Raw genomic sequence first — 914,592 nt, forward strand, 5'->3', positions numbered from 1 at the left:
AGTTCGACGTGGAGTCTGCGACTCCTGGGTCGGCATGGCCGGGTGAACTCCCGTCGGTCACGTCGCCTGACGGCACAGCAAGATTCACTCCGTCGTGGATCGTCCATTCCCCCGGCTCGACCCAACCGCGCTCGTTCATCTCGGTCGTCCGGCCAGAAGCGCCCCTCGATTCGGCCGCCAACGCAGACGGCTGGATTGCCAACGAGATTGAGCGCATGACACTCCTATGCCGCGCACACGGTGTGCGCGTCGGAATCGTCACCAACGGGGAGTCCTGGGTGCTCCTCAACGCACCGACCGACTCACCTTCCGGGCAGACGACATGGCACTCGCGCTACTGGTTCCAAGAGCCAGCCACGCTCAAGGCCTTTCAGTCTCTCCTCGGAGTGCGCCGCTACTTCGGCCCAACCGCCGAGACCCTCGAAGCGCTCCTCGATGAATCGCTGAAACACCAAGAAGAGGTAACCGACACGCTGGGCGAACAGGTCCGCCGTGCCACTGAGGTCCTGATCCAAGCCCTCGACAAGGCGGACGAGGATCGCAACCGAGAACTCTTGGACGATGTGCCGCCCGCCCTCCTCTACGAGGCCTCTCTCACGGTCATGATGCGCCTCGTGTTCATCTTGTGCGCCGAGGAACGTGGCTTGTTCCTACTCGGTGACCCTGTCTACGACCAGAACCTCGCCATCTCAACACTCCGAGGACAACTCGCCGAAGAAGCTGACCAGCACGGCGAGGAGGTCCTGGAGCGAAGATACGACGCTTGGGCACGAGTTCTGTCAGCCTCGCGGGCCGTCTATGCCGGAATCGAGCACGAGGATTTGCGGCTGGCAGCCATGGGCGGATCACTCTTCGACCCCGACAGGTACCCCTTCCTCGAAGGGCGTGCCACGGAGAGCTCGTGGCTGGATACGGCGTCCCAGCCACTTCCGATCGACAATCGCACAGTTATGCTCCTCCTGAACTCCCTACAGGTTCTGGAACACCCCCGTGGCGCTCTCGCCCTGTCCTACCGCGCGCTGGACGTAGAACAGATCGGACACGTTTATGAGGGCCTACTTGACCACACCGTGGTCCGAGTTCCTGGCACCACTCTTGGCCTCAAAGGCTCTGCAAAGAGTCGCTATCCAACGATCGACTTGGCTTCTTTGGAATCCCTGCAGGTCGAAAGCAGCGACGCAGTTGTCCGCCGCGTAGCAGAGGTCAGTGGGCGAACGAGATCGTCTGTACGGAACGAGCTCACGAAGCCGGTTTCTGACGGAGTCCTCGCCAGTGTCCTAAGCGCCGTGAATGGAGACTGGAACCTGGCCGATCGCATCCGGCCGTTTGCCAACCTCGTCAGAAACGATGCCTGGGGAGAGTCGATCATATATCGAGCCCAGTCGTTTATGGTCGCATCGGGCACCGATCGGCGTGAAACCGGCACGCATTACACGCCCCGTTCTCTCACAGAGCAGATTGTCAACATCGCACTGGAGCCCGTCGTCTACTTGGGGCCGTCGGAGGGGAGACCCCGGCAAGAATGGAAGCTCAAACCAGCTGCCGACCTCATCAACGTGAAGGTATGCGACCCGGCGATGGGGTCAGGCGCCTTCCTGGTTCAGGCGTGTCGCTACCTGTCGGAACGGCTGACCGAGGCATGGGCAATCGCTGAAGCCGAGGGCAAGTTCATCGCGATCGACGGTGACGTGCTCGATTCACTTGGAACTGAAGAGCCGCTACCACGACAGGCGGACGAGCGCGTCAACGTGGCACGTCGAATCATTGCTCGGCGTTGTCTCTATGGGATAGACATCAACCCATTGGCGGTCGAGCTCGCCAAACTCTCGATCTGGCTTGTAACACTCGCCGAGGGCAAGCCGTTTGGATTCCTCGACCACAACCTGCGCGCCGGTGACAGTTTGCTCGGAATCCACCGCGCCGAGCAGCTCGTGCAGATGCGTCTCGATCCCGTGGCTGGTGAGCGTCAGACGGGACTCTTAGATGACGGTGTAGCCGAGGCCGTGCAGCGCGCACGTGATGTTCGGGTTCAACTCCGATCAGGACGTGAGCTGGACATCACAGATGTGTTGGCTCGCGCAGCGCTGAACCACGAGGCTCGAAATATCCTGAACTCAGTTGACCTCATTGCTGATGCCTTTGTTGCCGAAGTGGTGCGGTTTGGCCCGCAGTCCAAGAGTCTCGCCGGCGTGAGTGACTCTCTTGCGCTAAGAGCGGCGCATGTCTTGAAGGGCAACATGGCGGAGCAGGAATCGCTGACTCAACGGACGCGGACCGGACTTGATGTCGATCTCCCAAATGGCGGCTCCAATAGGCGGCCGTTCCACTGGCCACTTGAATTCCCAGAGGTGTTCCTCGACGGTGGGTTCGATGCGATAGTCGGCAATCCTCCATTCTCAGGAGGTCGGAAGATCGGCAGGAGCCTCGGGGAGGCGTACACGCGGTACCTGGGCCATGTCCGGAACTATGTGAAGGGATCGCCAGACCTGTGCGCCTATTTTTTCCTTCGCGCAAAGACACTCTTGAAGCCAAATGGCGAGTTGGGATTCTTGGCGACCAAGTCGCTCACGGAGACAGGTTCTCGCGTGGTGTGTCTTGACCAGATCACCCGGGGAGGCAGCACCATTCGTCAGGCGACGTCCCGACTCGTATGGCCCGGCAAAGCCTCAGTCGTCGTCTCTGTCATCTGGATAAGAAATGGTACCTGGAATGGTGAAACCGTCCTCAACGGACGGGCGGTGCCATCCATCACCAGCGCGCTCGAGGAAGACTTCGAGATTCAGCGACCATTGAGATTGCTTGAGCTGAAGGGGCGGTTCTCCGAGGGTCAGAATGTGATGGGCCGCGGTTTCGAGCTGACAGCTGAGGATCGCGAAAAGCTCTTGAGCGACGATCCAACCTGCTCTGAGGTCGTATTCCCATTGTTCACCGGGCAAGACTTGAACCAGCTTCCTGAGCTGGTGCCTTATCGATGGGTCATCTACTTCCGCGACTGGCCGGAGAGCGTTGCCCGGAGGTATGCCGCCGCCTTCGCTCAGGTCGAGGAGCTGGTCAAGCCGTATCGAGCGCAGCTCACCGGTCAGATCCATCAGAAGGACTTCTGGAAGTTCTGGGACCTCCGGAAGCCGCTGATGGCGGAGATGGAGAGCCATGACAGTCTGTTGGCCTCCGGCACCGCGACGAAGTACTTGACCTTTAGGCGTGTTTCGACCGGGAGTATCTTCAATAAGCGCACGAAGCTCTACTTCCTTCATGAATGGGAAGACTTCGCGGTACTACAGTCCAGCCTCCATCAGGAGTGGGCGTTCTGGACTTCTGCGACTCTAGGTGCTGCAACACTGAGCTACTCCACGTCGGCATCGCTCGAAACTTGGCCAATGCCCCATGCTGGCGCACTAGAAGAACTCAACGATCTCGGACACCGCTACCACGAGCTTCGCGAGGAACATCTATCGCGCAGGAGTATTGGTCTCACCGACTTCTACAACAGGGTGCATGATCCGGCTAGTCAAGAAGGCGACTTCGACGCGTTCCGCAACCTCATCCGAGAAATGGATCGGGAGGTACTCGCGGCATATGGATGGACCGATCTTGATCTAAAGCACGGCTTCCACGAAATGGACTACTTGCCGCCGAAGGACCGTGTGCGTTTCACGATGTCTCCACGCGCCCGAATTGAGGTCCTACGCCGTCTGTCGACGCTGAATCATGAGCGACACACGGCGGAGCAGGCAACTAGAGCACAGAAGCCCGGGAGGCGAAGGAAGCTTCCGGATCCTGAACTCACGTTGCTTCGCGACGAACTGATTGCGGAAGAATAGGAAGAGAGCGATGCAAAACGCTTGGGCCGTAGTGGTCGGATCAGGCCAACGTGACAGGTTCACCGTCACGCTTGAGGCGGCAGTTGGTGCAGCCGCCGTCCAGGAAGGCGACGGGCTCCTCCTTGTCTCCGAAGGCTCCGTCTTTGCCGTGGGTCGTGTCTATCGCCTCAGAGAGGCGGTCGGTGAAGTCACTCTCTATCTCGACGCTATCGCAGTTGCCGCCGAGCCCGCGGCGCTTGATGATTTGGGTCTTACTGCGGTCTCTTCGGCTGCCGTAGCTCGCGTCGAGTGGGGTGTCTTCGACAGTACTGTTATCAGGTTGACCGGTGAGAGCTTCGACGCTCTGCCGAGGCTGGCGGGCACGTCAAAGGATGAGCAGGCGTACGTCCGCGACCTCCTCCGCTTTGCTGTTGTAGACGACCTACTTGGCCCCGCCAATGGCCCACACGAAGAGATCGTGGGTATGAGTGTCCGAGATCGGTACCTCGTTGGCAAGCTGGCTCCGCTCGACCCATCGCATGACGCGCCGACCACGACGGAGCTCGCCGAAGAGGACGTACCTGACGGCGACACTCCCGATGACCTGCGGGTGTACGGCAACGAGGCCCACATAAGCCGCGATGCCGTACCGGCAACGAGTCCTGCCGAGGAAGAGGACGAGCCGGAAGTCAATCCTTCCGAGAGCCAATCGCTCGTGCCATCGTCGATGGGCCTCACCTTCTGCGTCGCAGACGACCAAGCGGCCGTCGAGGTCACTGTCTCGTGGGGACGCTACGTTCGAGCCAAGACCGAAGACACGGGCAAGCGCTGCTGGAAGCGTCTGCCTGCGGGCGGAACGATCACCCTGGCGCTCTCCGAAGGGCCGTTGGCGCCGACGACGGTGGATGATGCGGTGCCGGAGGTTCGGCTCCAAGGGAGCGTGAGCCAGCCGCTTGGGCAAGGCGATCGTCTGGTCACTCTGTTCTTGGTCAACGGGCAGACTGAGCCTCGGCAGAACCGCGACCAAGCGTGGGTGTTTCAGCCGGAGATCGTCGTCCGTGATGCCGCAGGGAGCTCGATCTTCCGTCGCCGTCCGCTGCTCCAGGTGGAACAGCACGATGAGGAACGTCTGTCCTTGGAAATGATCTATCGCAGGCGCGTTGAGTTTGCGACCGGGCACGGCATCTCGGTGCACGCGGCCGTCGACCCCGCGAATCCCGGGTTGGCGGCTGAGATACGAACCGCCGTCATCCCTGACGAGGAAATCCAGATCACAGAGGCGCCGGGGGCTGACCCAGCCGATCGCGCTGCGCTCCGCGCCCTGCGTGCACAAGGGTTGCTCGACATGGAGAAGCTGGCCGATCCAGCGGAGCTCACCGACGAGGAGTTGCTCGCGGCCCTGACCGTTCTCACGGGCGACTACGAGGACTGGATTGAGGAGAGCCGCGCTGTGATCGGGGTTACGGTCGAGGGCTACGACGTCCAGGCGGCTGACGCGCTGGCACGTTGCGATCTGGTTCTCGCGCGGCTCAAAGAAGGCATCTCAACGCTCCGCAGCAACGAGGACGCGATGTCTGCGTTCCGGTTTGCCAACCGAGCGATGGCCCAGCAGCGTGTACGGAGCATCTACGCCCGCAAACGCCGACAGGGCGAAGCCGTGACGGTGGACGAACTGAACACCCCTGCGAACCGCACCTGGCATCCATTCCAGCTTGCCTTTCTGCTTCTGTCCGTACCGGCTTTGGCCGACCCGACGCACTCGGACCGGACGGAGCCGTTGGCTGCCTACGCCGACCTCCTCTGGTTCCCGACCGGTGGCGGGAAGACGGAGGCGTACCTCGGCGTGGCCGCTTTCGCGATGTCGATTCGCCGGCTCCAAGGCACGCTCGGCGGAGTAGATGCCGGCCGAGGCCTCGCCGTCATCATGCGGTATACCCTTCGTTTGCTCACCTTGCAGCAGTTCCAACGTGCCTCGACGTTGATCTGCGCTATGGAGCTGCTCCGCAAGCAAGCCCCGGACGTCTGGGGAACTGATCCGTTCACCCTCGGGCTCTGGGTCGGCGGAAGCGTCACTCCGAACCGCACAGAGGACAGCCACGACGCCATCGAGAAGGAGCGAGACAACAGGCGCGACACTGGATCAACGCCCGCCCAGTTGACGAGTTGCCCCTGGTGCGGCTCCGCAATCAATCCTGGCCGTGACATCACCGTCGAGAAGTACCCCGGCGCAGCCCGAACCTTCATCTATTGCAGCGACAAGTATGGACGGTGCGAGTTCTCAAAGGCCCAGTACCCGGAGCTGGGTCTGCCAGTGGTTGTCGTGGACGAGGAAATCTATCGCCGTCCTCCGACGATGCTCATCGCCACCGTTGACAAGTTCGCCATGATGGCATGGCGTGGCGAGACTCGTACACTGTTCGGCGCAGCCACTCTGGAGTGCCCGCGTCATGGCCTGCTGTGGCCCGGCAGTCCGTGCCAGGGCAACCACAGGGCTGAACGAGGCAAGCCTGCCACGCGAGTGAAGGTCATCTCCCCGCTTCGGCCACCCGACCTCATCATCCAAGACGAGTTCCACCTCATCAGCGGGCCACTCGGGACGATGGTCGGCGTCTATGAAACGGCCGTCGACGAGCTCTCCACATGGACGTTGGGTGACAAGAAGGTCAGACCGAAGGTCATCGCTTCTACCGCAACCGTCCGCAAGGCCGAGGAACAGGTGAACAACGTGTTCCTACGTCAGGTGGCGATCTTCCCGCCGCACGGGCTAGACGTCGAAGACAACTTCTTCTCTGTCCAACGTTCTACCGAGGACAGGCCAGGAAGGCTCTATCTCGGTATCTGCTCGCCCGGTAGTTCTCGCCCTGCGGTGCTCATCCGGGTATACGTGGCGCTGCTCACTGCGGCGAAAACCCTCTTCCAGGACTTCGGCGCCGCCGCGGACCCCTACATGACGCTCGTTGGCTACTTCAACTCGCTGCGCGAACTTGGCGGCATGAGGCGACTCGCCGAGGACGACGTGCAGACTCGTGCCTATCGCGTGGAGATGAGTGACGTGAGTCGCCCTGGCTTGACCCAGCGCTCGGTGAACCAGGTCGATGAACTCACTTCGCGTGTCACTAACAAGGAGATTCCTCAGAAGCTTGACCGCCTGGAGCTCCCCTTCAAGGAGAAGTGGGAGACGGGCGAGGCGACAGCGTACGACATTGTTCTGGCGACGAACATGCTCTCGGTCGGTGTCGACGTGAACCGCCTTGGTCTCATGGTGGTAAACGGACAGCCCAAGAACACGGCTGAGTACATCCAAGCAACGAGCCGCGTCGGTCGCGCCTTCCCGGGCCTCGTGGTGACCGTGCTGACGTGGAGCCGACCACGCGACCTTTCACACTACGAGACCTTCGAGCACTACCACTCGACGTTCTACAAGCACGTCGAAGCCCAGTCAGTGACACCGTTCGCGCCGCGAGCGCTCGACCGAGCCCTCACTGGAACGATGGTCAGCCTGATGCGCCTGAGCAACGACGGCCTGAACCCGAATCTAGGCGCCCAGGCGATGGAGAAGACTGCCGGTCCAGAAGCGACCCAGGCGATCAAGGCCGTCTCCGAACGGGCCTGGAAGGCGAAAGACAAGGCTGCGCGAGACCTTGTCGTAGGCATGGCGCGAGATCGCACCGACCGTTGGGCGAAAGAGTCGGCGATGGGAGGGCGGCGGCTCGGATACGAGACCGAGCGAGGACAAGGGGATGTCGTCGCGTTGCTGAAGAAGCCTGGCGCCCAAGCCTGGGATGAGTTCACCGTGCCTATGTCGATGCGCGAGGTCGAGCCCGGCGTGCAACTCGTCATGGACGCTGCCAGACGGACTGCTGAGGCTCCGCCGTGGAAGCCACGTCCGCAGGCGACGGACGGAGATGCCCAATGAGCACGAACAGCTACGTCGTCGGTCAGGTGCGTCCGAGCCAGCTGCTCTGGGCATACGGGCCAGGCTCGATTGTCGATCTACCGAACCTGTCGGTCGTGACGATGGGGCTGAACAAGTGGGACCCGAACCGTTGCCCTCCCGTCGAAGAGGCTCGGCTTCTGGCCGAGGTCAAGCGCGTCCTTGGCCCTCAAGTGCAGCGGCTGCGTATCCCGCCGTTCCTCAAGGAGGACCGTCCCGACCCCTTCTCAGCAGAGGGTCGCGTCGGAGTGCCGGTCAGCCCGTTCCCACGATGGCTGCGCTGCATCAAGTGCGGACTTCTCGCTGAGTACGACTCGGGACTCTTCGATATCAAGAGCTTCCCGTATCGTCCTGAACGAACACACTTCCTACACACGAACTGCGACAAGGGCAAGCACGCCGACGCAGTTCCGGCCCGCTTCCTCCTCGCCTGCCGCACCGGTCACCTGGACGACTTCCCCTGGAACTGGTTCATTCACGGCGGCACCGACTGCAAGGGCACGTTCCGGTTTTTCGAGCGCGGGGCATCTCTCCAGACCGAGAACCTGTGGGTTAAGTGCGACACCTGTGGCAACGCACGCTCGCTCGTTCACGCCTTCGGCAAGGACGCTGCCGACAACCTGCCAGGGTGCCGAGGACGCCATCCGCACCTCGACTCGTACGAAGATTGCACACAAGAGCCGCGCACGATCCTGCTGGGTGCCACCAACAGCTGGTTCCCCGTCACCCTCTCAGTTCTGGCGATCCCGCTGGAGAAGAACCAGCTCAGCCAGTTGGTTCTCGACGGATGGGAGCACTTTGCCGATGTCGAAGACGAGGTCGAGCTCAAAGGCATCGTGAAGACCCTTGTCCGCACCAGCGCTTTGCCAGGTATCGACAAGTGGGACATTCCGAGCATTTGGCAAGCGATCCAGCACCGGAGTTCAGGCAAGGCGATCGAGGTCGTCTCAGAAGGCGACATCAAGGGGCCCGAGTGGGAGGTGCTGACCTCGCAGAACCCGCCGAGCGACTGGCCACACTTCATGAGCACAGGCGTGGCGGCCCCGACCGGATACGAGCGCGAGGTCAAGCGCGTGCTTCTACTCGAACGACTCCGCGAGGTGAACGCCCTTGTCGGATACACCAGAGTCGAAGCACCCGAGGAGACCAGCGATCCTGACGAACGCCCCCCGATGGCTGACCTCACCCGAGGCACGACCGAGTGGGTCCCAGCCAATGAGGTCCACGGCGAAGGCATCTTCATCGAGTTCAACGAGTCGGTCATCCAGTCATGGGAGAACGACGCACACGTCGCCGAGCGCGACAAGACGTTGTTTGCCGGTCATCAGGGCTGGCGCAACGCACGTCACCTGAAGCCGGATGCTGGGTTCCCTCCGAGTCGCTACACGATGCTTCACACGATCGCCCACCTCCTCATTCGTGAGCTGGCGCTTGAGTGTGGATACAACGCCGCCAGCATCAGAGAGCGGGTCTACGCGAGTTCCGATCCCCAGGCACCAATGGCAGGCATCCTCCTCTACACCGCTGCCGCTGACTCGGACGGCACTCTCGGCGGCTTGATTGACCTCGGCAAGCCGGAATTCCTCGGGAGGCTGCTCGACCAAGCGCTCGAACGCGCCTCGATCTGCTCGTCCGACCCTCTGTGCGCCGAGCATGATCCGAGTAAGGATCGTTCACTGCATGCCGCCGCATGCCACTCGTGCACGTTCGTCTCCGAGACCTCTTGTGAGCGCGGCAACCGCTATCTGGACCGAGCACTTGTGATCGCAACTCTCAAGGACAGCGAGGCGTCTCTGTTCCGCGAGCATGGTGCCTGACATGGACGAGTTGCTCGCCGTCATTGCGGAGTTGGGGCTTGAGCTCCATCCTGATCGCGTTCGCGTGGTCGCGTCGAAGATTGAGGGCCTCGGGTCGGTCGAACAGTTCGCGCTTGTTCGCCCGTCCTTCGGCCCCAACGCAGATAGGCATCTAATTGCTAGGTTCGGCCAGGCATGGCACGACACAGACTTGATGACGCCCAGGGATGTCGCCACCGCCCTGCGCGGAGCATCAGCCACCGCCATTGAGCAGGAGCGCCGCGGCTCAGTCGAGCTGACGTGGACGGGACCGGCTTCGGGGCAGGTACCCATCCGGCACACCGAACAGGTGCTGATGGAGGTCATCAATGCTGCGCAACGACGCCTCTTCATCGTCAGCTTCGTCGCCTACCAGGTGAACTCGATCGGAGGAGCGCTCGCTGATGCGGTGGCGCGGGGCGTTCAGATCGACGTCCTACTGGAGTCGTCGTCCGCGCACGGTGGCAAGGTCGACCATGACTCGGCTGCGGCGATGCGAAAGGCCGTTCCTTCGGCGCGGCTCTTCGCGTGGTCAGCGCACGACAAGGGCGCCGGCGGCCAGTATCCAGGTGTGGTTCACGCGAAATGCGCTGTCGCGGACGGCCAGATCGCGTTCATCACCAGCGCGAATCTCACCTCCGCTGCGATGGAGCGCAACATGGAACTCGGCGTTCTAGTCAAAGGGGGCAACCTCCCCGAAGAGCTCCACAGTCACCTTGAAGCGTTGATCGCGACCAAGGTGCTGGAGCCCGTCATCGGGTGATCGTCTCCATCGGCAAGACTTGCTGGCTACGTGTCTTCGCCCAAACCGTGCCACGGTGGATACCGTACCGTTCTGCCAGTGCCTTCACGCTCACCCCTTGCGCTCGCGCTGTTCGCATAGCGTCCACTTCCTCGTCCGTGAGCCGTGTTCGAGGTCGTTTCTTTGGTTCCGCCGACGCGCCGATCAGCGGGTCATCGGTCTTGCCCTCGGGGTCCGCGTTCCCGCGAGTGCCCTGATTCCACGCGGAAACCAGCCTCTCGACCCGTGGTCGCCTGTTCCTGCAGCGCTCCATTGCTCCCACCGTCAGTGACGAGCTGAGCCCCCAACACGCGCTAGCGGGTTGGGGGCGAGTGTGTTCTCGGGGCTCCTCATCGTCGCAGGGCCCACCCACGCGACCTCCGATGGGGACTGCGGCGGATGCCGGGGGGGTACCAGCAGGGTCTGCCACCGAGCGCGGGAACGACCTAGCGTGGCAGCACGAGCGTCGACCGCTGAGGAGAAACCGCATGAGCATCCTGGACGAGACCTACACCCTGGGCAACGGTGTGAAGATCCCCAAGCTGGGGCTGGGCACCTGGTTCATCGACGACGACCGGGCCGCCGAAGCGGTGCGCGCCGCGATCGACATCGGCTATCGCAACATCGACACCGCCCAGGCCTACGGCAACGAGCGCGGCGTGGGCGAGGGCGTCCGGACCGCCGGAGTCCCCCGCGAGGAGCTGTTCGTGTCCACGAAGCTGGCCGCGGAGATCAAGGATCACGACGGTGCGGCCGCCGCCATCGAGGAGTCGCTGCGGACGCTTGGCCTGGATCACATCGACCTCATGCTCATCCACGCCCCCCAGCCCTGGAACGACTTCCGGGGCGGCGACTACGCCGAGGGCAACCGGCAGGCGTGGCGCGCCCTGGAGGAGGCACACCGGGCGGGCACGATCCGTGCGATCGGCGTGTCCAACTTCCTGCAATCCGATCTGGAGTCCTTGCTGGACGGCGCGACGGTCACTCCCCACGTGAACCAACTGCTCGTGCACGCGGGCAACACCCCGAGCGCCTTGCTCGCGCACTGCGAGGACGCGGGCATCCTCGTCGAGGCGTACTCACCGATCGCCCACGGCGAGATCCTGGAGAACGCCGAGGTGAAGGCCCTGGCTGAGCAGTACGGCGTCACCCTGCCGCAGCTGTGCATTCGCTACACACCGCAGCTGGGCACGGTGTCGTTGCCGAAGACCGCAAACCCAGAGCACATGCGCTCCAATGCGGAGGTTGACTTCGAGATCTCCGAGGAGGACATGGCGACGCTGGAGGGGTTGCACGCCCGGGACTACGGCGACTCCAGAGCGTTCCCGGTCTACAGCGGGAAGTGACAGGAACGGGCCGTCGACTGATTCGGTCGACCCTGGGCGTCCGACTGCGCCCACTGGCACGATGGACGCATGCCCGACACCGATGACGCGCGTCCCCCGCAGGCGAAGGCGCCAGCCACCCAGTTCGTCGGCGCCGAGGCCTTCGCGCCCACCGACCACACCGAGCTGCGTTGGCTGGGCATGGCCGGTTGGCTGATGAACAGCCGGGGCACGACCCTGATGCTCGACGCGCTGCTCGGCGGTTTCGACATGCCCGTCATGATCGACTTCCCGATCCGCCCCGAACAGGTGCCCCACCTCGACGCCTTCCTCGCGACCCACTCCGACGCAGACCACTACAGCGTCTGGACCGCCGAACGCGTCGCCGACGTGACGGCGTCCTACCACGGCACCCGCCACGTGGGATCCCTGATGACCGACGCGGGCCTGCCCGCCCAGGGCCACGACGTGGGTGACACCTTCAGCGTCGGCGACCTCCGCGTCACCCTCACCCCGGCCGACCACGCGTGGCAGAACGAATTCCCCGGCAGGTACGACCGCGTCTTCGCTCCCGAGGACTGCTGCGGGTTCTGGATCGAGACTCCCGATGGCAACCTGTGGGCTCCGGGCGACTCACGCCTCATTCGCGAGCACCATCTGACGATGCCCGCACCGGACGCACTGTTGTTCGACTTCTCCGACTCGAGCTTTCACTTCACGCTGGCCGGCGCCGTCGAGATGGCCAACGCCTACCCCGACGTGCCGCTCCTGCTGCACCACTGGGGGTCGGTGGACGCGCCCACATGGTCACCCTTCAACGGCGACCCAGCATCGCTACAGGGCCGCGTCGTCAACGAGGACCGCATGCAGGTGCTGGCACCCGGCGAACCGTTCCGCCTCACGCGCCGCTGAGCAGCCGCCCCCTCCGCGTGGGGCTCAGGCGTCCACGAGCGCGCGGGCGGGCAGGGACGCGACCCCGTTCACCGGACGCCGCAGGTCTTCGAGCGCCTCGAAGCCGCGCCACGCCATGAGACTGACGACGACCATCTCGCCGAAGTCCTCCAACGTGCCGAAGACGGCCGCCGAGCCGGTCAGCCCGAGCCCGTCGGCCATCGCGTGCACCAGATCGAAGCCCACACCGACGACGCCGAGGGCGACGATCAGGATCGCGAACTCGCGCGACACCGCCCGCCAGTGCGCCGGGGCGCCCCGCCACGCCAGCACGAGGCCACCCACCACGACGAGCCCGGCGAGCGCGACGAACAGCAGCTCGCCCAAGTCCTGGCCACGGAGCCCCAGCACGTCGGGCAGGCCCAGCCCGTCGGTGAGGGCCGTGCCCATCTTCTCGTGGACGCCGAACGCGTCGTCGAGCAGGAAGTAGCCGAACAGCACCGCCCAGGGCAGGTACCGCAGCGAACGGGTGAGCCAGGTGCAGCCGAGCATGGCCGCCCCCAGCCAGACGTACTTGATGTAGTTGAAGAACTCGGCGTGACTCCGGTCCTCACTCAGGTTGAACATGATGTCGTCGACGCCGGGGACGGTCTCCTGGGCCACGTGGATGGCGAGGAACACGAGATCCGCCAAAACCAGGGCCCCCAGCAGCAGCACGAAGCGATCGGTGGGGCGGCTCAGGGCCAGGCGCGGCATCGCTGCACGCGTCGGGCCGGGGGCGGCGATGGAGGTTGCGGTGGGGAACGGGGTGCGGTGGCGACGCTGCTCGGGCATGAGGAGTCCTTCGACGGGAGGTCGTGATCGAGGACGATCGCCACCGGCCGGGCCGTTGACGTCGGGGGCGTCCGACCCCCACCCTACGACAGCGTTCACCCGTTGTTCACCTTGTGGAAACCCGGTTGCCACCTCCGGACCCGCCTGCACGCGCCCTCCTTTTTCATCATTGGGCGCCGCGGTGAGCGAGGCCGGAGGCGCGTGCTAGCGTCGGGCCGGACGCGCCGGGAGCGCGCGCCCCCACCACCACCGAAGCGAAGGGGCTCCATGGGCTGGCTCGTCCTCATCGCCTCCGGGGCGCTGGAAGCCGTCTGGGCGGTGGCGCTCTCGGCCTCGCGTGGGCTGACGCGGCGGCGTCCGACCCTGCTCTTCCTCGGGGCGATGACGCTCTCCATGGCGGGCCTCGCGTATGCCATGCGCGAGATCCCCACCGGCACGGCGTACGCCGTCTGGGTCGGGATCGGCGCCACCCTCACCGTGCTCGTCGGTGTGGCGCAGGGCCTCGAACGCCTGACGCTCGCGCGCGTCCTGCTGCTGGGCCTGCTGGTCGGCTGCGTGGTCGGGCTCAAGGTGGTGAGTTGAATTGCCGTGGCTCGTGCTGCTGCTCAGCGCCGTGTGCGAGGCGGTGTGGGCCACCGCGCTGGGGGCGTCCGACGGGTTCAGCCGCCCGGCGCCGACCGCCGTGTTCGCCGTCTTCGTGACGCTGAGCATGCTCGGTCTCGCCTGGTCACTGCGGCACATCGGCGTGGGCACGGCCTATGCGGTCTGGACCGGCGTAGGGGCCGCGCTGACCGTCACCTGGGCGATGGTCACCGGAGCCGAACCCGCCGACCCCCTCCGCATCGCCTTCATCGCCGGCATCGTCGGGGCGGTGATCGGGCTCAAGTTCCTGGCCGGTCACGACTCCCGCGACGAGGCCACCGCGTTGTAGGTCACGATCCGCCAACGGTCACCCGGCTCCACGATCGTCCACGAGCAGTTCCACAGCCCGGCCAGCGCGAACGAACCGGCGAACCTCAGCCCCGTGGCCAGGGCCAGCCCCACGCGCAGGCTGAGCCCGTGGCCGACCACCACGGTGGTCTCGCCCGGGTGTGCGTGCGCCAGCTCGGTGAGGACGCCAGCGACCCGTTCCCCCGCCTCCGTCGCGGTCTCTCCCTCGTCCGATCGCCGGAAGTCCTCCCCAGCGGCCAGCTTGTCGTGGAACCACGGGTGCGCCGCGGCGATCTCGGCGATCGTGCGGCCCGACCAGGTGCCGACATCGATCTCCCGCAGCCGCGGGTCGGTCGTGACCTCCACGCCGGACGCCGCCGCGACGGCCCTGGCCGTCTGCTGGGCTCGCCCGAGGTCGGAGGCCACGATGCGGGCGGGCCGCAGAGCGGCGACGCGCGACGCCATCGCCTCGGCCTGGGACCGACCCACCCGGTTGAGCGGAATGTCCTGATGCCCCTGGAACCGCCCGGCGGCGTTGGAATCGGTCTGCCCGTGCCGGACGAGCACGAGACGGGTGGGCGCGGCGTCCACGAGTCAGGCGGGCGCGGCGTCCAGCTCGAGCGCGATCGCCGGGCAGTCACGCCACAGCCGCTCGAGGGAGTACAGCTCGCGCTCCTCGGCGTGCTGGACGTGGACGATGACGTCGCCGAAGTCGAGCAGCACCCACCGGCCCTCCAGCGCGCCCTCGCGCCGGATCGCCTTGGTGCCGGCCCGGAACAGCGCCTCCTCGACACCGTCCACGACGGCACCGACCTGGCGCTCGTTGCTCGCCGTCGCGATCAGGAAGACGTCGGTGATCGCCAGCCGGTCGGTGACGTCGAAGGCCACGATGTCGGTCGCCAACTTGTCCGCCGCCGCCTGCGCGGCACGTCGGGTGAGCTGGAGGGCCTCGTCGGTCGCCGCCATGGAACTCCTTGTGGATCTACGGGTGGGACACCGCGTCGCGGTACAGCCCGCGCTTGGTGATGTACTGAACGATACCGTCCGGCACGAGGTACCACAGGGGCAGCCCGGACGCCTGCCGCTCCCGGCACGCGGTGGAGCTGATGGCCATGGCGGGAATCTCGAGCAGCGTCACCTTGTCGGCCGGCAGGTGGGAGATGTCCCGCTGGTCCAGGTCGACGCCGGGGCGGGAGACCCCGACGAAGTGGGCCAGGTCGAACAGTTCCTCGCTCCCCCGCCACGTGAGGATCTGGCTGAGGGCGTCCGCACCCGTGATGAAGAACAGCGACGTCTCCGGCCCGCGCAGCCGGCGCAGGTCGCGCAGCGTGTCGACGGTGTAGGTGTCGCCGGGCCGGTCGATGTCGACCCGGCTCACGGAGAACCGGGGGTTCGAGGCGGTCGCGATGACCGTCATCAGGTAGCGGTCCTCCGCCTCGGAGACCTGCTTGTCGGCCTTCTGCCATGGCCGCCCGGTGGGCACGAACACCACTTCGTCGAGGTCGAACCGCGCCCCGACCTCGGAGGCCGCCACCAGGTGGCCGTGATGGATGGGGTCGAACGTGCCGCCCATGACGCCGAGGCGCCACCGGCCCTGGTGCTCGCCCGCAGCGAGGCGGGGGCTCACTGGGTGTGCGGGCGCCCGGAGCCGTACCCGACCGTGATGGCCATCAGCGTCAGCAGGATGCCGAACGCGACGAGCGCGATGATGATCGGCTCGGTGTGGTCGGCCGCGTGGGCCGCAGTCTCCAGCAGCGTCATGCGCGGGAGCATACCGGGTCGGACGCCCTCACCCGCGCACCTGACCCGATCCGATGAGCACGTACTTCGTCGAGGTCATCTCAGGCAGGGCCATCGGGCCGCGGGCGTGGAGCTTCTGGGTGCTGATGCCGATCTCGGCGCCGAACCCGAACTCACCGCCGTCCACGAACCGGCTGGAGGCGTTGACGAGCACTGCGGCGGCGTCGACCTCGGCGGTGAAGCGCTCGGCGACGGCGAGGTTGGTGGTGACGACCGTCTCGGAGTGCCCCGTGGAGTGGGCGCGAATGTGGCGAAGCGCCGCGTCGAGGTCGGGCACGACGTCACAGGCCAGGTCGAGGGTCAGGTACTCGGCGTCGAACTCCCCCTCGGTGGCCGGCACGACCGCCGCGGAGAACTCCTGCACCGCGGGCGTCCCGTGCACGGTGACGCCCGCCTCGGCGAGTGCCTGCAACGCCCGCGGCAGGAAGGTGGGGGCGGCGTCGGCATGGACGAGGAGGGTCTCCAGGGCGTTGCAGACACTCGGGCGCTGCGTCTTGGCGTTGAGGAGGAGGGCGAGGGCGACATCATGGTCAGCCGCCGCGTCGACGTAGAGGTGGCAGTTGCCGGTGCCGGTCTCGATCACGGGCACCTTCGCGCCCTCGACGACGGCGTTGATCAGCCCCGCCCCGCCGCGCGGGATGAGGACGTCGACGAGCCCACGGGCGGCCATCATGGCAGCGGTCACCTCGCGGCCGCCCTCGACGAGCTGCACGGCGTCGGCGGGCAGGCCGGCGCGGGTCACCCCGGCGCGCAGCGCGGTCACGAGGGCCCGGTTGGACTCCAGCGCCGAGCTGGAGCCGCGCAGCAGCGCCGCGTTGCCCGACTTGAGGCAGATGCCGGCCGCGTCGGCGGTCACGTTCGGCCGGGCCTCGTAGATGATGCCCACGACGCCGAACGGCACCCGCACCTGGCGCACCTGCACCCCGTTGGGGTTGGTCCAGCCGCGCACCACGTCGCCCACCGGGTCGGCCAGCCCCGCGAGCTGGCGCAGGCCGTCGGCCATCGCGGCGATGCGCTGGGCGTCGAGGCGCAGGCGGTCGACCAGCGCCGGCGCGGTGCCTGCCTCTTGGGCGCGGGCGACATCGGCGGCGTTCGCGGCGAGCACCTCGGTGCGCGCGTCGAGCAGGGCCTCAGCCATGGCGTGCAGCGAGGCGTCCTTGAGGGCGCGCGAAGCGGTGGCGAGGCTGCGCGCGGCGTCCTGGGCGGCGGTGGCCTGGTCGGCGAAGCTCATGGGGCTCATGCTAGGCCCGCCCCAGCCCGGCCGGGTCACCGCGCCCACGTGACGAAAACTCGACACTCGGTGGCATCTGGTGGTTCCGAATCATCAGTGGGACTGATGTTGGTGACCATCGAGTGTCACTTTTTCATCGGAACCCCACCCAGCAGCAGCGCGCCACGGCCCCGAGCTCCCGCTCAGCGCACCGTGATGTCCTGCCAGGCCGCCCGGCCGCCGAACGCATTCACGCCCACCCGCCCGCTCCCGTAGGCGGCGTCGGTCATGGTCAGCACCTCCCGGCTGTCCACCCACGCGGTCAGCCGGTCGCCGCGCGCCTCGACCTCCACCCGGTGGCTCACCCCCGGTGCGAGCAGGACGCTGGCCTGCGCCAGCACCCCGGTCTCCTCGTCCACCCGCCCCCCCTCGAGCTTCATGACCCGCACGGCGTGTAGGTTGGGGTCGAAGTTCACCAGGTAGCCCGACCGCAACGCCGCGTCGGCGCGCACGACGACCGACCCGGCGCCGCTGACCCCGAGGTCGGCGCGGTCGCGGCGCGTGAGCTGCCCCGGCCACGGTGGGGTGCCGAACCGGACGGTGGCGCCGACGCGCACATCGGCGTAAACGCTGCGGCCGAGAGCCGTCGAGTCGCGGTCGAACGTCGTCGAAAGCCCCGCCCCGCTGGGCCCCCAGACGCCGCCCCCCACCACGTCGAAGGCCCCCAGTTCGGAGCGGTCGAGGCCCGGGAACTCCGGCTCGGCCACGCTGACGCCGCTCCGCGGCACGGTCGCGCTCACCGGGGCCACCTCCATGCGCACCAGGCGCGCCGAGCCTCCCGTGACATCGAAGGTGAGCCCGTCGGAGGCCGCATCGGGGAACACCTGCGCGGTCATGGCGACCGTGCCGTCGGCGCTGAACACCTCCACGGAGGCGGTGTCGACCCACCCCGTGATCCGCACCCGCCGCTCCGCGCCGACGCGCTCCACCGGCCACGCGGCCTGCGCGGTGCCCTCCACCGGGTCGGCGAACCACCGGGTGAAGGACGCCTCCCCCGCCATGGTCCGGTCCAACCGCAGGCTGGCGTCCGAGGCCCGCCACAGCAGCTTGGTTGCCTGCCCGGCGCCCGTACGGACGCCCAGGGTGAACTCGCTCGCACCGTCGGCGTCGGGCACGGCGATCTCCGCCGTGAAGCGATGGGCCGTCCCCGACCAGTTGGCGAGCGGGTTGGGCTGCCCGGGAGCGACCCACGTGTCGGACAGGGTCGTGGCGGGGCCGAGCAGGGCCGACACCTCTGCGACCGGGCGCTGCGTCAACCGCAACCCGACGCCGGGGACGTCGGTGAGGCCCATCTCCCGGGGCAGACCCAACTGACCGCGCCAGCGCCCGGTGGGCTCGCCGAAGGCGTAGTCCCAGTTGCTCATCCAGCCGATCATCACCACCCGGCCGGCCAGGCCGGCGAAACTGACGGCCGCGTAGTAGTCGCGGCCCTCGTCGGCACGCAACACCACCTCCGCCGGCGTGTCGGGGTGGAACGACCCGTCGAACGTCCCGGTCACATAGCGCGCCGCCGAGCCGTGGGTCTCCCGCACCGCGCCGGTGCTCCACCACAGCACCCACCGGCCCCCGCCCGGCTGCCCCGGGGCCGCCACCCACATCAGGTCGGGGCACTCCATGACGCCGCCGTCGAGCCAGGAGCCGTAACCGAAATTCGACAGGTGATCCCAATGGAGCAGATCTGTCGACCCGTAGAACCGCAGATGGTCACCCCCGCTCACCACCATCACCCAGCGGCCGCCCGCCGCGTCCCAGCGCACCTTCGGGTCCCGGAAGTCCCAGTCACCGTCCGGCCCGCCGGGGTTCGGCACGATGACGCCGTCCACCAGCTGCCAGGTGCGCCCCCGGTCGACACTCGTGGCCGCGCGGATCTCCTGGTTGCCCCCGGGTGCGTCGGTGTCGAAGCTGGTGTAGAACGCCACCAGGCCGCGTCCGCCGCCGAACAGGCCCGTCACGTCGTGCTCGTCGACGACGGCCGAGCCCGACCACGCGTCCCCGAAGTCGTTCTGGTCGAGCGCGATCGGGAGCGGCCGCCAGTGCACCAGGTCGGTGCTCACGGCGTGGGCCCACCGGCCGGCGTCCTGGTGGAAGAGGTGGTACTCCCCGTCGAGGAACACCAGGCCGTTCGGGTCGGAGGTGCCCGAGGCGGCCTGGGAGTAGTGGTAACTCGGACGGAACGGCTGCGCCCACGCCTGGTCCGCCCGATCCAGACGGAGCTGGGCCAGCCGCCCCTGACCGCCGACGACCTCGAGACGCACCCGGCCCCCGGACGCCGCCACAGCGGGCTCGTCGCGCACCACCCGGCCGTCCACCTGGAGCTCCAGCCGCCCTGCGGCCCGCCGCAGCTGCACGCGCACCACCCGGCCGGTCGGCACCTCGGGCCGCACCACCTCCTCCCCCACCCCGATCACCAGGCGCGCGCCTGCGTCCAGCGTGGCGTCGAGGGCCAGCTCGACGTCGGCCCCGACGTCCTCGGATGTGAGGGCGCCCTGGCCGGCGATGCCGTCGATCACCGTGCGCCAGTGCCCCTCGGTGGGCGTCCAATCGACGTTGCTGACCAGCCCCCGCAGGGTCACCCCGCTGAAGCCGACCGACCCGCTCCAAGCGCCCACGCCGACGAACCCGTCCGCCACGCTGGCGTCTCGCGCCACGATCACGGGCACGCGACCATCCGGTTCGATGAAATCCGTCTGCCACCGGACGCTGATCTCATCCCCCACGGCCCGCAGTGTCACCCCGTAGGCCCGGCCCACCTCGATGGCCGTGCGACGGACGCCGAGCGTCGCGTTGTCCGACACCCGGTAGAGCCGCAGCCGACCACCGTTCGGATCGATGTCGACCGCGTACCCCCTGGTGGCATCCGGATCGGTGCGCACGAGCAGGGTTGCCACGGCAAACCTGTCGCGCACCTGGACGGTGGCGGAGGCCTCGCTCTCTGAGGCGAGCTCGTCGGTCGCGATCAACCGTGTGTTCGTGCCGGGCGCCGCCGTGCCGCTCAGCCCCGTGCTGGTGGCCCGCCACCCGGCACCGCCGTGCCACCCGGCCAGCGAGGAATGCACGCTGCGGGCGCCGACGTCGCGGAACGTCGCCCGGCCGTTCCAGACGTGGAGCCCGACGTGGCCGGCCCGATGGGCCGTGTCGCTCGCCCGGAGCAGGGTCACCCCGTCCAACACCACCTCCAGGCGGGGTCCGTCGGTGCGCACCGCGAGCCGGTGATCGACCCCCAGGGACACCGCGGCGTCCGTCACCGCCAGGTCGCGCCCCCCGTCGAGGTCGAACAGCCGCACCCGGTGGGAGTGGGGATCCACGGTCGCCGCATACCCGGTCGTTCCGTCCGCCGACGCCCGCACCACCAGGGCGGCCGCGGTCAGGGGCGCGTCCGGCTCGATGCGGATGGTCGCGACGGCCTGGGCGGTCGGCGCCAGACGCTGCTCCGAGATCGCGATGGCGTTGGCGTCCACCCCGGACGCGCCGCGCCAGGCCCCGTCGTCCAGCCGCTCCCACACGCCCGTGCGACGCGCCGGATCCGGCACCGGGCTCACGTCCGCGAGGTCGAACAGGTCACCGGGAGGCCCGGCGACCGCCGGCGCCGTCCAGACAGTCGTGACCAGACATCCGAGCACCAGGGCCAGGGTGAAGCGTCGCACAGGGACCTCCGCAGCAGTGGGGAGTGGGTGGGGAGTGAGTGGGGCGGGAGCAGTGGGAGCGGCAGGATCAGGGCAACAGCACGCGCTCCCCGGGCAGGGCGTCGCCCAGACGCCAGGCCTGCGCCCGGTGCACGTGGGCCCCGCGGGACGCCCACCGCACGCGTCCGGCCGTCCGGGTCGGGTACACGCGCGCCGCGAGGGCACTGCCGGCGACGAACACCTCGATCGCCGAGGCGTCCACCAGCACGCGCAGCGTCACGCGGCCGGACGCCGCCACCTCCCCGCCGAGCACCGTCGCCTCGACGCCGGTGTCGCGCGACGAGCGGGACCGGTCGAGGAGCAGCTGCGTCGGTGTGAGCCGGATGACCGTCTCCTCGTCCCCGGCGCCCAGAACGCCGAGCTCCACCTCGCCGTCGGCGTCGAGCGTCAGGTCGATCTCGAGGTCCAGCCGGTCACCGGCCACCGCGTCGAAGGCGCACTCCTCGGCGCGCAGGTGGGCGATCTCGGGGGCCGGGCCCACCCACAGCCGCTCGTCGCGCCACTCGAGGACGCGGGGCAGCGACATGACGCCGGCCCAGCCGACCCGCTCGCACGCCCCGTCCGAGCGTGCCTCCTGCATCCAGCCGAACTGGACGCGGCGCCCGGCCTCGTCGGTGAACGACTGGGGCGCGTAGAAGAAGCGGCCCCCCAGGTCGAGCCGGACCAACGTCTCGGGCTCGAAGCGCTCCCCGGTGTAGCGGCCCACCCACGCCAGCGGGTGCAGGGTGAGCCCGTTCTCCCAGGCGGAGAACGCCAACACGTCGCGTCCGGTGTCGGACCCGAGCTCGCCCGGGCCGACGTGGAAGAGGTCCACGCACTCCCACATGCTGGCGGTGAACCAGGGGTCCTCGGGGGTGCCGTGGGGTGGCGCGGTGAGCACCGGCCCCACCTCGTGCCACGTCACCAGGTCGTCCGAGACGTACTGCCACGCGGCGCCGTGGCCCTCGGCCGTGCCGGTGCCGATCAGCTGGCGCCACTGCCCCTTCCACCGAAACACCGTGTGGTCGCGGAACTCGGCGCGCGTGCCGGCCGGCTTGGCCGCGATGACGGGGTTCTCGGCCAACGGCAGCCAGGTGCGCAGATCGGCGGATCCGACCGCCACGCACGGCAGCTGCCCGTCGCCGCGATGGCCGGAGTACACGATCGTCGGGACGCCCCCGTCGTCCACGAGGACGCCGGACCAGCAGCCGTCCGCGTCCGCGCCGTCGCCCGGGGTGAGGGCCACGGGCTCGTCGCGCCAGTGCACGAGGTCGCGGCTGACCGCGTGGCCCCAGTGGATGCGGTGGTGGAAGGCCCCCATGGGGTTGTACTGGTAGAAGAGGTGGTAGGTCCCGTCCCACTGGCACAGGCCGTTCGGGTCGTTGAGCCAGGCGGCCGGCGCGGTGAAGTGGGCCCGCGGGCGCAGGGGGTCGGCGGTCGCGCGCTGCAGCAGGGTCACGGCGTCAACGAGGCTCGTCATGCCGCCACCCCGTCCCGATCTGCACCAAGGACGCCCCCGGCGGCGGCTGCGTCCGTCCCCCCGGCCGTGAGGGCGTTGGCCCCGCTGGTGGCCCGGGGCCGGTAGAGGTGGCAGCGGGCCCAGTGTCGATCGGCCGGATCGCCGACCTGGTGGCGGACGGGCTCCGTGGCCGAGCACGCCTCGTCGCCCCCCTCGAAGGGGCAGCTCTCCGCCGCCAACACCCGGCGGCGCAGCGCGGCGCGGGCGTCGGGGTCGAACGTGCCGGCACGCTCGGGGTCGGGGACGGCGGAGACCAACAGCTCGGTGTACGGGTGGGCCGGCTGGGCCAGCAGCGCCAACGACTCCCCCGACTCGACGATCTCGCCGGCGAACATCACCGCGGTGCGGTCGGCAAGGTAGCGGGCGCTGGCCAGGTCGTGGGTGATGTAGAGCATCGAAATGCCCTGCTCGTCGCGCAGCCGGCGCATCAGGTTCAGCACGCCGATCCGCACGCTCACATCGAGCATCGACGTCGGCTCATCGGCGAGGATCACCTGCGGCCTCACCGCCAGGGCGCGGGCGATGGCGACGCGCTGGCGCTGCCCTCCGGACAGCTCGTGGGGGTAGGAGTGCAGCATGTCGGGCTCCAGACCCACCGTGAGCATGAGTTCCTCGAGCATGGCCGCGGTCTCCTGCTCACCCCGGGTCACGTGGTGGATCTCGAGGGGGCGCCGCAGGAAGTGCTCCGTGCGGTGCACCGGGTTGAGCGACCCGAACGGGTCCTGGAACACCATCTGGACGCGGGAGCGGTACCCGCGCGCCCCGCCGGCGACGCGGTCGGTCGGCGTCCCCTCCAGCAGGATGCGCCCGGCATCGGGCCGCTCCAACCGGGCGATGCACCGGGCCAGCGTCGACTTGCCCGACCCCGACTCCCCCACGAGCGCGACGATCTCGCCGGCCCCCAGCTCGAGGTCGACGTCGGTCAGCGCGGCGACGCTGGTGCGGCGGAACAGGCTCCCCCCGCGGAACGTCTTGCTCACCCCCTCGACGGACAGCACGGCGTTCATGCGGACATCTCCTTCTCGAAACGGACGCGGTCGGCGTCCGACAGCGGCGCGGCCCAGCGGCCGGGAGCGACCTCGGCCAGGTCACCGATGTCGCGGAAGCGGACGCCCTCCGCGAGCCCTGCGAGGGGGACGCGGGGGCCGGTCAGGGGCGGGAACGCATTCATCAGCGCCCGGGTGTAGGGGTGGACGGGGTGGTGCATGAGCGCGGCCGAGGGGCCCTGCTCCACGAAGCGTCCGGCATACATGACGGCCATCTGGTCCGACAGCTCGACCATGAGGCTCATGTCGTGGGTGATGAACAGCACCGAGAAGCCCAACTCGGCCTGGAGCTGCGCGATCTGCGCCATGATCTCCTGCTGCACGACGACGTCGAGCGCCGTGGTGGGCTCGTCGAGGATCAGCAGACGGGGGCGCAGCGCCACCGCCATGGCGATCACCACGCGCTGGCGCATGCCGCCGGAGAGCTGGTGGGGGTAGCTCCGCAGCCGGGAGCGGTCGATCTGGACGAGGTCGAGCAGCTCGCCGGCCTGGGCGCGGGCGCTGCGCCGGGTGCATCCGGTGTGCTCGGTGAAGATGTCGCCCATCTGTTCGCCGATGGTCAGCACCGGGTTGAGGGAGTTCATGGCCGACTGGAACACCATGGCCACCTGGCTCCACCGGAACCGCCGGAGCTCGGCCGCGGACAGCCCCAGCACGTCCTGCCCGCCGAAGCTGATCGACCCGGCGTCGATGCGGGCGGGGTAGGTCAGCAGACGCATGACGGCGTTCGCGATGGTCGACTTGCCGCAGCCCGACTCGCCCGCGAGCCCGAAGATCTCGCGCTCGCCGATGCTGAAGCTGACGTGGTCGACGGCCGTCGTCGTGCGGACGTCCCCGGTGTACGTGACGACGAGGTCGCGCACCTCCAACACTGACCCGCTCATGCGCGTCCCTCCTCGCGTCGGCCGGTGCGTCCGGCGTGCTTGACCTTGCGGAGCCGCGGGTTGGTGACCTCGTCCACCGCGTAGTTGATCATGGCGAGCGCGAACGCGACCGCGGCGATCGCGAAGCCGGAGGGCACGAACACCCACCACGCGCCGGTCATCAGGGCGCCCTCATTGCCCGCCCAGTACAGGTTCGTCCCCCACGAGACCCGGGAGATGTCACCCAACCCCAGGAACTCCAGGCCGGCCTGCGCGCCGATGGCCCCGATCACGCAGCCGAGCAGCGTGCCCATGACGATGGACGCCATGTTGGGCAGGATCTCCGCGACCATGATCCGCCAGGGCCGCTCGCCACTCACCTGGGCGGCGGCGACGAAGTCCTTGGCCTTGATCGACAGGGCCTGCGAGCGCAGCACGCGGGCCGAACCCGCCCAACCCGTGAGGACGAGCACGAGGATCACCGTCGTCAGCCCCGGGGGGAGGAAGGCCGCGAGGATCACGAGGAGCGGCAGGGAGGGCACGAGCAGGAACACGTTGGTGACGAGCGAGAGCACCTCGTCGACCACCTTGCCGAAGAAGGCGGACGCGAGCCCCACGCCCACGCCGAGCACGGTCGCGAGGATGCCGACGGTGAAGCCGACGAACAGCGAGCTGCGGGCGCCGTGCAGGGTGAGCGCCAGCACGTCCTGGCCCTTCGCGGTGGTGCCCAGCCAGTGGGCGGCGGACGGTTCCTCACCGATGGCCCCCGTGATCCGCATGGGATCCCCCGGTGCGAGGACGGGGGCGAGCAGCGCCAGCGCGATGAAGAGCAGGACGACGCCGGCCCCGAACGTGGCCTTCCGATTGGTGAGCAGGCCGTGGACGAAGCTCCGGTTCGGACGCCGGACGGCCGGCCGCGTGACGGCGGGCACGGCGTCCTCGCCCGTCTCGGCGCGGAGGCCGTCGATGGTGGGGGCGGTGGTCATGGTGATTCTCCCCTCAGGAGACCCGCACGCGCGGGTCGAGGCGGACGTAGACGATGTCGACGAGGAAGTTCGCCACGAGCACCGCCGAGGTGATGATGAGGAACAGGCCCTGCATGAGCGGGTAGTCGAGGCCCTGGACGGCGGCGAGGAGCTGGTAGCCGACGCCGGGGTAGGCGAACACCGTCTCGGTGAGCAGCGCGCCACCCACCACGAAGCCGAGGCTCATGCCGAAGCTGGTCACCGCGGGGAGCATGGCGTTGCGGGCGGCGTAGCGGAAGATGATGCGGCTCGGACGCAGCCCCTTCGCCTGGGCCATCGTGATGTAGTCCTCGGAGTTCGTCGCGATCATCGTGTTGCGCATGCCGAGCATCCAGCCACCGATCGACACCAGCACGATGGTCAGGGCGGGCAGGAACAGGTGCGTGGCGACGGAGCCCAGGAACTCCGGCGAGAGGCCGGGTTGCAGACCGTCGTCGAAGGCGTGGCGGATCGGGAACCAGCCGAGGGAGAGGCCGAACACCCACAGCGCGCCCATCGCGAGCCAGAAGTAGGGGAAGGAGCCGACGAAGATCAGCACCGGCGGGAGGAACGAGTCGATCCAACCGCCGCGGCGCCACGCGGCGACGATGCCGAGCAGGTTGCCGACGAGGGCGGCGATGACCAGCGAGGTGCCGCCGAGCAGCAGCGTCCACCCGATCTGGGAGCCGATCACCTCGACGACGGGCGTCGGGAAGCGTGAGATGGACACCCCCATGCGGCCGTGGATCATGTCGTCGAGGTAGCTGACGTACTGCTGCCACAGCGGGCGGTCATCCAGGCCGAACAGGCGTTGCAGCTGGACGATCTGGTCGCTGGAGAGCTGGTTGGTGGAGCGGGCCATCATGCGCGACACGGGGTCGCCCGGCATGAAGCGGGGCAGCATGAAGTTCAGGGTGACCGAGACCCAGAAGGCCACCAGGTAGAAGCCGAGTCGCCGGGTGAGGTAGCGCATCCGGTCATCTCCTTGTCGAGCTGAAGAGGGTGTGGGGGTGGGGACGGGCGGGCCGCGGGCGGGGGCGTCCGGGCGGGGCGGGCGTGGCGTCCGGGCAGGGCGCCACGCCCGCGGTGATCAGCTCAGCGGGGCTCCAGCGTGGTGAGCACCAGCACGGTGGTGGGCGCCCGGGTGCCGAGGGTGGCGTACGGGTCGTCCGCGGTGGGCCAGCCCACGAAGCGGGAGTCGTTGTAGGCACCCCACTCCGGCCCGGGGAACAGCGGGATCGTCGGGAGCTCCTGGCCGTACAGGGCCTGGAGGTCGTCCACGATCTCGTGCTGGGTCTCCTCGTCCTGCGTGGCGGCGAACTGGTCGAGCAACGCCTGGGCATCGGCGGATCCGAAGCGGCCGTAGTTGTCGTGGGTCTGCTCGCCGACCGGCTTGACCTTCGTCGGGCTCATCAGGTTGAGGTAGTACTGGTAGGGCGTCGGGTCATTGGATGACCAGACGATGCCGGAGTCGAAGTCGCCGGTCTCATAGCCGGCGACGACGGCCGACCAGTCGGGGGCGTCCACGGTCATGGTGATGCCGACGTCGGCCAGGTTCTGGCTGATGACGTTGGCGACCGACACCCAGTCCGACGACGTCGACCCGACCGAGAAGTCGAAGGTGAACGGGCTGCCATCGGGCAGCGTCCGCTGGCCGTCGGCGCCCTTGGGGTAGCCCGCCTCGTCCAGCAGGGCGTTGGCGGCGTCGACGTCCCGTTCGATCCAGTCGCAGGAGTCCTGCAGCGACGCGTCCTTCCAGGTCTCGTAGCTGCCCGACAGGCCGGTGCAGTCGGCGGGCTCGGTGTAGCCCGACATGCCGACGGAGACGATCTGCTCGCGGTCGATGGCCATGGACAGGGCCTTGCGGACGTTGACGTCGTTGAAGGGCGCCTTGGTGGTGTTGACCATGAAGTTGATCATCGAACCGGTGGGCGGGAACCAGTAGTGGCGGTGCTCCGGGTCGCGCGAGATGAAGGTGCGCTCGATGTTCGGGATGTACTGCGGCGCCCAGTCCACGTCGCCGTTGGCGGCGGCCAGGTTGGCACCGTCGTTGCCGGCGAAGGCCAGCATCTTGATGCCCTCGATGTGCTGGGCGTCGGGCTGCCAGTAGTGCGGGTTCTTGCCGAGGGTGAAGGACTGGGCGGCGAAGTTGGTGATCTCGGTGTAGGGCCCGGTGCCGACCGGCGTCTCGTTGGTGGCCTTCGCCGGATCCTCGATGGCCTCCCACACGTGCTTGGGCACGATGGGCATCTGGCCGATCTCGTAGAGGGCCGGGGAGTAGTCCCGCGAGAACGTGAAGACGACCGTGTGGGCGTCCGACGCCGTCACGGAGTCGAGGTACTCGAACCCACCCATGATCTCCTTCTGGAGCTCGAAGGTGTAGGCCACGTCGTCGGCGACGAGCGGCTCGCCGTCGGACCACTGGACGCCGTCGCGCAGGGTGAAGGTCAGCGTCCGGTTGTCATCGGAGGCAGCCCACTCGGTGGCGAGCCAGGGGACGGTGTTGCCGGCCGCGGGGTTGTAGATGAGCATCGACTCGTGGATCGCCTGGGTCGTCATGGGCGCGGCGTTGGGGCTGAACGGGTTGAAGTTGCGCGTGAAGGTGCCCATGTCCTCGCGCGGGATCGTCAGCAGCGCGGTCGCGTTGTCGGCAGCGGGTGTCGAGGCGCTCGTGGTCGCGGTGCCGGACGCGCAGCCCGAGAAGGCGAGCGTGCCGGCCAGCACGGTCGCGGCGACGCCCAGAAGGGCTCGGCCGGGCCGCCGACCCCGGGACGGGTGGTGTGTCATGATGATGATGCTTCCTTCCTGAATCGCGGACGCGATGGGTGGGTGTTCGTCGGGCCGATGGGAGTCAGACCGACGAACGTTCGAGCAAGGAACAGGACACCGTCTGCAAGGACGGCACCTCCTCCCCTTGGATGAGAGCCGTCAGGGTGGCGACCCCGGCGGCTCCCATTTCTTCGAAGGGCAGCGCGACGGTCGTGAGGGCGGGCCTCAGGTACGCGCTGACCAGTTCCTGGTTGTCGAAGCCGGTGACGGCGAGGTCGCCGGGAATGGACAGACCACGCTCCTTGATCGCGTCGTAGGCACCCATGGCCATGCGATCGTTGCCGCAGAAGAGGGCGGTCGGGCGCTCGGCCAGGTCGAGCAGACGGTTCGCGGCGTCATACCCACCGAGGGCGGTGGCGTCCCCGCCCGTGACGAGGGTGGGCTCGAACGGCAGACCGGCCGCCTCGAGCGCCCGGGTGTAGCCACGCAGGCGTCCCTGCCCGGCGGGGATGTCGTCCTCGAACGTGATGAAGCCGATGCGGGTGTGGCCTGCGGCGACCAGCCGCTGCGTGGCCACCACCCCGCCGCCGACCTCGTCGGGGACGATGGAGGGGAACTCGCCGGCGGCGTCGAAACAGTTCACCAGGACGGTGGGGACTTCCCGGGCCACATCGGGGACCGTGATGGCGCGGTGCCATGTCGCCGCCAGCAGGAGCCCCTCGATGCGCTGCTCCAGCAGCTTCTCGATCTGCACCGTCTGGTCGGCCAGCCCGGCGGCGTCGGTGACGTTGTCGTCGGTGGAGGCGATGAGCAGGTACTTGTGGTCGGCCCAGGCGCGATCCTTGGCACCCTTGATGACGTTCACCGCGAAGGGCGCCGTGACGATTTCGGTGAGCAGGCCGATCCAGTCCGAGCGCTGGGACGCGAGGGCACGGGCGCCGGCGTTGGGGCGGTAGCCGAGAGTGGACACGGCCTCCAGGACCCGGGTTCGGGTCTCCTCCGGAATGCCGGCCTGACGCTTGTTGAGGACGAAGGAGACGGTGGTGCGGGACACTCCGGCGGCGGCGGCGACGTCCGCCATGGTCACGTCGCTGCGGACCTTGCTGGCCATCATCACCACTCTCCTTCGAGGGACTAACGCGCTTCAGTAACTCGCGTTAGGAAGTTAACGCCTGCGGGACCACCTGCGTCAAGATCCAGAAAGTTAGGAAACCCTAAGTTGGGTGGGCGCGGAACGCTGACGGGGATGGTGGTTGTGGTGGCGGCGGTGGTGGTGGGCCGCTGCGACTGCGGCTGCGGCTGCGGCTGCGGCTGCGACGAGAATGCGACACTCGATCGCGGAAACGACCTCCCAAAACCAGTGCGGCTGATGTTGGTCAGAATCGAGTGTGGGGTTTTCGTCGCACGGGGCGGGCAACCCGTGACCCGACCCGCACCGGCTCGGCCCCGATGCTGCGGCGGCCTCACCCCGAGGGGGTACCCACCCTGTCGTTCGCGCCGCCACCCTGTCGTTCGCGCCGCCACCCTGCCCCTGCCGTCACCCCCCTGCCCTCGGCCCACCACCCTGCTGTTGCGACGGCAGGGTGGTGGACGTCCCGCAGGGGGGCGGACCCAACAGCAGGGGGGCGGGCCGAACGGCAGGGTGGCGGGCCGAACAGCAGGGGGGCGGACCGAACAGCAGAGGGGCGGGCCGAACGGCAGGGAGCGATCCAAACGGCCGGGCGGCCGGACAGCGGGCCGCGGCTCACGGCGTCCCGGGCTGCCGAGACGCACGGGCCCCCAAGGGGGGAGCCCCCCAGGGCGGCGCGAACCGCGGGCAGCATCGCCCGGGCTCAGCCCCGGAACCGCTTGCGCAGGATCAGCGCGTCGCGGTGGACCAGCTCCCGGTCGAAGCCCGCGCCGCGCTCGGCCACGAGGTCCCGGGTGGAGCGGCCCAGGACGCCGGGCAGGTCGGCCGCGTCGTAACTGCTCAGCCCGTGCCCGATCAGCTCGCCGGCCGCGTCCACCATGCGGATCGGATCACCGGCGTGGAAATCACCCGAGAACGCCGTGACCCCCGCCGGCAACAGGGACGCCTTGCGCTCCACGACGGCCCGGACGGCTCCCGCATCGAGCACCACCTCACCGGCTGTCCGCGACGCGTACGCCAGCCAGAGCAGCCGCCGCGAGCGACGCCGCCCCGAGGCGTGGAAGTAGGTGCCCACCGGCTCCCCCGCCAGCGCCGGCGCAACCGCGTCCGCCGAGGCCAGCACCACGGGGACCCCCGCGTGGGTGGCGATCTTGGCCGCCTCCAGCTTGGTCGTCATGCCACCGGTGCCGACGTGAGCGCCGCCTCGCGAGGTGTCGACCGCCAGGTCGTCCACCTCCGGCACGTCATCCAAGCGGCGCGCCCCCGGCCGCGCCGGGTGGTCGGTGTAGAGCGCATCGACATCGCTGAGCAGGAACAGCGCGTCCGCCCCCACCACGTGGGCCACCAGGGCCGCCATCTTGTCGTTGTCACCGAACCGGAGCTCGTTGGTCGCCACCGTGTCGTTCTCGTTCACGACCGGCACGACGCCCAGCTCCAGCAGCCGCGTGAACGTGCGCTCCACGTTGCCGTAGGACGCCTTGCGCGCGATGTCCTCCACCGTCAGCAACACTTGCCCCACGCGCAACCCGTGGGCGGCGAACAGCGCCGTGTACCGCGCCAACAGCAACCCCTGCCCCACCGACGCCGCCGCCTGCTGGCTCGCCAGATCACGCGGCCGGGCGAGCAGCCCGAGTGGCTCCAGGCCGGCGGCCACGGCACCCGAGCTGACGACCACCACCTCGGTGCCGGACGCCCTCGCCGCGGCGATCGCGTCCACCAGCGCGTTCATGTGCCGCGCGTCGGGGTGACCCGCCGCGTCGGTGATGGAGCTGCTGCCGATCTTGACGACGATGCGTCGCGCGGCCGCGATGTCGGGGCGGACGCCGCCGGTCACGCCTCGTCCCCGTCGTCGGTGACGCGCCAGCTCTGCCGCGGGTCGCGCGCCACCCCCTCCGCGGCGGCCTTCGCGGCGTGGTACTCCGCGTCGAGGTCGCGCCGACGCCGCACCGACGCGCGTTCCCCGTGCAGCCGCTCGTCGTCACCCCGGCGGGCCAGGATCTCCGCGCCGGAGCTGACCTGGGGGGCGAAGTCGAACACCACCGGGTTGTCCCCCGCGCCGATCGCGACGGCATCACCCTCGCGGGCCCCCCGGTCGAGCAGCGCGTCCTCGATGCCGAGCCGGGTGAAGCGGTCGGCGAGGTAGCCGACGGCCTCGGGATTGCCGAAGTCGGTCTGCTTGACCCACCGCTCGGGCTTGGCCCCTTCGACCCGCCACACGAAGCCGCCCTCCCCGTCACCCATCTGCCGAATGGTGAATTCGGGGCCGCCCGCGACGGGCGTGGGACGAATCACGATGCGCTCCGGCGCGGGCGCCGGTGCGGCCGCGCGGCGTTCGTCCACCAGAGCTGCCATCGCGAACGTCAGCGCCTGCAGTCCCTCGCTCGACTTCGTCGAGATGCGGAACACCCGCAACCCGCGGGCCTCCAGGTCAGGCTGCACGATCTCGGCGAGCTCGGCGGCGTCCGGGATGTCGATCTTGTTGAGGGCGACCAGGCGCGGCCGGTCCTCCAACCCGCCGTGGGCGGCGAGCTCGGCCTCGATCACGTCGAGGTCGGAGACCGGATCGCGCCCCGGCTCGTAGGTGGCGCAGTCGATCACGTGGACGATGGCCTGGCAACGCTCGATGTGGCGCAGGAAGTCGTGGCCCAGCCCGCGGCCCTCCGAGGCACCCTCGATCAGCCCCGGCACGTCGGCCACGGTGAACGTGGTGGAGCCGGCCACCACCACCCCCAGGTTCGGCACCAGCGTCGTGAACGGGTAGTCGGCGATCTTGGGCCGGGCCCGGCTGATCGCGGCGATCAGGCTCGACTTGCCAGCGCTCGGGAAACCGACGAGCCCGACGTCGGCGAGCACCTTCAGCTCGAGGGTGATGGTGCGCTCCTCGCCCTCCTCGCCGAGCAGGGCGAAGCCGGGTGCCTTCCGCGCGGAGGTCGCCAGCGCGGCGTTGCCCAGGCCGCCCCGCCCACCGGCCGCGATCACAGCCTCGGCACCCTCACCGATGAGATCGGCGAGCACCTGGCCGGTCTCGGCGTCGGTGACGATCGTGCCGTCCGGCACGGCGAGCACGATGTCCTCACCGTTCGCACCGGCCTTGTGGCCGCCCTCCCCGGGCTGGCCGTTGGTGGCGCGTCGCTGCGACTGCCGGTGGTAGTCGACGAGCGTGGTCAGCCCCTCGTCCACCCGCAGGATCACCGAGCCGCCCTGTCCGCCGTTGCCGCCGTCCGGACCCCCGAGCGGCTTGAACTTCTCGCGGTGGACGGACGCGCAGCCGTGGCCGCCGTTGCCGCCGGCGACGCGCAGCGTCGCCTGGTCGACGAACGAGGGAATGGCCATGGTCAAACTCCATTTCGATGGCGGTCGGGAACCCGCCGATCCTATCGGTCGGCGGCGCCGGGGCGACGAGGGGGGTGGCTCAGCGACCGCGGAACGCGTCGGTCTCGCGTCGCTGCTTCTTGGTCGGACGCCCCGCGCCCCGCTCGCGCGTGGCGACCCGGCCGCCCATCTGGGCGATCGGCGGGGGCTGCGCCGGCGTCTTGTCGAGATAGGCCCGCTGGGCGACGGACGCCCCGACGCGCTTCACCAGCGTCGGGTCCAGCACCTCGAGCACCCGCTCGGTGTGATCGTCCCCGCGGACGCGGATCGTCTGGCCCTCGACGACGAGCGCGGCGGGCTTGGCGGGAGCGTTGTCGACCCGGACGTGACCGCCCTTGATGGCCGCGGTCGCCAGCGAGCGGGTCTTGTAGACCCGCACCGACCAGAGCCAGGCGTCGAGGCGTCCCATGCCCCCACTCTAGGCGGGGCGGCATGCGAGCCGGACCCCCGGGGACGCGACGAGGGGCGGCCCCGTCCGGGACCGCCCCTCGCTACAGAATCTCAGCGGTGCGTCACTGCGCGTCGGCGAGCGCCACGTTGACGACCTTGCGGCCGCGCCGGGAGCCGAACTCGACCGTGCCGGGCTTGAGCGCGAACAGGGTGTCGTCGCCGCCACGGCCGACGTTGTCGCCGGGGTGGAAGTGGGTGCCGCGCTGCCGGACGATGATCTCGCCCGCGCCGACGACCTCGCCGCCGAAACGCTTCACGCCGAGGCGTTGCGCATTGGAGTCGCGCCCGTTGCGGGAGCTGGATGCGCCCTTCTTGTGTGCCATGTCAGTTTCCTCAGCTCTCGATGCCGGTGACCTTGACGCGGCTGTAGCGCTGGCGGTGACCCATGCGCTTCTTGTAGCCGGTCTTGTTCTTGTACTTGAGGATGCGGATCTTGGGGCCCTTGTGCTCCGCGAGCACCTCGGCCGTCACCGACACCTTGCCCAGCGCGGACACGTCGGTCGTGACGGCATCGCCGTCGACCAGCATCAGCGGGGTGAGGTTGACGGTGCTGCCGATCTCGGCGTCGACGATCTTGTCGACGGTGAGAACGTCTCCCACAGCCACCTTGTGCTGGCGTCCGCCGCTGCGCACAATCGCGTACACGCCTGACCTACTCTCTAGCGATTAGCTTGTCCGATGAGGGTGCGGGAGGCGACGAGTGAACTCGTGCCCGCGCACGCACCGAAGGTTCATCCTACGCGGCGGGGCAGAGGAGGGCAAACCGAGCCGTCGTCGGCGCCGGACGCCCCGCCCCACGCCGACACCCTGCCGCCCCTCTCCTGCCCCCACTCCGCTACTCCCCTACTCCCCGGCAGCCAGGAAGGCCAGGACGGCCCGGACGCGCCGGTTGTCCTCATCCGGCCCGAGCCCGAGCTTGGTGAACACCTGGGCGACGTGCTTGCTCACCGCACCGGGCGACAGCACGAGTGATTCACCGATCTGGGCGTTCGACAGACCACGGGCCATCAGCTCCAGCACCTCGCGCTCCCGCGGCGTCAGCCCGGCCAGCCGGGAGGGCGTCCGCTGCACCAGCCGTGCCGCCACGTCGGGGTCGACCACCACCCCGCCCGCGGCCACGATGTCCAGCGAGCGCAGGAAGTCGGCGACGCGCGCCACGCGGTCCTTCAGCAGGTACCCCAGCCCGCCCACACCGCCCGACGGCACCGACCCGGCGTCCGAGGAGCCAAAAAGCTGGTGGGCGTACTCGGGTGCCACGTACTGGCTCACCACGAGGATGCCGACCTCGGGCCAACCGCGGCGGATCGCCAGGGCGGCGCGCAGGCCGTCGTCGGTGAGGTCGGGCGGCATGCGCACGTCGGTGACCACCACGTCGACCTCCCCGGAGCGGTGGGCCATGACGGCCAGCAGCTCGGTCGCGCTCGCGGCCTGGCCCACGATCGCGTGGCCCTGCCGCTCCAACAGCCCGGCCATCCCCTCGCGCAGCAGCGCCGAGTCGTCGGCGACGACGAGCCTCATGTCTCCTCCTCCCCCGGGGTCTGCCCCGAAGACAGCAGCAGGGGGACGCGTGCGGCAACCGTCGTCGGGCCGCCGGCCGGGCTGGACACCGTCAGGGTGCCGCCGAACGCCTCCAACCGCGCCCGCAGGCCGGCCAGCCCCCGGCCGGGCACGACGACCGCCCCGCCCGGGCCGGCGTCCACCACCGTGACGTGCAGGTGGTGGTCGGCGGCCGCCACGATGCTGATGTCGGCGTCCCCGGCGTGCTTGACCGCGTTGGTCAGCGCCTCGGCCGCGAAGAACCACGCGGTGGACGCCACCCCGCGCGGCAGGTCGGGCAGCGGGTGGGGCACGCGCAGCACGATCGGCCGGTCGCGGCGCGACAGCCGGGTGACGAGCTCGGCGAGCCCCGCCTCGAGCCCCTGCTCGGCGAGCAGGCGGGAGTGGACGCCCGCCACCGTCTCGCGCAACGCGGCGAGGGCGGCGTCGGCGTCGTCCTGCGCCGCCGCGAGCAGCCCGGACGCCTCGGCCGTCCGCCCCTGCTCCACCGCGAACGCGGCCTCGCCCACCTTCATGGAGGCGGCCACCAGGTACTGCTGCGCTCCGTCGTGCAGGTCGCGCTCGATGCGCGCCCGCTCCAGCTCGTAGGCGTCCACGATGGCGCGGCGCGAATCGGTGAGCCGGCGGACGGCGTGGGCGTGATCCTCCCCCGCCAGCGCGGCCACGCCGGACGCCTCCAGCGCGGACGCCGCGACCCGGCGCGTCTTCACGATCTCGAGCCAGACGACGCCGGCGATGGTGCCACCGAGGAGGATGAGCCCGACGATCACGCCCGGGGTGGTCACCCCGAAGGCCGCCACGCCCACCGGCGTGACCACCAGCCCGCCCACCACGGCGACCCCGATCTGGGCGACGCACAGCCCCCAGCGGGGTCGGACGGTGGTGCGCATGGCCGCCAGCCTACGATGGGGCCGGTGAATGGATGGTGGAGCTGGCTCCACCCCGGTTCGGGTGCTGGCCCCCTGGGCGGCGGCCCGGCGCGGGGGTCGAATGGTGCCATGTTCGATGCACCCATGCCCGATGCACCCACGTCCGACGCCCGGACCATCGCCCCTCCGCCCGCTCCCACCGCCCACCCCGCGGCCCCAGCCTCGCCCCGCCGCCGCGACGCCCTCGTCGCCTCCGGCCTCGTCCACCGCTTCGGCCAGGTCGTGGCCCTCGGCGGGGTGTCCCTGACGATCCCGGCCGGCCAGTCCGTCGCCGTGATGGGCCCGTCGGGGTCGGGCAAGTCGACGCTGTTGCACTGCCTGTCCGGCATCCTCACCCCGGACGCCGGCGAGGTCACCCTCGGCGGCGGACGCGTGAGCACCCTGCGGGACGCCGATCGTTCCCGCCTGCGCCGCGAGCGTTTCGGCTTCGTCTTCCAGGACGGCCAGCTCATCGGCGAACTGCCCGCCCGCGAGAACGTCGCCCTGCCGCTGCTGCTGGCCGGCATGGGCCGCGCCGCAGCCCTCGCCCACGCCGACAGCTGGCTGGAGCGCCTCGGCGTCGGGGGCGACATGCGCCTGCGGCGTCCGGGTGAGCTCTCCGGCGGGCAGGCGCAGCGCGTCGCCATCGCCCGCGCCCTCGTGCACGACCCGGCGGTGATCTTCGCCGACGAGCCGACCGGCGCGCTCGACCAGGCGACCGGCCACGAGGTCATGCAGATCTTGACCACCACCGCGTCCATGGCCGGCGCGACGCTCGTCGTCGTCACCCACGACCCGCACGTCGCCCGGTGGTGCTCACGCCTCGTCGAGATCCGCGACGCCCTCGTCCACAGCGACACCCTCGCCACCAGCACCCCCCTCCCCACCACGGGGACGGCCCTGCCGCGGCAGGAGGACGCGCGATGAGCACCCTCACCTGGACGGCACGACTCGGCCTGGCGACCCGGCTGGCTGGAGCCCGGCTCCGCGACACCGGCGGAAGCGGCGCCCTGGATCTCTTCGCCGTCGGCGCCAACGCGGTGACCGCCTGGTTGTCGTTCGTCGTGGCGTCCGGCACCTGGATGTTCGTGCAGCGCCGTGCACAGCCGCCGGCCTGGCTCACCACCCTCGACGATGCGGACGCCGCGATGGTCGTGCCCACGACCCACGTCATCCTCGCCGCGATGGCCTGCGCGCTGCTCGTCTGGCCCATCCTCTCCTTGGGTGGCGCCGCCGCCCGCCTGGGGGCCCGGGGCCGGGCGCGGCGGCTGGCGTCGCTGCGCCTGGTCGGCATGACGAGCGGGGAGATCGTCTCCATGAGCGTCGTCGAGAGCCTCGTGCAGGCCGCGGCCGGCGTGCTGCTCGGTGCGCTGGCGTGGACGGCCAGCCTGCCGCTGCTCGGGTTGCTCACCTTCCAGAACACCCCGGTCGCCCCCGCCGAGCTCGCGATGCCGTGGTGGCTGTGGCTCGGCGTCGTCGCCGTCCTGCTCGCGCTGGCGGCGGCGTCCACGGCCCTGGGCCTGACGCGGGTGCGCATCTCACCGCTGGGCGTCTCGCGCCAGGCCACCCCGCCGGCCCTGCGCGCCTGGCGGCTCGCCGCCCTGGCGGCCGGCGTGTTCGTGATCGCCGCGCTCGGCGGCGTGATGCAGGCGCCGCTCGGCGCCCTGGTCATGGGGCTGGTGTTCGCCGGCATGCTCGGCATCGCGATCGGGCTGGTGAACCTCTTCTCCCCCTGGTTGCTGCAGCTCATCGCCCGGCTCGGCGTCCGCACCGGGTCGCCCGCCCGGCTGCTCGCGATGCGCCGCATCGTCGCCGACCCCCGCTCGGCGTGGCGCAACGTCAGCTCGCTGGCCCTGCTCGGGTTCCTCGTGGGGATGATCGCCACGATCCCACTGGGCACCGATGCCTTCGGGGGCCTGGACAGCCTCAACGAGATGCTGCTGGCGGATCTGCGTACCGGGGCCGTGCTCACCCTGGCCATCGCGCTCGCGCTCGGGTCGGCGTCCACCGCGCTGGCGCAGAGCTCGGACGTGGTCGATCGGGCCGACGAGCTGGTGGCGCTGGACAAGATGGGCGTCCCGCCCGCCTTGGACGCCACCGCCCGGCGCCACCAGGTGGCCCTGCCGCTGCTGGCGACGCTGGTGCTCTCGCTGGGGCTCGGCGTGGCGGCCGCGCTGCCGCTCGTGCAGTCCCTGCCCCGCATGGCGGTGCTCGGGCCCTCGTCGGTGGCGATCCTGGCCCTGACCGTCGTCGGCGCGCTCGCCCTGAGCCTGCTGGCCGCGGAGTCCACCCGGCCGCTGCGGCGACGCGTCCTGGGCGCCCGCGTCCGGCGCAACGACTGACGCGCTACCCGACGAGGCGGTCCACGAACGCCGCGACGGCCGCCACGACCGTCGGCGTGGCTCCGCGCGGGAACGAATGGGTCGCGCCCGGCACCACCACGAGCTCGCGCGCCCCGGCGTGGTCACCGCGCAGGGCGGACGCCAGCTCGTCGGGCGAGCCGAACGGGTCCCGGGCCCCGGACACGAGCAGCACCGGCGCCCCCACGGGGGTCAGCTCGGCGAGCCGGGAGGCGTCCGGACGGCCCGGCGGGTGGAGGGGGAAGGACAGCGCGACGACGCCGGCGACGTCGGGCGTCCAGGTGCGGCAGGCGATGCGGGCACCCGCGCTGCGCCCGCCGGTGAACAACGGCACCCCGGGGTGGGCCGCACGGACGGCGTCCACCCCGGCCTGCCAGAGCGGGTCGGACGCCGGCGGCCGCGGCCCCACGGTCCGCCCGGCCACGCGCCAGGGCAGCTCGAACCGGGCCACGCCGATGCCGCGGCCGGGCAGCGCGTCGGCGAGGGCGTCCAGGTCGGGCGTCGCGATCTGCCCCGAGTGCCCGCCGCCGAGCAGCAGGACCGCCCGGGGGTCGCCCGGCGCGGCGATGTGCAGCCGGCCCTCCCCCGCGGACGTCGCGACGGGCGCGAATGTTTCAACCATGCAAACGATGATGCATGACGGGGTTGGTGCCGACACAATGGTGTCTCCCGTTCTGCCCAGCGTTTCAGAGAAGGACTCGATGACCACGCGCACGCTCACCATCGGCGCCAGCTTCCGGCATGTAGCCCAGCTGCCCACCCCGACGCTCGCCATGATCGAACACAAGCACGACGAGGTCGAGACGCTGTCGAGCGGGTGGACGACGACGCCGGACATCGAGATGACCGACTACACCGACCTGTACGGCAACGTGGGCAAGCGGTTCATCATGCCGGCCGGCGAGTCCGTCTATGAGTACCGGGCCGTCGTGAAGGTGCCCGACGCGGTCGATGAGGCGGACCTCGACGCCCCACAGCTCGACGTGGCCGACCTGCCCGAGGACGTGCTGCCCTACTTGTGGCCCAGCCGTTACTGCCAGTCCGACGTGCTCGGGCGCGACGCCTGGAACCTGTTCGGCGACATGGAGCCCGGTTACCGGCGCTGCATGGAGATCTCGAACTTCGTCCACGAGCGCGTGCAGTACCGCACCGGCTCGACCATGTCGTGGTACACCGCCGTGGACGCCTTCAACAACGGCTACGGCATCTGCCGCGACCTTGCCCACACCTTCATCGCCCTGTGCCGGGCCATGAACATCCCCGCGCGGTACGTGTCGGGGTACCTGCCCGACATGGACGTGCCGCCGCTGCCCGTCGAGATGGACTTCCACGCGTTCACCGAGGTGTACCTCGGCGACCGGTGGTGGACGTTCGACCCCCGCCACAACGCCCGCCGCAAGGGCCACATCGTGATCTCCCGGGGTCGCGACGCCGTCGACTGCGCCCTGGCCACCACGTTCGGCAACCCCTGGCTGAAGCGCATGATCGTCACCACCCACGAGTCCGACGAGCAGGGCAACCTGCTCGAGCTCGACGGCCAGGGGCGACCCGTCCAGGGCTGAGGCCCGCCGCCGCGCCGCGGGATGGGATGCTGAGCGGGATGGGATGCTGAGGCCCATGGACTTCTGGAACCTCTACGACCACGGCTTCGTGCGGGTCGCGTCCGTCACCCACCCGATGCGGTTGGTCGACCCCCACCACAACGTGGCGGCCCTGCTGGCCCAGGCGCGTGAGTTGGCGGACGCCGGCGTGGCGGTCGCGGTGTTCCCCGAGCTCGGCCTGGTCGGCTACTCAATCGAGGACCTCCTGTTGCAGGACGCGGTGCTGGACGCCGCCGAGGCGGCCCTGGCCGAACTGGTCGCCGCCAGCGCCGACCTGGGCACCGTGCTCGTCGTCGGTGCGCCGCTGCGGAGCCGCCATCGGGTGTACAACTGCGCGGTGGTGGTGCACCGCGGGCGGGTGCTGGGCGTCGTCCCGAAGGTGTACCTGCCCACCTACCGGGAGTTCTACGAGAGCCGCCAGATCGGCTCGGGCGCGGAGGTGCCCCCCAAGATCGACGTCGCCGGGCAGCGGGTACCGTTCGGGGCCGACCTGCTGTTCGCGGCGTCCGACGTGCCGCACTTGGTGCTGGCGATCGAGGTGTGCGAGGACCTGTGGGTGCCCGTGCCGCCGGCCGCCGAGGCCGCCTTGGCGGGCGCCACCCTCATCGCCAACCTGTCGGGCTCCCCCATCACCGTCGCCAAGGCCGTCGACCGGCACCTGCTGTGCGCCTCCGCGAGCTCGCGCTACCTCGCCGGTTACGTCTACGCCGCCGCCGGTGAGGGCGAGTCGTCGACCGATCTCTCCTGGGACGGGCAGACGATGGTGTACGAGAACGGCGCGCTGCTGGCCCAGTCCGAGCGGTTCCCGGCCGGGCCACGGGCGTCCGTCGCCGACGTCGACGTCGCCACCCTCCACCAGGAGCGGCTGCGGCAGGGCACGTTCGACGACAACCGCCGCGTCCATGCCGACCGGGTGGGCGCCTACCGCACGGTCGACTTCGAGCTCGGACGCCCCACCGGCGACCTCGGCCTGCGGCGTCCGCTGGCCCGCTTCCCGTTCGTGCCGGCCGACGACGCCCGCCTGGCGCAGGACTGCTACGAGGCCTACAACATCCAGGTCTCCGGGCTGGAGCAGCGGCTGCGCGCCATCGGCCAGCCGAAGATCGTCATCGGGGTCTCCGGGGGCCTCGACTCCACGCACGCCCTGCTGGTCGCCGCGCAGGCGATGGACCGGATGGACCGGCCGCGCACCGACATCCTCGCATTCACCATGCCGGGCTTCGCGACGTCGGACCACACCAGGAACAACGCCACCGACCTGGCCCACGCCCTCGGCGTCACGTTCGAGACCCTCGACATCGTGCCCGCCTGCCGCGCCATGTTGGAGCAGATGGGCCACCCGTTCGCGTCCGGCGAGCCGGCCTACGACGTCACCTTCGAGAACGTGCAGGCCGGCATGCGCACCGACTACCTGTTCCGCATCGCCAACCAGCGCGGCGGCATCGTGCTCGGCACCGGCGACCTGTCGGAGCTGGCGCTCGGCTGGTGCACCTACGGCGTCGGCGACCAGATGAGCCACTACAACGTCAACGGCGGCGTGCCCAAGACGCTGATGCAGCACCTGATCCGCTGGGTCATCGCCTCCGACATCTTCGGCGACGACGCCGGCGCGGTGCTGCAGTCGATCCTCGACACCAAGATCACCCCCGAGCTCGTGCCCGTCTCGGAGGGGGAGACGCCCCAGTCGACCGAGGCCACGATCGGCCCCTACAACCTGCAGGACTTCAACCTCTACCACGTGCTGCGCCATGGCATGACGCCTTCGAAGATCGCGTTCCTCGCCCACCACACGTGGTCGGACGCCGACGCGGGCGCCTGGCCGGGCGGCTTCCCCGACCACAAGCGCGTCGCCTACGACCTGCCGACCATCAAGCAGTGGCTCGAGGTGTTCTGCCGCCGCTTCTTCGGGTTCGCCCAGTTCAAGCGCTCGGCGCTGCCGAACGGGCCCAAGGTGGTGCGCGGCGGCTCGCTCAGCCCGCGGGGCGACTGGCGGATGCCCTCCGACACGAGCGCAGACCTCTGGCTCGACGAGCTGCGCCGCAACGTCCCCGACCGCTGAGGCCGACCAGCCCGGCTGCCCAGGCGAAGGGCAGGCTCAGGCGAAGGGCCAGCCGGTCACCAGGCCCGGGGCCCGGCCGGGCTCGAGGAAGTGCTCGGTGCCCATCATCGCCGCGAACGCCTCGGGCGGCATCGAGAGCAGCTGGGCGGCATCCTCCTGGCTGGCGTGGCAGGCCAGGGCGGCCCGCTTGACGTCGAGCTGACCGGTGACGTCGACGGCCCAGTGCAGCTCGGCCTCCGGGGTGCCGATCGGGTTGCCGTCGTCGGCCGGGGCGTCCACGTCCCACGTCCCCTCCTCCGGCAGCAGGCCCTGCTCGCGCGCCACCGTCATGAGGCGGCGCAGCAGGTCGCGGTTCAGCGAGACCTCCAGGTAGCGCGGCCGCCGCGCGGCGAGCTCCACGGCGTGGCGCGCCACGCGGTGCACCATGAGGTGGTCGGGGTGGCCGTAGCCGCCGTGCCAGTCATAGCCGATCACGGCGTCGGCGTCCTCGTCGTCGAGCACGTCGGCCACCTGCCGGGCGACGGCGTCGGCGTCCGCCACCCACAGTGCCCCCTCGGCGGTGTTGGTAAGCCAGCCGTGCATGCCGGAGTCGCGGTGGCCGAGCCACACGATCCGGTGGGTGCCGACCGCCTCGGCGGACGCCTCCGCCTCGGCCCGCCGCCGGTCGGCCAACGCGTGGTCCCCCAGATCGTCGGGCGCCGAGCCGTGGTCGCCGTTGGTGGCATATACGCAGACGACGCGGTCGCCGGCGGCGACGGCGCGCGCCATCGTGCCCGACGTCTGGGACGCCTCGTCGTCGGGGTGGGCATGGACGAACACCAGGGTGGCCATGGCTCTCCTTCGTCAGGGACGCAGCGGGCGTCCGGTGTGGTCGACGGGGTGGGTCACGAGCAGCCGGATCCCGTCCACCAGCGGCCACACGGCCCCGAGGCCACAGGTGGCCCAGCTCACCACGATCTGGGTGAGGGCCAGCTTCGTGTCACCGAGGTAGAGCCGCCCCGCCGCGAAGGGGGCCAGCAGCACCTGCAGCAACCCCGCCACGGCGCGGCTGCGATCGGAGAACGGGACGCCGGTGCGTCCGTCGAGGCCGTACGGTGCGTTGGCGCGGGGCGCCGCGCGCGGCACCTCGGGCCCGGCCACGCCGGGCACCGCGCCGGGTGCCGGCGCAGGATCGTCACCGGCCGCCTGGCCGTGGTGGGCCGCGGGGCGGGGATCGGGCATGGCGACTCCTCGGTCGTGGCCGCGACGGCTGCGCGGACGCTGGCACTGTACCCGCCCGGGTCGAGCCGGGGTGACCTCGGCTGGGTTCGTCTGCGCCTGCGTGGAATCCTTGGGGCGTGGAACTGATGGCCCTGACCGCCGGCGACGAGCTGCGACGCACCCGGCTGCGGCGCATGAAGGGCGTGGCGCTCGGCCTGCTGGTGTTCGCCGCGGTGATCTACCTGGCCACCCTGCCGCTCGACCACAGCGGCGGGTGGGGTTACGTCAACGCGATGGCCGAGGCGGGCATGGTGGGCGCGCTGGCCGACTGGTTCGCCGTCACCGCCCTGTTCCGACACCCGCTCGGCATCCCCATCCCCCACACCGCCCTCATCCCCCGCAAGAAGGACGAACTGGCCGGCAGCCTGCAGTCCTTCTTCGCCGACAACTTCCTCACCGAGGACGTCGTGCGCGAACGCGTCACCGACGCCGGGCTGGCGGCCCGGGCGGGCGCGTGGGCGCGCGAGGACGCCAACGCCCAGCGCCTGGTCCGCGAGGGCGTGCGCATCGCCGGGGTGCTGCTCGACCGGGTCGACGACGACGCGGTGGCTACGCTGGCCAGCGACGTCATCCTGCCCCGCCTCGCCCGCGAGCAGGTCGCCCCCATCGCCGGCACGCTGCTCGACGGCGTCGTCACCGACGGCTCCCACCGCGGGCTGGTCGACCTCGCCGCCCGCGAGATCCACACCTGGCTGACCAAGCACCCGCAACGGTTCGCCGCCATGATGCGCGATCGCGCGCCGAAGTGGGCGCCGGACTTCGTCAACCAGCGCGTCGTGTCGGTGCTCTACTGGCAGGCCGTCGACTGGGCCGCCTCGGTGCGCGACAACCCCGAGCACCCCACGCGCGCGGCGCTGGACGACCTGCTGCTCCGCGTCGCGGACGATCTGCAGCACGACCCGGCCGTGCAGGCCCGAGCCGAGGCGCTCAAGGATCGGCTGCTCGGCCACCCGCACACCGCCGACACGGTGGTGTCGCTGTGGGGCAGCCTCAAGCGCACCCTGGCCACCGCACTCGACGACCCCGACTCCGGGGTCCACACCCGCGGGATCCGGCTGGTGCAGCGTCTGGCGGACGCCCTGGAGCACGACGCGGCGCTGCAGGAGCGCGTCGACGGGGCACTGGCGGACGCCGCCGGTTTCGCCGTCCGAACCTACGGCCGCGAGCTCAGCTCGGTGATCAGCCACACCATCCAGCGCTGGGACGGACGCCAGGCCTCGCGCCGCATCGAACTGTACGTCGGCCGCGACCTGCAGTTCATCCGCATCAACGGCACCATTGTCGGCGCCCTGGCCGGCCTGGTGATCCACGCGGTGAGCCAGCTGATCGTGTGAGAGCCCCGGCCCCTTCGCCGGAGGTGGCGCGCGTGGCAGGATCGGTGCCGTGACAGGCCCTGAACGCACGCGCACGCTCGTCCAAGCCGGCGCCGTCGGCGTCCTGCTCGTCGGCGTCACCGCGGTGCTGCTCGGCCGCGAGAACGCCACCCAGGGCTGGCTCGTCGCCGGGGTCGGCACGGTCGCCGTCGTCGCGCTGCTGCTGTGGCAAGGCCGTGTCGGGCTGCACACCCCGTGGTCGACCGCGCGCAGCCGCGTCGCCCCCGGGCACGCCGTGGTGCTGTGGAAGCCGGGCTGCACCTTCTGCGAGATCCTGCAGCGCGCGCTGCGGCGCGACCCGCGGGTCACCTGGGTGAACGTCTGGGTGGACGAGGCCGCCAACGCGGTGGTGCGCGAGCACAACGCCGGCAACGAAGTGACCCCGACCGTGTTGGTGGGGTCTCAGGTGATGGTCAACCCGACCGCCGACCAGGTGCGCGCCGCCCTCGCGGGCACACCGGACGCCCCACCCTCGCTCTGAGTGGTTCAGCGGGGTGGCTCAGCGGGCGAGCTCGGCACCCAGGGCGTAACTGACCAGCCAGTGGGTGGCCATGAAGTTCTGACCCACCACGTGCTCGGCCACCGCGGCGGCCTGGGTGTTGGCCGCCGACCGGAGGCGCGCGGCGCGCTCGGGCGGGAGGGCGTCGTCCGGCAGCAGCCGGGTCAGCGTTCGCAGGTGCCAGGCCCGCGACAGCGCGAGGCCCAGCAGGTGCGCGGCCTTGCCGTCACTCGGGTCGGTGGGGTGCGGCACTCCCAGCAGCGGGTCCTCAGCCGAGCCGAGGCCGGGCAGGAACGCGGCCAACCAGTCCGCGAACTCGGCGGCCGGCAGCACCCGGGCCACCAGCGTCGCCTCGCACAAGGCGGCGGAGAGGAAGTCGTGGCCGCCCGGCTCCCAGGCGACCGGGTAGTCGGTGTCGGGCACGAAGTGGCGGCGGACGAACCCGTCGATCGCCGCCACGACGTCGGGACGCCCCAACGCGCCGGCGGCGTCGCGGAGCAGCCCGAGGGAGAAGGCGGTGTTGTCGTGGGCGCCGGTGCGGACCGGGTGGTCGAGCGTCGTCATCCACGGGCCGAGGTGGGCGAACACGGCGTCCGCGACCGGCTCCAGCGCCGCCGACCACCGTTCGGCGTGCGGGTGACCGGACTCAGCGCACACCTGGGCCAACCGCGCCAACCACGCCCAGCCGTAGGGGCGCTCGAAGCCCGGACGCCGCCGCACCAGCTCGGCCTCGACGGCCGTGCGGGCGGGGTCGAGCCGCTCGTCGAGCAGCGCCACCAGCGCCGTGCGCGTGGGGGCGGCGAGGGCGTCCGGGGCCACGTCCAGCAACGTCACGCCGGCGGCGAGCATGTGGACGCAACTGTGCCAGTCGAAGCTGCCGTGGAACGCCGGGTTGAGCCGCTGCGGGCTCGCGTCAACGTCCTCGGCCGAGGTGACGACGTGCTGGGACGCCCACGGGTACGTCGTGCGCACCGCGGTCACCACCGTCTCGGCCCATGCCGGGGCGCGGGCGGCCAGCTCCGGCGAGGCGGTCACGCCCCGCCGTCCGAACCGCCCTCCGCCGCGCCACCCTGGCCGGAACCACCTTGGCCGGAGCCGCCCTGGGAGGAGCCGTTGCCCTGGTCCGCCTGGTCGTTGCTGCCATTGCCGTCGGAACGTCGGTTCCGGCCGCCGCGACGGTTGCCGTTGCCGCCGCCGCGGCGTCCCTCCCGGTCGCCGCCGTCGGCCTGGGCCTGCGTGGCGACGGGGGCGTCGTGCACGTGGTAGCCACGGGCCGAGCAGTGGTCGCAGGGCACCGTGAACGCCTCGTGGAGACCGGTGCCGATCTTCTTGCGGGTCATCTGCACCAGGCCCAGCGAGGTGACCTCGGCCACCTGGTGGCGGGTCCGGTCACGGCCCAGGCACTCCACCAGGCGGCGCAGCAGCAGCTCACGGTTGGCGGGCAGCACCATGTCGATGAAGTCGATCACGATGATGCCGCCGATGTCGCGCAGCCGGAGCTGGCGGACGATCTCCTCGGCCGCCTCCAGGTTGTTGGAGGTGACCGTCGCCTCCAGGTTGCCCTGGGTGCCGGTGAACTTGCCGGTGTTGACGTCGATGACCGTCATCGCCTCGGTGCGGTCGATGACCAAGGAGCCGCCGGAGGGCAGGTGCACCTTGCGCTCGAGCGCCTTGCTCACCTGCTCGTGCACGCGGAAGACGTCGAAGACGTCGCCCTCGGCCTCACGGTCCCACCGCCGCAGGCGGTCCTCGAGGTGCGGGGCCACGTGCGTGACGTAGGCCTCCAGCATCTCCCACGCACCGTCGCCGTCCACGATGAGCTTGCTGAAGTCCTCGGTGAACAGGTCACGGACGATGCGCACCGTGAGGTCGGGCTCGGCGTAGAGCAGCTGCGGCGCGCTGCCGGACTTCTTCTTCTCGATGACCTCCCACTGCGCCTTGAGGCGGCTCACGTCGCGGACGAGCTCCTCCTCGGACGCCCCCTCGGCGGCGGTGCGGACGATCACGCTGGCGTCCGAGTCGACCGCCTCGTCGAGGATGCCCTTGAGGCGCTGCCGCTCGTTGTCGGGCAGCTTGCGGGAGATGCCGGAGAGCTGACCACCGGGGCAGTACACGACGTACCGGCCCGGGATGGAGATGTGCGCCGTCAAACGGGCGCCCTTGGCGCCGACCGGGTCCTTCGTCACCTGGACGAGGATCGACTGCCCGCTCTTGAGCACCTTCTCGACCTTGCGGTCGTCGCCGGTCACGCCGAAGGAGTCCCAGTCGACCTCACCGGCGTAGAGCACGGCGTTGCGGCCGCGGCCGATGTCGATGAACGCCGCCTCCATGGAGGGCAGCACGTTCTGCACCCGCCCGAGGAAGACGTTGCCGATCAACGACGCCGAGCTGTCCCGGTCGACGTAGTGCTCGGCCAGGACGCCGTCCTCGAGAACGCCGATCTGGGTGTACTCGTCGGTCTGGCGGATCAGCATTTGCCGTTCGACGGACTCCCGGCGGGCCAGGAACTCCGCCTCGGACAGCACGGGCGCCCGCCGGCGGCCGGCCGCACGCCCCTCCTTGCGCCGCTGGCGCTTGGCCTCCATGCGGGTCGATCCCTCGATGCCCGTGATCTCGTCGGACGCCGAGCCCGACCCGCGGCTGCGGCGGGGCTCCCGGACCTTGACCACGACGTCGACGCCGTCCTCGTCCTCGGTGCCCGTGTCCTCACCGCGGCGCCGGCGCCGACGCCGACGGCGGCCCGGAGAGCCGGCACCGGTTTCGTCTCCCTCGGGCCCCTGCTCGTCCTCGGACTTCTCCTCGGGCTCGCCGGGTCCGTCGCTGCCGGGGTCGGAGTCAGAGTCGTCGGAGGAGTCGTCGTCGCCCTCGGAATCGTCTCCCTCGTCGGAGCCACTACCCCGACGCCGGCGACGGCCACCCCGGCGGCGACGCCGGCGACGCGGCGATCCCTCGCCGCTGTCGTCGCCCTCATCGCCGTCCGCGTCGTCGTTCTCGTTCCCGTCGTCGTCCGCATCCGCGTCGGCGTCGGTGTCGTCCTCCGTGGGGGCCTCGTCGTCGCGCCCGTCACGGCGCCGCTCGTCGGCGCCGCCGTCGGGCTCGGGGTCGGCGTCGCGGGTCGGCTGACCACCGAGCGCCGCGGCGAGGTCGTCGAGCGCGGCGGCCACGTCGGCGGGGCGGGCGTCCTCCTCGGACGCCTCCGCCTCGCCCCGGCGCGACGGCCGACGGCGCCGGCCACGCGACGGGGTGTTCCGCTCGGTGTTCATCAGCGCGTCGATGGCGCCGTCGATCTCGTTGTCGTCCTCGGCGTCGAGGATGGCCTCGAGCTCGGCGGGCACCTCCTGGGCGTCCGCCGGGGTGCCGACCTCCGCGGCGCCGTCGGCGGCCTGCTCGCCAGCGGCCTGCTCGTCGGCGGGGTCCTCGTCGGCGGCCGGGTCGCCCGCCGATTCGACCTGGGGTTCGGGACCGTCGTCGGAGGCCTCGTCCGGCGTGACGTCGACGACGACCGATTCGGTCGGCGCGGCATCCCCCGTGTCCAACCGCGGGGAGGATTCGCCGACGACCTCGACCTCGGTCGTTCCCTGCACCTCGGTCCACTCCACCTCGACGGCGTCGGGCTCGGCGGCCGGTGCGATCTCGGCCGGTTGCGCTGTGGTCTCGATGGCCTTCGGCGGGGTCTCGATGGCCTTCGGCGGGGTCTCGATGGCCCTCGGCGGGCCGGCGGGGCGGCTGGCCGCACGGCGGCGGCGCGGGGCGCGCTGCGGGGCGTCCTGCTGGGGGTTCTGCTCCTCGCCGTTGGCGGGGTTGATCGGTGTGTCCGAATCGAGCATGTGCTCTCCTCACACGGTGGGCGTGCCACCGTCGGTGTGGTCACCGCACCCGAAGGTGGGCGACAAAGCCTGGTCGGGCGCTGCCGCGGTCGAGCACTCTCGTCGCGGCCTGCGTCCGGGTCGACCGCGCGGTTCGCGGCCCAACCTGTCAGGGCCATGATGCCACACCCCTGGGGGCGAGGGACACCTCAGCGGCCCGGGCGCGTCTCGAACGGGCCGACGATCCGCTCGCCGTCCCACTCTCCCTGGGCGCGGCGGGTGAGCACCGGCACCACTCCGGCAGCGAATTCATCGTCCCGGTTCCGCAGGGCCGTCACCACGTCGTCGGGCCGCACCAGCGGCGTCCCGTGGGCCGAGATGAGCTCCAGGCCCTCCGGATCCGCCGTCAGCCGCACCACCGCGGCGCGCGCGTCGAAGGTGCGCACCCCGTTCTTGGTCATGCGCTCGACCGGGGCGGCGTCGGCCGCCAGGAACTCCGCCACCACCCGGGCGAGGACTCCCGGATCCGCGCCCGGTAGGTCGATGCGCCAATGCGAGGCCGTCAGCCGCTCGGCCAGCCCGCCGGGCACCGCCTCGGCCACGTCCACCACGGCCAACCCGTCCGGCAGCGCCGCAGCGAGGGCGGCGCCGACGGCGTCCGGATCGCGCCGCTCGCGCAGGCCGATCTCCAGGTACTCCGCCTCACTGGCGGCACCCGTGGGCGCGGCGTTGGCGAACGACACCCGCGGGTGGGGGTTGAAACCGGAGCTGTAGGCCATGGGGACGTCGGCTCGGCGCAGGGCGCGCTCGAAGGCGCGGCTGAAGTCGCGGTGGCTGGCGAACCGGGCACGCCCCCGCTTGGCGTAGCGGACGTGCAGCTTCTGCACCGGCGGGGCCTGCTGTTCGGGTTGCTGGCGCGGGGTCACAGGCCCGCAGCGTAGCCGGTGCCGTCGACGTGCGACGACAAGGGGCGGGACGCCCCCCCGCGGCGGCCATCACGCCGCTAGCGTGCTGCCCCACCGGACGCCAGCACTCAGCGACGCCACCCGGCCCGCGCCCACCACCGAAAGGGGCCGTCCATGTTCGAGACCGCCGTCACCTGGCTCGTCGGGGTGCTGTGGAGCACCCCGATGTTGTTCCTCGTCCTGGGGGTGGGCATCTGGTTCACGATCCGGCTCGGCGTGCCGCAGCTGCGGCGCATCCCCGAGATGCTGCGCTATCTGGTGGGCGGCGGCGACTCCACCCGCGGCGTCTCCTCGTTCCAGGCCTTCGCCATGGCGCTCGGCGGACGCGTCGGCGTCGGCAACATCGCCGGCGTCGCCACGGCCATCAACGCCGGCGGCCCGGGGGCGCTGTTCTGGATGTGGATCACGGCCACCATCGGTGCCGCGATCGCGGTCGTCGAGTCATCGCTCGCGCAGGCGTACAAGGAGGAGATCAACGGCGAGTACCGCGGCGGGCCCGCCTACTACATCGAGCGTGGCCTGGGTTGGCGGTGGTTGGCGGTCGCCTACGCGATCGCGGCGTCGCTGGCCTTCGCGGTCACCGGCCCGTCGATCCAGTCGTTCAACATCGCCACGTCGGCGCAGGCCGGCCTCGGCATCGACCCGGTGGTCAGCGGTGTCGTCGTGGCGGCGCTGTTCTGCGCCGTCATCTTCGGCGGCCTGAAGCGCATCGGCACCGTGTGCGGCCTCGTGGTGCCGTTCATGGCGGCCGCCTACATCCTCATCGGCCTGGTGATCGTGGCCCTGAACGCGCCCGCGATCCCCGGCATGATCACCCACATCTTCGCGGCCGCCTTCGGCGCCGATGCGGCCTTCGGCGGCATGCTCGGCGCGGCGATCATGTGGGGCGTGCGCCGGGCCGTCTACTCCTCCGAGGTCGGCATCGGCTCCGGCGCGCAGGCGTCCGCCGCCGCCGAGGTGAGCCACCCGGTCAAGCAGGGCCTGGCGCAGGGCTTCTCGGTCTACGTCGACACCCTGTTCGTCTGCACCATGACCGGCCTGATGATCCTCGTGACCGACAGCTACAACGTCGTCGGTGCCGACGGCGTCACGCTGATCGCCGAGTACGCGCCGGGCCTGGAGGCCGGGCCGGCCTACACCCAGGCCGCCATCGACGCCGTCTTCCCCGGCTTCGGCTCGGTGTTCATCGCGATCGCCATGTTCTTCTTCGCGTTCACCACCCTGTTGTCCTTCGGCTTCTACGCCGACACCAACGTCGCCTACCTCATGCGCGGCCGCCGGGGGGAGCGCGCCGTCGTCACCGTCGTCCAGCTCGTGCTCGCCGGCTCGATCGTGCTGGGCGCCTTCCGCTCCTCCGAGCTCGCCTGGGCGATCGCGGACGTCGGCGTGGGCCTGTTCGCGTGGATCAACCTCATCGCGCTCGTGCTGCTGAGCCCGAAGGCCATCACGATCTACGCCGACTACGAGCGGCAGCGCAGGGCGGGTCTGGACCCGGTGTTCGATCCGGACGCCCTCGGTCTGCGGGGCGCGCTCGTGTGGCGCGAGGTCGCGGCGCGGCGGACGACCGCCCCCACGGACGCCGACCCCGGGAGGTAGGCTCGGGCGGCGTGTCCGACATCACCTATCGCACCTTCGACATCCCCGACGCCCTGACCGACGAGCTGCGCGGCTGGTACGACGCGGTCGGCCTCGGCTTCCATCAGAAGCAGGGCTCCGACGAGGCGGCCGGCCGGTGGCGCGAAGAGGTCAGCCGCGACGGCTGGCGACTCGACGGCGCCTACGCGCCGGCCTCGGAGCACTCCCTGGGGGCGCACATCCCCGTCGCCACGTTCGCGACCACCACGCAGAGCATCAACACCGGCGGCGGGCACGTCGAACCCGCCTGTTTCATCACCGACGTCACGGTGCGCACCACTCACCGGCGCCGCGGCCTGCTGAGCCACCTGATGGGCGCGGCGTTGCGCCGCGCCCGCGACGAGGGGCTGAGCCTGGCCGCCCTGACGGTGACCGAGGGCGGCATCTACGGTCGCTTCGGCTTCGGTGTCGCCACCCAGCACCGCAGCGCCGAGATCGACACGGGGCTCCGGTTCGGCCTGGTCGCCCCGGTCGAACCCCGGGTCGAGATGATGCCGAACGATGCGAGCGTCGCCGTGCGCCGTGCCGTCTTCGACCGCTTCCACGCGACCCATCGCGGCTCGCACCAGCGGCTGGCCTTCTACGACGCCCTGCTGTCCGGGGCGTGGGACTGGGACTCCGACGGCCCCAACAAGGCCATTCGCTCGGCGGTGCACCTCGACGCGTCCGGCCAGCCGGACGGCGTGCTGTCCTACGAGATCGACGAGCAGTCCTCGGCGGTCAAGATCCGGGACCTGCTGGCACTGGACGCGGGTGCCGAGCTGGGCCTGTGGCAGTTTATCGCGGCGCTCGACCTGGTGGAGAAGGCCACCCTCCGACGGCTCTCCCCCACCTCTGCGCTGCCCTGGGCCCTCACCGATCCGCGGGCGCTGAAGGTCACCGGCGTCGAGGACTTCACGTGGCTGCGGGTGCTCGACCCGGCCGCCGCGCTGGCCGTGCGGGCCTTCGACGCCGACGGCGAGATCGCCGTCGAGGTGGTCGACCCGCGCGGGATCGCGTCCGGCACCTGGCGCGTCGCGGCGCGCGCGGGGCGGGCCGAGGTCACGCCCGCGACCGAGGCGGCCGTCCAGGTCGACATCCGCGCCCTGGGCAGCCTCTACCTCGGCCTGGCGGACGCCCGCACGTTGGCCGCGGCCGGCCTCGTCCACGGACCGGCCGCGGACGTGGCGGCCCTGGCGCGGCTCTTCCGCACCGACGGGCCGCCCCACAACACCTCCGGCTTCTAGGCGAGCGCCGGGTCGGCCTCCTGGATCCGGGTCACCTCGTCGCGACCGGGCGCGTACGCCCCGTTGCGGCTCACGGTGATGCCGGACGTGATGACGGCCCGGTGCAGCGCCGGCTGGACGTCGGACCAGCTCGCCGCGGCGAGCCGCTCCCGCGCCTCGACCGAACCGAGCAGGCCGGCGTCCAACAACCCGGAGACGAGCCCGGCCATGAAGGAGTCGCCGGCGCCGACGGTGTCGCCCACCTCGACGGTCATCTGGTCCAGGTGCAGCATGTCCCGGTTGCCCGCCAGCCGCGCGTAGGCGCCCCACGGGCCGCGGGTGACGACCACCAGGGCGGGCCCCGCGGTGATCCACCGGCGCATGACGTCCTCCACCGGCTCGTCGGGGTAGAGCCACGCGATGTCCTCGTCGCTGGCCTTCACCACGTCGGCGAGCCCCACGAGCTCCTCGATGCGGCCCAGCACGTGCTCGGGCGTCTCCATGAGGGCCGGCCGCACGTTGGGGTCGTAGGAGACGGTGGCGTGCTCCCGGGCCCGGCGGGCCACCGCCACCACCGCGGTGCCGCCGGGCTCCAGCGTCGCCCCGATGCTGCCGGTGTGCACGTGGCCGTACGGCGTGAGGTCGCCCAGCTCGGGGACGTCCCACTCGACGTCGAACTCGTAGGTGGCCCGGCCGTGCTCGTCGAGCGTGGCCTGCGCCACGGTGGTCCGGGTGGCGCCGTCGGTGCCGGGCACCACGTCCACGCGGGCGTCCGCCGCGAACGTCGCGAGCCGGTCGCCGCGCTCGTCGCGGCCCCACCACGCGCAGATCGCGGCGGGGCGTTCGAGCGCGGCCACACCCGCGGCCACGTTCAGCAGGCTACCGCCCACGTGCTCCTGGGTGGGCTGGTCGGCGCGGCTCACCACGTCGATCAGCGCCTCACCGAGGCACAACACGGCCTTGTGTTGGTCTGACATCAGTGTCCTTTCGCAGCGAGGGGGTCCCCGGTGTCGCGGGGATCGTGGGTGAGGCCCAGCTTGGCCTCCATCTCCTCCAGCGGCACACCCTTCGTCTCGGGCATCACGCGGAGCACCCAGACGAGCTGGCCCACCATGAACACGAAGAAGATGGCGAAGGCCACCCCGCCGCCGAGGGCGCCGATGACCGGCGGGAAGAACGTCGAGGTCAGCCACGCGAACACCCAGTGCGTCAGCGAGCCGAGCGACTGGCCGCGGCCGCGGATGCGGTTGGGGAAGATCTCGGAGATGAACACCCAGATCACCGAGCCCTGGCCGAAGGCGTGGGCGGCGATGAACACCAGCAGGCCGACGAGCACCAGGATGCTGGAGGTCGAGTCGAACGCGCCGCCCAGCACCTGCTCGTAGTAGAACATCAGGCCGGAGAGAAAGCCCAGGCTGATCAGGTAGCCGATCGAGCCGATCAGCATGAGCTTGCGGCGTCCGATCTTGTCGATGACGGTGAGCGCCGTCATCGTGGCGATGAGGTTCATGAACCCGACCGCGACGCTCATCATGAACGCGGCGTCCGTGCTGGCCCCCGCGCGCTCCATGACGACCGGGGCGTAGTACAGGATCGCGTTGATGCCGGACATCTGGTTGAACATGGCGATCGTGAACGCGAGCAGGATCACTTTGGCGTGCTGGGGGGTGAAGAACGGCACCTTCGGGGCGTTGGTGGCAGCACTCAGGGACGTGTTGATCTCCTCGACCTGCAGGCGGGCCTCGTCCTCGGAGGTCGTGAGCCGGCCGATCACCTCGCGGCCCTCGTCGGCCCGGCCGTTGGCCATGAGCCAGCGCGGGGTCTCGGGGACGGTGAAGAGCAGCAGCAGGAAGATGACCGACGGCACGGCCATGACGCCGAACATCCAGCGCCAGTCGCTCGTGTGGTCCGACACCACGGCGCGGACGATGGCGTTGGAGAGGTACGCGAGCAGGATGCCGAGCACGATGTTGAACTGCACCAGGCCCACGAGACGGCCGCGCACCCGGGCGGGCGCGATTTCGGCGGTGTAGATGGGCGCGCAGACGGACGCCGCACCCACGCCGATGCCGCCCAGGAACCGGAAGACCTCGAGCATGACGATGTTGGTGGCGAACGCCGAACCCAGCGCCCCGACGACGTACAGAATGCCGATGACGAAGAGCACCGGCTTGCGGCCGAAGCGGTCGGCCGGCTTGCCGGCGGTGAGGGCACCGAGGATCGTGCCGAGCAGGGCCATGCCCACGGCCCAACCGAGGTAGGCGTCGGAGAGTTCGAAGTAGCTCTTGAGCTGCTCGGTGGTTCCCGAGATGACGGCGGTGTCGAATCCGAAGATCAGACCGCCCAACGAAGCGACCAGGGCGCTCCGGATGACGAGGGGTCTCATGCGCCGCACAGTACGCCTGCTCGGACAGGCGAACGGGGTGATCCCACGAAGAAACGGACCGATTCCTACTTAAGTACGACTTTGGGTTCGTGGGAAGAACGAGCGAGCCGCCATCGCCCCCGCACCCGGTGCGTCGACAACCCATGCACAAGCACGCCTTCTCGACGCGCCTCGGCCCTTGGACGTCGACAGCCCATGCACAAGCCCGGCTTCTCGACGCGCCGGTCGCAACCCGGGCGGGGGTACCTCAGGCGGGGGTACCTCAGGCAGGGGCGGCGTCGTGGGTGACGGCCAGGTGACGGCGCCACAGCACCCACCCGACCCCGGTGAACGCGAGCGCCGTGGCGGCCAGGCCGGCCAGGCTGACGCCCACGAACGGGGCGAGGACGCCGGCGATGACGGCGTTGGACATCAGCTGCACGAACGACTGCACCGAGCTGGCGGCGCCTCGGCGGCTCGGGAACAGCGCGAGCATCTCCAGGGTGAGGATGGGGAAGGCCAGCGCGATGCCGAAGGAGTACACGGGCAGCACGAGCACCGCCCACGGCAACCCCTGCGTGGCGGGGATCAGCGTGAGCATGAGGTTCACCGACCCGGCGCCGAGCGACACGAGGTAGCCGATCGTGGCGATGCGCGTGCCGGGCAGGCGCCCGGCGAGGCGTCCGGCGACCCAGGATCCGAACACCAGCCCGCCGATGAGCGGGAAGAACAGCCACCAGAAGTCCTGCTCGCCCCCGCCGAGGTGGGTGACGACGATGAGCGGCGCGGAGCTGATGTAGAGGAACATGCCGGCGAAGTTGGTCATGCCGGCGAACGCGAGCCGGCGCCCGGCCGGGTCGCGCCACACGGCCACCAGCCCGGAGAACAGCGGGCCGACGCGTAGGGGGGATCGGGCCTCGGCCGGGTGTGACTCGGGCAGCACGAGGACGGTGAGCCCGACGACCAGCAGTCCGAAGACCGCCAAGAACCAGAAGATGACCGTCCAGTCACCGGCCAGCAGCAGCCAGCCACCGACCACGGGGGCGAGCGCCGGTGCCAGGCCGAAGATCATGGCGATGTGGCTCATGACGCGCTGGGCCACGGGGCGCGGGAACAGGTCGCTCACCATGGCGCGGCTGATGATCTGGCCCGCGCCGGCGCTGGCGCCCTGCAGGGCCCGGAACACCAGCAGCAGGCCCAGGTTGGGCGAGAGCGCACAGCCCACGGACGCCGCCGTGTACAGCAACCCGCCCACGATGATGACCGGCTTGCGGCCCACGGCGTCCGAGATGGGGCCGTGGAACAGGCTCATCGTGCCGAACGCGAGCATGTAGACGCTGATGAGTTGTTGCAGCGCCACCGAGCCGACCCCCAGGGACTCCCCCATCTGGGTGAAAGCGGGGAACATGGTGTCGATCGAGAACGGCCCCACCATTCCCAACGCGGCCAGGGTGACGAGCAGCATGCCGTGCGACGGCTGGCGGGTGGGCGTGGTGGTGGGCACCCGGGCATCCTAGGGCCCCGCGCGGGGGCCGGGGCCGACGGGTCGCCCCGGCGGACGGCGGGGCGGGGGGTCGGTTCAGCGCGGGGTGATCGGCAGCAGGTGCTTGCCCGTCGGGCCGATCTGGATGGCCGTGTCGAGCTGGGGGCACACGCCGCAGTCGTAGCACGGCGTCCACCGACAGTCCTCGACGGGCTGGGAGTCCAGGGCGTCCTGCCAGTCCTCCCACAGCCAGTCGCGGTCGAGGCCGGAATCGATGTGGTCCCACGGCAGCACCTCGGCGTACTCGCGCTCGCGCGTGGTGTACCAGTCCAGGTCGACGCCGGTGGCGGCAAGCCCGGTCGCGCAGGCATCCACCCACCGGTCGTAGTCGAAGTGCTCACTCCACCCGTCGAAGCGGCCGCCCGCCCGCCAGCACGCCTCGATCACGGCGCCGACGCGGCGGTCGCCACGGCTGAGCAGACCCTCGATGACGCCGGGGCGGCCGTCGTGGTAGCGCATGCCGATGGCGCGGCCGTACCGCTTGTCGGCGCGGATCTTGTCGCGCAGCGCCAGGAGGCGGTGGTCGATCGTCTCGGCGGACGCCTGGGCCGCCCACTGGAACGGCGTGTGGGGCTTCGGCACGAAGCCGCCGATGCTCACCGTGCACCGGATGTCGCGCGAGCCGGCCGCCCGGCGTCCGGTCTCGATGACGCGGGCCGCCATGTCGGCGATCGCCAGCACGTCCTCGTCGGTCTCGGTGGGCAAGCCGCACATGAAGTACAGCTTCACCTGACGCCAGCCGTTGCCGAACGCGGCGGCCACGGTGTCGATCAGGTCGCCCTCGGTGACCATCTTGTTGATGACCTTCCGCATGCGCTCCGACCCGCCCTCGGGGGCGAACGTCAGGCCGGAGCGGCGTCCGTTGCGGGAGAGTTCGTTCGCGAGGTCGATGTTGAAGGCGTCCACGCGTGTCGAGGGCAAGGAGAGCGAGACGTTGGTGCCCTCGTAGCGGTCGGCCAGCTCCTTGGTGACGTCGCCGATCTCGGAGTGGTCGGCCGAGCTGAGCGACAGCAGGCCCACCTCCTCCAGCCCGGTCGCGTCCAGGCCGCCGGCGACCATCTGGCCGATGGTCTCGATGGTCCGCTCCCGCACCGGGCGCGTGATCATGCCCGCCTGACAGAACCGGCAACCGCGCGTGCAGCCGCGAAAGATCTCCACGGAGTAGCGCTCGTGGACGGTTTCGGCGATCGGCACGACCGGCGCCTTGGGGTAGGGCCACGCGTCGAGGTCCATGAGCGTGTGCTTGGCGATGCTGAAGGGCACCCCCGCCCGGTTCGGCACCACGCGCTGGATGCGACCGTCGGGCAGGTAGGTCACGTCGTAGAAGCGGGGCACGTACGCCACGCCGTCGGACGCCAGCCGCTCGAGCAGCCCGTCACGCCCGCCCGGCCGACCCTCGTCCTTCCAGGCCCGGATGAGCTCCGACACCCGCAGGGACGCCTGCTCGCCGTCCCCGATCACCGCGGCGTCGATGAAATCGGCGATGGGCTCGGGGTTGAAGGCGGCGTGGCCGCCGGCGATGACGAGCGGCTCGTCGTCGTCCCGGTCGGCCGCGTGCAGGGCGATGCCCGCCAGGTCGATCGCCTCGAGCAGGTTGGTGTACCCCAGCTCGGTGGCGAAACTCACCCCGAGCACGTCGAACGCCCGCACGGGGCGGTGGGAGTCCAGGGTGAACTGCGGCACCCCGTGCTCGCGCATCAGCGCGGCCAGGTCCGGCCACACGGCGTAGCTGCGCTCGGCGAGCACCCCGTCCTGCTCGTTCAGCACCTCGTAGAGGATCGCCACGCCCTGGTTGGGCTGACCCACCTCATAGGCGTCGGGGTACATGAGGCACCAGCGGACGGCGCAGGCGTCCCACTCCTTCGTGACGGAGTTCACCTCGCCGCCGACGTACTGGATGGGCTTGCTGACGCGCGCGAGCAGGGGTTCGAGCGCACCGAAGAGCGAGGGGACCGGGGTCGCCGCCGGGTGCGGGGTGGGTGGCTTCGTGGCAGTCATAGGACCTCCCATGGTAGGGGTCGGCGACACGCGCGCTCGCTAGGGTGGGGGCATGAGTTCCACGCCCCGTTGGCCCCACGTCGTCTTCGACCTCGACGGCACCCTCGTCGACACCATCGCCCTCATCGTCGCCTCCTACCAGCACGCGTTCACCACCGTGCTGGGCCATGAGTGGGACGAGGCGGAGATCCGGTCGTGGATCGGGCAGTCGCTGATCGGGGCCATGCGCCAGGCCAGCCCCGAGAAGGCCGACGAGATCTTCGCGGCCTACACGTCCTGGAACGAGGAGAACACCGAGCGGCTCGTCGCCCAGTACCCCGGCGTCAACGAGCTGGTGCGCGACCTGGTGGCCGCCGGCGTCCGCATCGGCGTCGCCACGTCCAAGCGGGCGGAGCCGGCCCAGCGCGCGCTGCAGCTGGTGGGGCTGGACGACGTCGTTCCCGTGCTCGTGCACCACGACAGCGTCGACGAGCACAAGCCCAGCCCCAAGCCGCTGTTGGCCGCACTGGACGCCCTGGGCGCGCGGCCCGAGGACTCCGTCTACGTCGGGGATGCCGCCGTCGACATGCTGGCCGCGCGCAATGCGGGCATGGCCGGGGTGGCCGTCACCTGGGGCGCCGGTACCCCGGACGCCATCGCCGACGCCAAGCCGCTGATCACCTGCACCACGGCCGACGAGCTGCGCTCCGCCCTGCTCGGTCCGTCCTGAGCTGGGCCGACCTGAGCTGGGCCCCGCCGGCACCGCGCCCCGGGGGCGGCCTCCGTGCCGGGGTCAGCCGGGTTGCCGCGGGTCCGGGTCATCGGGCCGGTGGGTGAAGCCGGCCTGTTCGAGGTCGATGGCGAGCTCATCGATCTCGGCGTGCTCGTCGTCCCACTGCCCCGTGCGGTAGGCCGTGCGGCCGACCATGTGGCCGGCCGTGGGCGCGGTGGACACCTGGAGGGCGATGACCAGCAGGCACAACGCGAAGCTGTGCCACGTCCGCAACGAGATCGCGACGCCGATGAGCGCCACCATCAGGCCGAACACCTGCGGCTTGGTCGCGGCGTGCATGCGGGTCAGGACGTCGGGGAAGCGGACGATGCCGACGGCCGCAGCGAGGCAGAAGAACGCCCCGATCACCAGCAGCAGGGCCCCAATGATGTCGAGCACCTCGGTCATCGTTCCTCCTCCGGCTGCTCGCGCTGCTCCCGACCCTCGCGCTGCGCCCGGGCCGCATACGCGCGCGCCTCGGCCTCGCGGAAGCGGCGCTCCTGCGCCGTGGTGGCGGTGATGAGGCGAGCCAGGCCCACGGCACTGGTGAACCCGAGCAGCGACAGGGCCAGACTCACCACGAGCGCCATGGGCGTGTCGGCCCACAGGGCGTAGCCCGCCGCGGCGACGGCGAGGATGACCAGCAGCACGTCCGACGCGACGCCCCGGTCGAGCGAGGTCGGCCCTTTGGCCAGCCGGACGAGCGCGAAAACGGCCGCGACGGCCAGCATGAGACCGGCCACGCCGATCAGAATCTGGTCGATCACCACTCCTCCCCCTCCGTCGACAGCGCCGAGGTGGATGCACCGTCGTGGGCCCGTTGTTCGGTGTTGCTGAGGGCTGCGACCTGCGCGCGCTCGGCCTCGTTGCCCAGGGCCATCACCACGCGACGCTCGATGCCCAGGGTGTCCGGCACGGCGTGGGCCAGGTGGTCGCCGTCCGGGGTGTCGAACACGTGCAAGTAGAGCGTGCGCGTCCGCTGCCGGGCATCCAGCACCACCGTGCCGGGCACGATCGACACCAGGACGGCCGTGATCACCTGGTAGAAGTCGGAGTCCGAGCGCAGCTGGACGCGGACGATGCCGGTGCGCGGCATGCGGCGCCCGAAGGCGAACCGGGCGAGGGCGAACGACGCGACGGCGAGGTCGGTGAGGGTCGCGACGGCGAGCTTGAGGGCGTCCCAGGGGTGGAGCCGCCCGCCGTAGTTGACCGGCGGCAGCGGGAAGGTGATGGTGACGAGCCAGGCGAGCAACGCCCCTCCGACGACGGAGACAAGGTTGACGTCGCCGACGAGGATCAGCCAGAAGACGGTCAGCACCGAGATCTGGCGCCACTGGATCCGGAACCGTGAGACCGGGCGGGTGCCTGCGGCCCGGGGGGCGCGTCGAGCGCTCATCGGTCGACCTCCTGCAGAACGACCGCGGCGTAGTTGCCGTCGCGCAGCGACGTGGCGGCCTGGGACGTGTACTCGTACAGCGGACCCGCGCCGACGGTCAGCACGAGGCTCAGGCCGATCAGCAGGCAGGTGGCGCCCACTTGGGCGGGCGGCAGCGCGCGATCCGTGGCCGCGTCCTCGTCATCGTCCTCGTCGTCGGCCCCGGGGGTGCGGCCCGAGGGCAGGATGGGGGTGCCCCAGAAGGCGCGGTTCCAGACCTTGGCGACGGCGTACAGCGTGAGCAGGCTCGTGACCACCGACGCCACGACCAGCGCCCACGCCAGCGGCGTCCCGACCCCCACGCCGGCGTTCAGCAACCCGAGCTTGCCGATGAACCCGGAGAACGGCGGGATGCCGGCCAGGTTCATCGCGGGCACGATGAACAGCACGGCCAGCAGCGGTGACATCTGCGCCAGGCCGCTGAGCTTGTCGAGGGAGTTGCTGCCCCCCACGCGCTGCACCAGGCCGGCCACCAGGAAGAGCGTGGCCTGGATGGTGATGTGGTGGGCGGTGTAGAAGATGGCCCCGGCGAGGCCGGTCTGGGTGGCCAGCGCGATGCCCATCACCATGTAGCCGATGTGGCTCACGAGGGTGAAGGACAGCAACCGTTTGAGCTCGGACTGGGCGATGGCGCCCAGGATGCCGACGAGCATGGTGAACAGGGCGACCCACAACAACAACTCGGTGAGGGGGCGGTGCGGGAACAGCAGGGTCTGCGTGCGGAGCATCGCGTAGACGCCGACCTTCGTCAGCAGGCCGGCGAACACGGCCGTGACGGGGGCAGGGGCGGTCGGGTAGGAGTCGGGCAGCCACGCCGACATGGGGAACACGGCCGCCTTCAGCCCGAACACCACCAGCAGCATCACCTGGATGATTGCCTGGGTGTGGGTGTCGAGCTCGGGCAGGCGCACCGCCAGCTCGGCGAGGTTGACGGTGCCGGTCGCGGCATAGACCGTGGCGATCGCGGTGAGGAACAGGCTGGCGCTGAGCAGGTTGACCACCACATAGGTCGCCCCCGCGCGCATGCGCGGCCCGGTGCCGCCCATCGTCAGCAACACGTAGGACGCGAACAGCAGCACCTCGAAGCCGACGAACAGGTTGAACAGGTCGCCGGCGAGGAAGGCGGCCGAGACCCCGGCGCACATCACCAGGAACGTCGGGTGGAAGATCGAGATGGGGGTCTCGTGCTTCAGTTCCTGCTCGTCCTGCCCGGTGGAATAGACCAGGACGGCCAGCGTGATCACCGACGCCACGGTCAGCATGATCGCCGCCAGGCGGTCGCCCACCAGGGCGATGCCGTACCCCGTCGGCCAGGCGCCCACCCACAGGTGCTGGACGCCGTCGGTGTGGGCCTGCACGGCGAGCACCGCCGCGACGACCACGACGAGGAACAGGACGAACACCGACACGAAACGCTGCGCTCGCGGCCGACGCCCGAGCAGCAGGGTCAGTCCCGCCCCCAGGATCGGGAGGAGGACCGGCATGGTGAGCAGGTTGTTCATTCGCTGACCACGTCCTCGCCGGTGTCGGAGAACGTGGCGTCCTCGTAGGAGTCCGACACGTCGTCACGTTCGGCGAGGGCCCGAATGCGCGCGTCCTCGATGTCGTCGGACACCTCGTCGTTGCCGTTGAGCTGGAAGCTGCGGTACGCCATGGTGATGACGAACGCGGAGACGGCCATCGTGATGACGATCGCGGTGAGCACCATCGCCTGCGGCAGGGGGTCGGACATGGTCGCGCCGTCGAAGGCACCGATGATGGCCGGGTTGCCGGCCGGCCCCATGGCCACGAGGAACAGCAGGTTCACGCCGTTGCTCATGACCAGCACGCCCATCAGAATCCGGGTGAGCGATCGCTCCGTGAGCAGGTAGACACCGGCGGCGACGAGCACACCGGCGGTGACGGCGAGGGTGAGGCTGGGCGTCATCGGACGGGCCTCCTCGCCGAGGCGGGGACGGCGGTGGTCGAATCGGGACGCGGCAGCGGCGAGCGTTCCTCGGCGCGCTGCTGGTCGATGCCCGCCCCGAGGCTGCGGACGACGTCCAGCACCATGCCGACGACGATGAGGTAGACGCCGATGTCGAAGGCCGTCGACGTCACCAGGTGGAGGTCACCGAACAGGTTGACCGGCCCCCACGGCGTCGGCACGGCCTCCAGGGCGCCGATGGTCAGGTGCACGTCGTAGCTCTGGAAGATGCGGCCGCCGAACGCCGCCGGCGCCAGGGCCGTCGCGATCGAGACCACCAGGCCGACGCCCATCAGCCGGCCGGCGTCGACGGGCGCGGCCTCCTCGAGCTCGGCCGCCCCGGCGGCGAGGTAGCGGACGATCAGCGCCAGGCCCGCGACCAGGCCCCCCGCGAAACCACCCCCGGGCAGGTTGTGGCCGGCGATGAGAAGATAGAGGGAGAAGAGCATCATCGCGCCGAACAGCAGGCGCGTCGTCACCTCGAAGATCAGCGAGCGCGAGGCCGGGTTGAGGTCGTTGCTCCCGCGCAGCCACGCACCCTCGTTCTGCTCCACACGGCGGCGGACGGCGTGACGCCGCCCGGTCACGCGCGAGCGGAGGAAGATGAGCGACGCGACGCCCGTGGCCGCGACGACCAGGACGGTCAGTTCGCCCATCGTGTCCCACACCCGGGTGTCGACGAGGATCACGTTGACGACGTTGCGGCCGTAGCCGAACTCGTAGGCCAGCGTCTCCAGCCCCGCGGAGGCCGGCTCGTGGGTGCGCGACGACGCCGCGACGAGGATCGACGCCGTCACCGACCCACCGACGCTCGCGGCCAGGAGGAGACGCCACCAGCGCGAGGACTGCAGGGGGCGGTCGGTGAAGAACTTCGGCAGGCTGCGCAGCACCAACAGGAAGATCAGCACGCTCGCGGTCTCGACCAGCACCTGGGTGAGCGCCAGGTCGGGCGCGCCGTGGAACAGGAACAACAGCGACGTGCCCAGGCCGGTGGCGCCGGCGGTGAGGATGGCGCGGATGCGGCCGCGCACCCACATCAGGTTGATGGCGGCGATGCTGGTGACCACGCCGACGGCGAGCTGGGCCAGGGAGTCCCAGGCGCGCACCTGCGGCCAGGCCGGCAGGAACAGCAGCGAGCCGGCCACACCGATCACGAAGACTGTGAGGATCATGGAGAGCGTGGAGGCCAGCGAACCACGCTGGACGCGGGCGGTCGTCTCGACCGCCAGCGAGTCCACCATCCGCATCAGGCGGCGGTACATCTCATCGGCGGCCGTCAGCCGGGGGAAGGTGGCCTGGACCCGCGCCACGCTGGCACGGAAGTGGAACAGGACGTAGCCGCCGAGCAGCGCGGTGGCCGACAGCCCCAGCGGCACGGTGAAGCCGTGCCAGAGCCCGAGCTCGTGCGGCTCGCCGCCGGTCGGCACCGAGTCGACATACCCCCACAGCACCGAGGTCAGCGTCGGCCCGAGGAATCCGAAGGCGAGGCTCGCCACGCCGAGCAGCACCGGCGACGCGAGGAACCCGATCTCCGGAGCGTGACCGATGGCGGTGGGCTCCTTGCGGGGCTTGTCGGCGAACGCGCCCCACCAGAACCGCAGCGAGTACGCCATGGTGAGCGCGGAACCCGCGACGATGGCCGCAATGAGCAGCACCGCCACCGCGGGCGGGATGCCAATGCCGTCACCCCCGACGAGGCGGGTCAGCGCATACAGCGCGCTCTCCTTGGCCACGAAGCCGAACAGGGGCGGCAAACCCGCCATGGACGCCGCCGCGAGACCGGCGACCACGGCGAGGACAGGCAGCTGGCGTCCGAGCCCCGAGAGCTTGGTGAGGTCGCGCGTACCGGTGGCGTGATCGATCACGCCCACCGTGAGGAACAAGGTGGCCTTGAACAGCGCGTGGGCCACCAGCATGGCCACGCCCGCGAGCGCCGCGGCCTTCGTGCCCAGCCCGGCCAGCAGCGTGATGAAGCCGAGCTGGCTCACGGTGCCGTAGGCGAGCAGCAGCTTGAGGTCGTTCTGCCGCAGGGCCCGCCAGCCACCGAGGATCATCGTGATCGCGCCGAGCACCGTCACGGCCTCGCGCCACCCGACGACGCCGGCGAACGCCGGAGCGAGCACGGCGACCAGGTAGACGCCGGCCTTGACCATCGTGGCCGCGTGGAGGTAGGCCGAGACCGGCGTCGGGGCGGCCATCGCCCCCGGGAGCCAGAAGTGGAAGGGCGCCATCGCCGACTTGCTCAGCGCGCCCACGAGCATCAGCAGGGCGCCCGCGGTGACGGCCGCTCCGGACGGGACGGCGGCGATGATCGCCTGCAGCCGGAAGGAGCCCGTCGCCAGGCCCAGGGTCACGATGCCGATGAGCATGGCCAGGCCACCCGCCGTCGTGACGATGAGCGCCGTCATCGCCGCGGCGCGGTTGGCGCGGCGGGAGGAGTCGTGCCCGATCAGCAGGTAGGAGAAGACGGTGGTCAGCTCCCAGAACACGTACAGCACGACGAGGTCGTCCGCCGTCACCAGTCCGAGCATCGCGCCTGCGAACGCCACGAGGAGGCCCAGCGTCCGCGCCGGCACGGAGGAGAAGTACCAGCGGCAGTAGAGCAGGATCAGGGTGCCGATGCCGCTCACCACCAGGGTCATGAGCCACTGGACGATGCCGATGTGGAAGGCCAGGGCCACCTTGAGCGTCGGGATCCAGGGAAGCACCTCGACGTACGTGCCGCCGGCCAGCAGCGACGGGCCCAGCGTCAAGGCCCACACGAAGGTGGCGGCGGGCACGAGCGCCGCTATGGCGAAGGCGTTCCGCCCGGCGACGCGGCTGCCGAGCGTGGCCAGCGACGCGACCACGAAGTGGGCGGCGACGAGGCACAGCAGCACAGGCGGACCCTTCCTGCGGTCATCAGCGGGGGAAGCGGCCCCAGCCTACCAAGCGGCGGGCGGCTGGTGCGGGCCGGGCGGCTGGGCTGGCCGGGGAAGCTGCTGACCGGGCGGGGGCGGCCCTGGTGCCCAGCCGCGGCCCGCCAGGGCGGCCCGGACCGCCGCCAGCTGCTCGCGGCCGGGCGCCGAGGCGCGCACCACACCGCGTCGCCGCGCCCACCAGTCGATCACGGCGGCGGCCACCACCAGGACGCCCATGTTGATCAGCAGGCTCGCGTCCCCGGTGCCGACACCGCGGTCGAACATTTCGGAGAAGTCGCTGAACGGCAGCGTCACCATGCCCGTCATGTTGTTGACGATGTGGATGGCGACGGACGCCTCGAGCCCACCCGTGCGCAGCACCAGCCAGGACGCCACGACGGCGAAGACGACGTAGTAGGCGTTCAGCCACGGATCGGCTGCGGCATGGAGGGCGGTGAAGACCGACGCGGTCACGACGGTCGACACCCCGAAGGCCACCCAGGGGTGCGCGAACCACGAGCCGACGGCGCGGCCGAGGAAGCCGCGCACGAGGTACTCCTCCCCCGCCGACTGCAACGGCGTGGTGAGCAGTACGACCAGGATCATGAAGACCGTGGTGTCGCGCCACGTGAGTTCCACCGGGTCACCCAGCACGAACCCGACCGCGGTCAGCACCGCCCACAGCGGCAGCGCGACCAGGGCGCACCGCGCAAACCAGCTCCACCGGAAGCCGCCGGCCACGGAGGACAACCAGCCGGGCCGCTGCCCGACGATCGCCCACGTCAGCAGCATCACGATGGGGATGCTCGCCGCCAGGCCCAGATTGTTGGCGAGGAAGATGCCGGGGCCGACGCGCACCGCGCCGGTGTCGGCGTTGACCGAGTCGAATCCATCGGAGGCGATGCCGACGAAGCTCACGACTGCGCTCACGAAGAACCACACGAGGGCGACCGCCACGATGGCCAGCGCCGACTTCCACCAGCGGAACCGTGGCGCGCGGAAGAAGCGAAGGTAGTCGGTCGGCTCCACCGGGAGTGTCGGCCGCGCCGCCGGGGGCAGCTGCGCCGGGTCGAGCGCCGTCATCACACCTGCCCGAGCTCGGGGAACCAGAGGTCGATCTCACGGTTCGCCGACTCGGCCGAGTCCGAGGCATGCACGAGGTTGAGCCGGTTCGAGGCGGAGAAGTCGCCGCGGATGGTGCCGGGGGCGGCGGCAATGCCATCGGTGGCCCCGTTGAGCGATCGGACGGCCTCGATGGCCCGCTCCCCCTCCAGCACGAGCGCGACGAGCGGGCCCGAGGTGATGAACTCCCGCAGGGCCGGATAGAACGGCCGGTCGACGTGTTCGGCGTAGTGACGGTCGGAGAAGGCCTCGTCCACCGTGCGCAGCTCGAGCGCGGCGAGCGCGAGCCCCTTCGCCTCGTAGCGGGCGAGGATCGTGCCGGCGAGGCCGCGGGACACAGCGTCGGGCTTGAGCAGGACGAGCGTGCGTTCGGTCATGGCGCCAATCTAGCGGCGCGCGGCGTCGATGCGCCTGCCGAGCACCGCCATCAGCACGTGCAGCCCGGCGAACAGCGCGCCGACGGCGTACATCCAGGGGGTCAGCAGGCCGAGCGCGATGCCGAGGGCCTGCACGAACCAGCCCAGCCACCAGCCCCACGGCCGTCGCAGGGTTCCGGCCGCGACGAGCGCCAACGCGGCGGCGACGCCTCCCAGGGAGAGCGCGAGGCCCACCGGGACGGCGTCCACCTGGATCATCCCGGCGATCGCCAGCGCGTACACGACCGCCTCGAACACGAGGTTGGCGGCCAGGGCACGCCGCATGGGGTTCTGTTCGCTCAGCGGCCCCACGCGACATCCTCCCCATCGCGCTCGTCGTCCTCGTCGTCATCGGCTGGGTCACCGTCGTCACCGTCGTCGCCGGCGTCGACGGACGGGCGCTCGGTGACGAGCATCGCCCGGGCCTCCCCGGCCACGATCACCGACCCGAGGATGAGGACGCCGGCCCCCGCCCCGGCCTCGTCGGCCAGCGAGACCGCGAGCTCCAGGGCGTCCGGCAGCGCGGCGCGGGTGTGGACGCGATCGGCGCCGAACCGCTCTGCCGCCAGCTCCGCGAGGTCGTCGGCGGAGAGCCCGCGGCTCGTCGAGGACGCCTGGGTGCAGACGATCGTCTGGGCGTGCTCCTCGAGCAGGGCCAGCATGCCCTCGGCGTCCTTGTCGGCCATCACCCCCATGACGGCGACCAGCGGCGCGAAGCCGAAGGCCTCCTGCACGGCGTCCAGCGTCGCCGCGACACCGTGGGGGTTGTGCGCCGTGTCGAGCACCACGGTGGGGCTGCGCCGCACGACCTCCAGCCGGGCCGGGGCGCTGACGGACGCCAGCCCCTCCGCCAACACGTCGGGCGCAAGGGCGCGGCCACCGAGGAACGCCTCGACGGCCGCCACCGCCAGCGCCGCGTTGGCGGCCATGTGCGCGCCGAACAGCGGCAGGAAGAGATCGCCCACCGGGCCGTCCGCGGCATCGATGCGGAGCACCTGACCACCGACGGCGGCGGTGCGCTCGAGCAGGGCGAAGTCGCGTCCCTCGGCCAGCAGCCGGACGCCGACCTCCGCGGCCCGGGCGGTGAGCACGGCGGCCACGTCAGGGCGCTGGTCGGCGGAGACCGCGATGCCGCCGGGCTTGATGATGCCGGCCTTCTCCTGCGCGATCTCGGCCGGGGTGTCACCGAGGAGGTGGCTGTGGTCGACGTCGACGGGGCAGATCACGGCCACCTGGGCGTCCGCGACCGAGGTGGCGTCCCACGAGCCGCCGAGGCCCACCTCGACGACGGCGACGTCCACCGGCGCCTGGGCGAACGCCTCGTAGGCGAGCCCGGTCATCACCTCGAAGAAGGTCATGGCAATGCCGTCGATCTCCCGGGCGTCGACCATCTCGACCAGCGGCAGCACGTCGGCGACGAGCGCATCGAACGCGTCGGCGTCGATGGGCTGGCCGTCGATGGCGATGCGCTCGGTGACGTCGACGAGGTGGGGCGAGCTGAGGCGTCCGACCCGCAGGCCGAGCGCGCGCAGCAAGCCCTCGACCATGAGCGCGGTGGAGCCCTTGCCGTTGGTGCCGGTGATCTGGATGACCGGGAAGCTGCGCTGGGGCTCCCCCAACAGCTCGGTCAGGGCCCTGATGCGCTCCAGGCTGCGGCCGATCCGGTGCTCGGGCCAGCGCGCCTGCAGGGCGGCGACGATGTCGGTGTGGGTGCTCATGGTGCGCCCCAGCGTAGTGCCCGCGCGACGGCCGGCCCGGAGCGGGCGGTGGGGCGTCCGGGCGGCGCTGTATCGTGGTGGGGTGACCACGCCGACGACCCTCGCCCCGCGATCCTGGCAGGGGTGGGTGGGCCTGGCGGCCCGCCTGCTGCTGGGCGGCGTCCTGCTCGTGGCCGGCGCGTTGAAGCTGCCCGCGCTGGGCGAGTCCGTCAATGCCGTCATGGCGTATCGCCTGCTCCCCTACGACCTCGTGCCCGTCGTGGGCACGGCACTGCCGTTCGTCGAGGTGGCCCTCGGGCTGCTCCTGCTCACCGGCACCTACACGCGCGTCGCCGGCATCCTTGGCGGGCTCGTGATGGTGGCGTTCATCATCGCCATCGCGAGCGCGTGGGCCCGCGGGCTGTCGCTCGACTGCGGCTGTTTCGGCGGCGGCGGCGAGATCTCCCCCGAGGCGGCGCGGGCCGCCTACCCCTGGGAGATCGCCCGCGACGTCGGGCTGCTGGCCTGCGGCGTCTGGCTCGCACTGTTTCCCCGCACCCGGTTCGCCGTCGACAACCTGCGGCTCCCCCCGGCCGGGAGCGACGCCGCGCTCGACCCCGACACGGCGGACGCCCGCCCCACCGATCCCCTGACCACCGCCTGACCGGCCCCCGACCCACCAGGAGAACCACCGATGGCCACGTCCACGTCCAACCGTCGCGAGCAGCTGCGCCGCCAGCAGGAGGCCGCCGAGCGCCAGAAGAAGACCAACCGCATCATCGGCCTCTCCGCCGCCGCGGTGGCGCTCGTGCTGGTCGGAGTGCTGATCTTCGTCCTCGTGCAGAACATGAGCGGCAACCGGGTGGGGCAGATGGCTCCGGAGGGTTCGGCCGACTCCATCGTGTTGAACAGCACGCCGGCGCCCGCCGACGCCCCTACCGTGACCGTCTACCTCGACTACCAGTGCCCCAACTGCCGGGTGTTCGAGGAGACCTACGGTGACACGCTGCTCACCGAGGCCAACGCCGGCACCTGGACGTTGGAGAACAAGACCATGACGTTCATGGACAACAACCTCCAGAACACGGCGTCCACCCGCGCCGCAGTGGGTGCCGCCTGCTCGGCGGTGGTGGCGCCGGAAACCTACCCGCAGTACAGCATGACGGTGTACGGCAACCAGGAGGCGCAGGAGGTCCGGGGGTCGGAGGGGTACTCCGACACCCTGCTGCGCGACACCATTCCCGCCCAGGTGGGCATCACCGGCGACGCGCTCACGCAGTTCCAGGCCTGTTACGACAACGACGCCACCAGCGAGTTCGTCACCAACGTCGAGCGGTCCGCGTACAGCGACAACGTGACCGGCACGCCGACCATCGCCGTCAACGGCACGATCGTCGACCTCCGCCAGCTCAGCGATCCCTCGCCCGAGGGCCTGCGCGCGTTCCTGCTCGCCAACGCCTGAGCCCCGGCTGCCCGGCTGATTGCCTGCCCGGCTGAATGTGCATTTGGACCCGAGAAAATGGCGCCATGGCGCCATTTCCTCGGGTCCAAATGCCATCCCGGCGGCCGCCCCAGCACGGGAGCGATGTGACGGTGGGGGCGGCGCCCCCGTAAAATCGGACGCATGACTGCACAGCCCACCACGCCCGTGTCCGCGCCGAGCCCGACCGGCCAGCGCGTACGCGAGCGCCCCGCCCTGGAGGGGCTGGAGCAGACGTGGGCGCAGCGGTGGCGCGACCAGGGCACGTACGCCTTCGTGCGCCCCGAGCGCCGCGACCAGGTGTTCAGCATCGACACCCCGCCGCCGACCGTGTCGGGATCGCTGCACGTGGGCCACGTGTTCAGCTACACCCACACCGACCTGGTGGCGCGCTACCAGCGCATGCAGGGCAAGCACGTGTTCTACCCGATGGGGTGGGACGACAACGGGCTGCCCACGGAGCGCCGGGTGCAGAACTTCTACGGCGTCCGGTGTGACCCGTCGGTGCCGTACGACCCCGACTTCACGCCGCCGGCCAAGCCCGACCCCAAGCGTCAGGTGCCGGTGAGCCGCCGCAACTTCATCGAGCTCTGCCACGAGCTGACGGCCGTCGACGAACAGGTCTTCGAGGACCTGTGGCGCCACCTCGGCCTCTCGGTGGATTGGGACACGCTGTACGCGACGATCTCCGAGGAGAGCCAGCGCGTGGCGCAGCGCGCGTTCCTGCGCAACCACGCCCGCGGTGAGGCGTACCTCTCCGAGGCGCCGACGATGTGGGACGTGACGTTCCAGACCGCGGTGGCCCAGGCCGAGCTCGAGGCCCGCGAGTACCCGGGCCACTACCACCGGGTCGCGTTCCACACCGCGGACGGGGCTCCCGTCCACATCGAGACGACCCGGCCCGAGCTCATCGCGTCCGTGTGCGCCCTCATCGCGCACCCCGACGACGAGCGCTACGCCCCCCTGTTCGGCACCACCGTCACCTCCCCGGTGTTCGGCGTCGAGATCCCGGTGCTGCCGCACGCCCTTGCCGAGAAGGAGAAGGGCTCGGGCATCGTCATGTGCTGCACCTTCGGCGACCTCACCGACGTGCAGTGGTGGCGCGAGCTGAACCTGCCCACCCGCGTGGTGCTGCAGCGCGACGGACGCCTCCAGCGCGAGACCCCGGAGTGGCTGGTGAACGCCGAGCCGTACGCACAGCTCGCCGGCAAGACGACGTTCAGCGCCCGCGAGACGATGGTGGAGCTGCTGCGCGAATCGGGCGACCTCGACGGTGAGCCCAAGCCCACCACCCGCATGACGAACTACTACGAGAAGGGCGACAAGCCCCTCGAGATCGTGTCGACCCGCCAGTGGTACCTCACCAATGGCGGCCGGGACGCCGACCTGCGCGCCGCGCTGCTGCGCCGCGGCGAGGAGCTGGCCTGGGTGCCGGAGCACATGCGGCACCGCTACAGCAACTGGGTCAACGGCCTCAACGGCGACTGGCTGATCAGCCGCCAGCGATTCTTCGGCGTGCCGTTCCCGGTCTGGTACCCCCTGGACGCCGACGGTGAGCCGGACACGACGCGTCCGATCGTGGCCGACGAGGCGAGCCTGCCGGTGGATCCGGCGTCCGAGCCCGCGCCCGGTTACGACGAGCGCCAGCGTGGGGTGCCCGGCGGCTTCATCGGCGACCCGGACGTGATGGACACGTGGGCCACCAGCTCGCTCACGCCGCAGATCGCCTGCGGGTGGGAGCGCGACGAGGAGCTGTGGAACCTGACGTTCCCCATGGACGTGGCCCCCCAGGCGCACGACATCATCCGCACCTGGCTGTTCAGCCGGGTCGTGCGCGCGCACCTGGAGAGCGACACGCTGCCGTGGGCCCGGGCGACGATCTCGGGGTTCGTGGTCGACCCGGACCGCAAGAAGATGAGCAAGTCCAAGGGCAACGTGGTGGTGCCCACGGAGATCCTCGAGAAGTTCGGGGCGGACGCCGTCCGCTGGCGTGCGGCGATGGCGCGGCCCGGCATGGACTCGCCGTTCGACGAGACCCAGATGAAGGTCGGGCGTCGCCTGGCCATGAAGATCCTGAACGCCAGCAAGTTCGTCCTCGGCATGGCGGACGCCCCGGAGGGGGCGGACGCCGCCGCCGAGGGGGCGGCGGCCATCACGGCACCGGTCGATCGCGCGATGCTGGCGTCCCTGCGCCGCGTCGTGGCCGAGGCGACCCGCGCGTTCGAGGCGTACGACTACACGAGTGCCCTCGAAGTGGCGGAGAAGTTCTTCTGGACCTTCTGCGACGACTACCTCGAGCTGGTCAAGGAGCGTGCCTACGGTGCGCAGGGGGCGGACGCCGGCGCCTCCGCCCGGGCGGCGCTGGCCCTCGCGCTGAGCGTGCAGTTGCGCCTGTTCGCCCCGTTCATGCCGTTCGTGACCGAGGAGGTGTGGTCGTGGTGGCAGGAGGGCTCGGTGCACCACGCATCGTGGCCGACCACGGGCGAGCTGCCCGAGGGTGGCGACCCCGCCCTGCTGGACGCCGTCTCGGCGACGCTGATCGGCATTCGGGGGGCGAAGTCGAACGCCAAGGTCTCCATGAAGACCCCACTGAAGGCAGTCACGATCAGCGGCCCCGAGGCCGCCGTGGCGCAGCTGCGCACCGCGGAGGGAGACCTGCGGGCGGTGGGACGCATCGAGAGCGGCATCGTGTGGAATTCCGACGGCGATGCGGTGTCGGTGGCTGCGGAGGTGGCGACGCAGGGCTAGGCTCCCTGCGTCGAGACACGGCGGTCGCGCGTGTCGAGCCTGACCGGGAAAGGACCCTTGCCGATGCGTGCGCTCTCCACGGTGGCCTGCGCCACCCTCGTTGCTGCCCTCGCAAGCGGCTGCTCGCTGCTGCAGCAAGCGCAGCAGGCCATGACTCCCAGCATCGCCGTCGGTGAGTGCACCGACCTGCCCGACGTGAGCACCGCGGAGACCGAGGTCTCCGACATTCCCACGGTTGACTGCGCGGGCCCGCATGCCTGGGAGGCCTACGCCGAAAAGGTGTTCGGGGTGGACGAGGAGTTCCCCGGCGCCGCCGAGGTGGACGAGGCCGCCACCACGTTCTGCATGGGCGAGTTCGAGGGCTTCATCGGCCTGCCCTACGAGGCGTCGCGTTATGAGGCCTTCTACCTCTACCCCACGGAGGAGACCTGGACGCTCCTCAACGACCGCACGATCACGTGCCTGGTGGGGCTCTCCGACGGCGGCGTCACGGGCTCGCTCGCCGACGCCGCCGAGTAGGCGGCACCCGGCGCTCGGGTCAGGCGCTCTTGGAGCGCCGGCTCGAGCGGGCTGCACGCGTGACCAGCTCGGGTTCGGCCCCGTTGGTGACCACGTCGGCGTCGATGCGCACTTGGACGACGTCCTCGGCGCTCGGCACGTGGAACATGACGTTGAGCAGGATCTCCTCCAGGATCGATCGCAGCCCGCGCGCGCCGATGCCCCGGGCCAAAGCCAGTTCGGCAATGGCCTCGACGGCATCATCGGTGAATTCAAGATCGACGCCGTCCAGCTCGAAGAGCTTGCGGAACTGCTTGGTGAGCGCGTTCTTGGGCTCGACGAGGATGCGCACCATCGCCGCCAGGTCCAGCGGGTTGACGGTCGCGATCATCGGGAGGCGCCCGATGAACTCGGGGATGAGCCCGAAGTGGTGGAGATCCTCCGGGCGGACCTGCTCGAAGGGGTTGGGTTGCTCCTTGGCGCGCAGCGTGATGTCGTTGTTGAAGCCCAAGGACCTCTTGCCGACGCGCGCGTTGATGATCTCCTCAAGGCCCGCGAAGGCGCCACCCACGATGAACAGCACGTTCGTGGTGTCGATCTGGATGAACTCCTGGTGGGGGTGCTTGCGCCCGCCCTGCGGCGGCACGGACGCCGTGGTGCCCTCGAGGATCTTCAGCAGTGCCTGCTGGACGCCCTCCCCCGACACGTCGCGCGTGATCGACGGGTTCTCGCTCTTGCGGGCCACCTTGTCGATCTCGTCGATGTAGATGATGCCCGTCTCGGCCTTCTTCACGTCGAAGTCTGCGGCCTGGATCAGCTTGAGCAGGATGTTCTCGACGTCCTCACCGACGTAGCCCGCCTCGGTGAGCGCGGTGGCGTCCGCCATGGCGAACGGCACGTTCAGCATGCGCGCGAGCGTCTGGGCCAGGTAGGTCTTGCCGCAGCCGGTCGGGCCGATGAGCAAAATGTTGCTCTTGCCCAGCTCGACCAACTCGTTGTCGGCGGCCCGCCCGGGGGTGGCAGCCTGGGCCTGGACGCGCTTGTAGTGGTTGTACACCGCCACGGCCAGCGCCTTCTTGGCGACCTCCTGACCGATGACGTAGCTGTCGAGGAACGCGACGATGTCCTTCGGCTTGGGCAGTTCCTCCAGCAGGCCCACGTCGGCGGCCTCGGAGAACTCCTCCTCGATGATCTCGTTGCACAGTTCGATGCACTCGTCGCACACGTACACGCCGGGGCCGGCGATCAGCTTGCGCACCTGCTTTTGGCTCTTGCCGCAGAACGAACACTTCAACAGGTCCGAGGTCTCACCAATCCGTGGCATCGTCGCGCCCCCCTCCCAGCCGACGCGCGGGCGTCAGCTGATGTCCTTCAACGACGTGAAGATCTCGTCGATGATGCCGTACTCGAGCGCCTCGTCCGCCGTGAGGTACTTGTCGCGCTCGATGTCCTTGGTGATGCGCTCCAGCGGCTGCCCGGTGTCGGTGGCCAGCATGCCCTCCATCAGCGAACGGATCCGCAGGATCTCCCGAGCCTGGATCTCCAGGTCCGAGCTCTGGCCGTAGCCACCCTCGGTGGCGGGCTGGTGGATCAGGATGCGGCTGTTCGGCAACGCGAACCGCTTGCCCTTCGTGCCCGCGGCCAGCAGCACGGCCGCGGCGGACGCCGCCTGGCCGAGGCAGACGGTCGAGACGTCCGGCTTGATGTAGCGCATGGTGTCGTAGATCGCCGTCAGCGCGGTGAACGAGCCGCCGGGCGAGTTGATGTACATGCTGATCGGCCGGTCGGGATCCATCGACTGGAGGCACAGCAGCTGCGCCATCACCGCGTTGGCGATGTCGTCGCTGATCGGCGTGCCGAGGAAGATGATGCGATCCTCGAACAGCTTCGTGTACGGGTCGACCCGGCGGACGCCGTAGCTGGTCCGCTCCTCCCACTGGGGGATGTAGTAGTCCATCGACGGCCCCTGCGGAGCCGTGCCGCCCGGAAGCGTGTTGGTCATCGGTGCGTTCCTCACTGGTTCGGTGCGTCGTCGCCGTTGATCTGGGCGGCGCGCTCGTAGACGTGGTCGATGAAGCCGTACTCGAGGGCCTCCGCGGCGGTGAACCACCGGTCCCGGTCGGAGTCCGCCTCGATCTGGTCGATCGGCTTGCCCGTGTGCTGGGAGATGAGCTCGGCCATTTCGCGCTTGGTCTGGATGATCTGCTCGGCGAGGATCTTGATGTCCGACGCCGTGCCACCGATGCCGCCGGAGGGCTGGTGCATCATGATCTTCGCGTGCGGCAGGGCGTACCGCTTGCCGGGCGTGCCCGCGCTCAGCAGGAACTGCCCCATGGACGCGGCCAGCCCCATCGCGACGGTCGCGACGTCATTGCTGATCCACTGCATGGTGTCGAAGATCGCCATGCCGGCGCTCACCGACCCACCCGGGGAGTTGATGTAGAGGTAGATGTCCTTGTCGGGATCCTCCGCGTTCAGCAGCAACAGCTGTGCGCAGATCGCGTTTGCGTTGTCGTCACGCACCTCGGACCCGAGGAAGATGATGCGATTGGCGAGCAGCGCCTGGTACACCGAGTCGTTCATGCCGATGCCGGACGGCGCGCCTGCCATGGCGATGCCGGGGAGTTGTTCAGTCACGAGTGTGAAACTACAGGCCGCCTCCGACAAAACCGAGAGACGCGGCCCGGTGTTCGCTGACGGCAGACGGGTACGACGAAGGCCCCGTCTCCCACGACGGGAGACGGGGCCTTCGGTCAGGCGTGGTCCACAGCCTCACTCGGAGGCGGTGTCGTCCCCGTCCGTGGTCGGTGCCTCGACGGCCTGATCGTCAGCCGCCTGCGCGTCAGCAGTCGGCTCGGCGGGTGCGGCGTCGGCCAGCGTCCCGTCGGTGCGGATGGCGGCGACGTCAACGACCTCACCGTTGGTGTCGGTGACGTGGGCGCCCTTGACGATCTCGGTCAGCACCTTGTTCCGGCGCACCTCACCCATCCATTCGGCGGTGTGGTTGTGCTCCATCATGTGCTGCATCTCCTGCTCCGGGGAGGTGCCGCTGGCCTGCGCCCGGCGGAACAGCATCTCGGTGAGATCGCTCTGCTCGATCGGCACCTCGGAGGTCTCGGCGAGCTTGTCGAGGATGATCTGCGCCTTCAACGAGGTGCGGGCGTTCTCCTCCACCTGGGCCCAGAACTCCTCCTGGTTCTCGGCCGTCTCGTCCTCGGACTCCTCCAGGTAGCGCTCCACCGTGTACCCGGCACGCGCCAGCTGGTCGCTGATCTGCTGCTTGCGGTTCTCGATCTCGGAGGCGACGAGGCCCTCGGGCAGCTCGAAGTCGGTCTTCGCGGCGAGGTCGGCCACGACGGCGTCCCGGGCGGCGTTGAGCTGCTCCAGGCGGGCGATCCGCACGGCCGCGTCGGCCAGGTCGGCGCGCATCTCCTCGACGGTGTCGAACTCGCTGACGAGCTGCGCGAACTCGTCGTCCACCTCGGGCAGCTCCTCGGTCTGCACCTTGGTGACGGTGACGTGCACGTCCGCGGTCTGGCCCTGCGCGGGGCCACCGACCAACTCGCTGCTGAAGTCGGCGCTCTCCCCGGCGGACAGGCCGGTGACGGCCTCGTCGAGGCCGTCGAGCATGCCGCCGGTGCCGATCGTGTAGGTGACGCCCTCGGCGGCGCCGCCCTCGACGAGCTCGCCGTCGACGCGGGCCTCGAGGTCGATGGTGACGACGTCACCCTCGGACGCCGCACGCTCCACGTCGCTGCGCGTGGCGAAGCGCTGGCGCATGACCTCGATGCGCTCGTCCACGTCGGCGTCCGACGTCGTGAGCGGCGGGACCTCGGCGGTCAGGTCCGCGGCGGCCGGCACCTCGAAGTCGGGGCGCACGTCCACCTCGGCGGTGAACTCGACCAGGTCGTTGTCCTCGAGCTTGGTCATCTCGATCTCGGGCTGGTCGAGCGGGGTCAGATCGTTGTCGCTGACGGCCTGGCCGTAGGCGTCCGGCAGGGCGTCGTTGATCGCGTCCTGCAGCACGGCGCCGCGGCCGAAGCGGCGGTCGATCACCGCGGGCGGCACCTTGCCCTTGCGGAAGCCCGGAATGGTCACCTGGGACGAAATCTCGCGATAGGCCTTGTCCAGGTGGGGCTTGAGGTCGGCGAAGGGGATCTCGATGGTGAGCTTGACCCGCGACGGGCTGAGCTTCTCGACGGTGCTGGGCACTGGTGTGGACTCCTGATGTCGGTTACAAGCGGGCGAACCCGGAGCGGATGACGGGAATCGAACCCGCGTCACCAGTTTGGAAGACTGGTGCTCTACCATTGAGCTACATCCGCGATGCGCCGATCCAGCCTAGCGGATCCACCCCCTCCACCGCGCATCGGACGCCCCCAGCGGGCGCGGAGCGCGGTCAGCCGAGCTTGGCCTCCACGGCGCGGACGAGTTCGCCGAAATTGACCATCGAACCCATCTCGCGGTCGCTGAACGTGATGCCGAACTCCTGCTCGACGCTGAACATCAGGTTGATGTGGGCCAGCGAGTCCCACCCCTCCACATCGCGGGCGACGGAGCCGTCGCCCAGCTCGAGATCGGGGTTGTCGAGGACCTCGCGGAAGATCTCGACGACCTGGTCGCGGACGGTGCTCACGATGCCTCCTGCAGGGTGGTGACAGAAACGAAACCCGGGTCGACGGGCCGGGCGGACGCCAGGTCCAGCGCCCACCATGTGGTGGTGGCTGCCGCCCCCTCCTCCGGTGCGGGGCTCTCCGCTGCGGCGCTCTGGGCTGCGGCGTCCCGGGGCAGAGCCTGGTCGCCCAGCGGGGAGAATCCGGCCTCGGCGAACACGTGGCGCGCGGGGACGTTGCGCCCCGACGGCACCCAGCTGCCCACCAGCCGCGTGAACCCGCGGTCGCGCGCGGCGCGGGCCAGCTCGGCGAGCAGCGCGAACTCGGCGGTGCGCTGCAGCACCCGGCACGACATGACCCAGGTGTCGATGACGAGGTCCCCCTCCCGGGCACCGCCCGGGACGCCGCCGGCCGTCACGGCCGTCGCCGCCGGGTTGGCGACGATGACGCCAACCAGGCCGTGGTCGTCGAACCGATCGGCCACCCGCAACCCCCACACCAGCCCGGCTGCGGCGACGAAGGCGTCCAGCTCGGCAGCCCCGGGCCGCTGCCCGGTCAGGTTGAACTGGTTGGTCTTGCCGATCAGCTGGACGATCCGGGTGCGGTTCGCCTCCCCGAGCGGCTCGACGCGGGCGGTCATGGCCAGCTGCGCGAGGAAGTCCTCGCGGCTGCCGGCGGCGCCGGCCAGCTCGGCGGCGCGGCCGCGAGAGCGGTACTGGTCGGTGCGCCGTGCGTCCTCCGCGGTCAGACCCACCGTGGCCAGCCCCGGGAAGGTCGCCAGCGCGGAGACGTAACCCGTCGCCTCGGAGGGCAGGTCGACCACACCCACCTGGGGCAGTTGGTGGCGGACGCCGTCGCGCTCGACGGGGTTGTCGTCGACGAACACGAACGCGTCGAGCCCGAGGCCGAGCCGGTCCGCCAGGCGCCGCAGCACCGCGGACTTGTCGTCCCACGTCGCCTCGAACGCCACGAAGTCGTCGAGGGTGAGCACCATGTCGGGGTGCTCGGCGAAGGGCAACCTGGCGTCGGCGTCGTTGTTCTTGGACACGACGGCCAACAGCAGGCCACGGTCCTTCAGAGCGCGCAGGAACCGCTGGATGTCCACGAACGCCTCCCCCGCCGGCCCGTCGCCCAACGCGAGACCACCCACGCCATCCTCGCCAACGACGCCACCCCACAGCGTGTTGTCGAGGTCGACGGCGATGACCTTGCGGGCGAGGCCGACGGCGGCCCCCAAGACGTCCGCGACCGCCTCCGCCAGCAGCGGCACGGCGGCCAGCCCGACGGCGTTCTTGCTGAGGTACCAGTAGCGCGCATCGAACCAGGCGCCCGCCCCCGCGCGCAGCGCGACCTGCTCGGCATCCACCAGGTGGACGCCGTCGCCGACCGCCTCGGCGAGGGCGAGGTTGAGGCGTCGCACCTGCCGCCGACGTGCGCCGGGCAGGCCCAGCCCGAGGTGGCCCAGCGGGTCGTCGACGGGGGGCACGAACGTCGCCTGCACGACGGTGGCCCCGGTGCGCTCCCGCAGCAGGGACCACAGGTGCTGCCAGCGGTCGATCTCCCGGGCCAGGTCGTCCTCGGGGGCGGTCGACAACTCAGGGAAGTGCAGCTCGCGCTGGTCGGCGAGGATGACGACAACCTCGGGCGCGAAGGCGTGGAGCTCGCTGCCCGGGTCGAGGATCTCCTGTTCGAACAACCGGTACCCGCTCGTCCACGTCGTCAGGTGCAGGCCGTGCACCGCCGCCGCGACGCGGAGGGCGGCCGTCAGCTGCTCCCCCGTGTGGCTGGACAGGACGGCCACCCGCAGCGACCGGCGCGCCCAGCCTGCGTCCGCCACCTGGGCCAGGGCCTTGTCGGCCGACAGCCAGGCGGCGAGTTCGTGGGTGCCCCGGGCCACCGCGGTCACCGCCCGGACCGTGGCCGTCACATCACCGGAGCGCCGCGCGTCCCGGAGCGCGGCCACCAGGGCCGCATGGGGTGGCACCGGCACGCTCACGATTGGCCTCCGGAGGACGCCGACGTGCCGGTGGGATCGGCCGCCTCGGACGCCCGGGGTGCCGCGCGACGGATCACCCGCGGGGGTTGTGCCAGCACGGTCGCCCCGGCCGGCACGTTGGTCATCACGACGGCACCCGGCCCGATGACTGCATCGTCACCGATCGTGATCGGGCCCACCAAGGTCGCACCCGCTCCGATCGACACCCGGTTGCCCACGATCGGGGCCTCGCGGCGTCCGGTGAACACTCCGCTGCCGGCGCCGATGGTGACGTTCTGCCGGATCACGACGTCGTCGCCGATCACGGCCTGGGGGTGGATCACGATGCCGCTCTGGTGCGCGATGCGGACGCGGCGGCCTAGCTTGGCAGTGTGCGGAAGCTCGATGCCGTAGACGTTGCGGACGACGGTGCTGGCCACCCGCTGCAGCGGCCGGAGCGCCGCTGCGGCCGGCTTTGGGAACCGGCCCTCGTCCAGCCACTGACCCAGTCGCGCGGTGGCCACGGCCTGGAAGCCCGGCACGAACGGCGACTCGTGCTGGCGCACGTCGTCGCGGAGTTGCTCGACGAAGGGGACCCTGGCGACCGCCGCCACCCACCGCGTGCGCGGCGGCGGCAGGGGCGATGCCGCGCGCTCGGCCCCCGAGTTGCCGACGCCGGTGCTGTGGGCCCGCGTGTCGTCGGCCCCGGTGCCGGCGTCGTCGAAATGCGTGTCGTGCATGGTTCTTCCCCCAAGGTGGTCAGGCGGAACGCCCGTCGGACGGGGGAAGGGCACACAGGTGACCGGCGATCCTCTCCGCCCAGTGTTTCACCGGGTTCCCGGTTGGACAAATGCCCACGCTCTCCGGTTGCCGTGCCACGGAGTGCAGTTCCCGGGTCGCTGCGTACCGGGTGTTGGCCCACACCAGCAGCAACAGGGGCGCCAGTGCCACCCCGAGCCCGAGTGCCGGTGCCGCACCCGCGACACCAACGAATAGGGCAGCCACAAGGACATTCACCGCGCTGAAGTACCAGCCACCTCGCGACGACTAACACGCCGACATGCAGGGCATCCCGCCGACGGAGTTGCCTCCGCTCCTCCCCCACCACGAGGGCCGCCATCGCGACGAGGCAACTCATCACGATGCCCATGGCCAAGACCGGAATCGGCGCTGCACTACGGCCTGCGACGAGCAAGAGAGCGCACGCAGCCAGCCGCCGACGGTCACCGTCGCGCGCCGGCGTCCTGCCTCGGAATGCGAGCCTCAGAAGGGCGAACCGTGTCGCAGAACGAACACGACGGCGGAGGCCAGCGCGAACAGGAGCAACGAGGCGCCCATGAGCGGGCAGGCGACGCGGCTGGTCGTCCGCGTGGAGCGACGCAGCAGCGGCACGAGCGCGACCAGGCCGGCCAACTGCAGGACGGCCAACAGGGCCAAGGAGACGTCGTTGAGGAGCCAGACCATCGGGAGGAAGTGGGCCGCCACGACCACCGCGATCCACCAGGCGACCCACCGCGCCTGCCCCCGCCGCCAGAGCACCAGGGCCCCGGCGCCCGCGAGCACCACTTCCACGGCGACGAGCACGCCGAACCACGGGTAGCGCCCCTCGAGCGCCGTGGGCTGCTGCCACCCCTGGATCACCGCCCAGACGAACGGAACCGCCAGGAGCATGCCGACGGCCGAGCCGACGCCGAGCTTCCACCGCCACGAAGGCTCCGGGTCCTCCTGCGCCCATCCGAACCACGCGAACGCCATGACCCCGAACCACGCGATCGTGAAGGCCTGGTCGCGGACGAAGTCGGTCAGCATGGTGCTCCTGGGGTCGGGGGCCGGGATCCGCACATCGGCACGGTTCGGGTCACCGTAGCGGAAGACGTTTCGTCCTCCGGCGGCGTCCACGACAGCGCCGGACTCCTGCTGGGGTCGGCCCCGGGGTGGACGCTCAGTGGTGGCCGCCCCCGTGTCCGCGGTGCAGGGGGAGCACCCCGGGCGCCATGACGACGAAGGGCCGCATCATCGTGTGGTCCTCGTGGTCGAGGATGTGGCAGTGGTACATGAAGCTGCCAGTGGCCCCCGCGAAGCGGCCGAGCACCGAGACCCACTCACCCGGTTGCAGCACCCAGGTGTCCTTCATGCCCGCCGCAGCACCCACCAGGGGCCGCCCCGGCCCGGGCTGCGGCAGCGGGTCGGTGACCGTACCGGTGGCCGGGTCAAAACCCGGCACCGTTCCCCCCGGACCCAGCGGCCACTGCCGGCGGGCGATCATCTGGAACTCGGTCATGTGGATGTGCATGGGGTGCGGCGGCCCGCCGAGATGCAGCAGGTGCCACACCGCCCAGGCCCCGTGGGGGAAGAAGATCGTGGTCGGGTCGTCGAAGAGGCGCGCCACGGGGTGCAGGGCCATCACCGTCCCGTCAGTGCGCGTGATGCGGATGACGTCGTGGTCGGGGACGGGCGCGCCGTCGGTGAGTTCCTGCAGCTCCCACAGACCCGGATGCAGATTGCCGTGGGTGCCGGGCGGCACCACGCCGACCCACACGTGCTCGTGGGTGTGGACCACCTCGTCGCCGATGCCCAGCGTCCCGTCGTGGTGGTGCCGGTAGCGGTGGTACTCCTGGCTGAGCACCCGGGGCACCTCCCACTCGTCGCGCTCGCGTCCGGGCCGGACGGTGATCTGCAGGATGGTGGCGTCCGCTTCGCCCGGTTGGGCGTTGAGGACCGTCCCGTTCTCGTTGCGGAGCTCCAGGGTGCGTCCCCCGAGGCGGCGCAGGTCCACCACCACGTCGAGTCGCTCGCCCGGGCCGAACTCGATGAGCCCATCCTGGGGCGTCGAGGGGGTGGGCAGGAGACCGCCGTCGGTGCCGATGACGACCCACGCGGGGGCCAGACGGTGGGCGCCGAAGGCCGGTGACGTGGCGGGGACGGACACGTCAGGGGCGAAGACCTCGTCGGTGGTGTCGTGCAGCGCGAGGCGCAGGGTGCGCGTGCCGGACGCGTTGAGCAGCCGGAACCGGTACCAGCGCGGCCGGGCGCGCAGCACCGGCCAGATGGTTGCGTTGGCGGTGTGGAAGGGCCCGCTGAAGGGCACGTCCCCCACGGTGCCGCCCTCCGCGAACTGGAAGCCGGAGTGCTTGTAGAGCACCCGGCCGGTGAAGACGCCGTCGGTGTCGGTCTCGAGGTTGCGGTCGCCGAGGGTCAGCGGGATCTCGAACTCCCCGCGCGGCAACCCCAGCTCGTGCTCGCGCCAGTCGCGGATGAGATAGAAGCCGGCCAGGCCAGCGTGGACGTTGAAGCGCGTGACCGCCATCGCGTGGTCGTGGTACCACAGCGTGGTCGCCTCCTGCTCGTTCGGGTACGTGCAGCGGGTCACCCGCCCCGGCAGGGCGACGTTGTGTGCCCAGCCGTCGTTGTGGCCGTCGGTGAGGGCCCCGTGCAGGTGGACGACGGTGGACGCCCCCACGGTGGCGGTGCCGGGCAGGGGCTCGTAGGAGTCTGGGCCGGTGGCGACGGTGGTGGATCGTCCGCCGGGGCGCATGGCGGTCGCGAAGTCGGCGTTGAACGGCACCGACCCGAACGGCAGCGGCGGCACGCGCACCACGTCGAAGGGCAAGGTGGCGGGAGCACCGTCGTCGGCTGCGAGCGCGTTCTCCCAGTCGATGCGGGCCTCCTGCCCGCGCAGCACCTCGATGGTGGGCCCGGGCACCGAGCCCTCGTACCCCCACGCCTCCACCTCCGGCAGGTCGGCGTGCCAGCGCACGCGCGTCCGCTCGGCGGCGATGCGGATCGGCTGGTTCGCCGGCCGGTGCCAGGCCCGGATGACGGGCGGGATGCGCAGCCGGTCCCGGAACTTCGCCAGCCCCAGCCCGGACGCCACGCCCGGCAGGGGTGCCTGCTCACCGGCGGCTGCACTCGGCGGCCAGGCCGGTTCAGCCACCGGCACCGTCTCGGGGGCGCGAGGCGTCGGGCCGGCGTCCGCATGCCCCGGGGCGGGAGGCGGAGGCGGGGCGTCGCCGGTGGCGACCCAAAACGCGTGGGCGAGGGAACCGGGAGCGAGAGCATTCGTCATACCGATCAGGTGTGTGGCCCGGGGCCTTCTGATACCGCAGCGCGCCTGAGGGGCGGCCGGTCGAGAGCGCACGCCGGCGTTGTGCTTTCCCTGCCCGGACGGGGTGGCCCAAGATGGGCGGATGCCCGACCGTTTCGGACGCCTCGTCGCCCTCGCCACGGACGACGCACTGCGCGCCTTCGCGCTGGCGCGCGCTCCCCGTCCGGTCCGTGCGTTGGCGGGGGCGCTGATCGCACCGCCCACCCGCCGGCTGGCCCGCGATCTGGTGGCCTTCGACGACGCCATCGACCGCCTCGGGCTGCGCGCCGCCGCGTCCGACCTGCTGGCCCGGCTGGTGCCGGAGCTCGACGCGTCCGGCATGGAGTGGGTGCCTGCCGAAGGGCCGGTCCTCATCCTGGCCAACCATCCCGGCCTGTTCGACGCGATCGCGCTGCTGGCGGCGCTCCCCCGCGACGACCTCCGCATCGTGGCGCGCGAGCACGCGTTCACCGCGGCGCTGCCGCACCTGCGCGAACGGCTGATCGTGGTGCCTGCAGCGGGCTCCCGCGGGGAGGTGGTGCGAGCGATGGCGAACCACCTGCTCGCGGGCGGGGCGGTGCTGACGTTCCCGGCGGGCCGCATCGAGCCGGACCCGGCCGTGCGCCCGGTTCCGGCCGGCCCCCCCGCGACCGCGCGCAGCACGGACGCCCTCGCGCGTCTGGTGCCGGGCCTGGTCACCGTCCGCGTCGTCGTGAGCGGCGTCCACACCCGCCGCGGTCTAGAGCACCCGCTGACCCGCCTCCGGCGTGACCCGGACGACCGCGACTGGCTGGGCGCCGTCCTCCAGCTTCTCGTGCCACGGTTGCGGACCCGGTGCGTGCGCGTGGACGCGCACCTCGGCGCCGACGTCGGTGATTGACGAAGGCGACACCTGCCTCGCGCGCTCGACGACATCCGCCTCTGCCCGAGAGGGCAAGCCCACGTGGCAGGCTGGCCGCGTGGGCAGGGAGTACGACGACCTCGACGAGGAGGGCCAAGTCGAGGTTCTGAGGGAGGTGGCGCTGGCTGCCGCCGGGCATTTCGGGCTGACCGTCGACCGGCTGGAGGTCCTGCTGCACGGTTACAACACGACCTTTCGCGTGGACACCACCGATACGAGGACGATCGCGCTCCGCGTCAACACGAACTCCAAGAGCACCCCCGGGCAGATCCGCGGGCAGCAGGCATGGCAGCACGCGCTCGCCACGCAGAGCGACGTCAGGGTTCCGGACCCACTGCGGGCGCTGAACGGTGACTGGTTCGCCACGGCGCACAGCGCAGCACTCGGACGCCTCGCCCACGCCACCGCGAGCAGCTGGCTGGCGGGGGATGACATCGCCACCGAGGTCGATGTCGACCAGGCCCACGCGCTGGGCGTCGCCATGGCAACGCTGCACGAACACGCCGAGGGCTGGGCCCTGCCGCCGAACGCCGATCTGCCCACCTTCGACACCCCACTCTTCGGCGACGCCGACCGGCTCACCTCCTACGAGGGTTTCGACGAGGAGGCCAAGGCGACCGTCACCACCGCGATGGACCGATGCACCGCAGCGATGGAGCGCGTGTGCGCCGGCCAGCGGTTGATCCCGTTGCACGCCGACCTGCACGGCGGCAACCTCAAGTGGAACGGGGGCCGGCTGTCGATCTTCGACTTCGACGACGCGGGCCTGTCCGTCCCCGCCGTGGACCTCGCGATCTCGACCTTCTACCTCGCCGACCGGCACGGACCCACCGAGGCTGCGCTGAGGGAGGGGTACGCCCAGCGGCGTCCGCTGCCCGCGCTGGACCGCGCGGATTTCGAGAGCGTCGTGGCCTCCCGCCAACTCCTCCTGGCCAACGACATCCTGGTGAGCAGCACGCACGCGATGCGGCAGCAGGCCGCTGATTACGCGATGACCACGATCGCCCGGCTGGAAGGATGGTTGCGGACGGGGGTGTTCACCCGGCTTTCGGCCTCGTGAGCTCACGGCAGTCGGGGGACGGTTGCCCGATCTGTCGGGAGAACTCGGCCTGATGTAGCCTCCACCTCGACCCCGCCCGGCACTGCGCCTCCTCCTTCAACTGTGACCGACGACCGGGGTGAACAGGACCCCGCCGCGGCTCGCGGCGGGGGTCCTCGGTGTCCTTCGGGTTAGCGTTTGGGGGCGGGCGTGTAGGTCTGTTCGGGCACGGGTACGGGGTCTGGACCTGCGTTGTCGGGGATGATCGTGGTCTGGCCGTCCATGATTGCCTTGCCGGTCTTCTCGGTGCCGAGAGCGGCCGCGAGGTCTGCTGGCAGGCTGTCGACGACTTCCCGGCTGGTGACCACCCTCTGGTAGTGCCCCTCGGGGTAGTCGATCGCGGAGGCGAGGAGTACACCTGTCTCCCGATCCAGGTACAGGTGCTGGCTCATCCCGGGCCGCTGTGCCTCGTCGGTGAAGGTCACCGTGAGCGCTTCGCGTCCTTCCGGGTCGTCTCCCTGGTGGACGGTGACCTTGGGGTTGAGCCCCAGAACCCCGATCGCTGCGGCGCGGATGCTGGGCGGTGCGGCCTCCTGCTTCAGCATGTCCCCGATGGCGACGAAGACGGCCTCGTCCTGGGATGTCGAGCCGAGCACGCGGGCGCGCAAGAAGACGTCGAGGAGGTGCGCCTCGGTGGGCATACCGGCGGCATAATCGGGGCGAGTCCACCCCCAACCGGGCGGGAAGATGTAGCGCTCGCTGGCGCCATTGACGAGCCTGTCGGACCACGTCCAGCCGTCGGGGGTGTGGAAGTCGTCATAGGTCACGCGCCGCTGACCGTCCGGCCCGAACTCCTCTTCTGCGGCATCAGAACCGGGTTCCAGGCTGCCCCTGTCTTGCGTTTCGATGGTGCGGACGCGGAGGAACTGGCCATCTACCCACTCCAGTGGGGGCAACTCACGGGCAGCACGTGCGACACCAGCCAGTTCCTCGGCCGCGGCCGTGTTGAAGAACCAGCCCGGCAACGCAGCCGGCGGAGCCAGCATCAGCCCCGCCAACAGCGAGGCCGCCACGGCGGCCGGCCAGGCACGACGCCCCGACCGCATCCGCGGAACCTCGCCGGCCAGGACCCGGCCCAGAACCTCCTGCCGCGCTTCGGGCGTCCATTCGGCGGTCAGCCCCGCCTCGGTGGGCTTGGTACGTTCGATCAGATCAACCATTGTCTGCTCCTGCAGGAAGGGCGACCAGCCGCAAGGACCGCTGGTCGCCGGCTTGATTCGACAGTCGTCGCCTGGCCCGGGACAGCCGGGCCGCGAACGTGTTGGCCGAACACCCCATCACGCGGGCTGCTTGCTGGGGCGTGAGGCCGTCCCACCCCACCAACAGCAGTGCTTCCCGGTCATCGGCGGACAGGGCGGCAAAGGCCGCCCCGAGGGCGGACCGCTCCTCCACCGAAGCGTCCGACGTGGCCGCCATCGCCTGGATGCCGGCCAGCTCGGTCATCAGGCGCAGTTGTCTGGACCGGGTGCGCCAATATCGGAGCACCACATGGCGGGCCGTCACCAACAGCCACGCGACGGGCTCGTCAGGCAACTCATGGCGTCGCTTCCACGCAACCAGATACACCTCACTGACCACGTCCGCGGCCACATCGGCCTCCACATGCCGCCTGGCATAGGCGAACACGCTGGCGCTCGTGGCCGCGAACAAGGCCTCGAAGTCCCCTTCGGAATCGACGCTCATGCCTTGTAATGCCCCCACAGCGGCGATCATGACAGGGACAGGCTCAGATCAGGGAAGCGGTCGCGATGAGGCGTCCGGATCCGGACGTCCTGTGTTCGAGATCGGCTGTCTATCTTGAGCAGGGTTTGCGGGTCGCGCCTGCGAGGGCGGGAAAAGGGGTACGCGATGGGCGTCTCCGTCTGGGACGGCGACGAGGGCCGCTCGGCCTTTGGAGGGGACGACAACCTCGTACCGCGGCCGTCACACCTCAGCTAGCGAAGGAACCCTCATGAGCGACACGCATCTGGACGCCGCCCTTCCACCCGAGGAGCGCGCGGCGGCGCTGCTCCCCCTCGTGAGCCTGGACGAGAAGATGGCGCAGGTGTCGTGCCTGTTCCTGCCCGACATCGCCGACCCCGCGATGATCGAGCGGGTCCGCATCCGCGCGGATCGGCGTGGCACCAGGGTGGCAGCATCGGGTTCGCCAACTACGTCGACTGCCCCCACACCCCGCGCCACCCCTTCGGACACGGGCTCACCTACACCACCTTCGCGTACACCGACCTCCGCGTCGAGGCCGCCGATGTCGCCCCCGACGGCGCCGTAGTCGTCACCTTCCGGTTCCCCGTCACCCAGCTGGCGTTCCTGGACGCCGACCTGCGCTGGGTGGTCGAAGCCGGGGAGATCGACCTGCTCGTCGGGGCGTCCTCGGAAGACATCCGCCTGCGCGGCGAGGTACGGATCGCGTCCGACGCCAACGTCGAGGGACGCGACCGCGGCTTCTTCGCCGGAACGAGCGAGTCTCAGGCGTGATCTTTCGGGCTCCACGCGTCCGGCCAGTCGGTCACGGGGACGCGATCGGGCGAGCGGATCGTGGGCCGATGCGTGGTCGGGGCGACAGGACTCGAACCTGCGGTCTCCTGCTCCCAAAGCAGGCGCGCTAGCCACTACGCTACGCCCCGGTCAACAGGGGTCGAGCCTACCGCGTCACGAGCCGATCTCCCCCATCAGCAACCAGGCGAGGCCGTCCAGGGCCGGGTGAAGCCGGTCGGCGTGGTCACACAGCAGTAATGCCTCTGCCTTCTCCGACGCCTGCGTCGCGGCCCGGCGCACGGCCCAGTGTTCGGGCACCATGCGCAGCAGCGCGATGGCCAGGCCGGCGTCCGCCTCGGACAAACCGACCGGCTGGCCAGGCAACCCACCGCCGAGCCGGTTCACGAAGCCGGACGCCACCGCGCCCCACCGTTCCTCGGGCAGATTCCGCAGCACGGCGTTCTCGAGCTGGGCCAGGGGGTCGTCCGTGGCGCGGTCGAAGACGTCGGTCAGCGCGAACGGCGGCAGACCGGCGCGCAGCGTGCCCCACCACAGGCGGGTCCCGATCACAGCCAGGCCCGGTACATAGTCGGCCGCAGCCACGGCGTCGCACGCCGCCCGCAGGAGGTCGGGGTCCCGGGTCTCCTGGGCGATCACGCCGCTGATGGCAGGGCCCCACACGTCGCCGCGCCCCAACCAGTCCTCACGTTCGAGCCAGTCCAGAGCCCGCTCCGGCTCCGGGGTCAGGCCGTGCGCCAGGGCCCCGGCCACCACGGCCGCAGCCGACGACGCCGACCCGCCCGGTCGCGTCTCCAGGCGCTCGGCCGCCAGATCCATCACCAGCGACCCCGCTTCCGGCGTGAACGACAACCGCAGCCGCTGCACCCCGCGGACGCCGTGCACGGCGAGTTCCCGGTGCCCGGGTTCGCCCGTCACCAGGGCGTCCGTCCCCACGGTCGTCAGGTCCACACCCGCCCCCGGGGTGACGCCGAGGTCGGGCGTCCGCAGCACCATCTCGTCGCGGGGTGCAACGAGCAGGTCGGGCAGCCAGGCCGGCAGCTGGGACGCCGCCGCGTCCACCGTGGCGATCGAGGAGAACTCCAGCGTCGTGACGTGCCGCCCCAACGGACGCAACGACCCGGTGGGGTGCGCCAGGTGGAACGCGGCCACGCCTGCGCCCAACCCCTCACCGCGCCGGTCGGCGGCCAGGAACACCGGTGCCGACTGGGCGGCCCGAAAGAAGCCGCGCCGCACGCCCACCAACAGGCACGGCCCGGTGCCGGCCGCCGGGGCGCAGACGATGAAACCCTCGGTGTCCGAGCTCCACGACCACCCAACCCAGGCGGGGGCGAGCGTCACCGCGACACCGAGCGGCGGCAGCGCCCGCTCGGCGTCGGTGTGGTTGTCGAGCGAAACGGTGCTGACCCACCCGGTCGCATCGGGCGTGTGGCGCAGCCGGGCGGTGAACGCCTCGGCGCGAGTGAGGCGCACCTCATCCTCGTCGGGCGTGAAGCCGGGGACGGGCTCCCCCGGCAGCCCGAAGGCCAGTTCCGCGACCCGTTGGCGACCGTGTCGGACGGCGAGCCCGCGCCCGCCGCCAGTCACCTGACAGGAGAAGGGCCAGGTGTCCGGAGAGCTCGGCGGGACCGGCCGGCTCACGCCCACGCCCCACCGGGGAGCGGACGCCCCACCGACCCGGCCGGCTGGCAGACGGGGCACCAGTACAGGTTGCGCCCGGCCAGGTCGCTGGTGGCGACGGGCGTGCCGCACACGTGACAGGGCAGGTTGGCGCGGCGGTAGACATAGACCTCGCCGCCGTGCCGGTCGACGCGGGGGTCGCGACCCATGGCGTCCGGGGTGTGCTGGTCGAACACCGTGTCGATGCGCCCCACGTCCACGGCGGCGCGCATGAGCGTGACCAGATCGCCCCAGACGGAGTCGAACACGGGCCGGGGCAGTTGCGCCGCCGGCAGCATCGGGTCGATGCCGTGGCGGTACAGCACCTCGGCGCGGAAGATGTTGCCCACCCCGGCGAAGGCCTTCTGGTCCATGAGCACCGCGGCGAACGGCTTGCGCGAGCGGTGGACCACCGTCCACGCCCGCTCGGGGTCGGCGTCCTCGCGGATCGGGTCCGGACCCGAGGAGAGCACCACCCCGGCGCGCTCGTCCGGGGTGATGAGCCGGCACCACTGCGGGCCGCGGAGATCGGCGGCGGTGACGCCGTCGGTGATCCGCAGCCGCAGCGTCGCCGGGTTGGGGGCGGGAAATGCGTCGGTGAACAACAGCTTGCCGATCAGCCCGAGGTGGATCCAGACGGTGCCCGGTTCGAAGTCGACCAGCAGGTGCTTGCCCACGCTGTCGGCACCCGTCAGCACCGTGCCGTCCAGCAGCGCGGCCGCGTCCTCGAACCGGCCCTGGGGGCTGCTGACGCTGACCGGACGGCCGGCGAAGGCGTCCGCGAGAGCCCGGGCGAGCCGGTGGGTGACGTGCCCCTCGGGCATCGGGACTCCTTTGCGGCCGGACGGTGCCGGCGGTCGGCGGGCGCGTCGCCGCGCTGATCAGACGGGACGGCTCAGCGGGCCTGGCGCTCCTCGTAGGCGTCGAGCATGTCGATGCGCCGCTGGTGGCGCGGATCCCCGGAGAACGGCGTCTCGAGGAACACCTTGGCCATGTCGAGCGCATCCTCAAGGCTCTGCATGCGCCCACCCAGGCTGAGCACGTTGGCGTTGTTGTGCTCGCGCGTCAGGCGCGCCATGACGGTGTTGTAGGCCAGCCCGGCGCGGATGCCCTTCACCTTGTTCGCGGCGATCTGCTCGCCGTTGCCCGAGCCCCCGAGCACGATGCCGAGCGAGCCGGGGTCGGCGGCCACGGCCTCGGCGCAGGGAATGATGAGTTCGGGATAGTCGTCGGCGGCGTCGTAGGTGTCGGCCCCGTGGTCGACGACCTCGTAGCCGAGCGCGGTCAGTTCCTTGACCAGGTACTGCTTGAGATCGAACGCGGCATGGTCGGTGGCGATGTGAACCCGCATGTCAGTCATCCCTTTCGTGGTCGAGGGGTACGCACAGGACGCGCAACCCAGTGGTCGGTCAGTCAAACAGGGTCAGTCGAAGATCGGCCCGACGTCGCGGGTGCGCTTGAGCTCGAAGAAGCCGGGGTAGGCGGTCACCTTGACGAAGCCGTCGAACAGCTGGCCGGCCTCCTCGCCCTTCGGCGCCGGCGAGATCACCGGGCCGAACAGCGCCATCCCGTTCACGTGGATCACCGGGGTGCCCACCTCGTCGCCCACCGGATCCATGCCCGCGTGGTGGCTGGCGCGCAGGGCGTCGTCGTGGGCGTCGGTCTCACCGAGGTCGGCCAGCTCAGTCGGCAGCCCGGCGTCGGCCAGCGCGGCCTCCAGCGTGGCGCGCGAGCGGTCCTCCTCGCCCGGGTGGAGCCGGGTGCCGAGGGCGGTGTAGAACTCCCGGAGCTTCTCGGGGCCGTGCTCGCGCTCGACGCCGAGGGCGACGCGCACGGGCGCCCAGGCGGCGTCCATGGAGCGGCGGTAGTTCTCGGGCAGGTCGCGCCCCTCGTTGAGCACCGCGAGGCTCATCACGTGGAAGGTGGTGTGCACGTCGCGCACCTTCTCCACCTCGAGCATCCACCGGGAGGTCATCCAGGCCCACGGGCACACGGGATCGAACCAGAAGTCCACCTGCTGCGTCATGGGCACCACCCTACCCACGCGGGGGCCCGGTTCGGGGGTGCGGGAAACGTCGGAGCCGGGCGCTAGGGTGGCCGGTGCACCTGTCGATCGACCCTGGGACGGAGCCCCATGTTCGGAGCCAACATCACCCGCGACGAAGCCGCTGTCCGGAGCCGCCAGCTGGAGGTGACGTCCTACGAGGTGTTGGTCGACCTCACCGGACGCCGCCCGGGCGGCGAGCCGCTGGCATCCCCCGACACCACGTTCGTCTCGACGACGACGGTGCACTTCCGCTCCATCGGCTGCGTCGCCAACGCCAACCTCATCGCCGAGGAGGTCATCGACGCCGACCTCGACGGCGCGCCGCTGCGCCCCGAGGCGTTCGACGGGGAGCACCTCACGCTCGAACTCGCCGAGGGCGACCACACGCTCACCGTGACGGCCGTGATGCGCTTCTCCCGCACCGGCGAGGGCCTCCACCGGTTCATCGACCCGGCCGACGACCGCACGTACCTCTACAGCCAGTTCGAGGTGGCGGACGCCCGCCGCATGTACGCGACCTTCGAGCAGCCCGACCTCAAGGCCCCGTTCCGGCTCACGGTCGTGGCCCCGGCGTCCTGGACCGTTCTGTCGAACGCCCCCGCCGTGGCGCCGACCCCGGCCGACGAGGGCTTCGCCGTGTGGGACTTCGCGCCGACCCAGCCGATCTCGACCTACATCACCGCGCTGTGCGCCGGTGAGTTCCACACCGTCACCGACACCCACACCCGCAACGACGGCTCCACCATCCCGCTGTCGATCCACGTGCGCGCGTCCCTCGCCGAGCACCTCGATGCCGAGCGCATCTTCGAGACCACCCAGCGCGGCTTCGCCGTGTTCGAGGACCACTTCGGGCTCAGCTACCCGTTCGACGACTACGCCCAGATCTTCGTGCCGGAGTTCAACTTCGGGGCCATGGAGAACGCGGGCTGTGTGACGTTCCGCGACGAGTACATCTTCCGCAGCCGGCAGACGCGGGCGTCCTACGAGAGCCGCGACAACACGATCCTCCACGAGATGGCGCACATGTGGTTCGGCGACCTCGTGACGATGAAGTGGTGGGACGACCTGTGGCTCAACGAGAGCTTCGCGGAGTGGGCGTCCCACTTCGCCCAGGCCGAGATCCGCGCCCAGTTCGACGACCGCGCCGACCCGTGGGCGACGTTCAGCAACAGCCGCAAGACGTGGGCCTACCGGCAGGACCAGCTGCCCTCCACCCACCCGATAGACGCGGACATGTACGACCTCGAGGCCGTCGAGCTGAACTTCGACGGCATCACCTACGCCAAGGGCGCCTCGGCGCTGCGCCAGCTGGTGGCGTTCGTCGGCGTCGAGGACTTCCTCGCCGGCGTCCGCGCCTACTTCGCCGAGCACGCCTACGGCAACACCGAGCTGCCCGATCTGCTGGCCCACCTGGAGGCGGCCTCCGGGCGCGATCTGTCGTTCTTCACCAGCCAGTGGCTGCAGACCGCCGGGGTGAACACGCTGGCGGCGGAGTGGGAGCTCGGCGACGACGGGGCCTTCACGCGCTTCGGCATCCGGCAGACCGCGTCGGAGCAGTGGCCCACGCTGCGCCAGCACCGCGTGGCGGTCGGCTGCTACGACCTGGTGGACGGGGCGCTGGTGCGCACCGACCGCGTCGAGTGCGACATCGACGGCCCCTTCACCGAGGTGCCCGAGCTCGTCGGACGCCCGCGCCCGGCCCTGCTGCTGCTCAACGACGACGACCTCACCTACGCCAAGATCCGACTGGACGCGACCTCGCTGGCCACGCTCGTGGAGCACGTCCACGCCCTCGACGACGAGCTCGCCCGAGCCCTGTGCTGGGGCGCGACGTGGGACCTCACGCGCGACGGCGAGATGGCGGTGGCCGACTACGTGGACCTTGTGCTGCGCGGCGTCGGCGTGGAGTCCGACCTCACCGCCGTGAGCGCGCTGCTGGGGCAGGCCCGCCTCGCGATCGACTACTACGCGCCGCGCGAACAGCGCCGCGCCCTCGCCGACCGGTTCCAGGTGGGCGTGGCCCAGCTCATGCTGGCGGCCGAGCCGGGTTCGGACCACCAGCTCGCCCTCGTCCGCGCCCTCGCGCTGGCGATCAACGACGCCGTGGGCGCCGAGGTGCTGCAGGCGTGGCTGAACGGCGAGGAGGTGCCCGAGGGGCTGGCCGTCGACACCGACCTGCGGTGGCGGCTGCTCACCGAGCTGGCCCGCGTCGGTGCGATCGGGGAGGCCGAGATCGCAGCCGAGGCCCAGCGCGACAAGACGGCGACCGGCGCCGAGAAGGCGGCGGGGGCCCGCTCGGCCCTGGCCGACGCCGACGCCAAGGCGGAGGCCTGGGCCGCGGCCACGCAGCGCGACACCCCGAACGAGACGCACTTCCAGATCTGCTCGCAGTTCTGGCAGCTCGACCAGGACGAGCTGCTCGCCCCCTACGCCGAGCGCTACCTCGACGTGGTCGCGGCCATCGCCGAGCAGCGCGACGGCTGGGACAAGCGCTCCACCACCATCCGGCAGCACGTGCTGGGCCTGCTGTTCCCCCGCCCGCTCGCCGACCGCGCGTTCCTCGACCGGCTGGACGCCTTCCTCGCCGCGCGCGAGTTGCCGGATGCCGTCCGCCGCCTCGTCCTCGAGCGCCGCGACGACGCCGAGCGCGCGCTCCGGAACCAAGAGGGGGCGCCGACGCCGCAGGGGGCCCAGAGCGAGCAGCCGGCGGAGTGAGGCACCCGTGAGCGCGACGGTCGCCGAGATGGACGTGTGGCTCGATGGACGGTACCCGCCTGGCCTGGCGGAGGAGTGGGACCAGGTCGGGCTCAGCGTCGGCGAGCCGGACGCCGCGGTGTCGACCGTGCTCCTGAGCGTGGACGTGACCGACGCCGTGGTCGCCGAGGCGATGACCCTGGGGGCCGAGCTGATCGTCTCCCACCACCCGCTGTTGCTGCGCGGCGTGCACGGCGTCCGCGGCGATGAGCCCAAGGGCCGGGTGGTGACCGCGCTGATCCGGGCCGGGATCGCGGTGTACACCGCGCACACCAACGCCGATGCGGCCCCCGGCGGGGTGGCGGACTGCCTGGCCGACGTGCTGGGCCTGGTGGAGCGGCGTCCGCTGGTGGCCGCCCCGGCCGGAGGCGGCCTGGGCCGCATTGGGCGCCTGCCCGAGCCGCGCCCCGCCCGCGCGGTGGCGCGTGCGCTGGCCGCCGGCGTCCCCGCCACCGCCGGCGGGGTCAAGCTGGGCGGTGACCCCGAGCGGCTGGTCAGCAGCGTGGCCGTGCTGGGTGGTGCCGGTGACTCGATGCTGGACGACGCGCGCGCCGCAGGCGTCGACTGCTACGTGACCGGTGACCTGCGCCACCACCCGGCGCAGGATTTCCTCGCCCACGCCGACGCCCCCGTGCTCATCGACGTGCCCCACTGGGCCGCGGAGTGGACGTGGCTGCCCGCCGCCGAAGCGTTCCTGCAGGCGGCGGCGTCCGAACGTGGCGTGCCGCTGACCACCCACGTCTCCACCCTCAACACCGACCCGTGGGCGCTGCGCCTGCCCTGAACCGCCGAGCCGGGGGGCGGGATCGCCGCGACGAAAATTGTCGGAGGCGCCTGCGATGATGGGCACCATGCAGCGCACCGATGCCTTCGTCTCCCCGTCCGACCAGATCGCCCTGGCCCGCTACGCGTGGCCGGTGGACGCCCCGCGCGGCGTCGTCCAGATCGCCCACGGCTTGGCCGAGCACTCGGCGCGGTACGACCGCCTCGCCCGGGCGCTCAACGCCGCCGGCTATGCGGTGGCCGCGATCGACCACCGCGGCCACGGTGCGTCCATCACCGACGTGCCGGGGGACTTCGGTGCGGGAGGCTGGGACGGGCTCGTGGCGGACCTGGTGGGCTTCGGCCGACGGCTCCGCGACGAGAACCCCGACGTGCCGCTGTTTCTCGTGGCGCACTCGATGGGCTCGTTCGCGACGCAGTCGGCACTGTTGGACGCCTCCGACGTGTGGGATGGCGTCGTGCTCTCCGGAACGACGGCGGTCGACGTGACCGTGGCCGCCCTGGCCGAGGGCGGCGGTGGCGGCGGGCTCGAGGCGTTCAACGCGGGCTTCGAGCACCGCACGGGGTACGAGTGGCTCTCGCGGGACGAGGCGGAGGTGGACGCCTATGTCGCCGACCCGCTGTGCGGCTTCGCCACCCCGGAGGCGACGATGCCGGCGATCTTCTCCCACGCCGAGCGGTTGGCGGACGCGGCGGCGCGCGGCGGCGTCCGGCCCGACCTGCCCCTGCTGCTCGTCTCGGGCAGCGACGACCCACTCGCCCGCGGCGGTGACCTCATCGAGCAGCTGGGTCAGCGCTACCGGGACGCGGGGCTCGCGGACGTGACCGTGACCGTGTACCCCCAGGGCCGCCACGAGGTGTTCAACGAGACCAACCGTGACGAGGTGACCGCGGACGTCCTGGCCTGGATCGAGGCGCACACGCCGCGGTGAGCGTTCAGCTGCGCTCGAGCTCGGTCGAGGGATGCGAACGACGGAACCACGTGGGCCCCAGGATGAACAGGGTGAACACGGCACCGATGCCGAACGGGATGATGAGGACCAGCCACAGCATGTCCATGAGCGTCGGCGTGTACGCCTCGGGCCAGCCCGGCAGCGTCTGGAGGATCGGAAGTCCGAGCAGGTGGGTCATGGCCGGAATCGTAGCGGACATCTCCGCCCGGGTGGGTGCGCTAGATTGGGGCTTCGATGAGCGCCACGCATGAGCCCCGACCTGCCCCGGACGACGCCCGCGTGATCTGGGACGCCGACGACATCGCCCGCGCGATGCGTCGCATCGCCCACCAGATCCTCGAGACCAACCGTGGCACCCACCATCTCGTGCTGCTCGGCATCCCCTCGCGCGGAGCGCCCTTGGCGCACCGGCTGGCAGCCCTGATCGCGGACGCCGAGGGGGTGGAGGTGCCCGTCGGTGAGCTCGACATCACGATGTACCGCGACGACCTGCGCCGCCATCCGACCCGGCCCGTGGGGCGCACCCGCGTCCCGGTGTCGCTGGACGGCGCCACCGTCGTCCTGGTGGACGACGTGCTGTACTCCGGTCGGACGATCGCCGCCGCGATGGACGCGCTGAAGGACCTGGGGCGCCCCCGCGCCGTCCGCCTCGCCGTGCTGATCGACCGCGGCCACCACGAGCTCCCCATCCAGGCCGACCATGTCGGCAAGGACCTGCCGACGGCGTCCGACGAGCACGTCCGCGTCCGAATCGCCGAGATCGACGGCAGCGACGCCGTCACGCTGAGCTCCGCGAAGGAGGCGTGATGCGTCACCTGCTGAGCGCCGGCGACCTCTCCCGTGCCGAGGCCCTCTCGCTGCTGGACCTGGCCGAAGAAATGCACGAGGTGCAGCGGCGTCCGATCAAGAAGCTGCCTGCGCTGCGGGGCCGCACCATCATCAACATGTTCTTCGAGGACTCCACGCGGACGCGCACGAGCTTCGAGATCGCGGGCAAGTGGATGAGCGCGGACACGATCAACGTCTCCGCCAAGGGGTCGTCGGTGTCGAAGGGCGAGTCGCTGCGCGACACGATGCTGACGCTGGACGCGATGGGCGTCGACTGCTTCGTCATCCGGCACGCCAGCTCCGGCGCCGTGGCGCAGGCCGCCACGTGGGTGAGGGCCCACGTCGTGAACGCCGGCGACGGCCAGCATGAGCACCCCACCCAGGCCCTGCTCGACGCCTACACGATGCGGCAGCACTTCCGCGCGAAGGGGCTCGGCGACGGGTTCGCGGGCAAGCGGATCGCGATCGTAGGCGACCTGCTGCACAGCCGCGTCGTCCGCTCCAACGTCTTGTTGCAGACGGTGCTGGGCGGCAACGTGACCCTGGTGGCGCCCCCCACCCTGCTGCCGACCGGCGTCGAGAACTGGGACGCCGCCGTCACCTCCGACTTCGACCAGGCCCTGGAGCAGGCCGATGTGGTGATGATGCTGCGCGTGCAGCGCGAGCGGATGGCGTCCGGCTTCTTCCCGAGCGAGCGGGAATACACGGCCGGTTACGGGCTGACCAGCGAGCGGCTGGCCCGGCTGAAGCCGACCGCGGCGATCATGCACCCCGGGCCCATGAACCGCGGCGTGGAGATCAGCTCGCAGGCGGCGGACGCCGCGGCCTCGCGGGTGCTGGACCAGGTGTCGGCCGGTGTCGCCGTCCGGATGAGCGTGTTGTACCACCTGCTGGGTGGGGAGGGAGACCAGTGAGCGCCCACGTCATCAGCGGAGCCCGGCTCGCCGACGGCTCGACGACCGATCTCGCGATCGTCGACGGCCGGTTCGTCGAGGTGGCGGACGCCCCTGCGGACGCCGAGCGCATCGACGCCGACGGGCTGTTGGCCCTGCCCGGCCTGGTCGACCTGCACACCCACCTGCGCGAGCCAGGCCGCGAGGACGCTGAGACGGTCGCCTCCGGCACGCGGGCGGCCGCGCGGGGCGGCTACACCGCGGTGTTCGCGATGCCGAACCTCACCCCTGACACGGACACGGCCGAGGCCGCCCAGTATGTCGCCGAGCTCGGACGCCGCGACGGCACGTGCGAGGTGGTGCCGATCGGCGCCGTCACCAAGGGACGCGCCGGGACGGAGCTGGCCGAGCTGGGGCTCATGGCGCGCCAGGGCGTCCGGGTGTTCTCCGACGACGGCGCCTGCGTGCACGACAGCCTCCTGATGCGCCGCGCCCTCACCTACCTCAAGCCGTTCGACGGGGTCGTGGCCCAACATGCGCAGGACCCGCGGTTGGCGGGGCCGGGCGCGTGCTGCCATGAGTCGGAGATCTCGGGACGCCTCGGTCTGCCGGGCTGGCCGAGCGTCGCCGAGTCGACGGTGATCGCGCGCGACGTGCAGCTCGCCGAGTTCACCGGTGGGCGCTACCACGCCTGCCACATCTCGACCGCGGAGAGCGTCGAGGTGATCCGGTGGGCCAAGGCGCGCGGCATCCACGTCACCGCCGAGGTGACGCCGCACCACCTGCTGCTCGACACGCCGCACGTGGAGACCTACGACACCACGTTCAAGGTCAATCCCCCGCTGCGGACCTCCGAGCACATCGAGGCGCTGCGCGAGGCGCTCGCCGACGGCACGATCGACGTGGTGGGCACCGACCACCCCCCCCACGCGGTGCAGGACAAGGACCACCCCTTCGACGTCGCGCTGCCGGGCATGCTCGGGCTGGAGCAGGCGCTCGCGGTGGTCATGGAGGTCATGGTCGGCTCCGGGCGCATGGACTGGCCGACCCTGGTGGAGCGCATGGCCGTGGCGCCGGCGCGCATCGGACGCCTCGCGCACCAGGGGCGTCCGCTCGCGGTGGGCGAGCCGGCCAACCTGGTGCTGGTGGATCCCGAGCGCCGGGCCATGGTCGACCGGGAGCAGACGGCGTCGCTCTCGCGGAACAACCCGTACCACGGCCGCGAGCTGCCCGACCCCGTGGAGCTCACCGTCTGGGCCGGCCGGGTGACATACCGCCGCTGACCCACCGGGTCGCCCCGATCCCGCTCCCCCCGACCGCCGCCCCCCGCCACGCCGCAACACCGCTGTGCCGCATCTCGCTGCTGAGTCGCGCCTCGCCGCTGTGCCGCGCCTCGCCGCTGTGCCGCGCCACGCTGCTGAGTCGCGCCGCGGCATTTGGACCCGAGGAAATGGCGCCATGGCGCCATTTCCTCGGGTCCAAATGCCCCGGCCCCCCTGTGGCTGCTGGCCAGAGGGGGTCTGCCAGGGTCTGGTTCACCCCGTGGCGCCGTGATGGGGTGGATCCCATGAAGCAACGCACCCTGGGTCAAAACCTCACCGTCTCCGAGATCGGCTACGGCTGCATGAGCCTCACCGGCGCTTATGGCCAGAAGGGCGGGCCGGAGCGGTCGGAATCCATCGCGATGATCCGCCGGGCCGTCGAGCTGGGCGTCACGTTCTTCGACACCGCCGAGGTCTACGGCCCGTTCGCCAACGAGGACATCGTCGGCGAGGCGCTCGAACCCGTCCGCGACAACGTCGTCATCGCCACGAAGTTCGGCTTCGGGTTCGCCGAGAACGGCGTCGAAGCCGGCGGCGTCAACAGCACCCCCGCCAGCATCCGCGCCGCCGTCGACCACTCGCTGCAGCGCCTCCGGACCGACCGCATCGACCTCTACTACCAGCACCGCGTGGACACGACCGTCCCCATCGAGGACGTCGCCGGCACGGTCGCCGAGCTCGTCGAGGCCGGCAAGGTGCTGCACTTCGGCCTGTCCGAGGCCGGCCCGGGCACGATCCGGCGCGCGCATGCCGTGCTCCCGGTCGCCGCCGTGCAGAGCGAGTACTCCATGTGGATGCGTGACCGGGAAGCCGACACGCTGCCCGTCCTCGACGAGCTCGGCATCGGCCTGGTGCCGTTCAGCCCGCTCGGCAAGGAATTCCTCACCGGCACGATCGACGCCACCACGACCTTCGCCGCCGACGACTTCCGCGGCCAGACCCCGCGCTTCCAGGGCGAGGCGTTGCAGGCCAACCTCCAACTCGTCGAGGTGCTGAACCGCATCGCGTCCGAAACCGGAGCCACCCCGGCGCAGCTGGCCCTCACGTGGCTGCTCCACCAGCGCCCCGGGATCGTCCCGATCCCCGGCACGAAGACCCGCAGCCGGATGGAGGAGAACATCGGCGCAGCCGACGTCGAACTCACCCCCCAGCAGGTGGACGCCCTCCGCGCAGCCGCCGACGCGGTGACGATCGTCGGCGAACGCTACCCCGAGGCGCAGAACAAGATGGTCCAGCTGGAAGCCCCGCTGTCCCGGTGACCCGAGCGGGACGCTGCGGCCTCCGCACACCGCATTTGGACCCGAGGAAATGGCGCCATGGCGCCATTTCCTCGGGTCCAAATGCCAATCCAGGTGGGCGACCAACCCAGGTGGGCGAGCAACCCAGGTGGGCTCACACACCGGGGGTCAGGCCGCGGCGGCCTCTAGCTCTTGGGCCAGGGTCAGGATGGACGAGCGGGCCCCTGCGTCCGCGATGGACAGGTAGTCGCACACCCGGACGACGGCCTCCTCCAGGGTGCCCTCGGCGAGCGACGTCACCTCGTCGCCGCGCGCGTCGTTGACCGGTGCGCCGAGGCCGCGCAGGTGCAGCACCCAGGCGGCGACGGCGCGCTCGGCGCCGATGGGCTCTCCCCCGTCGGCGCGCTCGGCGTTGAGCGCCGGCACGATGCGGATCGGGATCTTCTGCGAGCCGTCGGCCGCGATGCGGGCGAGCGCGTCCTTCATCCGGGGGTTGCCGAAGCGCTCCAGCAGCGCCTCGCGGTAGTCGGCGATCTCCTCGGCGGGCAGGGGCAGGTGCTTGGCGGCGACGTCCCACCAGTCGTTGACCCAGCCGGCAACGGTCGGGTCGCTGATGGCCTCGTACACCGTGGGGCGTCCGACGATCGTCGCCGCGTAGGCCATGAGCGAGTGGGAGCCGTTGAGCAGCCACAGCTTGCGCAGCTCGTGGGGCACGATGTCGTCCACGAACGTGGCGCCGGCCTCGTCCCAGGCCGGGCGGCCGTTCTTGAACTCCCCGGCCAGCACCCATTCGGTGAAGGGCTCGGTGGCCACGGCGGCCGGATCCTCCACCCCGGTGTCGGCCTCGACGGCCTCGCGCACCTCGTCGGTGACGCCGGGGGTGATGCGGTCGACCATCGTCGTCACGAACGAGACGTTGGCGTCGACCCACTCCAGCAGCGAGTCGTCCACGAGCCCGGCCAGGTCCCGGACGACCGTCTCGACCATGTGCCCGGAGTCGGGCACGTTGTCGCACGGCACGAAGGTGATGCCGCCGGCGTCCGCCTCGCGGCGGGCCACCAGGCCGGCCACGAACTTGCCGGGCACGGTCGTCACGGACGCCAGGTCCCCACCCTTGAGCGCCTCGACGTCGGCCTTCACGCCGTCGTGGTCGACGTCGAGCCCGCCGCCGCTGGTGCGGACGTAACCGGCCTCGGTGACCGTGGACGTGATGATCGCGACCTGCGGGTCGCGGAAGTAGGTCAGCAGCTGCTCGACGTCCGGGCCGGGGTGGGTGGCCACGACGGAGCTGATCACCTGGTAGTCGTTGCCCTCGGGGTTCTGCACGACGAGGGTGTAGAGGCCGTCCTGGGCCTCCATGGTCTCGGCCATGGCGTAGCTGCGGCCGGTGAACGCAGCGATGCCCCACGCGTCGGCGTCGGGCGCCTGCTCGGTGTACATGGCGGTGTGGGCGCGGAAGAAGTTGCCCAGGCCGAGGTGGACGATGCGCACGGGTGCAGCGGGGCGGCCATCCTGGCTGCGGGAGAGTCGACGGGACACGACAACGGGCCTTTCTCTCGGGTTCCCTCCCGACTCTAGGGCGTTGGCTTGCCGCGCACCCGCGGGTGCACGCGGTTGCCCTGCACCGGCACCCACAGGCTCGTATGCTGTCACCACCATCCGCGGTGCCGACCCAAGGAGCCCCCGTGTCCCCATCAATCGGGCATCAGCCCACCGACATCGCCGTCGAGACGATCGGCGGCCCGCACCAGCACGTGTCGGACGCCGAGCTGGACGCGTTCGTCGCCCGCCGGTTCGCCGACGTCGACTTCGACGGCAAGAACGTGGTGCTCGTGGTGCCGGACGGGACGCGGAGCTGCCCGCTCCCCCTCGTGGTCGCCAGCGTGCACCGCCATCTGGCTGATCGGGTGGCGTCCCTCACCGCCGTCATCGCGCTCGGCACGCACTCCTACATGTCCCCGGCCGCCATCGACCGGTGGTTCGGCGTGCCGGCCGGGCAGACGATCGACGACGTCTACCCGGGCCTGACGGTGGTGAACCACGAGTTCCACGACCCGAGCCAGATCGTCGAGATCGGCACGCTGAGCGCCGACGAGGTGGCCGAGCTGTCGCAGGGCGCGATGCGTGAGGAGGTCGTCGTCGAGATGAACCGCCGTGTCGTCGAGGCCGACATCAACCTGGTCATCGGCCCGGTGTTCCCGCACGAGGTGGTCGGCATCTCGGGGGGCAACAAGTACTTCATCCCCGGCTGCTCCACCCACGACGCCATCGACCTCTCGCACTGGGTCGGCGCGCTCATCGGCGTCGAGGAGATGATCGGCAAGGCCGGCATCACGCCCGTGCGCGCCATCATCAACGCCGGCTCGGCGATGATCCCCGGCTGGCGCCTGGCGCTGTGCCTGGTGGTGGAGTCCGGGTCGGGTGACCTGGAGTCGGTCAGCTTCGGCACCGCCGAGGACGCCTGGGCCGACGCCGCCGAGATCGCCTCGGAGAGCCACGTCGTCCACGTCGACAAGCCGTTCACCCGCGTGCTGGCCATGATGCCGACGCGCTACGACGACATCTGGACCGCCGCGAAGGGCTGCTACAAGATGCAGCCCGCCATGGCCGACGGCGGCGAGGTCATCATCTACGCCCCCCACGTCACCCAGGTCGCCGAGCAGCACCCCGAGATCCTCGAGGTCGGGTACCACTCCATTGAGTACTTCACCAAGCAGTGGGACAGGTTCTCCCACGTGCCCAAGGGCGTCCTGGCCCACTCCACGCACGTCCGCGGGGCAGGCACCTACGACCCGGAGACGGGTGTCGAGACCAACCGGATCAAGGTGACGCTGTGCACCCAGATCCCCGAAGAGGTGTGCCGCCAGGTCAACCTCGGCCACCTGCCGCTGTCGGCGGTGGACATCGAGGCGTGGAAGGCCGACCCGGACGTCTTCGTCCAGGAGAACGCAGGCGAGGTGCTGTACCGCCTGCGCGGCTGACGCCGCGGGACCGCCTGCGCGGCTGGCGCGGGCCGGCTCAGGCCGGGCCGGTGGACTGGCGCACCATGAGGCGCACCGGCACGGTCACCGGCAGGTTCTCCGGCGGCTTGGTGCCGTTCAACGTTGCCACGATCGTGCGCACGGCGGAGTCGCCGAGCATCGTCAGCGGCGCGGCCACGGTGGTGAGGCCGGGCGTGATGATCGCGGAGGCGAAGATGTTGTCGAAACCGATCACGCTGACCTGCTCGGGCACCCGGATGCCACGCTCCCCCAGGCCGCGGATGAGCCCGATGGCCATGAGGTCGTTGAAGCACACCACGGCCTTGAACCGGCGGGCGGCGACGACCTCGGCGGCGCCGCGTCCGCCCTGCAGCGTGGGCGCGAACGGCCCGATGCGGTGCTCGGTGAACCCCATCTCGGTCGCCGAGTCGCGCACCGCCCGCCACCGGATGCCGTCCGCCCACGACGCCTCGGGCCCGGCGAGGTAGGTGATGGAGCGGTGCCCCAGGCCGATGAGGTGCTCGGCGGCGCGGCGGACGCCGTGGCCCATGTCGGGCACGATGCAGTGCAACCCGGCGACGCGCCGGTTCAGCACCACGACGGGCAGCGTCTTGGCGACCGTGCGCAGTTCGGTGTCCGACAACCGCGACGAGGCGATCACGAGGCCGTCCAGCAGCGGCAGTGAGCGGCGCAGCAGCTCCCGCTCCAGCGACTCCGACTCCTGGGCGTCGTTGAGGGTGACGACGAACCCGGCCTCTGCGGCCGCCGCCTGGCAACCGCGGATGACGCGGAAGTTGAACGGGTTGGTGATGTCGGCCACGGCCACGCCGATCACCTTCGTGGTGCTCTTCGCGCTCGTCCGGCTCACCTCGCGGGAGCGGTAACCGAGATCGTCGGCCACCTTGCGGATCCGTTCGGCAGTCTGCGCGCTGACGCGTCCCGGGCGCGAGAACGCCCGGGACACGGTCGACGGACTGACCCCGGCGACCCGGGCCACGTCGTAGATCGTGGCGTCCGAACCCCCCGCTGCGTCGCTGGCCATGGGGCCGAGCCTATAACAAAGGCCTCCCCACGCTCGGGCGAACGGCGGTTCAGCCGTCGATCTTGAAGACTTCCCGCGCCTGGTCGGCGACCAGGGTGTGGACGACCTCCTCGGCCTCGTCGATCTCCAGCCGGTGCTCGACCACCAGCTCCGCGAGGTGGACTGCGTCCAGGCGCCGCGACATGTCGTGGCGCGCCGGAATGGACAGGAACGCACGCGTGTCGTCGATGAACCCGGAGCTCTTGTAGAACGTGCCGTACTCGGTGACCGCCTTGCGCCAGCGGCGGATCGCGTCGGGGGCGTCGATGAACCACCACGGCACGCCCACGTACACGGAGGGGTAGAACCCGGCCAGCGGGCCGATCTCGCGGCTGTAGACCGTCTCGTCCATGCCGAACAGCACGATTCGGAAGTTCGGGTGGGTGCCGAAGGCGTTGAGCACCGGCTCCAGCGCCTCCACCACGTTGTACGCCATCGGGATGTCGCCACCCACGTCGGCGCCGAACCGCTCGAACGTCGGCTGGTGGTGGTTGCGGTGCACGGCGGCGTGGTAGGTCAGCACCAGGCCGTCCTCGGACGCCATGCGGCACTGCTCGAACATGAAGGCCCGACGCAGCGCCAGGTTCTCCTCGGGAGACGCCTCACCGCGGCGCGCCCGGGCATAGACCGCCTCGGCATCGTCGAGCGGGGCCATGTACATGTCGGTGTGGGCGTGATCGGTCGAGACCGCCCCGTTCTCCTTGAAGAAGGCGCGCCGGTTCTCCATCGCGGCGACCCAGCCGGCGAACGTGCCCGTGTCCTCTCCCGTGGCGGCGGCGAGGGCGTCCATCAGGTCTCCCCAGCCCTCGCGGCCGGGCTCGAGGTACTTGTCCGGTCGGAAGGTGGGGCGGACCTCGCGCGTGAACGACGCGTCGTCGCGGATCTTCGCGTGGTGGGAGAGGTCGTCCAGCGGGTCGTCGGTGGTCGCGATGAACGTGATGCTGAAGGTGTCCATCAGCGCCCGGGGGCGGAACGCGTCCGTCGCGAGCTTGGCGGAGATGGCGTCGTAGATCTGGTCGGCCGTCTCGGCGGACGGCCGCACGTCGACGCCGAAGATGTCGACGAGCTCCGACTCCATCCAGAACTTCATCGGCGTGCCGCGGTACAGGTGCCAGTGCTCGCAGAAGATCCGCCACGCGTTGCGCGCCTGCTCGGCGGTGAAGCCGTCGCGGCCCGGCGGGACGCCGAGGTCGGCGAGGTCGACACCCTGGCCGTGCATGATCCGGTTGACGTAGTGGTCGGGGCTCAGCAGCAGGCTGGTCGGGTCCGAGAAGGGGACGTCGTCGGCGATCCACACGGGCGGGACGTGCCCGTGCGGGGAGACGATCGGGAGGTCCTTCACCTGGTCGTACAAGCGCCGGGCGACCGCGCGGGTCTGCGGCTCGGCGGGGAACAGGCGGTCCGGGTTCAGGGTCAACGGCGCTGTCATGGGCCCATTCTTACCCCGCCCCGGCGCGTTGCGCAGGGGTTGGCAGGGGTTGGCAGGGCTTGGCGCGCGTCGCCGTGGCAGGGAAGGAAGCCGTGCAAGGGAAGGAAATCGCGTGCCCGCGGGCCACACGGGTGCGGCAAGATGGGCGGGGTACACCAACGAAGGGATCACCACCACCATGAGCGAGAAGACCTCAAGCGCGCAGATCGGCGTGGTCGGCATGGCCGTCATGGGCTCCAACCTGGCCCGCAACTTCGCCAACCACGGGTATCGCACGGCCATCTTCAACCGCACCTGGGCCAAGACGGAGGCCGTGCTGACGGCCCACCCGGAGGCCCACTTCATCGCGTCGCAGACCGTCGAGGAGTTCGTGGACTCACTGGAGAAGCCGCGCCGCATCATCATCATGGTCAAGGCCGGCGCCGGCACCGACGCCACCATCGACACCCTCATCCCCCTGCTCGAGCCCGGCGACATCGTCGTCGACGGCGGCAACGCGTTCTTCCAGGACACCCGCCGGCGCGAGGAGAAGCTGCGCGCCCACGACCTGCACTTCGTCGGCGCGGGCATCTCCGGCGGCGAGACGGGCGCGCTCGAGGGTCCCTCGATCATGCCGGGCGGCTCGGAGCACAGCTACACCTACGTCGGGTCGATGCTCGAGGACATCTCGGCCAAGGTGCCCGGCCCGAACGGTGACGAGCCCTGCTGCACCTACATCGGCACCGACGGCTCGGGACACTTCGTGAAGATGGTCCACAACGGCATCGAGTACGCCGACATGCAGTTCATCGGTGAGGCCTACGACCTGCTCGCGGGCGCCGGCCTGTCGGCCGCCGAAGCCGCCGACGTCTTTGCCGAGTGGAACACCGGCGACCTCGACAGCTTCCTCATCGAGATCACCTCGGAGGTCCTCCGCCAGACCGACGCCCGCACCGGCAAGCCACTGGTCGACGTCATCGTCGACGCGGCCGGCATGAAGGGCACCGGCACGTGGACCGTCCAGGAGTCGCTGACCCTCGGCGTCCCGGCCGCCTCCATCGCCGAGGCCGTGTTCGCGCGGGCGGCGTCCAGCTCGCCCGAGCTGCGCAAGGCCGCCCGTTCCGCGTTGGAGGGCCCGGACGGCACCGTGACCGTCGAGGACCGGGCCGCGTTCGTCGAGGACGTCCGCCAGGCGCTGTGGTGCGCGAAGGTCATCGCCTACGCCCAGGGCCTGCACCTCATCAAGGTGGCCGCGGTGGAGTACGGCTGGGACATCGACGTGGCCGCGTGCGCCCGCATCTGGCGCGCCGGCTGCATCATCCGCGCCAAGCTGCTCGACCGCATCAGCAACGAGTACGCGGCCAACGACCTCGAGACGCTGCTGGAGGCCCCCTCCATCAAGGCCATGCTCGCCGAGGCCAACCCGTCCTGGCGGCGCGTGGTGGCGCGGGCCACCGAGGCCGGCGTGCCGATCCCGGGCTTCAGCTCGGCGTTGTCGTACTACGACCTCGTCCGGGCCGAGCGGACGAACGCCGCGCTCACCCAGGGGCTGCGCGACTTCTTCGGCTCCCACACCTACCGCCGCATCGACACCGAGGGCACGTTCCACACGGTGTGGAGCGGCGACCGCTCCGAGGTGGAGGCCGTCGACACCCACTGAGCCGGGTGAAATGCGCCGAGCGGCGGCCACCGCCGCTCGGCGTCACTAGGATGACGGGGACAGCGGACGCCCGGTCCGCCCGTGAGGAGGACGCATGGACAGCAACCAGCCGACCGAATCGACCGAGCCGCAGGACCCGACCCCGGTCGAGGAGCTCAACGACGAAGGCGTCGGCGGCACCATGGGTGCCGACAACACCTTCGAGCCAGAAGAGGACGAGGACGCCCCCGTCGAGCCCAGCTGAGCGCGTCTCCAGCTGAGGACGGCGGGGACGCGACTCCCCCACCGACACGAGGGCGCCCCGGACCAGACGGTCCGGGGCGCCCTCGTTGCTGCGGGGACAGGCATCACCACCGGGTCAGCGCGGCGATCCCCCCGGCCCGGGCCAGCTCCTCGTCCTCGACCACGGTGACGGACGCCCCCGTCTCGGCCGCCTGCTCCAGCACGCGCTCGACGAGGAGGTCCTCATCAACGCCCTTCAGGAACGACGCGGCCTCGGCACCCACGTCGCCGGCGCCCAGCGTCAGGTCAGGCGTGATCGCGAGCCGGTCGACGCGGTGCTCAGCCAGAGCGCGGAGCACGGCGTCGGCACCGGACACGCCGTTGCCGTCGGTCATGGCGGCCGCGGCGAGGGCGTCGGCGGCGACCTTGGCGCCCCGAGTGCGGGCGACCTCGGCGAGGTCATCGGCGAGCCGCTCCCCCACGGACGCGGCGTCTTCGCCGGTGATCTGGGCCTCGATCGTCTTCACGACGCGGTCGGCGACATCGGCCGGCAGCGCCTCGACGAAGGGGGTGAGGCTCCCCGGCGCGTGCGCGATGACGATGGACTCGGCCTCCAGGTCGGGCAGCGCCTGCGCGAGCTGGGCGGCGGCGTCCGCCAGGAAACGGCGGGAGTGCTCGTCGGAGCGGGCCTCGACCTGCTGCTCGTGGGTGCGCAGCCGGGGCAGGTGGCCGCCCTCGCTGCCGCCGCGGGCAGAACGCCACGCGTCGAGGTCGGACTCCACGCCGGTCTCGGTGCCGTCGACGATGCGGCCGTCCCACCAGCGCAGCACGCTCATCTCGTCGTTGTCGATCAGCACGACGGCCACGGGGCGGCCGCGGTCGAGCAGTTCGACGAGCGGCGCGATGTAGGGGTGCGCGTCCCAGCGGGCCTGGGAGGCCTCGAGGGAGAGCTGCGAGGTGACGCGGTGGGAGTAGCTGCCATCGACGGTGCGGAACAGCGCCAGCGAGCGGCCGCGCTGCGCGGGCGTCAGCTCGCGGATCTCGGCCTCGATCTCGTCGGACACATCGCGCCAGGCGAGCACCGTGTCGCGGTCACCCTCGGCCTCGATGGCCTCGCCGACCTCGCGCAGACCGTTGCGCAGTTCGACGAGCCAGGCGGGAGTGTCGGAGTTGTTCTCCGGCTTGCGGGGGTCGGTGTCCAGGTAGAGCGACACCACGGGGCTGTCGGGGCGCGCCGTCGTCAGCTCGGTGAGCGTGTCCGGGTGCGGGTACGCGGGCATGGATCTCCTTGGTCGGCGTGAACAAAACGTTCAACCACCCTAGCCAACCGGATCAATGCCCGGGGTCGGCCAGCGCGGCGTACGCCACCTCCAGCAGCGGTTCGGGCGGGCACTCCCGGCCCGTCATGAGCCGGATCTGCTCCACCGCCTGCCCCACCAGCAGATCGATGCCCGAGAGCTGGATCACCCCGGCGGCCCGCGCGGCGCGGTCGAGCTCGGTCGGGTAGTGGTTGTACGTGGCGTCGAAACAGGCGGACGCCCCCGCCGCCAGCCCGGCGGCCACCTCGGGTGTCAGCGGTGCCGAGACGGTCGACACCACCAGGTCGGCCCGCCCGTCGGGCACGGTGCCCCACGTCCCGAAAAAGAGGCGGACGCCGAGGGCGTCCGCCAGCCCCCCGAGGCTCGCCGCGGCCCGCTCCGACGACCGCACCAGGGCCACCACCTCGCGCACCCCCAGCTGCGCCAGGGCGAACAGTGCCGAGCGGGCGGTGGCACCGTTGCCGAGCAACCACGCCGTCCCCACCCGCGTCACCCCGGCCCGAGCGAGGGCGCCGACGAGCCCGGTGACGTCGGTGTTCTCCACCCGGGCGTCGGCGAACAGGAACGTGTTGGCCGCCTCCAGCAGGCGCGCGGTGGGCGACGGCGTCCCGAGGGTGAGCAGGACGCGCTTGAGCGGCATGGTGCACGACAGGCCGACCCACTCCGGGCCACAGCCCTCGATGAAGGTGGCCAGGCCGGTCTCGCCGACCTCGTGGCGCCCGTAGTCCCACTCCCCCGCGATGCCCAGCACCTCGTAGGCGCGGCGGTGGATCAGCGGGCTGAGCGAGTGCGCGACCGGCTGGCCCAGCACGGCGCAACGGCGCACGCCCGCGGGTTGGGGCGAGACGCCGCCGCTCACGGCCTGCCCCCGGCCCGCGTGCCCGGCACCGCGGGCCACCGCGCGGCGGCGGCGTGCAGGGGCTCGGGCAGGGGGGTGGGCTGGCCGTGGGCGTCCCCGTGCACGACGACCGAGACGGCGCGGGCCGCCACGTCCCCGGTGACGGGGTCGACGATCTGGGCGGCGAGGGTGGACGACGTCCGCCCCAGCGCGCCGATCGCCGTCCGCACCACATACGGTTCGCGGCGGAAGACCATCTGGCGGGTGTGCGTCAGGTCTTGGCGCGCCACCAGCCAGGTGCGTTCGGGGGTCTCACCCGTGCCGGTGCGGATCGGGGCGTCCAGCAGTGCGCCGTACAGCGCGACGCGCGCCTCGGCGACGTAGTCGAAGTACAGGGTGTTGTTGACGTGGCCATACCGGTCGATGTCCGACCAGCGCACCGCCACCGGGTGCTCGTGGGCCGCGCCACCGACGTGCCAGCCGCCGACGTCACGCAGCGGCTCCAGCGGCACGGCCTGCTCGGCGAACCAGGCCCGCTCGGGGGGCGCCAGGCGCGTGGGGCGTCCGGACGCGAAGTCGAACAGGCACAGGGTGGTGCGGGCCCTGACGGCGAGCAACCCACCCTCGTGCAGCGTGTACGCGATCGTGAACCGGGACGCCCCCACCTCACCCACCGCCACCTCGGCCGTCAGCGGGCCGACGCCGAACCCCAGCGGGGCGAGGTACTCCACCTGCTGGCCGACCACCACGATGCCGTTGCCGAGCAGGTGCGCGTTCGGGCTGTCGCTCAGGTAGGCGACGCGCGCCTCCTGCAGGTAGTCGAGAACGGCCGCGTTGTTGACGTGACCCTGCGCATCCAGGTCGACCCACCGCTGCGCCACGGTGGTGCGGTACGCGTTCAGTCGTCGTCCTCGGCGTCGTAGAGCGAGTCGACCAGCCCGGCATAGGTGTCGGCGATGTTCTTGCGGCGCAGCTTCATGTTGGCGGTGAGCCCGCCCTCCTCCACGGTGATCTCGTGATCGAGCACCGCGAAGCGCTTGACGGTCTCCCAGCGCTCCAGCTTGGCGTTGGCCTTCTCGAGGTCCCGCTCGAGCGACGCACGCATCTCGGGGTGCTGCGTGATGGCCGCGTAGTCGAGGTCGGTGTGCCCATGGCGCGAGGCCCAGTTCTCGGCGGCCGCCGGGTCCAGCGCGATGAGCGCCGAGACGTATTTGCGGCCGTCCCCCACCGCCACCACCTGTGAGGCGTAGGGGATGTTGGCCAGCAGCGCCCCCTCCACCTTCTGCGGCGCCACGTACTTGCCGCCGGAGGTCTTCATCAACTCCTTCTTGCGGTCGGTGATCCGCAGCTGGCCGCCCTCGTCCAGCTCGCCGATGTCGCCGGTGTGGAACCACCCGTCCACCAGCACCTCGGCGGTCCGCTCCGGATCCTTGTGGTAGCCGCGCATCACGCCGGGGCCCCGGACGAGCACCTCGCCGTCGTCGGCGATGCGGAACTCGCTGCCGGGCAGCGCGCGTCCGACGGTGCCGAAGTGCGGGTCGGTGGGCAGATCGACCGACGCGACCGCCGACGTCTCGGTGGAGCCGTACCCCTCCGCGATCACGATGCCGGCGGCGTAGAACCACTGCTGCACCTGGGAGCTGAGCTTGGCCGAGCCGGAGATGAAGAAGTCGAGATTGCCGCCCATCCGGTCGTGCAGCTTGCTGAACACGAGGCGGTGCGCCACGGCCCGCTGCACCGCCAGCGCCTTCGGCAGCGGACGCCCCTGCAGCCGGTAGGGCACCGTCTTGTGCCCCACACCGAACGCCCAGGCGGCGATGCGCTTCTTGACGCCGTGGGCGGAGTTGGCCTTGACGGCGTTGCGGACCTTCTCGAAGATGCGCGGGGCGCCGCACATGATGTCGGGGTGGGTGGCGCCCAGCCCGGGCACGATCTGGTCGAGGCGTCCGTCGACGGCGGTCGCGAAGCCGATGCGGAGCTGGATCATGAGCACGGCCTTGCCGAACACGTGGGACAGCGGCAGCCAGAAGTACTGCACCATGTCGGCGCGGATGATGTCGAGGGCCTCGATGCCGACGCCCTCGTAGGTCCAGTTGCTGTGGGTCAGCTCGACGCCCTTCGGCAGGCCCGTCGTGCCCGAGGTGTAGATGAGGGTGGCGAGGCCGTCGGCGGAGGTGGCGGCGACGGCATCGTCCATCGCGGAGGGGTGCTCGGTGAGGTGCTCGCGGCCGCGGGCGCGCAGGTCGTCCAGCGACAGGGCGTCACCGTCCTCGGCGGCATCGAACAGCACGACCCCGGCGAACTGGTCGAGCCCGACGGCGGAGCGCAGCTTGGCCAGCTGGTCGGCGTTCTCGCCGACGAAGATCCGCGACTCCGAATGGGTGATGATGTGGGTGAAGTCCTCACCATGGATGTTCGGGTACACGGTGGTGGTCGCCCCGCCGGCGCAGTTGACCGCCAGATCCATCAGCACCCACTCGATGCGGGTGTTGGACGCGATGGCCACCCGGTCCTCCACCTGCAGGCCCAGGGCGAGGAGCCCCGCCCCGATCTCCCACACGGCGTCGCGGGTCTGCTCCCAGGTCAGCGAAACCCAGCCCCCGGCCCCGTCGGGGTGCCGTAACGCCTCGCTGCGGGGCGTGGCCGCCACCCGCTCGAGAAACATCGCGCCCACCGTCGGCGGACGCTCATCGAGCAGTTGCTGGATGTTCGTCATCGAATCCCTCTCCTCCATGCGCCCCCGGGCCACACTTTCGGGCCAGTGTAGGGGCAGACCGACGATTGAACGCTCAAAGGGTGACTAGAATGCTGGGCATGTCGGCCGCCCCGCAACCCCGTTGGCTCAGCGCGGAACAGCAGGCCGTCTGGCGCGTCTACCTCGACGGCGTCGCCCGCATCCAGGACGCCCTCGACGCCGACCTGCGCTCCCACGGGCTCGACCTGGCGGAGTACGAGATCCTCGTGCGGTTGTCGGAGTCCGACGACCGCTCCATGCGGATGTCCGATCTCGCGGAGGCCACCCGCCAGTCCCGGTCGCGGCTCACCCACACGGTGACGCGGCTGGAACGCAACGGCCATGTCACGCGCGCCCCCGCCCCGGACGACCGCCGCGGCGTCATGGCCTCTCTCACCGACGCCGGTTACGCGCTGCTCGAACGGGCGGCGCCGCACCACGTGGCCGCGGTGCGCGCCGTGCTCGTCGATGTGGCGGACCCGGCCGACTTCGCCGCGTTGGGGCGCGTCATGGGGGCCGTGATGGCGACCCCTGCGGCGGGGGCCGGCTCCTGAGCAAGGCACCCACGAGCCGGGCCGACGTGACAGACTCACTGGGTGTGACGACCCCCGATGCGACCTGGGACGACTTCGCTGACCGCCTCGCGCGGCGCGGGGCGGCGCCGGCCGACGCGTCCACGCTCACCCGCGCCCTGTATTCCACCGACGCGTCGCTGTACCGCGTCGTGCCCCGCGGCGTGGCACGGCCTCGCGACCGCGTCGAGCTCGAGAACGTGGTGGACGCCGCGCGCGCGGCCCGGGTGCCGCTGACGACGCGCGGTGCGGGCACCTCGTGCGCCGGCAACGCCGTCGGCCCCGGCGTGGTGGTCGACGTGGCGCGTCATCTGCGCACCATCCACGCCATCGACCCGGTGGCCCGCACCGCCGTCGTCGACCCGGGCGTGGTGCAGGACGTGCTCTCGCGCGCCGCGCGGGTGCACGGCCTGCGGTTCGGCCCCGATCCGTCCACGTTCAGCCGTTGCACGATCGGCGGCATGATCGGCAACAACGCCTGCGGCCCGCGGGCGCTGGGGTACGGCCGGTCGAGCGACAACGTCGTGGCCCTCGACGTGGTGACCGGCACCGGGGAGCGGCTGACGCTGGACTCGCGGGCCGACCTGCGGGACTCCGACTCGCCGACGCTGCAGGCGCTGCACGCGCTGGTGATGGCCAACCTGGGCGTGATCCGGACGCAGTTCGGCACGTTCTACCGGCAGGTCTCGGGCTACGGGTTGGAGTGGCTGCTGCCGGAGAATGGTTTCGACGTCGCCAAGTTCCTGGCCGGCAGCGAGGGGACGCTGGCCGTCATCACGCGCGCCACCGTGCGGCTGGTGGCCGATGCTCCCTTCACCACGATGCTCGCGCTCGGCTACCCCACGATGCCGGACGCGGCCGACGCCATGCCGGCGATCCTGCCGTTCCGACCCACCGCGGTGGAGGGCATGGACCGCCGCATCGTCGACGTCGTCTCGCGAACTCTCGGCGTGGACGCAGTCCCCCGGCTGCCCGACGGGGACGGGTGGATCTTCGTGGAACTCGTGGGCGACGACCCGGCCGAGGTGGCCGAACGCGCCGCCGGGCTGCTCGCGGCGTCCGGTTGCCTCGACGGCGAGGTGGTGGACGACCTCGTGGTGGCGGCGGCGCTGTGGAAGATCCGCGCCGACGGTGCCGGACTCGCCGGGGTGTCCCTCGACCGCCCCGCACACGCCGGGTGGGAGGACGCGGCCGTGCCGCCGGCGCGGCTCGGGGCCTACCTGCGCGACTTCGACGCGTTGCTCGCGCGTCACGGGTTGCAGGGGCTCCCCTACGGCCATTTCGGGGACGGTTGCGTGCACTGCCGCATCGACTTCCCCCTGACCCAGACCGACGACGGCCCGGCCGCCTACCGGGCGTTCGTGGAGGAGGCCGCCGATCTCGCGGCCTCGTACGGCGGGTCGATGTCGGGCGAACACGGCGACGGCCGTGCCCGCTCGGAGCTGTTGCCGCGCATGTACTCCCCCGAGGCGCTGGCACTGTTCGCGGCCGTGAAACGGATCTTCGACCCCGACAACCTGCTCAACCCGGGCGTCCTCGTCGATCCGGCTCCGCTGGACGCCGACCTGCGGGCCCCCGCCGTGCGGCGCACGCCCCTGTTCACCACCCACCGGGGTTTCGTCGACGACGTGCACCGGTGCACCGGCGTCGGCAAGTGCGTCGCGAGCACGCCCACCGGCGTCATGTGCCCGAGCTGGCAGGCGACGCGGGACGAGAAGGACTCCACCCGCGGGCGCGCCCGCATCCTGCAGGAGATGGTGAACGGATCGCTCGTCACGGGCGGGTGGCGCGCCGCCGAGGTGCACGAGGCGCTCGACCTCTGTCTCTCCTGCAAGGGGTGCGCCCGCGACTGCCCGACGGGCACCGACATGGCGGCGTACAAGTCGACCGTGCTGCACGAGGCCTACCGCGGCCGACTGCGGCCCCGGGATCACTACTCCATGGGGTGGCTGCCGCTGTGGGGGCGGCTGGCCACGTCTGTTCCGCTGCTGCCGCGGCTGGCGAATCTGGCGATGCAGACGCCGGGGTTGGCGCCCGTGGTGAAGGCGGTGGCAGGGGTCGACCAGCGCCGGGGCATGCCGCGCTTCGCGGCGCACTCCAATCGCGAGACGGTGCGCCGAGCCGTCGGGGACGCACCGGTGGGGACGCGGGGCGAGGTCGTCTTGTGGGTCGACTCGTTCAACGATGCGTTTGCGAGCGACACCGTCGCCGCCACCGCCGCCGTGCTGGTCTCGGCCGGGTGGGCGCCGCGCCTGCTGGAGCGCACGGCGTGCTGTGGGCTGACCTGGATCACCACCGGACAGCTGGACGCCGCCGCCCGGGAGCTGCGCCGGGCGACCGCCGTGCTCCACCCGTTCGTGGCCCGGGGCGTCCCGATCGTCGGAACCGAACCGAGCTGCCTGGCCGTGTGGCGCTCCGACGCCGTCGAGCTGGTGGACGACCCCCGGGTCGCCGAGGTGGCGGCCGCGACCCACACGCTCGCCGAGCTGTTGGCGAGCGTCGAGGACCACCCGCTGCCCGACCTGAGCGGCCACACGATCGTCGCTCAGCCGCACTGCCACGAGGCCTCGGTCATGGGCTGGGCGGCCGAGGCTGCCCTGCTGGAGCGGACCGGTGCGGAGATCGTCCGCGTCAAGGGCTGCTGCGGGCTGGCCGGCAACCACGGCATGGTGGCGGGCCACTATGACTTCAGCCGCGCGGTGTTCAACACCCAGCTCGGGCCGGCCCTCGCCGCGGCCGGGCCGGACGCCATCATCCTCGCCGACGGGTTCAGCTGCCGCACGCAGTTGGCGGATCTCGAGGGGCGCACCGCGCTCACCCTGGCCGAGCTGTTGGTGGCCCATCCGGCGGTGGAGCGCGTCTGAGCCCGCCCACGGTGACGACCCGGCCGGCGCCCGGCCGGTCACGCCGTATACTGGACGCCGATCCCGCCCGCACCCGACAGGATGGTCCATGCCCGAATTCGTGTTCACCATGCACAACGTCCGCAAGACGGCTGGTGAGAAGCTCATCCTCGACAACGTGACGCTGTCGTTCTACGAGGGCGCCAAGATCGGCGTCGTCGGCCCCAACGGCGCCGGCAAGTCGACCCTGCTCAAGGTCATGGCCGGCCTGGAGAAGGCCAACAACGGCGAGGCCAACCTGAAGAAGGGCGCCACCGTCGGCATGCTCCAGCAGGAGCCGCCGCTGACCGAGGACAAGACGGTGCTCGAGAACATCGAGGAGGCCGTCGCCGAGACGAAGGCCAAGCTCGACCGCTTCAACGCGATCGGCATGGAGATGGCCGAGCCGGATGCCGACTTCGACGCCCTCATGGCGGAGATGGGCGAGCTGCAGACCGAGCTCGACCACCGCAACGCGTGGGACCTCGACTCCCAGCTCTCCCAGGCGATGGACGCCCTCCAGTGCCCGCCCGGCGACTCCCCCGTCACGCATCTCTCGGGGGGTGAGCGCCGCCGCGTCGCGCTGGCGAAGCTCCTGCTCGAGCAGCCCGACCTGCTGCTGCTCGACGAGCCCACCAACCACCTGGACGCCGAGTCCGTCGCCTGGCTGGAGGGCCACCTCAAGACCTACCCCGGCGCCGTGCTCGCCGTGACGCACGACCGCTACTTCCTCGACAACGTGGCCCAGTGGATCTGCGAGATCGACCGCGGCCGGCTGCACCCGTACGAGGGCAACTACTCCACCTACCTCGACACCAAGCGCCAGCGCCTGTCGATCGAGGGCAAGAAGGACGCCAAGCGCGCCAAGATCCTGGAGCGTGAGCTGGAGTGGGTGCGCGCCAACCCCAAGGCGCGCCAGGCCAAGAACCGGGCGCGTCTGGCCCGCTATGAGGAGTTGGCGGCCGAGGCCGAGCGCAACCGCAGCGTCGACCTCGCCGAGATCAACATCCCGCCCGGCCCCCGCCTGGGCGCGGACGTGCTGCACGCCACCGATCTCACGAAGGGCTTCGGCGACCGGGTGTTGATCGACGACCTGAGCTTCACGCTGCCGCGCGCCGGCATCGTCGGAGTCATCGGCCCCAACGGCGTCGGCAAGACGACGCTGTTCAAGATGATCGTCGGCGAGGAGCAGCCGGACTCCGGCGAGCTGAAGGTCGGCCAGACGGTCAGCTTCAGCTACGTCGACCAGGGCCGCGGCGGCATCGACCCCAAGAAGAACGTCTGGGAGGTCGTCTCCGACGGGCTCGACCACATCAAGGTCGCCAACTTCGAGATGCCGTCCCGCGCCTACGTGGCCTCGTTCGGCTTCAAGGGCCCCGACCAGCAGAAGCTGGCCGGCGTGCTCTCCGGTGGTGAACGGAACCGCCTGAACCTCGCGCTCACCCTCAAGCAGGGCGGCAACGTACTGCTGCTCGACGAGCCGACCAACGACCTCGACGTCGAGACCCTCCAGAGCCTCGAGGATGCCCTGCTCGAGTTCCCGGGCTGCGCCGTGGTCATCTCCCACGACCGGTGGTTCCTCGACCGGGTGGCCACCCACATCCTCGCGTGGGAGGGTGCGGACGAGGACGAGGCGTCCTGGTTCTGGTTCGAGGGCAACTTCGCCGACTACGAGGCCAACAAGGTCGAGCGGCTCGGCGCCGAGGCGGCCCGTCCGCACGCCAGCAAGCACCGCCGGCTCACCCGCGGCTGAGCGGGCCGGACACCCCCCACTCACCTGAGCCGTGAGGGCCACCTCCCACCCAGGAGGTGGCCCTCGCCACGTCCCCGGGACGCCCGCTCAGGCAGCCCGCGCCGCGCGGTCGTCGGCTTCCGGAGCGTCGTCCGCGTCAAGGATGACCCCGTCGGCGTCCACGGCCTGGCCGCCGTCGGCGTCCCGCACCGCGGGCGGCTCCCCGGGGGCGTCCAGAGCCGCCTGCCGGACGGCGGACTGCTCGTCGGCGCGCTGCTCGGCCTCGTAGTCGCTCTCGAACTGGGGCTCGTCGGCCACCGGCCGCGGCTGCATCTTGGTGAACTGGGTGGTGCCGAGCCGCAGGTCGTGCGCCACCCACTGCGCCTCGATCTCGAAGTCCTGCCGCGGCGCCCCGTCGCGCGTCTGCCAGCGCTGCGTCGTCAGCCGGCCGCCCACGACGACGGGCTGGCCCGAGCGCACGCTCTCCCGGACGTGCTCGGCCAGGCGCCGCCAGCAGGTCACGCGGTACCAGGTGGTCTCCCCGTCGGACCACTCCCCGTCGCGCCGCACGCGCGGGGTGTGGGCCAGGCTGAACACGGCGCGTCCGCCGCTGGGGCCGACCTCCCGCCACTCGAGCGTGGTTCCGACGTTGCCGGCCACGGTGACCTGAGCCTCCATGATGTTCCTCCCTCTCTGTTGCGGCAGCCCCAATGGCGCCTCCACCCGTCACATTCGGCCGCACACCACCGAATCCGTCGTCCGACACGAAAACTGTGGACAACGTGACCCTGCGCACCGTCGTCATCCCCAGGCGCTACAGTCCCGACCACACGCGACGAAGGGTTTGACCGATGAGCACAGGACCCCTGCCCGGCGGCCACCTCAAGAGCCTCGACCCCCACCTGGGCGATGAGATCGACCAGCAATCACCCGGCGAACGGCAGGAGGCCTTCAGCCCCCAGACCATCCGCATCCGGTGGCTCGGCTTCGCGGCAGGCCTGCTGGGTGCCCTCGCCGTCTATCTCGCGATGCCCGGCGACGTGCCCCACACCGCTCGGCTGACGGCGGCGACGGCCGTCCTCATGGGCGCGTGGTGGATGACCGAGGCCATCCCCATTCCGGCCACGGCGCTCGTGCCCCTCGTGGTCTTCCCGACCCTGGGCGAGACCGCCATCGACACCGTCGGCGCGAGCTACGGCAACAACATCATCTTCCTGTTCATGGGCGGCTTCCTGATCGCCCTGGCCATGCAGCGGTGGAACCTCCACCGTCGCATCGCCCTCGTCACCGTGCGCGCCATGGGCACCAACACCTCGATGGTGGTGCTGGGCTTCATGCTCGCCACCGGCTTCCTGTCCATGTGGGTGTCCAACACGGCCACGGCGGTCATGATGATCCCGATCGGGGTGTCGGTGCTCATGCTGGTGGCCAACCTCGGCACCGGGGACGCCCACGCCGAGTCCGACGAGGTCAAGGCCGCCGTCATCGAATCCGACTTCGGCACCGCCCTGATGCTCGGCATCGCCTATGCGGCGTCCATCGGCTCGCTGGCGACGCTCATCGGCACGCCGCCCAACACCCTGCTGGCCGGCTACCTGCGCGCCAACCACGGCATCGACATCGGTTTCGGCCAATGGATGCTCGTCGGGACGCCGCTGGCGGTGATCTTCCTGCTCTTCTGTTGGTTCCTGCTCACCAAGGTGCTCTTCCGGCCGGAGATCGCGGAGATCCCGGGCGGCCGGGAGCTCATGGCCGCGGAGATCCGCAAGCTCGGCCCGATGTCGCAGGGCGAGCTGCGCGTCGGCGTCATCTTCGTGCTCGCGGCGGTCGCCTGGGTGGCGGTGCCGCTCATCTGGCCGACGGCGGCCGACCGTCCGATCGGGGACGCGGGCATCGCGATGCTCGCCGGCCTGCTGCTGTTCACCCTGCCGGCCGGGGCGCACCGCGGCGTCCGCCTGCTCAACTGGCGCACCGCGGAGAAGCTGCCCTGGGGCGTCCTGCTGCTGTTCGGCGGCGGGCTCGCGCTGTCGAGCGAGTTCGGCTCCTCGGGTCTCACCGACTGGATCGGCGAGGTCACCCGGGGTGTCGGCGGCCTGCCGGTGGTGCTGATCGTCGCGATCCTCACCGCGGGCATCCTGTTCCTGACCGAGCTGACGTCCAACACGGCCACGGCCGCCACATTCCTGCCGGTGGCCGGCGGCGTGGCCCTCGGCATCGGCGTGGACCCCATGCTGCTGTGCATCCCGGTTGCGCTCGCTGCCACCTGCGCGTTCATGCTGCCGGTCGCCACCCCGCCGAACGCCATCGCGTTCGGCTCGGGCTACGTGACCATCGGGCAGATGATCAAGGGCGGCCTGTGGCTCAACATCGCCGGCATCTTTCTCATCACCGCCACGGTGATGACGCTGGCGGTGTGGGTGTTCGGCATCGTCTACTGACGCGCGCGCCGCACCGCCGCGCGGGCGGACGCCAACCGCTCCAACTCGGCGCGGACGGGAGCCACCACCTCCGTCGCCGTCACCTCACCGATCGCGTCGGTGAGCAGGCGGCGGGCGGTCCGCGCCTTCACGCGGGCCCCCACCTCGACGAAGACGCGGCTCAACAGCGCCAGCACGATGCCGCCGACGATGCCGCCGCCGAACAACAGCGTCGGCACCGGCCAGCCCTGCCACGTCACCTCCGGCAGCACGAGCGGCACCTGGAACCACAGGAACAGCCAGGGCAGCAGCAACCACACCCCGCCCACGACGAGCGCGGCGAACAGCACCCACTGGAGGATGGTCACGAGCACCCACCAGCCGTGGCCGGAGTTCATGCGCAGGTCGGTGCGCGCCACGGCGGCGTCCAGCCGGTCGGCCAGCACGCGCTCGTTGCCGCGCGCGGCCTCACGGATCCGATCGGCCCAGCCGCGCGGCACGCCCTCGGTCGTCGTCTCGATCAGGCCGCGCAGCGAGGCGTCCAGCCGCGCCCGCTGCACGGCGTTCGCCTTCGGCAGCGAGGTGCGGCTCACATCGGTCGGGCTGAGTTCGCGGGGGCCCAGCCCCACGCGGAGACGCCGCAGCGGGTCCGGGCGGAAGCGCTGCAGCCAGGTCACCATGGGCCAGCCGGTTGCGATGGTGCCGCGGTGGCGCCACGCGCGGGCCACACCGTCGACCACCTGCGGCACCCCGGCCGCCTCGGCCATGGAGTCGTTGAGGCGGTCGACGTCACGGGTCTCGATGGTGGGCAGGCGGCCCGAGCCCAGCTCGGCCTCCAGCAGCCCGGCGTGCCTGCTGACGTCGGCGGCGAACCGCTTCGCGGTCATGGCCTTCGCGGCCGCCGTCTGCTCGAGCAGGGCGCGCAGATCGGCCATTCCCTCCCCCGTCAGCGCGGAGACGGCCAGCACCTGGGTGGCTTGCAACCCTTCCGAATCGAGGAGGCGCCGCAGGTCGGCCAGCGCGTGCCGCAACTGCTCCGGCGTCAGCCGGTCGGCCTGGTTGAGCACGACGACCATCACGTCGGCGTGGTCGGCCAGCGGCTTCAGATAGCCGTCGTGCAGGGCCCCGTCGGCGTACTTCTGTGGGTCGACGACCCACACGAGCATGTCGACCAGCTCGACGAGCCGGTCCACGGTGAGGCGGTGGGCCATCTCGGTGGAGTCGTGGTCGGGCAGGTCGAGCAACACGACGTTGCGCCAGGGCCCCTCCCCCGTGGCGACGAGGTGACGGCGGGTGACGCCCAGCCAGTCCAACAGCTCGACCGGCTGCTCGGTGCCCCACGACACCGCCATCGCCTCCGATGTCGTCGGGCGGCGGACGCCGGTCATGGCGAGCTGGGTGCCCGAGAGGGCGTTGAACGTGCTGGACTTGCCCGAGCCGGTCGCTCCGGCCAGCGCCACCACGGTGTGGTCCCCCGCGATCGCGAGCCGCTCCCCCGCCCGCTGGGTCACGGCCAGGGCGGCGTCCACCACGTCGGCGGACGCCCGCCCGCGGCTCAGCTCGGCCGCCTCACCCAGCGCGGTCAGCCGACCGGCGAGCGTGGGGCGTTCAGCCACGGTCCACCTCCACGCGGTACCCCTCGGTGTTCTCGACCCCCGGCGCCTCGATGACGGCCCCCTCGTAGGTCGGTGCCTCCAACGCCGGCGCCCCGGCGTGCTCGACCGAGCGACGGGGTGACGCCGTGATGGTCGTCCCCGCCGGCCCGCGGGTGGCGACCAGCCCGTCGACCGCCTCGCGGAGCGCGTCGCCCTGGGTGGCGTCCGCCCCGGTCTCGGCGAGGGCAGCGTGGTAGCGCAGCAACTCGGCCTTGAGGACACCGGCGATGCGGGCGTCCAGCTGCAGCTTGGCCCGCTTGGTCAGCTGGCGGACGGCGTCCTCGCCGAACACCGCCTCCAGCAGGCGCTGGGCCAACAGAGCGGTGCCGCCGGCGATGCCGACCTCGGCCCCGGTGAGGCCCGCGGTCTGGCTGAACACCACCACCATCAGCGCGACGCCGATGCCGTTCACGCCCAGCGCGAGATAGCGGGCGGTGGACCGCTTGGACTGGCCCACGTCGGAGACGAGCTCGAGCACGTCGCCCTGCCAGTCGCGGATGGCGCGCGACACCGCGCCGGGGAACTCCGCCGAGGGCCGCGCGAGGTCGTGCCGAGTCTGGGCGAGCACCTCGCGACCGGCCGGGTGGGCGTTCCAGGCCGCCTCGGCGCGTTCGGCGGCGGCGGCCCCCTCCTCGAGGACGAGCGCCTCCAACCCCGATTCGACCGCGAGCTTCACCTCGCCGGCCTGCTTCGGCTCCCCCTTGACGGCGGCCACCACCTTGTCGCGGAACCAGCCGATCTTCTGCTCGATGGCACGCATGAACTCACCGGTGCCGATGAAGTCCTGCCAGCGCGCCAACACCTCGCCCCGGAGCAGGGTGCCGTCGGCGGTCTGGACGCCGATGGTGCGCTCGGCCTCGGTGAAGGACGTGTCGGCGTCGTTGCGCAGCTGCCGCAGTGCCACCATCTGGTCGTCCACCGCGTCGGCGATCTGCGGCGCGCGCACGGTGAGCGAACTGATCGCGCCGTCGAGCGTCTGGAGCACCACGGCCTGCCGCGACGCCTGGTCGGCCGCCAGCGCCGCCAGCCAGCCGCGGATCGGGGAGACGGCCGCGTCGGGCAACAGGCCGTTCTCGTCCACGGACGTCTCCGGCACCGCGAACAGGGGCGACGACGCCAGCCCTCGTTCGGTCATCAACCGCCCCAGGTGCGGCGGCACGTCGGACATTGCCGCGGGGGGAACCCGGTCGAGCACCACGGCGACGGCGGCCGCCCGGTCGGCGGCCGAGCGCAGGTACTCCCAGGGCACGGCGTCGGCGTACCGGGCCGCGGAGGTGACGAACAGCCACAGGTCCGCCGCGGACAGCAGCTGCGCGGCGAGCGCCCGGTTGTCGTGCACCACCGAGTCGATGTCGGGCGCGTCGAGCAGGGCCAGGCCGCGAGGCAGCGTCGGCTCGGCGACGAGCTGCAGGGTCGAGGTGTCGTTGACCTGCTCGAAGGAGCGTCCGAGCCCGGGCAGGATGCGCTCGGAGCGGAAGGAGTCGAGATCGTCGGGGTGGTGCACCAGGACGGGTGAGCGGGTGGTGGGCCGGATGACGCCCGGGCGCGACACGACGCGGCCCACGAGCGAGTTCACCAGGGTCGACTTGCCCGCGCCGGTCGAGCCGCCGATCACGCACAGCAGCGGGGCGTCCAGGGTCGCGAGCCGGGGCAGGACGTAGTCGTCCAGCTGGGTGACCATCGAACGGGCCGAGCCGGCGGCGTCCGACGCGCCCGGCAGGCCCAGCGGGAGCCGGACGTCGGCCAGGGCTCCGCGCAGGTGGGTGAGCGCCTCGGTGAGGGCGGCGATGCTCATGCGCGGTCAGCCTTTCGGTGGCCCCCACCGCGGGTCGACGGGGGAATACTGCGGTGAGCCTACCGGGGCCAACCCGCTGGTCGCAGGCACCTCGTCGGGTGACGCGCCGCGCCAACGGCGGCCGAGCCGGCGCAGCGCCTCGGGGAGCTGGGGCAACTGCACCTTCTGGACGCGCGGGTCGGTGATCGCGAGCGCCCGCAGCTCGTGGGCCCGGTCGATGAGCTCGCGCTCGCGGGGGCGTCCGCCCTCGTCGACGAGGCCGCGCACCTGGGCGTCGCGCAGGTAGGTCAGCTCGCTCAGCGTGCGCTGCAGCCGGACGGTGGCGAGGAAGACCCGCCAACCGTGGGTGAGCGCGATCAGAACCGAGGCCCACCGCGTCCGCTGCCGGGAGAAGGCGCGGACGTCGGAGGCGGGCAGCCACCCGAGCGCCACGTAGTCGCCCAACCGGTCGCGGTGGCGGCGCCCCTCGGCGAAGAGCCCACGGACGACGTGGACGACGATGCCGAGCGTCACGAGCCACCCGATGACGGCCATGTACGTGGGGTCCATGCCGGTGCTGGCGAGAAAGTTGAAGACCATGTGCCCGAGCGCCGCGAGCAGGAAGCCGACCACCGGCGCGAGGATGCGCACCACCTTGCTGCGCGCCCGGAGCCCGATCACGAGGCCGAGCGCGGTGAAGGAGGTGAACAGGGGGTGCCCGAACGCGGTCATGACGCCGCGCAGGAACACCATCTGGGAGAGGGCCTGCTCGGGGTCGCCGGCCTCGATGGTCTGCGAGGCGTACACGATGACGCGGCTGAAGTAGAGGATGTTCTCGGTGTAGGCGAAGCCGGCCGCCGACAGCCCGGCGAGGGCCACGGCCTGCAGCTTGCTCACCACGCGGTACCGCAGCAGGATCGCGATGCCGAACAGGACGGTCGCCTTCGTCGCCTCCTCGGCGAAGGGGGCGCTGAAGACCGCCGAGCGCGCCGCCGACGCCGGGTCGCCGTTGCCCTGCACCGCCATGTGCTCCGCGGCCCACGTGTTGATCACCATGGACGCCGCAGTGGACACGCAGGCACCCCACCCCAGGGCCAGGTACCACAGTGCCCACCGGGCGGGCCGGAAGCGATCGAGCCACACGAAGAGGACGACCCACACCGCCAGCGTGGGCAGCGCCAGCCGGGCCGACCGCCGGATCGCGGAGAGGTTGATGCCCTGCATCGTGCCGCCCTCGACCTCGGTGGTCGCGGTCGCCGTGGCGTACATCCACCACAGGCACCCGGCGAACAGGAGGGTGGCTGCGAGCAGCACCCAGGTCCACGGGGAACGCAGCACGCGCGTCGGCCACGGGCGATCGACGCCGTCAGGCGCGGGCGGGAGGCCGTTGCGTCGTCGTCCGACCGCCTCGATCACCTCGCTCGCCATGCGGCCAAGGGTAGCGGGCCGCTCCGACGGTCTGCGTGGCGCCCCCGGGAGGATTCGAACCTCCGACCGTCGGATTAGAAGGCCGCTGCTCTGTCCCCTGAGCTACGGGGGCCCGCACGGCGATCCTACCGGGGCGCCTGGCCGGTCGGGCCCGCCGTCACCGGGGGCACAATGGCCCGGTGACCTCCCCCGATCGTCTCTCCACCCGGCAGTGGCGGACGCTGACCGTCTCGGTGTATCTGCCCATGGCGCTGTCGGGCATCGGGCTCGGGGCGGTCACTCCCCTGCTCTCGCTGCGGGCCCTTGAGCTCGGAGCGACGCCGGCCGAGGCGGCGTTCGTGGTGGCGCTGCTCGGCATCGGGGGTCTGCTCGGGGCCCTGCCCGCCGGGGTCGTCGCGGGACGTTTCGGGGAGAAGCGCGCGCTCGTGGGCGGGCTGGTGCTCGACGGCCTGCTCTTCGGCTCGGCGTACGCCGCCCCGGACGTGCGGATGCTGGGCGCGTTGACCCTCGGCGCCGGGCTGGTCTCAGCGCTACTCATCATCGCCCGCCAGGCCTACGTCACCGAGTACGTGCCCTTCGCGCTGCGGGCGCGGGCCCTCTCCACAGTGGGCGGGATGTTCCGGGTGGGTTCATTCGTCGGCCCGCTGGTCGGTGCCGGCATCGTCGCCGGCCTGGGGTTGGCGCCGGCGTTCCTGTTCGCCGGTGCCATGAGCCTGGTCGCGGCGGCCCTGACGGCGGTGGTGCCGGATCTGCACACCGACGGCGCCGCGACGCCCTCGCGCGGCGTGGCCCTCGCGCCGATCCTCCGCGACCACGCCCGCACCTTCGCCACGCTCGGGTTGGGCGCCGCTGCGCTCATGCTCGTCCGCTCGTCGCGCGACGTGCTCATCCCCCTGTGGTGCAACGCCCAGGGGCTGGACGCCGCCGCCACCAGCCTCATCTACGGGCTGGGCGCCGGCATCGATCTCCTGCTGTTCTACGTGGGCGGCTCGCTGATGGACCGGCTGGGACGCCGCGCCGTCGCCGTCCCCGCCATGCTCGTCATGGGCGCCTGCTTCGGCATGCTGCCGCTCACGGCGTCCGCCCTGGCCATCGGCGCCGCCAGCGTCGCGCTCGGGCTGGGCAACGGCATCAGCGCGGGCGTGGTCATGACGCTGGGGTCGGACGCCTCACCCGCGCGCGGGCGTCCGCAGTTCCTCGCCGGCTGGCGCCTGACGACCGGCCTGGGCAGCGCGCTGGGGCCGGTGCTGATCTCGGCCATCACCGCCGCGGCCACCCTGGCATGGGCGTCCGTCGCGGTGGGTGCGGTCGGGCTGGTCGGTGCCGCCTGGCTGTGGCACTGGGCCAGCCCCGAGCGGCTTCGCTCAGTCGCCGACCGCGTCGCGCGCCCGTGACACGATGAGCGGGTCGGGGTCGTAGACCACCGAGTTGTCGCGCCCCTCGTAGTCGAACTGGTTGAGGAACGCCCGCATGGCGTTGAGCCGCGCCCGCTTCTTGTCGTTGGAGCGAATCGTGATCCAAGGCGCGTGGTCGGTGTCGGTGCGCTCGAACATCTCCTGCTTGGCGTTCGTGTAGTCCTCCCACTTGTCGAGGGACTCCAGATCCATCGGCGAGAGCTTCCAGCGGCGCACCGGGTCGATCTGGCGGATGGCGAAGCGCGTCCGCTGCTCACGCTGCGTGACGGAGAACCAGAACTTGGTGAGGTGGATGCCCGACTCGATGATCATGCGCTCGAACTCGGGCGCCTGCTTCATGAAGATCTCGTACTGCTCATCGGAGCAGAACCCCATGACGCGCTCCACGCCCGCTCGGTTGTACCAGGAGCGGTCGAACATCACGATCTCACCCGAGGTCGGAAAGTGGCCGATGTAGCGCTGGAAGTACCACTGCCCCAGCTCGGTGGTGGTCGGCTTGTTGAGCGCGACGACGCGCGCCGCGCGGGGGTTGAGGTGTTCGGTGAACCGCTTGATCGTGCCCCCCTTGCCGGCGGCGTCGCGGCCCTCGAACACGATGATGTGGCGATGCCCGTTGTCCTGGCACCAGTACTGCAGCTTCAACAGCTCCACCTGCAGGAGGTACTTCTCCGATTCGTACGCGTCGCGGCTCAAGAGCGTGTCGTACGGGTAGTCCTGCCGCCACGTCTCGACGGCTCGGCCGCCCGGGTCGATGAGCTCGGGGTCGGGCCCTTCGGGCTCGCCCACGGTGTACCCCTGGTTCACCAGCTTGTCGATGAACTGCCGCAGGTTTTCGCGCTGGGCGGGCGCGTCGTCGAGGAGACCTGACAACGACGTGGAATCCATGGCTGCTCCTACCGGCTGGTCGTGGGGCGTACGTCCTCCAGACTATCCGCCCCGCCCGCCTAGAGTGGGCGCCGTGACTGACGCCCTGGTGTGGATTGACTGCGAGATGACCGGCCTCGACCTGGAGGCCGACGCGCTGGTCGAGGTGGCCGCGCTCGTGACCGACGCGAACCTGAACGTGCTCGGCGACGGGGTCGACGTGATCATCCGCCCCCCGGACGCCGCGCTGGCCGCGATGGGCGACTACGTGCGCGACATGCACACCCGCTCCGGGTTGCTGGACGCCCTCGCCGGCGGCTCAACGCTGGCGGACGCCGAGGCGCAGGTGCTGGCCTACGTGCAGGAGTTCGTGCCGGTCGCCCGCAAGGCCCCGCTGGCGGGCAACACGATCGGTACCGACCGGATGTTCCTTGCCCGGGACATGCCCACCCTCGAGGGGCACGTCCACTACCGGAACGTGGACGTCAGCACGGTCAAGGAACTCTCCCGGCGCTGGTACCCGCGCGCCTTCTACAACTCCCCCGCCAAGTCGGGCAACCACCGGGCGCTCGCCGACATCATGGAGTCGATCGAGGAGCTCCGGTACTACCGCGAGGCGGTCTTCGTCGCCCCGCCGGGGCCGGCGGCGTCCGACCTCCGCGTCGTCGCGGCCAGGCACCAGGGCGCGCTCACCGGCGCCGGGCGTGAGGACGCCGCCCAGGATGGGCCGCACACCGGGGCCTGAGCGTCCGCCGGTCCTCGGCGTCCCCGGACTGATTCGCCCCGGGGCCCGCCGGGGCCACCCGTGATTTGGCGTCCCACCACGGCCTCGCGTTATGCTGTGCGTCGCTGCAGTGCAGCTCTGGTGGGTATAGCTCAGCTGGTAGAGCACCTGGTTGTGGTCCAGGGGGTCGCGGGTTCAAGTCCCGTTACTCACCCCAAACGGGTCAGGTGTGAACTTGCGACCAAGGGTCCGCCCTTGGTCGCGGTTCCCGCCTGGCCCATTTTCTTCGCCTCGGCGGCCCAGCTCAGTGCGTCGGCATGGAGGCCGGACAGGCTCAGCCCGTCGTACGGGTTCCGGTAGCCGACGCGCACGTCGTTGTCCTCGTCGATGTAGATCGCCTTGAACAGGGCCTGGTTGCACAGTCGGCGGTTCGGGTCGTCGGCGTGCTCGTAGAGGTCGGCGGCGTTGGACAGCAGTTTCAGGGAGTCGTCGAGGTTCGCTCTCGCGTCGGCGTAGTGGCCGTGGTGCGCGGTGATCCGGTGCTCGATGGTCTCCAGCGACGTGGTGATCCGGTCCTGCTCCTTCTTGAGCAGGTCGAGCGGGATGGCTCCGGCGTAGTGGGCTTGCAGCAACTTCTGCTGCTCGCCTTCGAGTTGGGTTCTCCGGGACGCGAGGTCGGCAAGTTCGGCGGCTCCTTCGGCCATCATCTCGTCGAACCGGGCATGGATCATCGCCGAGACCGCCTGCGTCGTCTCGGGATCGAGCTGCACCTTGGCATAGAAGCGCTCGATGAGCCGTTCGACCTGCTCGATGAGCATCGCCTGCCGGGTGCAGTCGCCTCTGCCACCATGCCTGCTCGCGCACACGAAGTACGGGTAGATCGTGCCCTGGCTGCTCTTGGCGTTGCACACCAGTAGCCGCGAGCCGCACTGGCCGCAGAACACCGTCCCCTTCAAGTAGTGCTCGTGGACTTGCGTTGCATCTGCTGCCGAGCGGTGCGTGCCGAGCACGGTCTGCACCTGGTCCCACACCTCGTTGGGGACGATGGCCTCGTGCGCTCCGACATAGGTCACGCCCTGGTAGCGGACGCTGCCCTTGTAGTACGGGTTCGTCAGCATCCGATGCACCGACGACTTCCCGATGGGTCGGGACGGTCGCCGCGGCGACGCCGCTGTCGTGAGCCCGCGCGCTACGAGCTCCTGGTGAAGCTGGCTCGTCGTCCAGTCGCCGGATGCGAACACCTGGAACGCCCACCGCACCAACGGGGCTCGCTCCTCGTCGATCTCGACGGTGCGTACCTCCCGCCCGAACTCGTCGCGCACGCCGACGTTGCGGTAGCCGATGGGTGCCTTCGTCACGGTGCCGCCCTGCGCGGCCTTCTGCGACAGACCCTTGACGACCTCGGTGGCGAGGTTGCGGGAGTAGAACTCCGCGATCGAGGACATGATGCCGTGCAGCAGCATCCCGGACGGGGTCTCGTCGATGTTCTCCGTGGCCGACACCAGCGTGACGCCGGCGTCCTTGAGGGCGAGGTGGATGGTCACGTCGTCGGCTCGGTTGCGGGCGAGCCGGTCGACCTTGTGGACGATGCAGTAGTTCGTCTTGTGCTTCGCGACGTACTGGATCATCCGCATCAGTTCGGGCCGGTCGGCCTTGCGCGCGGACTCGCCCGCGTCGACGAACTCCTCGATGATCGTTGCTCCGAGCTGGTCGGCCTTGCGCTGGTTCGCCTCGCGCTGGGCCGGGATCGAGAAGCCCTCCGCCTGGCCGCCCTTCTCCGCCTGCTCCTTCGTGGAGACCCGTAGGTAGGAGACGGCGAATGATCCGGGGAACGGGGTGGGCGCTACGAGGCTGTCTATCGCGGTTCGGTCCGCGTCGATGATCGTCATGGCTCTTCTCCACAGTCACTGGTCCTGCCGACGCGGACTTGTGAGAGCGGATGTTGATCGTGAGAAGAGCCCGAAGGCTGTAGGACTAGGCCGAGTCGGCCACGTTTACTTTGCCTCGCCGTGGCGGCGAAGCGCTAGGACCACAACATCCGCCATCCGCGACGGATGCCTCCATTCTACGACGACGCGCTCGCGGAGGCACGAGGGCGCTTCGGTCGCGTCGATCCCTCCGAACGGCACGCTCCCGACTGTTGGAGCGCCAGGCGGATCAGCAGCTCGCAGAGCTTGTCCAGGTCGGGCGGCTCGTGGAACTCGGCGCGGATCGTCAGCTCGCGCTCGCTCTGTTGACGCTGCCCGGTCTTCCGTTCATAGCGGCGCGCCACGATTCACACCTCGCCCGTCTCCGGGTCGATGCCCGCGAAGAAGGCATCCTCTGCTTCCTGGCGCGCATCCACCATGTCGATCACGAACCGAGCGAAGTCTTCGTCGCGATCCGTGATCGGTGAGTCCTCGATGGGCTGAGTGGGGTCTTCACCGGGCCAGCTCGTCTGGCGAGTCGGGCGGTCTCGGTCGAGCCGCGTACCGCAGGCCGACACCCAATCACGAAGGCGGGCACGGGCATCGGCGAAGTCGCGGTGCCAGCCGAGCGGTGCCGACCCATTCTGCTCGGGGTCGTATGCGCACAGCCAGTGCAGGTGCAGCGCCGACAGTTCCCAGAGGAGCTCGGGGTGACGGTGCCAGTAGGGCGGAACGACGCTGGCCGGAAGTCCGTAGGTGTGGCGAAGCCAGTCCACCCAACGGTTCAGTTCGAGCAACTCGGCTTCGAGATCGTTGGCGGTCAGCAGATTCCAGTTGACCGGATGCGGCGGCTCGGGCACGTCGAAACGCGGGGACGCGAGACCTGCCTCGGGTGGCATGTCGTCGTGCTCAGGGTGGAACTGATCGCTCATGGCGGGATCGCTCACATTCCGATGGCAGCCGCGGTGGACGGCGCGGCCTGCTGAGGTCCGGTGAACGCCGCGGCGTCTCGGCCGGAAGTGCGTTCGCTGCGATCCACCTCGTAGCGGGTGCGGGCGAGGTCGTGTCCGATGCGCGTCGCGATGAACTCCTCGCCCTCGTACCGCTGGCCGTTGCGCTCGTAGGAGTAGTCGCGCACCCGTCCGTCGGCGATGATGTTGTCGCCCTTGGCGAGCCGCTCGGCTCCCTGCTCGGCAGCACCGCGATACGCAATGAGGTCGTGGAACGTCGTCTCCAGTTGCGTGAAGGAGTTGTCGGGCTCCTTGCGGTAATGCTCGATGCCGACCTTCATGTAGAGCCGTGCGTCGCCGCGGTCGGTGTAGCTGAGCTGCGGGTCCGAGGCGACAAAGCCGGAGATGGACTGGTGGGTACGAATGGCCATGATGGCGTCCTCCTGAACTCGGGCGACCAGCCGTGTGTGGCCGCTGTGTCAGGCAGGTGCGCTTCGGCACCCAGACGCAGCGTCAGGTGACGGGGCGGTGGCGCAGCAGTGTTTCGAGTTCGTCGCGGTCGCTGCGGAGTTGCGCGGCATCGGGGCGAGTCGGCCAGGCGCGGAGGTCGGTGACGATGGGCGGCGCGGAGCGCAGCATCGCAATGCCGGTGCCGAATGGCAGGGTGCGGATGCGGTCTGGCGGCAGGATCGGGACGCGGCGGATCGAGCGCTGGTTGGAGCGGGTGCCGTGGTCGCCGAGTGTCACGCTGTCGGTGTACTCGTCGCGCTCTCCGATGAGCGTGGAGAGGTCTTGGAGGTCGCGGCTGTTGGATGCGCCGCCGAGGATGATCTTGACGATGCTAGCGTCCCAGATCGCGCCGGCCTGGTGTTCACTCCACCTGTCGCGAGCCTGTGCGAGGGACTGCAAGACCGGCATGGTCGTGATCCCGGTGCCACCGCCTTCGGCCATGAGCGTCGGCAGTGACGGCAGCGGTGCGAGATTCCCGATCTCGTCGAGCGCGAGCAGTAGCGGCGGGTCGAGCCGTGCTCCGGGCGAGCGGGCGGCAAGTCGGCGGGCGGTTTCGATGAGGTCTTCGACGAACGCCGCGACCAGCGATGCCGAGGCTCCTGCTCCTGCTCCGGTGGCGAGCAGGTACAGGGTGCCTTGTTCGGTGAGGAAGGTCTCGGGGTCGAAGTGCTCGTGCGGGCCTGGCGTGACGGCATCGAGCACGCGCGGGTCGGCCAGTGCGGCCAGTGCGAGGGAGACGCCTTGCCAGATGCTGTCGCGGGTCTTGGGGTCGGCGTCGATCATCGCGGCCAGGGAGTCGTCCCAGCCCATCGCCGCGTTCGGGTGTGAGTTGAGGATGGCGACGGCTTCGGACGCGGCGCTGGGGTCGAGGGTCCATCTGAACAGCTCGGCTGGCTGGCGGCCGTCGAGCGCGGCGGCATGCAGCAGGCTTTGGAGTGCGGTGCGGGTTTTGCCTTCCCAGAACCCGCCGGACTCGACCCCTCCGGCGCTGAGTCCTGTGGCGGCTGCGAGGCCGTTAGCGCGGATCATCGCGGTCAGCGGATCGTCACAGCCGCGAATGGGCGACCAGCGCAGCCCGGCGGGGATGCCTTCGGCGAGGTGTTGCGGGTCGAACACCGCGACCGGTCCGCCCCTGCGGCGTCGGGCGCGGAGGGTCGCGGTGAGGTTGTCGGGCCTGGTGCTGGTGGTGACGACCGCTCCGGGTGCGTCGAGGATCGCGTTGATGACGACATGTAGGCCCTTGCCTGAGCGGGGTGGGCCGATCAGCAGGATCGAGTCTTCGACAGATGCCCAGACCTCCGTCCCGCGACTGGCACCGAGGAGGTAGCCGACATCCTGCGGGGCTGGTGATTCCAAGGAGGGGCGCAGTGTGGCCGCGCGGTGCAGCAGTGCCTTCGCGGATGCTGCGGTCTTGACTTCATGGCTGGTCGCGATCCCGGCAAGGCGGTGCGGGTCGGTCTCGGTCTTCCGCGTGTGGCGGCGCAGCACGATCCACACCCAGACGATCCCGGTGGCGAGTCCGCCGAGCAGTGCCGCGCTGACGAGCCAGTAGGCGACCGGGTTGAGACCGTCGGCACCGAGCGCGGTTGCCGGGTCGCCGGGGTTGAACAGCACGGCGAGTCCCGCCGCTGCGCCGGCGTCTGGCTTGGGTGTGCCGGTGAGGAACGCGGCGACACTGCCACCGGCGCGGAGAACGAGGGCGATCCCGAACATGCCGATCAGCCCAATGAGGGCGGCATTGGTGAGTTCGTCGCCCATGCCCCCGGCCTGCCGCTGGTTCATGTCAGCCGCCGCACCGCGAGCGTGCCCGAGATGCGCCCGAACAGGATCACCTCGTGTGTGCCGTCGGGTAGGTCGTCGAGGTCGATGAGCGTCCGGGCTTCGCCGGTCCCGGTAGCGTCGGTGTGGGAGACGATCGTCGCGACAGCGACATCCTCGCCAGGCACGAACCCGCCCGCGGTGACCTCAGCCAAGCGCGGCACCCGTCGGGCGTGGCGACTTCGACGAGTTTCCGGCGCAGGGGTCTCGGACGGTGCGACTGCGCGTCGGGGTTTGCGGGTGCGGAGGATGTCGGTGAAGACGCTGCCGTCGTTCTCGCGCACCTCGACTCGGACTGCGATGGTGCGGTCGTTGGTGATGGCATCCATGAGCGGCCCGAACGTCGCGCGCGTCCAGTCGCCCGCGTCCGGCGACGCGAACGGTGTTCCATCGACCGTGGCGGTGAGGGTGCCGTCTGCAGCGACGGTGACGAGGACGTGCGGCAGCTCGACGGGAGCCGTGGCATCGTCTTCGTTCGGGGTGGATCGGCGCGGGCCGGTGAGGTTCATCGGTGTCCTCCTGCGGCGCGGCTGCTGGTGTCGAACAGGGCGAGTTCGTCGGGGTGGAGTTGGTGCTGGCAGACGAAGCTCCTGGCCTTGATCCGCCACAGCCCTTGGCCGACGCCAAGGTTCGGCAAGAGCTGCTGCTCCGTGCCGGTCAGACCGAGGGCGGTCGCGGTCGGTCCGAGCTGGTCGGACTCCTGCCGGTACACGATCCGCGTTTCCGCGTTCGCGAGTAGTGAGTTCGCCAGGGAGCGCATGGCTGAGCCTTGGTCGCCCACGTTGTCGAGGTCGGTGAGCTTGTGGAAGATCAGCATGTTCGCGATCCCGTAGTGCCGCGCGAGTCGCCAGTGCGCATCCATCCGCCGCAGCAGCGCTGGATGGGACATGAGCCGCCAGGCCTCGTCGTAGATCACCCACCGCTGTCCACCGTTCGGGTCGAGCAGCGCGGACTCCATCCACGCCGACGAGCACGTCATCAACACCGAAATGAGCGTCGAGTTCTCGGTGACGCGCGAGAGGTCGAGCGAGATCATCGGCAGCGACGGGTCGAACGCGACCGTCGAAGGCCCGTCGAACAGTCCGGCCAGGTCGCCGGCCACGAGACGGCGCAGCGCGTGGCCGACGAGCCTGCCGTCCTCGGCCAACCGGCCGTCGGCATCCGCGCTCGGGGCGAGGATGCGGTCAACGACCATCGGCAGGATCGGCACATCGTTCTCCCGCACGGTCTGGGTCAGGGCGATGTCGATCGCGGTGTGCTCCAACGGCGACAATCCCCGCGCGAGCACGGTCTCCGCGAGTGCGCCGATCAGGTCACGCCGTCGGGCTGCGACAGTGGACGCCCATTGCTCATCCGAGAGACCGCTGGGCCGGTGGCCTTCATCGAGCGGATTCAGGCGAGTGTTGAGTCCGTGACCGAGGACGATGGCACGTCCACCGACGGCGTTGGCGACGGCGGTGTGTTCGCCCTTCGGGTCGCCGGGCACGTATACGCGCCGTCCGAACGGTAGCGAGCGCGTGTAGAGGGACTTGGCCAGCGATGACTTGCCGGAGCCGACGATCCCGGCCAGCACCACGTTGGGTGCGGTGATGATGCCGCGTGCGTAGAGCACCCACGGGTCGTAGACGAAACTCCCGCCCGAGTAGAGGTCTTGGCCGACGAACACGCCATCGGCGCCGAGACCGCCCTCGGCGACGAACGGGTACGCACCCGCCAGCGTCGCCGACGTGTCCTGATGCCGCGTCAGATGGAACCGGCCCGGAGTGCGCAGCCGCGCAGCGCCGGACTCGCCTGCCTTCGGCAGGTAGACCGTCGCGCGGCGCTCGGCACGCTCCTCCTCGGCCTTTGCCTTCGCGGCGGCGAGCGCGGTCCTTCGCTGCTCGGCGTGGAGTCGGGCCTCGGCCTTGCGGCGCTGCTTGCGGAGCTTCCGCCGCTCCTTCGACGGTGCCACCAGGACAGCGGTATGCAGCCGCGCGCGATCCTCGGTCACCGCACCAGCCCCCGCGACTGCTTGACCGCCGTGATCTTGGCCGGCTCGAACCACGACCCATCCCGCTTCGGGGTCGGCGGGTCGGCTCGCTTCGGAGCGCCCGGCGACGAGTACGACACCAGAAGCTCCGGCCCCGGCTGCACCGGAGCCGGTTCGACCAGCTCGGCATCCTGGGGCTCGGCCTCTGGTTCGGTGTAGCGGCGCAGCAGCGAGACGTAGCCGATATGCGGGTTGACGACCAGCGCGTAGTCGCCCGAGAGCGCAACCCGATCGTTGGTGCCCTCGCCGGGCTTGTCGTAGACATACCCGTTCTCCAGCGCGGCCTGCGTGGTCTCGTCGCCGTAGTCCCACTGCGCGAGGAAGTCCACCGCATCCACGTGTCCCAGCTCGCCCAGGATGTGCAACGGCCGGTCGGCCTCCTCGCCCTGGAGGAACACCACGCTGACCCACCGCGACGGCATGACCTCCTCGACGGCGGGCTCGGGGTGCCAGGCGATCCGCCCCGCGGCGATGAAGCCTTCCGCGAGCCGGTCGTGGGCCCGGTCGACGAGGTTCGCGGCCTGACGCAACTCTTCCGCAGCAGCGAGCGCCTCCCGCACGCCTGCCTCGTGGCTTCCGGCGTCGTTGAACGCGTGCGCGGCCTTGCGCTCGTGAACATCGGCGATCTGGTCGAGCGCCTGCCGCAGCGAGCGCATGCCCGAGGACAGATCACCGATCACCCCGTACATCTCGGCGGGCTGATCGAAGCCCCGGCTCGCGTGCGCGAGGCCGCGCAAGGCTTCGGACGCCTCGGCGGCGTCGGCAGTCGAATCGAAGAACGTAGGCATGGTGACCTCCTGGTGCCGTATGACGGGGAGGTGCGCACCAGCGAACGGAAAATGTCGGTGGTGCGGCCTAGCGTTGTAGATGACACGAGGGCAAACGAGGCAGGAGCCCGACAGAGTGAGCGCAAGTCAGTACCGAGGACAGCTTGACCGCAAGCGCAAACAGCGGATCGACGCGGACAAGAAGGCGGGTGAGTACCGGTCGAAGGAGTCCTCGAAGCGAGCCGATGCCGCCAAGGCGCGGCAGGCTGCCGCAAAGACGACGAGCAGTTCCACCCGCAGCAGCAAGTTGCGGGACGCCGAGCGCCGCGAGAAGGAAGCGGAGACTGCGGGCAAGGAGGCCAGCCGCTGGCAGACCCGGGCAGCCGGCTACGCGAAGGACGAGGCCGCGCTACAGACCAAGCTCTCCCGTGCCGAACAGTCGGAGGCCGATGCCGCCGAGAGACGCCGAAAGAGCGAGCAGCAGCGTGCCGACCGGCGGGCGGCGGCTGAACGTGCCCAGCTTGAATCGCGGATCAGCGGTGCCGAGGTAGCCGGTCAGTCACGCGCTGCGTCAGCTCCCAGCGCCCAAGCCGGAGAAGCTCCGAGTGCTCATGCTGGGTGCTTCGGCCGAAGGTGACCTCCGCGTTGGAAGGGAGCAGAAGCGCATCCGGGCAGCGGTCGAGTCGGCTTTGCACCGTGACCAGATCGAACTCGATGTGCGGCCAGCAGCAACTACGGCTGACCTACTGGACGGCATCACGAAGTTCCGTCCTCACGTGGTCCACTTCTCGGGCCACAGCAACGACGACCTGATCGTCTTTGAGGATGAAGCAGACGAACCCCACGAGGGAGTGATCGTGACGGCGCTAGCCTTCGCACGCGCGATCAGCGCAACCGACGATCCTCCGCTCCTCGTCCTGCTGAACTCGTGTCGCTCCGCAGCCCAGATCGACGACCTGGTGGCTCGAGTCGTGCCGTTCGCGATCGGGATGGCCGACAGCATCGAAGACGCCGATGCGATCAACTACGCCGCACAGTTCTACGCGGCAGTCGCAAACGGGCAGTCCATCATCTCTTCGCATCTGTCGGGACAGGCTGCGCTCGAACTCGCGGGACTGGAAAGCGCTGACCTGCCGACCCTTGCTTGGGCACCCGATGTCGATCCATCAGCCACGATCCTCGTCAGCCCTGAAGGCTGAACTCAGACCCGCCGGCAGAGCGGGAGCGCGGCGGCGGTGAAGGCGGCGGCTTGCTGGCCGACGAGCAGCCGCGTCTCACAGGAGGCTTGGATCGCGGCCTGCTCGATCGCGGCGACGGCGGCATCGAGCTCTTCGCCGGTGGGCGCAGAGACGGCGATGAGGCCGGTGTAGCGGAGGATGCCGTGGCCGGCGGTGAGGTCGGCTTCTTGCTGGAGCACGTCGTGATACTCGGCGGTCTGCGAGGCGTCCTCGATCTGGCCGATCTTCGCGCGCTGGGCCTGGTCGGAGATGTGCTCGACCTTCTTCCTGCGGATGTCGCGAGCAGCGGCATCGGAGCGCATCGGGGTGCAGATCAGCGAGAACGACCGCTGGATGCCGGTGGACAGCAGCACGGGCGACAGGAATCCCGGATAGACGAGCGACCTGGGCCACTCGCTGACCCAGAGCACCGCGTGGTGGGCGGAGTCGGTGCGCAGCTTGCCCCAGGTCTCGGTGACCGCAACCGGCCCTGCGGTCGCGAGGGACTGGCCGAGCCTGCCGTGCCGTTCCAGCGTGGCGGCGATCGCTGGGTCGTAGGCGGAACGCAGCATCACCGCGATGTGCCCTGGTGTCAGCCATCCCGACGGCGAGAGGTCGGCGGAGCGAAGCGCCGCGATGAGAGTGTTCATCTCTTGGCGCAGCACGGCGGCAGCACCGCGCATCCCGGCGCCCGCGGTCCTGATCTGCCGAGCGCTGGTCTTCATGTCCAGTGACAGCGAGAGGGTGGTGGCGTGGCGTTCGCCGGCGGGTCCGGCACGGTCGATGAGTTCTGCGTAGGTGTCGGCCGCCCATGATCCGTCCGGGGTGCCGTGGGTGGCCCACCATTCGGCCAGTCCGGTGCCGGAGTCCGGCAGAGTCCGCTCCAAGACCTGAAGAGTCGCGATCCGCCCGGAGCGGCAGACGGTGGCCAGCACCCGGCCCCAGGAGCTGACGCGGCGTTCCTGCTCGCCGGGATCGAGGAGCACGAACGCGGGATGGGTGACCTCGCACACCACGGTCAACGTGGCGGCGTGGGGGTCGTGGATCATCCCCGCTCCGGTGTCGGGGTCGGTGTACTCGCGCAGTCGCGCCATGTCGCCGGGCAGTGCGAGGGTGCCGACGGGGCGCGGGACGACGATCCTGCGCCGGTACAGCAGTTGTCCGCCGGTGGTACGCCACAGCCACCAGCAGGCGATGGGCAGCCACTCCACGATGGGCCGGCCCGCGATCGGTATCCAGGTCAGCGCGGCGGCGAGCACCCAGATCGGGGCGGTATAGGCGAGCAGCATCCCGCCGCCGGCGTAGAACGCGCCGATGAGTGTGGCTCCGCCGATGGCGAGCGTGATGAGCTGGGTAAGCGACAGGCCGAGGAGGACACCGCGGCGGGTAAGGCGAGAGAACTTCACCGGCACGAGTTCGCCCGCGGTGGGCCGGTCGTTGTTCGTGCTGCTCATCGTCTACTCCTTCGGTGGGCGTGGCGCGGGCGGCGGGGGCTGCTTCGGCGGCGGTGACGGGTCGGTGCTCGGCGGTCGTGGTGCCGGGCTCGACGGCGGTGCCGCAGGCGATGCGGCGGGCGGCGGCGGTGTCTGCGCGGCTGCGTCGGCGGCGTGCTCGCCCTGGGTTCCCAGCGCCGTTCCGGCCTTCGGCCCGGCGGTCGCGGCACCCTTGGCGACACTCGCCCCGACCACCACCCCTGCGGCCACGGGGCCGACCGCGGCCGCGCCGCCCCCGCCTGCGGCGGCACCTCCACCACCCGCGGCGGGTGCCGGTGCCGGGGTCTTCGGCGGTGGCGGTGTGCTACTTCCTCCACCGGAGCCTCCGCCCGCGTTCCCGCCGCCACTGCTGCTCCCGTCGAGCACCTTCTTCCGATCGCCGCCTCCTTGCGGCTTGGTCGGGACGGGGATCGGGCGGTTGAGTGCGCTCTTGGCGTCCTGCTCGGAGCCGATCGCGTGGTACATGTCGAACCCGACGAACGCGATGAACTTGTACGTGAGATACGGGGCGAACGCGGCCATCGCCATCAGCACGATCCCCGCGATGGGATCGCTGACCGAGGCGAGGTCGGCGTCGATCGGTGCGGAGACCTGGGTGATCGCGACGAGGAACATCACGACGAGCACGAGCTTGGAGCAGATCAGCGCGACGACGAACATCGCCCACTTCCCGATCCACCCCCGCGAGGCGTCCCACGAGGCACCGCTGAACGCGAGCGGCGCGAACACGACCGCCACCAGCAGGAGCGCTTTCCGGACGAGGAGGGACAGCCACACGATCGCGGCGGCGGTGATCGCGAGGCCAGCCATGAAGATCGTGATGATCGCACCGACGCCGGGAGCGGCGATATTGATCCCGACCAGCCCTGCGGCGAGGAGGGCGATCTTGTCGCCCATCGACTCGGTGGTCTCTCCGGCGGCCTGCACGATCCCGATGCACAGCTGATCGACGACTTCCAGCAACAGTGCCGTGAGCGTGATGACCACGAACGATCCGAGGACGGACTTCGCCAGCCCGAGCGCGGCTCGGGTGAGGGCGGTGGGGTCGCGTCGGATCAGTCCGGTGATGAGTTGTAGGCAGAAGAAGATCAGCATCACGAAGACCGCGATGCCGAACAGCAGGTTGTAGACGGCGATGTAGCCGGGCTTGGTGACATCCACGAGCGTCGTGGTCTCGAAGACCGACCAGACCGCCTCGAACAGCCACCCCGCGGCGGCACCCATCGCCTGGGCGAGCCAGTCGAACGGGGCCGCGACCAACGACGCGGCTCCTTCGCCGACGGCATCGCACACCGAGGAGATCACGGGAACGTCGCACACGCCCATCACGAACACCAGCACTCTCGACGACGACAGTCGGGTCAGACGGACTGGCCGACGTTCCAGAAGAAGTTGATGAGCGTCACGCTCGCGCCGCAGATCACCGCCGCGCCGCGGGAAACGAGAACGCCGATCTTCCCGCGCGAGGCCAGGTGCGGGTTGGAAGAGTTCGCGCCGAAGCCCCACACGATCGCGGACACGATCAGCGCGAGCACGGACAGGATCAGGCCGATGGTCATCACCGCGCCGACGATGGTGCGCAGCTGGTTGATCCCCGGCAGGCCGTTGGTATTGGGGTCGATGTTGATGTCCATTGGCACCAGCAGCGGCGCGGACATGACGTTGGCGAGCAGATCGAACACGGTAGGTCTCCTTGGCGACGGGCGGCCCGCCCACGAACTCGCAGACGGGGTACACGCGACAGGTGCGCGCTCGTCGCCGTCCCTGTCGGTGGCCGCCCGTAGCCTTGGAGTATCTGTGCGTCGCTCGCCCGCACGGGACCGCCGGACGAGAGGTGCAAGGAACATGAGTCAGTACGGGGTGGATTACCTCCAGCGGTTGCGTGCCGCTGTTGAGAAGTTCGAGGAAGCGTTCGACGCCTGGATGAGCACTCAGGTTGAGTCGGATCACATGTCGGCGCGCGGCCTCTTTCCTACTGTGTGGACAAAGGAAGGCCAGGACCAGAGCGAGGTTCAACGGCTCGAACTCGGTGTCGCGGAGGCTGCTGGCCTGGCGGCGAGCGCTGTGTCAGTGACCGGTGCCTACATTGGGATCGCTGGTCTCGGAGCGATCGACCCGATCTCTAACTGGTCATTTATGTCTGCGCCCAAGGCCCCCATCGCGCCTCGGGATATTCGGACTACGACCGCCAACGTCAAGGGCAGGCTCGACGCGATGATCGTCGACGCCGAGTCACGTACCGACTCTGACCTTCCGACCTTCGCTCCCGCACAGTTTCACCCCGTGGTCTGGGCTGGTGCTTCCGCCCATTGGACGACGCATCAGTACCGAGTTGCAGTTCGTGAAGCAGCCGAAGGCCTCACGGTCCACTGGAAGGAACGTCTCGGCCGGAACGATGTCGATGACACGGTCTTCTGGCAGCAGACGTTATCGTCGGGCGCTCCTGAACCGGGCAAGCCGAAGCTCACCTGGCCGGGAGGGTCGGATGACAAGACGGTGAAGAGCATGCGCGGCGGTCTTGAACCGCTCGCTAAGGCCCTCAACGCGCTGGCCACTGGTCTGAACCTCACGGTCCGCAACGTGACGACGCACACGCGCACCGAACTGTCCGAGCAGGAAGCGATGGAGCGCCTCGCGGCATACAGTTACCTCGCGCGCCTGCTCGACCAGTGCGAGACAGCGAGCGCCGACGCGGAGGAATCAGACCGATGACCGCGAAGCCGCAGCTACAAACTTGAACCGACTGTGAGTAGCCAGTTCATCCAGGCCACGCCGCCTCCGGCGAGGACGGCCGCGCCGACGGAGACGAGGACACCGATGCGGCCTTTGCTGGCGGTCGCGTAGTTTCCGTGGGCCGTCGCGATCGCCCAGACGATCGCGGAGACGATGAGCATGAGGACGGCCACGATCAGGACGAACGTCAGGAGCGCGCCGACCACGGCGCGGAGGTCGCCGATGCCGCCGAGTCCGTCGAAGTCGGGGAAGACACCCATTGCAGGTCACCCTGCCTTGACGGTGAGGTGGAGGTGGTCGTAGTGGCCGCCGGTGATGGAGGCGGGGTCGTGCATGCCTCCGCCGTTGTATGGCCGCCAGCCCTCGGCGTCGCGGGCGACGGACCAGATTTGGCCTTGCCAGATCAGGTACTCGACGCCGAGCACGTCGGCGTTGTCCTTCATCCAGTTGGTGACCTTCCAGCCGGCGTCGAGTTGTGCCGGGGTGGGTCGCTGGCCGATGCGGTTGCCGAAGGTGATGTCGCAAGCCCTGCCGAGGGGATGCTCGGACTTGGTGCCGGGGCGTGGTGAGTAGCAGCCCCAGCCGGTGTCGGGGAACGCTGCGAGGGTCTGCTGGTAGAGGTGGAGCATGCGGGCGGTGATCTTGCCCGAGCTGGTGGGATCGTCGACGAGCCGGTCGGGGTCTCCATCGACGCCGGTCGGCGTGCCCGCAGTGGTGTTGTTGCAGGCGGCGGGTGATCCGCTGGTCGCTGTCGGCAGGTTCGCAGCCCCGTGCTCATTGAGCCAGGCGGCGGCGTCGATGGCTTCCCCGTTCGTGCCGCCGGGCCGGACCTCGAAGTGCAGATGTGCGCCGGTGCTCATGCCCGAGGAGCCGACATCGCCGATGTGCTGCCCTGCGTTCACGCGGTCACCGGGACGGACGTGGATGCCGCTCTGCCACATGTGCGCGTAGGCCGTGGCGACGGTCTGGCCGTCGATGGTGTGCTCGATGACGATGAGGCCGCCGTACCCACCGGAGAACTCCGCGACGGTCACGGTGCCATCCGCGGCGGCGAGGATCGGCGTGCCGTCGGGCGCGGCGAAGTCGGTGCCGGTGTGCATCTTCCGTTCGCCCGTGATCGGGTGCACTCGCATCCCGAACGGCGAGGTCAGCACCCAGGTGCCCTCGGGCAGCGGGAACACCACCCGCGACGACAAGACCGCCGGGCCGCCCGCGCCGCTAGCGGCACCGCCGCCTGTGGTGAGGGCGGCGAGGATGCTGTCGGCGACGGGCGCGTAGTTGCGGTAGCCGTCGGGGAAGGCGGAGACCTCGACGGCTTGGGCGGCTTCGCCAGGGTCCATCTGTTGCCAGCCGGGGATGTCGAGCAGCCCGCGCGGCGAGGGGTAGTTCGGGCCGGTCGGCCCGCCGAAGAACGCCTGCGCCTGATAGTTCGGGTCCATCAACTCGGCGACGGTGCCCCACCCGGATTGGGGGCGCATCTGGAACAGGCCGAGGGAGTCGTGGTCGCCGCCGTTGCCGTCGTTCGGGTAGTTCGCCGAGTCGGGGTAGGTGCCGGTGTTGGTGAGCATCCGCAGCGTGGACTCGGTGAGCGCGGCCATCAGCGCGATCTTGATTCCCGGCCTGCCCACGTTGGTGATGCCGTTGCCGACCGTGATGATCGTGGCCGCGTGCGTGAGCTGCTGACGATTCAGCGTGAAGGTCTCGTCGTTCGCGGTGGTCACGGTGAGCGCGTCCGGGATCGGTCCGAGGTTCACGCTCCCGGCAGGTGTGGCGCAGTACGCAGCGGCGGGGTTCATCAGCACCCCGATCCCGAGGAGCGTGGCGGCGGGGGCGAAGAACAGCAGTGCCAGCGCTGCGATGGTGGCTTTGCGGAACACGACGCCAGCCCTTCAGCGCAGCGGGTTGTCGAGCTGCGAGAGCCGCAGCAGATGACAGGTCGGGTAGGTCGGGGCGCAGACGACGAACACGGTGAACGCGACCGGATGCTCGCTGGTGACCGGTTGCCCGTTCCAGACCCCGGCACGGTAGCGGGTGCCCTCGATCGTGACGGCCGTCGTTCCTGCCGCGAGCTGCCCCGGCTGGGCCTGCGCTGCCGCGTCGGCCCAGCCGTCGGGGACGTACGCGGCCTCGATGGTGAGGTGTTGGCGGGTGGCGTATTGCCGCAGCTCGATCCAGGCGTCTCGGGTCGGCAGGTAGACGGCTACGTCGGAGGCCAGCCCCGCCTGTTCGTCCCCGCTGGGGTCACCGACCGCGAGGATCGTCGGGCTGTAGTCCAGCGGCCACAGCCCCGAGGCGGTGTCCCACGCGAACAGCGTGGACGCGACGCCGCGAGCGAAGGTCTCGGGGTCTACCGAACGCGGAACCGCTGGAACCCGTGGTGTCCGGGGCGTGCTCGGTGCCACGGTCGGCGGTGCCGTCGTGGTCGGGCCAGGCTCCGGGCCGGGATCGGTGCTGGTGCTGGTGCGGGGGCCGGTGAGGAGTCCGTAGACGCCGACACTGGCGAGGAGCAGCAGGACGATGCCGGCGGCGATGAGGGCGACGAGTCGGCGGCGGTTCCGGGGATCGGTGGGTGCAGGGCTCATGCCGAGCAGGTGCACATCCGACACCCATGCCAGCGGTCAGAGCGCGCGGAGTCGTGGCCGCTCCACCGCGTCTTCGCGTGCGGCACGGAGGGCGTCGGCGAACCGGACGGTGCCGTCGGTGGTGGTGAGGAAGTTCTCGAACTGCTCGTCGGTTAACTCGGCGGCGAGTGTGTCGGCGTCGTAGTGGGTCCACCAGTTGGTGAGCTCGCCCCAGGTCTGCACGAACGCGCGAAGCGGGTAGCGGACGGGTTGGCCGTCGCCGGTGACGAGCGGCAACGGCTTGGGTGGGGTGCGCTTGCCCTTCTTGATCGACTTCGCCTGGGCCACGGCTGCTTCGGCGCGAGCGTGCATCTCTGCCTCGCGCCGCTCCCGCGCAGCGGTGTCGGCATCGCGGATCGCTTGATAGATCGGATGCACCGCGTCACCGGCCTCGATCCGACCCAACCCGGCGGCGGCCTCGGCGCGCAGAGTCTCTGGCAGAGCAGGGTTGCCAGCGATGTCTTCGAGGTAGCCGATCTTCTCCAGCGTCGTGTGCGACGCGCCACCCGGAATCATCGCCGCCGCCTGCTCCCGGGCCTTCCCAAGCGGCCCGCTCGACGGTGGTGCAAATTTTGCACCACCGTCGTTTCCTGGCTGGTTCTCGCTGCTGAACTGGGTCGCGCTCTTGCGACGGGCGGCGTCTTCGGCCATGACCTGCTTGATCTCGCGGTAGAGGCCGGCGGCTTCGAGCTGGGTGTAGGGCTTGTGGAGCATGTTGTCGTCCTGCTCGGCGAGGAGCTGCCCGAGCCGGTCGGACAGGCCGCTGCGCACCCACACGTTGACGGTGCGCCAGCCGAGCTTCTTGATCGCGGCCAGGCGTCGTGCCCCGCACACCAGTACGCCGTCGATCGTGATGGTGAGTGGTTGCAGCAATCCGTCGCGCCCGATGGATGCCGCGAGGGCGTCGATGTCGCCGAGGTCGGCGCGGTGCCGGGTGCCGACGAGGATCGACTCGACGGTGCGGTCGAGCTGGATGCTGCCGATCTGTGGCTCGGTCACGACGACTCACCGCCTCCACCACTCGGAGCGGCCAGAGCGAGCGCGAGGATCAGATCGTCGTCGCGGAGCAGTAGGTCGAGCGTTTCGCCCAGCAGCAGCCGGAGCAGGATGCCGCGACCGCTGCTGGTGGCGACGTAGGCCGGGTGCGGGTTCCCGAGCAGCGCCTTCAGCAGTGCGGCCCAGGAGCGGCGCGGGAGGTCGAGCAGTGCCCGCGCGTGCCGGTCGCGGCGCAGCGTCTCGTAGGCGGACTGGCGGGTGCCGGCTTTCGTCAACGCCCCGCAGACGTGCTCGACCGCGGCCCGTGCGGTGTCGGCGGGCCAGTCGAGCAGGCACAGCATCGCGATGGCGTCCTCGGCCGCCGATCCAGCGGACATGCACGCTTGCGCTGACCCGAGACTGTCGCGCGGTTCCGGTTCGAGGTCGCTGGGACGCAGGTCGGTGGTGTGGAACGCGGGATGATAGTCGGCCAGCGCGGTGTCGCGTTCGGAGAACCGTTCAGGATCGTGGAACGCCGAAACGTGCGCGCGACGAGCCTGGTGCACCGAGCAGAGCAGGCCTTGGGCGCGTTCCTCGTAGACGCAGGTGATCCGCACGGCGTGGGTGATGATCGCCCACGGATCGTTGGCCTCGCGGGTCGAGCGGTACTGCATCGCGTCGAACGCCGCCGTCACCGCTTCCCAGGTGTCGAGCCTGTGTTTCCTCGCGAGAGCGCGGTACTTGTCGGCGGCGAACTCCATCAGGTCGCGGGCCACCGGGTCGTGAACCCAGGCATCCTCGCCGCCCTCGGCGAGGCGATTGAGCAGGGCACGCAGGCCCTCGCCGGTGGTGAAGTCCTCAGCCCCGTCGGCCGTCTGCTCGGTGCTGGTGCTGGTTGGTCTGGTCATGGTGTCGGCACCTCCTGGCAGGCAGGTGCGCACTCGCTCCCACGAGCGCGTCCTGCATGCCGATGCCGTCGCAGCCATGACCTGTCACCACCGTCAACTCATCGAGACCCCGGAGCGGGACACCTGCGAGGCAGGTGCGGTGCTGCACCCGAACGCCGAGATCGGCGGCAACCGCCGGGCGCGATCCCCGAGACGACGAACACCTGCACCGAGCGGGGTGCGGGTGCGGCGTGCCAGCTCGGCCTGGAAGTCGAGACCCCGCCCGGCCGCGTGCGCCGAGTGCCGGGCGATCAAGTCAGTGGGGCGCACCCACTCCACGCCTCGCCCACGAACGAGCGCGTGCCGCTTGTCGTCGCGGGCGACCGGCGCGGCCCGCACCGCCTCCGGCGTACTCATCACTTCGACCGACTCGGGGCGCTCCCGCGGCTCCTCGGGCACCAGCCGTGCGGGATCGGGCCTCGCGGAATCGTTGCGCTGGGGGTTCTCAGTGGTGTTCATGGGATCGTCTCCTCCCGCTCGTCGGCGGTGTCAGTGGTGTCAGTGAGGTGCGCGACGGCGAACCAGCGGCCCACGGTCGAGGGATGCACCCCGAGTTCGCGGGCGATCCGCTTGTTCGACCAGCCCGCCTCGCGCAGCTCCCACCCCAGCGCCCGCCGATCCGCCACACCCTCATCGCGACGGTTGGCCTCCATCTCGCCAGGCGGCAGCGCAGGCATCGAATCCGCGGTGTTCGTCGAGAACGAGTCGGCAGTGGCGGGTTCCGCATGGGGGTCGGTGGTGCGGGTGAGAATCACGGTCAGGTGCGTGATGGCCAGCAGCACGACGGGCGGCACCGCGGCGACCGAGGCCGCGAGCATCCTTGGCACGTCGGCGTCCGCGGCGACGACAGCATGAATGGCGTTCGCCGTCACCGACACGAGCGCGCCGCCTACCAGCAGCGCCCACGGATACCAGGCCGAGCGCTGCCCGGCGAGCGCGACGACGGCAACCGTGGCGACGACGATGATGCCGTCCACGATCAGCGGCCACGCCCACGCCTGCCCAGCCCCGATCCCGGAGCGAGCAGCCAGATCGGCCAACGACGTGAACGACAGCCAGAACGCCCCGGCGGCGATGAACACCGTCCCCGCGACCGCCGTCATCGCGGCCCAGCGCCGCCCTCCCGATTCACGCCTCACAGCCCAGCCCTCCCCAAGGCTGCGGACGGTGGGCTCGCCGAGCGACCGAACCACCGACCCGCGCTCTGGCTCCGGCCGCCGGGCGTCACTTCGGATGCGGGCTGGGTGGCTCGGTAGGCGGAGCGCACGGTCGTGGTGATCTCGCGATCACCCAGACCCGCCGACTGTGCCGCAGCACCCAGCGCATCGAGCGCCTCGGCGGGCGAGACGCCGTTCTCTGCGAGGCGGCAGGCAGCCCAGAACAGGCCTCGGTTCCGCTCGCCCTCACCCCGCCCAGCGACCCACGTCGCCAACCGCTCAGCATCCTCATCCATCGAGCCGCTGCTGGCGCGTAGTGGAGCGACGGGGCGCGGGTCGAGGAAGTCCCGCAGACGGGCCGCGTCCACATGACCGACCGAGTGCGCGGCGATGTCCGCGACCTCGTAGCGGCACACACTGCCGTCGATGATTCGCCGGGAGGGAGGAGCGATGATGTAGCCGCCGTCGCCCCGGAAGTCGACGCCCGCGGTGGCTGCCTGCCACGACCGCTGCTCGCGGCCCGGGGTCGCCGGGAAGTACACGTGCGCGCCTCCGGTGGGTGTGCGCACGAGCAGACCCGCGCCATCGACGAGCCCCGCGTCGGTGGCGCGCTGGAACGCCGCGCGGCCGTCGTGGGGGCCGTGGACATCGACATCGACGACGACAACGCCGGATGGAGCGCCGGTCGGGATGCCGATGTTCGCGTTCGGTGTGCGCGACCACCACGCGGCAACCTGTTCCGGGTCGCTGCTCGCATCGAGGAACCCACGGCGGGTCAGCGGACGCTTCCCCTCGACGACGCACGGAAACACGGGCACGCCAGCCGCCGCGAGGCTCCGCGCCGCGAGCCCCAGGCTCGGTGAACGATCCACGCGAATGAGCGCCGCCAGGACATCGAATGCTTCGGGCATCACAGCCTCCGCCCTGCCAGCGCTGGCGCCGACGCAGCACGCGGACGATCGGTCTCCACCGAGTTCGCAGCCGTACGGGAGGTGCGCGGACTGGGAGCGTCGCGTTCGAGTCCGGGCGGGGTGCCGTCGCCGACCTGGAGCGTGTCGAGCTGGTCGAGGATCGCCAGCGCGGTCTTCCGCACCCGCTCGCCGGTGGACTGCACCACCTGGACGGGCTCTTGGCCGTCCACGCGGGCGGCCCAGGTCGAGACGTACGGGATCGTGTACCCGGTGGTGTCCATGCCGTGCGCGGCACCGATCATCAGCGCGACGGACTCGGCTTCGACCTCGCGGATGCCGCGATGCTGACGTGCTTCCTCGTCGTCGGGATCGTGCATCAGCACGTGCGCCAGCTCGTGCGCGAGCGTCTTGACCTGCGCAGCAGGGTCCATGTTCTCCCGCACCGCTACCGTGCGCTCCTCATAGTCGGTCATGCCGTTCGCGCCGGAGATCATCCCCTCGTGTGGCACCCGCAGCACCTCGAACCCCGCGCCGCGAATCTGCCCGGCCAGCCCGTCCCACAGCCCCGAGGGTGCTTCGCCTTCCAGCAGCGTCGGAGCGGGCGGAACTGGCAATGGTTCTCCGTCGGTCTGGGAGGCATCCCACACGTAGGCCGGCCGGGCTCCGACCATCCGCGAGCGCACCACCTCGCCGGCCTTCGGCGTCTCCCTCGGCCCGAGCCGCCGCCACGAGCCCGCATCGGCAGGGGTCGCGGTGGCGAACCGGCCCGTCACGGGCGCGAAGATCATGTAGCCCGGCTGGCCCTTCATCACCTGCCGACCGAGCCCCTGCCACTGCCGGTACCCGGCAACCAGGGTGGGGAAGGGTTCGGGCACGCGGCCTGCCTCGAACGCGGCTTCGTGCTGCACCCAGATCAGCATCGTGTTGTTGAACGACCGCGACCGGAACCGCGCCGCGAAGGCGAGCGCCTGGCGCCAGTCGTCACCCGAGACCAGCGACTCGACCGCGCCGGTCAGCTTCTCGTGCAGCTCGTCGAGCTTCGCCTCTCGCGCCGCGCGGGCGTCCTCGTTCGATGCCATGCTCCGGCCTCCTCTTCGGCGGGCCGCGACGCGGCTGCGCGCGGCGGTACACCTGGCAGGTAGGCGCGAACACCCGCGCCCAGACCGTGAGCTGGACATCGTTCACCTCCTTGAGGCAGCCCGAGCCGAGACCGGGACGCAACATTGAGCATGCTCAAAATGCCCCGGAGTCCTGTTCTAACACTGACCGTTGAGCATGCGCAAGCCTTGATTTGTGCATGCTCAACGAGTACGGTTGAGCATGCACAACCACCTTCTGGGTGGACTACATCGATGCCTTGCCCGTTGCGAAGGGAAGGGGGTCACCGTCATGACCGAAGACGAGAGCCAGGCTGCGGCCGAAGACCTCGCCAAACGTCTGCGGCTCCTGATGGATGTCGCCGTCGCCGAGTCCGGCACGGAGCCGACCTACTCGCAGATCGCCGGCTACCTCCAAGAACGAGGCACCAACCTGTCGCGGTCGCGCTGGACGTACATGGTCAACGGCCACCGCTACGTCCAAGACCCCGCCGTCTTCGAAGGGCTCGCGGAGTTCTTCGACGTGGACGCCGCGTTCCTGCTCGGCGAGGACGGTGCTGCCACTCCCGAGAAGGTCTCTGCGCAGCTCGACCTGGTTCGGTCCATGCGTGCCGCGAAGGTGAAGTCCTACGCTGCCCGCACCCTCGGCGATATCTCGCCGAAAGCACTCCACGCCATCACCAAGTTCCTGGACGAGGAAATGACACACATGCCCGAGCACTGACCGGTACCGCACGATGGAGCCGCCACCGGTCCCTGCTCCCTACAGAGAAGGGGCGAACCGTGAAGATCGAACAGACCGTATCGGCGGCCGTCGCGGGCCTTGAGCTCGGCAATACCTTCGCCCTTGACGATCTCCTCCACACCGTCCAAGACCGGCGGCACCGTAGGCTCCGCGTCGTCGAACTCGCAGACCTCGACACCCACGACGGCCTCTGCGCGCTCTGGCTCTCCACCGATGCCGAAGACGTCGTGCTTCACGCCCGCAGCGACTCCGCGCTGCATCGCCAGCAGTTCGTGCTCCACGAGCTCGCCCACATGATCCTTGGCCACGGCGAAGGCGACGGCTGTGCAGTCGGGGAGGTACTGCTGCCCAACATCCCGCCGTACACCAGAGGTCGCCTGCTCAGGCGGCAAGACCTCGACAGCGAAACCGAGATCGCCGCCGAGTCCCTCGCCGACCGGCTCGCCGCCGGCATCCGAGGGTCGGTGTTCGCAGAGTCCAGATACTCGGAGATATTCGGATGATCCAGACGCTCGTCGCAACGCTCATGTGGGCGCTCGTGGCGAGCCTGCTCATCTTCCGACGCAAACGCACCGACCGAAGCATCACCTACGCCGCCCTCACCATCGCCATCGCGATGACGCTCAACGTGGATGCCGCCTACAGCGCCGTCGATCGACTGCTCGGTGGCACCAACCTCGCCACCCTGATCGCGGACGCGCTCCTGATGACCGGGCTGTTCTTCCTCGGCCGCGGCGTCATGAAGACCGGCGAGTACCGGCCCAGGCTCGTCCGAGCCGCCGTCAGCATCCCCGTCCTGCTCGTCGCGCTGCTCGCGATCACCGCATCGTTCCTGCTCATCGACCGCGGCACCACTACCACACGATTTATGATCGACCTCGGCGCACAGCCAGCGGCGGCGGTCTACTCGATCATCAACTTCACCTACTGCCTCGTCATTGTCGTGGCGATGCTCGTCCTCGCCATAAGGCAGTACCGGCACAACACCGGCATCCAGCACCTCCCCGCGGCACTGTTGAGCCTGGGGTCGGCGTTCGGCGTCGCGCTCTGCCTCGCCGTGATCGTCATGGACGTTGCCCACGCCACGGGCCACCTCGACCTCATGCACACTATCCAGTCCGCCTACGATCCGCTCTCCGTCCTGACCTTCGTGTTCCTCTGTGCCGGGTTCGCGATCCAGCCTGCCGTCCGTCGCGCTCAGCACCGCGCCCGGCAGAGGCAGACCGTCGCCCTCACAGCGCAGCTGGAGTCGCTTTGGCACCAGGCGACGCGCGCACGGCCCGGGCTGAGCCAGGCCGACCCCCTCGCCGCCAGTAGCGAAGACCCCGAAGGGCACCTCCACCGAGTGATCGTCGAAATCCGCGACGCGATGATCGACCCTCGCATCACCTTCGACATCAGCACCGACGACCGCGACCTGCTCGAACGCGCCGAGAGCCACCTCGTCGGAAGCGACAGTGCCCTCGCGACGACCTCGCCCGTTCCCTACGTCGAGGAGCGGGAGTCGTGATAGGCCGCATCGCTCTCGGCGCTGGGGCCGCGGCGGCAGCGGTTGCCGGGGTCGGGTGGGCCATCGCGCGGCGGCTCACCGCACCCGTCGGCCCACGAATGTTCGACCTCACCGTTCGAGGCGTCGAGTACACCGACGACGGCGACCTGATCGTGCTCGACCGCACCGACCAGGCCGCCGCGCCAGGCATCTACAATCTCTGGTTCGAGCACGGCGGCTGGGCGCAGCTCGCCACAGATAGCGTCGATCGAGGACCCACCCGCGTCGCTCGCAGGATCACGGGCACCACATCGGGTTTCACTCCGAAGACCGGCGATTGCGCCTCCTGGAGCGGCATCTACTACGCCACCCCAGCCGACGCCGGACTCCACACACGCGACATCACCATCACGACCCCCGCAGGACCATGCCCGGCCTGGCGCATCGACGGCGACCTCGCGACCTGGGCCATCCACATCCACGGCCTCGGCAGCACCCGCGCCGGCACCCTCCGCGGCGTCCTCGCCGCAACCGAACTCGGCTACACCTCCCTCGTCGTCAGCTACCGCAACACAGCAGAAGGGCCGCGAGTTGGCACCGGCCGGACGACCTTCGGCTACGCAGAGACGAGCGACGTTGACGAGGCCATCGGGTACGCCGTCCGACGAGGAGCCGAACAGGTCGTGATCTTCGGCTGGTCGATGGGTGCCGCTGTCGCTCTCCAGCTCGCCGACCACCCGCGACATCCGGGACTGATCGCCGCGCTCGTACTCGACTCCCCAGTCCTCAACTGGACCGAAGTCATCAAGTCCAACTGCGCCCGCAGCGGATGGCCTGCAGCAGCCGGGCACCTCGCGATCCCGTGGCTCACCCTCGACCCACTGGCACGCACAGTCGGCCTGCCAGGACGCATCCCACTTCCCACCTTCGACTGGACATCCCGAGCCGTAGAGCTCAACACGCCGACCCTGATCCTCCACGGCACCCGAGACGACTCCGTGCCGATCCGGCTCTCACAAGCACTCCGAGACGCTCGCCCGGACCTCGTTGAGCTTGAGACCTTCGATGCCGGCCACACCCTCTGCTGGAACAGCGATCTGGACCGCTGGCGGAACACGGTGACCGCCTGGCTCAAGGTGCGCATCCCACGCTGATCGGCAGAACGCAGCGGCCACTCTCGAAACCCGTCTCGTTCGGCCACGCCCGGAGAAACCCAACTCAAGCCGTACCTCAGCCGGTATCATCGTGGGTGTTGGCCTGCCTGGGCCATTGAGCGAGGGAGGACCAACGTGGCTGAGCCGTGGCTGTCCGCAGACGACATCGCCGCCCACCTCGGGGTCACCAAAGACACCGTCTACACCTGGATCGCCGAGAAGGCCATGCCCGCCCACAAGGTCGGACGCCTCTGGAAGTTCCAAGCCAGCGAGATAGACGACTGGGTGCGCGCGGGTGCGGCGGCCAGTGACCAAGAGCTCCACGTAGCCCATCCCGGTGTCGGTGGACGCTCCTACGCTCATGACAACGACGAGCACCGGGAGGGGGGAAGATGAACCTGAAAGACGCCCAGCGCTTGGTGAAGTCCAAGCAACGCGTTGCGGACCACGGCGAGGTGTTCACGCCGGCGTGGATGGTCGAGGACATGCTCGACCTCGTTAAGCACGAGTCTGAGCGGATCGACTCCCGCGTACTCGAACCCGCCTGCGGCTCGGGCAACTTCCTCATCCCCGTCCTGGCTCGCAAGCTCGCCACGGTCGAGCTTCGGCACGGCAAGAGCGAGTTCGAGAAGCGCCACTACGCATTGTTCGCGCTCATGTGCACCTACGGTATCGAACTTCTCGCAGACAACGCCGAAGAGTGCCGTCACAATCTCGCCGAGGTGTTCAACACGTTCTTGGGTATCGGCAACGATGACCAGTGGGCACGAGCGGCCCGCGCGGTTCTCACCGTGAACATCGTCCAGGGCGATGCCTTGACCATGACCGTGCCAAGCGGCCAGCCGATCACCTTTCCTGAGTGGGGCTACCTCGGCAAAGGCAAGTTCCAGAGGCGCGACTTTCGCTACGACGACCTCACTCAGCGCGCCTCGTACGAGGGAACCCTATTCGGCGAGCTCGATGACGAGGACCTGTTCGTTCCCGCGCAGACTTACCCGACGATGACCGTCATTCAGATCGCCGAGGCCGCCGCGTGAGCCTTGCACCTTTCACTCTCCGAGGGCACAACCCGGACGTCTTGACCTGCATCGCGAACCTCTCCAACGATGAGGTCTTCACTCCGCCAGGGTTCGCGAATCAGATGCTCGACACACTTGCCGCCGCGTGGGCAGACGCAAACGACGGCGCCGACATCTGGACCAACCCCGATGTCACCTTCCTCGACCCGTTCACCAAGTCCGGGGTGTTTCTCCGTGAAATCGTCCGTCGGCTCACCGACGGACTGATCCTGGTAATCCCCGACCTCGGCCAACGCGTCGATCACATCCTGACCCGTCAGGTGTTCGGCATCGGGATCACCCAGCTCACTGCCCTGCTGGCTCGCCGGAGCGTCTACTGCTCGAAGTTCGCCAACGGCCCACACTCGATCGCCACGTCATTCACGACCGAGGATGGAAACATCTGGTTCGAGCGCACCGAACACACCTGGAGCGGCGGCAAGCGCGAGTTCCGCGTCGATCCCCTCACGAGCGAAGAGATCGCGGTCTACACCAACCGCAAGTGCCTCTACTGCGGGGCGGGCGAGGACGACTACGCACGTGGCGACGTCCTTGAGACTCACGCCTACGCCTTCATCCACACCGACGACATCAAAGCTCGCATCGCGGAGCTGTTCGGAGACAACATGCAGTTCGACGTCATCATCGGCAACCCGCCCTACCAGCTCAGCGACGGCGGCTACGGCACCTCCGCTGCACCGATCTACCAGATGTTCGTAGAGAAGGCACTCGGGCTCGACCCACGCTTCGCAGTCTTTGTCACCCCGTCTCGCTGGTTTGCAGGCGGCAAGGGTCTCGACGAGTACCGCAAGAAGATGCTCTCCGATCACCGCATGCACGACATCGTCGACTACCCGAAGCTGTACGAGGCTTTCCCGGGAGTCAAGATCAGAGGTGGCGTCTCATACTTCCTTTGGGACCGCGAGCATGACGGACCTTGCACGATCCAGACGATGTGCGACGGGCAGCCGGTGGGCGAGCGGGCAACCCGGTACCTCGATGCCTACGATGTCTTGGTTCGACGCAACGAAGCTGTTCCAATCCTGGAGAAGGTCCGCGCGAAGCAAGAATCAACGCTCGACACCCGCGTGTCCACCGGCAAGCCATTTGGCCTGCGCACCTTCTTCCATGGCAAGCCAGCCGCCAGCGGTCTGAAGGACCCGGTGCAGCTGTTCGGCTCCCGCAAGATCACCTGGGTCGCCCGAAGTGAGGTTCCGCTGAGCGACGGGTGGATCGACCAGTGGAAGGTGCTCATGACTGCGGTCCAGGGAACGAGCGCTGCGGTCGAAACGAAGTTCCTCTCCAAGCCGATCATCGCTGGCCCAGGCACGGCTTGCACGGAAACGTATCTTGTCGCTGGACGGTTTGACACAGAGGAAGAAGCGACGCGGTACTCCGCGTACCTGCGCACCCGATTCGTTCGCTTCCTTGTGTCGCTCCGTAAGTCCACCCAGCACGCCACCCGGGATGTGTATGCATTTGTCCCAGATGTCCCTCTCGATCGGGACTGGACAGACGCTCTCCTCTACGAGCGTTACGGATTGACCGACGCCGAGATCGCCTTCATCGAGTCCCAAGTCGCTCCGCACGACGGTACCCTCTTCGACGAGGACGGGGCCGACGATAGCGATGAGTAGGGACATCGACAAGCTGCTTCCTGAGAAGCCCGAAGCGAGGCTGCGCATCTACGCGTGGTCGCCGAACGATCCACCGGCCGGATACGCGGGACTCCTTAAGGTGGGACAGACGACGAAGGCGGACGTGAACGCGCGCATTCGCGAGTCTCAGGGGCAGATGCAGCAGGTCTACACGCTGCACGTTGATGAACTCGCCGAACGTGACGACGGGTCGGTGTTTCGCGATTCAGATGTGCGCCAACGGTTGATCGACAAGGGCTTCGAGAACCCGATCTTCGGTTCAGCGCGAGAGTGGATGCGCTGCACTCCGGACGATGTGCGCACGGCGATCACAGAGCTACGCACCGGCGTGAAACTTAGCGGCACCCATCACGAGACGTTCCCGATGCGCGCGGAACAGGCCAGCGCCGTGGAGAAGGCTCAGGGCTACTACGACTCGATCTGGGCCGAGGATTCCCAGGCGGTGCCGCGGTTCCTGTGGAACGCCAAGATGCGCTTCGGAAAGACCTTCGCCTCCTATCAGCTCGCGAAGCGGCTCGGCGCGAGACGCATCCTTGTGGTCACCTTCAAGCCCGCCGTTGAGGACGCGTGGCAGACCGACTTGGAGTCTCACGCCGACTTCGACGGCTGGCAGTACCTCTCCTCGGCCACCGGGGGTAGCCCGGACGACGCCGACAAGACTCGGCCGCTTGTCTACTTCGGGTCGTTCCAGGACCTGCTCGGACGCGACCGGAAGACCGGGCTCATCAAGGCGAAGAACGAATGGGTCCACACAACGAACTGGGACCTCGTCATCTTCGATGAGTACCACTTCGGTGCCTGGCGAGAGTCCGCCAAGGAGTTGTTCGAGGGCGAGGACGAGAAGGTCAAGCAGAAGGAGTTGGCCGCCGAGTACAACGACGGCCTCGTGGCCTTCGACGAGGAGCTTGACGAGCTCGGCAACGACGAGGACGACTTCCTGCCGATCACCACCCGCGCCTACCTGTACCTGTCGGGCACGCCGTTCAAGGCGCTGGCGACTGGTGAGTTCATCGAGGAGCAAATCTTCAACTGGACCTATACCGACGAGCAGCGGGCCAAGGCCGAGTACGCAGTCGCGCAACCGGACGCCTGGAACCCGTACGGGGCACTCCCGGAGATGCGCCTGTTCACCTACCAGATGCCCGACGAACTCATCGCCGTCGCGAACCAGGGCGAGTTCGACGAGTTCGACCTCAACGAGTTCTTCGAGGCAAAGGGCATCGGCGCGGACGCCGAGTTCACGCACAAGACCGACGTTCAGAAGTGGCTCGACCTCATCCGTGGCGCTCACCTGCCCACGCAGGTCGACGCCATGCGAATGGGCACCCGCCCGCCCTTCCCATACTCCGATGTGCGGCTCCTGCCATACCTGCAGCACTCATTCTGGTTCCTACCGAATGTGGCCGCCTGCCAGGCGATGGCCAACCTGCTCGCGGAGAAGCAGAACGTGTTCTGGCACGACTACAAGGTCCTCGTCGTCGCAGGCACTGGCGCGGGCATCGGCCTGGATGCCCTCCCACCGGTGCGAACGGCGATCGGCGACGGCCACGACACGAAGACGATCACGCTGTCGTGCGGCAAGCTCACCACGGGGGTCACCGTCAAGCAGTGGTCCTCGATCCTGATGCTGCGCAACCTCAACTCGCCCGAGACCTACTTTCAGGCAGCGTTCCGCGTACAGTCACCGTGGTCGATCAAGAATCCCGACGGAGACAACCCGAGCGCCGAAGCAGTCCTCAAGCCTGTGTGCTTCGTGTTCGACTTCGCGCCCACTCGCGCGCTGCGTCAGATCGCCGACTACGGCGCCGGTCTCTCGCCGGAGACGCCGAACCCTGAGCAAGCCGTCGAGGAGCTCGTGAAGTTCCTGCCCGTGTTGGCGTACGACGGGTCGAATATGACCCAGGTCGATGCCGGCGGCATCCTCGACATCGCCATGTCGGGCACCTCCGCGACCCTCCTGGCCCGCAAGTGGGAGTCCGCAATCCTCGTCAACGTCGACAACGACACCCTGCGCAAGATCATGAACAACCCCGACGCCCTCAACGCCGTCATGAACATCGAAGGCTTCCGCGCGCTCGGCAGCGACATTTTCGAGACCGTCGTGAACAAGAGCGACGCCGTGAAGAAGGCGAAGAAGGAGAAGGGCGACGACATTACTCCGGCGGAGAAGAAGGAGTTGACGGAGGAGGAGAAGGAGTACAAGTCCAAGCGGACGCAGATTCAGGAGAAGCTGGTCAAGTTCGCCACCCGCGTCCCTGCGTTCATGTACCTGACCGACTTCCGTGAGAACACTCTTACCGACGTCATCACCAAGCTCGAACCCGGCTTGTTCCGCACCGTCACCGGACTGACCGTCGAGGACTTCCACCTCCTCGTGAATCTCGGCGTCTTTAGCGCCACCCATATGAACCAGGCCGTCTTCGCCTTCCGCCGCTACGAGGACTCCTCCTTGTCCTACACCGGCATCGAGTCCCACAAGGGCCTGCGCCGCTACGGCCTCTACGACACCGTCGTCGCCGTCAACGACGAGACCGCAGTCTGACCACCCGTCAGCCCGAATCGAGAGAGCCGCATGTACTTCTAGACCCCGTGCAGCATCGAGGAGATGCTCACCGCCATCCGCAAGCGCGAGTATCTGATGCCAGCTATCCATCGTGAATTTGTCTGAGGCACGGATACCCCGTCGGCTCCTTCCTGCTCTGGAACTTCAAGCCCGACCGCGCAGTCGTACACGTTCTACGAGTTCCTGACGAACTACCGCGAGCGCGACAACCTTACGCGGACAAGACAACGGTTCCCTCCGGGCAGCAAGACCCTTCAGCCGATTGGTCAGAGGTACCGGCAGATCGACTCGGGTGTGCAGACCTCCGGCGGCGTCTGTGCTGCGTTCGCGCGTAGGTCGGCGACGCTGGTACGGAGCAGGCGGAGCTGCTCGAGCTGCTCGTCGATCTCGACCAGTCGCCGGTCGAGAAGGTCTCGAACATGACCGCACGGCGACCCGCCCGCGTCACGTACTTCGAGGATCTCGGCGGTTTGCGCGAGAGTGAGCCCTGCTGCGCGGGCCCGGTCGATGAATTCGAGCCGCTGCACCGCCTCGTCGCCGTAGTTGCGGTACCCAGCCGGGGTGCGCTCCGGCGGTTGGAGCAGCCCGCGCTCCTCGTAGTACCGCAGCGTGGACGCCCTCGTCTTCGCCTTCCCCGCGAGTTCCCCGATCCGCATCGTCACCTCGGCCACCGACTTGACCTTCAAGCATACTTTAAGGTCCATTCTTTCAGGAGTGGCCGCACGAGTGGCCGGTTCGAACTGGAGGAGGCATCGTGACATGGCACACGGAGGTTGATCTCGTGGTGATCGGGACGGGCGGGGCGGCGATGTCCGCAGCGATCCACGCGCGCCTCGAGGGGGCCAGCGTGGTCGCCATCGAATCGGGAACCCTCGGCGGTACCTGCGTGAACGTGGGTTGTGTGCCGTCCAAGACGCTTCTCGCGGCCGCGCACACCCGGCACTCCGCCCTCACGAACCGGTTCTCAGGCGTCCCCAGCTCTGCTGGGATGGTCGATCTCAGCGCGCTCATCGAGCAGAAGGATGATCTGGTTGGGATGCTCCGCCAGACCAAGTACGCCGACATCGCCGCTGCCTACGGGTTTGACATCCTCCCGGGCACTGCAACGTTCACAGACGCTGGAACCCTGCTCGTGGATGGACGACCGGTGCGCGCGAAGTCGTATCTCGTCGCCACCGGCGCCGAGCCGCACGTGCCGGCAATCCCTGGGCTTGAGCAGGTTGATTACCTCACGTCGACCACAGCGATGGAACTGACGGAACTGCCCGCGTCGCTCGTGGTGATCGGCGGTGGCTTCGTCGGCCTGGAACAGGCGCAGCTGTTCGCCCGGCTCGGAGTAGAGGTCACCGTCATCGGTCGGCTCGCCCCGCACGCCGAACCGGAACTGTCATCCGAGCTCCGCAAGGCCTTCCTGGCCGAGGGGATCAGCGTCATCGGCGACCGCGCAGCCACGATCACCCAGCACGAGGGCCTGGTCCAGGTGACGACCCGCAACGGGAAGGACGCGACCGGTGAACGTGTCCTCGTTGCCACCGGTCGCACCCCGCGCACCGAAGGGCTCAACCTTCCTGCTGCGGGTATCGCGACCGACGAGCGCGGCTTCGTCATCGTAGACGAGCAGCAGCGGACCACGAACCCGGCTGTGTTCGCCGCCGGTGACGTCACTGACGTGCCCCAGTACGTGTACGTCGCCGCGAGGACTGGGAAGATCGCCGCGCACAACGCCCTGGGTCACGACGAGCGAGTCGACTACACCGGGTTGCCGTCTGTGCTGTTCACCTCACCCCAACTGGCCTCCGCCGGGATCACCGAAGCCAGCGCCATCGCCGCCGGATACCGGTGCGCCTGCCGATTCCTACGACTTTCCGACGTGCCCAGGGCCATCGCCAACCACGACACACGCGGCGGCATCAAGGTCGTCGCCGACGCCGACACCGGCAAAGTCCTCGGTATCCACGCCCTCGCCGACACCGCTGGGGAGATGATGCTCGCCGCAACCTACGCCATCACCGCCGGATTCACCGTCACCCAACTCGCCGACACCTGGGCCCCCTACCTCACCATGGCCGAAGGCATCCGCCTCACCGCGAACCTCTTCCGCAACGAACTCCCCACCTCCTGCTGCGCCTGACACAAGAGCCGGGCCCAGCGATGTGGTGATCCAAGTGATATCCGCGACGCCTTCAACACCGGCACCGACCGCGTGATCGACGCCTACGCGGTCAGCGTGGGCTCAGTTGAGGCAGCGGCGCCGAGCACGTCGTCTGGGCCGCTCACACGCGCAGCGCACCGGGACACTCAGCCGCCAGGTAGCAACCACAGCACGCTGCCATCTACGCAGTCGGCTACGAGTTCAGAGGCCGAAGGCACCACCACTGACGAGGATGAAGATGCCCAGGCCGATGAGCACGATCGGGAACAGGATGTGTTCCCAGCGTTCCAGGAGTTCGGCGATCGGTCGGCGGGTGGCGACGAACTTGCCCAGGCCGACGAGGGCGGCGACCAGGGCGAGGAACACGATGCAGTACGCCACCACGGCCGCTGGGCCCACGCTGAGGAAGACCGGGACGTAGACGCCGATGTTGTCCCCGCCGTTGGCGAAGGTCACCCCGGCCACCGTCCACACCCCAACCTTCTTGCCCTCGACCTTTGCCTCATCGTCATCGTCGGCACCGCGGTTGCGCCAGGCTTGCCACGCAGCCCAAAGTCCCAACCCCAGCGGAATGAGTCCGAAGTAGGGGATGACCTCTGGCGGCAGGAACGCTCCCGCCCCGAGCGTCACCAGCACGGAAGCGCCCAGGATGCCAGCGAACCCGAGGTACTGTCCGACCAGGATTCGGGCGGTGGTCCCGCGCTGGCCCGCGCCTCGGGCGAAGAACAGTGAGAGCACGATGATGTCATCGATGTTCGTGGCGATGAATAGGCCGATCGCCTGCAGGACGGAGGACAGGATCATGCGCCCACCGCCGCGTTACAGCCGCCTGGCGACCCAGCGGTTCCGGCAGCCGCGTGCCGTTGATACTCTGCGACCATCATTGTCCGTTCCTGGTGTGGTGTGGGCCTCGGAGGTAAAGCAGGACGCCCAGGGCGACGCCGAAACCGAGGATGACGTCGGCAAGGTTGCCGATGAACAGGTTGCCGTAGGCGAGGAAGTCGGTGACGTGACCGCGGCCAAACTCGGGAGGGGCGAACAGCCGGTCCAGCAGGTTGCCGACCGCGCCTCCCCACACCAGGCCGATCGCGACCGCCCACCCGACGGTGCGGGCGCGGGTTGCGGCGACGAGTAGAGCGACAGAGGCCGCCGCGGCGATGACGGTGAGCAGCCAGGTTGCGCCGGCTCCGAGGGACATCACGGTGCCGGGGTTGAACGCGAGCTGCAAGCCGAGCCAGTCTCCCAAGAGCGGAATACGGTCATCCTCGCTGAGCTGAGCGAGGGCGAGTGCCTTGCTGCCTTGATCGATCAGCACCGCGCCAGCGGCGACGGCGCACGCGAGCAGGAACCAGCGGAGCCGGACGCGCGCCGCCGCCGGGCCGGCAGAACTCGCTTCCACGGCATCCGCTTTTCCCGGGGAGGGAGCGGAGCCGTCAAGGGGATCGGTCATGCCTTCGTGCGCCGCGCCGCGCGGAGCCCGTTGAGGATGACGACGACTTCAGCGACCTCGTGTACAAGCACGACCGCGGCGAGCCCGAGGACTCCGGTAATCGCCAGCGGCAGCAGCACCACGATGATCGCGATCGACAACACGACGTTCTGGTTGATTATGTTGCGGCCGCGGCGGGCGTGGGCGAGGGCCTGTGGGATGAGGCGCAGGTCGTGGCCGGTGAACGCGACGTCGGCCGACTCGATCGCAGCATCGGCGCCCTTGGCTCCCATCGCGATCCCCACATCCGCGGCCGCCAGCGCGGGAGCGTCGTTGATGCCGTCCCCGATCATGGCAGTGGGCTGAGACTTCGACAACTCCGCGACGGCGGTGGCCTTGTCCTCGGGGCGCAGCTCGGCGCGCACGTCCATGATGCCGGCCTGGCCGGCCAGCGCTGCGGCGGTGCGGGCGTTGTCGCCGGTGAGCATCGTCACCCCGATCCCGCGGCGGTTCAGCGTGGCGATGACCTCGGGAACCTCTGGGCGCAGTTCGTCACGCACCCCGATCGCGCCAGCCGGCCGGTCGCCGCGGTGGACGATGACGACGGTCATCCCCTCGGATTCCATCACCTGCACCTGGTCGGCCAGCGTGCCGGCGTCCAGCCAGCGGGGGCTACCGACGGCGAGACGGGCACTACCGAGCGTGCCGGTGATGCCGCGCCCGGCGGTCTCGGTGACGTCGTGCGCGGTCGGGGCGTCGGGGACGGCCTTCGTGATCGCGGCGGCCAGCGGGTGCGTGCTGTGACCTTCCAGGCTCGCCGCCCACGCCAGCACCTCATTCTCGGTCGCGCCGGTGGTGACGACGCGGGTCACCGTGGGCTCGTTGCGGGTCAGCGTGCCGGTCTTGTCGACGGCGACGTGGCGGATGCCGCCGAACCGCTCGAACGCGGCCCCGGACTTCACGACCACACCGAACTTCGACGCCGCGCCGATCGCGGAAACAACGGTGACCGGGACGGCGATCGCCAGCGCGCACGGCGAGGCTGCGACCAGCACCACCAGAGCGCGGGTGATCCACAGCTCAGGGTCGCCGCTCAACAGCGACCCAAGCACGCCGACCAGCACGGCGAGGATCATCACGCCGGGCACCAGCGGGCGGGCGATCCGGTCGGCCAGGCGGGCACGGTCGCCCTTCTCGGCCTGCGCCTGCTCGACCAGCTCCACGATGGTGGTGAGCGAGTTGTCGGTGCCGGCGGCGGTGGCCTCGACCTCGAGCACGCCGGTGGTGTTGATCGACCCGGCCGAGACGTCGGTGCCCGGTTCGACCTCGACCGGGATCGATTCACCCGTGATCGCGGACGTGTCCAGGCTGCTCCGCCCGGCCCGCACGGTGCCGTCGGTGGCGATCCGTTCGCCCGGCCGGACCACCAGGACATCCCCGACGCGCAGCTCCTTCGCCTCGACCTCGGCGGTGGCGTCGCCGCGCTTGACGAGTGCGGTTTCGGGCACGAGCTTCAACAGCGCCCGCAACCCTGCGCGGGCGCGGTCCATCGCCTTGTCCTCCAGCGCCTCCGCGATGGAGTACAGGAATGCCAGCGCGGCGGCCTCCTCGACGTAGCCGAGGATCACCGCGCCGGTCGCGCTGATCGTCATCAGCAGCCCGATGCCGAGCTTGCCCTTGGTGAACAGCTTGCGCAGCGCGCCCGGCACGAACGTGTACGCGCCCAGCAGCAGGCCGATCCAGAACAGCACCAGGCCCGCGGTCTCCGCGCCGGTCCACTCGCACACCAGGCCGGCGGCGAACGCGACGCCGGAGGCGATCGGGATCAGAACGCTCGGGCTCCGATACCACGGCCGGTCATCGTCATCATCGTGGTCGTCGAGGTCGACATGCTCGACCTGCGAACCCGTGACCGCGCTCACGCCCGCACCTCCCCCGCCTGGCAACCCTCGACCCCGCAGTCCGGGTCCATGCACGGCACGCTCTCGTCGACCGCGAGCGTGACATCCACCAGCGCCGTCAGCGCGCGGGCCAGGTGCGGGTCTGCCACCTCGTAGCGGGTCTGTCGGCCCTCGGGCTCGGCCACCACGATCCCGCACCCGCGCAGGCATGTCAGATGGTTCGACACGTTCGAGCGCGACAACCCCAGCTCGCGGGACAGCACCGCCGGGTAGCTCGGCCCGGCCAGCAGGGTCAGCAGAATGCGGGAGCGGGTCGGGTCGGCCATAGCTCGGCCGAGCCGGTTCATCACGTCGAGTCGATCGGAAATAGTCAGCATACGATGACTATACACTGTACGACGTACAGTCGGCGCCAGGTGTCCTCATGAGCGGCGAGTCAGTTGACAGCTCCCTACCAGCGAGCGTGGCGAAGTGCTCGAAGATCCGTCGTGGAGAATATGTCCCGTTCCTCCGTGCCGGCGTCCCGCTCGATTAAGGTCGACGACTACTTGGCCGCCGCATGCCTGCTGCCGAACCTTCAGTTGCTGAGTGGGGCCGCCAACATCGAGAAGCAGGATGGACTGCCTGCGGAGTGGATGGACACCGCCTTCCCGAGCGAAGGACAAGCGAGCTACGTACCTTGCCGAGGACGACCTCGACGGCCTTCCGCTCGACTTGGCCGACTTCACCTCGTTCTTCGAGCAGCGCAAGCAGCGAGTCCGGGTCCGCCTGCTCGCCGCTCTGGGAACGACACCGGGAGCACCGGAGGACGCCGCTCTCTCGTAGCCCACGTTCACGCGGCGAGCAGTGACAGCGCGGACACAGCCTGGAGGGGTAGCAATCCGTTGCCGAGGGCGGTGATCTGTTGATTCTGCGTCAGGCCGCCGCTATCGGTGACCCATCCAGTCGGCAGGCCCATGAGCCATTCGACGAATGCCGGTGCTGGGCGGGGGCCGTCGGCGTCGTCAGGGGAGGGCTGGCGCTGACGCGTCTCCTCCCGCTCGCCGGCGGCGTCATCATTGGTGTCGGGAAGGTGCGCGGCGGCGAACCATCTCCCCACAGTTGCCGGATGCACCTGCACCTCGCGGGCAATCCGCTTGTTCGACCAGCCCGCGGCCCGCAACGCCGCAGCACGAGCCCGGCGATCAGAACGACCAGCGGTTTCATACGAGGCTAAGGACAACTCCCGCTCATCGGCCAAAGGTTCAGAGGCAACGGACAACAACGACTTCGAGTGGACAACACCCTGCAGTCCGGCATACACCTCGGACAGCATCTCCGGGATCTCGGACAACACCTCAGGCTGCCCCGGCAACTCCTGTGGGAAGGTGCGGGTGAGGATCACGGTGAGATGGGTGATCGCCAGCAGCACCACCGGCGGTACCGCGGCCACCGAGGCAGCCAGCAGGCCGGGCACATCGGCGTCCGCAGCGACCACAGCGTGGATCGCATTCGCCGTCACCGACACCAGCGCCCCGCCGACCAGCAGCGACCAGGGATACCAGGCTGAGCGTTGCCCAGCCAGCGCCACCACCGCGACCGTCGCCACCACGATGATCCCATCAACGATCAACGGCCACGCCCACGCCTGTCCCCGGTCGACCCCGGAACGCGCCGCCAGATCGGCGAGCGCGGTAAAGCTCAGCCAGAACGCACCCAACGCGATGAACACCGTCCCCACCACTGCGGTGCGCCCCGCCCACTGCCTACCGGTCGTCTTCATCACAGCCTCCGCCCACCCATGCCTAGGTTCGGGGCGTTGGCTCGCTCGAACCAGGCGCCGCCACCGAGGCCGGGGCCACCGGCTTCGGGCGCGGGGTGCGCGATCCGGTAGGCGGAGCGCACCGTGGTGGCGATCTCGCGTTCGCCTAGCCCGGCCTGGCTGGCGGCTGCGCTGAGGACATCGAGCGCATCCGAGGCAGAGACATCACTCTCGGCCAAGCGGCACGCGGCCCAGAACAGCCCCCGGTTCCGCTCACCCTCACCACGCCCAGCGACCCAGAACGCCAGCCGGTTCATATCCGCCAACCGCACCAACCCACGACCCTGCCGCACGACCGGTCCCGGACGTGGATCGAGGAAGTCCCGCAGCCGACGCGAGTCCAGCGCAGCGGCAGGCTGGTCGCCGACATTGACGACCTCGTAGCGGATCGGGACACCGCCGACGATGCGAACCGAGGGCGACACGATGATGTACCCGCCATCACCCCGGAAGTCCACCCCCGCACGAGCGGCCTGCCATGACCGCTGCTCGACCCCCGCCGTCGCAGCGAAGTAGGCGTGCAGGCCACCCGTCGGGGTCTCCACCAGCAGACCCCAGCCATCGACGAGCCCGGCTCGCTCGGCGCGGGCGAACGCTTGCCGCCCATCAACCGGGCCATGCACGTCCACATCCACCACGACCATCCCCGACACCGCGCCAGTCGGGACACCCAGGTTCGCCTCCGGAGTCCGCGACCACCACGCCTCGACCCGGCCGATGTCGGTGGTGGCATCGTGGAACCCCCGCGTCGTGAGCGGACGCTTCCCACTCGGCTGGCAGAGGAACACCGGCACCCCCACCTGCGCGAGATGCCGGGCCGACGCCGCCCGCGTCGAAGCACCACTGGCACGCAACAACGCCCTGGTGAAGTCGGCACGCGCGGGCATCACAACCCCCGACCCGCCACCACCGGCACCCTCACCGCCGGCCGATGCTCCGACGGCGGCGGCACATGCAGCGCCTTCGGCTCCGCAGTGGGAACATCACGCGCAAGACCAGGCGGCGTGCCATCGGCGACCTGGAACGTGTCCAGCTGGTCGAGGATGCCCAGCGCCGTCCTCCGCACCCGCTCACCGGTCGCCTTGACGACCTCCACAGGTTCAGCGTCCTTGACCGACGACGCCCACCCCGCCACATACGGAATCGTGTAACCACTGGTATCCAACCCGTGCGCAGCACCGACCATCAACGCCACGCTCTCGGCCTCCACCTCACGAACACCCCGATGCTGGCGAGCGTCCTCATCCTTGGGGTCGTGCATCAGCACATGCGCCAGCTCGTGCGCCAACGTGGCGATCTGATTGACCTCCGTCACATCGGTACGCACCGATACCTGCCGAGCGACGTAGTCGGTCAGGCCGTCCGCGCCGCCGATCCGCCCGTCATCCGGGACACGCAGCACCTCGAACCCCAACGCTTCGCCCTGCATGGCCAGGCCATCCCACAGTCCCTGCGGGGCTTCGCCGTCCAGCAGCTTCGGTGCGAGTGGCTCAGGGATCGGATCGCCCTCGGTCTGCGTCACGTCCCACACATAGGCGGGCCGAGCGCCCACCATCTTCGTGCGCACTACCTCGTTGACCTTGTGCTTCTCGCGCGGACCCAAACGACGCCACGACGACGGATCACCAGGATTCGACGAGGCGAACCGGCCGGTCACCGGAGCGAAGATCATGTAACCCGGCTGGCCCTTCTGCACCTGCTGGCCAAGCTGCTGCCACTGCCGATACCCAGCCACATACGACGGCACCGGCCCGGGCACCCGGCCAGCCTCGAACGCAGCCTCGTGCTGAACCCAGATCAGCAGCGCGTTGTTGAACGAGCGCGATCGGAACCGGGCCGCGAACGCCAACGCGCGGGCCCAGTCCCGCCCGGAGACCAGCGTCTCCACCGCGCCAGTCAGCTTCTCGTGCAGCTCATCGAGCTTCGCGTCCCGCTTGGCTCGTACTTCCTCCGTCGCAGTCATCCTGGACCTTCCCTCCGCCGAGATCACCCGATCGTCGGTGACCGTGAGGTACGCCAGGAACATCAAGAAGCACGGCGGGCCAGGGGTGCGACCAAGACCGCCAGGCGACAACACGAACCTGACGAGTCCCTACCGGACTACATCACCGACCGGCTATGAGAGGCCCAGGGAAGACAGACGTCCCGAAATCGGGCACTGAACACGACGAGATCGGGTACATCAGTTGCGCCCACACGACCCTTGGCGTCGTCGGTAGGCACCCGGCGTCAGTCCGACGTACTGACGGAACAGTTCCGTGCCGTGACTTCGGCTGCGCCATCCGACCCGCCACATTGCCTCGGTGACAGTGAGGTCCGTCTCGCGCAGGTACCTTGCCAAGCGTTCGGCTCGCACCATCGTTAGGAACGCGAGCGGTGTCTTGCCAAAGGCGTCGACGAACACCCTGCCTAGCTGAGCAGGCGACAGGTGTACTTCCATGGCCAAAGCGGCGAGAGTCCATCGCCGCTCGGGTGATGTCCGCAACAGCTCAGCAACTCTGCGGGCCTCCTCCCTGATGGGAGCGAACCGTCGTTCCCTCGGCAAGGTTGGCCGGACATGACTCGGCCGGGCGGCTGATATCCGCACCGGGGACGCCTTGATGAACGGGGCAATGACGTGTGCTATGGAAAACCACAGGGCCTGCATCCGGAAGAAGTAGCGAGCAACGGGCCGCTCGGCGCTCAGCGCGACCATCTCGTCGAGCCAAGTTGTGAGTGTCTCGGCCTGCCTTTCACCGAGGCTGAGAACCTGCGCTGGCTCGGCGTAGATGGTCGCCGCGAAGTCCTGAGCATCAAGCCGATCCCGCACGAGCCCAGCGTGCTGCCAGTAGACCTGATCGATCACATAGTCCGTATCCGCATGGATCGTGGTCAAGGTGATGTGGCCCTCAGGCTCGCTTCCGCACAGGACGTTTGCTGCAAGGAGGACCACATCCCCCGTCTTCACAAGCCTTTGCCCCAACTCGCCAACGAGGAGTGCGCTACCACTACGGATCACGATGACTCTGACACAATCGAGAGCCGCGGGGCCGATGGGGCGAGAGCCGGCGTACGTGCATGCCCAAACCGGCCAGTAGTCGCTGCCGACCCGCAGTGGCTCAGACATGTAGGCAGTACCGCACCCGCAGCGGTCTACTCAGCGAGCGCCTGGTCGAGCATGGTGGTGAGGTCATCAAGGGTCTCAGGACTGATCAACTCTCCATTGAGGAAGAAGGTTGGCGTACCAGTCACGCCCAGGGCCACACCGTCGTTGAAGTCGTTGCGGATGAACTGGAGCGTGGCCTCAGAGTTGTACGCGGCGTCCCATTGCTCAAGGTCGAGGCCGAGTTCTTGGGCGTACTGGCGGAACAGGTCGTCTTTGGGTATCTGCTGTTCACCCCACTCGGTCTGGGTCTGGTACATCTTGGTGTACATCGCTTCAAGTTCTCCTTGCTGAGCGGCGGCTTCGACCGCTCTGGCCGCGCGTTCGCTGTTGAAGTGGCTGGGTAGCGGGAAGTACCGGATGACAAAGGACACTCGATCGCCGTAGGTCTGCCGGAGTTGCTCGATCGCCGGGAAGACCGCGGCGCAGGCCTCGCACTCGAAGTCCAGGAACTCTACGAAGGTCACAGTGGCATCTGGCGCGTCGTTGAGTCGGCGGGAGTCTTCGCGTACCACGAGCGCGCCGGAGGTTTCGGTGGGGACGGGTGTGGACGGCTCGACGACGGCGGCGGGCTGGCGACTGGCTTGGATGATGCCGAAGATGACCACCGAGATCACCAGCACCGCGCAGATCAAGATGATGGTTCTTCGGGCGCCACGTTCCCCTGGTTCGGGGCGTTCGTCGACGATTGGCTTCTTGGGCTTCTGATTGCTGGGCATGTAGGGCTCCTTGCCGGAAGATGTGGGTAGGACGCGTGCTGACTGGCGGCGACGCGGTGTGTGGGCAGGTCGTTTGGTTGGGGTCCTTACCCGAAGAGGGCTGGACCGTATTTGGCGAGCACCAAGGTGGTGATCGCTCCGAGCCAGAGCACGACGAGCAGGTTGTCGACTCCCAGGCGAAGCCCTTTGGTCAAGGTCTTGTGCAGGCTCGTTGGGAGGAACAGGTTGTTGTCGCGCAGGTTGACGTGGGTGAGTGATGCGAACACCAAGGTGGTGGACACAGTCACCAACAGGCACCAGGGGCACAGCGCCCCGATGACAAAGGTGGACTCGAAGAACAGCCAGTAGGCGAACACGAAGCCCAGGCCATAGACGATCTGGGCGGCGAGCATGAAGCCTCGCGGAAACCTGACGCCGGCGAGGCTGGCGACCGCGATGGTGATGACTACGGGCTCGGCCATCAGGCCGAGGAACGCGTTCGGGAATCCGAATAGTCCGGCCTGCCAGGATCTGGCGACTGCGCTGCAGTTGATGACCTCGTTGAGGTTGCACGGAAGTCCGACTTTGGGGTCGGCCGCTAGCCGGACGGCGTCGGTGGACAGGACGAAGGAGGCGTACAGGCTGAGGCAAGCCGAGAAAAGCATGGTGGAGAAGATCCACCTGTCGGTCTGTCTGAACCGGTGGATGCGCTCCAGAAGGTCGTCTGATGTGGTCAAGGTGGTAGGACCTGTCTGTCGTCGTTCGGACACACCGCAGCGACGCGCCGAGCATCAGACCCTCGGCGTTCACCGAAAGGGCGCTCGTCTGTGCACTGGGTGCGAATTGAGTCGGTCAGCAGGACAGGGCGGGTGGGCCTCGGCGTTGAAGCGGGTGATAGGGGCGCCGTCCGGGGGCGGCAACCACGAGTGCCATGATGGCAACGTGGGCAGGTACGTGGAGGGTGGCCGGCCTGGCATCACTTAGGCGTGTCCGGAGCCAGTCGCGGGCCGTCTTTGCTGCCTGGCGGGCGTAGAGTCCCACGCCGAGCCCGAGCAGCAGACTGACCAGGCCGGCGATCAAGGTGGTTGCCGAGAGCACCACAAAGGACTGCGCGAAGCGTCCGAAGTTCAGCCCTGGCAGGTAGCTGTGCTCTGGGCACAGCTCGGACTCGACCAACAGATCGAGGTGGACGCCGAACGGCGCGATCAGGGGCACCTGGGGCATGCAGGCTGTATCGGCGATGTTCACCGACCTGACACCAGCAGCGAGATTGCTCGCACCGATGAGCATCAACGCGGCGGCGCCTGCGGCGCCACGGCGTTGTGATCTCATGCTCGCTCCTCGGGTTGTCGACGAGTCTAGCAAGTGGCCGAAGCGTGCCGCTGCGCTCTGTCCGACGACGGCACTACTCGCAGCGATTGAGGGTTGACGCGAGATCACGTGCCTGATGGAGTTTGACCACCTGACCACGAAGACGCTTGCAGGAGGCCCTTTACCGGCCGTGGCAGTCTTGTGGGCCAGAAACAGTCTCTGGCAGCGGCCGGGACCGCAACTGCGACTCTGAGAGGTTGGGCCGGTGCAACAGTCGCACATCGGGAGCCTTCCGCGTACCGCCAGGCGCCGACTCTGGGCCGCGGCCGCTGCGATCGCGTCGGGTGTTCTGCTCGCCGGTTGCGGGTCGGCACAAGCCAACACTGGAGGGTTTGTGTCGGGTGACGGCAGCCTGACGGTGTTGCCAGTGGACGAGCGTCCGCAAGCACCGGTGATCGAGGGCATCACGCTGGATGACGAGCGCTGGACGAGCGCTGGCGTCTCCGGGAAGGTGATCGTCTACAACGTGTGGGGGTCCTGGTGCGCACCATGCCGCTCCGAGGCGCCCGCACTCGTGGCCGCCAGCCAGAAGCTCGCCGACCAGGCGGTCTTTGTCGGGCTGAACACCCGAGACTTCGACAAGGCCGCACCGCGCGCGTTCGTGCGCGCGTTCGAGGTTCCCTATGTGAACCTGTTCGACCCTGAGGGTGCGCTTCTGCTGAACTTCTCCGGCGAGTTGCCGCCCAACGCCATCCCAAGCACGATCGTGGTCGACCTGGACGGCCGGGTCGCTGCCCGGATCATCGGCGAGACCACAGAGACGACCCTCGTGGGTCTAGTCCAAGATGTGGCAGCGGGCAAGTGATCCCGCTGGAGTTGGGTGACTGGATCCGTCAAGCGGTCGGAGGCTCGGTGGCACTGGGCTTGCCGATCGCGCTCCTCGCCGGGCTGGTCTCGTTCTTCTCACCGTGCGTGCTGCCGCTGCTTCCTGGCTACCTGTCGTACGCCACCGGGATGGGGGCTGCGGACATCACTACTGGCCAGAGCGCGAAAGGAGCGGCCGGGAGGGGTCGCGTACTGCTCGGGACGCTGGGGTTCGTGGCCGGTTTTACGGCGGTGTTCGTCGCCACCGGCGCACTGATGGGTTCGGTGGGTGCCGCGCTCTTCGCGTGGCAGCGGCCATTGATGGTGGCTGCCGGCGTGTTGAGCATCGCCCTGGGATTAGTGTTCACCGACTGGCTACCGTGGGGTCGAGGGACGTGGCGGCTGCAAGTGCTCCCCGAGCCGGCGTGGCGGCGTCCCCGCTGCTGGGAATCGTGTTCGGGCTGGGGTGGACGCCATGCATCGGCCCGGCGCTATCGGTGGTGCTCACGCTGGCCCTGAACGAGGGCACTGCGCTGCGCGGCGCCGTGCTTGCCTTCGCCTACGCGCTCGGCCTCGGGCTGCCGTTCATTGTCGCTGGACTGGCCTTCGACCGGCTGGGCGGCACGCTGGGCTGGGTGCGCCGCCACCATCGTGCCATTCAGGTCACCGGCGGGGTGACCATGATGGTGATCGGGGTGCTGCTGATCACCGGCTGGTGGGACATCGCAATGGCCGGTGTACGGCAGTGGGCGAGCAGTTTTGCACTGCCGGTCTGACCCGACACCGATCCACGTACTCACCGCCGGGATCAGCGTGAGCCACGTTGCGGCGTCAAAAGAAACCGGGCTGCCTGGGTGACCCATCCTCACGCATAAGGTCAGCATCCGATGTATGGTCAGTGTGTGCTGACTCTTGCTTCCCGGTTGGACGTGATGAATCGGTTGGGCCGGGCGATGGCCGATCCGACCCGTTCGCGGATTCTGCTCCAGTTGCTGGAGGCGCCGGGGTACCCGGCTCGGTTGTCGGAGTCACTGGGCCTGACCCGCACCAATGTGTCGAACCATCTGGCCTGCCTGCGCGGCTGCGGATTGGTGGTGGCAACGCCCGAGGGCCGGCAGACGCGGTACGAGATCGCTGACCCGCATCTGACGCGAGCGCTGGAGTTGCTGGTGGAGGCGGTGGTCGCCTACGACGACGGCGTGTCCTGTGTGAATGAGGACTGTGACGTGCCGTTGTGCTGTGGCCCGGGTGCTGGCAGGACGGGAGAGGCCCGGTGAGCAGGGAGTGCTGCGGCGAGGACGCTCCACGTGGGGACGGCTCCTTGCCGATGAGTCTGCTGCGGGAACCTGGAACAAACCAACCCGGACCCGCCGGAGACCTGAGAGTTGCGGCGCACACACCGGGCGGCGCGTGCTGCGAGCCGGCTTCCAATGGTCGCGGCGAGCGCGACGAGGACACTGAGGGGGTGCGGCCACCGTGGTGGCGGGATCCCGCTTTGCTGCCGTCGCTGGTCTCTGGGGTGTTTCTGCTTGCCGGTTATGGTCTGGCATGGGCCGGGCTCGACCTGGCCGCTGGAGGGCTTCAGGCCGTTGCCCTGGCGGCTGGGGCCTACACCTTCGTGCCGGGCGCTCTCCGGCGGCTGGCTCGCGGCCGACTCGGCGTAGGCCTGCTCATGACGATCGCGGCGGTCGGGGCGGTTCTTCTGGGACATGTCGGGGAGGCGGCTGCGCTGGCCTTCTTGTTCTCGTTGGCCGAGGCTCTTGAGGACCGGGCGATGGATCGTGCGAAGGACGGTCTGCGGGGGCTGCTGGCGCTGATTCCGCAGACCGTTCGTATCTCGCGGCTGGGCGGAGACGTGACGGTCCCGGCCGCGGAGGTGCAGGTGCTGGACATCCTGGTGGTCGGCGCTGGTGAGCGGGTTGCGACCGATGGGGTCGTGGTGATGGGCCGATCGAGCATCGACACATCGGCAGTGACTGGAGAGTCGATCCCGGTGGAGGTGGGTCCGGGCGATGAGGTGCCGGCGGGGTCGGTGAACGGCTCGGCGACCCTGCAGGTCGAGGCCACCGCGGATGGCCGGGATAACTCGCTGACTCAGATCGTGGCGCTGGTCGAGCAGGCCCACGCCCGCAAGGGGGAACGGGCGCGTTTGTCGGATCGGATCGCCCGCCCGCTGGTGCCCGTGGTGCTGGTCGTGGCGGTCCTGGTGGTTGTCTTCGGGTTCATCGTCGGTGATCCATGGACCTGGACCGAACGAGCTCTGGTGGTGCTGGTCGCGGCGTCACCGTGCGCTTTAGCCATCGCGGTGCCGGTGACCGTGATCAGCGCGATCGGCGCGGCGTCGAAGTTCGGTGTCGTGATCAAGTCGGGCGAAGCGTTCGAACAATTGGGGACCATTCGCACGATCGCGCTGGACAAGACCGGCACCCTGACCCGGAACGACCCCGCGGTGGTGGACGTACGAACCTCGCCTGGCATCTCGCGGGGGGACTTGTTGTCGCTGGCTGGGGCTTTGGAGGCATCCAGCGCCCACCCGTTGGCGGCGGCGATCGCCGCGACCGTATCGGGCGCGCCCGCGGCATCCGGGGTGGTCGAAGAAGCCGGCTGCGGCATCACCGGTCAGGTCGGAGATGCCCGGGTCAGGGTCGGTAACGTTCGATGGATCGACCCCGCAGGGCTTTCGCCAGATGCTGATGCAATGGCGGGCGAGGGCATGACGGTCGTCGTGGTCGAAGCCGACGGTCAGATAGCCGGGCTGATCGGCATTCGTGACGAACTGCGACCTGAGTCCGCAGAAACGGTACGTCTGCTGCGCGCCCAGGGCATTGACACGATCATGCTGACCGGCGACAACGCCAGCACCGCGAACGCGCTGGCCCGGCAGGCCGGGATCACCAACGTGAGGGCCGAGCAACTTCCGGCCGACAAGGCCCTGGCCATCAGGGAACTTACCGGTGGCAGCCCCACGGCGATGGTGGGCGACGGCATCAATGACGCCCCAGCGCTAGCGACAGCGACGGTGGGCATCGCCATGGGCGCCAAAGGAGCAGCCGCCGCGATCGACTCAGCGGACGTGGCGTTCACCGGTCACGACCTGCGGCTCATACCCGCCGCGCTGGCTCACGCGCGCCGGGGACGGCGGATCATGACGGTGAACATTGGCCTCGCGCTGGCGATCATCGTGCTGTTGTTCCCGCTGGCGCTGTTCGGCATCGTCGGACTGGCTGGGATTGTCCTGGTCCACGAGGTGGCCGAGGTCGTGGTGATCCTCAACGGCATCCGCGCCGCCCAACGACCGGCCGCTTTGAGCAATGCCAGGTCTGCGGAACAACCCAGTGCCGTGCTGGCCAGCACCCACTAGCGGTCAGCATGACCATCACCACGACCAGTCCGCCTGCGGACGACATCAGCCAGCCCGCGCAGCCGGCGCGGCCTGCGCTGCCGCTGGGGTGGGCCATTGTGACCTCGGCTTTGGCTGGCGTGGGGCTGGACGCTGCATTCCCCGAACTCGGCTGGTGGCCGATCGCCTTCGTCAGCGTCACCCTGGCCCTGCTCGCGCTCGCCGGCCGGAAGTCGGGCGGAGCCTTTCTGGTCGCTCTGGTCTACGGCGGTGCCTTCTTCGTGGCGCACCTGAGTTGGGCGGGACGGTTTCTGGGTCCGCTGCCGTGGCTCGGTCTGGCCGGCTTGCAGGCACTGTTGTTCGCCGCGGGAGCAATACCGATCGCGTTGGCCTACCGGTGGTCCACGCGGACGCTGCGCGGCAAGTGGGGTCAGCTAGTGATCGTCCCGCTTCTGGTCGGAGGGTTGTGGACACTGCGCGAGTCCATCATGGGCAGCTGGCCCTACGGCGGGTTCCCCTGGGCTCGTCTGGGGATGAGCCAGGCCGGCAGCCCGTTCGCCGAAGCTGTCTCGTGGGTAGGTGTGACCGGCTTGTCGTTCCTGATAGCAGCCGTCTGTGCAGGGATCGCGCAGTGGTGGCGGATCGGTCGCCGGCGTGACTGGCGGGGCCTGGTCATGCCTGCCGCGGTGACCGCCTTGCTGCTCGTGACACCGCAGTTCCCCACCACCCCGGCTGGTGAGGTGACCGTGGGCTGGGTGCAGGGCAACGGGCCGGCCGGCTACTTCGACGCCGCGGCCCCTGGTGCGATGCTCACCGCACAGACCGCCGCGACCATGCCGCTGATCGGCCAACCGATGGATGTGCTGGTCTGGCCCGAAGGAGGGGTCGACAGTGACCCACTCAACAACCTGGGGACCAGCAGGGCACTCGATGAGCTGTCCCACCAGGTCTCGGCGCCCTTGCTGGTGAACGCTGCAACCCGCCGCGGGGAGAACACCTACAACACCTCCCTGCTCTGGCCGCCTACCGGCGGCGAAGTCCAGCTGTTCGACAAGGCGAATCCGGTGCCGTTCGGCGAGTATGTGCCCGACCGCTGGTTCTACCAGCGCATCGCTCCGGACCTGATCGGCCTGATCGGACGCGAGTACACTCCCGGCACCAACTCCCCGTATGTCAGCCTGAACGGGGTCGGGGTGGGATTGGCCATCTGCTTCGACGTCATCTTTGACGACGTCATCTGGCAGGGCGCCCAGGACGGGGCTCAGCTGTACCTGCTTCAGTCCAACAACGGCGACTTCCGCGGCACCGACGAGAACCTGCAACAGGCCGCCCTCGCCCGGATGCGCGCAATCGAGACCGGTCGCGGCGTCGTGAACGTCTCCACGACCGGCACCAGCCAGGCCTTCGCCCCCGACGGCACAATCCTCGACGAACTCCCCACCGACACCATCGGCGCTCGGGTCACCACCATCCCACTACGCACCGGACTGACCCCGGCTGTCTCCCTCGGCCCGTGGATCGCCGGTCTCCTGGCCGCGACCAGCCTGCTCGGCCTCCTGCTGCTCAGGTTCGCAGCTCGGCGCTAGGCCTGCCGCGCGTCCCCGTCCTCGATCCAGTCAACCCGGCTACCTGAGGCCGCGAAGGCTGTGCCCAACGCCTGGGACGAATCTGCCGACTCTAGCGGCGTAGTCGCGGTAGGCGTCGCCGTGAACGGCGAGTAGGTAGGGTTCCTCGACCGCCCGGACTTGTACCTGAATGGCGGCGAGCAGCACGACGGTCGCCGCCGTCGCCGCGATCGTCGGGGCCAGCAGGAACAACCCGACGCTTGACACAGCCATCCCGGAGAACACCGGGTTGCGCACCATCGCAAAGGTCCCATCGGTCACCATCTCGGTGTGCTCCTCCGGGTCGACGCCAACCCGCCAGGAAGCGCCCATCTCCCGCTGCGCCCGCAGCAACGTCTTCATCCCGAGCAGTGCAAGGACCAGCCCGATCCCTTCCACGATCGTGCCGCCGGGGATGGTCAGGCGTCCGATGCCGACGATCTGCGTCACCGGGCCTGCCAGTCCGAGCAGCAGCGCGACCGCGAACAGCAGCTTCCCCCACCATTGGGCGGAACCCGCCGCACCTGCTTTGAGTCGGAACCCCGTATCTCCGTTGCGGCGCAGGTGAACCACCGCTCGAAAGCCGAAGGCCAGACCGAGGCCGATCAGGTACAAGGCCAGCGCGATCCAGCCGTTCAGGGCCGTCACTCGACTGGCGCGTCCAACTCGGTCTGGGTGCGGCCGGCGAGTTCCTGCCGTGGAGCAGCCGATCCTGCACGTCCGGCCGGACGGTCTTCGTGGGTGATGCCGTGGTGGTCGCGGTTGTGGTCGAACCGCAGCAGTCGCAGGGCGTTGAGGACGACGAGGATGGTCGAGCCTTCGTGGATGAACACGATCGGACCCATCGCTAGCCCGAGCAGGCTGGCCGGCACGAGGAACGCGACGATGGCGAGGGCTGCGATGAGGTTCTGCCGGATGAGCCGGGAGGTTGCTCGACCGAGTCGCACCATGAACGGTACCCGTCCGAGGTCGTCGGCCATCAGAGCGATGTCGGCGGTCTCCAGGGCGACCGCCGACCCGGCAGCGCCCATCGCGATGCCCAGGCTCGCGCTGGCCATCGCGGGGGCATCGTTCACACCGTCGCCCACCATCGCCGTGGTGCGACCACCTTCGGTGAGGTTGCGGATCGCGACCACCTTGTCCTCGGGCAACAACTCACCCATGGCCCGGTCGATCCCGACCGAGCGGCCCACGGCGTCGGCGACCGCCTGGTTGTCCCCCGAGATAAGGACCAGTTCCCCGATGCCGGACTCGCGCAGGACGTCGAGCGTCTGGCGGGCTTCGGCTTTGGGCGCGTCCATCACACCGATCACGCCGAGCACGCGGGCGCCATGGGTGACCACCATGGTGGTGCGGCCCTCGGCCTGGAGTTGATCGACCGAGGCCTTGACCTCGACCGGCAGCTCGTGATCGGCCTCGGCCATCATCCGGACGCTGCCCACCAGGACGATCTCACCATCCACCGTCGCGCGGATGCCACGGCCCGTGACGGCCTCGAGGTCGGTCGCCACGCGGCGCGCGTTCGCTCCGACCAGTTCGGTGAGATCGCGGACGATGGCAGTCGCCAACGGGTGGTCGCTCAACGTCTCGGTAGCCAGGGCGATCGCATTGAGTTCATCGACGAGGACGCCTGGTGCTGGGATGGTGTCGGTTACCGTGGGGTGTCCCCAGGTGAGGGTGCCGGTCTTGTCGAAGGCCATGGCGTCGACCTTGCCGAGAGTCTCCAGCGGGGCACCGCCCTTGACCAGGACGCCGGCGCGGCCAGCACGAGCGATCCCCGCCAGCACAGCTGCTGGGGTTGCGATCGCCAAGGCGCAGGGGCTGGCCGCGACCAGGACCAGCATCGCCCGGTAGAAGCTGTCACCGAACGGCTCGGCAGACCAGATCATCCCGACCGCCAACACCACGACCACGGCCAGGATGACCGCGGGCACATAGAACCGCTGGAACCGGTCGATGAACCGCTGGGTGGGCGATTGGGCTGTGTCAGCCTCGGTGACGAGCTTCACCACCCGCGCCAATGTGGTGTCGGCGGCCGCTGCGGTCACCACCATGTCGAACGCGCCGGGGCCGTTCACCGTCCCGGCGAAGACCCGCGAGCCACTGGAGATCGCGTCGGGATTGGCCAGGGCCTTGGCGACGTCGGGCACTGCAGCCTTCTCCACCGGGATCGACTCCCCGGTCACCGCGGACTGGTCGATCGCCGTGCTGCCGACGCTGACGAAACCATCCGCAGGTACCCGCGAGTTCGGTCGCACGACCGCGACATCGCCCACCTGAAGCTCTTCCACCGGACGCTCAACAAGCTCGTCCGGGCCGACGCGGAGCGTGGCCGTGCGGGGTGCGAGCTCGCCCAGCGCCTTGATCGAGCGAGTCGCGCGGGCCATCGCGTACTCCTCCAGGGCGTGTCCGAGGCTGAACAGGAACAACAGCACGGCACCCTCGGAGAGCCTGCCGACCGCTGCTGCACCGGCGGCGGCCACGATCATCAGGAAGTCCACTTCGAACCGGCCCCGGCGGATCGAGCCCCACGCCCCCCGCACGGTGAAGAAGCCCCCACAGAAGTAGGTCGCAAGATACAGGCCCAGCACCAGCGGTTCCGGGGCACCAAAGCCGAACTCAGCGATCAGCCCCGCGATGTAGGTCACGCCGGAGGCGATAGCGAAGTACAGCTCCCACCTGCCCTGTCCGTGGGAGTCGCCTTCGTGATCTTCATGCGCAGCACTCATGATCTATACATATCATGATGTAATGATGCATTGCCACAGATCGCTCGGAATCTGGTTGGATCAATCCAGGCCGCGTTCCGGAAGAGGGGTGGTGGTTCATGAGGTTGAATGCCAGCGAAGCCGAGCGCATCGCGGAGGTGATGGGCGGCCTGGCGACGCCGGCGCGCGTCCTGATCCTCGCTCGCCTGTTGGACTCCCCGGCCACCGTCAGTGAGCTCGTCACAGAACTGGCGATGTCGCAAGCCTCGGTCTCCAACCACCTGCGCATCCTGCGCCACCTAAACCTCGCCGCCGGCGACCGGCAGGGACGCAACGTCCTCTATCGCCTGCAGGACGACCACGTTCGAGCGATGGTCGAACAGATCCTGAACCATGCCAGTCACGACTAGAACCCTGAATGGAATCTGAGAAACTCTTAGGCTAGTCTTACCGCCGTCGAGGGGGGACGGGGTGGCTGCCAGCGAGGTTCGCGCGAAGCGATTGCCGGGAACGGCAAGGATTATCGCTCTGGCAGCTGCCGTCCTCATCGGCGCCAGCGGGTCGCTGGACCAGGGACACACGGCTCATGCCGCTGATGCGCCGTTGCCCCCCGCCTCGGCGGCAGCCGTCGCCGCTGAGCGGGCGCCCACCTTCGAGGACCTGCTGGAGAACCGCAGCAAACAACTCCAGGCAACCGCCGCTCAGGTCGACCAGGTGCGGTTCCAGTCTCTCCTCGCCAAACACGAGAAACGCGAGCGCAAAGTCGCCTCCGACATCGAGGCAGAACTCACCCGGTTGAAGGACCTCAGCAGGTTCACCTGGCCCACCAAGGGTGGCGTGGCCTCGGGATTCGGGATGCGCAAGCACCCCATCCTCGGCTCCATGCGCCTGCACAACGGCGCGGATATCGGAGGCGCGTGCGGGAACCCCATCTACGCCACTCAGTCCGGAACCGTGACCAGGGCCAACTTCAGCCGCAGCGCCGGCAACAACGTCCGGATCGACCACGGTCGTATCAAGGGCAAGAACGTCGAGACCTCCTACCTCCACATGAGCAAGTACGCCGTCAGCGCAGGCCAGAGTGTCACCAAGGGCGACGTGATCGGCTACGTCGGAACCACCGGGCTGTCCACCGCCTGCCACCTCCACCTAGCCCTCTACGAGAACGGCAAGGGTGCCGACCCTGTGCCCTACCTCGTGAAGGACTGAGCGGTGGCCATCTCCCAAGCTCGGACTTCTCCGACCACCAGTGCCGGCATCCAACCACCCCGCGACACCGGAACCTCACGTCGAGCACTGCTGGGCGGTGGATTCGCACTCGCCGGCAGCTGGCTTCTCACCGGATGCGTACCCGCGGCGAGCGACCCTGCGATTCCCGGTGGCTCGCGGTGGCCACGTGGATCGCTCACCGATCAACCCATCGTCCAGAAGACGCTGCGGGCAGCGCCTTCGATCATCGACCTCGGCGGCACGTTGGCCGAGGCCTGGGCCTACAACGACACCCTTCCCGGGATCGACCTTCGAGCCAACCCGGGCGATCTGCTGCGCCTCAACCTGGACAACCAACTCCCCAGCCCCACCACGATCCACTGGCACGGAATGCCCATTCCGAACGACGTCGATGGCGTCCCGGGACTCACGCAGAACCCGATCCAGCCAGGGCAACAGCATCTCTACGAGTTCACCGCACCCCAGCCCGGCACTTACTTCTTCCACTCGCACGTCGGAGTCCAACTGGACCGCGGCCTCTACGGGCCACTGATCGTTGATGATCCCGTAGAGCCGGGCCGTTACGACGCCGAATGGACCGTAGTCCTGGATGACTGGCTGGTCGTCGACGGTCAAACCCCTGAGGACATGTTCCGGCGCCTGAACGCCCGCCGCCCCTCGACCACCGGCACCCAGGCCGTTCAGCTGTCCTCCCGCAACGAGCCGTTCTTCGGCGACGCTGGCGACATCCCCTATCCGCTCTACCTGATCAATGGAGCAGTACCGACAGCGCCCGTAACCCACCAGGGCCGCCCCGGCGACCGTGTCCGGCTCCGCGTGATCAACGCCGCCTCGGACACGATCTTCGCCCTCGCCCTCGGCGGACATCGCCTGACCGTCACCCACACCGACGGCCACCCGGTCAAGCCGCACACCACCTCCGCGCTCTATCTCGGCATGGGCGAACGATACGACCTCCTGGTCACCCTCGGTGACGGCGTCTTCCCTCTCGTGGCCAAGCCATGGAACAAGCCCGGCCACGGCCTCGCGCTGGTACGCACCGGGTCCGGGAGCCCACCGGAACCACCGGTCCAGCTGGCCGAGTTCACAGGCCAACTCACTCAGGGGCTCGACCTGTACCCGGAGGAGTCGTCGTTGCTCCCGACCCGGCCGATCGATGCGCGCGCGACCATCGAGCTGGGCGGGCAGGCCAACCCCTACCGGTGGGTCATCAACGGTGCGCCCTTCGGCCAGAATCAACCCCTTGAAGTGGTCGACAACGACCGCCTCCTGCTCGAGGTCGTCAACACCACCACACGCGCACACCCGGTGCACCTGCATGGCCACACCTTCGCGCTGGACAACGGACTGAGGAAAGACACCCTCCTGGTTCCCCCATCCAGCACCACCGCCGTGCACCTGGATGCCACCAACCCGGGAACATGGGCACTCCACTGCCAAAACGAGTACCACACCAAAGCCGGCATGATGCTCACCATGCGCTACAAGGGCCGCTGACCCGCTCGCCGATTGCCTCCGCCAGGCCGTGTCGCCCAACTACACTGGGCGTGTCCGGACGAGGAGCGCTGATGAGGAACCGTCACCACAGCCTCTGGAGCGCTGCGCTGATGACGGTGCTGGGCGGGATCGGCCTGGCTAGCGCGGCCGGCAGTCTGGACGTGAGCGACAAGACCTGTTCCCCGCAGCTTCCGCTGCTCGCCTCCGTGGGCGTCCACCTGGACCTGTTCGCACAGGCTCGAAGCTGCCCCGAACACAGCTATCTCCCCGGCAGCAACTTCGACACCACGGTACGGCTGTGGGTGCTGGTCTCGACCTCAACCCTGGCCGCCGGCATCGTCGGCGTGCTGCTGGCGCTGGGCGCAGGACTATGGGTACGCCGCACCCTGCGGTCGGCGCGCGACTGGCTGCACCGAAGGTTCCCGACGCCGTCATTCACCAGGCCAGTCGTGGCCAAGCCTGTACTTGCGGCCGCCACCCCGCGGCCTTTCCACTCTTTCGAGCACTATCAGCCATCGCAACGTCGCGGGCCACCAGTTTCGTTCTGCTGACTAGCCCTCTTCGTTCGCCGCGCCCAGCCGGATCGCGGCACCGCTTCCGCACGCGGTTCATGCCTCCGACGCCGTGGGCGTGACGAACGAGCCATCCCGATGGCGAACTCAGCGGGCAACCCAGGTTCGCACACGACGGACTCGATGGTGTCCTTCGGCCCGCTCCGCAGTTCACCGTCCGCTGCAAATCGCGGGAGCCGTCACCATCGCTACGCAGTCATCAGGAGACTGACATGAGCAAGGATCAATCGACTCACCCAAGCGCTGGTGACGCCCGAGCGGCGCCGCGAGCCCCCATCAGGCTGAGGACCAGGACGATCGTGATGCTCCTCATCGGGGTCGCATTCATCGCTCTGTGGGTCTACCTCGGACTCCAGTTGACCCGTCCGGTACCGACGCCGGCACATTCAACGATCTCGGCAGTTCACTCCAGGTGAGCGAGATCCAGGCAGTGATCCCGAGAGGGATAGCCGACTTCGTGCGAACAGTGGCGAGTGACCATGGCGGTGAAGCGGCCTCGCACACTGTCGTCTCTGAGTTGGCCCACCAGGGCCAGCGCCGACCGCAGCCCGATCGGGCGCGCGCACGGCTCTACGCCTGCGCCGGAGTTGTCGTGAAGATACACCCCTTTGGGGCCGATACAGCACTCCTACGACGCCGGCTGCAGGTCATCACCCAACCCGGAGCAAGCCGCTTCTGGGTTCAGCCACTGCACGGCATTCCGATACTCGCGCCCGACGGACAACTCACCACGATCTGGCCACGAGTAGCCGTGCTGGCTCCCGACCACCGGCCACCGTGGACGCAGTTGGGAACCCTGCTTGCTGAGCTGCATCGCACCCGTCCCGCTGGGTCGTCATTCCCGCAGGCGGGCGTGCTTGCCCGGCTTGGCCGGGCGATTGACTATCTGCGCCGCCGTCCCTACGACGACCTGATCTGGCTGGTCGAACTCGGCGAGAACCTTGCCAGCCGGCTACGCCGGCCACAACGCACCGCGATGATCCACGGCGACCTCCACCTGGGTCAACTGGGCCGCCCCTCGCCGGCGGGCGACTGGTACCTGCTCGACCCCGACGACACGGGCGTCGGCGACCCGGCCTGGGACCTTGCGCGCCCAGCCGCGTTCTGGGCGGCAGGGTTGCTCCCTGACGAGCCCTGGACGATCCTCCTCAATGCCTATCGAGCCGCTGGCGGTCCCGCCGTGCCGCCAGCCGGCGACCCCTGGACCGACCTCGACCCACCGGCTCGCGCCGCGACCCTGATCGCGGCCGCTCGCTCTCTCCGCTCCGGCGAGTCCCCAGCCACGACCCGCGCACTGCTACAGGCGTGCCGCCGGATGCAGGACAGTTGACAGCCCCAGCAGAAACCACAGGTGCCGGCGGTTCACCGTGCCACGCCGACATCCGAGTCAGCGTCAGCGACCCGCCTCACTCCGACGCCCGGGTGCATCCGCACAAGCCACAACGGCGAGCGGGCCGGACGGCCCGCGACCGAGGCTGTCCTCGTGGTTGGCGAGCACCGCCCGCGTCGCCACCAGTCGATGAACGCAGGTCCGCGAGACTAGCTGGAAAAGAACAACCCCGCCAGGCCGCCTTTGCGATACCGACGATCACCGTGCTTGCCCCAAGCGGGGCCATAGCCGGGCGGTGGCGGTGCCTGGCTGACGAACCGGCCCTCCATCTGCGTGAGGTGCTCAAGTTCACCGAAGTCGAGGAAGAGCCCTCGACAACTTCCGCACTGCTCCAGCTGGATTCCGTTGCGCTCATAAGTTCGCATCGCGCCGTGACACTTCGGGCACACAATCGGGCTCTTCACAGATGAGGGTGTAGTCGGCACTGGCGCGTCGGTCCGGAGGGAGGTGTCGAGGTCTTCCGAAGATGGAGGTTCCTACACGCAGCCATCCGAAAGACCTCGACGTGCCCGACGCTACCTTCACGCGCCCCGACCTGACCACCTTCACCCGCCTGGACGACCTCGGCCTGGAGGTGACCGGGCAACTCCTCAAGGCTGACCGTGCGGTGCTCGCCTGCCGGGTCGTCGAGCCCGACGACTGGTGCCGCAGGTGCGGCTGCCAAGGCGTCCCGCGCGACACGGTGACCAGGGAGCTGGCGCACGAGCCGTTCGGGTGGCGACCCACGACCTTGCTGGTCACCGTGCGCCGGTATCGGTGCACCGAATGCGCGCACGTGTGGCGCCAGGACACCACCGCCGCGGCCGAGCCACGGGCCAAGATCTCCCGCGCCGGGCTGCGCTGGGGCCTGGTCGGGATAGTGATTCAGCATCTGTCCATGGCCCGCGTCGCCGAAGGACTCGCGGTGTCGTGGAACACGGCCAACGACTCGGTCCTGGCCGAAGGCAGGCGCCTGCTGATCGACAACCCGGCGCGCCTGGACGGCGTCCGCGTGGTCGGGGTCGACGAGCATGCCTGGCGGCACACGAGGAAGGGCGACAAGTACGTCACGGTCGTCATCGACCTCACCCCGGTGCGTGACGGCACCGGCCCCTCTCGTCTGCTGGCGATGCTCGATGGCCGCTCGAAGAGGGCGTTCAAGGACTGGCTCGCCGAGCAGGACCAGGCCTGGCGCGACGGGATCGAGGTCGTCGCGATGGACGGCTTCGCCGGGTTCAAGACCGCCACCACCGAGGAACTGCCGCAGGCCGTCTCGGTGATGGACCCCTTCCACGTGGTCCGCCTCGCCGGCGACGCCCTCAACGAGTGCCGCCGCCGAGTCCAGCAAGAGCTGCACGGACACCGCGGACGCAAGGGCGACCCGCTCTACACCGCGCGGCGGACCCTGCACACCGGTGCCGACCTGCTCACCGACCGCCAGCACGAGCGCCTTGACAAGCTCTTCGCCGGCGACCGCCACATTCAGGTCGAGTGCACCTGGGGGATCTACCAGCGCATGATCTCCGCCTACCGTCACCCCGACCGGAGGGCCGGCCGCGTCGAGATGAGCTCCGTGATCGACGCCCTCGCCGACGGTGTGCCCAAGGCGTTGGTAGAACTGCGCAAGCTCGGTCGCACCCTGGCCAGACGCGTCTGTGACGTCCTGGCCTACTTCGACCGGCCGCGCACCAGCAACGGGCCCACCGAAGCCGTGAACGGTCGACTCGAGCACCTGCGTGGCCTGGCCCTCGGCTTCCGCAACCTCACCAACTACATCGCCCGAGCGCTCCTCGAGGCCGGCGGATTCAGACCACAACTACACCCTGCATTGTGAAGAGCCCACAATCGCCGCCCGCGGGGGTTCCTGCCCCGGATAGGGATCGTATGGACGCGGGTGGTTCGGATAGGTCATGCCACCAATCATGACGACCCGAGCCAAATCATCGGCCAGCTCATCGAGGCCGGGACGGAATGTGGAACGCGGGGTCTGGATGAAGACGAAACCGGCGTCTGGCTTGCACAAACGCCACGGAACAAGACGGGAGAGTTGTGTGACTCCTCCAACACCAAGTTGTGCATAGACACACCAGGGAGCCGTCGGAGAGGGTGGAACTCGAAGGGGAGTAGTTCCGTCCAGGCCCTCGGTTCGGACGCGGTGCGTCGACATGCTGGCGGTCATCCTGATCCGCCCGGCGTAGCACCTCATTTTGCGAGGCGAACGAGACCTTCGGCCACGGCCTTGACCTGGAGTGCCCAATGCCTGCTGCCCTGATCCGCCGCGTCCTGCTGTGTCTACTCGTTGCAGGCCCAGCCGTCGCCATCCGTGTGTTGGGAGTTGAGTTCTCAGCAGTGGCTGAGGTAGTCGTCTTCGGCGCGGCTGTGGTGGCAGCAGCGTTCCTTCTCGCCTGGGCCGCCGAAGCCGCCCAGAAGGACATCTCGGGCGCCCTCGCCATTGCCTTGCTGGCACTGATCGCAGTTCTCCCGGAGTATGCCGTAGACCTGTACTACGCCTACCGCTCCGGTTCCGATCCGTCCTACCTCCACTTCGCGGCCGCGAACATGACCGGCTCGAACCGGCTGCTACTCGGCTTCGGCTGGCCCCTCGTCGTGGTCGTCGCACTCGTCGTCGCGCGCCGCCAGGCACGCCGGGACGATGCACCCACCCCCAATGCGCTGGAGCTGCCTGTTGCCAGCCGACGAGACGTCGGCTTCCTCGCTATCCTCGGGCTCGTCGCGTTCGTGATCCCGCTCATCGGGAGCATCCCGCTGTGGTTCGGGGTCGGTCTCATCGTCGTGTTCGGCCTCCATCTATGGCGAGCCGCGCAGACCTACGACGCTGACCAGGAGGAGTTCGTAGGCGCGGCAGCGCTGATTGCCGGGCTTGACGCCCGACCGAGGCGCATTCTCGTCGTGGCGATGTTCCTCGTCTCCGGGGCGGTGATCCTGATCTCAGCCGAACCGTTCGCCGATGCACTAGTCGCCTCAGGCTCGGCGCTCGGCATCGACAGCTACTTTCTGGTTCAGTGGCTCGCCCCGCTAGCCTCGGAGGCCCCGGAGTTCATCATCGCGGTGATGTTCGCCGCCCGCGGCAAAGGTGTGGCTGCCATCGGCACGCTGATCGCATCCAAGGTCAACCAGTGGAGCCTGCTGGTCGGCTCACTGCCCGTGGCGCACTTCCTGGGCGGTGGACCCAGTTCGCTGGCTCTAGACAGCCGCCAAGTCGAGGAGTTCACCTTGACGGCCACCCAGACGCTGCTCGGGGTGGCAATCATCCTCGCGCTGCGGTTCCACTGGTGGTCCGCGATCGGGCTCGCCGCGCTCTTCGGCGTCCAGTTCCTCATCACTGACACCACCGGACGGTACGTGCTGAGCGCCATCCACCTCGCCCTCACCATCGGCTTCCTCGTCGCTCATCGACACAGCATCCTCCCCACACTCGTCGCGCCCTTCCACGAGCAGCCCGCAGTCGATCAAGACGAGCCGAAGACCGTTATGGACACCCACGCCTAGGATGACCCCGATGAAGCGCTCTCCTGCCACCCGCATGGTCGAGGACTATGTAACGCTGATCTGGAAAGCCCACGAATGGCCTGGCGGGGAGCCCTCTACAACAGACCTAGCCGCCCAACTCGGCGTGACTCCCTCGACCGTCTCGGCCAACCTAAAACGACTCGCCCGCGACGGACTCATCTCCTACGAGCCTTACGGCCCAATCGAGTTGACCGACGACGGGCGCGCAATCGCGATAGACATCGTTCGACGACACCGAATCGTGGAGACCTATCTCGTCGAGCATCTAGAGCTGTCCTGGGACCAGGTCCACGACGAGGCGAACCACCTGGAGCACGCCGTTTCCGACCTCGTACTGGACCGCATGGACGCCGCACTCGGGCACCCCACCCACGACCCCCACGGAGCCCCGATCCCCGACCCTGACGGACGGATCCCGCCCGATCACAGCCAAGCTCTCAACGAGGCCGAACCCGGCACCTCCGTGCAAGTGCTGCGCGTCTCGGATCGCTCGCCCGACATCCTCCGCTACCTCACCGGACACGGAATCTCGGTCGGTACCAGACTTACCGTCACCGACGTCAGCCCCGCGGCTGCGGCCGTCCGGGTCACCGTCGACGACACTACGATCGACCTCGGCCTCCCGGCCGCCATTGCAGTACGCGTCAGCCCCCGAACAGACCCAGAAGCACACACCCCTGGTCCCGCCTAGGTTCCGCCAATGAAGGGCCTCGGCATGGACAGCGCTCAGCCGGGGCTCACGGGAGCACACAGAGAGCACTGCACATGGCTTATCCCAGCAATCAGCCGGACCCAGACAGCAGGACGGACAAGACCTCGCCCGCGCCGCCGGTCACCTACGCTGAGCAGCTCAGCTGCCAAGCAGGACGACCCGCAGCGCTGCTCGGCATCCTCATCGCGTTCGCGTTCTACTTCACTCTCACGCCATGGATCTCGCTGGCGATCACCGCCGTCTCCCACTACGTGACAGCACCCGACGTGCCTTTCACCGACTTTCAGAGTTATGCCGCCAGCTACCAGATACCCACCGGACTCGCGGCGAACGGCATCGCCATCGCCGGGCTGCTCCTGTGCTGCTGGCTCCTGATGACCCGACTCCACCGTGCCCCGCTTGGACAACTCTCCTCGGTGGAACAACGTCTGCGCCGCGGCTATCTCGGGATATGTCTCGGGATAGCGACCATCCTCATCCTTGGCGGGAGCTTGCTGGTCGGCTACCTCCAAAGCCAGCCCTTCCAGTTCGCGCCGCAGCCGCAGTGGTGGAGCTTCCTTGTCGTCGTGGCAATCGTCACCCCGTGGCAGGCCGCAGCCGAAGAGTACCTCTTCCGCGGCTACCTACTACAGTCGATGACCAGACTCACCGCCAACCCCTGGATCGGGGCCGCCGCATCGTCACTCGTGTTTGCCTCACTCCATGGCGTCCAGAACGCCGCACTGTTCGTAGACAGACTCGCTTTCGGGCTGCTCGCCTCGACCCTCGTGATCCTCACCGGCGGTCTCGAAGCAGGCATCGCGGCTCACATCATCAACAATGTCGGCGCCTACTCCATCGCCGCAATGACCTCCAGCATCGCGCAACTCCGGGCAACGCAGGCGATCTCATGGACCGACGCCCTCACAAACATCACCATCTTCGCCGCCTTCGCCACGGCGGCGACACTCGTCATACGACTACACCGGCTACCCACGAGGATGGATAACGCGGACGCGTCATAGGCCCAACCCCTGTCAACGACTCCCAAACAGGCAACAAAGCGCGCTACCCCACACCTCTCAATCACCACCCACACCGCGGACCCCAGCACGCCGAGCGCCAACGGGCTCCTACTGCTCGCTGCCTGGCCGACCTACGAACGCAGGATCACCGCATCGGGGACACCCCCGCCGCTCACCCAGCGGAGTGATCGCGGCCGGCGGTCGCGTAGCCTCCGCTACCCAAGCGGCGAGAACGCTGACACGGCAGTCAGTGCGATCGCCGCTTGTAGAGGCAGGACCCCATTGCCAAGCGCCATCAGTTGCTGGTTCGGCGGAAGGCCATGTCGTGGATCGGAGAGCCAGGCGGTAGGGAGTCCCATGAGCCACTCCACGAACTCCGGTGCTGGACGCGGGCCATTCTCGTTCCTCAGGAGTGCGGGCGCTGGTGCGACTCGTCCGGTGATGTGCTCCCAACGAGCCACGGCGTGGGCATAGCGTCCCCAGCGGTGAAGATGTCCTCGGTCAGCGACCACAACGTCGCCGAGTCGCTGTGCCTGCTGAGCGAGCCATCCGGTCCGTGGAGCGCGAGGTCGATGATCTGGTGCGAGAGTGCGATCGTGCCCCGTCTCGCCTTCACCTTGTCCAGGGTCTCTCCACCTCGAAGCGAGTCCGACGCGAGCGGGGTTCGGAACAGCGTCTTGACGCTGGGCCAGGAGGAAGATGCGGAACCGGGGGTGAGGAGCGCCGACAAGGGAAGCAGGTAGACCGACCCATCGTGCATCCATCCGCAGGTCGGCCAAATCGCCGAGTACGGCGCCGGCTGCTCGTAGAGGTCGAGTTGCGCTGTCTCCCAGATGCCACGGGTCGGGCTCCAGAGCGCGAAGGGCTGTATCGTCGGGGGTTGCTGCGCAGGGGTTGCGCGGGGCATTGTCGTCTCCTTCGGTGATCGGTCGGATGGCTGGGGACGAGAGCAGACCGCGGACGTTTTCGATGACGACCCATTGGGGTTGCAGCACTTCGATGGCTGTGCCCATGTGCGCCCATAGACCTGAGCGGGTTCCGGGTGCGAGACCGGCGCGCTTGCCGACGGTGGACACGTCTTGGCAGGGGAAGCCGCCGATCAGAATGTCAACGGGCTCGACCTGCGACCAGCTGATCCTTGTGATGTCGCCCAGATTCGGGGCGTCGGGCCAGTGGTGGGCGAAGACCCTGGCCACGGGCTCATTGATCTCAGAGAACCAGACGGTCTCTCCGCCGAAGACATGTTCGACAGCGAGGTCGAGGCCGCCGTATCCCGAGAAGAGCGAACCGATCCTCAGCGGACTCGCGGGATCGGTCGGTGTGTCGTGCATGAATGCTCCGGCTGACGGGATGATCCCCGGCCAGAACTCGCGTGAGTCGTGTCGCCGGGCTGGTCACCTGTCAGGTGCACCACTACGTCGTGCTGACCTGTCCTCGCGGTCGCCGGCCCAGTGCCATCCAGTCCATCGACCAGCAACGTCCATTCACGACAGCCCGCACTCAGGAAGCTCCGCCACACCCTGCCTTTTCTGAGCTGACACGCCTCTTGCAGGTCGAGGTTGAGCCGGCCATGACCGCTTCAGAAGTCACCGGGTGAGGGTGCTCACCTGCCCGGCAGGAGCGGAGGTGGGCATGACGGTTTCGATGCGCGTGATGTCGGCAGGTGACGGCTACAAGTACCTGCTCAAGACCGTCGCGGCAGCCGACGGCAACAGGCCGCTCTCGACGCCGCTTACCCGCTACTACATGGAAGAAGGCACACCGCCCGGCCGCTGGCTCGGCGCAGGCGTAGCGGCCCTCGGCAAGGGCGAGATTCAGGTGGGCGACCGAGTATCGGAACACCAACTCCAGCTCCTCATGGGCACAGGCTGTGATCCGATCACCGGCGACAAGCTCGGCCTGGGCTTCGCGGCATACAAGAACCAGGAGCAGCGAATCGAAGCGCGGATCGCCGACCTCGAACCGACCATGACCCCCGGCGCCAAGGGCGAGGCTGTCGCGCAGATCGTTGCCGAGGAGACTGCCCGCAGCACACGGCGTGCTGTGGCGGGCTTCGACTTCACCTTCTCCATCCCGAAGTCCACGAGCGTGCTGTGGGCAGTCGCGGACGCCGGGGTCCAAGCGCTCATCGGGGAGGCGCATCATCGAGCGGTTGCGGAGGTGGTTGCGTTCATGGAGCGCGAGGTTGCAGCCACCCGCACGGGCGCAACCGTCGGAGATGGCGCGGTTGCACAGGTCGAGGTCACGGGGCTGATCGCGACCGCGTTCGATCACTTCGACTCCCGCGCCGGCGACCCCCACCTCCACACGCACGTGGTCATCAGCAACAAGGTCAAGACCGTCCTCGATGGGAAGTGGCGTTCGCTCGACGGCAGACCGATGCACGCCGCCGTGGTGGCGCTCTCCGAGCTACATGAAGCCGTGTTCGCCGACCATATGACGCGCACCTTCGGCGTCTCGTGGGAGGCCCGAGAGATGGGCCTCGACCACAACCCGGCATGGGCGATCGCGGGAGTGCCCGAGGAACTGGTCGCCGAGTTCTCTACCCGCGCTCGTCACATCGACGCCGAGACCGATCGCCTCATCGCTGAGTACGTCGCAGCGCACGGACGACGACCGGCACCAGCAGCGATCATGAAACTCCGAGCCCGAGCCACACTCGCGACCCGCCCCGAGAAGCAGGTCCGATCCTTGGCTGACCTCACCGCCGAATGGCGGGAGCGCGCCACGAAAGCGTTGGGGCGGGATGCGACGACGTGGGCGCGCGAGGTGACCGACAACGACAAGCCGCTCCTGCTGCATGCCGACGACGTGCCGCTCGATGTCATCGGTGAGCTGGGGCGTTCGGTCGTCGAGGTGGTCGGTGAGAAGCGTTCGACCTGGCGGCGGTGGAATCTCATGGCCGAGGCATCCCGGCAGACGATGGGCTGGCGGTTCGCCACCATGCACGATCGGGAAGCGATCGTCGCGATGGTTGCCGATGCCGCCGAGCTCGTTTCCTTTCGGCTGACGCCCCCCGAACTCGCCTCCTCGCCTGTCGTGTTCCGTCGGCCCGACGGCAGTTCCGTGTTCCGACCGAAGAGCTCGACGGTGTTCACCTCCGAGGCCCAGCTCGCGGCCGAGGACAGACTCCTCGAACGAGCAGCGAACCTGGCCGGGCCGACGGTGCAGCTCGCGACGGTCGAAAAGACCACGCGCAGACCCGCCGCGGATGGTCGAATGCTCGGCGACGACCAAGCCGATGCCTTGACCCGGATCGCGGTGTCGGGGCGGATGCTTGACGTGCTGGTCGGTCCTGCTGGGGCGGGCAAGACCACCGCCATGAGCGCGCTCCGACGAGCGTGGGAAGCCGAGCACGGCTCCGGTTCGGTCGTCGGGTTGGCACCGTCGGCGGTTGCCGCCCAGGTGCTGGCGGACGATCTCGGGATCGCGACGGAGAACACGGCGAAGTGGTGGCAGAACCACCTCATCCACGGCACCACGTTCGAGGCGAGTCAGCTCGTCATCATCGACGAAGCATCCCTGGCCGGCGCCCTGTCGCTGGACCGCATCACCCACCTCGCCCATGAAGCGGGCGCGAAGGTGCTGCTGGTCGGCGACTACGCGCAACTGCAATCCGTGGACGCCGGCGGAGCATTCGCGATGATCGCCAGAGACCGAGCCGACACCCCCGAACTGGTCGACGTTCACCGCTTCACCCACGTCTGGGAGAAGACCGCCTCACTTGAGCTACGCCACGGCCGCACGGCGGCTATCGACACCTACCTCGCCCATCAGCGCATTACCGACGGCGACGGCGAGGCCATGACCGATGCCGCCTACAACGCCTGGCGCGCCGATCGCGACGCGGGACTCGTCTCGGTGCTGATCGCCGAGACCCATGAGGACGTGACCGCGCTGAACGGTCGCGCCCGTGCCGATCTGATCCTCAACAAGACGCTGAACCCCGACCGCGAGGTCGAGCTGCGCGACGGTACCGCCGCCGGCGTTGGCGACACCATCATCACGCGACTCAACAACCGGAACCTGCGCACCCTGGCCGGGCGGGACTGGGTACGCAACGGCGACATCTGGACCGTCACCGCCGTCGGCGACGACAGCACCATCACCATCGCACGCGACTATGGAACCGGCACCACCGTCGGCGACGACGGAACCATCAAGGCTCGCAGGCGTGGGCGCAGGTTCGGCGGCAGCATCGTCCTCCCGGCCTCGTATGTGGCCGAGCATGTCGATCTCGGTTACGCAGTCACCGCCTACCGCGCCCAAGGCATCACGACCGACACTGCGCACGTGCTGGTCGAACCGACCTCGACGAGGGAGACCTTCTACGTCGCGATGACCCGAGGGCGGCACTCGAACCACGCCTACGTGACTCTCGACCGCGCCGACGACCATGCCCAGCCGCACCCTGGCGACGACCCGCATGCCACCGCGCGAAGCGTGCTGTACGGCGTTCTTCAGCACAGCGGGGCCGAACTCTCGGCGCACGAGACCATCGTCGCCGAGCAGGAACAGTGGGGCTCGATCGCCCAGCTCGCCGCCGAGTACGAGACCATCGCCGCCGCAGCCCAACGCGACCGCTGGGCCACTCTCGTTCGGGGCTCCGGGCTCACCGAGGAACAGGCCGAGAGTGCCATCGAGTCCGAGGCGTTCGGCCCGCTCGCGGCTGAACTACGACGCGCTGAATCGAACCATCACAATGTCGATGCCCTCCTGCCGCGCCTCGTGGCCGTGCGCGGGTTCGGTGACGCGGACGACATCGCCGCCGTCCTCCACTACCGAGTCGAGCGGGCGACCGCCCGGCCCGCAGGATCAGGCCGAACCCGCAAGCCAGCACGACTCATCGCCGGCCTGCTCCCACGGGCGCATGGAGTCATCGACGCCGAGATGCGAGCAGCTCTCGACGAGCGAGAGGAACTGATCGAGGCACGCGCCGACGCCACACTCGAAGCCGCGCTCACCGAGAACGCAGCGTGGACGAAGGCACTCGGAACACCGCTCGCCGATCGACGACGAGCCGCGGCCTGGCGCAAGTCCGCACGTGTGGTCGCGGCCTACCGAGACCGGTACCGCATCACCGACGACGCGCCCATCGGTGCCCCGCCCGAGTCGGCCGCGCAGAAGATCGACGCCGCCCGAGCGCGCTCCGCGCTCGACAAGGTACGTCAGCTGGTCGCTGATGAGAGCCGTCAGACAGAGGTCGATCTCCAGGCCGTCAGGCGCGACCAGCCCGGGCCCGGGCGCAGCATCTGACCCTTCCCAATGTCATGACTGGGGCGTAGCCTTGAGGTGAGGCGGATTTCTCCTTATCTTTGGGCCGCTCGCGGCAGACCTTCGGGTCACTCTCCACGCACCGTCTCGACAACGACTCGCGTGTTGAGAGGAGCCCATCATGATCCGCCTACTGTGGACAGCCAGCGCCGAGGTTCGCTACTTCCTGCGTTGCTACATGCCGAGCAACATCCTGCTCGATCTGATCCGCACGAGGAAGGGACTGAAGTGGGGCGTCCCCGCGATGCTCCTGGCCGGTCCCTACCTGGTCATCGCCTTCTGGTGCACCACACTCATTGAGAACGGCGGCCCTGGATGGCTCCACCTCGTCGTGCTGGTCTGCCTCTGGAACGCTCTCAAGATGATGGCCATCGGCCCAGTGAGCGTCGTTCTCCTCGTAAGCCTCGATCGTTCATGGCGGAGTGAGGGACGCGTGCGGTAGATAGGCCGGAGTGCCTTCTGACTACGGGATACTTGGACTTGCGACTGTTCAAGACCCCTGAAGCGGAAGGCACTCCGTAGGTGAAGCGTACTTCGTGGTCCACCGGTATGTCCGTGACCGGCGATGGTGGCGCGGTCATCGCCCACGCCGGCAGCATCGGGCTCAGGATGCTGGCCGAGAACACCGGCCTGACCGGAGCCCTCTCGACGGCGATGGCCCGGCGTTCGTTCATCCCCTCGATCCATGACCGCGGCCAGGTACTGACCGATGTCGCGGTGATGCTCGCCGACGGCGGTGAGGCGATCTCCGACATCAACGTGCTGCGCCACCAGACGCAGATCTTGGGGCCGGTCGCCTCTGCTCCGACGGTGTGGCGGGCGTTGGACGAGGTCACCGACGCCAGACGCAGGAAGATCCAGACAGCCCGGTCCCGTGTCCGGCGCCACGTCTGGTCACAACTGACAGCCGCTGGCGGTGTCCCGGCCTCTCGGGTCGCCGGCACCGATCTGGGTGAGACGGTCGTGTTGGATGTCGATGCCACGATCGTGGTGGCCCACTCGGAGAAGGAGTTGGCGTCGCCGACGTTTAAGAAGACGTTCGGGTATCACCCGATCGGCGTGTGGTGCGACAACACCGGGGAGTTCCTCGCCGCCGCGCTGCGGACCGGCCGGGCGGGATCGAACACCGCCGTGGATCACATTCAGGTCCTGGGCGAGGCGATCGCCCAGATCCCGATGCCGTATCGCCGCAACCTGTTGATCCGCTGCGACGGGGCCGGCGCCTCGCACCAGTTGCTGGACTGGCTCACTGCGCAAGGCCAAGTCAGAGGCCGCAGCCTGCACTACAGCGTCGGGTTCACGATCGGCGAGAAGATGCGTGCCGCGATCACCGAACTTCCCGCGGGCTTGTGGTCCCCGGCGCTGAAGGCTGATGGTGAGGTCCGAGACGGCGGGGAGGTCGCTGAGGTCACCGGACTGCTGGACTTGACCAGTTGGCCGGCCGGGATGCGGGTGATCCTGCGCCGCGAACGCCCGCATCCGGGGGCTCAGTTGTCGCTCTTCGAAGCCCACGACGGGTGGCGGTATCAAGCGTTCGCCACCAACACCACCAGCGGCACCCTGCAGTTCCTCGAGACCCGTCACCGGGCCCATGCCCGGGTCGAGGACCGGATCCGACACGCCAAAGACTCCGGCCTGGGCCGGTTCCCGTCCCGCGAGTTCAGCATCAACCAAACCTGGCTACTCCTGACCATGATCGCCGCTGACCTGGTCGCCTGGCTCAAGATGCTGGCTCTCGACGGCGACCTCGCCAAGGCTGAGCCGAAAGCGCTGCGCTATCGACTGCTGCACGTCCCGGCCCGACTCGTACACGGTGGCCGCCGGCGACGGCTACGTCTACCCAAGACCTGGCCGTGGGTTGAGCACCTCGTGGCCGCGTTCGCCCGGATCGCCGCGATCCCACCACCGGCCTGACCCCAACCGCCCGCACCAAGCCGAAGGAACCTGGAGAACCGCCCACCGGCAGCGTCAGCCGGCCCACAGTCACGCCCTCACCCGGCCCAGTGTTCAGATCGGGCTCCGACAGCCCAGCTGGCAGCCCTCAACCCGCCTCATGAAAGAGGGAGGTAAGGGCTCGCGCCCGTGAATACCGCGAGCAGCGGCAGCAGCGGCAGGAGCTCTCCGAGGATGTGCCACTGGGTGAGCTCACTCGAAGCTCTCGCTGAGTTCAGGCTCCGGCGTCCACTGCTGACCGGCGCGCTACAGCGTGCGCGTCGGAGCAGGAGAAGGTGGGCCGACCTGCTCCATGTCGAGTCGCTCTCGTGACACCTGGCCCCGCTCCACGAGCTTGGCGAGGTCCGAAGTGTCCGCCACCAAGGTCGCGATGCCGTCGCGCAACAAGCGGTGCGGTCCTATGCTGGCGGCGCTCGTGACTGGTCCGGGAACGGCACCGACACGTCGGCCGAGCTCGTCGGCTCGCTGGGCAACCAGCAGTGAGCCAGATCGAGCACCCGCTTCGACGATCACCGACGCGTAGGACAGCGCAGCCATCAGCCGGGCTCGGGCGATGACCCGGTGTCGGGTCGGAACGGCACCCGGCGGAACCTCACTGACGAGAAGGCCGACATCAGCGACGCGATCAAGCAGGTCGCGATGGCCGACAGGGTACGGGCGATCGACTCCGTTGGCGAGAATGGCGATCGTGTCGCCACCTGCAGCGAGGGCGGCCTGGTGCGACGCGCCTTCGATCCCGTAGGCACCTCCCGCGACGACAACTCGTTCCTCTGCGGCAACGGAACTGGCGAGTTCCCGAGCCACGTATTCACCGTAGGAGGTGCATGCCCGAGCCCCGGTGATCGTGACGAGATCGCTCATCGGACGCGAGAGGAAGGACGACGTGCCGCGAGTCCACAGCACGTAGGGCGCAACTTCACCAAGATCGTCGAAGGCGGTAGGCCAGTCGTTATCGCCTGGGATGAGTGCTCGAACCCCCGATTGGTGCACCTGGTCGATTCGCCCGGCGAGCTCCCTTGCATCTGGCACCCTGAGGCGTTCGCGCCAGACCTGCGCGTCCACTGGGCTCAGACCGACTACTTCGCGGTCGTGCTCAGCGAGCCAAAGCGTCTCGACTGCTCTGAGCCTGGACAAGATGCGTCCTGTCACCGAGTCATTGGGCTCGACGAGCATGGACAGCACCATCCTCGCGGTGCGCTCGTCGCTCGCGACATCACTCAAACTGGCCATCTTCGGTTCCTCTCGGCGTTCGTTACCGACGAGGTGCGCGGACCGAGCCTCGCGGACACCCACCCTGCTCAGGGGTCCTCTCCCGAGTGAGGCGAAACGGGCGCAGCTACGGAGATTCACCCGGCGGACTCCGAAGAACGGCCTATTCGCGGGAGCGTCCGCGTGGCGAACCACGATGTGATCTGTAACGAGTACTATCCGTAACATGAAGCGTCTAGGCAGCCTGAGTGACGTGGGGCTCACCGAGCTTGATCGCGCGTTACGCCATGAACGCCTACGCCGCCGAGAGGCATGGCGAGATTGCGAGCACTGCGACCAAGCCTTCCTCGGACGAGGTGACGCTCGCTTCTGCTCAGCCCGCTGCCGTGTTGCCGCACACCGGGCAAGGAAGGACTCCAATGACTGACAGCCTGCGTGTCATCGGGTCACGCCGATACGGCACACTCTCACCATTGCGATACCCCGGCGGAAAAGCTGCGTTCGCTGGCTTCTTCGCTGACATCATCGACATTCTTGGCATCAAGGACGCCCGCTACATCGAACCCTACGCCGGAGGTGTGGGCGCGGGGATCGCGCTTCTGCGCGAGGGCATCGTCCAACACTTGGTAGTCAACGACATCGACCCAGCCGTCCACGCCTTCTGGAAGTCCGTCGTTGGCAACAACGCAGAGTTCGTAGAAATGGTGGCGTCAACACCACTCACGATCGACGAGTGGCAGCGCCAGCGCGACGTATATCGCTCACGGGACGAGCGCGATGCACTGCGCCTGGGCTTCGCGTTCTTTTTCTTGAATCGAACCAATCGCTCCGGGATTCTGAACGCCGGCGTTATCGGCGGCCAGCGCCAGGAGGGAAAATACAAGATTGATGCGCGATTCAACCGGCTCACACTCGTCGAGCGGTTGACTGCGATCGGTGCTCTAGCGGATCGAATCACGGTCTCTGATCTGGATGGCCGGACTGTGATCCAGCAGTACTCTCACGATGACCGGTCATTCATGTACATCGACCCGCCCTACGTGCAAGCAGGCTCGCAACTCTATCTCAATGCCTTCGACGGACGAGACCACAAGGCACTCTCGACGATCGTCAACTCCGTTGAAAGTGCACACTGGTTGATGACCTATGACACAGCCCCGCTGATCGAGAAACTGTATCGAAATCAGTTCCAGTGCCGACTGGAACTCACCTACTCCGCCAGGTATCCGGGCCAGGCGGAAGAGCTGCTCGTGGCATCCCCGTCTGTCGCGCGGGCGATCAAGTCGTTGCAGACGACGTCTGCGATGGCGGGCGCAACAAGCGCCTAAGCAGCGGGTTCACGACCTTCCATGCCTGCCGGACGTCATCCGCACTCACGGAAGCATCGGCACTGTGCGCGATGAGGTTGAACCACTGGATCGATCCGTGCTTGTGCGCGTTACCCGACTGGATAGCACTAATGCCTGACTTGAGCGACTTCTCTTGTCCATAGGCCTGCACCACGCGCTTGAATACATCGCTCAACTGTCCAGTGGCGGGGGTTGGAGAGCCCTCGAAATGGACCTTGATGGTGGCCTCCAATACTGAGCGCATGAGGATCGCGGCCGCGATAGGGAGATTCGAGAGGCTGATCTTGCGCAACTCGAAGTATCGCAGCTTGAGATTCAGCGGCGCGTTCTCGTAGTCCAGCCCCGACAGATCAAGCGTGTCCTTCGTGTCTGGATGGTTGGGTCCACGGCTGCCCGTGCCGCCAGGAGGGCCGGGTGGGTTCGGAGCAGCACCACTCCCGCCAGTGTTGGGGCCACCGGGCGCGCCGGACGCGCCACCTTGGGACGGCCCGGATGGCGTCGGTTGCACGGGAGGAGTGGGCGGCGCTGGTTGGGGCGGAGCCGCAGTCGATACGCCGTTGAGGCGATCCACCAGGGACTGATACTCCTGGTTGCGCTTCTTGAACTCTGGTGAGCGAGTGTTGAGACGCCCTGCACGGAACTCGCTGACAAGGTACTCCAAAGCATTGAGCTTCTTCTTCGTCAACTTCACAGCGATCTTCTCAGGCGTCGAGGCCCGCGGCAGAAGCATGCCATCCTTGTCGAACTCGACACCGATCGCGGAGGCAATCTCCTTGCTTCGGTAGGCATACTCGAAGGCCGACATCGCCAGGTCGTCACTTGCGGCGTACTGCCGGAGGGTGTGATCGGAGAATGGCGCTGCGCTGAGGAAGCGCCGCATCACGGCCATCCGCATGAACCTGGCAACCTCGACATCCGGGTACTGTGCCTTCACATCGTCGACCGTGGTCTGCTCGTCGACGAGCGAATAGTAGAAGGTTGCCTGCTGATCGCGACTCCAGCGCCTCTTCGAGATGCCGGTGTGCAACCTCGCGACGTGAGGTGCAGCCGTCGCCCGGTCGGGAGCGACGATGACACGGATTCGTTCGGGGAGATTCTCCGCCTCCACTGCGTACCGCTTCAGCAGCGCGCGAATCTCTGCCTCATGGCCGGGCACGATCGTCGGGTCCTGAAGCGCCTTGAGCGCGCTAACTCGACGGTTGCCTTCCAGCACGGTGTATGGGGAGCTACCGCCGGACGCTGATGCCGACGTCACGATCGGGACTTCGTTGTCGAAGTAGCCGTCACGGAGGATCAGGCGCGCCGCTCCGAGGACGTCCTCGGATGCAAACAGGTACTTCAGCGCACCTGCTTCGTCGTCGCGGCGTGTCGGTATGCGGTAGTTCTCCAGGTCGAGAAGGAGCTGTTCGAGGTCGACCTCGACTATCGGTAGCTGCTCGTAAGCCATATCCAGCCCTGCTCTCGTGCTCCGTCCGGCGATCCACGCCCTCGGTGCCGAACTGGCGAGAGCAGTCGTTCGTCTCCAACGGTAGCTGCACGCCTCGCTCTCCGGGCTGAGACACGTCGGGAGCGACGATGTCCGCCGAAACCCTCTGCGCCATCAGCGGCCCAGAGCGGCGCTACGAACTGCTGGCGGACTCATCCGCAATGAGTCCAGCCTCGACCAGTGCTGCGCGCACGGCCTTGCGGTCCACGCCCATCCGGCGGCCGATCGCGCGCATCGAGACGCCCGCGCGTGCGAGGCGCACGGCCTCGGCCTTCTCGTCGATCCCGAGCCCTGGTCGGCGGCTCGGCACGTTGCGGCGACGTAGGTGAGCGAACACGGTGGCGCGGTGGATACCGTACCTCTCGGCGAGGGCCTTGACGCTCATCCCGGCCAGGTAGTCGCCGACGAGCGCATCCACCTCGGAGGCGGTGAGAAAAGTTTGAGCCGTCTCGACAGTCCTCACGACGGGGCCACGATCGTCCTTCGGAGCGGTATCCTGGGGACGTCGGGAGACCTCGTAGACCCCACGGTCTAGGCGGCTGACCAGGATTTTTGTCTTGGGGGCGGAGTTGCCGAACGTGCTACTCAGGCACCCCAGTGAAAGCCGCTCTGGCTGTCTCACGTCGTTGACGCGGACGAGCCGGAGGCGGTGGGCGAGCGGCGCTGGCCGGCGTTGGCCGATGATGGACGTGGTCCGGCTCCACGAGGCTGGGACGTCACGGTCAAGGTCCACGCACGTCGCCGGACCCAGGCCCAGTGGCTCGCGCTGGCTGCCCACAAGACACTCGTGCAACGTTCTTCATTGTCGCCACACGGTCGGCCCGCACCCTCTGCTTAGCGCCGCGAGAACTTTGTAGAACGTTTTCCATCTGCGTAGAGTCCGTGGCATGACCACGCAGCGTCAACGCCTGACGCCCACCGCCGAACCCAACGGCCGGCGGGTCACGATCCTCGACGTCGCGACCAGGGCCGGCGTCTCCCCCTCTGCGGTGTCGAAGGTGGTGCGGAACGCCTACGGCGTGTCGCCCGCCATGCGGTCCCGGGTGCGCGCCGCCATCGACGACCTCGGCTACCGTCCCCACGCCGGGGCGCGGGCGATGCGTGGCCGGTCGTACTCCATCGGCGTCGTGGTGACGGACGTGGGCAGCCCGTTCCAGATCGACGTCGCCCACCGCATCGCCGTGGGGCTGGAGTCCACCCCGTACCAGGAGTCGATCACCTCGGGCGGCACATCCGCAACTCAATACCGCAGCCGCATCGACGCGCTCGTGGACCGCCAGGTCGACGGGCTGGTCCTGGTCGCGCCCTGGATCGACCCGGCCGAGGTCGCGGAGATCGCCGCGACGGTCCCCGTCGTGACGGTGGCGCTGCACGGGACGACCACCGACTTCGACATGGTCGTGGACGACGAGGAGCTGGGCGCGCGGCTCGTGGTCAACCACCTCGTCGAGCTGGGGCATCGCCGCATCACGCTCACGAGCATGCCGAGCCTGGACTGGGAGGAGGGCTTCCGCCTCTCCCACACGGCCCGCCGCGATGGCTTCGAGCGGGCGGTCCGCGCGCACGGCCTCGAGCCGGACGTCATGGACTCCTGGTACTCCGAGGACGCAGGCTACGCGGCGACCCTCGCGGCCCTCGATCGGCCCCAGCCGCCCACGGCCATCTTCGCGGGCGCCGACATCGCAGCCCTCGGCGCGCTTCGGGCCGCCGACGAACGCGGGGTCCACGTCCCCGACGATCTCACCATCGTCGGTTATGACAACATCTTCGCCGCCTCGATCCCCCGGGTTTCCCTCACGACCGTCGACGCGTCCGGCGCCGTGACCGGCGACGCCGCACTGCGCTTGCTCCTGGAACGTATCGAGGGCCGCGAGCAGTCCGTGCAGTACGTGGTCGCCCCCCAACTCGTGGTCCGCGGCACCAGTGGGCCCGCCCCGGCGTCCCGCTGACCGACGCCACCGTCACACCTCAGCTAGCGAAGGAATCCTCATGAGCGAGACCTACCTGGACGCCGCCCTCCCACCCGAGGAGCGCGCGGCGGCGCTGCTCCCCCTCTTGAGCCTGGACGAGAAGATGGCGCAGGTCTCGTGCCTGTTCCCGCCCGACATCGCCGACCCCGCGATGGTCGAGCGGGTCCGCCCCGGTGGCATCGGCCACGTGTCGGCGCTGGAGGCGCGGCTGGTCGAGCGCCTGCCCGACGTTGCGGCCGCCCAACGCCGGCTGCAGACCACGATCATGGACGCCGGCGAGCACCGCATCCCCGCCATCTTCCACATGGAGGGCGCCTGCGGGGCGTACCTCCCGGGCGCGACCAGCTTCCCCGTCCCCATCGGCCGGGGCGCCGGCTTCGACCCGGACCTGGAGGAGCAGATCGGCCGCGTGGTCGGCCGCCAGGAGCGGACGCTCGGCATCACGATGACGCTCGCCCCCGTGCTTGACGTGGCGTACGACCCGCGGTTCGGCCGGCACGGCGAGTCGTACGGGGAGGATCCGGCTCTGGCGTCCGCGCTCGGGGCGGCGTACACGCGCGGCGTCCAGGACGACGACGGGTCGGGCCGGGCCACGTACGCGGTGGCAAAGCACTTCGTGGGCTCCCACCAGGTGACCGGCGGCATCCACGGGGCGCATGTGGAGACGCCCACCAGGAACCTCATCGAGACCTACGCCACCCCCTTCCAGGCCGCCATCACCCTCGGCGGACTGCGCGGGGTCATGCCGTCCTACAACCTGGTCGACGGCACGCCCATGTCCGCGTCGGAGCGCCTGCTCAACGGGCTGCTGCGCCACGACATGGGGTTCACCGGGCTCGTCGTCTCCGACTACGGCGCGGTCGGGCAGATCCACGGGCTGCATCGCGTGGGCGAGTCCCCGGCCGCGGGCGGCGTCCTGGCCCTGCGCGCCGGCACGGACGTCGAGTTCCACGTCCCCGAGGCCTACGCCGACGAACTCAAGGGCTGGTTCGCCACCGGACGCGCGGACGCGGCCCTGCTCGACCGCGCCGTGCTCCGCGTCCTGGAGGCCAAGTTCCGGATGGGCCTGTTCGAGGACCCCTTCGCCCCCGAGGCCGACGTGCCCGAGCGCTTCGACGACGCGGACGCCTCGGCGATCGCGCTGCAATCGGCACGACAGTCGCTGGTGCTGCTCCGCAACGACGGCGTCCTCCCGCTCACGCCGTCCGGAGCCCGCAAGGTCGCGGTCATCGGCTGCCACGCGGCCTCGTCGCGATTCTTCTTCGGCGGCTACACCCACCTGTCGATGGCCGAGGGCATGTTCGCCGCCAACGCGAGCATGGCGGGCACCGTCGGGGAGACCAAGCAGCTCCAGCGGACCATCCCCGGCACCCAGATCCAACCCGACGACGACCCCGTCTTCGAGGACCTCGTCCACCGCATGTACCCCGGCATCCGGACGCTGCGCAACGAACTCGAGGCGCGCCTACCGAACGCCGAGGTCGCCTGGGCGTACGGCTACCCGATCGCCGGCCCCGACGACTCCGGGCATGCCGAGGCCCTCGCGCTCGCCGAGTCGGCCGACCTCGTCATCCTCACCCTCGGCGGCAAGCACGGCACGTCGTCCATCGCCGCGATGGGCGAGGGCGTGGACGCCACCGACATCAACCTGCCGCCCTGCCAGGACGCCCTCATCGAGAAGCTCGCCGCCCTCGGCAAGCCCCTCGTCGGCGTCCACATCGACGGCCGGCCCATCTCGAGCGACGCCGCCGACCGGCACCTCAACGCCATCATCGAGGCCTGGAACCCCGCCGAGCACGGCGCCCGCGCCATCGTCGACCTCCTGCTCGGCGAAGTCGACCCCAGCGGCCGCCTGCCGGTCAGCGTCGCACGGAACGCGGGCCAAGTGCCCGTCGTGTACCGGCATCCACGCGGATCGGCGTGGCACCAGGGCGGCAGCATCGGGTTCGCCGACTACGTCGACTGCCCCCACACCCCGCGCTACCCCTTCGGACACGGGCTCACCTACACCACCTTCGCGTACGCCGACCTGCGCGTCGAGGCCGCCGAGGTCGCCCCCGACGGCGCCGTGTCCGTCACCGTTCGGCTCACCAACACCGGCGAGCGGGCGGGAACCGAAGTCGTCCAGCTGTACGCAACCGACCGGTTCGCGTCCCTGGCCCGTCCCGTGCTGGAGCTGGTCGGCTTCCGCCGGGTGACCCTGGAACCCGGCGCGAGCACCGACGTCACCTTCCGGTTCCCCGTCACCCAGCTGGCGTTCCTGGACGCCGACCTGCGCTGGGTGGTCGAAACCGGGGAGATCGACCTGCTCGTCGGGGCGTCCTCGGAAGACATCCGCCTGCGCGGCGAGATACGGATCGCGTCGAACGCCAACGTCGAGGGACGCGACCGCGGCTTCTTCGCCGAAACGAGCGAGGCTCAGGCGGTGCGCGAGCGCGCCGCCTCAAGCAGCTCGGCCTTCTGATCCCGCGTGCGAGCGAGCTCGGCGAGGTAGGAGGCCTTGTCGGCATCCACCTGGGCCTTCACCGCGGCCTGCTCGGCCAGCGCCGTGTCGCTGCCGTCGTTCTTGGCGGTACGCGCGGCGAGCTTGTCGGTGGCCGCGTTCTCGGCGATGGCGGTGCGGACGTTGTCCTCCGTCTCCGCCAGCGAGGTCTCCAAAGCGTCGACGCTCATCTGTTCGGCGAGCCGCGCGCGCAGGTCGAAGACGTCCCACTCCGGCTCCGGCCAGCCCAGGTCCATCTCGATGAGCGTCTGGGTGAGGATCGACACGATGGCCGTCCGCGAATACCACTTCCGGTTGGCGGGGATGACGTACCACGGTGCGTGCTCGGTCGAGGTCCGGGCAAACACGTCGGCGTAGGCGGCCTGGTAGTCGTCCCACTTCGCGCGTGTGGTCAGGTCGTTCTCGCTGAACTTCCAGCGCTTGTCGGGCCGGTCGAGGCGCTCCATGAGCCGGACGCCCTGCTCGTCATGGCTCACCATGAGCGCGAACTTCAACACGATGGTGCCGGACTCGACCAGGTCGGCCTCGAAGGCGTTGATCTCGTCGTAGCGGGGCTCCCACTCCTTCTGCGGCACCAGGTCGTCGACGCGCACGACCAACACGTCCTCGTAGTGGCTGCGGTCGAACACGCCGATCCTGCCCGCCGGCGGCAGTGCCTTCTTGATTCGCCACAGGTAGTGGTGCTTGCGCTCCTCCTCGGTCGGCGGGCCGAACGAGCGCAGCGCCACCCCCTGGGGGTCGACCAGCGACATCACGTGGCGGGCCACGCCGCCCTTGCCCGCGGTGTCGAGGCCCTGCACCACGCACAGCACCGAGCGGGTTCCGCCGGCGCGCCCCTCGGCGTAGAGCCGCTCCTGCAGCTCGGACAGCAGCCCAGCCCGGTCCGCCATGAAGGCCTTGCCCTCGGCCTTGCCACCGTCGAAGCCCGGCTTGCCGCCCCGGTCGAAGCGGGCCAAGTCGAAATCCGGGCCCGCACGCAGCAGGTCACGGGGGTCGGCCTGCCACGGGTTTGGGGTGTTCAGTTCGTCCTTGCCCATGCTTCCTCCTCGAATCGGGATGCGGATGTGACCACCCATGCTAGGCGAGCCCTCCGCCATTCCCCCGAGCGCGTCCCTGCCTACGCGACGCGTCGCCGGCGCGTCAGCACCCGGCCCACCCGGACCAGGACTGGGAAGAGCGCATCGCGGCGCCGGAGCCACGGGCCGAGGATCTCGCGGTAGGGCGTCCGCCCGGCCTGCGGCCCGAACATCTTGCCCTCCACCTGCAGGACGTCCGAGCCCACCAGCTTGCCGAGCGCCCCGGCGATCCGGAAGGCGACCCCGGCGAAGCGGCGGGCTGGGTCAGGGTCGCGGACGTTCTCCATGAGGTGGTGGGCGTACTCCCCCAGCGCGGCCAGATCCGGCATGCGCTGGGTGCTGTAGTCGGTGAACGGCGTGGCCGAGCCGGACGCCATCTGCTCGGCCAGCAGGCAGCAGTCCTCCAGCCCCGAGTTGACGCCCTCACCGGTGGGCGGGATGACGCCGTGGGCGGCGTCCCCGAGGAGCACGAGCCACTCGTCGACGTGCACGACGGGGCAGCGCACGACGGCCCCCGTGAAGGAGCCGCGGCCGAAGAACGCGGCGTGATCGGCGTCGGTGAACAGCGGTGCGGCCTTCGCCGCGTGGGCGGTGACGTAGCGCTCGAGCGCGGCCACGTTCTCCGGCGTCGCCTCCGACGCACCCAGGAAGGCGGCCTCGTCGTCACCCTCGCGCAGCGACAGGGCCAGGCACCACACCCCGTTCTTCAGCGTCGAGGTGTAGATGCCCTTGTCGCTGAAGATGTAGTGGCAGGCCGGGTCCATGCCGGGAGCGGCGGCGTCCGGACGGGAGAACAGCACCCGGAACTGGACGCCCCACGGGTCCACGTCGGGGGTGAAAGCGGGCAACTGTTCGGCGAGGGACGTCCGCGTCGCCGACCACACGCCGTCGGCCGCGACGACCCGGGCCCCGGACGCGTCCACCTCATGCGTCGCACCGTCGGCGTCCTCGAACAGCAGCCGCTTGCCCGCCACGTCGACGCGCGTGAGCCTGCGCCCGGTGGTGAGGGTGATGTGGGGGTTGGTCTCGGCGGCCTCCAACAGCAGGGCGGTGAGGTGCGCACGGGTGGTGGCGAGCAGCGTGCCGCTGGGCAGCTCGGCCACCTGGCGGCGTCCCGCGTGGATCCGAAACGCGGCGACCACCTGGGCGTCGGCACGCAACCGTTCGAGCAGCGCGGGGTCGATGCGCCGCAGGGCCTCCTGGCCTCGCAGGTTCACACCGATCGGGTAGCTGTTGGCGTCCGACAGCGCGAGGGTCGCGTGGGACTCGTACACGGCGACCGGGCGGTTCTCACTCGCCAGCAACAGGGCCGCGGCCAGGCCCACGGGCCCGGCACCGATCACGACGACCGGCTCGGTCACAGCGTCATCCACCGACATGACACCTCCTTCTCTCGGGACCCTCATCGTCGCCACCGGGCGCGGGCCGGTCAAACCCGGGCGTCAGGTGGTCCAGGATGGTCACATGGCTGAGGGGCACGCCGTCCACGGGATGGCCGCGCGGGTGCGGCGCTTGGTGGACCAGCCCGGACGCTCGCAGGGCCCGGTCACCGAGCAGTTCGATCCGCGCGCGCTCGACGGCCGGGCCGTCGCGGGCGCCGAGGCCCACGGCAAGCACCTGCTGATCCACCTCCACGGCACCGATCTCAGCCCGCACCTGCACCTGGGCATGCACGGGGCGGTGTCGGTCCGGCAGCACCGGCGTGCACTCGGCCCGGACGACCTCCCCCGCACCGACCCGCCCGACCCGGCCGGGCTCGCCTGGCGTCACCTCACGGCCACGCACCTGCTCGAGGTGACCCGCCCCACCGTCTGCGAGCTGCTGGACGCCGACGGTCGGGCCGCCCTCCACGCGCGCCTGGGCCCCGACCCGCTGCGCGACGACGCGGACCCGGCCGAGGCCATCGCCCGACTCCACGCGTCGCGGCGTGCCATCGGTGCCCTGCTGGTCGACCAGTCAGTCGTCTCCGGGATCGGCAATGTCTACCGCGCCGAACTGCTGTGGCGGGCGGGCCTCGACCCGCACACCCCCGGCAACGCCCTCGACCCCGACACGCTGCGCGCGCTGTGGGACGACGCCTTCGATCTCATGACGATCGGGCTGGGCGCCGGCTGGATCGTCGCCCACCCCACCCAGCTCGCGGACGCCCGGGCCCTGCTCGCCCGGGGTGAGGCCGTGCCGCGCTGGCCGAAGCGCTACGCGGTCTACCTGCGCCGCGGCGAACCTTGCCCGCGGTGCGGCACGCCGGTGGCGTCCGAACGCCTCGGCCTGCAGACCATGTACTGGTGCCCGGGCTGCCAGCAACAGCCGGCCTGACGCGACGACGCCCCAAGCCAGCGTGGACTCCGGCCCGTCCGCGGTGCAAGATGGGCCCGTGGGGCACCGGGCCCCACCGGGACCGGTCGTCGCTCCCCCCGGCGCGGGCGGACCCCTCCGACGGAAGGCCGCCCATGCCCGACCAGCACTCCCATCCGACCACGCTGACGGTGAACGGCGAACGCCACGACCTGGTGCTCGACCCCCGCGTGTCGGTGCTCGATGCGCTGCGCGACCGGCTGGGTGTCACGTCGGTGAAGAAGGGCTGCGACCACGGGCAGTGCGGGGCCTGCACGGTGATCGCCGACGGACGCCGCATCGTCAGCTGCCTGGCGCTGGCGGTCTCCTACGACGGCGCCGAGGTCACCACGGCCGAGGGGCTGGGGAGTGTCGGCGCGCTCGGCGCGCTGCAGGAGGCCTTCGTCGACCGCGACGCGCTCCAGTGCGGCTACTGCACCCCCGGGCAGGTCTGCTCCGCGGAGGCGATGTTGGCCGAGGCCGAGGCGGGCATGCCCTCGCACGTCACCGCCGACGTCGCCGCGCTCGACCCAGTGCGGCTGAGCCCCGAGGAGGTGCGGGAGCGCATGAGCGGCAACCTGTGCCGGTGCGGCGCCTACCCCAACATCGTGGACGCGATCCTCGACGTCGCCGGGGAACGGGGCCTGGCATGAAGGCCTTCGCGTACGCCCGGCCGGGTTCGATCGCCGAGGCCCTCGAGCTGGCCGGCGACGGCGACGACACCCAGACCGCGTACCTGGCCGGCGGTACCAACCTGGTGGACCACCTCCGTCTCGGCATCGCGCGCCCCGACACCCTGATCGACCTCAGCCGCCTGGACTTCGGCGGCGTCGAGGAGACCGCTGATGGTGGCCTGCGCATCGGCGCGAACGTCCGCAACGCCGACCTGACGGCCGACCCCGCGCTGCGCCGCCGCTTCCCGTTCGTCAGCGAAGCCTTGCTCGCGGGGGCGTCCGGGCAGCTGCGGTCGATGGCCTCCACCGGGGGCAACCTGCTGCAGCGCACCCGCTGCGTCTACTTCCAGGACCGCTCGACGCCGTGCAACAAGCGCGAGCCCGGGTCCGGCTGCTCCGCCCTCGACGGCTACGGCACGTACAACGCCCTGATCGGCGCGTCCGAGCACTGCGTGGCGGTCCACCCCTCCGACCTGTGCGTTCCGCTCGCCGCGCTGGACGCGATCGTCCACGTCACCGGCCCCGGCGGTGAGCGGGCCATCCCGTTCGACCAGTTCCACCGGCTCCCGGGGGACGCCCCCGAGCGCGACACGACGCTGGAGGCGTCCGAGATCATCACGGCCGTGGAGATCTTGGCCCTGCCGTGGGCGTCGCGCTCGCGCTACCGCAAGGTGCGCGACCGCGCCTCGTACGCCTTCGCGCTGGTGTCGGTGGCGGCGGCGGTGGACGTCGCCGACGGCGTCGTCACCGATGTGCGGCTCGCGCTCGGCGGCGTCTCCCACAAACCCCACCGCGCCCGGGCGGCCGAGGACGCGCTGCGCGGCCAACCGGCCACCCCTGCGGCGTTCGAGGCGGCCATCGATGCCGAACTCGAGGCGGCGCGTCCGGGCAAGGACAACGCCTTCAAGGTGGGCCAGTTGCGGCGCACGACCGTCGCCGTCCTCACCGAACTCACCCAGACCGAGGGAGACCGGCCATGACCGCGACGCGCGACGCCCAGGGCCGATCGTCCGAATCGCCCGTGCTGCCCCTCCACGCCGCACCGGATCCGCAGCGGTCGGCCGGTCCGCGCGAACCCAGCGTGGGCACCGACCGGCGCCGGGTGGATGCGCCCCTCAAGGTCACCGGTACGGCCCCCTACGCCTACGAGCACCCGACCACGAATCCGTGTCACGTCTGGCCGGTGCTCTCCACGATCGCGCGCGGCACGCTCATCGGCGTGGACGCCTCCCGCGCCGCCGCGGTGCCGGGGGTCATCCGGGTGCTGACCCACGCCGACGCACCCCGGCTGCGCGTCAAGGCCGACGCCGGCCTGTGGATCCTGCAGGGCCCCGAGGTGCACCACCGCGGCCAGATCGTCGGCGGGGTCATCGCCGACACCCCCGAGGCGGCCCGCGAGGCCGCCGAACTCCTGGTGTTCACCTACGACGAGGCACCCTCGAAGGTCGAGCTCGACCCGGACGACCCGGACGTGACCACCGCCAAGGTCGTGCTCATGCGGCCCGGGAGCGAGACCAAGGGTGACCCGGAGCAGGGCTGGGGCGAGGGCGTCCACCGCGTCGACGCGACGTACGAGCACACGGCGCACTACCACGCCCAGATGGAGCCGCACGCGGTCATCGCGACCTGGCACGAGGTCTCGCCGCTCGACGTGCGGGCCACGCGGCTCACGCTGCAGGACAGCAACCAGGGCCCGTTCCCGCACCGCCTGCTGCTCGCCCCCCTGCTCGGGCTGCTGCCGCACCAGCTCGACGTCAGCTCGCCCTACGTGGGCGGCGCGTTCGGCGGCAAGGCGTTCCCGCACCCCCACCTGGTGCTGGCCAGCCTCGCGGCCAAGATCGTGTCGCCGCGGCCGGTCAAGCTGGCCCTCACCCGGCAGCAGATGTTCAGCGTCGTCGGGCACCGGGCGGCGAGCAGCCAGCACGTGCGCCTGGCGGCGGACGCCGAGGGCCGACTCACGACGGTCGAGCACGTGTCGACGCAGGCGGCGTCCCGGGTCAAGAACAGCGTCGACCACTCCTGCATGTCGACGCGCATGATGTACGCCACGCCGAACCGGCACACCGAGCACCGCGTCCTCGAGCTCGACGTGCCGCCCTCGACCTGGATGCGCGCGCCGGGGGACTTCACCGGCATGTTCGCCCTCGAGACGGCGCTCGACGAACTCGCGCACACCGCGGGGATCGACCCGGTGGACCTGCGCGTGCGCAACGAGCCGGACGTCGACCCCGAGAACGGCAAACCGTGGAGCACGCGGGCCCTCGTCGCCTGCCTGCAGCGGGGTGCGGAGCGCTTCGGCTGGGACGAGCGTCAGGCCCCGGGCCAGCGGCGCGACGGCGAGTGGCAGGTCGGGCTCGGCATGGCGTCGGCGGTCTTCCCGAACATGCACATGGTCACGTTCGCCGCGAAGATCCTGTTCACCGGAGGCCGGTACGTCGTGCAGCTCCAGGCCTCCGACATCGGCACCGGCGCCCACACGGTGTTGGCGCAGATCGCGGCGGACGCGCTGGGCGTGGACCCGGATCTGGTGGTCACCGACATCGGACGCACGGGCACGCCGATGGCGATGGTGGCCGGCGGCAGCTCGGGCACCTACGAATGGGGCAACTCGGTCGTGGCGGCCTGCGAGGCGTTCCGCCGCAAGCACGGCCTGCACCCGGCCGAGGGCGCCTCGGCGACGGGCCGCAGTGGCCCGCCCAAGGGCTCGAACAAGTACTCCCGCAACGCGTTCGGCGCCCACTTCGCGGAGGTCGCGGTGAGCTCGGTCACCGACGAGGTGCGGGTGCGACGGCTGCTCGGGGTGTACGCGGCGGGCACGATCATCAACCCGAGGACGGCCCGCAGCCAGGTGATGGGCGGCATGATCATGGCGCTCTCGGGCGCCCTACTGGAGGAGTCCTACCGCGACCCCCGGTTCGGGCACATCGCGAACGGCGACCTGGCGAGCTACCACATCGCCGCGCACGCCGACGTGCCGCCCATCGACGTCGAGTTCCTGCCCGAGCACGACCCGTGGTTCGGAGCCAAGGGATCCAAGGGCATCGGCGAGATCGGCATGGTCGGGACGCCGGCCGCCCTCGGCAACGCCGTGTTCAACGCCACCGGGAAGCGACTGCGCAGTCTGCCCTTCACGCCCTCGGCGCTGGCCGAGGCGTGAGCACGCACGGTCTGCTGCTGGCGGCGGGGGCGGGCACGCGGTTCGGCGGGCCGAAGGCGCTGGCCCGGGACGCCGACGGCTCGGCCTGGCTGCTGCGCGCCCTGGCGGCGCTGCGCCCCTGCGCGGGGATCACGGTGGTTCTCGGGGCCGGGGCGTCGCAGGCCGCGGGTCTGGTGCCGCCGTCGGTGCGGGCTGTGCTCGCGGCTCGGTGGGCCGACGGCCTGGGGGCGTCGCTGCGCGCCGGGCTCGATGCGGTGGCCGCGTCCGACCACGACGCCGTGCTCGTCTCGCTCGTCGACCTGCCCGACGTGGACGCCCGGGTGACCCAGCGGGTGCTGGCTGCCGCCTCCGGCGCGTCGGCCCTGGCGCGGGCCACCTACGGCGGCGTGCCGGGTCACCCCGTCCTGCTGGGCCGCGCGCACTGGGACGGCGTGCTGGCCACCGCGGTCGGCGACCGGGGCGCCGGCTCCTACCTGGCCGCGCACATCGACCGGGTGCGGGGCGTCGAGTGTGGCGACCTGGCGAGCGGTGCCGACGTGGACGTCAACACCGGGGCGGGGCTGCAACCGGGGGGCGTCCGTGCGTGACGTGATGCCCGAGCTGCTGGCGTGGTGGGACGCCGGCGCGACGGTCGCGCTCGCTACGGTGGTCGCGACGTTCCACTCCTCGCCGCGTCCGGCCGGTGCGGCCATGCTGGTCGGGCCGGACGCGACGGTGGTCGGCTCGGTGTCGGGCGGCTGCGTCGAGGGCGCGGTCTACGAGCTGGCCGGCTCCGTCGTGACCTCGGGGACGCCGGCCCTGCAGCGCTACGGCGTCTCCGACGACGACGCGTTCGCCGTCGGGTTGACGTGCGGGGGCGTCCTCGACGTGTTCGTGGCGCCGGTCTCACGGGAGACATTTCCCGAGCTGGGCGAGGTGGCGCGTTGGGTGGAGGCCGGCGAGCCGGTCGCGGTCGCGACCGTGATCGAGCACCCCGACCCCGGCTGGCTGGGTCGCCGGCGGGTGGTCACTGCGGACGCCGCGGACGCCGTGGGCGGGTCGCTGGCGTCCGAGCGGGCGGACGCGGCGGTGGCGGACGACGCGCGGGGATTGCTGGCGCTCGGCCAAAACGGGACGCTGACCTACGGGCCGGACGGCGAGCGCCGCGGCGAGGGCCTGCGGGTCTTCGTCGAGTCGTTCGCGCCGCGGCCGCGGATGATCGTGTTCGGCGCGATCGACTTCGCGGCCGCGGTGGCGCGCATGGGCACCTTCCTCGGCTACCACGTCACCGTGTGCGACGCGCGGCCGGTCTTCGCGACACGGGCGCGATTCCCCGAGGCGGACGCGGTGGTGGTGGACTGGCCGCACCGCTATCTCGCTCACGAACGGGACGCCGGCCGCCTCGACGAACGCACCGTCATCACCGTGCTCACCCACGACCCGAAGTTCGACGTGCCGCTGCTGGAGGTCGCCCTGCGCCTTCCCTCGCTGGCCTACCTCGGCGCCATGGGCAGCCGCCGCACCCACGAGAACCGGACGGCGCGGCTGCGCCAGGCCGGGGTGCCGGAGGAGGAGCTGGCGCGGCTCGCGAGCCCGATCGGCCTCGACCTGGGCGGTCGGACGCCTGAGGAGACGGCCATTGCGATCGCCGCCGAGATCGTGGCGGTGCGCTGGGGCGGCTCCGGGGAGCGACTGTCCTCGCGGGCGGGCCGGATCCACCATGCCGGACCAGCGTCGGTTGTCAACGAACCCCCCACGCACTAGAGTCACCTGTGACATCTACGTCATGTATGACATCTAAGGCTCCCCATGCGAACCATCGATACGTCGAGCATCCCTACCGCCCAACTCCACCAGCTCACCCGTTTCGCCCAGGACGAGGCAGGGCCAGAGCTGCGCGATGTGCTGCTCTCCTTGAGCCCCTTCATCAACGCCGGCGCTTCGCTTCTCGTCGATGACGGGACCGACATGTCCCCCGCTCAAGTTGCTCAACACCTGGGGATGAGTCGAACCCACCTCTACAAACTGCTGGATCGGGGGGAGATCGTGTCGCATCGCGTAGGGCGTGACCGCCGCATTCGGCTCGGTGATGTGCTCGCCTTCGAGCAGCAGCGACAGCAGGATCGCCGCGAACTCGCCGAGCGCTTCGCGCGGCAACGCCAGACTCGCCAAGACGCCGTCGATGAGGTCGCCGACCTCCTGTGATCGAGGACCTCTCTTGGCAATGTCAGACCCGACCTGCATCATCATGCCGTGCACAGTCGACGCGCCCGACCCACCCTACGACTGCTCCGTGAGGATCTGCAGGACGGTTGGACATCACCTCACCCGCGCCGTCTGCTGGACGAAGAGCGGTTGGATGAGCTTCAGCCCCTGAGTGAGCTGCCCCACCCACTCATCGCCAAGTCTGCGCAATCGGTCGGCCCGGACGCCACCACGGACAACGTCGTGGGCCCGATTGCCGTCAGCACACAGTTCCCGCTGTGGGAGGTGAAGACGGGCCAGTGGCGAGGCGGCATCCACCTGGACCCACAGTCGGGTGTGGCTTGGCTCGTCGTCGCCGGCCTGGCGAAAGGCGATCACGAAGATCGGGACGACTTCTACCAGCGCGTCCAACGCGAGCACGCCACGGGCGATCCGACGCGATGGCTCCCGACCGACCTGGACCAGCGACTGCTCAAGCGCGAGACTGCCGCCCGCCTGATGACGGAGTGGGAACTACTCATACAGAGGCAGCTGTTCGATGCGCTGCGTTCTGTCAGCGGTGGGGGCACGACTCGGGTTGAAATTGGGCACCCCCACAGCGGCCGTGGTGCGTTGGCCGTCCTCGACATCACCGTCACACCGGTCCGTGACGACTCCTACGAGGCGGACGAGATGGAGGTGACGGTGATGCCGGCGTCGGCTCAGGCCGGGAGCGCCTTGGTGTGGCAGTTGACGATCCGCTCCTTGATCACGTTCTCTCCGCCCGAGCAGGGGTGGGATCGGTATCGGGACACGTACTCCGTGATCGAGGAGCCCGGCTACTTCGCGGCGCGGGCAGCCGAACTGGCCGTGATGGTCAACGACCACGAGCTTGCTGTCTCCCAGCCCGGCGGCCATGCCCACTTCACCCATCGCCACCATCTCGCCGGCAAGACGGTTCACGGTGAGGCTGTCCGCGCATTGTGTGGTGTCTTCTTCGTACCAAAGCGGGATCACGAGGCGCTACCAACCTGCCCCAGGTGCGAGCAACGCATGGATGAGCTGCCGACGTGAGCGTGCTGGACCCTGCCGGAGCACCGGTCAGCTCTCAATCGAGCATCGAGCGCAGCGTCCGCCGGTAGGTGGTGAAGGCGACTCGCCCCTCCTCGGTGAGTCGGGCGGTCGTCGCGCGACCCTGCTTGCGGGTCAGGACGTACCCGGCGTCCTCGAGCTTGCGCAGGTGGGTGATCAGATTGCCAGCGGTGAGTTGGTGCAGACTCTGCAGGCGGCTGAAGGAGAGATCGTCACCGGGGCCCAGCGCGGCGAGCGTCACCATGATCCGTAACCGCACCGGGGCGTGGATCACGGGATCGAGCGGGTCAGGCACGCCGGCGCCTCGCGACGGCCAGACCGGCGGCCACGAGCAGTCCGCCGCCCCCGGCCACACCCGCGACCAACGGCGCCCAGACTGGCCCCGTCCAGCTGGCGACGCCCCCCACGGCGATGATGCCGACCCCGAGCCGGACCAGCAACGGGTCGTCCCACACCGCCCCGCTGAGCAGATACATCAACCCGGCAATGAGCACCGCCCCGGCGGTCATCATCACGCTGGCAGCCTCCGGCGTGCCGTACACGGCCACGCCGCCCGCCACCAGCACGAACCCGCCATAACCCACACCCCAGCCGAGGCCCAGCCGTGCGCCGGTGCGCGCCGTCCGGCCGCCGACACCCCGGGTGGCGCGGGTGGTCGCGATCGCGGTCACCACGCCTGCGACCAGCAACAACGCGAAGAACACCAGCGAACTCAGCGTGCCGGGCGGGGTGTAGCTGGAGTGAGCGCGGACGTCGAGCCACAGCGCGAGGAATCCCACGAGCCAGGCGACGCCCCACGCCAGCAACTGCACCGGCAGGTTCACCGCCAGGGCTCGCCGCACACGGGACTCCTCATCCTCGATCATCCCGAGCGCCTCGCCCGGGTCGAAGGCTTCAGTCATGGCACGCCCCCCTCACCTTGACCGCTCTCGCGCGCCCTCATGTCCCGCCAACTTTGCGGTACAAACATGATCCTGCGGGGCCGTCGGTGGCGTCAAGGGTCGGCGTCACGGCCGGTCGGACCACCCCGCCCGTGCCACACTGCTGCCCATGAGCGACCCTTCCCCCGCCACGACGCCGTGGCCCGCCGGTCTGTCCGCGCCGGCCCGCCGGGCGCTGGAAGCCGTCGGGTACGCACGAACGTCCGACCTCACGCGGGCGCGCTTCGTCGACCTGGCCGGGCTCCACGGCGTCGGGCCGAAGGCCCTCGACCTGCTCAGCGCCGCCCTGACCGAGGCAGGGCTCGACTTCGCCGAGCCCGCGCCGCGCAGCCAACAGCAGTGGCGCCGGGCGATGGGCACCGCACGGCCGGCGGGCACGGGCGAGGACGCGGCCCGCGAGGCGCGCCGCCGCAGCGCCGCCGCAGCGGGCGCGGCGTCCACACCGAAGGCGCCCCCGGTGGTGCTGGACGTGGGCGGCCGCGACGTGCGCATCTCCAGCCCGGACCGCGTGTACTTCCCCGAGACGGGCTGGACCAAGCTCGACGTGGTGCAGTACTACCTGGCGGTGGGGCCGGGGATCCTGCGCGCGCTGCGGGACCGGCCCACCATGCTGCACCGCTTTCCGAAGGGGTTGGCCGGGGAGAAGGTCTTCCAGAAGCGGCTGCCCTCGGGGGCCCCGCCGTGGGTCACCACCGTTCGCCTGCACTTCCCCCGCTACGACCTGCACGCCGACGAGCTGTGCCCCACCGAGCTGGCCGAGATCGCCTGGGCGGGGCAGATGTCGACGGTGGAGTTCCACCCGTGGAACGTGCGCCGCTCCGACGTGGACGCCCCCGACGAGTGGCGCATCGACATCGACCCGATGCCCGACGCGGGCTGGGAACGCGTCGTGCGCGTGGCCGGGGCCGTGCGCGCCACCCTCGACGAGCTCGGCGTCACCGGTTACCCCAAGACCTCCGGCGGCAACGGCATCCACGTGTACGTGCGCATCCCGCCCGACCGGGGTTTCGCGGACGTCCGCCGCGCCGCCTGGGCCTTCGCGGTGGCAGTGGAGGAGCGGCTGCCCGACGACGTCACCACCGCGTGGTGGCGACGCGAGCGCCGCCCCGACCAGGTGTTCCTCGACTACAACCAGAACGCCCGCGACCACACCCTCGCCAGCGCGTATTCCCTGCGCGGCAACCCCCGGGGCACCGTGTCGACCCCGTTCCGCTGGGACGAGCTGGACGCGCTCGACCCCCGCGACTTCACCCTGGCCACGGTGCCGGGCCGGTTCGCCGAGCTCGGCGACCTGATGGCCGGCATCGATGACGAAGCCTTCTCCCTCGATGCCCTCGTGGAGCAGGCGGATCGGCTCGAGGCCGACGGCCGCAGCATCGGCAGCCTGCCGGAACCGGGCTGACGGCGCACGATCGCGACAGGGCACAATGGTGCCCGTGCCTCGTGACCTGACCTCGTTCGACCGCGTCCGCCTCGCCGCGGGCACCGTTCTCGGGGACGCCGCCGCGTGGGCGTCCCGCCGGCTCGGCCGGGGCTCGGGCGCCTCGATCCGGGGCCAGATCCTCACGCGCGTCCAGCCGGACGCCTTCCGCCTGCTGCTCCGCGGCCGCCGCATCGCCGCGGTGACGGGCACGAACGGCAAGACGACCTCGACCCACCTCCTCGCCGCCGCGGTGCGCGAGGGGCTGGGGGCGGACGCCGCGCGCCTTGTCACCAACGCCGACGGGGCCAACCTGCACTACGGCATCGCGTCCGCGCTGGCCAAGGCGCCGAAGGCCGACACCGCCGTCCTCGAGACCGACGAGCGCGTGGTGGCCGACATGATCGCCCACGGCCGTCCCGAGGTGTTGGTGCTGCTCAACTTCAGCCGCGACCAGCTCGACCGCAACCACGAGATCAAGTTCCTCGGCCGCGCGTGGCGTGACTCCCTGACGGCAGCCGGGGACGCCGGCCCGGTGGTCATCGCGAACTCCGACGACCCCCTCGTGACGTGGGCGGCCGGTGCGGCGCGTCGCGTCGTCTGGGTCGACACCGCCAGCACGTGGGTCGCCGACGCGGCCCTGTGCCCCAACTGCGGTGACCTGCTCACCCGCGAGAACCCCAGCGCGGACGCCCCCACCGGACGGTGGGACTGCCCGGGCTGCGACCTCACCGAGCCGCAGGCCGACTATGTGGTGCGCGGCGACGCGGTCGAGCTGCCCGACCACACGGTCCGCGAGCTGACGCTGAACGTGCCCGGCAAGTTCAACGTCAGCAACGCGGCCATGGCGCTGGCGGCGGCCGTCGAGCTCGGGGTGCCGGTGTCGAAGGCGCTGACGGGGTTCCGCACCGTCCGCTCCCCCGCCGGCCGGTTCGCGGTGACCACGGTCAACGGCGTGGGCGTCCGCCTCGTGCTGAGCAAGAATCCGGCCGGCTGGGCCGAGTCGCTGCCGATGCTCGAGACACCGACGGTGGTGCTGGCCATCGACTCGGTGGCGGCCGACGGCAAGGACGTGAGCTGGCTGTGGGACGTCGAGTTCGAGCAGCTGCGGGGCAAGAAGGTGATCTGCACCGGCCCGCGCGCCTACGACCTCGCCGTCCGGTTGGCCTACGCCGAGGTGGAGCACGAGGTGTCGGTGGACCTGACCGACGCCCTGCGGATCGCCTCGATCGCCCCCCAGCCGGTCGACCTCATCGCCACCTACACCCCCTTCCAGAAGCTCCTCAAGATGGCAGGCCTCCGATGACCGCTCCGGTGAAGATCGTCCTCGTCTACCAGTCGCTGCTCGGCATCTACGGCGACCAGGGCAACAGCCTCGTCCTGGCCCAGCGGCTGCGCTGGCGCGGCATCGACGCCGAGGTCATGGTGGTCGAGCCCGGCGATCCGCTGCCGGCCGACGGCGCGATCTACTGCATGGGCGGCGGGGAGGACAACGCCCAGACCACGGCCGTCCGCGAGCTGACGAAGGACGGCTCGCTCTTCGCCGCGGTGGACGCCGGCGCCGTGGTGTTCGCGGTGTGCGCGGGTTACCAGATCTGCGGCCAGACGTTCACCATCGGCGAGACCGACGAGGTCCGCGAGGGCCTCGGCCTGCTCGACGTCACCACGACGCGCGGAGCCACCCGGGCCGTCGGGGAGATCCTGACCCGCTGGACGCGCCCCGACGGCTCGGAGTACCTGCTGTCCGGCTTCGAGAATCACGGCGGCTACACCCACCTCGGCCCGGACGCCACGCCGCTGGCCCGCGTCGAGCGCGGCATCGGCAATGCGGGCGACGGCACCGAGGGCGCCGTCCAGGGCCGCGTGATCGGCACCTACCCGCACGGACCGGTGCTGGCGCGCAACCCCGCCCTCGCCGACCACTTGCTCGGCCTGGCCCTCGACCGGGAGCTCGAACCGCTGGGCCGGGTGCAGTCCGTCCACGAAGGTCTCCGCCGCGAGCGCATCGCGTTCGTCCGGCGCTAGCTCCCGCGGTCGCGGCAACCGGGAGCGACCCGATTTCGTGAACACCGCGGCGGTGGGGTAACGTTCTTCCTCGCGCACCGCTAGCTCAACTGGCAGAGCAGCTGACTCTTAATCAGCGGGTTCAGGGTTCGAGTCCCTGGCGGTGTACCACTGGGGATCGGCCAGCGGTCCCAACCCGTTCACTGCGGAAGGTGCGATGTCCACCTCGGTGTGGGATCTCTACGGTGACGCGCTCCAGCGGCAGCCCCTCGTTGCACCCCCGTCACGCCGACGCGCGGCGTGGGCGTCCCTGTGGCGGTTCCGCACCTACCTGCGCCCCTACGCGTCCCGGTTCGTCATCATGTTCGTCGTCGCCCTGCTGGGCACGGGGGTCGGCATCGTGACGCCACTCATCGCGCGGGCCATCATCGACGGGCCGGTGGCGAACTCCGATCGGCCCGGGCTCTACGCCCTTGGCGCGCTGGCACTGGCCGTGGGCATCGTCGACGCGGTGTTGACGTTCGTCCGCCGCTGGATCGTCTCGATCGGCACGTTGGGCGCCGAGACCGGCATCCGGCTCGACCTGTACGCCAAGCTGCAACGCCTGCCGCTGGGTTTCCACGGCCAGTGGGATTCGGGCCAGCTGCTCAGCCGGGTCATGAACGACCTGTCGACGATGCGGCGATTCCTCGGGTTCGGGCTGCTGTTCCTGATCCTCAACGTGTTGCAGATCACCGTCGTCACGATCCTGTTGATCGGCATGTACTGGCCGATGGGCGTCGTGGTCGCCGTGTCGGCCGTGCCGGTCGTCGCCCTGTGCCTGCTCAACGAGCGCGCCTACACCCGGCTGTCGCGCCGCATCCAGGACCAGACGGGCGACGTGGCGTCCTCGGTGGAGGAATCGGTGCAGGGGCTGCGCGTCATCAAGGCCTTCGGACGCGGCCGCCACATGTTCGCCGAGTTCGACGAGCGCGCCACCCGCCTGCGGGCCACCGCGCTCGAGCGGGTGCGCAACGTGAGCCGGTTCTGGACCTTCCTGGAGGTCATCCCCACCGTCACGCTCATCGCAGTGCTGGCCATCGGCGCGCTCGCCGCAGCGCAGGACCGGCTCACCCTCGGCACCCTGGTGGCCTTCATCACGCTCATGTTGTCGCTGATCTGGCCGGTGGCCGCGCTCGGCTTCCTGCTCAGCATGACCCAGGACGCAATGACCGCGGCCGACCGCGTCTGCGAGATCCTGGACGCCCCCGAGACGATCGTCGACGGCCCGCGCGTCCTGGACGCCCCCCGCGGCGCGCTGCGCTTCACCGACGTGGCGTTCCGCTTCCCGGACGCCGACGACGACGTCCTGCACGGCGTCAACCTCACCGTCGCGCCCGGCGAGACGGTCGCTCTGGTCGGCGGTACGGGCTCGGGCAAGTCGACCTTGACCGCCCTGGTGGCCCGGCTGGCGGACGTGACGGCGGGCTCGGTCACGATCGACGGCGTCGACGTCCGCGACCTGAAGCTCGCCCACCTGCGCTCCCTGGTGGCGACGGCGTTCGAGGATCCGACGCTGTTCTCCATGTCGGCCCGGGAGAACCTGACGCTGGGGCGTCCGGACGCCACCGAGGCCGAGATCGACCAGGCCCTCGAGGTCGCCCAGGCGCAGTTCGTCCACGACCTGCCCTGGGGGCTCGACACCCGCATCGGCGAGCAGGGCATGAGCCTGTCGGGCGGCCAGCGGCAGCGGCTCGCCCTGGCCCGCGCGATCCTCACCCGGCCGCGGGTGCTGGTGCTGGACGACACCCTGTCCGCCCTCGACATCCACACCGAGGCGCTGGTCGAGGAGGCGCTGCGCCGCGTCCTGGTGGGCGTCACCGGCATCGTCGTCGCCCACCGGGCCTCCACCGTGCTGCTGGCCGACAAGGTGGCCCTGCTGGAGTCGGGCACGATCACGCACGTCGGCACCCACGCCGAGCTGCTCGCCGGCGTCCCGGAGTACCGCGAGCTGCTGAGCGCCGACTTCGACGCCGAGGCGGAGCTGGCATGAGCACCGCCGCTTCGTCCTCGCCCCCACCCCCCTCGACGCCGCCGGACGACGACACCTCCTGGCGCGGTGTCGCGGCCGAGGAGAACGAGCAGGCCGCCGAGGCCGCCGGCGTCCAGCTCCGCGGCCGCAGCCGCCGGCTCCTCGGTGAGCTGTTGCGCCCCCACCTGCGGCTCCTGCCGGTGCTCATCGTGGCCCTGGTGCTTGAGAACGTCGCCCGGCTGAGCGCACCCCTGCTGGTGCAGCGCGGCATCGACCTGGGCATCCCGCCCCTCATGGCCGACCGGGGCCCGCGCATCCTGCTGGAGGTGTTGGCCGTCATGGGCGTCGCGGTGGTCGTGCAGACCGTGGCCCGCGTGTTCTTCCTGCGGCTGTTCGGCCGCATCGGTCAAGACATCCTGCTCGCGTTGCGCCGCCGCGTGTTCCGCCACTTCCAGCGCCTCGACATCGCGTTCCACGACCGCTACACCTCGGGGCGGGCCGTCTCGCGGTTGACGTCCGACATGGACGCGATCGCCGAGCTGGTGGGGGGCGGCTTCGACGGGCTGGTCTCGGCGGTGCTGACGCTGCTGGGCGTCTCGGTGATGCTGCTCGTCCTCGACTGGCGCCTCGGCCTGGCGTGCCTGACGTCGGTGGTCTTCGTCGCGCTGCTCGTGCGCTGGTTCAGCACGGCCTCGGCCCGCACCTACCGGCGGGTGCGCGAGGCGTCCGCCCAGGTCATCGTGCACTTCGTGGAGTCGATGACCGGCATCCGGGCGGTGCAGGCCAACCGGCGCGAGCCGCTCAACCAGGAGCTGTTCACCGGGCTGGCGGACCGCTACCGGGCGGTCAACGTCACCTCGTTCCGGCTCGTGGCGGTCTTCATGCCGGGCATCCGCGGCATCGGCAACGTCACGACCGGTCTGGTGCTGCTGCTCGGCGGCCTGTTCGTCCTCGAGGGTTCGATGACGGTCGGCGTCCTCACCGCGTTCCTGCTGTACCTGCGGCAGTTCTTCGAGCCCATGCAGGAGATCAGCCAGTTCTACAACACCTTCCAGTCGGCGATCTCGGCGCTGGAAAAGCTGTCGGGCGTCCTGGAGGAGCAGCCGGCGGTGGCCGAGCCGGCCTCGCCCACCCCACTGCCCGACGCGTCGGGTGCGCTCGCGCTCACGGGAGTCGCGTTCTCCTACGTGGACGGCACCCCGGTGCTGCCGGGACTCGACCTCGCGATCCCGGCCGGCCAGACGGTGGCCCTCGTGGGCACCACGGGGGCGGGCAAAACCACCATCGCCAAGCTGCTGTGCCGCTTCTACGACCCGGACGCCGGCCGCGTCACCCTCGACGGGGTCGACCTGCGCGACCTGGCGGACGCCGAGCTGCGCCGCCACGTCGTCATGGTGACGCAGGAGAACGTGATGTTCGCGGGCTCGGTGGCCGACAACATCCGCTTCGGACGGCCGGACGCCTCCGATGAGGAGGTGACCGCCGCCGCCCGCGCCGTCGGCGCCGACGCCTTCATCGCCGCCCTGCCCGAGGGCTATGCCACCGACGTCGGCAAGCGCGGCGGCCGGCTCTCGGCGGGTCAACGGCAGCTCGTGGCCTTCGCGCGGGCGTTCCTGGCCGACCCGGCCGTGCTGATCCTCGATGAGGCGACGAGCTCGCTCGACATCCCGTCCGAACGGGTGGTGCAGCGGGCCCTGCGCACCGTGCTGGCCGACCGGACGGCCGTCATCATCGCGCACCGCCTGTCGACCGTCGAGATCGCCGACCGGGTGCTCGTGCTGGAGCACGGCCGGGTGGTGGAAGACGGATCGCCCGCCGGGCTGTTGGGCTCCGGCGGGCGATACGCGGCGCTCCACCGCTCGTGGATCGCGTCGTTGGGCTGACGGGCTACCCCTTGACGCCGCCCGCCAGCATGCCGCGGACGAAGAACCGCTGCAGCGCCAGGAAGACGATGACGGGCAGCAGCATGGCCACGAAGGCGCCCGCGGAGAGCAGGTGCCAGGCCTGGCCGCGGCTGCCGGCCATCTCGGCGATGGCCACCGTGATGGGGCGGTAGTCCGCGCGGGCGAAGGTCAGGCCGACCAGCAGGTCGTTCCACACCCACAGGAACTGGAAGATGCCGAACGAGGCGATCGCCGGCACCAACAGCGGCATGAGCACCTGGAAGAAGGTGCGCACGTGGCCGGCGCCATCCACCCGGGCCGCCTCGATGAGCGACCGCGGGATCTCCCGCATGAAGTTGTGCAGCAGGAAGATGGCGAGCGGCAGGCCGAAGATGGTGTGGGAGAGCCACACCGTCCAGTAGGTGCCGACGAGGCCGAACCGGACGTACTGGCTGAGCAGCGGGATGAGCGTGACCTGGATGGGCACGATCTGGAGCGCAAACACGGCGGCGAACAGCCAGTCGCGGCCCTTGAAGTCGATCCACGCGAACGCGTACGCGGCCAGCAGGGCCAGGATGATCGGGATGACCACCGAGGGGATCGTGATGATCAGCGAGTTCACGAACGGGCCGACGAGGTCACCCGAGCCCGTGAGCACCGTCTCGTAGTTCTCCAGGGTGAACATCGGGTTGGTGAACGCCGTCCACCAGCCGGTGCGCCGGATGGCGGACGGCTCGCGGAAGGACGTGATCAGCAGCCCGGCGGTGGGGATCGTCCACACGACCGCGATGATGACGGCGATGGCGGACGCCGCGGGCGACGACAGCCGCGTCTTGCTGTCCTCCTTCCGCTGCTCGGCCCGCGTCAGCTTGCGGGTGGGGCCGTGGACGGCGACGGCGGTGTTGTCGGTCATCGCTCCCCCTCCGTGATGCGCATCTGGCGCACGTTGTAGATGATGATGGGCAGGACCAGCACGAACAGCAGGACGGCCAGTGCCGCGCCAATGCCGCCGGCCTGGCGTCCGAAGGTCTGGGTGTAGAACTCCAGGGCGACGATGGAGGTGTCGAACTGGCCGCCCGTCATGGTGCGGACGATGTCGAACGCCTTAAGGGTGGCCATGGCGATCGTGGTGATGACCACGATGATCGCGGGCCGGACGCTCGGCACCGTAATCTGCCAGAACATCCGCATGCCGGTCGCGCCGTCCATCTTGGCGGCCTCGATGGTCTCGTCGGGGATGGCCTTGATGGCGGCGGAGAGCACCGTCATGGCGAAACCGGTCTGGATCCAGATCATGACGACGATGAGGTAGAAGGTGTTGTACGGGGCGTCCAGCAGGAACTGTTGGGTGGGCACCCCACCCAGGCCGAGGAGCGCGTTGAGCAGGCCGACCTGGCCGTCGTAGACGAACTTCCAGATGATGCCCGCGCCCACCATGGAGATGGCCATGGGCAGGAAGACCAGGGTCTTGGCGAACTTCTCGAACCGGGTGCGGTCGACGAGGACGGCGTAGACGAGACCGAGCGCGGTGGAGACCAGCGGCACGAGCAGCACCCAGAAGAAGGTGTTGCGCAGCACGATGAGGAACAGGTCCTGGCTGAAGACCGTGGCGTAGTTGTCAAGGCCGACGAAGGTCGACCCGTCGTTGGAGTACAGCGAGTTGCGCACCGTCATGATGGCGGGGATCAACAGGCCGAGCAGGATGAGCAGCAGCGCCGGCCCGAGGTAACCCAGGGCGGCGAACCAGCGCGGGAGGCTGGGGCGGTCGACCACCAGCAGAACCACGGCCATGACGGCGGCGAAGAGCGCGATCGCGACGAACATCACGATGAACTTCTCCACCGTGGTGTCCGGCTGCATGAGCCAGTCCATGGGGCCCTCCTTTCAGAAGGGGTCGTCGACCGGGGGCCCCGCCACGGCCGGTGCGGTCGTGGCGGAGCCCCCGGTGCGAGAGGGTCAGACGATCAGGCGGGCCAAGAGGCTTCGATGGCGTTGGCGGCGTCCTGGGAGCTCTTGTCCAGGGCGATCCAGTCCGTCATCTCCTTCCAGAAGGAACCGGCGCCGACGGCGCTGGGCATCAGGTCGGAGCCGTCGAAGCGGACCACGGCGTTCGGGTCGGTGATCAGCTCGTAGGAGAGCCGGTCGATCGGCATGGCCAGGTTCGACGGGTCGAGCTCGGTGTTCGCCGAGAGCCAGCCACCGTTCGGGGTGGTCTGCGCCTTGACGTTGCTCCACTCGGGGCTCGTCAGGTACGCCTGCAGCGCGGCGACCTCGGGGGCGTCGCGGAAGGCCATGGCGAACTCGCCACCCACGAGCATCGGGACGCTGTCCGTGGTCTCGGCCGGCAGGGCGAAGGCCCACACGTCGCCGTCCTCACCCACGGTGATGTCGCCACCGGCCTCCTGCCAGTTCGCCTGGTAGAAGGACGCCTGACGGTGCATGAAGCAGGTGCCGTCGACGATCGGGAAGCCCGCGTCGGTGAACGGGGTGGCGGCGATCGAGCGGACGTCGCCGAAGCCGCCGTTGACGTAGTCGGCGTTCTTGAGGATCGAGCCGGCCTGGTCGATGGCCTCGACGACGACCGGGTCGTTGAACGGGATCTCGTGGGTCACCCACTGGTCGTACTGCTCCGGGGTGCCGACGCGCAGCATCATGTCCTCGACCCAGTCGGTGGCCGGCCAGCCGGTGGCGTCGCCGGACTCGATGCCCGCGCACCACGGCTTCACCGAGCCGTCGGGGTTGTCGGTGACGATCTGCTGCGACAGGTCCATCAGCTCCTGCCACGTGGTGGGCACCTCGTAGCCCGCGTCCGCGAAGGCGGACGGGCTGTACCAGACGAACGACTTCGCGTTCGCGCCGATCGGGATGCCGTAGAACGTGTCGTTGACCGTCCCGTACATCTTCCAAGCCTCGTTGTAGTACTGGTCGACGTTCGCCGCGGCCGCCTCGCCGACCGGCACGACGGCGTCCGGGTTGCCGTTGACGATGGTCTGCAGCAGGCCGGGCTGGGGGAAATAGGCCAGGTCGGGGGCGTTGCCCGCGGCGACGCGCACGGGGAGCTGGGCCTCGAACTCGCGGCTGCCCTCGTACTCGACCGTGGCACCGGTGCACTCCTCGAACGGCTTGAAGGCGTCGATGTGCGGCTGCGCCTCGGCGTCACTGGCGATCGAGGTGTAGACGGTGACCGTCGTGCCGTTCAGGTCGCCATAGGTCTCGAACGCCGAGCAGTCGACCTCTTGGGTGGGGGTTGTGGGGGCCGTGGCGGTGCCTCCGCTGGAGCAGGCGGACGCGGTCAGCAGCGCCCCGGCGGACAGGGCCACGGCGAAGGCCCTCGTCATCTTCTTCGACATCAATCCTCACTTCTCTGTGGTGGTGGAGCGGCGCCCGCGGACGAGCACTGACCCCGGACCGGGTCAACCTACCCCACACGAAAGCAGAGGATTACGTGTGTAAACGTTTGTTATAGAACTGGAACCAAACACGGCAGGACGCCCCACCTCCCGAAGGGTGCGGCGTCCGGCGCGTGGGGGTGATCAGCCCGCGGGGGGCTCAGCCCTGCGCGATGGAGCGGACCACGAAGAGGAACGCGACCGAGGCGGCGACCGCCAGACCGAGCGCACCGATCCGCTCATAGCGGGGCTCGCCCGTCGGGTCCACGAACTGCGACTTCACCGCGTCCACCTCGGAGCTGAGCAGCCCCTTGGCGTCCTGCACCGTCCGCGCGGCGACCGCGCGGGGGTGGGCCTGCGTGATGAGGCCTTCGACATTGCTCGCGAGTCGCGCCCGGGCCGCCGCGATCTCGGCCTGGATCTCTTCCTTGGTCCGCATGGGGCCCACCCTATGCCAGAAGCTAGGGTGGAGTCATGGCCAGACTCCAGGTGGGCGACCCCGCCCCGCCCTTCACCCTGCCTGCTGCCGACGGCACCACCGTGTCGCTGTCCGACTACGCGGGGCGTCGGGTCATCGTCTATTTCTACCCCGCCGCGTCCACCCCGGGGTGCACCACCCAGGCCGTTGACTTCACGGCGTCGGCCGACGCGATCGCTGCGGCCGGCTTCGACGTGCTGGGCATCTCGCCGGATGCGGTGGCCAAGCTGGCCGGGTTCCGCGAGAAGGAGGCCCTCACCATCACCCTGCTCGCCGACCCCGAGCGCACCACCCTCGAGGCGTACGGCGCCTGGGGAACGAAGCTGCTCTATGGCAAGGAGATCACCGGCGTCCTCCGCTCCACGTTCGTGGTCGACGTTGACGAGACGGGGGCAGGGACGATCTCGGTCGCCCAGTACAACGTGAAGGCGACGGGCCACGTCGCCAAGCTCCGCCGCGACCTCGGCATCGCATGACGGTTTCGGGGGCCGTGCTGTTCGCCGGGGCCGCGCCGTCGGCGTCCGATCTGGCCGCGGCATTGGCCGAGGAGTTCGGCGACGGTGCCTCGGCCCAGACGCTCGACATCGCGGGCAAGGGCCCGGTGGACGCGGCCGTGGTCTCGACCGGTCTGGTGCGGGCGATGGTGGCTGGCAACGCCGTCTCGCTGGACGCTGCCGCCGCGCTGCGCGCCTGTCACCCCGTGTGGTGGCAGGGTCAGACCGACGCGATCGCCCAGCACCGCAGCCACGTCGTCATCACAGTGCTCCACCCGGGCGAGGTGCCCGAGCCGCGCGCCCAGGCGCTGCAGGAGGCGACGATCTGGTCGGTCATCGCGACGGTCGTGGCCGGGCTGCCCGGCGCCGTGGCCGTGCACAGTGCCCAGGCGTCGGCCGTGTACCCGGCGGACGCCTATGCGCGCGGGTTCAGCGCCGCGGTGGAGTCCAAGCAGGTGCCGGCCGACCTGTGGACCTCCGTGTGGGTCATGGACGAACCCGACGGCACCCACTCGGCCTACACCCTGGGGCTGGACACCTTCGGCGCGCGCGACCTCGTGATCGAGCACAGCAGGCGGCCTCCCTCGGACCTGTTCCGCTTCCTCGCCGACACGGCCCGCTACCTCATCACCACCGGCGCGGTCGTCGAGGCGGGCCAGACGGTGGGGCCGACGCCGAGCCAGCAGCACCCGGTGCGCGAACGCCACTCGGCGATCCACGATGCGATGGTGCTCGAGATCGGAGACGAGCACCGGCCCCGCGCCGGCTCCTGACGCCGGGCTCTGCTCAGGGCACCAGGCGGGCGTCCACCGCGGCGGCGTCCAGCCCGCCGTCGAGACGCGCGTGGAAGGGGTGTCCCGGGGTCAGGTCGCCGCGTCGCACGGTGCCTCCCCCCAACCCGGAGGCGTAGATGGCGCTCACCAGCTCCATGGTCGACCGGGCGCTCTCCAACGTCGTGGCGTGGCGGCGTCCGGCCAGCAGGTCGCCCACCAGGCGGTTGATCTGCGCGGCGTGGTTGCTGGGCACCTCGTCGACGTCGGCCGCGCTCGCGGCCCACGGATCGCCCGCAGCCGGGCGGGCCGCGGCGCCCGGCCGCGCCTGCGTGCCGGGATCCAACCCGAAGCGTGCGGCGACCTCCGGATCGGGCACGGGCGTCCAAGACCAGTCGGCGTCACGGTAGCCGTACAGGTGGTTGACCTCGAGGGTGCCGCCCTCGGTGTCGACCCGGATGCGGCTCACCTCGCGCGGCGAGACGAGGCTGGTGACGATGCTCGCCACAGCGCCGCTGGCGAAGGTGACGACGGCGAGCGAGGCGTCCTCGAACTGCACGGGCCGCGCGAGCCGGACGGCGCGGGCGTCCACGCTCTCCCACTCCCCCATCAGGTGCAGCAGCAGGTCGATCTGGTGGATGGCGTGGCCGAGCGTCGGCCCACCGCCCTCACCGGCCCAGTGGCCTCGCCAGTCGACGTCGGTGAAATAGCCGTCGGTGCGGTACCAGAGGGTCTCGCAGACGGCGACGCGGGGGGTGCCCAGCGAGCCGGCGTCCATGAGCCGCCGGGCGCGCACCGCGCCGCTGCCGTGCCGGTGCTGCAGGACGACGTAGGCCTGGACACCGCCGGCCCGTTCGGCCTCGGCCACCCGGTCGAGCTCGGCGAGGCTGATCGTCGCGGGCTTCTCGATGAGCACGTTCACCCCTGCGGACAGCAGCGCGCAGGCGATGTCGGCGTGGCTCCCGGGCGGGGTGGCGATGGACACGAGGTCGACACCGGACGCGACCACCTCGGCCACGGAGCTGACGGCGCTGCCGCCGTGGGCGTCGGCGAAGGCCTCGGCCCGGCCGGGCACCACGTCGTGGTACGCGACGAGCCGGACGCGCGGGTGCTCGGCGTACGCGCGGGCGTGGGAGCGGGCAATGTTGCCGCAGCCGACGATGCCGACGCGGAGCGGGGTGACGTCCTCGTCCGGGCTCATGGCCCCAGCCTAGGCCAGCCGGTGGATGCCCCGCTGGGCGAACCAGCGCGTCGCAGCCTCGAGGAGGCCTGGCTCCGCGGTGAGTTCGACGGTGAGCACGCTCACCGGGAAGATCTCCATGGTGGTGATGCGCTGGGCGACCAGGCGGAGCTCGACGCCGAGGTCGGCGGCGAGCTGGGCGAAGGTGGCGCCTGCGGCGCTCTGCTGGACGAAGACGAGATCGAGGGTCATGACGGCTCCTGGCTGCGGTGGTGTGGGTGTGGGGGTTGAGAGCCACACTCCCGGCCACCGGCCGGGTCAGGTCGCCGGGGGGATCAGGAGTGGGCGCCGCGCGGGCGGCGACAACACCGACAACAGCCGGGCATGACGAGAGACAGCGTGTCGAAATGCGCCGTCGTGATCACGGGGTCAGGCTAGCGGCGCGAGCGGCGTCCGCACAGCCGTTTCCCACAGGTCGGACGCCGGGGCGACCGGGGCGACCCGGGCGTCAGTAGTCGATGCCGCGGCGCGCGCGGACGCCGGTGGCGTGGGCGTGCTTCACGTTGCGCATCTCGGTGACCGTGTCGGCCAGGTCAACCAGCGAGGCGTGGGCGTTGCGGCCGGTGCAGATGACGTTGGTGGACGCCGCGCGCTCCCGGATCCGGGCCACGACCGTCTCGGCGTCGAGCCAGCCGTAGGTGAGCGGGTAGGTCACCTCGTCGAGCACGACGAGGCGGTACTCCCCGGACGTCAACACGCGGTCGGCCAGACGCCACGCCTCGCGGGCGATGCCGGCGCTCCGGTCGAGGTCGTCGCTCTCCCAGGTGAAGCCGTCGCCGTGGGTGAACCAGTCGACCCCCAGGCGGCGGGCCGACTCCGCCTCCCCCACGCGCCAGCGTCCCGACTTCATGAACTGCACCACGCAGGACGGCCAGCCGCGGGCGGCGGCGCGCATCAGCATGCCGAAGGCGGCGGTCGACTTCCCCTTGCCGTCGCCGGTGTTGACGAACACCAGCGAGTCAACGTCCCGGCGCGGCGGCAGGGGGCGGTCGTGTGTCGGCAGGTCGGTCACAGGGGGCTCCTTGCGGGGATGGGATGGGCGTGCGCGTCAGCGGCTCACCGGGCGGACGGGGATGACGGCGGGGCCGGCGGGGCGGGGCAGCACGTCGACGCGGGCGCCATAGGTCTCGTTCAGTTGTCGGGCGTCCAGCACGGCCGCGGGCGGGCCGTCCTGCACGAGGACGCCCCGGTCGAGCAGCACCATGCGGTCGGCGTACTGGGCGGCCAGCGTGAGGTCGTGCATGGCGGCCAGCACGGTGAGCCCGCGCTCGTGGCGCTGTTCGTCCACCAGGTCGAGCACCGACTGCTGGTGCCCGATGTCGAGGGCGCTGGTCGGCTCGTCGAGCAGAAGCAGGGTCGGCTGCTGGCACAGGGCGCGGGCCAGCATGACGCGCTGCAGTTCGCCGCCGGAGAGCCGGTCGGCGGGGCGGTCGGCGAGCGTGGCCAGGCCGAGCCGGGTGAGCTCGTGCTGCACGGCGGCCCGGTCGGTGGCCGACTCGGTGCCGAAGCGGCGCAGGAAGGGCGTCCGGCCGAGGGCCACCAACTCGCGGACGGTCATGCCTGTGGGCACGACGGGCTGCTGGGCCATGAGGGCCACCCGCCGAGCGAGCGCACGCCGGGAGAGCTGGTGCGGATCGTCGCTTCCGAGGCGGAGGTGGCCGGTGACGGGGGTGAGCGCAGCGATGCCGTGCAGCAGCGAGGTCTTGCCCGCCCCGTTGGGCCCGACGACGGCGACCCAGGCGCCGGCGTCCACCACGAGATCGAGGTCGTGGACGACCTGCGCCTCCCCCCGGCGGACGCCGAGGCCGCGGCACTCCAGCACGCTCACGTCATGCTCCGGTTCCGGCGGAGGACGACCAGGAAGAAGGGCGCGCCGACGAAGGCGGTGACGACGCCGATCGGCAACTCGGCGGGCGCCACGACCGATCGGGCAGCGACGTCGGCGAGCACGAGGAAGGCCGCCCCGAACAGCATGGCCAGCGGAAGGAGGAGGCGGTGGGAGGTGCCGAAGATCAGCCGGACGGCGTGGGGTACGACGATGCCGACAAACCCGATGAGCCCGCTCACCGCCACGACCGCGGTGGTGCCGAGCGTGGCGACCAGCACGAGCACGAGCCGCACCCGCGGGACGTTGATGCCGAGGCTGGCGGCCTCCACGTCGCCGACGGCGAGCACGTCGAGCGTGCGGCGGTGCAGCAGCAACAGCACCCAGCTCGCGAGCACGTACGGCAGCACCATGATGACGTCGCTCCACCCGTTGGTGCTCAGCCGGCCGAGCATCCAGCTGTAGACGGCGAGCAGCGAGTCGTCGAACCACTGCTGCACGAACGTCTGCACGGCGCTGAAGAACGCCGCGACGGCCACGCCGGCGAGCACGATGATGGTCGAGCTGCGGTGGCCCCCCACGCTGGCACCGAGGGCGTAGGTGGCGCTCACCGCCAGCAGGCCGCCGGCGAAGGCGGCCAGCGGCACCCCGAACGGGCCGATCCCGCCCCCCTGGGTGATGGCGAGCGTGGCGCCCAGGCCCGCGCCGGCCGAGACGCCGAGCAGGTACGGGTCAGCGAGCGGGTTGCGGAAGACGCCCTGGTACGCGGCGCCGGCGACGGCCAGCGTGGCGCCCACCAGGGCGCCCAGCACCACCCGCGGCAGACGGATCTGCCACAAGATGGCCTGCTGCTGGCTCGTCAGGCCCGAATCGAGCGTGACGCCGGGGAGCGCGCCGAGCAGCTCCCGGGCGACACCCGACGCCGTCAGGCCGGCCGGCCCGATCATGACGCCGGTGAGCAGCGCGATCCCGAGGACGCAGCCCGCGACCAGCCAGCGGCCCGACCGACCGATGCCACGGCTGAGGCGTGGCATGTCAAGTCGGCGGACACGGGTGAGGGCCGGCGTCCTCGGGGTCGCACTCATGCGTGGGTGGTCTGCAACGCGGTCACGTGCTCGGCCACGGTCTCGACGAAGTCGACCACGCGCGGCCCCCAGCGGCTCGCCACGTCCTCGTCGAGGACGTGGACCCGATCGCCGGTGACGGCGGACAGGCCCGACCAGCCGGCCCGCTCACCGAGCGATGCGGGCGTGACACCACAGCACTGGGTGTCGGACAGGAAGATGAGGTCGGGGTCGGCCGCGACCACGTATTCCTCGGAGAGCTGGGGGTACAGGTCGGTCGTCCCGGCGGCGTCCGCGATGCTGGTCAGCCCGAACATGCCGTAGACCTCACCGATGAACGTGTTGCCGGTGACGGTGTAGAGCGTGGGGTCGAGTTCGTGGAAGTACGTGGCCCCCTCCGTCTTCGGGGTGGCGTCGACGGCGGCCCGGATGCGCTCGTCCATCTGCGCGACCACGGCCTTCGCGTCGGCCAGGTGGCCCGTGGCCGTGCCGAGCCGCTCGATCTGGCCGTAGGCCTCGTCCAGCGTCTGGGCCGACGGGAGGGCGAGCGTCGGGACGCCGGCGTTGGCGAGGCTGCCAATCAGGTCCGCGTCACGGGTGGAGGCGACCACCAGGTCGGGCTCGTGGGCGAGGATCGCCTCCACGTTGGGGGTGTAGCCCGAGAGGTCGGTGATCGGCGCCTCGGCCGGGTAGTCGGACTGCGCGTCGACCGCGACGACCTGGTCACCCGCTCCGATCGCGAACAGCGACTCCGTGGCGGTCGGGCTCAACGAGACGATGGCGTCGGGACGCTCCGCGATGGTGACCGTCTCGGTGCTGTCCGCGGCGCCGGTGACGACGTCGACGGGGAAGGAGGCGCCCGTGGTCTGGGGGGTCGTGGCGGCCGTTGTCGTGACGGTAGGGGCGTCGGCCGTGCCGCTCGCCCCGGGCGTGGCCGGCGATCCGCAGGCCGCCAGGGCCAGCGCGAGCGCGGCGGCGCCGAGCCAGGTGAGGCGCGCAGAGCGCGTGCGAGTTGATGGGGTGTGGGGCTGGATCACCAGCATCCTCCGATTCGTTGCGGAGGACGAAGTCGTCAGCCGCAACGGGCGGGGGTGCCCACTGCGCACGGACGGCCCTTCGTCCGAGGACCTGAACGTGGTCGTGGGGCAGGTGACCTGGCTCATCCGACCGACGGTCGGCATCACAGTTGCGGCACAGCGCCGGATTTCCACCGGACTTCACTGGCATCCACGACGCCCCCGCTGGTTGCGGGGACCCGGCCAGACTAACGCATCGGATCGGCGTCCGGGCCCGGCGCTGGCGCGGCGGACGGATCGGGCTGGACGGCCGGTGCGGGCTGGACGGCCGGGTCGGCGTCCGCCCCCGGTGTGGGCTCCGCAGTCGCCCGGCGCACCTTCTCGAGCTGGCCGTGGTACCAGGTGCCGATCACCAGCAACAGGATGCCGACGACGATGAAGGCGAGCGCGCGGGCGAGGCCGGGCAGGGCACCCAGGTCGAAGAGGAACAGCTTGGCGACGGCGGCGGCGGCCAGCGCGATGGCGATGTGACGGGCCGCTTGGGCGTCCGAGGCCCGACGCAGCCCTCGGGAGAGCAGGGCGACGCTGAGGGCCATCCAGCTGACCGTGGCGACGGCGTGCGCGACCTGGAAGCCGTTCGCGACGTCGCCGAGAGTGTGGCCGAGGAGTGTGCCCGCCAGCACCACCGCCACGGTCCCGAAGAGCACCGTGCCGACCCACACCGCGTAGTTGAGAACATGGCCTCCCTCGGGCCAGTCCAGGCGGAGGGCGCGGACCACCAGCAGCGTGGCGACCAGCCCCAGCACGGACTGCACCACGTGCTCGATGCCGAGCCGGCCGTCGGCCACGGCCTGCAAGGACACGAGGGAAACCAGACTGGGCAGCCACACCAGGGCGCCGACCCCGGCGAGCAGGACGCCCACGACCATCACGGGGCGGAAGCGGACCCGCTCGGCCACCGCGAGGTAGGCGATCGCGAGGCCGAACCACAGGTAGCCCTGGTGCGCAGCATCGAAGGCGCGCAGCGCGGCCACGGCGAGGAAGAGCGCCCCCAGGGGGATGGCCGCGGCCCGGACCCAGGTGTGCACGCGCTGCGGCCAGAATCCGGCAGCGGTGGCCACCGCCCCGACGACGACGTAGGCGGCCACGGAGGGGAGCTTGTCGACGTTCCAGCCGCCGACCAGCAGCGGACCGCAGAACAGCACGAACGCGATCACGGCCGCGACGCGGGTGCCGGCGTCATTGCGCTGGTGCATCACCGCGATGAGGAGACCGCACAGCGCGAGCGCGGTGACCAGGGCGAGCAGGATCAGAGAGTCGGCCCCGCCCCGGGCCAGGATGAGGAGTTCGTCGATGGTCATGGCGAGGAACACCAGCCCGGTGGGCAGCGTGCGCGCCAGCACCAGGACGGGCCAGTCGACGGCGCGTTGGAACGCGCCGGAGGCGACGGTCAGCACGAGCATGAAGGCGAGCACGGCCAGCCGGTCGTTCTGCGACAGCAGGGGCGCCAGTACCAAGCTGCCCAACATGGCCAGGACCGCCAACCACTGGCTTCGCCAGGAGACGGCGACCCACACCCCGGCGAGGCTGACGAGGCCGGCGAGCACCAGCCCGGGCAGCACCGCGAGCAGGGGGCGTCCGGCCGGATCGGTGAAGATGGCCGTGAGCGCGACGAGGCACAGGAAGGTTGAGGCCACGCCGGTGGCGAACAGGGCTTGGGCGCCGATGTTCTTCGGGTCAAAGCGGTGCTGCCAGAAGGCCGCCGCGACGGCGGCCGCGGCGAGGCTGAGGCCGATCGTGGTGCGGGCGAGGGGGCCCAGGAAGCCGTCCTGCGGCATGAGCAGCACCAGGGCCACGCCGATGAGCGTCACCCCGGAGCCGACGATCGCAAAGATCTCCGCGAGGGACACCGGGCGCCGGGGCGGGCGGGGCGGGCTGGGTGGGCGGGGCGAGCGGGGCGGCGCGGGGAGCTGGGCTGCCGGGCGCTGGGAGGGGTGCGCCGGGGTGGGCTGGGTCGCCGGGGTGGGCTGGGGCGCCGGGGATCCGGGGCCTCGGGCCGGCGCGTCCTGCGCCGGGCCGGGCCGGCCCGGGACGACTTGCGGTGGACCCCAGGGCACGGCCGCGGGGAAGGGCGCCTGCCCCGCGGGCCTGCCGGGGAAGGGCGCGGTCCCCAGCGGTGGGCGTCCCGGCGCGTCCTGTCTCGATGTGCCCTGTCCCGATGTTCCCTGTCCCGATGTGCCCTGTCCGGATGCGCCCTGACCTGGCGCGCCCTGACCTGGCGTGTCCTGACCTGGCGCGTCGCGCGCCGCGGCATCCTGTGCCGCGGCGTCCCCGGCCACTGTGCGCTGCTGCAGGGCGAGGGCGCCCGCGAGGGCGTCCAGATCGCCGGCCAGGCGCACCAGACCGCGGGACACCTCGGCGATCTCGCCCCGGATGCGCGCGGTGATGGCGTCCGGGTCGTCGAGGCTCTGGCTGGACGCAGCGGGTGCGCGGCCGGCGTCCGGGCCGGGCGTGTGGGTCATCGCGGATCCTTTGCTGGGGCTGGCACCACCTTCCCGCACCGGGCGCCTCACGCGAGGGCGACACAGCGGCGCCGGGGCGAAACGCCGTCCGGCGAGGGCAACGGGGAGTGGCTGGGGCGACTGACCCGATGGAGTGGTGCGAAAAATGTCAGAGGCGGGTTGGAGGATGGTGTCATGAGCACGGGAGCAGCCGGGGTGGTGAGTCGTGACAGCGTGAACGCGCTGGCCGACGACCTCGCGCGCGGTGCGCTGCCGCGGGACGCGGATGCGCTCGCCGAGCTGCTCACGGGGCTGGAGGAGCTGAAGGCCACTGCTGCGGCGATCCAGGCGCGCGCCTCGGTGGCCCTGTCCGAGGTGCTGGTCGCGGAGCAGCGGGCCGGGGGCGTGCCCGCCGCACGCCTGGGGCGTGGGGTGGGTGCCGCGATCGCGGTGGCCCGGCGCGAGTCCCCGCACGCGGGCGACCGCTGGCTGGGCTTCGCCAAGGCGATCACGGCCGAGATGCCGCACACGCTCGCGCTGCTGAGCGCCGGGGTGCTGAGCGAGTACCGGGCGACGTTGCTGGTGCGCGAGACGGCCTGCCTCAGCCGGGAGGATCGCGCCGCCGTCGACGCCCAGGTGTGCGCCGACCCGGCCCAGCTGGCCACCTGGGGCAACCGCCGGATCGCGGCGGAGGCGCGTCGCATCGCGCAGCGGCTCGATCCGGCGTCCAGCGTGGAACGTCATCGCCGGGCGGTGGAGGAGCGCTGCGTGAGCCTGCGTCCTGCTCCCGACGGCATGACCTACCTCACCGCTCTGCTCCCGCTGACCCAGGGCGTGGCCGCGTACGCCGCCCTCGTGCGGGGTGCGGACACCGTGCTGGCGGCCGGTGACCCTCGGTCACGGGGGCAGATCCGGGCCGACCTCCTCGTCCAGCGCCTCACCGGCCAGGCCGCGGCGGACGCGGTGGGCGTCGGCGTGTACCTGCTCATGTCGGACGCGACGCTGCTGGACGCCGGCACCGAACCGGCCCAGGTGGTGGGGCACGGCTCGCTGCCCGCTCCCCTCGCCCGGGCCCTCGTGACGCGCGCGGTGGACGCCGGCGTGGCGGCGTGGGTGCGCCGGCTGTACCAGCGCCCCGGGGACGCCGAGCTCGTGGGGCTGGACGCGCGCAGCCGGGTGTCCCCCGCGGGTCTGGCTGACTGGATCGGTGTGCGGGACCAGACGTGCCGCACGCCTTGGTGCGATGCCCCGATCCGGCACATCGACCACGTGGTTCCCCACGCCGGCGGCGGAGCCACGTCCCTGGGCAATGGCCAGGGGCTCTGCGAAGCCTGCAACCACCACAAGCAGGCGATCGGCTGGAAGACACTCCCCCGGCCCGGCCCGCATGCCCCGGTGGAGCTCACCACACCGGCAGGCCAGGTGGTGCGGACTCGCGCCCCCGACCCACCCGCGTCACCGGTGGCACCCCCCGAGCGGCGCGGCCCGCCGCGTCCGGTGCGGATCGACCTGATCTGGCCCACGGCGGCCTGAGCGGACGACGAGCCGCCCCGAGCCTCGGCTCGGGGCGGGGGTGCCTAATCGTGCCGGAGAAGGGACTCGAACCCTCACACCCGAAGGCACAGGAACCTAAATCCTGCGTGTCTACCAGTTCCACCACTCCGGCCGGCGGTGGGAAGTCTACGTGCGGCTGTCCCAGCCCTCGCTCACGGCGTGCCACCGCTCGGCCACGTGGGCGATCACGGCGTCCGGCAGAGGCCCGGCATCGACGGCGTCCGCCGCCTTCGACAGGTTGTCCACGCTCGTCGTCCCGACGATGGCCGAGCAGACGCCAGGGGCGAAGGCGCTGAAACGGAGCGCGAACTCGCCCATGTCGAGGTCGACGTCGTAGGCGAGTTCCCGCAGGCGGTCCCAGTAGTAATCGCCGTACTCCCCCGTCGGACGCTCCGCGTGGCGCCACATCCCGTTGGCGAGGGGACGCTTGGCGATGATCCCGAGACCGGCCGCGGCGGCGTCCGGCACGGTGGCGCGCAGGTTGTGCTGGTCAGCGATGTTGACCGACGTCTCGATCGAGGCGAAGCGGCAGGACGCGACGGCGGCGGCCAGGTCCTCGTTGTCGCCCGAGTAGGCGACGACGCGGATCTTGCCCTCGCGGGAGAGGGCGTCGAGCTCGTCGGCGAGCGAGCCGTCCTCGAGGTGGCGGGCGTCGCAGGAGTGGAGGTGCATGATGTCGATGCACTCGGTGCGCAGGCGCCGCAGGGAGTCCTCCACGCCCGGCCGGATGATGCCGGGCGTCCAGTCGTCGTGACCGGCGATGGCGTGGCCGCACTTGCTCGACAGCACGAACTCGTCGCGGCGGTGGCTGATGTGGCGGCCGATGCGCTCCTCGCTGTCGCCGTAGCAGTGGGCGGTGTCGATGAGCGTGATGCCCAGGTCGAGGGCGTGGCTGAGGACGCGGCCGGCCGCGTCGTCGTCCATGCCGCCGTAGCCGATCTGGCCCGCGCCCAACCCGAGGGGGGACACCATGAGGCCGGTGGAACCGAAGGAGTGCGTCTGCATGCCTCCATCTCACCAGATCACACGAGGTGCAGGGCAGGGTCGTCCGCCGAGAGCGTACGAACCGGGCCCGGGCCTGTCTCGCGGGTCTCGAAGCGGACGGTCACCCGCCCCAGGCCGGCGCCCCACACCCAGCCGGCACCGTGCTCGTCGTGGACGACGTCGGCGCCCGGGGTGAACGACGGCACCCAGCGGGGGCGGACGGCCTCGGGCGCCGGAGCGTCCGGAAGCGGCAGATCGGCGTCGGTGTGGGTCACCACCGCGCCCTCGGCGTCCGGCTCGAAGAGTTCCTCCTGGGCGGCAGGGGTGAAGCCGGCGACGCCGACGCCGAGCAGGCGGAACCCGTCCTCGACGGCCACGTCGTCGAGCAGCCGTCGCGCGATGCGAGCGATGGTGGATGCCCGATCCGTGGCCCCGTTGAGGGTCAGCGATCGGGAGAGGATGGTGAAATCGGGACGCTTCACCTTGAGCGTGATCGTGCGGGCGAACAGGCCCTGCTGGGCCACACGCTCGGCCACGATGCGGGCATCGCGTTCGATGACGGCGTCCAGCTCGTCGCGGTCGCGGACGTCGGTCGAGAACGTGTCCTCCACCGAGATGGACTTCGCTTCCCGGTCGGGGCTCACGGGGCGATCGTCCCGGGCGAAGGCCAAGTGGTGCACCCATTCGCCGTTGGCCTTGCCGAGCTCGCGGACAACCTCTCCGTGGCTGAGCGCGCGAATGTCGGCCACGGTACGCACGCCCAGGCGGCTGAGTCGCTCCATGGTGGCGGGGCCCACACCGGGGATGGCCCTCGCCGGCAGGTCAGCGATGGTGTCCAGCTCCGTCCCGGGCTCGATCACACGCAACCCGTCCGGCTTGGCCAGCTCACTGCCGACCTTGGCGATGAATTTACTCGTGCCCACCCCCACGGACGCCGTGAGGCCGTGGGTGTCCGCCTGGACGCGGGCGCGCAGGTCCTCGGCGAGCTTGGTGACCGCCGCGGGGCTCACGTCGGGGTGCGCCCCACCCGTGAGATCGACGAACGCCTCGTCGAGGCTGAGGGGTTCGACGAGAGGGCTGAGCTCGCGCAGCAGACCCATCACGATCTGGGAACTCTCGCGGTAGGCGCGGAAACGTCCGGACAGGAACGCCGCGTGCGGGCACAGCCGGCGCGCTTCGTGCATGGGCATCGCCGAGTGGACGCCGAACACGCGCGCCTCGTAGGAGGCCGTCGACACCACTCCGCGGGAGCCCACTCCCCCGACGATCACCGGCTTCCCGCGCAGCGACGGCTTGTCGCGTTGCTCGACGGCGGCGAAGAAGGCGTCCAGGTCGAGATGCAGGATCGAGGCGGCGAGCCTCACGCGGTGACCACCTGCCATCAGCTCCGACGGTCGGCGGACTTCCGGAACTTCGGCTTGTCGCCGTACTCGCGCCTCGACGAATCGCCCCTGCCGGAATGCCGGCCGTTGTCCCGTTCGAGCTCGATGAGCTTGCCGGAGATCCGGGTCGAGCGCAGCGCGTCCCACACCTCCTGGGGCATCTGGGCCGGCAGGTCGACCAACGTGTGATCCGCCCGGATGTCGATGCGTCCGAAATCACCACGGCCGAGGCCGCCCTCGTTGGCCAGAGCCCCCACGATCATGCGAGGGGCCACGCGCTGGCGGCGTCCGACGGCGATGCGGTAGGTGACGAGCGGGCCGCCCGAGCCCTCCCGGGTGCGCCGGGGGCGATCCTCCCGGTCACCGGCCGCGCCGCGCCCGCGGCGTCCGCCGTCGTCGTCGGAGAAGGAGCGGACGGCGGCCGGGGGCTCGGGATCCATGAGCATGGGCTCGTCACCCTGCCGCACTGCGGCGAGGGCGGCGGCCACGTCCACCTCGGGAACATCGTGCTCGCGCACGTAGTGAGCCACGACATCGCGGAAGAAGTCGATATTGGCGCGCTCGCCCAGCGCCGCGGTGATGGCCTCGTCGAAGCGGGACAACCGGGTGGCGTTGATGTCATCGGCGGTGGGTAGCGCCATGGCCGTGAGCTCCTGGCCGGTGGCGCGCTCGATCGCCTTGAGCAGCCGGCGTTCGCGAGGGGTGACGAACGAGATGGCGTCCCCGGAGCGCCCGGCGCGGCCGGTGCGGCCGATGCGGTGGACGTAGCTCTCGGTGTCGGTCGGGATGTCGAAATTCACCACATGGCTCACCCGCTCGACGTCCAGGCCGCGGGCGGCAACGTCGGTGGCGACCAGGATGTCGAGCTTGCCGCTCTTCAGCTGGTTGACCGTCCGCTCCCGCTGCGCCTGGGCCAGATCGCCGTTGATGGCCGCGGCGGCGAAGCCACGGGCGCGCAGCTTCTCGGCGACCGTCTCGGTGTCGTTCTTGGTGCGGACGAACACGATCATGCCGTCGAAGTTCTCCACCTCGAGGATGCGCGTGAGAGCGTCCACCTTCTGCGGGTAGGAGACGATCAGATAGCGGTGCTTGATGTTCGGCGCGGTGCGCGTCTGGCCCTCGACCCGCACCTCGAGCGGGTCGGTGAGGTAGGTCGCGGCGAGCGTCCGGATGGCCTTCGGCATCGTCGCGGAGAAGAGCGCGACCTGCTTGTCGGTCGGGGTGTCGGCGAGAATTTGCTCGACGTCCTCGGCGAAGCCCATGTTGAGCATCTCGTCGGCCTCGTCGAGCACGAGGAAGCGCAGCTGGGTGAGGTCGAGCGTGCCGCGCTCCAGGTGGTCGATGATGCGACCCGGCGTGCCCACCACCACGTGGACGCCGCGCGCGAGCGCGCTCAGCTGGATGCCGTAACCCTGGCCGCCGTACACGGGCAGCACGTGGACGCCCTTGTGGTGCGAGGCGTAGCTCTCGAACGCCTCGCAGACCTGGAGGGCCAGCTCGCGGGTGGGCGCCAGCACGAGGGCCTGCGGTGCCTTCTGCTTGAGGTCGAGGCCGTTCAGGATGGGCAGCGCGAAGGCGGCCGTCTTTCCCGTGCCCGTTTGGGCCAGGCCCATGACGTTGCGTCCGGCCAGCAACGCCGGGATCGTCTCGGCCTGGATGGGGCTGGGCCGCTCATAACCCAACTCGCGGATCGCCTTGAGCAGGCGATCGTCAATGCCGAGATCGGCAAACGTGGTGGTGGGGGCTTCAGCCTCGGTTTCGCTCACCCCACGACCGTAGTGGGTACGGACGCCTCCGCGCGCGTTCTGGTTGTCTGCTTCGCCCAGTTGTCTGCTGGGGCTCAGAATCCGTGCCGATACGCCACCATGGACGCCTCCCGCCGCATTCCCAGGGCTTCATAGAGGGCACACGCCGGTGTGCGGCTCTCCTGGACCGTGAGGTTGAGATCATGCTGGGGTGCCGCGACCGCGATGCGCCGTCCCGCCGCAGCGACGAGGGCGCGTCCCAGGCCGAGCCCGCATGCTGCGTCCGTGACGGCCACGTAGTCGAGATAGCCGGAGCCGTCGGCCTGCACGCGGCCGGCGGCGTAGCCCGCGAAGGCCCCCCGGTTCTCGGCGACGACCACGATGAAGCCACGCTCGGGGTCGAGCAACTGGCTGACGGAGTTATAGGTGTCGGGGAATTCGGCCTGGTGCAGGGATTCGATGGCTGCTGCGTCGGAGGTGCGGGCGGTGCGGACGCGGGCGCCCTCGTCCGGCCACGCGGAGGCGTCCGAGGTGACGTAGAGGTGGTTCGCCTCCGTGGCCGCCCAGCCGCGCCCCGCTGCGAGCGCGGCCATGGCGGTGTGGGCGACATCGGCGGAGATCTCGTGACGGGTGACGCCGGGCGGCAGCGCATGGAGCGCTGCGTCCAGCAGGGGGCGGGCGTCGCGAAGCCACTCACCCGCAACCCACGGACCGTGGATCCAGCTGCGGCCCAGCGACTCGTCTGAGTCGGCGATGACGACGCCGGTGAGGTGACCGTCATGATCGGACACCCAGGTGAATGCCGTCCAGTCGCCGAGATCATCCAACTCGGACGCCACCCCGTCGCGCTCGGTGCCGACGTAGGTGCACGCTCGGGCGGGGTCGCTCTGCTGCCCGACGACCAGATCCAGGACGGCGTCCCGCTCAGAGTCCCGCATGGGGCGGACCGTGACCATGGGCACTCCGTTCTACGAGACCGACGTCGGTGCAGGCTGATGGCGTTCGCTCACCCGACGATCACGGCCTGGAGCTCACCCACCGGCAACTCCCGCGACGCCGACACCACCACCGGCACCGTACCGCTGTACCCCAACGCCGACCACGCCACCGACCAATGACTCGACGCCGTCACCGTGTAGGAGCCCTCCGGCAACGACGCCCCCTCATAGACATACCCACAATCAGGCGACGGCGTCCCCGGCTTCGTACCGGAGGGCAGCGGCGACATCGACGAACACGTGACCGACTTGCCATCACCCATCGCAAACACCACCCGCTCCCGAACCGCCGACATCGAAATCGTGATCCCGTACTGCGTGGTCGACGACTGCAACGCAGCCGGGGTCTCCGTCCACAACCACAACGGATACCCCACCACCGCCATGTCCCACTCATTCACACTCGGATCCGGACCCACCATCACCTCCGGATGCGGCAAAGTCATCGACAACACCACCTCACGCGCCAACGACCGAACCACCGCCTCCGACGGCACCACCGGACCCGGCTGACCAGCCGCCTCAGCCACAACAGGATCAGCCACCGCCAACTGACACTCCGCGCTATAACGCAACAACCCCTCGCACTCAGGAATCCGAGAAATAAACATCTTCCACTGCTCCTGCTCCAGAGCTTGGGCACTAGCACGTTCAGCGGCAGACGTAGCTCGCGCACTTCCTGAACCACCACCACCGCGAGAACCGCCGTACCCCATGGATTGACCTAGCCCCCCCGCCGAGTCTTGGGCCAAGCGGGCTTGAAGTGAAGCGCGCAGGGTGACCGCGCTGCCATTTTGAAGTAGCTCGGGTGGCGGATCGGTGACCTGTTCCTCGCCAGCGCCGCCAGTATCCTGCCCCGCCCCACCCTCGTCGACCTCGCTCTGTGCTTGCTCTTCCGGAGCTGGTGCCGGGTCAGGCCCCACAGCCACCGCTGGGTACGCACAAATACCCATGAGTGCTAGAGCAACCGCTGCTGATCTTATTGCCAACACGATGCTACCTCACCCGCCTGCCCGCTCGCCATCTTCATTTGCCCGTCCTCCAAACGGAAGAACACCCGTTCGAACGCTGTCGATGAGGGAATAGGAACTCCATCCACAACAACGACCTGGTCGCCTGGCGAGGTGCACACCTCTAATGCCACTACGGATCCTTGATCCACGGCATCAGGAGCACGACGTATCCATTCAATCTCCGGAGTGCCTGAATACTCAGCGCCATCTTGACTGATGTCCAATAGAGCTTTCTCAAAGTCGGCTTGGGCGCTTCCAGTGGTAATGGCGATAAGCTCCGAGTTGATCGGCTGCTTTGAGTTGGTCAAGGCGTTGACGATCTCCATCGCTCGTCGGTACACCCGCTCTGCCTCCGCGTACTGCTCATCCCGCACCACCATGGCCTCATATTCAGCCTGATCGCACGCGTACGCCTCACCACCCGCCTCCGGCGTGCACTGAAACGTCGGCACCGGCGACGGCTCAGGCGAGGGCGTCGGCTCGACCGCGGGCGCACACCCCACAAACAGAACACCCCAGCACACCATTGCACCGGCAACAGCCATCGGCTTCACCACGCGAATCCCCCTACGTCAACGACGACCAGCCCAGCATGACACAGCACCCCAGACCCACCCCAAGCCATCCCAGAGTTGTCCACAGCCATTGCCAGCAGGGCGGGCCGCACCAGGCAGCCTGATCGCTCCGCCCGCTCCCAAGGACTCCACGGACGCGGACGCGCACCGGTGACCTTGAGTCCGCGATCCTGACGCGCGCTATTTGTGTACGGCTCCTTGCGACACGTACCGCCGCCAGCCGCCGCAGCTGGAGATGTCGGTGGCCGAGCCCAAGGCATACGGTTCGCAGACGAACCCATTCACCCATCGACCGTCGGTCAACTCGATGTGCCCCATGGCCAGAGGCGAGGCCAAGAGGTTGACGAACCGCCCGAAAGCAGCTTCGCTGAGCGCCCAGACCTCCACCTCAATGACAGTGCCATTCGCCACATCGCGCACCAGACCCGGCCGCGCAGGTTCCAGGCCCAAATCGAACAGGCGGTAGCGCGGCGCAGTGTGGCTTCGCACTACGAGGGACGCCTCAGCCTCGACGAGCTGATGGTTCAGTGGCATGCCGCTCAGATGAGCGCCCACCACCGCCACCTCGACATCGGGGGAGGTTTCACCCATCGACGGCCTCCAGCAATCGACGGTCGGCGTGCGCTGGGCCGATGAGCTGCACACCGAACGGCAGCCCGTCGACCTCGCCGGCTGGGTAGGCCAGGGCGCACATGTCGAGCAGATTCACGAAGTTCGTGTAGCGACCCATGCGCGTGTTCGCTCCGATCGGGTCAGCCTGCACCTGGTCCAACGTCGGATGCCACGTCGTGGTCGGTAAAAGCAGCGCGTCAACCTGACGCCAGAGGTCATCGGCGCGGAGTTGGTGGGCGGCCAGCGTCGCCTCGTCCTGGAACAATCGCCACGCGGGAATGTCACGTGCTCCTTGGACGATGCTGCCGACCATCGGGTCCACCTCATCGAGATGGGAGTCGACGAACGCTCCGACAGCCGTGTACCTCTCGGCGACGAACGCGCCGTCGTAGAGCAACGACGCGGCTCGCAGCAGGTCGGATATGTCCACCGTCGAGATGTCCGCCCCAGCGTCGCGCCAGTGGTCGATCTCCTCGTGGTAGGCCTCAGCCCACCCTGGGGCCAGCGCACCGAGGGAATCGTCGGTGGCCACGCCCAATCGAGTGATGGGGGACGTGGGTTCGCTCGAGCGGCGGCAAGAGACTGGATCGCGACGGTCCGGCCCCCTCATGAGTTCAGCCACGAGGGCGGCCCTGGCCAGATCACTGTCCATGACCGTCACGACGTCCAGGGAGGCGCAGGCCGGCACCACACCGACAGTGGGGACCATTCCGCGCGTCGGCTTGATGCCGAACAACCCCTGCAGGGCTGCCGGCACGCGCCCCGAGCCTGCCGTGTCCGTTCCCAGAGCAAAGTCCACCATGCCGAGGGCGACGGCGACGGCTGACCCGCTTGAGCTGCCACCGGAGATGCGCTCGGGAGCCGTGGCGTGCCGGACTGCCCCATAGGGGGACCGGGTGCCCACCAAGCCTGTGGCGAACTGATCAAGGTTGGTGCTGCCCACCACCACGGCCCCGGCGTCGCGCAGCCGAGCGACGGCGACGGCGTCCGCTCCAGGTTGGTACGCATAGGCCGGGCACGCCGCCGTGGTGGCGAGGCCTGCCACATCGATGTTGTTCTTGACGGCGAACAACAGCCCGGCCAACGGCAGGTCGGCACCTGCAGCGGCGCGCTCGAGGACGGAGGTCACCTCCGCCGACACGGTCTGCTGGTCCCGCAGGCTGATCCAGATCTCGGGACGATTCGCCTCTTCGATGACTGCGTACGTCGCAGCCACTCTGTTCACCCCTTCTCTGATGGACATCATGCTGCTGATTCCTGATCCAGCTCTCGCGGCCGCAGAATGACGAGCAAACTCCCCGGGCCGACCTGGGCCCCGGGTGCCACCACCACGTCCACCACCTCGCCGTCCTGCGGTGCGAGAATCTCCGCCTCCATCTTCATGGCCTCGACACTGGCAATCCGCTGCCCCCGTCGCACCAGGTCTCCGCGGCAGACGTCCACCCTGAACACGCTGGCGGCGAACTGTGCCTCCACCGCGTGACAGCCGTCCGGGATCTCGACTTGGACTGACTCCACGACCGCACCGGCCGCCTCCTCAGCGCGCTCGAACTCACCGGACGCCTCCCATGCCGCTCGCTCCTCCGCGAACGCAGCACGCTGCCGACTCCGGGCGGCCTCGATCTCGGTCGCATGGTCGGCGAGAAACTGACGATACTCGCGCACCGAGAAGTGCCCCTCGCTCACCCTCAGCTGGAGACGTCCGGCCGCCATGTCAGCTCGCATCTCCATCAAATCCTCGGTGCTGACGGGGTACCACTTGATCCGGTCGAAGAACCGCAACAGCCAAGGTGTCCCCTCCTCGAAGGACGCCCGCTGGCGCAGAGTGGACCACACCTGGGTGGTGCGCCCCACAAACTGGTACCCACCTGGCCCCTCCATGCCGTAGATGCACAGGTAGGCCCCACCAATGCCGACGGAGTTCTGCGCAGTCCAGGTCCGCGCAGGGTTGTACTTCGTGGTCACCAGTCGGTGCCGTGGATCCAAAGGGGTGGCGACGGGGGCGCCCAGGTAGACGTCTCCGAGGCCCATGACGAGGTACTCCGCGTCGAACACGGTGCGGTAGACAGCCTCCACCGAGTCGAGTCCGTTGATCCGGCGGATGAATTCGATGTTCCAAGGGCACCAAGGAGCATCATCACGAACGCCGTGCATGTACCGGTCGATCGCTTCCCGAGTGGCGGGATCGTCCCAGGACAAAGGCAGATGAACCACTCTGCTCGGCACCCGCAGCTCGTCGGTGGCCGGCAGCCGTTCTTCGATTGCACGCACGTGCTGGGCCATCTCCTCCACCGTCGTCACCGCAGGATCCACCTGGATCTGCAGCGAGCGGATGCCCGGCGTCATCTCGAGGGTCCCCGCCAGGCGTCCGGCGTCCCGAAGGTCCGCGATCGCCCCGGAGAGGGCATGGATGCGCATCCGGGTCTCGAGATCGAGTTGCATGGGCCCGTACTCGACCAGGACGGCCGCGTCCCCTTGGCGCCGCACGGTGAGAGATGGCCGATCGGAGCGTGGAGCCATCTCGAGCAGCACCCCACCGTCCGTCACGGGCACCTTGTCGGCGGCGGCGCTCATCCACGGACGCTCCCGCAGGGCCGCTGCCTGTGGCGCCCCGATCGGGACGAAGGTCACCGTGTTGCCCGGACGCAGCTGGCCGAGCTTCCACCGGTGCCCCGTCGGGACGGTGGCCGGACATGTGAAGCCCCCCAGGCTCGGCCCATCCGGCCCGAGCAGAATGGGCATGTCACCGGTGTAGTCGACCGCGCCCACGCTGTAGGGGGTGTCGTGGATGTTGGACGGGTGGAGACCTGCTTCACCACCGTCGGGGCGGGCCCACCGAGGTCTCGGCCCGCTGAGCCGCACACCCGTCCGAGCAGAGTTGAAGTGGACCTCCCACCCGGTGGCGTAGAACGTCTCCATGTCATCGACCGTGAAGAAGTCCGGCGCGGCGTGCGGCCCCTCCATGGCTGCGATGCGCCAGTAATCGGTGAAGTCCGGACGCTGCCCGGCCGGGACCGCCTTCACCGCCTGGGGGCTGGCCGGAGTTGCCAAGCCCACGATGTCACCCGGCCGCAGGGCAGCTCCGGTCGTGCCCCCCATCTCTCCGTCGGTGAAGGTGGACACCGACCCCAGGACGGGTGCCACGTCCAGGCCACCTTCGACCAACAGGTAGCTCCTCATGCCTGCCGTTGCCTGACCGACCTCCAAAATCTGGCCGGCGCCGACCGCAACGGGCTCCCACTGGGTCACCTGCACGCCGTCGAGGGTCAGGGGCGTGGGCGCGCCGGTCACCATGATCCTGGTGGGGGTGTGGAACCGCAGAGCCGAACCGCCCATCGTGATCTCGAGCCCGGGGGCGCCCTCATCATTGCCGAGCGCCACATTGCCCAGCCGGAAGGACCAGTCGTCCATGGGGCCCGACGGCGGAATTCCCACCGACCACAACCCCAAGCGTCCGGGCCAGTCCTGGATGGTGCACAGGACACCGGATCGGATGACCTCCAACCGCGGCTCCGTGTTGACCACCGTAGAGAGGGTGCCGGTGTCGTGGACACCGGCGAGCACCTCGGCGTCCTCCGACGCGGCCCGCAGGAGCCCCAGATTGGTGGCCATGCCCTGCACTCGGGTGTCACGCAGTGCGGCGTGCAGCTTGGACCACGCCTCGGCGCGGTCGTCCCCCTGCACGATGACTTTTGCGAGCAAGGGATCATAGGACGTGGAAACCGTCACACCCGGCTCGATCCACGTGTCGACCCGGACGCCGTCCGGCCACGAGACAGCCGTCACGGTTCCGGAGCTGGGCAGGTTGCCGAGGTCGGTGTTCTCCGCATACACCCGCGCCTCGACAGCAGCACCCCGAGGGGGTGGCGGAGCTGACACCACGTCGCGATCACCCCGAGCGAGGCGGATCATCCACTCCACGAGATCGATGCCGAAGCGTGCCTCGGTGACGGGGTGCTCGACCTGGAGTCTTGTGTTGACCTCCAGGAAGGCAGCCTCGTGCCTTTCGGCGTCATAGATGTACTCAACCGTGCCCGCGGAGCGGTAGTTGACCTGTTCGCAGAGGCGGACGGCTGCCTCGGTGATCTGAGTCCGGACGGCCTCCGGCAAGTCGGGGGCTGGTGACTCCTCGAGCACCTTCTGGTTGCGTCGCTGCAGCGAACAATCCCTGTCCCCCATCGCCACGACCCGTCCGTGGCCATCACCGAAGACCTGGACCTCGATGTGGCGCGCACGCCTCACCCGCCGCTCTAGGAAAACGCCCGCGGAGGAGAAGTTGGCTCCTGCCAGCCGACGCACGTTGTCCCAGCCGGTCCGCAGCTGCTCCGGTGTGTCGCACCCCTGCATGCCGATGCCGCCACCTCCTGCCGTCGCCTTCAGCATGACGGGGTATCCGATGCGGTCAGCCTCCAGGAGGGCGTCCTCCAGCGACGCGAGGAGGCCTGAGCCCGGCAGCAAGGGGACGCCAGCCCGCTCAGCTTGGTCCCGTGCCGTGTGCTTTGCGCCGAAAACCTCAAGCTGCTCCGGTGTCGGCCCCACGAAGCCGCGGCCGGCACGATCGCAGGCACGCGCGAAGTCGGCGTTCTCGGACAAGAATCCGTAACCCGGGTGGATCAGCCCGGCACCTTCCTGGATGGCTGCGGCAATGATCGCGTCTCCCCGTAGGTAGGACTCGGCTGCGGCCTCGCCCCCGATGTGGACGGCGACGTCTGCCTCGTGGACGTGCAGCGCGCCGCGGTCAGCATCGGAAAAGACCGCGACGGTCCGCATCCCCAACCGCTTGGCGGACCGCATGATCCTCACCGCGATCTCGCCGCGGTTGGCGACCAGCAGGGTACCCATGCTCATGCCGGGGCTCCCTCTTCGATGATCAGCTCGCACCGGCTCGGGTCGAAACCGTTGCACGGGTTGTTGACCTGCGGGCAGTTGGAGATGACAACAAGCACCTCCCGTTCGGCGCGCAGGGCAACGCTGAGGCCCGGTGCCGAGATTCCATCCACGATGCCCAAGGCCCCGTCGGGGTCGACGGGTACGTTCAGGAACCAGTTGACGTTCGACACCTGGTCGCGCTTGCCCATGCCGTGCCGATCCAACTCAGCGATGAAGTTCTCCGCGCACGCGTGCTGACCCCAGGTGTGGTGGCCGTAGCGCAGTGTGTTGGACTCCTTGGAGCACGCACCCCCCAACGTGTCGTGGCGCTCCACGTCCGTGGCGATCACGGTCAGGAGTGCGTCGTACTCACTGCTGCGCAGGACCGAACCGGTGGTGAGGTAGACAGAGTCCTGCGCCTGCAGTGTCGCCTGCGCCGAGTAGGCGTTGCGCGTGTCCGAGGCGTCATAGCAGAGAAAGTCGACGGCTTGGTTGCCATCGAGATCGATGATCGTGAGCACCTGCCCGGGCTGCAGGACGGCCGACCAGGGGGCGCGAGGGGCGAGGACTTCCCGGCTGACCGTCAGACCGTGGACGTCATGGTGAGGGGACATGGAAGGCTCCTTCGATTCAGGCCAGACCGCGGGCCGACAGGTACAGGTGGGTGTTTTCGAAGGCACGGCGTCCTTCCGGGCTCCGGTGCCACTGGGCGTCGTGCTCGCGGGTGGGTTCATCGCGCCAAGCCAGAACCGCCAGATCGGTACCCGTGTAGGTCGGGCGGGGGTCACGGGGATGGGGCTCGTTCGCGATCATGACCAGGACGGGCATCTCGGCCACCAACGTGATGCTCGCGCCGGCAGGCGCGGCCCCCTCCCACACGGGAGCACCGGCCGCATCGATACGGATGCCCTTGAAGAAGCTCATCGTGGGCGGAATGTCGCGACCCGACAGGTCGTGCTTGAGTGCAGCCAGCTTCAGCAACTCACGCCCCGCGGGGCTCGGGCCGTGAGGTGTGCCGTCTCCGTAGCGCTCACGGTTTCTGCCCAGGGAGCTGGTGCCGTAGATCGAGTCGTGGTGACTCGAGGTGTCCTCGCTGACGCTGGCCAACACGCGTCCTTGGTCGGACAAGAGGAGTTGGCCCGCGCCCGAGTAGACCTGCCACTGCACCTTCTGGGTGTCAGCCACGTTGAGGCGCTCACAGGTCTCGAGCGCGTTGTGGAGGATGACGTGCGCGCAGGCGTCCCCGTCCACATCGGTGAGGCGCAGCCGCGTGCCGCGTTCCAGGAGACGGTGGGCGTAGCTGCCGCTCCCGATCCTCTCGGCCCACACCAGCCGATCGGCCGCGAGGCCATCCGGGCCGGATGCGTCCGATGCAGGAACGGTGGGCATGGCTGGGACCACCGTTCCTTCCTGCGCTCGCGCGTGCTGCTTCGCTCCAGCCGTTGTGGCGGTGGGGTTCATCGTTCCCTCCACGTTTTCTGTCGATTGATTGAATAGCGCCTGCAGCCAGTGAACGAGACCGTTGTGTCACCCTCGTCACCGCGGCGTTACGAGCAGGTGGAGCTATCCTCGACAGCACCATGACAAGACGCGGACGGCCGAGGCTCCAGGCCTCGCCGAGCGGTAGGGGCACCCGCGCCGATCTGCTCGAATCCGCCGCACGACTCTTCGCGCGAGACGGGTTCCGCGCCAGCACCCATGCCATTGCGGAGGCAGCGGGCGTGAGGCAGGCGACGCTGTACCACTACTTTCCGAACCGGGAGGCGATCCTCCTCACGCTGCTGCTCCAGACGGTTGAACCCACGATCGCTGCGGCCGAGAAGCTGGCCACGTCCAACGCCCCGGCCCCGGCACGACTGTGGGCACTTGCCCACCTGGACGCCGCTCAGCTGGCTGCCGGCGAGGTCAACCTGGGGGCCCTCTACCTGCTGCCCGAAATTCAGACGCCCCACCTTGAACCCTTTCGCATCGCTTGGCTCGATCTCCGCGAGCACTACCGCACACTGGTGGCGTCCTGCGGTGGCGACGACACCGCCTGCGACCTGGCTCTCGGCCTGGTCGAGAGCGTCATCCTGGCCCGACGCCGCAATGACGGCAGCCCTAGCACCGATCCGCACCGCGTCGCGGACGCCGTTGTCCTGGTGGCCACCGGGCGCCCCCCCACCCAGATCCAACGGTCACTCGCAGCCGACCTCATCGCCACCTTGGACGGCTGATCCTCGCAAGGCCGCCCCGGGGCCTGAGAGCTGTTCGTTACACGGCTGACGCACCGGCGCGATCCGCTGAAACACGCGCCCGCAGGAATCTGTCACTCAACAGATATCCGGCTCAGCCGGTCTCCCTCAGGAGTGACCATGATCATTTTCGGTGTCTCCCTCAGTGTGCTCGCGGTGCTGGTCGTCGGCATCTACGTGGGGCGCAAGGTCGACGGCGATTCTGCCAACTATCTCGTCGCCGGGCGGCGGTTGGGCGTCCCCCTGGTCGCCGTGTCACTGTGCGCCGCCGCCGTGGACTCGAACGCCACTGTAGGGAACACTGACCTGACGAGCGACTTTGGGTTCTGGTCCGGCGCCTCACTGGCCATTGGCCTGGCGGTCTGCCTGCTGCTCGCCGGGCTCTTCTTGGCCAAGCCCCTCAACGGTATGGGGCTGCTGACGCTGGCCGACTTCTTCCGCATTCGTTACGGCCGGACCGTCGAGGTCGTCGCGTCCGTGATCATGATCTTCTCCTTCACACTGCTCCTCGCAGGAAACTTGGTGGCGTGCGGTTACTTGCTCCAACACTTCACCCGCCTGCCCTACACGGCCGGCATCGTCATCACCGTCTGTCTCGTCCTGGCGTACACGATTGCCGGCGGGCTCTTCTCGGACGCGTACACCGCGGTCATCCAGATGGCCATCACCGTCGTGGCTGCAGTCAGCCTGCTGGTCTGGGTGGCGCTCAGCTTCGGCATCGTCATTCCGGAAGGCATGGGTCCGCTCGACTTCGAGCAGTTGACGTCGGCGCAGATGGGTGCCCCCATCAACTGGGCCACGCTGCTCGCGCTCGGGGTCGGCGACCTGGTGGCCATCGACTTCATGCAGCGCATCTTCGGCGCGAAGAGCCCGGAGGTGGCGCGACGGTCCTGTTACATCGGCGCGGCCGCCACGGCCACCATCGGGATCATTTTTGCACTCGTGGCCCTGACCGCCCATGCGGTGCTGGGTCTCACCACGGTCGATGGGCCCATCCTGTTCCAGCTTCTGGGCAACTACGCCCCGCCCCTCCTGGCGGTTCTCGTGCTGTCAGGCATCGTGGCCGCATCCTTTTCGACCGCCTCAGGAGCGATTCTCGCCACCTCGGCTGTCGCCGTGCGCAACGTGTTCAACGTCCGCCGGTCGGTGATGCCCGGCGAGCGCGACCCCTTGCTCCTGTGGACCCGCGTAGCGATGATCCCCTTCGTGGCAGCTGCCACCTTCATCGCGGTCCGCGTCTCCCAGACCGGCATCCTGCTGACCCTGGCGTTCGACGTCATGCTGGCTTGCCTGGCGGCGCCGTTCGTCTTGGGTGTCTACTGGCGCCGGCCAGGCCAGAGCGCCGTCCTGGCCGGTGTTGGCGTGGGTCTCGTGTCCCGCGTGATCGGCCTCGTCCTCACTCCCACGGTCTACGGGGTGGACAACACCATCCTGTACATCCCCAACCCCTACCTTCAAGCCAGTGCTGATGGCTGGACGACACTGGTCGCGGCCACGCTGGGGGTGGGAACCTTCGTCGCGGTTTCACTCTTCCAAAGCCGTGGCGCCCACGAACTGCTTCGCGAGCACGAGGCTCGCGTCGAACTGAAGGCGGAAACGGACCGCGAACTGGTTGCCGCATGACCTCCACGCATCTGCCCACGCCCGGAGCCAGCCTCGATTCAGAGACCGAACCAACACCGCACGGCACCCCGCTATTCACCGCACGCGAGCCCCGTGCACATATTCTCCTCTCGGGAACCTCCGCTATCCGACGATGACGGCCTGAAGCTCACCCACCGGCAACTCCCGCGACGCCGACACCACCACCGGCACCGTACCGCTGTACCCCAACGCCGACCACGCCACCGACCAATGACTCGACGCCGTCACCGTGTAGGAGCCCTCCGGCAACGACGCCCCCTCATAGACATACCCACAATCAGGCGACGGCGTCCCTGGCTTCGTACCGGAGGGCAGCGGCGACATCGACGTGCACGTGATCGACTTGCCATCACCCATCGCAAACACCACCCGCTCCCGGACCGCATGCAACGCGAGTGGAATGCCCGCCGTCGAGGACGTGGCGTCCAACCGATCTTGCCCATCCACCCAGAGCCAGAGGGGGTAACCCACTACCACCATGTCCCATTCATTACGCTCCGGAGCGGGTCCAATTTGGACGTGGGGTAAGGGCAGCTCCATGGACAACACCGCCTCAGCCGCGAATTGCTCGATGAGTTCCCGAGGAGGAGTGACTGCCGGCGCGGACTCTCCATCCGCCAAGATCGGGATCTCTGCCGAACACCACTCGGCTATGGTCCCGGTCGAGCCGTCACACTCCCCACTGAGCGCACGGAACTGAGCCCACTGTGGTTCCGTGTAGAACTGCCACCATGGCCTCTCCCCGCCGCCTGACGATTGGGCTGGTGGCTGATCGTCTTCCTCGGTGTCGCAGGTCTTGGACGTGCTCGTGGAAGTCGCTTGCTTTGCACTCAACTTGACTGTCGTGCCTTTTTTCGAGGCCTGAGGATTTGGCTGTGATACTGGCTTGGGGACTACGACATCATCACACTGACCGGCGGCGGAGGCGTTAGGCGGCGCGATCAACAGCAAGCCCATGAGCAGAAATGCCAGACATAAACTTCTTAACATTCGGCGACTTCCCACACTCGATTGCTCGCGACCTTGAGCCCGCCATCCTCTTGTTTAAAGAAAACTTGCTCCTGAAAGGATGTCGGGCGCGAATCCTCACCCTCGTAGGTCAATACCAGCGAGCCTGGAGCCAAGCAGGTCGAGAGCGCTAGGACGGAACCTTGGTCCGATATGTCGGTCGCGCGACGCACCCAAGCCACTTCTAGGTTCCCTCGATAAGACACCCCGCTCTCGAGGGCATCTCGTAGCTCGGACGTCGCCAATTCCAAGTATTCTCCCGTCATCAGGGATCGGAGTTCCTCATTCATGGGCTCGCGCGCTTCCATGAGGTCAAACTGAAGCTCCTGCACACGCCGATACACCCGCTCAGCTTCCGCGTACTGCTCATCCCGCGCCACCATGGCCTCAAACTCAGCCTGGTCACAGCCATACGCATCCCCACCCGCCTCGGGTGTGCACTGGAACGTCGGCTCCGGAGTCGGCTCGGGGGTGGGCTCCACCCCGGGCGTGCACCCCGCAAACAGCACGCCCCAACACACCACGGCACCGGCAGCAGTCATCGGCTTCACCACGCGAATCCCCCTACGTCAACGACGACTGGCCCAGCATGACACAGCGCCCCAGACGCACCCCACCCGTTCCGAGAGTTGTCCACAGCCACGTCCAACAACGCGCCCGCGGGCACCCGGCACACTGGAGCCCATGACCGCACAACCCGACAACACCTACGCCCGCCGTCCCGCAACCCCGCCCTGGGGGCCTGGTTGGGCGCGACTGCTCGCGGGGATGGCCACGCTGTTTCCCCTGGGTCTGGCCGGCACCGGCATCATCACCATGACTGCCGCCGTCGGGTCGGCGTCCCTGCAGTGGATCGGCATCGGCCTCGCCACGGTGCTCCTCGGCGCCGCCATCGCCGCCCCACTGGGAGTATTTCTCGCGAAGGGCGGCAAGCCGTGGTTCGTCACGGGCACCGCCTTGGTCGTCCTGCTCGCCGCTACGCTGCTCGTGTTCGCCTTCCTCTGAGCGCGGCGTCCCAGGCCTCCCAACCCTCACACCAACGGCGCAGCAGTTCCGCGTCGCTCGTACCCGACGAAGTCGAATCCTTCACGGGCCTCGCGCCGCACCTCCATCCACTCTTCAGGGTCGATTTCCGGAAACGTCACGGACCCCTCGGCCGCCACGGGCACCTCGGTCATATCCAGTTCGGTGAGCCACGGCCACGCCTGCCGGTAGACCTCTCCACCCCCGGCCACGTACACCACGTCATCCAGACCGGCAGCGACGGCCAACGCCTCCTCCACTGAGGTGGCCACCAACCCCACCGCGGTTGAGCCCGCAGGCGGCAGCGACACGACCGACGGCGTCCGCGTCACGACGATGGTCGTCCGCCCCGGCAGCCAGCGACCGATAGCATCGTGCGTCGCGCGGCCCATCACCATCGGGTGGCCCAGGGTCACCCGCTTGTAGCGCGCCCAGTCCTCGGCGAACGAGAACGGCTGCTTCTCCCCGTCCCCGAGCACCCCGTTGGACGCAACAATCGCGATCGCGACCACCTTCGTCGCCATCTCAGCTCCCCTCCGCCAGCCGCGCCACCTCGGCGGCCAGCACGCGATGAACACCGGGATCGACCACCGGCCGGAAATGCCCGTTGACGCCGAGGGTGATCGTACGGCTCCCCGGCGGCCCGGCTCCCCCGGCCACCGCCGGGATGAACTCGTCCCAGGCCGGCTGGATCGACGTGATCCGCGCGTCAGCCTGGGTCAGCGCGGCCAACCAGCCCAGCTCCGCCCCACCCGGCGCGAAGACCCCCAGGGCCGTCCGCCGCAGCGCCCGCCCTCGAAGGCCGCCCATCCGCATTGATCCCGCCCACGGCGTGCCCACCGCCACCAACCCCGCCACCCGGTCGGCGAGACCCGCCTCCAGCAGCAGCGCCTTGCCGATCAGCCCACCCTTCGAATGTCCCAACAGGACGGCGCCCCGCACGCCGGCCGCCACCACGGCGGACGCCGCCACCGCCACAGCTCGCTCGAACGCCAGCCGCTGGTATCCCAGCTCCGGCACCACCACCACCGGATGCCCCCGCTCGTGCAACGCCCGCGCCCACGGCAGCAGGTAGCGCCACGGCTCGTAGACGCCGGGCAGCAGCACCACCGGCGCCCGCCACCCGGAGGCGAACGCGTCCGGCGGCGTCCGGTCCACCGTGATCCGAGCCCGGTGCGGCACCACGTGCGCCGCCTCCCAGGCCAGCGTGCGCACCGTGGATCCCCACCCGCTCACGCCCACCGATGCACCTCGGCGTGCACCTTCCACCACACCCGTTCGTCCATCAACGGCAGGAAGTGCCCGGACGCCGCCAGCGGCACATTGCGCGCCCCCTCCAGCGTCGACCCCTCCGGAATCATCTCGTCCCAGGCCGGCACCAGCGACGACACGCGGCGCTGCGCCACGTCCAGGGCCGCGATCATCGCGATTCCGGACGCCGTGGGCGCGAACTCGCGCAGGTGGCTGAGCGCCGCCAGACGCAGCCCCCGCGAGGAACCCCGGAAGGGCGACGCCACCGCCACCACCCCGGCGATGCGCGCGTCGAGACCCGGCCGGGTCATCGTCAGCAGCCCGATCAGCCCACCCTTCGAGTGCGCTACCACCACGCACCGTTCGAGCCCCCGATCCGCCACGAACGCCTCCACCACGTCCGCCGCGGCCTCCAGAGAACTGACGTTCCAGCCGAGCTGGTCGACGACGTGGACGGGGTGGCCGGCGTCCCGCAGGAACTCACCCAGGGGTTTGAGGTAGCGCCACGGCTCGTAGACGCCCGGCAACAACAGCACGGGGATGCGCCCCTCGGGGCAGGGGCGCGGCACCGCCAGCAGCCGCCGCGCCGGCGTCCGATCGAACAGCGCAGCCACCTGACGGCCCGCCACGTGCAGCCAGTCCCGCACCACGAAGCCGACCTTCTCGCGCACGTTCATGAGGCGGCGCGCTCGGCCAGCTCGAGCAGCTCCCTCGCCACCACACCCGCATGCCCCACCACGAGCTGGTGCGAGGCGCCCGCCACCACGACCAGCCGCACGGACGCCGCCGCACCCGCGGCCGCGCCCAGCTCCTCGATCCACGACTGCGGGGTCACCGCGTCCCGCGACCCCCGCAGCAGCACGAGGTGCTGGGTCAGGGCCGGCATCCGCTCCTCGACGCGGTACTCCAGCATGGCGGGCAGCACCTCCAGCGGCCACACCAGGCCGGCCCGCAGGTACCCCTGCACCGACAGCAGCGCCTCGGAGAACCGCTCCCGCGCCGACGACTTCAGGAACGCCCATGTCTGTTTCCGCACCGAGCGTGCCCCGTGCGTCACCACGGGGGACGCCAGCGCCACGGCGCGCGCCACCCCCGGGTGGTGAGCGACGGCGTCCACGACGATCTGTGCGCCCATCGAGTGCCCGAGCCACACCGCATCCGCCACCTTCAGCCGCTCGGCCGCCTCCGCGACCACGGACGCGAACGCCTCGATTCCGAACGGGCGTTCCGGGTCGGGCGTCCCCCCGAAACCGGGCAGGTCGAACAGCACCACGCGTCCCCGTTCGGCCAGCTCCGCCGCCAGCGGGCCCAAGTAGGTCGAGGAGACCCCCAGCCCGTGCACGAGTACGAAGGCCGGCCCCTCCTGCTGCGGGGTGGTCCACACGTGCACCGTCACACCCCCGATGTCGAGGTCGCACTGCTCGAGGTGGTCGAGGGGGTCCAGACGATCGAGACGATCCAGGTGCTCGAGGTGGTCGAGGTCGTCCAGCATCAGACGGCGATCGGGGCCTTGATCACGGGGTGCGGGTCATACCCGCGCACCTCGATGTCGCGCAACTCGAACGCGTCGATGGCCGACACGGCCGGGTTCAGGTGCAGCGTCGGCAGCGTGCGTGGCGTGCGCCCGAGCTGCTCGCGCGCCTGCTCGAGGTGGTTGAGGTAGAGGTGCGCGTCGCCGAAGGTGTGGACGAAGTCACCCACCTCCAGCCCCGTGACCTGCGCCACCATGTGCGTCAGCAGGGCGTAGCTCGCGATGTTGAAGGGCACCCCCAGGAACACGTCGGCCGAGCGCTGGTACATCTGGCAGCTCAACCGCCCGTCAGCCACGTAGAACTGGAACATCATGTGGCAGGGCGGCAGCGCCATGGCGTCCACCATCGCGGGGTTCCACGCCACGACGACGTGACGCCGCGAGTCCGGTTGGGTGCGGATCTGCGCGATGACGTCGGCGAGCTGGTCGACGTGGGCGCCCTCCGGCGTCGGCCAGCTGCGCCATTGGTAGCCGTAGATCGGGCCCAGATCGCCCTGCTCGTCGGCCCACTCGTCCCAGATCGTGATGCCGTTCTCGTGCAGCCACGCGATGTTGGTGTCGCCGCGCAGGAACCACAGCAGTTCGCCGAAAATGCTGCGGGTGTGCAACTTCTTGGTCGTGAGCAGCGGAAAGCCCTGCGCCAGGTCGAACCGCAGCTGGTGGCCGAACACGCTAAGCGTGCCGGTGCCCGTCCGGTCGGTCTTCTCGACCCCCTCGGCCAGAATCCGCCGCACCAGGCCCAGGTAGGCCGCGTCCGCGTCGTTGGTCACTGCTCCTCCTCGGCGCCCCGCAGCCGCAGGCGCTCCACCATCGCACGCACCGCTCGGCCCCGGTGGCTGAGCGTGTCTTTCTCCTCCGCCGACAGCTCCGCGTTCGTGACTGCCTGACCCTCGGCGACGAAGATCGGGTCGTACCCGAAACCCTGGTCACCCGACTCCTCGTGGGCGATCCGGCCCGGCCAGTCGGCGCGCACCACCTCCTCGGTGCCGTCGGGCAACACCAGCGCCACACAGCACACGAACCGGGCTCCGCGCGCGTCGTCGTGCACGTCGTCGATCTGCGCGAGTAGGAGCCGGCGGTTCTCCTCATCGGACGCCTTCGCCCCCGCCCAGCGCGCCGTGCGCACCCCCGGCATGCCGTTGAGGACGTCCACCTCCAGGCCGGAGTCATCGGCCAACGCCGGCAGCCCCGTGACCGCCACCGCCGCCCGCGCCTTGATCAGCGCGTTGCCCTCGAAGGTGGGTTCCGTCTCGGCCGGTTCGGGGTAGGACGCCACGTCGTCCAGCCCCAGCACCGCGAGCTCCACGCCGGACGCCGCCACGATCCGTCGCAGCTCCGCCAACTTCTTGGGGTTGTGGGTGGCCAACACCACCGAGGACACGGGTGCGGTCGGCGACATGAGGGTCACCCTACCCGGGGCCTCGGGCGGGGTTCCTCTGGTGCCACGCGGTACCGATGGGGGGTCGACCCCTCGATGAGACCGGACTGGTGCTCGGCGTGCGAGAGAGCCTCCCCGAGCAGCCGCCGCACGTGGGCGTCCGAAGCCGAGTAGAAGACGAACGCGCCCTCCCGGCGGCTGGTCACCAACCCGGCCAGCCGCAGCTTGGACAGGTGCTGGCTCACCGCCGGCGCCGTCGACTGCACCATCTCCACCAGGGCGCCCACGCTGGATTCGCCCTGCAGCAGCGCCCACAACAGCTTCACCCGGGTGGGATCGGCCAGCATCCGGAACATCGCGCTCGCCAGCCGAGCATGCTCGTCGTCGGGGACGTCCAGCAGCGGCGACTCGTGCACCCGCCCAGCCTAGCCATGGTTGCTTGTTTGAGCAGTTGCGCAAATACTTGAGCCCATGAATCCCCGTCGGGACGCCCACCCGCAGCGCCAGGCACACCAGCACCAGGAACACGAGCACGAGCAGGACAAACACCAGCACGAGCACGACGGACACCAGCACGACCACCACGGCGCGCACGACCACGATCACGACCACGGCGACGACTGGTGGGCGCGCGTGCGGCACGCGATCACCCCCCACTCCCACGACCACGCCGAGGCCATGCCGACCGCGGAGGAGGCCAGCAAGGAGGGCATTCGGACGGCGTGGATCAGCTTGGCCGGCATGGCCGCCACCGCCGCGCTCCAACTGGTGATCGTCGCCGTGAGCGGCTCGATCGGGCTGCTGGCCGACACCCTGCACAACCTCGGCCACCTGGTCACGACCATCCCGCTCATCATCGCGTTCCGGCTCGGACGCCGCGCCCCGACCCGGCGCTACCCCTTCGGCCTGCGGCGCGCGGAGGATCTCGTCGGCCTCCTGATCGGCCTGGTCATCGCGATCTCGGCCGCGCTGATCATCGCCGAATCCGTTCGCGCCCTGGTGGACCCGAGGCCCATGACCAACCCCGCCTGGGTGCTGGCCGCTGCCCTGATCGGAGCCGCCGGCAACGAGATCGTGGCCATCTACCGCATCCGCACCGGCCGGCGCATCGGCTCGGCCGCGCTGATCGCCGAGGGCCAGCACGCGCGCACCGACGCCCTCACCTCGCTGGCCGTGATCGGCGGAGTCGTGGGGACGTGGGCCGGGTTCCCCCAGGTGGACGCCCTCGTGGGGCTCCTCATGGGGGCCGTCATCGTGGGCGTCCTCATCAGCACCGTGAGGGTCACCGTGCGGCGCCTCATGGACGGTGTCGAGGACGGCACGCTCGACCAGATCGAGCGCACCGCCGCCGACGTGCCCGGGGTCCGCCGCGTCGAGCGTTCCCGCGCCCGATGGAGCGGCCACCGCATGGAGGCCGATCTCGACATCGCCGTCGATCCGGGGCTCACGGTCGCGGCCGCACACACCATCGCGGTCGAGGTGCACAGCACCCTCCTGCGCGCCGTCCGCCACCTCGATCGCGTCAGCGTCCACGTCGAGCCCGACGGGGTCGCCTGCGGGCCGAGCCTCAGCCTGCCAGCGCCTCCGCCTGCAGCCGCGTGAGCTCGGCGCACCCGGCCTGGGCCAGATCCAGCAGCTGGTCGAGCAGGGCCCGGTCGAACGGCTCCCCCTCGGCGGTGCCCTGCACCTCGACGAGCCGGCCGTCGCCGGTGCAGACCACGTTCATGTCGACCTCCGCCGCGGAATCCTCCACGTACGGCAGGTCGAGCACCGGCGTCCCGTTGACCACGCCCACGCTGATGGCCGCCACCGATCCGCGCAGCGGCTCGCCCGCCAACGCGCCCCGGGCGCGGAGCCAGGCGACGGCGTCCGCGAGCGCCACGTAGGCGCCCGTGATGGCGGCCGTGCGGGTGCCGCCGTCGGCCTGCAGCACGTCGCAGTCGATGACGATGGTGTTCTCACCGAGCGCCTGGTAGTCGATCACGCCGCGCAGTGCCCGGCCGATCAGGCGGGAGATCTCGTGCGTCCGGCCACCCACCCGCCCCTTGCGCGATTCGCGGTCCGACCGCGTGTGCGTGGCGCGCGGCAACATCTCGTACTCCGCCGTCACCCAGCCGAGCCCGCTGCCCCTGCGCCAGCGGGGGACGCCCTCGGTGACGGACGCCGCCACGAGCACGCGGGTGCTGCCGAACTCGACGAGCACCGACCCCTCGGCGTGGTCGAGCCAGTTGCGGGTGAGGGAGACGGGGCGGAGCTGGTCGGCCGCGCGGCCGTCGGCACGGGTGGTGGTCATCCGCCCACCCTAACCGGCTGCTCAGACACCCAGGGACACGAGCTGCTCGACGGCGTCCAGGTCGGAGCCGATGAGGCGGCGTCCGATGCCGGAGAACCGCTCGGGATTGCCCGTCGTCTCGAACAGACGCCGGCCCACGTGGCCCGCGCGGGCCAGCCCGAGATCGGTCAGGGACGCGTAGACCTGCTTGGCGCACTCCTCGGAGCTGCTCACGAGCGTCACCGCATCGCCCAGCACGTAGCTGAGCACGCCGGCCAACAGGGGGTAGTGCGTGCACCCGAGAATCAAGGTGTCCACGCCGGCCTCCTGCAGGGGCGCCAGGTACCCCCGGGCCAACGCCAGCAACTCCTCGCCGCCGGTGACGCCGCGCTCGACGTAGTCCACGAACTGCGGGCACGGAGCGGTGTGCAACCGCACCCCCGGCACCGCGGCCAGCGCGTCGTCATAGCTCTGCGACGTGGCGGTCGCCACCGTGCAGATGACGCCGATGTGGCCGTTCTTCGTGACCTTCACCGCCCGCCGCGCCGCCGGCAGGATCACCTCGATCACCGGCACGTCGTAGCGCTCCCGGGCATCGCGCAGCACGGCCGACGAGGCCGAGTTGCAGGCGATGACCAGGGCCTTCACGCCGCGCCCCACCAGGTGGTCGAGGCACTCCAGGGCGTACTCGCGCACCTGCGAGATCGGCAGTGGCCCGTAGGGCGCCCGGGCCGTGTCGCCGAGATAGATCGTGTCCTCCGCGGGCAGCTGGTCCCACACCGCGCGGGCCACGGTGAGCCCGCCGAACCCCGAGTCGAAGATGCCGACCGGCGCGTCGACGACGCTCACACCACCCCGCCTCATTCGGGCCTGGGCGAGCCCGGGCCCGGCACCGTCGCCCGCTCCGCGGCGATGGTGGTGTCCGCACCGTGACCGGTCTTGACCACCGTCTCGTCGGGCAGGGCAAACAACACGTGGTCGATCGAGCGCAGGATCACGTCCCAGCTCGAGTAGCTGCGCCCCGTCGCGCCCGGCCCGCCCTCGAAGAGGGTGTCGCCGGTGAAGACGACCCCAAGCTCGGGGGCGTACAGGCACACCGACCCCGGGGAGTGCCCCGGCGCGTGGAGCACCGTCAGCGTCGTGCCGGCCACCTCGATGACCTGGCCGTCGGCCAACTCACCGTCCGGCTCGACGTCGTGGGTGAGCCGCCACACGACGAGGTCGTCGGGGTGCAGCCACACCGGCGCGCCCATCGCGTCCCCCAGCGCGCGGGCGTGGCGGACGTGGTCGTCGTGCGCGTGGGTGCAGACGATCGCCTTCACCGCCCGCTCGCCGACCAGCTCGGTGATGACACCGACGTCGTGCGGGGCGTCGATGACGACGCACTCGGTGTCGTCGCCCACCACCCAGACGTTGTTGTCGACGTCGAAGGTCTCCCCGTCGAGGCTGAACGTGCCGGAGGTGACGGCGTGGTCGATGCGGGCGCTCATGCCCGCGATCCTGCCATGACGACGACGCTGCGCAGCACCTCACCGCGGTGCATCTTCGCGAACGCGTCGTCGATCTCGCCGATGCCGATCTCCTCGCTGACGAACGCATCCAACGGCAGCCGACCCCGGGTGTAGAGATCGATCAGCATCGGGAAGTCCCGACTCGGCAGGCAGTCGCCGTACCAGCTGGACTTCAGCGAGCCGCCGCGTCCGAACACGTCCAGCAGCGGCACGGTCAGCTCCATCTCGGGCGTGGGGACGCCGACGAGCACCACGGTGCCCGCCAGGTCGCGCGCGTAGAACGCCTGTCGCCAAATTTCCGGACGCCCCACCGCGTCGATCACCACGTCGGCCCCGAAGCCGCCGGTGAGCGCACGAATCGCCTCGACCGGGTCCGCCTCCCGGGCGTTGACGGCATCGGTCGCGCCCAGCTCACGCGCCCGGTCGAGCTTGCGGGGGTCGACGTCGACGGCGATGATCCGCGCGGCACCGGCCAGGTCCGCCCCGACCACCGCGGCCATGCCCACGCCCCCGCAGCCGATCACCGCCACGGAGTCACCGCGGCCGACGTTGCCCGTGTTGAGCGCGGCACCGATGCCCGCCATGACGCCGCATCCGAGCAGGCCCGCGGCGGCCGGCCGGGCGGCCGGATCCACCTTCGTGCACTGGCCGGCGGCCACGAGGGTCTTCTCGGCGAACGCGCCGATGCCGAGCGCCGGGGTCAACTCCGTGCCGTCCTCGAGCGTCATGCGCTGCGTCGCGTTGTGGGTGTTGAAGCAGTACCAGGGCCGGCCACGCCGACACGCACGGCACTCGCCACACACCGCCCGCCAGTTCAGGATCACGAAGTCACCGGGCGCGACCTCGCTGACGCCCTCACCCACCGCCTCGACGATGCCGGACGCCTCGTGGCCCAGCAGGTAGGGATAGTCGTCCCCGATGCCACCCTGCACGTAGTGGAGGTCGGTGTGGCAGACCCCGCACGCCTGCACGCGCACCACCGCCTCGCCGGGGCCGGGATCGGGAACGGTGATGGTGACGAGTTCAACCGGGGCGTCCTTGCTCCGCGCGACGACGGCCTGTACCTGCTGCATGACCCCAGCATGGTCAATCGCGCCGTCGATGCCAACCCGCCCGCTCCGCAGCCCGCGAACGGGCCCGGTCACCTGCGGGGGGACGGCCCGGTGACGCCGCCATGGCAACCTTGGCAACCGGCTCGATGAAGAATTGACACCCTTCGGCCTGACGGTTGAAGCTTCATGGAGCAAGGAAAGTTGAACCTTCATTTAACTTACGAGGAGCACCCATGACCGCCATCACCACCGGCCTCCGCCTCACGCCCGCCCGCACGCCGGTGCGCACCGTGATCCCGGCCGCCCCCCAGGTGGCCGTCCGCTCCGCCGGCCCGGCCGTCCGGCGCGCCGCGGCACCCGAGGCCTCCGTCACGTGGACCTCGACCCCCGATGTGGATCTGACTACGCCCATCACCCCGTACAACGGGTGGGATTTCCCGGAGGCCCGTCACAACCCGCTCGGCGTCGTAGCGCTCCTCCTCGCGGTCGTCGGCGGCATCCTGGCCCTCATTCAGACCGACGCGACGCCCGGATGGCTGCTCATCCCCGGCAGCTTCGGTCTGGCCCTGCTGGCCCTGCAGCTGCGCGGCCGGGACAAGAATGTCGCCTCCATGGCCGTCATGGCGGCCATCGCCGGTTCCATCGTTGCTGTGGTGAATCTCGCGTTCGGCGCCTGAGGAAATCATTGGCCGCACCACCCGCGCGGGGACGTCGGCGACCCCGGTGGCGCTCGGTGCGATCAGCGGCGGAGCGTCAGCGCGACGAGGACGGGCCCGGTCCGGGCCGAGGAGGGCGACGCCGCCCCGCAGCCCGGGGAGCCGCCCGGCCCCCCGGACGCACACCCGCCGCAGCCCCCGGCGGGGCACCCCGCCGCCAACGCCTTCGCCTCGATCCGGCCCAGCCGGACCAGGTGCTCCACACTGGCCCGCACCACGTCCGCTGCCAGCCCGGTGCGCTCCCCCACCTCGGTCAGCGACGACGCACCGGCGCCGAAGGCGTCCAGCACCCGGCTCAACGGCCCGCTCATCGAAACGACCCGCTCACCAGAACAACCGGCCGATCTGGAAGACGGCCACGGCGGCCGTCCAGGCGACGGCGAGTTGCACCGCGATGCCGAACAGCGTCCACCGCAACCCGATCTCGCGGTGCTGCGCCGCCACCGTCGCGACGCAGGGGGTGTAGGCCATCAGGAAGATGAGGAACGCCCACACGGCCGGCAGGGGGTGCCCACCCGAGGACTCCTCGAAGGCACCCATGATCGCGGCGCCGAGATCCCCCGGATCCTCCCCTTCGGCTGGCTCGGTCACGGCGTAGGTCTGCGCCCAGGAGCTGATCACCGCCTCCTTGGCGACGAAGCCCACCACCAGGGCCGAGGTGGTCTGCCAGGCGTCGAACCCGGCCGGCGCGAACACCGGCGCGACGGCTCGCGCCCCGGCGGCGTACACCGAGTCCTCCACCGGCACCGAGCCGAAGGATTCGCCCTGCTGGGTGGGAATCGACTGCAGCAGCCAGACCGCGCACACCGTCACCACGATGATCCCGGACGCCGTGCGCAGGAAGCCCTGCAGCCGCGTCCACGTGACGCTGGCCGTGAGCCGTAGCGTGGGCGCCTGGTAGGGCGGCAGGTCGAGCACGAGCGGCTCGGCGCCCATCGTCCGCCACAAGGTGGCGCGCAGCGCGAGGCCCACCCCCACCACGAACAGGATCGACAACAGGTACATCACGAACACCACCGTGCCGGCCGCGCGCCCGAAGAAAATGGTGCCCACCATGACGTAGACGGTCAGGCGGGCCGTGCAGGAGGTGAACGGGACGAGCAGGGCGGTCAGGATGCGCTGCCGCGCGTCGCCGAGGATTCTGGTGGCGCTGATCGCGGGCACGTTGCAGCCGAACCCCACGATGAGCGGCAGGAACGCCTTGCCCGGCAGCCCGATGCTGCGCATCAGCTTGTCGCTCACCACCGCCGCGCGCGCCAAGTAGCCCGAGTCCTCCAGCAGGGCCAGCAGCACGAACATCAGCGCCATGAGCGGCACGAACGTCAGCAACATCCCCACCCCGGCGACGAGCCCGTCGACCAGCAGACCCTCCACCCAGGTGCCCCCGAGCCCGACGAGGCCCAGGCCGGCGCGCACCGCGTCCGACACCGGCCCGGTGAAGAGCCCGTCGAGCGCATCCTGCAGGGGGGCCGCGACGGTCGTGGTGATCTGGAACACCAGCCACATGACGGCCAGGAAGAGCAGCGGCCCGGCCACCGGGTGGAGGGCCACGCGGTCGACCCGGTCGGAGAAGCTCATGCGCTGCGCCCCCGATGTCGTGGTGCCGGCGTCGACCGCGGCCTCGATCCATCCGAACCGCTCGTCCTCGCGCGCGAGGTCGTCGGACGCCGGCGCCACGACCCGGGCGGTGGGTCGCGGCCGCGCCAGGGACTCCCGCACGAAGCGGGTGAGGTTGTCCAGGCCGGTGCGGCGCCGCGGATCGACCACCACCACGGGGCAGCCGACCGCCTCCGCCAGGGCATGGCTGTCGACCTCGACCCCGGCCTGCCGAGCCACGTCGGTCATCGTGAGCGCGACGACGACGCGATGCGTCGACTCACGGAGCTGGCACACGAGGTGGAGGGAGCGGGCGAGGTGTGCCGCGTCCACCACCACCACGACCGCATCGAGTCGCTCGGCCGCCGGTGCGTCCACCAGGAGCGCCCGGGTCAGCTCCTCGTCCGGGCTGATCGGGTCGAGGCTGTAGGCACCGGGCAGGTCGACCAGCGTGAACTCGCTCGGTTGGTGGGCCGCGCAGGTTCCTTCGCAGTGCTCGCAGGCGCAGACGCGGTCACCCGCCCGGAAGCGCCACACCCCCCGGCCCACGTCGACGGTCGTCCCGGGCCAGTTGCCGGTCGTCGCGCGGAGACCCGTGAGCGCGTTGAAGAGCGTCGACTTGCCGACGTTGGGCGCCCCCGCCAGCGCCACCACGGGTGCCCCCTCGCCCGCCCCCCGGCCCGCGGGGCCGTGGCAGGCCGCCTGGATCGTGGGTAGCGCGGGGGCGACTTTGAGGCGCCGCGTGCCGGTGGCGGTCACGCGGCGCTCGCCTCCGGGGCCACCGCCACGCCGGCCAGCACGCCCGCGTCCAGCGCCAACCGCCCCCCGCCGACGGACACGACCCGGCCCCCGGCGACCAGCTTCTGCACCACCGTCAGGCGGGCCCCCCGGCGCACCCCGAAGCGGGAGAGTCGCCGGGCGACGACGGCGTCCGGATGGGTGGACCAGATGACCAGGGGCGTCCCGAGCGGGGCGCGATCGAGGGTGATCGACGCGTTCACAATGGTGAGGCTAACCTAACCAACCCTACGACCGCCAGTAGTAGTCCGTTATTTCGCAAGGTGGATGTTGGCGAACTTCTCCACCGCGGCGCTGAGCCGGTCCAGCGGCTCGGACGCGAGGCGCCACCGGTGCCAGAACAGGGGCACCTCGACCGTGCCACCCACCCGCAGCTGGCACAGGTCGGCGTCCGTCCGGGCGAGCATGCCGGCCGGCACCATCCCCCACCCCAGGCCTGCCGCCACCGCGGCCAGGAAGCCCTCCGCACTGGGCACCTGGGTCACCCGGGGCGGACGCCCCACGCCCAGCTGGGCCAGTCGCGCATCCTGCAGGTCGTCGTCCGGCCCGAAGTTGACCATGGGCAGATCGGCGGGCCCCAGTCCGGACGCCACCAGGTCGGCCCGGGCCATCGCGTGGTAGCGCATCACCCCGAGCGGAACCGAGCGGCAGCCCGGCGCCGCCCGCGGACGCGACGTGACGGCCGCCATCGCCGCGCCGCGGGAGAGATGCTCGGCGGCCACCGCTTGGTCGGCCACCGTGAGGTGCAGCGCGATGTCCGCCCAGCCCGCGGCCTCGTCGAACACGGCCGGGAACCAGGTGGCGAGGGAGTCCGCGTTCACCACGACGCGCACCACGGTCACGCGGCCCCCGGCCCCACCGTCCACACCGAGCCCGCCGTCGAGTTCGCTGCGCGCCTCGGCCTGCAGGAGCAGCACCTGGCGCGCCAGCCGCAGCACGACCTCGCCGGCGGCCGTCGGTCGCACCGGTGTGGTCCGCTCCAGCAGCACCGCGCCGGCGGACGCCTCGAGGGCGCGGAGGCGCTGGCTCATCGCCGAGGGGGTGAGCGAGAGCTCACGGGCGGCGGCGTCCAGGGTGCCGAGATCGATCGCGGTGGCGAACGCTCGCAACTGCTCCAGCTGCATGAAGCAATACTGCACCAGCTGCAGATTCTTTCGCTGTACTTCACCCCGTGCGGGCCCTAACGTCGACGACGTGATGTTCTCCAGCGCCGTCTCGGGCGCCCTCGCCAGTTGGTCCCTCATCGTTGCCGTCGGCCCGCAGAACGCCTTCGTCCTGCGCCAGGGGTTGGCCCGTCAGCATGTCGGGCTGGTCATCGCGGTGTGTGCCGTGGCGGACTGCCTGCTGATCCTCGCCGGCAACCTGGGCATCGGCGCGCTGGTGACCGCGCTGCCGTGGTTGACCGACGTCCTGCGCTGGGGCGGGGCCGCCTACCTGGTCTGGTTCGCCTGCCAGTCGTTCCGCTCGGCCTGGGCCGCCGAGGGGCTGCACGCCGGTGACGGCGCGCGCGGGGCGTCCGCCGTGCTGGCCACCACGCTGACGATCACTTTGCTGAACCCCGGGGTCTACCTGGACACGGTCGCCCTGCTGGGCACGTTGGCCCACCAGGCCGAGCACGCCTGGTCCTTCTCCCTCGGGGCCATGGCGGCGTCGGTCATCTGGTTCGTCGGCCTCGGCACCGGCGCCCGCGCGCTGGCCCCCCTGGCCGCGTCCCCACGCGCCTGGCGCGTGGTCGACACCGTGATCGGGGTCGTGGTGCTGGTGCTCGCCCTCCGGCTCGCCCTGGCTCACTGAGGGGTGCCCTCACGTGCGGGGCCCCGCGGTCGTCTCAGAGCGACTCGAGCAGGGATTCCAGGACGACCGCCAGCCAGTCGTAGATCGCGACCACCTGGTAGCGCGGGTCGCGCGGCGACATGCGCTCCAGACCCCGGTGGTCGGCGTCGGACTCGATGCCCAGGCGCACCGCCAGGCTCAACCGCACCCCGTTCAACGTCTTGATCCACGCCTCGGCATGCGCGACGTCCACCACCAGCGGGTGCTCGCCCCCCTGGGTGGCGTCGAGGTCGGCCAGCACGTGCTGGGCGTCGTCGACGCGCCCCCGGCGCAGCGCGTCGCGCGTGTACCGCTTGTGCTCCGCGGAGGCGACCGGATCGTCGGGGTACGGGTCGGGGAAGAGCCGGGCGATGACCGGGTCGGCGTCGTCCAGCGCGACCCCGTCACCGAACTCGCCCGCCCACGCGTCGAAGGGATCCTCGCTGGGGCCGGGCGCCACCCCCACCTGGCCGCCGCCCAGCAACTCGTCCACCTGCGCGACCAGCGAGGAGACGAGGGCGACCTCGACCTCCTCGAACTCGGCGACCAGCGCGTCGCCCTCGCGCCGGAAGCCGATCACTCCGACCGCTCCACGGTCGCCCACAGCCCGTAGGCGTGGAGGGCGTTGACGTGGGTCTCCATCTCCTCCCGCGTGCCCGTCGCCACCACCGACCGGCCCACGGTGTGCACCTGCATCATCAGCCGCGTGGCCTTGGCATGGCTGAACTTGAAGTAGGTGACGAACACGTGGGTGACGTAGCTCATCAGGTTGACCGGGTCGTCCCACACGAGGGTGTTCCAGCCGGTGAGGTCCGCGGTGACCTCCGCCGGACGCTCGGCCACGGCGGTGCCGCCCGCCGGCGTCACAGGAACCTCGGGACTCGACATGCCCCCATTCTGTCATGCCCTCTCGCTAGGCTGACCGCCATGAATGCGTCCACGGCGCTGCTGACCGACCACTACGAGCTCACGATGGTGCGGGCCGCCATGGGTTCCGGCACGGCGTTCAGGCGGTCGGTGTTCGAACTGTTCCCGCGCCGCCTGCCCGAGGGGCGCCGCTACGGCGTCGTGGCGGGCACCGGGCGGGTGTTGGACGCCCTCGAGAACTTCCGTTTCGGTGACGAGGACGTCTCGTTCCTGCTCGAGACCGGCGTGGTCGACGACGACCTCGCCGCGTGGCTCGCGTCCTACCGGTTCTCCGGCGACATCTGGGGGTATCCCGACGGCGAGCTGTACTTCCCGGGCTCGCCGATCCTCAGCGTCGAGGGCACCTTCGCGGAGGCCTGCATCCTCGAGACGCTGCTGCTCAGCATCTACAACTACGACTCCGCCGTCGCCTCGGCCGCCTCGCGCATGACCGCCATGGCGGGCGAGCGGCCCTGCATCGAGATGGGCTCACGCCGCACCAACGAGTGGTCGGCCGTCGTCGCCGCCCGGGCCGCCTATGTGGCGGGGTTCGCGTCCACCTCGAACCTGGCGGCCGGCCGACGCTTCGGCGTCCCCACCGCGGGGACGGCCGCGCACAGCTTCACCCTGCTGCACGACACCGAGGAGGACGCCTTCCGCGCCCAGATCGCCGCGCTCGGGGCCGACACCACCCTGCTGGTCGACACCTACGACGTGACCGAGGCCGTCACCCGGGGCGTCGAACTCACCAACGGCCGGCTCGGCGCCGTGCGGCTCGACTCCGGTGACCTGCTGACCCAGGCGGTCGACGTCCGCAAGCTGCTGGACTCCCTGGGCGCGGTGAACACCCGCATCATCGTGACCTCCGACCTCGACGAGTTCCAGATCGCCGCCCTGCGGGCCGCGCCCGTGAACGGCTACGGCGTGGGGACGCAGCTCGTCACCGGCTCGGGCCACCCCGCCTGCGGGTTCGTCTACAAGCTCGTGTCGCGCGCGGCGTCGCAGGATCCGGACGCCCCGCTCGAACCGGTGGCCAAGAAGTCGACCAACAAGGGCTCGGTGGGGGGCCGGAAGTTCGCCCTGCGCCGGCTGAACGAGCACGGGATCGCCGAGGCGGAGGTCGTCGGCATCGGCGCCCCGCCCGAGGGTGACCACAACGACCGGCCGCTGCTCGTCGAACTCGTGCGCCAAGGTGAGATCGTCGGGCGCGAGCCCCTGGACGCCGCCCGCGAGCGGCACCACCGCTCCCGGGGGGAGCTGCCCAGCTCGGCGTTCAAGATGAGCCGCGGTTACCCCGCCATCGTCACGGTGATGCTCGACGCCGAGGGCGAGGCCACCTTCAACCCCTACGCACCGGAGGCCTGACGTGCGCGCGCTCATCGTCGTCGACGTCCAGAACGACTTCTGCGAGGGCGGCTCCCTCGCCGTGGCGGGCGGGGCGTCGACCGCGACCGCGATCGCCGACCTGCTCGCCGGTGACCACGGCTACGACGTCGTGGTGGCGACGCGGGACCACCACATCGATCCCGGTGCCCACTTCTCCGACGAGCCCGACTACGTGGACTCCTGGCCGCCGCACTGCGTGGCCGGAACGCCGGGGGCCGACTTCCACCCCAACCTGGGCACACCGGGCTTCGCCGGCATCTTCGACAAGGGCGAGTACGCCGCCGCCTATTCGGGCTTCGAGGGCCGCGACCACGCGCTCGGCGTTGGGCTGGCCGACTTCCTGCGCTCCCACGCCGTGGCGAGCGTCGACGTCTGCGGTATCGCCACCGACCACTGCGTCCGGGCCACGGCCACCGACGCCCTGGCCGCCGGCTTCGACACCACCGTGCTGCTGGGGCTCACCGCCGCGGTCACCCCGGCCGCGGTTCCCGCGCTGGTCGAGGCCTGGGCCGACGCCGGCATCTGGGTCACCCCCGGCGCCCCCACGAACGCTGCCGACACGCTCGCTTGAGTCTCAAACTCCGGTTCCGGTCGCGGCGTTTGAGCCCCGAACCGGAGTGTGAGCGCACCAGCCCGCACCGGCCGGTCAGCGCCGCCCGATGGCCTGGATCCGGAAGTCGTTCATCACGGCGGCCAACCGGGCCGCCCGCTCGGAGGTGAAGACGTCCTCCAGCGTCAGCGGCAACCCGTCCGGCCCGGACAGCGGCACGCGCCAGTTGGGGTACTCGTCCACCGTGCCGGGCTGGTTCTGGGTGAGCCGGTCACCCACGGCGTCGGTGAGCGCCGCGCACAGGACGCGGGCCGGCGTGTCCACGATGAACCGGTGCATCGCGAGCACCTGCTCGGCCACGTCGGTCTCCCCCGCCGCCAGCAGGCCGCGCTCGGTGAGCACCTCGCGCCACGTGGCGAACTGCTGGTCGGCCGCGGCGAGCTCCTCGTCCAGCCCCTCCGTGAGCATGCCGAGCGAGTGCTGCAGCCGGATGTGGTCGCACGCCAAGTACCCGGCGGTGGGCGGCATGTCGTGCGTCGTCACCGACGCCATGCAGTACTCGCGGTAGTCCTCCGGCGGCAGGGGGCGGCCGTCCGCCCCGGCCTCGAACCACGCCACCGAGGTGCCGAGGATGCCGCGTCCGCGCAGGTACTCGCGCACCCACGGCTCGACCGTGCCCAGATCCTCCCCCACCACCAGCGCGCCGGCGCGGTGCGCCTCCAGGCACAGGATGCCGACCATGGCCTCGTGGTCGTAGCGCACGTAGGCACCCCGGGTCGGCGGCAGGCCGTCGGGAATCCACCACAGCCGGAACAACCCCATGATGTGGTCGACCCGCACCCCCCCGGAGTGCCGCAGGATGCCCGCCACCATGGCGCGGAACGGCTGGTAGCTCAGCTCCTCCAACCGGTCCGGACGCCAGGGCGCCTGACCCCAGTCCTGCCCCAGCTGGTTGTAGTGGTCGGGCGGCGCGCCGACGCTGACGCCCTGCGCGAAGGCTTCGCCCAGGATCCACGCCTCCGCGGACTCCTTCGACACCCCCACCGCCAGGTCGTTCATGACGCCGACCCGCATGCCCGCCCCGCGCGCCGCCGACTGGGCGCTGCGCAGCTGGTTGTCGGCCTGCCACTGCAGCCACACGTAGAAGTCGATCTCGCGGGCGTGCTCGGCAGCGAAGGCCGCCACCTGCGGCGAGCTGGGCCGCCGATACTCGACGGGCCAGTCGCGCCAGTTCATGCCGAACGTGTTCACCAGCGCGCACCACGTCGCGAACTGGGCCAGCGGACGCCCCTCCGCACGCACGAAGTGCTCCTTGGCCATGTGCCGCACCTCGGAGAGCCCCTCGTCGTAGACCACGCGCAGCGCCTCGATCTTGGCCTCCCAGATCGGGTCCCGCTGGATGTGGTCGGAGCCCGCCAGCGTCCGCTCCAGCCCGAGCCGCAGCTGCCGGATCCGCTCCCGCTTGTGTTCGGCCAACCCCGCATACTCGGCGATCGCCTCGGGGCGCAGGTACAACGGGTTCACGTAGCGCCGGCTGCTCGGCAGGTACGGCGACGGCTCCAGCGGCGGCATCGGCTCGGCCGCGTGCAGCGGATTGACCAGCACGTAGCCGGCGAAGTGCTGGGTGCCCGACCAGGTCGCGAGGTCGGCCAGATCCGACAGGTCACCCATGCCCCAGGAGTTCGCCGACCGCACGCTGTACAGCTGCGTGGCGTACCCCCACACGCGACGCTCGCCCATCGACGCGGGGAACCCCAGAAACGCGGGGGTGACCACCAGCGACGCCTCGGCCGTCCAGTCGGTGGTGGTGAGGTGCAGCCGGTGGTACCCCAGCGGCAGGTTCTCGGGGACGACGAAGGTCGCCTCACCCGTCAGCCGCCCGTCCACCTCGGCGTCCGGCACCTCGTTGTCCGCCTGCGACAGCGTGACGGAGCCGCCCTCCTCCAGGCGGACGACCACGTCGGCCGGGTGGCCGGCCGGCACGTGCACCGCGATGCGTTCCTGACGCCCCTGCTGCACCACCGTGCAGGGCGGCAGCGCCCGCCGCCAGTGCCGCAGGCCGTGCTCGCGCAGCGCCGCGGCAGCCGCCTCGTCGCTGCCCGCATCGACGCCCATGCCGGCCAAGATGCCGATCACGGTGGCGTCGTCGACCTCGGTGTGCCGCCCCTTCCAGTCCCAGAACTCACAGGCGATGCCGAACGCCTCGGCGAGCGGACCGAGCGTCGGGTTGGAGAGCGGCATGCGCGGCAGCCTACCGGGGTTGCCAGTGCCGGCCTATTCGGTCTCGAAGGGTTGCACGAGACGTCTCAACAGCGCGGCCACCGCGTCCCGCTCCGCCGGGGCGAGGGCGTCCAGGATGGCCCGTTCGCGCGCCAGCAGATCGGCCAGGGCCGCGTCCACCACCGCCTGGCCGGCGGGCAACAGCCGGACGCGGACGCCGCGCCGGTCGCTCGGGTCCGGGCGGCGCTCCACCAGCTCCCGGCCGGCCAGCCGATCGATCCGGTTCGTCATCGTGCCCGAGGTCGACAGGGTCTGGGCGATGAGCTGCCCGGGCGACAACTCATAGGGCGGGCCCTCGCGCCGCAGCGCGGCGAGGACGTCGAACTCCCACACGTCGAGGGCGTGGACGGCGAACGCGTCCCGCCGCGCCAGATCGAGGTGACGCGCCAGGCGCGTGACCCGGGAGAGGACCTGCATGGGCGTGACGTCGAGCTCGGGGGCCTCACGGGCCCAGGCGGCGACGATGCGATCGACCTCGTCCACCCACGTCCTCCTCTTCACCCAGCCGTCGGCCCGGAGTCTAGTGCGAGGACGCCGCGCGCACCGACGCGGCCGCCCCCGCCCTACACCCGCGCGGAATGGTTCTGCACATGGCCGATGCGGCTGGCGATGAGCACGGCCAGCAGCGCTGTGGCCGTGAGCAGGCCGGCAATGCTGCCGAACGTCAACTCCGTGCTCCCGCGCGGGCCCAGCGCGGCGAACAGGGTGCCCGCCGCGCCGGCGAGCAGTGCGTTGCCCAGCATCTCGCCCACCTGCAGGGAGCTCGTGTTGCGCCCGAGCTCAACCACCGGGGAGAGCTGCATGACCACCAACGAGGTGGACGCCGTCGCAAGCCCCATGCCGAGGCCCGCCACGGTGAAGCCGGCCACCGGCAGCCACGCGCCGCCGGCCACCCCACCGGCACCGAGGGTCACCACGGCCAACCCGGCAGCCACGCAGACAGCACCCAGCACGATGATCCGGTCGCGCGACAGGAGCAGCCACGGCCGCGACTGCAGCCAGGAGCCGGCCATCCAGCCGACCGAGGCGACGGTGATGGCCGCTCCGGCCACCAGCAGCGACGCGCCGCGCTGCACGAGCATCAGGGGCAGGAACGCCTGCATGCCCATGAACGAGCCGGCGGTCACGAGGCGGGCCAGCACGGTGCTGCTCAGGCCGGCACCGGTCAGGCTGAAACCCCGGGGCATCAGTCGCCGCGCCCACACACCGAGCGCCACGAAGCCGAGCAGCGCCCAGAGCACCGACAGCGGTTCCAGACGCTGGCCGGCCACCTGGATCAGCGCGATGCCCACCGCGACGCCCAGCGCGGCGTGGACGGGCACGTGGTCGCCGTCCCCCGTCTCACCGTGGTGCGGCAGCCGGACCAGCCCCGGCAGCAGGAACGCCGCGCCGAGCGCGAGGAACGGCAGCACAGACCAGAACACCCAGTGCCACGACAGATTTTCGCTGAGCCAGGCCGCGACGACCGGGCCGAGGAACGACGGCAGCATCCAGCACGCCGAGAACCACGTCATGACCCGCGCGCGGTCGGCCGGCGCGTAGGCCCGGCCGGTCACCACCATGAGGGAGAGGTTGATGCCGCCCGCCCCCAGCCCTTGGACGACCCGGCCCACCAGCAGGACGGCCATCGTCGGTGCCAGCGCGGCGATGACGATGCCCACGGCGAACAGCACGAGCCCGGTCGAGAACGCCGGCAGCGGGCCCCGGGTGTCGCACCAACGTCCCGCGACCGCGATCGCGACGATCTGGGGAATCATGACGGCCGTGAACGCCCACGCGTAGAGGTGGAGGTCACCCAGGTCGTCCGCCGCCGCGGGCATGGCCGTGAGCACCGCCTGGGTCTCGAAGGCGACGGCCAGCACGCACAGGAGCAGGCCGGCCGTCATCAATCGGTTCGCAGGCACGAGGGGCATTCCACCACGACGAAGTGTCTAGGATGAAACGCATGACTCAGCTCACGCCGGCTCCCGGGTCGCAGACGATCGTGGAGGAGCGCACCGATGTCCGACTCGACGAGGGGGACCACGAACGCTTCAGTCACTTCGTGCCGAAGAACCGGCTCACGGAGGCCATGGTGATGGGGACTCCCGTCGTCGCACTCTGCGGCAAGGTGTGGGTGCCCAGCCGCAATCCCGACAAGTTCCCCGTCTGCCCCGAGTGCAAGGAGATCTGGGACACACTCAACCCCGGTGAGGGTGGCGGGGAGGACCAGTGACCCGCAGCCTCGTCGTGATGCGGCACGCCAAGTCGTCGTGGAAGACCAACGACACCGACCTGGACCGTCCGCTCTCGGGCCGCGGGACCCGCGACGCGGTCGTCGCGGGTCAGCGACTCGCGGGCACGCGGTTCGACGTGGTGCTGCTCTCCCCGGCCGCCCGGACGTCCCAGACCTGGGACTGCTTGGCCATGGCCGGCGTCCACGCCGACGACGTCCGGGTCGTCGAGGACATCTACCACGCCTGGACGCCGCAGGTGACGGCCGTCCTGAACGGCCTGCCGGACGCCGCGCACAAGGTGCTGCTCATTGGCCACGAGCCGACGGCCAGCGACCTGATTCTCACCCTCGCCACCCAGTACGCCTCACCGCTGCGCGACCGCATCGAGACGAAGTTCCCCACGTGCGGCATCGCCGTCCTCACCCACGATGAGGCCTGGGACGCCCTCGCTCCCGGCACCGCAGACCTGGTCGCCTTCGAGGTGCCCCGCGGATGACGGGGGTCGACATCGTCGGGTACCTCGCCTCGGCCCTGATCGTCGCGTCGCTGGCGATGCGTTCGGTGGTGCGGCTGCGGACGGTGTCGCTGATAGGGTCGCTCGTGTTCGTTGCCTACGGCATCGCAATCAGTGCCATCCCCGTGATCATCACGAACGCAGCCATCGCCGTCATCAACGTCTGGTACCTGCGCAAGGAGCTGCAGCCCGCCACGTCGGTGGCCGCCGTGCCGATGCAGCGCGACGAGCCGTTCCTCCGTGACTTCCTCGACGCCAATGCCATCGAGATCACCAACAGCCAGCCCGACTACCACCCCTCGCCGCGGGACTCGTTCGTCCGCCTGCTGACCCGTGACGGCCTGCCGGCCGGCGTCTTCATGGCCGAGCCCGTGGGCACCGAGCTGCACGTGAAGCTCGACTACGTGACCCCCGCCTTCCGGGACTCCCGCACAGCGACGTGGCTGTTCGGCCCGGGCCGCTCCACGTTCACCGACGAGGGCTACGAGCGCCTCGTCGCCCACGCGCACACCACGGTTCACCGCAACTATCTCGAGATGGTCGGCTTCGGGCACGAGGGCAGCGCCTACGTCCTCCAGCTCTGAGGGCGGACGCCCCCGCTCACGCCGGACGCTGCGGCGTCAGTAGCGGTACTGCTCCGCCTTGTAGGGCCCCGCAACGGGCACTCCCAGGTAGGCGGCCTGGGCGTCGGTCAGCGTCGTGAGCCGCGCACCGAGGGCCGGCAGGTGCAGGCGGGCGACCTCCTCGTCCAGGTGCTTGGGCAGCACGTGGACGCCGGTGGGATACGCCTCGGGGCGGGTGAACAACTCGATCTGGCCGAGCACCTGGTTGGTGAAGCTGTTGCTCATGACGAAGCTCGGGTGGCCGGTGGCGTTGCCGAGGTTGAGCAGGCGTCCCTCACTGAGGACGAGGATCGCGTGCCCGTCGGCGAACACCCACTGGTCCACCTGCGGCTTCACCGGACGCCGCTCAATGCCCGGGGTGGCCTCGAGGCCGGCCATGTCGATCTCGTTGTCGAAGTGGCCGATGTTGCCCACGATCGCGTTGTGCTTCATCGCGGCCATGTGGGCCGCGGTCACCACGTCCTTGCAGCCGGTGGCGGTGATGACGATGTCGGCAGTGGCGACCACGTCGTCCAGCGTGGCGACCTGGTAGCCGTCCATGGCCGCCTGCAGCGCGCAGATGGGGTCGATCTCGGTGACGACCACCCGCGCACCCTGGCCGGCCAACGACTCCGCGCAGCCCTTGCCGACGTCGCCGTAGCCGCAGACGACCGCGACCTTGCCGCCGATCAGCACGTCGGTGGCCCGGTTGATGCCGTCGATCAGGCTGTGCCGGCAGCCGTAGCGGTTGTCGAACTTGCTCTTGGTGACGGCGTCGTTGACGTTGATCGCCGGGAACAGCAGCGTCTGGGCCCTCGCCATCTCATAGAGGCGGTGGACGCCCGTCGTGGTCTCCTCGGTCACGCCCTGGATGCTGTCGGCCAGCCCCACGAAGTCCAGCCCGGACGCCCGCAGCGTCGCCAGGATCACGCGGTACTCGGCCGAATCGGACGCCGTCGCCTCCGGCACGGCGCCGGCCTTGGTGAACTCCACGCCGGAGTGCACGAACAACGTGGCGTCGCCCCCGTCGTCCAGGATCATGTTCGGGTGGCCGTCGGGCCAGCTGAGGATCTGCTCGGTGCACCACCAGTACTCCTCGAGCGTCTCCCCCTTCCAGGCGAACACCGGGACGCCCGCCGGCGCCTCGGGCGTCCCCGTGGGGCCCACGACGATCGCGGCGGCCGCGTGATCCTGCGTCGAGAAGATGTTGCACGACGCCCACCGCACCTGAGCGCCCAGGGCCACGAGGGTCTCGATGAGCACGGCGGTCTGCACCGTCATGTGGAGGCTGCCGGCGATGCGCGCGCCGGCCAGCGGTTGCGACGCCGCGTAGCGCTCCCGCATCGCCATCAGGCCGGGCATCTCGTGCTCGGCGAGGGAGATCTCGGTCCGCCCGAACGGGGCCAGGGTCAGGTCAGCCACCTTGTAGTCCACGACGCGCCAGCCTACCGGCCCTCGAAGGTCGGTTGGCAGCGGAGGCGTCCCGGCCCGCGCCAGAGCGGATATATGCCACCTTAACGACGACGTTACGCCGCCGACACGGGGGGTGGGGCCGGCGTCCCTAACGTCAGTCACGGCCCGGGCCCCCGGTGCCCATCTGATCACTGAGAGGCACTGAGATGACCGTGACCGACGCGGCTGTCACACCGGAGTTCGACACGACCCTCACCGTGTCAGGACACCCGGCCCTGACCAACGACGACCTCCTGCCGCTCCCGCGCGAGCAGCGGCGCTGGGGATCGTTCGAGATATTCAACGTGTGGACCAACGACGTGCAGAGTCTGGCCGGCTACACGCTGGCGGCGAGCCTGTTCATCACCGCCGGCATCAACGGGTGGTGGGTGTTCACCGCGATCATCCTCGCCGGGCTGTTCGTGAACTGGCTGGTCAACCTCACGGGCCAGCCCAGCGTGAAGTACGGCATTCCCTACGCCGTCATGGCCCGCGCCAGCATGGGAGTGCGCGGGGCCCAGTTCCCCGCCCTGATCCGCGGCGTCGTGGCCATCTTCTGGTACGGCGCGCAGACCTACTTTGCCTCCACCGCGGTTTCACTCGCCCTGAACGCCATCCTGGGTAGCCCGGCGACCGCGACGTTCTTGGGCATGACCTGGGTCGACTGGGTGTCCTACGTCGCGGTGGCAGCGCTGCAGATCGTCTTGTTCGTCCGGGGCATCACCTGGATCGAGCGGTTCCTCAACGTCGCCGGGCCGGCCGTCTACGTCGTGATGGTGGCGCTGCTGGTGATGATCTGGATCCAGGCCGGCGACCGGCTGCTGCCCGCGGTCGGCCAGATCTTCAACAACAACCAGGTGCAGGGCTGGGCCGCGGTCTCGGCCTTCGTCGGGGTCATCGGCACGATGATCGCGTACTTCTCGGCGGTGGTCATCAACTTCGGCGACTTCGCCCGGTTCTCCCGCAGCCAGGCCACCATGCGTCGGGGCAACTTCCTCGGCCTCCCGGTCAGCCTCACGTTCTTCACGTTCCTCAGCCTGTTCATCACCGCAGGGTCGTTCATCGTGCTCCAGGGCGGCCAGGGTGAGCCGCTCACCAACCCCGCCGACATCGTCGGGCTCGTCGGCAACGTCGCGCTCACCGTCGTCGCCGCCGTCACTTTCGTCATCGCCACGGTGGGCATCAACCTCGTCGCCAACTTCATCCCGCCCGCCTACGACCTGTCGAACCTCGCGCCGCAGCGCATCAGCTTCCAGGCCGGCGGCTACCTGACGGCCGCGATCGGTTTCGTCGTGGGCGCCCTGTGGGTCGCCACCATCAGCCAGATCGGGCTGCCGATGTTCGTCGACACCCTCGGCGCGATCCTCGCCCCGCTCTACGGGGTGCTCGTGGCCGACTACTACATCGTGCGCAGGCGTCACCTCGACGTCTCCGACCTGTACTCGATGGATCCGGCGGGGCGCTATCACTACGAGAAAGGCTGGAACGCCCGCGCCATAGCGACCATCGCGATCGCCGCGGTGTTCTCGGTGGCCACGGTGTGGCTGCCGGCGCTCGCCTTCCTCAGCGGCTTCGCCTGGGTCATCGGGGCCGCCATCGGCGCGGCCGTCTACGTCGTGCTCATGCGGACCGTCACCTCGGTGGCTCCGGCGGTTCCGGCGTCCTGACCTCCGCGGGGCGGGGTGGCGTCACCGTCGCTCGTCGCGCGCGAGGCCGATCTGCAGGTAGGCGGCAGCGAACAGGCCCGTGGCGAGGACGGTGGCGTAGCGCTCCAACGGCTCGCCGCTGACCTGTTCCACCCGGGAGACGCGGACGTCGACCGCCTCGGCGTTCTGCTCCAGCGCGGCGCGCTGCTCGGCGGTTTCGGCATCGCCCAGGTCGTCGTCGACCACGACGAGGGTCGGGCGCAGCGGTGCTCCGGCGTCGGCGGGATCGGCGAACGGGTCGGCGAACGGATCCCGCGGCGGCGTCGCCGCCAGCAGCGGAAGCAGCTCCCCCGCGTCCGCCGCCAGGGCCACCCGGCCGGACGCCGTGCGCACCGCCTCGGCGATGCGGCGCGAGGCCCGGGCCGCCAGCACCGAGCCGCCCCAGATGAAGGGCTCGGCGTCCGCCAGCTCCAAAGCGAGCCGCTTGGCCGGGTTTTCGGCAAGGTCGCGGCCGTGGCCGCAGTCGAGCGCTACCGCGTCGAAGGCGTCGGCGACGCCCTCGGCCGAGACGGCCGGCCCGAGCCCGAAGGCGTGCAGCGCGGCCAGCGCGGTGAGCGCGACGGGGAACGGGTCCGACGAGGCAGACACGGGGAGCAGCGTCGCCGCCCGGGACGCGGACTGGCGCGCCAGGGTGGAGCCCTCCGGCGCCACCACGAGCAGCCGGCTGCCGCGTCGCAGGGCCTCGGCGACAGCCGAGCCGGCGTGCTGACCGGTGCCACCGAGCACCACCACGAGGTCGAGGGGACCGACCCAGCCGGGCAGGCCCAGGCTCGGCCAGGCCAGGAACGGCACGGGGCACACCGGCTCCAGCAAGGCGCGGAGCAACCGAGCCTCGGGGCCGATGGCGATCACCGCGCGGGGACGCGACTCGTCGGTCAGCCCGGCCAGGGCGTCCGCGGCCAGGGACGCCTCGCGGCGGACGCGGGCGCCCGCCTCGGCGAGGGGCCGCAGCAGCCCGTCCGCCGCTGCGAGGACGTCGGCGTCGTCGAGCCGGCCGTCGTCGAACTCGGGCACGGGGTTCAGTTCCCGTGCGGGGCCCGCGCCTCGTCGATGACGAGGATCGGGATGCCGCCACGCACCGGGTAGGCCAGGCCGCAGTCCGCGCCGGTGCACACCAGCTCGGACGCCTCGTAGGCCCACGTGAGCTGCGCGCGGCAGGCGGGGCAGACCAGCAGTTCGAGGACGCCGGGGACGAGATCGCTCATTGGGGGTTCCCTTCTCGGATGATGGCCAGTGCTTCGTCGCGCAGCGCCGCCATGTGCGCCGCGTCGCGCGCCTCCACGTTCAGGCGCAACAGCGGTTCGGTGTTGGACGGCCGCACGTTCACCCACCAGTCGTCGCCGGCCACCGTGACGCCGTCGCCGGTGTCGATGCTGCCGCGTCCCTCGAACGCCGCAACCACGCGCGCCAGCACCGGCGGCACCGACGCGACGACGGAGTTGATCTCGCCCGAGCCGACGTAACCGGCGAACTGCCCCGCGAGCTCGGACATGGTGGCGTCCGACCGGCCGAGCATGGCCAGGATGTGCAGCGCGGCGAGCATGCCCGTGTCCGCGCCCCAGAAGTCCCGGAAGTAGTAGTGGGCGGAGTGCTCGCCACCGAACACGGCGTCGTGGGCGGCCATGTGCGCCTTCACCGACGTGTGGCCGACGTGGCTGATGACCAACTCACCGCCCAGACGACCCACGACCTCCCCCACCGCCCGCGAGGTGATCGTGTTGATGACGATGGTGCCGCCCGGTTCGCGACGCAACTCCTGCGCGGCGATCAGCGCGGTGATGACGGAGGGGCTGACGACCTCACCGTGCTCGTCGATGACGAAGCAGCGGTCGGCGTCACCGTCGAACACCAGCGCCAGGTCCGCGCCATGCGCACGGACGGCGGCCTGGGCGTCCACGAGGTTCTCCTCGATCAGCGGGTTGGGCATGTGGTTCGGGAACGTGCCGTCGAGATCGAGGAAGAGCGGCACGAGCTCCAGGCCCAGCGGGCCCAGGACCGCCGGCGTGGTCAGGCCCGCCATGCCGTTGCCGGCGTCCACGACGACCTTGAGCGGCCGCAGGCCCGTCAGGTCCACCAACGAGTGCAGGTGTTCGCTGTAGCCGGTGAGGATGTCCTGCCGCGTCAGCGTGCCGCGGCTGTCGGCGTCGGGGATCGGAGCGCCCATCGCCCGCTCGCGCAGCCGGAGCAGGTCGTCGGTGGTCACCGGGGCCGCCCCCGGGAGGCAGAACTTCACACCGTTGTAGCTGGCCGGATTGTGGGAGGCGGTGAACTGCACCCCGTGCAGCCCGAGGGTGCCGGAGGCGTACCAGAGGGCATCGGTGCTGGCCAGCCCCACGTCGATGACGTTCGCGCCCTGCGCCAACGCCCCGTCGGCGAAGGCCGCAGACACCTCCGGGCCGGTGACGCGCATGTCGCGGCCCATCACGAAGGTCTGCCCCGCGAGGTCGAAGACGTGCACGTAGGCGGCACCGATCTGACGGGCACCCTCGAGATCCCACTCCGCTCCGTCGACCCCGATGACGCCCCGAATGTCGTTGGCCTTGAAGATGACGCTGTCGATCACCGCCCCAGCCTACCGGGCCGCGTCACCCGGATCCGCCACGACGCCGAGGTGCCCCTTGCGTCGCGTCAGGGCCGGCTGGGGACCCGCCGGTGCCGCGGGGGCCGTGGCGGGGGCGTCCCAGGTGAAGCCCACCTCGCGCACGGCGTCGGCCAGCGCGAGCAGGTCATCGTGGTGCGGGCCCGGGTCCGCGTCATCCAGGGGCAGGCGGATGAGCTCCCAGCCGCGCGGCGTCGAGACCGTGGCGCCGTGCTGCTCGCACAGGTCGTAGGTGCCCGGCTCGGCGCGCAGCGCCAACGGGCCGACGACGGCCACCGAATCGGCGTAGACGTAGGTCAACGTGGCCACCGAGCGTCGCTGACAGCCCGTCCGGGAGCACTGGCGCGGCTTCACCCGCTGCACGCTACCCGTCTACGTGCCGCCCCCGGGGTATTGGGGCGGGGTGTCGCTGCGCGAGCGTCTACAGTTCGCCCATGGGTTCTGCACGTGACCGGCACCAGCGCGGCCTGCGCGGACGCCTCGCGCTCCCCAACCCCTACACCGGCTCGCCCGCCCCGCTGCGTGGGCGGCAGAACAAGGCCGAGTACTTCACGATGTGCGTCCACGACGCGCTGACCCAGATCTCCGACCACTGCCCGCGGGCGTTGGCCGGCATCGACGTCGGCGTCGAGGACGTGCCGGGCGTGATCCCCGCCTGGGCGCCGAACCGCGTCCCGCTGGCCGCCGCCGTGTCGGCCACACCGAACACCAACGGCACCGTGGTGGTCTATCGCCGCCCGCTCGAACGGCGGGCCCGGACGCGCCGCGGGCTGCGCATCTTGGTGTTCCGCACGATCGTCGAGCAGCTCAGCGAGGCCACCGGCATCGCGGTGGACGAGATCGATCCGCTGGGGCACCGGGGCTCCGAGGACGACTGGGACGACTGACTCCACCCGGTGACCGCCCGGCACCCCTCGATCACCGGCACTTCTCGTACACCGGCGCCTCTCAAACCGCTGCCCCCGTCGCCTCCCTGCCCCGAGGACTCAATTCACCAATGGGGGCGTGGATCCGCTGGTGCGGTCCCGCCCCAGCGGATCAGACCGCCCGCCGCTTGAGCTTGCGCCGCTCGCGCTCGGAGAGGCCGCCCCAGATGCCGAACCGCTCGTCGTGCTCGAGAGCGTATTCGAGGCAGTCGGCGCGCACCTCACACGTCTGGCACACCTTCTTCGCCTCGCGCGTGGAGCCACCCTTCTCGGGGAAGAACGCCTCCGGGTCGGTCTGGGCGCACAGCGCCCGCTCCTGCCAGCCGAGGACTCCTTCGTCCTCCGGCACCACGATCATCAGTTCGCGCATGGTCCGGTGTACCTCCTCGACGCGCCGCCTTCATGCTTGACACCTGAATTACACCCGTGTCATTAGCCGTTCGTCAAGCCCGGGTGGATTTCAGTATCCACAACGCCGGCGTGTCGCCGGCCCCGAGTGGACGGAGCGTGCCGTCAGAGCCGGTTCGGTGGAGAATCCGTGTCGTCCGGGTCGGCGGGCCGCGCCACCGGGTGCCAGCCGGCCTGGTCACCCTGCCGGCCGAAGCCACTGGCGGGGGCGCCGGCGGCAGCGTCCGAGGCCGAGGTCCACACGCTGCCGGCCGCCGCGTCCGGCGTCCACGTGGTCGGCGCTCGGGGCGGCTCCGGGGCCGCCTCGACGGCGGCCACGGCGGGCGCGGGCTCCACGGCGGCAACCCCGATACGCCCCCCGCGCAGGCCGCGGTGCACCAGCCACAGGGTCACGGCGCCGACGCCCTTGAGGATGATGTCCAGCAGTCCCCCGACCAGCTCGAGCACCACCCCCAGCGCCCCGCCGACGGCGCTGACGACCGCCGCCACGGCCCCCGCCAGGGTCAGCAGGGTGCCGAGCGTGACGATCACCGCGCTGACCAGCACGACCCGCCGGGCACGGGGGGTGGGGGGCGCCACGAACACGCAGGCCCAGGCGAGCCCCACGACCACCACCACGAGGGTCAGGTTCATCGCGTCGAGCGCCACGGTCTGCGCGGCCGGGGTGAACGGCTCCCCCAGGCTCACCGCCACGCCGAATCGCACCAGTGCCAGCACGATGCTGGCCGCGGTCACCGCGAGGACGACCCACGCTGCCGGCTCCCGCAGACGCCTCAGGTTGTCAACCACCACACACTCCATCCCCGGTGACCGGCCGCGCCGGCACCGCTCGGGTCAGTTCGCTCACACGATCGATCAGACGAATTCGGGCCCAGCGGTCTCGGCGACGCGCGTCACCAGACCCTTGACCTGCTCGGCGTGCTCCAGCGTGGTCACCAACGTGGCGTCGGGCGTGTGCACCACGACCAGACCGGTGACGCCGAGGACGGCCACGACGTGTCCCTCGTCGGTGTTCATCACGAGGCTGTCCGTGGTGTCGACGGCCAGCCCCCGTCCATCGACCGTGTTGCCGTCGTCGTCGTGCTCGAGCACCTCGGCGAGGCTCGCATAGCCGCCGACGTCCTTCCACGAGATCGGCAACGGGACGGCCAGCACCCGCGCCGAGCCCTGCCCGCGACTCACCGGCTCGAACACGGCGTAGTCGACCGAGATCTTCTTCAAGGTCGTGAAGACCTCACCCAGCCTCTCCGGCGCCTCGGCCAGGCCGAGGACGCCGGCGTGCACCGCGGGCTCCAGCAGCCGCACCTGCTCCAGGAAGGTGGCGGCCCGGAAGACGAACATGCCGGCGTTCCACCAGAAGTCACCGGACGCGACATAGGCGGCCGCGGTCTGCGCGTCCGGCTTCTCGCGGAACTCGCGCACGACGCAGGCCCCCGCGAACCCCGCCACCGCGTCGCCCCGCTGCAGGTAGCCGTACCCCGTGTGGGCCGAGGTGGGCACCACACCCAGCGTGACGAGGGCGTCCGGCTCGGCCTCGGCCAGCCGGAACGCCGCATCGACTGCCGTGACGAATGCGTCGAGCGGCTCGATCAGCTGATCAGCGGTCAGCTGTGCGATCACCGCGTCGGGGTCGCGCCGGGCGAGCACGGCCGCGGGCCACGCCATCGCGTTGAGGGAGTCGCGTCCGACGGGCTCGCCGAGCAGGTTGGCCTCCGCCACCTCCGGCAGGTCGGCCCGCACGGCGTCGAGGTGGGCTGCGCCGGTGACCACGAGCACCCGCTCGGCGGGGACCAGCTCAACGGCCCGCTCATAGGCCAGCCGGAGCAGACTCCGCCCCCCGATGAGCGGCAGCAGCTGCTTCGGGGTCCCCTGCCGCGAGAGGGGCCACAGGCGTGTGCCGGACCCGCCCGCCATGATCACGACGTAACGCATGGCGGTCATGCTACCGGCGCCTAAGCTGGCGCCGTGCCCCACGCAACGCCCGTCAGCAGCCAGTTGCACCACCGTGCGGCCCGCGACGGCGGCGCCGTCCTGCTCACCCACTACGGCCCCGGGGGCGCGCGGACCGAACTCTCCGTCGCCAGCTTCGCGAACTGGGTCGACAAGACAGCGAACCTGCTGGGTGAGCTGGATCTCGAGCCGGACGCCGATGTCGCCCTGCCCGTCCTGGGTGAGGCCCCCGCCCACTGGATGGCCTGGGTGTGGCCGTTCGCCTGCTGGCGGGCGGGCCTGGGCGTCCGCGTCGCGTCCCGGGCGGACGCCGCCGGTGCCGATCTGGCCGTCATCGGGCCGCGCGAGCCCGCGCCCGTCGGCGACGTGACCTACGCCTGCTCGCTCGACCCGTGGGGACGCCCCCTGGGCGATCTGCCCGCCGGGGTGGCCGACTTCGCCGGGGAGGCCCTCGCCCAGCCCGACTTCTTCCCCGGCGTGCCCACCGACCCCGACGCCCCGGCCTGGTTCGACCACGCCGGCGTCCGCACCCACGCCGACGTCGCTGCGCTCGCGTCCGTCACCGAACGCGTCTGCGCCGCCGCACCGGACGCCGCGACCGCGCTGACCCTCCTCGCCGGCGCGGTGCTCGGCGGCGGTTCGGTGGTGCTGGTGGACGACCCTGAGGTGGATGCCGGGCGCGTGGCGGCCTCGGAGCACGCACGGCTGCTGCCATGATGGAGGCCATGACCCCACCCCTCACCCGCCGCACCCTCCTGCTCGGCCTGGCGGGCGCGGGGTTGGCCGGGCTCGGCCTGGGCGGGTGCGCCAACCCCGCCACACAGCTCGTGCTGCCGACACCCGTGCCGGACGCCGGCGGCACCGTCCGCGAACAGCTCGAGGCGATGATGACGACTGCCTCGGCCAACACCGACCTGCTCGGTCTGTCAGTGCGCGACCTGCGCTCCGGAGCGACCTACGCCTACCGCGGCGACTACGCCACCCAGAGCGCCTCGATCGCCAAGGTCATGATCGTGCTCCTGGCGCTGCGCCGGGCGCGGGCCGCCGGTGAGCAGCTGACCTTCGAGCAGTACGGCCTGGCCTCCCAGGCGATCATCAACTCCGACAACGACGCCGCGGACGCGCTGTGGGCATGGGTCGGCGGCAAGCAGCCCTACACCGAGCTGGCCGCCGAGCTCGGCCTGCCCGACACCCACGGCGACGACCGCAGCGAGTTCTGGTCCTGGACCAACACGACCCCCGACGACCAGCGCGCCCTCGTCGACGCTCTCGTCGACGGGACGCCCGCGGTGGCCACCGAGGACCGGATGTACCTGCTCGACCTGATGAGCAAGACCAATGCCGAGCAGACCTGGGGCGTGGGCCACGACCGCGGCAGCCACGTCCACGTGCAGATGAAGAACGGCTGGGTGCAGTTCCAGTCCCTCGACCAGCTCTGGGCGGTCAACTCAATCGGCCACGTCGTCGGCGAAGGGCGCGACTACACCGCCGCCATCATGTGCCGCATGCCCACCTTCGACGAGGGTCGCACGCTCGTGGACGCCGTCGGCGCCCATCTGTTCGCGATCATGGGTGAGGGCACCCTCACCTGAGGCCGCCCCGGTTCAGTCGACGCTGCAGATCGCGGTGAGGTCGTCGGTCTGCCGCTCCTCGCTGAACCCGCCCGTGCCCGAGGGACCCGCGTCCGCGACCACCACCTCCGTCGGTTCCGTGGCCGCAGCCGGCTCGCCCTGGGGTGCCGCCTCCGTCGGAGCGGCCTGGGCCGGAGCACCTTCCGCCGGTGCGGCCTGGGCCGGCGCCGCGCCGGCCTGGGCGGTGTCGGCCTGCTCGTCGCCCGCCTGCTCGGCCGCCGCCGCCTGGGCCGCGGCGCGCGCGGCGTCCTCGTCGGCCGCGACGGAGGCCCGGATCTGCTCGTCGACCGTGTCCGTGATGACGGCGAAGTCGGGCTTCACGGGCTCGATCAGGGGAGGGGCGAAGCTCACCGAGGCGATGGGGAGGCGCCGCCCGGCGTCCGCGAGCTCGACGAGGCGGCCGATCTCCGATGTGGGCACGTCGGTGGTCAGCACGGACGCCCCCGCCGCGGCCAGCTCGTTGAAGCGCGTGATGAGCGTCGTCGGTGTCGCCTGCTTGGCCACCGCATTGACGATGCACTTCTGCCGGGCCATGCGTTCGTAGTCGGACGCCCCGTGCCGGCTGCGGGCGAACCACAGCGCCTCGAACCCGCCGAGCCGCACGTTCTCACCGGGTTGGATGTAGCCCTCCACCGGCGCGCTGCCCCCTCCGATGGGCACCGCCTTGGCGATGTCGAGCGTCACCCCGCCCATGGCGTCGATGAGCTGCTCGAAACCCGTCATGTCGATCATGGCGTGGTAGTTGATGCGCAGCCCCAGAATCTCGGAGACGACCTCGCGGAGCGCCACCAGGCCCGGGCGCTCCGCCCCCGGGTAGAGGTCGGGGTGTTGCTCGGCGAGGTTGTAGACGGCATTCAGCAGGCACGACTGGTCCTCACACCAGTAGCCCTTCGGGTACAGCTCGCGCAACGGCGAGCCCGCCGGGAAGGGCGCCCACTGCAGGTTGCGGGGCAGGCTGAACAGCACGGTGCGCCCGGTGGTGGCGCTGACCGAGGCCACCATCATGGTGTCGGTGCGGATGCCGGGGCGGTCGGGCTCAGCGTCGGCCCCGATGAGCAGCACGTTGATGCGCCCGTCGGTCGGCGCGGTGAACCCGCCGCCGGCGAACACGCTGCCGAACAGGGTGGCCTGCGAGCGCCCGAGCGCCGAGACCTGCGTGGCCCCGGCCGCCAGGCCGAGCGCCAGCACCCCGGCGAGGGCGGCCATCCAGTACGTGCGGGGCCGGCCCATGAGGCCCGGCCGGGAGAGCCGCCAGGCGTCCAGGAGCAGCAGCGCCCAGCCGATGCCGAGCACCAGCACGACGCTGGAGCCGAGCCACTGCGTGAAGGGGTGGGCGTAGACGGCGATCGCGGCGTTGCGGTGGAGTGCGAACAGCAGGGCGAACAATCCGAGGACGCCGAGCACTCCCAGCCACAGCCGCATCGCGAACCGCCCCAGCCCCTTGCCGCCCGCGATCACCTGGGCCGAGCCCGGCACCAGCAGGGTCAACACCAGCAGCGACACGCCGCGGCGGAACGCCAGCCGTTCGCTGCGCTCCTGGGGGGTCTGCTCCCGTTCCGCGTCGTCGGGTGAGGAGACTCCGTCGGCCCGAGCCGGGTCGCCGGGCGCGAGGTCCGGCTCGGCGAGGGCGCTGGGGTGGACGGTCGACACGTGCATCTCCTCGGGGAAGGGGGGGAGCTTGGCCCCAGTATTTCCTCCCTCGCCACCGTCACCCCGGAGGGAAGGCGGCGTGTCCCCGGGCCGGGTCAGCGGTTGCGGATGCGCTCACCTTTCGCGGCGGCCGCGGCCCGCAGGTCGTCCTGGAACGCCACCATCTGCTCCACCAGGTCGGATTCGGCGAGCCCCAGCATGCGCACGGCGAGCAGTCCGGCGTTGCGCGCATTGCCGACGGCGACGGTGGCGACGGGCACCCCCGCCGGCATCTGGACGATCGAGAGCAGCGAGTCGAGGCCGTCCAGGTGCTTCAGCGGCACGGGGACGCCGATCACCGGCAGCGGCGTCAGGGCCGCCAGCATGCCGGGCAGATGGGCCGCTCCCCCCGCCCCGGCGATGAGGACGCCCAGCCCGCGGCCGTGGGCCTCGCGGCCGTAACGCACCATCTCCTCCGGCATCCGGTGGGCCGAGACCACGTCGGCCTCGTACGCCACCCCGAATTCATCAAGGGCGAGCGCCGCCGCCTCCATGGTGGGCCAGTCCGAGTCCGAGCCCATGACGATGCCCACGCGGGGTTGTTCAGCCATCCGATGCTCCTTCCAGCAGGGCGGACGCCGCGCGTGCGGCGTCCCGGGTGGTGGCGACGTCGTCGCCGCAGACCGTGACGTGGCCCACCTTGCGGCCCGGTTTGACCGCCTTGCCGTAGAGGTGGACGCGGGTGCCCGGGTCGGCGAGCACGGCCGGCAACGTGCCGAGGAGGTCGTCGTTCGTGCCGCCGAGCACGTTGCTCATGACGACCACCGGCGCCACGGGGGCCGGGGAACCCAGCGGCAGGTCGGCAACGGCGCGCAGGTGGTTCTCGAACTGGGAGGTCACCGCGCCCTCGATGCTCCAGTGGCCGGTGTTGTGCGGGCGCATGGCCAATTCGTTGACCACCACGGTGCCGTCGCGACGCTCCATGAGCTCGACGGCGAGGATGCCCACGACGCCGAGCGCCTCGGCGATGCGCAGCGCCAGCCGCTGGAGCTCGGCGGCCCGCTGCGGGGGCAGGCCGGGCGCGGGGGTGGTCGTCTCGTGGCAGATTCCGTCGCGCTGCACCGTCTCGCTCACCGGGTAGACCACGGCCTCGCCACCGGGCCGGCGCGCCACCAGCACGCTGAGCTCGCGGGCGAAGTCGATGAACTCCTCGGCGAGGATGACGACGCCGGCGTCGGCCTCGCGCTGGGCCTCGGTGGGGCCCTGCGGGCCGGCGAGCGCGGCGAACGGCGTCGCGGCGGCGTCCGGCCCGTCGATGCGCCACACGCCCTTGCCGTCATACCCGCCGCGCGAGGTCTTGGCGATGACCGGCCAGCCCGTCTCCTCGCCGAACGCGACCAGCGCGTCGGCGTCCGCCACCACGCGCCACCGCGGGTTGGGGGCGTCCAGCTCGGCCATGGCCCGGCGCATCACCGCCTTGTCCTGGGCGTGCACGAGGGCGTCCGGGCCGGGCCGGACGGCCACGCCGGCGTCCTGCAACGCGTGCAGCAGGCCCGTGGGCACGTGCTCGTGGTCGAAGGTGAGGACGTCCACGTCGCGCGCGAAGGCGGTCACCGCGTCGGCGTCGGCAAAGTCGCCCACCGCGGCGTGGGGCACGGCCAGCGCCGCGGAGGTCTGGGGGCCCTCGGCCAAGAGGCGCAGCTGCAGGCCGAGCGGCAGGGCCGCCTCCTGCATCATGCGCGCGAGCTGGCCGCCGCCGATGACACCGATTCTCAGGTCCGCCACGAGGCGGCAGTCTAGTGGGAGCATGGCTGGTGTGACCCAGACCGACCGCCGCGCCCCGGTGCCCCTGGCGACGCAGCTCACCCGCTTCGTGCTCGTCGGGGTGGTGGCGGCGGTCGTCGACTACGGGTTGCTCGTGGCCGGGATGAACCTGGCCGGCTGGGCGCACACCCCGGCCAAGGCCGTCAGCTGGGTGTTCGGCACGATGACGGCCTACGCGCTCAACAGCCGCTGGACCTTCGGAGCCGCCGGCTCGCGCCTGAAGTTCGCCGCGGTCGCCGTGCTGTACGGCACCACCTTCGCCGTCCAGGTCGGCACGTTCGCCCTCATCTACCCGCCCCTGGAGATGGCGCTCGGCACGGCCGCGGCCCAGGTGGTGGGGTTCGTCATCGCGCAGGGGTTGGCGACGACCATCAACTTCGTCATCCAGCGCACGCTCATCTTCCGCAGCTGAACCCGCCCCGCCCCGGCGGGCCCGACTAGGGTCGACCCCATGAGCCTCATCGTGTTCCTCCACGGCGTGGGCGAGACCCCGCAGGTCTGGCAGGACCAGGTCGTCGCCCTGCCTCCCGGCGCCAAGGCCGTCGCGCCGTGGCTGCGCGGCCTGCGGCCCGGGCGCGACGACGCCTTCGGCGTGAGCGCCGCCGGCGATGACGTGCTCTCCCTGCTGAACACGCACGGGGTCGAGCAGCTGACGCTGATCGGCTCGGGCGTCGGCGGCATGGTGGCGCTCGACATCGCCGTGCGCGCCCCCGAGACGGTCGCCCAACTCGTGCTCAGCGCGGCCCAGCTGGCGCCCCCGAAGAGCGATCTGCGCGCGCAGCGGCTGGCGCTGCGGCTCACCCCCGCCAAGCGTCTGGCGCGGCTCGGCATCGACAAGGAGCGGCTCCGCGCGGCGCTGGACGCCCTCGAGGGCGTCGACCCCACCGACCGGCTCGGCGACGTCACTGCGCGCACCCTGGTCGTCGTCGGCGCCCAGGACGACGCCGGCCACCCCGCGGCGGCCAAGCTCGCCGCCGCGATTCCCGACGCCACCCTCGAGATCGTCCCCGGCGCCCGGCAGAGCCCGCACACCGAGGCGCCCGCGGCGTTCAACGCCACCGTGTTCGGCTTCCTCGACGCCTGAGGCGTCCTGGGGCCACCCAGACCTGCGGCGATCACCCCGCCGCCCCCACCCAAGGAGAAACCCATGCGGTTCGGCATCATCGGCACCAACGTCATCTCCGACGCCTTCGTCCGCGCCTGCCGGGCCACCGGGGGCCGGGCCGAGCCGGTCGCCGTCCACTCCCGGGGGCGCGCCCGGGCCGAGGAGTTCGCCGCACGCCACGGGCTGGGGGTGGCCGTCGACACCCTCGACGCCCTGTTCGACGCCGTGGACGCGGTCTATGTCGCCAGCCCGATCGGGGCCCACCGCGAGCAGGCCCTCGCCGCCATCGCCGCCGGCCGCCACGTCCTGGTCGAGAAGACGATGGGCACGAATGCCGGTGAGGTCGTCGAGATCCTCGAGGCCGCCGAGGCCGCCGGCGTGGTGGCGCTCGAGGCCGTCCGCAACGTGCACGCCCCGACCCACGGATTGATCCGCGATGTCCTGGGCGAGCTGGGCGAGCTGCGGTACGCGCGGCTGGAGAAGCTCCAGTACTCCTCCCGCTACGATGCCTTCCGCGCCGGGGAGGTGCTCAACGCCTTCGACCCCGGCCTGGGCAACTCGGCGCTGGCCGACATCGGCATCTACTGTCTGCAGCCCGCCCTCGACCTGTTCGGCGCCCCGCGCAACCTGGGCGGGGCCAGCGTCTTCCTCGACAACGGCTTCGAGGCGGGCGGCAGCCTGTACCTCGACCACGGCTCGCTGGTGGTCGACCTCGCCTGGTCGAAGATCGCGCGCGGTCTCGGCCCGAGCGTCATCACCGGCGAGGACGCCTCGCTGACCTTCGACGACCCCGCCGACCTGACGCGCATCGTCCTCCACCCCCGCACCGGCTCCGAGCGGGTGCTGTGGGAGGGGGCCACGACCTCCCCGGCCGACACCATGCACCATGAGATCGCCGACTTCTGCGACCTCGTGGCCGCCGGCGCCATGGACCCGCGGTGGTCGGCGCTCAGCGTCAACGCCCGCGCGATCATGGACGCCCACCTGGCCGCGGCGGCGGCGTCCTGGCGCGAGGGCCGCTGACGCCGGCGCCGCCCGGCCGCAGGGGGGCCCGACGTGGGGCGCGTCAGGCGAGGCCGTTGGCCCGGGCGATCCCCCCGAGGTGGGCGGCGCTCGGCTTCGGCGTCCGGGCGAAGGTGGTGCGATCCACCGCCGCGAGCCCGAACTTCGGGCCGTAGCCGAAGATCCACTCGAAGTTGTCGAGCAGCGTCCAGGCAACATAGCCCCGCACGTCGATCCCGTCGGCCAGGCAGCGCGCCACGCAGCCGATCGCCTCGTCGAAGAACGCGACGCGCTGGGTGTCGTCGTCGGTGCTCAGGCCGTTCTCGGTGACGTACACGGGCACGCCGGCGATGTCGGCTGCCTCGCGGATGACCGACTCCAGCGCCCACGGGTAGATCTCCTCGCCGGTCGAGTTGAGCAGCGCTCCCTCCGGCACGGGGGCGGGCCGGCCGTCGGGGCCGAGCAGCGTCCGGTTGTAGGTCTGGACGCCCACGAAGTCGTCGTCGCGGGACTCCACGAGGTAGCGGCCGTTGATGCGGGCCCGGATGTCGGCGACGACGTCCTCGGCCCCCTCGGTGGCGTGGTAGTCGGTGTTCGCCAGCGTCCAGCCCACCGGCAGGTCGCCGCGCACCGCCGTGATGGCGTCCCGTCCGGCCCGGTGCGCGGCGAGCTTCACGGCGAACGCCTCGTCGGAGGACGTGAGCTGGAAGGGCGCGATGGTGCTCGGGTCCACCCCCAGGGCCGCCGCGGCGTGGGCGAACATCGGGAAGTGCGCCCGTGCCTCCCGCGGCCCGCCCGCCACGCCGAGCACGGCCAGCAGGTCGGGGAGGTTGGGCTCGTTCATGGTGCAGGCGAGCCCGATGAGATCCCCCAGGTGCTCGGTGGCGCGGCCGCAGAACGCGGCGAACCGCTCGGCCGTCTCCGGCGCCTCCCAGCCACCGGCGCCGAGCAGCCAGCGCGGCGAGACGAAGTGGTGGAACGTGACGATCGGCGTCAGACCCCGGGCGTGGCAGCCCTCGAGCACGCGTCGGTAGTGGTCGAGCGCCGCGAGGGAGAACTCCGCCGGCTCGGGCTCGATGCGGGCCCACTCGAGGAGAAGCGGTAACTGTTCAGCCCCAACCCGGCGACGAGATCGAGATCGTCTGGCCAGCGGTGGTAGCTGTCGCAGGCGTCGCCGGACTTCTCGGCGAAGATCGAGCCCTCGACGTGCTCGAGCAGCCAGACGTCGCTGCTCGTGTTCTGGCCCTCCACCTGGTGGCCGGCGGACGCCGCACCCCAGAGAAAGTCGGCGGGGAAAGGTGTGGTGGTCATGGTTTCCTCCTCGGCTGCAAGGGCTGCGTCAGGACGCCGACGGCGCGAGCGAGGCGTCCACGACGGCCTGAACCTCGGCGGCGGGGCCGAACATGCCGCCCATCGTGAGCGCCATGCCAAGCTGGTCCACGGGGACGTCCAGGAAGGCACCAAGGCCCTGGGCGATCTGGCGGGCGTCGTCCAGGGGAAGCACCTCCAGCAGGGCCGCCGACGCGCGCGGCCAGGCGTCCGAGCTGACGTAGTCGCGAACGGTCGCGGGGGCGTCCGGGGCGGGCGGCGCGGCCACCTCGAACCGGTGCGTGCCGGGGCCGACCTCGTGGCGTTCCCCGCCGGGGGTGACCACGGTGCCGCGCAGGCCGACGGGAATCGTCGCCTCGACGATGAGCTCGCCACCCTCGCGCCGCCAGCTACCGCTGGCCTCGCCCCAGGGCGTCAGCCGGCGCGAGGAGGCGTGCTCGAGCAGGTGGGTGGGTGCCGGGGCAAGCTCGACGTGGCGGGCCACGGCGTCCACGGTGAGACCCGCGACCACCTGGTGGAGGAACTCCGCCACCGCGCCCAGCGCGTAGTGGTTGAACGACGTCATCTCGCCGGGGTTGATCGTGCCGTCGGGCAGCATCGAGTCCCAGCGCTCCCAGATGGTGGTGGCCCCCATCGTCACGGGGTAGAGCCAGCTGGGGCAGCCCTCCTCCAGCAACAACCGGTAGGCGACGTCGGTGTGCCCGGTGTCGTGCAGGGCCTGGCAGATCAGCGGCGTGCCGACGAAGCCGGTGCTGACGCGGAAGCTGTTGAGCCGCGCGAGGTCGGCCAGCCGAGCGCCGGCGAACACGCGCTGCGCGTCGTCCAGCAGATCCCAGCAGATCGCCATGGCGTAGCCGGTCGGCGAATCGCTGTGCACGAGCCCGTCGGCGGTGATCCAGCGGTTGCGCAGGGCGGTGCGGACGGCGTCCGCCAGCCCGGCGTAGTGGGCGCGGCCCTCCTCGTCGCCCACGGCGGCGCACGCATCGGCGGTGAGCCGCGCGCTGCGGACGAGGCAGGCGGTGGCCACGAGATCCTTGTCGACCTTCGAGTCACCCGGCTTCTCGGGCGGGGCGTCCGGGTCGAGCCAGTCGCCGAACTGGAAGTCGCCGGTCCAGAGATGGTCCTCTCCCGCGGCCGCCGCGACGCAGTCGACCCACGCCTTCATGCTGGGCAGCTGGCGGCGGAGCACCTCAGCGTCACCGGTGGCCGCGTAGACGTTCCACGGCACCACGGACGCCGCGTCACCCCAGGCGGCCGCCGGGCGCCCGCCCAGACCGCCGCGCAGCACGTGGGGCACGACGATGGGCACGGCGCCGCTGTCGTCCTGCTCGGCCGCCAGATCCTCCAGCCAGCTGCCGAGGAAGCCCGCCGCGTCGTGCAGGATCAGGGCGGTCGGGCTGAACACCTGGATGTCACCGGTCCAGCCCAGTCGCTCGTCGCGCTGGGGGCAGTCGGTCGGCACATCGAGGAAGTTGCCGCGCATGCCCCACACGACGTTCTCGTGCAGCTGGTTGAGCAGGTCGTGGGAGCTGGTGAACCAGCCCGTCCGCGTCATCGCGGAGTGCAGCACCAGCGCGCTGATGTCCTCGGCGGCCAGCTCGTCGACACCGGTGACCTCGGCGTAGCGGAACCCGAAGAACGTGAAGTGGGGCGCCAGCACCGTCTCCTGGGGCCCGGCGACGGTGTAGCTCGCCGTGGCCCGCGCGTTGCGCAGCGGCCGGGTGCCCAGCTCGTCGTGCTCGAGCACCTCCGCGTGGCGAATCGTCACCGCGTCGCCGGACGCCAGCCCGCGCACCGTGAGGCGCGTGACGCCGACCAGGTTCTGACCGAAGTCGACCAGCAGCTTGCCCGCGGGGCTGCGCCACACGCGCTGGGCGTCCACCACCTCGGTGACCCGCACCGCCGGGCCGCGCGCCGCCACCAGGGTGTCGAGGTCGAGGTCCACGACCTCCACCGGGTGGTCGGCGTCGTCGATGAGCGGACGCCGCAGGTCCTGGGTCTCGCCGCCGTACAGGTCGTTGGCGGTGACGTGCGTCGTGCGGGCCACCCACGAGTCGTCGGTGCCGAGCGCCTGCGTGGCGCCGTCGTCGGTGACCACCTCGAGCCGGGCCAGCGCCGCGAGGCGATCGCCGTACATGCGCTCCATGTTCCAGGTGAGCGGGCTGCGCCACCAGCCGTTGCCGAGCAGGATCTGCACGGTGTTCGTGCCGGCCGTCAGCAGGTCGGTGACGTCGTGGGTGTAGTACCGCAGCCGATCCTCATAGGCCGTCCAGCCGGGGCCGAACCAGTCCTCCCCGACGCGCCGTCCGTTGATCAGCACCTCGTACCACCCGTGCGCGGTGAGGTGCAGCCGCGCGGCGCGCACGCCGGCCGGCAGCTCCCAGGTGGCGACCAGCGCGGGGGCCGGCTCGTCCAGGCCGCCCACGCCGACCGGGCTGATGAGCCGGGCGTCCCCCCAGTCGGAGGTGGCCAACAGGCCGGCCTCCACGACCGCCGGCTCGGACCAATCACTGTCCGCACCATCCGTCGCGTGGACGCGGACGCGCACCTCGGCCCGCTCGCGGGAGGCCAGCGGCACGAAGGGCCAGTCGACGAGCACCTGGGCATCGGAGTCGAGGGTGGCGGTTTCGGTGGACGCCTCCCCGCCCCACGGCGACCGCGTCACCTTGACCGTCGCCGAGGCCTGCCGTACGTCGTCGGGCGCGTCGGCCACCGCCCACGTCAGCCGCGGCGTGGGCGTCCCGACGCCGAGGGCGGGCTCGCCCGGGCTGCGCTGTTCGAACGTGGGGGCCGTGCAGATCATCGGTGCTCCTGGCGGGATCGGGTGTCGGGAGTCGGGTGGCGCGGCCGCGGGTCAGGCGTCGGTGAGCCGGTTGGCCAGCCGGTCGAGGGAGGCGTGGGTGAGCGGGGAGCCGATCGCGTTGAGGTGCCCGTGCGGCACCCCCGCGGCCGTGACGACCGTGACGTCCACACCGGCCTCGGCGAGCTGGCGGCCGAACCGTTCACCGGAGGCCCGGAGGTCGTCGAACTCGCAGTTCTCGATGTAGGTGCGCGGGTAGCCCGCCAGGTCGTCGGCGTGCCCGGGGAAGGCGAGCGGCACCGCATGCGTCGCGGACGGCCCGCCCAGGTAGTTCTCGTTGATGGCGTCGGTCTCGTTGGTGAACGTCAACACCGGCGGCATCTGGGCGATACAGGCGGCGAGCTCGGCGCTGGGCTGCGGCAGCGGCGCGTGCGCGACCGGGTAGACGAGCAGCGCCTGCGCGGGCCGGGGATCCTCGGTGATCGACCGCAGCGCCACGCCGGCGGCCAGGTTGCCGCCCGCCGAGGTGCCGCCGACGGCCAGGCGGGCCGGGTCGATGCCCAGCTCGGCGGCGTGGGCGTGCGTCCAGCTCCACGCGGCCCAGCAGTCGTCGTGCGGCACGGGGTGGTGGACTCCGCCCTGGCACAGGCGGTAGTCGACCGAGACGACGACGCCGCCCGTCCGGGTGACGAGGCCGCGCGAGGCCAGGTCGGCCTCCGGCATGTCGAGGTCCCCACCCAGGAACGCCCCTTCGTGGAACCACACCAGGCCCACGCCGGACGCATCACCCGAGGAGGGCCGGTAGATGCGGAGGGGCACCGGCCCGTGCGGCCCCTCGACCGTCCGATCCTCGGCCACGGCGTCCGTGGGCTCGGGCTCACCGAACGGCGCGTTCCACGCGACGAGCCCTGCCGGCGGGTTGGCCCAGTCGATCGGCTGCGCGAGGCCCTCGATGTGGTGCAGTCGCTCGGCATAGATCGGCGCCCAAGCGCCGGTCGGGGTCGTCGTGGCCGTCGGGCTGGTGGGTGCGTCCATCGCTGTCTCCTTGGTCAGACCGCTGCGTCTGTGGCCCGCTCCACGAGGCTTCGGGCGGGCGGTGAACGAGTCAGGAGCGATTGTACCGATTCACCGACGTCCCCGGGAGGGCTCATTCCGCAAAGGCGTCAGCACGTGGCGCACCCCCTCGCCACGTGGCGCACCCCCTCGTCACGTGGCGCAGCGCAGCTCACGTGGCGGCCCGTCGAGAGCCCGCCACGTGGGCTCCACTGCGCCAGGTGGGGTTTGCGTGCGCCAGGTGGGGTTTGCGTGCGCCACGTCGGACAAGGCGGCGCCACGACAGGAGCGTCCGGCTCGGCTAAGGGCGTGCCGGCATGGTCCACCCGGCGTCAGGCCGGACGCAGGTGCGTGACGTCGCCGGCGACGAAGGTGCGTTCCCCGGCGGCGGTCGCGACCACCAGCGCGCCGTCGGGAGCGACGCCGGTCGCCGTGCCGACCACGCGCTCCTCGCCCATCTGCACCGACACCTCTTCCCCGATCGTCGTGCAGCGCTGCCGGTAGGACGCCCCGAGATCCGCCCCGGCGTCCCACCGCGTGTACCAGGTCTCCAGGCTCTGCAGTACGGCGGCGACCACGCCGTTCACGGCGGCGTCCGACCCCTCCAGCCGCAGCGAGGTGGCGGTCGGCACGGGCAGCTCGTCGGCGCGCAGCTCGGTGTTGAGGCCGAAGCCCAGCACGGCGCGCGGGCCGGCGTCCGTCAGCACCGACTCACACAGGATGCCGCACAGCTTGCGGCCGTGAATGCCCACGTCGTTGGGCCACTTCAACCCCACCTGGACGCCGGTGGCCGCCCGGACGCCGTCCACCACCGCCATGCCCACGAGCAGCGACAGCCAGCCCCACTCCTCGACGCCACGCGCCGGCGCGACGAGCGCCGAACACGCCACGGACGCCCCCGGCGGCGCCTCCCACGTGCGGGCCAACCGGCCCCGCCCGGCGCTCTGGTGCTCGGCCAACCGCACCAGGCCCGGCTCGGCGCCGGCGCGGGCGGCGTCCGCCAGGTCGGCGTTGGTGGAACCGGTGGACGCGACGACCTCGATGTCACGCCACAGCCCCCCGCGGCAGGCGAGGGCGAGGGCGTCGGCGTCCAGGTGTGCGTTCACGGCCCCGATCCTACGAGGCGCCCGGCCCACGATCCGCCGATCCCACGCGGCGCTGCCGCCGGGGCTATCGTCGGTCCATGACGCCCGACCTCCCCGCGGAGCCCGACCGTCACACCACGGCCGGCAAGCTGGCCGACCTGGATGCGCGCATCGAGGCCGCGCTCAACGCCGCCGGGCCCGACGCCGCCGAGAAGCAGCACGCGCGCGGCAAGATGACGGCCCGCGAACGGATCGCCGCGCTCCTCGACGAGGGCACGTTCGCCGAGTTCGACGAGTTCGCCCGGCACCGCTCCCAGTCCTTCGGCATGGGCGAGAAGCGGCCCTACACCGACGGTGTGATCACCGGCGTCGGCGCGATCCACGGCCGCCCGGTCTGCGTCTATTCCCAGGACGTCGCCGTCTTCGGCGGGGCGCTCGGGCAGGTGTACGGGGAGAAGATCGTCAAGATCATCGACTTCGCGACCAAGACCGGCTGCCCCCTCATCGGGCTCATCGAGGGCGGCGGTGCGCGCATCCAGGAGGGCGTCGTGAGCCTCGGTCTCTACGGCGACATCTTCCGACGCAACACGCTCGCCTCCGGCGTGATCCCGCAGATCTCCGTGATCATGGGCGCCGCCGCCGGCGGTCACGTCTACTCCCCCGCCCTCACCGACTTCGTCGTCATGGTCGACCAGACCTCGCAGATGTTCATCACCGGCCCCGCGGTCATCAAGACCGTCACGGGCGAGGACGTCACCCTCGAAGAGCTCGGCGGCGGGCGTACCCACAACACCCGCTCGGGCAACGCCCACCACCTCGCGGCCGATGAGGCGGACGCCCTCGCCTGGGTCCGTGACCTGCTCACCTACCTCCCCCAGAACAACCTCGACGAGCCCCCAGTCCATGAGACCGCCGAGGCCGACCTGGCGGTCACCGCCCGCGATCGCGAGCTCGACACGCTCATTCCGGACGCCGCCAACCAGCCCTACGACATCCACCGCGTGATCGCGGGGGTGCTCGACGACGTCGACTTCCTCGAGGTGGCCGCCCTGTTCGCCCCCAACATCGTCTGCGGGTTCGGGCGCATCAAGGGCCGCGTCGTCGGCGTCGTCGCCAACCAGCCTCTCGTCCTGGGCGGCTGCCTCGACATCGACGCCTCGGAGAAGGCCGCCCGCTTCGTCCGCACGTGTGACTGCTTCAACATCCCCGTGCTGACGTTCGTGGACGTCCCGGGCTTCCTGCCCGGCGTCACCCAGGAGCACCGCGGCATCATCCGCCGCGGCGCCAAGCTGATCTACGCCTACGCCGAGGCCACGGTGCCGCTCGTCACCGTCATCACCCGCAAGGCCTACGGCGGCGCCTACGACGTTATGGCGTCCAAGCACCTCGGCGCCGATGTGAACCTCGCCTGGCCCACCGCCCAGATCGCGGTGATGGGCGCCGAGGGCGCCGTCGAGATCCTCCACCGCCGCGAGCTCGCCGAGGCCGACGACCCCGCCCGCCGCCGCGCCGAACTCATCGACGCCTACAACGCCGAGCTCGCCAACCCCTACGTCGCGGCCGAGCGCGGCTACATCGACCAGGTCATCCACCCCCACGCCACCCGCGAGACCATCACCCGCGTCATGCGCCTCCTGCGCACGAAGCGCGAGTCCCTGCCGCCCAAGAAGCACGGGAACATCCCGCTGTGACCGGCACCGAGCCCGAGCCGGACGCCGCCGCGTTCGAGGTCGTCTCCGGTCACCCCACCCCCGACGAGATCGCGGCGCTCGCGGTGGTGCTCCACCTGCTCGGACGCGAGCAGGGGCGTCCGCCCGCGCCGACGAACAGCCACCCCGCCGCCGGGTGGGCCTCGCGCTGGCACCAGCTCAACCACGGGCTGCTCCCCGGCGTCACCGCGTGGCGCACCACGTTTCGGCGCTGAGCCTGACACCGACGGGCGCGGCGCCCCGGTAGAGTCGCGCCATCGACCCGCCCCCGGCGGGAACTTCGCGAAGGAGCGCACCATGGCAGCCGTCGACGACATCAAGGCCAACCTCGACCTCGACCAGGTCGCCCAGTACCTCGGCACGGACCGCGCCGAGGCCGACCGCGTGGTCGACCAGGCGCTCGCCTCGCTGGTCGGTCAGCTCGACCACAACGTGGCGGACGCCGACGGTGCCGTCGGCCTCACCCGGGCGTTGGACCGGCACGCCGACTCCCCGGCGTTCTCCGACCGGATCGACCTGGCCGGCATCGACACCGGCGACGGCGCCAAGATCGTCGACCACGTCTACGCGCCCGACCAGATCCAGGCACTCGGGGGCGGCCAGGGCGGGTCGTTGGTGCAGCGCCTCCTGCCCATCCTCGCGCCCATCGTGTTGAGCTACCTCGCCAAGCGGCTCGGCGGCGCCCTCGGTGGCGGCGGCGGGCTGGGCGGCGCGCTCGGCGGCGGAACCGGCACCTCGCGCGGCGGCCTGGGCGGCATCCTGGAGGACCTCCTCGGCGGTGCAGCGGCGCAGCAGTCGGGCCGCGCGGAGGCCCCCGCGAGCGGCGGCGGCATCGGTGACATCCTCGGCGACCTCCTCGGTGGCGGCCGGCAGCAGGGCACCCCGGGCGCGACGCCGCAGACAAGCGGCGGGGCGGGCGGTGGCGGGGTGGGCACCGGGCCCTTCACCAGCCAGACGCCCCCGCCCACCGACCTCACGCTGGAGCCGGGCACGGCATCGTCCCCGGCCGGATCGGTTGCCCCGCAGGGCACCGCGGTCAACCGGACCGACAACCCGCTCGGCGGCATCCTGTCCGACCTCCTCTTCGGACGCCGGTAGCCGGTGCGCCTCGTCCTGGCGTCGGCGTCCCCCGCCCGCCTCGCCACCCTGCGGGCCGCCGGCGTCGAGCCGCTGGTGCGGGTCTCGGGGGTCGACGAGTCGACCGTCCCGCACGCCGACCCCACGGAACTCGCGCTCGCGCTGGCCGATCTCAAGGCGGAGGCGGTGCTGGCCGCGCTGGCCTCGGGAAGCGCCGAGGGCGTCGGGGAGGATGCGTTCGTCCTCGTCGGCTGCGACTCGGTGCTGGAGCTGGACGGCCGCGCCCACGGCAAGCCGGGCACCGATGACGCCGTCCGCGCGCGCTGGCGCGCCCTGCGGGGCCGCTCCGGACGCCTCGTGACCGGCCACCACGTGGCCGTCGTCCGGGGCGACGCGGTGGCGCACCGCAGCCGTGCGGCGTCCACCACCGTTCACTTCGCCGACGTCACGGACGCCGAGATCGAGGCCTACGTGGCCACCGGCGAGCCCCAGCACGTCGCAGGCGCCTTCACCATCGACGGGTACGGCGCCGCGTTCGTGAGCGGTGTGGCAGGCGACCACCACAACGTCGTCGGCATCAGCGTGCCCCTGCTGCGCGTCCTGCTGGCCGAGCTCGGTGTCGCGTGGACCGATCTGTGGCGCGCCCAGCGATAAACTGCCACCGCCATGACCGACATCGCCCCGCTCCCCCGGCGCTCGCGCGTCCCCGCCCCCCTCCGCGCGATGCGGCCCCGCCAATGGGTCAAGAACGTCCTCGTGCTGGCCGCCCCCGTCGCGGCCGGGCAACTGTTCGTGCCCGCCGTCGCGCTCGCCACCGCCGGGGCCTTCGTCGCGTTCTGCCTCATCAGCGCGTCCATCTACCTCATCAACGACGTCCGCGACGTCGAGGTCGACCGCCAGCACCCCAAGAAGCGGTTCCGGCCGATCGCCGCCGGTGAGCTCCGCCCGGGCACCGCCCTGGTGCTCGCCGGCGTCACCGCGGTGGCGAGCCTGGCACTGGGCTGGTTCATCGCGCCCCTGCTGGCGGTCACCCTGGCCGTCTATTGGCTGCTGCAGGTCGGCTACTCGGTGTTCTGGAAGAACCAGCCGATCATCGACCTCGCGATGGTGGCGGCCGGCTTCCTGCTGCGCGCGGTGGCCGGTGGCGTGGCGTCCGGCATCCCGCTGTCGCAGTGGTTCCTGCTCGTCGCCTCGTTCGGCTCGCTGTTCATGGTGGCCGGCAAACGCTACTCCGAGATGATCGAGCTCGGCCCCCACGCCGGCACGCGCGCCTCGCTGGCCCGCTACACCGCGAGCTACCTGCGGTTCGTCTGGGCCCTGTCCTGCGCGGCCGTCATCATGTCCTACAGCCTGTGGGCCTTCGAGCAGGCCCCCGACGCGGGCGGCATCACCTGGCACGCCCTCTCGATCGCACCGTTCACGCTCGCTCTGCTGCGCTACGCCTACACCATCGACGCCGGCGGTGCCGGCGAGCCCGAGGACGTCGTGCTGGGTGATCGCGTCCTGCAGCTGCTCGCGGTGGTCTGGCTCATTCCGGTGGCCATCGGCGTGTTCGCCTGAGGCCTAGACTCCGGGCAGGAGTCGCGCACCCCACGGCGGACGCGGCGGACGCGCGGCGAAGGAGTCAGGCGTGGGCATCAGCAAGGTCCTCGTGGCCAACCGCGGCGAGATTGCGGTGCGAATCATCCGGGCGGCGCGCGACGCCGGACTGGCGAGCGTCGCCGTCCACGCCGATCCGGACGCCGACGCCCTGTTCGTGCGGCTCGCCGACGACGCCTTCGCGTTGGGCGGGGACACGCCCGCCGCGTCCTACCTGCGCATCGATGCGATCCTGGACGCCGCGCGCCGCAGCGGCTCCGACGCCGTCCACCCCGGCTACGGCTTCCTCGCCGAGAACGCCGACTTCGCGCGCGCCGTCACCGCCGCCGGCCTGACGTGGATCGGCCCACCCGCCGAGGCCATCGGGGCGCTCGGCGACAAGGTGCGCGCCCGCCACATCGCCCAGCGGGTGGGTGCGCCGCTCGTCGCGGGCACCGCCGAGCCGGTGCCGGACGCCGACGCGGCGGTCACCTTCGCCCGGGAGCACGGCCTGCCCATCGCGATCAAGGCGGCCCACGGCGGCGGTGGCCGGGGCCTGAAGGTGGCGCGGCGCCTCGACGAGGTTGCCGCGATGTTCGACGCGGCGACGCGCGAGTCCACGGTCGCGTTCGGCCGCGGGGAGTGTTTCGTCGAGCAGTACCTGGATCGCCCCCGTCACGTGGAGACGCAGTGCCTCGCCGACGCCCACGGCCACGTCGTCGTGGTCTCGACCCGGGACTGCTCGCTGCAGCGCCGCCACCAGAAGCTGGTCGAGGAGGCCCCCGCGCCGTTCCTCAGCGACGCCCAGGTGGCCACCCTCCACGACGCCTCGAAGGCGATCCTGCGGGAGGCCGGTTACGTCGGGGCGGGCACCTGCGAGTTCCTCGTCGCCACCGACGGCCGCATCTCCTTCCTCGAGGTCAACACCCGGCTCCAGGTGGAGCACCCCGTCTCGGAGGAGGTCACCGGTCTCGACCTGGTCCGCGAGATGTTCCGCATCGCCGACGGCGAGGAGCTGGGCTACGACGACCCGGAGGTGCGCGGGCACGCGATCGAGTTCCGGATCAACGCCGAGGACCCGGCGCGGTCCTTCGTGCCCATGCCGGGCACGCTGACGCTGTGGAACCCACCGACCGGCCCCGGGGTCCGCGTGGACGAGGGCTACCACGCCGGGATGACGGTGCCCGGCGCCTTCGACTCGCTGGTGGCCAAGATCATCGTGACCGGCGCCGACCGCCCGCACGCGCTGGCCCGGGCGCGACGGGCCTTGGCGGAGACGTCGCTGGCGGGCATGCCGACGGTGCTGCCGTTCCACCGGGCCGTGGTCGACGACCCGGCCTTCACCGGTGTCGACGGCACCCTGGGCGTCCACACCCGCTGGATCGAGACCGAGTTCGCCACCCCGCTCGAGCCCCAGGACGCCCCCGCGGAGGTTCCCCCGCCCCCCGAGAAGGTGACCATCGCCGTCGAGGTGGACGGCCGCCGCGTCGAGGTGCGCGTGCCGGCGAGCCTGACGCGTGCCGCCACCGCGGGGTCGCTCGCCCGTCCGCCCCGGCCGGAGCGGGCCGGCGCGCGGGCGGCCGCCCCCGCCGCCACGGTGTCGACCGGCCCGGTGCTGGTTGCCCCCATGCAGGGCACGATCGTGACGGTGGCCGTCACCGAGGGCGACACGGTGGCCGAGGGCGACACGGTCGTGGTGCTGGAGGCCATGAAGATGGAACAGCCCGTGGGCGCCCACCGCGCCGGCGTGGTGCGGTCGCTCACCGCCGAGCCGGGCCGGATCGTCGCCGGCGGCGCATCGCTGTGCGAGATCGTCGACCCCGCCTGAGCGTGCTCCGGGGGCGGGTTCAGGCGGACCGCGGCCGCGCCAGCACCCCCAGCCCGGAGCAGGTCACCCCCGCCAGCGCCGCTGAGCCACCGACGTGGGCCACCAGCCGCTGGAGCCGGGTGGCGTCGTCCAGCCCGACGCCCCACATGAGCGCGACGGCCACCACCGCCACGCCGAGCGCGAGCCCTCCCGCGGCCACCAACCCCCACCCCGCCGAAGGCCCCGCCCCCGCGGGCCGTCGTGCCGGACGCCGCCGGGAGGTGGGCTGGGGGGGACGCGGCCCGGCCCGGAGCGCTGCCTCACCCACGTAGCCCCACGCGCACGCCACGAGCACGGCGGCAACGACGTCGGAGGGGCGGTGCCACTGGTTGACCAGCGTGGCGTAGCCGAACGCGGTGACCACGGCCGCCCCCACGCCCGTCACCAGCGGCACCGCCCGGCGTCCGGCCACGAGCGCAAGCCCGACCACGATGGACGCCGCCACCGTCGTGTGGCCCGACGGCAGCGAGTTGGCTGTGTGGTCACCGGCGATCAGGTCGGGCCGGGTCACCAGGACGTTCTTCACGACCTGCGTGGTGACGTTGGCCGCGCCGATCACGGCGGCTCCCACGAGCGCCGCGCGGGGCCGGCCCGCAGCGAGCCCCACCACCACGACGACGGCGAGGGCCACCGCGACCGCGCCGACCGACACGGTCTGCAGCAGCGCTTCCGCCTGGGTGCTCCATCGCCACGTGCCGATCGTGGCGCCGCGGAGGGCGAGTTCGTCCCCCACCTGGCCGCGGCGCGTGCCCACGAAGAACCACGCGCAGGCCGCCAGCAGCGCCACGGCCGCGAGGGCTGCGACGAGCGGGGCCGCGGGGGTGGGACGAGCCGGCGCGTTCACGGGTCCATCATGCGTGGGCGCTCCGCCGGACCGGCCGGGCACCGAAAGATCACAGGAGATTCACAGCGGCGGCCGGGCCCTGCTCCCGGGGAGCCCCTGCACACTGGACGACATGGAATACCTGCTCCTGCTGGCCGTCGTGGCGGTTGTCGTGGTGTTCGCCGTCCGCCTCGGACGGGGCACGAAGGAGGTCGAGCGCCAACGCGTCGCCGAGGTCGCATCGCGGCTGGACGCCTCCCGCCGCGCCGCCGACGAGGACGTCACCCGTTTCGGCGAGGAGCTGCAGCGATTGGACGCCGACGTGGCCGGGCACCCGCTGGACGAGGCCATGCGGCAGGACTACGAACGCGCCCTCGACGCCTACGAGCACGCCAAGGGCTCGCTGGCGGCCGTCACGGCGCCCCAGGAGATCCGCTACGTCACCGAGATCCTCGAGGAGGGCCGCTACGCCGTCGCCTGCGTGAAGGCCCGCGTCGCGGGCGCCCCGCTGCCCGCCAAGCGCCCGCCGTGTTTCTTCAACCCGGCCCACGGGCCGAGCAGCCAGAACGTCGACTGGGCGCCCGCCGGCGGCTCGGTCCGCTCCGTGCCGGCCTGCCCGGCGGACGCCGAACGCGTCCTCGCCGGCGCAGATCCCTACATCCGCACCGTGCAGGTCGGCCCGCGCCGCGTGCCGTACTGGCAGGGGGGCGAGGAGTACGCGCCGTGGGCGGAGGGGTACTACACGCACTGGCGTGGCAGCAGCCTCATCCGCGACATCGCCGTGGGCGCCCTGGTGTTCCAGGGCATCGCCGCCCTCCCCCATCTGGCCCACGGGCTGGGCGACGGCCTGGCCGGGCTGGGCGAAGGGATGGGCGAGGGCTTCGGCGACATCGGTGAGGGGCTGGGTGACCTGTTCGGAGACCTCTTCGACTGACACCCCGCCGGGAAGCCGGCGGGGGTCAGGCGGACGTCAGGCCCGGTCGGGCCGCGGCGGGACGATCGCCGACGCCGGGTCGGGCTCCTCCTGCTGGAGCCGGTCCTCGATGGTCTCGTCGGTCTCGGGGTCGAGGTCGCGGTGTTGATCGACCGGGACGACCCCCTCGAGCTCACCGTGGTCGGGGCCGACGTCGGCGGCGTCCGCGCCATCGGCCACCAGGTCGAGGGTCGAGAGGTCCTCGGCGGTCACCTCGCCGTAGGGGCGGTTGGCGTCCGCCTGGTCCTGGGGGTCGACGTCATCCAGACCGTCGATGCTGCCGTCCTCGGCGTCCATGGAATCAATGCTCATGGCCCCAGCTTGGCCGGTTCGCGGCGTCCGGACAACACCCCGTCGGATGCCCGGGCCCCCGGGCGTGCCTCCGGCTAGTCTCGGAGCAAGCAAGCCCCGCAGTCGAACGGAAGAGTCAACGTGCCCGAGCCCACCGCGTCCGCCGCCGCCACGCCCGAGAAGGCCGCGACGAAGGACATCACCTTCTGCGTCCCCTGCTACAACAGCAGCGACTACATGGACCACTGCATCGACTCGATCCTGCGGGGCAAGGGCAACATCGAGATCATCATCGTCAACGACGGATCCACCAAGGACGACACGGCGGCGAAGGCAGACGCCTGGGCCGAGCGGCACCCCGACATCATCAAGGTCATCCACCAGGAGAACAAGGGCCACGGTGGCGCCGTCATGGCCGGCCTGCGGGCGGCGTCCGGGGTGTACTTCAAGGTGGTCGACTCCGACGACTGGCTCGACCCGGTCGCGCTGAACCTGCTGCTCAGCAAGGTGCGTCGCTTCATCACCTCCGGCAGCCCGGTGGATCTCATCGTGGCCAACTACGTCTACGAGCACACCAACTCCGGCACGCAGAAGGTCATCCGCTACCGCGGCTTCCTGCCGCAGAACCGCGTGTTCACGTGGAACGAGATCGGCCCGTTCGGGCCGGGCCAGAACCTGCTGATGCACGCGACCGTCTACCGCACCCAGGTGCTCCGCGACTCCGGCGTCGAGTTGCCCGAGCACACCTTCTACGTGGACAACATCTTCGTCTACGTGCCCCTGCCGCACGTGCAGACCCTCTACTACCTGCCCGTGAACCTGTACCGGTACTTCATCGGACGCGAGGACCAGTCGGTCAACGAGAACGTCCAGATCAGCCGGCTCGACCAGCAGATGCGCATCACCCGCGTCATGGTGGAGGCCCACAAGCTGCCCGACGGCGTCGGCAACTGGAAGCTCGCGCACTACATGGCGTCGTTCCTGGGGTTGATCGTCACCGCATCGTCCATCTTCTGCCTGCTCGAAGGCACGGAGAAGGGCCTGCGGATGCGCCGGGAGATGTGGGAGCACATCGACTCGGTCGACCGCGACCTCAAGACGACGCTGGGCCTGCGCCAGTGGCTCGTGCTCGGCTCCAACCTGCCAGGGCCCCTCGGACGCCGCACCTCCGTTGGCCTCTACCGGCTGGCGCAGCGCCTCTACCGGTTCAGCTGAGCCGGCCCGTGGCGCCGGCGCCACTGCCGCTGCCGCGGGCGTCCACGGCGTCGCCGCGGGCGCCCCGCCCGCCGTCGGGGTGATAGCGCGCCAGCACGCCGACGCCGGTGACGGCCAACAGGCCGAGCAGCACCATCCACACCGCCGCCGAGGGGGTGATGTTGGCACCCTCACCGAGCACGGCGATGCCGAAGACCACCGCGACGATCGGGCTCGTCACCGTCATCGAACCCACGACCACCTCCGCGGGGCCGGTGGCGTACCCCTGCTGGATGAACCATCCCGCCGCGACCGCGCCGGCGACCAGAGCGGCGACGATGCCCCAGAACTCCGGTGAGCGCACCCAGTCGTTCGCCCGGGCGAACTCGATGAGCGCCTTCATCAGCGCCGCCTCGAGCCCGTAGAACAGGGCGCCGCCGGAACCCCAGAACATACAGCGCCAGCGGTAGGGGCCGCCGGAGCCCAGCAGCGCGAACGTGACGGCCACGGCGTAGACCACGCCGGCGCCCATCGCGACCCGGCTGACGACGAGGTCGGAGTGATCCACCGCGTGCAGGGCCGTCACGACGGTGAAGGCGAGGGTGACGCCCACGGTCCCCACGACCGCGGTGATCACACGCTTGGGCAGCCGGTGGTGCGTGGCCCGGGCGGCCAGGATGATGGACCACGGGAAGGCGAGCAGCCCGACCGGTTGCACGAGGGAGACGGGCGCCATCGTGAGCGCGACGGTCTGCAGCGCGAACGAGACGCCCATGAACGTGAGCCCCAGCATCCACCGCGGCGAGCGGATGGTCGACAGCAGGTCCTGCCACCGCATGCGCGTCTTGTGGAGATTGCCCTCCAGGTGCGAGTCGACCGCCCGGTGCTGCAGGTGGGCCGACATCGCGAAACAGAAGGAGCCGACCACCACGAGGGCGATCGCGAGGGGTAGGTTCTGCGTCACGGCCACCACGGTAGCCAAGTCGGCCCCCTTCGCGGCGCAACGCGCCCCGGTCGGCAGCGGCCGGCCCGGCCAGATTCAGCCCGGGGGTGGAGCCTCCGTCGACCCAGGTCGCAAGAACCTGAGCCGTTCGGCGACGCGTCCGGGCTAGTGGACGACCTGTTCGTTGCCCCCCTGGCCGTGGAGTCGGCGCGCCGCCTCACCGATCGACCCCGACAGGGAGGGATAGATGGTGAACGCCTGGGCGAGCTGGTCGACCGTCAGCTTCGCCTGCACGGCCACCGCCAGCACGTGGATCAGCTCGCTGGCGTGGGGAGCGACCACCACGCCGCCGATGACGATGCCGGTGGTCGGCAGGCAGAACACCTTGATGAAGCCCGCGCTGAGATCCTGCATCTTCGCCCGGGCGTTGGACCGCAGGGGCAGCATCACCGCCCGCGCCGGCGTCAGGCCGGCATCGATCTCGGCCTGACCCGCGCCGACGGTCGCGATCTGCGGCGCGGTGAACACGTTGGCCGAGACGCTCTTGAGGTCGAGCGGCCCGACGGCGTCACCCAGGGAGTGCCACATCGCGATGCGGCCCTGCATGGCCGCCACGGAGGCCAGCGCGAAGACGCCCGTGCAGTCGCCGGCGGCGTACACGCCGCGCGCCGTGGTGCGCGACACCTTGTCGACGCTGATGTGCCCGGACGCCGTCAGCTCCACCCCCGCCTCCACGAGCCCGATGCCGTCGGTGTTGGGCAGCGCACCCACGGCCATGAGGACGTGGCTGCCCTCGACGGTGCGGCCGTCGGCCAGCGTGACGACGACGCCATCCCCCTCGCGCCGCGCCGAGACGGCGCGGCTGCGGGAGAGGATCGTCATGCCGGAGTTCTCGAACACGGCCTGCAGCACGCGGGCGGCGTCGTCGTCCTCGCCCGGCAGCACTTGGTGCCGCGACGACACGAGCACCACGTCCACACCGAGCGCGTGGTAGGCGGACGCGAACTCCGCCCCGGTGACGCCGGAGCCGACGACGATGAGGCGCCGCGGCAGTTCGCGCAACGTGTACATCTGCGTCCAGTTGAGGATGCGCTCACCGTCCGGCAGCGCGTCCGGCAGCTCGCGCGGGCGGGCACCGGCGGCCACGAGGATGATGTCGGCGTGCAGCCGCTCCTCGCCCGCCTCCGTGGTGGCGATCACGCACTCCGTGCCGTCGAGGCGTCCGCTGCCGCGGATGATGCGAATGCCCTCGGAGCGCAGCCGGGTCGCGATGTCGACCGACTGCCGCCGCGCCAGCTCGACCACGCGGTCGTTGACGCGGCCCAGGTCCACCGTCACGGTCTGGGCCAGGGGGCGGCCGTCGCCGACGTCCGCGTGCAGGCCGAGGGCGTCCGCGCCACGGATCTCGGTCATCACCTCGGCCGTCGCGATCAACGTCTTGGACGGCACCACGTCCGTCAGCACCGCCGAGCCACCCAACCCGCGCCGCTCCACCAGCGTCACCGTGCCGCCGAGCTGTCGGGCGACGAGCGCCCCCTCGTACCCGCCCGGCCCGCCGCCGATGATCACCACGTCCGCCATGGGTCCGATTGTTCCATTCACGGGCCGCGGGGCGCACACCGGGCGGCTGCCCCGACAGGCGGCGGCGTCCGCGTCCCCTCGACGCGGCAACCGGGTCGCAGCCAGGAGGGGCCCGCCCACTATGCTCGTCCGGTGACTGTCACGACCGCACCGCACGACCTGGCCGCCGAGGCGGCATCCGCCCTGCTCACCCGCGCCGGCATCCCGGCCCTGGACACGGCCTTCGTCCTCGGCTCCGGGTGGGCGAGCGCCGCCGCCGGGCTGGGTGAGCTCATCGACGAGATCACGCTGGCCGAGCTGCCGGGCTTCAGCAAGCCGGTCGTCGAGGGCCACGGCGGGGCGATCCGCCTGCTGCGCACGCCGTCCGGCCGTGTCGCGGGTCTGTTCACCGGCCGCACCCACTACTACGAGGGCCGCGGCGTCGCACCCGTCGTGCACGGCGTCCGCACGGCTGCCGCAGCCGGGGCGCGCACGCTGGTGCTGACCAACGGCTGCGGCGGGCTGAACCCGGAGTGGGGGCCGGGCACGCCGGTGCTGATCAGCGACCACATCAACCTCACCGGCACGACGCCGCTGGTGGGGGCCCGTTTCGTGGACATGACGGACGCCTACTCCCCCGACCTCCGCGCGCTGGCGCGCACGATCGACCCCGGCCTGCCGGAGGGCATCTACGTGCAGTTCCACGGGCCGGCCTACGAGACGCCGGCGGAGGTGCGCATGGCGGGGGTTCTGGGGGGCGACCTCGTGGGCATGTCGACCGCGCTGGAGACCATCGCTGCCCGCGAGGCAGGGCTGGGCGTGCTCGGCATCTCGCTGGTGACCAACGCCGCCGCAGGCATGACCGGCGAGGCGCTCAACCACGAGGAGGTCATCGAGGCCGGCCGCGACGCGCAGGACCGGCTGCGCACCCTGTTGTCCGGATTGTTGGAGGTGTTGTGATGCCGCTCGACCTGGCCGCCATGCAGGCGTGGCGCGACGCCGACCCCGACCCGGCCACCGCGACCGCCCTCGGCAACCTGCTCGAGAAGGCGGCCGCGGGGGACGCGGAGGCGTCCGCCGAGCTGGCCGACGCGTTCTCCGGACGCCTCGCGTTCGGCACCGCGGGGTTGCGCGCGCCGCTCGGGCCCGGCCCGAACCGCATGAATCGCGTGGTCGTGTCGCAGGCGGCCGCCGGCCTCGGTCGCTGGTTGCTGGACGCGGGGCACGCCGGCGAGCAGGTGCTCATCGGCTACGACGCCCGCTACAACTCCGACGTGTTCGCCCGCGACACCGCGGAGATCCTCGCCGGGCTCGGGCTGCGGCCCCTGCTCACCGAGACGGCCGTGCCGACGCCGGTGGTCGCGTTCGGCATCGGGCACCTCGGGTGCGTGGCCGGGGTGGTGGTCACCGCCTCCCACAACCCGCCGGCCGACAACGGCTACAAGGTGTACGTGGGCGGCTCGCAGATCGTGCCGCCGACCGACGTGGAGATCGCCGAGCGGATCGCGGCGGCGGCGTCCGTGCCGCTGGAGGCACACCCGCGCAGCGCGGCCTACGCCTTCGTGGGCGAAGAGTTGCTCGCCGCCTACGCCGAGCGCCTCGCCTCGCTGGTGCCCGCCGATGCGCCGCGCGACCTGGGGTGGGCCTACACCCCGCTGCACGGCGTGGGCGCCGAGGTGGTGGCCCGCGTGCTCGACCGCGCGGGTTTCCCCGCGCCCGCACTCGTGAGCGAGCAGGCGCTGCCCGACCCGGCGTTCCCGACCGTGGCCTTCCCCAACCCCGAGGAGCCCGGTGCGATGGATCTCGCCCTGGAGCTCGCTCGCGCGACGGACGCCGACGTGGCGATCGCGAACGACCCGGACGCCGACCGCTGCGCCGTGGCGGCGGTCGTCGACGGGCAGTGGCGCATGCTGACCGGGGATGAGCTCGGCTGGCTGCTCGCCGACGACGCCCTGCGCCGCGGGACGCCCGGCACCTACGCCTGCTCGGTGGTGAGCTCGACCCTGCTGGGCGACCTGGCCGCCGCGGCCGGCCAGCCGTTCGCGATGACGCTGACCGGTTTCAAGTGGATTGGCCGCGTGCCCGGCCTCGCCTTCGGGTACGAGGAGGCGATCGGCTACTGCACCGACCCGGCCGCGGTGGCCGACAAGGACGGCATCTCGACGTTGCTGCGCGTGCTCGCGCTGGTGGCGCGTCTGCGCGCCGAGGGGCTGACCTTGGCCGACCGGCTGGACGAGATCGCCCGCGCCCACGGCGTCCACCTCACCGCGCAGCTGTCGTTCCGGGTCGAGGACCTGGCGCTCATCACCGACGCGATGGCCCGGCTCCGGGCCCGGACGCCGGACGCCCTGGTGGGCGAGCCCGTCACGGCCACCGACCTGCTGACCGGTTGGAACGGGCTGCCCGCCACCGACGGCGTCCTGCTCGAAACCGCCCGGTTCCGCGTGGTCGTGCGCCCGTCGGGCACCGAGCCGAAGCTGAAGTGCTACCTGCAGGTGCGTCTGCCCAGGACGGCCGGGGAGGGTGAGGCGGAGGGTGTGGACCAGGCGACTGCGGTGGGCGAGGCGGCTGCGGTGGCGGTGGCCCGCGCGGAGGCCGCCGGGCTGATGGAGCAGCTGCGCGCCGAGATGGCCGGCGCGCTCGGGCTGTGACGCGGATCGTCCTGCTGGCCGGCCCGTCGGGCAGCGGGAAGTCGCGCCTGGCGCGGCTGCTCGGCGCCCACCCCTTCCGGTTGGACGACTTCTACCGCGACGCCGGGCCTGGCCTGCCGCGCGCCCACGGCATCGTGGACTGGGACGACCCACGCACCTGGGACGGGGCCGGCGCGGTCGCTGCCTTGCCTGCCCTGGTGCGGGACGGCGTGGCCGAGGTGCCGGTGTACTCCATCGCCGAGAGCCGCCGCACCGGGATGCGTCGCGAGACGCTGGGTGAGTGCCGGATGGTCGTCGCCGAGGGCATCTTCGCGATCGAACTGCTCGGCCTGGCGCGCGCGGCCGGGCTGGTGGTGGATCCGGTGTACCTGGACCGGAACCGCACCCTGGTCGGCGTCCTGCGCCTGCGGCGCGACCTCGCCCGCAAGCGCAAGCCCCCGCTGGTGCTCCTGCGCCGCGGGTACGCGTTGTGGCGCGGCCAGCCGGCGTTGCGGCGACGCGCGCTGGCCGCCGGCTTTCGGCCGCTGCCGACGATGCGGGCGGCGATCCGGGAGCTGTCCGGAGACTGAGGTGCCGGGCGGGGCCGACCCGGTGCAAGACTGGGGCCATGCGCGTCCTCATCACCGGTGGCACCGGAACCATCAGCCGGGCGGTCGTCGCCCGCGTCCTCGCCGACGGCCACGACGTGGCGGTGCTCAACCGCGGCAACCGGGAGCCGTTGCCGGAGGGGGTCGACCACCTGGTGGGTGACGTGTCCGACGAGGCGGCGTACCGCGCGGCGCTCGGCTCGCGGGAGTTCGACGCGGTCGTGCAGTTCGTGGCGTTCGCCCCCGATCAGGTGGAGCGCGACCTGCGCGTGCTGGACGGCCGCGCGGGCCAGTACGTGCTCATCAGCTCAGCATCGACGTACACCAAGCCGTTGCCCCACCACGTCATCACCGAGGACACCCCGCAGGCCAACCCGTACAGCCAGTACGCCCGCGACAAGATCGCGTGCGAGGACGTGCTGCGGGGCCAGGATGGTGGGGTGCGCTGGACGATCGTGCGGCCCAGCCACACCTACGGCGAGCGGTCCCTCCCGGTCAACCTGCACTTCGGCAGCCCCTGGGCGGTCGTGCAGCGCATGCTCGACCACAAGCCCGTGATCGTGCACGGCGACGGCGAATCGCTGTGGACGCTGACGTGGAACGCCGACTTCGCCGTGGGCCTCGCGGGGCTCCTCGGCCATCCGGACGCCCTCGGCCGCGCCGTGCACATCACCTCGGACGAATCACTGACCTGGAACGCCGTGCTGCGCACCATCGGCGAGGTCGCCGGCGCCGAACCGGAGTTCACGCACGTCTCGACGCCCATGCTCACCGCGCTGCGGCCCGAGCTGGAGGCGGGGTTGACCGGCGACAAGGCGAGCACCGTGGTGTTCGACAACACGCTCGTGAAGTCGCTGGTGCCTGCGTTCCGCGCGGACACGTCCTGGCGGCAGGGCGTCGAGCGTGCCTGGGCCTGGCTGGCCGAGCACCCAGACGCGCGACGTCCCGATCCGGAGTTCGACGCGTTCTGCGACGACGTGGTGCGCCGCGTCCGCGCCTGGGCCTGACGGGGCCCAGGCGCCGGACCGTGCGCTCAGGCGTCCTCGGCCTGCTGCTGGGACGCGTCCTGGGACGCGGCCTCGGGCTGGGTGGCCACACTGGCGCCGCCGGCGTCCGGGAGGAGATCGGCGACGGGGTCGACCACCTCATCGGTGCCGGTGGTGAGCGCCGGGCTCGCCAGCCGAGCGGCCTTGCCCTGCTCGATCTTCTGCGCCTCGGCGATCGCCTGGTTGACGCTCTTGGCCGACTCGGCCTCCTCGGCCCGCTTGGACGCCTCGATCTCGGCGAACACGTCGACCTTCTCGGGGGCGGAGTACTTGGCCGGGTCCGCCTTCTGGCCGGCGAACCGGCTGACGGCCTCGCCGGCGGTCGAGCCGAGGCCCTTGAGGGCGTCGTTCAGCTCGGACGGGATGACCCAGACCTTGTTCGAGTCGCCCTTCGCGAGCTGCGGCAGCATCTGCAGGTACTGGTAGGCGAGCAGACCCTCGTCCGGCTCGGACGCGTGGATCGCACCGAACACGGTCGTGATGGCCTGCGCCTCGCCCTCGGCGCGCAGCATGGACGCCTGCCGATCGGCCTGCGCGCGGAGGACGGCGGACTCCCGCTCGCCCTGGGCGCGGAGAATGCTCGACTCGCGGTCACCGGACGCGCTGAGGATCTGGGACTGACGCTGGCCCTCGGCGAGCAAGATCTGGGCGCGCTTCTCGCGCTCGGCGCGGGCGCCCTTCTCCATGGCGTCGCGGATCGTGGCCGGCGGCTCGATCGAGCGCAGCTCGACACGGTTCACCTTGATGCCCCACTTGCCGGTCGCCTCGTCGAGCACCGAGCGGAGCTTCTGGTTGATCTCCTCGCGGCTGGTGAGGGTCTGCTCGAGGTCCATGCCGCCGATGATGTTGCGCAGCGTGGTCATGGTCAGCTGCTCGATGGCCTGGATGTAGTTCTGGGCCTCGTACGCGGCGCGGACCGGATCGACGATCTGGTAGTAGATGACCGAGTCGATGCCCACCATCAGGTTGTCCTCGGTGATGACGCCCTGCGGCGGGAACGGCACGACCGCCTCGCGCATGTCCATGGTGTAGCGGACCCGGTCGATGAACGGCACGATCAGGTGCAACCCGGGCTCGATCGTCCGATGGAACTTGCCGAGCCGCTGCACGATGCCCACCTGCATCTGCTGCACGACCCGAATCGAGAGGGCCATCGCGACCACCGCCACCACGGCGAGAATCGCGAGGAGCGCGAACGTCACTTCTGGCATGGGGTGCCTCATCTCCTTTGGTGCTTTTCCCCCACCCTATCCACCGACGCCAGCACCCAGGGCGACGGCGCTCGGGCGGTCCGGGTTCGCGTCCCATCCACGTCGGCGGCGCTGCCCAGTCACCTGCCTCGGGGCGATCCCGCCGTGGCCAAGGTGTCGCCTGCCTGGCCTTGCGCGCCGCGTCCCTGGCTCAAGCGCCACCGCCCTGCCCGTGACATCACCACCCTGCCCGTCGCGGCACCGCCACCCTGCCCTTGGCGTCACCACCCTGCCCGTCGCGGCACCGCCACCCTGCCCTTGGCATCACCACCCTGCCCGTCGCGCCGCCACCCTGCCCGTCGCGGCACCGCCACCCTGCCCTTGGCATCACCACCCTGCCCGTCGCGCCGCCACCCTGCCCTTGGCATCACCACCCCATCGACAACCCACCACCCTGCCGTTGCAACGGCAGGGTGGTGGACGTCGGGCGGGGGGGCGATCGGATCGGCAGGGTGGCGGGCGTCGGGCAGGGAAGCGATCGGATCGGCAGGGTGGCGGGTCGTGCGGCAGGGAAGGCGATCACATCGATCGGGGCACGGCTCCTGAGTGCCGCCGCGGCGTCCGTGCCAGCTCAACCCACCCACACCCCACTCGGACGCCGACACGCTGCCATGTGCCCCAAACTCCGCCTCCGAACCTGGAGTTTGAGACACAAGCGAGCGTGTCGCGCCCCCTGACGGCAGTCAGCTGCCCAGGGGCTTGTGGCGGGGGTAGACGACGACCGTGACGCCGTCGATCTCGAACACCTCGACCTCGACCCCCGCCGCGATGGGGTCTCCGTCGTAGCTGCGCGCCGACCACGATTCACCCGCGATCTTCACCTCACCGCCGGCAGCCGTGATCTCGCGGGTGGCGAAGCCGGTGCTCCCCAACAGGTTGTCCACGGAGCTGCGGTACCCCGGCCCCCGGTGCAGGCGCTTGACCAGCTCGGGCCGCAGCACCCCCAACAGCGCCACGGCCACCACCAGCGCCACGATCACCTGCACCCAGATCAACCCCGGCAGCACCAGGGCCGTCGCGGCCCCGGCGAGGGCGCCGCCGGCCAGCATCAGCAGGGTCAGGTCAAGGGTCAGCATCTCCGAGACGGCCAAGCCGCCCGCCGCGATCAGCCAGATGGCCCACAGGTTCTGCTGGATCCACTCCGCCACGGCGTCCCCCTTCGTGCCCTAGCCCGCAGCCCGCGCGCTCCACCGGCCGTCGGTGCGCGTCACGTGCAGCGGCACCCCGAACGTAGCACTCAGGTGGTCGTCGGTCAGGGTCTCCTCGATGGGCCCAGCCGTCACGACGCGGCCGCCGCGCAGGAGCAGCGCATGCGTCATTCCCGGCGGAATCTCCTCGAGGTGGTGTGTCACCAGCACGGTTGCCGGAGCGGTCTCGTCCGCCACGATGTCGGTCAGCGTCGCGACCAACGACTCCCGGCCGGCCAGGTCGAGGCCGGCAGCCGGCTCGTCCAGCAGCAGCAACTCGGGGTCGGTCATCAGCGCGCGCGCGATCTGGACGCGCTTGCGCTCGCCCTCGCTCAGCGTGCCGAACGTGCGCCGCGACAGGTGGCTCACGCGCAGCTGGGCCATCAGCGCCGCCGCGCGACGCAGGTCGCTCACGTCGTAGTTCTCGCGCCAGCGGCCCATCACGGCGTACGACGCCGAGACCACCACGTTGCCCACCGACTCCCCGCGCGGAATCCGCTCCGCGAGCGCCGCCGACGTCACGCCGATGCGCGGCCTCAACTCGAACACATCGACGGCGCCCAGCACCTCGTCGAGGATCGACACCATGCCCGAGCTCGGGTGCAGCTGCGCCCCCACTACCTGCAGCAGGGTCGTCTTGCCCGCCCCGTTCGGCCCGATGACCACCCAGCGGTCGGACTCCGCCACGACCCACGACACCCCGTCCAGCAGCTTCGCACCGCCGCGCACGACCGAGACGTCGTCGAGCTCCACCACACCAGGCATGCGGCCCAACCTACCCCGACGCCTCAGGCGCCCGTGGAGTGCAACCCGCCGTCGACGTGGATCATCTCCCCCGACGTCATGGCGAACCAGTCCGACAGCAGCGCAACGACCACCTTCGCGGTGGCGGTGGCGTCCGAGGAGTCCCAGCCGAGCGGGGCACGTCCGCCCCAGATGTCGTCGAACGACGTGGACCCGGGGATCGCCTTCTTCGCGATGGTGTCGATCGGCCCCGCGGCCACGATGTTGCAGCGGACGCCTTCCGGCCCGAGATAGCGCGCCACGTAGCGGGACGCCGACTCCAGCGCCGCCTTGGCCACGCCCATCCAGTCGTAGGTGGGCCACGAAATCCGCGCGTCGAACGTGAGGCCGACCACCGCGGCCGTCTCGGCAAACAGCGGCTTGCACGCCATCGTGAGGCTGACCAGGGAGTACGCCGACACGTGCATGGCCTGCGACACGTCCTCGAACGGCGTGGTGAGGAACTTGCCGCCCAGCGCCGTCTCGGGGTTCGCGTACGCCACCGAGTGGACGACCCCGTCGAGACGTTCGACACCGGCCTCGGCCAGCGCCTGGGGCAGCCGCGCGAGGTGATCGGCGTCCGTCACGTCCAGTTCGAGGACGGCCGGGGCGGGGTCGAGGCGCTTCACGATCCGCTGCGTGAGCGACAGCGCCCGCCCGAAGTTCGACACGACCACGGTGGCGCCCTCCGCCGCGGCGATCTCGGCGACCTTGTACGCGATCGAGGTGTTCATCGTGACCCCGGTGACGAGGATCGTCTTGCCCTCGAGGATGCCCATGCGTTCTCCTAGATGTCTCGTTGCGGTGTCTCGCTGCGGTGTCTCGTTGCGGTGGGACGCCGCCGCGCGGCGCTGTGCCCAGCAGAAGTGGTGGGGCTCTCAGTGGCCCATGCCGAGCCCGCCGTCCACGGGCAGCACCGCGCCCGAGATGTACCCGGCCTCCGGCGAGGCGAGGAACGCGACGGCGGACGCGACCTCGGCCGGCAGGCCGAGGCGTCCGGACGGAATGGCCGCCCGGTAGCCCGCCACCTGCTCCTCGCCCAGCACGGCGGTCATGTCGGTCTCGATGAATCCGGGCGCCACGACGTTGGCGGTGATGCCGCGGCCACCGAGCTCGCGGGTGAGGGAGCGTGCCATGCCCACGAGGCCCGACTTGGTGGCGGCGTAGTTGACCTGCCCGGGCGAACCGTAGAGGCCGACCACCGAGCCGATGAAGATGAGGCGCCCGCGCCGCAGCCGCAGCATGCCCCGGCTGGCCCGCTTGGCGACGTGGAAGGCGCCCTTCAGGTTGACGTCCACCACCGCGTCGAAGTCGGCCTCGCTCATGCGCAGCACGAGGGTGTCCTTCGTGATGCCGGCGTTGGCGACGACGACCTCCACCGGGCCGTGCGCTTCCTCGGCGGCGGCGAACGCGGCGTCGACGCTGGCGGCGTCCGTCACGTCGCAGGCGATGCCCAGCGCACCGCCCGGCGCCCGGCCGGACGTGCTGGCGCTGGCGACCTTGTCGCCCCGGGCCAGGAACTCCTCGACGATCGCGGCGCCGATGCCGCGCGCGCCTCCCGTGACCAGGACGCTGCGGGGGGTCTGTTCGCTCACCCGCTCACCGTAGCGTGAGCCGTCGGGAGTGGGAGCTAGGCTGGCCGACATGGTTTCGCGGATGCGGCCCACCATCATCACCGACGCGCGGTACGGCACAACGCTGTCCGCGGACGCCCGCGAGCGTCGGTACCTGTGGACCATGGCGTTCCGCGTCGTGGCGTTCCTGGCCGGGCTCTTCGCGCCCCTGCCGTACAACCTCTTGTGCTTCCTGGCCGCCGCCCTGCTCCCCGCCATCGCCGTGCTGCTCGGCAACGCCCGCGACAACCACCTCGAGCCCACCGCCCCCGACGCCCAGCAACCGCCCCCCCAACTCGCCCTGGGCGCGGGCGACGTCGTGCCCGGCGACGTGGTGCCGGGTGAGGTCGTGCCGGGTGAGGTCGTGCAGGGTGAGGTCGTGCCAGGTGAGGTCGCACAGAACGGCGTGGTGCCGGGTGAGGCCGGCCCGCACCCGGAGGCGGCGTGATGAAAGGACCCTGGCTGCGGTGGCTGCTGCTCACCGTCTTCGTCGTGGCGCTCGCCGTGACGTTCGTGAACCTCGGCCGCTGGCAGCTCGACCGGCTCGACCAGCGCCGGGACCGCAACGAGACCGTGCTCGAGCACGAGAGCGCGCCCGTCGTCGCCTTCGAGCAGGTGTTCACCGGGGAGATCGACGAGCACGACCAGTGGCAGCGCGTCAGTGTCACGGGTATCTATGACGCGGAGCGCCAGGTGCAGGTGCGCTACCGCTCCGAGAGCGGGATGACCGGGTGGGAGCTGGTGACCCCGCTCACCACCGCCGACGGCACCACCGTGCTCATCGACCGCGGTTTCGTCGAACGCCCCCGCAACCAGGACTTCCCGAGCGCCCTGCCCGCCCCGCCGGCCGGTGAGGTCACCGTGGTGGGTTACGTGCGGCGCGACGAGCAGGGCCCCGAAAACGCCCTGACCCCGTCGCCCGACACCAACGACACGGTTCGGCTCATCAACGCGGCCGCCATCGGGAGCTGGCTCGGCCGCGACGTCGTGAGCGGCTACATCGGCCTCATCAGCTCCGATCCGCCGCAGGACGGCCCGTTCCTGGTCGTCGAGCCACCCCCGCAGGACGAGGGTCCGCACCTGTCGTACGCCCTGCAATGGTTCGCGTTCACCGCCATCGCGGGCATCGGCCTGGTGGTGCTGATCCGCAACGACCTGCGCGACCGCGCCCGCGTGAAGGCCCGCGCCGAGCGCGACACCGCAGGCGACGCCGCCGGGCACGCTTGACGTGGTGGACGCCGCCCGCGGGCTGCTCGCCTGCCCGGTGTGCGCCGCACCGCTCGACGTGGCGGCGCGGCCGGTGCGCTGCCCGGCCGGTCACAGCTTCGACGTCGCCAGGCAGGGCTACGTCAATCTCGCCGGCGCCGCTCCCCCGGCCAACGCCGACACCGCCCCGATGGTGGACGCCCGTGCCCGCGTGCTCGCCTCCGGTGCGTTCGACGCGGTGGACGCCGCCCTGGCCCGGCGCCTGCGCGGCAGCCGGGTCGTGCTGGACGCCGGGGGCGGCACCGGCCACCACCTGGCCCGGCTGCTGGACGCGGCCCCCGACGCCCGTGGCGTCAACCTCGACGTGTCGGTGCCGGCGGCCCGGCGTGCCGCGAGGGCCCATGCGCGGCTGGCGTCCGTCGTGGCCGACACGTGGGGCACCCTGCCGCTGCTGTCGCGCCGCTTCGACGCCGTGCTGTGCGTGTTCGCGCCCCGCAACATGGCCGAGTTCGCCCGCGTCCTCGGCGACGGCGGGCTGCTCGTCGTGGTGACGCCCGATCCGGAGCACCTGGCGTCGGTGCGCGAACGCCACGGGCTGCTCGGCATCGAGCCCGACAAGGACGACCGACTGCTGCGCGCCGCGTCGGCCCGGTTCACCCCCGTCGCCCGCGAGCGCGTCCGCGTGCCATTGGCCGCCTCGCCCGCGCTGGTGGCCGACCTGATCGGCATGGGCCCCAACGCCTTCCACGGGGCGCCGACGGCGGTGGACGCCCTCGACACCGAGGTCGCCGTCAGCGTCTGGCTGTTCCGGCGCGCGGGGTGAAGCCCGCTCAGGGCACCCGCTGCTCGCTCGCCACGCGCGCCACGTGGAGCGTCAGATAGGAGATCTCGTCGTCGGTGAGGGCCGCCCCCAGCCGCAGCTCCATGACCGCCGCCAGCCGCTCGGCGCACCGCAACGCCTCGGGATGGACGTCGCGGATCGCCTGCCCGATCGTGGAGTGGCCCTCGTCGAGCTGCTGGTGCTGGTGGATGCGCACGAAGAGGTAGCGCACGTGGGTGATGAAGCGGCCGAGCCCCACCGATCCCGGGTTGAGGGTGAAGCCGTAGGTCTGTTCGATGACGGCGACCATCTGCTGGATCACGCCGGTCATCGTGTAGGTGTGGCTGAGGTCGCCCGTGGTGAAGCCCGCGTTGACGAGGTGGAGCGTCAGGGCCACCGCCTCGCCGTCGGGCAACGGCTCGACCAACCGGGCGTTCACCGCGGCGAGCAGGGCGGACGCCTCGCGGTACTCCTGGGCGTACAGGTGGGTCACCTCGCCGACCAGGGGGTAGTCGATCGCCAGTCCCAGCCGCTGGCGCCGGACGGCGAAGCTGACGTGGTCGGCCAGCGCGATGACGAGGGTGGGGCTCTGCGCCGCCCGCCCCTCCAGCCCGGCGTCGGTCAGCGCCGCCACCACGAGCTGGACGTATTCCGGCGCGATGCCGGCGAGCAGTTCGCCGAGGTGGTCCGGGTCGCGTCCGTCGTCAGGACGGAAGACCCGGACCACCTTGGCGGTGTCCACCGGTTGGCCCGGCCGGGCCTGGAAGCCCAGGCCGCGGCCGGTGAGGATGACCTCGTCCCCCCCGTCGCCCCGGGCCAGGACGACGTTGTTGTTGAAGACGCGCAGGATCTCCATGGCGGGTTCGGGAGGCGAGGCCGGCTCGGTCAGTGGGTGATGTCGATCACGGGGTCGCCCGCACCGACCTCCTTGCCCACCAGCGGCGTCACCGCGCCGAGCTTCTTGGTGTTGGTGACGGCGACGATCGTGGTCGTCGGGTAGCCGGCCGCACGGACGGCGTCCAGGTCGACGTCGACCAGCGTGTCGCCGACGTGCACCCGGTCACCCTTCGCCACGTGGACGTCGAAGCCCTCGCCGTTCATCTGCACCGTGTCGATGCCGACGTGCACCAGCACCTCGACGCCGTCATCGCTCTTGATGCCGAACGCGTGGCCCGACTTCGGCACGGTGATGACCTTGCCGCTGATCGGGGCCACCACGTGGCCGGAGGTGGGCTCGATGCCCACCCCCTCGCCCAGGGCGCGGGACGAGAACACCTTGTCCTCCACGTCGTCCAGCGACACGACCCGCCCGGCCATCGGCGCGGCGATGCGATCGGTCGGCTCGGCCGGGGCCGAGGTGTCGTCGGCCGCGAACGTGGCCGGGGCGGACGATGCCGCCGTGGCGCCGGCCGAGCCGTCGGCCGCGGGGGCGTCCATGACCGCGGTCGCCGTGGCGGCGGACGCGACGGGGATGGCCCCACCGGCGACCGCGGAGCCACCGGTGCCGTCGGTGACGGCGCCCGGGGTGGCCGGACGGTCGGCGGCCAGCGGCGCACCCTGCTCGAGCTGCTCACGGGCGAGACGGGACTCCTCGCGCTGCTCGGGCGTGCGGTAGTCGGAGATGATCACCAGGATCATCGCGGTGAAGAACGCGACGGCGATGGCGATGATGTAGACGACCATCGGGGTGAACACCGGAATGGTGAGCAGCGACGTGAACGCAAAGGCGCTGGCGCGCAGGCCACCACCGATGCCCACGACGAGGCCACCCAGCAGACAGCCGACCAGCATGCGCGGGTAGATGCGCTTGTACCGCAGGTGGATGCCGTAGAGCGACGGCTCCGAGATGCCGCCCAGCAGGCCGGCCGCCAGGGCGCCGGTGGCGGTCTGGCGCATCTGGATCTCCTTGTCGCGCATGGCGATGAACAGGACGCCGGCCGTCGCGCCGAAGCACGCGAAGTTCCAGGCACCCATCGGGCCCTGGATGAAGTCGTAGCCCAGGTTCTGGATGTTGAGCAGCATGATCGCGTTGATCGGCCAGTGCAGGCCGAGCGGCACCATGAAGGGGTAGGCGAGCGGGATCACGATGGCGAAGATGAACGGGTTGAAGGCGTTGATGGCCTGCAGGGCCCCGGCGAGCGCCGCGCCGGCGTAGATGCCGATCGGGCCGATCAGGAACGCGGTGAGGGGGATCATGATGACCATCGAGATGAACGGCACGAACACCAGCTGGACCTGCTCGGGGATGATCCGCTTCAGGAACTTCGTGAGCGGGCCGAGGACGCCGGCCATCAGCAGCGGCGGGAACACCTGGGAGCCGTAGTCACGCAGCGCCAGCGGGATGCCGAAGATGTCGACGACCTGGACGTCCTGCCCCGCGATCGTCATGTCCCGCGCGCTCTCGGCGAGGTTGTTGAAGCCGGGCAGCATCAGCACGGCCATGATGGCGAAGCCGACCCACGGGTCGGCCCCCACCTTCTTGCTCGCGTTGTAGGCCACCATCAGCGGCAGGAACACGAACACGCCCTGCCACATGAGGTTGACGAAGTTCCACGACGGCCCCAGGTCGACCGTCGGGTCGGACCAGTTGCCGATGACGCCGGTCGTCGCCATCAGCGACATGAACGTGATGATGAGCGACGCGCCGAGCAGGGCGCCCAGGATGGGGCGGAAGGAATCGGAGAGGAACTCGAAGAAGTTGTCCACCCACGCGTACTTGCCGCGCGCCGCGCGCGCCTGCGCCTTCACCTCGGCGTCGGTCAGGTCCCCGGTCGGGGCCGCCTTCTTGCCCGCGCCCGACATGACGGGCAGCGCCTGGATGTTCTCGTAGTAGGTCTGCACCGCACCACCGATGATGATCTGGTAGCGGTTGCCGGCCTGGGGCACCGAGCCCATGACGCCGGGGATCGCGTCGACGACGTTCGCGTCCACGACGGAGGCGTCGTTGAGTTCGAAGCGGAGCCGCGTCGCGCAATGGGTGAGGCTGGCGATGTTGCCGGGGCCGCCGACGGCCTCGACGATCTGCTCAGCCGCGCTGGTCTGAGTTGGGGACACCTGTGCACTTCCTTGTCTTGAACAGCACCCATCAGGCAACAAAAAAGACCTGAGAAAGCGCCCCACCAACAGGGCGTCTCAGGTCTTGCCCCAGACGGGTAACAATCCGAGTGAGCTGGTTGCTCGTGCAGAAAGCTAGCACACCACGATCCCCGGCGGGTGCCGCCGCCGGGGATCGGGAATCACGTGTCGCGCCGACTCAACCTGCCGTCGCGGCCGCCACCGCCTCGTCGATGGGCGTGCCACCATCGGTGAACGCGATCGTCGTGCGCGCCGGGCCACCCGCCGCGACGACCGCCGCGATCACCCGCGCGACGTTGCCGCGCGACGCCGGACCGGGCTCCGACGAGTCGCCCTGCGGTCCCGGGCCGGCGACGGCGTCGATGCGGCCGGTCGGCTCGTCGCTGGACAGCGTGCTCGGGCCGAGGATCGTCCAGCCCAGCTCCGTGCCGCGCAGGTGCTCGTCCGCGGTGGCCTTGGCCTCGGCGTAGGCGAAGAAGCCCTCGCCCTCGGGCACTCCGTGGTCGGGGCGCGCGCCGTAGTACGACACCATCACGTACTGCGGGACGCCCACCGCCACCGCGGCGTCGATCGAGCGGATCGCCGCGTCGGCGTCCACCGCCTTCGTGCGCTCGGGACTGCCACCGCCGGCGCCGGCCGACCACACGACGACGTCCGCGCCGCGCAACACGCGGGCGAAGCCGTCGGCGTCCAGCGTCTCGATGTCTTCCACCAGCGGGGTCGCCCCCGTGGCGGCGACCTCCTGCGCCTGCTCCTGCTTGCGGATGACCGAGGTCACCTCATGCCCGGCCTCAGCCAGCAGCGGGGCCGCCAGCAGCGCGACCTTGCCGTGTCCTCCGATGATCACGATGTTCGCCATGCGTCCTCAACGCCGCGCCCGGCGGCGTTCATTCCGGCGGGACGGCCGGCGGCAGCTCGTCCGAGGTGCACACGGTGATCTGGGGTGGGTAGAGCCCCAGGACCTGCAGCGCCGCGGCGTGGTTCTCCGGGGTCGAGCCCGCGCAGGCGTCGGCGAGCACCGTCAGCGTGGCGCCGGCGTCGGCGGCGGGCAGGGCGGTCGAGATCACGCAGCAGTCGGTCGCCACGCCGGTGAGCACGAGCTCGGGGGTCTCCCCCACCACCGGGCGCAGGGCGTCCCACTTGCCGAACGTCGGGGCGTCGACGACGACGGCGTCGACGCCAACCAGGGCGTCCACGAGCGCGAAGGCCGGGTCGGTCGGCGGCCGGTCGGCGAACGGCCAGGCTGCCATGTAGGCCTCCCACGAGCCCGGACGCCGCCGCGGCGGCACCCAGCGCGTCACGACGGTCCGCCCCGCGTAGCGCGGCAGCAGGTCGACGATCACGGCTGCGGCGTCCGGCCACATCGGGGAGCCCCAGTCGCTGGCGGGGTCGGCGAAGATCCGCTGCGGGTCGATGACGACCAACCACGGACGCGTCACGCCCGGCCCTCCTGCCATCGAACCGTGCCGCGCCGGGCCAGCAGGGTCACGACGAAGCCGAACAGCAGGGCGAACAGGACGCCGAGGTTGGCCCAGGGCCAGGTGCCGTCCCAGCTCTCGACGCCGTCCACCACGCTGCGGGCGCCCAGGCCCAGCGGCTCAAGCAGGTAGCCCTGCCAGTTGTTCCAGGCGGCGTCCGCGGCGAACTGGTTGATGACCAGCCCCCAGCCGATGACCGTGGCGACGACCATGGTGCCGATGGACACCCAGTCGAACGCGCCGTAGCGGCCCGCCGGGTCGAACAGGGCGGTCTCGTCGTAGTCGCGGCCGCGGAGCAGGATGTCGGCGATGAGAATGCCCGCCCACGCGGCCATGGGCACGCCCAGGGTGATGAGGAAGCTCTGGAACGGGCCGAGGAAGTCACCGGCCACGAACACCACGAAGATGGTGCCCGCGGTGAGGATGACGCCGTCGATCGCGGCCGCGGCCGGGCGCGGGATGGCGATGCCCAGGCTCAGCAGCGTCAGCCCCGAGGAGTAGATGCCGAGCACCGCCCCGGAGACGAGCGCCAGCAGCGCGGTCAACCAGAACGGGATGAGCAGCCACGGCGGCAGCAGGGCGGCCAGCGCCCCGACGGGGTCGCTCGCGATGGCGTCGGACAGGGCGGCGTCCGACCCGGCGAGCAGCAGGCCGTAGACCACCAGCACCACGGGGGCGACCGAGCCGCCGATCGTGTTCCACGCGATGATGGCGCCATTGGACGCCGTGCGCTTCTGGTAGCGCGACCAGTCGGCGGCGATGTTGATCCAGCCCAGCCCGAAGCCGGTCATGACCATGGTGAGCGCGCCGACGACGTTGCCCACCGAGCCGGCGGGGACGGCCCCCACGGCCGCGGCGTCGATGTGGCCCAGCGTGACGAGGATGTAGACGATCGTGACCGCGCCGGTCAGCCAGGTGAGGACGGACTGGAGCCGCATGATGGTGTGGTACCCCAGCACGGACGCCGCGACGATGAGCGCGGCCACGGCGATGGTGGCGCCGATCTGGACGCCGACCCCACCGCCCCACCCGAGGATCTCGAACACCGTCGAGGTGGCCAGCACCGCCATGATCGCGAGGAACGTCTCCCACCCGATCGACAGCAGCCAGCTCACGATGCCCGGCACCTTCTGCCCGTGCACGCCGAACGCCGCCCGCGACAGCACCATGGTGGGCACCGAGCCCCGCTTGCCGGCCGTGGCGATGACGCCACACAGCGCGAAGCTGATCACGATGCCGACGACCGCGACGACCGCCGCCTGGGCGAAGCTGACGCCGAAGCCGTACACGAAGGCGGCGTAGCTCATGCCGAACACGCTGACGTTCGCCGCGAACCACGGCCAGAAGAGATCCCGGGGCCGGGCGGTGCGCTCGGACTCGGCGATGATGTCGATGCCGTTGGTCTCGATCAGGCGGGCGGGTGCCGGATCGGCCGCCGCGGTGCGGACGGGATCAGTCGTCATGGCGGCATTCAACCACCTGCCCCCGACCATGCCGTCAGGGACGCGGCCAGGCCGCCCAGAACGCGTCGATCTCGGCCCCGGTGGGCGCGGTCGCCGGCCCGGATCGGGTCACCTTGATCGCACCACCCACGTTGGCGCGGCGGCAGGCCACCACCCAGCCCGTGCCGCGCGCGAGCTCGGCAAGCAGGACGCCGGTGTGCGCGTCGCCGGCACCGTTGGTGTCCACGGCCTCCTGGGGAAACCCCGGCACGAGGGTCGTCTGGCCGCCGGCGTGGACTGCGCAGCCGGCCGGGCCATCCCGGACGATCGCGACGCCGCCCGGTGCCAGCAGCCGGCTGACGGCCGCCGCCGTGGCCGCCATGCCCCGCGCCCCGGTTCCGGTTCCGGTTTCGGTTCCGGCCAGGATCGCCTCGGCCTCGGCGAGGTTGGAGGTCCACACGGTGGTGCGGCCCAGCATGGCCGCGCGGGTGGCGTCCGACAGGCCGGCGAAGACGGCGCCCGGGTCGAGCACGACCGCCACCCCGGCGGGGAGATCCGCCAGCCACGCCTCGAGCGGGGCGCGCGTGGCCTCGACGGCCAGGCTGTAGCCGGTCACGCAGATGAGGTCCCCGGGACGCGGTGCGCTGCGGTCCAGTGCGGCGACGCTGAGGCGCCGCTCGGCGCCCAGCGTGGTGACGAACGTCCGCTCGCCGTCGGGCTCGACGAGGACGAGACAGAGCCCGGTGTCGGCGTCCGGGATCGCCTCGGCCGACCAGGTGATGCCCTCGGCGGCCAGCGCCGCACGGACGAGGTCGCCGTTGCGTCCGGTGCCGACGACGCCGGCCTGCACGCAGGTGGCGCCCGACCGGGCCGCGGCCACGAGGATGTTCACCGACCCGGCAGCCGCCAGCTCCCAGCTGGACGCCATGACGTTCTGCCCGCGCGCGGGCAGGGCCGGGACGCGGGCGACGGCGTCCACCAGCGCCTGGCCGGTGTGGATGATGCGGGGCACGCCGAGGAGCCTAGCGACCCCGTCCGCGTTGGTGCTTCGCCGCCCTTGACGGGGCAGGCATAGCGAGTATCGTTATTAACGAAATTCGTTATGGAAAGCGAGGAACGATGACTCTCACAGACGCGCACCCCACCGCTCGACACAACCTGCCCCCCCTGGCGTGGCTGACGCTGCTGGGCGCCACCGCCACCGGCCTCTACGGGCTGGTGAACGCGTGGGCCACGGTCACCTCCGGGGTGGTCGTGGTGGCGCTCGCCGGCATCGGCCCCAGGCGTCCGGACACCACCGGCTGGCCGGTCGCTCCGGGTGCTGAACTCACCTGGCCCTACCGCGCCATGGTGCCCGTCAACGACGTGCCCGTCGGTGCCCGATGGTTCATCCACGCCGGGCAGGCGCTCACCCCGCTGCTGTGGGCGGCGAGCCTGGCCGCGCTGGGCCTCCTGTTGCTGCGGGCCGCGTCCGCGCAGAGCATCTTCGAGCCGCGCGTGCGGCGGGCGCTCAACCTCCTCAGCCTGGCCGTGCTGCTCCTGGCCTTGGTGCCGGGGGGCCTGCTCCTGCTGGGCACCAACTGGGCCGTCGGGAGCCTCGGCTGGGAGTCCCACACGGCCACCGATTCCACCGCCTTCCTGTTCCCGCTGTTCGTCTACTACCTGTGCGTAGTCTTCTCGGTCACGCTGCGCCACGGCGCCCGGCTGGCGGACGAACTGGACCACGTGATCTGATGCCGCCCCAGGATTCCCGGATCACCTGCAGGATCGACGTACTGCTGAGCGAACGAGGCATGACCCTGACCGAGCTGGCGGATCGGATCGGCCTCAGCGTGATTAACCTGTCGATCCTCAAGAACAACCGCGCCAAGGCGATCCGGTTCACGACGCTGACCGCGCTGTGCGACGCCCTCGCCTGCAGCCCGGGTGATCTCTTCGCCCTCCGGGAGGAGTGAGCGGCGGGGACGACGACCGTCTGATGGCTCTGGTGGTGTGGCATTTGGACCCGAGGAAATGGCGCCATGGCGCCATTTCCTCGGGTCCAAATGCCACGCACGCGACGCGCTGACCCCACGTCAGCACCCGGTGATCGGGTCGGTCAGCGACGCACCGCACCCACCAGGTGCGGTTTCTCCTCGCGGCCCAGCACCGCGAAGCGGACGCCCGCGTCGGACTCCGCCGCCGCGAACGAGACCCGGCCGGGCAGCAGGATCGGGCGGGTGAACGCCACGTCGACGGTGTAGGTCTCCGGGAGGCGCCCCGACAGGGCAGCCAGGCACCGCGCGTGCGTCCACATGCCGTGGACGATGGCCCGCCTGAACCCGAACAGCTTCGCGGTCGCGGCGCTGAGGTGGATCGGGTTCACGTCGCCGGAAACCTTCGCGTACTGGCGGCCGAGATCGGCCGGCAGTCGCCACCGCTGCGCCATCCTGGGCTGTTCGCCCGCCGCGTCGTTGCGCAGTGGATCGGCGGGGTCGTCGGTCACACCGGTGGCGCGGGCGGCGTCCGCACCGGCCGGCGCGCTCGCGCCGCGGGCGAGGTAGCTGCTGCGCCCGGTCCAGGCCAGCTCGCTGCCCACCCGCACCTCCCCGACGAGGTCGAACAGCGCTCCCTTGGCGTGGGGCCGCAGCGCCTCGGCGCGGACAAGGACGTCCAGGTGCTCGCCCACCGCCACCGGCCGGTGGAGCGTCATCGTGTTGGCCGTGTGGACGAGGCCGGCGGGCGCGAACGGGAGATCCTGCCCCGCCAGCAGCGCCGCCTGGAGGGGGAAGGTCAGCACGTGCAGCCACGTGGGTGGCACGGCGTCCCGCAGCCCGAAGCCGCACGCGCGGTTGTACGCGGCCAGCCGGCCCAGGTCCTGCCGCAGGCGGGCCACGCGCACGACGGTGGTGGGCAGGACGGCCTCCGCGCGCGGGCGGCGTCCGACGTGATTGGCCGTCGCGCGCACGAGCAGCGGTGCGACGGCGGGGAGGTCCGCGTAGGCGAGGGTCGTGTGCATCAGGCGCCGATCAGGTTGTGGCCGCAGACCCGGACGACCTGGCCGTCCACCCCACCGGAGGCGGGGTCGGCGAGGTAGGCGATGGTCTCGGCCACGTCCACCGGCCGCCCGCCCTGACCCAGGGCGTTGGTGCGGCGGAAGATCTCGCGCTGCACGAACGGGATCGCCGCGGTCATCTCCGTCTCGATGAACCCGGGCGCCACGGCGTTCGCCGTCACTGGGCGGTCGGCCAGCTCGGCCGACTCGGCCCACGTGAGCCCCATGACGCCGGCCTTGGACGCCGCGTAGTTCGTCTGCCCCTTGTTGCCGGCCCAGCCGGAGGTGGAGGCGATGCCGACGATGCGGGCCTGCTCGCCCAGCCCGCCGGGCAGGTCGGGGTCGAGCAGCGTGGGGTTCATCCGCATCTCCGCGGCCAGGTTGACCTCCAAAACGGACGCCCACCGGCCCTCGTCCAGGTTGGCCAGGAGCTTGTCGCGGGTGATGCCGGCATTGTGGATCACGGCCCAGATCTTCGCCTGCGGGCCGTGCACGGTGGCCACGTGCGCCGCGATCCGCTCGGCGGCGTCCGGCACGGTGATGTCGAGCTGCAGGGCGGAGCCGCGCACCGCGTTGGCGACGCCGGCCAGCGCGTCGCCGGCGGCCGGCACGTCGACGGCCACCACGGCCGCCCCGTCCCGCGCGAAGGTGCGCGCGATCTCGGCCCCGATGCCGCGAGCCGCACCGGTGACCACCACGATGCGCCCGGCGAAGGGCCGGGCCGGGTCGTACTCCGCACCCGCGGCGTCCCCGGCCTTGGCCGGGCCGACGCGCCACGTCTGGCCCGCGACGAATGCCGAGCGGCCCTCGAGCAGGAACGACAGCGTGGAGCGCAGGTCGGACGCCGGCGTGCCGGCCCGCACGAACACCAGGTTGGCGGTCGACCCGCCGCGCAACTCCTTGCTCACGGTGCGGTTGATGCCGTCGAACGCCTGCGCGACGGCCTTGGCCTCCACGTCGGAGACGTCGGCCGCGTCGGTGGCGAGCAGGATCACGCGCCCGGAGGCCTCCAGCCCCTTCATGGCCGGGCGCAGCACCTGGCGCAGCCCCTCGAGCTGAGCGATCTCGCGGACGCCGGTGGCATCGATCACGACCGCACCGGGGCGGCGCTCGTAGCGCGGCGGCTGCGGCCGGCCGCGGTCATCGGTCGTCCGGTGCTCGGGCAGGTCGAGCAACGGGCCGATCGGGCTGAGGCCGAGCAGGGCCAGCGCCTCGGCTGCCACCCCACCCCCGGGAAGCGTGGCGAGCACGATCTCCCCGCGCGGCAGTTCGCGGCCGCGCCGCAACACCGGGGGTTCGGCCAGACCCAGGCGGGCCGCCGCCTTCTTGCCGAGCGGCGTGCCGTACAACGATTCGAGGACGTTCATCACACCGCCTCCAGGATCGCGGTGACGGCCTGGCCGCCCGCCGCACAGATCGAGATGAGACCCCGCGAACCCGGCCCCCGCTCGGCGAGCAGCTTGGCCAGCGTGGCGACGATGCGTCCGCCGGTCGCGGCGAAGGGGTGCCCGGCGGCCAGCGAGCTGCCGTTCACGTTGAGGCGGGCCCGGTCCACGGTGCCGTGGCCGTCGGCCTCGAGCTGGGCCAGCGTGGCCAGCACGGTCGAGGCGAACGCCTCGTGGATCTCGACCAGGTCGAAGTCGGCCAGCGTGAGGCCGTTGCGCTCGAGCAGCACCGGGATGGCCCGGGCACCCGCGATGAGCAGACCCTCGTTGCCGGTCACGTAGTCGGTGGCGGCCACCTGGGCGTCCACCACGCGGGCCAGCACCGGCCAGTGCCGTTCCCGCGCCCACTCCTCCTCGGCGAGCAGCACCACGGCCGCCCCGTCGGTGAGGGCGGTCGAGTTGCCGGCCGTCATCGTGCCGTTCTCGCCGCCGAAGACGGGCTTGAGCTTGGCCAGCGCCTCGGCGGAGGTGTCCGGCCGCAGCAAGGTGTCGCGCGTCACGCCCAGGTACGGGGTGACGAGGTCGTCGAAGAAGCCCGCGTCCCAGGCACGCGCCAGGTTCCGGTGGGATGCCAGCGCCAGCTCGTCGGCCGCCTCCCGGGTGAGCCCGTACTCGGCGGTGGTCAGCGCCTGGCTCTCCCCCATCGAGAGGCCGGTCCGGGGCTCGACGACCCCCGGCGGCACCGGCGCGAGATCGGTCGGGTGCAGCGAGGCGAAGGACTTCAGCCGCTCGAGCAGCGTCTTGGAGCGCGAGGCCCGCAGCAGCGCCCGGCGCAACCCCTCGCTGACGACGATCGGGGCGTCCGACGCGGAGTCGACGCCGCCCGCGATGCCGGTGTCGGCCTGCCCCAGGCGGATCTTGTTGGCGACGTAGATGACCGTCTCCAGGCCGGTGCCGCACGCCTGCTGCAGGTCACACGCCGGGGTGTGCGGGTCGAGTGCCGAACCCAGCACCGCCTCGCGGGTGAGGTTGAAGTCGCGCGTGTGCTTCAGCACGGCGCCGGCCGCGACCTCGCCCACCTGCTGCCCGGCCAGCCCGAAGCGGGCGACCAGGCCGTCCAGCGCCGCGGTGAGCATGTCCCCGCTCGACGCCGCCGCGTACTTCGTGCCCGCCTTGGCGAACGGGATCCGGTTGCCGCCGACGACGACGGCGCTGCGCTCTGGCATGTGCTCTCCTGTGAACTCGGACGCCGGACCCGGGCCACGGCGCGATGTATCCGGCACCGATGGTAGCAGGTACCGAGAGTTTCGGGTACTGTGGCGTCATGACCACCACGGACGGCCGCGCGACCCGCTGGGCACAGCACAATGCCGACCGTCGCCAGGAACTGGTGGAGGCGACGCTGCGGGCGATCCGCAAGCACGGCAGCGCGGTGGGGATGGACGACATCGCGGCGTCAGCCAGCACGTCGAAGACCGTGTTCTACCGCCACTTCGGCGACCGCAACGGCCTTTACGAAGCCGTGGTCGAGAGCGTCCACGCGTTCATCCGCGGCAACCTGGACTCCCCGCTGAGCTCCGGGCTGGCCCCCGGGGAGTTGGTCGCCGCGCTCGCGGACGCCTACCTGAGCGTCGTCGAGGCCGACGTCGAGATCTACCGGTTCGTGACAACCCGGCCCGGCGACTCCCCCGACCCCGTGCTGGGCATCACCAACCGGATCGGCGACGAGGTCGCCGCCGCGTTCGCCGGCTGGCTCACCGACGCCGGGCTCGACCCGTCGCCGGCCAACACCTGGGGCCACGGGGTCACCGGTTTCGTCTGGGCCGTGGCCGACCGCTGGATCCTCACCGACCTGCGCCGCCCCCGCGCCGACATCGTCGCGTTCGTCGCGCAGCTCTTCGAGCCCGCCTTCGCCGCGCAGACGCCCACGGCCTCCCCTGCCCCCGCAGCCCCCGCAGCCCCCGCACCACCCTCCGCCCCCACGACCACCACACACCCAGCACCCACCGCATGAGGAGTCACCGATGACCATCAGCCCGACCGGAGCCGCCCTGCGCACCGCGCTCGACGGACCGTTCCACACCACGAAGCAGCGCTGGCGCGACGAGGTGAGCGCCGACGACGTCGTGCGCGACCCGTCGATGAGCATGGCCGAGGCCCGGGACTGGACGCTGGACCGCCTGGTCAAGATCGCCCACCGCGGCTTCGCCATCGCCGGCTTCCCCGAGTCGGTCGGCGGCACCGGGCCCCAGTCGGAGTCGGTCGCCCAGTTCGAGATGCTGGCCATGGGCGATCTGAGCCTGACCATCAAGTCCGGCGTCCAGCACGGCCTGTTCGGCGGCGCGATCGTGAACCTGGGCAGCCAGTGGCACCACGAGACCTTCCTGCCCGACACGATCACGTGCGAGCGCACCGGTGCCTTCGCGATGACCGAGCTCGGCCACGGCTCCGACGTGTCGTCGCTGGAGACGACCATCACCTACGTGCCGGAGACCGACGAGCTCGAGATCAACTCCCCCACCCCGAGTTCGACCAAGGCCTACCTCGGCAACGCCGGCGAACACGGCAAGTGGGCCGCCGTGTTCGGCCGGCTCACCGTCGGCGGGGAGAACCAGGGCGTCCACGTGGCGCTCGTCCCGATTCGCGACGAGGAACTCAACGACCTGCCGGGCGTGACGACCGGCGACCACGGCCACAAGGGGGGCCTGCTCGGCGTCGACAACGGCACGATCCGGTTCGACCACGTGCGCGTGCCCCGCACGCACCTGCTCGACCGGTACGGCAGCATCGACGCCGACGGCGTCTACCACTCCCCCATCAAGTCCAAGAACGCGCGCTTCTTCACGATGCTGGGCACGCTGGTGCGCGGCCGCATCTGCGTGGGCGGCGGCGCGGCGTCCGCCACACGGCGCGCATTGACCATCGCGACGCGCTACGCCCTGCAGCGCTCGCAGTTCCGGCTGCCCGGGCTGGGCGAGGAGATCCTGCTGCTGGACTACCAGACGCACCAGCGCAAGCTGCTGCCGAACATCGCCCGGGCCTACGCGTACGGCTTCGCGCAGACCGAGCTGGCCCTGGCGCTGCAGCGGGTGCTGGACGCGGGCGGTGAGGATCCGCGGGCCGCGCGCGAGCTGGAGACCCGTGCGGCCGGTATGAAGGCGTTGCTGACGCGGTGGGCGAACGACACCATCCAGCTGTGCCGCGAGGCGTGCGGCGGGGCGGGCTACCTCAGCCAGAACGGCCTCACCCTCGCCCGGCAGGACGCCGACGTGTTTGCCACCTTCGAGGGCGACAACACCGTCTTGATGCAGCTGGTGGCCAAGGCGCTGCTGCTGGACTACAAGCAGTCCTGGGGTGACATGGACCTGCGCGGCACCGCGCAGGCCACCGCGCGCATGGTGGGCGGCTCGTTCCTCGAACGCACCACGGCCCGCGCGGTCATCGACCGGCTGGTGCTGGCGGCGCGCCGCGTCGGCGGCGATCCCGTCCGCCACCGCGGCTGGCACGTCCAGCTGTTCACCGACCGGGAGGCCCACATCGTCGAGGGGCTGGCCAAGCGGATGCGGGCGGCCAGCAAGGCGCCGGCCGAGGAGGCGTTCGCAGCGACCAACGCGTGCCAGGAGCACATGATCAACGCGGCCCGCGCGCACACCGACCGGGTGGTGCTGGAGGCGTTCATCGGGGCCATCGAGGAGGTGGCGGACCCCTACATCCGCTCGCTGCTGAACCAGGTGTGCGACCTGTACGCGCTGGTGACGATCGAGGAGCACCGCGCCTGGTACATGGAGCACGAACGCTTCGACGGCCAGCGCAGCCGCGCCATCTCCCAGGCGGTGGATGATGTGTGCGCCCAGCTCCGTCCGGTGGCGCTCGAGCTGGTCGAGGGTCTCGGCGTTCCGGAGGGCTGGCTCAACTCGGCCATGCTCGCCGACGCGGGCGGGCAGCGCCCGTCCGCCGAGCTGCCGCCGCGCACCGTGGCCGAGCCCGCGCTGGCGAGCTGACCGAACGGGGCACATACACCGCACTAGGCTGCGGTGCATGTTGCCCGTCGTGAGCGCGCAGGACATCCGGGACGCCGAGCAGGCGTGGTTCGACGCCCACCCCGGCGGTGATCTCATGGCCGTCGCGGCGGACGCCGTGGCCCGCGCCGCCGCTGAGCTGGTGTCGATGCTCGCGTGGTACTCCGAGCCCCCCACCCCGCGCGGCGGCGCCGACTCCGCGGAGGGGCCGACGGTGGTGCTCGTCGTCGCCGGCCCGGGCAACAACGCCGGCGACGCGTTGTTCGCGCTCGCTGGCCTGCCCGACCTGCTGCCCGACACCGAACTCGACCTGGTCGTGTGGCCCTGCGCCGGCTCCACCCACGCCGACGGTCTGGCGGCGGCCAAGGGGGTGGGTGCGCGCACGGTGGACGCCGACGCTGCGCTCTCGCTGGCGGCCCGGGCGGCGCTGGTCCTGGACGGGGTCTCGGGGTTGGGTGGGCGTCCGGGGCTGGAGCCTGCGGTGCTCGCGGTGGCGGACGCCTGCCGCGCCCACCGCACGCCCGTGCTGGCGGTCGACCTGCCGAGCGGGCTCGTCGCCGACAGCCACGAGGCCCACGCCTGCTTCACCGCCGACCTCACGGTGACATTCATCGCCCACAAGCCCGCCCACGTCCTGGCGCCGGCGTCCGGTCACTGCGGCGAGGTCCGCCTGGTCGACCTCGGGGTGGCCGCGCCTACGAGTGACCTGCAGCTGGTCGAGGAGTCCGACTGCGCCGCCTGGTACCCGACGCCGGACGCGTCGTCGGACAAGTACTCCCGCGGCGTCGTCGGCATCGACACCGGCACCGACGACTACCCCGGCGCCGCCGTCCTCGGCGTGGCCGGTGCGCTGTGGTCGGGGGCCGGCATGGTGCGCTACGCGGGCCCGTGGCGTCCGGCCGACCTCGTGCTCGCCGCCCATCCGAGCGTGGTGGTCCCCGTAGACCCGGCCGACCCTGGCCGCGTCCAGGCGTGGGTGTGCGGCTCGGGGTGGCCCGGGCCGGACGCCGAGCGCCTGGCCCGCCGCGTCGCAGACGACGTGCCGGTGGTGGTGGACGCCGGCGCCCTGGGGGCACTGCCCGACGCGTTGCCGGCGCAGAGCATCCTGACCCCCCACGCCGGGGAGCTGGCCCGCCTGCTCGATGTGGAGCGTGCCGCGGTCGAGGCCGATCCGCTGACCCACGCGCGCCGGGCGGCCCGGCAGACCGGCGCGACCGTGCTGCTGAAGGGGGCCAGCCAGTTCGCCGTGGATCCGGACGGCACGGCGCTGCTGGCACTGCCGGGGACCGCCTGGACGGCCACCGCAGGCTCGGGCGACGTGCTGGCCGGCATCGTCGGCACCTTCCTCGCCGCGGGTCTGCCCGCCGCGCGCGCCGCCGTGCTCGGTGCCTCGCTGCAGGCCGCGACCGCGCGCGCGGTGCGGGCCGCGCCGATTCCGCCGGAGCGGTTGGCCGAACAACTGGGCGTGATCATCGCGCACTGGGGCGATAGCCTCCGCCCATGAACTCCGATCTCCTCGACGCGCTGGTCGCCGGCATCGACACCGTCCTGCCCGACGCCACGTCCCTGCGGCGGGCGATTCACGCCGACCCCCATCTGGGGGGCGACGAGGGCGACACTCGGGACGCCTTCACCGAGGCGACCGGCTGGCTCGACTGGACGCCCGTCGCCGAGACCGGCGCCTACACCCGCACCGGCCCGGACGGCCCCGCCGTCGGCCTGCGGGCGGAGCTCGACGCGCTGCCCCTCACCGAGGCGACCGGGGTCGAATGGGCGTCCCAGCGGCGCGGCATCATGCACGCCTGCGGTCACGACGTGCACCTGGCCGCGTTGTGGGCGGTGCTCGCCGCCGCGCGCGACCTCGACCTGCCCGCCGCGCTCGCGCCGATCCTGCAGCCGCGCGAGGAGCTGAACCCCCCGGGAGCGACCGACGTCGTCAGCTCCGGCATCCTCGAGGACGCCGACGTGCGCGCCATGGTGGGCGTGCACGTCCAGCCCGCCATCGCGCGCGGCGTCGTCTCGACCGGCGCGGGCGCCGTGAACGCGGCCTTCGACGGCTACGAGATCACGGTGACCGGACGCGGCGGCCACGGCGCCTACCCGCACGCCGCCGTCGACCCCATCACCGTCATGGCCGCGGTTGTCATGGGCCTGGCCGGCATCACGCAGCGGACGGTCAACCCGATCAGCCCTGCGGTGGTCTCGGTCGGCTCCATCCGCGGCGGCACGGCGCCGAACATCATCGCCGACCAGGCGACCTGCTCCGGCACCATCCGGACGTTCCGGGAGTCCGATCGGGTGGCCGTCCACGAGGCCATCACCCGGTTGGCGGAGGGCACCGCCCTCGCGCGGGGGGCGTCCGCGAGCGTGACGATCACGCGGGGCGGGCCCGCCCTGGTCAACGATCCCCGCCTGGTGGCGGCCACGGACGCGCTGCTCGGCGGGGTCGGCGTGCCGGTGGCGGCGGAACCGTTCCGCTCCTGCGGGTCGGACGACTTCTCCGAGTACGGTCAGGTGGTGCCCTCGCTGATGAGCTTCATAGGCACCGGCTCGGCCAACGGCATCGGGCTGCACCACGCCCAGTTCCTGCCCGGACGCGACGCGCTGCGCCTGGCTGCGGTCGCGCTGGCCACGAGCTACGTCGCGGCCGCAGGCTTCGTCCAGCCCTGAGTCCCCGGCGCCCCCCCCCCCCGGCCCCACCCCCCCAGCTCCCAGGCGGCGTGCGGCGCGCTCTTCGATTTGGACCCGAGGAAGTGGCGCCATGGCACCACTACTTCGGGTCCAAACGCACGGATCAGGGCAGCGCAGCGCCGCAACCTGGCGCAGCCGCATCCCACGTGGCGCGCCTCAACATCACGTGGCGCAGTTGCGCTCACGTGGAGGCCCGTGCAAGGCCCGCCACGTGAGCCGCGCTGCGCCACGTGCAAAGGAGCCGCGCCACGTGATGGCTGAGTGCGCCGGGTGACGACCGTGAGCATCCGCCGGCCCCGGGCTCCGCACGTCGGGCCGCCCATCCCCCTCTGCCGCGCCGCAGTCGGGCTTTTGGACCCGAGAAAATGGCGCCATGGCGCCATTTCCTCGGGTCCAATTGCAGGGGGACAGCCACCAGCCGATGGCCAGGAGCCAAGAGCCAGGAGCACCAGCCAACCGACCTGCCGGCTCAGGTCAAGCTGTGCCCATCAGCGCCAGCAGGACGCCGCCGGCCACGACGGACGCCACCTGGCCGGCCGCGTTGGCGCCCATGGCGTGCATGAGGAGGAAGTTGTCGAAGTTCTCCCGCTGGGCCTCGCGCTGCACCACGCGGGCGGCCATCGGGAACGCCGAGATGCCGGCCGCGCCGATCAGCGGGTTGAACCGACCGCCCGAGAAGACGTTCATCAGCTTGCCGAAGAGCACGCCCATCACCGTGTCGAGGCAGAAGGCGATCAGCCCCAGCACCAGGATCAGGCCGGTGGAGAGGTTGAGGAAGCTCGGCCCCACCATCGTCGAGCCGATGGCCAACCCCAGGAACAGCGTGACCACGTTGGCGAGCTCGTTGGACGACGCGCCCGTCAACCGCTCGACGACCTTCGACTCGCGCATCAGGTTGCCCAGCATCAGCATGCCTATGAGCGGTGTCGCGAACGGCACCAGGGTGCCGACCACGAGGGTGACGACGATCGGGAACAGGATGCGCGTGCGCTGGGAGATCTCCCGGCTCGTGTACGGCATGACGATCGCGCGTTCCTTGGCGGTCGTCAGGGCGCGCATGATCGGCGGCATGATGATCGGCACGAGGCTCATGTAGCTGTACGCGGCCACCGTGATCGGGGCCAGCAGCTCGGGCGCGAGCTGGTTGCTCACGTAGATCGACGTCGGCCCGTCGATGGCGCCGATGATGCCGATGGACGCCGCCTGCGGCTGCGTGAACCCGAGCAGCAGGGCCAGCATCAGCGTCAGGAAAATGCCGAACTGGCCGGCCGCGCCGAGCAGCACCATCTTTGGGTTCTCCAGCAGGGGCCCGAAGTCGGTCATGGCCCCGATGCCGATGAAGATCAACAACGGGAACAGCTCGTTGCCGACGCCCATGTCGTACAGCGTCTGCAGCATGCCGTGCTCGCCCACCAGCGGCGAGAGCGGCAGGTTCGCCAAGATGGCCCCGGCGCCGATGGGGAGCAGCAGCAGCGGCTCGTACTCCTTGGTGACGGCGAGCCAGATGAGCAGCAGGCCGACGGCGACCATCACCACGGACTGCCAGGTGATGTTCTGCACCCCCTGCAGCAGGTAGTGGAGGGTGTCGGGGCTCATCAGGACTCGAACCTCACGAGCGTCTCGCCGAACTTCACCTGGTGCCCTGCGGTGACGTAGATCTCGGCCACGACCCCGTCCTTGGGTGCCTTCAGCTCGTTCTTCATCTTCATGGCCTCCAACACCATCAGGGTGTCTCCGCGGCGCACACTCGCGCCCACCGCGACATCGACGGTGAGGATCACCCCCGGCATCGGGGCCGTCATCTTGTCCCGACCCCCGCCCCCGCCCGGGGCGGGCGATCCGGACGCCGCGGGCGCCCCCGTCGCCCTCGGCGGCTCTCCGGGGGCCGGGGTGACGGCCGCGCGCGCGGGCTCGCGCCCGACGGCCGTGGCCCCACGGTCGGCCGCGGGACCCGCCGTGGCGGGCCCGCCGGCGCCGAGCGGACGCGGCGTCACGGCCGGCGTCACCGCGGAGTGGGCCAGGTCGCGGTGGTCGTCCAGCGTGACGTCGATGAGGCGCCCATCGAGTTGCACGCGGAACACGTCGGCGCCCACGGCCTCGACGTCGATGACCCTGGTGGTGTCGTTGACGGTGATGGTGTAGCGGCGCATGGCCTACCTCCGGGTGAAGGACGAGTGGGACTGGGCGCGCCCGACGGCGAGCCAGCGGCTGGCGAACAGCTGGCTGCCCGGGGCGTGGCGGCGGGTTTCGGGGCCGGCGAGGCGGCGGCGGTTCTCCGCGTGGGTCATCACCGCCACGGCGATGGCGGCCACGTCGTCCTCGCTCAGCCCGTCCGCGACGATCCGCACGGTGGGCGCAACCGGGGCGGGGGCGGCCTGGGCGGAGGGAACCGGGGCGGGAGCCGGCGTCGCGTCCTCACCCGGCTCGCGCGGCGGACGGTCGAGGCGTCCGATGAGCATGAGGACGCCCATGAGCACCGCCAGCAGGGCGAACACGACGCCCATGCCGACGACCATCATCATGACGCCCCAGCCGAGATTCTCCATGATGCTGCTCCTAGACGGGGAAAAGCCCGTGCTTCTTGGGGATGGTGTGCGTCACCTTGGTGCGCAGCACCTCCAGGGCGCGAATCAGACGCGGGCGCGTCTCGCGGGGCTCGATGACCTCGTCGATCTGGCCGACGTCGGCCGCCTGGTAGGGGTTGAAGAACTTCTCCTTGTACTCCGCGATGAACCGGGCCTCCTCGGCCTTCGGGTCGTCCGCCGCCTCGATCGCCCGGCGGTTCAACAACCGGGCCGCGCCCTCGGCACCCATCACGGCGATCTGCGCGCTGGGCCACGCGAAGGCGACGTCGTTGTTCATCTGCTTGGAGCTCAGCGCCACGTACGACCCGCCCATGGCCTTGCGGGTCACCAGCGAGATCTTCGGCACGGTCGCCTGACAGTAGGCGTAGATGATCTTGGCGCCGTGGCGGATCACGCCGTTGTACTCCTGCTCGACGCCGGGCAGGTAGCCCGGGCAGTCGACGAACGTCACCAGCGGGATGTTGAACTGGTCGCACAGCGTGATGTGCCGCGCGATCTTGTCGGACGCGTTGATGTCGAGGCAGCCGGACATCACGAGGGGCTGGTTGGCGATGAAGCCGACGCTCATGCCGTCCAGCCGCGCGAACCCGACCAGCGCGTTGGCCGCCCACTCCTTGTGCAGCTCGAAACCCGAGTCGTGGTCGAAGACGCGGGCCAGCACGTCACGCATGTCGTAGGCGAGGTTGTCCTCGGCCGGCACGAGGGCGTTGAGGGCCTCGTCCATCCGGTCGGCCGGGTCGTAGGGCTCGAGCGCCGGCGGATCCTCGGTGTTGTTCTGCGGCAGGTAGCTCAGCAACGACTTGGTGAGGCTGAGCGCGTGCTGCTCGTCGTCGGCGATCACCTGCGCGACGCCGGAGGTGGCGTTGTGCACCCACGCGCCTCCCAGCTCCTCCGCGCTGACGTCCTCGCCCGTCACCGTCCGGATGATGTCCGGCCCCGTCAGGAACATGTTGGAGGTCTCGTTGACCATGATGGTGACATCGGTGAGCGCCGGGCTGTAGACGGCGCCGCCGGCGCACGGCCCCATGATCAGCGAGATCTGCGGGATCACCCCGGACGCCTTGACGTTGCGCACGAACACCTCACCGTAGGCCGCCAGCGAGCGGACGCCCTCCTGCACTCGCGCGCCGCCGGAGTCGTTGAGCCCGATGAGCGGGATGCCCGCCTCGATCGCCAGGTCCTGGATGCGGGAGATCTTGTTGGACTGCACCTCGGAGAACGACCCGCCGAGCACGGTGAAGTCCTGGGCGTAGACGGCCACGCGGCGTCCCTGCACCTTGCCGAACCCAGTGATGATGCCGTCGCCCGGGTAGCGGTGGGCGTCCATCCCGAAGTCGGTGTTGTGGTGGGTCGCGAGCGCGCCCAGCTCCTGGAAGGACGCCTCGTCCAGCAGGATCGACAGGCGCTCGCGCGCCGTCAGCTTGCCGCGCGCGTGCTGCGCCTCGATGCGCGCCCGACCACCCCCCTGCAGCGCCTGTTCCCGCTTCTCACGGAGGGTCGACAGTCGTTCCGGCATGGGCATCCTCGTCTCCTGCGCACCGGTCTGCGATGGCCGCCCGGGGCCATTCCCGGGGGCTACTACGGACCGTAGCACACGCGCCGACGGCGCGGGCCGGCGTCGGAAACGCCGAGATCACCGCCTCACCAATGAGCGCCTTGAGCTTGCCTCCGGAAATCACGTTCATCAGCCCCGGACCAGGATCGGATTGGCGGGATCTGGGATCCACGTCTCACCACCGTCGTGACTGGCAGACAGCGACTGAGCCTCGATTGCAGTGGCGTAGGCGGTCGTGTAGACCGCCGCGAGAGTCCCGCCCTCTCGACGACAACCCACCCCGAGAAGATCTGTTCGTCATCGCTGTGACCCCACGCAAACGGGTGCTCTCGCCGCTGCTCCAGGTCAGTGCTGCCATCGTGCCCCCAACTCACGTTTCCCTAGCCGATGCCCTCCGGGTCGTATTGGAAGAACGCATGCCACACCCCATCGACATGCAGCAGTCCGTTGGGATCGTTCATCCAGTTGCGCCGTGGGGTGAGGCGAAAGCAGGCTCGCGGGATCAGAGCGACGCTCTCGCAATCGGGGGACACTCCACGAGCAGTCGGCTCGATCCTCTTTCCATCCCAATTCCGAGCAACGTCCGCACACCGGCGGCACCCAGCTCGTAGTGGGGCAGGGCGACCGTGGACAGCGGCGGACGCAGATGTGCTGCGATCACCTCCTGGTTGTCGAAACCCATCACGGCAATGTCGGTCGGGATCCGCAACCCGTGCTCGCGGACCCCGTCGTAGAGTCCCATCGCGACCCGATCGTTGTGACAGAACACCGCCGAGACGCCGGACTCGATCACCGAAGCAGCCACTGCATATCCACCCTCTTGGGCAGGCTCCGCCTCAAACACCAAGGATGCGTCGTATTCGAGCCCAGCGGCCTCAAGCGCCGAGAGGTAACCGGCGAGCCGCCCCGTCTTGGCCGGTGAGGGAGACGTGGTGTTGACAAAAGCGATGCGCCGATGGCCGGCGGCGATCAACTCCTCCGTCGCGGCCCGGCCACCCTGCTCCTCGTCGGGCACGACCGTCGGGTATTCGGCATCGACGGCGTAGCAGTTCACGAGCACCGTATCGGTGTGCTGCAGCGGTGGCGGGACCTCGATCTCACGGTGGTACCAGGTCGAGTAAAGGATGCCATGAACCTGGTACTGGAGCATCATCGCAATCGCCTCCTTCTCCGCTGCAGCGTTGCCCTCCGTATTGGCGATGAGGAGGACGTAACCCTGGCGCCACGCCTCATCCTGAGCACCGTGGATGATTTGCCCTGCGAACGGTGTCGAAGCAATGGCATCGGCCACCAGCCCGATGAAGCGAGAGCGGCCTTGCGAGAGCGTCTTCGCGAGGGCGTTTGGCTGGTAACCCAGCTCGGCGACGGCCTTGAGCACGCGGCGTCGAGCGTCCTCTCCGATGCGCGCGCCTTGCTTGTCATTGACCACGTGTGACACGGTGGCGATGGACACGTTGGCGGCGCGCGCCACATCCCGCATTGTGACACTCATGAATCATGCACCCGGCTCATCCCTTGGTCGCTCCGCTCTCGAGACCTGCGATCATGGCCTTGTTCAGCACGAGGAATACCAGCAGCAAAGGCGCGACCGTGACGCAAACGGCCGCGAACGTGGCAGTCCAGTCGGTATTCCCCATCGCACCGATGTAGTTTTGGAGACCCAGTGGGATGGTTTTTCAATCCGTCGGAAAGCACGAACGTGTTTGCGAAGATGAAGTCGTTCCAGATGAAGATGCTGTTCACCAGCACGACGGTGATGATGGTGTTGACAGACAGAGGTGCGGTGATCTGCAGGAAGATCCGATAGGGGCCCGCTCCGTCGAGAGAAGCGGCCTCATAAAGTTCTCGGGGAATATACTCGTAGAACGAAGAGAATAGATAGACACCCATGGGCAGCGAGAACGCCGCCAGCGGCAGGATCATCGAGAGATGCGTGTCCAGGAGGCCGACCTGCGAGTAGTCGATGAACAGTGGAACGAGTGCAATCTGAACCGGCACGATGATGCCTAACAGGAACAGCGAGCGCACCAAGTTGCTGAATCGGAATCCGAGCACTTGGAGAGCGTACGCAGCCATCATGCCGGCCACGACGATCAGGGTGCTCGCGCCGAGGGTCACGATCAGGCTGTTGAGGATGTTCAGCCAGAGGTTGCCGCTTTCAAAGGCTCGCGAATAGTTCTCGAGTGTGAACTCCGACGGGATGGCGAACGGATCACCGCCCGCGAAGTCCGCTGCCGTGCGGAAGCTCGTGAGCAACAGCCAGGCCAGCGGGAATACCTGCACGAGGACGATGAGCACGACCGTCACGGTGAGGATCGTACGCTGGACGCGGAGGCGCGGGGACGGATGCGGCCGGAGCCGACCATGTTCGTGCTGCGGCAAAGCGACTCGCTCTGGACTCAGGGTGGATGACATCACGCGTCCCTCCGGCGCAGCAACAGGAAGATGAGGCCGACGGCGACGAGGCACTCGGCGACGATGAACACAGAGATCGCACTTGCGTACCCATAGTCCGTGTGGACGAACGCGGTCTTGTACATGTAGGTCGTCAGAAGCTCGGACGACTGACCCGGCCCGCCATTGGTCAACAGGTAGGGGATGTCGAAACCGCGCAAAGCGAAGGTGGTCGCCATGACCGTGGTGGTGATCCACACCGGCCGGATGTAGGGAAACCGAATGCGCCAGAACGCCTGCCACCATGACGCGCCGTCGAGGCGTGCCGATTCCTCAAGTTCCTTCGGCACGGCGATCAGGGCGGCATAGATGATCAGCATGTAGAGGCCGGTGAACCTCCATCCCTCGGGGATGGAGACTGCTGCGAGCACGGTTTGCAGGTTCGAGAGCCACGCCGTCTGCATGTTCTCCAGCCCAACGAGTGCGAGCAGCTGGTTGAGCAGACCGACTGGTTCCAGCGAGTAGATGCGGATGAACAGGAAAGCGATCGCGACTGTCGAGATGACCGCCGGCAGCAGGTAGAGGGTCTTCACCAGCTCGCGGCCCCGAGGAAGGGCCGTGAGCAGGGAGGCCACGATGAGCGTGCCGCCCAGCTGACACACGAGACAGATCCCCAAGTAGCCGAGAGCGTTACCGAATGCCGTCCAGAATACGTCGTCGCGGGTGAACATCTTGACGTAGTTGTCGATCCCGACGAATTCCTGATCGGTGATGCCGTCCCACGAGAACAGACTCAACACCAGCGATTGCACGATCGGCAGCAACACCGCGGCACAGTAAAGGAGCAGCGGGGGGATCAGGAAGACCGCCACGGACAGGCCGGAGCGGCGAGGCAGCATCGACGAGCGCATTCGCCCCGTGCGGCGCGGCGCGTCGAGTCTCCGGGAGCCTGACCGGCCGGCCAGGAGTGCCCCTGGCCGATCGGTCCTGGTGGTGGAGGTCATGTCAGCCGACGTTCTCAGCCAGGGTGGCGTCCATCGTCTCGATGAACTCGTCGGGCGTGATGTCTCCTTGCACCAGCAAGGTCAACTCCTGCTGCAGCCGCGTGTTCGTGGCAGGGTCCAGTTGCGTGTCCCAAGGCATGGCGATGGCGGGGCCCACATCGCCGGCCTGCTCTATCGCCCGTGAGTACAGCGGGGTGGCATCGGCGGGGATGGTCGTATCGACGTCGTTGGTGGGGGACAGGGCGCCGGTGCCCGCGACAGCGGCGGGATAGCGCTCAAGTGCGAACGCGAGGAAATCGCGAACCAGGGGATCGTAGGTGGCCGAGTTGACTGCCATGCCAATTCCCGAGGGGGTCATGTATTCCTTGTCGTCTGTCACGGCCGCGTCGATGGACGGAAGCGTGAAGTAGTCGACGGCGTCCCGAACCCCGGGGTCGAGCTTCTCGGTGGCGAGGTTCGCCAGTTCCCAGGTGCCGATGTTGTACACGGCGGCGCGTCCGGACGTGAACTGCGCCTGGGCATCTGCGTAGCCTGTGGCAGAGAAGCCCTCCTGGAAGCAACCGGCCTGACCCAGGCCGTACAGCCACTCGACCGCCGCGCGCCCAGGCGCGTCGGAGAACTGGGCCTCGCCCTGCTTGAGCTGCCGAACGTACTCGGGGCCAGCCTGCCGGAAAGGGTAGTAGGCGATGTAGCGCTCCAGCGGCCACCCGTCGGCCCCGTCGAGGGCGATGGGGGTGATGCCCTCCGCCCGTAGCGCCTCGCACATCGGCGCGAAGTCGTCGAGCGTGGCGGGGACCTCGACGCCGGCCTGGTCGAAGAGGTCGCGGTTGTACCAGAAGAACTCGAGCTGGAACTCGAACGGAACCATGTAGAGCGAGCCGTCGTCGAAGCGCTGGTAGTTCAGCGCCGCTTCACGGTAGGTGCCGGCGACGCCGAGGTCGTCGAGCAGAGCCTCTACATCAACCATGCGTCCCTGCTCGGCCAGCTTTTGCGCGAAGGGCGTCGCGTCGGTGTCGAACAATTCCGGCAACTTGTTCGCCGCCGCGAGCGTCTCGTACTTCTGGATGTACGAGGGCCTGTCCGGCGTCGTAATGAGGTTGAGCTTGAAGCCGGGGTGATCGGCGGCGTACTCCTCCGCGATCTGCTGCATAGCTGTGATGACGCCGCCGTCGGCGGGTCTCGACAGCAACCACGAGATCTCGCGGGGCTCAATCTCGCCGGTTGGACTCACATCTGTGGGGTCACTGCCTCCGGTAGCGCCGGCGCAACTGGTGAGCGCGAGCGCGGCGGCTGCCGTCAGGGCGACCCACGTCGGTGTTCGCTTGGACTTGGACATGTGCATAATCTCCTTCGATCGATTGATGCGGGTACTTCTGTGATCGGATGAATCGGTGTTCGGGTCGTGGGTGGCTGGAGTTCAGCGGTCTCAGACGGTCGCCGCAAGCGCACCGGGGAGTCGGGGTTGGGCCTCTCCTGACGCGCGGCGAGTGGTCACCGTGAGACTGCGTACGCTGACCTTCCCTTCGCCCACGAACGCCCCGACGTGACCCGTGGTGCGGTCGTAGAGCCTGGTGCTGAGGCTGACCGCCCCGTCGACGGTCGCCACGCAGAGTTCGCCGTCGACGATCACTTCGAGCCGGTGTTCCCCCGGCGGGAGAGCGACCGGCCGTTCCAGCTCCACTGCGAACGGGACGTCTCCCGATATCTGCCACTGTTCGTCGCCCGTGTGGCGGCGTGGCCAGCGGTCGAACACCAGGCGTCCGCGACGTGGTTCGAGCCGCAGCACGTACGCCTCGTCACCGTCCATGCTCGCCCGGAGCAGGACACCGCACTCCGTCGTTCCAGCGGTGATGTCGAGCAGCGCATCGACCTTGAACGAGCTGGGGACGCGTTCCGGCAGGACTAGATCGGCATATCCACCGGGGGCCTCGAGCGTGGTGGCGGGGCTCAGGGCTGCGATCGGCGCGTCGAAAGTTGTGGAGACTTCCTGCGGGGGGTGGAAGCGCAGCGTCCCATCCGGAGCCTGCTCAGCCTCCAGGACCGCGAGTGTTCCTGCCCACTGCCACGGTCCATCATCCGTCCGCCCGTCGCGCGTCGAGATCCAGCCGAAGAAAAAGCGACGGCCATCGCGGGCCGCAGATTTTGCGGCGTAGTAGGCACGTCCGTCCAACGTGTCATTATCCGGGGCGACCCACGGACCATGGAGGCTCCGCGACATGCGGTAGCGGGTGCTGAACGACTCGCTGAACTCCGACCAGACGAGGTACCACCAGCCGTTCCACTCGAAGACCTCGGGGCATTCGTGGGCAAGGTAGCGACGCGGGTCCCAGAAGGGTTCTGCCGCCGCCCAGTGACGGAGGTCGCGGGACACGCACTGCGCGATCACGCCTCGTCGCCGCGCGGGCCCAGAGCTGTGGCGGGCGGTCACCAGCATGCGCCACAGGCCCGCTTCCTCGTCCCGGAACACGAACGGGTCGCGCCAGTCTGCCGTTTCGTAACCGGGCGTTGCACCGAAGGTGTGTTCGGAGTGACGCTTCCAAGTAGCCATGCCGTCACGGCTGGTGGCGTGCAGCACGAGTTGCAGCGGCCGACCGTCGGCCCCGAGACGTCGTGGGTTCTGCCCGGTGTAAAAGGCGTGGTGGATGCCTTCGGCGTCGACGACGATGCTGCCGGTGTAGACGTTGAAGTCTGCAGCGTCGGGACCTCCGGACGCCAGAGCGACGCCGGTTTCGCGGAAGTCAACGAGGTTGTCGGTCACCACCCGATGCCACGGCATTCCGGCACTCGGATTGCGGCGCGATTCGTACAGGTAGAACAGGTGGAACGTGCCGTCCTCCTGCCAGGGGATCACGTCGCCGACCCAAGCGTGGGGCGGCTGGAAGAACCCTTGCTGATCCATGTACTTCCTCATCATCGAGTCCACAGGAGTCGTCTCCATTGCGAGACGCTGCTCGTTGGTTAAGCGGTTATCCGGAAGGCTAACCTGCTAGCCAAGGCTGGTCAAGCGCTTAAGCAAAGATGTCGGTCATCTTGTACCACGGTCGCCGTGGTGGCCGACGCCGCCGAAGACTCATGACGCGGCGGCGTTGGCTGAGCTTCGCCGTCTGTCCCCTGCTCGGCCTGCCGCGGACGCTGGTGCCCTGAGACTGGCCCGACGGGCACCGCATTGCGCCTGACGGAGACAGGGTTGTCCGCATGGTCACCATCGACGCCGCCCTCCTCCGAGCCCGGGCCGGACGGTCGGTGCGCTTCTCGGGCGAGTGAGCAAGGCCGCCGCAGACACCGATCTGTTCTTCGTCGTCCCGACGTCCGACTGCGCGCGCACGGGGAGCCGCGTCAGGTCTTCGCGCACTTCACAGCGCGCGACATCTCCTCGTACGCGGCGCTCTCGATCGAGGGGTTCCCGGCGATCGGCAGCACCCTGGTCGGCGTCAACTACACCGTGCCTCTTGTTTTCGAAGTCCCCGGAGCACACGCTCGACGGCGCCCCGTCGCGGTCCAGGCGACCAAACGCGGCGGGCTGCAGCCGATCTCGCCGGTGGCTAGGTCCCCCCTCTTGGACCTCACGGTGGGTGGGTGGAGAGCTCGCCGTGTTCGAGATGGTCGAGATACCAGGCCGGGCGCGCGTCGGTCGGGGCAAGGCGCAAGCTGGTGCGGATCCGCTTCACGATCGAGGCGATCGAAGGGGGCTTCCCGGCTGCCGGCTGACCGCCGTCAACTTGGCCGGTGAGGCGCAGGCGGAGGAGGTGAGGGGGCTGGAGGCCCCGTCTCTGCCCCGTGCGCCATCGTGGTGGACGGCGAGCGGGTGGACGTGCAGCCGGGCCAGCCGATGGAGGGTCAGTGGCGCTGATGGTCCCGGCCGAAGACGTCAACGATCCCGCCCCCACGTCGCCCCCGAGCTCAGTGGCCGCGTCAGCGTCTGGGAGTTCACGGGCCGACCGCTCGAGTCAGCCACCCCCCGCTCGAGGGCGGCCGTACAGGCACAGCGCTAGCGACGTGCCCAGCAGCCAGTGTAGGAAATCGACTGCTGGGAAGGCGCGTTGCATGTCCTGCTGGGTGCCGGCGCCAAACCAACGCGCGAGCCGAGCGACCTGAGCCGCCGGCGCCTTCACCCCCGCCGCGGAGACGAGAACGCCCCGAGCACGTGCTGCCCAGACCGCCAGACGCGGCGGAGGCGTTGAGCGGGGATGATGCCGTCCTTGGGGTAGCGGTGGGCGTCCATTCCGAAGTCGGTGGCGTGGTGGGTCGCGAGCGCGCCCAGCTCCTGGAAGGACGCCTCGTCCAGCAGAATCGACAGGCGCTCGCGCGCCGTCAGCTTGCTGCGCGCGTGCTCCGCCTCAGACAAAGAAGTGCACCAGGATCCCGACCAGCAGGGTGGTCGCGGCGGCGAGCGCGCAGGCGAGCTCCACCACCATGCCGAGACCCACCGACGTCAGCGCCGCCCAGCTCGTCGACAGCGCCGTGCGCAGCTCGCGGACGCGGGCCCACTCCATGGCGAGCAATCCGACGACGAAACCCACCGGCAACCCGACGAAGGGGATCACGAAGAGCCCGACCACCCCACACACCAACCCCACCGCCACCGAGCGGTTCGGGATCGCCCGCTGCCGCAGCCGGCGTCCGGTGATGAGCAGCTGCGCGGACGCCCCCGCCGCGAGGAGCAGCGTGCCCACTGCGAACACCACCCAGCCGGTGGTACCCGCGCCGCCGAACAGGGCCCAGACGAGCAGGCCGGCCAGGGCGGTGATGCTGCCGGGGAGGACGGGCACGACGATGCCACACACGCCGACGACGGTGAGGACGACGGCGATCGCCGCGACGAGTTGCTCGGTCACCCGCGCCAGCGTAGCCGGGGCGTCCGCCTCACTTCACCGAGCCCTCGGTGAGCCCGCCGCGCCAGAAGCGCTGCAGCACGATCATGGCGATGGCCAGCGGAATGACGCTGAGCAGGACGCCCGCGGTGGTCAGCTGGTAGAACTCGGGCAGCCGATCGGTCTGGGAGCGCCAGTTCACCAGGCCCAACGTGATCGGGTAGAGCCGCTGGTCCGACAGCATCACGAGGGGCAGGAAGTAGTTGTTCCAGATGCCGACGAGCTGGAACAGGAACACCGTCACCAGGGCCGGGGTGAGCACCCGCAACCCCACGGAGTGGAAGATGCGCAGCTCGGACGCCCCGTCCAGCCGGGCGGCCTCCAGCAGCGACGGGCTCACCGAGGCGTCCGCGTAGATCCGGCACAGGAACAGCCCGTAGGGCGAGACCAGCGACGGGATGAGCACCGCCCAGTAGGTGTTGGCGAGGCCCAGTTGGCTGAACAGCAGGAACAGCGGCAGGGCCGTGGCGGTGCCCGGCACCAGCACGCCACCGAGGATGGTGCCGAAGACGAGGTTGCTGCCCCGGAACCGGTAGGCCGAGAGCGCGTAGCCGCCCGCCGCGGCGAAGTAGGTGGCGAGCACGGCGCCGACGCCGGCATACAGCAACGAGTTGGCGAACCACCGCACGAAGATCCCGTTGTCGTACGTGAGCACCTGCTGGAGGTTGCTGAACAGCGCGAACGTGTCGGCGAACCAGAACCCGTTGGTGGCGAACAGGTCGTCGGTGGTCTTCGTGGCGGCGACGATGACCCAATACACCGGCACGAGGAAGTAGATCGCGACGAGCACCAAGATACCCGTGACGAGGATCGTGCTGGCCGGGCTGCGTCCGGCGGAGTGGTCGGCGCCGCCCGCGGACGCGGTGCGCCGCAGCTTCTGCACCTCCCCGGTGGACGTGGCTCCGGCGGCGGCGCCCGTGGCGGTGCTGGCGGCGGTGGTCATGAGGAGCTCCTGTTCGTCAGGCGCAGGAACGTGAAGGACAGCGCGAACGCCACGAGCGCGATCAGGACGGCCTGGGCCGCCGCCACGTTGTAGTCGTTGTACGCGAACGCGGTGGTGTAGGCGCTCAGGTTGGGCGTGTACTCCGAGTCGATGCTGGGCGCGACGGTGGCGAGCACCTGTGGCTCGGCGAACAGCTGCAGCGTGCCGATGATCGAGAAGACGACGGTGAGCACCAGAGCGGGCCGGATGAGCGGGAGCTGGATCGCGAAGGCCATGCGGAGCGGCCCCGCCCCGTCGACCCGCGCCGCCTCGTAGACCTCACCGGGGATCGCCTTCAACTGGGCCACGATGATGAGCATGTTGTAGCCGGCGTAGGTCCACGTCACGATGTTGGCGATGGACCACAGCACGGAGCCCGCGCCGAGGAAGTCGACGTCCCACCCGACCCAGGCGGCGACGTCGATGATGGGGCTGAGCCCGGGCACGTACAGGAATGACCACAGGATCGTCGCCACCACCCCGGGGATGCCGTAGGGCAGGAAGTAGATTGCCCGGAAGACCCCCGGCCAACGCGCGGACGCGGACTCCAGCAGCAGCGCCAACACGGTCGACAAGGTGATCATCACCGTCACCTGCACCACGCCGAACAGCAGCATGCGGCCGATGGAGGCGATGAAGTTGCCGTTCTCCAACGCCTGGGCGTAGTTCGCAAACCAGGCGAACTCGGTGATGACACCCTCCTCCCCGAACACACCCAGCCGCGTCACGCGGGTGAAGCTGTTGCCCACCGCGACGATGATCGGCAGCACGAACGTGAACGCGAACACGGCCAGGAACGGCGCGAGCAGCAGCCACGGCGCCGCGCCGGGTGAGCTGACGCTGCGCTTGCGGCGCCGAACGGTGGTGGGGTCGCTCATGCCGTCTCCTCCCGGATGGTCAGGCCCTTGTTGCGGAACGTGCGCACGATGGTGCCCTGGGCCGCGACGACGGCGTCCACCAGGGTGCCGCCGGCCGCCTTGGCGCGGAAGCCGTCGGCGAGGATGTTGAACGACTGCTGGGTGATCGGCCACCACGACCACTCGAGGTTCTGCGCCGCAGGTGCGGCCGCCGGCTCGAACACCTCGGTGTTGTACGGCTGGCCCCCGAAGAACTCGCTGCCGCCCTCCCGCGCGGAGCCGATGTAGTCGGACGCCGGCGACCAGCCGATGCCGCAGTGCTCGATCATGGCGTTGATGCCCTCGGGGCTCGTCGTCATCCAGACGGCGAACTCCATGGCCTCCTTCGGGTGGCGGCTGTTGGCCATGACGGCCGCGCTCGAGCCGCCGAGGAACGACGAGGCGTACCCCGTCTCCCAGCGCGGCATCGGCGCCACCCGCCACAACCCGGACGCCCCCGACACGCCCTGCAGCAGCGCGTCGCCCCAGCTCGCGGAGATCAGGCCGGCGATGTCGTTGTTCGCCGCGGCGGCGAACCAGGGGGTGCTGAACTGCCCGTAGGCCGTGGTGAGGAGCCCCTCGTCGATCGCCGCGTCGAAGAACCGGGCGACCTCCAGCGTCGTCTCGTCGGCCAGCGCGATCACCCAGCTGTCGTCCTCCACCCGCAGCCACCGTGCGCCGGCCTGCTGGGCCATCGCGGCGAACCACGAGGCGTCGGCGTAGTTGAAGCAGTCGAGATGGGCGCCGGTGTCCCGCACCGCCCGCGCCACGTCGGCCCACTGCGCCCACGTCTGCGGCGGGGCGGCGCCGACGGCGTCCAGCAGATCGGGGCGGTAGTAGAGCGCCATCGGGCCCGAGTCCTGGGGGATGCCGTAGACGCCGTCCACGTAGGAGACCTGCTGCCACAGCGCCTCGTTGTAGCGGTCCGCGTAGTCGTCGACGCCGTAGCGCCGCAGGTCGACCAGGCCGTTGACCAGCATGAACTCGGGAAGCGAGCGCAGCTCGACCTGCCCGAGATCGGGGCCCCCGCCGGCCGCGAGCGCCGAATAGAGCTTCTGGTACCCGCCGGCGTTGCCGCCCTGGATCCAGCTCGCCTGCACCTGGATGTGGGGGTTCTGGGCGTTCCAGACGTCGCACACCTTCTGGAGGTCCTTCAGCCACGCCCAGTACGTGAGGGTGATGGTCTCCCCCGCGGGCGCCGCCGGCACGGTCGGCTCGGCGTTGACCGAGGTCGTCCCGGGGGTGGCACAGCCTGCGGTCACCGCGCCGGCGCCGGCCAGGGCGCCCAGCCGCAGCAGGTTGCGTCGCGTCATCGTCGTCATGCGCACCTCGCTTCGTCGGGGGGTAACGAATGTGCTCGTCAACCTAACACCGCGGGGGGCGACGGGTGCGGATTTGCGAGGTAACGATTTCCCTACGGCGGGCCCGGGACGGCCCCGTCGAATCCTCAGGCGAGGGAGATCAGCTCCACGTACTCGGGGTTCCAGAGGTCCTCGTCGCCGTCGGGCAACAGCAACACCCGGTCAGGCTGCAGGGCCTCGACAGCGCCCTCGTCGTGCGTGACGAGGATCACCGCGCCCGCGTACGTCCGGATCGCCTCCAGCACCTCGCGCCGCGACGCCGGGTCGAGGTTGTTGGTCGGCTCGTCGAGCAGCAGCACGTTGGCGGCACTGACCACGAGCATGGCGAGCGCCAGGCGCGTCTTCTCCCCGCCCGACAGCACGCGCGCCGGCTTGTCGACGTCGTCGCCCGTGAACAGGAACGACCCGAGGATCTTGCGCACCTGCGTGTCGTCCAGCCCCGGCGACGCCGACACCATGTTCTCCAGCACGGAGCGGTGCACGTCGATGGTCTCGTGCTCCTGGGCGTAGTAGCCCAGGCGCAGCCCGTGCCCGGGAGTGACCTCCCCGGTGTCGGACTCCTCGACACCGGCCAGCAGGCGCAGCAGCGTGGTCTTGCCCGCCCCGTTCAAGCCGAGGACCACCACGTTGGCCCCGCGGTCGATCGCGAGGTCGACCCCGGTGAAGACCTCCAGCGAGCCATAGCTCTTCGAGAGGTCGGACGCCGTGAGCGGCACCTTGCCGCACGGCGCCGGATCGGGGAAACGGATCTTCGCCACCCTGTCGGCCACCCGCTCACCCTCGGTGGCGGCCAGCAGCTTCTCCGCGCGGCGCGCCATGTTCTGCGCGGCGACCGCCTTGGTGGCCTTCGCGCCCATCTTCTCGGCCTGCTCGAGCAGCCGACCCGCCTTGCGTTCGGCGTTGGCCCGCTCGCGCCGCCGTCGCTTCTCGTCCACCTCGCGCTGCAGGAGGTACTTCTTCCACGTCAACGCGTACTGGTCGAGCTCGGCGCGGTTCGCGTCCAGGTGGAACACCTTGGTGACGACGGCGTCCAACAGGCCCGTGTCGTGGCTGATCACCAAGACGCCACCCGGGTAGTTGGCGAGGAAGCTGCGCAACCAGACGACCGAGTCGGCGTCGAGGTGGTTGGTGGGCTCGTCCAGCAGGAGCACGTCGGCACCGGAGAACAGGATGCGCGCCAGCTCGACGCGCCGCCGCTGACCGCCCGACAGGGTGCGGATCGGCTGGGTCAGCACGCGCTCGGGCAGGCCGAGGTTGGCCGCGATGCGTGCGGCCTCCGACTCGGCGCCGTAACCGCCGGCGGACGCCAGCTCGGCCTCGGCGCGGGCGTACTTCGCCATCGCCGCGTCGCGCGCGTCATCGTCGGTGGCCGACGCCATGGCACCGGAGTGCGTCTCGAGGCGCGTCAGGATGGTGTCGAGCCCACGGGCGGAGAGGATGCGGTCACGCGCCCACACGTCGAGGTCGCCGGTGCGGGGATCCTGCGGCAGGTAGCCGACGAGCCCGGTGCTCTGCACGGCTCCGCCGGAGGCCTGCCCCTCGCCGGCCAGGATGCGCGTCAGCGTGGTCTTGCCCGCCCCGTTGCGGCCGACGAGGCCGACACGGTCGCCCGCGGCGATCTGGAAGGACGTGGGTTCCAACAGGGTGCGCGCGCCCACGGACACGGCGAGCTCCCGGGCGACAATCACGAGGATCCACTCTACCGGCTCAGGGCACCGGCGGCTCACCCCGGGGGCGGACGGAAACGTCGGCCGCCGGCACTAGGCTGCCGCCATGGCGGAACGCACCCACAAGGTCACCCCGGGAATCCAGGGCCCCTCGGCGATGTCGACGGTGGTCACGATGGCCGGTCTGGTCGTCCTGCTGGTCGGGATGCGGGAGTTCAACGACATCGTCGGCCCGTTCTTCCTGACGGTGAGCCTGTTCATCGCCGCCTACCCCATCCAACCGAAGCTCATCGAGGCGGGGATGCCGCGCGTGGTGGCCTCCGTCGTGCTGGGGCTGCTGGTCTTCACCATCCTCGGCGCGTTCTTCTACATGCTGACGTGGGCGATCACCTCCCTGATCGCCGAGCTGCCGAGCTACCAGGGTCAGTTCTGGACGATGTACCGCCAGACCGTCGACTGGCTGGGCAGCTGGGGCGTCTCGGAGGCCGAGGTCAGCCGCCAGCTGCAGCAGATCAACCCCGTCAACTTCGCGGGCCTCCTCCAGGGCCTGCTGCGCGAGGTGACCTCGGTCGTCACGTTGCTCGTGGTGCTCGTCACGATGATCTTCATGATGACGATCGACTCGAGCACGTTCGGGGCCCGCAACCGGGCGCTCAACGCCCACCAGCCCCGCGTGTGGCTGTCGGTGATGGACTACACGCTCGGCGTCCGCCGCTACTGGGTGGTCACGTCGGTGTTCGGCCTCATCGTCGCGGTCATCGACGTCATCGCGCTGATGTGGCTGGGCGTGCCGCTCGCGCTCGTGTGGGGCATCCTGAGCTTCCTCACCAACTACATCCCCAACATCGGCTTCGTCATCGGCCTGGTGCCGCCGGCCATCATGGCCCTGCTGGCCAACGACCCCCTCACCGCCCTGCTCGTGGTGATCATCTACAGCGTGGCGAACTTCGTCATCCAGTCGATCGTCCAGCCCAAGTTCAACGGGGACGCCGTGGGCGTCACCGCCACAGTCGCCCTGCTGTCGCTGCTGCTGTGGAGCTCGGTGCTCGGGGCCCTGGGCGCCCTGCTCGCCCTGCCGATGACCCTGTTGGCCAAGGCCCTGTTCGTCGACCACGACCCCCGCCTGCGCTGGCTCAACGCGTTTATCTCCAACGACCCCTCCACCGCGAATCCCGACGTGTTGGCCGCGGTGAGCGAGCCCGGCAACGTCCGCGAGGCCGACACGGGCAGGGCCGTGTCCGCTGTGGCCGCCCAGGACGCCCACGCGGACGACGGCCGCGCCGGGGGCGCCCACCCACAGGGACCGCGGGGTGGGGCGCCCCGGGGCGGGGGCGGTTCCTCGGCGGCGGACCCGGCAAGGGAAAAACCCGCCCCGGAGGCGTCCGAGGCGGGTTCAGGGCCGGCTGGCGAGCCTGATCAGAGGTTGTAGCCGATCGCGCGCAGCTGCTCGCGGCCGTCGTCGGTGATGTTGTCCAGCGTCCACGGCGGCAGCCAGACCCAGTTGATCGTCGCGGAGTTCACCAGCGGGGCCAGGGCCACCTGGGTGTCGTACTCGAGCCGGTCGGTCAACGGGCACGTCGGCGAGGTGAGCGTCATGTCGATCGTGCAGTTCAGGTCGTCGTCGAGGTGAATGCCGTAGACGAGGCCGAGATCGACGACGTTGACCATCAGCTCGGGGTCGACCACGTCACGCATGGCCTCCTCGAGATCGTCCTGGCTGGGCCGGTCGGACGCCACGGGTGCGGCGGCCGCATCGGTGCCGTCGACGCCGGGAGCGTCGGGGAACTGGTCCTTGACCAGGTCGGACGGGCGGAGAGCGTCGGTCATGAATCCTCCTTGTCGGTCGTGTCGGTCGGGTCGGTCGTGTCCGTGGACTGGGGCGTGGGGGTGGACGCGAGGGCCTGGGTGGTCGCGTCCTTCCAGGCCGACCAGCCCAGCAGCGCGCACTTGACGCGGGCGGGGAACTGGGCGACTCCGGCGAAGGCGATGCCGTCCTCGAGGACGTCCTCATCGCCGGCCACCCTGCCCTGGCCGTGCATCATCTCGGCGAACGCGGCGGCGATCGCCATCGCCTCGGTGATCCGGCGACCGATGACCAGGTCGGTCATCACCGAGGTCGCGGCCTGCGAGATCGAGCAGCCCACCGCGTCGTAGCTCACGTCGGCGACCGTGTCGCCGTCGAGGTGGACGCGGAGCAGCACCTCGTCCCCACAGCTCGGGTTGACGTGGTTCACCTCGGCCTCGAACGGGTTCCGCAGGCCGGCGTGGTGCTTCTCCTTGTAGTGGTCCAGGATGATCTCCTGGTACATCTGCTCGACGCTCACGCGCGCCTCCCTCGTGTGTCCCGGCCGCTGCCGGGGGTGTGCTCAACGGACACGGGCCACCCCCGAGAAGAAGTCCCGCGTGTAGACGAGCGCCTCGGCGAGCCGATCGATCTCGTCCGGGGTGGTGTAGAGATAGCCCGACGCCCGGGTGGACGCCACGCGCCCCAGCCGCTTGTGCAGCGGACGGGCGCAGTGGTGACCGCCGCGCACGGCGATGCCGCGGGCGTCCAGGAACTGCATGAGGTCGTGCGGGTGGACGTCGGTGCCGTCGGCCGCGGCGAGCGTGAACGAGATCGCTCCCCCGCGGTCGACCAGCTCGGTCGGCCCCAGGATGGTCAGGCCCTCGACGGACGCCAGCCGCTCCAACGCGTACGCGGTAATCGCGGCCTCGTGGTCCCGGACCCGTTCCATCCCGACCCCGGTGAGGTAGTCCACCGCCGCGCCCAGACCGACGGCCTGGATGATGGGCGGCGTCCCCGCCTCGAAGCGGGCGGGCGGCGGCGCGTAGGTGGAACGCTCGAGCGTGACGATCTCGATCATCTCGCCCCCGCCGAGGAACGGCGGCAACTGCTCCAGCAGGTCGTACCGGCCCCAGAGCACGCCGATGCCCGTCGGGCCGAGCAGCTTGTGCCCGGTGAAGGCCACCAGGTCGGCGCCGGACGCCGCGACGTCCACCCCGAGCTGCGGCACGGCCTGCGCCGCGTCCAGCACCACGGTGGCGCCGACCGCGTGGGCGCGGGCGGCCAGCTCGACGACGGGGTTCACCGTGCCGAGTACGTTGCTGACCCACGCCAGCGAGACGATCCTGGTGCGCTCATTGAACAGGCCCTCGGCCTCGGCACGCGCCAGATCGAGCCGGCCGTCGTCGGTGATGTCGAACCAGCGCAGCGTGGCGCCGGTGCGCTCGCAGAGCAGCTGCCAGGGCACGATGTTCGAGTGGTGCTCCATCACGGAGATCACCACCTCGTCCCCCGGCCCCAACCGCAGGTGCTGCCCGAGGGTGTGCGCGGCGAGGTTGAGGGCCTCGGAGGCGTTCTTGGTGAAGACGATCTCCTCGGGCCGCCCGCCGACGAAGGCCGCGACCTTGGCGCGTCCACCCTCGAAGCCGGCGGTGGCCTCGCCACCCAGGGTGTGCATCGCCCGCGCCACGTTGGCGTTGTGCAGCGCGGTGAACTCGCTCATCGCGTCGATCACCGCGCGCGGCTTCTGCGACGTGTTCGCCGAGTCCAGGTAGGCCAACGGGTGCCCCCCGACCTCCCGGCTCAGCACCGGGAAGTCGGGACGCACCGCGTCCGCCAGGGAGAAATCAGGCATTCGCCCGCGCCTGCGCGATGTACGCGTCGTAGCCGGTCTCCTCAAGCTTGGCCGCCAGCTCGGGCCCGCCCTCTGTGACGACCCGGCCGTCCACGTACACGTGGACGAAGTCGGGCTTGATGTAGTTCAGGATGCGCGTGTAGTGCGTGATGAGCAGCACACCGCGGTCCCCCTGGGCGGTGTAGCGGTTCACGCCGTCGGCGACGACGCGGAGGGCGTCGATGTCGAGGCCCGAGTCGGTCTCGTCGAGGATGGCGTATTTCGGGTTGAGCAGCTGCAGCTGCACGATCTCGGCGCGCTTCTTCTCACCGCCGGAGAAGCCCTCGTTGAGGGAGCGGCCGGAGAAGGTGGAGTCGAGGCCGAGGGCGTCCATCGCCTCGTTGACCTCCTTGACCCACGTGCGCACCTTCGGCGCCTCGCCGTCGATCGCGGTCTTGGCCGTGCGGAGGAAGTTGGCCACGGACACGCCGGGCACCTCCACCGGGTACTGCATCGCGAGGAACAAGCCGGCGCGGGCGCGCTCGTCGACGGAGAGCTCGGTGAGCTCCGTGTCGTCGAGGGTCACCGAGCCCGAGGTGATCTCGCACTTGGGGTGGCCGGCGAGGCTGTAGGCCAGCGTCGACTTGCCCGAGCCGTTGGGGCCCATGATGGCGTGCACCTCACCGGGGTTGATGGTGAGGTTGACGCCCTTGAGAATCTGCTTCGGGCCGTCCTCGGTGAGGACGTCGACATGCAGGTCGTTGATGACGAGAGACACGTGCGGAACTCCTGGTTCGGGTTGCGATCAGTTGAGGGGGTTGTCGAGGTCGACGAGCACGTCGCCGCCCTCGAGGGTGACGGGGTAGATGGGGACGGGTTGCGTGGCCGGCAGGTCGAGCGGCTCACCGGTGCGCAGGTCGAACCGGCTGCCGTGGGCGAAGCACTCCAGGGTGCAGCCGTCCACGTCACCGTGGCTGAGCATGACGCGGGCGTGGCTGCACTCGTCGCGGATGGCGAAGACCTCCCCCTCGGTCTGCACCAGCGCGACGAGCGTGTCACCGACCTCCACGCTCAGCGGCTGGCCGTCGGCGAGCTCGGCCACGGCGGCCGCGCGCGTCCAGCTCATGCGTGGCCCAGCTCGCGCTCGACCTCGGCCACGAGCCGCTCCTCCACGTCGGTGACGCCGATGCGGCGGATGATGTCGACGAAGAAGCCCATGACGACCAGGCGGCGGGCCTCGACGGGGTCGATGCCGCGGCTCGTCAGGTAGAAGAGGTGCTCGTCGTCGAAGCGGCCGGTCGTGGAGCTGTGACCCGCCCCCGCGATCTCGCCGGTCTCGATCTCGAGGTTCGGCACGGAGTCCGCGCGCGCGCCCTCGGTGAGCACGAGGTTGCGGTTGGTCTCGTAGGTCTCGATGCCCTCGGCGACCTTGCGGATCAGCACGTCGCCGACCCACACCGAGTGGGCGTCGTCCCCCTGCAACGCGCCGCGGTAGTCGACGTTGCTCTTCGTCTGCGGAGCGTTGTGGTCGACGAACAGCCGGTGCTCGATGTGCTGGCCGGCGTCGGCGAAGTACACGCCGTACAGCTCCGCCTGCCCGCCGGGGCCCTCGTAACTCACGTTCGTGTGCAGGCGGACGAGGTCGCCGCCGAAGCTCACGTTGACGTGCCGGAAGAAGGCGTCCTGGGCGACCCGCGCCTCGTGCTGGCCGGCGTGCACCGTGTCGTCGGCCCAGTCCTGGATCGACACGAACGTCAGCCGCGCGCCCTCGCGGACGTCGATCTCGACGTTCTCGAGCTGCTGGGCCGAGCCGGTGTGGTCGAACACCACGGTGGCGGAGCTGTTGGGCTCGGCCACGATGACGTGCACGGCGTTGCTCCGCCGGGTCGCGTCGCGGCCCTCGACGGCGAGCCGGATGGGCTCGGCCATCTCGGTGCCGGCGGGGATGCGGAGGTACCGGGCGTCGTCGCAGCCGCTGTCGGCCAGCGCGGCAGGGCGGTCGCCCGGCACCAGCACGGTGCCGCGCGGGGCCTGGCCCGCCGCCAGGGTGCCGGACTCGACGCCCTCGGGGGCCCGCAGGGTGAACGCGACGGCGGGGTCGCCGTCACGGTCCTCGGTCCCCCGCTCCTCGAGCAGCGGCCGGACGCGCTGCAGCGGGGTGAACCGCCACACCTCCTCGCGGCCGGTCGGAACCGGATGGTCCGCGAGGTCGAAGCTGGGCTTCGGGTGGAGGTGGGACTCGACGGTCTCGACGGCAGCCGAGACGTTGGGAGCTTCGGTGATGGTCACGTGTTCGTCCTTCTCCGCGGGCGTCAGCCCACGGCTCCTTCCATCTGCAGTTCGATCAGGCGGTTCAGCTCGAGGGCGTACTCCATCGGCAGCTCGCGCGCGATGGGCTCGACGAAGCCGCGCACGATCATCGCCATCGCCTCGTCCTCGCCCATCCCGCGCTGCATCAGGTAGAACAGCTGGTCGTCGGAGACCTTCGACACGGTCGCCTCGTGGGCCATCGACACGTCGTCGACCTGGACGTCGACGTACGGGTAGGTGTCGGACCGGCTGATCGTGTCGACCAGCAGGGCGTCACACTTCACGCTGGACGCCGCGTGGTGCGCCTGCGGCTGCACCTCGACGAGGCCGCGGTAGGACGCCCGTCCGCCGCCGCGCGCGACCGACTTGGAGATGATCGAGCTCGACGTGTGGGGCGCGGCGTGCACCATCTTCGACCCGGTGTCCTGGTGCTGGCCCTCGCCGGCGAACGCGATCGACAGGGTCTCACCCTTCGCGTGCTCGCCGAGCAGCCAGACGGCCGGGTACTTCATGGTGACCTTGGAGCCGATGTTGCCGTCGATCCACTCCATCGTCGCGCCCGCCTCGCACGTGGCCCGCTTGGTGACGAGGTTGTAGACGTTGTTCGACCAGTTCTGGATCGTGGTGTAGCGGACGCGGGCGCCCTTCTTCACGACGATCTCGACGACCGCGGAGTGCAGCGAGTCCGACTTGTAGATCGGCGCCGTGCAGCCCTCGACGTAGTGGACGTAGGAGTCCTCGTCGGCGATGATCAGCGTCCGCTCGAACTGCCCCATGTTCTCGGTGTTGATGCGGAAGTAGGCCTGCAGCGGGATCGTCACGTGGACGCCCTTGGGCACATAGATGAACGAGCCACCCGACCACACCGCGGTGTTGAGGGCGCTGAACTTGTTGTCCCCGGTCGGGATCACGGTGCCGAAGTACTCCTCGAAGAGCTCGGGGTGCTCCTTGAGGCCCGTGTCGGTGTCGAGGAAGATGACGCCCTGGCGCTCCAGCTCCTCGTTGATCTTGTGGTAGACGACCTCCGACTCGTACTGCGCGGCCACGCCGGCCACGAGCCGCTGCTTCTCGGCCTCGGGGATGCCGAGGCGGTCGTAGGTGTTCTTGATGTCCTCGGGCAGGTCCTCCCACGTGGCGGCCTGCTTCTCGGTGGACTTCACGAAGTACTTGATGTTGTCGAAGTCGATGTCCGACAGCTCCGCACCCCACTGGGGCATGGGCTTGCGGTCGAACAGCGTGAGCCCGCGGAGGCGACGCTGCAGCATCCACTCCGGCTCCCCCTTGCGGGCGCTGATGTCGCGCACCACGTCCTGGTTGAGGCCGCGGCGGGCGGAGGCACCCGCGGAGTCCGCGTCGTGCCAGCCGAACCGGTACTTGCCGAGCGCCTCGAGGTGCTCGTCCTGCGTCGCACCGAGGCCTGGCGCCTGGGTCTGGGTCATCTACTCGGACCTTTCTGGGTGAACCGGGCGCGGGACGTGCGTGGTGCACACCCCGTCGCCATGGGCGATCGTGGCGAGCCGCTGGACGTGACTGCCCAGCAACTCCGAAAACATCCGCGTCTCCGCCACGCAGAGTTCGGGGAACTCGCGGGCGACGTGCGCGACCGGGCAGTGGTACTGGCACAGCTGCGTCCCGGACGCGACCGGCTGCAGCGAGGCGACGAACCCCTGCTCGTTCAGCACCTCGGTCAACGCCTCGACGGGCGAGGCGTATTCCCGGTCGTCATCGGCGAACCGGTGCGCGACCTCCTGCATCGTCTGCTCGGCGAACGCGACGACGGCCTGCTCGCCGCCGCGGTCGCGCAGGAACTCCAGCGCACGGATCGCGAGCTGGTCGTAGGACTGGTAGAACTCGGCACGGCCGGTGTCGGTGAGGTAGAACACCTTGGCCGGACGCCCACGCCCCCGCTGGCCGTAGACGCGTTGGTCGCGGGAGCCCAGGTGGCCCACCTCGATCAGCACCGCCAGGTGTCGGCGGATCGCGGCCGGGGTGAGCTGGAGGCGTTCGGCGAGCTCCGCCGCGGTGGACGGCCCGTGCTCGAGGATCGAGCGGGCCACCCGGTCGCGCGTCGAGGCGTCCTCGAGCACGGGGTCCGGCGCGGTCGTGCGCTGCTGGTCCGCCATCACCCCTCCTCCGGCCGTTTTTTGCAACACCATTCTTGCAAATATCCACGCGTGTGCAAACCCGGCGGTCACGGGGCGGGACGGGCGCGCGGCGTCCCACCGCGCGGGCTGCGAATCGGACGATCTGGTGGAAGTGACCACCACGTCAACTACGCGGCGTAGTGTGCGCAGTGACGACCAACGACGCCGTCCGCTGCGATTCAAAGGATCACCCGTGTCAACCCGCCGGCCCTCTGCCCTGCTCCTCGTCACCACCTCCTGCCTCGCCGCCGCCCTCACCGGGTGCGCCGCGACCGCACCGCACGCGTCCGGCCACGCCGGGGGTGGGGAGGCGAACCTGCGGCTGCCGGATCTGGGGGCCGCCACGTTCCTCGGCGGCGCGGTGAACGGCACCGTCCTGCTGCTCCTCGGCCTGCTCGTGTGCCTGGGCGGCCTGCTCTTCGGGTTGTCGAGCTACGTGACGCTGCGCCGGCTGCCGGTGCACGCCGCGATGGCGGAGATCTCCGAGCTCATCTACGCGACCTGCAAGGCCTACCTGCGGCAGCAGGGCAAGTTCCTGCTGATCCTGTGGGCCTTCATCGCGGCGGTCATCTTCGTGTACTTCCGGTTCCTGGTCGGCTCCGGCTGGGGGCAGGTCGGCATCATCCTCGCGTTCAGCCTCGTCGGCATGGCGGGCAGCTACGCCATCGCCTGGTACGGCATCCGCGTCAACACGTTCGCGAACGGGCGGACGGCCTACGCCTCGCTCGGTGGCCGCCCCTACCCCCTGCACACCATCCCGCTGCGCGCCGGCATGAGCGTCGGCATGGTGCTCATCTCGGTCGAGCTCTCCATGATGCTGGTGATCCTGCTGTTCCTGCCCGCCGAGATCGCCGGCTCGTGCTTCATCGGGTTCGCGATCGGCGAGTCGCTCGGCGCGTCGGCGCTGCGCATCGCCGGCGGCATCTTCACCAAGATCGCCGACGTGGGGTCGGACCTGATGAAGATCGTGTTCAAGATCAAGGAGGACGACGCCCGCAACCCCGGCGTCATCGCCGACTGCACGGGCGACAACGCCGGCGACTCCGTGGGCCCGTCCGCCGACGGTTTCGAGACCTACGGGGTGACCGGCGTGGCCCTGGTCACGTTCATCATGCTCGCCGTCCCGCCCACCGAGGCCGTGCTGCAGGCCACGCTGCTCGTGTGGCTGTTCTTCATCCGGGCCGTCATGGTGATCGCGTCCGGAGTGTCGTACGCCGTCAACGCCGCACGGACGCGGGCCCGCTACGCCGGCGCGACCACGATGGACTTCGAAGAGCCCCTCACCTGGCTGGTCTGGATCACGTCGGGGTGCTCCATCGCGCTGACCTTCCTCACCTCCTGGCTGCTGATCCCCGGTCTCGGTGACGGCACCACGTGGTGGAAGCTGTCGCTGATCATCTCGTGCGGCACCCTCGCGGGCGCGCTGATCCCCGAACTCGTCAAGGTGTTCACCTCCGTGAAGAGCCGCCACACCCAGGAGGTCGTGAAGTCGGCCCGCACCGGCGGTGCGTCGCTCGACATCCTCTCCGGCCTCGTGGCGGGCAACTTCTCCGGCTACTGGCTGGGCATCGCCATCCTCGGGTTGATGGGCGTCGGCTACGGCGTCTCGTTGACGCTCGGCTTCGGTGCGTCCATGGCCGCCCCGGCGGTGTTCGCCTTCGGCCTGGTCGCCTTCGGCTTCCTCGGCATGGGGCCGGTGACCATCGCGGTCGACTCCTACGGGCCCGTCACCGACAACGCCCAGTCCGTCTACGAGCTCTCCACCATCGAGGACGTGCCCGGGGTCGCGGACGCCTATGCGCGCGAGCACGGCGTCCGGCCCGACTGGGAGCGCGCCAAGCACCTCTTGGAGGACAACGACGGGGCCGGCAACACCTTCAAGGCCACCGCCAAGCCCGTGCTCATCGGCACCGCCGTCGTCGGCGCCACCACGATGATCTTCTCGATCATCATGGGCCTCACCGACGGCATGACCACCAACGTCGAGAACCTGTCGCTGCTCCACGCCCCGTTCCTGCTCGGCCTCATCGCCGGCGGAGCGGTGATCTACTGGTTCACCGGCGCCTCGATCCAGGCCGTCACCACCGGGGCGTTCCGGGCGGTGGAGTTCATCAAGGACACCATCCGCCTCGACGAGAACGCCACGCGCGCGTCGGTCGAGGACTCGCGCAAGGTCGTCGAGATCTGCACGCTCTACGCCCAGCGGGGCATGCTCAACATCTTCCTGGGCGTGTTCTTCGCCACGCTGGCGTTCGCCTTCGTCGAGCCGTACTTCTTCATCGGCTACCTCGTCTCGATCGCGCTGTTCGGCCTCTACCAGGCCGTGTTCATGGCCAACGCCGGCGGGGCGTGGGACAACGCGAAGAAGATCGTCGAGGTCGACCTGGCGGCCAAGGGCACCGACCTGCACGACGCGTCCATCGTCGGCGACACCGTGGGCGACCCGTACAAGGACACGAGCTCGGTGGCGCTCAACCCCGTGATCAAGTTCACCACCCTGTTCGGCCTGCTCGCCGTCGAACTGGCGGTGTCGCTCGCCCAGGCGGGGCTGGGGGTCCTGGTTCACGTGCTCGCGGCCGTGTTCTTCGTGGCGTCGGCGTACTTCGTGTGGCGCTCGTTCTACCGGATGCGCATCGACGCGCCCATGCTCACCGCGGACGACTTCGCCGAGCAGGCCCCCGACGGGCTGGTGCCCGACCCCGCGGCGTCGCAGCGGCTGGCCGAGGCGCGCTGAGGCGCGCTCGCGGCGGCAGGCCTCCCGCCGCGACGCGCCGCCGGTGTGGAGTTGCCCGCGGACCGGCCGCGAGCCCTATTGTGCAGCCAGACGCGGCCCCACCCGGTACGCGTCGTTCGCGCCCACCACACTCCACGGGGGTCCACCGATGCACCGTCGCACACGTCACCACCGCCTCTGGCTGCTGGTCGGCCTCCTCGTCCTGGCGGGCTGTTCGGGCGGCGCCCCGGCCGAGGGCGGCCCGAGCGGCGGCGGGGAGGCGAACCTGCGGCTGCCCGACCTCGCGTCGGCCACGTTCTTCGGCGTGGTGGACGGCCGGACGCTGCTGACCGTGGGGCTGTTCATCGCCCTGGGCGGCATGGTCTTCGGGCTCGTTCAGTTCCTCGGCCTGCGCACCCTGCCCGTGCACGCGGCCATGCGGGAGGTCTCCGAGCTGATCTACGCCACCTGCAAGGCCTACCTGCGCCAGCAGGGGACGTTCCTGCTGATTCTGTGGGCGTTCACCGCGAGCGTGATCTTTGTGTACTTCAAGTTCTTGGTCGGCTCCGGCTGGGGGCAGGTGCTGATCATCCTCGCGTTCAGCCTGCTCGGCATGGCGGGCAGCTACGGCATCGCCTGGTTCGGCATCCGCGTCAACACCTTCGCCAACTCGCGGACGGCCTTCGCCGCGCTCAGCGGGCGGCCGTACCCCGTCCACCAGATCCCCCTGCGCGCCGGCATGAGCATCGGCACCGTGCTGATCAGCCTGGAGCTGTTCGTGCTCCTCGCCATCCTGCTCCTGCTGCCCGGTGAGATCGCCGGTTCGTGTTTCATCGGGTTCGCGATCGGTGAGTCGCTCGGGGCGTCGGCGCTGCGCATCGCCGGCGGCATCTTCACCAAGATCGCCGACATCGGCTCCGACCTGATGAAGATCGCCTTCAAGATCAAGGAGGACGACGCCCGCAACCCCGGCGTCATCGCCGACTGCACCGGGGACAACGCCGGCGACTCCGTCGGCCCGTCCGCCGACGGGTTCGAGACGTACGGCGTCACGTCCGTCGCGCTCGTCACCTTCATCATGCTGGCCGTCAACCCCACCGTGATGGCAGCGGACGCCGTCGCGGCCACCCAGGCGACGTTGCTGAGCTGGCTGTTCTTCGTGAGCGCCACGATGATCCTGGCGTCGCTCGGGTCGTACTGGCTCAGCACCACGCTCACGCGCCGGCGGGACGCGCGGGCGTCCCACCTCGACTTCGAGCGCCCCCTGACCCAGCTGGTGTGGATCACCTCGGGGATCTCGATCGTCGTGACGTTCCTGGTCTCGCTGCTGCTCATCGGCGGCCTCGGCGACGGCACGGTGTGGTGGAAGATGGCGGCCATCATGTCGTGCGGCACGCTCGCCGGCGCGCTCATCCCCGAGCTCGTCAAGGTGTTCACCTCGGTGAAGAGCCGGCACGTGCAGGAGGTGGTGAAGTCGTCCCACCGGGGTGGGGCGTCGCTCAACATCCTCTCCGGCCTGGTGGCCGGCAACTTCTCCGGCCTGTGGCTCGGCCTGGCCATCGTGGCGCTCATGGCGGTCGCGTACCTCATCTCCCTGACCGGGCTGGGCGACCTCATGGTGGCCCCCGGTGTGTTCGCGTTCGGGCTCGTGGCGTTCGGCTTCCTGGCCATGGGGCCGGTCACGATCGCGGTGGACTCCTACGGGCCGGTCACCGACAACGCCCAGTCGATCTATGAGCTCTCCACCATCGAGGACCTGCCGGGCATCGACGCCGAGATCCGCGACACCTACGGGTTCGACCCGGTCTGGGAGCGGGCCAAGCACCTGCTGGAGGAGAACGACGGCGCCGGCAACACCTTCAAGGCCACCGCCAAGCCCGTGCTGATCGGCACCGCCGTGGTCGGCGCCACCACGATGATCTTCTCGATCATGATGGGTCTCACCGACGGCATGACCGCCAACATCGACCGGCTGAGCCTGCTCTACGCCCCCTTCCTGCTCGGGCTCGTCACGGGCGGCGCGGTGGTCCACTGGTTCGCCGGGGCGTCCATCCAGGCCGTCACCACCGGCTCCTTCCGAGCCGTGGAGTTCATCGCCGACCACATCAAGCTCGACGGCGTGACCAAGGCGTCGGTGGAGGACTCCCGCAAGGTCGTCGAGATCTGCACCCAGTACGCCCAGCGCGGCATGTTCAACATCTTCCTCGGCGTCTTCTTCGCCACGCTGGCGTTCGCCTTCACCGACCCGTTCTTCTTCATCGGCTACCTCGTGAGCATCGCCATCGTGGGGCTCTACCAGGCGATCTTCATGGCCAACGCCGGCGGGGCGTGGGACAACGCGAAGAAGATCGTGGAGGTCGATCTCGACGCCAAGGGTTCGGAGCTGCACGACGCCTCCGTCGTGGGGGACACGGTGGGCGACCCGTACAAGGACACGAGCTCGGTGGCGCTGAACCCGGTCATCAAGTTCACCACCCTGTTCGGCCTGCTCGCCGTCGAGCTGGCGGTGTCGCTGCAGGCGTCCGACCTGCACGTGGTGGTCGGGCTGCTGGCCGCGGCCTCGTTCGCCGCCGCGCTGTTCTTCATGTGGCGCTCGTTCTACCACATGCGCATCGACGCCCCCATGCCCAGCCCGGAGCGCGTGCGGGACGACCACAACGGCGTCCCGGAGATCCGCGGCTGACCCGCCCGGCTCGCCGTTGCGCGGGGGCCGGCGTCCTAGACTGGGCAGGTGCCCACCGAACCCGCCCTACGCATGACCGACGTCCGCGTCGCGTTGGGCGGCCGGCCGGTGCTGCAGGGGCTCAGCTGGCACGCGGACGCCGGGCGCGTCACCGCGCTGCTCGGCCCCAACGGGGCCGGCAAGACCACGGCGATCCGCTGTCTGACCGGGCTCATCGCGCCCTCGCAGGGCACCGTCGCGGTGCTCGGCCACCCCGCCGGCCACCCGGACGCCCTCGCCCGCCTCGGCCTCATGCCGCAGGCCACCGGCGCGTGGTCGGGCGTGAAGCCGCGCGAGCTGCTGCGCCACCTCGCCTCGTTGTACACCCACCCGCACCCCGTGGACGCCCTGGTGGACGCCCTGGCGCTCTCCTCGTTCCTCGACACGCCGTACCGGCGCCTCTCGGGTGGCCAGCAGCAGGCGGTCAACCTGGCCGGCGCGCTGGTCGGGCGCCCCGAGGCCGTCGTGCTCGACGAACCCACCGCGGGCATGGACCCCCATGCCCGCCGCCGCGCCTGGGGCCTGGTCCGGCAGCTCGCGGACGCCGGCGTCGCCGTCCTGCTCACCACCCACGCCATGGACGAGGCCGCCCAGCTCGCCGACACCGTCTTCATCATGGACGCCGGCGCCGTCACCGTCGCGGGCACCGTGGCCGAGCTGGCCGCCGACGGCTCGCTGGAGGAGACATTCCTGCGCCACACCCGGGAGGCCTCGTGAGCCTCGACCTCTCCCCCGCCGCCGCCCCCGCGCCGCGCGCCACGCGCATCCGCCACCACGCGACGCTGGAGGCGTCCCTGCTGCTCCGCAACGGTGAGCAACTGCTGTTGGCCCTCGTGATTCCCATCGGCATCCTCGTCGCCGGGCAGCTGTTCGGCGGACGCGTCGGGCTCGACCCGCGCACGTTCCCGGCGTCGGTGCTGGCGCTGGCCCTGTGGTCGACGTCGTTCACCTCGCTCGCCATCACCACCGCCTTCGAGCGCCGCCACGGCGTGCTCGAGCGGCTCGTCGCCACCCCGCTCACCCGCGGCGACCTCGTCACCGCCAAGGCTCTCGCCGTCGCGGCCATCGCCGCCGGGCAGGTGGCGGTGCTCGGCGTGGTCGCGGGGGCGCTGGGGTGGCGTCCGACGCCGACCGTCGCGCAGACGCTCGTGCTTGTCGCGGCCGTGCTGCTCGCCCTCACCACATTCGCCGCGCTGGCCCTGGCGATGGCCGGTCGGCTCCGCGCCGAGGCGACCCTGGCCGCCGCGAATCTCGTCTACCTGCTCGTGGCCGCCGGCGGGGGCGTCCTGCTGCCCGTGGCCGCCTACCCCGCCGCCGCCCAGCCGCTGCTGCACGCCCTGCCGTTCGCGGCGCTGGGGCAGACGTTGCGCACGTGGGCGGCCGGCGGCACCGATCCGTTGCCCCTGGCGACCCTGGCCGTGTGGACGGCCGCCAGCCTGTTCCTCGCTCGAAAGGCCTTCCGATGGATGTGACACGATCCCGCGCCCTGAAGGGGTGGTCGATCGCCTCCCTCATCGCCAACATGGTGATCATCTGGACCGGGGCGCTTGTCCGCCTCACCGGCTCCGGCCTGGGGTGCCCGACCTGGCCGCAGTGCGAGCCCGGCAGCTACGTGCCCACGCCCGAGATGGGCATCCACGGCGCCATCGAGTTCGGCAACCGGCTGCTGACGTTTGTGCTGGCCGCGATCGCCCTCGTCACCTTCGTGCTGGCGCTGCGCGCCTTCCGCCGTGGCGCCGTCGGGCGGAGCATGCCCGTGACGGCCTTCGCGGTGGGCCTTGGCATCATCGCGCAGGCCATCATCGGCGGCATCTCGGTGCGGATGCAGCTCAACCCGTGGATCGTCGGCCTGCACATGTTCGTGTCGGTCTTCCTGATCCTGGCCTGCGTGTGGCTGGTGCACCACGCGTACGCGTCCGCCCCCGCCTTCGCCCCGCTGCGGCTGGCGAGGTTGACCGAGGTGGTGTTCGCGCTCGGCATCGTCGTGATCGCGCTGGGTGTCGTCACCACCGGGGCCGGCCCGCACGCCGGGGACGGTGGTGCCGCCCGCAACGCCCTGTCGACGGAGTGGACGGCGAAGATCCACGCCTGGTCGGTGTGGGCGCTGGTGGCCCTCACCGTGCTCGGCGTCGTCTGGGCGTGGTCGGACGCGCGCCTGCGCCGCCTCTGGCTGATCCTGCTGGGCGCGGAGTTGCTCCAGGGTCTCATCGGCTACGTGCAGTACTTCACGCACCTGCCGCTGGGCGTCGTCCTGGCCCACATGGTCGGCACCACGGTGTTCACCGCCGCGTTGGGCCACGTGTGGCTGCTGACGCGGCGGACGCCGTCGCCCGCCCCCGCGGGGGCGGAGCCGGACGTCGCGGCCCGGCCGCGGGTCGGCGTCTGAGGCACACCGACCCGCGGCGGCCGCGCGGGGCCTACTCGCCGCGGTGCTTCGGCGCGCCGGACCTCCCGTTCTGCCACATCGTGACCACCGCGGGCCGCGGCAGTGAGCCTCCCCCGTCGGGCCAGTGCGACGCAGGGTTCTCGAACGTCGAGTCGTTCGTCTCCCCCGGGTGCTGGACGCAGATGTTCACGCGTCGCTCGGTCACCCACGGGCCACAGGTCTCCGCGCCCGTGGGCACCGAGCAGAACTGCCGCACCTGGCCGCGGTACCGGCCCGTCAGCGGCACCGCGTAGAGGCCGTCGTGGGCCCCCAGCTGGTTGCCGTCGGTCGAGATCCACAGGTTGCCGTGCTCGTCGAAGGTGACGTTGTCGGGGCACGAGATCGGCGACACCTGGGCCTTGTCAAAACCCCCGAAGTAGGTGGCCGGGTCGGCGGGGTCGCCGCAGACCAACAGGATGTTCCAGGCGAAGGTGGTCGCGGCCGGGTCGTTGCCGGTCTCGGTCATCTCGATGACGTGGCCGTGCTTGTTGGCGTTGCGGGGGTTGGCCTCGTCCACGCCCGCCTTGCCGGCGGTGCCACGCTGGGTGTTGTTGGTGAGCGCCATGTAGATCTTGTGGTTGACCGGGTTGGTCTCCACGTCCTCCGGGCGGTCCATCTTGGTGGGGCCGACCGTGTCCGCCGCGAGGCGGGTGTAGACCAGCACCTCCTCGACGCTCATGCCGGGCACGAACGACTCGGACTCGGTGCACAGCGGGATCCACTGGCCCACGCCGTCGAACTGGCGGTCGGAGGGCAGCGAGCCCGTGCCGTCGATCTCGGCGGCTGGGGAGTCCCCGGTGAACCGGGCCACGTACAGCGTCCCCGAGTCCAGCAGGTCGGCGTTGCCGCGGAAGCCGCCCGAGCGGTTGACCTTCTTGCGGGACACGAACTTGTACAGGTAGTCGAAGCGCTCGTCGTCGCCGGAGTAGACGACCGCGCGGCCGCGGCGGTCGATCACCGCGGTGCCCGCCTCGTGCTTGAACCGGCCGAGCAGCGTGCGCTTCACCGGGGTCGAGGTGGGGTCGTACGGGTCGATCTCCACGATCCAGCCGAACCGGTTCACCTCGTTCGGCTCCTCTGCGAGGTCGAACCGGTCGTCGAAACGCTCCCACTTGCGCTCGGTCTCCCCCGTCGGGATGCCGTAGCGGCGGATCGCCCGGCTGCCGAGCGGATCGGTGACCGCGGCGCCATTCGCGAAGTACTGGTTGAAGTTCTCCTCGGCGGTCAGCCACGTGCCCCACGGCGTCAGGCCGCCGGAGCAGTTGTTGAGCGTGCCGCGGACGACCGAGCCGCTGGGGTCGGCCGACGTCTGCAGCAGTTGGCTGCCGCGGGCCGGCCCGGAGACGGCGAACTCCGACGTCGCGGTGAACCGGCGGTTGTGGCCGTGGCCCACGATGGGCTTGAGCTTGCCGTTGCCCTGGTTGCCCTTCACGGCCACCACCGACAGACCGTGGGCGGCCCACGCCACCTCGACCTGCTCGCGGGTGGGGTTGGCCGCGTCGTAGCCGGCGAACATGAGCACCTCGTCGGTGTACTCGTGGTTGACGCACATCAGCTCGACGTTCTTGCTGAGCGGCAGGAAGCCCAGGTAGTCGTTGTTGTACCCGAACTGCGTCTCCTGCTTGGGGCCGGTCTGCGCGTGGGGGTCGAACGCGGGGGCCCCGGCGAACAGCGGGTCGCCCCAGCGGATGACGATGTCCTGGTCGAACCCGTCCGGGGTCTCCACGGCGTCCGTGGTGGCCGGAGCGATCGGCGTCCACCCGAGGCCACGGAGCCGGCCGCGCGTGGTGAGCGCGGCGGCCTCCGGTGCCGTCACGAACGACGCGAGCGACGAGCCGGCGAAAGCCGCTCCCCCGGCGGCGACGAGACCCGCCTTCATGACGCCGCGCCGCGAGAGCGCGGCCTCGGCGATGTCGCCGAAGTAGGCGTTGTCGGAGGTGTTGGGCACCGCGTGGAAGCAGGCGTCACCGCACTTGAAGCGGCAGGTCAGGCTGGAGCGGTTGCCGTGGATCGGAGCGGGCGTGAGCAGGTTGAGCAGGCGTCGACGTTCGGGCATGGACAGGTTCCCCCTCGTGCGGTCATGGGTGCGCGGCAGACAGCCAACTGCCTGCGGACCAACGCAGGGGGGCGGCCGGGCGACGCGCGGGTGAACGCTCGGCGTCGGGGCGGGGCCGCCGACGGGCATGTGGACCCGAGGAAATGGCGCCATGGCGCCACTTCCTCGGGTCCACATGCCCCTCTGGGTGGGAGGAGGACCAACAGGTCGCCCGCTGCAGGGGCGGCGTCAGAAGATCAGGGGATCGATCGCGGCGGCGATGAAGACGATCGCGAGGTAGCTGTTGGACCAGTGGAACAGGCGCATCGGGTTCAGGGCGGCGTCCCTCAGCCCGGCCCGGGCGCGGCGCTGGAGGGCGACGGCCTCCACGAGCAGCCAGCCACCGCACAGGCCGGCGACCAGCGGGTACAGCCAGCCCGTCCCCGCCACCGGCCACAGCACCATGCTGGTCAGCACGGTGAGCACGGAGTAGAGGAGCATCTGTCGCGTCACGGTCACGGCGTCGGCCACCACGGGCAGCATCGGCACGTCCACCCGGGCGTAGTCCTCCCGGTAACGCAGGCCGAGCGCCCAGGTGTGCGGCGGCGTCCAGAAGAACACGATCGCGAACAGGATCAGCGGCGGCCAGGCCACCGAGCCCGTCACCGCCGTCCAGCCGATCAGGGGCGGGAAGCAGCCGGCCACGCCGCCCCACACGATGTTCTGCGGCGTGCGGCGCTTCAGCCACAGCGTGTACACGAACACGTAGTAGAGGATCGCCAGGAGCGACAGCCCGGCGGAGAGCCAGTTCGCGCCGAAGCCGAGGAGGAGCAGCGAGACGAGCCCCAGCGCGACGGCGAACGCGTAGGCGGCGCGTGGCTCCACCAGGTGACGCGGCATCGGACGCCGCCGCGTCCGCCGCATGTGCTGGTCGATGTCGGCGTCCAGCACCGAGTTGAAGACGTTGGCGGACGCCGCCGAGGCCGTCCCGCCGATGAACGTCACCAGCACCAGGCCGAGCGACGGCAGACCGCCCGAGGCGAGGAACATGGCGGGGATGGTGGTGACGAGCAACAGCTCGATGATGCGCGGCTTGGTGAGCCCCACGTAGGCCTTCACGACCTCCCAGGCGTCGGCGCGCGTCGCGGCGTACGCCTCCGTGTGGGCTTGGTGCATGTGTCTCCCCGATCGGGTGGCCTTGGGGCGGGGCCCGGCACGCGCGCCCGCTCGCTGCAGTCTAACCGATGGTCGCCCGACCGCCTGAACCCCCGCCCCGGTAGAGTCCTGACCGTGCCCTCCACCTACACCAACCCGTTGCGCGATCCGCAGGACCGCCGGCTCCCCCGGGTCGCGGGGCCCGCCGCCCTGGTCATGTTCGGCGTGACCGGTGACCTGGCGCGCAAGAAGTTGCTGCCCGGCATCTATGACCTGGCCAACCGCGGTCTGCTGCCGCCGAGCTTCGCGCTGGTCGGCTACGGGCGGCGGGACTGGGATCGCGACGCCTTCTCCGAGTACGTCCGCGAGGCCATGCAGCAGCACGCGCGGACGCCGTACCGCAGCGAGGTGTTCCGCCAGATCGACGAGGGCGTTCGCTTCGTGTCGGGCGCGTTCGACGACGACGAGGGGTTCCTCACCCTGGCCGAGACGCTGCGCGACCTCGACGAGAACCACGGCACGGAGGGCAACCACGCGTTCTACCTCTCCATCCCGCCGTCCGGCTTCGACCAGGTGATCGAGCAGCTCCGCAAGCACCAGTTGGTCGACAAGTCGAAGCGGACGCCGTGGAGCCGGGTCGTCATCGAGAAGCCCTTCGGCCACGACCTGGCCTCGGCCCGCGAGCTCGAGGAGCGCGTCTCCAGCGTCTTCAACTCCGACTCGGTGTTCCGCATCGACCACTACCTGGGCAAGGAGACGGTGCAGAACATGCTGGCGATGCGCTTCGCCAACCAGCTGTTCGAGCCGATGTGGAGCCGCAACTACGTCTCCCACGTGCAGATCACCATGGCGGAGGACATCGGCATCGAGGGGCGCGCCGGCTACTACGACGGCATCGGCGCCGCCCGCGACGTCATCCAGAACCACCTCCTGCAGCTCATGGCGCTCGTGGCCATGGAGGAGCCGACGTCCTTCGCGGCCGACAACCTGCGCCGGGAGAAGGAGAAGGTGCTCGCCGCCGCCCGGGCCCCCCGCAACCTGAAGTCGCACACCGCGCGCGGGCAGTACACGGCCGGCTGGCAGGGCGGACGCCACGTCCGCGGGTACCTGGAGGAGGACGGCATCGACCCCGCCTCCCAGACCGAGACGTACGCGGCGTTCCGCGTCGACATCGACAACCGCCGCTGGGCCGGCGTCCCGTTCTACCTGCGGGCCGCCAAGCGGATGCCGCGGCGCGTCACCGAGATCGCCCTGATGATGGACGCCGCCCCCCACCTGCCGTTCGCCCACACCGACACCGCGGAGTTGGGCTCCAATGCGTTGGTGCTGCGCATCCAGCCGAACGAGGGCGTCACTCTGCGCTTCGGCGCCAAGGTGCCGGCCACGCAGATGGAGATCCGCGACGTCACGATGGACTTCTCCTACGGCGCCTCGTTCGCCGAGTCGAGCCCTGAGGCGTACGAGCGGCTGATCCTGGACGTGCTGCTCGGCGACCCCCCGCTCTTCCCGCAGCACACCGAGGTCGAACTGTCGTGGATGATCCTCGACCCGATCCTCGACTACTGGGCGGCCAAGGACCACCAGCCGGAGGGGTACGCGGCCGGCACCTGGGGCCCGCCGTCCGGCAGGACGATGCTCGAACGTGACGGTTTCACCTGGCGCAGGCCCTGAGGAGGCACCGTGATCAAGACACTGAAGGACACCACGTCCGCCCAGATCCAGAACGCCCTCATCGAGGTGCGCCAGTCGTTGGGCATGACGTCGAGCACCGTGTTCACCCTGATCGCCGTCGCCGGGGCGGACGACTACGACGAGACCTTCGACGCCTGCGTCGAGGCCGGGCGCGAGCACCCCTCCCGCATCATCCTGGTGGGCGACGGTTCGTCGCGCTCCACGCGGCTGGACGCCGAGCTGCACCTGGGCGAGTCGATGCCCGGCGAGCTGATCGCGCTGCGGTTCCACGGTGAGCTGTCCCAGCACAAGGGGTCCACCCTCTTGCCGCTGCTGCTCCCGGACTCCCCCGTGATCGCCTGGTGGGCGGGGGCGGCCCCCGAGGCACCCGCCGAGGACGAAATCGGCAAGCTGGCCAAGCGGCGCATCACGGACGCCATGGGCTCGGCCGACCCGCTGGCCACCCTGCGGGCCCGCGCCGCGAGCCTGCGACCGGGCGACATCGACATGACGTGGACGCGGCTGACCGCCTGGCGGGCCCTGCTCGCCGCGGCGCTCGACCAGCACACCGACACCGTGACCCACGCCTGCGTGGAGGCCGCGGCGAACAACGCCGGTGGTCTGCTGCTCGCCGGCTGGCTCCGCTCGCGGCTGGACGCCCCGGTCGACTTCGTGGTGTCCGAGGGCCCCGGCGTCACGGCGGTGACCATGGCGACGGCGTCCGGCGACGTGAGCGTGGCGCGCACGGACGGCAAGATGGCGTCCTTCTCCCTGCCCGACCGGCCGACGCGCAAGGTGGCGCTGCGTCGCCGCGAGGTCAGCGCGCTGCTGGCCGAGGAGCTGCGCCGCCTCGACAACGACCCGGTGTTCTCTGCGGCGATGGAGAGTCTCGTGACCGATTTCGCCCATGCCGGCAACGGCACCAAGGAGCAGGCATGACCGCCGACGCCGCCGATCACTCGGCACCTCCCGTTCCACCTGCCCTGCCCGGGGCCGGCACGGGCCCGGGTGAGGCGTCGGTGGCCGCGGCGTCCGGGGAACCGGCCGCGCCGGCGGCGGAGGAGGCGTCGGCGTCCGAGCCGGTGGCACCCGCCGGGGTCGAGACCGTGGCGCGCTACGCGAGCAGCACCGAGCTCGTGGAAGCCGTGGCCGAACGGCTGTTGGAGCGGCTGGAGACGCTGCAGGCCGATCCGGAGAAGGTCGTGCAGCTGTGCCTGACCGGGGGCCGGACGGCCACACGGGTGTACACCGCGCTGACCGAGCGGCTGGACGCGAGCACGCTCGACACCCAACGCCTGGAGCTGTGGTGGAGCGACGAGCGGTTCGTCGCGACGGAGGACCCGGACCGCCACGCGGGTCACGTCCTGGCGATCCTCGCCGGCAAGCTCTCGATGCGCTCGGACCTGACCCACCCCATGCCGGCCGCGGACGGCCTGGCCGACAGCGCGGCCGCCGCGGCGTCCTACGGCAAGGAGTTGGGCGAGACGGGCTTCGACATCTGTTTGCTGGGCATGGGCCCGGACGGCCACGTGGCGTCCGTCTTTCCCGACCACCCGTCCTTCGAGGCGGCCGGTCACCCGGTGATCGGCGTCACCGACTCACCCTTCCCGCCGTCCGAACGAATCAGCCTGACGGTGCCCACCCTCAACCGCAGCGCCGAGGTGTGGTTCCTGGTGACCGGTGACGAGAAGGCGGACGCCGTCCGTCGCTCCGTCGCCGGCGACCCCACCGTTCCGGCCGGGGTGGTACGGGGCTCCGTCCACACCTGGTGGTTCCTCGACCGCCCCGCCGCCAGCGCCCTCCCCTACCACTCCTGCAGCTTCTGACCGAGGGCCGCGACACGCACACTTCGGTTTCAAACTCCAGGTTAGGAGGCGGAGTTTGAGCCATGAACCGGAGTGTGAGTGGGCCACGGCCCTGGCCTGGGCGCCGGCTCCCTGCCGACCTTGTCGCCGCCCTGCCCGAAACCAACCACCCTGCCGTAGCACGGAATGAATCAAGCTGTCTGGGACAGTTGGGTTGGGGGTTGGTTGATCCAGACGTGGTCTGGGGGTGTGGGGGTTTTGGGGGGTTTGGGGTGGCGGGTGGGGTGTTTGGCGGCGTAAGCGGTTTTGGTGGTGGTCCACAGGTCGTGGGTGGTGGGCCAGGTGCCGTCATGGACGCGGGCGGGGGTGTGACCGGCCAGGCCTGCGTGGTGATGGTGGTTGTTGTAGTGGTCGAAGAAGGCGGTGAACCAGGCTTGGGCCTGGTCGATGGTGTCGAACCGGCCGGGGTAGGCGAGGTCGTACTTCACGGTTTTGAAGACGGCTTCAGCGAACGGGTTGTCGTTGGACACTCGGGGCCGGGAGTGGGACGTGGTGATGTGCAACAACCTGAACATGTCGGTGAGGGTGCCGGCACGCATCGGGGAGCCGTTGTCGGCGTGGATGACCGCAGGAACGCAGTGTTGGTCGGTGAACGCCTTTTGGAACATGTCTTTGGCCAGGTCGGGCCGTTCGTGGTGTTCGACCCGGTGCGCGACCACGTAGCGGGAGTACAGATCGATCGCGACATACAGCTTGAACCAGATCCGTCCCGGGCCCTGCACGTTGGTGATGTCCCAACACCACACCTGCCGGGGCGCGGTCGCGTGCAGGCGTGGCGCATGACGCCGGCCCCTGACACCGGTCCGGGTCCGTTGTCGACGACGATCGGTGGACTGCCCGGCTCGCCGCATGATCCGGTGCATCGTGGCCAGCGAGCACAGGTACTCCCCGCGATCGAGCAGATGGTAGAACCCTTCCCTGATCGACATGTCGGCCACGTCCTCAGCGTTCAACCTAGCCACGACAGCTTCAGTCTCGGCAGGGGCGAGCCGCTGGGGATAGTTCCGCTCCGCGTGCGGCACCACCACCCCACCAGCCGGGTTCGGGTTGCGATACCGATACAGCGTGGACCGCGACACCCCGAGCCAGCGACATGCCTGGACCACGCTCACCCCAACCCCTTCGAGGGACGTGGCGGTATCGAGGGCAAACTCGAGGTATCGGAATCGGCCAGCCACGCCGGCCGGCCCGGCACCGGTGGAGGCTCCGGTTGGGTCTGGTTCTGATCCGCGTTCTTGGCCAACCCCTCCAAGAACGCGGCAGCTTTTCCCAAGATGTCAGCAGCCGCTCTGGACTGCTCCAACTCCACCTTGAGGCGTTCATTCTGCCGGCGGAGCCGTTCCAGCTCCTGCCGCTCCTCATACGTCAACACGCCCCTCCGATCCCCACGCGAACGAGCCGGGTCAGGCTCCGTGATCAACCCAGCCGCCCGCTGCTGCACCCACGAGTTCATCGTGTACGACGACACCCCGATTCGCCGACAAAACGCCACCCGACTCCCTCGTTCCAGACACTGGTCATACTCCAACAACAACGCCCAACGCTGCTGCGGGGTGAACTTGCTCGAACGAGACGGCCGGAACGGAACATCATCGTTATCCATCATCAATCCTCTCCACCACCCCGCTGTCCCACAACAGGCTGACACGCAGGGAGCAACAGCAGGGTGGACCGCCGGAGTCAGGGCCGCGGCGTCAGCGGCAGGGTAGCGGTGACAGCGGCAGGGCCGCGGCGTCACCGACAGGGAGGCGCCAGCAACAGCGCCAACACGCCACGGTGCCTGTCGAGGGTGCGGGCGCACTCGAGACCGAAGTGTGCTGTCGGCGCCTACCCGGTCGAGCGCGACAGCCGCGCGGCTCACCCAGGCTCGGACGCCGTCCGCAACCGGCTCGCACGCAAGCGGCACCGGGCCACGGACGAGGCGGGCTCAGTAGATGACTTCGCCGGCGGCGCGGCGGGCCCGGAGGCTCGCCAATGCCTCGGCGAGGATCGCCTCGGCCTCGGTGTCGGAGCGACGCTCCTTCACATAGGCCAGGTGCGTCTTGTAGGGCGTGATCTTCGGCGGGGGCGGCGGGTTCTCCGAGTCGAGGTTGGCGGGCAGACCGCATCGGGGGCAGTCCCAGGTCTCGGGCACCTGCGCGTCCGCGGCGAAGGCCGGCTTCGTCTCGTGGCCGTTGCTGCAGAAGTAGGAGACGTACAGCCGGGGGGCGGAATCCCCACGCTCGGCCTCTCCCATGGGGCCCGCTCCGACGCGGCTGCCTCGGATCGCACTACCACCGACCACGTTGTTCTCTCCTCGGTTGACTGACTCGTTCGGATGTTGGGTCGCTCAGAGCGGTGCCACGTCGGGGAACCAGCGGTAGAGCGTGAGCAGGATCAGGATGCTCGCCAGCCACAGCAGACCGACGACGATCGTCAGACGGTCCAGGTTGCGTTCCGCCACCGACGTCCCGCCCATGGACGCCGACATGCCGCCACCGAAGAGGTCGGACATGCCGCCACCGCGGTTCTTGTGGAGGAGGACGAACAGCGACAGTGCCACGCTGGTGATGGTCAGCAGGACGGACACGATCAGGATCGGCCAGGTCGACAGGGGCACAACGGTCACCGGGTGATTCTAACCCAGCGCGGCCCCCGTTCCGAACCAGACGGAACGAGGGCCGCAACAGGGCTACGCGTCGCGACGCATCAGCGTCCGCTCGCGAGGGAGAGCAGCGTCAGCCGGCCGTGTAGAAGAGCACGATCTTCGCGAACTCCTCCGGGTCGAGGCTCGCGCCGCCGACCAGCGCGCCGTCGACGTCCGGCTGCGCCATGATGTCGGGCGCGCTGGACGACTTCACCGAGCCGCCGTACTGAATGCGGACGGCGTCCGCCGCCTCCTGGCCCACGAGCTCGGCCACCCGGGAGCGGATCGCCCCGCAGACCTCCTGGGCGTCCTCGGGGGTCGCGACCTCACCGGTGCCAATGGCCCAGACCGGCTCGTAGGCGATGACCAGCGAGCCGACCTGGTCGGCCGACAGCCCGTCGAGCACCTTGTCGATCTGCGCGAGCACGAACGGCACGTGCTCGCCGGCCTTGCGCACCTCGAGCTTCTCGCCGACGCAGATGATCGGCGTCATGCCCGCGGCGAGCACGACCTTGGCCTTGTCGTTGATGAGTTCGTCACTCTCCGCGTGGTAGTCGCGACGCTCGGAGTGGCCCACCACGACGTACGACACGTTGAGCTTGGCCAGCATGTCGGCCGAGATCTCACCGGTGTAGGCGCCCTTGTCGTGCACCGACACGTCCTGCGCGCCGTAGGCGAGCGGGAGCTTGTCACCCTCGACGAGGGTCTGCACGGTGCGCAGATCGGTGAAGGGCACCATCACGGCGGCCTCGGACTTCGAGGCGTCGTACTTGGCGTCCTTGAGCGTCCACGCCAGCTTCTCGACGACGCCGGTCGCCTCGACGTGGTTGAGGTTCATCTTCCAGTTGCCCGCCATCAGCGGGGTGCGGTTCGCCATGGATCAGTTCCCTTCGAGAATGTCGATGCCGGGCAGGACCTTGCCCTCGAGGAATTCGAGCGACGCCCCACCACCGGTGGAGATGTGGCCGAACTCGCTGTCGTCGTGCCCGAGCGTCCGGACGGCCGCGGCCGAGTCGCCGCCGCCGACGACCGACAGGCCGTCGACCTCGGTGAGAGCCGTCGCGACCGCGGCGGTGCCACCGGCGAGGGCCTCGATCTCGAAGACGCCCATCGGGCCGTTCCAGACGACCGTCTTGGCCTGGCGAATCGTGTCCGCGAAGAGCTTCTCGCTCTCCGGGCCGATGTCGAGGCCCATCTTGTCGGCCGGGATGGCGTCCGCCGCCACCACCTCCACGTCACCGTTCACGGTGCGGGCGCCGAAGTCCATGCCATCGGCCACGCGGACGTCGACGGGCAGCACGATCTTCTTGCCGGACGCCTTCGCCTCCTCCAGGTAGCCCTTGCAGGTCTCGACGTTGTCCTGGTCGAGCAGCGACTCCCCCACCTCGTGGCCTTGGGCCTTGAGGAAGGTGTAGGCCATGCCGCCACCGATGACCAGGGTGTCCGCCGTCTTCAGCAGGTTCTCGATGACCGCCAGCTTGTCGGCGACCTTGGCGCCGCCCAGCACCACGACGAAGGGGCGCTCGGGATTCTCGAGCACCTTGGTGAAGATCTCGGCCTCCTTCTTCACCAGCGTGCCGCCGGCACTCGGCAGCAGCTTGGCGATCTCGTAGACCGACGCCTGCTTGCGGTGCACGACGCCGAAGCCGTCGGAGACGTAGACGTCGCCGAACTCGGCGTACTTCGCCGCGAGCTCCTCACGCTCGGAGTCGACCTTGGAGGCCTCCCCCGGCTCGAAGCGCACGTTCTCGAGCAGGCAGATGTCGCCGTCGCCGAGCGCCGCCACGGTCTGCTTCGCCGAGTCGCCGACCACGTCGGACGCCAGCGCGACCTGTGTGCCGAGCAGCTCTCCGAGGCGCTTCGCGACGGGGGCGAGGCTGTACTTGGGGTCCGGCGCACCCTTGGGGCGGCCGAGGTGGGCGAGGACGACCGTCCGGGCGCCGGCGTCCCGCAGCTCCGTGAGCGTGGGGAGGGCAGCCTTGATGCGGCCGTCGTCGGTGATGGTGTCGCCGTCGAGCGGCACGTTGAAATCGCAGCGGATGACGACCCGCTTGCCCTGCAGATCGCCCAGATCCTTGACGGACTTCACGTTCAAACCTTTCGTTGTGGGCCGGGGGAGGCGGATGAACACACCGGGGTGGAGCGCCGGATGGCGCCCCACCCCGGGTGGTTCACATGGTGTGAGTTGCTCAGAGCTTGTCGGCCACGAGCTTGGTCAGGTCGACCAGGCGGTTGGAGTAGCCCCACTCGTTGTCGTACCAGGAGAGCACCTTCACCAGGTTGCCGATGACCTTGGTCTCGTTGGCGTCGAAGATGCTGGACGCCGGGTCACCGACGATGTCGGCGGACACGATCGGATCCTCGGTGTAGACCAGGACGCCCTTGAGCGGGCCGTCGGCGGCCTTCTTGACGGCGGCCTTCACCGACTCGACGGAGACCTCCTTCTCGGCCTGGAACGTCAGGTCGGTCAGGGAGCCCGTCGGGGTCGGCACGCGGACGGCGAGCCCGTCGAACTTGCCCTTGAGCTCGGGCAGCACGAGGGACACGGCCTGGGCGGCACCGGTCTTGGTCGGGATCATGGACAGCGCGGCGGCGCGGGCACGGCGCAGATCGCTGTGCGGCGCGTCGAGGAGGCGCTGGTCACCCGTGTAGGAGTGGATCGTCGTCATGATGCCCTGGACGATGCCGAACTCGTCGTTCAGCACCTTGGCGAGCGGCGCAAGGCAGTTCGTCGTGCAGGACGCGTTGGAGATGATGTGCATCGACGCGGGGTCGTAGGACTCCTCGTTGACGCCGATGACGAAGGTGCCGTCCTCGTTCTTCGCCGGGGCGGAGATGATGACCTTCTTGGCGCCGCCGTCGATGTGGGCCTTGGCCTTGGTGGCATCGGTGAAGAAGCCGGTGGACTCGATGACGATCTCCACACCCAGGTCGCCCCAGGGCAGGTCGGCCGGGTTGCGCTCGGCGAGCACCTTGATGTGCTTGCCGTCCACGACGATGCCGTCGTCGTCGTAGCTGACCTCGCCACCGAAGCGGCCGAGGATCGAGTCGTACTTGAGGAGGTGGGCGAGCGTCTTGTTGTCGGTGAGGTCGTTCACGGCGACCACATCGAGATCGGCGCCCTGCTCCAGCATGGCGCGGAAGAAGTTGCGGCCGATGCGGCCGAAGCCGTTGATTCCAACCTTGACAGTCATGTGTCGGTGTCTCCTTCGAAGGGAACCTTCCGCCGTCCGGCGGGGTTTGGACGACTCCAGCCTATCGCGTGCGACCGACGCTCGCGGGCGCTCGGCCCTGCTTGGGCGAGAACACCCGGTGACGCCCCGTCAAACGATGGACACCCGCGCGCCTCAGACGTCGTCGTCGAGCATGTCGGGGCTGAGGTTGGCCTCGGTGCCGGGGATGTCGAGGTCGTGGGCACGCTTGTCGGCCATGGCGAGCAATCGGCGGATGCGGCCGGCCACGGCGTCCTTGGTCAGGGGCGGGGTGTGGAGCTGGCCCAGCTCCTCCAGGCTCGCCTGCTTGTGTTCCAGGCGCAGCGCACCGGCGATCCGGAGGTGCTCGGGCACCTCGTCGCCCAGGATCTCCATCGCCCGCTCGACGCGCGCCCCGGCCGCCACCGCGGCCCGGGCCGAGCGGCGCAGGTTCGCGTCGTCGAAGTTCGCCAGCCGGTTGGCCGAGGCTCGCACCTCGCGGCGGACGCGGCGCTCCTCCCAGGCCAGCAGCGTCTCGTGCGCCCCCAGCCGCGTGAGCATGGTGGCGATGCTGTCCCCGTCGCGGATGACCACCCGGTCGATGCCGCGCACCTCGCGCGGCTTGGCCTGGACGCCCAACCGCCGGGCCGCGCCCACCAGGGCCAGCGCCGACTCCTGCCCGGGGCAGCTGACCTCCAGCGACATCGAGCGGCCCGGCTCGGTCAGGGAACCGTGCGCCAGGAACGCCCCGCGCCACACGGCCGTGGCCACGTCGAGGCCACCGCTCACGACGGACGCCGGCAGGCCGCGGACGGGGCGGCCACGGGAGTCGACCAGCCCGGTCTGCCGGGCCAGCGAGTCGCCACCACCGATGAGACGCACCACGTACCGGGTGTTCTTGCGCAGCCCGCTGGGCGTGATGACCACGAATTCACAGGTGAACCCGAACAGGTCGGCGATGGCGGTGCGCAACCGTCGCGCGGCCGCCCCCGTGTCGAGATCGGCCTCCACCATGATCTTGCCCCCAGCCAGGTGCAGGCTCCCGGCGAAGCGCAGCATCGCCGCCACCTCCGCCTTGCGGCATGCGGGCTTGGTGACCGGGACGGTCGCAAGCTCCGCCTTGACTTGTGGGGTGAGGGCCATGGGGGCCAGCCTAACGCGCCATCAGATCGGCGTAGACCGAGGCGAGGCGAAGCACGTCGTGACGGGGCGAACCGTCCCGCGCGCGGACGGGCTGCACCACCAGGCTCGCGCCGAGGGCGGTGGCGTACCGCTCCAGGTGACGGTCCCCCGCCGCGAATGCCGGGTCGCACACGATCGCGTCGAAACGCAACCCGGGCGCGTGGTCGGCCAGCACCTCCAGGTGGGTGGACGCGTCGAAACCGGCGGTCTCGTGGGCGGGCACCACGTTGAGGGTCAGGATGCGTCGCGCCTGGGTGCCGACAAGGGCTTCTGCCAACTCCGGCACCAGCAGGTGCGGGATCACGGAGGTGTACCACGAGCCCGGGCCGACCACGACGACGTCGGCCGCACGCACGGCCTCGAGCGTCTCCCGGCAGGCCGGCGGCGCCTCGGGCACCAGTCGCACTTCGCGAATCGTCCCGCGGGTCACCGCGACGGTGGCCTGGCCGCGCACGAGGGTCGTCTCGTCGGGGCGGGTGGGGTCGACGCCGAACACGTCGGCCTCAATGGCCAGCGGCACGGCAGCCATCGGCAGGACGCGTCCCTGCACCTCGAGCAGCCGCCCCACCATGTCGAGCCCCGCCACCGGATCCCCCAGGCTCTGCCAGACGCCGGCGATGAGCAGATTGCCGATCGCATGGCCACCCAGCGGCCCGTCACCCTGGAACCGCGACTGCAGCACGTCGGCCCAGGCCTGGCCGTCGGAGTGGTCGCCGCACAGGGCCGCCAACGCCATGCGCAGGTCCCCCGGCGGGAGGATGTCGAATTCGGCACGCAGGCGTCCGGACGATCCGCCGTCGTCCGCGACCGTCACCACCGCCGTCAGCCGGGGCGTGACCCGGCGCAGCGCCTGCAGGGACGCCGCCAACCCGTGGCCGCCCCCCAGGGCGACCACCGACGGCGCCTCCCGGCCCCTCGGCCCGGGCGTCACTCGAGCCCCAGGTCGCGGTGCACGACGTGGACGACGACGCCGTCGGACCGCAGCCGGCGGGCCAGCTCCTCGGCCATGGAGGTGGAACGGTGCTTGCCACCCGTGCAGCCGACGGCGAGGGTCGCCAGGCGCTTGCCCTCGGTCAGGTACCCCGGGATCACCGACGACACCAGCCCCCGCACCGACGCCAGCCACGTCTGCGCGGCGTCGTGGCCGAGGACGTACCCCGACACCGCCTGGGACAGACCCGTCTGCGGACGCAGCTCCGGCACCCAGTGCGGGTTGGGCAGGAACCGGACGTCGAGCACCATGTCGGCGTCCACGGGCAGGCCGTTCTTGAAGCCGAACGACATGAGCGTGAGACGGAACTCACGGTCGTCGGCGCTGTTGAACGCGAACGCCACGCGGCTCGTGAGCTGGTGCACGTTCAGGTCGGAGGTGTCGAGCACCATGTCGGCTGCGGCGCGCAGCATGGCCAGCATCGCGCGCTCGCGGCGGACGCCGTCGAGCAACGGCCCGGCGCCCTGGAGGGGGTGCGGGCGGCGCACCGACTCCTGCCGGCGCACGATGACCTCGTCAGCGGCCTCGACGTACACGATCTGGGGCCAGACGCCCTGGGCGTTCAGGGCGTCGAACGCGGCAGGGATCTCGTCGAACTGGGCGCGGGTGCGGACGTCGAGCACCACCGCGACCCGGGGGAACCCACCGGCGGCTGCGGCGTCCACCAACCCGGGCAGCATGCTCGGCGGCAGGTTGTCGACGACGTACCAGCCGAGATCCTCCAGCGCGTGGGCGGCCGTGCGGCGTCCGGCGCCGGACATGCCCGTGATGACGACGAACCGCAACCTGGAGCCGCTCATGGCTTCATTATGGCGTCGCTCACGAGGAGATCTCACCCGTGGCGGTGTTGACGGCCTCACCGGGCTCGCTCGCGGCGAGGGCGTCCTTGACCGCCTGGGCGGTCCGCGGGCCGATGCCGGGCACCAGGGCGATGTCCTCGACGGACGCCGCGCGCAGCTTCTTGAGCGACCCGAAGTGTTTGAGCAGCGCCTTGCGGCGGAGCTCGCCCAGGCCGGGCACGCCGTCGAGCAGCGACTCGACCATGGACGCGCTGCGCCGCCCGCGGTGGTGGGTGATCGCGAAGCGGTGCGCCTCGTCGCGGGCCCGCTGCAGGAGGAACAGCCCCTCGCTGGCGCGCGGCAGGATCAGGGGGAACTCCTCCCCCGGCAGCCACACCTCCTCCAGGCGCTTGGCCAGCCCGACGAGCGGGACGTCGGTGATGCCCAGCTCGGCCAGAGCCGCCTGCGCGGCGGCGACCTGGGGGGCGCCGCCGTCCACCACGACCAGGGACGGCTTGTAGGCGAACTTGCGGGCGGCGCCGGTGGTGGCGTCCACGAGCATGGCCGTCTCGCCGCTGAGGGATGCCTGGTCGTCGAGATAGCGGCGGAAACGCCGGCTGATCACCTCGTGGATGGCACCCACATCATTGGAGCCCTCGACCGTGCGGATCACGAAGCGGCGGTACTCCGAGCGGCGTGAGAGGCCGTCCTCGAACACGACCATCGACCCGACCACCTCGGTGCCCTGCAGGTGGCTGATGTCGTAGCACTCGATGCGCAACGGGGGCGCCTCCAGGCCCAACGCCTCCTGCAACTCCTCGAGCGCCTGGTTGCGCGTCGAGAGGTCGGCGGCGCGCTTCGTCTTGTGCAGGACGAGCGCCTCCTTGGCGTTGCGGGCCACGGTTTCGAGCAGGGCCAACTTGGCGCCCCGCTGCGGCACGTGGACGCGGACGCGGCCGCCGCGGACGTCGGTGAGCAGCTCCTCCAGGGCACTCCCGGACGCCGGCTCGACCGGCAGCAGGACCTCCTTGGGCACCCCACCCGACAGCTCGATCTCCGGGTTGGAGTAGAGCTGTAGGCAGAAGGACTCGACGAGCTCGTCCAGGGAGGAGTCGTCGGAGCGGTCGGCCACCCAGCCGCGCTCGCCGCGGACGCGTCCGGCGCGGACGTGGAAGATCTGGATCGCGACCTCCAGCTCGTCGGACGCGAGGGCGATCACGTCGGCGTCCGTGCCGTCGCCGAGCACGATCGCGTTGCGCTCGGTGGCGGACTCGAGCGCGCCGAGCTGGTCGCGCAGCACCGCGGCCCGCTCGAACTCGAGGTTCTCCGAGGCCGCCAGCATGTCGGTACGCAACCGGCGGATGAGCTGGGTGGTGTTGCCGGCGAGGAAGTCGCAGACGTCGTCGGCGATGGCCCGGTGGTCCTCGGCGTCGATCCGCCCCACGCATGGTGCGGAACACTTGCCGATGTAGCCGAGCAGGCAGGGGCGTCCGGACGCCTTGGCCGCACGGAAGACGCCGTTCGTGCACGAGCGCATGGGGAAGACGCGGAGCAGGGAGTCGATGGTGTCGCGGATCGCCCAGGCCTGCGCGTAGGGCCCGTAGTAGCGGTTGCCCTTGCGCTTGGCACCGCGGCCGACGAAGACGCGCGGGAACTCCTCGGCCCACGTGACCGCCACCCAGGGGTAGCTCTTGTCGTCGCGGTACTTGACGTTGAAGCGGGGGTCGAACTGCTTGATCCACGTGTACTCGAGCTGCAGCGACTCGAGCTCGTTGCGGACGACCGTCCACTCGACCTTGGCCGCCGTGCGGACCATCGTCTGGGTGCGGAAGTGCAGGCCGGCCGGGTCGGCGAAGTAGGAGTTGAGGCGCTGCCGGAGGTTCTTCGCCTTGCCGACGTAGATGACCGTGCCGGCGGGGTCGCTGAACCGGTAGACGCCGGGATCGGTGGGGATCGTTCCGGGCGCCGGACGATACGACGCGGGGTTCGGCATGCCGGCCAGCTTAGGTGAGCCGGCCGACAGTTCCCGGCGTGGCCGGGTGGGGCGGCTGGCTTCGCTGGCCGCCGATGACGACTTCTCGTTCCACGTGCCCCCCAGGGGCCACCGTGCCATCACGCGCAAGCGATGGAGGCGATTGCGCGTTCCGACAGGCCGACGCCTCCGGGACGTGAGCGGGCTGGCTAGGGTGACAGCATGACTCCCGACCGTCGCTCCTTCCTGACCAACGCCGGCCTCGCGGCCCTGGCCGTGGGCACCGGCACCCTGACCGGTTGCGGCGGCCGTACGTCGCCCGGATCTCCGCCGGCGGTGGGCGCGGCGCTGTCGATCCCGGTCGACTCGATCCCGGTCGGGGGCGGCCGCATCCTCGACAACGCCAACTACGTGATCACGCAGCCGACCGAGGGCGAGTTCCGGGCGTTCAACAAGATGTGCACCCACCAAGGCTGCCCCGTGTCATCGGTTGAGGACGGCGAGATCCACTGTCGGTGCCACGGCGCGCGGTTCTCCATCGAGGACGGCGCGGTCACCAACCCGCCGGCCACCGAGCCGCTGCGCGCGGCGTCCGCGACGCTCAACGGCGACCACGTGGACATCGCCGACTGAGTCAGCACCCGGTTGGCGTGCGCCGACACGCTCGCTTCGGTCTCAAACGCCGGTTTGAACAGCGGTGTTTGAGACCGAAGTGAGCGTGTCGGCCCCAGCTGCCCGTCAGAACCGGAACGGAATGGGGATCGGGCCGCAGCAGCAAACCCCCTGGACGCCGGCGTTCTGGGCCAGCGCGGCGGCCTGGTAGCAGGCAAGGAATTGGAGCACCGTGGGGCGCAGGGCCCGCAGCACCCCGAGGCGGGCGACGTGCCCCCGGACGGCGGCCGAACAGGTCGCGCCGCCGTGCACCGCGCCGTGCGCGCACCGCCACCCCTTCCGGGGCGAGAGCACGCGCTGGTAGTAGGCGATGGCCCGGTCGGCGGCGACGCGCGGCGCGTGGGTCAGGGTTCGGAGCTGCATGGTGGCCTTTCGTCAGGATGGCCCCACCACTGTGGCAATCCGGTGGTGATTCCACCACGCCCATCGGGGTGGTCGGGCCGGCCCTTGGCTGGACTGAACCGCGCCGACACGCACACTTCGGGCTCAAACTCCGCCGCCGAAGGCGGAGTTTGAGCCCGAAGCGAGCGTGTCGCGGCCAGCTCGGTCAAGCGAGCAGCGGCTTGAGGTACTCGCCGGTGAAGCTGTCGGGGTGGACCGCGATGTCCTCCGGCGTGCCCTGGGCGACCACCATGCCGCCGCCCGAGCCGCCCTCGGGGCCCATGTCGATCACCCAGTCGGAGCACTTGATCACGTCGAGGTTGTGCTCGATGACGATCACGGTGTTGCCCTGGTCGGCCAGGCGGCTCAGGACGCCCAGCAGCTTGCTGATGTCCTCGAAGTGCAGGCCCGTCGTGGGCTCGTCGAGCACGTACACCGTCTTGCCGGTCGAGCGCCGCTGCAACTCGGTGGCGAGCTTCACGCGCTGCGCCTCGCCGCCCGACAGAGTCGTCGCCGGCTGCCCCAGGCGCACATAGCCCAGCCCGACGTCGACCAGCGTGTCCATGTACCGCTTGATCGCCGAGATCGGCGCGAAGAACTCCGCCGCCTCCTCGATCGGCATGTCCAACACCTCGGCGATGTTCTTGCCCTTGTAGTGCACCTCGAGGGTCTCCCGGTTGTAGCGCGCCCCGTGGCACACCTCGCAGGGCACGTACACGTCCGGCAGGAAGTTCATCTCGATCTTGATCGTGCCGTCGCCCGAGCAGTTCTCGCAGCGTCCGCCCTTGACATTGAAGCTGAACCGGCCCTGCTGGTAGCCCCGAACCTTCGCCTCCGGCGTCTCGGCGAACAGCTTCCGGATCCGGTCGAACACGCCCGTGTAGGTCGCCGGGTTCGACCGAGGCGTCCGGCCGATCGGCGACTGATCCACGTGGATGGCCTTGTCGACCTGGTCGAGCCCCTCGATGCGCCGGTGGTGACCGGGGACGTCCTTCGCCGAGTATAGGTGGCGCGCCAGCGCCCGGTAGAGGATCTGGTTCACCAGCGAGCTCTTGCCCGAGCCCGACACCCCGGTCACCGACGTCATCACCCCGAGCGGGAAGCTGACCGACACGTCCCGCAGGTTGTTCTCGGTGGCCCCGACGACCGTCACCTTCTTGCCGTTGCCCGTACGCCGCACGGCCGGCACGTCGATGGCGCGGCGCCCGGCGAGGTACGCGCCGGTCAACGACTCCTTGCTCGCCAGCAGCTGCTTCACCGTGCCGGAGACGACCACGTGGCCGCCGTGCTCGCCGGCCCCCGGGCCGATGTCGACACACCAGTCGGCGGTGCGGATCGTGTCCTCGTCGTGCTCCACCACGATCAGGGTGTTGCCCAGGTCCCGCAGCCGCACGAGGGTGTCGATGAGGCGCCGATTGTCCCGCTGGTGCAGGCCGATCGACGGCTCGTCCAGCACGTACAGGACGCCGACCAGACCCGACCCGATCTGCGTCGCCAACCGGATGCGCTGCGCCTCGCCACCGGACAGGCTGCCGGCCGAGCGCGACAGCGTCAGGTAGTCCAGCCCCACGTCGAGCAGGAAGCGCAGGCGCTCGTTGATCTCCTTCACCACGCGCTCGGCGATCGCTGCCTCGCGCGGCGTCAGGCTCAGCCCCGCCATGAAGGCGTGCGCGTCGGCGATGGAGAGCCCGGCCACCTCCGCGATGTTGCGGCCGGCGACCGTCACGGCCAGCGACGTGGGCTTGAGCCGCGCTCCCCGGCACACATCACACGGCGTCTCGCGCATGTAACCCTGGAATCGGTCACGGCTGTTGTCGCTCTCCGCCTCGGCGAAGCGACGGCGCACGTAGGGCAGCGCACCTTCGAACGTCGCGTTGTAGCTCGTCTCCCGCCCGTGCCGGTTCGTGGTGTGGACGCGCATGGGGCCCTTCACGCCGTGCAGCACGAGGCCCTTCACCTTCTCCGGCAGGTCCTCCCACGGCGTGTTGACGGAGAATCCGTGTTCGCGGGCCAGCGTCTTGAAGATCGTCTGGAAATAGCCCGACACGTAGATCGTCGACCACGGGGAGATGGCGTTCTCGGCGAGGCTCTTCGACCGGTCGGGGATGACGAGGTCGACGTCCACCTCCATCTTCGTGCCGAGGCCCGAACACGTCGGGCACGCGCCCCAGGGGGCGTTGAAGGAGAACTGCCGCGGCTCCAGTTCCTCGATGCTGATGTCGTGCTCGTTGGGGCAGGCGAGCTTCTCGGAGTAGCGGCGCCGGCGTCCGGGATCATTCTCGGGCAGGTCGACGAAGTCGATCTCGATGACGCCGTCGGCCAGGTTGAGGGCGGTCTCGACCGAATCCGTGAGCCGCTGCTTGATGGACTGCTTCAGCGCCAGGCGGTCGACCACCACCTCGATGTTGTGCTTCTTCTGCTTGTCCAGGGTGGGCGGGCTCGCGAGCTGGTGCACCTCGCCGTCCACCCGCACGCGCGTGAAGCCTTGGGTGGTGAGCTGGCGGAACAGGTCGACGTACTCGCCCTTGCGGCCGCGGATCACCGGCGCGAGCACCATGAAGCGCGTCCCCTCCTCGAGCCCGAGGAGGCGGTCCACGATCTGCTGGGGGGACTGCTTGGCGATGGGCTCACCGCAGACCGGGCAGTGGGGGTGACCGATACGGGCGAACAGCAGGCGCAGGTAGTCGTAGACCTCGGTGATCGTGCCGACCGTCGACCGCGGGTTGCGGCTGGTCGACTTCTGGTCGATGGCGACCGCCGGGCTCAGCCCCTCGATGAAGTCGACGTCCGGCTTGTCCATCTGCCCGAGGAACTGGCGGGCATAGGCCGACAGCGACTCCACATAGCGGCGCTGCCCCTCGGCGAAGATCGTGTCGAAGGCCAGTGAGGACTTCCCCGAGCCCGACAGGCCGGTGAACACGATGAGGGCGTCGCGCGGCAGCTCAAGGCTCACGTTCTTGAGGTTGTGCTCGCGCGCACCCGCCACGATCAGTTGTTCGGTCACCCGAGCAATCGTAGGTGCCGGCTCCGACAGTGTGCGCGCGGGGGGTCTGGTGCGGGATTCACCGGCCGTACCATCGCCCTCCGCCCCAGCCGTTAGGGTGGATGCATGTTGGCGATCCTGAACCAGGGCCAGGTCGAACCGGCCCTCAAACGGATTGCGGAGGCCACCCAGGCGTTGCTCCGCGACACGATCGCCATCGACGACGACGCCTGGCACGCGCCCTCCCTCCTCCCCGGCTGGACGCGCGCCCACGTCGCCACCCACATCGCCCGCAACGCGGACGCCCTCCGCGTCGTCATCTCCGCAACCATGGCCGGCGACCCGACCCCGCTCTACCCCTCGGAGAACGCGAAGTTCAGCGAGATCGAGCGCGGTGCCGAGCGCGACGGGCTCGAGCTGCACGTCGACCTCGACACCTCCGCCGGCGAACTCGCCCGGCTCTGCGACCGCGTCCCCGACTGGCGCCTGCCCGTGCACCTGCCCGGTGGCGAGTTTCCCCTGTCCGTCGCCACGCTGATCCGACTCCAGGAGATCACCCTCCACCACCTCGACCTCGACTGCGGTTACCGCTGGGAGGACATCGAGGCCGTCCCCGCCCACTGGTTGCTGCAGTGGATCGCGCTCCTCATGCGCGACGACCCCACCCTGCCGGCCGTCGACGTCACCTCCGACGCCGGTGAGACCTTCGGCATCGGTGCCGGCGAACCGCGCGTCACGGTGTCCGGCCCGGACGCCGCGCTCTGGGCCTGGCTCGCGGGGCGGACGTCCGGCGAGGGCGTCACGGGCGCCGAGGGCTTGGTGTTCCCACTGGCGGGCTGATCAGAGCGGGCGCCGAGCCCTGCTTTCCTGCCGTTGCGGACGCCTCCCAGCCGTTGCCACCGCCCCCCTGCCGTTGCGGGTGCCCCCCTGCTCGGAACCCACCCCCCTGATGGTGCAACAGCAGGGTCGTGGGTCGCGGACAGGGCGGCGACAACGTCGCCAGGGAGGCAGCTGCAGCGTTAGGGAGGCGTTCGCAGCGGCAGGGAGGCCGGACCACTGCGGCACCCGCAGCCCGGACGCCCACGGCCAGAACACACGCGGGCCACCTGAGCCGCTGGCAGGATGGGTCCATGGAGATCCAGTCGCTGTCCGTCGGGTCGATGGACAACAACGCCTACCTGCTCACCGATTCCGGCGAGGGCCTGCTGATCGACGCCGCCGCCGACATCCTCGCGCTGCTGTCGCTCATCGGCGACACCCCGATCAACACGATCGTCACCACCCACCGCCACCACGACCACATCGGTGCCCTGGCCGACCTGGCGCAGCACACCGGTGCCGTCTTGGTGGCGGGCGAGCCGGACGCCGACGCGATCGAGTCGGCGACGGGCGTCCGCATCGACCGCCGCGTCTGGGATGGTGACACCGTTCAGGTGGGGAATTCCGAACTGGAGGTCATCGGGCTGGTCGGGCACACCCCGGGATCGATCGCCCTGGCTCACGCACCCGCCGGCGAGGCCACCCAGCTGTTCACCGGCGACAGCCTGTTCCCCGGCGGCGTGGGCAAGACCAAGTCGGACGCCGACTTCGCGTCCCTGCTCGGCGACGTGACCGCCAAGGTCTTCGACCACTTCGCCGACAACACCGTGGTGCACCCCGGCCACGGCGACCCGACGACGCTGGGTGAGGAGCGGGACCAACTTCCCGCGTGGCGCGCCCGCGGCTGGTAGACCGTCCTCCGTACCGTGACCGGCTGTCGGCACCAACCCTCCGAGGGGGTGGGACCTAGCGGTTCCGAGAGCTGAGCACGCAGAACTCGTTGCCCTCCGGATCGGCCAGGACGGTCCAGGTCACGTCGGCCTCGTCCTGCCCCACGTTGACGCGCGTCGCGCCGAGGGACTCCAGGCGCGCGATCTCGGCGTCCCGATCCTGGGAGGTGTGCGGCGCCAGGTCGATGTGCAGCCGGTTCTTCACCGTCTTGCCCTCCGGCACCGGCACGAACAAGAGCCCCTGCCCGCGGGCGAACCAGGCCTCCAGCTCCGCCACGGGCTCCGCACCCATACCCTTCGGAATCGCCACGGCCTCCTCCGGGGTGTCGTGGACGATCTGCCAGTCCAGCGCTTCGGCCCACCAGCGGGCCTGCGCCTGCGGATCGTGACAGTCAACGACGACGGTGTACCACTTCAGAGCCATGGCACCACCCTGTCCCAGCGGCTCTCATCCCACAAGGGGGCGGACGCCAGCACGAACCTCAGCGCAAGCATCAGCAGGACCTCTCGGCACAAGCGTCAGCGCAAGCATCAGCAGGACCCCTCAGCACAAGCGTCAGCGCGAACGTCAGCGCGCACCCAGCGCCGACACCGCCGGTTTGATCGCCAGGGCCACCACCGCGGCCCCCACCAGCCGCTCGTCGAGCTGCCGCACGCCGCTGAAGCGCTGCGCGAGCAGGACGCCGAACGCGATGCAGCTCCACTTGACCAGCGCCAGATCCGTCGGCGACAACCGCCCGGTCGCCGCCGTCATCCACGTCGGATAACCCATCTCCGCCTCCTTGCCGATCACCCCAGCCTACGCCGCTACTTCGTGGCCGCCACGATCTGCCGGATCGTCTTCTTCAGCTCGGCGATCTCGTCGCGCAGGCGGGCGGCGGTCTCGAACTGCAGGTCCTTCGCCGCGGCGTGCATCTGGTCGCTCAGCTCGTGCACCAGCGTCGCCAGCTCCGATGTCGGCAGCGAGCCCAGGTCGCGGTCGGGGCGTCCGGGCACGGGCGAACTCTTCTTCGGCTCGCCGAACTGCCCGACGACGTCGCGGGTGTCGGCGTCCTCGCGGGCGAGCATGTCGGTGATGTCGGCGATCTTCTTCCGCAGCGGCTGTGGATCGATGCCGTGCTCGGTGTTGTAGGCCACCTGCTTCTCCCGGCGCCGGTTCGTCTCGTCGATCGCCGCCTCCATGGACGGCGTCATCGTGTCGGCGTACATGTGCACCTGGCCGGCCACGTTGCGGGCGGCGCGGCCGATGGTCTGGATCAGCGAGCGCTCCGAGCGCAGGAAGCCCTCCTTGTCGGCGTCCAGGATCGCGACGAGCGACACCTCGGGCAGGTCGAGGCCCTCCCGCAGCAGGTTGATGCCGACCAGCACGTCGTACTGCCCCAACCGCAGCTCGCGCAGCAGCTCGATGCGCCGCAGGGTGTCCACCTCGGAGTGGAGGTAGCGCGTCCGGACGCCGTTCTCCATGAGGTAGTCCGTGAGGTCCTCGGCCATCTTCTTCGTCAGCGTGGTCACCAGGATGCGCTCGTTGCGGTCCGTCCGGGCCCGGATCTCACCCATGAGGTCGTCGATCTGCCCCTTGGTCGGCTTCACGATCACCTCGGGATCGACCAACCCGGTCGGCCGGATCACCTGCTCGACGAACCCGTCGGACCGTGCCATCTCGTAGTTGCCCGGCGTGGCCGAGAGGTACACCGTCTGCCCGATGCGCTCGGTGAACTCCTCGAACCGCAGGGGGCGGTTGTCCATCGCGCTCGGCAGCCGGAACCCGAAGTCGACCAACGTCCGCTTGCGCGACATGTCGCCCTCGTACATGCCGCCGATCTGCGGCACCGTGACGTGCGACTCGTCGATGACGAGCACGAAGTCCTCCGGGAAGTAGTCGAGCAGGCAGTTCGGCGGCGTCCCGGGGCCGCGGCCGTCGATGTGGCGGGAGTAGTTCTCGATGCCCGAGCACGTGCCGATCTGGCGCATCATCTCGATGTCGTACCCCGTGCGCATCCGCAACCGCTGGGCCTCCAGCAGCTTGTTCTGCCCCTCCAGCTCGGTCAGCCGGCCCTCCAGCTCGGCCTCGATGCCCCCGATGGCGCGCTCCATGCGCTGGGGCCCGGCCACATAGTGCGACGCCGGGAAGACATACACCTCGGAATCCTCGCTCAGCACCTCACCCGTCAGCGGGTGCAGCGTCGACAGCCCCTCGATCTCGTCGCCGAAGAACTCCACGCGCACCGCGTTCTCCTCATACATCGGGAAGATCTCCAGCGTGTCCCCCCGCACCCGGAAGGTGCCCCGCGTGGCGGCGAGATCGTTGCGCGCGTACTGGATGCCGACCAGCTGCCGCAACAGACTGTCCCGGTCGTGCTCCTCCCCCACCCGCAACCGCACCATCCGGTCCACGTACTCCTGCGGCGTCCCCAGGCCGTAGATGGCCGAGACGGTCGCCACCACGATCACGTCACGGCGGGTCAACAACGAGTTGGTCGCCGAGTGCCGCAGGCGTTCGACCTCCTCGTTGAGCGAGGAGTCCTTCTCGATGTAGGTGTCCGTCTGCGGGACGTACGCCTCCGGCTGGTAGTAGTCGTAGTAGCTGACGAAGTACTCCACCGCGTTGTCGGGGAAGAACTGCCGCAGCTCGTTCGCGAACTGCGCCGCGAGGGTCTTGTTGGGCTGCATCACCAGCATCGGACGCTGCAGCCGCTCGGCCAGCCACGCCACGGTGGCCGTCTTGCCCGTACCCGTCGCACCGAGCAGCACGACGTCGTCCTCCCCCGCCCGGACGCGCCGCTCGAGCGCGTCGATCGCGGCCGGCTGGTCACCGGCGGGAGAGAAGTCCGCGTGCACCTCGAACGGTGCGACGCGACGCTTGAGGTCCGTGGTGGGGCGCATGGGAGCAAGCGTAGGCGACCCCACCGACACTTCGCCCGGAGACGGCGGCCGGGCGCGATCGCGCCCGGACCAACCCGTACCCTCGCCGCCGAGCGGCTAGGACACGCGCACCGGGAACTGGTGCGGCGTGTCCTCGCTCGAGGTGCCGACGTACACCGTGTAGGCGCCGGGGCGTACCTGGAAGGAGTGCGCCGCGGTGTCCCACACCCCGAACGGGTGGTGCGTGGCGGCCGGGTCCACCACCACCTCGACCTGCTCGGACGCCCCCGGCGCGAGGGACACCTTCGCGAACCCCACCAGGCGTTTGGGCGGCTGACCCTCCACCGGAATGCCCAAGTACACCTGCACCACCTCCGCACCCTCCCGATCACCGGTGTTCGTCACCGTCGCCGTGACGGTCAGCGCCTCGCCGTCGGCGACCGAGCCCGACACCGCCACGTCGGACAGCTCGAAGGTCGTGTACGACAGCCCGAATCCGAACGGGAACAGCGGCACGATGTCGTTCGCCTGGAACCACCGGTAGCCCACCTGGAGACGCTCGGTGTAGCGCATCGTGGGCCACCCCTCCCCCTCGTCGGTGCCCGGGTAGCGCACCGGGTCGTCGTGGTGGAGCAGGTCCTCGACGCGCCGCGCATAGGTGGTGGGCACCTTGCCCGACGGGTTGGCGACGCCCCACAGCAACTCGGCGACGACATGGCCGTCCTCCGCCCCCTGGTTCCACACCTCGAGGACGGTGTCGGCGTCGTCGATCCACGGCAGCATCACCGGCGTCGAGTCCTTGAGCACGACCACGGTCCGCTCGTTGCACCCCAGCAGCTCGGCGACCATGCGCGCCTGGTCGTGGGGCATCTCCGGAGCGGGCATGTCGGCACCCTCGGTGGCGATGACACCCGCCATGACGAGCACCACGTCGGCGTCCGCGGCCTCGGCCTTGGCCTGCGCCAGGTTGGACAGGTCGCGCTTCACCTCGAACAACGCCACCGTGGCGTCCGAGCCGAGCTCGCGCAGGACGTCCTGCGTGCCGGGCAGCGGGTCGACGGTGTACAGGGGGTCCACCTTGGAGGAGCCGCCCCCACCCTGGCAGGCCTTCGTGGCGAAGCTGTCCATGCCGACGATGAGTACGCGTCCGGCGTCCACGCCCAGCGGCAACAGCCCGGCGTCGTTCTTGAGCAGGACCGCCATGGCGTGCCCCATCTCCCGCGCGATGCGGCCGTGCTCGGCCGCCGGGATCTCGGTGGGCGCGTACGGCGTCGTGAAGTGTCCGAACCGGAACATCTGGGTGAAGCGACGCACCAGGGCGCGGTCGACGGTCTGGATCTCGAGCGAGGTGTCGTTGAGCGCATTGGTCACGTTGGTCTCGTTGAGCCACTTCGCGTCCGGCATCTCCAGGTCCATGCCCGCGTTGAGCGAGCCCGCCGCCGACCGGCACGACCAGAAGTCGGACTGGACGTAGCCGTCCCAGCCCCACTCCTGCCGCAGGATCGTGTCGAGGGTGTAGCGGTTCTCCGTGGCGTAGACGCCCCGCACGCGGTTGTAGGCGCTCATGACGGAGGCGATGTCCGCGTCCTTGCAGGCCATCTCGAACGGCAACAGGTACAACTCGCGCAGGACGTCCTCGTCGACCTCGACGCTGTTGCGGAAGCGCTCGTGTTCCTGGTCGTTCACGACGTAGTGCTTGGCCATCGCGATGATGTCATGGCTCTGGATCGCCCGCGCGACCTCCACCCCCATCACCCCGGTGAGGTAGGGATCCTCGGAGAAGTACTCGAAGTTGCGGCCCCCGATGGGCGTGCGGTGCAGACACAGGCCCGGCCCCTCGAGGACGTGCTGCCCCAGGTGGACGCACTCGGCGCCGATGAGGTCGCCGTACCGGTGGGCGAGCTCGGGGTCGAAGGAGGCCGCGACGCCGATCGTCATGGGTAGCGCCGTCGCGGGCGGCGACGGCGTACCGTCGCCCATGCCGACGCCCACGGGCCCGTTCGTGATGCGCATGCGGGGGATGCCCAGCCGGTCGTTCGCCTTCACGTGGCGCTCCACCCGGATCTGCGACGCCAGTTGCTCCATCTCATCGGCGTCCTGGGCCTGGTTCGCCAGGCCGTAGATGTCGATCGTGTCCATGTTGCCGTGGAGTTGCTCGATCTTCTCCGGCAACGTCATCGCGGCCACGAGGCGCGTCGCGCGCTCCCGCGGGCTGAGTCCCTCGTCCAACCACGGTCGGTCGGTCACGTCGGTCATGGGTCCTCCTGAGTGCGGTGTTCCGTGCTCCGCGTTCCGTCCAGCTTGGCCGACGCAGCGGGCCCGCGGGCCCGTTCCGCGGATCTCGGGCCGTTGTTCGGGCGACCGTGCCTCAGGCGTTCCGGAGCTGCTCCCAGAGTTCCCCCACCCGGACGGGCAGGTCCTCCTTGCGCCCCGAGGTGTCGATCACGAGGTCCGCCACCGCCAACCGTTCTGCTCGTGACGCCTGGGCGACGAGCCGGGCGCGCGCGTCCGCGTCCGACAACCCGTCCCGGTGGCGCAGGCGGGCGATCTGCGCCTCCTCGCCGGCGTCGGTGACGACGACGACGTCGAACATCTCGGCCTGCCCGGTCTCCACCAGCAGGGGGATCACGTCGACGACCACCGCGCCGGGGTTCGACGCCAGGGCGGCGGCCCGGCGCTCGCGCGCGAGGGCCCTCACCCGGGGGTGGACGATCGCGTTCAGGTCGGCGCGCGCCGCGGCATCGGCGAAGATGATCCTGGCCAGCGCGGCCCGGTCCAGGCCGCCGTTGGCGAGCAGGATCCCCTCCCCGAACCGGGCGACCACCTCGGCCAACCCGGCCGTGCCCGGCTCGACCACCTCCCGGGCCAGCACGTCCGCGTCGACGACCACCGCCCCGTGCCCGGCCAACAGGTCGGCCACGGTCGACTTGCCCGACGCGATGCCGCCGGTCAGCACGATGCGCTTCATCCGGCCATCCTCGCACGGTGGTGGCCGCACCGTGTTCCCCCGGTAGGGTCGGGCGCAGCCGAGCCCAGGAGTCAGCCCGTGGATCTGTCCCGCACCCTTGAGACCCTGCGCGCGGCGCGACGCCAGCCGTCGCTGTCGGCAGCGCTCAGCAGCGATGGTGACGTGACCTGGGCCGACGCCGTCGGCGACGCCGATCCGCTCGGTGTGCCGCGGCGTCCCGACGCCCACACGCAGTACCGCATCGCCTCGATCACCAAGCCGCAGGTCGCCGTCGCCCTGTGCGTCCTCGCCGACGCCGGTGCGGTCGACCTGCACCGCCCCCTGGCCACCTGGGTGCCGGACGCCCCCGGCGGGGATGCGACGGTCGCCCAGTTCCTCGCCCACACCAGCGGGCTGCCCGCCGAGCCGCCCGGCCCGTGGTGGGAGCGGGCGGGCGGCACGTCCTGGGACGCCCTCGCCGCGGCCGACCTCCAGCCCCTGTTCCCGGCCGGCACCCGGTTCCACTACTCCAACCTGGGCTACGGCGTCCTGGGCCGGCTCCTCGAGACCCTCACGGGCCAGGCGTGGGACGCCGCCCTGGCCGACCTCGTCTGGCGGCCCCTCGGCATGACCCACACCGCCCGGACGCCAGCCCCCGGCCACGCGGTGGGCGTCGGCGTCCACCCGCGCGAGGATCTCGTCCACCCCGAACCCGTGCCCGACTACCTGGCCCTCGGCGCCGCCGGCGAGCTCTGGTCGACGCCCACCGATCTGGTGCGCCTCGGCGCGTTCCTCGCCGGCGCGATCCCCGGCGTCCTGCGACCCGCCACCCGCGCCACGATGCTCACGCCGATCGCTTGGCCCGACGTGGCCGGCGAACCCTTCACGACGGCCCACGGCCTCGGCGTCATGGTGGTCAACGACGCCGGACGACGCACGTACGGCCACGCCGGCTCGGTTCCCGGCTTCACCGCCGACCTGCGCATCGACGCCGAGCGGCGCCTCGCCGTCGCCGTGTGCGGGAACGCCACCACCCCGTTCGGCGGGGCGTTCGGCCTACTGGCGGAGGCCTGCGCCGCCGCCGTGAACGTGGACGGGCCGGTGGGCCCGGGGGACGCCACCGCGGCCGATCTCTGCGGCGTCTGGTACTGGGGCACGCGCGAGCACGTCCTGGCCGCGCCCGCACCCGGCCGGCTGCTCCTCGTGGGCGCCGACGGGAAGGGGGCCAGCCACTTCGCCGGCAGCGGCGACCGCTGGACCGGCGACGGCGGGGACTACTTTCACGGCGAGCCGCTGGTCGTCCATCGTGACGCCCATGGCCGGCCGCGGACGCTGGAGGTGGCCACCTTCTGCTTCACCCGGACGCCCTACGACCCCGAGGTGGACCTGCCGGGCGGGCCGGATCCGGACGGGTGGCGTCCGCTCACCCTCTAGAGTATCTTGATGTCGAGATACTTGGGAGGTGGGGCATGTATCGGCTGATCTTCTGGCCCGTGCTGGCCCCGTCGTTCCTGCTCGGCGTGGCGATGGGCGCGATGATGCCGGTGCTCGTGCTCGCGGCGCTGGAGCTCGGGGCGTCCGCGCCGCTGGCCAGCGCCATCGTCGCGCTGATGGGCGCCACCGCGCTGGTGATGACCGTGCCGGTCGGGATGTTCATCGACACGGTGGGCGACCGCTTCGCCATGGCGCTGGCCACCGGGGCCGCGGTGGTCACCATCTCGCTCGCCGTGGTCGCGCTCGCGTGGCCGACCCCCTGGTCGCTGGGCCTGTTCATCGCGTCGGCGATCCTGCGTGCCCCCGTCATGACCGCCTGGAACCTGGCCCGGCAGGCCGTGGTCGCCGAGACGGTGCCCACCCCGCAGCGCGGCCAGGCCATGACCGCACTCGGCGGGACCATGCGCGCCGGCAGCCTGGTCGGCCCGCTGTGCGGCGCGGCGCTGCTGGTGTTCTGGCCCCTGTGGTCGGTGTTCGTCTTCGCCGCCGCGTGTGCGCTCGCGGGCACGCTGCTGCTGTTCGTCCGCAAGCTGACGAGCGGTTTCGACGCCCAGACCATGCGCAACAAGGCCGCCCGCACGGCGGACGAGCTCGCCCAGGGGGTGCGGTGGCGGGCCGTCGGGTTCGCCGGGGTCTCCGTCCTCACCCTCGCCGTCGCCCGCGTCGCCCAGCCGATCCTGGTGGCGCTGTGGGGCGTCCACCTGGGGTGGACGGCTGCGCAGGTCTCGCTGATCGTCGCCGTCGGCGCCGCGATCGAGCTGGTGTTCATGGTGCCGGGCGGCGTGCTCAAGGACCGGGTCGGCCGCACGCTCACCCTGGTGCTGTGCCTGGGGGTCTACGGGGCCGGCTTTCTCGTCGCGCCGCTGTGGCCGGCATCGCCCGGGCTCATCGCCGCCGTCGTGGTGATGAGCGTCGGCAACGGCCTGGGGGCCGGCATCAACATGACCATCGGCGCCGATCTCTCCCCCGCCCGCGGCCGCGCCCGCTTCCTGTCGATCTGGGCCATGTTCAGCCAGGCCGGCCAGCTGGGCGGCCCCCTGGCCGTCTCGGGCCTGCTGCTCGCCGCGTCGCTGCCCGTCGCCATCACCGTCGTCGGGGGCGTCGCGCTCGTGGGGGCGCTCTGGGCCACCCTCACGGCGCCCATCACCCAACTGCCCGGCCGGCAGCGGTCGTGAGGTAGCCACCCCACCGCTCCACCCCACACCACCCCACACCACCCCACCCCACCCCACCCCATCCCATCCCGGCAACGCAGAACCGCCCCCGCTCCGTGAGGGAGCGGGGGCGGTTCGGGCTCGAACCGGACCGAGAGGTCCGGGCGGGGTCAGCGACCGCCGGTGAGCTTGTCGCGCAGGGCCTGCAGGGCCTCGTCGGACGCCAGCGAGCCCTCGGGGGCGCTGCTGCTGGAGGACGACGTCGACGCCGACGGGCGACCGCCCGAGGAGTAGGACGACTGCGCGGTGGCCTCGACGGCCGCCTGGTTCTCGGCGGCCTCGGCCTCCTCGACCTGCTTCTTGTGCGCCAGCCACCGGGTCTGCGCCTCGGCGTACTGCTGCTCCCAGGCGCGCTGCTGCTCCTCGTACCCGGGCTTCCACTCCTGGGTCTCCGGATCGAAGCCCTCGGGGTAGATGTAGTTGCCCTGGTCGTCGTAGCTGGCGGTCATGCCGTACAGCGACGGGTCGAAGTCGTCCGCAGCCACGTCGACACCCTCGTTGGCCTGCTTGAGGCTGAGGCTGATGCGGCGACGCTCGAGGTCGATGTCGATGATCTTGACCATGACGTCGTCGTTGACCGCGACGACCTGCTCGGGGATCTCGACGTGACGCTCGGCCAGCTCGGAGACGTGCACCAGGCCCTCGATGCCCTCCTCGACACGCACGAACGCGCCGAACGGAACGAGCTTGGTGACCTTGCCGGGCACGATGTGGCCGATCTGGTGGGTCCGGGCGAAGGTCTGCCACGGATCCTCCTGCGTCGCCTTCAGCGACAGGGAGACGCGCTCGCGGTCCATGTCGACATCGAGCACCTCCACGGTGACCTCATTGCCGACCTCGACGACCTCGCTCGGGTGGTCGATGTGCTTCCAGCTCAGCTCGGAGACGTGCACCAGGCCGTCGACACCGCCGAGATCCACGAACGCACCGAAGTTGACGATGCTGGACACGACGCCGCGGCGGATCTGGCCCTTGGCGAGCTGGTTGAGGAAGGACGTGCGCACCTCGGACTGGGTCTGCTCCAGCCACGCGCGGCGGCTGAGCACGACGTTGTTGCGGTTCTTGTCCAGCTCGATGATCTTGGCCTCGAGCTCCTGGCCCACGTAGGGCTGCAGGTCGCGGACGCGGCGCATCTCGACCAGGGAGGCCGGGAGGAAGCCGCGGAGACCGATGTCGACGATCAGACCACCCTTGACGACCTCGATGACGCGGCCGGTGACCACGCCGTCGGACTCCTTGACCTGCTCGATCTGGCCCCAGGCGCGCTCGTACTGGGCGCGCTTCTTGGACAGGATCAGCCGCCCCTCCTTGTCCTCCTTCTGCTGGACGAGGGCTTCGATCTCGTCGCCGACGGCAACGACCTCGAAGGGGTCGACGTCGTGCTTGATGGAGAGTTCCTTGGAGGGGATGACGCCCTCGGTCTTGTAGCCGATGTCGAGGAGAACCTCGTCCCGGTCGACCTTGACGACGGTACCGGTGACGATGTCACCGTCATTGAAGTACTTGATTGTGGCGTCGACGGCGGCAGCGAACTCTTCGCTGCTCATGAAGTCGTCGACCGCGACCTGAGCGGCCTCAGGAGTGGAGGTCATGTAGTAGGGCTCCGATAACTGAACGTGGTGAGTGTGGTGGCGGCATGGCCCGCGTACGCCTGCCCCGCTACGTCCGAGGGCAAGCAGACCACACCGATCAACCAGCTTACCGACCGCCCGTTCACTTGGTCAAAGGGGCCCAGCCCGTCAACGGGACGCCTCGGACGCCGCCCCGGCAGCCCGTCGGTGGACTAGCGTGGTGACCGACCGTCCCGATCGCACCCGAAGGAGCCACCCGATGAGCGGCACCGCAGAAGTCCACCCGAACGCCACCCTCACCCCGAGCAAGCTCGAACTGCTCGCCGGGTGGCTGCCCAAGCAGCTGTGGTTCGCCGGCGACGCGTCCGATGTGGAGCGCATCGGTTTCTTCCGGTTCGTCGATCCCGACGGCGAGGTGGGCATCGACTGCATGGTCATCACCTCCGCCGGCTTCACGTATCACGTTCCCGTCACGTGGCGTTCCGAACCCCTCGACGAGGGCCTGCTCATCGGCACGCTCGAGCACAGCGTGCTCGGTACGCGCTACTGCTATGACGCGCCGACCGACCCGGTGTACGTCGCCGAGCTCGTCCGCATCATCCGCGAGGGCGACGCGGCGGCCGACATCGCCGACGCCGACAGCGGGGCCGCGATCCCGAGCCCCATCGAGGTCGAGGGGTCCGGCGTCGTCGCGGGGGTGGACGCGATCGGTCAGGTCCGGCTCGTGCGCATCCTCGACGAGGAGCCCACCACCACCGGTGCGCGCGGCCTGCTGCTCGCCCACTGGTCACGCGACGGCGCCGACCGGGAGGACGTCCTCGCCGTCCTGCGCTGAGCCCCGGCTCGCCGAGCTCTCCGACGGGGGCGGCAGGGCGCGCAGCCGCCAGCACGTCCAGGCAAAGAAGGCCAGCGCAGCCGACCACACGAACGCCAGCCCGAGGGACGCCTCCACGCCCATCCCCCGTTGATACTCGTGCCAGGTGCCGTACAGCGCCCACAAGGGCGTTCCCACCCACACGGCAGCGCGCAGGGCGCGGCCGGGGCGCGCCAGGCCGAGGAACGCCAGCGGGAAGATGAGGTACCACTCCCGCCAGACGCCGAACCCCAGCACCCACGCCAGGGACGCGAGCCCGAGGAACCGCAGCGGTTCGCTGCGCGCGTACCGGACGAACAGCCACGCGATGGCGCCGACGGCGACATACTGCCCCCAGGACGTCACCCCATCGACGTCGGCACCGGTGAGCAGCCCGACAAGGTAGGCAGGCGTCGGCGTCTGGGCGGCGTTCGCCGGGTTTCCCGAGGCGCCGATCCAGCCCCAGCCCAGGCCGGTGGCCGCGCTGATCGCAGCGAACGTACCCAACGCGGACGCCCCCACCCCGGCCGACGCGGCCAGGAGCCGCACCCAGGTTCGCGACGCGACGGGTAGCGCCAGCGCCGCGACCGCGGGCACCGCCAGCAGCGCCGGTTGCTTGACCGACGCCGCCAGCCCCACCAGCACACCGCCCACCAACACACCGCCCACCAGGACGCCCCTCATGACGGTGCCGGCCGGTACCGGACGGCCGGGCGTCGGCCCGCGGAAGCGGGCGGCACGCTCCGCGACGGCCAGAGCGACCGCGAGGAGACCGGCCATGAGCAGGTCGACGTGCTCGCCGGCCACGCCGTGCACCAGCGTCACGGGGTTCAGCAACGCCAACCACGTGGCGAACGCCGGATCGACGCCCACGGCGCCGGCCAGCCGCGGCACGGCCCACAGCAGGCCCACCACCCCGGCCACCGCCAGCAGCCGCAACGCCACGACCGACCAGTACCAGTGCGCCCCGGTCGCTCCGACGACCCAGCCGAACAGCTGCAGCGCGCCCGGCGGGTAGACCGACGTCGTGCCGCGCCAGGCGCGTCCGTAGGGGAAGGGGCTGCCGGTCGTCCCCAGCCCGGTCGTGTACGGGTTCTCGCCGCCGGCCACCATCCACCCCAGGTCGGCGTAGGAACCCGCGTCCGTGCTCAGCACCGGGGGCAGGAGCAGGAGGGGCAGGACCCACACAGCGGCGAGGACCGCTGCCCGACGAACCGCGTCGACCGAATCGGCCTCCCCAGCGGCCGGCGTCGGCGTCGGGGGCCGCGCAAGCAGCCAGGCCGTCGAGAGCAGCGCGATGCCCAGGGCGACGACCAGCGGGTAGGGCCAGGTGACCGTGGCGGTGACCGCCGAGGCCCACGCCTGCCCCTCCACCTGGCTCCAGCTCGCGCGGCGGAACTCCCCCGCAGCGATCAGCAGGGAGCCGAGCAGCCCCAGCCAGAGGGCGGGCAGGCGCAGGAGTGTTCTCACGGCAGCCAGCGTGGCCGGCCCCGGTGTGGGCCCGCTGTGGCCCGGGTGTGGACTCCCCGTGCGCCCGTGCGCCCGTCCGCCGGCTCAGTGCGCGGCGTCGTGCCAGGAGCGGCCCACGCCGACGGACACGTCCAGGGGCACGGTGAGATCCATGGCGGCGCCCATCGTGGCGCGCACGAGCGCTTCCAGCGTCTCGCGCTCACCGGGCGCCACCTCGAACACGAGCTCGTCGTGCACCTGGAGCAGCATCCGCGACGCCAGCCCCTCGCGGGCGAGCGCCGCCTCCACGTCGAGCATCGCGACCTTGATGATGTCGGCGGCACTGCCCTGGATGGGCGCGTTGAGGGCCATCCGCTCGGCCATCTCGCGGCGCTGCCGGTTCGAGCTCGTGAGGTCGGGCAGGTAGCGGCGGCGTCCGAGCAACGTCTCGGTGTAGCCCGTGCGGCGGGCGACGTCGACCACCTCGGTCAGGTAGTCGCGCACGTGGCCGAACGTCTCGAAGTACTCATCCATCAGGCCCTTGGCCTCGGCCGTCGTGATCCGCAGCTGCCCCGACAACCCGAAGGCGCTCAGGCCGTAGGCGAGCCCGTAGTTCATCGCCTTGATCTTGGCGCGCATCTCACCCGTCACCGCGTCCGGCTCCACCGCGAAGACCCGCGACGCGGTCACCGTGTGGAAGTCGCGGCCCGAGCCGAAGGCGTCGATGAGGGCCGCGTCGGCACTCACGTGCGCCATGATGCGCATCTCGATCTGGCTGTAGTCGGCGCTCATCAGCGACTCATGCCCCTGCCCCACCACGAACGCCTCGCGGATCCGTCGGCCGGCCTCGGTGCGGATCGGGATGTTCTGCAGGTTCGGGTCGGTCGAGCTCAGCCGCCCCGTGGCCGCCACCGTCTGGCTGTAGGTGGTGTGGATGCGGCCGTCGTCGGCGATCGACTTCTGCAGCCCCTCCACCGTCTGCCGCAGCCGGATCTGGTCGCGGTGCCGCAGCAGGTGTGCCAGGAACGGGTGTTCGGTCTTCACGAACAACTGCTCGAGGGCGTCGGCGTCCGTGGTGTAGCCGGTGCGCGTGCGACGCGTCTTGGGCATGCCCAGCTCGTCGAAGAGCACGGCCTGCAGCTGCTTGGGCGAGCCCAGGTTCACCGGCTTGCCCAGGACGCCGAACGCGTCGGACTCCGCGTCCCGCACACCGGAGTCGAAGTCCGACCACAGCGCATCGAGCGCGTCGGCGTCCACCGCGATGCCGGTGCGTTCCATCACCGCCAGCGTCCGCTGCAGGGGCAGCTCGACCTCGGCCAGCAGCGACCGTCCACCCGCGGCGTCCAGCTCCTCGCCCAGCACACCCGCGAGCTCGGCCACCGCCCGGGCCCGCACCATGGCGTCGGTGCCCTCGTCGGGGTTCTCGAACTCCAGCGCCAGCTGCTCGGTGGGGTCGGCTGCGCCGCCCTCCACGGCCAACTCACGCTTGAGGTGGCGCACCGTCAGATCCGCCAAGTCGTAGGTGCGCTGGTCAGGCCGCAACAGGTACGCCGCGATCTGGGTGTCGGACGCCAGCCCCGCCAGATCCCAGCCGCGCGCCCAGAGCGCCTCCAGCGGCCCCTTCGCGTCGTGCAGCGCCTTGGGCCGCTCCGGGTCCGCGAGCCACCCCGCCAGGGCCGCGTCGTCCTCGGGCGTCAGGGTCTCGGTGCGCACCCACGCCGCGGCCCCGTCGAGCGAGGCCAGCGCGAGGCCCGTCAGGTCCCCCGAGCCGGCCCGCCAGAACCCCTCGGCCTGGACGCCGACCAGCTCGGTCGCGTGCTCGCCCAACCAGTCGGCCAACGCGCCGGGCGCGAGCACCTCGCCGGCCACGTCGAAACCGCTTTCCGGCTCCGCCTCCCGCTGGGGCAGCGTCTCCAGCAGCCGGTCCCGCAGCACCCGGAACTCGAGCGCATCGAACAGCTCGTGAACGGCCTCCCGGTTCCAGTCCTGCCGCTCCAGCTCCCCCAGGCCGACCGGCAACGCCAGGTCGCGCACCAACGCGTTCAGCTGCCGGTTGCGGCGCACGCCCTCGAGGTTGTCGCGCAGCCCGTCCCCCGCCTTGCCCCGGATGGCGTCGGCGTGGCCCAGCAGGTTGTCCAGCCCGTCGTACTCGCGCAGCCACTTCGCCGCCGTCTTCGGGCCGACGCCCGGGATGCCGGGCAGGTTGTCGGAGGTCTCCCCCACCAACGCCGCCAGCTCGGGGTAGCGGGCCGGCGTCACGAGGTACTTCTCCTCGACCGCCTCCGGCGTCATGCGCGCCAGGTCCGAGACCCCCTTGCGCGGGTAGAGCACCGTGGTCGCGGCGTCCACCAGCTGCAACGCGTCGCGGTCGCCGGTGCAGATCAGCGTCTCCCACCCGGCCTGCTGGGCCTGCAGGCTCAGGGTGCCGATGATGTCGTCGGCCTCGTAGCCGTCCACCTCGACGTGCACGATCCGCAGCGCGTCCAACACCTCCTTCACCAGCGCCACCTGACCCTTGAAGGGCTCCGGGGACGCCGAACGGTTCGCCTTGTACTCGGCGTAGGCCTCGCTCCGGAACGTCTGGCGCGACACGTCGAAGGCCACGGCGAGGTGGCTGGGCTGCTCGTCGCGGAGCACGTTGATGAGCATCGAGGTGAACCCGAACACCGCGTTGGTGTGTTGGCCGGTCTTCGTGGCGAAGTTTTCGAACGGCAGCGCGAAGAACGCCCGGTAGGCCACCGAGTGGCCATCGATCAGCAGCAGCTTCGGCCGGTCGGACGCCGGGGGCGCAGGGGTACTGGAGGTCACGCAGGCAGCCTAGCGGGCGCCACCGACAGCGCTCTCGGGCACCGCGACCAGCCTCGTCTCGCGTCCGAACGAGCGAGGGGGCGCCGCGTCGGAACGGGAAGGGCCCCGCCCCGCCAGATCGGCGGAACGGGGCCCTTCGCGGGCAGGACGCGACCGGTCAGACCTGGTCGCGCTTCTCTTGCGCCTCAGCCTTGGTCTCGTCGACGGCGCCCTGGGCGTCGGACTTGACCGCGTCCGCGGAGGACTGGGCCTGGGCCTGCACGTCGTCGCGAGCCGCCTCGGCGTCCGCCTTGACCTGCTCGCCGGCGTCCTGCGCGACGAACTTGACGCTGTCCGCAGCCTCCTGGGCCATCGGCTGCAGGTGGTCGCGCGCCTCGTTCGCCATCTGCTTGGCCTGGTCGACGACCGGCTCGGCCGCGTCCTTGACCTGCAGCGCGGCGTCCTTCTCGATGCGGGAGGCGGGGATGAGGCCGCCGATGAGTGCACCGAGACCGAACGCGATCAGGCCCGCGGCGAGCGGGTTGCCCTGGGTGCGCTGCTTCAGCTGACGCGGGGCGTCCTGCACGGCGTCGACCGCCTGGTCACGGGCGTCCGCGAGCTGGTGGCCCACGCCACCGGCCGCGCCCTCGTCCCACGGATCGTTCGGGTCGCCGAACACGCGGGTCTTGAGGTCGTTCGCCTTGTCCTTGACCCGGTCGACCTGCTCACGGGCCAGGTTGGTCGGCTTGGCGGAATCGCCCAGCGCATTGACGTTGTCGCTCAGCTGGGCGCGGGTGCGCTCGATCTCGCGACGGATCTCCTCGGGTGACTGGCTCATCGGTTCTTCTCCTCGTTGCCTGCGGCGGCGTTCGGAATCTTCTGCAGCGTTTCGGTGGTCTTGGGCAGACCCTTGATCTTGTTGAGCTCAGCGCGGCCCATGGCGGCGAGGATGCCGGCGCACACGAGCCAGATGACCATGACGATCACGCCGCTCCACCCGAGCGCCGGCTCGGCCACCGAGCCGATCGCGATCGCGATGCCCCACCAGAGGGCGAGGGTCAGCGCGATGAGCGCGAGCAGCGCCGCCACGCCGGCGCCGGCGAGCATGCCGACGCCCTTGCCCGCTCGGGAGGCGGACTGCGTGACCTCGGCCTTGGCGAGCTCCACCTCCTGGCGGATCAGGGTTGAGGCGTTGCCCAACACGTCGGACGCGATCTCACCCAGGGAGCGGTCCTCGGCGCGGAAGCGGGCATAGCTCGCGTCGGCCTCGGCGTCCGCCGGATCCTGGGCCTGGTGCGCACCGGACGCCCCGGCGTACGCCGACGCGTCGCGCCGGTCGTCGCCGAGCAGCCGGCCGTCGGGACCCCGGAGGGTCGGGTCGTAGGGATCCGACGTCATCGGCCCTCGCCCCACTCGGCGTTGCGGCGGGCGGTGGTGTCGAGGTCGCCCTCCAGCTCGACACGCCGGGTCTCGGAGGCGAAGTCCTCCTCGTACTCGGCGGCGCGCCCCTGCTGGTACTCCAGGCCGGGAGCCTCACGGTAGCCACCGACGGTGCCGGCGTAGTAACCGGTCTCGACGCCGCGGGTCTGGACGCCACGGGTCTGGACGCCACGGGTCTGGACGCCGCTGGTCACCTGACGGCGACCCTCCTCGTCGGCCTTCGCGCCCTGGAGACCGCGGAACAGGCGGGCGGCCACGAGGCCGGCGCCGGCGGAGATCGCCAGGAACGTCCACGGGTTGCGGGACGCGTACCGGCGGGCGGAGGCGAGCACGTCGTCGGGGCTGTTCTGCTCGAGCCAGTCGGCGGCCTGATGGCCGTACTGCTCGGCGCGGTTCACCAGGTCGACCATCGGGCCCGACTCATCGGTGCCCCGGCCCATCGACTGGAGTTCGTCGCTCAGCGAGCGCACGAAGGCGGCGACCTGACCCTGCGCCGAACCGGCCTGCGTGCGCAGCTCGGACACGCCCTCGTCGAGCAGACGCCGGCTCTGCAGCTTGGCCTCGTCGATCACGTTCGCGGCCTGCTCCTTCGCGGAGTCCACCACGTCGGAGCCGGCGGCCACGACCGTGTCGCGCACGGCGCCGGCCTCGGCCTTGGCGTTGTCGGCGACGTCCTTGGCGCGATCCTGCGTGTGGCCGGCCAGATCCTTGGCCTCCTGCTTCGCGTGCTCCGCGCGGCCGCCGGTGCTGGGTTCATCGACGGTGCGGAAGGTCGTGTCCTCCACGATGAGTCCGGGGGCCGGGGTGCCCAGCGGCTCCGCCATGCCCGGGTCGTCGACGGGATCATTGATGAACTCGGGCGTCTGCTCGACCCGGCCCTGGTCGGTGGGGTCGTCCGGATACGCCATGGTTTCCTCCTGCTTCGTTGACGGCGCGGACGCGCGTGCGCGCAGTCCGCTCCCTGTCAGGCTAGGCAAGCGGGAACACCGCCAAACCACCCCAAAGGGTGCTGGTTGTCGTCAACATTCACCAGTGACCGGCCCCGTGGCCACCTCAGGCAGCTTCCCCCCACCGGAGCGGGCAAGATGGGGGTCGTGGATGTCAGCGACGAGGTCAGGCGCGCGATCGAACGGGCCCACGGGCTGGACGCGCGCATGGGGCTGGAGCTCCTCGAGGTCACGGCCGAGCGGGCCGTGGGACGCGTCCCGGTGGCCGGCAACACCCAGCCCTTCGGGTTGTGGCACGGCGGGGCGTCCTGCGTCCTTGCGGAATCGCTGGCGTCCCTCGCAGCGGTCGCAGCCGCAGGCCCTGGCGGGGCGGCCTTCGGGGTGGACCTGAATGCCACCCATCACGCCCCCGCCCCCTCGGGTTGGGTGACGGGCGTGGCAACCGCCCTGCGCATCGGTGGCACCCTCGGCACCTGGGAGGTCGTGATCACCGGTGACGACGGCACCCGGCTCTGCACCGCCCGGGTCACCTGCGCGCTGCGCCGCGCCCGGGCGGCGTCCGGCACGGCGGAGGGTCCCTGAGGGCCGCCACATCTGGCCGTGCCGGCGGTGCCGCCACGACGACTCAGTCGTCGGCGGCGCGCGACTTCTTCGCGGCCGGCTTGCCGCCGGACTTGCGGTGGTCGATGACGCCCTCGGCGACCTCACGCATGGGCTTGCGCAGGTCCATGGCGGTCTTCTGGATCCAGCGGAAGGCCTCCGCCTCGCTCAACCCCAGCCCCTCCTGCAGGATGCCCTTGGCCTGGTCGACCGCCTTGCGCGTCGCCAGCCGCTCCTCCAGGTCGGCGACCTCGTCGTCCAACGACCGGATCTCCGCGAACCGCGCCATGGCGAGCTCGATGGCCGGCACGACGTCGGAGGCGTCGAACGGCTTCACGACGTAGGCCATGGCACCCGCGTCCCGGGCCCGGTCGATGAGCTCGCGCTGGCTGAACGCGGTGAGCATGACCACGGGGGCGATCCGGTCCTCCGCGATCTGCGTCGCCGCGGTGATGCCGTCCATCTTCGGCATCTTCACGTCCATGACCACCAGGTCCGGCTCCAGCTCGCGGGCCAGCTTCAGGGCCTCTTCCCCGTCCCCTGCCTCGGCCACGACCTCGTAGCCCTCGGCCGTGAGCAGTTCGACGAGGTCGAGGCGGATGAGGGCCTCGTCCTCGGCCACGAGCACGCGCGGCAGTTGGGGGGGTGTCGAGTTCTCACTCACCGTCTGTCTCTCCTAGTTCCATGAGGCGGGGCAACGGGTGCCCGACCTCAGCGTACGTGTCGACCGAAGTGGGGGTGTTGCCCCAGATGTGGCAGGATGGGTCGGGCACCTGCCGGGGTGGCGGAATGGTATACGCGGACGGCTCAAACCCGTCTGGGCGCAAGCCTGTAGGGGTTCGAGTCCCCTTCCCGGTACCAGCGGCTCACGGAATCTCCGCGACCCGCAACGAGTTGGTCTTGCCGGCCGTGTGCTTGGGGTTGCCCGCCACGATGACGACCTTGTCCCCCGAACTGACCATGTCCTGGCCCACCAGCGCGTTGACCACCGCGTCCACCATGGCGTCCACCGTGAAGAACTCGGGCGTGGTGAAGGACTTGATGCCCCACGCCAGCGTCATGCGCTGCGCCACCTCCACGTAGGGGCTGAACGCGCACACCTGGATCGGCGAGCGCAGCCGGGTCAACCGCATCGCGGTGTCGCCCGTCTTCGTGAACGCGACCAGGTACCTCGCACCGACGCGCTCGGCCACCTCGAGCGCGGCCTTGGCGATGACACCACTGGTGGTGTGCGGGCTCCAGTCGATGGCTGCGATGCGGTCCAGGCCCATCGACTCCGTCTTGCGGACGATGCGGGCCATGGTGTCCACCGCCTCGATCGGCCAGGCGCCCATCGCCGTCTCGCCGGAGAGCATGACCGCGTCGGCTCCGTCCAGGATCGCGTTCGCGACGTCGGACGCCTCGGCGCGGGTCGGGCGCGGCGCGCTGATCATGGACTCGAGCATCTGCGTCGCCACGATCACCGGCTTCGCCGCCTTGCGCGCGGCGTGGATGATCCGCTTCTGCGCGCCGGGCACGTCCTCGAGCGGAAGCTCCACGCCCAGGTCGCCGCGGGCCACCATGATGGCGTCGAAGGCGACGACGATGTCCTCGATCGCCGCCATCGCCTGCGGCTTCTCGATCTTCGCGATGACCGGCACGCGCGTCCCGAACTCGTCCATGATCGCGTGGACATCCTCGATGTCCTTCGCAGACCGCACGAACGACAGCGCGACCATGTCGACGCCGTGCTCCATGGCCCAGCGGAGGTCGTCGGCGTCCTTCTCGCTCAAGGCCGGCACCGACACCGCGACGCCGGGAAGGTTGATGCCCTTGTTGTTGCTGACCTGACCGCCGACGACGACCTCGGTCACCACGTCGGTGTCGGTCACTTCCAGCGCCCGCAGCTCGATGGCGCCGTCGTTGATCAGGATCTGGTCGCCCGGACGCACGTCGGCGGTCAGGGTCTTCAGCGTGGTGCTGGCGCGCTCCGCGTCACCCGGCACGTCGTCGATCGTGATCGTGAACCGGTCGCCGACCGAGATCGTCTCGCTGCCGTTGGTGAACCGACCGAGCCGGATCTTCGGGCCCTGCAGGTCGGCGAACACGCCGATGGGGCGGCCCGCCTGCTCGGCCGCCTGCCGGACGGCGTTCAGCCGACGCTGGTGGTCGTCGTGGTCGCCATGGCTCATGTTGAGACGCGCCACGTTCATGCCCGCGTCCACAAGCTCCTCGACACGATCGAGCGTGTCGGTCGAGGGGCCGAGGGTGCACACGATCTTGGCGCGTCGGTTGGGAAGTCCGTCGTTCTTCAGCTTGGCCACGCCTGCAGGCTAGCGCACCGACGTTGTCATTCCGTTACCTCGTTGACCCGTTGCACGCGGAAAGCGGAGTCCCGTTGCACCCGGTCACCCGTAGGGGTGGGCATACCTCTCAGGACGCCTCGGCGACGTGGGCGAGGGCGTCCGCCAGGTCGGCCGGATACGGGGAGGTGAACGTGACCCACTCACCCGACCCGGGGTGCACGAACGACAGCTCCACGGCGTGGAGCCACTGCCGCTCCAGGCCCAGCCGCGCCGCCAACACCGGATCCCCGCCATAGAGCGGATCGCCGACGCAGGGGTGCCTGAGCGCGGCCATGTGGACGCGGATTTGGTGCGTCCGCCCGGTCTCGAGGTGCACCTCGAGCAACGTGGCGGAGCGGAAGGCCTCCAGGGTGTCGTAGTGCGTCACGCTGTGCCGCCCACCCTCGATGACGGCCATCTTCCAGTCGTGGCCCGGGTGGCGGGCGATGGGCGCATCGATCGTGCCGGTGAACGGGTCGGGGTGGCCCTGCACCAGCGTGTGGTAGACCTTCTCGACCTCCCGGTCACGGAACGCGCGCTTCAACGCCGTGTACGCCGGCTCACTCTTGGCCACCACCATGAGGCCGGACGTCCCCACGTCCAGCCGCTGCACGATGCCCTGGCGCTCGGGCGCACCCGAGGTCGAGATGCGAAACCCGGCACCGGCGAGGTGGGAGACCACGTCCGGCCCGTCCCAGCCCAGCGAGGGGTGGGCGGCGACGCCGGCCGGCTTGTCCACCACCACGAGGTCGGCGTCGTCGTGCACGATGCGGACGCCGGCGACCTCGCGGGGCACGACGACGGCCTCGCGCGGTGCGGGGATCTCGAGCTCCAGCAGATCCCCCGCCACAACCCGGGCCGACTTGCCCACGGCCTCACCGTTCAGCCGCACCAGGCCGTCGGCGATGAGCTCGGCCAGCCGACTGCGGCTCACCCCCGTCATGCGCGCGGCGGCGGCGTCCACACGCTCCCCGGCCAGGCCGTCGGGCACCAGGTGGACGCTCACGGCGCCTTCTCGGCCGAGGCGTCCGTCGTCGTGTCAGGTTCCGTCGCGGTCGACGCACCACCCATGTCGACACCGGTCACCACGGCCAGCCACCCGATCGTCACGGCGGCGAAGGTGATGCCCATGTCGGCCACGTTGAAGATCGCGAAGTGCGGCAACTGCAGGAAGTCGACCACGTGGCCGTGCGCGAACCTCGGCGGGCGCACCAGCCGGTCGGTCAGGTTGCCGAGGATCCCCGCCAACAGCAGACCGAACGCGGCGGCCCAGCCGCGGTGCCGCGTCCGAGGCACCAACCACGCCAGCACGAAGACGAGCGCGGCAGCGGAGATGGCGGTGAGGACGACCGTGAAGTCCTCCCCCAGGCTGAACGCCGCACCCGGGTTGAAGATGAGCTGCAGCCGCAGCAGCCCGCCCAACAGGACGGGTGGGTCGCTCGGGTCGAGGTACGTGATCGCGAGGTGCTTGGTGAGCTGGTCGATGCCGTAGCCGACGAGGCCGATCGTCAGCACGATCGCCCAGACCGCCCGGCGCCCGACGGTTCCCCCACGGGGGCGGGATGCGCTCAGCGCCGTTCCTCCCGCTGCTTGCAGCTCACGCACATCGTGGCGCGGGGGAAGGCCATCAGCCGATCCTTGCCGATCGGGTTGCCGCACGACTCGCAGACGCCGTAGTGACCGGTGTCGAACAGGCGCAGGGCCGTTTGGGCCTGCTCCAGCAGGTCGCGCGCGTTCTGCGCCAGGGACATCTCCTGGTCGCGCTCGAAATTCGAGGAGCCCACGTCGGCGGGATCCCGCCCGGCCCCTTCGGTTCCCTCGTCGAAGAGCCGCTCGAGCCCGCGCGCGCTCTGCGCGAGCGCTCGCTCCATCCGCTGGACGTCGAACTCGAGATCCTCGCGCACCTCCGCGAGCTCCTCCTCGGTCCAGGGCTCCTCGCCCTCTGCCACGGGCACGACGGGCCCCTGCCCCCCGGCAGTCTTGGCCATGGGTCACCTCCACCTTTCACGTGGGCTGCGGCCGAACAGTACCACTGGTCGGCGCGCGCGGCAGCCTGCCCTTCCTCCGGGGAGATGCTGGGCGCTGCGACGACCGCGCCACAGCACGGCGAACAAGGACGATGCCCCGGGGGGCCGGGTTCACTCCCCCTTGGCGAGGAGGGCGTCCAACCGGGGCGTGGCGGAGTGGCCGCGAACGTCCTCGGCCAGCAGCGAGGGCTCGTCGTCCGGCCGGATGCGGCCTCCGACGACGGCCTCGATCTGCCGCTGGAGCGACTCCACGAAGGACGCCCGGTAGCGCGCCTCGTGGTCACGGAGGTGGTCCACCGCCCCGGCCAGGGCGTCGCGCTCGGATTCGAGCGTCGCGAACAGCTCCTCCCGGCGGGCGGCCACGTCGGCGTCCAGCCGCGCCGCGCGGGCCTCGGCCTCACCGGCCACGGCGTCCGCGGTCGACCGGGCCTCGGACTCGATGCGCTCGGCGCGGTCGGTGGCCTCGGCCACCACAACGCGGGAGCGCTCCTCGGCCTCCGACGTCACACGCTCCGCCTCGGCGCGGGCCTGCCCGCTGACACGCTCGGCCTCGGCACGGGCCTCGCCCGACAACCGGTCGGCCTCCGCCCGCGCCTCTCCGGTCAACCGGTCGGCCTCGGCGCGCGCCTCGGCGACGAGGCTCTCGGCCTGCTCCGTCGACAGCTGCACCAGGCGGACCACCGCCGGGGACGCCTCCGCGGCCGTCCGCACGACGATCTGCTCGGCACCGGGCGTGCCCGACGTCTCCGGAACCGCGGCACCTGCCTCGGCCGCCGCACGCAGCTCGGCCACTTCCTGGCGCAGGGACGCCAGCTCCGCGTCCCGGGCGCCGAGCTCGCCGCGCAGCAGCTCGGCCTCGTCCCCGCCGCTCGCCAACGTGGCCCGCACCGACTCCAGCTCGGACGCTCGCCCGGCGGCCTCCTCGTCCTTGGCCCGCAGCGCCTCGTCGCGCTCGACCAGCTCGCGTCGGGCGTCCGCCAACTCGGCACGCAACGCCTCCAGCTCGGCCGCGGCGCCGGCGTCCGCCTCGCCCCGGGAGGCGTCGTCCGCCCCGGGGTCAGCCGGTGCGGCCCCGCCCGCGGTCAGCGCACTGACCTGCTGGGTGAGGGTGGCGTTCTCCTCCACCAGTTCGGCCAGCGTCGTCTCCACCTTATCGACGAACGCGTCGACCTCCGTGTGGTGGTACCCACCGCGCTTGGACATGTGGAAGCGGGTCTCGCGCACCTCGTGGAGGGTCAGGGTCATGGTCACACCTCGCTGCTGGGGGAGGAGCGGATGGGCTCCGCTCCGGCGGAATCAGGGTAGTGCAGAAGAACCGGGCCGCACCAACAGATCACCGTGGTGGGGAAATGTGCGCGGGACGGCCCGGGCTGACCGGGCGGGGGCCGGCCGGTCAGGGGGAGAGTGAGCGCTCAGCTCTGGTTGAAGAAACCCCCGGCGATGCGCTCCTTGTCCTCCGCGGCCACCTCGACATCGGCCGGGGAGAGCAGGAAGACCTTGCTCGTGATCCGCTCGATGCTGCCCCGCAGGCCGAAGATCAGGCCGGCGGCGAAGTCGACGAGACGCTTGGCGTCAGCGTCCTCCATGTCGGAGAGGTTCATGATCACGGGCGTGCCGTCGCGGAAGTGCTCGCCGATCGTGCGGGCCTCGTTGTAGGTGCGCGGATGCACCGTGACGATGCGGCTGAGATCGGCGCGCGCCTTGACGGGGGCGGGGCGCCGCGTCTCGAGCGCGGTCACGCTGCCCTCGCGCACGGGCTCCACCGCACGGTGGTCACGCTCGACGCGCTGGTCGTACTCGCCACTTCCGTCGCGGGACGGATCGCGATCGCGATCGGCATCGGGGTCGTAGGCGACCGCAGCGGTGCGTTCGGCGTCGTCGCGCTCGTCATCGGGATACGGGGAATCGGACATCAGGCCGAGCCAGACGGCAGCCTTCTTGAATCCATCCGCCATGGGACACCTCCGGGATCGTGGTCACGAAAACCTTAGCGGGTGGGCGGCGCGCCGCCTCGTGGCACGCCGGGCGCGCCGCCAGGCACCCGTGACTCACCCGCCCCCAGGCTCAGCCGCACCCGGGCCTCAGCCACGCCAGATGAGCCCCACCTGGCGCCCCCCCCCCGGGTCGCGCCGGTGGCTGTGCAGCGTCGGGGTGGTCAGCGTGCAGCCGGGCACGACGGTCACGGCGGCGCCGGCCTCGGCGAGCTGGCGCGCCGCGGCAGCCCCGAGGTCGATCCCAGTCGTGCCCCACCGGGTGCGGGGCACCGGCACGCCGAGGCGGGCGGCGGCGTCCGCGGCCAGCTCGGGCGGCACCTCGTAGCAGGCGCCGCAGATGTGCGGGCCGATCCAGGCCCGCAGCGGCGCCGCGCTCCGCTCACGCAGGCGGGCCACCGCGGCGCCGATCACCCCGGCGAGCAGCCCGGCGCGCCCGGCGTGCACGGCGGCGACCGCCCCGCCGTCGGCGGCGGCCAGCAGGATGGGCACGCAGTCGGCGACGCGGACGGCGACGGCCAGGCCCCGCCGGCTCGTGAGCACGGCGTCCGCCTCGACCCCGAGGTCCACCAACCCGGACGCCACCAGGGGCGCCTGGTCGGCGTCGGCGACCGCCGCGCCGTGCACCTGACCGACGATGGCCACCGGCACCCCGAGCGACTGCGAGAGACGCGCGAAAGCATCCGCGCGCGCCGCGCCGGTCTGCCGGTCGCCCAGGTCGAGCTCCGCCGAGGTGAACGCGACCCCGACACCGTCGGCGCCGGGGTCGCTGTGGTGGTGGAACATCACCGCAGAGCAGAGAAGGTGCGGGTCACCAAGAGCTGAGTCACTTCAGGAAGTCCGGGACGTCCAGCTCATCGTCGGCCGGCTCGGGACGCCGCGGAGCGGGCCGCTGCTGCGGCGTCGGCTGCGCGGCCTGCGGGACGCCCCCGGGCTGGCCCGCCTGCCCGCCGGCACCCGACTGGCCCACTCCTGACTGGCCGCCCTGGGCGGAGCCGAAGCCCTGGCCCTGGCCGCCGCCCTGGCTCGGGGCACCCTGGTTCGGCGCGCCCTGGCCACCCTGCGGGCGCTGGCCCGAACGCTGCTGCTGGCGCAGGTCGGGCTGCCGGGTCACCCCGGGCTGGCGGCGCGGCGGCTGGCCGCCGTCGAAGCCGGCCGCGATGACCGTCACGCGCACCTCGTCGCCGAGGGAGTCGTCGATGACAGTGCCGAAGATGATGTTGGCGTCCTCGTGCGCCGACTCCTCGATGAGGTTGGCGGCCGCAGACACCTCGAACAGACCGAGGTCGGAGCCACCGGCGATCGCGAGCAGCACACCGTGGGCACCGTCGATCGACGCCTCGAGCAGCGGGCTCGAGACGGCCATCTCGGCGGCAGCGCGGGCGCGGTCCTCACCGCGGGCCGAGCCGATGCCCATGAGGGCCGAGCCTGCGTTGCTCATGACCGCCTTGACGTCGGCGAAGTCGAGGTTGATCAGGCCCGGGGTGGTGATGAGGTCCGTGATGCCGGAGACACCCTGCATCAGCACCTGGTCGGCCTGCTTGAAGGCGTCGAGGATGGCGACCTGGTGATCGGTCATCTCGAGCAGCTTGTCGTTGGGGATGACGATGAGGGTGTCGACCTCGTCGCGCAGGTTCGTGATGCCGCTCTCGGCCTGGTTCGCGCGGCGCTTGCCCTCGAAACCGAAGGGGCGCGTCACCACACCGATCGTCAGCGCGCCCAGCGAGCGGGAGATCCGGGCGACGACCGGGGCGGCGCCGGTGCCGGTGCCGCCGCCCTCACCGGCGGTGACGAACACCATGTCGGCGCCCTTGAGCACCTCTTCGATCTCGTCCGCGTGGTCGTCGGCAGCTTGGCGGCCCTTGTCGGGGTCGGCGCCCGCGCCGAGGCCGCGGGTGAGTTCGCGGCCGATGTCGAGCTTGACGTCCGCGTCGCTCATCAGGAGGGCCTGGGCGTCGGTGTTCACCGCGATGAACTCCACACCCCGCAGGCCGGACTCGATCATGCGGTTGACGGCGTTGACGCCACCCCCGCCCACGCCCACGACCTTGATCACTGCCAGGTAGTTCTGAGATGCACTCACCACGGGGTCTGCTCGTTCCTCGCTCGTTGTTCCGGGTCTGCCCACCCGGGCTCGGCTGGGCGCAGGGAAGGCGTCGAGGCGAGTGGACTGCTCACAGGTTAGTGAGGACGAACAAGGCGAGTCCATCACGCCCGACGCCCTCGGCGCGCCCCTCAACCCGGGGTTGAGAGTTCCCGGTGGCGGCCGTCGGCGCCTCCGTCAGCGGCTGGTCGGGTGGCTGGGCGCGGACACGTCCAGGACGCGTCCGGACACCCCCAGCAGCGGCTGCACGACGCGGCCCTTGAGCTCCGAATCCTCCGGCCCGCCCCACACGATGCGCCGGCCGTCGGTGAGGGTCAGCGTGATCGAGTCCAGCGTGTCCGCGCCGATCACGTCCACCAGATCGCGCACCGGGGGCGGCAGGCTGGCCGCGACCGTGGCGAGGCCCGCGAGCAGCTCGGTGTCGTTGATGGCAGACCCCCGGGCGAGCAGGACGCCGTCAGGCCGCTCCGTGCCGCTGTGGAACGGGACGCCCTCGGCGTCGACCGACACGTAGTTGCGGCCGATCTCCAGCGCGATGACAGGCTCGCGCTCGGTCACGGCGACGGTCACCGTATGGGGGAACCGGACGCCGACGCGCACGTCCGCGACCGGGGGCAGCTCCCGGACGCGCTCGGCGATCTCGTCGGTCTCGATCCGGGCGAGCGGCTGGCCGAGCGGCACCTGCGCCGCGGCGACCACCTCGTCGTGGGTGAGGACGACCAGACCCTCGGTGGCGACCTCGTCGGTGGAGAACACCGACGACCACCCCATGAGCCAGGCGGCCCCGCCGACCAGCGCCACGAGGGCCACCAGCACCCCGGCGATCCGGACCCGCCGCAGCAGCCGGGCGCGAGCCCGGCGCCGGCGCGCACCGGTGACGTCCACGAGTGGTTCGGTGACGCGCGTCATGGCCGCTCCCCCAGCCGGGCCAACAGCAGCGGGCCGAGGGTGGTGACGTCGCCGGCGCCGAGGGTCACGACGAGGTCACCGGGCCGCAGGGCCGGGGCGAGGGCGTCCGCCGCCTCGACGAGCCCGGCGGCCGCCACCGGCGCCCGGCCGGCCCGCGCCAACGGCTCGGTGAGCAACGCCGCGGTGACGCCCGGGAAGTCGGCGGCGTCCTCGCGCGCGGGGTAGATGGCGCACACCACCACCACGTCGGCGGCCGCGAGCGCGTCGACGAACGCGTCGGCGAAGTCCCGCGTGCGGCTGAACAGGTGCGGCTGGAACGCCGCCACCAGCCTGCCGCCCGGCACCACCCGGGCCCTGGCCGCCGCCAGGGCCGCGGCGACCTCGGTGGGGTGGTGGGCGTAGTCGTCGTAGACCACCACGCCGTGGCTCGTGCCCTTGTACTCGAACCGGCGCTGCGTGCCCGCGAACGAGCCCAGCGCCGCGCGCAGCGCCGCGCCGTCGTGGCCGAGCGCGCGGCCCACGGCGTAGGCGGCCGCCGCGTTGTGGAGGTTGTGGCGCCCGGGCACGGCGAGCGCGAGCGCACCGTCGTCGCCAGCTGCCACCAGACGCGCGCCGGTGGCGTCCGGGGTGAGCGTGACGTCGACGAGGCGGACGTCGGCGTCCGCCGCCTCACCCACCCGCACCACCGCCGTGCCCGCCGCGGCCAGCTCGGCAGCGAGCGCGGGGGTGTGGGGGTCGTCGGCCGACAGGACGACCGTGCGGACGCCCTCGGCGCCGGCCATCTCGGCGAAGCCGGCGACGTAGCGCTCCGGGGTGCCCCAGTTGTCCAGGTGGTCGGCCTCGATGTTGGTGACGACCACGATCTCGGCGGGGTACTGCAGGAAGGAACCGTCGGACTCGTCGGCCTCGACCACGAAGGCCTCCCCCGTGCCGAGCGCCGCGCTCTCCCCCGTGGCCGCGAGTGGGGAGCCGATGACGTAGCCGGGGTCGGCGCCCACCCCGACGAGCATCGTCGCGACCATGCCCGTGGTGGTCGTCTTGCCGTGCGTGCCGGTGACGGCGACGCCACGGCGGCCCAGCATCAGGGCCCCGAGGGCCGCCGAACGGTGCCACACCCGCAGCCCACGCCGGTGGGCCTCGGCCAGCTCGGGGTTCCCGGGCCGGATGGCGGAGCTCGCCACGACGGTCGACGCATCCCCCAGCTGGGCGGCGTCGTGGCCGACGAAGGTGCGGACGCCCAGGTCGGCCAGGTGGCGCAGCGTGGGGCTGTCGTCGCGGTCGGAGCCCGAGACCGGCACGCCGAGCGCGTGGTAGGCCGCGGCGATGCCGCTCATGCCGGCGCCGCCGATCGCGATGAAGTGGACGGGCCCCACCTGCGCGGCGGGGGTGAGCGGTACGGGGCGCAGCAGCGGCATGTCAGCGCCCCCGCGCCACGTCGAGCACCAGGCGGGCCAGGTCGGACGCCGCGTCGGCGGGCACGAGCCCGCGGCAGGCGTCCGCCATCGCGGCCAACCGGGCCGGGTCGGTGAGGATGGGCAAGACCTCGGCCAGCAGCCGGTCGGCGTCGAACTCGGCGTTGGGCACGAGCACCCCAGCCCCGCCCTCCACCAGGAACGTGGCGTTGCGGGCCTGCTCGCCGTTGCCGTGCGGGAGCGGGACGAACACCACGGGCAGGCCGACCGTCGCGGTCTCGACGACGGTGCCGGCCCCGGAGCGGCCCACCATCAGGTCGGCCGCGGCGTAGGCCGTCTCCATGGCGTCCACGTAGCCGACGGGCCGGTAGGTGGCACCGGTGCCGGGGTCGGTGACCGCGGTGTGGGCGTCGGTGATGTTCTTGGGGCCCAGCACGTGGAGGACGTCCACGCCCGCGGCGAGCAGCCGCTCGCGCGCACCCGTCACCGCGGTGTTGATCGCCACCGCGCCCTGGGAGCCGCCGCTGACCAGCAGCAGCGGCCGGTCACCGGTGAACCCCAGCGACGTCCGGGCCTCAGCCCGCGCCGACGCCCGGTCGAGCTCGGTGATGGCGGCGCGCACCGGCAGGCCGACGTGGCGCGCCCCCGGCAGCGGCGTACCCGGGAACGACACGGCCGTGATCGCTGCGAAGCGGGCGGCCACCTTGTTGGCGAGGCCCGGCACCGCGTTCTGCTCGTGGATCACCACGGGCGTCCGGCGCAGCGCCGCCGCCAGGTAGACCGGCAGCGACACATAGCCGCCGAAGCCGACCACGGCGTCCGCGGCCACGTCATCGAGAATCGCGCGGGCCTGCCGCACGGCGCCCCACAACCGGCCGGGCACCGCCAGCAGCTCGGGGGTGGGCTTGCGCGGCAGCGGCACGGGCGGAATCATCCGCAGCTCCAGCCCGGCGGCGGGAATCACCCGCGACTCGAGCCCCTTCGGGGTGCCCACCACCGTGAGCCGGACGCCGGCGTCCGCCTCGCGCAGGCGCTCGGCGGTGGCGATGAGGGGGGACGTGTGCCCGGCGGTGCCGCCGCCGGCCAGCACGAGGGAGACGGTGCCCGTCACGGTGTTTCCTCTCAGGACCGGCCCGGCAACACCGCGGAGAAACGGCGCTTCGGGGCCTTGGATCGAAGCGTGGCGCGGCGCTTCAGCCACGCCTTGGCGTCCGGCTCGTCACGCGCGCAGGCGACGAGGACGCCGAGCGCCATGACGTTGGCCAGCAACGCCGAACCGCCGTAGGAGACGAGCGGGAGCGGCACGCCCAGCACCGGCAGCAGGCCGAGCACCACCATGACGTTGACCAGGGCCTGCATCATGATCCAACTCGTCACGCCGGCGGCGACGAGCCGTCCGAAGAAGGTCGAGCTGCGCAGCGCGATCCGGACGCCGGCGTAGCCGAGGATCACGAACAGCAGGAGCACCACCAGGGTGCCCACCAGCCCGAGCTCCTCGCCGATGATGGCGAGCACGTAGTCGGTGTGGGCCTCGGCGAGGCTGCCCCACTTCTGCCGGCTCGAGCCCAGCCCGACCCCCCACCACCCGCCGGTGGCCAGGCCGTACAGGGCCTGCATCGGCTGGTGGTTGATGCCCGTCAGGTCGGATCCGGGGTTCAGGAATCCGAGGATGCGGTCGACGCGCGACCGGTTGGCCAAGACCAGCGTGCCGAGAGCGCCGGCGATGAGCACCGCCAGGGTCCCCAGCACCCGCAGGGGCGCCCCCACGCACCAGAGCACCGCCACGACGAGGCCACCGAGCAGGATCGCCGTGCCCAGGTCGTGCTGCAGCACCACCAGCCCGATCAACAGCAGCGAGAACGGCAGGAAGGGCACCAGCAGGTGCTTGGGCTGGTCGAGCAGGCGGCGCTTGTTGGCCAGCACCGCCGAGCCCCACACGACGATCGCCAGCTTGGCGAACTCGGCGGGTTGCACGCGCAGCATCGAGTTGGCGCCGCCCAGGTTGAGCCAGTTGTTGTTCCCGCCGACGCCGTAGCCGAGCGGGGTGAAGGTGAGGGCCAGCAGCAGCCCGGCCACGCTGAACACGAGCCAGCCGAGCCCCCGCAGCCGGTCGACCGGGATGCGTGAGGTGACCCACCCCGCCACCAACGCGACGCCGAGGAACACGAGGTGCCGCCGCATGAAGTAGAACGCATCGCTGAACTGGGTGTAGCTGAACACGGTGGACGCCGACCACACCATGATCGAGCCGAGCGCGAGCAGCAGCCCCGAGGCGGTGAGGACGAGCACGATGTCGGCCATCGGGTGGTTCAGCCAGGCCGACGCCCGGTCGGAGAACCGCGTGCGGGCGTCCGACCGCGATCGGGAGGTGGCCCGCGGTGGCTTGCCCGGTGTCAGGATCGCCACGCCCCGTCCCCCTTCGTTCTCGTCCTTGCCCGTTTCGTGACGGCCCGTCTCGTCACGCGTGCCGAAGACGACCCACCGCGGCGGTGAAGTCCCGCCCGCGAGCGTCGTACCCGGGCCACATGTCCTTGCTCGCGCACCCCGGCGCCAGCAGGACGACATCGCCCGGTCGGGCCAGCCCGGCGGCTGCCCGCACGGCCTCGTCCATCGCCCCAGTCTCCCCCGAGTCGATGACGATGACCGGGACTTCCGGCGCGTGTCGAGCCAGCGCGTCGGCGATCACCCCGCGGTCCACCCCGAGCAGCACCGCGCCGCGGAGCTTGGCCCCGTAGGTGGCCACTAGTTCGTCGAAGGTCGTGCCCTTCGCCTGCCCGCCGGCGACCCACACGATCGCGTCGAACGCGCGCATCGAGGACGCCGCCGCGTGCGGGTTGGTCGCCTTCGAGTCGTCCACCCACGTCACCCCGTCGACCTCGCCGACGGTCTGGATGCGGTGGTCGCCGAGGTGCAGGTCGGTCAACCCCTGGGCCACCGCCTGCGGCGGCACGCCGAAGCTGCGGGCCAGGGCGGCCGCGGCCAGGGCGTTCTCGACGTTGTGGGGGGCGTAGGGCCGCACGTCGGACAGGTGGGCCAGCGGCATCGCCGAGTCGCGGCGCTGCGCGACGAACGCCCGGTCGACGAGCAGGTCGTCGACCACGCCCAGCATCGAGACGGCCGGCACCTCGAGCCGGAAACCGATGGCCCGGGCACCCTCGGTCACGTCGGCGTCCGCCACCATCTGCTCGGTCATGGGGTCGGCCACGTTGTAGACGCAGGCGTGGGTGACCCGGGAGTAGATCTTGGCCTTGTCGGCCGCGTAGGCCGCCAGCGGGTCGGCCTCGTGGGCGTACCACTCCAGGTGGTCGGGCTGGAGGTTGAGCACCGCGGCCGAGTGCAACGCCAGCGACTCCGACCAGTGGAGCTGGAAGCTGGAGAGCTCCACGGCGAGCACGTCGTAGTCGATCTCGTCCAGCAGCGCCTCGATGATGGGGCGCCCGTAGTTGCCCACCGCCGACGTCCGCAGGCCGGCGGCCGAGAGCATCGACTCCAGCATGGCGGTGGTGGTGGTCTTGCCGTTGGTGCCGGTCACGCCGAGCCACGGCACGACGCGGTCGGGCTGCATCATGCGCCACGCCAGCTCCACCTCGCCCCACACCGGGACGCCGCGGGCGGCGGCCTGCGCGAGCAGCGGCGCCGTGGGGCGCCAGCCGGGCGAGGTGACGACGAGGTGGACGCCCTCGGGCAGGGTCGCGGTGGCGCCCGGGCCGAGCGTCACCTCGACGTCGAGGCGGCGGAGCAGGTCGGCCTTCTCGGCGTTGGCGTCCGAGGGCGACTCGTCGAGCACGATGATGCGGCCCGCGCCGAGCGCCATGAGGCCGTCCGCCGCCGCGAACCCGGACGTGCCGAGCCCGGCCACCACGACGGTGGCCTCGCGCCAGGGGGAGAGACGGTCGGCGTCCGCCATCCAGTCCAGCGCGCTCACGGCAGCCCCGCCACCCACTCGGTGTAGAACACGCCGAGACCGGCGGCGATGAAGATGCCGCAGATGATCCAGAACCGGACGACGACGGTCTGCTCGGCCCACCCCTTCATCTCGAAGTGGTGGTGCAGCGGGGCCATCTTGAACAGCCGCTTGCCGCCGGTGAGCTTGAAGTAGCCCACCTGCAGCACCACCGAGAGCGTGATGATGACGAACATGCCGCCGAGGATGACCACGAGCAGCTCGGTGCGCGTCATGATCGCCAGGCCGGCCACCGCCGCGCCCAGCGCCAGCGAGCCGGAGTCGCCCATGAAGATCTTGGCCGGCGAGGTGTTCCACCACAGGAAGCCGAAGCACGCGCCGGCGAGCGCGAACGAGATCGCCGCCAGGTCGATGGGGTCGCGCACCTGGTAGCACTGCGGCCCAGCGGTCATGATCTGGGAGCACCACTGGTTGTACTGCCAGATGTTCACCAGCGCGTAGGCGGCGAACACCATCATGCACAGCCCGGTGGCCAGGCCGTCGAGGCCGTCGGAGAGGTTCACCCCGTTGCTGAGGGCGGCGATGATGAAGATGATCCAGATCATCGCCAGCCACACCGGCAGCTGCAGCCAGCCGATGTCGCGCAGGAACGACACGGCGGGGCTGGCCGGGGTGACGCCGCGCTCGTCGGGGAACTGGAACACCAGGTAGGCGAACGCGACGCCGATGAGCCCCTGCAGCACCAGCTTGCCCTTGCTGTCGAGGCCCAGGCTGCGCGCCCGGGAGATCTTGATCCAGTCGTCGAGGAAGCCGACGAAGCCCATGCCGGCGAACAGCCCCAGCAACAGCAGGCCGGACGCCGTGGGCGGGCGCCAGAAGAGGAGGTGGGCGAGCGCGTAGGCCAGCAGCACCGCGATGATGATCGCGATGCCGCCCATGGTGGGCGTGCCCTTCTTCTTGAGGTGCTCCACCGGCCCGTCGTCGCGGACGTACTGGCCGTACCCCTTGCGCACGAGCAGCCCGATCGCCACCCGCGTCCCGATCAGCGTGCCGAGCAGACCCAGCACGCCCGCGGTCAACACCATCACCACTGCCGTGCTCCTTCCGCTCGCTCGACCAGGGCTCCCCGCGCCGGCGCGTCAGCGACCAGTGCGTCGGCCACCCGCTCGAGGGCCAGCCCGCGCGAGGCCTTGACGAGCACCACGTCGGACGCCCCGAGCGCACCCCGCAGGTGCGCGACCAGCTCCTCGACGGACCCAAAATAGCGAGCCGGACGCCCCGAGGGCGCGAATCCGGCCACCAGGTCGGGCCCGAACTCCCCGACGGCGACCAGCTCGTCGACCTCCAGCGTGGCCGCCAGGGCGCCGGCCTCGCGGTGGGCGGCGGCGGCGTCCGGGCCGAGCTCCAGCATGTCGCCGAGCGCGGCCACGACGCGGCCCCCGGGACGCCGCAGGCGCGCCACGGCGACGAGGGCGGCCGACATCGAGTCGGGGTTCGCGTTGTAGGCGTCGTTGAGGATGGCGAGGCCGTCGGGGCGCTCGGCCAGCTCCATGCGCCAGCGCGAGCGCGCCGTGGCGTGGCTGAGGGCGTCGGCGACGGCGTCCAGCCCCAAACCGGCCGCCAGGCCGACAGCGGCCGCGGCGACGGCGTTGGAGACCTGGTGCTCGCCGAGGACGCGCAGCGCGACGGGCGCGCTGGCCGGCTCGCGACCGGCGCCGGCGGCGTGGAGCGTGAAGCGGTGGCGCTGCAGGTCGTCGGCGGCGACGTCCGAGGCCCACACCCGCAGGTCGGCCCCGGTCTCGGCCGGGTCGTGCCGCGTGGAGAAGGCCGCGACGCGCGCCGAGGTGCGCAGCGCCATCGCGATGACGCGGGGGTCGTCGGCGTTGAGGACGGCCCACCCGGTGGGGGGCAGCGCCTCCACCAGCTCGCCCTTGGCGAGCGCGATCTGTTCGATCGACCCGAACTCGCCCAGGTGGGCGTGCCCGACGTTGAGCACGGCCCCGACGGCCGGCGGCGTGACGCGGCACAGCCAGGCGATGTGCCCGAGCCCCCGGGCCCCCATCTCGGCGACCAGGTAGCGGGTGGCGGCATCCACGCGGCAGGCCGTCAACGGCGCACCGATCTCGTTGTTGAACGAGCCGGGCGGCGCCACCGTGGGCCCGGCCGCCTCCAGGACGGCCGCCACCAGGTCCTTGGTGGAGGTCTTGCCCGAGCTGCCCGTGATGCCCACCACGACCAGCCCGGACGCGGTGGCGCGCCCGACCACGTCGGTCGCCAGCGCGGCCAGGGCGGCCACCGTGTCGGGCACGACGACCTGCGGCACGTCGACCGCCACGGGCCGGGTGACGAGCGCGGCCGCGGCGCCGGCTTCCGCCGCCGTGGCGACGAAGTCGTGGCCGTCGACGCGCTCCCCCGGCAGCGCCACGAACAGGGCGCCGGGGTGCACCGCGCGTGAGTCGATGACCACCCCCGGGCCGACGCGGCGCGTCGGATCGACGCCCGGCGCCACCTGCCCGCCGACCGCCTCCGCCAGCGCCCCCACCGTCATCGGTTCCATGCCCTCAGTCCCCTCCGACCTCGCGGACCACCGCGACGTCGTCGAACGGGCTCGTGCGCCCGTCAATCTCCTGCCCCTGCTCGTGCCCCTTGCCGAGCACGGCCACCCAGTCTCCCGCGCGGGCCCGGCCGAGCGCCATCGCGATGGCGGCGCGGCGGTCACCGCCGTCGACGACCTCCACGCCAGCCCCCGCGGCGCTCCGCGCGCCCGCCAGCACCGCGGCGCGGATGGCGCCGGGCCGCTCGCTGCGGGGGTTGTCGTCGGTCACCACGACGAGGTCGGCGTGACGGGCCGCGGCCTCCCCCATGGGGCCGCGCTTGCTCGGATCCCGATCACCCCCGGCGCCCAGCACGGCGATCCGGCGGCCCGTCCGGGGCAGCGCGGCCAGTGCCGCACCCACCGCCTGCGGCGTGTGCGCGAAGTCGACCACCACGTGCGGACGCCCCGCGCCCAGCTCGACGCGCTGCATGCGACCCGGCACCTGCGCCTCGGCGAGCCCCGGGGCGGCGGCGTCCACATCGCCGCCCGCGGCACCCACCAGGGCCAGCGCGGTCACGGCGTTGGCGACGTTGAAGTCGCCGAGCATCGACAAGGAGAAGTCGGTCTCGCCCTGTGGGTGACGCATCCGGACGCGCCAGCCGCCGGCCTCGTCGGGCGTGGCCGCCAGGACGCGGTGGTCGGCGTCCGTGCCGAGAGTCGTGACCAGGCGGGCGCGGCCGTCCGCGCGCACCAGGTCGGCGAGCCGGGCGCCCCAGGCGTCGGCGGTGTTGACCACGGCGTGGGCTGCCCGGCCCGTGGTGAAGAGCTGCGCCTTGGCGGCGAAGTACTCCTCCATCGTGTGGTGGAACTCCAGGTGATCCTGCCCCAGCATCGTGAAGCCCACGGCGTCGAAGTCGATCGCGTCCACCCGGGCCAGCGCCAGGGCATGGCTGCTGACCTCCATGGCCAAGGTGTCGGCCCCGGCCGCGACGAGCCGGGCCAGCAGGGCCTGCAGGTCGGGCGACTCCGGGGTCGTGATGGTGGAGCGGGCGGCCTCGACGGGCACCCCGCCGACGCGGAAGCCGATGGTGCCCACCGTGGCCACCGTCCGGCCCAACGCCGCCCAGGCCGCCTCCAGCAGGAAGACCGTGGAGGTCTTGCCGTTGGTGCCGGTCACCCCGAAACAGTCGAGGCGTTCGGCTGGGCGGCCGTGGACGTCGGCGGCCAGGCCCGCCATGGCGGCGCGCGGGTCGTCCACGACGACGAGCGGGAGCCCGGCGTCCGCGGCGAGGGCCGCGCCGGCGGCGTCCGTGAGCAGGGCGACCGCGCCTGCGCGCGCGGCGTCCGCGACGAAGGCGGCCCCGTGCGCGCGTTGGCCGGGCAGCCCGACGTAGAGGTCGCCGGGCGCCACGCGGCGGGAGTCGAGCGTGACGCCGGTCACGGAGCCGGGGGCCCCGGGCACCAGGGAGGCCAGCGGGACGCCGGCCGGTGCGGTCGGACGGTCGGTCACCGCGTCACTCCCCCACGATGAGCGGCAACTGCTCGGTGGGGACGTCCTCGCTCGGACGGACGCCAAAGCGCGGCAGCGCCAGGGACATGATGTCGCGGTAGACGGGCCCCGCCATGCCGAGGCCGGCGCCCTGGGTGTCGGGCCGGGCGATGAGCACGTACACGACGATCTGGGGATCCTCGACCGGCGCCACGCCGATGATGGACGCCACCTGGCCGGAGTACCCGGCGCCGGTGGAGATGCGGGCCGAACCGGTCTTCGCGCCCGTCCGGTACCCGGGGATGCCGATCTGGTCGTCGTTGGCGATGGTGCGCTGCTCCATCATGGCGACCACGTCGCGGGCGGCCTGTTCGGAGACGACGCGGTGCGTCTCGGGCTCCGCGGCGGCGGTGAAGGTGCCGTGGGTGTCGGTGGTGCCGGCAATGATGCTGGGGGCCGTGTACACGCCGTCGTTGGCTAGCGAGGCCACCGCCGCCGCCATCTGCACCGAGCTGACCGACAGGCCGTAGCCGAAGGCCATCGAGTCGGCCTGGTAGCTCGGCATGCCGACCGGCGGCACGCTGCCCGACGCCTCACCGGGCAGGCCGAGGGTGGTCGCCTGCCCGAGCCCGAACTTCACCATGTAGTCGCGCAGCACGTCGGGATCCATGGACCGGGCGGCGGTGATGGCACCGACGTTGGATGACTTCACCAGGATGCCGCGGGTGGTGATGTCGATCTCGTCATGGGTGAACGCATCGGTGACGTGGTGGTCGCCCACCTGAACGTCCTTGCCGATGTGGTAGGCGGTGTCGGGCGTCGTCAGGCCCGCGTCGAGCAGGGACGCCAGCGTCAGCACCTTCTGCACCGACCCGGGTTCGTAGGACGCCTCGACGGCGCGGTTGCCCGTGTCGGCGCTGTCGGCGGCACCCGGGTTGTTGCTGTCGAAGCTCGGGTAGTTGGCCATCGCCAGGAGCTCGCCGGACTCGGCGTCCATCACGAGCGCCGCCCCCCAGTTGCCCCCCACCTCGTCCACGCGCGCGGCGAGCCGCTGCTCGACCATCCACTGGAGGTCGGAGTCGAGGGTGAGCTGGATGTCGTCGCCGTCCACCGCCGGCGTCAACTCCTGGTTGCCGAGCGGGATGCGGCCGTTCGGCGACGTCTCGTAGCTCTCACGGCCCGGCGTGCCGGCCAGGGCGTCCTGTTGGGCGTACTCCAGCCCCATCAGGCCCTTGCCCTCGCTCATCGAGCCGATGATGTTGGCGGCGAGCGTGCCCATCGGGTACGTCCGGCGGGGGTTGGCCTCGCGGAACACGCCAACGTAGTCACCCGCGTTCAGCTCCGCGAGCAGGTCGACCCAGGTGGACGAGGGGATCTGCCGGGCCAGCAGGGTGTAGCGCAGCGGCACCTCCTCGCCGGTGGCGTTGGTGGTGGTGCTCTGGCGCAGCTTGGCCTCGATCTCGGCCGCGTCCCCCCCGGTGTGGCCGGCGATGATCGCCGCCATCTCGGTGGGGGCCACCGCCGCCCGCGCCCGGTCGCTCTCCCGCATCGCCTCGGGCTCCTTGCCGTTGGTGGCGATCATCGTGGGGTCGGCGATCACGTTGACGGTGTCCTCGGTGAAGGCCAGCACATTGCCGTTGCGGTCGGTGATCTCGCCCCGCTGCGCCGGCACATCGCGGGTCCGCGTCATCTTGGACGCGGCCTCCTGCGCCATCGCGCTCGCGCTGAGCACCTGGATCTGGACGGCCCGCGCCCCCACCACCGAGAACATGATGGCCACGAGCAGCGCCATCGTCCGTAGCCGGAAGGCCGAGGACGCCAGCGGCACCCGGCCCGGTCGGGGCGCCGTCCGCCGCGGCGTCGGACGGCTCTGGGTCACGGCTGGGCCTCTCCGGTGGTGGTCTGGTCACCACCAGTGTCACCGACACCCCCGGCGGCGGCGTCCGGCGACGCGCCGTCCCCGGCGACATCCGCTGCGGCGTCCTGGGTGGCGGCGTCCTGGGTGGCGGCGTCCGCGTCCGGGCTGACGGCCGGCGCGGGCAGACCCTCGGCTGCCTGGCCCTCGACGGGGGCCGCCTCGAGCGGCACCTCCGGCTCGGGCGGGGGCGGGGGCAGGACGCGGAGGCTGGGGATCTCCCCGCCGGACACGGGGGTGGCCTCACCGACGACGGTGCCCGTCTCGAGGTCGATGAAGACGCCGTAGGGGTTGGGCACCATGCCGAGCTCGGTGGCGCGCCGCGCAAGCTCGCGGGGGGCCTGGGCCGCGTAGAGCTGCGCCTCGAGGTCGCTCACGCGGTAGCCCAGCTCGGTGGCCTCGCGCTGCGCCTGCCGCACCTCGAACGACTGGTTCTGCAACGTCGTGATGAAGAACAACAGCCCCACCGCGCCGCCGGCGAACAGGGCCACCATGAACAGCCCGAACGGCAGCGACGCCATGCGCGGCGTGCGCGTGGGCAGACCGCGCAGCCGGGGCTCCTGCGCCGCGGGGCTCTGGCGGGTGGTCGCGCGCGGGGTCGGGTTGACGGTCATGCCGCCACCTCCTTCAGACGTTCGGTGGCCCGCAGCCGGGCGGAGGCTGCGCGCGGGTTGGTGGCGCACTCGGCGGCATCGGGCCGCTCCGCACCCCGGGTGAGCTGCCGGAACTTGGCCCGGTGCTCGGGCGGCACCACGGGCAGGCCGCGCGGGGCGGTGTCCGTGGTGGCGTGCGCAAAGGACTGCTTCACCAGCCGGTCCTCCAGCGAGTGGTAGGCGAGGGCGGCGAGGCGTCCGCCGGGCGCGAGGGCGGCCAGGGCCGCGGGCAGCAGGCCGGCGAGGGCGTCCAGTTCACCGTTCACCTCGATGCGCAGGGCCTGGAACGTCCGCTTGGCGGGGTGGCCCCCGGACGCCCGCGCCGCAGCGGGGATGGCGTCCGACAGCACCTGTACCAGGCGGGCGCTCGTGGTGAAGGGCTCCTCGGCCCGGGCGGTGACGATGCGGCGGGCGATGCGGTCGGCGAAGCGCTCCTCGCCGTAGGTGCGCAGGATGCGGGTGAGCGCGGCGGCGTCGTAGGTGTTGACGACGTCGGCGGCACTCAGCCCCTCGCCCTGCCCCATGCGCATGTCGAGGGGGGCGTCCACCGCGTAGGCGAAACCGCGGTCGGCGCGGTCGATCTGCAGGGAGCTGAGCCCGAGGTCGGCCAGGATCGCCTCGACGCGAGGGGTGCCGAGGTCGTCCAGCACGTCGGGAAGCTCGTCGTAGACGGCGCGAACCAGCGTGACGCGGTCGCCGAACCGGGCGAGCCGCTCACCGGCGACCTCGAGGGCGTCCGGGTCGCGGTCGATGCCCACGAGCCGGGCCTGCGGGCAGGCGTCCAGCACCGCCACGGCGTGACCGGCCAGGCCGAGGGTGCCGTCGACGTAGATGCCGCCGGAGGCCAGCGCCGGGGCGAGCAGCGCGACGATGCGGTCGAGCATCACGGGCACGTGGCCCTGGTGCGCTGCCTGCATCGTCTCGCTCCTTTCTCCTCCGTCCGGGGAACGGGGTTTCGATCCGGAGCGACCGCCTGCCACCGGGGAAGTGGTGTCAGGGAGTCGTCCCGGGTCGAAGCCTCACCCTCCGGCCGGCGCCTGCGTGATCTCGGCGTCCAGCGAGCTGAACTTCTCGTCCTGCGCGGTCTCATAGGCCTGCCAGGCCCCGAGATCCCAGAGCTCGATGCGGTTGAACGCGCCGATGACCGCGATGTCCTTGTCGAGCCCCGCATAGGCCCGCAGCAGCGGCGGCACCGTGACGCGACCCTGCTTGTCCGGCGTCTCCTCGGACGCCCCCGCCGCGAACGTGCGCTGGAAGTCCCGGATGTCGCGGACCGTCGGGGAGCCCGTCAGGGCGACCTCCGCCTGCCGCGCGAACTCCGCCGGCGTGAAGATCGACAGGCAGCGCTCCTGACCCTTGGCGATGATCAGCCCTCCTGCCAGTTCGTCGCGGAATCGTGCGGGGAGGACGAAGCGGCCCTTCTCGTCCAGCTTCGGGGTGTGGGTGCCCAAGAACATCGGCGCCCCTTCCCCTCGGCCTTCCCAAGTCCTCCACTTACCTCCACATTTACCCACATTCCTCCACTTCTTTCAATCCCCCGCGGGTCTCGACGTCCGCGCACCTCCCCGATCGCCGCCACGGGCGGGCGATGAATCGGTTCAGGACCCACCCGGGGCGGAGAGGTGGATGGATGTGGAGGGAGTCGGGGAAGGGCCGTGATCGTCGACCCCGCCGGGTCGAGGATCGCCCGCTAGGGTGGGCGCCGTGACGAACCCGCTCTCCGTCGACGTCTCGGGGGCCGCCGCCCTGGCCGATCGGCTCACCGCCAACGTGGGCGCCGTGATCGAGGGCAAGCCGGAGACCGTCGAGATGGCCCTGGTGGTGCTGCTGGCCGGCGGGCACCTGCTCATCGAGGACGTCCCCGGGGTCGGCAAGACCATGCTCGCGCGGGCGTTGGCCTGCTCCATCGACGGCTCGGTGCGGCGCATCCAGTTCACCCCCGACCTGCTGCCCGGCGACATCACCGGCGTGGCGGTGTTCAACCCCCAGAGCCGCGCGTTCGATTTCAAGCCGGGCGGGGTGTTCGCCAACGTCGTCATCGGCGACGAGATCAACCGCGCCTCGCCGAAGACGCAGTCGGCGCTGCTGGAGGCGATGGAGGAGCACCACGTCTCGGTGGACGGCACCACCCACGCCCTGCCCGAGCCGTTCATGGTGTTCGCCACCCAGAACCCGATCGAGATGCAGGGCACCTATCCCCTGCCGGAGGCGCAACGCGACCGCTTCATGGCCTGCGTGTCGATGGGCTACCCCTCTCGCGAGGCCGAGCTGGCCATGCTCGACCACCACGGCGCGGCCAACCCGCTCGACGACCTCATCGCCGTCACCGACGGGGCGGAGGTGCTCGCGGCGCGCGAGGTCGTCCGCCGCGTCTACGTCCATCCGGCCCTCAAGGCGTACGTGGTGGACATGGTCGCGGCCACCCGCACCCACGCCGCCCTGCGCCTCGGCGCCTCCCCCCGCTCGTCGCTGCAGCTGCTCCGGGCCGGACGCGCCCGCGCAGCGATGCGGGGCCGTGGCTTCCTGATCCCCGAGGACGTCTCCTCCCTCGCCGGCGCCGTGCTCGGCCACCGCGTCCTGGTGCACTACCGGGCACAGGCGACGGAGGGGTCCGCCGCCCAGGTGGTCGCCGAGATCGTCCGTTCGATCCCCGCCCCCCGGCGCACCTGAGGCCCCGTGCGTGCGCTCCCGCGGCCGACCTCCCGCGCCCTCGGCTCCCTCGTGCTGGGCGCCACGGTGGCCGGCGCTGCGTGGGGGACGGGGCAGGATGACCTGCTCTGGCCCGCGGTCTTCTTCATCGCCCTGCCGCTCGTCGCGCTGCTGAGCTCGCTGGTCACGCGGCCGAGCTTCCGGGTCGAGCGCTCCGTGTCACCGGTGGTGACCCCGGTCGGTGACACCGCGCGCGTCCGCCTCCGCTTCACCGCCACCCGCCCGGGCTTCGGCGTGGACGCGACCGCCTGGGACGACCCGGGGCCCCTCCTGGGCGCCCCCCACCTGATCCGGCTGGACGCCCGGCACCAGGGCGCCACGACCCACGCCGCCTACCCGATCCGGCCCCGGCGACGCGGGCGCCACCCGCTCGCGCGGCTCACGGTGCGCACCGGGGACGTCCTGGGGTTCTGGACGTTCTCCCGCACCGCCGGCCTCGCCACCGAGGTCGTCGTGACGCCGCGCGTCCACCCCCTGCCGCACGCCGGGCTCGGCGTGATCGGTGAGACGGGCGAGACGCCCCTGCCCCGGAGCGCACAGATCGGGCCCGACGACGCCACCGTGCGGGACTACCACCCCGGCGACGACGTGCGCCGCATCGACTGGCGCACCACCGCGCGCACGGGTGAGCTCATGGTCCGCCGCGAGGAGGCGGCCTGGGACCCCGCCGCCTGGCTGTTGCTGGACTCGCGCGCCGGCGTCCACGCCCCGGCGGGCGACACCCGGCCCACCTTCGAGTGGCTGGTGGACGCCGCCGCCTCCGTCGGCGAGCGGCTGCTCGAGGAGTCCTACGCGCTCGGCCTGGTGGACGCGGCCGGGGACGTCCACGAGGCCGGGAGCGACCCCGCCGTCGCGGCGGCGCGGTGGTTGGAGCCGCTGGTGGACGTGGACGTGACCGGCGTGGAGGACCTGCGCGCCGCCACCGAGGCCCTCCACCGCCGCGGTGACGGCGTCCTCGTCGCGCTGCTCGGCCGGCTGGACGCGTCGAGTGTCGACCTGCTCGCCGGGCTGCCCGCCTCGCGACACGCCCGCATCGCGCTCGTGATCGCGCCCGCGGAGGCCCACCGGAACGAGTTCGACCACCACCGTGCGGCCCTGGAGCGGCACGACTGGGACGTCCGCACGACCACGCCCGACGGGGACCTCGCCGCGGCCTGGCTGCCGGACCGCGCCGGGGCGGGGACGAGGCGCTGATGCCGACGGTACGCCTCCCCCTGGCCGTCGGGCTCGCGCTGGCCCTCCAGCTCTGGTCGTGGCAGCAGATCACCCGGGACACCGAGACCCTGCTGTGGGGCGTCGTCGTCATCGCCGTCACCGGGGTGAGCGGCTGGGTGACCCGCGCCCTGCGCCTCTCCCCGGCCCTCGCCCTGCCCCTCCAGACCGCCGTGGTCGCGGCCACGGTGGTGCTCGGCGTGGCGCTGCGGTTCGGAGCCGCGCGCGCCCTGGGGGTGGCCGGCCTCGCCACCGGGGGCGTCACCGCGATCACCACGGGCTCGGCGCCGCTGCCCCCCCATGCGGGCGTGATGTTCCTGCTCTGCGCCCTCGTGGCGTTGATCGCGCTCGCCGCCGACTGGATCGCGTGCGTGGTGAACCGACCCGCCGGGGTCGCCGTGCCGCTGCTCGCGCTGTACGCCGTCGTCGCGGTCGGCCTCGGAACCGCCATGCTGTTCTCCGAGTTCGCCCTCTTCGCCGTCGGACTCGTCCTCGTGCTGCTCGCTGCCCTGCCGTCCGGCGACGGCCTGCCCGCGGGGCAGTGGGGAGCGGCGACGGCGTCCGCCGCCGTGGTGACGGCCGGCGCCCTGGTCGCCACCTGGGCCGTGGCGGACGCCCTGCCCGACCTGGAGGCCCCGCGCGCCCGCGCGCCGCTGCAGATGTCCGACCCGTCGCTCGACCTGAAACGCAACCTCGCCCAGGGCTCCGACGACGTGGTGGTCACCTACACCACCGACCAGCCGACCGGTGCCTACCTGAAGCTCGCGACGCTGCCCCGCTTCACCGCGCAGGGCTTCGGGCTGCAGGACGTGCGCGTCGCCACCGGACGCCTGCCCGCGCCCCCCGGCGTGCAACCCGGGACGGGGACGCGTCGGGTCACCGAGGTGCAGATCGGCGACTTCGCCAGCGAGTGGCTGCCGGCCCCGTACGCCCCCCTGTCGTTCGACGCGGAGGGGGACTGGGGGTTCGCGCTCGACACCCTCGACGTGATGGCGCTGGAAGGGCCCGGCCGGTCGTCGGCGACCCGGGGGCTGCGCTACACCGTCACCAGCCTCGACGTCCGGCCCGACGACGCGCTCCTCGCGACGGCCGGGACGTCGCTGGACGACGGGCGTCAGGAGCAGATCGAGCTTCCCCTCGTCGTGTCGGACGACGTGCGCGAGCTCGCCCTCACGGTCACCGAAGGCACCCGGACGGCGGGCGCCCAGGCCCTGGCGATCCAGCGGTGGCTGACCTCCGACGCGTTCACCTACTCCCTCGCCGCGGACACCGGCTCGGGCGACGGCATCGCCACCATCGAGGACTTCCTGTTCCACTCGCGCAGCGGGTACTGCGAGCAGTTCGCGGGCGCCATGGCGATCCTCGCGCGGGAGCTCGGCATCCCCAGCCGGCTGGCGGTCGGGTTCGTGCCCGGCACGCACGACCCGAACACCGGCGCCTGGGAGTTGACGGCGCGCGACCTGCACACCTGGCCCGAACTGTGGCTGGACGGTTACGGGTGGGTGGCGTTCGAACCCACCCCGGCGCGCGGCGGCTCGAACGTGCCCGATCCGAGCGTCAGCCCGTCCGCGACGCCCACCGCCGTGCCCACGCCCGCTGGTGCTCCGACGCCGACGCCCACCCCGACGGCCGCGGCGACGCCGCAGCCCACCGCGGCGCCCGTGCCGGGCCAGGGAGCCGGGGCGGACGTCGGAGTCTGGTGGCTGCTGGGGCTGGTGCTCGCGATCGCTGCCCTGGCGCTGGCCGCGCCCCGGGCGCTGCGCGTCCGGCGGCGCCGCCGACGGCTCGCGGGCACCGGCGACGCCCGCACCAACACCCTCGACGCGTGGGATGAGGTGCGCGAGTCCGTCACCGACGCGGCGCTCCCCTGGCCGGCCGGGTCACCCCGGTTCGCGGCGGCGGCCCTGGCGGATCGGCTGGGTGATGCGGACGCCAGCGCCGCCCTGGAGCGGCTGGCGGTCGCCGCGGAACGCGCGCTGTTCGACGTGCCGGGCGCCTATGACGGCTCCGGATCGTGGGCCGAGGAGGTGCAGCTCGTGCTCACCGCCCTGGCCCGGCAACGAGGCGGTCGCAGCGGGGGCGCCTGATGAGGACGCGCGCCGCGCGAACACAGGGAACGGGACCAGGGGGAGCGGGAACGTGGGCGGCGCGGCGGTGCGGTGGCGCGGAGACGAACGAAGGGCGGCCCGCTCCGGGCCGCCCTTGTGGTTGTGTGTGGGGGGAGTGATTCAGGTGGGGATCAGAAGCGGTCGTCGGGGCGCTGCGGCCGGTCGGTGAACGCCTTGTCGGGCCGGATGCCCTCGTGACGGCCGCCGGTGTCGACGTGACGCCACGCGCTCAGCGCGACGATGGTGAAGGCGAACATGACGATGAACCCCAGGACGCTGAGCCACCAGGCGACCTGCATGCCCGCGACGAGGGCGGCCACGCCGGCGAGGAAGCCCAGACCGGCGAGCGCGGCCCGGCGGCGGTGCAGGGTGCGGTGGGACGAACCCCGTAGCGTGCTGGCGAACTTGGGGTCCTCCGCGGCGAGGGCTGCTTCGAGTTGCTCGAGGAGCCGCTGCTCCTTCTCGGACAGTGCCATGTCGCCTCCCTCCTTGGTGGGCTCTGCGATGAACCTCCGTGGCGGGCTCCGCAGTGACGCCCAGTGTAGGCCTCGGCGGCGTCAAACGGAACCGCGTTTCGGGCCGGTGAGCGCCGCCCGGACCAGCGCGTGCGGGCCGAAGCGCGCCACGACGGCGTCCGCGGCCCGTTCCGCATCGCGCCAGCCGTGTTCGGGCTCGTCAAGAGCGGGTTGGGTGGCGACCTGACCCGCCTCGACCAAACCCTCGACCCGGACGCCGACCCGCCGGATCCGCGGCCGCTCCAGCCGAAAGGCGGCCCAGAGCCGGAGCGCCGCCGCGTGGAGGGCGTCGGTTCCGTCGGTGGGCGCCGCCAGGGTCAGCGATTTCTGCACCGTGCGGAAATCCGCGAAACGGAGCGTGAGGGTCACCGTCCTGCCCACCAGACCCGCCCGACGCATCCGGGAGGCCACCCGCGCGCTGATCCGCAACAGCTCGGTGGCGATGACGGCGGGGTCGTCGGTGTCACGGTCGAAGGTCTCCTGGTTGCCGACGCTGCGGTCGGCCGGGGTGGCGACCACACGGCGACCGTCGATGCCCCAGGCCAGCTCCCACAGCTCGGCGCCGGCCCGCGCCCCGAGGGCGCGCTGCAGCGTCGACTTCGGCGTGTGCGCCACCTGGCCTATCGTGGTGAGGCCGAGCTTGTGCAGGGACGCGGTCATGGCCGGGCCCACCCCCCAGATCTTCTCGACCGGCTGGGGGTGCAGGAAGCTCACCACCTCCCCCGGCTGCACCTGCACGAGCCCGTTCGGCTTGGCCGCGTTCGAGCCCATCTTCGCGATGAGCTTGGTGGGCGCGATCCCCACCGAACACGGCACGCCCTGCTCGTCGGCGACCATCGCCCGGATCAGCTCGCCCACCTCGACCGGCCCCCCCAGCAGCCGGCCGGTGCCCGTCAGGTCGAGGAACGCCTCGTCGAGGCTGACCCTCTCGACGGTCGGCGTGATCGAGGCGAAGATCGCGAAGACCCCGTCGGAGACCTCCTCGTAGGCGTCGTAGTCGGGCCGGATCGCGACCGCATCCGGGCACAACCGGCGCGCGCGCGTGGACGACATGCCCCCCTCCACCCCGTACGCCCGCGCCTCGTAGGACGCCGACAGCACCACCCCGCGGCTGGCCCCGCCCACCCACACCGGACGCCCGCGCAGCTCGGGACGCTCGCGCAGGGCCACCTCGACGTAGAAGGCGTCCATGTCGACGTGGGCGATGACCGGCACGGACGGACCTCCTCGACGATTCGAACACACTTACCCATCCGATGGTAGGGGGTGGGTCCGACAAAAGCACCCCGCTCCCCCGGTCACCGGCCGGACGACCCCTGGCTGGAGTGCCACAGCTTGCGCCCCGGGTCGGCGTAGCGCTTCGGGATCTGCTTGGGCGACTCCCCCGCCGGCGCCACGTCGGTGTAGGGCGACTGCACGAACCCGCTGGGGTGCACCAACACCCGGCGCTGCCCCATGCCGCCGGCGGCGCCCGCGTGCTCGGTGTCGGCCCGGGGCCGGTTGACGGGGGGCCGGTCGGTGGCAGGCCCGTCGGCGCGGGGTTCGTCGGCGCGGGGTTCGTCGGCCCAGGGGCGACCCTCCGCCTTGGCGTTCCAGTCCCACTCGGCGCGGGCCCGGTCGCGGGCGGCGTTGGCCTCCTCCTGCGCCGCGAGGTCGGTGTCGATGACCGCCCGCACGGCCGCGGCGGCGGCGTCCGGATCGCCGGTGGCCTCCAGGACGGACGCCCACCGCTCCCGCAGCTGCAGCAGGTCCCACGCCCCGATCGCCCGCAGCGACACCCCGCGCGGACCGGTGCGCCGCAGCTCCCCCACCCCGAGCAGCAGCCAGCTGTTGAACACCGTGGTGGCGAAGGGGCCCTGGGCGTCCTCGAAGAACGTCAGGTCCACCAGGCCCCGGGTGTCGTCGAGCGTCGCGAAGACCACCCGGCGCCCCGACTTCACGGGCGGCGTCTGCGTCGCCACCTTCACCCCGGCCACCAGGAGCCGGCTCTGGCTGCGCCGCTGGAGCAACTGGTCGGACCAGGTGACCCCGATCGCGTCCAGGAAGTCCCGGTGCTCGGCCAGCACGTGGCGCGTGGCGTCCAGGCCGAGCACCGCCAGCTCCGCCTCCAGCCGCTCGGTCGCGGTCATCTCGGGCAACCCGGACGGGCGGACGTCGGCCGGCAACGCCACGTCGGCCGCCAGCGCGACGTCGGCGGGGAACGCACCCCGGGTCGGGAACGCGAGGTCGGCGGGAGTGGCCTCGGCCGGCGGGGCGAAGTCGAACGCCAGTTGGACGGCCTGCTCCGTGGTCGCCCCCTGGCTGCCCAGGCCGCGGGCCCGGCCGTGGGCGCGGGCGTCCACCCGATCGGCCCGGGCGAGGTCGGCGAGGGTGAGCAACAGGTCGCGGCGGGTGACGACGCCCCGGGCGTCGATGCGCCGCGGGCCGCCGATGCGGTACAGCGTGTCGAACGCCCCGGCCAGCACCAGGCGCTCGGCGACGTCGCTCGACGGGCGGGCCCGCTGCCAGAAGTCGACGACCCCCGCGTAGGGCCGACCGCTCGCGATGCGGTCGATCTCGGCGTCCGTGATGCCCTTCACCTCGCTCAGCGCCAGCCGGATGCCGAGGGTGTGGACGGCCACCGCCGAACGCGGCTGCCCCGTAGCACCCAAGGCAGTGGGGGGCCCGGCGTCGGCCACCGGTTCGATCCGGTGGACCGCGTCGGAGGCGTTGACGTCCAGCGGCAGGATGGGGACGCCGACGCGCCGCGCCTCCTCCAGGATGAGCCGTTTGGGGTACATGCCGGGGTCGTGGGTGAGGAGCCCCGCGATGAAGGCGGCCGGGTGGTGCCACTTCAACCACGCCGACTGGTAGGTGGGCAGCGCGAACGCCGCCGCGTGGGCCTTGCAGAACCCGAACGACGCGAACGCGACCAGCACCTCCCACACGTGCCCGATCAGCGCCTCGTCGTAGCCCCGCGCCCGCGCGGCGGGCACGAACCAGCGCCGCACGTCTTCCTGCCCCTGCGTCGAGCCGAGCGCGCGCCGCGCCTCGTCGCCGTGGGCGAGCGAGCAGCCGGTCATGACGGCGACCAGCTTGATCACCTGCTCGTGGAACACGACGACCCCCTGGGTCTCCGCGAGGGCGGGCACCAGGTCGGGGTGGGGGTAGCTGGCCTCGTTCCACCCGTTGCGGGCGCGCAGGAACGGCACGACCATGTCGGACTTCACCGGCCCGGGCCGGAACAGGCTGATGTCGATGACCAGGTCGTTGAACTCCCGCGGCCCGAACTTGCCCACCAGCTCGCGTTGGCCCGGCGACTCGATCTGGAAGCAGCCGATCGTCTCCGCGCGGCCGATCATGCCGTACACGTCGGCGTCCTCGTACGGCGCCAGGGCGTCCACGTCCACCCGCTCGCCCGTGACGCGCGCCACCTCGTCGACGGCGTGCGCCATCGAGCTCTGCATCCGGATGCCGAGGATGTCGAGCTTCAACAACCCGATGTCCTCCACGTCGTCCTTGTCGAACTGGCTCATCGCGTACCCGCCGAACGATGCCTCGACCGGCGTCCGCTCCCCTAGCGTGGCGTCGGACAGGATCACCCCGCACGGGTGCAGCGCCACGTGCCGGGGCAGCCCGTCGAGGGACTCCACCAGGGTGAACAGCGTCTCCAGCTGGGTGTCGGCCACCTTCAGCCGCCGCAGCTCGGGCAGCTCGCGCAGCGCGTGGCGCACATCGCGGGCGCGGATGTGCGGGAAGGCCTTGGCCAACGCGTCCACGTCCCCCGGCGGCAGGCTCATCGCCGCGCCCGTGTCGCGGATGGCGTGGCGGACGCGGTACGTCTCCAGCATCGCCACCGCGGCGACCCGGTCGGCGCCGAAATCGGCGAACACCCGGTCGTACACCTCCAGCCGCCGGGCCGACTCCACGTCGATGTCGATGTCGGGCAGCGCCCGGCGCAGCGGGGAGAGGAACCGCTCCATGATGAGGTCGTAGCGGATCGGGTCGACCCCCGAGATGCCCAGGCAGTAGTTCACGAGGCTGCCCGCCCCCGAGCCGCGCGCCGCCACGCGGATGCCCATCTCCTTCACCGTGTCGACCACCTGGGCGACGGTGAGGAAGTACGCCGCGAACCCCAGTTGTTCGATGACGCCCAGCTCGTCGGCCAGCCGGTCGTGCGTGGCCGCCGGCGCCGCGCCGTAGCGGGCCGCCAGCCCGGCCTCGCACCGGGCGCGCAGTTCGCCGATGCCCCCGGCGAACTCGGGCAGGTGGATCTCCCCCAGCCCCAGATCGGCCCGCGGGTCGAGGCGACAGCGCAGCGCCAGGTGCCGGGTGTCGCCGAACAGGCGGGTCGCGTCCGGCCGGCCGGCGAGGCGGGCGACCTCCTCGGCGGTCGCGACCATGTCCTTGCCCGACTTGAGGTACCCCTCGGCGTTGCGCCGGTCGACGTTGCGGACGTCGAGGGGCACCAGGCGGCGGGCGGCGTCCAGCACGTCGGCGACCGGGGCGTCCGCGCGACGGGCCATGCGGACGGCGTTGGTGAGGACGCCGGCCAGCCCGTGGGCGTCGGCGAAGGCGAGCATGCGCCCCGCCAGGCGCGCCGACCCGACCGCGCAGCCCCCCGGGCCGGGCGCGACGTGGTGGTTGGTGACGCCGAGGACGATCTGGTGGTCCTCCAGCACCGCCCGCCACGCCGCCAGGACGGCCTCGGCCCGGGCGTCGTCGCGCTCGGCGAGGGCCTCCCCCAGGTCGGAGTCGGGGCCGAGGACGACGACGACATCGGTGGCGTGGGCGCCGACGAGGAGCCGGTTGGCGACCGGCTTGCCGCGCTCACCGCGCGCGTGGGTGGCCGAGACCAGCTGGCACAGCGAACCCCAGCCGCGTCGCGACTCGGCGAGCACGACCACGCGGGGCAGCGCGTCGCCGCCCCGCGTCCAGCCGGCGCCGGCCGCCCGACGGCCGTCCCGCTCCACCGCGAGATCGGCCCCGACCACCGGGGCGACGCCCGCCCCCAGGCACGCCTTGGCGAACCGGATGGCGCCGTAGAGCCCGTCGCGGTCGGTGAGGGCGAGGGTGTCCATGTCATGGTTCGCCGCCTGCGCGACGAGCGCCGACGGGTGCGCGGTGCCGTACTGCAGCGAGTAGCCCGACGCGACCCGCAGGTGGACGAACGGGTCACCCATGCCGCACACCCCCGCCGCAGTACCAGGCCGCGGCCTGCGCGAACGCGCCGGCATCGCGCACGAGGTCATCCGCCTCGCGGGTGCCGACCAGCCCGGACGCCCCCGCCGCGACGGCCTGCCGCTTGAGCTCGAGGGTGCCGAAGTAGGCCGCCCACTCGCCCAGCTCGGGCGCGACGGCGGCCACCACCTCCCAGACCCCGCGCCGCCCGCGCAGCCGGGGCCGCCGCACCGCCAGCACCGCCGCGGCCACCCGCAGCGCGGCGGCGTGGGCGGCGAGGTAGCGGGTCGCCGGGCGCACGGCGTCCTCCGCGACGGCCAGCGCGGCGGTGACGTCGTCGACCGCCCCGCCCCCGTTCTCGGCCCCACCCTCGGCCACCAGGGGGCCCGCGCGGTGAGACGTGCGGTGGGGTCCGGGGACGTCGAGGGCGGGCATCAGTCCACCACCGCCCGCAGCGACCAGGCGTCGTGGCTGACGGGATGCGCCAGCTCGTAGACACCCGGGGAGGCCGACGCCCCCGGTGAGGCCACCACCCGCCAGACCTCCGACTCGGCGAGCAGGTCGGCGTCCGCGTCCGCCCCGATGGACGCCTCCGCGCGCCCCCCGGCCCCGCGCGACCACCAGTCCGCGGTCTCCTTCCACCGTGTCTCGACGCTCAGCACCCGCCACAGCCGGCGCCGCCACAGGAACTGGACGGGGGCGAGCTCGCCGTCCACCTCACCCGAGCGCACCTCGATCGGTTCGTCGTACCGCCGCATGACCACCCTCCCCTTTCGAACAGAAGTTCGATGGAGCGATCACTCTACGCGGCGCCTCCGACAATCCGTCAAGAGCCCGCGTCCGCCCCCTGCCGCCGGCGGTGCACCACGCCGGGACGGGCGTCGCCCAGCAGCTGCGAGACGGTCACCAGGGTGTAGCCCCGCTCCCGCAGCCCGTCGATGATGCGGGGCACGGCAGCCACGGTCGGGGCGTGGATGTCGTGCATCAACACGATCGAGCCGCGCCGGGTGTCGCGCAGCGCGGCCGCCACGGTGGCGTCGGTGTCCCGGGTCTTCCAGTCGAGGGTGTCGACGTCCCACAGGATCACCGGGGCCCCCGCCACGGCGTCGGTGGTGGCGTTGCGCGAGCCGTAGGGCGGCCGGAAGACCGTCGGCGTCGCGCCGGCCGCAGCGATCGCCGCCGCCGCCCGCTCCACCTCCTCGCGCTGGCCGGCCCGGCCCAGCTTGGTGAGCTGCTGGTGATCCCACGTGTGGTTGCCGATCTCGTGCCCCTCGGCCGCCATCCGGCGCACCAACCCCGGCTGTCGGGCCACGTTCTGGCCGGGCAGGAAGAACGTGGCCGGCGCCTTCCGGGCGGCCAGCAGGTCGAGCAACCGGGTCGTGTGCGGCCCGGGGCCGTCGTCGAACGTCAGCGCCACGCACGGCGTGGCCGCGCAGTCCACCGGCTCCGCAGCGGTGCCGGACGCCGCCGGCGCGGCCGGAGTGCCCCGCCCTGCCGCGCCACTCGAAGCGGGCGACGCGCTCGGGGTGGCCGACGAACTCGGGGCGGCCGAAGAACTCGAGGTGGGCGGGGCCGTCGGCGTGGCCACGGGAGCGGGCGTCGGGGTGGCCGCGGGAGCGGGGGGCGTCGACGCGGCGATCGGGCCGACCGCGGCGTAGGCGTCCCGGACCCGCCGCCCGTTCGGCGACAACAACCCCTCGGCGACCTCGGCCGGCACCACGGCGTCCACCTCCCCCTCACTGAAGGGTGCCACGACCCCCTCGCCGACGCGCACGACGAGCTCGCCGGCGCGCGTGAACGTCAGGTCGGCGAACAGCGCCTCGCGCGCGGCCGGCGTGGCGGCCAGGTCGTCGAGCACCGGGTGCCCGGCCGCCCGCAGCGCCGCCAGGGTCGCGTCCGCGAACGCATCGGCGCTCTCGTCGGCCACCAGGTCGCGCCCGGACAGCGCGGCCGTGGCCCCGCGCTCGGCGTGGAACGTGGCCGAGGTCAGCGCCCCGTTGGCACCGCTGAACTCGTACAGCTCCACGCGCACACCCACCATGCCGCCCGGCTCGTCGAGGGTCGCCGCCCACTGCCCGTTGAGCTCGGGCGGCGCCTCCTCGCTGGGGATCTCGTCGGCACGGAAGACCTCCAGACGCTCGTCCAGCCAGGCGCGCACCGCCGTGCCGAGCGGCGCGGCGTCCGGCACCACCGGCCAGGCGAGGAACACGGGCCGGTCGGGCCGATTCTCGACGAGCTGGTCGCTGGCCCACGTCGCCGGGGCCGCCACGGCTGCCGGGGGCGTCACCCCGGGGCGGACGGCGACGGCGTCACGGACGCAGCGGGTGCGCACGCGACGAGAAGGACACTGCACGCCAGGGCCGCCCCCCGGCGGCCGAACCCACGACTCACTCTGGTGAACCTACGCCGCCCCGGACGCCGGCGCGTCGCTCCACGGTCGGGATGCCCCTGCGCCCCGAGCGGCCCCGACGTCCGACCGTGCGCGCAGCCGCCCTCATCCCTGGCGGGGAGCCCTGCGTCAGTCGCCGAGGCGCTCCATCAGGTCGACCCGCGGTGGGCGCAGGATCGAGCGCGCCACGTTGCGGAAGTCGTACGTCTCGAGGATGCGGGCGGCCTCCTCGTCGGAGAGGTCGTAGGCGTGCGCGAGCATGCGGACGTTCTCGGTGTAGAAGGCATGCAGCTTGTCGACACCCTTGATGAATTCCAGTGCGTTGCCCACCGCAACCCTCCCCACCCGCGCGCGCGACGGCGTCCGCCGCCCTGAACCATTCCACTCTAGGCGCGCCGGGGGCGTGGCCGGCACGGGGGTGGGCCGTACCACCAGCGACGAATGGATGACATTGTGGTGAACGGAGCCCGAACGGCGCGTGCGCGCTGTCACCCCCGCCCAGTACCCTCGGCGTCCATGGAGATGCTCCCCGCCGCCTTCGCCTCCGGGTGGGCCAGCGGCGTCAACGCCTGGGCCACCGTGCTGGTGCTGGGGCTGCTGGGCCGCTTCGCCGGCATCGACGGCGTCCCGGCCGGGTTCCAGCGCACCGACGTGCTGGTCGTCGTCGGCGTCCTGTGCCTCATCGAGGTGGTGGCCGACAAGATCCCGTACGTCGACTCCGCCTGGGACGCCGTCTCCACCGTGATCCGCCCCATCGCCGGCGCGGCGATCGGTGCCCTGTGGGCCGGCGCCACGGGCGACCTCACCACGGTCACCCTGGCCGCCGTCGGGGGCGTCACCGCCTTGGTCAGCCACCTCACCAAGGCCGGGATCCGCCTGGCGGTGAACACCTCCCCCGAGCCGGTGACCAACGTGGCCGCCTCGTCGGCGGGCGACGTGGCCGTCACCGGCGTCGCCACCCTCGTCGCGGTGGCGCCGGTGGCCGCGGCGGTCGTCTTCGGCATCCTGCTGCTGGCGGGGCTGGGCGCCCTGTGGTACTTGGCGTCCCGCATCCGCCGCGGGTGGGCGTCCTTCCAGCGCTGGCGCGACCGCCACGCCCCCACCCCCGCCTGACGTGGGCACCGTCGCCGTCCTCGGCGGCACCGTCGCCGGTGTCGCCGCCGCCGCCCGGCTCGCCCACGTCGGCCACGACGTCACCCTGGTCGAGCCCGACCCCGGCTGGCCGGACGCGCTTGCCGCCCAGCTCGGCGCGACGGCGGGCTCGGTGGTGGTCGACTTCCCCGCCCCGTGGCGCGACCTGTTCACCAAGTCGGGCCGCCCCGCCAAGGGCGCGCTGGGCCTCCACGGCCTCGAACTCGTGCCCCACCCCGACAGCCCCGGCGACCGCGGGGAGCAGTGGTACCGCGACGTCGACGCCCTCGGCGAGGACGCCGCCGCCGCCTGGCGCGACCTCGTCGACGCCGCCGACCGCACCTGGCAGGCGCTGCGTCCCCTCGGCCTGGAGGCCGAACTCACCGACGCCGCGGTGGCCCGCGCCGGGCTCGACCCCCGGCGCAGCCTGGCGCACGTGGCCCGCGACCTCCGGCACCCCGTGCTGGCCGACCGCGTCCGCGCCGTCGCCACCGACCGGGGGTTGGACCCGGCCGACGCGCCCGCCTGGCTCACCTCCCGCCTCAGCATCGACCGCACGTTCGGCCGGTGGCAGCTCGTGGACGCCGCGGGTGCCCCGGCGCCGGCGTCCGCCCTGGTCGACGTGCTGCGCGGCCGGATCGCCGCCCGGGGCGTCCCCACCACCGCAACAACGCCGGCCGCCGCCGTCACGATCGACACGCGCGACCCCGGCCTCACCTGGCACCGCCCCCGCCGCTGGCGGCCGCGGGACACCTTCGTCGACCAGTTGCTGGCCCGCCCCCGCCTCGCCGACCCCAGCGCCCCGGGCCGATTCGTCGCCCACGCCTCCAGCCCGGGCGGGGCAGAACCGTGGGCCCAGGTGCTCAGCGGGGCGCTGGCGTCCTACGCCGCCCACGCGCACCTCACGGGGGAGGACATTCGGCCGACGAACACCCACCAGGGCCATGGACGGGCGCGGTAGGATGTCAGGTCTTGGTCATGTCACGGTCACCAGGCAGGACGACTCTTGAACGATGCAGAGCTGCTCGCACGCGAGCTGGCCACTGAGCAGGCACACGTGGATGCCGTCCACGCCCGACTGGAGGAGGCGACCCTCTCCGCTCGCTCCGCCGCGAGGACGGGACGCGCGATCTACACCTCGGACCGCCAGAGCTGGATGCGCGAGGAGGACGGCACGGCGATGTTCGAGCGCGACGCCTTCGCCTTCCAGGCCGCGCGCCGCCTCGCGACGCTGGACGCCGAGCACGAGGGCCTGGTCTTCGGCCGGCTCGACCTCGACGAGACGGGCGACTCCACCGGTTCCGACGGTCGCGAGGTGCGCTACATCGGCCGCATCGGCGTCCGCGACGAGGAGTACGAGCCCCTGGTGATCGACTGGCGGGCGCGGGCCGCCGAGCCGTTCTACCGGGCGACCGCGACCAACCCGATGGACGTCGTGCGGCGCCGCGTCCTGCGCTGCCGCAACGAACAGGTCATCGGCATCGAGGACGACCTGCTCGACACGGACGCCAACCGCGACGGCCTGCCCATCATCGGCGAGGGCGCCCTCATGGCGTCGCTCTCCCGGGCGCGGGGCACGCGGATGCGCGACATCGTCGCCACCATCCAGGCCGAGCAGGACGAGGCGATCCGCGCCGACCACGCGGGCGTGACGATCATCAGCGGCGGGCCCGGCACGGGCAAGACCGTCGTGGCGCTGCACCGGGCCGCCTACCTGCTGTACTCCCACCGGCGCCGCTTCGAGCGTGGCGGCATCCTCGTCGTCGGGCCGGGCCCGGTGTTCATGAACTACATCGAGCGCGTGCTGCCCAGCCTCGGGGAGGACTCGGTGACCCTGCGCGCGATCGGGGACGTAGCGTCCGACGCGCTCGGCGGGCTCACCGCCGAGGTGGTGGACGATGCCCCCACCGCGTTCGTCAAGGGCAGTCTGCGCATGGTGTCGGTGCTGCGGAACCTCGTGAACCTGCCCTTGGTCGACCCCGGCGCCGACGGGCTGTCGCTGCGCGTCACGGTGAAGGGCAACGTGCTGAAGCTGGACGAGGGCCAGCTCGCCCGCCTGCGCGCGAACATCCTCGCCCACCAGAAGGTCAACCTCGCGCGGGACGCCGCCGAGCGGGCACTCACCGCCGCGCTCGCCGGGCAGGTGCCGGCCGACCTCGACCTCGAGCCGGAGGCGGTGGACGACCTGATCGCCTCGTCGGCGCCGTTCCAGATGTTCCTCAACGCGTGGTGGCCGGCGCTGTCGCCGACCGATGTGCTGCGGCGGCTGGGCGACCCCGGGGTGGTGGAGCGGGTGGCCGGCGGGTTGTTGGACGCCGACGAGCAGGCCCTGCTGGTCGCGTCCCGCGCCGCGGACCGGCCCTGGACCGTCGCCGACACCGCCCTGCTCGACGAGCTGGCCGCGCTGCTGGGGCCGGTCCCGGTGGAGGAGGAGGTCGACCCGACGCTGTTCCTGCTCGAGGGCGCCGAGGTCTCCGAGTTGGTGACCACCGAGCCGGGCCGGGCCGAGGCGGCGGAGTCGCTCACCGACGACGCCCACGAGACCTACGCCCACGTGCTGGTCGACGAGAGCCAGGACATCACCCCGATGCAGTGGCGCATGCTGCGGCGGCGCGGTTCGCAGGCGTCGTGGACGGTGGTGGGCGATCTGGCCCAGAGCTCCTGGCCGGATCTCGACGAGGTCGGCCGGGCCGTGCGCGACCTCATCGGCCGCGCCCCCCACCGCGAGTTCCGCCTCTCGGTGAACTACCGCTCGCCGGCGGAGGTCTTCGCGCTGGCGGCCCGCGTGGTGAAGGCGCACCACCCGACGGCGGACCTGCCGCACGCCGTGCGGTCCACCGGCGTCGAGCCAGCCCTGCTGAGCGCGGGCGAGCCGGAGCTGGTGGGTGCGGTGGCGGACGCCGTCGCCCGGCTCACCGGCGAGGTCGGCGGCACCGTCGGCGTGATCGTGCCGCCGTCGCGGCTGGCCGCTCTGGGCCAAGGGGTGGGTGCGAAGCTGGACGACGCGGTGACCCCGGAGGCCCGCTCTCGCGTGCTGTTCGTCTCGCCGCTGGAGGCCAAGGGCCTGGAGTACGACGGCGTCGTCGTGGTCGCCCCGGACGAGATCGTCGCGGAGAGCCCCGGCGGCATCCGGGTGCTCTACGTCGCGCTCACCCGCCCGACGCAGCGGCTTGTCACCCTCGACGTGGGCGGGCCCGGAGCCTGGCGGGCCGACCTGCCCGACTGATTGCGCCTGCCGGGGGTGCGGGGCGGACGCCGTTCAGCGGCTCGCGCGGCGCAGCCGGAGGCCGACCACCCCGAGCGGCACGACGGCCAGCGCGGCGACCGACGAGGTCACGAGCGCAGTGGTCGCGTGCGGGCCGGAGCCGACCCACCACGAGCCACCCACCAGGGCGACCAGCGTGCACCAGCCGAGCGCGACGAAGACGGCCCGCCGATCGGTGCGCCGGTGGGGGCCCTCGGCGCGCCGCGTGACCAGCGCGGTGATGACGAGGCCCAGTGCCAACCAGCCAAGGGCCAGGCCCAGGACGACGGGGCCCCACAACAGGTTGAATGCCTGGAACGCCACGGCCAGGGACGAGCCCAGGATCACGGCGAGCGCCAGCAGGAGCCACCCGTCCGGCCGGCGGGCCGGCGCGGGGGCGGGGGGCGGGGACGCGGCGGTGTCGGTCTCGGCGGGCCGGGGCAACAGCGTCGTCATGACGGTGAGCCTAGGGTGCCCGCGGGGGGCCCGGCGACGTCCGACGCGCGAACCCGACCGAAGACTGGCCGAACGTCCCACCAGGGTCGTACCGCGCGCGATGATGCGCCGTCGGTCCCGGCCGGGACGGTCACGGGTAGTGTCAGCCCCGCCGGATCCACCACCGCGCCGATACCGATCGGAGGACACCATGCCCCAGCTCACCCCCCGTGCCGCGCGAGCCGCACGCGTCTGGCTCGCTGCGGTCGCGCTCAGCGGGGTTGTCGGGTGCACTGCCCCCGGTGATTCCGCGTCGAGTCCGGCCGCAACGGCGCCGGTGGTGACGGCCAGCCCGGTCACGACCGCACCCTCGGTGACCCCCACCCCCACCCCGACCCCGACCGCGGCGGTGGGGGCCTCCTTCGCCGTCGAGGTCGCCAGCGGCACCCTGCCCGCCCGTTACACCGACCGGACCGAGGCGATGGCCGACGACTTCGGCGAGATGGTCGGGATCGTCCAGCTCTGGGCCGAGGGGCCGACGGACGACAACATCATCACCATCATGGGGCAGGAGATGCCCACGCAGGCCCCGGTGCCGGTCGAACAGCTCGACTGGTTGGTGGAGTCCCAGACCGACGGTGAGCTGCAGGTGCTGGAGCCCCGCACGGTCGGCGGCGTGGCGATGCGCAGGTACGCGGTGAACCAGGACGGGGGGCCGCAGACCGTGCTCGCCAAGGCCGAGGGCGGCTCCGTGGCCCTCATCATGTTGATGTCGGTCACGGACGCCGAGGCCGACATCCTGCTCGACTCGATCGTCTGGAACTGAGGCTCCGGCCGGCCCGGGCGCTCAGGCCGTCCGCACGGGCATGGCGCGGAGGCGCGCCAGGATCTCGGCGGTCGCCCGGGCGCGATTGAGCGTGAAGAACTGCAGCCCCGGGGCGCCGGCGGCGAGCACGTCGTCGGCGAGGCGGGTCATCAGGTCGATGCCGACGGCGCGGAACCGGTCGCGGTCCTCCGCCGCGGCGCGCAACGTGGCCTCGACCTCGGCTGGCATCCGCGCGCCCGAGAGGTGCGCGAAGCGTTCAATCTGGCTCGGCACGGTCACCGGCATGATGCCCGCGACGATCGGCATCGTGCCACCGAGGGCCCGGAACCGGTCGACGAGCGCGACGTAGGCGTCCACCGAGAAGAACAGCTGGGTGATCGCGAACTCCGCACCGGCCTCCTGCTTCTCGAGCAGGATGCGCGCGTCGAGCTCGGCCGAACCGTCGGGGTGGACGTCGGGGAACGCGGCGACACCGACCGTGAAGTCGCCGGACTGCTTGGCGAGCCGCACCAGGTCGGTGCCGGTGCGCAGCCCGTCCGCGTGGGGGGCGAACCGCTCCCCGTAGGTGGGGTCGCCGCGCAACGCCAGGATGTGCGTCACCCCCAGGCGCTCGTAGGACTCCAGGGCCCGGCGCACCTCGGCCGTGCTCTGCCCGGCCACCGTGAGGTGCCCCATGGTGGGCGTCGCGGTCTGGCCGCGGATCGCCCCGACGGCGGAGAACGTCTTGTACCGCGCCGCCCCAGTCGCGCCGTAGGTGACCGACACCCAGTCGGGCGCGAGCGGGCCGAGGGCGTCCACGGTGCCGATGAGCTGCTGGACGCCGGCGTCGTCGCTGGGCGGGAAGAACTCGAAGCTGAAGGTGGGGCGTCCGGGCTCGCTGAGACGTTCGACGAGGGGGGACGCAGGCATGCGCGCAACCCTAGGACAGCCGCGCGGACGGCGTCCGGATAGGCTCAACCCGTGGTCACGCTCGCTCCCGATGCCCCGCTCGCCGACGCCTTCACCCACGCCGTGTCGGACGCCCTCGCGACGCACCTCGACGCGCAGGCCGGGGTGCTCGCCGCCATCGATCCCCGGCTCACCCCCCTCATCGACCGTGCCCGCCTGTTCACCGCCGGCGGCAAGCGTCTGCGGCCCGCGTTCTGCGCCTGGGGCTGGGTGGCCGGCGGGGGCGACCCGTGCCTGCCGGGCGGCGTGGTCGCCGCCGCGGCGTCGCTGGACGTGCTGCACGTCGCCGCCCTCGTCCACGACGACGTCATGGACGCCTCCGACTCCCGCCGCGGCGTCCCGGCCGCCCACGTGCAGTTCACCGGCGACCACGCCGGGGCCGGCTGGCGCGGTGACGCGGACGCCTTCGGCCGCGCCGGCGCCGTCCTGCTCGGCGACCTGCTGTTGATGTGGAGCGAGGAGATGGTGCGGCGCGCGGCCCTCCCCGCCGATGCCCTCGAGCGCGCCCGCCCCCACCTGGAGGCGATGCGCACCGAGGTCACGGCCGGCCAGTACCTCGATGTGCTCGCCCAGGCGCAACACCCCCACCCCACGGCCCGGACGCCGGAGGGCCGGGCCGAGTTGACCGATCTGGTGCGCACGGTCGTCACCTGGAAATCGGCCTCCTACACCGTGCGGCGGCCGCTGTTGGTGGGGGCGGCGCTGGCCGGCGCCTCACCTGCGCAGCTGGACGCCCTCAGCGCGTTCGGCCAACCGCTGGGCCGGGCGTTCCAGTACCGCGACGACGTGCTGGGCGTGTTCGGCGACGCGGCGCTGACCGGCAAGACCTCCGCCGAGGACCTCCGCGAGGGCAAGCTGACCCTGCTGGCGGTCGAGGCGTTCGCGCGGGCGTCCGAGGCGGACGCCGCCACGCTCGCCGGGTTGTTCGGCGACCCCGCCCTCAGCGCGAAGGACGCCGAGGCGGCCCGGAAGATCATCGTGGCCTCGGGCGCCCGGGAGGCCGTCGAGGCCGAGATCGACCGGGAATTCACCGCGGCACTGGCCGCGCTCGAGGCGTCCGACCTCACCGCGACCGGCCGGGCGGGCCTGATCGCCCTCGCGCACAAGGCGGTGCGTCGCTCCTACTGAACGGCCGCCGGCAGAACTGCCGACGAACTACAGCTCGATCTCCCCGTCGGCGGCACCGGGGCTGGGCGGGAACGTCAGCTTGGGCCCCCCGCCGAACGCCGAGCGGGTGACCTCTTCCATGCGCGCGTCCGCGTTCCACGCCTCGCGCAGCCCGTTCTTCAGGGCGGACGCCACGGCGCCAGGGTCGGCGGCGTCGGTGATCGCGGCGCCGACCGCCACGCGCATCGCGCCGGCCCGCACGACGGCGTCCAGGCTCCGCGGGCTGATGCCGCGCACCGCAAACCAGGGCTTGGCATCCGGGTCCTGGGCCGGCGCGACGGAGGCGGCGTACCGCACCAGTTCGAGGCCGGGTCCGACGAGCAGGAAGTCGACACAGGGGTCGGCCAGGGCGGCGTCCACGGCAGCCCTGTCGTGGCACTCCCGGCCGATGACCGACCACTCCCCCAACAGCTGGCGGGCGCGGGCGGTGTTCGCCTCCGGGTCCACCAACACGACGACGTCCGGGGAGAGCTTGGCGGCCGACACGGTGCGTCCGAAGTAGCCGGACAGACCCTGGGTCACACGGGCCGCCTCCAGGATGCCGGCCAGCGCGTCGTCGGCCGTGGCGTCGGCGATCGGGTCGGACGGATCATCGGCCAGGGCAATGATGTCGGCTCCCCCGGCGAACACCGGCCGGGCCAGCGAACTCACCACCCCGGTGTCAGGCGCGATCCACAGCAGGCGCGCGAGCTTCAGTCTGGTCGCGATTCCCATCAGAGCGGTCACACGGCCAGCATGGCACATTCCCTCCCGAGCCGAACGGCATCACCGGCGGGTCGCAGGTGGACCGCTCCCCCGCGCCGCCTACACTCACCGACAAGGCGGGCACGCCTCTTCCTTCCCCGATCCGTGCCTGGAGAGTCCTTGTGTTGACGAGTGAGCGCAGCCGCGACGGCCTCATCGGCCACGTGCTGGACGACCGCTACGAGGTCGTCAGCAAGCTTGCGCGCGGCGGCATGGCCACCGTCTACCTGGCCCAGGACCTGCGGCTCTCCCGCACCGTCGCCATCAAGATCATGAACGACGGTCTCGGCGACGCCGACGACTTCGCCCGCCGCTTCGACGCCGAGGCGCGGGCCGCCGCGCACCTCTCCCACCCCAACGTGGTGAGCGTCTTCGACCAGGGCTCCGACGACGGCCGGCCCTACATCGTCATGGAATACGTGCAGGGCTGCACCCTGCGTAATCTCATCACCCGCGAGGCGCCGATGGAGCCGGGCCGTGTGCTCGACCTGCTCGAACCGGTCTGCTCGGCGCTCGCTGCCGCCCACGCGGCCGGGATCATCCACCGCGACGTCAAGCCCGAGAACGTCCTGATCTCCGACCGGGGCGAGGTCAAGGTGGCGGACTTCGGCCTGGCCCGCGCCATCACCGCGCAGTCGCACGCCGCGACGACGGGCCTGGTGATCGGCACGGTGAGCTACATCGCGCCCGAGCTGGTGACGCGCGGCCGTGCCGACGCGCGCTCGGACGTCTACAGCCTGGGCATCGTCATGTACGAGATGCTGACCGGCCGCAAGCCGCACACCGGCGACGAGCCGATCCAGGTCGCCTACAGCCACGTCCACCACCAGATCACCGCGCCCTCGATGGAGTTGTCGACGACGTGGCGCGACTCCCGCGATCCGCTCCCCGCCTACGTGGACGCCCTGGTGACGACCGCCGCCAACCGCGACCGATGCAACCGGCCGCTGGACGCCGGCGTCCTGCTCGCCCACCTGCGCCAGGCGCGCGCCGCGCTGGGGCGCGGCGTGACCGAGGACGCGCACCTCGTCGCCCGCATGCGCGAGACCACGCTGTCGGAGGAGACCACGGCCGCCGTGCCGCCCGTTCCGCACGCGGCGATGCCCGCAGAGCGGCGGTTCACCCCGGTGACGCCCGTCTCGCCGAGCTTCGACGTGTCGGCCGACGGCGCGCCGTTCTACAGCACCGGCCCGGTGCCCTACTCCCCCCAGTCCCCCATCACCCGTTCGCTACCCACCCTGGGCCCGGACGACCCGCCCCCCAGCCGCCACCGGGTGCGCTGGGGGCGCCTGGTCGCCCTGCTCGTGGCCCTCGTCGTGCTCGCCGGAGGCGGGTGGGGCAGCTGGTACCTCCTTGCGGGGCGCTGGACGACCGCACCGGCGTTGGCGACGTTGACGCAGGTGGACGCCCAGGCGGCGGCGCAGGCGTCCGACCTCGGCGTGGTGTTCGAGCAGGAGTACTCCGAGGACGTGCCGGCCGGGCAGGTGATCCGAACCGAGCCGGCCGAGGGCGAGCGCGTGCTGCGCGAGGGCGTCCTCACCGCCTACGTCTCGCGGGGGCCGGAGCGCTACGCGGTGCCCGAGCTGGTGGGCCGGACGCGCGCGGAGGCCGAGGCGGCCCTCGCAGCGCTGACCCTGGCCCCGAGCGTCACCGAGGCCCACGACGACGACGCCCCCGCCGGGCAGGTGCTGGCCCAGGGCACCGACGCCGGCACGTCGGTGCGACGCGCGACGACGGTGGACCTGACCGTCTCGCTCGGTCCGGCACCCGTCGAGGTCACCGACTTCACCGGCGAGGCCGCCAGCGACGCCCAGGCGTGGGCCGAGGAGAACGCGATCACGCTGAACGCCACCGAGGAGCACAGCGACACCGTCGCCCGCGGCGTCGTCATGAGCCAGGAGCCCGCCGCGGGCACGCTCCACCGCGGGGACGCGGTCGCGATGGTCGTCTCGAAGGGCCCCGAACTCGTCACGATCCCGTCCGGCCTGCGCGGCCGGGGGGCCGAGGCCGTCGCCGAGCAGTTGCAGGCGCTCGGCTTCCGCACCCAGTACAACCGGCTGGTCAGCGGGCAGCTCGGCCTCGTCCTGCGCATCGAGCCCGCCGAGGGCACCGCGGTGCCGAAGGGGTCGATGATCACGATCCACGTCGTCTGAGGCCGCGGCCCGCCGGCCACGGCCTCACGCCGGCCGCCGCCTCAGGCGCGGAGGTGGGCGATGAGGCGTCCGACGAACTCCTCGCACGCCGCGAGCTGCGAGATCTCGATGAACTCGTCGGCCTTGTGCGCCTGCGCGATGTCGCCGGGGCCGCAGACCACCGCCGAGATGCCCGCGTCGCTGTAGATGCCGGCCTCGGTGCCGTAGGTCACCTTGTCGGGGAGGGGTTCGAGACCCAGCGCCTCGCCCAGCCGGACGGCCGGGGCGTCCAGCGGCGTCTCCAGCCCGACGGTGGAGGTCCCGACGGCCACCGTGACCGACGCCGCCGGATCCTCGTCCCGCATCGTCGCCTCGACCTGCGCGCAGGCGGCCTCCAGCTCGGCGATGACGGCGGCGTCATCCACCTCGGCGATGGCGCGGAACTCGAGGGCGACGTCCGCCTCGGCCGGGATGATGTTGACGCCGTTGCCGCCCGAGATCAGGGTGACCGCGCCGGTGGTGTGGGCGATCGGGTAGCCCTCGTCGTAGGGGCCCTCGTCGCGCCACCGGTCGCAGCGCTCGCGCCACCAGCGGATGATCGAGGCGGCGTGCTCGATGGCGTTGACGCCCTGGTCGGTCAGCGAGCTGTGGGCGGCGACGCCGCGGACGGCGATCCGGATGACGTTGATCGACTTGTGGGCACAGATCATGCGCATGCTGGTGGGCTCGCCGACGAACGTGACCTCGGGGGCGAGACCCAGCTCGGCGAGGGCGTCCACCATGGGCGGGGCACCCTGGCAACCCACCTCCTCGTCGTAGGAGAACGCGAGGTGGACGGGCTGGCGCAGCGGCTGGGCGAGCAGCTCCGGGAGGGCGGCGATCACGACGGCGTTGAAGCCCTTCATGTCCGCCGTACCGCGGCCGTAGAGGCGTCCGTCACGCTCGGTGAGCTCGAAGGGGTCGGACGTCCATGCCTGCCCGTCGACGGGCACGACGTCGGTGTGGCCGCTGAGCATGACCCCGCCGGAGGTGTTGTCGTCGGCGTCCGGCACGGTGACGACGAGGTTGGCCTTCGCACCGTCCGGGGTCGGGAAGACGTGGGGGGTCAGGCCGAGCCCCCGGACGTGGTCGGCCACCAGCTCGATCAGAGGCAGGTTGGAGTCACGGCTGGTGGTGTCGAGGGCGACGAGCCGGCGCAGCCAGTCGCGGGTCTCGGGGGAAACAGACGTCATGGTTCCTTCCTACCACTGCCCACCCAACCCGCGCCGGGCGCTGGGGGCGCTGTCGGATGCTGGTGGGCGCTGGTGGGCGCTGTCGAGTGCATTTGGACCCGAGGAAGTGGCGCCATGGCACCATTTCCTCGGGTCCAAATGCCCGGCCGTGGGGCCCGGCCGTGGGCCCCGGCCGTGGGCCGAGCGTGGAGGTGGACGCCCGGGGTGTCAGCTCTGCCAGGCCTCGCCGCCGCGGAGATCCGCCACGTCGGTGGGCGTCATGTCGGCGAAACGGCCCTGGATGAGGTTCCAGCCCCGGTCGTTGACGAGCCCGTTGTGGATGCCGAACCCGCGGGGGGCCTTGAGCTCGCGCAGGAAGTCGATGTGCTCCTTCAGCGCGGCCCACGGCCCCATGACCGGGACGGCGACGATGTCGATGCCGCCGGGCACGGCGTCCAGACTGTCGCCGGGGTGGAAGAACGTCGGCTCCCCCTCGGCATGCACCACGAGGCCGACGTTGCCGATGCGCGGGATGTCGCGGTGGATCACCGCGTGCAGGCCGCCCACGGCGTCGATCCGGACGCCGCCCAGCTCGACCGAGGCGTCCGCGGCCAGCCGGTGGGCGCGCTCGGGCAGCTCCACCGCGTCGAACACCCCCGGCTCGACGTGGATCGCGGCGTCGGGGTTGGCCGCGAAGAGCGCACCCACGTGCTCGGGGTCGATGTGGTCGGGGTGGGCGTGGGTGACGCAGATGGCGTCCAGATCGGTCAGCGCGTGCCAGCCGTCGGAGAAGTTGCCGGGGTCGAAGAGGATCCGGCGGTCGGCGACCTCGACGAGCACGGCGGAATGGCCCAGGTGCATGATCTTCATACCCCTACCCTGCCCCATCGCTCCGGTCGGCGCAGCCGGTGGGACGCGGGGCGGCGCGCTCAGGCCAGCGCAGCCCGCAGATCGGACGCGGTCAGCACCCGCCCGAAGACGGGGCCGCCGGGTTCCAGCAGCTCCGCGGAGTCCATGCCGACCGCGACCGGGTCGAAACCGAGGACGTCCACCACCGCAGCGACCTGCGCGACGGCGTCCGCGTCGTCACCGGCCACGGCGACGGCGCGGCGTCCGGGGGCGCCGGACGGGCGGGCGTCGGCCAGTAGATCGGCGTAGGCGAAGTGGTTGAGCGTCTTCACCAGCCGCAGCTCGGGGTGGCGCGCGGCGAGCGCGGCCGTCGTGGGCCCGTCGGCCCGGACGCCGTCGGTCGCCTCCCAGGCGTTGGTGGCGTCGACCACGACCGCGTCACCAGCCTGCGCCAACGGGAGGCCGGCGACCACGGGCTGCGGAACGGCCAGGATGACGACGGCGCTGGACGCGAGCAGCGCGGCCGCGTCCACCAGGTGGGCCCCGGGCAGGACGCTGCCCACCACGAGCTCCAGCAGGGGGCGGGACGGGTCGTCGGCGACGGCCACGTCGAGGCCCGCGTCGAGCGCGAGGCGTCCGAGAGCGCTGCCGAGCTTGCCGACGCCGATGATGCCGAGGTCGTAGGTCACGCATGCTGCAACGCCTCTGCGGCCCATCCCATTCCGGGAATAGTTGAAGGTTGCACTACGTTGGGTGGGCATGAACCTGGAACTCGGCATCGACCACTTCGGCGACATCACCCACGACGAGCACGGCCAACCCCTGCCCCACGCCCAGGTGGTGCGCAACGTCGTGGCCGAGGGCGTGCTGGCGGACGCCGTCGGCGTCGACTTCATCGGGCTGGGCGAACACCACCGCGATGACTTCGCGATCTCCGCACCGGAGATGGTGCTGGCCGCGATCGCTGCGCGCACCGAGCGCATCCGGCTCGGCAGCGCCGTCACGGTGCTCAGCTCCGACGACCCGGTGCGCGTCTGGGAGCGTTTCTCGACCCTGGACGCGCTGAGCGACGGCCGGGCCGAGGTGATCCTCGGCCGCGGCTCATTCACCGAGTCGTTCCCGCTGTTCGGCTACGCGCTCGGCGACTACGAGGCGTTGTTCGAGGAGAAGCTGGCGCTCTTCGCCGCGCTCCGCACCGAGCAGCCGGTCACCTGGCAGGGCACCCACACGCAGCAGTTGGACGCCGCCACCCTGTACCCCACGCTCGAGCACGGCCCACTGCCGGCGTGGGTGGCGGTGGGCGGCAGCCCGCAGTCGGTGATCCGCGCCGCGCACCACGGCCTGCCGCTCATGCTCGCCATCATCGGCGGGCCGGTGGCCCGGTTCGCTCCGTTCGCCGACCTGTACCGGCGCGCGTTGGCCGAGTTCGAGCAGCCCGAGCAGCCGATCGGCTACCACTCGTTCGGGCACATCGCCGAGACCGATGAGCAGGCCGTCGAGGAGTTCTACGACGCCTGGCTCGCCTCCGTGAGCCGGATCGGTTCGGAGCGCGGCTGGAGCCGGCCCACGCGGGAGTCGTTCCTGCACGAGGTGGAGCACGGCTCCATGGTGGTCGGCTCCCCGGAGACGGCGGCCCGCAAGATCGCCGCGGGGGCGAAGGCGCTCGGCGCCTCCCGGTTCGACGTGAAGGTCAGCACCGGCCCGCTGAGCCACGAGGCCATCAGCCGCAGCATCGAGCTCTACGGCACGACGGTCGCACCGCTCGTGCGTGACATGCTCGCCTGACGCGGGGCCCCGGACGCGCGGGAGAGGAAGCGCCGGCGGGGCCTGACCGGCTCCGGATCCGGCACCGGCGGCGCCACCCCGCACTCGACGCCAAACCCGACGAGCCCCGCGCCGATGTCACCGGCGAACCGGGCCAACACCCGGGCCACGGGATCCACCACCGAGCCGTCGGCGAGGCGCAGGGTCAGCGCAGGGCGGGCCTGCTCCTCGTCGGTGGAGGCGTCGGTGGTCGCGTCGAAGGAGGCGTCGGAGAGCGCCACACCGTCGACCAACCATGCGCCGCCGGCGGCGCGCCGGATGACCTCGCCGACGTAGATGTCGAAGGCCTGCAACCGCTCCTCGCGCTCGGTGGCCAACAGCCCGCGGCGCCGCGGCGCGCGCGCCCGCACCTCGTCGTCGAAGAACGCATCCAGCGCCGCAAGGCTCTTGGGAGTGAAATCCGCCTCGTAGCCGCTCGCGGACAGGGCCGCCGACGCCCACCCCGCAGCAACGCGGATGGCGTCGCGCTGATGTGCCATCCCACGAGCCCTTTCTCGTCAGGGGGAGCTGATTCTCTCCGGGAGGCTACCTGCCCCGGCGGCCGCCGCGCCAGCCTGCGCAACGACCCCAAGGCTGACAATTTTCTCAGGATCGATGACATGCGTACGTAGGCCGCGCCGCAGCCCCGGCCCAGTTCCGCCCTCGCGGCCGGCTGGCTCGCGGCCCCGTGCAACGCCCCATAGACGGCGACGCCGGTGGGCGTCCCCGTGGTGCACAACTCCTCGAACATCCGGCGGACGTCCCGCAGCGGGTGCAGCCGGGCGCCGTCGTCGAGCAGCAACAGCAGACGTCCGTTCTCGGGGTCGTGCAGATCGACCTGCCAGACGCCACCTGCCGCCCTGCGGATGGTCTCCCCCACATAGGCCCCGACGGCATCGAGGCGCCCGTCCAGGTCACGGCCCAGCACGCTCCGCCGCCGGACGCGGCCCGTCCTCGTCTGATCGGCGAAGAACCGGTCCACCTCACCCAAGGTGTCAATGGTGAAATCGACGCCATAGCCGGAGGACGTTAGCGCAGCGCAGGCCCACCCCGCACTCACCCGCACATCTCGCCCCGGGTCATCCTGCCTTTCGGCGCGCCACCGTCGAACCTCGCGCCCGGGGTCACCCCGCATCGGTCGCCCCTCTCTCGCCCGCTTCCCGGCCTCGGCTGTGCGCTCATCGGGCTGGATGTGGGCGACGATACAGGGGTGGATGCAGAAGCTCCCCAGCACGTGAAAAGTTGACGATGATGATTTTCTGGCGTCCCGGGGAGCCCCGGTGGTGACCGGTGCGGTGGCGTCCTGCCGGGGCGCCGGGCCCGGTCAGCCGAGGAGCGGCGCGAGAATCTCCCCGGCGCGCCGTGCCTGGTCGGCCGTGACGCCCAGGTGCGTCACCGCCCGGACGACCCGGGCCCCGACCACCGACAGCGCGATGCCCTCGGCGAGAGCGCGGGCGGCGACCTCCACGGCCAGCACGCCACCGGTGTGCACCACGACGATGTTGGTCCCCGGCTCGGCCACCCGCGCTGGGCTCCCCACCGGCAGCGCTTCTCGGGCCGCATCCGCGAAGGCGCTTGCCGCGGCGTGGTCGTCGGCGAGACGGGCCACGTGGTGGTCGAGGGCGTACAGGCAGGCCGCCGCGAGCAGCCCCGCCTGACGCCACCCCCCACCGAGCCTCTTGCGCAGCACCCGCGCGGTCGCCATCTGGGCTGCCGAACCCACCAGCACCGAGCCGACCGGCGCACCCAGGCCCTTGCTGAAGCACACGCTCACCGTGTCGAACAGCGCGCCGTAGGTGGCCAGGTCTACCCCCGTCACCACGTGGGCGTTCCACAGCCGCGCGCCGTCGAGGTGGCGCGCCACGCCGGCGTCCGCGCACAGCGTCGACACGGCCTGCAGTGCGGCCAGGGGCTGGATCGTTCCGCCACCGAAGTTGTGGGTGTTCTCGAGGGCGACGCACGCCGTCGACACGAGGTAGGGGCCGGCGTCCGGCGCCAGCAGTGCCGCCACCCCGTCGGGGTCGACCCGGCCGTCGGGCGTAACCCACGTGCGCATCGTGACGCCGGTCAGCGCGCCGTGGGCACCCATCTCGGCACGGGCGATGTGCGCGCCGGCATCGCACAGCACCTCCTGACCGGGCCCGACGTGCTGCGCCACCCCGAGAACGTTCGCCAACGACCCGGTGGCGCAGAACAGCCCGGCCTCGTGGCCCAGCAGTGCCGCCGTGCGCGCCTCCAGCTCGGCGATCGTCGGGTCCTCCCCGTAGACGTCGTCGCCGACCGGTGCCGCCGTCATCGCCGCGAGCATGCCGGCGGTGGGCACGGTGACGGTGTCGGAGCGCAGGTCGATCACAGGTCGATCGCCTCGAAGTCCTGGGCGGGGTTGTACCCGCGACGCGTCCGGTCCTCGTTCAGCCGTTCGGCCAGATAGAAGGCCAGCTCGAGACCCTGGTTGCGGTTCAACCGGGGGTCGCAGGCCGTCTCGTAACGGTGGGCCAGATCGGCCTCGGCCAGCTCGCCGACGCCGCCGACGCACTCGGTGACGTCGTTGCCGGTGAGTTCCAGGTGGACGCCGCCGGGCCAGGTGCCCAGCTCACGGTGGACGTCGAAGAAGCCGTCCACCTCGTCCCAGATCACCGGGAACGCGCGCGTCTTGTACCCGTTGTCCGTCGCGAAAGTGTTGCCGTGCATCGGGTCGCAGACCCACGCCGGCGTCCGACCCGTGGCCTGCACCGTCTCGATGATGGCGGGCAGCGCGTCGCGCACCTTCTTGGCGCCGAGGCGCGTGATGAGCGTGAGGCGTCCGGGCTCGTTGTCGGGGTCGAGCTTCTCGACCAGGGCCCGCAGGTCGGACGCCGCGACGCTCGGCCCCACCTTGATGCCGATCGGGTTGCGCAGCCGGCTGAGCAGCTCCACGTGGGCCCCGTCGATCTGACGGGTGCGCTCACCGATCCACAGCATGTGCCCGCTCGTGCCGTAGGGCTGGCCGGTGCGGGAGTCGATGCGCGCCAGGGCGTGCTCGTACTCCAGCAGGAGGGCCTCGTGCGAGGCGTAGTAGTGGACGACCTTGAGCGCGTCGTCGCTCACACCGCAGGTCACCATGAAGGCGAGCGCGCGCTCGATCTCGGCCGACAAGGCCTCGTAGCGGGCTTCGACGCGGGAGTTGCGCACGAAGTCGGAGTTCCACGAATGGACGGTCCGCAGGTCGGCGAACCCGCCCTGGACGAACGCGCGCACCAGGTTGAGCGTGGCCGCGCTGAGGTTGTACACCTCGACGAGCCGGTGGGGGTCATGGGCCCGCCCCTCGGGGGTGAACGCGAGCCGGTTCACCGCGTCGCCGCGGTAGCTGGGCAGCGTGACGCCCTCACGCGTCTCGTCGTCGTTGCTGCGCGGCTTGGCGTACTGCCCGGCGATGCGGCCGACCTTCACCACCGGCACCTGCGCGGCGTACTGCAGCACGACCGCCATCGAGAGCTGCACGCGCAGGGAGTTGCGGATGTTGACGGCCGTCACCGAGTCGAAGGTCTCCGCGCAGTCCCCCGCCTGCAGCAGGAACGCCCGCCCCTGGGCGACGTCGGCGATCCGGGCCTTGAGGTCGTCACACTCGCCGGCGAAGACCAGCGGCGGCCGGGCACCCAGCTCGGCGACGGCGGCGTCCACCGCCGCCCGGTCGAGGTAGGTGGGCTGCTGGCTCGCCCCGATCGCGTGGAGGTCGGGGAGGCTCGGGATGGTCATCGGCACCCCGAAAGGATACGTGAGCGGCCGGGGTTGCGCCGCCCGCGTCCCAGCGCCTCCGGACGCGGCGCGCGCGGCTCAGCGCGCGCGGGGTTCGGGCGCCGGGCCACCACCGGGACGCGGCAGCGTCCGCCGCGCGACCTCGTCGGGGGCCATGCCGCCGTACTTGACCGACGTGGAGTAGGCGTTGACGTAGGTCTGGCCGGTGAGCTCCTGGATGGCGGCCATGATCTCGTCGGTGATCCATCGGACGAGGGCGCGATCGTCCGCGCGATCGGCGTACTCGCTGAAGTCGAGGGGGGTGCCGAAGCGGATGACGGGACGCGACGCCCACGGCACCACGCCGAGCTTCTTGCCGGTGATCTGGGTGTCGATGACCCCGACCGGGACGACGGGCGCCCCGGTGAGCATCGCGAGCCGCGCCACCCCGGTCTTGCCCTTGTAGAGACGGCCGTCGGGCGAGCGGCTCCCCTCGGGGAAGATGCCGGCCACCTGACCATCGGTGACGGCCTGCACCACCGGCCCGAGGCCGTCCATGGAGGCCCGCCCTCCCGAACGGTCCAGCGGAACCTGTCCGACGGCCTTGAGGAACCAGGCGACGAGTTTGGACTGCCACCCACGGTCGCCGTCGAACAGCTCCGCCTTGGCCGGGAAGGTGACGCGCCGCCGCATCAGCGCGGGCATCACGTAGGTGTCGATCGCCGAGACGTGGTTGCTGGCCAGGATCACACCGCCAGTGCTGGGTACGTTCGACTCACCGACCGTCCGGCCGCCGTAGCCCCACTTCGACAAGGCCCGGAACGGCACCTTGAACACCTCGTACCACATGCACGCACTCCCTTCCCGGCCACACCCTAGTGCCCCGCACCCCTACGATGGGGCGCATGCCCGTCCTGCCCCACGCCGAGCCGTACCACCACGACGGTGACGAGATCGGCGTCCTGTTCTGCCACGGCTTCACCGGCACCACGGCGGCCCTGCGCCCCTGGGCCGAGGCCGTGGCGGCCGCCGGCCACACGGTCGCACTGCCCCGCCTGCCGGGCCACGGCACGAGCTGGCAGGAGCTGAACGTCGTCCGGTGGCAGGACTGGTACGACTGCGTGGACGCGGAGTACCTGCGCCTCACGGAACGGTGTTCCCAGGTGTTCGTCGCAGGCCTCTCCATGGGTGGCGCGCTCGCCCTGAGGCTGGCGCAGAACCACACCGACATCGCCGGCGTCGTCCTGGTGAACCCCGCCCTCGGCGCGGTCGACCCCAAAGCACGCCTGGCCGGCATCCTGCGCCACGTGGTGCCCGCCGTGCCCAGCATCGGCAACGACGTCATGCACGAGGGGGTCGACGAGGGCGCCTACGCCATGACACCCGTGGGCGGCGTCGCCCAGCTCAACAAGCTCTGGGCGGAGGTGAAGGCGCTGCTGGACCTGGTGACCTGCCCGCTGCTGGTCTATCGCTCCCGGGTGGACAACGTGGTGCCCGCCTCGTCGGTGGACACGATCCGGCGGCTCGTCTCCTCGCTCGACTACACCGAGATCTCCCTGTTGGAGAGCTATCACGTGGCAACCATCGACAACGACGCCCCGCGCATCTTCGCCGGCTCGCTGGACTTCATCGAGCGGGTCTCCCAGACACAGGCGGAACTCTCGTGACGGATCTGACCACGGTCGCCGACGTCGCCACCGAGCGGCCCGCCCGCTACGGCAAGCAGCTCGCGGCCCACCTCGGGCGCCGCATGGGCAGCGACTGGTCCGACGACGACCGGGCGGGTTGGATCCAGTTCGGCGCCGGCCGGGCGGTGCTGACGTGCACCGAGAGCACCCTGCGCATCGAGCTCACCACCGAACCCGGGTCGGTCGGCACCCTCGAAGATGTGATCGGACGCCACCTCGTCCGTTTCGGTGCCCGGGACGAGCTGGTCGTCGCCTGGCGGCGCCACGACGGCAGCACGGGCACCCGTCAGGAGAACACCGGCGAGGACGAGGGCCGTCCCGGCCGCGAGGGTGCCGGCCCCGCCCCCACCGGGCTCCCTGAGACGGTGTGACCGCAGTCAGCGGCGCCGGGCCAACTCGGCGCGCAGCAGCTCGGTGAGCGCGGCGGCTGACGGAGCGGGCGCGCCGGCCCAGTCGTGGGCCCACGCGAGGAGCGCGTCGCGGCCGTGCTCCGCCACGATCCCCGCGACGGCGGCCTCGGCGAGGGCATAGGCCCGGGCGACGGTGTCCGGGTCGGCGAAATCGGCGTCGGTGGGCAGTTCCGCGTCGGCGGGGGCCCCGGCCGATGCGGCCCGGTTCTCCGCCCGCAGCTTCGGCCACCACGGCGCCGCGACCCAGTCGGCCACGCCTTCGCGCACCCACATCGGTGCCCGGTCGCCCGAGACCCCCAGGGCGACATGGACGACCTCGTGGGTCAGCAGGCCGGCGACATCGGCGTCCGACCACGCCCGGGTCACCATCGGATCGACCACCACCACGTCCTGGTGGTCGACCTCACGGACGGTGTAGGCGGCCGCGCCGGAGCCCGCGTCGCCGGCGTCACGCAGGTCGAAGTCGCGGCTGTCGACGGGAATCTCCACCACCACGTCCCCCGTCCAGCCGTGCCAGCCGTCCAGGCCCGCATCGCGGACGCGGTCGGCCGCCGTGCGAGCATGTTCCAGCCACGCGTCGGCGTCGACCTCGGCGGCAGCGAGCACGCTCACCGGCCCGGAGCGGGCGAGCACCACCGGGTGCCGCAGCCAGATGGGCAGCGGGCTCGGGTCGTCGACACCGTCGACCAACCCCCCGAGGAGCCGGACCGGCAGCGCGGTGGCCGACGTGCCCGCCTCCTCACCGACGCGCCAGGTCACCTCGAGATGGCCGTCCGGCGCGCCGGCCAGCTCCACGCCGGCGAACGAGCGCCAGGCCGAGAACCACACCTCGCCCAGCGTCCGGGCACCGGGCGTGAAGCAACGCAGGAAGCCTTCTCGGTCGCCGGCCCCCACGGCCGCCCCCAGCCGGCGCGCCAGTGCCGCGCTGGCGGCCTCCGCACTGGCGGCCTCCGGGCCGGCGGCGTCCGCGCTGGCCGTCCGGGTCGCCGGTGAGCCCGACGTACCGCTGGCCGGCTGGGCGGAGGCGTCCGACAGCGCCGCGCACCCGGCCAACCCTCCGAGGGCGGGGGCTGCTCCGAACACCGCGAGGCCCACCAGCGCGCGCCGGGTGATCCCCGCCTCGGGGTCGGGGGTCGCAGGCATGCTGGGCACGCTAGCGTCTCGCGGGCCCGCGACGCACCTGGCAGGCGCCCCGGTCGCACCGGCCCCGTGCGGTCCGGGCGGGACCGCGCCGGACGTAGCCCCGCGCCGGACGTGGCCCCGCGCTGACGTGACCCGGTCAGGCGCGGTGCCGGCGGCCCTCGTGAGCTGCGGCCGGCCGGGGCCAGCGCTCCGGCGGGTCGGACGCCACCGGGTGCACCAGGCGCAGGGGCGGCAACAGGCCACCCCCGGCCAGCGCGTCCAGGGCGTCGACCTCGTCCGCCGCCAGCGGGTCCGAAGCCTGCCCCGGCGCCCCCAGCAGCACCGACACCACACACCCCTGGCACGCCGGGCCCCGGGCGGAGCAGGCGTTGCAGTCAACCAACATCGTGTCCATGCCCGCACCCTCGCAGGCCTCTCCGACAATTTTACGAACCGGTGTCCGTTTGCCGTCCTCGACGAGCCCTCCTCGATCAACCGGGCCGTGGTGCGGGGTGGGGTTCACCGGCGTTTCGGAAAAGTGTCAGAGGCTGCTGGGAGTCTCGGGTCCATGCGTTCCCCGGCCCCGCTCCAGCCCAGCTTCGACGATCTCGGTCACCCCCTGGCCACCACCGTGTTCGTGGTGGTCGACCTCGAGACCACCGGCAGCGGGCCGCAGGCGTCCATCACCGAGATCGGCGCGGTGCGGGTGTGTGGCGGTGAGGTCACCGGTGAGTTCCAGACCCTGGTCAACCCCGCCGAGGCGATTCCGCCGCTCATCAGCGTGCTCACGGGCATCACCAACGCGATGGTGGTGGGCGCCCCGCGGGTCGCGGAGGTGTTGCCCTCGTTCTGGGAGTTCGCGCGGGGGGCCGTCCTGGTCGCCCACAACGCCGCCTTCGACATGGGCTTCCTCAAACGCGCGGGGGCGGCGCTCGACACGCCGTGGAGCAACCCGCCGGTCGTCGACACCGTGGCGCTGGCCCGCGGGGTTCTGATGCGCGACGAGGTGCCCAACGTCAAGCTGGCGACGCTGGCCCACCACTTTCGCACCCCGGTCGAGCCCAACCACCGGGCGCTCACGGACGCCCGGGCGACCGTCCACGTCCTGCACGCGCTGCTGGAGCGCGTGGGCAACCTGGGCGTCGCCACGATGGAGGATCTGCTGGAGTTCACCCGCGGCGTCTCCCCCGAGCGCCGCGCCAAGCGCACGTGGGCGTCCGACCTGCCGGCAGCTCCGGGGGTGTACACCTTCGTCGCCGACCTGCCCGACCGCGACGGGGTCGTGCGGCGCCAGGTGCTCTACGTGGGCAAGAGCGTCAACATCCGCTCCCGCGTCCGCTCCTACTTCACCGCGGCCGAGAAGCGCCCGCGCATGGAGGAGATGGTGCGGGTGTCCACCGGGGTGGAGGCCACGGTGTGCCGCACGCCGTTGGAGGCGGAGGTGCTGGAGCTGCGTCTCATCGCCGCGCACGCGCCGCGCTACAACCGGCGCTCCAAGTTCCCCGAACGCCAGCACTGGTTGAAGCTGACCCGCGAGCCGTACCCGCGCTTCTCGATCGTGCGAAAGGTGGCCGACGACGGCGGCACCTACCTGGGCCCGTTCGGACGCCGCCAGGGCGCCGAGGAGGCGATGTTCGCCCTCCACGACGCCTTCGCGCTGCGGCAGTGCACCGAGCGGCTCTCCGAACGGCGGCCGGGGACGCCGTGTGCCCTCGGTGAGATGGGACGCTGCGTCTCTCCGTGCGACGGCACGGTGAGCCGCGCCGAGTACACCGAACTGAGCGATCGGGTGCGGGTGGTGTTGGACGCCGACGTCCGGCCGGTGTTGACTTCGCAACGGGAGCGGCTGGCGCACCTCATCGCCGCCGAGCGGTTCGAGGACGCGGGGCGGGTCACGGCGCGGCTCGGCAGCTTCGTGCGGGCGGCCACCCGCACAAGGCGGCTCGCGGCACTCGCCGGGTGCCCCCAGATCGTCGCCGCCTGCCGGACGGACGTGGGCTGGGAGATCCACGTCATCCGCTTCGGACGCCTCGCCGCGGCGGCCGTCGCACGCCCGGGAGAGGTGCCCCAAGCCGTGGCACGGGACGCGGTGACGGCGGCCGAACGCGTCGAGCGGCCGGTGCCGGGGCTCCCGGCGGCGACGATCGAGGAGGCCGAGCGGGTGGCAGCGTGGCTGGAGCGGCCCGGCGTCCGCCTCCTTGAGATCGAGGGCGAGTGGAGTTGGCCGCTGCACGGCTCCATCGCGCTGGACGACCTGCCCCGGCACGCGCTGGCCGCGGCGTCACCGGCACCGGCCGGGAGTGGTTAGGGTTCAGCCATGAACACCGCGATCGTCTTCATCAACGCCGAGGTCGACCAGGTGCCGGAGGTCGCCGAGGCCCTGGCCGCGATACCCGGCGTGACGGAGGTCTACTCCGTCACGGGCGCCATCGACCTCGTGGCGATCATCAGAACACGGACGGTCGACGAGATCGCCGACATCGTGACCGGTCGGATGAACAAGGTGCCCGGCGTCGCCGACACCCAGACCCACCTCGCTTTCCGCGCCTACAGCGCGCACGACCTGGAAGCGGCCTTCTCCCTCGGGGACTGACCCCGGGGGCGAAGGCCGCTGGCGGTGCGGAGCCTCAGCCCTCGCTGATCTCGACGGACTCGATGACGACCGCGTCGACCGGGCGATCCCCGCGGGCGGTGCGAACGTGCGCGATCTCGTCGACCACGGCACGGCTCGCGTCATCGGCGACCACGCCGAAGATCGTGTGACGGAAGTTCAGGTGCGGCGTCGGGGCGACGGTGATGAAGAACTGCGAACCGTTGGTGCCCGGGCCCGCGTTCGCCATGGCGAGCAGGTAGGGCCGGTTGAACATCAGCTCGGGGTGGAACTCGTCGCCGAAGCGGTAACCCGGGCCCCCGGTCCCCGTGCCGAGCGGGCAGCCGCCCTGGATCATGAATCCGTCGATGACGCGGTGGAACACGAGGCCGTCGTAGAAGTTCCCGGTGGTGGACTGGCCACTCTCCGGGTCCTTGTACTCCTTCGTCCCGTTCGCCAGGCCGACGAAGTTGGCGACGGTCTTGGGCGCCTGCTCGTCGAACAGGTCGAGCACGATGTCGCCGTGGTTGGTGTGGAGGGTCGCCTGGGAGGCCACGGTGGAAGTCCTTTCCTCGGATCACGCGGTGTGCGAGTACCCCACGTTACCCTGAGCGCCGCGTCCCCTGGCCGGCGGGCACCCGGTGGCGTTCCATCGCTTCGGGGCGGAACGTGAGACCGTGCCCCGGCGCGGCGGGATCGGGGGTGATGGTGCCACCCTGCGGATCGAGCGTCCCGTCGAACGCCTGCTCCTCGATGCGCACATGGTCGTGGAACCATTCGAGATGACGCAGGTTGGGGGTCGACGCAGCGACGTGGGCGTGCAGGTTGGGCGCGCAGTGGCCTGACACGGTGAGCTCGTGGGCGGCCGCCACGGCGGCCGAACGCAGCCACTCGGTGTAGCCGCCGCAACGCCTGGCGTCCACCTGGAGACAGTCCACGGCGGACGCCGCGCACATGCGCTGGAAGTACCCCACGTCGGTGCCGTACTCGCCGGCGGTGACATCGGCGTCCACCTGCTCGCGCACGAACCGGAGACCGGCGAGGTCGTTGGAGCTCACCGGCTCCTCGAACCAGCTCACCTGATCGTCCGTGCACGCGCGCAGGACGCGGATCGCCTGCTTCGCGCTGTAGGCGCCGTTGGCGTCCACGAACAGGGCGGCATCCGGCCCGATGACCGACCTGGCCTGCGCAATGCGGGCCAGGTCCCGCGCCACGCTGCCGCCCCGGTCCTGGCCGATCTTGATCTTCACGCGGGGGATCTGCTGGTCGTGGACCCACCCACCGAGTTGGGCGCTCAGCTGCTGCTCGTCATAGGTGGTGAACCCGCCGCTGCCGTAGACGGGCACGTCGGCGTGGACGGTCCCGAGCAGGTCGACCAGGGACCGGTGGAGCAGACGAGCCTTCAAATCCCAGCAGGCGACGTCGGCCGCCGACACGGCGTAACCCGCCGCTCCGGCGCGGGTGTCGTTGCGCACCGCCTCCACCATCGCGAGCCAGGTTCCCGGAACGGCCATCGGGTCGCGCCCCTCCACCACCTGCGCGAGCTGACCCGACACGATCTGGGCGCACGCCGCCGGCCCGTAGGTCCAGCCCGTGCCGGTCACGCCGTCACAGGTGACGGTCACGACCACCAGGGTGGTCGAGTTCCACGCCGCGGTGCCGTCCGCCTCCGGGGCATCGGTCGGGATCGTGTAGGCGGCGGCCCGCACCGCGCTGATCGTGGCTCCGGTCATCGGCCCGGGTCGTCTCCGGTGACGGCGTGCTTGACCTTCGCGAACAGCTCCGCGCCCAGTGCCCGCGCCGATTCGCGCGCGACGGCGACTTCGGCAGGATCCCCCTTCAGCATCGTGGTGAGGAAGCCCTTGGCCTCGTCCAGGGAGATGTGCGCGGGCAGCGGCGGGACGTTGGGGTCGGTGTGGACGTCCAACACGACCGGCCGGTCCGCGGCGAAGGCCTCGTCCCACGCAGCCTCGACGTCCTCGGGTCGGCGCACCGTGATACCACGCAGGCCGAGCAGTTCGGCGTAACCGGCATAGTCCATGTCCTCCACCAGCTGGCTGGTGTCGTAGCGGGGGTCACCCACTTCTCGCATCTCCCAGGAGACCTGGGACAGGTCGTTGTTGTGCAGGACCAACACGATGAAGCGCGGATCCTCCCACTCCCGCCAGTGCCGCTTGACGGTGATCAACTCGTTCATGCCGAGCATCTGGAAGGCGCCGTCACCGATGGTGCACACCACCGGACGCCCCGGGTGGGCGAACTTGGCCGCCAGCGCGTAGGGCATGGCCGCCAACATGGTGGCCAGCATTCCGGAGAGATTGCCGGACATGCCCCGGCCCAGCCGGATGTGGTGGCCGTACCAGTCGGCCGTCGAACCGGCATCGGCCGTGACGATGGCGTTCTCGGGCAGGCGATCGTTGAGCGCACGGTAGACGAGACGCGGATTGACCGGATCGGCCTTGACCTCCGCCTCCCTCTCGGTGATCTCGATCCACTCACGCATGCCCTCTTCGATCCCTTGTTGCCACCTGAGGTCCTCCCGCGGCGTCAGGTACGGCAGCAGGGCCGCCAGGGTGGCCTTGGCGTCGCCCTGGAGGCAGACCTCCATGGGGTAACGCAGGCTGAGGTGGCGCGGGGACAGGTCGATCTGGACACCGCGAGCCTGACCTGTCGGGGGCAAGAACTCCGCGTAGGGGTAGTTCGAGGCCACCATCAGGAGCGTGTCGCAGTCCTGCATCATGTCGTAGCTCGGCCGCGACCCCAGCAGCCCGAGTTGCTGGGTGTGGTAGGGCAGGTCTCCAGGGACGACGTCCTTGCCCAGCAGGGCCGTGATGACCCCGGCCCCCAGCCGTTCGGCGACCGCGATCACCTCATCGGTGGCCCCGCGGGCGCCCTGACCGACGATCATGGCCACCTTGCTCCCCGCATTCAGGACCTCGGCGGCCCGCCGCAGCTCGGCCTCGTCGGGCCGCACGGTGGTGATGGCGTTCCCGGCTCCGGTCCGGGACACCCAGTGCTCGGCGTCGGGCTCTGCGGCAGGCATGTTCTGGATGTCGGCGGGCAGGATCACGACCGTGGGGCAGCGCTCGGCGGCGGCGATCCGGACGGCGCGGTCGACGACCAGCTGCGCCTGCATGGGGGTTGTGACGGTCTGGACGTACCCTGCCACGTCCTGGAAGATCCGCTCCAGGTTCACCTGCTGCTGGGCCTCGCTGCCGAGCGAGACCCTCCCCTGCTGGCCCACGATGGCGACCACCGGCTGGTTGTCCATCTTCGCGTCGTAGAGGCCGTTGAGGAGGTGGATCGCCCCCGGGCCGGAGGTGGCGACGCACACCCCGACCTCACCGGTGAACTTGGCGTGGGCGCAGGCCAACAGGCTGGCGATCTCCTCGTGGGTGGGACGGATGTAGCGGAAGTCCTTGCCTGCGGACTCGCCGCGCTCCAGCGCGCCGTCGAACCCACCGACCCCGTCGCCCGGGAAGCCGTAGAACCGGTGCAAGTCCCACTCGATGAGAGGGTCGATCACGAAGTCGCTGACGGTGTTCTTCATGGGGTGCTCCTCTTCGAACGATGGGCGATGACGGAGGTCGATACGGGAGATGGGTGGCCGGGGGCGCGTCCGGCGCTGAGTCGGATCTCGGTGAGGGCGAACAGGCTGGCCACGATCCCGTCGGAGGCGGCAAGGCGTCGGTCGTCACCGTGGGCCGACGCCCCGATGGGCACGAGGCTCGCCGCATGCAGGGCGTCGACCACCCCGCCGACCCGGTGCGCACCGGGCCGGTCGAGGGCCAGCAGCACCACGCCCTGCGTCACCTGCCGGGCACCCAACACCCGAGTGAGCGTGACGGCGGTGGGTGACGGGCGGCACCCGACCAGGCCGGCCACGTGCCGCGGGGCGAGCAGCTGTACGACACCGAAGGCGACGCGGACGCCTTCCGCGACGCGCGAGGCCCTCATCGCAACCGCTTGGTGAGGACGGCCGCGCCCACGGCGAGGGCACCGGCGGCCAGCGCGCCGAGCAGGCCGTGGTGCTGGGACGCCCAGACCTGCGCCGAAGTCGAACGCGCGCGGTCGTCGAACGCACCGTGGGTGCCGAAGTCGCGCTCGGCGTCGGCAGGTTCCCACAGGTTGGCGGGCTGGTCGGGATCCCGATCCTGCGACGTCTGTTGGGACGAGAACCCGGTGATCCCCAGGTAGCGGTCGAGCACCCCGGGCGCGATGGCGTTGGCGGCCAGCGTCCCCATCGTGCTCGAACCCACCCAGTACTCGCGGCGGCGTGGGTGGTCGGCGGCGTAGACGACCGCACGAGCAGCAACCTCGGGTTGGTAGATGGGCGGCACCGGCTGGGCATGCTTCGGCAGGCGCGACAACACCCACGAGAACTGCGGGGTGTTGACGGCCGGCATCTGCACCATCGTCACGTGCACGGGAGACTTCTCGTGCAGCAGCTCGCACCGCAGCGACTCGTGGAAGCCCTGGATGGCGTGCTTCGACCCGCAGTAGGCCGTCTGCAGCGGGATCCCCCGATAGGCCAGCGCCGAGCCGACGTGCACGATCGTGCCGTACCCGCGCTCCTTCATCCTGGGCAGCACCGCCATGGTGGCGTACACGTACCCGAGGTAGTCGACCTCGGTGGCCCGCTTGTACTCCTCGGGCTTGATGTGCTCGAACCGGGCAAACACGCTGGTGAACGCGTCGTTGACCCACACGTCGATCGGGCCGAGCTCGGACTCGATGCGCTCCACGGCGGCGTGCACGGCCTCGTGGTCGGCCATGTCGGTGGGAACGATGAAGGCTCGACCGCCCGCCTCCTCGACCTCTTTGGCCGCGCCTTCCAGGCCCGCGCGGCCCCGCGCGAGCAGGGCGACGGTGGCTCCGGTTCGGCCGAACTCGATCGCGGTGGCCCGTCCGATCCCGCCCGTCGAGCCGGTGACGGCGACGGCCCGGGGGCGTTCGCTGGTGCTCATGTCTCCTCCTGGTGGTGGGTGTGGTGGTCGTCGGTCGGGTCCGGGCGGGCCGCGCCGGCCAATCCCCCGGCGCGGTCGCCCCGCCGCACGAGATCGTCCAGCCGAACCGTGGCCTCGATGAACATGGCGTGCACGAAGGCCTGCGGGAAGTTGCCCCTCAGCTGCCGTTGCGCCACGTCGTACTCCTCGGTGAACAAACCCGAGGTGGCACAGGCCGACCGGGCGCGTTCGTAGTAGTGCACCGCCTCGACGGCACGGCCCGCGTGCGCGTGCGCGAGGGCCAGCGTGAAACCGCACAACGTGAAGGCACCCTCGGCATCGCCCAAGGGCCGGCCGTCCTGGCGGAACCGGTAGACGAATCCGTCCCGGTCCAGGTCCTGACCCACGGCCCGGCGGGTCGCCACGCTGCGCGGATCGTCGGCGGGCAGCGCCCCTCGCACGGGGGGCAGAACGAGCGCCGCGTCGAGCCCGGCGTCCGACGGGCTCCGCTGCCACCGGCCGTCGGGGTGCACACAGTCGGCCGCGATGGACGCCAGCAAGGTGTCGGCCAAGGCCGACCACGATGCGGCCTCCCGGAGCGACGTGCACTTCGCGATCGACCGCAACCCGGCCACACAGGTCAGTCGCGAGTGCGTCCACCGGTCGTCGTCCAGCTCCCAGATACCGGCCTCGGGTTCTGGCCACTTCTCCTCGATGACGCGCACGCACGTGCGGACGGCCTGCCAGCGTCGCGCATCGAGCAGGCCGTGGGCATCGGCCGCCGCGTACAGCGACAACGCCTCGCCGATCGCGTCGAGCTGGAACTGCTGGTTGACCCAGTTGCCCACCACGTCACCACCGCCGGGGTACCCCGGCAGACCGGCGTGGTGCTCGTCGGGCACCGGTGTGCCGTCGACGCGGTACGCGGGCTTGAGGTCGGTACCGTCGGCGAGCAGGCGATCGGTGACTAAGGTCAGCGCCGACTCCAGCAGGGGATGGGGGCCCAGGGCAGCGATCGCCTGCCCCGCGTAGCACTGGTCACGGATCCAGGCATACCGGTAGTCGTAGTTCCGCCCCGCCCGGGCGCGTTCGGGCAACGCCATCGTCGCTGCGGCGACCATTCCGTGATCCCGGGACGTCAGGCCCGCCAGTACGGCGTAGGACTGTCTCACCTCGTCGGCCGCCCGCAGCCCGTCCACAGCGGGCACCGTCCGGGCCCACGAGGCCTTCGTGCTCTCCCACGCCTCCTGCGCCGCCACGGCCTGGCGCGGCAGCTCGCTGCGGGAGAGTTCGAGCACCAGGTCGTGCTCTCGTCCTTGGCGCACGTCGAGATCGAGCACCAGGCACCCCTGCTCGTCGGGCCGGGCGTCGCCCGCGCCCTGCCACCGGAACTGCACCCCGTGCCCGCGGCCCGTCCACACGCCGTCCTCCAGCGTCAGGTCGTCCACGACCTCGCCGCCGAAGCCCGCGCACACCTGCAACTCCACCCGCACTCCGAGGTCCGCCTGCTCGGCGCGGATGCGGTGCAGGAGCACCACGCGGTCGATGTCAGCGGGATGGCCCAGCGCCTCGTCGGCCTCGAGGACGCCCTCGGTCGTCGTCCACCGGCCCCGCCACACCAGGGTGCCCGGCAGGTAGGAACCCCCGCGCACGTGCCACGGGTCGGCCGGTGCGACGACGTACCGGCCGGGGCCGCCCAACAGGCCGGAGAACACCGGCTCGTTGTGCCAGCGGGGAACGCAGAGCCAGACGACGCCGCGGTGGGGGTCCAGCACCGCACCCCGTTCCCCGTCCGCGATGAGCGCGTGGTCCCGCAACGCACTGGGGGTGACGTCGAGTCGCGCAGTCATGGTGCCTCCCGGTGGGTCGGGTCAGGTGGGGACTGGTTCAGAGGGACGGGGTGCGGTGGGCCAGCAGGTGGGCGGTCCGGGCCGCGTTCGCCATGATGGTCAGTGCCGGGTTGGCGCTGCCCTGGGTGGGCAGCACGCTGCCGTCGGTGATGTAGAGGTTCGGTATCGCGAAGGTGCGGCAGGTGGCGTCGACGACGCCGTCGTGTTCGTTCGACGCCATCCGGGCACCGCCGACGAGGTGGGCGAAGCGCTCGATGGTCAACACCTCCTGGGCACCGGCGGCGCGCAGGATGTCCTCCATCGTGCCGCGAGCCGCCTTCATGAGCGCCTTGTCGTTGTCACCCATCGAGTACGAGAAGTGCGCCACCGGCATGCCGTGGCGATCGGTCTGGTCGTCCAGGGTCACCCGGTTCCCCGGCAGGGGCAGGAATTCGCACAGCGCACCCAGGCAGGCCCAGTGGGGGTAGTCGGACATGTAACGGCGCAGATCCGCTCCGAAATGCCCCTGGGCGCTGATGTGCTCGGCCCACGTCACCGGTTGCGGCGACACCGTCTGGATCGAGTAGCCGCGCTGGTACGGCTTGGTCGGATCCGTCTCGTAGAACTGCTCGCTGCTGACCTCCGGCGGCGGTGCCTTCCACATCCGCACCTCGGCTTCGAACCGCCCGGCGGTCTGCGGGGCCCCCTGCACCATCAGGTAGCGCCCCACCTGGTCGTGATCGTTGCACAACCCGTCGGGGAACCGCTTGGTCGCCGAGTTCAGCAGCAGCCTCGGCGTCTCGATCGAGTACCCGGCGACCGCGACCATCCGGGCCCGCTGGAAGCGCTCCACCCCACGGTGGACGTAGTGCACCCCGGTCGCGCGCCCGGTGCGCTCGTCGACACCGATGCGGGTCACCATGGCATCGGCGCGGATCTCCGCCCCGTGGGCCAGCGCGTCCGGCACGTGGGTGATGAGGGGGGACGCCTTGGCGTTGACCTTGCACCCCTGCAGGCAGAACCCGCGGTAGATGCAGTGGGGCCGGTGGCCGAAGCGGCCGTTGGAGATCGCCACCGGCCCGACCCGGGTCTCGATTCCCAGGACCCGGGCACCGCGCTGGAACATCTCGCCGTTGCCCGAGACCTGGTGGGCGGTCTGGGGATACCGGTGAGGGTCCCCCCACGGCCAGTCCTCCCCCGCCACGGGCAGCTCGGCCTCGATCTCCTCGTAGAACGGCCGCATGTCCTCATAGCTGATGGGCCAGTCCGCCCCCACCCCGTCCCGGGTGCGGATCGCGAAGTCGCTCGGGTGGAACCGCGGCACGTAGCCGGCATAGTGAACCATGGAGCCGCCGACGCCGCGCCCGGAGTTGTTGGAGCCCAGCGGCACCGGGTCGTCTCCGGAGATGACGCGCGGTTCTGTCCAGTACAAATGGTGCGAGCCCGCCTCGTCGCTGACCCAGTCGGTCTCCGGATCCCAGAACGGCCCGGCGTCCAGCGTCACGATCCGCCACCCGGCGCGAGCCAGCCGCTGCGTGAGCACCCCGCCACCGGCGCCGCAGCCGATCACGACCAGGTCGACCTCGTCGGAGTCCTCGAAACGCCGCATGTCGTGGCGCAGGCGGTAGTCCAGCCCCCCGCGCGGGGTGAGCAGCCACGCCGATTCGTTGCGGGCCCGCGTGCGGGCGTGAAAGCCCTTCATGTCGTCCAGTTCTGGGCCGGCGCACGGCCGGACTCCGACGCGGAGTCCGCGGCAGTGGGCACGCGGGTCGGGTCGAGGTCCGGCCGAGCGTCGGCCACCTCGAACGGCTCCCGCCGGTCCACTCCGAGGTTCTTGTAGCCGCGCGGATAGGCCGGGCCGGTGAACCCCATCTCCTGCCACGCCCAGGGATGCGCGTAGAAGGCGGTGCAGGCGTAGCGGGTCCACAGGCTCCACACCCGCCCGGCCGGCAGGCCACGCCACGGGTCGGGGGCGAGCTGCTGGATGCCGTGGAGCACCGCGATCTGCGTCTCGCGCGCCAACTCGTGGAACCGGCAGCCGTGCTCATCGCGCGCCTGCTCGTCGAGCTTCGCCAACGATTCCCGCCAGGCGTCACCGTCGTGCGGCATGTCGGCGTAGCGCCACCCGTCAGTCTGGCTCTCCGCCAGCCTCGCATCGATTCGACTCCACGACCGGCACGCGCACCTCCTCGTCCTGGTCGAGCAACCTGTCGCACAGGGCGGACGCCGTCGCCACCTCCGCGACGGTGAAGAACCGGATGGCCGGCGGTGGCCCCATCCGGGCGGCCACCACGGCCGTCGTCGCGGCGTCCCAGTGCGGGGACAGGGCCATGACGTCCAGCCCCGGGTAGCGGCCCCCACCGGCCCCCGGGGACAACTCCAGGCCAGTCACTGTTCCCGCCGCAGGATCGCTGCGAGCAGACCCATGCCACCCACCATGGTCATCATCAGGGGCGCCACCACGGGCGGGCCCATCTCCATGTTGTACCGGGCGTTGCGCCAGCCACCGGGCTTTTGGGCCACGCCGCGTACGTGGAGGTACGTGCCCTGGAGGCCGTTCAGGACGATGGCCGCCGAGGCGATGGGCAGCAGGGTCTTGGCCATCCGCTTGTTCGCGAACCCCGCCACCCCGGCCACCGCGCCGACCGGGCCCAGCACCACGGGCGCCCACATCCACGGATTGCCGAAGCTGGCACGGTCGTGCTCCAGGTAGATCTCGGCGGCGGTCACGAGGGCCCCGGCGGCGGTCAGCGCCGACAACGCCCGTTCGAAGTGCCCGGTCTCGATGTTTCGGACCAGGCGGTCAACACCAACATGGCTGGATCCGTTCTTCACGCGCATCGGGGGATCCTCTCGAGGGGGGCGAGAAAGTCGTGCCGAAGTGTGCGCTCGTCAATCTGCCACCGTCCGCCACCCCACCGCAACCCCCCAGAACCCTCGAATCACAAGGCCGGGTACGCCGGAGCCCGGTGCCGGGGGACGGTCCCCCCGCACGTTCGCGCCGCGCCACCCGTTGTTGCGCGCAGCGCCCACCGACTACGGTGGATCGCACGCGACTACGCGAACCCAACCACATACGGAGGAACCGTGAGGAAGAGCAAGCTCGAACGCGCTGTCGGTGACACCACCCACGCCGCGAATGATCTCGGCAAGGACGCCCTCGCCCAGGCCCAGGCGTACCTGAAGCAGGCCCAGGACTACCTGGCCCCCCGCGCGGAGGACGCCTACAAGACGGCCCGTGACTACGCCGAGGACACCCGCAAGAAGGCCGCCGGCTTTGCTGCGGACGCCGTGGACGCTGCGCGCCCGCACATCGACGAGGCCCTCGACCGCGTCGGCCCGGCCGTCGACGACGCCTACCAGAAGGTGGCGCCGGTCATCGACAACGCCCGCGGCAAGGTGCAGTACGGCCTCATCCCCTGGCTGAGCACGGTGCTGCACGACGCCGCCGACACGACGTCGAAGTTCGAGCTGCCCGAGGTTCCCCGCCACGTCGTCCCGCAGAAGAAGAAGTCGGTGTGGGGCACGATCGGCAAGGTTCTGCTCGCCAGCGGCCTGTTGGCCGCCGCCGCCTACGGCATCAAGCGCTTCCTGGCCCCGGCCGAGTCGGGCTGGCAGGCCCACGAGCCGAGCACGCCCTACGTGCCGACGACCGCGCAGAACCTCGCCGACGACCTCACCGAGGTTGATGACGCAGACGCTGCGGCGCCGTTCCTGGCCGACACGGCCGTGGTGACCGAGGAGGTCGTCGAGGAGCCGGTGGTGACCGAGGTCGTCGAGGAGCCGGTGACCGTCGAGGAGACCACCGAGACGGTCGTCGACGACACCGACGCCCCGGAGGGCGATGCCGACCCTTTCGTCGATAGCCCTCACGGTGAGGGGTCCTACGTCGGGACCAACCCGCCGGAGGGCTACGTGATCAAGGGCAACGAGCGCTCGATGAAGTTCCACGTGCAGGGCAACGGGGGCTACGAGCGCACGATCGCCGACGTGTGGTTCAACAGCGAGGATGCCGCCGAGGCGGCGGGCTTCACCAAGGCCCAGCGCTGACCTGACGACGCGACCCCGAGGGGGGCGTGGCCGCGTGCCACGCCCCCCTCGTCGCGTCCCGGGGGGCCTCCAGAAAAAACTGGCCCCGAGTGCTCACAATCCGCCCACGGGGCGGGCCTTGTTCGGGTGAGAGCACTCAGGAGGTCTGCCATGAGCACCACCCGTCACCCCGGCGACGCCCACCCCTACGCGTGGGTGGATGCCGCCCCGTTCCGCGCCCACCTCCTCCACGTCAGCACCATCGCCGGGCTGCCGTGGCAGGTCGTCGCCCTGAGCGCCGGGGTGTCCATCAGCACCGCGACATCCCTGGTCCAGGGTCGCAACGGACGCCGGCTGCGCCGCCTCCCGCGGCACGCGGCCCACCTGCTGTTGGCGGTGACGCCCCAGAACGTCACCGCCCTGTCGCACACGTGGGTCGGGGGTGGCCGTACGCGGCAGCGGCTCGCGGAGCTGGCGCGGCGCGGGCACGACCCCCACGAACTCGCCGTGCACATGGGCGTGCCGAAGGAGGTCACCACCGCGTTGCTGGCCGGGGCCAACGGACCCGTGACCAACGCGTGGGCCTACGGCGTGCTGGCCGCCCACGAGCTGATCGACAAGTCGGCGCTGGGCGCGGCCGGACGCGACCGAGGGGTGAGCGCTCGGCCGGCCGCGGTCGCGTCGGCAGCCTAGGCTCGGGCCGTGCCGTGGCCATCGCTCCTGACCGCCGTGGTGACCGCTGCGGTCACCACCGCAGCGACGCCGTGGGTGCTGCGCCGCCTCCCCCGCCCGCCGGAGGCACCCGACTACCCGGCTCTCGCCACGCCGCGACTCCTGGTGGCGGTGGGCGCGCTCACCCTCGTCGTCACGGGGCTGGTCACCTGCCTCACCCCCGTGGCCCACTGGCTGGCGTGGGCATCGCTGGCGGTGGTGAACGTCTGGGCGGTCGTGATCGATGCGCGCACCACCTGGCTCCCCGCGGCACTCTCCCGCATCGGCTGGGGGGTGGCCGCCGTCGGTGTGGCGACGGCAGCGCTCGTGCGCGGCGAGCTCGGCCCCGTGGGGGCGGCGGCGCTGGGTGCCGTGACCGTGGGCGGCTTCTTCCACGCCGTGTGGGCGTGGACGCGTCAGGTGGGGTACGGCGACGTCCGCCTCGCCGCCACGATCGGTGCCGTGGCCGCACTCGAGGGGGGCGTCACCCTCACCGCCGCGGCGGTGCTGGCCGGCACGTGCGCCGGCGCCGTCTGGGGCCTTGCGCACCGGGCCGGGCGCCACACCGGCCCGTTCCCGTACGGCCCGGGCCTGTGGTCTGGCCCCTTCCTCGCCCTCGTCTGGTGGGCGGTGTCGGGCGCGCTCTGAAGGGCGACGCCGCGCGCTCAGGCTTGGGTTGCAGCCACCCAGCGTTCGAGCAGGGCGACCGCCGCCCCGGAGTCGACCGCTTCCGCGGCGCGCGCCAACCGGGGAGCAAGCAGGTCGGCCAGGGGAGCGCTCGCGTCCGGCCCGTCGAAGGCCAGCAGGCCGGCCGCAGCGTTGAGCAGCACGATGTCACGCACGGGGCCGGTCGCGCCGGCCAGGGTGTCGCGCACCACGGCGGCGTTGTGGTCCGGGTCGCCGCCGACGAGGTCGTCGGGCTGTGCGCGGGGCAGCCCCAGATCGGCCGGGTCGAGCCGGGTGCGGGTGACGTCACCGTCGGCCACCACCCACACGTCGCTGGCAGTCGTGGTGGTCAGCTCGTCGAGCCCATCGCCACCGTGGAACACCAGGCCGCGCGCGCCGCGTCCGGCCAGCACGTCGGCCATGAGCGCGGCCATCCGGCCGTCGGCCACCCCCAGGGCGGCGGCACGCGGGCGGGCGGGGTTGGCCAGCGGCCCCAGGTAGTTGAAGGGAGTACGAATGCCGAGCTCGCGCCGGGGAACGGCGGCGTGACGCAGCGAGGGGTGATAGACGGGAGCGAACAAGAAGACGATGCCGGCGGCGTCGAACACGGCCCGCTGCCGCTCAGGCTCGAGGTCCAGCGTCACGCCGAGCGCCTCGAGGCAGTCCGCCGTGCCGCAGGCCGAGGAGGCCGCCCGGTTGCCGTGCTTCACGACCCGCGCGCCCGCCGCCGCGGCCACGATGGCCGCCATGGTCGACACGTTGACGGTGTTCGCGCGATCCCCACCCGTGCCGACGATGTCGACCGCTTCGGACGGCAGCGCGACGGGTCGGGCGTTGTCGAGCATGCCGGACACGAGGCCCGACAGTTCGTCGGCGGTGACGCCCTTGGACTGCAGCGCCACCATGAACCCGGCGATCTGGGCCGGCGTCGCCTCTCCGGAGAGCACCTGGTTCATCGCCCAGGCTGCTTGCCCGGCGTCCAGGTCGCCGTGTCCGACGAGATGGGAGAGCAGGTCGGGCCAGCCGGGGGTCACGACGCGGACGCCTCCCGGGCCAGCCGCGCGCGCAGCAGATCGGCGGCCGCCGCGGGCAGGCGGATCGGATCGACGGGGTACGACACCACCGCGTCGGCGCGCGACCAGGTGGCCAACCAGGCGTCCGCCACGCGGGCCACCAGCAGCAGCACGGGCGGGCAGTCGGGGGTCTCGTCCTTGACCTGCCGGCAGAGCCCCATGCCGCCGGCCGGGGTGGCTTCGCCGTCCATCACCACGAGATCGAAGCCGCCGGCGTCCAAGGCCTTGCTGACGGCCTGGTGGGTGGCGCACTCGGTGATCACCACCGCGGGCACGTCGGCCGCCACGCGGCGCCCGAGCGCCAGCCGAATGCTCTCGCGCACGGTGCGATCGTCGGAATACACCAGAATGCTGGCCTGGTCGGTCATGGCGTCCTCACTGTCGGGCAGGGTCGAGGCTCATGCTATCCCGACCCGGGCTTCCGGGTCGTCCGCACCCGCGCGGGGCCCCCGCACATAACGAACACCCAACTATTTCGCCCGGAACCGCCCCTACGACGTGACCGCGACAGGGTCGAACGGTAATAATGGCGCCCGTGGCGAACATTTCCAGTGCGAGCGCGACCGTGGCCCTGCCCCCCGGCGCCGTCCATCCGGTGCCTGCTGCACGCCTCCACGGCGTCAAGGGACGCCCCGACATGGTGGCGATCGGCACCCTGATCTGGCTGGCCAGCGAGCTGATGTTCTTCGCGGCGCTGTTCGCGGCGTACTTCTCGCTGCGCGACCACACCAACGCCACCGCCGCCGCCACGGGCCAGCAGAGCATGTGGGAGTGGGGAACCTCCCACTTCCTGACCGATCCCGTGGTGTTCGGCCAACAGTGGCCGTGGTTCTCGATGATCAACACCACGATCCTGGTGCTGAGCTCCGTGACCTGTCAGATCGGCGTGTTCCGTGCCGAGAAGGGACGCGTGGGCCGCACGGGCAGCATCGCCAACGTCGCTGCCTGGGGCATGCGGGAGTGGTACCTGCTCACGTTCGTCATGGGCGCCATCTTCATCGGGGGTCAGGCCTACGAGTACACCCTCCTGGTCTCCGAGGGATTCGTGCTGTCCACCAACGCGTACACGGGGGCGTTCTTCCTCGCGACGGGCTTCCACGGTCTGCACGTCCTGGGTGGCCTCATCGCCTTCCTCGTGCTCATCGGCCGCACCTACGTCGCCCGCACCTTCACCCACGAGCAGCGCGTCCACGCGATCGTCACCTCCTACTACTGGCACTTCGTCGACGTCGTGTGGATCATCTTGTTCGCGGTGATCTACCTCATCCGCTGACCGCCCCGACCGAAAGGCGCACCACGCTCATGCGACCTCCACGCACCCGACGGCGACACCGGGCGGCCCGCCCCGCGGCCCTCGTCCTCGCACTCATCCTCTTCGGCTCGCTCTACGCCGCGTTCGTCCCGTCCACCCAGGTGGCGGCGGACACGGGCATGTCGGGTCAGGTGGCCGAGGGCAAGGCTCTCTACCAGGTCACCTGCTCCTCCTGCCACGGCCTGAACGGTGAGGGTTCCTCGCAGGGCCCGACGCTGGTCGGCGTCGGCGCCGCCGCCGTCGACTTCCAGATGAGCACGGGCCGCATGCCGATGGCCCGCCCCGCCCAGCAGGCCCCCCGCCGGCCCAACACCTACTCGGCCGAGGAGATCGCTGCTATCTCGGCGTATGTGGCCTCCCTCGGCCCCGGCCCGGCGGTCCCGAACTCGTCGCAGTACGACTACAGCACGCTCACCGATGACGAGATCGCCCGCGGCGGCGAGATGTTCCGCACCAACTGCTCCGCCTGCCACCAGGCCGCCGGCGTCGGGGGTGCCCTGCCCAACGGCAAGTACGCCCCGCCGTTGACCGGTGTCGAGCCCCTGCACATCTACGAGGCCATGCGGACCGGCCCGCAGCAGATGCCGGTGTTCTCCGAGGGCGCCATCCCGGACGAGGACGTGGCGGCCATCATCGGCTACCTCAAGACCATGGAGGAACAGCCCACACTCGGCTTCACCCTGGGTGGCTTCGGTCCCGTCACCGAGGGCCTCGCCGTCTGGATCATCGGTATCGGCGGGCTGAGCCTCGTCGCCGTGTGGATCGCATCCCGAGGAGCGCTGAAGCGATGAGCAGCACCGAACACACCAGCCTCGCCCCCGTCGAGGACGACGCCCGCCTGCCTGTCGCCGACCCCGGTCTCGGTGAGCACGTCGAGCGCTACACCGACACCGATCCAGCGGCGGCCCGCCGGGCGTACCGCCAGGTCGTCACCATGTTCGGCCTCGTACCGCTGCTGGCCATCGCGTTCGTCGTGGTCTACTTCGCGGTGCCCCAAGACCTGTGGGTGCCTCTCCTCGGCACCCACTGGCCGCTGAACAACCTGCTGTTGGGGCTCACGGGCGGCCTCGCCGTGTTGCTGGTCGGCCTGGGTGCCGTCCACTGGGCGCGCCAGCTGATGAGCGACCACGAGATGGTCGAGGAGCGCCACCCGGCCACCTCGGACGCCGCCACGCGGGCCGCCTTCGCCGAGAAGGTCAATGCGGGCGTCGTGGACGCCGGTGTCTCCCGCCGCGGCATGCTCCTGGGCAGCTTCGGTGGTGCCCTCGGCATCCTCGCCGTCCCGGCGCTCGTGACGCTCGCCGACATGGGGCCGTGGCCGACCGCCGCCGTCCGCCGGGAGACCATCGAGAAGACGCTCTGGACCGAGGGTGAGGTGGTCGTCAACGACGTCAACGCCAAGCCGCTGCGCCCAGAGGACCTGGAGATCGGCCAACTCGTCAACGCCGAGCCGGCCAGCCTGTTCGACCTCAACGGCCACGACTACCTGACCGAGAAGGCCAAGTCGGCCCTCATCGTGGTGCGGATGGATCCCAACCGGATCCAGATTCCCGAATCCCGCCGCGACTGGCAGGTGGGCGGCATCCTGGCCTACAGCAAGATCTGCACCCACGTCGGCTGCCCCATCACCTTGTGGGAGCAGCAGACGCACCACGTCCTGTGCCCCTGCCACCAGAGCACGTTCGACCTCGGCAACTCCGGTGTCGTCGTGTTCGGTCCGGCGGCCCGGTCCCTGCCCCAGCTCCCGCTGCGGGTCAACGCCGAGGGCTACCTGGTGGCCCAGAGCGACTTCACCGTGCCGGTGGGTCCGAGCTTCTTCGAGCGCGACTCCCGCAACGACTACCAAGAGGGTGATCAGTGATGGCCAGGCCCGCTGAAGTTGTACCCACCCCCGCGGCCCCCGAGCCGCGGGACACCACCGGAGCCACCGTCGCGCCGCCGCAGCGGGCGATGCCGCGCGGGACGACGTGGCTCGACGAGCGCGTCGGCCTCGCGAAGCTCGGCAAGGCGGGGCTGCGCAAGGTGTTCCCCGACCACTGGTCGTTCCTGCTGGGCGAGGTCGCGCTGTACGCGTTCGTCGTCCTGCTCATCACCGGCATCTTCCTCACCATCTGGTTCCGACCGTCGATGGCCGAGATCGAGTACGCCGGCACCTACGAGCTGATGCGCGGGCGTCACGTGTCGGAGGCGTTCGCCTCGACGCTGGACATCAGCTTCGACGTGCGCGGTGGCCTCCTCGTGCGCCAGATCCACCACTGGGCGGCCCTGTTGTTCGTGGCGGCCGTGACCGCCCACATGCTGCGCGTCTTCTTCACCGGTGCCTTCCGCAAGCCGCGCGAGGTCAACTGGCTGATCGGCGTGGGCCTCATGGCCACGTCGCTGATCGCGGGCTTCTCGGGCTACTCGCTGCCGGACGACCTGCTCTCCGGCACAGGCCTGCGCTTCGTGGACGGTCTGATCCGTTCGATCCCCGTCATCGGCACGTGGGCCGAGTTCTTCGTGTTCGGGGGCCAGTTCCCGGGCGAACTGCTGATCTCGCGGCTCTACATGGTCCACATCCTGCTGGTGCCGGCCATCATCCTCGGGTTGATCTCGGCCCACCTGGCGCTCGTGGTGTACCACAAGCACACGCAGTTCCCCGGCCCGGGCCGCACCGAGGGCAACGTCGTGGGCTACCCGCTGTTCCCGGTGTACATGGCCAAGGCCGGCGGTTTCTTCTTCATCGTCTTCGGTGCCCTGATCCTGATGGGTGCCACCCTGTCGATCAACCAGGTCTGGCTGTACGGGCCCTACAACCCCGCGCAGGTCACCGCCGGCTCCCAGCCGGACTGGTACATGGGCTGGCTGGAGGGTGCCCTGCGCCTCATCCCGCCGGGATGGGAATCCCACTGGGGCGGTACGACGTGGACGTGGGCGGTGTTCCTGCCCGGCGTGGGACTCATGGGCCTGCTGTTCACGGTGCTCGCCCTGTGGCCGTTCGTCGAGGCGAAGCTGACGGGCGACACGAGTGAGCACCACCTGCTCGACCGCCCCCGCAACGCCCCGACCCGCACCGCCCTCGGCGTGGCAGGCATGGCCTGCTACGGCATGTTCTGGATCAACGGCGCCAACGACATCATCGCGACGCAGTTCAACGTGTCCCTGAACGCGGTCACCGTGGCCATCCGGGTGTTGGTCTTCGTCGCTCCTGTGATCGCCTTCATCGTCACCCGGCGCATCTGCCTGTCGCTGCAGCGCGCCGACCGCGAGCGCGTCCTGCACGGCAGCGAGTCCGGCATCTTGGTTCGCGATCCCGAGGGAGGCTACGCCGAGGCCCACGCACCCATCTCGCAGGAGGAGGCCTTCGCCCTCACCCAGCACAAGCAGTACGAGCCGCTGGAGGCGAGCGAGACCGAGGACGAGCAGGGCGTCCGCCGTCGCGACCCCAACGCGGTCTCCGGGTTCACCGCGCGCATGTCGCGCTGGTTCGTGGGCGACGACGTGCGCAAGCCGACCGCGGCCGAGATCGAGGAGGCGCACCACCACGACGCCTCCGATGACGACAAACCGCGTCAGCTCGTCTGAGCCGCGCGGCGAAGGCCCCCACCCGGAACACCGGGTGGGGGCCTTCGGCGTTCACCGGTAGCATGGGCGGGTGCGCTTCACGACCGGCAGGCCCGACTTCGACCTCACCTACGACGACGTCTTCATGTCGCCGACGCGATCGGCCATCCGCAGCCGCATGGACGTCGACCTCTCCTCCACCGACGGCCTCCGGTTGCCGATTCCCCTCGTGGTCGCGAACATGACGGCCATCTCCGGGCGGCGCATGGCCGAGACGGTGGCCCGCCGCGGCGGGCTCGCCGTGATCCCTCAAGACCTCTCGGCTGCGGTCGCCACGCGGCTCATCACGAAGGTCAAGAGCGCACACGTGGTCTTCGACACGCCGATTCACGTGACCCGCGACACCACGATCAGTGAGGCGCTCGCCCTCATTCCGAAGCGCGCCCACGGTGTCGCCGTCGTGCTCGACGACGAGCGCCGACCCGTCGGGCTCGTCTCCCCCTCCGACGGCGACGGCATGGACCGGTTCGTGCCCGTCCACGAGCTGATGACCACCGACCTGACGGTCGTGGGGGCCGACACCTCGCCGAAGGATGTGTTCGCCAAGCTCACCGAACGTCGTCATCGCCTCGCGTTGGCCACCGACGGCGACGGGCGGCTGGTCGGCGTCCTGACGCTGAAGGGGGCCATGCGGTCGGCGATCTACTCCCCCGCTGTGGACGCGGCCGGGCGCCTCCGCATCGGCGCGGCGGTCGGGATCTCGGGGGACGTGGAGGAACGCGCTCGGGCGATGCTGGACGCCGGCGCGGACGTGCTCGTGCTCGACACGGCGCACGGACACCAGGACCGCATGCTCGAGGCCATCCGCCTCGTGCGCACACTGCGGGACGCCCACGCCGCAGCCGGTGGCCCCCGGGTGCCCCTCGTCGGCGGCAACGTGGTGACCGCGGAGGGCACGGTGGACCTGATCGAGGCCGGGGCGGACATCGTCAAGGTGGGCGTCGGGCCGGGTGCGATGTGCACCACCCGCATGCAGACCGGCGTCGGACGCCCCCAGTTCTCGGCCGTGCTCGACTGTGCGGCGGCTGCGGCCGAGATGGGCAAGGCGATCTGGGCCGACGGCGGCGTCCGTCACCCCCGCGACGTCTCCTTGGCGCTCGCGGCCGGCGCCGGCGCGGTCATGATCGGCTCGTGGTTCGCCGGCACCTACGAGTCCACCGGCGTCATGAACGTCGCCCCGGACGGCCGCGCCTACAAGGAGAGCTTCGGCATGGCGTCCGCCCGCGCCGTCCGCGCGCGCACCCAGGAGCAGAGCTTCTTCGAGCGTGCCCGGGCCGGTCTCTTCGAGGAGGGCATCTCCTCCTCGCGGATGTACTTGGACCCCGGGCGCCCCGGCGTGGAGGACCTCATCGACTTCATCACCTCCGGCGTGCGCTCCTCCTGCACCTACGCGGGAGCCAGGACGCTCAAGACGTTCCACACCCGGGCCAACGTGGGCGTCCAGAGCCGCTCAGGTTACGAAGAGGGCCGGCCCCTGCACCAGTCCTGGTAGCGGACCTGTGCGCCCCCCACGGGCCCACACCGGCCCGCGCAGGCCCCTACAGGATCCCCCGGGGCTTCAGAGCACCCCAGAGGTGTTCGCAGAGCACATCGCCCCGGGCGGGCCGAAGCCGCCCGGGGCGATGGCGCGTGATGGCGCGGCCCTCGCAGCGAGGGGTGGTGATCAGTGGCGGTAGTCGCCGACGTAGAACTCGTACGCCCAGCCGAACACGGTCCAGATGCCGACCGCGACGCCAATCAGCGAGATCCACCAGCCGAAGACCGGGCCCAGCAACAGCAGCATGATGGCGATGGCCGACCAGAACGGCACCAAGCTCTTCGGCGGGAAGAACCCGAGGGCACCGACGCCGTCGATGATCTCGGCGTCCTTCCGGTCCTCGGGGCGGCCGGGCTGGTTGCCCCGGGTCAGCGTCCGCCCAGTGATGGCGAACGTGCCCCAGATCATGGCCGAGAACAGCAGCGTCAGGGCGAGGACGGTGGTGCCGATGGGCTCGAGAGCGCCGTCCAGCCACCAGGTGACACCGGCGTAGGCTGGCGTGACGACGCCGAAGAAGATGACCAGGAACAAAAAGACGCGGGCTTCGGTCCTCATCAGTTGGTCTCCTCAGCGTCGCCGTGCACCAGATCCTCCTGCAACGGGTTCACCCGGTGCGGGCCCTGCTGGGCCGCCTCCGGATGGTACAGGTCGAACGCCGGCGACTCCGAGCGGATGCGCGGCAGCTTGGTGAAGTTGAACCGCGGCGGCGGGCAGGACGTCGCCCACTCCAGCGACCGGCCCCAACCCCAGGGGTCGTCAACGGTCACGCGCGGGGCATTCTTGTGGCTCGTGTAGACGTTCCACAGGAACGGCAGCATCGAGACGCCGAGCAGGAAGGCGCCGACGGTGGAGACCTGGTTGAGGAAGGTGAACCCCTCGCCCGGCAAATAGTCGGCGATGCGCCGCTGCATGCCCTCGATGCCCAGCCAGTGCTGGACGAGGAACGTGGTGTGGAAGCCGACGAACACCAGCCAGAAGTGCAGCTTGGCCAACGGCTCGTTGAGCATGTAGCCGTACATCTTCGGCCACCAGAAGTAGAACCCGGCGAACATCGCGAACACCACGGTGCCGAACAGCACGTAGTGGAAGTGCGCGACCACGAAGTAGGTGTCCGACACGTGGAAGTCCAGCGGCGGGGACGCCAGGATGACGCCGGTCAGGCCACCGAACAGGAACGTGGTGAGGAAGCCGATCGACCACAGCATCGGGCTGTCGAGCCGGACGGAGCCGCCCCACATCGTGCCAATCCAGTTGAAGAACTTCACGCCGGTCGGCACCGCGATGAGGAATGTCATGAACGAGAAGAACGGCAGGTTCACCGCGCCGGTCACGAACATGTGGTGGGCCCAGACCGAGATCGAGAGGCCGCCGATGGACAGCGTCGCGGCGACGAGGCCGACGTAGCCGAACACCGGCTTGCGGCTGAACACCGGCAGGATCTCGGTGATGAGGCCGAAGAACGGCAAGGCGAGGACGTACACCTCGGGGTGGCCGAAGAACCAGAACAGGTGCTGCCACAGCATGGCGCCGCCCGTGGCCGAACCGAGGATGTGCGTCCCCAGCACGCGATCGCTCAGCAGCACCAGCAGGCCCGCGGCCAGCACCGGGAACACGACCAGCACGAGGATGGAGGTGACCAGGATGTTCCAGGTGAAGATCGACATGCGCCACATGGTCATGCCGGGGGCGCGCATGCAGACGATGGTCGTGATGAAGTTGACCGCGCCGACGATCGAGCTCAGGCCCAGCATGTAGAGGCCGACGAGCCAGAGGTCGCCGCCGACTCCGGGCGAGTTCACCGCGTCCGAGAGCGGCACGTAGGCGAACCAGCCGAACGACGCGGCGCCGTCCGGGCTGAGGAAGCCCGCGCACGCGACGAGGGAGCCCACCAGGTAGAGCCAGTAGGCGAACATGTTGAGGCGCGGGAAGGCGACGTCCGGGGCGCCGATCTGCAACGGCAGCAGCGCGTTGGCGAACGCGGCGAACATCGGCGTCGCGAACATCAGCAACATGATCGTGCCGTGCATCGTGAAGAGCTGGTTGAACGCCTCGTAGTTGAAGTACTGGACGCCGGGGAACGCCAGCTCGGCGCGGATGCCGAGGGCCAACAGGCCACCGAGCCCGAAGAACGCCAGGGCCGTCCAGATGTACAGCTTGGCGATGACCTTGTGGTCGGTCGTCGTCATGTAGCTCATGACGAGGGCGCCAAGGTTCTGGCGCCGAGCGGGGCGTGCGACGGTGGCACCGTCGACGCGTGCAGCCGTGGTCATGTCAGCCCTCCGTCCTGGGGCCGGAGCCCGGGAATTCCGGAACCCCTTCGAGCCCCGCATTGCCTGTCTCCGCGAGCTCGGTGATGCGCGCGTTGTACTCCTCGACGCTCACGACCTCCACGTTGAAGACCATGGCGGCGTGGTACGTGCCGCACAGTTCGGCGCACTTGCCGAGGTAGGTGCCCTCGGTCGTCGGCGTCACGTCGAAGCTGTTGTGCCGCCCGGGGACCACGTCGAGCTTGAAGTAGAAGCCCGGGATCCAGAACGAGTGGATGACGTCAGCCGACTCCAGGTTGAACCGCACCGGCTCGTTCACGGGCAGCACCAGGGTGGGGATCTGCTCGATGGTGCCGATCGTGTGGGCGTCCGACCCGATCTCGGGGTTGTCGGCCTCGCGGTAGTTGAAGGTCCAGGACCACTTCTGGCCCACGACGTCGATCTCGTGCACCACGTCGGGGGAATCCTTGGCCAGCACCGCGTTCTGGCTCTGCACCGTGAAGAAGAACAGCACCCCGATGATGAGGAACGGCACCAGGGTGTAGAGGATCTCCAGCGGGAGGTTGTACCGCGTCTGGCGCGGCAGCTCGTCGTCGCTGCGGCGCCGGTAGCGGAAGATCACCCAGCCGATGAGGCCCCACACGAAGACGCCGATCACCATCGAGGCGATCCAGGCGCCGTTCCACAGGTTGCCGATGAACGGGGCACGATCCGAAATGGGTTCGGGCAGGCCCCACCGGCCCCACTGCTCCATCGTCGCCTCTGAACAGCCCGTCAGCGCCACGGTCGACGCGAGCGCCACCGCGGTGAGAGCGACCCGCCGTGCGGCTCGCCCGGATCTCGTCCGACCCACGTCACACCCTTCCGTCTGGTTGGCCCGCCGGGGCTGTGCAAGCAGCGCTCGGCCGAGCTGTCGATGCTCAGCCGCAACACTAACCCAAAACGCCCGCCCCACGCCTCATGCGAAGCGGTGGGACGGGCGCTTTTCGCCAGCCGTGGCCGAAATGTGATCAGTGGAAGCTGTCTCCACAGGCGCAGGAGCCCTGCGCGTTCGGGTTGTCGATGGTGAAACCCTGCTGGGAGATCGTGTCCACGAAGTCGATCGTGGCCCCCGACAGGTAGGGCGCGCTCATGCGGTCGGTGACGACCTTGACGCCGTACCACTCCTTCTCGACGTCGCCGTCGAGCTCACGGTCGTCCAGCGCCAACTGGTAGCGCAGGCCCGAGCAGCCGCCGGGCGCGACGCTGATGCGCAGCACCAGGTTCTCCTCGCCCTCGCTCTCGCGCAGGTCGGAGACCTTCTTCGCGGCGACCTCGGTCAGGACGATGCCGTCGGCCTCGGTCTCGGGCGTCAACTCAACACTCATGGGTGGTTCCTCCGATGGATCGGGTGTTCTCGCATCCCCGACAACGCGTCGCGGACGCCAATTGTTCCCCAGGCCGTTGCCGCGCGTCCCCGCGGGCCGCTGTCGCCGCCGCCGGTGGCCGCCCGGGCCTGTGGTGCACGTTCCGTGAACCATGCTAGCCGCACGCCCCACGCCGCCGCGGAAACGGCTAGGTTGGGCGCCTGAGGAGGTCACCACACCATGAACGACGCCGTTCCCATCCGGTTCGCCGCCATCGGGCTCGACCACGCGCACATCTTCGGCCAGACCCGGGGGCTGCTCGCCGCCGGGGCCGAGCTCGTGGGCGTCGCGACGCGTGACGAACGTTCCGGCATCGCCCAGACGTTCCACGAGAACGCCCCCGACGTGCCCACCCGCTCCGAGGCCGAGCTGCTCGCCGACCCCGACATCGACGTCATCGTCACCGCCGCGATCCCCAAGGACCGCGCCGAGATCGCCCTCGCCGCCCTGCGCGTCGGCAAGGATGTGATGACCGACAAGCCGGGCTGCACCACGATGGCCCAGCTCGAGGAGTTGCGCGCCACCGTGGCCGAGACGGGTCGCATCTGGTCGGTCACCTACTCCGAGCGCTTCGAGGTTCCCGCCGTGGCGCGGGCCGGTGAGATCGCCCGGTCGGGCCGGATCGGTCAGGTCGTCCAGACCCTCGGCCTCGGCCCCCACCGCGAGGGCGATCGGGCCCACCTGGGGGCCAGCGGCGGGCGTCCGGACTGGTTCTACGACGAGGCCAACTTCGGCGGCATCCTGGTCGACATCGCCAGCCACCAGTTCGACCAGTTCCTGTGGTTCACGAATTCGACCACGGCAGAGGTGGCGTCCAGCACCGTCGCCAACTACGCCCACCCCGACGACCCGGCCTTCCAGGACTTCGGCGACGTCGTGCTGCGCAACGATCACGCGACCGGGTACGTCCGCGTCGACTGGTTCACCCCCGAGGGCCTGCCCACCTGGGGTGACGGCCGCCTGTTCATCCTCGGGACGCAGGGGTACATCGAGCTGCGCAAGTACGTCGACATCGCCGGACGCGAGGGCACGAACCACCTGTTCGTCGCGGACGCCGACGGCGTCCACCACGAGAGCTGCGACGACCTCCCGGTCACCTACTACCGGCAGTTCTTGGATGACGTCCGCGACCGCACGGAGACGGCCTGCCCGCAGGAGCACACGTTCGAGGTCATGCGGCTGGCGCTGCAGGCCCAGGCCGACGCGGTGCGCCAGGGTCACCTGGCCTGAGGGCGGACGCCGGCGGCGCTACCAGGTCCAGCTGGACGCCACGCCGCCGGCGCGGGCGGTGAGGCCGTCGGCATCGAGGTCGGGCTCGCCGCCGAGCTCGTAGGCGACCTCCAGGCCGAACGTGCGCAGCTCGCGCGCCGACACGTCGACGCGGCGGGCCACCGCCACGCAGGGCCGCAGGACGCGACCGGCCGTGGCGGCCACCTCGGCGACGACGTCGCCGCCCCGCGTGGCGAAGTCAAGGGTGTCGGCCCCGGTGACGAGCACGTCGGCGAGACCCGCGGTGCGTTCGAGACCGGCCACTTGGGCGCACAGCGCGGGCCCGGAGGTGACCTCCGCCCCGAGCGCGGCGAGGGCAAGCACGCACCCGCCCGCGGCGCCGAGACCCGGGGCGTCCGCCTGGCCGAGCGCCGACGCGAGCGCGCCGAGGGCCGCGTCGGTGGCCAGCATCACGGCGGGGTCGATACCGGCCGCATGGCCGCGCCGAGCGGCGAGGCCGCGCAGGCCGAGCAGCAGATCCCCCAGCTCGGCGGCCGGCACCACGGCGATGAGGTCGGCCGCCCCGAGGGCGGCGCGGGCGGGGGTGAGGTCGACATCGGTGAGCCCGGCCAGGCCGGCGGCGCCGGCGTCCAGGGCCACATCGGCCCGTGCGCCCAGGGCGTGCAGCAGCCCCGCTCCCCCGTCGTGGGTGACGAGGGCCGTGAGGTCGACCACCACGCGCGCCGGGGCGTCGGCCAGCGCGCGCAGCAGCGCCTCGCCCAGCCCGGCCGAGCTGGCGTGGACGAGGTGCTCCCACGCCGGGGCGTCCCGGTCAGCGTCCCGGTGGATGTCGCCGTGGATGTCCCGGTGCGCGTCACCGGGGGCCCGCACCACGACGGCGTCGTCACCGAGCACTCCCAGGGCGGCACCGAGGGCGTCCCCGCCCGAGGCCATGGGCACGACGGCCACCTGGGTGGCCGGGGCGGCCGCGCGGAAGGCCCGACCGAGCGCGGCCCCCGCGTCCGCCGACGCGAGGGCCCCGATGGAGTCCGTGCAGATGAGGACCCGCACTCAGCGGTCCCCGGTCGCCCCGGCGCCTCCCGCGGTCTCGCCCGGGAAGAGCCCCTCGAAGTCGGGGTTCTCGTCCATCCAGGCCACGATCTGCTCGGGCGTGGCCTCCGCGTCGGGCAGGATCACGTCGGAGTCGACGAGCACGTCGTCGTCCAGGGGCGTCCCCTGCTCGCGCACCGAGCCCAGCAGGCCGGCCAGGGCGGACGCCAGCCCGGCGGCGTCGCCGGCGCGGGCGGCGTCCTCAACGGTGTCGTCGAGGGCGTTGATGCGGTCGAGGTCGGCGTCCGCGAGGCGGAACTGACCCTCACCGAGGATGCGCACGATCATGGCGTCACCCCTGGTTCCCGCGTGCGGAGTCGCCCTCGGTGACCTCGGTCACCTCGGCGTCGACGGGCTCGCCGGCTGGCAGCTGGGGCGCCGACTGCGGCGCCCCGCCGGTGCCGATGGCGCCCATGGACGCCTTCATCGCGGCGAGCTCGTTCTCGACGGTCGCGTCGGACGCCAGCGCGTCGAGCTCGCGCGTGATGTCGTCCTTGTACGTGCTCGTCGGATCCTCGAGGGCGCCGGAGGCGAGCAGCTCGTCGATGGCGCCGGCACGGGCCTGCATCTGCTGCGTCTTGTCCTCAGCCCGCTGGATTGCCAGGCCGACGTCGCCCATCTCCTCGCCGATGCCGGTGAAGGCCTCGTTGATGCGCGTCTGCGCCTCGGCGGCGGAGTAGGTTGCCTTGATCGTCTCCTTGCGGGTGCGGAAGGCGTCCACCTTGGCCTGGAGGCGCGTGCTGGCGCGCACCAGCTTCTCCTCCTCGCCCTGCAGCTGGGCGTGCTGCGTCATGAGGTCGTCGAGCTGGCTCTGCAGGCCCGACTTGCGGGTGAGCGCCTCGCGGGCCAGGTCCTCACGGTTGGCCTCGAGCGCGCGCTGGGCGCTGAGGGAGAACTTCTTCATCTCGGCGTCGAGCTGGTTCGCCTGGAGTTCGACCCGCTTGCGGCTGGTGGCCACGTCGGCGACGCCGCGGCGCACCTTCTGGAGCAGGTCGAGCTGGCGCTGGTAGGAGTAGTCGAGCGTCTCGCGCGGGTCCTCGAGCTTGTCGAGGGCCTTGTCGGCCTTCGCGCCGAAGACGGTCTTGAGACGGGTGAAGAGACCGGCCATGTCGTGCGTGCGTCCTTCCGTGGGCAGATGACGCGCCCAGCCTAGCTGCCGGGCCGCGGCCCGGGCAGCCCTCGGCGACGACGCAGCCCCCGACCCGTCCCTGAACCGGCCCGCCCCTGAACTAGACTGGCCGGCACATTGCCGGACGTCGAGACCGCACCGAGGAAGAAGATCGTGGCCCTGAGAAAAGCGCCCCAGCCCACCGAGCCGGAGCCGGTGGCCCCCGTCGTGGAGGGCACCGGCCCGCGCAAGAAGTCGGCACCGACGCCGTCACGCCGGGACGCCGAGGCCGCCCGACGCCAGCGCCTCAACCCCAGCCTGTCGCCCAAGGAGGCCCGCAAGCGGCAGCGGCAGCAGGACTTCCAGCGCCGACAGAAGACCATGACGCTGACGGAGAGCCAGCCCGAGCGCCAGCTGATGCGCGACCACGTGGACGCGCGCTGGAACCTCGGCGAGTTCGCCCTGCCGATCTTCATGCTGCTGCTGGTGTTGACCCTGGTGCCGGGGTTCGTGCAGTGGATGAACGTGTTCCTGGTCTTCTCGTGGAGCTACATCCTCGGCATGGTGCTGGACACGATGCTGATGTGGCGCAAGTACAAGAAGCTGGCGTCCGAGCGGCTCGGGCTGACCTCCTTCCGCGGGTTGCTCATGTACGGATTCAACCGGCAGCTGTCGTTCCGCCGGTGGCGCCAGCCCCCGCCGCGGGTCAAGCGGGGCGAGGCGATCTGATGTCGTTCCGCTGGGTGACCGAGCAGACGGTGGACGACCGCGACACCGGCCTGGGGCAGTGCTTCCCCACCCGGGCGGACGCCGAGGCCTGGCTCACCGGTTCGTACGAGGACCTGGTGGACGCCGGCGTCACCGACGTCACGCTGATGGAGGACGACCACGTCCTCTACGGCCCCATGAGCCTCTTGGCATGACCAACGCGCCCCGCGACTCGCTGGCGACTCGCCGGTGACTCGCCAGTGACTCGCCGGTGATTTGCATTTGGACCCGAGGAAATGGCGCCATGGCGCCATTTCCTCGGGTCCACATGCTCCTCGACGGCCCCTCCGCGCGTCGGCAGCCGCTCGTGCGGGGCCGCAGCGGGGCGGGGCTCAGGCGCGCACCTGGGGGGTGACCAGGGGCGCCTTCTCGACGCTGAACGGCTCGATGCGGTTGCGCACGGCGACGCCCACCTCGCTGCCCGGCTTGAAGGGCGGGTCGAGCAGGGCCAAGCCGATGCCCACCGTCAGCGTCGGCGAGAAGGTGCCCGAGGTGACGGTGCCGATCACCGCGCCGTCGGCGTCCACCACGTCCATCCCCGGCCGCGGGATGGCCCGGCCCGGTGCCTGCAGCGCGCGCAGGCGGCGCGACGGCCCGGCGGCGCGCTCGGCGCGGAGGGCGTCCGCCCCCCAGAAGGTCGGCTTGTCCCAGCCCACGGCCCACACCAGACCGGCCATGACCGGAGTGATCTCGGGCGACAGCTCGTGCCCGTGCAGGGCGTACCCCATCTCGGTGCGCAGGGTGTCACGGGCGCCCAGGCCACAAGGGGTGATGCCGAGGTCGGCCCCGGCCGCCATCACCGCGTCCCACACCGCGCCGGCGTCCTCGCTGCGGCACACGAGCTCGTACCCACGCTCGCCGGTGTAGCCCGTGCGGCAGACGGTGAGCTCCGCGTCGGCGATGCGGCCGGTGCGGAACTGCATGTAGTCGAACTCCGCATCGACGCCCAGCGCGGTCAGCACGTCGTCCGACAACGGCCCCTGGACGGCGATGACGGCGAACTCGGCGTGCTGGTTCTCCACCGTGAGGCCCTCCGGCGCGGCCTCGGCCAGCAACCGGACGACCTCGGCCGTGTTCGCCGCGTTGGGGATGCAGAACACGTCGTCGTCGGCGCGCAGGTAGACGATCAGGTCGTCGACGACGCCCCCGTCGGGCGCGCAGCACAGCGTGTACTGCGCCTGGCCCGGGCCGATGCGGTCGAGGTCGTTGGTGAGGCAGGCGTTGACGAACGCCCGGGCGCCCGGGCCGCTGATGCGGGCCTTGCCGAGGTGGCTGACGTCGAACACGCCGACGGCCTGGCGCACCGCGTGGTGCTCGGCGACGACGCCGGCGTACTGCAGCGGCATGCTCCACCCGCCGAACTCGGCGAACTTCGCCCCGAGGGCGACGTGACGGTCGTGCAGGGGCGAGGTGAGCAGGTCGGCCATGGCCCCAACGTAGCGTGGGGATAGGGTGGGGACGAGTCTTTGCGCCCAGACTCCAGCACCCAGAGAGGAACCCTCGTGCCCGTCTCCGAACTGCCCACCATCACCTCCGCCACCTCCGTGCCGTCCTCGACGGACGTCCTCGTCGTCGGGATGGCCGAGGCCCTGGGTTCCTCTGTGCTCGTCGGCGTCCCGGACGACGTCGACAAGGCGTGGTCGAAGCGTTCGGGCAGCCCGTTGATGGAGGCGGCCCAGACGCTGGGCGCCCTGCCCAAGCCCGGGACGGTCGTGGCGCTGCCCGGCTCGCCCGTCGTCGTCGTGGTGGGTGTCGGCGGTGTTGACGTGACGCCCGAGCAGGTGCGTCGGGCCACCGGCAACGCCGTGCGCGCGGCCGCGCGCTTGGCCGGCGACCGCAGCCTTTCTGTCGCGGTGAGCCTCGAGGCCGTCGAGCCCGAGGTCATCCGCGGCGTCACGGAGGGCGCCCTGCTGGGCGCCTACAGCTACGCGAAGGCGTCCGCCACGAAGGCCGCGCGCCCGATCGGCGCGGTCACGATCGTGTCGGACGCCCCCGCCGCGGCTGCGGCGGTGGCCGAGGGTGAGACCGTCGCGAAGGCCGTCTGCCGCGCCCGCGACTGGGTGAACACCCCCGCCAACGCCCTCTACCCCGAGACGTTCGCCGACGACGTGCGGGACATGGCCAAGGGCACGCGGCTCGACGTCGAGGTGCTGGACGAGAAGGCCCTGGCCCGGGGTGGCTACGGCGGCATCCTCGCCGTCGGCGGCGGTTCGGCCCGTCCGCCGCGGCTGGTGCGCGTGACGCACAACCCGCGCGGCGCGAAGGCCCACCTGGCGCTGGTGGGCAAGGGCATCACGTTCGACACCGGTGGCCTCAACCTCAAGCCCGCCGACGGCATGTACACCATGAAGTGCGACATGGGCGGGGCGGCCGCGGTGCTCGCGGCCGTGGCCGCCATCGCCGAGTTGAAGCTGAAGGTGAAGGTGACCGCATGGGCGCCCCTGGCGGAGAACATGCCGTCGGGCACGGCCTACCGTCCCTCCGACGTGCTCACCATGTACGGCGGCACGACCGTGGAGAACGCCAACTCCGACGCCGAGGGGCGCATCGTCATGGCGGACGCCCTCGTGCGCGCCGGCGAGGATGACCCCGACCTGCTCGTCGATGTCGCGACCCTGACCGGTGCGTGCCTCGTCGCCCTCGGCGAGCGGACCGCCGGGCTGATGGCGTCCGACGACGCGACCGCCGATCTGCTGCTCGATGCCGCGGAGTCGTCCGGGGAGCCCTTCTGGCACCTGCCGATCCCCGAGGAGATCAAGGACAACCTCTCTAGCGATGTGGCCGATCTGGTGAGCTCCGGCAAGAGCCGCTACGGCGGCGCACTCACGGCGGCCGCGTTCCTGCGCGAGTTCGCCGGCGAGGGACGCCCGTGGGCGCACCTCGACATCGCCGGGCCGGCCTGGAACGGCAACGCCCCGCGTGACTACACGCCGAAGTACGGCACGGGCTTCGCCGTCCGCACCCTGGTCAGCCTCGCGCGGGACCTGGCCCGCGGTTGATCCCGCTCCGCTGAGGAGCACCGTCCGGTTCGCCACGCGATGGGTGTGCGTGTCGGATCGGACGGCTAGGCTGGCCCCCGATCGGCCAACCCCGACGACAGCACCGACGAAGGAGCCTGACAGCCATGTCGACAGAAGTCCCTCTCCCCGCACTCGGCGAGTCCGTGACCGAGGGCACCATCAGCCGCTGGCTCAAGGAGGTCGGCGACACCGTCGAGGCCGACGAAGCCCTCGTCGAGGTGTCCACCGACAAGGTCGACACCGAGATCCCCTCCCCCGTCGCCGGCACCCTGCTCGAAATCAAGGTCAACGAGGACGAGACCGCCGAGGTCGGCGCCGTCCTCGCCATCATCGGCGACCCCGACCAGGCCGGCACCTCGTCCGACGCCCCCGCCGACGACAGCGGCCAGGCGGACGCCCCCGCCGACGACGAGCCGCCCCTGGCGCAAGAGGGCAAGCCCTCCACCGAAGCCGACGACGAGGCCGAGGCACCCAAGCCCGCCCCGAAGCCGTCCGGCGGCGGCGCGGCCACCTCCGGCACCGACGTCACCCTCCCCGCACTCGGCGAGTCCGTGACCGAGGGCACCATCAGCCGCTGGCTCAAGGAGGTCGGCGACACCGTCGAGGCCGACGAAGCCCTCGTCGAGGTGTCCACCGACAAGGTCGACACCGAGATCCCCTCCCCCGTCGCCGGCACCCTGCTCGAAATCAAGGTCAACGAGGACGAGACCGCCGAGGTCGGCGCCGTCCTCGCCATCATCGGCGACCCCGACCAGGCCGGCACCTCGTCCGACGCCCCCGCCGACGACAGCGGCCAGGCGGACGCCCCCGCCGACGACGAGCCGCCCCTGGCGCAGGAGGGCAAGCCCTCCACCGAAGCCGACGACGAGGCCGAGGCACCCAAGCCCGCCCCGAAGCCGTCCGGCGGCGGCGCGGCCACCTCCGGCACCGACGTCACCCTCCCCGCACTCGGCGAGTCCGTGACCGAGGGCACCATCAGCCGCTGGCTCAAGGAGGTCGGCGACACCGTCGAGGCCGACGAAGCCCTCGTCGAGGTGTCCACCGACAAGGTCGACACCGAGATCCCCTCCCCCGTCGCCGGCACCCTGCTCGAAATCAAGGTCAACGAGGACGAGACCGCCGAGGTCGGCGCCGTCCTCGCCATCATCGGCGACCCCGACCAAGCCGGCGCGCAGCAGGAGTCCGTGGCTCCTGCCCCGGACGCCGGCGAGGTGGCCGAGGAGGAGGGCGCCGCCGCCGATGCGGCGAACGCGTCCTCCGGGGAGTCCGCTCCGGCAGACACCCCCGGAACCCCCGCCGAGCCGAAGGACGAGGCGCCCGCGAAGGGTTCGGGCTCCGAGGCCCCCACCCCCGGGACGGCCGCACCGCGGCGTGCCGCCGGCTCGAGCGACGTGGGTTACGTGACGCCGCTGGTGCGCAAGCTGGCCTCCCAGCACGACGTGGACCTCAGCTCGCTGACGGGCACCGGCGTGGGCGGTCGCATCCGCAAGCAGGACGTCCTGGCCGCCGCCGAGGAGGCCAAGAAGGCCGCCGAGGCGCCGAAGCAGGAGGCCCCGAAGCAGGAGGCAGCCGCCGAGCAGCCCCAGGCCGCGCCGCAGCCGTCCACGCCGAAGGCCGACGCGAAGCCGGACAGCAAGCGCGGCACGACGGAGAAGATCAGCCGCATGCGCAAGGTGATCGCCTCGCGCATGATGGAGTCGCTCCAGGGCTCGGCCCAGCTGACGGCGACCGTTGAGGTCGACCTGACGGCGATCAGCCAGCTCCGGGCGCGCGCCAAGGACGACTTCAAGGCGCGCGAGGGTGCTTCGCTGTCGTACCTTCCGTTCATCGTGAAGGCGGCGACCGAGGGCCTGCGGCAGTTCGCGATGTTGAACGCGGAGCTGGACATCGAGGCCGGCCAGGTAACCTACCACGACGCCGAGCACATGGGCATCGCGGTGGACACCGAGCGCGGCCTCATGGTGCCGGTGATCAAGGATGCCGGCGACCTCACCGTGACGGCGCTCGCCAAGAAGATCGGCGACATCGCGAAGCGGACCCGTGACGGCAAGATCGGCCCCGACGAGCTGAGCGGCGGCACGTTCACCATCACCAACTACGGCTCGGCCGGCACGCTGTTCGACACGCCCATCATCAACCAGCCGCAGTCGGGCATCCTCGGCACGGGTGCGCTGGTGAAGCGCCCGATGGTGATCAAGGATGCGAAGCTCGGCGAGGTCATCGCGATCCGCGACATGATGTACCTCTCGCTGAGCTACGACCACCGCCTGGTCGACGGCGCGGACGCCGCCCGCTTCCTGAGCTTCGTGAAGGCGCGGCTCGAGGAGGGCGCGTTCGGCGCCGAGTTCGGCCTGTGACGCCCCTGGCCGGGCCGGCCAGCTCCGGCGTCGTGAACGCCGGTGCGGCCGGGCCCGGCCCGCTCGGCTTCCACTACCTGGGGCTGGCCGACACCCCGCCCACCCGGGGGGAGTACATGGCGACCTGGGACGTGCAGCGCGCCGTGCACGCCCAGGTGGTGGCCGGTGAGCTGCCGCCGCAGGTGTTGTTCGTCGAGCACGACCCGGTGTACACGGCCGGTCGGCGGACGCTGCCGGCCGAGCGTCCCTTCGACGGTACCCCCGTCGTTGACGTCGACCGTGGCGGCAAGATCACCTACCACGGCCCGGGCCAGCTCGTGGGCTACCCCATCGTCGGGCTGACCCGCCAGATCGGCCCGTTGGAGTACGTTCGCCGCCTCGAGCAGGCGGTCATCGATCTGCTGGACGCCCACGGCGTCCCCGCCGGCCGCGTCGAGGGCCGCACCGGCGTCTGGCTCGCTCCCTCCGGGGGACGCCCGGAGCGCAAGATCTGCGCCATCGGCATCCGGGTCTCCCGCATGACGACGCTGCACGGCTTCGCGCTCAACGTGCGCGCCGAGGCGACCGGTGCGTTCGGCAACATCATCCCCTGCGGCATCGCCGACGCCGGCGTGACGTCGCTGGAGCACGAGCTCGGACGCCCCGCGCCCGCGTTGGTCGAGGTCGCCCGCCAGCTCGAACCGCTGCTGCGCGAACAGTTGTCCTTCGCCTGGACGGAGGACACCCCCGCGTAACCCGGCTTCGTTAGGCTGGCAGCGGTTCGACGAACGGGAGGAAAGCGCGTGACGGTCCGGATCGGAGTGCTGACGTCGGGGGGCGACGCCCAGGGCATGAACGCGGCCGTGCGGGCCGTCGTCCGGGCCGGCATCCAGGCGGGTGCCGAGGTGTTCGGCATCCACGAGGGCTGGCAGGGCGCCGTCGACGGCGGCGACCAGATCCGCCGCCTGGAGTGGGACGACGTCGGCAACGTCCTGGCCCGCGGCGGCACGGTCATCGGCACCGCCCGGTGCGCGGCGTTCCGCGAGCGCGACGGGCGCAAGCGGGCGGCGCTGAATCTCATCACGCACGGCATCGATCGCATCATCGTCATCGGCGGCGACGGGTCCCTCACCGGCACCGACCGGCTGCGCGAGGAGTGGCCCGCCTTCGTTGCCGAGCTGGCCGACGCGGGCGAGATCACCGCCGAGCAGGCCGAGCGGCACGCGCAACTCGTCATCGCCGGCCTGGTCGGCTCGATCGACAACGACATGGTCGGCACCGACATGACGATCGGCACGGACTCCGCGCTGCACCGAATCACCGAGGCCATCGACGCCATCAGCAGCACCGCCGCCAGCCACCAGCGCTCCTTCGTGGTCGAGGTGATGGGCCGGCACTGCGGCTACCTGGCGGTCATGAGCGCCATCGCGGGGGCGGCCGACTACGTGTTGATCCCCGAGTCGCCGCCGGCCGACGACTGGAAGCAGCACATGTCCCACGTGCTGCGCCAGAGCCGGCGCGCCGGGCGGCGGACGTCCATCGTGGTGATCGCCGAGGGGACGCAGGACCGGCAGGGCAACCCGATCACGCCTGAGGACGTCCGCGTGGTGCTGGCCGACGAGATGGGTGAGGACGCCCGCGTGACGATCCTCGGCCACGTCCAACGGGGCGGGACGCCGAGCGCGTACGACCGCTGGATGGCGACCATGCTCGGCCACGCCGCCGTCGGGGAGGTGCTGCGCGGCGATCGCGAACCGCAGCTCGTCGCCGTGCGCGGCAACCGGCCCACGTTCATGCCGCTCATGGAGGCGGTCGCTGCGACGCGGCGGGTGGCGTCCCTCATCGAGGAGGGCCGCTACGACGAGGCGATGGCCGCCCGCGGGCGATCGTTCGTCCAGATGACGCAGGCTTTTCACCAGCTCTCGGAGGCGCGGCCGGACGCCGAGCCGCTCGAGGACTGCCGTCAGATCGGCGTCCTGCACTGCGGTGGCCTGGCGCCGGGCATGAACGCCACGGCGGCGGCCGTCATCCGGCTGGGGATCGACCGCGGGCATGAGATGTTCGGCGTCCACGGCGGCTTCCCCGGGCTGATCGACGGCGACATCCGCCGGCTCGGCTGGGGCGACGTGGAGGGGTGGACGGCATCCGGCGGGGCGAACCTGGGGACGCGCCGGACGATTCCGACCGAGGAGGACCTCTACGCCCTCTCACGCTCGATCGAGACCTCCGGGTTGGACGCCCTCATCATCATCGGCGGCTTCAACGCCTACCGAGCCCTCACGCTGATCCACGCCGAACGCAAGCGGTTCCCGGCGCTGCGGCTCCCGATCGTCGTGGTGCCGTGCTCGATCGACAACAACCTGCCCGGCCTGCAGATGGCGGTGGGGGCGGACACGGCGCTGAACGTGGCCGTGTCGTCGGTGGACCTCATCAAGATGTCCGCCTCGGCGGCGAAGCGTGCGTTCGTGGTGGAGACGATGGGGCGCCACTGCGGCTTTTTGACGCTGACCACGGGCGTGGCCGTCGGCGCCGAGCGGGTCTATCTGCACGAGGACGGCATCACGATCGCCGACCTGAAGACCGACATCGACGCGATGGTCGAGGGGTTCCGCAGCGGCCGGTCGTTCTACCTCGCGATCCGCAACGAAGAGGCGTCCCCTTTCTACACCACCGACCTCATCACCCGGATGTTCGAGGCCGAGGGCCGGGGCGAGTTCAGCGTCCGCGGCAGCGTGCTCGGGCACGTCCAGCAGGGCGGGGCGCCCTCGCCGTTCGACCGCATCAACGGCGTCCGGCTCGCCTCCCAGGCGATGCAGTGGGTGACCGAGCAGCTCGCGTCCGGCGCCGACCAGCACGTGTTCGTCACCCCGGACGGGATGCGGGACGTCCGCGACCTCGACGAGCTGGTGGACTGGCAGGCGCGGCGTCCGCTGGAGCAGTGGTGGCTGGACCTCAAGCCCGTGCTGCACGACCTCACCCGGACGCCCGGCGTCGCGTCCGCACCCGGGTCGCTGACGGGGCGCGGGGCACGGCCGACTACCATGGAACGGTGACCGACACCCAGCCGCGCCGTCTGCTCCGCATCGAGGCCCGCAACGCCGAGACGCCGATCGAACGCAAGCCGTCGTGGATCAAGACGCGCGCGGTGATGGGCCCGGAGTACCGGGACATGCAGTCGCGGGTGAAGAACTCCGACCTCCACACCGTGTGCCAGGAGGCGGGCTGCCCCAACATCTTCGAGTGCTGGGAGGATCGGGAGGCCACGTTCCTGATCGGCGGGGACGCCTGCACGCGCCGCTGCGACTTCTGCCAGATCGCCACCGCCAAGCCGACCGACTACGACCGTGACGAGCCGCGTCGGGTCGCCGAATCGGTGCGCGAGATGGGGCTGAAGTACGCCACCGTCACCGGCGTCGCGCGCGACGACCTGCCGGATGGCGCCTCGTGGCTCTACGCCGAGACGTGCCGCCAGATCCGCGAGCTCAACCCCGGCACCGGGGTAGAGCTGCTGGTGGACGACTTCAAGGGCGAGGACGGGCCCCTGCAGACCGTGTTCGAGTCCCGGCCCGAGGTGTTCGCCCACAACCTCGAGACGGTGCCGCGCATCTTCAAGCGCATTCGGCCGGCCTTCGACTACGACCGGAGCCTCACGGTGCTGCAGAAGGCCCGGGCGTTCGGTCTGGTCACCAAGAGCAACCTCATCCTGGGCATGGGCGAGACCCGCGAGGAGATCAGCCAGGCGCTGCGCGACATCCACAACGCGGGCACCGAGCTCATCACCATCACCCAGTACCTGCGACCCTCCGCGCTCCACCACCCCATCGACCGGTGGGTGACGCCGGAGGAGTTCGCCGAGCTGGAGGCCGAGGCGAAGGAGATCGGGTTCTCGGGCGTCCTCTCCGGGCCGCTCGTCCGCTCGTCCTACCGCGCCGGACGCCTCTACCGCACGGCGCTGCAGGCGCGACGCTGACGCCCCGACGGCGCGTCACCCCCCTGGCCCAACCCCGGTAGGATGGGCGACCGAGTCGAGCAGGAGTGGTGAGCCCCATGGCGAGCGAGAAGGCGAAGGAACTCGCCCGGAAGCAGAAGGAACAGATCCGGGCCGAGAAGCTGCGCAAGAAGAACAGCGACGACCCCAAGGACTGGGGCCGGTGGCGCCAGTTCACCGAGGCCTACAAGCGCACGAACGAGATCGATCCGTCGACGCGGTGGTGGATGCTGGGTGTCGCGGTGGGCGTCATCGTCGTCATCGCGGCCATCGGGCTGCTGACCAACCTGGCCTGGTGGGCGTGGGTGCCGCTGGCCCTCATGTCGGCGCTGCTGGGCGCCATGCTGGTGCTCACGCGTAAGGCTCGCACCGCCATGATCACCCGGTACGCCGGCCAGCCCGGCTCGGCCGAGGTGGCGTTGCAGATGCTCAACAAGCGCCGCTACTCCTACGACCTCGGCATCGCCGCGACCCGCGAGCTCGACCTGGTGCATCGCGTCCTCGGCCCCGGCGGCATCGTCCTGATCGGCGAGGGAGCCCCCGGCCGCACCCGCAAGTTGCTGAGCGAGCAGGAGCGGCGTCACGGGCAGGTCAGCTACGGCACGGCCGTCACCACCCTCATGATCGGCGACGCCCCCAACCAGGTGAAGCTCGGCGACCTGCAGAAGCGCATCGAGAAGATGCCGAAGGTGCTGGCCCCGTTCCAGGTCACCGAGGTGCAGTCGCGCCTCAAGGCGCTGCACCTGCGCAACCAGATGCCGATCCCGAAGGGCCCCATGCCGACCCCGAAGGGCATGAACCGCGCCATGCGAGGCCGTTGATTGAACATCGTCAACGCCGAGCACGTCAGCCTGGCGTACGGCACCCGCACCCTGCTCGACGACGTCTCCCTCGGCCTGTCCGCCGGCGAGGTGGTGGGCGTCGTCGGCCGCAACGGCGACGGCAAGTCGACCCTGCTGAACCTGCTCGTCGGCGCCCTCGAGCCGGACGCCGGCGCCGTGGTCCGCGCCTCGTCGGCGTCCATCGGGCACCTGGCCCAGGCGGAGGAGTTCGCGCCGGGGGCGTCCGTGCGCGACGTGATCGTGGGCGGGGAGCCCGACCACGTGTGGGCGGCGGACGCCTACCGCCGCGGCGTGGTCGAGCACCTGCTGGCCGGCATCGACCTGGCCACCGACACCGGACGCCTCTCCGGCGGTGAGCGGCGGCGCGTGGCCCTGGTGGCGCTGATGCTGGGCCACCACGACCTCGTCGTCCTCGACGAGCCCACCAACCACCTCGACGTCGAAGCCGTCGGCTGGCTCGCCACCCATTTGGCCGAACTTCGCGACCGTGGCACCGCGATGGCGATCGTCAGCCACGACCGCTGGTTCCTGGACGCCGTCTGCACCCGCGTCTGGGAGGTGCACGACGCCACGGTGGACGCCTACGACGGCGGGTACGCCGCCTACGTGCTGGCCCGGGTCGAACGGCAGCGGCAGGCGGCGGCCAACGAGTCCCGCCGGCAGAACCTGGCCCGCAAGGAGCTGGCGTGGTTGCGCCGCGGCGCGCCGGCGCGGACGAGCAAGCCCAAGTTCCGCATCGACGCGGCGACGACGCTGATCGCCGACGTCCCCGAGCCCCGCGACTCCCTCGCGTTGCAGCGCTTCGCGGTGACCCGGCTGGGCAAGGACGTCTTTGACCTCACCGATGTGGTCGCCGAGGTGCCCGTCCGCACGGCGGACGCCGCGGGGCCGGACGCCGCCGCGCCGGACACCGCCACCCGGCGGCTCTTCGGTCCGCTGACCTGGTCGATCGGGCCCGGGGACCGGATCGGGCTCGTCGGGGTGAACGGCTCGGGCAAGTCCACGCTGCTGCGGCTGCTCGCACACGAGCAGGCACCGACGTCCGGGCGCGTGAAGCAGGGCAAGACGCTGCGGATCGGTCACCTCAGCCAGGCCGTCGTGGAGCTCGACCCGCGCGACCGGGTGCTCGACTCCGTCACCAGGCTCGCGAACGCCACCCGGTTGGAGACCGGACGCGACGTCACCGCCACCCAGCTGTTGGAGGACTTCGGCTTCACCGGCGACCGCCTCGTCACCCGCATCGGGGAGCTCTCCGGCGGGGAGCGGCGGCGGCTGGCCTTCCTGCGCCTGCTCATCGCCGAGCCCAACGTCCTGCTGCTCGACGAGCCCACCAATGATCTCGACATCGACACCCTCACCGTCGTCGAGGACCACCTGGACACCTGGCCCGGCACGCTGGTCGCCGTCAGCCACGACCGGTACTTCCTCGAGCGGGTGTGCGACGTCACCCACGCGATCCTGGACGACGGCCGCGTCGTGATGCTGCCCGGTGGCGTCGAGGAGTACCTCGCGGGTCGCCGGGCGGCGGCGCCGGCCAAGACGTCCGCCTCGGCCCGCTCCACGGGCGGCGCGGCGTCCAGCTCGGCGGCCACGCCGGCAGCGGCGGCGTCCGGGCTCAGCGCGGCGCAGGAGCGCGCGGCGAAGAAGGAGCTGGCCCGGCTGGAGTCGCGACTGACCAAGCTTGGGCGGTCGATCGAGCAGGTCCACCACCGCATGGCCGAACACGCGGCCGACCACGCGCGCCTCACCACGCTGCAGGCCGAGCTCGAGCAGCTCACCGACGAGCAGTCCGAGGCCGAGCTGGCCTGGCTCGAGGCCGCTGAGACGCTCGAGTAGGCGACCACCGGTCACGACGCCCCCCGCGCGCCCCACCGGGGGCGTCGCACTTGGCGCACCGTATGCCACCTGGCCCACCGGGATCTCACTTGGCGCAGTGCAGCTCACGTGGCGCCGTGTGGCTCACGTGGCGGCCCGTGGACAGCCCGCCGGGTGAGCCCCGCTGCGCCACGTGAACCTGAGCTGCGCCACGTGAACCTGGGCTGCGCCACGTGAACCTGGGCTGCGCCACGTGGACCTGGGCTGCGCCACGTGAACCTGGGCTGCGCCGCGTGAACGGCCCGTTGGGCCCCGTGGCCACCGCTCCCCCTCACCACCCGTCCCCGAACGCACGGGCGCCCGGACGGTCGGAACCGTCCGGGCGCACGCGTCGTACCGGCGAGCCTCAGCTCACCAGGTGCTCGCGCTCGATGATCGCGTCGCGCAGCTCGCGGCGCTTGCGCTGCTCGGCCGGGTCGGGCACGGGCACCGCGGAGAGCAACCGCTGGGTGTAGGGGTGCTGCGGGCGGGTGACGATGTCGAGGGTGTCCCCGACCTCGACGAGGTGGCCACGGTGCATGACGGCGATCCGCGTGGAGACCTGCTCGACGACCGCCAGGTCGTGGCTGATGAACAGGCACGCGAAGCCGTACTGCTCCTGCAGCTCCTTGAAGAGCTTCAGGACGCGTGCCTGCACCGACACGTCGAGCGCCGAGGTGGGCTCGTCGGCGATCAGCAGCTTCGGGTTCAGCGCCAGCGATCGGGCGATGCCGATGCGCTGCCGCTGCCCACCGGAGAGCTCGTGCGGGTACCGGTTGCGCATGGAGCGCGGCAGGTGCACGGAGTCGAGGAGATCCTCGACGCGGCGGCTCAGGTCGGCGCCCTTGAGGCCCTCGTGCAGCAGCAGGGGCTCGCCGATGGACTCGCCCACGGGCAGGCGCGGGTTGAGCGAGCTGCCCGGATCCTGGAACACGATGCCCACCGTCTTGCGGAAGGGCTTGAGTTCCTTCATCGAGGCGTTGGTGATGTCGTGTCCCGCGACGGTCAGGCGTCCCTCCCGCACGGGCAGGAGGGCGACGGCGGCGCGTCCGATCGTGGTCTTGCCCGAGCCGGACTCCCCCACCAGGCCGACCACCTCGCCCTGCTCGACGCGCAGGTTGATGTGCTCGGCGGCACGGAACTCCGCCCGCCGGCCCTGCTTGGGGTAGACGATGGCGACGTCCTCCATGAGGAGCGCGGGCGCCGCGTCCGAGAGGGGCTCGTTGAGGGGCACCGGGGTGCCCTCGGCCTCGATGACGGTGCGCGGCGGGGTGTCGAACTCGGTGGATTCGACGTGCTCGGCGAGGTGCGGCACGGACGCCAGCAGCTGCTGGGTGTAGGGGTGCTGCGGGTGGTTGAAGATCTCGTCGGAGGAACCGTGCTCGACGACGCGCCCGTCCTTCATCACGATGATGCGGTCGGCCATGTCGGCCACCACGCCCATGTCGTGGGTGATGAGGATGATGCCGGCGCTGACCCGCTCGCGGAGCTGGCGCATGAGCTTCAGGATCTCGGCCTGCACGGTCACGTCGAGCGCCGTGGTGGGCTCGTCGGCGATCAGCAGCTTCGGCTCACAGGCCAGCGCCTGGGCGATCATGATGCGCTGCCGCTGACCACCGGAGAGCTGGTGGGGGAACTTGTTGAAGCTGTCCTCCGGGTCGGGGATCTCGACCATACGCATGAGGTCGATCGCCCGCTCCTTGGCGGCACCGGGGTTGATGAGGTAGTGCGTCCGGAGGGTTTCCACGATCTGGAACCCGACGGTGTACACCGGGTTCAGCGCGGTCATGGGCTCTTGGAAGATCACCGAGATCTCGTTGCCGCGCACCTCCCGCAGCTCCTGAATGCTCATGCCCACGAGCTCAGTGCCCTTGAGATCGGCCGAGCCGGTGGCCCGCCCGGTCGGAGGCAGGAGGCCGAGCAGGCTCATGGAGGACTGCGTCTTGCCCGAGCCGGACTCACCCACGATCGCGAGCACCTCGCCCGCGCGGAGCTGGTAGCTCATGTTCTCGACGGCGGTAAACCACTCCTGCCCCACCCAGAACCGAACGGTGAGGTCCTTGACGTCGAGGATGACGTCACCCTTGGCGACGGGGCCTCCCGTGTCCTTGCTCAACTTGATGGCGTCGGTGAAGACCGAGCGCGAAGGGGTGCTGCTCACGAGGCGTCCTCCTTGCTCTGGACGGCGGTGGCGCCGTTGCTCTGGACGGCGGTCGCGCCGTTGCTCTGGGCGCTGGCGGCCCCCCGGGACGCGACCAACTGCTTCTCGGCCTTGGCCATGGCGCGGGCGGACGGGATCTTCTTCGTGCGCGGGTCGAACGCGTCGCGCAACCCGTCGCCGATGAAGTTGATGCTCAGGGCGATCAGGATGATGAACAGACCGGGCCACCAGAACAGCCACGGACGCGTCGAGAACGCCCCCTGGTTGTCGGAGATGAGGTACCCCAGCGAGATGTTGGGCGGCCCGATGCCAAAGTTGACGAAGCTCAGGGCCGCCTCCAGGGTCACGGCGGCCGACATCAGCAGCGTGCCGTTCACCACGATGACGCCGATGGCATTCGGCAGCATGTGCTTGGTGATGATGCGCCAGTCGCTCGCACCGGCCACGCGGGCCGAATCAACGAACTCGCGCTCGCGCAACGTCAGGAACTCCGAGCGGACGAGTCGTGCCAGGCCGGTCCACAGGATGCACCCGAGGGCGACGGCCAGCATCACCGGCATGTTCTCGCGGATGGATGCCGTCAGTTCCGGCCCCGCCCCGATGCGCAGCGGCACCCGGGAGACCAGGGCGCCGAGCACCGCACCCAGCACGATGACCGGCAGGGTGATGATGAGGTCGGTGAATCGCATGAGCGCCATGTCGACCTTGCCGCGGTAGAAGCCGGCCGCCGACCCGACCGTCACGCCGATGAGCAGCGCGACGATGCCCAGGATGAACGCCACCAGCAGCGACGTCTGCACCCCCAGCATCACCTGGGCGAAGTAGTCACGGCCGAGCGAATCCTGCCCGAACGGGTTGGCGCCAATGGCGAAACCGGTGGCACCACCGATGCCGGGGACGCTCAGCGTGGGGCGCCCGCCGTCGATGACGTCGCCGGAGGTGATCTCCTGCACGCGCCACAGCCCGGGGATGGGGCGGATGCCCATGCTCAGCACCGACAACAGGATCACCAGGCCGAGGGTGACGAGGCCGAAGATCGCGCCGCGGTGCCGGATGAACCGGCTCCAGACGATCTGGCCCTGGGAGAGGCCCTGCACCTCCTGGCCCTCACCGACGCCCTCGCCGCGCCCGTAGGCGTCCGCCGTGGCCTCGCCCGTGCGGGCGCTGGCGGCCTCGCCGGCGTCGTTGGCGTCGACGCCGATCTCGCGATCGGCCTGCGGACCATCCGGCAACGCCTGCTCGAGACGATCCGCGTCGTCCGGTTCGTTGTTCTGGAAACGATCGTTGCTCATGCGTTCACCCGAATCCTCGGATCGATGACGGCGTAGAGGAAGTCGGCGACGAGGTTGGCGATCATCGCCAGGCCGCCGGTCAAGATGATGTAGAACATGACCGGGTCGACCTCCTGGCCGTCCATGGAGGTGATGAACAACCGACCCATGCCGGCCCAGCCGAAGATGGTCTCGGTGATGACGGCGCCACCGATCAGCGTGATGAAGTCCACCGGCACGATGGAGGCCAGCGGCATCAGCGCGTTGCGCAGCGCGTGGCGGACGATGACGACCCGCTCCGACAGGCCCTTCGCCCGGGCGGTGCGGATGTAGTCCTGGTTCAGCACCTCGAGCATCGCGCCGCGCTGGTAACGCACGTAGGTCGCGAAGGAGATGAGCACCAGCGCCAGCGTCGGCAGCATGATGTGGGTCGCCCGGTCGAGCTGCGCCATCCAGAAGTCGGCGTTCAGGCCGGGCGTCGAGGCGCCAATCGTCGCGAGCGGACGGCCCCGGATCTGGGGTGCGTTGTTGTACGGGACCCACGTCTGCAGGACGCGGTCGACGAAGATCAGCACGCTCGTGAACAGGGCGGTGATCATGGCGCCCCGGATCGAGATCTGCCGATCGGGCCCGCCGAACAGCCACCCGATGAGCGCGGCGAGTGCGAGGGACAGCGCGAGCAACCCGATGATCCACAGCCAGTTCATCTCGACGTAGAAGAACAGCCACTGCAGCGGCCACCACAGCACCGTGCCGAGCACGGCGGTCGTCAGCGCCGCGTACAGGGCGCGCTTGTTGTTCATGCCCGCGAACAGGGCGCTGACGCCCAGGGCGAGCGCGACCGAGAGGACGCCGATGCCCACGATGCCGATGGTCGGGTTGTTCACCCAGCCGGTGAGCAGGGCGCCGGCGAACACGGCCAGGGTCACGACGAACGCGCCGACAAACACCTGGATGCGCTTGGCCCGCTTGCCGCCGAGCGCACCGGCCCAGAACAGGCCGGACACGATGCTCAGGATCACGACCAGCGGCCAGTTCACCGTGGGACTTTGCAGGTAGTCGTTGGCACCGATGGCGAGGAACTGCTTGAGCAGCACCGCGACCCAGAAGATCGGCAGGGAGTAGAGCAGGAACGACACGAACGTGATCGCGTAGTCGAAGCTCGTGTACTGACGCAGCGCCGAGACGAGGCCGATGGTCACGCCGAGGAGGATCGAGATGATGGTGGCGGCGAAGACCAACTGCACCGACGTGGCGATGGCGCCACGGACCAGCGTCGCGACCGGCTGCATGGTGCGCCAGGCGATGCCGAAGTCACCGGTGAGGAAGTTGCCCAGCCACAGGAAGTACCGCTGGTACCACGGCACGTCCAGGTTCAGCAGGCGGATGCGGTTGTCGATGAGCTCCTGCCGGTTCGGGGCGGGATTCTCGCGGAGGTCCACCAATGGGTCGAGCGCGAACTCGAGCAGGCCGTACATCAGGAACGACAGGACGAACAGCGTGCCTACTGCGAGCGCGAGACGTCGCGCGATGAAGCGTGCCATGGGCTACTCCGGATCAACAGGTTGGGTCGGTCGGTTGGGTTGGTGCACCCGAGGATGCTAGTGCCCCACACCCGCCGGTGGGGCGCCAGGCAACCTGGCGCCCCACCGTGTCCTGCTCTGGAGATGTCGCTGATCCGAGGATCAGGCGACCTCCCACTCCCAGAAGTTCCAGAAGTAGGTCGGCGCGAGCGGGATGGACGAGACGCCCGTCACCTGGTTGCTGATGCCGGTGATCTCCGGGAACTGGAAGATCGTGATGCCGAAGGCCTCGTCGACCAGGATCTTCTCCACCTCGCGGACGATCTCGTTCTGGCGGTCGGGGTCCGTCGTGACGTTCAGCTCGTTGAGCAGCTCGTCGGCACGGGTGCTGTTGAAACCGCCGTAGTTGTTCTGGCCGTCGCTCAGGAAGTTCGGCGGCACCTGCGAGACGCCCACGGCCGTCGACTGCCACCCGAAGAGCGACGCGTCGTACTGGTCGTTCTGGCTCAGGAGCTGGCCCCAGTCGACGCTGGACACGTCGACCACGGTGAAGCCCGCCTGGCCGGCGGCCTCGCTGATGAGCTGGAACTGCTGCTGACGACGCGTGTTGTTCTGCGCGAACATCATGCGGACCGTCGGGTTGGTGACGCCGGCCTGGGCGAGCAGCTCGCGCGCCGCGTCCACGTTGCCGCCGCCGCCGTAGGTGGCCTCCATGCCGTTGGCCTCTGCCGTCGCGTCGTACTCGGGCGAACCGGGGACGACGCTGAAGCTGTTGCGGACCTCGGCCTCGGGGTTGAGCGGCTTGATGATGTTGTCGATGATCTGCTGGCGCGGGATGGCCTGCAGGAACGCCTGGCGCACCAGACGCGCGGTGTCGGCGTTGCCGCCGTAGGTCGCCGGGTCGAACGGCCCGCCGTTGTTGAACACCAGGTCGACGTGTTCGTAGGTGGCGCCCGACTGGGTCAGCACCTCGACGTTGTCCATCGCCTGGAGCTGCTGGAGGATGTCGGCGGTCGACTGCGGCTGGGTGATGAGCACCTCGCCGTTCTGCAGGGCCTGCACCGACGCCTGGGCGTCAGGGATGATGCGGACCGTGACCTGGTCGATCGACGGGGTGCGCTCGCCCTGGTAGTTCTCGTTGCGCTCCAGCGTGATGTACTGCTCCTCGACGAGGTCGGTGATCACGTACGGGCCGCTGCTGACGAGGAGGTCCTCCTCGGTCGGCATCGACTTGAAGTTGAAGTCGTTGTTGAACACCTTGGCGATCTCCGCCAGCGCGGCGCGGTCGTTGTTCTGGAACGCGTCCAGCACGGCCTGCTTGCCGGCCTCGGCGTCCGCCGCCCCCAGCGCGCGCATGCCCACCACGTGCGCGGGCACGGTGGTCGGGCTCATGGCCAGGATCTCCCAGTCCACGAAGGGCTGGGAGAAGGTGTAGGTGAGCGACTTGCCGTCGTCGGAGATCTCGGGGAAATCCGTGATGAGTTGGTACCCGGGCGAGGCGGCGTTGAAGTAGACCGCGTCGCCCGCGACGCCGGAGACCTCACCGGTGTCGTCGTCGACCTCGATCGACTCCTGCTCCGCCTCGGACACCGTGTTGAAGTTCGTGGACGTGGCGCCCCACAGCAGCACGGCGTCAGCGGCAGTCACCGGCGTGCCGTCGGACCAGGTCGCCGTCTCGGCGAAGTTGATCTCCACCTGCAGCGGATCCTCGGAAACGAGCTCGTAGCTGCCGAACGAGGGGTTCTGGGTGATCTCGAGATCCTGGTTGTAGTAGCCGATCGCGTCGTTGGCCATGTACAGGATGTTGTTGTTCGCGGTCGCGTTGCCGTAGTCGGTGTCGCTGTTGCGGCTGAAGAACGCCTGGTTCCATGCCACGTTGATCGCCGTCGGGGTCGCGGCGTCGCCGCCGGTGCCCGATCCCGTCGTGCCGGGCGTGGTCGGCGTGCAGGCCGACAACGCCAGCGCGCCGGCCACCGCGGTGGCCGCAGCTGCGAAGAGCTTGCGCTTGCTCAATGTTCCTCCAAGTGGTGATGTGCCCTCGGCAGGGCTACTGCGCCACCCTGCCCGGACTCGGGACAGCGTGAACTTCGTGACCAGCACCGTACACAGCTGTATGGGGACGCCCCAACCATGCGTGACGCAGTGAAGTCGTTTCGTTACCGAAGTGGAACCCGAGCGGCACAGCGTCCGCCTCATTGTGAAAGTGAAGGCTGGTGGTGCGGTGACGGTCAGCGGCGTCGGACGACGACGGTGCCGAGGGCGAGGTCGGCGAGGCTGCGTCGCTCGGCGCCGATGACGAGGGCGGGCAGCACCAAGCAGATCAGCGCCGCCCGCACCACGGGGCGCCACCATCCCACGGCGCTGCGGTCGGTGCGGGTGACGCCCACCCCGGCGAGGAGTTGGCCGAAGCTGCTGCCGGTCAGCGCGGTCAGCAGCGCCTTCTCGACGAAGAACACGGCGAGGATCATCCAGGCCCGCCACCCCTGGTCGGTCAGGACGCCGGTGCCGAAGACTCCGACGGCGACGATCATCGATGCTGCCCAGTCCAGGGCCAGGGCCAGAACCCGCTGCGGCCAGGACGCCAGCGACCCGCGTCCTTGCGCGGGCAGACCGAGGGACGCCCCCGGCAGCGGCTCGTCTCCACTCACCCGGCGAGCCTACCGAGGCCACGGCGGGGCGCCGGCGTCCGCCGCTGTCGTTTGGACCCGAGGTTGTGGCGCCATGGCGCCATTTGCTCGGGTCCAAATGCTCAGCCATGCTCCGGCCACCATCCCGCCCGGGTCCGGCAGGGGGCGGAGCCCCCAGGGTGGGGGGCTGGGAGCGAAGCCTCCGGAGCGGGGGGCTGGGAGCGAAGCCTCCGGAGCGGGGGGCTGGGGGCGGAGCCCCCAGGGTGGCGGCAGGGGGGGGGGGGCTGGGGGGGGAGCCCCCAGGGTGGCGTAACACTGCTGAAACATGGACGTAAAGAACGGCCGCGCCGGGACGGTTACTGTCTCAGGGTCCAATCCCTACCGTTTCGGAGGAAAGATGTTCCAAGGCGCCGACGAACTGCTGGCGTACGTGGCCGAGAACGAGATCGAGACGATCGACGTCCGCTTCTGCGATCTCCCCGGTGTGATGCAGCACTTCACGATCCCCGCGTCGTTCCTGACTCCCGACGTCTTCGAGGACGGTCTGAGCTTCGACGGCAGCTCGATCCGCGGCTTCCAGAAGATCCACGAGTCGGACATGGCCCTGCTGCCCGACCCGACGACGGCGTACCTGGATCCCTTCCGCAAGAGCAAGACGCTGGTGCTCAACTGGTTCGTGCACGACCCGATCACCAAGGAGCCGTACAGCCGCGACCCGCGCAACATCGCGCGCAAGGCGCAGGAGTACCTGAAGAGCACGGGCATCGGCGATACCGCCTTCATGGGCCCCGAGGCCGAGTTCTACGTGTTCGACTCGGTGCGCTTCGAGACCAAGCAGAACGCCGGTTACTACTTCATCGAGTCCGAGGCGGGCGCGTGGGCGACCGGCTCGGAGAACGACGTGGACGGCCGCGTCAACCGCGGTTACAAGGTGAAGTACAAGGGTGGCTACTTCCCGGCCGCGCCCGTGGACCACTTCGGTGACCTGCGTGACGACATGGTGCGCCACCTCATCAACGCCGGTCTGGAGATCGAGCGGGCCCACCACGAGGTCGGCACGGCCGGCCAGGGTGAGATCGCCGTCAAGTTCGCCGAGCTGCTGACGGCCGCGGACAACCTGATGAAGTACAAGTACATCATCAAGAACACGGCGTGGGAGGCGGGCAAGACCGCCACGTTCATGCCGAAGCCCATCTTCGGCGACAACGGTTCGGGCATGCACGTGCACCAGTCCATCTGGGCGGACGGCAAGCCGCTGTTCGCGGACGAGGCCGGCTATGCGGGCCTGTCCGACCTGGCGCGCTGGTACATCGGTGGCATCCTGGCCCACGCTCCGGCGCTGCTCGCGTTCACCAACCCCACGGCGAACTCCTACCACCGCCTGATCCCGGGCTTCGAGGCGCCGGTCAACCTGGTCTACAGCCAGCGCAACCGTTCGGCGTGCATCCGCATCCCGATCACCGGCCCCTCGCCCAAGGCGAAGCGGATGGAGTTCCGCTGCCCCGACCCGTCGGCCAACCCGTACCTCGCGTTCTCCGCGATGCTGCTGGCCGGGCTCGACGGCATCGCCAGCAAGACCGAGCCGCCGGCGCCGGTCGACAAGGACCTGTACGAGCTGCCCCCCGAGGAGCACGCCGAGATCGCGACCGTTCCCGGCTCGCTGGAGGAGGCTCTCAAGGCGCTCGAGGCCGACCACGACTTCCTCCTCGCCGGTGACGTGTTCACCTCCGACCTGATCGAGACGTGGATCGACCTGAAGAAGGAGGACATCAACGCCCTCCGTCAGCGTCCGCACCCGCACGAGTTCGAGATGTACTTCGACCTCTGACAGGTGCCGTTGACCTGAAAGGGCCCCTGACCTGCATTTTCGCAGCGTCAGGGGCCCTTTTCGCTTGGGCTCGTGGGGGCCAAATACCGCAGAAGTACCGTAGGCGATTCCGCTGAGCGGTTCTCGACGGGTCGTCAGGACGGTTTGAGCTTGCCACCCCATCTCTCGGTGGCCGCCCGGTCGAAACGGTAGACTTGCGTGGACCTCATGTTCTTCCGGACCTGGAGTTTGCCGATGCCCACCCTCCTCGAAGCGCCGTTCACGGCCCAGGGCTTCCCCGCTGCCGGCAACAGCTTGGCGTCGCGTTCCTCATGCATGTGGACCGATACGCGACTCGGCACCGGGTGTTCTTTGGCCTCGGACGGAAGCGCCCCGATCTGTTCGGCATGACGTTGCCGGGAGACTGGATCGTTGCCGAGGCGAAGGGTCGCTCGAACGGCATGGAGAGTGGCTTGCCCTCACAGCTGGCAGCCCAGAAGTCGATGATCAAGAGCATCAATGGTCAGAAGCCTGCTGTCGCCCTCGGTTGCGTCTCATCCTTCCCAGTCCCCTACTCCGGCGTCTGGGATCGGCTCCACGTCGACGTCGTTGATCCCCCACAGGAGGAGGTGGCCGTGGACATCGCCGTTGACCTCGACCTTTTCTGGCGCGCCTACTACGAGCCGTTCGTCCTGGCGGCAAGCACCGGAGAGGCGGTCGTCGATCCTCCTGGTTACGTCGTATCGCGCTTTCCAGGCCTTGGCCTTCGGGTCGGGCTTCGGATCTCGATTTACGAGCTGGTGGTAGGGAGTGAGCCGATCACCGCCGACTTACTCGGCTCCGCACTTGCAGAATCGACCGCGGACGACGGGCAGGACCCCATCGGCCGTCCTGATGGCACGTTGGTTGAGACCTCGTGGGCTGAAGCCCTCGCCATCCAGGACTACGACGCTTAGTCATCGAGTGGATCGCACGAGCGCGGAGGACCGGCAGCTGCTCTACACGATGCTCACCCGGGTCGCGTCGAGAACCACGCCCACCTCGTCCGCGGCTTCGATGACACACACGCCTTGCCCAGCTCGACTGACAAATGTGCGCTGACCGCAACCGAGGTGCTCGAAGGGATCCTCGCCCGCGACGGTGCGGCCGTCTCCGCCGCCACGACGCAAACTACGGGCGCTTCGCCGGAGGCCCAGCTGCACGACGCGGTCACGCGGTACGCCGACGCGGTCACCCTCGCCGCATCCATGCTGCGTGCTGCCCCTGAGTACGCGGGACCCAGACCCTCCCCTGACGGCCGGGCATCCCCGAGGTTGTGGCCGACCATCCGAGCTGGGGGCCGTACCTGTCCGAGCGCTCGCGCCGCGCCAGCGCGCTGGCTAGCGAAGTCGCCCGACGCGAGAGGTTGCCGGCCTAGACGACGCGATACGACGACGTCCTCACGGCCGAGCTACGGCGAGAGCTCGCCGTCTGGCGCGCTGGCACCGGCGTGCCCGCCGACGAGCGCAGCCTCGCCGGACCTTTACCGCACGACAATGACGAGGCGGCGTACCACCGGAACCTCACCAACCGGATCAACGCCCGGTAGGGCGAAGCCCTCGACGTCTGGCAGGAGCGGATCGTCGCGCACGTCGGGCATCGCGACGAGCAGGCCGGTCAGTTGGCGAAGTACCTCGACGGCCTCCACCGTAAGGGGGTCGACGCCGAGCGGATGCTCGAGCTCGCCTTCGCCCGTGAACCGCTGCCGGTGGACCACCCAACTGCCGCGCTCGCCTATCGGGTGAAGGACCTCGTCGCACGGCGAACCCTGCGCGCGGCTCCGTTCGATGACTTGCGTCGCACGACGCCTTCGGCAGCGGCCCTGCCCTGGGGCCTTGATGGCCAACTGTGCGCTTGGAATGTATCCACTAAGGCGATACACTCCAAGCATGAAGTCAAAGGATGCCCTCCACGTGCTCGCTGAGGTCACCGCCTACCAGTGGGGCATGGTGACGTCGGCTCAAGCCAGCCTGCACGGCATCACACGCCTCGACCTCTCCCGACTCGCCGCGGACGGCCAGCTAGAACGTCTCGCTCACGGGGTCTACAAGGACGCCGGCGCTCCCGCCGGCCCGCACGACGACCTGAAGGCAGCCTGGCTCAGCACCGATCCGAAGGCGATGGGCGAGGCGCGCATCAAGGACCCCGCCAACGGTGTCGTTGTGGCAGGAGAGTCCGCCGCCGACCTGCACGGCATCGGCGACTTCCGCGCCCTGCGGCACGAGTTCGTCTCCCCCGGCCGCCGCCAGAGTCAGCGCAGCGCCGTTCGCTACCGCCAGCGCACCCTCGACCCCTGCGACGTCACGCTCGTCGATGGTCTGCCGGTCATGACGATGGAGCGCACCATCGCCGATCTCGTCGAAGAGGTGGGCGACCTCAGCCTCGTCGCCGACGCACTCCGCGACGCCACTCGCAAGCGGGAGCTCGACCTCGAGCGGCTCCGATCACTCCTCGCTCACCTCGCCCAGCGCACCGGACTCAAGAAGGGTGATGGAGCCGCCCTGCTGGATCGGCTGATGGAGATCGCAGGCATCGACCCGGAGGCTGTCGCGCGTCGAGTCGCCGCCGACGCGTCGCTCGGCTCTCGGGTCGCTGCGAACTACCTCGTCGGCCTCAGCAAGCAGGACCTCGATCGGCTCGTCATGACACCCGAGATGCAACAGATCAGGCGCTCGATCCAAGAGTCGGTTGCCGCAACAATCCGGAGTTCGATGGCTCCCCAGCTCGCCGGCTTCAACGCAACTATGGAGCGCGTGAGCGCCGACCTGCTCACGAACGCAGGTCTCGACGAGGTCGCGCGCCGAATCTCAGCACAGCTCGTTGACAGCGACGTCATGGAGAAGATCAGCCGGGGATGGGTTACTGCGCTGAGCGACAGCATCGCGCTGAAGCCGGAGACGCTTGCCGCCATTCGTGAGACCCAGAAGGCGGTCACGCGTGGCTGAGCCCGAGCCGTACTCCACTCCGCGCGGCGTCGAAAACGCGATCAAGGACGCAGCGAGGAGGGCAGCTGCTGCCGATCCGTCACTCGACGTCAACAACCGGATCCAGCTGGAGTACTTCAACCGCTTCCTGAGCCGCGTGTTCTCCGAGGCCGGCGACTCCAAGTGGGTGCTGAAGGGCGGCACGGGCATGCTCGCCCGAGTGCCTTCGACCCGCGCCACTCGGGACATCGACCTGTACCGCCGCGGCTTAACTCTCACCGAAGCTCTCGACGACCTGATCCGCCTGACGGAGATCGACCTCGGTGACCACTTCCGGTTCCAGTACGTCAGCCACACCCAGCCGATCGGCAACGACACCCAGCCCTACACCGAAGGCTACCAGGCCAGGTTCGAGATCCTCATCGGCCTCAGCACCAAGGGCTCGCTGCAGGTTGACCTCGCCGTCGGCAGCGGGATCACCGGAGAGGTCACCACGACCGACCCGGCGAACGCACTGGAGCTGCCGCGCCTCGTCAGCCACGAGTACCGCCTCTACCCCGTCGTCGACCAGATCGCCGACAAGGTCTGCGCAACCATGACCGAGTACAACGAACGTACGTCGAGCCGCGAGAAGGACCTCGTCGACCTTGTCGTCATCGCGACTACGCAGGACATCGACGGCAGCGCGCTGCGAGTCGCCATCGTCATCGAGGCACGCCGACGCCAGATGAAGCGGTTCGACAGCTTCGCGGTGCCCTCCGCGTGGGGAGCCGGCTACGCCAAACTCAGCAGGCCCGTCCCCCACTGCACCGACTACCGCAGCGTGGACCTCGCCGCCGATCTCGCGAAACGCCTCATCGACCCCGCACTCTCCGGCGATGCCGATGGCAAGACGTGGTCGCATGAGACGCTGTCCTGGACTTAAGGCCAGTCGTCAGAGCGCCCGCCTTGACGGGCGACCTCCCCCAGCCTGTAGAGCGCATTCGCGGCGTGGCGGCGGATCGTCCGGGCCGCGAGCACGTGATCCTCACTGACCAACTGGGCGACCGACGGCGTGGTCAGCCCAGCCCTGCCACGCCGAAGGGGTGCATCCGCAAGGTTGGCCGCGAGAGCCAGATCCAGGAGCAAACCGCGGTCCTGGTCGGACAGCGCTCCTGAGTCGAGAGCCCGTCGCAGGAGCTCTGTGAGTTGCACCCGTAACTCCTCGGCGTCCGCGTCCCCCGCCGGGATCGTCTGGTCGTACCGCTCGATGAGGACCGAGCTCGCCCACGTGGGATCGCGACGCTTGGCCAGCTCGCCGAAACCGAGCTCAGCCATGGACTCGCGCTCAACACGCCTCAGGATCGTCGTCGCGACGTACGCGTCGTCGGCCATGATCGTGGTCGCAGATCTGGATCCACAGCTGGCCGGCGACCACTTAGCCGAGCCTGCGCAGTCGACCGGCAACCAGCGATGCGCCAGGTACAACCAGCCAGGCGAGTGCGACATAGGCGCGCGGATCTCGCTCGGCCAGACGACGAAGCCCTGCGAGTACAGCGTCCCGCTCGATGGGCGCCGAGTGCTTCATCCAGCGCGGCAGAACCACGAGGTCGTCGACGACGGTCAGCGCCTGCTCAACGTCCTGCCAACAAGGCCATTCGGCGCGTACTTCCTGCATGTTCGGGGCGAGATCATCGACGCCGAGGCACTTCGCGACGCTCATCACGCTGCTCCTTCCTGTCGCCCGAGTCAGCTTCACCGAGCACCCAGCGCCACCGGGATTCCGGTTTCCGTTCACACCGTCCCCGATCGGCTGTGGCGGCTCGAAGCGCCGGCATGCTTCCGCAGGATCAAGTTCTTCGACTTGATCGACGAGGACAACGACGAGTTCTGGCGGGACCGCTCGCTCGGCGCCGACCGAAAGCTCGTCTACGAGCGGCTACTGGCCTACGGCGACGGGGGGGAGCTTGCGCCTCTACCTCGACGCAGCTCCTCATCGACCTGTGGCCCGAGATGGACGTGGCCGAGTCGATGCGCACGCATTGGGCGGCGGTCGTCGACGCACCCTCCAGGCACCGGCCCCAGCCGAATACGACCTGGGCCGTCGCGACGAGGACACCCGGCGCACGACCGTCGACGTAGTCAGCCACACAACGTCGTAGGCCGAGGATGTCCGGGCTCGATTGCCCGGTGCGTGTCGGAGGATGCCGTTAGCGTGTCTCACGACCAAGCGAGGAGCAGCAGTGGCGAAGTACTCGGTGACGCAGTCCGATATCACACAGTCGTTGGCAGACGTGAAGAGTGACCCGATAGCGATCCCGGAGCTCCAGCGTCCTTTCGTCTGGGACAGCGTCAAGGTCCGCGGCCTGAGGACTCGCTCTACAAGGGCTACCCCGTCGGTTACCTGATCACCTGGCAGTCGGTCGGCGCCAAACTCAAGCGCGGCCAGGTCGCCCGCTCACCAGCAGATCCTGATCAACGGCCAGCAGCGCATCACCGCGCCCCGGGCGGCCGTTGCCAGCCTCAACGTGATCAACAAGCGGTATAAGTCCGCTCGGATCACGATCCCCTTCAATCCTATTACCGAGGATTTCGCGACGCTGACCCCGGTGATCCGAAAGAACCCACAGTGGATCGCCGACATCAGCGAGTACTTCAACTCCGAGTCGCCCCTGTCCTTCGCGCGCAAGTACCTCGAATGCAACCCCGATGTCGACGCTAAGATTCGCGATGAGCAAGATCGCGACCTACGGCGACCGGTGTCGCAACCTCCGCAAGCTGATCGACTACTTCTGCCACCTCGCCGTCGGTCCGCACGCGTACGCCGACATCAAGGAGGATGCGCTCCCGACCCCGGAGTTGGATGCCGCGCCCCTTTCAAACGGAGACACATGACGCCCTCCAAATACCGCAGTGATACCGCAAGAGAACCGTTCGACGCCGAAATCAGCCGTCACGGGCCAACAAGCCAGATCGACGTTTGCGCAGGTCAAACGGTGTTTGCCCGAGATCTCCAACCCCACCCAACGCCGGCTGGGGAGTTCGAGATGCACTTCGACCTCTGACAGGTGCCGTTGACCTGAAAGGGCCCCTGACCTGCATCTTCGAAGCGTCAGGGCCCTTTCACATGGGCCGATTGGATTCGTGCGTTGACGCGAAGGGTCTCGCCACGGGCGAAGAAGCGTCCTGCCCAGCAGAGCATCGATCCGTTGCCTCGGTCGCCCTCCCCGCGACGGCGGACCGTCGTGGGGGCGATGCGTCAGTACCCGCGCCGTCCCACGCGCTCGGCGAAGGCGTCGAGGGCGTCGATGGCGTCCGGGGCGATCCAGACGCGGTTGCGCTGGTTGCCGCCGGTGCGTGTGAGGACCCCTGCGTCGCCACCTGCTCGACGGCTCGCTGTGCGGCTGACAGCCCGACCCCCGTCGCGGAGCGTTCGCCGTCCCGGGCGGACAACGATCAGACGACGTGGACGGCGGGGCGCGTGCCGGGGTCGTCCCCGATGGCGGCGGGCCGCTCGGTGGCGGCGTACTGCGACCACGACCCCGGGTAGAGGCGCAGGCGGCCGAACCCGGCGCGCTCGAGGGCGATCAGGTTGTGGCACGCGGTGACGCCCGAGCCGCAGTAGACGATCACCTCGGCGTCCTGCGACAACCCGGCGGCGCGGAAACGCTCGGCGAGGGCGTCCGGGGGCAGGAAGCGGCCGTCGGCGTCCAGGTTGCCGGCGAAGGGCAGGCTGATGGCGCCGGGGATGTGTCCCGCGCGGGGGTCGATGGGCTCCGTCTCGCCGCGGTAGCGCTCGGACGCCCGCGCGTCCACCACGTGCCGGGCCGTGGCGGCGTCGTCGATGGTGGCCAGGCCGGCCGGATCCCAGGGGCGGGCCGTGAACTCACCCGGCGCCGGTGGCGTCCACACCCCGGTGGCCAGCTCACCGGGCCAGGCGTCGATGCCCCCGTCGAGCAGGGCCGCGTCCACCCCGCGCGAGCGCAGCAGCCACACGAGCCGAGCCGCGGACGCCCCACCCGCGTCGTCATAGGCCACCACCACGGAGTCGTCGGAGATGCCCGCGGCGCGCATTCCCGCGGCGAACACCTCCGGCGTCGGCAGCGGGTGACGCCCGCCGTCCGGGGTCGGTTCTGCGGCCAACACGGTCGGCAGGTCCACGAACACCGAGTTGGGGATGTGGCCGCGGGCGTGGGCGTCCAGGCCCGAGCGGCCGTCCAGATGCCACCGCAAGTCAGCCAGCACCGCCTCGGGGTGCTCGGCCAGCCATGCCACGTCCACCACCGGTGCGATCATGCGCCGAGCCTAGCCGCGCGCGTCCTATCCTGAGCCCATGGAGACCTCGATCCCCCGCGTGGTGGCCGTGCTGGGCCGGGGCGTCCTGACCCCGGGCTCACCTCTGGTACCGGCCGACGACCTGGGCTTCACCCGCGGCGACGGCTGTTTCGACGCCCTGCGCGTGGTCCGCGACGCCGAGGGAGTCCGCGTCGACCACGCCACCCGCCACCTCGAACGGTTCGCGCGTTCTGCGGCAGCCATGGGCCTGCCCCCCATCGACGTGGCCGCCTGGACTGGGCTGGTCCACGAGGCGGCCGAGGCGTGGGAGGGCGAGGGCGAGGCGGTCTGCAAGGTCATCTGGACGCGCGGCGGCGAGTTCGTGGCGTCCGACCCGGTGGGGGTGGCGCTGGTGGCCCCCGTGCCGGGCTCGTGCGTGCCACTGCGGGTCGCCGCCCTGACGACGGGTCGACGCGCCGACGCCTTCCGGGACGCCCCGTGGCTGCTCGGCGGCGTCAAGACTATCTCCTACGCCACGAACGCGGCCGCCAAGCGCGAGGCGGCCCGCCGTGGGGCCGACGACGCCGTCTTCGTCAGCAGCGACGGGTACCTGCTGGAGGGGCCGACCAGCGCGCTGGTCGTGGCCCGCCACGGGCTGCTCGACACGACGCCCACCGCGCACACCGGGATCCTGCCGTCCGTCACCCTCGCCGTCATCGCCGAGCACGCCGCCGCGGCGGGCCGCGAGGTGCGGGAACGCCTGATGAAGCCCGAGGAACTGGGGCTGGCCACCGGGGTGTGGCTCGTCTCGGCGATCCGGGGCGTGTGCCCCGTCGTCGAGCTGGACGGGCGCCCGCTGCCGTTCAACCCGCGCATCACCCGCACCCTCGCCCGGTGGGCGGGGTTCGCCCCGGCCGAGGGCTGAGATCCGGCGGCGGCGGGCGGTGGGTGGCGAGGTCGCCGCTCAGATCGGCAGGCGGCGGAAGATGGGCGCCGGCACGTGTTTCAGCACCAGCATCACCACCTGAAACGCCGGCGGCGCCCAGATGAGCTCCTTGCCGGCGCGCGCGGCCGCCACGGCCTGCCGGGCGACGTCGGCGGCGTCCAACGTCAGCGGCGCCTCCTTCAGGCCAGCCGACATGCGCGTGCGCACCTGACCCGGCCGCACGACCAGCACCTTCACCCCACGCGGGGCCAGGGCCTGACCCAGGTTGCGGTAGAAGCCGTCGAACCCGGCCTTGCTCGAACCGTAGACGAAGTTGGAGCGGCGCACCTTCTCCCCCGCCACCGAGCTGAGCGCGATGATCTGGCCGAACCCCTGGGCCGACATCCGCTGCCCCACCAGGACGCCGACGCTCACCGCTCCGGTGTAGTTCACCTGGGCGAGCTCGACGGCCCGCGCCTGGTCCTGCCACAGCTGCTCGGCGTCGCCGAGCACGCCGGACGCCACGATGGCGACGTCCACGTCGCCGTGCTCCCACGCGGCGTCGATCACGCCGGGGTGGGCGTCGGTGTCGCCCGCGTCGAACGCCAGCACGGTCACCTCCCGCGCCCCCCGCCGCCGCAGGTCGGCCACCGCGGCGTCGACGCGCGGGCTGTCGGGCCGTGCCGCCAGCAGGACGCGGGCCGGGGCGTGCGCCAGGTATTCCGCGACGACGGCGAGCCCGATCTCGGACGTGCCGCCGAGCAGCAGGATCGTCTGGGGGTGGCCGGTGGCGTCCAGCATCAGGGGGTTCTCCTTGCGTCGAGGGGTCGGGCGGCGGTGGTCACAGCAGTTCCAGACGCCGCGCCATGTCGGAGGCGAAGACGCCGTCGGGGTCGATCTGACGCCGGGTCGCGATCCACGCGTCGAGCTGTGGATACATCGCGTGGAACGTCGCGGCGCTCGTCCGGGAGTCCTTGGACGTGTAGAGCCGCCCGCCGAACTCGGCGACGCGGGCGTCCAGCCGGGTCAGGAACTCCGACAGCCCGGTTCGGATCGGGAAGTCCACGCACACGTTCCACCCTGCCATGGGGTAGCTCAGCGGCGCCCGGTTGCCCTCGCCGAACAGCTTGAACACGTTGAGGAAGGAGTAGTGGCCCGAGCGCTGGATCTCCTTGATGATGGCCGTGAACTCCGCGACGGCCGCCGGCGGCACGACGAACTGGTACTGCAGGAAGCCGTCGCTGCCGTAGGCGCGGTTCCACTCCCCGAACATGTCGAGCGGGTGGTAGAAGCCGGTGAGGCTCTGGATGTGGTCGGTGTACGTGCCCGACTTGCCGTACCACGCGGCCCCGAGCAGCCCGAACGTCACCTTGTTGGCCAGGCCGTTGGGGAAGACGTCGGGCAGCGTGAGGAACGTCTTGCCGCTGAACCCCAGGGGATCGGCGGCGAGCTTCGGCGCCAGCTCCCGCAACTCGTCGAGCGTCGCGAGGTTGCCCCGGCTGATCGCGGCGCGGCCCAGCTTCGGCGGAGCGCTGATCGCGTCGAACCACGCCGAGCTGTAGTCGTAGCGCTGCTCGGAGCCGTCGGCATGCACGGCGATCGTCTCCGCCAGGGTGTGCGTCACGACGCCGTCGGCCTTGAAGTACGCGGTCTCGGTGCGCGTCATCGCCAGCGTGGCCCGCAGGATGATGCCGGTCAGCCCGATGCCGCCCACCGTGGCCCAGAACAGGCTGGCGTCCGGGTCGTCCGGGCTGCCGTCGGGCGTGAGGGTGAGGACGCGGCCGTCCGCCACGAGCAGGTCCATGCTGCGCACGTGGTCGCCGAAGCTGCCGGCGCTGTGGTGGTTCTTGCCGTGCACGTCGTTGGCGATCGCGCCGCCGACGGTCACCTGCCGCGTCCCCGGCAGCACCGAGACCCACAGCCCGTGGGGCAGCGCGGCGCGCATCAGGGCGTCCAGGCTGACGCCGGCGTCCAGCGTGACGGTCGCGGCGTCCGGGTCGATCGCGTGGATGCGATCTAGCGGTGTCATGTCGACCACCAACCCGCCGCCATTCTGGGCGACGTCGCCGTAGCTGCGGCCCAGCCCGCGGGCCAACACCCCACGGCCCTGGCCGGACGCCCGGCGCTCGGCCTCGCGCCGCACGGCCGCGGCGAGGGCGTCCACATCGGGGGTGCTGATCACCTCGGCCACGCTCGGGGCCGTACGGCCCCAGCCGGTCAGGCGGGTCGGGGACGGCATGCTGCTCACCCCACCGAGCCTACTGCGGGCCGGACGCCGCCGCGCCGGCCTCAGCGCAGGCCCCAGAACACCCGGTCCATCACCGCCCGGGCGTGGCGGGCGGCACGGGCCCAGTCGTCGGTGAACGTCGACACCTCACCGGGCGGGTAGCCCAGCAGGTCGGCGAGTGCGGCCAGCTCGCGCGCGTCGGTGGGGATGGTGTCGGACGCCCGGCCCCGCAGCAGCATGGCGGCGTTGCGGATGCGCGAGGCCAGGGTCCAGGCCGTCCGCAGGTCGGCCGCGTCGGCCTGACTGAGGTGGCCGGTGGCCTCCAGCACCTCCAGCGCCGCCATCGACCGCGTCGTGCGCAGGCCCGGCTCGGCGTGCGCGTACTCGAGCTGGAGCAGCTGGATCGTCCACTCGACGTCGGACAGCCCGCCCGGGCCGAGCTTCACGTGCCGCCGGGGATCGGCGCCGCGGGGCAGCCGTTCGTTCTCCATCCGCGCCTTGAGCTTGCGGATCTCGGTGACCTGCCGCCGCGCCAGACCCGCCTCGGGGTACCGGACGACGTCGATGGCGCCGAGCAGCGCGCGCGAGAGTTCCCGGTCACCGGCTCCGTGCGCCGCGCGGACGAGGGCCTGGGCCTCCCAGGTGGACGACCACCGCTCGTAGTAGGCGCGGTAGGACGCCAGCGTGCGCACCATCGGCCCGCCCTTGCCCTCGGGGCGCAGGTCCAGGTCGAGCTCGAGGGCGGGGTCGGCCCCGGGCTTGCGCAACCAGTCGCGCAGCCGCGTGATGATGCGGTTGGCCTTGGCGAGGGCCTCGTCGTCCTCGGAGTCGGCGACCACCACCATGGCGTCCGCGTCCGAGGCATAGGAGACCTCCCGGCCGCCCCAGCGGCCCATGGCGATCAGCGCGAGCCGCGGTGGGTTCTCGATGTCGCGGGCAGCGACGCCCAGCGCGGCGTCCAGCGTGGCCGACATGATCGCCGAGAGGGCGTCCCCGACGGCCGCGAGATCGGCGGTCTGGAGGATGCGTGCCATCGCGACGCGCAGCAGCTCCTCCCGGCGCACGGCGCGGATGGCGGCGATGGCGTCCACCGGATTCTCGTGCCGCCGGGCGACCGCCTCCATCGAGGCGAGGATGTCGGCGAACTGCCGCGGCGGCTCGCTGCCACCGGACAGCATCTGCACGGTCTGCGGGGCGCGCAGGAGCAGGTCGACGGCGAACCGGCTCGTGGCCAGCACGCGGGCCAGGTTCTCGGCCATGGCACCCTCGTCGCGCAGCGCCCGCAGGTACCACGCGGTGTCGCCCAACTCCTCGGACACCTGGCGGAACGCGAGGAGGCCGTGATCCGGGTTCGGGCCGGACGCGAACCAGCCCAGCATCGCCGGCAGCAGCTGCCGCTGGATCTCCGCCCGGCGGCTGAAGCCGGTGGACAGCGCCTCGATGTGGCGCAGGGCCGCGGCGGTGTCGTTGAAGCCCAGCGCGCGCAGCCGCGTCTGGGCCGACTCCGACGTGAGCCGCACCGCCGCGCTCGGGATGCGGGCGACGGCTTCCAGCAGCGGGGAGTAGAACATGCGCTGGTGGAGCCGCAACACCTGGCGGGTCGACTGGCGCCACGCGGCGAGCAGGGCGGCGGCGTCCGGGTGCCGCGTGGAGCGCGCCAGACGCCGCAGGGCGGCCGGGTCGTCGGCCGGCATCAGGTGGGTGCGGCGCAGCCAGAAGAGCTGGATCCGGTGCTCCAGCACCCGCTGCAGCCGGTAGGCCCGGGAGAGCTGCTCGCCGTCCTCGCGTCCGACGTACCCGCACGCGACGAGGGCCTCCAGCCCCTCGAACGTGCCCCGGACGCGCAGCCGGTCGTCCGCGCGGCCGTGCACGAGCTGCAACAACTGCACGGTGAACTCGGTGTCGCGCAACCCGCCGGCGCCGAGCTTGATCTCGACGTCGGCCTCCCGCGCCGGGATGAGCGCGATCACGCGGCGGCGCATGGCCTGGGACTCGCCGACGAACGCCGGATCGTCCGCCACCGCCCACACGTGCGGGGCCACCAGGCCCACGAACTCCTGGCCGAGGGCCCGGTCGCCGGCCATCGGACGCGCCTTGAGCAGCGCCTGGAACTCCCAGTTCTTCGCCCACTTCTCGTAGTACGTCGCCATGGACGCCAGCGAGCGCACCAGCGGGCCGTTCTTGCCCTCGGGGCGCAGGTTGGCGTCCACCTGCCAGATCGTGCCGGCGCCGGTGTGCGCCGAGCAGATGCGGGCGACGCCGGCGGCCAGCTTGGTCGCCAGGGCCAGCGCCTCGCCGGAGGACACGACGGGCTCCCCCGCCGCGTCCAACGCCGGTTCGGCGACGTGGATCACGTCGACGTCGGAGACGTAGTTGAGCTCACGGGCACCGGTCTTGCCCATCGCGAGCACGGCGAGGCGCACCTGTTCGTGGCCGGGGGTCTCGGCGCGGGCCAGCGCGAGGGCCGCCTCGACCGTCGCATCGGCGAGGTCCGCCAGCTCGCGGGCCACGCTCGGCATCGTCTCGAGGGGGTCCTCCGCGTCCAGGTCGCGCGCCGCGATGCGCACCAGGGCGCGGCGGTACGCCAGGCGCAGGTCGTCGGCGCGCCCCGCCTCCGCGAGGGGCACCGGGGCGTCCGGGTCGGCCCCCACGGCTGTCAGCAGGGTGCCGCGCAGGGCGTCCGCGTCAGCTGGCTCGAGCGGCCCGGCCAGCGCCTCGGTGGCGTCGGGGTGGACGCAGACGTGCCGCCCCAGGGCCGCCGAGGCCCCGCAGACGAGCGCGAGACGACGCCAGCGATCCGGATCGGCCCGCACGGCGCCGAAGACGTCCGGGTGCTCGTCGGCCAGGTGGGCCAGGGCCGCCAGTGCCAGATCCGGGTCGGCGCTCGCGATGACGGGGGCGAGCAGCGCCCGGGCCGCCTCCTCGCCGTGCTCGGCGAACCAGGGCTCGATCACCGCGAGGGCCTGGTGGGGTTCCGCGAATCCCTTGCGCGCGAGCTGGCCGGCCTTCGTCGCCCTGCGGTCCATGGGGGCGATGATATCGGCCCTCGGGCACGCAGGTACGCTTGCCAGCGACCCCTTCGACGAGAGGCGACCACCATGAGCTCAGCGGCCCCCGAGTCTTCGCGCGGGCGCACAGGCCCGCGCGGACGGTGGCGCAGTGTGCTCGTGGTCGCCGCGATTCTGGCCCTGGTGGCGGCCATCGCCGTGATGGCCCTGCTCGACGGCGGACGCCGCTCCGCGGCCGCGTCGACCGAGGTCGTCGCCGTCGAGCGGTCCGACCAGGTCACGACGGTGCTGCTCTCGGGCACGCTGAGCCCCCGCGAGCAGGCGAACGCCTCCTTCGCGGTGCCGGGAACCGTCAACTCCGTCGCCGTGCAGGTGGGCCAGGAGGTCGCCGTCGGCGAGGCACTGGCCACCGTGGACGACCGCGACCTGCGCAACGCGGTGAGTCTCGCCGAGGCCAACCTGAGTGCCGCCCGAGCCCAGGTGCAGACCATCCGGGACGCCGACAGCGCCACCTCCGCCCAGCTCGCCGCCGCGAACGCGCAGGTGGAGGCCATGGCCGCCTCCGTCGAGAACGCCCGGCAACGGCTCGCCGACGCCGTGCTCACCTCGCCGCTGGCCGGCGTGGTGGCCCAGGTCGACCTCGAGGTCGGCGACCAGGTGAGCGGCAGCGGCGGTTCGCTGGGCTCGCTGGGTTCGGCGTCGGGCTCCGGCGCCCTCGGGGGCATCGACCTGCCCAGCGGCGTCACGGGGGCGGCGTCCGCCGGCTCCGGTGCCCAGATCGTGGTCGTCGTGCCCGACGCCTGGCAGCTGGAGGCCGAGGTGGGCACCGCCGATCTGCCGTCGCTCGCGCCCGGGCAGCCGGCCGTGGTGACCCCCTCGGGCACCGACACCCACGTCACGGCCGTGGTCGACACGGTCGGCATCGTCGCCACCAACGCCACGGGCAGTGCCGCCGCCTTCCCCGTCACCGTCGCCATCACCCAGCCGGGCGTCACCCTGTTCAGCGGTTCGGACGCCGACGCCGTCGTCACCACGGCGACGGTGCCCGACGTGCTGACCGTGCCGGCCGAGGCCGTCACGCACGCCGCAGACGGATCGGCCACGGTGCGCCGCGCCGACGACACGACCCAGACCGTGACGCCGGGACGCCGCTTCGGCGACCGCCTCGAGATCACCGAGGGGCTCGCCGCCGGCGACGAGGTGCTCGTGCCCGTGGGCGTCGTGGTGAGCGCACCGGAGCGCCCGCAGTTCGGGCCCAACGGCACCCTCGCCTCGCCCTCCCCCAGCCCGGAGGCGAGCCGGTGAGCGCCTTGCTGGAGATGGCGGGCGTCCGCAAGACATACGCCACCGGGGCGGTCGCCGTGGAGGCGCTGCGCGGGGTGGACCTGACCGTCGACGAGGGTGACTTCGTCGCCATCGTCGGCCCGTCGGGCTCGGGCAAGTCGACGCTCATGCACATCATCGGCTGCCTCGACGTGCCCACCCAGGGTCGCTACGCGCTCGGCGGAGAGGACGTCAGCTCGATGACCGAGGCCCAGTTGGCCGACGTCCGCAACCGCCGCATCGGCTTCGTCTTCCAGCAGTTCAACCTGTTGCCCTCCATGACGGCCGAACGCAACGTGGCCCTCCCCCTCATGTACGCCGGCGTGCCGCGCGCCGAGCGCGCCCAGCGCGCCCGCGAGGCGCTCGAACGCGTCGGGCTCGGCGACCGCACCCATCACCGCCCCGGCGAACTCTCCGGGGGCCAGCAGCAGCGCGTCTCGGTGGCCCGGGCGCTGGTCACCAACCCCACCCTGATCCTGGCCGACGAGCCGACGGGCAACCTCGACTCCCGGTCGACGACCGACGTGCTCGGCCTGTTCCACGCCCTGCACGACGCCGGCCGCACCATCGTCCTGATCACGCACGAGGCGGAGGTGGCCGCCGAAGCGCGCCGCGTCGTCCGCATCACCGACGGGCTCCTCACGGAGGAGACCCCCGCCCACGCGGCCGGGGCGCCGGTGGCGAAGGGTGGGACGCCGTGAGCTGGGCCGAGACGTTCCGCATCGCCGCCGAAGCCCTCCTGGGGCGGCGGATGCGGTCGCTGCTGACCATGCTGGGCATCCTCATCGGCATCGCCGCCGTGATGTTGACCGTCGGCCTGGGCGAGGGGGCGCGGCTCGAGATCACCCGGGAGATCAACCGGCTGGGCTCGAACCTGCTCATCGTGATGCCCGGTTCGACGTCGGGGAGCAGCCCGCTCGCCGGGGCCACCTCCCTCACCATGGACGACGCCCGCACCCTCGCGGATCCGTCCGTCGCGCCCGACATCGCCGGCGTGGCCCCCATGATGTCGACGCGGGCGAACGTGCAGCACGACGCGGAGCGCACCACGACCACGGTGACGGGGACGACCACGGACTGGGAGTCCGTCCGCTCTCGCAACCTCGTCGACGGCCGCTTCTTCACCGCATCCGAGTACGCCTCGTCCGAGCAGGTGGTGGTGCTCGGCCCCAGCACGGCGGCGGCACTGTTCGGTGACACCCCGCCGGTCGGCGGAGCCGTCGTGGTCAACGGGCAGGCCTTCACGGTGGTGGGCGTCCTGGAGGCCGTGGGTGCGAACGCGCTCAGCAACGATGACGATCTCGTCGTGCTCCCCATGACCACGATGGCGCAGCGGCTGGCACCGCCGGCGACGGCCCGCACCCTCTCGGCCATCTATGTCGCCGCCACCGACGACGCCTCGATCAGCGCCGCGCACCAGCAGATCAGCCGCGCGCTCGTGGTGAACCACGGCACCACCAGCGCCGACCAGGACTTCTCGATCATGACCTTCCAGGCCCTGATGACCGCGATGAACACGATGACGGGCGTGCTCACCACCCTGCTCGGGGGGCTCGCCGGCATCTCGCTGGTCGTGGGCGGCATCGGGGTGATGAACATCATGCTCGTGTCGGTGAGCGAACGCGTCCGGGAGATCGGCCTGCGCAAGGCGCTCGGGGCAACGCCGGCGCTGATCCGGCGGCAGTTCCTGGTGGAGGCCGGCATCCTGGGCCTGCTGGGCGGTGCCCTGGGGGTGGCGCTCGGGCTGGTCGGCGCGGCGATCCTGACGCCGGCGCTCGGCATCGAGGTGGCCGTGTCCTTGCCGGCCACGCTCCTGGCGCTGGCCGTCTCACTCACGATCGGCCTCGTCGCTGGCGTCTACCCCGCCTCGCGAGCCGCCAAGCTCGCCCCGATCGACGCATTGAGGAGTGAGTGATGGCGAGCCCGGGTGTGAGGGAGCGACGCCGGATCGTCGGGGCCGTGCTGGTCGGCGTGGTGCTGGTGGGGCTGCTCGGCTGGGCCCTGCGGCCGCCCGCGGCCGCGGCCGCCTACGTGACCGCGCCGGCCGTGCGCGGCTCGCTGGACCAGACGGTGACGCTGGTCGGCCCCGTCGCCCGCGAATCCCAGGCCACCGTGGCCTTCGACGCCCCGGGTGAGGTGACCGCCGTCCACGTCCGCCTCGGCGACACGGTGGGTGCCGGGCAGCCGATCGCCCAGGTGGACGCGGCCCCCCTGCGCCTCGCGGCGCTCCAGGCCCAGGCCGCCGTCGCCCGGGCCGAGGCGCAGCTGGACGCCGACCTGACCGCGCGCGAGGGCGGGGGCACCGCCGCCACGCCGAGCGGGGCAGGCGCCGGCGCCCTGCCGTCGCTGCCGACGATGGGCGCGGGCGGGCTGCTGCAGGGCGGTTCGGGCCCAGGGACGCCCGCGGCGGGCGCCCCCGCCGCCGCGCCGTCGGCCCCCACCGGTCTCGGCGGCGGCGCTCCGTCGTCCGGGGCCATGCCGGAGTACCTCACCGAACTGACCGCCTCCCTCACCGACGTGCAGGCGGCCGTGAACGCCCAGCAGGCCGTGTGCCAGCCGCTGTTCGCCACGCTCCAACAGCTGCGCGACGCCGGGGTCGACCCCGGCACCCTGCCGGTGCCCACCGCCCCGCCGCTGCCCACCGTCCCCGTCCCGACCGCCCTGCCCACGGTCTCGGTGCCCGGCGTCCCCGACCCCCTCCCCACGCCGACGGTCACGACGACTGTCACGGTCATCCCCGTCCCACCGGCCCCCACCCCACCGGCCGCCGGCCCCCCGACGCCGACCCCGACGGGTGAGCCCACGACCGACCCCGTCCCGACGCCGACCGACGAACCGACCCCGCCCCGGACGCCCGAGCCGCTCCCCTCCGACCTGCCGACGATCGCCCCGACGCCGACGTCGACCGCGTCGCAGCCGACCATGCCCGTCCCGACACCACCGGTTCCGTTGCCGACGAACCTGCCCGCGGGCGAGGTCGGCGGGTTGCTGGAGAGCTTCCAGGCCTGCTCGGACGCCATGGTCGTCACCGGGCAGGCGGAGGCGCGGGCCGGCGCCGCGATCATCGCGGCGTCCCAGGGCCTGGCCGAGGCGAACCGCCAGGCGGGTGCCGCGCTGGCGCAGGCCCAGGCCGAGCTCCAGACGGTGGCGGCGGCCGCGGCGCGCGAGGCCGCCGAACAGGCCGTCTCGCAGGCCATGGCGCAGGCCCAGGCCGAGATCGAACAGCAGATCAACGACCAGATCGCTGCCCTGGCCGGCGGGGCCGTGACCGACGCCACCGTGGCGCGGGATCGGGCGACGCTCCTGCAGGCCCGCCAACAGCTCGAATCCGCCGAGACGGCCCTGGCCGGCGCGACGCTCACCGCCCCCATCTCCGGCACGATCGGCGCCCTGGACCTCGCCCTGGGCGAGTCCTCGGCCGGACGGTCGGCGACCGTGGTGGGCGAGGGCGCGGCCCGGGTGAGCGTGGAGGTGCCGCTGTCGGTCCGGGCGCTGGTCGCGCCGGGGACGTCGGCCGAGGTGGGGGCGCTGGCGTCCGACCCCACCCTGACCGGCCAGGTGCAGACGGTGAGCGTGCTGCCCAGCGGCGGCTCCGGCTCCCCGCAGTACACCGCCGAGGTGCTCGCCGACGATCCGGAGAGCTCGCTGCCCGCCGGGAGCTACGCCCAGGTCACGCTCGCCCTGCGGGCGGCGACCGACGTGGTGACCGTGCCGATCTCGGCCGTCACCACACTGACCGACACCACCGGCACCGTCGAGGTCGTCGACAGCGCGCGGGCCGAGACGGCCAGCTCGGTGACCGTGGTCACCGGCAGCCGCGGCGGCGGCCGCATCGAAATCGTCTCGGGGTTGACGGAGGGCCAGCTCGTCGTGCTGGCCGACCGGCGCCTGCCGGTGCCCGGCGGCATCGACCAGTACCGTCCCGTGCGGGCGTCGGCCAGCCCGACGCCGCAGCGCTGAGGGGCCGGCGCGTGAGCGACGACGCACGGCAGGAGCGCGCGGCGACGGCCGCGGCCGTCCGGACCAGCCTCAAGGAGTTCGCCGCCGCCCACCCCGGGCGGCTGGTCGAGGTGCGGGTGCCGCCCTGGGGTGCGGTGCAGGTGGGCGTGCCGGGGGCCGCATCGGTGCATCGGCGGGGCACCCCGCCCAACGTCGTCGAGACCGACGCAGCCACGTGGCTCGCGTTGGTCGGTGGGTCACTGACGTGGGCGGACGCGGTGGCGGCCCACCGCGTCCGGGCCAGCGGCATCCACGCTGACCTGGGCCCGCTGCTGGGCTGATCAGCCCGTCGGATCGTCGGCGCTGCGGCGCGCCCGGTGTTCGGCGAGGTCGACGACCTCGGCGTCGCGCGCGAACGCGTCCCGGGTGAGGCGGCACAGGATGCCGTCGTCGGCTCCGAACACGACCCCCGGCAGGACGAAGTCGTCGCTCACCTCGGTGAAGCCGAGCTCGGCGTGCAGGTCGCGCGATGCCCGGTTGGACGCGCTGACCACGTAGTACACCGCGTCGTCGTGCTCGAGGACGCTGGCGACCCGCGCCCGGGTCAGCAACCGGCCCACGCCGCGGCGGCGCGCGCCGGGCGCGACGACCATGCCGCTGAGGTACCACCCGTCGGGCGCGCCGCGGCCGCCACCTTCGGTCGGCCGCAGGTAGGACACCCAGCCGTGGCCGACGATCTCCCCCGCGGCCTCGGCCACGAGGAGGCGGTGGTCGCCGTCGGCCAGCTTGTGCGCGTGCCGATCCGCCCACCGCGCCGGCGTGTCGCCCTCACGCTCGGCCGCCAACCGGCCGGTCGGCTCGGCGTCCGCAGGGGTGCCCTCCCGCACCACGACCCCGTCGAGCGGGACGCCGTGCTGCTGGGGCTCATAGGACGCGAAGAGGGACTGCATGGTGGGCCCACCCTGACACACCGCGGGGGGCGGCTCCGGCGCGTCTCAGAGCGACGGCAGCAGCCGGCTGAGCTCCAGCGGTGTGACCTGGCGGAGGTATTCGGCGTACTCGGCGCGCTTGTTGCGCAGCACGAAGTCGAAGACGTGCTCGCCGAGGGTCTCCGCGGCCAGCGTGCTGTTCTCCATGGCGCGCACGGCGGCGTCCAGGCTGTAGGGCAGGGGCTCGATGCCGAGGGCCGCCCGCTGCCGGTCGGTGAGCGACCAGACGTCGTCCTCCGCCGGGTCGGGCAGCGGCAGTTCCTTCTCGATGCCGGAGAGACCGGCGTTCAGGATGAGCGCGAAGGCCAGGTACGGGTTCACCGAGGAATCGAGGGAGCGCAGCTCGACGCGGGCCGAGCTGGCCTTCGTCGGCTTGAACATCGGGATGCGCACCATGGCGGAGCGGTTGTTCTGACCCCAGCAGATGTAGTTCGGCGCCTCTCCCCCGCCGGCGAGCCGCTTGTAGCTGTTGACCCACGGGTTGAGCACGGCGCTGATCTCGGCGGCGTGGTGGAGCAGACCGGCGACGAAGTGGCGTCCGGTCTTCGAGAGGTTGAACTCCCCGGCGGCGTCGTAGAAGGCGTTCGTGTCGCCCTCGAACAACGACACGTGGCTGTGCATGCCCGAGCCCGGGTGCTGGGCCAGCGGCTTGGGCATGAAGGACGCGAAGAGGTCCTGCATCACCGCCACCTCCTTCACGACCACCCGGAACGTCATGATGTTGTCGGCCATGGTGAGCGCATCGGCGTAGCGCAGGTCGATCTCCTGCTGGCCGGGGCCGCCCTCGTGGTGGCTGAACTCCACCGAGATGCCCATCTGCTCGAGCATCGTGATGGCCGAGCGCCGGAAGTCCGTGCCCGCCGTCATGGTGGTGTGGTCGAAGTAGCCCGAGGTGTCGACGGGCGTGGGCTCCACCCCCGGCACCAGGGGCTGGCGGAACAGGTAGAACTCGATCTCGGGGTGCACGTAGAAGGTGAAACCCATGTCGGCGGCGCGCTTCATCGCGCGGCGCAGCACGTGGCGGGGGTCGGAGAAGGACGGCGACCCGTCCGGCAACGCGATGTCGCAGAACATGCGCGCCGTGCCGCCGGTGGTGCCGCGCCACGGGAGCATCTGGAACGTCTCCGGGTCGGGCTTCGCCACCATGTCGGACTCATACACCCGAGCGAAGCCCTGGATCGCCGAGCCGTCGAAGCCGATGCCCTCGCTGAGGGCCCCCTCCAGCTCGGCGGGCGCGATCGCGACCGACTTGAGGAACCCGAGCACATCGGTGAACCAGAGCCGGACGAACCGGACGTCTCGTTCTTCCATCGTGCGCAGGACGAAATCGGTCTGCTTGTCCATGCGCCCAGTCTGCCCGCCAGCGTGTTACGGAGGTGTTACGCCTCGTGCGGACCGGGGCGCGGCCCCCGCTGGGAACCGCGCTATAGGCTCGCCCCATGAGCAACGGCGCACCTCCCCCCGGCTGGTACCCCGACCCCGCGGCGTCCGATCCTGCGGCGCCCCCGGCCGCCGGGCCCGGTCTGCGCTGGTGGAACGGGACGGCCTGGACGCAGGACGTGCGCGCCGCCGCCTGGCCCCAGGGCGGTGCGGCCGGTGGGCCGGCGGGCCCGCACGGCGCGGCTGCGCCGCAGCGGGCACCGCGCCGCGGGCCCGGCGCGTGGGTGTGGGTGCTGGTGGGCGTCCTCGCGCTGGCGCTGCTGGCCGGCGCCGCCCTGCTCGGCGGGCTCGGCCTGCGGACCACCACGCCAACCCCCCAGCCTGTTGCGACACCCACCGACGAGCCGGCCCCCGCGGAGACGGGCGGGGCGGCGTCCCCCGAGGCCACGTCCCCCGACGCGGCGCCGACCACGACCCTCGCGCCCGGTGACTGCCCCGCGCAACCGCCATCGACCCTGCCGCTGGCGAGCCCCGATCCGCTGCGCGTGGGCGACCTCGCCATGCCGGTCCCCGAGGGCTGGGGCGGCCCCGTCGCGGACACCCGCGTGCCGCGCGCCCGGGACGCGTGGCAGTACTACGTGCAGTCCGACCTCGGCCAGGGGTGGGCGTCCAGCATGACCGTCGGGTTCCTCCACGTGGCGCCGGGGGCGGTGCCGCTCGCCGACGACGCCTCCGGCCTGCTCACGTGCATCGTCGAGGGCAACATGTACTCCGGCACGAACGCGCTGCTCGCCGAGACGGAGGCGTCGTCGGTGACGGTGGGCGGCCTCCCCGCTGCCCGCATCGACGGCACCGTCGCCATCGAGGATCCGACCATCGCCAGCGCCGGATCGGCGGTGGTGGTCGTCGTGGTCGACACGCCCCAGGGGCGGGAGTTCTTCTTCGGCGCCGCCCCGCTGGAGGACGCCGCCCAGGTGCAGGACGTCATGACGACCGCGGACGCGCTGACCATCGAGTGAGGCGCCCCCGGCGCGTCCTCAGCCGCGCAGGGCGTCGAAGACGGAGCCGCCCTCGTCGTCCTCCTCGTCCGGGTCGTTGAAACGGGGGTCGTTGTCCCACGCCTCGTTGCGTTCCTGCGCGTGGTGCAGCGCCTCGGCCGCCTCCTCGCGCGTGGCGTAGGGCCCGAGCCGGACGTCGGCGGGGCACCCGTCGTAGGGCTCCACGCCGGAGTGCCGCAGGCAGTAGTACCAGGTGCGGTCGTCGGTCATCGCTCCTCCTCGTGGCGGTGTGCAGCCACACTATGATCGGCGGGTGAGTCCCATCAAGCCCCACCGCATCAGCCCACGCCGCCCCGTCCCCGCCACCATCGCCCGCCCCCACTACGTGGATCGCCCGGCGCCGGATCGATACACCGGCTCCCACGTGCAGAGCGCCGAGACGGTCGAACGGATGCGCGTGGCGGGCCGGATCGCCGCGGGGGCCATGTACGAGGCGTCCCGCGCCATCGCCCCGGGCGTGACGACCGACGAGCTGGACGCCGTGGCGCACACCTACATGCTCGACCACGGGGCCTACCCCAGCGCGCTCGGCTACCGCGGCTTCCCCAAGTCGATCTGCACGAGCGTGAACGAGGTGATCTGCCACGGCATCCCCGACGCGCGGCCCCTCGAGGACGGCGACCTGGTGAAGATCGACGTGACTGCGTTCATCGACGGCGTCCACGGCGACAACTGCGGGACGTTCGCCTGCGGCGAGATCGATGAGGACTCACGCCTGCTCATGGAGCGCACGAAGACGGCGCTCGACCGGGCGATCAAGGCCGTCCGCCCGGGGCGGCAGACCAACGTGATCGGTCGGGTCATCGAGTCCTACGCCAAGCGGTTCGGCTACGGCGTGGTGCGCGAGTACACCGGCCACGGCGTCCACTCGGCCTTCCACTCCGGCCTGGTGATCCTCCACTACGACAACAACGCCTACAACGACATCATGGAGCCGGGCATGACGTTCACCATCGAGCCGATGCTCACCCTCGGTGACGCCAGCAGCCACCAGTGGGACGACGACTGGACGGTCGTCACCAACGACGGCTCGCGCTGCGCCCAGTGGGAGCACTCCCTCGTGGTCACCGACACCGGCGCCGAGGTGCTGACGGTGCCGCCGGCCGCCTGAGCCGCCCGCCCGCCGCGAACAGTTGCTTAGGCTAACTCACAGTTCTAGGATCTCGGGGTGGATCCAAACGAGGTGGACGCGCTGCGCGCCGCAGTCAGCCGCCTGGCGCGGCGTCTGCGCAACGAGGGGTCCGGCAGCGACACGCTGTCGGCGACCGGGGTGGCGGTTCTCGCCCGGTTGCGCCGCGACGGGGCGCAGACCCTGCAGGCCCTCGCCGCGGCCGAGCACGTCCGTCCGCCGTCGATGACGCGCATCGTGGACCGCCTGGTCAAGATGGGTCTCGTCACCCGTGCACCACACCCCGACGACGGCCGCGCCGTGCTCGTCCGGCTCGGCGAGCCGGGGGCGTCCTTCCTCGCCGACACCGTCCGGCAGCGCTCCGCCTGGCTCACCGAGCGTCTGGGGGCGTTGGACGCCGCCGATGCGGACGCGTTGCGCGCCGCCCTGCCCGCCCTGCAGCGCCTGGCGGACGCCTCGTGAGGCGGCTCCACGCGCCCGCCCGCGGGGCTCGCGCCCCCCGGGCCGACCACACCCCGACGTTCGCCTCGCTGGGGGTGCGCAACTACCGCCTCTACTTCATCGGCGCCGCCATCTCGAACAACGGCACCTGGATGCAGCGGATCGCGCAGGACTGGTTGGTGTTCCAACTCACCGGCTCCGGGCTGGCGGTCGGCATCACCATGGCGCTGCAGTTCGGGCCCATGCTGGTGCTGGGCCTCTACGGAGGCGTGCTGGCCGATCGGTACGCGCAGCGCCGCATCCTGCTGGCCACGCAGGTCGGGCAGATGCTGTGCGCCGTCGCACTGGCCGCCTTCAGCTTCACCGGGAACATCAGCGTGGCTGCGGTGTACACCCTCGCCCTGGTGCAGGGCGTCATCACCACGCTCGACAACCCGGCCCGCCAGAGCTTCGTCGGCGTCATGGTGCCGCCGCGCCTGCTGCCCAATGCCGTGGCCCTCAACTCGGGCAACTTCAACCTGGCCCGCCTGAGCGGCCCGGCGCTGGCCGGCCTCCTCATCGCGGCCCTGGGCGCGGGGTGGGCCTTCGCGCTGAACGCCCTGAGCTTCGTGGCGATGCTCGCCGCCCTGGCCGCCATGCGGCCTGCCGAGTTCGAGCAGGCCCCCCGCTCCCCGCGCGGCCCGGGCGCCCTGCGCGAGGGGCTCGGCTACGTGCGGGGCCACCCCCGCATCATCGTGACGTTGGTGCTGGTGTTCTTCGTCGGGACGTTCGGCTTCAACTTCCCGATCATCCTCACCGCCTACACGGGCCGCATCTTCACCGGCGACTCCGCGCTCTACGGCATCCTCAACTCGATGATGGCGGTGGGCTCGGTGCTCGGCGCCCTGCTCGCCGCCCGACGCGAGCGCGTGACGCCGGCGCGCCTGCAGGCCACGGCCGCGGCGTTCGGGGCCATGCTGATCGTGCTCGGCCTGCTGCCCTGGCTGGGGGCGTTCATGGCCGGGCTCGTGCTGGCCGGGCTGGCCGCGGTGTCGTTCAACGCCATGGCCAATTCCTCGGTGCAGCTCGAGGCGGACGCGGCGGTGCGCGGCCGGGTCATGAGCCTGTACTTCGTCGTCATGATGGGCACCACCCCGCTGGGTTCGCTCATCGCTGGCTGGATCACCGACACCTGGGGCGCGCCCGCCGCGCTGCAGGTGAGCGGCGTGGTGGTGGCCCTGGCGGCGGCCGGGTGCGCGCGGGCGTCCGTTCTGGTGGAGCGTCGCGCCGCCCGCTGAGCCGCGGTTGCGCGACTGCCCCACCCCCTCGTAGGCTCGGCAACTCTTTCGATCATCGAAACATCAGGAGTGCCATGCCCGCGTCGACCGCGCCCCAGGATCGAGCCGCCACAGCCACCCCGCGGCTCATTCGCCTGGCCGCCGTCGTCCTGCTCGTCCTGTGGCTGGGGCTGGGCGGCCTCGGCGGGCCGCGCATCGGCCAGCTGGCCGGCCTGCAGGAGAACGACTCGACCGCGTTCCTGCCGCCCGAGGCCGAGTCGAGCCTCGCCCGCGCGGAGGCGGCGGCGTTCTCGGACGCGGACACGCTCCCGCTGTTCCTGGTGCTCACCCGGGACGACGCGATCGAGCCCGCCGCGTTCGGCACCGTGCTCGCCCCGTTCGTGGCCGACCTGGGCAGCGTGCCCTTGGCCGAGGGCCTCACCCTGTCCGACGTCGTCACCAGCGAGCCGGAGGCCCTCGTCCCGTCGGAGGACCTCGACGCGGTGCTCGTCCCGATCGCGTTGGCGTCCGACCGGGTTCGCGACCGCGTGGGCGAGGACACCGTCATCCGGTTGGTGCTGGACGCCGTGCGCACCCACGCGACCGACGAGCTGGGCGGGGAGGGCTTCGAGGTGGCCCTGACCGGTCCGGCCGCCTACGTCGCCGACTTCTCGTCCGCCTTCGCCGGCATCGACGGGGTGCTGCTGCTCGTGGCGCTGGTGGTCGTGTTCGTCATCCTCGTGCTCGTCTACCGCAGCCCGTTCCTGCCGCTGGCGGTGCTCCTGTCGTCCGTGTTCGGCCTCGCGGCCGCCGGTGTGGTGGTCTACGAGCTGGCCAGCCGCGGCTGGCTGTCGATCTCCGGGCAGTCCCAGGGCATCCTCAGCATCCTGGTCGTCGGTGCGGCGACCGACTACGCCCTGCTCATCGTCGCCCGCTTCCGCGAGGAGCTGACGCGCACCGCGTCCACGTGGCAGGCGATGCGGCGCACCTGGCGGGGCACGGTGGAGCCCGTGAGCGCCAGCGCCGCGACGGTCATCGCCGGCCTGCTCTGCCTGCTGCTCTCCGATCTGGGCAGCACCCGCTCGCTGGGCCCCATCTCGGTGGTGGGCATCGTCGCCGCCCTGCTGGCGGCCCTCACCTTCCTCCCTGCCGTGCTGCTGCTGGCCGGACGCCGCATCTTCTGGCCCCGCATCCCCGCGGTGGCCGGGCCGGAGCCGGACGCCGACGCCCGGCCCGGCCTGTGGGCGCGCGTCGCCGCCGTGGTGGGACGCCGCGCGCGTCCCGTCTGGATCCTCACCACCCTCGCCCTCGTCGCGATGGCCGCCTTCGCCCCGCAGTTCCGGGCCGACGGGCTGGGCAACAACGAGGTGTTCCGCGTGGAGGTCGACAGCGTGGCGGGCGAGCGCGTGCTCACCGAGCACTTCCCCGCGGGCGCCTCCACCCCGGTCACGGTGGTGGTCGACGAGGCGGATGCCGAGGACGTCCTCGCTGCGTTGGCCGATGTGCCGAGCGTGGCGGAGGCCGCGGTCGCCACCGAGGCGCCGGCGGGGCCGCCCGGGGCGGAGGCCCCGCCGCAGGTGGTCGACGGCCGCGTCCTGGTCAACGTGACGCTCGATGCCGAGGGCCAGACCCTCGCCGCCCAGGAGGCGGTCGCCGAGGTTCGCGACGCCGTGCACGGCGTGGACGCCGCCCTGCACGTCGGCGGCCTGCCCGCCCAGGCCCTCGACACCCGGCTCGCCAACGCCCACGACGTGCGCGTGGTGCTGCCGGCCATCGTCCTCGTGGTGTTCGTCGTGCTGGTGGTGCTGCTGCGCGCGCTCGTGGCGCCGCTGGTGCTGATGGCCGCCAACATCGCCTCGTTCCTGGCCACGATCGGGGTGTCCGCGCTGGTGTTCAACCACGGCTTCGCCTTCCCCAACTCCGATCCGTCCACCCCGATCTACGCCTTCGTCTTCCTCATCGCGCTCGGCGTCGACTACACGATCTTCTTGATGACCCGCGTCCGGGAGGAGGTGCCGTTGCGGGGCGCCCGCCCGGCCGTGCTGCACGGGCTGTCGGTCACCGGCGGCGTCATCACGAGCGCCGGCATCGTGCTGGCGGCGACGTTCGCGGCGCTGTTCGTGATTCCCCTGGTGTTCATGGCGCAGATCGCGTTCATGGTGGCGTTCGGCGTGCTGCTCGACACCTTCCTCGTCCGCGCCCTGCTGGTGAGCGGCGCGGCGTACGACCTCGGCCGCTTCGCCTGGTGGCCCAGCCGGTACGCGAAGCCGGGCCCGCGGCGGGCCGTCCCAGGGTCGTGAGCGCCACCCAGGCCGCCCACGCCGCCGCCACCGCCCGCGTCACCCGCCTCCTGCGGGCGCTGACGACGGCGTCCGCCATCTACGCCGACGGGGCCCGGCTCGACGTCGGGCTGCCCCGCAGTGACCTGAACGCGCTCGGGCTGCTGAGCCAGGCGACCGCCGACGGCGAGGCCCTGTCCGCCGGCGAGCTGGGGCATCGGCTGGGGCTGTCGGCGTCCGCGACCACGGCGCTGGTGGACCGGCTGCAGGGCCTGGGCCACGTCCGCCGCGTCCGGCACCCCCACGACGGGCGGAAGGTGGTGATCGACGTCACCGCCAGCGCCCAGGAGACCGGACGCCGCGCCTTCGCCCCCCTCGCCGAGGCTCTGGCAGAGTCGCTGGCCCCCTTCGACCCCGAGCAGCTCGCCGACGCCGCGGCGGTCATGGAGGCCGTCCTGGCCGCCGTGGAGGACGCCGCGCGGGACCGCCCCCGTTCGGAACACTGACCCGCTAGTCTTCCCGCAACCGTTCACTCGGCGTTCACCTCAGCGGAGAGGATCCGACCATGAGCACCCCCCTTCCCCCCGCCGCCCACGAAGATTTCAACGTCGGCCGCGTCGTCCAACTGGCGGCGGTCGCCGCGCTCGGCGGCTTCCTGTTCGGCTTCGACACCGCGGTCATCAACGGCGCGGTCACCCCGATGCGCGACGCCTTCGGCATGGGGCCCGGCCTGACCGGCTTCGTCGTGTCGTCGGCCCTGTTGGCGTGCATGGTCGGCGCCTACGTGGCCGGCATCCTCGCCGACCGGATCGGCCGCATCAAGGTGATGGTGCTCGCCGCCGTGCTGTTCACCATCAGCGCCATTGGCTCCGGCCTGGCGTTCGGGCCGTGGGACATGATCGTCTGGCGCGCCATCGGCGGCATCGGCGTCGGCGCGGCGTCCGTCATCGCCCCCGCCTACATCGCCGAGATCAGCCCCGCCCAGGTGCGCGGACGCCTCGGCTCGCTGCAGCAGCTCGCCATCGTGGTCGGCATCTTCGTGGCCCTGTTGTCGGACTACGCGATCGCCGAGGCCGCCGGCGGGGCGGCCAACGCGTCGTGGTTCGGCCTCGACGCGTGGCGGTGGATGTTCATCGCCGAGGTGGTGCCGGCCCTCGCCTACGGCGTCCTGGCCCTCACGATTCCCGAATCGCCGCGCTACCTCGTGGCCCGGGGCGAGACCGACCAGGCGCGCACCGTGCTCGGGCGCGTCCTGCGGTCGGGGGTCGAGGCGCGCATCACCGAGATCGCGCGCACCGTCCGGCGGGAGTCGAAGGCGTCCCTGGCCGACCTGCGGGGCTCCACCGGCAAGGTGCTGCCCATCGTGTGGATCGGCGTGGCGCTGAGCGTCTTCCAGCAGTTCGTCGGCATCAACGTGATCTTCTACTACTCCGCCACGCTGTGGCAGTCGGTCGGCTTCACCGAGGCGGACGCCCTGGTGCAGACCGTCATCACGTCGGTGACCAACATCGTCGTGACGCTGGTCGCGATCGCCCTGATCGACAAGATCGGACGCCGCCGCCTCCTCCTCATCGGCTCGGCCGGCATGTTCGTGACGCTCGGCGCGATGGCCTGGGTGTTCGCGCAGGCCCCCATCGTCGACGGCGCCCCGGTGCTCGAGGGCAACGCCGGTATCCTCGCGCTCATCGCGGCGAACGGCTTCGTGGTGTTCTTCGGCATGTCGTGGGGCCCGGGCGTCTGGGTGCTGCTGGGCGAGATGTTCAACAACCGCATCCGCTCCACCGCGCTCGGCATCGCTGCGGCGGCCCAGTGGTTGGCCAACTTCGCCATCTCGACGACGTTCCCCGCCATGGCCGAGTTCGGGCTGTGGTTCGCCTACGGCTTCTACACCCTCGCCGCCCTGGCGTCGTTCTTCTTCGTGCTCCGCCTCGTCCCGGAGACCTCCGGCAAGCAGTTGGAGGACATGGACTGAGCGACCGCCACGACGGTCGGTCAGCCCTTGAGCAGAGCGCCCCGCACGTTGGCGAGGAACACCGAGTACCGCATGCCACTGGTGACGACGACGATGCGCTGCGCCACCAGGAGACCTCCCAGCATGACGAGGGCCGCCCACAGCCAGTCCCACCCGGTGACCAGTCCGGCGCCGTTGACGTACAGGATGGTGGCGATCGACACCGGGAACATCGCGAACGCCGCGGTGACCAGACCCGGGGAGTACGGGCGCCTGAGGTCGAACATGCGGATCGCGACGAGGTGCGCGACGACCTCGAGAATGCCGAGCAGCACCCAGGCCAGCTGCAGGAACACGACCCCCGGGAAGAACCACGGCACGATGACCAGGACCGTCACCAGCGCTGCCGTGACGATCTCACCGAAGGAACGACTCTTCGCGGCGAAGTTCAGCTTTCGGGCAATCATCTCGGAGAATCCACCGGGGAACCGGCCCTCCTCCCACAGGTGTGCAACGACGGCCGCCAGGAACAGCGTGCAGAGCCGCTGCACCATGGGCATGGTCGACCAGGTGAGCGCGGCGTACACGCCCATTCCGGCGGCCACTGCGGTGACCACGTACATGTTGTTCCGGGCGAGGAAGCTTCCCATGGCTGGTGTTTCCCTTCTTGGTCTGGTGGTGGTTCCGGGTCACTGGGCGGCACGGCCGTGGAGGAAACGGGAGACATGCTGCTCGACGTCCACACCGGTCGCCCCCCTGCCCCGGGTGTCGGCGGAGAATCCGGTGAGGAAGGGGATGACGATCGGGCCCAGGAAGGCGGGCACGAGCGTTTCGACGGCCTCCGGGCGCAGCACCCCCACCTGCTGGTAGCGCACCAACAACTCCCCGATCGCAGCGAACAGCTGCCCCGGGCCGCGCAGGTCGCGCGACAGTTCCGGGTCGTGGGGAACCTCCGCCAGAATCACCCGGGCAGCAGGGCCGAACCGCTGCAGCGCGGCCTGGTAACCCGACGCCAATCGCGCGAGATCAGCCTCGACGTCCCCCGTGTACAGCGCGAACTCCTGGCTGGCCGCCTCGAAACGGCTCTCGATGGCGGCACGGATCAGCAGGTTCTTCGTCCCGAACTTGCGAAACACGGTGACCTCGTTGACCCCGGCACGCTGCGCGATCAACCGGGTCGTGGCGCCCTTCAGCCCGCGCTCCCCGATCACCTGCAGGGCCGCGTCGAGGATCACCGCCTCGGTGGTCGAGGGCGGGGGCAACTCCGACGGGTCGTCGCGCAGGCTCATGCCACCACCGTAGAGCGGGACAGCCACAACATGCAAGTAAGCACTTGCGCGCTGTGAGGACAGCGCAGGAGAACGCTCTGCGTGGGGGGACGAGCCGGCCTGTAAGCCGGATTCTGTCGAGGATGATCATCCATCTGTGACCGCCGTTGCCGGCGGCCTCCGATCCTCGCGGATCGTGCAGCCTACCCGGACGCCTCGCGCGGGTCACGCTCGAGCGGCGTCCGCGGGCCGAAGCCCTTCTTGGCCTTGCTCCGGGTGGGGTTTGCCGTGCCGCCGATGTCACCACCGACGCGGTGGGCTCTTACCCCACCGTTTCACCCTTACCCCTCTTGCGAGGGGCGGTCTGTTCTCTGTGGCACTGTCCCGCGGGTCACCCCGGGTGGGCGTTACCCACCACCTTGCCCTGTGGAGTCCGGACTTTCCTCAGCCCCGTGGGGCCGCGATCATCCGGCCGACTCGTCCGAGGCGCCACTCTACCCCTCCCGAGCCCTGGGCGCCGCCCGCCGCCGGTGCCTCAGCGCGCGCGGAACTCCACCCTGCCGGCCGCCAGGTCGACCTCGACCAGCTCGGCGGTGATCTCCGAGCCCAGCTCCGCCTCCCCCGTCAGGCGTGCCTGCACGGCCGGCTCTTCGATCTGGATCTCCGCGCCGCCCCGGCGCTCGTCGATGCTGATGACGGTCGCGGCGAACTCCTCGCCCTCGCGTCCGGAGAGCACCAGGGCCTCCACCAGCCCGACGATCCCCCGCTCATAGGCGTTGGCGCGGCGCAGGGCGTCCGCCATCACGTCGGGCAGGGAGAACAGTTCTTCACGCACCCAGCCCGGGATCTCCTCACCGGCGCACACCGACAGGCAGATCTGGCTCACGTACCGATCCACCAGGCGGCGCAGCGGCGCGGTGCAGTGGGCGTAGGGCGCCCGCATCGCGCCGTGCAGCGGTTGCTCGGGGCGCTCGCCGTCGAACGCCGCGTAGCCCGCGCCGCGGAACAGCAGGGTGGAGGCGTTCAGCATCGCCGCGTGCCGAGGGTCGGTCGGGTCCAGCGACCGGACGAACTCCGGGTAGTCGACCGACCCGGGCCAGCGGATCCGCAGGCCCTTGGCGACGCGTCGCAGCCGGTCGACGGACGCCTTCTCGGCGGGCGGCAGCGTGCGCAGGATGCCGACGCCGGCGTCCAGCATGATCTGGGCCGCGGCCATCCCGGTCATCAACGAGATCTGGGCGTTCCAGTCCTCCACCGGCAGCCCGGCGCGGTAGGACAGCTCCCACCGGCGCGGCCCGGTGGCGTGCACCTCCTGGCTCGGCACGTTGAGGCTGACCGCGCCCCGCTCCACCTCCAGCGCCAAGCGCAGCAGGCCGACCTCGCGCAGCCCCACGAGCACCTCGTCGGCGGTCCCGGCGTCGAGATCGGCCTGGACGCCGGCGTAGTCGAGCTGGGCCCGGCTGCGCACCCGGGCCCGCGCCACCGTGGAGTGGGTGACGACGCCGGCGGCGTCCAGCGTGTGCTCCCAGACCAGCGCGGTGCGCACCTGCCCGGCCAGCAGGCTGGCCGCGCCCTCGGCCAGCACCGGCGGGTGCAGGGGCGTCCGCTCGTGGGGCGCATAGAGCGTGACGCCCCGGGCGTGCGCCTCGGCATCGATGGCGCCACCCGGGGTGACGAAACTCATCAGATCGGCGATCGCGTAGAGCACGCGGTAGCCGTCGCCGGCCCGCTCGACGAACAGCGCCTGGTCGAGATCGGTCGAGCCCGGCGGGTCGATCGTCACGAAGGCCACGTCGGTCAGGTCACGCTCGGGCAGCTCCACGGCGGACGCCGCCTGCTCGGCCTCGGCGAGCACCGCGTCGGGGAAGGCGTCCGGGACGTCCAGGGACTCCTTGAGCTCGACGAACCCCGCCCGAATCGGGCCGGGGACGCCGGCTGGGGCCCGGTACTGGCGCCGAGGCACGGGTCAGAGCCCCGACTCGGCGGTGCGCACCAGGATGCGGTTGCACTCCTCGCAACGGAGCACCTCGTCGGCCGGCGCACCGCGGTAGCGCACCATGTCGGCCGACGTGGCCTCCAACTGGCAGCCCCGGCAGCGGCCGCGCTGGAGCAGCGCCGCGCCGACCCCACCGGACTTCTCGGCGATCCGGCCGTACAGCGCCAGCAGGTCGGCGGGCAGGGTCGCGGCGAGGGCGTCCCGCTCGGCGGTGTGGCCGGACGCCTCGGCGTCCAGCTCCGCGAGCGCGGCCTTGCGGGCCTCCAGGACGCCGCGCAACTCCTGCTCGACGGCCGTCTTGTCGCCGGCGATCCGGTCACGCGCCGCCACCGCCTCGTCGAGTGCCTCCATCGCCTCGAGCTGCCGGTCCTCCAGGTCGCCGATGCGGCGACCGAGGTGGGCGATCTCGTCCACCATGGCCGACAGGGCCTTGGGGTCGCCGACCTGACCGGCGTCCACCCGCTGCTGATTGCGCTCGCGCCGCTCGCGCACGGGCACGATGTCGTTCTCCGCCTTGGTGGCCTCGGCGCTCAGGTCGGCCACCCGCGTGTCGGCCTCCACCACCTTCTCGGCGAGCGCCGAACGGCGCGCGTGGAGCTGCTGCGCCGTCGCGGTCTCGGGCAGGGTGCGGCGGCGGTGCTCGACCTGGGCCAGCGCCGTGTCGACCGCCTGGAGGTCGAGCAGTCGCCGCTGGAGTTCCGGGGCAGCCTTCATGGTTCCTCCTCGTGGTTCGCTCGCACGATACCGCAGCCCCACGGCCGGCTCCGGGCCGGGGCGTCCGCCGGGGTGCGCACTAGACTCGGCCCCCAGACCGCACCTGTTCGATCGGGGGATCGATGAACGACCAGCAACCTCGCCTGCCCAACCGGCAGACGCCGTTCTCGGACGCCTTCGTGGCGTTCATCCCGACCGACTGGGCGCCCTACCCCGCCGAGCTGCCCGACCGGCTGCCCGCAGCGGAGTTCACCGAGCACCGGCGGGACACGATCAGCGCCGCCTTCCCCGGCGAACGCCTGGTGATCCCCGCCGGGCCGCTCAGCGTCCGCTCCAACGACACCGACTACCGCTTCCGCCCCCACTCGGCCTTCGCCCATCTGACCGGGTTGGGTTCGGATCGTGAGCCGGACGCCGTCCTGGTGCTCGAGCCGTCCTTCACCGACGCCGACGATCCCGCGGAGGCGTCCGGTGTCGACGCGGAGGGCCACACCGCCACGCTCTACTTCAAGCCACGCGCGCCGCGCACCGACCCCGAGTTCTACGCCGACGCCCGCTACGGCGAGATGTGGGTGGGCACGCGCGATTCCCTCGAGGAGCTGGAGGCCCTCACCGGCCTCCCCTGCCGCCCGCTCGCGGAACTCCCGGCGGCCCTGACCCTGCACATCGACCGGGTGGACACCCGCGTCGTCCGCGAGGTCGACGACCGCCTCACCAAACTGCTCGACGAGCTGCGCCGCTCCAACGCCGTCGAGTTCGACCCGTGCGTGGACGCCGAGCTCGCCACCGCCCTGTCGGAACTGCGGCTGATCAAGGACGACTTCGAGATCGGGCAGCTCCAGCTCGCGTGCGACGACACGGCGGTGGGCTTCGAGGCCGTCGTCCGCGATTTCCCGACCGCGGTGGCCCAGGGCCGCGGCGAGCGCTGGTGCGAGGGCGTCTTCGGCCTGCACGCCCGACACCGCGGCAACGACGTGGGGTACGGCAGCATCTGTGCGGCCGGGGACCACGCGAACACGCTGCACTGGATCCGCAACGACGGCGAGCTCGCCGACGGCGATCTGATCCTGATGGACATGGGGGTCGAGGTCGAGACCCTCTACACGGCCGACATCACCCGGACCTTGCCGGTGAACGGTCGCTTCACCCCCGCGCAGCGGAAGGTGTACGAGGCAGTGCTGGAGGCCCAGCAGGCGGGCATCGACGCGGCGCGCCCCGGAGCGCGGTTCACCGACGTGCACGAGGCGGCGATCCGGGTGGTGGCCCGGCACCTGCACGCGTGGGGGATCCTGCCGGTCTCGGTCGAGGAGTCGCTCGACCAGCTCAACGGCGGCCACCACCGGCGCTGGATGGTGCACGGCACCTCCCACCACCTCGGCATCGACGTCCACGACTGCGCCGAGGCACGCCAGGAGTACTACCGCGGCGGCGTCCTGCGGCCCGGCATGGTGATCACCGTCGAGCCCGGCATCTATCTCAAGGCGACCGACCTGCTGGTGCCCGAGGAACTCCGCGGCATCGGGGTGCGCATTGAGGACGACATCCTCATCACCGAGGACGGCAACCGCAACCTGTCCGACAAGCTCCCCCGCGATCCGGACGCCGTCGAGGCCTGGCTGGCGGGCCTGCTGCCGAAGTCCTGATCGCCCGGAGCCAATCACCCCGCCCACCGACGACCGCCGCCGCCGGCCGCCGCCGCCGGCCACCCGGTGGCCACCCGATGGCATTTGGACCCGAGGTCATGGCGCCATGGCGCCATTACCTCGGGTCCAAAACACCGCACATTCGCCCCGCCCCGGCCGGGCGATCGCCGCGCTCGACGGCTGGTTCCTTCGAGGGCAGGCGTGGGACGCCGGCGCCCCGGCGGCGTCCGACGTCGTCCCGTTGGGGGGAGGAGACGATTCGGGCACGTGCGGGGGTGGAGCCCGCGCGGCGCGCGTTTGGCGCGCCGCCCGAGCTGGTCCCCGGGCAGCGGCGCGTCGCCCGGGCAGCTGAGCGGGAGTTCACGTCCACAACCCATGCACAAGCCCGCCTTCTCGACGCCGCGGCACCCGATCCTGTCGACAACCCAGGCACAAGCCCGCCTCGTCGACGCCACCGGCCCGAATCCTGTCGACAACCCAGGCACAAGCCCGCCTCGTCGACGCCGGAACCCTGAGCCCGTCCACGCGGCCGGTCCACATCCGGGCCGACGCGGCCACGAGCCATGCGCACTCGTTACAGTGCGGCCATGACCGAACCGACGAAGGTGTTCCTCGACGAAGAGGAGATCCCGACCCACTGGTACAACCTCGTGGCGGACCTCCCGACTCCCCCGCCCCCGCCGCTCCACCCAGGCACGAAGGAGCCGCTCCAGCCCGACTGGGCCGCCCCCGTCATTCGGTCCGGACGGTGTGTGAGTCGTCGGTTTCGATTTGATGGGTGCATTGCCGAGCGTACTCGGCTGGGGTTAGGTAGCCGAGCGAGGAGTGCCGGCGGTGGTGGTTGTACTCGTCCTTCCAGTCGCCGATCACGACCTGTGCGTGCAGTAGCGAGTAGAAGCTGTTGATGTTGAGACACTCGTCGCGGATCCGGCTGTTGAATGACTCGACGTACCCGTTGCGCCACGGCGAGCCCGGCGGGATGTAGGACAGGCCGGTGCGGGTGCCGGCCCAGTCGGCCATCGCCTCGCTGATGAACTCCGGCCCGTTGTCCGACCTGAGCACCGCCGGGGCGCCCCGGGCGGCGACGAGGTCCTCGAGGTGGGCGGTGAGTCGGTCGGCGGTAATCGAGCGCTCCACGAGGCCGCCGATGCACTCCCGGGTGTGTTCGTCGACGATCGAGCAGATCTTGATCGGTCGTCCGTGCTCGTCGGCGTCGAACTGGAAGTCCACCGCCCACACCACGTTCGGCGCGTCCGCCGTCGGCGCGTCGACGGTCGAAGATCCGACGCGCTTGCGTCGACGCCGCTGCGGGACCCGGAGCCCTTCGTCACGCCACAGGCGTTGGATCTTCTTGTGGTTCACCACCCACCCCTCGGCGCGGGCGTCGTGATACGCCCGCCGATACCCGTAGCGGGGATGGTCCTTCGCCCAGGCGCGCAGCCACTCCCGCAGCGCCCGATCCGGGTCCGCGACCGTGTCGCCCTTGAGCGGTCGCCGGTACGCGGAGCGGCTCAGCCCGACCAGACGGCACGCCATCCGCTCGCTCACCTGCAGTGTCCTGATCAGGTGCGCGACGGCGGCACGGCGCCTGCCCGGGCCTAGAAGTTTCCCTCAGCCAGCTCCTTGAGCGCGGCCTTCTCCAGCTCCGCTTCCGCGAGCAGACGCTTCAGGGTCGCGTTCTGCTTCTCCAGCTCCTTCAGGCGCTTTGCGTCGTCGGCCTTGAGGCCGCCGTACTGGTTCCGCCACCGGTAGTACGTCTGCTCGGACACCCCCAGCTCCCGGCACACCGCCGCGACATCCTGACCATCGGCGAGCATCCTGTCGGCCTGCCCGAGCTTACGGACGACCTGCTCCGGAGTGTGACGCTTCCTACTGTTCGTCATGATCTGACCAGTCTCCCTGCCCGCCACCGCGGGCAACAGGACGACTCTCATAACGACCGGACCTACGAAACGGGGTCAGCCCACGACGACCTGACCGCGCTGTTCCCGATGGGTCTCATCGCCCAAGAGGCGAGCACGGAGCGCTGGATCGAGATCCCCGAGCGCGTGCGCGAGATCTACCGGCTGTGGCGTCCCACCCCGCTGCACCGGGCGCGACGCCTCGAGGAGGCGCTCGGCACGACGGCCCGCATCTACTACAAGTACGAGGGTGAGTCGCCGGTCGGCTCCCACAAGACGAACTCCTCGGTGCCGCAGGCCTATTACAACGCCATCGAGGGTCGGACGCGGCTCACCACCGAGACCGGTGCCGGCCAGTGGGGCTCGGCGCTCGCGTTCGCCACGCAGATCTTCGGGCTGACCTGCGACGTCTGGCAGGTGCGCAACACCTACGAGAGCAAGCCCTACCGCCGCATGCTGATGGAGACCTTCGGCGCCTCCGTGACGCCCAGCCCCTCGGAGCTCACGGAGGCGGGCCGGGCCCTGCGCGAGCGGTTCCCCGACACCCCGGGCTCGCTCGGCATGGCGATCTCGGAGGCGGTGGAGGCGGCCGCGCAGGATCCGGACGCGTCCTACGCCCTGGGCTCGGTGCTCAACCACGTCACCCTGCACCAGAGCATCATCGGGCTGGAGGCGCTCAAGCAGCTCGAGAAGTTCGGCGAGGGCCTGCCCGACCAACTGTTCGCCTGCGCCGGCGGCGGGTCGAACCTGGCCGGCATCGCGTTCCCGTTCCTCCGCGAAAACCTGGCCGGACGCGGCGCCGTCGCCGTCACCGCCTGCGAGCCGGCCGCGGCCCCCTCGCTCACCCGCGGGGAGTACCGCTACGACTTCGGCGACACCTCCGGCATGACCCCGCTGCTGAAGATGTACACGCTGGGCAACGACTTCGTCCCCGACAGCGTTCACGCCGGCGGGCTGCGCTACCACGGCATGGCCCCGCTGGTGTCCCACGCCTACCACGAGGGGCTCCTGACGGCCATCGCCGTCAAGCAGCGCGAGGCGTTCGACGCGGGCGTCATCTTCGCCCGCGCCGAGGGCATCGTGCCGGCCTCGGAATCCTGTCACGCGATCGCGGGGGCGCTCGCGGCAGCACGACGGGCCGGCGCGGCGGGCACGAGCCCGGTCATCCTCATCGGCGTCTCCGGGTCGGGCCAGCTCGATCTGCCGGCCTACGCCGAGTACCTGTCCGGCGGCATGCTGGACGCCTGAGGGCGGCCCCGAGCCAAGGCAACACGGGGCTGGGAGTAGCCCCCGGTGATGGTCAGGGCGCACCATCATCTCAGGTCGGCCATCCGAGCCGACCTGAGAGGGCGGCCACGGCCGCCCAGGGGGGAAACTGAACATGGGGGGAATCAAGCGCGCCCAGCGGCCGGACCGGCTGCTGGGTCGGCTCGTCGCCGCGCTGACCGTCACAGCGATCGTGGGCGCCGGGCCGGGTACCGGCGCGGCGATCGCGGCCGAGGACACGACGCCGCCGGCGCCGGTGGCCAAGCTGACCGCGACCGGGGACAAGAGCAGGGTCAAGCTCGACTGGTCGTCGAACAAGGAGAAGGACCTGCGCGGCTACCAGGTGTACCGCGCGGAGAGTGCCGACGGCTCCTTCACGAGGCTGACCAGCTCACCGCGCACGAGCTCGGACTTCTCCGACACCAGTGCGCCGACGGGGGTCGTCTCGTACTATCGCGTCACCGCGATCGACAAGTCCGGCAACGAGTCCGCTCCGTCGGCCGTCTCGGCCGTGCGCAAGGACGCCACGGCACCCGCGGCCCCCACCGGCGCCACCGTCGTCCTCACCGGCACGACGGCCGTCCTGGACTGGGCCGACAGCAGGGAGGCCGACCTGGCCGGCTACCTCGTGCAGCGCGCCACGACGGCGGGCGGCACCTACCGGTCGGTGACCCCGTCGCCGATCCAGGAGTCGACCTTCACCGATGCCACCGGCGCAGCGACTTCCTTCTACCGCGTCGCGGCGGTCGACACGAGCGGAAACGTCTCCTCGTGGACCAAGGTGTCCGCGCCCGACACGATCGCCCCCGCCCCCGTCACCGGCATGGTGGTCACCACCTCTTCGTCGCGGATCAAGCTCGACTGGACCTCCAGCTCAGAGAAGGATCGCGCCGGCTACCACGTGTACCGCGCCTCCACCCCGGACGGCCCCTTCACCCGGCTGACCGCCACGCCCCGCACCAGCTCCGACTTCTCCGACTACGAGGCCGCTGTCGGCCTCGTCTGGCACTACCGGGTGACCGTCATCGACAAGGCGGGCAACGAGTCCGAACCCGTCAGCGCGTCCGCCATCCGCAAGGACGCCGTCGCCCCGGCCGCCCCGACCGGCCTGACCGCGACCCAGGCGGCCACCGGCGTCGTGCTCGACTGGGCCGACAACACCGAGCCGGACGTGGCCGGGTACCGCGTCTGGCGCACAGGCCCCGACGGGGTCGAGACCCTCCTCGCCGACCAGGTGCCCGCGTCCACCCTCACCGACGGTTCCGCGCCCACCGGCGCCCTCACCTACCGCGTGGTGGCGCTGGACGCGTCCGGCAACGTCTCCGCAGCGGCGAGCGCCACGATCACCGTGACGGCACCCATCGAGGGGGCGACCGTCGTGGTCGCCCAGGACGGCAGCGGTGACTTCACCACGGTGACGGACGCCCTCGCCGCCGCCCCCGCGGACGGCAGCGCCTACGTCATCGGCATCCGCCCCGGCACCTACACCGAGAGCTTCACCGTGGCCCGCGCCAACGTGACACTGCTGGGCGCCACCGCCAACGCGGCCGATGTCGTCATCTCCGGCGACGTGGCGGCCGGGACGCCCAAGCCCGACGGGACGGGCACCTACGGCACCTCGGGCAGCGCCACCGTGCTGATCAGGGGCAACGACGTGACCGTCAAGAACCTGACGATCGAGAACGCGTACGTCGAGACGGGCACCGGCAGCGAGCAGGCCGTGGCGCTCAAGACCCAAGGCGACCGGCTGGTGTTCGCCAACGTCCGGCTCCTGGGCGACCAGGACACCCTCTACGCCGACTCCCCGGCCCCCGGTGCGCTGGCCCGCTCCTACTACACGAACTCCTACATCGAGGGTGACGTCGACTTCATCTTCGGCCGCGGCACGGCCGTCTTCGACCGGTCGACGCTGATGGCCTCCTCGCGGGGGAGCACCACCAACAACGGTTACGTGACCGCCGCGTCCACCAGCAATGCGCTGCCGTACGGCTTCCTGATCACCGACTCGACCATCCTCTCCGACGCCCCGGACCAGACGTTCAGCCTCGGACGCCCGTGGCAGCCGAGCGGCGACGTCACGGCGATCGCCCAGGTCGTCGTCCGCAACACCGAACTGCCGGCGGCCATCAAGAGCTCGCCCTGGACGGACATGACCACGTCCTTCTCGTGGCGCAACGCCCGGTTCTTCGAGTACGCGAACACCGGCCCCGGGGCCGGGGTGAACGCCGACCGGCCCCAGCTCAGCACGGTGGAGGCGGCGTCCTACACGAAGTTCACCTATCTCGCCGGCACCGACGGCTGGAACCCGACCGGCGAGCTGCCGCCCGCCGACACGACACCCCCGGCCGCGCCCGCGGGGCTCACGGCAACGGCCGGCGACTCGGTCGTCGACCTCGCCTGGACGGCCAACACGGACGCCGACCTGGCCGGCTACACCGTCTACCGCTCCACGACCAGCCCTGTCGCCACCACCGCCGAGAACCTCGTCGCGGCGGACCTCACCGCGCCGACGCTCAAGGACCGGGGCGTCACCAACGGCGTCACCTACCACTACGTCGTGACCGCCGTCGACCGGCAGGGCAACCAGTCCCCGGCCTCGGCCGAGGTGGCAGCCGCGCCGGTCGGCGTCCCGCTGCCGCCCCACGACGCCCTCGTGTCGGCCGACGGGTCGGGCGACTTCACGACGGTGCAGGCGGCCATCGACCAGACGCCGGCGGGCACCGCCGACCACCCCGTCGTGATCGTCATCCGCCCCGGCGTCTACCGGGAACTCGTCTCGGTCAAGCGGCCGTACGTGCAGCTCGTCGGGGCCACCGGGGTGGCCGCCGACGTCGTGCTGACCTACGACAACGCCGCTGGGACGACCAACCCGGCCACCGGCCAGCCCTATGGCACCGGCAACAGCCAGAGCGTGCTCGTCACCGGCGCCAACGTGACGGTGAAGGACCTCACCATCGAGAACGCCTTCGACGAGGCGGCCTCCAGCCTGACCAGCAAGCAGGCGGTGGCGCTGAAGACGACGGGCGACCGCGCGGTCTACTCCAACGTCCGGCTGCTCGGCAACCAGGACACCCTGCTGGCCGACACGCCCGACCCGTCCGTGATCTCCCGGGCCTACTTCGTGAACTCCTGGATCGAGGGTGACGTGGACTTCATCTTCGGACGCGGCACGGCCGTGTTCGACCGAACCACGATCCGCGCCCTCAGCCGCGGCTCGTCGAGCAACAACGGCTACATCACGGCCGCCAGCACGTCGGACAAGAACCCCTACGGGTTCCTGATCGTCAACAGCACCGTGACCAGCGACGCCCCGGCGGGCACCTTCTCGCTGGGACGGCCGTGGCGGGGATGGTCCGACGGCTACACCCGCAACGGGGTCGTCTACAACTCCCGGGGCCAGGTGACCATCCGCAACACGACGCTGCCTGCGGCGATCCGCGCCACGCAGCCGTGGGCCGACATGGCTCCGAACCTGTGGACCGACGGGCGGTTCTTCGAGTACGACAACACCGGTGCGGGAGCCACGGTCGTCGATCCGGCGACGCGTCCGCAGCTCACCGACGCGGCGGCGAACGACGCCACCCCGCAGGCCTACCTCGCGGGTTCGGACGGCTGGGACCCCATCGGCTGAGGGGGCGAGGGTCGGCCCCGCTGATGGGGGTCGGCGACGTCCCCATGACGCGGGCCCCTGCTCCGACGGAGCAGGGGCCCGCGACAGGAGTGAGGCGCTCCTGCGATGGGTTCAGCTTCGAGCAGCCTTACTGCGAGCGGTTCTGCTCGGACCCATTCTCGGTGCCGTTCTGGTCGCGGCCCTCCCCCGCGGTCGGGTCGGCCGCCGTCGCACCGGAGGTCCGCCACGGCTCAGCCTGACCGGCCGGCGCCTGCCCCCGCTGGTCCTGCCCCAGCTGGTTCTGGCCCTGCTGCGGCTGGCCGTAGCCCTGGGGGTAGCCGCCCTGACCCGGGTAGCCGTACCCCTGGGGGTAGCCCTGCCCGCCGGGCGCGGGCTGCTGCTGGGGGTAGCCCTGCTGGCCGTACCCCTGGGGAGGCTGACCGTAACCCTGTTGCGGCTGGCCACCCCAGGGCTGCCCCTGGCCGCCCTGCGGGGTGAACGCCTGCTGCGCGCCGGGGCCCCGCGTCAACAGCTCACGGGCCTGGGCGGCGACCTTGTGCTCGCACAGCACCTCGTACTTGGTCGCCACGGTCTGGGTGATCGAGGTGAAGTCGCGCTGCCCCCGGCTCAGCAGGTAGCCGAGGACGGCGAACAGGAGCCCGATGACCACACCGATGACCAGCGCGGTGAACAACGTGGTGAGGAAGTTCCCGGGGAACAGCAGGATCATGAAGATCGCGACGATGAAACCCGTCGAGAGGCCGCTCATGACGCCCTGGCCCAGCACGGTGCCCCACGTCCGCCGCCCGGTGACCCGCTCCATCAGCTTGAGGTCGGTGCCGACGATGGCGAGGTTCTTCACGGGGAAGTCCTGGTCGGCCAGCCGATCGACCGCCTGTTGGGCGTCCGCATAGGTGTCGAACACCCCCACGGACTGGGGGTACTCGAGCTTGAACACCGAGGCGTTGGCGAGCGGGTTCTGCTGGGTCATGCGTGGTCCTCCTCCGCCGCGTGAGCGGCCGTGCCCCGCGCCAGGATGGCTGCGGCGAGCTTGACGCCGGCCTCGTCGACCATCTCGTCGTCCACCACGATAGCTCCCCGGGCGCCGCCCCCCACCGAGGTGGACTCCGCGTAGGCGGCCATGATGCGCTCGGCCCGTTCGACATCGGCAGCCGCAGGGCTGAAGATCGCGTTGCCTGCCTCCACCTGCGCGGGGTGCAGCACCCACTTGCCGTCATAGCCCAGCGCCGCCGCCCGCTCCGCCGCGGTGCGGAACCCGTCGACGTCGCGGATCGCCACGAACGGCCCGTCGATCGCCTGCAGCCCGTGCGCCCGCGCGGCGACCAGAATGCTCATGAGCACGTGGTGGAAGGCGTCCGCGGGGTAGCCCGCCGGCTGGGCCCCCACGTTGAGCCCGCCCATGCCGAGGGACGCCATGAAGTCGCCCGGGCCGAACACGAGCGTCTCCAGGCGCGGCGAGGCGGCGGCGATCTCGGCGACGTGCAGCAGGCCGAGGGCGTCCTCGATCTGCACCTCCACGCCGATGCGACCGACCGGCAACCCGGCTGCCTGTTCGACCTGGGTCAGCAGCAGGTCGAGGGCCTTCACCTGGGCTGCGTCGGTGCACTTCGGCAGCACCAGGCAGTCGAGGCGCGCGCCCGCGCCGGAGACGACCTCGATGACATCGGCGTAGGTCCACGGGGTCGACCAGTCGTTGACGCGCACCGTCACGGTGGGTGCGGCGAAGCCGGCCGGATCATTCAGGGCGTCAACGATCCGCTGGCGCGACGCGGCCTTGACGGCCGGTGCGACGGCGTCCTCCAGATCGAGGAAGAGCGCGTCGACGCCGAGGCCACGCGCCTTGGCGATGAAGCGGTCGGAGCTGCCGGGCACGGCGAGGACGGTGCGTCGGACGCGGGCGGGAGAGGTCGCGGTGGGCATGGCTCCACCCTACGGCGCCCCGCGTGGAGCGGCGCGTGCCGCTACGACCCGGTGACCGTCGAGGGCTGCATCGGGTTGCCGAGCCGGCGCGAGAGGTGGCCCAGCTCGGTCACCATCGCGTCGCGCCGCTCGGCGGACGCCTCGGCGTCCAGCAACGTGACGCTGAGCGCCAGCACCGGGGCGTGCAGCCCCCGCGTCGGCACGGCGACCGCCAGGCCGACGACGTGGGGGGCGGATTCCTCCTCGTCCACCGCGAAGCCGCGGGCGCGGGCGTCCGCGAGATCGGCCAGCAGCTCGGGCAGGGTCGCCCGGCTGCGGGCGGTCAGCTGCGGCAGGTCAGGGATGCCGTGGTAGAGCCGGCGCACCTCGGCGTCGTCCAGCTTCGCCAGCAGCGCCTTGCCCTGGGCGGTGGCCGACGCGGGCGTGCGGTCACCGATCCCCGACGTGTAGCGGACGGGCGGGTGCCCCTCGTACCGGGCCAGACACAACGTGTCGATGCCGGCGAGCACCGACAGCCGGAGCGTCTCGCCGGCCATCAACGACGAGCGCGCGCAGGCGTCGTAGAACTCGGTCACCTGGTCGAGCCGCGAGAGGTACGCCCCGCCCAGCTCGACGGTGCGGCGTCCGAGCCAGTAGCCGGCCTCATCACGCCGGATGAGACCCCCCGCCTCCAGGGCGGTGCAGATCTGCAGGGTCGAGCTCTTCGCGACGCCGACCTCCCGGGCCAGCTCGCTGAGGGCGAGAAACCCCCGCGGGCTGGCCGCGAGCGCGTCGAGCACCGCCGTCGCGCGCACCACGGCGGGCGCGGCGCCGGCGGGGACGTCGTCGCGTCCACTCCGCGCGGGGGCCATGGGTCTCAGTAGAAGTGGACGCGGTCGATGGCGTTCACCAGCGGCTCGCCGTCGAGCAGCCGGCCGGCGTTCTCGGCGAACATGCGCGCGATCAGCTCGTCCTCACCGTCGTTGAGGGCGCCGGTGTGCGGGGACACGATCACGTTGTCCATGCCCCACAGCGGGCTGTCGGACGGCAACGGCTCGACCGCGAAGACGTCGAGGGCGGCGAACCCCACCCGGCCGTCGACGAGCGCGGCGACGAGGGCATCCTCGTCCACGCACGCGCCGCGACCGGTGCTGGCGAAGATCACCCCGGGCTTGACGTTGGCGAACACCTCGGCCGAGATCAACCCGTCGGTGTCGGACGCCTGCGGCAGGGTGTTGATGATGGCATCGGCGCTGCTGACGACGCGGGCGAGCTCGGCGGTCGGGTACACCTGCTCGACACCGTCGACCTCGCGCAGGGACCGGTTGACCCCGATGACGCGGGCGCCCAGGGCGGCGAAGCGCGCGGCCGTCGTCCGCCCGATGTTGCCCATGCCGACGACGAGCACCGTCATCTCCGAGACCTGCTTCATGGCCCAGCGCGTCGACCACTCCCGGTTGCGCTGCTGCCGCTGGAGCCGCGGCAGGTCCTTGGCGCCGGCGAACACCCCGAACAGCGCGAACTCGGCCAGGGTGTCACCGTGCGCACCCGCCGAGGTGGTGAACTCCACGGCCGCCATCTCCTGGGGGCTGAGGCCGGCCGCCTTCACCTGCGCCCCACCACCGGCGGCCATGGTGTGCACCCAGCGCAACCCGGGGTTGGCCCGCACCGTGCGGGCCAGCGCTGCCGGCTTGGTGTCGGGGATGCCGTAGAGCGCGTCCGCGGCGTCGCACAGCTCCTCGAACCGGGCCTGCTGCTCAGGCGTCCGCTCGAAGGACGGGTCGCCCTCGTGGTCGCCCGGCCAGCGCATGGGGGCCAGCAGGTCCTGCTCCACGACGAGGTCGATGCGGGGTTCGAGATCGGTGAGTAGACCGCAGAGCTCGGGCTCCAGCGGCGTGGCGACGAACACCTTGAGACGGTCGGATGTCATGCGGGCACCTCCAGTGCACGAACGGGGTTGGTCAGGACGCCGATGCCGGCCACCGCGCAGGAGGCGACGACACCGGGAGCGATCGGGAACGCCGTGCCCGGCGCCCCCGTGAGAAGGATGTCACCCGGGCCCAACGTCAGGTGGTGACTCAGGTGGCTGAGCGCCTCGAACGGGTTCCAGGCGAGCGCGGCCGACGAGGACGCCGCCACGTCGACGCCGTCGACGAGCGCGGTCAGGGCCACGTCGAGGGCATTCAGGTCGGTCTCGATCCAGGGCCCGAGCGGCGTGAAGCCGTCGCCGTTCTTGGCCTGGGTACGGGTGTCATCGGCCGCCGCCTGGTCCACCGCGGTGACGTCGTTGCCGATGGTCCAGCCCAGGACGTGGGCGGGGGCGTCCGCCACCGAGACGTTGCGGCAGACGCGCCCCACCACGAGCGCCAGCTCGCACTCCCCCACCACCGCGCCGCGACGCGGGTCGAGCATGACGGGATCCTGGGCGCCGACGACGGTGCGGGCCGACTTGAGGAAGGCCTGCGGGGGCAGGGCGCGGTCGTCCGGGCCCGAGTTGTGCAGCATGCCGAGCACCACCCGCGGCTCGACGGGAGCGAGCAGGGGCGTCTGGTCAACCGGCCAGCTCGGGGCACCGGGGGCCGGGGCGGCGTCCGGGGCGAAGGGATCCGCGAGCGCGACCCACTCCCCACCGCGCGCCGCGACGGACCGCGGCCCCGCCACGGTGGCGATGCGGGCGATCCTCATGAGCCCGCCTCCGCACCGTGCGTCGACCCACCCGCGGCGGTCATCGCTGCAGCTCCAGGCCGGCGAAGCGGTCCTCGCCGTGGTGGGCGTCCTCGATCTTGGTGACGTCGCGGTGCACGGTCTCGGGGGTGAGGAAGGTGCAGGCGAACGTGATCGCGCTCAGCACGGCGACGTAGAGCCCGACGGGCCACCAGGCGTTGTTGGTGATGCTCAGCAGCCAGGCGCCGACGAACGGGCCGAGCCCGCCGGCGAGGATCGCGGAGAACTCGCGGGAGACGGCCACGCCGATGTAGCGGTGGCGGGCGCCGAACAGCTCGGGCAGGTGGGCGCACTGCGGGCCGAGCATGCCGTTGACGCCGAAGCCGATCGCCAGCGCCACGCAGACGATGCCGAGGATCGGGTTGCCGAGACTCATCAGGTACCAGCTCGGCAACGACCACACCAGCAGGAACAGCGCGCCGGCCCGGTAGACCGGGCGCCTCCCGAAGCGATCGGAGAGGGCTCCCGTGAACGGAATCGTGAACAACCCCAGGATGGACGCCGCGGCCACGGCGATCGGGCCATAGGAGCGCTCGACGCCCATGAGCACCATGAACGAGATCGCGAGGTTGCTGTAGATGTAGGAGCCACCGTTCTCGGCCATGCGCAGGCCGATGCCGAGGGCCACGTTGCGGCCCGACGAGCGGAACAGCTCGCGCATCGGGTGGTCGGCCACCTGCTCGCTCTTCTCGAGCTCGATGTAGGCCGGCGTCTCGCGCAGGCGGGAGCGGATGTAGACCGCGACGATGATGAGCAGGAACGAGACGAGGAACGGCACGCGCCACAGCCAGCCGAGGAGCAACTCCTCCGGCGCGAGGGTGATGAGCCAGAACACCACGGACGCCAGCAGGGTGCCCAGCATGATGCCCACGAACGGCAGCGCGGAGAAGAAGCCCCGGCGCTTGCGCGGCGAGTACTCGGCCATCAACACGGTCGCGCCCGCCTGCTCGGCGCCGGCGCCGAGGCCCTGGGCGAGGCGCAGCACGATCAGCAGCACGGGTGCCACCCAGCCGGCGTCGCCGAGCTGCGCCGCGGTCGGCAGCGCGCCGATCAGGGTGGACGCCCCGCCCATCAGCGCGATCGTCACCATGAGCACCCACTTGCGCCCGATCTTGTCGCCGAGCACGCCGAAGAACAGTCCACCCAGCGGCCGGGCGAGGAAGCCGACGGCCAAGGTGGCGTAGGACGCGATCAGGCCGGCGTTGGTGCCCAACGCCGGAAAGAAGAGCTGGCCGAAGATGAGGGCGGCCGCCAGGCCGTAGAGGGCGAAGTCGTAGTACTCCAGCGCCGATCCGATCGAGGACGCGAGCGTCGCGCGGCGCAGGTTGTCGGCGTATTCCCGGTCGGACATGCCTCCCGGCCGGGCGGTGGTCTCGCTCATGTGAACTCCTGTGTCCGGCGGACGCGTCCGTGCGCCCGTCCTCTGCGATGGTAGACACGTTTGTGAACGCTGGTCAATAGGTTGAACGGTGTGGTCGCGGCAACCCGTCGGCCGGTGCCGTTCGCGCTAGGGTCGAGCCACCCCCGCGCCCGCCCGACGAAGGAGAGCACCATGGCCGCCACAGGATTCATCGGACTCGGCGTGATGGGGCGCCCCATGGCCCGCCACGTGATGGCGTCCGGACGCCCCGTCGTGCTGCACACCCGAACGCGCTCGAGGGTCGCCGACCTGGAGACGGCCGGAGCCGGCTGGGCGGATACCCCGGCCGAGCTCGCCCGGCGCTGCTCGGTGATCGTGTTCGTGCCGCCCACGATCGCCGACATCCGGGCGGTGACGTTCGGCGCCGACGGCGTGCTGGCCGGTGCCCTCTCCCCGGCCCCGGGGGGTGACGCCCCCGCGGACGCCGCGGGCCCACCGCTGCTGCTCGTCGTGAGCTCCACGTGCGGTGCAGCGGAGGTGAGAACGTTCGGCGAAGAGGTCCGGGCCGCGTCGCGAGGGCGCGTCACCGTGGTCGATGCCCCGGTGAGCGGCGGAGCCGAGGGCGCGGAGGTGGGGACGCTGTCGGTGATGGTGGGTGGCGCGGACGCCGACGCCGCCCGGGCCGTCGAGGTGCTGGGCGCGACCGGTCGCGCCGTCCACCTGGGACCGCTCGGCGCCGGCCAGGTCGCCAAGGCCTGCAACCAGCTCATCGTGGCCGCGACCGTCGTCGCCAACGCCGAGGCGGCGGTGGTCGCCGAGCGGGCGGGGCTCGACGTGGCCGCCCTGTTCGACCTGCTGGGCGGGGGGTACGCCGGCAGCCGGGTCATGGAGGTCAAGGCCCGCCGGTTCGCCGAGCACGACCACTCCCCCTCCGGGGCGGCGAAGTTCATGGTGAAGGATCTCCGTGCCTTCGCCGAGGTCGCCGCCGACACCGGCACGACCACCACGCTCACCGAACCGTTGCGGGACGCCTTCGGCGGGCTCACCGACGCGGGTCTGGGCGATGCCGACACCGCCGTGGTGCAGCACTGGATCGAGCTCGCCTCCGACCGCGCCTGACCCTGGCTCGCCTGACCCCGACCGCCCGACCGCCCCACCCGCGACGCGGGCCCCGCGGGCCGCTCAGGCCAGGGGCACCAGCAGGTTCGACCCGTACCGCTCCAGCCCGAGCGACACCGCGAGCGCCGTGGCCGCGGCGCTGCTACGCGCGACGCGCATCACCGCGAACCCCGATTGGTCCACCCCGTCGGCCAACGCGGCGGACGCCACCCGCGCGCCCAGACCGTGGCCGCGGTGCCCGGGCAGCACGAGGACGCCCACATCGGCCCGCCAGCCCCACAGGGGTGCGAGCGTGGCGGCGGCGAGGAGCTGCCCGTCGGCCTCGACGCCGAAGCCGAGAGCGGCGGGGCGGTCGAACCCGGCCTCAGCCCACTCCTCCGGGCGGACGCCCTCGCGCAGGCCGGCCAGTCGGTCGGGGCTGACCGGCGCCGCGTCCGCCGTGAGCGTGGTGGTGTGGTCGGCCCAGAAGTGATCAGCGGGCCCCCGCATGGGGGCGGACGCCAGCGGCGTCCAGAAGGCGGCGTCACCGAGCTCGGCGGGGCGGTGGCCGCGCACGTGGGCGGCGACGGCGTCCACGTGGGCGAGCGGGATGTCGACCCATGCCTGCCCGCCTAGCACCACCACCAGCGCCGCGTCGTCGTGACGCCCGCTCACGGTGAGCGTGATCGGGGTCAACCCCGGCACCGGCGCCCCGAGCCGCATCGCCCAGTGGCCGGCGATCCTGCTGCGGGTCGCGTCCAACACAGGGAGCACCCTAGAGGGTTCGCGCGCGTCGCGTCCCAACGCTCAACCCCGGCTCCACCTGGCGCACCCCGACGTCACCTGGCGCACCCCGGCGTCACTTGGCGCACCCTGGTGTCACGTGGCGCAGTGGAGCTCACGTGGAGGGCCTTGCAGGGGCCGCCAGGTGAGCTCCACTGCGCCACGTGGGCTGAGGGTGCGCCACGTGGGCTGAGAGTGCGCCACGTGGCGGGGCCGGGGAGACCGGGGGCGTCACGGCATCATGGGGTCATGGAGCCGAAGCCACCGACCACCGTCCACCTGAGCCGCCGCGGCCCGTCGTCCTACGAGGCGACCAACGCCCGCGGCGTCCGCCTGCCGATCGGCGGGGAGGACGGGTTCTCCCCGGTCGAGCTGCTGCTGGCCGCCGTCGCGGGGTGCTCGGCGGTGGATGTCGATGTGATGACCTCGCGGCGCGCCGAGCCGGAGTCCTTCGCGGTGACCGCGTCGGGCCGCAAGGTGCGCGAGGGCGGCAACCACCTCGAGGACGTCGAGGTGGTCTTCCGCCTCCGCTTCCCCGAGGGCGACGCCGGCGACCAGGCCCGGGCGCGGATCGCGCCGGCGGTCCGGGCGTCCGCGGAGCGCGACTGCACCGTCTCCCGGACGGTCGAGCTGCCCACGCCCGTCACGTTCACGATCGACTGACGCCCCCGGCGGGGCCGTCGAGGACGCCGCGTCAGCTCACGTGCAGGCTCAGCTTGCGGCCGGCCAAGCCGCGGCGCCGGGACGCCAGGTGCTCGGCGAGGTCGTCGAGGGCACGGGCGGCGGGGCGGTCGGCGTCCGTGGCCACCAGCGGCACCCCGGCGTCGCCGGACGCGCTCACCGCGGCGTCGATCGGCACCTGGGCGAGCAGCTTGATCGGGTAACCCAGGCGCAGGCTGAGCGCCTCGGCGACGCGCTCGCCGCCGCCGGAGCCGAACAGGTCAACGCGGTGGGACTCCCCACAGTGGGGGCACTCGGCGGCCAGGTAGGCCATGTTCTCCACGACGCCGATCACCTTCTGGTCGACCATCGACGCCATCGTGCCGGCCCGCTCGGCCACCTCGGCGGCGGCCTGCTGCGGCGTGGTGACCACCAGCACCTCCGCGTTCGGCAGCTTGGCCCCGAGCGACATCGCCACGTCGCCGGTGCCTGGCGGGAGGTCCACCAGCAGGTAGTCGAGGTCGCCCCAGTACACGTCGGCGAGGAACTGCTGCAGCGCCCGGTCGAGAATCGGCCCGCGCCAGGCGATCACCTGGTCACGGCTCTGCTTCAGCATGCCGATGCTGATGACCTTCAGGCCCTCCACCGGCACGGGCAGGATCATGTCGTCGATGCCGGTCACCTCGGCGTCCGCGATGCCCAGCATGGGCGGGATCGAGTGGCCGTAGATGTCGGCGTCCAGCACGCCGACCGACTTCCCGCGCGCCTCCAGCGCCTTGGCGAGGTTGACCGTCACGGACGACTTGCCCACGCCCCCCTTGCCGGACGCGACGAGGATCACCTGGGTCAGGTTGTCGTCCGCCGCGAACGGGATGATGCGTTCCCGGACGCCGCCGCGCAGCTTGGTCTTCAGCTCGGCGCGCTGCTCGTCCGACATCACGCCGAACTCGAGGTCCAGCCCGGTGAGACCCTCGACGCCCTGCAGCGCCGCGTGCACATCGTGCTCGATGGTGCCCTTCATGGGGCAGCCCGAGATCGTCAGCAACACCTTCACCGACGCGAGACCGGCCTCGTCCACCTCGACCTTCTCGACCATGTCGAGCTCGGTGATCGGCTTGTGGATCTCGGGGTCGTTGACGTGGGAGAGAACCTCCCAGACGGCATCGGTCAGGCTGGCGGCAGACATGCGCTCCACTCTACCGAGCCCACACCGGACGCCCGACCGCGCGGCCCGTGGTCAGCGGCGCCGCTCGGCCCGCTCCTCGGTGTCGCCGTCGCCCCGCTCGAGCTCCTCGAGCAGGTCGCGCAGCTCGGAGCGCAGGAAGTCCCGCGTCGGCATCTCGTTGATCCGCATGCGGAGCGCGGCGATTTCGCGGGCGAGGAAGTCCATGTCGGCCCGGCCCTGGGCGGCAACCTGCCGGTCGTGCTCGATGGTGACCCGGTCGCGTCCCTCCTGCCGGTTCTGGGCCAGCAGGATCAGCGGTGCCGCGTAGGACGCCTGCAGCGACAGCATGAGCGTCAGGAAGATGTAGGGAAAGGGATCCCCGAAGACGCCGGGCGCGATGTTGTTGATGACGATCCACGCGATGATGAACACCGTCATCCAGAAGAGGAAGTTTGCGGTGCCCATGAACCGGGCGAAGCTCTCGGCGAAGGCGCCGAAGGCGTCCTCGGGCAGCCGCACCCGGGGCAGCCACGTGGTGCGGCGTCCGGGGGTGTTGAGCCGTTCGGGCGTCGTCGGTCGATCGGGGAGGCTGGGTCGCTCAGACGAGGGGGCCACCGGTCACTCCTTCCGCGAGCTGGATCCCCCGCCAGTCGTCCGGGAGGATGTGGTCGAGCACGTCGTCGACCGTGACCGCGCCGAGGAGCCGATTGTCCTCGTCCACAACCGGCGCGCACACGAGGTCGTAGGTCGCGAAGTAGCGGCTGACCAGGGCGACGTCGGCGTCCGGGCGCAGGGGCGCGATGCCCGAGTCGACCAGGGACGCGGCCAGCAGCGACGGCGGTTCCCGCAACAGCTTCTGGATGTGGACGGCGCCCACGTAGCGCCCCGTCGGCGTGTCGAGCGGCGGGCGGCAGATGAACGCGAGGGCCGCCAGGGCCGGCGTGATCTCCTCGTTGCGGAGCAGCGCCAGGCAGTCCGCCACGGTGGCGTCGGGGCCGACCACCACCGGCTCGGGCGTCATCAGACCACCGGCGGTCGCGGGTGAGTAGTTCAGCAGGGCACGGACGTCCTCGGCCTCCTCGGGCTCCATGCGCTCCAAGATGGTCTCGGCCAGGTCGGGTGCCAGCTCGGCGATGAGATCGGCGGCGTCGTCCGGATCCATCTCCTCCAGGATGTCGGCGGCCCGCTCGGTGTCGAGCGTCCGGATCACCTCCACCTGCTCGGCCTCCGGCAACTCCTCCAGCGCGCCCGCGAGCATCTCGTCGTCCAGGGCCTCCACGACCTCGGCCCGCCGCGCGGGGCTCATCTCGTGCAGCTCGCGCGCCACGTCGGCCGGCTTCATCTCGGCCAGCTCGGCCAGCACCTGGTCTGTCCCCCGGGCGGTCTCGACGAAGAAGTCGGGCACCTCGTTCCAGTCCACGACCACGACGTGGCCGCGCGAGAACGGCGACCGGCTCGTGTTCTCCCGCAGCGCCACCTCCGTGACCTCCCACGCGCGCGTCCGCGTCCGCTCGATCGCGACATCGAAGATGGACGCCGCCGGCGCGCCGGGGCGGGTGACCGACTTGTCGAACAGGTCGGTGAACACCAGCGCCTCGGCGTCGCGCCGCTGGAACGCGACGGTGTTCACCACGCCCGAGATGATGATCTGCTGCGCGTCCACGGTGTGCACCCGCTCGATGGGCAGGAACACCCGGCGCAGGCGCAGCAGCTCGACGACCATGCCCTTCACCCGCGGCGGGCGGGCGTTCGTCCGGTTCTGGACGACGATGTCTCGGACCTTGCCCACCTGGTCGCCACTGGCGTCCAGCACGGGCAGGCCCTTGATGCGCGACACGAAGATCGACGTCGGGGATCCACTCACGCCCCGAAGGGTATCGCTCAGGTCGCCTCGGGATCGAAGGCGACCGCGCGGGGGGACGCGATGGCCGGGTCGCCGCCGCCGTGGTCGTCCGGGTCGTCGAGCACGGCCGCCGTCGCGCCCCCACCGGTGGACGCCCCCGCCGAGGCCGTGCCCGCCTTGGCCGCACTGGCCGAGCGGCCCGATTTCCGGGACGACCCGGTGGCCTCGTTCGCGGTGTCCTTGAGGAGCGTGCCGGCCTCCAGGGCGTCCTCGCGGATGGCCCGCAGATCCTCGATCTCATCCCCCGACAACAGGTGCCGCTGCACGAAGGTGCGCGGGTTCAGGTCGGTGATGTCGATGTGGTCCCACTCCGGCCCGAGTTCCTTGCGGATCTGCCCCCGGGCGTCGTTGCCGACCGCCCGCAGGTAGGCGATGATCCGGGCCGCCTTGCGCGCGAGGTCCGGCAGTTTCTCGGGGCCAAACACGATGATCGCCAGCATGACGAGCAGCGCGATCTCGCCGATGTTGAAATCAAACATGCGCCGTGGCCCCCGCGCTCAGAGCCCGGCGGACTCGAGCAGCTGGATGAACGTCCTCGCCTGCTGGGGGGTCGCCGGCTTCAGCGGACGCCGCAGCACCGCCTGCTGGAACCCCCGCGCCCCGAGCGCGGCCTTGACGAGCATGCAGCCCTGGGTCGCAAACACCCCGGTGTAGACGGGCAGCAGGCGCCGGTACAGCTCGAGGGCCTCCTCGCCGGCCCCGTCGGCCAGCAGATCCATCCACTCCTTGGTGAGTGCGCCGGTGAAATGGGTCGAGGTGCCCACCACGCCCGTGGCCCCGATGCTGAGCAGGGGCAGCGTCAGCGCGTCGTCGCCCGCGTAGTAGGCGAGGTCGGTCGCCGCCATGACGCGCGCGGAGCTGACGAGGTCACCCTTCGCGTCCTTCACCGCGACGATGCGCGGGTGGCGCGCCAGGTCGACCAGCGTGTTCTCGGTGATCGGGATTCCGGTCCGGCCCGGAATGTCGTAGAGCATCACCGGCAGCTCGGTGGCGTCGGCGACGATCATGAAGTGCTCCAGCACGGCGTCCACCGGCGGCTTGCTGTAGTAGGGGGTGACGACGAGGACGCCGTCCGCCTCGGCCTCGGCGGCGTCCCGGCAGCGCGCGACGGTGGCCGCGGTCTCGTTCGTGCCGACGCCGGCGATGATCGTGGCGCGGTCCCCCACCTCTGCCTTGACGGCCTTCAGCAGCGCCAGCTTCTCGGCGTCGCCGGTCGTCGGGGACTCCCCCGTCGTCCCGTTGATCACCAGGCCGTCGTTGTGCTGCTCGTCCACCAGGTACGCCGCCAGCCGCCGCGCCTCGTCCAGATCGAGCGATCCGTCGGGCGCGAAGGGCGTGACCATTGCGGTCACGAGCCGTCCGAAGGGTTGGGCCATGCCGCCAGTCTAGGGGCAACGTGTCCTAGGCTGTGACCGTGAACGCTGCCGCCAACACCACCTCCGCGACCGGCCAGGTCGCCTCCCTCGTCTACGCGGACGCCTTCGGCGCCGAGCCCGAGCACACCGCTGCGGCGCGGGACGCCGCCCGCTCGCTCGGCATCGCCGCCGCCACCCCCGGCACCGCCGCCCTCCTGGCACTGCTGGCCCGCATGGTCGGTGCCCGCGCCGCCGTCGAGATCGGCACCGGCGCCGGGGTGTCGGGGCTGGCGCTGCTGGCCGGCATGGAGCCGGACGGCATCCTCACCAGCATCGACCTCGAGCCCGAGCACCAGGCCGCCGCCCGCAAGGCGATCGCGAGCGCGGGCGTCCCCAACCGCCGGGCGCGCCTCATCGCCGGGGCAGGCCTGGCCGTGCTGCCCAAGTTGAGCGACGGCGCCTACGACTTCGTCTTCGTCGACGGCGACCCGCTGGAATACGTCGAGTACGTCGAGCAAGCGGCCCGCCTGTTGCGCAGCGGTGGCCTGCTGGTCGTCAACCACGCACTCGCCGGCGGCACCGTCGCCGACTCCGGCAACGAGGACGATGAGACCGTGATCATCCGCGAGGCCTTGGCCGCCACGCAGACCATGGAGGAGTTCACTCCCGTGCTGCTGCCCGTGGGTGACGGGCTTCTGGTGGCCCTGCGCACCTGAGCCGCAGTCGAAGCGGGAGAGCTGAGCCTGAACCAGTCGAAAGCAGCTTGGCCCGCGGCGTTCGAAGCAGCTGATCGATCGACTCTATCTTGGACGAGCCACGCCTCGCCCAACAGAAACCATCATAGATACGCTTGACCTGTAGCGGATTTCGCTGGACGAAAGGTTGGTGATGGACCCATGGCGCTGCCTGATCTGCTCAGCTACGACGACCTGGCGGGCCTGGGCCTCACTCGGTACCGCCTTGATCGACTTGTCGAGGCCGACGAATTCGAGCGCATTTCCCCTGGCCTGTTCCTTCGGTCGGGACTCGCAGACGACACGACCTCGGCGTGGATTGCGATCGCTGCGAGGAAGCCCGATGCGACGTTGTGCCTTCTCACGGCACTTTCACTGCACCAGCTGACCGATGAAATTCCCACCCGTAGCGACCTTGCCATCCCGCGCGGCACACAGCCTGTCACCGTGCGTCACGCACCCGTCGCCTGGCACCGCTTCGATGCCAGCACGTTCAGCATTGGTCGCGGAGAGCACGAGCTTCCAGGCGGTCAATCCATCGGTCTGTACCGCGCCGAGCGCACGCTGATCGACTTGTTCCGGCTACGACACACCTGGGGTAGCGACCTCGCCCTCGGTGCGCTCAAGCAGTGGCTGCGCGGGCGCGGCAACAGCCCCCATGTCCTGCTGACGATGGCCGAGGACTTTCCGCAGGCACGCCCAGCGATCCAGCATGCCTTGGAGGTTCTGCTGTGAGCCCGCAGCCGCGTCACGGCACGCCAGACGGCGACGCCACCATCGCCATTCGTACTCTCGCTCGGCAAACGCGTGCGGACGTGCAAGAGTTGCTGACGCTGTACGCACTTGAAGGCCTGCTGGCGCGGATCGCGCGCTCCCCGCACCGCGAGGACTTCGTCTTGAAGGGCGGCATGCTGCTCGCCGCGTTCGCCGCGCGCCGCCCCACGAAAGACATTGATCTACAAGCAACCAGACTGACCGGTGACCCAGAGGAGGTCGCCCAGAGGGTCCGCGCCATCGCTGCGCTGGACACCGCCGACGGGCTTGTCTTCGATCCCAAGAGCCTCGACGCGACGACGATCCGTGACGAGGACGAGTATGCCGGGGTTCGAGTGAGGCTGGCGGCGACTCTCGGAACCGCGCGGCTGACGATCGGGATCGACGTGAACTTCGGAGACCCGATCTGGCCGGCGCCGCGCCTCATCGATCTTCAGCGCGTTGTGCCTCTTGACCTACCACCCGTGACGTTGTTGGGGTACCCGCTGACGATGGTGCTGGCCGAGAAGATCGTCACTGCTCTCGATCGCGGCGTGGCCAACACCCGCTGGCGAGACTTTGCTGATGTCTACACCCTTGCGCGACTGCATCCAGTCGACGCACCCGAACTCCGCGCATCGATCGAAATGGTGTCCGAGTATCGCATGGTCGCACTTGCACCACTGTTGCCGGCGCTCGCGCCGATGAGCGAACGAGCGCAGCAGAAGTACCGGGCGTGGCGCACACGGTCCCACCGGGACGGAGACCTACCCGCAATGTTTGCCGATGTTCTCTCCGCGGTCGCGCACTTCGCAGATCCGGTGTTAGGCGCCCCCGCAATGGGGCGATGGAATCCGCTCCTCCAGATCTGGCAGTGAGCGGCCAAACCTTGGATCAACCACCAGGCGGACCATCCACCCGCCTGCCTTGCCGACATCAGGGCCACTGTCCCAAGTGCGGAGGGTCCTCGCATCGATGCCGACCCCCGTATGCCCGTGCCGGGCGCTACGAGCGTGGAGGTGTTGGCGTGTCACTGACTGGGCGTGCGCAGCCCCAGTATGAAACCGGCCACGGCTAGGCACAGACCCTTTGCTGAAGTCCTCGGACTCTCCTCAAGATCACGCACCTTCACGCTCCTAAAGCAAGCCGTCTCCAAGGTGGGACGGCCTGCTTCGGGCGAATCCTCAGCCGCCTCAGATCGTGGCGCGTCCGTTCTTCGGCACGGTCACGATGCCGTTGTCGGAGATGTGGAAGCCCCGGGCGAGATCGTGCTCGCGGTTGACGCCGACCTCGGCGCCGTCCTCCACGATGACGTTCTTGTCGAGGATCGCGCGGCGGACGACGGCGTTGCGGCCGATGCGCGCCCCCGAGAAGATGATCGACTCCTCCACCTTGGCCCACTTGTCCACGTGCACGTTCGGCGAGAGCACCGACCGGTCCACGTCGCCGCCGGAGATGATCGAGCCCGCGGAGACGATCGAATCCTCCGCCGTGCCGCGCAGCGTGAACTTCGCTCCGGGAGCCTGGGGCTGCTGGGTGAAGATGGGCCAGTCGCGGTTGTAGAGGTTGAAGTCGGGGTCGACGCTCACCAGGTCCATGTGGGCCGCGTGGTAGGCGTCGATGGTGCCGACGTCGCGCCAGTAGTTGCGGTCGCGCTCCGTGGAGCCCGGCACGTTGTTGTGGGTGAAGTCGTAGACCTGCGCCTGGCCCTTGTTCACGAAGAACGGCACGATGTTGCCGCCCATGTCGTGCTTGCTCGAGGCGTCGTCCGCGTCGGCCTGCAGGCACTCCACGAACGCCTTGCGCGTGAAGATGTAGTTGCCCATCGACGCGTACGACTCTTCGGGGCTGTCGGGCAGCCCCGGCGGGTCGGCCGGCTTCTCGAGGAACTGCGCTATCTTGTTGGACGCCTCGGCGTCGATGATGCCGAAGGCGGACGCCTCGTGCCGTGGCACCCGGATGCCGGCCACGGTGCACTCCAGCCCGGAATCGATGTGGGCGTCGAGCATCTTCGCGACGTCCATCCGGTAGATGTTGTCGGCACCGAAGACGACCACGTAGTCGGGGTCCTCGTCGTTGATGAGATTCATCGACTGGAAGATCGCGTCGGCAGACCCCATGAACCACTGCTTGCCGGTGCGCTGCTGCGCGGGCACGGAGGTGACGAAGCTGCCGAGCAGAGTCGACATCCGCCACGTCTGCGCGATGTGTCGGTCCAGCGAGTGCGACTTGTACTGGGTGAGGACGGCGATCTTCGTCAGTGAGGAGTTCGCCAGGTTGGAGAGGACGAAGTCGATGAGGCGGTAGGTGCCCCCGAAGGGCACCCCCGGCTTGGCCCGGTCAGCAGTGAGGGGCATCAGACGCTTGCCCTCGCCACCGGCCAGGACAATCGACAGGACGTTCGGTCGATTGGGCATGGCACCAAACTAGTTGCTGGACGCCCGCGGCGCACCCCTATTCGACGAACGTCTCCACCTGTGGAGGGTCGCGAGTTTCGGACGCGGCGCCACGCCGGGTGTGCGACGATCAGGCATGCGCGTATCCATCCTGACCCGCGAGTACCCCCCGCACATCTACGGGGGCGCCGGCGTCCACGTCGGTCAGCTCGTCCCCCAGCTGGCGAAGTTCACCGATTCCGTCGACGTCCAGTGCATGGGCGAGCCGCGCGAGGGCGCGACGGCTCACTCCGAGGCCTACCCCGAAGGGGCCAACGCGGCCCTGCGCACCGTGGCCGCCGACGTGTCGATGGCCGCTGCGATTCCCGAGGTCGATGTCGTCCACGCCCACACCTGGTACGCCCAGTTCGCCGGAATCCTGGCCAGCGAGTTCCAGGACATCCCGCTCGTCGTCACCGCCCACTCCCTCGAGCCCGACCGGCCATGGAAGGTCGAGCAGCTCGGCGGCGGGTACCGCGTCAGCTCGTGGGTCGAGAAGACCGCCTATGAGAACGCGGACGCCGTCATCGCCGTCTCGGCGGCCATGATCAAGAACATCCAGGACGCCTACCCCTTCGTGGAGACCGAGCGGATCCACGTCGTCAAGAACGGGATCGACCCCGAGGAGTTCAAGCCCGACCCCGACGACGCCGTGCTGGCCGAGCTCGGCGTCCCCCGCGACGGGCCGCTCGTCGTGTTCGTCGGACGCATCACGCGCCAGAAGGGGTTGGTGCACCTCGTGCGTGCAGCCCAGGAGTTCGACGAGAACGTCACCCTGCTGCTGCTGGCGGGCGCCCCGGACACCCCGGAGATCGCCGCCGAGTTCCAGGAGGCGTTCGGGGAGCTGAACCAGCGGCGTCCGGGCCGGGTCTTCTGGGTGCAGGAGATGCTGCCGCGCGAGAAGGTCCGCCAGGTGCTGACCGCTGCCGACCTGTTCGCCTGCCCGTCGGTCTACGAGCCGCTCGGCATCGTCAACCTCGAGGCCATGGCGTGCGAGACCGCCGTGGTGGCCTCGGCGGTCGGCGGCATCCCCGAGGTCGTGGTCGACGGCGAGACCGGCCTGCTGGTGCCCTACGACCCGGCCAGGGCGGGCGATGCGGAGTTCGTCGCGGGCTTCGAGTCCGACTTCGCCGCGCGCATCAACGAGCTCGCTCGCGACCTCGACCGGGCCCACGCGATGGGCAAGGCCGGTCGCCAGCGCTGCATCGACGAATTCTCATGGGAGAAGATCGCCCAGGAGACCGTCGAGGTCTACCGCGCTGCCGCCGAGCACCGCAAAGCCCGCCGGGGCTGAGCGCACCGCCCGCGAGAACGGCCCCCGGAGCGCGCTCCGGGGGCCGTTCGTCGTGATGCGGGTTGGGGTGTCGGTGTGGGATGTCGGTGTGGGGGTGCCGAGGGAGGGAGGGCGTCAGCCCACGACCGCCTTGAGCGCCTCGAGCAGCTCGGCCGCCTCGGTCGCATTCATCTCGATCACCAGCCTGCCGCCACCGTCGGCCGGGATGCGCATCGCGATCACGCGGGACTCCTTCGCGACCTCGATCGGACCCTCACCCGTGCGGGGCTTCATTGCTGCCATGGTTCTCCCTCTCCTGATTGCTGCGAGAACTCGTCTGCCGCCATTATCGCAGACCCGTCCGCCTGGGGGGTGACCTCGTCGGGTGCGCCCCCGGCGTCGACGGGGCGGAAATACGACTCCGTCGTGGCCGAGAGCTGCCGCTCCAGCCGCGCCAGCAGCTCATCCACCTGGGCCATCGAGTAGCCCCGGACGTCGACCCGAAACTGCACGGCCCGCAGCTCCTCGGCCCCCAGCGGGCCGTCCGGCAGGTCAAGCACGGGGGCGTCGTGCTCGGGGCCGGGCAACGCGCCGAGGCCACCGGACGCCACCACGGCCCCCGCCCCCAGCACGACGACGGCCAAGACCCAGAGAATCCACTCCATCAGGCGTCGCCGTCCGGCTCCTCGGTGAGCCGGTGCGCCAGGGCGGCCTGCTCGCGCCGGTGCGCGGCGATGATGGCGACGGCCTCGTCGACGTCGTCGGTGAGGTGGAGCATGTCGCGATCGGGGGCGCTGATGTACCCGTCGTCGCGCAGCGAGTTCTCCACCCAGCTGAGCAGGCCCGACCAGTGGTCACGGCCGAACAGCACGAGCGGGAAGGAGGTCACCTTCTGCGTCTGCACCAAGGTGAGGGCCTCGAACAGCTCGTCGAGCGTGCCGTAACCGCCCGGCATGACCACGAAACCCTGCGCGTACTTCAGGAACATCACCTTGCGCACGAAGAAATAGCGGAAGTTGATGCCGAGGGTCACGTACTTGTTCAGCTTGTCCTCGAACGGCAGCTCGATGCCGAGCCCCACCGAGACGCCGCCGGCCTCGGCGGCCCCCTTGTTCGCGGCCTCCATCAGGCCGGGGCCGCCGCCGGTGATGGTCGCGAAACCCGCCTCGGCGAGCGCCTGACCCAGCCGGACGCCCTCGGCGTACAGCGGGTGGCTGCGCGGCGTCCGCGCCGAGCCGAACACGCTGACGGCCGGCCCCAGCTCGGCGAGCGTGCCGAACCCCTCGACGAACTCGGCCTGGATGCGCATGACCCGCCACGGGTCGGCGTGCACCCAGTCGGTGTCCCCACGCCCCTGGAGGAGCCGCTGGTCGGTCGTGGTCTGCTGAACTTGGTCGGCACGCCGGAGGACCGGCCCCTGCCGCGTCCCCTTCCGCTTCTTCGTCACGGACGCCAGCCTAACGGCCCGCTCAGCGAAGCCAGCGGAGCAGGGCGTCCTGGCAGGTGTGGAGGTCGGCGACGGGGCAGAACTCGTCGTCGGCGTGCGCCTTGCCCGGGTCGGCCGGGCCGTAGTTGACGGCGGGGATGCCGAGGGCGGCGAAGCGCGCCACGTCCGTCCAGCCGTACTTGGCGCGCGGCTCGCCGCCGACCGCGGCCACGAAGTCCCGGGCCGCGGGTAGGTCGAGCCCCGGTCGGGCCGCGGCGGCGGCGTCCGTGACCACCAGGTCGTACCCGGCGAAGACCTCGCGGCAGTGGGCCTCGGCCTCGGCGATGCTCCGGTCGGGCGCGAACCGGAAGTTCACGGTGACGGTGCAGCGGTCGGGGATCACGTTGCCGGCGATGCCGCCGGCGATCGAGACGGCGTTGAGGCCTTCGCGGTACTCCAAGCCGTCGACGACGACGCGGCGGGGCTCGTAGGCGGCCAGGGTGGCGAGGACGCCGGCGGCGTCGTGGATGGCGTTGTGCCCCAACCAGCTGCGGGCGGAGTGGGCGGCGGTGCCGGTGCAGGTGAGGTCGCAGCGCAGCGTGCCTTGGCAACCACCCTCGACGCGGGCTCCGGTCGGCTCCATGAGCAGGGCGAAATCACCCTCGATCAGGTGGGGGGCGTTGCGGGCCAGGCGGCCCAGGCCGTTGCGGGCGGCCTCGACCTCCTCGTTGTCGTAGAAGATCCAGGTGACGTCGTGCCGCGGGGCGCTGAGCTGCACCGCCGCCGCCAGCGCGACGGCGACGCCGCCCTTCATGTCGCACGTGCCGCGGCCGTACACCCGGTCGCCCTCCTGCCGCGAGGGCAGGTTGCCCGCGACGGGCACGGTGTCGAGGTGACCGGCGATCACGACGCGGGTGGCCCGGCCAAGCTGCGTGCGGGCGACCACGGCGTCGCCGTCGCGCTCCACCTCCAGGTGCGCACAGGCGCGCAGGGCCTGCTCGACGGCGTCCGCGAGCGCCGCCTCGTTGCCGCTGACGGACTCGATGTCGACCAGCGATCGCAGGAGGTCGACCAGGTCACCGGTGGGGTCCAGGAGCATGTCGGCAGCGTAGCCCGGCGGAGCGGTTGCCACCGGGTTCTGGGCGGCCCCACGGGTGGGCGTGGCATCATGACTGGTGGTGCCCACACCCGAGGAGGACACATTCATGGCAGGCGACCAGCGGCCCGAGGACATCCAGCCGGACGGCCCCGTGGACGGCACGGACCCGTCCACCGAGTCGATCCCGGGTGATTTCACCGACTCCGGATGGGCCGATGCGGCACCCACCGAGGCGTTGCCGGTCGATGAGGCGTACGTCGCGGATGCGCGCGACGGGCAGCCGGACGAGGTCCACCCCGTGGCCGCCGACCCTGCGCTCACCCCCGCCGCGGCGACGGGCGGCGCCAGTGCCGCGACCGCGGTGGCGGCGCCGGCGTCCGGACGGGGCCGCCGCACGGCCTGGATCATCGGCATCCTGGTGTTGCTCGCCGCGCTGATCGCCGCCGGGTGGTGGTGGTGGGACAGCACGCAGCGCGCGCAGCGCGAGGAGGCGATCCGCACCACGGCCCAGACCTATCTGGATTCTCTCGCCGCCGCCGACGCCGAGGGCGCCCTGGCCACGCTGGCCGAGCAGCCCGCGAACACCACGCTGCTGACCGACGAGGTGCTGCAGGCATCGGTGGAGGCCTCGCCCCTCAGCGCCATCGCCGTGGGCGAGGTGACCTCCGAGGGGCAGAACGCGACGGCCGACGTGACCTACCGGATCGGTGAGGAGGACGTGGCCCTCACCCTGCCCATGACCGGTGACGGGGCGCGCACCTGGCACCTCACCGACGGCCTGGGCGAGCTGACGCTGGCGTCCACCGACCACCTCACGGTGAACGGGGCGGAGCTGACGGAGGCGACCAACCCGGTCTTCCCGGGCACCTACACCGCTGCGGCGACCAACCAGTACCTGGTGCTGAACGGCGCGACGAGCGCCTTCATCCCCAGCCCGCAGGCGGACGCGGCGACGATCACGCCGGAGTTCGCCCTCAGCGATCCCGGCCGCGAGTCGATCCTCGCCGCCGTCCGGACGCGCCTGGACGAGTGCGTCGCGTCGACCGAGACGCTGCCGGGCAACTGCCCCTTCGGGCTGGCTGCCGACGGCGCCGAGGTGTCGAACGTGCGCTTCCAGCTCAACAACGACCCGTGGGCCGAGTTCGCGCCGGCCCTCGACATGGCGGCGATGACGGCGTCCGGAACGGTCCACCTGGACATCACCGGATTCGCCACGGTGACCGCCGCCGGCCTCACCGGCGACGTCGACCAGAACTTCGCCGTCGACCGCGCCTGGAGCGTGAACCTCACCGAGGATCCGCTGGTCGTCACCTGGTCCTGACCTGCGTCAGAGCGGATCCTTCGACTGGGAAGAGACTCAGGGCGACGTCGCGTCCCAAGCGGCGCGCAACCGTGACGCCTGGGCGTCGGACGTCCCGCTGTGCTCCTCGCCGGAGGCACGGCCGTCGGCGGACGACCAGAACGAGGCGGCGCCGCCCCCCACCACCTCGAGCCGAATCGCCGCGTCCCCCTGCCACCCGATGCGTCGCACGGCACGCAGCGCGTCCGGCCACGCGTCGACCTGCGCGGGCACGCGCGCGTCGATCGCCTGCGGTGCGACGTCGAGCCGCGTCACGCCGTGCTCGGCCACCGCTTCCCGCGCGCGGGGGAACCAGGTGAGGACCTGCTCTTGGCTGCCCGCGAGCCACAGGCCCCCTGCGTTTCGCTGCCCGGAGGCGGACGCGGTGCAGCCCAGACCCAGCGGAACCGGACCGGGCAGGGGCTCCCCCAGGAAAGCCGCCGCCGCCGCGCAGTCGGCGAAGCCGACCCGGAGCTCCCCGGCGGTGAGGGTGGCCGTCACGACCTCACTGCCCCGCGCCAAGAGCTCCGCCACCACGGGGTAGTACGGCCGCGCACCCCGCTCGGTGGACACGCCGACCAGAGTGTCGCTGGTCACCCACCAGTTCGGGGCCTCGGGCAGGCGCTCGGCCAGCGCCACGACGTCGTCCGCGGACCCCACCCGCACCTCCTCATCGAACACCGTGAAGGTCGGCCCTGAGCCCGCCACCTCCGCCAGGGACGCGGCGCGTCGGTTCACCTCGTCCGGCTCGGCGGGGCCGAGCCGCTCATGGTCGCCGCGGACGGTGAGCGTGTGCCCGGGCAGCCCTTCGGCGACCGCCCCGACCGCGACCACGTCGACGGCGTCGTACTCCACCACGTCCTCGTAGTCGAATGCGGTCGAGAACTGCTGGATACCGATGCGTCGCGCCGTGGCCTGCGCGGGCAGCGGACGGTCGGCCAGATTCCACGCCTCCTCGGTCGTGGGTCGCTGGCCGTGACGAAGAGAGGTCGTCCCGCCACCGACCCGCCAGCTGACGACGGTCGCATCTCCCAAGCGTTGCCCGGCCTCATCGAACGCATCGGCGAAGCTCCGGGCGGAGGCCACGTCCTCCACGGTCACGTCCACCCGCCAGAACGAGCCGCCGAGCGAGCCGTGCTCCTCGACGACCTCGACCAGCAGGGGTTCGGGTCGCTCGCGCGCCCAGCGCTGCAGCTGCTCCCCGCTGACCCGAGGAGCCGTGCACCCCAAGGTGCCGGCCAGCAGGAGCGTCAGGATCCCGATGCCCACCAGGAGCGGGCGGGGTGGCAGGCGCATGGGTCCAGCGTCGCACACGTCCCGCCAATGGGCGCATCACCTGGGGCTCGGCACCGGCGGCGTCCGCCCCGGGGGGAGGGGGGAGCCGCCCGGCTTGGGTACGCTGACCCACATGACTGACAACGCCGCCCCCGCGCGTCCGGCCTGGGGTTGGGGCCTCGCGACGACCACCGCCGCCGGTGCCGTCCTCGACGTGTGGTACCCCTCCCCCGCGCTGGGCACCCCCGACGGGGCCGAGGCGCCGCGCGCGCTGACGGCCGCGAGCACCAGCGATGAGGATCGCGGGGTGACCACTGAGGTGGTGCTCACCGAGATCGACCTCGACGCCGCGCCGGCGTCCGTGGCGGACGCCTACCTGCGGCTCCACCTGCTGTCGGCCCGGGTGTGCGCACCCCGCACGCTCAACCTCGATGGCCTGTTCGGCGTGCTGCCGAACGTGGTGTGGACGTCCGTCGGCCCCTGCGCGGTGGAGGGCTTCGAACAGACGCGCCTCGCGCTGCGCGCGAAGGGCCCGGTCACGGTGTACGGCGTCGACAAGTTCCCGAGGATGGTCGACTACGTTGTGCCGTCCGGGGTGCGGGTGGCGGACGCCGACCGCGTCCGCCTGGGCGCCCATCTGGCGTCCGGCACCACGGTCATGCACGAGGGGTTCGTGAACTTCAACGCCGGCACGCTGGGCGCGTCCATGGTGGAGGGCCGCATCTCGGCCGGGGTGGTCGTGGGCAACGGCTCCGACATCGGCGGCGGGGCGTCCATCATGGGCACCCTGTCGGGCGGTGGCACCCAGCAGATCTCGATCGGCGAGCGCTGCCTGCTCGGCGCGAACGCGGGCCTGGGCATCTCGTTGGGCGACGACTGCGTTGTCGAGGCGGGGCTGTACGTGACGGCCGGCACCAAGGTGACCCTGCCGGACGGCGCGGTCGTCAAGGCCGTCGAGCTCTCGGGCGGCTCCGGGCTGCTGTTCTTCCGCGACTCGGTCTTTGGCGCCGTCCGCGTCAAGGACCGTCAGGGCACCGGCATCGAGCTCAACGCCGCCCTGCACGCCAACTGAGGCGCATGCGCGCGCTCCGCACCCTGCTCATCACGGTCATCCTCCTCGGGCTGGCCGCGGTGGCCGCCGGCATCGCCGTGGTGCTGTGGTACAGCTATCAGCGCCAACCGCTGCCGCTCGGCGACCAGTGCGTGGCCCGGGTGGCGGACGCCGACGTGGCCCTCACCACCGAGCAGGCGCACAACGCGTCCATCATCGTCGGGGTGTCCACCCAGCACGGGTTGGAGCCGCGGGCGGCGACCATCGCACTGGCGACCGTGTACCAGGAATCCGGGCTGCGCAACCTCGACCACGGCGACCGGGACTCCCTCGGCCTGTTCCAGCAGCGGCCCTCCCAGGGGTGGGGTACGGCGGAGCAGGTGCAGGACCCCTACTGGGCCTCCGACCGCTTCTACGACGCCCTCGTGACGATCCCGGGGTGGGAGACGGGCGACGTCAACGACGTCGCCCAAGCCGTGCAACGCTCGGGCTTCCCCGAGGCCTACCGCCAGCACGTGGAGAACGCGCGCCGCATCGCCAGCTCGTTGACCGGCCAGACCCCGGCGTCGTTCTCCTGCCGGGTGGCCAACCCGCCCGCCGGCGATCCGGCCGGCCTGGCGGCGTTCCTAGAACGGACGCTGCCGGACGACGTGTCGGTGCGTGACGCAGGTGATCGCGTCGTCGTCGAGGCACCCACCAACCGGTCCGCGTGGTCCGCGGCGCAGATCGCGGTGGCCCAGCGCGCCCACCACGGCCTGACCCGCGTGGAGCTCGGAGGCCGCACGTGGACGGCCGACCCGCGCGGCCTCGCGTGGTGGGCCGGCGAAGGATCCGGAGGCACCACGGTGACGGTCCGTTTCGACGACGTCGCCACCCCCACCCCGACGCCGGGCGGCTGAGAAATCGCCCGCCCCTGCCGGGGCGTGCCCGGGGGTATGCTGTTCGACGCTGGCGAGGGAGCCGTGCGAACTGCCGACATGGCGCCGAGCCGACCCTCCGGTCCGAAGGAGTAGAGCATGACGCACGACGACGGCAAGCCCACCCAGGCGCCCACCGAAGGCGCCACCGGCGACCGCGGTCGCGCCCGCACCACCCTGCACGAGCTGGCCGAGGCCGGCGTCTCGGTGTGGCTGGACGACCTGAACCGGCCGATGCTGGCCGACGGTGACCTGCAGGGCTACATCGACCGCGGCGTGCTCGGGGTCACCACCAACCCGACCATCTTCGCCACGGCGCTGGCTGAGGGTGAGGCCTACGCCGAGCAGGTCGCCGAGCTGGCCGGACGCGGCGCCAATCTCGACGAGGCGGTCTTCGCGATCACCACCCGCGACGTGGCGGACGCCTGCGACGCCTTCCTGCCCACCTACGAGCGCACCGGCGGGCAGGACGGCCGCGTCTCCATCGAGGTCGACCCGCGGCTGGCCAGGGACACCGCCGGCACGGTCGCGATGGCGAAGCGGCTGTGGGCCCAGATCGACCGGCCCAACCTGCTCATCAAGATCCCGGCAACGGTCGAGGGCCTGCCCGCGATCACCCAGGTGCTGGCTGCGGGGATCAGCGTGAACGTCACCTTGATCTTCAGCCTCGACCGTTACCGCGGGGTGATGGACGCCTACCTCACCGGCCTGGAACAGGCCCGCGAGCGGGGCGCCGACCTCACCACGATCCGTTCCGTGGCCAGCTTCTTCGTCTCGCGCGTGGACGCCGAGATCGACGGGCGGTTGGAGGCGATCGGCTCCGACGAGGCGCTCGCGCTGCGCGGCAAGGCCGGTCTGGCGAATGCCCGGCTCGCCTACCGGGCCTTCGAGGAGGTCTGCGCCACGGAGCGCTGGGACGCGCTGGCCGATGACGGGGCGTACGTGCAGCGCCCGCTGTGGGCCTCGACCGGGGTCAAGAACCCCGACTACCCGGACACCTTGTACGTCACCGGGTTGGTCGCGCCCCACACGGTCAACACCATGCCGGGCAAGACGCTGGAGGCGACGGTGGACCACGGCGAGCTGACGGGCGACACGATCACCGGCTCCTACGCCGAGGCCCAGCAGGTTCTCGACGACCTGGAGCGGGTCGGCGTCTCGTACGACGAGGTCGTCGACCAGCTCGAGGCCGAGGGTGTCGACAAGTTCGAGAAGTCCTGGCAGGAGCTGCTCGACAGCGTCGAGGGCGAGCTGGGCAAGGCCTCGGACCAGGGCGCCGAGGGCCGCTCCTGAGGTCGGCGACGGGTCGCCGTCCGGCCCGGCGGCTGGGTTGCCTCAGACGAGCGCGGGGCGGTCGCTCTCGATGGCGCTGGACCGCAACGACTGCAGGACCAGCGCGGCCAGGCCGGGGACGAACCACACCATCCAGGCTCCCCTGCTGCTGGCGAGTACGGCCGGCCAATCCGTGGCCGTCAGCGCGATGCCGACACTGACGCCGAGGCCCAGGAGCGCCGCCGCCCGCGCGGCGCGCGAGCGGCTCGCGAAGGCGGCCAACACCGTGAGGGCGGCGGCGATGACGAACACCCGGGACTGCCAGGCGGCAGCAGCCCCGATGTCAGCGGTCCACCCCCACCAAAGGAGTCCGACGAGGAGGACAGCCACGACGCCCCTCCCCCAGGAACGTTCAGGACTGTTCATGGTCACCCACTTCTCGCACGATGATGGCGGTCCCGCCGCGGGCGGAATCCGTGCCTGCCCCCTGGGCTTGACTCACCTGATGGTGTCTGACTCGTGAGGTGACGCTAGCGCCGGGAGAGATTTCAGGGCAAGCTCACCTGCGGAATTCGCCCTTTGGTACGAACCCACAGGGGTGGCCATTTCGTACTTTGGTAGGACGAGTTCGCAGCCGGGAGCGAGCGGGTGTGGCATGGGTGACACACCCGTCGCGCCGCTCAGCCCTGCCGCAGCCGCTCCACCGCAGCGTCGATCCGCTCGTCGGACGCGGTGAGCGCGATCCGGACGTGGCGGCGTCCGGCTTCGCCGTAGAAGTCACCGGGCGCGGCGAGGATGCCGTGCTCGGCCAGCCAGTCGACGGTGGCACGGCAGTTCTCGTCGCGGGTCGCCCACAGGTAGAGCGAGCCCTCGGAGTGGTCGATGCGGAAGCCGGCAGCCTCCAGCGCGGGGCGCAGCAGCGCGCGCCGGCGCCGATACCGCTCGCGCTGCTCGGCCACGTGCGCGTCGTCGCCCAGCAGCGCCACCATGGCGGCCTGCACGGGCCCGGGCACCATGAGCCCGGAGTGCTTGCGGACGCCGAGCAGCTCGGTGAGGATGTCTGCGCAGCCGGCCAGGAACCCGGCCCGATAGCCGGCGACGTTGGAGCGCTTGGACAGCGAGAAGGCCGCGATGAGGCCGTCCAGCGATCCGCCATTCACGGCCGGGTCGAGCACGCTGACGGGCTCGGCGTCCCACGCGAACTCGCCGTAGCACTCGTCGGACGCGAGCACTGCCCCGGCCGCACGGGCGGCGTCCACCCAGGCCGCGACTTGTTGAGCGGTCAGGATGGCGCCGTGCGGGTTGGCCGGGGAGTTGATCCAGATGAGCCTGGGCTGCGCGGCCGCCGCCTCCGCCGGGTCGTCGGTGGCGAGCACCTCCGCCCCGGCGATGCGGGCGCCGACCTCGTACGTCGGGTAGGCGGTGGTGGGGATGACGACGACGTCACCGGCGCCCAGGCCGAGCTGGAGCGGCAGGTGCGCCACCAGCTCCTTGGTGCCCACGACGGGCAGCACATTCGCGTCCTCGAGGGGCACGCTGTTCCAGCGCTGCTCGGCGTACGCGCGGATCGCCTGCCGCAGCGCCGGCGTCCCCCACACCGTCGGGTAGCCCGCCCAGGCGGACGCCGCGTCCCCCAGGGCGTCGACGGCGAGGGCGGGGACGGGGTCGACGGGCGTCCCGACGCTGAGGTCGACGAGACCGTCGGCATGGGAACGGGCGCGCTCGCGCGCGCCCGCAATCGTGTCCCACGGGAAGTCGGGCAGGCGGCCCGAGAGGGGCTCGCTCACGCCCCGGGTCACTCGCCCTGGGGCGGCAGTGCCTCGACGAGCGCGTGGTCGGCGTCGATCTTGCCCATCTTGGCGGCACCACCCGGGCTGCCGATGGTGTCGAAGAACTTGACGTTGGCGTCGTAGAACTGTGCCTGGTCCGCCGGCACGTCGTCTTCGTAGTAGATGGCCTCGACGGGGCAGACGGGCTCGCACGCACCGCAGTCGACGCACTCGTCGGGCTGGATGTACAGCATGCGGTTACCCTCGTAGATGCAGTCGACAGGACACTCCTCGACGCAGGCGAGGTCCTTGACGTCGACGCACGGCTGGGTGATCACGTAGGTCATGTATCCGCTCCTGTAGTTCGGGCTCGCTGGGGCGTGCCCGCTCATCGTACCCCGCACGAAAGGCCCCTTGTGAACGACACCGCTCCCGATCTCATCGCCACCCTCACGCTACCCCTGCGGGTGGGGGAACGGGTGAGCCTTCTGGTGGCTGACGAGGCGGGCAAGCGGGAGGTGATGGGGTTCGTGACCAGGTTGACCGAGGCGGCCGTCGCCGTCGTCGACCGACGTGGCACCGAGCATGCCGTGGCCCGTTCGGACGTTGGCGCCGCCCGCCGCGTCGCCGTGGCGCTGGGGCGCAACCCGGTGGCCACGCCCCGTTCGCTGCTGGACGACCTGGCCGCGCGGGCCGGCGTGGCGGGGGTGCCGTGGGTGGCGCGAATCAGCGCGTTGCTGGCGGATCGGACGCCGCCGGCTGCGGTGCCGGCGTGGGGGGCTGCCGCGGACTTCGACGGGGTGGCGGCGCGGTTCGAGGGCGAGTGGGTGACGCTCGGCGGCGGCTCACCGGCGATCTGGGTGGACGCCGCCTGGTGGGCCACCCGCATGGGGGCCCGCTCGATCCAGGTGCGGACGTCCGACCCCGCCGTCGCAGCGGCGTTGGCGTCGTCCGGTTTCACCGAGCTCGGGCAGGCTGACTCCCAGGGGCCCTCGGGCGGCTGAGGTCTCCCGGACGGTGGGTCGCAGGTGCTGCGGTCCTGGTGGCGCAGGGCCCGTCCTGGTAGACCGTGCGCACTCGTGGCGCCACAGCTCGCCCCGTGGCCCGGGGCGGCCCGGGCTCCGGGGACGGCGCGACACGCACACTCCGGCCTCAAACTCCGCCTCTACCCCTGCCCCCGTGGTCTCCCCTGCCGTCCCGAGCGCCTCCCTGCCCCTCCGGACGCCTCCCTGCCGTTCGCGCACTCCCCTAGCGTTGCAACGCTAGGGAGGAGGGCTTCGGGCGGGGCGGCGCGCCCACCGGCAGGGAGGCGCCGTCAACGACAGGGCGGCGCGCCCACCGGCAGGGAGGCGCCGTCAACGACAGGGCGGCGCGTCCACCGGCAGGGAGGCGCCGTCAACGACAGGGTGGCGCGTCCACCGGCAGGGAGGCGCCGTCAACGACAGGGAGCAGCCGCGTCCCCGCCCGTCCGACCGCGTTCACGTGGCGCACTCCGACCGCGTTCATGCGGCGCATTCCGACCCCACGTGGCGCACTCCGCCCCCACGTGGCGCACCAAGAGCACACGTGACAGTGACGCGCGCCACGTCACCTCATGTGCGCCACGTGACGCACCCGTGGACGCCGCCGACCCCGACCCGGGGCCACCGCGGCCCGCCACGTCCCACAATCGGCGCGCCCCAGCTCAGCGCCCCACAGTCGGCGCGCCCCAGCTCAGCGCTCGATGCGATCCGCCCGGGCGTCCGGGTTGGTGCACACCACGGGGGTCAGGGTGTTGTACGTCCACTCGAAGGGTTCGGTGCGCACCACCGCACCGTTCTGCCGGAACACCCGGTCGAAGTTCACCGTGAATCCCCTCATGCCGCTCTGCGGGCTGCACACGGCGGCGTCGCTGCGAATCGTCTCGCCCGGGCTGCGGAAGTTGCTCTGCACCGGGTCGGTGGCCGTCACGTCGTACACCATGGTCGACCAGATGCGCACCGTGACGGTGCCCTGACCCCCCACCTCGGGATTGTTCGTGAACGCCTGGATCAGCACGCCGTAGTCCGTGTCGTTGCGGAACTTCATCTCCACGCTGTTCCAGTCCAGCGTTGCCTCGCGGCCCATGGGGTAGCGGCTGAAGTACAGCGAGTGCGGCTTGTGCACCACGTCCTCCAGGCCCGCGAAGAAGATCGCGTTGAACAGCGTGGTCGTCGTCTGGGAGATGCCGCCGCCCATGCGCTCCACGATGCGACCACCGTCGATGGCGCCGCCGGCCTTCCACCCGTTGGCCAGGGTCCGCTCCCCCAGCGCCGCGTTCATGCTGAACGTCTCCCCCGGCAGCAGCAGCGTGTTGTTGATCAGCCCGGCCGACTTGCCGATGTTGTTCACCCGGTAAGCCGTGGCGGGGAAGCGTGTGGTGAATTCGCCGGTGATCTCGCGGACGCCGAGCGCCTCGGCCTCGGCAGTGGTCAGGTCGGGCTCCACCTCGGCGATCGTCACGCTGCCGGTCCGCTCGTCGGTGCGCGTCATCGCCTCGCCGACGGCGCGGGCGAGGTCCTCCTTCGCCACGCCCAGCCCGTTCTCGCCAGGCACGACGACGGGGGTCCCGTCGCGCAGCTCGATCGTGGCGTCCTTGGCCTGCTGCAACCCCAACCCCTCCATGGCGGGCTCGGCCTGGTCCAACAGCGTCTCGGCGTTCAGCTCGGGGGCCAGCGCACCGTCCGCCGGCACGAAGCTCAGCGACGCGCCGATCATCTCGGGCGTCACCTGGAACCCCCGATCCCCGGTCTGGATCGTCACGGGCCCGCTCAGCGCCGGCACCGCCACGGTGTCGCGCGCCTGTTCGGCCTCGGCGGTGGTGATCTCCGGCTCCGTCTCGGCCACGACGGCGTCCACCCGGGTCGCGTCCAGGTAGGCGTCCGCCACCGCGTCCGCCGTGGCCGCCACATCCAGCGCCCGGCCGTTCGAGCCCTCCTGCACCACGGGCGCGTTCGCCTCGATCACGAGCCCGGCGTTCACCGGATCGGCGTTCGTCAACTGCGCCAGCTCGGACGCGACCGCCTCCAGCGTCGGCTCGTCCCGCGCCACCACGGCGTCGACGCTCCGCCCACCAGTGAGGCTGTTCCAGATATCGACGGGATTGAAACTCTTCTCCACGTCGGCCTCGGCCACCGACGCGGCGTAGTCGACGGACAGGCCGAACTCGGCCGGCGTCCGCGTCAGCTCCTCCTCCCCGGACGCCAGCGTCATCGGCTCCTCCGCCCGCGCGGTGAGCTCTTCGCTGAGGCGCGTCTCGGCCTCCGGCGCGGCGAGGCGGCCGACCTCCACCCCCTCGATGGTCGTGTTCGGCGGCAGCGTCTCCCCGGACAGGGCGTAGCCCACACCGTAGGCACCCCCGAGCAGCAGCAGCGTCCCACCGGCAAGGGCGGCGTACAGGGGGCCGCGGCGTCGCCTGCGGGCCGGCTCGGTCACGTCGGTGGAATCGGCGGTCATGGTGCTCCCAGTGGTCCGGTGTCGTCGACCCATCGTAAGCGGGGTGCGGCCGGCCCATCGAATTCACGGCGAGGCAACAGCCGGACTGGGGGCGGCGCGGGTCGACAGCCCCGGGCCCCGGCCCCCTACGCTGGGCCGGGCGCCGCCACCGGGCGGGGACAGAAGGGGAGATCACTCGTGCGCGCACTGGTGCTGGGGGGCACAGGATTCCTCGGGGCCGCGCTGTGCCGGCGGCTCGTCGCGGACGGCCACACGGTCACCTCGGTGTCCCGGACGCCCCCCCGCCCCGACGTCCCCCCCCCCCAGGTCACCATCCGGTTGGCCGACGCCGCCCACCTCGACGAGGCCGGGATGCGCGCCCTCGTCGACGGTCAGGACTGGGTGGTGTACGGCATCGGCCCCGACGACCGCGGCTCCATGGGCCCCGACGCCGCGGCCTTCCTCACCCACGAACTCGTCGAGCCCACCGAACGGATGGCCCGCGCCTGCCGCGACGCCGACGTCCGCTGCCTGCTGCTGCTGGGCTCCTACTTCGCCTCGGGCGGACGCGCCGACCCCGCCTTCCGCGCCCGCCACCCCTACGTGCACGCCCGCCTCACCCAGCACGAACGCGCCGTCGCCGCCGGCGGGGACGACCTGACGGTGTGCACCCTGGAGATTCCGTACGTGTTCGGCGTCCAGCCCGGCACGCGGGCGGTGTGGCGCGGCGCCTATGACGCCATCGCGCGCGTCCCCGTCCTCCCCCGCGTCGACGGCGGGACGTCCGCGGCCACGCTCGCCTCGGTGGTGGACGCCGCCGTGGCCCTCCTCGAGCAGGGCCGCCACGGGGGCTCCTACCCCGTCACCGACGGCGAGCTCCCCTGGAACCGCTGGATGCAACTCGCCCGCGAGGAACTCGGCCTGCCCGTTCGGTTCGTGCCGTGGCCCCGCGTGCTGACGGACGCCGTCGGCGCTGGCCTCCTGCTCGGCCAGCGCCTGCGGCGCCACCAGGCCGGGTTGCAGGCCTCCCGCCTGGGCGGCGACGTGGTGCACACCCATCGGATCGTCGACGGCGCGGCGACCCGCGCGGAGCTGGGCCTGCCGGACCGCTCGGGCGACCTGGAGAACCAGATCCGCGCCACCGTCCGCGCGGTCCGCGACTCCAGCGGCACCCCCTGACCCCCGCCACCGACACCACACGAGCCCCCGGCGCGCACGCCGGGGGCTCGGTGGGTCTTGCGTGACGGCCACCGCGCACGGCGGCCGTCACGAAGCTCAGGGTGTCGCTCTCAGTCGGTCACCAACTCCATGGCCTTCGCGGCCACGGCGTCGGCCGTCACGCCGTACTTCTCGAACACGACCTTGCCGGACGCGGACGCGCCGAACTGGTTGATGCCCACGGCCTCGGTGTTCGCGCCGAGGAGGTCCTTCCACCCGACCGTGACGCCGGCCTCGACGACGACCTTCGGCACGTCGGCCGGCAGCACCTCGGCCTGGTAGGCGTCGTCCTGGTCGTGGAACCACTCCACGCACGGCAGGGACACGACGCGCGCCGGGACGCCGTCGGCCTCCAGCTTCTCGGCGGCAGCGATAGCCACCTCGAGCTCCGAACCGGTGCCGACGAGCACGACCTTCGGCGCGGCCGAGGCCTCCTTGAGCACGTAGCCACCCTTCGCGGTGTTGCTGGCGGCGGCGAAGCCGGTGTCCTCGCTCCGATCGAGGGTCGCCATGTCCTGGCGCGACAGGATCAGCGCGACCGGGCGGTCCGTGATCCGCAGGATCTGCGCCCACGCCTGGGCCGTCTCGTTGGCGTCACCGGGGCGCACCACGTCGAGGCCCGGCATCAGCCGCAGGCTCATGATCTGCTCCACCGGCTGGTGGGTCGGGCCGTCCTCGCCGACGCCGACGGAGTCATGCGTCCACACGAAGATGCTCGGCGCGTTCGACAGGGCCGCGAGGCGCGGCGTCGTGCGCATGTAGTCGGAGAACACGAGGAACGTGCCGCCGTAGGCCCGGGTCAGGCCGTCCATGGCGATCGCGTTGATGATGTTGCCCATCGCGTGCTCGCGAATGCCGAAGTGCAGCGTCCGCCCACCGACGGCGCCGGGGAAGTCGTGGCTGCTGCGCTCCTGCGGCAGGAACGACTTCACCCCCGACATCGTCGTGTTGTTCGAGCCCGCGAGGTCGGCGGAGCCGCCCCACAGCTCGGGCACGGCCTCGGCCAGCGCCGACAGCGTCTTGCCGGACGCCGACCGCGTCGCCATCTTCCCCGGCTCGAACACGGGCAGCGCCTCGTCGAGCCCGGCGGGCGCCTCGTGGCGCAGCAGCCGGTCGAGCAGCTCCGCCTTGTCGGCGTGCGCGGAGCGCCACTCCTCGTAGCGGGGCTCCCACTCCTTCTTGGCCTCGGCTGCGCGCTGGCGCGCGTTCTCGCGGGTCTGGGCCACGAGGTCGGCGTCGATCGCGAACGGCTCGGGCTGGAAGCCCAGTTCCTTCTTCAGCGCCGCCACCTCGTCGGCACCCAGCTTGCTGCCGTGGACGCTGTGGTCGCCGGCCTTGTTGGGCAGCGGCCAGCCGATGATCGTGGTGACCTTGATGAACGACGGCCGGTCGGTGACCTGCTTGGCGGCCTCGATCGCGGCGTACAGCTCCTCGACCTTCTCCTCGTACGTGGTGAAGTCGTTGGTGAAGTCCACGTGCTGGGTGTGCCAGCCGTAGGCGTCGTAGCGGGCCTGCACGTCCTCGGAGAACGCGATCTTGGTGTCGCCCTCGATGGAGATGCGGTTGTCGTCGTAGAACAGGATCAGGTTGCCCAGGTTCTGCGTGGCCGCCAGCGAGGACGCCTCGCTGCTGACGCCCTCCTGCATGCAGCCGTCACCCGCGATGCAGTACACGAAGTGGTCGAACACCGAGGTGCCGGGCTCGGCGTCGGCGTCGAACAGCTCGCGGTTGCGCCGCGCGCTCATCGCGAAGCCGACGGCGTTCGCGACGCCGGCGCCCAGGGGGCCGGTGGTGCACTCGACGCCGTCGGTGTGGCCGAACTCGGGGTGGCCCGGGGTCTTGCTGCCCCACTGGCGCAGGCCCTTCAGGTCGTCGAGCTCGAGGCCGTAGCCGGCGAGGTAGAGCTGGGTGTACTGCAGGATCGAGGCGTGACCCGCCGAGAGCACGAACCGGTCGCGGCCCAGCCAGCGCGGGTCGGCCGGGTCACCCGCCATCACCTTCTGGTAGAGGAGGTACGCGATCGGCGCGAGGGAGATCGCGGTGCCCGGGTGACCGTTCCCGACGTTCTCGACGGCGTCCGCCGCCAGCACGCGTGCCGTGTCGACGGCCGTCGCGTCCGAATCGGTCCAGGTGAGAGAAGCCATGGTGCCCTTCCTTGGGAGAGTGAGCTCTGCACGCCCAAGGCTAGGTCATCGGCCGTACGCCCCGCCCGTGGTGTCGCGCTGTTGCCTCCCGCCGCGGCCCGAGGTCAGGCGTCCGCCAGCGAGCGGCCGCGTTGCTCGGGCAGGCCGAGGGCGGCCACCGCCCCCACCGCGAAGGCTGTTCCGAACACACCGAACAGCAGCACCATGCCCCCGGCAGCCATGAGTGGCGGCACGATGAGGGGCGCCAGGATGGACGCGATGCGCCCGAACGCCGCCGCCGCGCCGGTGCCGGCGCCACGGATCGACGTCGGGTACAGCTCGGGCCCGACGGCGTACAGCGCGCCCCAGGCGCCGAGGTTGAAGAACGACAGCAGGCAGCCGGAGAGGAGGATCATCGTCTCGGTGGCGGCAAACCCGAACAGCGCGGCGGCCACGGCGGATCCGGCGAGGAACACCGCGAGGGTGACGCGGCGTCCCCACACCTCGATCAGCCACGCGGCGGCCGCGTACCCGGGCAGCTGCGCGAGCGTGATGATGAGGGTGAACTGGAAGCTGCGCACCAGCGTGAAGCCCTGCTCGTGCAGCAGGCTCGGGATCCAGATGAACGCGCCGTAGTAGGACAGGTTGATGCAGAACCACACGGTCCACAGCGCCAGGGTGCGGCGGCGCAGGCCGGGCGCCCAGATCGAGACCGTGCCCTCCATCGTGGCGGGGGCGAGGTCGGGGCTCGGCACGCTCTTCACGCCCGCGGACGCCTCGAAGGTGCGCACGGACGCCTCCGCCTCGGCGAAGCGCCCCTTGCTCTCCAGGAACCGCACCGATTCGGGCAGGCCCCAGCGCACCACGAGGGCGTAGGCGGCCGGGACGAGGCCGATGGCCAGCGCCCAGCGCCACCCGTCGGGGCTGGTGGGGATGAGGAAGTAGCCGATGAGCGCGGCGAGGATCCAGCCGACCGCCCAGAACGCCTCCAGCGCCACGACCACACGGCCGCGAATCTTCGCCGGGGCGTACTCGCTGACGAGGGTGGACGCCACGGGCAGTTCGCCGCCCAGCCCCAGCCCGACCAGGAACCGCAGCGCCAACAGCATCGCGACGGAGGTGGACAGCGCGGCCGCGCCCGTGGCCAGCCCGTAGACCAGCAGCGTCAGCGCGAACACCTGCCGCCGGCCGATGCGATCGGCGAGCAAGCCGCCCAGCGAGGCGCCGAGCGCCATGCCGACGAAGCCGATCGATCCGATCCAGCTGAGCGTGGTGGAGCTCAGCTGCCAGTGGGCGGCCAGGGCCGCCATGACGAACGAGATCATGCCCACGTCCATGGCGTCCAGGGCCCAGCCGATGCCCGAGCCGAACAGCAGCTTGCCGTGCGCGCGGCTGAAGGGCAGCCGGTCGAGGCGTTCGGAGCGCGTCAGCGTCGTGGTGGGTTCAGCGGCCATGTCGGGCCTCCTGGTGTGCGGACCCCGCCATCGGGATCGGTCGGCGCCACATTAATGGTCACCCAGGCAAGAAAACCAGACCCCGCGCGCCGGGCGGGACCCTGACCCGCCCCTCACCGCGGGTGCACGAACACCGCGCAGGTCCAGGCCGGCAGGGCCAGGACGCCGTCGTCGCAGCGGGCCCGGCGCACCACGGCGTCCGCGCCCGCCTCGTGGGCGGGGTGCACGGCCCAACCGCCGGCCCGCATCGCCGGGACCTCTTGGCGCACCGACCAGGCGTTGGCGTTCACGGCGACGGCGATCGCGTCCCACCGCGCATCGACACCCTCGCCGCGCCGGTCGTCCAACAGCATGACGACGACCCCGGAGGTCTGCGCCCACGTCCCCGAGACCGGGAAGGACACCTTGGCCTCGATCTGCGCGGCACTGCGCAGCCGAAACAGCTTCGAGGAGGCGCGGATGCGCAGCAGGTCGCAGGCCGCCTCGTGAGCGGCGAGCATGGCGCCCGCGTCCGGCTTGAGCGACGGATCGGCCAGCAGCGGGCGCATGAATCGCCAGTGGGCGGCGTTGTCGGACGCGGGCGGCAGCCCGGCGCCGAAGCCGTTGTCGGCCAGCGTGAAGTCGAGGTGGTTGAACCAGTCGCCGGAGTCGAAGCTGTTGCGGTCCAGCGACTTGCTGCGCAGGAAGTCCGACCCCGCGTGCCACATCACCGGGCTCTGCCCGAGCGTGGCCAACGCCAGGCACACCGTGTTGACGCGGACGCGCTGGGCCATCGGCACGTCGGGGGGCAGCTTCATGGTGATCGCGTCGAACAGCGTCTCGTTGTCGTGGGCGTCCACGTAGCTGATCACCTCGTCCGGCTCGTCGGCGTAGCCGGCGGGCTGGCCGCGATAGGCGAGCTGGTCGCCGCGGACGACCTCCCCCGTCTCCTGCGAACGGAACCGGAACGCCCGCAGGGTGCCCGCCAGCCCGAGCTGGACGAGATCGGCGTCGCGCAGCAGTTGCTGGCCGCGGACGCCGGCGTCGCCGTTGACGGCCGCCCCGTTGGGCGTCGTGACCAGCCCGGTGCCGAAGCCCTGCACGCGGGGGTCGTCGTCGAAGGGCGCGCCGCCCCGCACCGCGTCGCGCAGCCGGTCGGAGAACGTGCCGATGCCGGTGCCGCCGAGCTGGCCCTGGGTGGCCTGGACGAACCGGGTGTTGTCAGCCACCTCGCCGAAGTTCCAGCCCTCGCCGTAGAGGGTGACGGCGCGGCCGTCCACGCCGTCGGCGTCGGGGGTGAGGGCGTCCAACGCAGCCCGGACGCGCTCCATCGTGGCTCGGCTGTGGTGGCCCATCAGGTCGAAGCGAAACCCGTCGACCCGGTACGCCCGCACCCAGTGCACGACCGACTCCACCATGAGCTTCTCCGCTATCGCGTGCTCGGTGGCGACGCCGGGGCAGCACGTGGAGTGTGACACCTCGCCATCACGATCGTGGCGGTGGTAGTAGCCGGGCACGAGGCGTCCGAGCACCGAGGTGGCGCCCTGCCCGGACCCGTCGGTGTGGTTGTACACCTGGTCGAGCACCACGCGCAGCCCCAGGCCGTGCAGGGCCCCGATCATGGCGCGCACCTCCCGCGTGCGCCCCGCCCCGTCGACGGCGCCCGCCGTGGCCAGCGAGCCCTCCGGCACCTGGTAGTGCCACGGGTCGTAGCCCCAGTTGAATGAGCGCCGCGGCGTCCGCACCACGCCCTGGGGTCCCTCGGAGTCCGGGGCCGCGCTGCGAAGCGCGGACGGGTCGGGGTGGACCTGCCGGGCGGCGTCCTCCTCCACCGAGGCGTAGTCGAAGATCGGCAGGAGCTGCACGGTGTTGAGCCCGGCCGCGGCGAGGCGCGCGAGATGGCGGCGGCCGTGACCGTCTTCGGTGAACGCGGCGTAGGTGCCGCGCAGCTCCGGCGCGATGAGTTCGTCGCTGCGGCTGAAGTCGCGCACGTGCAGCTCGTAGGCCACCTGGTCGACGGCGTGGCCCAGCAGGGGCGACGGCGTGTCCTCCCATACGGGCGGGCGCAGGGCCGGGTCGTCCAGATCGGCGATCACGGAGCGCGTCGAGTTCACCGTGAGCGCCACCGAGTAGGGGTCGGTCACGCGGTTCTCCACGACGCGGCCGAACGTGGGCGCGAACACGGTGACGGCGTACTGGTAGCGGGCCTCCGCCCAGTCGGGTGCACCCGTGATGCTCCACGTGCCGTCGGACGCCGGCGCCATGGCCAGGCGTCGGGGCGCGTCGGTCGAGGCCGCGCCGGAGGGCCAGAGCAGGACGTCGACCTGCCGGGCCGTCGGCGCCCACACGCGGAGGGAGGGGACGCCGGCGTCCCAGCGCAGGCCAAGGCGCGCGTGGACGGCCTCGGGGTACAGCCGGTCGAGCACCGGCCCGTTCTGGACGCCGGACGCCTCGACCAGCGTCCCGGACGCGTCGTGCGCGGCCACCACGACCTGCCCGCGAAGTGTCTCGGCGGCGTCCACGCCCGGGGGCAGCCACAACGCGACGGCCCGGGCCAGGTGCGGGTGCTGGGCGACGATGTCGTCGGGCAACGCCGGCTCCACCGCGAGGGGAAACGTCTGCCACGCGACCGGCTCGGCCGCGCGCGGGTCGATGCCGCCCTCGGGCGCGGCGTGGAGCGCCCAGTCAAGGGCGGACGCCGCGTGCTCGCCGAGCGCGCAGGGTGGCCAGGCGAGCAGGTCGGGGGTGAGCCAGATGCCGCGCGCCAGGGTCAACTCGAGCATGGCCCGCATGGTACGACGCCCGACCCGGCCGGGGTCGGTGCACCGCCGCGGCTCGGCGTGACCCGATCGCTTCCTCAGGACGCCAAGGCGGCGTAGCGACCACCGGCGGCGAGGAGTTGCTCGTGGGTGCCCCGCTCCACGATGCGGCCGGCCTCGACGACGATGATCGCGTCGGCGCTGCGCACCGTGCTGAGCCGGTGGGCGATGGTCACCGTCGTCCGCCCGCGGGCCAGCTGGTCGAGCGCCGCCTGGAACTCGCGCTCGGTCTCGGTGTCGAGCGCGCTGGTCGCCTCGTCCAGCACGAGAACCCGCGGGTCGACGAGCACCGTCCGCGCCACCGCCAGCCGCTGGCGCTCGCCCCCGGAGAAGCGGTGCCCGCGGGCGCCGACCACGGTGTCCAACCCGTCCGGCAGGCGGCGGACGACCTCGTCCACCTGGGCCACGCGGAGGGCATCCCACAGGTCGGCGTCCGTGGCGTCGGGCCGGGCCTGGGTGAGATTGTCGCGGATGGACGCGTGCGCCAGGTATGTCTCCTGGCTGACGACGCCGACGTGCCGGGCGAGATCGGCCGGGGCGAGGTCACGCAGGTCGACGCCGTCGACGCGGATCGTGCCCGCGGTCGGGTCCGCGAGCCGCACCAGCAGGGAGGCCAGCGTCGACTTGCCCGACCCGGTCTCCCCCACCACGGCCAGCGACGTGCCGGGCGTGAGCTCGAGGTCGACGTCCACGAGGGCGTCGACGTCGGCGTCCGGGTAGCGGTAGGACACGGCCTCGAACGAGACCGCACCCGCGGCGTCCGGCGGGAGGGGCACCGGGTGCAGGGGCGCCGGCACGTCGACGGTGAGGTCGAGGTAGCCGAAGATGCGGGAGAGCAGGGCCATGGAGGCGATCCACTGGGCGCCCATGCTCAGCAGCCCCAGCAGCGGCCGGAAGATCTGCGACTGCAGGGCGGCGAATGCCACGACGGTGCCGATGGTGAGTTCGCCCATCACGGCGGGGAAGCCGGCGGCGAGGTAGATCAGCGCCGGGATGACGGCGAAGACGATCTGCATGGTCGCCATCCGCCACTTGCCGGCCAGCTGGCTGCGGACCTCGAGATCGGCCAGGCTGGTCGAGGTGGCCTCGAAGGACGCCTGCCGCGCCGGCTCGGCGCCGAGGGTCTTGGTGAGCAGGGCGCCGCTGACGCTGAGCGCCTCCTCCACCTGCCCGTGCAGGTCGGCCATGACGCGTTGCCGCTCGGCGGTGATGTCGCGGCGCAGCAGGGCCACCCGGCGCGTCAACCACACCGCCGGCGGCACGACCACGAGCGAGATCAGGCTGAGCCGCCAGTCGAGGATCACCATGGCCACGGCGGTGCCGATCGCGGTGGTGACGTTGGACGCCACCGACGTGGCGGTGTTCGTCACCACGGACTGCAGCCCGGCCACATCGTTGATGAGGCGGGACTGGATGTCGCCGCCGCGCGTCCGCTTGAAGAACGCCATTGACTGGCGCTGGATGTGGGCGAACACCGACGTCCGCAGCTCGTTCATCACGCGCTGCCCCATGGTGGTCGCGAGCCACGTCTGGACGACGCCGAGCACCCCGGTGAGCACCGCCACGGCCACCATGCCCGCCACCGCCCACCCGAGCAGCTCGAGGTTGGCGTGGGGCAGGGCGTCGTCGATGATCGCGCGCAGCAGGAACGGCTGGGCGAGACCGACCAGCGAGGACGCGACCACCGCGACGCCCACCACGCCCAACGCGCCCGCGTGCGGGGCGAACAGCGCCCGGACGCGGCGCATCTCCACCGGCGACTCGGCCAGTTGCGCCCGATCGCGCGGGTCGATGCGGGACGGGCCCATCATCATGCCCTCGGACACGATCCCCCCTTCCCGCGACTGCCCTCGATTCCGTGGCGAGGCTACTCTGCCGGGCCGCATGGCCGATGCCGTGGGCCCGCGCGCAGCCGGTGGCAACCGGTGCCCACAGTTTGAAAACGATTCTCAGTAACTCCTACAGTGGACGCCATGACCGCCACCGCTCTCCGCTCCGCTGCGCTCGTCGGCGCGCTCGGCCTGGCCCTCGCGGGCTGCACGTCCCCCGCTGGCTCGACCAGCGCAGCGGGGGTGTCCGACGCGACCGCCGCGGCGTCCGACCCCGTGGCCATCGCGACGACGACCCAGCTCGGCTCCGTGCTGTCCGACATCACGCAGTGCGCCGGCACGACGTCGGCCACCCTCATGGGGCCCGGGGACGACCCGCACGCGTTCGCGGTGAGCTCGGCGCAGGTGGCGCAGATGGTGCGCGCACAGCTCGTCGTGGCCAACGGGCTCGGCCTGGAACAGGGCCTGGAGTCGGCACTGGCGAACGCGGCGTCCGACGGCGGCACCGTCTACGAGGTCGCCCCCGACCTCGACCCGCTGACGTATGAGGAGATCGAGGCGTCCCAGGCCGACGCACACGCCGGCCACGCGCACGCGGAGGAGGCGGCGTCCGAGGATCACGACGGTCACGACCACGGCGCCGAGGACCCGCACGTCCACATGGACGTGGCCCGCATGGCGCTGGCGGCCGAGAAGATCGGCGAGCGGCTGGCGTCCGCGACCGGGGACGACCAGTACACCTCCTGCGGGGCCGAGGTGGCGGCGTCCCTGCGTGAGACCGACGCGGAGGTCCGGGAGATCCTGGCCGCGGTGCCGGCGGAGAACCGCATCCTCATCACCGACCACGAGGCCTACAACTACTTCGCCGCGGCCTACGACTTCGACGTCGCGGGCGTCGTGATTCCCGGCGGCAGCACGGACGCCGAGCCCAGCTCGGCGGATCTGGCCGAACTCGTCGCGGTGATCGAGGAGGACGACGTGCAGGCCATCTTCTCCAACAACACCGTCAACCCGGCGCTCGTCGAGGCGCTGGCCCGCGAGGCGGGGACGCAGGTGCAGGTCGTCCAGCTGTACGAGGGCTCGGTCGGCGCACCCGGCACGGACGCCGCGACCTACGCCGGCATGATGCTCGCGAACGCCCGCCTCATCGCCGACGCGCTCGCGTAGTCTGCACCGCTGTGGACTGGTGGACCGCTGTGGACTGGTGGATCGAGCCGTTCCTGCTGGGGTTCCAGCAGCGGGCGCTGATCGGGGGGCTCGTGGCCGCCGTGATGTGTGCGGTGGTGGGTGTGTGGCTGGTGCTGCGCGGCATGAGCTTCTTCGGCGACGCTTTCGTGCACGGCGTGCTGCCCGGCATCGCGGCGGCGGTGATCTTCGGGTTCAACCCGTATCTCGGCGCGGCGGTGGCGGCGCTGTTCATGGTGGGGGGCATCGAGCTCATCCACCGGCAGACGGCGCTGAAGGAGGACACGGCGATCGGCCTGCTGTTCGTGGGCATGATGGCGCTGGGGGTGACGATCATCTCCCGCTCGAACGCCTACACCGGCAGCCTCACGTCGATCCTGTTCGGGGACATCTTCGGGGTCACCGACGAACTCATCACCACCATGGTGGTGATGGGGGCGGTGGTGATCGCCGCGGCCGTGGTGCTGTTTCGCCCGTTGTTGGCGCTGAGTTTCTCCGCGACCAAGGCGCAGAGCCTGGGCATGCGGCCGCGATTCGCGCACGCCGCGCTGCTCGTCCTCATCGCCACCGCCGTGATCGCCAGCTTCCAAGCGGTCGGCACCCTGTTGGTGTTCGGGCTGCTCGTCGGGCCGCCGGCCGCGGCGTCCCTGCTCAGCCGCACCGTGCCGCGCATGTTCGTGTGGTCGGTGGCGCTGGGTGCGCTCTCGGTGTGGCTGGGGCTGACCCTCAGCTACCACCTGCAGACCGCCGGCGCCGCCACCATCGCGTTGGTCGCGGTGGCGCTGTTCTTCCTGTTGTTGGCGCTCACCCGGGGCGTCGCCGCGGCGCGTCGCCGGCGGGTGGTGGCAGCATGACCGAGCTGCTCGCCGAGGCCGTCGACCTCCGCCTGGGGTACGGCAACCAGGTGGCCGTCGCGGCGTCCCGTTTCACCATTCCGCACCGGGCGGTCACCGCGATCATCGGGCCCAACGGCTCGGGCAAGTCGACCGTGCTGAATGCGCTGGGCGGCGTGTTGGAGCCGCTGGCCGGGCGCCTGACGGTGCTGGGCGGCTCGCCGCGCGTGCGACCGCCGAAGGTGAGCTACGTGATGCAGTCGCTCGCGTTCCCGGCTGGCACGCCGATCACGGTGCGCGAAGCCGTGGGCATGGGGCTGTACCCGAAGCTGGGCTGGTTCGGTCGCCCGTCCGCCGACGACCGCGCCCGCGTCGAGCGCGCGATGGAACGCCTGGGTGTCACCGATCTGGCCGACCGGCACCTCGACGAACTCTCGGGCGGGCAGCGGCAGCGGGTCTACGTCGCCCAGGGCATGACGCAGGACCATGAAGCCCTCCTGCTGGACGAGCCGCTGACCGGCCTCGACATCACCTCGGCCCGGGTGATCGACCAGATCATCCACACCGAGCGCGAGCGCGGCCACGCCGTCGTCCTCACCACCCACGACCTGGACGAGGCCCGCGCGGCCGACTGGGTGGTGCTGATGGCGGGGCGCTGCGTCGCCGCCGGGCCGCCGGCCGAGGTGCTAACACGAGAACACTTGGCGGACGCCTACGGCCTCGGCTCCCTGCACGCCCACGCCCCCGAGCCCGACGTACTGGACGACCCGCACAAGCCGGACGCCCCCGGGCACGACCACTCCCGCCACCAACACCCCCACTGACCGACCGGCGCTGGACGCTACTGGCGCTGCTGGCGGCGCTGCCTCCTTGGCATTTGGACCCGAGGAAATGGCGCCATGGCGCCGTTGCCTCGGGTCCAAATGCCGGTGGGAGTGCCTCCGCCGGGTGCCACTGCGGGGTGCCGCTGTCGGGTGCCACTGCGGGGTGCCGGGCGGGGGCCCGGAGGTGGAGACGGTTCCCGGCCGGGGGTGGACGTCTCGGACGGGGGGCCGCCGTAGGCTGGCCGGGTGATGAACGCCGCGCCCACGTCCTGGTGGAACAGCCGCCCGTTCACCGCCGACCTCATCGCCGCCGCCGTCCTCGCCGTGCCCGTGCTGGGCTTCAGCACCGCGATGTACGGCCCGTTCCTGGGGTTGCTGCACACCGTCGTGTGCATCGGCCCGCTCGCGTGGCGCCGCACCCACACCGACCTCGCCGCCCTCGCCCTGACGGTGCCCCACCTCCTCCAGCTCTGGCTGGTGCAGGTGCCGGCGCCGGGCAACGTGGCCGTCCCGTTCATGATCTTCGCCGTTGCCGCCCACGGGAGGCCCCGCGCCCGGCCCTGGTGGTTGGCGACGTCCGTCCTCGCCGCGCTGGCCGCGGCCGGGGACTGGGCGGCCGGCTCGGTCGAGACGACCATTCTGATCGCCGGGTTGCTGCTGTCGCTCGTCGCCGCCTGCTGGGCCCTCGGGGCGCTGACCCGCAGCCTCGGTGAGTCCCGGGTGTCGGCGGCCGAGCGGGCCCGGGCCGTCGAGCAGCAGCAGGTGCAGCAGGTGCAGCTCACCGCGTCCGAGGAGCGCCAGCGCATCGCCCGCGAGATGCACGACGTGGTGGCGCACAGCCTGGCCGTCATCGTCGTGCAGGCCGACGGCGGCGCCTACGCCGCGGGCATGGACGGCGACCCCGCCATCCGGTTGGCCACCGCCGAGAAGGCCCTGCAGACGATCCGCGCCACGGCCCACGACGCGCTTGGGGAGACGCGGCGCCTGGTGGGCGTCCTGCGCAGCGATTCCGGCACCGAACGGGAGCCGGCCGCCGGGCTCGGCGAGGTGTTCGACCTCGTCACCCACCTGGCGGACGCCGGCCGCAGCGTCCGCATGGAGGTCACCGGCGACCCGCTGCTGCGCTCCCGCCTCGGCCCAGGGCTGGAGCTCGCGGCGTACCGCATCATCCAAGAGGCCCTCACCAACGCCGTCAAGCACGCCGGGCCGGACGCCCGCGTGCTGGTGAGCATCGACCACGCGCCCGCCGTGCTCACCGTGCAGGTGCGCGACGACGGCAACGGTTCCACCACCCACGACGGCCTCGGCCACGGCCTCATCGGCATGCGCGAGCGCGTCGCCGCGTTCGGCGGCACCCTCGAGGCCGGCAACCACCCGCACGGCGGCTTCGTCGTGATCGCCCGATTCCCGACCCCATCAGGAAGGACACCATGACCGCTCCCCTGCGCCTCGTGCTCGCCGACGACCAGGAACTCGTCCGGCTGGGCTTTCGCATGGTTCTCGACGCCCAAGAAGACATGACCGTCGTCGCCGAGGTCGGCAACGGCCGCGACGCCGTGGCTCGCGCCACCACCGGGGGCGGCTGCGATGTCGTCCTCATGGACATCCGCATGCCCGTGATGGACGGCGTCGAGGCCACGCGCCGCATTGTCGACTCGGGCTCCTCGGCGAAGGTGCTGGTGCTCACCACCTTCGACCTCGACGAGTACGTGTACGCTGCGCTGCACGCGGGGGCGTCCGGGTTCCTGTTGAAGGACGCCGGCCCGGCCGAATTGCTCGCCGGCATCCGCGCCGTGCATGGCGGCGAGGCCGTCGTGGCGCCCACGGCGACGCGCCGCCTGTTGGAGCGGTTCGTGCCGATGCTGCCGATCACGGGTGAGGCCGCCTCGCGGGCCCGGGAGCGACTCGACGTGCTCACCGAGCGTGAGCTCGAGGTGCTCACCGCGATCGCCCAGGGCCACACCAACACCGAGATCGCGCAGCAGCTCTGGCTGGCGGAGCCGACGGTGAAGACCCACGTCGGCCACCTGCTCTCCAAGCTCAACGCGCGCGACCGCGTCCAGTTGGTGGTGCTCGCCTACGACGCGGGGCTGGTCCGGCCGAACCCGTGACGTCAGGCGTCCCGATGCGTGGGGGACGCTTGCAGGCCGGGCAGAATGGACGCCGTGATCATCGCTGCCGCCGACGGTTCGTCGCTGTCCAATCCAGGCCCCGCGGGGTGGGCATGGTTCGTCGACGGTGACCGGTGGCGTGCCGGGGGCTGGAAGCACGGTACCAACAACATGGGCGAGCTGATGGCCGTCCTCGACCTGCTCGAGCAGACCGCCGGTGCCGGCGACGACCTGCTCGTCTACTGCGACTCCCAGTACGTCATCAACGCCGTGACGAAATGGATGCCGGGCTGGAAGCGCAAGGGCTGGAAGAAGGCCGACGGCAAGCCGGTGTTGAACGTCGAGCTGCTGCAGGGCATCGACCGGGCCATCGCAGGCCGCCGCGTGACGTTCGAGTGGGTCAAAGGTCACGCCGGTCACGAGCTCAACGAAGCGGCGGACGCCCGCGCCCGCGCCGCCGCGACCGCCTACCAGCGGGGCGTCCCGGTGGACGAGGGTCCGGGGTTCGCGGCGGACGTCATCACCTCCGGCTCCCTCGACGTGACGCCGGGCGCCCGGGCCGAACCCGACCTGCTGGACGCCCTCGCCGAGGGTGGCGACGACGCCGACGAGCACCCCGTCGTCGGTGTGACCAGGGCTTTGCTGTCGGACGCCCTGCGCTCCGACCGCGACGGGTTCGCGTCCCACCTGCACCCCCACTTCGTGCTGCACGACGAGCGCGGACGCGCCGCGGGCAAGGGCCGGCTGCTGGCCACGCTGGCGCCGCTGCCCGAGCCCGTGCGCGTCGAGGTGGAGGGTGTCGACGTCCTGGCGCCGTGGATCGTCCAGGTGCGCTGGCGGGCGCGCTCGGCGTCCGCCGTGACCCTGCGCAGCTCGCTGTGGGTGAAGCACGACGGGTCCTGGCGGCTGCGGTTCGAACAAGCAACGCCGGCGGTGCGCTGAGCGCGGCACCCGGCCGCGGGCTGCTGGCGTGGATTCCGCCGCGGATTCCGGTCGTAGGGTCGCCCACCGCGTGCGGGCGCGGAGCAGGGGCCCGATTCGGGGCACAGCATTCGCAGCCCCGGGTCACCCGGACGCGGTGTGGACAGGCGCCCACGGCGTCCGATTGGCGCCTAGGGTGCTGGCATGTCGGACTCCCTCACCATCACCGCCGGCTCGAACAGCGCGGAGCTGCCGATCACCGAAGGCAGCATTCGCGCCACCGACCTGCGCGCCATCCCCACCCACGACGGACCGCTCACCTCCTTCGACCCCGGATTCGTGAACACGGCCGCCTGCCATTCCTCGATCACCTACATCGACGGCGACGCGGGCATTCTCGAATACCGCGGCTACCCGATCGAACAGCTCGCGCAGCACTCGACCCACCTCGAGGTGGCATACCTGCTGCTCAAGGGCGAACTCCCCACCGCCGACCAACTGGCGGAATGGGACAAGCTGGTCAACACCCACCGCTTCGTGCACGAGAACGTGGCGAGCTTCATTCGCGCCTATCGCCACGACGCCCACCCGATGGCCAAACTGATGGCCGCGGTGGCGTCCATGCAGACCTTCTACCCGAGTTCGCGACGCCTCGACGACCCGGGGGCGCGCGACATGAACATCGTGCGACTGATCGCGAAGATCCCGACGATGGCCGCCTGGTCGTACCGCCACTCGATCGGACGCCACTTCGTGTACCCCAACGACGAACTGGGCTACGTCGACAACTTCCTGGCGATGTTGTTCCAGAGCCAACAGCGGGTGTACCGGCCCGATCCGCGGGTGTCGCGGGCCATGGAGACGCTGTTCATTCTGCACGCCGACCACGAACAGAACTGCTCGACGAACGCGGTGCGTTCCGTGGCGTCCGCCGGCAACGACGTCTACACCTCCTCGGGTGCCGGCATCGGGGCGCTCTTCGGCCCGTTGCACGGCGGGGCCAACGAGGCGGTGCTGAAGATGCTGCGCGAGATCGGCTCGAAGGACAAGGTGGGCGATTTCATCGATGGTGTGAAGAACGGACGCACCCGGCTCATGGGATTCGGGCACCGGGTGTACAAGAACTACGACCCGCGCGCCAAGGTGATCAAGAAGTCGACCGAGGAGGTGTTCGAGGTCACCGGCGTGAATCCGCTGCTGGAGATCGCGCTCGAACTGGAGAAGATCGCGCTGGAGGACGAGTACTTCGTCAAGCGGCGCCTCTACCCCAACGTCGACTTCTACTCGGGGCTGATCTACGAGGCGCTGCGCTTCCCGCCCGAGATGTTCACGGTGCTCTTCGCCGTGCCGCGGACGGCGGGTTGGTGCGCCCAGTGGCTGGAGGGCGTCACCGACCCGGAGCAGAAGATCATGCGGCCCAAGCAGATCTACACGGGGCACCGCGAGCGGTCGTTCGTTCCGATGGACGAGCGCTGAGGGCGGTTGTCCACAGGCCCCCGCGGGGACGTGTGGACAGCGTGGAACTCCCCTGTGGAATTCACCGACTCCCCTGTGGACGACACGCCCACACCTTGCGCGTGCTTGACCGGAGGACTAGAAAGGGATCCACGCGCTCCTCCGGGAGAGCAAGGATGGGTGTTCCTGTCGTCCGTCGGCGGTCTGCAGACGGCCACCTCGTTGGGTGACGTGGGCGAGGGGACTTCCTGGACGCCTGTCCGGCTGGAATCGTCACGCTTCTCCGGCCGCTGCCCATGGGCCTCCGTCGACGACCGCGTCCGCGGGGGCCCCGCTGCGTTCTGGTAGGGGTGGGCGGGTGGCGCCCGGAACCTGGTCCGGTTTCGATCGGTCGCCCCAGCACCGTTCTCGGTGTTGCCGGTGCTGGTATTGCCCAGCACGGCGTCACGTGGCGCAGTTCAACGGCACGGGGCGCACTTCAACCCCACGTGGCGCAGCGCCGCTCACGTGGCGGGCCGCGCACGGGCCGCGACGTGAGGTCGACTGCGCCAGGTCGTTTCGGGGTGCGCCAGGTGAGGGCAGAGTGCACCAAGTGCACGGCATGGCGCCTCGTCCGACAACGAGCGGCCCAGCGCATCGACGAGCCGTGCTTGCGCATGGGTTCTCGACACGGACGCCCCGGTCGCGTCGACACGGCGTGCTTGCGCATGGGTTGTCGACGCGGACGCCCCGGCCGGCGTCCACCACCGCGGCAACCACCCGGACGGACGCCGCCCCAGCCCTCGGGACCGGCCGCATCCGGCACGCGGCGGCGTCCGATTCGCATAGGCTGGCACCGACCCTGCCCGGCAGCGAGAGGACCCTGATCCGCATGGCCACGATCATCTACACCTGGACCGACGAGGCACCGTTCCTCGCGACGCATTCATTCCTGCCGGTGGTCCAGGCGTTCGCGAGCCAGGCGGGCGTCGAGGTCGAGACGCGTGACATCTCGCTGGCCGGGCGCATCCTCGCCGCGTTCGCGGATCGGCTCCCGGCCGAGCAGCAGGTCGCCGACGACCTCGCCGAGCTGGGTGAGCTGGCCAAGACGCCGGAAGCCAACATCATCAAGCTGCCGAACATCTCGGCGTCGGTGCCCCAGTTGAAGGCCGCCATCGCGGAGCTGCAGGCGCTCGGGTACGACCTGCCCGACTACGACGCCGCCTCCGACGACGAGCGCGCCCGCTATGACGCCGTCAAAGGCTCGGCGGTGAACCCCGTGCTCCGCGAAGGCAACTCCGACCGTCGCGCCCCGCTGGCCGTGAAGAACTACGCCCGCTCCCACCCACACTCGATGGGGGCCTGGTCGTCCGACTCGAAGACCGAGGTGGCCACCATGGGCGCCGACGACTTCCGCGCCGGCGAGCTCTCGGTGATCATGCCCGAGGCCGACACGCTGCGCATCCAGCACGTGGGCTCTGACGGAGCGGTCACCGTCCTCAAGGAGAAGCTGCCCGTGCTGGAGGGCGAGGTCGTGGACGCCACCGTCCTGCGCGCGGCGGCCCTCGACCGCTTCCTCGCCGAGCAGATCGAGCGGGCCCGCGAGCTGGGCGTCCTGTTCAGCGTCCACCTGAAGGCCACGATGATGAAGGTCTCCGACCCGATCATCTTCGGCCACGTCGTGCGCGCCTTCCTGCCGAAGACGTTTGCGCAGTACGGCGACGCGCTGGCGTCCGCCGGGTTGAGCCCCAACAACGGCCTCGGCGCGATTCTCGCCGGGCTGGACGCCCTTGAGGACGGCGCCGCGATCCGCAGCCTGATCGAGGCCGAGCTCGACGAGGGCCCCAAGCTCGCCATGGTGAATTCCGACAAGGGCATCACGAACCTCCACGTCCCCTCCGACGTGATCGTGGACGCCTCGATGCCGGCCATGATCCGCACCTCGGGCCACATGTGGGGCCCCGACGGCGAGGAGGCGGACACCCTCGCCGTCATCCCCGATTCGAGCTACGCCGGGGTGTACCAGGCCGTCATCGACGACTGCAAGGCGAACGGTGCTTACGACCCGACCACGATGGGCTCGGTGCCGAACGTCGGCCTCATGGCGCAGAAGGCCGAGGAGTACGGCAGCCACGACAAGACGTTCGAGATCGAGACGTCGGGCAAGGTGCAGGTGGTGGACGCCGCCGGCAACGTCCTCATGGAGCACGACGTGGCCCCCGGTGACATCTGGCGCGCGTGCCAAACCAAGGACGCCCCCATCCGCGACTGGGTGAAGCTCGCCGTGACCCGGGCCCGCGTGTCGGGGACGCCCGCGATCTTCTGGCTCGACCCGGAGCGCGCGCACGACCGCAACCTGATCACGCTGGTCGAGCGCTTCCTGGGCGAGCACGACACCGAGGGCCTGGACATCTCGATCATGAGCCCCGTGGAGGCGACGCAGGCGTCCATCGAGCGCATCCGTCGGGGTGAGGACACGATCTCGGTGACCGGCAACGTGCTGCGCGACTACAACACCGACCTGTTCCCCATCCTCGAGCTGGGGACGTCGGCGAAGATGCTCTCGGTCGTGCCGCTCATGAACGGCGGCGGGCTGTTCGAGACCGGTGCCGGTGGCTCGGCGCCCAAGCACGTGCAGCAGCTGGAGGCGGAGAACTACCTGCGTTGGGACTCCCTGGGTGAATTCCTTGCGCTGGCGGAGAGCCTCGAACACCTGGCCCGGACGTCCGACAACCCGCGCGCGTCCGTGCTGGCCAAGGCGCTGGACGCCGCCACCGGCACCCTGCTCAACGAGGGCCGGTCGCCGGCGCGCAAGGTCGGCCAGATCGACAACCGCGGTTCCCACGCGTGGCTCGCCACGTACTGGGCGCGCGAGCTCGCCGAGCAGGACGCCGATCCGGAGCTGGCCGAGATCTTCGGCGTCGTCGCCGCGGAGTTGGAGGGCAAGGCGGAGCTGATCAGCGAGGAGCTGATCGGCGTCCAGGGTTCCCCGGCCGACCTGGGCGGCTACTACCGCCCGGATGCCGACAAGACGACCGCCGTGATGCGCCCGTCCCAGGCGTTCAACGACGTGATCGCGCGGCTGTCCTCCCCCGGCGTCTGACCACCCACCCCCCGGCGGGTGGGGTTGGGAGTGCGCCCTCGTTCATTTGGCATTTGGACCCGAGGAAATGGCGCCATGGCGCCATTTCCTCGGGTCCAAATGCTCTTGCGTCGGCGATGGGCGACGCTGGAGGGGGTGGGGGCGTCAGCTGGCGCGCTTGCGGGACGCGGCGAGTGCGGCCGCGACCTGGTCCATGAAGGCGTCCGGATCCGTCCGCAGCCCCAACACGGGAATCTGCAGGCGCACCACCCCTGGCTCGCGGATGGCGAGGCCGTTGAACCGCAACGCGTCGGCGACACCTGCAGTCCCCTCGAAGTGGCCGGCACCCTGAATCTCGACGTGGACGCCCTCGGGCTCGAAGAGCGCGTCCAGGTAGACCCGGCCGTTGTCGCTGACCCGCACTGCCTGGCGCGTGGGTTCGGGGAGCCTGCGGCGCCGGCACCTCGCCGCGAAGTCGAGTTCGTTCAGGGAGTGGGCACCGTCACACACATCACGGATCACCCCATCGAGCACCGGGCGCCGCGCCGAGTAGATCACCGAGTGCCAGTGGGCGAGCAGGGTCGCGGGCATGACCAGGCGCTGCTGCACCGTCATCGCGATGAGGGTGGCCGCCGCCTTGTCGGTAGCAGCCCACTGGGCCGCCCGGATCACCGCCACGTGGGGCTTGGTGTGACGCAGGCCGGCCCCGGCGACGGCACCGAGGTCGCGCAGCTGGCGGTGCTGCACCCCGGGAATGCTGCGCGGCGCGGTGTTGTGCGGCACGCTCACGTGAATCACCGGCTCGATCCAGCCACGAAGGCCGGCGGCGAGCAGAGCCGTCGGCCCGTCCAGCACCGCCCGCGGCCCCGACTCCCACAGAGCCCTCCACCAGGTGGCTGCCTCGGTGAGTTCCCGGCCGGTGAGGCCGAGCGTGTGGCGTCCGAGGCGCTGGAACGCGCCCCGCTCGACCTCAGAACGGATCTGTCCCGTGGTCATGCCGTCGTCCAGCAGCATGGCCCGGGTGAGGACACCGCCGTGGGTGGCCGCCAACTCGAGGGCCGCGGCCAGGCGGCGGGCGTGTTCCACCCGCGAGACGACAGCGCGTTGCGCGCGGGTGGTTCCGGAAACCATGCGCAGGTCGATGCGCTCCGAGGCTTGTGTCATGGAGAAGAGCGTGCGCCACGCCCAAGCTCGGATCAGCAGTTATCCACAGCTCAGGTGTTGTCCGTTTGGGTCGAGGTGTTGGCAGGGTGGACGCGCAGCGGCAACGAGGCGGCATTTGGACCCGAAGAAATGGCGCCATGGCGCCATTTTCTCGGGTCCAAATGCCCATCCAGGAGCGACCCCACCACCCCCAGACGCGAGCAGGGGCTCAGCGCTCGAGGCGGCGCCAGGCCAACTCGGCCAGGAGGGCCGCCTGGTCGGCCAGGACGCCGTCGTCGAACACCACCAACGGCGAGTGGTTCCACGGCGCGGTCGTCCAGTCCGTCTCCGGCGGCGTGCAGCCCAGGAACACAAAGGCCCCCGGCACCTGCTCCAGCACGTAGCTGAAGTCCTCCGACCCCATCAGCGGGTCGGCCATCAGCTCGAACCGCTCGGCGCCGAAGCGCTCCGTCACGACGTCACCCACGAAGGCTGCCTCGTCGGTGTCGTTCATCGTCACCGGGTAGTCGACGCGGAAGTCCACCGAGGCCGTGCACCCGTGTGCGGCGGCGATGCCCTCGGCGAGCCGGCGCGTCTCCTCGGTGAGCGTGTCGATGGACGCCTGCGACAGCGTCCGCACCGTCGCGCCCAGCGACGCCGACGGGGGGATCACGTTGCGCGCCTCCCCGGCCGACAGCTGCGTCACCGTCAGCACGACGGGGTCGAACACCGAGAACCGCCGCGTCACCATCGCCTGCAGCGCCGTCCCGATCTCCAGCAGGGCCGGCACCGGGTCGAGCGACGTCTGCGGCTGGGAGCCGTGCCCGCCGCGTCCGTGCACCGTGATGTCGAGCTCGTTCGCGCCCGCCATCAGCGGCCCCGGCCGCGTCGAGAACCGCCCGTACTCCCCCGTGGCCACGTGGACGCCGTACGCCGCGACCACGCGCTCGCCCGCGGCGTCCAGCACCCCTTCCTCGATCATGACGCGGGCACCGCCGGAGCCCTCCTCGCCCGGCTGGAACATGAACACGACCGTGCCCGGCAGCTCCTCGCGCCGCGCGGCCAGCAGCCGCGCCGCCCCGACCAAGCCGGCCACGTGCAGGTCGTGCCCGCACGCGTGCATGCGGCCGTTGGTTGACGCGTAGTCGACGTCGGCCTGCTCGGCCACCGGCAGGCCGTCCAGGTCGCCGCGCAGCAACACCGCCGGGCCCGGACGCCCCCCGCGCAGCACCGCCGTCACCGACGTGCAGCCCGTCCCGGTCGTGATCTCCAGGTCGAGCCCCTCCAGCGCGGCGAGGATCGCGGCCTGGGTGTCGGGGCACTCGAGCCCGAGCTCGGGGATTCGGTGCAGGTCGCGACGCAGCGCGACGAGGTCGTCGGAGAGGTCAGCGGCGGCGGCGGTGAAGTCCATGACCCCCACCCTAGACAGCCGCCACATGGTGAAACGTCGCCGGCGGCGGAATGAACCGTGGCACCGTGGCGTTGGCACACACGTGAAGCGACCTGAACGCGGGGTTCCGCACCGGGAGGGACGTCGAAGGGCGCGGGTCTGTCCGTGCGCGCCGAGCGCGTGACACGTCCCAGCCCCGCCGTCGAAAGCGAACCCCCTTGCCCCCCACCGAACCGCCCCGCCCCGACCGGGCACAGCCAGAGCTGACCGGCCACGCCGGCGAGCCGTCCGGGGCCCCCAGCACGCACCCCACCACCCCCGAGACCGGCGAGCTGCCCGTTCGCAGCGCCTCGAGTGACGGCGCCCCCGGCGACAGCAGGTCCGCGCGGCGTCCGCTGCCAGGAACCCGGGTCTGGACGCGCCTGCGCACCGACCGCGCCGCCCTCGTCGGCCTCGCCCTCATCGCCCTGACGCTGCTCGCCGTCGTCTTCGCCGACCTCATCACCGGCGCCCTCGGCGTCGACACCGAGACCTACCACACCGACCTGCTCGACCCCTACGGCGTCCCCGCCGGGCCGCTCGGCGGCGTCAGCCTGCAGCACCCGTTCGGCGTCGAACCGCAGACCGGACGCGACCTGTTCGCCACCGTCGTCCACGGCGCCCGGATCTCGATCGTCATCGGCCTGGGCGCGACGCTGCTGAGCGTCGCCATCGGCGTCGCGATCGGCATCCTCGCCGGCTACGTGGGCGGGGTGGCGGACGTGCTGGCGTCCCGCTTCATCGACGTCATGCTCGGCTTCCCCAGCCTAATCTTCATGATCGCGATCAGCGCGATCGTGCCGTTCGATTTCAACCGCGTGCTCCTGATGGTGCTCATCCTGGGCGTGTTCGGGTGGCCGTCGATCGCCCGGGTGGTGCGCGCCGAGACGATGTCGCTGCGCGCGCGTCCCTTCGTCCGGGCCTCGCGGAGCCTGGGGGCGTCCAACGCGCACATCATCGGGCGGCACATCCTGCCCAACCTGTGGGCGACGATCATCGTGTTCAGCACCATCTCGATCCCGGGCAAGATCGGCGCCGAGGCGGCCCTGAGCTTCCTGGGCGTCGGCGTCCGCCCGCCCACGGCGTCCTGGGGCCGGACGATTTCGAACGCGGTCAACTGGATCGCCACCGACCCCTGGTACCTGCTGTTCCCCGGCGCCGCGCTGTTCCTCGTCACGTACGCCTTCAACGTGTTCGGCGACGGCCTGCGTGACGCCCTCGACCCGACGACGCAGGTGGGCTCATGAACCGCCGCACGCTGGCCCGCATCGGCGTCCTCGCGACCCAGACCTTGCTCGTCCTCGTCATCATCGTGGCGCTCACGTTCATGGTGTTCTCCGCGTGGCCGGCCGACCCGGCGCTGCTCGCCTGCGGACGCCCCTGCACGCCCGACCGCCTCGAGTCGGCCCGCGTCTTCCTCGGCTACGACCAGCCCTGGTACACCCAGGTGTGGAACTACCTCACCGGCATCGTCGCGGGCCGCACGTTCGGCGAGGGGGCCGGCGCGATCCACTGCGACGCGCCGTGCCTCGGCTACTCCTTCCGCCTCGGGGCGCCCGTGACGTCGCTCATCGCCTCCCGCGCCCCCGTCACCGCCTCCCTGGCCATCGGCGCCGCCGTGCTGTGGCTGCTGGGGGGCGTGCTCGCCGGCATGGTCTCGGCGCTGCGGCGCGGCACGTTCGCCGACCGCGGCATCATGGCGCTCACCGTCGTCGGCGTCTCGGCGCCGAGCTACCTGTTGGGCCTGCTCGGCATCCTCGTGTTCGGGTTCACCCTCGACATGGTGCCCGTGGCCAACTACGTGCCGTTCTCCACCTCGCCGATCGACTGGGCCTGGCATCTCGTGCTGCCCTGGACGGTGCTGGCGTTCATCAACGCGGCCGTCTACGCCCGCCTCGTGCGCGGCCACATGCTGGAGAATCTGGGTCTCGACTACGTTCGCATGGCCCGCTCGCTCGGCCTGACCGAGCGGACGGTCATCAGCCGTCAGGTGCTGCCCAACGTGCTGACCCCGGTGATCCCGCTCGTCGCACTCGACCTCGGCGCGCTGCTCGGCGGCGCGGTGATCACCGAGCGCGTGTTCTCGATGCCCGGCGTCGGCTCGCTGCTCATGGACGCCGTGGGCCAGACCGACCTGCCCGTCATCGTCGGCGTCACCGTGTTCGCCGCGGCCATCGTCATCCTCGCCAACCTCGTCGCCGACATCCTCGCCACCGTGCTGGATCCACGGATCTAGCCCCAGAACCAGGCCGGACGCCCCGGTCGCCAACCACAGAAAGGGACACCATGCTCCCCCGTTCCCCCCATCCGCGACGCCGCCGGTTGCGCGCCGCCGCGGCCGCCCTCGCCGCCGGCGCCATGCTGGCCCTGAGCGCGTGCGGTGCCAACGACCCGTCCCGCAACACCGGCGCGGTCGGCACCGACACCGGCACGCAGGCGCCCGCAGCCGCCGGTGAGCTGCAGGTGCTCTCCAGCAGCAACGAGCTGAACCTCGACCCGGCCAAGTCGCAGTCCATGGCCGTCACGTCGCTGGCCCTGGTGCACCGGCGCCTCACCACGTGGCGCGTCGAGCCGGGCCAGGAGGTCGAGGTTGTCCCCGATCTCGCGACCGACACCGGCACCGTCTCCGACGACGGCCTCACCTGGACCTACACGCTGCGCGACGGGCTGTTCTTCGAGGACGGCACGCCCATCACGGCCGCCGACATCAAGTACGGCCTCGAGCGCACCTACGCCCCGGCGCTCTCCGGTGGCCTGACCTACCACCGCGCCCTCCTGGCCGGCGGCGAGGGCTACACCGGCCCGTACGAGGGTCAGCACCTCGACTCCATCGAGGTCGTCGACGACTCCACGATCGCCTTCCACCTCAACCAGCCGGCCGGCGACTGGCCCTGGATCGCGTCCACGCCGGCCTTCTCGCCGGTGCCGGAGGCGCAGGACGACCCCGAGAGCTACGCGCGCGAGCCCGTGGCGTCCGGGCCGTACCGCGTGGCCAGCGCGAACGTGGGCGTCGAGGTGCGCCTGGAGCGCAACGAGTACTGGTCGAGCGACATCGACCAGATGCGGACGGCCGAGCCCGACACCATCGTGTGGCAGCTGGGCCAGGACACGCAGACCACCACGCAGCGTCTGCTCAACGATCAGCCGGCCAACGCGATCTCGGCTTCGTTGGTGCCGGCGTCCACGCTGGCGCAGCTCGCCAGCGACCCCGCGAGCCAGGATCGGATCGTCACGTCCGACCCCGGCCCGCTGCAGTACCTGTCGATCAACACCGAGCGGGTCGCCGACGTCCGCGTGCGCCAGGCCATCAACTACGCCGTCAACAAGGCGGCCGTGCTGATCGCCATGGGCGGCGAGCGCGGTGGAGCGATCGCGACAACGTACATCTCCCCCGGCATCCCCGGACGCGAGGAGTACGCCCTCTACGGCACCGAGCCCGAGGGGGATGTGGCGGCCGCGCAGGCCCTGCTCGACGAGGCGGGCGTCAGCAGCCTCGACCTCGTGCTGCTGACCCGCAACGACTCCGACTCCGTCGCCCGCTCCGAGGCCATCGCCCAGGGGCTGTCCCGCGTCGGCATCAACGTCACCATCGACGCCGTGGAGTCGGCCACGTTCAGCGAGCGCGCCACCCAGGGCGACGGGTCGAGCTACGACCTGGCGCTCGGCTCGTGGAACCCTGACTACCCGTCGCCCAACGCGAACCTGCGCCCGCTGTACCACTCCGCCGAGATCGGCCAGGGCGGGTACAACACCTCCCGCTACGCCAACCCTGAGGTGGACGCCGCCATCGACGCGGCGGCCGCGGAGGAGGATCCGGAGGTCGCCGGCCCGATGTGGGCGGCGGTGGACCGCATGATCGCCGAGGACGCCCCCAGCGTGCCGCTGGCGTTCGCCCGCAACTCCTTCATCGGGGGCAGCGCGGTGGGCAACTACTACGTCGAGCCGTTCCCCGCCTACCCGAACTACCTCGTCCTGTCGGTCGAGGGCTGAGGGAGCCGACCGTGACCACCGCACCCGGGGCGTACGCCCCCACCCCCACCCGTCCCGTGCTCACCGCCACCGGTGTCACCGTCACGTTCCCCGGCGTCCGCGCCGCGGACGCGGTGTCGCTGACGGCGGTGCCCGGCCGCGTCGTCGCCCTGCTCGGCGAGTCCGGTTCGGGCAAGTCGGTGACGGCGATGGGGCTCGTGGGGCTGGCCCCGGGTGCGGCCACGGTCAGCGGATCGGCCGAACTGGCCGACGGCACCGAACTCATCGGGGCGCCCCGGCCGGTGTTGGACGCGGTGCGCGGCGCCCGCGTCGCCGCGGTGTTCCAGGAGCCCATGCGGGCGCTGAACCCGCTGCTCACCATCGGCGCCCAGTTCCGGCTGGCGCTGGCGGCACACCGGCGGATGTCCGCGGCCGCCGCCCGTGACCGGGCCGTCACGTTGCTCGGTCAGGTCGGCCTCGGGGCGGACGCCGGGGCTGTTGCGGACGCTGCGGGCGCTGCGGACGCCGCGGACGCCGCGGGTGCCGGGGGCGGCGCCACGTCCGGCACCGCCGAGCGCGTGCTGGCGTCCTATCCGCACGAACTGTCCGGCGGGCAGGTGCAGCGGGTCTGCATCGCGCTGGCGCTGGCCAACGAGCCCGAGGTGTTGCTCGCGGACGAGCCCACCACGGCCCTGGACGTCACCGTGCAGGCCCAGATCCTCGACCTGCTGCGCGATCTGGCCCGCGCCGGCATGGCCGTCATCCTCATCACCCACGACATGGGCGTCGTCGCCGACATCGCCGACGACGTCGTCATCATGCGCGAGGGCGTCATCGTCGAGCGGGGCGCCGTCGGGGACATCTTCGCGCACCCCGAGCACCCCTACACCCGCATGCTCCTGGACGCCGTCCCCCGGCTCGGTGCCGGGTTGGTGGACCACGCCGTCGACGCCGCCGCCGTTGCCGATGCCGAGCCAGTCGCGACCCGGCCCCCCACCGGGCCCGCCGAGCCCGCCGCGTCCGCCCCGGTCGTCGCCCTCACCGACCTGACGGTCACCTACACCCGCCGCGGCCGCCGGCCGTTCCATGCGCTCGACCACGTGGACCTGCGCATCGACGCGGGCGAGGTCGTCGGGCTCGTGGGCGAATCCGGGTCGGGCAAGTCGACGCTGGCGAACGTCGTGACGTCGCTGCAGCCGCCCACGAGCGGGGAGGTGCGCATCCTCGGCCAACGCCTGGACGGCCTGGCGCCGGCCGAACGGCGCCGCATCCAGGCACGCACGGGCATCGTGTTCCAGGATCCGGCGGGCTCGCTCAACCCGCGCGCCACCATCGGCGCGTCGATCGCCGAGCCGCTGGTGCTGCACGCCGACCTCGGCGCCGCGGCCCGGGCCGAACGCGTGGCCGAGCTGCTGCGCCTGGTGGAGCTCGATCCCGCACTCGCAGGCCGGTTCCCGCACGAGATGTCGGGCGGGCAGCGCCAGCGCGTGGCGATCGCCCGCGCCATCGCGCTCGATCCGGCGCTGGTGGTCGCCGACGAGCCCACGTCTGCCCTCGACGTGTCGGTGCAGGCGGCCGTGTTGGAGATGTTCCTCGCCCTGCAGCGGCGGCTCGGGTTCGCCTGCCTGTTCATCAGCCACGACCTGGCGGTGGTCGAGGAGGTGTCGACGCGCGTATACGTGCTGCACGCCGGACGCGTGGTGGAGGCCGGGCCGACGTCGCGCGTCCTGCTGGACCCCCAGGATCCCTACACGCGCGACCTCATCGCCGCCGTCCCCGTGCCCGACCCCGCGCGCCAGGCCGAGCGCCGCGCCGCACGCCACGCCGGCTGAGGGGCGCGGCGGGTGGGGTGGGATCCGGGGGACGTCTTCCGGTTCGTGGACGTGCTCGGTGTGGTGGCGAACGGCCTGCTCGGCGGGGCGGTCGCACGCTCGCGCCGTTTCGACCTGTTCGGGTTCGCGACGCTCGCCATCATCTCGGCGCTGGGCGGGGGCATGCTGCGCGACGTGTTGTTGGACGCCGGCCAGCCCGTCGCGCTCACCGACCCCGCCTACCTCTCGGGCGCGCTGGTGGCCGCGGCGCTGGCGTACGTCCTGCACTTGGACGGCCCGGTGAGCCGCCGTCTGCTCGTCGTCGCCGACCTGCTGGCGTTGGGCTGCTGGTCGGCCACCGGGACGCTCAAGGCGACGGGCACCGGGCTGGGCGTAGTTCCCTCGGTGCTGCTCGGCGTCATCACCGCCGTCGGCGGCGGCATGGTGCGCGATGTGGTGGTCGGCCAGACGCCGCGCGTGTTCGGCGGCAACACGCTGTATGCGACGCTCGCGATCGGGGGCAGCGCCGTGGCGTTCGGCGCGGCGGGCCTGGGCCAGCCGGATCTCGGCATGGGGGCGTCCATCGGGCTGTGCCTGCTGCTCGGGTTGGCCGCACGCCGGCTGGGGTGGATGCTGCCCGAGCCGCTCGACGTCACCCTGCGCTTCCCCCGCGTGACGGTGCGCCGCTTCGGCCGGCGGCGTCGGAGCCGGTCATGAAGGTCCTGGTGGTGGACGCCGCAAACGTCGTCGGTTCGGTGCCGGACGGCTGGTGGCGCGATCGGGCCGGGGCCGCGCGCCGGCTCGTCGAGGCGCTGGCGTCCCGGGCGACCGGTGGGGATCCCGTCCTTGCGGGTCACGATCGGGTCGAGGTCGTGCTGGAGGGCCGGGCCCGGGCCGGGGTGCCCGAGGGCGACCTGCTGCGGCATCCGCCTGCGGCCCCCGCCCTGGACGCGCCCGCCACGGACGCCCCCGCCCTGGACGCGCCTCCACCGGAGGCCCCCGTCATCACGGTCGTCCACGCGCCAAGCTCGGGCGACGACGCGATCGTCGACCGGTGCGCGGCGTGGGCGTCCGGGCCCGGCAACGCGATCACCCTGGCCACGGCCGACCGGGGGCTCATCGAGCGGGTGCGGCCGTACGGCGTCACCATCGTCGGCCCCCGCGCCGTCCGCTGACGCTTGCGCTGCGGCGGCGTCCCTGCGCTTGCGGCGGCTCCCCCTTCCTTGCGCATTTGGACCCGAGGAAATGGCGCCATGGCGCCATTTCCTCGGGTCCAAATGCCGGTCGCGGGGGGCTGCATCCCGGCGCCCAGCGGCGACGGCTAGGGTGGATCGGGTGAGTTCCCCCGCACCGCACGACCCCCACACGGCCACCCCCGGGCGTCCCACACCCCAGCGCATCACCCCGACGCAGGCGAACGTGGAGAAGGTGGCCCTCATCTTCGAGGGTGGGGCGATGCGGGCCAGCTACACCGCGGCGGTCGTGGTGAAACTCATCGAACAGGGCATCGTGTTCCCGTTCGTGGCCGGCATCTCTGCGGGCGCGACGAACACGCTGAACTACCTGAGCTCCGACCCGTGGCGAGCGCGGGCGTCCTTCATCGACCTGGCGGCCGACCCCAACTTCGGCAACTGGCGCACGTTCGTGCAGGGCAAGGGGCTGTTCCACGCCGAGTACATCTACCGGCAGACCTCCGGCCCGGACGGGCTCCTGCCGTTCAACATGGACGCCTTCGCCTCCCACCCCGCCGACCTCGCCATCCAGGCACTGCGCTGCTCCGATGGCGCGACAATCACCTGGGGGCGTCCGGATCTGCGGACGCTCGACGAGATCCTGCCCCGCGTGCAGGCGTCCTCCACCATGCCCGTCGTGATGCCTCCTGTGGAGATCGAGGGTGACTTCTACGTCGACGGCGCGCTCGGCACGAGCGGGGGCATCGCGCTGGACGCCGCCCGGGCCGCCGGGTACACGAAATTCTTCATCGTGCTCACCCAGGAGCGTGGCTACACCAAGGGTCCCCTGCCCGCCCCGTGGTTCTACCGCCGCCACTTCCGCCGCTGGCCGGCGGTCGCGGACGCGTTGGTCACGCGCCACCTGCGCTACAACGCCACGCGCGAGGAGGTCTTCGCGCTGGAGGACTCCGGGGACGCGTTCGTCTTCGTGCCCGACCACATGCCCGTCAGCAACGGCGAGCGCGACCTCGCGAAACTCACCCAGGCGCACGCCCTCGGGCTGGAGCAGGCCGAGCGCGAGGTGCCGGCCTGGCGGGAGTTCCTCGGCCTTGGCCCAGAGACGGCCTGACCGGACGCGGCGGCCACCGGGGGACATCACCCGGATGCCCCCCACGCGCCCCGCGGCCGGGCCGTGCTCGGTACGGTGGGATCCATGAGCACCCGCACCGAGAACGACAGCATGGGCACCATTGAGGTGCCCTCCGACGCCTACTGGGGCGCGCAGACGCAGCGCTCGATCGAGAACTTCGACATCGGCCGTGACACGTTTGTCTGGGGCCGCGCGATGGTGCGCGCGCTGGGCGTGCTGAAGAAGGCCGCCGCGCAGGCGAACGGCGAGCTGGGTGAGCTGCCGGGTGACGTGGCCGATCTCATCGTCCGCGCCGCCGACGAGGTCATCGCCGGTGGGCTCGACGACCAGTTCCCGCTCGTGGTGTTCCAGACCGGCTCGGGCACGCAGTCGAACATGAACTCCAACGAGGTCATCTCCAACAAGGCCATCGAGCTGGCCGGCGGCGAGCGCGGGTCCAAGAAGCCGGTGCACCCGAACGACCACGTGAACCGCGGCCAGTCCAGCAACGACACGTTCCCCACCGCCATGCACATCGCGGTCGTCAGCGAGCTCAACGGACGCCTCTACGCGCCGGTCGAGCGGCTCCGCGATGTGCTCGCCGCCAAGGGTGAGGAATTCTCTGACGTCGTGATGGTGGGCCGCACCCACCTACAGGACGCCACACCGGTCACGCTCGGCCAGGTGTTCGGCGGCTGGGTCGCCCAGCTCGACTTCGCCCTCGCGGGCATCCGCCACGCTGACAGCCGCGCCCGCGAGCTGGCCATCGGCGGCACCGCCGTCGGCACCGGCCTCAACGCCCACCCCGACTTCGGACGCCTCACCGCGACCAAGATCTCCGAGGAGACCGGCCTGGAGTTCGCGCAGGCGCCCAACCTGTTCGCGGCGCTCAGCGCCCACGACTCACTCGTCGAGGTCAGCTCCTCGCTGCGCGTGCTCGCGGCGGCGCTGATGAAGATCGCCAACGACGTCCGCTGGTACGCATCGGGCCCGCGCAACGGCATCGGCGAACTGCGCATCCCCGAGAACGAGCCGGGCAGCTCGATCATGCCGGGCAAGGTGAACCCCACCCAGTCCGAGGCCGTCACGATGGTCGTCGCGCGCGTGTTCGGCAACGACGCCACGGTCGGCTTCGCGGGCACGCAGGGCAACTTCCAGCTCAACGTGTTCAAGCCGGTCATGGCCCACGCGGTGCTGGAGTCGATCCGGCTGCTGGCGGACGCGTCGGCGTCCTTCACCGACCACTGCGCCGCCGGCATCGAGCCCAACCACGAGCGCATCGAGGCCAACCTGGGCTCGAACCTGATGCTCGTCACTGCCCTGAACCGCCACATCGGCTACGACGCGGCGGCCGCCATCGCGAAGGACGCCAACAAGACCGGTTCCACGCTGCGGGAGGCGGCGCTGCGTTCCGGCAAGCTCACCGCGGAGGAGTTCGACGCCTGGGTCGTGCCGATGGACATGACGCACCCGTCCGCCGGCTGAGGCCTACCCTGCCGGGGTGGACGCCTTCTTCGCCGAACTGGACCGGATCAACGGGCAGGTCTACCTGTACGGGCTCGTCGGGCTGCTCGTCGCGGTCGGCCTCTGGCTCACGATCGCGACCCGGGGCGTCCAGGTGCGCCACTTCGGCGCGATGGTGCGCTCGCTCACGCGCTCCCGAGCCGGGGCGCAGGGCGGCATCTCGTCGTTCCAGGCGTTCGCGATCGGCATGGCCACCCGCATCGGCATCGGCAACATCACCGGGGTCGCGCTCGCGCTGATCCTCGGCGGCCCGGGCGCGATCTTCTGGATGTGGGTGGTGGCGGCCGTGGGCATGGCCACCGGGTTCGCCGAGGCCACCCTGGCGCAGGTCTTCAAGGTGCGTGCCCCGGACGGCACGTTCCGGGGCGGGCCCGCGTTCTACGTCAGCGTCGGATTGCGTTCGCGCGGGTGGGGCGTCCTGTTCGCGGTGCTGCTCATCTTCGCGATGGTGGTGGCGATGCCCATGGTGCAGTCGAACACCATCGCGGTGGCGCTCGAGGCGGCTCAGGGCGTCCCCACCGGGGTCACGGGCGTCGTGGTCGCCGCGCTCACGGCGCTGGTGGTGTTCGGTGGGGTGCGCGGGGTGGCGCGTGCCGCCGAGCTGATCACGCCCCTCATGGCGCTCGCCTACGTGGCGATCGCGCTGGCCGTGATCGTGGCGAACCTCACCCACGTCCCGGCGTTCCTCGGGGACATCCTCGCCGGCGCGTTCGGCCTCCGCGAGGGGCTGGCCGGGCTCGGCGGGGGCGTCATGGTGGCCTTGCTGAACGGTGCCCAGCGCGGCTTGTTCAGCAACGAGGCCGGCATGGGCACCGCGCCCAACGGCGCCGCCACGGCCACCGTGGCGCACCCGGTGCAGCAGGGTTTCGTGCAGAGCCTCGGCGTCTTCATCGACTCGATGGTGATCTGCACCGCGACGGCGTTCATCATCTTGTCGACCGACGCCAGCGGCTACGTGCCGGGCGTGACGCCGCGCGAGGAGGCGGCCTCGCTCACCACGAACGCCGTGGTGGGCCAACTCGGCGCGTGGGCGAGCTGGCCGATGCTGGTCATGATCTTCTTCTTCGGGTTCAGCTCCATCCTGGGCGCGTACGCCTACGCGCAGGTCAACCTCGACTTCCTCGGCGGGCCCCGGTGGTCGCGCTTCGTCCTGGCGGCGGTGACGGTGGCGACGACCGGCATCGGCGCGGTGCAGGCGCTCCCCCACGTCTGGATCCTCATGGACTCCGCGATGGCGCTCATCACGGTCGTCAACCTCGCCGGACTGGTCGCGCTCACGGGGTGGGTGCGGGCGGCGCTGGCCGATCACGAAGAGAGGGTGCGTCGGGGCGACGGCGCACCCCCGGACGCCTTCTCCTCCGCCGTGCTGCCCGATCCGGACGCCGCCCCGGCCTGGCGTGGGGCAGCGGCCTGAGTGGATTGTCACAGGCACGGGCTAGGGTCGTCGCCATGAACGTCGCGATCACCTCAGCCCATGTCGTCCCCGTGGTCGGGGAGCCCTTCGACGGCACGGTCGTCCTCACCGACGGCCGCATCGCCGCCCTTGGCGAAAAGGTGAAGGTGCCGCGCGGCCACGAGGTGGTGGACGCCGCGGGCGCGTGGCTGCTGCCCGGGTTCGTGGACGCCCACGTGCATCTCGGCGTCCACGAGGAGGGCGAGGGCTGGGCGGGGCAGGACACGAACGAGATGACCAACCCGGTGATGGCCGCGGCCCGCGCCCTCGACGCGATCAACCCGTTCGACAAGGGCTTCGACGACGCGGTGTCGGGCGGCGTCACGTCGGTCAACGTCAACCCCGGGTCGGGCAACCCGATCGGTGGCCTGACGGTCGCGATCAAGACGTGGGGCCGCGTGGTGGACGAGATGGTGATGCGTTCGCCGTCCGGGCTCAAGGCCGCGCTGGGCGAGAACCCGAAGCGGGTCTACGGCGAACAGAAGAAGACGCCCTCCACACGGCTGGGCACCGCCCTGACGATTCGTACCGCGTTCACCGAGGCGCGCAACCACGGCGCCAAGAGCGACGCCGAGCCGCACCTCGTGCACGACGCGCTGCTGCGCGTGCTGAACCGCGAGATCCCGTGGCGGCAGCACTGCCACCGGGCCGACGACATCGCCACGGCGCTGCGCATGGCCGAGGAGTTCGGCTACGACCTGGTGCTCGACCACGGCACCGAGAGCTGGAAGATCGCCGATCTCGTCGCGGCCCGCGGCGTCCCCGTGCTCTATGGCCCGCTGATCGTCTCGCGCTCGAAGGTCGAGGTGCGTGACCGGACGACGGCCGCCCCGGGCATCCTGACCCGCGCCGGCGTCGACGTGTCGATCATCACCGACCACCCGGTGGTGCCGATCGACCACCTCGTCACCCAGGCGATCCTGGCCGTTCGTGACGGCCTCGACCCGGTCGACGCGCTGCGCACGATCACGGTGAACCCCGCGACGGTGATGGGCGTGGCCGACCGGGTCGGTTCGGTGGAGAAGGGCAAGGACGCCGACGTGGTGCTGTGGTCCGGTGACCCGCTCGATCTGCGGAACCGGGTGCTGCGCACCTGGGTCGAGGGCCGGGAGGTCTACCGCTACGACGCCGCCACGGGCACTCCGTGGTGGGCCACCCGTTCCTGACCCCGCCCGGCGCCCGGGGTGCACCGCCCGCGGCGGTGGGTCACACTGGGGCCACGCGAAACAACCAGGAGGTTTCCATGCACCCGTTGCGCCGGCTCGGCGCCGCACTGGCATCCGCTGCGCTGCTGGCCGTGGTGGCCGCCCCCGCTCCGGCGCGCGCGGTCACCGGCCCCTACCTCGACATCCTGGCCGGTGAGGCGGGCGACACGTCGTTCGTGGACGTGGGCAATGCCGGTGACGCCCCGCTGACCGACTGCACCGTCACGATCGTCGACGACTGGAATCGGACCTACGCGACGTTGGCGACCGGCGTCACCCTGGGCGTCAACGAGTACCGACGGTTCGAGCGGCAGGCCGTGCCCCGGGGGTACTACATCGGCATGGCGCGGTGCGCCGAGGACCTCTACGGCGTGCCGTTCTGGACGCGGACGCCGGAATTCTTCGACGTGCCGGCGAGGCTGGCGTTCCACTCCGAGATCATGTGGCTGGCGTCCGAGGGCATCTCGACGGGGTGGCCCGACGGCACGTTCCGGCCCGGGGAGCCGATCAACCGTGACGCCATGGCCGCCTTCCTCTACCGTCTGGCCGGCGAGCCGACCGTGTCGTTGCCCGCCGCATCCCCGTTCTCGGACGTGGCGCCGGACGCCCCCTTCTACAAGGAGGTGTGCTGGCTGGCGTCCACCGCCATCAGCACCGGATTCCCCGATGGCACGTTCGGGCCGAAGGTGTCGGTCTCGCGGGAGGCCGTGGCCGCGTTCCTGTTCCGGTTCTTCTACGACCAGCAGTTCCCGGGACGGTTCGCGCCCCACCGGACGCCGACCGTCGCCCCCTTCGTGGACGTGCCCCTCGCCAGCCCCTTCGCCCGCGAGATCGCCTGGCTCAAACAGTACGAGATCACCACGGGCTACGGGGACGGCACGTTCCGTCCCCACGACGTCGTGGCGCGCGACGCCATGGCCGCCTTCCTGTTCCGCGAGCACCTGGTCATCGTGTCCAACGCCGACACCGCCGAGCCCGACGCTCCAGCCGGGCCGGCCGGGCCGGCCCGTGTCGCGCTCGACCTGGCCGAGCGGCCGGCCCGCGCGGGTCGGGACTGACCACCGCCGCCGTTGCCCCACCCAGAGGAGACCCCGTGACCGTGACATCCCGCGCGAGCGCCGCCCTGCTCGGGGTTCTCGTTCTGCTCGGCACCTGGCTGGGTGGGCCACCCACCGCGCGCGCCGCCGATTCCGCCCTCGCCGTGTACGCCGATGAACCGGCCCTCGGCACCGTCGAGCTGGGAGTGGTGAACGAGGGCACGGCGCCGCTGACCGGCTGCGAGATCTGGCTGTTCGACGACTGGAACACGCCGTGGCTGCGGTTGGCCACCGGCCTCACCCTGGCCCCCGCGGACTCCTTCGAGACGACGCTCCTCTTCCAGGAGAAGGCCTTCGTGCTGGTGCAGGCCACCTGCGACCAAGCCAGCCACCAAGCGGCGTTCACCGCGCTCACGCCGGCGTTCCCCGACGTCCCCGCCCAGGACATGTTTCACACCGAGGTGATGTGGCTCGCCGCCAACGACATCACCACCGGCTACCCCGACGGCACCTTCCGCCCCGGTGCGTCGGTGAACCGCGATGCCATGGCCGCCTTCCTCCACCGGATGGCCGGGCGACCCGTCCCGCCAGCGCCCGGCACCGCGCCGTTCGCCGACGTGGCTCCCTCCGACCAGTTCGCCGCGGAGATCGGCTGGCTCGCCGCCACCGGCATCACCACCGGCTACCCCGACGGTACCTTCCGCCCGGTCACGCCGGTGAACCGGGACGCGATGGCCGCCTTCGTGTACCGGTTCTTCCACGACCACTGGTTCGCCGGCACCGTGGCGGCCCCCACGCCGCCCACCACACCGGTGTTCGTCGACGTGGCCACCGACAACCCGTTCCACGCCGAGATCGCCTGGCTCGCGAGCTCGGGCATCGCGACGGGCTGGGAGGACGGCACGTTCCGGCCCCTCACCCCGATCGCCCGCGATGCGATGGCCGCCTTCCTCTTCCGGCTGCACTGGCTGATCGTGGCGAACACCCCGGACGACACGGTCTCGCCGCTCGGCGCGCCCGCTGACCTGGCGACCACGCGCCTGGCGACCACCGGCACCGCGGACGGCCCGGGTGCGGTGCCCGCCGACGTGGTGGCCGCCGACGTGGTGGTCGCGGCCGGGATGGAGCTGCCGGTCATGGAAGACGCCGCCGCGGTCCGGCTGGCACCCTCGCGCGCGGAGGCCTCCGCACCAGCCCCGTCCCACGGAACGGCCGCGGGGCAGACTGCGCCTTGACCACTGTGGTAACTTCCGGTTACCACCTTCAGGAGAGGCTGTCTCGTGATCGAGTTCACCAGCGTCACCAAGCAGTACCCGGACGGGACGGTCGCCGTCGACGACTTCTCTGGCCAGTTCCCACCCCACCAGACCACCGTGCTCCTCGGCTCCTCGGGCTGCGGCAAGACCACCATCCTGCGCATGGTCAACCGCATGGTCGAGGCATCCTCGGGCACCATCACCATCGACGGCGAGAACATCGCCCAGCGTGACGTGGTGCCCCTGCGCCGCAGCATCGGCTACGTGATGCAGAACGCCGGCCTGCTGCCGCACCGCCGCGTCATCGACAACATCGCCACCGTGCCGCTGCTCAACGGGACGCCCAAGGCGGAGGCCCACGCCCGCGCCGAAGAGCTCATGGACCTGGTCGGGCTCGATCGGAGCATGGCTCGGCGCTACCCCAACCAGCTCTCCGGCGGCCAGCAGCAACGCGTCGGCGTGGCGCGCGGGCTGGCGGCCGACCCCAACATCTTGTTGATGGACGAGCCCTTCGGCGCCGTCGACCCCCTCGTCCGCCGCGACCTCCAGGCCGAGCTCCGCCGCATCCAGTCCGAGCTCGGCAAGACCATCGTGTTCGTGACGCACGACGTCGAGGAGGCCTTCACGCTGGGCGACCAGATCATCATCCTCGCCAATGGCGGCCAGGTGGCCCAGCGCGGCACGTCGGAGGAGATTCTGGCGCACCCGGCGAACGACTTCGTGGCCGGATTCATCGGCCTGGCCCAGGGTGAGCGGACCCTGCACCGCTCCCCCGACGGCGGTGGCGTCCTCGTCGACGGCCACGGCCGCGCGGTGGGCGTCCTGGCCGAGGAGCCCGCACCATGAGGTGGATCGGCGACAACCTCGACGTGATCGGTGGCCATCTCGTCAGCCACCTGCTGCTCGCGGTGCCTCCCATCGTCGCGAGCTTCCTGCTGGCCCTGCCCGTCGGCTGGCTGGCCGGGCGCGTCCGCTGGCTGCGCGCGCCCCTGCTCTCGGCGGCCGGCCTGCTCTACGCCATCCCCTCGCTGCCGCTGTTCGTCGTGCTGCCGCTGGTGATCGGCACCGGCGTCCGGGATGCGACCAACATCATCGTCGCCCTCACCCTGTACGGTCTGGCGCTGATGGTGCCCGCCACGGCGGACGCCCTCCGCTCGGTCGACCCGCGGGTCGTCGATGCGGCCGACGCCCTGGGGTACGGCGGCGTCCGCCGCTTCCTCACCGTGGAGCTGCCCGTCGCCGGCCCGACCCTGCTGGCCGGGTTGCGGGTGGTGGCGGTGAGCACGATCTCCCTGGTCACGGTGGGCGCCGTACTCGGCGTCCCGAGCCTCGGCATGCTGTTCACCGACGGCTTCCAGCGCAACATCATGCCCTCCATCCTGGCCGGCATCGTGCTCACGATCGCGTTGGCGTTGGTCGTCGACGCCCTCCTCGTGGCCCTCGGCCGGTTGGTGCTGCCGTGGACGCGGCCGGCAGCGGCGGCCGTCGTCGCGCCGACGCAGGCGGAGGTGGCGCCGTGAACTACCTTCTCGACGCGTTCGCCTGGATCGCCGACCCCGCCCACCAGGCTGGCCCGAACGGCATCTGGGCCCGCCTGGGTGAGCACCTGGGCTACTCGGTGGTCGGCGTCCTGCTGGCCTGCCTCGTCGCGGTGCCGGCCGGCCTGTGGGTCGGCCACACCGGACGCGGCCGCGGCCTTGCCGTGGGGCTCGCGAGCGCGGCCCGCGCCCTCCCGACCCTCGGCCTGGTGACGCTGCTCGGCCTGCTGCTCGGCATCGGACTCGTCGGCCCCATGATCGCGTTCGTCGCGTTGGCCCTGCCCTCGATCCTGGCCGGCACCTACGCCGGCGTCGAGGCGGCCGACCGGGTGGCCGTCGACGGCGCCCGCGCCGCCGGCATGACGGAGTGGCAGGTGCTGACCCGTGTCGAGCTGCCGCTCGGCATGCCGCTGCTGATCGGCGGCATTCGCTCCGCGTTCCTCCAGGTCGTCGCCACCGCGACGCTCGCCGCCTACGTGGGCGCCGGTGGGCTCGGCCGCTTCCTCTTCCTGGGGCTCCGCACCCAGGACTACCCGCAGATGCTCGCCGCCTCGTTGCTGGTCGTGGGGCTCGCCCTCGTGGCCGACATCGCGTTCGGCCTCCTCCAAAGGTTCGCCACCCCGGCGGGCCTGCGCACCACCCGCTGACCCCACCCGAAAGGAAATCCCCATGTCCGTGTTCTCCCGCCGCACCCTCACCGCGGTCGCCGCCGTGGCTGGCCTCGGTGTCCTGGCCGCCTGCGGCACCAGCGACCCGATGGGCACCTCCCCCGCCACGACCGACCCGGGCGCCGCGACCGGCGACACGACCCTGGTGGTCGGCTCGCAGGCGTACTACAGCAACGAGATCATCGCCGAGATCTACGCCCAGGCGCTCGAGGGCGCCGGCTACACCGTGGAGCGCGAGTACCAGATCGGCCAGCGTGAGGTGTACCTGCCCGAGCTCGAGGCCGGCGATCTCGATGTGATGCCCGAGTACGGCGGCAACCTGCTGCAGTACTACAACTCCGATGCCGAGGTGACCGACACCGCGTCCATCGTCGAGGCCCTGGGCCAGGAGCTGCCGGACGGGCTGCGGGTGCTGACGCCGGCCGAGGCGTCCGACCAGGACTCCTACACGGTGACGCGCGCCTTCGCCGACGAGCACAACCTCACCGCGATCGGCGACCTCGCCGGCATCGATGGGCTGACCATCGCCGCCAACAGCGAGTTCGCGACGCGCCCCTACGGCCCCGACGGCGTGCAGCAGGCCTACGGTGTCACGATCGCCCTCACGCCGGTGGAGGACTCGGGCGGCCCGCTCACGCTGCGCGCGCTGCTCGACGGAACCACCCAGGTGGCGGACCTCTACACCGCCGACCCGGCCATCGCCGACAACGACCTCGTGGTGCTCGACGACCCGGAGAGCCTGATCCTGCCCCAGAACGTGCTGCCCCTGGTCTCGGAGCGGGTGGACGCGGAGGCCGAGGCCGTGCTCGACGACGTCAACGCCCAGCTGAGCGCCAGCGACCTGCAGGAGCTCAATGCGCAGAGCGTGAACGAGCAGCGTCGCTCCGCCGACATCGCCTCGGAGTGGTTGGCGGCCAAGGGCCTGGCGTGACCCCGGCGTACGACCCGTTCAACCGGCTGTGCCCGTCGCGGTCCGTCCTCGACACGGTGGCCGACCGCTGGGCCGTGCTCGTGCTCGTCGCCCTCGGCGACGGCCGGGCGCGGTTCAGCGCGTTGCGTGAACGCGTCGACGGCATCAGCCCGAAGATGCTGACCGCGACCCTGCGCCATCTCGAGACCGATGGTCTGGTGTCCCGGAGGCCCGGTACCGGCGGGATCCGGCAGGTGTACTACGAACTCACCGACGTGGGGGCGTCCGCCGTCCCGGCCGCCGCCGCTCTCGTCGCGTGGGCCCGCGCCCACGCAGCAGACGTGCAAGCCGCTCGACAGGAGATCTCATGACCGTTCCCATTGCCGTCACCGGCGCCACCGGCCAGCTCGGCGGCGCCGTCGCCCGCCGGTTGTCCGCCGCCGGCGTCCCCCTGCGGCTGGTCGTGCGGACGCCCGCGCGAGCGCCGCACCTGCCGGGCGCGGACGTCGCGCAGGCCACCTTTGGGGACGCCGACGCGGTGCGTGACTCCCTCACCGGCGTCGACGTGGTGCTCATGGTGTCGGCCGGGGAGTCGGCCACCCGGTTGGAGGAGCACCGCACGTTCGTGCGGGCCGCGGCCGAGGCCGGGGTGAAGCACGTGGTGTACACCTCGTTCGCGGCCGCCGCGCCCGACGCGGTGTTCACCCTGGGACGCGACCACTTCCACACCGAGGCGGCCATCCGCGACGCCGGATTGGGTTTCACGTTCCTGCGCGACAACTTCTATGCCGACGCGCTGCCCGCCTTCGCCGACGCCGACGGCGTCGTCCGCGGCCCCGCCAGTGAGGGCCGGTGCGCCTTCGTCGTCCGAGCCGACGTGGCCGAGGTGGCGGCGACGGTGCTGCGCTCCGCCGCCGATCACGCCGGCGCCACGTACACCTTGACCGGGCCGGAGTCGCTGACGTTCGCGGACGCGCTGGCCGAGCTGGGCGCGGCGACCGGGCGACCCTACCGGTTCGAGAACGAGACGGTCGAGGACGCCCACGCCTCCCGCCGCGCGCAGTGGCCGGGTGAACCCGACTGGCAGTACGACGCCTGGGTGTCGACCTACACCGCCGTCGCCTCCGGGGCGCTCGCCGAGGTCACCGGCGACGTCCCCGCGCTGCTCGGGCGTCCCGCGAAGTCCGTGGCGGAGTTCGCCCGAACCCTGGCGTCCTGACCCACCCGCCCCCCGAGAAACCGACCCCGAGGAGAACGTCGTGCGCGCAGCCTGGTACACCCGCGGCGGACCCGCCGCCGACGTGCTCGTCGTCGGCGAGCAGCCGGAGCCGATCCCCGGCCCGGGTGAGGTCCGCGTCCGCCTCGCCCATTCCGGCATCAACCCGGGTGACACCAAGAAGCGGGGCAACTGGCAGGGCAGCGGGCTTCCGTTCCCCCTCGTCATCCCGCACTCCGACGGCTCGGGCGTGGTGGACGCCGTCGGCGAGGGCGTCCCTGCTGACCGGGTGGGGCGCCGCGTGTGGGTGTGGGGCGCCCAGTCCTACCGCGCGTTCGGGACGGCGGCAGAATTCGTGTGCGTGCCGACCGACCACGCGGTGGACCTCCCCGACGCCGCGCCGCTCGAGGTGGGAGCCTGCCTGGGCATCCCCGGCATCACGGCCCACCGGTGCGTGTTCGCCGACGGTTCCGTGCGCGGGGCGACGGTGCTCGTGCACGGCGTCCTCGGCGGCGTCGGACGGCTGGCGGCGCTGCTGGCGCGCCGCGACGGGGCCCGGGTGATCGGCAGTGTGCGCTCGGACGCCGACGTGGACGCCGCCGCGGGCGTCGCCGATGAGGTCGTGGTGCTGGGCGACGGGGTGGTTGACGCGGTGCGAGAGCTGGCTCCCGACGGCGTCGACCGGATCGTGGAGGTGGCGTTCAGCGACAACGTCGGCCTGGCGGTGGACGTGATCGCCCCCGGCGGCACCATCGCCGCCTACGCGACGCGCGATGCCGAGCCGCGGTTGCCGTTCTGGCCGCTGCTGTTCGCGAACGTGACCATCCGGCTGCTGGGCAGCGACGACTTCAGCGCCGAGGCCCGCGCGGAGGCGGCACGCGACCTGTCGGCCCTGGCCGTGGGGCTGGACGTGCCCCGCGTCACGTTCCCGCTGGAGCGGATCGCCGAGGACCACGATCGCGTGGACGCCGGCTCACGGGCCCGGGTGCTCCTGTCCCTCTGAGCCCCCTGGAGGCTGGGGCTGGGCCTGGGGCTGGGGGCCGACCCCTGGATGGGCATTTGGACCCGAGGAAATGGCGCCATGGCGCCATTTCCCCGGGTCCAAATGCCGAGGGGGGTGCCGGAGTCAGGCGCGGACGGGGAGCGTCGCGCGACCGTTGATCACGACGCCGTCGCCGAGCGTCTCCGCCGCAGCGCGGCGCAGGTTCGGGGCCCGGCGGGCGAGGGCGGCGAGCGCGAGGCGTCCCTCCATCTCCGCCAGCGGACGCCCCACACAGTGGTGGATGCCGGTCGAGAAGGCCAGGTGGTCGCGCAGGTTGGGGCGGTCCAGGTCGAACTCCCCTGGCCGCTCGAACACCTCGGGGTCGCGGTTGGCTGCGGCGAGGAGGATGACGAGCCCCTGCCCCTGGGCGAAGTCGACGCCGTCGACGGTGAGGTCGCGCGTCGGCGTCCGCCCCGTCAACTGCACCGGCGGGTCGAACCGGAGCGTCTCGTCGACCGCCCGCTCGGCGAGATCGGGGTCGTCGGCGAGCCGCTTCCACAGGTCGGGGCGGTCCATGAGCGCGGAGACGCCGTTGCCGAGCAGGTTCACCGTGGTCTCGAACCCCGCCAGGAGCAGCAGCTGCGCGAGGGCGATCAGCTCGGCGTGGGTGAGCTGGTCGCCGTCCTCGGCCTGCACCAACTGGCTGATCACGTCCGTGCCCGGCTCGCGGCGGCGCAGCGCGATGAGGCGCTCGAACAGCGCCGCCAGTTCGACCTTGGCCTCCGTGATCTCGCGCTGGTGACGCAGGGACGCCACCCCGTCGAGCGCCCGGCCGATCGCGTCGCCGTACCGGTTGAGGGAGTCGACCTCGGCGTCGGGAATGCCGAGCAGCGCGGTGATCATGATGACGGGCAGCGGCTTGGCGAACGCGGCCATCAGGTCGACCGGGCCCTGGGCCAGCTGGCCGGCCAGGTCGTCGGCGAGGGCGTCCACGGCGGCACTGATCCGATCCTCCTGCTCGCGCATCCGCCGCGCGGTGAACGCGGGGCGACGAGGGCACGCAGCCGCGTGTGGTCGGGCGGGTCGAGCTCGAGCAGGGAGAGGTCGAGGATCTGCTCCGCCGGGTTCTGCTGGCCCACGCGGACGCTGACGTCGCGGCTGCGGAGCAGGCCGTCCGCGAGCGGGTGACTGACCACCGACGCCATGCCGGCCGAACTACGGACGACGGGGCCCTCGGCGCGCAACCTTTCGTAGAGCCGGTAGCGCTGGCGGCGCCCGGCGGGGGTGAACAGGGCCATGAGCGGGTCGCGGCGCCCCCAGGCGTGCCAGGCGGTGTACCCGCGCGCGAGGGCGAGCCGGCCGACGAGCGCGGCTCGGTTGCGCAGGGGGACCTCGGTGGAATTGCTCATGGGCTCTCCTTCACGGCTCACGCCCACCGTAGTCGGAGGACGCCGCAGTGACCTGGCTGCGCTCGGTGGGCGGCCCCGTCAGGGGTGCCGGGCCAGGACGGCGTTGAACGCGTCGGCCAGGCCGAAGGCGTCCACCATGTCCACCGGTTGGGCCATCCGGGTGAACGTGGCCTGCACCTCGTCGGGCGTCACCGGCCGCTCGAGGTCGAGCAGGGCGTCCACCTCGGGGCTGTACTCGTCGCGGGGAGCGCCGCCCTCGATGAGTCCCCACGGGTCGAGGTCGGCGAACAGCTCGGCGGCGTCCCTGCGGCGGCGCAGCCTGCGCACGGAGTCGGCGTCGCCAGCATCGGAGGTCTTGCGGGCGACGAAGACGAATTCTGCGCCCGGGCGGTCCGGGGCGTCACGGACTTCGTCGACCACGAACCCGACCTCCTCCAGCGAGCGGGTCAGCTCGGCGCGGGTGCGGAAGACGAGGGTGGAGGTCGATTCCACGCGGACGCCGTCGCGGTGGAAGACCGTCGGTGAGCTGAACGTCACCGTGCGGTCGCCGACCCCGGTCACCTCGATCCACTCCTCGACGCGGCCCTCACCGGGCACGTCGACGACCTGGCGGGTGCGCTCGGGCGTCCACCGTTCCCAGGCGCGGACGTCCGGGTCGCGGGACTCGAACACGAGGCGTCCACCGGGCACCAGGGCCGCGCGGACGGCGGTGAGAGCGTCGCGCCAGGCGCCGTCACCCACGAACACCTGGGCGACGTTGGCGGTCATGAACGCCAGGTCGACCTGCACGGGCAGGGCGTCCAGCGCCGTGCCGTGCACCCAGGTCACGGCGTCGGCGTGCGGCTTGGTGCGGGCGACGTCGAGGCTGGCGCCGGCCGGGTCGACGGCCCTCACCCGGACGCCGCGCGCCGCCAGCAGCGTCGCGAGCGTTCCCGTCCCGCAACCGATGTCGAGGACGCTGGCCGCGCCGAACTCCTCGACCATCGCCGCGTAGACGTCGAGGTCGCTGCGGTCGGGGTCGAGGGCGTCGTACACCGCGGCCACGCGCGGGTGGTCGAAGATCGCATCCGGCATGATCGGACCCTAACTCACCTGCGCCGATCGCCGACATGACGGCCGGGAGCGACCTACGATGCGACCACCGCAGTGACGCGACCCCAGGAGGCAATCGTGACCGACCATCCCCACCAGGCGGGATCCCCCGACGACCTGAACCGCGACGCCGAGTTCGCGCAGCGCACCCCCGACGCGGCACGGGTGGACGCCGACCCCGACCCCACGGAGACGGTGGTCGATTCCTACGCCGACACGATCAACGAGTCGGGTGACTGGCTGGAGAGTCAAACGGACCCGACCGGTGGCGTCGACGCCGCCGGCCGGGCCGGCTGACCCCGGTCACCTCGCTCCCCCCAGTCCGCGACGCTCCCGTCGCGTGGCACGGCTCTTCTCCCCCGGGCACCTCGGACGGCGCGGTTGCGCGGCCGGAGGCGGGGGCTGGGCTAGCGTCGCACCGTGAACACCCCCACGCTGACCACCCACGAGATCCCAGGCCGTGACGAACTGGTGAAGCTCTACCGCAGCGTCGGGTGGGAGGCGTACACCCGTGATCCCGACCGGCTCCACGCGGCCGTGGGACGTCGCTGCGGGTGGTGTGCGCCCGCGTCGGCGACGACCTCGTCGGCCTGGCCCGGGTGGTGGGGGACGGCGTGACGATCGTGTACCTCCAGGACATTCTGGTCGCACCCGACCACCAGCGCGGTGGCGTCGGCACCGCCCTGCTCGCCGCCGTCCTCGAGCCGTTCGCCGATGTCCGCCAGCAGGTGCTGATCACCGACGACGACCCCGGCCAACGGGCGTTCTACGAGGCCCGCGGCTTCACCGAGATTCGCGACGTGCCGGACGCCTCCCTGCGCGCCTTCCTGCGCTTCACCTGAGCGCGCCGTGCCCGCGCGAGTCAAGGCGATGTGGTGCGGCGCCCGGCGAGAACCATGCGCCGCCGAAGCATCACTCCCCCACCAACCGCGCCACCACGCGGGGTTCGGGCAGCCGTTGCGCGGGCAGGGTCGGCAGCACCGTCGTGAGCGCGGTCCCGACGATGCCGCCGCCCACCAGCAGGGCCACCAACCAGGGCTGCACCACCAGGACGAAGGTCGCACCCGCGGCCGTGATCGCGAACCACGTGTAGATCAGGCTCGGCACGGTCACGATCAGCGAGAGCAACGCCGCGTTGACGGTGATGATGACGGCCTCCCAGACGGGGATCCATGAGCGTTGCGCGGGGGTGCCGCCGACGATGCCGAGCAGCGCGAGCTCGGCGTCCCGCTGCCGGCCCATCATGACGAGCGAGCCGATCCCCGAGGAGAAGGCGATGGCCAGCGGAAGGCCGAACAGAGCAGCCAGGTCAGCGATCGCCGGCGTGCTCAGCTCGGCAAACCCGCCACCGCTCGCGACCATGGACGCGAGTGAGGAATCCAGCACGGCCGTGACGCCGATGCCGATGGCGAGCGCGAACATGACCGGGATCACGGACTTGTACAGCCGATCGGCCCGGGCGGAGACGGTGGAACGGGCCAGCACCCAGGCAGGGGCCCGTGAGGGCACCAGCGCCGTCCAGGCACGGGTCAGCGGGGCCACCACCACCGGCGCGGCCACCGCCAGCCCGGCGGTGAGCACGAACACCAGGGTGGTGGCGGCCATGATCAGGTGCCCCACGACCGACACGCTGCCCTGGGCCGAGATGACGACGACGGCGCCGATCGCGCCGGTCACGCCCAGACCGATCACGACGAGGGCAACCCAGCCGCCCGCGGTGAGCCGGGCGTCACGCATCGGGGCCATCGCCTGCCGGAGCGCTTCGATCGGCGGGATGCTGCTGGCGCACGACGCCTGCCGGGCACCGGCGAGCACGGCGACGCCCGCGCACAGCACGTTAACGGCCAGCACCGGCCCCCAGTGCGGGCCGGGCTCCGTCGGCAGGGCCAGGCCCTCGTTGCGGGCCGCCCAGGCATCCAACGCCATCCACGGGCGGGCGAGGGCGAAGGCGAGGAGGTCACCGACCAGCGCGGAGGCGAGAGAGACGGCCACGAGCTGGCTCACGAGCGTGGAGCGCACCTGGCTCGGCGTGGCGCCGACGAGCGCGAGACGGGCCAGCGCCCCGCGCCGGGCGTTGACGACCAGCGAGGTGGCCGAGGCCAGCACGGGCAGTGACACGAGCAGGATGAGGAACCCGGTGGTGACGAGTTGGGTGCCGGCATAGATCGCGACGCCCGCATCCCCGGAAACGAATCCGGTCGAGGCCATGAGGACGATGAGCGCGAGGGCGGCATTGACGGTCACGAACGTGACCGAGACGCCCGCCCAGGCGGACCACGAGTTCCGCAGTTCGCCAAGATGCACGCGATGCATGATGAATTCCTTTCGTGGCGTCACGCGGCCACAAGTCGCATGATGACCCTGGGCTCGGGCGACCGCTGGGAGCGCAGGGTGGGCAGTACGGTCGCCGCGATCGTGACGACGAGGCAGATCGCAACCGCCACCGCACCGACCACGACCGGGACGTTGAGGCGGTAGGTGAGGCCGGCGGCCGTGAGGGACCAGGCCTGGAAGGCGTAGGCGGGCACGACCATGCCAAGCGAGAGAAGCGCAGCGCTGCCGGTGATGATGACCGCCTCCAGCAGCGGGATGAGGGTGCGTTGCGCGGGGGTGGCCCCCACAACGCCGGCCAGCGCGAGATCGGCCGACCGTTGGCTCCCCATCATTGTCAGGGCTCCGACCCCGCCTGCCAGCGCGATGGACAGCGGAGCGCCGAACATCATGACGAGCGACTCCCAGCTCGAGCCCTCGAGCCGGACATCGGCCATCGACGCGGCCAACGTGTCCACCATGGACGCGCCCAACCCCACCGACGCGACCGCGATGCCGATCGTGAACATCACCGGAACGACCGACTTGTACAGCCGTTCGACCCGCGCGGCGACGGTGGCCCGGGCAAGCAGCCAGACCGGCGCGCGGGACGGCACCCACCGCGTCCAGGCCGACGTCAGGGGCTGGATGACCCATGGAGCCACCACCGCCAGGAGCGCACCCCAGATGACGATCTGGAAGAAGCCCAGGATCAGCAGGTTGCTGACGGTCTCCTTGTACCGGTGGGCGACCTGCAGCGGCACGGAGGCGAACAGACCGGCAACCAGCAGTGCGAGCAGCACCAACCGAATCCAGCCCCCAGTCGTCAGCCGCCCCGAACGGGTCGGCGCCAGGGACTGGCGGAGTGCCTCCACGGGAGGGATCTCACTGGCCAGGCGGGCCTGCTTGCCGCCGCCGATCACCGCGACCAGGACGCAGAGCAGACTCCCCGCGATGAGCGGGAGCAGCGAATAGAGGGGGTCGATCGAGACGTGGAGGGGTTCGGCGCGCGCCGAGTAGTCCACCAGGCGCAGCATGGGCGCGACCAGGGCGAGGCCCACGGCGTCCCCCACGACGGCGCTCACCAGGGACACGGCCACCAGCTGGGAGGTGACGGTTCCGCGCACCTGGGCGGGCGTGGCACCCGACAAGGCCAGCCTGGCCAGCGCGCCCCGACGGGAGTCGACCACCAAGCTGGTGGCACCGGCGACGATCGGCACGGCGACGAAACGGATGACCAGGGCGTTGAGCCCCTGCACGATCGTGTAGGCCGTCGCGGCCATCAGCGGCAGTTCTCCGGCCGCAAGCCGAACCGAGCCCGAGTACAAAATCGTGAGGGTCATGGCGAGGGCCGCATTGACGGCGACGAACGCGATGGACACCCCGGCCCACGCGGCCGACGCGTCCCGCAACTCGGCGAGATGGATTCGGTGCACGGCTCAACCCTCCCTGCGGGCGCCCAAGCCGTGGACTGCGGCCAGGGCGGGGTGGCGGGTCATCACCGTCACGCTGGGCGCCGAGACGTGACCGATGGCCGCCAGCTCGAGGGGCGCATCCGAGCCAGATCGGCGCGTGAGAGAAGCTTCTGGAGCTGACTCACCATGACGTGTCCTTCCCGGGGGTGTTCGTTGCCGTTCGACAGTCCAGCAACGCGGACCCCCGAAGTCACGGGTCCGACGCCAACGCTGACCGGAAGTGAACAGGGGCTCCTCGCGCACATCGCCCCGCCCGAGAAGTCGGGCGGGGCGAACGGCTCAACGGCGAGGCAGGTCTGGGCCATTCAGACGCGCCAAAGGCACAGCACCCAGCTGCGGTTCGATGTGCAGTAGAAGAAGGAGCCCATCGAGCGCTTCTCCTCCTCGGGGGTGGGGACGCCGTCCTCCTGCAGGTCCAAGATGTCGGCCATGTCGATTCACCTCCTCTCAGTTGTCTGATTGCACCATCACGAATTTCCCGTTGGCCATGAGCGACTGTTTGGGGACGACGGCCACGGTGACCGCCGCGATGATGGGGCGCCCACGGAAGAGGGAGCTCTGCATCACCTGAGAACCATCGAATCCCTTGCCCAGGGGTGGGGCAACGAATTCTGCGGTTGCCTGGCCGAAGGGGGCGCAGGCCTTGGCCGGTCGGCCACGGTGCAGGGTCACCCCTGTCATGGGCACCACCAACGCGATGCCAGGTGTGGCTCCGACGTGCTGGCCCGTGCGCACCTGCGGAACCGGATCGGTGCGTGGCCGCTCGGAACTAGGCGTGGCCGCTCCGAACAGCGCGGCGTGCCCTGGGCCTATAACCTGACCGACGTGAGTCCGGGCTACCCTCTGCGCACCGAACGTCTCATCCTGCGGCCCCTGCGCGAGGACGACATCGACGTGATCCTGGCCTACCGCAACGATCCAGAGGTGTCGGCGCTGCAGGACTGGGAGCTGCCGGTGACACGGGAACGGGTGGAACGCCTTGTCGTGGCCCAGTCCACCTGGACCGACATCGTCCCCGGCGAGCCGCGTCAGATCGGGATCGAGCACGAGGGCGAACTCGTCGGAGACCTCTACGTGGGGCTCGACGAGCGCGGCGGCGTCGCGGAGATCGGCTTCACGCTCCGAACCGAGCACCAAGGCCGTGGCTACGCCTTCGAGGCGGCGTCCGCCGTGGTCACCGACCTCATCGAACGCCTCGGATGCCACCGGCTCGTGGGCCAACTGTCACCGCAGAACGTGCGGTCGGCCAAGCTGTTGGAGCGGCTGGGCATGCACGTCGAATCCCTGGCACCAAGGTCGTACTGGTGCCGCGGGGCATGGGATGACAACCTCGTCTATGCGATGAGCGATGCCCAGTGGCGCGCCCGCTGACGACTCAAGATTGCTCGCGCGTCACGGCTTCGAGGGCGTGGAGCCACGCTGCCTCCGTATCCGTCATGTCGACCAGGACCCGCCGGCCGTCCCGGACCTCGTCCCAGGGCACGTACTCGCGCGCCAGCACATCCGCCCAGGTGGGGAGATCCTGGCCGGGCAGGTCGGGCTGGCGGGTCTCGACGCGACGCCGATGCTCCTCAGCGTCCGGGACCTGGCACTCGAAGACCATCAGCCCCACCTGGAGCTCGGCGGACAAGCCCGTCCAGATCCTGCGGGTGGTCGGCAACGGGTTGACCAGGTCGACGACCACCGGCAGCCCCAGCGCCAGATTCGATGCCGCCAGCTCGCGAACGATCTCGTACCCAAGCGGTCCGACGTCGATCCCGGCCCGAGCCAGCGGGGTCTCCACGACATCCACCCTCAGGTAGACGGCGCGCAGCTCCCGGACGAGCCTCCTGGCCAGCGTCGTCTTGCCGGTCCCAGGAAGCCCGGAGACCACAACGAGGCGGCTCATGCTGTCCGCAGCGGCTGAAGGCCGCCGATCTGATCGCGGAGAGCGTGCCGCTCCAGCCGCAGCTCGTCATGGCTCTGGAGATTCATCCATAACTCCGCGGTCGTGCTGACGGCACGCAGACGAACTGCGGTGTCAGCCGTGATGCCGCGCTTGCCGTGGACAATCTTCATGATCCGCCGCGGCGGAACGCCCATGGCAACCGCAAGCTTGTTCTCGGTCATCCCGAATCCCTCGATGAAGTCCTCCAAAAGGATCTCGCCCGGATGAATCGGGTCCATCAGGTCAGTGGTGGTCGACGAGCTCGACATCGTGGGGACCTCACTCTCTCCAGACGAAACAGATCCGCCACTAATCGTTGACGCCGAAGCTGTGCTGATAGTGGCGGTCACCATTGCGCTGCTCAAGTTCACCAGGAGCACTCCGGGTGTCATGATGAGGGTGGCCGCCAGCGTGCGAACCCACCCTCGGTGTTGAGAACCTGGCCCGTCATCCACTGCCCCTCGTCACTGACCAGCCACTCGATCAAGCGGGCCGGATCGTCCGGCGCTCCCATCCGCCCGAAGGGAAACATCGGAGCCACGTGGGCCATCATCTCCGGGGTCATGTAGCCGGTGTCGACCGGGCCAGGGTTGATGGTGTTGACCGTGATGCCAACGTCAGCCAGCTGGTCGGCAAGCGTCATCGTCACCCCCGCCAACGCCGCTTTGGACGCCGCGTAGGCCACCTCTCCGGGCATGGGCCCGAGCCCCTGGCCGGACGTCATCAATACCACTCGACCTCCGGGACGACCGTCATGCTGGGCAGCGAACGACTGGACCAGCAAGATCGACGACCGGGCGTTGACCGCCCAGTGCGCGTCCAGCATCTCAGCTGTGAGGTCGCCGATGACCCCATCGCCACCAGACCGGGCGTGGTTGCAGACGAGCACATCGACGTGACCGAACTCGCCCACGGCCTGCCCCACCACCGCTTCGGGCGCCCCGTCCTCCGCCAGGTCCACACCCATATCGACGACGCGCTGACCAGGGTCGACGCACTGCGCACGGAGCTCCTCCATGAGGACCTCCAGATCATCCCCACCCCATGGCTGGTCCTCGTCATGGGGCCGATGATGCGTCACGAAGAGCTCAAACCCTCGTGCGGCAAGCCTGGACGCAATGGCGAACCCGATCCCCTGCCTGCGACTCACCCCCGTGACGAGCGCCACCCGCCCCATGAGCGGCGGGGCACTCATGCCAACTGGAGCGGCTCGATGCTGTCGAGCGAGTCGCCGAGCATGTCCATTTCGACCTCCAGGTCGTAGCGCGCCTGCAGATTGATCCAGAACTGAGCACTCATGCCGAAGTAGCGACCCAGGCGAAGCGCAGTGTCTGCCGTGATCCGGCGCTTGCCGTGCACGATCTCGTTGATCCGGCGCGGCGGCACTCCGACAGCAACAGCCAGCTTGTGCTGGGTGATGCCGAACCCGTCCAGGAAGTCCTCCTTGAGGATCTCGCCAGGGTGAATCGGAGGGTAGAGCTTCTCAGTCATGGTGCGCCTCAGTGGTAGTCCTCGATGATGACGTGCTCAGGTCCGGCATCGGTCCAGACGAAACAGATCCGCCACTGGTCGTTGATGCGGATGCTGTGCTGTCCCGATCGATCGCCTGTCAGAGCCTCCAACCGGTTCCCCGGTGGTACGCGGAGAGCATTGAGATCGGTCGCCGCGTCCAGGTGATGGAGTTTTCGGTTGGCAACCCTGTGGATCCGGGGATCGAGCTTGGGGGCCCGTTCACGTAACCAGACTCGCTCGGTGTCGCGGTCACCGAAGGATCTGATCACGCGCCCAAGTTAGCAACCTTAACGCGTTGCGTCAATAACGTCACACGTTAAACCTAAACTCCACCACATTCGGCAAGTCGTCGTATGACGGCCCGCCTGGTCTGTTGATTCGTGGCGATCCTCGCTAGACTGGGAGGTGCCGCTCATGGAGCACACGGGCGGAGGCGCAGACCCTCGGTTGGTGACCGAGCAGCCGCGAGCTGATCTGCGTGGCAGGCGGTGAGCCTCCCTGACGGTGGAGGCAGATTCCGGATTGGCCTGAGCCGGGACGTGCGGTGTGCATTCGCTTGCGCATCAGCGAGGCCACCGTGGCGTCACAGCCCATTCACGACCGTCAACCTGTCCGTCGACCCCTCCTCGAGCGGGAGTGGCTCACTCTCACCGAAGTAGTCGAACTCGGCTACGGCTCCCATTGGACGCTGCGCCAGCGCATCAAGCGCGGGGAGCTGGCTGCCGCCAAGATCGGCAATCTCATCAAGGTCCGCCGCGAGGACCTCTCCGCTCTGGTCGTCCCCATCGAACCGGCGGAGCCCACGTTTGCCGACGTCGAGGCTGCGGTCGAGCGGATCGTGGCGAGCGCTCCCCCGTTGACCGATGAGCAGTGCCGTCGCCTCGCCTCCCTGTTCGGGGGTGCTGCATGAGCACCGTCGACAACGACTTCCAGAGCATCTCCGAGCAGCTCCGCAACACGTCCTGGACCGTCTCCTGCGAGGAGGTCTCGGGGGTCTCGACGGCCGTGCTCGTGAGGCGCGTCGAGAGGGCTCCAGGAGGCCCTTCTGAGGCTCGAATCGGGGCCTCTCGTGTCACCGAAATCGAAAACGGTGACACGAAAAATCTCTCGAATGACCCTCTGACCAGGGAAAAGGCTTTCAGGCCATATTCCCCTATGGGAGTGCAGACTGGCCTGGCCGGAACGGCCAGTGCCAGCGTGCCCCCGCTGACCGTCTCAGGAGCCGGTTCTCCGGCCTTCGGGGACCTCGCCACGGTGCGTGCGATGAGCACCGGCGAGTTCGCTCCGACGATCGCCTTCGACACCGAGTTCACCTACCTCCCCGACGGGTCGCGGCGGATCAACAGCTACCAGTTCTCGGTGTTCGATCCCGAGGATCCTGCGTGGCGGTTCGAGATCGTGCTCTTGCCGTTGGTCGATGAGTGTCTGGCGGTCGAAGACTCGCTGGCCGTCGTGGTCCGTGAGAGCGGTCTGTGGGGAGCCGCTGGTCTCCCCGACCCCAAGGGCGTGCCCCGTCGGGACTTCTGGGTGGACGGGGACTACCGGGCGAGCATGGCCGCCCTGTTCAAGCACCACAGCGTCAAGATCGTCTTGGCGGGTCACTACCTGCCTGCGGACTTGACCGCCTTCGCGCGGCCGGCGCGCCAGCGCGGGGATGGGCGCTACGACGACATCATGCGCCGGGTGACCTCAGCGTCTGGTGGCCTCGTCTCGCTCAAGCCGATCCGCATGATCGCCCGCCCGGGCTCCCACGGGACGGGTGAGCGCTGGCTGCCCCTCTCGATCACCGTGCGCGACACGATGGGTCAGTCCGCTCCGGGGCAGAAGTCGCTGGCTGTGCTCGGTGCGGTCTGCGGCGTGCCCAAGCTCGGCATCGGTGACTCGATCGAGGACATGACCCGCATGAGGCGCGAGCGGCTCGTCGAGTTCCTCGACTACGGCGTCAACGACGCGGTGATCGTGCTGGAGTACTTGACGGCGCTGTGGGGCGTCGACGCCGTGCCCGCGGTAACCCTGTCGGGTGGCGGTGCCCACGCCCTGCGGGCGGGCATCAAGGAGTACTGGGGCATCGCTGGGGCGAGCAACGCCGAGTTCATGGCGCGGTTCCAGGGGCTCGTCCGGGTCAACGACGGCGAGGCCGCCGACGACGACGGCCTGAGCTTCTATTCGGTGCGGTCACTGACTCCGGTGGATGGCGATGCCAACCAGGCGCACTCCGCGTACAAGAAGGCCTTCCACGGGGGCTGGAACTCCTGTCTGCGGGTCGGGCACTTCCCTACCCGGACCTACGACCACGACATCCAGTCGGCCTACCCCTCGGCGATGGCCGCGATCGTCGATGTCGACTTCGAGAACGGGTGCATCGAGGAGGTGATCAAGGACCGCGACCTCACCCCCGAAGACTTCCCGCTGGGGATCGTGACGCCGTTGGTGGCCTATGCGAGCTGGGAGTTCCCCGAGGGGGTCGAGCCGTGCCTGCCGGTCAAGGTGGGCCAGTCCGTGGTCTACTCTCGCACGTCCGAGGGAGCCGGGGCAGCCCAGGGCGAGGGTATGGACGCCGTCGGCTTCGACGGCTTCAACGGCGCATGGGTCTGCGGTCCCGAGCTTGCGTTGGCCCTCAAGCTCGGGGCCCGGGTCCGGGTGCAGATCGGGTACCGGCTGCGAGTGCTCCAGCATGACGGCGGCCCGTCGCGCTCCATGCGTGCGGCCGTGCGTCAGATGGTCGCCGACCGCGTCGAGGCGAAGCGTGTCTGGGGTAAGGGTTCGCTCGTCGAACAGGTGGTCAAGGTGGCCTGCAACTCCTGCTACGGCAAGCTCGCCCAGGATGTCGCCGAACGGTCGGGCTGGAACGCCTGGGCCGAGGAGATGGAGTCCATCGGCGGATCGTCGGTGACCAGTCCCTACCACGCCGCGATGATCACCAGCCTCGTCCGCGCCCTCCTGCTCGGGATGGCCAACGAGGTCGACCTGATCTCGGTGACCACCGACGGCTTCATCACCACCGAGGATGACGTCGAGGCCTTCGACTGCTTCGGTGCCTCCGACGTCTTCCGTGATGCGCGCGAAGCGCTCGTCGGCGACCCCGGGGTCTGGGAGGTCAAGCACGAACAGGACGACCTGGTGAACCTGACCACCCGTGGGAACGTGAGCGCCCGACTCGGTGGCGTGCTCGCACGCGCCGGGCTCAAGACTCCGTCCGACCTGCGTCCTCGCTTCGATGCCGACGACACCGAACGGGATCGCCTGTCGCTCGAGGAGCGCCGCTGGTTCCGCAACCTTGCCGTCTCCCGGACGGGGAAGGTCGTCAATGAGTACACCTCGTTCCCGTCGTTCCGAGAACTGTCCCGGTCAAAGGACCGTGTCGACTTTCATCCCGTCGAGCGTGCGCCGGAGGTGAGTCTCGACTTCGACATGAAGCGTCGTCCTGTGATGGAGACGCTGCGTGTCGATCGCGTCGACGGCTACGAACTGGCGGGGTTCGACACGGCACCGTGGGACAACGTCCATGACTACCAGCGCGCCCGGGAGATCGCCCGCCACATCGCGGCGATGCGCCCAGGCACGACCGGCCCTGACCGGTCGACAGGGTGCCTGCGCACCGAGGAGGAATGGCGGACGTGGCAGCGTCGCTACGACTCGGTGGCGGGGCGGCGCATCCGCACGGCTGAGTCGGCGCTCCTGACCGAGTTGGTGGCCGCGCACAAGGAGGGGCTGGTGTCCCTGCCCGTGCTCGCCTCGCGGGTGCCCGTGGAGCAGAAGTTGGCCTGGCTCGGGTCGCTTGGTTACGGCGAGTTCTCTCGTGCGCAGTGGGAGCACATGTCCAAGCGCGACCGTCGTGCTCGTGTGCTCGCAGATGTCGATCTGGCCGCCCTGGTCGAGGTCGTAGAAGGGCTGCCCGAGTGGTAGCTCCACCTATCGCCCACCCCGGGGATGGGCTCCCGAACAACGACGCCCGAGGAGGCATCACGATGACCGAGAACACGACCATGACCAGGCGCGAGCAACGGGTCCAGCGGCTCGCCGACCTCGTGGCCGAGCGGAAGGCCTTTGAGGCCGAGCTGGCCGCGAAGCAGGCGGCCATCGAGGCTGAGGAGAGGGCCGCCGCGAAGGCCGTCAAGGACGCGCTCAAGCACGCCGGTGAGGCGCGCTGCGCCGCGATGGAGGAGCTGTACGAGCTGTTCGGCATCGACGAGGAGGTGACCGAGAAGACGGCCAAGGACGGCACAGTACGCCGGGTCCGCAAGGACCGCGACGAGGTCAAGAGGGCCGCGCGCCTCGTCGAAGCAGTCGTCGCGCTGAAGGCGCGCGGGGCCGCGAACGAGGCGAGTCTCGAGCGGGCCGAGGAGCCCATCCTCGAGGACGGGGAGACGGTCGCCGACGGTGACGTCCACGAGGAGGACGACGAGCCCGAGGACGCGCACGAGCGGGGCTTCTCGGTCTACGGCGCGTAGCCGTCGTGGACGGTCCCCAGGACCCCGGTTCCGCGGATGCGGGCCGGGGTCCTTCGACGCACGGGGAGGGGCCCCGTCGGAGCGGAGCAGAGAGGGGGAGGGCGGTAGCCCTGTCCCCCGAGGAGGCGGAGCCGACGAGGGGCGGGCAGCAACTGGGAGGGGATTTGGCGGAGCCAAACACCCGTACAGTTGAACTGCTCGCCGTAATGCTGCAACCGGGTATACTGATGGGGGTGCGCAGCCCACCGGACAGCCCGGTTGCAGCATTACCGAGGGGAGGTCGACCGACGTGGTGACGATGCCGGACGAGGCGCAGCCGAGGCGGCGAGGAGGTAGGCGGGCGATCTACCCGAAGCGGGTCGAACTCAGGATGACGCAGTCATCGTTCGACCTCGCCGGGGAGTCCGCGAAGCGGGCGAGCGAGGCGACGGGCCGGGCCGTCACCGTCTCGGACATCATCCGCGAAGCGGTGGAGGACGGATGCCGACGACTGGCCCGCGAGCAGGCCCAGGCATCGGCACGAAGGGGCGGTGCCGATCCCGACGTGGTGGACGGCCTGATCGACGGCGTCCAGGAGCTGAGGACCGAGATGAGGAAGGTCGGTCACAACATCAACCAGATGGCCAAGGTCGCCCACCAGACGGGTCAGGTGACCGGCGACCTCGACGACGTGAAGCGCCAGCTCGAAGCGATCGACGGCAGGCTGTTGGAGCTGGCCGGGCGCATCGCGGGAGTGGATGACTGAGGTCATGGTGAAGCCCATCGCAGCGGTCGCGATGTCCAGCCCGACGAGGAACTCGGCGCGGCTGATTGCGTATGCGCTCACTGAGAAGGACGGTCAGGCCAAGGGCGACCGGTTCGTGGCTGCGAGCGGCATCAACGGCTGCATCCCGGAGTTCGCCGAGGGGCAGTTCCGGGACAACCGGAAGCGCTGGCGCAAGGACGCGACCAGGACGGTCAAGGTGCAGTGGGGCACCGACAAGGCGACCGGCCAGCCTACCTACCGCGACGTCACCGAGGGCGCCTATGTGCAGGCGTACCACGTCATCCAGAGCTTCGCGCGGGACGGTGCGGGGGCGCTCGATCCCGACGATCTCGACGACTGGGAGGAGGGTCATCGGTTGGGCCAGGAGCTGGCCCGCTCGCTCGCCGGTGACCATCGCCGCGCGCTGGTCGTCACCCAGGTCGATGGGAAGACCGGCTGCGTCCACAACCACATCGTGATCGACTCGATCGACAAGGCCACGGGCAAGAGCTTCGCGTCGTCCAACGTGAAGCACTCGGTCCTGTCCAGGACCCACGACGCCGTGCTCGCCGCGCAGGGGTACGAGCAGCGCAACGAGCTGACATCCACGGGCTGGGAGCTGAAGGAGAAGTCCGAGCAGCGGGGGCTGGACAAGCACCAGAAGTGGAACGCCGGGGCCTCGCCGAGCGAGCCGGAGCCGTTCAGCTTCGCGGTGCTGAAGGAGCGCATCCGGACTGCGCTCGAGGCCACGGGCTACACCGACTTCGACGGGTACGCCGAGGCGCTGGCCGAGGTCGGCGTCGTGGTGGAGAAGCGCGGCGAGAAGGGTCGCGGGCTCACCTACCAGATGAAGCGCCGCGGGGCGGACGGTGCGTACATCGAGCCGAGTCCCAGCGACCGGCGACGGGCCAGCAGGCTCGGCCGCTTCGCCATGCTCGACCACGTCGAGGAGGCGATCCAGCGCAACGCCGAGCTGGCTGCGCAGGCCGCGCCGAAACCGGCCATGTCGGCGGCGCAGATGCGCCCGGCGATGGCGAGCAGCCTCGACGACGCCCTGGCTGAGCGGCGCAGCGAGAGCGCCGCGGCGCTGGCCGCCCAGTGGGAGCAGGAGCGCCGTGCGGAGGAGATGATGGCTGAAGCCCGACGGGCTGGATTCGAGGCGGTCATGGCGCCCGCTGGGCCGTCGCCCGAGAGCGCAGACGACGGCGTCGCCGTGGCGGATGGATCCGATGCGGATGGACTGGACGCGGAGCTGGCCGACAAGGTCGTCCTCGACGCCTGGGACCTCCAGAAGTGGCGGCTGCGCACGCCCGACCGCGGCGCGATGCGCAGCGCCGGGATGGGCTACGCGGAGGTCGACGCCGCCATCGCCGCGTGGCGCGCGCTCGACGAGCCGGAGACCGCCTGGGAGCGCGAGCAGGAGGCCGAGCAGCAGCGTGCCGTCGAGACGGTCGAGGACGTGGCCGATGTGAGCGCGTCGGCTGCCGCCGACACGACTCCGGCCCCAGCCCCGGCTACCGCCGGGTCCGGGGCCGAGGCGTCCTCGACCTCCGGGGTGCGGGCCGCTGCGCCCTACGAGTCGCCGCTGCGGGAGAGGAGGCCGACGCGCGAGCGCGAGGTGGCTGCATGGGAGCAGATGGTCCAGATCGACGAGCGCTGGCGCGCGCAACTGGCCACTGGGGAGCCGCTGGACGGCGCGCTGGCCAAGGGGCTCAGGAGCGCCACGCTGGAGCGCTACGAGGACGCGCTGGACGCCTCGGTGGCCTTCGAGCTGTGGCGCCGCGCGGCGAAGCTCGCCGTGGCCCGCAGGGCCGTCGAGGTGCGCCAGGACAAGGCACTGGCCGACGCGATGCGCGCCGAGGTCGCTGCGGGCGACCACGCCTGGGACGGCGAGCCCTCGACGCTGGCCGAGCTGAGGCGCGAGGCCACGAGGCGAGAGCTGACCAGCAGGGAGAAGGCACTCAAGTCGGTCCATGAGCCTGTCCTCGAGGTCAACCACGAGGACGAGCTGGAGCGCTGAGGAAAAGGCAAGGAGCCCGCTGGCGCGGGCTCCTTGTCAGGTGCAGGGTGCCGGAACGCGTGGACGCCGTGGCCTAGTCGGCAACCCAGTCGCCGTTTGAGTCACGGTCGAAGTCCTCGACATCGCTGTCGACGATCGTGATGGACCCGTCTTTCATGACGGTGAAGTCGATCTCGGCTCCGTCGGTCATGTCCCCGTCCCGCAGGAACTTGAAGTCCAGGGCGGAGGAGTTGTCGTCGTCCATGGGGCTTGCGGCGCAGTCGTTCACCCGGACCGCATGGGAGTAGTCGTCCGCGATGAAGAAGTTGCCGGGCCCTTCGCCGTCCGGGCTCAACTCGGACAGCGGGTGGTGGTAGACGTAGCCGAGGGCGAAGCCGTAGTTCGGTCCGTCATCGGAGCTGCTGGACGATGCGATCAACTCATCGGCTCCGGGAGCCCACTCCAGGTCGATGCGCACTGCACAGTTCTGGGCCCCATCCAGCTCGTAGGCGGTGAGTGTGGCCCGCTGGAGAAACAGGTTCTCGCCGTCTGGACCCATCGCCTCCTTGAGCCCTTCGGGTATCTCGACGACGATCTCCTCGGCCGGTCCCATCGTCGGGGAGGAGAAGTCGAAGATGCCGCCCTGGCCTGCCGCTTCGTCCTGGGCTGATGCTCCATCCTGGCCGGCTGGACCGTCCTGTCCTCCGCAGCCTGCGAGCAGGCCTGTCGCCACGATCGCCGCGATGATCGCCCTTGTGTGTATTACCCGTGTCATGGGGTTCCTTCCTTCGGGTGGGTCGAGAGTTTGGAACTCCCGATCAGCGTACTGAAAACAGGCGCGTTTGGGTTACTGTGCAACGTACGCGCCTGCGGGAAGTTGGGTGGATGCCTGCTCCCGCCCCAGACCTGCGCGCCCTCGGCGTGGAGGTGGCGCGCCTGCGCAAGGAGTCCGGGTTCTCGATCGACCGGCTCGCGGAGGCCGCCGGGGTCCACCGCAAGACGATCATCGAGGTCGAGGCCGGGCGCGTGGCCGCGAAGATCTCCACGCTCCACGGCATCGCCCACGCCCTCGGGGTGCCCTTGACCGAGCTGGTGGCCCCGGTGTGCGCTCGTCACCCCAAGCAGGTGGGCGTGCCCACCAAGCTCGTCTGAGCAGCTCACAGGTTTCGGAACACGTAGACGCCGTAGCCCTCGACCGCCGGGGCGTCGACGACGGTGTGGTCGAAGGCGAGGTCGCGGGTCCAGCTCGCCCAGTCGAAGTACCGCACAGCTTCCTCCGGCCAATCGGTCATCATCCCGGTCTCGTCGGCGAGCTGCTCTGCGTACTCCCGGAAGCTCTCCCAGTGGCCGCAGTACCGCTCCTCGAAGTCGGGCAGCGAGGGCAGGTCGCCACTCCCCTCGGTGATGTGCATCCCTGACCGGACCCACGCACACACGGCGGGCCACTGCTCAGGACCGGCCTCCTCGAAGCACTCGCCCCACTGGGCGGCCTCCAGAGGGCCGAACTCGCCCTCGACGGGCACGAACTCGTGGTCGAGCACCCAGACCTCCTCGCAGGCCGCGTACGGCCTCCCAGAGCCCTCGTGGAGGTCGGCGAGCGTGACGCCCTCCACGTCGGTGCAGTCGACCCACCGGCCCACCAGGGCCCCGTCGTTGTAGCAGCAGGTCAGGCATGCCAGCCATACCCGGGGAGCACCAGTGTCCGTGGGGTTCGCCGTGCTCATGCTGCGCCTCCCGCGGTCAGCACGCGCACGCGGTGCGCCGTGGCGGCGAACGGCCCGACGGCGATGGCGTCGAGCAGCTCGACGACGCCTACCTCGGCCAGGGCGCGGGGGAGCCCGCTGTGCTCGGACCAGTCCTTGACGACGGCCTCGTCGGGCAGCAGCGGGAAGTCGGGCGAGCGGGTGGTCAGGACCTCGGACTCGCCGGTGGCGGGGTCCAGGGCCAGCAGGGCGTGCTGCGCGGGGTCGTGGTGGATCTCGACCGGCTCGGCGAAGGCGGGCAGGTCGAGCGTGACGGCGGTGCGGATCGTTGTCCAGGCCATGGTGGTCCTCCTCGGTGTCAGGGAGGACCCAGCGCACCCTCGCAGCCGTGCTCGGGTGAATCGGCGCTTGCGGGCGCAGCCGGGTCCTCGCCAGGAGGCCCGGCGCCGCGTCAGCGGCGCATGCAGGGTAGGTGTGGCTTCGTTCGCTTGGTGGCGGGGTTTTTGCAGCGCTCCGTGGCGGTCTTGTTGCCGCGATCACGCAGGACTGGCTGCAGGTAGGTGTCGCGGTCTGAACCGAGAGGGGTGCGCCCGGTCGGGGCCGTTTGGATCGCTGTCGCTACGTCAGAGTCCGAAGGCTCCGCCGCTGACGAGGATCACGATGCCGAGGCCGATGAGAACGATGGGGAAGAGGATGTGCTCCCAGCGTTCGAGCACTTCGGCGATCGGGGGGCGGGTGGCGACGACCTTTGCCAGGGCCACCAGGACCGCGACGAGCGCGAGGAAGACGATGCAGTAGGCGACTACTGCGAGAGGTTCCACGCTGAGGAAGACAGGGGTGTAGACGCCGATGTTGTCGCCGCCGTTGGCAAGGGTGACGCCTGCGACTGTCCACACGCCGACCTTCTTGCCGGCAACCTTGGCCTCGTCGTCATCGTCGTCATCGTCTCCGCGCCAGGCCTGCCATGCGGCCCAGAGGCCGAGGCCCAGAGGGATGAGACCGAAGTACGGGATGGCTGCCGAGGGCAGGAATGCTCCGGCACCGATGGTCACTAGGACCGCGGCACCGAGGATGCCGGCGAATCCGAGGTACTGGCCGGCCAGAATGCGGGCGGTAGTGCCGCGCTGGCCTGCCCCTCGCGCGAAGAAGAGGGAGAGCACGATGATGTCGTCGATGTTGGTCGCTGCGAACAGGCCCATCGCCTGCAAGACCGAGGTGAGGATCATGCGCCCACCCCAGCTGCGTCGCATCCGGGAAGCGAGCAGGCGGGATCGATGCACGGGGCGTCTTCGTCCACTGCCAGGGTGGCATCGACCAGTGCCGTCAGCGCCTGCGCCAGGTGCGAATCGGCGATCTCATATCGTGTCCGACGACCCTCGGGCTCGGAGACGACGATCCCGCAATCGCGCAGGCATGCCAGGTGGTTGGACACGTTCGGGCGTGTCAGGTCCAGATCTCGGGCCAGTTCCGCCGGGTAAGCGGGATGGTCGAGCAGGGTCAAGATGATCCGGGATCGAGTGGGGTCGGCCAGTGCACGACCCAGGCGGTTCATCACGTCGAGACGCGAAGCAATGGTCAGCATGGACTAAACTATACAGCGCGCACTGAACACTCGGTCACAGGCGTGTGACTTTGTCCGCTAATTGGCGGGGTTTTTCAGACGCTCAGTGGCGGCCTCCACTCCCTCGCACGCGAGGGGGTGGTAGCGATGCCCTGCGTGTCCGTAAGGCCATCCCCATACGACTACCGGGGTTGGCGACCCTCACCCCTGTCGACCCGCCCGGATCGATACGTGCTGTGAGTCCCTCGGGCGCAGTTCCGATGCCCACTGCGCCGCTGACACTTTCGTGTCAGTAGGTCGAGGCGGAACGTTCCAGCTGTGCGGCTGGGGCTCGGTCGACCACCACCCCTCGATGGCGTGTCCGTGCGGCGTCGGGCTTGGCTACAGGTACCGGCAGACCTGGTCGGAGCTGCACGTGTCGGGCTCAACGTGCTCGGCCTGGTCGCGTAGCCCGGCGAGGGTGTCGCGCAGGTCGTGGAGCTGTCTGAGTTTCAGGTCAATGTCGGTCAGGCGTGCGTCGAGCAGGTCGCGTACGTGATCGCAGGGAGCTTGGCCGTGGTCGCGGATGTCGAGGACCTGCCGGATCTGGGCGAGGGAGAGTCCGGCGGCTTGGCCGCGGTGGATGAAGTCGATCCGGGTGAGGCTCTCGGTCGTGTAGTCGCGGTAGCCGCCGGGCGTGCGCTCGGCCGGGGGCAAGAGCCCCTGGTCTTCATAGAACCGCAGAGTCTTCGTGGTCGTGCCGGCCGCTTCAGCGAGCTCCCCGATCCGCATCCTCACCCCTCGTGTGTCACAGGTCTCACCCTTGACCTTCCCCTGTACTGGAAGCTTTAGTATCGCCGCATCAGGAGGATTTCTCAACAGTCCGGGGAGGGTTCGGGATGCAGTCGAAGATTGATCTGGCCGTGATCGGGTCGGGTGGCGCGGCGTTCGCCGCAGCGATCCGCGCCACCACGCTGGGCAAGTCGGTGGTGATGGTCGAGCGCGGTACGTTCGGCGGCACCTGCGTGAACACCGGGTGCGTGCCGTCCAAGGCGCTGATAGCGGCCGCCGAGGCCCGCCACGTGGCCGCGGACGCGGGCTCCCGGTTCCCGGGGATCGCCGCCACCGCGGGCGCGGTCGACATGCCCGGGCTGGTGGGTGGCAAGCAGGACCTGGTCGAGGCGATGCGGGGTGAGAAGTACTTCGACGTGGCCGAAGCCTACGGCTGGCCGGTCCGCCAGGGCCAGGCGGCCTTCGCCGGCACCCCGGATGCGCCTGTGCTGGAGGTCACCGCCGCTGAAGGCACCGTGGAAACCATCGAGTCCGCCCATTACCTGATCGCTACCGGCACCCGTCCCTGGGTCCCGCTCATCCAGGGGCTGGACGGCGTCGAGTACCTGACCTCGACGTCGGCGATGGAACTGTCCGAGCGCCCCGACTCGCTGCTGGTGCTCGGCGGTGGCTACGTGGCGCTGGAGCTGGCCCAGATGTTCGCCCGGCTCGGCTCGAAGGTGACCCTGCTGGTGCGTTCTCGGCTGGCGTCGAAGGAGGAGCCGGAGGTTTCCAGATCATTGCAGGAAGTCTTCGCCGACGAGGGCATCCGAGGTGGTCCGCCGCGCTGTTCCCTCCCGCGTTGCCCGCGATACCGTCACCGGGCAGGTCGTCGTCATGGCCGAGGTCTCGGGCGGCGAGCAGGAGTTCCGTGCCGACGAGATCCTCGTCGCGCTCGGACGCCGCCCGGTCACCGAGGGGCTCAACCTCGAGGCCGTGGGGGTGAAGACCGGCGAGGCCGGACAGATCGTGGTCACCGACCAGTTGCAGACCGCCAACCCCCGCGTCTGGGCGGGCGGGGATGTCACCGGGCACCCCGAGTTCGTCTATGTCGCGGCCCGGCACGGCACGATCGTCGCCGAGAACGCCTTCACCGACGCCAACACTTCGGTCGACTACACACGGATGCCTCGGGTGACGTTCACCGGTCCCGCCATCGGCGCGGTCGGGATGACCGAGAAGGAGGTCATCGCGGCCGGGATCCGCTGCGACTGCCGCGTCCTGCCACTGGAGTACGTGCCCCGTGCGCTGGTGAACCGGGACATGCGTGGGTTCATCAAGATGGTCGCCAACGCCGACACCGGCGAGATCCTCGGTCTCACCGCTGTCGCCAAGGACGCCGGCGAGCTCGCCGCCGCCGGCGTCCACATCCTCGGCAAGACCATCGCAGAAGTCGCCGACGCGTGGGCCCCATACCTGACCATGGCCGAAGGCATCCGCATCGTCGCCAAGGCCTTCACCACCGACGTCTCGAAGCTGTCCTGCTGCGCCTGACCGCGCACTCACCCCAATAGAATTGGACGCACTCAATGAGACGATCCTCACCACCGACCTGACAGACCACCGACTTGGCAGACCGGCTCGTCCGGTCCGAGGAGACCGCCCTGCTGGTCCCGTTGCTGCGGCTGCGCGCCGCCGGTGACCCGATCACCATCGATCACCTCGCGACGGTCCCTCGACGGCACACTTCCGAGGGTCCCGCATGGGGAACCTTCACCGTACGTCGAGAGAGCTTCCTCCTCGACGACTCCTTACGAGGGATCGCCATGTACGCAAGACCCGTACGGTGACATGGGCGGTGAAGGGAGGCTAACTGCAACAATGGGGACATGCATGTCGGCTACGCGCGCGTCTCGACTCTCGAGCAAGATCTCTCCGCCCAACGGGAAGCGCTTGAGCGCCTCGGAGTCGAGAGCAAGAACATCTACTTCGACCACGGCCTGACGGGAACGACCCGCGCCCGGCCCGGGCTGCGCGAAGCGCTGGCCGCGACCCGGGACGGCGACACCCTGGTGGTGACCAAGCTCGACCGGCTGGCCCGCTCGCTCCCGGACGCGAGGGACATCGCGGACGAGCTCACCATCAAGGGAGTGGCGCTCAGTCTCGGAGGCAGCGTCTACGACCCCAACGACGCCGTCGGCCGGTTGCTGTTCAACGTGCTCGGCATGGTGGCCGAGTTCGAGGCGGACCTCATCCGCCTGCGCACCCGCGAGGGCATGGCCATCGCCAGATCCAAGGGCAAGCTCAAGGGCAAGAAGCCCACGCTCTCGCCCTCTCAGCGCAAGCATCTGTTGACGTTGCACGCGGCTGGCGAGCACACCCAGGCCGAGCTCGCCGAGCTGTTCAACGTCTCCCGCACCACCATCTACCGCGAGCTGCACCGCACCACGGCGGACACCTGACCGCGCCTGCACCGCCACTGAGCGATCACAGAAGCCCGCCACCAAGCCATCACATCCACAGGGTAGGTGTCCGAAATGGCCACGAGGCACGGCTTGGTACACCTACTGATCTGGACAGGGATTATGAGACACTGGTGGAGGCTCCGGCAGGCCGAACGGCTCCGAGCTGGACAGGTGTCCGAGATCGACCGATCCTGGACGGCGTCGAGAGGACACGCACATGGGCAGCACCGCAGCGAGGGGCTTTCACTACTCCAACGAGGTCGATGGGCAGTTCGACTTCTTCAGGGAGTTCGGCATAGACCCTGACATGGCGCTGGTGCTCAACACCGACGGCGCTTGGAACGGCAACCTCCTGGAGTTCAAGGTCTCCATCGGCGACGTAAACAAGGTGCTGTTTCAAGCGGTGAAGTACCTGGCCAAGCTCCGTGTGAATGGTCGCAACGTGCCGGCGAACATCCTGCTGGTCGACTTGAACGCCAAGACGATCTACAAGTTCGACGCTGACGACTACTTCGACGAGATCCACCGTGCCTACACGACTTCCGCGAGCCGCTCGAACGAGGGCTTCAGCGCCAAGCGCCCGCCGGTGTTGATCAAGGACTTCTTCAACACCGGGGCTGCCCAGGTGGTGGCTCTGCTCAAGGAGAAGCGCTTCGTCCCGATCAAAATTACCGAGGACTGCGTCGTGGCATGGGCCGAGCGGTACTACCGCGAGGTCAAGGGAGCCACGAAGGAGACGTTCCTGGCCAACGATCCTAAGAAGGGTGACCTGGGTGAGCTGAAGGACCCCCGTCACTTCAAGGGGCTGATCCTGCCCTACCAGGGCGACGACTACGAGGCCTTCGCACACATTCTGGACCGACTCAACGACAAGCTGAAGAAGATCGAGCTCGGTGCCTTCTACACCCCTAAGCCGTACGTGCTGAAGTCCCACGAGTTGCTGCGCGAGGCCATCGCGCGTGTTCCAGCCGGTAATGACTACGTCATTATCGACCGCTGCGCGGGCTCGGGGAACCTTCAGGAGGGTTTGACCGACGAGGAACTGAGCCACGTCATCGTTAACACCTTCGAGCAGTTCGAGTACTTGGAGCTGGCCCGCGAGTACGGCGACCGGGTGCGTGCGGTCATCCCACCGACCTACAAGGCGGGCGACCCGCGCCTCGGCGTCCTCCTCAACGGCGACGCGCTCTCCGATCGCTTCGTGCTGGGCGTGGAGGGTCCCGATGGCGTGCGGGTGCCCAACGTCATCCAGCAGTACCTCGACGATCCGAAGTGCACGATCATTCTGTTCGAGAACCCGCCCTACGCAGAGGTGGCGGGGATGGAGGCCCAGAAGAAGGCCCGCGAGTCGTTCGGTTGGAAGGCGTCATTCGTCAAGCATCAGATGGTCAAGGCACTGATCAAGCGGCGCGACGTGTCGGTCGTCAACGAGCTGTCGAACCTGTTCATCTGGTCGGCCTTCGCCTACTACCTCCGCCAACCCACCGACTCCTACGTCGTGTTCTCACCAGCCAAGTACTTCAAGCAGCACCACCTGGTCCAGAAGCGGTTCGTCAGGGGCTTCCTGTTTAACCGGCGTCACTTCCATGCAACCAAGGATGCGGGCGTGAGCGTGATCCTCTGGGCAAATGAGGACGAGGTTGGCCGCAAGGAGTTCCCCCTGACACCGTTCGACATCGACAGGAAGACCGGCGCCGTCGTCGCTGGCGCAGCGCACCGGGAGAACCCTGGCCCGGATGACATCGTCGTCCGGCCGGTCCACAAGCTCCTGTCGACGCTGTACGACCTGAGGGTGATGGATACCGACGAGCCTGGGATCGTCTGCGAGATGAACGGCGCTGAGGCCCACCGAAAGGTCCGCGGAAACCCCGTCTGGGGACCCGACATCTTGGGCTATCTGGTGGCACAGAAGTTCTCCTTCGAGAACACGGATCTCAGCACGCTGCTGACCATTGCTGCCCAGTACAACGGCAATGGCTTCTATCTGCGGCGCGACAACTACCTGACGAAGCTGCCGCTGTTCGCGGCTGGACGCCTGCCGTCCGAGGGTCGCTTCTGGATCCGCGGCGTCGTGAACCGGTGCGCCGACAACGGTGACAACTTCAGCCAGGACCCCGACTTCATCAAGGCGTGCCTGATCTTCACGGCGCTGGCCTACCACAACAAGTGCCGTTCGTTCTCGGGCAGCGACGGTCGCTTCTACCGCAACGAGCTGTGCTTCGACGTCGACACCCAGGCGAGCACGGACCTCGAGACCTTGGACCTAGATCCGCGCGACGAGGCCCTTCTCGCCCAGTGGCACAAGGTCTTGGACCTGGCGAAGCAGACGGTGAACTACGACGTCAGGAAGACCTACGGCACCTTCCAAATCGAGGCGGAACTCAACACGTCCGAGAGCGTCATTGTGGGGCGCAAGACGACCAAGGTCTACGACTACCCGGTGCTCAACGGCGAGCTGACAACGCTTCGGGCGATGACCACGCAGTACCACGCGGAAGCCGTCGCACCGGCCCTGTGGAAGTTCGGGTTGCTGAAGTGAAGATCGGCTACGCGAGGGTGAGCACCAAGGGCCAGAGCGAGTCGCTGGAGACCCAGCGTGTGGCACTAGAGGCCGGGGGGTGCTCGAAAGTGTTCACCGACACCATCAGTGGCGCCAAGGCCGCCCGGCCCGGCCTGAAGGCCGCCCTGAACTACATGCGCGACGACGACGTGCTGGTGGTCACCCGGCTCGACCGGCTGGGGCGCACGGCCCTGGACACGCTGCGCACGATCGAGAGCTTGGCCAAGCAGGACGTCGCGGTCATCGTGATGAAGCCCGAGCTGGACACCCGCACCAAGGAGGGCCGGCTCATGGTCACGATCATGTCCGGCCTCGCCGAGTTCGAGCGTGACCTGTTGATCGAGCGCACCAAGGAGGGCGTGGCGCACGCCCGGGCCGAGGGCAGGGTGCCCGGTCCCAAGCCGAAGTTGTCCGCTGAGCAGGTCCGGCTGGCCGGCAAGGCCGTCGCCGGTGGAGAGTCGGTCTCATCTGTGGCCCGATCGCTGGGGGTGTCGCGTCAGACCCTTTACCGCGCGCTGGATAGGCCCGAGGGTGACTGAGGACGAGCAGGATGCTTTGGCCTCGATCCGCCTGGCCTACGAGGATCTCGAGCGGTGGCGGGCACGGTCCCGCGGGGTGGAGCGCCCTGAGCCCGGCAGCGAGCTGGCCGGCGACGAGGCGGTGTGGCCGTACCTCGACCCTGCCGAAGTCGCCCGCCAGTCTCTGGTGTCGGCGACCCAGCATCTGAACCTGGCCCGGGCCGCGATTGAGGCTGGGGAGGTGTTCCCGACAGCGCACTTCTCGGTGCTCCGAGGCGCCCTGGTGGGCGGCAGCATGGCTGTTTGGGTGCTCGGGCCCGACGCCGCGGTGGACCGGCAGCAGCGGGCGCTGAGGGTGGTCGAGGAGTTCTACAAGCGGGCGCTGCAGTACCACGACGACATTCGGCCTCACGTTGACGTGTCGCACCCGGATGCCGCCCAGTGGCTGGACTCCGGGGAGCACATGCGTCGTCGACGGGCTGAGGCCCGTGCGCGTTGGAGTGCTGCTGACGGACTGAAGGAGGGCCAGGCGCTGGAGATGACCAGCATCGTGCGGGTTGTCTCGGAGTTCGTGTTCACCCCGCGGGAGGCTCTCAATGTCCGTCTGCTGTGGCGGCAGCTCAGCGGGGATGCCCATGCGCTCACGTGGCAGCTGGTGGGCCGGAGCAGCCATGCGCAGCACGTCGGCGGTGGCATGGCCGAGTTCGCTGCGGGAGGTGACCTCGTCGAGTTGGCAGACGTCTTCGGCAAGGTCTTCAGCCTCACTAAGCGTGGCTGGTCCCTGTTTGACCGCCGCTGCGAGGGGGAACGGCCGGTCCTGGGGGGTCACTGCGTGTTTGCGGTGACTTTAGCGGTCACTTTGAGTTTGGAAACGACGATGGCCTGGTCAGAACATCGTTCTGACCAGGCCTTTCGTCGGGCTGACAGGATTTGAACCTGCGACCACGTAGGCACCTACTCCTTGATGGCGGGCTCGTCGCCAAAGGCGATGCCGACGCTTTCGATGAACTTCGGGTTGACGACCTTCTCACCCCTGACCATGAGGTTGACCTTCGAGCCCTGGGGCCAGGGGAACAGCCGCACGGTGGCCAGCGTCTCGACGGTGGCGCGCTGGGTGTTTAGGTCCCCGTCGAGGAACGCCTGGGCGGGGTCCTCTGCGGCCAGGACAGGCACGTTCACCGTCCCGCGGGGCAGGTCCCTCACCTCGGCCTCCAGCCGGGCGATGGCATCGTTCGAGCGGTCCCGGTTGCGCTTGAGGTCAGCGGCTTCGAGGAAGCCCTCGTCGTAATCGCGCTCGGCGCGCTTGATGCGGTCCCGGTGCTCGTCGATCTCGGCGAGCAGCCCTGTCAGCCGCGGCGAGTCAGTGGCGGGCACGGTGCGCAGAGCGTCGGGCTCGGCCAGCCGTCGGGCGATGGCCTTGCGGACGAAGTCGTCGATGTCGCGGCCCGAGCGGTTGATGTGGCCGTGCTTGCAGCGGTAGCCGCGCGACGCGCCGCGCACCGGCTCGTCGCACAGCCCGCACAGATAGAGCCCGCTCCCGAGGTGGCGGCGGTGGGTGCCGACCCGGTTGGTGACGCGCTCCTCGGAGTCGAGGATGGTCTGGACGCTCTCCCACAGCTCGACCGAGACCAGAGGCTCCCACTTGCCCATCACCCGCTTGCCCTCGCCGTCCTTGACGATGAACTCGCGCCAGTCGCGGCGCTTGCCGCGAACCGCCTTCACCTCCTTGCCCGTCTGGGCTTCCAGCTCGGCCTTCTTCTTCGCGTTGGCCTGCCGCACTTGGATGCGGTATTTGACGTCGGTGTAGACCGAGTAACCCGCGTAGCGGGGGTTTCTCAGGATTCCCAGCACGCTGCTCTCTGCCCAGGGACCGTCCTCGGGGACGTCCTTGATAGCCAGCCCCTCGGCGGCGCGACGCTTGTTGCGCTCGATGGCCAGGGTGCGGGTGTGGCGCTGAATCTTGGCAACGCCCGCGACCTGGTGGGCCTTCTGATCGTCGGTCTCCTGGATGCCCGACAGTGCGCGAGCGATGCCTCGCAAGGACGCCCCGCCGTGGAAGGCCGCGTAAATCGCCTGCACCGCCTTGGCCTCACGCTTGAGGACTCGGCCGTCGAGGGAATAGCCCAGCGGGCGGATGCCCTTGGGCGGTCGACCCTGCTGGGAGCGCTGGACCTGAGCACGGCTCTGACGGGCGCTCTTGCGCTCCATCTCGGCGCGAGCGACGGCGGCCTTGATGCGCGCGTACATGCGTCCGCCGTCGGTGGACAGGTCGGCGTCGCCGTTGGCGGTGACGAGTTGCAGGCCGCGCTCCTCGGCCCAGTCGATCCAGTCTTCGAGTTGGCGCGGCTGTCGGGTGAGCCTGTCGAGGTCGTAGCAGACGATCGCGGTGAAGTGTCCGGCGTGGTAGTCGGCGACCATCTGGTCGTAGGCGGGGCGCTTCTTCGTCTTGTCGGTCGCCCCCTTGGACTGGTCGACGTAGGTCTCAACGACCTCCCAGCGTCGGAACCGGGCAAGGTTCTCGCAGTCCTCGCGCTGGCGCTCGATGGCCAACCCGTCCAGTTCGCGGTCCTGCGAGATGCGCAGGTAGATCGCTGCCCGCACGGGCCGCTGGGCGGTGGCCTTGGAGGCGCTGCTGCTCATGCCTCCAAGCGTATCAACGTGTTGCCGAACCGCTGCGGAACTCGACCACGTCGCCGTCCGCCATCACGTAGTCCTTGCCCTCCAACCGGACGCGTCCCGCCGCCTTGGCCGCCGACTCCGAACCGAACTCCACGAGATCGTCGAAGCTCACGACCTGGGCCTTGATGAAACCCTTCTGGAAGTCGGTGTGGATCACGCCGGCCGCCTCGGGCGCCGTCGCGCCCTTGCGGATCGTCCACGCCCGCGACTCCTTCGGCCCCGCCGTGAGATAGCTCTGCAGGCCCAACGTGTCGTAGCCCACACGCGCCAGCTTGTCGAGGCCCGGTTCGTCCACGCCGGCCTCGGCGAGAAACTCCGCAGCCTCCTCGGGCTCCATCTCCACCAGCTCGGACTCGAACTTCGCGTCCAGGAAGATCGCCTCGGCGGGGGCCACGACGGACGCCATGCGCTTCAGCAGCGCGGCGTCGGCCAGCTGGTCGGCGTCACAGTTGAAGACGTAGATGAACGGCTTGGCCGTCAGCAGGAACAGCTCGCGCAGCGGCTCGGGGTCGAGGTCGGCCGCGTAGATGCCGGTCCCGTCCGACAGCGTCGCGTACGCCTCCTTCCACGCCGCGAGCTTCGGCTGCGCCTCCTTCTTGATGCGCGCCTCCTTCTCCAGGCGCGGGATGGCGCGCTCGAGCGTCTGCAGGTCGGCCAGCACCAGCTCGGTCGTGATCGTCTCGATGTCGGATGCCGGGTTCACGGCGCCGTCCACGTGCGTCACGTCGTCGTCGCTGAACGCGCGCGTGACCTGGCAGATGGCGTCCGCCTCACGGATGTTCGCCAGGAACGCGTTGCCCATGCCCTCGCCCTGCGAGGCGCCCTTCACGATGCCCGCGATGTCGACGAAGCTCACCGTCGCCGGCACGATCCGCTCCGATGAGTACAGCTCGGCGAGCGTCGCCAGCCGCGGCTCGGGCACCCCCACCACCCCGACGTTCGGTTCGATGGTCGCGAACGGGTAGTTCGCCGCCAGAACGGTGTTGCGGGTCAGGGCGTTGAAGAGGGTCGACTTGCCCGCGTTCGGGAGGCCGACGATACCGATGGTGAGTGCCACGGGAGTCCACTCTACGGGCCCGGACGCCGCCGCTCACCTCGGCCCTCCCCCACCACCACCCGCCACGGTGATCGAAAACGTCACCGCGGCGTCCTAGAGTGACTGCTGACACGCAGGATCGGCCACCGAGGAGATGGGGCCCATGAACTTCGAGAAGGTCGTCTTCGGCTTCTTCATCACGCTCGCGGCCACGCTGAACTTCGGCTTCTTCATTGGCGAGATGGACCGGCCCGACCTGCACAGCGTCTGGGGCCTGGCCGCGGCGCTGGCCGTCAGCGTCATCGCGACGATCCTCAAGTTCGGCGACCGCACCCAGCTCGGCGCCGTCCACCTCGCGACGAGCCTGGTGGCCGACCTGCAGCTCCTCGTCGCGGCCCTCATCTGGACGTGGGCCGTCTACATCGGCCCCGGCATGGGCGGTCAGGCGATGAGCCAGGTGGTGTCGTTCTCCGGCGGTGCGCTGCTGGCCAACCTGATCTCGGTCGTGCTCCTGCTCGGTGAGATCTTCACGATGCGCCGCTGACCCATGCGCGCCACCACGGGGCAGTCTCGGCTGCCCATGACCAACGTCTTCTACCTGGTCCTGCGCCGGATGCGGGTTCCGTTGATCATCGTCACGATCGTCTACACCGTGTGCACGTCGGTGCTGGCCCTCGTCCCGGGGGTGGACGCCAACGGCCAGCCAACCCCGGGGATGGGGCTGTTCCACGCCTTCTACGTCATCAGTTACACCGGCACCACGATCGGGTTCGGCGAGATCCCCGTGCCGTACTCCGGTGCCCAACGGCTGTGGCTCACGGTCAGCATCTATGCCACGGTGATCGGCTGGTCGTTCTCCATCGTCAACCTGCTGGCCCTGCTGCAGGACCCGGGCTTCCAGAACGCCGTGCGCTCGGCGCGCTTTAACAACCACATTCGCGGGATGCGGGAGCCGTTCTACATCGTCGCCGGTTGCGGCGAGACCGGCGCGATGGTCTGCCACGGCCTCGACCGGGTGGGCCTGCGGTTCGTCATCATCGAGCCCGACCCGGTGCGGTTCGAGGAACTCCGGTTGGAACAGTTTTCCTTCGACCCCCCGATGGCCCGTTCGGACGCCTCCCAGGCCGACAGCCTCATCGCCGCCGGGTTGCTGAAACCGAACTGCCGGGGCGTCATGGCGCTGGCCCCCGCGGACGAGACGAACCTGGACATCGCGGTGAACGTCGGCATGCTCCGACGCGGTCTGCCGACGCTGGCCCGCATCCAGGAGACCGACATGGACACCGCCCACGGCGTCTTCCTCAACGACATCGTGGTGAACCCCTTCGAGCGGTTCGCCGAACACCTGGTCTCGGCGATCATCGCCCCGGAGCGCTACCTGGCCCGGGAGATTCTCACCGGCCTGCCCGGGATGCCGCTCCCCGAGGCGCACCACCCCCCGGCCGGCCACTGGGTGATGTGCGGGTATGGACGCTTCGGCCACGCCATCACCGAGGCGCTGCGCGCGTTCGGTCTCACGGTCAGCGTCATCGACCACTCCCACTACGACGGCGGGCAGCAGGTGGACATCAAGGGGCGCGGCACCGAGCCCGGCGTTCTCGCCGCGGCCGGCATCGAGCACGCCAACGGCATCGTGGCCGGTCACCGCGACGACCGCCGCAACCTCGCCATCGCCGCCCACGCCCGCGAGCTCAACCCCGACATCTTCATCGTGACCCGGCAGAACCAACGCTCCTCGGCGCCGTTGTTCGAGGCCTTCGAGGGCGACCTGGCCATGGAGCCGTCCAAGCTGGTGGCCCGCGAGTTCCTGGCCGTCATCACCACGCCCCTGCTCGCCCGCTACCTGGCCTACCTGCGCAACCAGGACGAGCCGGTGTGTTCGCAGCTGGTGACGAAGCTATCGACGCTGCGGCCGGGGTACGTCCCCGAGACGTGGAGCCTGGTGATGAACGAGCCGACCGCGCCCGCCGTCGTCCGCCAGATTCGCGAGGGGGTGGAGGTGACCGTCGGGCACCTGATGGCCGACCCGCGTCACGAGTCCGAGCCGCTGTGGCTCAAGCCGCTCGTGCACGCGCGCGACGACAAGACGATGATCAACCCCGGCAAGGGGCTTCGGCTGGCCGAGGGGGACGAGGTGCTGTTCGTGGGCTCGGCGGAGGCGCGGCGGCGTCAGGAGTTCACCTTGGTGAACGACACCATGTTGACCTTCGTGATCACCGGGGAGGACCGCTCCAGCGGCGGCCTCCTCTGGCGCTGGATGACGCAGCGCCGCGCCCACTCCGCGGCGCGCTCCTGACCCACCCTGCCGGGTGTCAGAGGGTGAACAGCACGATGCTGGCCACCACCACGGCCATGCCGGCGAGCATGCCGTAGACGGTCTGGTGCTTGTCGGTCTGGTAGCGCCACGCGCCGGGCAGCAGCTCGTCGAGCGCGAGGAACACCATCATGCCGGCGACCAGCCCGTAGACGACGCCGAAGAACACCGGGGGCACGACCCAGGCCAACAAGGACGCCGCCAGCAGCGCCCCCAGCGGCTCGGTCAGCCCGGACGCCGTCGCCCACCAGAACGCCTGCGTGCGGGACCCGGTGGCGGCGTACACCGGCGCGGCCACCGCGATGCCCTCGGGCACGTTGTGGATCGCGATGGCCACGGCCAGCGGCAGGCCCACGCCCGGGTCGGCGTACGTGGCGACGAACGTCGCCATCCCCTCGGGCAGGTTGTGCAGCGCCAGCACACCGGCCACCAGCAGCCCCGAGCGCAACAGCCGCCCGGTGCGCAGCTGGTCGCCCGTGCTCGACACGTCGCCGCCGGCCGTCTCGTTGGGGTTGAGCTGCACGGGCAGCAGCCGGTCCACGGCCAGGACGAGCCCGATGCCGGTGAAGAAGGACGCCCACAGCAACAGGTGGGCGGCGCTCTCACCGAACGACGCCTGCAACGCTGTGAGCCCGAGCGGGATCGCCTGCACGAAGCTCACGATGAGCATGGCGCCGGCGGCAAACGCCAGCATCACCGCCAGCCAGGAGCGGCGCAGGGTGCGGCGTCCGAGCGCGAGGGCGCCGCCGATTGACGTGGCCAGCCCCGCCAGCAGCGCGACGGCGAGCGCGAGAACCACGCTCAGCACCCCGCCGGGCCGACGGCGGGCACCTCAGGCGCCCGCGTAGTACGCGGTGAGGGCCGCGGCGAGCCAGCCCGGGTCGCGGACGCCGGCGAGCTCGCGCGTGGAGTGCATGCTCAGCAGCGGGATGCCGACATCGCACATGAGGACGCCCAACCGCTCGGCCGTCATGGGGCCGATGGTCGAGCCGCACGGCACGGCGTTGTTGGAGACGAAGTCCTGGGTCGGGACGCCGGCCGCGTCACACGCGCGGCGCCACAGGGCCGAGCTGGCGGCGTCCGATGTGTAGCGGAGGTTGGCGTTGTGCTTCAGCAGCGGGCCGGCGTTGAGCAGTGGCCGGTGGTCGGGGTCGTGCAGGTGCGGGTAGTTGGGGTGGACGGCGTGGCCGGCGTCCGCCGAGATGCACGAGCTGCGGGCCAACAGGCGGAACCAGCCGTCGTCGTCGAGCCCGAGCGCGCCGGCGAGCCGGCGGAGCACCTGCTCCAGCAGCGGCCCGGCGGCACCTGAACGGGAGGACGAGCCGACCTCCTCATGGTCGAAGCAGGCGAGCACGGTGATGTCGTCGCCCTCGTCGGCCGCCAGCAGCGCGGTGAGACCGGCGTGCACCGAGGACAAGTTGTCGAGCCGAGCGGAGGCGAAGAACTCCTCGGTGGGGCCGAACACGGCGGGGGCCTCGGTGGGGTGGCAGATGAGGTCGTGGCCAGCGACGTCGTCGGCCTCCAGCCCGGCCTCGGCGGCGATGAGCTCGAGCAGGTCGAGGTCGGGGCGTCCGACCGAGAAGACGGGCCGCAGGTGGGCCTGCCGGTCGAGGCTCAGCTTCTCGTGGACCGAGCGATCGAGGTGGGGCGCGACCTGCGGCACCCGCAGCCACGCGGGGGTGGCGACGAGGCGCTGCTCGCCGGTGGTGGTGATCAGGCGGCCGGCGACGCCGAGCTCCCGATCGAGCCACTGGTTGGGCAGCGGGCCGCCGTAGACCTCGACGGCCGCCTGCTGCCAGCCCAGGCCGAAGGACGTGGGTGCGGGCTTGAGCTTGAGCGCCGGGGAGTCGGTGTGGGCGCCGACGATGCGGACGCCGGCGCGGGCGGCGTCCACCCCGCTCGGCACGTGCCAGGCGACGATCGCACCGTCGCGGACGACGTAGCCACCGCGGGGTTCGTCGGTGAAGGCGTCCTCCTCGGCCTGGGCGGTGAAGCCGGCGGCGTCCAGGCGGCGGGCCACCTCGGCGGCGACGTGGTAGGAGGACGGGGAGGCCACCACGAAGGCGGCGAGGTCGTCGATGTGCGCGCGGGCGTCCATGCGCCCATCCTGCCGCAGTCCTAAGCTCGCGCCATGGATGTCGTGACCCTCACCCCCGCGGACGCCGACGCCACGGTCGCGCTCTGGGGGGCCTGCAACCTGACCCGCCCCTGGAACGACGCGCACGCGGACTATGCCCGTGCCCTCGCCGGCCCCTCGTCGACGGTGTTGGGCGTACGCGACGGGGAGGCGCTCGTGGGGACCGTCATGGTCGGCGGGGACGGCCACCGCGGCTGGGTCTACTACCTCGCCGCCGACCCCGGGCGCCGGGGTGAGGGCATCGGTCGGGCGCTGATGGCGGCGGCCGAGGGCTGGCTGGTGGCCCACGACCTGCCGAAGGTGCAGTTCATGGTGCGCACCGCGAACACCGAGGTGCTGACCTTCTACGCCCGGCTCGGGTACGAGGAGCAGGATGTCGTCGTGCTCGGCCGGCGTCTGGACGCACCTGCGCACTGATCTGCCGGCGATCTGCCGCCCCGTTCGGGCGACGTCGGCGGGGGCGTCGGAAAATTGTCAGAGGGGCCTGCGAGGATCGAAACATGGAGAACGTAGGCATCCTTCTCGTGGCCCTGCTGGTCGGCGTGGCGCTCGGTGCGCTGGGCGCCTGGCTGGTGCTGCGCCGCTCCGCCGCGGTCGAGGTGGTCGAGGACGCGGCGGCCGCCGACCGGCTGCGCGCGGCCGAGGCGTCCGCGCGGGCCGAGGCAGAGCGCGCTCGCGCCGAGCACGCCGGCGCCGAGCTGCGCGTCCGCGAGGCGCAGGCGGACGCCGAGCGCGCGCGCCGGGGCATCGCGGAGGAGCGGACGGCGGCGGCCGAGGCGCGCTCGGAGGCCGCGGCGGCGTTGGCCCAGGTGGCGTCCCTCGAGGCATGCCGGACGGCCGCGGTGGCCGAGCGCGACACCGCGCTGGCCCGCGCCGCCGAGATCGCGGCCGACCGTGACGCGCTGGTCAAGGAGTTCAAGGTGCTCTCGGGCCAGGCGCTCGACGAGCAGGGCCGCAAGGTGGACGCCAGCGCCGAGGCGCGGCTGCGCCAGACCGAGATGCTCATGGCCCCGATCAAGGAGAGTCTGGCGAAGTTCGACGCCCGGTTGGGCGAGGTGGAGCAGGCCCGCGTGACGATGGCGACCGAGCTGGCCCAGCAGGTGCGCGCCGTGCAGTTCACCGGCGAGCAGCTGCGCAAGGAGACCCACGCGTTGTCGACCGCGCTGCGCAAGCCGCACGTCCGCGGCGCCTGGGGCGAGCTGCAGCTCAAGCGGGTGGCCGAGGTGGCTGGCATGGTCGAGTACTGCGACTTCGTGCAGCAGTCGACGACGACGACGTCGGAGGACCGGGTGATCCGCCCCGACCTCAAGGTGACCCTCGCCGAGGGCAAGTTCGTGTACGTGGACGCCAAGGTGCCGCTCTCGGCATTCCTGGACGCGCAGGAGACCGAGGACGAGCGCGACCGCGAGCACCACTTGGCGCAGTTTGCGCGCAACGTGCGCAGCCACGTGGACGCCCTGGGTGGCAAGAACTACTGGAAGGCCGATCCGGGCACGCCGGAGTTCGTCGTCATGTTCGTGCCCAACGAGGCGTTGGGGTTCGAGGCGATGCGGCTGATCCCCGATCTGCACGAGTACGCCAGCGCGCGCAACATCGTGGTGGCGACGCCGTCCACCCTGATCGCCCTGCTGCGGGCCGTCGCCTACGGCTGGAAGCAGGCGAAGCTGGCGGAGTCTGCGGCGGAGGTGTCGCAGCTGGGCCGCGAGCTGTACGACCGGCTGGGCACGATGGGCGGCAACGTCGATCGGCTGGGCCGTGCGTTGGGCTCGGCGGTGAAGGCGTACAACGCCACCGTCGGTTCCCTGGAGACCCGGGTGCTCGTCACGGCCCGGCGCTTCCGCGACCTCAACGTGACCGATGCGGAGCTCGCGCCGCTGGGCACCGTGGAGGAGCCGCTGCGCCAGGTGGCCGCCCCCGAGCTGGTGGCGGACGCCGCGGGCGTCCCGACCTTGGTGGGCCGCGTGGTCGCTGACGACGCGCCGGCGGACGCGTCCGCCCCGAGGCTGCCGGAGCAGGACGAACTGCTGCGCCCGGAGCCCGGCCTCGAGGAGGTCGTCGACGCCACGCACCCGCTCCCCGCCCGCCCGGCGCGCAAGCGGGCCTGAGCGGAGTCGCGCTGGCACCCGGGTGATCCCGCACCCGGCCCCGTCCCTGGCGCGGGCACAACGGGCGAGCGCTGGTGCGGGGTGGGCCGGGGCGCGGCACAATGGCGAGGTGACGTCCCCGCGAACTCTGCCGCCCACCGACCAGCGCCCGCTGGTGTCGGCGGTCGACATTGACGACGCGGCCCGCCGGTTGGCGGGTGTCATCTCCGAGACCCCGCTGCAGTACGACGAGCGGCTCTCGACGCTGACCGGCGCCCAGGTCTGGCTCAAGCGGGAGGACCTGCAGCCCGTCCGCAGCTACAAGATCCGTGGCGCCTACAACTTCATCGCCCAGCTCGACGCCGCCGAGCGCGAGGCCGGCGTCATCGCGGCGTCCGCGGGCAACCACGGCCAGGGCGTCGCCATGGCGTGCGCAGCCCTTGGCATCCGGGGCCGCATCTTCGTGCCCTCCACCACACCGCGGCAGAAGCGGGCCCGGATGCGCCATTTCGGTGGCGCGTTCGTCGAGTTGGTGGTGGCCGGTGACACCTACGACGAGGCGTTCTCGCTCGCCACCGCGGAGGCCGAGTCCTCGGGGGCCACGAAGGTGCCGGCCTTCGACCATCCGCGCACGATCGCAGGCCAGGGCACCGTGGCACGCGAGTTCGTCGACCAGCTCGAGCGGGAACCCGACGCGGTGTACCTGCCGGTGGGCGGGGGCGGGCTGCTCGCCGGTTCGGCGACCTGGCTGGCCCAGCACAGCCCGCACACCCGCGTCGTGGGCGTCGAGCCGGTCGGGGCGGCCTGCCTGGCGGCGGCGCTGGACGCCGGGCGTCCGACCACCCTGCCGTCCATCGACACGTTCGTCGACGGAGCAGCCGTGCGCCGCGCGGGAGACGTCACGTTCCAGATCGCGCGCGAGCTCGGCCCGCAGATGATGACCGTGCCGGAGGGCGCGATCTGCACCGAGATGCTGGAGCTCTACCAGACCGAGGGCATCATCGCCGAGCCCGCCGGCGCGATGGCCACCACGGCCCTGCAGCGCGTGCGGCCCCGCCCCGACGAGGTGGTGGTCGCGGTCGTGTCCGGCGGCAACAACGACGTCTCGCGCTACGCCGAGATCGTGGAGCGCTCGCTCATCCACGAGGGCCGCAAGCACTACTTCCTGGTGAACTTCCCCCAGGAGCCCGGTGCCCTGCGGCGCTTCCTCGACGAGGTGCTCGGCCCCGAGGACGACATCACGCACTTCGAGTACGTGAAGAAGTCGAACCGGGAGGTCGGGCCGGCGTTGGTCGGCGTCGAGCTCGGCGATCCGGCGACCTACGACGCGCTGCGCGCCCGCATGGACGCCAGCCCCATGCGCGTGGAGGTTGTCTCCCCCGACAGCCCGTTCTACCGCCTCCTCATCTGATCGGCCGCGCTGCGCCGTGGGCTTGGACACGTCCGGGGCCATGATGAAACCCATGCGGTTCTATGCACGCCCCTCAATGAAGCTCGTTCGCCAGATCGTGTTCGACGCCTTCGTGCTGGTCTGGACGATCGGGTGGTGGTTCGCCGGCCGCGTCACCGATGGCGTGGTCCGTTCGGTCGCCGAGCCGGCCCGGCAGACGGTCGCGGTGGGCGGGGGCGTCCGCTCCCAGTTGGATGAGATCGCCAGGCAGGCCGACGGGCTGCCGGTGGTGGGCGACGGACTGAGCCAGCCGTTCACCGGCCTGTCGGGCACCGTGGCCGGGCTGGTGGCGTCCGCCCAGGAGCAGGTCAACGCGATCGAGACCACCGCCACCGTCGCCGGCTGGCTGACGTTCCTCGTGCCGGTCGTGCTCCTGATGCTGTTCTGGCTCCCCCGCCGTCTCGCGTTCTCGCGGCGGGCGAGCGAGGTGCTGGGTCTCGTCGAGACCGTCGACGGCACCGACCTGCTGGCCCTGCGCGCGCTGGCGACGCTCCCGATCGCCGAGCTGCGCACCGTGGCGGCCGACCCCATGGCCGCCTGGCGGTCGGGGAATTCCGAGGTGGCGGAGCAGCTGGCCGAGCTGCAGCTCGTCCACGCCGGCGTCCGCCGGCCACGGCGCCGGCGCAGGTCGGCCGGGCGTCCGCTGGCTCGCTAGCCTTGTCGGGTGAGTCCGCGCCGCTACCACCGCCCCGCCTTCCGCGACCCCGCCGTCCTGGAGGAGATGGGCGAGGGCTCGGACCCCATCGGTGAGCTGCACGCCGCGCACGAGACGGCGGCCGTGCTGGTGCGCGCCGGACGCGCCGCGGACGACCCGGCTGTCACCGCTCGGCTCGTCGCGATCGTCGACGACGTGGGTCTCCCGACGGTGGCCGACCTGTGGGCGCAGCGTCCCGCCCGTAGCCTGCCCGGTGCGCTCTACCGGTTGTACGTGCTGCGCGAGTGGGTCCGCGCCGACCCGGGCGGCGCCGCGCGGGAGTACGCGGCCGGCGTCCGGTTCACCGAACCCAATCACGCCGTCGCGGGGGTGGACCCGACGGGCCCCGACGAGGTGCGGCGTGTGGCCGACGAGATCCTGCGTGGCGCGTTCACCGGTGATTTCGCGATCGCGCTGGAGCGTGCCGCGGCGCTCTGCCACGTCGTCGCGGCCGGACGCGCCGATCTCGCCTCAGGGCACGACACGGTGGAGCGCGCCGCCCGGTTGCAGGACATGGCGCGCGACCTGCGCGCCTGCGCGCACCTGTGGCGCGCCGACGACCTCGCCTGATCGGCACCGCCCCATCGGAGCACCCGGAGAGACTGCCTATGCTGGCCACGAACCCCCAGGAAGGACCCCCGTCGTGAAGCGTCTCGCCTCCTCGCTCGTGGCCCTGGCAGCCCTGGCCGCCTGCACCACGGGCCCCACTCCCACCGACCCAGCCACGTCCACGCCCGCACCGAGTGCCACCGCACCCGCCACACCCACGGCCGTGGACGCGTCCTCGGCCACCGAACTGGTGCGTCAGGGGGCCGAACCGCTGACCACCGTGCTCGCCAGCATCCCGCTGCAGGGCGAGGGCAGCCTGACCGGGGCCACCCTGGACATCCTGGAGGTGCGCGTCACGGACGCCTCGACGGTGGTGACCTTCGCCCTCACCCATCCCGACTTCCAGGCGGACTTCGACGACCGACTCCGCAGCACCAACGAGTGGGCACCCGCCCTGCGAGCCGGTGACGGCGTCTACTGGCCCTCGAAGACGGTGATGTACAACAACGTCGCGAATCTCCACGACCGGATGGCCCTGGTCGGCCAGCCCTACACCCTGCTGGCCGCGCCACGGGGCATGTTCGCCCTGTTCGCCCCGCTGCCGGCCAGCGTCACCGAGGTTGAAGTCCTCAGCCCGCTGTCGGACGACACCGTCTCCGTGCCCGTGGTGCGCGGCCCGGCTACCGCCCCGGAGGGCACGGCCGACATCCCCGCCCTCGGCCAGGTGACGTACGCCGACCCCAACGACGCCGACAACCCCGTCCCCGTCACGGTGACCGTGCACGGGGTCCGCCGGGTCGAGGACGCCACCGTCCTCTACTACTCCGCCGTCCTGCCCGAGGGCTCCGAACCCCAGAACCTCGCCACCTTCGGCGGGGGCAGCACCGTCCTCGCGTACGCGGTGGGCGGCCGGCAGAGTTGGCCGCTCACCATGGGGGTGGTCGACCATGCCAACCACCAGGCCCACACGGTGGCCTTCGACGCGTACCGGGCTCAGGTGTGTTCTCCCGGCGACGTGACCGTCGACGGCGAGGTGGCTCGCACGTGCTGGGCAGCCATGCCCGGCCTGCCCGAGAACGTCACCCGGGTGGACGTCATCATTGGTGGCCAGCAGGCCATCCAGGACGTCCCTGTCGAGGACGGCCCCTTGACCCCGACCATCCCGAACGCCGACGACCCGTTCCCCGTCCTCGGCGGCCCTTGGCCCGAGATCCCGGCGGAAGCGCTGGCCGTGGCCGCCCGCCCGGACCAGGCCGAGAAGGCCGTCTTGCCCCTCGTCGACGTCGTCACCGAGGATGCGGTCACCACCAGCGGGCAACAGCTCGACCTCGACACCACCGTCCTGTTCGCCTACAACGAGGCGACGCTCACACCCGAGGCCAACGCGGTGCTCACCCAGGTGGCCGAGCAGATCCAGGGCTTCGACAACCCGGGCCAACTCACCCTCACCGGCCACACCGACGCGGACGGCTCCAGCTCCGACAACCTGGACCTGTCGCGCCGCCGCGCCCAGGCCGTCGCGGACGCCCTCGCCCCGCTCTTGGGCGACGGCTACACCTTCGCCGTGGACGGCAAGGGCGAAGCCGATCCCATCGCCCCGAACACGACCGAAACCGGCAAGGCCCTCAACCGCCGTGTCACGATCCTTCCGCCGAGCTGACACGAGGGCGGACGCGGAATCCGCGTGACCGCCGAGCTCTCGGCAGCGGCAGGACGCGGGGGCTCCTGCACTGCTGACTTTCGTTGTGAAGCGTTTCAGACACCGCTAGGCTCATCCCCGACGCCACCGTGTCTGCGACGAGGGAGATGCACATGCCGAAGGTCACCGTTCCCGAAGGCCGCCCGGGTCTCGCCCCGGGAGCCCACCTGGTGGAACCCGCCCCGTTCCCCACCGCGGCGGACCTCCCCGATCCGCGCGGGCCGCTCGGTACGCCGACGCGACTGCGCTTCGAGCACCTGCCCCCCGGCGACGCCCTCGGCATCGCCACCGCCACGCCGCGGCTGTCCTTCGATGTGCCGAGCGCCCCGGCCGGGTGGCAGCTGGCGTCGGTGACCGTCGAGGTGACCTGCGGCCCGATCGGCGGGGAGGCGTCCACCACCACCCACACCCTGCCGAACGCCGCCACCCTCCACCTGCCGTGGCCCGACGAGCCCCTGGCCCTGCGCGAGGCCGCCACGGTCCGCGTCCGGGTCAGCGGGACCAGCGACGAGGGCGAGGTGACGAGCCCGTGGTCGGATCCGATCAGCGTCGAGACCGGCATCTTGGCCGCCGAGGACTGGCAGGCCCTGCCCGTCGGCCCGAGCTGGCCCGAGAACCCGGACGCCGACCGCCGGCCCAGTCGCGTCCGCCACGCCTTCGATCTGCCCGGCGACATCACCGCCGCCCGGCTCCGCGTCTCCGTGCACGGACTCATCCGCCCCTGGCTGAACGGCGAGCGGGTGGATGACGACGAGCTGGTGCCGGGCTGGACGGTCTACGGCGAGCGCCTCCTGCACCGCAGTTACGACGTCACCGACCTGCTCGCTGCCGGCGCGAACGTCCTCGCTGCCGAGCTGGCCGACGGCTGGTATCGCGGCCACATCGGCTTCGACGGCGGCTACCGCAACCTCTACGGTGCCGACCAGGCGGCGATCCTGCAGCTCGAGGTCGTCCACGGCGACGGCTCGCTCACGGTGGTCGCGACCGACGACGCCTGGCAGGTCGGCGGCGGGCCCATTCTGTTCACCGGCCTCTACGAGGGCGAGACCTACGACGCCCGCCTCGCCGACGACGACCCCACCGCCTGGGCCCGCCCGGGCGAACCCTGTGGCACCTGGCTGCCCGTCGCCGTCCACCCCTCGGATGCCGCGCGGCTCGAGGCACCCCTCGACGCCCCCGTGCAGACGCAGGGCGAGCTGACCCCGGTCGCAATCTGGCTGTCCCCGGCACCCGAACGGTTCCTGCCACCCGGCATCGAGGCCGACGACCCCGACGTCTGGCTCGTCGACTTCGGCCAGAACATCGCCGGACGCCTGCGCTTCGTCCTCCCCGACGGCACTCCGGCGGGCACGACGATCCGCATCCGGCACGCCGAGGTGCTCGAGAACGGCCGGCTCGGCGTCCGCCCCCTGCGCGGCGCGGCGGCGACCGACACCTACACCACCCGCGGCGACGCCGGGGAGGAGTGGGAGCCAGCGTTCACGATCCACGGCTTCCGCTACGCCGAGATCACCGGGTGGCCGGGCGAGCCCGAGCCGGATGCGCTGCGCGCCGTCGTGCTGCACACCACGATGGAGCGGCTCGGCGGGTTCGCGTCCTCCGAACCGCTGGTCGACCGGTTGCACGAGAACTCCCGCTGGTCGATGACCGGCAACTTCGTGGCGCTGCCCACGGACTGCCCCCAGCGCGACGAGCGTCTCGGTTGGACGGGTGACGTCGCCGCCTTCGCGCCGACCGCCGCGTTCCACTACGACGCCACCGGCCTGCTGGCCAGTTGGCTCGTCGACCTGTGGCTCGAACAGCAGGCCCACGGCACGGTGACCTGGTACGTCCCGGTCATTCCCGGCGGGTTCTGGACGCCGCCGCGTCCGGCCGCCGTGTGGGGCGACGCCGCGACGATCACGCCCTGGACGCTGTACGAGACCACCGGCGACCGGCGGCTGCTGGAGGACCAGTGGGAGTCGGCGCGGCAGTGGGTCGACCTGGTCGACTCCTTGGCCGGGGAGGGCCACGTCTGGGATTCGGGAATGCAGCTCGGCGACTGGCTCGACCCCTCCGCGCCGCCGGAGAACCCCATGCAGGCCATGACCGATCCGTACCTCGTCGCCACGGCCTACTTCGCGCAGTCGGCCCGCATCGTGGCGCGGTGGGCCGCCGCGCTGGGCAAGGAGGCCGAGGCGTCGCGCTACGGCGAGCTGGCGGACGCCATCGCCGCGGCCTTCCGCGACGCGTACCTGCAGCCCGACGGCCGGCTGAGCTCGGACAGCCAGACGGCCTACGCGTTGGCCATCGTGTGCGACGTGCTGGGCGAGGACGATCGCGTCCGCGCCGGGGAGCACTTGGCGCGGAAGGTCGCGGAGTCCGAGGGCCGGGTGGCGACCGGGTTCGCCGGGACGCCGGTCGTGTGCGCGGCGTTGACGGCCACCGGGCAGGACGCCGTCGCCTCGGCCCTGCTGCTGGAGACGGGCTGCCCGTCGTGGCTGTACGCCGTGACGATGGGCGCCACGACGACGTGGGAGCGGTGGGACTCGATGCTGCCCGACGGGTCGATCAACCCCGGTGAGATGACGTCGTTCAACCACTACGCGCTGGGCGCCGTGGCGGCCTGGCTGCAGCGCGACGTCGCCGGCCTGGCGCCGGCGGCACCCGGCTACGCGGAGATCCTCGTCGCGCCGCACCCTGTGGGGCTGACCCACGCGGAGGCCGTCCACGTGACGCCGTACGGCCCGGCGGCGTCGTCGTGGTCGGTGAGCGACGGCGTCCTGACCCTGGACGTGGTCGTGCCCGTGGGTGCGACGGCCCGGGTGGTGCTGGGCGGCGAGGAGACCGTGGTCGCGCACGGCCGGCACACCTTCACCGCCCCCTCCCCCGCCTGACCCGTCCTGCCCTGCCCTCGGGGGGGTGGGGGGCGCGCTGGTGATCGGCATTTGGACCCGAGGGAATGGCGCCATGGCGCCATTCCCTCGGGTCCAAATGCCCCAACGTGGGCTTGGGATCGCGGGGATCAGCCCGTATCCTCGTCACGGCGTCGGGCTGCGGTAGCCCCGGGCTCCAACATTCGCCGCTACGAGCGGCCACGCGCCGTGAGGCGCTCCCGGCCCGACGCCCTCACCTCGTCCTCGTCCACCCCGGATTCCCGGGGTGGACGACAGACATCAGCGACGCGGCTGGCGTCCGATCCACTCGGCCAGCTCGACGCGCGGGCCCGTGAAGAACGGTGTCTCCTCGCGCACGTGCAGCCGCGCCTCGACGGCGCGCTGGGCGCGCATCGCGTCGGTGAGGCGGTGCAGCTCGTCGGCCTCGAAGGCCAGCAGCCACTCGTAGTCGCCCAAGGCGAAGGCGGAGGTGGTTGAGCCCAGCACGTCGGGAAAGTCTTTGGCCGCCATGCCGTGCGTGCGCAGCATGTGCGAGCGCTTGGACGATTCCAGGTAGTACCACTCGTAGGAGCGCACGAACGGGTAGACCGTCAGCCACGGCCGCGGGGCGATCCCCGAGAAGCAGGCCGGGGTGTGGGAGTTGTTGAACTCAGCCGGGCGGTGGACGCCGACGTTGCTCCACACCGGCTCCAGCAGCACACCGAGCTCGGAGCGCCGCAGCGCGTGATACCCCGCCTGCAGCGCGGCCGGGTCCTCCGACAGCGTCCACACCAGCAGGTCGGCGTCCGCCCGGAACCCGCCGATGTCGTACCAGCCGCGCACGGTCACGCCGGCGTCGGCCAGGGCCGCGGCGGCCCCGTCGGCCAGCGCGGCGTTGTCGGCGTCCGCCGAGAGCGGAGCCGGCAGCGCGAACACCGAGTACATCAGGTAGTGGGTGGCGGCGTTGACGTCTTCGGGCGCCACGTACACGTCGCGCGGGTCGCCGGTGAACGGTGCCCCGGGCGTCTTGCCGTGCGGGCCGGCGCCGTGGCCGGAAGTGGGCTGGGTCATGAGACTCCTTCGTTGTCGAGAACGGTCGGCGCTCCGGCGCCCGGACGCCCCGAGCCGCAGCAGGACGCCCCACACGTCGGCATCCCGGCGATCGTGCCGCGCTCACCGGCGACGACGGCGTCTGCCAGGAGCGCGACGAACCCCGGGTCCACGCCCACGGTGGCGGCGCGGACGTACCCCAGGCCGAGGCCCTCGGCGGTCTCGCGGGCCTCGGTGTCGAGGTCGAACACGACCTCCATGTGGTCGTTGATGAAACCGATGGGCGCGGTGACGACGCGCTCGACGCCGTCGGCGGCCAGCTCCTCGAGCCGGTCGTTCACGTCGGGCTCCAGCCACGGGATGTGCGGGGCGCCAGAACGGGAGCAGAACACCAGCTCCCACGGCACCTCCACCCCGAGCTCGGCGGACGCCTCCCGCGCGACCGCCTCGGCCACCCGCAGGTGCTGGGCGTGGTAGGTGCCCTCCTCACCACCGGGGCCGGACGCGGCATCCATGGCGGTCGGGATCGAGTGGGTCACGAAGAGCACGGCAGGCAGGTCCTCGGCGCCCCCGAGTTCGCGCACCGCCGCCACCAATGCCCGGGCGTTGGCGCCCACGAAGCCGTCGGTCTCGGCGTAGGGGCCGATCTTGGTGAAGGTGAACCCCTCGGCCTCCTCGCCGAGCTCGGCCAGCGCCCCCGCCAGGTCCTCGCGGTACTGGCGGCAGCCGGAGTAGCTGGAGTAGGCGGCGGTGATGACCACCCGCACGTCGCGCAGACCGGACGCGGCCAGCTCGCGCAGCGTGTCGGCGAGGTAGGGCGTCCAGTTGCGGTTGCCGATGACGACCGGCACGTCGAGCCCGCGCTCGCGCAGGGCCTCGCCCAGGGCGTCCATCAGCTCCGCGTTGCGCTCGTTGATCGGCGACACCCCCCCGAAGCGCTGGTAGTGGCCCGACACCTCGACCAGCCGCTCGTCGGGGATGCCTCGCCCCCGCGTCGCGTTCCGCATGAAGGGCAGCACGTCCTCGGGACCTCTCGGCCCGCCGTAGGACACCACCAGCACTGCATCGACCATCACATCGCCTCTCGTCGGGGCGCCTCCTCGACGCCGCCCAGATCATCCACCCGCAGCCCGGTGACCGGGCAGCTGTCCTCGTCCAACGTGTCGGGCGCCACCATCCGCGCCGACTCCTGCGCCGGGCCGTCCAACTCCAGGTTGCCCAGCACGGGACGCGTCGGGGCCTCCAGGCCCCACAGCTCGCTCAGCGCCCAGAGGTACTCCTCCGAGCGGCCCTCGACGGCCGCCTTGCGCGCTCGGACGCTCGGCACGTGGACGAGACGCGCCGCGAGCCGCCGCAGGGCGTGGGCCGCCTCCTCGCGGGTCAGGCCGCGCTCGAGCGGCAACCGGTCGATCTCGTCGGCCACCATGTCGTGGACCGTGTCGCGCAGCGCGATGACCGCAGGATCCATCTCCCGCCCGCGCAACCGGGCCAGCGCTTCGGCGACGCCGGTGCGCACCAGCTCCCGGGCGCGGATCACGTCGCGATGGGCGGCGTCCGGCACGTGGCGCGAGATCGTCTCCAGATCGAGCAGCAGCGCCCCGGGCAGGTCGGCGCAGGCAAGTTCCACGTCGCGGCCCACGGCGAGATCCACCAGCACCAGCTCGCGGTGGTCGCGCGCGGCGACCGCCTCGCGCACCTCCTCGGCCAGCACGGCGGGGACGCCCGAGCCCCGGCAGGCGACCACGACGTCGGCGTCCACCATGGCCCCGCTCAACGGATCGGCCACGGCGCGCACCCCGGGGTGCGAGCGCGCGAAGGCCTCGGCCCGGCCGCTGTGGCTGAACACCGCCACGTCACGGCAGCCGCGCTCGGCCAGGTCGGCCACGACGGCCCCGGCGTAGGCGCCGGTGCCCACGATGAGCACACGGGACGCCTGCCAGGCGCGCGGCACCAGATCGAGCGCCACGCTCACCACGGAGCGGCCGCGGGTCGCGAGCCGGGTGCGCTGCGTCACGAGCCGCGCCGTGCGCAGCGCCTGCTCCACCACCGAGACGAGCAGACCGGACGCCGTGCGCGCGGTCCGCGCCTCCAGAAGGGCGCGGCGCACCTGGGCGGCGACCTCCCGGTCCCCCACCACCATCGAGTCGAGCCCGGCGGTGACGTGGAAGAGGTGGTCGATGGCGTCGGCGTCCGCCAGCTCCAGCAGCGCGACGTCGGCGGGCGCGTCGGGGCCCGAGGTCAGGTCGCGACGCACCGCCTCGGCCACGGCAGCCAGCGGCAGGTCGGACTGCAGGTAGACCTCCACGCGGTTGCACGTGGAGAGCACGAGCGCGCCGGCGATGCCGGGGGTCGCCTCGACGAGGCGCCGCCCGAGACCGGGGACGCCCTGGGCGATGGCCTCCACCGCGCCGAGCCCGTGGTCGGCGTGGTGGACGGCAACGAGTTGGATTCCCACGACACTGCCATTGAACCATCCCCGGCCGACAGGTTCGAATGCGACCGCACCCCCGACGCCCTCCCGCCGGGCGGCATAGGGTGGCAGCGTGCCCCATGCCGACCCGACGACACCGCCCCTCCTCCGTGCCTTGTCAGGCCACCGTGACGGCCCGCTGCCCGTGTGGTTCATGCGGCAGGCCGGCCGCTCCCTGCCCGAGTACCGGGAGGTCCGCAAGGGCACCGGCATGTTGCAGTCCTGCCTCATGCCCGAGCTCGCCGCCGAGATCACCCTCCAGCCCGTGCGCCGCCACCGCGTCGATGCCGCCATCTTCTTCTCCGACATCATGGTGCCGCTCAAGCTGGCCGGGGTCGACGTCGAGATCGTGCCCGACGTGGGGCCCGTGATCGCCGAACCGGTGCGCACGGCGTCCGACGTGGCGGCCCTCGCCGCGCACGAGCCGGGCGACACCGCCGCGATCGCCGACGCCATCGGCATCATCACCGCCGAGCTGGCCACGACCCCCTCGGGCGACGCCGGGTGGACGCCGCTGATCGGCTTCGCCGGAGCGCCGTTCACCCTCGCGGCCTATCTCGTCGAGGGACGCCCCAGCCGCGACCACCTCGCGGCGCGCGCCATGATGCACGCCGATCCGCAGTCCTGGGGACGCCTCATGGCCTGGTGCGCGGAGATCTCCGGGCACTTCCTCCGCGCCCAGACCGACGCGGGCGCCTCGGCCGTGCAGCTCTTCGACTCCTGGGCCGGCTCCCTGACGCGCGCCGACTACGTCGCCCACGTCGCCCCCCACAGCCGCGCCGCGCTCGCCGCGGTCGAGGGCGCCGTGCCCCGCATCCACTTCGGCACCGGCACCGGCCACCTGCTGGAGGAGCTCGCGGTGGGGGCGGACGCCGTCGGTGTCGACTACCGCACCCCGCTGGACGAGGCCGCCGCCCGCTTGCCCGCCACGCCCCTGCAGGGCAACCTCGACCCGGCCTTGCTGGCCGCCGGCGAGGATGCCCTGGCCGCCCACCTGGCCGACGTCGTCGAGCGCGGCCGCGCCGCCCCCGGGCACGTGCTCAACCTCGGGCACGGCGTCCCCCCGAGCACCGACCCCGGGGTGCTCACCCGACTCGTCGAGAGGATCCACGCGCTGTGAGCAGCCACGCAGAAGCCATCGTCATCGGCGGCGGCATGAGCGGCCTGGCCGCCGCCCACCGCTTCACCCAGCTCGGCATCCGCCCGCTGCTCCTGGAGGCTCGCGGCCAGTGCGGCGGGCTGGTGTTCGGCGCGCCCATCGGGGGCGTCCGTGTCGACCTGGGTGCGGAGTCCTTCGCCCGCCGCAGCGCGGCGACCGCCGAACTCGCCGAGGAGTTGGGGCTGGAGGTCGTCACGCCGGCGGGCGAGTCCTGGATCTGGGCGCACGACGGTTCGACCGACGGCACTGGCGACGGCGAGCAGCCCGGGCACGCGTTCCGCATCCCGCACGGCGTGTTGGGCATCCCGACCGACCTGGACGACCCGCAGGTCGCCGACGCCCTGTCCGAGGAAGGTCTGGCGCGGGCGAGGGAGGATCTCACCCTCGGCCCGGACGCCGGCGCGGACGCCGCCGACCTCGCCACGCTCGTCACCACCCGCCTCGGTCCCGAGGTGCTCGACCGGCTGGTCGACCCCGTCGCAGGCGGCGTCCACTCGGTGCACCCCAGCCAGCTCGCGGTCGACATCGTCGCGCCCGGGTTGCGCGAGGCGCTGGCCGCGGAGGGCTCGCTCGTCGGTGCCGCGGCCGCGCTGCGCGCCAAGGCCCCGGAGGGCTCGGTGGTCGCGTCGGTCTCGGGCGGGCTGTTCCGCCTGGTCGAGGCCCTGGTCTCGGCCATCGATGCCGGGGGCGGCACGGTGCGTCCTCGCCGCCTGGTGACGGGGATCGCCCGGGACGGCTCCGGGTGGCTGGTCACGCACCACGAGGCTGGCCGTGCGCCCAACCCTGCCGACCCGCCCGTGCCCGTCGGCGAACCCGAGCAGCACTGGGCACCCAAGCTCGTCATCGCCCTCGACGGGCGCGCCGCGCTCGATCTGCTGCGCTCGCTGCCCGAGCTGAACATCGGCGACTGGGAGCTCCCCCGCGGTGCCGACCTCACCCAGGTGTGCGTCACCGTGACCCGGCCCGAGCTGGACGCCGCACCGCGCGGCTCCGGTCTGCTGGTCACGCCCGTGCACGACGGCGACACCCCGCGCGTGCGCTGCAAGGCCCTGACGCACTACTCGGTCAAGTGGCCGACCACCGTCACCGGTTCGGGCCGCCACGTGCTGCGCATCTCCTACGGGCGCGCGGGCACCCCGACGCCGGAGCCCACGCTCGCCGACGCCCTCGCCGACGCCTCGGTGCTGCTCGGCATCGATCTCGCCGAGACCGACGTGGCCGGCCACGCCGTCATCCACTACCCCAACTCCCTGCCGCCCCACACGCCCGAGCACCGCGAGCGCGTGGCCGAACTGACCCAGGCCGCCGCCGAGCTGGAGGGCTTCGAGATCACCGGCGCCTGGTACGCCGGCACCGGCTTGGCAGCCGTGGTGCCACACGGCCGCGCCGTGGCGGAGAAACTGTCAGTGGGGGCGTCCACCCTTGGGTCGCATGACGACGATGACGACGACGGCACCGAGTCCGGCGCGAAGGGCGGGTCCGGGCAGTGATGCTGCGCCTCGGCACGCGAGGCTCGGAGCTGGCGCGCACCCAGTCGGGCCACGTGGCGGACGCCCTGCGCGCGCTGGGCCACGAGGTGGAGCTGGTGACCATCCGCTCCGAGGGGGACGTGACCACCGCGTCCCTGGTCGACGCCGGCGGGCTGGGCGTGTTCGCCGCCGCGCTGCGCCGAGCGTTGCTCGCGGGCGAGGTAGATCTGGCGGTGCACTCCCTCAAGGACCTGCCGACCGCCGCCGTACCCGGCCTCACGCTGGCCGCGATCGCGCGCCGCGCCGACCCGGCGGACGTGCTGTGCGCCCGCGACGGCCACACGCTGGCGTCGCTGCCGGCCGGCGCGAAGGTGGGCACCGGCTCACCGCGCCGCGCCGCCCAGCTGCGGGCGCGGCGACCCGACCTCGTGGTCGTGGAGATCCGCGGCAACGTGGGCACCCGGCTGGCGCGCGCGTTCGGCTCCGACACCACCGAGCCCGACCTGGCCGCGGTCGTGCTGGCCCGCGCCGGGCTGGAACGCCTGGGGCTGATGGACGCCGCCTTCGAAACCCTCGACCTGCTGCCCGCGCCCGGCCAGGGCGCGCTCGGCGTGGAGTGTCGCGCCGACGACACCGCCACCGTCGCGGCGCTGGCTGCGCTGGACGACGAGGCCACCCGCGCGGCCGTCACCGCCGAGCGGGCCGTGCTCGCCGCGTTGGAGGCCGGTTGCGCGGCCCCGGTGGGGGCGTTCGCCACGCTGGCCGACGGCGTGCTCAGCCTGGCGGCCACGGTGCTGGCCACCGATGGCGCCACCGCCGCGCGCACGTCCGTGGCGGAGCCGTGGCCCACCGACGCCGACGCGCTGGGCCGCCGTGCCGCGCGGCGACTGCTCGGCGACGGGGCGGCCGCGGTCACCCCGCTCGGAGCCGCGCGCCCCAGCCGGCTGGAGGAGTTCCACCGCAGCCAGCTGTGGGCCCCCGGCGCCCACCCAGTGCTCGTGGGCCGCCGCATCCTGCTGCCGCGCCCCGACGGGCCGCTCGCCGAGGCCCTGCGCGCCACCGGCGCCGAGGTGGACGCCGTGCCGCTCACCGAGCAGGCGCCGCTGCCCTTCGACCTGCCCGGCGCCCCTGACCCCGTGGATTGGCTGGTGCTCACCTCGGCCGCCGGCGTCACGGCCCTCGTCGCGGCCGGGCACGCCCTGAACGATTTGGCGCGGCGCACCGCCGCCGTCGGCCAGGCGACCGCCGCGGCCATCGAGGCGGCCGGTGGGAGGGTCGATCTGGTGGCCGACGGGGATGCCGCCGCGCTCGTCGGCGCCCTGCCCGAGGGCCCGGGAACGGTGCTGGCCCCCGGCTCGCAGCTCGCCGCGCCCACGCTGGCCGACGGACTGTCCGCCCGCGGTTGGCGCGTCCACCGGGTCGCGACCTACACCACCCACCCGCTCCCGGCCGCCCCCGCCGAGCTCGTCGAGGCCTGGCCCGCCTACGACGCCGTGGTGCTCACCGCCGGCTCGGTGGCCCGCGCCGTGGCCGACCTGCTTGGCGAGCCGAGCGGTCACACCCGCGTCGTGACGCTCGGCGCCCCCAGCGCCGCCGCCGCCCGCGCCGCCGGCCTGCCCGTGCACGCCACCGCCGCCAGCCCGGACGCCGACGGCGTCCTCGCCGCCCTCGTCGACGCCCTCCAGGAGCCCGCATGACACTGCATCACGAATCACGGACGCCAGAACCCAGCACGCCGACACCCAGCATCCGCCCGCGCCGGCTGCGCACCACGCCCGCGATGCGCAACCTGGTCCGCGAGACCCGGCTCGCCCGCAGCCAGCTGGTGCTCCCCGTCTTCGTCCGCGACGGCCAGGACGCCCCGCGGCCCATCAGCTCGCTGCCCGGCGTCGTCCAGCACACGCTGGACTCGCTGTGCGCCGAGGCCGAGCGTGCAGCGTCCGCCGGTCTGGGCGGCATGATGCTGTTCGGCGTGCCGCGCGAGGAGGACAAGGACGCCGCCGGCTCGGCCGGCGCCCGGCCGGACGGGATCCTCAACCGCGGCCTGGCCGCCGTGCGGGACGCGGTGGGCGACGACCTGGTGGTGATGGCCGACACCTGCCTGGACGAGTTCACCGACCACGGCCACTGCGGGCTGCTCACCGAGGACGGCCGGGTCGACAACGACGCCACGCTCGAGGCCTACGTCGCGCTGGCCGTGAGCCAGGCGGACGCCGGCGCCCACGTCGTCGGCCCGTCCGGGATGATGGACGGCCAGGTGCGGGCGATCCGCGAAGGACTGGACGCGGCGGGCCACGCGGAGGTCGCGATCCTCGCCTATGCCGCGAAGTACGCGTCGGCGTTCTACGGCCCGTTCCGCGAAGCCGTCGGCTCGTCCCTGCAGGGTGACCGGCGCACCTACCAGCAGGATCCGGCGAACCGGCGCGAGGGTCTGCGCGAAGCGCTGCTCGACCTCGCCGAGGGTGCCGACCTCGTCATGGTGAAACCCGCCGGCTCCTACCTCGACGTGCTCGCCGACGTGGCGGCGGCGTCCGACGTGCCGGTGGCCGCGTACCAGGTCTCGGGCGAGTACGCGATGATCTGCGCGGCCGCCGAGCGTGGCTGGATCGACCGGGACGCCGCGCTCGCCGAGTCGCTCACGTGCATCGTCCGCGCCGGTGCCGATCTCGTCCTGTCATACGCCGCCCTGGAGGTGCCCGCGGTGCGTTAGCCTCCCGGGCATCGCTTCTCGCCCCGGGAGGACCCCATGGGAACGGACCTCATCTGGCAAGTCGTCTCCATGCTGATCTACCTGATCGCGATGGTGACCATCGGGTTCGTGGCCCAGGCCCGCACGACGGACCTCGGTGACTTCATGCTCGGCGGCCGCGGGTTGGGCCCGTTCGTCGCCGCACTGTCGGCCGGGGCGTCCGACATGTCGGGCTGGCTGCTCATGGGGCTGCCGGGAGCGCTCTACCTCTCCGGGCTCGTCGAGTTGTGGATCGCGGTTGGCCTGACCGTCGGCGCCTGGCTCAACTGGAAATTCGTCGCGCCCCGGTTGCGCGCCTACACGCAGCTCGCGGCCGACTCGATCACGCTGCCGTCCTACCTCGGTGCCCGGTTGCGCGACCCGTACGCCATCCGCCTGGTGGCCGGGGCGATCATCCTCGTGTTCTTCACGCTGTACGTGTCGTCCGGCATGGTCGCCGGCGGGACGTTCTTCGAGTCGTCGTTCGGGCTGCCCTACCTTGCCGGCATGCTGCTCGTCGCCGGGGTCACAGTGCTGTACACGCTGGTGGGCGGCTTCTTGGCCGTGTCGTGGACCGACGTCGTCCAGGGCTGCATGATGGTCACCGCCCTCGTGCTGCTGCCGATCGTGGGCGTGATCCACGTGGGCGGCCCGGGCGCGATGCTCGACGCCATCAACGCCGTCGACCCGAGCCTGCTCAGCTTCACCAGCGGGGCCACCGTGGTGGGCGTGGTGTCGTCGCTGTCGTGGGGGCTGGGCTATTTCGGGCAGCCGCACATTCTCGTGCGGTTCATGGCCCTGACGGACGCCGCCGAGGCCACGGCCGGACGGCGCATCGGCATCACGTGGATGGTGCTGAGCTGCCTCGGTGCCGCCGCGACCGCGCTGGTCGGCATCGCCGTCTACACCCACGACACCGGCCAGCTCGCCAACCCCGAGGCGGTCTTCATCACTTTGGGCCAGCTTCTGTTCCACCCGCTGCTGGCCGGGTTCCTGCTGGCGGCGATCCTGGCCGCGATCATGTCCACCATCTCCTCGCAGCTGTTGGTCACCAGCTCCGCCCTCGTGGAGGACATCTTCCGTGCCTTCGCCGGCCGCGAGATCAGCGCCCGGGGTGGGCTGTGGCTCGGCCGCGCGGGCGTCCTGCTGGTGTCGGTGGTGGCCGCGCTCCTGGCGCTCAACCCCTCGGGCACGATTCTTGATCTGGTGGCGTTCGCCTGGGCCGGCTTCGGTGCCGGGTTCGGCCCGACGATCCTGCTCTCCCTGTTCTGGCGCCGACTCACGAGCGTGGGCGCGCTCGCCGGGATGATCGTCGGCGCCCTCGTCGTGTTCTGGTGGGGATCGGTCGACGGCGGCCTGTTCGATCTCTACGAGATTGTGCCCGGGTTCCTCGCCAACCTGCTGGTCGCCGTCGGGGTGTCGCGGCTCACCGGCACCCCGGCTGGCGTGGACGCCGAGTTCGACGAGGTCGCCGCCCTCGCGCGCCACTGAGGTGGGTCGCCGACGCCGGCGAAGACTGTCCGAGGGGCGCGGTACGGTGGGGAAACCGCCACCGGAAGGAGCCCACTCGTGACCGACATGGCCGAGGTCTATGCCCGCGCCTGCGCCGTGATTCCGGGCGGGGTGAGTTCGCCGGTGCGCGCCTTCGGGTCGGTGGGCGGCACGCCGGTGTTCCTCGCGTCGGCGTCCGGGCCGCACGTGGTGGACGTCTTCGGCCGCAGGTACGTCGACCTGGTGTGCTCGTGGGGGCCCGCGCTGCTCGGGCACGCCCACCCCGAGGTGGTGGCCGCGGTGACGGACGCCGCCGCGCGCGGCCTGTCCTTCGGCGCGCCGACGACGGCGGAGGTCGAGCTGGCCGAGCTCATCCGCGGCCGCGTGCCCTCCGCCGAGAAGGTCCGGTTCACCTCGACCGGCACCGAGGCCACGATGACGGCGATCCGCGTGGCGCGCGGGGCGACCGGGCGCGACGTGATCGTGAAGTTCGCCGGCTGCTACCACGGCCACTCCGACGCCCTGCTCGCCGCCGCCGGTTCCGGCGTCGCGACGGCGGGACTGCCAGGCTCGGCGGGCGTGACGCGGGCCGCGGCGTCCGACACGCTGGTGCTGCCCTACAACGACGTCGCCGCGCTGGAGGCGGCGTTCGCCGAGCGGGGCGACGACATCGCGTGTGTGATCACCGAGGCGGCGCCGGCCAACATGGGCGTGGTGCCGCCGGCGCCGGGCTTCAACGCCGCGATCCGGGCCCTGACCAGCGCCCACGGCGCGCTGATGATCTCTGATGAGGTGCTGACCGGATTCCGCGTGGGCCCGGCGGGCTGGTGGGGTCTGGAATCCGACGAGGCCGCCGGTTGGACGCCCGATCTCGTGACCTTCGGCAAGGTCGTCGGCGGCGGCATGCCGCTGGCGGCGCTCGGCGGGCCCGCGGCGCTGATGGACCTCTTGGCCCCGCTGGGCCCCGTGTACCAGGCGGGCACCTTGAGCGGCAATCCGCTGGCGACCGCGGCCGGCATCGCCACGCTGCGGCTGGCCGACGACGCCGTGTACGCCCACGTGGACCGGGTGTCGGCCGAGCTGCAGGACGAGGTCGCCGCGGCCCTGGACGCCGCGGGCGTCGCCCACCGCGTGCAGCGCGCCGGCAACCTGTTCAGCGTGTTCTTCGGCGAGCACGCCGCCGGCGAGGGCGTCGCCAACTACGCGGCCGCGCAGCGCCAGGAGGCCTTCCGGTACACCGCGTTCTTCCACGCGATGCTGGACGCCGGCGTCGCCCTGCCGCCGAGCGTCTACGAAGCCTGGTTCCTGAGCTCCGCGCACGACGACGCGGCCATGGGCCGGATCGCCGCCGCGCTGCCCGCGGCGGCCCGCGCGGCGGCGTCCGCGGTGGCGCCGACGCCTGCCTGAGCGGGGGCTCAGCGCCGGCCGGAGCGAGCCAGCGCGACGGCTCCCGCCAGCACGGCGGCGGCCACCAGCGCGACCCACCACCAGCCGCGCGGCACGGCACCGCCGAGCAGCCCGGCGGCCACGACCAGCCCGGACGCGAGGGCCACGACCGCCAGGTATCCGGCCGCACGCGCCGCGACCACCCCGGCGGCGCGGCGTCCGATGCCGACGTGGACGGGCGCGGACGCCATCGCCGCGGCGCTGAGGTGTGCCAGGCCGAGCAGCGCCGCTGCGCCCACCCACAGCGGCCACGGCGTGGCTGCGCCGGCCGCCACCCACCACAGGGCCAGGGCCGCCAGCTCCCAGGCGGCCAGTTCCTCCAGCCCCAGCGCGACGACGCCGATCGCCAGGGCCGCGACCACGAGCGCCGCCAGCCAGGCCGGCCCGCCCGGCGCCTGCGGCCACGCCCACCACGCCACCCCGGCGACGGCGAGCAGGTGCAGCGCGCGCACGGTGAACCCCCACGGGCTCACCCGCTGCCCGGCCCACGCCGCCCAGCCCCCCACGAACCCCAGCGCGTCCCCGACACCCGGCACCCGCGCGACCCGCCGCGTCCGCTCGCCCCGGGTCATCCCCGGGCCCCCGCCCGCGGTGCCGATCGCGCCTGGGCCATGGCCAGCAGCACCCCGCCCAGCGAGGCCGGCCCGCGCCATGGCACGACCGGGACGCCGATGCGGTTGAGCCCGGTGATCGTGGCCGTCCGGCCGAGGCGGCGCAGCTGCCAGGCCTCCGCGGCCCAGGATTCATCGGCCGAGCGTCGCGGCAGCCCGGCCTTGGTGCCCAGCCGCTCGGGGAAGGTGTCGATGCACACCACCTCGGCGCCGCCGCGGGTGAGCCGGACCAGCTCGGTGATCGCGCGCTCGTGCAGCAGCGGTGAGCAGAAGAACACCAGGGTGCCCGGCACCAGCGATTCGACGCGGCGGTCGGGCGTCCGGGCGCGGCCGCCGCGCTCCATCCGGCCGAGCGCCTCGAGGATCGAGCGGGCCTGCCGCGGGCCCGACCCCGCGGGCAACGCCGGGATGCGGCGGGCCAGGTCGTGGACCCGCACCCGGTCCCCCAGCCCGAGGTAGTGCTGGCTGATGGCGGCAACCGCCCGGGCCATGAGGTCGAGGCTCGTGGCCTCCTCGCGCTCCACACCGGGCAGGTCGGTGCCAGTGTCGGTGACGATCAGCACATGGGTGTCCCGATCGGTGAGCGTGGCGTTGACGTGCAGGCCGCCCTTGCGCGACGTGACCCGCCAGTTGATGCGCCGCAACCGATCACCGGGCCGGAACTCGCGCACGTGGCTCAGCGCGCTGCCGTCACCGGGCGCCGCGGACGTGTGCTGCCCCGTGACCCCGATCGGCCGGGCGACCCCGCTGCCGCCGACCAGGTCGAGCGCCGCCGGGCGCACGAGCAGCCCCGTCTCCTCGGTGACGAGGGTCGCCCGCCAGGCCCACGCGGCGTCCGACAGCACGACCGTCGCGCCGGGCAGCCGGTGGCGGCCCCAGCGGTCGGGGGTCAGGCGCAACGTGACGTCGTCCGTTTTGGCGTCCAGCACCGCCGAGCGGGCGGCCCAGTCGCCCGGAACGTCCCCCCAGGCGGCGACGACCTGGGGAGCGGGTTCACCCAGGCGGACGCCGATCCGCGCGGCCCGGCCCTCGGCCAGCGCCTGCTGGCGGGCCCGGACGCGCGCCGTCGGGGTGGTGCCCGGCCGCGTCAGCAGCGCCCAGGCACCGTGCACGACGAACGGCGTGGCGAGCACAGCGAGGTCGAGGCGGCCGAGGACGGCGGCGGCCACCACCAGCGCCACGCCCAGCGCGGCCGACCGGACGAGCGCGGCCGTGGGGGCCCAGCGGCCCGCCGCGCCCGCCCGCTCGCCCACGCCCGCCGCGCTGCTCACGGTCACGCCGGCTCGAGGTCGTCGGCGTCGGGCACGGGCACCTGGGCGACCACCTGGTCAACGATCGTCGCGGGCCCGACGTCCTCCAGCCACAGCTCGGGCTTGACGACGATGCGGTGGACGAGGGCCGGCCGCGCCAGGGCCTTGACGTCCTCGGGCACGACGAAGTCGCGGCCCCGGATCAGCGCGAGCGCGCGCCCGGCGGTCAGCAGGGCGAGCGAGCCGCGGGGCGAGGCGCCCACCAGCACGCTGGGGTGGTGCCGCGTCGCGCCGGCCAGGGCGACGACGTAGCGTCCGACCGATTCGGCGACGTGGACGCGCTCCACCGCGGCCTGCACCGCCAGCAGCCCGTCGGCGTCGAGCACGCGGGCGACCTCTTGCTCCTCCCGACCCCGCCCGATGCGGCGGCTGAGCACCTCCCACTCCTCGTCGGCGCTCGGGTAGCCGAACGACACGCGCAGCAGGAAGCGGTCGAGCTGCGCCTCGGGCAGCGGATAGGTGCCCTCGTGCTCGATCGGGTTGGCGGTGGCGAGCACGTGGAACGGACGCGGCAGCGGGAAGGTCGTGCCCTCGACCGTGACCTGCCGCTCCTGCATCGCCTCGAGCAGGGCCGCCTGCGTCTTCGGCGGCGTCCGGTTGATCTCATCGGCCAGAAGCAGCCCTGCGAACAGCGGCCCCGCGCGGAAGGAGAACTCCGCGCGGGCTTGGTCGTAGACGAAGCTGCCCGTCACGTCGGAGGGCAGCAGGTCGGGCGTGAACTGGGCGCGGCGGAACTCCAGCCCGAGCGCCTGGGCCAGCGAGCGGGCGGCGAGGGTCTTGCCGAGCCCGGGGAGATCCTCCAGCAGCACGTGCCCGCCGGCGAGCACGCCCGCGAGCACCACCGTGAGGTGCTCGCGCTTGCCGACCACGGCGCGGTCGACCTCGTCCAGCACCCGGGACGCCGCCGCCGCGGCCGCGGCCAGCCGGTCGGGATGGAGGCGTTCGTGCGGGCGGCCGGGCGTGGGCCCTGGCGTGGGTCCGGGTGCGGTGGCGGCCCGGGCGGGGTCGGTGGACGGGCGTTCGGGTTGGGTCACAGGTCCTCCAGTTCGGCGAGCAGGGAGCGCAGGACGCGCCGGTTGAGTGGGGGCGGCACGGCGTCCGGATCATCGCGCGTGGCCAGGTGGGCGCGCAGCTGCGGCGAGAGGTGGTCGGGAGCGGACGCCCACACGTCGGTGGGGTCGACGCCCGGCATCGCGGCGAGCTTGGCCGCGGTGATCTCGGCCAGGGCGTCCGCCAGGTACCGCGTCGAGAAAGCGCGGCCGGGGCGTGCCCCGGCGAGTCGGAAGGCCCAGGCGTCCGCGGCGGCGTCCGCCTTGGCGTTCAGGGTGCCGGGCGGACGGGGCGGCGCGGGCCAGGCGACCGGGGCCGCGGCCGGCCGGCCGATGAGCCACCCCACCACGGCCACCCCGACGCCGAGGGCCACCCACCCCGCCGGCTGGAACGCCAACCCCAGGACGGACGCGAGCAGCAACACCCCCGCCACGACGGCCCCGACCTTGGCCAGGACGCCGAGCAGGCCGCGCAGCGCCGGCGTCACGGGCGGGCTCCGTCGTGGGGGGCGCCGGCGGCGAACGCGGCGAGCAGGCTCTCCAGGCAGTCGACGGCCCGGTCGCGGGCCGCGTCGCCGAGGGGGCGTCCGGAGAACATCGCCGCCCGGTAGAGGTCGGCGAGGCGGTGCAGATCGGCCGGATCGGCCGGGGTGTGGCGGAGCACGTCCACGGTGAATTCCTCCGCCGTGTCGGCCGGGCCGCGCGGCACGCCGGACGCCGCCGCCACCTCCTCCAGCCGGCGCCAGCAGGCGACGATGGCGTCACCCACGGCCAGGCCGCTGCGGAGGCGGGCGAGGGACGCGGCGAGCGTCTCGGCGGCGTCGGCGGTGATCTCGTCGGCGGACACCTCGACGCCCTCCTCGGTGCGCGTCTCGTCCCCACCGCGGCCGACCCCCGGCGCGCGCCACCGCACGCGGAGCAGCCAGCGGACGAGCACGGCGAGCACGAGGAGCCCCAGCAGCGCCCCCACGGTCATCAGGACCCAGCCGAACACCTGGGTGGCGGTCTCGTTGGGTTCGATCTCGGGAAACATCGTCTGCGTCGGGGCGGGCTCGGGCGAGGCGGTGGGCACGACCATGGGCGAGGGAGGTGTCGTCGGCCGTGGAGTGTCCTGCAGCAGCGGGCCGAGCGGGCTCGTCGCCGCCCAGGCCATCACGAGCAGCAGGGCGACCGTGCCGAGCGCCACGCCCACGACCCTCCCCCGCTGCGCCCGCTCCATGCCCGGAGTCTAAACGGTGCCCCTACCACCGTCCGGGTTGGCACCGACTTGGCATTTGGACCCGAGGAAATGGCGCCATGGCGCGATTTCCTCGGGTCCAAATGCCCGCCAGGGGGGAGGCGTCGCCCCGGCGCGCCCGGGGGTCAGCGCCCGGTCAGGCGGGCGAACAACCCCTTCCTCGCGGCGGGGTCGTCGGCGTGGCCGCCGCACCATTCACCCGCGGGCACCGAGGCCCGCACGGCGTCGACGTGCTGCCCGCATCCGGCCCAGGTGGTCTTGCCGCAGCGCTTGCAGGGGACGGGTCGGCACATGGAAGTTCCTCTCGTATCGATCGTCGCGTTCGGACGTCGGGTTCCGGTCGGGCCCATCCGCGCAATGGGGTGAGCCGCCACCGACCAGTATACCCCCAGGGGTATAGTGGCGTCATGCGTGTCATCATCATCGGAGGCGTCGCCGGCGGCATGAGCGCGGCGACCCGGCTCCGGCGCCTCAACGAATCCGCCGAGATCATCGTGCTCGAGCGCAGCGGCTACGTGTCCTTCGCCAACTGTGGCCTCCCCTACCACGTGGGCGGCGTCATCGAAGAGCGTTCGGCCCTGCTCCTCCAAACGCCTGCGTCCCTGGCCGACCGATTCCGGCTGGACGTGCGGCTCAACACCGAGGCCATCGAGATCGATCGCGGGCGGCGCGTCGTGGTGGCCCGCGACGCCCGCGGCACCGAGGAACTCCCCTACGACAAGGTCATCCTCTCACCGGGGGCGCGCCCGCTGCGTCCCCCGATCCCCGGGATCGAGCGTGCCCTCAGCCTGCGCGGCGTGGAGGATCTGGACGCCATCGTCGCGGCCGCGGCGGGCTCCCGGACGGCCGTCGTGATCGGCGGGGGCTTCATCGGCGTCGAGATGGCCGAGAACCTGGTGCACCGCGGCCTGCGTGTCGCCCTCGTCGAGGCCTTACCCCAGGTGATGGCGCCGCTGGACCCCGAGATGGCAGCCCCCGTGCACGACGCCCTGCGCGAGCACGGGGTGACGCTGCACCTGAGCGACCAGGTCACCGCCATCGGCGCCGACACCGTCACCACGGCGTCCGGCGCCACCCTCCCGGCCGACCTGGTGATCGCCGCCCTCGGCGTCCGCCCCGAGACACGTCTGGCCACGGACGCCGGCCTCACCCTGGGGCCGCGGGGCGGCATCGCGGTCGACGCGAGGCACCGCACCGACGACCCCGACATCTACGCGGTCGGGGACGCCGCGGAGAAGGTCGGCGCCCTCGACGGGGAGCCCATCCTGGTGCCGCTGGCCAACACCGCCAACCTCGCCGGGCGGCGCGTGGCCGACGACATCGCAGGGCTGCCCGGCACCGCCCGTCGCGTGCTGGGCACGGCGATCGTGGGCGTGTTCGGGCTCCAGGTCGCCAGCACAGGCGTCAACGAGAAACGTCTCCGCGACGCTGGGCGACGCCACCGCGTCATCCACACCCATCCGTCCTCGCACGCGGGCTACTACCCCGGTGCGGAGTCGCTGGCGCTGAAGCTGCTCGTCGATCCCGAGTCCGACGCCATCCTCGGCGCCCAGGGGGTGGGACGTGCGGGCGTCGACAAGCGCATCGACGTGATCGCCACGGCGATGGCCGGCGGCATCACAGCGTCCGGGCTCGCCGAGCTCGAGCTCGCCTACGCACCCCAGTTCGGCTCGGCAAAGGACCCGGTCAACCTGCTCGGCCACGTCGCGGACAACCTGCGCTCGGGTGTGGCGCGCTCGCTCCAGTGGCACGAGTTGGACGCCGCCGTGGCCGCCGGCGCAACCGTCGTTGACGTGCGCACGCCGACGGAGTTCGCGGCGGGCGCCATCCCCGGCGCGCTGCCGATCCCCATGGATGAGCTCCGCGACCGCCTCGGCGAACTCCCCGATGGGCCGCTCGTGGTGCACTGCGCCGTGGGTGTGCGTGGGCACACCGCGGCCCGCATCCTCACCCAGCACGGCCGCGACGCGGTGAACCTCGACGGCGGGTACGTCACGTGGCGTGCGGGGACCCAGGAGGTGGGCGCTGCCTGACCCCGTCAGGCGAGCCGTTGCCCAAGGTGGTTCAGGCGAGGGAGAGGAACATCTTCTCCAGCTTGTCTGCATCCACCTGGGAGTGCTCGGGATCGGCGAGGCACTGCCGCAACCCGCGGGAGATGGTCGTGAATCCTGCGCGGTCAACCGCCTTGGCGGCGGCGGCGAGCTGCGTCACGATGTCCTCACATTCGCGACCGGCCTCGATCATCGCGATGATGCCGCCGAGTTGGCCCTGGGCACGGCGCAGCCGGGCCACGACGTCTTTCATCTGGTCCGGATCAAGTTGCACAATGACCTCCCTCGTCGCCCCCACGATACCCCCGTAGGTATCGGTGGGGGGCGCGCCTCCCCACCCTCAGCTGGCATTTGGACCCGAGGAAATGGCGCCATGGCGCCATTTCCTCGGGTCCAAATGCCCCGTCCCCACGGCCCGCGCGAGGAGGCAGCGGTCGCTCGGTAGAATCGTGGCTCCCGTTCGAAGGACTGCCCCATGGCCCAGGCCGCTCCCGACCAGTACGCCCGCCGCGTGAAGGAGCTCAGCTCCCAGATCCGCAAGATGCGCGGCTGGATCGCGTCCGACCCCAGCCAGGCCGAGCCGCTCGTGGATGCTCTCAACGAGGTGACCGCGCTCCGCCTGCTCATCCACGCCTGGTTGCCGTCGTTCGCCGACGCCCAGGACGCCCTCAGCCGAGCCGGCCAGCTCGTCGCCTTCCACGGTTCCGTCGGGCCCTTCACCCCCGTGGACGACGCCGCACGCTTCTTCACTGCCACCACCCACGTGGCGGTGGCCCAGGCCGGGGGCGGCCAGCCCGCCGGCGCGGCCCAGACCGTCGCGGCGTTGCGTGCGTGGCTCACCCTGCTCCCCCACCTCGATCTGCCCCCGGCGCTCGCGCCCCGCACCGCCGTCTGGTTCCTCATGGCGTCCGCCCAGGGGGCCCTGGCGGCCGGCGACGTCGGCGCCGCGAACGCAGCCGCGGACGCCGCCCGCGCCCGGGCCGTCGAGGGCGGCCTGGCCGGGTCGGACGAGGCGTTGCTCCTCGTGGACGTCCATCTACTCGTCTCGGATCTCCGCTGGGTCGCGGGGCTGGAACTGGACGCCGTCGCCGCCGCCCGCGATGCGGTGACCGCCGCCCGGGATGCCGCCGCGCCGGTGATCACCGCAACCCACCGGGTGGGTGAGGCGCGGGCCACGCGCGTCCTCGAACCGCTCGCGGACGCGACGAACGCCCTCGCCGACCGGCTCGCCGCTGCCGGTGACCGCGACGCCGCCCTCGCCGAGCGCGGCCGGGTGGTGGGCGAGCTGCGCTCCGCGTCCGCGCGTCTCGGCGACCCCGCGCGGGCCACCCTGGCTCTGACCCTGGCCGATCTCGGCCGCGACCTGCGCCTCGCCGGACGCTCCGAGGAGGCCCTGGACGCCGTCGGCGAGGCCGCGTCGCTGGCCGGGGACCTCGCCGCCGCCGAGGCGACACCCGGCGCGCGGTTCGACGTGCAGGCCCTCACCGTCACCGAGCTGGCGCTCGTGCTGCTCGACTCCGGCGACCCGGACGCCGCCGCCGACGCACTGGCGTCCCTGTTCGACCGCTTCGCCTCCCTCAAACGACCCGCCGGCCACGAGGCTGCGCTGGCCGGGGCACTCCTGGCGCGGGCCGCCGTCGAGGCACCCGGCGAGCCCCAGGCGTCCGAGCGCTCGCTCCAGGAAGCCCACGCGCTGGTCGCCGGCCTGCTGGACGCCACGCCCGCCGGCCGCACCCTCTGGGCGGACGCCCCGGCCGAGGAGGTCGCCCACGACCGCGCCCGGGGCCGCCTCAGCCGCTCGCCCCTGCCGACGCCGCACTGGGAGCCCCTGTCGGACGCCGACGCCCTCGCCGGAACGACGCGCGGCCGTGCCGTGCCGGAGCCCATCGCGGAGCCGGAGCCCGTAGCCGAGCAGGTCGCGGCACCCGAGCCGGCCGCCGAGCGCGAACCCGTCGCGGCACCCGAGCCTGTCGCGGCACCCGAGCCTGTCGCCGAACCCGTCGCGGAACCGGAGCCGGTTGCCGAGCCCGTCGCCGTTCCGGACACCATCGTTGAGCCGGAGCCGGAGCCGGAGCCAGAGCCGGCGCCGCAGGCCGAACCGGAACCGATCCTCGACCCGCAACCAGCGACAGCGCCGGAACCTCAGCCCGAGCCCGAACTCCAGCCCGAACCCCAGCCCGAGCCGACCCCCCGGGCGGACGCGGTGGCCGCCCGGGTGGGGCAGGCGGCCGAGCGGTACGCGTCCGCCCGGGCCGCAGGCGACCGGCGGGAGGCGCTCGCGGCGGCGGTCGCGTGGGTCGAGAGCATTCGCCCACTCGAGGGCGCGGACCGCACCACCTGGGGGCCGCGGCTCGTCGAGGCCCTGCACGCCCTGGGCGATGCGCGCTTCCGCGCCGGCGACTGGTGGGGGTCGCGGCAGCCGAACAAGGAGGCCAAGCAACTCGCCAAGGAGTTGGGCCTCTGACGCCCACGGCACCCGGCGCGCGTTAGGGTCGGGTCATGCCGGATGACTTCTTGGTGGCGCGCAACCCCGAGGAGAATTCATCCCTGCCGTTCCTCATCCGCATCCCGCTGGGCGAGCGCGGCATCGTGCTGAAGGCGCGCGAGGCGTGGCCCCGGACGGCCAAGGTCTACTGCCACCGCGCCGATGCCTGGCCCGACGAGCCCGACGTCGTCGAGCGCGTCGGCACCCGCTCGTGCCAGAAGCGCGGCGCCGCGATCGACCTTGTTCTCGACCGCGGCCGGGAGAACCGCTCGCAGTTCGTCCTCACCTACGTGCGCGGGCGCGAGGCCATCTTCTGGCAGACCTCCCGGACGACCAAGCAGGCCCGGCCCCACGCCTCCGCGCCGACGGGACGCGCGCAGGGGCGTCCGGACCTGGAGATCCTCGTCGACGCCCACGAGCGCTACGCCTGGAAATTCTCCGATCTTCCGGTCACGACGCGCACGAAGGCGCTGGCCGCCGGTGACTACGGCGTCGAGGTGGACGGGCGGCTCGTGGCCAGCGTGGAGCGCAAGTCGCTCGCCGACCTCATCAGCACCCTCAGCAGCGGCAGGATGCGCTACGTTCTCGGCGACCTCAGCTCACTTCCCCGGGCCGCGCTGGTGGTGGAGGACCGGTATTCCAAGATCTTCGCCGACGCCCACGTCCGTCCTTCGGTGATCGCGGACGCCGTTGCCGAGTGCCAGGCGCGCTTCCCGAGCGTCCCGGTGATCTTCGCCGAGAACCGCGCATTCGCCCAACAGTGGGCCTACCGCTTCCTCGCCGCCGCGCTCACCGAGATCGAGGCGGACGCCCCCGCCGCCTCACGGCTGGCCGAGCTGCCGACCGCGCCGCTGCCGCCCCGCGCCCCCACGACCGCCGAGATTCGCGCGTGGGCCCTCGCCGCGGGGCTGCGGGTCAGCGATCGGGGCCGGCTGCGCCCGGACGTGCTCGCGGCCTACGCCGCAGCGCACCCCACCGAGCCGTGACTCCGGCGTCCCCCGGCAGGGCCAGGGCCAGCACCCGGCCCGCTCAGGCCTTCTTCTTCATGTCGCGCCGCAACTCGGGCGGCAGGGCGAAGACGAGATTCTCCTCGGTGAGCCGCTCCTCGACGGCGGCCGGGTAGCCGCGCTCGACCAAGTAGTCGAGCACCCCCTGCACGAGGGCGTCCGGCACGGACGCACCCGAGGTGACGCCCACCTTCTCGACACCCTCGAGCCACGCCGGGTCGATCTCACCGGCGTTGTCGACGCGGTGGGCATCCTTGGCGCCGGCCTCCAGCGCGACCTCGACGAGCCGCACCGAGTTGGACGAGTTCTGCGAGCCGACGACGATGACGAGGTCGGCGTCCGTCGCGATCTGCTTGACCGCCGACTGGCGGTTCTGGGTGGCGTAGCAGATGTCATCGCTCGGCGGGTCGATGAGCTTCGGGAACTTCTCGCGCAGGCGGGTCACCGTCTCCCAGGTCTCGTCCACGCTGAGGGTGGTCTGCGAGAGCCAGGCCACCTGGCTGGCGTCCTCCACCTCGACGCCGTCGACGTCGTCGGGGTGCTCGACGAGGATCGTCCGCTCGGGCGCCTCGCCCATCGTGCCCTCGACCTCCTCATGGCCCGAGTGGCCGATGAGCAGGATCTGGTTGCCCTGGCCGGCGAAGCGCTTGGCCTCGTGGTGCACCTTGGTGACGAGCGGGCACGTGGCGTCGATCGTCTTGAGCTGGCGGGCGGCCGCCTGGTCGTGGACGGCCGGGCTCACCCCGTGCGCGGAGAACACCACCGTCGCCCCCTCCGGCACCTCGGCGACCTCCTCGACGAAGATCGCCCCGCGCGCCTCGAGGTCTTCCACCACGTGCCGGTTGTGCACGATCTGCTTGCGCACGTACACCGGGGGGCCGTACAGGTCGAGGGCCCGCTCGACGGTGATCACCGCACGGTCCACCCCCGCGCAGTAACCCCGGGGGGCTGCGACGACAACGCTCTTGGTCATGCGGGCGAGTCTACCGAGCCGTCCTGGACGCCTCGGCGCGCGATCCCCACGTATTCCCACAGACCCCCACCGTTGCCAACCTTTGCCTTCATGTTGAGCGTACGTTTGAGTCGCGTAGACTAATAGTCGTGTTGGGGAGCTACCCCAGCCACCTTCCCCGAAGGAGAAACACCATGAGCTTCCTGAACGATGTCACCCGCTCCCTCGCCCTGCTCGGCCTGGCGACCGCCCCGGCCACCGCGGGCAACTACCAGATGATGCGCGACCTGCTCGAGGGCAACGAGGACGCCGAGATCTGAGCCCCCACCACCCCGATCGACCGACTTCCCGAGAGGAGGAAACACACATGAAGTTCTTCGGTTACGTCGTCGAGTCCTGGAAGGAACTCGCCGAGCTCGAGCTCAAGGCCAAGGGCCTGCTCTGAGCCCACCCAGCACCACCGGTTCGCACTCGCTGACGACCAGCCCGAACCACCCGGAGCCCTCCCCACGACGCAGTGGCGGTGGGCATCTTCGGTCTCTGGGGCCATGTGGCCCCGGTCAGGGGTAGCGTCACCCCATGGAGTACCGGCGCCTCGGCCGTCTCGGCCACGAATCCTCTGTCCTCATCTATGGCGCGGCGTCGCTCGGGGCCGTCAGCCAGGACGTCGCCGACGCCTCGGTCGCCGAAGCCCTCGCGGCCGGCATCAACCACATCGACGTCGCGGCCAGCTATGGGGACGCCGAGCTGCGCCTGGGCGCGATGATGGACGACCTGCGGCCGCGTGTCTTCCTCGCCACCAAGACCGGCGACCGGGACGCCGAGGGTGCATGGGCGTCCATCAACCGCTCCCTCGAACGGCTGCGTACCGATCGGATCGACCTCATCCAGCTCCACGAGGTGGGCCAGCAGGAGACCCTCGACGAGGTCACCCGCACCGGCGGGGCGCTGGAGGCGCTCGTCCGGGCGCGCGACGAGGGGCTCGTGCGCGGCATCGGCATCACGGGCCACCACCACACGGCACCGGCCACCCACGCCGAGGCGCTGCGGCGCTTCGACTTCGACACCGTGCTGACGCCGCTGAACCGGCGGCTGTGGCGCGTCCCGGGGTACGCCGACGACTTCGCGGCCCTCGCCGAGATGACGCAGGCCCGCGACGTCGGGCTGATGACGATCAAGATGATCGCGCGGCGTCCCTGGCCCGACGACGAACGAGAGCTCGCCACGTGGTATGAGCCGTTCACCGAGCAGCAACTCATCACGGCGTCGCTCGCCTGGCTGCTGAACGGCCACCCCGAGGTCACCGGGTTGGCGACGGCCGGCGAGACGCGCCTGCTGGGCCGGGTGATTGCGGGCGAGCGTGCGCGGGTCGGCCTGTCCGCCGAGGACGCCGCCGCCACCCTGGACGCCCTGCCGGCCTCCGAGTACGTCTCCGTCTACGACGGGTAGCCCGCACGGGCGACCGTTTGGTGGAAACATCGCCGTGGTTGCCCTGACGGGGCATCAATATTTCGCTCCGAGGCCCCGTAGGCCGTAGAATCAGGGGTGTCAGTAGCCAACTGGCGCCCACCGGCCGGACCGCGCCGGAGCAACACGTAAAGGAAACACAGTGCAGCCGTTCGTCATCATGGTCGCCCAGGGCCACGCCGCGCAGATGGCCCACCTCACGCGCCGCTGAACCACAGCGTCGCCTCGACAGCCCGAGCCCGCACCGCACCGTCGGTGGCGGGCTCGTTGCCTGTCCGGACGCCTCGCGTCCCTCGGCACGCAGAACTGTCCGGGGCACGCCGTAGGCTGGCGGCCATGGCCCTGGAGAGTTCCCCCGAGCAGCCGCAACCGCTGCGCGCGGTGGTCACCGCGCTGAAGGGCTGGGTGGAGCGCACGGGCGCGGTCTGGGTCGAGGGTCAGGTCATCCAGGTCAAGCGTCGCGCCGGGTACGCCGTCCACTTCCTCACCCTGCGCGACAAGCTGGCCGACGTCTCGGTGCAGGTGAGCATCTCCACCGCGGTGTTGGACGCCGCCGGTCCCGTCCCCGAGGGCACGCTGGTGGCCGCGTGGGTGCGCGCCACGGTGTTCCCCGGCAGCGGCTCGCTGACCTTCGAGTGCCGCGACCTACGGCCCTCCGGCGAGGGGCGCCTGCTCGCCCACCTCGAGCAACGCAAGCGCGCCCTCCAGGCGGAGGGCCTCTTCGATCCGGCGCTGAAGAAGCGGCTCCCCTTCCTGCCGCGTGCCATCGGGCTGGTGACGGGCAAGGATTCCGCCGCCGAGCGCGACGTGGTGGAGAACGTGCTGCGCCGCTGGCCGGCCGCCCACATCGTCACCCGCCACGCCCTGGTGCAGGGCCAGCAGGCGGTCGAGCAGGTGACGGACGCCGTGCGCGCGCTCGACCGCTCCGGTGAGGTGGACGTCATCGTGATCGCCCGCGGCGGCGGGTCGCTGGAGGACCTGTTGCCGTTCTCCGACGAGACCCTGGCCCGCGCCGTCCACGCCTGCCGGACGCCGGTCGTGAGCGCGATCGGCCACGAGCCGGACGTCCCGATCCTCGACCTGGTGGCCGACGTCCGAGCCTCCACACCCACCGACGCCGCCAAGCTGGTCGTGCCGGACGCCGCCGAGGAGGCGCGCGTCGTCGCCACCGGACGCGATCGGCTGCGGGAGGCGGTCGTGCGCCGGGTGCGCTCCGAGCAGGACCGTCTGGGCGCCCTCCGCTCGCGTCCCGTGCTCGCGGACCCGAGCGGGGCCATCACCCTGCAGTCCGAGCGGCTGACCGAGATCCGTGCGCGGCTGGGGCGCGGCGTCCGGCGGGCACTGGAGCGGGAGGACGACTTCCTGTCCGGCTCGCTCGCGCGCGTGCGGGCCCTGTCGCCCCGGGCCACCCTGCAGCGTGGCTACGCGATCGTGACCACCGACGACGGCCGGACGGTGGCGTCCATCGCCGACGTCGAACCCGACGAGACGATCATCGCCCGGCTGCTCGACGGCGACATCGCCGCGGCCGTGATCGATGTCGAACCCCACGCCCACGAGGAACACGCCCACGAGGAACACGCCCACGAGGAGGAACGGTGAGCGAGAACGCACCGGAGGAAAAGCTCAGCTACGAGCAGGCCCGCGAGCAACTGGTGGAGGTGGTGCGCCAGCTCGAGTCGGGCCACGTGCCGCTGAGTGAGTCGATGGCACTGTGGGAGCGCGGGGAGAAGCTGGCCGCGCAGTGCCAGGCGTGGCTCGACGGGGCGAAGGCGAAGATCGACGCCGCGCGGAGTTCGGCCGACGCCTGAGTTGGGGTGCCCCGCGGGCGTGTCGTAGACTCACCGGGCCAGGTCCCCATCGTCTAGCGGCCTAGGACTCCGCCCTTTCAAGGCGGCAGCGCGGGTTCGAATCCCGTTGGGGATGCCAACAGGAGTGGACCGGGGATGACCTGTCCGCTCGAGTTCCCACCGCACGTCCACGCCAGGACGGCGTCAGCTCGGTGGGGCAGAAGGCGGCCGCGAAGATGGGGGCGAACATGTGTGGCATGGTCGCCACGGAGCCGTCCCTCAGCCACGACTGCGCTCACGCGGGCATCTCCACATGAGTCAATGACCCTCCCACGCGGGCATCTCCACATGAGTCAACGACCCTCCCACGCGGGCATCCAGCATGAGTCAACCCGTCGATTTCGCGGTCACGGGGCGGCTGGGCTATGCTTCTCAAGCTGCCTTTTGAGGCGGCAGGCCTTCTCCAAGGCCCCGTAGCGCAGTTGGTTAGCGCGCCGCCCTGTCACGGCGGAGGTCGCGGGTTCGAGTCCCGTCGGGGTCGCTGCCGGTTCCGGATCACGGTCCGAATCGCCCGGCATGGCCAGGTAGCTCAGTTGGTACGAGCGTCCGCCTGAAAAGTGGAAGGTCACCGGTTCGACCCCGGTCCTGGCCACCACCGCGGATCCCTTTGAATGAGGGGTCCGCGTCTTGTATGAAGGGGACGTGGACGTCTTCCGCAAGCACCGCCCCGCCGCCCCACGAGGGTTCTTCGCGGTCGAGGCCGCCGGTCTGCGCTGGCTGGGGGCCGTGGGCGCGGTCCGCGTCGCCCAGGTGATCGACGTCGGGGAAGAGCACATCGCGATCGAGCGGCTCACCGAGGCGGCGCCCACTCCCGCGCACGCGGAGGACTTCGGCCGCGACCTGGCCGCGCTGCACGACGCCGGCGCACCCGCGTTCGGCGCCCCGCCGCAGGGTTGGGACGCCGACGGCTTCATCGGTGAAGCGCCCCTGCCGCTGCGCACCGAGGCCACGTGGGGCACGTTCTACGCCCGCTGGCGCATCGAGCCGTACCTGGCCGAATCCGGCATCGACGCGCGCGGGCGGGCCGTCCTGGAGCGGCTGGCCGAGGCGCTGGCGTCCGGCACGTTCGACGATGCTGCTCCGCCGGCCCGGATCCACGGCGATCTCTGGTCGGGCAACGTGCTGTGGACGCCGAGCGGCGTCGGCCTGATCGACCCGGCCGCCCACGGCGGCCACCGGATCACCGACCTCGCCATGCTCGCGCTGTTCTCGACGCCGCAGCTGGGCCGCATCCACGCTGCCTACGCCGAGGCGTCGGCGCACCTGCCCGCGCACTGGCGGGAGCTCGTGCCGCTCCACCAGGTCCACCCCCTGCTCGTCCACGCCGTGCTGTTCGGCGGCGGGTACCGGGCCCAGGCCGTGGACGCCGCCCAGCGGGCGCTGGCGCTGGCGGGCTGACTCGACGTCGAACGACCACCGCGGTTCCGTCGGGAGGTGCGTGGCGCGGCCCGAGGGTCGGTGGGGCATGATGACCGACGTGGCTGAGGCGGTCTCCATCGTGATGCTGGTGCTCGTCCTGGGATTCGCCGTGGTCCGACCCCAGGGCTTGCCGGAGGCTGTCGGTGCGGTGCCCGCTGCACTGGTGGTGCTCGCCGTGGGAGCGCTGAGCAGCGACCGGGCACTCGCTGAGATCGAGCGCCTGTTGCCCGTCGTGGCGTTCTTGGCCGCCATGTTGGTGATCAGCGAACTGTGTGATGCCGACGGTCTGTTCCGGTACGCCGGTGCGCGGATGGCCGCCAAGAGCCGCGGTGAGCCGCATCGCCTGCTGCGGTACGTGTTCGTGCTGGCGGCCGCGGTCACGGCCGTGCTGTCGTTGGACGCGACCGTGGTGCTCCTGACTCCGGTGGTGTTCGCCACGGCGTAGCGCCTGGGCGTCCGGCCGAAACCCCATGCCTACGCGTGCACCCATCTGGCCAATGCAGGGTCGTTGCTCTTGCCGGTGTCGAACCTGACCAACCTGCTGGCGATGGGCACCGCTGGTCTCACGTTCGTGAGCTTTGCCGGTCTGATGACCCTGCCGTGGCTCGTGGTGCTGGTGGTGGAGTACGGGGCGTTCCGGATGTTCTTCGCCTCCGACCTGTCCATCCCTGCCACCCAGCCGAGCAGCCCGGACGCCCCTGCCCTGCCCCGGTTCTCGGCCGCCGCGCTGGCGTTGACCCTGGTCGGGTTCGTCGTGGCGTCCCTCGTCGGTGTGGAGCCGGCCTGGGTGGCGCTGGCCGGGGCACTGGTCATGGTGGTCCGGGCGCTCGTCGTGGGCCAGGTCTCCCCGCGTGACCTACCGAGGTTCGTCAACCTGCCGTTCCTGCTGTTCGTGCTGGCGTTGGGGATCGTCGTGGCGGCCGTCGTGGAGGGAGGCCTCGGAACAGCGATCGGCACCATCGTGCCGCTGGGCGACTCGTTGACCTCACTCCTCGCGTGGGCTGGGCTGGCAGCTGTGCTTGCCAACGTGGTGAACAACCTGCCGGCGGTTCTGGTGCTGTTGCCCTTCGCTGCCGATGCCGGAACCGGAGCCGTCCTTGCCACCCTGATCGGAGTCAACGTGGGCCCCAACCTGACCTACGTCGGTTCGTTGGCCACCCTGCTCTGGCGGCGGGTCGTGGCCGACCACGACCAGGACGCGCGCCTGGGGGAATTCACCCTGCTCGGGCTGCTCGCCACGCCGGTCGCCATCGTCGCAGCCGTCGTGGCGTTGTGGATTTCACTGCAACTGATGGGAGCCGTCTGATGAACATCCTCGTCTGGGTCGTGGCAGGCACCTGGCCGGCCTGCGTGGGAGCGGCCAAGGACATCGCAGAGGTCAGACACCGGGCCGGGCAGGACGTCTCCATCACCCTGCTGCACGTGATCGACGACGCACCCCACGAGGTTGCGGCAGGTGCCTTCGACGCGCTGATGGGCCGCGGGAGACACCGCGACCCCGCCGAACAGATCAGGCAGCTCACCCAGGAGGCGGCCGAAGACATGCTGGCCGCCGCGCACCATGAGCTGGGCCTTCCCGCAACCCGGCGGTTGGTAACCGGCCGGGTGGAACGCGTCGTCACTGCCGCCGCCCAGGATGCCGACTACGTGATCGTGGGCCGTGACGGCGACAGGAGCCGCCTCGGCCCCGACAGCCTGGGCCGTCACACCCGCTTCGTGGTCGACCACGCACCCTGCGCGGTCATGCTGATCTGGCCCGAAACCGCGCCAAGCCTCGGCTCCATCCCACCACCCCCACCCCGACACCAACGTCCCGGTGAGGCATGAGGCCACCCTCGGGCGGCACGGCTCACGTCAGCTCAGGACCACGACGGCGGCCCCCGTCTCGGGTTCCAGGTCCACGAGCAGCTCCTGTGCCACCCAGCGCGCCGACCCGCCCGTGACGCTCATCCGCTGATGCGGTTGGTGCCGGCCGCTCCACGGGCGCAGCACCACCGTCTGTGCCGTCTCGGGTCTGCCGAACACGAACAGCACGACCCGCGGGTCGTCCTCGGCCCCCACGTACTCCACCACGTAGCCGTGCCGGGCAGGGTCGCCGTGGCGTTGCACCGTGCCCCCCAGCACGACTGGGCGGATGTCGCGGTACAGCGCGATCAGGTCCCTGGCCAGGTGCTCCTCCTCGGGCGACCAGCCGCGCAGGTCGGCCCCCACCCCGAGCACGCCGCACATGGCGACGCAGAACCGGTAGGTCAGCGAGGCGGGCGTGGTGTCGAGGTGCCCGGGGAGGTCGGTGACCCACGAGCTCATCGTCGCTGCGGGGTACACCGACAAGGACCCGTGCTGGATGGCCAGCCGGTCCCGCGGCCCGGTCTCGTCGCTGGGCCACACCACGTCGCTGCGTTCGAGCACGGACGCCGCGATCCGGGCCCCGCCACCGCTACAGGCCTCCACGGTCACGTCCGGGAACTCCGTGCGCAGCGCGTCCAGCAGCCGGTGCCACGCACGCGTGTGCTGCAGGTTGGCCTCGCGCCCGTGCGGATCCCCCGCCCGCACCGCGTCGGTGAGGGCCCGGTTCATGTCCCACTTGAGGTGGTCGACGCCGGTACCCGTGAGGAGGCGCCGCAGGGTGCCCAGCACCCAAGCCTCCACCTCCGGCCGGCCCAGATCGAGCACGTACTGGTTGCGGATCGTCACGGGCTCGCGGTCGGGCGAGCGATGGATCCAGCCGGGATGGGCCCGGAACAACGCGGAGTCGGGGTTCACGCCCTCGGGCTCCACCCACAGCCCGAACCGCATCCCGAGCCCGTGCACCTCCTCGACCAGCGGCGCGAGACCCTCGGGGAAGGCGACCGGATCCGGCGTCCAGTCACCCAGCCCGGCGGTGTCGTCGCGGCGACCGGCGAACCACCCATCGTCCACAACGAACATCTCGCACCCCAAGGCGGCGGCCCTGCGGGCCAGATCGCGCTGCTGGTCGCACCCCACGTCGAACTCGGTCGCGTACCACGAGTTGTACGTGACCGGACGCCGGGCCGCGTCGGTGTCCCGCAGCCGCTCGGCGCGATGGTACGTGTGCCAGGCGCGGGCCGCGGCGTCGGCGTCCGGCGCCCAGAGACCGAGCAGCTCCGGGCAGACGAAGCTCTCCCCCGGCTCGAGCAGGATCGGTGTTTCGTCGTGGACGCCCGCCGCCACCCGCACCCACCCCAGCCGGGGGTTGGCGTGCACGTCGAGCCGCCACGACCCCGACCAGGCCAGCGCCACCGACCAGCATCCGCGGCTCGCGTCCGCCGGGTCGCCCAGCGTGGCGACGGGGGCCCACAAATGCGACGTGAGGCCCTGCCGGCTGCCCATGCTCCAGGTGCCCCGGGGCAGGACGACGCGGGTCGGCGTGAACTCCTCGCACCAGCCCCCCGCCAGCGCGTCGATGACGGCACCGCTTGGCAGAGGCAGGTTGAAGGCGCCGGTGAGGGCGCGCGCCAGGGTGAGGGGGGCGTCCCCCGCGTTGCGGACCGTCGCCCCACGCACGAGCACGTCGTGCTCCGCCGAGACCCGCCAGCTCAGCTCCACCTCCAGGCCCACCGCGTCATCGCGCAACAGGCACGTCACGGTCTCCCCGCCGTCGGTGGACGCGCGGTGTGGTTCCCCCACGAGCCGGACGCGAGCGCCGTCGCGCCGGTCGTCGCGCCGTATGAGCAGCTCAGACTCCAGCACGTGGCGGGTTCCGGCGACGCCGAACTCGTGGGGAAGCAGGTCGTCGGGGGTGTCGAAGCCCGGCAGCACCGGCGGCGCGGGTGGCTCGACCTCGGCCTCCCGTGCCCCCCACCCGAGCAGGCGCAGACCGCTGCCGGATGCCGTCGGAGCGAAGGAGTAGCGGGTGTGCGGGGTGTGCAGCTCGATCGGCTCGCCCATCAGGCCAGCGTAGGAGAGCCCGCCGCCCCCGACCATGCGCGAACCGGCGGCCCGGCTGGAGGATTCTCTGCCCGAGCCACACCGGCCGCGCCCGCGCGGCCTAGTCTCGCGGCAGGAGGCAGGCATGACCCCATGGCATCCGGTGCAGCTCGCACTCGCGACCGACCCCGACCTCGGCGGTCGGTGGACGTCCCTGCGCGCCGGCAACCGGGAGTGGCTCTGGACGAACCCCGAACCAGCGATCGCCTCCGCGCGCCCCCAGGTCACGCCCGGGGACGCCTTCGTGGACGCCGGCGGCGGCGAGGAGTGCTTCCCCTGCCTGCGGGCCCCCCACGACCACGGTCTGGTCTGGAACCGGCAGTGGCACATCGACGGTGGCACGGCTCACGTCAGCGCCGAGGGTCACCACCTCAAGCGCACCGGGCGGGAGGCCGACGACGGGCTGACCGTCACCTACACCGCCACCGCGGACACGCCGCGCGACGTGCTCCACGCCACCCACCTGTTGCTCGACCTGTCCGACGCCGCCCAACTCCACCCCGGCGCGCACAGGCCGGTGGTGTTCCTCGACCCACGCCCCACCGCCGAGATCGAGGCCCTGGGCGGTGAGGACGCCTGGGTCCGGTCCCTGGGGCGCGGTCATCGGGGAGCCGTCTGCTACCTGCTGCCGGACTGCCGCACCGTCACCGTCACCGACGGCGACGACGCGCTCCGGCTCACCCTCGACGCTGCTCCCGACGTGCCCCTGGGCTTCGTGGTGTGGCGCAACCTGCGGGGCTGGCCGACCGACGGGCCGTACCGCAGCATCGGCGTCGAGCCCGTCCTTGGACGCGACGTCTCGCTGCCGCCCTCACGCCCCGGGGACGCCGTGCGCGTGGGCCCGGACGCGCCGGTGACCTGGCAGCTGACCCTCCAGGGGCTGCGCCGCGACGACGGCCCGGCGGACGCCTGAGTGGCGTTACTTGTTGGCGCCCACCAGCAGGCCGGACACGAACTGCTTCTGGAAGGCGAAGAACACCAGCGCCGGGGGCACCGCCGCCATGAGCGACGCGGCGGCGAGAAGGTTCCAGGAACTCGCGTAGGCGCCCTGCAGGTTGAGCAGCGCGGCGGTGATCGGGAACTTCGCCTCACTCTGCAGGGTGGTGAGCGCCCAGAGCAGGTCGTTGAACACCCAGGTCGTCGCCAGCGCGGCGAGGGCGGCCAGCGACGGGCGGCACAGGGGCAGCACGATGCGCCAATACGTCTGGACGGGCCCGCACCGGTCGAGCAGCGCCGCCTCGAAGACCTCCTTGGGCAGCCCGCGCATGAAGCCGTACAGCACGAAGGTGTAGAAGCCGAGGCCGAAGCCGATCTGCACGACGATCACGGCGGTCAGGGTGTCGTAGATGCCCATCCCCTGCGCGATCCGCGCCACCGGGATGAGCAGGATCTGGGGCGGCAGCAGGTTGCCCGCGAGCATGAGCATCAGGATGGTCCGCCGGAACGGGATGCGGTAGCGGCTGAGCGCGAACGCCGCCATGGACGCCAGCGCGAGGGTGAGGGTGACGACGAAGAACGTCACGATCAACGAGTTCCAGAGTCCTCGGCCCACGCCACCGGAGCGGAAAGCCTCCGGGAAGGCGGCGAAGGTGAACGAGGTGGGGAAGGCGCCCAGGCCGTTGAGGGCGATGTCGTCGAACGTGCGCAGCGAGAGCAGCACCACGAAGGCGATCGGGCTGATCCAGAGCAGGCACACCACCGTCAGGATCGTGTGGAAGGCGAGGGTGCCACCGAGGCCGCGGCGCCGGCGTCCGGCGTGGGAGAGGGCGGTCACAGGTCATCCTCCTCGGCGCGGGCCTGACGGGCGACGTAGGTGATGATGAAGATGATCGCGAGGGCGAAGATGACCACCGCGATGGCCGAGGCGTAGCCGAGGTTCACGTAGCTGAAGGCCTGTTCGAACATGTAGGTCGACAGCAGCTGGCTCTGGTTGAAGGGGCCACCCCGGGTCATGACCCAGACGATGTCGAAGGTCCGCAGTGAGTCGATGACGGTGATCGCGAAGATGACGGTGTTCACACCGGCCAGCTGCGGCATGACGACACGCCAGAACCGCTGCCACGCGTTCGCCCCGTCCACGGCCGCGGCCTCCTCCAGGCTCGGGTCGCAGCCCTTGAGGCCTGCCAGATACAGCACCATGATGTAGCCCACTTGGCGCCAGACCGCGGCCACCAGGACGGCCCCCAGGGCAGTGTCGGGGTTGGCCAGCCACTGTTGTTGCAGGTGGCCCAACCCGACGAGCTCGAGGGTGTTGTTCACGGGCCCGCCGGGGGCATAGACGATGCGCCAGAACAATCCCGTCACGGCCATGGAGATGACCATCGGCAGGAAGATCACGGTGCGATAGACACCGACGAAACGGCGCGGCTGATTGAGCGCGACGGCCAGCGCCAGACCACCCACGACGCTCAACCCGCCGAAGCCGAACACCCACAGCACGTTGTTCCACAACGCGGTGCGGAAGATGGGGTCGGCCAGCAGCCGTTCATAGTTCGCCGTGCCCACGGGCTCGGCCACCCCGACCCCGCCCCACGTCGTGGTGGACAGCCAGAAGCTGTTGAGCGCGGGCCAGAACACCCAGAACAGCTCGACCGCGAGCGGGACGAGCAGGAAGAACCACACCACCGGCGGCACGCGCCGGCCGAGGCGTGACCGCCGCGGCCGGCGTCCCTCGCCCAGGGCAGCGGCGGTCGCCGGGGGTGCGGAGGTGCTCACTGCGAGAAGACCTGCTCTGCGGCGGTCTGCCAGTCGGCCAGGATGACGTCGACGTCACCGGGGGCGTTGATGAACCGCATCAGCGCGGTGTCGGCCGTGCCCTGCAGCTCGTCGTTGGAGTCGCGATTGAAGAACTGCGTGATCTGATCGGTACCGTTCAGCAGCTCCAGGCCCTTCTGGATGAGCGGCGAGAACCCGGCGGTGTCCACGTCGGGATGCGTGGGCAGGTTCGGCGAGACGGCCTTCTCGATGAACTCCTGCTGAGCCGCGGCGCTCGCCAGGTAATCGGCCACCGCCTTGCCGCCCTCGGGGTTGCGTGCGTTGGCGGCGACCATGAAGCCGTCGGTGGGGGCCTCCTCCGCGGACGGGATGCTCGGATCGATGGTGGGCACGGAGAAGAAGTCCAGATCCGATTGCTGGTCCTCCGGCCAGTACGCGGTCGCGAACGTTCCGACCAAGTACATGGCGGCCTCGTTGCGAGCGATGGGAGCCGCGGCCTGTTGGGGATCCCACGACAACGAATCGGGGTGGAAGTAGGGCAGGATCTCGGCGTAGCGCGCCATGACGGCCCGCACCTCGTCGCTGTTGAAGGAGTGCTGGCCCGCGAGCAGCTCCCGATGGAAGTCGGCGCCGTTGACACGCAGGTCAAGGTAGTCGAACCAAGCCGCCGCCATCCACGCGTTGTTGGCGAGCCCGGTGGTGAGGGGGGCGACCCCGCGGGTCTGCAGATTGTCGAGCAGCCCCATGAACTCGTCCCACGTCTCCACGGCCGAGACGCCCCACTCCTCGAACGAGGAGGTCCGGTGGAACAGCGCCCACCAGTAGTAGTTGGTCGGCACGAAGTACTGCCGCCCGTCGTAGGTCGACAGGTCCTTCAGGGCGTCGGAGAAGCCGGACGCGTTGCCGGACTCCCACAGCTCACTGACGTCATACAGCAGGCCCTCCTCTGCGAACGAGTTCGTGACGGAGCCGGCGTACCAGGTGAGCACATCAGGGGCCTGGTTCGACGTCAGGTAGGTGGGCAGCTGGGCGCGGAACTGACTGGTGGCGACGGTGTTGATGGTGACATCGAAGTCGCTCACCCCGCCGATCACATCGGCCAGTGCCTGCCGTGGGCCCGCGTCCTGCATGTTCGACTGGAGAACGACCTCACGCGCCACCTCGGCGGGGGTGCCGCCTCCGGTGCCGGTGGAGGGCTGCGCGGCCGGCCCGGCGCCGGCGCCGACGCAGCCCGTGAGCACGGCGCTCCCGGCCAACCCGGCGGACCCCAGCAGCAGATTGCGTCGCGTGATTCCGAACGGTGACGAGTGGTTCATGATGTCCTCCGGTGGTGGAGCCGCGGCCTCGTGAGGCTCCCTTGGTTGACTACGGCGTCGATCCTGATGGTTGGTGCTCACCTGCGAGCACAAGGTCAGCGTAGAAGACCCTCCGCAGCGTCACCCATGGGCGATCCGATGCGCGACATGGACGAACAGACGAAAACCACATCATCCCAACGAGGGCAACAGATCGTCCCAGACTGCGCGGAGAATCTCGTGGGTGTCTCCCTCGTGGTGGGCGGTCACGGTGACGGCGGCAGCGTGTTCCGGCAGCACGACGCAGTGCTGCCCGTAGCGTCCGTCCGCTCGGTAGGCCCCAGGTGGTGTGCACAGCCAGACGTGGAGCCCGTACCGTCGTCCTTCAACGTCGGGCGTCCACCCGGAGGAATCGACGGTGGCCGACGCCATGAGGTCGACCCACTCCTCCGAGACCAGACGTCGTCCGTCCACGTGGCCCCGGCGGAGCAGCAGGGCGCCCAACCGAGCGAACTCTCTGGTCGTGAGATGCAGACCGGTGCCACCCCACGTGTGGCCCCGCGGGCAGGACGCCCAGAGGGGGTTCCAAATTCCCAGCGGCCCGAACAGACGCTGATCGAGATAGTCGCGCAGCGGCTCGCCACTCCGGTGCTCCACGATGCGCCCCAGGACGTAGCTGCATGCGGAGGAATAGTGGAACCGCGTGCCCGGTTCGGCCACGAAAGGTCCCGCCCAGAAGTCACCCAGGATGTCGTCGGATCTGAGTTCCTCGTCGGTGAACAGCGTGTGCTCATGACCGGGTGTCATGGTGAGGAGGTGCGCGACGGTCACGTCCGACGCCTCGGCCGCGGGACGTCGCGCCGGTGCGGGGAGCAGGTCGAGCGCACGGTCATCCAGATCCAGGAGACCCTCGTCGCGCGCGATGCCGACGGCAAGGGAGGTGAACGTCTTGGCTGCGCTGTAGAGGTTCACGCGCTCGTCGGCCCGGTACTGCCGAGCGACCAGCGGCGCGTCGAGGCGATCGACCGTGATGCCGTACACGGGCAACCCTCCCCGCACCCGCACCGAGAAGTGCTCCAGGAGGTCCGTCGTCACCCTGCGACCGCCGATCGCCCCGCGGCCAGATCGCGGTGCAGACGCAGCGCCTGCGGGTGGTTCGGGTCTTCACCCAACGCCTCGCGCAGGCGCTCGTTCGCCACGTCCGTATCACCCTCCAGTGTGGCCACCTGGGCTCTCAGGACGGCCACCTCCACCCGATTGCGCCGTTCGAGGTCGTCGGTGAACAGCAGCAGGCTCGGCAGCGAGGTCGCGAAGTAGTCCACCGTCGGCGTCGTCCCCGCCAGATCGTCCGACCACCGGGCCAGCCCTTCGACGAGGGTGTCGGCTCGGTCGTCCAGACCGAGACGCCGGGCGGCCAGCACCGAGAAGTAGGTCAGGTCGGAGAACGGTACGGCGGCCATCGTGCGGAAGTCCCCGACGGACTCGGCCGCCCGCAGCCATGCGGCGCGCGCCTCGTCATCGCGGCCCTGGGCCGCCAGCGCATCACCGAGCGCGACGTGCAGCGCGGAGCGGTTGGCGAGCGGATGGGGCCCCTCCCCCAGCGTCACCGGGGGGTCGAGGGCGCGATTGACGAACGCGACCGCGTCCGCCGGTCTGCCCCCCGCCCGGGCCGCTCCGGCAAGTGCGAGCAACGTCTGTTCCCAGGCGGCCAGGACGCGTCCCTCACCGCCCTCCCACGGCTGGAAGTCCCGCGCCTCGAGGATGCCCAGTGCCTCCTCGGCGCGTCCGAGGTGGGTCAGGAGTTCGACGTACTCCACCGTGAGGTCGTCGCGCTGGGCCACCAGCTCTTCGTGGGGGGCAAGGTGCGCCAGCCGCTGCTGCGGGGCGCGTCCGGTGCGCTTGCGGAGCTGGTCCAGCTCGTAGACCAGGCGGGCATCCCTCGGCGCGAGGGCCAGTGCCCGGTCGTAGTGCGCTTCGGCCGCGGCGGGGTCCCCGTCGATGTTGTGGGCGGCCACGGCGAGATTGCGCCGGGTGATGGGGTCGCTGTCGTCGAGTTCGATGGCCGTCACCCATGCCTGTTGTGCCTCCACTCTGCGGCCGACGTGGTAAAGCTGGTGCCCGAGCAGCCGATGGACCAGGGCGCAGCCGGGGTGCAGGTCCGTCAACCGCCCGAGCATGTCGAGATCTGCCGGACGCGAGGGGTGACACCACCGCGCGTCGGCGTGGGTCGCCGCACGCAGGGCCGTGCCGGCCTCCTCGGTTCGGCCCGCCCGCTCCAGGAGGTCGACGGCGTGCAGGTGCGCCAGCGGCGCGACGTTGACCTGACCCAGCGGAAGGGCAGCGGTCGCCGCCTCGGCGAGCAGCCCCAACGCACAGTCGGTCTCACCGACCGAGGCGTACTCCAGGGCGACGTCCAGCAGGGTGGGCCCGTCGGCGCCGGCGCCCTCACCGGCCAAGTGACGGGCCCAGGCATCCAGCGGGTCCACCGCCAAGAGCTGCTGGATCACGCGCGCCGCGTCCTCGATTCGCCCCGTCCGTCGCAACAGGATCGCCTCGATGCACCGCTCCTGGTTGCGCGGATCCCGTGCGCTGCCCGTGCCGGCCACCAGCGCGAGCGCCTCGGCATCCTCACCCCGGGCGGCCAGCAGGCGTGCCATCGCGAGGCGGGAGGGGGCCACCCACGCCTGGTTCCAGGCCGCCTTGCCGAAGGCGGCGAGGGCGGCGTCCACGCGACCCGAGCGCGCGAGCACCTGCCCGAGGCGGTGGTGCGGTTCCCCGTCGAGCGGGTTGGGGTTGCGGAGCATCAGCCGGTCAAGCGCGTGGCGCAGGTGCTCCTCGGCCGCGCCCAGGTCACCCCGCCGCAGGCACCCCACAGCCAAGGCGGTGCGGCAGCGCGCATCACAAGGATCGCGGCGCAACGCCTCCTCCCAGTACGGCTCGGGCCGGCGCGTGGCGTGCCGATACTGGGCCAGGTGCAGCCCGGTCGTGTAGAGCTCGTCGGCGGACGCGATGGCCTCCGGCGGGGGCGGTTCGGTGGCCGCGGCGGGCTCCGTGGCCACCGCCTCCGCGGCCCGGGGCGTCCACGACAGCAGCACCGCGCCCTCGTGTGCGACCGTGAGCGTCACCTCGTGGGCGGCGACCGCCCGGGGCAGCGCCGCGTCGACCTTCACCGGTGAGCCGGGGGCCGCGTCGAACTGGTCCTCCCACAGGGTGGCCCCGGTGGCCACGTCGGTGAGGGCGAGGCGCAGACCGGAGCGCGGTCGGGTGACGGACACCCCGATCCGCGCCTGCTCCCCCTCGACCAGCAGGGCACACGCGGCGTGCAAGGTGGCCTGGTGCACCGGCCCGATGTCCTGGAAGGGGTACCAGTACTGGCTGAAGGACTTGGTCTCCCCAGGTGCCAGGAAGGCGAAGTCGGGCTGGTTGTCGGTGTAGACGCCGGCCATCAGTTCGACGTACGGGCCGTCGGACTCGGTGAGGTTGCGATCCCAGGCCCAGCCGAACTCTGCGTTCCCCCACGTCCACTGCTTCTTGCCCGGCGAGATGTGGCGGTCGGCAAGGTGGATGAACCCGGCCCCCACCGCGTGGTCGTAGCCGCCGAAGAACTCATCGTCGGTTTCGACGCACATGTAGGAGGTGGGCACCTTGATGTTGCGGTACCAGTCGATCCGATCGGCCCCCGGGTGCTGTTCAGCGGCCGCCGGATAGTCCCAGCCGTAGTAGGGGCGATCGGCGCCGGGAAACGCGGTGATGGCGCGTCGGGCGTGGTCGGCCACGTGGTGCACGTCGGTCGGGAAGAACGACTGGTAGTGATCCCCGGCCCGCGCCGCAACGTTTGCCCACCACAGGAAGGTCTGGACGTCGTCGGAGCGGTTGTGCAGCCGCACGCGCAGCTCGATGACGGTCGAATCGGGACGCAGGCGGACGCCGTGCATGCCCTTCATACGGTGGAAGGGGTCGTGGTCGGCACACCAGACAGTGACGGCGCCGTCGTCCTCGTGCTCGATGTGCACTGCTGTGGGGAGGAAGGTGGCCGGCCGGTGGTGTTGTGGCCAGTTGAACTCGACGCCACCGGAGATCCACGGCCCGGCGAGGCCGACGAGCGCCGGCTTCACCACGTGATTGCGGTAGAAGAAGTCGTAGTCGCGGGTTCGGTCGATCGCCCATGCGAGCCGCCCGCCCAGCTCGGGCAGGACGGCGAGTTCCACCCACTCGTTGCGCAGCGTGACCAGATCCCAGGGCCGGTCCTGCCAGTCGTCCTCGATGCGTTCGTGGAAGGGCAACGGGTAGACCGCACCGGAGCTGCCCTGGTAGACGCGATTGTCGAGGTAGGCCGGGTACTGGTCCGGGTCGGCGGGCATGCGCGTGGGAATGACGGTGGGCTCGCGCCGCACCTGGACGGCCGCACGATCCTGCTGGGCTTCCTTGACCATGCATCCCAACCTAGGCAAACGACTTGGCCCGATGAAGGCGCATTAGGCTGATGGGCATGGACGGATCGATGATGGCCGAGGGGAAGCCCCCCGTGAACACCGGCTCCACCGCCCGCATCCCTGACGGATTTCCAGGGGAACGCATGCGCGTCCTCCCACGGCCCCTCGTGGCCAAGGCGCGTGCCACTCCTCCCACCGCCTCGGTGCTTGTCACCGATGCCGGGTTCTTCCCGCACGCGGCCCACCACGGCCGCTCGCGGGCTGCCGCAGACGAGACCATCGTCATTCACTGTGTCGCCGGGCGGGGGCTGTGCCGCGTCGGCACCCGCACGTTCCGCGTCGGCCCCCACCAGGTGCTGGTCATTCCCGCCGGTGTCGGCCACCGCTACGAGGCGGACGACGACGACCCGTGGACGATCTGGTGGGCCCACGTCACGGGGACCGCGATCGGCCCCCTGGTGTCGGCCCTGCACGCCGACGAGGCCCCGGTCTTCGACGTCGCGGAACCCACCCGGGTGTCGGGCCTGCTGGACACCATCCTGCGCCGCATGGAGACCGACGAGGGGTTGCGCTCCCTCGTGGCGGCCGGCGGCGCGGCCTGGCACCTGCTGTCGGTGCTCGTCGCGGATCGACGGGCCCCGAGCCGGGGCCGGGCCGACCCGATCGCCGAGGTCCAGGACTACCTGCGCCAGAACCTCGCCGAGCACATCGGCGTCGACCAGTTGGCCGCCATGGCGGGGTTCAGCGTCTCGCACTTCTCCGCCCTGTTCCGCAAGGCGTCCGGGTTCGGGGCGCTGGAGTACCAGACCCGCCTGCGGATGTCGCTCGCCCGCCAGCTGCTCGACACGACGGATCGGACCGTCACGTCCATCGCGCGCCAGGTCGGCTACTCCGATCCGATGTACTTCTCCCGCCAGTTCCGGCGCATCCACCACCTCTCACCCACCCAGTACCGGACGCGGTCGGGGTCCGACGCGGCGGATTCCGCGTCGGACCCCGACCGCGCCGGGCGACTCAGCAGGTGATGGACAGGTCCACCCAATCCGCCCGGTCGTTGTAGGTGGAGTCGCCGCCGTCGCCGACGACGAGACGCAGGTCGCGGACGCCGGTCGTGTCGACGTCGAACGTCACCAGCTCATTGCGACCGATGACCCCCGTCTCGAACAGCGTTCGGCCGTCCCCGATCACATGGAACGTGACCGTGGCCCCCTGGTCGGTGAACAGCGCCGCATCGTCGATGCCGGCGCCGCCGGTCAGGGTGGTGCACTGGCCACCCAGGAACCAACGGATCTCCGAGCGGGACGCCACCCCGAGGCCGGTGCTGTGCGTCGTGCCGTCGATGATCAGCGGCGTCCAGCCACCCACCGACCGGTCGATCGTCGGCTGCATCCAGCCGCTGGTGCCGCTGACCCACGGGTGGTGGGCCAGGTCGGCGGCGCCCTCCGGGGCTGCGGGCGCGACGCGGACGGTCACGACTCCGGCTGCCGCCGGCGCACCGCCGACCGTCGGGGTGATGCCGATCTGGTGGGTACCGAGTGCGGCATCCTGCGGAACGGTGAGGGTGAGGACGGCGGTGACGGTCCGCGTCGGCGGCAGCACCCCGATCGACGTCTGCCCGCCGACCTCCCAGCCCTCGGGAACATCGACCGTCAAAGCCACGCCGCGGGCCGGCTGGGTGCCGTCGTTGTTCACCGGAACCGCCACCTCGATGGTCGAACCCGCCGCGCTGAGAACCTCCGATGAGACGGTGGGGAGCGGCTGGCCGTCCACCCCGCGCACCTCCGGCTGGCCGATGACGACGCGGGACGTGCCCGGCCGGCCCGTCGCGCGCTCGACGCGCAGGAGCACGGCACCGTGGCCCTCGACCGTCTGGCGGATCTTGGTGTTGGCCTCCGCCACGTGGTCGGTCCACAGATCGGTGACCGTCACGCGGGCGCCGCGCAGACCGATCGCGGAAACGGTGGTCGCCACGGTCGCGGGGCTTACGGTGCGGTTGAGCAGCACGACCGCCTTCGAACCGTCGGCGAGGTCCTTCACCCACACCTCCTGGTCGCCGGCGCCGGACACGCGCACGGCCTGGTCACCCAGCGGGTCCTGGTTCACGGCGATCACGTCGGGGTCGGTGAGGATCGCCAGCGAGGTGTCCGACAGCGTTCGCACGTCCGACGCGATCATCAGCGGCGCCGCCGCCACGCTCCACAGGCTCATCTGGGTGCGGAACTCGGTGTCGGTCATGCCGAGCTGCGGGCCCAGGTAGTCGGGGTCGTTCCAGTGGCCCGGGCCGGCGGCCTCCGGATGCCGGGCGTTGGCGTCGTAGTTGCGCAGCACGTCCGCGAACTGAATCTGGCCGATCCAGCCGACGTCGGTGTAGGTGCGCCACGACTCCGCGATCTGGGGAGCGTAGGCCCAGGAGCCGGTCGACTGCAGATGCTCGGGGTACTCACCCCAGTAGGGCGAGGTCACCGGGTTGCAGAGGTTGACGATCATGGGACGGCCCTCGGCGTTGTTCCGGATGGCCTCGGCCATCGCCCCGAACTCGGTTCGGGGGTCGAGCTCGTTCTCCCACCCGCACAGGAAGTCCACCTTGACCGCATCGAAGCCCCACCGAGCGAACTGGTCGGCGTCCTGCTGCTGGTGCCCGCCGCCCGATCCGATGGTGCAGACCTCATTGGTGGGCAGCATCGGGCCGGCGTCGGTGTAGATCCCGGCGCGGAAGCCCATGGCGTGCAGGGTGTCGGTGAGATGGTTCAGCCCGTTCGGGAACTGGGTCGGGTCGGGGATGAGATTGCCGTCGGCGTCCCGGCCATCGGCGGCCCACCCGCCGTCGAGCCACACGATGTCGTAGCCGGCCTCGAGGAGGCCACGATCGAGCATCGACTGTGCCATCTCGATGAGTTCGTCCTCGGTGAAGTCGACCCCCAAGCCGTAGTAGGTGTTCCAGCCCTGGTAGGGCGTGGGCGCGAGCCAGGGCTCGGGGACGGAGGCACGGGCGGGCAGTGCGCCCAGGGTCGCGAGCGCCAGCACGGTGGCTGTGAGGGCGGCGAACCAGCGTCGCAGTCGGGGGCGCCTTGCCCAAGGGGTCACTGACATGGGTGCTCCTTCGATCGGCGATGACCAGGTGCGTTCACGCTAGCCACCAGGCTCCCGCCAGCTCCATGCAGCAACCGACGCCTGGTATGGACAGACCGATGGCGTGGGCGTCCTGGTGCCTCAGTCGTGCTTCTCGTGCCGCGTCGCACCGGTGACGGCGGAGAGAATGTCCTCATAAGACGCGGTCGCGGTGTCGAACGTGCCGTTGTTGCGGCCGTGCCGCAGGACGGCGATGCGGTCGGCCACGGCGCGCACGTCGTTCAGGTTGTGGCTGATCAGGATGACCCCCAGCCCGAGGTCGCGCAGCCCCTCGATGTAGCTCAGCACCTCGGCGGTCTGGCTCACCGACAGCGATGCGGTCGGCTCGTCGAGCACCACGAGCTGGGGCTGCCGGACGAGCGTGCGCGCGATCGCGACGCACTGGCGTTGGCCGGCCGACAACTGGTGGAGCGGCACGCCGAGGTCGGGGATCCGCGCGTTGAGCTGCCGCAGGTAGCTGCGCGCGAGCTCCTCCATCCGGGGCCGGTCCAGCAGCCCCCGGGTGCGCAGCTCGCGCCCCAGGAAGATGTTGTCGACCACGTCGAGGTTCTCCGCGAGGGCGAACTCCTGGAACACCGTGGCAATGCCGTGGGGGAACGCCGCGGCCGGTGAAGTCAGCGCGAGACGCTCCCCGTTGAGGTGCAGCGTGCCCGCGTCCGGGGCGTAGACACCGGCCACGATTCGGGCCACCGTCGACTTGCCTGCAGCGTTGTCTCCGACGAGGGCGACCACCTCGCCGCGGTGCACGTCGAGGTCGACGTCCACGAGCGCCCGGACGCCACCGAAGTGCTTGCTGAGCGAGCGCAGGCTCAGCAACGGGGCTGAACGGTCCATGCGGTCATCCTTCCGAACTGGCGCCCGCTGCCGGGCCGATGGCGTCGTGGATCAGGGCGAGCGCGCCTCGGGCAACCATCTGTGGGTCCTCTGTCGGCACCACGAGTCCGTCGTCGCGCGGCAGGACCGGCCTGGAGCGCAGCGCCTCCCGAATGGGGGCGAGGAACACCTCTCCCGTCGCGGCCAGGTCGCCGCCGATGACGACACGTTGGGGAGCCAGGAGGGTTGCGGCGTCCGCCACGGCCCCGCCGACCGCGGCGGCGGCGTCCGCCACGACCTGTCGGCAGCCTGGATCGCCGTCGGCAGCCGCCCGAACGATGGCCCGCAGGCTCATCGGCCCGTGGCTGACCCGCAGGGGCTCCGCCAACGCCTCGGCCGACGCCACCGTGTTCAGGCACCCCCGGCCGCCACACCGGCAGATCGCCCCGCCGGGTTCGACGCGGACGTGCCCCAGAGCCCCCGCCGAGCCCGCGCCGCGGAACGGGACGCCACCCACCATGAGGCAGGCATCGACGGTGTCGGCGACGTGAACGAACAGACCCACCCCGACCCCCCGCAACGCCCCGAAGCGGGTCTCCCCCACGGCGCCGGCCTCCGCCTCCCGCACCACGAGCACCTGCCGCTGGAGCCGCGCGGCGAGCAGTTGGTCGATGTCGACGTCGATCCAGCCCGTCAGCGCGCCGAGCCCGGGGCGGACGCCGGCACCCAGCGCCGTGGGAATCGCGAGCCCCACGCCGGCGATGTCGTCCATCGACGCCCCCACCTGGTCGGCCAGCTCGGCGATCAACAGGGCCGTCCGGTCCAGGGTCGTGTCGGAGCGGTGCTCAACCGGCAGGGGGAGCCGCTGGGCGCCGCTGAGCGCCATCGAGGAATCAGCCAGGACGACCGACAGCGAGCGGGACGCGATGTGCACCCCCACCCCCAGCGATGAGGACGCCGCGAGCGACACCTCCTGCGCGCGGCGTCCGGAGCGGGTTGTCGCCCGCGTCTGCACCACGCCCTGATCGAGCAGTTGCTTGACGATGTTGGACACCGTGGCCGCGGACAAGCCGGTGACGCTCGACAATTCGACCTGCGTGATCCGGCCGTATGCCTTCACGGCTTCAACGATGCGCGCACTGTTGGCTTCCCGCAGGGACCCCTGCGATCCGGGAGCAACGGCGCCGACGAACACGCCTCGCAGGCTACCACTCGGCCCGTCGGCCCCCCGCACTCCTCAGTGAATCGGTTCACGTCCTGAATCAATCAAACTTTCTTGGATTCAAGTCTTGACGCCAAGGGCGGAGCCGGCCTACCTTCGTCCTGCGGTCACCGACGACGGTGCCGGTGTTGAAGGAGCAGACCCCCATGGTCGACGAAGACGTCCTGCTGGACATGCGCGGCATCACCAAGGTGTTCCCCGGCGTGCGCGCGCTGGACGGTGTGAGCATCCGGGTGCGTCGGGGCGACATCCACGCCATCTGCGGGGAGAACGGGGCGGGCAAGTCGACCCTGATGAAGGTGCTGTCCGGCGTGTACCCCCACGGCACTTTCGACGGCACGATCGTTCTCGACGGCGAGCCCGTCGCCTTCACCGGCATCAAGTCCTCCGAGGCCCGCGGCATCGTGATCATCCACCAGGAGCTCGCGCTGATCCCCGAGCTGTCCGTCGCCGAGAACATCTTCCTCGGCTCGGAGGTGACCGCCGGACTGCTGATCGACGTCAAGCTGGCCCGCCGACGGGCCGCCGCCCTGCTGGAGCGCGTGGGCCTCCGCGTCGATCCCGACGTCCCCGTCAAGCAGCTCGGCGTCGGCCAGCAGCAGCTCGTGGAGATCGCCAAGGCGCTCAGCAAGGACGTCCGTCTCCTCATCCTGGACGAACCCACCTCGGCCCTGAACGAGACCGACTCGGCCAACCTGCTCGGGCTCCTGCGCGGGCTGAAGGGCCACGGGGTCACCTCGATCATGATCTCCCACAAGCTCAACGAGATCGCCGCGATCGCCGACGCGGTCACGGTGATCCGCGACGGCCGCACCGTCGAGACCTACGACGTCGTGGCGGGTCAGGTGGACGAGGACCGCATCATCCGCGCCATGGTGGGACGCTCGATCGAGAACCGCTACCCCACGCGGACGCCCCACGTCGCGGGACCCCTGTTGGAGGTCGGCGACTGGACGGTCGAACATCCGACCATCCCCGGGCGGCTGGTCGTGGATCACGCGTCCTTCCACATCAACCGGGGCGAGGTCGTCGGCTTCGCCGGGCTCATGGGCGCGGGCCGCACTGAGCTCGCGCGGTCGATCTTCGGCCGCTCCTACGGCACCTACCTCGGCGGGGAGATGCGCCTGGAGGGGGAGCCGATCGAGGCGCCCACCGTGGCCTGCGCCATCCGCCACGGGCTCGCCTACCTGACCGAGGACCGCAAGACCCTCGGGCTCAACCTGCTGGACGACATCCAGACGACCATCGTGTCGGCCAATCTGCGCGACATCGTCCGCGGCGGCCTGCTCGACCGCCGCAGGGAGGCCGAGGTGGCCGACGGCTACCGGCGGGACCTGCGCATCAAGTCGGCCTCGGCCAAGGTCGGTGTGTCCACCCTCTCGGGCGGCAACCAGCAGAAGGCCGTGCTGGCCAAGTGGATGTACCCCGGGCCGCAGGTGCTCATCCTCGACGAGCCCACCCGCGGCATCGACATCGGCGCCAAGTACGAGATCTACAAGCTCATCCATGCCCTGGCCGACCAGGGCAAGGGCATCGTGCTCATCAGCTCGGAGCTTCCGGAGCTGTTGGGCATCTGCGACCGGCTCTACACCATCTGCGAAGGCCGCATCACCGGGGAGGTTGCGGCCGCCGACGCCGACCAGGAATCCCTGATGCGGCTGATGACCACCACGTCCACCACCCGGGCCACGCAGGCCTCGGCCTGACCGCACAGAAAGCACGCCATGACGACTCTCAAGAACATCTTCGGGGGCAACCTCCAGCAGTACACCATGGTGCTCGCCCTGGTGCTGTTGGCCGTCACCTTCAACGTGATCTCCGGCGGACGCATGCTGACGCCGTCCAACCTCCAGAACCTGATCTCCGGCAACGCCTACGTCCTGATCCTCGCCATCGGCATGGTGATGGTCATCGTGGTGGGTCACATCGACCTGTCGGTCGGCTCCGTGGCCGGCTTCGTCGGCATGGTCACGGCGATCACCACCACGCAGTACGGCTGGCCCTGGTGGGTGGGCCTGCTCGCCGGCCTGCTCACGGGTGTCGTGATCGGCGCCTGGCACGGTTTCTGGTTGGCCAAGATCGGCATCCCGGGCTTCATCACCACCCTCGCGGGCATGATGATCTTCCGTGGCCTCGTGATCTGGGTGTCGCGCTCGATCTCGGTACCCGTGCCCTCCGAATTCTCCGTGCTCGGCGCGGGGTATCTCCCGGAGTGGGGGCCGGCCTTCACCGGTATGAACAACTCGACGCTGCTGCTCGGCCTGCTGGCCGCCGCTTGGTTCGTCTGGACCGAGATCGGTCGCCGCCGCGACGCCACCGACCTGCCGGTGTGGATCACCGCCGTCCGCATCGTGCTCGTCCTCGCGGTCATCGGCTACCTGACCTTCCTCTTCGGCACCGGCCGGCCGGGCACATCCTTCCCCGTCCCGGGCCTGATCCTGGTCGGTCTCGTCATCGCGTACCACGTGCTGACCCAGCGCACGCCGTTCGGACGCCACATCTACGCCGTCGGCGGCAACAAGGCCGCGGCCGCCCTGTCGGGCGTCAACACCGGACGCGTCTACTTCCTCGTCATGCTCAACATGTCGTTCCTCGCCGCCGTCGCCGGCATCCTGTTCGTCGGCCGCGCGACCGCCGCCGGCCCCTCCGACGGCACGATGTGGGAGCTGGACGCGATCGCCGCGGTGTTCATCGGCGGCGCGGCCGTCTCCGGCGGCATCGGCACCGTCACCGGCTCGATGATCGGCGGGCTCGTCATGGCCGTCCTCAACAACGGCCTCATGCTGATGGGTGTGGGTCAGGACCAGACGCAGGTCATCAAGGGCCTGGTTCTGCTGGCCGCCGTGGCGTTCGACGTGCTCAACAAGCAGCAGGGACGTCCCTCCCTCCTCGGCCACCTGATGCGCTCGGCGGGCCGCGACGCCGGCCCGGCCCCCGCGGCCACGGCCCCCGCGGCCACGGCGTCCGCGGCCGCCACGGACGCTGCCGTCACGAGTGTGCCGGTGTCCGCCGGCCCGGTCGACGCCGCAGACACTCTCCCGCCCCGTTCGAGCTAGGCAGGCCCCGAACCGTTCCCTCCGCCGCCTCCCGGCGCGCACCACCCACGGCGTCCGACGCCACCACCTGGGCACTGCCTTGCCCACAACCCACCGATTGACCGACACGTCAACGAAAGGAACCATCATGAAGACCAGGGTCACCGCTCTGCTCTCCACCCTCCTCGCCGCATCGCTCGCCCTCTCCGGGTGCGGCGGCGGACGCGAGGCCACCACCACCACCGAGACCACCGCCGGAACGACCGCCAGCGCTGAGGGCTTCGCCTCCGACGCCACCATCGGCGTCGCGCTGCCGTGGCTCGGGACGCAGAACTGGAAGGAGGCCGAGGTCATGTTCACCGAACAGCTCACCGAGGCCGGCTACCAGCCGCTCGTGCAGGCCGCCGACAACAAGGTGCCGCAGCAGCAACAGCAGATCGAGGCCATGATCGAGCAGGGCGCGAAGGCCATCGTCGTCGGCGCCGTCGACGGCACGCAGCTGGGCTCCGTGCTCGAGACGGCCAAGGGCGCCGGCGTCACGATCATCGCCTACGACCGTCTCATCGAGAACACGGACGCCGTCGACGGCGTGGTGCAGTTCGGGTCGCTGCGCACCGGTCAGCTCCAGGGCCAGTCGCTGCTCGACGGTCTCGCCGAGCGCAAGGGCGACGGCCCCTACACCATCGAGCTGTTCGGCGGCGGCCCTGCGGACGCCAATGCTCCCAACTTCTTCACCGGCGCCATGGAGGTGCTCCAGCCGAAGATCGATGACGGCACGCTCGTCGTGGTCTCCGGCCAGACGGAGTTCACCCAGGTCGCGACGCCCGATTGGGACAACGCGAAGGCACAGGCCCGCATGGACTCGCTGCTCTCCGGGTTCTACTCCGGCACCCCGATCGACGGCGTGCTCTCCCCCAACGACGGCATCGGACGCGCCATCCTCACGTCCGCCAAGCAGGCGGGCCAGGAGCTCCCGGTGGTGACCGGCCTGGACGCGGAGAACGAGTCCATCGTGTCGATCGCGGCCGGTGAGCAGTACTCCACCGTCGCGAAGCCGACCCAGGACCTCGTCGCCAAGACGATCGAGCTCATCGACGCGGCCCAGCAGGGTGAGGAGCTCCCCGCCCCCGATGAGACGGTCGACAACGGCGCCACCGAGGTCGGCATCTACCAGCTCGACCCGATCGTCGTGACCCTCGACAACGCCCGCGAAGTGTTCGCCGACGACCCCGACCGGCTCCAGTACCTCTCCTGACCCCGGCCGCCCACCCCCGACGCCGCCCCGGTGCCACCGGGGCGGCGTCGCCGCATTCCGGAGCTGGCACCGCTGCGCGGTATCTGAGAGGGTGCCTGCCATGGAGCTGCGGCGGTGGGTGGGCCTCGGGGCGGCGTCGGTGCTGCTGGCGGCCACGCCGGCGTGCTCGGCGTTCAGCCCTCCCGAGTATGTGCTGGTCGGCCCCGTGCAGGAGGCCCTCGGCTGTGACGGCGAGGACGCCGGCTGCCGCGCGTCCGCGTTCACCGAGACCGCCGACGGCGTCCGCCAGCTCGAGGTGACGCTGCCCGAGGGCGTCCACGCGTTCCGCCTCGCCGGGCCCGACGAGCAGGTGTGGGGCGCGGGCGGCGTGGTGGACGGCCCGGCCCAGACCGTGGCGCTGGGCGGCGAGGCGCGCGTGCGTTTCACGCTCGACCCGGCCACGCATGCCGTGACCGCCGCCCCGGCCGCGCCGGCGGCGTCCGGCACCGAGACTTCGGACGAGGCGCTGGCCCTCGACGCGCTGCGGGCCCCGCTCACCCGGGAGCGGTTCTACTTCGTGATGACCGACCGGTTCGCCAACGGCGACCCGTCGAACGACGCTGGCGGCCTGGCGGGCGACCGGCTCGCGACCGGTTTCGACCCCACCGACAAGGGCTTTTACCACGGCGGCGACCTGCGCGGCCTGATCGATCGGCTCGACTACATCGACGGGCTCGGCGTCACCACCCTGTGGCTGACGCCGGTGTTCGTCAACAAGCCGGTGCAGGGTGAGGGGGCGGACGCGTCCGCCGGCTACCACGGCTACTGGATCACCGACTTCACGCGCATCGACCCCCACCTGGGCACCAACGAGGAGATGCGCGAGCTGATCGACGCCGCCCACGCCCGCGGCATCAAGGTGTTCCTCGACATCATCACCAACCACACCGCCGACGTCATCGCCCGGGCCGAGGGCCGCAACGCCTACGTCGGCAAGGCGATCGAGCCCTACACGGACGCCGCGGGCGAGCCCTTCGACGACCGCGATTTCATCAACGCCGAGTTCCCTGAGCTCGATGCCGAGACCTCGTTCCCGTACACGCCGGTGTTCCCGAACCCCGAGGACGCCACGGTGAAGGTGCCCGGCTGGCTCAACGACCCCACGCTGTACCACAATCGCGGCAACTCGACGTACTCCGGGGAGTCCGACACCTACGGCGACTTCGCGGGGCTGGACGACCTGTTCACCGAGCGCCGCGAGGTGGTCGACGGCATGAGCGACATCTACGCGAGCTGGATCGGCTTCGGCGTGGACGGATTCCGCATCGACACCGTCAAACACGTCAATCTCGAGTTCTGGCAGCAGTTCGGCCCCCGCATGGCGGACGCCGCCCGCACGGCCGGCAACGACGACTTCTTCATGTTCGCCGAGGTGTACGACACCGACCCGGCGGCCAAGGCGCGCTTCACCACCACCGGCAGCCTGCCGGCGGCGCTCGACTTCGGGTTCCAGGCGGCGGCGCTCTCGTTCGCGCAGGGCCGGGCGCCGGCCGACATGGCCGAGCTGTGGGAGGCCGACGATTTCTACACCGACGCCGACTCCAACGCTTATGCGAACCCCACGTTCCTGGGCAACCACGACATGGGACGCCTCGCGAGCCTGCTGCGCGGGCGGGCGTCCGGGCCCGACGACCTGCTCGCCCGGGTCGAGCTGGCGCACGACCTGATGTTCTGGTCGCGGGGCCAACCGGTCGTCTACTACGGCGATGAGCAGGGCCTCGCTGGCTCGGGCGGCGACAAGGATGCCCGGCAGGATCTCTTCGCCACCGCCGTCGCGCAGTACGCCGACGAGGAGGTCGTCGGCGGCACCCCCGGCGCGCAGGACCGTTACGACCCCGCGCACCCGTTGTACGCGCACATCGCTGCGCTCGCCGAGCTGCGCGAGCGGTATCCGCCCCTGGCCGACGGCGCGCAGATCCCGCGTCACGCCGGCACCTCGGCCGGCATCCTGGCCTTCTCCCGCATCGACGCGGCCGCGGGCGTGGAGTACGTCGTCGCGCTCAACAACTCCGAGCGCGCCCAGGACGTGACGGTCGACACCTGGTCAACGGGGGTCGCGTTTTCCCCGCTGTACGGGTCGGACGCCGTCGCCTCCGCCGGGCCGGACGGACAACTCACCGTCACCGTGCCGCCGCTGGGTTCGGTCGTCTACCGCGCGGACGCCCCGATGCCCACCCCGGACGCCGCCCCCGCGGTGGCCCTCGACCTGGCGCCCGGCACCACCGTCGAGCGCCGCGCCGAGATCGCCGCCACGGTGGAGAGCCCCGGGTTCGCGCAGGTGAGCTTCTGGGCGCGTCCGCTCGGGGCGTCCGACTGGACGCCGATCGGCACCGACGACCACGCGCCGTTCCGGGTGTTCCACGACACCGGGGCCCTCCCGGCCGGTTCGCTGGTCGAGTACCGCGCCGTCGCCCACGACCTCGCCGGCCAGTACGCGGCGGCGTCCACCTGGGCGACCGTGGGGTGACCGCTCCCCGGGGCGGCGTCGACAACGCAGGCTTGTGCATGGGTTGTCGACGCCCACAGCCCGTTTCGCGTCGACAAGCCGTGCTTGTGCCTGGGTTCTCGACGGCGACGGCCCACCCCGGCCCACGAACAGAGCGCCCCTAGCGCCCCGACACCCAGGCGCGTTCCCAGCGGGTCAGGTCGTCGAAGAACTGCGCCCGCGCCGCGGGCTGGGAGATGGTCAGGTCGTGCATGCCACCCGGGATGCGCACGAGGGTCAAGCTCCGGCCCAGCCGAGTGGCGGCCGCGCCGATGCGTTCGACGTCGAGCACGGTGTCGGCCGTGCGGGCGGAATCGGCGAAGCGACGGAGCCAGACGGTCCGGTCGCTGGTCGCGACGAACACCGGGCACTCCAGGCCCAGGCCGGCCGCCACGCGGGCGTGCCCGGCCAGGATCGCCCGCAGCCAGCCCAGCCGCAGCGGACGCGGGCCGTCCGACTTCAGCGTCAGGTCCCACGCCCACTCCCCGCCGTGGTCGGCGTGGGCGGCGCGGGCGTAGATGCGCTCCTCGTTGTCCCGGATCGGGATCGCCGTGGTGCCCCGCCGGCCGCTGAACTGCTGCAGCAACGGCCGCGCGAGGGCCGCCAACGCCGGTGGGCCGTGCATCTCCAGCCACGGCGAGTTGAGCACCAGACCGTCCACCACCCCGGGCCGCCCGGCCGCCCACAGGCTGATCGTCAGCCCCCCGGTGGAGTGCCCCATGCCGACGATGCGGTCGTGGTCGTGGCGGATCACCGCGACGGCGGCGTCCAGCTCCGCCTCGTAGTGGCTGAGGTCGGCGACGTAGCCCCACAACTGGCCCTCGCGGTGACTGCGACCGTAGCGGCGCAGGTCCACGGCGTGGAACGCATACCCCAGGCCCTCGACCACCTCGGCGAGGTGGGTCTGGAAGAAGTAGTCGTTCCACCCGTGCACGTACAGCCACGCGGGGCGTCCGTCGCGCAGCGCCGGGTCGGCGCGCCGCACCAAGGTGCCGACGAGGGCGTCCTCGGGCTCACCGATCTCCGGCTCGGCGTCCAGCGGCAGGTCGAGGCACTCGAAGCCGGCCAGCGCCGCGTCCGGACGCCAGCCCGCGCCCTGCCGCCCGGCCTCAGCCGTCGACGGTGGGGGCGGGGTGGGTTCAGGAGGCTCCACGCGCGACGGGACGATACGGCTCGTCGTCGGGATCCCCGTCGTCGGCGTCGGGGTCGTCGTCGAAGTCGTCCGACTCCTCAAGCGCCACCCACGGGGCGTGCGTCCCATCGCGGAGCTCACGCTCCAGGGAACTGAAGTCTGTGTCGACGGTACGGTATTTCAGATCGCGAGCGACCTTGGTCTGCTTCGCCTTTGCACGGCCGCGCCCCATCTGGGTCGACCCCCTTAGCGTTCTGGCGGTCTAGCCGCGTGAGTCATCTGTCGTGACGCAGATGTTACCCGACTCGACCACCGCGACAAAGCACGATCGTGCCCGCTGGACATCCGCGTCGCGTCCACCCCTGCGGACGTGCCCGCTCACCCCGTGGGACGGAGCCGGACGAGACCCGCCGGACGCGCGCCCGCGTCAGGCCGACGCGTGCCCGCCCACGAGCCGGACGCCGGCCGGCCCGTCCGCTGCGGCCACCTCGCCGAGCACCCAGGCGTCCAGGCCCCGCTCCCCCGCGACGCGCACCAGGGTGTCGGCCGCGTCCGCCGGCGCCACGAGCGCCATGCCGACGCCCATGTTCAACGTCGCCTCGATGTCGGGCTGCGACACCGCGCCCACCTGCTGCACCAGGCCGAAGATGGGCGGGGGCGTCCAGCTCGAACGATCCAGGGTGGCCGCCACCTTGTCGGGCAGCACGCGCGCCAGGTTGTTGGCCAGCCCGCCGCCGGTAATGTGGCTGATTGCGTGCACCTCCGCGGCGTCAATGAGGGCGAGGATGTCGCGGGCGTACACGCGGGTGGGGGTCAGCAGTTCCTCGCCGAGCGTCGTGCCGAGCTCGTCGACGTGGCGCTCCAGCGACCAGCCGGCCTCGGTCAGCAGCACGTGGCGCACCAGGCTGTAGCCGTTGCTGTGCAACCCCGAGGACGCCAGTGCGACGACGACGTCGCCCGGCCGGACGCGCTCGGGGCCGAGGATGCGGTCGCGCTCGACGACGCCGGTGGTGGCGCCGGCCATGTCGTACTCGTCGGCGTCCAGCAGCCCCGGGTGCTCGGCGGTCTCGCCGCCGAGCAGGGCCGCACCGGCGACCTCGCAGGCTGCGGCGATGCCGGACACGATCGCCGCGATCCGCTCGGGCACCACCTTGCCGCACGCGATGTAGTCGGTGACGAACAGGGGCTCGGCGCCGACGACGACGAGGTCGTCCACCAGCATGCCGATGAGGTCGAACCCGACCGTGTCGTGCTTGTCGAGGGCTTGAGCGATGGCGACCTTGGTGCCCACCCCGTCGGTGGAGGTGGCCAGCACCGGGTGGTCATAGCCCCGGAGCGCCGAGGCGTCGAAGAACCCGGCGAAGCCACCGAGCCCGCCGAGCACCTCGGGCCGGTGCGTGCGGCGCACGTAGGCCTTCATCAGCTCGACGGCGCGGTCGCCGGCCTCGATGTCGACGCCCGCCCGGGCGTAGGCGGACTCACTCATCGATGACCTCCAGGTTGAGCCGCATCTCCTCGGCGACGCCGGTGGGAACGGGAATCGGGTAGATGCCGTCGAAGCACGCCCGGCACAGCCGCTTCTTCGACAGCCCGGTCGAGGCGACGAGGCCCTCCAGGCTGATGTAGGCCAGCGAGTCCGCGCCGATGGAGCGGCAGATCTCATCGACGCTCATGCCGGGCGCGATGAGTTCGGCGCGGGTGGCGAAGTCGATGCCGTAGAAACACGGCCACTCCACGGGCGGCGAGCTGATGCGCACGTGCACCTCCGCGGCCCCGGCCTCGCGCAGCATCTTCACCAGCGCCCGCTGGGTGTTGCCACGGACGATGGAGTCGTCGACCACGACGAGGCGCCGGCCCTCGATCACGTCGCGAATCGGGTTGAGCTTGAGCCGGATGCCGAGCTGGCGGATCGTCTGGGAGGGCTGGATGAACGTCCGCCCCACGTACGCGTTCTTCACCAGCCCGACGCCGTACGGAATCCCGGACGCCTCCGCGTACCCCACCGCGCTCGGGATGCCGGACTCGGGGGTGGGGATCACCACGTCGGCGTCCACCGGGGCCTCCATGGCCAGCGTCCGGCCGATCTCAACGCGCACGGCGTGGACGCGGCGGTCGGCGATCAGCGTGTCGGGCCGCGCCAAGTAAACGTACTCGAAGATGCAGCCCTTGGGCCGCGCCTCGGCGAAGCGGGCGCTGCGCAGGCCGCCGGAGTCGACGCAGATCAGCTCGCCGGGCTCGACCTCGCGGATGTAGGTGGCGCCCACGATGTCGAGCGCCGCGGTCTCGGACGCGACGACCCAGCCGCGCTCGAGGCGTCCGAGCACCAGGGGCCGGACGCCCTGGGGGTCGCGCGCGGCGTAGAGGGCGTGGGAATCCATGAACGTGAAGCAGAACGCACCCTGCAGCCGGGGCAGCACCTGCAGCGCGGCCTCCCACGTGGAGGTCTCGAAACTCGCCAGCAGCGCCGTGACGAGCCACGTGTCGTTGGTGGAGTCCATCGAGTCCTTGATGGTCACCTTCGCGTTCGGTTCGCGTTCGTGCAGCCAGGCCAGCAGGGCGTCGGTGTTCGTGAGGTTGCCGTTGTGGCCGAGCGCCAGGCCGCCGTTGACGGTGGCGCGGTAGGTGGGCTGGGCGTTCTTCCAGACCGACGCCCCGGTCGTGGAGTAGCGATCGTGCCCGATGGCCAGGTGCCCCACCAGGGAATTCAGCGTCGGCTCGTCGAACACCTGGGAGACGAGCCCCATGTCCTTGAACACCATGATGCGTTCGCCGTTGCTGACGGCCATGCCGGAGGATTCCTGCCCGCGGTGCTGCAGGGCGTACATGCCGTAGTAGGTGAGCTTCGCGACCTCTTCGCCGGGGGCCCAGACGCCGAAGACGCCACACTCCTCGTTCGGCTTGGGATCGTCCAGCGGGTCTCGCCCGGTCGGTGCGCCGCAGGTCACGCGGTGAGTCTACCCACGCCGGACGCCGCCGCCCACCTTCACCCGGGGCGGTTGCCGGGGCTCAGGCCATCGCCTCGCGGATCGGGGCCTCCCAGCGGGCGCGGACGTCGTCCAGAGCCAGCGTGAACTGGTCGAGCACCTCGATCTCGCCGGTGTCGACCACCTCACCGATGCGCTCCAGCGGCACGCCGTGCTCGGCGCACAGGGCCTCGAACGCCGCGTACTGGGCCCCCGCGAGCGACACGACCGCGCGGGCCGGCGTCTCGGAGAACAGCGCGACGGTGGGGTCACCGTCCGGCAGCGTCAGCGACACGCCCAGCCCGTGGCGCAGGGACGCCTCCACCAAGGCCTGGGCGAGCCCGCCGTCGGCGAGGTCGTGCGCGGAGGTCAGCAGCCCGTCGCGGGCCGCCGCCACCAGGACGCGGGCGAGCGACTGCTCGGCCGCGAGGTCCGGCGTCGGGGGCATCCCGCCGAGGTGGTCGTGGATCGCCTCGGCCCACGAGCTGCCCGAGAGCTCCTCGCGCGTCGTGCCGAGCAGCACGACGGCGTCCCCGGGGTATGCGAAGCCCTGCGGCGTCCGCCGGGCCACGTCGTCGATGATGCCGAGCATGCCCACCACCGGGGTGGGCAGGATGTTCACGCCGTCGGTCTGGTTGTAGAAGCTGACGTTGCCGCCGGTGACCGGGGTGCCCAGCTCACGGCAGCCGTCCACCAGCCCCAGGATCGCCTCGCGGAACTGCCACATCACGTCGGGGTCCTCCGGCGAGCCGAAGTTCAGGCAGTCGGTGATCGCCACCGGTTCGGCGCCGGACGCCGCCACGTTGCGGTAGCTCTCGGCCAGGGCGAGCTGCGCGCCGAGGTACGGGTTGAGCAGGCAGAAGCGGGCGTTGCAGTCGGTGGCCAGCGCGATGCCGAGCCCGGTGGACTCGTCGATGCGCAGCACGCCGGCGTTCTCCGGCTGCGCGAGCACCGTGTTGCCGCGCACGTAGCGGTCGTACTGGTCGGTGATCCAGCTCTTGTCGGCCAGGTTGGGCGAGCCGGCGAGGGTGAGCACCTGCTCGCCCAGCTCGCGGCCGGACGCCGCGCGCGGCAGGTCCTCGGCGCGGTCGGCGTTGAGGGCGTCGATCCAGTCCGGGCGGTTCCAGGGCCGCTCGTACACCGGGCCCTCGTGGGCGACGGTGCGCGGGTCGACGTCCACGACGCGCTCGCCGTGGTAGTTGATGATCAGGCGGTCGCCTTCGATGACCTCGCCGACGACGGTGGCGAGCACGTCCCACTTGGCGCAGATGGCGAGGAACTGCTCGACGTCGTCCGGCGTCACCACCGCCATCATCCGCTCCTGGCTCTCGCTCATGAGGATCTCCTCGGGCGAGAGCGTCGGGTCGCGCAGCACGACCTCGTCCAGGTTGACGTACATGCCGCCGTCGCCGGCGGACGCGAGCTCGGACGTGGCGCAACTGATGCCGGCCGCGCCGAAATCCTGGATGCCCTGGATGACGCCGGCCGCGAACAGCTCCAGCGTGCACTCGATGAGCAGCTTCTCCATGAAGGGGTCGCCCACCTGGACGCTGGGCCGCTTGGCCGGGCCGTCCGCGTCGAACGTCTCCGAGGCCAAGATGGACGCCCCGCCGATGCCGTCGCCGCCCGTCGCGGCGCCGTACATGATCACCTGGTTGCCGACGCCGCGGGCCTGGGCGCGCTTGAGGTCGTCGTGCTTGAGGACGCCGACGCACAGGGCGTTCACGAGCGGGTTGCCGAGGTAGGTGCGGTCGAACACCACCTCGCCGCCGATGTTGGGCAGGCCGAGGCAGTTGCCGTAGCCGCCGACGCCGGCGACCACGCCGGGCAGGACGCGAGCGGTGTCGGGGGCGTCCAGCGGGCCGAAGCGCAGCGGATCCATGACGCCGATCGGTCGGGCGCCCATGGCGAGGATGTCGCGGACGATACCGCCGACGCCGGTCGCCGCCCCCTGGTGGGGCTCGACGTAGCTGGGGTGGTTGTGGGACTCGATCTTGAACGTCACGGCCCAGTCGCCGCCGATGTCGACGACCCCCGCCTGCTCACCGATGCCGGCCAGGAGGGGGCCTCGGGGCGTCTCGGAGCCGACCTCGGCGAAGCGTGCGAGGTGCACCTTGGAGGACTTGTACGAGCAGTGCTCCGACCACATCACCGAGTACATGGCCAGCTCGCAGCCCGTCGGCCGGCGGCCGAGGATTTCGCGGATGCGGTCGTACTCCTCGGCGCGGAGCCCGAGCGCGGCCCAGGGCTGCTCGGCATCGGGGGTGGCAAAGGCGCTTCCAACGGTGTCGACCACGCCCCCAAGATAGCGTGCGCGCACTGCGGCCGACGCCCCCCGCCGATAGGCTGGGACGCACCATCCACACGACCCATCGGAGGGACGCATGGTCGCTCACCTCGTGGCCGACGCAGGCCAGAGTTCCACCCGCTACCGGTACGTGTCGGACGCCGGCGCGGCCGAGGCCAAGGGGCCCGGTGTGGTCACGGACATGCCCCTGCTGCGTCAACTGGGGGCGGGGATCGAAGCGGTGTTGGACGCCCACCCCGACTGGCACCCCCACACGGTGGCGCTGGGCTCGAGCGGCAACGAGGACGGGGACGCGGGCGTCCTGCTGCGGCGGCTGGCCGGCCGCGGCGTGGCGAAGGTGATCCTGTGCCACGACTCGGTGACGAGCTACCTCGGTGCCCTGGGGTCGGACACGGGCTGCGTCATCGCGGCCGGCACGGGCACGATCTGCTTCGCGGTGGGGCCGGAGTCCGTCGCGCGGGTGGACGGCTGGGGCTACCTGATGGGCGACGCCGGCTCGGCGTACTGGATCGGGCGCACCGGGCTGGAGGCCGCGCTGCGCGGCTTCGACGGCCGCCGGCAGATGACGGCGCTGACCGAGGCGATGGCCGAGGAGTACCCCAACCTCGAGCGGGCGTACCTGGATCTGCAGACCGACGTGAACCGCGTGCAGCGCGTGGCCTCCTTCGCGGCCAAGGTGGACGCCCTCGCCGCCAGCGACCGCGTGGCGGGCAACATCCTCGACAAGGCGGCCGCGCACCTCTCGGAGGCCGTGCAGGCGGCGATCAGGCGGGTCGAGCTGCAGGGCACGCCGGCCCCCCGGGTCGCGGCGATCGGCGGGGTGTTCGACAGCCACCGCGTCGTGAACCGCTTCACCGACTACCTCAGCCTGCAATGGCCCAACTTCGCGCTCACCGAGCCGCAGGGTCAGGGGATCGACGGTGCCCAGCGCCTGGTGGACCTTCCCGACGACCACCCCCTGCACGCGAAGCTCTCCGTCGCCCACGCCTGACCCGCTGCCCTGAGCCGGCGGCTGCCGTGTGATGGCGGCTGCCGTGTGATGGCGGCTGCCGTGTGATGGCGGCTGCCGTGTGATGGCATTTGGACCCGAGGAAATGGCGCCATGGCGCCATTCCCCCGGGTCCAAATGCCCGCCGATGACCAACCCCCCGCCCGGGGGGCGCCTAGGGTTGAGGCATGCCCATCACCGTGAAGGCCCTCCAGAAGACCAGCGCCGACGCCCCGTTCGAGGTGCGCACCATCGAGCGCCGCGACCCCCGCCCCGACGACGTCGTCATCGCCATCAAGGCGGCCGGCATCTGCCACTCCGACATCCACACGATCCGCGAGGAGTGGGGCCCGGTGACCTACCCGCTGGCCGTCGGCCACGAGATCGCCGGGGTGGTCGAGGCGGTCGGTGATGCCGTGACCCGCGTCAGCGTCGGCGACCGCGTCGGTGTCGGCTGTCTCGTGAACTCCTGCGGCGAGTGCGAGGAGTGCCGCAACGACCAGGAGCAGTCGTGCCTCAACGGCAACGTCGGCACGTACGCGTCCACCGACGTCGACGGCACCACCACCCAGGGCGGTTACAGCGAGAAGGTCGTCGTCAACGAGCGGTTCGTGCTGCGCCTGCCGGACGCCCTCGACTTCGACGTCGCCGCGCCGCTGCTCTGCGCCGGCATCACGACCTACTCCCCGCTGGCCACGTGGAACGTGCAGGAGGGGCAGAAGGTCGCGGTGCTCGGCCTCGGCGGGCTCGGCCACATGGGCGTCCAGATCGCCGCCGCTCGCAGCGCGGACGTCACCGTGCTGTCCCGCTCGTTGAAGAAGGAGGACCTGGCCAAGGAGCTGGGGGCGTCCCGCACCCTGTCGACCACGGAGGACGGCTTCTTCGACGACCACGCCGGGGAGTTCGACCTGATCCTCAACACCGTCAGCGCCGACATCGACCTCAACGCCTACCTGCGCCTGCTCAAGCCGCGCGGCGTCATGGCGTGCGTGGGCGCGCCGCCCACCCCGATGCCGCTCGGCATCTTCTCCCTCATCGGCGGGCGCAAGGTGCTCACCGGCTCCGACATCGGGGGCATCGCCCAGACCCAGGAGATGCTGGACTTCTGCGCCGAGCACGGCTTCGGTGCCCGCATCGAAAAGATCGGGGTGGACGAGGTGGACGCCGCCTACGAGCGCGTGGTGGACGGCGACGTCCTGTTCCGCTTCGTGATCGACACCGCGACCTTCGCCGACGCCGAGCCCGTCAACTGACGCGTCCCGACTGGCCACCAGGGGGCAACCCGCCCCCAGCGGGCATTTGGACCCGAGGGAATGGCGCCATGGCGCCATTCCCGGCTCTTCACACTTCCGGTGGGGGTGGCGGGGTGAGTCCGCCGCCGATGAGGAGCATGCGTAGCCGGTAGTTGTCTCGGTTGCGGAAGCCGCGGGCGATGCGGCGGTGGAGTTCGATGAGCCCGTTGATGCTCTCGGTGCCGCCGTTGCTGGCGCGGCCGGTGTCGAAGTAGGCCAGGAAGGCGTCCCTCCACTGCTTGAGGGTGCGGCCCAGCTTGGCGATCTCGGGGATGGGACACGTGGGGAAGCTGGCGACGACCTGTTCAGCGAGTTGGCGGCCTCGAGCGGGGTCGGGGTGGGCGTACGCGGCGCGAACACGTTGGGCGCACTGCCAGGCGATGTGGACGGCGTCGTGGCGCTCGTCGGCGGCGATGGCAGCGGCCAGGCGGGCCTGTTGCTTCTCGGTGAGCCGCTCGGCCGCGCAGCGCAGGATGTTCCGGATCCCGTACAAGGGGTCGCCGGAACGGCCACGGTGACCGTGGATCTCCTGCTGCACGCGGCGGCGAACCTCATCGACCGCCCGGCCGGCCAGGGCGACCACATGGAAAGCATCCAGGACAGCGGTGGCGTCGGCGAGTTTGTCGTCGATGGCGTTCTTGTAGCCGTGGAACGGGTCCAGGGTGGCGACCTCGACCCCAGCCTTGAACGCCGTGCCGCGTTGGTCGAGCCATGTCTTGTACACGGTCCCGGAGCGGCCGGGTACGAGGTCGAGCAGCCGGGCTCGGACGCGTCCGTCCTTGTCACGGGTCAGGTCGACCATGCCGGTGAGCTCCTTCGGGCCGCGCTTGCGGGGACTCACGTGGTGCCACAGGTGTTCGTCCACCCCGAGGGTGGTCACGCCGGCGAACCGGGCCTCGTCGTCGGCCAGCGTCGCCAGGATGGGTTGGATCGAGCCCCATACCGTCTTCCACGCCACCCCCAGCTGCCGCGCGAGTCCGTGGATGGAGGCGTGCTCGCGGCGGACCTGCTCGATCACCCACCGGCACGCCCGGGTGGTCAACAGCCCGCGCGGGCGGGCTATCTGCTCGTCCTGCTCGGTGAACACCCTGGTCGGGCACGCCGGCTCCAGGCACCGCCACGTGCGTTTGCGCCACCGCAGCCGGGTCGGCCGGGCGAAACACGGGATGTCCACCAGCGTGGTCGTGCGTCGGCCGCGACTCTCAGCGACTACCCCACACGACGGGCAACCCACCACCGTGGACGCCGACTCCATCGTCACCACCAGCACGTCGTGGACCTTGTCGACGTCGACAACGTGCAAGCCGTCCAGGCCGACCAGCAGGTCGCAATGGTCACAGTACGAAGGGGTCGTGGCAGCGCAGCAGCACCCCGTAGGCTCGGACACGTCGAGGCCTTCCGGTCAGGTTGAAGAGACGCTTCCGATCCTGAAGGCCTCGACCCCCAACCACCATCACCCCGCGCTCGGGCGTGTCGCGCTCACCCCCACCTCAAGGTTGAAGAGCCCCATTCCCTCGGGTCCAAATGCCAACAGTGCCAAGCAGGGCCAATCAGCGCCAAGCAGTGCCAATCAGAGCCCACGGAAGCCAACCGCCACCCAACCACCCACCAACGCGGTAGCGGCGCAGAGGTCAGACGCGGGCGAGGAACGCCTCGACGGAGCGGAAGAACCCCTGGCCGTCCAGGGACGGGCCCGTGAGCTCTTCGACGTTGTGCTCCGGGTGCGGCATGAGGCCCACCACGTTGCCCCGCGGGTTCGTGATGCCCGCGATGTCGTTGCGCGACCCGTTCGGGTTGCCCCCGACGTAGCGGAACGCCACCAGACCCTCGCCCTCCAGGCGGGCCAGCGTCTCGTCGTCGGCCATGTAGGAGCCCTCACCGTTCTTCAGCACGATGGTGATCTCCTGACCGGCCGCGAAGTCGTTCGTCCACGCCGTCGTGTTGTTCTCCACGCGCAGCTTCTGATCGCGGCACACGAACGTCAGCCGGTCGTTTCGCACCAGGGCGCCCGGCAGCAGGTGCGACTCACACAGCACCTGGAACCCGTTGCAGATGCCCAGCACCGGCATCCCCCGGCCCGCCGCGGCAACCACCTCGGTCATGATCGGGCTGAACCGGGCGATCGCGCCGCAGCGCAGGTAGTCCCCGTAGGAGAACCCGCCGGGCAGGATCACGGCGTCCACACCCCCCAGGTCAACAGCGTCGTGCCACAGCGCCACCGGCTCGGCCCCGCACAGCTCGACGGCGCGGCGGGCGTCCTGGTCGTCCAGCGACCCCGGGAACGTGACGACCCCGATCCGGGTCACCGCTCCTCCACCCGCACGTCGTAGCTCTCGATGACGGTGTTCGCGAACAGTTTCTCGGCGGCGTCACGGACCTGCGCGAGCACGTCCTCGGTGACCTCGCCGTCCACCTCGACCTCGAACCGCTTGCCCTGCCGCACCGTCCAGCCGGTGAACCCCAGCCGCCCGAGTGCGCCGGTCACCGCCTTGCCCTGCGGGTCCAGAATCTCGGGCTTGGGCATCACGTCCACGACCACTCGCGCCATGCCGGTCATGCTATCGGACGCCGCCGGCGCGGCCCGCTGCGGCCCAGCGTCCGGCTCGGCCAGGTCGGACGCCGACCGGGCACCCCCGACCAGCAGGTCCGCACCCGAGGCGGACGCCACCAGCTCGACCCACTCGTTCGCCGGCAACGCGCGCCGGGGCGGCGCGGGCTCGTCGTCCTTCTCGGCGGCAGCGGCGTCCACCCCCGCACCGGCAGCCCCGGGCGCGAACGGCGCCCCCGTCAGCCGCTCGTAGGCCTCGACGTAGCGCGCCCGGGTGGCGGCGATGACGTCGTCGGGCAGCGCGGGCGGCGCGGCGTCGCCGGAGCGGTCCCAGCCGGAGTCGCGGGTCAGCCAGTCGCGGACGAACTGCTTGTCGAAGCTCGGCAGGGCCTCGCCCGGACGCCAGCCGTCGGCGTCCCAGAAGCGGGAGGAGTCGGGCGTGAGCACCTCGTCGGCGAGCACCAACGTGCCGTCGGGGCGGCGTCCGAACTCGAACTTGGTGTCGGCGAGGATGATGCCGCGCTCCCGGGCGATCTCCTCCGCGCGCCGATAGAGATCGAGGGTGGCCGAACGCAGCGCTGCGGCCAGCTCCTCGCCGTGCTGGGCGACCACCTGCTCGTAGGTGATGTTCTCGTCGTGTTCGCCGAGGTCGGCCTTCGCCGCCGGCGTGAAGATCGGCTCGGGCAGCCGCGAGCCGTCCACGAGCCCGGCCGGCAGCGGCACCCCGCACACCGTGCCGGAGGCCTGGTACTCCGCCCAGCCGGAGCCGGTCAGGTAGCCGCGGGCCACGCACTCCACCGGCACCATGGCCAGCTTCTCGACGACCAGCGCCCGGCCGGCGACGGCGTCCGGCACCTCGGTCGACACCACGTGGTTCTCGACGCCGAGCTGCTCGAACCACCACAGCGAGAGCTGCGTGAGCACGGCGCCCTTGTCGGGGATCGGGGTGTCGAGCACGAAGTCGTAGGCGCTGATGGTGTCGGTGGCGACCATCAGCAGCCGGTCGTCCGGCCACGCGTACAGGCGGCGGACCTTTCCGGCATGGACGAGGGGCAGGTCGAGGCCGAAATCGCTCACCGGCCGATCCTAACCGCCGCACCCCGCCGCAATCTGCCGCCGAGGCGAAACCTTTCCGTCCAAGCCCGCGTCTGACACGGTGTACGCCAACCGAGGAGGTGGCCATGACCGGGCCGGGACTGGACGAGGAGTTCACCGCGTTCGTCCGCGACGCGTCCCCCGCGCTCGGACGCACCGCCTGGCTGCTGTGCGGCGACCGCGACCTGGCCGCCGACCTCGTCCAGGCCACCCTCGTCAAGACCTTCCGGGCCTGGCGGCGCATCGCCCCCGAGGCGCGCCTGGCCTACGCCCGCCGCGTCCTCGCCCACGAGAACATCGACCGGTGGCGGCGCCGCCACGGCGAGGTGGCCGTGGCCGAGGTGTTTGACCGGCCGGACGCCGCGCCCACCCCGGACGCCCTCGTGGCCGAGCGCGACCGCGTCACCCGGATGCTCGCCGCGCTGCCCGACACGCAGCGCCGCGTGGTGGTGCTGCGCTACTACGACGACCTCTCCGAGCGGCAGGTCGCCGAGACGCTCGGCCTCAGCGTGGCCGCCGTCAAGTCCGCGACCCACCGGGCCCTCACCGCCCTGCGTACGCACGAAAGCCCCGAAGGAGTCTCGGCATGACGAATTTCGAGAACCAGCTGCGCGACGACCTGCACGCCGCTGCCGACGGCGTCGAGATCCACGTCGACCCGGACGCCGTCGCCGCCGCCCACGCCCGGGCGGCCCGCAGGTCGGCGATCGGGTGGGGCGCGCTGGCGGCCCTGGTCGCGGCGGTCGTCGTCGGGTGGGTGGCGACGGCCTGGAACCCGCCGACGGACCGCGCCGTTCCCGACCCGCTGCAGACCCCCGTCGACACGGCCTCCCCCGCCCCGTCGCCCACGCCGAGCACCCCGACGCCAGCGACGACCTCCGCTCCCACGGCGACACCGGGGGCGGACGCCACCACCCCGGCTCTCGTCTACGCGGTGGTGGACACCGAGATCGGGCCCCGCCTCGTCCGGGAGACCCGCTGGGTCCCCGCCGCAACCCCGGCCCGGGGGGCCCTGGAGGCCATGCTCGCCGGCCCGCTCGACCCCGATCACCACTCCGCCTGGCCGCGCAACACCCGCGTGCTCGGCATCGCCGACCACGGCGACGAGATCACCGTGGACCTCTCGGCCGAGGCGTTGCGCGCCGCCGTCGGTGCCGAGGCCGAGTCGTTGATGGTGCAGCAGCTCGTCTGGACGGTCACCGAGGCGCTCAACCCGGACGCCCGCGTCCTGCTCCGCGTTGACGGGGCGGTGCCGAGCTGGGGCCACCAGGAGTGGTCTGAGCCCGTGGCCCGGGCGGACGCCGACGCCGTCCGCCTGTTCGTGGGCATCGACACCCCCAGCGAGGGGGACGCGGTGGACTCCCCGGTGACCGTGCGGGGCGAGGCCTGGGTATTCGAGGCCAACCTCCTCTACACGGTCACGGACGCCGCCGGCGCCGTGGTGGCCGACGGGTACGCGACCACGCAGGATGGCACGACCTTCGCGCCCTATGCCTTCGACCTCGACCTGACACCGGGCACCTACACGGTGACGGTGCGCGAGGACGACGCGAGCGACGGCGAAGGGCGCGCCCCGTTCAGCGAGAGCCGCACGTTCCGCGTCCGCTGATCTGGCGCGACCGGCCGGAGACAGGGGCGGAGAGAGGGGGGCTGACGGCCTCCGACTAGGCTGGATGCATGAGACCCCGCACCCTCGCCTCCCTGACCGGCGTGTTCGCGTGGGGCCTCGCCGCGTGCGCAGGCCCCACCACCACGCCCGATCCCACCACCGCCCCCGAGGCCACGACGCCCGCAACCACCCCCGCGACGAGTCCGGCCACACCCGCCCCCACCACCGCCGACGGCGCCGAGATGCCCCTCGGCCCCGACGGCCGGCCGTTCACCGTCGCCGAGGTGGCCACCTTCGACACCCCGTGGGCCATGGCGTTCCTGCCCGGGACGCAGACGGCCCTGGTCACCGAGCGGGAGGGCGTCCTGCACCTGGTCGACACAGCGTCCGGGGAAGCGACCGAGGTCGAGGGCATCCCGGACGTCGTGGCGTCCGGCCAGGGTGGGTTGGGCGACGTCCTGCCCGGCCCGACCTTCGAGCAGGACGGCACCGTCTACCTCTCCTGGGTGGAGAGCGGCAGCGGCGGCACCGGCGCGGTCGTCGGCCGCGCGGAGCTCATCACCGGTGACGCCCCGCGGCTCGAAGGCCTGGCCGTGATCTGGGAGCAGACGCCCAAGGTGTCGGGCAACGGCCACTTTTCCCACCGGCTCGCGTTCTCCCCCGACGGGCAGCACCTGTTCGTCAGCTCGGGCGACCGCCAGGAGATGACGCCGGCGCAGGATCCCGCGAGCATGCTCGGCACGATCATGCGGATGAACACGGACGGCTCGGACGCCCAGATCTGGACCAACGGCCACCGCAACCCGCTCGGCCTCGCGTTCGACGCCGACGGCAACCTGTGGAGCTCCGAGATGGGCCCGCAGGGCGGCGACGAGCTGAACCTGATCGTCGAGGGGGCCAACTACGGCTGGCCCGAGGCGTCCATGGGCGTCCACTACAACGGCACCGACATTCCCGACCACACCGACGGCGACGGCTTCGAGGCGCCTGTGGCGTACTGGGTGCCCGCGATGTCGCCCGGCTCGCTGATGATCTACACCGATGACGCTTTCAGCGGCTGGACCGGCGACGCCTTCCTCGGCGGCCTCTCGGGGCAGAACCTCGTCCGCGTCGACCTCGACGGCACCAACGGTGACATCGCCGACACGTGGGACATGGGTCAGCGCATCCGCGAGGTCGAGCAGGGCCCGGACGGTTCGGTCTGGCTGCTCGAGGACGCCCCCGGCGGCCGCCTGCTGCACCTCACGCCCGTCAGCTGAGTGACCCCGTGGCCGGGGGTGGGGCCGCTCAGCCCTCGGTGACGGCCACGGTGCCGTGGGCGCCGCGTTCGGCGTCCACCATCACGTGGCTGACGACGGAGTAGTGACCGGCTTCCGGGAACGTCAGTTCCACGAACCCGCCCTGGGCGGGCTGCAACGCCAGCACCTGGGCGCCGCCGTCGGTGGCACCGAACGCGCCGACGCCCTCGCGCAGGGTGTAGGTGCCCTCGGTCCACACCGTGTCGAACTGGCCGCCGACGATGTGGAACGCGCTGGCGCGGTTGGGGCCGGCGTCCAACACCCAGAAGCGGACGCGCTCCCCCACCCGCGCCTCGAACGGGGCCAGGTCGTACTGGTTGGCGACCCCGTTGAACACCACCCGGTCGGGCCGCTCGGCGACGACCTTGTCGGCGTCCAGCTCGCGGGCGTCCTGCGGCGAGGTCGCGGCGTTGGCGAGGAACACCTCGGACTGCACCAGCGCGTAGGTCCGGTCGACCGCGGGCAGCCCCTCCGGCTCGATCACGACGGCCCCGTGCATGCCGGCCGCGATGTGGCTGCTCATGGGCGCCGTGGAGCAGTGATACATCCACATGCCCGCCCGCTCGGCGGTGAAGCGGTAGACGAGCGTCTCGCCCACGCCGATGGTGCGCATGGGCTCGTCCGGCGCCAGCGCGCCGGCGTGGAAATCGATCGAGTGCCCGATGGTGCCGTCGTTGACGAGCGTCACCTCGAACACGTCGCCGACGCGGCCATGGAGCGTGGGCCCCACCGACCCGCCGTTGAACGTCCAGCGCGTCTGCCACAGCCCGGGCGCGACCTCCAACGGCACCTCGGTGACCGTCAACGTCACGCGGCGCACGGTGACATCATCCAGCGGCGGCAACACCGGGTCGACGACCGTGCCCAGCTCGTCGGACGGGTTCGGCCCGATCACGGCACCGCTCGCGGCCGCCGCGGCACCCGGGGCCGCGTGCGCCCCGTGGGCCGGCCCGCCCTCGGCGACGACGTCGAGCACCATGCCCATCTGCCGGTGCCCGGCCACGGTGCAGTAGCCCTGCACGGATTCAGTGATGACGCCGGCGTCGAGCTCGACGGTCTCGCCGGGCGCGAGGCGCGGCGTCCGGAAGGTGCCGATGAGAAGGTCGTGCGCCATGGCCTGATCGCCGTTGGTGAGCACGACGACGAGGCGGTTGCCGGCGGGCACGGTGATGGTGCTCGGCTCGAAGCGCATGTCGACGGCGGTGACCTCGACGCGGGTGGTCTCGCCCGTCTCGGCGGTGGCGGACGCGGCCGCTCCCCCCAGGCGCAGACCGGCGGCGGCCGGATCGGCCGCGACGCCCGCCCCGTACGCGAGCGCCAGGACAGCGAGCCCGGCGACCAACTGCCGCACGCTCCAGGGGCGCCGCGGCGTCGGCTCCGGGAGCGGGTCGCCGGTCATGACGGCGCGGCGGGCGCGTCCGGACGCCTTCGCCCCGCCCAGCAGCAGCGGGATGAACGCGGCCAGCGCGACGAGCACCGCCGAGGAGATCGCGACCTTCACCCACGAGGGCGCGGGCAGCAGAAACAGCACCAGCCCGCCGTTGATGACGACGAGACGGACGCCGGCCCACCGGTTGAACCACGCCTGGCCGGCGCGCACCACCGACGGGCCCCCGCCCATCACCGATGGGATCAGGTAGCTCAGCGCCCCCGACAGCAGCTGGGCCGCGAAGCCGACGGCGACCACCCCGGCGACGGTGGGGACGGCGTCCGCGAGGGCGGCCCAGGACGGCGCGGTCGCGAGCAGCCCGGCGACCCAGATAAGCGCGACGCCGCCCCACACCAGCGCGGCCAACACGGACGCCGGCGCGAACTCGCGCAAGCCGTGGGCGCGCAGCGGCCGGGCCAGGGCGCGGCCCCACCACAACAGCCCGACGCCGTACAGCGCGACGCCCACGAGCGCCACCGGACGCCAGCCCACCAGGGCACCCGAGGTGACGATCGCGATGCCGACGAGCTGGGTGGGCAGCGCCTCGCGCGCCAGCAGCTCGGCGCGGTCGTCCATGCGGGCGCGCAGCATCGTGGGCCAGAACGTGACGAGGGTGCCGGTGACGGTCAGGCCGATCCAGCCGAGCAGGTTGACCGCCAGATGGGCGACGAGCAGGCGCCCGTGCCACACCTCGGGCAGCCCGAACGCGAGCGCCGCGCCGAAGCCGACCCCGATCGGCAGGCACGCCACGGCGGCCACGTAGGAGTGCGTCACGACGCGGAAGCGGCTGGGCAACGCGCGGCGCAGTACCGCGACGAGGTGGACGCCGTGCCACACCACCGCGGCGCTCACCAGCGTCGCGCCGACGACGACCAGCCACCACACCTGCGCCGGAACCCCGAGGAACACGGCCAGCGCGCCGGCGGCGAGCAGGGCGACCCGGACGTCCTGCCGGCGGCGACCGGCGGCGTCCGGGAGGGTGCGCAGCAGCGTGTGAGCGAAGTGCTCGCTCCACACCAGCGCGGAGTGGCTCAGCGCCCCGAGGAGAACGAGGTGCACCATGAGCCACGTCGAGGCCGGCACGAAGCGGTGCACGAGCGCCACCGCCACAGCGGCGAGCAGCCAGACGACCGCGACCTGGTCGCGCAGCCGCCGCGAGCGCGAGCGTCCGGGTGCGGTGGGGCGCGTGCTCTCGGCGGTGGGCAGACCGGTCACGAACCCTCCCTGGTGACGATGGTGGGTCGGTTCCCGCGTCCGGACGGGAACCGACCCGCGTCAATTATTACATATCTCTGTGTAACTTTTCGTGGGCCCGGCCTAGACTGCGGTCATGGACGAGGAGCTGGGGCCCGCCCCGACGCCGACCGGCGCGCTCTCCCCCGCGCGCGCCCGCGTCGCCCGGGCCCTCGGGCACCGGGGCCCCGGCGTGGCGCTGGCCGATCTCGCCGACGAGCTGGGCGGCCACCCCAATGCGACGCGCGCCCACCTGGACGCGATGGTCGCCGAGGGCCACGCCGAGACCGCGGAGCGGCAGGGGGCCGGGCGCGGGCGTCCGGCCCGGGTGTACACCCTGACGGCCGCCGGACGCCGCGCGCTCGCCGGCCCGGTCGCACCCGTCAGCGAGGTGCTGGACGCCGTCGTGGCCCACCTCGCGCACGAGCCGGACGCCGCCGCCCGCGCCCACGCGATCGGCCGGGCCTGGGGGGCGTCGCGCCGCGGCGACGCCGCCGACCTGCTGGCCACGCTCGACGCACTGGGCTTCAGCCCCGACCCGGCCGGCGGCGGCCCGTCCGCCCTCATCCGGCTGCGCACCTGCCCGATGCTGGCGTCGGCGCGGGCCCATCCCGACGTGGTGTGCGGCATGCACGCCGGCCTGGTGCAGGGCGCGCTGCCGGAGGCGGCGGACGGCCTCCGCGTGGTTCCGTTCGCCGAGCCCGGCTGCTGCTGGGTGGAGTTCGACGGCACCCCGGGGCGACCTCGCGACTAGGCGCGTCACCCCCGCCGGGGTGGTGCACCCGTCGATACTTTACGGTACCGTAGCTTTTGTTCGTTCCCGGCTACCGTGAGGCTCCTACCCATGGATCGATCCCGCCCGCCCATCATCCAGGGAGGCATGGGCGTCGCCGTTTCCTCGTGGCGCCTCGCGAACGCCGTCGCCCGCGCCGGGCAGATGGGCGTCGTCTCCGGCACGGCGCTCGACGGCGTCGTGGCCCGCACGTTGCAGGACGGCGATCCCGGTGGCCACGTCCGCCGCGCGCTCGCCCACTTCCCCAGCCGGGCCATCGCGCAGCGCGTCCTCGACACCTACTTCCTCGAGGGCGGACGCCGCCCCGGCCAGCCCTACCGCCCGCACCCCACGCTCACCATCTCCCCCAGCCGCCCCGCGGTCGAGCTGGCGCTGGCCGGCAACTTTGCCGAGGTGTGGCTGGCGAAGGAGGGCCACGACGGGGTGGTCGGCATCAACTTCCTGGAGAAGATCCAGACCGCGACGCTCTCGGCGACGCTGGGCGCCATGCTCGCCGGGGTCGACTACGTGCTGATGGGCGCGGGCATCCCCAAGGAGATGCCGCGGGTCATCACCGAGTTCGCGGCCGGCCGGACGGGCCGGCTCACCATCGAGGTCGCCGACCAGACGAAGGCCCACGTCGCCGAACTCGACCCGGTCGCCCACCTCGGCGACGAGCTGCCCGAGTTCACGCGCCCCGATTTCATCGCGATCATCTCGCTGCACGTGCTCGGCGGCTACCTCGCCCGCGACCCCGAGATCCGGCCCGACGGGTTCGTCGTCGAGGGGCCCGTGGCGGGTGGTCACAGCGCGCCACCGCGCGGCAAGTTCGGGCTCGACGAGGACGGCCAGCCGATCTACTCGCCCAAGGACGAGGCCGACATCGCCAAGATGGTCGACCTGGGCCTGCCGTTCTGGCTGGCCGGGGCGTGGTCGACGCCGGAGCGCGTGGCCGCGGCGCAGGCGTCCGGAGCCCAAGGCGTGCAGTGCGGCACCGTGTTCGCGCTGGCGTCCGAGTCGGGCCTGAGCGACGAGCTGCGCGCCAAGCTGCTGGCCGACCTGGAGGCCGGGACGCTGGTCGTCCGCAACGACCCGCGGGCCTCGCCGACGGGGTTCCCGTTCAAGGTGGCGCAGGTGGAGGGCACGTTGTCGCAGCCCGAGGTGTACGCCGAGCGGCCCCGCATCTGCGACCTCGGCTACCTGCGTGCGCCCGCGGAGCGTCCCGACGGGTCGATCGTCTACCGCTGCGCGTCCGAGCCGGTGCACATGTACGAGCGCAAGGGCGGCGACGTGGCCGACACGGTGGGCCGCAAGTGCCTGTGCAACGCCCTGTTCGCCAACATCGGCATGCCCCAGGTGCGCAAGAGCGGCTACGTCGAGGAGCCGGCCCTGACCCTCGGGCAGGACCTCACGGCCGCCCACGCCCTGCTCGAGCTGTACCCCGACGGCTGGTCCGCTCCCCAGATCATCGACTGGCTGCTGTCCGACGTGGCGGCCTGAGGGTTCGCTCCCGTTTGGGGGGGGCTCGGCGGCTCAGTCGTCGCGCGCGGCGGGCTGACGCGGGGAGGCGTCCTCGCGCTCGAGGCGGCGCCCGGGCCGCCCGGGCCACAGGGCACCGGCCAGGATCAACCCCAACCCGAGCGCGATGAAGTTGAGGTTCTCGGCGGCCGAGAGCAGGTTCAGCACGAGCACGATGAGCCCGGACAGGATCGCCATCTCCCTCATTGGCTGGCTCCGCATCGGCTGGTTCCGCATCGTTTCCCCCTCGGATCGTGGCCGGCTCCACGATATTGGCCTGACCGGCCGGGGAGCGAGGTCAGGCAGACAGTCGCAGACCCCGCCCCCACCCCCTGGACGCCGCCGGACACGCCCACCGGCGCCGGACCGTGCCACGCTGGTGGCCATGGGACGCCGCCGCGCACGCTCGCCGCTGCCCCCGCGCGACGGGTTGGACGCCGTGTGGGTGCGGACGCCGGCGCGCGTCGGCTCGGCACCGAACCCGTGGCCCACGCTGCCCGCCTTCCTCCGCGACCGGCTCCCCGCGGTCGTCCCCGTCGACGCCTGGGTGGCGGCCGGCCGGTTCGCCACCGCGGCCGGGACACCCGTGGCGTCCGACACCCCGTACACCCCCGCGACGCTGGTGTGGTTCCACAAGGATCCGACCGAGGAGCAACCGCCCGCGCCGCTCGCCGTGCTGCACGCCGGGGAGCGCCTCGTGGTCGTCGACAAACCGCATTTCCTCGCCACGATTCCCCGGGGCGCCTTCGTCCGGCGCAGCGCGCTGGTGCAGGCCCGCGTCCAGCTCGGGCTCCCGGAGCTGGCACCGGCCCACCGGCTCGACCGGCTGACCGCCGGCGTCCTGGTGTTCACCACCGAGCCGCGCTGGCGGGCGGCGTACCAAACCCTGTTCGCCGATCGAGCCGTGCGCAAGACCTACGAGGCCCTCGCCCCGAGCCTCGACCTCGCGGGCCCCCTCGAGATCCGCAACCACCTCGTCAAACGACGCGCCTCGCGGCAGGTCGAGGTCGTCCCCGGCGCCGCACCGAACGCCGAGACCCGAATCACCCTCCTCGAACGGCGCGACGCCCTCGCCCGCTACCGCCTCGAACCGGCCACCGGTCGGACGCACCAGCTGCGCGTCCACCTCGCCGGCCTGGGCGCACCGATCGTGGACGATCCGCTCTACCCCGACGACCGCCTCACCGACGACGCCCCCGAGGATCCGGCGCGCCCGCTTCGCCTCCTGGCCCAGCGGATCGATTTCACCGATCCGGTGGACGGAACCCACCGCACGTTCACCTCACGGCACGAGCTGGCCTGGCCGGATCAGAGCACCGCCCCCGGCTTGTAGGCCGCGGCCTGCGGGTGGAGCGCCGCCATCTCCTGGACGCGTTGGGCCAGCTGGTTGACCTGGGACGCCGCCGATCCGGTGAGCTCGAGGGGGTGCGCGATGGCCTCATCCAACGCCTCGCGGGCGATGCCGAGGCGCGCGTCGGCGGCCAGCCGGTCGAGCAGGTCGTTCTCCTTCTGCCCCTGCCGCATCGCCAACGCCACAGCGACGGCATGCTCCTTGATCGCCTCGTGCGCCTGCTCGCGCCCCACGCCGTGCCGGACGGCCGCCATGAGCACCTTCGTCGTCGTGAGGAACGGCAGGTAGCGCTGCAGCTCGGCCTCGATCACCGCCCCGAACGCGCCGAACTCGCCCAGCACGGTCAGGAACGTCTCGAACAGCCCGTCGAGGGCGTAGAAGGCGTCCGGCAGCGCGATGCGCCGCACCACCGAGCACGAGACGTCACCCTCGTTCCACTGGTCGCCCGCCAGCTCGCCCACCATGGAGGCGTAACCGCGCAGCACCACCGCGAGGCCGTTGACGCGCTCGCACGAGCGGGTGTTCATCTTGTGCGGCATGGCGGACGACCCCACCTGCCCCTCCGCGAACCCCTCGGTCACCAATTCAGCACCGGCCATGAGCCGGATCGACGTCGCCACGTTGGACGGCGCCGCGGCCACCTGCACCAGGCAGGTCAGGGCATCCACGTCGAGCGAGCGCGGGTACACCTGACCCGTCGCCGTCAGCACCCGCTCGAAGCCCAGGTGGCGGGTGACGCGCTCCTCGAGCTCGACGAGCTTGGCGTCGTCGCCGCCCAGCAGATCCAGCATGTCCTGCGCCGTGCCGACCGGCCCCTTGATGCCGCGGGCCGGGTAGCGCCCGATGAGATCATCGAGCCGCTCGTACGCCACGAGCAATTCATCGGCTGCGGTCGCGAACCGCTTGCCCAGCGTCGTGACCTGCGCCGCGACGTTGTGCGAGCGCCCCGCCATGGGCACGTCCCGGTGCTGCACCGCGAGGCTGGTGAGCGCCGTCAGCACCGTCACCACGCGCTCGCGCACCAGCTTGAGCGCGCTGAGCACCTGGAACTGCTCGACGTTCTCGGTGAGATCGCGACTCGTCATGCCCTTGTGCACGTGCTCATGCCGGGCCAGGGCATTGAATTCCTCGATGCGAGCCTTCACGTCATGGCGCGTCACCCGCTCGCGCGCGGCGATGCCGGCCAGGTCGACGTTCTCGACCACCGCGCGGTAGTCGGCGATCACGGCGTCCGCGTCGTCACCGCCGAAGTCGACGCCCAGGTCGCGCTGCGCCTCCAACACCGCGAGCCACAGCTCGCGTTCGGCCACGATCTTGCGCTCGGGGCTCCAGATGTCGCGCATCGCGGGCGACGCGTACCGGGTGGCCAGCACGTTCGGGACGGTCATGGGGCAGCTCCTGCCAGGGGGACGATCGCTAGGACGCGCACCATCTTCCCACGGGCGGGGCAGACGCAGGAGCCGGCCCAGTGCGGCGTCCGGACGCGAGCGGCCGGCGTCCGACGTCAGTGGTCCTGCCGCGTGTACACGCCGATCGACACGACCAGGGACGCCGCCTGGGCGAGCACCCCCGCGCCGAGCACCCACCACGACGCCTCCGGACCCACGCCCGCGAGGCCCCGCAGGGCGCCCGCCAGCACGGGGTTGTCGCCGAACGCCAACAGCCCGCCGATGACCGTCGCGACCACCACCAGGGTCACCAGGCCGCCGGTCCGCGTCCCCCAGGCGACATACGCGGGCGTCACGAGCGCGAGCACGAGGAGCAGGGCTCCCAGGGTGCCGACCCCCTCGGCCACCCCGACCGCGGGTTCCGCCCGCACCCACGCGGCCACCCCGGCCGCGAGCGCGCCGAGCAGCACGAACACGCAGGTCAGCACGGCCGTGACCGCGTAGTGCGACACCATCACGGTGCGACGCCGCAGCGGCAGCGAGCCGTACAGCTGGGTGAGCCGGTGGTTCTCGATGGTCCCGAAGAGGTTGAGGCACACCATCATGGACGCCACCCCGATCATCGGCAGGGCGACCAGCGCGCCGTTCACCGCGACCAGAAAGCACACGACGAGCACGTAGATCGCGAGCATCTTGCGGGACGCCACGAGCGTGAGCAGGTCGAGGCGCAGCATGGGCGCCAGATCACGCATGGCGGGGCTCCTTCGCGAGGTGGACGACGATCTCCTCCAGGGTGGGCACCTCGGCGACGGCGCGGCGTCCGAGCGACACCGTGTCCTCGGTGGCCATCAGGCCCTGCCAGCCCACCCCGTGCTCCCGCAGGCCGTGAACCAGGGGTCGCAGGTCGGCGTCCAGCTCGGACGCCGCACCGCGCACGAGGCGGTAGCTGTCGACCAACTCGTCCCGCGTCGTGGAGGCGACCACCCGGCCGCGCTCGATGACGGTGACGTAGTCAGCGATCTTCTCCAGGTCGCTGGTGATGTGGGTGGAGAACAGCACCGAGTGACGCTCGTCCGTCATGAAATCCGCGAGCATCTCCAGCAGCTCGGATCGGGCGAGCGGATCAAGACCCGAGGTGGGCTCGTCCAGGATCAGCAGCTCGGCGGCATGGCTCAGGGCCACGGCGAGCTGCAGCTTCATGCCCATGCCCCGCGAGAGCTCCTTGACCTGCCGGGTGGGCTCGATGCCGGCCCAGTCGAGCAGCGCGCGGAACCGCTCCAGATCCCACGCCGGGTGGAACGGCGCGACGGCGCGACCGACCTGCGCGGCCGTCCACTTCCCCACGTAGGCCGGCTGGTCGTGCACGACGCCGACCCGATCGTGACCCACCAGGCGCACCGAACCCTCGTCGGCATGGACCAGGCCCAGCGCGATCTTGATCGTCGTGGTCTTGCCGGCACCGTTGGCCCCGACGAACCCCATGACGTACCCGCGGGGGACGACGAGGTCGAGGGGGCCGAGGGTGAAGCCGTCCCGGCGCTTGATGACGCCGGTCAGCTCAAGGGGATTCATGACTGCTCCTGTTCGGTGGAGGGGGTGAGGGCGGCGTCCAGAACCGCGTGGAGTTCGGCCGCGCTGAGGTCGACCAGCCGGGCCTGCGTGACCGCCTCGGCGAAGTGCTCCTCGATCTCGCGCAGGACGCGCTCGCGGACGAGCTCGGCGTTGCGCGGCAGCACGTAACTGCCCTTGCCGGGGACGTTCGTGACCAATCCCTCGGCCGCCAGATCGGAGTAGGCGCGGGTCGTGGTGATGATGCTCACCTGCAGATCGCGCGCCAGCCCCCGGATGGACGGCAGCGCCTCACCCTCGGCGATGTGTCCGAGCAGGATCGCGGCCTTGAGCTGGGCCTTGATCTGCTCGTAGATGGGCAGCCCGGAGGTCTTCGACACCACGATGTCGATTTGCATGCACCCTCCCTTGCTGTCTATATGCACTATAGACAGAAGATACAGGGAGTGGCAAGGAAAGACGAAAAAACGAGGGTGCCGCCCACCGGTGACCGTGGGCCGATGCTTCCGTCCGCGAAATGGGACACGCTGGTGCCGTGCACCACCTCACCCGAACGACTCTCAGCGGCTGCGCGGTCATCCTTGCGCTGGGCGCGGCGATCGGCCTGTCCGGGCTCAACCGGCCCACGCCCGAGCCCTTGCTCCCCCCTGCCTCAGCCCCCGAGGCGGCCCGGGGTAGCGGGGTCGACATCGCGATGACGCAGCGCCGCGACGAGTGGTCGCCAGTGTGTGCGACGACGGGTGAGCCCCTCATCGACTTCTCCCCCGTCGACCACGGCCAAGGCGTGCACCGCATGACGCTGACCGCGCACAACTGCTCTGACCAGCCGGTCACCCTCACCGAGCCGGCCATGTGGTTCGGCGGCCGTGAGGGGCTCACCGATCCGCTGCGCCTGGACGCCGGCCGCACCGAACTCACCCCGCTCACCCTGGAGCCGCAGGCGTCGGCCACCGCGGTGCTCACCTGGGAGTCCGCTCCCGGCGAGGTCGGAACGGTGCTCAGTATCCGTTTACCCGATGTCGGCGAGGGCGAGCTTCAGGACGACCTGGCGCTCGGCCCCACCTCGCGGGTGTGGCTGTCGGGCTGGCTGCGGTGACCCCGACCGGCCCGGGGTGCCGCCGCCCCGCCTAGAGCTGCCGCGTCGGGATCTCCCCCGCCGCGGCGCGGGCGGCGATGTCCGAGCGGTGGAATAGCGTCGGCGCGTCCAGACGACCGATGGCGTCGTAGGCACCGTCGCGGGCAACGGCGAGGTCGGCCCCCGTCGCCACCACCCCCAGCACTCGGCCGCCCGCGGCGACCAGGTGGCCCTCGGAGTCCTGCGCGGTGCCGGCATGGACGATGTGGACGTGGCCGTCCGAGCCGAACAGGCGCGGGCCGGCGATGACCCCGCCCCGCGCGGGCACGCCCGGGTAGCCGTCGGCGGCGAGCACCACGACCACGGCGGCGCCGTCGGCCCAGCGCAGCTCACCGATGGTGTCGAGCCGGCCGCGGGCGGCGGCGTCCAGCACCTCCCCGAGGGGTGAGTGCAGCAGCGACAACACCGCCTGGGTCTCGGGGTCGCCGAAGCGGCAGTTGAACTCCACCACCCGCAGCCCGCGGGAGGTGAGCGCGAGCCCGGCGTACAGCAACCCCTGGAAGGGCGTCCCGCGCGCGGCCATCGTGGCCACCGTGGGCTCGACGACGTCGCGCATGATCGCGTCGACCAAGCCCTCGGGCGCCCACGGCAGCGGCGTGTAGGCGCCCATGCCGCCGGTGTTCGGGCCGCTGTCGCCGTCGCCGACGCGCTTGAAATCCTGGGCGGGCTGCAGCGGCAGGCAGGTCGTGCCGTCGGTGATCGCAAAGAGACTCACCTCCGGGCCGTCGAGATACTCCTCCACCACCACCGGGAGCGAGCCCTCGGCGTGCTCGAGCGCGGCGTCGCGGTCGTCGGTGACGATGACACCCTTGCCGGCGGCGAGCCCGTCGGCCTTGACGACGTGCGGGGCGCCGAATCGGTCGAGGGCGTCGGCCACCTCGCCCAGGGTGGTGCAGTAGGCCGAGGCGGCGGTCGGTACCCCGGCCTGCGCCATCACGTCCTTGGCGAACTGCTTCGACCCCTCGATGCGCGCCGCCTCGGCCGACGGGCCGAAGCAGGCGATACCCGCAGCACGCACGGCATCGGCGACGCCGGCCACCAGCGGCGCCTCCGGCCCGACGACGACCAGCGTGGCGCCGAGGCTGCGGGCCAGCTCCACCACGGCATCGCCCGAGGTGGCGTCCACCGGGTGGTTGGTGGCCACGGCGGCGGTGCCGGGGTTGCCGGGCGCGCAGTGCAGAGCAACCACCGAGGGATCGCGGGAGAGCGCGAGGGCCAGCGCGTGTTCGCGGCCACCGTTGCCGAGGACGAGGACGGTTCGTTCGGTCACCCGGCCAGCCTAAGGGGTCCGGCGAGACCGGTGATCACCGGCCCAGCGACGAAAAGGCGACACTCGATGTCGCACCGGTCACGGATTCACGCTCAGCGGCCGGCACGCGTGCGCATCGAGTGTCGCCTTTTCGTCGCCGACGCCCTCGCACAGCCTCGCCTGCTACATCTTGAGCCGTGCTCACCGACCTCTGGCAGCGCGCCAGCGCCACCCAGCCGCCCCTGCCCTGGGCGTGGACCGTGGCCTGGGCGGTGGTCGCGCTCGCGCTCGTCGCCGCGCCGCAGGGGTGGCGCGTGGTGCGTCACCTGGTGACCCTCATCCACGAGGCGGGGCACGCTCTGGTGGCGGCGCTCGCGGGTCGGCAACTCGGCGGGATCCGGCTGCACTCGGACAGCTCGGGGGTCACGCTCAGTCGCGGCCGGCCGCGCGGGCTCGGGATGGTGGCCACGGTGTTCGCCGGCTACCCCGCCCCTGCCGTCGTCGGGTTGGCGGGTGCCTGGCTGCTGGGCGTCGGGCACGCCGCAGGCGTGCTGTGGGCCCTGGTACTCACGTGTGCCCTGATGTTGGTGCTGATTCGCAACTGGTACGGCCTGTGGGTGGTGTTGGTCACGGGTCTCGGGGTGGCCGCGTTGTCGTGGTTCGCGCCCGCGGACGTGCTGTCGAGCGCCGCCCACCTGCTCGTGTGGGTGCTGCTGTTCGCCGCGCCGCGGTCGTTGGTGAACCTGCAGCGGGCGCGTCACAGCCGCGCTGATCGCACCAGCGACCCCGACCAGCTCGCCCGCCTCACCTGGCTGCCCGCCTGGTGTTGGGTGGGCTGCTTCTGGGCAGTCTGCCTCGCCGCCCTCGGCGTGGCCATCTGGCAGCTGGTGCCCGGGGCTCAGGGCAGCTGACAGGCGGCCGTGCCACCCGGCAGCTGATGGCGTCGCGCCGCGACCCCGCGGTAGACCCGCTCGGCGATCTGGCTCACCCCGGGAGCCGCCAGCAGCCACCCGAGCCCGCGCAGCCACCACGGTCCGGAGACCAGCGCCGCGGCGAACGCCGCCGCGCCGTAGCGCACCTCACCCGAGGCCAGCACCGCCGGAATCTCGCGGCGCACCCGGTCGGCGTCGATGCCCAGCACGGCCAGTTCCTGGGCCGCCACCGCTGCAGCTTCGTCGGCGTCTCTCCCCGCTCCCCGCCCGGTGGGCAGCGGCCGGACGCTGAGCCAGCGGCCCAGCCACGTGCCGACGCGGGTGCAGAAACCGCAGTCGGGGTCGTAGTAGAGCGTGGTCACGCCCCGGCCGGCGCCGGGCACCGACGCGTTCACCGGAGTCACGGCGTCACACCAGGTCGTTGATCATCACGACCTGCTCGCGGCCCGGGCCGACGCCAATGCCGGAGATGCGGCAGCGCACCAGCTCCTCCAGGCGCTTCACGTAGGCCTGGGTGGTGGCCGGCAGCTCGTCGAAGGAGCGGCAGGTGGAGATGTCCTCCGTCCAGCCGTCGAGGAACTCATACACGGGCGTGGCCTTCACCAGGTCGGCCATGAGGGCCGGGTAGGTGTCGACGCGGCGTCCGTCGATCTCGTAGCCGACGCACACCGGGATCTTCTCCCAGCCGGTGAGGATGTCGAGCTTGGTGAGGAACACGTCGGTCACGCCGTTGTACGTGCACGCGGCCTCGACCACCAGCGGGTCGAACCAGCCGCAGCGCCGCGGGCGTCCCGTCGTGGTGCCGAACTCCCCACCCTCGGTGCGCAGGCGGTCGCCGTCGGCGTCCAGCAGCTCGGTCGGGAACGGCCCCTCCCCCACGCGGGTGGTGTAGGCCTTCGCGATGCCGACGATGCGATCGAGCCGCGTCGGGCCGATGCCCGAGCCCGTGCATGCGCCGGCGGCGATCGGGTTGGAGGACGTCACGTACGGGTACGTGCCGTGGTCTATGTCGAGGTGGTGCGCCTGCGCGCCCTCGAAGATGACGAGCTTGCCGGCGTCCAGCGCGTCGTTCAGCTCGCGCGCGACGTCGCGCACCATGGGCCGGACGCGATCGGCGAAGCTCAGCAGGTGGTCGGCGACCTCGGTGGCGTCCACGGCGAGCTGGTTGTAGACCTTCACCAACAGCTGGTTCTTCTGCGCCAGCGCCGCCTCGACCTTGTCGCGCAGCAACTGCTCGTCCAGCAGGTCCTGCACCCGGATGCCGACGCGGTTGATCTTGTCGGCGTAGGCGGGGCCGACGCCGCGTCCGGTGGTGCCGATCTTGCGCTTGCCGAGAAAGCGCTCGGTGACCTTGTCGAGCGTCTTGTGATAGGGCGCGATCAGGTGGGCGTTGGCCGAGATGACGAGCCGGGAGGTGTCGACGCCGCGCGCCTCAAGGGCGTCGATCTCACCGAAGAGCACCTCAAGGTCGATCACCACGCCGTTGCCCAGCACCGGGATGCCCGGGTTCAGGATCCCGGAGGGCAGCAGGTGCAGGGCGTACGTCTCGTCCCCCACCACGATGGTGTGGCCGGCGTTGTTGCCGCCCGAGTAGCGCACCGTGTAGTCGACGGAGTCGCCGAGCTGGTCGGTGGCCTTTCCCTTGCCCTCGTCCCCCCACTGGGTTCCGATCACGACGATGCCAGGCATGCGTTGCCCTCCCTGCGCAAACAACAAGCCCGGGGCCGCAAGGTCCGCCGGGCTCTTACAGCGAAATGCTACCAAACACCCCCGGGGACGCCATCGCGCCTGATCAGAGCGTGAGGGGGCGCTCGGTCGTGAGGGCCGCGTAGCCCTCCTCGGACGCCTCGGTGAGGAACGCCACGCACCGCTCGTACTCCGGCAGCTCGCCGATGCGCCGGGCCGCGCACGCCAGCGCCCACAGGGCCCGCAGGAAGCCCTGGTTCGGCTCGTGCTCCCACGGGACGGGACCCTTGCCGCGCCAGCCGGCGCGGCGCAGCGCGTCCAGCCCGCGGTGGTAGCCGGTGCGGGCGAAGGCGTAGGCGGTGAGGTCCCCCTGCGGCGTCCGGGCCGACAGCGATCCCTCGGCGAGCAGCGCCCACACGAGCGGCGAGGACGGGTGCTCGGCGACGACGGCGAGGAAACGGGACTCCCCCGCGGCCACGATGGCGTCCAGGGCCGGGTCGGGGGGCAGGCGCGTCTCGCCGACACCATGGGCGAGCAGGAGGGTGCGGGCGTCGTTCACGCGAGCCAGCTTAGGTGGCGCCGACCTCAGACGAGGGCGTTGACCAGCGCGCGCGCCGCCTGCAGCGACAACCCGGGCTGGGCCTGCCGCAGGATCTTCATGGCGTAGACGGGGTCGCTGTCGGCATCCACCCCGGCCTCCCACAGGACGCCGAGCGCCCAGCGCCGCGCGTTGGGGCCGGGGTTGGGCCCGTCAGGGTCGTCGAACAGCTCGGCGAGTTCGGCGTGGGCCGGGCGCCGGTTCCGTCCGGAAGAAATCATCAGGAAGAGCAGGACGGCGAGCGCGAGCAGCGCGGCGACCTCGAGCGGACCGATCCTCATGCGTTGCACCTTACCTACACCCGAACCGGACGCCCGCGGTGAGCAACGCAGGTTGACACACGCCATGCGTCAACCTAGATTGACAGGCGTGATTCCCACCGAGGTCGCCGCGCTGGCGTCCGACACCACCGATCCGCGCCGCGGACTCGCCGCGGTGGTGTCCCTGCGCCGCCTGACCGACGCCCTCGAACTCGCTCAGGTCGAAAGCGCGCTGCGCGCGGGCCTGACGTGGGCCGACATCGCGGCCGAGCTGGGCGTCACGCGCCAGGCCGCGCACAAGAAGTTCTCCCGCCGGGTCGCCCCCGGCCTCGCCCGATCGAGGAAGTGAGCCATGAAGATCGCCCTGTCCATGCACTGGATCACCGCCGCCTGGCGCGAGTCGGCCCGCACCGGCGCCCGCGCGATCGACGTCGACCACCTCTACCTCGGGCTGCTCGCCCTGGGCGGGGCGGCCGCGCGCCTGCTCGGACGCCACGGCATCAGCCTGGCCTCCGCGCGGGAGCGGGCGAAGGAGGCCCAGGCGGACGGCGTCCGCGCACTCGGCCTCGATCCGACCCCCCTGGAGCTGCCACCCCGGCCGCTCACCGATCTCGGCGAAGCCGACGTGCAGTTCACCGCCCCGGCCCGCGCGCTGTACGACGACCTCGTCAAGGCGCCCGACTCCTTCGCCCTGCTCGTCGGGTTGCTGAAGGGCTCTGAGCAGGTCCGCCGCCTCGTGGACGCCGACGGCGTGGCGCCGAACGAGCTGGTTCCCGAGCTGCGTGCCGGGTCGGACGACCCGGTGCGCGCCGAACCCGTCCCACCCACCCCGGGCCTGTTGCCCGCGCCGGCCCGGGCCGTGCGCATCAGCGGGTTCGTATCGCTGCCTCCCGAGCGGTTGGCGGCGGTGCTGGCCGATCCGGTGTCGTTGACATGGTGGGCGTACGACCCCGACCGAGCCGAGGTCACCCCCGGCGGAGAGGCCGCCCGATTGCGCGTCGGGAGGAGCACGATGGGCGTCCGCTTCCACCTCACCCAGCGGGAATCCGAGGGGCGGCACAGCCTCGCCTGGCTGGAGGAGATCACCGATGGGGAGTTCGCCGGCCAACCGCTGCGGCACGACCGCTTCGAGATCGTGGCCGCGCCCGGCGGGAGCGAACTGACGCTGACCCGCAGCTATCGGCTGTTCCGGCTCTCCGGACGCCTGCTGGCGCCATTCACCGGCTGGATGATCGCGATCGGAACACGGCACACGCTGCAGATGATCGCCTACGGCGCCGCCGAGTCGCCGCAGGCGGGCTGAGGCGGTTGCCGCCTCCGGGCTGCACCGGGGCGGCGGCGCGCCGTACGATCGAGGGTGCAGCAACCCACGAGGAGATTCACCATGCCCCGCGTCACGCCCGTTCGCAGCCTGCCCGTCCTGGCCCTCGCCGCCGTCGCCGCCGTCGGGCTCCAGGCGTGCACGACCGGCCCGGCTCCCGCTCCGGAATCCGCCACCACCACGGTGCTGCGCGTCGGGCTCCCGGGAGGGGAGACCGACCCGGCGCACGCCGCGCTGACCGATCTCGGCCAGCGCCTGTCGGACGCGACGGAGGGCCGGTACAGCCTGGCTGTCGAGGCGGGCGGCGGCGACGTGGCGTCGCTGACGGCCGAGGACGGCGTCGCGCTCACCCTGGTGGACGGAGAGGAACTGGCTGAGATCAACGGCGACTTCGGCGTCTTCAACCTGCCGTACGTCTTCGACTCCCCCGCCCAGCAGGCCGACGTCCTGGGCGACGCCGAGCTGGTGGGCGACCTCTACGCATCGCTGGAGGGCGAGGGCGTCACCGTGCTGGGCGGGGCGTACGGCGGGGCCCGCAACCTGCTCGCCAACCACGCGGTGGCCGCCCCGGCCGACGTCGCCGGTCAGCGCGTCAGCGTCGGCCAGTCCGACCTTCAGGTGGCGGTCGTGGAGTCCCTCGGCGCCGTGGCCGTGCCGCTGGCGTCCGACCAGGTGGCCCCCGCCTTCGGCGCCGGCGCGATCACGGGCGCGGAGGGCACCCTCGCCGACTTCGCGTCGCTGGGGCTGGCGGGCGGCACGTTCGTCGCGCTCACCCAGCACCAGATGGTGCCCGACTATCTGGTGATGGACGCCGACACCCTCGCCGGCATGACCCAGGCCGACCGGGAGGCGCTCGTCGCGGCCGTGCCGGAGACGGTCGCCGCAGTGAACGAGGCCGTGACGGCGGCCGAGGTCGAGGCGCGCGCCACGGCGGAGGCCAACGGGGCGACGTTCAACGAGGTCGAGCCGCTGGCATTCGAGGCGGCGCTGTCTCCGGTCGCCGAGCCGGTGGTCACGACGCCCGAGCGTCGGGCTCTGTACGACGCGGCGTCCGCGCGCTGACACACCTGCGGGCTCGGCGGGTCGGGCTCTTGCAGGGTCCGGTCACGGGCCAGGACGCCCGGCGTGCGGGTGCCCCGTGTCGCAGCGGTCGCCACCCTGTCCGAGCGGGCGCCTCCCTGTCCGAGCGGGCGCCACCCTGCCGCGAACCCACCTCCCCAGCGTTGCGCCCTGCGTGTCAGCCTGTTGTGGGACAGCGGGGTGGTGGAGAGGATTGATGATGGATAACGATGATGTTCCGTTCCGGCCGTCTCGTTCGAGCAAGTTCACCCCGCAGCAGCGTTGGGCGTTGTTGTTGGAGTATGACCAGTGTCTGGAACGAGGGAGTCGGGTGGCGTTTTGTCGGCGAATCGGGGTGTCGTCGTACACGATGAACTCGTGGGTGCAGCAGCGGGCGGCTGGGTTGATCACGGAGCCTGACCCGGCTCGTTCGCGTGGGGATCGGAGGGGCGTGTTGACGTATGAGGAGCGGCAGGAGCTGGAACGGCTCCGCCGGCAGAATGAACGCCTCAAGGTGGAGTTGGAGCAGTCCAGAGCGGCTGCTGACATCTTGGGAAAAGCTGCCGCGTTCTTGGAGGGGTTGGCCAAGAACGCGGATCAGAACCAGACCCAACCGGAGCCTCCACCGGTGCCGGGCCGGCCGGCGTGGCTGGCCGATTCCGACACCTCGAGTTTGCCCTCGATACCGCCACGTCCCTCGAAGGGGTTGGGGTGAGCGTGGTCCAGGCATGTCGCTGGCTCGGGGTGTCGCGGTCCACGCTGTATCGGTATCGCAACCCGAACCCGGCTGGTGGGGTGGTGGTGCCGCACGCGGAGCGGAACTATCCCCAGCGGCTCGCCCCTGCCGAGACTGAAGCTGTCGTGGCTAGGTTGAACGCTGAGGACGTGGCCGACATGTCGATCAGGGAAGGGTTCTACCATCTGCTCGATCGCGGGGAGTACCTGTGCTCGCTGGCCACGATGCACCGGATCATGCGGCGAGCCGGGCAGTCCACCGATCGTCGTCGACAACGGACCCGGACCGGTGTCAGGGGCCGGCGTCATGCGCCACGCCTGCACGCGACCGCGCCCCGGCAGGTGTGGTGTTGGGACATCACCAACGTGCAGGGCCCGGGACGGATCTGGTTCAAGCTGTATGTCGCGATCGATCTGTACTCCCGCTACGTGGTCGCGCACCGGGTCGAACACCACGAACGGCCCGACCTGGCCAAAGACATGTTCCAAAAGGCGTTCACCGACCAACACTGCGTTCCTGCGGTCATCCACGCCGACAACGGCTCCCCGATGCGTGCCGGCACCCTCACCGACATGTTCAGGTTGTTGCACATCACCACGTCCCACTCCCGGCCCCGAGTGTCCAACGACAACCCGTTCGCTGAAGCCGTCTTCAAAACCGTGAAGTACGACCTCGCCTACCCCGGCCGGTTCGACACCATCGACCAGGCCCAAGCCTGGTTCACCGCCTTCTTCGACCACTACAACAACCACCATCACCACGCAGGCCTGGCCGGTCACACCCCCGCCCGCGTCCATGACGGCACCTGGCCCACCACCCACGACCTGTGGACCACCACCAAAACCGCTTACGCCGCCAAACACCCCACCCGCCACCCCAAACCCCGAAAACCCCCACACCCCCAGACCACGTCTGGATCAACCAACCCCCAACCCAACTGTCCCAAACAGCTTGATTCATTCCGTGCAACGCTGGGGAGGTGGGCTTCGAGCAGGGGGGCGGTGCCACCGACAGGGGGGCGGCCGCAACGACAGGGAGTCGCAGTCTCAGCCAGGGTCGCGGCCGTCCGGGGCAGAGGAGCTCACGGCCCGAGCCGCCGTCGGCGCGCGATGCCGGCCCTCTGCCGACAGGCCATGCACAAGCCCGGCTTCTCGACGCCCCCGCACCCATCTCCGTCGACCACCCAGGCACAAGCACGCCTTCTCGACGCCCCCGCGCCGATCCGCGTCGACAACCCATGCACAAGCCCCCCTTCTCGACGCCCCAGGCCCATCCGCGTCGACAACCCATGCACAAGCCCGCCTTCTCGACGCGGTGGACCCCCGCAACGCCAACGACGCCCCGCTCCTGTGCGGAGCGAGGCGCCGTGGTGCGCGATCAGATCAGACGAACCACCCGATTCGGGCGGCGTCCGTCAGAGGGCACCGATCAGGCGTGCGTGCCGACCGAACCGAGGTTCTGGCAGGCCTCGACGATGCGCTGGGCCATGCCGGCCTCAGCCTGCTTGCCCCAGGCGCGCGGGTCGTACTGCTTCTTGTTGCCGACCTCGCCGTCGATCTTCAGCAGACCGTCGTAGTTGCGGAACATCCAGTCGACCACCGGGCGGCTGAATGCGTACTGGGTGTCGGTGTCGATGTTCATCTTGATGACGCCGTACTTCACCGCGTCCGCGATCTCCTCCGGCGTGGAGCCGGAGCCGCCGTGGAACACCAGGTCGAACGGGCGCTCCTTGCCGTACTCGGCGCCGACGGCGTCCTGGATCTCCTTCAGCACGGCCGGGCGCAGCTTCACGGCGCCGGGCTTGTACACGCCGTGCACGTTGCCGAAGGTCAGGGCCGTGATGTAGCGGCCGTTCTCACCGAGGCCGAGGGCCTTGGCGGTGGCCATGCCGTCCTCGATCGTGGAGTACAGCTTGTCGTTGATCTCGTTGGCGACGCCGTCCTCCTCGCCACCGACGACGCCGACCTCGATCTCGAGGATCTGCTTGTTCGCGGAGGTCTTCGCCAGGAGCTCCTCGGCGATCTGCAGGTTCTCCTCCAGCGGCACGGCCGAGCCGTCCCACATGTGGGACTGGAACAGCGGGTCCTTGCCGGCCTTCACGCGCTCGGCGGACACCTCTAGCAGCGGACGCACGTAGCCGTCCAGCTTGTCCTTTGGGCAGTGGTCGGTGTGCACCGCAATGTTGACGGAGTACTTCGCGGCCACGATGTGGGCGAACTCGGCGAGGGCCACCGCGCCGGTCACCATGTCCTTGACCTTCTGGCCGGACGCGTACTCGGCGCCACCGGTCGACACCTGAATGATGCCGTCGGACTCGGCCTCCGCGAAGCCCTGGATGGCCGCGTTGAGGGTCTGGGACGAGGTGATGTTGATCGCCGGGTAGGCGAAGCCCTTCGACTTCGCGCGGTCGATCATCTCCGCGTAGACGTCGGGAGTTGCAATGGGCATGGTTGTGGTCTCCTGCCTGGAACGTTGATTCTGGCTCCTCCATTCAACCGCATTTCCCCCGGCTCGGCAGCCCGCCCGTCCAAACCGCCCAGGAGCGGTCGCTCAGTCGTCCAGACGGGTCAGGTCGAGCCAGGCCCGTCCTCCCGAGAGGGCGCGGATGGCCCCGTCGATGGACGCCGGCGTGGCGGCCAGGTGGTCCAACGGCAGCGTGTGATTCGCCCCGGACGCCGTGCGCACCACGAGGCGCGCGCTGCCGCCAAGACGGCCGGGGTGGACGTCCAGCCCCGCGAGATCGGGCCAACGGACGAGGGTGTCGTCGAGGTACAGGCCGCCCCGGCCGATGCCGAGCGCGAGCCCCTCGTGCAGGGCGGCGACGGCGCGTTTCGCGCGGCGGAACTGCACCGCGGCCCACACGATCATCAGCACCGACACCCCGACGCTGATGCCCGCGATCCACCACGACAGCGGCCCCCACTGCCAGCCGAGCGCATTGTCCGGCTCGCGGGTGAACCACCACAGGGCCGCCCAGATGACGAGGCTGAGCACCAGCGACACGATGCGGCCACGCAGTGCACCGCGCTGCTTGTGCCACCAGGCGACGGCGGGGGCGGGGTCGAAGAACACCGGGTGGTCCAACGCCTCGCTGGGGATCGGCTCGGGTCGCTCCAAGGTCGCGACGGCTGTGACGGACGCCGCCGGCTCCGGCGCCGCGGCGGCCGGCTCCGGGCCGGGCACCGGCTGGGTGGTCGGCGGCGGCCAGTCACCGACCGGGCCCGACCGCGTGGGCGGGCCAAACTCCAAGGGGGGCCAGGCCTGCTGAACCTGCCCGGGCGGCAGCCAGGCGTGCATGCCCTGCTGCGGCGCCTGGCCGGGCGGCCAGGCCTGCATGCCCTGCTGCGGCGCCGGCCACCCCTGTTGGCCCTGGTGGGGCGGCGGCCATGCGTGCGTCTGCTGGGGCGGGGGCCACCCTTGCTGGGGCGGGGGCCACGCCTGCTGAGCCTGCTGCGGCGGCGGCCAGCCCTGCTGACTTTGCTGAGGCGGCGGCCACCCCTGCTGACTCTGCTGAGGCGCCGGCCACCCCTGCTGCCCCGGGGCGGGCGGCGGCCATCCACCCGGCGGCGGGGCGGGGGGCGGCTGACTCATGGCCGTCATGCTACCCAGCCGCTCCGACGATCCGGACCCGCGAGCCGCTCACCAGCCCGGGCCAGCCGCCACCAGCGCACGACGCCCCCTCCACGCGTCGGACGCCTCAGCGCCGCCAGTCGCCCAGCGCACCCTCCAGGGCACCCAGGGCGGCGTCGACCAGCGGCCAGCGGTGATTCTCCGGACAGCCCTCGTCGCGCCACTGGGCGCAGGCGGCGTCCAGGAACCCTAGGAATCCGACCAAGGCGTAGCCGTCGCGCGCGTCGTCGTTCGGCAGCAGGACGCCGCCCAGCCACACCAACCATTCGGCGCGCGCATCGCGGCGGGCGGCCGCGACGAGGGGCGGGTCGTCGGGGTGGGGGCTGAAGCCGGCGTGTCCCCCGTCCGCGGCCAGCGCGTCGAGCAGCACGACCAGCGCGCCGCGGACGCGATCGCGCGCGCCGGCGTGGTGGGCGGCGGCGTCCGCGGCGTCACGACGCGCGGCCAACCCCGCCGCCACGCGGCCCAGGGCGGCGGCGTACAGAGCGGGTTTGGTCGCGAAGTGCTTGAACACCAGGGCCTCCGACACCCCGGCAGCCTCGGCGACCGCAGCGACCGACATCTCCGGGTACGGACGCCGCGCGCGCACCTCTGCGGCGGCCGCGAGGATCGCTTCGCGCCGCTCCGCGCCGGCCAGGCGGGCTCGCGGCACCTCGGGCACAGTCACACCATCACCCTAGCCCACCAGGTGAGCTGGACTCACCACACCCGGTGCGCTAGCCTCGACCCGTAGGTGAGTCCGACTCACCTCACCCCTCAGCAGCCCCGCGCACGTTCACCCGAGGAGGATCCCCCATGACCTGGACCGACCACGTGATCTGGTGGCACGTCTACCCGCTGGGATTCACCGGCGCGCCCATCCGGCCGGCCTCCGACGACGAGCGCGCCCTGACCCATCGCCTCGGCCACCTCACCGGCTGGCTCGACCACCTCGTCGGCCTCGGCTGCAACGGGCTGCTCCTCGGGCCGATCTTCACCTCGACGAGCCACGGCTACGACACCCTCGACCACCTGGAGATCGACCCCCGGCTCGGCGACGACGCCGACCTCGACGGACTCATCGCGGCGGCCCACGCCCGCGGCGTCCGGATCGTGCTCGACGGGGTGTTCAACCACGTGGGCGAGCACCACCCCCTCTTCCGCGCGGCGTTGGCCAGCCCGGACGCCCCCGAGAACGCCCTGTTCCGCATCGACTGGAGCTCCGGGGAGCCCCGCCCGGCCGACTTCGAGGGCCACGGCCAGCTCGTCGCGTTCAACCACGACTCCGACGCCGTGGTCGATCTCGTGGCCGACGTGATGCTCCACTGGCTGCGCCGCGGCATCGACGGCTGGCGCCTCGACGCGGCCTACGCGGTGCCCGCGGAGTTCTGGGCCAAGGTGCTGCCCCGCGTCCGGGCGGAATTCCCCGAGGCCTGGATCCTCGGCGAGATGATCCACGGCGACTACGCGGGGTACGCGCGGGCGTCCGGGCTCGATTCGGTGACGCAGTACGAGCTCTGGAAGGCGCTGTGGAGCTCGCTGCTGGACGCCAACTTCTTCGAGCTCGACCATGCACTGGGCCGCCACAACGCCCTGCTCGCCACGTTCGCGCCCAACACGTTCGTGGGCAACCACGACGTGACGCGCATCGCCACGCGCGTGGGCCAGGCGAAGGCCGTCCTCGCGGCCACCGTGCTGTTCACCGTCGGCGGCGTGCCGAGCGTCTACTACGGCGACGAGGAGGGCTTCACGGGCACCAAGCGCGAGGACTGGGGCGGTGACGACGACGTGCGCCCCTACCTGCCGGTGCACCCCGAGGAGCTGTCCGCGCTCGGAGCGCCCGTGCGTCACGCGTACGAGGGCCTCATCGCGCTGCGGCGCCAGCACCCATGGCTCATCCGCGCCCGCGTCGAGCCGGTGGAGCTGAGCAACACCCTATACGTGTACGACGCCGTCGGCGAGGGCGGCGAGCGGCTGCGCGTCGAGCTGGACGCCGACGCGGCGTCCGCGCGGATCACCCGCGACGGCACCGAGCTGTGGCGCACGGCGTCCGACCTGCCCGCCTGACGCGAGACCCGCGGCCCCCGGTGCTAGCCGGAGGCGTGCCGCAGGTTCCAGTGGTACATCGCGATGGCCGCGGCGGCACCCGCGTTCAACGAGCGCGTCGAGCCACGCTGGGTGATCGCCACCACCTGCGCGCACACCGCGACGACCTCGGCGGTCAGCCCGGGGCCCTCCGAGCCGAACACCAGGCAGCAGTCGCGGGGCAGGGCGGCGGTCTCGAGGGGCACCGAGCCCGGCAGGTTGTCGACCCCCACCGGCGTGACGCCCCGCGCCGCCAGCCAGCGGGCGAACTCCCCCACGTCGGCGTGGTGGTGCACGTGGAGATAGCGGTCGGTCACCATGGCGCCGCGGCGGTTCCAGCGCCGGCGTCCGAGCAGGTGGACGCCGGCCACGTTGAACGCGTTCGCGGTGCGCACCACCGAGCCGATGTTGAAGTCGTGCTCGAAGTTCTGGATGGCGACGTGCAGCGGGCTGCGGCGGGTGTCGAGGTCGGCGACGATCGCGTCCAGGCGCCAGTAGCGGTAGGCGTCCACCACGTTGCGGGCGTCGCCGGACGCCAACAGTTCCGGGTCGAGCCGCGGGTCGGCGGGCCAGGGCTCGGGGTGGGGGCCGACGCCGACCGCGGGAGCCGTGGGGTCGTCGGTTGCCATGGGCCCAAGGTAGCGGTTGCCACGCGGCGGCCGCGCGAGGCGGGATTCGTCGGACCCCGGCCCTACCATGGTGGGGCTCCACCCCCGTGACGCGAGAGAGAAACCATGAGTACGACGCAGCCGGCGCAGACCCCGTCCGCCCGCCCGGACGCCACCGACCGCCATCTCGACGCCCCCGAGTCCGTCGGCGCCTGGCTCGTCCGGCTGCTCAAGGGCATCGCCGTCGGCATCGGGTTCATCCTGCCCGGGCTCTCCGGGGGGGTGCTGGCCGTGATCTTCAAGATCTACGACCCGATGATCCGCTTCCTCGGCAACATCCGGCACCGGTTCGTCGCGAACGTGCGCTACTTCATCCCCGTCGGCATCGGCGCGGTGATCGGCATCATCTTGTTCTCGATCCTCGTCGCGGCCGCGTTCGGCCGCTACGAGGCGGCGTTCGTGTGCCTGTTCATCGGGTTCGTGATCGGCACGTTCCCGTCGCTGTGGCGTCAGGCCGGCAAGAACGGACGCGCCCCGAAGCACCTCGTGATCCTCGGCGTCTCCGCGGTGCTGATCTTCGCCCTGATGCTGTTCGGCGGCCAGATGGACCTGAACGTGCCCCCGTCGATCCCCGTGTGGTTCGGCTCCGGCGCGCTGATCGGCCTCGGCGTCATCGTGCCCGGCATGAGCCCGTCAAACTTCCTCATCTACTTCGGGCTCTACGACAAGATGGCCGAGGGCATCCGGGATCTCGACCCGACCGTCTTCATTCCGCTGTTCGTGGGCCTCGTCGCCTGCGTCCTGCTGTTCGCGAAAGCCGCAAGCTGGGCCTTCGACACCCACTACGCCGGCATGTACCACTTCATCCTCGGCATGGTCATCGGCTCATCGGTGGCCATCTTCCCGACGGTCGTGTTCACCGCCGAAGCAGTCGAGAAGGCTGGCCTGGGCCTGCCGCTGTTCCTCGTCTTCTGCGCCGCCATGCTGCTGGCGGGCATCGTGGCCTCGTGGTTGTTCAGCAAGGTCGAGGACCGCTACGCCGGCGAGCGGGACGCCATCGACGCGGGCTGACCTGCGCCCGCCGACACGGCGTGACGCCCGCTTCACAGGCGGCACTCAGCTGCGCGGCGTAGCGTCCACCCCATGACGTTGCCCGGCCTGGCGCCCCTGCTCCTGCCCGCGTGGTTGGACCCCGCCACCCTCATCCACGCGCTGGGCAACGGCGCCCTGTGGGGCGTGGCCGCGATCCTCATCATCGAGTGCGCGATCTTCCCCTTCCTGCCGGGGGACTCGCTGCTGTTCACCGTGGGCATGCTGATCGCCATGACGCCGCCCTCCATCACGTTCGGCACCCTGCCCCCGTGGGCCGTCCTGGTGATCTGCCTGCCGGTGCTCAGCGTCGCCGCCGTGCTCGGCAACGTCATCGGCTACAGCGTCGGCGCCCGCGTGGGGCCCCTGCTGTTTCGTCCGCGCCCCGGGTTCTGGGGCCGGGTGTTCGACCCGAAGCACGTGCTCACCACCCGCGCCTTCTTCGACAGCCACGGCCCGCGGGCCCTGCTGCTCGCGCGGTTCGTGCCCGTGCTGCGCACCTTCGTGACCCTCGTCGCCGGGGCGTCCGGCATGGCCCGCGGCACCTTCCTGCGCTGGACGGCGGTCGGTGGCGTCGCGTGGGCGGTGCTGCTGACCCTGGCCGGCTACTTCCTGGGCCAGGTGCCGTTCGTCGGCGACAACATCGAGGTGGTGTTGGTCGCCATCGTGGCCGTCTCGCTGCTGCCCATGGTCATCGAGTGGGCGCTCGGACGCCGCCGCTCGCCCGACCCGCGCGGCTGAGACGGCCCCACACGTCCCGGACGCCCGTGCGGGCCCCGTCCGAATCGGACGAGGCCCGCACGGGCGTCGGTGGCTCAGGCGATCAGCGCTGGGCCGGCGGCTCTGTGGCGTCCGGGTACTGCGTCGGACGGTCCGCCGGCTGCGGCTGCTGATCGAACTGGTTCTGCTGGTCGAACTGGATCGACCCACGCTCCTGGCCCTGCGGGTTGGGCAGCTCGTTCGGCGCGCTGGTGCCCAGCTGGCCGGACGCCGGCGTCGCACCACCGCCGGCGGGGGCGTCCCCGCGGTAGCTGATCTCACCGAAGCTGACGTTGGGGGTGCTGCGGACCTCGGGGTCGTTGACCTCGAAGTACGTCGCCTTCTGGAAGTTGAACTGGTTGGCGATCATGTTGCTGGGCACCGACTCGATGCGCGTGTTGTAGTTGCGCACGTTGGCGTTGTAGTAGCGGCGGCCGGCGGCGATGCGATCCTCCGTCTCGGCCAGCTGGCGCTGGAGCTCGAGGAAGTTCTGGTTGCTCTTGAGCTCCGGGTACGCCTCGACGCTCACCATCAGGCCGCGCACGGCACCGGTCAGCTGCTCCTCCACCTGGGCGCGCTCGGCCGAGGGCACCTCGCCGTGCTCGGACGAGCTCAACTGCTGCGCCTGCGAGCGCAGCCGGACGATGCCCTCGAGGGTGTTGCGCTCGTGCCCGGCAAAGGCGCGGACCGTCTCGACCAGGTTGGGGATGAGTTCGTAGCGGCGGTTCAGCTCCACGTCGACCTGTCGCCAGGACTCCTGGATCAGGTTGCGCTGCCGGATGAAGCCGTTGTAGGCGCTGAGGCCCCAGCCGACGACGCCGACGACGACGAGCAGCAGGACGATCAGGATGATCTCGATCGGACCCATGGTTCTCCTTCGGGTGTGCTGCGACCACCCTAGCCGGTGACCCCCGCGTGGTCGGGGATCAGCCCAGACCGAGGTCGGCGAGCCCCACCGCGAAGCGGTACGGCAGCCCGGCGGCCTCGATGAGCTCCCGGACGCCGGTGTTGCGGTCGACGATCGTCGCGACGCCGACGACGGTGCCGCCCGCCTCCTGCACCGCCTCCACGGCCTGCATCACGGACCCCCCAGTGGTCGAGGTGTCCTCCACCACCAGGACGGGACGGCCCGCCACCTCGGTGCCCTCGATGCGCCGCTGGAGCCCGTGCGCCTTGGACTCCTTGCGCACGACGAACGCGTCCAGCCGTTGGCCGGACGCCGCCGCGGCGTGCAGCATGGCGGTGGCCACCGGGTCGGCGCCGAGGGTCAGCCCACCGGCGGCGTCGAAACTCCAGTCGGCGACCAGCTCGCGCATGACGCGTCCGACCAGCGGGGACGCCACCCCGTCGAGGGTGACACGGCGCAGGTCGACGTAGTAGTCGGCCTCCTTGCCGGACGCCAGCGTCACCTTCCCCCACACCACCGCGGTGTTCTTGATGTGGCCGATGAGTTCGTCGCGATCGCTCATGGCCGTGAGCCTACCGAGGGCGCGGACCGTCGGGTCAGCGACGGAGGTGTCCATGTCGCCACCAGGTGCTGCGCGCGCTGGACGTCTGCTTGGGCGCGGGGGTGGCCGACCACCTCACCGGCTTCACCACCCCCGTCGACTTCACCGCCGGCGTGGGCATCCTGGCCGTGCTCGCTGCTGCGCTCGCCGCGATGCCACCGGCCACGTACGCGGCCCGGTTGGATCTGGTGGCCGCGATGCGCACCCCGTGAGCCATGGGCGGTGGATCCCCGCGACGAAAACGTGACACTCGATGAGAGACCGGGTCGCCCGTTGAGCGTAAACGTCGAATGAGTGCGCACTCACTGTCGCCTTTTCGTCGCATCCGGCCGAGCACGGCGCGGGTCAGGCACTCAACAAGTCGGGCGAGGCGCACAGCGGACAAGCGCAAACCGGGCAGGCGCAGATCGGGGACCGGCCCCTGGCCGGACGCACGGCGGTTGAGGCCGAACCTGCTGCCTACTTCTGCTGCGTCGACACCAGGGTGGCGAACGCGATCGCCCGGTTGTCGGAGCGGAACAGATCGTGGCAGGTGGTGAGCGTCAGGAGCGCTTCGGTGGGGCGCACCTCCGGATGGCCGGGCACCGGCTGCAGCACCCAGGTGTCGGTGTCCTTGACGGTCATCTCGGCCGGGTTGTTGGTGAGCGCATAGGTGAAGATGGCGTCGGCCGTCTCGACGACGACCTCGTCACCGGCCCGGAGATCCAGCAGCGGGGCGAGCGGTCCCCGAGTCCCGCGGTGGCCGGCGACGGCGAAGTTGCCCAGCTGGCCGGGCTCGGCGGTGCCCTCGTACCAGCCCAGCCCGCGCTTGAGGGTGGGCAGGTCGGCACCGACGAGGACGGGCTGTTCGAAGTCGTCGCCGAACGCGGGGATCCGCAGCAGCGCGACGGCGTCCCCCGGCAGCGGACGCCCGGGCTCGGCGTTCGCCTCCCATTGCTCGCGCAGCTCGGCGCGCTCTTGGGCGGCGACCTGTGGGTCGACGAGCGGGTTCCAGAACAGGTCGTAGCTCGACCATCCCAGAACGCCCAGGCCCAGCACGAGGCAGATGACTCCGACCGCGGTGACGACGCGGCCACCACGGCGCGGCTTGGCCGCTCGCTGGGGACGGGTCGTCGTGCTCACCGCCTCAGTATGCCTCGTTCGGATGCCGTGTCCGGCCGGTGTCGAGCTGGTGGGGTGTCCTTCCGGGCGGGCCCCTAGGAGAACCAGGTGCCCCGCTTGGGCACCGGTGATGCCTGGGCATCGGCGTCGGTGAACGGCGAGGCGTCGGAGATCCAGTCGACCACCTCGCGCCCGGCCAGCACCCGGTACGGGAACGCGGCCCGCGCGGCGAGCCGCGAGAGCTCGGTGGCGGGCAGCACGGCGTCGGACGCCACCACCACCAGGTTGCCGAAGCGCCGCCCCTTCCACACCGGCGACTCCGCACTCACCATCACCTGCCGGAAGCTCCCCCGCACCCCGGCGACGAAGCGGCGGGCCCAGCCGAAGGGGGCGCGGTCGGTGATGTTGGCGCACAACACCGCGCCGCGACGCCGGCGCAGCGCCAGGTCGTCGAAGAACTCCGCGGTGGTCAGCGAGGCCGGCACCCGAGGGCCGTCGAAGGCGTCCAGCACGAGGGCGTCCAAGTAGTCAAGCGGCATGGCGGCCAACCCCGAGCGGCCGTCCACCACCCGCACCTTGATGCCGGACTGCTTGGGGAGCGGCAACAGCCGCCGGACGTCGTCGACGAGGTCGGCGTCCGGCTCACACACGATCTGGGCCGTGCCCGGACGCCGCGCCGCCACCCACCGCGGGATCGACAGCCCGCCGCCGCCGAGGTGCACCACACGGACGCGCTCGTCAGCGGGGCGGGCCAGCACCGTCGCGCCGAGCGCCTCGGTGATGCGCTGGACGTACTCGAACTCCAGGTGCAGCGGGTCGTCGGGGTTGACGTAGGACTGGGACGTCTCCCCCGCCACCACGCGGAACGCGCCGGGGTGGAAGGGATCGGCCTCCAGGTGTGCACGCATGGCGTCCGCGTGAGGCTCAGAGGGAGGCGATGAAATCGAGCAACACCCGGTTGAACTCGTCGGCATGGCTGACGTTGATGCCGTGCGGGCCGCCGGCGACCACGTGCAGCCGCGAGCCCTGGATGAGCGCGTGGGCCCGCTGGCCGGACGCCTCGAACGGCACATTGTTGTCGGAGTCGCCGTGGATGACCAGCGTGGGCACGGTGAGCTTCGCCAGGTCGGCGCGGAAGTCGGTGGCCCAGGCGATGATGCTGTCCTGCAGCGCCTGGTCGGAGCCCTGGCCGGCGATCCGCAGGGCCTCGTCGAGCTGGGACTGACTGACGGCGAGGGCGTCCGGATTGCTGAAAAAGTTGGTCATGAACTGGGCCAGGAAGCCCTGACGGTCGCCCCGGCACTGGTTGCGGAGCTCGGCGAACCCCTCGAACGGCATGCCGCCGTCGGGGTTGTCTCCGGTGATGCAGAGGGCGGGCGTGACGGACGCGGCGAGCACGGCCCCGGCGACGCGCCGCTGCCCGTAGGTCCCGAGGTAACGGGCCACCTCCCCGCCGCCCATCGAGAAGCCGACGAGGACGGCGCCGTCAAGGTCGAGCTGGGTGATGATCTCGTCCAGGTCGCGCGCGAAGGTGTCGTAGTCGTAGCCGTTGGGGGCCTTGTCGGAGCGGCCGAACCCGCGGCGGTCGTAGGCGATGACGCGGTGCCCGGCGGCGACGAGGGCATCGGTCTGCGCGCTCCACGCCTCGGCGGACAGCGGCCAGCCGTGAATCAGCACCACGGGGCGTCCCCGGCCCCCGGAATCCTCGACGTAGAGCTGGATCGGGGTCATCTCGGTGACCGGTGATTCCTTGGGCACGGTGAGGTACGGCATGAGGGGCTCCTGTGTGTGGCGTTACCCCGACCCTAGCCAGCCCACCCCCTGTTCGGGACCCCCGCCGGGCCGGTGCGGGCGCCCAGAGGCGCGCCGACACGCTCACTTGGGGCTCAAACTCCGGGATTGGTGGCGGAGTTTGAGACAGAAGATGGAGTTTGAGGGCGTCGAGGGAGCTGCGGGGCGTCCGTGCGGCCGCCAGAGGGCATTCAGCATCCGGCATCTCGACGAGGCCGACTTGTGCATGGGTTTCTCGACGCACTCCGGGTGGCTGGCGTCGACGAGGCCGACTTGTGCATGGACTCTCGACGCAATCCGGGCGGCTGGCGTCGACAACGCCGACTTGTGCATGGACTCTCGACGCAATACGGGCGGCTGGCGTCGACAAGGCTGGCTTGTGCATGGGTTCTCGACGCGAGCGGCGCCTGCAGCAGCAGCCCTTACGCGGTGACGCCTCGGCATGGAAGCAGCCGGGCCCGCAAGCCCTGCCCGCACCGCCCGGGGGGCAGCGTGCGAGAGAGTCCCCCTGCCGATGCCCTCGCCGCCCTGCCCAAGGGCTCGCCTCCCTGCCCATCCCTCCGCCGCCCTGTTCGAAGCCAACCTCCCCAGCGTTGCGACGGCAGGGTCGTGCGCGTCGGACAGGGAGGCGGCGGTTGGGGCAGGGACGCGGCAGTACCGGCAGGGAAGACGCGGCAGTACCGGCAGGGGGGAGGCAGTACCGACAGGGGGGCGGCAGTCAGGACAGGAGGCGGCAGTACCGGCAGGGACGCGGCGGTTACCGCAGAGCGCCGGCCACCCCAAAAGAACCCGGCAGGGACCCCCTGGCTGCTGTAGGGATCCGACTGCCCCACGGGGTTCCAGACGGACGCGACCCCTTGGGCAGGGACGCGATCAGGCGTCTGCGGGGGCGGCGTCCGGGGCGATCAGATTCGGGTAGGCGGCATCGAAGGCGTATCGGAACTCCGCGAACGTCAGGACGCGCCCGGCCGGACGTGCGGCGTCCGACACCGTGGCCGCCCACTGCGCGGCACGCGCTCGCTGGTTCGGCGTGCCGTGGTGGCCGCCGCTGTCGAAGGCGCAGTCGCCGACGGTGCGGGCCACGGCCACGAACTGCTCCACCCGCTGCTCGCGCAGGTCCAGCCCGGCGGGGTGTGCGGAGTAGTAGGCGGCGGTCGCATCGGCCATGAGCTCCAGATAGCGGGTCTCCTCCGGCTCGCCGGTGTAGGCGTCGTAGAGCCCCGCCGCCAGCTGGACGGTGTGCCCCACCTCGTGCGCCGTGATGAACGGGCCCGCCACGTCGGCGTACCCGAGGTCGTCATACCCCACCAGCAGGCCGTGCCCAATGATGATGCGGTTGGCCGAGTCGTCACCGGGGTCACCCGACGCGAACGCCCCGAAGCTCAGGATGGGGTGGCGCCCCTGCTGCAGGCCCGGGCTGAGCCGCACGTACGCGGTGACCAGGCGCCCGTAGAGCTGGGCCGTGGCGGCGTCGAACCCGAACACCAGGCCACCGATGCGGGCCACCTTCGCCGCGTCGCGCACCATCTCCGAGCGCATGCCGAGCAACTGCGTCGCGGGAAGGGCGGGCGTCCAGAACGCCCGCGCACCGGTGAAAGCGCCGGCGACGGCAGCGTCCGGGGCGGCGTAGAAGGGGTCGGCCGCATCGCCGAACATCATGGCGTCATACGTCGGGTAGGCGTCCAACGCCGTGAATTGGATCACGAGTCGATCCACGGTCGAGAACGACGCGACCTGCTCCTGAACCCAGGCGTCCAGCTCGGTGGGGCCGCACTCGTAGAGCGTCGGATCGATGACATCGGTCTCCTGCCGCAATGCCGCCACCCGGCGCGCGGCGTCAGCCGGCAGCAACGCCTTGATACGCGCGAGGGCCGCTTTCTGCAGAGCGGCGCGCTGCACGGACGCCGACGGAGCGGCTTGGGCGGTGGGCGCGAAACCCACCGTTCCCAGCGCAAGAACCAAGGCGAGCAGGAGGGCACTCAGGGTGTGACGGAGCGGGCGAGGAATCATGGGGGGCGTCCTTCTTCGAGTCCCCTGGCGCGGGCCTCTGGGGGCTGGGGGTTGGGTGCTGCACAGCGTGCACCCACGTCGGGCAGTCCCGCAGCGAATTCACTCGATCGTCTCGCCCCCCAAGACGCCACCCGGCACTCCCCACCGGACGCCGCTCCGGTTGCTCCCCGAGGCCCGCTCGCCTAGCGTCATCCGGGGCGGCTCCGACCGAGCGCCGGCCCGCAGCCGGCGTCTCAGCGCCTCCCTGCCCGCCCGAACCTCAGGAGATGAGCAGCATGACGCCCCGCCAGACCGCCTGGGCCCGCTTCGCCGGACGCCTGCTCATGGTGGCCCTCGTCGCCGTGCTGGCCACGGTGCTGCTCGCCCTCACCCCCGGCCAGGGCGTGCTGCTGTTCTGTTCCGTCGTGCCGCTGCTCGTGGTGAGTGCCGTCCTGGACGCCCGCGAGGTGCAGACGTGGTGGGTCCGCTTCATCGCCGTCGCCGTGGCGGGCGCTGCGTTCTTCGTTCCGGTCGCGGTGGCCACCGGTCTGAACGTCGTCGCCGGCATCGGCATCACGCTCACGGTGGCCGCGGCGTTCGCCTTCAACCAGCTGTTCGACCGCCTCGGACGCCGCCCGCGCCCCGGTGACCTGCCGCCGTCGGGCACGCCGGAGCCGACCACGCGGCGCACCAGCACCCCCGGGACAACCGCCGCGACAGCCCGGCCCCGCACGCAGAAGCGCAAGCGCCCCCGCCGCTGAGCCGGGCCCCGGCCGGCGCCCCGCCGGCACCGCGATCAGCCCACCACCGCGTCAGTTGACGACGGTCAGCCCCGCGTCGTCGGCACCCACGTCGAAGGTGATCGCGTCCCCCTCGTGCAGCTCGCCGGCCAGCAGTCGGCGGGCGAGGGCGTCCTCGACCGAGGTCTGGATCAGCCGCTTGAGCGGACGCGCGCCGTACACCGGGTCGAACCCCGTCGCGGCCAGCCAGGCCTTGGCGGCGTCGGTCAGCTCCAGCGTGATGCGCCGATCGGCCAGCCGCGCGGCCACCCGGGCGAGCTGAATCTCGACGATGTGCGTCAGGTCGTCCTGGGACAGCGGGTCGAACATCACGATGTCGTCCAGCCGGTTGAGGAATTCCGGCTTGAACGCCTGCCGCACCACGCCCATCACGGCGTCGCGCTTCGTGGACGCCTGCAGGGCCGGATCGGCGAGGTACTGCGAGCCCAGGTTGCTCGTCATGATGAGGATGACGTTGCGGAAGTCCACCGTGCGGCCTTGGCCGTCGGTGAGGCGTCCGTCGTCGAACACCTGCAGCAGGATGTTGAACACGTCGGGGTGCGCCTTCTCCACCTCGTCGAGCAGGACGACCGAGTACGGACGCCGCCGCACCGCCTCGGTGAGCTGGCCGCCCTCCTCGTACCCGACGTAACCCGGGGGGGCACCAACGAGCCGCGACACGGAGTGCTTCTCGCCGTACTCGCTCATGTCGATGCGCACCATGGCGCGCTCGTCGTCGAACAGGAACGCCGCCAGCGACTTCGCCAGTTCGGTCTTGCCAACGCCGGTGGGCCCCAGGAACAGGAACGAACCGGTCGGCCGGTTCGGGTCGCTGATGCCCGCCCGGCTGCGGCGCACGGCGTCCGACACCGCGGCCACCGCCTCGCGCTGGCCGATGAGGCGGCGTCCGAGCTGGTCCTCCATCGTGAGGAGCTTCTCGCTCTCGCCCTGCAGCATCTTGCCGACCGGGATGCCCGTCCAGCTGCTGACCACCTCGGCGATGTCGGCAGCCGACACCTCCTCGGCCACCATCGGGACGCGGCTGGCCTCCTCCTCGGCGGCCGAATCGAGCTCGGACTCCAGCTGGGGGATGCGGCCGTAGAGAATTTCGGACGCGTGCGTCAGGTCGCCCTCGCGCTGCGACCGCTCGGCCTCGGCGCGCAGGGCGTCGACCTCCGCCTTGATCTCGCCGACCCGGTTGAGGCCCTGCTTCTCGGCCTCCCACCGCGCCTCGAGTCCGCGGAGCTCCTCCTGGGCGTCGGCCAGCTCGGCGCCGAGCCGGTCGCGGCGCTCGGTGCTGGCGGCATCCTCCTCCTTCTCGAGGGCGAACTGCTCCATGGTCATGCGGTCGATCTGGCGGCGGAGCTGGTCGATCTCCTCCGGGCTGGAGTCGATCTCCATGCGCAGCCGCGACGCCGACTCGTCGATCAGGTCGATGGCCTTGTCAGGCAGCTGGCGGCTGGTGATGTAGCGGCTCGAGAGCTGCGCGGCGGCCACGAGCGCGCTGTCGGTGATGCGCACCTTGTGGTGCGCTTCGTAGCGCTCACGCAGCCCGCGCAGGATGGCGATCGTGTCCTCCACGCTCGGCTCGCCGACGAACACCTGCTGGAAGCGGCGCTCCAGCGCCGGATCCTTCTCGATGCGCTCGCGGTACTCGTCCAGCGTGGTGGCGCCGATCATGCGCAGCTCGCCGCGGGCGAGCATCGGCTTGAGCATGTTGCCGGCGTCCATGGCGCCCTCGCCGGACGCCCCCGCGCCGACAACCGTGTGCAGCTCGTCGATGAACGTGACGACCTGGCCCTGCGATTCGGTGATTTCGCTGAGGACGGCCTTGAGCCGCTCCTCGAATTCACCGCGGTACTTGGCGCCGGCCACCATGGACGCCAGGTCGAGGCTGACGACGCGGCGTCCCTTCAACGAATCGGGCACGTCACCCTCGATGACGCGCTGGGCGAGGCCCTCGACGACGGCGGTTTTGCCGACCCCGGGCTCGCCGATGAGAACCGGGTTGTTCTTCGTGCGGCGGCTCAGCACCTGCACGACGCGCCGGATTTCCGTGTCGCGACCGATCACCGGGTCGAGCTTGCCCTCGCGGGCGCGCTCGGTGAGATCGACGGAGTACTTCTCCAGCGCCGACTCGCCCCCCTCGGCCTCGGCGCTGGTGACGCGCTTGCCACCACGCGCGGCGTTGAATGCCTCGGTGAGCTTGTCGGGGGTCGTCACCTTGGTGAGGATCGGCTGCGCGTCGGACGCCACGGCCGTCAGCGCGATGAGCAGGTGCTCGGTGGCGACGAAGTCGTCACCCAGCTGCTCGGCACGGGTCTCGGCGTCGGCGAGAACACGGGCGAAGCTGCCGGACAGCTGCGGCTGGCTCACCGAGGAGCCCGTCGAGCTGGGCAGCTTCTTGATCGCGGTCTGGGCCGCCGTGTCGATGGCGGCGGGGTCGGCGCCGACCGCGCTCAGCAGGGTGCCGACCGTGTTGTCGGGCACCATCAGCAGCGCGTGCAGCAGGTGGCTCGGCTCGGCCTGCGGGTTGCCCGCAGTGAGCGCGTTGCGGAGTGCGGCCGAGACGGCGTCCCGACTCTTGGTGGTGAGCTTGGCAGTGTCCATGGGTGCGTTCCTCCCCGGAGGTCTTGAAGAAGTTGAGTCCATCAGACTCAACCATCCTAAGGGGTCCCCTATTCCGTTGGCTCCTGCCGGGGAGGCGTCAGTCGCCGTCCGCCCAGAATCCCGGGCCGACGATCAGGGTGAGGTCGCCCGTGAGGGTCACTTCCCAATCGGTAGCAGTCGCGCCCCACGCGACCTGGGCGTCCATCTCTGCGGCAGCCTGCCCTGGGGGATGGTCGTCGACGGCTTCCGACCCGACCGCTACGACGTGATCGGCGCGCTCGTGTGCCTCGTCGGCGTGACGGTCATCATGTACGCCCCGCGCCCGGCCTGACCGCGTCCCACGCCGCCAGCGACCGCCGGACGACGTCGGCCGGATCGGCCGCCCCGGTGATCGCGCGCACCATGGCGACCCCGGCGACGCCCGTGCCCGCCAGATCGGCCACGTCCTCGACGCCCACGCTGCCGATAGCGACGATCGGCAGACGGGACGCCTCGACCAGCGGCCGGTAGCCCTCGACGCCGAGCGGCTCGCGTCCGGAGTCCTTCGTGGGCGTGGGCCGGAACGGTCCCGCGCCGAGGTAGTCGACCACGCCGACGAGCGATTGGGCCTGGAGGACCAGATCGAGGGTGCCCGTGGTGAACCCGATCACGGCATCGTCGCCGAGCAGCGCGCGGGCCGCCGGCGGCGGCAGGTCGTCGGCGCCGAGGTGGACGCCGTGCACGCGGCGTCCGGCCCGTCGCGCCGCGTAGGCGACGTCGGCCCGGTCGTCGACCAGCACGCGGGTGGTGGGGTTGGCCGCACCGACGGCGTCCGCCACCGCGCCGAGCAGCGCGAGCAGCTCGCGGGTGGAGGCCTCCTTGGCACGCACCTGGACGATGCCGGCGCCCGCGGCGGCGGCTGCGGCGGCCACCTCGACGGTGTGACGGTCGGACCCGGCGGTGACCAGGTACACGCGCAGATCGATGCCCATCACTGCTCCTCGCATCGCACGGCAGCGACGTCGGCCGCGGTCAGGGTATCGAGCGTATCGATCAGCGCGGCCCTGAAGCTGCCCGGCCCGGACGCCTGCGCCGCGGCCCGCTCCCCCGCCGCACCCAGCCACGCAGACGCCGCCAGCGCCGCCTCGAACGGGGGCGCGACGGCACAGCACGCGGCGACGAGGCCGCCCAGCAGACAGCCGGTGCCGGTGACGCGGGTGAGCAGCGGGTGCCCCGCCCGGACGCCCACCACCCGGTCGCCGTCGGTGACGAGGTCGACGTCGCCGGAGACGGCCACCACGCACCCGTGCGTCTGGGCCAGGGAGCGCGCCGCGCCCAGGGCGTCCTGCACCCCGTGGACGGCATCGGCACCCCGCCCGCCGGCTCCGCTCCCCGCCAGGGCCACGACCTCCGACGCGTTGCCCCGCACGACCGCCGGCGCACGCGTGACGAGCTCGCGGGCCAGCCGCGCCCGGACGGGGGCGACCCCGACGGCGGTGGGATCCAGCACCCACGGCCGTCCGGCGGCGCGGGCGACGTCGACGGTGGGCGGGATGCCGGCCATGGCGTCCGTGCTGAGCGTGCCGAGGTTGATCAGCAGGGCGTCGGCGAGGGCGTCCATGGTGGGCGCCTCGGCCCGCGTCTCGGTCATCATCGGACGCGCGCCGGCGGCGAGGAGGCCGTCGGCCACGATCCCCATCGAGACGGTGGCCATCAGGCAGTGCACGAGCGGGGGGTGGGCGCGGACGGCGTCCACGACGGGCGCGAGGTCAGTGGGCATCCAGGGTGTTCCTCTCGATGTCGGTGGGCGTCATGGCCGGACCGGCGGCGGCGCAGCCCGCGACCATCAGCCCGCCCAGCGCCAGCAGGGCCATCACCGGCAGGTCCGGGCCGAAGCGGTCGACGAGCGGCGGCAGGTAGAAGGGGTACAGCGCGGGCCCCACGATCGACAGCGAGTAGGCGGTGCCGTACGCCGTCGCCCGCACCCGGGTCGGGAAGATCTCGTTGAGGTAGGCGCCGATCGGCCCGTACAGCGTGACGGTCGAGACCTGCAGGGCGGCGACGCCGACGAGGGCGACGCCCAGGGCGCCGGGGCCCGCGGCGTCCGGCCGGCCGAGGACGCCCCACCAGAGCGCTGGCGCCGCCGCGGCCGCGAGGGTGCCGACGACGACGAAGAACCGGCGGCGTCCGGTAAGGGTGGAGAGGTGGCCGGTGCGGGCCATGACGAGCGCCTGGGCCACCGACGCCACCCCGAGCACGAGCGACACCTCCAGCGGGGTGATCCCGAGCCCGGGCAGGCGTTGCGCGACGACGATCACGACCATGTTGGTACAGAACCACAGGCCCGTCATCAGCCCGAAGACGCGCCAGAACGGTCCGGCCCAGCGCCCCGCCAGCACGTCGGCGAGCCCGACCGCCTCGCCGGGCGTCCGACGGCGCCGGACGAACACGGGCGCGTCCGCGACGCGCCGGGCATAGAAGACGAGCATGACGAGCGAGGCCAGCCCCCCGGCCACGAACGACACCCGCCAGCCCCAGGCGGCGTAGGCGTCCGGGCCGAGCAGGGCCAACAGGGCGACGGTGACGAAGGCGATCGTGGCCTGCGCCCACGGGGCCATCGCCATGATGCGACCCGAGACGAGCCCGCGGCGCCGCGGGGTGGACCACTCCATGGCGAGCGGGATCGCGGACGTGTACTCCCCGGCCAGGAACGCTCCCCCGACGAAGCGCAGGGCGATGAGGAGGCCGATGGTGGCCGCGCCGAGCATGTGCCAGTCCGGAACAGCGGCGATGCCGAGCGTGCAGGCGGCCGTCCCGGCGAGGGCGATCTTGGTGGTGCGGGTCCGGCCGATGCGGTCGGCGACCTGACCGAAGACCATGGCGCCCACGGGGCGTCCGATGAGGGTGGCCATGATCACGAGGGCCGCGGTGGTCGCCGTCGCGTGCGGCCCGGCCAGCGCCGGCAGCGCGGGGGCCAGCGCGGTCACGGGCAGGAAGATGTTCACCTGATCGACGTAGTTGCCCCACACACCGCCGCGGACGGCCGAGCGCCCGTCCGGGGACAGCTCGGGAACGAGCCCGCCCCGACGCCGCACCGACGGCAGGGTCACCGGCGCACCTCGGCGACGTCGAGGTAGACCGAGCCGCCCCGCTCACGGAACTCGCGGGACTTGGCCGCCATACCCTCCTGCGCCCCGTCGGCGTAGCGGGCGCGGATGTCGGCGCTGATCCGCATTGAGCAGAACTTCGGCCCGCACATGGAGCAGAAGTGCGCCGTCTTGGCGGGCTCCGCCGGCAGGGTCTCGTCGTGGAAGGCGATGGCGGTCTCGGGATCCAGCGAGAGGGCGAACTGGTCGTGCCAGCGGAACTCGAAGCGGGCCTTGCTCAGGGCGTCGTCGCGCACCTGCGCGCCGGGGTGGCGCTTGGCGACGTCGGCTGCGTGGGCGGCGATCTTGTACGTGATCACGCCGGTCTTGACGTCGTCGCGGTTGGGCAGGCCCAGGTGCTCCTTGGGCGTGACGTAGCAGAGCATCGCGGTGCCGTGCATCGCGATCACCGCGGCGCCGATGGCCGAGGTGATGTGGTCGTAGCCGGGCGCGATGTCGGTGACGAGCGGGCCCAGCGTGTAGAAGGGGGCGCCGTGACACCACTCCTGCTCGAGCTCGACGTTCTCGGGCACCAGGTCCAGCGGGATGTGCCCGGGACCCTCGACCATCACCTGCACGTCGTGGGTCCAGGCACGCTCGGTGAGCTCGGCCAGCGTCCTCAGCTCGGCGAACTGGGCCTCGTCGTTGGCGTCCGCGATGGAGCCGGGCCGCAGCCCGTCGCCGAGGCTGAACGCGATGTCGTAGGCGGCGAAGATCGCGCACAGCTCGTCGAAGTGCTCGTACAGGAAGGACTCGCGGTGGTGGGCCAGCATCCAGCCGGCCATGATCGAGCCGCCGCGGCTGACGATGCCGGTGACCCGCTCGGCGGTCAGCGGCACGTAGCGCAGCAGGACGCCGGCGTGCACGGTCATGTAGTCCACGCCCTGCTCGGCCTGCTCGATGACGGTGTCGCGGTACACCTCCCAGGTGAGGTCCTCGGCCTTGCCGTCCACCTTCTCCAGCGCCTGATAGAGCGGCACGGTGCCGATGGGGACCGGCGCGTTGCGGATGATCCACTCCCGCGTGGTGTGGATGTCGTCGCCGGTGGACAGGTCCATCACCGTGTCGGCTCCCCAGCGGGTGGCCCACGTGAGCTTCTCGACCTCCTCGGCGATCGAGCTGGTGACCGCCGAGTTGCCGATGTTGGCGTTCACCTTGGTGAGGAAGGCCCGCCCGATGATCATGGGCTCTGACTCAGGGTGGTTGATGTTGGCCGGGATGATCGCCCTGCCGGCAGCGACCTCCTCGACAACCTTCTCGACCGCGACGCCCTCGCGCAGGGCGACGTAGCGCATCTCCGGGGTCACGACGCCGGTGCGCGCGTAGTGCATCTGGGTGACGCGGCGGCCCTCCTTCGCGCGCACGGGCGCGTGGGCGCGTCCCCGCCATTGCTCGGACGCCGCACCGCGGCGGACGGCGGTGCGCCCGTCGTCCGCCAGGTCGCGCGGACGCACCTCGTGGCGTTCGGTGTCGCCGCGGTCGTCGATCCACGCCTGGCGGGACGGGGGCAGGCCCTGCGTCGGGTCCACCTCGGGGCCGCACGTGCGGTAGACGAGCACGTCGGGATTGGGCCGCCCGTCGGGTGAGTCGGCGAGGCTGATCGCGGTCACCGGGACCGTGACGTCGCCGTCGGTGAGCGTGCTGGGGCGGTGCTGCGGATGCGTCTCCATGGACATCTCTCTTCCTACGCCGGCATGATCCGGACAGGTTCGACGGTCCAGGCAGCGTCAGCCTGATCTCAGCCCGTGCTCGGGCGCCCGTGGGATGTCCTCATCTAAGCACATCTGCATAGGGTGGGCGAATGAGCAGTCCGACCGCGCGCCCTGTCTGCCTCTCCATCGCCGGCTCCGACCCCAGCGGGGGTGCCGGCATCCAGGCCGACCTCAAGACGTTCTCGGCCCTCGGCGTGTACGGGGCCGCCGCGCTCGCCGGCCTGACCGTGCAGAACACCCAGGGGGTCCGGGACGCGCGCGGGGTCGACCCGGCGTTCGTGGTCGCGCAGGTGGCGGCGGTCGTGGACGACCTGCCCGTCGCCGCCACGAAGATCGGCATGCTGAGCGACGCGACGACGGCGTCGGCCGTGGCGGGGTTGATCCGCGAGCGGCGGGACGCGTTCGGTGTGATCGTCCTCGACCCGGTCATGGTCGCGACGTCGGGCGACCGGCTGCTCGCCGAGGACGCGGTGGAGGCCATCCGGGCTGACTTGCTGCCCCTGGCCGATCTGGTGACGCCCAACCTGCCCGAGGCGGGGGTGCTGCTGGGGGTCGCGGAGGCCGAGGATGTGGACGGGCTGCGGGAGCAGGCGCTTGCCCTCATCCGCGCCGGGACGCGAGCCGTGCTCGCCAAGGGCGGCCACCTGCGCGGCGACGCCCTGCTCGACGTGTTCGCGGACGCCGCGGGCGTGGCCGACCTGACCGGTGAGCGGATCGCCACCCGCAACACCCACGGCACCGGCTGCACGCTGTCGTCGGCGATCGCGGCGTGCGCGGCCCGGCGCGGCGACACCCGGGAGACGGGAGTCAGCCGGGCGGCGATCGAGGACGCGCGGCGCTATCTGGCGGACGCCATCGCCGCGGGCGCCGGGTGGCGGCTGAGTCGGACGCCCGAGTCGGGGCACGGCCCGGTGGACCACTTGGTCACGTTGGGCTGAGGGCTCCGGGGGTGCCCGCCTCAGCGGGAGCGGCGGCGTCCGCTGGAACGGCCAGCCGACGCCGAGAACGCCGCCGCGCCCCCGGTGGACCCCGCACGGGCGGCAGCCGGTGCCCGACCGGCTCCGGTGCCCGCGCCGGCGCCGCGTGGCCGGCGTCCGGGCTCCTGGGGCGACTGACCGCGCGAGGCGGACTGCTGGCGTCCACCCGGACGACCCGAGCCGCGGCCCCGGCCGCCCCGCCCGGACGCACCGCGCGCCGAGGCGTCGGTCGGTGCCGTGGGGGTGCGCTCGGCGACCTCGGCCGCGGAGTACACCAGCCGCGTCCCGGGGGCCAGGCCCTGCAGCTCCTCGGTCGTGGCGGGCATGACGCGCGGGGTGATCTTCGCGGCACGCATGAGGCCCTGGACGTCGCGGCGCTGGTCCGGGGTGGCGATCGTCACCACGGTGCCGGCGGAGCCGGCGCGCGCCGTGCGGCCCGAGCGGTGCAGGTAGGCCTTGTACTCGGTCGGCGGATCGGCGTGCACCACCAGCGCCACGTCGTCCACGTGGATGCCGCGAGCGGCGATGTCGGTGGCGACGAGCGTCTCGACCCGGCCGGAGCCGAAGGCGTCCAGGTTGCGCGTGCGGGCGTTCTGGCTGAGGTTGCCGTGCAGGTCGACGGCCGGAATGCCGCGCCCGTTCAGCTGCTTGGCGAGCTTCTTCGCGCCGTGCTTGGTGCGGGTGAACACGATCGTGCGGCCGGGCGCGGCCGCCAGGTCGGCGATCACGTCGCTGCGCTCGGCCGGCGTCACGGTGAGCACGTGGTGCTCCATGGTGGCGACCGGGGACTGCGGGGAATCCGCCTCGTGGACGACCGGGTCATGCAGGAACTGCTTTACCAGCACGTTCACGGCGTTGTCGAGCGTCGCCGAGAACAACAGCCGCTGGCCGCGCGCCGGGGTGGCGGCGAGGATGCGCTTGACCGCGGGCAGGAAGCCCATGTCGCTCATGTGGTCCGCCTCGTCGATGACGGTGACCTCGACGTCGCGCAGCGAGAGGTGGCCCTGCTCGCTGAGGTCGAGGAGGCGGCCCGGCGTGGCGACGAGCACGTCGACGCCGGCGGTCAGCCCGCGCACCTGCGGGTTCTGGTTGACACCGCCGAACACGGTGAGCACCGAGAGCCGGGCGGCCTTGGCCAGCGGGGCCAGGGCTGCGGCGATCTGGGAGGCGAGCTCGCGGGGGGGGGCGAGGATGAGCGCGCGAGGGCGCTTCGGGGCCGGGCGCTGCCGGTCGCCGGCCAAGCGGGCGACCAGCGGCAGGCAGAACCCGTAGGTCTTGCCGGAGCCCGTGCGGCCGCGGCCGAGGACGTCGCGCCCGGCGAGGGAATCCGGCAGCGTCGCGGCCTGGATCGGGGTGGGGGTGGTGATGTCGCGCTCGGCGAGGACCTCGGCGAGCGCGGCGGGCACGCCGAGGCGTGCGAAATCTGAAGTCATGGGTTGTTTCCTGATTCGTGGGCGTCTCGCCCGGCGCGCCCGCCTTCGTCTGATCCGGTTGATCAGGGTGGCGCGACCAGCGACCCGTACGGGATCGCATCATCATGCGGCCCGAGGCAAGACTGGTGCGGACCGCTGCGCCCATACTAGTCCATCCGACAGAAATCAGTGGCATCGCACGACCGGCCACGGGTGCCCGGGCCATCCTGACGGTGTGGCTGCACTCGATTCCGGCACGCTCCCGGGAACCCCAGTCGCACAGGTGAGTTGCGGGTTCAACTCACATCGAGTGCAGCCACATCGTCACGCGCGCCCCGAGACGACCCCTTGGAGTGGGGGCCGCGCGGCCGCCGGGAGCGTCCCGGACGCCAACGCGAGACTCGATCCGCCGAAACAGTGGGGGTGGGTCCGTCGAGTGACCAATCTGCGTCGCGAAGCCCACAGCCCCGGTCAGCACGGAAGGACGGATGCCACGTCGGTGTGAGCGAAGTCGTCACCGACGAACAGCAGCGGTTCCCCAGAGGTCACCGACAGCGCGTAGCTGAAGCAGTCCCCGAAGTTGAGTCGCGCCGCCGAGCCCGAGCCACGCCCGAACCGGCGGTAGGCGAGACGCGCCACCTCGGCCTGCCGAACCGACACCGGCACGATCTCGATCCGGAGCTGGTCGAGGATGGCGTCGATGCGCTCCCCGTGCCGGGCCGAGGACCGCGCGTCCGCGACGATACCGACCTCCACCCAGGTCGCGGCCGACATGCGGCGAGGTCCGCCCACCGCGCAAGCCAGGACTCTCTCGGCGTCCGGTTCGTCGTTCACGATGGCCATGAGGGCCGAAGAGTCCACGATCACGCCGGGAGCCCCGCATCGTCATACAAGTCCTCGACCGTCCGGATCTCGGAGTTGGTGTACCCGACGTCGTACCGGTACGCCGCCGCAATCCCCCGAACGGCCGACGCCCGCGCCTCGCGGTCCTCGCCCTCGGGATCCACCTCATAGGCGCGCAGCAGCCGCTCGAGGGCCTCCTCCACCGCGCCGGTCTGTGACTTCCCGGTCACCCGGGCCGCCCGCTGCGCCAGCTGGTGCACCCGATGTTCTCCGCATCCACCACGCCGTCGGTCCGCGACCTCGTTCCGAGGCGCGAACCAGTCGGGCAGGCGAGCAGGGTGGCCTTGCCACCCCGCGCAGACCCGACACATCCCCCCGACCAGCCGTCGGACGCACTACCGTGAGGCGTCCACCCGCTCGCACACCCTCGAGGCCCACCATGAAACATCGCCTTGGGCTGCTGCCCAGGATTCTCATCGCCATCGTGCTCGGCATCGTCTGCGGCCTGTTCTTTCCGGATTGGCTGGCCCGCGCCTTCGTGACGTTCAACGGCCTGTTCGGCAACTTCTTGTCGTTCATCATCCCGCTGATCATCGTCGCGCTCATCACCCCGGCGATCGCCGAGCTCGGCCGCGGGGCCGGCAAATGGCTCGGCATCACCGCAGCCATCGCGTACGGCTCGACCATTTTCGCGGGTCTGCTGGCCCTGGCGGTCGGCCTCACGGTGTTCCCGATGATCCTGACGCCGGGCTCCCTGCCGATGTCGGTCGACAACCCCGAGGACGCCCTCCTCGGCCCCTACTTCACCGTCGAGATGCCGCCGGTCTTCGGCGTCATGACCGCACTGCTGCTCTCGTTCGTCATCGGCGTAGGGCTGACGCTGCTGCCGACCAACGCCCTGCAGCGCGGCTTCGTCGAGCTCCGCCAAATCGTGGAATGGGTGATCTCCACGATCCTCATCCCGCTGCTGCCGCTCTACATCTTCGGCATCTTCCTCAACATGACCGTCGCCGGGCAGGTGTTCAGCATCATCGTGACGTTCATCGGCGTCATCGCGCTGGTGTTCGCGCTGACGGTCGTCCTGCTGCTCATCCAGTACGGCGTGGCCGGGCTGATCGCGCGCGTCAACCCCCTGCGCGCCCTGGCCACCATGCTGCCGGCGTACGCGACGGCGCTCGGCACCTCGTCCTCGGCCGCCACCATCCCCGTCACGCTGCGCCAGGCGATCAAGGCGGGTGTCTCCGAGCCGGTGGCCGCGTTCACCGTGCCCCTGTGCGCGACGATCCACCTCGCCGGGTCGACGGTGAAGATCACGTCGTTCGCCCTCGCCATCATGGTGCTCGCCGGCGTCCCGATCGATCTGGGGCTGATGGTCGGCTTCGTCATGATGCTCGGCATCACGATGGTCGCGGCCCCCGGCGTCCCCGGTGGCGCGATCATGACGGCGGCCGCCCTGCTGTCGTCCATGCTCGGCTTCACCGAGCCGCAGGTGGGCCTGATGATCGCCACCTACATCGCCATCGACAGCTTCGGCACCGCCACCAACGTCACCGGCGACGGCGCGATCGCGCTCGTCGTCGACCGCCTCAGCCGCGGCCGCGTCGGCATGCCCGCCACCGACGCGGCAATTTCGCAATCTGGACGTGTTGCAAATGAAGGTTAGGGCAACCTAACCTGAACCCATGACCGCGTTGCCCACGACCGCCCTGACCGCCTCCGGGCTCACGTTGGGCTACGGTCCGCTGACCGTGGTGCACGACGCCGACCTGAGCGTCGGCGCCGGCCGCGTCCGGGCGTTGGTGGGGCCGAACGGCTCCGGCAAGTCGACGCTGCTGCGCGCCATGGCCCGCCTCCACGCCACGACGGCCGGCTCCCTGCGCCTCGTCGGTGCGGACGCCGACGGTGGCAGTGACATCGACTGCGCGGCCCTCTCCGCCCGCGAGTTCGCCACCCGGCTGGCCATGCTCACCCAGCAGCGCCCCACCCCGGCCGGCATGAGCGTGCGCGAGGTGGTGGCGCTGGGACGCCACCCCCACCGCTCCCGTTTCCTCGGCACGGACGCCCACGGCCCGGCCGCCATTGAACGCGCCCTGCACCTCACCGGCATCGCCGACCTGGCGGACCGCAAGGTCGACGAGCTGTCCGGCGGCCAGACCCAGCGGGTGTGGCTGGCGTCCTGCCTCGCGCAGGAGACCGGCGTCCTGCTGCTCGACGAGCCGACCAACCACCTCGACCTGCGCTACCAGTCCGAGCTGCTCGACCTGATCCGCGACCTCGCCGACGACCACGGCGTCGCGGTGGGCGTCGTGCTGCACGACCTCAACCAGGCCGCCGCCGTGGCCGACGACGTCACGCTGTTGGTCGACGGCCGCGTCGTCGCCTCCGGCACCCCCGCGGCCGTCCTCACCGAGGCCCGCCTCAGCGCGGCGTACGGCGTCGGCATCGAGGTCCGGCCGCAGGACGGCGTCCTCCAGATCCGCCCCCTGCCCAAGTGCCTCACGCGCCACCGTCTTGAAGCGAGCGCGCTCTCCGCCTGACCCGATCCCGCCTGACCCGATCCCGCCCCACCCGATCCCCCCCGACCCGAACCGATCCGAACCCGAAACCGAACCGAGGAATCACCATGCCCTTCTCCCGTCGCGCCCTCGTGGGCCTCGCCCTGACCGCGCCCGTGCTCGCCGCCTGCGGGGCCAGCGAGGCCCCCACCGTCTCCGGCGGATCGCCGAGCGCCGCGGCCGGCTCACCCACCGCCACCAGTGACGCCGCCGGCATGATCCGGGTGATCGACAGCCGCGGTGTCACCGTCACGCTCGAGCGGCCCGCCACCCGCGTCGTCACGCTCGAGTGGGGGCCCACGGAGGACGTCCTGGCCCTCGGGGTCGAGCCGGTTGCCGTCGCCGACCCGGCCGGCTTCGCGAGCTACGTCAGCTCGGTCACGCTCCCCGAGGGGACGCCGGACGTCGGCCTGCGCACCGAGCCGAGCCTGGAATCCATCGCGGCCGCGGAGCCCGACCTCATTCTCGGCGTCAACGGCTCCATCCCGGAGAACGCCATCGCCCAGGCTGAGCAGATCGCCCCCGTCGTGCTGCTCACGGGCGCCGACGCCACCCGCCAGCTCGAGAACCTGCGCGACAACTTCAACACCGTCGCGCTGCTGCTCGGCCGCGAGGCGGCCGCCCAGGAGGTGCTGAGCCAACTGGACGCCAAGCTGGAGGAGTCCGCGGCGGCCCTCTCCGGCGTCACGGCGCCCTACATCTTCGCGTGGATCAACGTGACCGGCTCGACAGCCGACCTCCGGATGCACAGCTCCCGCTCCGTGCCGGGCGCGATCGCCGAGGAGCTGGGCCTGACCAACGCCTACACCGAGCCGGGCGACGACGCGTGGGGCATCGGCTCGTGGGATCTCGAGGCGCTCACGACACTGCCTGCGGACACGCAGATCCTCTCCTGGGCCAACGACGACGCCGACCCGCTCGCCGCGCTGGCGGGCAACCCGCTGTGGGACGGGTTGGCGCCGGTGCAGGCGGGCAACGTCCACCCGGCCGCGCTGCACATCTGGGTCTACGGCGGCCCGATGTCCATGATGCAGTGGGCCGACGATCTCGTCGCCCAGCTCGCCTGACGCCCGGCTCTCCGACGCCCGACACACCGAAGCCCAGCGCACCCCGATGACCCTGCCCACCCCCACCCGGCCCGCCCCCTCCCGGCACCGCACTCGGCCCGGCACAGCCGCCCGCGCGCACGTGCCGGCGGGGGCGGGGCGGCTGCTGGCCTGGCTCTTCGGCGCCGGGCTGGTGCTGATGGTCGGGCTGTCGGTGGTGCACCTCACCCAGGGGACGGCCAGCGTGGGCCTGGATGACCTGCTCGCCTGGCTGCGCGGGGACGCCTCCGCGACCACCGGCGGCATCGTCGTGGCCTCGCGGCTGCCCCGGCTGGGGGCCGCGCTGGCGGTCGGGGCCGCGCTGGGGGCGTCCGGCGCGGCGTTGCAGGCCGTGGCGAGCAACCCCCTCGCCTCGCCGGACACCCTCGCGGTGAACGCCGGCGCGTACCTCGCGCTGGCGCTCGTGTCGGCGTTCGGGTTGTCGACCGGGGTGATCGGCGGCTCGGTGGTCGCGCTCGTCGGTGGACTGGCGGCGGCCGGTCTCGCGTTCGTGCTCACCGGCGGCGGTGGCTCGACGGTACGGCTCATCCTCGGCGGCTCGGTGCTCACCCTCGCACTCTCGAGCCTCACCTCGGCGCTGCTGATCGTCTTCAGCCAGCAGACCCAGGGTCTGTTCGCCTGGGGTGCGGGCTCGCTCAGCCAGTCCGACCCCGGCTCGGTCGTCCGCGCCGCCGCCCTCATCGCGGTGGGCGTCGTGGCCATGGTGGCACTCGGCGGACGCCTCGACCTCCTCCAGCTCGGCGACGACCAGGCCCGCACCCTCGGCGTCAACGTGGTCGCGAACCGGCTGGTGGTGGTGCTCGTGGCCGTGTTCCTCGCGGCCGTCTCGGTCGCCCTGGCCGGGCCGATCGGGTTCGTCGGCCTGTGTGCCCCCGCGCTCGTGCGGCTGGCGGCCACCCGCGTCCCCGGGTTGCACCGCCACCGGCCGCTCGTCCTTGCCGCCGCGCTCACCGGGGCGCTGCTGGTGCTCGGCTCCGACGTCGTGCTGCGCGCCGCGATCGGCGCCGCCGAGGCCGCCGCGATCCCCACCGGCGTCCTCACCACCCTGCTCGGAGCGGTGTTCCTCGTCATCCTCTCCCAGGGCATGCGGACCGGCCGGGCGGACGCCAACGCCACCCTCGCCGGCGGGGCGCGCCTCGCCCGCTGGGCGGGGTGGCTGACCGGCGGCCTCGCGGCCCTGCTGGTCGTGGGCGCCACCCTCGCCCTGCTCGCCGGCGACGGCTGGCTGCTGCTCGGCGACATCGGTTACTGGCTGCAGGGGCGCGCCTCGCCCCGCATCACCTTCATGCTGGACGCCCGCTGGCCGCGCGTCGCCGCCGCCGTGCTGGCCGGCGCCGCCCTGGCCCTCGCCGGCACCCTCACCCAGGCGGTCACGCGCAACGCGCTGGCCGAACCGGGCCTGCTCGGCGTGTCCGCCGGGGCCGGCGTCGGCGCGCTGGCGGTCATCATTGGGGGCTCCCGGGTCGGCGTCGGCATCCCGACCTGGGCGGTCACGGCGGTGGCGCTCGCCGGGGCCCTGGCCGCCGGGGCACTGCTGTTCGCCCTCGCGGCGCGCGGCGGCTTCAACCCCACCCGGCTGGTGCTCGTCGGTCTGGGCGTCGCGGCCGGCGGCCAGGCGCTGGGCACCCTGCTCGTGGTGAGCACCGACCCCTGGAACCAGTCGCGCGCCATCACGTGGCTGGGCGGCTCGACCTACGGCACCATGGCCGCCAGCCTGCCGCCCGTCGCGGCGCTGGTCGTGCTGCTGGGCGTCGCCGCGCTCGCGCTGCGCCGCGACCTCGACCTCGTGCAGCTCGACGACGACACCCCGCGGCTGCTCGGCGTCCGCCAGGCCCGGGTGCGGGCGTCCGCGCTGCTCGCCGCCGTGCTGCTCACCGGCGCCGCCACCGCCGCCGTCGGCGTCATCGGGTTCGTCGGCCTGATCGCGCCCCACCTGGCCCGGCTGCTCGTCGGGCCGCAACACCGCCGCATGACCGGCCTGGCCGTCGTCCTCGGCGCCCTGCTCGTGCTGGCCGCCGACACCCTCGGCCGCTCTGTGCTCGCCCCCGCCCAACTGCCCGTCGGGCTCGTGTGCGCCCTCGTCGGCGCACCCGTGTTCTGGTGGCTGATGTATGCCCAACGAGGAGATCGATGAACCCCTACCGCACCTTCGCCACCACGCTGGCCGGACGCGAGCGCGTCTCCCCCAGCTTCGTCCGGATCACCCTCGCCGGGGCCGACCTCGGCGACTGCAGCCCCGTGCTGCTCGACCAGCGGGTCAAGCTGCTGTTCGGCGCCCCGGATGTGCTGGCCGGGCTGGCCGGCACCGACGACTGGTACCCGACCTGGCTCGCCGCCCCGGACGCCGACCGCCCCGCCCTGCGCACCTACACGCTGAGCGCGGTGCGCCCCACCGACGACGGCGCGGGCGAGGTGGACATCGACGTCGCGATCCACCCCCTGCACGGCGACGAGCCGGCGCCGGGGCTGCGGTTCGCCCTCGAGGCCGAGCCCGGCACCCCCTGCCTGCTGGTCGCCGGCGACGTCACCCGGCCCGGGCACGACACCGTCGGGGTCGCGTGGCAGCCGGGCGCGGCCCGGGAGGTGCTGCTCGTCGGGGACGAGACGGCCCTGCCCGCCGTGGTCAACATCGCCGCGGCGCTGGCGTCCGACACCACGGGCCGCATCGTCCTGGAGGTGCCCGAGGCCGACGACGTCCGGGCGTTCCCCGCGCCGGGCGGCGTCCGCGTCGAGTGGCGCGTCCGGGCCCGCGGCGAGCAGGCGGTGGGGCTGTTCGGCGCCCCGCGAACCCCGTCCGGGGCGGCGGTCGCGGCCCTCGCCGATGCCGCCGCCACCGACCCCGCCGCCGACGACCCCGCCGCCGACGAGCTGCTGTGGGACGAGGCCGCCGCGGACGGCGTCCGCTACGGCTGGGTCGCCGGTGAGGCCAGCTGGGTGCGTGCCCTGCGCGCCGAGGCGCGCGCCGCCGACGTGCCCAAGGGGCAGGTGGCGTTCATGGGCTACTGGAAGCGCGGGGTCGCCGGCTCCTGACCGGCGACGCGCGGCCGGGTGGCCCGCGGCTAGGGTGGAGCGGTGACTGCACCGACTCCGCTCGACCTGCCCGCGCCCGACGCCGAGGCCTACCTCGCTTGGCTGAAGGACTCCTCCGACGAGGCCCTCGCCGCCGCACGCGCCGGTGTCGCCGCCCTCAAGGAACAGCCGCCCGCCACGGCGCTGGCCACGCTGCAGGCCTGGAACGACGTCGACATCGCGCTCGGCTCCACGATGGCCCGCAGCTCCCTGTTCAGCGAGGTGCACCCCGACGCGGGCGTGCGGGACGCCGCCGACGAGGCCTCGCGCGAAGCCCGGCAGCTCTCCACGGAGTTCGGCCTCGACCCCGACCTCTACGCCGTCTTCGCCCGCTTCGACGACGCTGTTCTGGGCGGTGCGGAGCAGGACGAGGCGGGCCTGGACGAGCAGGGCCGCCGGCTGCTGGAGCGCACGCTGCGCTCGTTCCGCCGCTCCGGGGTGGCCGCCGACCCGGAGACCCGGGCGCGCATCAAGGAGATCCGCGAGCGCCTGACGGTGCTCGGCCAGACGTTCGCCAAGACGATCCGCGAGGGCACGAAGTCGATCCGGGTCACGCCCGAGCAGCTCGCCGGCCTGCCGCAGGACTGGATCGACGCGCACCCCGCGGACGCCGACGGCCTCGTCACGGTGACCACCGACTACCCGGACGCCGTGCCGTTCCGCACGTTCGCCCACGACGCCGACGCCCGCCGGGCGCTCTCGATCGCGTCGCTCACCATCGGCTTCCCGGCCAACGTGCCGGTGCTGCACGAGCTGTTCGGGCTGCGCGCCGAGCTCGCCGGCCTGCTCGGCTACGACTCGTGGCCCGACTTCGACGCCGAAGTCAAGATGATCGGCACCGGCGCGGCCATCGAGGAGTTCATCGACAAGATCGCCGACGCCGCCCTCGCCCCCGCCGAGCGCGACCTCGGCATTCTGCTGGAGCGCCTGCGCCAGGATCGGCCGGACGCCGAGCGCGTCGAGTCCTCCGACGCCGCCTACTACGCCGAGGCGGTGCGCCGCGAGCAGCACGACGTCGACGCCCAACTCGTCCGCACCTATTTCGACTTCGCGCGCGTGCGCGCCGGGCTGCTCGACGTGACCGGACGCCTGTTCGGCCTCACCTACACCCCGCGGCCCGACCTGCCGGTGTGGCACGAGGCCGTGACGGCCCACGACGTCACCCGCACCGCCGACGGCGCGCCGCTGGGTCGCATCTACCTCGACCTGCACCCGCGCGAGGGCAAGTTCAAGCACGCCGCCCAGTTCAACCTGGTCAACGGCGTCGAGGGGCGGTACCTGCCCGAGGGCACGCTGGTCTGCAACTTCCCGATCGGCCTCATGGAGCACTCCGACGTCGTCACCCTGTTCCACGAGTTCGGGCACCTCGTGCACCACCTCGTGGGCGGACACCAGCCCTGGGTCGAGTTCTCCGGCGTCGCCACCGAGTGGGACTTCGTGGAGGCGCCCAGCCAGATGCTCGAGGAGTGGGCGTGGGACGCCGAGGTGCTCGCCACCTTCGCCACGAACACCGACGGCGCGGCCATCCCGGCCGACCTGGTGGCCCGCATGCGCCGCGCCGATGACTTCGGCAAGGGCTACTTCGCGCGCACCCAGATGTTCTACGCGGCCCTGTCGTACCACCTCCACCGCGAGAACCCGGCCGACCTCGTGGGCCGCACCCGGGAGCTGCAGGAGCGCTACTCGATGTTCCCCTACGTGGAGGGCACCTGCATGCCGGCCAGCTTCGGCCACCTCGACGGCTACGGCTCGGGCTACTACACCTACATGTGGAGCCTCGTGATCGCCAAGGACATGTTCAGCGCCTTCGACCCCGACCACCTCTTCGACGCCGAGGTCGCGACCCGCTACCGCGACCGCGTCCTCGCCCCCGGAGGCACGAAGGACGCCGCCGACCTGGTCGCCGAATTCCTGGGCCGCCCCTACAGCTTCGACGCGTACGCCGCCTGGCTGGACGAGTGACGACGGCCTGAGCCCCCCGCGCCACCGGTCACGGACCCGACCGTGGGGCACCAGCCGGGGGGTGGACACCCGGCCGTCCGCCGGGGTGCTCGCCCTAGCCTCGTGCCGTGAGGACGAGGCGGAGCGTGCACCGGGCGTGGTGGGTGGCGGTGGTGACGCTGCTCGCGCTGGTGTCGGCGGCGGCGTTCCGGTCGTCCACCGGAGTGCTGTTCATCCCCATCGAGACCGAGTTCGGCTGGGACCGCACGACCACGTCCGGGGCTGTCTCCCTCAACCTGGTGCTCTACGGCCTCACCGCCCCGTTCGCGGCCGCGATCATGGAGCGCTGGGGCGTCCGGGCCACGGTCGCCGCAGCGCTGACGATCGTGGGGGTCTCCTCTGCGCTCACCACTGTCATGTCCCAGCCCTGGCACCTGTGGGTGCTGTGGGGCGCCTTCATCGGCGTCGGCACCGGTGCGATGGCGCTCGTGCTCGGCGCGATCGTCGCCAACCGGTGGTTCAGCGCGCACCGCGGCCTGGTGACGGGGGTGTTCTCCGCCGCGAACGCGACCGGCCAGCTCAGCTTTCTGCCCGTCATCGCCGCGCTCGCGGACGGCCCCGGGTGGCGGTGGGCGGCCGGATCCGTCGCGCTCGTGTCGCTGGCCCTCGTGCCGCTGGTGCTGGGGCTCATGGCCGACCGGCCGGCCGACCTGGGGTTGCGCCCCTACGGCGAGCCGACCGTCGCGCTCGACACGCCCCTGCCCTCGGCCGCTGCCCAGCACCCGACCCAGCACCCGCGCTCGACCCAGCAGGCGTCCTCGGCGGCGGGCCGCGGGGCCGTCGGCTCCGCCTTCGCCGCGCTGGCCCTCGGCGCGCGTCACTGGTCGTTCTGGGCGCTGGCTGGGTCGTTCTTCGTGTGCGGGTGGTCGACCAACGGCCTCATCCAGACCCACTTCATCTCTGCCGCGGCCGATCACGGCATGTCGTCCATGCTCGCCGCCATGCTGCTCGCGATGATCGGCGCCTTCGACATCATCGGCACGATCGGCTCGGGCTGGCTCACCGACCGCGTCGACTCCCGCATCCTGCTGGCCCTCTACTACGGCGGACGCGGCATCGCGCTGCTGGCCCTGCCGCAGTTCATCGGCCCCGACCTCACCGCCGGCATGTGGTTCTTCATCATCTTCTACGGCCTCGACTGGGTGGCGACCGTGCCGCCCACCGTCGCCCTGTGCCGCCAGCACTTCGGGCTGCAGGCCTCCGGCATCGTCTTCGGTTGGGTGTTCGCGAGCCACATGATCGGCGCCGGCGCGGGCGCCACGCTGGCCGGGGTGCTGCGCCAGGACGCCGGCACCTACGACGCCGCCTGGTTCATCGCGGCCGTGCTGTGCGGCCTGGCCGCGGTCGTCGTACTCACCATTCGCCGGCCCCGCGCGTCCGCCCCCCTGCCGGACGCCGTCGGCGTCAGCTGAGCGTGACGCCGCGACCGTCGGGCCCAGCCGCCCCGGCGGTCAGGGCGGCGGCGTAGTCGGCCGCCAGCTGATGGGGGTCGGCGCGGTACGCGCGCAGCCGGCAGCCACGCCCCGACGCGTCCACCGTGATGCCCTCGGCGTCCCAGAACGGACGCGCCGCGTCCAGCACCGGTGACGTGCCCGACGCCGACAACACCCGCCACCACGGCACCGACGCGCCCTGCTCGCGCTCGTCGTGGTCGCGCAGCACCGCCCCCACCTGACGCGGCCCGACCCCGGCCACACGCCCGATGTCGCCGTAGGTCGCCACCCGTCCCGCCGGGATCACGCTGACGGCCAGCAGCACCCGGGCGATGGCGTCGGCGTGCTCAGGAGGCACCGCTCTACCCCGGATGGGCCGGCTCGTCGGCGTCCGAGGCGGCGGACGCCGGCGTCCGCAGCGCCTGCACCTCGGCCGCTGCGGCCGCAGCCTCCTGCGAGGCGCGGGCGCGGCGCTCAGCCTGCAGCCGGTGCGCCATGCGGGCCTCCTGGGCCTTCTTCGCCGCCTTGGCGACCGCCTTGCGGGCGGCCTCCTTGGCCTTCTCGGCCTCGCGGGCCACCTTGATGGCGTGCGCCTCGGCCTCCTCCGCCTTCTTCTTGGCGCGCTTCTCGGCGGCGATGCGCTTCTTCTCGATCTCGCGGCGTCGTTCCTCGGCCTGCTGGGCCATCTTCGCCCGCTTCTTGCGCAGCTTGGCCTCCTTGCGGACGGCCACGTCCGCGGGGGTCTCCGGCCGCTCACCCTCGGCAACAACTCCCGCCGGACCCTCGGGTACCCCATGCTCCTCGTCCGGCACCGCCTCCTCGGCGGCCCCGGGCATCTCCTCATCGGCCAGGGCGGCGGCGTCCGCCTCGGGCTCGACGACGCTGCCCTCACCGGTGATCGCGTCGGCGTCCAACTCGTCGAACCACCAGTCCCGGTCGCTGCGGTAGCGGAACACCACGGGCTCGGCCGCCGCCACCGTGACGGACGCCTCCAGCCAGCCGTCGGCGGCGTGCTCCATCACCAGCACCCCGGGCGTCCAGTCGTTGAACGTGCCGCACACCGAGATCCGGCCGTGGTCGCCCGGCAGGCGGAAGGTGAGCGTGCGGCGTCCGGCCGTCACCGGTGAGCGCTGAAGCATGGCGTCCTCTCTCGCGGGGGCACCCATTCTCCCACGGCGCACGACGCCGGCCGAAGAAGTGTCGGGGCCGCGGGCTAGGATCGTCGTTCGTGGCGTTCCTCGACCCCGTGACCCTGAGCGGCCGGCTCGTTCGGCTGGAACCGCTCACCCCCGACCATGCGGACGCCGTGCGCGACGGCAACGTCGGGGAGCTCTGGTACACCAACGCCCCCACGCCGGACGGCGTCGCGTCCGACATCGCCGCCAAGCTCGAGCAGGCCGGACGCGGCGCGCTGCTGCCCTTCGCCACGCGCCGGCTGGCCGATGACCGGATCATCGGTGTGACCACGTACCTCAACCCGCTCCCCGCGGTCCCCGCCGTGGAGATCGGATCCACCTGGAACGCGGCATCGGCCCGCCGCACCGGTACCAACACGGAGAGCAAGCTGCTCCTGCTGCGGCACGCGTTCGAGGCGTGGGGCTGCCGCCGCGTCGCGTTCCGGGCCACGTGGTTCAACCATGAGTCGCGCCGGGCCATCGAGCGCCTCGGCGCCGTCTTCGAGGGCCGCATCCGCAACGACCGCGTCACCCGCGACGGCACGGTGACCGACACGGCACAGTATGCGATCACCGACGACGCCTGGCCCGCCGTCGAGCGGCATCTCACCCACCTGCTCCGCACCCACGCCTGACGGGAACACCATGGATAGCATCCTGCGCGCGCTCCGCGAGGCCCACCAGCTGACGCCGCGCTACGTCGGCATCGTCATCACGTCCGTCCTCATCGCCGCGACCGCTCTGTTGACGCCCTACCTCACCAAGCTGGCCACCGACGAGGTGGTCGCCCAGGTGGGTGGGGGCGGACGCGGCGTGTCCGCGCTGGTCTGGATCGCCGCCGGATTGTTGGCCGTCGAGCTGGCCAACACGTTGCTCAGCAACATCGGCGGGTATCTCGGCGACACGATGTCGATGCGGCTGCGCGCCATCTTGAGCTCGCGCTACTACAACAAGCTGCTCGGGCTGCCGCAGCGCTACTTCGACACCCAACTCACGGGCACGATCATCAACCGGCTCAACCGGTCCATCATCGAGCTCACCCAGTTTCTCGCGTCGTTCTCGAACAACTTCTTCCCCACGCTCATCACCGTGGTGGCCGTCCTCGTCATCGCCGGCTTCTACTATTGGCCGCTGGCGCTGCTGCTGTTCATCGTCTATCCCCTCTTCACGTGGCTCACGATGCTGACCTCGAAGCGCTGGCAGACCCTCGAGGGCCGCAAGAACCTGCAGCTCGACCTGGCAGGCGGCCGGTTCGCCGAGGCCGTCGGCCAGATCCGCGTCGTGAAGAGCTTCGTCCGCGAGCGCGACGAACTCGACCGGTTCGACGACCACTACCGCAGCACCGTCGCGACGACGCACGAGCAGTCCCGCTGGTGGCACCTGATGGACGTCGCCCGCCGCGGTTCGATCAACGTCATCTTCTTCGGTATCTACGTGATCATCTTCGTCCGCACGGCCGGCGGGGAGTTCACCCTGGGCGACATGGTGATGCTGCTGCAGCTCATGGGCATGGCGCGCACGCCGGTGATGATGATGAGCTATCTCGTGGACGCCTCTCAGCACGCCATCGCCGGCACCCGCAGCTACTTCGAGGTGATGGACGAGCTGCCCGAGCCGCGCGCCGCCATCGGCGACGTGCGCTCCCCCGACCTGGACGCCGCGCCGGGCTCCCCCGCGGCTGTGCTGGCGCCGCCGGCCCCGCAGGTGATGGCCGATCCGGACGCCGCAGCGTTCGCCTTCGAGCACGTGCGGTTCGGCTACGACGACACGGAGGTGCTGCGCGACATCACCTTCGCGGCGGCACCCGGGGAGCGCATCGCGCTGGTGAGCGAGTCCGGCGGCGGCAAGACCACGCTGGTGAACCTGCTGCTCGGGCTGTACGCGCCGGACGCCGGCACGGTGCGTCTGGGCGGGGTGGACGCCAGCACGATGCCCTTGGCCGAGGTGCGCGCCCGGACCGGCGTGGTGTTCCAGGACGCCTCGCTGTTCTCCGGCACGATCGCGGAGAACATCACCTACGGACGCCCCGGTGCGAGCCGCGACGCGATCGTCGAGGCGGCCCGTCGCGCCCACGCGCACGACTTCATCGCTCGACTGGCGAACGGCTACGACGCCGAGATCGGCGAACGCGGCATCAAGCTCTCCGGTGGCCAGAAGCAACGGATCGCCGTGGCCCGCGCCATGCTCAAGGACGCCCCCCTGCTGGTGCTGGACGAGGCGACGAGCTCGCTGGATTCCCGCGCCGAGCGGCTCGTCCAGGCCGGCCTGGAGGAGCTCATGGCCGAGCGCACGAGCCTCATCATCGCGCATCGGCTCTCGACGATCTCGACGGTCGACCGCATCATCACGCTCCGCGACGGTCGCATCGACGAGGTCGGCTCGCCCGAGGAGCTGGCCGACAGCGGCGGCATCTACGCCGAGTTGCTGGCGCTGCAGGCGTCCAACACCAAGCGCGACCGCAAGCGACTCCAGCGCTACGACATCACGGGCTGAACCCGGCCGCCGTCCGGCGCCGCGGTCAGTCGGCGCCGGAGCCCTCGGGCGCGACGGCCAGGAGGGCGTCCACGCTGATGCCGGAGACCAGGCAGCGGTCCTTGCGGTTGCGCGTGAGCGCCTGCGTCCACGGGACGAGGCCACCGTCGCCGAGCTCGAGGCCGTCCGGCCCGAGGATGCGGAACGCGGCGGCGGTGTAGGGGTTCCGGTAGGCGCCCGGGGCGTCCACGGTCACCACAATCAGGCCGTCCGCGCTGCCGCGGTCCGCGACGCGCTCGGCGATGGCCGCCTCGGGCGTGTGCAGCTCGATGCGCCCGCCGGGCACCAGCGTGCCGACGATCTCGCGCCAGTAGTCGAGGTGCAGGTCGAGCAGGTCGGCCTCGGTGAGGAAGGCTCCGCTGTCAGGTGCGCTCGAGACGAGGCCGAAGCGGGTCTCGTGCTGCGCCTGGGGGCCGTTGTCCCACGCATGGGCGGCGCGGATGGCGGCGGCCAGGTGGACGCGGCTGTGACCGCTGCGACGAAGACGGGACGCCTCGAGGGCCAGCGGGTGCACCGGGTCGAGCACACTCTCGTTGCCCCGCACGGTGGTGATGACCCGGTTCTGGCTGACGCCGCTCAGGTGCGACACCGAGCCCAAGGTGGTCAGCGGCGAGAGCTCCAGCCCACTGAATTCCTCGGGCAGGGCGCGCCACAGGGCGCCCTGCAGCGCCAGCAGCGCGCGCGGATCGACGGGCGCGGGGGTGAGGTAGCGATCCTCACGCCACCGCTTCATCAGGTCGACGTCGGTCAGCGCGCCGGCGCGGACGCGCGCCACATCGGCCAGGATCGAACGCAGCTCCGCCGGGGGCAGGCCGCGCAGCAGGGCGTCGCGCGCCAGAACGCCAAGGCGTCGCCACACGCGGGAGGACGCGGCAGTGGGGCCGCTCATCATTGGTCTCCGTCACACTCGGAAGCTGTCACCAAACGATTCAATCACACCCACCCAAGGGGCCCCGCACGAGCCGGCCACACCCCCGACATGCGAGACGACCCCCGACCCGCCAGACGACGCCGACGGCCGTGCCCGCTGGCGTCCTCCACGTATTCCCCCGTGCCCAGCGACGCGCAGGTCGGGCCGGAAAACGTCGGACGCCGCTCCTACGCTGGCGTCATGGCGAAGCGGACCAGTCCCGGCATTCCCGGCATCGGCCTTCCGGTGCGGCGCGTCGAGGCCCGCAGCGGCATCGAGGGGGAGCGGCGGGGCTGGCCCTACGACATCGCGGCGGTCCGGACGCTGCTCACCGACGGCATCGACCTTGGGCGGGCGACGATCGTGGTCGGGGAGAACGGCACCGGCAAGTCCACCCTCGTGGAGGCGATCGCCGAGCAGTTCGGCCTCAGCCCGGAGGGCGGCTCGACGGGCGCGATGCACCACACCCGGCGCACGGAATCCTCCCTCGCGGCCGATCTGCAGCTCGTCCGCGGTGTCGGCGGGGGGCGGGGCGGCTACTTCCTCCGCGCCGAGACGATGCATGGGTTCTTCACCTACCTGGAGGAGTCCGGCATGGGGTCCTTCCATGAACGCAGCCACGGCGAGTCGTTCCTGGATCTGATCGGGGACCGCTTCTTCGACCACCGCGGCATCGCCCACCCGGGGCTCTACGTGCTCGACGAACCCGAGTCGGCCCTGTCGTTCAGCTCCAGCCTGAAGGTGCTCGCCCTGCTGCTGGAGGTGCTGGACGCCCCCGGCACGCAGATCCTCATGGCCACCCACTCCCCCGTGCTGGCGGCGCTGCCGGGTGCGACGATCTGGGAGGTGTCGGACGCCGGCCTGACCCCCACGGCGTGGGAGGACCTTGCCCTCGTCGTCGACCTGAAGCGGTTTGTCGCGGGGCCCGAACGCGTCCTCCACCACCTGCTGTCGGGCTGACCCAGTGTCACAGGGTCAGCGGCCCGAGGTCAGCGCGCGCGGCGTCCGGGAGCGATACGTCCGCCCCAGGTGCACCTGGCCGGTGGAGGCGGCGGTGAACAACCGGGCACCCGGCGTCGTGGCACGCTCGGCCACGAGCCCCAGCAGGTGCGTGACCTGCTGCTGGGCGTCGTCCAACTGGGCCTCCAGGTCGAGGATTCGCCGGATGCCCTCCAGGTTGATCCCCTCGTCCTGCGAGAGGTGCTGGATGTGGCGCAGCTTGGCGATGTCCCGCAGCGAGTAGCGGCGGCCCCGCCCACGCGAGCGCTGGGGCACGACCAGCCCGAGCCGGTCGTAGCCGCGCAGCGTCTGCGGGTGCATGTCGGCGAGCCGGGCGGCGACGGTCACGGTGAACACCGGAGCGTCCACGTCCATCGTCGCGGGCAGGTGCTCGGTCATCGTCGCCCCCGAACCCTCAGCCGGCGAACAGGGACGCCCGCGGGTCGCCGGCACCCGCGGCGTCCGCGTACGCCTTGAGCGCGTCGCTGGCCTCGGAACTCAGCTGCGTGGGCACCTGGACGGCGACGGACACCAGCAGGTCGCCGTGCTGCCCGTTGCTCTTGCGGATGCCCTTGCCCCGGACGCGGAACGTGCGGCCATTCGGCGTCCCCGCGGGGATGCGCAGGCGCACCCGCGGGCCTCCGAGGGTGGGCACCTCGATCTGCGCGCCAAGCGCGGCCTCGGCGAACGTGACCGGCGCATCGAGGGTCAGGTTGTCGCCCTTGCGGCCGAACACCGGGTGGGCCCGGACGTTGACGAGCACGTAGAGATCGCCCGCCGCGCCGCCGTTCTCGCCGGCGCCGCCCTTGCCCTTGATGCGGATCCGCTGCCCGTCGTTGACGCCGGCGGGGACGCGGACCTGCATGGTGTTCGTCGAGCGCCCACGGCCGGAGCCACCGCATTCGGGGCAGGGATCCTCGACCACCAGGCCACGGCCGCGGCAGTCGGGGCAGGGCTCCGCGATGCTGAACCCGCCGGCCGACTGGGCCGACTTCATGCCGGAGCCCTGGCAGGTCGGGCACACCTTCGGCATCGTGCCCGAGCGGGCGCCGGTGCCCCGGCAGGCCGCGCAGGGGGCGTCCGAGACGGTCTGCATCTGCACCGTGGTGCCCTCGACCGCCTGGTTGAAGTCGATCGTGACCTCACCCTCGATGTCGGTGCCGCGGCGCGGGTTGCGGACGCCGCCGGTGCGCCGGGTCGTGGTGCCGCCGAACAGGTTGCCGAACAGGTCGGAGATGTTGGCGTCCCCGCCCGAGGCGTTGCGGAACAGGTCCTCCATGTTGACGCCGCCGGCGCCGCCGAAGTTGCCGGGACGTCCGGCCGCTCCTCCCCCGCCGGGGAAGCGGAAGCCGCCTGCGCCACCGAACAGGCTGCGCTGCTCGTCGTACTCCTTGCGCTTCGTGGCGTCCGACAACACGGAGTTCGCCTCGGAGATCTCCTTGAACCGCTTCTCGGCGGAGGCGTTGCCGGGGTTGGCGTCCGGGTGGTTCTCCCGCGCCAACTTCCGGAACGCCTTCTTGATCTCCTCGGGCTTGGCGTCCTTGGAGACGCCCAGGATCTTGTAGTAGTCCTTCTCGAGCCAGTCCTTGGTACTCATGGCGCCTCCTCTCGTTGGGTCAGGACGGGTCGGCCACGCCGACGCGGGCCGGGCGGATCACACGGTCGTTCAGCCTGGCGCCCTTCTGCATGACCGCCGACACCACGGTGACGTCGGTCTCCTCGGGGTAGGGCACGTGCATGAGCGCCTCGTGCAGGTTCGGGTCGAACGGCTCGCCGACCTCGCCGAACGTGGTCAGGCCGTACTTGTTGGTGACCTTCTCCAGCTCGTCGACGATCATCTTGAACCCGCCCCCGACCTCGTCGTGCTGCTTGGCCGCGGCGATGCCGTCCAACACGGGCAGCAGATCGGTGACGACCGCCTCAATGCCGCGCTGCTTGGCCACGTCACGGTCGCGGTCGACGCGTCGCTTGTAGTTGACATACTCGGCGTGCAGGCGCTGGAGGTCCGCGGTGCGCTCGGACGCCACCCGCTCCCAGTCGCTGGCACCCTCGGCCGGTGCGTCGGACGCCGCGGCGCGCTCCTGAGCACTGCCCTCGGTGGGGGCATCGGCGGACGCCTCGGCGTCCAGCGCCGACGCGTCGTCGGGCACCTCGTAGGACGGGGTCTCCGCTCCGTCGCCGACGGCCTCGCCGTCGGGCACCAGGTCGGGGTTCTCGTCGTGGTTGTCGCTCACGTCTCTCCTCATCGTCGCAGCCGTCGTCGCGCAGGGCTGCTGCCAGCGTAGGCCAGCGAGTGTGCCGGGGCCGGAGCCCCGACACACTCACCGGCGGGTGTCACACGGCCGGTGGCCGCGTCACTTGTTGTCGGTGTCCTCGTCGACGATCTCGGCGTCCACCACGTCGTCGTCGCCGGACGCCGGGGCGTCCTGGCCGTCCTCGGTGGTGTAGGCCTGGTCGTCGCCGGACGCCTGCTGGGACGCCTGGGCGGCCGCGTACATGGCCTGGCCCATCGCCGACGCCTTCTCGTTCAGGTCGGTCATCGCGGCCTTCACGTCGTCGTCGTTGTCGGTGCCCTTCAGCGCCTCCTGCAGCTTCTCGAGCGACTCCTGCACCGGGGCCTTGATGTCGTCGGTCAGCGTCTCCTCGTTGTCCTTCAGGAGCTTCTCGGTGCGGAACGCCAGGGCGTCCGCCTCGTTGCGCATCTCGACGGCCTCGCGGCGCTGACGGTCCTCGTCCGCGTGCGCCTCAGCGTCCTTCATCATGCGGTCGATGTCGTCCTTGCCGAGGGCCGAGCCGCCGGTGACGGTCATGGACTGCGCCTTGCCGGTCGCCATGTCCTTCGCGTTCACGTGGACGATGCCGTTGGCGTCGATGTCGAAGCCGACCTCGATCTGCGGCACGCCGCGCGGGGCGGGCATCAGGCCGGTCAGCTCGAAGTTGCCGAGCGACTTGTTGTCGCGGGCGAAGTCACGCTCGCCCTGGTAGACCTGGATCATCACGGAGGGCTGGTTGTCCTCCGCCGTGGTGAAGATCTCGGACCGCTTGGTCGGGATCGTCGTGTTGCGCTCGATGATCTTGGTCATGACGCCGCCCTTGGTCTCGATGCCGAGGCTCAGGGGGGTGACATCGAGCAGGAGCACGTCCTTGACCTCACCCTTCAGGACGCCTGCCTGCAGGCTCGCGCCCAGGGCCACGACCTCGTCGGGGTTCACGCCCTTGTTGGGCTCCTTGCCGCCGGTCAGCTCCTTCACCAGGTCGGCGACGGCCGGCATGCGGGTCGAGCCGCCGACGAGCAGCACGTGGTCGATCTTGTCGACGCTTGTGTTGGCGTCCTTGATGACGTTGTTGAACGGCGCGCGGCAGCGGTCGAGCAGATCCTGCGTCAGGCGCTGGAACTCGGCGCGCGTCAGCTTGAGGTCGAGGTGCAGCGGGCCCTCGGCGCCGGCCGTGATGTACGGCAGGTTGATGGAGGTCTCCTGCGCGGAGCTCAGCTCAATCTTGGCGCGCTCGGCGGCCTCCTGGAGGCGCTGGCGGGCCATCTTGTCCTTGGACAGGTCGACGCCGTTGGCGTTCTTGAACTGCGTGACCATCCAGTCGACGACCCGCTGGTCCCAGTCGTCGCCACCGAGGCGGTTGTCGCCCTTGGTGGCCTTGACCTCGAAGACGCCGTCGGCGATGTCGAGCAGCGACACGTCGAACGTGCCACCACCGAGGTCGAACACGAGCACGGTCTGTTCGATGTCACCCTTGTCGAGGCCGTAGGCCAGGGCGGCGGCGGTGGGCTCGTTGATGATGCGATCGACCTTCAGGCCCGCGATCTCGCCGGCCTCCTTGGTGGCCTGACGCTCGGCGTCGCCGAAGTACGCCGGCACGGTGATGACCGCGTTGGTGACAGACTCACCGAGGTAGGCCTCGGCGTCCCGCTTGAGCTTCATGAGCACGCGCGCGCTGATCTCCTGCGGCGTGTACTTCTTGCCGTCGATGTCGACGGACCAGTTGGTGCCCATGTGGCGCTTGACCGAACGGATCGTGCGGTCGACGTTGGTGACGGCCTGCCGCTTGGCGACCTCACCGACGAGGACCTCGCCGTTCTTGCTGAACGCGACGACGGACGGCGTCGTGCGGGCGCCCTCGGCGTTCGGGATGACGGTGGGCTCGCCGCCCTCGAGAACGGCGACGACAGAGTTGGTGGTGCCGAGGTCGATACCGACTGCACGGGCCATGGTGTGTTACCTCCGGTGTTCGTGGGAACTTCGTGGTTGAGCCTAGCAGACTCACCTGCGAAGTTGAGTTCACCAGACTCAACCTCGGGGCGGGTCAGGGTATTCCCGCCCCGGGCACTCCCGCAGCGTGGGTCACCCGGCGGTGCCGGCGACGTCCGGGTAGAACAGGGCTCGGCGCACCTCCGGGCGTACCCGGGCACCGACGACCGGACGCCCGTCGCTCTCGGCGCGCAGCCGAAGGCCGTGCCAGTCCACGATCACGTCGGAGGCGGTGCGTCCGTACAGGGAGCTGACGACCTCGGCCCTGCCCTCCTCCCCGCCGGGGGCGCCTTCGTGCAGCACGACGTCCCCGGGCAGCACGGCCAGGGTGCCGCTCCCCCGGCCTGGCCCCACCACGACGTCCCGCGCGAGGCGCAGCGGGTGCTCGTCGGCGACGAACCCGCTGTCGGTCAGCTCACCGGGCAGCAGCGTCGCGTCGGAGAGGAAGCCCGCGACGAACGGAGTGGCGGGTTCGTGCAGGAGCCGCTCGGGCGTGTCGACCTGGACGATCGCGCCGGCGTCCAGCACCGCGATGCGGTCGGCCAGGGCGAGCGCCTCGTCCCGGTCGTGGGTGACGTGGATCACCGTGAGGCCCAATTGCCGCGTGAGCGAGCGCAGCTCCACCCGCAGCTGGTCGCGCAGCGGTTCGTCGAGGGCGGAGAGCGCCTCGTCGAGCAGGAGCACCCGGGGCGTCGGCGCGAGGGCGCGGGCGAGCGCGACCCGTTGCCGTTGCCCGCCCGACAGCGTCGCCGGGTTGCGGTCGGCGTAGCCGTCGAGCCCCACCAGGGCCAGCACCTCGGTCACCCGCTCGCCGATCTCGGCGCGCGGACGGCGGGCCCGCCGGAGCGGGTAGGCGACGTTGGCGCCGACGCTCATGTGGGGCCAGATGGCGTGCTGCTGGAAGACCATGCCGAGCCGGCGCCCCTCGGGCGGGACTCCCGCGCCCGGCGAGGCGACGGGCTCGCCCCCGATGGCCACGGTGCCCCGGCTGGGCGCCAGGAACCCCGCGACGGTGCGCAGCAGCGTCGTCTTGCCCGACCCCGACGGGCCGACGAGGGCGACGAACTCGCCGTCGGCCACCTCGAGATCCACCCCCGTCAGGGCCGTGTGGCCGTCCGGGTAGGTGAGCCCCACTTCCGCGAGCGTGACGCCTGCCATGTCAGTTCCTCTCCCTCCCGGCCAGCAGGGCGATGCCCAGCAGCCCGACGATGGTGACCAGCAGCGAGAGCGCCGAGCTGGCGTTGTAGTTGCCCGCCTGCTGCAGGTCGAAGATGGCGACGCCCAGCGTCTGGGTGCCCGGGCTGCGCAGCAGGGCCGAGATCGTGAGCTCGCGCACGGCCGTGAGGAACACCATCGCACCGCCCGTGACGGCCGCGGGGATGGCCAGCCGCAACGCGATGTCGAACAGGGCCCGGGTCTGCGTCGCGCCCGAGGCCCGGGCCGCCTCCTCGAGCGTGACGGGGATGCCGCGCAGCGGCGCGGACACGGCCTGGACGACCAGGGCGAGGAACGCCATGACGTAGGCGACCAGGATCAGCCAGGGGGTGTTGAACAGCCCCAGCGTCGGGGCGACGATCAGCCAGCCGACCGCGATCACGGTGCCCGGGATCGCCTGGGGCAGGATGGCCAGGCCGTTGAGCAGGGCGTTGCCCCGTGCCCGCGTGCGCGTCGTGACGAGCCCCACCAGCAGGCCCAGGACGGCACAGATGGCCGCGGCGAGCCCGGCCAGCATCAGCGAGTTGCGCACCCCCACCTGCGTCGAGCGCAGCCCCAGGGCGCGGCCGAAGTTGTCCAACGTGAGGTGCTCCCAGGCCAGCGGCACCCCAGGGGCGGGCAGAACGGCCTGGGTGGCGAGCGCCACGATGGGCAGCACGGTGATCGCCAGGGCTGCGAGCCACGTGAGGGCCGACAGCGGAAGCCTAGCGCCCGCCAGATCCAGCCGGTGGCGCACCACGGCGGTGGAGTCCAGCTCCGTGTGCTGGCGGTTGACGCGGGCGTCCAGCAGCGCGGCCACGACGGCCATGGCCAGCAGGGCGACGCCGATGGTGGAGACCACGCTGAGCGGCGCGGCCACGGTGCCGGACTGGATGGAGCGGTAGATGAGGGTGGCGAGCGTGTAGTAGCGCTCGGGCAGGCCGATGATGGCCGGGATGCCGAAGTCGGCGAGGTTCGAGACGAACGTCAGGGTGAAGGACGCCACGAGGGCCGGGCGCAGCAGCGGGATCGTCACGTCACGCAGCGCCCCGACGCCGCTGGCGCCGGCGATCCTGGCCGCCTGCTCAAGATCGGACGGGATCCGCCGCAGAGCCGCACCGATGATCAGGTACGCCAGCGGGTAGGAGTGGACGGTGAGGAGGAAGATGATGCCGTCGGCGCCGTAGATGTTCCACAGCGGCGCCCCGAACCCATCGCTCCAGACGCGGTTGACCCCCATGGTCGGGCCGAAGACCCCCAGCCAGGCGATGGCGCCCACGAACGGGGGGATGAACATCGGGGAGAGGGCGAACAGGCGCAGCGCCGCGCGGCCGCGTAGGTCGGTGTGGTCCAGCACGATCGCGAGGTACGTGCCGACCGCGACGGCGCCGATCGCGGAGGCCAGCGACGTGACCACCGAGTTGCGGGCCGCAACGACGACGTCCTCGCTGCCGAGCAGGGCGAACTGGTCACCCTGGACCGCCAGGGCAACCATGGCCGCCAGCGGCGTCAGGACCACCCCTGCCGTCACCAACCACACGATCACGCGCACCCCGGTGAAGGAGTCGGCCCGCCACCCCCGTCGCGGGGCGGGCCGCACCGTCACGGCCGAACTCATGGGCGCGTCCTACTGGAACAGGCGGTTGAAGAGCTCGACGGCCTCCGTCCGCCGCTGCTGCACCTCGGCCAGGTCGAACTCCATCAGTTCCAGGTCGGCCATCGCCGGCGCGCCCTCGGGCGAGTCGACGTCGGTGCGGACCGGCAGGTAGTTCTGCTCGACGGCCAGCTGCTGCCCCTCCGAGGAGACCAGCCAGTCGGCGAAGGCCATGGCCGCGGCCTCGGCGTCCGTGTTCGCGAACACGCCCACCGGCTGGTAGACGTACGGGACGCCCTCGCTCGGGTAGGAGACGGCGATGGGGGAACCCGCGTCTGCGAGGTCGCGCACGAGATAGTCGACGACGATGCCCACCGGCTGCGCCCCCGACGCCACGGCCTGCGACACCGGCCCGTTGGAGTCGGCGATGACGGGCTGGTTCGCCGCCAGAGCCGTGAGCCAGGGCTCGCCCAGGTCGTCGTTGAGCAGCCACACGGCGGCGTTGAACGCGGCGGCACCGGAGACGTCCGGGTTCGGCATGACGATCTGGTCGCGGTACTGCGGGTCGGTGAGATCCTGCCACGACGCGGGTGCGGTGGTGATGGCCGTGGTGTTGTGGGCGATGACCGTCGGGATCACCCGGGTGCCGACGTAGAAACCCTCGGGGTCGACGACCTCCTCCAACAGCCCAGCGGTGTCGACATCCAGTTCCATGAGGAGGTCCTGGTCCTTGTAGTTCTCGAACGTGGGGGCGTCGGCGGCCAGCAGCACGTCGGCCTGCACCTCGCCCGTGGCCAGCTCCGACTCGATGCGCGCCGTGAGGTCGCCGGTTCCGGCCCGGAAGACGTCCACCGTCACGTCGGGATGGGTCTCGTTGAACGCGGCGATGAGTTCCTCGACCTTCGCCTGGGGCTCCGAGGTGTACAGGGTGATCGTGCCGGAGACGGCGTCCCCCGCCCCGTCGGTTGCCGCCGGGGACGCGGCGGGGGCGTCCCCACCCGCACAGGCGGACAGGCCGACCAGGGCCAGCCCGGCGAGGGAAACTGCGAACCTGCGCGACATGGAAGTCCTTTCGACACGGTGGGCGAGCCGCCCGGAGCGGATGCGTCTTGTTGACCGTAGGCACCCTGTGTGAACAGAAGATAACGCATCCCCGACGCCGACTAGGCTCCAGGGACCACCCCGGGCCGGGCGCCCCTGCCCCCAGACGGTCGGCCCCGGTGACCACCCGTGAGGAGAAGAGCATGGCTGAGCACGACCAGTTCCGGATCAGCACCGTCGAGGGCACCAACATCATCGATGTCGCCTACGCCGGCGGTCTGACCCGCGAGGACGAGGAGCAGCTCCACACCGTCCTCGACGCCCTCATCGCCGAGCACGGCTCGGTGCGCGTCCTGGCGCGCATCGGTCACATCGCGTGGTCGCGCATCGAGCCGGCCGCGGCCTGGCTGGACGCCAAGGGAGCCAAGTTCCTGCCCGACGTCGAGAAGGCCGCGCTGGTCAGCGAACCCGGGGCGCTCCAGGCACTGACGGGCCTCTCGGCCCAGGCGGCACCGGGCATCGCGTGGCGCTCCTTCGGCCCCGACGACGAAGAAGCCGCGCTCGCGTGGCTCCGTTCGTGAACCCGGCCATGACCGACACCTATGACGTCATCGTCATCGGCGGCGGGTCCGCCGGTGAGAACGCCGCCCAGTACGCCGTCGAGAAGACCGGCCTCACGTGCGCGCTCATCGAGGCCGAGCGGGTGGGCGGCGAGTGCTCCTTCTGGGCCTGCATGCCGAGCAAGGCGCTGCTGCGCCCGCTCGACGTGGCCGGCGCGGCCAACCACCTGGACGGCATCTCGTCGGTCACGGTGCAGCGTGACGCCCTCCTCGCGCGACGCGACACCTGGCGCAGCGATCTCGACGACTCCGGCCAGGTCGAGTGGGCCGAATCCCTCGGCATCGAGGTCGTCCGCGGCCGCGGTCGCTTGGCGGGCCAGCTTCGCGTCGACGTGGAGTCCGACGCCGGCGTCCGCCACCTGCGCGCGCGGCACGCGGTGGTGCTCGCCACCGGCAGCGAGCCGGTGATCCCGGACGACTGGGCAGCCGTCGACCCCTGGACGTCTCGGGACGCCACCGGCGTCACCGAGGTGCCGGGCAGCATCGCGATCATCGGCGGCGGCGTCGTGGCGTGCGAGGCTGCGACGTGGCTGAACGCCCTGGGCGCCGACGTCACGCTGCTCGTCCGCGGCGACCGGCTGCTCCAGCGCTTCGAGGAGTGTGCGTCGGACGCCGTCGCAGCCAGCCTCACCGAGGCCGGCGTCCGCCTCCGCTTCGGGGTGACCGCGTCGGAGCCCGAGCGCGACGCGCCGGACGCCGACCGCGCGGTGGGGCGTCCGCACGGTGGCCCGGTGAGCGTCACGATCGAGGGCGAGCGGGTGTCGTTCGACGAGGTGCTGGTGGCCACCGGACGCCGCCCCGCCGCCGGCGACCTGGGCCTGGCCGGCGTGGGCCTGGATCCCGACGACCTGGACGGCCGCACCCGGCTCGCCGACGGGCTGTACGCCGTGGGGGACGTGACCGGCGGCCCGCCGCTCACGCACTGGGGCAAGTACCAGGCGCGCCGCGTGGGCGAGGCGATCGCGGCGCGGGCGTCCGGCAAAGATCCGGGGCCGGTCGAGCCCGACGACGCCGTTCCGGTGCCGCAGGTCGTGTTCACCGACCCGCAGGTGGCCCAGGTGGGTGCGACCGCGGCGGAGGCTGCGGACGCGGGCCGGGAGGTGCGCGTCGTCGATGAGGAGATGAGCGCCGCGGCCGGCTTCGGCCTGCTGCGCGACGACGCGTCCGGCCACGCCCGGTTGGTGATCGAGGGCGACCGGATCATCGGGGCCACGTTCGTCGGCGCCGAGGTCGGGGAGCTGCTGCACGCCGCGACGATCGCGATCGTGGGCCGGGTGCCGCTGGCGACGCTGCGCGATGCCGTGCCCGCCTACCCCACCGCGAGCGAGATCTGGCTGCGCCTGGTCGAATCCGCCGTGCGGAGCTGATGCTGCGCCCCTCCCCCCGGGAGACTCACGCCGAATGGGCGTACAGGTCACGGAGCAGGGCGATCTCGGCGCCGTGGTGGATCAGCTCGCGGTTGATGTGGAGCACCAGCGTGATCCGGGGGGACTCGGCGTACTGGGGCGGCTCGGCGTCGCCGACCGGAACGGCCAGGTCGGCGTCGGACCAGGAGGCGATGCCGTCGCGCCAGCGGGCGTAGAGGTCGTCGAGCCGGGCGAGGGCGTCCGCGGCGGTCGAGGGGTAGTCGTAGCTGTCGTAGTCGCAGGGCTCACCGCCGAAGTGCCCGGCCAGCCGGGCGCCGAGCACGCCGACGAGGAGGTGGTTGAGCCGCCAGGCGATGGTCGTGACCGGGGCCGGATCCGGCTCGGGCCACGCCCAGTCGATGGTCCAGTCACCCGCGCCGGGCTGCATCTCCATCGTTGACTCCGCCTTGGGGCGCACGTTCCAGGCGCCGGCGACCGGCTCCCAGAGATACTCGTCGTCCGTCAGCCCGTCCAGCCGCGAACGCAGCTGACCGCGCCAGTGCCAGTCGATTTGCTCGACGAGTTCGTGGGTGAGATCGATCGAGGCCATGGCCCACCCTCGCACAGCAGCGCAGCGATGGGTATCCTGATGCGGTGATGATGTGATGCTATGCTGCGACGCCATGAGAACGACCTTGGAACTGTCCGATGACGTGATGGCCGTCGCGCGGGCCCTCGCCGCGGCGAAGGGGGTCTCCTTGGGCACGGCAGTCAGCGACCTCGCGCGCCAAGGCATCCAGCAGCGAACGGCCCCGACCGCAGACGTCTCGTACAGTCCGTTCCCCATCCTCATCGGCCCTCCTGGCCACGTGGTCACCGACGACCTCGTTGCCGAGCACCGGGATGACTAGAGCCACCCCCAGCTACCTGCTCGATGCCAATGTCCTCGTGGCCCTCTGCCTGAGCAACCACGTGCATCACCGCGATGCCCACGCCTTCCTGACCGGGGTGGAGGGCTGGGCCACGACGCCGCTCACCGAGGTCGCTCTCTACCGCCTCCTGCTCAATCCAGCGGTCGCAGGGAGACCCACGGCCGTGAGGGAGGTGGATGACGCCGTCCGGGGGTTCCGGAAGGACCCTCGATGGTCGTTCGTCCCGGACGCCTCCAGCCTCGCGTTCGCCGGCGTGGACGCCAGTGTGCTCGTAGGACACCGGCAGGCACCCGACCTCCATCTGCTCAACCTGGCGCGCAGCAACGACCTGATCCTTGCCACCTTCGACCGCGCGATGTCGGGCTGGCTGGTACCTGCCGACCGCCACCTCGTCCACCCCATCCCCGTGACGGTTTGAGTCAGAGGCGAAGGATCAGATCGCGTCGAGGTCGGCCAGGAACGTCTCGGCCCAGTGGTCGATGTCGTGCGTCGCGACCTGCTTGCGCAGGGCCCGCATGCGGCGCCGGGTCTCCTGCTTGCCCGCACGGCCGGCGGCCAGGATCGCCTCCTTCATGCCGTCGATGTCGTACGGGTTCACCTGCCAGGCCTGCTTGAGCTCGCGCGCCGCGCCGGCGAACTCGCTCAGCACCAGAGCGCCGTCGTTGTCGCTGCGGCAGGCCACGTACTCCTTGGCCACCAGGTTCATCCCGTCGCGCAGCGGCGTCACCACCATCACGTCCGCCGCCCGGTAGAGCGCCGCCATCTCATCGCGCGGGAAGCTCTGGTGCAGGTAGTGGATCGGGGGGCGTCCGAGCTGGCCGGAGTCGCCGTTGATGCGGCCCACGAGCAACTCGATGTCGTCGCGCAACCGCTTGTACTCCTCGACGCGCTCGCGCGAGGGCGTCGCCACCTGGACGAACACGACCTTCTCCGGGTCCAGCTCCCCGGAGGTGAACAGCTCGCCGAAGGCCCGCACCCGCTGGCGCAACCCCTTGGTGTAGTCGAGCCGATCGACACCGAGGAAGACGGTCTCGGCGGCCAGGTCCTCACGGATCTGCGCAGCCCGCTCCACCACCTCCGGGGAGTTCGCCAGGTCCTCGAACGCCTGCGTCGCGATCGAGATCGGGTAGGCGGCGGCCCGGCCCCGGCTGCCGTCCGGCCGGACGAACTCCTGCCGGTGGGTGTCCCAGCCGAGCCGGCGGCGGAGCAGGTTCAGGAAGTTGGTCGCGGCACCGGGCACCTGGAAGCCGACGAGATCGGCACCCGCCAGCCCCTCGAGCACGGCGCGGCGCCACGGAAGCTGCTGGAACAACTCCGAGGGGGGGAACGGAATGTGGAGGAAGAAGCCGATCCGCAGGTCGGGACGCATCTCGCGCAGCATCGAGGGCACCAACTGCAACTGGTAGTCCTGCACCCAGACCGTGCCGTTGTCGTCCGCTGCGGACGCGGCCGCCTCCGCGAAGCGGCGGTTGACGGCCACGTAGGCGTCCCACCACTCGCGATGGAACTCGGGGAACGCGACCGAGTCGTGGTACAGCGGCCAGAAGGTCGCGTTCGACATGCCCTCGTAGTACTCCTCCACCTCGCCGGCGGACAGGGCCACGGGGATCATGTCGATGCCGTCGTGGTGGAAGGGCTCCAGCTCCTCATCGGGTGCGCCATGCCAGCCGACCCACGCGCCGTCCTTGGCCTGCATGATCGGTACCAACGCCGTGACGAGCCCGCCCGGTGAAGTCTGCCAACCTGCCGAGCCGTCCGCGGCGGTGGTGCGTTCGACGGCCAGACGGTTGGCCACGACCACGAGGGCCGCCCGGGGGGTGTCGGTTCCGGCTTCGTTGCTCGTTGTCATCAGTGAACCTCCTGACGTCCAACCTAGCCCGTCCGGCCTCCGGCGTGACAGGGTGGAGAACATGCACATCACCTCCGACGCCGGCCGCGCCGCCTGGTCCGCCATCGTCGCCGACCCCGCCTCGACCCTCGTGTGCAGCGACTTCGACGGCGTCCTGTCCCCCATCGTCCCCAACCCCGACGAGGCCTGGGCATCCGAGGCCACCCTCGGTGCCCTCGAACGGCTCGGGGGGCGCGTGGCCAAGGTCGCCGTCGTCACCGGACGCCCCGCGCGGCAGGCCGTCCGCCTCGGCCGCCTGGACGCCCGCGACGGCCTCGGGTCGGCGTCCGTGCTGGGGTTGTACGGATTCGAGCGTTGGGACGCCGGGACGGGCGCCTTCGACGAGCCCGAGGCGCCGGCTGGGGTTGCGGAGGCGGCCGCCGAACTGCCGGCGCTCTTGGCCGGGCTGGATCTGTCGGGCGCTCGCATCGAGTACAAGCGGCTCAGCGTCGGCGTCCACACCCGCGAGTTGCCCGACCCGGCGGGCGCGTTCGAGCGCCTCACCGCGCCGTTGGCGGAGCTGGCCGGACGCCACGGCCTGCAGACCGAGCCCGGCCGCCTCGTGATGGAGTTGCGCGCCCGGGGCCTCGACAAGGGCGACGCGATCCACCGCCTCGTCGACGAGGTGGAGCCCACCACGATCATGTACGCCGGCGACGATCTCGGCGACCTGCCCGCGTTCCGCGCCGTCCGCGATCTGCGCGACTCCGGCCGCGTCAAGGCCCTGCTGATCTGCTCCGGTTCCGATGAGCAGGACGCCCTCGTGGCGGTGTCCGACGTGGTCGTCGACGGCCCGGACGGCGTCGCCGCGTTGTGGAACGCCCTGGCAGACGAACTGGCCGGCTGATCGGAACACGCGACCGACGCCTCGGCCCGCTCGGACGGTCGCCGTCACGGGTGCCCAGCAGAACGCTGGCCCTCGAGCGGCCAACGCGCCCTAGGCTGCACCCATGAGGGTGCTGGTGGTGTCGGACACGCACGCGCCGCGTCGGTGGAAGGGCCTCCCGGAGGCGTTGTTGCCGGCGCTGGCGTCCACCGACGTGATCCTGCACGCCGGCGACGTGTGTGAGCCGTCGGTGTTGGACGCCCTGGCCGCCCACGCGCCCGTCCACGTCGTGGCGGGCAACAACGACGGCCCGGACGTGGTCGCCTGGGGCGCACCGGAGCGGTTCGAGGTGGTCTGGGAGGGCGTCCGGCTCGCCATGGTGCACGACGCGGGCGCCAAGACGGGCCGCGGCCGCAGGATGCGCCGGTGGTTCCCCGACGCCGACGTGGTGGTCTTCGGCCACTCCCACATCCCGATGGACCTCGTCGAGGACGGCGTCCACCTGTTCAACCCCGGCTCGGTCACCGACCCCCGCCGCGAACGCATCGGCAGCTACGGCTGGCTGGAACTCGCGAACGGTGCCGTCACGCGGCACGAGATCGTGCGCGTGCGCTGACGTCTAGGAGGAGGGCGCCTGCAGCCGCTCGCCGCCGGGGCGGTCGGGCGTGCCGGCCCCTCCGGGTGAGGCATGGTCCTGGGCAGCCTGTTCGGCAGCATCGGCCTCGGCCTCCGCCTCCTCGGCGAGCCAGGTGGGCGACGCGTCGCCCAACCGCGGGGGGTTCTTGATCTCGGCCTGATCCCCCATCAGCTTCTTGGGTGAGTCCGTCAGCGCGCTGCCACCCTCGGCCAGCATCGGGAAGGGGTCGAGGTCGTTGAGGTAGAGCACGATGCTCTTGATGGTGGCGATCACCGGCACCATGAACAGCGCGCCGACGAGCCCGAAGATGTAGGTGGCCCCGGCCACCGAGAGCAGGATGAGCAGCGGGTGCACGTTGACCGCCTTGCCCATGAGCAGGGGGGCCAGGACGTTGCTCTCGATCTGCTGCACCGCCACGCAGATGGCCAAGATGACGAGGGCGGCGGTGATCCCCTTGAAGGCGAGGGCGATGAGCACGGCGATCGCACCCGACACGATGGCACCGACGAAGGGGATGAAGCACAGCACGAACGTGATCACCATGATGGGCACGACGAACGGCAACCCCATGAAGAAGGCACCGGCGCCGATGCCGATGGCGTCCACGGCGGCCACGATCACCTGCGTGCGGCAATAGGTGCTCAGCGTGACCCAGCCCCGGCGACCGGCCTCCCACAGCCGGCGGCGATGGTCCTTGGGGAGCAGGGTGAGCAGGCCGGACGCGATGCGGTCACCCTGGGCCAGGAAGAAGAAGGTGGCGACCAGGGCCAGGATGCCCGCGATGACGACCTGCGCAGCGGTCACGCCGTAGCCGAGCGCGCCCTGGGCCAGGCTGGCCTGGTTGTCGGTGAGCCACTGTTGCGCCTGGTTGATGGCCTCGTTGAGCTGCTCCCGGCCGATGGGCAGCGTGGACACCACCCACCCGCGCAGGTCCTCCAGCTGACCCTGGAACACGCCCACGATGTCATCCATCCCGGCGGCCAACTGTGCCCCCGACACCCAGAGCAGGGCCGCCACGGCCCCGATGGCCACGAGCACCGTCAGCGCGGCGGCGAGCGACCGCGGGAGGCGCAGGCGGTGGTTGAACAGCACCTGCAGGGGCATGAGCAGGCCGGCGAACAGGATCGACAGCGCCGTCGGCACGAGGATCGAACTCAGCAGCGAGCCCGCCTCCGCGACCATCCGGACAGCCCAGCCGATGAGGACGATGAGCAGGCACACCACGAGGACGGCCCGGAGCCCGGGATGCTCGTCGAAGAAGGTTCGGTTGGGCTGGGGCCGCGCGGTGGATGACACGGCGCCATGCTGCCCGCCCTGTCGTCCCGGCGCAACACCCACACGGGTAGACCCGAATGCCGGGCGCCCCGGCCCCTCGAGCTCTCGGGCGCGCGCGGCGATCCCCCGGCACGGCGCGCGCCGTCGCTGCGCTCACCCGCTCTGGACGACCTTGCGCAATACCGGGGGCGTCGAGGTCGGCCTGGCGGTGACCACGGGCGGTGTGACCACGGGGGGCGTGACGGCCGGCGACGGCGTGGGCGTCGGGCTCGGGCTGGGCGTCGGGCTCGGGGTCGGCGTGATCTCCGAACCGGCCGCAAACCCACCGACGTCGTAGCCCTCCACCGCGGTGCGGGCCGTCCAGGTCTCCGGCCCGCCGGCGTAGCTGACGGTGGCCTGGTCGCTCCAGGGACCCTCTCCGGTGAACGTCATCCCCAGGCGGAGCCGGATGAACTGGTCGTCCTGCGTCGTCGTCACGGTGTAGGTGCCTGCGGTGCCCACGGCGGTCAGGTCGGCGTGGCGGGTGGTGTCGCAGCTGCCGTCCGCCGCCGACAGGCCGGGTGCCCCCCAGGTGTCGACGCAATCGAAGCCGCGGGCCCACAGGACACCGGTGATGGACTGCCCGGCCGAGGTCAACGTGTCGGTGAAGGCGACCTCGGTGCCCGCGGTGGGGATCACCGGGGACTGAATCACGACGACGCCGGTGCCGTCCCCGTTGTCGATCCCGTACTTGGCCGCGTCGACGGGCACGACGGGGCAGTCGGGCGGGCACGGCTCGGTGCCGATGTCGACGACCGGCCGCGTCTCGCCGTTGACGTCCACGACGACCGGCACCGTCTGGTCACGCTCGAGGCTGCTCGTCAGGCGCGCGGCCGTCCAACCGTGGGCCGAGACGCCGCTGTGGGTGGCCGCGTAGTCGGTGAGCGTGAACGTCATGGTCCGCGCCGGGCCGTCCACGGCCATCACCGCGACGGTGTCGGCCTGCGGCGTCGCCGACGAGGTGCCGTCCGCGTTCAGGTACAACGTGGTGGTCAGGATGTCGACGAACAGGTCGGGCAGGGTGATGACCGCCTCGCAGCCCTCGGCGAGCCCGTCGAGGTTCGATAGGGTGGCGGCGATCTCGAACTTGTCCCACGGGCGCGACGTGTCGATGTCGCGGGCCTCGTTGGTGACGGTGACGGCCACCCGGTCAGCGGGGATCGTGCAGTCTGCGGCCACCGCGCGCAGCGGCGCCGCGACCAGCAGGGCCGCCAGCAGCGCCAGCGCGAGGCACAGCGCCGCCCAGCGTTGGCGGAGGTGCGGCAGGGAAATGGCTGTGCTCATCTGATCCTCGTTCCGGGGTGCGCGGACCACCGTCGGCGGGGTCGCGAAAGTCACAGTAGCGGCTCCGGAGTCCGTCCGACAGGGAAATTTCACTCTTGACTGTGAGGAATTTGTCCGTGAGCGGCGAGAGGCGGCTCTCCGCCAGCAGGATACGGTGGTGCCTGAACTGCGCACGTCGAGAAGGAAGAAGGCCATGGCCCCCGACACCGCTCCCCACCCGGACGACCCCCGCAAGCCGGACAGTCCGACTGACATCAAGGCACCCAACTGGAAGTTCGTGCTCAAGAACGCCGTGCGCGAGTTCTCCGACGACCAGTTGCCGGACGCCGCCGCCGCGCTCACCTACTTCACCGTCTTGTCGATCTTCCCCGCGCTGATCGCGCTCGTGTCGATCCTGGGTCTCTTCGGCCAGAGCGGAGACACGCTCCGCACCCTGATCCAGGACCTGCGCGACCAGGGCGCACTGCCCAGCGGCGCGATGGACACGATCATGCCGGTCATCGACAACCTGCTCGACGCCCCGGCCCCCGGTCTCGGCCTCTTCCTCGGTCTGGCGATCGCCCTGTGGACGGCGTCGAACTACGTGAAGGCGTTCAGCCGCGCGATGAACCGCATCTACGAGGTGGGCGAGGGCCGCGGACCGATCAAGTTCAACCTCAGCATGTATGCCCTCACCGCCGGCATGCTGACGCTGCTGGCGTTGGCGATCGTGGGCGTGGCCGTCTCCGGCCCCCTCGCGCAGTCCCTCGGCAACATGATCGGCCTGGGCGACATCGCCCTGACCGTGTTCAACATCGCCCGCTGGCCCGTGATCGCCGCGATCGTGGTCGTCCTCGTCGCACTGCTCTACTGGGCGACGCCCAACGTCCGGCAACCGAAGCCCCACTGGTTCAGCCCCGGTGCGATCTTCGCCATCGTCGTGGCCGGCATCGCCTCGCTCGCGTTCGGGTTCTACGTGTCGAACTTCGGCTCCTACGACGAGACCTACGGCGCGCTGGCCGGCGTCATCATCTTCTTGTTCTGGATCAACATCATCAACATGGTGCTGCTCTTCGGCGCCGAGGTGGACGCCGAGCTCGAGCGCGGGCGCCAGCTCCAGGGCGGCATCGCGGCCGAGGAGGAGATCCAGCTGCCGCTGCGCGACGAGAAGGGCGTGATCAAGAAGAAGGAGAAGCAGGCCGAGGCCATCGAGGAGGCCCGCGAGGTGCGGTTGACCGCCGGCGAGTCCTCCGATCCGGATTCGGACGCCGACGATGCGGGCTCCGATTCCGGCACCGATTCCGATTCCGACTCCAGTTCCGACCCCGAGACCGGTTCCGAGAACGCCGGCCGTGGCGGACGCGGAGCGAGCGCCGCGTCCCCGGAGGAGGTCGCGGACTCCAAGAAGGTCCAGCAGGAGCAGGAGGCCGAGGAGGCCAAGCCGGTGAACCACTACCCCGACCTCTGATCGCCCGGGCGGGGGCGAGCCCCAGACGGGGTCGGCGTCCGGTGAATCGACGAATCGGCACCTGCGGCGTGCGGACCTGGCATACCTGACAGGATGGAATCGTGACCACGGAACCCAACCTGCGCCGGGCGACCAAACCCGGAGAGGCGGGGGGGCCTCGCCGGGAGCGGATCGGCCAGGTGTGGCGCATCCGGTCGCTGGAGGGCGCCCGTCAGGTGCTGCGCGCCCGCCATGCCACCACCCAGGCGGGCTTCACCGCGGAGGCGATCCCGAAGGGCGTCCTGCGACACCACCCGATCCTGATGTCCGACGGACCGCTCCACGACGAACAGCGGTCGAAGGTGGGCCGGTTCTTCGCCCCGAAGGTGGTGCAGGAGCGCCACCGGCCGACGATGGAGTCCTGCGCGGACGCCCGCGTGGCCGAGGCGGCGGCGTCCGACAGCGTCGATCTGGCCGAGCTCGCCCTGCACTACTCGGTGGAGGTCACCGCCGAGGTGGTGGGCCTCACGAACTCCCCGGTCCGGGCCATGGCCCGTCGGCTCGTCACGTTCTTCCGTCAGCCCCCGTTCGACATCACGCGACCCGACCTCGGCCGCACGAAGCGGCAGTGGATGCAGGCGGCGTTCAACGGCCTCGTGCCCATCGTCCGGTTCCACCTCGCCGACGTCCGCCCCGCCATCGCCGAACGTCGCCGGCAACCGCGGGCTGACGTCATCAGCCACTTGATCGAGGAGGGCTACACCGACACCGACATCTTGGTCGAGTGCGTCACGTACGGCACGGCCGGCATGGTCACCACCCGCGAGTTCATCTGCATGGCGGCCTGGCACCTGCTCACCCACGAGCCGTTGCGGCGCCGCTACCTGGTGGCCGACGAGGCGGAACGCCACGCAATTCTCAACGAGATCATCCGCCTGGAGCCGGTGGTGGGCCACCTCTATCGGCGCGCCACCGAGCCCATCGAGGTCAGCGATCGTGGCGAGACCACGCGCATTGAGCCCGGCGACCTCATCGACGTGTGCGTCCGCGACACCAACACCGATCCGGACGCCGTCGGGGCGTGCCCCTACGACCTGCGGCCGGGTCGCACCATGCCGCGCGGCGTGGACGCGTCAGGCCTCACCTTCGGCGACGGCGCCCACCGCTGCCCGGGCCAGCCGCTCGCGATCATGGAGTCCGATGTGCTGCTGACCCGCCTGCTGGCCCGCTCCCCCGAGATCGTCCGCGAGCCCGACCTCGGCTGGGACGACCTCATCGAGGGTTACACGCTGCGCGGCTTCCAGATCCGCCTCACCCGCTGAGGCCGGCCGGCACCGCGTTCACCCGCACACGTACAGGCCGGAGACGGGGGCGTCCGTCGCGGCCTCGCAGTGCTCGGTCACCCATGTGGTCAGCTCCGCGTCGCCGGACCGGTCACGCCCCTGACCACCACCGCCCCCGAGCAGCACATGGTGGAGTTCGCCGGCCGACACCATCGCGGCCAGCTGCTCGGCGGTGACATTGGGGATGGATCCGGTGAACCCACCGATGGGCAGAACCGCACCCCCGGCCAGGACGTACTCCCCGCCGCCCTGCGACCCGACCACGGCCAGCTCGAAGCGCGTGCCCGGGTTGTGGGCGCGGATCCAGGCCAAGGTCTCCGCGGCCTGCCCCTCACCGACCCCGGGTTGCCCACCAGCTCCCCTGGTTGCGCCACCGGGACCCGAGAAGCCCTGACCGGCGGGGACACCCGGTTGTCCGCTGGCAGGCAGGTCGTCCGGCCTGCCGTTGCCAGGAGCGGTCGGGGCGGCGCCCGGGTCGCCGGATGAGGCGGCACCTGGCGCGGTGGCACCCGGCGCACCGGGGGGAACTGCGCCCGTCGTCCCACCCTGAGCACCACCGGGCGGGCGGCCACCCCCAGCGCCGCCACCGCGGGGCATTCCGCCCCCGCCGCCCATGGACTGCACCGGGCCGGCGGCTGGCCCGATGTTCGAGCCGCTGTACCCCAGCTGGGTGGTCGAGGCAGCCCAGGCGGCGGGGGTGATCAGCAGCGATGCGGCGAGCGCACCGGCGGCCGCAGGGGCCACGGCCCGTGGCGGCGTCCGGAGGAAGCGCTGCGCCAACAGCGCCGCCAACCCCACCACCCCGAGCACCACCACGGTGGGCACCAGCCACGACAGGAAATCCGGGTAGCGGGTCTGGAGCCAGACCGTCCAGGCGAGCGAGGCGGCCACCCCCGCCGGGAGCAGCCAACCACTGGCGTGGCCCGCCCGCCACGCCCGCCACGACAACACGACGCCCGCGACGGCGAGCGCGGCCACGGCGGGGGCGAGTGCCTCGACGTAGAAGGAGTGGGCGACGCGTCCGAGCGAGAACGCGAGGGCGTGCGTCACGAGCCACACCCCCCACATCACCACGCCGGCCCGGACGGGGTCGGTGCGCGGTCGGCTACGCAACCACCAGAGCCCGCCCGCGAATCCGAGGAGGGCCAGCGGATACAGCCACCCGACCTGGGTGGCCACGTCGGAGGTGAACAGGTAGCTCCAACCCCCCGTGCCGCCGGGCGTGCCGCCCCCCTCCGTGTGGCGGGAGAACAGGTTGTAGCCGAAGACCATCGCCCACGCCGAGTTGGACGCTGAACCGTCGATCCAGGGGCGTCGATCGGCCGGAACCACCGAGGCGACCACCAGCCACCACAGCGACACGACGGCCGTCACGACCCCCGCCACGAGGACGTGACCGGTCCGGCGACGCTTCGTGCCGGGCGCGAACAGCCAGTAGGCCACAGCCAGCGCCGGCAGCACCCCCCAGGCCTGGACCATCTTCACGTTGAACGCCGCGCCCACGAGCGCACCACACAGCACCAGCCAGCCGAGGCGTCCGGACTGCACGGCGCGCGTCCACGCCCACGCCGCGCAGATCAGCAGGAACATGAGCCAGGTGTCGACGATCTGGCTGTGTGCGAGGGCCGCCACCACCGGAGTCGTCGCCAGGACGGTGGCCGCCGCCAGGGCGGCGCGCGGGCCGAGCCACCGCCGTACGGTGGCGAACAGGACGCCGACGGCGGCCACGGCGGCCACCACCTGTGGCAGCAGCACCGACCAGGTGGAGTAGCCGAAGACGCGTGCCGACAGGGCCTGGAGCTGGAAGGCGCCCGGCAGCTTGTCGAGGGTCAGCATGGCCTGCGTGTCCTGGGCGCCCCAGAACCAAGCCTCCCAGCTGTGGGCCATGGCGTAGACGGCCGGGCCGTAGTAGTTGTGCACCAGACCGAGCGGGATGCCTGCGGCGTACCCGACGCCGGCGAGAACCATCAGGGAGGCCAGAGCGACCCAGATCCACCGGGGTGTTCGCACAACGGACGTGTCACGGAGCGAAGGAGCCGCGGACGCGGCGGGTGAGGCGGTCACGCCGACAGGTTCCGGCCCTCCCCTGTGTCAACGCTGTGCCCGGGCTTTCGTGGTGCTGCGGACGCAGGCGGCCAGCGCGGACCCGTGTTTTCTACCGGTCGGGGCCAGACGACCCCGAGGCGATGATGGCGCGCAGCGCGGCCACGTGCCGGCGGTAGGCGCCGCGTCCGGACGCCGTGAGCGACACCCAGGTGCGCGGGCGCCCCACCGCCTGTCGCCGCTTGGCGAGCGTGACGTACCCGGCGTCCGCGAGCACCCGCAACTGTTTGGAGAGCAGCGAGGTGGAGATGCCGAGCCCCTCCTCGAGCACGCCGAACTCCAGCGCGGTCACCGGCTCCAACGCGGCGCACAGGCGCAGCCTGGTGGGGGCGTGGATGAGTTCGTCGAACTCGGCGCTGTCGCTCACGTGCGGTCGTAGGGCCCGTAGTCGCCCCGAGTGAGACGACGCACCTCATACGCCTCCTGCAGCCGCAGGTAGGCGAAGACAGCGGGTGTCACGAGGGCGAACACCGCGACGTACCACCATGCCGATCGGCCCGGGTCGCGGAGCACTTGGCCGACCAGGACCATCGTGACGTAGGCGATGGTGAAGAAACCACCGTGCGCCAGGACGCCGCGGTCGTCCGTGAGCCGACCCGTCCGGCGTCGGCTGCGCAGCGCCAACACCCCGCAGAGGACGGACGCGACCACGGCCACCACCGCGCCGGGGACGGTCCAGCTGAAGAACCCCGTCCACGCGATGCCAATGAGGGCGGCGGCCAGCGCGTCCTGCCACGCCGGACGCCGCGAGGCCAGCACCGCGGCGCGACGGGCATCCTCGGTCAGGTCGAGCTGCTCGGACGCCTGTGAGCGGCTGGGTGGGGGTTCAGGCATGGAGCTCCTCCCGGTGCTCCCCGAAGGGAAGTTGGTTGCCAACCATTCAAGTGTGGCTCTCGCTTGAACGTACGTCAACCAACTCGCCGGCCCGCCCTCACCGCCGGCGGCCCATCACCAGTCCCACAGCGTGCCGTCGGCCAACCGGGCGACGGGCAGGTACTTGCGCTCGTAGGGGAATTTCTTGGCCGCCTCCTCGTCCACCTCCACGCCGAGCCCCGGGGCGTCCGAGAGCCAGACGCGGCCGCCCTCAAGCCGGTAACCAGGCCGGAACACCTCGTGCGTCACCGGCAGGTGAGCCATGTACTCCTGGATGCCGAAGTTCGGGATCGTGATGTCCAGCGCCAGCGCCGCGGCGAGGCTCACCGGGGAGAGGTCGGTCGCGCCGTGGGAGCCGGAGCGAACGTGGTAGAGCGCCGCGAGGTCGAAGATCCGCCGCAGGTGGGTGATGCCGCCGGCGTGCGACACCGACGTGCGCACGTAGTCGATGAGCTGCTCAGTGATGAGGGTCTGCACGTCCCAGATCGAGTTGAGCACCTCACCCACGGCGATCGGCGTCGACGTGCGCTGCCGAATCAGCCGGAAGCCCTCCTGGTTCTCCGCCGGGGTCGGGTCCTCCATCCAGAACAGCTTGAGCTCTTCCACGCTGCGCCCGAAGCGACCCGCCTCATTGGGCGTCATGCGGTGGTGGCAGTCGTGCAACAGGTCGAAGTCGAACCCGAAGCGCTCGCGCACGGCCGCCAGGTAGGCCGGCGCCTGGTCGAGGTAGGCCCGGGTGTCCCAGCCCGTCTCGGTGGGCAGGGAGCCGTCCGCCGGGTCGTACGTGCTACCGGCCGCGTGCGCCCCGTACGCCTGCGGGACGCCGACGAGCCCGGTCTGCGCCCGCACGGCGGTGAAACCGAGATCCAGGAACCGGCCGACGTCATCCACCATCTCGGCAAGGTCGCCGCCGGCGGCGTGGCCGTACACCAGGACGTTCTCGCGCGCCTTGCCGCCGAGCAGCTCGTACACCGGCAGGTTGGCCCGCTTGCCCTTGATGTCCCACAACGCCACGTCCACCGCAGCGATCGCCGTCATCGTGACCGGCCCCCGCCGCCAGTAGGCACCGCGGTAGAGGTACTGCCACGTGTCGCCGATGCGGGAGGCGTCGCGTCCGATGAGGCACGGCACGACGTGCTCGGTGAGGTAGGACGCCACCGCCAGCTCGCGGCCGTTGAGGGTCGCATCCCCCCAGCCGACGATCCCGTCGCTGGTGGTGATCTTCACCGTGACGAAGTTGCGCCCCGGCGAGCAGACGATGACGTCGCAGCGCGCGATCGTGTCCACGCCTACTCCTCCCCCCACAGCGACACGAGCACCTTGCCGGACGCCTGCGCGTCGCGCGCCACGGCGAACGCCCGCTTGGCGTCGTCCGCGTCGATGACGTGGGTGACGATCTGGCCCAGCTCCGGGCGCGAGGCGAGCAGCGCCACGGCCTCGTCCATCTCGTCGTTGAACCGGAACGTCGCGCGGTACTCGAGTTCCTTGCTCACCATCGGGCCCAGGTTCACCGCGATGGGCTCGTTGGGCAGATTGCCCACCTGCACCACCACGCCCGCGCGACGGGCGGCCCCGATCGCGGAGCTGATCGCCGGCGCCACGCCGGAGCACTCGAACACCACGTCGTAGTGCGTCTGGGGCACGCCGCCCGCCGCTGCGGGGTACGTGGCCGCCGCGCCGAGCCCCGCAGCACGCTCCAGCGGACCGCCGAGCATGTCGGAGGCATCCACGGACGCCGCCCCGCGGGCCAGCGCGGCCGCCACGACGCACAGGCCGATGGGGCCACAGCCGATGACCAGCACGGACGCCCCGCTGAGGTCACCGGCCACGCCAGCCGCGTGCAGGGCCACCGACAGCGGCTCGGCCAGCGCGGCCGTCCGCAGGTCGAGGCCGTCGGGCAGCAGCCGCAGCATCGACGCGGGCACCGTCTTGTACTCCGCCATGCCACCCTGGGTGTGCGGCGTGGTGGAGGCGCTGCCGTAGTACGCCCCGCCCGGCCACAGGTGGGGCCGGTCCTCCAGCCCGGGCTGGGGCTCGCCGTGGGTGGCGGGTGCGATCGTGACCGGAGTGCCGGGCGCGAAGTCGCCCGACGGGTCGAGGTCGACGGTGGCCGACATCTCGTGCCCGGGGGTGAGGGGTTCGCGCAGCACGAACACCCCGGAGGCGCCGTGGAAGTAGTAGTGCAGGTCGGAGCCGCAGATGCCGCCGTAGGCCATGCGGACGCGCACCTCCCCCTCGGCCGGTTCGGGCATCGGCGCTTCCTCGACGCGGATGTCCTCCTTGCCGTGGATCTTCAGCACCTTCACGGGGTCCTCCTCACCACCGACGGTCGGACGCCCTCGCCCGCACCGGGGCGTCCTCCCATCGGGGGCCGGGACGCCGCGCGCCCCCAAGGGGGCACGGCCCCAGCGTGCCACACGGTGCGCCGCCCTCGGATCGGTTCAGGCACCTCCTGTCACAGTCGCACGACCCGGCACCGGGCGCGCACCGCGCTGGCAGGACGTCGCACGCCGCGCGTGCGGCGTCCACTAGGGTGAGCGCACTCCCGCAGCGTCGCGCGAGCCCACGCACGACGACCGAGAGGAGCCCCCGTGGCCGCTCACCTGCCCGGCATGGGCGCCATCAAGGCGTCCCGGGGCTTCGCCTTCCGCGTCTGGGCCCCCCACGCCGACGCCGTCAGCGTCTTCGGCGAATTCAATGACTGGGACGCCGAGGCCAATCCACTGAAGAGCGAGGGCAACGGGTACTGGTACGTGCGCGTGCCGAAGGCGAAGGCCGGCCACGAGTACAAGTTCTGGATCACGAACGGGGAGAACTCCTTCGCGCGCCGCGACCCGTACGCCCCGCAGGTGACGGATTCCGTGGGCAATGCCGTGATCTACGACCAGGCGGCCTTCGACTGGGAGGGCACGCAGGCCCACTGCCCGCCGCACCACGAGCTGGTGATCTACGAGCTCCACGTCGGCACGTTCAACCAGGGCCCGGACGCCGATGGCACGCTGCACGATGTGGTCGACCGGCTCGACCAGCTTCGCGACCTCGGCGTCAACGCCATCCAGCTCATGCCCGTCGCCGAGTTCGCCGGCGACATGTCGTGGGGTTACAACCCGGCCGACCCGTTCGCGGTGGAGAGCTCCTACGGCGGCCCGGACGCCCTGAAGACCCTCGTCCGGGCGGCCCACCAGCGCGGCCTCGCCGTCATCCTCGACGTCGTCTACAACCACTTCGGCCCCTCCGACCTCGATCTGTGGCAGTTCGACGGCTGGCAGGAGAACGGCCTGGGCGGGATCTACTTCTACAACGACTGGCGCTCCGCGACGCCCTGGGGAGACACCCGCCCTGACTACGGCCGCGAGGAGGTCCGCCGCTACATCCGCGACAACGCGCTCATGTGGTTGCGCGAGTACCACATGGACGGCCTGCGCCTGGACATGACGCCCTACATGCGCAGCGTGGACGGGACCGAGTTCAACCTGCCCGAGGGCTGGAGCCTGATGCGCTGGCTCTCCGAGACGATGCGCGAGGAGTTCCCCGGCCGCATCATCATCGCCGAGGACCTGCACGGCGACGCGTCCGTCACCTCGCTGGCCGAGGGGGGCGCCGGCTTCCACGCCCAGTGGGACAGCCAGTTCGTCCACCCGGTCCGCGAGGCCCTGGAGAAGACGAACGACGCGTGGCGCTCGCTGGCGGAGGTCTCGAGCGCGCTCACGCACAGCTACGGCGATCCCTTCGCCCGCGTCATCTACACCGAGAGTCACGACGAGGTCGCCAACGGCCGCTCGCGCGTGCCCGCGTCCGTCGACGAGGGTGACCAGTCCGGCTGGGCCGCCCAGAAGCGCTCGACGCTGGGGGCCGCGCTCATGCTGACCGCACCAGGCATCCCGATGCTGTTCCAGGGCCAGGAATTCCTCGAGGGCGGCTGGTTCCGCGACGACGTGCCGCTCGACTGGCGGCGGCGGGAGGACTTCGCGGGCATCGCCAACCTCTACGCCGACCTGATCACGCTACGGCTCAACCGATGGGGGTCCACCCGAGGCCTGACGGCGGGCAACATCGACGTGTTCCACGCCGACGAGGAAGCCAACCTGCTGGCCTACCACCGGTGGGCTGACGGCGGCCCGGGCGACTCCGTGGTCGTCGTCGCCAACCTCAGCGCCCAGGCGCTGGAACACCGGCGCATCGGGTTGCCGGCGGCGGGGAGGTGGACGCTGCGCTTCAACTCCGACGCCCCGTCCTACAGCGCGCTGTTCGGCACCCTGGCGAGCTTTGATCTGGACGCCGGAACCGACGGGGCCGACGGGCTGCCGTGCAGCGCCGAGGTGACGGTCGCGCCCTACAGCGTCCTGATCTACAGCCAGGACGCCTGAGCGGCCGCGGCCGTCGGCCCCGCGCAAGGCGACGTCAGGAGATCTGGACGGCGGCGTCGGCGCGGGGCAGCTCGACAAAGGTGCGCCCCGGCGCGACGCGCAGCGGCTCGCCGCTGTCGAGCGTGAACTGGAAGGGGGCGTCCACCCCCGCCTTGCTCCACTGCCCCGAGACCGCACGCCCACCGTGGGCGTAGTGGAACCGACCCGAGGCGTCCGTCACCTCGTGGATGGGCTCCGGCCCGCCCTCGCCCTCGGCGAGCTTGGCGCTGCCCTGCCCGGCCAGGATGACGAGAACGTTGTCGGTCGTGACGCGGGAGCCGTCGGCCAGCACGTGCGGCCCCCACGGCATGCTTCGCTCGTACCTCCCGGACGCCGCATCGAACACGTAGCCCATCGCGTAGTCGCTGCCCGACTTCCACGGCACGATCACCGTGGTCGCCGGGAAGCCGGCCTCGGTGCTCGGGGTCTGCTCCCCCGTGGCGTAGGGCAGGTAGGGGGCGGGCGGGCCGTCGGCGAACCGGCCCGTGACCTCGGCGAGCAGCGCCGGGTGGCACCGCACCGCCCGGTCGTAGTACTTCTTGCCGCTGAGGGTGCGGATGCGCGACGGGTCAATGGAATAGGCCCCCGTGCCGCGCGTGGCGAGGTAGGTGTGTCCGGTGTCGAGAATGTCGCTGCGCTGCGCCAGGTAGGACGCGACCCAGCCGGCGGCGCCCGTGCTGCCGACGACGGCGCGCAGTGGCCCGAGCAGCGCAAGGTCGGAGGGCCGCAGCGAGCGGACGGGGCCGGCGGCGTCCGGGAAGCGGGAGTGGAACACCGGCACGAGGCGGGTGGCGCTCTCGCCGTGGGCGTCGGGGTAGCCGTCGAGTTGGACGAACACCAGGTCGGCGTCGTTCAGGCCCAGCTGGGGGTGTTCGACGCGGGTGTCGGGCACCTTCACCGCCACCGCCGCGTGTTGAACCAGCGCCGGGTCGTCCACCAACTGGCCGGTCAGCGGCCAGCGCGGCCGTGCGTCGGGTTCGGGGGTGGGTGTGACGGACGGGGCGGGTGCGGTGGGCGTGGCGGTCGGCGTCGGACTCGGCGCGGCGGCCGGGGCGGAGCACCCGACCGCCGCCGTGCCGACGAACGCCGCCAGGATCGCGCGACGCGAGAGGGGGGTCATGGCCGGCACAGTAGCGTCGCCGCGCCTGGGTGGGGTGGCACGCCGTGCCACCCATGGGGAAATCTGCCCGGACTCTCGACCGGGGGTCGATGCCGGCCCCCCGTCGGATTGTCGGAGCCGCCCCCTAGGGTGCGGCCATGCCCTCGTTCCGGCTCGAACTGGAGATCCTCGACGTGCGGCCGGGGCACGCCCCGCCCGAGGTGCTCGCCACCCTGCTCGGGCAGCTGCGCGCCTCCGGTCACCACCTCGACGGGCACGACCTCGACGTCGTGGCCGGGACGCCGCGCCTCTACGTCCGGTTCGTCGTGCCCGACAGCAACGACGCCGAGGAGGACGCGGAAGCGTTCATCGCCGCCGACACCGCGCGCAAGGCCGTGGACGCCGCCGCCGTGCCCGGCCGGTTGTGGGTGCTGCGTCGCCGCAAGGGTGCCTGGTTGCCCGCCCGCTGGCACCACCCCTCCCCGCTGGGCGACCACGTGCGCTACGACGACGGCTGACCCGACGGCCGGCAGGCACCCCGGTCGGCCCCCCGAAGCCCGGCAGGGCCGCGGGGGCCCGGCCTGTCGGCCGGACCCGCGCGGTGGTGCTGTTTAGGTACTGGTCAGTCGCGGTGCTCGGTGTTCGACTCCCCCGGCCAGGTCTGGTCGGGTGCGGCGTCCTCCGGCGCGGTGGGCGGCACGTCGGTGTCGAGGAAGGTGGTGTCGGTGGTCGTCTCCTCGACGAACTCGGGCGCCACGACGGTGTCGGCGTCGTCGGCGTCCACACCCTCGTTGACATCGAAGGCCCCGTCGGGGCGGGCGGCGCGGGACTCCTTCACCTGCTGGGAGAAGTCGGAGACGGCGCTGCGACCCCGCTCAGCCATGTCGTGGTACTGCCGGGTCACCTCGTCGAGGAAGACCTTGAACTGGTCCGGCATGCCGTCCACGAACTGCTTGAAGTTGGGGTCGATGCCCTCCGGGGTCTTCTCGGCGAGCTGGCGACGCTGCGTGTCGAAGAACTCGCGCGCCTTCGCGGCGATGAGGTCGGCCACGCCCGCGGCCGCGAAGGCCGTCTCGGACGCGAACTTCACCGCGGCCTCGCCCACCTTCTCGGGCGTCAGCTTCTCGCCGTCACCGAAACCGGCGGTCGGCTGCGTGCGGTCGGCGGTCACGTCCTCGACGAACTCGCCACGGGTCTGGTCGTTGTGCTGGTCGGACATGTTCACTCCTCGTGCTGGGCCGGGCTTGCCGGCTCGTGGGGTTGATTCGGCTCGGGTGACTGGTCGGCCAGGCCGGTGAAGGCCCGGTAGACCCCGATGAGCGCCTGCTGTTGCGCCGGGGACAGCTTCGGATCGGTGGAGATGACGCGTTCTGTCGCGGTGGGTCGGTCGTCGACCCCCTCGAGCAGACCGGCCCGGATGTACAGCGACTCGGCCGACACCGACAAGGCGGTGGCGATCTGGTTCAGTACCTCCGCGGACGGCTTGCGCAGCCCCCGTTCGATCTGGCTGACATAGGGATTGGAGATCCCGGCGCGATCGGCGAGTTGACGAAGCGACATCTCGGCGGCGCGCCGCTGGCTTGCGATGAAGTCCCCGAGCGCGGTGCGCTCGTGGTGGTGGACCTCCTCGCCTGCCATGGCCCCATCCTGCTAGCTGGAGTTAGCGCTGGCAACCCCCTGTCACCCCGTTCGTGACCCTGAGACAGCCCCGATGAGCCGCTCGGGGGCGGGTGATGGCGCTTGCCGGCCCGCATCCCGGCAAGCGCCTTGCTTGCCCGCCGCACGTAGGCTCGGGCCATGTTCGGAAAGCCTCGCCTCGTGGATCCTCGCCTCGCCCTCCCCGGTCGCGACACCCCCGTCCTGCCGCCCGGCGTCGTCCACGACGTCTTCGGCACCGACGTGCTCGCCACCCCCGGCGGCTCGCAGGTCGCGTACTTCGCTCTGGGCTGTTTCTGGGGCGAGGAGAAGCTGTTCTGGCAGATCCCCGGGGTGACCAACACCGCGGTGGGTTACCTGGGCGGGTTCACGCCGAACCCCACCTACCAAGAGGTGTGTTCGGGCCGCACCGGCCACGCCGAGACTGTCCGCGTCTGCTTCGACCCGGCGCAGGTCGGCTACGACGACCTGCTCACGCACTTCTTCGAGGCCCACGACCCCACCCAGGGCATGCGGCAGGGCAACGACGTGGGCACGCAGTACCGCTCGGCCCTCTTCACGGTCGGCTCCGAGCAGGCGGACGCCGCCGCCGCGGCCCGCGACCGGGCGCAGGAGGCCTACGCGTCTGCCGGCTACGGCGCGATCACCACCGAGATCACCCCGGCGGCCGGGGGCACCGGCAGTGGCGGTGCCGACGCGGACGGTGTGACCTTCTACCCCGCTGAGGCGTACCACCAGCAGTACTTGGTCAAGAACCCGGGCGGCTACTGCCCGATCCACGCGACCGGGGTTGCCTGCCGGGCCTGAGCGCCCACGAGCCCCGCGTTTCCCCCGCGGTGGTGCGAACGGTTCAGCGGCTCTTCGTGTCGGCCAGGACGAAGGCGAAGCCGGGCTTGCGGCGCGTCCGGGCGGCCAGCACCTCGCTGATGGTCTCCCACGCGGCCGGATGGGCGTCCGCGAAGGCCCCACCGCGGGCCCAGACGAGCACGGTGGGCTCGGTCAGGTCGCGCAGGCTGTCCTCCAACGCATCCAGGTTGGCGCCGAAGGAGTCGCCGAACCGGAGCGAACGGCCCACCTCGACCAGCGCGGCACGGCGCGCCCGCTTGCCCTCCTCGTCGGTGTCGACGTGGACGACCCGGGCCGTCCAGCCCGCCAGCCGCCAGTCGCCGGCGACCGATTCGGCCGATGCGGTCGTGACGTACATGCCGGGCGCGAAGGTCGCGTTCATCGGCGGATCCTCTCGAAGCTGTCGTAGTGGTCTGCGGTCCAGTAGTACTCCCCGCCCGCGCCGACGACGATGCGGCGGGCGCCGCGGTCGTCCGCACCGGGGGTCTCGACCGTGAACTCGCGATAGTAGCCCTCCGGCTGGGCGGGCAGCAGGCCCTCGCGGTTGGAGAACGTCTCGCCGTCGGCGCGGTAGGGGTACGGCGGGCCGGCCGCGATGATGTCCACCGTGTCGGACGCCTCGGGCGGCAGCGCGGCGAGCTCCACCCAGGCCAGGCCCGAGACGGGGTCGGCGCGCACTGATGCGTCCGCGGTTGCGGCCGCCGGCGTGGCGGCCTGCTGCGGCCCGGCGCTCAGCGCGCCGCCGAGGCCGGCGAGGCCGAACGCCAGGCCCGCCACGAGCAGCACGATGACGACCCACGTGGCCGCCACGCGCGGCTTCACCGGACGTCGCGCGCGAGCAGATTGAGCAGATAGTCCCCGTAGCCGGACTTCACGAGCCGCTCCGCGCGCTCCCGAAGTTCGTCATCGCTGAGGAAGCCCTGACGCCACGCCACCTCTTCGGGGCAGCCCACCTGGAGCCCCTGACGCGCCTGCACCGTCCGCACGAAGTTGTTGGCATCGTTGAGGGACTCGAACGTGCCCGTGTCGAGCCAGGCGGTGCCGCGGGTCAACACCTCGACCTGCAGGTCGCCCCGCTCGAGGTAGACCCGGTTGACGTCGGTGATCTCGTACTCACCGCGCGCGGAGGGCTGCAGGTTGGCGGCGATGTCGACGACGTCGGCGTCGTAGAAGTACAGGCCCGGCACGGCGTAGTTCGACTTCGGAGCGACGGGCTTCTCCTCCAGCGAGACGGCCCGGAAGTCCTCGTCGAACTCCACGACGCCGTAGTCGCTGGGGTTCGCCACCCAGTAGGCGAACACCGCGGCACCGTCGATGTCGCCGTACTTGCGCAGCTGCCGGCCGAGACCGGGGCCGTAGAAGATGTTGTCGCCGAGCACCAGCGCGCACTTCTCGCCGCGGGCGAAGTCGGCACCGATCGTGAAGGCCTGGGCCAGGCCCTTGGGCTCCGGCTGGGTGGCGTACGTGATGGAGATGCCGAACTGCGAGCCGTCCCCGAGGAGGCGTGCGAAGGCGTCCGCGTCGTGCGGGGTGGTGATCACCAGCACGTCGGCGATGCCGGCGAACATCAGTGTGGAGAGCGGGTAATACACCATCGGCTTGTCGTACACCGGGACGAGCTGCTTGCTGGTCGCCTGGGTGATCGGGTGGAGCCGAGTGCCGGACCCCCCGGCGAGAATGATGCCGCGCATGGCTCCATCATGGTGCTTTTCACCGCCGGGCGCGAGGCGACGCGACGCCGATTCCGGCCTGCGGCGCGCGCACAGTCGGCGAACGGCGGCGCCCCCGCGAGTGAGCCGATAGACTCGGCTGCCGTGTCCCACTACCTCGTGACCGGCGGCGCCGGCTTCATCGGCAGCAACTTCGTCCGCTCGGTCGTCGACGGCACCGACCACAAGGTGACGGTGCTCGACAAGCTCACGTACGCCGGACGCCGCGCCTCCCTGGACGATCTACCCGAGAACCGGGTCCGCCTGGTCGTCGGCGACATCACCGACGCCGAGTTGGTCGGCTCCCTCGTGGCCGACGCCGACGTGGTCGTCCACTTCGCCGCCGAGTCGCACAACGACAATTCCCTGAACGACCCGTCGCCGTTCATCGACACGAACCTCGTCGGCACGTTCACCCTGCTGGAGGCGTGCCGGCGCCACGGCGTCCGCTACCACCACATCTCCACCGACGAGGTGTACGGCGACCTGGAGCTCGACGACCCCGAGCGTTTCCACGAGACGACCCCGTACAACCCGTCCAGTCCCTACTCCTCCACGAAGGCCGGCTCCGACCTGCTGGTGCGGGCGTGGGTGCGGAGCTTCGGCGTCGAGGCCACGATCAGCAACTGCTCCAACAACTACGGGCCGCGCCAGCACGTGGAGAAGTTCATCCCCCGCCAGATCACGAACCTGATCGACGGCGTCCACCCCAAGCTGTACGGCGCGGGGCTCAATGTGCGCGACTGGATCCACGTCGACGACCACAACGCCGCCGTGCTGCGCATCATCGAGGCGGGCCGCATCGGCGAGACGTACCTGATCGGCGCCGACGGCGAGATGAACAACAAGGACGTCGTCGAGATGATCCTGCGCCTCATGGGCCACCCCGCCGACGCCTACGACCACGTGAACGACCGGCCGGGCCACGACCTGCGCTACGCGATCGACTCCACCAAGCTGCGCACCGAGCTGGGCTGGACGCCGACGTACACCGCGTTCGAGGCCGGGTTGGCCGCCACCATCGACTGGTACCGCGCGAACGAGGGGTGGTGGCGTCCGATGAAGGAGGCCACCGAGGCCAAGTACGCCCGCACCGGCCAGTAGTGCCCCCCTTCCCCGCCGCTCGACCCACGGAGACTTCCATGACCGACCTCGCCGTCCACACCACCGCCATCCCGGGGCTGCTGGTCGTCGACCTGCCCGTGCACGGGGACGCCCGCGGCTGGTTCAAGGAGAACTGGCAGCGGGCGAAGATGGTGGCCCTCGGGTTGCCCGACTTCGCGCCGGTGCAGAACAACATGTCCTACAACGCCGACGCCGGATCGACCCGCGGCCTGCACGCCGAGCCGTGGGACAAGCTGGTGGGCTTGGCCCACGGCCGGATCTTCGGCGCGTGGGTCGACCTGCGGGAGGGGCCGACGTTCGGCACCAGCTTCACCCTCGAGATGGGGCCCGAGCGGGCGGTGTTCGTGCCGCGCGGCGTCGCCAACGGCTACCAGGCCCTCGAGGCGGACACGGCGTACAGCTACCTCGTCAACGACCACTGGTCACCGGAGGCGCGGGCGTCCTACACCTACCTCAACCTGGCCGACGAGACCGCCGCCATCGCGTGGCCGATCCCGCTGGCCGAGGCCACGATCTCGGACGCCGACGCCCAGCACCCGCGGTTGGCCGACGTGGTGCCGATGCCACCGCGCACGACCGTGATCGTCGGCGCGCAGGGCCAGCTCGGGCGCGCGCTGCAGCAGGCCTTCCCGGACGCCGCGGCCCTGGACCGTGATGAGCTCGACCTCACCGACGCCGACGCGGTCGCCGCGTACCCGTGGGGGGGCGTCGGCACCGTCATCAATGCGGCCGCCTACACCGCGGTCGACCAGGCCGAGAACGCCGAGGGACGCGCCGCGGCCTGGGCCCTCAACGTGGGCGCCCTGACGAACCTGGTCGCCGTGGCCCGCGAACACCGGATGACGCTGGTGCACGTGTCCAGCGACTACGTGTTCGACGGCGAGGCGGAGGAGCACGACGAGGACGAGCCGTTCAGCCCGCTCGGGGTGTACGGCGTCACGAAGGCCGCCGGCGACGCGCTGGTCGCGACCCTGCCGGCCCACTACGTCGTCCGCACCTCCTGGGTGATCGGCGAGGGCAAGAACTTCGTGCGCACCATGGCGTCGCTGGCCGAGCGGGGCGTCGCGCCGGCGGTGGTCGACGACCAGTTCGGGCGGCTCACGTTCACCACCGACCTGGCCGACGGCATCGCGCACCTGCTGGCGTCCGGGGCGCCGTACGGCACCTACAACCTCACCAACGACGGCGCCGTCCGCAGTTGGTTCGAGATCGCCCAGCAGGTGTTCGAGCTGACCGGCCACGCGGCGTCCGACGTGTCGCCGCAGACCACCGAGGCGTTCGCCGAGGGCAAGGTCGTCTCGCCCCGCCCGCGTCACAGCGCCCTGGCGCTGGGCAAGATCAAGGCCACCGGGTTCGTCCCCCGCGACGCCGACGATGCGCTCCGGGAGTACCTGCGCGCCTGAGCCGGCGCCTGCCCCCTTCCGGGGCGCCGATACGATCGGCGTCATGCCTGCGTTCGAGCCGTTCCTCGCCCACCGCTACGCCCCCGGCACCGACCTGACCCGGGTGATCGCCCCGCCGTACGACGTGCTGAGCGACGACGACACCGACGCGCTCGCCGCCCGCAGCGAGCACAACGTCGTCCACATCGACGTGCCCCGCGGTGGCGAGGACCGCTACGAGCGGGCCGCGGCGACCCTGCAGGGGTGGCTGGACGCCGGCGTCCTGGTCACCGACGACGAGCCGAGCTTCACGATCTACCGGATGGGGTTCACCGACGCGACCGGAGCATCGCGAGAGATCGTCGGCGTCCTCGGCGCGCTGGAGGTCGTGGACGCCGGCGCCGGCGGCGTCCTGCCCCACGAGCGCACCACCCCGAAGGCCAAGACCGACCGCCTCGACCTCACCCGCGCCACGGGCGCCAACCTCTCCCCCGTGTGGGGCCTGTCGCTGGCCCGGGGGCTCACGGCCGCGCTGGCCGAACCCGGCGAGCCGGTCGGCACGCTCGTGGTGGACGGCGTCACGCACCGTGTCGAGCGGGTCACCGACCCCGAGCGCATTGCCGCGATCGCCTCCATCGTCGGCGCCGACGACGTGCTGATCGCCGACGGCCACCACCGCTATGCCATCGCCCGCACGCACCGCGACGAGGTCCGGGCGGCGTCCGGCCGCACCGACACCACGGCCGAACGGACCCTCACCTTCATCAACGAGCTCGTGGAGGAGCAGCTCAGCATCGAGGCGATCCACCGCGTCTACACGGGCCTCAGCGCCGACGCGCTGCGCGACGCCCTCGCGGGCCGCTTTGACCTGACCCCCGCCCCCGAGCCCACACCGGCCACGCTCGCCGAGATGGTCCGCACCGGACGCCTCGTCCTGCTCACGGCCGAGGGCGCCAGCTGGCTCACGCCCCGGCCTGGGGCGTTCGACGGCGTCCGCGCCCTCGACGGCGCCTGGCTGGAGCACGCGGTGGAGGGCACCGGCGCCGAGGTCGGCTATCAACACGGCTTGGCGGAGGTCACCGGGTTGGTCTCCTCGGGCGCCGTCGCGGGGGCGGTCCTCATCCGGCCCACCTCCCTGGTCGAGATCGAGCGCACCGCCCGCGAGGGGCTGCTGATGCCTCCCAAGTCGACGTTCTTCACCCCCAAATTGCGCACCGGTTTCGTGTTGCGCCCGCTGGGCGTCACGGACTGATCGGCTTCACCGGGCGAGAGGGCCGCCGATTTCGCGCCGTGGCTGCACGGCCGGGGGCCGCGAACTAGGCTCAGGGCACCTGACGACTCTCCCGAGGAGGATCCTTCACCATGGCGTTCGAGACCACCACGAACCCGATGCGCGGCGTCGAGGCCAAGCACGGTTCGGGGCACTACGGCGTGTTCGAGCACGGGGCGCACATCTGGTCGTACCAACCCGACGGGCAGGCGCCCGTGCTGTGGCTCAGCGCGCACTCCGCCTTCTCCGACGACCAGCCGATCCGCGGCGGCGTTCCCGTGATCTTCCCGTGGTTCGGGCCCGGTGAGGAGGGCGACCCGGCGCACGGGTTCGTCCGCACCGCCACATGGCACCTGCAGGACACGAAGGACACCCTCGAGCGTGACGGACGCCTCCTCGTCGAGTACGAGCTCGACCAGGCGATGACCGGACGCCAGGACGGCCTGCCGCACCGCTACCGCGCCTACCTGCGCGCCAAGTTCACCCCCGAATACCTCGGCATCACGCTCGAGATCAACAACACCGGCGAGAACGTCATCACCTTCGAGAACGCTCTCCACACCTACCTGGCCGTCGGCGACGTGCGCGAGGTCACCGTCTCCGGCCTCGACGGTGCGACGTACTTCGACAAGGTCACCGGTGAGACGCAGACCCAGTCCGGTGACATCACCATCACCGGTGAGACCGACCGGGTGTACACGAGCGAGGGTGAGGTCGTCGTGCACGACCCGGTGCTCGGCCGCACGCTCGTCATCGCGAAGAGCGGCTCGGCGAACACCGTGGTGTGGAACCCCTGGGTCGACAAGGCCAAGGCGATGCCCGACTTCGGCGATGACGAATGGACCGGCATGCTCTGCATCGAGGCCGCCAACTGCCGCGACGGTGCGATCACCCTGCGGCCCGGTGAGATGCATCAACTTCGGCAGCGGATCGCGCTCGCCTGACGTCCGCGTGACGCGGCTGGCCCCGGCGTCTCGCCGTGGGTCAGCCCACCGGGCCGGGCGGCCAGAGTTTCGCCACCACGCGTCCGGCCACGCGCTCGGCGGGGACGAAGCGGGCACAGTCGGACGCCGGCGCGGTGCCCCGGCACAGCACCATCGAGTCGGGAGCCACGCCGCGGTGGTCCCCCAGCACGAGCAGCCGCCCCGCGGGCACGGTCACGGGCGGGAAGCAGCGCTCCGATCGCGGCCAGGTGGCGCAGTCGAGGACGCCGGGGGTGAACGGCGCGTCGTCCACCGTGGCCGGTTCGACCCGCGGCTCCCCGTCGACGGTGATCCGCCCCTCGGCGTCACAACACACCACGGCGTCCCCGGGCAGCCCGACGACCCGCGTGATCGTCCAGAGCTGCCCACCCCCCGCCGCCGGGGACAGCTCCGCGTCCTCCCAGGTGGTGCCGTGGCCCAGTACGACGACGTCGCCGCGCGACGGGCCGTCCGGCCCCAACGCCCAGGACGAGGACAGCACGCGCTCGTCGCGCGTCAAGGTGGACGCCATCGCGTCGGAGGCCACGACGTGCACGCGCACGAACGCCTGCAGCAGCAACGCCACCAGCACCACGCCGGCCAGGACGCCTCCGACGGCCAACCAAGACGTCCGGCCCCCGCCCGCGCGCCGGCGTCCGGCCCGCCGCTCGGTTGCCGCACCGCTCACCTCACCCACCCCGTTTCCGTCACGCGCCCCTGCCTCCGCGGACGCCACTCTCCATGGTAAACAGCCCCTCCGACACCAGCCTGCCGGCCCTGCACCGGGCGGCTTCCACTGACTTGGGCCACGTTGCTCCGGGCGGCCGTGGGGCCGGGTCGTTCGGGCTAGGGTGGTCGTGATCGACAAGAGGAAGTGGTTGCATGTCCCGGATCCAGCACGAAAAGTTCCGTTCCAAGGTGATGTCGGCCGACGAGGCGGCAACCTTCATCGAACACGGGGACAACGTCGGGTTCTCCGGCTTCACCGGAGCTGGCTACCCCAAGCTGATCCCGGGTGCGCTCGCCACGCGGATCCGCGCCGCCCACGAGGAGGGCAAGGACTTCCAGATCGGGTGCTGGACGGGCGCGTCGACCGCTCCCGAGCTGGACGCCACCCTGGCCGAGGTCGACGGCATCAGCTATCGGATGCCCTACCAGTCCGACCCGGTGATGCGCAGTAAGATCAACGCCGGTCTCTCCGACTACAACGACATCCACCTGTCCCACTCCGGGCCGCTCGTCCGCGCCGAGGTGCTCGCGCCGCTGGATGTCGCGGTGATCGAGGTGGCGGGCATCAACGCCGACGGTGAGGGCATTCCCAGCTCGTCGGTGGGCAACAACGTCATCTACCTGGAGAAGGCCAGCAAGATCATCCTCGAGGTGAACAGCTGGCAGAGCCTCGACCTGCTCGGCATGCACGACCTCTACTACGGCTTCGCGCTGCCCCCGGATCGCCGCGAGGTCGACATCCTCGCCCCCGGCGACCGGGTGGGTCAGACCACGTACCGCATCGACGCCTCGAAGGTCGTCGCCGTCGTCGAGACCGATCTGCCGGACCGCAACTCCCCCTTCAAGCCGGCCGACGCCATCTCCGAGGCGATCGCCCAGCACTACCTCGACTTCCTGGCCAACGAGGTGAAGCACGACCGGCTGCCGAAGAACCTGCTGCCACTGCAGTCCGGTGTCGGCAACGTCGCCAACGCGGTGCTCGCGGGCCTGCAGGCCGGGCCGTTCAGCGACCTCACCTCGTACACCGAGGTCATCCAGGACGGCATGGTCGATCTCATCGATTCGGGCAAGCTCACCGTGGCGTCCGCCACCGCGTTCTCCCTGTCGCCGGAGTACGCCGAGCGGATGAACGACGAGGCGAAGAAATATCGCAAGAACATCATCCTGCGGCCCCAGGAGCTCTCGAACCACCCCGAGATGATCCGGCGCCTCGGCGTGCTCGCCTGCAACGGCATGATCGAGGCCGACATCTACGGCAACGTGAACTCCACCCACATCATGGGCAGCCGGCTGCAGAACGGTATCGGCGGTTCGGCCGACTTCACCCGCAACGCCTACATCTCCGCGTTCGTGACGCCGTCGGTGGCCAAGGGCGGGGCCATCTCCGCGATCGTGCCCATGGTCAGCCACCACGACCACACCGAGCACGACGTGCAGGTGCTGATCACCGAGCAGGGGCTGGCGGACCTGCGCACGCTGGCGCCGCGCAAGCGCGCGAAGCTCATCATCGAGAACTGCGCCCACCCCGACTACCGTCCGGCGCTGCTGGACTACTTCGAGCGGGCCCAGAAGACGGCGAACGGGCAGCACACACCCCACAACCTGGGGGAGGCGCTGAGCTGGCACGTCCGGTTCCTGGCCGACGGAACGATGAAGTCCTGATCGCGGGCGAAAGCCCCCCAGCGCGTTGGTAACTCTTCACAACGCCTTCCGGTCGCCGATTCGACGCGCAACTGCGGCGGGTCTAGGCGTGACGCCCGCGATGACTTCACCAGACCGCCCCGAGAAGGTGTGCAGAAGGCGTGTTCCTGGTCACCTACCGGGGGACGTCAGGCCTTGTCGGGGCGCGAAACAGGCGCTTTGGAGTTGACGCCGACGCTTATCATCACAAGACTGAATCGGAATCGTCACTCAACGATTCCTTGTAAATGATTGCAGTTCGAGCGGACCCGGGGGGTCCACCCCCCCTCGCACGGTCGAACTGGGGGGAGGATCTACATGAACACGGCTGCGCGCCCTCGGGGCCGTCGTCCGGGCAACGACGACACACGGGGCACCATCCGGGACGCCGCCAAGGCACTCTTCAGTGCCGAGGGCTATGACCGCGTGAGCCTTCGGGCGATCGCCCGCGCTGCGGACGTCGACCCGGCTCTTGTCCATCACTACTACGACTCCAAGGCCGCCTTGTTCGTCGAGGCGCTCCTGCCGACGGAGGTGGACCTCGCCGAGGTGCACCGCCACATCCTCGGCGGGGAGGTGGCCGAGGTCGGCCAGCGGGCCGCCAGGTCGTTCATCTCGGCGTGTGACGCCCCGGAGGTCAACGACGGCTATCTCTGGCTCATCTCCCAGGGAGAGCAACAGGTCACCCGCTTCCGGGCGGTCCAGGAGTTCACGGCACGGGAGCTGTACGCCCCCATCGCCGAGCACTTCGGACACGAGGACGCCGTGCTGCGGGGTCAGCTCGCGGCGGCTGCCACGCTGGGGCTCTTCGCGAGCCGCAACCTGCTGCAGATGCGGCCGCTGTCGACCACGGCGGTGCGCACTTTGGTGCGCACCACCGGCCATGCGCTCCAGCAGTACTTGGTGGACACCTGGTGATCCCGTTGGTTCGGGGACGGGCCTAGACTGGGCGTCCCCGAACCAGGACGGAGCCATGACGCATCCTGTGCCGACCGAACGCACGGACGCCGCACCTGCGGCGTCCGTGGCCGAGCCGGCCATCGGCACCGTCGCCGCCTCGAAGGACGCCACCACCGACCCGCGGACGGGCGAGCCGCGTCGGCCGTGGTCGATCTACGGGGCGGCGGCGTTGCTGTACCTGGGCGTCGCCGTGGTGTTCGCCGGCTTGCTGTGGGCGTTCTGGCAGAGCATCGACACGTTCGCCGAGGCGGCGTGGCTGCACCGGGTGACGCCCACCGAGCCGGGCTCACTGATCCGCGTGGCCATGGTCAGCGGTGAATTCGTGGTGGCCCTGGTGATCGGGGCCGCCGGAATCATCGCCGCGCACCATGCGTGGTGGGGGTACCGGTGGGCTCGGATCGCCGGCCTCATCGCCGTGGCGCTCAGCTGCGCCGCGCTCATCATCAATCCGCTGGCCAGCGCGGGCATCGCGTTCGCCGTGCTGGGCGCGATTCTGCTGTGGCTGCCGCCGTCGCGGGCGTTCTTCGCCCGCTGGCACCTGCGCCGCCACCCCGGCCCGCCGGTGGCCACGATCACCGACGACGTGTACTACGGCCCGCTGCCGAGGTACCGGTGAGCGGCCGCCTCGCCCGGGCCGTCGGCGTTTTGCGGCGCGTCGTGGGCCGCGCGCGGGCGTCCGCTGCGCTGGTGTCGACCACCCGGTCGGCCCGCCGTCCGCGAACCACCAAGCCCCGTGGCGGCTACCCCGGGGACTTCGAGGGTATGCCGACCGTGGCCTACACCCCCGTGGCCGGCAATCGGCCCGACCCGGGTGAGGTCGTGTGGGCGTGGGTGCCCTTCGAGGAGGACGCCACCCGCGGCAAGGACCGCCCGGTGCTGCTCATCGGACGCGACCGCTCCTGGCTGCTCGGGCTGCCGCTGACGAGCCTCGACCACGACCGCGACGCCGCCCAGGAGGCCCGCGCCGGCCGGTACTGGATGGACATCGGGACCGGCCCCTGGGATTCCCGCGGCCGGGCCAGCGAGGCGCGCGTCAACCGGATCGTCCGGCTCGATCCGGACGCCGTGCGCCGCACGTCGGCGGCCCTGCCCCGCGACGTGTTTGACCGGGTGATCGCCGAAGTCCGCGTGCACCGGGGGCACTGACGCCAGCTCGGCCTACCGCAGGACTTGACCAGATTGGTGCGCCGAAACCCTCCGACTGCTCGCCCCCGCCGCATTTCCGGTCGGCAAGGATGCGCCCGTCTTCCAAGAGCGAATGCGACAACCCCCTGTGGTCCAGGGACTCAAATCAACAGGGTCCGGCCTCGCGTAGCCCCAAGGATCGCGCTGGGCACCGCCCTCGCCACCAGCGCTGAACCGGCTGACGCAGGTCCGCCGTCAAAGGCCACGCGTCACGATGGTGAATCCCCCAGGTTCGATGCGCACGCGGCGGCCACGCATCAGGGCGGAGCCCTGCGACCGACCATCCGCGTCATATGAGGTGGCCACCAGCTTTCCCGAGCCGGCCAAGTCTGGACGCCTCTCCTCGACCCGGCGGCTCTTGGAGGTGAGCAGCACCATGCCCACGCCGTCGCTCTGCGAGGCCAGCATCGCGATCTCAGGCATGACAAGGAGCGCGTCCAGCCGAGCTGTTCCCCCGCGCACGAGCGCTTCGACCGACCTCTCGCCTCCCGCAACGCGTCCGTCGAGCTCGACAGGGGTGAGCCTCGTCGGGGCCGCGGCGTCACCGGGTGCCCCCACGGCGCCGTGATGGATCCACCCAAGCGGACGGCGTCTGCTCACAAACTTCGTCACCGCATGCGAGCCGGGCACCAACTCGACCACCGGCTGCAGCAACCGTGGCTCACGCGAGGCGGGCAGCGTCCACCTCAGCACGGCACCGGCCTGTGCCACGACCTGCTGACCGCTCCACGACGATTCGCCCGTCCACGCGGACGCCGGCGTCTCCACGGTCGCCGGGCCTTGCAGCGCAGCTGTTTCAGCCTCGACGACCACCAGACCGTTGCGCACCTGGATCTGGGCGGACGCCTTCGCGAGCGCCACCAATTCAGGGTTGTCGTCCAGCACGAGCATGGTCAGCAGCCCGTGGATCGTCGACTCGGCACCCGAGTTGCGGTTGATGCGTCCGTCCGCCTCGACGCCGTCGAACGTGACCCCGGTGGCCGGGTCGTAAACAGGCACGCCAGCCAGGTTCGCACCGAAGAACCAGCCCGCGGCGATTCCCGCCAGACGGCGGATGCCGTCACGCCGGGCAGCCACTCCCACGTCATAGCAAGCCCGCACGCGGGCGTCCGCTCCGTACGCGATCTGCACCTTCTCCAGTGGAACCGGCAGCCAACCGTTGTCGGGCCCCGTGGAGGTGAGGAGTTGAGCGGTGAACCCGGCGGTGTCGCCGATCGCCGGCCCCATGAGGTCGGAGTCGCCAAGGGCGATGGACGCCGCCGCCAGCCCTTGGGCCATCTCCGAACCCCAGGCGTGCCACAGGTCCAGCGACTCTGCCCACGGCATGAGGGCGCGGAACGGCCATTGGGTCGTGGTGCCACGATGGAACTCCGCCAGGCCTTGGGCAAACTGCCGGGTTGCCTTCACGGCCGCGGGCGACCCGGTCGCCTGCACATAGGCGGCCAGTCCGAGCAGGGCCTCGCTCGTGGCGTCGGCGCCCTGCGTGATCAGCCACGCGGGCACCTGGACACCGTGCAGGTCGTGGTAGGTGCCGTAACGTACGAGCACGTCGCGCTCGAGGGCTGCGATGGTGAGTTCCATCCGATCCCGCAGGAACGCAGCGAACGCCTGGTCGTGCTGGGCGAAGGCGGCGTACCCTTCGCCGTAGGCCCACACGGCGCGCGCGGTCCAGTACGACTCCCCCTGATCGGCCGGATTGGGGTTGTCCGGCGGGGTCGGTGTCGGGTTCAGCGTGCCGTCCGGCTGCATCCACAGCACGAACTCACCGGCGTACGGGCCGGTGAGGGTCTGGTAGTACGCCATGCCACGTAGCTGTCGGTAGGCCTGCTCGCGGGCGTGCGCCGAGCCGGTCTGCTGCCAGGCCCGCAGGTACACCACCGCCGCCCGGGCGATGTCATCGACGTCGTACGCCCCCTGTCCCCACGTGTCCGTGGCTGCGTCGTAGGCGCCACCGCCCACTGGCTGGTAGCTGCCGTCGGGGCGAACGTCCGCATAGACCCACAACTGGCCCACCTCCGGTTCCTCGGACAGCCGGTAGGTCGTGTGGGCCGCCGAAGGCGTCAGGCGGACGGCGGTGGTCAACTCGTCCAGGTGCCCCAGGTTGGTGAGGGGGGGCGCCGGCGCGGCGCCCGGGGTGGAGGCCGGGGCCGGAGCAGGTGCGGCGACGGCGGTGGCAGCGGAGAGCGCCAGCGGTGCGGTGACGACGCCGGCGAGCAGGGTGCGACGCCGGACGGGGTGATCGATGAGCATGACGTGCCTTTCGGGGTCGGGGATCGGCGCGCGAAGACCGCAGGGGAGGGTGACCGCGTCAGGGGGTGGCTCGGTCGAGCGAGGCGACGCCGATCGCCTCGTCAGCCATGCCGTAGAAGGTGAACAGGCGTCCGTCGACCTCGACGATCGCGGTGGGAAACACGACGTTGCCAACGATGCCGACACGTTCACGCTCTGTCTCGGGGGTGAGCAGCGGATGGGCGGTGCGGGCCACGACCCGGCTGGGGTCGGCCGCGTCCAGGATCATCGCCCCGGCGGCGTAGTGGACGTCCTTCTGCGGCGCGAAATCGTCCTCGATGATGGTGCCGGAGACACCGTGGTAAATCAGGAGCCAGCCTTCGGGAACGCGCACCGGAGGCGGCCCACCGCCTATCTTGAGCGCCTCCCAGGCCGTCTCAGAGCGAGCGATCTCCCGATGACCGAAGGGACGCAGCAGCGCGGCCGGGTCAGCCAGCGCGTCCGAAACCCGGACGTAGGAGAGCCAAATGGCTGCCCGATCATCGGTGACGCCGGCCGGCAGCGACACCTCTTGGCCACGGATGCGCCACATCGGGCGGTGTATGAACCCGAAACAGAGCTCACCTTCGGGGCCAGGGATGGGCTCGGGGAACCAGACCAGATCCTTGTTCGGGAACAGGTTGAGGTCGGTGTCGAGGTGGTCCTCATACCGGAACTGGACCGGCCCCAGGCGCGTCCACGTTGCCAGGTCACTTGAGGTGGCGAGGGCCGCGCGGGGGCCCAACGGACCGTATGCGACGTAGGTCATCACGTACAGCCCCAACGCCTCGATCCACGTGATGCGCGGATCCTCGACGCCCCCGTGGTCGGAGCCGCGCTCCCACCCGCGGTCGGGGCTCAGCACGATGCCGCGCCGCTCCACCCCGGTGGGGACACCGTCGGTCACCACCACATCGGCGACGGCGATGCGCGACCGGTTGCCAGCCGCGACCACGCGCGGGAAGAGCACGAGGCGCCCATCTGGCGCCCGCGCCGCCGCCGGGTTGAGGACGCCCTCCAGCTCGTGCGGGTCGCTGCGGTCGGGCGTCATCACGACCCCCCGCCGCGTCATCGTGTAGGGGAAGTCTGTATGGCTCATGCGGTCCTCTTTCGTGGTCTGGCTGGGGGTTTGAAGGGGCGTAAGAAGTGGGTCGATCGATCAGCCCTTGACGGCGCCGCCAACGACACTGGCCACGAGGTAGCGCTGCAGGAACAGGTAGACGATGAGCAAGGGCGCCGCGACGATGAGCGTCGCCGCCGAGAGCAGGCTCCATTGGCTCGTGTAGGTGCCCTTGAAAGCGAATAGACCGAGCGTCACGGGCCACTTCTCCTGGTCGGTGAAGAGGATGGTGGCCAAGATGATGTCGTTCCACACGCCGATCGCCTGCAGGATGAAGATGGTTGACAGCACGGGCGCCATCAGCTTGGGCAGGAACGTGAAGAGGTAGCGCAGATACCCCGCGCCGTCCATCGCGGCGGCCTCGTCGATCTCCCGGGGGATTGAGCTGAGGTAGCCCGTGACAAGGAGGGGTCCGACGCCGACACCCGAGGCCATGATCAAGATGTAGCCGAGCGCCGTGTCGTACAAGTTCAGGCGCAGCGCCATCTGGAAGACCGTGACCAGGGTGTTGGGCAGGAAGAGCATGGCGGCGAAGACGCCCTGCCACAGCCGGGGATGCTTGACGTATCCGCGAGCGACAGGGAACCCGATCATGAGGGACATGACGGTGCCCAAGGATGCGGCAACGAAGGTGTACAACACCGAGTTCAGCACGTAGTTGGCGAAGTTGCCCTGCTCCCATGCGGCGACGAAGTTGCCGAACTCTGGGGCTCGTACCAGGCCGGTGGGGTTCACCAAGAACTCGGCGTTGCTCTTGAGGGCCGTGTTGATCAGGAACAACAGCGGGTAGGCGTACACGATGATCACGATGAGCATCAGCGCGTAGCCGACGAGGGTGAGCGGCGTCAGTCGATGGCGCCCGACGGGGGTGTCTTCGCGAGCGGCGATGGGTCGTGGCGGGGCCGCGACGGGGAGGGGTGTGGTCACAGCGCCGTCTCCTTGGAGCGCAGGTACGCCAGCGTGGCCAGCGAGATGATCGCCACGATGACGAACTGGACGATCGAGATGGCGGCCGCGTAGCCCTGCGACTGAACGGTACCGCCTTGGGCTCCCCCGAAGCCTTGGGTGAAGATGGCGAGGCTGAGCACCTGGGTTGCCGGGTTGATCGGCCCGGTCAGCACGTAGATGAGCTGGTAGCTCTGGAGCGCACCAATGATGCACAGCAGAGTGTTGGCCGTCACGGACGGGGCCAGCAAGGGGATGGTCACATTGCGAAGCTTCTGCCAGTTGGTCGCTCCGTCAATGTCGGCCACCTCGTACAACTCCGGCGGGATGGCCTGCAGGCCGGCGAGATAGATGACGACGGCGACGCCGATTCCACTCCACACCTGCACGAAGATCACGAGCGCCATCGCGAGGTTCGGGTCCCCAAAAAATGCGCTGGACTGCCCAAACGCTGCCCACAGCTCGGCGGCCGGCCCGGCCGACGGGTTGAAGATCAGCGAGAAGATCAGGCCGATGACGGTGACACCCAGGATGGTGGGCAGGAACACGACGGCGCGGGCGAAGTTGCGCCCCACGAGGCGCTGGTTGAGCAGGACCGCGATGAACAGAGCGATCACGTTCTGGAAGAAAGTGACTGCAAAGGCGAAAACGAAGGTGTTCTTCAGCGCCGACAGGTTGTAGCCAATCTGGGCCGAAGAGAAGAACGTCAGGTAGTTCTCCACGCCGACGAAGCGTGTCGGCAGATAGGGCAGCGACCGGATGTCCGTGAACGAGATGACTAGGATCAGAACCGCCGGGACGAGCGAGAACAGGACAATCAGGCTCATTCCGATGGCGAAACTGATCTGGGCGGTCAAGCGCCGGCCGAAGACGATGTAGTTGCTACTGTTCCCGCCTTCCCCTCTCGGGTGGGTGGGGGGGGGGGCCCGGCCCGAGGGCCCCCACCGAGGGACGTGGTTGACGCGCGGCTCGGCAGGGCCCAGCCTTGCGTCTCAGCGGACGGCTCTATCTACTTGGCGGCGTCCCAGTCCCGCTGCGCGGCGTCGGCAGCCGCCTGCGCGTCACCGGCTCCCATCGGCTGGATGCCCTGCCAGTTGAACGGAAGGGCGGCTGCCTGGCCGGCACTGGTGTTGGCGATCCAGATGGTGTCCCACGCCGGTTCGAAGGTCTCGGTGTATTGCTCGATGCCGGTGTAGAACTCGTCACTCGCGACGCCCGGCTGCGAGGGCGCGAACCCTGCCTCGTCGTTGAACAACTCGTAGTTGTCGGCGAAGAACGCCATCCACGCCATGGCGGCCGGCTTGTTCTTGGCGTTGCTCGGCACTGCGAGGCTCAGCTCCGCCTTTCCGCCCAGGGACGCGTTGTCGGCCGCGGTGTCGCTGGCGGGCAGCGGGAAGTAGCCGAAATCAACTCCCCCTGCCTCGCGCAGCGAGCCGACGTTCCACGTCCCGTCGGAGATCATCGCTGCCTGGCCATTGAGGAACTCGGAGGTCATCTGGGAGTAGTTGGAGCCCGCGAAGTTGGGCTGGCCGTACGAGTAGACCTTTTCCACCTTCTGCAGCACCTCGAGCTGCTCGTCGTCGTTGAGCGCGATCGTGTGCTCGTACAAACCCTGGGCCAGATCCTGCTTGGCCTGGGCCGTGGGGTAGGTACTCTGCACGACGCTGAGCATGATGATGCCGGCGGTGTCCTTGCCGCCGATCGAGATGGGCGTGATGCCATTTGTCTTGAGGGTCTCACACAGGGTGATGAACTCGTCCCACGTCGTGGGCGGAGTCAGGCCGTTCTCCGCGAAGATCTCCTTGTTGTAGGTGAGGCCCGTGTAGTAGGAGAGGCCCGTCGGCACCGTGTAGTTCTTGCCCTTGTACCGAGTTTGCTCCAGCACGGACGGGGTGAACTTCTCCATGAAGGCTTGGTCGGTGAGGTCCACGAACCCCCCGGCATCGGCGAGTCGGGCATCGTCGCCCATGTTGGACTCAGGCACGTAGCTCGGTAGTTCCCTGGGGTTGGCCAGTCCCACGTCGATGCTGCCTGCGGTCAGCCGCGAGGTGCGAGCCTGGTTGTAGTTCTCGTTGGGCACTGCCGTGAAGTTGACCGTGACGTTGGGGAACTCCTCGGCGAAGGCGTCGTTGACGGCCTTGAATCCGGCGTCTGAGCCAGCGGCACTCGACACCAGGATGTTGAGCTCACCGTTGACAGCCGCAGTGTCCGTCGGCACTGATGCGGGAGCCGGTGCCTCCGCGCCCGAGCATGCGCTGAGCGCCAGAGCGGTCGCGCCCGCAAGGGCGATCAGCCGGAAATATCGTGCGCGTCCGGCGCGCAACTTCATCGTTGCCATGGGGGTCCTCCCGTATCCGAAACGTTTCGGTGGGCAGACAGTAGCAGTCGTGGCCACCCATGCAACAGAGGTCGAGGCGGCCCCTCAGATCGCTTTGTGCGAGTACGCACTTAGTGGCCGGGGGGCGGTGGGGCGGTCGAGCCCGCCAGGACGAGGCCGGCCGGCTCGATGTGGGCGTGTTCCACGGCACCACCGGCGATGCGGTCGAGCAGCAGTTCAGCGGCGCGGCTTCCGAGGTGGTGGGGCGAGGTGCGTACCGTCGTGAGCGGTGGCGAGATGTAGGACGCCAGTCGGATACCGTCGAAGCCGGTGACCGACAGCTCTTGCGGGACGCGGACGCGGCGGGCGCCCGCACGCGACACCAGGCCGATAGCCATCAGATCGTTGGCGCATACGACGGCTGTCGGGGGTTCGGGCAGGTCCAGCAGTGCGTCGGCGGCCTTCGCCCCGCTCTCGGTGCTGAAGTCACCGCGGACCAGCGGCCCGGGGGGCAGACCGGCCTCGGCGAGGGCATCGCGCCACACCTGCTCGCGCTCCCCTGAATGCACAAACGCTGCCGGTCCGGCCAGGTGCGCGACGCGCTCATGCCCAAGGCTGAGCACGTGGGCCATCAGATCGCGAAGGCCCGAGTGGTGATCCTGAGTGACTGACGACGCAGCGCCTCCCGGTGGGGTGACGTTGATCGCCACCGCGGGCAACGCCAGCTCCTCGACCATGGCGAAGCGCGGGTCGTCGGCCTGCACGTCAGTGAGGAAGACGCCGTCGACCACGCCGCCGAGCGCCCAACGCGGCATGCGCTCCAGCACCTTCTCGGGGGTCGCGGCCAGCATGAGCACCAGCGCGTGCCCGGCCGGGTCGAGCACGGTTTCGACGCCCCCGAGGAAGCCGGCGAAGAACGGGTCGGCCTCTAGGACGGACGCCGGCCGCTGCAGGAGCAGGCCCACCGCCCATGCGCGGCGGGAGACGAGGCTCCGTCCCTGCATGGACGGAACCCACCCCATCCGCTGCGCCGCCTCCAGCACTCGTTCACGTGTAGTCGGCGCCACACCGTCGCGACCGTTCAGTGCTGCCGAGACCGTGCTGATGGCGACGCCCGCCTCACGGGCGACATCGACGATGGTGACGCGTCGGGCCACACCCTCTCCTGTCGCTCGGGTTCTGCTCAGCGTAGCGCCGCGACGGACGTGCCCAAGCGTCGAGCGCGGCTGGTGAGCTGGACGTTGAGCGGCCAGGGCCGCGCGTTCGCCCAGCGGGGTGAGCACGCGGGATTGATGTTCCTGATCTGGCATGCGAGCGTCAACGTGGCGCTGGATAGCAGCACCGGACGGGGACACAGTGACCGCGCGATGGCTGAGGGGCGTGGACGCCTTGTGGAGGGCAGCGTGGCCATCTATTAAGCACTGTACTTCGGGGATGGGGCTCAAGCCGAGGGAGAAACACCTGTGACGTGCCGCCTGGCAAGCCCCGTTCGATGGGAGCGGGCGACGGGAATCGAACCCGCGTGTCCAGCTTGGGAAGCTGGCGCTCTACCATTGAGCTACGCCCGCAGTGTTGCTCGCGCAACCCGGCCATTCTAACCACGTCCCCCCGCCGCCCGCATGTCGCACCGGTCCCGGCCAGGCCGGCGGCCCGCCCGGCGGATGCGCGGCGGATGCGCGGCGGCGGCGTCAACTCACCCTTCAGGGTGGCCCCCGAGCGACCCCGGGTCGCCGACGCGAGGTCTCGCCACGGCGTCCGCCCCCGCTTACGGTGGAGCCATGACCGTCTCCCCCGACCCTCGCCAGCCCGGACACATGCGCGTCGGGGACGCCGACCGCGGCATCGTCGCCGACCTGCTGTCCGCCGCCTACGCCGAGGGGCGCCTCACCCGTGACGAACACGGCACGCGCCTCGAACAGGCCATGGCGGCCCGAACGTTCGACGACCTGCGCGGCCTCACGGCCGATCTCGTGCCGGCCACCAACACCGGCCGCACGATCGGAGCTTTCAGCTCGTCGGGATCGGCGCAGATCGACCGCACGGCGGGTTCCTCCGAGGCCGACACCTCCTTCGCCATCTTCGGCGGCGTCGAGCGGAAAGGTCCCTGGCACGTCCGCCGCCACGTCTCAAACATCACCCTGTTCGGCGGCACGGAGTTCGACCTCAGGGACGCGACCTTCGAATCCGACGTGGTCGAGATGAACCTGTTCTGCGCCTTCGGAGGAGTCGACATCACGGTGCCCGAGGGGGTCAACGTCCGCAACGAGACGGTCGCCATCTTCGGCGGGACGAGCGTCTCCCGCGTCCACCCCGTGCCGGGCGCTCCGACGGTCGTCCTCAAGGGACTCGTTCTCTTCGGCGGCGTGGACGCCAAGGGGCCCCGCACGAAGAAGCGCGACCGGTGATGCGGGGCCCCGCATCCGACTCGACCTCTGACTCGACCGAGGGCGCTGCCCCACTGTCAGACCCCGCACCTAGGGTGGGCGACATGCAGGCTCTCCGACCCGATCAGCACCCCGCCGACCCTGAACCGGTGCCGACCGCCGTGTCCCCGGGTGGTGCCCTGCCGCCGCTCCCGCCGGCATCGGAGGATCGTCTCGGCCCGCCCGACGTGCCCGCCGTCTTCGCGCCGCCCGCTGACACGTGGCGCCGCGTCTCACCCAAGCTCATCACGGTCCGCCGGATCAGTTCGTCGATCACCTTTGCGGTGCTCGCCCTCATCACGGCCGTGCCCGTCTGGTTCATCTGGGAGCAGGCCTGGGCCGCCGCCATCCCGCTGGTGGTGTTCTTCCTGTGGTGGTTGTGGGCGTGGATCCGGGCCGGCCGGGTCGTGCGCGCCATCGGCTACGCCGAGCGTGAGGCGGACCTGTGCGTGACCGAGGGACTCTGGTTCAAGCACCTCCTCGTGGTTCCGTTCGGTCGCATGCAGGTGGTGAAGGTGTCGTCCGGCCCGCTCCTGCGCGCCCACGGTTTGGCGACCGTCGAGCTGGTCACGGCGTCCGCCACGACGGACGCCACCATTCCGGGCCTGCCGCTGGAGGAGGCTCGCATCCTGCGGGACCGGCTCATCGAGCTCAGCGACGCGAAGGGGTCGGGGCTGTGACCGACCGGCCCGACACCGCCCAGGGCGCGCCCGGAGACGACGAAGCAGCCCCGCTTGGCTCGCTCGGCCCGCCGCCCGCCGACGCCCCCGGTCGCGTCGTCGTCGAGGAGCGGATGCACCCCCTCAGCCCGTTGGTGAGCCTGTGGATCGGCGTGGTCGCGTTCGGCTGGTTCGCCCTCACGTCGATCCTGCAGGGCGACCGCACGTTCGCCGACATGTCGGACCTCGTGGGCCGCATCCCGTGGTGGCTGCTCTTCCTGATGGGCGCCCTGCTGCTGGGGCTGGCGTGGGGCTACTGGTCGTGGTGGACGACCAAGTTCATCATCGACGATGCCGAGCTGCGCATCGAGAACACCGGTGCGTTCCAGGAGTCCAAGCGCATCGCCTTCTCGCGCATCCAGTCCATCGACATCACCCAGCCGTTCGCCGCGCGCCTGCTCGGCCTGGCCGAACTCACGATCGACGTGGGGGCGGACACGTCCACCAAGCTCGCCTACCTCAAGCGCGGACGCGCCGCCGAGATCCGCGACTACCTGATGGTGCGCGCCCACGGCCGCTCGGCCTCCACGAAGGACGCCGCCACCCCGGACGCCGCCGCCTCCGCCTGGGACGACCTGTCGGCCCGCGACGAGATCCTCATCCGGCTCAGCCCCGGCGAGGTCATCCTCGGTGCCGTGGCCTCGCTCGAGGTCATCGGTCTGCTGATCGCCTTCGGCATCCCGATGGCCATCGCCGCTGCGTTGGACGTGCCGGCACTGGCCGTGGGCACCGGGATCATTCCGCTGGCCATCGCGCTCGCGGGTTTCCTGAGCAACAGACTGTTCGGCCAGTTCAACTACACGCTGGCGCAGACGTCCGCCGGCGTCCGCATCACCCGGGGCCTGTTCACCCTGAAGAGCCAGACGGTGCCGGCGCACCGCGTGCAGGCCATCCGGATCAGCCAGCCGCTGCCCTGGCGCTGGCTCAACCGTGCGCGGCTGGATGTGACCGTGCTCGGCCTGGGGCTCGGCGGCGACGGCGAGGGCCCCGCGACGACGATGCTGCTGCCCATCGGGCGACCCCACCAGGTGCAGGCGGCGCTGGCTGCGCTCTGGCCCGGGCTGGAGCTGGATCGCCTGACCTTCAACGGCCCGCCGCGGCGTGCCCGGTGGCTGGACCCGTTCGCGTTCCCCTGGCTGGGTTACGCGCTGGACGACCAGGTGGTCGTCAGCCGCCTCGGCTGGCTCAACCGCACCCAGCAGATCGTGCCGCACGCCCGCATGCAGTCGGTGCGGCTGACCCAGGGCCCGCTGGAGCGGCGCGTGGGCGTCGCCACCGTGCAGCTGCACACCACCAACCCGCTCGGGGAGCGGATCGTCCACATCGACGCCGACGAGGCACGGGGCCTGGTGTTCAGACAGATGGACCGCGCGCGCTCCTCCCGCACCGACGAGTTGCTGGATCCCCCCGGGCTCCGCGAGACGCTGGTGCATCGTGCGGACGCCCCCGCCGATGCCAACGTCTGGTTGCTGCGCACCCACACCGACGCCGCCGCGGAGCAGCAGCCGGCCCCGGTCGCCGGTTACGACCGGTCGTTCGATACCGGGGGTGCCGGTCTGGCGGACGCGAGCCCCGAGGCTCGCTAGGCTCTGCGGCATGAAGATCCGTCACGCCCTGGGCATCGACATCGGGGGCTCCGGCATCAAGGGAGCCATTGTCGACCTCAAGAAGGGCGAGTTCTCGACCGACCGCCTTCGCATCCCGACGCCGCAGCCGGCCACGCCCGAGGCCGTCGCCGACGTCGTCGGCCAGATCGCCAAGCACTTCTCCGAGGAGCTGGGCGACGGCCCCATCGGCATCACGATCCCGGCCATCGTGCAGCACGGCATCACCCGGTCGGCCGCCAACATCGACCCGACCTGGATCGACGCGGAGGCCGAGAAGATCTTCGAGGAGCGCCTGGGCCGCGACATCACGCTGGTCAACGACGCGGACGCCGCCGGCGTCGCGGAGGTCCGGTGGGGCGCGGCCAAGGGGCACCCGGGCCTCGTCATCGTGACGACGCTCGGCACCGGCATCGGGTCGGCGCTGATCCACAAGGGCGAGCTGATCCCCAACTCCGAGCTCGGCCACCTGGAGATCGACGGCCACGACGCGGAGTCGCGCGCGGCGGCGTCCGCCCGGGAGCGGGAGGGCCTGGACTTCGACGTGTGGGCGACCGAGCGCCTGCAGCGGTACTACGAGACCGTCGAGTTCCTGTTCTCGCCCGACCTGCTCGTGGTGGGCGGGGGCGTCAGCAAGAAGGCGGACAAGTTCCTCCCGCTGCTCAAGCTCCGCACCGAGATCGTGCCCGCCGAGCTGCGCAACGCGGCCGGCATCGTGGGTGCGGCGTGGCTCGCCGCCGATCGACTGAAGAACCCGGACGTCCTGATCAAGAAGTGACCCGCCGCGCGGGGCACCTCACGCCATCGTCGCGAGCATGGCGGAGGTGACCTCGCCGCGGGGGCGGCGTCCGGCGAGGACGTCGGCGACGGCGTCCACCGCCATGCGGCCCATGCGGTGCAGCTCGAGCCCCTGCGACCCGGCCCAGTGTGGGGTCAGCGTGACGTTCGGCAGCTCCCAGAGCGGGTGGTCGGCCGGCAGCGGTTCCGGGGTGGTCACGTCCAGGATCGCGCGGTGGCGTCCCTCCTTCAGCACGGCGACGAGACCGTCCTGATCGACGATCGCCGGCCGGGCGGTGTTGATGAACGTCGCGCCGTCGGGCAGGGACGCGAGCAGCTCACGGGTGACCATGCCGCGCGTGGCCGGCAGGTCGGGGGCGTGCAGGCTGACGACGTCGGAGCGGGCGAACAGCTCGGCCAGCTCCACCTTCGTGGCGCCCAGGGCGGCGGCGTCGGCGTCCGACACGTAGGGGTCGAACAGCAGCACCTCGAGGTCGAACGGGGCGAGCAGCGCCATCACCCGCCGGCCGATGGAGGAGGCCGAGATGATGCCGACGACCCGCCGGTAGTTGCCCACCCGGGCGAACGCCGGGCCCGCGTAGGCGTCCGGATCGGCCCACACGGTGCCCCGGCTCGACCGATAGACGGCGGCCGCATCGGGCACGGCCTTGCCGGCCAGCAGGATCCACCCGAGCGTGAACTCGGCGACCGGCACCGCGTTGGCCTCGGCCGCGGAGGTCACCACGATGCCCCGACGCCACACCTCCGGTGCGAGCAGCGCCCTCACGCTGCCGGCCGTGTGGAACACGTGGGTGAGGCCGGGCAGCCGGTCGAGGGCGGCGGCGTCCAGACGGGGCGAACCCCACCCGGTGATCAGGAACGCGATGTCGTCACCCTGCGGCGGTTCCACCCCCGGGTGCGCCGTCAGGTCGAGCGCACGGTGCATCGCAGCGAGGTCGCCCGGCGCGAACATCCTCTCCGGCAGGCCGGCAGGCATGGCGAGGACGGCTCGGGGACGTTCGGTCATGGCCTCACGCTACCGAGTCGGGGCGCGGGTCAGAGATGGGGTGCGACGAGTGCGTCGTAGCGTCGCTTGACGGTCGCGACGGCCTCGGCGGGCGGCTCGGCCCAGATGTCCTCGTTGAAGATCTCGGACTCGATGTCGTCGTCGTACCCGGTGGCCGCGACGAGCCGCGTGATCGTCGGGAAGTCGATGAACCCGTCGCCCATGTACCCCCGCGAGTGCAGCGGCTCGGCGGCCAACGGCAGGTTCCAGTCGCACACCTGGTAGCTGAACAGCTTGCCGAGGCGTCCGGCACGGGCGATCGCGGCGGAAAGGTTCGGATCCCACCACACGTGGTAGGTGTCGACCACCGCGCCGACGTGATCGGAGCCGACCTCCTCGGCGATGTCGAGGGCCTGGTCGAGCGTCGAAACCACCGCCCGGTCGGCCGCGAACATGGGGTGCAGGGGTTCGATGGCGAGCTTGACGCCCTCGGCCTCGGCGAACGGCGCGATGGCCGCGATGTTCTCCGTGACGCGCCGCCGCGTGGCGACGAGATCCTTCTCACCGTCCAACAACCCCCCCACCACGAGGACGACCGTCTGCGTGCCGAGCGCCACCGCCTCGCGGATGGCGTCCTCGTTGTCGCGGATCGCCGCGGCGCGGGCGTCCGGATCGGCCGCGGTGAGGAAGCCACCGCGGCACAGCGTCGAGACCCGCAGGCCCTCGCGCCGCACGAGCGCGGCGGTCTCGGCCAGGCCGTGAGCGGCGACGTTCTGCCGCCACAGGCCGATGGCCTCCAGCCCGTTGGCCTTGACCGCCGCGACGGCGTCCGGCATCGACGCCGGCTTGATGGTCCACTGGTTGATGGACAGGCTCATCAGAGGTCGGCCTCGGTCAGCGGCTCGAGGTCGATGCGGCGTCCGTCCGCGGCGGCCTGCAACCCCACCTCGGCCAGCCGGACGCCGCGAGCGCCGCTCAGCAGGTCGTAGGGGTACGGCTCGTCGAGGACGACGGCGCGGAGGAACTCCTCCCACTGCACCTTGAAGCCGTTGTCGTACACCTCGCGCTCGGGCACCTCGAGCCAGAAGTCGCGGTGGTTGATCGGGTCGGGGATGTCGGGGTTCCAGACCGGCTTCGGCGTCAGCTCGCGCGGCTGGATGCGCGCCTTGTGCAGGCCGACGACCGCCGAGCCCTTCGTCCCATCGATCTGGAACTCGACGAGCTCGTCGCGGTGCACGCGGACGTCCCAGCTCGAGTTGAGGCTCACGATGACGCCGTTCTCCAGCACGAACAGCCCGTAGGCGGCGTCCTCGGCGGTGGCGGTGTACTCCTCACCCTGCTCGTCCCAGCGCTTCGGGATGTGGGTGGCGATCGTGGTCTGCACCGACGCGATGCGGCCGAACAGCTCCTCGATCACGTAGTTCCAGTGCGGGTACATGTCGGTGACGATGCCGCCGCCGTCCTCGGTGCGGTAGTTCCACGACGGACGCTGGCTGGGCACCCAATCACCCTCGAACACCCAGTAGCCGAACTCGCCGCGCACGCTCAGGATGTCGCCGAAGAAGCCGGAGTCGATGAGGTCCTTCAGCTTGCGCAGGCCGGGCAGGTAGAGCTTGTCGTGCACCACGCCGGCCTTGACGCCCGCCTCCTTGGCCTCGCGGGCCAGGGCGAGGGCGTCCTCGAAGGACTCGGCGGTGGGCTTCTCGGTGTAGATCGCCTTGCCGGCCTTCATGGCCTTGCGGAGGTTCTCGGCGCGGAGCTGGGTGATGAGCCCGTCGAAGTAGATCTGGAAGTCGTCGTCGGCCAGTGCCTCGTCGAGGTCGGTGGTCCAGTCGTCGATGCCGTGGCGCTCTGCCACCTCGGAGATCTTGGCGGCGTTGCGGCCCACGAGCTTGAGGCGGATCGGCACGCGCGTGCCGTCCGGCAGCAGAATGCCACCCTCGTCACGGATCGGGAGCAGCGACCGGACGAGGTGCTGCCGATAACCCATACGCCCCGAGGCGCCGTTGACGATGATGCCAAGGGATTCGGTCATGGGTGTTCAAGCCTCCTGAACTGCTCCGCCGCGCTGCGGACGATTGGTAAGCGCTTACCACAGTTTAGGGAGCGCCTCGCCGTGGAGTCAAGGGCCACTGAGGTGCCGGGCTTGTCCTCGAGGCGACGAAAAGGCGCCACTCGATCGCACCGTGGTGCGCGTTCTGAGCGTGCGCACGCGAATGAGTGCGCACTCACCGTCGCCTTTTCGTCGCGGACCGGCAACGACCAGCCCGCGGGGCGTCACATCTGGTCGGGAGCCTGGATGCCGAGCAGGTCGAGCCCGGTGGCCAGCACCTTCTTCACCGTGGCGCACAGCGCGAGCCGCGAGGAGCGCACCGCACCGTCGGCCTTGAGCACCGGGCACTGCTCGTAGAACGTGCTCATCGCCGTGGCCAGCTCGAAGAGGTAGGTGCACAGCTTGTGGGGCTGCAGGTCGGCGGCCACCGTCTCCACCACCTCGCCGAACCGGCTCAGTTGCAGGGCGAGCGCCTGCTCGGCCGGCTCGTCGAGCACGGTGATCCGCTCCCACGCATACCCCTCGGCCTCGGCCCGGCGCAGGATCTGGGTGGCGCGGGCATGGGCGTACTGCAGGTAGGGGCCGGTGTCCCCCGTCGTGGCCGTCATGCGCTCGGCGTCGAAGACGTAGTCCTTCTGCAGTTGGTTCGACAGGTCGGCGTACTTCACGGCCGCCATCGCGATGGGGCGGGCGGCCACCTCCTCCGCCTCGTCCAGCAGGGACTGCAGCGTGACCGTCTTCCCGGCGCGCGTCCGCAGCATCTTGCCGTCGGTGCCGAGCACCGAGCCGAACGCGACGTGCTCGGCGCTCACGGTCTCGGGAAGGTACCCGGCGAGGCGCGACACGGCGAAGACCTGGGCGAAGTGGTGGGTCTGGGGCATGCCGACCACGTAGATGATCCGCTGGGCGCCGAGCTGCGTGGTGCGGTAGCGAATCGCGGCCAGATCGGTGGCCGCGTAGCCGAAGCCGCCGTCGCTCTTGCGGACGATGAGCGGCGCGTCCTGCCCCTCGAGGAAGACGCAGAGCGCCCCGTCGTCGACGACGGCGATGCCCCGGCGGGCCAGATCGTCGGCCACGTCGGCCAGCATGGCGTTGTAGAGCGACTCCCCCGCCAGGTCGTCATCGGTCAGCAGGACGCCGAGGCGCGCGTATGCCTCGTTGAAACCCGCCTTGGACACCTCGATCAGCGTCTGCCAGATCTCCATCGTCCGCGGATCGCCGCCCTGCAGGGCCACCACGCGGCGGCGGGCGGCGTCGGCGAACGCCTCGTCGGCCTTGAACCGTTCCTGGGCCTGCTTGTAGAGCGCGACGGACCCGTCAAGATCGAGGCCGGCCGCATCCACCCCCTCGTCGAGGATGTACTCGACCAACATGCCGAACTGGGTGCCCCAGTCGCCGATGTGGTTCTGCGCGATGACGGTGTCGCCCCGGGCGGCCAGCACCCGGTGGAAGCAGTCACCGATGATCGTGGAACGCAGGTTGCCCACGTGCATGGGCTTCGCGACGTTGGGGGCGGAGTAGTCGATGACGACGGTCTGCGGGTGCTCGGTCTGGGTGATGCCGGTGTGCGGATCGGCCAGCAACTCGGACGCCGCCGCCGCGAGCACGCCCGACTTCAGCCGGAAGTTGAGGAACCCCGGGCCGGCCACCTCGAGCGGCTCGCACAGGTCGGCGACGTCGATCCGCTCCGCCAGCTCGGCCGCCAGCTCGCGCGGTGGGCGTCCCTCGCCCTTGGCGAGGCGCAGCGCGACGTTGGACTGGAAGTGCCCGAACTGGGGCTTCGTGGCGGGCCGCATCTCGGGGTCGATCCCGGTAGCGGCCTGCACCCGCTCGGTGAGCTGGGAGAGCAGAGACGACATGATCCCCATGATCCCACAGGCCGTCGCGTCCCCCGGCGGACGCCCGCCCCGCGCGACGCCGCCGGGCACAGGCCGCCACCCTGCCCTACACGCCGCCACCCCGCCCGACGCGCACCTCCCTGCCGTTGCAACGCCAGGGGGGTGGGTTCCGGACAGGGAGGCGCAGCCAACGGCAGGGAGGCGATCCCGTGACCAGGAGGCGGCGTCCGGCGCTCAGGATGCCAGGGCCGCGGCGACGGCGTCCGGGTCGCCGTCGAGGGAGGGCGTCCGCCGGGACACGAGATCCCACACCATCTTGAGGTTCGCGCCCAGCTCGCGGGCGGCGAACTCGTTCCACCGGCGCGAGGTGGCGCGGACGGAGACGTCGCCGACGCCGACGGCGTCCACCCCCACCGCCCGGCACGTCGCGACCGCGCGGGGCAGGTGGTAGCGCTGGCTCACGAGCAGCGCGTTCGTCACGCCGAACACCTCGCGCGCCCGCACGCAGGTGTCGTAGGTGTCGAGGCCGTGTTCGTCCTCCACGACGCGCTCGGCGGGGACGCCGGCGGCCACGAGATACGCCTTCATGTTCGTGGTCTCGTTGTGGTGGGCATCGTCGTTGTCGCCGCTCACGACGAGCACGCGGGCCCTGCCGCCCTCGTACAGCTCCACCCCCAGGTCGAGGCGGGCCCGCAGGTAGGGCGACGGCTCCCCCGAGGCGTACATCTCGGCGCCGAACACGATCGCCACGTCCTGCGCCGGCGCCTCGTCGGCGGCGAAGACCCGATCGGACGCCATGGCCCGGGCCCACACGGCGGGCGCCGCGACGCCGAGCGCGGCCACCCCGCCGAGACACGCCAGCCAGACCACCGCGCGCAGCACGGGGCGTCGGCCTCGCGTCATGCCCGCCCCTCCCCGCGTCCCGGTCGGCGCGCGGCCAGGGTGAACGTGCACGGCAGACGCTCGGGTCGATCGGTGAGGCGGTACTCCCCGGCGTCGTCGGGCGTCATCAGCCCCGGCAGGGCGTCCCATGGGGCCGAATCGTGTTCGACCAGCAGCTCCAGCACCAGACCCGCGTCCATCACCGCCGTGACGATCTCGGCCAGCCCGTGGTTCCACTCGTGGGACTCCGGCGCCGCCACCTCCCCCTCTCCCGCGTAGCTCCGCTCGTCGCGCCACGTGATGCCCTCGGCGGTCTCGAAGTACGGCAGCTCCAACGCCGGGGTCGCCTGCCCCGGGCCGGAGAGCCACGGCTGTTGGGCGCGATCGGGGTGGTCGTCGCGCACGACGACGCCCAGGGCACTCAGCAACACGGGGTGCCCGTCGCGGACGAACAGCCGGCCACCCGGGCGCAGCAGCGCGGCCACGACCTGCGCCCACCGTTTGATGTCCGGCAGCCAGCACAGGGCTCCGATGCCCGTGTACACCAGGTCGAAGCGCCGGCCGCCCAGGGCCTCGACCGCGTCGTACACGTCGGCCCTCACGTAGTCGATGTCGGCCCCGGCCCGCTCGGCGAGCGCCCGGGCGTGCTCGAGCGATCGGCCCGACAGGTCCAGGCCCGTCATGCGGGCCCCCAGGCGTGCCAGGCTGATCGTTTCGAGGCCGAGGTGGCACTGCAGGTGCACCCCGTCCCTCCCGGCCACGTCCCCCAGCCGGGGCAGATCGAACCGGACGACCGACGACAGCCAGGAGGGGTCGTCCACCGCGTCGAGCGGGTAGCCGCCCGGGCCAGCGTGCACGTCGGCCCGGGCGTCCCAGTTGGCGCGGTTGACCTCCCGGTGGTCGGCCGGGCTCACGCCCGGTGGGCCCGGTAGTACTCGATGAGCCCTCGGGTGGACGGATCCTGGTCGGCCAGGGCGGAGGCGTCCCCGGTGATCGCCGGCACGATCTGCTTCGCCAGCACCTTGCCCAGCTCGACGCCCCACTGGTCGAAGCTGTTGATGCCCCACACGACGCCCTGGGTGAAGGTGATGTGCTCGTACAGCGCGATGAGCTGGCCCACCACGGACGGGGTCAGCGCGGGCGCCATGATGGAGGTCGTCGGCCGGTTGCCCGGAAACACCTTGGCGCTCACCAGATCCTCCGCGACGCCGTCCTCGCGCACCTCGGCCGCCGTCTTGCCGAACGCCAGCGCCTTGGTCTGGGCGAAGAAGTTCGCCAGGAACAACTCGTGCACGTCGACGTCGCCGTCCTTGATCGGGTGTGCCGGGGTGGCGACCGCGATGAAGTCGGCGGGGATCAGCTGCGTGCCCTGGTGGATGAGCTGGTAGAAGGCGTGCTGCCCGTTCGTGCCCGGCTCACCCCAGAACACCTCGCCGGTCTCGGTGTCGACCGGCGACCCGTCGGCCTTGACCCCCTTGCCGTTGGACTCCATCGTGAGCTGCTGCAGGTAGGCCGCGAAGCGGTGGAGGTACTGGGCGTACGGCAGCACGGCGTGGGTGGACGCCTTGAAGAAGTTCACGTACCAGACGTTGAGCAGCCCCATCAGCGCGGGCACGTTCTCCCGCCACGGCGCGGACGCGAAGTGCTCGTCGATCTGGTGGAAGCCGTCCAGGAAATCGGCGAAGTTCTCGGGCCCGATCGCCACGACGACGGCGGTGCCGACCGCCGAATCCACCGAGTACCGGCCGCCCACCCAGTTCCAGAACCCGAAGGCGTTCGCCGGGTCGATGCCGAACTCCTCCACCAGGTCCAGCGCCGTCGAGACGGCCGCGAAGTGCTTCGCGATCGCCCCGTCGGCGGCCACGCCCGCGTCGGCCAGCCCGGCGAGGAACCAGTCGCGCGCCATGCGCGCGTTCGTCATGGTCTCCAGGGTCGTGAACGTCTTGGACGCCACGATGAAGAGTGTGCGGGTCGGGTCGAGATCCCGCGTCTTCTCGTGGACGTCGGTCGGGTCGATGTTGGAGACGAACCGCACCTCGGGGCCGTCCGCATAGGGCTTCAGCGCCTCGTACACCATCACCGGGCCGAGGTCGGAACCGCCGATGCCGATGTTGACGACCGTGGTGATCGTCTCGCCGGTCACGCCGGTCCACTCCCCCGAGCGCACCTTGCGCGCGAAGGCGTACACCTGCTCGAGCGTGGCATGGACGTCGGCCACCACGTCGACGCCGTCCACCACCAACGAGTCGCCCTTCGGACGCCGCAGCGCCGTGTGGAGCACCGCGCGGTCCTCCGTCGTGTTGATGTGCTCCCCGGCCAGCATGGCGTCGCGCTTGGCGGCCAGACCGACCTCATCGGCCAGTTCCACCAGCGCACCCAGCACCGCCTCGTTCAGCAGGTTCTTGGACAGGTCGACGTGCAGGTCACCCGCGGTCAGGGTCAGATCCTTTGCCCGGTCGGGGTCCGCGGCGAACCAGCCGCGCAGGTCGGGACGGAAGCCGTCCTTGAGGTCAGCGAGCTTGTGCCACGCGTCCGTGGCGGTCACGTTCGTCATGGATCTCAGCCTACGGCGTCCCTCCGACACCCCGGGCCCCGCAAACAAAACGACGCCCGCTCCCAGTTGGGGGAGGAGCGGGCGTCGCGGATGGGGGTGCAATCAGAGCTTCACCGACACGTGCACGTGGTCGTAGTGGTTCGCGGTGATGCTGCCCCGGTCGGCCATCGGGCGCCAGTAGGGGCGGTAGGGCGTCCAGATCTTCTGCTCGAAGATGATGTGGTCGATGCCGAACGCGTCGGCGTTGGCGGCCACGTAGTTGGCCACGGCCCAGCCCTTCGCCGAGTCCTTGAACGTCATGAAGTCGATCGCACCGCCGTACTGGTGGTTCGACAGGCTGCTCGCGCGGTAGCCGCCGATCGACTGGAACGACCACTTCGCGGTGACCGCGTTGTAGACGACCATCGCCTTCGGCTTGAGGCCGAGCACCGAGCCGCCGGAGTAGGAGGTCGACCCCGTGTAGGTCTCGGCGCTGCCGGACGAGGACGCGGCCGCCGCGGATGCCGTGCCCGAGGACGCCTTGCTCGCGGACGCGGTGCCGGAGGACGCCTTGCTGCTCGACGCGGCGGCGGTCGCCACGGGCTTGGGGGTCTCGACGACGGGCGGGGTGTCGGCCAGCAGCTCGTCGTAGACCCAGGCGACCTTGCCGTCGTGGTTGACCTGGCGGTAGCCGTTCTCCACCTTGTCGGTGACGGCGATCTTGTCGCCCACCTTCAGGCTGCCGAGCTTGTCGGAGTCCTGCGTCGCGCGGGCCCGCAGGCTCGCGGTCTTCTGCGCGTACTTGTCGCCGGCGGCGGCACCGATGGACGTGGTCCAGGAGCCGACGGCGAACGTGACGGGCTCCGCCACCGGCTCGGCGGGGGCCTCGGCAGCAGCATCGGCCGGTACCTCGGCAGCAGCATCGGCCGGCACCTCGGCGGCACCCTCAGCAGGCACCTCGGCGGTGGCGTCGTCAGCGGCGAGGGTCTCGGCGCTCTCCAGCGCGGCGCGCGCATCGGTGCGCGAGGTGGCGTCGTCCGCGCGGACGGGGGCCGGGACGGCCACGGCGGTCTCGGTGCCCTTCAGCCCGAACGACAGGCCGGTCACACCACCCAGCAGGGCCAGCGAGACGGCCGTGGGGGCGATGCGCGCACGGAGGAGCTGACCCTGGGTGCGGGCCTGCCGACGCGGGGAGGCGTTGAACGCCTCGGCCTGCGCCTGCTCCGGGCACTCGACAGCGGTCTCCGAGAGGCGACGAGGATTCGACATGAGGCGGTCTCCGAACGTGTTACAGGTAAGTGACTCCACAAAGTTAGCTGAGAAAGTCTCAGCCGCAAACTGGGGCGTCCCTCAGGACTCGGGAGTTGCCAGCAGTTGCACGAATCCCTGGCACCGCCGCCGCACCTCGGACGGCTCGTTTGGCGTCTTCCCCCCCGTCTCGGGCTGCAGGATCACGCCCTCGACGCTCACCGCCGCAGCGCCCGCCTGGAGCCACATCTCAGCCTGGTAGCGCTCGAGCCGCCCTGCGGCGACGAGCGGCACCCCGGGGAACAGCGGCGGCAGCGAGCGGGCATACCCGGAGCCCATCACGTCGGCCGGCGTCACCTGCACCGCCTCGGCGCCCGCGCTGAGCGCGGCGGCAATCTCCTGCGGGGTCAGCCCGCCGGTCAGCAGCGGCACATCCCCGGCCGCCTCGACCATCTCGGGCAGGTGCACGGGCGCGCTGACGAAGTGCGCCCCGGCCTCGACCGCCGCGCGGACGCCGGCGGCGTCCACCACGTGCCCCACGCCCACGCGCGCGCGCCGCGCGTAGAGGGAGAGCACGTCGGGCAGCAGCGCGAGCTGGCTGTGGGGCAGCTGCCACGTGCGGAACCCCTCCATGAGCAACACCTCGGCCGCCGGCACCCAGTCGGCGAAGCCGTCCGGGGGAAAGCAGACGACCACACGCTGGCCGCGGAAGGCCGCCTCGAGCACGCTCATGGCCCCATCATGCCGCAGGCCAGCCACCGCCCCTGCGGGCCACGGCAGCGGCGGCCGAGCGGGGCAACCGGGCAATAGGCGGCAACCACGCCACCCGACCAGCCGATTTGGCGGCATCGGCTGTGGAATGGATGTGTGCCCACCGCTCCAGCCGCCGATGTCGTGATCGACGACGCCCTCGTGGCCGATCTGCTCGCCGAGCAGGCACCCGACCTCGCCGATCTGCCGCGCAGCGCGTTCGACTCGGGGTGGGACAACGAGCTCTACCAGATCGGCGACGGTCTGATCGCCCGCTTCCCACGCCGCGAGGCGTCCTCCTCCCTCGTTGAGAACGAGGTGCGCTGGCTGCCGAGGCTGGCCGTCGGGCTCGACGTCGACGTGCCGCAGCCCGTGTTCGTCGGCCGGCCCAGCGAGCGCTACCCCTGGGTGTGGTCGGTGGTCAACCTCATTCCCGGGGTCGGCGCCTCGCGCGTCACCCCGGCCGAGCGCACCGGTTTCGCCGAGCAGCTCGCCGACGCCCTCTGGTGCCTCCACCTGCCGGCCTCCCCCGACGCGCCGCTCAACCCCGTCCGCGGGGTCTCCTTGGCGCAGGAACGCTTCGACGCCCGCGTCCGCGAGCGCGCCGCCGGGTTCGCCGAGGCGGACGCCCTGCTCGCCCGCTGGGACGCCTGGTCGCACGCGCCGGAGTTCGACGGCGTCGACGTCTGGGTGCACGGCGACCTCCACCCCCACAACCTGATCACCGACGGCCACGGCACCCTCACCGGCATCATCGACTGGGGTGACCTCACCGCCGGCGACCCGGCCACCGACCTGGCCACCGCGTGGCTGACCTTCGACGCCGACGGACGCCGCATCTTCACCGAGCGCCTCGACGACGGCGGCCTCGTGGACGCGGCGACCTGGCAGCGCGCCAAGGCGTGGGCCCTGCATCTCGGCCTCATCTTCGCGACGATGAGCGACGACTCCCCCGAGCTCTTCGCCGTCGGTCAGCACACGCTGGCCCAGGTATTGGCCGAGCCCGTCTGACCCACCCGCCCGCGAGGCTCAGCTCACCCCACCGCGGATGAAGTTGCTCCAGCTCCGCGACGCCGTCGGGCCCCGCTGCCCCTGGTAGTGGCTGCCCCGCTCCCGCGTGCCGTAAGGGTGCTCGGCGGCCGAGCTGAGTTGGAAGAAACACAACTGCCCGATCTTCATGCCCGGCCAGAGCTTGATGGGCAGCGTGGCGACGTTGCTTAGCTCCAGGGTCACGTGGCCGGTGAACCCCGGGTCGACGAACCCCGCGGTCGCGTGCGTCAACAACCCGAGCCGACCCAGCGAGCTCTTGCCCTCGACGCGGGCGGCGAGGTCGTCCGGCAGCGTCACCTCTTCCAGGGTCGAGGCGAGCACGAACTCGCCGGGGTGCAGCACGAAGGCCTCGTCCGGGTCGACCTGCACGAGCCGGGTCAGCTCGGGCTGCTCCTCGCCCGGGTCGATGAACGGGTACTTGTGGTTGTCGAACAGCCGGAAGTGGCGGTCGAGGCGCACGTCGACACTCGAGGGCTGGATCAGCGCGGCGTCGAACGGGTCGAGCCGGACGCGTCCGGCATCGATCTGGGCGGAGATGTCGCGGTCTGACAACAGCACGCTCCGCAGCCTAACGGAGGCCACGGGTGGACCCGGACGACCGTCCGGCGGCCGCGGGCGTAGGGTGAGCCGGTGACCCACCCAGCAGCCGCCCCCGGCGGTACCGTGCCCGCGCCCGACGACGGCTCGCGCGAGCGCTCGATCGGCCTGGCGTCGGGTGTCGCGGCCTACGTGATCTGGGGCTTCTTCCCGCTGCTGTTCCCCCTGCTCAAGCCGTCCGGCCCGATGGAGATCCTCGCCCACCGCGTGGTGTGGTCGCTGGCCGCGGTCGGTCTCGTCCTGCTGGCGCTCCGGCGCCCGTGGGGGTGGCTGCGCGACGCCGCCCGCCGCGACAAGCTGCCCTGGCTGGCCGCGGCATCCCTGCTGATCGGGTTGAACTGGCTGACGTTCATCTGGGCCGTGAACTCCGCCCACGTCGTGGAGGCCAGCCTCGGTTATTTCATCAACCCTCTGGTCAACATCGTCCTCGGCGTCTGGCTGTTCGGCGAGCGCATGACCCGCGGCGGCCTGACCGGCACCCTGCTCGCGCTGGTCGGCGTCAGCGTCATCGCCTGGGAGAACTGGCGCGGCCTGTGGGTCTCACTGCTGCTCGCGGCGTCGTTCGGGCTGTACGGCGTGGTCAAGAAGCGCGCGAAGCTCGGCGCGCTGGAGGGGCTGTTCGTCGAGTCGGGCCTGCTGGTGCCGCTCGCGCTGGCCTACTGGGCGTGGCTGGCCGCCACCGGTGCCAGCCATTTCGGGTCGGACGCCCGCGCGTCCGCCCTGCTCATGTTCGCCGGCGTCCTCACCGCGCTGCCGCTGTGGTTGTTCGCGCTCGCGGCGCCGCGGCTGCCGTTCGGCGTCGTCGGCGTGCTGCAGTACCTCGGCCCCACGATTCAGTTCGGCCTCGGCATCACCGTGTTCGGCCAGGTGGTCGGGCTGTCGTACTGGGCGGGGCTGGTGCTCGTGTGGGCGGGCTCGGCGGTGTACCTGAGCTCGGTGTTTGCCCGCGCGCGCAAGCAGCGGGTCACCCCGCCAGTCTGATCCGGACGCGGCGCCGCGCTCAGGCGTCCGGCCAGGTCCACCCGTCCATGCGGCCGAGGAAGTCGTCGCTCGGGTCGCCGTCGTAGCCCTCCTCGAAGTGGGTGCAACGCGCGGCGTGCAGCACCTCGAGGGCGTTGAACACCCCCGAGGCGAACTCCTCGGCGAACAGGACGGCCAGCGCCTCACGCTGCGTTTCGGTCAACGACGCGAGCACCGTGTTCATGGCCTGCGGCGACGGATCGACGTCGGCGATCTCGTCCGCGTTGTCGTTCCAGACGCCCACGCGGACGCGCTGGGCGCTGATCTGGCCCTGACCCTGCGCGCACGACACCACCATGGCGTCGATCATCTGCCGGTACAGCCAGCGGGGATCTTCGGACATGGCTCCATCATGCCCTGCGTCAGGGCACCGTGCTCCCCCCGAGCTCAGTGCTCCTCGTTCGGGTCGGTCTCGGCATCGGCCTGGGTGCGGTGCACGGTGCCGGCGACGTGGTCCGGCGGGCCGTAGAGGGTGTACAGCTTGAGATCGTCTCGGCCGGTGTTGGTGATGTTGTGCCAGGTGCCGGCGGGCACGAGCACGACGAAGTCACCGGTGACGCGGCGGGTGTAGGTCAGCTCGTCCTCGGCCGGCCCCATCTGGACGCGCCCGGTGCCCTGCTCGACGCGCAGGAACTGGTCGGTGTCGGGGTGCACCTCCAGGCCGATGTCGCCGCCCGGCGGGATGGTCATGTAGGTCAACTGGAGGTGCTCGCCGGTCCAGATGGTCTTGCGGAAGTGCTTGTTGGCCAGCGTCGCCTTCTCGACGTTCACGACGTAGGGCTGGCGTCCGTAGTCTTTCTGGAAGAGCACCGGCTTGCGGGCGGGCGGGCTCACCGGCGCCTCGGCCTCGACCAGCTCGGCAGCCTCGGCCTGCTCGGCCTCGATCGCGGCGGCCGCATCGGCCTCGACCTCGGCCGCCTGCGCCGCAGCCGCCTCCGCCTTCACCGCCTCGGCCTTCTTCTCGGCCTTGCGGGCCTTCTTCTCCTCCGCCTTGCGCAGCGCCTTGGCCTCGGCCTTGCGCGCCGCCTTCTTCTCAGCCTTCTTCTCGGCCTTCTTGCCCATGGGCACCTCCTCGGTTGGCCTCCGATCCTAGTGCGCTGCGGCTGATCCGGGGGCTGGCGGCACCGGCGGCGTCCCACTAGGGTCGGGAGCATCGCGTCGCCGCGGCGCGGATCCACTCACGAAGGAGCATCCCGTGACCGAGAACACCGAACCCCTCAGCGACGACGAGCTCATCACGTCCGGTTCCGGCGTGGAGACGCCCGGCCCGCGGGCCTCCGGCGGCGACGCGGACGGCGTCGACGGCGGGGATGCCGACGGCACCGACGGCGACAGCACCGACGGCGTGGACGGCGACTCCTCCGACGCCGACGGCGTCGACGGCGGGGATGCCGACGGCACCGACGGCGACAGCACCGACACCGTGGACGGGGACTCCTCCGACGCCGACGGCGTCGACGCCTGAACGATGGACCCACTCGATCTGCTCTCCGGCGACGCCCACACCTTCATCGAGGAGGTGTGGGGTCGCCGGATCCACGTCCACACCATCCCCGAGGCCGACCTGGCCGGGCTGTTCGACATCGAGCAGGCCGACCACCTGATCACCCAGACCGCGATGCGGACGCCGCAGCTGCGCCTCGCCCAATCCGGCTCGGTGCTCGCCGAGAGCCGCTTCACGCGGCAGGCGTCCATCGCCGGCAAGCCGATGACGGGGCTGATCGACCCCCGCAACGTGCTCGACCTGTTCTCCGACGGCGCCACCATCGTCTTCCAGGGGTTGCAGCGCTACTGGGAGCCGCTGCGTCAGCTCGTCCGCGGCCTCGAGACCGCGCTCGGCCACCCCTGCCAGGCCAACGCCTACCTGACCCCGCCCGGTTCGCAGGGCTTCGCGCTGCACTCCGACAGCCACGACGTGTTCGTGTTCCAGACGTTCGGCGCCAAGGAGTGGGAGGTCCACGACGACGCGGGCGCCCACCAGGTGCGCATGGTGCCGGGCACGAGCATGTACCTGCCCACCGGCACGCCGCACATGGCGCGCACGCAGGCGACCGCGTCCCTGCACGTCACGATCGGCATCAACCGCTACGTGTGGCGCGACCTGGTGCGTCGGGTCGTCGACCCGATCCTCGCCTCCGACGCCTTGGCGGGCCCGCTGCCGGCGGATCTGTTCGCCGATCCGGACGCCCTCGCCGCCGCCCTGCGGGCCAAGCTGGCCGAGGTGGCCGACGCGGTGCGCACCAGCGAGGTCGAGCCCATGCTGGCGTCCTTCGAGCGCACGTTCGGATCCGGACGCCAACCCGTGCTGGGCGGCGGCCTGCTCGACCGATTGGATGTCACCGATCTCACCGCCGACACCCCGGTGCGGCGGCGTCCGGGCAGCACCTGCGTGATCCGGCCCGACGGCGAGCGCCTGCGCCTGCTGCTGGGCGACCGCGTCCTGACCGTGCCGGCCCGGATCGCGGGGGCGGTGGACGACATCGCCGGCCAGTCCGGCGCGTTCACCGCGGCCGACGTGGCCGACCACCTCGACACCGACAGCGCGGTCGTGCTGGTCCGCCGGCTCGTGCGTGAGGGGTTGCTGGAAGTGGTGCGGTGACGCCGGACGCCGTCGCGGCACCCCCGGAGCCCTTTCGTTGCGCGGCGGCGAGCGAGGCGCGCTCCGAGCCGCTGACGGCGACGGCGTCCACGGTCGGGCGGTTCGTGCTGCTGGAGGACCCGGGTCCGTGGGGGCCCGCGGTGCTCCGCAACCGACGGTTGGCGCCCGACGTGCGCGGCCGGCTGAGGGCGTGGGAGCGGGAGCTTGGCGTCCGGCCGCTGCTGATCCGCCGGCCCGGGCGCGGTGAGCCGGGCCCCCGGCGAGTGTTCGTGGTGAACGCGGCGCACGGGTGGGTGGAGACGACGCGCGTGGCCGACCCGGCCGAGCTGCTGGACTGGGACCTCGCCGGGGTGCGGACGCCCGACGGCGTCGGCCTGCCGCGCTGGGACGAACCGCTCCTGCTCGTGTGCACCCACGGGCGCCACGACGCCTGCTGCGCCGAGCGCGGGCGTCCGCTGGCCGCGGCGCTGGCGCACCGGTGGCCGGCGCAGGTGTGGGAGTCGTCCCACCTCGGCGGCGACCGTTTCGCCGCCAACCTCCTCTGCCTCCCGGACGCCCACGCCTACGGCCGCCTGACCCCGGAGTCTGGTCCGGTCGTCGTGGCCGAGCACCTCGCCGGGCGGCTGTCGCTGGAGCACCATCGCGGCCGCACGACCGTGCCGTGGGTGGCGCAGGCAGCCGAGGCGGCAGTGCGGCGCCAGCTCGCCGAGAGGCGGTTGGACGCCGTGACCTCACGCGTGCTGCGGCGCGACCCCGGCGGCGCGGAGGTCGCGGTGGTCGCCGCAGGCCACACCCACCGGGTGCGGGTCGACGTGGCGTCCGCTCCGCCCGCCCAGCTCACCTGCTCGGCGTCGCTCCCCCAGCCGGCGCCGGTCCACACGGCTCGGCTGCGGGATGGAGGCGCCGTCACCCCAGCGTGACCTGCCCGCCGCGATCCTTGTCCGGTTGACAGGCCGGGCAGAACGAGAACCCACGCTCCTGGGCGCGCGGGCCGGCGTCCAGCTGGGCGATCGGCGTGCCGCACCGGTGGCAGGGACGCCCGACGCGGGCGAAGGCGTGGAACGTCTCTCCGGCCCCCTGCCGGTCGGGGCTGGGCCGGTAGCGCTCCCCGCCGACGGGGGCGCGCGGACCGTTCTGCTCCGAGCCCCGGCCGGTGACGAGGCTGCGCTCCATCAGCACGCGGGCGCGCTCGACGAGCGCGAGCAGGTCGGCGTCGGTGAGCTCGGCCACCGGGGTGAGCGGGTGGCGGCGCTCGGCGAAGAGCGACTCCGCGGCCCACAGGGTGCCGATGCCGGCCAGGTGGCGCTGGTCGAGCAGCGCGGGGCCGAGCGGCCCACCGTCGGCGCGGAGGTTGGCGACGGCGCGCGCGGCGTCCCAGTCGGGGCCGAGCAGGTCGGGCCCGAGATGGCCGACGAGGCGGCGTTCCTCTCCCGTGGGCACGAGGTCGAGCATGCCGAGGCTGGAGCCGGCGGCGGTGACCCTGGTGGTGCCGAGCAGCACCCGGACGCGGTGGCCGGTGGGGCGCTTGGCGCGGGCGGGGGCGACGCGCCACGTTCCGTCCATGCGGAGGTGGGAGTGCAGCGTCCACGTCGCCCCCTGCGGGGAGCGGAGGCGATGCAGGATGTGCTTGCCGCGCGGGATGACCTCGACGGTCGTCCAGCCGCGCAGGTCGGCGGTCGCCAGGCTGGGCCAGCGCACGTCGCTGAGCACCAGGGCATCCCCGGCCAGCGCGTCGTGCAGCCGCCGGGCCGTGCGCCACACCGCATCACCCTCGGGCATCGGGCCTCCTCGGCGCACAGGCTAGCCGCCCGTGGCAGGCTGGGCCCATGGAGCACGTGGAGAAGCTGCCCTGGAGCGCCGGTACCTGGACCACTGCGCCCGTCCGGGCGGACGCCGACGGCGACGCCCTGGTCGTCGAGCCGGCCGAGGGCAGCGACCTGTGGCGCGTCACGTCCTACGGCTTCATCCATGACGACGCGCCGGGGCTGCTCGCCGACCTCCCCGACGGGGCGGCGATGGAGGTGTCGTTCGCGTGGGGTGCCAGCGAGCAGTTCGACCAGGCCGGCGTCCTGCTGCGGGCCGACGCGGAGCACTGGGTGAAGGCCGGCGTCGAGTTCGCCGACGGCCACCTGGGTGTGGGCGCCGTGGTGACGGCCGGCGTCTCGGACTGGTCGGTCGGCCGGGTCGACGGCTGGCAGGGTCGGGAGATCACTGTGCGGGTGAGCCGGTCGGGGGACGCCGTGACCGTGCGCGCACGCTGCACCGACGAGGACTGGCGCCTGGTGCGCGTCGCCCCCATCGACCCGGCGCTGGCCTGGCGGGCCGGGCCGTTCTGCGCCGCCCCGACCCGGGCGGGCCTCACCGTGCGGTTCACCGGCTGGTCACGCGGTGCCGCGGACGCGTCCCTGCACTAGACCCCGCTCAACCGGCTCCAACGTACCCACGTGGCGCAGTTCGGCTTCACCTGGCGCAGGTGAACTCCACGTGGCGCAGCGCAGCTCACCTGGCGGCCCGTGCAAGGGCCTCGAGGTGAGCTCCACTGCGCCACGTGACTCCGGGGTGCGCCACGTGATGCCCGAGCGCGCCACGTGACAATTCATCAGAGATTCTGACGAACACGGACTCCGTGCGCCCAGCCCTCGGGACGCCGGACGCGCCGGAGGTTGCCCACCCCCGTCCGTTCACTCACCCTTCACTGTTTCGTAGGCCACCGCGTCGCTGGAGTTCGTGGACGACTTCTAGCGTCACGGGTGATCCGATCACGCACCGAGCGAAACGAGGAGTCATGGGCCACGATCACGACCACGGTCACACGCACGAGCACGGGCACCACCACGACCACGACCACAGCGGTCACGGCCACCACCATCACCACGAGGAGATCAGCGAGTCGGAGGCGGTCGTCGTCGACCTCGGGATTCCCGACAAGGAGCTGAGCCCCCACCAGCTCGGTCGCCGCGGATTCCTGCGCGCGGCCGGCGTCCTGGGCGCGGGTGCTGCGACGGCGTCCCTGGTCACCGCGAGCGGGGTCGCCACGGCCGCCGCCGAGGAGGCGGACAGCAGCGGGCGCGGCACCAACAACAAGGCCCCCAAGGTCTGGCTCGCCGGCGACCACCACATCCACACCCGCTACTCCTCCGACGGCATGTACCTGGTGGAGGACCAGGTGCAGCACGGCGTCGCCTACGGCCTGGACTGGATGGTCATCACCGACCACGGCAGCGAGCAGCACGTCCGCATCGGCGTCGAGAACGTCAACCCCGAGATCCAGGCCTCCCGCAAGCGCCACCCGAATGCCTTCATCTTCCAGGGCCTCGAGTGGAACATTCCCGCCGCCGAGCACGGCACCGTGATCGTCCACCCGGGCCAGCACGAGGTCTCGGTGATGCGGCGGTTCGAGGAGGGTTTCGACGGCCGCGTCCGCTCCGCCACGGGCAACACGCCCGCGAACGAGGCGCTGGCGCGCGACGGCATCATGTTCCTGTCCGACTCGGTCAAGCGCAAGCAGATCGACGACGCCCTCTTCCTGGCCAACCACCCCGCCCGCAACGGCATCGACTCCCCCCACGAGGTGCGCGGCTGGCGGGACACCGACCCGAGCATCGCGGTCGGCTGGGAGGGTGCGCCGGGTCACCAGGCGGCCGGCATCTCCACCACGCAGCTGGGCCCGGGCTCGGCCCGCGGTTACTACGGCAACGCGCCGGGCGCGAACTCGTTCGCCGGCTACCCGCTGGAGTCCTACCGCACGTGGGGTGGCTTCGACTTCTACACCGCCACCGTCGGTGGGTTGTGGGATTCGATGCTCGCCGAGGGCAAGCACTGGGGCATCTCGGCGAATTCCGACAGCCACAGCAACTACCTCGACACCGCCCAGCGCGGCGCCGGGAGCGATTTCAACGCCAAGGGCTTCTACAACGCGCCGGAGTACTCCGGCTCGCCGAACACCAGCGCGGGCGACTACTGGCCGGGCTTCTACAGCCGCACCGTGGTGGGCGCGAACAAGGCCAGCTACGCCAACGTCATGACCGGGCTGCGCAACCACTGCGTGTGGGTCGACCACGGCCGGCTGCTGGAGTCGCTCGACGTGCGGGTGCGCCTCAACAACCAGGAGGCCCACCTCGGCGGTGTGCTCACGGCCAGGCGTGGCCAGCGCGCGCAGCTCGTCGTCCGCATCGTGCCGGCGCAGTTCCCCAACTGGGCCACGTTCGTGCCGAAGCTGGCCAAGGTCGACGTCATCCAGGGCCGGGTCACCGGGCCGGTGTCGGACGCCGACACGCTCCACACCCCCGAGACCAAGGTCGTCCAGACCTGGGACGTGACGGGCCGCACCGACGTCATCGAGCTCACCTACGACCTCGGCGAGGTCGGCGACACGGGCTTCTACGTGCGCCTGCGCGGTTCGGACGGCAAGCGCACCCAGGCCGGCTTCTACGGCAGCTCGGTGGACGCCACCGGCCCGGCCATCGACGTCGTCGGTGACGCCAACCCGTGGCAGGACCTGTGGTTCTACACCAACGCGATCTTCGTGCTGCCTCGCCGGTGACACGTCGCGTCGGAGTCGACCAGGGCGTCAGCGACGCCCTCGACGCCGAGCCCGCGCTCCGGGCCGCCTGCGGGCGGCTCGCCGAGCGCGGGCTCGCGCCCGTCTGGGTGGTCACCCACGTCGTCACCGACGGTGACGGCGCCCACATCGCCTACACCCTCGATCTTCCGGACGTCGCCTCCTCGGACGCGGCCCCCTCGGACGCCGACCTGGCCGCCCTCGTCGCGGCGGCGTTCGCTCCGGACGCCTCGGGCCCGGCCCACGCGCACGACCACGCACTCCCCGGCCCCGCCGCGGTCGTCGTGGGCGGGGCGAGCGCGGGGGCGTCCGCCGGCTTCCACGGGGCCGCGCTGGCGCTCGAGGCGCGGGCGTCCGGCACCGCGGGGCGCGCGGTGGTCTACCCCGGGGTGGACGCCCTGAGGGGTGTCGTTCCGGTCGCGCAGGTCACCGACGCCTCCGCCATCGACGCGGTCAGTTCGCTCGGCGGGGCGTTCACCCCCGAGACGCCGTTGCAGACGCGCAACCATGTCCGGCCGTATCTGCAGGGTGGCCGCTGGGTGCTGGCCGTCCAGCCCGCGATCGGGGGCACGCTGGTGCCGTTCGAGGATCCGGCTCCGAAGCGCTGCTGCCAGGACAAGTGAACCCCAGGACGCCGCGGGCGTCACTCCCCGGCCCGGGCCACTACTCCGTCGGGAACCCGGCCAGACCCAAGAGGTGCTCGTCGAAGTAGTGCTCGCGGGTGAAGCGGGCAAGCACGGCCTCGCGGGCCCGCTGGCCGAGGGCCCGGTAGTGCTCGGCGCGGGCCGGATCCATCGCGTCGGCCACGGCGGCCCGCAGCGCGTCGGGGTCGGCGTCGACGACCACGCCGGTCACTCCGTCCTCGATGTAGTCGCGCACCCCGATGCTGTCGGTGACCACCACGGGCTTCTCGAGCAGCATCGCGTTGAGGTAGGTCTGCTGGCCGGCGGAGCGTCCGTCCGCATCGTCGAGGGGCACCACGACGACGCGCGCCTCCGCCAGGAGGCGGACGAACTCCTCGTGGGGGACGGGCCCGCAGCGCAGGCTCGGGCTGGGCCGACGCGGCTCCCACCGGGAGGCGACCACGGTGGTGAAGGGGGCATCGCCCAACGCCTCCTCCAGCAGGTCGTGGCGGCGCTGGGAGTTGCCGCCGGCGAACGCGTGATCGCCGTACCGCCGTGGGGTGTCCGGATCCACGGTGCTGGGGAAGGGGGTGAACACCACCCGCTCCGGGTCGACGCGCCAGCGGCGGGGAAACTCCTGCGCCTCGGCACGGCTCAGCACCGCGTAGGTCACGTGCGGGCCGTCCAGCGCGCGCACGAGCGACCGGTGCAGCGCGGGCAGCAGCGGCGCGAGCAACGGCCACCGGCGCGCGAGCGTCGCGCTGCCCTCGGCCCAGGTGCAGTCGGTGAGGATTACGCGCGGCCGGGGACGCCGCCAGCGCAGCAACGCGGCCAGCACGAGATCGCGGTAGCGCTTGGCCAGGGGCACGGACCCCAACAGGATGACGGTGTCGTACCCGCGGGTTCCGCGCCACAGGGACGCCAGATCCGCCAGCCCACCCTTGCCCTCGACGAGGCCGTCGGAGTGCACCACCTGGTTCCACCGGGGTGCCTCGCTGACCATGGTGCTCGCGATCGGTTTGCGGTCACGGGGACGATCAGCCATGGCCTCCAGACTAGGGGGTCGGCCGCCACGGGCACCGCCCCGGCTCGGTAGGGTCGAACCCAGGAGGTGCCATGAAGCACATCGAAGAGATCTCCCCCGGCTCGGGGATGCGCGTCGCCCCCCGCTCGGAGCTGAGCAGCACGGCTGAGCGCATCGACCTGGGCGGGGCCTGGCGGTTCCGCCACTCGGCCACGCCCGCCCAGGCGGCGGCGCTGGCGTCCAACCCCGGGGTGTACGACGCAGGCTGGGACACCATCGACGTCCCCTCCCACTGGGTGCTGCGCGGAGAGGGGAGCTACGGGCGTCCGGCGTACAACAACGTGCTCTACCCCTTCCCGCTCGACCCGCCACACGTGCCGGACGCCAACCCCACCGGCGACCACTGGCGCACCTTCGACCTGCCCGCGGCCTGGTTGGACGACGGCCGCGTGGTGCTGCGGTTCGACGGCATCGAGTCGATCGGGGTCGTAACGCTGAACGACGTCGAGGTCGGCGTCGTGCGCGGCAGCCGGCTGCGGCAGGAGCTCGACGTGACCGACGCGGTCCGCCCCGGTGAGAACACCCTCCACGTGCGCGTGCACCAGTGGTCGGCGATGACCTACGTGGAGGACCAGGACCAGTGGTGGCTGCCCGGCATCTTCCGCGAGGTGACGCTGCTGCACCGGCCCGCCGGCGGCATCGACGACGTGTGGCTCCGCGCCGATGTCGACCCCGCCACCGGACGCGGCACGCTGACCCCCGAACTGCGCGCCACCGGCCCGGTGCGGATCACCTGCCCCGAGCTCGGCCTGGACGCCACGGTGGACGCCGACGCGCCAGGCACGATCGCCGTGGGCGAGGTCGAGCCTTGGAGCGCCGACGTGCCGCGGCTGTACACGGTCACCGTCGCCAACGAGGTGGAGTCGATCGAGCTGCGCGTCGGGTTCCGTCGCGTCCAGATCGACGGCGATGCCTGGCTGGTCAACGGCCGCCGCGTCCGGCTGCGCGGGGTGAACCGGCACGACTTCGACCCCGTGAACGGCCGCGTCGTCGACCCCGCCGAGCTGCGCCGCCAACTCGAGCTGATGAAGCGGTACAACGTCAACGCGATCCGCACCAGCCACTACCCGCCGCACCCCACGCTGCTCGCCCTGGCCGACGAGCTGGGGTTCTGGGTGATCGACGAGTGCGACATCGAGACCCACGGCTTCGTCGCCGCCGGCTGGCAGGGCAACCCGTCGGACGACCCCGCCTGGCGCGACGTGTACCTCGACCGCGCCGAGCGCATGCTCGAGCGCGACAAGAACCACGCCTGCATCATCGCGTGGTCGCTCGGCAACGAGGCCGGCGTGGGCGGCAACTTGGCGGCGATGGCGGCCTGGCTGCGGCGCCGCGACCCGTCGCGTCCGATCCACTACGAGGGCGACCACGACGACCTCGTGCCCGACGTGGTCTCCCGCATGTACGCGCCCCTGGAGGAGCTGCGCCGCCTGACGGTGGCGCGCGCGGGGCGTCCGATCATGCTGTGCGAGTACGTGCACGCCATGGGCAACGGTGCCGGCGGCGTGGCCGAGTACGAGGAGGTGTTCGACGCCCACCCGGCGATCCACGGCGGTTTCGTGTGGGAGTGGCGCGATCACGGCCTGCTCACCCACACCGCGGACGGGACGCCGTTCCACGGTTACGGTGGCGACTTTGGCGAGGAGTTCCACGACGGCAGCTTCGTGTGCGACGGCCTGCTGCTCGCCGACGGGACGCCCTCCCCCGCGCTCGCGGAGTTCGCCGCCGTTGTCACGCCCATCAAGGTGAACGTCGGCACCGGCGCCGTGACCGTCGAGAACCGTCGCCACGACGGCGACACCGCGGACCTCACGTTCGCTTGGGACCACGAGGTGGACGGTCACGTCGTCGCGTCCGGCACCCTCAACGTGCCGCCGGTGCTTGCGGGGGCGGAGGCGTCCGCCGCGCTGCCCGACCTCTCCCTGGACGCCCCCGGCGAGCACTGGCTCACCGTGCGCGCCGAGCTGGCCGCCGCCGCCCCGTGGGCCGACGCCGGCCACGTGGTGACCTCCGCGCAGCGCCAGCTCCGCGAGGCCACAGCGCCCGCGCCCGGCGCCACCTCCGCCGAGCCGGGGGTGGCGACGGCGTCGGGCTACACCCTGGGCGAGGCGACGTTCGATGAATCCGGACGCCTGACCTCCCTCGGCGGGCTCGCCCTGACCGGCGGCCAGCTGACGCTGTGGCGGGCACCCACCGAGAACGATCTGCTCAGCGGCTTCGGCTCCTACGAGCTGGGCGCACCGGAGGAGACCGGCGGGCTCGGCGCCCCCGGCCCCTCTTCGGCCGCGCGCTGGCGCGAGGCGGGGCTCGACCGGCTGCAGCACCGCGTCCTGGCCGCCGACGCCGACGCTGACGGCCTCCTCGTGCGCACGCTCGTGGCTCCGGCCGGCATCGCCCAGCACGTCGTGGTGGAGCAGCGCTGGGCCTGGACCGACGGCGCACTGACCTGCGCGGTGGACGTCACGCCCTCCACGGGGTGGGATCGCACGTGGCCCCGCATCGGCCTGGCCTTCGAGCTGCCGCTGGGCCACGGCCGTGCCGCCTGGTTCGGCACCGGACCGCACGAGAACTACCCCGACAGCGACGCCGCGGCGCGCGTGGGTCGGTTCGAGGCGGACGTCGCCGAGCTGACGGTGCCCTACGCGGTGCCGCAGGAATCCGGGCACCGGGCCGGCCTGCGCGAGCTGACGCTGACGGGCGAGGGCGTGCCCCCGCTCACGGTCACGACCACGCCGGTTGCGGGTCACCGCGTCGGGTTCACCGTCGGCCTCCACAGCGCGGCCGAGCTGGCCGCCGCGGCGCACCCGCACGAGCTGCCGCCGCCGCAGGCCACGCACCTGGTGCTGGATCTCGCCCAGCACGGCCTGGGGTCCCGCTCGTGCGGGCCCGACGTCCGGCCCCGGTTCGCGCTCTGGCCGCGGCCGGCGTCCGCGTCGTTCGCGTTGCGCGTCGGCTGAGCGGCGCCCGGCCCCCGCTCAGCGGTTGCGGCGCGCCAGCGACGCCGACAGCGCCGTGGCGAACCCGCACCAGGCGGTGTAGGCACCCAGCGCGGCCGCCTTGCCCCAACCCGCGGGGGCGGCCCGGCGCGTGAGGTCGGCCGACGACGCGGCGAGCGCCGCCGCGCCCGCAGTGGCCAGCGGCAGGTTGTGGGCGCGGAAGAACAGCCCGCTCCAGGCGGCGTTCAGCACCAGGTTCCCCGCGAGCGCCCACCCGAACGCCTCGGATGCCTCGTGCTCGTCGTCCTCGGCCAGGTCGGCCACGGTGGCCGTGCCCGCCACGGCGATCAGCCCGTACAGCGCGCTCCACACCAGCGGGAACGCCACGTTCGGCGGCTGCCAGTCCGGCTTGTCGAGCCGGCGGAACCACCGGCTGTCCGGATTGCTCAGCACCGAGCCGACCACCGCGGTGGCGGCCACGCCCAGCACGACCCGGCCCGCCGTCCGGCCCCAGCGGTGGGGGTCGAGATCGCGGGTTGCGCGGCGGATCGCGGCGTCGTAGCCGGTCAGCCCACCCTCCGGCTCGCCGAGCAGGCGGCGGGCGTCCGCGATGTCGCCCACCGCGTCGTGGGTGAGGCTGCCCACCAGCGGACGCGCGATGGCGGCGTCCACGGGTGAGATGAAACCGACCCAGTACGACGCGAGTTCCGGCGTCAGCACCGGCACGGTGCCGATCCGGCGCCGGTGCAGCCGCACGACCCGGGCGTAGCGACGCATCATGTCGGAGTACGTCAACACCTCGTCCATGCCGATGTCGATGGGGCGGGACTCCTCGGCCGGCAGGTCCGCGGCGCGCAGCAGGTAGAACAGCGCGTCGTCGACGGCGATCGGGCGGATGTGGTTGTTCAGCCAGCGCGGCCCGAACGCCGCGGGCAGCCGCTCGGTGAGGTGGCGCAGCATGTCGAAGGACGCCGAACCGTCACCGAGCACGACGCCGGCCTGCAACACCGCGGTCGGCACCCCCGAGGCGAGCAGGATCTCGCCGACCTCCACCCGGGAGGCGAGGTGATCGGACAGCTCCACCCCGTCCGGGTGCAGCCCGCTGAGGTACACGAGGCGTCCCACCTCGGCCGCCGCCGCGGCGTCGGCGAAGGTGTGGGCCAGCAAGCGATCGCGCTCGGCGAAGTTGCCGTCGGAGTCCATCGAGTGCAGCAGGTAGTAGGCGACGTCGACCCCCTCGACGGCGCGGCGGACGTCCTCGGCCTCGGAGGCGTCGCCCTGGACGACCTCGACGCGGTCACGCCAGTCGTCGTTCAGCTTGCCGGGCGTACGGGCCAGCACGCGGACGCGGAAGCCGGCGTCCAACAGCTTCGGCACGAGGAGGGCGCCGATCGAGCCGGAGGCGCCCGTGACGAGCGCGAGGCGGGATTCGGTCGTGGTGGGTTCGGTCATGGGTTCAGACTCCTGTCGAGAACACCAGGGGCAGGGCGAACAGCATGCCCAGCGACCAGGTGAGGTGGCTGACGATCGGCCCCAACACCCCGCCTGTCACGCGGCGCTGCGCGCCGGTGAGCAGGCCGAGGCAGGCGGCCGCGAACGTGAGCAGCGGCACCCCGGAGAACAGGGTGGACGCCGCGTAGAGCACCGTCGATCCGGCGAGGTTCCACCGCCGGTCCAGGGCGGCATAGGTCGCGCCGCGGAAGAAGAGTTCCTCGGCGATGCCGTTGATCGCCGTCACGAGCGCGACGATCCACAGCGAGCCGAAGCGCGCGTGGTCGAGCAGCCCCTCCACCGGCCCGCGGAGCACCGGGATGCGGCTGACGACGAACGCCCCCAGCACGAAGATGCCGAGCAGGGCCGCGCCGAGGAGAAAGCCCTGCAGCACCGCACGGCTCTGCCCCCCGGAGCGGGTGTGCGCCCGGCCGAGGTGGAGGCGTCCGGACGCGAACGCCCCGACCGCCCAGATCGCCGCGACGCCCAGCGTCGCCGGGTAGAACAGCGGATCACCGGGGCGGATCGCCAGCGCCGCGCCGAGCGCGAGCGCCCCGGCGATGGCCGTGACGGTGACGACGATGCGGCGGCGTCGGAGCTGCGCGGTGGTTTCGGTGTGGTCGCGCTCGACCGGGTGCAGCAGTGCGGCGTCCACGAACGCGCGCACCTCACCGACGAGTCCGCCCGGGCCCAGCAGGCCGTCGCGTTGGGGGTCAGCCATCGATGCGGTCCTTCCGGAGGGGCCCGGCGTCCTGCCAGACCACGTTGCGCGCCAGCGGCCACTGGTGGGAGCCGGATTCGAGGATGTGCATGAAGTACCCGGCGGTGTTCGGCAGCGCGACGATGTCGCCCGGCGCGATGCCCGGCGCGGTGAGCCGCCGCTGCAGGATCAGCTCGTTCTCGATGCAATAGGCCCCGACGAGGAAGCCGGTGAAGGGCGCGTCGGCGCCCGACCAGGTGACCAGCTCGGGATCCACGAGGAAGTCGTCGGAGGTGGTGCGGCACTGCGTCCGGTTCATCTCGACGCCGATGAGGCCGACGCCGTCGCTGCGCTGTTTGGTGAACGCCACCCGCGCCAGGGTCAGACCGCAGCCGTCCAGCAGCGCGCGGCCCGGCTCGAGGTGCAGGCTCAGCCGCCGGCCCGCGAGCGCCTGGGCCACCGATCCCTCACCACGCCGGGCGGGCGCGTCGAGCACCGCGGTCAACCAGGCCCGCCGCGTGGGCTGCTGGTGGTAGGGGTAGACGGTGGTGAGCGGGTGACCGTTCCAGGTCAGCGGCTCCGCCTCGCCGGCGACGGCCGCGCGCTGGGCCTCCCAGAACGTCTCCCACTCCTGCGCGTCATCCAGGTAACTCATGGGGACGCCGCCGCCCGCGTCCACGAACCACGGGCGGTGGCCGCGGTCGCGCACGGCGTCCACGAGGTCGCACGCCGCGACGATGCCGGTGACGCGCTCGGCCGCGCTGTAGCCGTTGAGGTGGAAGTGGACGCCGGTCACGTCCACGCCGTCGAGATCGGCGCCCAGCCACCGGTCGGCCAGTTCTCCGAATCGGGTGGGGGCGACGCCGGAGCTGGGCGGCAGCGCGAGCCGCAACGCGACGGGCGGGCGGACGCCGCGCCCCCCGGCCGAGGTGGCTGCGGCCAGCGCGGTGAGCTCGGCGAGTTCGCCGAGGTGGTCGAGCGACACCGTCACGCCGTGGGTCAGGGCAAGGGAGAGCAGGGCACGGTTCTTGATGGCCGCCGACACGATGATCCGCTCGGGCCGGACGCCGGCGTCCAGCACCTGGGCCAGTTCGGCCTCGCTGGCCACGTCGACGCCCAACCCGGCGCGGGCTGCGGCGTCGACGAAGCAGAGCGCCTTGTTGGCCTTGCGGGCGAAGAACAGCTGGATCTCCAGGTCGCGCACCGGGCCCAGCGACGTCAGCTCCGCAGCGTTGCGGGTCAGCGGCTCGGGGTTCAGCACGTTGACCGGCGAGCCGTGCTCGGCGACGATCGCGGCCACGCGCTCGGGGTCGGCGAGCAGGGCACGCATCCACGGTTCCCAACGGGGGGTCAGCGGGGGCTGCCCCTGCAACGTCACGGTCTCAGGCATCGCGGCTCACCTTCTCGGCCCAACGGGGCACCACGTCATGAAGGGTACGGGACAGGGTGTCGTTGCCGATCACCACGTCTTCGGTGCTGCGGCCCACCGCGGCCAACCCCGGCCAACCGGGGACGCCGCCGTCTGGCCCGACGCGCAACCCCCGGCGGCCGGAGGCGAGGCGTCCGATGCCGCGGCCGACGAGGGCGGCGGTCAGGCTGCCGGGCACCACGCCGGGGGGCGCGATCACGGCGTCCACCCGGGCCTCGGCGGCGGGCTCGGTGCGCGACGGCGGGGCGAGGACGCCGGCGTCCACCAGCGCCAGCACCTTGGCGGCGTTCACCGGCGGTGGCCCGAACGCGACGCGCTCGAGGGTGGCGGCGAGCGCGGCGAAGGTGGCCCACTCCCCCGCCGGGCAGCGCTCGAAGGACAGCGAGGCGATGATCGCCGGGTACAGGTCCCGGAACGCCTGCCCCACCGCCCACGGCGCGTGCGGACGCTCCTCGCCGCGCACCACGGCCAGCGAGCGGCGCAGGTCGGCGACCGGATCGGCGCTGCCGTCGGTGCCGGCCAGCACGGCGGCCACGTCACCGCTGCCGCCGGCCTGCCGCAGGTACGCCTGGGCCGTGACGCGCACCGCCTCGGCGACACACCGGGCGCTGCCGGGGGTGCTGGCGATCGCGCCGGCGCCCGCCGCGCGGGGCTCCGCGAGGTCCAGGGCAGCCAGGGGTCCGTCCGGTTCCGGCTTGGGCTCCATGAAGCGGCCGTGCCGGCTGAACGGCACGATGGTGGGCTCGGCACCGCCGGTCTCGTAGCCGGCGTCGGTGAACCACCCGCCGCGACCCTCGGTGAGGCTGAGCGCGGCGTCGATGAAGGTCAGCGCGGTGCCGCGCACGGCCACGGGGCGTCCGGCCGGGACGCGCTCGGGCGTGAGCCCGTTGACGGGGAACGCGGGCACCGCGTCGGGGCGGGCGTGGTGCCAGGCGCCGGGCCAGGCGGACTCGTGGCCGGTCGCGAGCAACACCTCGTCGTACAGCTCACCGGCGGCGTCCGGCCCGCCGACGCGCCAACGGCCCTCCTCGGGACGCGGCGCGGTGGCCGCGACCGCGTGGTGGCGGACGTCGAGGCGCTCGGCGACCGCGGCCCAGGCGTGGGCCAGGAAGGCACCCACCAGGGCGCGCGGCGGAAAGGGGTCGAGCTCGGCACCCTCGCCGCGGGCTCGCCGCCAGTCGTCGAACGCACCCAGGCCCGTCCGGACGATCGCGGAGGTGACGTTGAGCCGCAGGTGCCGCGGCTGGTCCACCGCATAGGCCGAGCCGACCCCCGGCGGGCGGGGGTCGAAGACGTCGAGGGTGATGTCGGCGGCGGCGTCCGCCAGGCACTCGGCCGCCCACAACGCGCGCGGGCCGGCACCGAGCACGGCGACCCGCCGGACGCCGCTGCCACGCCCTCCGCCGCCGGCACCGCTCACGGCAACGCGCCCACGTGCTCGGCCACCCAGGCGTCGTCGTAGACCGTGTCGAGGTAGGCGAGACCGGCGTCGTGGAAGATGCCGACCACGTCGGCGTCCCCCACCGCCAGCGTCGTCATCGCGTGGACGACCGCGCCGGCCGAGGCGCCCACGAGCATGCCCTCGGTGCGCGCCAGCAGGCGGCAGCCGGCGACCGCCGCGGCGTCCGAGACGCGGACGACGTCGTCGGGCACCACGCCCTCGGCCAGGCCGGGCACGATCCCCGCGCCGAACCCCGAGAGCAGCCGCTGCCCGCGGCGTCCGCCGAACAGCACGCTGCCCTCGGCGTCGACCGCCACCACCGCGGTGTCGAGCCCCTGCTCGCGGACATGGGTCAGGCAGCCGCCGATCGTGCCGGTGGTGGACGTGGCGACGACCACCACGTCGGGGGCGCGGCCGAGGTCGCGCACGATTTCGGCCATCGTGCCGTCGGCGTGGGCGCGGAGGGCGGCCCGGTTGGAGTACTGGTCGAGGGAGTACGCGTCGGGCCACCGCTCGCGCAGCTCGGCGACCTTCGCGATGCGCGCAGTGAGCCAGTCGCCGGTGTCGGGGTCGGGCTCGGTCAGCTCGTGGACGGTCGCCCCCAGGGCGCGCATCGTGGCGACCGTCGTGCGGTTGGAGCGCGGGTCGACCACGACGTGCAGGGTCATGCCGTGCCGCACGCAGAGCCGGGCCAGGGCGACACCGAAGTTGCCGGAGCTGGATTCCACGAGCACCGAGCCCGGGCCGATCCGGCCGGAGGCCAGCGCGGCGTCCACCATGGCCTGGGCGGAGCGGTCCTTCGCGCTGCCGCCGGGGTTGAACCACTCGAGCTTTCCCCAGGCGCGCACGCCGCGCGGAGTGGGCAGGCGGTCGAGACGGGCCAACGGGGTGTTGCCGATTCTCGCGCGCGTGCCGGTGGGCACGGTCGTCATCGTCCGCCTCGGCCGCTCATGGGGCACACTCTAGCCCGCCGGCCCACCGCAACCCACCCCCGGAAGGGTGGCCGGTGGCCCCGGTTGCTCGTTGTTGGCCCCGGGCCGCGCCACCCCTAGTCAGCGGCCCACGAGCCCGCGCCCGCCCGGCCCGGACGCCGGGCGGGGACGCCGCCGCCCCACCCCGCGGCGTTATCGTCGAGGGGTGACCATTCCGCACACCCTTCCCCGCCGCCCGGACGCCGTCGCGCACCGCCGCCGGGCCGCCGCCGCGCTGGCCTGCCTGCTCACCCTGGCGCCGCTGGCGGCCTGCACCGCGCCGGCCCCGACGCCCTCCGCCACGGCCACCGCGACCGTTGCCCCGACCCCCGCAGCGGCGCCGGTCGCCCAGTTCTCCCTGACGGTCGCCGACGGCACGTTCACCCTGGCCGGCGCCGCCACCGACGACGCCGCCCGCGCGGCCGCCGTCGCCGCCGTCTCGGCGGGCCTGGGCGCCGGGGTGCCGGTGGACGACCAGCTCACCGTGGTCGACGGCGCGTGGCTGCCGGACGCCGACGCGCTCACGGCGCTGGCGTCCGAGCTCGTCGGCGTGGAGGCCGTGAGCCTCAACGTGAACGCGGGGGACGCCGTCGTGGCCGGCACCGTCACCGACGAGGCCGAGCGACAGGCCGCGGTGGACGCCGTGACCACCGCCTTCCCCGACGCCGAGGTCACCGACACCATCGCCATCGTCGAGCTGTGCACCGTGGTCGGCGCCAAGGTGCGGGAGGCGTCCCAGCCACCCGCCCTGGTGTTCGAGACAGGCTCGACCGACCTCACCGACGCGTCGCAGACCGCCGTCGCCGAGATCGCCGAGCTCGTGGCGCAGTGCCCCGACACGACCCTCACCGTCGTCGGCCAGACGGACGCCCGCGGCTCGGAATCCGGCAACGAGGCGCTCGCCCTGGAGCGGGCCAACGTGGTCGCCGCCGCCCTCGAGGCGGCCGGGGTGCCGAGCCAGTCCCTGCTCGTGCAGGGCAACGCAGCCAACGCCCCGGTCAGCGACGACGATGCCCTCAACCGGCGCGTCGACGTGGCCGTGCAGTGACGGGGCCTGACGTGGCCGTGCCGCACCACCACCTGCCTCGGGACGCCGATCTGCGGCTCGTCGTCAGCGACATGGACGGGACGTTGCTGGACGACGCCGGCCACCTGCCCGACGAGTTCTGGCCGCTGCTGGACGTGATGCGTGAGCGCGGCATCGTGTTCGCGCCGGCGTCCGGACGCCAGCGCGCGACCCTGGAGACACTGTTCGAGCGCGCGCTCGACGGCATGTCGCTGATCGCCGAGAACGGCACGTACGTGGTGCGCGACGGCGCCGAGGTGTCGTCGGCCGTCCTGCCGCCCAGCCTGTGGCAGTCCGTCGTGGCGGCCACTCGCGCGGCCCGGGCCGACGGGCTCGACCTCGGGGTCGTGGTCTGCGGCAAGCGCGCGGCCTACCTCGAACGCACCGACGACGCCTTCCTCACCGCGTGCTCCCCCTACTACGTGACCATGCAGCTCGTGGCCGACCAGCTGGCCGTCGACGACGAGATCATCAAGATGGCCGTCTACGACTTCGACGACGCCGAGGTCTCCGTGGCGCGCTTCGCCGAGTTCGCCGCCGACCACCAGGTGGTCGTGTCGGGCCGCAACTGGATCGACATCATGGCCGCAGGCATCAACAAGGGTGCGGCCGTGCGCGCCCTGCAGGCCGACCTCGGCGTGACCCGCGCGCAGACCGTCGCGTTCGGCGACTTCTTCAACGACGCCGAGATGCTGGACGAGGCCGACTGGTCGTTCGCGACCGCCAACGCCCACCCGGCCATCCGCGAGCGCGCGCGGTACGGGGCGTCCTCGAACGCCGACCACGGCGTCCTCCGCGTGCTGGAGCACCTGCTCGGCCTCTGACGGGCGGCCAGCGCTTGTCGTGATACCCCCCTGGGGTACCATGGATGCATGTCCGAACACCAGCACACCCACTCCGGCGCCGACCAGCGCGACCCCGAGGCCGTCCTCGACCCGGTGTGCGGCATGACGGTGGACCCCCGCGCCACCGACCACCACGCCGTCCACGACGGCGTCACCCACCACTTCTGCTCGGCCGGGTGCAAGGAGACGTTCCTGGCCGATCCGGACGCCCACGCCGGCGGTCCCGCCGGCCATGCCAGCCACGCCGACCCTGCCGTGCAGGCCGAGGCGTCCGCCGTCGACGCCGATGAGTGGACGTGCCCCATGCACCCGGAGGTCCGCCAGGACCACCCGGGCTCCTGCCCGCTGTGCGGCATGGCGCTGGAGCCGGTCACGGTGACGGCGGATTCCGGCCCGAGCCCCGAGCTGGCCGACATGACCCGCCGGTTCTGGATCGCCCTGGCGCTCTCCTTGCCCGTCTTCGCCCTGGAGATGGGCTCGCACCTGGTGCCGGCCATCGCGGCGGCGGTGGATGCGCGCGTCTCGGTGTGGGTGCAGTTCGCGCTCGCCACCCCGGTGGTGCTGTGGGCCGGCTGGCCCTTCTTCGTGCGCGGCGTCGCGTCGGTGCGCGCCCGCAGCCTCAACATGTTCACGCTGGTCGCCATGGGCACCGGCGTGGCCTGGCTGTACAGCACGGTGGCGACGCTGGCGCCCGGCATCTTCCCGGACGCCTTCCGCGACCAGCACGGCACGGTGGCGGTCTACTTCGAGGCCGCCGCGGTCATCACCACCCTCGTGCTGCTCGGCCAGGTGCTGGAGCTGCGCGCCCGTGAGGCGACCTCCGGTGCGATCCGGGCGCTGCTCGACCTGACCCCGCAGACGGCCCGCCGCGTCACCGACGACGGCGAGGCCGAGGTGCCGCTGGACGAGGTGCGTCTCGGCGACCGGCTCCGCGTCCGCCCGGGCGAGCAGGTGCCGGTGGACGGCTCGGTGGTCGAGGGCCGCTCGACGCTGGACGAGTCGATGGTGACGGGCGAGTCGATGCCGGTCACAAAGGAGGTGGGCGACACCGTCATCGGCGGCACGCTCAACCAGACCGGCTCGCTGCTCGTGACCGCCGAGAAGATCGGCCGCGACACCATGCTCGCCCGCATCGTCGCCATGGTCGCCGACGCGCAGCGCTCCCGCGCCCCGATCCAGCGGATGGCCGACAAGGTCTCCGGCGTGTTCGTCCCCGTCGTCCTCGGGGTCGCGGTGCTGGCGTTCGTCGTCTGGGCGCTCGTCGGGCCCGACCCCCGGCTGGCCCACGCCCTCGTGGTCGCGGTCAGCGTCCTCATCATCGCGTGCCCCTGCGCGCTCGGGCTGGCGACCCCCATGTCGATCATGGTCGGCGTCGGACGCGGCGCGCGCGAGGGCGTCCTCATCAAGAACGCCGAGGCGCTCGAGCGCATGGAGAAGGTCGACACCCTCGTGGTCGACAAGACCGGCACCCTCACCGAGGGACGCCCCGCGCTGACGCAGGTCGTCGTGGCGCCCGGTGCGGGCCTCACCGAGGATGAGCTGCTGCGGCTGGCCGCCGCCGTCGAGAACGCCTCGGAGCACCCGCTGGCCCGCGCGGTCGTCGAGGCGGCCTCCGAGCGAGGCCTGGAGCTGCCCGGTGTGGCGGACTTCGACGCCCCCGCCGGCCGCGGCGTCACCGGCACGGTCGACGGCCGCGGCGTCCGGCTGGGCACCAGCACCCACCTGCGCTCCGACGGCGTCGACACCGCGGCCCTGGACGCGGACGCCGACCGGCTCCGCGGCGAGGGCGCCACGGTGGTGTACGCCGCCGTGGACGGCTCCCTCGCGGGCCTGCTCGTGATCGCCGACCGGGTCAAGGAATCCACCCCCGCCGCGCTCGCCGCGCTGCGGGAGGACGGCATCCGTGTCGTCATGCTGACCGGCGACAACGCGACGACCGCGCGGGCCGTGGCATCCGGCCTGGGGATCGACGAGGTCGAGGCCGAGGTGATGCCCGACCAGAAGGCCGCGGTCGTCGAGCGGCTGCGCGGGGAGGGTCGCGTGGTGGCGATGGCGGGCGACGGCGTCAACGACGCCCCGGCCCTGGCCGCGGCCGACGTCGGCCTGGCGATGTCGTCCGGCACCGACGTGGCGATCGAGTCGGCCGGCGTGACGCTGCTGCGCGGCGACCTGACCGGCATCGTGACGGCCCGCGCCCTCTCCGCCATGACGATGCGCAACATCCGGCAGAACCTGGTGTTCGCGTTCGTCTACAACGCGGCCGGCATCCCCATCGCCGCGGGCGTGCTCTACCCGTTCACCGGGCTGCTGCTCTCACCGATCCTGGCGGCCGCGGCGATGGCGCTGTCGTCGGTCTCCGTGATCGGCAACGCCCTGCGGCTGCGGGCGCAGTCGCTGACCTGACGTCTGCGCCGACCGGGCTCAGTGGCGAGGCTCAGGCGTCCGGCTCCGCCGGGTCGGCCTCCGCGCGACGGTCGCGGCGGCGGAACCAGCGCAGGGACGGCCACCCCAGGCCGTGGGCGTGCTCCGGCTCGGGCGTGGGCTCCGGCTCGGCGGGCGGTGCGGCCGCGATCAGCGCGGCCCGCTCGGCGCGCAGGGCTTCGCGGGTCTCCTCGACCAGTTGGTCGCGGACGGGCTTGGGCGGTGCCGAGGTGGGCTCGGGCTCCAGGCGGGTGCGCGGCAGGGCGTAGGAGGCATCGGTCTGCAGCCAGAGTACGAGATCCTCGCGCAGCTGGCAGCGCAGGTTCCACAGGTCGTCGGAGTTGCGGGCCGACACGAGCAACCGCAGCTCGACGTGCCCGTTCTGGCTGTCGGTCACCTGCACGCCGGCGGTCTGACCGTCCCACAGCGGGTTGCCCTCCACGAGTCGCAGCGCCTCGGAGCGGAATGCCTCCACGGGCACGAGCCAGTCGAGATCGAACATCACGGCGCCGAGCTGCGCCGGGTCGGTCTTCGTCCAGTTCTCGAACGACTGCGCGGTGAACAGGGTGGACGGCACGACGAGGCGGCGCCCGTCCCACACGCGGAGCACCACGTAGGTGAGCGTGATCTCCTCCACCCGCGAGGTCTCCCCCTCCATCACCACGGTGTCGCCCACGCGGAGGGCGTCCGAGAAGGCGATCTGCAGGCCCGCGAAGATGTTGCTCAGCGACGACTGGGCGGCCAGGCCGGCCACGATCGAGAGGATGCCGGCGGACGCGAACACCGACGCCCCGATGGCGCGGAAGGCGTCGAACGTCAGCAGCACCGATGCGATCGCAACCAGCCACACCAGGGCGACACCGACCCGGCGCACCATCTGCAGCTGGGTGCGGACGCGCAGGGCGTCGCCGTGGGCGCCCGTGCGGGCCCGACGGGCGTTCACCGAGTCCTCCACGGCGCGGAGCAGGCCGGCCGCGAGCTGCGCCCCCGCCAGGATCACCGCGATCAACACCCCGTGCTGCAGGGTCGCGTAGTCGTCCCACTGCTCGCCCAGCACCTGCGCGCTGGTGCCGACCAGCAGCCCCACGCCCACGCCGAGCACCGCGAAGAACACCCGCTGCGGCACGCGCAGCCGCAGCGAGACGTGGGTCAGGCCCGGACGCCGCCGGCGCAGCAGCGCCACCGCGAGGGTGAGGAGGAAGGACAGCAGCAGCCCGAGCGCCAACCCGGCCGTCGCGTACAGCAGCACGCTGAGCACATCGATGACCACCTCGCCGGTTTCGTTCTCCACCCGATCGAGACTAACCCGGGTGGGGGGCCCCTTTCGCGGTGCGTCCCACCCGTGACACGCTGACGATCATGGTTGACCCGAAGAAGCGGCTCACTCCCGCCGAGGTAACCTCGGCCGGCCTCGAGGACTGGCGTCAGTTGGTCGGCAGGCTCCACGCCCGGTTCCGCACGGGCGACTTCTCGGCCAGCCTGGCACTCGTGTCCCGAATCGGCGAGGCCGCCGAGGCGGCCGACCACCATCCCGACCTCACGCTCACCTACACCGAGGTGGGCGTGGTGCTGAGCAGCCACGACGTGAGCGGCATCACGTCGCGCGACCTCGACCTCGCCCGTGCGATCAGCACCCTGGCACGCGAGGCGGGCGCCACCGCCGACGTGGCGGGGCTCACCCTGGTCGAGCTGGGCCTTGACACGACCGAGGGATCCCGGCACGCCGCCGTCTACGCCGCGCTGCTGGGCGCCGAGGTGGAGCACGGCGAGGTGCAGGACCCCAGCGGCCAGACCCCGACCCTCTGGTGGCAGGAGCCCGGCGAGGAATCGTCGGCCTGAGCTTTGGATCCGGGTGAATCCGCGTCCAGGGCTGCGCTCCAGCGTAAGCCGACGGCTGCCAAGCGTCCCAGCCTTCGACGAGCAGCGGCGTATCGACTGGCCAACACGACGACGGTACTGACGGTCATGGAAGGGGGCACGGGAAGCTTGCGAGCTGCGTCCAAATGTTAGTTACGTAAGCGTCCAGTTGTTAGGTAGCAGTACGTCCAACTGTTAGAGTCCATCGGGTGGACTATCGGCGCAGGATCGTGGACGAGACCCTTGACGATCTCTTCCCGCACCTCGCCGCCATCGCCCTCGAAGGAGCCAAGGGGGTGGGCAAGACCGCCACCGCCACGCAACGGGTCGCCACCGTGATGTTGCTGAACAACCCCAACGAGCGAACAGCGCTGTCCAGCCACCTGGACCTGGTCACGGACGTCCCCGGCCCGGTCCTCATCGATGAGTGGCAACTCGAACCCGACGTGTGGGACCGGGTACGACGCGCGGTCGACGACGACCCCACCGGAGGCCGCTTTCTGCTGGCCGGTTCGGCCGACGTGGCACCAGGGGTGCGGATCCACTCGGGGGCAGGGCGCATCGTGAGCCTGACCATGAGGCCGCTGGCGTTCAGCGAACGAGCCCTGGCCGAACCGTCCGTGTCCCTGCGAGGCATGCTCGACGGGACCCAGCCTGCCATCACCGGCATCTCCCCCATCGACCTGCCCACCTACACCGACGAGATCCTCCGGTCCGGGTTCCCCGGGATCCGCGACCTGCCCGAACGGGCCCGCCAGGTCCAACTCGACAGCTACCTCACCCGCATCGTGGACCGCGAGTTGCCCGACAGCGGGGTGAGCGTGCGGCGTCCGGCAGCCCTGCGGGCGTGGTTGACCGCCTATGCCGCCGCGACCGCAACTGACGCCACCTTCGCCACGATCTTGGCGGCCGCAACACCAGGCGAGGGCGACAAGCCGGCTCGGCAGACTGCCGACATCTACCGCCAACACCTCCAACGGATCTACCTGCTCGACCCCATCGAGGCCTGGACGCCGGCGTTCTCCCCTCTCAAGCGGCTCACCCATTCTCCCAAGCACCACTTGGTCGACCCGGCCCTGGCCGCCCGCCTTGTCGGCGTCGGCAAGGCCGGACTTCTGCGCGGACAGGGTAACCGCGTCCACGCTGCCACCGGCACCTGGCTGGGAGCACTGTTCGAGTCGCTGGCCGCCCAATCGGTACGGGTCTACGCCGAAGCGGCTGACGCCCGCGTCGGGCACCTGCGCACCAAGAACACCGACCACGAAGTCGACCTCATCGTCGAGACGGCCGACCGCTCCACCCTCGCGATTGAGGTCAAACTCACCGACACCATCAGACCCGCCGACGTCGAACACCTGAACTGGCTCAGCGAACAACTCGGCGACCGCCTCGTCGACCGCATGATCATCTACACCGGCACCCACGCCTACCGCCGCCCGGACGGCATCGCCGTCGTCCCCCTCGCACTCCTTGGCCCCTGAACCACCCGACGGCGCTGCTATGGCGCGCCACTGAACTCCCCGGTCGGAGCGTTCCGAGCGGCCAGCCGGAGCCGAGATACCTCGCGCGCCGGAATGCCACTACACCACTGAGAGATCTCGGCTCGGGTGAGGCCCACCGATCCCAAGCCCTCCAGGAGGGCGCCCGCCGCACGCTCGATCAGGTGCTTCCACGCGTGCTTGGTGACCAGGAAGACGATGCCCAGTTCGTTGCGAAGAGTGAACGACCAATCCGGCTCTTCACAATCGAGGGTGTAGTTGGGGTCTGAAGCCGCCGGTCTCCAGGAGTGATCTGGCGATGAAGTTGGTGAGGTTGCGGAAGCCGAGGGCGCTGCCGCGGAGGTGTTCGAGGCGGCCATTCAGGGCCTCGGTGGGGCCGTTTGAGGTGCCGGGACGGTCGAAGTAGGGGAGGATGTCGCGGCCCGCTTGGTCATCGTTCGGCCGAGGGTGATGACCTCGTGGAGGGCGGCGGGGACGCCGCTGCCGATGGCGGTGATGACGGCCTTCATGAGCGCCTTGCCCTTGGGCTTGTCGGGTTCTCGGTAGGCGGTGATCATCTGTTGGTAGACGGCCCAGGTGGCTTCGACCTCGACGTGGTCGTCGCCGGTGAACAACGCCTCCAGCCGCGTCTTCTGCCTGGCGGTGAGTAGCCCGGCGCCGTTGTGCAACATCCGCCGGGCGCGGTAGAGCGAATCACCAGCGCGGCCACGGTGGCCGTGCAGGGTCTGCTGGACCCGTCTTCGGCATTGGTCGAGGGTCTCACCGGCCAACCGGACGACGTGGAACGGGTCCAGTACGGGGGTGGCGTCGGGGAGTTCTTCGGTGGTGGCGGTTTTGAAGCCGGTGAAGCCGCCCATCGCGACGACCTCCACCTTGTCACGCCAGTTCTTGGGGCGGGCGGCGAGCCACGTCGACACCCCAGCCTCCAGTTGGCGGCCAGCGAGCCGTTGTGCTTCCTCGGCGGCAAGCGCAGACCAGTTTGAGAAGCGGGCATTCAGGATGCCGAACACGACCGAAACGACAACAGAAAGGATGGCGGCTCCTGCCGCAATGATGGCGGCCAAGGCGTTCGGATCCATGCCCATCACGGTATCGCGGCCCACAGAAACCGCCAGTAGGGCAGCCGATCCCGACGCGCACCGACTCCCACGGGGGGCTCCTGAATCGATCATGCCATGGTCTAGCCGGGCCGGACATATTACTCCCGGTGCGCGAGAGAGGAGTTGAACCTCCACGTCCTTTCGGACACACGGACCTGAACCGTGCGCGTCTGCCATTCCGCCACTCGCGCGCAGCCCCATCGGGGCAGCCCCGACAGCCTAGCACGGGCCCTACGCGGCCACCTATTCGGGTCTGCCGGTGAAGGCGTCCATGGAGCCGTACACCCGGAACAACCGCCCCGCCACAAGGTCGTACGCACGCGCAGGCAGCAGACCGCGCAGCACCTTGGCCGTCCGCACGGAGCTCGGCACCATCACGGTCGGCCGCCCGGCGAGCATGGCGCGCCAGACGGCGCCCACCACCACCTCGGGCTCAACCACAGGCGTCAGCAACGGCCCCCGGGCACCGGCGAACATGCCCGTCGAGACGTAGCTCGGGTACACGGTCGTCACCTTCACGTGAGCGTGCCCCGCCCGCTCCAGCTCCACGCGCACGGACTCACTCCACGACGCCACCCCGGCCTTCGACGCCGCGTAGGCGGCCATCCGCGGGTTCGGCGTCAGCGCGGCGGCGGACGCGATGGTCACCACCCGGGCCGGACGCCGCCGCTCCACCATCCCCGGCAGCACCGCTCGGGTCACCAGCATCGCCCCCAGCACGTTCACGGCGATGGTCGCGGCCAGGTCGGCCACCTCGGCCTCCCAGAACAGGTCGTTCCCGCGCACGATGCCCGCGTTGTTCACCAGCACATCGACGCCCTCGGCGGGCAGCCCGGCGAACGCGTCAGCCACCGCGTCGGCGTCCGCGATGTCGACCACCGTGGCCGAGGTCAGCACCCCCGGATACCGAGCAAACAGCCCCGCCAGTTCGCCCAAGCGCGCGGAGTCCGCGTCCCACGCGTGCACCGCCGCGGCACCCTCGGCCAGCGCCCGCTCCACGTACATCCGGCCCATGCCCTGCGCCGCACCGGTCACCAGCACCCGCGCGCCCCGCACCCCGTCGTCCATGAACCACAACCTAGCCACCAGCGCTCAGCCCAGCAGCACCAGCAACCCGGTCACCGTCACGAACGACCCCAGCGTGGTGAGCAGCATCACCGCGGGCGGCACGTCCTTCTCCCCGAACGTCGCCGCGAAGATCACCGAGCTCGTGAACGTCGGCAACCCCGCGCCGACCACGGCGGCCAGCGCCAGATCGTCGCCCAGCGGGGGCAGGGGCGTCCACCCCAGCACCCACACGAACAGGAACGCCACGCCCGGCATCACCAGCAACTTGCCCGCCGTCACCACCACGATGCGGCGCACCTGGCCGCGCACGCGGATGCCCACGAGCATGCCGCCGACGCCGAACAGCGCCAACGCCGTGCTGGCGCGGCCGAACAGGTCCAGCGACGTGGCCAGCACCTCCGGCAGGTGCCACCCCAGCAGCGACACCACCATGCCCGCCACCAGCGCGATCATCACGGGCATCTTCGCCATCCGGACGACCGCGGCGCGCACCTGCGTCCCCAACGACGACCCCGCCGAATCCGAAAGGCCCGCCCAGAAGAACACCAAGGGAAGTGTCAGCAGCGACTCCACCAACACGTTCATCCCAAAGATGGGCCCGGCCAGCCCGGGCAGCAACAAGCTGAACAGCGGAAACCCGATGAACCCGCTGTTCGCCGCGCCCATGCCCATGGCGTCGAAGGCCGCGGCGGCGTGCCCGGTGCGCTCGACGCGGCGCGAGTACACGTACCCGAACACCAGCGTCACCAGGCTCGCCAGCGCGTACACCAGCAGATACGTCGGGTGCAGCGCCTCGGCCAGCGGCCGGGCGCTCAGCGAGCTGAACATCAGCGCCGGCAGGGCGATGTTCATCACGAACGCGCTGATCGTGTCCACGTCGCGCCGCCCGAACGGCCCCCAGCGCACCGCGGCGTAGCCGACGAACACGCACGCGTACAGCGGCACGGTGATGGTCAGGATGTCGAGCACGGCTCTCCGCTCATGCGGCCTCGATGGGCGCGACGCGAGCCTAGTGGACAGACGCCCGGCGCCCGGTGGGCGTCCGACACGGTAGGTTGGTCCCCGACGTGAACGCACCCCGGCAGCGCGTCCCGGCTCCCGCGGGGGCACCCCGCGACCGGAAGGCGACCCCCAGCATGACCCAGCTCCACGACCACGCCGACGCCCCCACGTCCTCCTCCCCCACCCTTTCGCCCACCTCGTCGCACGTCCCCTCAGCCGGACGCCGCACGCCGGTGTCCACCTACCGCCTCCAGCTCGGCCCCGACCTGACGTTCGACCAGGCCATCGGGCACCTCGACTACCTCGAGGATCTCGGCGTCACCGACCTGTACCTCAGCCCTATCCTGCAGTCCGCGCCGGGCTCGACGCACGGCTACGACGTGGTCGACCACACGCGCATCAACGAGGCCATGGGGGGCCGCGAGGGCTTCGAGCGCCTCGCCACGGCGGCGCACGAGCGCGACATGGGCATCGTGGTGGACGTGGTGCCCAACCACATGGGCGTCCCCACCCCGCTGTACCACAACAAGGCGCTGTGGTCGGTGCTCCAGCAGGGCCCCGAATCGCCCTACGCCGCCTGGTTCGACGGCACGGACGCCGGCGACGAGGGCATCCTCATGCCCGTGCTGGGCGCCCGCATCGGCACGGTGCTCGACAGCAACGAGATCACCCTCGAACGCCGCGTCGTCCCCGGCTTCGAGGACGCCGGCGAGCAGCCCGTGCTCGTCTACTACGACCACGTCTTCCCCGTCCGCGCCGGCACGGAGAACCTGCCCATGCCGCTGTGCGTCGCCGAGCAGTTCTACCGGCTCGCCTACTGGAAGGTCTCCGACGAGGAGCTCAACTTCCGCCGCTTCTTCGACGTCGACACCCTCGTCGCGGTGCGGGTGGAGGATCCGGACGTCTTCGACGGCACGCACGCCCTGCTGCTCGACCTGTTCCGCGCCGGCCACATCGACGGCTTCCGCATCGACCACCCCGACGGCCTGGCCGACCCTCGCGGCTACATGCGCCGCCTCTCGATGGCCACCGGCGGGGCGTTCATCGCCGCCGAGAAGATCCTCGAGGGTGGCGAGTCGATGCCCGACGACTGGCCGGTGGCCGGGTCGACGGGCTACGACACCGCCTGGCGCATCCAGGCCCTCCAGGTCGAAGCGGCGGGCTACGGCGACCTCGGCACGATCGCCCACGTCATCACCGGTGACATCCCGGGCTCGCTGGCCGACGTGATCGAGCAGGCCAAGCGCGAGATCGCCACCACCAGCCTGTTCGCCGAGGTGCACCGCATCGCGACGCTGGCCCACGCCATCTGCCGCGCCGACATCATGCTGCGCGACCACACGTTCACCTGGATCCGCGAGTGCGTCACCGAGCTCGTCATCGCGGTCGACCGCTACCGCGCCTACGTGGTGCCCGGCGAGCCCGCCTCGCAGGAGTCGATCGAGCTGATCGAGGAGGCCGCCGCCACGGCTCGCGGCCGCCTGGAGGCCGACTACCACGACACCCTCGAGGTGGTCGTCGATCTCGTGCTGGGCCGCGAGGTCGGCTCGCAGGGACGCGTCCAGCAAGCCGTCCGCGACGAGCTGGTCGTCCGCTTCCAGCAGGTCTGCGGCGCGGTGACGGCCAAGGGTGTGGAGGACACGGCGTTCTACCGCTGGACGCACCTCGTCGCGCTCAACGAGGTCGGCGGCGCCCCGGACACCTGGGGCCTCTCCCCCGACACGTTCCACGCCTGGCTCTCCCAGATGACCGCCGAGTGGCCCGACACCATGACGTGCGGCACCACCCACGACACCAAGCGCTCCGAGGACGTCCGCAGCCGCATCGGCATCCTCGCCCAGTACGCCGCCGAGTGGCGCGCCCTGCTCACCAAGCTGCACCCGCTGGCCGAGGCCGTCGAGGGCCACACCGAGAACCTGATGTGGCAGATCCTCGCCGGCACGTGGACGCCCGAGGGCCCCATCGCCCAGGAGCGCCTCACCGACTACCTCCTCAAGGCCGCCCGCGAGCAGAAGCTCTGGACGTCCTGGACCAAGCAGGACGCCGCCCGCGAGCAGGCCCTCACCGATTTCATCAGTGAGCTGTACGGCAACGACGACGTGATGGGGGCGTTCGCCGACTGGTACGCGTTCACCGACGCCAGCGCGCGCGTCGCGATCCTCACCCGCAAGACCATCCAGCTCACCTGCCTGGGCGTGGCCGACACCTACTCCTCCACCGAGACCACGCAGAACTATCTGGTCGACCCCGACAACCGCGGCCCGTTCGACTGGGACGCCCTCGCCGGCCTGGCCCGCACCCTGGACGGACGCGAGCCCCAGACCCTCGCGGAGGAGAAGTTCCACCTCACCCGGGAGATCCTGCGGCTGCGCCGGCGGCGTCCGCACGCGTTCGTCGGCCCCACCGCGACCTACCGCCCCCTGCCCAGCTCGACCGGGCACGCCGTCTGTTACGCCCGCGGCACGGACGTGGTGACCGTCGCGATCCGCCTGCACCGCAGCTTCGCCGAGCAGAGCCCCACCCAGCACGCCGTCGTCCTGCCGGCCGGCCGCTGGCGCAACGTGTTCACCGGCGCGGAGTTCGACGGCGGCAGCGCCTCGCTCACCGAGCTCGTGGGCCGCTACCCGGCCGCGGTGCTCGAGCGCACCGGCGGCGGGGACGACGCGGCGGACGCCGACGCGGACGCCCTCGCAAGCGAGTTCACCGCCGGCGGCCCGATCTTCCGCGCCCAGCCGGCCGACCCCGCCCGCCGCGGTCGGCCCGCTGCAGAGACCGAGGCCGAGAGCAGCACCGAGTCGACCGGCCTGCTCGGCTGGTTGTCGCGGCGGTTCTTCGAGCGCGGCGACACCGGCAGCGTGCCCGTCCACCAGCCGACTCCCACCGACCCCGACACCCTCGCTGACCCCGAAAGAGATCACCGTGCCTGAGATCCGACTCTGGGCCCCCCTGGCCCACCGTGCGGACGCCCACGTGGGCGACACCGTCCACCCGATGACCCCGGCCGGCGACGGCTGCTTCACCGTCGACCTCCCGGTGGGCACGCGCTACCTCCTCTCGGTGGACGGCGGCGAGCCCCGCCCCGACCCGCGCAGCCCGCGCCAGCCCGAGGGCATCCACGGCCCCTCCGAGGTGTTCGACGCCCCCGCCCACGCGTGGACCGACGCCGGCTGGGCCTACCCCGAGGTGCTGGGCGGGGTGTTCTACGAACTCCACGTCGGCACGTTCACCGACGCCGGCACGCTCGATTCCGCGATCGAGCGGCTGCCCCACCTGGTGGAGCTCGGCGTCGACACGGTGGAGGTCATGCCCGTCCAGCCGTTCCCGGGTGAGCGCGGCTGGGGCTACGACGGCGTCAGCCTGTACGCCATCCACGAGGCCTACGGTGGCCCGGCGGCGCTGCAGCGCTTCGTGGACGCCGCCCACGGCCTCGGCCTGGCGGTCTGCCTCGACGTGGTCTACAACCACTTCGGGCCGGCCGGCAACTACGTCAGCACCTTCGGCCCGTATTTCACCGAGAAGCACCACACCCCGTGGGGCGCGGCCATCAACCTCGACGACGCCCACGCCGACGGCGTCCGCGCCTTCATCGTGGACGCCGCCTGCCGCTGGCTGCGCGACTTCCACGTGGACGCCCTCCGCCTCGACGCCGTGCACGCCCTCGTGGACGACTCGCAGCCGCACCTGCTCGCCGAGCTCTCCGACGCGGTCACCGCGCTGCGCGACGAGCTCGGCCAGCGCCGCACCCTGATCGCGGAGTCCGACCTCAACCAGGTCTCGATGATCACCCCGACCGCCGAGGGCGGCCTCGGGATGGACGGCCAGTGGGCCGACGACGTGCACCACGCCCTGCACTCCTGGCTCACCGGGGAGACGTTCGGCTACTACGTCGACTTCGGCCCGATCTCTGTTCTCGAAAAGGCCTTGACGGGCGTCTTCGTCCACGACGGCACCTTCTCGACGTTCCGCGACGAGACGTGGGGCGCCCCGGTGCCCGACGACGTCGAGCGCCGCCGCTTCGTCACGTTCACGCAGAACCACGACCAGGTCGGCAACCGCGGCCTGGGCGACCGGCCCGACGAGCGCCTCGCCCCCGGCGCCGTGGCAGGCGGCGCCGCCCTGCTGCTGCTCAGCCCGTTCACGCCCATGCTCTTCCAGGGGCAGGAGTGGGGCACGCGCCGCCCGTTCCGCTACTTCACCGACCACGACCCCGAGCTGGGCCGGCTGGTCACGCAGGGCCGGATGCGCGAGTTCGCCCAGCACGGGTGGGACGAGATCTACGGCCCCGGTGCCGACATTCCCGACCCGCAGGATCCGGCCACCTTCGCGGCCAGCACGCTCGACTGGGACGAGGCGTCCGACCCCGAGCACGCGGCCACCCTCGCCTGGCACCGCACCCTGATCGCGCTGCGGCGCACCCACCTGCACCCCGATGACCGGGGCGGCAACCTGCCCCTCACCGTCGCCCACGGTGCGGACTGGATCGCGATGACCCACGGCCCCCTCACCGTGGTCGCCTCCCCCCGCAGCGCGGTGGAGATCGACTGCGCGGCGCAGCTCGGCTGCGACGGTGAGCTGACGGCCTCCGCGGGCGACGCGACCCTGGCCGGAGGCGTCCTGACCCTGGGGCCCGCGTCCGTCGCCGTGCTCCTCGGGTAGGCTCGTCCGCTGGCACACCGCGTGTCGCGTCGCTCTGGAGGCGGCGCTGCGCGCCTCCCGGCCACAGACCCGGGGGCTACGCTGGTGCTGCCCGACGAACGGAACCGGCCAGGAGGGAGGCACGCGGTGGGCGTCTTCGACAACCTCGAGCGCAAGCTCGAAGGGGTGGTCAACGGTGCCTTCGCACGCGCCTTCAAGGGCGACGTCCAGCCCGTCGAGATCACGGCCCGGCTGCAGCGCGAGCTGGACGCCGAGGCCCGGCTGCTGGCCCGCGACCGCCACCTGGTGCCGAACGACTTCACCATCGGCCTCTCCTCGCACGACTACGACCGCCTGACGCCGTACAGCCGCACCCTGAACGCGGAAATCATCCCCCAGCTGCGCGACTACGCGGCCAACGCCGGCTACGTCTTCAACGGGCCGGTCACGATCGCCTACGAGCTGGACGCCGCCCTGCCGGTCGGCCGCTTCACCATCACCAGCCAGGCCCTAGCCGCGGCCGACACCCCGGCCACGCAGACCGCGATTCGCCGCGCCTCCCTCGTGCTGGAGGTCAACGGCATCCGGCACCCGCTCTCGGCGCCGGGCTTCACCATCGGGCGCGGCACGGACGCCGACGTGCGCATCAACGACCCGGGCGTCTCGCGCCTCCACGCGCGGGTGAGCGTCCAGGACGGTGCGGACACCCAGGCCGACCCGCGGGTCACGATCGAGGACATGGGCTCCACCAACGGCATCGTCGTCGACGGCCGTCGGGTGCAGAACGCGCTGCTCCGCGAGGGGTCGCGCGTCGAGCTGGGCAACACGCGCATGCTCGTCAGGTCGCCGGTGACTGATGTCTGAGCTGCTCGTCCTCGCCCTGAAGTTCGCCTTCCTCGGCCTGCTGTGGGTGTTCATCCTCTTCTGCGGCAACATCATCCGCACCGACCTGTTCGGACGCCGCGTCCCGGTCGCCGACGCCGAGGAGCGCCCGCCCGCGGCCGCGCCGCGCGCCGCCCCGTCGTGGCGGGAACGCCGGGCGGCGAAGTCCCTGCCCTCGACGCTGCGCATCACCCAGGGCCAGCAGCAGGGCCTCACGATGGAGCTCGGCCAGGCGCTGCAGATCGGCCGCTCGACTGACTGCCAGCTCATCCTCGACGACGACTACGTCTCCACCCGCCACGCCCGCATCGTCCGCGGGGAGCGCGGCTACCTGGTGGAGGATCTGGGCTCCACCAACGGCACCTACCTCAACAACGAGCGCATCAGCACACCTGTGCCCTTCACCCCGAACGACACGTTGCGCATCGGGCGGACGCTGCTCGTCGTGGAGGCCTGATGGCGCTGACCCTCGCCTACGACGCGCACACCGAGGTGGGTCTCGTCCGCAGCAACAACCAGGACTCGGCGCTGGCGACCCCCCGCATGCTCATCGTGGCCGACGGGATGGGCGGCGCCGCGGCCGGCGACCTGGCGTCCGCCGTGGCCGTCCAGGAGATCGCCCGGACGGACGCGCAGCTGGACGCGCGCATCGCCGCCGCGCGGGCCGAGCGGGAGGCCGACCCGGTCGATCACGAGGAGGACGCCGGCTCGCTCACCGACGTGCTCACCGTGATGGCCAACACGCTCAACCGCGCCAACGAGCGCCTCGTCGAGCTGGTGGAGGACGACCCGAGCCTCGCGGGCATGGGCACCACGGTGTGCGGCTTCGTGCTGCACGACGACCGCCTCGCGGTGGTCAACATCGGCGACTCGCGCGCCTACCTCGTCCGCGACGGTCAGCTGCACCGCGTGACGCGCGACCACAGCTGGGTGCAGACCCTGGTCGACGAGGGCAAGATCACCGAGGCCGAGGCCCTCGAACACCCCCACCGCTCGCTGGTGCTCCGCGTCCTCAACGGCTCGCCGCAGCACGAGCCCGATCTCGGCTGGCTCGAGATCGTGCCGGGCGACCGCCTGCTCGTGTGCAGCGACGGGCTGTGCGGGCTGGCGACGGACGCCGAGCTCGCCGCGATCGCGACGGCGGACGCCGACCGGCCGGCGATCATCGCCGAGCTCGTCGCGCTCGCCCATGCCCGAGGCGGGCACGACAACATCACCCTGGTGCTCGCCGACGTCGCCATCGACGGGCCCGCCGGGCCGGTGCTCGTGCTGGGCTCGGCCAGCACGCTGGCGGTGCCCACGTCGGCCGAGCGCACCGCGTCCCTGCCCGTCGTCACCGACCCGACGCCCGACGAGGCGGGCGAGCGCGCGATGACCGAGGAGGAGCGCTACGCGTTGACCGGACGCCGCCGCCTCGGCTCCCGCGTCCGCATGGCGCTGGCCTTCCTGCTGCCGATCGTGGCGCTGGCCGGCGCCGGGGGCATCTGGTACTCCTACACGCAGACGCAGTACTTCGTCGGCCCGAACGACGCCAACGTCGCGCTCTACCGGGGCGTGCCCGACCAGCTGGCCGGCCTGCCGCTCTCGACCCTGCTCGAGACCGACGACACCGAGATCGCCAATCTGCCGCCCTACTACGCCGAACGCGTCCGCCAGAACATTCGGACGCCCGACCTGGCGGCCGCGCGCTCCACGCTCGTCGAGCTGCGCCAGAAGGCCGCGCAGTGCGTCGCCCAGCGCGAGGCCCGGGCGCAGGCCACCGCCACGCCGGCCCCCGCCCCACCCTCCGAGAGCCCCGAGCCCCAGACCCCCGCACCCCAGAGCCCCGAGCCGGCGAGCCCGGCCCCGACCGCGGAGGTGACGCCGGCCACGTCCCCCGCGCCTGTGGGTGAGGACTGCTGATGTCCGAGGTCGTCGTCCGCCGGCAGCGCAGCGTCGCGTCGCTGCTCATGATGCTGCTCGCCCTGGCCCTCGGCGCGTCGGGGTATCTGCTGGTGCACCTCAACCAGGACGGCGCGTTGCCGCCGGACTGGCTGATGTCGGTCGGGCCGCTGCAGTTCTCCGGGCCGTGGTACGTCGGCGTCGGGGCGTGGTTCGCGCTCGGGCTGGTGGCGTGGGGCGTCACGAAGTGGCGGCTGCCGTACGCCGACCCCATCATCCTGCCGCTGGTCTTCCTGCTCACCGGGCTGGGGATCTCGATGATCCACCGCCTCGACCAGGCCGACAGCCTGCGCAGCGCCGAGCTGCAGCTGTTGTGGCTCTTCGCGGCCGTCACGGCCTACTGCGTCGTCGTCGTGGCGCTGCGCGACCACCGCCGCCTGCAGCGCTACACCTACGTGTGGTTCCTCGCCGGGCTGGCGCTGCTGCTGATGCCGCTCCTGCCCGTGCTCGGCCGCGAGAACCACGGCGCCCGCATCTGGATCGCGGTGGGGCCGTTCAGCTTCCAGCCCTCCGAACTGGCCAAGATCATCCTGGCGATCGCGTTCGCCGCCTACCTCGTCGAGAAGCGCGACGTGCTGGCGATGGCCGGCCACCGCTTCCTCGGCATCGACCTGCCCCGCCCGCGCGATCTTGGCCCCATCGGCATCGCGTGGGGGGTGGCGCTGCTCATCCTCGTCTTCCAGCGCGACCTCGGCACCACGCTGTTGTTCTTCGGCCTGTTCG

827 protein-coding genes, 12 tRNA genes, 1 other RNA gene, 12 pseudogenes and 2 riboswitches (2 of these 854 cut by a window edge) are annotated in these 914,592 nt (G+C 71.2%); of the genes and pseudogenes, 363 read left to right on the top strand and 489 right to left on the bottom strand.

Translation table 11 applies throughout. The features are described 5' to 3' along the window. The 6 genes from PCC79_RS10265 to PCC79_RS10290 form a co-directional block, all read left to right on the top strand. Positions 1-3,821, top strand: partial view of an Eco57I restriction-modification methylase domain-containing protein gene (locus PCC79_RS10265; RefSeq protein WP_342371767.1) — the 3' portion only. 238 nt of this gene lie to the left of the window's left edge; the window shows 3,821 of its 4,059 coding nt (coding positions 239-4,059); its start codon lies beyond the left edge, outside the window; it ends in the stop codon at positions 3,819-3,821. Positions 3,822-3,831: 10 nt separating this feature from the next. Then, entirely contained in the window at positions 3,832-7,716 is a 3,885-nt protein-coding gene (drmA, locus tag PCC79_RS10270; RefSeq protein ID WP_342371768.1) for a DISARM system helicase DrmA, read from the top strand. Next, positions 7,713-9,551 carry a DUF1998 domain-containing protein gene (locus PCC79_RS10275; RefSeq protein ID WP_342371769.1) on the top strand — a complete coding sequence of 613 codons (1,839 nt, stop codon included), beginning with the start codon at positions 7,713-7,715 and terminating at the stop codon, positions 9,549-9,551. The genes drmA and PCC79_RS10275 overlap by 4 nt, the downstream gene beginning before the upstream one ends. Position 9,552: 1 nt before the next feature. Then, positions 9,553-10,332, top strand: a complete 780-nt coding sequence (drmC, locus tag PCC79_RS10280) for a DISARM system phospholipase D-like protein DrmC (protein ID WP_342371770.1) — start codon at positions 9,553-9,555, stop codon at positions 10,330-10,332. 506 nt (positions 10,333-10,838) lie between these two features. Beyond that, positions 10,839-11,696 carry an aldo/keto reductase gene (locus PCC79_RS10285; protein WP_342371771.1) on the top strand — a complete coding sequence of 286 codons (858 nt, stop codon included), beginning with the start codon at positions 10,839-10,841 and terminating at the stop codon, positions 11,694-11,696. Positions 11,697-11,765: 69 nt separating this feature from the next. After that, complete coding sequence (locus tag PCC79_RS10290) at positions 11,766-12,587, top strand: MBL fold metallo-hydrolase (RefSeq protein ID WP_342371772.1); 822 nt, start codon at positions 11,766-11,768, stop codon at positions 12,585-12,587. Between the two features lie 24 nt (positions 12,588-12,611). On the opposite strand, the gene PCC79_RS10295 is transcribed toward PCC79_RS10290, so the two are convergent. Beyond that, complete coding sequence (locus PCC79_RS10295; protein ID WP_342371773.1) at positions 12,612-13,400, bottom strand: hypothetical protein; 789 nt, start codon at positions 13,398-13,400, stop codon at positions 12,612-12,614. A gap of 267 nt (positions 13,401-13,667) precedes the next feature. Between PCC79_RS10295 and PCC79_RS10300 the strand changes: the two genes are divergently transcribed. Together PCC79_RS10300 and PCC79_RS10305 are read left to right on the top strand one after the other, a co-directional pair. Then, a complete protein-coding gene (locus PCC79_RS10300) occupies positions 13,668-13,982 on the top strand; it encodes a DMT family transporter (protein ID WP_342371774.1) in 315 nt (104 codons plus the stop codon). 1 nt (position 13,983) lies between these two features. Further along, complete coding sequence (locus tag PCC79_RS10305; protein ID WP_342371775.1) at positions 13,984-14,331, top strand: multidrug efflux SMR transporter; 348 nt, start codon at positions 13,984-13,986, stop codon at positions 14,329-14,331. Here PCC79_RS10305 and PCC79_RS10310 read toward each other — a convergent pair. From PCC79_RS10310 to PCC79_RS10405, 20 genes are all read right to left on the bottom strand, one after another. Continuing rightward, positions 14,298-14,921 carry a histidine phosphatase family protein gene (locus PCC79_RS10310; protein ID WP_342371776.1) on the bottom strand — a complete coding sequence of 208 codons (624 nt, stop codon included), beginning with the start codon at positions 14,919-14,921 and terminating at the stop codon, positions 14,298-14,300. The genes PCC79_RS10305 and PCC79_RS10310 overlap by 34 nt on opposite strands. A gap of 3 nt (positions 14,922-14,924) precedes the next feature. Beyond that, positions 14,925-15,296, bottom strand: a complete 372-nt coding sequence (rsfS, locus tag PCC79_RS10315; protein ID WP_232547611.1) for a ribosome silencing factor — start codon at positions 15,294-15,296, stop codon at positions 14,925-14,927. A gap of 16 nt (positions 15,297-15,312) precedes the next feature. Beyond that, a complete protein-coding gene (gene nadD / locus PCC79_RS10320; protein ID WP_332836141.1) occupies positions 15,313-15,957 on the bottom strand; it encodes a nicotinate-nucleotide adenylyltransferase in 645 nt (214 codons plus the stop codon). Further along, positions 15,954-16,091 (bottom strand): hypothetical protein, encoded by a 138-nt coding sequence (locus tag PCC79_RS10325; RefSeq protein ID WP_232547610.1) that lies wholly within the window; start codon positions 16,089-16,091, stop codon positions 15,954-15,956. The genes nadD and PCC79_RS10325 overlap by 4 nt, the downstream gene beginning before the upstream one ends. Before the next feature lie 28 nt (positions 16,092-16,119). Beyond that, positions 16,120-17,361 (bottom strand): glutamate-5-semialdehyde dehydrogenase, encoded by a 1,242-nt coding sequence (locus PCC79_RS10330; RefSeq protein ID WP_342371777.1) that lies wholly within the window; start codon positions 17,359-17,361, stop codon positions 16,120-16,122. Positions 17,362-17,543: 182 nt separating this feature from the next. After that, entirely contained in the window at positions 17,544-21,044 is a 3,501-nt protein-coding gene (locus tag PCC79_RS10335) for a glycoside hydrolase family 32 protein (protein WP_342371778.1), read from the bottom strand. A gap of 67 nt (positions 21,045-21,111) precedes the next feature. After that, entirely contained in the window at positions 21,112-22,542 is a 1,431-nt protein-coding gene (locus PCC79_RS10340; RefSeq protein ID WP_342371779.1) for a glycoside hydrolase family 32 protein, read from the bottom strand. Next, positions 22,539-23,588 carry an ABC transporter ATP-binding protein gene (locus PCC79_RS10345; protein WP_342371780.1) on the bottom strand — a complete coding sequence of 350 codons (1,050 nt, stop codon included), beginning with the start codon at positions 23,586-23,588 and terminating at the stop codon, positions 22,539-22,541. Before PCC79_RS10345 ends, PCC79_RS10340 begins: the two co-directional genes overlap by 4 nt. Then, positions 23,585-24,511 carry an ABC transporter ATP-binding protein gene (locus PCC79_RS10350; protein WP_342371781.1) on the bottom strand — a complete coding sequence of 309 codons (927 nt, stop codon included), beginning with the start codon at positions 24,509-24,511 and terminating at the stop codon, positions 23,585-23,587. Before PCC79_RS10350 ends, PCC79_RS10345 begins: the two co-directional genes overlap by 4 nt. After that, positions 24,508-25,476 (bottom strand): ABC transporter permease, encoded by a 969-nt coding sequence (locus PCC79_RS10355; protein WP_342371782.1) that lies wholly within the window; start codon positions 25,474-25,476, stop codon positions 24,508-24,510. Before PCC79_RS10355 ends, PCC79_RS10350 begins: the two co-directional genes overlap by 4 nt. 13 nt (positions 25,477-25,489) lie before the next feature. Continuing rightward, complete coding sequence (locus tag PCC79_RS10360) at positions 25,490-26,467, bottom strand: ABC transporter permease (RefSeq protein WP_232547603.1); 978 nt, start codon at positions 26,465-26,467, stop codon at positions 25,490-25,492. A 122-nt stretch (positions 26,468-26,589) separates the two neighbouring features. Further along, positions 26,590-28,281 carry an ABC transporter substrate-binding protein gene (locus PCC79_RS10365; RefSeq protein ID WP_232547602.1) on the bottom strand — a complete coding sequence of 564 codons (1,692 nt, stop codon included), beginning with the start codon at positions 28,279-28,281 and terminating at the stop codon, positions 26,590-26,592. 64 nt (positions 28,282-28,345) lie between these two features. Further along, entirely contained in the window at positions 28,346-29,377 is a 1,032-nt protein-coding gene (locus PCC79_RS10370; RefSeq protein WP_342371783.1) for a LacI family DNA-binding transcriptional regulator, read from the bottom strand. A 718-nt stretch (positions 29,378-30,095) separates the two neighbouring features. Then, positions 30,096-31,226 (bottom strand): glutamate 5-kinase, encoded by a 1,131-nt coding sequence (gene proB, locus PCC79_RS10375; RefSeq protein ID WP_342371784.1) that lies wholly within the window; start codon positions 31,224-31,226, stop codon positions 30,096-30,098. After that, positions 31,223-32,725 (bottom strand): GTPase ObgE, encoded by a 1,503-nt coding sequence (obgE, locus tag PCC79_RS10380; protein WP_342371785.1) that lies wholly within the window; start codon positions 32,723-32,725, stop codon positions 31,223-31,225. Before obgE ends, proB begins: the two co-directional genes overlap by 4 nt. A gap of 79 nt (positions 32,726-32,804) precedes the next feature. Beyond that, positions 32,805-33,173: an RNA-binding S4 domain-containing protein gene (locus PCC79_RS10385; RefSeq protein WP_232547598.1), complete on the bottom strand. Its 369-nt coding sequence runs from the start codon at positions 33,171-33,173 to the stop codon at positions 32,805-32,807. A 103-nt stretch (positions 33,174-33,276) separates the two neighbouring features. Next, positions 33,277-33,537 carry a 50S ribosomal protein L27 gene (gene rpmA / locus PCC79_RS10390; protein WP_232547597.1) on the bottom strand — a complete coding sequence of 87 codons (261 nt, stop codon included), beginning with the start codon at positions 33,535-33,537 and terminating at the stop codon, positions 33,277-33,279. 10 nt (positions 33,538-33,547) lie between these two features. Next, positions 33,548-33,859 carry a 50S ribosomal protein L21 gene (gene rplU / locus PCC79_RS10395; RefSeq protein WP_232547596.1) on the bottom strand — a complete coding sequence of 104 codons (312 nt, stop codon included), beginning with the start codon at positions 33,857-33,859 and terminating at the stop codon, positions 33,548-33,550. Positions 33,860-34,057: 198 nt separating this feature from the next. After that, entirely contained in the window at positions 34,058-34,732 is a 675-nt protein-coding gene (locus PCC79_RS10400) for a response regulator transcription factor (protein ID WP_342371786.1), read from the bottom strand. After that, entirely contained in the window at positions 34,729-35,661 is a 933-nt protein-coding gene (locus PCC79_RS10405) for a sensor histidine kinase (protein ID WP_232547594.1), read from the bottom strand. The genes PCC79_RS10400 and PCC79_RS10405 overlap by 4 nt, the downstream gene beginning before the upstream one ends. A 156-nt stretch (positions 35,662-35,817) precedes the next feature. Here PCC79_RS10405 and PCC79_RS10410 point away from each other — a divergent pair, with 156 nt between their 5' ends. Beyond that, complete coding sequence (locus PCC79_RS10410) at positions 35,818-36,606, top strand: ABC transporter ATP-binding protein (RefSeq protein ID WP_416046551.1); 789 nt, start codon at positions 35,818-35,820, stop codon at positions 36,604-36,606. Beyond that, the gene (locus PCC79_RS10415; RefSeq protein ID WP_232547592.1) at positions 36,603-38,021 is read left to right on the top strand and encodes an FtsX-like permease family protein; all 1,419 of its coding nucleotides are present in this window, start codon (positions 36,603-36,605) and stop codon (positions 38,019-38,021) included. Before PCC79_RS10410 ends, PCC79_RS10415 begins: the two co-directional genes overlap by 4 nt. 4 nt (positions 38,022-38,025) lie before the next feature. Here PCC79_RS10415 and PCC79_RS10420 read toward each other — a convergent pair whose 3' ends face one another. Next, on the bottom strand, positions 38,026-38,661 hold the full coding sequence (locus tag PCC79_RS10420) for an alpha/beta family hydrolase (protein ID WP_232547591.1): 636 nt from the start codon (positions 38,659-38,661) through the stop codon (positions 38,026-38,028). A gap of 79 nt (positions 38,662-38,740) precedes the next feature. Between PCC79_RS10420 and PCC79_RS10425 the strand changes: the two genes are divergently transcribed. Further along, entirely contained in the window at positions 38,741-39,601 is an 861-nt protein-coding gene (locus tag PCC79_RS10425) for a transglutaminase-like domain-containing protein (RefSeq protein ID WP_232547590.1), read from the top strand. A gap of 55 nt (positions 39,602-39,656) precedes the next feature. Beyond that, positions 39,657-41,699 (top strand): NAD(+) synthase, encoded by a 2,043-nt coding sequence (locus PCC79_RS10430; protein WP_342371787.1) that lies wholly within the window; start codon positions 39,657-39,659, stop codon positions 41,697-41,699. Between the two features lie 36 nt (positions 41,700-41,735). On the opposite strand, the gene PCC79_RS10435 is transcribed toward PCC79_RS10430, so the two are convergent. Beyond that, positions 41,736-42,530 (bottom strand): PIG-L deacetylase family protein, encoded by a 795-nt coding sequence (locus tag PCC79_RS10435; RefSeq protein ID WP_342371788.1) that lies wholly within the window; start codon positions 42,528-42,530, stop codon positions 41,736-41,738. Between the two features lie 12 nt (positions 42,531-42,542). Continuing rightward, positions 42,543-42,920 (bottom strand): NINE protein, encoded by a 378-nt coding sequence (locus tag PCC79_RS10440; protein WP_342371789.1) that lies wholly within the window; start codon positions 42,918-42,920, stop codon positions 42,543-42,545. Positions 42,921-43,045: 125 nt separating this feature from the next. On the opposite strand from PCC79_RS10440, the gene PCC79_RS10445 reads away from it, so the two are divergent. Continuing rightward, entirely contained in the window at positions 43,046-44,293 is a 1,248-nt protein-coding gene (locus PCC79_RS10445) for a DUF445 domain-containing protein (protein WP_342373618.1), read from the top strand. 49 nt (positions 44,294-44,342) lie between these two features. Next, positions 44,343-44,813: a hypothetical protein gene (locus PCC79_RS10450; protein ID WP_342371790.1), complete on the top strand. Its 471-nt coding sequence runs from the start codon at positions 44,343-44,345 to the stop codon at positions 44,811-44,813. Between the two features lie 18 nt (positions 44,814-44,831). Here the strand turns inward: PCC79_RS10450 and PCC79_RS10455 are convergent, their stop codons facing one another. The 3 genes from PCC79_RS10455 to PCC79_RS10465 form a co-directional block, all read right to left on the bottom strand. Further along, positions 44,832-45,866, bottom strand: coding sequence for a DUF2891 family protein (locus PCC79_RS10455; protein WP_342371791.1), 1,035 nt, complete (start codon positions 45,864-45,866; stop codon positions 44,832-44,834). Continuing rightward, positions 45,863-48,658, bottom strand: coding sequence for an Rne/Rng family ribonuclease (locus PCC79_RS10460; protein ID WP_342371792.1), 2,796 nt, complete (start codon positions 48,656-48,658; stop codon positions 45,863-45,865). The genes PCC79_RS10455 and PCC79_RS10460 overlap by 4 nt, the downstream gene beginning before the upstream one ends. Positions 48,659-48,846: 188 nt before the next feature. Continuing rightward, positions 48,847-49,563 carry a TIGR03936 family radical SAM-associated protein gene (locus tag PCC79_RS10465; RefSeq protein ID WP_342371793.1) on the bottom strand — a complete coding sequence of 239 codons (717 nt, stop codon included), beginning with the start codon at positions 49,561-49,563 and terminating at the stop codon, positions 48,847-48,849. A 153-nt stretch (positions 49,564-49,716) separates the two neighbouring features. Here PCC79_RS10465 and PCC79_RS10470 point away from each other — a divergent pair, with 153 nt between their 5' ends. Beyond that, positions 49,717-51,198 carry an alanine/glycine:cation symporter family protein gene (locus PCC79_RS10470; RefSeq protein WP_342371794.1) on the top strand — a complete coding sequence of 494 codons (1,482 nt, stop codon included), beginning with the start codon at positions 49,717-49,719 and terminating at the stop codon, positions 51,196-51,198. Between the two features lie 11 nt (positions 51,199-51,209). Then, positions 51,210-52,463, top strand: a complete 1,254-nt coding sequence (locus PCC79_RS10475; RefSeq protein ID WP_342371795.1) for a GNAT family N-acetyltransferase — start codon at positions 51,210-51,212, stop codon at positions 52,461-52,463. Here PCC79_RS10475 and PCC79_RS10480 read toward each other — a convergent pair. The 4 genes from PCC79_RS10480 to PCC79_RS10495 all read right to left on the bottom strand — a co-directional run bounded on the left by PCC79_RS10480 (position 52,460) and on the right by PCC79_RS10495 (position 58,348). Beyond that, positions 52,460-53,419 carry a PfkB family carbohydrate kinase gene (locus PCC79_RS10480; RefSeq protein WP_232547580.1) on the bottom strand — a complete coding sequence of 320 codons (960 nt, stop codon included), beginning with the start codon at positions 53,417-53,419 and terminating at the stop codon, positions 52,460-52,462. The two genes, PCC79_RS10475 and PCC79_RS10480, sit on opposite strands and share 4 nt — an antisense overlap. After that, the gene (locus PCC79_RS10485; RefSeq protein WP_232547579.1) at positions 53,419-54,828 is read right to left on the bottom strand and encodes a sugar porter family MFS transporter; all 1,410 of its coding nucleotides are present in this window, start codon (positions 54,826-54,828) and stop codon (positions 53,419-53,421) included. The genes PCC79_RS10480 and PCC79_RS10485 overlap by 1 nt, the downstream gene beginning before the upstream one ends. A 262-nt stretch (positions 54,829-55,090) precedes the next feature. Then, the gene (locus PCC79_RS10490; RefSeq protein WP_342371796.1) at positions 55,091-56,311 is read right to left on the bottom strand and encodes a multidrug effflux MFS transporter; all 1,221 of its coding nucleotides are present in this window, start codon (positions 56,309-56,311) and stop codon (positions 55,091-55,093) included. Between the two features lie 75 nt (positions 56,312-56,386). Further along, a complete protein-coding gene (locus PCC79_RS10495; RefSeq protein WP_342371797.1) occupies positions 56,387-58,348 on the bottom strand; it encodes a TIGR03960 family B12-binding radical SAM protein in 1,962 nt (653 codons plus the stop codon). Between the two features lie 52 nt (positions 58,349-58,400). Here PCC79_RS10495 and PCC79_RS10500 point away from each other — a divergent pair, with 52 nt between their 5' ends. Next, positions 58,401-59,057 carry an HAD-IA family hydrolase gene (locus tag PCC79_RS10500; RefSeq protein WP_342371798.1) on the top strand — a complete coding sequence of 219 codons (657 nt, stop codon included), beginning with the start codon at positions 58,401-58,403 and terminating at the stop codon, positions 59,055-59,057. A 63-nt stretch (positions 59,058-59,120) separates the two neighbouring features. On the opposite strand, the gene mnhG is transcribed toward PCC79_RS10500, so the two are convergent. The 10 genes from mnhG to PCC79_RS10550 are packed head-to-tail and all read right to left on the bottom strand — an operon-like array spanning position 59,121 to position 68,656. Then, positions 59,121-59,507, bottom strand: a complete 387-nt coding sequence (gene mnhG / locus PCC79_RS10505) for a monovalent cation/H(+) antiporter subunit G (RefSeq protein ID WP_232547575.1) — start codon at positions 59,505-59,507, stop codon at positions 59,121-59,123. Next, positions 59,504-59,866: a monovalent cation/H+ antiporter complex subunit F gene (locus tag PCC79_RS10510; RefSeq protein ID WP_232547574.1), complete on the bottom strand. Its 363-nt coding sequence runs from the start codon at positions 59,864-59,866 to the stop codon at positions 59,504-59,506. Before PCC79_RS10510 ends, mnhG begins: the two co-directional genes overlap by 4 nt. Continuing rightward, positions 59,863-60,495, bottom strand: a complete 633-nt coding sequence (locus PCC79_RS10515) for a Na+/H+ antiporter subunit E (protein WP_342371799.1) — start codon at positions 60,493-60,495, stop codon at positions 59,863-59,865. Before PCC79_RS10515 ends, PCC79_RS10510 begins: the two co-directional genes overlap by 4 nt. Further along, positions 60,492-62,018: a Na+/H+ antiporter subunit D gene (locus PCC79_RS10520; protein WP_342371800.1), complete on the bottom strand. Its 1,527-nt coding sequence runs from the start codon at positions 62,016-62,018 to the stop codon at positions 60,492-60,494. The genes PCC79_RS10515 and PCC79_RS10520 overlap by 4 nt, the downstream gene beginning before the upstream one ends. Positions 62,019-62,032: 14 nt before the next feature. Then, a complete protein-coding gene (locus PCC79_RS10525; protein WP_232547571.1) occupies positions 62,033-62,461 on the bottom strand; it encodes a Na(+)/H(+) antiporter subunit C in 429 nt (142 codons plus the stop codon). Further along, the gene (locus tag PCC79_RS10530; protein ID WP_342371801.1) at positions 62,458-65,379 is read right to left on the bottom strand and encodes a Na+/H+ antiporter subunit A; all 2,922 of its coding nucleotides are present in this window, start codon (positions 65,377-65,379) and stop codon (positions 62,458-62,460) included. The genes PCC79_RS10525 and PCC79_RS10530 overlap by 4 nt, the downstream gene beginning before the upstream one ends. Before the next feature lie 45 nt (positions 65,380-65,424). Next, complete coding sequence (locus tag PCC79_RS10535) at positions 65,425-66,483, bottom strand: CPBP family intramembrane glutamic endopeptidase (protein WP_232547569.1); 1,059 nt, start codon at positions 66,481-66,483, stop codon at positions 65,425-65,427. Then, the gene (gene ndk, locus PCC79_RS10540; protein ID WP_232547568.1) at positions 66,483-66,899 is read right to left on the bottom strand and encodes a nucleoside-diphosphate kinase; all 417 of its coding nucleotides are present in this window, start codon (positions 66,897-66,899) and stop codon (positions 66,483-66,485) included. Before ndk ends, PCC79_RS10535 begins: the two co-directional genes overlap by 1 nt. A gap of 9 nt (positions 66,900-66,908) precedes the next feature. Continuing rightward, positions 66,909-67,250: a DUF4233 domain-containing protein gene (locus PCC79_RS10545; RefSeq protein WP_232547567.1), complete on the bottom strand. Its 342-nt coding sequence runs from the start codon at positions 67,248-67,250 to the stop codon at positions 66,909-66,911. After that, positions 67,238-68,656: a bifunctional folylpolyglutamate synthase/dihydrofolate synthase gene (locus PCC79_RS10550; protein ID WP_232547566.1), complete on the bottom strand. Its 1,419-nt coding sequence runs from the start codon at positions 68,654-68,656 to the stop codon at positions 67,238-67,240. Before PCC79_RS10550 ends, PCC79_RS10545 begins: the two co-directional genes overlap by 13 nt. 82 nt (positions 68,657-68,738) lie before the next feature. Here PCC79_RS10550 and PCC79_RS10555 point away from each other — a divergent pair, with 82 nt between their 5' ends. The 4 genes from PCC79_RS10555 (at position 68,739) to PCC79_RS10570 (ending at position 73,382) form a co-directional block, all read left to right on the top strand. Further along, the gene (locus PCC79_RS10555; RefSeq protein ID WP_232547565.1) at positions 68,739-69,299 is read left to right on the top strand and encodes a MauE/DoxX family redox-associated membrane protein; all 561 of its coding nucleotides are present in this window, start codon (positions 68,739-68,741) and stop codon (positions 69,297-69,299) included. 30 nt (positions 69,300-69,329) lie between these two features. Further along, the gene (locus PCC79_RS10560; protein ID WP_232547564.1) at positions 69,330-70,097 is read left to right on the top strand and encodes a DsbA family protein; all 768 of its coding nucleotides are present in this window, start codon (positions 69,330-69,332) and stop codon (positions 70,095-70,097) included. A gap of 162 nt (positions 70,098-70,259) precedes the next feature. Beyond that, complete coding sequence (valS, locus tag PCC79_RS10565; protein WP_342371802.1) at positions 70,260-72,863, top strand: valine--tRNA ligase; 2,604 nt, start codon at positions 70,260-70,262, stop codon at positions 72,861-72,863. 63 nt (positions 72,864-72,926) lie between these two features. Beyond that, entirely contained in the window at positions 72,927-73,382 is a 456-nt protein-coding gene (locus PCC79_RS10570) for a septum formation family protein (RefSeq protein WP_232547562.1), read from the top strand. Positions 73,383-73,401: 19 nt separating this feature from the next. Here PCC79_RS10570 and clpX read toward each other — a convergent pair whose 3' ends face one another. From clpX to PCC79_RS10620, 10 genes are all read right to left on the bottom strand, one after another. Beyond that, entirely contained in the window at positions 73,402-74,685 is a 1,284-nt protein-coding gene (gene clpX, locus PCC79_RS10575) for an ATP-dependent Clp protease ATP-binding subunit ClpX (protein WP_232547561.1), read from the bottom strand. A gap of 33 nt (positions 74,686-74,718) precedes the next feature. Then, on the bottom strand, positions 74,719-75,363 hold the full coding sequence (locus PCC79_RS10580) for an ATP-dependent Clp protease proteolytic subunit (protein ID WP_269779060.1): 645 nt from the start codon (positions 75,361-75,363) through the stop codon (positions 74,719-74,721). Between the two features lie 11 nt (positions 75,364-75,374). Continuing rightward, a complete protein-coding gene (locus PCC79_RS10585) occupies positions 75,375-75,971 on the bottom strand; it encodes an ATP-dependent Clp protease proteolytic subunit (RefSeq protein WP_232547906.1) in 597 nt (198 codons plus the stop codon). 162 nt (positions 75,972-76,133) lie between these two features. Next, on the bottom strand, positions 76,134-77,573 hold the full coding sequence (gene tig, locus PCC79_RS10590; RefSeq protein WP_232547560.1) for a trigger factor: 1,440 nt from the start codon (positions 77,571-77,573) through the stop codon (positions 76,134-76,136). A 42-nt stretch (positions 77,574-77,615) separates the two neighbouring features. Next, positions 77,616-77,686: transfer RNA gene (locus PCC79_RS10595), tRNA-Gly, on the bottom strand. Between the two features lie 74 nt (positions 77,687-77,760). Beyond that, the gene (locus PCC79_RS10600; RefSeq protein ID WP_232547559.1) at positions 77,761-77,997 is read right to left on the bottom strand and encodes an acyl carrier protein; all 237 of its coding nucleotides are present in this window, start codon (positions 77,995-77,997) and stop codon (positions 77,761-77,763) included. Further along, a complete protein-coding gene (locus PCC79_RS10605) occupies positions 77,994-79,970 on the bottom strand; it encodes an HAD-IIIC family phosphatase (protein ID WP_232547558.1) in 1,977 nt (658 codons plus the stop codon). Before PCC79_RS10605 ends, PCC79_RS10600 begins: the two co-directional genes overlap by 4 nt. After that, the gene (locus PCC79_RS10610; protein ID WP_232547557.1) at positions 79,967-80,689 is read right to left on the bottom strand and encodes a serine O-acetyltransferase; all 723 of its coding nucleotides are present in this window, start codon (positions 80,687-80,689) and stop codon (positions 79,967-79,969) included. The genes PCC79_RS10605 and PCC79_RS10610 overlap by 4 nt, the downstream gene beginning before the upstream one ends. 523 nt (positions 80,690-81,212) lie before the next feature. After that, positions 81,213-81,758: a hypothetical protein gene (locus PCC79_RS10615; protein ID WP_232547556.1), complete on the bottom strand. Its 546-nt coding sequence runs from the start codon at positions 81,756-81,758 to the stop codon at positions 81,213-81,215. Between the two features lie 133 nt (positions 81,759-81,891). Further along, positions 81,892-83,883 (bottom strand): multicopper oxidase family protein, encoded by a 1,992-nt coding sequence (locus PCC79_RS10620; RefSeq protein ID WP_232547555.1) that lies wholly within the window; start codon positions 83,881-83,883, stop codon positions 81,892-81,894. Positions 83,884-84,136: 253 nt separating this feature from the next. On the opposite strand from PCC79_RS10620, the gene PCC79_RS10625 reads away from it, so the two are divergent. Beyond that, positions 84,137-84,913, top strand: a complete 777-nt coding sequence (locus tag PCC79_RS10625; RefSeq protein WP_342371803.1) for a 1-acyl-sn-glycerol-3-phosphate acyltransferase — start codon at positions 84,137-84,139, stop codon at positions 84,911-84,913. Between the two features lie 79 nt (positions 84,914-84,992). After that, positions 84,993-85,994 (top strand): phosphotransferase enzyme family protein, encoded by a 1,002-nt coding sequence (locus tag PCC79_RS10630; protein WP_342371804.1) that lies wholly within the window; start codon positions 84,993-84,995, stop codon positions 85,992-85,994. A 170-nt stretch (positions 85,995-86,164) separates the two neighbouring features. Here PCC79_RS10630 and PCC79_RS10635 read toward each other — a convergent pair whose 3' ends face one another. Beyond that, positions 86,165-87,193, bottom strand: a complete 1,029-nt coding sequence (locus tag PCC79_RS10635; RefSeq protein WP_342371805.1) for a hypothetical protein — start codon at positions 87,191-87,193, stop codon at positions 86,165-86,167. Further along, a complete protein-coding gene (locus PCC79_RS10640) occupies positions 87,186-87,746 on the bottom strand; it encodes a sigma-70 family RNA polymerase sigma factor (RefSeq protein ID WP_342371806.1) in 561 nt (186 codons plus the stop codon). The genes PCC79_RS10635 and PCC79_RS10640 overlap by 8 nt, the downstream gene beginning before the upstream one ends. A gap of 336 nt (positions 87,747-88,082) precedes the next feature. Here PCC79_RS10640 and PCC79_RS10645 point away from each other — a divergent pair, with 336 nt between their 5' ends. Then, positions 88,083-88,508: a fibronectin type III-like domain-contianing protein gene (locus tag PCC79_RS10645; RefSeq protein ID WP_342371807.1), complete on the top strand. Its 426-nt coding sequence runs from the start codon at positions 88,083-88,085 to the stop codon at positions 88,506-88,508. Between the two features lie 73 nt (positions 88,509-88,581). Here the strand turns inward: PCC79_RS10645 and PCC79_RS10650 are convergent. The 5 genes from PCC79_RS10650 to PCC79_RS10670 all read right to left on the bottom strand — a co-directional run bounded on the left by PCC79_RS10650 (position 88,582) and on the right by PCC79_RS10670 (position 92,211). After that, a tRNA-Pro gene (locus PCC79_RS10650) sits at positions 88,582-88,657 on the bottom strand. Between the two features lie 25 nt (positions 88,658-88,682). Next, on the bottom strand, positions 88,683-90,167 hold the full coding sequence (locus PCC79_RS10655) for a hypothetical protein (RefSeq protein WP_342371808.1): 1,485 nt from the start codon (positions 90,165-90,167) through the stop codon (positions 88,683-88,685). Next, positions 90,164-91,009: an Fpg/Nei family DNA glycosylase gene (locus PCC79_RS10660; protein WP_232547550.1), complete on the bottom strand. Its 846-nt coding sequence runs from the start codon at positions 91,007-91,009 to the stop codon at positions 90,164-90,166. Before PCC79_RS10660 ends, PCC79_RS10655 begins: the two co-directional genes overlap by 4 nt. A gap of 71 nt (positions 91,010-91,080) precedes the next feature. Continuing rightward, complete coding sequence (locus PCC79_RS10665) at positions 91,081-91,536, bottom strand: ribose-5-phosphate isomerase (protein ID WP_232547549.1); 456 nt, start codon at positions 91,534-91,536, stop codon at positions 91,081-91,083. A 72-nt stretch (positions 91,537-91,608) separates the two neighbouring features. Then, the gene (locus PCC79_RS10670) at positions 91,609-92,211 is read right to left on the bottom strand and encodes a DsbA family protein (protein ID WP_232547548.1); all 603 of its coding nucleotides are present in this window, start codon (positions 92,209-92,211) and stop codon (positions 91,609-91,611) included. A gap of 108 nt (positions 92,212-92,319) precedes the next feature. On the opposite strand from PCC79_RS10670, the gene pepN reads away from it, so the two are divergent. The 3 genes from pepN (at position 92,320) to PCC79_RS10685 (ending at position 96,701) form a co-directional block, all read left to right on the top strand. Further along, positions 92,320-94,947 (top strand): aminopeptidase N, encoded by a 2,628-nt coding sequence (pepN, locus tag PCC79_RS10675; protein WP_342371809.1) that lies wholly within the window; start codon positions 92,320-92,322, stop codon positions 94,945-94,947. Positions 94,948-94,954: 7 nt separating this feature from the next. After that, positions 94,955-95,770: a Nif3-like dinuclear metal center hexameric protein gene (locus PCC79_RS10680; protein WP_342371810.1), complete on the top strand. Its 816-nt coding sequence runs from the start codon at positions 94,955-94,957 to the stop codon at positions 95,768-95,770. Positions 95,771-95,837: 67 nt separating this feature from the next. Then, entirely contained in the window at positions 95,838-96,701 is an 864-nt protein-coding gene (locus PCC79_RS10685) for an alpha/beta fold hydrolase (RefSeq protein WP_232547545.1), read from the top strand. Positions 96,702-96,705: 4 nt separating this feature from the next. Here PCC79_RS10685 and PCC79_RS10690 read toward each other — a convergent pair whose 3' ends face one another. Next, positions 96,706-96,900 carry a LapA family protein gene (locus PCC79_RS10690; RefSeq protein ID WP_232547544.1) on the bottom strand — a complete coding sequence of 65 codons (195 nt, stop codon included), beginning with the start codon at positions 96,898-96,900 and terminating at the stop codon, positions 96,706-96,708. Positions 96,901-96,956: 56 nt separating this feature from the next. Between PCC79_RS10690 and pyrR the strand changes: the two genes are divergently transcribed. The 4 genes from pyrR (at position 96,957) to PCC79_RS10710 (ending at position 101,024) form a co-directional block, all read left to right on the top strand. Continuing rightward, the gene (gene pyrR / locus PCC79_RS10695) at positions 96,957-97,529 is read left to right on the top strand and encodes a bifunctional pyr operon transcriptional regulator/uracil phosphoribosyltransferase PyrR (protein ID WP_342371811.1); all 573 of its coding nucleotides are present in this window, start codon (positions 96,957-96,959) and stop codon (positions 97,527-97,529) included. Beyond that, complete coding sequence (locus PCC79_RS10700) at positions 97,529-98,464, top strand: aspartate carbamoyltransferase catalytic subunit (protein WP_232547543.1); 936 nt, start codon at positions 97,529-97,531, stop codon at positions 98,462-98,464. The genes pyrR and PCC79_RS10700 overlap by 1 nt, the downstream gene beginning before the upstream one ends. After that, the gene (locus PCC79_RS10705; protein ID WP_342371812.1) at positions 98,461-99,726 is read left to right on the top strand and encodes a dihydroorotase; all 1,266 of its coding nucleotides are present in this window, start codon (positions 98,461-98,463) and stop codon (positions 99,724-99,726) included. Before PCC79_RS10700 ends, PCC79_RS10705 begins: the two co-directional genes overlap by 4 nt. A gap of 284 nt (positions 99,727-100,010) precedes the next feature. Further along, a complete protein-coding gene (locus PCC79_RS10710; RefSeq protein WP_342371813.1) occupies positions 100,011-101,024 on the top strand; it encodes an aldo/keto reductase in 1,014 nt (337 codons plus the stop codon). A 147-nt stretch (positions 101,025-101,171) separates the two neighbouring features. On the opposite strand, the gene PCC79_RS10715 is transcribed toward PCC79_RS10710, so the two are convergent. Then, entirely contained in the window at positions 101,172-102,542 is a 1,371-nt protein-coding gene (locus PCC79_RS10715; RefSeq protein WP_342371814.1) for a mannitol dehydrogenase family protein, read from the bottom strand. 146 nt (positions 102,543-102,688) lie between these two features. Between PCC79_RS10715 and PCC79_RS10720 the strand changes: the two genes are divergently transcribed. Beyond that, positions 102,689-103,984 carry a lactate racemase domain-containing protein gene (locus tag PCC79_RS10720; protein WP_232547539.1) on the top strand — a complete coding sequence of 432 codons (1,296 nt, stop codon included), beginning with the start codon at positions 102,689-102,691 and terminating at the stop codon, positions 103,982-103,984. Positions 103,985-104,021: 37 nt separating this feature from the next. Here PCC79_RS10720 and PCC79_RS10725 read toward each other — a convergent pair whose 3' ends face one another. Both PCC79_RS10725 and uxaC read right to left on the bottom strand, forming a co-directional pair. Next, positions 104,022-105,026 (bottom strand): LacI family DNA-binding transcriptional regulator, encoded by a 1,005-nt coding sequence (locus tag PCC79_RS10725; RefSeq protein ID WP_232547538.1) that lies wholly within the window; start codon positions 105,024-105,026, stop codon positions 104,022-104,024. Positions 105,027-105,075: 49 nt separating this feature from the next. Continuing rightward, entirely contained in the window at positions 105,076-106,494 is a 1,419-nt protein-coding gene (gene uxaC, locus PCC79_RS10730) for a glucuronate isomerase (protein ID WP_342371815.1), read from the bottom strand. Between the two features lie 178 nt (positions 106,495-106,672). On the opposite strand from uxaC, the gene gndA reads away from it, so the two are divergent. Next, on the top strand, positions 106,673-108,133 hold the full coding sequence (gene gndA / locus PCC79_RS10735; RefSeq protein ID WP_342371816.1) for an NADP-dependent phosphogluconate dehydrogenase: 1,461 nt from the start codon (positions 106,673-106,675) through the stop codon (positions 108,131-108,133). A gap of 94 nt (positions 108,134-108,227) precedes the next feature. After that, entirely contained in the window at positions 108,228-108,377 is a 150-nt protein-coding gene (locus PCC79_RS10740; RefSeq protein ID WP_232547535.1) for a hypothetical protein, read from the top strand. 103 nt (positions 108,378-108,480) lie between these two features. On the opposite strand, the gene PCC79_RS10745 is transcribed toward PCC79_RS10740, so the two are convergent. Genes PCC79_RS10745 through PCC79_RS10760 form a run of 4 tightly spaced genes read right to left on the bottom strand, consistent with a single transcriptional unit; the run spans position 108,481 to position 113,228 of the window. After that, positions 108,481-109,635: a host attachment protein gene (locus PCC79_RS10745; RefSeq protein ID WP_232547534.1), complete on the bottom strand. Its 1,155-nt coding sequence runs from the start codon at positions 109,633-109,635 to the stop codon at positions 108,481-108,483. 52 nt (positions 109,636-109,687) lie between these two features. Then, positions 109,688-110,485, bottom strand: a complete 798-nt coding sequence (locus PCC79_RS10750) for a shikimate dehydrogenase (RefSeq protein ID WP_342371817.1) — start codon at positions 110,483-110,485, stop codon at positions 109,688-109,690. Between the two features lie 44 nt (positions 110,486-110,529). Continuing rightward, a complete protein-coding gene (locus tag PCC79_RS10755) occupies positions 110,530-111,393 on the bottom strand; it encodes an acyl-CoA thioesterase (protein ID WP_342371818.1) in 864 nt (287 codons plus the stop codon). Positions 111,394-111,410: 17 nt separating this feature from the next. Beyond that, positions 111,411-113,228 (bottom strand): long-chain fatty acid--CoA ligase, encoded by a 1,818-nt coding sequence (locus PCC79_RS10760; protein WP_342371819.1) that lies wholly within the window; start codon positions 113,226-113,228, stop codon positions 111,411-111,413. Between the two features lie 98 nt (positions 113,229-113,326). Between PCC79_RS10760 and PCC79_RS10765 the strand changes: the two genes are divergently transcribed. The 3 genes from PCC79_RS10765 to ettA all read left to right on the top strand — a co-directional run bounded on the left by PCC79_RS10765 (position 113,327) and on the right by ettA (position 118,453). Then, on the top strand, positions 113,327-113,800 hold the full coding sequence (locus tag PCC79_RS10765; protein ID WP_342371820.1) for a MarR family transcriptional regulator: 474 nt from the start codon (positions 113,327-113,329) through the stop codon (positions 113,798-113,800). A 44-nt stretch (positions 113,801-113,844) separates the two neighbouring features. After that, complete coding sequence (locus PCC79_RS10770; RefSeq protein ID WP_425325632.1) at positions 113,845-116,682, top strand: FAD-binding and (Fe-S)-binding domain-containing protein; 2,838 nt, start codon at positions 113,845-113,847, stop codon at positions 116,680-116,682. Positions 116,683-116,770: 88 nt separating this feature from the next. Continuing rightward, a complete protein-coding gene (gene ettA, locus PCC79_RS10775; protein ID WP_342371821.1) occupies positions 116,771-118,453 on the top strand; it encodes an energy-dependent translational throttle protein EttA in 1,683 nt (560 codons plus the stop codon). Positions 118,454-118,540: 87 nt separating this feature from the next. On the opposite strand, the gene PCC79_RS10780 is transcribed toward ettA, so the two are convergent. Further along, positions 118,541-119,110, bottom strand: coding sequence for a single-stranded DNA-binding protein (locus PCC79_RS10780; RefSeq protein ID WP_342371822.1), 570 nt, complete (start codon positions 119,108-119,110; stop codon positions 118,541-118,543). 173 nt (positions 119,111-119,283) lie between these two features. Between PCC79_RS10780 and PCC79_RS10785 the strand changes: the two genes are divergently transcribed. Further along, positions 119,284-120,870, top strand: coding sequence for a DASS family sodium-coupled anion symporter (locus PCC79_RS10785; RefSeq protein WP_342371823.1), 1,587 nt, complete (start codon positions 119,284-119,286; stop codon positions 120,868-120,870). Here the strand turns inward: PCC79_RS10785 and PCC79_RS10790 are convergent. From PCC79_RS10790 to PCC79_RS10805, 4 genes are all read right to left on the bottom strand, one after another. Next, entirely contained in the window at positions 120,864-122,465 is a 1,602-nt protein-coding gene (locus PCC79_RS10790; RefSeq protein ID WP_342371824.1) for a GTPase, read from the bottom strand. The genes PCC79_RS10785 and PCC79_RS10790 overlap by 7 nt on opposite strands. Then, positions 122,458-124,299 (bottom strand): GTPase domain-containing protein, encoded by a 1,842-nt coding sequence (locus PCC79_RS10795; RefSeq protein WP_342371825.1) that lies wholly within the window; start codon positions 124,297-124,299, stop codon positions 122,458-122,460. The genes PCC79_RS10790 and PCC79_RS10795 overlap by 8 nt, the downstream gene beginning before the upstream one ends. Positions 124,300-124,305: 6 nt before the next feature. Continuing rightward, complete coding sequence (locus tag PCC79_RS10800; protein WP_342371826.1) at positions 124,306-125,706, bottom strand: PrsW family intramembrane metalloprotease; 1,401 nt, start codon at positions 125,704-125,706, stop codon at positions 124,306-124,308. Positions 125,707-125,742: 36 nt separating this feature from the next. Further along, positions 125,743-125,818 (bottom strand) — tRNA-Arg (locus PCC79_RS10805). A gap of 67 nt (positions 125,819-125,885) precedes the next feature. Here PCC79_RS10805 and PCC79_RS10810 point away from each other — a divergent pair. Continuing rightward, positions 125,886-127,100 (top strand): MFS transporter, encoded by a 1,215-nt coding sequence (locus PCC79_RS10810; protein ID WP_342371827.1) that lies wholly within the window; start codon positions 125,886-125,888, stop codon positions 127,098-127,100. Here PCC79_RS10810 and ppk2 read toward each other — a convergent pair. Continuing rightward, the gene (ppk2, locus tag PCC79_RS10815; RefSeq protein ID WP_232547523.1) at positions 127,071-128,006 is read right to left on the bottom strand and encodes a polyphosphate kinase 2; all 936 of its coding nucleotides are present in this window, start codon (positions 128,004-128,006) and stop codon (positions 127,071-127,073) included. The genes PCC79_RS10810 and ppk2 overlap by 30 nt on opposite strands. A 73-nt stretch (positions 128,007-128,079) precedes the next feature. Between ppk2 and orn the strand changes: the two genes are divergently transcribed. Both orn and PCC79_RS10825 read left to right on the top strand, forming a co-directional pair. Then, on the top strand, positions 128,080-128,730 hold the full coding sequence (gene orn, locus PCC79_RS10820; RefSeq protein WP_332836139.1) for an oligoribonuclease: 651 nt from the start codon (positions 128,080-128,082) through the stop codon (positions 128,728-128,730). Positions 128,731-128,850: 120 nt separating this feature from the next. Beyond that, positions 128,851-128,926 (top strand) — tRNA-His (locus tag PCC79_RS10825). On the opposite strand, the gene PCC79_RS10830 is transcribed toward PCC79_RS10825, so the two are convergent. The 8 genes from PCC79_RS10830 to PCC79_RS10865 all read right to left on the bottom strand — a co-directional run bounded on the left by PCC79_RS10830 (position 128,919) and on the right by PCC79_RS10865 (position 136,711). Continuing rightward, a complete protein-coding gene (locus tag PCC79_RS10830; protein ID WP_342371828.1) occupies positions 128,919-130,598 on the bottom strand; it encodes a recombinase family protein in 1,680 nt (559 codons plus the stop codon). The genes PCC79_RS10825 and PCC79_RS10830 overlap by 8 nt on opposite strands. 176 nt (positions 130,599-130,774) lie before the next feature. Next, the gene (locus PCC79_RS10835) at positions 130,775-130,981 is read right to left on the bottom strand and encodes a hypothetical protein (protein WP_026926258.1); all 207 of its coding nucleotides are present in this window, start codon (positions 130,979-130,981) and stop codon (positions 130,775-130,777) included. Between the two features lie 3 nt (positions 130,982-130,984). Continuing rightward, positions 130,985-131,563, bottom strand: coding sequence for a hypothetical protein (locus PCC79_RS10840; protein WP_166231459.1), 579 nt, complete (start codon positions 131,561-131,563; stop codon positions 130,985-130,987). After that, on the bottom strand, positions 131,560-131,997 hold the full coding sequence (locus PCC79_RS10845) for a single-stranded DNA-binding protein (protein ID WP_026926260.1): 438 nt from the start codon (positions 131,995-131,997) through the stop codon (positions 131,560-131,562). Before PCC79_RS10845 ends, PCC79_RS10840 begins: the two co-directional genes overlap by 4 nt. An 82-nt stretch (positions 131,998-132,079) precedes the next feature. Continuing rightward, positions 132,080-133,690, bottom strand: coding sequence for a type IV secretory system conjugative DNA transfer family protein (locus PCC79_RS10850; RefSeq protein WP_342371829.1), 1,611 nt, complete (start codon positions 133,688-133,690; stop codon positions 132,080-132,082). A 164-nt stretch (positions 133,691-133,854) separates the two neighbouring features. Continuing rightward, positions 133,855-134,403 carry a hypothetical protein gene (locus tag PCC79_RS10855; RefSeq protein ID WP_026926262.1) on the bottom strand — a complete coding sequence of 183 codons (549 nt, stop codon included), beginning with the start codon at positions 134,401-134,403 and terminating at the stop codon, positions 133,855-133,857. After that, a complete protein-coding gene (locus PCC79_RS10860; protein ID WP_342371830.1) occupies positions 134,400-135,845 on the bottom strand; it encodes an ATP-binding protein in 1,446 nt (481 codons plus the stop codon). The genes PCC79_RS10855 and PCC79_RS10860 overlap by 4 nt, the downstream gene beginning before the upstream one ends. A gap of 35 nt (positions 135,846-135,880) precedes the next feature. Then, positions 135,881-136,711 (bottom strand): hypothetical protein, encoded by an 831-nt coding sequence (locus PCC79_RS10865; protein WP_026926264.1) that lies wholly within the window; start codon positions 136,709-136,711, stop codon positions 135,881-135,883. Positions 136,712-136,826: 115 nt separating this feature from the next. Between PCC79_RS10865 and PCC79_RS10870 the strand changes: the two genes are divergently transcribed. Both PCC79_RS10870 and PCC79_RS10875 read left to right on the top strand, forming a co-directional pair. Further along, positions 136,827-137,327, top strand: a complete 501-nt coding sequence (locus PCC79_RS10870; protein WP_342371831.1) for a hypothetical protein — start codon at positions 136,827-136,829, stop codon at positions 137,325-137,327. Further along, positions 137,302-137,889, top strand: a complete 588-nt coding sequence (locus tag PCC79_RS10875) for a CHAT domain-containing protein (RefSeq protein ID WP_342373620.1) — start codon at positions 137,302-137,304, stop codon at positions 137,887-137,889. Before PCC79_RS10870 ends, PCC79_RS10875 begins: the two co-directional genes overlap by 26 nt. Before the next feature lie 2 nt (positions 137,890-137,891). Here PCC79_RS10875 and PCC79_RS10880 read toward each other — a convergent pair whose 3' ends face one another. From PCC79_RS10880 to PCC79_RS10890, 3 genes are read right to left on the bottom strand one after another with little or no spacing between them, the layout of a single operon-like run. Further along, on the bottom strand, positions 137,892-139,361 hold the full coding sequence (locus PCC79_RS10880; protein WP_342371832.1) for a PrgI family protein: 1,470 nt from the start codon (positions 139,359-139,361) through the stop codon (positions 137,892-137,894). Between the two features lie 3 nt (positions 139,362-139,364). After that, positions 139,365-140,741: a conjugal transfer protein TrbL gene (locus PCC79_RS10885; RefSeq protein ID WP_425325633.1), complete on the bottom strand. Its 1,377-nt coding sequence runs from the start codon at positions 140,739-140,741 to the stop codon at positions 139,365-139,367. A 20-nt stretch (positions 140,742-140,761) separates the two neighbouring features. Next, entirely contained in the window at positions 140,762-141,082 is a 321-nt protein-coding gene (locus PCC79_RS10890; RefSeq protein ID WP_342371833.1) for a DUF6112 family protein, read from the bottom strand. Positions 141,083-141,245: 163 nt separating this feature from the next. Between PCC79_RS10890 and PCC79_RS10895 the strand changes: the two genes are divergently transcribed. Further along, positions 141,246-142,112 (top strand): TIGR02391 family protein, encoded by an 867-nt coding sequence (locus PCC79_RS10895; RefSeq protein WP_026926269.1) that lies wholly within the window; start codon positions 141,246-141,248, stop codon positions 142,110-142,112. A 14-nt stretch (positions 142,113-142,126) separates the two neighbouring features. On the opposite strand, the gene PCC79_RS10900 is transcribed toward PCC79_RS10895, so the two are convergent. The 9 genes from PCC79_RS10900 to PCC79_RS10940 all read right to left on the bottom strand — a co-directional run bounded on the left by PCC79_RS10900 (position 142,127) and on the right by PCC79_RS10940 (position 149,823). After that, a complete protein-coding gene (locus tag PCC79_RS10900) occupies positions 142,127-142,393 on the bottom strand; it encodes a DUF6112 family protein (protein ID WP_026926270.1) in 267 nt (88 codons plus the stop codon). 6 nt (positions 142,394-142,399) lie between these two features. Continuing rightward, positions 142,400-144,010, bottom strand: a complete 1,611-nt coding sequence (locus tag PCC79_RS17415; protein ID WP_026926271.1) for a M23 family metallopeptidase — start codon at positions 144,008-144,010, stop codon at positions 142,400-142,402. Positions 144,011-144,022: 12 nt separating this feature from the next. Continuing rightward, positions 144,023-144,715 (bottom strand): hypothetical protein, encoded by a 693-nt coding sequence (locus PCC79_RS10910; RefSeq protein ID WP_026926272.1) that lies wholly within the window; start codon positions 144,713-144,715, stop codon positions 144,023-144,025. 36 nt (positions 144,716-144,751) lie between these two features. Then, positions 144,752-145,753 carry a ParB N-terminal domain-containing protein gene (locus PCC79_RS10915; RefSeq protein WP_077684803.1) on the bottom strand — a complete coding sequence of 334 codons (1,002 nt, stop codon included), beginning with the start codon at positions 145,751-145,753 and terminating at the stop codon, positions 144,752-144,754. Then, entirely contained in the window at positions 145,750-146,637 is an 888-nt protein-coding gene (locus PCC79_RS10920) for a hypothetical protein (protein ID WP_026926274.1), read from the bottom strand. Before PCC79_RS10920 ends, PCC79_RS10915 begins: the two co-directional genes overlap by 4 nt. A 93-nt stretch (positions 146,638-146,730) precedes the next feature. Beyond that, a complete protein-coding gene (locus PCC79_RS10925) occupies positions 146,731-147,135 on the bottom strand; it encodes a hypothetical protein (protein WP_077684802.1) in 405 nt (134 codons plus the stop codon). Then, positions 147,132-147,815, bottom strand: coding sequence for a DUF2637 domain-containing protein (locus tag PCC79_RS10930; RefSeq protein ID WP_226996986.1), 684 nt, complete (start codon positions 147,813-147,815; stop codon positions 147,132-147,134). Before PCC79_RS10930 ends, PCC79_RS10925 begins: the two co-directional genes overlap by 4 nt. Further along, a complete protein-coding gene (locus PCC79_RS10935; protein ID WP_013601298.1) occupies positions 147,812-148,744 on the bottom strand; it encodes a bifunctional DNA primase/polymerase in 933 nt (310 codons plus the stop codon). The genes PCC79_RS10930 and PCC79_RS10935 overlap by 4 nt, the downstream gene beginning before the upstream one ends. Beyond that, complete coding sequence (locus tag PCC79_RS10940; RefSeq protein WP_026926276.1) at positions 148,744-149,823, bottom strand: ImmA/IrrE family metallo-endopeptidase; 1,080 nt, start codon at positions 149,821-149,823, stop codon at positions 148,744-148,746. The genes PCC79_RS10935 and PCC79_RS10940 overlap by 1 nt, the downstream gene beginning before the upstream one ends. Before the next feature lie 310 nt (positions 149,824-150,133). Between PCC79_RS10940 and PCC79_RS10945 the strand changes: the two genes are divergently transcribed. The 8 genes from PCC79_RS10945 (at position 150,134) to PCC79_RS10980 (ending at position 158,487) form a co-directional block, all read left to right on the top strand. Beyond that, a complete protein-coding gene (locus tag PCC79_RS10945; protein ID WP_013601296.1) occupies positions 150,134-150,565 on the top strand; it encodes a hypothetical protein in 432 nt (143 codons plus the stop codon). A gap of 59 nt (positions 150,566-150,624) precedes the next feature. Continuing rightward, positions 150,625-151,089: a hypothetical protein gene (locus PCC79_RS10950; protein ID WP_013601295.1), complete on the top strand. Its 465-nt coding sequence runs from the start codon at positions 150,625-150,627 to the stop codon at positions 151,087-151,089. Further along, positions 151,086-152,096 (top strand): MAB_1171c family putative transporter, encoded by a 1,011-nt coding sequence (locus PCC79_RS10955; protein WP_026926277.1) that lies wholly within the window; start codon positions 151,086-151,088, stop codon positions 152,094-152,096. The genes PCC79_RS10950 and PCC79_RS10955 overlap by 4 nt, the downstream gene beginning before the upstream one ends. Further along, positions 152,093-153,229 (top strand): alpha/beta hydrolase, encoded by a 1,137-nt coding sequence (locus tag PCC79_RS10960; protein WP_026926278.1) that lies wholly within the window; start codon positions 152,093-152,095, stop codon positions 153,227-153,229. Before PCC79_RS10955 ends, PCC79_RS10960 begins: the two co-directional genes overlap by 4 nt. A gap of 135 nt (positions 153,230-153,364) precedes the next feature. Continuing rightward, positions 153,365-153,625, top strand: a complete 261-nt coding sequence (locus PCC79_RS10965) for a helix-turn-helix domain-containing protein (RefSeq protein WP_035757278.1) — start codon at positions 153,365-153,367, stop codon at positions 153,623-153,625. After that, entirely contained in the window at positions 153,622-154,266 is a 645-nt protein-coding gene (locus PCC79_RS10970) for an N-6 DNA methylase (RefSeq protein ID WP_026926279.1), read from the top strand. The genes PCC79_RS10965 and PCC79_RS10970 overlap by 4 nt, the downstream gene beginning before the upstream one ends. A 41-nt stretch (positions 154,267-154,307) precedes the next feature. Next, complete coding sequence (locus PCC79_RS10975; protein ID WP_342371834.1) at positions 154,308-155,924, top strand: Eco57I restriction-modification methylase domain-containing protein; 1,617 nt, start codon at positions 154,308-154,310, stop codon at positions 155,922-155,924. Next, entirely contained in the window at positions 155,917-158,487 is a 2,571-nt protein-coding gene (locus PCC79_RS10980) for a GIY-YIG nuclease family protein (RefSeq protein ID WP_342371835.1), read from the top strand. Before PCC79_RS10975 ends, PCC79_RS10980 begins: the two co-directional genes overlap by 8 nt. 287 nt (positions 158,488-158,774) lie before the next feature. On the opposite strand, the gene PCC79_RS10985 is transcribed toward PCC79_RS10980, so the two are convergent. Continuing rightward, a complete protein-coding gene (locus PCC79_RS10985; protein ID WP_425325634.1) occupies positions 158,775-159,194 on the bottom strand; it encodes a heavy metal-responsive transcriptional regulator in 420 nt (139 codons plus the stop codon). A 68-nt stretch (positions 159,195-159,262) separates the two neighbouring features. Here PCC79_RS10985 and merA point away from each other — a divergent pair, with 68 nt between their 5' ends. Further along, positions 159,263-160,639, top strand: coding sequence for a mercury(II) reductase (gene merA / locus PCC79_RS10990; protein WP_035757281.1), 1,377 nt, complete (start codon positions 159,263-159,265; stop codon positions 160,637-160,639). Between the two features lie 222 nt (positions 160,640-160,861). Here merA and PCC79_RS10995 read toward each other — a convergent pair whose 3' ends face one another. The 11 genes from PCC79_RS10995 to PCC79_RS11045 form a co-directional block, all read right to left on the bottom strand. Beyond that, positions 160,862-161,464, bottom strand: coding sequence for a cadmium resistance transporter (locus PCC79_RS10995; protein WP_026926284.1), 603 nt, complete (start codon positions 161,462-161,464; stop codon positions 160,862-160,864). Between the two features lie 76 nt (positions 161,465-161,540). Then, positions 161,541-162,059 (bottom strand): signal peptidase II, encoded by a 519-nt coding sequence (locus tag PCC79_RS11000; protein WP_028707544.1) that lies wholly within the window; start codon positions 162,057-162,059, stop codon positions 161,541-161,543. A gap of 47 nt (positions 162,060-162,106) precedes the next feature. Next, positions 162,107-164,011, bottom strand: coding sequence for a heavy metal translocating P-type ATPase (locus tag PCC79_RS11005; RefSeq protein ID WP_145952683.1), 1,905 nt, complete (start codon positions 164,009-164,011; stop codon positions 162,107-162,109). Continuing rightward, the gene (gene cmtR, locus PCC79_RS11010; RefSeq protein WP_026926287.1) at positions 164,008-164,367 is read right to left on the bottom strand and encodes a Cd(II)/Pb(II)-sensing metalloregulatory transcriptional regulator CmtR; all 360 of its coding nucleotides are present in this window, start codon (positions 164,365-164,367) and stop codon (positions 164,008-164,010) included. Before cmtR (PCC79_RS11010) ends, PCC79_RS11005 begins: the two co-directional genes overlap by 4 nt. A gap of 455 nt (positions 164,368-164,822) precedes the next feature. Beyond that, positions 164,823-165,752 carry a DUF2637 domain-containing protein gene (locus PCC79_RS11015; RefSeq protein ID WP_342371836.1) on the bottom strand — a complete coding sequence of 310 codons (930 nt, stop codon included), beginning with the start codon at positions 165,750-165,752 and terminating at the stop codon, positions 164,823-164,825. Continuing rightward, positions 165,752-166,678, bottom strand: a complete 927-nt coding sequence (locus PCC79_RS11020) for a bifunctional DNA primase/polymerase (protein WP_342371837.1) — start codon at positions 166,676-166,678, stop codon at positions 165,752-165,754. Before PCC79_RS11020 ends, PCC79_RS11015 begins: the two co-directional genes overlap by 1 nt. Continuing rightward, positions 166,678-167,817 (bottom strand): ArdC-like ssDNA-binding domain-containing protein, encoded by a 1,140-nt coding sequence (locus PCC79_RS11025; RefSeq protein WP_342371838.1) that lies wholly within the window; start codon positions 167,815-167,817, stop codon positions 166,678-166,680. The genes PCC79_RS11020 and PCC79_RS11025 overlap by 1 nt, the downstream gene beginning before the upstream one ends. A 156-nt stretch (positions 167,818-167,973) precedes the next feature. After that, complete coding sequence (locus tag PCC79_RS11030; protein WP_077684798.1) at positions 167,974-168,897, bottom strand: helix-turn-helix domain-containing protein; 924 nt, start codon at positions 168,895-168,897, stop codon at positions 167,974-167,976. A 26-nt stretch (positions 168,898-168,923) separates the two neighbouring features. Further along, entirely contained in the window at positions 168,924-169,652 is a 729-nt protein-coding gene (locus PCC79_RS11035) for a DsbA family protein (RefSeq protein WP_081683804.1), read from the bottom strand. An 86-nt stretch (positions 169,653-169,738) separates the two neighbouring features. Further along, positions 169,739-170,368: a vitamin K epoxide reductase family protein gene (locus PCC79_RS11040; RefSeq protein ID WP_342371839.1), complete on the bottom strand. Its 630-nt coding sequence runs from the start codon at positions 170,366-170,368 to the stop codon at positions 169,739-169,741. A gap of 115 nt (positions 170,369-170,483) precedes the next feature. Next, entirely contained in the window at positions 170,484-170,963 is a 480-nt protein-coding gene (locus PCC79_RS11045) for a hypothetical protein (RefSeq protein ID WP_342371840.1), read from the bottom strand. A gap of 244 nt (positions 170,964-171,207) precedes the next feature. Here PCC79_RS11045 and PCC79_RS11050 point away from each other — a divergent pair, with 244 nt between their 5' ends. From PCC79_RS11050 to lnt, 5 genes and pseudogenes are all read left to right on the top strand, one after another. Then, entirely contained in the window at positions 171,208-171,807 is a 600-nt protein-coding gene (locus tag PCC79_RS11050; RefSeq protein WP_342371841.1) for a TlpA disulfide reductase family protein, read from the top strand. Between the two features lie 47 nt (positions 171,808-171,854). After that, a pseudogene (locus PCC79_RS11055) lies at positions 171,855-172,582 on the top strand (cytochrome c biogenesis CcdA family protein). A 126-nt stretch (positions 172,583-172,708) separates the two neighbouring features. After that, a complete protein-coding gene (gene cmtR, locus PCC79_RS11060; protein WP_077687481.1) occupies positions 172,709-173,083 on the top strand; it encodes a Cd(II)/Pb(II)-sensing metalloregulatory transcriptional regulator CmtR in 375 nt (124 codons plus the stop codon). Between the two features lie 218 nt (positions 173,084-173,301). After that, complete coding sequence (locus PCC79_RS11065) at positions 173,302-175,167, top strand: heavy metal translocating P-type ATPase (RefSeq protein WP_232548357.1); 1,866 nt, start codon at positions 173,302-173,304, stop codon at positions 175,165-175,167. An 8-nt stretch (positions 175,168-175,175) separates the two neighbouring features. Further along, a complete protein-coding gene (gene lnt, locus PCC79_RS11070; RefSeq protein WP_300150418.1) occupies positions 175,176-176,732 on the top strand; it encodes an apolipoprotein N-acyltransferase in 1,557 nt (518 codons plus the stop codon). A gap of 39 nt (positions 176,733-176,771) precedes the next feature. Here lnt and PCC79_RS11075 read toward each other — a convergent pair whose 3' ends face one another. Both PCC79_RS11075 and PCC79_RS11080 read right to left on the bottom strand, forming a co-directional pair. Continuing rightward, positions 176,772-177,398, bottom strand: a complete 627-nt coding sequence (locus tag PCC79_RS11075) for a methyltransferase family protein (RefSeq protein ID WP_300150421.1) — start codon at positions 177,396-177,398, stop codon at positions 176,772-176,774. Then, positions 177,395-179,398 (bottom strand): heavy metal translocating P-type ATPase, encoded by a 2,004-nt coding sequence (locus PCC79_RS11080; RefSeq protein ID WP_342371842.1) that lies wholly within the window; start codon positions 179,396-179,398, stop codon positions 177,395-177,397. The genes PCC79_RS11075 and PCC79_RS11080 overlap by 4 nt, the downstream gene beginning before the upstream one ends. Before the next feature lie 179 nt (positions 179,399-179,577). Here PCC79_RS11080 and PCC79_RS11085 point away from each other — a divergent pair, with 179 nt between their 5' ends. The 5 genes from PCC79_RS11085 (at position 179,578) to PCC79_RS11105 (ending at position 184,087) form a co-directional block, all read left to right on the top strand. Next, complete coding sequence (locus tag PCC79_RS11085; protein WP_026926296.1) at positions 179,578-179,868, top strand: ArsR/SmtB family transcription factor; 291 nt, start codon at positions 179,578-179,580, stop codon at positions 179,866-179,868. A 61-nt stretch (positions 179,869-179,929) separates the two neighbouring features. Beyond that, positions 179,930-180,667 (top strand): M23 family metallopeptidase, encoded by a 738-nt coding sequence (locus PCC79_RS11090; RefSeq protein WP_073186135.1) that lies wholly within the window; start codon positions 179,930-179,932, stop codon positions 180,665-180,667. A gap of 3 nt (positions 180,668-180,670) precedes the next feature. Next, complete coding sequence (locus PCC79_RS11095) at positions 180,671-182,185, top strand: multicopper oxidase family protein (RefSeq protein ID WP_232548353.1); 1,515 nt, start codon at positions 180,671-180,673, stop codon at positions 182,183-182,185. A 71-nt stretch (positions 182,186-182,256) separates the two neighbouring features. Further along, positions 182,257-182,736 carry a hypothetical protein gene (locus tag PCC79_RS11100; protein ID WP_026926298.1) on the top strand — a complete coding sequence of 160 codons (480 nt, stop codon included), beginning with the start codon at positions 182,257-182,259 and terminating at the stop codon, positions 182,734-182,736. Positions 182,737-183,169: 433 nt separating this feature from the next. Continuing rightward, a complete protein-coding gene (locus tag PCC79_RS11105) occupies positions 183,170-184,087 on the top strand; it encodes a phosphotransferase family protein (RefSeq protein WP_073186133.1) in 918 nt (305 codons plus the stop codon). A gap of 209 nt (positions 184,088-184,296) precedes the next feature. Here the strand turns inward: PCC79_RS11105 and PCC79_RS11110 are convergent, their stop codons facing one another. Beyond that, positions 184,297-184,572: a zf-TFIIB domain-containing protein gene (locus PCC79_RS11110; RefSeq protein WP_342371843.1), complete on the bottom strand. Its 276-nt coding sequence runs from the start codon at positions 184,570-184,572 to the stop codon at positions 184,297-184,299. An 80-nt stretch (positions 184,573-184,652) separates the two neighbouring features. On the opposite strand from PCC79_RS11110, the gene PCC79_RS11115 reads away from it, so the two are divergent. The 4 genes from PCC79_RS11115 (at position 184,653) to PCC79_RS11130 (ending at position 189,373) form a co-directional block, all read left to right on the top strand. Beyond that, positions 184,653-185,960, top strand: a complete 1,308-nt coding sequence (locus PCC79_RS11115; protein ID WP_342371844.1) for an ISL3 family transposase — start codon at positions 184,653-184,655, stop codon at positions 185,958-185,960. A 422-nt stretch (positions 185,961-186,382) separates the two neighbouring features. After that, complete coding sequence (locus PCC79_RS11120) at positions 186,383-187,636, top strand: sodium:proton exchanger (RefSeq protein WP_073186132.1); 1,254 nt, start codon at positions 186,383-186,385, stop codon at positions 187,634-187,636. Between the two features lie 10 nt (positions 187,637-187,646). Then, positions 187,647-188,348: a metal-dependent transcriptional regulator gene (locus PCC79_RS11125; RefSeq protein ID WP_139280077.1), complete on the top strand. Its 702-nt coding sequence runs from the start codon at positions 187,647-187,649 to the stop codon at positions 188,346-188,348. A gap of 74 nt (positions 188,349-188,422) precedes the next feature. Further along, on the top strand, positions 188,423-189,373 hold the full coding sequence (locus PCC79_RS11130; protein WP_073186130.1) for a CPBP family intramembrane glutamic endopeptidase: 951 nt from the start codon (positions 188,423-188,425) through the stop codon (positions 189,371-189,373). A gap of 406 nt (positions 189,374-189,779) precedes the next feature. Here the strand turns inward: PCC79_RS11130 and PCC79_RS11135 are convergent, their stop codons facing one another. Further along, positions 189,780-190,280: a hypothetical protein gene (locus tag PCC79_RS11135; protein WP_226997256.1), complete on the bottom strand. Its 501-nt coding sequence runs from the start codon at positions 190,278-190,280 to the stop codon at positions 189,780-189,782. A 46-nt stretch (positions 190,281-190,326) separates the two neighbouring features. Further along, positions 190,327-190,704, bottom strand: a pseudogene (locus tag PCC79_RS11140) (DNA cytosine methyltransferase); the annotation flags it as partial. A gap of 262 nt (positions 190,705-190,966) precedes the next feature. Between PCC79_RS11140 and mobF the strand changes: the two are divergent. The 3 genes from mobF (at position 190,967) to PCC79_RS11155 (ending at position 196,561) form a co-directional block, all read left to right on the top strand. After that, positions 190,967-194,629, top strand: coding sequence for a MobF family relaxase (mobF, locus tag PCC79_RS11145; RefSeq protein WP_245787873.1), 3,663 nt, complete (start codon positions 190,967-190,969; stop codon positions 194,627-194,629). A 139-nt stretch (positions 194,630-194,768) separates the two neighbouring features. Beyond that, complete coding sequence (locus tag PCC79_RS11150; protein WP_342371845.1) at positions 194,769-195,089, top strand: sulfate permease; 321 nt, start codon at positions 194,769-194,771, stop codon at positions 195,087-195,089. 107 nt (positions 195,090-195,196) lie between these two features. Continuing rightward, on the top strand, positions 195,197-196,561 hold the full coding sequence (locus PCC79_RS11155) for an IS1380 family transposase (RefSeq protein WP_175558238.1): 1,365 nt from the start codon (positions 195,197-195,199) through the stop codon (positions 196,559-196,561). 285 nt (positions 196,562-196,846) lie between these two features. Here the strand turns inward: PCC79_RS11155 and PCC79_RS11160 are convergent, their stop codons facing one another. After that, positions 196,847-197,830 (bottom strand): DNA-processing protein DprA, encoded by a 984-nt coding sequence (locus PCC79_RS11160; RefSeq protein ID WP_073186127.1) that lies wholly within the window; start codon positions 197,828-197,830, stop codon positions 196,847-196,849. 266 nt (positions 197,831-198,096) lie between these two features. Here PCC79_RS11160 and PCC79_RS11165 point away from each other — a divergent pair, with 266 nt between their 5' ends. Further along, positions 198,097-199,137: a DNA adenine methylase gene (locus tag PCC79_RS11165; protein ID WP_342371846.1), complete on the top strand. Its 1,041-nt coding sequence runs from the start codon at positions 198,097-198,099 to the stop codon at positions 199,135-199,137. Here the strand turns inward: PCC79_RS11165 and PCC79_RS11170 are convergent. Next, complete coding sequence (locus PCC79_RS11170) at positions 199,088-200,605, bottom strand: hypothetical protein (protein ID WP_073186125.1); 1,518 nt, start codon at positions 200,603-200,605, stop codon at positions 199,088-199,090. The two genes, PCC79_RS11165 and PCC79_RS11170, sit on opposite strands and share 50 nt — an antisense overlap. 172 nt (positions 200,606-200,777) lie before the next feature. Next, positions 200,778-201,107 (bottom strand): hypothetical protein, encoded by a 330-nt coding sequence (locus PCC79_RS11175; protein ID WP_245787872.1) that lies wholly within the window; start codon positions 201,105-201,107, stop codon positions 200,778-200,780. Between the two features lie 424 nt (positions 201,108-201,531). Here PCC79_RS11175 and PCC79_RS11180 point away from each other — a divergent pair, with 424 nt between their 5' ends. Together PCC79_RS11180 and PCC79_RS11185 are read left to right on the top strand one after the other, a co-directional pair. Next, on the top strand, positions 201,532-202,593 hold the full coding sequence (locus PCC79_RS11180; RefSeq protein ID WP_342371847.1) for a LacI family DNA-binding transcriptional regulator: 1,062 nt from the start codon (positions 201,532-201,534) through the stop codon (positions 202,591-202,593). Positions 202,594-202,633: 40 nt separating this feature from the next. Then, positions 202,634-205,078, top strand: a complete 2,445-nt coding sequence (locus PCC79_RS11185; protein ID WP_342371848.1) for a glycoside hydrolase family 3 N-terminal domain-containing protein — start codon at positions 202,634-202,636, stop codon at positions 205,076-205,078. Here PCC79_RS11185 and PCC79_RS11190 read toward each other — a convergent pair. Then, positions 205,033-206,154, bottom strand: coding sequence for a PPK2 family polyphosphate kinase (locus PCC79_RS11190; RefSeq protein WP_232549514.1), 1,122 nt, complete (start codon positions 206,152-206,154; stop codon positions 205,033-205,035). The genes PCC79_RS11185 and PCC79_RS11190 overlap by 46 nt on opposite strands. 80 nt (positions 206,155-206,234) lie before the next feature. Continuing rightward, complete coding sequence (locus tag PCC79_RS11195) at positions 206,235-207,572, bottom strand: NAD(P)/FAD-dependent oxidoreductase (protein ID WP_342371849.1); 1,338 nt, start codon at positions 207,570-207,572, stop codon at positions 206,235-206,237. 85 nt (positions 207,573-207,657) lie between these two features. Between PCC79_RS11195 and PCC79_RS11200 the strand changes: the two genes are divergently transcribed. From PCC79_RS11200 to PCC79_RS11235, 8 genes are all read left to right on the top strand, one after another. Next, a complete protein-coding gene (locus PCC79_RS11200; protein WP_342371850.1) occupies positions 207,658-208,509 on the top strand; it encodes an Fpg/Nei family DNA glycosylase in 852 nt (283 codons plus the stop codon). Between the two features lie 134 nt (positions 208,510-208,643). Beyond that, positions 208,644-209,180, top strand: a complete 537-nt coding sequence (locus tag PCC79_RS11205) for a 2Fe-2S iron-sulfur cluster-binding protein (protein ID WP_342371851.1) — start codon at positions 208,644-208,646, stop codon at positions 209,178-209,180. Then, positions 209,177-210,181: a xanthine dehydrogenase family protein subunit M gene (locus PCC79_RS11210; RefSeq protein ID WP_342371852.1), complete on the top strand. Its 1,005-nt coding sequence runs from the start codon at positions 209,177-209,179 to the stop codon at positions 210,179-210,181. Before PCC79_RS11205 ends, PCC79_RS11210 begins: the two co-directional genes overlap by 4 nt. Continuing rightward, positions 210,178-212,358: a xanthine dehydrogenase family protein molybdopterin-binding subunit gene (locus PCC79_RS11215; protein WP_342371853.1), complete on the top strand. Its 2,181-nt coding sequence runs from the start codon at positions 210,178-210,180 to the stop codon at positions 212,356-212,358. Before PCC79_RS11210 ends, PCC79_RS11215 begins: the two co-directional genes overlap by 4 nt. Continuing rightward, complete coding sequence (locus PCC79_RS11220) at positions 212,355-212,945, top strand: nucleotidyltransferase family protein (protein ID WP_342371854.1); 591 nt, start codon at positions 212,355-212,357, stop codon at positions 212,943-212,945. The genes PCC79_RS11215 and PCC79_RS11220 overlap by 4 nt, the downstream gene beginning before the upstream one ends. Then, positions 212,938-214,101 carry an XdhC family protein gene (locus PCC79_RS11225; RefSeq protein ID WP_342371855.1) on the top strand — a complete coding sequence of 388 codons (1,164 nt, stop codon included), beginning with the start codon at positions 212,938-212,940 and terminating at the stop codon, positions 214,099-214,101. Before PCC79_RS11220 ends, PCC79_RS11225 begins: the two co-directional genes overlap by 8 nt. Before the next feature lie 45 nt (positions 214,102-214,146). Beyond that, a complete protein-coding gene (locus PCC79_RS11230; RefSeq protein WP_342371856.1) occupies positions 214,147-214,542 on the top strand; it encodes a helix-turn-helix domain-containing protein in 396 nt (131 codons plus the stop codon). Positions 214,543-214,692: 150 nt separating this feature from the next. Further along, a complete protein-coding gene (locus PCC79_RS11235) occupies positions 214,693-215,595 on the top strand; it encodes a DUF3039 domain-containing protein (RefSeq protein WP_342371857.1) in 903 nt (300 codons plus the stop codon). Positions 215,596-215,629: 34 nt separating this feature from the next. On the opposite strand, the gene PCC79_RS11240 is transcribed toward PCC79_RS11235, so the two are convergent. Further along, entirely contained in the window at positions 215,630-215,908 is a 279-nt protein-coding gene (locus PCC79_RS11240; RefSeq protein WP_342371858.1) for a transcriptional regulator, read from the bottom strand. Beyond that, a complete protein-coding gene (locus PCC79_RS11245) occupies positions 215,901-216,515 on the bottom strand; it encodes a hypothetical protein (protein WP_342371859.1) in 615 nt (204 codons plus the stop codon). The genes PCC79_RS11240 and PCC79_RS11245 overlap by 8 nt, the downstream gene beginning before the upstream one ends. Before the next feature lie 148 nt (positions 216,516-216,663). Between PCC79_RS11245 and ligD the strand changes: the two genes are divergently transcribed. The 6 genes from ligD to PCC79_RS11275 all read left to right on the top strand — a co-directional run bounded on the left by ligD (position 216,664) and on the right by PCC79_RS11275 (position 223,872). After that, on the top strand, positions 216,664-217,956 hold the full coding sequence (gene ligD / locus PCC79_RS11250) for a non-homologous end-joining DNA ligase (RefSeq protein ID WP_342371860.1): 1,293 nt from the start codon (positions 216,664-216,666) through the stop codon (positions 217,954-217,956). Positions 217,957-217,981: 25 nt separating this feature from the next. Beyond that, the gene (locus PCC79_RS11255; protein WP_425325635.1) at positions 217,982-219,280 is read left to right on the top strand and encodes a MurT ligase domain-containing protein; all 1,299 of its coding nucleotides are present in this window, start codon (positions 217,982-217,984) and stop codon (positions 219,278-219,280) included. After that, positions 219,277-219,999 (top strand): glutamine amidotransferase, encoded by a 723-nt coding sequence (locus PCC79_RS11260; protein WP_342371861.1) that lies wholly within the window; start codon positions 219,277-219,279, stop codon positions 219,997-219,999. The genes PCC79_RS11255 and PCC79_RS11260 overlap by 4 nt, the downstream gene beginning before the upstream one ends. A gap of 74 nt (positions 220,000-220,073) precedes the next feature. Further along, positions 220,074-220,149 (top strand) — tRNA-Lys (locus PCC79_RS11265). 46 nt (positions 220,150-220,195) lie between these two features. Beyond that, positions 220,196-222,010 (top strand): ABC transporter ATP-binding protein, encoded by a 1,815-nt coding sequence (locus tag PCC79_RS11270; protein WP_342371862.1) that lies wholly within the window; start codon positions 220,196-220,198, stop codon positions 222,008-222,010. After that, on the top strand, positions 222,007-223,872 hold the full coding sequence (locus PCC79_RS11275) for an ABC transporter ATP-binding protein (RefSeq protein WP_342371863.1): 1,866 nt from the start codon (positions 222,007-222,009) through the stop codon (positions 223,870-223,872). The genes PCC79_RS11270 and PCC79_RS11275 overlap by 4 nt, the downstream gene beginning before the upstream one ends. Before the next feature lie 4 nt (positions 223,873-223,876). Here PCC79_RS11275 and PCC79_RS11280 read toward each other — a convergent pair whose 3' ends face one another. The 4 genes from PCC79_RS11280 to PCC79_RS11295 all read right to left on the bottom strand — a co-directional run bounded on the left by PCC79_RS11280 (position 223,877) and on the right by PCC79_RS11295 (position 227,700). After that, positions 223,877-224,785 (bottom strand): carbohydrate ABC transporter permease, encoded by a 909-nt coding sequence (locus tag PCC79_RS11280; RefSeq protein WP_232549501.1) that lies wholly within the window; start codon positions 224,783-224,785, stop codon positions 223,877-223,879. Next, positions 224,782-225,744 carry a carbohydrate ABC transporter permease gene (locus PCC79_RS11285; RefSeq protein ID WP_232549500.1) on the bottom strand — a complete coding sequence of 321 codons (963 nt, stop codon included), beginning with the start codon at positions 225,742-225,744 and terminating at the stop codon, positions 224,782-224,784. The genes PCC79_RS11280 and PCC79_RS11285 overlap by 4 nt, the downstream gene beginning before the upstream one ends. 92 nt (positions 225,745-225,836) lie before the next feature. Then, positions 225,837-227,222 (bottom strand): ABC transporter substrate-binding protein, encoded by a 1,386-nt coding sequence (locus PCC79_RS11290; protein WP_232549499.1) that lies wholly within the window; start codon positions 227,220-227,222, stop codon positions 225,837-225,839. 199 nt (positions 227,223-227,421) lie between these two features. Next, the gene (locus PCC79_RS11295; RefSeq protein WP_232549498.1) at positions 227,422-227,700 is read right to left on the bottom strand and encodes a DUF3618 domain-containing protein; all 279 of its coding nucleotides are present in this window, start codon (positions 227,698-227,700) and stop codon (positions 227,422-227,424) included. A 35-nt stretch (positions 227,701-227,735) separates the two neighbouring features. Between PCC79_RS11295 and PCC79_RS11300 the strand changes: the two genes are divergently transcribed. Together PCC79_RS11300 and PCC79_RS11305 are read left to right on the top strand one after the other, a co-directional pair. Continuing rightward, positions 227,736-228,215, top strand: coding sequence for a peroxiredoxin (locus tag PCC79_RS11300; RefSeq protein ID WP_342371864.1), 480 nt, complete (start codon positions 227,736-227,738; stop codon positions 228,213-228,215). Beyond that, on the top strand, positions 228,212-229,006 hold the full coding sequence (locus tag PCC79_RS11305) for a DUF4261 domain-containing protein (protein WP_342371865.1): 795 nt from the start codon (positions 228,212-228,214) through the stop codon (positions 229,004-229,006). The genes PCC79_RS11300 and PCC79_RS11305 overlap by 4 nt, the downstream gene beginning before the upstream one ends. 13 nt (positions 229,007-229,019) lie before the next feature. On the opposite strand, the gene PCC79_RS11310 is transcribed toward PCC79_RS11305, so the two are convergent. From PCC79_RS11310 to PCC79_RS11340, 7 genes are all read right to left on the bottom strand, one after another. Further along, a complete protein-coding gene (locus PCC79_RS11310) occupies positions 229,020-230,204 on the bottom strand; it encodes a Gfo/Idh/MocA family oxidoreductase (protein WP_342371866.1) in 1,185 nt (394 codons plus the stop codon). A gap of 9 nt (positions 230,205-230,213) precedes the next feature. After that, positions 230,214-230,435, bottom strand: coding sequence for an NIL domain-containing protein (locus PCC79_RS11315; RefSeq protein ID WP_232549494.1), 222 nt, complete (start codon positions 230,433-230,435; stop codon positions 230,214-230,216). A gap of 256 nt (positions 230,436-230,691) precedes the next feature. After that, positions 230,692-231,255 carry a cob(I)yrinic acid a,c-diamide adenosyltransferase gene (gene cobO, locus PCC79_RS11320; RefSeq protein WP_232549493.1) on the bottom strand — a complete coding sequence of 188 codons (564 nt, stop codon included), beginning with the start codon at positions 231,253-231,255 and terminating at the stop codon, positions 230,692-230,694. A 36-nt stretch (positions 231,256-231,291) separates the two neighbouring features. Next, positions 231,292-232,071, bottom strand: coding sequence for an ABC transporter ATP-binding protein (locus PCC79_RS11325; RefSeq protein WP_342371867.1), 780 nt, complete (start codon positions 232,069-232,071; stop codon positions 231,292-231,294). Further along, on the bottom strand, positions 232,068-233,153 hold the full coding sequence (locus PCC79_RS11330; protein ID WP_342371868.1) for an iron ABC transporter permease: 1,086 nt from the start codon (positions 233,151-233,153) through the stop codon (positions 232,068-232,070). Before PCC79_RS11330 ends, PCC79_RS11325 begins: the two co-directional genes overlap by 4 nt. Further along, positions 233,150-234,169, bottom strand: a complete 1,020-nt coding sequence (locus PCC79_RS11335) for an ABC transporter substrate-binding protein (RefSeq protein WP_342371869.1) — start codon at positions 234,167-234,169, stop codon at positions 233,150-233,152. The genes PCC79_RS11330 and PCC79_RS11335 overlap by 4 nt, the downstream gene beginning before the upstream one ends. 90 nt (positions 234,170-234,259) lie before the next feature. Further along, positions 234,260-234,403, bottom strand: a riboswitch (cobalamin riboswitch). Beyond that, positions 234,397-236,670: a DUF2339 domain-containing protein gene (locus tag PCC79_RS11340; RefSeq protein WP_342371870.1), complete on the bottom strand. Its 2,274-nt coding sequence runs from the start codon at positions 236,668-236,670 to the stop codon at positions 234,397-234,399. Its footprint overlaps the riboswitch before it by 7 nt. Before the next feature lie 174 nt (positions 236,671-236,844). On the opposite strand from PCC79_RS11340, the gene PCC79_RS11345 reads away from it, so the two are divergent. Further along, positions 236,845-238,182 (top strand): HNH endonuclease, encoded by a 1,338-nt coding sequence (locus tag PCC79_RS11345; protein WP_342371871.1) that lies wholly within the window; start codon positions 236,845-236,847, stop codon positions 238,180-238,182. Positions 238,183-238,233: 51 nt separating this feature from the next. Here PCC79_RS11345 and PCC79_RS11350 read toward each other — a convergent pair. The 12 genes from PCC79_RS11350 to PCC79_RS11405 all read right to left on the bottom strand — a co-directional run bounded on the left by PCC79_RS11350 (position 238,234) and on the right by PCC79_RS11405 (position 251,770). Beyond that, a tRNA-Leu gene (locus PCC79_RS11350) sits at positions 238,234-238,315 on the bottom strand. 14 nt (positions 238,316-238,329) lie between these two features. Beyond that, positions 238,330-239,208: an aldo/keto reductase gene (locus PCC79_RS11355; RefSeq protein ID WP_232549487.1), complete on the bottom strand. Its 879-nt coding sequence runs from the start codon at positions 239,206-239,208 to the stop codon at positions 238,330-238,332. 17 nt (positions 239,209-239,225) lie between these two features. After that, entirely contained in the window at positions 239,226-240,551 is a 1,326-nt protein-coding gene (locus tag PCC79_RS11360; protein WP_232549486.1) for a DNA polymerase IV, read from the bottom strand. 17 nt (positions 240,552-240,568) lie between these two features. After that, positions 240,569-242,335: a DEAD/DEAH box helicase gene (locus PCC79_RS11365; RefSeq protein WP_342371872.1), complete on the bottom strand. Its 1,767-nt coding sequence runs from the start codon at positions 242,333-242,335 to the stop codon at positions 240,569-240,571. Between the two features lie 74 nt (positions 242,336-242,409). Continuing rightward, positions 242,410-243,252, bottom strand: coding sequence for a GNAT family N-acetyltransferase (locus tag PCC79_RS11370; protein ID WP_342371873.1), 843 nt, complete (start codon positions 243,250-243,252; stop codon positions 242,410-242,412). 68 nt (positions 243,253-243,320) lie between these two features. Beyond that, positions 243,321-243,713: a hypothetical protein gene (locus PCC79_RS11375; RefSeq protein ID WP_342371874.1), complete on the bottom strand. Its 393-nt coding sequence runs from the start codon at positions 243,711-243,713 to the stop codon at positions 243,321-243,323. A gap of 578 nt (positions 243,714-244,291) precedes the next feature. Then, complete coding sequence (locus PCC79_RS11380; protein ID WP_342371875.1) at positions 244,292-244,882, bottom strand: hypothetical protein; 591 nt, start codon at positions 244,880-244,882, stop codon at positions 244,292-244,294. Between the two features lie 198 nt (positions 244,883-245,080). Further along, a complete protein-coding gene (locus tag PCC79_RS11385; RefSeq protein ID WP_342371876.1) occupies positions 245,081-245,491 on the bottom strand; it encodes an allophanate hydrolase-related protein in 411 nt (136 codons plus the stop codon). Further along, entirely contained in the window at positions 245,484-246,728 is a 1,245-nt protein-coding gene (gene atzF / locus PCC79_RS11390; protein WP_342371877.1) for an allophanate hydrolase, read from the bottom strand. Before atzF ends, PCC79_RS11385 begins: the two co-directional genes overlap by 8 nt. A gap of 26 nt (positions 246,729-246,754) precedes the next feature. Further along, positions 246,755-250,360: an urea carboxylase gene (gene uca, locus PCC79_RS11395; RefSeq protein WP_342371878.1), complete on the bottom strand. Its 3,606-nt coding sequence runs from the start codon at positions 250,358-250,360 to the stop codon at positions 246,755-246,757. Continuing rightward, complete coding sequence (locus PCC79_RS11400; protein WP_342371879.1) at positions 250,357-250,995, bottom strand: urea amidolyase associated protein UAAP2; 639 nt, start codon at positions 250,993-250,995, stop codon at positions 250,357-250,359. The genes uca and PCC79_RS11400 overlap by 4 nt, the downstream gene beginning before the upstream one ends. Before the next feature lie 16 nt (positions 250,996-251,011). After that, positions 251,012-251,770 carry an urea amidolyase associated protein UAAP1 gene (locus tag PCC79_RS11405; protein WP_342371880.1) on the bottom strand — a complete coding sequence of 253 codons (759 nt, stop codon included), beginning with the start codon at positions 251,768-251,770 and terminating at the stop codon, positions 251,012-251,014. Positions 251,771-251,961: 191 nt separating this feature from the next. Here PCC79_RS11405 and PCC79_RS11410 point away from each other — a divergent pair, with 191 nt between their 5' ends. Together PCC79_RS11410 and PCC79_RS11415 are read left to right on the top strand one after the other, a co-directional pair. Further along, on the top strand, positions 251,962-252,597 hold the full coding sequence (locus PCC79_RS11410; RefSeq protein WP_342371881.1) for a TetR/AcrR family transcriptional regulator: 636 nt from the start codon (positions 251,962-251,964) through the stop codon (positions 252,595-252,597). A gap of 138 nt (positions 252,598-252,735) precedes the next feature. Beyond that, positions 252,736-254,238: a sodium:solute symporter family protein gene (locus PCC79_RS11415; RefSeq protein WP_342371882.1), complete on the top strand. Its 1,503-nt coding sequence runs from the start codon at positions 252,736-252,738 to the stop codon at positions 254,236-254,238. A gap of 123 nt (positions 254,239-254,361) precedes the next feature. Here the strand turns inward: PCC79_RS11415 and PCC79_RS11420 are convergent, their stop codons facing one another. Then, positions 254,362-254,739: a hypothetical protein gene (locus PCC79_RS11420; RefSeq protein ID WP_342371883.1), complete on the bottom strand. Its 378-nt coding sequence runs from the start codon at positions 254,737-254,739 to the stop codon at positions 254,362-254,364. 503 nt (positions 254,740-255,242) lie between these two features. Beyond that, positions 255,243-255,821: a hypothetical protein gene (locus PCC79_RS11425; protein ID WP_342371884.1), complete on the bottom strand. Its 579-nt coding sequence runs from the start codon at positions 255,819-255,821 to the stop codon at positions 255,243-255,245. Between the two features lie 130 nt (positions 255,822-255,951). On the opposite strand from PCC79_RS11425, the gene PCC79_RS11430 reads away from it, so the two are divergent. Further along, positions 255,952-256,272, top strand: a complete 321-nt coding sequence (locus PCC79_RS11430) for a hypothetical protein (RefSeq protein WP_342371885.1) — start codon at positions 255,952-255,954, stop codon at positions 256,270-256,272. A gap of 26 nt (positions 256,273-256,298) precedes the next feature. Here the strand turns inward: PCC79_RS11430 and PCC79_RS11435 are convergent, their stop codons facing one another. From PCC79_RS11435 to PCC79_RS11465, 7 genes are read right to left on the bottom strand one after another with little or no spacing between them, the layout of a single operon-like run. After that, positions 256,299-256,814, bottom strand: coding sequence for a dihydrofolate reductase (locus tag PCC79_RS11435; RefSeq protein ID WP_342371886.1), 516 nt, complete (start codon positions 256,812-256,814; stop codon positions 256,299-256,301). Position 256,815: 1 nt separating this feature from the next. After that, positions 256,816-257,526: a hypothetical protein gene (locus PCC79_RS11440; RefSeq protein ID WP_342371887.1), complete on the bottom strand. Its 711-nt coding sequence runs from the start codon at positions 257,524-257,526 to the stop codon at positions 256,816-256,818. Beyond that, entirely contained in the window at positions 257,523-258,218 is a 696-nt protein-coding gene (locus PCC79_RS11445; protein WP_342371888.1) for an alpha/beta hydrolase, read from the bottom strand. Before PCC79_RS11445 ends, PCC79_RS11440 begins: the two co-directional genes overlap by 4 nt. Further along, a complete protein-coding gene (locus PCC79_RS11450; RefSeq protein WP_342371889.1) occupies positions 258,215-259,033 on the bottom strand; it encodes an alpha/beta hydrolase in 819 nt (272 codons plus the stop codon). The genes PCC79_RS11445 and PCC79_RS11450 overlap by 4 nt, the downstream gene beginning before the upstream one ends. Next, a complete protein-coding gene (locus PCC79_RS11455; RefSeq protein WP_342371890.1) occupies positions 259,033-259,842 on the bottom strand; it encodes a thymidylate synthase in 810 nt (269 codons plus the stop codon). Before PCC79_RS11455 ends, PCC79_RS11450 begins: the two co-directional genes overlap by 1 nt. Next, a complete protein-coding gene (gene rdgB / locus PCC79_RS11460) occupies positions 259,839-260,453 on the bottom strand; it encodes an RdgB/HAM1 family non-canonical purine NTP pyrophosphatase (protein ID WP_425325674.1) in 615 nt (204 codons plus the stop codon). Before rdgB ends, PCC79_RS11455 begins: the two co-directional genes overlap by 4 nt. Before the next feature lie 23 nt (positions 260,454-260,476). Next, positions 260,477-260,866: a metalloregulator ArsR/SmtB family transcription factor gene (locus PCC79_RS11465; RefSeq protein ID WP_342371892.1), complete on the bottom strand. Its 390-nt coding sequence runs from the start codon at positions 260,864-260,866 to the stop codon at positions 260,477-260,479. A 55-nt stretch (positions 260,867-260,921) separates the two neighbouring features. On the opposite strand from PCC79_RS11465, the gene PCC79_RS11470 reads away from it, so the two are divergent. Next, entirely contained in the window at positions 260,922-262,052 is a 1,131-nt protein-coding gene (locus PCC79_RS11470) for a cation diffusion facilitator family transporter (protein ID WP_342371893.1), read from the top strand. Here PCC79_RS11470 and rph read toward each other — a convergent pair. From rph to PCC79_RS11490, 4 genes are read right to left on the bottom strand one after another with little or no spacing between them, the layout of a single operon-like run. Further along, complete coding sequence (gene rph, locus PCC79_RS11475; protein WP_342371894.1) at positions 262,018-262,743, bottom strand: ribonuclease PH; 726 nt, start codon at positions 262,741-262,743, stop codon at positions 262,018-262,020. The two genes, PCC79_RS11470 and rph, sit on opposite strands and share 35 nt — an antisense overlap. 21 nt (positions 262,744-262,764) lie before the next feature. Next, on the bottom strand, positions 262,765-263,571 hold the full coding sequence (murI, locus tag PCC79_RS11480; RefSeq protein ID WP_416046578.1) for a glutamate racemase: 807 nt from the start codon (positions 263,569-263,571) through the stop codon (positions 262,765-262,767). A gap of 11 nt (positions 263,572-263,582) precedes the next feature. After that, entirely contained in the window at positions 263,583-264,212 is a 630-nt protein-coding gene (locus PCC79_RS11485; protein ID WP_342371895.1) for an MBL fold metallo-hydrolase, read from the bottom strand. Continuing rightward, on the bottom strand, positions 264,209-265,306 hold the full coding sequence (locus tag PCC79_RS11490) for an S-(hydroxymethyl)mycothiol dehydrogenase (protein ID WP_342371896.1): 1,098 nt from the start codon (positions 265,304-265,306) through the stop codon (positions 264,209-264,211). Before PCC79_RS11490 ends, PCC79_RS11485 begins: the two co-directional genes overlap by 4 nt. A gap of 212 nt (positions 265,307-265,518) precedes the next feature. Between PCC79_RS11490 and PCC79_RS11495 the strand changes: the two genes are divergently transcribed. Next, positions 265,519-265,962, top strand: a complete 444-nt coding sequence (locus PCC79_RS11495) for a hypothetical protein (protein WP_342371897.1) — start codon at positions 265,519-265,521, stop codon at positions 265,960-265,962. A 62-nt stretch (positions 265,963-266,024) separates the two neighbouring features. Here PCC79_RS11495 and PCC79_RS11500 read toward each other — a convergent pair whose 3' ends face one another. Genes PCC79_RS11500 through PCC79_RS11515 form a run of 4 tightly spaced genes read right to left on the bottom strand, consistent with a single transcriptional unit; the run spans position 266,025 to position 269,519 of the window. Further along, positions 266,025-266,312 (bottom strand): FeoC-like transcriptional regulator, encoded by a 288-nt coding sequence (locus PCC79_RS11500; protein ID WP_232549468.1) that lies wholly within the window; start codon positions 266,310-266,312, stop codon positions 266,025-266,027. 13 nt (positions 266,313-266,325) lie between these two features. Next, positions 266,326-268,356 carry a ferrous iron transport protein B gene (gene feoB, locus PCC79_RS11505; protein WP_342371898.1) on the bottom strand — a complete coding sequence of 677 codons (2,031 nt, stop codon included), beginning with the start codon at positions 268,354-268,356 and terminating at the stop codon, positions 266,326-266,328. Further along, positions 268,353-268,598 carry a FeoA domain-containing protein gene (locus PCC79_RS11510; protein ID WP_232549466.1) on the bottom strand — a complete coding sequence of 82 codons (246 nt, stop codon included), beginning with the start codon at positions 268,596-268,598 and terminating at the stop codon, positions 268,353-268,355. The genes feoB and PCC79_RS11510 overlap by 4 nt, the downstream gene beginning before the upstream one ends. A gap of 48 nt (positions 268,599-268,646) precedes the next feature. Next, positions 268,647-269,519, bottom strand: coding sequence for an ArgP/LysG family DNA-binding transcriptional regulator (locus PCC79_RS11515; protein ID WP_342371899.1), 873 nt, complete (start codon positions 269,517-269,519; stop codon positions 268,647-268,649). 73 nt (positions 269,520-269,592) lie between these two features. On the opposite strand from PCC79_RS11515, the gene PCC79_RS11520 reads away from it, so the two are divergent. Next, positions 269,593-270,189 (top strand): LysE/ArgO family amino acid transporter, encoded by a 597-nt coding sequence (locus PCC79_RS11520; protein ID WP_232549533.1) that lies wholly within the window; start codon positions 269,593-269,595, stop codon positions 270,187-270,189. Between the two features lie 34 nt (positions 270,190-270,223). Here PCC79_RS11520 and PCC79_RS11525 read toward each other — a convergent pair whose 3' ends face one another. Together PCC79_RS11525 and clpS are read right to left on the bottom strand one after the other, a co-directional pair. Next, positions 270,224-270,787: a DUF2017 domain-containing protein gene (locus PCC79_RS11525; protein WP_342371900.1), complete on the bottom strand. Its 564-nt coding sequence runs from the start codon at positions 270,785-270,787 to the stop codon at positions 270,224-270,226. Continuing rightward, a complete protein-coding gene (clpS, locus tag PCC79_RS11530; protein WP_342371901.1) occupies positions 270,784-271,095 on the bottom strand; it encodes an ATP-dependent Clp protease adapter ClpS in 312 nt (103 codons plus the stop codon). The genes PCC79_RS11525 and clpS overlap by 4 nt, the downstream gene beginning before the upstream one ends. 39 nt (positions 271,096-271,134) lie before the next feature. Here clpS and PCC79_RS11535 point away from each other — a divergent pair, with 39 nt between their 5' ends. Continuing rightward, positions 271,135-272,478, top strand: coding sequence for a nicotinate phosphoribosyltransferase (locus PCC79_RS11535; protein ID WP_232549462.1), 1,344 nt, complete (start codon positions 271,135-271,137; stop codon positions 272,476-272,478). Between the two features lies 1 nt (position 272,479). Continuing rightward, the gene (locus tag PCC79_RS11540; protein WP_342371902.1) at positions 272,480-273,070 is read left to right on the top strand and encodes an isochorismatase family protein; all 591 of its coding nucleotides are present in this window, start codon (positions 272,480-272,482) and stop codon (positions 273,068-273,070) included. 75 nt (positions 273,071-273,145) lie between these two features. Here PCC79_RS11540 and malQ read toward each other — a convergent pair whose 3' ends face one another. The 3 genes from malQ to PCC79_RS11555 all read right to left on the bottom strand — a co-directional run bounded on the left by malQ (position 273,146) and on the right by PCC79_RS11555 (position 277,233). Further along, positions 273,146-275,290, bottom strand: coding sequence for a 4-alpha-glucanotransferase (malQ, locus tag PCC79_RS11545; RefSeq protein ID WP_342371903.1), 2,145 nt, complete (start codon positions 275,288-275,290; stop codon positions 273,146-273,148). Between the two features lie 33 nt (positions 275,291-275,323). Further along, complete coding sequence (locus tag PCC79_RS11550; RefSeq protein ID WP_232549459.1) at positions 275,324-275,812, bottom strand: MarR family winged helix-turn-helix transcriptional regulator; 489 nt, start codon at positions 275,810-275,812, stop codon at positions 275,324-275,326. An 80-nt stretch (positions 275,813-275,892) separates the two neighbouring features. Further along, positions 275,893-277,233 carry an MFS transporter gene (locus tag PCC79_RS11555; protein ID WP_342371904.1) on the bottom strand — a complete coding sequence of 447 codons (1,341 nt, stop codon included), beginning with the start codon at positions 277,231-277,233 and terminating at the stop codon, positions 275,893-275,895. A 41-nt stretch (positions 277,234-277,274) separates the two neighbouring features. On the opposite strand from PCC79_RS11555, the gene PCC79_RS11560 reads away from it, so the two are divergent. From PCC79_RS11560 to PCC79_RS11570, 3 genes are read left to right on the top strand one after another with little or no spacing between them, the layout of a single operon-like run. Beyond that, the gene (locus PCC79_RS11560) at positions 277,275-277,544 is read left to right on the top strand and encodes a DUF3039 domain-containing protein (protein ID WP_342371905.1); all 270 of its coding nucleotides are present in this window, start codon (positions 277,275-277,277) and stop codon (positions 277,542-277,544) included. Beyond that, entirely contained in the window at positions 277,541-278,041 is a 501-nt protein-coding gene (locus PCC79_RS11565) for a SixA phosphatase family protein (protein ID WP_342371906.1), read from the top strand. The genes PCC79_RS11560 and PCC79_RS11565 overlap by 4 nt, the downstream gene beginning before the upstream one ends. Next, on the top strand, positions 278,038-278,643 hold the full coding sequence (locus PCC79_RS11570) for a hypothetical protein (protein ID WP_342371907.1): 606 nt from the start codon (positions 278,038-278,040) through the stop codon (positions 278,641-278,643). Before PCC79_RS11565 ends, PCC79_RS11570 begins: the two co-directional genes overlap by 4 nt. Positions 278,644-278,679: 36 nt before the next feature. Here PCC79_RS11570 and ahcY read toward each other — a convergent pair whose 3' ends face one another. Beyond that, positions 278,680-280,095: an adenosylhomocysteinase gene (gene ahcY, locus PCC79_RS11575; protein WP_342371908.1), complete on the bottom strand. Its 1,416-nt coding sequence runs from the start codon at positions 280,093-280,095 to the stop codon at positions 278,680-278,682. A 185-nt stretch (positions 280,096-280,280) separates the two neighbouring features. Between ahcY and PCC79_RS11580 the strand changes: the two genes are divergently transcribed. Then, the gene (locus PCC79_RS11580) at positions 280,281-281,780 is read left to right on the top strand and encodes an NCS1 family nucleobase:cation symporter-1 (RefSeq protein WP_232549453.1); all 1,500 of its coding nucleotides are present in this window, start codon (positions 280,281-280,283) and stop codon (positions 281,778-281,780) included. 21 nt (positions 281,781-281,801) lie between these two features. Here the strand turns inward: PCC79_RS11580 and PCC79_RS11585 are convergent, their stop codons facing one another. The 4 genes from PCC79_RS11585 to PCC79_RS11600 are packed head-to-tail and all read right to left on the bottom strand — an operon-like array spanning position 281,802 to position 284,781. Further along, positions 281,802-282,833 carry an SIS domain-containing protein gene (locus PCC79_RS11585; RefSeq protein ID WP_342371909.1) on the bottom strand — a complete coding sequence of 344 codons (1,032 nt, stop codon included), beginning with the start codon at positions 282,831-282,833 and terminating at the stop codon, positions 281,802-281,804. 5 nt (positions 282,834-282,838) lie between these two features. Next, entirely contained in the window at positions 282,839-283,024 is a 186-nt protein-coding gene (locus tag PCC79_RS11590; protein WP_232549451.1) for a Trm112 family protein, read from the bottom strand. Then, a complete protein-coding gene (gene manB / locus PCC79_RS11595; RefSeq protein ID WP_232549450.1) occupies positions 283,021-284,382 on the bottom strand; it encodes a phosphomannomutase/phosphoglucomutase in 1,362 nt (453 codons plus the stop codon). The genes PCC79_RS11590 and manB overlap by 4 nt, the downstream gene beginning before the upstream one ends. 9 nt (positions 284,383-284,391) lie before the next feature. After that, positions 284,392-284,781, bottom strand: a complete 390-nt coding sequence (locus PCC79_RS11600; protein ID WP_342371910.1) for a DUF3499 domain-containing protein — start codon at positions 284,779-284,781, stop codon at positions 284,392-284,394. A 71-nt stretch (positions 284,782-284,852) separates the two neighbouring features. On the opposite strand from PCC79_RS11600, the gene PCC79_RS11605 reads away from it, so the two are divergent. Further along, a complete protein-coding gene (locus tag PCC79_RS11605; RefSeq protein ID WP_342371911.1) occupies positions 284,853-285,305 on the top strand; it encodes a metallopeptidase family protein in 453 nt (150 codons plus the stop codon). Between the two features lie 151 nt (positions 285,306-285,456). Here PCC79_RS11605 and PCC79_RS11610 read toward each other — a convergent pair whose 3' ends face one another. The 3 genes from PCC79_RS11610 to PCC79_RS11620 form a co-directional block, all read right to left on the bottom strand. Continuing rightward, positions 285,457-285,714, bottom strand: coding sequence for a WhiB family transcriptional regulator (locus tag PCC79_RS11610; RefSeq protein WP_342371912.1), 258 nt, complete (start codon positions 285,712-285,714; stop codon positions 285,457-285,459). Between the two features lie 143 nt (positions 285,715-285,857). After that, positions 285,858-286,541: a hypothetical protein gene (locus PCC79_RS11615; protein WP_342371913.1), complete on the bottom strand. Its 684-nt coding sequence runs from the start codon at positions 286,539-286,541 to the stop codon at positions 285,858-285,860. Between the two features lie 66 nt (positions 286,542-286,607). After that, positions 286,608-287,684: a mannose-1-phosphate guanylyltransferase gene (locus PCC79_RS11620; RefSeq protein ID WP_342371914.1), complete on the bottom strand. Its 1,077-nt coding sequence runs from the start codon at positions 287,682-287,684 to the stop codon at positions 286,608-286,610. Between the two features lie 33 nt (positions 287,685-287,717). Between PCC79_RS11620 and PCC79_RS11625 the strand changes: the two genes are divergently transcribed. After that, the gene (locus PCC79_RS11625; protein WP_342371915.1) at positions 287,718-288,419 is read left to right on the top strand and encodes a TIGR03089 family protein; all 702 of its coding nucleotides are present in this window, start codon (positions 287,718-287,720) and stop codon (positions 288,417-288,419) included. Positions 288,420-288,427: 8 nt separating this feature from the next. Further along, positions 288,428-289,294 (top strand): serine hydrolase, encoded by an 867-nt coding sequence (locus tag PCC79_RS11630; protein ID WP_232549443.1) that lies wholly within the window; start codon positions 288,428-288,430, stop codon positions 289,292-289,294. Between the two features lie 12 nt (positions 289,295-289,306). Here the strand turns inward: PCC79_RS11630 and PCC79_RS11635 are convergent, their stop codons facing one another. From PCC79_RS11635 to PCC79_RS11645, 3 genes are all read right to left on the bottom strand, one after another. Next, positions 289,307-290,983, bottom strand: a complete 1,677-nt coding sequence (locus tag PCC79_RS11635) for an LCP family protein (protein WP_342371916.1) — start codon at positions 290,981-290,983, stop codon at positions 289,307-289,309. Positions 290,984-291,078: 95 nt separating this feature from the next. Then, positions 291,079-291,573 (bottom strand): 5-(carboxyamino)imidazole ribonucleotide mutase, encoded by a 495-nt coding sequence (gene purE, locus PCC79_RS11640; RefSeq protein WP_232549441.1) that lies wholly within the window; start codon positions 291,571-291,573, stop codon positions 291,079-291,081. Continuing rightward, entirely contained in the window at positions 291,566-292,771 is a 1,206-nt protein-coding gene (locus PCC79_RS11645) for a 5-(carboxyamino)imidazole ribonucleotide synthase (protein ID WP_232549440.1), read from the bottom strand. Before PCC79_RS11645 ends, purE begins: the two co-directional genes overlap by 8 nt. A gap of 7 nt (positions 292,772-292,778) precedes the next feature. Here PCC79_RS11645 and PCC79_RS11650 point away from each other — a divergent pair, with 7 nt between their 5' ends. From PCC79_RS11650 to PCC79_RS11660, 3 genes are all read left to right on the top strand, one after another. Further along, positions 292,779-293,198: a GtrA family protein gene (locus PCC79_RS11650; protein WP_232549439.1), complete on the top strand. Its 420-nt coding sequence runs from the start codon at positions 292,779-292,781 to the stop codon at positions 293,196-293,198. 39 nt (positions 293,199-293,237) lie between these two features. Then, a complete protein-coding gene (locus PCC79_RS11655) occupies positions 293,238-293,870 on the top strand; it encodes an alpha/beta fold hydrolase (RefSeq protein ID WP_269779500.1) in 633 nt (210 codons plus the stop codon). A 63-nt stretch (positions 293,871-293,933) separates the two neighbouring features. After that, on the top strand, positions 293,934-294,914 hold the full coding sequence (locus PCC79_RS11660) for a Gfo/Idh/MocA family protein (RefSeq protein WP_232549438.1): 981 nt from the start codon (positions 293,934-293,936) through the stop codon (positions 294,912-294,914). A 43-nt stretch (positions 294,915-294,957) separates the two neighbouring features. Here the strand turns inward: PCC79_RS11660 and PCC79_RS11665 are convergent, their stop codons facing one another. The 5 genes and pseudogenes from PCC79_RS11665 to PCC79_RS11685 all read right to left on the bottom strand — a co-directional run bounded on the left by PCC79_RS11665 (position 294,958) and on the right by PCC79_RS11685 (position 301,181). Next, positions 294,958-295,737: a family 1 glycosylhydrolase gene (locus tag PCC79_RS11665; RefSeq protein ID WP_425325675.1), complete on the bottom strand. Its 780-nt coding sequence runs from the start codon at positions 295,735-295,737 to the stop codon at positions 294,958-294,960. A 24-nt stretch (positions 295,738-295,761) separates the two neighbouring features. Continuing rightward, positions 295,762-296,204 (bottom strand): annotated as a pseudogene (locus PCC79_RS11670) (family 1 glycosylhydrolase); the annotation flags it as partial. Positions 296,205-296,232: 28 nt separating this feature from the next. Beyond that, positions 296,233-299,025, bottom strand: coding sequence for an alpha-L-rhamnosidase (locus tag PCC79_RS11675; RefSeq protein ID WP_342371918.1), 2,793 nt, complete (start codon positions 299,023-299,025; stop codon positions 296,233-296,235). A 51-nt stretch (positions 299,026-299,076) separates the two neighbouring features. Beyond that, positions 299,077-300,057 carry an alpha/beta hydrolase gene (locus tag PCC79_RS11680; protein WP_342371919.1) on the bottom strand — a complete coding sequence of 327 codons (981 nt, stop codon included), beginning with the start codon at positions 300,055-300,057 and terminating at the stop codon, positions 299,077-299,079. A 350-nt stretch (positions 300,058-300,407) separates the two neighbouring features. Next, entirely contained in the window at positions 300,408-301,181 is a 774-nt protein-coding gene (locus PCC79_RS11685) for a biotin--[acetyl-CoA-carboxylase] ligase (protein WP_342371920.1), read from the bottom strand. Between the two features lie 77 nt (positions 301,182-301,258). Here PCC79_RS11685 and PCC79_RS11690 point away from each other — a divergent pair, with 77 nt between their 5' ends. The 6 genes from PCC79_RS11690 to PCC79_RS11715 all read left to right on the top strand — a co-directional run bounded on the left by PCC79_RS11690 (position 301,259) and on the right by PCC79_RS11715 (position 307,352). Then, positions 301,259-302,851, top strand: coding sequence for an acyl-CoA carboxylase subunit beta (locus PCC79_RS11690; protein ID WP_342371921.1), 1,593 nt, complete (start codon positions 301,259-301,261; stop codon positions 302,849-302,851). Beyond that, positions 302,848-303,084, top strand: coding sequence for an acyl-CoA carboxylase subunit epsilon (locus PCC79_RS11695; protein WP_232549432.1), 237 nt, complete (start codon positions 302,848-302,850; stop codon positions 303,082-303,084). Before PCC79_RS11690 ends, PCC79_RS11695 begins: the two co-directional genes overlap by 4 nt. 82 nt (positions 303,085-303,166) lie before the next feature. Then, on the top strand, positions 303,167-303,967 hold the full coding sequence (locus PCC79_RS11700; RefSeq protein ID WP_342371922.1) for a DUF937 domain-containing protein: 801 nt from the start codon (positions 303,167-303,169) through the stop codon (positions 303,965-303,967). Between the two features lie 3 nt (positions 303,968-303,970). Further along, positions 303,971-304,600 (top strand): Maf family protein, encoded by a 630-nt coding sequence (locus tag PCC79_RS11705; RefSeq protein WP_342371923.1) that lies wholly within the window; start codon positions 303,971-303,973, stop codon positions 304,598-304,600. Positions 304,601-304,612: 12 nt separating this feature from the next. Further along, positions 304,613-305,506, top strand: coding sequence for a decaprenyl-phosphate phosphoribosyltransferase (locus PCC79_RS11710; RefSeq protein ID WP_342371924.1), 894 nt, complete (start codon positions 304,613-304,615; stop codon positions 305,504-305,506). Positions 305,507-305,576: 70 nt separating this feature from the next. Further along, entirely contained in the window at positions 305,577-307,352 is a 1,776-nt protein-coding gene (locus PCC79_RS11715) for an acetyl/propionyl/methylcrotonyl-CoA carboxylase subunit alpha (protein WP_342371925.1), read from the top strand. A gap of 19 nt (positions 307,353-307,371) precedes the next feature. Here the strand turns inward: PCC79_RS11715 and PCC79_RS11720 are convergent, their stop codons facing one another. Next, positions 307,372-308,235 (bottom strand): phosphatase PAP2 family protein, encoded by an 864-nt coding sequence (locus tag PCC79_RS11720; RefSeq protein WP_342371926.1) that lies wholly within the window; start codon positions 308,233-308,235, stop codon positions 307,372-307,374. A gap of 112 nt (positions 308,236-308,347) precedes the next feature. Here PCC79_RS11720 and PCC79_RS11725 point away from each other — a divergent pair, with 112 nt between their 5' ends. After that, positions 308,348-309,148, top strand: a complete 801-nt coding sequence (locus PCC79_RS11725) for a hypothetical protein (protein WP_342371927.1) — start codon at positions 308,348-308,350, stop codon at positions 309,146-309,148. 36 nt (positions 309,149-309,184) lie between these two features. Here PCC79_RS11725 and PCC79_RS11730 read toward each other — a convergent pair whose 3' ends face one another. Then, positions 309,185-309,499, bottom strand: coding sequence for a hypothetical protein (locus PCC79_RS11730; protein WP_342371928.1), 315 nt, complete (start codon positions 309,497-309,499; stop codon positions 309,185-309,187). Between the two features lie 120 nt (positions 309,500-309,619). On the opposite strand from PCC79_RS11730, the gene PCC79_RS11735 reads away from it, so the two are divergent. Then, positions 309,620-310,693, top strand: a complete 1,074-nt coding sequence (locus tag PCC79_RS11735) for a glycosyltransferase family 2 protein (protein WP_342371929.1) — start codon at positions 309,620-309,622, stop codon at positions 310,691-310,693. Here PCC79_RS11735 and PCC79_RS11740 read toward each other — a convergent pair. Beyond that, entirely contained in the window at positions 310,686-311,636 is a 951-nt protein-coding gene (locus PCC79_RS11740; protein WP_232549423.1) for a hypothetical protein, read from the bottom strand. The genes PCC79_RS11735 and PCC79_RS11740 overlap by 8 nt on opposite strands. Before the next feature lie 144 nt (positions 311,637-311,780). Continuing rightward, positions 311,781-313,196: an NAD(P)H-quinone dehydrogenase gene (locus tag PCC79_RS11745; protein ID WP_232549422.1), complete on the bottom strand. Its 1,416-nt coding sequence runs from the start codon at positions 313,194-313,196 to the stop codon at positions 311,781-311,783. A gap of 132 nt (positions 313,197-313,328) precedes the next feature. Between PCC79_RS11745 and PCC79_RS11750 the strand changes: the two genes are divergently transcribed. The 4 genes from PCC79_RS11750 to PCC79_RS11765 are packed head-to-tail and all read left to right on the top strand — an operon-like array spanning position 313,329 to position 317,420. After that, positions 313,329-314,135: a purine-nucleoside phosphorylase gene (locus PCC79_RS11750; protein ID WP_232549421.1), complete on the top strand. Its 807-nt coding sequence runs from the start codon at positions 313,329-313,331 to the stop codon at positions 314,133-314,135. Then, positions 314,135-315,826: a phospho-sugar mutase gene (locus PCC79_RS11755; protein WP_342371930.1), complete on the top strand. Its 1,692-nt coding sequence runs from the start codon at positions 314,135-314,137 to the stop codon at positions 315,824-315,826. The genes PCC79_RS11750 and PCC79_RS11755 overlap by 1 nt, the downstream gene beginning before the upstream one ends. Next, positions 315,823-316,395, top strand: a complete 573-nt coding sequence (locus tag PCC79_RS11760) for a hypothetical protein (RefSeq protein WP_342371931.1) — start codon at positions 315,823-315,825, stop codon at positions 316,393-316,395. Before PCC79_RS11755 ends, PCC79_RS11760 begins: the two co-directional genes overlap by 4 nt. A 38-nt stretch (positions 316,396-316,433) precedes the next feature. Next, positions 316,434-317,420 carry an SDR family oxidoreductase gene (locus PCC79_RS11765; RefSeq protein ID WP_232549419.1) on the top strand — a complete coding sequence of 329 codons (987 nt, stop codon included), beginning with the start codon at positions 316,434-316,436 and terminating at the stop codon, positions 317,418-317,420. 26 nt (positions 317,421-317,446) lie between these two features. On the opposite strand, the gene PCC79_RS11770 is transcribed toward PCC79_RS11765, so the two are convergent. The 5 genes from PCC79_RS11770 to fabG form a co-directional block, all read right to left on the bottom strand. After that, positions 317,447-318,670 carry an SPFH domain-containing protein gene (locus PCC79_RS11770; RefSeq protein WP_416046577.1) on the bottom strand — a complete coding sequence of 408 codons (1,224 nt, stop codon included), beginning with the start codon at positions 318,668-318,670 and terminating at the stop codon, positions 317,447-317,449. Positions 318,671-319,392: 722 nt separating this feature from the next. Continuing rightward, positions 319,393-319,857 (bottom strand): NfeD family protein, encoded by a 465-nt coding sequence (locus PCC79_RS11775; RefSeq protein WP_232549418.1) that lies wholly within the window; start codon positions 319,855-319,857, stop codon positions 319,393-319,395. Positions 319,858-319,875: 18 nt separating this feature from the next. Then, on the bottom strand, positions 319,876-320,661 hold the full coding sequence (locus tag PCC79_RS11780) for an ABC transporter ATP-binding protein (RefSeq protein WP_342371932.1): 786 nt from the start codon (positions 320,659-320,661) through the stop codon (positions 319,876-319,878). A gap of 23 nt (positions 320,662-320,684) precedes the next feature. Next, positions 320,685-321,458, bottom strand: a complete 774-nt coding sequence (gene fabI, locus PCC79_RS11785) for an enoyl-ACP reductase FabI (RefSeq protein ID WP_342371933.1) — start codon at positions 321,456-321,458, stop codon at positions 320,685-320,687. A 99-nt stretch (positions 321,459-321,557) separates the two neighbouring features. Then, entirely contained in the window at positions 321,558-322,274 is a 717-nt protein-coding gene (fabG, locus tag PCC79_RS11790) for a 3-oxoacyl-ACP reductase FabG (RefSeq protein ID WP_342371934.1), read from the bottom strand. 49 nt (positions 322,275-322,323) lie between these two features. Between fabG and PCC79_RS11795 the strand changes: the two genes are divergently transcribed. The 3 genes from PCC79_RS11795 to PCC79_RS11805 are packed head-to-tail and all read left to right on the top strand — an operon-like array spanning position 322,324 to position 324,321. Beyond that, positions 322,324-322,740: a DUF3099 domain-containing protein gene (locus PCC79_RS11795; protein WP_232549414.1), complete on the top strand. Its 417-nt coding sequence runs from the start codon at positions 322,324-322,326 to the stop codon at positions 322,738-322,740. Next, a complete protein-coding gene (locus tag PCC79_RS11800; RefSeq protein ID WP_342371935.1) occupies positions 322,740-323,519 on the top strand; it encodes an SURF1 family protein in 780 nt (259 codons plus the stop codon). The genes PCC79_RS11795 and PCC79_RS11800 overlap by 1 nt, the downstream gene beginning before the upstream one ends. 4 nt (positions 323,520-323,523) lie before the next feature. Beyond that, positions 323,524-324,321 carry a putative RNA methyltransferase gene (locus tag PCC79_RS11805; RefSeq protein ID WP_342371936.1) on the top strand — a complete coding sequence of 266 codons (798 nt, stop codon included), beginning with the start codon at positions 323,524-323,526 and terminating at the stop codon, positions 324,319-324,321. 7 nt (positions 324,322-324,328) lie between these two features. Here PCC79_RS11805 and PCC79_RS11810 read toward each other — a convergent pair whose 3' ends face one another. From PCC79_RS11810 to PCC79_RS11835, 6 genes are all read right to left on the bottom strand, one after another. Continuing rightward, on the bottom strand, positions 324,329-325,174 hold the full coding sequence (locus PCC79_RS11810) for a PRD domain-containing protein (RefSeq protein WP_342371937.1): 846 nt from the start codon (positions 325,172-325,174) through the stop codon (positions 324,329-324,331). A 29-nt stretch (positions 325,175-325,203) separates the two neighbouring features. After that, positions 325,204-327,372 (bottom strand): glucose PTS transporter subunit IIA, encoded by a 2,169-nt coding sequence (locus PCC79_RS11815; RefSeq protein ID WP_232549410.1) that lies wholly within the window; start codon positions 327,370-327,372, stop codon positions 325,204-325,206. Between the two features lie 199 nt (positions 327,373-327,571). Further along, a complete protein-coding gene (locus PCC79_RS11820) occupies positions 327,572-328,252 on the bottom strand; it encodes an NAD(P)H-binding protein (RefSeq protein ID WP_342371938.1) in 681 nt (226 codons plus the stop codon). A 28-nt stretch (positions 328,253-328,280) separates the two neighbouring features. Continuing rightward, positions 328,281-328,832 carry a cysteine hydrolase family protein gene (locus tag PCC79_RS11825; protein WP_342371939.1) on the bottom strand — a complete coding sequence of 184 codons (552 nt, stop codon included), beginning with the start codon at positions 328,830-328,832 and terminating at the stop codon, positions 328,281-328,283. Then, the gene (locus tag PCC79_RS11830) at positions 328,829-330,334 is read right to left on the bottom strand and encodes a purine-cytosine permease family protein (RefSeq protein ID WP_342371940.1); all 1,506 of its coding nucleotides are present in this window, start codon (positions 330,332-330,334) and stop codon (positions 328,829-328,831) included. The genes PCC79_RS11825 and PCC79_RS11830 overlap by 4 nt, the downstream gene beginning before the upstream one ends. A gap of 34 nt (positions 330,335-330,368) precedes the next feature. Beyond that, entirely contained in the window at positions 330,369-331,325 is a 957-nt protein-coding gene (locus tag PCC79_RS11835; protein WP_342371941.1) for a PfkB family carbohydrate kinase, read from the bottom strand. 107 nt (positions 331,326-331,432) lie between these two features. Here PCC79_RS11835 and PCC79_RS11840 point away from each other — a divergent pair, with 107 nt between their 5' ends. Beyond that, positions 331,433-332,047 (top strand): hypothetical protein, encoded by a 615-nt coding sequence (locus tag PCC79_RS11840; protein ID WP_342371942.1) that lies wholly within the window; start codon positions 331,433-331,435, stop codon positions 332,045-332,047. Continuing rightward, positions 332,047-332,268, top strand: a complete 222-nt coding sequence (locus PCC79_RS11845; protein ID WP_232549404.1) for a helix-turn-helix domain-containing protein — start codon at positions 332,047-332,049, stop codon at positions 332,266-332,268. The genes PCC79_RS11840 and PCC79_RS11845 overlap by 1 nt, the downstream gene beginning before the upstream one ends. Positions 332,269-332,411: 143 nt before the next feature. On the opposite strand, the gene PCC79_RS11850 is transcribed toward PCC79_RS11845, so the two are convergent. The 3 genes from PCC79_RS11850 to PCC79_RS11860 are packed head-to-tail and all read right to left on the bottom strand — an operon-like array spanning position 332,412 to position 335,958. Further along, positions 332,412-333,311, bottom strand: coding sequence for a MaoC/PaaZ C-terminal domain-containing protein (locus PCC79_RS11850; protein ID WP_342371943.1), 900 nt, complete (start codon positions 333,309-333,311; stop codon positions 332,412-332,414). Continuing rightward, positions 333,311-334,714: a 3-oxoacyl-ACP reductase gene (locus PCC79_RS11855; protein ID WP_342371944.1), complete on the bottom strand. Its 1,404-nt coding sequence runs from the start codon at positions 334,712-334,714 to the stop codon at positions 333,311-333,313. Before PCC79_RS11855 ends, PCC79_RS11850 begins: the two co-directional genes overlap by 1 nt. Next, the gene (locus PCC79_RS11860; protein ID WP_232549401.1) at positions 334,714-335,958 is read right to left on the bottom strand and encodes an acetyl-CoA C-acetyltransferase; all 1,245 of its coding nucleotides are present in this window, start codon (positions 335,956-335,958) and stop codon (positions 334,714-334,716) included. Before PCC79_RS11860 ends, PCC79_RS11855 begins: the two co-directional genes overlap by 1 nt. A gap of 98 nt (positions 335,959-336,056) precedes the next feature. Between PCC79_RS11860 and PCC79_RS11865 the strand changes: the two genes are divergently transcribed. From PCC79_RS11865 to PCC79_RS11880, 4 genes are read left to right on the top strand one after another with little or no spacing between them, the layout of a single operon-like run. Continuing rightward, a complete protein-coding gene (locus PCC79_RS11865; RefSeq protein WP_342371945.1) occupies positions 336,057-336,746 on the top strand; it encodes a TetR/AcrR family transcriptional regulator in 690 nt (229 codons plus the stop codon). A 10-nt stretch (positions 336,747-336,756) separates the two neighbouring features. Beyond that, on the top strand, positions 336,757-338,733 hold the full coding sequence (locus PCC79_RS11870; RefSeq protein ID WP_342371946.1) for an acyl-CoA dehydrogenase: 1,977 nt from the start codon (positions 336,757-336,759) through the stop codon (positions 338,731-338,733). A 37-nt stretch (positions 338,734-338,770) separates the two neighbouring features. Further along, on the top strand, positions 338,771-340,255 hold the full coding sequence (locus PCC79_RS11875; RefSeq protein WP_342371947.1) for a bifunctional ADP-dependent NAD(P)H-hydrate dehydratase/NAD(P)H-hydrate epimerase: 1,485 nt from the start codon (positions 338,771-338,773) through the stop codon (positions 340,253-340,255). After that, complete coding sequence (locus PCC79_RS11880; RefSeq protein ID WP_342371948.1) at positions 340,252-341,421, top strand: M20 family metallopeptidase; 1,170 nt, start codon at positions 340,252-340,254, stop codon at positions 341,419-341,421. Before PCC79_RS11875 ends, PCC79_RS11880 begins: the two co-directional genes overlap by 4 nt. 495 nt (positions 341,422-341,916) lie before the next feature. Here the strand turns inward: PCC79_RS11880 and PCC79_RS11885 are convergent, their stop codons facing one another. The 16 genes from PCC79_RS11885 to PCC79_RS11955 form a co-directional block, all read right to left on the bottom strand. After that, a complete protein-coding gene (locus PCC79_RS11885) occupies positions 341,917-343,038 on the bottom strand; it encodes a sodium ion-translocating decarboxylase subunit beta (RefSeq protein ID WP_342371949.1) in 1,122 nt (373 codons plus the stop codon). Then, the gene (locus PCC79_RS11890; RefSeq protein WP_342371950.1) at positions 343,038-343,592 is read right to left on the bottom strand and encodes a biotin/lipoyl-containing protein; all 555 of its coding nucleotides are present in this window, start codon (positions 343,590-343,592) and stop codon (positions 343,038-343,040) included. The genes PCC79_RS11885 and PCC79_RS11890 overlap by 1 nt, the downstream gene beginning before the upstream one ends. A 3-nt stretch (positions 343,593-343,595) precedes the next feature. Then, positions 343,596-343,988: an OadG family transporter subunit gene (locus tag PCC79_RS11895; protein WP_342371951.1), complete on the bottom strand. Its 393-nt coding sequence runs from the start codon at positions 343,986-343,988 to the stop codon at positions 343,596-343,598. Positions 343,989-343,998: 10 nt separating this feature from the next. After that, positions 343,999-345,543 (bottom strand): acyl-CoA carboxylase subunit beta, encoded by a 1,545-nt coding sequence (locus PCC79_RS11900; RefSeq protein ID WP_342371952.1) that lies wholly within the window; start codon positions 345,541-345,543, stop codon positions 343,999-344,001. A 419-nt stretch (positions 345,544-345,962) separates the two neighbouring features. Beyond that, positions 345,963-346,115 (bottom strand): hypothetical protein, encoded by a 153-nt coding sequence (locus PCC79_RS17420; protein ID WP_425325636.1) that lies wholly within the window; start codon positions 346,113-346,115, stop codon positions 345,963-345,965. Further along, positions 346,085-347,074 carry a LacI family DNA-binding transcriptional regulator gene (locus tag PCC79_RS11905; protein ID WP_342371953.1) on the bottom strand — a complete coding sequence of 330 codons (990 nt, stop codon included), beginning with the start codon at positions 347,072-347,074 and terminating at the stop codon, positions 346,085-346,087. The genes PCC79_RS17420 and PCC79_RS11905 overlap by 31 nt, the downstream gene beginning before the upstream one ends. Then, positions 347,071-347,889 (bottom strand): carbohydrate ABC transporter permease, encoded by an 819-nt coding sequence (locus PCC79_RS11910; protein ID WP_342371954.1) that lies wholly within the window; start codon positions 347,887-347,889, stop codon positions 347,071-347,073. The genes PCC79_RS11905 and PCC79_RS11910 overlap by 4 nt, the downstream gene beginning before the upstream one ends. Positions 347,890-347,996: 107 nt before the next feature. Continuing rightward, positions 347,997-348,980, bottom strand: coding sequence for a sugar ABC transporter permease (locus PCC79_RS11915; protein WP_342371955.1), 984 nt, complete (start codon positions 348,978-348,980; stop codon positions 347,997-347,999). 1 nt (position 348,981) lies between these two features. Then, positions 348,982-350,316: an ABC transporter substrate-binding protein gene (locus PCC79_RS11920; RefSeq protein ID WP_342371956.1), complete on the bottom strand. Its 1,335-nt coding sequence runs from the start codon at positions 350,314-350,316 to the stop codon at positions 348,982-348,984. A 90-nt stretch (positions 350,317-350,406) separates the two neighbouring features. Continuing rightward, positions 350,407-351,918 (bottom strand): GH32 C-terminal domain-containing protein, encoded by a 1,512-nt coding sequence (locus PCC79_RS11925; RefSeq protein WP_342371957.1) that lies wholly within the window; start codon positions 351,916-351,918, stop codon positions 350,407-350,409. A 1,170-nt stretch (positions 351,919-353,088) separates the two neighbouring features. Beyond that, positions 353,089-353,325, bottom strand: coding sequence for a carboxyl transferase domain-containing protein (locus PCC79_RS11930; RefSeq protein WP_342371958.1), 237 nt, complete (start codon positions 353,323-353,325; stop codon positions 353,089-353,091). Next, positions 353,318-353,815 carry a DUF456 domain-containing protein gene (locus tag PCC79_RS11935; RefSeq protein ID WP_232549391.1) on the bottom strand — a complete coding sequence of 166 codons (498 nt, stop codon included), beginning with the start codon at positions 353,813-353,815 and terminating at the stop codon, positions 353,318-353,320. The genes PCC79_RS11930 and PCC79_RS11935 overlap by 8 nt, the downstream gene beginning before the upstream one ends. 28 nt (positions 353,816-353,843) lie before the next feature. Beyond that, the gene (locus PCC79_RS11940) at positions 353,844-354,794 is read right to left on the bottom strand and encodes a carbohydrate ABC transporter permease (protein ID WP_232549390.1); all 951 of its coding nucleotides are present in this window, start codon (positions 354,792-354,794) and stop codon (positions 353,844-353,846) included. Further along, complete coding sequence (locus tag PCC79_RS11945; RefSeq protein WP_232549389.1) at positions 354,791-355,711, bottom strand: carbohydrate ABC transporter permease; 921 nt, start codon at positions 355,709-355,711, stop codon at positions 354,791-354,793. The genes PCC79_RS11940 and PCC79_RS11945 overlap by 4 nt, the downstream gene beginning before the upstream one ends. Next, complete coding sequence (locus PCC79_RS11950; RefSeq protein ID WP_342371959.1) at positions 355,708-357,051, bottom strand: extracellular solute-binding protein; 1,344 nt, start codon at positions 357,049-357,051, stop codon at positions 355,708-355,710. Before PCC79_RS11950 ends, PCC79_RS11945 begins: the two co-directional genes overlap by 4 nt. Before the next feature lie 125 nt (positions 357,052-357,176). Continuing rightward, positions 357,177-358,778, bottom strand: coding sequence for an ABC-F family ATP-binding cassette domain-containing protein (locus tag PCC79_RS11955; protein WP_342371960.1), 1,602 nt, complete (start codon positions 358,776-358,778; stop codon positions 357,177-357,179). Positions 358,779-358,863: 85 nt separating this feature from the next. Here PCC79_RS11955 and PCC79_RS11960 point away from each other — a divergent pair, with 85 nt between their 5' ends. After that, positions 358,864-360,186 carry an AI-2E family transporter gene (locus PCC79_RS11960; protein ID WP_342371961.1) on the top strand — a complete coding sequence of 441 codons (1,323 nt, stop codon included), beginning with the start codon at positions 358,864-358,866 and terminating at the stop codon, positions 360,184-360,186. Here PCC79_RS11960 and PCC79_RS11965 read toward each other — a convergent pair. From PCC79_RS11965 to PCC79_RS12000, 8 genes are read right to left on the bottom strand one after another with little or no spacing between them, the layout of a single operon-like run. Continuing rightward, the gene (locus PCC79_RS11965) at positions 360,174-360,584 is read right to left on the bottom strand and encodes a metal-sulfur cluster assembly factor (RefSeq protein WP_232549385.1); all 411 of its coding nucleotides are present in this window, start codon (positions 360,582-360,584) and stop codon (positions 360,174-360,176) included. The two genes, PCC79_RS11960 and PCC79_RS11965, sit on opposite strands and share 13 nt — an antisense overlap. Continuing rightward, a complete protein-coding gene (gene sufU, locus PCC79_RS11970; RefSeq protein WP_232549384.1) occupies positions 360,581-361,081 on the bottom strand; it encodes a Fe-S cluster assembly sulfur transfer protein SufU in 501 nt (166 codons plus the stop codon). The genes PCC79_RS11965 and sufU overlap by 4 nt, the downstream gene beginning before the upstream one ends. A gap of 42 nt (positions 361,082-361,123) precedes the next feature. After that, a complete protein-coding gene (locus tag PCC79_RS11975; RefSeq protein WP_232549383.1) occupies positions 361,124-362,395 on the bottom strand; it encodes a cysteine desulfurase in 1,272 nt (423 codons plus the stop codon). After that, positions 362,388-363,152 (bottom strand): Fe-S cluster assembly ATPase SufC, encoded by a 765-nt coding sequence (sufC, locus tag PCC79_RS11980; RefSeq protein WP_342371962.1) that lies wholly within the window; start codon positions 363,150-363,152, stop codon positions 362,388-362,390. Before sufC ends, PCC79_RS11975 begins: the two co-directional genes overlap by 8 nt. A 27-nt stretch (positions 363,153-363,179) precedes the next feature. Then, the gene (locus PCC79_RS11985; RefSeq protein WP_232549381.1) at positions 363,180-363,500 is read right to left on the bottom strand and encodes a non-heme iron oxygenase ferredoxin subunit; all 321 of its coding nucleotides are present in this window, start codon (positions 363,498-363,500) and stop codon (positions 363,180-363,182) included. Further along, complete coding sequence (gene sufD / locus PCC79_RS11990) at positions 363,497-364,663, bottom strand: Fe-S cluster assembly protein SufD (protein WP_342371963.1); 1,167 nt, start codon at positions 364,661-364,663, stop codon at positions 363,497-363,499. The genes PCC79_RS11985 and sufD overlap by 4 nt, the downstream gene beginning before the upstream one ends. Before the next feature lie 23 nt (positions 364,664-364,686). After that, positions 364,687-366,123 (bottom strand): Fe-S cluster assembly protein SufB, encoded by a 1,437-nt coding sequence (gene sufB, locus PCC79_RS11995; protein ID WP_232549379.1) that lies wholly within the window; start codon positions 366,121-366,123, stop codon positions 364,687-364,689. Beyond that, positions 366,124-366,807: a helix-turn-helix transcriptional regulator gene (locus PCC79_RS12000; RefSeq protein WP_232549378.1), complete on the bottom strand. Its 684-nt coding sequence runs from the start codon at positions 366,805-366,807 to the stop codon at positions 366,124-366,126. 214 nt (positions 366,808-367,021) lie between these two features. Between PCC79_RS12000 and PCC79_RS12005 the strand changes: the two genes are divergently transcribed. From PCC79_RS12005 to PCC79_RS12025, 5 genes are all read left to right on the top strand, one after another. Continuing rightward, positions 367,022-369,562 carry a sodium-translocating pyrophosphatase gene (locus tag PCC79_RS12005; RefSeq protein WP_342371964.1) on the top strand — a complete coding sequence of 847 codons (2,541 nt, stop codon included), beginning with the start codon at positions 367,022-367,024 and terminating at the stop codon, positions 369,560-369,562. A 148-nt stretch (positions 369,563-369,710) separates the two neighbouring features. Then, complete coding sequence (locus PCC79_RS12010) at positions 369,711-372,224, top strand: sodium-translocating pyrophosphatase (protein WP_342371965.1); 2,514 nt, start codon at positions 369,711-369,713, stop codon at positions 372,222-372,224. A gap of 72 nt (positions 372,225-372,296) precedes the next feature. Further along, entirely contained in the window at positions 372,297-372,980 is a 684-nt protein-coding gene (locus tag PCC79_RS12015) for an ABC transporter ATP-binding protein (RefSeq protein ID WP_342373624.1), read from the top strand. Beyond that, positions 372,977-373,735, top strand: coding sequence for an ABC transporter permease (locus PCC79_RS12020; RefSeq protein ID WP_342371966.1), 759 nt, complete (start codon positions 372,977-372,979; stop codon positions 373,733-373,735). Before PCC79_RS12015 ends, PCC79_RS12020 begins: the two co-directional genes overlap by 4 nt. After that, complete coding sequence (locus tag PCC79_RS12025; RefSeq protein WP_342371967.1) at positions 373,726-374,649, top strand: COX15/CtaA family protein; 924 nt, start codon at positions 373,726-373,728, stop codon at positions 374,647-374,649. Before PCC79_RS12020 ends, PCC79_RS12025 begins: the two co-directional genes overlap by 10 nt. A gap of 31 nt (positions 374,650-374,680) precedes the next feature. Here the strand turns inward: PCC79_RS12025 and PCC79_RS12030 are convergent, their stop codons facing one another. After that, positions 374,681-376,744 (bottom strand): PhoX family protein, encoded by a 2,064-nt coding sequence (locus tag PCC79_RS12030; RefSeq protein ID WP_232549371.1) that lies wholly within the window; start codon positions 376,742-376,744, stop codon positions 374,681-374,683. A 228-nt stretch (positions 376,745-376,972) separates the two neighbouring features. After that, positions 376,973-377,899, bottom strand: a complete 927-nt coding sequence (locus PCC79_RS12035) for a heme o synthase (RefSeq protein WP_232549370.1) — start codon at positions 377,897-377,899, stop codon at positions 376,973-376,975. Positions 377,900-378,007: 108 nt separating this feature from the next. Here PCC79_RS12035 and zwf point away from each other — a divergent pair, with 108 nt between their 5' ends. From zwf to pgl, 3 genes are read left to right on the top strand one after another with little or no spacing between them, the layout of a single operon-like run. Beyond that, a complete protein-coding gene (gene zwf, locus PCC79_RS12040) occupies positions 378,008-379,549 on the top strand; it encodes a glucose-6-phosphate dehydrogenase (protein WP_232549377.1) in 1,542 nt (513 codons plus the stop codon). A gap of 9 nt (positions 379,550-379,558) precedes the next feature. Next, a complete protein-coding gene (locus tag PCC79_RS12045; protein WP_232549369.1) occupies positions 379,559-380,488 on the top strand; it encodes a glucose-6-phosphate dehydrogenase assembly protein OpcA in 930 nt (309 codons plus the stop codon). Then, complete coding sequence (gene pgl, locus PCC79_RS12050) at positions 380,485-381,375, top strand: 6-phosphogluconolactonase (RefSeq protein ID WP_342371968.1); 891 nt, start codon at positions 380,485-380,487, stop codon at positions 381,373-381,375. Before PCC79_RS12045 ends, pgl begins: the two co-directional genes overlap by 4 nt. Positions 381,376-381,545: 170 nt before the next feature. On the opposite strand, the gene PCC79_RS12055 is transcribed toward pgl, so the two are convergent. The 10 genes from PCC79_RS12055 to uvrC all read right to left on the bottom strand — a co-directional run bounded on the left by PCC79_RS12055 (position 381,546) and on the right by uvrC (position 392,176). Then, positions 381,546-382,526: an IS3 family transposase gene (locus PCC79_RS12055; RefSeq protein ID WP_342371676.1), complete on the bottom strand. Its 981-nt coding sequence runs from the start codon at positions 382,524-382,526 to the stop codon at positions 381,546-381,548. A gap of 815 nt (positions 382,527-383,341) precedes the next feature. Continuing rightward, entirely contained in the window at positions 383,342-383,698 is a 357-nt protein-coding gene (locus PCC79_RS12060) for an RNA polymerase-binding protein RbpA (protein WP_232548632.1), read from the bottom strand. A gap of 45 nt (positions 383,699-383,743) precedes the next feature. Continuing rightward, positions 383,744-384,022 carry a preprotein translocase subunit SecG gene (secG, locus tag PCC79_RS12065; RefSeq protein ID WP_342371969.1) on the bottom strand — a complete coding sequence of 93 codons (279 nt, stop codon included), beginning with the start codon at positions 384,020-384,022 and terminating at the stop codon, positions 383,744-383,746. A gap of 109 nt (positions 384,023-384,131) precedes the next feature. Further along, a complete protein-coding gene (tpiA, locus tag PCC79_RS12070) occupies positions 384,132-384,917 on the bottom strand; it encodes a triose-phosphate isomerase (protein ID WP_232548630.1) in 786 nt (261 codons plus the stop codon). A gap of 3 nt (positions 384,918-384,920) precedes the next feature. Then, positions 384,921-386,129 carry a phosphoglycerate kinase gene (locus tag PCC79_RS12075; RefSeq protein WP_232548629.1) on the bottom strand — a complete coding sequence of 403 codons (1,209 nt, stop codon included), beginning with the start codon at positions 386,127-386,129 and terminating at the stop codon, positions 384,921-384,923. A 100-nt stretch (positions 386,130-386,229) separates the two neighbouring features. After that, positions 386,230-387,234 (bottom strand): type I glyceraldehyde-3-phosphate dehydrogenase, encoded by a 1,005-nt coding sequence (gene gap / locus PCC79_RS12080; RefSeq protein ID WP_232548628.1) that lies wholly within the window; start codon positions 387,232-387,234, stop codon positions 386,230-386,232. Positions 387,235-387,387: 153 nt separating this feature from the next. Continuing rightward, positions 387,388-388,374 (bottom strand): DNA-binding protein WhiA, encoded by a 987-nt coding sequence (gene whiA, locus PCC79_RS12085; protein ID WP_342371970.1) that lies wholly within the window; start codon positions 388,372-388,374, stop codon positions 387,388-387,390. Positions 388,375-388,384: 10 nt separating this feature from the next. Next, entirely contained in the window at positions 388,385-389,344 is a 960-nt protein-coding gene (locus PCC79_RS12090; RefSeq protein ID WP_232548626.1) for a gluconeogenesis factor YvcK family protein, read from the bottom strand. Further along, positions 389,341-390,204, bottom strand: coding sequence for an RNase adapter RapZ (gene rapZ, locus PCC79_RS12095; protein WP_342371971.1), 864 nt, complete (start codon positions 390,202-390,204; stop codon positions 389,341-389,343). Before rapZ ends, PCC79_RS12090 begins: the two co-directional genes overlap by 4 nt. A gap of 19 nt (positions 390,205-390,223) precedes the next feature. Beyond that, positions 390,224-392,176: an excinuclease ABC subunit UvrC gene (gene uvrC / locus PCC79_RS12100; protein WP_342371972.1), complete on the bottom strand. Its 1,953-nt coding sequence runs from the start codon at positions 392,174-392,176 to the stop codon at positions 390,224-390,226. 201 nt (positions 392,177-392,377) lie between these two features. Between uvrC and PCC79_RS12105 the strand changes: the two genes are divergently transcribed. Continuing rightward, entirely contained in the window at positions 392,378-392,788 is a 411-nt protein-coding gene (locus tag PCC79_RS12105; RefSeq protein ID WP_232548623.1) for a Rieske (2Fe-2S) protein, read from the top strand. Positions 392,789-392,893: 105 nt separating this feature from the next. Here the strand turns inward: PCC79_RS12105 and yidD are convergent, their stop codons facing one another. Continuing rightward, entirely contained in the window at positions 392,894-393,190 is a 297-nt protein-coding gene (gene yidD, locus PCC79_RS12110; RefSeq protein ID WP_342371973.1) for a membrane protein insertion efficiency factor YidD, read from the bottom strand. A 187-nt stretch (positions 393,191-393,377) separates the two neighbouring features. After that, positions 393,378-396,212 (bottom strand): annotated as a pseudogene (uvrA, locus tag PCC79_RS12115) (excinuclease ABC subunit UvrA); the annotation flags it as partial. Between the two features lie 105 nt (positions 396,213-396,317). On the opposite strand from uvrA, the gene PCC79_RS12120 reads away from it, so the two are divergent. Next, complete coding sequence (locus PCC79_RS12120; protein WP_232548621.1) at positions 396,318-397,031, top strand: maleylpyruvate isomerase family mycothiol-dependent enzyme; 714 nt, start codon at positions 396,318-396,320, stop codon at positions 397,029-397,031. 290 nt (positions 397,032-397,321) lie between these two features. Further along, positions 397,322-397,921: an MBL fold metallo-hydrolase gene (locus PCC79_RS12125; RefSeq protein ID WP_342371974.1), complete on the top strand. Its 600-nt coding sequence runs from the start codon at positions 397,322-397,324 to the stop codon at positions 397,919-397,921. A 55-nt stretch (positions 397,922-397,976) separates the two neighbouring features. On the opposite strand, the gene PCC79_RS12130 is transcribed toward PCC79_RS12125, so the two are convergent. The 5 genes from PCC79_RS12130 to coaE form a co-directional block, all read right to left on the bottom strand. Beyond that, complete coding sequence (locus PCC79_RS12130; RefSeq protein WP_232548619.1) at positions 397,977-398,384, bottom strand: VOC family protein; 408 nt, start codon at positions 398,382-398,384, stop codon at positions 397,977-397,979. Positions 398,385-398,528: 144 nt separating this feature from the next. Continuing rightward, positions 398,529-398,753, bottom strand: coding sequence for a hypothetical protein (locus tag PCC79_RS12135; RefSeq protein WP_342371975.1), 225 nt, complete (start codon positions 398,751-398,753; stop codon positions 398,529-398,531). Between the two features lie 14 nt (positions 398,754-398,767). Beyond that, the gene (uvrB, locus tag PCC79_RS12140) at positions 398,768-400,843 is read right to left on the bottom strand and encodes an excinuclease ABC subunit UvrB (protein ID WP_232548617.1); all 2,076 of its coding nucleotides are present in this window, start codon (positions 400,841-400,843) and stop codon (positions 398,768-398,770) included. A 96-nt stretch (positions 400,844-400,939) separates the two neighbouring features. Continuing rightward, positions 400,940-403,078 carry a beta-glucosidase family protein gene (locus tag PCC79_RS12145; RefSeq protein WP_342371976.1) on the bottom strand — a complete coding sequence of 713 codons (2,139 nt, stop codon included), beginning with the start codon at positions 403,076-403,078 and terminating at the stop codon, positions 400,940-400,942. Positions 403,079-403,190: 112 nt separating this feature from the next. Continuing rightward, positions 403,191-403,790: a dephospho-CoA kinase gene (gene coaE, locus PCC79_RS12150; RefSeq protein ID WP_232548615.1), complete on the bottom strand. Its 600-nt coding sequence runs from the start codon at positions 403,788-403,790 to the stop codon at positions 403,191-403,193. 78 nt (positions 403,791-403,868) lie between these two features. Here coaE and PCC79_RS12155 point away from each other — a divergent pair, with 78 nt between their 5' ends. Both PCC79_RS12155 and PCC79_RS12160 read left to right on the top strand, forming a co-directional pair. Then, the gene (locus PCC79_RS12155) at positions 403,869-405,203 is read left to right on the top strand and encodes a serine hydrolase domain-containing protein (RefSeq protein ID WP_342371977.1); all 1,335 of its coding nucleotides are present in this window, start codon (positions 403,869-403,871) and stop codon (positions 405,201-405,203) included. Between the two features lie 35 nt (positions 405,204-405,238). Beyond that, the gene (locus PCC79_RS12160; RefSeq protein ID WP_232548613.1) at positions 405,239-406,438 is read left to right on the top strand and encodes an MFS transporter; all 1,200 of its coding nucleotides are present in this window, start codon (positions 405,239-405,241) and stop codon (positions 406,436-406,438) included. A 149-nt stretch (positions 406,439-406,587) separates the two neighbouring features. On the opposite strand, the gene rpsA is transcribed toward PCC79_RS12160, so the two are convergent. Beyond that, positions 406,588-408,069 carry a 30S ribosomal protein S1 gene (gene rpsA / locus PCC79_RS12165; RefSeq protein WP_232548612.1) on the bottom strand — a complete coding sequence of 494 codons (1,482 nt, stop codon included), beginning with the start codon at positions 408,067-408,069 and terminating at the stop codon, positions 406,588-406,590. Positions 408,070-408,307: 238 nt separating this feature from the next. On the opposite strand from rpsA, the gene PCC79_RS12170 reads away from it, so the two are divergent. Beyond that, positions 408,308-408,883, top strand: a complete 576-nt coding sequence (locus PCC79_RS12170) for a maltokinase N-terminal cap-like domain-containing protein (RefSeq protein ID WP_232548611.1) — start codon at positions 408,308-408,310, stop codon at positions 408,881-408,883. Here the strand turns inward: PCC79_RS12170 and mptB are convergent. From mptB to PCC79_RS12195, 5 genes are all read right to left on the bottom strand, one after another. Then, positions 408,836-410,371: a polyprenol phosphomannose-dependent alpha 1,6 mannosyltransferase MptB gene (mptB, locus tag PCC79_RS12175; RefSeq protein WP_232548610.1), complete on the bottom strand. Its 1,536-nt coding sequence runs from the start codon at positions 410,369-410,371 to the stop codon at positions 408,836-408,838. The two genes, PCC79_RS12170 and mptB, sit on opposite strands and share 48 nt — an antisense overlap. A gap of 84 nt (positions 410,372-410,455) precedes the next feature. Continuing rightward, entirely contained in the window at positions 410,456-413,158 is a 2,703-nt protein-coding gene (polA, locus tag PCC79_RS12180) for a DNA polymerase I (RefSeq protein ID WP_232548609.1), read from the bottom strand. A 157-nt stretch (positions 413,159-413,315) separates the two neighbouring features. Then, positions 413,316-413,975: a DUF3618 domain-containing protein gene (locus PCC79_RS12185; RefSeq protein ID WP_232548608.1), complete on the bottom strand. Its 660-nt coding sequence runs from the start codon at positions 413,973-413,975 to the stop codon at positions 413,316-413,318. Next, positions 413,972-414,535, bottom strand: coding sequence for a phage holin family protein (locus PCC79_RS12190; RefSeq protein WP_232548607.1), 564 nt, complete (start codon positions 414,533-414,535; stop codon positions 413,972-413,974). The genes PCC79_RS12185 and PCC79_RS12190 overlap by 4 nt, the downstream gene beginning before the upstream one ends. Then, a complete protein-coding gene (locus PCC79_RS12195; protein ID WP_342371978.1) occupies positions 414,532-415,485 on the bottom strand; it encodes a hypothetical protein in 954 nt (317 codons plus the stop codon). Before PCC79_RS12195 ends, PCC79_RS12190 begins: the two co-directional genes overlap by 4 nt. Before the next feature lie 186 nt (positions 415,486-415,671). Here PCC79_RS12195 and PCC79_RS12200 point away from each other — a divergent pair, with 186 nt between their 5' ends. Then, positions 415,672-416,106: a PaaI family thioesterase gene (locus tag PCC79_RS12200; RefSeq protein WP_342371979.1), complete on the top strand. Its 435-nt coding sequence runs from the start codon at positions 415,672-415,674 to the stop codon at positions 416,104-416,106. A gap of 43 nt (positions 416,107-416,149) precedes the next feature. Here PCC79_RS12200 and PCC79_RS12205 read toward each other — a convergent pair whose 3' ends face one another. Then, positions 416,150-416,788, bottom strand: a complete 639-nt coding sequence (locus tag PCC79_RS12205) for an ANTAR domain-containing response regulator (RefSeq protein WP_232548604.1) — start codon at positions 416,786-416,788, stop codon at positions 416,150-416,152. A gap of 111 nt (positions 416,789-416,899) precedes the next feature. On the opposite strand from PCC79_RS12205, the gene PCC79_RS12210 reads away from it, so the two are divergent. Then, positions 416,900-416,985 (top strand) — tRNA-Leu (locus PCC79_RS12210). Between the two features lie 5 nt (positions 416,986-416,990). On the opposite strand, the gene pyk is transcribed toward PCC79_RS12210, so the two are convergent. The 20 genes from pyk to mraZ all read right to left on the bottom strand — a co-directional run bounded on the left by pyk (position 416,991) and on the right by mraZ (position 438,845). Then, on the bottom strand, positions 416,991-418,427 hold the full coding sequence (gene pyk / locus PCC79_RS12215) for a pyruvate kinase (protein ID WP_232548603.1): 1,437 nt from the start codon (positions 418,425-418,427) through the stop codon (positions 416,991-416,993). Between the two features lie 109 nt (positions 418,428-418,536). Then, entirely contained in the window at positions 418,537-419,454 is a 918-nt protein-coding gene (locus PCC79_RS12220; protein WP_342371980.1) for an RluA family pseudouridine synthase, read from the bottom strand. Beyond that, positions 419,451-420,020: a signal peptidase II gene (locus PCC79_RS12225; protein ID WP_332836175.1), complete on the bottom strand. Its 570-nt coding sequence runs from the start codon at positions 420,018-420,020 to the stop codon at positions 419,451-419,453. Before PCC79_RS12225 ends, PCC79_RS12220 begins: the two co-directional genes overlap by 4 nt. After that, the gene (locus tag PCC79_RS12230; RefSeq protein WP_232548600.1) at positions 420,017-420,436 is read right to left on the bottom strand and encodes a TraR/DksA family transcriptional regulator; all 420 of its coding nucleotides are present in this window, start codon (positions 420,434-420,436) and stop codon (positions 420,017-420,019) included. The genes PCC79_RS12225 and PCC79_RS12230 overlap by 4 nt, the downstream gene beginning before the upstream one ends. 150 nt (positions 420,437-420,586) lie before the next feature. Continuing rightward, positions 420,587-421,720 (bottom strand): DivIVA domain-containing protein, encoded by a 1,134-nt coding sequence (locus PCC79_RS12235; RefSeq protein WP_342371981.1) that lies wholly within the window; start codon positions 421,718-421,720, stop codon positions 420,587-420,589. A 167-nt stretch (positions 421,721-421,887) separates the two neighbouring features. Continuing rightward, positions 421,888-422,430, bottom strand: coding sequence for a cell division protein SepF (locus PCC79_RS12240; protein WP_232548598.1), 543 nt, complete (start codon positions 422,428-422,430; stop codon positions 421,888-421,890). A 126-nt stretch (positions 422,431-422,556) separates the two neighbouring features. After that, a complete protein-coding gene (locus PCC79_RS12245) occupies positions 422,557-423,252 on the bottom strand; it encodes a polyphenol oxidase family protein (RefSeq protein ID WP_342371982.1) in 696 nt (231 codons plus the stop codon). A gap of 40 nt (positions 423,253-423,292) precedes the next feature. Beyond that, a complete protein-coding gene (gene ftsZ / locus PCC79_RS12250; RefSeq protein ID WP_342371983.1) occupies positions 423,293-424,552 on the bottom strand; it encodes a cell division protein FtsZ in 1,260 nt (419 codons plus the stop codon). 195 nt (positions 424,553-424,747) lie between these two features. Continuing rightward, a complete protein-coding gene (locus PCC79_RS12255; RefSeq protein ID WP_342371984.1) occupies positions 424,748-425,479 on the bottom strand; it encodes a cell division protein FtsQ/DivIB in 732 nt (243 codons plus the stop codon). Continuing rightward, positions 425,476-426,894: a UDP-N-acetylmuramate--L-alanine ligase gene (murC, locus tag PCC79_RS12260; protein ID WP_342371985.1), complete on the bottom strand. Its 1,419-nt coding sequence runs from the start codon at positions 426,892-426,894 to the stop codon at positions 425,476-425,478. Before murC ends, PCC79_RS12255 begins: the two co-directional genes overlap by 4 nt. 1 nt (position 426,895) lies before the next feature. Then, positions 426,896-428,002, bottom strand: coding sequence for an undecaprenyldiphospho-muramoylpentapeptide beta-N-acetylglucosaminyltransferase (murG, locus tag PCC79_RS12265; protein WP_232548593.1), 1,107 nt, complete (start codon positions 428,000-428,002; stop codon positions 426,896-426,898). Positions 428,003-428,013: 11 nt separating this feature from the next. Then, on the bottom strand, positions 428,014-429,297 hold the full coding sequence (gene ftsW, locus PCC79_RS12270; protein WP_232548592.1) for a putative lipid II flippase FtsW: 1,284 nt from the start codon (positions 429,295-429,297) through the stop codon (positions 428,014-428,016). A 52-nt stretch (positions 429,298-429,349) separates the two neighbouring features. Next, on the bottom strand, positions 429,350-430,798 hold the full coding sequence (gene murD / locus PCC79_RS12275; RefSeq protein ID WP_269779312.1) for a UDP-N-acetylmuramoyl-L-alanine--D-glutamate ligase: 1,449 nt from the start codon (positions 430,796-430,798) through the stop codon (positions 429,350-429,352). Positions 430,799-430,812: 14 nt separating this feature from the next. Next, the gene (gene mraY, locus PCC79_RS12280) at positions 430,813-431,880 is read right to left on the bottom strand and encodes a phospho-N-acetylmuramoyl-pentapeptide-transferase (RefSeq protein WP_269779311.1); all 1,068 of its coding nucleotides are present in this window, start codon (positions 431,878-431,880) and stop codon (positions 430,813-430,815) included. Next, complete coding sequence (locus PCC79_RS12285; RefSeq protein WP_342371986.1) at positions 431,880-433,352, bottom strand: UDP-N-acetylmuramoyl-tripeptide--D-alanyl-D-alanine ligase; 1,473 nt, start codon at positions 433,350-433,352, stop codon at positions 431,880-431,882. Before PCC79_RS12285 ends, mraY begins: the two co-directional genes overlap by 1 nt. Before the next feature lie 4 nt (positions 433,353-433,356). Further along, positions 433,357-434,805: a UDP-N-acetylmuramoyl-L-alanyl-D-glutamate--2,6-diaminopimelate ligase gene (locus PCC79_RS12290; protein ID WP_425325676.1), complete on the bottom strand. Its 1,449-nt coding sequence runs from the start codon at positions 434,803-434,805 to the stop codon at positions 433,357-433,359. Positions 434,806-434,845: 40 nt separating this feature from the next. Then, complete coding sequence (locus tag PCC79_RS12295; RefSeq protein WP_342371988.1) at positions 434,846-436,699, bottom strand: penicillin-binding protein 2; 1,854 nt, start codon at positions 436,697-436,699, stop codon at positions 434,846-434,848. Next, the gene (locus PCC79_RS12300; protein ID WP_232548586.1) at positions 436,696-437,349 is read right to left on the bottom strand and encodes a hypothetical protein; all 654 of its coding nucleotides are present in this window, start codon (positions 437,347-437,349) and stop codon (positions 436,696-436,698) included. The genes PCC79_RS12295 and PCC79_RS12300 overlap by 4 nt, the downstream gene beginning before the upstream one ends. After that, complete coding sequence (gene rsmH / locus PCC79_RS12305; RefSeq protein WP_342371989.1) at positions 437,346-438,305, bottom strand: 16S rRNA (cytosine(1402)-N(4))-methyltransferase RsmH; 960 nt, start codon at positions 438,303-438,305, stop codon at positions 437,346-437,348. Before rsmH ends, PCC79_RS12300 begins: the two co-directional genes overlap by 4 nt. Before the next feature lie 102 nt (positions 438,306-438,407). Next, entirely contained in the window at positions 438,408-438,845 is a 438-nt protein-coding gene (gene mraZ / locus PCC79_RS12310; RefSeq protein WP_232548584.1) for a division/cell wall cluster transcriptional repressor MraZ, read from the bottom strand. 238 nt (positions 438,846-439,083) lie between these two features. On the opposite strand from mraZ, the gene PCC79_RS12315 reads away from it, so the two are divergent. The 3 genes from PCC79_RS12315 to PCC79_RS12325 are packed head-to-tail and all read left to right on the top strand — an operon-like array spanning position 439,084 to position 443,396. Beyond that, positions 439,084-440,058, top strand: coding sequence for an AAA family ATPase (locus tag PCC79_RS12315; RefSeq protein ID WP_416046564.1), 975 nt, complete (start codon positions 439,084-439,086; stop codon positions 440,056-440,058). A gap of 6 nt (positions 440,059-440,064) precedes the next feature. Beyond that, positions 440,065-441,291 carry a DUF58 domain-containing protein gene (locus tag PCC79_RS12320; RefSeq protein ID WP_342371990.1) on the top strand — a complete coding sequence of 409 codons (1,227 nt, stop codon included), beginning with the start codon at positions 440,065-440,067 and terminating at the stop codon, positions 441,289-441,291. Then, positions 441,291-443,396 (top strand): DUF3488 and transglutaminase-like domain-containing protein, encoded by a 2,106-nt coding sequence (locus tag PCC79_RS12325; protein ID WP_342371991.1) that lies wholly within the window; start codon positions 441,291-441,293, stop codon positions 443,394-443,396. The genes PCC79_RS12320 and PCC79_RS12325 overlap by 1 nt, the downstream gene beginning before the upstream one ends. A gap of 152 nt (positions 443,397-443,548) precedes the next feature. On the opposite strand, the gene PCC79_RS12330 is transcribed toward PCC79_RS12325, so the two are convergent. From PCC79_RS12330 to PCC79_RS12360, 7 genes are all read right to left on the bottom strand, one after another. Then, positions 443,549-443,893: a DUF3040 domain-containing protein gene (locus tag PCC79_RS12330; RefSeq protein WP_342371992.1), complete on the bottom strand. Its 345-nt coding sequence runs from the start codon at positions 443,891-443,893 to the stop codon at positions 443,549-443,551. Between the two features lie 81 nt (positions 443,894-443,974). Continuing rightward, on the bottom strand, positions 443,975-445,147 hold the full coding sequence (dinB, locus tag PCC79_RS12335) for a DNA polymerase IV (protein ID WP_342371993.1): 1,173 nt from the start codon (positions 445,145-445,147) through the stop codon (positions 443,975-443,977). 83 nt (positions 445,148-445,230) lie between these two features. Further along, complete coding sequence (locus PCC79_RS12340; protein ID WP_342371994.1) at positions 445,231-449,094, bottom strand: DNA polymerase III subunit alpha; 3,864 nt, start codon at positions 449,092-449,094, stop codon at positions 445,231-445,233. Then, positions 449,087-449,527 carry an SAV_6107 family HEPN domain-containing protein gene (locus PCC79_RS12345; protein ID WP_342371995.1) on the bottom strand — a complete coding sequence of 147 codons (441 nt, stop codon included), beginning with the start codon at positions 449,525-449,527 and terminating at the stop codon, positions 449,087-449,089. The genes PCC79_RS12340 and PCC79_RS12345 overlap by 8 nt, the downstream gene beginning before the upstream one ends. Beyond that, positions 449,527-449,850, bottom strand: a complete 324-nt coding sequence (locus PCC79_RS12350) for a DUF6504 family protein (protein ID WP_342371996.1) — start codon at positions 449,848-449,850, stop codon at positions 449,527-449,529. Before PCC79_RS12350 ends, PCC79_RS12345 begins: the two co-directional genes overlap by 1 nt. A gap of 68 nt (positions 449,851-449,918) precedes the next feature. Then, positions 449,919-451,424: a polysaccharide deacetylase family protein gene (locus tag PCC79_RS12355; protein ID WP_342371997.1), complete on the bottom strand. Its 1,506-nt coding sequence runs from the start codon at positions 451,422-451,424 to the stop codon at positions 449,919-449,921. A gap of 186 nt (positions 451,425-451,610) precedes the next feature. After that, complete coding sequence (locus PCC79_RS12360) at positions 451,611-451,811, bottom strand: hypothetical protein (RefSeq protein WP_232548573.1); 201 nt, start codon at positions 451,809-451,811, stop codon at positions 451,611-451,613. Positions 451,812-451,997: 186 nt separating this feature from the next. On the opposite strand from PCC79_RS12360, the gene PCC79_RS12365 reads away from it, so the two are divergent. From PCC79_RS12365 to PCC79_RS12375, 3 genes are read left to right on the top strand one after another with little or no spacing between them, the layout of a single operon-like run. After that, positions 451,998-452,594: a DUF4126 domain-containing protein gene (locus PCC79_RS12365; protein WP_232548572.1), complete on the top strand. Its 597-nt coding sequence runs from the start codon at positions 451,998-452,000 to the stop codon at positions 452,592-452,594. Position 452,595: 1 nt separating this feature from the next. Continuing rightward, the gene (locus PCC79_RS12370) at positions 452,596-453,573 is read left to right on the top strand and encodes a hypothetical protein (protein WP_342371998.1); all 978 of its coding nucleotides are present in this window, start codon (positions 452,596-452,598) and stop codon (positions 453,571-453,573) included. 45 nt (positions 453,574-453,618) lie between these two features. Next, entirely contained in the window at positions 453,619-455,838 is a 2,220-nt protein-coding gene (locus PCC79_RS12375) for a HelD family protein (protein ID WP_342371999.1), read from the top strand. Between the two features lie 33 nt (positions 455,839-455,871). On the opposite strand, the gene PCC79_RS12380 is transcribed toward PCC79_RS12375, so the two are convergent. Next, the gene (locus tag PCC79_RS12380; RefSeq protein WP_342372000.1) at positions 455,872-456,312 is read right to left on the bottom strand and encodes a hypothetical protein; all 441 of its coding nucleotides are present in this window, start codon (positions 456,310-456,312) and stop codon (positions 455,872-455,874) included. 319 nt (positions 456,313-456,631) lie between these two features. Between PCC79_RS12380 and PCC79_RS12385 the strand changes: the two genes are divergently transcribed. Further along, a complete protein-coding gene (locus tag PCC79_RS12385) occupies positions 456,632-457,117 on the top strand; it encodes a hypothetical protein (protein WP_342372001.1) in 486 nt (161 codons plus the stop codon). 21 nt (positions 457,118-457,138) lie between these two features. On the opposite strand, the gene PCC79_RS12390 is transcribed toward PCC79_RS12385, so the two are convergent. Further along, positions 457,139-458,026: a methylenetetrahydrofolate reductase gene (locus PCC79_RS12390; protein WP_342372002.1), complete on the bottom strand. Its 888-nt coding sequence runs from the start codon at positions 458,024-458,026 to the stop codon at positions 457,139-457,141. Positions 458,027-458,077: 51 nt separating this feature from the next. Here PCC79_RS12390 and PCC79_RS12395 point away from each other — a divergent pair, with 51 nt between their 5' ends. Beyond that, on the top strand, positions 458,078-459,193 hold the full coding sequence (locus tag PCC79_RS12395) for a polyprenyl synthetase family protein (protein WP_342372003.1): 1,116 nt from the start codon (positions 458,078-458,080) through the stop codon (positions 459,191-459,193). 27 nt (positions 459,194-459,220) lie between these two features. Here the strand turns inward: PCC79_RS12395 and PCC79_RS12400 are convergent, their stop codons facing one another. Continuing rightward, the gene (locus PCC79_RS12400; RefSeq protein WP_342372004.1) at positions 459,221-459,958 is read right to left on the bottom strand and encodes a hypothetical protein; all 738 of its coding nucleotides are present in this window, start codon (positions 459,956-459,958) and stop codon (positions 459,221-459,223) included. Positions 459,959-460,101: 143 nt separating this feature from the next. Here PCC79_RS12400 and pknB point away from each other — a divergent pair, with 143 nt between their 5' ends. Next, positions 460,102-462,129 (top strand): Stk1 family PASTA domain-containing Ser/Thr kinase, encoded by a 2,028-nt coding sequence (gene pknB / locus PCC79_RS12405; RefSeq protein WP_342372005.1) that lies wholly within the window; start codon positions 460,102-460,104, stop codon positions 462,127-462,129. A gap of 41 nt (positions 462,130-462,170) precedes the next feature. Here pknB and argE read toward each other — a convergent pair whose 3' ends face one another. The 3 genes from argE to PCC79_RS12420 all read right to left on the bottom strand — a co-directional run bounded on the left by argE (position 462,171) and on the right by PCC79_RS12420 (position 464,857). Beyond that, the gene (gene argE, locus PCC79_RS12410) at positions 462,171-463,340 is read right to left on the bottom strand and encodes an acetylornithine deacetylase (protein WP_342372006.1); all 1,170 of its coding nucleotides are present in this window, start codon (positions 463,338-463,340) and stop codon (positions 462,171-462,173) included. 207 nt (positions 463,341-463,547) lie between these two features. Continuing rightward, the gene (locus PCC79_RS12415; RefSeq protein ID WP_342372007.1) at positions 463,548-464,189 is read right to left on the bottom strand and encodes an MBL fold metallo-hydrolase; all 642 of its coding nucleotides are present in this window, start codon (positions 464,187-464,189) and stop codon (positions 463,548-463,550) included. Between the two features lie 59 nt (positions 464,190-464,248). Next, entirely contained in the window at positions 464,249-464,857 is a 609-nt protein-coding gene (locus tag PCC79_RS12420; protein ID WP_342372008.1) for an NADPH-dependent F420 reductase, read from the bottom strand. A gap of 70 nt (positions 464,858-464,927) precedes the next feature. Between PCC79_RS12420 and PCC79_RS12425 the strand changes: the two genes are divergently transcribed. Beyond that, positions 464,928-465,953, top strand: a complete 1,026-nt coding sequence (locus PCC79_RS12425; protein WP_232548560.1) for an LLM class flavin-dependent oxidoreductase — start codon at positions 464,928-464,930, stop codon at positions 465,951-465,953. Here the strand turns inward: PCC79_RS12425 and PCC79_RS12430 are convergent. The 4 genes from PCC79_RS12430 to PCC79_RS12445 form a co-directional block, all read right to left on the bottom strand. After that, on the bottom strand, positions 465,908-466,471 hold the full coding sequence (locus PCC79_RS12430) for a hypothetical protein (protein ID WP_342372009.1): 564 nt from the start codon (positions 466,469-466,471) through the stop codon (positions 465,908-465,910). The genes PCC79_RS12425 and PCC79_RS12430 overlap by 46 nt on opposite strands. Before the next feature lie 824 nt (positions 466,472-467,295). Beyond that, on the bottom strand, positions 467,296-468,324 hold the full coding sequence (locus PCC79_RS12435; protein WP_342372010.1) for a threonine aldolase family protein: 1,029 nt from the start codon (positions 468,322-468,324) through the stop codon (positions 467,296-467,298). Continuing rightward, entirely contained in the window at positions 468,321-469,706 is a 1,386-nt protein-coding gene (locus tag PCC79_RS12440) for a class II 3-deoxy-7-phosphoheptulonate synthase (protein ID WP_232548651.1), read from the bottom strand. Before PCC79_RS12440 ends, PCC79_RS12435 begins: the two co-directional genes overlap by 4 nt. Before the next feature lie 78 nt (positions 469,707-469,784). Continuing rightward, on the bottom strand, positions 469,785-470,534 hold the full coding sequence (locus PCC79_RS12445) for a lysophospholipid acyltransferase family protein (protein WP_232548557.1): 750 nt from the start codon (positions 470,532-470,534) through the stop codon (positions 469,785-469,787). Positions 470,535-470,590: 56 nt separating this feature from the next. Between PCC79_RS12445 and PCC79_RS12450 the strand changes: the two genes are divergently transcribed. Both PCC79_RS12450 and PCC79_RS12455 read left to right on the top strand, forming a co-directional pair. Continuing rightward, on the top strand, positions 470,591-471,352 hold the full coding sequence (locus PCC79_RS12450; protein WP_342372011.1) for an alpha/beta hydrolase: 762 nt from the start codon (positions 470,591-470,593) through the stop codon (positions 471,350-471,352). Continuing rightward, positions 471,349-471,744, top strand: coding sequence for a DUF2218 domain-containing protein (locus PCC79_RS12455; RefSeq protein ID WP_342372012.1), 396 nt, complete (start codon positions 471,349-471,351; stop codon positions 471,742-471,744). Before PCC79_RS12450 ends, PCC79_RS12455 begins: the two co-directional genes overlap by 4 nt. Positions 471,745-471,750: 6 nt before the next feature. Here PCC79_RS12455 and PCC79_RS12460 read toward each other — a convergent pair whose 3' ends face one another. Continuing rightward, positions 471,751-472,926 (bottom strand): basic secretory protein-like protein, encoded by a 1,176-nt coding sequence (locus tag PCC79_RS12460; RefSeq protein ID WP_342372013.1) that lies wholly within the window; start codon positions 472,924-472,926, stop codon positions 471,751-471,753. A gap of 136 nt (positions 472,927-473,062) precedes the next feature. Next, entirely contained in the window at positions 473,063-473,320 is a 258-nt protein-coding gene (locus tag PCC79_RS12465) for a hypothetical protein (protein WP_342372014.1), read from the bottom strand. A 153-nt stretch (positions 473,321-473,473) separates the two neighbouring features. On the opposite strand from PCC79_RS12465, the gene PCC79_RS12470 reads away from it, so the two are divergent. Together PCC79_RS12470 and PCC79_RS12475 are read left to right on the top strand one after the other, a co-directional pair. Next, the gene (locus tag PCC79_RS12470; protein ID WP_342372015.1) at positions 473,474-475,213 is read left to right on the top strand and encodes a DEDD exonuclease domain-containing protein; all 1,740 of its coding nucleotides are present in this window, start codon (positions 473,474-473,476) and stop codon (positions 475,211-475,213) included. Between the two features lie 9 nt (positions 475,214-475,222). After that, positions 475,223-475,498 (top strand): Lrp/AsnC ligand binding domain-containing protein, encoded by a 276-nt coding sequence (locus tag PCC79_RS12475; RefSeq protein ID WP_342372016.1) that lies wholly within the window; start codon positions 475,223-475,225, stop codon positions 475,496-475,498. Positions 475,499-475,532: 34 nt separating this feature from the next. On the opposite strand, the gene PCC79_RS12480 is transcribed toward PCC79_RS12475, so the two are convergent. The 10 genes from PCC79_RS12480 to PCC79_RS12525 are packed head-to-tail and all read right to left on the bottom strand — an operon-like array spanning position 475,533 to position 485,111. Continuing rightward, the gene (locus PCC79_RS12480; protein WP_342372017.1) at positions 475,533-476,051 is read right to left on the bottom strand and encodes a peptidylprolyl isomerase; all 519 of its coding nucleotides are present in this window, start codon (positions 476,049-476,051) and stop codon (positions 475,533-475,535) included. A gap of 46 nt (positions 476,052-476,097) precedes the next feature. Further along, positions 476,098-477,228, bottom strand: a complete 1,131-nt coding sequence (locus tag PCC79_RS12485; protein ID WP_342372018.1) for an enolase C-terminal domain-like protein — start codon at positions 477,226-477,228, stop codon at positions 476,098-476,100. Beyond that, on the bottom strand, positions 477,225-479,045 hold the full coding sequence (locus PCC79_RS12490; protein WP_342372019.1) for a thiamine pyrophosphate-requiring protein: 1,821 nt from the start codon (positions 479,043-479,045) through the stop codon (positions 477,225-477,227). The genes PCC79_RS12485 and PCC79_RS12490 overlap by 4 nt, the downstream gene beginning before the upstream one ends. Beyond that, entirely contained in the window at positions 479,042-479,452 is a 411-nt protein-coding gene (locus tag PCC79_RS12495; RefSeq protein WP_342372020.1) for a hypothetical protein, read from the bottom strand. Before PCC79_RS12495 ends, PCC79_RS12490 begins: the two co-directional genes overlap by 4 nt. Continuing rightward, the gene (locus PCC79_RS12500) at positions 479,449-480,462 is read right to left on the bottom strand and encodes an SDR family oxidoreductase (RefSeq protein WP_342372021.1); all 1,014 of its coding nucleotides are present in this window, start codon (positions 480,460-480,462) and stop codon (positions 479,449-479,451) included. The genes PCC79_RS12495 and PCC79_RS12500 overlap by 4 nt, the downstream gene beginning before the upstream one ends. Beyond that, positions 480,459-482,291, bottom strand: a complete 1,833-nt coding sequence (locus tag PCC79_RS12505; protein ID WP_342372022.1) for a glycoside hydrolase family 15 protein — start codon at positions 482,289-482,291, stop codon at positions 480,459-480,461. The genes PCC79_RS12500 and PCC79_RS12505 overlap by 4 nt, the downstream gene beginning before the upstream one ends. A gap of 37 nt (positions 482,292-482,328) precedes the next feature. Beyond that, complete coding sequence (locus PCC79_RS12510) at positions 482,329-483,972, bottom strand: GMC family oxidoreductase (protein WP_342372023.1); 1,644 nt, start codon at positions 483,970-483,972, stop codon at positions 482,329-482,331. Next, positions 483,969-484,379: a gluconate 2-dehydrogenase subunit 3 family protein gene (locus PCC79_RS12515; RefSeq protein ID WP_342372024.1), complete on the bottom strand. Its 411-nt coding sequence runs from the start codon at positions 484,377-484,379 to the stop codon at positions 483,969-483,971. The genes PCC79_RS12510 and PCC79_RS12515 overlap by 4 nt, the downstream gene beginning before the upstream one ends. A 19-nt stretch (positions 484,380-484,398) precedes the next feature. After that, complete coding sequence (locus PCC79_RS12520; RefSeq protein ID WP_342372025.1) at positions 484,399-484,662, bottom strand: hypothetical protein; 264 nt, start codon at positions 484,660-484,662, stop codon at positions 484,399-484,401. Then, a complete protein-coding gene (locus PCC79_RS12525) occupies positions 484,659-485,111 on the bottom strand; it encodes a hypothetical protein (protein ID WP_342372026.1) in 453 nt (150 codons plus the stop codon). The genes PCC79_RS12520 and PCC79_RS12525 overlap by 4 nt, the downstream gene beginning before the upstream one ends. A 1,041-nt stretch (positions 485,112-486,152) precedes the next feature. On the opposite strand from PCC79_RS12525, the pseudogene PCC79_RS17425 reads away from it, so the two are divergent. The 3 genes and pseudogenes from PCC79_RS17425 to PCC79_RS12540 form a co-directional block, all read left to right on the top strand. Continuing rightward, positions 486,153-486,320 (top strand): annotated as a pseudogene (locus tag PCC79_RS17425) (DUF5324 family protein); the annotation flags it as partial. Positions 486,321-486,470: 150 nt separating this feature from the next. Beyond that, the gene (locus tag PCC79_RS12535) at positions 486,471-486,992 is read left to right on the top strand and encodes a hypothetical protein (RefSeq protein WP_342372028.1); all 522 of its coding nucleotides are present in this window, start codon (positions 486,471-486,473) and stop codon (positions 486,990-486,992) included. Positions 486,993-487,001: 9 nt separating this feature from the next. Further along, positions 487,002-487,658 carry a hypothetical protein gene (locus PCC79_RS12540; protein ID WP_342372029.1) on the top strand — a complete coding sequence of 219 codons (657 nt, stop codon included), beginning with the start codon at positions 487,002-487,004 and terminating at the stop codon, positions 487,656-487,658. 17 nt (positions 487,659-487,675) lie between these two features. Here the strand turns inward: PCC79_RS12540 and trpD are convergent, their stop codons facing one another. Then, positions 487,676-488,710 (bottom strand): anthranilate phosphoribosyltransferase, encoded by a 1,035-nt coding sequence (trpD, locus tag PCC79_RS12545; RefSeq protein WP_342372030.1) that lies wholly within the window; start codon positions 488,708-488,710, stop codon positions 487,676-487,678. After that, a complete protein-coding gene (locus tag PCC79_RS12550) occupies positions 488,707-489,117 on the bottom strand; it encodes a response regulator (protein ID WP_232548545.1) in 411 nt (136 codons plus the stop codon). Before PCC79_RS12550 ends, trpD begins: the two co-directional genes overlap by 4 nt. A 278-nt stretch (positions 489,118-489,395) precedes the next feature. Here PCC79_RS12550 and PCC79_RS12555 point away from each other — a divergent pair, with 278 nt between their 5' ends. The 5 genes from PCC79_RS12555 (at position 489,396) to PCC79_RS12575 (ending at position 495,156) form a co-directional block, all read left to right on the top strand. Continuing rightward, positions 489,396-490,022 carry a heme-copper oxidase subunit III gene (locus PCC79_RS12555; RefSeq protein WP_342373625.1) on the top strand — a complete coding sequence of 209 codons (627 nt, stop codon included), beginning with the start codon at positions 489,396-489,398 and terminating at the stop codon, positions 490,020-490,022. Positions 490,023-490,051: 29 nt separating this feature from the next. Then, the gene (locus PCC79_RS12560) at positions 490,052-490,852 is read left to right on the top strand and encodes a cytochrome c (RefSeq protein WP_342372031.1); all 801 of its coding nucleotides are present in this window, start codon (positions 490,052-490,054) and stop codon (positions 490,850-490,852) included. After that, positions 490,849-491,922, top strand: a complete 1,074-nt coding sequence (locus PCC79_RS12565; RefSeq protein ID WP_342372032.1) for a ubiquinol-cytochrome c reductase iron-sulfur subunit — start codon at positions 490,849-490,851, stop codon at positions 491,920-491,922. Before PCC79_RS12560 ends, PCC79_RS12565 begins: the two co-directional genes overlap by 4 nt. After that, a complete protein-coding gene (locus PCC79_RS12570; protein ID WP_425325637.1) occupies positions 491,922-493,625 on the top strand; it encodes a cytochrome b in 1,704 nt (567 codons plus the stop codon). The genes PCC79_RS12565 and PCC79_RS12570 overlap by 1 nt, the downstream gene beginning before the upstream one ends. A 70-nt stretch (positions 493,626-493,695) precedes the next feature. After that, positions 493,696-495,156: a GuaB1 family IMP dehydrogenase-related protein gene (locus tag PCC79_RS12575; protein ID WP_342372033.1), complete on the top strand. Its 1,461-nt coding sequence runs from the start codon at positions 493,696-493,698 to the stop codon at positions 495,154-495,156. Between the two features lie 171 nt (positions 495,157-495,327). Here the strand turns inward: PCC79_RS12575 and PCC79_RS12580 are convergent, their stop codons facing one another. The 4 genes from PCC79_RS12580 to PCC79_RS12595 all read right to left on the bottom strand — a co-directional run bounded on the left by PCC79_RS12580 (position 495,328) and on the right by PCC79_RS12595 (position 498,835). Further along, positions 495,328-495,756, bottom strand: coding sequence for a cytochrome c oxidase subunit 4 (locus PCC79_RS12580; protein WP_232548542.1), 429 nt, complete (start codon positions 495,754-495,756; stop codon positions 495,328-495,330). Then, the gene (ctaD, locus tag PCC79_RS12585; protein ID WP_342372034.1) at positions 495,756-497,471 is read right to left on the bottom strand and encodes a cytochrome c oxidase subunit I; all 1,716 of its coding nucleotides are present in this window, start codon (positions 497,469-497,471) and stop codon (positions 495,756-495,758) included. The genes PCC79_RS12580 and ctaD overlap by 1 nt, the downstream gene beginning before the upstream one ends. Before the next feature lies 1 nt (position 497,472). Then, positions 497,473-498,165, bottom strand: coding sequence for a cytochrome c oxidase subunit II (coxB, locus tag PCC79_RS12590; RefSeq protein WP_332836174.1), 693 nt, complete (start codon positions 498,163-498,165; stop codon positions 497,473-497,475). A gap of 313 nt (positions 498,166-498,478) precedes the next feature. Then, the gene (locus tag PCC79_RS12595) at positions 498,479-498,835 is read right to left on the bottom strand and encodes a HesB/IscA family protein (RefSeq protein WP_232548540.1); all 357 of its coding nucleotides are present in this window, start codon (positions 498,833-498,835) and stop codon (positions 498,479-498,481) included. Positions 498,836-499,054: 219 nt separating this feature from the next. Here PCC79_RS12595 and PCC79_RS12600 point away from each other — a divergent pair, with 219 nt between their 5' ends. Beyond that, positions 499,055-500,104, top strand: coding sequence for a Gfo/Idh/MocA family oxidoreductase (locus PCC79_RS12600; RefSeq protein ID WP_342372035.1), 1,050 nt, complete (start codon positions 499,055-499,057; stop codon positions 500,102-500,104). Positions 500,105-500,122: 18 nt separating this feature from the next. Here PCC79_RS12600 and PCC79_RS12605 read toward each other — a convergent pair whose 3' ends face one another. Genes PCC79_RS12605 through PCC79_RS12615 form a run of 3 tightly spaced genes read right to left on the bottom strand, consistent with a single transcriptional unit; the run spans position 500,123 to position 502,301 of the window. Then, entirely contained in the window at positions 500,123-501,154 is a 1,032-nt protein-coding gene (locus PCC79_RS12605; protein ID WP_342372036.1) for a glycerate kinase, read from the bottom strand. Continuing rightward, a complete protein-coding gene (gene pspAA, locus PCC79_RS12610) occupies positions 501,155-501,481 on the bottom strand; it encodes a PspA-associated protein PspAA (protein WP_232548537.1) in 327 nt (108 codons plus the stop codon). It abuts the gene before it with no gap. Positions 501,482-501,485: 4 nt separating this feature from the next. After that, entirely contained in the window at positions 501,486-502,301 is an 816-nt protein-coding gene (locus PCC79_RS12615; protein ID WP_232548536.1) for a PspA/IM30 family protein, read from the bottom strand. 138 nt (positions 502,302-502,439) lie between these two features. Between PCC79_RS12615 and PCC79_RS12620 the strand changes: the two genes are divergently transcribed. After that, positions 502,440-503,030 carry a DUF3043 domain-containing protein gene (locus PCC79_RS12620; protein WP_232548535.1) on the top strand — a complete coding sequence of 197 codons (591 nt, stop codon included), beginning with the start codon at positions 502,440-502,442 and terminating at the stop codon, positions 503,028-503,030. Beyond that, positions 503,030-503,224: a hypothetical protein gene (locus PCC79_RS12625; RefSeq protein ID WP_232548534.1), complete on the top strand. Its 195-nt coding sequence runs from the start codon at positions 503,030-503,032 to the stop codon at positions 503,222-503,224. The genes PCC79_RS12620 and PCC79_RS12625 overlap by 1 nt, the downstream gene beginning before the upstream one ends. A 177-nt stretch (positions 503,225-503,401) precedes the next feature. Here PCC79_RS12625 and gcvT read toward each other — a convergent pair whose 3' ends face one another. Then, positions 503,402-504,496 carry a glycine cleavage system aminomethyltransferase GcvT gene (gene gcvT / locus PCC79_RS12630; RefSeq protein ID WP_232548533.1) on the bottom strand — a complete coding sequence of 365 codons (1,095 nt, stop codon included), beginning with the start codon at positions 504,494-504,496 and terminating at the stop codon, positions 503,402-503,404. Positions 504,497-504,571: 75 nt separating this feature from the next. Here gcvT and PCC79_RS12635 point away from each other — a divergent pair, with 75 nt between their 5' ends. From PCC79_RS12635 to PCC79_RS12665, 7 genes are all read left to right on the top strand, one after another. Further along, positions 504,572-506,068, top strand: coding sequence for a leucyl aminopeptidase (locus PCC79_RS12635; RefSeq protein ID WP_342372037.1), 1,497 nt, complete (start codon positions 504,572-504,574; stop codon positions 506,066-506,068). Positions 506,069-506,193: 125 nt separating this feature from the next. Next, on the top strand, positions 506,194-508,446 hold the full coding sequence (gene sucB, locus PCC79_RS12640; RefSeq protein WP_342372038.1) for a 2-oxoglutarate dehydrogenase, E2 component, dihydrolipoamide succinyltransferase: 2,253 nt from the start codon (positions 506,194-506,196) through the stop codon (positions 508,444-508,446). Further along, the gene (gene lipB / locus PCC79_RS12645; protein ID WP_416046562.1) at positions 508,443-509,180 is read left to right on the top strand and encodes a lipoyl(octanoyl) transferase LipB; all 738 of its coding nucleotides are present in this window, start codon (positions 508,443-508,445) and stop codon (positions 509,178-509,180) included. Before sucB ends, lipB begins: the two co-directional genes overlap by 4 nt. Positions 509,181-509,228: 48 nt before the next feature. Further along, on the top strand, positions 509,229-511,478 hold the full coding sequence (locus PCC79_RS12650) for a 6-phosphofructokinase (protein WP_342372039.1): 2,250 nt from the start codon (positions 509,229-509,231) through the stop codon (positions 511,476-511,478). Then, positions 511,475-512,395, top strand: a complete 921-nt coding sequence (gene lipA / locus PCC79_RS12655) for a lipoyl synthase (protein ID WP_342372040.1) — start codon at positions 511,475-511,477, stop codon at positions 512,393-512,395. Before PCC79_RS12650 ends, lipA begins: the two co-directional genes overlap by 4 nt. Positions 512,396-512,472: 77 nt before the next feature. After that, positions 512,473-513,234, top strand: coding sequence for a DUF4191 domain-containing protein (locus PCC79_RS12660; protein ID WP_232548529.1), 762 nt, complete (start codon positions 512,473-512,475; stop codon positions 513,232-513,234). Then, positions 513,235-515,091, top strand: coding sequence for an ABC-F family ATP-binding cassette domain-containing protein (locus tag PCC79_RS12665; protein WP_342372041.1), 1,857 nt, complete (start codon positions 513,235-513,237; stop codon positions 515,089-515,091). It abuts the gene before it with no gap. A 385-nt stretch (positions 515,092-515,476) separates the two neighbouring features. Here PCC79_RS12665 and PCC79_RS12670 read toward each other — a convergent pair whose 3' ends face one another. The 5 genes from PCC79_RS12670 to PCC79_RS12690 all read right to left on the bottom strand — a co-directional run bounded on the left by PCC79_RS12670 (position 515,477) and on the right by PCC79_RS12690 (position 522,712). Beyond that, positions 515,477-517,270, bottom strand: coding sequence for an ABC transporter ATP-binding protein (locus tag PCC79_RS12670; protein ID WP_232548527.1), 1,794 nt, complete (start codon positions 517,268-517,270; stop codon positions 515,477-515,479). Further along, the gene (locus PCC79_RS12675; RefSeq protein WP_342372042.1) at positions 517,267-518,562 is read right to left on the bottom strand and encodes an ABC transporter permease; all 1,296 of its coding nucleotides are present in this window, start codon (positions 518,560-518,562) and stop codon (positions 517,267-517,269) included. Before PCC79_RS12675 ends, PCC79_RS12670 begins: the two co-directional genes overlap by 4 nt. Beyond that, positions 518,559-520,085 (bottom strand): ABC transporter permease, encoded by a 1,527-nt coding sequence (locus PCC79_RS12680; protein ID WP_232548525.1) that lies wholly within the window; start codon positions 520,083-520,085, stop codon positions 518,559-518,561. The genes PCC79_RS12675 and PCC79_RS12680 overlap by 4 nt, the downstream gene beginning before the upstream one ends. A gap of 141 nt (positions 520,086-520,226) precedes the next feature. Further along, complete coding sequence (locus tag PCC79_RS12685) at positions 520,227-522,077, bottom strand: ABC transporter family substrate-binding protein (protein WP_342372043.1); 1,851 nt, start codon at positions 522,075-522,077, stop codon at positions 520,227-520,229. A 215-nt stretch (positions 522,078-522,292) separates the two neighbouring features. After that, positions 522,293-522,712: an RDD family protein gene (locus tag PCC79_RS12690; RefSeq protein ID WP_232548523.1), complete on the bottom strand. Its 420-nt coding sequence runs from the start codon at positions 522,710-522,712 to the stop codon at positions 522,293-522,295. A 376-nt stretch (positions 522,713-523,088) separates the two neighbouring features. Between PCC79_RS12690 and glnA the strand changes: the two genes are divergently transcribed. Both glnA and PCC79_RS12700 read left to right on the top strand, forming a co-directional pair. Beyond that, on the top strand, positions 523,089-524,519 hold the full coding sequence (gene glnA / locus PCC79_RS12695) for a type I glutamate--ammonia ligase (RefSeq protein WP_342372044.1): 1,431 nt from the start codon (positions 523,089-523,091) through the stop codon (positions 524,517-524,519). Between the two features lie 386 nt (positions 524,520-524,905). Continuing rightward, the gene (locus PCC79_RS12700; protein WP_232548521.1) at positions 524,906-525,454 is read left to right on the top strand and encodes a hypothetical protein; all 549 of its coding nucleotides are present in this window, start codon (positions 524,906-524,908) and stop codon (positions 525,452-525,454) included. A gap of 566 nt (positions 525,455-526,020) precedes the next feature. Here PCC79_RS12700 and PCC79_RS12705 read toward each other — a convergent pair. Then, a complete protein-coding gene (locus PCC79_RS12705) occupies positions 526,021-526,383 on the bottom strand; it encodes a hypothetical protein (protein WP_342372045.1) in 363 nt (120 codons plus the stop codon). 43 nt (positions 526,384-526,426) lie between these two features. On the opposite strand from PCC79_RS12705, the gene PCC79_RS12710 reads away from it, so the two are divergent. Together PCC79_RS12710 and PCC79_RS12715 are read left to right on the top strand one after the other, a co-directional pair. Continuing rightward, positions 526,427-527,482, top strand: a complete 1,056-nt coding sequence (locus PCC79_RS12710; protein ID WP_342372046.1) for a type IV toxin-antitoxin system AbiEi family antitoxin domain-containing protein — start codon at positions 526,427-526,429, stop codon at positions 527,480-527,482. Further along, the gene (locus tag PCC79_RS12715; RefSeq protein WP_342372047.1) at positions 527,475-528,386 is read left to right on the top strand and encodes a nucleotidyl transferase AbiEii/AbiGii toxin family protein; all 912 of its coding nucleotides are present in this window, start codon (positions 527,475-527,477) and stop codon (positions 528,384-528,386) included. Before PCC79_RS12710 ends, PCC79_RS12715 begins: the two co-directional genes overlap by 8 nt. Here the strand turns inward: PCC79_RS12715 and PCC79_RS12720 are convergent. Then, positions 528,383-528,835 carry a hypothetical protein gene (locus tag PCC79_RS12720; protein WP_342372048.1) on the bottom strand — a complete coding sequence of 151 codons (453 nt, stop codon included), beginning with the start codon at positions 528,833-528,835 and terminating at the stop codon, positions 528,383-528,385. The genes PCC79_RS12715 and PCC79_RS12720 overlap by 4 nt on opposite strands. Before the next feature lie 43 nt (positions 528,836-528,878). Beyond that, a complete protein-coding gene (locus PCC79_RS12725; protein WP_232548516.1) occupies positions 528,879-529,163 on the bottom strand; it encodes a hypothetical protein in 285 nt (94 codons plus the stop codon). A 1,007-nt stretch (positions 529,164-530,170) separates the two neighbouring features. Here PCC79_RS12725 and PCC79_RS12730 point away from each other — a divergent pair. Beyond that, positions 530,171-530,335 carry a hypothetical protein gene (locus PCC79_RS12730; RefSeq protein ID WP_232548514.1) on the top strand — a complete coding sequence of 55 codons (165 nt, stop codon included), beginning with the start codon at positions 530,171-530,173 and terminating at the stop codon, positions 530,333-530,335. Between the two features lie 561 nt (positions 530,336-530,896). Here the strand turns inward: PCC79_RS12730 and PCC79_RS12735 are convergent. Continuing rightward, positions 530,897-531,736 carry a sulfurtransferase gene (locus tag PCC79_RS12735; protein ID WP_232548513.1) on the bottom strand — a complete coding sequence of 280 codons (840 nt, stop codon included), beginning with the start codon at positions 531,734-531,736 and terminating at the stop codon, positions 530,897-530,899. A gap of 37 nt (positions 531,737-531,773) precedes the next feature. On the opposite strand from PCC79_RS12735, the gene PCC79_RS12740 reads away from it, so the two are divergent. Then, positions 531,774-532,640: an aminodeoxychorismate lyase gene (locus PCC79_RS12740; protein ID WP_232548512.1), complete on the top strand. Its 867-nt coding sequence runs from the start codon at positions 531,774-531,776 to the stop codon at positions 532,638-532,640. 39 nt (positions 532,641-532,679) lie between these two features. On the opposite strand, the gene PCC79_RS12745 is transcribed toward PCC79_RS12740, so the two are convergent. The 3 genes from PCC79_RS12745 to PCC79_RS12755 are packed head-to-tail and all read right to left on the bottom strand — an operon-like array spanning position 532,680 to position 537,893. Further along, entirely contained in the window at positions 532,680-533,441 is a 762-nt protein-coding gene (locus PCC79_RS12745) for a decaprenylphospho-beta-D-erythro-pentofuranosid-2-ulose 2-reductase (protein WP_232548511.1), read from the bottom strand. A 40-nt stretch (positions 533,442-533,481) separates the two neighbouring features. Next, positions 533,482-534,879, bottom strand: coding sequence for an FAD-binding oxidoreductase (locus PCC79_RS12750; RefSeq protein ID WP_342373627.1), 1,398 nt, complete (start codon positions 534,877-534,879; stop codon positions 533,482-533,484). A gap of 50 nt (positions 534,880-534,929) precedes the next feature. Continuing rightward, entirely contained in the window at positions 534,930-537,893 is a 2,964-nt protein-coding gene (locus PCC79_RS12755; RefSeq protein WP_342372049.1) for a bifunctional [glutamine synthetase] adenylyltransferase/[glutamine synthetase]-adenylyl-L-tyrosine phosphorylase, read from the bottom strand. Between the two features lie 141 nt (positions 537,894-538,034). Between PCC79_RS12755 and PCC79_RS12760 the strand changes: the two genes are divergently transcribed. The 5 genes from PCC79_RS12760 to PCC79_RS12780 are packed head-to-tail and all read left to right on the top strand — an operon-like array spanning position 538,035 to position 543,478. Continuing rightward, a complete protein-coding gene (locus PCC79_RS12760) occupies positions 538,035-539,180 on the top strand; it encodes an efflux RND transporter periplasmic adaptor subunit (RefSeq protein ID WP_342372050.1) in 1,146 nt (381 codons plus the stop codon). Positions 539,181-539,194: 14 nt separating this feature from the next. Then, a complete protein-coding gene (locus PCC79_RS12765) occupies positions 539,195-539,899 on the top strand; it encodes an ABC transporter ATP-binding protein (protein WP_269779293.1) in 705 nt (234 codons plus the stop codon). Beyond that, entirely contained in the window at positions 539,896-541,113 is a 1,218-nt protein-coding gene (locus tag PCC79_RS12770) for an ABC transporter permease (protein ID WP_232548508.1), read from the top strand. The genes PCC79_RS12765 and PCC79_RS12770 overlap by 4 nt, the downstream gene beginning before the upstream one ends. Further along, positions 541,113-543,158, top strand: coding sequence for an efflux RND transporter periplasmic adaptor subunit (locus PCC79_RS12775; protein ID WP_342372051.1), 2,046 nt, complete (start codon positions 541,113-541,115; stop codon positions 543,156-543,158). Before PCC79_RS12770 ends, PCC79_RS12775 begins: the two co-directional genes overlap by 1 nt. Before the next feature lie 11 nt (positions 543,159-543,169). Beyond that, a complete protein-coding gene (locus tag PCC79_RS12780) occupies positions 543,170-543,478 on the top strand; it encodes a sterol carrier family protein (protein ID WP_342372052.1) in 309 nt (102 codons plus the stop codon). Here PCC79_RS12780 and PCC79_RS12785 read toward each other — a convergent pair whose 3' ends face one another. Both PCC79_RS12785 and PCC79_RS12790 read right to left on the bottom strand, forming a co-directional pair. After that, positions 543,479-544,087, bottom strand: coding sequence for a GNAT family N-acetyltransferase (locus PCC79_RS12785; RefSeq protein WP_232548505.1), 609 nt, complete (start codon positions 544,085-544,087; stop codon positions 543,479-543,481). It abuts the gene before it with no gap. Between the two features lie 45 nt (positions 544,088-544,132). Continuing rightward, the gene (locus PCC79_RS12790; protein ID WP_232548642.1) at positions 544,133-545,437 is read right to left on the bottom strand and encodes a glutamine synthetase family protein; all 1,305 of its coding nucleotides are present in this window, start codon (positions 545,435-545,437) and stop codon (positions 544,133-544,135) included. Positions 545,438-545,565: 128 nt separating this feature from the next. On the opposite strand from PCC79_RS12790, the gene PCC79_RS12795 reads away from it, so the two are divergent. Continuing rightward, positions 545,566-546,525, top strand: a complete 960-nt coding sequence (locus PCC79_RS12795) for a DUF2510 domain-containing protein (protein WP_232548504.1) — start codon at positions 545,566-545,568, stop codon at positions 546,523-546,525. An 18-nt stretch (positions 546,526-546,543) separates the two neighbouring features. Here the strand turns inward: PCC79_RS12795 and PCC79_RS12800 are convergent, their stop codons facing one another. Next, positions 546,544-546,774, bottom strand: a complete 231-nt coding sequence (locus PCC79_RS12800) for a hypothetical protein (protein ID WP_342372053.1) — start codon at positions 546,772-546,774, stop codon at positions 546,544-546,546. Between the two features lie 43 nt (positions 546,775-546,817). On the opposite strand from PCC79_RS12800, the gene map reads away from it, so the two are divergent. The 6 genes from map to PCC79_RS12830 all read left to right on the top strand — a co-directional run bounded on the left by map (position 546,818) and on the right by PCC79_RS12830 (position 553,641). After that, a complete protein-coding gene (gene map, locus PCC79_RS12805; RefSeq protein WP_232548502.1) occupies positions 546,818-547,675 on the top strand; it encodes a type I methionyl aminopeptidase in 858 nt (285 codons plus the stop codon). Between the two features lie 57 nt (positions 547,676-547,732). Then, entirely contained in the window at positions 547,733-548,155 is a 423-nt protein-coding gene (locus tag PCC79_RS12810; protein ID WP_342372054.1) for a MarR family transcriptional regulator, read from the top strand. After that, entirely contained in the window at positions 548,152-549,411 is a 1,260-nt protein-coding gene (locus PCC79_RS12815) for an MFS transporter (protein WP_342372055.1), read from the top strand. The genes PCC79_RS12810 and PCC79_RS12815 overlap by 4 nt, the downstream gene beginning before the upstream one ends. A 74-nt stretch (positions 549,412-549,485) precedes the next feature. Further along, positions 549,486-551,690, top strand: coding sequence for an MMPL family transporter (locus PCC79_RS12820; protein WP_342372056.1), 2,205 nt, complete (start codon positions 549,486-549,488; stop codon positions 551,688-551,690). Further along, positions 551,687-552,175: a MarR family winged helix-turn-helix transcriptional regulator gene (locus PCC79_RS12825; RefSeq protein ID WP_342372057.1), complete on the top strand. Its 489-nt coding sequence runs from the start codon at positions 551,687-551,689 to the stop codon at positions 552,173-552,175. Before PCC79_RS12820 ends, PCC79_RS12825 begins: the two co-directional genes overlap by 4 nt. Positions 552,176-552,234: 59 nt before the next feature. After that, positions 552,235-553,641 carry a sugar porter family MFS transporter gene (locus tag PCC79_RS12830; protein ID WP_232548497.1) on the top strand — a complete coding sequence of 469 codons (1,407 nt, stop codon included), beginning with the start codon at positions 552,235-552,237 and terminating at the stop codon, positions 553,639-553,641. A gap of 20 nt (positions 553,642-553,661) precedes the next feature. On the opposite strand, the gene PCC79_RS12835 is transcribed toward PCC79_RS12830, so the two are convergent. From PCC79_RS12835 to PCC79_RS12855, 5 genes are all read right to left on the bottom strand, one after another. Beyond that, positions 553,662-554,270, bottom strand: coding sequence for an HXXEE domain-containing protein (locus tag PCC79_RS12835; RefSeq protein ID WP_232548496.1), 609 nt, complete (start codon positions 554,268-554,270; stop codon positions 553,662-553,664). 39 nt (positions 554,271-554,309) lie between these two features. Further along, positions 554,310-554,909, bottom strand: coding sequence for a TetR/AcrR family transcriptional regulator (locus PCC79_RS12840; RefSeq protein WP_232548495.1), 600 nt, complete (start codon positions 554,907-554,909; stop codon positions 554,310-554,312). A gap of 86 nt (positions 554,910-554,995) precedes the next feature. After that, positions 554,996-555,368, bottom strand: an RNA gene (rnpB, locus tag PCC79_RS12845) — RNase P RNA component class A. A gap of 55 nt (positions 555,369-555,423) precedes the next feature. Then, positions 555,424-556,851, bottom strand: coding sequence for an RNB domain-containing ribonuclease (locus PCC79_RS12850; RefSeq protein WP_342372058.1), 1,428 nt, complete (start codon positions 556,849-556,851; stop codon positions 555,424-555,426). A 3-nt stretch (positions 556,852-556,854) separates the two neighbouring features. Next, positions 556,855-557,598 carry a zinc ribbon domain-containing protein gene (locus tag PCC79_RS12855; protein WP_232548493.1) on the bottom strand — a complete coding sequence of 248 codons (744 nt, stop codon included), beginning with the start codon at positions 557,596-557,598 and terminating at the stop codon, positions 556,855-556,857. 122 nt (positions 557,599-557,720) lie between these two features. Between PCC79_RS12855 and PCC79_RS12860 the strand changes: the two genes are divergently transcribed. Continuing rightward, positions 557,721-559,241, top strand: a complete 1,521-nt coding sequence (locus tag PCC79_RS12860; protein ID WP_232548492.1) for an aminopeptidase P family protein — start codon at positions 557,721-557,723, stop codon at positions 559,239-559,241. 732 nt (positions 559,242-559,973) lie between these two features. Here the strand turns inward: PCC79_RS12860 and PCC79_RS12865 are convergent. Next, positions 559,974-561,124, bottom strand: a protein-coding gene (locus PCC79_RS12865) for an IS3 family transposase (RefSeq protein WP_342372059.1) whose coding sequence is annotated in 2 segments (ribosomal slippage) — positions 559,974-560,854 and positions 560,854-561,124 — 1,152 coding nt in all. Because the reading frame shifts where the segments join, the coding sequence is not laid out codon by codon here. On the opposite strand from PCC79_RS12865, the gene PCC79_RS12870 reads away from it, so the two are divergent. Together PCC79_RS12870 and PCC79_RS12875 are read left to right on the top strand one after the other, a co-directional pair. Beyond that, the gene (locus tag PCC79_RS12870; RefSeq protein WP_342372060.1) at positions 561,101-562,390 is read left to right on the top strand and encodes a TrpB-like pyridoxal phosphate-dependent enzyme; all 1,290 of its coding nucleotides are present in this window, start codon (positions 561,101-561,103) and stop codon (positions 562,388-562,390) included. The genes PCC79_RS12865 and PCC79_RS12870 overlap by 24 nt on opposite strands. A 133-nt stretch (positions 562,391-562,523) precedes the next feature. Next, positions 562,524-566,039: a pectinesterase family protein gene (locus PCC79_RS12875; RefSeq protein ID WP_342372061.1), complete on the top strand. Its 3,516-nt coding sequence runs from the start codon at positions 562,524-562,526 to the stop codon at positions 566,037-566,039. A 493-nt stretch (positions 566,040-566,532) separates the two neighbouring features. Here the strand turns inward: PCC79_RS12875 and PCC79_RS12880 are convergent. The 6 genes and pseudogenes from PCC79_RS12880 to PCC79_RS12905 form a co-directional block, all read right to left on the bottom strand. Beyond that, positions 566,533-567,009 (bottom strand): annotated as a pseudogene (locus tag PCC79_RS12880) (general stress protein); the annotation flags it as partial. Beyond that, complete coding sequence (locus PCC79_RS12885) at positions 567,006-567,959, bottom strand: CoA ester lyase (RefSeq protein WP_342372062.1); 954 nt, start codon at positions 567,957-567,959, stop codon at positions 567,006-567,008. The gene PCC79_RS12885 and the pseudogene PCC79_RS12880, both read right to left, overlap by 4 nt. 41 nt (positions 567,960-568,000) lie before the next feature. Further along, complete coding sequence (locus PCC79_RS12890) at positions 568,001-568,810, bottom strand: IclR family transcriptional regulator (RefSeq protein WP_342372063.1); 810 nt, start codon at positions 568,808-568,810, stop codon at positions 568,001-568,003. A gap of 5 nt (positions 568,811-568,815) precedes the next feature. Beyond that, positions 568,816-569,868, bottom strand: coding sequence for a D-2-hydroxyacid dehydrogenase (locus PCC79_RS12895; RefSeq protein WP_342372064.1), 1,053 nt, complete (start codon positions 569,866-569,868; stop codon positions 568,816-568,818). After that, positions 569,865-570,623 carry a fumarylacetoacetate hydrolase family protein gene (locus PCC79_RS12900; RefSeq protein ID WP_342372065.1) on the bottom strand — a complete coding sequence of 253 codons (759 nt, stop codon included), beginning with the start codon at positions 570,621-570,623 and terminating at the stop codon, positions 569,865-569,867. Before PCC79_RS12900 ends, PCC79_RS12895 begins: the two co-directional genes overlap by 4 nt. A 40-nt stretch (positions 570,624-570,663) precedes the next feature. Next, complete coding sequence (locus tag PCC79_RS12905) at positions 570,664-572,043, bottom strand: MFS transporter (protein ID WP_342372066.1); 1,380 nt, start codon at positions 572,041-572,043, stop codon at positions 570,664-570,666. Between the two features lie 171 nt (positions 572,044-572,214). Between PCC79_RS12905 and PCC79_RS12910 the strand changes: the two genes are divergently transcribed. Continuing rightward, a complete protein-coding gene (locus PCC79_RS12910) occupies positions 572,215-573,141 on the top strand; it encodes an NAD(P)-dependent oxidoreductase (RefSeq protein WP_342372067.1) in 927 nt (308 codons plus the stop codon). 63 nt (positions 573,142-573,204) lie between these two features. Here the strand turns inward: PCC79_RS12910 and PCC79_RS12915 are convergent, their stop codons facing one another. Next, positions 573,205-573,885, bottom strand: coding sequence for a GNAT family N-acetyltransferase (locus PCC79_RS12915; protein ID WP_342372068.1), 681 nt, complete (start codon positions 573,883-573,885; stop codon positions 573,205-573,207). A 267-nt stretch (positions 573,886-574,152) separates the two neighbouring features. Between PCC79_RS12915 and PCC79_RS12920 the strand changes: the two genes are divergently transcribed. After that, on the top strand, positions 574,153-574,566 hold the full coding sequence (locus PCC79_RS12920) for an OsmC family protein (protein WP_232548482.1): 414 nt from the start codon (positions 574,153-574,155) through the stop codon (positions 574,564-574,566). A gap of 31 nt (positions 574,567-574,597) precedes the next feature. On the opposite strand, the gene PCC79_RS12925 is transcribed toward PCC79_RS12920, so the two are convergent. From PCC79_RS12925 to dapA, 5 genes are read right to left on the bottom strand one after another with little or no spacing between them, the layout of a single operon-like run. Continuing rightward, positions 574,598-575,749, bottom strand: coding sequence for an Mrp/NBP35 family ATP-binding protein (locus tag PCC79_RS12925; RefSeq protein WP_232548481.1), 1,152 nt, complete (start codon positions 575,747-575,749; stop codon positions 574,598-574,600). A gap of 51 nt (positions 575,750-575,800) precedes the next feature. After that, positions 575,801-576,343 carry a DUF1003 domain-containing protein gene (locus tag PCC79_RS12930; protein WP_232548480.1) on the bottom strand — a complete coding sequence of 181 codons (543 nt, stop codon included), beginning with the start codon at positions 576,341-576,343 and terminating at the stop codon, positions 575,801-575,803. Then, positions 576,327-577,592, bottom strand: coding sequence for a magnesium transporter MgtE N-terminal domain-containing protein (locus PCC79_RS12935; protein ID WP_332836166.1), 1,266 nt, complete (start codon positions 577,590-577,592; stop codon positions 576,327-576,329). Before PCC79_RS12935 ends, PCC79_RS12930 begins: the two co-directional genes overlap by 17 nt. 17 nt (positions 577,593-577,609) lie before the next feature. Continuing rightward, complete coding sequence (locus PCC79_RS12940; protein ID WP_232548479.1) at positions 577,610-578,110, bottom strand: sec-independent translocase; 501 nt, start codon at positions 578,108-578,110, stop codon at positions 577,610-577,612. 18 nt (positions 578,111-578,128) lie between these two features. Continuing rightward, positions 578,129-579,007 (bottom strand): 4-hydroxy-tetrahydrodipicolinate synthase, encoded by an 879-nt coding sequence (dapA, locus tag PCC79_RS12945; RefSeq protein WP_232548478.1) that lies wholly within the window; start codon positions 579,005-579,007, stop codon positions 578,129-578,131. Positions 579,008-579,045: 38 nt separating this feature from the next. Here dapA and PCC79_RS12950 point away from each other — a divergent pair, with 38 nt between their 5' ends. The 3 genes from PCC79_RS12950 (at position 579,046) to PCC79_RS12960 (ending at position 581,351) form a co-directional block, all read left to right on the top strand. Further along, positions 579,046-579,702 carry an O-methyltransferase gene (locus PCC79_RS12950; protein ID WP_232548477.1) on the top strand — a complete coding sequence of 219 codons (657 nt, stop codon included), beginning with the start codon at positions 579,046-579,048 and terminating at the stop codon, positions 579,700-579,702. A 180-nt stretch (positions 579,703-579,882) separates the two neighbouring features. Further along, the gene (locus tag PCC79_RS12955) at positions 579,883-580,455 is read left to right on the top strand and encodes a type IV toxin-antitoxin system AbiEi family antitoxin domain-containing protein (protein WP_232548476.1); all 573 of its coding nucleotides are present in this window, start codon (positions 579,883-579,885) and stop codon (positions 580,453-580,455) included. After that, positions 580,452-581,351, top strand: coding sequence for a nucleotidyl transferase AbiEii/AbiGii toxin family protein (locus tag PCC79_RS12960; RefSeq protein ID WP_342372069.1), 900 nt, complete (start codon positions 580,452-580,454; stop codon positions 581,349-581,351). The genes PCC79_RS12955 and PCC79_RS12960 overlap by 4 nt, the downstream gene beginning before the upstream one ends. Positions 581,352-581,666: 315 nt before the next feature. Here the strand turns inward: PCC79_RS12960 and glgC are convergent, their stop codons facing one another. Continuing rightward, positions 581,667-582,890 (bottom strand): glucose-1-phosphate adenylyltransferase, encoded by a 1,224-nt coding sequence (gene glgC, locus PCC79_RS12965; RefSeq protein WP_232548474.1) that lies wholly within the window; start codon positions 582,888-582,890, stop codon positions 581,667-581,669. Positions 582,891-583,005: 115 nt separating this feature from the next. Between glgC and glgA the strand changes: the two genes are divergently transcribed. Continuing rightward, on the top strand, positions 583,006-584,202 hold the full coding sequence (glgA, locus tag PCC79_RS12970) for a glycogen synthase (RefSeq protein ID WP_342372070.1): 1,197 nt from the start codon (positions 583,006-583,008) through the stop codon (positions 584,200-584,202). Positions 584,203-584,316: 114 nt separating this feature from the next. On the opposite strand, the gene PCC79_RS12975 is transcribed toward glgA, so the two are convergent. From PCC79_RS12975 to dapE, 4 genes are read right to left on the bottom strand one after another with little or no spacing between them, the layout of a single operon-like run. Further along, entirely contained in the window at positions 584,317-584,484 is a 168-nt protein-coding gene (locus PCC79_RS12975; RefSeq protein ID WP_232548472.1) for a DUF3117 domain-containing protein, read from the bottom strand. Beyond that, positions 584,472-584,846, bottom strand: coding sequence for a DivIVA domain-containing protein (locus tag PCC79_RS12980; protein ID WP_342372071.1), 375 nt, complete (start codon positions 584,844-584,846; stop codon positions 584,472-584,474). Before PCC79_RS12980 ends, PCC79_RS12975 begins: the two co-directional genes overlap by 13 nt. Next, positions 584,846-585,628, bottom strand: a complete 783-nt coding sequence (locus PCC79_RS12985; RefSeq protein ID WP_232548470.1) for a TIGR00730 family Rossman fold protein — start codon at positions 585,626-585,628, stop codon at positions 584,846-584,848. The genes PCC79_RS12980 and PCC79_RS12985 overlap by 1 nt, the downstream gene beginning before the upstream one ends. Before the next feature lie 22 nt (positions 585,629-585,650). After that, entirely contained in the window at positions 585,651-586,706 is a 1,056-nt protein-coding gene (dapE, locus tag PCC79_RS12990; protein WP_232548469.1) for a succinyl-diaminopimelate desuccinylase, read from the bottom strand. A 106-nt stretch (positions 586,707-586,812) separates the two neighbouring features. Here dapE and PCC79_RS12995 point away from each other — a divergent pair, with 106 nt between their 5' ends. After that, the gene (locus tag PCC79_RS12995; protein ID WP_342372072.1) at positions 586,813-588,027 is read left to right on the top strand and encodes a hypothetical protein; all 1,215 of its coding nucleotides are present in this window, start codon (positions 586,813-586,815) and stop codon (positions 588,025-588,027) included. Positions 588,028-588,063: 36 nt separating this feature from the next. On the opposite strand, the gene PCC79_RS13000 is transcribed toward PCC79_RS12995, so the two are convergent. After that, positions 588,064-589,341, bottom strand: a complete 1,278-nt coding sequence (locus tag PCC79_RS13000; RefSeq protein WP_342372073.1) for a hypothetical protein — start codon at positions 589,339-589,341, stop codon at positions 588,064-588,066. A 112-nt stretch (positions 589,342-589,453) separates the two neighbouring features. On the opposite strand from PCC79_RS13000, the gene dapD reads away from it, so the two are divergent. The 3 genes from dapD to tal all read left to right on the top strand — a co-directional run bounded on the left by dapD (position 589,454) and on the right by tal (position 592,581). Beyond that, positions 589,454-590,392, top strand: a complete 939-nt coding sequence (dapD, locus tag PCC79_RS13005) for a 2,3,4,5-tetrahydropyridine-2,6-dicarboxylate N-succinyltransferase (protein ID WP_342372074.1) — start codon at positions 589,454-589,456, stop codon at positions 590,390-590,392. A gap of 5 nt (positions 590,393-590,397) precedes the next feature. Then, positions 590,398-591,270: a hypothetical protein gene (locus tag PCC79_RS13010; protein WP_342372075.1), complete on the top strand. Its 873-nt coding sequence runs from the start codon at positions 590,398-590,400 to the stop codon at positions 591,268-591,270. Positions 591,271-591,387: 117 nt separating this feature from the next. Further along, positions 591,388-592,581 carry a transaldolase gene (gene tal, locus PCC79_RS13015; protein ID WP_342372076.1) on the top strand — a complete coding sequence of 398 codons (1,194 nt, stop codon included), beginning with the start codon at positions 591,388-591,390 and terminating at the stop codon, positions 592,579-592,581. A 42-nt stretch (positions 592,582-592,623) separates the two neighbouring features. On the opposite strand, the gene PCC79_RS13020 is transcribed toward tal, so the two are convergent. The 3 genes from PCC79_RS13020 to fdxA all read right to left on the bottom strand — a co-directional run bounded on the left by PCC79_RS13020 (position 592,624) and on the right by fdxA (position 594,676). Further along, positions 592,624-592,950, bottom strand: coding sequence for a hypothetical protein (locus PCC79_RS13020; RefSeq protein ID WP_342372077.1), 327 nt, complete (start codon positions 592,948-592,950; stop codon positions 592,624-592,626). A gap of 290 nt (positions 592,951-593,240) precedes the next feature. Further along, complete coding sequence (gene dapC, locus PCC79_RS13025) at positions 593,241-594,347, bottom strand: succinyldiaminopimelate transaminase (RefSeq protein ID WP_342372078.1); 1,107 nt, start codon at positions 594,345-594,347, stop codon at positions 593,241-593,243. Positions 594,348-594,355: 8 nt separating this feature from the next. Continuing rightward, positions 594,356-594,676 carry a ferredoxin gene (fdxA, locus tag PCC79_RS13030; RefSeq protein ID WP_232548462.1) on the bottom strand — a complete coding sequence of 107 codons (321 nt, stop codon included), beginning with the start codon at positions 594,674-594,676 and terminating at the stop codon, positions 594,356-594,358. Between the two features lie 69 nt (positions 594,677-594,745). Between fdxA and PCC79_RS13035 the strand changes: the two genes are divergently transcribed. Continuing rightward, positions 594,746-595,333, top strand: a complete 588-nt coding sequence (locus PCC79_RS13035) for a hypothetical protein (RefSeq protein WP_342372079.1) — start codon at positions 594,746-594,748, stop codon at positions 595,331-595,333. A 709-nt stretch (positions 595,334-596,042) separates the two neighbouring features. Here PCC79_RS13035 and PCC79_RS13040 read toward each other — a convergent pair. Further along, positions 596,043-597,803 (bottom strand): VanW family protein, encoded by a 1,761-nt coding sequence (locus tag PCC79_RS13040; protein ID WP_342372080.1) that lies wholly within the window; start codon positions 597,801-597,803, stop codon positions 596,043-596,045. A gap of 177 nt (positions 597,804-597,980) precedes the next feature. On the opposite strand from PCC79_RS13040, the gene PCC79_RS13045 reads away from it, so the two are divergent. Next, complete coding sequence (locus tag PCC79_RS13045) at positions 597,981-598,961, top strand: NAD(P)-dependent oxidoreductase (protein WP_342372081.1); 981 nt, start codon at positions 597,981-597,983, stop codon at positions 598,959-598,961. Positions 598,962-599,071: 110 nt separating this feature from the next. Here the strand turns inward: PCC79_RS13045 and tkt are convergent, their stop codons facing one another. The 4 genes from tkt to PCC79_RS13065 form a co-directional block, all read right to left on the bottom strand. Next, a complete protein-coding gene (gene tkt, locus PCC79_RS13050) occupies positions 599,072-601,144 on the bottom strand; it encodes a transketolase (RefSeq protein ID WP_342372082.1) in 2,073 nt (690 codons plus the stop codon). A gap of 104 nt (positions 601,145-601,248) precedes the next feature. Further along, on the bottom strand, positions 601,249-602,577 hold the full coding sequence (locus PCC79_RS13055; RefSeq protein WP_342372083.1) for an MFS transporter: 1,329 nt from the start codon (positions 602,575-602,577) through the stop codon (positions 601,249-601,251). A 113-nt stretch (positions 602,578-602,690) separates the two neighbouring features. Further along, the gene (pulA, locus tag PCC79_RS13060; RefSeq protein WP_342372084.1) at positions 602,691-605,339 is read right to left on the bottom strand and encodes a pullulanase-type alpha-1,6-glucosidase; all 2,649 of its coding nucleotides are present in this window, start codon (positions 605,337-605,339) and stop codon (positions 602,691-602,693) included. Positions 605,340-605,413: 74 nt separating this feature from the next. Then, complete coding sequence (locus PCC79_RS13065; RefSeq protein WP_232548455.1) at positions 605,414-607,201, bottom strand: ABC transporter ATP-binding protein; 1,788 nt, start codon at positions 607,199-607,201, stop codon at positions 605,414-605,416. A 147-nt stretch (positions 607,202-607,348) separates the two neighbouring features. On the opposite strand from PCC79_RS13065, the gene PCC79_RS13070 reads away from it, so the two are divergent. The 8 genes from PCC79_RS13070 to PCC79_RS13105 all read left to right on the top strand — a co-directional run bounded on the left by PCC79_RS13070 (position 607,349) and on the right by PCC79_RS13105 (position 617,615). Then, complete coding sequence (locus PCC79_RS13070; protein WP_342372085.1) at positions 607,349-608,371, top strand: metal ABC transporter substrate-binding protein; 1,023 nt, start codon at positions 607,349-607,351, stop codon at positions 608,369-608,371. Between the two features lie 11 nt (positions 608,372-608,382). Next, entirely contained in the window at positions 608,383-609,243 is an 861-nt protein-coding gene (locus PCC79_RS13075; protein ID WP_342372086.1) for a metal ABC transporter permease, read from the top strand. Then, complete coding sequence (locus PCC79_RS13080) at positions 609,240-610,046, top strand: metal ABC transporter ATP-binding protein (RefSeq protein WP_342372087.1); 807 nt, start codon at positions 609,240-609,242, stop codon at positions 610,044-610,046. The genes PCC79_RS13075 and PCC79_RS13080 overlap by 4 nt, the downstream gene beginning before the upstream one ends. Positions 610,047-610,295: 249 nt before the next feature. Then, positions 610,296-611,480 carry a sensor histidine kinase gene (locus tag PCC79_RS13085; RefSeq protein WP_342372088.1) on the top strand — a complete coding sequence of 395 codons (1,185 nt, stop codon included), beginning with the start codon at positions 610,296-610,298 and terminating at the stop codon, positions 611,478-611,480. Then, positions 611,477-612,157, top strand: a complete 681-nt coding sequence (locus PCC79_RS13090) for a response regulator transcription factor (protein WP_342372089.1) — start codon at positions 611,477-611,479, stop codon at positions 612,155-612,157. Before PCC79_RS13085 ends, PCC79_RS13090 begins: the two co-directional genes overlap by 4 nt. Before the next feature lie 54 nt (positions 612,158-612,211). Then, entirely contained in the window at positions 612,212-613,099 is an 888-nt protein-coding gene (locus PCC79_RS13095) for an RNase H family protein (protein WP_342372090.1), read from the top strand. Positions 613,100-613,282: 183 nt separating this feature from the next. Next, positions 613,283-614,554, top strand: coding sequence for a citrate synthase (locus PCC79_RS13100; RefSeq protein WP_342372091.1), 1,272 nt, complete (start codon positions 613,283-613,285; stop codon positions 614,552-614,554). An 850-nt stretch (positions 614,555-615,404) separates the two neighbouring features. Next, positions 615,405-617,615: an NADP-dependent isocitrate dehydrogenase gene (locus tag PCC79_RS13105; protein ID WP_342372092.1), complete on the top strand. Its 2,211-nt coding sequence runs from the start codon at positions 615,405-615,407 to the stop codon at positions 617,613-617,615. A 144-nt stretch (positions 617,616-617,759) separates the two neighbouring features. Here the strand turns inward: PCC79_RS13105 and PCC79_RS13110 are convergent, their stop codons facing one another. Both PCC79_RS13110 and PCC79_RS13115 read right to left on the bottom strand, forming a co-directional pair. Then, positions 617,760-618,758: a hypothetical protein gene (locus tag PCC79_RS13110; protein ID WP_232548446.1), complete on the bottom strand. Its 999-nt coding sequence runs from the start codon at positions 618,756-618,758 to the stop codon at positions 617,760-617,762. Positions 618,759-618,966: 208 nt separating this feature from the next. Then, positions 618,967-620,148 carry a M20 family metallopeptidase gene (locus PCC79_RS13115; RefSeq protein ID WP_342372093.1) on the bottom strand — a complete coding sequence of 394 codons (1,182 nt, stop codon included), beginning with the start codon at positions 620,146-620,148 and terminating at the stop codon, positions 618,967-618,969. Positions 620,149-620,345: 197 nt separating this feature from the next. On the opposite strand from PCC79_RS13115, the gene PCC79_RS13120 reads away from it, so the two are divergent. The 19 genes from PCC79_RS13120 to PCC79_RS13210 all read left to right on the top strand — a co-directional run bounded on the left by PCC79_RS13120 (position 620,346) and on the right by PCC79_RS13210 (position 640,057). Continuing rightward, complete coding sequence (locus PCC79_RS13120; protein WP_342372094.1) at positions 620,346-621,413, top strand: ABC transporter permease; 1,068 nt, start codon at positions 620,346-620,348, stop codon at positions 621,411-621,413. Next, on the top strand, positions 621,410-622,402 hold the full coding sequence (locus PCC79_RS13125; RefSeq protein ID WP_232548443.1) for an ABC transporter permease: 993 nt from the start codon (positions 621,410-621,412) through the stop codon (positions 622,400-622,402). The genes PCC79_RS13120 and PCC79_RS13125 overlap by 4 nt, the downstream gene beginning before the upstream one ends. A 50-nt stretch (positions 622,403-622,452) precedes the next feature. Continuing rightward, positions 622,453-624,156 carry an ABC transporter substrate-binding protein gene (locus PCC79_RS13130; protein WP_232548442.1) on the top strand — a complete coding sequence of 568 codons (1,704 nt, stop codon included), beginning with the start codon at positions 622,453-622,455 and terminating at the stop codon, positions 624,154-624,156. Positions 624,157-624,167: 11 nt separating this feature from the next. Further along, a complete protein-coding gene (locus PCC79_RS13135) occupies positions 624,168-625,967 on the top strand; it encodes a dipeptide ABC transporter ATP-binding protein (protein ID WP_232548441.1) in 1,800 nt (599 codons plus the stop codon). Between the two features lie 12 nt (positions 625,968-625,979). Beyond that, positions 625,980-626,663 (top strand): trimeric intracellular cation channel family protein, encoded by a 684-nt coding sequence (locus PCC79_RS13140; RefSeq protein ID WP_232548440.1) that lies wholly within the window; start codon positions 625,980-625,982, stop codon positions 626,661-626,663. After that, positions 626,660-627,121, top strand: a complete 462-nt coding sequence (locus tag PCC79_RS13145; protein WP_342372095.1) for a hypothetical protein — start codon at positions 626,660-626,662, stop codon at positions 627,119-627,121. Before PCC79_RS13140 ends, PCC79_RS13145 begins: the two co-directional genes overlap by 4 nt. Positions 627,122-627,344: 223 nt before the next feature. Next, on the top strand, positions 627,345-628,247 hold the full coding sequence (locus PCC79_RS13150) for a patatin family protein (protein ID WP_332836173.1): 903 nt from the start codon (positions 627,345-627,347) through the stop codon (positions 628,245-628,247). Between the two features lie 84 nt (positions 628,248-628,331). Further along, positions 628,332-629,732 carry a class II fumarate hydratase gene (fumC, locus tag PCC79_RS13155; RefSeq protein ID WP_232548438.1) on the top strand — a complete coding sequence of 467 codons (1,401 nt, stop codon included), beginning with the start codon at positions 628,332-628,334 and terminating at the stop codon, positions 629,730-629,732. Positions 629,733-629,748: 16 nt separating this feature from the next. Further along, positions 629,749-631,185 (top strand): alanine/glycine:cation symporter family protein, encoded by a 1,437-nt coding sequence (locus tag PCC79_RS13160; RefSeq protein WP_342372096.1) that lies wholly within the window; start codon positions 629,749-629,751, stop codon positions 631,183-631,185. Positions 631,186-631,220: 35 nt separating this feature from the next. After that, positions 631,221-632,390 (top strand): amidohydrolase, encoded by a 1,170-nt coding sequence (locus PCC79_RS13165; protein WP_232548436.1) that lies wholly within the window; start codon positions 631,221-631,223, stop codon positions 632,388-632,390. Positions 632,391-632,467: 77 nt separating this feature from the next. Next, positions 632,468-633,487, top strand: a complete 1,020-nt coding sequence (locus tag PCC79_RS13170; protein WP_342372097.1) for an S-layer homology domain-containing protein — start codon at positions 632,468-632,470, stop codon at positions 633,485-633,487. 35 nt (positions 633,488-633,522) lie between these two features. After that, on the top strand, positions 633,523-634,701 hold the full coding sequence (locus PCC79_RS13175) for an S-layer homology domain-containing protein (RefSeq protein ID WP_342372098.1): 1,179 nt from the start codon (positions 633,523-633,525) through the stop codon (positions 634,699-634,701). Between the two features lie 45 nt (positions 634,702-634,746). After that, positions 634,747-635,568 (top strand): ABC transporter ATP-binding protein, encoded by an 822-nt coding sequence (locus tag PCC79_RS13180; protein WP_342372099.1) that lies wholly within the window; start codon positions 634,747-634,749, stop codon positions 635,566-635,568. Further along, positions 635,565-636,242: an ABC transporter permease gene (locus PCC79_RS13185; protein WP_232548432.1), complete on the top strand. Its 678-nt coding sequence runs from the start codon at positions 635,565-635,567 to the stop codon at positions 636,240-636,242. The genes PCC79_RS13180 and PCC79_RS13185 overlap by 4 nt, the downstream gene beginning before the upstream one ends. Further along, positions 636,239-636,907 (top strand): ABC transporter permease, encoded by a 669-nt coding sequence (locus PCC79_RS13190; protein WP_232548431.1) that lies wholly within the window; start codon positions 636,239-636,241, stop codon positions 636,905-636,907. Before PCC79_RS13185 ends, PCC79_RS13190 begins: the two co-directional genes overlap by 4 nt. A 22-nt stretch (positions 636,908-636,929) precedes the next feature. After that, positions 636,930-637,859 (top strand): ABC transporter substrate-binding protein, encoded by a 930-nt coding sequence (locus PCC79_RS13195; RefSeq protein ID WP_342372100.1) that lies wholly within the window; start codon positions 636,930-636,932, stop codon positions 637,857-637,859. Next, entirely contained in the window at positions 637,856-638,209 is a 354-nt protein-coding gene (locus PCC79_RS13200) for a winged helix-turn-helix transcriptional regulator (RefSeq protein WP_232548429.1), read from the top strand. Before PCC79_RS13195 ends, PCC79_RS13200 begins: the two co-directional genes overlap by 4 nt. After that, complete coding sequence (locus PCC79_RS13205) at positions 638,206-639,057, top strand: SDR family oxidoreductase (protein WP_232548428.1); 852 nt, start codon at positions 638,206-638,208, stop codon at positions 639,055-639,057. Before PCC79_RS13200 ends, PCC79_RS13205 begins: the two co-directional genes overlap by 4 nt. Positions 639,058-639,097: 40 nt before the next feature. Then, positions 639,098-640,057: an NADPH:quinone reductase gene (locus PCC79_RS13210; protein ID WP_342372101.1), complete on the top strand. Its 960-nt coding sequence runs from the start codon at positions 639,098-639,100 to the stop codon at positions 640,055-640,057. Positions 640,058-640,180: 123 nt separating this feature from the next. Here PCC79_RS13210 and PCC79_RS13215 read toward each other — a convergent pair whose 3' ends face one another. From PCC79_RS13215 to PCC79_RS13225, 3 genes are all read right to left on the bottom strand, one after another. Next, positions 640,181-641,062 carry a cytochrome P450 gene (locus tag PCC79_RS13215; RefSeq protein WP_342372102.1) on the bottom strand — a complete coding sequence of 294 codons (882 nt, stop codon included), beginning with the start codon at positions 641,060-641,062 and terminating at the stop codon, positions 640,181-640,183. Beyond that, positions 640,972-641,445 (bottom strand): hypothetical protein, encoded by a 474-nt coding sequence (locus PCC79_RS13220; RefSeq protein WP_342372103.1) that lies wholly within the window; start codon positions 641,443-641,445, stop codon positions 640,972-640,974. Before PCC79_RS13220 ends, PCC79_RS13215 begins: the two co-directional genes overlap by 91 nt. A gap of 78 nt (positions 641,446-641,523) precedes the next feature. Next, positions 641,524-642,519, bottom strand: a complete 996-nt coding sequence (locus tag PCC79_RS13225; protein WP_232548425.1) for a class I SAM-dependent methyltransferase — start codon at positions 642,517-642,519, stop codon at positions 641,524-641,526. A gap of 96 nt (positions 642,520-642,615) precedes the next feature. Between PCC79_RS13225 and PCC79_RS13230 the strand changes: the two genes are divergently transcribed. The 3 genes from PCC79_RS13230 (at position 642,616) to PCC79_RS13240 (ending at position 643,379) form a co-directional block, all read left to right on the top strand. After that, on the top strand, positions 642,616-642,834 hold the full coding sequence (locus PCC79_RS13230) for a hypothetical protein (protein WP_232548424.1): 219 nt from the start codon (positions 642,616-642,618) through the stop codon (positions 642,832-642,834). Positions 642,835-642,957: 123 nt separating this feature from the next. Further along, on the top strand, positions 642,958-643,155 hold the full coding sequence (locus PCC79_RS13235; RefSeq protein WP_342373647.1) for a hypothetical protein: 198 nt from the start codon (positions 642,958-642,960) through the stop codon (positions 643,153-643,155). Next, positions 643,140-643,379: a GNAT family N-acetyltransferase gene (locus PCC79_RS13240; RefSeq protein WP_342373628.1), complete on the top strand. Its 240-nt coding sequence runs from the start codon at positions 643,140-643,142 to the stop codon at positions 643,377-643,379. The genes PCC79_RS13235 and PCC79_RS13240 overlap by 16 nt, the downstream gene beginning before the upstream one ends. 70 nt (positions 643,380-643,449) lie before the next feature. On the opposite strand, the gene PCC79_RS13245 is transcribed toward PCC79_RS13240, so the two are convergent. The 4 genes from PCC79_RS13245 to PCC79_RS13260 all read right to left on the bottom strand — a co-directional run bounded on the left by PCC79_RS13245 (position 643,450) and on the right by PCC79_RS13260 (position 647,003). Further along, the gene (locus PCC79_RS13245) at positions 643,450-644,850 is read right to left on the bottom strand and encodes an FtsX-like permease family protein (RefSeq protein ID WP_342372104.1); all 1,401 of its coding nucleotides are present in this window, start codon (positions 644,848-644,850) and stop codon (positions 643,450-643,452) included. A 20-nt stretch (positions 644,851-644,870) separates the two neighbouring features. Next, positions 644,871-646,283: an FtsX-like permease family protein gene (locus PCC79_RS13250; protein WP_342372105.1), complete on the bottom strand. Its 1,413-nt coding sequence runs from the start codon at positions 646,281-646,283 to the stop codon at positions 644,871-644,873. Positions 646,284-646,627: 344 nt separating this feature from the next. Beyond that, positions 646,628-646,753, bottom strand: coding sequence for a hypothetical protein (locus tag PCC79_RS13255; RefSeq protein WP_342372106.1), 126 nt, complete (start codon positions 646,751-646,753; stop codon positions 646,628-646,630). A 16-nt stretch (positions 646,754-646,769) separates the two neighbouring features. Further along, positions 646,770-647,003 carry a hypothetical protein gene (locus PCC79_RS13260; protein ID WP_342372107.1) on the bottom strand — a complete coding sequence of 78 codons (234 nt, stop codon included), beginning with the start codon at positions 647,001-647,003 and terminating at the stop codon, positions 646,770-646,772. A gap of 144 nt (positions 647,004-647,147) precedes the next feature. Between PCC79_RS13260 and PCC79_RS13265 the strand changes: the two genes are divergently transcribed. After that, positions 647,148-647,693 carry a GNAT family N-acetyltransferase gene (locus PCC79_RS13265; RefSeq protein ID WP_342372108.1) on the top strand — a complete coding sequence of 182 codons (546 nt, stop codon included), beginning with the start codon at positions 647,148-647,150 and terminating at the stop codon, positions 647,691-647,693. Between the two features lie 4 nt (positions 647,694-647,697). Here the strand turns inward: PCC79_RS13265 and PCC79_RS13270 are convergent, their stop codons facing one another. From PCC79_RS13270 to PCC79_RS13290, 5 genes are all read right to left on the bottom strand, one after another. Further along, positions 647,698-648,210, bottom strand: a complete 513-nt coding sequence (locus PCC79_RS13270; protein ID WP_232548418.1) for an AAA family ATPase — start codon at positions 648,208-648,210, stop codon at positions 647,698-647,700. Beyond that, positions 648,207-648,518 carry a HigA family addiction module antitoxin gene (locus tag PCC79_RS13275; RefSeq protein WP_232548417.1) on the bottom strand — a complete coding sequence of 104 codons (312 nt, stop codon included), beginning with the start codon at positions 648,516-648,518 and terminating at the stop codon, positions 648,207-648,209. The genes PCC79_RS13270 and PCC79_RS13275 overlap by 4 nt, the downstream gene beginning before the upstream one ends. A gap of 119 nt (positions 648,519-648,637) precedes the next feature. Continuing rightward, complete coding sequence (locus PCC79_RS13280; RefSeq protein WP_342372109.1) at positions 648,638-649,444, bottom strand: SDR family oxidoreductase; 807 nt, start codon at positions 649,442-649,444, stop codon at positions 648,638-648,640. Further along, positions 649,441-649,740: a HigA family addiction module antitoxin gene (locus PCC79_RS13285; protein ID WP_425325638.1), complete on the bottom strand. Its 300-nt coding sequence runs from the start codon at positions 649,738-649,740 to the stop codon at positions 649,441-649,443. The genes PCC79_RS13280 and PCC79_RS13285 overlap by 4 nt, the downstream gene beginning before the upstream one ends. An 8-nt stretch (positions 649,741-649,748) precedes the next feature. Then, positions 649,749-650,030 carry a type II toxin-antitoxin system RelE/ParE family toxin gene (locus PCC79_RS13290; RefSeq protein ID WP_232548415.1) on the bottom strand — a complete coding sequence of 94 codons (282 nt, stop codon included), beginning with the start codon at positions 650,028-650,030 and terminating at the stop codon, positions 649,749-649,751. 308 nt (positions 650,031-650,338) lie between these two features. On the opposite strand from PCC79_RS13290, the gene PCC79_RS13295 reads away from it, so the two are divergent. The 5 genes from PCC79_RS13295 (at position 650,339) to PCC79_RS13315 (ending at position 656,977) form a co-directional block, all read left to right on the top strand. After that, complete coding sequence (locus tag PCC79_RS13295; RefSeq protein ID WP_342372110.1) at positions 650,339-650,671, top strand: helix-turn-helix domain-containing protein; 333 nt, start codon at positions 650,339-650,341, stop codon at positions 650,669-650,671. Beyond that, positions 650,668-653,667, top strand: coding sequence for a hypothetical protein (locus PCC79_RS13300; RefSeq protein WP_342372111.1), 3,000 nt, complete (start codon positions 650,668-650,670; stop codon positions 653,665-653,667). Before PCC79_RS13295 ends, PCC79_RS13300 begins: the two co-directional genes overlap by 4 nt. A 62-nt stretch (positions 653,668-653,729) precedes the next feature. Further along, positions 653,730-654,212 (top strand): hypothetical protein, encoded by a 483-nt coding sequence (locus PCC79_RS13305; protein ID WP_342372112.1) that lies wholly within the window; start codon positions 653,730-653,732, stop codon positions 654,210-654,212. 370 nt (positions 654,213-654,582) lie between these two features. After that, the gene (locus PCC79_RS13310) at positions 654,583-654,957 is read left to right on the top strand and encodes a MobC family plasmid mobilization relaxosome protein (protein ID WP_342372113.1); all 375 of its coding nucleotides are present in this window, start codon (positions 654,583-654,585) and stop codon (positions 654,955-654,957) included. A gap of 4 nt (positions 654,958-654,961) precedes the next feature. Next, positions 654,962-656,977 (top strand): relaxase/mobilization nuclease domain-containing protein, encoded by a 2,016-nt coding sequence (locus PCC79_RS13315; RefSeq protein WP_342372114.1) that lies wholly within the window; start codon positions 654,962-654,964, stop codon positions 656,975-656,977. 73 nt (positions 656,978-657,050) lie between these two features. On the opposite strand, the gene PCC79_RS13320 is transcribed toward PCC79_RS13315, so the two are convergent. After that, positions 657,051-657,731, bottom strand: a complete 681-nt coding sequence (locus PCC79_RS13320) for a hypothetical protein (RefSeq protein ID WP_342372115.1) — start codon at positions 657,729-657,731, stop codon at positions 657,051-657,053. A gap of 110 nt (positions 657,732-657,841) precedes the next feature. Here PCC79_RS13320 and PCC79_RS13325 point away from each other — a divergent pair, with 110 nt between their 5' ends. Continuing rightward, positions 657,842-658,108 carry a helix-turn-helix transcriptional regulator gene (locus PCC79_RS13325; RefSeq protein ID WP_342372116.1) on the top strand — a complete coding sequence of 89 codons (267 nt, stop codon included), beginning with the start codon at positions 657,842-657,844 and terminating at the stop codon, positions 658,106-658,108. A gap of 5 nt (positions 658,109-658,113) precedes the next feature. Here the strand turns inward: PCC79_RS13325 and PCC79_RS13330 are convergent, their stop codons facing one another. From PCC79_RS13330 to PCC79_RS13350, 5 genes are all read right to left on the bottom strand, one after another. Continuing rightward, on the bottom strand, positions 658,114-658,680 hold the full coding sequence (locus PCC79_RS13330) for an antirestriction protein ArdA (protein ID WP_342372117.1): 567 nt from the start codon (positions 658,678-658,680) through the stop codon (positions 658,114-658,116). Next, positions 658,677-659,000 (bottom strand): hypothetical protein, encoded by a 324-nt coding sequence (locus tag PCC79_RS13335; protein ID WP_342372118.1) that lies wholly within the window; start codon positions 658,998-659,000, stop codon positions 658,677-658,679. Before PCC79_RS13335 ends, PCC79_RS13330 begins: the two co-directional genes overlap by 4 nt. 282 nt (positions 659,001-659,282) lie before the next feature. After that, a complete protein-coding gene (locus tag PCC79_RS13340; protein WP_232550197.1) occupies positions 659,283-659,885 on the bottom strand; it encodes a cadmium resistance transporter in 603 nt (200 codons plus the stop codon). After that, complete coding sequence (gene cmtR, locus PCC79_RS13345; RefSeq protein WP_038992393.1) at positions 659,882-660,241, bottom strand: Cd(II)/Pb(II)-sensing metalloregulatory transcriptional regulator CmtR; 360 nt, start codon at positions 660,239-660,241, stop codon at positions 659,882-659,884. The genes PCC79_RS13340 and cmtR (PCC79_RS13345) overlap by 4 nt, the downstream gene beginning before the upstream one ends. Positions 660,242-660,601: 360 nt before the next feature. Then, positions 660,602-660,991 (bottom strand): heavy metal-responsive transcriptional regulator, encoded by a 390-nt coding sequence (locus tag PCC79_RS13350; protein ID WP_019157843.1) that lies wholly within the window; start codon positions 660,989-660,991, stop codon positions 660,602-660,604. Between the two features lie 107 nt (positions 660,992-661,098). On the opposite strand from PCC79_RS13350, the pseudogene PCC79_RS17430 reads away from it, so the two are divergent. The 6 genes and pseudogenes from PCC79_RS17430 to PCC79_RS13375 form a co-directional block, all read left to right on the top strand. Beyond that, a pseudogene (locus tag PCC79_RS17430) lies at positions 661,099-661,743 on the top strand (FAD-dependent oxidoreductase); the annotation flags it as partial. Between the two features lie 124 nt (positions 661,744-661,867). Further along, positions 661,868-662,524 carry an FAD-dependent oxidoreductase gene (locus PCC79_RS17435; RefSeq protein ID WP_425325639.1) on the top strand — a complete coding sequence of 219 codons (657 nt, stop codon included), beginning with the start codon at positions 661,868-661,870 and terminating at the stop codon, positions 662,522-662,524. A 335-nt stretch (positions 662,525-662,859) separates the two neighbouring features. Then, positions 662,860-663,432, top strand: coding sequence for a recombinase family protein (locus PCC79_RS13360; RefSeq protein ID WP_232550196.1), 573 nt, complete (start codon positions 662,860-662,862; stop codon positions 663,430-663,432). 220 nt (positions 663,433-663,652) lie between these two features. After that, complete coding sequence (locus tag PCC79_RS13365) at positions 663,653-665,974, top strand: hypothetical protein (protein WP_342372119.1); 2,322 nt, start codon at positions 663,653-663,655, stop codon at positions 665,972-665,974. Continuing rightward, positions 665,971-666,534 carry a recombinase family protein gene (locus PCC79_RS13370; RefSeq protein WP_342372120.1) on the top strand — a complete coding sequence of 188 codons (564 nt, stop codon included), beginning with the start codon at positions 665,971-665,973 and terminating at the stop codon, positions 666,532-666,534. Before PCC79_RS13365 ends, PCC79_RS13370 begins: the two co-directional genes overlap by 4 nt. Next, complete coding sequence (locus PCC79_RS13375; protein WP_342372121.1) at positions 666,527-667,447, top strand: hypothetical protein; 921 nt, start codon at positions 666,527-666,529, stop codon at positions 667,445-667,447. Before PCC79_RS13370 ends, PCC79_RS13375 begins: the two co-directional genes overlap by 8 nt. Before the next feature lie 20 nt (positions 667,448-667,467). Here the strand turns inward: PCC79_RS13375 and PCC79_RS13380 are convergent, their stop codons facing one another. Then, complete coding sequence (locus tag PCC79_RS13380; protein WP_342372122.1) at positions 667,468-669,153, bottom strand: recombinase family protein; 1,686 nt, start codon at positions 669,151-669,153, stop codon at positions 667,468-667,470. Between the two features lie 13 nt (positions 669,154-669,166). Beyond that, positions 669,167-670,249, bottom strand: coding sequence for a redox-regulated ATPase YchF (ychF, locus tag PCC79_RS13385; protein WP_342372123.1), 1,083 nt, complete (start codon positions 670,247-670,249; stop codon positions 669,167-669,169). 142 nt (positions 670,250-670,391) lie between these two features. On the opposite strand from ychF, the gene PCC79_RS13390 reads away from it, so the two are divergent. Further along, the gene (locus PCC79_RS13390; RefSeq protein WP_232548413.1) at positions 670,392-670,772 is read left to right on the top strand and encodes a DUF6394 family protein; all 381 of its coding nucleotides are present in this window, start codon (positions 670,392-670,394) and stop codon (positions 670,770-670,772) included. Positions 670,773-670,808: 36 nt separating this feature from the next. After that, positions 670,809-672,524 carry an NAD-binding protein gene (locus tag PCC79_RS13395; RefSeq protein ID WP_342372124.1) on the top strand — a complete coding sequence of 572 codons (1,716 nt, stop codon included), beginning with the start codon at positions 670,809-670,811 and terminating at the stop codon, positions 672,522-672,524. 16 nt (positions 672,525-672,540) lie between these two features. Here PCC79_RS13395 and zupT read toward each other — a convergent pair whose 3' ends face one another. Beyond that, positions 672,541-673,341 carry a zinc transporter ZupT gene (gene zupT / locus PCC79_RS13400; protein ID WP_232548411.1) on the bottom strand — a complete coding sequence of 267 codons (801 nt, stop codon included), beginning with the start codon at positions 673,339-673,341 and terminating at the stop codon, positions 672,541-672,543. A gap of 33 nt (positions 673,342-673,374) precedes the next feature. After that, a complete protein-coding gene (locus PCC79_RS13405; protein ID WP_342372125.1) occupies positions 673,375-674,640 on the bottom strand; it encodes a M18 family aminopeptidase in 1,266 nt (421 codons plus the stop codon). Positions 674,641-674,673: 33 nt separating this feature from the next. Between PCC79_RS13405 and PCC79_RS13410 the strand changes: the two genes are divergently transcribed. The 7 genes from PCC79_RS13410 (at position 674,674) to PCC79_RS13440 (ending at position 684,031) form a co-directional block, all read left to right on the top strand. Continuing rightward, on the top strand, positions 674,674-675,096 hold the full coding sequence (locus PCC79_RS13410) for a GNAT family acetyltransferase (RefSeq protein ID WP_232548409.1): 423 nt from the start codon (positions 674,674-674,676) through the stop codon (positions 675,094-675,096). An 83-nt stretch (positions 675,097-675,179) separates the two neighbouring features. Further along, a complete protein-coding gene (locus tag PCC79_RS13415; protein WP_342372126.1) occupies positions 675,180-676,784 on the top strand; it encodes a DNA recombination protein RmuC in 1,605 nt (534 codons plus the stop codon). 109 nt (positions 676,785-676,893) lie between these two features. Further along, positions 676,894-678,174, top strand: a complete 1,281-nt coding sequence (ilvA, locus tag PCC79_RS13420) for a threonine ammonia-lyase IlvA (RefSeq protein WP_232548407.1) — start codon at positions 676,894-676,896, stop codon at positions 678,172-678,174. 52 nt (positions 678,175-678,226) lie between these two features. Next, a complete protein-coding gene (locus tag PCC79_RS13425; protein ID WP_342372127.1) occupies positions 678,227-678,868 on the top strand; it encodes a hypothetical protein in 642 nt (213 codons plus the stop codon). Between the two features lie 9 nt (positions 678,869-678,877). Next, positions 678,878-679,477, top strand: a complete 600-nt coding sequence (locus PCC79_RS13430) for a hypothetical protein (RefSeq protein WP_342372128.1) — start codon at positions 678,878-678,880, stop codon at positions 679,475-679,477. A gap of 73 nt (positions 679,478-679,550) precedes the next feature. Further along, the gene (locus tag PCC79_RS13435) at positions 679,551-681,116 is read left to right on the top strand and encodes an OmpA family protein (protein WP_342372129.1); all 1,566 of its coding nucleotides are present in this window, start codon (positions 679,551-679,553) and stop codon (positions 681,114-681,116) included. A 152-nt stretch (positions 681,117-681,268) separates the two neighbouring features. Continuing rightward, on the top strand, positions 681,269-684,031 hold the full coding sequence (locus tag PCC79_RS13440; protein WP_342372130.1) for a family 78 glycoside hydrolase catalytic domain: 2,763 nt from the start codon (positions 681,269-681,271) through the stop codon (positions 684,029-684,031). A gap of 279 nt (positions 684,032-684,310) precedes the next feature. On the opposite strand, the gene hemQ is transcribed toward PCC79_RS13440, so the two are convergent. The 3 genes from hemQ to PCC79_RS13455 are packed head-to-tail and all read right to left on the bottom strand — an operon-like array spanning position 684,311 to position 687,515. Continuing rightward, complete coding sequence (gene hemQ / locus PCC79_RS13445; RefSeq protein ID WP_232548402.1) at positions 684,311-685,081, bottom strand: hydrogen peroxide-dependent heme synthase; 771 nt, start codon at positions 685,079-685,081, stop codon at positions 684,311-684,313. Next, on the bottom strand, positions 685,078-686,133 hold the full coding sequence (locus tag PCC79_RS13450) for a ferrochelatase (protein WP_232548401.1): 1,056 nt from the start codon (positions 686,131-686,133) through the stop codon (positions 685,078-685,080). The genes hemQ and PCC79_RS13450 overlap by 4 nt, the downstream gene beginning before the upstream one ends. Further along, the gene (locus PCC79_RS13455) at positions 686,133-687,515 is read right to left on the bottom strand and encodes a glutamyl-tRNA reductase (protein WP_342372131.1); all 1,383 of its coding nucleotides are present in this window, start codon (positions 687,513-687,515) and stop codon (positions 686,133-686,135) included. The genes PCC79_RS13450 and PCC79_RS13455 overlap by 1 nt, the downstream gene beginning before the upstream one ends. An 88-nt stretch (positions 687,516-687,603) precedes the next feature. On the opposite strand from PCC79_RS13455, the gene hemE reads away from it, so the two are divergent. From hemE to hemL, 7 genes and pseudogenes are all read left to right on the top strand, one after another. Continuing rightward, positions 687,604-688,650, top strand: coding sequence for a uroporphyrinogen decarboxylase (gene hemE / locus PCC79_RS13460; RefSeq protein WP_342372132.1), 1,047 nt, complete (start codon positions 687,604-687,606; stop codon positions 688,648-688,650). After that, a complete protein-coding gene (locus tag PCC79_RS13465) occupies positions 688,647-690,179 on the top strand; it encodes a protoporphyrinogen/coproporphyrinogen oxidase (RefSeq protein WP_342372133.1) in 1,533 nt (510 codons plus the stop codon). Before hemE ends, PCC79_RS13465 begins: the two co-directional genes overlap by 4 nt. Beyond that, positions 690,179-691,102, top strand: a pseudogene (hemC, locus tag PCC79_RS13470) (hydroxymethylbilane synthase); the annotation flags it as partial. The gene PCC79_RS13465 and the pseudogene hemC, both read left to right, overlap by 1 nt. Positions 691,103-691,156: 54 nt before the next feature. Beyond that, positions 691,157-691,855: a uroporphyrinogen-III synthase gene (locus PCC79_RS13475; RefSeq protein WP_342373629.1), complete on the top strand. Its 699-nt coding sequence runs from the start codon at positions 691,157-691,159 to the stop codon at positions 691,853-691,855. Continuing rightward, complete coding sequence (gene hemB, locus PCC79_RS13480; RefSeq protein WP_342372134.1) at positions 691,852-692,868, top strand: porphobilinogen synthase; 1,017 nt, start codon at positions 691,852-691,854, stop codon at positions 692,866-692,868. The genes PCC79_RS13475 and hemB overlap by 4 nt, the downstream gene beginning before the upstream one ends. Before the next feature lie 36 nt (positions 692,869-692,904). Next, complete coding sequence (gene putP, locus PCC79_RS13485; protein ID WP_342372135.1) at positions 692,905-694,377, top strand: sodium/proline symporter PutP; 1,473 nt, start codon at positions 692,905-692,907, stop codon at positions 694,375-694,377. A gap of 78 nt (positions 694,378-694,455) precedes the next feature. Next, positions 694,456-695,784, top strand: a complete 1,329-nt coding sequence (gene hemL / locus PCC79_RS13490; RefSeq protein WP_342372136.1) for a glutamate-1-semialdehyde 2,1-aminomutase — start codon at positions 694,456-694,458, stop codon at positions 695,782-695,784. Between the two features lie 8 nt (positions 695,785-695,792). Here hemL and PCC79_RS13495 read toward each other — a convergent pair whose 3' ends face one another. From PCC79_RS13495 to PCC79_RS13520, 6 genes are all read right to left on the bottom strand, one after another. Then, positions 695,793-696,395 (bottom strand): hypothetical protein, encoded by a 603-nt coding sequence (locus PCC79_RS13495; protein WP_232548394.1) that lies wholly within the window; start codon positions 696,393-696,395, stop codon positions 695,793-695,795. Continuing rightward, on the bottom strand, positions 696,392-697,711 hold the full coding sequence (locus PCC79_RS13500) for a DUF58 domain-containing protein (protein ID WP_342372137.1): 1,320 nt from the start codon (positions 697,709-697,711) through the stop codon (positions 696,392-696,394). Before PCC79_RS13500 ends, PCC79_RS13495 begins: the two co-directional genes overlap by 4 nt. Next, entirely contained in the window at positions 697,708-698,667 is a 960-nt protein-coding gene (locus tag PCC79_RS13505) for an AAA family ATPase (RefSeq protein ID WP_425325677.1), read from the bottom strand. Before PCC79_RS13505 ends, PCC79_RS13500 begins: the two co-directional genes overlap by 4 nt. Positions 698,668-698,774: 107 nt before the next feature. After that, positions 698,775-699,281: a hypothetical protein gene (locus PCC79_RS13510; protein ID WP_232548392.1), complete on the bottom strand. Its 507-nt coding sequence runs from the start codon at positions 699,279-699,281 to the stop codon at positions 698,775-698,777. After that, positions 699,278-700,012: a DUF4129 domain-containing protein gene (locus PCC79_RS13515; protein WP_232548391.1), complete on the bottom strand. Its 735-nt coding sequence runs from the start codon at positions 700,010-700,012 to the stop codon at positions 699,278-699,280. The genes PCC79_RS13510 and PCC79_RS13515 overlap by 4 nt, the downstream gene beginning before the upstream one ends. Positions 700,013-700,155: 143 nt before the next feature. After that, positions 700,156-700,323, bottom strand: coding sequence for a hypothetical protein (locus tag PCC79_RS13520; RefSeq protein WP_232548390.1), 168 nt, complete (start codon positions 700,321-700,323; stop codon positions 700,156-700,158). Between the two features lie 114 nt (positions 700,324-700,437). On the opposite strand from PCC79_RS13520, the gene PCC79_RS13525 reads away from it, so the two are divergent. Further along, positions 700,438-702,063, top strand: a complete 1,626-nt coding sequence (locus PCC79_RS13525; RefSeq protein ID WP_342372139.1) for an FAD-dependent oxidoreductase — start codon at positions 700,438-700,440, stop codon at positions 702,061-702,063. A gap of 31 nt (positions 702,064-702,094) precedes the next feature. Here the strand turns inward: PCC79_RS13525 and PCC79_RS13530 are convergent, their stop codons facing one another. Beyond that, complete coding sequence (locus tag PCC79_RS13530; protein ID WP_425325640.1) at positions 702,095-702,355, bottom strand: metal-sensitive transcriptional regulator; 261 nt, start codon at positions 702,353-702,355, stop codon at positions 702,095-702,097. A 201-nt stretch (positions 702,356-702,556) separates the two neighbouring features. Between PCC79_RS13530 and PCC79_RS13535 the strand changes: the two genes are divergently transcribed. Further along, positions 702,557-704,545 carry a hypothetical protein gene (locus PCC79_RS13535; RefSeq protein WP_342372140.1) on the top strand — a complete coding sequence of 663 codons (1,989 nt, stop codon included), beginning with the start codon at positions 702,557-702,559 and terminating at the stop codon, positions 704,543-704,545. Positions 704,546-704,580: 35 nt separating this feature from the next. Continuing rightward, positions 704,581-705,552, top strand: coding sequence for an ERCC4 domain-containing protein (locus tag PCC79_RS13540; protein WP_342372141.1), 972 nt, complete (start codon positions 704,581-704,583; stop codon positions 705,550-705,552). A 43-nt stretch (positions 705,553-705,595) separates the two neighbouring features. On the opposite strand, the gene PCC79_RS13545 is transcribed toward PCC79_RS13540, so the two are convergent. Then, positions 705,596-706,546 (bottom strand): 4-hydroxy-3-methylbut-2-enyl diphosphate reductase, encoded by a 951-nt coding sequence (locus PCC79_RS13545; protein WP_342372142.1) that lies wholly within the window; start codon positions 706,544-706,546, stop codon positions 705,596-705,598. Positions 706,547-706,719: 173 nt separating this feature from the next. On the opposite strand from PCC79_RS13545, the gene PCC79_RS13550 reads away from it, so the two are divergent. From PCC79_RS13550 to PCC79_RS13595, 10 genes and pseudogenes are all read left to right on the top strand, one after another. Continuing rightward, positions 706,720-706,845, top strand: a complete 126-nt coding sequence (locus PCC79_RS13550) for a hypothetical protein (protein WP_269779239.1) — start codon at positions 706,720-706,722, stop codon at positions 706,843-706,845. A 259-nt stretch (positions 706,846-707,104) separates the two neighbouring features. Next, positions 707,105-707,974, top strand: a complete 870-nt coding sequence (locus PCC79_RS13555; protein WP_232548385.1) for an aldo/keto reductase — start codon at positions 707,105-707,107, stop codon at positions 707,972-707,974. A gap of 354 nt (positions 707,975-708,328) precedes the next feature. Continuing rightward, a complete protein-coding gene (xseA, locus tag PCC79_RS13560) occupies positions 708,329-709,594 on the top strand; it encodes an exodeoxyribonuclease VII large subunit (RefSeq protein ID WP_342372143.1) in 1,266 nt (421 codons plus the stop codon). After that, the gene (locus tag PCC79_RS13565) at positions 709,591-709,803 is read left to right on the top strand and encodes an exodeoxyribonuclease VII small subunit (RefSeq protein ID WP_232548383.1); all 213 of its coding nucleotides are present in this window, start codon (positions 709,591-709,593) and stop codon (positions 709,801-709,803) included. The genes xseA and PCC79_RS13565 overlap by 4 nt, the downstream gene beginning before the upstream one ends. A 42-nt stretch (positions 709,804-709,845) precedes the next feature. After that, positions 709,846-709,921 (top strand) — tRNA-Glu (locus tag PCC79_RS13570). A 328-nt stretch (positions 709,922-710,249) separates the two neighbouring features. Further along, positions 710,250-710,323 (top strand) — tRNA-Asp (locus tag PCC79_RS13575). Between the two features lie 37 nt (positions 710,324-710,360). Further along, positions 710,361-710,437: transfer RNA gene (locus PCC79_RS13580), tRNA-Phe, on the top strand. A 32-nt stretch (positions 710,438-710,469) separates the two neighbouring features. Beyond that, positions 710,470-711,240: a fructosamine kinase family protein gene (locus tag PCC79_RS13585; RefSeq protein WP_269779238.1), complete on the top strand. Its 771-nt coding sequence runs from the start codon at positions 710,470-710,472 to the stop codon at positions 711,238-711,240. Between the two features lie 103 nt (positions 711,241-711,343). Further along, positions 711,344-712,567: pseudogene (locus PCC79_RS13590) on the top strand (SLC13 family permease). Beyond that, the gene (locus PCC79_RS13595) at positions 712,567-713,088 is read left to right on the top strand and encodes a universal stress protein (protein WP_342372144.1); all 522 of its coding nucleotides are present in this window, start codon (positions 712,567-712,569) and stop codon (positions 713,086-713,088) included. Before PCC79_RS13590 ends, PCC79_RS13595 begins: the two are co-directional and overlap by 1 nt. Before the next feature lie 27 nt (positions 713,089-713,115). Here the strand turns inward: PCC79_RS13595 and PCC79_RS13600 are convergent, their stop codons facing one another. Then, positions 713,116-715,170, bottom strand: coding sequence for an alpha-galactosidase (locus tag PCC79_RS13600; protein ID WP_342372145.1), 2,055 nt, complete (start codon positions 715,168-715,170; stop codon positions 713,116-713,118). 124 nt (positions 715,171-715,294) lie between these two features. On the opposite strand from PCC79_RS13600, the gene PCC79_RS13605 reads away from it, so the two are divergent. Further along, on the top strand, positions 715,295-716,122 hold the full coding sequence (locus tag PCC79_RS13605) for a hypothetical protein (RefSeq protein ID WP_342372146.1): 828 nt from the start codon (positions 715,295-715,297) through the stop codon (positions 716,120-716,122). Between the two features lie 6 nt (positions 716,123-716,128). Here the strand turns inward: PCC79_RS13605 and PCC79_RS13610 are convergent, their stop codons facing one another. The 5 genes from PCC79_RS13610 to PCC79_RS13630 all read right to left on the bottom strand — a co-directional run bounded on the left by PCC79_RS13610 (position 716,129) and on the right by PCC79_RS13630 (position 723,652). Beyond that, positions 716,129-716,983 (bottom strand): carbohydrate ABC transporter permease, encoded by an 855-nt coding sequence (locus PCC79_RS13610; RefSeq protein ID WP_232548341.1) that lies wholly within the window; start codon positions 716,981-716,983, stop codon positions 716,129-716,131. Next, a complete protein-coding gene (locus PCC79_RS13615; RefSeq protein WP_342372147.1) occupies positions 716,980-717,924 on the bottom strand; it encodes a sugar ABC transporter permease in 945 nt (314 codons plus the stop codon). The genes PCC79_RS13610 and PCC79_RS13615 overlap by 4 nt, the downstream gene beginning before the upstream one ends. Beyond that, positions 717,921-719,240 (bottom strand): ABC transporter substrate-binding protein, encoded by a 1,320-nt coding sequence (locus tag PCC79_RS13620; RefSeq protein ID WP_232548339.1) that lies wholly within the window; start codon positions 719,238-719,240, stop codon positions 717,921-717,923. The genes PCC79_RS13615 and PCC79_RS13620 overlap by 4 nt, the downstream gene beginning before the upstream one ends. Before the next feature lie 171 nt (positions 719,241-719,411). Beyond that, positions 719,412-720,314 carry a serine hydrolase gene (locus tag PCC79_RS13625; protein ID WP_342372148.1) on the bottom strand — a complete coding sequence of 301 codons (903 nt, stop codon included), beginning with the start codon at positions 720,312-720,314 and terminating at the stop codon, positions 719,412-719,414. Next, positions 720,311-723,652, bottom strand: coding sequence for a DUF5107 domain-containing protein (locus tag PCC79_RS13630; protein WP_342372149.1), 3,342 nt, complete (start codon positions 723,650-723,652; stop codon positions 720,311-720,313). The genes PCC79_RS13625 and PCC79_RS13630 overlap by 4 nt, the downstream gene beginning before the upstream one ends. A 56-nt stretch (positions 723,653-723,708) precedes the next feature. Here PCC79_RS13630 and PCC79_RS13635 point away from each other — a divergent pair, with 56 nt between their 5' ends. Further along, positions 723,709-724,677, top strand: a complete 969-nt coding sequence (locus PCC79_RS13635) for an AraC family transcriptional regulator (protein ID WP_342372150.1) — start codon at positions 723,709-723,711, stop codon at positions 724,675-724,677. On the opposite strand, the gene PCC79_RS13640 is transcribed toward PCC79_RS13635, so the two are convergent. The 3 genes from PCC79_RS13640 to PCC79_RS13650 all read right to left on the bottom strand — a co-directional run bounded on the left by PCC79_RS13640 (position 724,667) and on the right by PCC79_RS13650 (position 728,828). Beyond that, positions 724,667-726,742 carry an NPCBM/NEW2 domain-containing protein gene (locus PCC79_RS13640; protein ID WP_232548335.1) on the bottom strand — a complete coding sequence of 692 codons (2,076 nt, stop codon included), beginning with the start codon at positions 726,740-726,742 and terminating at the stop codon, positions 724,667-724,669. The two genes, PCC79_RS13635 and PCC79_RS13640, sit on opposite strands and share 11 nt — an antisense overlap. 120 nt (positions 726,743-726,862) lie before the next feature. Next, positions 726,863-727,615, bottom strand: coding sequence for an ATP-binding cassette domain-containing protein (locus PCC79_RS13645; RefSeq protein WP_342372151.1), 753 nt, complete (start codon positions 727,613-727,615; stop codon positions 726,863-726,865). Positions 727,616-727,619: 4 nt separating this feature from the next. Continuing rightward, the gene (locus tag PCC79_RS13650) at positions 727,620-728,828 is read right to left on the bottom strand and encodes an ROK family transcriptional regulator (protein WP_342372152.1); all 1,209 of its coding nucleotides are present in this window, start codon (positions 728,826-728,828) and stop codon (positions 727,620-727,622) included. 134 nt (positions 728,829-728,962) lie between these two features. On the opposite strand from PCC79_RS13650, the gene PCC79_RS13655 reads away from it, so the two are divergent. From PCC79_RS13655 to PCC79_RS13670, 4 genes are all read left to right on the top strand, one after another. Further along, the gene (locus tag PCC79_RS13655) at positions 728,963-730,522 is read left to right on the top strand and encodes a sugar ABC transporter ATP-binding protein (protein ID WP_342372153.1); all 1,560 of its coding nucleotides are present in this window, start codon (positions 728,963-728,965) and stop codon (positions 730,520-730,522) included. An 18-nt stretch (positions 730,523-730,540) separates the two neighbouring features. Then, positions 730,541-731,872: a sugar ABC transporter permease gene (locus PCC79_RS13660; protein WP_342372154.1), complete on the top strand. Its 1,332-nt coding sequence runs from the start codon at positions 730,541-730,543 to the stop codon at positions 731,870-731,872. A 127-nt stretch (positions 731,873-731,999) separates the two neighbouring features. Next, entirely contained in the window at positions 732,000-733,106 is a 1,107-nt protein-coding gene (locus PCC79_RS13665) for a sugar-binding protein (protein WP_232548330.1), read from the top strand. A gap of 100 nt (positions 733,107-733,206) precedes the next feature. Further along, the gene (locus PCC79_RS13670; RefSeq protein WP_232548329.1) at positions 733,207-735,612 is read left to right on the top strand and encodes an alpha-amylase family glycosyl hydrolase; all 2,406 of its coding nucleotides are present in this window, start codon (positions 733,207-733,209) and stop codon (positions 735,610-735,612) included. A 139-nt stretch (positions 735,613-735,751) separates the two neighbouring features. On the opposite strand, the gene PCC79_RS13675 is transcribed toward PCC79_RS13670, so the two are convergent. The 5 genes from PCC79_RS13675 to purL all read right to left on the bottom strand — a co-directional run bounded on the left by PCC79_RS13675 (position 735,752) and on the right by purL (position 742,021). Further along, entirely contained in the window at positions 735,752-736,783 is a 1,032-nt protein-coding gene (locus PCC79_RS13675) for an alpha/beta hydrolase (RefSeq protein ID WP_342372155.1), read from the bottom strand. Further along, the gene (locus PCC79_RS13680; protein ID WP_342372156.1) at positions 736,770-736,994 is read right to left on the bottom strand and encodes a DUF3073 domain-containing protein; all 225 of its coding nucleotides are present in this window, start codon (positions 736,992-736,994) and stop codon (positions 736,770-736,772) included. Before PCC79_RS13680 ends, PCC79_RS13675 begins: the two co-directional genes overlap by 14 nt. A 195-nt stretch (positions 736,995-737,189) precedes the next feature. Then, on the bottom strand, positions 737,190-738,248 hold the full coding sequence (gene purM, locus PCC79_RS13685) for a phosphoribosylformylglycinamidine cyclo-ligase (protein WP_342372157.1): 1,059 nt from the start codon (positions 738,246-738,248) through the stop codon (positions 737,190-737,192). Continuing rightward, the gene (gene purF, locus PCC79_RS13690) at positions 738,241-739,707 is read right to left on the bottom strand and encodes an amidophosphoribosyltransferase (RefSeq protein WP_342372158.1); all 1,467 of its coding nucleotides are present in this window, start codon (positions 739,705-739,707) and stop codon (positions 738,241-738,243) included. Before purF ends, purM begins: the two co-directional genes overlap by 8 nt. 61 nt (positions 739,708-739,768) lie before the next feature. Next, positions 739,769-742,021 carry a phosphoribosylformylglycinamidine synthase subunit PurL gene (gene purL / locus PCC79_RS13695; RefSeq protein WP_342372159.1) on the bottom strand — a complete coding sequence of 751 codons (2,253 nt, stop codon included), beginning with the start codon at positions 742,019-742,021 and terminating at the stop codon, positions 739,769-739,771. Between the two features lie 88 nt (positions 742,022-742,109). Here purL and PCC79_RS13700 point away from each other — a divergent pair, with 88 nt between their 5' ends. Both PCC79_RS13700 and PCC79_RS13705 read left to right on the top strand, forming a co-directional pair. Continuing rightward, positions 742,110-743,024, top strand: a complete 915-nt coding sequence (locus PCC79_RS13700; RefSeq protein WP_232548323.1) for an N-acetylglucosamine kinase — start codon at positions 742,110-742,112, stop codon at positions 743,022-743,024. Between the two features lie 185 nt (positions 743,025-743,209). Continuing rightward, positions 743,210-744,274, top strand: a complete 1,065-nt coding sequence (locus tag PCC79_RS13705; RefSeq protein ID WP_342372160.1) for an NAD(P)-dependent alcohol dehydrogenase — start codon at positions 743,210-743,212, stop codon at positions 744,272-744,274. Positions 744,275-744,362: 88 nt separating this feature from the next. On the opposite strand, the gene PCC79_RS13710 is transcribed toward PCC79_RS13705, so the two are convergent. The 3 genes from PCC79_RS13710 to PCC79_RS13720 all read right to left on the bottom strand — a co-directional run bounded on the left by PCC79_RS13710 (position 744,363) and on the right by PCC79_RS13720 (position 747,938). Then, positions 744,363-745,616, bottom strand: a complete 1,254-nt coding sequence (locus tag PCC79_RS13710; protein WP_342372161.1) for an ISL3 family transposase — start codon at positions 745,614-745,616, stop codon at positions 744,363-744,365. A gap of 328 nt (positions 745,617-745,944) precedes the next feature. After that, a complete protein-coding gene (gene purQ / locus PCC79_RS13715) occupies positions 745,945-746,619 on the bottom strand; it encodes a phosphoribosylformylglycinamidine synthase subunit PurQ (protein ID WP_342372162.1) in 675 nt (224 codons plus the stop codon). Next, entirely contained in the window at positions 746,616-747,938 is a 1,323-nt protein-coding gene (locus tag PCC79_RS13720) for a phosphoribosylaminoimidazolesuccinocarboxamide synthase (RefSeq protein ID WP_342372163.1), read from the bottom strand. The genes purQ and PCC79_RS13720 overlap by 4 nt, the downstream gene beginning before the upstream one ends. Positions 747,939-748,042: 104 nt before the next feature. Between PCC79_RS13720 and PCC79_RS13725 the strand changes: the two genes are divergently transcribed. The 3 genes from PCC79_RS13725 to PCC79_RS13735 all read left to right on the top strand — a co-directional run bounded on the left by PCC79_RS13725 (position 748,043) and on the right by PCC79_RS13735 (position 750,824). After that, a complete protein-coding gene (locus tag PCC79_RS13725; protein ID WP_232548319.1) occupies positions 748,043-748,546 on the top strand; it encodes a SigE family RNA polymerase sigma factor in 504 nt (167 codons plus the stop codon). Then, positions 748,543-749,565, top strand: a complete 1,023-nt coding sequence (locus PCC79_RS13730; protein ID WP_342372164.1) for a Gmad2 immunoglobulin-like domain-containing protein — start codon at positions 748,543-748,545, stop codon at positions 749,563-749,565. The genes PCC79_RS13725 and PCC79_RS13730 overlap by 4 nt, the downstream gene beginning before the upstream one ends. 68 nt (positions 749,566-749,633) lie before the next feature. Then, positions 749,634-750,824 carry a PQQ-dependent sugar dehydrogenase gene (locus PCC79_RS13735; protein ID WP_342372165.1) on the top strand — a complete coding sequence of 397 codons (1,191 nt, stop codon included), beginning with the start codon at positions 749,634-749,636 and terminating at the stop codon, positions 750,822-750,824. Positions 750,825-750,852: 28 nt separating this feature from the next. Here the strand turns inward: PCC79_RS13735 and PCC79_RS13740 are convergent, their stop codons facing one another. Further along, a complete protein-coding gene (locus PCC79_RS13740) occupies positions 750,853-753,507 on the bottom strand; it encodes a multicopper oxidase domain-containing protein (protein WP_342372166.1) in 2,655 nt (884 codons plus the stop codon). 115 nt (positions 753,508-753,622) lie between these two features. Here PCC79_RS13740 and PCC79_RS13745 point away from each other — a divergent pair, with 115 nt between their 5' ends. After that, positions 753,623-754,279: a helix-turn-helix transcriptional regulator gene (locus tag PCC79_RS13745; protein WP_232548315.1), complete on the top strand. Its 657-nt coding sequence runs from the start codon at positions 753,623-753,625 to the stop codon at positions 754,277-754,279. A gap of 90 nt (positions 754,280-754,369) precedes the next feature. Next, positions 754,370-755,797 carry a nitronate monooxygenase gene (locus tag PCC79_RS13750; protein WP_342372167.1) on the top strand — a complete coding sequence of 476 codons (1,428 nt, stop codon included), beginning with the start codon at positions 754,370-754,372 and terminating at the stop codon, positions 755,795-755,797. A gap of 33 nt (positions 755,798-755,830) precedes the next feature. On the opposite strand, the gene PCC79_RS13755 is transcribed toward PCC79_RS13750, so the two are convergent. After that, complete coding sequence (locus tag PCC79_RS13755; protein ID WP_342372168.1) at positions 755,831-756,013, bottom strand: hypothetical protein; 183 nt, start codon at positions 756,011-756,013, stop codon at positions 755,831-755,833. 187 nt (positions 756,014-756,200) lie between these two features. On the opposite strand from PCC79_RS13755, the gene PCC79_RS13760 reads away from it, so the two are divergent. Further along, the gene (locus PCC79_RS13760) at positions 756,201-757,148 is read left to right on the top strand and encodes a pseudouridine synthase (protein WP_342372169.1); all 948 of its coding nucleotides are present in this window, start codon (positions 756,201-756,203) and stop codon (positions 757,146-757,148) included. Here the strand turns inward: PCC79_RS13760 and purB are convergent. From purB to PCC79_RS13780, 4 genes are all read right to left on the bottom strand, one after another. Continuing rightward, positions 757,124-758,554, bottom strand: coding sequence for an adenylosuccinate lyase (gene purB / locus PCC79_RS13765; protein WP_232548311.1), 1,431 nt, complete (start codon positions 758,552-758,554; stop codon positions 757,124-757,126). The two genes, PCC79_RS13760 and purB, sit on opposite strands and share 25 nt — an antisense overlap. Positions 758,555-758,670: 116 nt before the next feature. Continuing rightward, a complete protein-coding gene (locus PCC79_RS13770; protein ID WP_232548310.1) occupies positions 758,671-759,306 on the bottom strand; it encodes an ABC-2 transporter permease in 636 nt (211 codons plus the stop codon). Next, positions 759,299-760,126, bottom strand: coding sequence for an ABC transporter ATP-binding protein (locus PCC79_RS13775; RefSeq protein WP_342372170.1), 828 nt, complete (start codon positions 760,124-760,126; stop codon positions 759,299-759,301). Before PCC79_RS13775 ends, PCC79_RS13770 begins: the two co-directional genes overlap by 8 nt. Further along, complete coding sequence (locus PCC79_RS13780; RefSeq protein ID WP_232548308.1) at positions 760,123-760,521, bottom strand: GntR family transcriptional regulator; 399 nt, start codon at positions 760,519-760,521, stop codon at positions 760,123-760,125. Before PCC79_RS13780 ends, PCC79_RS13775 begins: the two co-directional genes overlap by 4 nt. 137 nt (positions 760,522-760,658) lie before the next feature. Here PCC79_RS13780 and PCC79_RS13785 point away from each other — a divergent pair, with 137 nt between their 5' ends. Then, a complete protein-coding gene (locus tag PCC79_RS13785; protein WP_342372171.1) occupies positions 760,659-761,219 on the top strand; it encodes a DUF4232 domain-containing protein in 561 nt (186 codons plus the stop codon). Between the two features lie 31 nt (positions 761,220-761,250). Here the strand turns inward: PCC79_RS13785 and purD are convergent, their stop codons facing one another. After that, positions 761,251-762,528, bottom strand: a complete 1,278-nt coding sequence (purD, locus tag PCC79_RS13790) for a phosphoribosylamine--glycine ligase (protein WP_232548306.1) — start codon at positions 762,526-762,528, stop codon at positions 761,251-761,253. 176 nt (positions 762,529-762,704) lie between these two features. Between purD and PCC79_RS13795 the strand changes: the two genes are divergently transcribed. Next, entirely contained in the window at positions 762,705-763,418 is a 714-nt protein-coding gene (locus PCC79_RS13795; protein WP_232548305.1) for a M50 family metallopeptidase, read from the top strand. On the opposite strand, the gene PCC79_RS13800 is transcribed toward PCC79_RS13795, so the two are convergent. From PCC79_RS13800 to PCC79_RS13815, 4 genes are all read right to left on the bottom strand, one after another. Further along, positions 763,406-763,843 carry a thiol-disulfide oxidoreductase DCC family protein gene (locus PCC79_RS13800; RefSeq protein WP_232548304.1) on the bottom strand — a complete coding sequence of 146 codons (438 nt, stop codon included), beginning with the start codon at positions 763,841-763,843 and terminating at the stop codon, positions 763,406-763,408. The two genes, PCC79_RS13795 and PCC79_RS13800, sit on opposite strands and share 13 nt — an antisense overlap. Positions 763,844-763,847: 4 nt before the next feature. Further along, positions 763,848-765,128: an adenylosuccinate synthase gene (locus PCC79_RS13805; protein WP_232548303.1), complete on the bottom strand. Its 1,281-nt coding sequence runs from the start codon at positions 765,126-765,128 to the stop codon at positions 763,848-763,850. A gap of 103 nt (positions 765,129-765,231) precedes the next feature. Further along, positions 765,232-765,684, bottom strand: a complete 453-nt coding sequence (locus tag PCC79_RS13810; protein ID WP_232548302.1) for a DUF3151 domain-containing protein — start codon at positions 765,682-765,684, stop codon at positions 765,232-765,234. A 26-nt stretch (positions 765,685-765,710) separates the two neighbouring features. Then, entirely contained in the window at positions 765,711-766,004 is a 294-nt protein-coding gene (locus tag PCC79_RS13815; RefSeq protein WP_232548301.1) for a hypothetical protein, read from the bottom strand. 88 nt (positions 766,005-766,092) lie between these two features. On the opposite strand from PCC79_RS13815, the gene PCC79_RS13820 reads away from it, so the two are divergent. The 4 genes and pseudogenes from PCC79_RS13820 to PCC79_RS17440 form a co-directional block, all read left to right on the top strand. After that, positions 766,093-766,332, top strand: a complete 240-nt coding sequence (locus tag PCC79_RS13820) for a helix-turn-helix domain-containing protein (protein WP_342372172.1) — start codon at positions 766,093-766,095, stop codon at positions 766,330-766,332. Positions 766,333-766,335: 3 nt separating this feature from the next. Beyond that, positions 766,336-767,286 carry a hypothetical protein gene (locus PCC79_RS13825; protein ID WP_232548299.1) on the top strand — a complete coding sequence of 317 codons (951 nt, stop codon included), beginning with the start codon at positions 766,336-766,338 and terminating at the stop codon, positions 767,284-767,286. Positions 767,287-767,367: 81 nt separating this feature from the next. After that, positions 767,368-768,366: a TRAP transporter substrate-binding protein DctP gene (gene dctP / locus PCC79_RS13830; RefSeq protein ID WP_232548298.1), complete on the top strand. Its 999-nt coding sequence runs from the start codon at positions 767,368-767,370 to the stop codon at positions 768,364-768,366. Between the two features lie 741 nt (positions 768,367-769,107). Continuing rightward, positions 769,108-769,836, top strand: a pseudogene (locus PCC79_RS17440) (transposase); the annotation flags it as partial. 691 nt (positions 769,837-770,527) lie between these two features. Here PCC79_RS17440 and fbaA read toward each other — a convergent pair. The 3 genes from fbaA to PCC79_RS13850 form a co-directional block, all read right to left on the bottom strand. Next, positions 770,528-771,547, bottom strand: a complete 1,020-nt coding sequence (gene fbaA / locus PCC79_RS13840) for a class II fructose-bisphosphate aldolase (RefSeq protein ID WP_232550092.1) — start codon at positions 771,545-771,547, stop codon at positions 770,528-770,530. Positions 771,548-771,649: 102 nt separating this feature from the next. After that, positions 771,650-772,435, bottom strand: coding sequence for a hypothetical protein (locus PCC79_RS13845; protein WP_232550093.1), 786 nt, complete (start codon positions 772,433-772,435; stop codon positions 771,650-771,652). Positions 772,436-772,796: 361 nt separating this feature from the next. After that, positions 772,797-773,396, bottom strand: coding sequence for a TetR family transcriptional regulator (locus PCC79_RS13850; RefSeq protein WP_342372174.1), 600 nt, complete (start codon positions 773,394-773,396; stop codon positions 772,797-772,799). Between the two features lie 128 nt (positions 773,397-773,524). On the opposite strand from PCC79_RS13850, the gene PCC79_RS13855 reads away from it, so the two are divergent. Continuing rightward, the gene (locus PCC79_RS13855; RefSeq protein ID WP_342372175.1) at positions 773,525-774,775 is read left to right on the top strand and encodes an alpha-amylase family protein; all 1,251 of its coding nucleotides are present in this window, start codon (positions 773,525-773,527) and stop codon (positions 774,773-774,775) included. A 23-nt stretch (positions 774,776-774,798) separates the two neighbouring features. Here the strand turns inward: PCC79_RS13855 and PCC79_RS13860 are convergent, their stop codons facing one another. Then, positions 774,799-775,422, bottom strand: coding sequence for a TrmH family RNA methyltransferase (locus tag PCC79_RS13860; protein WP_342372176.1), 624 nt, complete (start codon positions 775,420-775,422; stop codon positions 774,799-774,801). A gap of 105 nt (positions 775,423-775,527) precedes the next feature. Between PCC79_RS13860 and PCC79_RS13865 the strand changes: the two genes are divergently transcribed. Together PCC79_RS13865 and PCC79_RS13870 are read left to right on the top strand one after the other, a co-directional pair. Then, positions 775,528-776,472, top strand: a complete 945-nt coding sequence (locus PCC79_RS13865; RefSeq protein ID WP_342372177.1) for a DUF368 domain-containing protein — start codon at positions 775,528-775,530, stop codon at positions 776,470-776,472. A 72-nt stretch (positions 776,473-776,544) separates the two neighbouring features. Continuing rightward, the gene (locus PCC79_RS13870) at positions 776,545-777,231 is read left to right on the top strand and encodes a DedA family protein (RefSeq protein WP_232550098.1); all 687 of its coding nucleotides are present in this window, start codon (positions 776,545-776,547) and stop codon (positions 777,229-777,231) included. A gap of 82 nt (positions 777,232-777,313) precedes the next feature. Here the strand turns inward: PCC79_RS13870 and PCC79_RS13875 are convergent, their stop codons facing one another. After that, entirely contained in the window at positions 777,314-778,117 is an 804-nt protein-coding gene (locus tag PCC79_RS13875; protein WP_342372178.1) for a LemA family protein, read from the bottom strand. A gap of 58 nt (positions 778,118-778,175) precedes the next feature. Beyond that, entirely contained in the window at positions 778,176-778,718 is a 543-nt protein-coding gene (gene pyrE, locus PCC79_RS13880) for an orotate phosphoribosyltransferase (RefSeq protein WP_232550100.1), read from the bottom strand. A 65-nt stretch (positions 778,719-778,783) separates the two neighbouring features. Here pyrE and PCC79_RS13885 point away from each other — a divergent pair, with 65 nt between their 5' ends. Next, a complete protein-coding gene (locus PCC79_RS13885; RefSeq protein ID WP_232550101.1) occupies positions 778,784-778,969 on the top strand; it encodes a hypothetical protein in 186 nt (61 codons plus the stop codon). A gap of 247 nt (positions 778,970-779,216) precedes the next feature. Here PCC79_RS13885 and PCC79_RS13890 read toward each other — a convergent pair whose 3' ends face one another. The 4 genes from PCC79_RS13890 to PCC79_RS13905 all read right to left on the bottom strand — a co-directional run bounded on the left by PCC79_RS13890 (position 779,217) and on the right by PCC79_RS13905 (position 783,659). Beyond that, complete coding sequence (locus PCC79_RS13890; protein WP_232550102.1) at positions 779,217-779,879, bottom strand: class E sortase; 663 nt, start codon at positions 779,877-779,879, stop codon at positions 779,217-779,219. A gap of 74 nt (positions 779,880-779,953) precedes the next feature. Continuing rightward, on the bottom strand, positions 779,954-780,766 hold the full coding sequence (locus PCC79_RS13895; RefSeq protein WP_342372179.1) for a fused MFS/spermidine synthase: 813 nt from the start codon (positions 780,764-780,766) through the stop codon (positions 779,954-779,956). Between the two features lie 16 nt (positions 780,767-780,782). After that, positions 780,783-781,631, bottom strand: a complete 849-nt coding sequence (locus PCC79_RS13900) for an alpha/beta hydrolase (RefSeq protein ID WP_342372180.1) — start codon at positions 781,629-781,631, stop codon at positions 780,783-780,785. An 891-nt stretch (positions 781,632-782,522) separates the two neighbouring features. Continuing rightward, a complete protein-coding gene (locus PCC79_RS13905; protein WP_342372181.1) occupies positions 782,523-783,659 on the bottom strand; it encodes a hypothetical protein in 1,137 nt (378 codons plus the stop codon). 266 nt (positions 783,660-783,925) lie between these two features. Between PCC79_RS13905 and PCC79_RS13910 the strand changes: the two genes are divergently transcribed. Beyond that, positions 783,926-784,399: a hypothetical protein gene (locus PCC79_RS13910; RefSeq protein ID WP_342372182.1), complete on the top strand. Its 474-nt coding sequence runs from the start codon at positions 783,926-783,928 to the stop codon at positions 784,397-784,399. 51 nt (positions 784,400-784,450) lie between these two features. Here PCC79_RS13910 and clpB read toward each other — a convergent pair whose 3' ends face one another. Next, complete coding sequence (clpB, locus tag PCC79_RS13915; protein ID WP_342372183.1) at positions 784,451-787,027, bottom strand: ATP-dependent chaperone ClpB; 2,577 nt, start codon at positions 787,025-787,027, stop codon at positions 784,451-784,453. 196 nt (positions 787,028-787,223) lie between these two features. On the opposite strand from clpB, the pseudogene PCC79_RS13920 reads away from it, so the two are divergent. Continuing rightward, a pseudogene (locus PCC79_RS13920) lies at positions 787,224-787,358 on the top strand (YnfA family protein); the annotation flags it as partial. On the opposite strand, the gene PCC79_RS13925 reads toward PCC79_RS13920, so the two are convergent. From PCC79_RS13925 to thiC, 4 genes are all read right to left on the bottom strand, one after another. Further along, entirely contained in the window at positions 787,333-787,998 is a 666-nt protein-coding gene (locus tag PCC79_RS13925) for a thiamine phosphate synthase (protein ID WP_342372184.1), read from the bottom strand. The pseudogene PCC79_RS13920 and the gene PCC79_RS13925 overlap by 26 nt on opposite strands. Further along, on the bottom strand, positions 787,998-788,786 hold the full coding sequence (gene thiM / locus PCC79_RS13930; RefSeq protein WP_342372185.1) for a hydroxyethylthiazole kinase: 789 nt from the start codon (positions 788,784-788,786) through the stop codon (positions 787,998-788,000). Before thiM ends, PCC79_RS13925 begins: the two co-directional genes overlap by 1 nt. After that, positions 788,776-790,116: an MFS transporter gene (locus PCC79_RS13935; RefSeq protein ID WP_342372186.1), complete on the bottom strand. Its 1,341-nt coding sequence runs from the start codon at positions 790,114-790,116 to the stop codon at positions 788,776-788,778. The genes thiM and PCC79_RS13935 overlap by 11 nt, the downstream gene beginning before the upstream one ends. After that, positions 790,113-791,822 carry a phosphomethylpyrimidine synthase ThiC gene (thiC, locus tag PCC79_RS13940; RefSeq protein WP_342372187.1) on the bottom strand — a complete coding sequence of 570 codons (1,710 nt, stop codon included), beginning with the start codon at positions 791,820-791,822 and terminating at the stop codon, positions 790,113-790,115. Before thiC ends, PCC79_RS13935 begins: the two co-directional genes overlap by 4 nt. Beyond that, positions 791,817-791,923, bottom strand: a riboswitch (TPP riboswitch). (Overlaps the previous gene by 6 nt.) Positions 791,924-791,953: 30 nt before the next feature. Here thiC and thiD point away from each other — a divergent pair. Further along, positions 791,954-792,802, top strand: a complete 849-nt coding sequence (gene thiD / locus PCC79_RS13945; RefSeq protein ID WP_342372188.1) for a bifunctional hydroxymethylpyrimidine kinase/phosphomethylpyrimidine kinase — start codon at positions 791,954-791,956, stop codon at positions 792,800-792,802. 20 nt (positions 792,803-792,822) lie between these two features. On the opposite strand, the gene PCC79_RS13950 is transcribed toward thiD, so the two are convergent. The 3 genes from PCC79_RS13950 to PCC79_RS13960 all read right to left on the bottom strand — a co-directional run bounded on the left by PCC79_RS13950 (position 792,823) and on the right by PCC79_RS13960 (position 795,356). Continuing rightward, positions 792,823-794,274 carry a DEAD/DEAH box helicase gene (locus PCC79_RS13950; RefSeq protein ID WP_342372189.1) on the bottom strand — a complete coding sequence of 484 codons (1,452 nt, stop codon included), beginning with the start codon at positions 794,272-794,274 and terminating at the stop codon, positions 792,823-792,825. Positions 794,275-794,724: 450 nt separating this feature from the next. Next, positions 794,725-795,120 (bottom strand): type II toxin-antitoxin system VapC family toxin, encoded by a 396-nt coding sequence (locus PCC79_RS13955; protein ID WP_342372190.1) that lies wholly within the window; start codon positions 795,118-795,120, stop codon positions 794,725-794,727. Continuing rightward, positions 795,117-795,356 carry a type II toxin-antitoxin system VapB family antitoxin gene (locus PCC79_RS13960; protein ID WP_342372191.1) on the bottom strand — a complete coding sequence of 80 codons (240 nt, stop codon included), beginning with the start codon at positions 795,354-795,356 and terminating at the stop codon, positions 795,117-795,119. The genes PCC79_RS13955 and PCC79_RS13960 overlap by 4 nt, the downstream gene beginning before the upstream one ends. Positions 795,357-795,535: 179 nt before the next feature. Here PCC79_RS13960 and PCC79_RS13965 point away from each other — a divergent pair, with 179 nt between their 5' ends. From PCC79_RS13965 to PCC79_RS13995, 7 genes are all read left to right on the top strand, one after another. Next, positions 795,536-796,759 (top strand): dicarboxylate/amino acid:cation symporter, encoded by a 1,224-nt coding sequence (locus PCC79_RS13965; protein WP_342372192.1) that lies wholly within the window; start codon positions 795,536-795,538, stop codon positions 796,757-796,759. Positions 796,760-796,778: 19 nt separating this feature from the next. Further along, positions 796,779-797,633 (top strand): ABC transporter ATP-binding protein, encoded by an 855-nt coding sequence (locus PCC79_RS13970; RefSeq protein ID WP_232550110.1) that lies wholly within the window; start codon positions 796,779-796,781, stop codon positions 797,631-797,633. A gap of 86 nt (positions 797,634-797,719) precedes the next feature. Next, complete coding sequence (locus PCC79_RS13975) at positions 797,720-798,718, top strand: iron-siderophore ABC transporter substrate-binding protein (RefSeq protein WP_232550111.1); 999 nt, start codon at positions 797,720-797,722, stop codon at positions 798,716-798,718. Between the two features lie 46 nt (positions 798,719-798,764). Next, positions 798,765-800,891, top strand: coding sequence for an iron ABC transporter permease (locus tag PCC79_RS13980; protein WP_232550112.1), 2,127 nt, complete (start codon positions 798,765-798,767; stop codon positions 800,889-800,891). Continuing rightward, entirely contained in the window at positions 800,888-801,787 is a 900-nt protein-coding gene (locus PCC79_RS13985) for a siderophore-interacting protein (RefSeq protein ID WP_232550113.1), read from the top strand. The genes PCC79_RS13980 and PCC79_RS13985 overlap by 4 nt, the downstream gene beginning before the upstream one ends. A gap of 42 nt (positions 801,788-801,829) precedes the next feature. Further along, the gene (locus PCC79_RS13990; protein ID WP_232550114.1) at positions 801,830-803,788 is read left to right on the top strand and encodes a M3 family metallopeptidase; all 1,959 of its coding nucleotides are present in this window, start codon (positions 801,830-801,832) and stop codon (positions 803,786-803,788) included. 107 nt (positions 803,789-803,895) lie between these two features. Then, entirely contained in the window at positions 803,896-805,239 is a 1,344-nt protein-coding gene (locus tag PCC79_RS13995) for an MFS transporter (RefSeq protein WP_232550115.1), read from the top strand. On the opposite strand, the gene PCC79_RS14000 is transcribed toward PCC79_RS13995, so the two are convergent. Then, entirely contained in the window at positions 805,232-805,618 is a 387-nt protein-coding gene (locus PCC79_RS14000) for an MGMT family protein (RefSeq protein ID WP_232550116.1), read from the bottom strand. The two genes, PCC79_RS13995 and PCC79_RS14000, sit on opposite strands and share 8 nt — an antisense overlap. Before the next feature lie 4 nt (positions 805,619-805,622). Next, on the bottom strand, positions 805,623-806,399 hold the full coding sequence (locus tag PCC79_RS14005; RefSeq protein WP_232550117.1) for a hypothetical protein: 777 nt from the start codon (positions 806,397-806,399) through the stop codon (positions 805,623-805,625). 89 nt (positions 806,400-806,488) lie between these two features. Here PCC79_RS14005 and PCC79_RS14010 point away from each other — a divergent pair, with 89 nt between their 5' ends. Both PCC79_RS14010 and PCC79_RS14015 read left to right on the top strand, forming a co-directional pair. Further along, positions 806,489-807,070 (top strand): GNAT family protein, encoded by a 582-nt coding sequence (locus tag PCC79_RS14010; protein ID WP_342372193.1) that lies wholly within the window; start codon positions 806,489-806,491, stop codon positions 807,068-807,070. A 10-nt stretch (positions 807,071-807,080) separates the two neighbouring features. After that, a complete protein-coding gene (locus PCC79_RS14015; RefSeq protein WP_232550119.1) occupies positions 807,081-808,928 on the top strand; it encodes an ABC transporter ATP-binding protein in 1,848 nt (615 codons plus the stop codon). A gap of 25 nt (positions 808,929-808,953) precedes the next feature. On the opposite strand, the gene PCC79_RS14020 is transcribed toward PCC79_RS14015, so the two are convergent. Then, a complete protein-coding gene (locus PCC79_RS14020) occupies positions 808,954-809,856 on the bottom strand; it encodes a hypothetical protein (RefSeq protein ID WP_232550120.1) in 903 nt (300 codons plus the stop codon). Between the two features lie 222 nt (positions 809,857-810,078). Between PCC79_RS14020 and PCC79_RS14025 the strand changes: the two genes are divergently transcribed. Beyond that, positions 810,079-810,837: an AAA family ATPase gene (locus tag PCC79_RS14025; protein WP_232550121.1), complete on the top strand. Its 759-nt coding sequence runs from the start codon at positions 810,079-810,081 to the stop codon at positions 810,835-810,837. 15 nt (positions 810,838-810,852) lie between these two features. Here the strand turns inward: PCC79_RS14025 and PCC79_RS14030 are convergent, their stop codons facing one another. From PCC79_RS14030 to PCC79_RS14060, 7 genes are all read right to left on the bottom strand, one after another. Further along, positions 810,853-811,275: a heat shock protein transcriptional repressor HspR gene (locus tag PCC79_RS14030; RefSeq protein ID WP_232550122.1), complete on the bottom strand. Its 423-nt coding sequence runs from the start codon at positions 811,273-811,275 to the stop codon at positions 810,853-810,855. Between the two features lie 16 nt (positions 811,276-811,291). Further along, positions 811,292-812,473, bottom strand: a complete 1,182-nt coding sequence (gene dnaJ / locus PCC79_RS14035; RefSeq protein WP_232550123.1) for a molecular chaperone DnaJ — start codon at positions 812,471-812,473, stop codon at positions 811,292-811,294. 19 nt (positions 812,474-812,492) lie between these two features. Beyond that, entirely contained in the window at positions 812,493-813,005 is a 513-nt protein-coding gene (grpE, locus tag PCC79_RS14040) for a nucleotide exchange factor GrpE (protein ID WP_416046589.1), read from the bottom strand. Between the two features lie 225 nt (positions 813,006-813,230). Continuing rightward, positions 813,231-815,099 (bottom strand): molecular chaperone DnaK, encoded by a 1,869-nt coding sequence (gene dnaK, locus PCC79_RS14045; RefSeq protein WP_232550124.1) that lies wholly within the window; start codon positions 815,097-815,099, stop codon positions 813,231-813,233. Positions 815,100-815,231: 132 nt separating this feature from the next. Continuing rightward, positions 815,232-816,296, bottom strand: coding sequence for an ABC transporter ATP-binding protein (locus tag PCC79_RS14050; protein ID WP_232550125.1), 1,065 nt, complete (start codon positions 816,294-816,296; stop codon positions 815,232-815,234). A 1-nt stretch (position 816,297) separates the two neighbouring features. Beyond that, positions 816,298-817,950, bottom strand: a complete 1,653-nt coding sequence (locus tag PCC79_RS14055) for an ABC transporter permease (RefSeq protein ID WP_232550126.1) — start codon at positions 817,948-817,950, stop codon at positions 816,298-816,300. Between the two features lie 9 nt (positions 817,951-817,959). Further along, a complete protein-coding gene (locus PCC79_RS14060; RefSeq protein ID WP_232550127.1) occupies positions 817,960-818,988 on the bottom strand; it encodes an extracellular solute-binding protein in 1,029 nt (342 codons plus the stop codon). A 182-nt stretch (positions 818,989-819,170) separates the two neighbouring features. Between PCC79_RS14060 and PCC79_RS14065 the strand changes: the two genes are divergently transcribed. Both PCC79_RS14065 and PCC79_RS14070 read left to right on the top strand, forming a co-directional pair. Beyond that, positions 819,171-819,548 carry an STAS/SEC14 domain-containing protein gene (locus tag PCC79_RS14065; RefSeq protein WP_232550128.1) on the top strand — a complete coding sequence of 126 codons (378 nt, stop codon included), beginning with the start codon at positions 819,171-819,173 and terminating at the stop codon, positions 819,546-819,548. After that, positions 819,533-820,954 carry a dihydrolipoyl dehydrogenase family protein gene (locus PCC79_RS14070; RefSeq protein ID WP_232550129.1) on the top strand — a complete coding sequence of 474 codons (1,422 nt, stop codon included), beginning with the start codon at positions 819,533-819,535 and terminating at the stop codon, positions 820,952-820,954. Before PCC79_RS14065 ends, PCC79_RS14070 begins: the two co-directional genes overlap by 16 nt. Before the next feature lie 25 nt (positions 820,955-820,979). Here the strand turns inward: PCC79_RS14070 and PCC79_RS14075 are convergent, their stop codons facing one another. Next, positions 820,980-821,543 carry a DinB family protein gene (locus PCC79_RS14075; RefSeq protein ID WP_232550130.1) on the bottom strand — a complete coding sequence of 188 codons (564 nt, stop codon included), beginning with the start codon at positions 821,541-821,543 and terminating at the stop codon, positions 820,980-820,982. A 73-nt stretch (positions 821,544-821,616) separates the two neighbouring features. On the opposite strand from PCC79_RS14075, the gene PCC79_RS14080 reads away from it, so the two are divergent. Both PCC79_RS14080 and PCC79_RS14085 read left to right on the top strand, forming a co-directional pair. After that, complete coding sequence (locus tag PCC79_RS14080; protein WP_232550131.1) at positions 821,617-821,844, top strand: DUF2191 domain-containing protein; 228 nt, start codon at positions 821,617-821,619, stop codon at positions 821,842-821,844. After that, a complete protein-coding gene (locus PCC79_RS14085) occupies positions 821,837-822,283 on the top strand; it encodes a TA system VapC family ribonuclease toxin (protein WP_232550132.1) in 447 nt (148 codons plus the stop codon). The genes PCC79_RS14080 and PCC79_RS14085 overlap by 8 nt, the downstream gene beginning before the upstream one ends. A gap of 15 nt (positions 822,284-822,298) precedes the next feature. On the opposite strand, the gene PCC79_RS14090 is transcribed toward PCC79_RS14085, so the two are convergent. Next, the gene (locus PCC79_RS14090) at positions 822,299-823,714 is read right to left on the bottom strand and encodes an alpha,alpha-trehalose-phosphate synthase (UDP-forming) (protein WP_232550133.1); all 1,416 of its coding nucleotides are present in this window, start codon (positions 823,712-823,714) and stop codon (positions 822,299-822,301) included. Between the two features lie 61 nt (positions 823,715-823,775). On the opposite strand from PCC79_RS14090, the gene otsB reads away from it, so the two are divergent. Together otsB and PCC79_RS14100 are read left to right on the top strand one after the other, a co-directional pair. Further along, positions 823,776-824,600 (top strand): trehalose-phosphatase, encoded by an 825-nt coding sequence (otsB, locus tag PCC79_RS14095; RefSeq protein WP_342372194.1) that lies wholly within the window; start codon positions 823,776-823,778, stop codon positions 824,598-824,600. Between the two features lie 103 nt (positions 824,601-824,703). Further along, entirely contained in the window at positions 824,704-825,195 is a 492-nt protein-coding gene (locus PCC79_RS14100) for a metallophosphoesterase family protein (RefSeq protein WP_232549879.1), read from the top strand. A 3-nt stretch (positions 825,196-825,198) separates the two neighbouring features. Here the strand turns inward: PCC79_RS14100 and PCC79_RS14105 are convergent, their stop codons facing one another. Both PCC79_RS14105 and PCC79_RS14110 read right to left on the bottom strand, forming a co-directional pair. Beyond that, a complete protein-coding gene (locus PCC79_RS14105) occupies positions 825,199-826,512 on the bottom strand; it encodes an AI-2E family transporter (RefSeq protein WP_232549878.1) in 1,314 nt (437 codons plus the stop codon). A gap of 132 nt (positions 826,513-826,644) precedes the next feature. Next, the gene (locus PCC79_RS14110) at positions 826,645-827,814 is read right to left on the bottom strand and encodes a hypothetical protein (RefSeq protein WP_342372195.1); all 1,170 of its coding nucleotides are present in this window, start codon (positions 827,812-827,814) and stop codon (positions 826,645-826,647) included. Positions 827,815-828,007: 193 nt separating this feature from the next. Here PCC79_RS14110 and PCC79_RS14115 point away from each other — a divergent pair, with 193 nt between their 5' ends. Continuing rightward, the gene (locus tag PCC79_RS14115; RefSeq protein ID WP_342372196.1) at positions 828,008-829,261 is read left to right on the top strand and encodes a YihY/virulence factor BrkB family protein; all 1,254 of its coding nucleotides are present in this window, start codon (positions 828,008-828,010) and stop codon (positions 829,259-829,261) included. Between the two features lie 101 nt (positions 829,262-829,362). After that, complete coding sequence (locus PCC79_RS14120) at positions 829,363-830,562, top strand: cytochrome P450 (protein ID WP_232549875.1); 1,200 nt, start codon at positions 829,363-829,365, stop codon at positions 830,560-830,562. An 18-nt stretch (positions 830,563-830,580) separates the two neighbouring features. Here PCC79_RS14120 and PCC79_RS14125 read toward each other — a convergent pair whose 3' ends face one another. The 5 genes from PCC79_RS14125 to PCC79_RS14145 form a co-directional block, all read right to left on the bottom strand. Beyond that, positions 830,581-832,647, bottom strand: a complete 2,067-nt coding sequence (locus PCC79_RS14125) for an ArnT family glycosyltransferase (protein ID WP_342372197.1) — start codon at positions 832,645-832,647, stop codon at positions 830,581-830,583. A gap of 91 nt (positions 832,648-832,738) precedes the next feature. Further along, entirely contained in the window at positions 832,739-833,053 is a 315-nt protein-coding gene (locus tag PCC79_RS14130; protein ID WP_232549873.1) for a transcriptional regulator, read from the bottom strand. Then, positions 833,050-833,520, bottom strand: coding sequence for a hypothetical protein (locus PCC79_RS14135; RefSeq protein ID WP_232549872.1), 471 nt, complete (start codon positions 833,518-833,520; stop codon positions 833,050-833,052). Before PCC79_RS14135 ends, PCC79_RS14130 begins: the two co-directional genes overlap by 4 nt. Positions 833,521-833,634: 114 nt before the next feature. Further along, on the bottom strand, positions 833,635-834,846 hold the full coding sequence (manD, locus tag PCC79_RS14140) for a D-mannonate dehydratase ManD (RefSeq protein WP_342372199.1): 1,212 nt from the start codon (positions 834,844-834,846) through the stop codon (positions 833,635-833,637). Positions 834,847-834,848: 2 nt separating this feature from the next. Then, complete coding sequence (locus tag PCC79_RS14145; protein WP_342372200.1) at positions 834,849-835,865, bottom strand: L-idonate 5-dehydrogenase; 1,017 nt, start codon at positions 835,863-835,865, stop codon at positions 834,849-834,851. Positions 835,866-836,150: 285 nt separating this feature from the next. Here PCC79_RS14145 and PCC79_RS14150 point away from each other — a divergent pair, with 285 nt between their 5' ends. Further along, positions 836,151-837,926 (top strand): alpha-amylase family glycosyl hydrolase, encoded by a 1,776-nt coding sequence (locus tag PCC79_RS14150; protein ID WP_232549870.1) that lies wholly within the window; start codon positions 836,151-836,153, stop codon positions 837,924-837,926. A gap of 34 nt (positions 837,927-837,960) precedes the next feature. On the opposite strand, the gene PCC79_RS14155 is transcribed toward PCC79_RS14150, so the two are convergent. Continuing rightward, positions 837,961-839,085 carry a DUF3048 domain-containing protein gene (locus PCC79_RS14155; protein WP_342372201.1) on the bottom strand — a complete coding sequence of 375 codons (1,125 nt, stop codon included), beginning with the start codon at positions 839,083-839,085 and terminating at the stop codon, positions 837,961-837,963. A 137-nt stretch (positions 839,086-839,222) separates the two neighbouring features. Between PCC79_RS14155 and PCC79_RS14160 the strand changes: the two genes are divergently transcribed. Continuing rightward, positions 839,223-839,582, top strand: coding sequence for a hypothetical protein (locus PCC79_RS14160; protein WP_342372202.1), 360 nt, complete (start codon positions 839,223-839,225; stop codon positions 839,580-839,582). A gap of 104 nt (positions 839,583-839,686) precedes the next feature. Here PCC79_RS14160 and PCC79_RS14165 read toward each other — a convergent pair whose 3' ends face one another. Beyond that, the gene (locus PCC79_RS14165) at positions 839,687-840,283 is read right to left on the bottom strand and encodes a hypothetical protein (RefSeq protein ID WP_342372203.1); all 597 of its coding nucleotides are present in this window, start codon (positions 840,281-840,283) and stop codon (positions 839,687-839,689) included. 2 nt (positions 840,284-840,285) lie between these two features. Continuing rightward, entirely contained in the window at positions 840,286-840,702 is a 417-nt protein-coding gene (locus PCC79_RS14170; RefSeq protein WP_232549866.1) for a helix-turn-helix domain-containing protein, read from the bottom strand. Between the two features lie 159 nt (positions 840,703-840,861). Here PCC79_RS14170 and msrA point away from each other — a divergent pair, with 159 nt between their 5' ends. Then, a complete protein-coding gene (msrA, locus tag PCC79_RS14175) occupies positions 840,862-841,527 on the top strand; it encodes a peptide-methionine (S)-S-oxide reductase MsrA (RefSeq protein ID WP_342372204.1) in 666 nt (221 codons plus the stop codon). Positions 841,528-841,570: 43 nt separating this feature from the next. On the opposite strand, the gene PCC79_RS14180 is transcribed toward msrA, so the two are convergent. Genes PCC79_RS14180 through rfbA form a run of 3 tightly spaced genes read right to left on the bottom strand, consistent with a single transcriptional unit; the run spans position 841,571 to position 843,257 of the window. Then, on the bottom strand, positions 841,571-841,948 hold the full coding sequence (locus PCC79_RS14180; protein ID WP_232549864.1) for a barstar family protein: 378 nt from the start codon (positions 841,946-841,948) through the stop codon (positions 841,571-841,573). After that, positions 841,945-842,376 (bottom strand): ribonuclease domain-containing protein, encoded by a 432-nt coding sequence (locus tag PCC79_RS14185; RefSeq protein WP_232549863.1) that lies wholly within the window; start codon positions 842,374-842,376, stop codon positions 841,945-841,947. Before PCC79_RS14185 ends, PCC79_RS14180 begins: the two co-directional genes overlap by 4 nt. 8 nt (positions 842,377-842,384) lie before the next feature. Next, positions 842,385-843,257: a glucose-1-phosphate thymidylyltransferase RfbA gene (rfbA, locus tag PCC79_RS14190; protein WP_232549862.1), complete on the bottom strand. Its 873-nt coding sequence runs from the start codon at positions 843,255-843,257 to the stop codon at positions 842,385-842,387. Positions 843,258-843,380: 123 nt separating this feature from the next. On the opposite strand from rfbA, the gene rfbB reads away from it, so the two are divergent. The 4 genes from rfbB (at position 843,381) to PCC79_RS14210 (ending at position 847,996) form a co-directional block, all read left to right on the top strand. Next, a complete protein-coding gene (gene rfbB, locus PCC79_RS14195) occupies positions 843,381-844,379 on the top strand; it encodes a dTDP-glucose 4,6-dehydratase (RefSeq protein ID WP_232549861.1) in 999 nt (332 codons plus the stop codon). A gap of 38 nt (positions 844,380-844,417) precedes the next feature. After that, positions 844,418-845,803: a sugar nucleotide-binding protein gene (locus tag PCC79_RS14200; protein WP_342372205.1), complete on the top strand. Its 1,386-nt coding sequence runs from the start codon at positions 844,418-844,420 to the stop codon at positions 845,801-845,803. Between the two features lie 43 nt (positions 845,804-845,846). Then, the gene (locus tag PCC79_RS14205; RefSeq protein WP_342372206.1) at positions 845,847-847,034 is read left to right on the top strand and encodes a DUF1015 domain-containing protein; all 1,188 of its coding nucleotides are present in this window, start codon (positions 845,847-845,849) and stop codon (positions 847,032-847,034) included. Between the two features lie 110 nt (positions 847,035-847,144). Continuing rightward, positions 847,145-847,996 carry a D-hexose-6-phosphate mutarotase gene (locus PCC79_RS14210; RefSeq protein ID WP_342372207.1) on the top strand — a complete coding sequence of 284 codons (852 nt, stop codon included), beginning with the start codon at positions 847,145-847,147 and terminating at the stop codon, positions 847,994-847,996. Positions 847,997-848,036: 40 nt separating this feature from the next. Here PCC79_RS14210 and lepB read toward each other — a convergent pair whose 3' ends face one another. Continuing rightward, positions 848,037-848,702, bottom strand: a complete 666-nt coding sequence (lepB, locus tag PCC79_RS14215; protein WP_342372208.1) for a signal peptidase I — start codon at positions 848,700-848,702, stop codon at positions 848,037-848,039. Between the two features lie 194 nt (positions 848,703-848,896). On the opposite strand from lepB, the gene PCC79_RS14220 reads away from it, so the two are divergent. The 4 genes from PCC79_RS14220 (at position 848,897) to PCC79_RS14235 (ending at position 852,529) form a co-directional block, all read left to right on the top strand. Beyond that, entirely contained in the window at positions 848,897-850,405 is a 1,509-nt protein-coding gene (locus PCC79_RS14220; RefSeq protein WP_232549856.1) for an acetyl-CoA hydrolase/transferase family protein, read from the top strand. A 336-nt stretch (positions 850,406-850,741) separates the two neighbouring features. Continuing rightward, entirely contained in the window at positions 850,742-851,341 is a 600-nt protein-coding gene (locus PCC79_RS14225; protein ID WP_232549855.1) for a TetR/AcrR family transcriptional regulator, read from the top strand. A gap of 55 nt (positions 851,342-851,396) precedes the next feature. Beyond that, on the top strand, positions 851,397-851,999 hold the full coding sequence (locus PCC79_RS14230) for a hypothetical protein (protein WP_232549854.1): 603 nt from the start codon (positions 851,397-851,399) through the stop codon (positions 851,997-851,999). Beyond that, positions 851,996-852,529, top strand: a complete 534-nt coding sequence (locus PCC79_RS14235; protein WP_342372209.1) for a type II toxin-antitoxin system PemK/MazF family toxin — start codon at positions 851,996-851,998, stop codon at positions 852,527-852,529. The genes PCC79_RS14230 and PCC79_RS14235 overlap by 4 nt, the downstream gene beginning before the upstream one ends. A 234-nt stretch (positions 852,530-852,763) precedes the next feature. Here PCC79_RS14235 and PCC79_RS14240 read toward each other — a convergent pair whose 3' ends face one another. From PCC79_RS14240 to PCC79_RS14270, 7 genes are all read right to left on the bottom strand, one after another. Then, the gene (locus tag PCC79_RS14240; RefSeq protein WP_232549852.1) at positions 852,764-854,818 is read right to left on the bottom strand and encodes a hypothetical protein; all 2,055 of its coding nucleotides are present in this window, start codon (positions 854,816-854,818) and stop codon (positions 852,764-852,766) included. 58 nt (positions 854,819-854,876) lie between these two features. Further along, the gene (locus PCC79_RS14245) at positions 854,877-855,935 is read right to left on the bottom strand and encodes a glycoside hydrolase family 130 protein (protein WP_232549851.1); all 1,059 of its coding nucleotides are present in this window, start codon (positions 855,933-855,935) and stop codon (positions 854,877-854,879) included. Between the two features lie 60 nt (positions 855,936-855,995). Then, on the bottom strand, positions 855,996-856,883 hold the full coding sequence (locus tag PCC79_RS14250) for a carbohydrate ABC transporter permease (protein WP_232549850.1): 888 nt from the start codon (positions 856,881-856,883) through the stop codon (positions 855,996-855,998). Continuing rightward, entirely contained in the window at positions 856,880-857,758 is an 879-nt protein-coding gene (locus PCC79_RS14255) for a sugar ABC transporter permease (RefSeq protein WP_342372210.1), read from the bottom strand. Before PCC79_RS14255 ends, PCC79_RS14250 begins: the two co-directional genes overlap by 4 nt. Positions 857,759-857,910: 152 nt before the next feature. Continuing rightward, on the bottom strand, positions 857,911-859,239 hold the full coding sequence (locus PCC79_RS14260) for an ABC transporter substrate-binding protein (protein WP_232549848.1): 1,329 nt from the start codon (positions 859,237-859,239) through the stop codon (positions 857,911-857,913). 110 nt (positions 859,240-859,349) lie between these two features. Beyond that, positions 859,350-860,375, bottom strand: a complete 1,026-nt coding sequence (locus tag PCC79_RS14265; RefSeq protein WP_232549847.1) for a LacI family DNA-binding transcriptional regulator — start codon at positions 860,373-860,375, stop codon at positions 859,350-859,352. A 340-nt stretch (positions 860,376-860,715) separates the two neighbouring features. Continuing rightward, a tRNA-Gly gene (locus PCC79_RS14270) sits at positions 860,716-860,786 on the bottom strand. A 210-nt stretch (positions 860,787-860,996) separates the two neighbouring features. Here PCC79_RS14270 and PCC79_RS14275 point away from each other — a divergent pair. From PCC79_RS14275 to ppgK, 4 genes are all read left to right on the top strand, one after another. Then, positions 860,997-861,623, top strand: coding sequence for a DUF1707 SHOCT-like domain-containing protein (locus tag PCC79_RS14275; RefSeq protein ID WP_342372211.1), 627 nt, complete (start codon positions 860,997-860,999; stop codon positions 861,621-861,623). Between the two features lie 83 nt (positions 861,624-861,706). Further along, positions 861,707-862,321: a PH domain-containing protein gene (locus PCC79_RS14280; RefSeq protein WP_342372212.1), complete on the top strand. Its 615-nt coding sequence runs from the start codon at positions 861,707-861,709 to the stop codon at positions 862,319-862,321. Continuing rightward, positions 862,318-863,946: a PH domain-containing protein gene (locus PCC79_RS14285; protein WP_232549844.1), complete on the top strand. Its 1,629-nt coding sequence runs from the start codon at positions 862,318-862,320 to the stop codon at positions 863,944-863,946. Before PCC79_RS14280 ends, PCC79_RS14285 begins: the two co-directional genes overlap by 4 nt. A gap of 16 nt (positions 863,947-863,962) precedes the next feature. After that, on the top strand, positions 863,963-864,742 hold the full coding sequence (gene ppgK / locus PCC79_RS14290; protein WP_232549884.1) for a polyphosphate--glucose phosphotransferase: 780 nt from the start codon (positions 863,963-863,965) through the stop codon (positions 864,740-864,742). A gap of 18 nt (positions 864,743-864,760) precedes the next feature. Here the strand turns inward: ppgK and PCC79_RS14295 are convergent, their stop codons facing one another. The 9 genes from PCC79_RS14295 to PCC79_RS14335 all read right to left on the bottom strand — a co-directional run bounded on the left by PCC79_RS14295 (position 864,761) and on the right by PCC79_RS14335 (position 875,033). Next, entirely contained in the window at positions 864,761-865,768 is a 1,008-nt protein-coding gene (locus PCC79_RS14295) for a hydroxyacid dehydrogenase (protein ID WP_342372213.1), read from the bottom strand. A 29-nt stretch (positions 865,769-865,797) separates the two neighbouring features. Continuing rightward, positions 865,798-866,625: a sugar phosphate isomerase/epimerase family protein gene (locus tag PCC79_RS14300; protein WP_342372214.1), complete on the bottom strand. Its 828-nt coding sequence runs from the start codon at positions 866,623-866,625 to the stop codon at positions 865,798-865,800. Then, complete coding sequence (locus PCC79_RS14305; RefSeq protein ID WP_232549841.1) at positions 866,625-867,782, bottom strand: Gfo/Idh/MocA family protein; 1,158 nt, start codon at positions 867,780-867,782, stop codon at positions 866,625-866,627. Before PCC79_RS14305 ends, PCC79_RS14300 begins: the two co-directional genes overlap by 1 nt. A gap of 242 nt (positions 867,783-868,024) precedes the next feature. Beyond that, positions 868,025-869,659 carry an arginine--tRNA ligase gene (gene argS, locus PCC79_RS14310; RefSeq protein ID WP_232549840.1) on the bottom strand — a complete coding sequence of 545 codons (1,635 nt, stop codon included), beginning with the start codon at positions 869,657-869,659 and terminating at the stop codon, positions 868,025-868,027. 213 nt (positions 869,660-869,872) lie between these two features. Then, positions 869,873-870,541, bottom strand: coding sequence for a SanA/YdcF family protein (locus tag PCC79_RS14315; RefSeq protein ID WP_232549839.1), 669 nt, complete (start codon positions 870,539-870,541; stop codon positions 869,873-869,875). Continuing rightward, the gene (locus PCC79_RS14320) at positions 870,538-871,434 is read right to left on the bottom strand and encodes a class I SAM-dependent methyltransferase (protein WP_232549838.1); all 897 of its coding nucleotides are present in this window, start codon (positions 871,432-871,434) and stop codon (positions 870,538-870,540) included. Before PCC79_RS14320 ends, PCC79_RS14315 begins: the two co-directional genes overlap by 4 nt. Next, positions 871,431-873,083: a glucose-6-phosphate isomerase gene (pgi, locus tag PCC79_RS14325; protein WP_232549883.1), complete on the bottom strand. Its 1,653-nt coding sequence runs from the start codon at positions 873,081-873,083 to the stop codon at positions 871,431-871,433. Before pgi ends, PCC79_RS14320 begins: the two co-directional genes overlap by 4 nt. Positions 873,084-873,176: 93 nt before the next feature. Then, positions 873,177-874,322 carry an SH3 domain-containing protein gene (locus PCC79_RS14330; RefSeq protein WP_232549837.1) on the bottom strand — a complete coding sequence of 382 codons (1,146 nt, stop codon included), beginning with the start codon at positions 874,320-874,322 and terminating at the stop codon, positions 873,177-873,179. A gap of 81 nt (positions 874,323-874,403) precedes the next feature. Then, positions 874,404-875,033 (bottom strand): hypothetical protein, encoded by a 630-nt coding sequence (locus PCC79_RS14335; RefSeq protein WP_232549836.1) that lies wholly within the window; start codon positions 875,031-875,033, stop codon positions 874,404-874,406. A 135-nt stretch (positions 875,034-875,168) separates the two neighbouring features. Between PCC79_RS14335 and PCC79_RS14340 the strand changes: the two genes are divergently transcribed. Continuing rightward, positions 875,169-876,062, top strand: coding sequence for an aminoglycoside phosphotransferase family protein (locus tag PCC79_RS14340; RefSeq protein ID WP_232549835.1), 894 nt, complete (start codon positions 875,169-875,171; stop codon positions 876,060-876,062). A gap of 18 nt (positions 876,063-876,080) precedes the next feature. On the opposite strand, the gene dcd is transcribed toward PCC79_RS14340, so the two are convergent. Further along, on the bottom strand, positions 876,081-876,659 hold the full coding sequence (dcd, locus tag PCC79_RS14345) for a dCTP deaminase (RefSeq protein ID WP_232549834.1): 579 nt from the start codon (positions 876,657-876,659) through the stop codon (positions 876,081-876,083). 72 nt (positions 876,660-876,731) lie between these two features. Between dcd and rarD the strand changes: the two genes are divergently transcribed. Then, positions 876,732-877,679 carry an EamA family transporter RarD gene (gene rarD, locus PCC79_RS14350; RefSeq protein ID WP_342372215.1) on the top strand — a complete coding sequence of 316 codons (948 nt, stop codon included), beginning with the start codon at positions 876,732-876,734 and terminating at the stop codon, positions 877,677-877,679. Positions 877,680-877,698: 19 nt separating this feature from the next. Here rarD and PCC79_RS14355 read toward each other — a convergent pair whose 3' ends face one another. Continuing rightward, positions 877,699-878,061, bottom strand: a complete 363-nt coding sequence (locus PCC79_RS14355) for a DUF6547 family protein (protein WP_342372216.1) — start codon at positions 878,059-878,061, stop codon at positions 877,699-877,701. A gap of 44 nt (positions 878,062-878,105) precedes the next feature. Further along, on the bottom strand, positions 878,106-878,780 hold the full coding sequence (locus PCC79_RS14360; protein WP_342372217.1) for a cupin domain-containing protein: 675 nt from the start codon (positions 878,778-878,780) through the stop codon (positions 878,106-878,108). 133 nt (positions 878,781-878,913) lie between these two features. On the opposite strand from PCC79_RS14360, the gene PCC79_RS14365 reads away from it, so the two are divergent. From PCC79_RS14365 to PCC79_RS14375, 3 genes are read left to right on the top strand one after another with little or no spacing between them, the layout of a single operon-like run. Next, a complete protein-coding gene (locus tag PCC79_RS14365; protein WP_342372219.1) occupies positions 878,914-879,183 on the top strand; it encodes a hypothetical protein in 270 nt (89 codons plus the stop codon). A 3-nt stretch (positions 879,184-879,186) separates the two neighbouring features. After that, positions 879,187-880,317 (top strand): JmjC domain-containing protein, encoded by a 1,131-nt coding sequence (locus tag PCC79_RS14370; protein ID WP_342372221.1) that lies wholly within the window; start codon positions 879,187-879,189, stop codon positions 880,315-880,317. Further along, positions 880,314-881,237 (top strand): sucrase ferredoxin, encoded by a 924-nt coding sequence (locus PCC79_RS14375; RefSeq protein WP_342372223.1) that lies wholly within the window; start codon positions 880,314-880,316, stop codon positions 881,235-881,237. Before PCC79_RS14370 ends, PCC79_RS14375 begins: the two co-directional genes overlap by 4 nt. On the opposite strand, the gene PCC79_RS14380 is transcribed toward PCC79_RS14375, so the two are convergent. After that, positions 881,224-882,096 carry a DNA-formamidopyrimidine glycosylase family protein gene (locus tag PCC79_RS14380; protein ID WP_342372224.1) on the bottom strand — a complete coding sequence of 291 codons (873 nt, stop codon included), beginning with the start codon at positions 882,094-882,096 and terminating at the stop codon, positions 881,224-881,226. The two genes, PCC79_RS14375 and PCC79_RS14380, sit on opposite strands and share 14 nt — an antisense overlap. A gap of 47 nt (positions 882,097-882,143) precedes the next feature. Here PCC79_RS14380 and PCC79_RS14385 point away from each other — a divergent pair, with 47 nt between their 5' ends. The 3 genes from PCC79_RS14385 (at position 882,144) to PCC79_RS14395 (ending at position 885,501) form a co-directional block, all read left to right on the top strand. After that, positions 882,144-882,731, top strand: coding sequence for a DUF1349 domain-containing protein (locus PCC79_RS14385; RefSeq protein ID WP_232549821.1), 588 nt, complete (start codon positions 882,144-882,146; stop codon positions 882,729-882,731). A 371-nt stretch (positions 882,732-883,102) separates the two neighbouring features. Further along, the gene (locus tag PCC79_RS14390) at positions 883,103-884,860 is read left to right on the top strand and encodes a PHP domain-containing protein (RefSeq protein ID WP_232549820.1); all 1,758 of its coding nucleotides are present in this window, start codon (positions 883,103-883,105) and stop codon (positions 884,858-884,860) included. Further along, positions 884,857-885,501: a hypothetical protein gene (locus PCC79_RS14395; RefSeq protein ID WP_232549819.1), complete on the top strand. Its 645-nt coding sequence runs from the start codon at positions 884,857-884,859 to the stop codon at positions 885,499-885,501. The genes PCC79_RS14390 and PCC79_RS14395 overlap by 4 nt, the downstream gene beginning before the upstream one ends. Positions 885,502-885,541: 40 nt before the next feature. Here the strand turns inward: PCC79_RS14395 and PCC79_RS14400 are convergent, their stop codons facing one another. Beyond that, positions 885,542-886,546 carry a glycosyltransferase gene (locus PCC79_RS14400; RefSeq protein ID WP_232549818.1) on the bottom strand — a complete coding sequence of 335 codons (1,005 nt, stop codon included), beginning with the start codon at positions 886,544-886,546 and terminating at the stop codon, positions 885,542-885,544. Positions 886,547-886,617: 71 nt separating this feature from the next. On the opposite strand from PCC79_RS14400, the gene PCC79_RS14405 reads away from it, so the two are divergent. Next, positions 886,618-889,542 carry a glycoside hydrolase family 2 TIM barrel-domain containing protein gene (locus PCC79_RS14405; RefSeq protein ID WP_232549817.1) on the top strand — a complete coding sequence of 975 codons (2,925 nt, stop codon included), beginning with the start codon at positions 886,618-886,620 and terminating at the stop codon, positions 889,540-889,542. 18 nt (positions 889,543-889,560) lie between these two features. Here the strand turns inward: PCC79_RS14405 and PCC79_RS14410 are convergent, their stop codons facing one another. From PCC79_RS14410 to PCC79_RS14430, 5 genes are read right to left on the bottom strand one after another with little or no spacing between them, the layout of a single operon-like run. Further along, positions 889,561-890,973, bottom strand: coding sequence for a tryptophan-rich sensory protein (locus tag PCC79_RS14410; protein WP_232549816.1), 1,413 nt, complete (start codon positions 890,971-890,973; stop codon positions 889,561-889,563). Between the two features lie 4 nt (positions 890,974-890,977). Continuing rightward, positions 890,978-891,733 carry a type II CAAX endopeptidase family protein gene (locus PCC79_RS14415; protein WP_342372225.1) on the bottom strand — a complete coding sequence of 252 codons (756 nt, stop codon included), beginning with the start codon at positions 891,731-891,733 and terminating at the stop codon, positions 890,978-890,980. After that, on the bottom strand, positions 891,726-893,102 hold the full coding sequence (locus tag PCC79_RS14420) for a Y4yA family PLP-dependent enzyme (protein ID WP_342372226.1): 1,377 nt from the start codon (positions 893,100-893,102) through the stop codon (positions 891,726-891,728). Before PCC79_RS14420 ends, PCC79_RS14415 begins: the two co-directional genes overlap by 8 nt. Then, on the bottom strand, positions 893,095-894,561 hold the full coding sequence (locus tag PCC79_RS14425) for an FAD/NAD(P)-binding protein (protein ID WP_342372227.1): 1,467 nt from the start codon (positions 894,559-894,561) through the stop codon (positions 893,095-893,097). Before PCC79_RS14425 ends, PCC79_RS14420 begins: the two co-directional genes overlap by 8 nt. Then, on the bottom strand, positions 894,558-895,514 hold the full coding sequence (locus PCC79_RS14430; RefSeq protein WP_232549812.1) for a pyridoxal-phosphate dependent enzyme: 957 nt from the start codon (positions 895,512-895,514) through the stop codon (positions 894,558-894,560). The genes PCC79_RS14425 and PCC79_RS14430 overlap by 4 nt, the downstream gene beginning before the upstream one ends. A 205-nt stretch (positions 895,515-895,719) precedes the next feature. Between PCC79_RS14430 and PCC79_RS14435 the strand changes: the two genes are divergently transcribed. Genes PCC79_RS14435 through PCC79_RS14445 form a run of 3 tightly spaced genes read left to right on the top strand, consistent with a single transcriptional unit; the run spans position 895,720 to position 899,867 of the window. Continuing rightward, a complete protein-coding gene (locus tag PCC79_RS14435) occupies positions 895,720-896,601 on the top strand; it encodes an OmpA family protein (RefSeq protein ID WP_232549811.1) in 882 nt (293 codons plus the stop codon). Between the two features lie 11 nt (positions 896,602-896,612). Then, positions 896,613-897,443: a Cof-type HAD-IIB family hydrolase gene (locus tag PCC79_RS14440; protein ID WP_332836202.1), complete on the top strand. Its 831-nt coding sequence runs from the start codon at positions 896,613-896,615 to the stop codon at positions 897,441-897,443. A 48-nt stretch (positions 897,444-897,491) separates the two neighbouring features. Then, on the top strand, positions 897,492-899,867 hold the full coding sequence (locus PCC79_RS14445) for a heavy metal translocating P-type ATPase (RefSeq protein WP_269779606.1): 2,376 nt from the start codon (positions 897,492-897,494) through the stop codon (positions 899,865-899,867). Between the two features lie 31 nt (positions 899,868-899,898). Here PCC79_RS14445 and PCC79_RS14450 read toward each other — a convergent pair whose 3' ends face one another. After that, complete coding sequence (locus PCC79_RS14450) at positions 899,899-901,176, bottom strand: mechanosensitive ion channel family protein (protein WP_232549810.1); 1,278 nt, start codon at positions 901,174-901,176, stop codon at positions 899,899-899,901. 68 nt (positions 901,177-901,244) lie between these two features. Here PCC79_RS14450 and PCC79_RS14455 point away from each other — a divergent pair, with 68 nt between their 5' ends. Both PCC79_RS14455 and PCC79_RS14460 read left to right on the top strand, forming a co-directional pair. Continuing rightward, positions 901,245-901,724, top strand: coding sequence for a 4a-hydroxytetrahydrobiopterin dehydratase (locus PCC79_RS14455; protein WP_342372228.1), 480 nt, complete (start codon positions 901,245-901,247; stop codon positions 901,722-901,724). 227 nt (positions 901,725-901,951) lie between these two features. After that, positions 901,952-903,223 carry an ATP-binding protein gene (locus PCC79_RS14460; protein WP_342372229.1) on the top strand — a complete coding sequence of 424 codons (1,272 nt, stop codon included), beginning with the start codon at positions 901,952-901,954 and terminating at the stop codon, positions 903,221-903,223. 258 nt (positions 903,224-903,481) lie between these two features. Here the strand turns inward: PCC79_RS14460 and PCC79_RS14465 are convergent. The 4 genes and pseudogenes from PCC79_RS14465 to PCC79_RS14480 all read right to left on the bottom strand — a co-directional run. Continuing rightward, positions 903,482-904,149 (bottom strand): annotated as a pseudogene (locus PCC79_RS14465) (ISL3 family transposase); the annotation flags it as partial. Between the two features lie 300 nt (positions 904,150-904,449). Then, positions 904,450-904,532, bottom strand: a tRNA-Leu gene (locus PCC79_RS14470). 52 nt (positions 904,533-904,584) lie between these two features. After that, complete coding sequence (locus tag PCC79_RS14475) at positions 904,585-905,409, bottom strand: SDR family NAD(P)-dependent oxidoreductase (RefSeq protein ID WP_342372230.1); 825 nt, start codon at positions 905,407-905,409, stop codon at positions 904,585-904,587. Positions 905,410-905,433: 24 nt separating this feature from the next. Continuing rightward, positions 905,434-906,378: an AEC family transporter gene (locus PCC79_RS14480; protein ID WP_232547381.1), complete on the bottom strand. Its 945-nt coding sequence runs from the start codon at positions 906,376-906,378 to the stop codon at positions 905,434-905,436. Positions 906,379-906,545: 167 nt separating this feature from the next. On the opposite strand from PCC79_RS14480, the gene treY reads away from it, so the two are divergent. From treY to PCC79_RS14510, 6 genes are all read left to right on the top strand, one after another. Further along, a complete protein-coding gene (gene treY, locus PCC79_RS14485) occupies positions 906,546-909,338 on the top strand; it encodes a malto-oligosyltrehalose synthase (protein ID WP_342372231.1) in 2,793 nt (930 codons plus the stop codon). Further along, positions 909,331-911,067, top strand: coding sequence for a malto-oligosyltrehalose trehalohydrolase (gene treZ, locus PCC79_RS14490; RefSeq protein WP_342372232.1), 1,737 nt, complete (start codon positions 909,331-909,333; stop codon positions 911,065-911,067). Before treY ends, treZ begins: the two co-directional genes overlap by 8 nt. A gap of 126 nt (positions 911,068-911,193) precedes the next feature. Continuing rightward, on the top strand, positions 911,194-911,910 hold the full coding sequence (locus PCC79_RS14495; RefSeq protein ID WP_232547378.1) for an FhaA domain-containing protein: 717 nt from the start codon (positions 911,194-911,196) through the stop codon (positions 911,908-911,910). Next, on the top strand, positions 911,903-912,385 hold the full coding sequence (locus tag PCC79_RS14500; RefSeq protein WP_232547377.1) for an FHA domain-containing protein FhaB/FipA: 483 nt from the start codon (positions 911,903-911,905) through the stop codon (positions 912,383-912,385). The genes PCC79_RS14495 and PCC79_RS14500 overlap by 8 nt, the downstream gene beginning before the upstream one ends. Next, a complete protein-coding gene (locus tag PCC79_RS14505) occupies positions 912,385-913,830 on the top strand; it encodes a PP2C family protein-serine/threonine phosphatase (protein ID WP_232547376.1) in 1,446 nt (481 codons plus the stop codon). Before PCC79_RS14500 ends, PCC79_RS14505 begins: the two co-directional genes overlap by 1 nt. Further along, positions 913,830-914,592: the 5' portion of an FtsW/RodA/SpoVE family cell cycle protein gene (locus PCC79_RS14510; RefSeq protein WP_342372233.1), read on the top strand. The gene runs 710 nt beyond the window's last position; the window shows 763 of its 1,473 coding nt (coding positions 1-763); the start codon lies at positions 913,830-913,832; its stop codon lies beyond the right edge, outside the window. The genes PCC79_RS14505 and PCC79_RS14510 overlap by 1 nt, the downstream gene beginning before the upstream one ends.

The sequence above is a fragment of the Propioniciclava soli genome, assembly GCF_038502305.1.
GTDB classification, from domain to species: Bacteria; Actinomycetota; Actinomycetes; order Propionibacteriales; family Propionibacteriaceae; genus Propioniciclava; species Propioniciclava soli.

Excerpts from the sequence above, each read along its gene's own strand:
- drmA (WP_342371768.1), top strand. The coding sequence starts at position 3,832 with ATGCAAAACGCTTGGGCCGTAGTGGTCGGATCAGGCCAACGTGACAGG.
- PCC79_RS10275 (WP_342371769.1), top strand. The coding sequence starts at position 7,713 with ATGAGCACGAACAGCTACGTCGTCGGTCAGGTGCGTCCGAGCCAGCTG.
- drmC (WP_342371770.1), top strand. The coding sequence starts at position 9,553 with ATGGACGAGTTGCTCGCCGTCATTGCGGAGTTGGGGCTTGAGCTCCAT.
- PCC79_RS10285 (WP_342371771.1), top strand. The coding sequence starts at position 10,839 with ATGAGCATCCTGGACGAGACCTACACCCTGGGCAACGGTGTGAAGATC.
- PCC79_RS10290 (WP_342371772.1), top strand. The coding sequence starts at position 11,766 with ATGCCCGACACCGATGACGCGCGTCCCCCGCAGGCGAAGGCGCCAGCC.
- PCC79_RS10295 (WP_342371773.1), bottom strand. The coding sequence starts at position 13,400 with ATGCCCGAGCAGCGTCGCCACCGCACCCCGTTCCCCACCGCAACCTCC.
- PCC79_RS10300 (WP_342371774.1), top strand. The coding sequence starts at position 13,668 with ATGGGCTGGCTCGTCCTCATCGCCTCCGGGGCGCTGGAAGCCGTCTGG.
- rsfS (WP_232547611.1), bottom strand. The coding sequence starts at position 15,296 with ATGGCGGCGACCGACGAGGCCCTCCAGCTCACCCGACGTGCCGCGCAG.
- PCC79_RS10325 (WP_232547610.1), bottom strand. The coding sequence starts at position 16,091 with ATGACGCTGCTGGAGACTGCGGCCCACGCGGCCGACCACACCGAGCCG.
- PCC79_RS10330 (WP_342371777.1), bottom strand. The coding sequence starts at position 17,361 with ATGAGCTTCGCCGACCAGGCCACCGCCGCCCAGGACGCCGCGCGCAGC.
- PCC79_RS10340 (WP_342371779.1), bottom strand. The coding sequence starts at position 22,542 with ATGACGAGCCTCGTTGACGCCGTGACCCTGCTGCAGCGCGCGACCGCC.
- PCC79_RS10345 (WP_342371780.1), bottom strand. The coding sequence starts at position 23,588 with ATGAACGCCGTGCTGTCCGTCGAGGGGGTGAGCAAGACGTTCCGCGGG.
- PCC79_RS10350 (WP_342371781.1), bottom strand. The coding sequence starts at position 24,511 with ATGAGCGGGTCAGTGTTGGAGGTGCGCGACCTCGTCGTCACGTACACC.
- PCC79_RS10355 (WP_342371782.1), bottom strand. The coding sequence starts at position 25,476 with ATGACCACCGCCCCCACCATCGACGGCCTCCGCGCCGAGACGGGCGAG.
- PCC79_RS10360 (WP_232547603.1), bottom strand. The coding sequence starts at position 26,467 with ATGCGCTACCTCACCCGGCGACTCGGCTTCTACCTGGTGGCCTTCTGG.
- PCC79_RS10365 (WP_232547602.1), bottom strand. The coding sequence starts at position 28,281 with ATGACACACCACCCGTCCCGGGGTCGGCGGCCCGGCCGAGCCCTTCTG.
- PCC79_RS10370 (WP_342371783.1), bottom strand. The coding sequence starts at position 29,377 with ATGATGGCCAGCAAGGTCCGCAGCGACGTGACCATGGCGGACGTCGCC.
- obgE (WP_342371785.1), bottom strand. The coding sequence starts at position 32,725 with ATGGCCATTCCCTCGTTCGTCGACCAGGCGACGCTGCGCGTCGCCGGC.
- PCC79_RS10385 (WP_232547598.1), bottom strand. The coding sequence starts at position 33,173 with ATGGGACGCCTCGACGCCTGGCTCTGGTCGGTGCGGGTCTACAAGACC.
- rpmA (WP_232547597.1), bottom strand. The coding sequence starts at position 33,537 with ATGGCACACAAGAAGGGCGCATCCAGCTCCCGCAACGGGCGCGACTCC.
- PCC79_RS10400 (WP_342371786.1), bottom strand. The coding sequence starts at position 34,732 with ATGAGGCTCGTCGTCGCCGACGACTCGGCGCTGCTGCGCGAGGGGATG.
- PCC79_RS10405 (WP_232547594.1), bottom strand. The coding sequence starts at position 35,661 with ATGCGCACCACCGTCCGACCCCGCTGGGGGCTGTGCGTCGCCCAGATC.
- PCC79_RS10415 (WP_232547592.1), top strand. The coding sequence starts at position 36,603 with ATGAGCACCCTCACCTGGACGGCACGACTCGGCCTGGCGACCCGGCTG.
- PCC79_RS10420 (WP_232547591.1), bottom strand. The coding sequence starts at position 38,661 with ATGGTTGAAACATTCGCGCCCGTCGCGACGTCCGCGGGGGAGGGCCGG.
- PCC79_RS10425 (WP_232547590.1), top strand. The coding sequence starts at position 38,741 with ATGACCACGCGCACGCTCACCATCGGCGCCAGCTTCCGGCATGTAGCC.
- PCC79_RS10430 (WP_342371787.1), top strand. The coding sequence starts at position 39,657 with ATGGACTTCTGGAACCTCTACGACCACGGCTTCGTGCGGGTCGCGTCC.
- PCC79_RS10435 (WP_342371788.1), bottom strand. The coding sequence starts at position 42,530 with ATGGCCACCCTGGTGTTCGTCCATGCCCACCCCGACGACGAGGCGTCC.
- PCC79_RS10440 (WP_342371789.1), bottom strand. The coding sequence starts at position 42,920 with ATGCCCGATCCCCGCCCCGCGGCCCACCACGGCCAGGCGGCCGGTGAC.
- PCC79_RS10445 (WP_342373618.1), top strand. The coding sequence starts at position 43,046 with ATGGCCCTGACCGCCGGCGACGAGCTGCGACGCACCCGGCTGCGGCGC.
- PCC79_RS10460 (WP_342371792.1), bottom strand. The coding sequence starts at position 48,658 with ATGCTCGATTCGGACACACCGATCAACCCCGCCAACGGCGAGGAGCAG.
- PCC79_RS10470 (WP_342371794.1), top strand. The coding sequence starts at position 49,717 with ATGTTCGAGACCGCCGTCACCTGGCTCGTCGGGGTGCTGTGGAGCACC.
- PCC79_RS10480 (WP_232547580.1), bottom strand. The coding sequence starts at position 53,419 with ATGTCAGACCAACACAAGGCCGTGTTGTGCCTCGGTGAGGCGCTGATC.
- PCC79_RS10485 (WP_232547579.1), bottom strand. The coding sequence starts at position 54,828 with ATGAGACCCCTCGTCATCCGGAGCGCCCTGGTCGCTTCGTTGGGCGGT.
- PCC79_RS10495 (WP_342371797.1), bottom strand. The coding sequence starts at position 58,348 with ATGACTGCCACGAAGCCACCCACCCCGCACCCGGCGGCGACCCCGGTC.
- PCC79_RS10500 (WP_342371798.1), top strand. The coding sequence starts at position 58,401 with ATGAGTTCCACGCCCCGTTGGCCCCACGTCGTCTTCGACCTCGACGGC.
- mnhG (WP_232547575.1), bottom strand. The coding sequence starts at position 59,507 with ATGACCGAGGTGCTCGACATCATTGGGGCCCTGCTGCTGGTGATCGGG.
- PCC79_RS10515 (WP_342371799.1), bottom strand. The coding sequence starts at position 60,495 with ATGAGCGCTCGACGCGCCCCCCGGGCCGCAGGCACCCGCCCGGTCTCA.
- PCC79_RS10520 (WP_342371800.1), bottom strand. The coding sequence starts at position 62,018 with ATGCCGGTCCTCCTCCCGATCCTGGGGGCGGGACTGACCCTGCTGCTC.
- PCC79_RS10525 (WP_232547571.1), bottom strand. The coding sequence starts at position 62,461 with ATGACGCCCAGCCTCACCCTCGCCGTCACCGCCGGTGTGCTCGTCGCC.
- PCC79_RS10535 (WP_232547569.1), bottom strand. The coding sequence starts at position 66,483 with ATGACGGCGCTCGACCCGGCGCAGCTGCCCCCGGCGGCGCGGCCGACA.
- ndk (WP_232547568.1), bottom strand. The coding sequence starts at position 66,899 with ATGACCGAACGCACGCTCGTCCTGCTCAAGCCCGACGCTGTGTCCCGC.
- PCC79_RS10550 (WP_232547566.1), bottom strand. The coding sequence starts at position 68,656 with ATGAGCACCCACACCGACATCGTCGCCGCCCTGCAGGCGCGCTGGCCC.
- PCC79_RS10560 (WP_232547564.1), top strand. The coding sequence starts at position 69,330 with ATGGCCACGTCCACGTCCAACCGTCGCGAGCAGCTGCGCCGCCAGCAG.
- valS (WP_342371802.1), top strand. The coding sequence starts at position 70,260 with ATGACTGCACAGCCCACCACGCCCGTGTCCGCGCCGAGCCCGACCGGC.
- PCC79_RS10570 (WP_232547562.1), top strand. The coding sequence starts at position 72,927 with ATGCGTGCGCTCTCCACGGTGGCCTGCGCCACCCTCGTTGCTGCCCTC.
- clpX (WP_232547561.1), bottom strand. The coding sequence starts at position 74,685 with ATGCCACGGATTGGTGAGACCTCGGACCTGTTGAAGTGTTCGTTCTGC.
- PCC79_RS10580 (WP_269779060.1), bottom strand. The coding sequence starts at position 75,363 with ATGACCAACACGCTTCCGGGCGGCACGGCTCCGCAGGGGCCGTCGATG.
- PCC79_RS10585 (WP_232547906.1), bottom strand. The coding sequence starts at position 75,971 with ATGGCAGGCGCGCCGTCCGGCATCGGCATGAACGACTCGGTGTACCAG.
- PCC79_RS10610 (WP_232547557.1), bottom strand. The coding sequence starts at position 80,689 with ATGCACGACACGCATTTCGACGACGCCGGCACCGGGGCCGACGACACG.
- PCC79_RS10615 (WP_232547556.1), bottom strand. The coding sequence starts at position 81,758 with ATGCTGACCGACTTCGTCCGCGACCAGGCCTTCACGATCGCGTGGTTC.
- PCC79_RS10625 (WP_342371803.1), top strand. The coding sequence starts at position 84,137 with ATGCCCGACCGTTTCGGACGCCTCGTCGCCCTCGCCACGGACGACGCA.
- PCC79_RS10635 (WP_342371805.1), bottom strand. The coding sequence starts at position 87,193 with ATGGTTGATCTGATCGAACGTACCAAGCCCACCGAGGCGGGGCTGACC.
- PCC79_RS10640 (WP_342371806.1), bottom strand. The coding sequence starts at position 87,746 with ATGATCGCCGCTGTGGGGGCATTACAAGGCATGAGCGTCGATTCCGAA.
- PCC79_RS10660 (WP_232547550.1), bottom strand. The coding sequence starts at position 91,009 with ATGCCCGAGGGGCACGTCACCCACCGGCTCGCCCGGGCTCTCGCGGAC.
- PCC79_RS10665 (WP_232547549.1), bottom strand. The coding sequence starts at position 91,536 with ATGCGGGTTCACATCGCCACCGACCATGCCGCGTTCGATCTCAAGCAG.
- PCC79_RS10670 (WP_232547548.1), bottom strand. The coding sequence starts at position 92,211 with ATGACGCAGCAGGTGGACTTCTGGTTCGATCCCGTGTGCCCGTGGGCC.
- pepN (WP_342371809.1), top strand. The coding sequence starts at position 92,320 with ATGTTCGGAGCCAACATCACCCGCGACGAAGCCGCTGTCCGGAGCCGC.
- PCC79_RS10685 (WP_232547545.1), top strand. The coding sequence starts at position 95,838 with ATGCAGCGCACCGATGCCTTCGTCTCCCCGTCCGACCAGATCGCCCTG.
- PCC79_RS10690 (WP_232547544.1), bottom strand. The coding sequence starts at position 96,900 with ATGACCCACCTGCTCGGACTTCCGATCCTCCAGACGCTGCCGGGCTGG.
- pyrR (WP_342371811.1), top strand. The coding sequence starts at position 96,957 with ATGAGCGCCACGCATGAGCCCCGACCTGCCCCGGACGACGCCCGCGTG.
- PCC79_RS10700 (WP_232547543.1), top strand. The coding sequence starts at position 97,529 with ATGCGTCACCTGCTGAGCGCCGGCGACCTCTCCCGTGCCGAGGCCCTC.
- PCC79_RS10710 (WP_342371813.1), top strand. The coding sequence starts at position 100,011 with ATGAAGCAACGCACCCTGGGTCAAAACCTCACCGTCTCCGAGATCGGC.
- PCC79_RS10725 (WP_232547538.1), bottom strand. The coding sequence starts at position 105,026 with ATGGCCAGCGACGCAGCGGGGGGTTCGGACGCCACGATCTACGACGTG.
- uxaC (WP_342371815.1), bottom strand. The coding sequence starts at position 106,494 with ATGACAGCGCCGTTGACCCTGAACCCGGACCGCCTGTTCCCCGCCGAG.
- gndA (WP_342371816.1), top strand. The coding sequence starts at position 106,673 with ATGAGCGAGAAGACCTCAAGCGCGCAGATCGGCGTGGTCGGCATGGCC.
- PCC79_RS10740 (WP_232547535.1), top strand. The coding sequence starts at position 108,228 with ATGGACAGCAACCAGCCGACCGAATCGACCGAGCCGCAGGACCCGACC.
- PCC79_RS10745 (WP_232547534.1), bottom strand. The coding sequence starts at position 109,635 with ATGCCCGCGTACCCGCACCCGGACACGCTCACCGAGCTGACGACGGCG.
- PCC79_RS10760 (WP_342371819.1), bottom strand. The coding sequence starts at position 113,228 with ATGACGAACATCCAGCAACTGCTCGATGAGCGTCCGCCGACGGTGGGC.
- PCC79_RS10765 (WP_342371820.1), top strand. The coding sequence starts at position 113,327 with ATGTCGGCCGCCCCGCAACCCCGTTGGCTCAGCGCGGAACAGCAGGCC.
- ettA (WP_342371821.1), top strand. The coding sequence starts at position 116,771 with ATGCCCGAATTCGTGTTCACCATGCACAACGTCCGCAAGACGGCTGGT.
- PCC79_RS10780 (WP_342371822.1), bottom strand. The coding sequence starts at position 119,110 with ATGGAGGCTCAGGTCACCGTGGCCGGCAACGTCGGAACCACGCTCGAG.
- PCC79_RS10785 (WP_342371823.1), top strand. The coding sequence starts at position 119,284 with ATGAGCACAGGACCCCTGCCCGGCGGCCACCTCAAGAGCCTCGACCCC.
- PCC79_RS10795 (WP_342371825.1), bottom strand. The coding sequence starts at position 124,299 with ATGAGCATCGCCGCCCTCACCGAGGCGCTCACCCACCTGCGCGGAGCC.
- PCC79_RS10800 (WP_342371826.1), bottom strand. The coding sequence starts at position 125,706 with ATGGCGAGCGAGGTGATCGAGGCGGTCGGACGACGACGCAACGGCCTC.
- ppk2 (WP_232547523.1), bottom strand. The coding sequence starts at position 128,006 with ATGGATTCCACGTCGTTGTCAGGTCTCCTCGACGACGCGCCCGCCCAG.
- PCC79_RS10830 (WP_342371828.1), bottom strand. The coding sequence starts at position 130,598 with ATGACGATCATCGACGCGGACCGAACCGCGATAGACAGCCTCGTAGCG.
- PCC79_RS10845 (WP_026926260.1), bottom strand. The coding sequence starts at position 131,997 with ATGGCCATTCGTACCCACCAGTCCATCTCCGGCTTTGTCGCCTCGGAC.
- PCC79_RS10855 (WP_026926262.1), bottom strand. The coding sequence starts at position 134,403 with ATGAACCTCACCGGCCCGCGCCGATCCACCCCGAACGAAGACGATGCC.
- PCC79_RS10865 (WP_026926264.1), bottom strand. The coding sequence starts at position 136,711 with ATGCCTACGTTCTTCGATTCGACTGCCGACGCCGCCGAGGCGTCCGAA.
- PCC79_RS10875 (WP_342373620.1), top strand. The coding sequence starts at position 137,302 with ATGCTGGGTGCTTCGGCCGAAGGTGACCTCCGCGTTGGAAGGGAGCAG.
- PCC79_RS10880 (WP_342371832.1), bottom strand. The coding sequence starts at position 139,361 with ATGAGCAGCACGAACAACGACCGGCCCACCGCGGGCGAACTCGTGCCG.
- PCC79_RS10895 (WP_026926269.1), top strand. The coding sequence starts at position 141,246 with ATGAGTCAGTACGGGGTGGATTACCTCCAGCGGTTGCGTGCCGCTGTT.
- PCC79_RS10900 (WP_026926270.1), bottom strand. The coding sequence starts at position 142,393 with ATGGGTGTCTTCCCCGACTTCGACGGACTCGGCGGCATCGGCGACCTC.
- PCC79_RS10910 (WP_026926272.1), bottom strand. The coding sequence starts at position 144,715 with ATGAGCCCTGCACCCACCGATCCCCGGAACCGCCGCCGACTCGTCGCC.
- PCC79_RS10920 (WP_026926274.1), bottom strand. The coding sequence starts at position 146,637 with ATGACCAGACCAACCAGCACCAGCACCGAGCAGACGGCCGACGGGGCT.
- PCC79_RS10925 (WP_077684802.1), bottom strand. The coding sequence starts at position 147,135 with ATGAACACCACTGAGAACCCCCAGCGCAACGATTCCGCGAGGCCCGAT.
- PCC79_RS10935 (WP_013601298.1), bottom strand. The coding sequence starts at position 148,744 with ATGCCCGAAGCATTCGATGTCCTGGCGGCGCTCATTCGCGTGGATCGT.
- PCC79_RS10940 (WP_026926276.1), bottom strand. The coding sequence starts at position 149,823 with ATGGCATCGAACGAGGACGCCCGCGCGGCGCGAGAGGCGAAGCTCGAC.
- PCC79_RS10945 (WP_013601296.1), top strand. The coding sequence starts at position 150,134 with ATGACCGAAGACGAGAGCCAGGCTGCGGCCGAAGACCTCGCCAAACGT.
- PCC79_RS10955 (WP_026926277.1), top strand. The coding sequence starts at position 151,086 with ATGATCCAGACGCTCGTCGCAACGCTCATGTGGGCGCTCGTGGCGAGC.
- PCC79_RS10970 (WP_026926279.1), top strand. The coding sequence starts at position 153,622 with ATGAACCTGAAAGACGCCCAGCGCTTGGTGAAGTCCAAGCAACGCGTT.
- PCC79_RS10980 (WP_342371835.1), top strand. The coding sequence starts at position 155,917 with ATGAGTAGGGACATCGACAAGCTGCTTCCTGAGAAGCCCGAAGCGAGG.
- PCC79_RS10995 (WP_026926284.1), bottom strand. The coding sequence starts at position 161,464 with ATGATCCTGTCCTCCGTCCTGCAGGCGATCGGCCTATTCATCGCCACG.
- cmtR (WP_026926287.1), bottom strand. The coding sequence starts at position 164,367 with ATGCTGACTATTTCCGATCGACTCGACGTGATGAACCGGCTCGGCCGA.
- PCC79_RS11015 (WP_342371836.1), bottom strand. The coding sequence starts at position 165,752 with ATGAAGACGACCGGTAGGCAGTGGGCGGGGCGCACCGCAGTGGTGGGG.
- PCC79_RS11020 (WP_342371837.1), bottom strand. The coding sequence starts at position 166,678 with ATGCCCGCGCGTGCCGACTTCACCAGGGCGTTGTTGCGTGCCAGTGGT.
- PCC79_RS11025 (WP_342371838.1), bottom strand. The coding sequence starts at position 167,817 with ATGTTCCTGGCGTACCTCACGGTCACCGACGATCGGGTGATCTCGGCG.
- PCC79_RS11030 (WP_077684798.1), bottom strand. The coding sequence starts at position 168,897 with ATGTCTGAGCCACTGCGGGTCGGCAGCGACTACTGGCCGGTTTGGGCA.
- PCC79_RS11035 (WP_081683804.1), bottom strand. The coding sequence starts at position 169,652 with ATGCCCAGCAATCAGAAGCCCAAGAAGCCAATCGTCGACGAACGCCCC.
- PCC79_RS11045 (WP_342371840.1), bottom strand. The coding sequence starts at position 170,963 with ATGAGATCACAACGCCGTGGCGCCGCAGGCGCCGCCGCGTTGATGCTC.
- lnt (WP_300150418.1), top strand. The coding sequence starts at position 175,176 with ATGACCATCACCACGACCAGTCCGCCTGCGGACGACATCAGCCAGCCC.
- PCC79_RS11085 (WP_026926296.1), top strand. The coding sequence starts at position 179,578 with ATGAGGTTGAATGCCAGCGAAGCCGAGCGCATCGCGGAGGTGATGGGC.
- PCC79_RS11100 (WP_026926298.1), top strand. The coding sequence starts at position 182,257 with ATGAGGAACCGTCACCACAGCCTCTGGAGCGCTGCGCTGATGACGGTG.
- PCC79_RS11120 (WP_073186132.1), top strand. The coding sequence starts at position 186,383 with ATGCCTGCTGCCCTGATCCGCCGCGTCCTGCTGTGTCTACTCGTTGCA.
- PCC79_RS11125 (WP_139280077.1), top strand. The coding sequence starts at position 187,647 with ATGAAGCGCTCTCCTGCCACCCGCATGGTCGAGGACTATGTAACGCTG.
- PCC79_RS11130 (WP_073186130.1), top strand. The coding sequence starts at position 188,423 with ATGGCTTATCCCAGCAATCAGCCGGACCCAGACAGCAGGACGGACAAG.
- PCC79_RS11135 (WP_226997256.1), bottom strand. The coding sequence starts at position 190,280 with ATGCCCCGCGCAACCCCTGCGCAGCAACCCCCGACGATACAGCCCTTC.
- PCC79_RS11150 (WP_342371845.1), top strand. The coding sequence starts at position 194,769 with ATGATCCGCCTACTGTGGACAGCCAGCGCCGAGGTTCGCTACTTCCTG.
- PCC79_RS11155 (WP_175558238.1), top strand. The coding sequence starts at position 195,197 with ATGTCCGTGACCGGCGATGGTGGCGCGGTCATCGCCCACGCCGGCAGC.
- PCC79_RS11160 (WP_073186127.1), bottom strand. The coding sequence starts at position 197,830 with ATGGCCAGTTTGAGTGATGTCGCGAGCGACGAGCGCACCGCGAGGATG.
- PCC79_RS11165 (WP_342371846.1), top strand. The coding sequence starts at position 198,097 with ATGAACGCCTACGCCGCCGAGAGGCATGGCGAGATTGCGAGCACTGCG.
- PCC79_RS11170 (WP_073186125.1), bottom strand. The coding sequence starts at position 200,605 with ATGGCTTACGAGCAGCTACCGATAGTCGAGGTCGACCTCGAACAGCTC.
- PCC79_RS11180 (WP_342371847.1), top strand. The coding sequence starts at position 201,532 with ATGACCACGCAGCGTCAACGCCTGACGCCCACCGCCGAACCCAACGGC.
- PCC79_RS11185 (WP_342371848.1), top strand. The coding sequence starts at position 202,634 with ATGAGCGAGACCTACCTGGACGCCGCCCTCCCACCCGAGGAGCGCGCG.
- PCC79_RS11190 (WP_232549514.1), bottom strand. The coding sequence starts at position 206,154 with ATGGGCAAGGACGAACTGAACACCCCAAACCCGTGGCAGGCCGACCCC.
- PCC79_RS11195 (WP_342371849.1), bottom strand. The coding sequence starts at position 207,572 with ATGTCGGTGGATGACGCTGTGACCGAGCCGGTCGTCGTGATCGGTGCC.
- PCC79_RS11200 (WP_342371850.1), top strand. The coding sequence starts at position 207,658 with ATGGCTGAGGGGCACGCCGTCCACGGGATGGCCGCGCGGGTGCGGCGC.
- PCC79_RS11205 (WP_342371851.1), top strand. The coding sequence starts at position 208,644 with ATGCCCGACCAGCACTCCCATCCGACCACGCTGACGGTGAACGGCGAA.
- PCC79_RS11210 (WP_342371852.1), top strand. The coding sequence starts at position 209,177 with ATGAAGGCCTTCGCGTACGCCCGGCCGGGTTCGATCGCCGAGGCCCTC.
- PCC79_RS11215 (WP_342371853.1), top strand. The coding sequence starts at position 210,178 with ATGACCGCGACGCGCGACGCCCAGGGCCGATCGTCCGAATCGCCCGTG.
- PCC79_RS11230 (WP_342371856.1), top strand. The coding sequence starts at position 214,147 with ATGCGAACCATCGATACGTCGAGCATCCCTACCGCCCAACTCCACCAG.
- PCC79_RS11245 (WP_342371859.1), bottom strand. The coding sequence starts at position 216,515 with ATGACTGAAGCCTTCGACCCGGGCGAGGCGCTCGGGATGATCGAGGAT.
- ligD (WP_342371860.1), top strand. The coding sequence starts at position 216,664 with ATGAGCGACCCTTCCCCCGCCACGACGCCGTGGCCCGCCGGTCTGTCC.
- PCC79_RS11255 (WP_425325635.1), top strand. The coding sequence starts at position 217,982 with ATGGTGCCCGTGCCTCGTGACCTGACCTCGTTCGACCGCGTCCGCCTC.
- PCC79_RS11260 (WP_342371861.1), top strand. The coding sequence starts at position 219,277 with ATGACCGCTCCGGTGAAGATCGTCCTCGTCTACCAGTCGCTGCTCGGC.
- PCC79_RS11270 (WP_342371862.1), top strand. The coding sequence starts at position 220,196 with ATGTCCACCTCGGTGTGGGATCTCTACGGTGACGCGCTCCAGCGGCAG.
- PCC79_RS11275 (WP_342371863.1), top strand. The coding sequence starts at position 222,007 with ATGAGCACCGCCGCTTCGTCCTCGCCCCCACCCCCCTCGACGCCGCCG.
- PCC79_RS11280 (WP_232549501.1), bottom strand. The coding sequence starts at position 224,785 with ATGACCGACAACACCGCCGTCGCCGTCCACGGCCCCACCCGCAAGCTG.
- PCC79_RS11285 (WP_232549500.1), bottom strand. The coding sequence starts at position 225,744 with ATGGACTGGCTCATGCAGCCGGACACCACGGTGGAGAAGTTCATCGTG.
- PCC79_RS11290 (WP_232549499.1), bottom strand. The coding sequence starts at position 227,222 with ATGTCGAAGAAGATGACGAGGGCCTTCGCCGTGGCCCTGTCCGCCGGG.
- PCC79_RS11295 (WP_232549498.1), bottom strand. The coding sequence starts at position 227,700 with ATGCGGACCAAGGAAGAGATCCAGGCCGAGATCGCGGCGGCCCGGGCG.
- PCC79_RS11300 (WP_342371864.1), top strand. The coding sequence starts at position 227,736 with ATGGCCAGACTCCAGGTGGGCGACCCCGCCCCGCCCTTCACCCTGCCT.
- PCC79_RS11305 (WP_342371865.1), top strand. The coding sequence starts at position 228,212 with ATGACGGTTTCGGGGGCCGTGCTGTTCGCCGGGGCCGCGCCGTCGGCG.
- PCC79_RS11310 (WP_342371866.1), bottom strand. The coding sequence starts at position 230,204 with ATGAGCCCGGACGAGGACGTCACCCCGCTCCGCGTCGGCATCGTCGGC.
- PCC79_RS11315 (WP_232549494.1), bottom strand. The coding sequence starts at position 230,435 with ATGACCCTCGATCTCGTCTTCGTCCAGCAGAGCGCCGCAGGCGCCACC.
- PCC79_RS11330 (WP_342371868.1), bottom strand. The coding sequence starts at position 233,153 with ATGAGTGCGACCCCGAGGACGCCGGCCCTCACCCGTGTCCGCCGACTT.
- PCC79_RS11340 (WP_342371870.1), bottom strand. The coding sequence starts at position 236,670 with ATGACCCACACGCCCGGCCCGGACGCCGGCCGCGCACCCGCTGCGTCC.
- PCC79_RS11345 (WP_342371871.1), top strand. The coding sequence starts at position 236,845 with ATGAGCACGGGAGCAGCCGGGGTGGTGAGTCGTGACAGCGTGAACGCG.
- PCC79_RS11355 (WP_232549487.1), bottom strand. The coding sequence starts at position 239,208 with ATGCAGACGCACTCCTTCGGTTCCACCGGCCTCATGGTGTCCCCCCTC.
- PCC79_RS11370 (WP_342371873.1), bottom strand. The coding sequence starts at position 243,252 with ATGCGGGACTCTGAGCGGGACGCCGTCCTGGATCTGGTCGTCGGGCAG.
- PCC79_RS11385 (WP_342371876.1), bottom strand. The coding sequence starts at position 245,491 with ATGGGTGAAACCTCCCCCGATGTCGAGGTGGCGGTGGTGGGCGCTCAT.
- uca (WP_342371878.1), bottom strand. The coding sequence starts at position 250,360 with ATGAGCATGGGTACCCTGCTGGTCGCCAACCGCGGCGAGATCGCGGTG.
- PCC79_RS11400 (WP_342371879.1), bottom strand. The coding sequence starts at position 250,995 with ATGTCCCCTCACCATGACGTCCACGGTCTGACGGTCAGCCGGGAAGTC.
- PCC79_RS11405 (WP_342371880.1), bottom strand. The coding sequence starts at position 251,770 with ATGCCCACCGTTCCTGCATCGGACGCATCCGGCCCGGATGGCCTCGCG.
- PCC79_RS11410 (WP_342371881.1), top strand. The coding sequence starts at position 251,962 with ATGACAAGACGCGGACGGCCGAGGCTCCAGGCCTCGCCGAGCGGTAGG.
- PCC79_RS11415 (WP_342371882.1), top strand. The coding sequence starts at position 252,736 with ATGATCATTTTCGGTGTCTCCCTCAGTGTGCTCGCGGTGCTGGTCGTC.
- PCC79_RS11420 (WP_342371883.1), bottom strand. The coding sequence starts at position 254,739 with ATGGTGGTAGTGGGTTACCCCCTCTGGCTCTGGGTGGATGGGCAAGAT.
- PCC79_RS11430 (WP_342371885.1), top strand. The coding sequence starts at position 255,952 with ATGACCGCACAACCCGACAACACCTACGCCCGCCGTCCCGCAACCCCG.
- PCC79_RS11435 (WP_342371886.1), bottom strand. The coding sequence starts at position 256,814 with ATGGCGACGAAGGTGGTCGCGATCGCGATTGTTGCGTCCAACGGGGTG.
- PCC79_RS11445 (WP_342371888.1), bottom strand. The coding sequence starts at position 258,218 with ATGAACGTGCGCGAGAAGGTCGGCTTCGTGGTGCGGGACTGGCTGCAC.
- PCC79_RS11450 (WP_342371889.1), bottom strand. The coding sequence starts at position 259,033 with ATGCTGGACGACCTCGACCACCTCGAGCACCTGGATCGTCTCGATCGT.
- PCC79_RS11470 (WP_342371893.1), top strand. The coding sequence starts at position 260,922 with ATGAATCCCCGTCGGGACGCCCACCCGCAGCGCCAGGCACACCAGCAC.
- rph (WP_342371894.1), bottom strand. The coding sequence starts at position 262,743 with ATGACCACCACCCGTGCCGACGGCCGCGCGGCCGACCAGCTCCGCCCC.
- PCC79_RS11485 (WP_342371895.1), bottom strand. The coding sequence starts at position 264,212 with ATGAGCGCCCGCATCGACCACGCCGTCACCTCCGGCACGTTCAGCCTC.
- PCC79_RS11490 (WP_342371896.1), bottom strand. The coding sequence starts at position 265,306 with ATGCAGCAGGTACAGGCCGTCGTCGCGCGGAGCAAGGACGCCCCGGTT.
- PCC79_RS11495 (WP_342371897.1), top strand. The coding sequence starts at position 265,519 with ATGACCGCCATCACCACCGGCCTCCGCCTCACGCCCGCCCGCACGCCG.
- PCC79_RS11500 (WP_232549468.1), bottom strand. The coding sequence starts at position 266,312 with ATGAGCGGGCCGTTGAGCCGGGTGCTGGACGCCTTCGGCGCCGGTGCG.
- PCC79_RS11515 (WP_342371899.1), bottom strand. The coding sequence starts at position 269,519 with ATGCAGCTGGAGCAGTTGCGAGCGTTCGCCACCGCGATCGATCTCGGC.
- PCC79_RS11520 (WP_232549533.1), top strand. The coding sequence starts at position 269,593 with ATGTTCTCCAGCGCCGTCTCGGGCGCCCTCGCCAGTTGGTCCCTCATC.
- clpS (WP_342371901.1), bottom strand. The coding sequence starts at position 271,095 with ATGTCGAGTCCCGAGGTTCCTGTGACGCCGGCGGGCGGCACCGCCGTG.
- PCC79_RS11535 (WP_232549462.1), top strand. The coding sequence starts at position 271,135 with ATGAATGCGTCCACGGCGCTGCTGACCGACCACTACGAGCTCACGATG.
- malQ (WP_342371903.1), bottom strand. The coding sequence starts at position 275,290 with ATGCCGCTCTCCAACCCGACGCTCGGTCCGCTCGCCGAGGCGTTCGGC.
- PCC79_RS11560 (WP_342371905.1), top strand. The coding sequence starts at position 277,275 with ATGACTCAGCTCACGCCGGCTCCCGGGTCGCAGACGATCGTGGAGGAG.
- PCC79_RS11570 (WP_342371907.1), top strand. The coding sequence starts at position 278,038 with ATGACGGGGGTCGACATCGTCGGGTACCTCGCCTCGGCCCTGATCGTC.
- PCC79_RS11580 (WP_232549453.1), top strand. The coding sequence starts at position 280,281 with ATGACCGTGACCGACGCGGCTGTCACACCGGAGTTCGACACGACCCTC.
- PCC79_RS11590 (WP_232549451.1), bottom strand. The coding sequence starts at position 283,024 with ATGAGCGATCTCGTCCCCGGCGTCCTCGAACTGCTGGTCTGCCCCGCC.
- PCC79_RS11605 (WP_342371911.1), top strand. The coding sequence starts at position 284,853 with ATGGGTTCTGCACGTGACCGGCACCAGCGCGGCCTGCGCGGACGCCTC.
- PCC79_RS11610 (WP_342371912.1), bottom strand. The coding sequence starts at position 285,714 with ATGCGCGAACTGATGATCGTGGTGCCGGAGGACGAAGGAGTCCTCGGC.
- PCC79_RS11620 (WP_342371914.1), bottom strand. The coding sequence starts at position 287,684 with ATGCGTTACGTCGTGATCATGGCGGGCGGGTCCGGCACACGCCTGTGG.
- PCC79_RS11630 (WP_232549443.1), top strand. The coding sequence starts at position 288,428 with ATGACCCCACCCCTCACCCGCCGCACCCTCCTGCTCGGCCTGGCGGGC.
- purE (WP_232549441.1), bottom strand. The coding sequence starts at position 291,573 with ATGGCTGAACAACCCCGCGTGGGCATCGTCATGGGCTCGGACTCGGAC.
- PCC79_RS11645 (WP_232549440.1), bottom strand. The coding sequence starts at position 292,771 with ATGCTCCCACTAGACTGCCGCCTCGTGGCGGACCTGAGAATCGGTGTC.
- PCC79_RS11655 (WP_269779500.1), top strand. The coding sequence starts at position 293,238 with ATGAGCCTCATCGTGTTCCTCCACGGCGTGGGCGAGACCCCGCAGGTC.
- PCC79_RS11660 (WP_232549438.1), top strand. The coding sequence starts at position 293,934 with ATGCGGTTCGGCATCATCGGCACCAACGTCATCTCCGACGCCTTCGTC.
- PCC79_RS11665 (WP_425325675.1), bottom strand. The coding sequence starts at position 295,737 with ATGAACGAGCCCAACCTCCCCGACCTGCTGGCCGTGCTCGGCGTGGCG.
- PCC79_RS11675 (WP_342371918.1), bottom strand. The coding sequence starts at position 299,025 with ATGATCTGCACGGCCCCCACGTTCGAACAGCGCAGCCCGGGCGAGCCC.
- PCC79_RS11680 (WP_342371919.1), bottom strand. The coding sequence starts at position 300,057 with ATGGACGCACCCACCAGCCCGACGGCCACGACGACCCCGACCGGCGCT.
- PCC79_RS11690 (WP_342371921.1), top strand. The coding sequence starts at position 301,259 with ATGACGCCCGACCTCCCCGCGGAGCCCGACCGTCACACCACGGCCGGC.
- PCC79_RS11700 (WP_342371922.1), top strand. The coding sequence starts at position 303,167 with ATGGCAGCCGTCGACGACATCAAGGCCAACCTCGACCTCGACCAGGTC.
- PCC79_RS11710 (WP_342371924.1), top strand. The coding sequence starts at position 304,613 with ATGACCGACATCGCCCCGCTCCCCCGGCGCTCGCGCGTCCCCGCCCCC.
- PCC79_RS11725 (WP_342371927.1), top strand. The coding sequence starts at position 308,348 with ATGGAATACCTGCTCCTGCTGGCCGTCGTGGCGGTTGTCGTGGTGTTC.
- PCC79_RS11730 (WP_342371928.1), bottom strand. The coding sequence starts at position 309,499 with ATGAGCATTGATTCCATGGACGCCGAGGACGGCAGCATCGACGGTCTG.
- PCC79_RS11745 (WP_232549422.1), bottom strand. The coding sequence starts at position 313,196 with ATGGCGGACGTGGTGATCATCGGCGGCGGGCCGGGCGGGTACGAGGGG.
- PCC79_RS11755 (WP_342371930.1), top strand. The coding sequence starts at position 314,135 with ATGCCGCTCGACCTGGCCGCCATGCAGGCGTGGCGCGACGCCGACCCC.
- PCC79_RS11765 (WP_232549419.1), top strand. The coding sequence starts at position 316,434 with ATGCGCGTCCTCATCACCGGTGGCACCGGAACCATCAGCCGGGCGGTC.
- PCC79_RS11770 (WP_416046577.1), bottom strand. The coding sequence starts at position 318,670 with ATGCCAGAAGTGACGTTCGCGCTCCTCGCGATTCTCGCCGTGGTGGCG.
- PCC79_RS11780 (WP_342371932.1), bottom strand. The coding sequence starts at position 320,661 with ATGCCTGGTGTGGTGGAGCTCGACGACGTCTCGGTCGTGCGCGGCGGT.
- fabI (WP_342371933.1), bottom strand. The coding sequence starts at position 321,458 with ATGGGCATCCTCGAGGGCAAGACGATCCTCGTCACCGGGGTCACGATG.
- PCC79_RS11795 (WP_232549414.1), top strand. The coding sequence starts at position 322,324 with ATGGTTTCGCGGATGCGGCCCACCATCATCACCGACGCGCGGTACGGC.
- PCC79_RS11800 (WP_342371935.1), top strand. The coding sequence starts at position 322,740 with ATGAAAGGACCCTGGCTGCGGTGGCTGCTGCTCACCGTCTTCGTCGTG.
- PCC79_RS11810 (WP_342371937.1), bottom strand. The coding sequence starts at position 325,174 with ATGGAGATCCTGCGCGTCTTCAACAACAACGTCGTCCTGGCCCGGGGC.
- PCC79_RS11820 (WP_342371938.1), bottom strand. The coding sequence starts at position 328,252 with ATGGCGAACATCGTGATCATCGGAGGACACGGCAAGGTCGCGCTGCTG.
- PCC79_RS11830 (WP_342371940.1), bottom strand. The coding sequence starts at position 330,334 with ATGACGACTGATCCCGTCCGCACCGCGGCGGCCGATCCGGCACCCGCC.
- PCC79_RS11840 (WP_342371942.1), top strand. The coding sequence starts at position 331,433 with ATGACTCTCACAGACGCGCACCCCACCGCTCGACACAACCTGCCCCCC.
- PCC79_RS11845 (WP_232549404.1), top strand. The coding sequence starts at position 332,047 with ATGCCGCCCCAGGATTCCCGGATCACCTGCAGGATCGACGTACTGCTG.
- PCC79_RS11850 (WP_342371943.1), bottom strand. The coding sequence starts at position 333,311 with ATGCACACGACCCTCGCCTACGCGGACCTCCCCGCCGTCGCACCGCTG.
- PCC79_RS11855 (WP_342371944.1), bottom strand. The coding sequence starts at position 334,714 with ATGAACGTCCTCGAATCGTTGTACGGCACGCCGCTCGGCAAGAAGGCG.
- PCC79_RS11860 (WP_232549401.1), bottom strand. The coding sequence starts at position 335,958 with ATGCCAGAGCGCAGCGCCGTCGTCGTCGGCGGCAACCGGATCCCGTTC.
- PCC79_RS11865 (WP_342371945.1), top strand. The coding sequence starts at position 336,057 with ATGACCACCACGGACGGCCGCGCGACCCGCTGGGCACAGCACAATGCC.
- PCC79_RS11870 (WP_342371946.1), top strand. The coding sequence starts at position 336,757 with ATGACCATCAGCCCGACCGGAGCCGCCCTGCGCACCGCGCTCGACGGA.
- PCC79_RS11875 (WP_342371947.1), top strand. The coding sequence starts at position 338,771 with ATGTTGCCCGTCGTGAGCGCGCAGGACATCCGGGACGCCGAGCAGGCG.
- PCC79_RS11880 (WP_342371948.1), top strand. The coding sequence starts at position 340,252 with ATGAACTCCGATCTCCTCGACGCGCTGGTCGCCGGCATCGACACCGTC.
- PCC79_RS11885 (WP_342371949.1), bottom strand. The coding sequence starts at position 343,038 with ATGAGCCCCGACACCCTCCACTACCTGCTGCAGGGGGTGCAGAACATC.
- PCC79_RS11890 (WP_342371950.1), bottom strand. The coding sequence starts at position 343,592 with ATGCGCCGCTACACCATCACCGTCAACGACACCACCAGGGTCATCGAC.
- PCC79_RS11895 (WP_342371951.1), bottom strand. The coding sequence starts at position 343,988 with ATGGAGAATCTCGGCTGGGGCGTCATGATGATGGTCGTCGGCATGGGC.
- PCC79_RS11900 (WP_342371952.1), bottom strand. The coding sequence starts at position 345,543 with ATGCCGGAACGACTGTCGACCCTCCGTGAGAAGCGGGAACAGGCGCTG.
- PCC79_RS11905 (WP_342371953.1), bottom strand. The coding sequence starts at position 347,074 with ATGAGTGTCACAATGCGGGATGTGGCGCGCGCCGCCAACGTGTCCATC.
- PCC79_RS11915 (WP_342371955.1), bottom strand. The coding sequence starts at position 348,980 with ATGACCTCCACCACCAGGACCGATCGGCCAGGGGCACTCCTGGCCGGC.
- PCC79_RS11920 (WP_342371956.1), bottom strand. The coding sequence starts at position 350,316 with ATGTCCAAGTCCAAGCGAACACCGACGTGGGTCGCCCTGACGGCAGCC.
- PCC79_RS11925 (WP_342371957.1), bottom strand. The coding sequence starts at position 351,918 with ATGGAGACGACTCCTGTGGACTCGATGATGAGGAAGTACATGGATCAG.
- PCC79_RS11940 (WP_232549390.1), bottom strand. The coding sequence starts at position 354,794 with ATGACCACCGCCGCCAGCACCGCCACGGGCGCCGCCGCCGGAGCCACG.
- PCC79_RS11945 (WP_232549389.1), bottom strand. The coding sequence starts at position 355,711 with ATGAGCGACCCCACCACCGTTCGGCGCCGCAAGCGCAGCGTCAGCTCA.
- PCC79_RS11950 (WP_342371959.1), bottom strand. The coding sequence starts at position 357,051 with ATGACGACGATGACGCGACGCAACCTGCTGCGGCTGGGCGCCCTGGCC.
- PCC79_RS11960 (WP_342371961.1), top strand. The coding sequence starts at position 358,864 with ATGGCGGAACGCACCCACAAGGTCACCCCGGGAATCCAGGGCCCCTCG.
- PCC79_RS11965 (WP_232549385.1), bottom strand. The coding sequence starts at position 360,584 with ATGACCGACGCTCTCCGCCCGTCCGACCTGGTCAAGGACCAGTTCCCC.
- PCC79_RS11975 (WP_232549383.1), bottom strand. The coding sequence starts at position 362,395 with ATGCCTGATTTCTCCCTGGCGGACGCGGTGCGTCCCGACTTCCCGGTG.
- PCC79_RS11985 (WP_232549381.1), bottom strand. The coding sequence starts at position 363,500 with ATGAGCTGGACGCGCGCGGCCGCCGTGGCCGAGCTCGCCGACGGCCAG.
- sufB (WP_232549379.1), bottom strand. The coding sequence starts at position 366,123 with ATGACCCAGACCCAGGCGCCAGGCCTCGGTGCGACGCAGGACGAGCAC.
- PCC79_RS12000 (WP_232549378.1), bottom strand. The coding sequence starts at position 366,807 with ATGGCGGACCAGCAGCGCACGACCGCGCCGGACCCCGTGCTCGAGGAC.
- PCC79_RS12010 (WP_342371965.1), top strand. The coding sequence starts at position 369,711 with ATGCACCGTCGCACACGTCACCACCGCCTCTGGCTGCTGGTCGGCCTC.
- PCC79_RS12015 (WP_342373624.1), top strand. The coding sequence starts at position 372,297 with ATGACCGACGTCCGCGTCGCGTTGGGCGGCCGGCCGGTGCTGCAGGGG.
- PCC79_RS12025 (WP_342371967.1), top strand. The coding sequence starts at position 373,726 with ATGGATGTGACACGATCCCGCGCCCTGAAGGGGTGGTCGATCGCCTCC.
- PCC79_RS12030 (WP_232549371.1), bottom strand. The coding sequence starts at position 376,744 with ATGCCCGAACGTCGACGCCTGCTCAACCTGCTCACGCCCGCTCCGATC.
- PCC79_RS12035 (WP_232549370.1), bottom strand. The coding sequence starts at position 377,899 with ATGCACCAAGCCCACACGGAGGCGTACGCCGCGACGCGCGCCGACGCC.
- pgl (WP_342371968.1), top strand. The coding sequence starts at position 380,485 with ATGACCGCCGACGCCGCCGATCACTCGGCACCTCCCGTTCCACCTGCC.
- tpiA (WP_232548630.1), bottom strand. The coding sequence starts at position 384,917 with ATGGCGAACCGCACCCCGCTGATGGCGGGCAACTGGAAGATGAACCTC.
- gap (WP_232548628.1), bottom strand. The coding sequence starts at position 387,234 with ATGACTGTCAAGGTTGGAATCAACGGCTTCGGCCGCATCGGCCGCAAC.
- whiA (WP_342371970.1), bottom strand. The coding sequence starts at position 388,374 with ATGGCCCTCACCCCACAAGTCAAGGCGGAGCTTGCGACCGTCCCGGTC.
- rapZ (WP_342371971.1), bottom strand. The coding sequence starts at position 390,204 with ATGAGCGGCTCCAGGTTGCGGTTCGTCGTCATCACGGGCATGTCCGGC.
- uvrC (WP_342371972.1), bottom strand. The coding sequence starts at position 392,176 with ATGCCGAACCCCGCGTCGTATCGTCCGGCGCCCGGAACGATCCCCACC.
- PCC79_RS12105 (WP_232548623.1), top strand. The coding sequence starts at position 392,378 with ATGACTCCCGACCGTCGCTCCTTCCTGACCAACGCCGGCCTCGCGGCC.
- yidD (WP_342371973.1), bottom strand. The coding sequence starts at position 393,190 with ATGCAGCTCCGAACCCTGACCCACGCGCCGCGCGTCGCCGCCGACCGG.
- PCC79_RS12120 (WP_232548621.1), top strand. The coding sequence starts at position 396,318 with ATGTTGGCGATCCTGAACCAGGGCCAGGTCGAACCGGCCCTCAAACGG.
- PCC79_RS12125 (WP_342371974.1), top strand. The coding sequence starts at position 397,322 with ATGGAGATCCAGTCGCTGTCCGTCGGGTCGATGGACAACAACGCCTAC.
- PCC79_RS12130 (WP_232548619.1), bottom strand. The coding sequence starts at position 398,384 with ATGGCTCTGAAGTGGTACACCGTCGTCGTTGACTGTCACGATCCGCAG.
- uvrB (WP_232548617.1), bottom strand. The coding sequence starts at position 400,843 with ATGCGCCCCACCACGGACCTCAAGCGTCGCGTCGCACCGTTCGAGGTG.
- PCC79_RS12145 (WP_342371976.1), bottom strand. The coding sequence starts at position 403,078 with ATGACCGACGTGACCGACCGACCGTGGTTGGACGAGGGACTCAGCCCG.
- coaE (WP_232548615.1), bottom strand. The coding sequence starts at position 403,790 with ATGAAGCGCATCGTGCTGACCGGCGGCATCGCGTCGGGCAAGTCGACC.
- PCC79_RS12160 (WP_232548613.1), top strand. The coding sequence starts at position 405,239 with ATGTATCGGCTGATCTTCTGGCCCGTGCTGGCCCCGTCGTTCCTGCTC.
- rpsA (WP_232548612.1), bottom strand. The coding sequence starts at position 408,069 with ATGACCTCCACTCCTGAGGCCGCTCAGGTCGCGGTCGACGACTTCATG.
- PCC79_RS12170 (WP_232548611.1), top strand. The coding sequence starts at position 408,308 with ATGAGCGGCACCGCAGAAGTCCACCCGAACGCCACCCTCACCCCGAGC.
- PCC79_RS12185 (WP_232548608.1), bottom strand. The coding sequence starts at position 413,975 with ATGAGCCAGTCACCCGAGGAGATCCGTCGCGAGATCGAGCGCACCCGC.
- PCC79_RS12190 (WP_232548607.1), bottom strand. The coding sequence starts at position 414,535 with ATGACGTCGGATCCCTACGACCCGACCCTCCGGGGTCCCGACGGCCGG.
- PCC79_RS12195 (WP_342371978.1), bottom strand. The coding sequence starts at position 415,485 with ATGGCGTATCCGGACGACCCCACCGACCAGGGCCGGGTCGAGCAGACG.
- PCC79_RS12230 (WP_232548600.1), bottom strand. The coding sequence starts at position 420,436 with ATGGCCAAGACTGCCGGGGGGCAGGGGCCCGTCGTGCCCGTGGCAGAG.
- PCC79_RS12235 (WP_342371981.1), bottom strand. The coding sequence starts at position 421,720 with ATGACCCTGACCCTCCACGAGGTGCGCGAGACCCGCTTCCACATGTCC.
- PCC79_RS12240 (WP_232548598.1), bottom strand. The coding sequence starts at position 422,430 with ATGGCGGATGGATTCAAGAAGGCTGCCGTCTGGCTCGGCCTGATGTCC.
- PCC79_RS12245 (WP_342371982.1), bottom strand. The coding sequence starts at position 423,252 with ATGTTCCACCACCACAGCGACCCCGGCGCCGACGGTGTCGGGGTCGCG.
- PCC79_RS12255 (WP_342371984.1), bottom strand. The coding sequence starts at position 425,479 with ATGACGCGCGTCACCGAACCACTCGTGGACGTCACCGGTGCGCGCCGG.
- murC (WP_342371985.1), bottom strand. The coding sequence starts at position 426,894 with ATGCCGCTGCTGCGCCCCGTACCGCTCACCCCCGCCGCGCAGGTGGGG.
- murD (WP_269779312.1), bottom strand. The coding sequence starts at position 430,798 with ATGGCGGACGCCGACCGTCTCTCCCCCTGGCGCGAGGCCACCGTCGTG.
- mraY (WP_269779311.1), bottom strand. The coding sequence starts at position 431,880 with ATGGTGTTGACCGCGGGCGTGCTGGGTCTGCTCGGCACGCTGATCGGG.
- PCC79_RS12285 (WP_342371986.1), bottom strand. The coding sequence starts at position 433,352 with ATGGAACCGATGACGGTGGGGGCGCTGGCGGAGGCGGTCGGCGGGCAG.
- PCC79_RS12300 (WP_232548586.1), bottom strand. The coding sequence starts at position 437,349 with ATGACCGTCAACCCGACCCCGCGCGCGACCACCCGCCAGAGCCCCGCG.
- rsmH (WP_342371989.1), bottom strand. The coding sequence starts at position 438,305 with ATGCAGGCAGCGCACCAGGGCCACGTGCCCGTGATGCTCGACCGCATC.
- mraZ (WP_232548584.1), bottom strand. The coding sequence starts at position 438,845 with ATGTTCTTGGGCACCCACACCCCGAAGCTGGACGAGAAGGGCCGCTTC.
- PCC79_RS12325 (WP_342371991.1), top strand. The coding sequence starts at position 441,291 with ATGCCGACGGTACGCCTCCCCCTGGCCGTCGGGCTCGCGCTGGCCCTC.
- PCC79_RS12330 (WP_342371992.1), bottom strand. The coding sequence starts at position 443,893 with ATGGCACTGTCCGAGAAGGAGCAGCGGCTCCTCGAGCAACTCGAAGCA.
- PCC79_RS12340 (WP_342371994.1), bottom strand. The coding sequence starts at position 449,094 with ATGGGTGACCCGTTCGTCCACCTGCGGGTCGCGTCGGGCTACTCGCTG.
- PCC79_RS12345 (WP_342371995.1), bottom strand. The coding sequence starts at position 449,527 with ATGCCCGCCCTCGACGTCCCCGGACCCCACCGCACGTCTCACCGCGCG.
- PCC79_RS12350 (WP_342371996.1), bottom strand. The coding sequence starts at position 449,850 with ATGCGGCGGTACGACGAACCGATCGAGGTGCGCTCGGGTGAGGTGGAC.
- PCC79_RS12365 (WP_232548572.1), top strand. The coding sequence starts at position 451,998 with ATGGAGATGCTCCCCGCCGCCTTCGCCTCCGGGTGGGCCAGCGGCGTC.
- PCC79_RS12380 (WP_342372000.1), bottom strand. The coding sequence starts at position 456,312 with ATGACGACGCTGTTGCCCCGGCCCGCCGAGACCGACACCGCCGCGTCC.
- PCC79_RS12390 (WP_342372002.1), bottom strand. The coding sequence starts at position 458,026 with ATGCCTGCGTCCCCCCTCGTCGAACGTCTCAGCGAGCCCGGACGCCCC.
- argE (WP_342372006.1), bottom strand. The coding sequence starts at position 463,340 with ATGACGTCTGTTTCCCCCGAGACCCGCGACTGGCTGCGCCGGCTCGTC.
- PCC79_RS12415 (WP_342372007.1), bottom strand. The coding sequence starts at position 464,189 with ATGAAGATCATGCACCTGGGCCATTCCGCCGTGCTCGTCGAGGTCGCC.
- PCC79_RS12425 (WP_232548560.1), top strand. The coding sequence starts at position 464,928 with ATGAACCTGGAACTCGGCATCGACCACTTCGGCGACATCACCCACGAC.
- PCC79_RS12430 (WP_342372009.1), bottom strand. The coding sequence starts at position 466,471 with ATGGCACATCAGCGCGACGCCATCCGCGTTGCTGCGGGGTGGGCGTCG.
- PCC79_RS12440 (WP_232548651.1), bottom strand. The coding sequence starts at position 469,706 with ATGACCATCCCGAGCCTCCCCGACCTCCACGCGATCGGGGCGAGCCAG.
- PCC79_RS12445 (WP_232548557.1), bottom strand. The coding sequence starts at position 470,534 with ATGTGGTACGAGGTGTTCAAGGTGCCGTTCCGGGCCTTGTCGAAGTGG.
- PCC79_RS12450 (WP_342372011.1), top strand. The coding sequence starts at position 470,591 with ATGCCCGTCCTGCCCCACGCCGAGCCGTACCACCACGACGGTGACGAG.
- PCC79_RS12460 (WP_342372013.1), bottom strand. The coding sequence starts at position 472,926 with ATGCCTGCGACCCCCGACCCCGAGGCGGGGATCACCCGGCGCGCGCTG.
- PCC79_RS12465 (WP_342372014.1), bottom strand. The coding sequence starts at position 473,320 with ATGGACACGATGTTGGTTGACTGCAACGCCTGCTCCGCCCGGGGCCCG.
- PCC79_RS12470 (WP_342372015.1), top strand. The coding sequence starts at position 473,474 with ATGCGTTCCCCGGCCCCGCTCCAGCCCAGCTTCGACGATCTCGGTCAC.
- PCC79_RS12475 (WP_342372016.1), top strand. The coding sequence starts at position 475,223 with ATGAACACCGCGATCGTCTTCATCAACGCCGAGGTCGACCAGGTGCCG.
- PCC79_RS12485 (WP_342372018.1), bottom strand. The coding sequence starts at position 477,228 with ATGACCGGAGCCACGATCAGCGCGGTGCGGGCCGCCGCCTACACGATC.
- PCC79_RS12490 (WP_342372019.1), bottom strand. The coding sequence starts at position 479,045 with ATGAAGAACACCGTCAGCGACTTCGTGATCGACCCTCTCATCGAGTGG.
- PCC79_RS12495 (WP_342372020.1), bottom strand. The coding sequence starts at position 479,452 with ATGAGGGCCTCGCGCGTCGCGGAAGGCGTCCGCGTCGCCTTCGGTGTC.
- PCC79_RS12500 (WP_342372021.1), bottom strand. The coding sequence starts at position 480,462 with ATGAGCACCAGCGAACGCCCCCGGGCCGTCGCCGTCACCGGCTCGACG.
- PCC79_RS12505 (WP_342372022.1), bottom strand. The coding sequence starts at position 482,291 with ATGACTGCGCGACTCGACGTCACCCCCAGTGCGTTGCGGGACCACGCG.
- PCC79_RS12510 (WP_342372023.1), bottom strand. The coding sequence starts at position 483,972 with ATGAAGGGCTTTCACGCCCGCACGCGGGCCCGCAACGAATCGGCGTGG.
- PCC79_RS12515 (WP_342372024.1), bottom strand. The coding sequence starts at position 484,379 with ATGCCGCACGACGGTGACGCCTGGCGGGAATCGTTGGCGAAGCTCGAC.
- PCC79_RS12525 (WP_342372026.1), bottom strand. The coding sequence starts at position 485,111 with ATGCGCGTGAAGAACGGATCCAGCCATGTTGGTGTTGACCGCCTGGTC.
- PCC79_RS12535 (WP_342372028.1), top strand. The coding sequence starts at position 486,471 with ATGAGCACCACCCGTCACCCCGGCGACGCCCACCCCTACGCGTGGGTG.
- PCC79_RS12550 (WP_232548545.1), bottom strand. The coding sequence starts at position 489,117 with ATGACCGACCAGGCCAGCATTCTGGTGTATTCCGACGATCGCACCGTG.
- PCC79_RS12560 (WP_342372031.1), top strand. The coding sequence starts at position 490,052 with ATGCGACCTCCACGCACCCGACGGCGACACCGGGCGGCCCGCCCCGCG.
- PCC79_RS12565 (WP_342372032.1), top strand. The coding sequence starts at position 490,849 with ATGAGCAGCACCGAACACACCAGCCTCGCCCCCGTCGAGGACGACGCC.
- PCC79_RS12570 (WP_425325637.1), top strand. The coding sequence starts at position 491,922 with ATGGCCAGGCCCGCTGAAGTTGTACCCACCCCCGCGGCCCCCGAGCCG.
- PCC79_RS12580 (WP_232548542.1), bottom strand. The coding sequence starts at position 495,756 with ATGAGGACCGAAGCCCGCGTCTTTTTGTTCCTGGTCATCTTCTTCGGC.
- ctaD (WP_342372034.1), bottom strand. The coding sequence starts at position 497,471 with ATGACCACGGCTGCACGCGTCGACGGTGCCACCGTCGCACGCCCCGCT.
- PCC79_RS12595 (WP_232548540.1), bottom strand. The coding sequence starts at position 498,835 with ATGAGTGTTGAGTTGACGCCCGAGACCGAGGCCGACGGCATCGTCCTG.
- PCC79_RS12600 (WP_342372035.1), top strand. The coding sequence starts at position 499,055 with ATGAACGACGCCGTTCCCATCCGGTTCGCCGCCATCGGGCTCGACCAC.
- pspAA (WP_232548537.1), bottom strand. The coding sequence starts at position 501,481 with ATGATCGTGCGCATCCTCGGTGAGGGTCAGTTCCGCCTCGCGGACGCC.
- PCC79_RS12615 (WP_232548536.1), bottom strand. The coding sequence starts at position 502,301 with ATGGCCGGTCTCTTCACCCGTCTCAAGACCGTCTTCGGCGCGAAGGCC.
- PCC79_RS12625 (WP_232548534.1), top strand. The coding sequence starts at position 503,030 with ATGTCGTTCCGCTGGGTGACCGAGCAGACGGTGGACGACCGCGACACC.
- gcvT (WP_232548533.1), bottom strand. The coding sequence starts at position 504,496 with ATGGCCGACCTGCTCACCTCGCCCCTGCACGACCGTCACGTCGCCCTC.
- sucB (WP_342372038.1), top strand. The coding sequence starts at position 506,194 with ATGTCGACAGAAGTCCCTCTCCCCGCACTCGGCGAGTCCGTGACCGAG.
- PCC79_RS12660 (WP_232548529.1), top strand. The coding sequence starts at position 512,473 with ATGGCGAGCGAGAAGGCGAAGGAACTCGCCCGGAAGCAGAAGGAACAG.
- PCC79_RS12675 (WP_342372042.1), bottom strand. The coding sequence starts at position 518,562 with ATGAGCAACGATCGTTTCCAGAACAACGAACCGGACGACGCGGATCGT.
- PCC79_RS12680 (WP_232548525.1), bottom strand. The coding sequence starts at position 520,085 with ATGGCACGCTTCATCGCGCGACGTCTCGCGCTCGCAGTAGGCACGCTG.
- glnA (WP_342372044.1), top strand. The coding sequence starts at position 523,089 with ATGTTCCAAGGCGCCGACGAACTGCTGGCGTACGTGGCCGAGAACGAG.
- PCC79_RS12700 (WP_232548521.1), top strand. The coding sequence starts at position 524,906 with ATGACGTTGCCGGGAGACTGGATCGTTGCCGAGGCGAAGGGTCGCTCG.
- PCC79_RS12710 (WP_342372046.1), top strand. The coding sequence starts at position 526,427 with ATGAAGTCAAAGGATGCCCTCCACGTGCTCGCTGAGGTCACCGCCTAC.
- PCC79_RS12720 (WP_342372048.1), bottom strand. The coding sequence starts at position 528,835 with ATGGCCGACGACGCGTACGTCGCGACGACGATCCTGAGGCGTGTTGAG.
- PCC79_RS12725 (WP_232548516.1), bottom strand. The coding sequence starts at position 529,163 with ATGAGCGTCGCGAAGTGCCTCGGCGTCGATGATCTCGCCCCGAACATG.
- PCC79_RS12730 (WP_232548514.1), top strand. The coding sequence starts at position 530,171 with ATGAGCAAGATCGCGACCTACGGCGACCGGTGTCGCAACCTCCGCAAG.
- PCC79_RS12735 (WP_232548513.1), bottom strand. The coding sequence starts at position 531,736 with ATGATCGCACCGGTGGTGGACGTGGCATGGCTGGCCGAGCACCCCGAG.
- PCC79_RS12740 (WP_232548512.1), top strand. The coding sequence starts at position 531,774 with ATGGAGACCTCGATCCCCCGCGTGGTGGCCGTGCTGGGCCGGGGCGTC.
- PCC79_RS12745 (WP_232548511.1), bottom strand. The coding sequence starts at position 533,441 with ATGCTGGACGCCACCGGCCACCCCCAGACGATCCTGCTGCTCGGCGGC.
- PCC79_RS12750 (WP_342373627.1), bottom strand. The coding sequence starts at position 534,879 with ATGCCGTCCCCGACCCGCCTGACCGGCTGGGGCCGTACGGCCCCGAGC.
- PCC79_RS12755 (WP_342372049.1), bottom strand. The coding sequence starts at position 537,893 with ATGGACCGCAGGGCGACGAAGGCCGGCCAGCTCGCGCGCAAGGGATTC.
- PCC79_RS12765 (WP_269779293.1), top strand. The coding sequence starts at position 539,195 with ATGGCGGGCGTCCGCAAGACATACGCCACCGGGGCGGTCGCCGTGGAG.
- PCC79_RS12775 (WP_342372051.1), top strand. The coding sequence starts at position 541,113 with ATGGCGAGCCCGGGTGTGAGGGAGCGACGCCGGATCGTCGGGGCCGTG.
- PCC79_RS12785 (WP_232548505.1), bottom strand. The coding sequence starts at position 544,087 with ATGCAGTCCCTCTTCGCGTCCTATGAGCCCCAGCAGCACGGCGTCCCG.
- PCC79_RS12790 (WP_232548642.1), bottom strand. The coding sequence starts at position 545,437 with ATGGAAGAACGAGACGTCCGGTTCGTCCGGCTCTGGTTCACCGATGTG.
- PCC79_RS12795 (WP_232548504.1), top strand. The coding sequence starts at position 545,566 with ATGAGCAACGGCGCACCTCCCCCCGGCTGGTACCCCGACCCCGCGGCG.
- PCC79_RS12800 (WP_342372053.1), bottom strand. The coding sequence starts at position 546,774 with ATGACCGACGACCGCACCTGGTACTACTGCCTGCGGCACTCCGGCGTG.
- PCC79_RS12820 (WP_342372056.1), top strand. The coding sequence starts at position 549,486 with ATGCCCGCGTCGACCGCGCCCCAGGATCGAGCCGCCACAGCCACCCCG.
- PCC79_RS12830 (WP_232548497.1), top strand. The coding sequence starts at position 552,235 with ATGAGCACCCCCCTTCCCCCCGCCGCCCACGAAGATTTCAACGTCGGC.
- PCC79_RS12835 (WP_232548496.1), bottom strand. The coding sequence starts at position 554,270 with ATGGGAAGCTTCCTCGCCCGGAACAACATGTACGTGGTCACCGCAGTG.
- PCC79_RS12840 (WP_232548495.1), bottom strand. The coding sequence starts at position 554,909 with ATGAGCCTGCGCGACGACCCGTCGGAGTTGCCCCCGCCCTCGACCACC.
- PCC79_RS12855 (WP_232548493.1), bottom strand. The coding sequence starts at position 557,598 with ATGAAGGCTGCCCCGGAACTCCAGCGGCGACTGCTCGACCTCCAGGCG.
- PCC79_RS12860 (WP_232548492.1), top strand. The coding sequence starts at position 557,721 with ATGAACGACCAGCAACCTCGCCTGCCCAACCGGCAGACGCCGTTCTCG.
- PCC79_RS12875 (WP_342372061.1), top strand. The coding sequence starts at position 562,524 with ATGGGGGGAATCAAGCGCGCCCAGCGGCCGGACCGGCTGCTGGGTCGG.
- PCC79_RS12885 (WP_342372062.1), bottom strand. The coding sequence starts at position 567,959 with ATGCCCACCGCGACCTCTCCCGCCCGCGTCCGACGCACCGTCCTCGCC.
- PCC79_RS12890 (WP_342372063.1), bottom strand. The coding sequence starts at position 568,810 with ATGGCCCCCGCGCGGAGTGGACGCGACGACGTCCCCGCCGGCGCCGCG.
- PCC79_RS12895 (WP_342372064.1), bottom strand. The coding sequence starts at position 569,868 with ATGACATCCGACCGTCTCAAGGTGTTCGTCGCCACGCCGCTGGAGCCC.
- PCC79_RS12900 (WP_342372065.1), bottom strand. The coding sequence starts at position 570,623 with ATGAGGATCGCCCGCATCGCCACCGTGGCGGGGCCGCGGTCCGTCGCG.
- PCC79_RS12905 (WP_342372066.1), bottom strand. The coding sequence starts at position 572,043 with ATGAGCGAGACCACCGCCCGGCCGGGAGGCATGTCCGACCGGGAATAC.
- PCC79_RS12910 (WP_342372067.1), top strand. The coding sequence starts at position 572,215 with ATGGCCGCCACAGGATTCATCGGACTCGGCGTGATGGGGCGCCCCATG.
- PCC79_RS12920 (WP_232548482.1), top strand. The coding sequence starts at position 574,153 with ATGGAGCCGAAGCCACCGACCACCGTCCACCTGAGCCGCCGCGGCCCG.
- PCC79_RS12925 (WP_232548481.1), bottom strand. The coding sequence starts at position 575,749 with ATGTCTGCCGCCAGCCTGACCGATGCCGTCTGGGAGGTTCTCTCCCAC.
- PCC79_RS12940 (WP_232548479.1), bottom strand. The coding sequence starts at position 578,110 with ATGTTTGATTTCAACATCGGCGAGATCGCGCTGCTCGTCATGCTGGCG.
- dapA (WP_232548478.1), bottom strand. The coding sequence starts at position 579,007 with ATGGCCCAACCCTTCGGACGGCTCGTGACCGCAATGGTCACGCCCTTC.
- PCC79_RS12955 (WP_232548476.1), top strand. The coding sequence starts at position 579,883 with ATGGCGCTGCCTGATCTGCTCAGCTACGACGACCTGGCGGGCCTGGGC.
- glgC (WP_232548474.1), bottom strand. The coding sequence starts at position 582,890 with ATGCCCAATCGACCGAACGTCCTGTCGATTGTCCTGGCCGGTGGCGAG.
- glgA (WP_342372070.1), top strand. The coding sequence starts at position 583,006 with ATGCGCGTATCCATCCTGACCCGCGAGTACCCCCCGCACATCTACGGG.
- PCC79_RS12975 (WP_232548472.1), bottom strand. The coding sequence starts at position 584,484 with ATGGCAGCAATGAAGCCCCGCACGGGTGAGGGTCCGATCGAGGTCGCG.
- PCC79_RS12980 (WP_342372071.1), bottom strand. The coding sequence starts at position 584,846 with ATGGAGTGGATTCTCTGGGTCTTGGCCGTCGTCGTGCTGGGGGCGGGG.
- dapE (WP_232548469.1), bottom strand. The coding sequence starts at position 586,706 with ATGCTCCTGGACCCCACCGGTGACCTGGTCGACCTCCTGCGATCGCTG.
- PCC79_RS12995 (WP_342372072.1), top strand. The coding sequence starts at position 586,813 with ATGGCAGGCGACCAGCGGCCCGAGGACATCCAGCCGGACGGCCCCGTG.
- PCC79_RS13000 (WP_342372073.1), bottom strand. The coding sequence starts at position 589,341 with ATGCGCCTGCCACCCCGCCCGCTCCTGGTGGGCATCGGGATCCTGACG.
- dapD (WP_342372074.1), top strand. The coding sequence starts at position 589,454 with ATGACTGACAACGCCGCCCCCGCGCGTCCGGCCTGGGGTTGGGGCCTC.
- PCC79_RS13010 (WP_342372075.1), top strand. The coding sequence starts at position 590,398 with ATGCGCGCGCTCCGCACCCTGCTCATCACGGTCATCCTCCTCGGGCTG.
- tal (WP_342372076.1), top strand. The coding sequence starts at position 591,388 with ATGACGCACGACGACGGCAAGCCCACCCAGGCGCCCACCGAAGGCGCC.
- fdxA (WP_232548462.1), bottom strand. The coding sequence starts at position 594,676 with ATGACCTACGTGATCACCCAGCCGTGCGTCGACGTCAAGGACCTCGCC.
- PCC79_RS13040 (WP_342372080.1), bottom strand. The coding sequence starts at position 597,803 with ATGACCGCCGATTCCACCGACGTGACCGAGCCGGCCCGCAGGCGACGC.
- tkt (WP_342372082.1), bottom strand. The coding sequence starts at position 601,144 with ATGGCTTCTCTCACCTGGACCGATTCGGACGCGACGGCCGTCGACACG.
- PCC79_RS13055 (WP_342372083.1), bottom strand. The coding sequence starts at position 602,577 with ATGGCCGCTGAACCCACCACGACGCTGACGCGCTCCGAACGCCTCGAC.
- pulA (WP_342372084.1), bottom strand. The coding sequence starts at position 605,339 with ATGCTCGAGTTGACCCTGGCGCGCGGCATCTGGCTCACCCCCGACCTG.
- PCC79_RS13070 (WP_342372085.1), top strand. The coding sequence starts at position 607,349 with ATGACCGCCACCGCTCTCCGCTCCGCTGCGCTCGTCGGCGCGCTCGGC.
- PCC79_RS13080 (WP_342372087.1), top strand. The coding sequence starts at position 609,240 with ATGACCGAGCTGCTCGCCGAGGCCGTCGACCTCCGCCTGGGGTACGGC.
- PCC79_RS13085 (WP_342372088.1), top strand. The coding sequence starts at position 610,296 with ATGAACGCCGCGCCCACGTCCTGGTGGAACAGCCGCCCGTTCACCGCC.
- PCC79_RS13090 (WP_342372089.1), top strand. The coding sequence starts at position 611,477 with ATGACCGCTCCCCTGCGCCTCGTGCTCGCCGACGACCAGGAACTCGTC.
- PCC79_RS13100 (WP_342372091.1), top strand. The coding sequence starts at position 613,283 with ATGTCGGACTCCCTCACCATCACCGCCGGCTCGAACAGCGCGGAGCTG.
- PCC79_RS13105 (WP_342372092.1), top strand. The coding sequence starts at position 615,405 with ATGGCCACGATCATCTACACCTGGACCGACGAGGCACCGTTCCTCGCG.
- PCC79_RS13110 (WP_232548446.1), bottom strand. The coding sequence starts at position 618,758 with ATGACACAAGCCTCGGAGCGCATCGACCTGCGCATGGTTTCCGGAACC.
- PCC79_RS13115 (WP_342372093.1), bottom strand. The coding sequence starts at position 620,148 with ATGGACTTCACCGCCGCCGCCGCTGACCTCTCCGACGACCTCGTCGCG.
- PCC79_RS13125 (WP_232548443.1), top strand. The coding sequence starts at position 621,410 with ATGAACCGCCGCACGCTGGCCCGCATCGGCGTCCTCGCGACCCAGACC.
- PCC79_RS13130 (WP_232548442.1), top strand. The coding sequence starts at position 622,453 with ATGCTCCCCCGTTCCCCCCATCCGCGACGCCGCCGGTTGCGCGCCGCC.
- PCC79_RS13145 (WP_342372095.1), top strand. The coding sequence starts at position 626,660 with ATGAAGGTCCTGGTGGTGGACGCCGCAAACGTCGTCGGTTCGGTGCCG.
- fumC (WP_232548438.1), top strand. The coding sequence starts at position 628,332 with ATGAGCACCCGCACCGAGAACGACAGCATGGGCACCATTGAGGTGCCC.
- PCC79_RS13165 (WP_232548436.1), top strand. The coding sequence starts at position 631,221 with ATGAACGTCGCGATCACCTCAGCCCATGTCGTCCCCGTGGTCGGGGAG.
- PCC79_RS13170 (WP_342372097.1), top strand. The coding sequence starts at position 632,468 with ATGCACCCGTTGCGCCGGCTCGGCGCCGCACTGGCATCCGCTGCGCTG.
- PCC79_RS13185 (WP_232548432.1), top strand. The coding sequence starts at position 635,565 with ATGAGGTGGATCGGCGACAACCTCGACGTGATCGGTGGCCATCTCGTC.
- PCC79_RS13195 (WP_342372100.1), top strand. The coding sequence starts at position 636,930 with ATGTCCGTGTTCTCCCGCCGCACCCTCACCGCGGTCGCCGCCGTGGCT.
- PCC79_RS13205 (WP_232548428.1), top strand. The coding sequence starts at position 638,206 with ATGACCGTTCCCATTGCCGTCACCGGCGCCACCGGCCAGCTCGGCGGC.
- PCC79_RS13215 (WP_342372102.1), bottom strand. The coding sequence starts at position 641,062 with ATGCGCGAGCAGGAGGATCGGATCAGTGCCGCCGTGGACGCCCTCGCC.
- PCC79_RS13220 (WP_342372103.1), bottom strand. The coding sequence starts at position 641,445 with ATGAGCAATTCCACCGAGGTCCCCCTGCGCAACCGAGCCGCGCTCGTC.
- PCC79_RS13225 (WP_232548425.1), bottom strand. The coding sequence starts at position 642,519 with ATGCCGGATGCGATCTTCGACCACCCGCGCGTGGCCGCGGTGTACGAC.
- PCC79_RS13245 (WP_342372104.1), bottom strand. The coding sequence starts at position 644,850 with ATGCATCGCGTGCATCTTGGCGAACTGCGGAACTCGTGGTCCGCCTGG.
- PCC79_RS13255 (WP_342372106.1), bottom strand. The coding sequence starts at position 646,753 with ATGGCCGACATCTTGGACCTGCAGGAGGACGGCGTCCCCACCCCCGAG.
- PCC79_RS13260 (WP_342372107.1), bottom strand. The coding sequence starts at position 647,003 with ATGACAGGGGTGACCCTGCACCGTGGCCGACCGGCCAAGGCCTGCGCC.
- PCC79_RS13270 (WP_232548418.1), bottom strand. The coding sequence starts at position 648,210 with ATGAGCCGCCTCGTTGTGGTCTCCGGGCTTCCTGGGACCGGCAAGACG.
- PCC79_RS13275 (WP_232548417.1), bottom strand. The coding sequence starts at position 648,518 with ATGTCGAGCTCGTCGACCACCACTGACCTGATGGACCCGATTCATCCG.
- PCC79_RS13280 (WP_342372109.1), bottom strand. The coding sequence starts at position 649,444 with ATGAGTGCCCCGCCGCTCATGGGGCGGGTGGCGCTCGTCACGGGGGTG.
- PCC79_RS13285 (WP_425325638.1), bottom strand. The coding sequence starts at position 649,740 with ATGACTGAGAAGCTCTACCCTCCGATTCACCCTGGCGAGATCCTCAAG.
- PCC79_RS13300 (WP_342372111.1), top strand. The coding sequence starts at position 650,668 with ATGAGCACCGTCGACAACGACTTCCAGAGCATCTCCGAGCAGCTCCGC.
- PCC79_RS13305 (WP_342372112.1), top strand. The coding sequence starts at position 653,730 with ATGACCGAGAACACGACCATGACCAGGCGCGAGCAACGGGTCCAGCGG.
- PCC79_RS13310 (WP_342372113.1), top strand. The coding sequence starts at position 654,583 with ATGACGCAGTCATCGTTCGACCTCGCCGGGGAGTCCGCGAAGCGGGCG.
- PCC79_RS13315 (WP_342372114.1), top strand. The coding sequence starts at position 654,962 with ATGGTGAAGCCCATCGCAGCGGTCGCGATGTCCAGCCCGACGAGGAAC.
- PCC79_RS13320 (WP_342372115.1), bottom strand. The coding sequence starts at position 657,731 with ATGACACGGGTAATACACACAAGGGCGATCATCGCGGCGATCGTGGCG.
- PCC79_RS13325 (WP_342372116.1), top strand. The coding sequence starts at position 657,842 with ATGCCTGCTCCCGCCCCAGACCTGCGCGCCCTCGGCGTGGAGGTGGCG.
- PCC79_RS13330 (WP_342372117.1), bottom strand. The coding sequence starts at position 658,680 with ATGAGCACGGCGAACCCCACGGACACTGGTGCTCCCCGGGTATGGCTG.
- PCC79_RS13335 (WP_342372118.1), bottom strand. The coding sequence starts at position 659,000 with ATGGCCTGGACAACGATCCGCACCGCCGTCACGCTCGACCTGCCCGCC.
- PCC79_RS13340 (WP_232550197.1), bottom strand. The coding sequence starts at position 659,885 with ATGATCCTCACCTCGGTCTTGCAGGCGATGGGCCTGTTCGCAGCGACC.
- cmtR (WP_038992393.1), bottom strand. The coding sequence starts at position 660,241 with ATGCTGACCATTGCTTCGCGTCTCGACGTGATGAACCGCCTGGGTCGT.
- PCC79_RS13350 (WP_019157843.1), bottom strand. The coding sequence starts at position 660,991 with ATGCGGATCGGGGAGCTCGCTGAAGCGGCCGGCACGACCACGAAGACT.
- PCC79_RS17435 (WP_425325639.1), top strand. The coding sequence starts at position 661,868 with ATGGCCGAGGTCTCGGGCGGCGAGCAGGAGTTCCGTGCCGACGAGATC.
- PCC79_RS13360 (WP_232550196.1), top strand. The coding sequence starts at position 662,860 with ATGCATGTCGGCTACGCGCGCGTCTCGACTCTCGAGCAAGATCTCTCC.
- PCC79_RS13365 (WP_342372119.1), top strand. The coding sequence starts at position 663,653 with ATGGGCAGCACCGCAGCGAGGGGCTTTCACTACTCCAACGAGGTCGAT.
- PCC79_RS13380 (WP_342372122.1), bottom strand. The coding sequence starts at position 669,153 with ATGAGCAGCAGCGCCTCCAAGGCCACCGCCCAGCGGCCCGTGCGGGCA.
- PCC79_RS13390 (WP_232548413.1), top strand. The coding sequence starts at position 670,392 with ATGAACTTCGAGAAGGTCGTCTTCGGCTTCTTCATCACGCTCGCGGCC.
- PCC79_RS13395 (WP_342372124.1), top strand. The coding sequence starts at position 670,809 with ATGACCAACGTCTTCTACCTGGTCCTGCGCCGGATGCGGGTTCCGTTG.
- PCC79_RS13405 (WP_342372125.1), bottom strand. The coding sequence starts at position 674,640 with ATGGACGCCCGCGCGCACATCGACGACCTCGCCGCCTTCGTGGTGGCC.
- PCC79_RS13410 (WP_232548409.1), top strand. The coding sequence starts at position 674,674 with ATGGATGTCGTGACCCTCACCCCCGCGGACGCCGACGCCACGGTCGCG.
- PCC79_RS13415 (WP_342372126.1), top strand. The coding sequence starts at position 675,180 with ATGGAGAACGTAGGCATCCTTCTCGTGGCCCTGCTGGTCGGCGTGGCG.
- PCC79_RS13425 (WP_342372127.1), top strand. The coding sequence starts at position 678,227 with ATGCGGTTCTATGCACGCCCCTCAATGAAGCTCGTTCGCCAGATCGTG.
- PCC79_RS13440 (WP_342372130.1), top strand. The coding sequence starts at position 681,269 with ATGCCGAAGGTCACCGTTCCCGAAGGCCGCCCGGGTCTCGCCCCGGGA.
- hemQ (WP_232548402.1), bottom strand. The coding sequence starts at position 685,081 with ATGACCCAGCCCACTTCCGGCCACGGCGCCGGCCCGCACGGCAAGACG.
- PCC79_RS13450 (WP_232548401.1), bottom strand. The coding sequence starts at position 686,133 with ATGGTCGATGCAGTGCTGGTGGTGTCCTACGGCGGGCCGAGAGGTCCC.
- hemB (WP_342372134.1), top strand. The coding sequence starts at position 691,852 with ATGACACTGCATCACGAATCACGGACGCCAGAACCCAGCACGCCGACA.
- putP (WP_342372135.1), top strand. The coding sequence starts at position 692,905 with ATGGGAACGGACCTCATCTGGCAAGTCGTCTCCATGCTGATCTACCTG.
- PCC79_RS13495 (WP_232548394.1), bottom strand. The coding sequence starts at position 696,395 with ATGACCCGGGGCGAGCGGACGCGGCGGGTCGCGCGGGTGCCGGGTGTC.
- PCC79_RS13515 (WP_232548391.1), bottom strand. The coding sequence starts at position 700,012 with ATGGAGCGGGCGCAGCGGGGGAGGGTCGTGGGCGTGGCGCTCGGCACG.
- PCC79_RS13520 (WP_232548390.1), bottom strand. The coding sequence starts at position 700,323 with ATGTGCCGACCCGTCCCCTGCAAGCGCTGCGGCAAGACCACCTGGGCC.
- PCC79_RS13525 (WP_342372139.1), top strand. The coding sequence starts at position 700,438 with ATGCGTGTCATCATCATCGGAGGCGTCGCCGGCGGCATGAGCGCGGCG.
- PCC79_RS13535 (WP_342372140.1), top strand. The coding sequence starts at position 702,557 with ATGGCCCAGGCCGCTCCCGACCAGTACGCCCGCCGCGTGAAGGAGCTC.
- PCC79_RS13540 (WP_342372141.1), top strand. The coding sequence starts at position 704,581 with ATGCCGGATGACTTCTTGGTGGCGCGCAACCCCGAGGAGAATTCATCC.
- PCC79_RS13545 (WP_342372142.1), bottom strand. The coding sequence starts at position 706,546 with ATGACCAAGAGCGTTGTCGTCGCAGCCCCCCGGGGTTACTGCGCGGGG.
- PCC79_RS13550 (WP_269779239.1), top strand. The coding sequence starts at position 706,720 with ATGAGCTTCCTGAACGATGTCACCCGCTCCCTCGCCCTGCTCGGCCTG.
- PCC79_RS13555 (WP_232548385.1), top strand. The coding sequence starts at position 707,105 with ATGGAGTACCGGCGCCTCGGCCGTCTCGGCCACGAATCCTCTGTCCTC.
- xseA (WP_342372143.1), top strand. The coding sequence starts at position 708,329 with ATGGCCCTGGAGAGTTCCCCCGAGCAGCCGCAACCGCTGCGCGCGGTG.
- PCC79_RS13595 (WP_342372144.1), top strand. The coding sequence starts at position 712,567 with ATGAACATCCTCGTCTGGGTCGTGGCAGGCACCTGGCCGGCCTGCGTG.
- PCC79_RS13600 (WP_342372145.1), bottom strand. The coding sequence starts at position 715,170 with ATGGGCGAGCCGATCGAGCTGCACACCCCGCACACCCGCTACTCCTTC.
- PCC79_RS13605 (WP_342372146.1), top strand. The coding sequence starts at position 715,295 with ATGACCCCATGGCATCCGGTGCAGCTCGCACTCGCGACCGACCCCGAC.
- PCC79_RS13620 (WP_232548339.1), bottom strand. The coding sequence starts at position 719,240 with ATGAACCACTCGTCACCGTTCGGAATCACGCGACGCAATCTGCTGCTG.
- PCC79_RS13630 (WP_342372149.1), bottom strand. The coding sequence starts at position 723,652 with ATGGTCAAGGAAGCCCAGCAGGATCGTGCGGCCGTCCAGGTGCGGCGC.
- PCC79_RS13635 (WP_342372150.1), top strand. The coding sequence starts at position 723,709 with ATGGACGGATCGATGATGGCCGAGGGGAAGCCCCCCGTGAACACCGGC.
- PCC79_RS13640 (WP_232548335.1), bottom strand. The coding sequence starts at position 726,742 with ATGTCAGTGACCCCTTGGGCAAGGCGCCCCCGACTGCGACGCTGGTTC.
- PCC79_RS13645 (WP_342372151.1), bottom strand. The coding sequence starts at position 727,615 with ATGGACCGTTCAGCCCCGTTGCTGAGCCTGCGCTCGCTCAGCAAGCAC.
- PCC79_RS13655 (WP_342372153.1), top strand. The coding sequence starts at position 728,963 with ATGGTCGACGAAGACGTCCTGCTGGACATGCGCGGCATCACCAAGGTG.
- PCC79_RS13660 (WP_342372154.1), top strand. The coding sequence starts at position 730,541 with ATGACGACTCTCAAGAACATCTTCGGGGGCAACCTCCAGCAGTACACC.
- PCC79_RS13665 (WP_232548330.1), top strand. The coding sequence starts at position 732,000 with ATGAAGACCAGGGTCACCGCTCTGCTCTCCACCCTCCTCGCCGCATCG.
- PCC79_RS13670 (WP_232548329.1), top strand. The coding sequence starts at position 733,207 with ATGGAGCTGCGGCGGTGGGTGGGCCTCGGGGCGGCGTCGGTGCTGCTG.
- PCC79_RS13680 (WP_342372156.1), bottom strand. The coding sequence starts at position 736,994 with ATGGGGCGCGGCCGTGCAAAGGCGAAGCAGACCAAGGTCGCTCGCGAT.
- purM (WP_342372157.1), bottom strand. The coding sequence starts at position 738,248 with ATGAGTGAGTCCGCCTACGCCCGGGCGGGCGTCGACATCGAGGCCGGC.
- PCC79_RS13700 (WP_232548323.1), top strand. The coding sequence starts at position 742,110 with ATGGTCGCTCACCTCGTGGCCGACGCAGGCCAGAGTTCCACCCGCTAC.
- PCC79_RS13705 (WP_342372160.1), top strand. The coding sequence starts at position 743,210 with ATGCCCATCACCGTGAAGGCCCTCCAGAAGACCAGCGCCGACGCCCCG.
- PCC79_RS13725 (WP_232548319.1), top strand. The coding sequence starts at position 748,043 with ATGACCGGGCCGGGACTGGACGAGGAGTTCACCGCGTTCGTCCGCGAC.
- PCC79_RS13730 (WP_342372164.1), top strand. The coding sequence starts at position 748,543 with ATGACGAATTTCGAGAACCAGCTGCGCGACGACCTGCACGCCGCTGCC.
- PCC79_RS13735 (WP_342372165.1), top strand. The coding sequence starts at position 749,634 with ATGAGACCCCGCACCCTCGCCTCCCTGACCGGCGTGTTCGCGTGGGGC.
- PCC79_RS13745 (WP_232548315.1), top strand. The coding sequence starts at position 753,623 with ATGGACGAGGAGCTGGGGCCCGCCCCGACGCCGACCGGCGCGCTCTCC.
- PCC79_RS13750 (WP_342372167.1), top strand. The coding sequence starts at position 754,370 with ATGGATCGATCCCGCCCGCCCATCATCCAGGGAGGCATGGGCGTCGCC.
- PCC79_RS13755 (WP_342372168.1), bottom strand. The coding sequence starts at position 756,013 with ATGGCGATCCTGTCCGGGCTCATCGTGCTCGTGCTGAACCTGCTCTCG.
- PCC79_RS13760 (WP_342372169.1), top strand. The coding sequence starts at position 756,201 with ATGGGACGCCGCCGCGCACGCTCGCCGCTGCCCCCGCGCGACGGGTTG.
- purB (WP_232548311.1), bottom strand. The coding sequence starts at position 758,554 with ATGACCGTCCCGAACGTGCTGGCCACCCGGTACGCGTCGCCCGCGATG.
- PCC79_RS13770 (WP_232548310.1), bottom strand. The coding sequence starts at position 759,306 with ATGCGTGATCTGGCGCCCATGCTGCGCCTCGACCTGCTCACGCTCGTG.
- PCC79_RS13775 (WP_342372170.1), bottom strand. The coding sequence starts at position 760,126 with ATGAATCCCCTTGAGCTGACCGGCGTCATCAAGCGCCGGGACGGCTTC.
- PCC79_RS13780 (WP_232548308.1), bottom strand. The coding sequence starts at position 760,521 with ATGCAAATCGACATCGTGGTGTCGAAGACCTCCGGGCTGCCCATCTAC.
- PCC79_RS13805 (WP_232548303.1), bottom strand. The coding sequence starts at position 765,128 with ATGCCTGGCATCGTCGTGATCGGAACCCAGTGGGGGGACGAGGGCAAG.
- PCC79_RS13815 (WP_232548301.1), bottom strand. The coding sequence starts at position 766,004 with ATGAGGATCGGTCCGCTCGAGGTCGCCGCGCTGCTCGCGCTCGCCGTC.
- PCC79_RS13825 (WP_232548299.1), top strand. The coding sequence starts at position 766,336 with ATGAAGATCGCCCTGTCCATGCACTGGATCACCGCCGCCTGGCGCGAG.
- dctP (WP_232548298.1), top strand. The coding sequence starts at position 767,368 with ATGCCCCGCGTCACGCCCGTTCGCAGCCTGCCCGTCCTGGCCCTCGCC.
- fbaA (WP_232550092.1), bottom strand. The coding sequence starts at position 771,547 with ATGCCCATTGCAACTCCCGACGTCTACGCGGAGATGATCGACCGCGCG.
- PCC79_RS13845 (WP_232550093.1), bottom strand. The coding sequence starts at position 772,435 with ATGCAGGCCTGGCCGCCCGGCCAGGCGCCGCAGCAGGGCATGCACGCC.
- PCC79_RS13855 (WP_342372175.1), top strand. The coding sequence starts at position 773,525 with ATGACCTGGACCGACCACGTGATCTGGTGGCACGTCTACCCGCTGGGA.
- PCC79_RS13860 (WP_342372176.1), bottom strand. The coding sequence starts at position 775,422 with ATGGCAACCGACGACCCCACGGCTCCCGCGGTCGGCGTCGGCCCCCAC.
- PCC79_RS13865 (WP_342372177.1), top strand. The coding sequence starts at position 775,528 with ATGAGTACGACGCAGCCGGCGCAGACCCCGTCCGCCCGCCCGGACGCC.
- PCC79_RS13870 (WP_232550098.1), top strand. The coding sequence starts at position 776,545 with ATGACGTTGCCCGGCCTGGCGCCCCTGCTCCTGCCCGCGTGGTTGGAC.
- PCC79_RS13875 (WP_342372178.1), bottom strand. The coding sequence starts at position 778,117 with ATGGGTCCGATCGAGATCATCCTGATCGTCCTGCTGCTCGTCGTCGTC.
- pyrE (WP_232550100.1), bottom strand. The coding sequence starts at position 778,718 with ATGAGCGATCGCGACGAACTCATCGGCCACATCAAGAACACCGCGGTG.
- PCC79_RS13895 (WP_342372179.1), bottom strand. The coding sequence starts at position 780,766 with ATGCGTGCACACCTGGAGGCCGATCCCTTCCACCCCGGCGCGTTCCGC.
- PCC79_RS13900 (WP_342372180.1), bottom strand. The coding sequence starts at position 781,631 with ATGCCGTACCTCACCGTGCCCAAGGAATCACCGGTCACCGAGATGACC.
- PCC79_RS13905 (WP_342372181.1), bottom strand. The coding sequence starts at position 783,659 with ATGATTCCTCGCCCGCTCCGTCACACCCTGAGTGCCCTCCTGCTCGCC.
- PCC79_RS13910 (WP_342372182.1), top strand. The coding sequence starts at position 783,926 with ATGAGCAGCATGACGCCCCGCCAGACCGCCTGGGCCCGCTTCGCCGGA.
- clpB (WP_342372183.1), bottom strand. The coding sequence starts at position 787,027 with ATGGACACTGCCAAGCTCACCACCAAGAGTCGGGACGCCGTCTCGGCC.
- PCC79_RS13925 (WP_342372184.1), bottom strand. The coding sequence starts at position 787,998 with ATGGGCATCGATCTGCGCGTGTACCTGGTCACCGCCGGGTCCGACCGT.
- thiM (WP_342372185.1), bottom strand. The coding sequence starts at position 788,786 with ATGCCCACTGACCTCGCGCCCGTCGTGGACGCCGTCCGCGCCCACCCC.
- thiC (WP_342372187.1), bottom strand. The coding sequence starts at position 791,822 with ATGGAGACGCATCCGCAGCACCGCCCCAGCACGCTCACCGACGGCGAC.
- thiD (WP_342372188.1), top strand. The coding sequence starts at position 791,954 with ATGAGCAGTCCGACCGCGCGCCCTGTCTGCCTCTCCATCGCCGGCTCC.
- PCC79_RS13950 (WP_342372189.1), bottom strand. The coding sequence starts at position 794,274 with ATGACTTCAGATTTCGCACGCCTCGGCGTGCCCGCCGCGCTCGCCGAG.
- PCC79_RS13965 (WP_342372192.1), top strand. The coding sequence starts at position 795,536 with ATGAAACATCGCCTTGGGCTGCTGCCCAGGATTCTCATCGCCATCGTG.
- PCC79_RS13970 (WP_232550110.1), top strand. The coding sequence starts at position 796,779 with ATGACCGCGTTGCCCACGACCGCCCTGACCGCCTCCGGGCTCACGTTG.
- PCC79_RS13975 (WP_232550111.1), top strand. The coding sequence starts at position 797,720 with ATGCCCTTCTCCCGTCGCGCCCTCGTGGGCCTCGCCCTGACCGCGCCC.
- PCC79_RS13980 (WP_232550112.1), top strand. The coding sequence starts at position 798,765 with ATGACCCTGCCCACCCCCACCCGGCCCGCCCCCTCCCGGCACCGCACT.
- PCC79_RS13985 (WP_232550113.1), top strand. The coding sequence starts at position 800,888 with ATGAACCCCTACCGCACCTTCGCCACCACGCTGGCCGGACGCGAGCGC.
- PCC79_RS14005 (WP_232550117.1), bottom strand. The coding sequence starts at position 806,399 with ATGCTTCAGCGCTCACCGGTGACGGCCGGACGCCGCACGCTCACCTTC.
- PCC79_RS14015 (WP_232550119.1), top strand. The coding sequence starts at position 807,081 with ATGGATAGCATCCTGCGCGCGCTCCGCGAGGCCCACCAGCTGACGCCG.
- PCC79_RS14020 (WP_232550120.1), bottom strand. The coding sequence starts at position 809,856 with ATGAGCGGCCCCACTGCCGCGTCCTCCCGCGTGTGGCGACGCCTTGGC.
- PCC79_RS14025 (WP_232550121.1), top strand. The coding sequence starts at position 810,079 with ATGGCGAAGCGGACCAGTCCCGGCATTCCCGGCATCGGCCTTCCGGTG.
- PCC79_RS14030 (WP_232550122.1), bottom strand. The coding sequence starts at position 811,275 with ATGACCGAGCACCTGCCCGCGACGATGGACGTGGACGCTCCGGTGTTC.
- dnaJ (WP_232550123.1), bottom strand. The coding sequence starts at position 812,473 with ATGAGTACCAAGGACTGGCTCGAGAAGGACTACTACAAGATCCTGGGC.
- dnaK (WP_232550124.1), bottom strand. The coding sequence starts at position 815,099 with ATGGCCCGTGCAGTCGGTATCGACCTCGGCACCACCAACTCTGTCGTC.
- PCC79_RS14050 (WP_232550125.1), bottom strand. The coding sequence starts at position 816,296 with ATGGCAGGCGTCACGCTCGCGGAAGTGGGGCTCACCTACCCGGACGGC.
- PCC79_RS14055 (WP_232550126.1), bottom strand. The coding sequence starts at position 817,950 with ATGAGTTCGGCCGTGACGGTGCGGCCCGCCCCGCGACGGGGGTGGCGG.
- PCC79_RS14060 (WP_232550127.1), bottom strand. The coding sequence starts at position 818,988 with ATGTCGCGCAGGTTCGCAGTTTCCCTCGCCGGGCTGGCCCTGGTCGGC.
- PCC79_RS14065 (WP_232550128.1), top strand. The coding sequence starts at position 819,171 with ATGGCTGAGCACGACCAGTTCCGGATCAGCACCGTCGAGGGCACCAAC.
- PCC79_RS14075 (WP_232550130.1), bottom strand. The coding sequence starts at position 821,543 with ATGGCCTCGATCGATCTCACCCACGAACTCGTCGAGCAAATCGACTGG.
- PCC79_RS14080 (WP_232550131.1), top strand. The coding sequence starts at position 821,617 with ATGAGAACGACCTTGGAACTGTCCGATGACGTGATGGCCGTCGCGCGG.
- PCC79_RS14085 (WP_232550132.1), top strand. The coding sequence starts at position 821,837 with ATGACTAGAGCCACCCCCAGCTACCTGCTCGATGCCAATGTCCTCGTG.
- PCC79_RS14090 (WP_232550133.1), bottom strand. The coding sequence starts at position 823,714 with ATGACAACGAGCAACGAAGCCGGAACCGACACCCCCCGGGCGGCCCTC.
- otsB (WP_342372194.1), top strand. The coding sequence starts at position 823,776 with ATGCACATCACCTCCGACGCCGGCCGCGCCGCCTGGTCCGCCATCGTC.
- PCC79_RS14100 (WP_232549879.1), top strand. The coding sequence starts at position 824,704 with ATGAGGGTGCTGGTGGTGTCGGACACGCACGCGCCGCGTCGGTGGAAG.
- PCC79_RS14110 (WP_342372195.1), bottom strand. The coding sequence starts at position 827,814 with ATGAGCACAGCCATTTCCCTGCCGCACCTCCGCCAACGCTGGGCGGCG.
- PCC79_RS14115 (WP_342372196.1), top strand. The coding sequence starts at position 828,008 with ATGGCCCCCGACACCGCTCCCCACCCGGACGACCCCCGCAAGCCGGAC.
- PCC79_RS14135 (WP_232549872.1), bottom strand. The coding sequence starts at position 833,520 with ATGCCTGAACCCCCACCCAGCCGCTCACAGGCGTCCGAGCAGCTCGAC.
- PCC79_RS14155 (WP_342372201.1), bottom strand. The coding sequence starts at position 839,085 with ATGACCCCCCTCTCGCGTCGCGCGATCCTGGCGGCGTTCGTCGGCACG.
- PCC79_RS14160 (WP_342372202.1), top strand. The coding sequence starts at position 839,223 with ATGCCCTCGTTCCGGCTCGAACTGGAGATCCTCGACGTGCGGCCGGGG.
- PCC79_RS14165 (WP_342372203.1), bottom strand. The coding sequence starts at position 840,283 with ATGTCCGACCAGCACAACGACCAGACCCGTGGCGAGTTCGTCGAGGAC.
- PCC79_RS14170 (WP_232549866.1), bottom strand. The coding sequence starts at position 840,702 with ATGGCAGGCGAGGAGGTCCACCACCACGAGCGCACCGCGCTCGGGGAC.
- msrA (WP_342372204.1), top strand. The coding sequence starts at position 840,862 with ATGTTCGGAAAGCCTCGCCTCGTGGATCCTCGCCTCGCCCTCCCCGGT.
- PCC79_RS14180 (WP_232549864.1), bottom strand. The coding sequence starts at position 841,948 with ATGAACGCGACCTTCGCGCCCGGCATGTACGTCACGACCGCATCGGCC.
- rfbA (WP_232549862.1), bottom strand. The coding sequence starts at position 843,257 with ATGCGCGGCATCATTCTCGCCGGGGGGTCCGGCACTCGGCTCCACCCG.
- PCC79_RS14200 (WP_342372205.1), top strand. The coding sequence starts at position 844,418 with ATGACCGACCTCGCCGTCCACACCACCGCCATCCCGGGGCTGCTGGTC.
- PCC79_RS14205 (WP_342372206.1), top strand. The coding sequence starts at position 845,847 with ATGCCTGCGTTCGAGCCGTTCCTCGCCCACCGCTACGCCCCCGGCACC.
- PCC79_RS14210 (WP_342372207.1), top strand. The coding sequence starts at position 847,145 with ATGGCGTTCGAGACCACCACGAACCCGATGCGCGGCGTCGAGGCCAAG.
- PCC79_RS14220 (WP_232549856.1), top strand. The coding sequence starts at position 848,897 with ATGTCCCGGATCCAGCACGAAAAGTTCCGTTCCAAGGTGATGTCGGCC.
- PCC79_RS14225 (WP_232549855.1), top strand. The coding sequence starts at position 850,742 with ATGAACACGGCTGCGCGCCCTCGGGGCCGTCGTCCGGGCAACGACGAC.
- PCC79_RS14230 (WP_232549854.1), top strand. The coding sequence starts at position 851,397 with ATGACGCATCCTGTGCCGACCGAACGCACGGACGCCGCACCTGCGGCG.
- PCC79_RS14240 (WP_232549852.1), bottom strand. The coding sequence starts at position 854,818 with ATGCTCATCGATCACCCCGTCCGGCGTCGCACCCTGCTCGCCGGCGTC.
- PCC79_RS14245 (WP_232549851.1), bottom strand. The coding sequence starts at position 855,935 with ATGAGCCATACAGACTTCCCCTACACGATGACGCGGCGGGGGGTCGTG.
- PCC79_RS14260 (WP_232549848.1), bottom strand. The coding sequence starts at position 859,239 with ATGGCAACGATGAAGTTGCGCGCCGGACGCGCACGATATTTCCGGCTG.
- PCC79_RS14275 (WP_342372211.1), top strand. The coding sequence starts at position 860,997 with ATGACCGTCTCCCCCGACCCTCGCCAGCCCGGACACATGCGCGTCGGG.
- PCC79_RS14280 (WP_342372212.1), top strand. The coding sequence starts at position 861,707 with ATGCAGGCTCTCCGACCCGATCAGCACCCCGCCGACCCTGAACCGGTG.
- PCC79_RS14295 (WP_342372213.1), bottom strand. The coding sequence starts at position 865,768 with ATGACCGAACGTCCCCGAGCCGTCCTCGCCATGCCTGCCGGCCTGCCG.
- PCC79_RS14300 (WP_342372214.1), bottom strand. The coding sequence starts at position 866,625 with ATGAGCCTGTCCATCAACCAGTGGACCATCAAGCCGGCGTCGATGCCG.
- PCC79_RS14305 (WP_232549841.1), bottom strand. The coding sequence starts at position 867,782 with ATGACCGAATCCCTTGGCATCATCGTCAACGGCGCCTCGGGGCGTATG.
- argS (WP_232549840.1), bottom strand. The coding sequence starts at position 869,659 with ATGTCGTCTCTGCTCTCCCAGCTCACCGAGCGGGTGCAGGCCGCTACC.
- PCC79_RS14315 (WP_232549839.1), bottom strand. The coding sequence starts at position 870,541 with ATGACGCGAGGCCGACGCCCCGTGCTGCGCGCGGTGGTCTGGCTGGCG.
- PCC79_RS14330 (WP_232549837.1), bottom strand. The coding sequence starts at position 874,322 with ATGTCGAATCCTCGTCGCCTCTCGGAGACCGCTGTCGAGTGCCCGGAG.
- PCC79_RS14335 (WP_232549836.1), bottom strand. The coding sequence starts at position 875,033 with ATGAGCGTGCTCGAGGCGGCCTTCCGCGGCCAGCGTGTGGTCGTCTGC.
- PCC79_RS14355 (WP_342372216.1), bottom strand. The coding sequence starts at position 878,061 with ATGTCCGAAGATCCCCGCTGGCTGTACCGGCAGATGATCGACGCCATG.
- PCC79_RS14360 (WP_342372217.1), bottom strand. The coding sequence starts at position 878,780 with ATGGGCAAGAAGGCCGAGAAGAAGGCTGAGAAGAAGGCGGCGCGCAAG.
- PCC79_RS14370 (WP_342372221.1), top strand. The coding sequence starts at position 879,187 with ATGGACCCACTCGATCTGCTCTCCGGCGACGCCCACACCTTCATCGAG.
- PCC79_RS14380 (WP_342372224.1), bottom strand. The coding sequence starts at position 882,096 with ATGCCCGAGGGTGATGCGGTGTGGCGCACGGCCCGGCGGCTGCACGAC.
- PCC79_RS14385 (WP_232549821.1), top strand. The coding sequence starts at position 882,144 with ATGGAGCACGTGGAGAAGCTGCCCTGGAGCGCCGGTACCTGGACCACT.
- PCC79_RS14390 (WP_232549820.1), top strand. The coding sequence starts at position 883,103 with ATGGGCCACGATCACGACCACGGTCACACGCACGAGCACGGGCACCAC.
- PCC79_RS14400 (WP_232549818.1), bottom strand. The coding sequence starts at position 886,546 with ATGGCTGATCGTCCCCGTGACCGCAAACCGATCGCGAGCACCATGGTC.
- PCC79_RS14405 (WP_232549817.1), top strand. The coding sequence starts at position 886,618 with ATGAAGCACATCGAAGAGATCTCCCCCGGCTCGGGGATGCGCGTCGCC.
- PCC79_RS14410 (WP_232549816.1), bottom strand. The coding sequence starts at position 890,973 with ATGACCGAACCCACCACGACCGAATCCCGCCTCGCGCTCGTCACGGGC.
- PCC79_RS14415 (WP_342372225.1), bottom strand. The coding sequence starts at position 891,733 with ATGGCTGACCCCCAACGCGACGGCCTGCTGGGCCCGGGCGGACTCGTC.
- PCC79_RS14420 (WP_342372226.1), bottom strand. The coding sequence starts at position 893,102 with ATGCCTGAGACCGTGACGTTGCAGGGGCAGCCCCCGCTGACCCCCCGT.
- PCC79_RS14430 (WP_232549812.1), bottom strand. The coding sequence starts at position 895,514 with ATGACGACCGTGCCCACCGGCACGCGCGCGAGAATCGGCAACACCCCG.
- PCC79_RS14445 (WP_269779606.1), top strand. The coding sequence starts at position 897,492 with ATGTCCGAACACCAGCACACCCACTCCGGCGCCGACCAGCGCGACCCC.
- PCC79_RS14455 (WP_342372228.1), top strand. The coding sequence starts at position 901,245 with ATGGTTGACCCGAAGAAGCGGCTCACTCCCGCCGAGGTAACCTCGGCC.
- PCC79_RS14475 (WP_342372230.1), bottom strand. The coding sequence starts at position 905,409 with ATGGACGACGGGGTGCGGGGCGCGCGGGTGCTGGTGACCGGTGCGGCG.
- treY (WP_342372231.1), top strand. The coding sequence starts at position 906,546 with ATGACCCAGCTCCACGACCACGCCGACGCCCCCACGTCCTCCTCCCCC.
- PCC79_RS14500 (WP_232547377.1), top strand. The coding sequence starts at position 911,903 with ATGTCTGAGCTGCTCGTCCTCGCCCTGAAGTTCGCCTTCCTCGGCCTG.
- PCC79_RS14505 (WP_232547376.1), top strand. The coding sequence starts at position 912,385 with ATGGCGCTGACCCTCGCCTACGACGCGCACACCGAGGTGGGTCTCGTC.